At 73.3% G+C, this 905,987-nt stretch carries 814 protein-coding genes, 10 tRNA genes, 1 other RNA gene, 8 pseudogenes and 4 riboswitches (2 of these 837 cut by a window edge); of the genes and pseudogenes, 476 read left to right on the top strand and 357 right to left on the bottom strand.

Going from position 1 to position 905,987, the window contains the following annotated elements; genetic code table 11:
• Positions 1-38, bottom strand: partial view of a 2,3,4,5-tetrahydropyridine-2,6-dicarboxylate N-succinyltransferase gene (gene dapD / locus AB2U05_RS22090; protein ID WP_045696900.1) — the 5' end (the start) only. The gene continues 955 nt to the left of window position 1, outside the view; 38 of the gene's 993 nt are visible here — the first part of the coding sequence; its start codon is at positions 36-38; its stop codon lies off the left edge, out of view.
• Positions 39-168: 130 nt separating this feature from the next.
• Here dapD and AB2U05_RS22095 point away from each other — a divergent pair, with 130 nt between their 5' ends.
• The 3 genes from AB2U05_RS22095 (at position 169) to argF (ending at position 5,598) form a co-directional block, all read left to right on the top strand.
• Positions 169-1,842, top strand: coding sequence for a 3' terminal RNA ribose 2'-O-methyltransferase Hen1 (locus tag AB2U05_RS22095; protein WP_369184029.1), 1,674 nt, complete (start codon positions 169-171; stop codon positions 1,840-1,842).
• Positions 1,839-4,460 carry a polynucleotide kinase-phosphatase gene (locus AB2U05_RS22100; protein WP_369184030.1) on the top strand — a complete coding sequence of 874 codons (2,622 nt, stop codon included), beginning with the start codon at positions 1,839-1,841 and terminating at the stop codon, positions 4,458-4,460. Before AB2U05_RS22095 ends, AB2U05_RS22100 begins: the two co-directional genes overlap by 4 nt.
• A gap of 136 nt (positions 4,461-4,596) precedes the next feature.
• Entirely contained in the window at positions 4,597-5,598 is a 1,002-nt protein-coding gene (argF, locus tag AB2U05_RS22105; RefSeq protein WP_045710129.1) for an ornithine carbamoyltransferase, read from the top strand.
• 51 nt (positions 5,599-5,649) lie between these two features.
• On the opposite strand, the gene AB2U05_RS22110 is transcribed toward argF, so the two are convergent.
• The 4 genes from AB2U05_RS22110 to AB2U05_RS22125 all read right to left on the bottom strand — a co-directional run bounded on the left by AB2U05_RS22110 (position 5,650) and on the right by AB2U05_RS22125 (position 8,376).
• Positions 5,650-6,183, bottom strand: a complete 534-nt coding sequence (locus AB2U05_RS22110; RefSeq protein WP_045696894.1) for a hypothetical protein — start codon at positions 6,181-6,183, stop codon at positions 5,650-5,652.
• Between the two features lie 131 nt (positions 6,184-6,314).
• Complete coding sequence (locus AB2U05_RS22115; protein ID WP_369184031.1) at positions 6,315-6,713, bottom strand: type II toxin-antitoxin system VapC family toxin; 399 nt, start codon at positions 6,711-6,713, stop codon at positions 6,315-6,317.
• Positions 6,714-6,773: 60 nt separating this feature from the next.
• Positions 6,774-7,799, bottom strand: a complete 1,026-nt coding sequence (locus tag AB2U05_RS22120) for a hypothetical protein (protein WP_369184032.1) — start codon at positions 7,797-7,799, stop codon at positions 6,774-6,776.
• Positions 7,800-7,851: 52 nt separating this feature from the next.
• Positions 7,852-8,376, bottom strand: a complete 525-nt coding sequence (locus tag AB2U05_RS22125) for a SigE family RNA polymerase sigma factor (protein ID WP_369184033.1) — start codon at positions 8,374-8,376, stop codon at positions 7,852-7,854.
• A 322-nt stretch (positions 8,377-8,698) separates the two neighbouring features.
• Between AB2U05_RS22125 and acnA the strand changes: the two genes are divergently transcribed.
• Positions 8,699-11,344, top strand: coding sequence for an aconitate hydratase AcnA (gene acnA, locus AB2U05_RS22130; protein WP_045696888.1), 2,646 nt, complete (start codon positions 8,699-8,701; stop codon positions 11,342-11,344).
• A gap of 229 nt (positions 11,345-11,573) precedes the next feature.
• Here acnA and pepN read toward each other — a convergent pair whose 3' ends face one another.
• Positions 11,574-14,138, bottom strand: a complete 2,565-nt coding sequence (gene pepN, locus AB2U05_RS22135; protein WP_045710126.1) for an aminopeptidase N — start codon at positions 14,136-14,138, stop codon at positions 11,574-11,576.
• A gap of 230 nt (positions 14,139-14,368) precedes the next feature.
• Here pepN and AB2U05_RS22140 point away from each other — a divergent pair, with 230 nt between their 5' ends.
• The gene (locus AB2U05_RS22140; RefSeq protein WP_369184034.1) at positions 14,369-15,001 is read left to right on the top strand and encodes a DsbA family protein; all 633 of its coding nucleotides are present in this window, start codon (positions 14,369-14,371) and stop codon (positions 14,999-15,001) included.
• Between the two features lie 61 nt (positions 15,002-15,062).
• On the opposite strand, the gene AB2U05_RS22145 is transcribed toward AB2U05_RS22140, so the two are convergent.
• The gene (locus AB2U05_RS22145) at positions 15,063-16,373 is read right to left on the bottom strand and encodes an amino acid permease (protein WP_369185980.1); all 1,311 of its coding nucleotides are present in this window, start codon (positions 16,371-16,373) and stop codon (positions 15,063-15,065) included.
• A 371-nt stretch (positions 16,374-16,744) separates the two neighbouring features.
• On the opposite strand from AB2U05_RS22145, the gene AB2U05_RS22150 reads away from it, so the two are divergent.
• From AB2U05_RS22150 to AB2U05_RS22165, 4 genes are all read left to right on the top strand, one after another.
• Positions 16,745-17,344 (top strand): biotin transporter BioY, encoded by a 600-nt coding sequence (locus AB2U05_RS22150; protein WP_045696879.1) that lies wholly within the window; start codon positions 16,745-16,747, stop codon positions 17,342-17,344.
• A gap of 57 nt (positions 17,345-17,401) precedes the next feature.
• Entirely contained in the window at positions 17,402-17,887 is a 486-nt protein-coding gene (locus tag AB2U05_RS22155) for a ribose-5-phosphate isomerase (RefSeq protein WP_045696877.1), read from the top strand.
• Between the two features lie 297 nt (positions 17,888-18,184).
• On the top strand, positions 18,185-19,411 hold the full coding sequence (locus AB2U05_RS22160) for a PP2C family protein-serine/threonine phosphatase (RefSeq protein WP_078859942.1): 1,227 nt from the start codon (positions 18,185-18,187) through the stop codon (positions 19,409-19,411).
• A gap of 475 nt (positions 19,412-19,886) precedes the next feature.
• A complete protein-coding gene (locus AB2U05_RS22165; protein ID WP_045696875.1) occupies positions 19,887-20,084 on the top strand; it encodes a hypothetical protein in 198 nt (65 codons plus the stop codon).
• Between the two features lie 36 nt (positions 20,085-20,120).
• On the opposite strand, the gene AB2U05_RS22170 is transcribed toward AB2U05_RS22165, so the two are convergent.
• The gene (locus AB2U05_RS22170) at positions 20,121-20,906 is read right to left on the bottom strand and encodes a DUF6348 family protein (protein WP_369184035.1); all 786 of its coding nucleotides are present in this window, start codon (positions 20,904-20,906) and stop codon (positions 20,121-20,123) included.
• A 189-nt stretch (positions 20,907-21,095) separates the two neighbouring features.
• Between AB2U05_RS22170 and AB2U05_RS22175 the strand changes: the two genes are divergently transcribed.
• A complete protein-coding gene (locus AB2U05_RS22175; RefSeq protein WP_369184036.1) occupies positions 21,096-21,650 on the top strand; it encodes a hypothetical protein in 555 nt (184 codons plus the stop codon).
• Positions 21,651-21,700: 50 nt separating this feature from the next.
• Here AB2U05_RS22175 and AB2U05_RS22180 read toward each other — a convergent pair.
• Positions 21,701-21,774 (bottom strand) — tRNA-Gly (locus tag AB2U05_RS22180).
• A gap of 212 nt (positions 21,775-21,986) precedes the next feature.
• Here AB2U05_RS22180 and AB2U05_RS22185 point away from each other — a divergent pair.
• From AB2U05_RS22185 to clpX, 5 genes are all read left to right on the top strand, one after another.
• A tRNA-Pro gene (locus tag AB2U05_RS22185) sits at positions 21,987-22,060 on the top strand.
• Positions 22,061-22,358: 298 nt separating this feature from the next.
• On the top strand, positions 22,359-23,747 hold the full coding sequence (gene tig, locus AB2U05_RS22190) for a trigger factor (protein ID WP_045696869.1): 1,389 nt from the start codon (positions 22,359-22,361) through the stop codon (positions 23,745-23,747).
• A gap of 272 nt (positions 23,748-24,019) precedes the next feature.
• Positions 24,020-24,637: an ATP-dependent Clp protease proteolytic subunit gene (locus tag AB2U05_RS22195; protein WP_045696927.1), complete on the top strand. Its 618-nt coding sequence runs from the start codon at positions 24,020-24,022 to the stop codon at positions 24,635-24,637.
• Between the two features lie 56 nt (positions 24,638-24,693).
• On the top strand, positions 24,694-25,356 hold the full coding sequence (locus tag AB2U05_RS22200; protein ID WP_030283759.1) for an ATP-dependent Clp protease proteolytic subunit: 663 nt from the start codon (positions 24,694-24,696) through the stop codon (positions 25,354-25,356).
• Positions 25,357-25,606: 250 nt separating this feature from the next.
• Complete coding sequence (clpX, locus tag AB2U05_RS22205; RefSeq protein WP_045696864.1) at positions 25,607-26,896, top strand: ATP-dependent Clp protease ATP-binding subunit ClpX; 1,290 nt, start codon at positions 25,607-25,609, stop codon at positions 26,894-26,896.
• A 79-nt stretch (positions 26,897-26,975) separates the two neighbouring features.
• Here clpX and AB2U05_RS22210 read toward each other — a convergent pair whose 3' ends face one another.
• Both AB2U05_RS22210 and AB2U05_RS22215 read right to left on the bottom strand, forming a co-directional pair.
• Complete coding sequence (locus AB2U05_RS22210; RefSeq protein ID WP_045696863.1) at positions 26,976-27,752, bottom strand: hypothetical protein; 777 nt, start codon at positions 27,750-27,752, stop codon at positions 26,976-26,978.
• 24 nt (positions 27,753-27,776) lie between these two features.
• On the bottom strand, positions 27,777-28,580 hold the full coding sequence (locus AB2U05_RS22215; RefSeq protein WP_045696862.1) for a hypothetical protein: 804 nt from the start codon (positions 28,578-28,580) through the stop codon (positions 27,777-27,779).
• Positions 28,581-28,771: 191 nt separating this feature from the next.
• Here AB2U05_RS22215 and AB2U05_RS22220 point away from each other — a divergent pair, with 191 nt between their 5' ends.
• Together AB2U05_RS22220 and AB2U05_RS22225 are read left to right on the top strand one after the other, a co-directional pair.
• Positions 28,772-31,411: a valine--tRNA ligase gene (locus AB2U05_RS22220; protein WP_045696861.1), complete on the top strand. Its 2,640-nt coding sequence runs from the start codon at positions 28,772-28,774 to the stop codon at positions 31,409-31,411.
• A 301-nt stretch (positions 31,412-31,712) separates the two neighbouring features.
• Complete coding sequence (locus AB2U05_RS22225; RefSeq protein WP_045696859.1) at positions 31,713-32,237, top strand: hypothetical protein; 525 nt, start codon at positions 31,713-31,715, stop codon at positions 32,235-32,237.
• A gap of 22 nt (positions 32,238-32,259) precedes the next feature.
• Here the strand turns inward: AB2U05_RS22225 and AB2U05_RS22230 are convergent, their stop codons facing one another.
• From AB2U05_RS22230 to AB2U05_RS22240, 3 genes are all read right to left on the bottom strand, one after another.
• On the bottom strand, positions 32,260-33,834 hold the full coding sequence (locus AB2U05_RS22230) for a chitinase (RefSeq protein ID WP_369184037.1): 1,575 nt from the start codon (positions 33,832-33,834) through the stop codon (positions 32,260-32,262).
• Between the two features lie 180 nt (positions 33,835-34,014).
• On the bottom strand, positions 34,015-35,154 hold the full coding sequence (gene wecB / locus AB2U05_RS22235) for a non-hydrolyzing UDP-N-acetylglucosamine 2-epimerase (protein WP_369184038.1): 1,140 nt from the start codon (positions 35,152-35,154) through the stop codon (positions 34,015-34,017).
• 35 nt (positions 35,155-35,189) lie between these two features.
• Positions 35,190-36,623, bottom strand: a complete 1,434-nt coding sequence (locus tag AB2U05_RS22240; RefSeq protein ID WP_369184039.1) for a glycosyltransferase family 2 protein — start codon at positions 36,621-36,623, stop codon at positions 35,190-35,192.
• Positions 36,624-36,873: 250 nt separating this feature from the next.
• Between AB2U05_RS22240 and AB2U05_RS22245 the strand changes: the two genes are divergently transcribed.
• The 8 genes from AB2U05_RS22245 (at position 36,874) to rodA (ending at position 45,853) form a co-directional block, all read left to right on the top strand.
• Complete coding sequence (locus AB2U05_RS22245) at positions 36,874-38,199, top strand: folylpolyglutamate synthase/dihydrofolate synthase family protein (protein ID WP_244178783.1); 1,326 nt, start codon at positions 36,874-36,876, stop codon at positions 38,197-38,199.
• Between the two features lies 1 nt (position 38,200).
• Positions 38,201-38,557 carry a DUF4233 domain-containing protein gene (locus tag AB2U05_RS22250; protein WP_045696853.1) on the top strand — a complete coding sequence of 119 codons (357 nt, stop codon included), beginning with the start codon at positions 38,201-38,203 and terminating at the stop codon, positions 38,555-38,557.
• Between the two features lie 288 nt (positions 38,558-38,845).
• A complete protein-coding gene (gene ndk, locus AB2U05_RS22255; protein WP_045696851.1) occupies positions 38,846-39,259 on the top strand; it encodes a nucleoside-diphosphate kinase in 414 nt (137 codons plus the stop codon).
• 323 nt (positions 39,260-39,582) lie between these two features.
• Positions 39,583-40,608 (top strand): rod shape-determining protein, encoded by a 1,026-nt coding sequence (locus AB2U05_RS22260; protein ID WP_045696920.1) that lies wholly within the window; start codon positions 39,583-39,585, stop codon positions 40,606-40,608.
• Positions 40,609-40,706: 98 nt separating this feature from the next.
• On the top strand, positions 40,707-41,660 hold the full coding sequence (gene mreC / locus AB2U05_RS22265; RefSeq protein ID WP_078859940.1) for a rod shape-determining protein MreC: 954 nt from the start codon (positions 40,707-40,709) through the stop codon (positions 41,658-41,660).
• 3 nt (positions 41,661-41,663) lie between these two features.
• Positions 41,664-42,308, top strand: coding sequence for a rod shape-determining protein MreD (mreD, locus tag AB2U05_RS22270; RefSeq protein WP_045696848.1), 645 nt, complete (start codon positions 41,664-41,666; stop codon positions 42,306-42,308).
• Positions 42,309-42,353: 45 nt separating this feature from the next.
• Positions 42,354-44,657: a penicillin-binding protein 2 gene (gene mrdA, locus AB2U05_RS22275; protein WP_369184040.1), complete on the top strand. Its 2,304-nt coding sequence runs from the start codon at positions 42,354-42,356 to the stop codon at positions 44,655-44,657.
• The gene (gene rodA / locus AB2U05_RS22280) at positions 44,654-45,853 is read left to right on the top strand and encodes a rod shape-determining protein RodA (protein WP_045696843.1); all 1,200 of its coding nucleotides are present in this window, start codon (positions 44,654-44,656) and stop codon (positions 45,851-45,853) included. Before mrdA ends, rodA begins: the two co-directional genes overlap by 4 nt.
• A 100-nt stretch (positions 45,854-45,953) precedes the next feature.
• Here the strand turns inward: rodA and AB2U05_RS22285 are convergent, their stop codons facing one another.
• Positions 45,954-47,240: a M14 family zinc carboxypeptidase gene (locus AB2U05_RS22285; protein WP_369184041.1), complete on the bottom strand. Its 1,287-nt coding sequence runs from the start codon at positions 47,238-47,240 to the stop codon at positions 45,954-45,956.
• A gap of 431 nt (positions 47,241-47,671) precedes the next feature.
• On the opposite strand from AB2U05_RS22285, the gene AB2U05_RS22290 reads away from it, so the two are divergent.
• Positions 47,672-49,615, top strand: coding sequence for a TIGR03960 family B12-binding radical SAM protein (locus tag AB2U05_RS22290; protein ID WP_045696839.1), 1,944 nt, complete (start codon positions 47,672-47,674; stop codon positions 49,613-49,615).
• 112 nt (positions 49,616-49,727) lie between these two features.
• Here the strand turns inward: AB2U05_RS22290 and AB2U05_RS22295 are convergent, their stop codons facing one another.
• Positions 49,728-51,146 carry an ArnT family glycosyltransferase gene (locus AB2U05_RS22295; RefSeq protein WP_369184042.1) on the bottom strand — a complete coding sequence of 473 codons (1,419 nt, stop codon included), beginning with the start codon at positions 51,144-51,146 and terminating at the stop codon, positions 49,728-49,730.
• Positions 51,147-51,676: 530 nt separating this feature from the next.
• Between AB2U05_RS22295 and AB2U05_RS22300 the strand changes: the two genes are divergently transcribed.
• The 5 genes from AB2U05_RS22300 (at position 51,677) to obgE (ending at position 58,860) form a co-directional block, all read left to right on the top strand.
• The gene (locus AB2U05_RS22300; RefSeq protein ID WP_045696833.1) at positions 51,677-52,477 is read left to right on the top strand and encodes a TIGR03936 family radical SAM-associated protein; all 801 of its coding nucleotides are present in this window, start codon (positions 51,677-51,679) and stop codon (positions 52,475-52,477) included.
• Positions 52,478-52,874: 397 nt separating this feature from the next.
• Entirely contained in the window at positions 52,875-56,441 is a 3,567-nt protein-coding gene (locus AB2U05_RS22305; RefSeq protein ID WP_369184043.1) for a ribonuclease E/G, read from the top strand.
• A gap of 229 nt (positions 56,442-56,670) precedes the next feature.
• The gene (gene rplU, locus AB2U05_RS22310) at positions 56,671-56,988 is read left to right on the top strand and encodes a 50S ribosomal protein L21 (RefSeq protein WP_045696828.1); all 318 of its coding nucleotides are present in this window, start codon (positions 56,671-56,673) and stop codon (positions 56,986-56,988) included.
• Between the two features lie 14 nt (positions 56,989-57,002).
• On the top strand, positions 57,003-57,260 hold the full coding sequence (gene rpmA, locus AB2U05_RS22315; protein ID WP_030058248.1) for a 50S ribosomal protein L27: 258 nt from the start codon (positions 57,003-57,005) through the stop codon (positions 57,258-57,260).
• A 121-nt stretch (positions 57,261-57,381) separates the two neighbouring features.
• Positions 57,382-58,860, top strand: a complete 1,479-nt coding sequence (gene obgE, locus AB2U05_RS22320; protein WP_045696824.1) for a GTPase ObgE — start codon at positions 57,382-57,384, stop codon at positions 58,858-58,860.
• Between the two features lie 107 nt (positions 58,861-58,967).
• Here the strand turns inward: obgE and AB2U05_RS22325 are convergent, their stop codons facing one another.
• Positions 58,968-59,735 (bottom strand): hypothetical protein, encoded by a 768-nt coding sequence (locus AB2U05_RS22325; RefSeq protein WP_369184044.1) that lies wholly within the window; start codon positions 59,733-59,735, stop codon positions 58,968-58,970.
• Between the two features lie 285 nt (positions 59,736-60,020).
• On the opposite strand from AB2U05_RS22325, the gene proB reads away from it, so the two are divergent.
• The 5 genes from proB (at position 60,021) to AB2U05_RS22350 (ending at position 65,122) form a co-directional block, all read left to right on the top strand.
• On the top strand, positions 60,021-61,157 hold the full coding sequence (gene proB / locus AB2U05_RS22330) for a glutamate 5-kinase (RefSeq protein ID WP_045696820.1): 1,137 nt from the start codon (positions 60,021-60,023) through the stop codon (positions 61,155-61,157).
• A 189-nt stretch (positions 61,158-61,346) separates the two neighbouring features.
• Positions 61,347-61,865 (top strand): hypothetical protein, encoded by a 519-nt coding sequence (locus AB2U05_RS22335; RefSeq protein ID WP_045696818.1) that lies wholly within the window; start codon positions 61,347-61,349, stop codon positions 61,863-61,865.
• 87 nt (positions 61,866-61,952) lie between these two features.
• A complete protein-coding gene (locus tag AB2U05_RS22340) occupies positions 61,953-63,275 on the top strand; it encodes a glutamate-5-semialdehyde dehydrogenase (RefSeq protein WP_045696816.1) in 1,323 nt (440 codons plus the stop codon).
• Positions 63,276-63,376: 101 nt separating this feature from the next.
• Positions 63,377-63,949 carry a hypothetical protein gene (locus AB2U05_RS22345; protein WP_369185981.1) on the top strand — a complete coding sequence of 191 codons (573 nt, stop codon included), beginning with the start codon at positions 63,377-63,379 and terminating at the stop codon, positions 63,947-63,949.
• A 102-nt stretch (positions 63,950-64,051) separates the two neighbouring features.
• Positions 64,052-65,122, top strand: coding sequence for a hypothetical protein (locus tag AB2U05_RS22350; RefSeq protein WP_369184045.1), 1,071 nt, complete (start codon positions 64,052-64,054; stop codon positions 65,120-65,122).
• Between the two features lie 95 nt (positions 65,123-65,217).
• Here the strand turns inward: AB2U05_RS22350 and AB2U05_RS22355 are convergent, their stop codons facing one another.
• Positions 65,218-66,285, bottom strand: a complete 1,068-nt coding sequence (locus tag AB2U05_RS22355) for a M48 family metallopeptidase (protein WP_045696810.1) — start codon at positions 66,283-66,285, stop codon at positions 65,218-65,220.
• A gap of 349 nt (positions 66,286-66,634) precedes the next feature.
• Here AB2U05_RS22355 and AB2U05_RS22360 point away from each other — a divergent pair, with 349 nt between their 5' ends.
• The 8 genes from AB2U05_RS22360 to AB2U05_RS22395 all read left to right on the top strand — a co-directional run bounded on the left by AB2U05_RS22360 (position 66,635) and on the right by AB2U05_RS22395 (position 71,404).
• Positions 66,635-66,781, top strand: a complete 147-nt coding sequence (locus AB2U05_RS22360) for a hypothetical protein (protein WP_157882112.1) — start codon at positions 66,635-66,637, stop codon at positions 66,779-66,781.
• Positions 66,782-66,947: 166 nt separating this feature from the next.
• Positions 66,948-67,103 carry a hypothetical protein gene (locus AB2U05_RS22365; RefSeq protein WP_167352925.1) on the top strand — a complete coding sequence of 52 codons (156 nt, stop codon included), beginning with the start codon at positions 66,948-66,950 and terminating at the stop codon, positions 67,101-67,103.
• 124 nt (positions 67,104-67,227) lie between these two features.
• Positions 67,228-67,860 (top strand): nicotinate-nucleotide adenylyltransferase, encoded by a 633-nt coding sequence (nadD, locus tag AB2U05_RS22370; RefSeq protein WP_045696808.1) that lies wholly within the window; start codon positions 67,228-67,230, stop codon positions 67,858-67,860.
• Between the two features lie 15 nt (positions 67,861-67,875).
• Positions 67,876-69,741, top strand: coding sequence for a LytR C-terminal domain-containing protein (locus AB2U05_RS22375; RefSeq protein ID WP_369184046.1), 1,866 nt, complete (start codon positions 67,876-67,878; stop codon positions 69,739-69,741).
• 181 nt (positions 69,742-69,922) lie between these two features.
• Positions 69,923-70,381, top strand: a complete 459-nt coding sequence (gene rsfS / locus AB2U05_RS22380; protein ID WP_045696802.1) for a ribosome silencing factor — start codon at positions 69,923-69,925, stop codon at positions 70,379-70,381.
• The gene (locus AB2U05_RS22385; RefSeq protein WP_045696801.1) at positions 70,378-71,025 is read left to right on the top strand and encodes a histidine phosphatase family protein; all 648 of its coding nucleotides are present in this window, start codon (positions 70,378-70,380) and stop codon (positions 71,023-71,025) included. The genes rsfS and AB2U05_RS22385 overlap by 4 nt, the downstream gene beginning before the upstream one ends.
• A 182-nt stretch (positions 71,026-71,207) precedes the next feature.
• Positions 71,208-71,280, top strand: a tRNA-Ala gene (locus tag AB2U05_RS22390).
• A gap of 51 nt (positions 71,281-71,331) precedes the next feature.
• Positions 71,332-71,404, top strand: a tRNA-Ala gene (locus tag AB2U05_RS22395).
• Positions 71,405-71,529: 125 nt separating this feature from the next.
• On the opposite strand, the gene AB2U05_RS22400 is transcribed toward AB2U05_RS22395, so the two are convergent.
• Positions 71,530-72,429: a helix-turn-helix transcriptional regulator gene (locus AB2U05_RS22400; protein ID WP_045696798.1), complete on the bottom strand. Its 900-nt coding sequence runs from the start codon at positions 72,427-72,429 to the stop codon at positions 71,530-71,532.
• Positions 72,430-72,532: 103 nt separating this feature from the next.
• Between AB2U05_RS22400 and AB2U05_RS22405 the strand changes: the two genes are divergently transcribed.
• From AB2U05_RS22405 to AB2U05_RS22440, 8 genes are all read left to right on the top strand, one after another.
• A complete protein-coding gene (locus AB2U05_RS22405) occupies positions 72,533-74,008 on the top strand; it encodes an MFS transporter (RefSeq protein ID WP_369184047.1) in 1,476 nt (491 codons plus the stop codon).
• Between the two features lie 137 nt (positions 74,009-74,145).
• Positions 74,146-74,218, top strand: a tRNA-Ala gene (locus AB2U05_RS22410).
• Positions 74,219-74,326: 108 nt separating this feature from the next.
• Positions 74,327-75,619, top strand: a complete 1,293-nt coding sequence (locus tag AB2U05_RS22415; protein ID WP_045696796.1) for a hypothetical protein — start codon at positions 74,327-74,329, stop codon at positions 75,617-75,619.
• Between the two features lie 312 nt (positions 75,620-75,931).
• Positions 75,932-78,814, top strand: a complete 2,883-nt coding sequence (leuS, locus tag AB2U05_RS22420; protein WP_369184048.1) for a leucine--tRNA ligase — start codon at positions 75,932-75,934, stop codon at positions 78,812-78,814.
• A gap of 354 nt (positions 78,815-79,168) precedes the next feature.
• Positions 79,169-79,951, top strand: coding sequence for a hypothetical protein (locus AB2U05_RS22425; RefSeq protein WP_045696792.1), 783 nt, complete (start codon positions 79,169-79,171; stop codon positions 79,949-79,951).
• A gap of 90 nt (positions 79,952-80,041) precedes the next feature.
• Positions 80,042-80,887, top strand: coding sequence for a DegV family protein (locus AB2U05_RS22430; protein WP_369184049.1), 846 nt, complete (start codon positions 80,042-80,044; stop codon positions 80,885-80,887).
• 141 nt (positions 80,888-81,028) lie between these two features.
• Positions 81,029-82,042 carry a helix-hairpin-helix domain-containing protein gene (locus tag AB2U05_RS22435; RefSeq protein WP_369184050.1) on the top strand — a complete coding sequence of 338 codons (1,014 nt, stop codon included), beginning with the start codon at positions 81,029-81,031 and terminating at the stop codon, positions 82,040-82,042.
• 101 nt (positions 82,043-82,143) lie between these two features.
• Positions 82,144-84,933: a ComEC/Rec2 family competence protein gene (locus AB2U05_RS22440; RefSeq protein WP_369184051.1), complete on the top strand. Its 2,790-nt coding sequence runs from the start codon at positions 82,144-82,146 to the stop codon at positions 84,931-84,933.
• A 348-nt stretch (positions 84,934-85,281) separates the two neighbouring features.
• Here AB2U05_RS22440 and AB2U05_RS22445 read toward each other — a convergent pair whose 3' ends face one another.
• A complete protein-coding gene (locus tag AB2U05_RS22445) occupies positions 85,282-86,673 on the bottom strand; it encodes a sporulation protein (protein ID WP_369184052.1) in 1,392 nt (463 codons plus the stop codon).
• Positions 86,674-86,946: 273 nt separating this feature from the next.
• On the opposite strand from AB2U05_RS22445, the gene AB2U05_RS22450 reads away from it, so the two are divergent.
• From AB2U05_RS22450 to AB2U05_RS22460, 3 genes are all read left to right on the top strand, one after another.
• Positions 86,947-88,713, top strand: coding sequence for an asparagine synthetase B (locus AB2U05_RS22450; RefSeq protein ID WP_369184053.1), 1,767 nt, complete (start codon positions 86,947-86,949; stop codon positions 88,711-88,713).
• A gap of 28 nt (positions 88,714-88,741) precedes the next feature.
• On the top strand, positions 88,742-89,179 hold the full coding sequence (locus tag AB2U05_RS22455) for an NUDIX domain-containing protein (protein WP_369184054.1): 438 nt from the start codon (positions 88,742-88,744) through the stop codon (positions 89,177-89,179).
• Between the two features lie 69 nt (positions 89,180-89,248).
• Positions 89,249-90,562 (top strand): UDP-glucose/GDP-mannose dehydrogenase family protein, encoded by a 1,314-nt coding sequence (locus AB2U05_RS22460; RefSeq protein WP_369184055.1) that lies wholly within the window; start codon positions 89,249-89,251, stop codon positions 90,560-90,562.
• A 314-nt stretch (positions 90,563-90,876) separates the two neighbouring features.
• Here AB2U05_RS22460 and AB2U05_RS22465 read toward each other — a convergent pair whose 3' ends face one another.
• The 3 genes from AB2U05_RS22465 to AB2U05_RS22475 all read right to left on the bottom strand — a co-directional run bounded on the left by AB2U05_RS22465 (position 90,877) and on the right by AB2U05_RS22475 (position 94,294).
• Positions 90,877-91,872: a DUF5937 family protein gene (locus AB2U05_RS22465; RefSeq protein ID WP_369184056.1), complete on the bottom strand. Its 996-nt coding sequence runs from the start codon at positions 91,870-91,872 to the stop codon at positions 90,877-90,879.
• 115 nt (positions 91,873-91,987) lie between these two features.
• Positions 91,988-93,637, bottom strand: a complete 1,650-nt coding sequence (locus AB2U05_RS22470) for an alkaline phosphatase family protein (protein ID WP_369184057.1) — start codon at positions 93,635-93,637, stop codon at positions 91,988-91,990.
• Positions 93,638-93,997: 360 nt separating this feature from the next.
• Positions 93,998-94,294, bottom strand: a complete 297-nt coding sequence (locus AB2U05_RS22475) for a hypothetical protein (protein ID WP_045704849.1) — start codon at positions 94,292-94,294, stop codon at positions 93,998-94,000.
• A 76-nt stretch (positions 94,295-94,370) separates the two neighbouring features.
• Here AB2U05_RS22475 and holA point away from each other — a divergent pair, with 76 nt between their 5' ends.
• The gene (gene holA / locus AB2U05_RS22480; RefSeq protein WP_045704847.1) at positions 94,371-95,369 is read left to right on the top strand and encodes a DNA polymerase III subunit delta; all 999 of its coding nucleotides are present in this window, start codon (positions 94,371-94,373) and stop codon (positions 95,367-95,369) included.
• A gap of 40 nt (positions 95,370-95,409) precedes the next feature.
• Here holA and AB2U05_RS22485 read toward each other — a convergent pair whose 3' ends face one another.
• The 3 genes from AB2U05_RS22485 to AB2U05_RS22495 all read right to left on the bottom strand — a co-directional run bounded on the left by AB2U05_RS22485 (position 95,410) and on the right by AB2U05_RS22495 (position 97,282).
• Positions 95,410-96,240 carry a hypothetical protein gene (locus AB2U05_RS22485; RefSeq protein ID WP_369184058.1) on the bottom strand — a complete coding sequence of 277 codons (831 nt, stop codon included), beginning with the start codon at positions 96,238-96,240 and terminating at the stop codon, positions 95,410-95,412.
• Between the two features lie 278 nt (positions 96,241-96,518).
• Positions 96,519-96,788, bottom strand: coding sequence for a 30S ribosomal protein S20 (rpsT, locus tag AB2U05_RS22490; protein WP_045704842.1), 270 nt, complete (start codon positions 96,786-96,788; stop codon positions 96,519-96,521).
• 188 nt (positions 96,789-96,976) lie between these two features.
• Complete coding sequence (locus AB2U05_RS22495; RefSeq protein WP_045704839.1) at positions 96,977-97,282, bottom strand: antibiotic biosynthesis monooxygenase; 306 nt, start codon at positions 97,280-97,282, stop codon at positions 96,977-96,979.
• 189 nt (positions 97,283-97,471) lie between these two features.
• Here AB2U05_RS22495 and lepA point away from each other — a divergent pair, with 189 nt between their 5' ends.
• Positions 97,472-99,340, top strand: coding sequence for a translation elongation factor 4 (gene lepA, locus AB2U05_RS22500; RefSeq protein WP_078861039.1), 1,869 nt, complete (start codon positions 97,472-97,474; stop codon positions 99,338-99,340).
• A gap of 79 nt (positions 99,341-99,419) precedes the next feature.
• Here lepA and AB2U05_RS22505 read toward each other — a convergent pair whose 3' ends face one another.
• The 4 genes from AB2U05_RS22505 to AB2U05_RS22520 form a co-directional block, all read right to left on the bottom strand.
• Positions 99,420-100,496 carry an NAD(P)/FAD-dependent oxidoreductase gene (locus tag AB2U05_RS22505; protein WP_369184059.1) on the bottom strand — a complete coding sequence of 359 codons (1,077 nt, stop codon included), beginning with the start codon at positions 100,494-100,496 and terminating at the stop codon, positions 99,420-99,422.
• Positions 100,497-100,626: 130 nt separating this feature from the next.
• Complete coding sequence (gene sigJ / locus AB2U05_RS22510) at positions 100,627-101,532, bottom strand: RNA polymerase sigma factor SigJ (protein WP_369184060.1); 906 nt, start codon at positions 101,530-101,532, stop codon at positions 100,627-100,629.
• 99 nt (positions 101,533-101,631) lie between these two features.
• Positions 101,632-103,659, bottom strand: a complete 2,028-nt coding sequence (locus AB2U05_RS22515) for an ABC transporter ATP-binding protein (RefSeq protein WP_369184061.1) — start codon at positions 103,657-103,659, stop codon at positions 101,632-101,634.
• Positions 103,656-105,389 (bottom strand): ABC transporter ATP-binding protein, encoded by a 1,734-nt coding sequence (locus AB2U05_RS22520; protein ID WP_369184062.1) that lies wholly within the window; start codon positions 105,387-105,389, stop codon positions 103,656-103,658. Before AB2U05_RS22520 ends, AB2U05_RS22515 begins: the two co-directional genes overlap by 4 nt.
• Before the next feature lie 380 nt (positions 105,390-105,769).
• On the opposite strand from AB2U05_RS22520, the gene AB2U05_RS22525 reads away from it, so the two are divergent.
• On the top strand, positions 105,770-107,692 hold the full coding sequence (locus tag AB2U05_RS22525) for a long-chain fatty acid--CoA ligase (protein WP_078859707.1): 1,923 nt from the start codon (positions 105,770-105,772) through the stop codon (positions 107,690-107,692).
• Between the two features lie 67 nt (positions 107,693-107,759).
• On the top strand, positions 107,760-108,989 hold the full coding sequence (hemW, locus tag AB2U05_RS22530) for a radical SAM family heme chaperone HemW (RefSeq protein ID WP_369184063.1): 1,230 nt from the start codon (positions 107,760-107,762) through the stop codon (positions 108,987-108,989).
• Between the two features lie 28 nt (positions 108,990-109,017).
• On the opposite strand, the gene AB2U05_RS22535 is transcribed toward hemW, so the two are convergent.
• The 3 genes from AB2U05_RS22535 to htpX are packed head-to-tail and all read right to left on the bottom strand — an operon-like array spanning position 109,018 to position 111,418.
• The gene (locus AB2U05_RS22535) at positions 109,018-109,845 is read right to left on the bottom strand and encodes a DUF3097 domain-containing protein (RefSeq protein WP_045693609.1); all 828 of its coding nucleotides are present in this window, start codon (positions 109,843-109,845) and stop codon (positions 109,018-109,020) included.
• 24 nt (positions 109,846-109,869) lie between these two features.
• The gene (locus AB2U05_RS22540) at positions 109,870-110,454 is read right to left on the bottom strand and encodes a hypothetical protein (protein ID WP_369184064.1); all 585 of its coding nucleotides are present in this window, start codon (positions 110,452-110,454) and stop codon (positions 109,870-109,872) included.
• Positions 110,455-110,494: 40 nt separating this feature from the next.
• A complete protein-coding gene (gene htpX / locus AB2U05_RS22545; RefSeq protein WP_369184065.1) occupies positions 110,495-111,418 on the bottom strand; it encodes a zinc metalloprotease HtpX in 924 nt (307 codons plus the stop codon).
• Between the two features lie 267 nt (positions 111,419-111,685).
• Here htpX and hrcA point away from each other — a divergent pair, with 267 nt between their 5' ends.
• The 15 genes from hrcA to era all read left to right on the top strand — a co-directional run bounded on the left by hrcA (position 111,686) and on the right by era (position 125,981).
• Positions 111,686-112,720, top strand: a complete 1,035-nt coding sequence (hrcA, locus tag AB2U05_RS22550) for a heat-inducible transcriptional repressor HrcA (RefSeq protein WP_045693615.1) — start codon at positions 111,686-111,688, stop codon at positions 112,718-112,720.
• Positions 112,721-112,799: 79 nt separating this feature from the next.
• The gene (gene dnaJ / locus AB2U05_RS22555; RefSeq protein WP_369184066.1) at positions 112,800-113,939 is read left to right on the top strand and encodes a molecular chaperone DnaJ; all 1,140 of its coding nucleotides are present in this window, start codon (positions 112,800-112,802) and stop codon (positions 113,937-113,939) included.
• Between the two features lie 80 nt (positions 113,940-114,019).
• Positions 114,020-114,769 (top strand): 16S rRNA (uracil(1498)-N(3))-methyltransferase, encoded by a 750-nt coding sequence (locus AB2U05_RS22560; protein ID WP_369184067.1) that lies wholly within the window; start codon positions 114,020-114,022, stop codon positions 114,767-114,769.
• 78 nt (positions 114,770-114,847) lie between these two features.
• On the top strand, positions 114,848-118,090 hold the full coding sequence (locus tag AB2U05_RS22565; RefSeq protein WP_369184068.1) for a PDZ domain-containing protein: 3,243 nt from the start codon (positions 114,848-114,850) through the stop codon (positions 118,088-118,090).
• A gap of 112 nt (positions 118,091-118,202) precedes the next feature.
• Positions 118,203-118,979, top strand: coding sequence for an RDD family protein (locus AB2U05_RS22570; protein ID WP_369184069.1), 777 nt, complete (start codon positions 118,203-118,205; stop codon positions 118,977-118,979).
• A 47-nt stretch (positions 118,980-119,026) separates the two neighbouring features.
• Positions 119,027-119,380, top strand: a complete 354-nt coding sequence (locus AB2U05_RS22575) for an HIT domain-containing protein (protein ID WP_045693626.1) — start codon at positions 119,027-119,029, stop codon at positions 119,378-119,380.
• A 1-nt stretch (position 119,381) separates the two neighbouring features.
• A complete protein-coding gene (locus tag AB2U05_RS22580) occupies positions 119,382-120,302 on the top strand; it encodes a ribonuclease Z (RefSeq protein WP_369184070.1) in 921 nt (306 codons plus the stop codon).
• A 296-nt stretch (positions 120,303-120,598) separates the two neighbouring features.
• Positions 120,599-121,624 carry a PhoH family protein gene (locus tag AB2U05_RS22585; protein WP_045693789.1) on the top strand — a complete coding sequence of 342 codons (1,026 nt, stop codon included), beginning with the start codon at positions 120,599-120,601 and terminating at the stop codon, positions 121,622-121,624.
• A 14-nt stretch (positions 121,625-121,638) separates the two neighbouring features.
• Positions 121,639-122,133, top strand: coding sequence for an rRNA maturation RNase YbeY (ybeY, locus tag AB2U05_RS22590; protein ID WP_045693630.1), 495 nt, complete (start codon positions 121,639-121,641; stop codon positions 122,131-122,133).
• A gap of 55 nt (positions 122,134-122,188) precedes the next feature.
• Entirely contained in the window at positions 122,189-123,484 is a 1,296-nt protein-coding gene (locus AB2U05_RS22595; protein WP_244178679.1) for a hemolysin family protein, read from the top strand.
• A 33-nt stretch (positions 123,485-123,517) separates the two neighbouring features.
• The gene (locus AB2U05_RS22600; RefSeq protein ID WP_045693793.1) at positions 123,518-123,754 is read left to right on the top strand and encodes a hypothetical protein; all 237 of its coding nucleotides are present in this window, start codon (positions 123,518-123,520) and stop codon (positions 123,752-123,754) included.
• 36 nt (positions 123,755-123,790) lie between these two features.
• Positions 123,791-124,342, top strand: coding sequence for a DUF4383 domain-containing protein (locus AB2U05_RS22605; RefSeq protein WP_369184071.1), 552 nt, complete (start codon positions 123,791-123,793; stop codon positions 124,340-124,342).
• Positions 124,343-124,373: 31 nt separating this feature from the next.
• Positions 124,374-124,727: a hypothetical protein gene (locus AB2U05_RS22610; RefSeq protein ID WP_045693795.1), complete on the top strand. Its 354-nt coding sequence runs from the start codon at positions 124,374-124,376 to the stop codon at positions 124,725-124,727.
• Between the two features lie 85 nt (positions 124,728-124,812).
• Positions 124,813-124,983 carry a hypothetical protein gene (locus AB2U05_RS22615; protein ID WP_157882014.1) on the top strand — a complete coding sequence of 57 codons (171 nt, stop codon included), beginning with the start codon at positions 124,813-124,815 and terminating at the stop codon, positions 124,981-124,983.
• A gap of 71 nt (positions 124,984-125,054) precedes the next feature.
• Positions 125,055-125,981, top strand: a complete 927-nt coding sequence (gene era, locus AB2U05_RS22620; RefSeq protein WP_045693635.1) for a GTPase Era — start codon at positions 125,055-125,057, stop codon at positions 125,979-125,981.
• A 120-nt stretch (positions 125,982-126,101) separates the two neighbouring features.
• On the opposite strand, the gene AB2U05_RS22625 is transcribed toward era, so the two are convergent.
• Positions 126,102-126,368 (bottom strand): protealysin inhibitor emfourin, encoded by a 267-nt coding sequence (locus AB2U05_RS22625; RefSeq protein WP_045693797.1) that lies wholly within the window; start codon positions 126,366-126,368, stop codon positions 126,102-126,104.
• 110 nt (positions 126,369-126,478) lie between these two features.
• Complete coding sequence (locus tag AB2U05_RS22630) at positions 126,479-127,501, bottom strand: M4 family metallopeptidase (protein ID WP_369184072.1); 1,023 nt, start codon at positions 127,499-127,501, stop codon at positions 126,479-126,481.
• Positions 127,502-127,839: 338 nt separating this feature from the next.
• Between AB2U05_RS22630 and leuA the strand changes: the two genes are divergently transcribed.
• From leuA to AB2U05_RS22650, 4 genes are all read left to right on the top strand, one after another.
• Complete coding sequence (leuA, locus tag AB2U05_RS22635) at positions 127,840-129,636, top strand: 2-isopropylmalate synthase (RefSeq protein WP_045693639.1); 1,797 nt, start codon at positions 127,840-127,842, stop codon at positions 129,634-129,636.
• A gap of 250 nt (positions 129,637-129,886) precedes the next feature.
• The gene (locus AB2U05_RS22640; RefSeq protein WP_107072889.1) at positions 129,887-130,588 is read left to right on the top strand and encodes a TerB family tellurite resistance protein; all 702 of its coding nucleotides are present in this window, start codon (positions 129,887-129,889) and stop codon (positions 130,586-130,588) included.
• Positions 130,589-130,804: 216 nt separating this feature from the next.
• A complete protein-coding gene (gene recO, locus AB2U05_RS22645) occupies positions 130,805-131,551 on the top strand; it encodes a DNA repair protein RecO (protein ID WP_030290777.1) in 747 nt (248 codons plus the stop codon).
• A gap of 4 nt (positions 131,552-131,555) precedes the next feature.
• Positions 131,556-132,389, top strand: coding sequence for an isoprenyl transferase (locus tag AB2U05_RS22650; protein ID WP_045693646.1), 834 nt, complete (start codon positions 131,556-131,558; stop codon positions 132,387-132,389).
• A gap of 132 nt (positions 132,390-132,521) precedes the next feature.
• On the opposite strand, the gene AB2U05_RS22655 is transcribed toward AB2U05_RS22650, so the two are convergent.
• From AB2U05_RS22655 to AB2U05_RS22670, 4 genes are read right to left on the bottom strand one after another with little or no spacing between them, the layout of a single operon-like run.
• Positions 132,522-132,932, bottom strand: coding sequence for a Fur family transcriptional regulator (locus tag AB2U05_RS22655; protein ID WP_045693648.1), 411 nt, complete (start codon positions 132,930-132,932; stop codon positions 132,522-132,524).
• A gap of 35 nt (positions 132,933-132,967) precedes the next feature.
• A complete protein-coding gene (locus tag AB2U05_RS22660; protein ID WP_369184073.1) occupies positions 132,968-133,900 on the bottom strand; it encodes a metal ABC transporter permease in 933 nt (310 codons plus the stop codon).
• Positions 133,897-134,667 carry a metal ABC transporter ATP-binding protein gene (locus AB2U05_RS22665; protein WP_045693651.1) on the bottom strand — a complete coding sequence of 257 codons (771 nt, stop codon included), beginning with the start codon at positions 134,665-134,667 and terminating at the stop codon, positions 133,897-133,899. The genes AB2U05_RS22660 and AB2U05_RS22665 overlap by 4 nt, the downstream gene beginning before the upstream one ends.
• An 11-nt stretch (positions 134,668-134,678) precedes the next feature.
• Positions 134,679-135,686 (bottom strand): metal ABC transporter substrate-binding protein, encoded by a 1,008-nt coding sequence (locus AB2U05_RS22670; RefSeq protein WP_369184074.1) that lies wholly within the window; start codon positions 135,684-135,686, stop codon positions 134,679-134,681.
• 191 nt (positions 135,687-135,877) lie between these two features.
• Here AB2U05_RS22670 and AB2U05_RS22675 point away from each other — a divergent pair, with 191 nt between their 5' ends.
• The gene (locus AB2U05_RS22675) at positions 135,878-137,260 is read left to right on the top strand and encodes a glycine--tRNA ligase (protein ID WP_045693652.1); all 1,383 of its coding nucleotides are present in this window, start codon (positions 135,878-135,880) and stop codon (positions 137,258-137,260) included.
• 109 nt (positions 137,261-137,369) lie between these two features.
• Here the strand turns inward: AB2U05_RS22675 and AB2U05_RS22680 are convergent, their stop codons facing one another.
• The 3 genes from AB2U05_RS22680 to AB2U05_RS22690 form a co-directional block, all read right to left on the bottom strand.
• Positions 137,370-138,515 carry a hypothetical protein gene (locus AB2U05_RS22680; RefSeq protein WP_369184075.1) on the bottom strand — a complete coding sequence of 382 codons (1,146 nt, stop codon included), beginning with the start codon at positions 138,513-138,515 and terminating at the stop codon, positions 137,370-137,372.
• A 167-nt stretch (positions 138,516-138,682) separates the two neighbouring features.
• Positions 138,683-139,261, bottom strand: coding sequence for an NADAR family protein (locus AB2U05_RS22685; protein WP_078859710.1), 579 nt, complete (start codon positions 139,259-139,261; stop codon positions 138,683-138,685).
• A 139-nt stretch (positions 139,262-139,400) separates the two neighbouring features.
• Positions 139,401-140,402, bottom strand: coding sequence for a LuxR C-terminal-related transcriptional regulator (locus tag AB2U05_RS22690; protein WP_369184076.1), 1,002 nt, complete (start codon positions 140,400-140,402; stop codon positions 139,401-139,403).
• Positions 140,403-140,563: 161 nt separating this feature from the next.
• Here AB2U05_RS22690 and AB2U05_RS22695 point away from each other — a divergent pair, with 161 nt between their 5' ends.
• The 4 genes from AB2U05_RS22695 (at position 140,564) to AB2U05_RS22710 (ending at position 145,129) form a co-directional block, all read left to right on the top strand.
• Positions 140,564-140,920, top strand: coding sequence for a hypothetical protein (locus AB2U05_RS22695; protein ID WP_052707213.1), 357 nt, complete (start codon positions 140,564-140,566; stop codon positions 140,918-140,920).
• Between the two features lie 146 nt (positions 140,921-141,066).
• On the top strand, positions 141,067-141,249 hold the full coding sequence (locus AB2U05_RS22700; protein WP_045693655.1) for a hypothetical protein: 183 nt from the start codon (positions 141,067-141,069) through the stop codon (positions 141,247-141,249).
• A gap of 182 nt (positions 141,250-141,431) precedes the next feature.
• On the top strand, positions 141,432-143,543 hold the full coding sequence (locus tag AB2U05_RS22705; protein WP_369184077.1) for a hypothetical protein: 2,112 nt from the start codon (positions 141,432-141,434) through the stop codon (positions 143,541-143,543).
• A gap of 158 nt (positions 143,544-143,701) precedes the next feature.
• Positions 143,702-145,129 (top strand): transglycosylase family protein, encoded by a 1,428-nt coding sequence (locus tag AB2U05_RS22710; protein WP_369185982.1) that lies wholly within the window; start codon positions 143,702-143,704, stop codon positions 145,127-145,129.
• A 128-nt stretch (positions 145,130-145,257) separates the two neighbouring features.
• Here AB2U05_RS22710 and AB2U05_RS22715 read toward each other — a convergent pair whose 3' ends face one another.
• Together AB2U05_RS22715 and AB2U05_RS22720 are read right to left on the bottom strand one after the other, a co-directional pair.
• Positions 145,258-145,587 carry a hypothetical protein gene (locus tag AB2U05_RS22715; RefSeq protein WP_045693657.1) on the bottom strand — a complete coding sequence of 110 codons (330 nt, stop codon included), beginning with the start codon at positions 145,585-145,587 and terminating at the stop codon, positions 145,258-145,260.
• Between the two features lie 13 nt (positions 145,588-145,600).
• Positions 145,601-146,671 (bottom strand): protein-L-isoaspartate O-methyltransferase, encoded by a 1,071-nt coding sequence (locus AB2U05_RS22720; protein WP_369184078.1) that lies wholly within the window; start codon positions 146,669-146,671, stop codon positions 145,601-145,603.
• Between the two features lie 123 nt (positions 146,672-146,794).
• Here AB2U05_RS22720 and helR point away from each other — a divergent pair, with 123 nt between their 5' ends.
• Positions 146,795-148,978, top strand: a complete 2,184-nt coding sequence (gene helR, locus AB2U05_RS22725) for an RNA polymerase recycling motor ATPase HelR (RefSeq protein ID WP_369184079.1) — start codon at positions 146,795-146,797, stop codon at positions 148,976-148,978.
• Between the two features lie 174 nt (positions 148,979-149,152).
• Here helR and AB2U05_RS22730 read toward each other — a convergent pair whose 3' ends face one another.
• Both AB2U05_RS22730 and AB2U05_RS22735 read right to left on the bottom strand, forming a co-directional pair.
• Positions 149,153-149,338, bottom strand: coding sequence for a hypothetical protein (locus AB2U05_RS22730; protein WP_369184080.1), 186 nt, complete (start codon positions 149,336-149,338; stop codon positions 149,153-149,155).
• Positions 149,335-149,703 (bottom strand): hypothetical protein, encoded by a 369-nt coding sequence (locus tag AB2U05_RS22735; RefSeq protein WP_369184081.1) that lies wholly within the window; start codon positions 149,701-149,703, stop codon positions 149,335-149,337. Before AB2U05_RS22735 ends, AB2U05_RS22730 begins: the two co-directional genes overlap by 4 nt.
• 116 nt (positions 149,704-149,819) lie before the next feature.
• Between AB2U05_RS22735 and AB2U05_RS22740 the strand changes: the two genes are divergently transcribed.
• The 4 genes from AB2U05_RS22740 to AB2U05_RS22755 all read left to right on the top strand — a co-directional run bounded on the left by AB2U05_RS22740 (position 149,820) and on the right by AB2U05_RS22755 (position 153,169).
• Positions 149,820-150,686, top strand: a complete 867-nt coding sequence (locus AB2U05_RS22740) for a helix-turn-helix domain-containing protein (RefSeq protein ID WP_369184082.1) — start codon at positions 149,820-149,822, stop codon at positions 150,684-150,686.
• Positions 150,649-150,861, top strand: coding sequence for a DUF397 domain-containing protein (locus AB2U05_RS22745; protein ID WP_369184083.1), 213 nt, complete (start codon positions 150,649-150,651; stop codon positions 150,859-150,861). Before AB2U05_RS22740 ends, AB2U05_RS22745 begins: the two co-directional genes overlap by 38 nt.
• 184 nt (positions 150,862-151,045) lie before the next feature.
• Positions 151,046-151,525 carry a ricin-type beta-trefoil lectin domain protein gene (locus AB2U05_RS22750; RefSeq protein WP_369184084.1) on the top strand — a complete coding sequence of 160 codons (480 nt, stop codon included), beginning with the start codon at positions 151,046-151,048 and terminating at the stop codon, positions 151,523-151,525.
• 99 nt (positions 151,526-151,624) lie between these two features.
• Complete coding sequence (locus tag AB2U05_RS22755; protein WP_369184085.1) at positions 151,625-153,169, top strand: serine/threonine-protein kinase; 1,545 nt, start codon at positions 151,625-151,627, stop codon at positions 153,167-153,169.
• Between the two features lie 11 nt (positions 153,170-153,180).
• On the opposite strand, the gene AB2U05_RS22760 is transcribed toward AB2U05_RS22755, so the two are convergent.
• Positions 153,181-153,918 carry a GbsR/MarR family transcriptional regulator gene (locus AB2U05_RS22760; RefSeq protein WP_045693662.1) on the bottom strand — a complete coding sequence of 246 codons (738 nt, stop codon included), beginning with the start codon at positions 153,916-153,918 and terminating at the stop codon, positions 153,181-153,183.
• A 224-nt stretch (positions 153,919-154,142) separates the two neighbouring features.
• Between AB2U05_RS22760 and AB2U05_RS22765 the strand changes: the two genes are divergently transcribed.
• The 4 genes from AB2U05_RS22765 (at position 154,143) to AB2U05_RS22780 (ending at position 157,769) form a co-directional block, all read left to right on the top strand.
• A complete protein-coding gene (locus tag AB2U05_RS22765) occupies positions 154,143-155,327 on the top strand; it encodes a serine hydrolase domain-containing protein (protein ID WP_369184086.1) in 1,185 nt (394 codons plus the stop codon).
• 87 nt (positions 155,328-155,414) lie between these two features.
• Positions 155,415-155,786, top strand: a complete 372-nt coding sequence (locus tag AB2U05_RS22770; protein ID WP_369184087.1) for a hypothetical protein — start codon at positions 155,415-155,417, stop codon at positions 155,784-155,786.
• A 114-nt stretch (positions 155,787-155,900) separates the two neighbouring features.
• Positions 155,901-156,854: a DUF4331 family protein gene (locus AB2U05_RS22775; protein ID WP_369184088.1), complete on the top strand. Its 954-nt coding sequence runs from the start codon at positions 155,901-155,903 to the stop codon at positions 156,852-156,854.
• 81 nt (positions 156,855-156,935) lie between these two features.
• Positions 156,936-157,769: an NAD(P)-dependent oxidoreductase gene (locus AB2U05_RS22780; RefSeq protein WP_369184089.1), complete on the top strand. Its 834-nt coding sequence runs from the start codon at positions 156,936-156,938 to the stop codon at positions 157,767-157,769.
• A 59-nt stretch (positions 157,770-157,828) separates the two neighbouring features.
• Here AB2U05_RS22780 and AB2U05_RS22785 read toward each other — a convergent pair whose 3' ends face one another.
• Complete coding sequence (locus AB2U05_RS22785; protein ID WP_369184090.1) at positions 157,829-158,599, bottom strand: alpha/beta hydrolase; 771 nt, start codon at positions 158,597-158,599, stop codon at positions 157,829-157,831.
• A gap of 264 nt (positions 158,600-158,863) precedes the next feature.
• Here AB2U05_RS22785 and AB2U05_RS22790 point away from each other — a divergent pair, with 264 nt between their 5' ends.
• Positions 158,864-159,658, top strand: coding sequence for an alpha/beta fold hydrolase (locus AB2U05_RS22790; RefSeq protein ID WP_369184091.1), 795 nt, complete (start codon positions 158,864-158,866; stop codon positions 159,656-159,658).
• A gap of 88 nt (positions 159,659-159,746) precedes the next feature.
• Here the strand turns inward: AB2U05_RS22790 and AB2U05_RS22795 are convergent, their stop codons facing one another.
• On the bottom strand, positions 159,747-161,105 hold the full coding sequence (locus AB2U05_RS22795; protein WP_369185983.1) for an MFS transporter: 1,359 nt from the start codon (positions 161,103-161,105) through the stop codon (positions 159,747-159,749).
• A gap of 213 nt (positions 161,106-161,318) precedes the next feature.
• On the opposite strand from AB2U05_RS22795, the gene AB2U05_RS22800 reads away from it, so the two are divergent.
• The gene (locus tag AB2U05_RS22800) at positions 161,319-162,236 is read left to right on the top strand and encodes a helix-turn-helix transcriptional regulator (RefSeq protein ID WP_369184092.1); all 918 of its coding nucleotides are present in this window, start codon (positions 161,319-161,321) and stop codon (positions 162,234-162,236) included.
• Here AB2U05_RS22800 and AB2U05_RS22805 read toward each other — a convergent pair.
• Positions 162,233-162,628, bottom strand: coding sequence for a hypothetical protein (locus AB2U05_RS22805; protein WP_369184093.1), 396 nt, complete (start codon positions 162,626-162,628; stop codon positions 162,233-162,235). The genes AB2U05_RS22800 and AB2U05_RS22805 overlap by 4 nt on opposite strands.
• Positions 162,625-163,221, bottom strand: coding sequence for a hypothetical protein (locus AB2U05_RS22810; RefSeq protein WP_369184094.1), 597 nt, complete (start codon positions 163,219-163,221; stop codon positions 162,625-162,627). The genes AB2U05_RS22805 and AB2U05_RS22810 overlap by 4 nt, the downstream gene beginning before the upstream one ends.
• 135 nt (positions 163,222-163,356) lie before the next feature.
• Here AB2U05_RS22810 and AB2U05_RS22815 point away from each other — a divergent pair, with 135 nt between their 5' ends.
• From AB2U05_RS22815 to AB2U05_RS22840, 6 genes are all read left to right on the top strand, one after another.
• On the top strand, positions 163,357-164,589 hold the full coding sequence (locus tag AB2U05_RS22815; protein WP_369184095.1) for a histidine kinase: 1,233 nt from the start codon (positions 163,357-163,359) through the stop codon (positions 164,587-164,589).
• Positions 164,577-165,221, top strand: coding sequence for a response regulator transcription factor (locus AB2U05_RS22820; protein WP_045693685.1), 645 nt, complete (start codon positions 164,577-164,579; stop codon positions 165,219-165,221). Before AB2U05_RS22815 ends, AB2U05_RS22820 begins: the two co-directional genes overlap by 13 nt.
• Positions 165,218-166,105: a hypothetical protein gene (locus tag AB2U05_RS22825; RefSeq protein ID WP_369184096.1), complete on the top strand. Its 888-nt coding sequence runs from the start codon at positions 165,218-165,220 to the stop codon at positions 166,103-166,105. Before AB2U05_RS22820 ends, AB2U05_RS22825 begins: the two co-directional genes overlap by 4 nt.
• Before the next feature lie 85 nt (positions 166,106-166,190).
• Positions 166,191-167,360 (top strand): tRNA dihydrouridine synthase DusB, encoded by a 1,170-nt coding sequence (gene dusB / locus AB2U05_RS22830; protein WP_045693689.1) that lies wholly within the window; start codon positions 166,191-166,193, stop codon positions 167,358-167,360.
• 554 nt (positions 167,361-167,914) lie between these two features.
• Positions 167,915-170,623, top strand: a complete 2,709-nt coding sequence (ppdK, locus tag AB2U05_RS22835) for a pyruvate, phosphate dikinase (protein ID WP_045693691.1) — start codon at positions 167,915-167,917, stop codon at positions 170,621-170,623.
• Positions 170,624-170,843: 220 nt separating this feature from the next.
• A complete protein-coding gene (locus AB2U05_RS22840; RefSeq protein WP_369184097.1) occupies positions 170,844-171,347 on the top strand; it encodes a ribonuclease in 504 nt (167 codons plus the stop codon).
• Between the two features lie 53 nt (positions 171,348-171,400).
• On the opposite strand, the gene AB2U05_RS22845 is transcribed toward AB2U05_RS22840, so the two are convergent.
• Entirely contained in the window at positions 171,401-172,396 is a 996-nt protein-coding gene (locus AB2U05_RS22845; protein ID WP_369184098.1) for a hypothetical protein, read from the bottom strand.
• A 137-nt stretch (positions 172,397-172,533) separates the two neighbouring features.
• Between AB2U05_RS22845 and AB2U05_RS22850 the strand changes: the two genes are divergently transcribed.
• Complete coding sequence (locus AB2U05_RS22850; protein WP_369184099.1) at positions 172,534-173,778, top strand: ADP-ribosylglycohydrolase family protein; 1,245 nt, start codon at positions 172,534-172,536, stop codon at positions 173,776-173,778.
• On the opposite strand, the gene AB2U05_RS22855 is transcribed toward AB2U05_RS22850, so the two are convergent.
• The gene (locus tag AB2U05_RS22855; protein WP_045693700.1) at positions 173,768-174,502 is read right to left on the bottom strand and encodes a GNAT family N-acetyltransferase; all 735 of its coding nucleotides are present in this window, start codon (positions 174,500-174,502) and stop codon (positions 173,768-173,770) included. The genes AB2U05_RS22850 and AB2U05_RS22855 overlap by 11 nt on opposite strands.
• Positions 174,503-175,138: 636 nt before the next feature.
• On the opposite strand from AB2U05_RS22855, the gene AB2U05_RS22860 reads away from it, so the two are divergent.
• The 5 genes from AB2U05_RS22860 to AB2U05_RS22880 all read left to right on the top strand — a co-directional run bounded on the left by AB2U05_RS22860 (position 175,139) and on the right by AB2U05_RS22880 (position 181,935).
• On the top strand, positions 175,139-176,083 hold the full coding sequence (locus tag AB2U05_RS22860; protein ID WP_045693703.1) for a PAC2 family protein: 945 nt from the start codon (positions 175,139-175,141) through the stop codon (positions 176,081-176,083).
• A gap of 168 nt (positions 176,084-176,251) precedes the next feature.
• Positions 176,252-177,223 (top strand): SGNH/GDSL hydrolase family protein, encoded by a 972-nt coding sequence (locus AB2U05_RS22865; RefSeq protein WP_369184100.1) that lies wholly within the window; start codon positions 176,252-176,254, stop codon positions 177,221-177,223.
• 95 nt (positions 177,224-177,318) lie between these two features.
• The gene (locus AB2U05_RS22870; protein ID WP_045693705.1) at positions 177,319-178,626 is read left to right on the top strand and encodes a deoxyguanosinetriphosphate triphosphohydrolase; all 1,308 of its coding nucleotides are present in this window, start codon (positions 177,319-177,321) and stop codon (positions 178,624-178,626) included.
• Positions 178,627-178,697: 71 nt separating this feature from the next.
• Positions 178,698-180,605 (top strand): DNA primase, encoded by a 1,908-nt coding sequence (gene dnaG / locus AB2U05_RS22875; RefSeq protein WP_045693707.1) that lies wholly within the window; start codon positions 178,698-178,700, stop codon positions 180,603-180,605.
• Positions 180,606-180,759: 154 nt separating this feature from the next.
• Complete coding sequence (locus AB2U05_RS22880) at positions 180,760-181,935, top strand: RNA polymerase sigma factor (RefSeq protein WP_369184101.1); 1,176 nt, start codon at positions 180,760-180,762, stop codon at positions 181,933-181,935.
• 26 nt (positions 181,936-181,961) lie between these two features.
• Here the strand turns inward: AB2U05_RS22880 and AB2U05_RS22885 are convergent, their stop codons facing one another.
• The 4 genes from AB2U05_RS22885 to AB2U05_RS22900 form a co-directional block, all read right to left on the bottom strand.
• Positions 181,962-183,077 carry a DUF2690 domain-containing protein gene (locus tag AB2U05_RS22885; RefSeq protein WP_369184102.1) on the bottom strand — a complete coding sequence of 372 codons (1,116 nt, stop codon included), beginning with the start codon at positions 183,075-183,077 and terminating at the stop codon, positions 181,962-181,964.
• Between the two features lie 397 nt (positions 183,078-183,474).
• Positions 183,475-184,878, bottom strand: coding sequence for a glutamate decarboxylase (locus AB2U05_RS22890; protein WP_369184103.1), 1,404 nt, complete (start codon positions 184,876-184,878; stop codon positions 183,475-183,477).
• 118 nt (positions 184,879-184,996) lie between these two features.
• Positions 184,997-186,433 (bottom strand): FGGY family carbohydrate kinase, encoded by a 1,437-nt coding sequence (locus AB2U05_RS22895; protein WP_369184104.1) that lies wholly within the window; start codon positions 186,431-186,433, stop codon positions 184,997-184,999.
• Positions 186,434-186,566: 133 nt separating this feature from the next.
• A complete protein-coding gene (locus tag AB2U05_RS22900; protein ID WP_045693717.1) occupies positions 186,567-186,860 on the bottom strand; it encodes a hypothetical protein in 294 nt (97 codons plus the stop codon).
• Positions 186,861-187,102: 242 nt separating this feature from the next.
• On the opposite strand from AB2U05_RS22900, the gene AB2U05_RS22905 reads away from it, so the two are divergent.
• Positions 187,103-187,175: transfer RNA gene (locus AB2U05_RS22905), tRNA-Asn, on the top strand.
• Between the two features lie 62 nt (positions 187,176-187,237).
• Positions 187,238-187,310, top strand: a tRNA-Asn gene (locus AB2U05_RS22910).
• 141 nt (positions 187,311-187,451) lie between these two features.
• Here AB2U05_RS22910 and AB2U05_RS22915 read toward each other — a convergent pair.
• Both AB2U05_RS22915 and AB2U05_RS22920 read right to left on the bottom strand, forming a co-directional pair.
• Complete coding sequence (locus AB2U05_RS22915) at positions 187,452-188,204, bottom strand: serine protease (protein ID WP_045693719.1); 753 nt, start codon at positions 188,202-188,204, stop codon at positions 187,452-187,454.
• A 107-nt stretch (positions 188,205-188,311) separates the two neighbouring features.
• Positions 188,312-189,172 carry a serine protease gene (locus tag AB2U05_RS22920; protein WP_244178681.1) on the bottom strand — a complete coding sequence of 287 codons (861 nt, stop codon included), beginning with the start codon at positions 189,170-189,172 and terminating at the stop codon, positions 188,312-188,314.
• 191 nt (positions 189,173-189,363) lie between these two features.
• Between AB2U05_RS22920 and AB2U05_RS22925 the strand changes: the two genes are divergently transcribed.
• From AB2U05_RS22925 to AB2U05_RS22965, 9 genes are all read left to right on the top strand, one after another.
• A tRNA-Ile gene (locus AB2U05_RS22925) sits at positions 189,364-189,437 on the top strand.
• 263 nt (positions 189,438-189,700) lie between these two features.
• The gene (locus AB2U05_RS22930) at positions 189,701-190,645 is read left to right on the top strand and encodes an SPFH domain-containing protein (RefSeq protein WP_369184105.1); all 945 of its coding nucleotides are present in this window, start codon (positions 189,701-189,703) and stop codon (positions 190,643-190,645) included.
• 12 nt (positions 190,646-190,657) lie between these two features.
• Entirely contained in the window at positions 190,658-190,885 is a 228-nt protein-coding gene (locus AB2U05_RS22935; RefSeq protein ID WP_045693727.1) for a hypothetical protein, read from the top strand.
• Between the two features lie 47 nt (positions 190,886-190,932).
• Positions 190,933-191,670, top strand: coding sequence for a GPP34 family phosphoprotein (locus AB2U05_RS22940; RefSeq protein ID WP_369184106.1), 738 nt, complete (start codon positions 190,933-190,935; stop codon positions 191,668-191,670).
• Between the two features lie 276 nt (positions 191,671-191,946).
• Positions 191,947-192,852, top strand: a complete 906-nt coding sequence (locus AB2U05_RS22945; protein WP_045693729.1) for an ABC transporter ATP-binding protein — start codon at positions 191,947-191,949, stop codon at positions 192,850-192,852.
• A 33-nt stretch (positions 192,853-192,885) separates the two neighbouring features.
• Positions 192,886-193,683, top strand: coding sequence for an ABC transporter permease (locus AB2U05_RS22950; RefSeq protein WP_208615423.1), 798 nt, complete (start codon positions 192,886-192,888; stop codon positions 193,681-193,683).
• The gene (locus AB2U05_RS22955) at positions 193,680-194,969 is read left to right on the top strand and encodes a sensor histidine kinase (RefSeq protein ID WP_369185984.1); all 1,290 of its coding nucleotides are present in this window, start codon (positions 193,680-193,682) and stop codon (positions 194,967-194,969) included. Before AB2U05_RS22950 ends, AB2U05_RS22955 begins: the two co-directional genes overlap by 4 nt.
• A gap of 28 nt (positions 194,970-194,997) precedes the next feature.
• Complete coding sequence (locus AB2U05_RS22960) at positions 194,998-195,633, top strand: response regulator transcription factor (RefSeq protein ID WP_045693831.1); 636 nt, start codon at positions 194,998-195,000, stop codon at positions 195,631-195,633.
• A 184-nt stretch (positions 195,634-195,817) separates the two neighbouring features.
• On the top strand, positions 195,818-196,741 hold the full coding sequence (locus AB2U05_RS22965; protein WP_369184107.1) for a 1-aminocyclopropane-1-carboxylate deaminase/D-cysteine desulfhydrase: 924 nt from the start codon (positions 195,818-195,820) through the stop codon (positions 196,739-196,741).
• Between the two features lie 195 nt (positions 196,742-196,936).
• Here the strand turns inward: AB2U05_RS22965 and AB2U05_RS22970 are convergent, their stop codons facing one another.
• On the bottom strand, positions 196,937-198,463 hold the full coding sequence (locus AB2U05_RS22970) for an LCP family protein (protein WP_369184108.1): 1,527 nt from the start codon (positions 198,461-198,463) through the stop codon (positions 196,937-196,939).
• 121 nt (positions 198,464-198,584) lie between these two features.
• Positions 198,585-199,049 (bottom strand): MarR family winged helix-turn-helix transcriptional regulator, encoded by a 465-nt coding sequence (locus tag AB2U05_RS22975; protein WP_369184109.1) that lies wholly within the window; start codon positions 199,047-199,049, stop codon positions 198,585-198,587.
• Positions 199,050-199,152: 103 nt separating this feature from the next.
• On the opposite strand from AB2U05_RS22975, the gene AB2U05_RS22980 reads away from it, so the two are divergent.
• Positions 199,153-200,178 (top strand): NADP-dependent oxidoreductase, encoded by a 1,026-nt coding sequence (locus AB2U05_RS22980; protein ID WP_045693738.1) that lies wholly within the window; start codon positions 199,153-199,155, stop codon positions 200,176-200,178.
• Positions 200,179-200,546: 368 nt separating this feature from the next.
• A complete protein-coding gene (locus AB2U05_RS22985) occupies positions 200,547-201,041 on the top strand; it encodes a DUF3145 domain-containing protein (protein ID WP_045693740.1) in 495 nt (164 codons plus the stop codon).
• A 65-nt stretch (positions 201,042-201,106) separates the two neighbouring features.
• Here AB2U05_RS22985 and fabF read toward each other — a convergent pair whose 3' ends face one another.
• From fabF to AB2U05_RS23010, 5 genes are all read right to left on the bottom strand, one after another.
• Entirely contained in the window at positions 201,107-202,372 is a 1,266-nt protein-coding gene (gene fabF / locus AB2U05_RS22990) for a beta-ketoacyl-ACP synthase II (RefSeq protein ID WP_045693742.1), read from the bottom strand.
• A 184-nt stretch (positions 202,373-202,556) separates the two neighbouring features.
• Entirely contained in the window at positions 202,557-202,799 is a 243-nt protein-coding gene (locus AB2U05_RS22995) for an acyl carrier protein (RefSeq protein WP_045693745.1), read from the bottom strand.
• An 80-nt stretch (positions 202,800-202,879) separates the two neighbouring features.
• A complete protein-coding gene (locus AB2U05_RS23000; protein WP_045693747.1) occupies positions 202,880-203,911 on the bottom strand; it encodes a beta-ketoacyl-ACP synthase III in 1,032 nt (343 codons plus the stop codon).
• Positions 203,908-204,858, bottom strand: coding sequence for an ACP S-malonyltransferase (locus AB2U05_RS23005; protein WP_369184110.1), 951 nt, complete (start codon positions 204,856-204,858; stop codon positions 203,908-203,910). The genes AB2U05_RS23000 and AB2U05_RS23005 overlap by 4 nt, the downstream gene beginning before the upstream one ends.
• 91 nt (positions 204,859-204,949) lie before the next feature.
• Positions 204,950-206,146, bottom strand: coding sequence for a CdaR family transcriptional regulator (locus tag AB2U05_RS23010; RefSeq protein ID WP_045693832.1), 1,197 nt, complete (start codon positions 206,144-206,146; stop codon positions 204,950-204,952).
• 208 nt (positions 206,147-206,354) lie between these two features.
• Here AB2U05_RS23010 and AB2U05_RS23015 point away from each other — a divergent pair, with 208 nt between their 5' ends.
• Positions 206,355-207,131 carry a pirin family protein gene (locus AB2U05_RS23015; RefSeq protein ID WP_369184111.1) on the top strand — a complete coding sequence of 259 codons (777 nt, stop codon included), beginning with the start codon at positions 206,355-206,357 and terminating at the stop codon, positions 207,129-207,131.
• A 58-nt stretch (positions 207,132-207,189) separates the two neighbouring features.
• On the opposite strand, the gene AB2U05_RS23020 is transcribed toward AB2U05_RS23015, so the two are convergent.
• Positions 207,190-208,023 (bottom strand): serine hydrolase, encoded by an 834-nt coding sequence (locus AB2U05_RS23020; RefSeq protein ID WP_045693755.1) that lies wholly within the window; start codon positions 208,021-208,023, stop codon positions 207,190-207,192.
• A 134-nt stretch (positions 208,024-208,157) separates the two neighbouring features.
• Between AB2U05_RS23020 and AB2U05_RS23025 the strand changes: the two genes are divergently transcribed.
• Together AB2U05_RS23025 and AB2U05_RS23030 are read left to right on the top strand one after the other, a co-directional pair.
• Positions 208,158-208,661 (top strand): MerR family transcriptional regulator, encoded by a 504-nt coding sequence (locus tag AB2U05_RS23025; protein ID WP_063773469.1) that lies wholly within the window; start codon positions 208,158-208,160, stop codon positions 208,659-208,661.
• Positions 208,658-209,671 carry an aldo/keto reductase gene (locus AB2U05_RS23030; RefSeq protein ID WP_369184112.1) on the top strand — a complete coding sequence of 338 codons (1,014 nt, stop codon included), beginning with the start codon at positions 208,658-208,660 and terminating at the stop codon, positions 209,669-209,671. The genes AB2U05_RS23025 and AB2U05_RS23030 overlap by 4 nt, the downstream gene beginning before the upstream one ends.
• Before the next feature lie 102 nt (positions 209,672-209,773).
• Here AB2U05_RS23030 and AB2U05_RS23035 read toward each other — a convergent pair whose 3' ends face one another.
• Complete coding sequence (locus AB2U05_RS23035) at positions 209,774-210,352, bottom strand: TIGR03086 family metal-binding protein (protein ID WP_369184113.1); 579 nt, start codon at positions 210,350-210,352, stop codon at positions 209,774-209,776.
• Between the two features lie 102 nt (positions 210,353-210,454).
• Here AB2U05_RS23035 and AB2U05_RS23040 point away from each other — a divergent pair, with 102 nt between their 5' ends.
• On the top strand, positions 210,455-211,453 hold the full coding sequence (locus AB2U05_RS23040) for a YafY family protein (protein ID WP_045693758.1): 999 nt from the start codon (positions 210,455-210,457) through the stop codon (positions 211,451-211,453).
• 17 nt (positions 211,454-211,470) lie between these two features.
• On the opposite strand, the gene AB2U05_RS23045 is transcribed toward AB2U05_RS23040, so the two are convergent.
• The 7 genes from AB2U05_RS23045 to AB2U05_RS23075 all read right to left on the bottom strand — a co-directional run bounded on the left by AB2U05_RS23045 (position 211,471) and on the right by AB2U05_RS23075 (position 218,708).
• Positions 211,471-212,682, bottom strand: a complete 1,212-nt coding sequence (locus AB2U05_RS23045; RefSeq protein WP_045693760.1) for an alpha/beta hydrolase — start codon at positions 212,680-212,682, stop codon at positions 211,471-211,473.
• A gap of 166 nt (positions 212,683-212,848) precedes the next feature.
• Positions 212,849-213,208 carry an MmcQ/YjbR family DNA-binding protein gene (locus AB2U05_RS23050; RefSeq protein ID WP_369184114.1) on the bottom strand — a complete coding sequence of 120 codons (360 nt, stop codon included), beginning with the start codon at positions 213,206-213,208 and terminating at the stop codon, positions 212,849-212,851.
• Positions 213,209-213,356: 148 nt separating this feature from the next.
• The gene (locus AB2U05_RS23055) at positions 213,357-214,595 is read right to left on the bottom strand and encodes an acyltransferase (protein ID WP_045693764.1); all 1,239 of its coding nucleotides are present in this window, start codon (positions 214,593-214,595) and stop codon (positions 213,357-213,359) included.
• 29 nt (positions 214,596-214,624) lie between these two features.
• The gene (locus tag AB2U05_RS23060) at positions 214,625-215,752 is read right to left on the bottom strand and encodes an alpha/beta hydrolase (protein ID WP_369184116.1); all 1,128 of its coding nucleotides are present in this window, start codon (positions 215,750-215,752) and stop codon (positions 214,625-214,627) included.
• A gap of 129 nt (positions 215,753-215,881) precedes the next feature.
• Entirely contained in the window at positions 215,882-216,556 is a 675-nt protein-coding gene (locus tag AB2U05_RS23065; protein ID WP_045693767.1) for a response regulator transcription factor, read from the bottom strand.
• A gap of 21 nt (positions 216,557-216,577) precedes the next feature.
• A complete protein-coding gene (locus AB2U05_RS23070) occupies positions 216,578-217,885 on the bottom strand; it encodes a sensor histidine kinase (RefSeq protein WP_369184117.1) in 1,308 nt (435 codons plus the stop codon).
• Positions 217,886-218,030: 145 nt separating this feature from the next.
• Positions 218,031-218,708, bottom strand: coding sequence for a TetR/AcrR family transcriptional regulator (locus AB2U05_RS23075; protein WP_045693772.1), 678 nt, complete (start codon positions 218,706-218,708; stop codon positions 218,031-218,033).
• A 221-nt stretch (positions 218,709-218,929) separates the two neighbouring features.
• On the opposite strand from AB2U05_RS23075, the gene AB2U05_RS23080 reads away from it, so the two are divergent.
• Positions 218,930-220,534: an MFS transporter gene (locus tag AB2U05_RS23080; protein WP_045693774.1), complete on the top strand. Its 1,605-nt coding sequence runs from the start codon at positions 218,930-218,932 to the stop codon at positions 220,532-220,534.
• Positions 220,535-220,602: 68 nt separating this feature from the next.
• On the opposite strand, the gene aceE is transcribed toward AB2U05_RS23080, so the two are convergent.
• Entirely contained in the window at positions 220,603-223,353 is a 2,751-nt protein-coding gene (gene aceE / locus AB2U05_RS23085) for a pyruvate dehydrogenase (acetyl-transferring), homodimeric type (protein ID WP_045693776.1), read from the bottom strand.
• Between the two features lie 516 nt (positions 223,354-223,869).
• Between aceE and AB2U05_RS23090 the strand changes: the two genes are divergently transcribed.
• From AB2U05_RS23090 to AB2U05_RS23110, 5 genes are all read left to right on the top strand, one after another.
• Positions 223,870-224,307, top strand: a complete 438-nt coding sequence (locus AB2U05_RS23090) for a DUF3052 domain-containing protein (RefSeq protein WP_045693779.1) — start codon at positions 223,870-223,872, stop codon at positions 224,305-224,307.
• A gap of 294 nt (positions 224,308-224,601) precedes the next feature.
• A complete protein-coding gene (locus tag AB2U05_RS23095; protein ID WP_369184118.1) occupies positions 224,602-225,060 on the top strand; it encodes a peroxiredoxin in 459 nt (152 codons plus the stop codon).
• Positions 225,061-225,200: 140 nt separating this feature from the next.
• Positions 225,201-225,776 carry a TerD family protein gene (locus tag AB2U05_RS23100; RefSeq protein ID WP_369184119.1) on the top strand — a complete coding sequence of 192 codons (576 nt, stop codon included), beginning with the start codon at positions 225,201-225,203 and terminating at the stop codon, positions 225,774-225,776.
• A gap of 260 nt (positions 225,777-226,036) precedes the next feature.
• The gene (locus AB2U05_RS23105; protein WP_045705574.1) at positions 226,037-226,615 is read left to right on the top strand and encodes a TerD family protein; all 579 of its coding nucleotides are present in this window, start codon (positions 226,037-226,039) and stop codon (positions 226,613-226,615) included.
• A gap of 152 nt (positions 226,616-226,767) precedes the next feature.
• Positions 226,768-227,865, top strand: coding sequence for a DUF475 domain-containing protein (locus AB2U05_RS23110; protein WP_045705576.1), 1,098 nt, complete (start codon positions 226,768-226,770; stop codon positions 227,863-227,865).
• An 85-nt stretch (positions 227,866-227,950) separates the two neighbouring features.
• On the opposite strand, the gene AB2U05_RS23115 is transcribed toward AB2U05_RS23110, so the two are convergent.
• On the bottom strand, positions 227,951-229,096 hold the full coding sequence (locus tag AB2U05_RS23115; protein ID WP_369184120.1) for a DUF2637 domain-containing protein: 1,146 nt from the start codon (positions 229,094-229,096) through the stop codon (positions 227,951-227,953).
• A 383-nt stretch (positions 229,097-229,479) separates the two neighbouring features.
• Here AB2U05_RS23115 and AB2U05_RS23120 point away from each other — a divergent pair, with 383 nt between their 5' ends.
• Positions 229,480-230,214, top strand: coding sequence for a Tellurium resistance (locus AB2U05_RS23120; protein WP_045705580.1), 735 nt, complete (start codon positions 229,480-229,482; stop codon positions 230,212-230,214).
• 71 nt (positions 230,215-230,285) lie between these two features.
• Here the strand turns inward: AB2U05_RS23120 and AB2U05_RS23125 are convergent, their stop codons facing one another.
• The gene (locus tag AB2U05_RS23125; protein WP_369184121.1) at positions 230,286-231,509 is read right to left on the bottom strand and encodes a TerD family protein; all 1,224 of its coding nucleotides are present in this window, start codon (positions 231,507-231,509) and stop codon (positions 230,286-230,288) included.
• Positions 231,510-231,877: 368 nt separating this feature from the next.
• Here AB2U05_RS23125 and AB2U05_RS23130 point away from each other — a divergent pair, with 368 nt between their 5' ends.
• The 3 genes from AB2U05_RS23130 to AB2U05_RS23140 all read left to right on the top strand — a co-directional run bounded on the left by AB2U05_RS23130 (position 231,878) and on the right by AB2U05_RS23140 (position 236,518).
• A complete protein-coding gene (locus tag AB2U05_RS23130) occupies positions 231,878-233,071 on the top strand; it encodes an HpcH/HpaI aldolase/citrate lyase family protein (protein ID WP_045703902.1) in 1,194 nt (397 codons plus the stop codon).
• A 91-nt stretch (positions 233,072-233,162) separates the two neighbouring features.
• Entirely contained in the window at positions 233,163-235,673 is a 2,511-nt protein-coding gene (locus tag AB2U05_RS23135) for a phosphoribosyltransferase (protein WP_369184122.1), read from the top strand.
• Positions 235,673-236,518 carry a hypothetical protein gene (locus tag AB2U05_RS23140; protein WP_045703907.1) on the top strand — a complete coding sequence of 282 codons (846 nt, stop codon included), beginning with the start codon at positions 235,673-235,675 and terminating at the stop codon, positions 236,516-236,518. Before AB2U05_RS23135 ends, AB2U05_RS23140 begins: the two co-directional genes overlap by 1 nt.
• On the opposite strand, the gene AB2U05_RS23145 is transcribed toward AB2U05_RS23140, so the two are convergent.
• The gene (locus AB2U05_RS23145; protein ID WP_369184123.1) at positions 236,515-236,733 is read right to left on the bottom strand and encodes a zinc ribbon domain-containing protein; all 219 of its coding nucleotides are present in this window, start codon (positions 236,731-236,733) and stop codon (positions 236,515-236,517) included. The genes AB2U05_RS23140 and AB2U05_RS23145 overlap by 4 nt on opposite strands.
• A gap of 22 nt (positions 236,734-236,755) precedes the next feature.
• Positions 236,756-238,120, bottom strand: a complete 1,365-nt coding sequence (locus AB2U05_RS23150; protein ID WP_369184124.1) for a hypothetical protein — start codon at positions 238,118-238,120, stop codon at positions 236,756-236,758.
• A 139-nt stretch (positions 238,121-238,259) separates the two neighbouring features.
• On the opposite strand from AB2U05_RS23150, the gene AB2U05_RS23155 reads away from it, so the two are divergent.
• Positions 238,260-238,331: transfer RNA gene (locus AB2U05_RS23155), tRNA-Val, on the top strand.
• A 79-nt stretch (positions 238,332-238,410) separates the two neighbouring features.
• On the opposite strand, the gene AB2U05_RS23160 is transcribed toward AB2U05_RS23155, so the two are convergent.
• From AB2U05_RS23160 to AB2U05_RS23170, 3 genes are all read right to left on the bottom strand, one after another.
• A complete protein-coding gene (locus AB2U05_RS23160; protein ID WP_369184125.1) occupies positions 238,411-239,526 on the bottom strand; it encodes a tyrosine-type recombinase/integrase in 1,116 nt (371 codons plus the stop codon).
• A gap of 320 nt (positions 239,527-239,846) precedes the next feature.
• Positions 239,847-240,368 (bottom strand): hypothetical protein, encoded by a 522-nt coding sequence (locus tag AB2U05_RS23165; RefSeq protein ID WP_369184126.1) that lies wholly within the window; start codon positions 240,366-240,368, stop codon positions 239,847-239,849.
• Between the two features lie 140 nt (positions 240,369-240,508).
• A complete protein-coding gene (locus AB2U05_RS23170; RefSeq protein ID WP_369184127.1) occupies positions 240,509-241,126 on the bottom strand; it encodes a helix-turn-helix domain-containing protein in 618 nt (205 codons plus the stop codon).
• Between the two features lie 255 nt (positions 241,127-241,381).
• On the opposite strand from AB2U05_RS23170, the gene AB2U05_RS23175 reads away from it, so the two are divergent.
• The 3 genes from AB2U05_RS23175 (at position 241,382) to AB2U05_RS23185 (ending at position 242,163) form a co-directional block, all read left to right on the top strand.
• Positions 241,382-241,576: an AlpA family transcriptional regulator gene (locus AB2U05_RS23175; RefSeq protein WP_045700776.1), complete on the top strand. Its 195-nt coding sequence runs from the start codon at positions 241,382-241,384 to the stop codon at positions 241,574-241,576.
• Positions 241,573-241,803: a hypothetical protein gene (locus AB2U05_RS23180; protein ID WP_369184128.1), complete on the top strand. Its 231-nt coding sequence runs from the start codon at positions 241,573-241,575 to the stop codon at positions 241,801-241,803. The genes AB2U05_RS23175 and AB2U05_RS23180 overlap by 4 nt, the downstream gene beginning before the upstream one ends.
• Before the next feature lie 138 nt (positions 241,804-241,941).
• Positions 241,942-242,163, top strand: a complete 222-nt coding sequence (locus tag AB2U05_RS23185) for a hypothetical protein (protein ID WP_369184129.1) — start codon at positions 241,942-241,944, stop codon at positions 242,161-242,163.
• A gap of 158 nt (positions 242,164-242,321) precedes the next feature.
• Here AB2U05_RS23185 and AB2U05_RS23190 read toward each other — a convergent pair whose 3' ends face one another.
• Both AB2U05_RS23190 and AB2U05_RS23195 read right to left on the bottom strand, forming a co-directional pair.
• Positions 242,322-243,356: a C40 family peptidase gene (locus AB2U05_RS23190; protein ID WP_369184130.1), complete on the bottom strand. Its 1,035-nt coding sequence runs from the start codon at positions 243,354-243,356 to the stop codon at positions 242,322-242,324.
• Between the two features lie 650 nt (positions 243,357-244,006).
• Complete coding sequence (locus AB2U05_RS23195; RefSeq protein WP_369184131.1) at positions 244,007-244,450, bottom strand: XRE family transcriptional regulator; 444 nt, start codon at positions 244,448-244,450, stop codon at positions 244,007-244,009.
• A 309-nt stretch (positions 244,451-244,759) separates the two neighbouring features.
• On the opposite strand from AB2U05_RS23195, the gene AB2U05_RS23200 reads away from it, so the two are divergent.
• The 10 genes from AB2U05_RS23200 to AB2U05_RS23245 are packed head-to-tail and all read left to right on the top strand — an operon-like array spanning position 244,760 to position 255,377.
• On the top strand, positions 244,760-245,077 hold the full coding sequence (locus AB2U05_RS23200) for a hypothetical protein (protein WP_045700742.1): 318 nt from the start codon (positions 244,760-244,762) through the stop codon (positions 245,075-245,077).
• 8 nt (positions 245,078-245,085) lie between these two features.
• Positions 245,086-245,835, top strand: coding sequence for a hypothetical protein (locus AB2U05_RS23205; RefSeq protein ID WP_369184132.1), 750 nt, complete (start codon positions 245,086-245,088; stop codon positions 245,833-245,835).
• A gap of 34 nt (positions 245,836-245,869) precedes the next feature.
• Positions 245,870-247,621: a conjugal transfer protein TrbL family protein gene (locus AB2U05_RS23210; RefSeq protein WP_369184133.1), complete on the top strand. Its 1,752-nt coding sequence runs from the start codon at positions 245,870-245,872 to the stop codon at positions 247,619-247,621.
• Complete coding sequence (locus AB2U05_RS23215; RefSeq protein WP_045700736.1) at positions 247,618-249,156, top strand: SCO6880 family protein; 1,539 nt, start codon at positions 247,618-247,620, stop codon at positions 249,154-249,156. The genes AB2U05_RS23210 and AB2U05_RS23215 overlap by 4 nt, the downstream gene beginning before the upstream one ends.
• Positions 249,156-250,649, top strand: a complete 1,494-nt coding sequence (locus AB2U05_RS23220; protein ID WP_369184134.1) for a VirB4 family type IV secretion system protein — start codon at positions 249,156-249,158, stop codon at positions 250,647-250,649. The genes AB2U05_RS23215 and AB2U05_RS23220 overlap by 1 nt, the downstream gene beginning before the upstream one ends.
• A gap of 1 nt (position 250,650) precedes the next feature.
• Positions 250,651-252,462 (top strand): type IV secretory system conjugative DNA transfer family protein, encoded by a 1,812-nt coding sequence (locus AB2U05_RS23225; protein WP_369184135.1) that lies wholly within the window; start codon positions 250,651-250,653, stop codon positions 252,460-252,462.
• The gene (locus tag AB2U05_RS23230; protein WP_369184136.1) at positions 252,459-253,244 is read left to right on the top strand and encodes a DnaB-like helicase N-terminal domain-containing protein; all 786 of its coding nucleotides are present in this window, start codon (positions 252,459-252,461) and stop codon (positions 253,242-253,244) included. The genes AB2U05_RS23225 and AB2U05_RS23230 overlap by 4 nt, the downstream gene beginning before the upstream one ends.
• Positions 253,241-254,071: a hypothetical protein gene (locus AB2U05_RS23235; protein WP_369184137.1), complete on the top strand. Its 831-nt coding sequence runs from the start codon at positions 253,241-253,243 to the stop codon at positions 254,069-254,071. Before AB2U05_RS23230 ends, AB2U05_RS23235 begins: the two co-directional genes overlap by 4 nt.
• A 2-nt stretch (positions 254,072-254,073) precedes the next feature.
• Positions 254,074-255,117 (top strand): DnaB-like helicase N-terminal domain-containing protein, encoded by a 1,044-nt coding sequence (locus AB2U05_RS23240; protein ID WP_369184138.1) that lies wholly within the window; start codon positions 254,074-254,076, stop codon positions 255,115-255,117.
• Positions 255,114-255,377, top strand: a complete 264-nt coding sequence (locus tag AB2U05_RS23245; protein ID WP_369184139.1) for a hypothetical protein — start codon at positions 255,114-255,116, stop codon at positions 255,375-255,377. Before AB2U05_RS23240 ends, AB2U05_RS23245 begins: the two co-directional genes overlap by 4 nt.
• A 1,678-nt stretch (positions 255,378-257,055) precedes the next feature.
• On the opposite strand, the gene AB2U05_RS23250 is transcribed toward AB2U05_RS23245, so the two are convergent.
• Both AB2U05_RS23250 and AB2U05_RS23255 read right to left on the bottom strand, forming a co-directional pair.
• Positions 257,056-257,286: a DUF397 domain-containing protein gene (locus AB2U05_RS23250; protein WP_369184140.1), complete on the bottom strand. Its 231-nt coding sequence runs from the start codon at positions 257,284-257,286 to the stop codon at positions 257,056-257,058.
• A pseudogene (locus AB2U05_RS23255) lies at positions 257,283-258,310 on the bottom strand (Scr1 family TA system antitoxin-like transcriptional regulator). Before AB2U05_RS23255 ends, AB2U05_RS23250 begins: the two are co-directional and overlap by 4 nt.
• A 51-nt stretch (positions 258,311-258,361) precedes the next feature.
• Here AB2U05_RS23255 and AB2U05_RS23260 point away from each other — a divergent pair.
• The 9 genes from AB2U05_RS23260 (at position 258,362) to AB2U05_RS23300 (ending at position 265,479) form a co-directional block, all read left to right on the top strand.
• Positions 258,362-258,817: an ATP-binding protein gene (locus tag AB2U05_RS23260; protein WP_369184141.1), complete on the top strand. Its 456-nt coding sequence runs from the start codon at positions 258,362-258,364 to the stop codon at positions 258,815-258,817.
• 88 nt (positions 258,818-258,905) lie between these two features.
• Positions 258,906-259,430: an NUDIX domain-containing protein gene (locus tag AB2U05_RS23265; protein ID WP_369184142.1), complete on the top strand. Its 525-nt coding sequence runs from the start codon at positions 258,906-258,908 to the stop codon at positions 259,428-259,430.
• A 32-nt stretch (positions 259,431-259,462) separates the two neighbouring features.
• Positions 259,463-261,346 (top strand): radical SAM protein, encoded by a 1,884-nt coding sequence (locus AB2U05_RS23270; protein WP_369184143.1) that lies wholly within the window; start codon positions 259,463-259,465, stop codon positions 261,344-261,346.
• A complete protein-coding gene (locus AB2U05_RS23275) occupies positions 261,343-261,975 on the top strand; it encodes a hypothetical protein (RefSeq protein WP_369184144.1) in 633 nt (210 codons plus the stop codon). Before AB2U05_RS23270 ends, AB2U05_RS23275 begins: the two co-directional genes overlap by 4 nt.
• A complete protein-coding gene (locus AB2U05_RS23280; RefSeq protein ID WP_369184145.1) occupies positions 261,972-262,706 on the top strand; it encodes a hypothetical protein in 735 nt (244 codons plus the stop codon). Before AB2U05_RS23275 ends, AB2U05_RS23280 begins: the two co-directional genes overlap by 4 nt.
• A gap of 5 nt (positions 262,707-262,711) precedes the next feature.
• Positions 262,712-263,344: a hypothetical protein gene (locus AB2U05_RS23285; RefSeq protein WP_369184146.1), complete on the top strand. Its 633-nt coding sequence runs from the start codon at positions 262,712-262,714 to the stop codon at positions 263,342-263,344.
• Positions 263,345-263,356: 12 nt separating this feature from the next.
• The gene (locus AB2U05_RS23290) at positions 263,357-264,214 is read left to right on the top strand and encodes a protein kinase (RefSeq protein ID WP_369184147.1); all 858 of its coding nucleotides are present in this window, start codon (positions 263,357-263,359) and stop codon (positions 264,212-264,214) included.
• A 107-nt stretch (positions 264,215-264,321) separates the two neighbouring features.
• On the top strand, positions 264,322-264,459 hold the full coding sequence (locus AB2U05_RS23295; protein WP_369184148.1) for a hypothetical protein: 138 nt from the start codon (positions 264,322-264,324) through the stop codon (positions 264,457-264,459).
• Between the two features lie 111 nt (positions 264,460-264,570).
• A complete protein-coding gene (locus AB2U05_RS23300; protein WP_369184149.1) occupies positions 264,571-265,479 on the top strand; it encodes an HEXXH motif-containing putative peptide modification protein in 909 nt (302 codons plus the stop codon).
• Between the two features lie 69 nt (positions 265,480-265,548).
• Here AB2U05_RS23300 and AB2U05_RS23305 read toward each other — a convergent pair whose 3' ends face one another.
• Both AB2U05_RS23305 and AB2U05_RS23310 read right to left on the bottom strand, forming a co-directional pair.
• A complete protein-coding gene (locus tag AB2U05_RS23305; RefSeq protein ID WP_369184150.1) occupies positions 265,549-266,388 on the bottom strand; it encodes a DUF1932 domain-containing protein in 840 nt (279 codons plus the stop codon).
• A complete protein-coding gene (locus AB2U05_RS23310; RefSeq protein ID WP_045700705.1) occupies positions 266,385-267,749 on the bottom strand; it encodes a hypothetical protein in 1,365 nt (454 codons plus the stop codon). Before AB2U05_RS23310 ends, AB2U05_RS23305 begins: the two co-directional genes overlap by 4 nt.
• A 385-nt stretch (positions 267,750-268,134) precedes the next feature.
• Between AB2U05_RS23310 and AB2U05_RS23315 the strand changes: the two genes are divergently transcribed.
• From AB2U05_RS23315 to AB2U05_RS23360, 10 genes are all read left to right on the top strand, one after another.
• Positions 268,135-268,524 carry a roadblock/LC7 domain-containing protein gene (locus AB2U05_RS23315; protein WP_045700703.1) on the top strand — a complete coding sequence of 130 codons (390 nt, stop codon included), beginning with the start codon at positions 268,135-268,137 and terminating at the stop codon, positions 268,522-268,524.
• Entirely contained in the window at positions 268,521-270,002 is a 1,482-nt protein-coding gene (locus AB2U05_RS23320; RefSeq protein ID WP_045700700.1) for a hypothetical protein, read from the top strand. Before AB2U05_RS23315 ends, AB2U05_RS23320 begins: the two co-directional genes overlap by 4 nt.
• 48 nt (positions 270,003-270,050) lie before the next feature.
• On the top strand, positions 270,051-270,572 hold the full coding sequence (locus tag AB2U05_RS23325; protein ID WP_369184151.1) for a LuxR C-terminal-related transcriptional regulator: 522 nt from the start codon (positions 270,051-270,053) through the stop codon (positions 270,570-270,572).
• Between the two features lie 111 nt (positions 270,573-270,683).
• Positions 270,684-272,573, top strand: a complete 1,890-nt coding sequence (locus AB2U05_RS23330) for a glycoside hydrolase family 15 protein (protein WP_369184152.1) — start codon at positions 270,684-270,686, stop codon at positions 272,571-272,573.
• A gap of 11 nt (positions 272,574-272,584) precedes the next feature.
• On the top strand, positions 272,585-274,672 hold the full coding sequence (locus tag AB2U05_RS23335; protein ID WP_369184153.1) for an NB-ARC domain-containing protein: 2,088 nt from the start codon (positions 272,585-272,587) through the stop codon (positions 274,670-274,672).
• 234 nt (positions 274,673-274,906) lie between these two features.
• Positions 274,907-275,074: an FxLD family lanthipeptide gene (locus AB2U05_RS23340; RefSeq protein ID WP_078860513.1), complete on the top strand. Its 168-nt coding sequence runs from the start codon at positions 274,907-274,909 to the stop codon at positions 275,072-275,074.
• A 126-nt stretch (positions 275,075-275,200) separates the two neighbouring features.
• Positions 275,201-278,257 (top strand): lantibiotic dehydratase, encoded by a 3,057-nt coding sequence (locus AB2U05_RS23345; protein ID WP_369184154.1) that lies wholly within the window; start codon positions 275,201-275,203, stop codon positions 278,255-278,257.
• A complete protein-coding gene (locus tag AB2U05_RS23350) occupies positions 278,254-279,510 on the top strand; it encodes a lanthionine synthetase C family protein (RefSeq protein WP_045700695.1) in 1,257 nt (418 codons plus the stop codon). The genes AB2U05_RS23345 and AB2U05_RS23350 overlap by 4 nt, the downstream gene beginning before the upstream one ends.
• Before the next feature lie 14 nt (positions 279,511-279,524).
• Positions 279,525-281,606: a methyltransferase, FxLD system gene (gene fxlM / locus AB2U05_RS23355; protein ID WP_369184155.1), complete on the top strand. Its 2,082-nt coding sequence runs from the start codon at positions 279,525-279,527 to the stop codon at positions 281,604-281,606.
• Between the two features lie 4 nt (positions 281,607-281,610).
• Complete coding sequence (locus AB2U05_RS23360; protein WP_369184156.1) at positions 281,611-282,756, top strand: hypothetical protein; 1,146 nt, start codon at positions 281,611-281,613, stop codon at positions 282,754-282,756.
• A 34-nt stretch (positions 282,757-282,790) separates the two neighbouring features.
• Here AB2U05_RS23360 and AB2U05_RS23365 read toward each other — a convergent pair whose 3' ends face one another.
• Together AB2U05_RS23365 and AB2U05_RS23370 are read right to left on the bottom strand one after the other, a co-directional pair.
• Positions 282,791-283,123, bottom strand: coding sequence for a helix-turn-helix domain-containing protein (locus AB2U05_RS23365; RefSeq protein ID WP_369184157.1), 333 nt, complete (start codon positions 283,121-283,123; stop codon positions 282,791-282,793).
• Positions 283,124-283,184: 61 nt separating this feature from the next.
• The gene (locus AB2U05_RS23370; RefSeq protein ID WP_369184158.1) at positions 283,185-283,580 is read right to left on the bottom strand and encodes a rodlin; all 396 of its coding nucleotides are present in this window, start codon (positions 283,578-283,580) and stop codon (positions 283,185-283,187) included.
• Between the two features lie 818 nt (positions 283,581-284,398).
• Here AB2U05_RS23370 and AB2U05_RS23375 point away from each other — a divergent pair.
• The 19 genes from AB2U05_RS23375 (at position 284,399) to AB2U05_RS23465 (ending at position 299,693) form a co-directional block, all read left to right on the top strand.
• Positions 284,399-284,563, top strand: a complete 165-nt coding sequence (locus AB2U05_RS23375) for a hypothetical protein (RefSeq protein ID WP_369184159.1) — start codon at positions 284,399-284,401, stop codon at positions 284,561-284,563.
• Positions 284,563-286,188, top strand: a complete 1,626-nt coding sequence (locus AB2U05_RS23380) for a ParB/RepB/Spo0J family partition protein (protein ID WP_369185985.1) — start codon at positions 284,563-284,565, stop codon at positions 286,186-286,188. The genes AB2U05_RS23375 and AB2U05_RS23380 overlap by 1 nt, the downstream gene beginning before the upstream one ends.
• 100 nt (positions 286,189-286,288) lie before the next feature.
• Entirely contained in the window at positions 286,289-286,837 is a 549-nt protein-coding gene (locus AB2U05_RS23385; protein WP_045700690.1) for a hypothetical protein, read from the top strand.
• Complete coding sequence (locus AB2U05_RS23390; protein ID WP_369184160.1) at positions 286,834-287,514, top strand: hypothetical protein; 681 nt, start codon at positions 286,834-286,836, stop codon at positions 287,512-287,514. Before AB2U05_RS23385 ends, AB2U05_RS23390 begins: the two co-directional genes overlap by 4 nt.
• Before the next feature lie 193 nt (positions 287,515-287,707).
• The gene (locus tag AB2U05_RS23395; RefSeq protein ID WP_369184161.1) at positions 287,708-287,911 is read left to right on the top strand and encodes a hypothetical protein; all 204 of its coding nucleotides are present in this window, start codon (positions 287,708-287,710) and stop codon (positions 287,909-287,911) included.
• The gene (locus AB2U05_RS23400) at positions 287,911-288,615 is read left to right on the top strand and encodes a Fic/DOC family protein (protein ID WP_369184162.1); all 705 of its coding nucleotides are present in this window, start codon (positions 287,911-287,913) and stop codon (positions 288,613-288,615) included. Before AB2U05_RS23395 ends, AB2U05_RS23400 begins: the two co-directional genes overlap by 1 nt.
• 544 nt (positions 288,616-289,159) lie before the next feature.
• Entirely contained in the window at positions 289,160-289,645 is a 486-nt protein-coding gene (gene ssb, locus AB2U05_RS23405; RefSeq protein ID WP_369184163.1) for a single-stranded DNA-binding protein, read from the top strand.
• A 65-nt stretch (positions 289,646-289,710) separates the two neighbouring features.
• Positions 289,711-289,971: a hypothetical protein gene (locus AB2U05_RS23410; protein WP_369184164.1), complete on the top strand. Its 261-nt coding sequence runs from the start codon at positions 289,711-289,713 to the stop codon at positions 289,969-289,971.
• Positions 289,972-290,023: 52 nt separating this feature from the next.
• Positions 290,024-290,935, top strand: a complete 912-nt coding sequence (locus tag AB2U05_RS23415) for a hypothetical protein (protein ID WP_369184165.1) — start codon at positions 290,024-290,026, stop codon at positions 290,933-290,935.
• A 436-nt stretch (positions 290,936-291,371) separates the two neighbouring features.
• Positions 291,372-291,815: a hypothetical protein gene (locus tag AB2U05_RS23420; RefSeq protein WP_369184166.1), complete on the top strand. Its 444-nt coding sequence runs from the start codon at positions 291,372-291,374 to the stop codon at positions 291,813-291,815.
• A 57-nt stretch (positions 291,816-291,872) separates the two neighbouring features.
• Positions 291,873-292,415: a hypothetical protein gene (locus AB2U05_RS23425; RefSeq protein WP_369184167.1), complete on the top strand. Its 543-nt coding sequence runs from the start codon at positions 291,873-291,875 to the stop codon at positions 292,413-292,415.
• A 102-nt stretch (positions 292,416-292,517) separates the two neighbouring features.
• On the top strand, positions 292,518-293,672 hold the full coding sequence (locus AB2U05_RS23430; RefSeq protein ID WP_045703955.1) for a hypothetical protein: 1,155 nt from the start codon (positions 292,518-292,520) through the stop codon (positions 293,670-293,672).
• 85 nt (positions 293,673-293,757) lie between these two features.
• Positions 293,758-294,048 carry a hypothetical protein gene (locus AB2U05_RS23435; RefSeq protein WP_045703957.1) on the top strand — a complete coding sequence of 97 codons (291 nt, stop codon included), beginning with the start codon at positions 293,758-293,760 and terminating at the stop codon, positions 294,046-294,048.
• Positions 294,049-294,581: 533 nt separating this feature from the next.
• Positions 294,582-294,836: a hypothetical protein gene (locus AB2U05_RS23440; RefSeq protein WP_369184168.1), complete on the top strand. Its 255-nt coding sequence runs from the start codon at positions 294,582-294,584 to the stop codon at positions 294,834-294,836.
• Positions 294,837-294,920: 84 nt separating this feature from the next.
• Complete coding sequence (locus AB2U05_RS23445) at positions 294,921-295,421, top strand: hypothetical protein (protein WP_244179041.1); 501 nt, start codon at positions 294,921-294,923, stop codon at positions 295,419-295,421.
• Positions 295,422-295,502: 81 nt separating this feature from the next.
• Positions 295,503-296,495 carry a DUF2637 domain-containing protein gene (locus AB2U05_RS23450; RefSeq protein WP_052707719.1) on the top strand — a complete coding sequence of 331 codons (993 nt, stop codon included), beginning with the start codon at positions 295,503-295,505 and terminating at the stop codon, positions 296,493-296,495.
• On the top strand, positions 296,458-297,306 hold the full coding sequence (locus tag AB2U05_RS23455) for a phosphoadenosine phosphosulfate reductase family protein (RefSeq protein WP_369184169.1): 849 nt from the start codon (positions 296,458-296,460) through the stop codon (positions 297,304-297,306). Before AB2U05_RS23450 ends, AB2U05_RS23455 begins: the two co-directional genes overlap by 38 nt.
• Complete coding sequence (locus AB2U05_RS23460; RefSeq protein ID WP_369184170.1) at positions 297,303-298,508, top strand: hypothetical protein; 1,206 nt, start codon at positions 297,303-297,305, stop codon at positions 298,506-298,508. Before AB2U05_RS23455 ends, AB2U05_RS23460 begins: the two co-directional genes overlap by 4 nt.
• Before the next feature lie 192 nt (positions 298,509-298,700).
• Positions 298,701-299,693, top strand: a complete 993-nt coding sequence (locus tag AB2U05_RS23465) for a hypothetical protein (RefSeq protein WP_369184171.1) — start codon at positions 298,701-298,703, stop codon at positions 299,691-299,693.
• Positions 299,694-299,793: 100 nt separating this feature from the next.
• Here the strand turns inward: AB2U05_RS23465 and AB2U05_RS23470 are convergent, their stop codons facing one another.
• Positions 299,794-300,255 (bottom strand): hypothetical protein, encoded by a 462-nt coding sequence (locus tag AB2U05_RS23470; protein WP_157882265.1) that lies wholly within the window; start codon positions 300,253-300,255, stop codon positions 299,794-299,796.
• Between the two features lie 316 nt (positions 300,256-300,571).
• Between AB2U05_RS23470 and mobF the strand changes: the two genes are divergently transcribed.
• Positions 300,572-305,593 (top strand): MobF family relaxase, encoded by a 5,022-nt coding sequence (mobF, locus tag AB2U05_RS23475; protein WP_369184172.1) that lies wholly within the window; start codon positions 300,572-300,574, stop codon positions 305,591-305,593.
• 44 nt (positions 305,594-305,637) lie between these two features.
• On the opposite strand, the gene AB2U05_RS23480 is transcribed toward mobF, so the two are convergent.
• Positions 305,638-305,895, bottom strand: a complete 258-nt coding sequence (locus AB2U05_RS23480; RefSeq protein ID WP_369184173.1) for a hypothetical protein — start codon at positions 305,893-305,895, stop codon at positions 305,638-305,640.
• Positions 305,896-306,516: 621 nt separating this feature from the next.
• On the opposite strand from AB2U05_RS23480, the gene AB2U05_RS23485 reads away from it, so the two are divergent.
• From AB2U05_RS23485 to AB2U05_RS23495, 3 genes are all read left to right on the top strand, one after another.
• A complete protein-coding gene (locus AB2U05_RS23485) occupies positions 306,517-306,789 on the top strand; it encodes a hypothetical protein (protein WP_369184174.1) in 273 nt (90 codons plus the stop codon).
• 80 nt (positions 306,790-306,869) lie between these two features.
• A complete protein-coding gene (locus tag AB2U05_RS23490) occupies positions 306,870-307,334 on the top strand; it encodes a hypothetical protein (protein ID WP_369184175.1) in 465 nt (154 codons plus the stop codon).
• 227 nt (positions 307,335-307,561) lie between these two features.
• Positions 307,562-308,374 carry an SAM-dependent methyltransferase gene (locus AB2U05_RS23495; protein WP_369184176.1) on the top strand — a complete coding sequence of 271 codons (813 nt, stop codon included), beginning with the start codon at positions 307,562-307,564 and terminating at the stop codon, positions 308,372-308,374.
• Positions 308,375-308,389: 15 nt separating this feature from the next.
• Here the strand turns inward: AB2U05_RS23495 and AB2U05_RS23500 are convergent, their stop codons facing one another.
• The 8 genes from AB2U05_RS23500 to AB2U05_RS23535 form a co-directional block, all read right to left on the bottom strand.
• Positions 308,390-309,337, bottom strand: coding sequence for a helix-turn-helix domain-containing protein (locus AB2U05_RS23500; RefSeq protein WP_369184177.1), 948 nt, complete (start codon positions 309,335-309,337; stop codon positions 308,390-308,392).
• 96 nt (positions 309,338-309,433) lie between these two features.
• Complete coding sequence (locus AB2U05_RS23505) at positions 309,434-309,670, bottom strand: DUF397 domain-containing protein (protein ID WP_369184178.1); 237 nt, start codon at positions 309,668-309,670, stop codon at positions 309,434-309,436.
• 629 nt (positions 309,671-310,299) lie between these two features.
• The gene (locus AB2U05_RS23510; protein ID WP_369184179.1) at positions 310,300-310,557 is read right to left on the bottom strand and encodes a hypothetical protein; all 258 of its coding nucleotides are present in this window, start codon (positions 310,555-310,557) and stop codon (positions 310,300-310,302) included.
• Between the two features lie 605 nt (positions 310,558-311,162).
• The gene (gene cas3 / locus AB2U05_RS23515) at positions 311,163-313,574 is read right to left on the bottom strand and encodes a CRISPR-associated helicase Cas3' (RefSeq protein ID WP_369184180.1); all 2,412 of its coding nucleotides are present in this window, start codon (positions 313,572-313,574) and stop codon (positions 311,163-311,165) included.
• A gap of 24 nt (positions 313,575-313,598) precedes the next feature.
• A complete protein-coding gene (gene cas5 / locus AB2U05_RS23520) occupies positions 313,599-314,273 on the bottom strand; it encodes a CRISPR-associated protein Cas5 (RefSeq protein ID WP_369184181.1) in 675 nt (224 codons plus the stop codon).
• Positions 314,270-315,295, bottom strand: a complete 1,026-nt coding sequence (cas7i, locus tag AB2U05_RS23525) for a type I-B CRISPR-associated protein Cas7/Cst2/DevR (RefSeq protein WP_369184182.1) — start codon at positions 315,293-315,295, stop codon at positions 314,270-314,272. The genes cas5 and cas7i overlap by 4 nt, the downstream gene beginning before the upstream one ends.
• On the bottom strand, positions 315,292-316,725 hold the full coding sequence (locus tag AB2U05_RS23530; protein WP_369184183.1) for a hypothetical protein: 1,434 nt from the start codon (positions 316,723-316,725) through the stop codon (positions 315,292-315,294). Before AB2U05_RS23530 ends, cas7i begins: the two co-directional genes overlap by 4 nt.
• Complete coding sequence (locus tag AB2U05_RS23535) at positions 316,722-317,450, bottom strand: CRISPR-associated endoribonuclease Cas6 (protein ID WP_369184184.1); 729 nt, start codon at positions 317,448-317,450, stop codon at positions 316,722-316,724. Before AB2U05_RS23535 ends, AB2U05_RS23530 begins: the two co-directional genes overlap by 4 nt.
• A 2,868-nt stretch (positions 317,451-320,318) precedes the next feature.
• Here AB2U05_RS23535 and AB2U05_RS23540 point away from each other — a divergent pair.
• Complete coding sequence (locus tag AB2U05_RS23540) at positions 320,319-320,660, top strand: hypothetical protein (protein WP_369184185.1); 342 nt, start codon at positions 320,319-320,321, stop codon at positions 320,658-320,660.
• Positions 320,661-320,784: 124 nt separating this feature from the next.
• Here the strand turns inward: AB2U05_RS23540 and AB2U05_RS23545 are convergent, their stop codons facing one another.
• The 4 genes from AB2U05_RS23545 to AB2U05_RS23560 all read right to left on the bottom strand — a co-directional run bounded on the left by AB2U05_RS23545 (position 320,785) and on the right by AB2U05_RS23560 (position 325,255).
• Positions 320,785-321,492, bottom strand: coding sequence for a hypothetical protein (locus tag AB2U05_RS23545; RefSeq protein WP_369184187.1), 708 nt, complete (start codon positions 321,490-321,492; stop codon positions 320,785-320,787).
• Between the two features lie 96 nt (positions 321,493-321,588).
• Positions 321,589-322,449, bottom strand: a complete 861-nt coding sequence (locus tag AB2U05_RS23550; protein ID WP_359911354.1) for a hypothetical protein — start codon at positions 322,447-322,449, stop codon at positions 321,589-321,591.
• Positions 322,450-322,593: 144 nt separating this feature from the next.
• Complete coding sequence (locus tag AB2U05_RS23555; RefSeq protein WP_369184188.1) at positions 322,594-322,986, bottom strand: hypothetical protein; 393 nt, start codon at positions 322,984-322,986, stop codon at positions 322,594-322,596.
• Positions 322,987-323,530: 544 nt separating this feature from the next.
• Complete coding sequence (locus AB2U05_RS23560; RefSeq protein ID WP_369184189.1) at positions 323,531-325,255, bottom strand: CocE/NonD family hydrolase; 1,725 nt, start codon at positions 325,253-325,255, stop codon at positions 323,531-323,533.
• A 286-nt stretch (positions 325,256-325,541) separates the two neighbouring features.
• Between AB2U05_RS23560 and AB2U05_RS23565 the strand changes: the two genes are divergently transcribed.
• The 3 genes from AB2U05_RS23565 to AB2U05_RS23575 all read left to right on the top strand — a co-directional run bounded on the left by AB2U05_RS23565 (position 325,542) and on the right by AB2U05_RS23575 (position 329,522).
• Entirely contained in the window at positions 325,542-326,147 is a 606-nt protein-coding gene (locus tag AB2U05_RS23565; RefSeq protein ID WP_045704631.1) for an HAD-IA family hydrolase, read from the top strand.
• A 118-nt stretch (positions 326,148-326,265) separates the two neighbouring features.
• Positions 326,266-326,955 (top strand): VIT family protein, encoded by a 690-nt coding sequence (locus AB2U05_RS23570; RefSeq protein WP_045708543.1) that lies wholly within the window; start codon positions 326,266-326,268, stop codon positions 326,953-326,955.
• 71 nt (positions 326,956-327,026) lie between these two features.
• Positions 327,027-329,522, top strand: coding sequence for an ATP-dependent Clp protease ATP-binding subunit (locus tag AB2U05_RS23575; protein WP_279616860.1), 2,496 nt, complete (start codon positions 327,027-327,029; stop codon positions 329,520-329,522).
• Between the two features lie 70 nt (positions 329,523-329,592).
• Here the strand turns inward: AB2U05_RS23575 and AB2U05_RS23580 are convergent, their stop codons facing one another.
• From AB2U05_RS23580 to AB2U05_RS23590, 3 genes are all read right to left on the bottom strand, one after another.
• Positions 329,593-330,468 carry a metallophosphoesterase gene (locus tag AB2U05_RS23580; RefSeq protein WP_244179069.1) on the bottom strand — a complete coding sequence of 292 codons (876 nt, stop codon included), beginning with the start codon at positions 330,466-330,468 and terminating at the stop codon, positions 329,593-329,595.
• A gap of 103 nt (positions 330,469-330,571) precedes the next feature.
• Complete coding sequence (locus tag AB2U05_RS23585; protein ID WP_045704627.1) at positions 330,572-330,889, bottom strand: hypothetical protein; 318 nt, start codon at positions 330,887-330,889, stop codon at positions 330,572-330,574.
• A gap of 41 nt (positions 330,890-330,930) precedes the next feature.
• Positions 330,931-331,086: a hypothetical protein gene (locus tag AB2U05_RS23590; RefSeq protein ID WP_157882279.1), complete on the bottom strand. Its 156-nt coding sequence runs from the start codon at positions 331,084-331,086 to the stop codon at positions 330,931-330,933.
• A gap of 107 nt (positions 331,087-331,193) precedes the next feature.
• Between AB2U05_RS23590 and AB2U05_RS23595 the strand changes: the two genes are divergently transcribed.
• The 6 genes from AB2U05_RS23595 (at position 331,194) to AB2U05_RS23620 (ending at position 337,819) form a co-directional block, all read left to right on the top strand.
• Entirely contained in the window at positions 331,194-331,835 is a 642-nt protein-coding gene (locus tag AB2U05_RS23595) for a TetR family transcriptional regulator (protein ID WP_369184190.1), read from the top strand.
• Positions 331,836-331,967: 132 nt separating this feature from the next.
• Complete coding sequence (locus AB2U05_RS23600; protein ID WP_045704623.1) at positions 331,968-332,798, top strand: serine protease; 831 nt, start codon at positions 331,968-331,970, stop codon at positions 332,796-332,798.
• Between the two features lie 199 nt (positions 332,799-332,997).
• Entirely contained in the window at positions 332,998-334,494 is a 1,497-nt protein-coding gene (locus AB2U05_RS23605; protein ID WP_369184191.1) for a S28 family serine protease, read from the top strand.
• Between the two features lie 187 nt (positions 334,495-334,681).
• Entirely contained in the window at positions 334,682-335,323 is a 642-nt protein-coding gene (locus AB2U05_RS23610; RefSeq protein WP_369184192.1) for a TetR/AcrR family transcriptional regulator, read from the top strand.
• Entirely contained in the window at positions 335,307-336,941 is a 1,635-nt protein-coding gene (locus AB2U05_RS23615) for an acyl-CoA dehydrogenase family protein (RefSeq protein WP_369184193.1), read from the top strand. Before AB2U05_RS23610 ends, AB2U05_RS23615 begins: the two co-directional genes overlap by 17 nt.
• Entirely contained in the window at positions 336,938-337,819 is an 882-nt protein-coding gene (locus AB2U05_RS23620) for an amidohydrolase family protein (protein WP_369184194.1), read from the top strand. Before AB2U05_RS23615 ends, AB2U05_RS23620 begins: the two co-directional genes overlap by 4 nt.
• Before the next feature lie 15 nt (positions 337,820-337,834).
• Here AB2U05_RS23620 and AB2U05_RS23625 read toward each other — a convergent pair whose 3' ends face one another.
• Both AB2U05_RS23625 and AB2U05_RS23630 read right to left on the bottom strand, forming a co-directional pair.
• Entirely contained in the window at positions 337,835-338,401 is a 567-nt protein-coding gene (locus tag AB2U05_RS23625) for a hypothetical protein (RefSeq protein WP_341846048.1), read from the bottom strand.
• Positions 338,402-338,486: 85 nt separating this feature from the next.
• Positions 338,487-339,188, bottom strand: coding sequence for a 4'-phosphopantetheinyl transferase superfamily protein (locus AB2U05_RS23630; protein WP_045704613.1), 702 nt, complete (start codon positions 339,186-339,188; stop codon positions 338,487-338,489).
• A 213-nt stretch (positions 339,189-339,401) separates the two neighbouring features.
• Here AB2U05_RS23630 and AB2U05_RS23635 point away from each other — a divergent pair, with 213 nt between their 5' ends.
• Positions 339,402-340,907, top strand: coding sequence for a choice-of-anchor A family protein (locus AB2U05_RS23635; RefSeq protein WP_369184195.1), 1,506 nt, complete (start codon positions 339,402-339,404; stop codon positions 340,905-340,907).
• Between the two features lie 81 nt (positions 340,908-340,988).
• Here the strand turns inward: AB2U05_RS23635 and kynU are convergent, their stop codons facing one another.
• Together kynU and AB2U05_RS23645 are read right to left on the bottom strand one after the other, a co-directional pair.
• Entirely contained in the window at positions 340,989-342,269 is a 1,281-nt protein-coding gene (gene kynU, locus AB2U05_RS23640) for a kynureninase (protein WP_369184196.1), read from the bottom strand.
• 68 nt (positions 342,270-342,337) lie between these two features.
• Positions 342,338-343,198 (bottom strand): tryptophan 2,3-dioxygenase, encoded by an 861-nt coding sequence (locus AB2U05_RS23645; RefSeq protein ID WP_369184197.1) that lies wholly within the window; start codon positions 343,196-343,198, stop codon positions 342,338-342,340.
• Positions 343,199-343,371: 173 nt separating this feature from the next.
• Between AB2U05_RS23645 and AB2U05_RS23650 the strand changes: the two genes are divergently transcribed.
• From AB2U05_RS23650 to AB2U05_RS23665, 4 genes are all read left to right on the top strand, one after another.
• Complete coding sequence (locus tag AB2U05_RS23650) at positions 343,372-343,848, top strand: Lrp/AsnC family transcriptional regulator (protein ID WP_244179104.1); 477 nt, start codon at positions 343,372-343,374, stop codon at positions 343,846-343,848.
• Between the two features lie 128 nt (positions 343,849-343,976).
• Positions 343,977-344,537 carry a DoxX family protein gene (locus tag AB2U05_RS23655; protein ID WP_045705058.1) on the top strand — a complete coding sequence of 187 codons (561 nt, stop codon included), beginning with the start codon at positions 343,977-343,979 and terminating at the stop codon, positions 344,535-344,537.
• Positions 344,538-344,712: 175 nt separating this feature from the next.
• A complete protein-coding gene (locus tag AB2U05_RS23660) occupies positions 344,713-345,345 on the top strand; it encodes an FxLYD domain-containing protein (protein WP_052706191.1) in 633 nt (210 codons plus the stop codon).
• Positions 345,346-345,670: 325 nt separating this feature from the next.
• The gene (locus AB2U05_RS23665; RefSeq protein WP_369184198.1) at positions 345,671-347,500 is read left to right on the top strand and encodes a glycosyl hydrolase family 18 protein; all 1,830 of its coding nucleotides are present in this window, start codon (positions 345,671-345,673) and stop codon (positions 347,498-347,500) included.
• A 108-nt stretch (positions 347,501-347,608) separates the two neighbouring features.
• Here the strand turns inward: AB2U05_RS23665 and AB2U05_RS23670 are convergent, their stop codons facing one another.
• Positions 347,609-348,193, bottom strand: coding sequence for a MarR family winged helix-turn-helix transcriptional regulator (locus AB2U05_RS23670; protein WP_045705072.1), 585 nt, complete (start codon positions 348,191-348,193; stop codon positions 347,609-347,611).
• Between the two features lie 158 nt (positions 348,194-348,351).
• On the opposite strand from AB2U05_RS23670, the gene AB2U05_RS23675 reads away from it, so the two are divergent.
• From AB2U05_RS23675 to AB2U05_RS23690, 4 genes are all read left to right on the top strand, one after another.
• A complete protein-coding gene (locus AB2U05_RS23675) occupies positions 348,352-349,659 on the top strand; it encodes an MFS transporter (protein WP_369184199.1) in 1,308 nt (435 codons plus the stop codon).
• Positions 349,660-349,960: 301 nt separating this feature from the next.
• Positions 349,961-351,493, top strand: a complete 1,533-nt coding sequence (locus tag AB2U05_RS23680) for a phospholipid carrier-dependent glycosyltransferase (RefSeq protein WP_045708581.1) — start codon at positions 349,961-349,963, stop codon at positions 351,491-351,493.
• A complete protein-coding gene (locus AB2U05_RS23685) occupies positions 351,493-352,314 on the top strand; it encodes an ABC transporter permease (protein ID WP_078861084.1) in 822 nt (273 codons plus the stop codon). The genes AB2U05_RS23680 and AB2U05_RS23685 overlap by 1 nt, the downstream gene beginning before the upstream one ends.
• Positions 352,315-352,516: 202 nt before the next feature.
• Positions 352,517-353,107, top strand: a complete 591-nt coding sequence (locus AB2U05_RS23690; protein ID WP_045705062.1) for a TMEM165/GDT1 family protein — start codon at positions 352,517-352,519, stop codon at positions 353,105-353,107.
• Positions 353,108-353,170: 63 nt separating this feature from the next.
• Here AB2U05_RS23690 and AB2U05_RS23695 read toward each other — a convergent pair whose 3' ends face one another.
• Both AB2U05_RS23695 and AB2U05_RS23700 read right to left on the bottom strand, forming a co-directional pair.
• On the bottom strand, positions 353,171-354,259 hold the full coding sequence (locus AB2U05_RS23695) for a peptidoglycan-binding protein (protein WP_369184200.1): 1,089 nt from the start codon (positions 354,257-354,259) through the stop codon (positions 353,171-353,173).
• Positions 354,260-354,609: 350 nt separating this feature from the next.
• The gene (locus AB2U05_RS23700; protein WP_045708551.1) at positions 354,610-355,086 is read right to left on the bottom strand and encodes a MarR family winged helix-turn-helix transcriptional regulator; all 477 of its coding nucleotides are present in this window, start codon (positions 355,084-355,086) and stop codon (positions 354,610-354,612) included.
• Between the two features lie 63 nt (positions 355,087-355,149).
• Between AB2U05_RS23700 and AB2U05_RS23705 the strand changes: the two genes are divergently transcribed.
• Together AB2U05_RS23705 and AB2U05_RS23710 are read left to right on the top strand one after the other, a co-directional pair.
• A complete protein-coding gene (locus AB2U05_RS23705) occupies positions 355,150-355,560 on the top strand; it encodes a cupin domain-containing protein (protein WP_045703465.1) in 411 nt (136 codons plus the stop codon).
• Between the two features lie 90 nt (positions 355,561-355,650).
• The gene (locus AB2U05_RS23710; protein WP_030282314.1) at positions 355,651-355,977 is read left to right on the top strand and encodes an antibiotic biosynthesis monooxygenase; all 327 of its coding nucleotides are present in this window, start codon (positions 355,651-355,653) and stop codon (positions 355,975-355,977) included.
• A gap of 57 nt (positions 355,978-356,034) precedes the next feature.
• Here the strand turns inward: AB2U05_RS23710 and AB2U05_RS23715 are convergent, their stop codons facing one another.
• Positions 356,035-356,913, bottom strand: coding sequence for a LysR family transcriptional regulator (locus AB2U05_RS23715; RefSeq protein ID WP_369184201.1), 879 nt, complete (start codon positions 356,911-356,913; stop codon positions 356,035-356,037).
• Between the two features lie 218 nt (positions 356,914-357,131).
• Between AB2U05_RS23715 and AB2U05_RS23720 the strand changes: the two genes are divergently transcribed.
• Together AB2U05_RS23720 and AB2U05_RS23725 are read left to right on the top strand one after the other, a co-directional pair.
• Entirely contained in the window at positions 357,132-358,508 is a 1,377-nt protein-coding gene (locus tag AB2U05_RS23720; RefSeq protein ID WP_369184202.1) for an MFS transporter, read from the top strand.
• 2 nt (positions 358,509-358,510) lie between these two features.
• Positions 358,511-358,957, top strand: a complete 447-nt coding sequence (locus tag AB2U05_RS23725; protein WP_369184203.1) for a hypothetical protein — start codon at positions 358,511-358,513, stop codon at positions 358,955-358,957.
• 145 nt (positions 358,958-359,102) lie between these two features.
• On the opposite strand, the gene AB2U05_RS23730 is transcribed toward AB2U05_RS23725, so the two are convergent.
• The 6 genes from AB2U05_RS23730 to AB2U05_RS23755 form a co-directional block, all read right to left on the bottom strand.
• Positions 359,103-359,972, bottom strand: a complete 870-nt coding sequence (locus tag AB2U05_RS23730; RefSeq protein ID WP_369184204.1) for an ECF transporter S component — start codon at positions 359,970-359,972, stop codon at positions 359,103-359,105.
• The gene (locus AB2U05_RS23735; protein ID WP_369184205.1) at positions 359,969-361,576 is read right to left on the bottom strand and encodes an ABC transporter ATP-binding protein; all 1,608 of its coding nucleotides are present in this window, start codon (positions 361,574-361,576) and stop codon (positions 359,969-359,971) included. The genes AB2U05_RS23730 and AB2U05_RS23735 overlap by 4 nt, the downstream gene beginning before the upstream one ends.
• Positions 361,573-362,679, bottom strand: coding sequence for an energy-coupling factor transporter transmembrane protein EcfT (locus tag AB2U05_RS23740; protein ID WP_369184206.1), 1,107 nt, complete (start codon positions 362,677-362,679; stop codon positions 361,573-361,575). The genes AB2U05_RS23735 and AB2U05_RS23740 overlap by 4 nt, the downstream gene beginning before the upstream one ends.
• Positions 362,680-362,835: 156 nt before the next feature.
• On the bottom strand, positions 362,836-363,528 hold the full coding sequence (locus tag AB2U05_RS23745; RefSeq protein WP_369184207.1) for an SCO2322 family protein: 693 nt from the start codon (positions 363,526-363,528) through the stop codon (positions 362,836-362,838).
• Positions 363,529-363,680: 152 nt separating this feature from the next.
• Positions 363,681-364,934 carry a prenyltransferase/squalene oxidase repeat-containing protein gene (locus AB2U05_RS23750; RefSeq protein ID WP_369184208.1) on the bottom strand — a complete coding sequence of 418 codons (1,254 nt, stop codon included), beginning with the start codon at positions 364,932-364,934 and terminating at the stop codon, positions 363,681-363,683.
• A 114-nt stretch (positions 364,935-365,048) separates the two neighbouring features.
• Positions 365,049-365,135, bottom strand: a riboswitch (cobalamin riboswitch).
• 125 nt (positions 365,136-365,260) lie between these two features.
• A complete protein-coding gene (locus AB2U05_RS23755) occupies positions 365,261-365,881 on the bottom strand; it encodes a TetR family transcriptional regulator (RefSeq protein ID WP_045703479.1) in 621 nt (206 codons plus the stop codon).
• 264 nt (positions 365,882-366,145) lie between these two features.
• Between AB2U05_RS23755 and AB2U05_RS23760 the strand changes: the two genes are divergently transcribed.
• From AB2U05_RS23760 to AB2U05_RS23770, 3 genes are all read left to right on the top strand, one after another.
• Positions 366,146-367,456, top strand: coding sequence for a glycosyltransferase family 4 protein (locus AB2U05_RS23760; protein WP_045703481.1), 1,311 nt, complete (start codon positions 366,146-366,148; stop codon positions 367,454-367,456).
• 183 nt (positions 367,457-367,639) lie between these two features.
• Complete coding sequence (locus tag AB2U05_RS23765) at positions 367,640-368,380, top strand: class I SAM-dependent methyltransferase (protein WP_369184209.1); 741 nt, start codon at positions 367,640-367,642, stop codon at positions 368,378-368,380.
• Positions 368,377-369,438 (top strand): prenyltransferase, encoded by a 1,062-nt coding sequence (locus AB2U05_RS23770; RefSeq protein ID WP_369184210.1) that lies wholly within the window; start codon positions 368,377-368,379, stop codon positions 369,436-369,438. The genes AB2U05_RS23765 and AB2U05_RS23770 overlap by 4 nt, the downstream gene beginning before the upstream one ends.
• Before the next feature lie 90 nt (positions 369,439-369,528).
• Here the strand turns inward: AB2U05_RS23770 and AB2U05_RS23775 are convergent, their stop codons facing one another.
• From AB2U05_RS23775 to AB2U05_RS23795, 5 genes are all read right to left on the bottom strand, one after another.
• Positions 369,529-370,443, bottom strand: a complete 915-nt coding sequence (locus AB2U05_RS23775) for a hypothetical protein (protein WP_045703487.1) — start codon at positions 370,441-370,443, stop codon at positions 369,529-369,531.
• Between the two features lie 197 nt (positions 370,444-370,640).
• Positions 370,641-371,618 (bottom strand): N-acetylmuramoyl-L-alanine amidase, encoded by a 978-nt coding sequence (locus tag AB2U05_RS23780; RefSeq protein WP_369184211.1) that lies wholly within the window; start codon positions 371,616-371,618, stop codon positions 370,641-370,643.
• A 7-nt stretch (positions 371,619-371,625) separates the two neighbouring features.
• Positions 371,626-372,837 carry a hypothetical protein gene (locus AB2U05_RS23785; RefSeq protein ID WP_369184212.1) on the bottom strand — a complete coding sequence of 404 codons (1,212 nt, stop codon included), beginning with the start codon at positions 372,835-372,837 and terminating at the stop codon, positions 371,626-371,628.
• 179 nt (positions 372,838-373,016) lie between these two features.
• Positions 373,017-373,670 (bottom strand): class I SAM-dependent methyltransferase, encoded by a 654-nt coding sequence (locus AB2U05_RS23790; protein WP_369184213.1) that lies wholly within the window; start codon positions 373,668-373,670, stop codon positions 373,017-373,019.
• A 1,365-nt stretch (positions 373,671-375,035) separates the two neighbouring features.
• Positions 375,036-376,232 (bottom strand): M48 family metalloprotease, encoded by a 1,197-nt coding sequence (locus AB2U05_RS23795; RefSeq protein ID WP_369184214.1) that lies wholly within the window; start codon positions 376,230-376,232, stop codon positions 375,036-375,038.
• Between the two features lie 294 nt (positions 376,233-376,526).
• On the opposite strand from AB2U05_RS23795, the gene AB2U05_RS23800 reads away from it, so the two are divergent.
• On the top strand, positions 376,527-377,612 hold the full coding sequence (locus AB2U05_RS23800; protein ID WP_045703495.1) for a Zn-dependent alcohol dehydrogenase: 1,086 nt from the start codon (positions 376,527-376,529) through the stop codon (positions 377,610-377,612).
• A gap of 130 nt (positions 377,613-377,742) precedes the next feature.
• Here AB2U05_RS23800 and AB2U05_RS23805 read toward each other — a convergent pair whose 3' ends face one another.
• The 6 genes from AB2U05_RS23805 to AB2U05_RS23830 all read right to left on the bottom strand — a co-directional run bounded on the left by AB2U05_RS23805 (position 377,743) and on the right by AB2U05_RS23830 (position 387,726).
• Positions 377,743-377,916, bottom strand: coding sequence for a hypothetical protein (locus AB2U05_RS23805; protein ID WP_167352975.1), 174 nt, complete (start codon positions 377,914-377,916; stop codon positions 377,743-377,745).
• 163 nt (positions 377,917-378,079) lie between these two features.
• Positions 378,080-379,855, bottom strand: a complete 1,776-nt coding sequence (locus AB2U05_RS23810; protein ID WP_369184215.1) for an ATP-binding cassette domain-containing protein — start codon at positions 379,853-379,855, stop codon at positions 378,080-378,082.
• Positions 379,856-380,506: 651 nt separating this feature from the next.
• Positions 380,507-382,159 (bottom strand): ATP-binding cassette domain-containing protein, encoded by a 1,653-nt coding sequence (locus AB2U05_RS23815; protein WP_369184216.1) that lies wholly within the window; start codon positions 382,157-382,159, stop codon positions 380,507-380,509.
• 125 nt (positions 382,160-382,284) lie between these two features.
• Positions 382,285-382,428, bottom strand: a complete 144-nt coding sequence (locus AB2U05_RS23820) for a VenA family class IV lanthipeptide (protein ID WP_157882160.1) — start codon at positions 382,426-382,428, stop codon at positions 382,285-382,287.
• Positions 382,429-382,570: 142 nt separating this feature from the next.
• Entirely contained in the window at positions 382,571-384,577 is a 2,007-nt protein-coding gene (locus AB2U05_RS23825; protein WP_369184217.1) for an alpha/beta hydrolase family protein, read from the bottom strand.
• On the bottom strand, positions 384,574-387,726 hold the full coding sequence (locus AB2U05_RS23830) for a lanthionine synthetase LanC family protein (RefSeq protein WP_369184218.1): 3,153 nt from the start codon (positions 387,724-387,726) through the stop codon (positions 384,574-384,576). Before AB2U05_RS23830 ends, AB2U05_RS23825 begins: the two co-directional genes overlap by 4 nt.
• Before the next feature lie 481 nt (positions 387,727-388,207).
• Between AB2U05_RS23830 and AB2U05_RS23835 the strand changes: the two genes are divergently transcribed.
• From AB2U05_RS23835 to AB2U05_RS23845, 3 genes are read left to right on the top strand one after another with little or no spacing between them, the layout of a single operon-like run.
• Positions 388,208-389,044 (top strand): Nif3-like dinuclear metal center hexameric protein, encoded by an 837-nt coding sequence (locus AB2U05_RS23835; protein ID WP_045699281.1) that lies wholly within the window; start codon positions 388,208-388,210, stop codon positions 389,042-389,044.
• A gap of 23 nt (positions 389,045-389,067) precedes the next feature.
• The gene (locus tag AB2U05_RS23840) at positions 389,068-389,811 is read left to right on the top strand and encodes a zinc ribbon domain-containing protein (protein ID WP_045699283.1); all 744 of its coding nucleotides are present in this window, start codon (positions 389,068-389,070) and stop codon (positions 389,809-389,811) included.
• A 4-nt stretch (positions 389,812-389,815) separates the two neighbouring features.
• On the top strand, positions 389,816-390,955 hold the full coding sequence (locus AB2U05_RS23845) for a bifunctional RNase H/acid phosphatase (RefSeq protein ID WP_045699285.1): 1,140 nt from the start codon (positions 389,816-389,818) through the stop codon (positions 390,953-390,955).
• A 13-nt stretch (positions 390,956-390,968) separates the two neighbouring features.
• On the opposite strand, the gene yaaA is transcribed toward AB2U05_RS23845, so the two are convergent.
• Positions 390,969-391,754 (bottom strand): peroxide stress protein YaaA, encoded by a 786-nt coding sequence (yaaA, locus tag AB2U05_RS23850; protein ID WP_045708566.1) that lies wholly within the window; start codon positions 391,752-391,754, stop codon positions 390,969-390,971.
• A gap of 60 nt (positions 391,755-391,814) precedes the next feature.
• Entirely contained in the window at positions 391,815-392,270 is a 456-nt protein-coding gene (locus tag AB2U05_RS23855) for a DUF3995 domain-containing protein (RefSeq protein WP_157882161.1), read from the bottom strand.
• Between the two features lie 140 nt (positions 392,271-392,410).
• On the opposite strand from AB2U05_RS23855, the gene AB2U05_RS23860 reads away from it, so the two are divergent.
• From AB2U05_RS23860 to rnpB, 5 genes are all read left to right on the top strand, one after another.
• Positions 392,411-392,761 (top strand): hypothetical protein, encoded by a 351-nt coding sequence (locus tag AB2U05_RS23860; RefSeq protein WP_045708567.1) that lies wholly within the window; start codon positions 392,411-392,413, stop codon positions 392,759-392,761.
• Positions 392,758-393,147, top strand: a complete 390-nt coding sequence (locus AB2U05_RS23865; RefSeq protein ID WP_045699290.1) for a type II toxin-antitoxin system death-on-curing family toxin — start codon at positions 392,758-392,760, stop codon at positions 393,145-393,147. Before AB2U05_RS23860 ends, AB2U05_RS23865 begins: the two co-directional genes overlap by 4 nt.
• Positions 393,148-393,216: 69 nt before the next feature.
• On the top strand, positions 393,217-394,674 hold the full coding sequence (locus AB2U05_RS23870; protein WP_369184219.1) for an RNB domain-containing ribonuclease: 1,458 nt from the start codon (positions 393,217-393,219) through the stop codon (positions 394,672-394,674).
• Between the two features lie 38 nt (positions 394,675-394,712).
• Positions 394,713-396,215, top strand: a complete 1,503-nt coding sequence (locus AB2U05_RS23875) for an MFS transporter (protein ID WP_369184220.1) — start codon at positions 394,713-394,715, stop codon at positions 396,213-396,215.
• Positions 396,216-396,228: 13 nt separating this feature from the next.
• Positions 396,229-396,626, top strand: an RNA gene (gene rnpB / locus AB2U05_RS23880) — RNase P RNA component class A.
• A 78-nt stretch (positions 396,627-396,704) separates the two neighbouring features.
• On the opposite strand, the gene AB2U05_RS23885 is transcribed toward rnpB, so the two are convergent.
• The 3 genes from AB2U05_RS23885 to AB2U05_RS23895 all read right to left on the bottom strand — a co-directional run bounded on the left by AB2U05_RS23885 (position 396,705) and on the right by AB2U05_RS23895 (position 398,236).
• The gene (locus AB2U05_RS23885) at positions 396,705-396,962 is read right to left on the bottom strand and encodes a hypothetical protein (RefSeq protein WP_045699292.1); all 258 of its coding nucleotides are present in this window, start codon (positions 396,960-396,962) and stop codon (positions 396,705-396,707) included.
• A 94-nt stretch (positions 396,963-397,056) separates the two neighbouring features.
• The gene (locus AB2U05_RS23890) at positions 397,057-397,455 is read right to left on the bottom strand and encodes an ACT domain-containing protein (RefSeq protein WP_369184221.1); all 399 of its coding nucleotides are present in this window, start codon (positions 397,453-397,455) and stop codon (positions 397,057-397,059) included.
• A 49-nt stretch (positions 397,456-397,504) separates the two neighbouring features.
• A complete protein-coding gene (locus tag AB2U05_RS23895; protein WP_045699296.1) occupies positions 397,505-398,236 on the bottom strand; it encodes a GbsR/MarR family transcriptional regulator in 732 nt (243 codons plus the stop codon).
• A gap of 178 nt (positions 398,237-398,414) precedes the next feature.
• Between AB2U05_RS23895 and AB2U05_RS23900 the strand changes: the two genes are divergently transcribed.
• Positions 398,415-399,065, top strand: coding sequence for a PadR family transcriptional regulator (locus AB2U05_RS23900; protein ID WP_045699310.1), 651 nt, complete (start codon positions 398,415-398,417; stop codon positions 399,063-399,065).
• Positions 399,066-399,142: 77 nt separating this feature from the next.
• On the opposite strand, the gene AB2U05_RS23905 is transcribed toward AB2U05_RS23900, so the two are convergent.
• Together AB2U05_RS23905 and AB2U05_RS23910 are read right to left on the bottom strand one after the other, a co-directional pair.
• The gene (locus AB2U05_RS23905; RefSeq protein ID WP_045699313.1) at positions 399,143-399,358 is read right to left on the bottom strand and encodes a hypothetical protein; all 216 of its coding nucleotides are present in this window, start codon (positions 399,356-399,358) and stop codon (positions 399,143-399,145) included.
• A gap of 38 nt (positions 399,359-399,396) precedes the next feature.
• Positions 399,397-399,615, bottom strand: coding sequence for a hypothetical protein (locus AB2U05_RS23910; RefSeq protein ID WP_045699315.1), 219 nt, complete (start codon positions 399,613-399,615; stop codon positions 399,397-399,399).
• 437 nt (positions 399,616-400,052) lie between these two features.
• Here AB2U05_RS23910 and AB2U05_RS23915 point away from each other — a divergent pair, with 437 nt between their 5' ends.
• Positions 400,053-400,748, top strand: a complete 696-nt coding sequence (locus tag AB2U05_RS23915) for a bifunctional DNA primase/polymerase (RefSeq protein WP_045699316.1) — start codon at positions 400,053-400,055, stop codon at positions 400,746-400,748.
• Between the two features lie 25 nt (positions 400,749-400,773).
• Here AB2U05_RS23915 and map read toward each other — a convergent pair whose 3' ends face one another.
• The gene (map, locus tag AB2U05_RS23920; RefSeq protein WP_045699317.1) at positions 400,774-401,619 is read right to left on the bottom strand and encodes a type I methionyl aminopeptidase; all 846 of its coding nucleotides are present in this window, start codon (positions 401,617-401,619) and stop codon (positions 400,774-400,776) included.
• 106 nt (positions 401,620-401,725) lie between these two features.
• Here map and AB2U05_RS23925 point away from each other — a divergent pair, with 106 nt between their 5' ends.
• Positions 401,726-401,953, top strand: coding sequence for a hypothetical protein (locus AB2U05_RS23925; protein ID WP_045699319.1), 228 nt, complete (start codon positions 401,726-401,728; stop codon positions 401,951-401,953).
• Positions 401,954-401,957: 4 nt separating this feature from the next.
• Here AB2U05_RS23925 and AB2U05_RS23930 read toward each other — a convergent pair whose 3' ends face one another.
• Positions 401,958-403,367: an MFS transporter gene (locus AB2U05_RS23930; protein WP_369184222.1), complete on the bottom strand. Its 1,410-nt coding sequence runs from the start codon at positions 403,365-403,367 to the stop codon at positions 401,958-401,960.
• Positions 403,368-403,412: 45 nt separating this feature from the next.
• Positions 403,413-404,018, bottom strand: a complete 606-nt coding sequence (locus tag AB2U05_RS23935; RefSeq protein ID WP_369184223.1) for a hypothetical protein — start codon at positions 404,016-404,018, stop codon at positions 403,413-403,415.
• 47 nt (positions 404,019-404,065) lie between these two features.
• Between AB2U05_RS23935 and npdG the strand changes: the two genes are divergently transcribed.
• Together npdG and AB2U05_RS23945 are read left to right on the top strand one after the other, a co-directional pair.
• Positions 404,066-404,788: an NADPH-dependent F420 reductase gene (gene npdG, locus AB2U05_RS23940; RefSeq protein WP_045699325.1), complete on the top strand. Its 723-nt coding sequence runs from the start codon at positions 404,066-404,068 to the stop codon at positions 404,786-404,788.
• 120 nt (positions 404,789-404,908) lie between these two features.
• Complete coding sequence (locus AB2U05_RS23945; protein WP_045699328.1) at positions 404,909-405,097, top strand: hypothetical protein; 189 nt, start codon at positions 404,909-404,911, stop codon at positions 405,095-405,097.
• A gap of 34 nt (positions 405,098-405,131) precedes the next feature.
• On the opposite strand, the gene AB2U05_RS23950 is transcribed toward AB2U05_RS23945, so the two are convergent.
• Entirely contained in the window at positions 405,132-405,905 is a 774-nt protein-coding gene (locus AB2U05_RS23950) for a site-2 protease family protein (protein WP_045708572.1), read from the bottom strand.
• A 211-nt stretch (positions 405,906-406,116) separates the two neighbouring features.
• Here AB2U05_RS23950 and AB2U05_RS23955 point away from each other — a divergent pair, with 211 nt between their 5' ends.
• A complete protein-coding gene (locus AB2U05_RS23955; protein WP_369184224.1) occupies positions 406,117-409,527 on the top strand; it encodes a BTAD domain-containing putative transcriptional regulator in 3,411 nt (1,136 codons plus the stop codon).
• A gap of 168 nt (positions 409,528-409,695) precedes the next feature.
• Here AB2U05_RS23955 and AB2U05_RS23960 read toward each other — a convergent pair whose 3' ends face one another.
• The 3 genes from AB2U05_RS23960 to panB all read right to left on the bottom strand — a co-directional run bounded on the left by AB2U05_RS23960 (position 409,696) and on the right by panB (position 412,544).
• On the bottom strand, positions 409,696-410,523 hold the full coding sequence (locus tag AB2U05_RS23960) for an ABC transporter permease (protein ID WP_045699335.1): 828 nt from the start codon (positions 410,521-410,523) through the stop codon (positions 409,696-409,698).
• Complete coding sequence (locus AB2U05_RS23965) at positions 410,520-411,539, bottom strand: daunorubicin resistance protein DrrA family ABC transporter ATP-binding protein (RefSeq protein WP_045699337.1); 1,020 nt, start codon at positions 411,537-411,539, stop codon at positions 410,520-410,522. Before AB2U05_RS23965 ends, AB2U05_RS23960 begins: the two co-directional genes overlap by 4 nt.
• 135 nt (positions 411,540-411,674) lie before the next feature.
• Positions 411,675-412,544, bottom strand: a complete 870-nt coding sequence (gene panB / locus AB2U05_RS23970; RefSeq protein WP_045699340.1) for a 3-methyl-2-oxobutanoate hydroxymethyltransferase — start codon at positions 412,542-412,544, stop codon at positions 411,675-411,677.
• Positions 412,545-412,848: 304 nt separating this feature from the next.
• Between panB and AB2U05_RS23975 the strand changes: the two genes are divergently transcribed.
• The 3 genes from AB2U05_RS23975 to AB2U05_RS23985 all read left to right on the top strand — a co-directional run bounded on the left by AB2U05_RS23975 (position 412,849) and on the right by AB2U05_RS23985 (position 416,513).
• Complete coding sequence (locus AB2U05_RS23975) at positions 412,849-414,456, top strand: MFS transporter (protein ID WP_045699342.1); 1,608 nt, start codon at positions 412,849-412,851, stop codon at positions 414,454-414,456.
• Between the two features lie 161 nt (positions 414,457-414,617).
• A complete protein-coding gene (locus AB2U05_RS23980; RefSeq protein WP_045699344.1) occupies positions 414,618-415,283 on the top strand; it encodes a TetR/AcrR family transcriptional regulator in 666 nt (221 codons plus the stop codon).
• Between the two features lie 189 nt (positions 415,284-415,472).
• The gene (locus AB2U05_RS23985; protein ID WP_045699346.1) at positions 415,473-416,513 is read left to right on the top strand and encodes an endonuclease/exonuclease/phosphatase family protein; all 1,041 of its coding nucleotides are present in this window, start codon (positions 415,473-415,475) and stop codon (positions 416,511-416,513) included.
• Between the two features lie 5 nt (positions 416,514-416,518).
• Here AB2U05_RS23985 and AB2U05_RS23990 read toward each other — a convergent pair whose 3' ends face one another.
• Positions 416,519-418,273, bottom strand: a complete 1,755-nt coding sequence (locus AB2U05_RS23990; RefSeq protein ID WP_045699348.1) for an NAD+ synthase — start codon at positions 418,271-418,273, stop codon at positions 416,519-416,521.
• Positions 418,274-418,469: 196 nt separating this feature from the next.
• Here AB2U05_RS23990 and glnA (AB2U05_RS23995) point away from each other — a divergent pair, with 196 nt between their 5' ends.
• Both glnA (AB2U05_RS23995) and AB2U05_RS24000 read left to right on the top strand, forming a co-directional pair.
• The gene (glnA, locus tag AB2U05_RS23995) at positions 418,470-419,831 is read left to right on the top strand and encodes a type I glutamate--ammonia ligase (protein WP_045699350.1); all 1,362 of its coding nucleotides are present in this window, start codon (positions 418,470-418,472) and stop codon (positions 419,829-419,831) included.
• Positions 419,832-419,917: 86 nt separating this feature from the next.
• On the top strand, positions 419,918-421,210 hold the full coding sequence (locus tag AB2U05_RS24000) for a hypothetical protein (RefSeq protein WP_369184225.1): 1,293 nt from the start codon (positions 419,918-419,920) through the stop codon (positions 421,208-421,210).
• On the opposite strand, the gene AB2U05_RS24005 is transcribed toward AB2U05_RS24000, so the two are convergent.
• The gene (locus tag AB2U05_RS24005) at positions 421,171-422,331 is read right to left on the bottom strand and encodes an acyltransferase family protein (protein ID WP_369184226.1); all 1,161 of its coding nucleotides are present in this window, start codon (positions 422,329-422,331) and stop codon (positions 421,171-421,173) included. The genes AB2U05_RS24000 and AB2U05_RS24005 overlap by 40 nt on opposite strands.
• Positions 422,332-422,496: 165 nt before the next feature.
• On the opposite strand from AB2U05_RS24005, the gene AB2U05_RS24010 reads away from it, so the two are divergent.
• Positions 422,497-425,523, top strand: a complete 3,027-nt coding sequence (locus AB2U05_RS24010) for a bifunctional [glutamine synthetase] adenylyltransferase/[glutamine synthetase]-adenylyl-L-tyrosine phosphorylase (protein WP_369184227.1) — start codon at positions 422,497-422,499, stop codon at positions 425,521-425,523.
• A 57-nt stretch (positions 425,524-425,580) separates the two neighbouring features.
• Here AB2U05_RS24010 and AB2U05_RS24015 read toward each other — a convergent pair whose 3' ends face one another.
• Entirely contained in the window at positions 425,581-426,549 is a 969-nt protein-coding gene (locus tag AB2U05_RS24015) for a phosphatase PAP2 family protein (RefSeq protein ID WP_078860296.1), read from the bottom strand.
• A gap of 403 nt (positions 426,550-426,952) precedes the next feature.
• Here AB2U05_RS24015 and pulA point away from each other — a divergent pair, with 403 nt between their 5' ends.
• From pulA to AB2U05_RS24050, 7 genes are all read left to right on the top strand, one after another.
• The gene (gene pulA / locus AB2U05_RS24020) at positions 426,953-432,388 is read left to right on the top strand and encodes a pullulanase-type alpha-1,6-glucosidase (RefSeq protein ID WP_369185986.1); all 5,436 of its coding nucleotides are present in this window, start codon (positions 426,953-426,955) and stop codon (positions 432,386-432,388) included.
• Positions 432,389-432,942: 554 nt separating this feature from the next.
• Positions 432,943-435,276, top strand: a complete 2,334-nt coding sequence (locus AB2U05_RS24025; RefSeq protein WP_369184228.1) for a M4 family metallopeptidase — start codon at positions 432,943-432,945, stop codon at positions 435,274-435,276.
• Positions 435,277-435,562: 286 nt separating this feature from the next.
• A complete protein-coding gene (locus tag AB2U05_RS24030) occupies positions 435,563-437,299 on the top strand; it encodes a carbohydrate-binding module family 20 domain-containing protein (protein ID WP_369184230.1) in 1,737 nt (578 codons plus the stop codon).
• 140 nt (positions 437,300-437,439) lie between these two features.
• Positions 437,440-437,661: a hypothetical protein gene (locus tag AB2U05_RS24035; protein ID WP_369184231.1), complete on the top strand. Its 222-nt coding sequence runs from the start codon at positions 437,440-437,442 to the stop codon at positions 437,659-437,661.
• A 343-nt stretch (positions 437,662-438,004) separates the two neighbouring features.
• The gene (locus AB2U05_RS24040) at positions 438,005-439,057 is read left to right on the top strand and encodes an alpha/beta hydrolase (RefSeq protein ID WP_369184232.1); all 1,053 of its coding nucleotides are present in this window, start codon (positions 438,005-438,007) and stop codon (positions 439,055-439,057) included.
• A gap of 272 nt (positions 439,058-439,329) precedes the next feature.
• Positions 439,330-440,223: a hemerythrin domain-containing protein gene (locus AB2U05_RS24045; protein WP_369184233.1), complete on the top strand. Its 894-nt coding sequence runs from the start codon at positions 439,330-439,332 to the stop codon at positions 440,221-440,223.
• A gap of 110 nt (positions 440,224-440,333) precedes the next feature.
• Entirely contained in the window at positions 440,334-441,296 is a 963-nt protein-coding gene (locus AB2U05_RS24050; RefSeq protein ID WP_045710753.1) for a DUF1152 domain-containing protein, read from the top strand.
• A gap of 35 nt (positions 441,297-441,331) precedes the next feature.
• Here AB2U05_RS24050 and AB2U05_RS24055 read toward each other — a convergent pair whose 3' ends face one another.
• Positions 441,332-441,877, bottom strand: a complete 546-nt coding sequence (locus tag AB2U05_RS24055; RefSeq protein ID WP_369184234.1) for an FHA domain-containing protein — start codon at positions 441,875-441,877, stop codon at positions 441,332-441,334.
• A gap of 144 nt (positions 441,878-442,021) precedes the next feature.
• Positions 442,022-442,585, bottom strand: coding sequence for a DUF1697 domain-containing protein (locus AB2U05_RS24060; protein WP_369184235.1), 564 nt, complete (start codon positions 442,583-442,585; stop codon positions 442,022-442,024).
• Positions 442,586-442,684: 99 nt separating this feature from the next.
• On the opposite strand from AB2U05_RS24060, the gene AB2U05_RS24065 reads away from it, so the two are divergent.
• Positions 442,685-443,155 carry a pyridoxamine 5'-phosphate oxidase family protein gene (locus AB2U05_RS24065; protein WP_369184236.1) on the top strand — a complete coding sequence of 157 codons (471 nt, stop codon included), beginning with the start codon at positions 442,685-442,687 and terminating at the stop codon, positions 443,153-443,155.
• A 17-nt stretch (positions 443,156-443,172) separates the two neighbouring features.
• On the opposite strand, the gene AB2U05_RS24070 is transcribed toward AB2U05_RS24065, so the two are convergent.
• A complete protein-coding gene (locus tag AB2U05_RS24070) occupies positions 443,173-443,529 on the bottom strand; it encodes an ArsC/Spx/MgsR family protein (RefSeq protein ID WP_045692266.1) in 357 nt (118 codons plus the stop codon).
• 137 nt (positions 443,530-443,666) lie between these two features.
• Between AB2U05_RS24070 and AB2U05_RS24075 the strand changes: the two genes are divergently transcribed.
• From AB2U05_RS24075 to AB2U05_RS24120, 10 genes are all read left to right on the top strand, one after another.
• Positions 443,667-444,884 (top strand): cytochrome P450, encoded by a 1,218-nt coding sequence (locus AB2U05_RS24075; RefSeq protein ID WP_369184237.1) that lies wholly within the window; start codon positions 443,667-443,669, stop codon positions 444,882-444,884.
• Positions 444,885-445,048: 164 nt separating this feature from the next.
• Entirely contained in the window at positions 445,049-446,143 is a 1,095-nt protein-coding gene (locus AB2U05_RS24080; RefSeq protein ID WP_369184238.1) for a PP2C family protein-serine/threonine phosphatase, read from the top strand.
• 370 nt (positions 446,144-446,513) lie between these two features.
• A complete protein-coding gene (locus AB2U05_RS24085; protein ID WP_369184239.1) occupies positions 446,514-447,608 on the top strand; it encodes a cytochrome P450 in 1,095 nt (364 codons plus the stop codon).
• Between the two features lie 45 nt (positions 447,609-447,653).
• On the top strand, positions 447,654-448,787 hold the full coding sequence (locus tag AB2U05_RS24090; RefSeq protein WP_045710754.1) for an acyl-CoA dehydrogenase family protein: 1,134 nt from the start codon (positions 447,654-447,656) through the stop codon (positions 448,785-448,787).
• Positions 448,784-450,001 (top strand): GNAT family N-acetyltransferase, encoded by a 1,218-nt coding sequence (locus AB2U05_RS24095; protein ID WP_369184240.1) that lies wholly within the window; start codon positions 448,784-448,786, stop codon positions 449,999-450,001. Before AB2U05_RS24090 ends, AB2U05_RS24095 begins: the two co-directional genes overlap by 4 nt.
• On the top strand, positions 449,988-450,446 hold the full coding sequence (locus AB2U05_RS24100) for a type II toxin-antitoxin system RatA family toxin (protein WP_045692222.1): 459 nt from the start codon (positions 449,988-449,990) through the stop codon (positions 450,444-450,446). Before AB2U05_RS24095 ends, AB2U05_RS24100 begins: the two co-directional genes overlap by 14 nt.
• Positions 450,443-451,675, top strand: a complete 1,233-nt coding sequence (locus AB2U05_RS24105) for an aspartate aminotransferase family protein (protein ID WP_045692221.1) — start codon at positions 450,443-450,445, stop codon at positions 451,673-451,675. The genes AB2U05_RS24100 and AB2U05_RS24105 overlap by 4 nt, the downstream gene beginning before the upstream one ends.
• A gap of 25 nt (positions 451,676-451,700) precedes the next feature.
• Positions 451,701-451,955, top strand: a complete 255-nt coding sequence (locus tag AB2U05_RS24110) for an acyl carrier protein (protein WP_045692220.1) — start codon at positions 451,701-451,703, stop codon at positions 451,953-451,955.
• 41 nt (positions 451,956-451,996) lie between these two features.
• On the top strand, positions 451,997-453,214 hold the full coding sequence (locus tag AB2U05_RS24115; protein ID WP_369185987.1) for a beta-ketoacyl synthase: 1,218 nt from the start codon (positions 451,997-451,999) through the stop codon (positions 453,212-453,214).
• A gap of 35 nt (positions 453,215-453,249) precedes the next feature.
• A complete protein-coding gene (locus AB2U05_RS24120) occupies positions 453,250-454,275 on the top strand; it encodes an SDR family oxidoreductase (protein ID WP_045692218.1) in 1,026 nt (341 codons plus the stop codon).
• A 99-nt stretch (positions 454,276-454,374) separates the two neighbouring features.
• Here AB2U05_RS24120 and glnA (AB2U05_RS24125) read toward each other — a convergent pair whose 3' ends face one another.
• Complete coding sequence (gene glnA, locus AB2U05_RS24125; protein WP_045692212.1) at positions 454,375-455,787, bottom strand: type I glutamate--ammonia ligase; 1,413 nt, start codon at positions 455,785-455,787, stop codon at positions 454,375-454,377.
• 287 nt (positions 455,788-456,074) lie between these two features.
• On the opposite strand from glnA (AB2U05_RS24125), the gene AB2U05_RS24130 reads away from it, so the two are divergent.
• Positions 456,075-456,542: an RDD family protein gene (locus AB2U05_RS24130; protein WP_078859516.1), complete on the top strand. Its 468-nt coding sequence runs from the start codon at positions 456,075-456,077 to the stop codon at positions 456,540-456,542.
• A 148-nt stretch (positions 456,543-456,690) separates the two neighbouring features.
• Here the strand turns inward: AB2U05_RS24130 and AB2U05_RS24135 are convergent, their stop codons facing one another.
• The 7 genes from AB2U05_RS24135 to AB2U05_RS24165 all read right to left on the bottom strand — a co-directional run bounded on the left by AB2U05_RS24135 (position 456,691) and on the right by AB2U05_RS24165 (position 464,485).
• Positions 456,691-457,380, bottom strand: a complete 690-nt coding sequence (locus AB2U05_RS24135) for a DUF4191 domain-containing protein (protein WP_045692210.1) — start codon at positions 457,378-457,380, stop codon at positions 456,691-456,693.
• Between the two features lie 141 nt (positions 457,381-457,521).
• Positions 457,522-457,764, bottom strand: coding sequence for a hypothetical protein (locus AB2U05_RS24140; protein WP_369184241.1), 243 nt, complete (start codon positions 457,762-457,764; stop codon positions 457,522-457,524).
• Positions 457,765-457,928: 164 nt separating this feature from the next.
• Positions 457,929-458,882, bottom strand: coding sequence for a lipoyl synthase (gene lipA, locus AB2U05_RS24145; RefSeq protein WP_045692208.1), 954 nt, complete (start codon positions 458,880-458,882; stop codon positions 457,929-457,931).
• 209 nt (positions 458,883-459,091) lie between these two features.
• Entirely contained in the window at positions 459,092-459,889 is a 798-nt protein-coding gene (gene lipB / locus AB2U05_RS24150; protein ID WP_369184242.1) for a lipoyl(octanoyl) transferase LipB, read from the bottom strand.
• A gap of 68 nt (positions 459,890-459,957) precedes the next feature.
• Positions 459,958-461,973 carry a helix-turn-helix domain-containing protein gene (locus AB2U05_RS24155; RefSeq protein WP_369185988.1) on the bottom strand — a complete coding sequence of 672 codons (2,016 nt, stop codon included), beginning with the start codon at positions 461,971-461,973 and terminating at the stop codon, positions 459,958-459,960.
• A gap of 113 nt (positions 461,974-462,086) precedes the next feature.
• Positions 462,087-463,460: an MFS transporter gene (locus AB2U05_RS24160; protein WP_369184243.1), complete on the bottom strand. Its 1,374-nt coding sequence runs from the start codon at positions 463,458-463,460 to the stop codon at positions 462,087-462,089.
• Between the two features lie 263 nt (positions 463,461-463,723).
• Positions 463,724-464,485 carry a 3-hydroxybutyrate dehydrogenase gene (locus tag AB2U05_RS24165; protein ID WP_045692205.1) on the bottom strand — a complete coding sequence of 254 codons (762 nt, stop codon included), beginning with the start codon at positions 464,483-464,485 and terminating at the stop codon, positions 463,724-463,726.
• 321 nt (positions 464,486-464,806) lie between these two features.
• Between AB2U05_RS24165 and AB2U05_RS24170 the strand changes: the two genes are divergently transcribed.
• Positions 464,807-466,663: a regulator gene (locus AB2U05_RS24170; RefSeq protein ID WP_369184244.1), complete on the top strand. Its 1,857-nt coding sequence runs from the start codon at positions 464,807-464,809 to the stop codon at positions 466,661-466,663.
• Positions 466,664-466,706: 43 nt separating this feature from the next.
• Here AB2U05_RS24170 and AB2U05_RS24175 read toward each other — a convergent pair whose 3' ends face one another.
• The 3 genes from AB2U05_RS24175 to AB2U05_RS24185 all read right to left on the bottom strand — a co-directional run bounded on the left by AB2U05_RS24175 (position 466,707) and on the right by AB2U05_RS24185 (position 470,866).
• Entirely contained in the window at positions 466,707-467,930 is a 1,224-nt protein-coding gene (locus AB2U05_RS24175; protein ID WP_045692204.1) for a cation:proton antiporter, read from the bottom strand.
• A gap of 203 nt (positions 467,931-468,133) precedes the next feature.
• Positions 468,134-469,465, bottom strand: coding sequence for an NAD(P)/FAD-dependent oxidoreductase (locus AB2U05_RS24180; RefSeq protein ID WP_369184245.1), 1,332 nt, complete (start codon positions 469,463-469,465; stop codon positions 468,134-468,136).
• A gap of 495 nt (positions 469,466-469,960) precedes the next feature.
• Complete coding sequence (locus AB2U05_RS24185) at positions 469,961-470,866, bottom strand: TIGR01777 family oxidoreductase (protein WP_369184246.1); 906 nt, start codon at positions 470,864-470,866, stop codon at positions 469,961-469,963.
• 64 nt (positions 470,867-470,930) lie between these two features.
• Between AB2U05_RS24185 and AB2U05_RS24190 the strand changes: the two genes are divergently transcribed.
• Positions 470,931-471,428 (top strand): N-acetyltransferase family protein, encoded by a 498-nt coding sequence (locus AB2U05_RS24190; RefSeq protein WP_369184247.1) that lies wholly within the window; start codon positions 470,931-470,933, stop codon positions 471,426-471,428.
• Between the two features lie 112 nt (positions 471,429-471,540).
• A complete protein-coding gene (locus AB2U05_RS24195) occupies positions 471,541-472,629 on the top strand; it encodes a DUF2510 domain-containing protein (protein WP_369184248.1) in 1,089 nt (362 codons plus the stop codon).
• Between the two features lie 17 nt (positions 472,630-472,646).
• Here the strand turns inward: AB2U05_RS24195 and AB2U05_RS24200 are convergent, their stop codons facing one another.
• The 7 genes and pseudogenes from AB2U05_RS24200 to cobU form a co-directional block, all read right to left on the bottom strand.
• Positions 472,647-473,162: a DUF4240 domain-containing protein gene (locus AB2U05_RS24200; RefSeq protein ID WP_045692199.1), complete on the bottom strand. Its 516-nt coding sequence runs from the start codon at positions 473,160-473,162 to the stop codon at positions 472,647-472,649.
• Positions 473,163-473,299: 137 nt separating this feature from the next.
• Positions 473,300-475,060, bottom strand: a complete 1,761-nt coding sequence (gene sucB, locus AB2U05_RS24205) for a 2-oxoglutarate dehydrogenase, E2 component, dihydrolipoamide succinyltransferase (RefSeq protein WP_369184249.1) — start codon at positions 475,058-475,060, stop codon at positions 473,300-473,302.
• A 66-nt stretch (positions 475,061-475,126) separates the two neighbouring features.
• Positions 475,127-476,533, bottom strand: a complete 1,407-nt coding sequence (gene lpdA, locus AB2U05_RS24210) for a dihydrolipoyl dehydrogenase (RefSeq protein ID WP_107072827.1) — start codon at positions 476,531-476,533, stop codon at positions 475,127-475,129.
• 384 nt (positions 476,534-476,917) lie between these two features.
• Positions 476,918-478,423, bottom strand: coding sequence for a leucyl aminopeptidase (locus AB2U05_RS24215; protein ID WP_369184250.1), 1,506 nt, complete (start codon positions 478,421-478,423; stop codon positions 476,918-476,920).
• A gap of 257 nt (positions 478,424-478,680) precedes the next feature.
• Positions 478,681-479,472, bottom strand: coding sequence for an adenosylcobinamide-GDP ribazoletransferase (locus AB2U05_RS24220; RefSeq protein WP_045692195.1), 792 nt, complete (start codon positions 479,470-479,472; stop codon positions 478,681-478,683).
• Positions 479,473-479,590: 118 nt separating this feature from the next.
• Positions 479,591-480,715: a nicotinate-nucleotide--dimethylbenzimidazole phosphoribosyltransferase gene (locus tag AB2U05_RS24225; protein ID WP_045692194.1), complete on the bottom strand. Its 1,125-nt coding sequence runs from the start codon at positions 480,713-480,715 to the stop codon at positions 479,591-479,593.
• Between the two features lie 11 nt (positions 480,716-480,726).
• Positions 480,727-481,296: pseudogene (gene cobU / locus AB2U05_RS24230) on the bottom strand (bifunctional adenosylcobinamide kinase/adenosylcobinamide-phosphate guanylyltransferase); the annotation flags it as partial.
• A 127-nt stretch (positions 481,297-481,423) separates the two neighbouring features.
• On the opposite strand from cobU, the gene AB2U05_RS24235 reads away from it, so the two are divergent.
• On the top strand, positions 481,424-481,624 hold the full coding sequence (locus tag AB2U05_RS24235) for a hypothetical protein (protein WP_045692193.1): 201 nt from the start codon (positions 481,424-481,426) through the stop codon (positions 481,622-481,624).
• A 3-nt stretch (positions 481,625-481,627) separates the two neighbouring features.
• Here AB2U05_RS24235 and AB2U05_RS24240 read toward each other — a convergent pair whose 3' ends face one another.
• Positions 481,628-482,368, bottom strand: a complete 741-nt coding sequence (locus AB2U05_RS24240) for a methyltransferase domain-containing protein (RefSeq protein WP_244178585.1) — start codon at positions 482,366-482,368, stop codon at positions 481,628-481,630.
• A gap of 179 nt (positions 482,369-482,547) precedes the next feature.
• Positions 482,548-483,147, bottom strand: coding sequence for a DUF3043 domain-containing protein (locus tag AB2U05_RS24245; RefSeq protein ID WP_063773433.1), 600 nt, complete (start codon positions 483,145-483,147; stop codon positions 482,548-482,550).
• Positions 483,148-483,448: 301 nt separating this feature from the next.
• Here AB2U05_RS24245 and AB2U05_RS24250 point away from each other — a divergent pair, with 301 nt between their 5' ends.
• Both AB2U05_RS24250 and AB2U05_RS24255 read left to right on the top strand, forming a co-directional pair.
• Positions 483,449-484,261 (top strand): PspA/IM30 family protein, encoded by an 813-nt coding sequence (locus AB2U05_RS24250; protein ID WP_078859513.1) that lies wholly within the window; start codon positions 483,449-483,451, stop codon positions 484,259-484,261.
• Between the two features lie 32 nt (positions 484,262-484,293).
• Positions 484,294-484,587, top strand: a complete 294-nt coding sequence (locus AB2U05_RS24255; RefSeq protein WP_045692191.1) for a hypothetical protein — start codon at positions 484,294-484,296, stop codon at positions 484,585-484,587.
• A gap of 109 nt (positions 484,588-484,696) precedes the next feature.
• On the opposite strand, the gene nadA is transcribed toward AB2U05_RS24255, so the two are convergent.
• Entirely contained in the window at positions 484,697-485,881 is a 1,185-nt protein-coding gene (gene nadA, locus AB2U05_RS24260) for a quinolinate synthase NadA (RefSeq protein WP_045692190.1), read from the bottom strand.
• A 308-nt stretch (positions 485,882-486,189) separates the two neighbouring features.
• On the opposite strand from nadA, the gene AB2U05_RS24265 reads away from it, so the two are divergent.
• Complete coding sequence (locus AB2U05_RS24265; protein WP_045692189.1) at positions 486,190-486,654, top strand: Lrp/AsnC family transcriptional regulator; 465 nt, start codon at positions 486,190-486,192, stop codon at positions 486,652-486,654.
• Between the two features lie 184 nt (positions 486,655-486,838).
• Positions 486,839-488,221 (top strand): pyridoxal-dependent decarboxylase, encoded by a 1,383-nt coding sequence (locus AB2U05_RS24270; protein WP_107072826.1) that lies wholly within the window; start codon positions 486,839-486,841, stop codon positions 488,219-488,221.
• 69 nt (positions 488,222-488,290) lie between these two features.
• On the opposite strand, the gene AB2U05_RS24275 is transcribed toward AB2U05_RS24270, so the two are convergent.
• Complete coding sequence (locus AB2U05_RS24275) at positions 488,291-489,151, bottom strand: GNAT family N-acetyltransferase (protein ID WP_045692257.1); 861 nt, start codon at positions 489,149-489,151, stop codon at positions 488,291-488,293.
• 293 nt (positions 489,152-489,444) lie between these two features.
• Between AB2U05_RS24275 and erpA the strand changes: the two genes are divergently transcribed.
• On the top strand, positions 489,445-489,798 hold the full coding sequence (gene erpA, locus AB2U05_RS24280) for an iron-sulfur cluster insertion protein ErpA (protein ID WP_045692187.1): 354 nt from the start codon (positions 489,445-489,447) through the stop codon (positions 489,796-489,798).
• 75 nt (positions 489,799-489,873) lie between these two features.
• Here erpA and AB2U05_RS24285 read toward each other — a convergent pair whose 3' ends face one another.
• On the bottom strand, positions 489,874-490,545 hold the full coding sequence (locus tag AB2U05_RS24285) for a hypothetical protein (protein WP_369184251.1): 672 nt from the start codon (positions 490,543-490,545) through the stop codon (positions 489,874-489,876).
• Positions 490,546-490,646: 101 nt separating this feature from the next.
• A complete protein-coding gene (locus AB2U05_RS24290) occupies positions 490,647-490,859 on the bottom strand; it encodes a hypothetical protein (RefSeq protein ID WP_045692185.1) in 213 nt (70 codons plus the stop codon).
• Between the two features lie 305 nt (positions 490,860-491,164).
• Between AB2U05_RS24290 and AB2U05_RS24295 the strand changes: the two genes are divergently transcribed.
• On the top strand, positions 491,165-492,142 hold the full coding sequence (locus AB2U05_RS24295; RefSeq protein ID WP_045692184.1) for a carbohydrate kinase family protein: 978 nt from the start codon (positions 491,165-491,167) through the stop codon (positions 492,140-492,142).
• A 13-nt stretch (positions 492,143-492,155) separates the two neighbouring features.
• On the opposite strand, the gene AB2U05_RS24300 is transcribed toward AB2U05_RS24295, so the two are convergent.
• Positions 492,156-493,550, bottom strand: a complete 1,395-nt coding sequence (locus tag AB2U05_RS24300; RefSeq protein ID WP_369184252.1) for a cysteine desulfurase/sulfurtransferase TusA family protein — start codon at positions 493,548-493,550, stop codon at positions 492,156-492,158.
• Positions 493,551-493,927: 377 nt separating this feature from the next.
• Between AB2U05_RS24300 and coxB the strand changes: the two genes are divergently transcribed.
• The 4 genes from coxB (at position 493,928) to AB2U05_RS24320 (ending at position 498,441) form a co-directional block, all read left to right on the top strand.
• A complete protein-coding gene (coxB, locus tag AB2U05_RS24305) occupies positions 493,928-494,782 on the top strand; it encodes a cytochrome c oxidase subunit II (protein WP_045692183.1) in 855 nt (284 codons plus the stop codon).
• Between the two features lie 86 nt (positions 494,783-494,868).
• Positions 494,869-496,554 (top strand): cytochrome c oxidase subunit I, encoded by a 1,686-nt coding sequence (ctaD, locus tag AB2U05_RS24310; RefSeq protein ID WP_244178584.1) that lies wholly within the window; start codon positions 494,869-494,871, stop codon positions 496,552-496,554.
• Positions 496,554-496,970 (top strand): cytochrome c oxidase subunit 4, encoded by a 417-nt coding sequence (locus AB2U05_RS24315; protein WP_045692181.1) that lies wholly within the window; start codon positions 496,554-496,556, stop codon positions 496,968-496,970. The genes ctaD and AB2U05_RS24315 overlap by 1 nt, the downstream gene beginning before the upstream one ends.
• A gap of 214 nt (positions 496,971-497,184) precedes the next feature.
• Complete coding sequence (locus AB2U05_RS24320) at positions 497,185-498,441, top strand: Ig-like domain-containing protein (protein WP_369184253.1); 1,257 nt, start codon at positions 497,185-497,187, stop codon at positions 498,439-498,441.
• A gap of 19 nt (positions 498,442-498,460) precedes the next feature.
• On the opposite strand, the gene AB2U05_RS24325 is transcribed toward AB2U05_RS24320, so the two are convergent.
• The 5 genes from AB2U05_RS24325 to AB2U05_RS24345 form a co-directional block, all read right to left on the bottom strand.
• Positions 498,461-498,829 carry a GntR family transcriptional regulator gene (locus AB2U05_RS24325; protein WP_045692180.1) on the bottom strand — a complete coding sequence of 123 codons (369 nt, stop codon included), beginning with the start codon at positions 498,827-498,829 and terminating at the stop codon, positions 498,461-498,463.
• Positions 498,830-498,966: 137 nt separating this feature from the next.
• Positions 498,967-500,631: a ubiquinol-cytochrome c reductase cytochrome b subunit gene (locus AB2U05_RS24330; RefSeq protein ID WP_045692179.1), complete on the bottom strand. Its 1,665-nt coding sequence runs from the start codon at positions 500,629-500,631 to the stop codon at positions 498,967-498,969.
• The gene (locus AB2U05_RS24335; RefSeq protein ID WP_244178576.1) at positions 500,628-501,677 is read right to left on the bottom strand and encodes a ubiquinol-cytochrome c reductase iron-sulfur subunit; all 1,050 of its coding nucleotides are present in this window, start codon (positions 501,675-501,677) and stop codon (positions 500,628-500,630) included. Before AB2U05_RS24335 ends, AB2U05_RS24330 begins: the two co-directional genes overlap by 4 nt.
• 8 nt (positions 501,678-501,685) lie before the next feature.
• Positions 501,686-502,495: a c-type cytochrome gene (locus AB2U05_RS24340; RefSeq protein WP_045692177.1), complete on the bottom strand. Its 810-nt coding sequence runs from the start codon at positions 502,493-502,495 to the stop codon at positions 501,686-501,688.
• Between the two features lie 187 nt (positions 502,496-502,682).
• A complete protein-coding gene (locus AB2U05_RS24345; protein WP_369184254.1) occupies positions 502,683-503,303 on the bottom strand; it encodes a heme-copper oxidase subunit III in 621 nt (206 codons plus the stop codon).
• Positions 503,304-503,701: 398 nt separating this feature from the next.
• Between AB2U05_RS24345 and AB2U05_RS24350 the strand changes: the two genes are divergently transcribed.
• The 3 genes from AB2U05_RS24350 to AB2U05_RS24360 all read left to right on the top strand — a co-directional run bounded on the left by AB2U05_RS24350 (position 503,702) and on the right by AB2U05_RS24360 (position 507,082).
• Positions 503,702-504,127 carry a hypothetical protein gene (locus AB2U05_RS24350; RefSeq protein ID WP_045692175.1) on the top strand — a complete coding sequence of 142 codons (426 nt, stop codon included), beginning with the start codon at positions 503,702-503,704 and terminating at the stop codon, positions 504,125-504,127.
• A 160-nt stretch (positions 504,128-504,287) separates the two neighbouring features.
• Complete coding sequence (gene trpD, locus AB2U05_RS24355; RefSeq protein ID WP_045692174.1) at positions 504,288-505,364, top strand: anthranilate phosphoribosyltransferase; 1,077 nt, start codon at positions 504,288-504,290, stop codon at positions 505,362-505,364.
• A gap of 108 nt (positions 505,365-505,472) precedes the next feature.
• Positions 505,473-505,590, top strand: a riboswitch (SAM riboswitch).
• A gap of 52 nt (positions 505,591-505,642) precedes the next feature.
• Positions 505,643-507,082, top strand: coding sequence for an aminotransferase class V-fold PLP-dependent enzyme (locus AB2U05_RS24360; RefSeq protein WP_369184255.1), 1,440 nt, complete (start codon positions 505,643-505,645; stop codon positions 507,080-507,082).
• Between the two features lie 17 nt (positions 507,083-507,099).
• Here AB2U05_RS24360 and AB2U05_RS24365 read toward each other — a convergent pair whose 3' ends face one another.
• Together AB2U05_RS24365 and AB2U05_RS24370 are read right to left on the bottom strand one after the other, a co-directional pair.
• Positions 507,100-507,381, bottom strand: coding sequence for an Lrp/AsnC ligand binding domain-containing protein (locus tag AB2U05_RS24365; RefSeq protein WP_045692172.1), 282 nt, complete (start codon positions 507,379-507,381; stop codon positions 507,100-507,102).
• A complete protein-coding gene (locus tag AB2U05_RS24370; RefSeq protein WP_369184256.1) occupies positions 507,378-508,193 on the bottom strand; it encodes a rhomboid family intramembrane serine protease in 816 nt (271 codons plus the stop codon). Before AB2U05_RS24370 ends, AB2U05_RS24365 begins: the two co-directional genes overlap by 4 nt.
• Before the next feature lie 201 nt (positions 508,194-508,394).
• On the opposite strand from AB2U05_RS24370, the gene AB2U05_RS24375 reads away from it, so the two are divergent.
• The 6 genes from AB2U05_RS24375 (at position 508,395) to AB2U05_RS24400 (ending at position 515,555) form a co-directional block, all read left to right on the top strand.
• Complete coding sequence (locus AB2U05_RS24375; protein WP_045692170.1) at positions 508,395-508,658, top strand: hypothetical protein; 264 nt, start codon at positions 508,395-508,397, stop codon at positions 508,656-508,658.
• Positions 508,659-508,849: 191 nt separating this feature from the next.
• Positions 508,850-510,187, top strand: a complete 1,338-nt coding sequence (locus AB2U05_RS24380) for an NYN domain-containing protein (RefSeq protein ID WP_045692254.1) — start codon at positions 508,850-508,852, stop codon at positions 510,185-510,187.
• Between the two features lie 199 nt (positions 510,188-510,386).
• Positions 510,387-511,424 carry an NlpC/P60 family protein gene (locus tag AB2U05_RS24385; protein ID WP_369184257.1) on the top strand — a complete coding sequence of 346 codons (1,038 nt, stop codon included), beginning with the start codon at positions 510,387-510,389 and terminating at the stop codon, positions 511,422-511,424.
• A gap of 389 nt (positions 511,425-511,813) precedes the next feature.
• A riboswitch (cyclic di-AMP (ydaO/yuaA leader) is annotated at positions 511,814-511,967 on the top strand.
• A 10-nt stretch (positions 511,968-511,977) separates the two neighbouring features.
• Positions 511,978-513,090, top strand: a complete 1,113-nt coding sequence (locus tag AB2U05_RS24390; protein ID WP_045692168.1) for an NlpC/P60 family protein — start codon at positions 511,978-511,980, stop codon at positions 513,088-513,090.
• Positions 513,091-513,315: 225 nt separating this feature from the next.
• Positions 513,316-514,362: a C40 family peptidase gene (locus AB2U05_RS24395; protein ID WP_045692167.1), complete on the top strand. Its 1,047-nt coding sequence runs from the start codon at positions 513,316-513,318 to the stop codon at positions 514,360-514,362.
• A 158-nt stretch (positions 514,363-514,520) separates the two neighbouring features.
• Positions 514,521-515,555: a hypothetical protein gene (locus tag AB2U05_RS24400; protein WP_369184258.1), complete on the top strand. Its 1,035-nt coding sequence runs from the start codon at positions 514,521-514,523 to the stop codon at positions 515,553-515,555.
• Between the two features lie 37 nt (positions 515,556-515,592).
• Here AB2U05_RS24400 and AB2U05_RS24405 read toward each other — a convergent pair whose 3' ends face one another.
• Positions 515,593-516,957: a glycosyltransferase 87 family protein gene (locus tag AB2U05_RS24405; protein ID WP_244178575.1), complete on the bottom strand. Its 1,365-nt coding sequence runs from the start codon at positions 516,955-516,957 to the stop codon at positions 515,593-515,595.
• A 217-nt stretch (positions 516,958-517,174) separates the two neighbouring features.
• Between AB2U05_RS24405 and AB2U05_RS24410 the strand changes: the two genes are divergently transcribed.
• Positions 517,175-518,311, top strand: coding sequence for a glycosyltransferase family 4 protein (locus tag AB2U05_RS24410; RefSeq protein WP_369184259.1), 1,137 nt, complete (start codon positions 517,175-517,177; stop codon positions 518,309-518,311).
• Positions 518,312-518,376: 65 nt separating this feature from the next.
• Here the strand turns inward: AB2U05_RS24410 and AB2U05_RS24415 are convergent, their stop codons facing one another.
• Positions 518,377-520,170, bottom strand: a complete 1,794-nt coding sequence (locus AB2U05_RS24415; RefSeq protein ID WP_045692164.1) for a long-chain fatty acid--CoA ligase — start codon at positions 520,168-520,170, stop codon at positions 518,377-518,379.
• Between the two features lie 415 nt (positions 520,171-520,585).
• Here AB2U05_RS24415 and AB2U05_RS24420 point away from each other — a divergent pair, with 415 nt between their 5' ends.
• The 5 genes from AB2U05_RS24420 to AB2U05_RS24440 all read left to right on the top strand — a co-directional run bounded on the left by AB2U05_RS24420 (position 520,586) and on the right by AB2U05_RS24440 (position 524,877).
• Complete coding sequence (locus AB2U05_RS24420) at positions 520,586-521,035, top strand: SRPBCC family protein (protein WP_045692163.1); 450 nt, start codon at positions 520,586-520,588, stop codon at positions 521,033-521,035.
• A 63-nt stretch (positions 521,036-521,098) separates the two neighbouring features.
• Positions 521,099-522,271 (top strand): ArsA family ATPase, encoded by a 1,173-nt coding sequence (locus tag AB2U05_RS24425; RefSeq protein ID WP_045692162.1) that lies wholly within the window; start codon positions 521,099-521,101, stop codon positions 522,269-522,271.
• Positions 522,272-522,415: 144 nt separating this feature from the next.
• Entirely contained in the window at positions 522,416-522,838 is a 423-nt protein-coding gene (locus AB2U05_RS24430; RefSeq protein ID WP_369184260.1) for a DUF5304 family protein, read from the top strand.
• A 192-nt stretch (positions 522,839-523,030) separates the two neighbouring features.
• Positions 523,031-523,972 carry an ROK family glucokinase gene (locus AB2U05_RS24435; RefSeq protein ID WP_045692161.1) on the top strand — a complete coding sequence of 314 codons (942 nt, stop codon included), beginning with the start codon at positions 523,031-523,033 and terminating at the stop codon, positions 523,970-523,972.
• Positions 523,973-524,130: 158 nt separating this feature from the next.
• Positions 524,131-524,877, top strand: a complete 747-nt coding sequence (locus tag AB2U05_RS24440) for an endonuclease/exonuclease/phosphatase family protein (RefSeq protein ID WP_045692160.1) — start codon at positions 524,131-524,133, stop codon at positions 524,875-524,877.
• Between the two features lie 35 nt (positions 524,878-524,912).
• On the opposite strand, the gene AB2U05_RS24445 is transcribed toward AB2U05_RS24440, so the two are convergent.
• Together AB2U05_RS24445 and AB2U05_RS24450 are read right to left on the bottom strand one after the other, a co-directional pair.
• Complete coding sequence (locus AB2U05_RS24445) at positions 524,913-525,665, bottom strand: hypothetical protein (protein ID WP_369184261.1); 753 nt, start codon at positions 525,663-525,665, stop codon at positions 524,913-524,915.
• A 10-nt stretch (positions 525,666-525,675) separates the two neighbouring features.
• On the bottom strand, positions 525,676-526,470 hold the full coding sequence (locus tag AB2U05_RS24450; protein ID WP_369184262.1) for an alpha/beta hydrolase: 795 nt from the start codon (positions 526,468-526,470) through the stop codon (positions 525,676-525,678).
• Between the two features lie 181 nt (positions 526,471-526,651).
• Here AB2U05_RS24450 and AB2U05_RS24455 point away from each other — a divergent pair, with 181 nt between their 5' ends.
• Genes AB2U05_RS24455 through AB2U05_RS24465 form a run of 3 tightly spaced genes read left to right on the top strand, consistent with a single transcriptional unit; the run spans position 526,652 to position 529,417 of the window.
• Entirely contained in the window at positions 526,652-527,467 is an 816-nt protein-coding gene (locus AB2U05_RS24455) for a lysophospholipid acyltransferase family protein (RefSeq protein ID WP_369184263.1), read from the top strand.
• A gap of 52 nt (positions 527,468-527,519) precedes the next feature.
• Complete coding sequence (gene macS / locus AB2U05_RS24460) at positions 527,520-528,725, top strand: MacS family sensor histidine kinase (protein ID WP_369184264.1); 1,206 nt, start codon at positions 527,520-527,522, stop codon at positions 528,723-528,725.
• Complete coding sequence (locus AB2U05_RS24465; RefSeq protein ID WP_045692157.1) at positions 528,722-529,417, top strand: response regulator transcription factor; 696 nt, start codon at positions 528,722-528,724, stop codon at positions 529,415-529,417. The genes macS and AB2U05_RS24465 overlap by 4 nt, the downstream gene beginning before the upstream one ends.
• Positions 529,418-529,448: 31 nt before the next feature.
• On the opposite strand, the gene AB2U05_RS24470 is transcribed toward AB2U05_RS24465, so the two are convergent.
• Complete coding sequence (locus tag AB2U05_RS24470; protein WP_045692156.1) at positions 529,449-531,383, bottom strand: anthranilate synthase family protein; 1,935 nt, start codon at positions 531,381-531,383, stop codon at positions 529,449-529,451.
• A gap of 302 nt (positions 531,384-531,685) precedes the next feature.
• On the opposite strand from AB2U05_RS24470, the gene AB2U05_RS24475 reads away from it, so the two are divergent.
• Together AB2U05_RS24475 and AB2U05_RS24480 are read left to right on the top strand one after the other, a co-directional pair.
• The gene (locus AB2U05_RS24475; protein WP_369184265.1) at positions 531,686-533,020 is read left to right on the top strand and encodes a class II 3-deoxy-7-phosphoheptulonate synthase; all 1,335 of its coding nucleotides are present in this window, start codon (positions 531,686-531,688) and stop codon (positions 533,018-533,020) included.
• Positions 533,021-533,214: 194 nt separating this feature from the next.
• Positions 533,215-533,520 carry a bacterioferritin-associated ferredoxin gene (locus AB2U05_RS24480; RefSeq protein ID WP_045692154.1) on the top strand — a complete coding sequence of 102 codons (306 nt, stop codon included), beginning with the start codon at positions 533,215-533,217 and terminating at the stop codon, positions 533,518-533,520.
• Between the two features lie 14 nt (positions 533,521-533,534).
• On the opposite strand, the gene bfr is transcribed toward AB2U05_RS24480, so the two are convergent.
• A complete protein-coding gene (gene bfr / locus AB2U05_RS24485; RefSeq protein ID WP_045692153.1) occupies positions 533,535-534,014 on the bottom strand; it encodes a bacterioferritin in 480 nt (159 codons plus the stop codon).
• Between the two features lie 241 nt (positions 534,015-534,255).
• Here bfr and AB2U05_RS24490 point away from each other — a divergent pair, with 241 nt between their 5' ends.
• Positions 534,256-534,906 (top strand): sulfite oxidase-like oxidoreductase, encoded by a 651-nt coding sequence (locus AB2U05_RS24490; RefSeq protein ID WP_369184266.1) that lies wholly within the window; start codon positions 534,256-534,258, stop codon positions 534,904-534,906.
• Between the two features lie 24 nt (positions 534,907-534,930).
• Here AB2U05_RS24490 and pknB read toward each other — a convergent pair whose 3' ends face one another.
• The 4 genes from pknB to thiO form a co-directional block, all read right to left on the bottom strand.
• Positions 534,931-536,709, bottom strand: coding sequence for a Stk1 family PASTA domain-containing Ser/Thr kinase (pknB, locus tag AB2U05_RS24495; RefSeq protein ID WP_244178583.1), 1,779 nt, complete (start codon positions 536,707-536,709; stop codon positions 534,931-534,933).
• Between the two features lie 91 nt (positions 536,710-536,800).
• A complete protein-coding gene (locus AB2U05_RS24500) occupies positions 536,801-537,598 on the bottom strand; it encodes a thiazole synthase (protein WP_369184267.1) in 798 nt (265 codons plus the stop codon).
• Between the two features lie 2 nt (positions 537,599-537,600).
• The gene (gene thiS / locus AB2U05_RS24505) at positions 537,601-537,810 is read right to left on the bottom strand and encodes a sulfur carrier protein ThiS (RefSeq protein WP_045692150.1); all 210 of its coding nucleotides are present in this window, start codon (positions 537,808-537,810) and stop codon (positions 537,601-537,603) included.
• The gene (gene thiO / locus AB2U05_RS24510; protein WP_369185989.1) at positions 537,807-538,982 is read right to left on the bottom strand and encodes a glycine oxidase ThiO; all 1,176 of its coding nucleotides are present in this window, start codon (positions 538,980-538,982) and stop codon (positions 537,807-537,809) included. Before thiO ends, thiS begins: the two co-directional genes overlap by 4 nt.
• Before the next feature lie 3 nt (positions 538,983-538,985).
• Positions 538,986-539,098, bottom strand: a riboswitch (TPP riboswitch).
• Positions 539,099-539,176: 78 nt separating this feature from the next.
• Between thiO and AB2U05_RS24515 the strand changes: the two genes are divergently transcribed.
• From AB2U05_RS24515 to thiE, 3 genes are all read left to right on the top strand, one after another.
• Positions 539,177-540,385 carry an NAD(P)/FAD-dependent oxidoreductase gene (locus tag AB2U05_RS24515; protein WP_369184268.1) on the top strand — a complete coding sequence of 403 codons (1,209 nt, stop codon included), beginning with the start codon at positions 539,177-539,179 and terminating at the stop codon, positions 540,383-540,385.
• A gap of 65 nt (positions 540,386-540,450) precedes the next feature.
• Entirely contained in the window at positions 540,451-540,816 is a 366-nt protein-coding gene (locus AB2U05_RS24520; protein WP_045692147.1) for an Rv2175c family DNA-binding protein, read from the top strand.
• Complete coding sequence (thiE, locus tag AB2U05_RS24525) at positions 540,813-541,463, top strand: thiamine phosphate synthase (protein WP_369184269.1); 651 nt, start codon at positions 540,813-540,815, stop codon at positions 541,461-541,463. The genes AB2U05_RS24520 and thiE overlap by 4 nt, the downstream gene beginning before the upstream one ends.
• Positions 541,464-541,539: 76 nt before the next feature.
• On the opposite strand, the gene AB2U05_RS24530 is transcribed toward thiE, so the two are convergent.
• Positions 541,540-542,646: a polyprenyl synthetase family protein gene (locus AB2U05_RS24530; protein ID WP_045692145.1), complete on the bottom strand. Its 1,107-nt coding sequence runs from the start codon at positions 542,644-542,646 to the stop codon at positions 541,540-541,542.
• A 183-nt stretch (positions 542,647-542,829) separates the two neighbouring features.
• On the opposite strand from AB2U05_RS24530, the gene metF reads away from it, so the two are divergent.
• Together metF and AB2U05_RS24540 are read left to right on the top strand one after the other, a co-directional pair.
• On the top strand, positions 542,830-543,744 hold the full coding sequence (gene metF, locus AB2U05_RS24535; protein ID WP_045692144.1) for a methylenetetrahydrofolate reductase [NAD(P)H]: 915 nt from the start codon (positions 542,830-542,832) through the stop codon (positions 543,742-543,744).
• A 187-nt stretch (positions 543,745-543,931) separates the two neighbouring features.
• Positions 543,932-544,867, top strand: a complete 936-nt coding sequence (locus AB2U05_RS24540; protein ID WP_369184270.1) for a hypothetical protein — start codon at positions 543,932-543,934, stop codon at positions 544,865-544,867.
• Positions 544,868-544,880: 13 nt separating this feature from the next.
• Here AB2U05_RS24540 and AB2U05_RS24545 read toward each other — a convergent pair whose 3' ends face one another.
• Complete coding sequence (locus tag AB2U05_RS24545) at positions 544,881-546,404, bottom strand: NAD(P)/FAD-dependent oxidoreductase (protein WP_045692143.1); 1,524 nt, start codon at positions 546,402-546,404, stop codon at positions 544,881-544,883.
• Positions 546,405-546,426: 22 nt separating this feature from the next.
• Positions 546,427-547,026, bottom strand: a complete 600-nt coding sequence (locus tag AB2U05_RS24550; protein ID WP_369184271.1) for a DUF4126 domain-containing protein — start codon at positions 547,024-547,026, stop codon at positions 546,427-546,429.
• A 551-nt stretch (positions 547,027-547,577) separates the two neighbouring features.
• Between AB2U05_RS24550 and AB2U05_RS24555 the strand changes: the two genes are divergently transcribed.
• From AB2U05_RS24555 to AB2U05_RS24565, 3 genes are all read left to right on the top strand, one after another.
• The gene (locus tag AB2U05_RS24555) at positions 547,578-548,138 is read left to right on the top strand and encodes an SAV_6107 family HEPN domain-containing protein (RefSeq protein WP_045692141.1); all 561 of its coding nucleotides are present in this window, start codon (positions 547,578-547,580) and stop codon (positions 548,136-548,138) included.
• A gap of 58 nt (positions 548,139-548,196) precedes the next feature.
• Positions 548,197-548,949 carry a methyltransferase domain-containing protein gene (locus AB2U05_RS24560; RefSeq protein WP_045692140.1) on the top strand — a complete coding sequence of 251 codons (753 nt, stop codon included), beginning with the start codon at positions 548,197-548,199 and terminating at the stop codon, positions 548,947-548,949.
• 454 nt (positions 548,950-549,403) lie between these two features.
• Positions 549,404-549,793: a DUF3040 domain-containing protein gene (locus AB2U05_RS24565; protein ID WP_045692139.1), complete on the top strand. Its 390-nt coding sequence runs from the start codon at positions 549,404-549,406 to the stop codon at positions 549,791-549,793.
• 120 nt (positions 549,794-549,913) lie between these two features.
• On the opposite strand, the gene AB2U05_RS24570 is transcribed toward AB2U05_RS24565, so the two are convergent.
• The 4 genes from AB2U05_RS24570 to AB2U05_RS24585 form a co-directional block, all read right to left on the bottom strand.
• The gene (locus AB2U05_RS24570; protein WP_369184272.1) at positions 549,914-552,334 is read right to left on the bottom strand and encodes a DUF3488 and DUF4129 domain-containing transglutaminase family protein; all 2,421 of its coding nucleotides are present in this window, start codon (positions 552,332-552,334) and stop codon (positions 549,914-549,916) included.
• On the bottom strand, positions 552,331-553,650 hold the full coding sequence (locus AB2U05_RS24575; protein WP_045692137.1) for a DUF58 domain-containing protein: 1,320 nt from the start codon (positions 553,648-553,650) through the stop codon (positions 552,331-552,333). Before AB2U05_RS24575 ends, AB2U05_RS24570 begins: the two co-directional genes overlap by 4 nt.
• Before the next feature lies 1 nt (position 553,651).
• Positions 553,652-554,596 carry a MoxR family ATPase gene (locus AB2U05_RS24580; RefSeq protein WP_244178582.1) on the bottom strand — a complete coding sequence of 315 codons (945 nt, stop codon included), beginning with the start codon at positions 554,594-554,596 and terminating at the stop codon, positions 553,652-553,654.
• A 356-nt stretch (positions 554,597-554,952) separates the two neighbouring features.
• On the bottom strand, positions 554,953-555,498 hold the full coding sequence (locus AB2U05_RS24585; RefSeq protein ID WP_045692135.1) for a carbonic anhydrase: 546 nt from the start codon (positions 555,496-555,498) through the stop codon (positions 554,953-554,955).
• Positions 555,499-556,036: 538 nt separating this feature from the next.
• Between AB2U05_RS24585 and rsmH the strand changes: the two genes are divergently transcribed.
• The 16 genes from rsmH (at position 556,037) to AB2U05_RS24665 (ending at position 574,572) form a co-directional block, all read left to right on the top strand.
• A complete protein-coding gene (gene rsmH / locus AB2U05_RS24590) occupies positions 556,037-557,011 on the top strand; it encodes a 16S rRNA (cytosine(1402)-N(4))-methyltransferase RsmH (protein WP_045692134.1) in 975 nt (324 codons plus the stop codon).
• A 157-nt stretch (positions 557,012-557,168) separates the two neighbouring features.
• Positions 557,169-557,684, top strand: coding sequence for a hypothetical protein (locus tag AB2U05_RS24595; RefSeq protein ID WP_063773431.1), 516 nt, complete (start codon positions 557,169-557,171; stop codon positions 557,682-557,684).
• Entirely contained in the window at positions 557,681-559,999 is a 2,319-nt protein-coding gene (locus AB2U05_RS24600; RefSeq protein WP_244178572.1) for a penicillin-binding protein 2, read from the top strand. Before AB2U05_RS24595 ends, AB2U05_RS24600 begins: the two co-directional genes overlap by 4 nt.
• 93 nt (positions 560,000-560,092) lie before the next feature.
• Positions 560,093-561,658 (top strand): UDP-N-acetylmuramoyl-L-alanyl-D-glutamate--2,6-diaminopimelate ligase, encoded by a 1,566-nt coding sequence (locus AB2U05_RS24605; RefSeq protein ID WP_045692133.1) that lies wholly within the window; start codon positions 560,093-560,095, stop codon positions 561,656-561,658.
• Positions 561,655-563,058: a UDP-N-acetylmuramoyl-tripeptide--D-alanyl-D-alanine ligase gene (murF, locus tag AB2U05_RS24610; protein WP_045709863.1), complete on the top strand. Its 1,404-nt coding sequence runs from the start codon at positions 561,655-561,657 to the stop codon at positions 563,056-563,058. The genes AB2U05_RS24605 and murF overlap by 4 nt, the downstream gene beginning before the upstream one ends.
• Positions 563,058-564,119 (top strand): phospho-N-acetylmuramoyl-pentapeptide-transferase, encoded by a 1,062-nt coding sequence (gene mraY / locus AB2U05_RS24615; RefSeq protein ID WP_045692131.1) that lies wholly within the window; start codon positions 563,058-563,060, stop codon positions 564,117-564,119. Before murF ends, mraY begins: the two co-directional genes overlap by 1 nt.
• Positions 564,116-565,567: a UDP-N-acetylmuramoyl-L-alanine--D-glutamate ligase gene (gene murD / locus AB2U05_RS24620; protein WP_045692130.1), complete on the top strand. Its 1,452-nt coding sequence runs from the start codon at positions 564,116-564,118 to the stop codon at positions 565,565-565,567. The genes mraY and murD overlap by 4 nt, the downstream gene beginning before the upstream one ends.
• A 150-nt stretch (positions 565,568-565,717) precedes the next feature.
• Positions 565,718-566,983, top strand: coding sequence for a putative lipid II flippase FtsW (ftsW, locus tag AB2U05_RS24625; protein WP_369185990.1), 1,266 nt, complete (start codon positions 565,718-565,720; stop codon positions 566,981-566,983).
• A gap of 6 nt (positions 566,984-566,989) precedes the next feature.
• Positions 566,990-568,096 carry an undecaprenyldiphospho-muramoylpentapeptide beta-N-acetylglucosaminyltransferase gene (gene murG / locus AB2U05_RS24630; RefSeq protein WP_045692128.1) on the top strand — a complete coding sequence of 369 codons (1,107 nt, stop codon included), beginning with the start codon at positions 566,990-566,992 and terminating at the stop codon, positions 568,094-568,096.
• Positions 568,089-568,865, top strand: coding sequence for a cell division protein FtsQ/DivIB (locus AB2U05_RS24635; protein WP_052707084.1), 777 nt, complete (start codon positions 568,089-568,091; stop codon positions 568,863-568,865). The genes murG and AB2U05_RS24635 overlap by 8 nt, the downstream gene beginning before the upstream one ends.
• 366 nt (positions 568,866-569,231) lie before the next feature.
• Positions 569,232-570,458 carry a cell division protein FtsZ gene (gene ftsZ, locus AB2U05_RS24640; RefSeq protein ID WP_045692127.1) on the top strand — a complete coding sequence of 409 codons (1,227 nt, stop codon included), beginning with the start codon at positions 569,232-569,234 and terminating at the stop codon, positions 570,456-570,458.
• A complete protein-coding gene (gene pgeF, locus AB2U05_RS24645) occupies positions 570,455-571,186 on the top strand; it encodes a peptidoglycan editing factor PgeF (RefSeq protein WP_208615388.1) in 732 nt (243 codons plus the stop codon). The genes ftsZ and pgeF overlap by 4 nt, the downstream gene beginning before the upstream one ends.
• Positions 571,186-571,974 (top strand): YggS family pyridoxal phosphate-dependent enzyme, encoded by a 789-nt coding sequence (locus AB2U05_RS24650; RefSeq protein ID WP_078859510.1) that lies wholly within the window; start codon positions 571,186-571,188, stop codon positions 571,972-571,974. The genes pgeF and AB2U05_RS24650 overlap by 1 nt, the downstream gene beginning before the upstream one ends.
• Before the next feature lie 214 nt (positions 571,975-572,188).
• Entirely contained in the window at positions 572,189-572,791 is a 603-nt protein-coding gene (locus tag AB2U05_RS24655) for a cell division protein SepF (protein WP_031071810.1), read from the top strand.
• A gap of 102 nt (positions 572,792-572,893) precedes the next feature.
• Entirely contained in the window at positions 572,894-573,175 is a 282-nt protein-coding gene (locus AB2U05_RS24660; RefSeq protein WP_045692126.1) for a YggT family protein, read from the top strand.
• A gap of 59 nt (positions 573,176-573,234) precedes the next feature.
• Complete coding sequence (locus tag AB2U05_RS24665; protein WP_045692125.1) at positions 573,235-574,572, top strand: DivIVA domain-containing protein; 1,338 nt, start codon at positions 573,235-573,237, stop codon at positions 574,570-574,572.
• Between the two features lie 159 nt (positions 574,573-574,731).
• Here AB2U05_RS24665 and ileS read toward each other — a convergent pair whose 3' ends face one another.
• Complete coding sequence (gene ileS, locus AB2U05_RS24670) at positions 574,732-577,863, bottom strand: isoleucine--tRNA ligase (RefSeq protein ID WP_369184273.1); 3,132 nt, start codon at positions 577,861-577,863, stop codon at positions 574,732-574,734.
• A gap of 622 nt (positions 577,864-578,485) precedes the next feature.
• Between ileS and AB2U05_RS24675 the strand changes: the two genes are divergently transcribed.
• From AB2U05_RS24675 to AB2U05_RS24690, 4 genes are all read left to right on the top strand, one after another.
• On the top strand, positions 578,486-578,950 hold the full coding sequence (locus AB2U05_RS24675) for a TraR/DksA family transcriptional regulator (protein WP_244178571.1): 465 nt from the start codon (positions 578,486-578,488) through the stop codon (positions 578,948-578,950).
• 240 nt (positions 578,951-579,190) lie between these two features.
• Positions 579,191-579,766 carry a signal peptidase II gene (gene lspA / locus AB2U05_RS24680; RefSeq protein ID WP_244178570.1) on the top strand — a complete coding sequence of 192 codons (576 nt, stop codon included), beginning with the start codon at positions 579,191-579,193 and terminating at the stop codon, positions 579,764-579,766.
• A gap of 60 nt (positions 579,767-579,826) precedes the next feature.
• Positions 579,827-580,765, top strand: coding sequence for an RluA family pseudouridine synthase (locus AB2U05_RS24685; protein WP_045692122.1), 939 nt, complete (start codon positions 579,827-579,829; stop codon positions 580,763-580,765).
• Complete coding sequence (locus AB2U05_RS24690) at positions 580,765-581,226, top strand: GNAT family N-acetyltransferase (protein ID WP_045692121.1); 462 nt, start codon at positions 580,765-580,767, stop codon at positions 581,224-581,226. The genes AB2U05_RS24685 and AB2U05_RS24690 overlap by 1 nt, the downstream gene beginning before the upstream one ends.
• 98 nt (positions 581,227-581,324) lie before the next feature.
• On the opposite strand, the gene AB2U05_RS24695 is transcribed toward AB2U05_RS24690, so the two are convergent.
• On the bottom strand, positions 581,325-582,347 hold the full coding sequence (locus AB2U05_RS24695; protein ID WP_369184274.1) for a mechanosensitive ion channel family protein: 1,023 nt from the start codon (positions 582,345-582,347) through the stop codon (positions 581,325-581,327).
• 139 nt (positions 582,348-582,486) lie between these two features.
• Between AB2U05_RS24695 and AB2U05_RS24700 the strand changes: the two genes are divergently transcribed.
• The 3 genes from AB2U05_RS24700 to AB2U05_RS24710 all read left to right on the top strand — a co-directional run bounded on the left by AB2U05_RS24700 (position 582,487) and on the right by AB2U05_RS24710 (position 586,811).
• Positions 582,487-585,264, top strand: coding sequence for an alpha/beta fold hydrolase (locus tag AB2U05_RS24700; RefSeq protein WP_369184275.1), 2,778 nt, complete (start codon positions 582,487-582,489; stop codon positions 585,262-585,264).
• Positions 585,261-586,118, top strand: coding sequence for an ABC transporter permease (locus AB2U05_RS24705; RefSeq protein ID WP_045692118.1), 858 nt, complete (start codon positions 585,261-585,263; stop codon positions 586,116-586,118). Before AB2U05_RS24700 ends, AB2U05_RS24705 begins: the two co-directional genes overlap by 4 nt.
• Positions 586,119-586,211: 93 nt before the next feature.
• Positions 586,212-586,811: a dienelactone hydrolase family protein gene (locus AB2U05_RS24710; protein WP_045692117.1), complete on the top strand. Its 600-nt coding sequence runs from the start codon at positions 586,212-586,214 to the stop codon at positions 586,809-586,811.
• 119 nt (positions 586,812-586,930) lie between these two features.
• Here AB2U05_RS24710 and AB2U05_RS24715 read toward each other — a convergent pair whose 3' ends face one another.
• Positions 586,931-588,196 (bottom strand): MFS transporter, encoded by a 1,266-nt coding sequence (locus AB2U05_RS24715; RefSeq protein ID WP_369184276.1) that lies wholly within the window; start codon positions 588,194-588,196, stop codon positions 586,931-586,933.
• A 121-nt stretch (positions 588,197-588,317) separates the two neighbouring features.
• Here AB2U05_RS24715 and AB2U05_RS24720 point away from each other — a divergent pair, with 121 nt between their 5' ends.
• The 3 genes from AB2U05_RS24720 (at position 588,318) to AB2U05_RS24730 (ending at position 589,635) form a co-directional block, all read left to right on the top strand.
• Complete coding sequence (locus AB2U05_RS24720) at positions 588,318-588,695, top strand: ArsR/SmtB family transcription factor (RefSeq protein ID WP_369184277.1); 378 nt, start codon at positions 588,318-588,320, stop codon at positions 588,693-588,695.
• Positions 588,696-588,832: 137 nt separating this feature from the next.
• Positions 588,833-589,294, top strand: a complete 462-nt coding sequence (locus AB2U05_RS24725) for a MarR family transcriptional regulator (protein ID WP_369184278.1) — start codon at positions 588,833-588,835, stop codon at positions 589,292-589,294.
• Between the two features lie 194 nt (positions 589,295-589,488).
• Entirely contained in the window at positions 589,489-589,635 is a 147-nt protein-coding gene (locus AB2U05_RS24730; protein WP_208615387.1) for a hypothetical protein, read from the top strand.
• A 67-nt stretch (positions 589,636-589,702) separates the two neighbouring features.
• Here AB2U05_RS24730 and AB2U05_RS24735 read toward each other — a convergent pair whose 3' ends face one another.
• Positions 589,703-590,734 carry an aminoglycoside phosphotransferase family protein gene (locus tag AB2U05_RS24735; RefSeq protein WP_369184279.1) on the bottom strand — a complete coding sequence of 344 codons (1,032 nt, stop codon included), beginning with the start codon at positions 590,732-590,734 and terminating at the stop codon, positions 589,703-589,705.
• An 87-nt stretch (positions 590,735-590,821) separates the two neighbouring features.
• Between AB2U05_RS24735 and AB2U05_RS24740 the strand changes: the two genes are divergently transcribed.
• Positions 590,822-591,514 carry an alpha/beta fold hydrolase gene (locus AB2U05_RS24740; RefSeq protein WP_369184280.1) on the top strand — a complete coding sequence of 231 codons (693 nt, stop codon included), beginning with the start codon at positions 590,822-590,824 and terminating at the stop codon, positions 591,512-591,514.
• On the opposite strand, the gene AB2U05_RS24745 is transcribed toward AB2U05_RS24740, so the two are convergent.
• Positions 591,511-591,813 (bottom strand): DUF6191 domain-containing protein, encoded by a 303-nt coding sequence (locus AB2U05_RS24745; RefSeq protein WP_369184281.1) that lies wholly within the window; start codon positions 591,811-591,813, stop codon positions 591,511-591,513. The genes AB2U05_RS24740 and AB2U05_RS24745 overlap by 4 nt on opposite strands.
• A gap of 297 nt (positions 591,814-592,110) precedes the next feature.
• Here AB2U05_RS24745 and AB2U05_RS24750 point away from each other — a divergent pair, with 297 nt between their 5' ends.
• A complete protein-coding gene (locus AB2U05_RS24750) occupies positions 592,111-592,857 on the top strand; it encodes a class I SAM-dependent methyltransferase (RefSeq protein ID WP_369184282.1) in 747 nt (248 codons plus the stop codon).
• A gap of 82 nt (positions 592,858-592,939) precedes the next feature.
• A complete protein-coding gene (locus tag AB2U05_RS24755) occupies positions 592,940-593,650 on the top strand; it encodes a signal protein (RefSeq protein WP_369184283.1) in 711 nt (236 codons plus the stop codon).
• A gap of 84 nt (positions 593,651-593,734) precedes the next feature.
• Here the strand turns inward: AB2U05_RS24755 and AB2U05_RS24760 are convergent, their stop codons facing one another.
• The gene (locus AB2U05_RS24760) at positions 593,735-594,199 is read right to left on the bottom strand and encodes a hypothetical protein (protein ID WP_045692109.1); all 465 of its coding nucleotides are present in this window, start codon (positions 594,197-594,199) and stop codon (positions 593,735-593,737) included.
• Positions 594,200-594,224: 25 nt separating this feature from the next.
• A complete protein-coding gene (locus tag AB2U05_RS24765; protein ID WP_369184284.1) occupies positions 594,225-595,319 on the bottom strand; it encodes a hypothetical protein in 1,095 nt (364 codons plus the stop codon).
• Between the two features lie 125 nt (positions 595,320-595,444).
• On the opposite strand from AB2U05_RS24765, the gene AB2U05_RS24770 reads away from it, so the two are divergent.
• Positions 595,445-595,759 carry a hypothetical protein gene (locus AB2U05_RS24770; RefSeq protein ID WP_045692108.1) on the top strand — a complete coding sequence of 105 codons (315 nt, stop codon included), beginning with the start codon at positions 595,445-595,447 and terminating at the stop codon, positions 595,757-595,759.
• A 44-nt stretch (positions 595,760-595,803) separates the two neighbouring features.
• Here AB2U05_RS24770 and AB2U05_RS24775 read toward each other — a convergent pair whose 3' ends face one another.
• Complete coding sequence (locus tag AB2U05_RS24775) at positions 595,804-596,346, bottom strand: HEAT repeat domain-containing protein (protein WP_045692107.1); 543 nt, start codon at positions 596,344-596,346, stop codon at positions 595,804-595,806.
• A 218-nt stretch (positions 596,347-596,564) separates the two neighbouring features.
• Between AB2U05_RS24775 and AB2U05_RS24780 the strand changes: the two genes are divergently transcribed.
• A complete protein-coding gene (locus AB2U05_RS24780; protein ID WP_157881966.1) occupies positions 596,565-596,852 on the top strand; it encodes a hypothetical protein in 288 nt (95 codons plus the stop codon).
• 57 nt (positions 596,853-596,909) lie between these two features.
• Here AB2U05_RS24780 and AB2U05_RS24785 read toward each other — a convergent pair whose 3' ends face one another.
• Positions 596,910-597,428, bottom strand: coding sequence for a DinB family protein (locus AB2U05_RS24785; protein WP_045692106.1), 519 nt, complete (start codon positions 597,426-597,428; stop codon positions 596,910-596,912).
• 58 nt (positions 597,429-597,486) lie between these two features.
• Here AB2U05_RS24785 and AB2U05_RS24790 point away from each other — a divergent pair, with 58 nt between their 5' ends.
• From AB2U05_RS24790 to dnaE, 7 genes are all read left to right on the top strand, one after another.
• Positions 597,487-598,152, top strand: coding sequence for an MOSC domain-containing protein (locus AB2U05_RS24790; RefSeq protein WP_045692105.1), 666 nt, complete (start codon positions 597,487-597,489; stop codon positions 598,150-598,152).
• Positions 598,153-598,368: 216 nt separating this feature from the next.
• On the top strand, positions 598,369-598,797 hold the full coding sequence (locus AB2U05_RS24795) for a hypothetical protein (protein ID WP_045692104.1): 429 nt from the start codon (positions 598,369-598,371) through the stop codon (positions 598,795-598,797).
• Positions 598,798-598,950: 153 nt separating this feature from the next.
• Positions 598,951-600,141, top strand: coding sequence for a hypothetical protein (locus AB2U05_RS24800; protein WP_369184285.1), 1,191 nt, complete (start codon positions 598,951-598,953; stop codon positions 600,139-600,141).
• 134 nt (positions 600,142-600,275) lie between these two features.
• Positions 600,276-600,638, top strand: coding sequence for a hypothetical protein (locus tag AB2U05_RS24805; RefSeq protein ID WP_369184286.1), 363 nt, complete (start codon positions 600,276-600,278; stop codon positions 600,636-600,638).
• A gap of 5 nt (positions 600,639-600,643) precedes the next feature.
• Positions 600,644-601,804: a hypothetical protein gene (locus tag AB2U05_RS24810; protein ID WP_052706611.1), complete on the top strand. Its 1,161-nt coding sequence runs from the start codon at positions 600,644-600,646 to the stop codon at positions 601,802-601,804.
• A gap of 24 nt (positions 601,805-601,828) precedes the next feature.
• On the top strand, positions 601,829-602,914 hold the full coding sequence (locus AB2U05_RS24815; protein WP_369184287.1) for a hypothetical protein: 1,086 nt from the start codon (positions 601,829-601,831) through the stop codon (positions 602,912-602,914).
• A 156-nt stretch (positions 602,915-603,070) separates the two neighbouring features.
• Complete coding sequence (gene dnaE, locus AB2U05_RS24820; RefSeq protein WP_045692100.1) at positions 603,071-606,613, top strand: DNA polymerase III subunit alpha; 3,543 nt, start codon at positions 603,071-603,073, stop codon at positions 606,611-606,613.
• Between the two features lie 46 nt (positions 606,614-606,659).
• Here dnaE and AB2U05_RS24825 read toward each other — a convergent pair whose 3' ends face one another.
• On the bottom strand, positions 606,660-607,547 hold the full coding sequence (locus tag AB2U05_RS24825; RefSeq protein WP_369184288.1) for a LysR substrate-binding domain-containing protein: 888 nt from the start codon (positions 607,545-607,547) through the stop codon (positions 606,660-606,662).
• A 72-nt stretch (positions 607,548-607,619) separates the two neighbouring features.
• On the opposite strand from AB2U05_RS24825, the gene AB2U05_RS24830 reads away from it, so the two are divergent.
• From AB2U05_RS24830 to AB2U05_RS24855, 6 genes are all read left to right on the top strand, one after another.
• Entirely contained in the window at positions 607,620-608,510 is an 891-nt protein-coding gene (locus AB2U05_RS24830; protein ID WP_045692098.1) for a dihydrodipicolinate synthase family protein, read from the top strand.
• A gap of 102 nt (positions 608,511-608,612) precedes the next feature.
• Positions 608,613-609,659, top strand: a complete 1,047-nt coding sequence (locus tag AB2U05_RS24835) for an aspartate-semialdehyde dehydrogenase (RefSeq protein WP_045692097.1) — start codon at positions 608,613-608,615, stop codon at positions 609,657-609,659.
• Positions 609,660-609,902: 243 nt separating this feature from the next.
• The gene (locus AB2U05_RS24840; RefSeq protein WP_045692096.1) at positions 609,903-611,213 is read left to right on the top strand and encodes an NYN domain-containing protein; all 1,311 of its coding nucleotides are present in this window, start codon (positions 609,903-609,905) and stop codon (positions 611,211-611,213) included.
• Positions 611,214-611,296: 83 nt separating this feature from the next.
• Positions 611,297-612,295 carry an ABC transporter ATP-binding protein gene (locus AB2U05_RS24845; protein ID WP_045692095.1) on the top strand — a complete coding sequence of 333 codons (999 nt, stop codon included), beginning with the start codon at positions 611,297-611,299 and terminating at the stop codon, positions 612,293-612,295.
• Positions 612,296-612,306: 11 nt separating this feature from the next.
• Complete coding sequence (locus tag AB2U05_RS24850) at positions 612,307-613,101, top strand: ABC transporter permease (protein ID WP_369185991.1); 795 nt, start codon at positions 612,307-612,309, stop codon at positions 613,099-613,101.
• Between the two features lie 57 nt (positions 613,102-613,158).
• Positions 613,159-613,914: a hypothetical protein gene (locus tag AB2U05_RS24855; RefSeq protein ID WP_369184289.1), complete on the top strand. Its 756-nt coding sequence runs from the start codon at positions 613,159-613,161 to the stop codon at positions 613,912-613,914.
• A gap of 22 nt (positions 613,915-613,936) precedes the next feature.
• Here AB2U05_RS24855 and ybaK read toward each other — a convergent pair whose 3' ends face one another.
• The 3 genes from ybaK to AB2U05_RS24870 form a co-directional block, all read right to left on the bottom strand.
• Positions 613,937-614,431: a Cys-tRNA(Pro) deacylase gene (gene ybaK / locus AB2U05_RS24860; RefSeq protein WP_369184290.1), complete on the bottom strand. Its 495-nt coding sequence runs from the start codon at positions 614,429-614,431 to the stop codon at positions 613,937-613,939.
• Between the two features lie 18 nt (positions 614,432-614,449).
• Positions 614,450-615,187, bottom strand: coding sequence for an LON peptidase substrate-binding domain-containing protein (locus AB2U05_RS24865; RefSeq protein WP_167352884.1), 738 nt, complete (start codon positions 615,185-615,187; stop codon positions 614,450-614,452).
• Positions 615,188-615,253: 66 nt separating this feature from the next.
• Positions 615,254-616,837 carry a hypothetical protein gene (locus AB2U05_RS24870; protein ID WP_045692091.1) on the bottom strand — a complete coding sequence of 528 codons (1,584 nt, stop codon included), beginning with the start codon at positions 616,835-616,837 and terminating at the stop codon, positions 615,254-615,256.
• Between the two features lie 95 nt (positions 616,838-616,932).
• On the opposite strand from AB2U05_RS24870, the gene hisD reads away from it, so the two are divergent.
• From hisD to hisF, 8 genes are read left to right on the top strand one after another with little or no spacing between them, the layout of a single operon-like run.
• A complete protein-coding gene (gene hisD / locus AB2U05_RS24875) occupies positions 616,933-618,240 on the top strand; it encodes a histidinol dehydrogenase (RefSeq protein ID WP_369184291.1) in 1,308 nt (435 codons plus the stop codon).
• Positions 618,237-619,337, top strand: a complete 1,101-nt coding sequence (locus AB2U05_RS24880) for a histidinol-phosphate transaminase (protein WP_045692089.1) — start codon at positions 618,237-618,239, stop codon at positions 619,335-619,337. Before hisD ends, AB2U05_RS24880 begins: the two co-directional genes overlap by 4 nt.
• 4 nt (positions 619,338-619,341) lie before the next feature.
• Positions 619,342-619,935 carry an imidazoleglycerol-phosphate dehydratase HisB gene (gene hisB, locus AB2U05_RS24885; protein WP_045692088.1) on the top strand — a complete coding sequence of 198 codons (594 nt, stop codon included), beginning with the start codon at positions 619,342-619,344 and terminating at the stop codon, positions 619,933-619,935.
• On the top strand, positions 619,932-620,084 hold the full coding sequence (locus tag AB2U05_RS24890; RefSeq protein WP_045692087.1) for a hypothetical protein: 153 nt from the start codon (positions 619,932-619,934) through the stop codon (positions 620,082-620,084). Before hisB ends, AB2U05_RS24890 begins: the two co-directional genes overlap by 4 nt.
• Before the next feature lie 36 nt (positions 620,085-620,120).
• Positions 620,121-620,756: an imidazole glycerol phosphate synthase subunit HisH gene (gene hisH, locus AB2U05_RS24895; protein WP_045710370.1), complete on the top strand. Its 636-nt coding sequence runs from the start codon at positions 620,121-620,123 to the stop codon at positions 620,754-620,756.
• Between the two features lie 22 nt (positions 620,757-620,778).
• Positions 620,779-621,513 carry a bifunctional 1-(5-phosphoribosyl)-5-((5-phosphoribosylamino)methylideneamino)imidazole-4-carboxamide isomerase/phosphoribosylanthranilate isomerase PriA gene (priA, locus tag AB2U05_RS24900; RefSeq protein WP_208615385.1) on the top strand — a complete coding sequence of 245 codons (735 nt, stop codon included), beginning with the start codon at positions 620,779-620,781 and terminating at the stop codon, positions 621,511-621,513.
• Positions 621,510-621,965, top strand: a complete 456-nt coding sequence (locus AB2U05_RS24905) for a Rid family hydrolase (protein ID WP_045692085.1) — start codon at positions 621,510-621,512, stop codon at positions 621,963-621,965. Before priA ends, AB2U05_RS24905 begins: the two co-directional genes overlap by 4 nt.
• On the top strand, positions 621,962-622,732 hold the full coding sequence (gene hisF / locus AB2U05_RS24910) for an imidazole glycerol phosphate synthase subunit HisF (protein ID WP_045692084.1): 771 nt from the start codon (positions 621,962-621,964) through the stop codon (positions 622,730-622,732). Before AB2U05_RS24905 ends, hisF begins: the two co-directional genes overlap by 4 nt.
• 70 nt (positions 622,733-622,802) lie before the next feature.
• On the opposite strand, the gene AB2U05_RS24915 is transcribed toward hisF, so the two are convergent.
• Complete coding sequence (locus AB2U05_RS24915; RefSeq protein ID WP_045692083.1) at positions 622,803-623,579, bottom strand: VOC family protein; 777 nt, start codon at positions 623,577-623,579, stop codon at positions 622,803-622,805.
• A 228-nt stretch (positions 623,580-623,807) separates the two neighbouring features.
• On the opposite strand from AB2U05_RS24915, the gene AB2U05_RS24920 reads away from it, so the two are divergent.
• The 3 genes from AB2U05_RS24920 to AB2U05_RS24930 all read left to right on the top strand — a co-directional run bounded on the left by AB2U05_RS24920 (position 623,808) and on the right by AB2U05_RS24930 (position 626,037).
• A complete protein-coding gene (locus AB2U05_RS24920; RefSeq protein ID WP_369184292.1) occupies positions 623,808-624,869 on the top strand; it encodes a helix-turn-helix domain-containing protein in 1,062 nt (353 codons plus the stop codon).
• 118 nt (positions 624,870-624,987) lie between these two features.
• Positions 624,988-625,590 carry an RICIN domain-containing protein gene (locus tag AB2U05_RS24925; protein WP_052706909.1) on the top strand — a complete coding sequence of 201 codons (603 nt, stop codon included), beginning with the start codon at positions 624,988-624,990 and terminating at the stop codon, positions 625,588-625,590.
• Positions 625,591-625,746: 156 nt separating this feature from the next.
• Positions 625,747-626,037 (top strand): hypothetical protein, encoded by a 291-nt coding sequence (locus AB2U05_RS24930; RefSeq protein WP_369184293.1) that lies wholly within the window; start codon positions 625,747-625,749, stop codon positions 626,035-626,037.
• Between the two features lie 59 nt (positions 626,038-626,096).
• Here AB2U05_RS24930 and AB2U05_RS24935 read toward each other — a convergent pair whose 3' ends face one another.
• The 6 genes and pseudogenes from AB2U05_RS24935 to AB2U05_RS24960 form a co-directional block, all read right to left on the bottom strand.
• Positions 626,097-626,831: a dienelactone hydrolase family protein gene (locus AB2U05_RS24935; protein WP_369184294.1), complete on the bottom strand. Its 735-nt coding sequence runs from the start codon at positions 626,829-626,831 to the stop codon at positions 626,097-626,099.
• A gap of 185 nt (positions 626,832-627,016) precedes the next feature.
• Complete coding sequence (locus tag AB2U05_RS24940; protein ID WP_369184295.1) at positions 627,017-627,466, bottom strand: hypothetical protein; 450 nt, start codon at positions 627,464-627,466, stop codon at positions 627,017-627,019.
• A 73-nt stretch (positions 627,467-627,539) separates the two neighbouring features.
• Positions 627,540-628,226 carry a pentapeptide repeat-containing protein gene (locus AB2U05_RS24945; protein ID WP_369184296.1) on the bottom strand — a complete coding sequence of 229 codons (687 nt, stop codon included), beginning with the start codon at positions 628,224-628,226 and terminating at the stop codon, positions 627,540-627,542.
• 40 nt (positions 628,227-628,266) lie between these two features.
• On the bottom strand, positions 628,267-628,908 hold the full coding sequence (locus AB2U05_RS24950; RefSeq protein ID WP_369184297.1) for an aminoglycoside phosphotransferase: 642 nt from the start codon (positions 628,906-628,908) through the stop codon (positions 628,267-628,269).
• Between the two features lie 172 nt (positions 628,909-629,080).
• The gene (locus AB2U05_RS24955) at positions 629,081-629,794 is read right to left on the bottom strand and encodes a GNAT family N-acetyltransferase (protein WP_369184298.1); all 714 of its coding nucleotides are present in this window, start codon (positions 629,792-629,794) and stop codon (positions 629,081-629,083) included.
• Positions 629,795-630,173: 379 nt separating this feature from the next.
• Positions 630,174-630,662: pseudogene (locus AB2U05_RS24960) on the bottom strand (ATP-binding protein); the annotation flags it as partial.
• A 221-nt stretch (positions 630,663-630,883) separates the two neighbouring features.
• On the opposite strand from AB2U05_RS24960, the gene AB2U05_RS24965 reads away from it, so the two are divergent.
• A complete protein-coding gene (locus tag AB2U05_RS24965) occupies positions 630,884-632,197 on the top strand; it encodes a DNA-binding protein (protein WP_369184299.1) in 1,314 nt (437 codons plus the stop codon).
• Here the strand turns inward: AB2U05_RS24965 and AB2U05_RS24970 are convergent, their stop codons facing one another.
• On the bottom strand, positions 632,198-633,223 hold the full coding sequence (locus tag AB2U05_RS24970) for an NAD-dependent epimerase/dehydratase family protein (protein ID WP_369184300.1): 1,026 nt from the start codon (positions 633,221-633,223) through the stop codon (positions 632,198-632,200).
• Positions 633,224-633,366: 143 nt separating this feature from the next.
• Between AB2U05_RS24970 and AB2U05_RS24975 the strand changes: the two genes are divergently transcribed.
• Both AB2U05_RS24975 and AB2U05_RS24980 read left to right on the top strand, forming a co-directional pair.
• Positions 633,367-633,726 carry a hypothetical protein gene (locus AB2U05_RS24975; protein ID WP_369184301.1) on the top strand — a complete coding sequence of 120 codons (360 nt, stop codon included), beginning with the start codon at positions 633,367-633,369 and terminating at the stop codon, positions 633,724-633,726.
• 25 nt (positions 633,727-633,751) lie between these two features.
• Entirely contained in the window at positions 633,752-634,252 is a 501-nt protein-coding gene (locus AB2U05_RS24980) for an NUDIX domain-containing protein (protein WP_369184302.1), read from the top strand.
• Positions 634,253-634,373: 121 nt separating this feature from the next.
• Here AB2U05_RS24980 and AB2U05_RS24985 read toward each other — a convergent pair whose 3' ends face one another.
• Together AB2U05_RS24985 and AB2U05_RS24990 are read right to left on the bottom strand one after the other, a co-directional pair.
• Positions 634,374-635,018 carry a TIGR03085 family metal-binding protein gene (locus AB2U05_RS24985; protein WP_369184303.1) on the bottom strand — a complete coding sequence of 215 codons (645 nt, stop codon included), beginning with the start codon at positions 635,016-635,018 and terminating at the stop codon, positions 634,374-634,376.
• Positions 635,019-636,102: 1,084 nt separating this feature from the next.
• Positions 636,103-636,690 (bottom strand): hypothetical protein, encoded by a 588-nt coding sequence (locus AB2U05_RS24990; RefSeq protein WP_369184304.1) that lies wholly within the window; start codon positions 636,688-636,690, stop codon positions 636,103-636,105.
• A 118-nt stretch (positions 636,691-636,808) separates the two neighbouring features.
• On the opposite strand from AB2U05_RS24990, the gene hisI reads away from it, so the two are divergent.
• The 17 genes from hisI to AB2U05_RS25075 all read left to right on the top strand — a co-directional run bounded on the left by hisI (position 636,809) and on the right by AB2U05_RS25075 (position 656,002).
• Positions 636,809-637,180 carry a phosphoribosyl-AMP cyclohydrolase gene (gene hisI / locus AB2U05_RS24995; protein ID WP_369184305.1) on the top strand — a complete coding sequence of 124 codons (372 nt, stop codon included), beginning with the start codon at positions 636,809-636,811 and terminating at the stop codon, positions 637,178-637,180.
• Between the two features lie 52 nt (positions 637,181-637,232).
• The gene (locus AB2U05_RS25000; protein ID WP_045702048.1) at positions 637,233-638,756 is read left to right on the top strand and encodes an anthranilate synthase component I; all 1,524 of its coding nucleotides are present in this window, start codon (positions 637,233-637,235) and stop codon (positions 638,754-638,756) included.
• A gap of 54 nt (positions 638,757-638,810) precedes the next feature.
• Entirely contained in the window at positions 638,811-639,281 is a 471-nt protein-coding gene (locus tag AB2U05_RS25005; protein WP_052707633.1) for a Uma2 family endonuclease, read from the top strand.
• Between the two features lie 26 nt (positions 639,282-639,307).
• On the top strand, positions 639,308-639,892 hold the full coding sequence (locus AB2U05_RS25010; protein ID WP_045710019.1) for a TIGR02234 family membrane protein: 585 nt from the start codon (positions 639,308-639,310) through the stop codon (positions 639,890-639,892).
• A gap of 134 nt (positions 639,893-640,026) precedes the next feature.
• Positions 640,027-640,287 (top strand): HGxxPAAW family protein, encoded by a 261-nt coding sequence (locus AB2U05_RS25015; protein WP_045702053.1) that lies wholly within the window; start codon positions 640,027-640,029, stop codon positions 640,285-640,287.
• A 110-nt stretch (positions 640,288-640,397) separates the two neighbouring features.
• A complete protein-coding gene (locus tag AB2U05_RS25020) occupies positions 640,398-640,838 on the top strand; it encodes a DUF2752 domain-containing protein (RefSeq protein WP_045702055.1) in 441 nt (146 codons plus the stop codon).
• A 306-nt stretch (positions 640,839-641,144) separates the two neighbouring features.
• Positions 641,145-641,951, top strand: coding sequence for an indole-3-glycerol phosphate synthase TrpC (trpC, locus tag AB2U05_RS25025; protein ID WP_045702057.1), 807 nt, complete (start codon positions 641,145-641,147; stop codon positions 641,949-641,951).
• A gap of 9 nt (positions 641,952-641,960) precedes the next feature.
• Complete coding sequence (gene trpM / locus AB2U05_RS25030) at positions 641,961-642,110, top strand: tryptophan biosynthesis modulator TrpM (protein WP_167352964.1); 150 nt, start codon at positions 641,961-641,963, stop codon at positions 642,108-642,110.
• Positions 642,111-642,169: 59 nt separating this feature from the next.
• Positions 642,170-643,420, top strand: a complete 1,251-nt coding sequence (gene trpB, locus AB2U05_RS25035) for a tryptophan synthase subunit beta (protein WP_045702059.1) — start codon at positions 642,170-642,172, stop codon at positions 643,418-643,420.
• Between the two features lie 2 nt (positions 643,421-643,422).
• Complete coding sequence (gene trpA / locus AB2U05_RS25040; RefSeq protein WP_369184306.1) at positions 643,423-644,232, top strand: tryptophan synthase subunit alpha; 810 nt, start codon at positions 643,423-643,425, stop codon at positions 644,230-644,232.
• A 586-nt stretch (positions 644,233-644,818) separates the two neighbouring features.
• Positions 644,819-645,355 carry a MauE/DoxX family redox-associated membrane protein gene (locus AB2U05_RS25045; RefSeq protein WP_045702065.1) on the top strand — a complete coding sequence of 179 codons (537 nt, stop codon included), beginning with the start codon at positions 644,819-644,821 and terminating at the stop codon, positions 645,353-645,355.
• A 72-nt stretch (positions 645,356-645,427) separates the two neighbouring features.
• Positions 645,428-646,291, top strand: coding sequence for a thioredoxin domain-containing protein (locus AB2U05_RS25050; RefSeq protein WP_045702068.1), 864 nt, complete (start codon positions 645,428-645,430; stop codon positions 646,289-646,291).
• Between the two features lie 130 nt (positions 646,292-646,421).
• A complete protein-coding gene (lgt, locus tag AB2U05_RS25055; RefSeq protein ID WP_369184307.1) occupies positions 646,422-647,444 on the top strand; it encodes a prolipoprotein diacylglyceryl transferase in 1,023 nt (340 codons plus the stop codon).
• 164 nt (positions 647,445-647,608) lie between these two features.
• Entirely contained in the window at positions 647,609-648,331 is a 723-nt protein-coding gene (locus AB2U05_RS25060; RefSeq protein WP_045702102.1) for a VIT1/CCC1 transporter family protein, read from the top strand.
• Between the two features lie 431 nt (positions 648,332-648,762).
• Entirely contained in the window at positions 648,763-653,349 is a 4,587-nt protein-coding gene (gene gltB, locus AB2U05_RS25065) for a glutamate synthase large subunit (protein WP_369185992.1), read from the top strand.
• Positions 653,342-654,802, top strand: a complete 1,461-nt coding sequence (locus tag AB2U05_RS25070; protein WP_045702074.1) for a glutamate synthase subunit beta — start codon at positions 653,342-653,344, stop codon at positions 654,800-654,802. Before gltB ends, AB2U05_RS25070 begins: the two co-directional genes overlap by 8 nt.
• 330 nt (positions 654,803-655,132) lie before the next feature.
• Positions 655,133-656,002: a helix-turn-helix transcriptional regulator gene (locus AB2U05_RS25075; RefSeq protein WP_045702076.1), complete on the top strand. Its 870-nt coding sequence runs from the start codon at positions 655,133-655,135 to the stop codon at positions 656,000-656,002.
• A 6-nt stretch (positions 656,003-656,008) separates the two neighbouring features.
• Here AB2U05_RS25075 and AB2U05_RS25080 read toward each other — a convergent pair whose 3' ends face one another.
• From AB2U05_RS25080 to AB2U05_RS25100, 5 genes are all read right to left on the bottom strand, one after another.
• Positions 656,009-656,569 carry a Uma2 family endonuclease gene (locus AB2U05_RS25080; protein WP_369184308.1) on the bottom strand — a complete coding sequence of 187 codons (561 nt, stop codon included), beginning with the start codon at positions 656,567-656,569 and terminating at the stop codon, positions 656,009-656,011.
• Positions 656,570-656,652: 83 nt separating this feature from the next.
• A complete protein-coding gene (locus AB2U05_RS25085) occupies positions 656,653-658,494 on the bottom strand; it encodes a bifunctional UDP-sugar hydrolase/5'-nucleotidase (RefSeq protein ID WP_045702080.1) in 1,842 nt (613 codons plus the stop codon).
• 242 nt (positions 658,495-658,736) lie between these two features.
• Positions 658,737-659,324, bottom strand: coding sequence for a hypothetical protein (locus AB2U05_RS25090; RefSeq protein WP_369184309.1), 588 nt, complete (start codon positions 659,322-659,324; stop codon positions 658,737-658,739).
• The gene (locus tag AB2U05_RS25095) at positions 659,311-660,966 is read right to left on the bottom strand and encodes an extracellular solute-binding protein (protein ID WP_045702082.1); all 1,656 of its coding nucleotides are present in this window, start codon (positions 660,964-660,966) and stop codon (positions 659,311-659,313) included. The genes AB2U05_RS25090 and AB2U05_RS25095 overlap by 14 nt, the downstream gene beginning before the upstream one ends.
• A complete protein-coding gene (locus AB2U05_RS25100; RefSeq protein ID WP_045702084.1) occupies positions 660,963-662,075 on the bottom strand; it encodes a substrate-binding domain-containing protein in 1,113 nt (370 codons plus the stop codon). The genes AB2U05_RS25095 and AB2U05_RS25100 overlap by 4 nt, the downstream gene beginning before the upstream one ends.
• A gap of 283 nt (positions 662,076-662,358) precedes the next feature.
• Between AB2U05_RS25100 and pyk the strand changes: the two genes are divergently transcribed.
• The gene (pyk, locus tag AB2U05_RS25105) at positions 662,359-663,789 is read left to right on the top strand and encodes a pyruvate kinase (protein ID WP_369184310.1); all 1,431 of its coding nucleotides are present in this window, start codon (positions 662,359-662,361) and stop codon (positions 663,787-663,789) included.
• Positions 663,790-663,838: 49 nt separating this feature from the next.
• Here the strand turns inward: pyk and AB2U05_RS25110 are convergent, their stop codons facing one another.
• Both AB2U05_RS25110 and AB2U05_RS25115 read right to left on the bottom strand, forming a co-directional pair.
• Positions 663,839-664,612: a transcriptional regulator gene (locus AB2U05_RS25110; RefSeq protein WP_369185993.1), complete on the bottom strand. Its 774-nt coding sequence runs from the start codon at positions 664,610-664,612 to the stop codon at positions 663,839-663,841.
• Positions 664,613-664,731: 119 nt separating this feature from the next.
• Positions 664,732-664,804 (bottom strand) — tRNA-Leu (locus AB2U05_RS25115).
• 100 nt (positions 664,805-664,904) lie between these two features.
• On the opposite strand from AB2U05_RS25115, the gene AB2U05_RS25120 reads away from it, so the two are divergent.
• Positions 664,905-665,561, top strand: a complete 657-nt coding sequence (locus tag AB2U05_RS25120) for an ANTAR domain-containing response regulator (protein WP_045702088.1) — start codon at positions 664,905-664,907, stop codon at positions 665,559-665,561.
• A gap of 54 nt (positions 665,562-665,615) precedes the next feature.
• Here the strand turns inward: AB2U05_RS25120 and AB2U05_RS25125 are convergent, their stop codons facing one another.
• From AB2U05_RS25125 to AB2U05_RS25150, 6 genes are all read right to left on the bottom strand, one after another.
• Positions 665,616-666,332 carry an ABC transporter ATP-binding protein gene (locus AB2U05_RS25125; protein ID WP_045702090.1) on the bottom strand — a complete coding sequence of 239 codons (717 nt, stop codon included), beginning with the start codon at positions 666,330-666,332 and terminating at the stop codon, positions 665,616-665,618.
• The gene (locus AB2U05_RS25130; RefSeq protein ID WP_045702092.1) at positions 666,329-667,132 is read right to left on the bottom strand and encodes an ABC transporter ATP-binding protein; all 804 of its coding nucleotides are present in this window, start codon (positions 667,130-667,132) and stop codon (positions 666,329-666,331) included. Before AB2U05_RS25130 ends, AB2U05_RS25125 begins: the two co-directional genes overlap by 4 nt.
• A gap of 8 nt (positions 667,133-667,140) precedes the next feature.
• Positions 667,141-669,072: a branched-chain amino acid ABC transporter permease gene (locus AB2U05_RS25135; RefSeq protein WP_369185994.1), complete on the bottom strand. Its 1,932-nt coding sequence runs from the start codon at positions 669,070-669,072 to the stop codon at positions 667,141-667,143.
• A gap of 5 nt (positions 669,073-669,077) precedes the next feature.
• Entirely contained in the window at positions 669,078-670,007 is a 930-nt protein-coding gene (locus tag AB2U05_RS25140; protein WP_045702095.1) for a branched-chain amino acid ABC transporter permease, read from the bottom strand.
• A gap of 115 nt (positions 670,008-670,122) precedes the next feature.
• On the bottom strand, positions 670,123-671,364 hold the full coding sequence (locus AB2U05_RS25145) for a branched-chain amino acid ABC transporter substrate-binding protein (protein WP_045702097.1): 1,242 nt from the start codon (positions 671,362-671,364) through the stop codon (positions 670,123-670,125).
• Between the two features lie 617 nt (positions 671,365-671,981).
• The gene (locus AB2U05_RS25150) at positions 671,982-672,470 is read right to left on the bottom strand and encodes a PaaI family thioesterase (RefSeq protein ID WP_244178982.1); all 489 of its coding nucleotides are present in this window, start codon (positions 672,468-672,470) and stop codon (positions 671,982-671,984) included.
• 233 nt (positions 672,471-672,703) lie between these two features.
• Between AB2U05_RS25150 and polA the strand changes: the two genes are divergently transcribed.
• The 3 genes from polA to AB2U05_RS25165 all read left to right on the top strand — a co-directional run bounded on the left by polA (position 672,704) and on the right by AB2U05_RS25165 (position 677,690).
• Positions 672,704-675,406, top strand: a complete 2,703-nt coding sequence (gene polA / locus AB2U05_RS25155) for a DNA polymerase I (protein WP_369185995.1) — start codon at positions 672,704-672,706, stop codon at positions 675,404-675,406.
• A 208-nt stretch (positions 675,407-675,614) separates the two neighbouring features.
• Complete coding sequence (locus AB2U05_RS25160) at positions 675,615-676,784, top strand: glycosyltransferase (protein WP_045710036.1); 1,170 nt, start codon at positions 675,615-675,617, stop codon at positions 676,782-676,784.
• A gap of 138 nt (positions 676,785-676,922) precedes the next feature.
• Positions 676,923-677,690: a GNAT family N-acetyltransferase gene (locus AB2U05_RS25165; protein ID WP_369184311.1), complete on the top strand. Its 768-nt coding sequence runs from the start codon at positions 676,923-676,925 to the stop codon at positions 677,688-677,690.
• Here the strand turns inward: AB2U05_RS25165 and AB2U05_RS25170 are convergent.
• Positions 677,645-678,154 carry a methyltransferase domain-containing protein gene (locus AB2U05_RS25170; RefSeq protein WP_369184312.1) on the bottom strand — a complete coding sequence of 170 codons (510 nt, stop codon included), beginning with the start codon at positions 678,152-678,154 and terminating at the stop codon, positions 677,645-677,647. The two genes, AB2U05_RS25165 and AB2U05_RS25170, sit on opposite strands and share 46 nt — an antisense overlap.
• A 201-nt stretch (positions 678,155-678,355) precedes the next feature.
• Between AB2U05_RS25170 and AB2U05_RS25175 the strand changes: the two genes are divergently transcribed.
• A complete protein-coding gene (locus AB2U05_RS25175; protein ID WP_369184313.1) occupies positions 678,356-678,727 on the top strand; it encodes a hypothetical protein in 372 nt (123 codons plus the stop codon).
• A 182-nt stretch (positions 678,728-678,909) separates the two neighbouring features.
• Here AB2U05_RS25175 and AB2U05_RS25180 read toward each other — a convergent pair whose 3' ends face one another.
• Positions 678,910-679,344 carry an ATP-binding protein gene (locus tag AB2U05_RS25180; RefSeq protein ID WP_369184314.1) on the bottom strand — a complete coding sequence of 145 codons (435 nt, stop codon included), beginning with the start codon at positions 679,342-679,344 and terminating at the stop codon, positions 678,910-678,912.
• A gap of 632 nt (positions 679,345-679,976) precedes the next feature.
• On the opposite strand from AB2U05_RS25180, the gene AB2U05_RS25185 reads away from it, so the two are divergent.
• A complete protein-coding gene (locus tag AB2U05_RS25185) occupies positions 679,977-681,284 on the top strand; it encodes a hypothetical protein (RefSeq protein WP_369184315.1) in 1,308 nt (435 codons plus the stop codon).
• 16 nt (positions 681,285-681,300) lie between these two features.
• Positions 681,301-681,846 (top strand): GNAT family N-acetyltransferase, encoded by a 546-nt coding sequence (locus tag AB2U05_RS25190; protein WP_052707735.1) that lies wholly within the window; start codon positions 681,301-681,303, stop codon positions 681,844-681,846.
• A gap of 6 nt (positions 681,847-681,852) precedes the next feature.
• On the opposite strand, the gene hrpB is transcribed toward AB2U05_RS25190, so the two are convergent.
• The gene (hrpB, locus tag AB2U05_RS25195; RefSeq protein WP_369184316.1) at positions 681,853-684,363 is read right to left on the bottom strand and encodes an ATP-dependent helicase HrpB; all 2,511 of its coding nucleotides are present in this window, start codon (positions 684,361-684,363) and stop codon (positions 681,853-681,855) included.
• A 1-nt stretch (position 684,364) separates the two neighbouring features.
• Complete coding sequence (locus tag AB2U05_RS25200) at positions 684,365-685,219, bottom strand: class I SAM-dependent methyltransferase (protein ID WP_107073179.1); 855 nt, start codon at positions 685,217-685,219, stop codon at positions 684,365-684,367.
• 414 nt (positions 685,220-685,633) lie between these two features.
• On the opposite strand from AB2U05_RS25200, the gene rpsA reads away from it, so the two are divergent.
• Together rpsA and AB2U05_RS25210 are read left to right on the top strand one after the other, a co-directional pair.
• Complete coding sequence (rpsA, locus tag AB2U05_RS25205) at positions 685,634-687,124, top strand: 30S ribosomal protein S1 (protein WP_031068978.1); 1,491 nt, start codon at positions 685,634-685,636, stop codon at positions 687,122-687,124.
• A gap of 193 nt (positions 687,125-687,317) precedes the next feature.
• Positions 687,318-689,519, top strand: a complete 2,202-nt coding sequence (locus tag AB2U05_RS25210; protein WP_052706712.1) for an MMPL family transporter — start codon at positions 687,318-687,320, stop codon at positions 689,517-689,519.
• Here the strand turns inward: AB2U05_RS25210 and AB2U05_RS25215 are convergent.
• Positions 689,502-689,939, bottom strand: a complete 438-nt coding sequence (locus AB2U05_RS25215) for a MarR family winged helix-turn-helix transcriptional regulator (RefSeq protein ID WP_045704213.1) — start codon at positions 689,937-689,939, stop codon at positions 689,502-689,504. The two genes, AB2U05_RS25210 and AB2U05_RS25215, sit on opposite strands and share 18 nt — an antisense overlap.
• Before the next feature lie 61 nt (positions 689,940-690,000).
• Between AB2U05_RS25215 and AB2U05_RS25220 the strand changes: the two genes are divergently transcribed.
• The gene (locus AB2U05_RS25220; RefSeq protein ID WP_369184317.1) at positions 690,001-690,651 is read left to right on the top strand and encodes an MBL fold metallo-hydrolase; all 651 of its coding nucleotides are present in this window, start codon (positions 690,001-690,003) and stop codon (positions 690,649-690,651) included.
• Between the two features lie 108 nt (positions 690,652-690,759).
• Positions 690,760-691,359 (top strand): dephospho-CoA kinase, encoded by a 600-nt coding sequence (coaE, locus tag AB2U05_RS25225; RefSeq protein ID WP_369184318.1) that lies wholly within the window; start codon positions 690,760-690,762, stop codon positions 691,357-691,359.
• Positions 691,360-691,390: 31 nt separating this feature from the next.
• Here the strand turns inward: coaE and AB2U05_RS25230 are convergent, their stop codons facing one another.
• A complete protein-coding gene (locus tag AB2U05_RS25230; protein WP_369184319.1) occupies positions 691,391-692,587 on the bottom strand; it encodes a sensor histidine kinase in 1,197 nt (398 codons plus the stop codon).
• Positions 692,588-692,755: 168 nt separating this feature from the next.
• On the opposite strand from AB2U05_RS25230, the gene AB2U05_RS25235 reads away from it, so the two are divergent.
• A complete protein-coding gene (locus tag AB2U05_RS25235; RefSeq protein ID WP_045704207.1) occupies positions 692,756-693,286 on the top strand; it encodes a GNAT family N-acetyltransferase in 531 nt (176 codons plus the stop codon).
• Positions 693,287-693,331: 45 nt separating this feature from the next.
• Here AB2U05_RS25235 and AB2U05_RS25240 read toward each other — a convergent pair whose 3' ends face one another.
• The gene (locus tag AB2U05_RS25240) at positions 693,332-694,078 is read right to left on the bottom strand and encodes a hypothetical protein (RefSeq protein WP_045704205.1); all 747 of its coding nucleotides are present in this window, start codon (positions 694,076-694,078) and stop codon (positions 693,332-693,334) included.
• A 70-nt stretch (positions 694,079-694,148) separates the two neighbouring features.
• Between AB2U05_RS25240 and AB2U05_RS25245 the strand changes: the two genes are divergently transcribed.
• Positions 694,149-695,051, top strand: coding sequence for a LysR family transcriptional regulator (locus AB2U05_RS25245; RefSeq protein ID WP_369184320.1), 903 nt, complete (start codon positions 694,149-694,151; stop codon positions 695,049-695,051).
• Between the two features lie 460 nt (positions 695,052-695,511).
• Positions 695,512-696,072: a hypothetical protein gene (locus AB2U05_RS25250; RefSeq protein ID WP_369184321.1), complete on the top strand. Its 561-nt coding sequence runs from the start codon at positions 695,512-695,514 to the stop codon at positions 696,070-696,072.
• A gap of 170 nt (positions 696,073-696,242) precedes the next feature.
• Here AB2U05_RS25250 and AB2U05_RS25255 read toward each other — a convergent pair whose 3' ends face one another.
• The 11 genes from AB2U05_RS25255 to AB2U05_RS25305 form a co-directional block, all read right to left on the bottom strand.
• A complete protein-coding gene (locus AB2U05_RS25255) occupies positions 696,243-697,073 on the bottom strand; it encodes a hypothetical protein (RefSeq protein ID WP_369184322.1) in 831 nt (276 codons plus the stop codon).
• Positions 697,074-697,439: 366 nt separating this feature from the next.
• Positions 697,440-698,699, bottom strand: coding sequence for an alpha/beta hydrolase-fold protein (locus AB2U05_RS25260; RefSeq protein WP_369184323.1), 1,260 nt, complete (start codon positions 698,697-698,699; stop codon positions 697,440-697,442).
• A 134-nt stretch (positions 698,700-698,833) separates the two neighbouring features.
• Positions 698,834-699,295, bottom strand: coding sequence for a GNAT family N-acetyltransferase (locus tag AB2U05_RS25265; protein ID WP_369184324.1), 462 nt, complete (start codon positions 699,293-699,295; stop codon positions 698,834-698,836).
• The gene (locus tag AB2U05_RS25270; protein ID WP_045710823.1) at positions 699,292-700,128 is read right to left on the bottom strand and encodes a hypothetical protein; all 837 of its coding nucleotides are present in this window, start codon (positions 700,126-700,128) and stop codon (positions 699,292-699,294) included. Before AB2U05_RS25270 ends, AB2U05_RS25265 begins: the two co-directional genes overlap by 4 nt.
• The gene (locus AB2U05_RS25275; protein WP_369184325.1) at positions 700,092-700,658 is read right to left on the bottom strand and encodes a hypothetical protein; all 567 of its coding nucleotides are present in this window, start codon (positions 700,656-700,658) and stop codon (positions 700,092-700,094) included. Before AB2U05_RS25275 ends, AB2U05_RS25270 begins: the two co-directional genes overlap by 37 nt.
• 83 nt (positions 700,659-700,741) lie before the next feature.
• Positions 700,742-701,170, bottom strand: a complete 429-nt coding sequence (locus tag AB2U05_RS25280) for a hypothetical protein (RefSeq protein WP_045710825.1) — start codon at positions 701,168-701,170, stop codon at positions 700,742-700,744.
• 103 nt (positions 701,171-701,273) lie between these two features.
• Complete coding sequence (locus AB2U05_RS25285) at positions 701,274-702,122, bottom strand: helix-turn-helix domain-containing protein (RefSeq protein ID WP_369184326.1); 849 nt, start codon at positions 702,120-702,122, stop codon at positions 701,274-701,276.
• A 28-nt stretch (positions 702,123-702,150) separates the two neighbouring features.
• Entirely contained in the window at positions 702,151-702,678 is a 528-nt protein-coding gene (locus AB2U05_RS25290) for a DUF6879 family protein (RefSeq protein ID WP_369184327.1), read from the bottom strand.
• A complete protein-coding gene (locus tag AB2U05_RS25295; protein ID WP_045710828.1) occupies positions 702,632-702,913 on the bottom strand; it encodes a hypothetical protein in 282 nt (93 codons plus the stop codon). The genes AB2U05_RS25290 and AB2U05_RS25295 overlap by 47 nt, the downstream gene beginning before the upstream one ends.
• A gap of 122 nt (positions 702,914-703,035) precedes the next feature.
• Positions 703,036-703,161: a DUF397 domain-containing protein gene (locus AB2U05_RS25300; protein ID WP_369184328.1), complete on the bottom strand. Its 126-nt coding sequence runs from the start codon at positions 703,159-703,161 to the stop codon at positions 703,036-703,038.
• Between the two features lie 92 nt (positions 703,162-703,253).
• Positions 703,254-704,099: a DUF5753 domain-containing protein gene (locus AB2U05_RS25305; protein ID WP_369184329.1), complete on the bottom strand. Its 846-nt coding sequence runs from the start codon at positions 704,097-704,099 to the stop codon at positions 703,254-703,256.
• Between the two features lie 299 nt (positions 704,100-704,398).
• Here AB2U05_RS25305 and AB2U05_RS25310 point away from each other — a divergent pair, with 299 nt between their 5' ends.
• The 6 genes and pseudogenes from AB2U05_RS25310 (at position 704,399) to AB2U05_RS25335 (ending at position 707,422) form a co-directional block, all read left to right on the top strand.
• Positions 704,399-704,791 (top strand): ATP-binding protein, encoded by a 393-nt coding sequence (locus AB2U05_RS25310; protein ID WP_369184330.1) that lies wholly within the window; start codon positions 704,399-704,401, stop codon positions 704,789-704,791.
• Positions 704,788-705,063: a hypothetical protein gene (locus AB2U05_RS25315; protein ID WP_369184331.1), complete on the top strand. Its 276-nt coding sequence runs from the start codon at positions 704,788-704,790 to the stop codon at positions 705,061-705,063. Before AB2U05_RS25310 ends, AB2U05_RS25315 begins: the two co-directional genes overlap by 4 nt.
• Positions 705,060-705,236, top strand: coding sequence for a hypothetical protein (locus AB2U05_RS25320; RefSeq protein WP_369184332.1), 177 nt, complete (start codon positions 705,060-705,062; stop codon positions 705,234-705,236). The genes AB2U05_RS25315 and AB2U05_RS25320 overlap by 4 nt, the downstream gene beginning before the upstream one ends.
• A gap of 76 nt (positions 705,237-705,312) precedes the next feature.
• Positions 705,313-706,346, top strand: a pseudogene (locus AB2U05_RS25325) (hypothetical protein).
• Positions 706,347-706,526: 180 nt separating this feature from the next.
• Positions 706,527-706,862, top strand: coding sequence for a cupin domain-containing protein (locus AB2U05_RS25330; protein ID WP_045704197.1), 336 nt, complete (start codon positions 706,527-706,529; stop codon positions 706,860-706,862).
• 113 nt (positions 706,863-706,975) lie between these two features.
• Complete coding sequence (locus AB2U05_RS25335) at positions 706,976-707,422, top strand: hypothetical protein (RefSeq protein WP_369184333.1); 447 nt, start codon at positions 706,976-706,978, stop codon at positions 707,420-707,422.
• A 57-nt stretch (positions 707,423-707,479) separates the two neighbouring features.
• On the opposite strand, the gene AB2U05_RS25340 is transcribed toward AB2U05_RS25335, so the two are convergent.
• Entirely contained in the window at positions 707,480-707,911 is a 432-nt protein-coding gene (locus AB2U05_RS25340; RefSeq protein WP_369184334.1) for an SRPBCC family protein, read from the bottom strand.
• Positions 707,912-708,025: 114 nt separating this feature from the next.
• On the opposite strand from AB2U05_RS25340, the gene AB2U05_RS25345 reads away from it, so the two are divergent.
• Positions 708,026-708,559, top strand: a complete 534-nt coding sequence (locus AB2U05_RS25345) for a GNAT family N-acetyltransferase (RefSeq protein WP_369184335.1) — start codon at positions 708,026-708,028, stop codon at positions 708,557-708,559.
• 38 nt (positions 708,560-708,597) lie between these two features.
• On the opposite strand, the gene AB2U05_RS25350 is transcribed toward AB2U05_RS25345, so the two are convergent.
• From AB2U05_RS25350 to soxR, 4 genes and pseudogenes are all read right to left on the bottom strand, one after another.
• The gene (locus AB2U05_RS25350) at positions 708,598-709,242 is read right to left on the bottom strand and encodes a response regulator (RefSeq protein ID WP_369184336.1); all 645 of its coding nucleotides are present in this window, start codon (positions 709,240-709,242) and stop codon (positions 708,598-708,600) included.
• A pseudogene (locus AB2U05_RS25355) lies at positions 709,233-709,337 on the bottom strand (sensor histidine kinase); the annotation flags it as partial. The pseudogene AB2U05_RS25355 and the gene AB2U05_RS25350, both read right to left, overlap by 10 nt.
• Positions 709,334-710,269: a phosphotransferase family protein gene (locus AB2U05_RS25360; protein ID WP_369184337.1), complete on the bottom strand. Its 936-nt coding sequence runs from the start codon at positions 710,267-710,269 to the stop codon at positions 709,334-709,336. The pseudogene AB2U05_RS25355 and the gene AB2U05_RS25360, both read right to left, overlap by 4 nt.
• A gap of 65 nt (positions 710,270-710,334) precedes the next feature.
• Positions 710,335-710,871: a redox-sensitive transcriptional activator SoxR gene (gene soxR, locus AB2U05_RS25365; protein ID WP_045711284.1), complete on the bottom strand. Its 537-nt coding sequence runs from the start codon at positions 710,869-710,871 to the stop codon at positions 710,335-710,337.
• Positions 710,872-711,012: 141 nt separating this feature from the next.
• On the opposite strand from soxR, the gene AB2U05_RS25370 reads away from it, so the two are divergent.
• Entirely contained in the window at positions 711,013-711,663 is a 651-nt protein-coding gene (locus AB2U05_RS25370; protein WP_369185996.1) for a transketolase, read from the top strand.
• A gap of 42 nt (positions 711,664-711,705) precedes the next feature.
• Positions 711,706-712,608 carry a transketolase family protein gene (locus tag AB2U05_RS25375; RefSeq protein WP_045711282.1) on the top strand — a complete coding sequence of 301 codons (903 nt, stop codon included), beginning with the start codon at positions 711,706-711,708 and terminating at the stop codon, positions 712,606-712,608.
• Between the two features lie 16 nt (positions 712,609-712,624).
• Here AB2U05_RS25375 and treZ read toward each other — a convergent pair whose 3' ends face one another.
• From treZ to glgX, 3 genes are all read right to left on the bottom strand, one after another.
• Positions 712,625-714,358, bottom strand: coding sequence for a malto-oligosyltrehalose trehalohydrolase (gene treZ, locus AB2U05_RS25380; RefSeq protein ID WP_369184338.1), 1,734 nt, complete (start codon positions 714,356-714,358; stop codon positions 712,625-712,627).
• Positions 714,359-714,360: 2 nt separating this feature from the next.
• On the bottom strand, positions 714,361-716,805 hold the full coding sequence (treY, locus tag AB2U05_RS25385) for a malto-oligosyltrehalose synthase (protein ID WP_369184339.1): 2,445 nt from the start codon (positions 716,803-716,805) through the stop codon (positions 714,361-714,363).
• Positions 716,806-716,938: 133 nt separating this feature from the next.
• Positions 716,939-719,071 carry a glycogen debranching protein GlgX gene (gene glgX / locus AB2U05_RS25390; RefSeq protein ID WP_045701690.1) on the bottom strand — a complete coding sequence of 711 codons (2,133 nt, stop codon included), beginning with the start codon at positions 719,069-719,071 and terminating at the stop codon, positions 716,939-716,941.
• A 429-nt stretch (positions 719,072-719,500) separates the two neighbouring features.
• On the opposite strand from glgX, the gene AB2U05_RS25395 reads away from it, so the two are divergent.
• From AB2U05_RS25395 to AB2U05_RS25415, 5 genes are all read left to right on the top strand, one after another.
• A complete protein-coding gene (locus AB2U05_RS25395; protein WP_107073117.1) occupies positions 719,501-720,775 on the top strand; it encodes an SAV2148 family HEPN domain-containing protein in 1,275 nt (424 codons plus the stop codon).
• A gap of 65 nt (positions 720,776-720,840) precedes the next feature.
• Positions 720,841-721,308: a GNAT family N-acetyltransferase gene (locus AB2U05_RS25400; RefSeq protein WP_369184340.1), complete on the top strand. Its 468-nt coding sequence runs from the start codon at positions 720,841-720,843 to the stop codon at positions 721,306-721,308.
• A gap of 54 nt (positions 721,309-721,362) precedes the next feature.
• Positions 721,363-722,121 (top strand): ABC transporter ATP-binding protein, encoded by a 759-nt coding sequence (locus AB2U05_RS25405; protein WP_369184341.1) that lies wholly within the window; start codon positions 721,363-721,365, stop codon positions 722,119-722,121.
• Entirely contained in the window at positions 722,118-724,094 is a 1,977-nt protein-coding gene (locus tag AB2U05_RS25410; protein WP_369184342.1) for an FtsX-like permease family protein, read from the top strand. Before AB2U05_RS25405 ends, AB2U05_RS25410 begins: the two co-directional genes overlap by 4 nt.
• A gap of 91 nt (positions 724,095-724,185) precedes the next feature.
• Entirely contained in the window at positions 724,186-724,887 is a 702-nt protein-coding gene (locus AB2U05_RS25415; RefSeq protein ID WP_045701684.1) for an exonuclease domain-containing protein, read from the top strand.
• Positions 724,888-725,006: 119 nt separating this feature from the next.
• Here AB2U05_RS25415 and AB2U05_RS25420 read toward each other — a convergent pair whose 3' ends face one another.
• The 3 genes from AB2U05_RS25420 to AB2U05_RS25430 form a co-directional block, all read right to left on the bottom strand.
• Positions 725,007-726,005, bottom strand: a complete 999-nt coding sequence (locus tag AB2U05_RS25420) for a polysaccharide deacetylase family protein (RefSeq protein WP_369184343.1) — start codon at positions 726,003-726,005, stop codon at positions 725,007-725,009.
• A 148-nt stretch (positions 726,006-726,153) separates the two neighbouring features.
• A complete protein-coding gene (locus tag AB2U05_RS25425) occupies positions 726,154-727,047 on the bottom strand; it encodes a phosphotransferase enzyme family protein (RefSeq protein WP_045701682.1) in 894 nt (297 codons plus the stop codon).
• A gap of 128 nt (positions 727,048-727,175) precedes the next feature.
• Complete coding sequence (locus AB2U05_RS25430) at positions 727,176-729,398, bottom strand: MMPL family transporter (RefSeq protein WP_369185997.1); 2,223 nt, start codon at positions 729,396-729,398, stop codon at positions 727,176-727,178.
• Between the two features lie 543 nt (positions 729,399-729,941).
• Here AB2U05_RS25430 and AB2U05_RS25435 point away from each other — a divergent pair.
• From AB2U05_RS25435 to AB2U05_RS25455, 5 genes are all read left to right on the top strand, one after another.
• Entirely contained in the window at positions 729,942-732,119 is a 2,178-nt protein-coding gene (locus AB2U05_RS25435; RefSeq protein WP_369184344.1) for an MMPL family transporter, read from the top strand.
• Positions 732,120-732,413: 294 nt separating this feature from the next.
• The gene (locus AB2U05_RS25440) at positions 732,414-732,620 is read left to right on the top strand and encodes a cold-shock protein (RefSeq protein ID WP_045701674.1); all 207 of its coding nucleotides are present in this window, start codon (positions 732,414-732,416) and stop codon (positions 732,618-732,620) included.
• A 169-nt stretch (positions 732,621-732,789) separates the two neighbouring features.
• Positions 732,790-734,520 carry a DEAD/DEAH box helicase gene (locus AB2U05_RS25445; protein ID WP_369184345.1) on the top strand — a complete coding sequence of 577 codons (1,731 nt, stop codon included), beginning with the start codon at positions 732,790-732,792 and terminating at the stop codon, positions 734,518-734,520.
• Positions 734,521-734,684: 164 nt separating this feature from the next.
• Positions 734,685-734,906 carry a type II toxin-antitoxin system VapB family antitoxin gene (locus AB2U05_RS25450; protein ID WP_045701723.1) on the top strand — a complete coding sequence of 74 codons (222 nt, stop codon included), beginning with the start codon at positions 734,685-734,687 and terminating at the stop codon, positions 734,904-734,906.
• A complete protein-coding gene (locus AB2U05_RS25455) occupies positions 734,903-735,313 on the top strand; it encodes a PIN domain-containing protein (protein WP_045701671.1) in 411 nt (136 codons plus the stop codon). Before AB2U05_RS25450 ends, AB2U05_RS25455 begins: the two co-directional genes overlap by 4 nt.
• 7 nt (positions 735,314-735,320) lie before the next feature.
• Here AB2U05_RS25455 and AB2U05_RS25460 read toward each other — a convergent pair whose 3' ends face one another.
• The 11 genes from AB2U05_RS25460 to AB2U05_RS25510 form a co-directional block, all read right to left on the bottom strand.
• Positions 735,321-736,043, bottom strand: a complete 723-nt coding sequence (locus tag AB2U05_RS25460) for a sirohydrochlorin chelatase (protein WP_369184346.1) — start codon at positions 736,041-736,043, stop codon at positions 735,321-735,323.
• 10 nt (positions 736,044-736,053) lie between these two features.
• Positions 736,054-736,947, bottom strand: coding sequence for an ABC transporter permease (locus AB2U05_RS25465; protein ID WP_045701667.1), 894 nt, complete (start codon positions 736,945-736,947; stop codon positions 736,054-736,056).
• The gene (locus AB2U05_RS25470) at positions 736,934-737,734 is read right to left on the bottom strand and encodes an ABC transporter ATP-binding protein (RefSeq protein WP_045701664.1); all 801 of its coding nucleotides are present in this window, start codon (positions 737,732-737,734) and stop codon (positions 736,934-736,936) included. Before AB2U05_RS25470 ends, AB2U05_RS25465 begins: the two co-directional genes overlap by 14 nt.
• A 113-nt stretch (positions 737,735-737,847) precedes the next feature.
• Entirely contained in the window at positions 737,848-739,020 is a 1,173-nt protein-coding gene (locus AB2U05_RS25475; RefSeq protein ID WP_045701662.1) for an aliphatic sulfonate ABC transporter substrate-binding protein, read from the bottom strand.
• A gap of 243 nt (positions 739,021-739,263) precedes the next feature.
• Positions 739,264-740,571 carry a sulfate adenylyltransferase subunit 1 gene (locus AB2U05_RS25480; protein WP_045701659.1) on the bottom strand — a complete coding sequence of 436 codons (1,308 nt, stop codon included), beginning with the start codon at positions 740,569-740,571 and terminating at the stop codon, positions 739,264-739,266.
• A gap of 2 nt (positions 740,572-740,573) precedes the next feature.
• Entirely contained in the window at positions 740,574-741,512 is a 939-nt protein-coding gene (gene cysD, locus AB2U05_RS25485; RefSeq protein ID WP_045701657.1) for a sulfate adenylyltransferase subunit CysD, read from the bottom strand.
• Positions 741,509-742,090 (bottom strand): adenylyl-sulfate kinase, encoded by a 582-nt coding sequence (gene cysC / locus AB2U05_RS25490; protein ID WP_045701655.1) that lies wholly within the window; start codon positions 742,088-742,090, stop codon positions 741,509-741,511. Before cysC ends, cysD begins: the two co-directional genes overlap by 4 nt.
• A gap of 63 nt (positions 742,091-742,153) precedes the next feature.
• Positions 742,154-742,855, bottom strand: a complete 702-nt coding sequence (locus AB2U05_RS25495; RefSeq protein WP_369184347.1) for a phosphoadenylyl-sulfate reductase — start codon at positions 742,853-742,855, stop codon at positions 742,154-742,156.
• Positions 742,836-743,015, bottom strand: a complete 180-nt coding sequence (locus AB2U05_RS25500; RefSeq protein ID WP_045701651.1) for a hypothetical protein — start codon at positions 743,013-743,015, stop codon at positions 742,836-742,838. Before AB2U05_RS25500 ends, AB2U05_RS25495 begins: the two co-directional genes overlap by 20 nt.
• Positions 743,012-744,736 carry a nitrite/sulfite reductase gene (locus AB2U05_RS25505; RefSeq protein ID WP_045701721.1) on the bottom strand — a complete coding sequence of 575 codons (1,725 nt, stop codon included), beginning with the start codon at positions 744,734-744,736 and terminating at the stop codon, positions 743,012-743,014. Before AB2U05_RS25505 ends, AB2U05_RS25500 begins: the two co-directional genes overlap by 4 nt.
• A 211-nt stretch (positions 744,737-744,947) precedes the next feature.
• The gene (locus AB2U05_RS25510) at positions 744,948-745,031 is read right to left on the bottom strand and encodes a putative leader peptide (protein ID WP_310593185.1); all 84 of its coding nucleotides are present in this window, start codon (positions 745,029-745,031) and stop codon (positions 744,948-744,950) included.
• 177 nt (positions 745,032-745,208) lie between these two features.
• Between AB2U05_RS25510 and AB2U05_RS25515 the strand changes: the two genes are divergently transcribed.
• Positions 745,209-746,522: a YihY/virulence factor BrkB family protein gene (locus AB2U05_RS25515; protein ID WP_078860634.1), complete on the top strand. Its 1,314-nt coding sequence runs from the start codon at positions 745,209-745,211 to the stop codon at positions 746,520-746,522.
• A 118-nt stretch (positions 746,523-746,640) separates the two neighbouring features.
• On the opposite strand, the gene AB2U05_RS25520 is transcribed toward AB2U05_RS25515, so the two are convergent.
• Complete coding sequence (locus AB2U05_RS25520; protein ID WP_369184348.1) at positions 746,641-748,551, bottom strand: FtsW/RodA/SpoVE family cell cycle protein; 1,911 nt, start codon at positions 748,549-748,551, stop codon at positions 746,641-746,643.
• A gap of 295 nt (positions 748,552-748,846) precedes the next feature.
• On the opposite strand from AB2U05_RS25520, the gene AB2U05_RS25525 reads away from it, so the two are divergent.
• The 4 genes from AB2U05_RS25525 (at position 748,847) to AB2U05_RS25540 (ending at position 754,161) form a co-directional block, all read left to right on the top strand.
• Positions 748,847-749,854: a cytochrome c oxidase assembly protein gene (locus AB2U05_RS25525; RefSeq protein ID WP_369184349.1), complete on the top strand. Its 1,008-nt coding sequence runs from the start codon at positions 748,847-748,849 to the stop codon at positions 749,852-749,854.
• A 488-nt stretch (positions 749,855-750,342) separates the two neighbouring features.
• Positions 750,343-751,404 (top strand): ribosome small subunit-dependent GTPase A, encoded by a 1,062-nt coding sequence (gene rsgA / locus AB2U05_RS25530; RefSeq protein WP_244178969.1) that lies wholly within the window; start codon positions 750,343-750,345, stop codon positions 751,402-751,404.
• Between the two features lie 682 nt (positions 751,405-752,086).
• Entirely contained in the window at positions 752,087-753,610 is a 1,524-nt protein-coding gene (locus AB2U05_RS25535; protein WP_369184350.1) for a DNA-3-methyladenine glycosylase 2 family protein, read from the top strand.
• Positions 753,607-754,161 (top strand): methylated-DNA--[protein]-cysteine S-methyltransferase, encoded by a 555-nt coding sequence (locus AB2U05_RS25540; RefSeq protein WP_369184351.1) that lies wholly within the window; start codon positions 753,607-753,609, stop codon positions 754,159-754,161. Before AB2U05_RS25535 ends, AB2U05_RS25540 begins: the two co-directional genes overlap by 4 nt.
• Here AB2U05_RS25540 and AB2U05_RS25545 read toward each other — a convergent pair whose 3' ends face one another.
• A complete protein-coding gene (locus AB2U05_RS25545) occupies positions 754,162-754,695 on the bottom strand; it encodes a GNAT family N-acetyltransferase (protein WP_369184352.1) in 534 nt (177 codons plus the stop codon).
• 42 nt (positions 754,696-754,737) lie between these two features.
• The gene (locus AB2U05_RS25550) at positions 754,738-755,256 is read right to left on the bottom strand and encodes a MarR family winged helix-turn-helix transcriptional regulator (RefSeq protein ID WP_045705096.1); all 519 of its coding nucleotides are present in this window, start codon (positions 755,254-755,256) and stop codon (positions 754,738-754,740) included.
• Positions 755,257-755,433: 177 nt separating this feature from the next.
• On the opposite strand from AB2U05_RS25550, the gene AB2U05_RS25555 reads away from it, so the two are divergent.
• Positions 755,434-756,936, top strand: a complete 1,503-nt coding sequence (locus tag AB2U05_RS25555) for an MFS transporter (protein ID WP_045710614.1) — start codon at positions 755,434-755,436, stop codon at positions 756,934-756,936.
• 84 nt (positions 756,937-757,020) lie between these two features.
• Here the strand turns inward: AB2U05_RS25555 and pth are convergent, their stop codons facing one another.
• The 4 genes from pth to AB2U05_RS25575 form a co-directional block, all read right to left on the bottom strand.
• On the bottom strand, positions 757,021-757,605 hold the full coding sequence (pth, locus tag AB2U05_RS25560; RefSeq protein WP_369184353.1) for an aminoacyl-tRNA hydrolase: 585 nt from the start codon (positions 757,603-757,605) through the stop codon (positions 757,021-757,023).
• 101 nt (positions 757,606-757,706) lie between these two features.
• Positions 757,707-758,291, bottom strand: a complete 585-nt coding sequence (locus tag AB2U05_RS25565; protein WP_244179107.1) for a DUF305 domain-containing protein — start codon at positions 758,289-758,291, stop codon at positions 757,707-757,709.
• A 140-nt stretch (positions 758,292-758,431) separates the two neighbouring features.
• On the bottom strand, positions 758,432-759,097 hold the full coding sequence (locus AB2U05_RS25570; protein WP_369184354.1) for a DUF3105 domain-containing protein: 666 nt from the start codon (positions 759,095-759,097) through the stop codon (positions 758,432-758,434).
• Between the two features lie 106 nt (positions 759,098-759,203).
• Positions 759,204-759,638 (bottom strand): hypothetical protein, encoded by a 435-nt coding sequence (locus AB2U05_RS25575; RefSeq protein ID WP_369184355.1) that lies wholly within the window; start codon positions 759,636-759,638, stop codon positions 759,204-759,206.
• A gap of 395 nt (positions 759,639-760,033) precedes the next feature.
• Between AB2U05_RS25575 and AB2U05_RS25580 the strand changes: the two genes are divergently transcribed.
• The gene (locus AB2U05_RS25580) at positions 760,034-761,641 is read left to right on the top strand and encodes a hypothetical protein (RefSeq protein WP_369184356.1); all 1,608 of its coding nucleotides are present in this window, start codon (positions 760,034-760,036) and stop codon (positions 761,639-761,641) included.
• A gap of 419 nt (positions 761,642-762,060) precedes the next feature.
• Here the strand turns inward: AB2U05_RS25580 and AB2U05_RS25585 are convergent, their stop codons facing one another.
• From AB2U05_RS25585 to AB2U05_RS25600, 4 genes are all read right to left on the bottom strand, one after another.
• Positions 762,061-762,660, bottom strand: coding sequence for a TetR family transcriptional regulator C-terminal domain-containing protein (locus AB2U05_RS25585; protein ID WP_369184357.1), 600 nt, complete (start codon positions 762,658-762,660; stop codon positions 762,061-762,063).
• 103 nt (positions 762,661-762,763) lie between these two features.
• Positions 762,764-763,810, bottom strand: coding sequence for an agmatine/peptidylarginine deiminase (locus AB2U05_RS25590; RefSeq protein WP_369184358.1), 1,047 nt, complete (start codon positions 763,808-763,810; stop codon positions 762,764-762,766).
• Positions 763,811-763,827: 17 nt separating this feature from the next.
• Positions 763,828-765,549, bottom strand: coding sequence for an urease subunit alpha (locus AB2U05_RS25595; RefSeq protein WP_369184359.1), 1,722 nt, complete (start codon positions 765,547-765,549; stop codon positions 763,828-763,830).
• The gene (locus tag AB2U05_RS25600) at positions 765,546-766,256 is read right to left on the bottom strand and encodes an urease subunit gamma (RefSeq protein ID WP_045704167.1); all 711 of its coding nucleotides are present in this window, start codon (positions 766,254-766,256) and stop codon (positions 765,546-765,548) included. Before AB2U05_RS25600 ends, AB2U05_RS25595 begins: the two co-directional genes overlap by 4 nt.
• 507 nt (positions 766,257-766,763) lie before the next feature.
• On the opposite strand from AB2U05_RS25600, the gene AB2U05_RS25605 reads away from it, so the two are divergent.
• The 3 genes from AB2U05_RS25605 to AB2U05_RS25615 all read left to right on the top strand — a co-directional run bounded on the left by AB2U05_RS25605 (position 766,764) and on the right by AB2U05_RS25615 (position 771,737).
• Complete coding sequence (locus AB2U05_RS25605; protein ID WP_341846042.1) at positions 766,764-767,279, top strand: ATP-binding protein; 516 nt, start codon at positions 766,764-766,766, stop codon at positions 767,277-767,279.
• A 346-nt stretch (positions 767,280-767,625) separates the two neighbouring features.
• Entirely contained in the window at positions 767,626-769,881 is a 2,256-nt protein-coding gene (locus tag AB2U05_RS25610; RefSeq protein ID WP_078860950.1) for a SpoIIE family protein phosphatase, read from the top strand.
• A gap of 218 nt (positions 769,882-770,099) precedes the next feature.
• Positions 770,100-771,737, top strand: coding sequence for an esterase/lipase family protein (locus AB2U05_RS25615; RefSeq protein WP_369184360.1), 1,638 nt, complete (start codon positions 770,100-770,102; stop codon positions 771,735-771,737).
• Between the two features lie 25 nt (positions 771,738-771,762).
• Here the strand turns inward: AB2U05_RS25615 and AB2U05_RS25620 are convergent, their stop codons facing one another.
• The 5 genes from AB2U05_RS25620 to AB2U05_RS25640 form a co-directional block, all read right to left on the bottom strand.
• Positions 771,763-772,806 (bottom strand): DUF2637 domain-containing protein, encoded by a 1,044-nt coding sequence (locus tag AB2U05_RS25620; RefSeq protein WP_045704169.1) that lies wholly within the window; start codon positions 772,804-772,806, stop codon positions 771,763-771,765.
• Positions 772,807-773,019: 213 nt separating this feature from the next.
• Complete coding sequence (locus AB2U05_RS25625) at positions 773,020-774,072, bottom strand: (2Fe-2S)-binding protein (protein ID WP_369184361.1); 1,053 nt, start codon at positions 774,070-774,072, stop codon at positions 773,020-773,022.
• A 163-nt stretch (positions 774,073-774,235) separates the two neighbouring features.
• Positions 774,236-775,036, bottom strand: coding sequence for a hypothetical protein (locus tag AB2U05_RS25630; protein ID WP_369185998.1), 801 nt, complete (start codon positions 775,034-775,036; stop codon positions 774,236-774,238).
• 251 nt (positions 775,037-775,287) lie between these two features.
• Complete coding sequence (locus AB2U05_RS25635) at positions 775,288-776,157, bottom strand: hypothetical protein (protein ID WP_244179049.1); 870 nt, start codon at positions 776,155-776,157, stop codon at positions 775,288-775,290.
• 155 nt (positions 776,158-776,312) lie between these two features.
• Entirely contained in the window at positions 776,313-776,915 is a 603-nt protein-coding gene (locus tag AB2U05_RS25640) for an NTP transferase domain-containing protein (protein ID WP_369184362.1), read from the bottom strand.
• A 224-nt stretch (positions 776,916-777,139) separates the two neighbouring features.
• On the opposite strand from AB2U05_RS25640, the gene moaA reads away from it, so the two are divergent.
• From moaA to AB2U05_RS25655, 3 genes are all read left to right on the top strand, one after another.
• Positions 777,140-778,135 (top strand): GTP 3',8-cyclase MoaA, encoded by a 996-nt coding sequence (moaA, locus tag AB2U05_RS25645; RefSeq protein WP_369184364.1) that lies wholly within the window; start codon positions 777,140-777,142, stop codon positions 778,133-778,135.
• A 194-nt stretch (positions 778,136-778,329) separates the two neighbouring features.
• A complete protein-coding gene (locus AB2U05_RS25650; protein WP_369185999.1) occupies positions 778,330-779,010 on the top strand; it encodes an HNH endonuclease family protein in 681 nt (226 codons plus the stop codon).
• A gap of 96 nt (positions 779,011-779,106) precedes the next feature.
• Positions 779,107-780,672, top strand: coding sequence for an alpha/beta hydrolase (locus AB2U05_RS25655; protein ID WP_369184365.1), 1,566 nt, complete (start codon positions 779,107-779,109; stop codon positions 780,670-780,672).
• A gap of 108 nt (positions 780,673-780,780) precedes the next feature.
• On the opposite strand, the gene AB2U05_RS25660 is transcribed toward AB2U05_RS25655, so the two are convergent.
• Positions 780,781-783,240 (bottom strand): ArnT family glycosyltransferase, encoded by a 2,460-nt coding sequence (locus AB2U05_RS25660; protein WP_369184366.1) that lies wholly within the window; start codon positions 783,238-783,240, stop codon positions 780,781-780,783.
• Between the two features lie 84 nt (positions 783,241-783,324).
• The gene (locus AB2U05_RS25665; RefSeq protein ID WP_045711506.1) at positions 783,325-784,449 is read right to left on the bottom strand and encodes an esterase family protein; all 1,125 of its coding nucleotides are present in this window, start codon (positions 784,447-784,449) and stop codon (positions 783,325-783,327) included.
• Positions 784,450-784,825: 376 nt separating this feature from the next.
• Between AB2U05_RS25665 and AB2U05_RS25670 the strand changes: the two are divergent.
• The 6 genes and pseudogenes from AB2U05_RS25670 to AB2U05_RS25695 all read left to right on the top strand — a co-directional run.
• A pseudogene (locus AB2U05_RS25670) lies at positions 784,826-785,422 on the top strand (serine protease); the annotation flags it as partial.
• Between the two features lie 213 nt (positions 785,423-785,635).
• Positions 785,636-786,355 (top strand): annotated as a pseudogene (locus AB2U05_RS25675) (putative Ig domain-containing protein); the annotation flags it as partial.
• Between the two features lie 270 nt (positions 786,356-786,625).
• On the top strand, positions 786,626-787,063 hold the full coding sequence (locus AB2U05_RS25680; protein WP_045697434.1) for a hypothetical protein: 438 nt from the start codon (positions 786,626-786,628) through the stop codon (positions 787,061-787,063).
• A gap of 10 nt (positions 787,064-787,073) precedes the next feature.
• Positions 787,074-789,323: a DUF6571 family protein gene (locus AB2U05_RS25685; protein WP_369184367.1), complete on the top strand. Its 2,250-nt coding sequence runs from the start codon at positions 787,074-787,076 to the stop codon at positions 789,321-789,323.
• Complete coding sequence (locus AB2U05_RS25690; RefSeq protein ID WP_045697432.1) at positions 789,316-789,969, top strand: hypothetical protein; 654 nt, start codon at positions 789,316-789,318, stop codon at positions 789,967-789,969. Before AB2U05_RS25685 ends, AB2U05_RS25690 begins: the two co-directional genes overlap by 8 nt.
• Before the next feature lie 33 nt (positions 789,970-790,002).
• Complete coding sequence (locus tag AB2U05_RS25695) at positions 790,003-790,659, top strand: HAD family phosphatase (RefSeq protein WP_107072985.1); 657 nt, start codon at positions 790,003-790,005, stop codon at positions 790,657-790,659.
• Here the strand turns inward: AB2U05_RS25695 and AB2U05_RS25700 are convergent.
• The gene (locus AB2U05_RS25700; protein WP_157882127.1) at positions 790,647-790,850 is read right to left on the bottom strand and encodes a hypothetical protein; all 204 of its coding nucleotides are present in this window, start codon (positions 790,848-790,850) and stop codon (positions 790,647-790,649) included. The genes AB2U05_RS25695 and AB2U05_RS25700 overlap by 13 nt on opposite strands.
• Before the next feature lie 66 nt (positions 790,851-790,916).
• On the opposite strand from AB2U05_RS25700, the gene AB2U05_RS25705 reads away from it, so the two are divergent.
• Positions 790,917-791,900 (top strand): aminoglycoside phosphotransferase family protein, encoded by a 984-nt coding sequence (locus AB2U05_RS25705; protein WP_369184368.1) that lies wholly within the window; start codon positions 790,917-790,919, stop codon positions 791,898-791,900.
• Here AB2U05_RS25705 and AB2U05_RS25710 read toward each other — a convergent pair.
• Complete coding sequence (locus tag AB2U05_RS25710) at positions 791,852-792,688, bottom strand: hypothetical protein (RefSeq protein WP_369184369.1); 837 nt, start codon at positions 792,686-792,688, stop codon at positions 791,852-791,854. The genes AB2U05_RS25705 and AB2U05_RS25710 overlap by 49 nt on opposite strands.
• 71 nt (positions 792,689-792,759) lie before the next feature.
• Here AB2U05_RS25710 and AB2U05_RS25715 point away from each other — a divergent pair, with 71 nt between their 5' ends.
• Entirely contained in the window at positions 792,760-793,068 is a 309-nt protein-coding gene (locus tag AB2U05_RS25715) for a cupin domain-containing protein (RefSeq protein ID WP_369184370.1), read from the top strand.
• Between the two features lie 13 nt (positions 793,069-793,081).
• On the opposite strand, the gene AB2U05_RS25720 is transcribed toward AB2U05_RS25715, so the two are convergent.
• Positions 793,082-793,780, bottom strand: coding sequence for an aspartate/glutamate racemase family protein (locus AB2U05_RS25720; RefSeq protein WP_045697424.1), 699 nt, complete (start codon positions 793,778-793,780; stop codon positions 793,082-793,084).
• A 176-nt stretch (positions 793,781-793,956) separates the two neighbouring features.
• Between AB2U05_RS25720 and atpF the strand changes: the two genes are divergently transcribed.
• A complete protein-coding gene (atpF, locus tag AB2U05_RS25725; RefSeq protein ID WP_045697422.1) occupies positions 793,957-794,466 on the top strand; it encodes a F0F1 ATP synthase subunit B in 510 nt (169 codons plus the stop codon).
• 102 nt (positions 794,467-794,568) lie between these two features.
• The gene (locus tag AB2U05_RS25730; RefSeq protein ID WP_369184371.1) at positions 794,569-794,874 is read left to right on the top strand and encodes a hypothetical protein; all 306 of its coding nucleotides are present in this window, start codon (positions 794,569-794,571) and stop codon (positions 794,872-794,874) included.
• Between the two features lie 6 nt (positions 794,875-794,880).
• On the opposite strand, the gene AB2U05_RS25735 is transcribed toward AB2U05_RS25730, so the two are convergent.
• Positions 794,881-796,341 carry an MFS transporter gene (locus tag AB2U05_RS25735; protein ID WP_369184372.1) on the bottom strand — a complete coding sequence of 487 codons (1,461 nt, stop codon included), beginning with the start codon at positions 796,339-796,341 and terminating at the stop codon, positions 794,881-794,883.
• A gap of 86 nt (positions 796,342-796,427) precedes the next feature.
• Complete coding sequence (locus tag AB2U05_RS25740) at positions 796,428-797,003, bottom strand: TetR/AcrR family transcriptional regulator (protein WP_045697418.1); 576 nt, start codon at positions 797,001-797,003, stop codon at positions 796,428-796,430.
• 327 nt (positions 797,004-797,330) lie between these two features.
• On the opposite strand from AB2U05_RS25740, the gene AB2U05_RS25745 reads away from it, so the two are divergent.
• The 5 genes from AB2U05_RS25745 to AB2U05_RS25765 all read left to right on the top strand — a co-directional run bounded on the left by AB2U05_RS25745 (position 797,331) and on the right by AB2U05_RS25765 (position 802,766).
• Positions 797,331-798,761: an MFS transporter gene (locus AB2U05_RS25745; RefSeq protein WP_369184373.1), complete on the top strand. Its 1,431-nt coding sequence runs from the start codon at positions 797,331-797,333 to the stop codon at positions 798,759-798,761.
• A gap of 267 nt (positions 798,762-799,028) precedes the next feature.
• Positions 799,029-800,228, top strand: a complete 1,200-nt coding sequence (locus tag AB2U05_RS25750; RefSeq protein WP_369184374.1) for a ferritin-like domain-containing protein — start codon at positions 799,029-799,031, stop codon at positions 800,226-800,228.
• Positions 800,229-800,260: 32 nt separating this feature from the next.
• Positions 800,261-800,743, top strand: a complete 483-nt coding sequence (locus AB2U05_RS25755) for a PaaI family thioesterase (RefSeq protein ID WP_052706418.1) — start codon at positions 800,261-800,263, stop codon at positions 800,741-800,743.
• A 53-nt stretch (positions 800,744-800,796) separates the two neighbouring features.
• Complete coding sequence (locus AB2U05_RS25760; RefSeq protein WP_369184375.1) at positions 800,797-801,048, top strand: acyl carrier protein; 252 nt, start codon at positions 800,797-800,799, stop codon at positions 801,046-801,048.
• Entirely contained in the window at positions 801,045-802,766 is a 1,722-nt protein-coding gene (locus AB2U05_RS25765; RefSeq protein ID WP_369184376.1) for an AMP-binding protein, read from the top strand. Before AB2U05_RS25760 ends, AB2U05_RS25765 begins: the two co-directional genes overlap by 4 nt.
• On the opposite strand, the gene AB2U05_RS25770 is transcribed toward AB2U05_RS25765, so the two are convergent.
• A complete protein-coding gene (locus AB2U05_RS25770; RefSeq protein ID WP_045697467.1) occupies positions 802,708-804,576 on the bottom strand; it encodes a CocE/NonD family hydrolase in 1,869 nt (622 codons plus the stop codon). The two genes, AB2U05_RS25765 and AB2U05_RS25770, sit on opposite strands and share 59 nt — an antisense overlap.
• Before the next feature lie 280 nt (positions 804,577-804,856).
• On the opposite strand from AB2U05_RS25770, the gene AB2U05_RS25775 reads away from it, so the two are divergent.
• Positions 804,857-805,960, top strand: a complete 1,104-nt coding sequence (locus AB2U05_RS25775) for a HoxN/HupN/NixA family nickel/cobalt transporter (protein WP_045709496.1) — start codon at positions 804,857-804,859, stop codon at positions 805,958-805,960.
• 66 nt (positions 805,961-806,026) lie between these two features.
• On the opposite strand, the gene AB2U05_RS25780 is transcribed toward AB2U05_RS25775, so the two are convergent.
• The gene (locus tag AB2U05_RS25780; RefSeq protein ID WP_369184377.1) at positions 806,027-806,962 is read right to left on the bottom strand and encodes an SGNH/GDSL hydrolase family protein; all 936 of its coding nucleotides are present in this window, start codon (positions 806,960-806,962) and stop codon (positions 806,027-806,029) included.
• A 357-nt stretch (positions 806,963-807,319) separates the two neighbouring features.
• Between AB2U05_RS25780 and AB2U05_RS25785 the strand changes: the two genes are divergently transcribed.
• The 4 genes from AB2U05_RS25785 to AB2U05_RS25800 all read left to right on the top strand — a co-directional run bounded on the left by AB2U05_RS25785 (position 807,320) and on the right by AB2U05_RS25800 (position 811,728).
• Positions 807,320-808,975, top strand: coding sequence for an FAD-binding dehydrogenase (locus tag AB2U05_RS25785; RefSeq protein WP_045709495.1), 1,656 nt, complete (start codon positions 807,320-807,322; stop codon positions 808,973-808,975).
• A gap of 137 nt (positions 808,976-809,112) precedes the next feature.
• Entirely contained in the window at positions 809,113-809,523 is a 411-nt protein-coding gene (locus AB2U05_RS25790; protein ID WP_045697405.1) for a hypothetical protein, read from the top strand.
• A 94-nt stretch (positions 809,524-809,617) separates the two neighbouring features.
• Positions 809,618-809,872, top strand: coding sequence for a hypothetical protein (locus AB2U05_RS25795; protein ID WP_045697403.1), 255 nt, complete (start codon positions 809,618-809,620; stop codon positions 809,870-809,872).
• 188 nt (positions 809,873-810,060) lie between these two features.
• Positions 810,061-811,728: a metallophosphoesterase family protein gene (locus tag AB2U05_RS25800; protein WP_078860013.1), complete on the top strand. Its 1,668-nt coding sequence runs from the start codon at positions 810,061-810,063 to the stop codon at positions 811,726-811,728.
• Between the two features lie 49 nt (positions 811,729-811,777).
• Here the strand turns inward: AB2U05_RS25800 and AB2U05_RS25805 are convergent, their stop codons facing one another.
• Both AB2U05_RS25805 and AB2U05_RS25810 read right to left on the bottom strand, forming a co-directional pair.
• The gene (locus tag AB2U05_RS25805) at positions 811,778-812,110 is read right to left on the bottom strand and encodes a YnfA family protein (protein WP_045697401.1); all 333 of its coding nucleotides are present in this window, start codon (positions 812,108-812,110) and stop codon (positions 811,778-811,780) included.
• 18 nt (positions 812,111-812,128) lie between these two features.
• The gene (locus tag AB2U05_RS25810; protein WP_045697399.1) at positions 812,129-813,343 is read right to left on the bottom strand and encodes a pyridoxal phosphate-dependent aminotransferase; all 1,215 of its coding nucleotides are present in this window, start codon (positions 813,341-813,343) and stop codon (positions 812,129-812,131) included.
• Between the two features lie 97 nt (positions 813,344-813,440).
• Here AB2U05_RS25810 and AB2U05_RS25815 point away from each other — a divergent pair.
• From AB2U05_RS25815 to AB2U05_RS25825, 3 genes and pseudogenes are all read left to right on the top strand, one after another.
• A pseudogene (locus AB2U05_RS25815) lies at positions 813,441-813,794 on the top strand (winged helix-turn-helix transcriptional regulator); the annotation flags it as partial.
• A 256-nt stretch (positions 813,795-814,050) separates the two neighbouring features.
• The gene (locus AB2U05_RS25820) at positions 814,051-814,872 is read left to right on the top strand and encodes an SGNH/GDSL hydrolase family protein (protein ID WP_369184378.1); all 822 of its coding nucleotides are present in this window, start codon (positions 814,051-814,053) and stop codon (positions 814,870-814,872) included.
• A 118-nt stretch (positions 814,873-814,990) separates the two neighbouring features.
• Positions 814,991-816,208 carry an FG-GAP repeat domain-containing protein gene (locus AB2U05_RS25825; protein ID WP_369184379.1) on the top strand — a complete coding sequence of 406 codons (1,218 nt, stop codon included), beginning with the start codon at positions 814,991-814,993 and terminating at the stop codon, positions 816,206-816,208.
• A 3-nt stretch (positions 816,209-816,211) separates the two neighbouring features.
• On the opposite strand, the gene AB2U05_RS25830 is transcribed toward AB2U05_RS25825, so the two are convergent.
• Positions 816,212-816,859, bottom strand: a complete 648-nt coding sequence (locus AB2U05_RS25830) for a GNAT family N-acetyltransferase (RefSeq protein WP_369184380.1) — start codon at positions 816,857-816,859, stop codon at positions 816,212-816,214.
• 130 nt (positions 816,860-816,989) lie between these two features.
• Here AB2U05_RS25830 and AB2U05_RS25835 point away from each other — a divergent pair, with 130 nt between their 5' ends.
• Together AB2U05_RS25835 and AB2U05_RS25840 are read left to right on the top strand one after the other, a co-directional pair.
• Positions 816,990-817,883 carry a pentapeptide repeat-containing protein gene (locus tag AB2U05_RS25835; protein WP_369184381.1) on the top strand — a complete coding sequence of 298 codons (894 nt, stop codon included), beginning with the start codon at positions 816,990-816,992 and terminating at the stop codon, positions 817,881-817,883.
• A gap of 560 nt (positions 817,884-818,443) precedes the next feature.
• Positions 818,444-819,142, top strand: coding sequence for a hypothetical protein (locus AB2U05_RS25840; RefSeq protein ID WP_369184382.1), 699 nt, complete (start codon positions 818,444-818,446; stop codon positions 819,140-819,142).
• Between the two features lie 5 nt (positions 819,143-819,147).
• Here the strand turns inward: AB2U05_RS25840 and AB2U05_RS25845 are convergent, their stop codons facing one another.
• Positions 819,148-819,783: a hypothetical protein gene (locus AB2U05_RS25845; protein WP_369184383.1), complete on the bottom strand. Its 636-nt coding sequence runs from the start codon at positions 819,781-819,783 to the stop codon at positions 819,148-819,150.
• Between the two features lie 76 nt (positions 819,784-819,859).
• Positions 819,860-820,597 (bottom strand): tyrosine-protein phosphatase, encoded by a 738-nt coding sequence (locus AB2U05_RS25850; RefSeq protein ID WP_045697386.1) that lies wholly within the window; start codon positions 820,595-820,597, stop codon positions 819,860-819,862.
• Positions 820,598-820,732: 135 nt separating this feature from the next.
• Here AB2U05_RS25850 and AB2U05_RS25855 point away from each other — a divergent pair, with 135 nt between their 5' ends.
• Complete coding sequence (locus AB2U05_RS25855; protein ID WP_045709491.1) at positions 820,733-821,320, top strand: hypothetical protein; 588 nt, start codon at positions 820,733-820,735, stop codon at positions 821,318-821,320.
• Here the strand turns inward: AB2U05_RS25855 and AB2U05_RS25860 are convergent.
• The 4 genes from AB2U05_RS25860 to AB2U05_RS25875 all read right to left on the bottom strand — a co-directional run bounded on the left by AB2U05_RS25860 (position 821,281) and on the right by AB2U05_RS25875 (position 823,828).
• A complete protein-coding gene (locus AB2U05_RS25860; protein WP_045697382.1) occupies positions 821,281-821,937 on the bottom strand; it encodes a TetR family transcriptional regulator in 657 nt (218 codons plus the stop codon). The genes AB2U05_RS25855 and AB2U05_RS25860 overlap by 40 nt on opposite strands.
• Before the next feature lie 77 nt (positions 821,938-822,014).
• Positions 822,015-822,341 (bottom strand): hypothetical protein, encoded by a 327-nt coding sequence (locus tag AB2U05_RS25865; RefSeq protein WP_369184384.1) that lies wholly within the window; start codon positions 822,339-822,341, stop codon positions 822,015-822,017.
• Positions 822,338-822,823 carry a DUF6232 family protein gene (locus tag AB2U05_RS25870; protein WP_369184385.1) on the bottom strand — a complete coding sequence of 162 codons (486 nt, stop codon included), beginning with the start codon at positions 822,821-822,823 and terminating at the stop codon, positions 822,338-822,340. The genes AB2U05_RS25865 and AB2U05_RS25870 overlap by 4 nt, the downstream gene beginning before the upstream one ends.
• Positions 822,824-822,928: 105 nt before the next feature.
• Complete coding sequence (locus tag AB2U05_RS25875) at positions 822,929-823,828, bottom strand: aminoglycoside phosphotransferase family protein (RefSeq protein ID WP_369184386.1); 900 nt, start codon at positions 823,826-823,828, stop codon at positions 822,929-822,931.
• 342 nt (positions 823,829-824,170) lie between these two features.
• Between AB2U05_RS25875 and AB2U05_RS25880 the strand changes: the two genes are divergently transcribed.
• The gene (locus tag AB2U05_RS25880; RefSeq protein ID WP_369184387.1) at positions 824,171-826,615 is read left to right on the top strand and encodes a Tex family protein; all 2,445 of its coding nucleotides are present in this window, start codon (positions 824,171-824,173) and stop codon (positions 826,613-826,615) included.
• Positions 826,616-826,684: 69 nt separating this feature from the next.
• On the opposite strand, the gene AB2U05_RS25885 is transcribed toward AB2U05_RS25880, so the two are convergent.
• The 6 genes from AB2U05_RS25885 to AB2U05_RS25910 form a co-directional block, all read right to left on the bottom strand.
• Complete coding sequence (locus tag AB2U05_RS25885) at positions 826,685-827,152, bottom strand: SHOCT domain-containing protein (RefSeq protein WP_045697372.1); 468 nt, start codon at positions 827,150-827,152, stop codon at positions 826,685-826,687.
• 62 nt (positions 827,153-827,214) lie between these two features.
• A complete protein-coding gene (locus AB2U05_RS25890) occupies positions 827,215-827,829 on the bottom strand; it encodes an NUDIX domain-containing protein (RefSeq protein ID WP_078860009.1) in 615 nt (204 codons plus the stop codon).
• Positions 827,826-828,983, bottom strand: a complete 1,158-nt coding sequence (locus AB2U05_RS25895) for a type III polyketide synthase (RefSeq protein ID WP_369184388.1) — start codon at positions 828,981-828,983, stop codon at positions 827,826-827,828. Before AB2U05_RS25895 ends, AB2U05_RS25890 begins: the two co-directional genes overlap by 4 nt.
• A 49-nt stretch (positions 828,984-829,032) precedes the next feature.
• On the bottom strand, positions 829,033-830,241 hold the full coding sequence (locus tag AB2U05_RS25900; RefSeq protein WP_045697367.1) for a cytochrome P450: 1,209 nt from the start codon (positions 830,239-830,241) through the stop codon (positions 829,033-829,035).
• Positions 830,242-830,420: 179 nt separating this feature from the next.
• Positions 830,421-831,128: a response regulator transcription factor gene (locus AB2U05_RS25905; protein WP_045697365.1), complete on the bottom strand. Its 708-nt coding sequence runs from the start codon at positions 831,126-831,128 to the stop codon at positions 830,421-830,423.
• A 23-nt stretch (positions 831,129-831,151) separates the two neighbouring features.
• A complete protein-coding gene (locus AB2U05_RS25910; RefSeq protein ID WP_369184389.1) occupies positions 831,152-832,024 on the bottom strand; it encodes a sensor histidine kinase in 873 nt (290 codons plus the stop codon).
• Between the two features lie 118 nt (positions 832,025-832,142).
• Between AB2U05_RS25910 and AB2U05_RS25915 the strand changes: the two genes are divergently transcribed.
• The 5 genes from AB2U05_RS25915 to AB2U05_RS25935 all read left to right on the top strand — a co-directional run bounded on the left by AB2U05_RS25915 (position 832,143) and on the right by AB2U05_RS25935 (position 838,958).
• A complete protein-coding gene (locus AB2U05_RS25915; protein ID WP_045697363.1) occupies positions 832,143-832,868 on the top strand; it encodes an ABC transporter ATP-binding protein in 726 nt (241 codons plus the stop codon).
• Complete coding sequence (locus tag AB2U05_RS25920; RefSeq protein WP_369184390.1) at positions 832,865-835,180, top strand: ABC transporter permease; 2,316 nt, start codon at positions 832,865-832,867, stop codon at positions 835,178-835,180. The genes AB2U05_RS25915 and AB2U05_RS25920 overlap by 4 nt, the downstream gene beginning before the upstream one ends.
• Positions 835,181-835,419: 239 nt before the next feature.
• Positions 835,420-836,355, top strand: coding sequence for a hydroxymethylbilane synthase (hemC, locus tag AB2U05_RS25925; protein WP_045697361.1), 936 nt, complete (start codon positions 835,420-835,422; stop codon positions 836,353-836,355).
• A gap of 126 nt (positions 836,356-836,481) precedes the next feature.
• Positions 836,482-838,338 (top strand): protein kinase, encoded by a 1,857-nt coding sequence (locus AB2U05_RS25930; protein WP_369184391.1) that lies wholly within the window; start codon positions 836,482-836,484, stop codon positions 838,336-838,338.
• Between the two features lie 80 nt (positions 838,339-838,418).
• Positions 838,419-838,958, top strand: coding sequence for a hypothetical protein (locus AB2U05_RS25935; protein ID WP_369184392.1), 540 nt, complete (start codon positions 838,419-838,421; stop codon positions 838,956-838,958).
• Positions 838,959-838,973: 15 nt separating this feature from the next.
• Here AB2U05_RS25935 and AB2U05_RS25940 read toward each other — a convergent pair whose 3' ends face one another.
• Positions 838,974-839,537, bottom strand: coding sequence for an ArsR/SmtB family transcription factor (locus AB2U05_RS25940; RefSeq protein ID WP_369184393.1), 564 nt, complete (start codon positions 839,535-839,537; stop codon positions 838,974-838,976).
• A 72-nt stretch (positions 839,538-839,609) separates the two neighbouring features.
• On the opposite strand from AB2U05_RS25940, the gene def reads away from it, so the two are divergent.
• On the top strand, positions 839,610-840,248 hold the full coding sequence (def, locus tag AB2U05_RS25945; RefSeq protein ID WP_369184394.1) for a peptide deformylase: 639 nt from the start codon (positions 839,610-839,612) through the stop codon (positions 840,246-840,248).
• Positions 840,249-840,427: 179 nt separating this feature from the next.
• Positions 840,428-840,967, top strand: coding sequence for a hypothetical protein (locus tag AB2U05_RS25950; RefSeq protein ID WP_045697354.1), 540 nt, complete (start codon positions 840,428-840,430; stop codon positions 840,965-840,967).
• Positions 840,968-841,031: 64 nt separating this feature from the next.
• Here the strand turns inward: AB2U05_RS25950 and AB2U05_RS25955 are convergent, their stop codons facing one another.
• Complete coding sequence (locus tag AB2U05_RS25955) at positions 841,032-842,051, bottom strand: hypothetical protein (RefSeq protein ID WP_369184395.1); 1,020 nt, start codon at positions 842,049-842,051, stop codon at positions 841,032-841,034.
• A 134-nt stretch (positions 842,052-842,185) separates the two neighbouring features.
• Between AB2U05_RS25955 and AB2U05_RS25960 the strand changes: the two genes are divergently transcribed.
• Positions 842,186-842,776 (top strand): TetR/AcrR family transcriptional regulator, encoded by a 591-nt coding sequence (locus AB2U05_RS25960; RefSeq protein ID WP_045697350.1) that lies wholly within the window; start codon positions 842,186-842,188, stop codon positions 842,774-842,776.
• A 3-nt stretch (positions 842,777-842,779) separates the two neighbouring features.
• Here the strand turns inward: AB2U05_RS25960 and AB2U05_RS25965 are convergent, their stop codons facing one another.
• Positions 842,780-843,406: a TetR/AcrR family transcriptional regulator gene (locus AB2U05_RS25965; protein WP_052706412.1), complete on the bottom strand. Its 627-nt coding sequence runs from the start codon at positions 843,404-843,406 to the stop codon at positions 842,780-842,782.
• A gap of 113 nt (positions 843,407-843,519) precedes the next feature.
• Between AB2U05_RS25965 and AB2U05_RS25970 the strand changes: the two genes are divergently transcribed.
• Positions 843,520-844,263: an SDR family oxidoreductase gene (locus AB2U05_RS25970; RefSeq protein ID WP_045697348.1), complete on the top strand. Its 744-nt coding sequence runs from the start codon at positions 843,520-843,522 to the stop codon at positions 844,261-844,263.
• Between the two features lie 64 nt (positions 844,264-844,327).
• Here AB2U05_RS25970 and AB2U05_RS25975 read toward each other — a convergent pair whose 3' ends face one another.
• From AB2U05_RS25975 to AB2U05_RS25985, 3 genes are all read right to left on the bottom strand, one after another.
• Entirely contained in the window at positions 844,328-845,734 is a 1,407-nt protein-coding gene (locus AB2U05_RS25975; RefSeq protein WP_369184396.1) for an SDR family NAD(P)-dependent oxidoreductase, read from the bottom strand.
• Positions 845,735-845,833: 99 nt separating this feature from the next.
• On the bottom strand, positions 845,834-847,348 hold the full coding sequence (locus AB2U05_RS25980) for a carbohydrate binding domain-containing protein (RefSeq protein WP_369184397.1): 1,515 nt from the start codon (positions 847,346-847,348) through the stop codon (positions 845,834-845,836).
• 231 nt (positions 847,349-847,579) lie between these two features.
• Positions 847,580-848,179 (bottom strand): choice-of-anchor C family protein, encoded by a 600-nt coding sequence (locus AB2U05_RS25985; RefSeq protein ID WP_369184398.1) that lies wholly within the window; start codon positions 848,177-848,179, stop codon positions 847,580-847,582.
• 430 nt (positions 848,180-848,609) lie between these two features.
• Here AB2U05_RS25985 and AB2U05_RS25990 point away from each other — a divergent pair, with 430 nt between their 5' ends.
• Entirely contained in the window at positions 848,610-849,563 is a 954-nt protein-coding gene (locus tag AB2U05_RS25990; RefSeq protein ID WP_369184399.1) for an aldo/keto reductase, read from the top strand.
• 9 nt (positions 849,564-849,572) lie between these two features.
• On the opposite strand, the gene AB2U05_RS25995 is transcribed toward AB2U05_RS25990, so the two are convergent.
• The 4 genes from AB2U05_RS25995 to AB2U05_RS26010 form a co-directional block, all read right to left on the bottom strand.
• On the bottom strand, positions 849,573-850,178 hold the full coding sequence (locus AB2U05_RS25995; protein WP_369184400.1) for a GNAT family N-acetyltransferase: 606 nt from the start codon (positions 850,176-850,178) through the stop codon (positions 849,573-849,575).
• A gap of 91 nt (positions 850,179-850,269) precedes the next feature.
• Positions 850,270-850,959, bottom strand: coding sequence for a nitroreductase family protein (locus AB2U05_RS26000; RefSeq protein WP_045697342.1), 690 nt, complete (start codon positions 850,957-850,959; stop codon positions 850,270-850,272).
• 76 nt (positions 850,960-851,035) lie between these two features.
• Positions 851,036-852,673 (bottom strand): ABC-F family ATP-binding cassette domain-containing protein, encoded by a 1,638-nt coding sequence (locus AB2U05_RS26005; RefSeq protein WP_045697340.1) that lies wholly within the window; start codon positions 852,671-852,673, stop codon positions 851,036-851,038.
• Between the two features lie 114 nt (positions 852,674-852,787).
• Positions 852,788-853,972 carry a hypothetical protein gene (locus AB2U05_RS26010; RefSeq protein ID WP_369184401.1) on the bottom strand — a complete coding sequence of 395 codons (1,185 nt, stop codon included), beginning with the start codon at positions 853,970-853,972 and terminating at the stop codon, positions 852,788-852,790.
• Positions 853,973-854,504: 532 nt separating this feature from the next.
• Between AB2U05_RS26010 and AB2U05_RS26015 the strand changes: the two genes are divergently transcribed.
• Positions 854,505-856,112, top strand: a complete 1,608-nt coding sequence (locus AB2U05_RS26015) for an ABC-F family ATP-binding cassette domain-containing protein (protein ID WP_045697336.1) — start codon at positions 854,505-854,507, stop codon at positions 856,110-856,112.
• Positions 856,113-856,140: 28 nt separating this feature from the next.
• Here AB2U05_RS26015 and AB2U05_RS26020 read toward each other — a convergent pair whose 3' ends face one another.
• The 8 genes from AB2U05_RS26020 to AB2U05_RS26055 all read right to left on the bottom strand — a co-directional run bounded on the left by AB2U05_RS26020 (position 856,141) and on the right by AB2U05_RS26055 (position 864,309).
• Entirely contained in the window at positions 856,141-856,788 is a 648-nt protein-coding gene (locus tag AB2U05_RS26020; protein WP_045697334.1) for a Pr6Pr family membrane protein, read from the bottom strand.
• A gap of 158 nt (positions 856,789-856,946) precedes the next feature.
• A complete protein-coding gene (locus AB2U05_RS26025; protein ID WP_045697332.1) occupies positions 856,947-857,648 on the bottom strand; it encodes a response regulator transcription factor in 702 nt (233 codons plus the stop codon).
• Positions 857,645-858,904 carry a sensor histidine kinase gene (locus tag AB2U05_RS26030; RefSeq protein ID WP_369184402.1) on the bottom strand — a complete coding sequence of 420 codons (1,260 nt, stop codon included), beginning with the start codon at positions 858,902-858,904 and terminating at the stop codon, positions 857,645-857,647. The genes AB2U05_RS26025 and AB2U05_RS26030 overlap by 4 nt, the downstream gene beginning before the upstream one ends.
• Complete coding sequence (locus AB2U05_RS26035; protein ID WP_045708865.1) at positions 858,901-859,914, bottom strand: hypothetical protein; 1,014 nt, start codon at positions 859,912-859,914, stop codon at positions 858,901-858,903. Before AB2U05_RS26035 ends, AB2U05_RS26030 begins: the two co-directional genes overlap by 4 nt.
• Positions 859,915-860,002: 88 nt before the next feature.
• Positions 860,003-860,542: a GNAT family N-acetyltransferase gene (locus tag AB2U05_RS26040; protein ID WP_369184403.1), complete on the bottom strand. Its 540-nt coding sequence runs from the start codon at positions 860,540-860,542 to the stop codon at positions 860,003-860,005.
• A gap of 77 nt (positions 860,543-860,619) precedes the next feature.
• Complete coding sequence (locus tag AB2U05_RS26045; RefSeq protein ID WP_369184404.1) at positions 860,620-861,672, bottom strand: hypothetical protein; 1,053 nt, start codon at positions 861,670-861,672, stop codon at positions 860,620-860,622.
• A gap of 5 nt (positions 861,673-861,677) precedes the next feature.
• Entirely contained in the window at positions 861,678-863,810 is a 2,133-nt protein-coding gene (locus AB2U05_RS26050; RefSeq protein ID WP_369184405.1) for a hypothetical protein, read from the bottom strand.
• A gap of 16 nt (positions 863,811-863,826) precedes the next feature.
• Positions 863,827-864,309: a hypothetical protein gene (locus tag AB2U05_RS26055; RefSeq protein ID WP_369184406.1), complete on the bottom strand. Its 483-nt coding sequence runs from the start codon at positions 864,307-864,309 to the stop codon at positions 863,827-863,829.
• Positions 864,310-864,572: 263 nt separating this feature from the next.
• Here AB2U05_RS26055 and AB2U05_RS26060 point away from each other — a divergent pair, with 263 nt between their 5' ends.
• Genes AB2U05_RS26060 through AB2U05_RS26075 form a run of 4 tightly spaced genes read left to right on the top strand, consistent with a single transcriptional unit; the run spans position 864,573 to position 870,401 of the window.
• Positions 864,573-865,763 carry a CaiB/BaiF CoA transferase family protein gene (locus tag AB2U05_RS26060; RefSeq protein WP_369184407.1) on the top strand — a complete coding sequence of 397 codons (1,191 nt, stop codon included), beginning with the start codon at positions 864,573-864,575 and terminating at the stop codon, positions 865,761-865,763.
• Positions 865,764-865,765: 2 nt separating this feature from the next.
• Entirely contained in the window at positions 865,766-866,908 is a 1,143-nt protein-coding gene (locus AB2U05_RS26065) for an acyl-CoA dehydrogenase family protein (protein ID WP_369184408.1), read from the top strand.
• A 45-nt stretch (positions 866,909-866,953) separates the two neighbouring features.
• Positions 866,954-868,168, top strand: a complete 1,215-nt coding sequence (locus AB2U05_RS26070) for an acetyl-CoA C-acetyltransferase (protein WP_045708860.1) — start codon at positions 866,954-866,956, stop codon at positions 868,166-868,168.
• 28 nt (positions 868,169-868,196) lie between these two features.
• Entirely contained in the window at positions 868,197-870,401 is a 2,205-nt protein-coding gene (locus AB2U05_RS26075; protein WP_369184409.1) for a 3-hydroxyacyl-CoA dehydrogenase NAD-binding domain-containing protein, read from the top strand.
• 119 nt (positions 870,402-870,520) lie between these two features.
• On the opposite strand, the gene AB2U05_RS26080 is transcribed toward AB2U05_RS26075, so the two are convergent.
• From AB2U05_RS26080 to AB2U05_RS26095, 4 genes are all read right to left on the bottom strand, one after another.
• Complete coding sequence (locus AB2U05_RS26080) at positions 870,521-871,255, bottom strand: MerR family transcriptional regulator (protein ID WP_369184410.1); 735 nt, start codon at positions 871,253-871,255, stop codon at positions 870,521-870,523.
• Positions 871,256-871,566: 311 nt separating this feature from the next.
• Positions 871,567-872,670 (bottom strand): isopenicillin N synthase family dioxygenase, encoded by a 1,104-nt coding sequence (locus AB2U05_RS26085; RefSeq protein ID WP_369184411.1) that lies wholly within the window; start codon positions 872,668-872,670, stop codon positions 871,567-871,569.
• A 414-nt stretch (positions 872,671-873,084) separates the two neighbouring features.
• On the bottom strand, positions 873,085-873,732 hold the full coding sequence (locus tag AB2U05_RS26090) for a response regulator transcription factor (RefSeq protein ID WP_045705293.1): 648 nt from the start codon (positions 873,730-873,732) through the stop codon (positions 873,085-873,087).
• Entirely contained in the window at positions 873,684-875,195 is a 1,512-nt protein-coding gene (locus AB2U05_RS26095; protein WP_369184412.1) for a histidine kinase, read from the bottom strand. The genes AB2U05_RS26090 and AB2U05_RS26095 overlap by 49 nt, the downstream gene beginning before the upstream one ends.
• A gap of 256 nt (positions 875,196-875,451) precedes the next feature.
• Here AB2U05_RS26095 and AB2U05_RS26100 point away from each other — a divergent pair, with 256 nt between their 5' ends.
• Positions 875,452-876,165, top strand: coding sequence for an ABC transporter ATP-binding protein (locus AB2U05_RS26100; protein WP_369184413.1), 714 nt, complete (start codon positions 875,452-875,454; stop codon positions 876,163-876,165).
• On the top strand, positions 876,162-878,555 hold the full coding sequence (locus AB2U05_RS26105) for an FtsX-like permease family protein (protein WP_369184414.1): 2,394 nt from the start codon (positions 876,162-876,164) through the stop codon (positions 878,553-878,555). Before AB2U05_RS26100 ends, AB2U05_RS26105 begins: the two co-directional genes overlap by 4 nt.
• A gap of 124 nt (positions 878,556-878,679) precedes the next feature.
• On the opposite strand, the gene AB2U05_RS26110 is transcribed toward AB2U05_RS26105, so the two are convergent.
• Together AB2U05_RS26110 and AB2U05_RS26115 are read right to left on the bottom strand one after the other, a co-directional pair.
• Positions 878,680-879,495: a MerR family transcriptional regulator gene (locus tag AB2U05_RS26110; RefSeq protein WP_045708854.1), complete on the bottom strand. Its 816-nt coding sequence runs from the start codon at positions 879,493-879,495 to the stop codon at positions 878,680-878,682.
• A gap of 152 nt (positions 879,496-879,647) precedes the next feature.
• On the bottom strand, positions 879,648-880,709 hold the full coding sequence (locus AB2U05_RS26115; RefSeq protein ID WP_369184415.1) for a DUF2332 domain-containing protein: 1,062 nt from the start codon (positions 880,707-880,709) through the stop codon (positions 879,648-879,650).
• Positions 880,710-880,940: 231 nt separating this feature from the next.
• Here AB2U05_RS26115 and AB2U05_RS26120 point away from each other — a divergent pair, with 231 nt between their 5' ends.
• Positions 880,941-881,453: an SgcJ/EcaC family oxidoreductase gene (locus AB2U05_RS26120; protein ID WP_045705283.1), complete on the top strand. Its 513-nt coding sequence runs from the start codon at positions 880,941-880,943 to the stop codon at positions 881,451-881,453.
• Here AB2U05_RS26120 and AB2U05_RS26125 read toward each other — a convergent pair.
• The 8 genes from AB2U05_RS26125 to AB2U05_RS26160 all read right to left on the bottom strand — a co-directional run bounded on the left by AB2U05_RS26125 (position 881,416) and on the right by AB2U05_RS26160 (position 888,289).
• Positions 881,416-882,972, bottom strand: a complete 1,557-nt coding sequence (locus AB2U05_RS26125) for a sensor histidine kinase (protein ID WP_369184416.1) — start codon at positions 882,970-882,972, stop codon at positions 881,416-881,418. The genes AB2U05_RS26120 and AB2U05_RS26125 overlap by 38 nt on opposite strands.
• Positions 882,969-883,670 carry a response regulator transcription factor gene (locus AB2U05_RS26130; RefSeq protein WP_369184417.1) on the bottom strand — a complete coding sequence of 234 codons (702 nt, stop codon included), beginning with the start codon at positions 883,668-883,670 and terminating at the stop codon, positions 882,969-882,971. The genes AB2U05_RS26125 and AB2U05_RS26130 overlap by 4 nt, the downstream gene beginning before the upstream one ends.
• Positions 883,671-883,788: 118 nt before the next feature.
• Complete coding sequence (locus tag AB2U05_RS26135; protein WP_157882292.1) at positions 883,789-884,166, bottom strand: hypothetical protein; 378 nt, start codon at positions 884,164-884,166, stop codon at positions 883,789-883,791.
• A 145-nt stretch (positions 884,167-884,311) separates the two neighbouring features.
• Positions 884,312-885,475, bottom strand: coding sequence for an SUKH-4 family immunity protein (locus tag AB2U05_RS26140; protein WP_369184418.1), 1,164 nt, complete (start codon positions 885,473-885,475; stop codon positions 884,312-884,314).
• 150 nt (positions 885,476-885,625) lie between these two features.
• Positions 885,626-886,228: a hypothetical protein gene (locus AB2U05_RS26145; protein ID WP_369186000.1), complete on the bottom strand. Its 603-nt coding sequence runs from the start codon at positions 886,226-886,228 to the stop codon at positions 885,626-885,628.
• Positions 886,229-886,612: 384 nt separating this feature from the next.
• Positions 886,613-887,107: a hypothetical protein gene (locus tag AB2U05_RS26150; protein WP_369184419.1), complete on the bottom strand. Its 495-nt coding sequence runs from the start codon at positions 887,105-887,107 to the stop codon at positions 886,613-886,615.
• On the bottom strand, positions 887,104-887,721 hold the full coding sequence (locus tag AB2U05_RS26155) for a DinB family protein (RefSeq protein ID WP_369184420.1): 618 nt from the start codon (positions 887,719-887,721) through the stop codon (positions 887,104-887,106). Before AB2U05_RS26155 ends, AB2U05_RS26150 begins: the two co-directional genes overlap by 4 nt.
• A gap of 52 nt (positions 887,722-887,773) precedes the next feature.
• Positions 887,774-888,289 carry a MarR family winged helix-turn-helix transcriptional regulator gene (locus tag AB2U05_RS26160; protein ID WP_369184421.1) on the bottom strand — a complete coding sequence of 172 codons (516 nt, stop codon included), beginning with the start codon at positions 888,287-888,289 and terminating at the stop codon, positions 887,774-887,776.
• Between the two features lie 54 nt (positions 888,290-888,343).
• Here AB2U05_RS26160 and AB2U05_RS26165 point away from each other — a divergent pair, with 54 nt between their 5' ends.
• From AB2U05_RS26165 to AB2U05_RS26180, 4 genes are all read left to right on the top strand, one after another.
• A complete protein-coding gene (locus tag AB2U05_RS26165) occupies positions 888,344-889,216 on the top strand; it encodes an alpha/beta fold hydrolase (RefSeq protein ID WP_369184422.1) in 873 nt (290 codons plus the stop codon).
• 257 nt (positions 889,217-889,473) lie between these two features.
• Positions 889,474-890,226: a hypothetical protein gene (locus AB2U05_RS26170; RefSeq protein WP_369184423.1), complete on the top strand. Its 753-nt coding sequence runs from the start codon at positions 889,474-889,476 to the stop codon at positions 890,224-890,226.
• A gap of 1 nt (position 890,227) precedes the next feature.
• A complete protein-coding gene (locus AB2U05_RS26175) occupies positions 890,228-891,862 on the top strand; it encodes a DNA polymerase Y family protein (protein ID WP_369184424.1) in 1,635 nt (544 codons plus the stop codon).
• 75 nt (positions 891,863-891,937) lie between these two features.
• Positions 891,938-895,255, top strand: a complete 3,318-nt coding sequence (locus AB2U05_RS26180) for an error-prone DNA polymerase (protein WP_369184425.1) — start codon at positions 891,938-891,940, stop codon at positions 895,253-895,255.
• Between the two features lie 132 nt (positions 895,256-895,387).
• Here the strand turns inward: AB2U05_RS26180 and AB2U05_RS26185 are convergent, their stop codons facing one another.
• Positions 895,388-896,203 carry a TIGR03084 family metal-binding protein gene (locus AB2U05_RS26185; protein WP_045701943.1) on the bottom strand — a complete coding sequence of 272 codons (816 nt, stop codon included), beginning with the start codon at positions 896,201-896,203 and terminating at the stop codon, positions 895,388-895,390.
• Between the two features lie 147 nt (positions 896,204-896,350).
• Between AB2U05_RS26185 and AB2U05_RS26190 the strand changes: the two genes are divergently transcribed.
• Entirely contained in the window at positions 896,351-897,217 is an 867-nt protein-coding gene (locus AB2U05_RS26190) for a LuxR C-terminal-related transcriptional regulator (RefSeq protein WP_369184426.1), read from the top strand.
• A gap of 65 nt (positions 897,218-897,282) precedes the next feature.
• Here the strand turns inward: AB2U05_RS26190 and AB2U05_RS26195 are convergent, their stop codons facing one another.
• Genes AB2U05_RS26195 through AB2U05_RS26205 form a run of 3 tightly spaced genes read right to left on the bottom strand, consistent with a single transcriptional unit; the run spans position 897,283 to position 900,080 of the window.
• A complete protein-coding gene (locus tag AB2U05_RS26195) occupies positions 897,283-898,818 on the bottom strand; it encodes an AMP-binding protein (protein ID WP_045701945.1) in 1,536 nt (511 codons plus the stop codon).
• A 51-nt stretch (positions 898,819-898,869) separates the two neighbouring features.
• Positions 898,870-899,295, bottom strand: a complete 426-nt coding sequence (locus tag AB2U05_RS26200; RefSeq protein ID WP_369184427.1) for a MerR family transcriptional regulator — start codon at positions 899,293-899,295, stop codon at positions 898,870-898,872.
• Positions 899,296-899,315: 20 nt separating this feature from the next.
• On the bottom strand, positions 899,316-900,080 hold the full coding sequence (locus AB2U05_RS26205; protein ID WP_369184428.1) for an SDR family NAD(P)-dependent oxidoreductase: 765 nt from the start codon (positions 900,078-900,080) through the stop codon (positions 899,316-899,318).
• 123 nt (positions 900,081-900,203) lie between these two features.
• Here AB2U05_RS26205 and AB2U05_RS26210 point away from each other — a divergent pair, with 123 nt between their 5' ends.
• The 4 genes from AB2U05_RS26210 (at position 900,204) to AB2U05_RS26225 (ending at position 902,383) form a co-directional block, all read left to right on the top strand.
• Entirely contained in the window at positions 900,204-900,665 is a 462-nt protein-coding gene (locus AB2U05_RS26210; protein WP_369184429.1) for a group II truncated hemoglobin, read from the top strand.
• Positions 900,662-901,225, top strand: a complete 564-nt coding sequence (locus AB2U05_RS26215) for a GNAT family N-acetyltransferase (RefSeq protein ID WP_369184430.1) — start codon at positions 900,662-900,664, stop codon at positions 901,223-901,225. Before AB2U05_RS26210 ends, AB2U05_RS26215 begins: the two co-directional genes overlap by 4 nt.
• A gap of 10 nt (positions 901,226-901,235) precedes the next feature.
• Positions 901,236-901,622 carry a VOC family protein gene (locus tag AB2U05_RS26220; RefSeq protein ID WP_045701955.1) on the top strand — a complete coding sequence of 129 codons (387 nt, stop codon included), beginning with the start codon at positions 901,236-901,238 and terminating at the stop codon, positions 901,620-901,622.
• A gap of 107 nt (positions 901,623-901,729) precedes the next feature.
• Complete coding sequence (locus tag AB2U05_RS26225) at positions 901,730-902,383, top strand: NAD(P)-dependent oxidoreductase (RefSeq protein ID WP_369184431.1); 654 nt, start codon at positions 901,730-901,732, stop codon at positions 902,381-902,383.
• Between the two features lie 4 nt (positions 902,384-902,387).
• Here the strand turns inward: AB2U05_RS26225 and AB2U05_RS26230 are convergent, their stop codons facing one another.
• The gene (locus AB2U05_RS26230; RefSeq protein ID WP_369184432.1) at positions 902,388-903,170 is read right to left on the bottom strand and encodes a dioxygenase; all 783 of its coding nucleotides are present in this window, start codon (positions 903,168-903,170) and stop codon (positions 902,388-902,390) included.
• Between the two features lie 158 nt (positions 903,171-903,328).
• Here AB2U05_RS26230 and AB2U05_RS26235 point away from each other — a divergent pair, with 158 nt between their 5' ends.
• Positions 903,329-903,796 carry a MarR family winged helix-turn-helix transcriptional regulator gene (locus tag AB2U05_RS26235; protein ID WP_045702022.1) on the top strand — a complete coding sequence of 156 codons (468 nt, stop codon included), beginning with the start codon at positions 903,329-903,331 and terminating at the stop codon, positions 903,794-903,796.
• Between the two features lie 6 nt (positions 903,797-903,802).
• On the opposite strand, the gene AB2U05_RS26240 is transcribed toward AB2U05_RS26235, so the two are convergent.
• Both AB2U05_RS26240 and AB2U05_RS26245 read right to left on the bottom strand, forming a co-directional pair.
• On the bottom strand, positions 903,803-905,035 hold the full coding sequence (locus tag AB2U05_RS26240; RefSeq protein WP_369184433.1) for an RNA polymerase sigma factor: 1,233 nt from the start codon (positions 905,033-905,035) through the stop codon (positions 903,803-903,805).
• Positions 905,036-905,096: 61 nt separating this feature from the next.
• On the bottom strand, positions 905,097-905,468 hold the full coding sequence (locus AB2U05_RS26245; protein WP_045708832.1) for a YciI family protein: 372 nt from the start codon (positions 905,466-905,468) through the stop codon (positions 905,097-905,099).
• A 166-nt stretch (positions 905,469-905,634) separates the two neighbouring features.
• Here AB2U05_RS26245 and AB2U05_RS26250 point away from each other — a divergent pair, with 166 nt between their 5' ends.
• Positions 905,635-905,987: the 5' portion of a GNAT family N-acetyltransferase gene (locus tag AB2U05_RS26250; protein WP_078860675.1), read on the top strand. 166 nt of this gene lie beyond the right edge of the window; 353 of the gene's 519 nt are visible here — the first part of the coding sequence; the start codon lies at positions 905,635-905,637; its stop codon lies off the right edge, out of view.

A 905,987-nucleotide genomic window follows, 5' to 3' on the forward strand; every position in this document is an offset into this window, starting at 1 on the left:
GCACCGTTCGGGCGGGGGGTGGTGGATTCAGCAGTCACACCGAGCACGTTAACCAATGCCGGGGCCCGCTGCCGAACACGCCCAGCGTCCGGACGCGCGGCCCGCGCGCACCCGCCGGGCGGGAAAACCCGGTGCTCAGCGCCCCTGCGGTCGGAGATACTCGCTCGGGTGTTCATGTCGATCTCCACCACCGGCAGCGCCGAGAGCCCGGCCACGGATCTCGGGTTCCTGCTGCACAAGCACCCCGGCAAGGTCCAGCGGTTCAGCACGTCGCACGGCGAGGCGCACGTCTTCTACCCCGAGGCGGGGGAGGAGCTGTGCACGGCCGCGCTGCTGCTGGACGTCGACCCGGTCGCGCTGGTCCGCAAGGGCCGGGGCAAGGGCCGTGGCGGCTCGCCGGACTTCGCGCTCTCCCAGTACGTCAACGACCGCCCGTACGCGGCGTCCTCGCTGCTCGCGGTGGCGTTGCGCACGGTGTTCCGCTCGGCGATGAAGGGCGACTGCCCGCTGCGGCCCGAGCTGCCCGGCCGGGCCCGCCCGTTGCGGATCGCGCTGCCCGCCGTGCCGGCGAACGGCGCGGGCGAGGGCGGCGGGCCGGCCATGGTGGCCCGGTTGTTCGAGCCGCTGGGCTGGCGGGTCGAGGCGGCGGCGGTCCCGCTGGACGAGGCGTTCCCGGAGTGGGGCGAGTCCCGGTACGTGCGGGTCGAGCTGTCCTCGGACGCGGCCCGGCTGGCGGACGCCCTGCAGCAGCTGTACGTGCTGCTGCCGGTGCTGGACGGCGCCAAGCACTACTGGGTCGCGCCGGACGAGGTGGACAAGCTGCTCGCCGCCGGCGAGGGCTGGCTGGCCGACCACCCGGAGCGCGCCCTGATCACCCGCCGCTACCTGGCCCGGCGCTGGTCGCTGACCCGGGCCGCGATGGAGCGCCTGGAGCTGGCCCGGCTGGCGGAGGCGGACGACCGCGAGGTCGAGGAGATCGACAACGCCGTCGACGACCGCCCCGACGAGGAGGCCCCGGAGAGCGCGCCGGAGGGCGCAGCGGAGTCCACCGCGGAGTCCACCGCGGAGGAGCAGCAGCCCAGGCCGCCGTCCCTCGCCGAGCAGCGCCGCACCGCGATCCTCGCCGCCCTGCACGAGGCCGGCGCCGCCCGGGTCGCCGATCTCGGCTGCGGTCAGGGCGAGTTGATCGGTGCCCTGCTGAAGGACTCCCGGTTCACCGAGGTCCTCGGCGTGGACGTCTCCGTGCGCGCGTTGCAGGCCGCGCGCCGCAAGCTGCGCCTGGAGCGGCTGCCGGAGCGGCAGGCGTCCCGGGTGCGGCTGGCGCAGGGCGCGCTGACGTACACCGACGCGCGGCTGAAGGGCTACGACGCGGCGGTGCTGTGCGAGGTGATCGAGCACCTGGACCTGCCGCGGCTGCCCGCCCTGGAGTACGCGGTGTTCGGCGCCGCCCGGCCGCGGGCGGTGGTCGTCACGACACCCAACGCCGAGTACAACGTCCGCTGGGAGACGCTGCCGGCGGGCGAGCACCGGCACGCGGACCACCGTTTCGAGTGGTCCCGCGCCGAGTTCCGCGCCTGGGCCGAGAAGGTCGCGGCCGCGTACGGCTATGCGGTGGAGCTGCGGCCGGTCGGCCCGGAGGACGGGGAGGTCGGCGCGCCCACCCAGCTGGCCCTGTTCACGGCGGGTACGACGTTCCCGACCGCGGGCACGACCGAGGCCACGGCCGAAGCCCCGGTCGAAGGTACGACCGAAGCCACGACCGAGGCCACGACCAAAGCCACGACCGACGGTACGACCGAGAGCGGCACCCCCGCGAAGCCCGAAGGAGGCGAGCCCCGATGACCGATGACGCAGCGCCGAAGCCCGACCAGGAGCCGGCGGCCCCCCGCCGCCTCCCCGTCACCGACGTCTCCCTGGTCGTGCTGATCGGCACCAGCGGCGCGGGCAAGTCCACCTTCGCCCGCCGCCACTTCCTGCCCACCCAGGTGGTCTCCTCGGACTTCTGCCGCGGCCTGGTGGCCGACGACGAGAACGACCAGTCGGCCTCCGCCGAGGCCTTCGACGTGCTGCACTACATCGTCGGCAAGCGCCTCGCGGCGGGCCGCCTGACCGTGGTGGACGCCACCAACGTCCAGCCGGAGGCGCGCCGACAGCTGGTCGCGATCGCCCGCGAGCACGACGTGCTGCCGATCGCGATCGTGCTGGACGTCCCGCCGGGGGTGTGTGCCGAGCGCAACCGCTCCCGCCCGGACCGGCAGTTGCCCGCGCACGTGATCCCGCGCCAGAACCGCGAGTTGCGCAGGTCGCTGCGGGGCCTGGAGCGCGAGGGCTTCCGCAAGGTGCACGTCCTGCGCGGAGAGGCCGAGGTGGCGGCGGCCGAGATCGAGCTGGAGAAGCGCTACAACGACCTGCGCCACCTGACCGGCCCGTTCGACATCGTCGGCGACATCCACGGCTGCCGGTCCGAGTTGGAGACCCTGCTGACCCGCCTCGGGTACACCCTCGTCCGGGACGAGGAGGGCCGCCCGGTGGACGCCGCCCACCCGCGGGGCCGTACCGCCGTGTTCGTCGGCGACCTGGTCGACCGCGGCCCGGACACCCCGGGCGTGCTGCGCCTGGTGATGGGCATGGTGGCGGCCGGCCACGCGCTGTGCGTGCCCGGCAACCACGAGAACAAGCTGGGCCGCGCGCTGGACGGCAAGAAGGTCACCGTCTCGCACGGCCTGCGGGAGTCGCTGGACCAACTGGCCCAGGAGTCCGACGAGTTCAGGGCCGAGGCGCGCGCGTTCATGCGCGGCCTGGTCAGCCACTACGTGCTGGACGGCGGCGCCCTGGTGGTCTGCCACGCCGGTCTGCCGGAGAAGTACCACGGCCGCAACTCCGGCCGGGTGCGCTCGCACGCGCTGTACGGGGAGACCACCGGCGAGACCGACGAGTACGGCCTGCCGGTGCGCTACCCGTGGGCGGAGGAGTACCGCGGCCGGGCGCTGGTGGTGTACGGCCACACCCCGGTGCCGACCGCGGGCTTCGTCAACAACACCATCTGCCTGGACACCGGCTGCGTCTTCGGCGGCAGCCTGACGGCGCTGCGCTACCCGGAGCGCGAGCTGGTGGGCGTCGAGGCGGAGCGGGAGTGGTACGCGCCGGTGCGCCCGCTGGTCACGGACGCGCCGGGCGCCCGCGAGGGCCGTCCGCTGGACCTCGCCGACGTGGCGGGCCGCCGGATCGTCGAGACCGCCCTGCACGGCCGGATCGCCGTCCGGGAGGAGAACGCGGCGGCCGCGCTGGAGGTGATGAGCCGTTTCGCGCTGGATCCGCGGCTGCTCGCCTACCTGCCGCCGACGATGGCGCCCACCCCGACGTCCCGCCGGGACGGCTACCTGGAGCACCCGGAGGACGCGTTCGCGGCCTACCGCGCGGACGGCGTGCGGCACGTCCTGTGCGAGGAGAAGCACATGGGCTCGCGCGCGGTGCTGCTGGTCTCCCGGGACGACGCGGCGCTGGAGCGGCGCTTCGGTGCGGCCGGCCCGGGCGCGATCTGGACCCGGACCGGCCGGGCCTTCCTGGCCGACGACGGGCTGACCGGGGCGATCCTCGGCCGGGTCCGGTCGGCGGCCGAACGGGCGGGCCTGTTCGAGGAGTTGGGCACCGACTGGCTGCTGCTGGACGCCGAGCTGATGCCGTGGTCGCTGAAGGCCGTGGAGCTGCTGCGCCGCCAGTACGCGGCGGTCGGCGCGGCGGCCGGCGCCGCGCTGCCCGAGGTGCTGTCCGCGCTGGAGCGGGCCGCCGGGCGCGGGCTGGACCTGGCGGAGCTGACCGCCCGGCAGCGGCGGCGCTCGGCGGACGCGCGGGCCTTCACCGAGGCGTACCGGCGCTACTGCTGGCCGACCGAGGGGCTGTCGGGCATCCGGCTAGCGCCGTTCCAGCTGCTCGCCGCGGAGGGCGTGAACCTCGCGGTGCGCCCGCACGACGAGCACCTGGCCCGGATCGACCGCCTGGTCGACGCCGACGAGGCCGGGTCGGCGGAGGTGGGGACGCAGGTGCTGCGGCGCACCGGCCGGCTGCTGGTCGACACCGGGGACGAGGCCTCGGTGGCCGCCGGCACCGCCTGGTGGGAGGAGCTGACCGGTGCGGGCGGCGAGGGCATGGTGGTCAAGCCGCTGGCCTCGCTGGTGCGGACGGTCCGCGGCGAGGGCCGCCCGGGCGGCCTGGTGCAGCCGGGCGTGAAGGTGCGCGGCCGGGAGTACCTGCGGATCATCTACGGTCCGGACTACACCGAGCACCTGGACCGGCTGCGCGAGCGCGCGCTCGGCCACAAGCGGTCGCTGGCGCTGCGCGAGTACGCGCTGGGCCTGGAGGCGCTGGACCGGCTGGCGGCGGGGGAGCCGCTGTGGCGGGTGCACGAGCCGGTGTTCGCGGTGCTGGCGCTGGAGTCGGAGCCGGTCGACCCGCGCCTGTAGCGGCGGCCGTGAGGGGGAGTTCCGTCCGGGGCTCCCCCTCTCCCTCCTCGATTCTGCATATAAATTCGTACTCTCGTATACACTTGCCGCCTTCCGCTCGATCCCGTCAACGTCCACGTCACACCAGGAGCCCGGCATGGCCTTCAACCTCCGGAACAGGCACTTCCTCAAGGAGCTCGACTTCACGCCCCAGGAGTTCCGCTTCCTGGTCGACCTCGCCGCCTCCCTGAAGGCGGCCAAGTACGCGGGCACCGAGCAGCCCCGGCTGCGCGGCAAGAACATCGCGCTGATCTTCGAGAAGACCTCCACCCGCACCCGCTGCGCCTTCGAGGTCGCGGCCCACGACCAGGGCGCCACCACCACCTACCTGGACCCGGCCGGCTCGCAGATGGGCCACAAGGAGTCCGTCAAGGACACCGCCCGGGTGCTGGGCCGGATGTTCGACGGCATCGAGTACCGCGGCCACGGCCAGGAGGTCGTCGAGGAGCTGGCCGAGTACGCCGGCGTCCCGGTCTGGAACGGTCTGACGGACGAGTGGCACCCCACCCAGATGCTGGCCGACGTGCTCACCGTCACCGAGCACACCGCCAAGCCGCTCACCGAGGTCGCGCTCGCCTACCTCGGCGACGCCCGCTCCAACATGGGCAACTCGCTGCTGGTCACCGGCGCCCTGCTCGGCATGGACATCCGGATCGTCGCCCCGCGCGCGCTCTGGCCGGCCGAGGACGTGCAGAAGGCGGCGCAGGCCCTGGCCGAGCGCAGCGGCGCCCGGATCACCCTGACCGAGGACGTGGCCGCCGGGGTGGCCGGCGCCGACTTCCTCTACACGGACGTCTGGGTGTCGATGGGCGAGCCCAAGGAGGTCTGGGCCGAGCGGATCGAGCTGCTCAGGCCGTACCAGGTGTCCATGGACACCGTCCGGGCCACCGGCAACCCGGACGTGAAGTTCCTGCACTGCCTGCCGGCCTTCCACGACCTCGGCACCTCGCTCGGGCGGCAGATGTACGAGGCGACCGGCATGACCGAGCTGGAGTGCACCGACGAGCTGTTCGAGTCGGCGCACTCCGTGGTCTTCGACCAGGCCGAGAACCGGCTGCACACCATCAAGGCGGTGCTGGTCGCCACCCTCGGCGCCTGAGCGGGCGCCCGACGAGGGCCCCGCCGAGAGGGCCTCGCCGAGAGGGCCCGACTACTTCTCCAGCTTCACGCAGGCCACCCGGTCGCCCGCCGCGTGCGGCCCGGCCGGGGTGCCCGCGTGCAGCACCAGCGAGCGCGCCCCGCCCGGCCGCGGCTGCCACGCCACGGCGGCCGAGGCGGTGCCGTCGCCGTGCGCGTCGGTGCGCAGCACCATCCGCAGCTCGTTGCGGGCGTTGGCGTACGCCGGGTCGGTGGACGGCTGCACCGGGTCGACGGCGTCCTGGTAGTGCGGCCCGGAGGCGGCCGGGTCGGCCCCGCAGCTGCCGGTGTGCAGGTGCACCGGGAACTCGTGGGCGGGGGCCAGCCCGGTCGCCGTCAGGGTGAGCACCGTCCGCCCGGGCGTCGAGCGATCGGTGACCACCCGGGCGTGCGAGCCGTACGGGACCAGGTCCTGGGCGTAGCTGATCGCGGCCGGCGGGACGAACGCGGTGGCCGGGTCGAAGTCGGCGTCGACGACGGAGACCGGCGAGGCGGCCGGGGCGAGCAGGGCCAGCGGCAGCAGGGCGGCGGCGAGCGGAGCGGTCATCGGGCGGGCCTTCCGGGGGCGGGGCGACGGTCGCCCTGCTAACGGTGTCGCCCTGCCAAGGGTGTCGGCCTGTCAACGGTGTCGGCCGTGGGAGGACGCCGTTGACGTCGTTGCGGGTACGCGTCCGGCCGTCAGGAGGCGTCCGGTCGGATGCCCCGGATCTCGCAGCGCGGCCCGCTGGCCCGCATCAGCCGCAGGTCGGCGGTGACCAGCGGCACCCCGTACCGCTCGGCGACCGCGACGTAGGCGGCGTCGTCCGGGGTGAGGTTGTCCTTGAGCTCCCAGATCCGGCCGAGCAGCGGCGCCACCTCGACCTTGCGGATCGCCACCGCGGCCAGCTCGCCGGTGAGTTCGGCGACCCGTGCGGCGGTGAGCTCCTTGGCCAGGTAGAGGCCGCGCAGTGACTGCATCACTTCGACGGTGATGTGCTCGGGGGCCAACCACTCGCCGCCGGCGGCGAGTTCGGCCCGGGCGTTGGTTCCGCGCGGGCCCTGGTCGGCCAGCGCCAGCACCAGCGCGGACGCGTCCACCACGATCACTGTCGGCCCCCTCTGCCTGTCACCACTCCGGCCACCGTACCGGTCGGGGTGTCACCCGGTGGCGCCGGGTTTCGGGGTCGCGGAGGTGGACGGCCCGGTCCGCCCGGGGGTGTCGTCGCGGAACGGGCGGATCGTGTGCTCGGCGTCCTTGGCCTGCTCGGGGGTGATCCACTCCGGCAGGCCGGGGGACATCGCGGCGGCCTTCAGCTGGTCGAGGGTGAGCGGCAGTCCCTCGCGGACCACCTGGACCTTGGCGTGGTCGGCGACCTCGGCCGTGTTGGTGGTGCTGACCGTGACCCTGGTTCGGTCGGCGCGCAGCAGGCTGGCCTCGCGGGAGAGGGTGTCGCCGGTGGTCCGTTCGATGAGCAGCAGGTGGCCGCCGTCCGGGAGCACGGTGTCGGAGCAGTAGCGGAACTGGCCGCCCCGGTTGATGACCGAGCAGCTCATCAGGTCGTCCTCGTTGGGGTGGGAGTCGCGCTTGAGGCGGTCCCCGAGGCCTCCTTCGATCATGATCCGGACGTCGGCGGGGCCGGCGCCGTCGTCGTAGAGCATGTTGGCCATGGTCAGCACGCTGCCGGGGTCGGCGGCGTTGGCCTTGATCAGTGCGGAGTGGCCGGAGTAGCCGGAGGTCCGGCCGGCCGGGGGCAGTGCCTTGACGAGGGCGGACAGGGCGGTGCGGCCGGTCAGGGCGACCTTGCCGGTGTGCTGGCCGCTGCCCGGCAGCGGGGGTTCGACGGTGTCCTCGGTGCGCTGGAGCGGCTGCGGGAAGCGCCGGCTCGGGGTCGGCGCGGGGGTGTCGGTGCCGCTGGGCGAGGCGGTGGGGGAGGCGGCGGACAGTCCGACCGCCGTCGTGCCGCCGTCGCCCGGCCGCAGGGCGACGGTGCCGCCGATGGCCAGGGCGGCCACGGCGGCCACGGCGGTGACGGCACCGGCGACGGTGAGGCGGCGCCGGCGGCGGATCGAGCGGCCCTGCCGGGCGCTGGCGGCGACCAGCGGGCCGAGCTCGGGGCCGAGGCCGTCCATCGTCCGTTCGAAGGCGGCGGACAGCTTGCGGCCGTCCGCGTCCGGTTCGTTCATGGCTGGGGTTCCTTTCCGACGGGGAACTGCACGGAAGGTGGTGCGGAGGGCGTCAGGAGCGGGCGAGGTGCTCGGCGGCGTCCGGGCCGAGGGCGGCGCGCAGCCGGCCGAGGGCGCGCAGCGACTGGGCGCGGACGGCGCCCTGGTTGAGGCCGAGTTCGGCGGCGGTCTCGGCGACGCTGCGGTCCTCCCAGTAGCGCAGGACGAGGACGGCCCGGTCGCGGGGCGTGAGTTCGGCGAGCGCGGTGAGCAGGGTGATCCGCAGGGCCGGGTCGTCGCCGGGGGCGACGCCTTCGGGGAGTTCGCCGAGGGAAGGCCGTTCGCCGGTGCGGCGCAGCCTGCGGTGCGAGAGGTAGCTGCGCACGAGGGCGCTGCGGGCGTAGGCGTCCTGGTTCTCGGCGCGGCGGACCTTGGGCCAGGCGGCGAAGAGCTTGGCGAGGGTGACCTGGGTGAGGTCCTCGGCCAGGTGCCAGTCGCCGCAGAGCAGCAGTGCGGTGCGGAAGAGCCGCTGCCCCCGGCTGTGCGCGAAGGCCTCGAACTCCGCGGCCTCCTCGGCCCGTCGTGTCTTCCGGATCACGCTGTCCCCTCGCACCCCGTGTGCCGGGCGTCGTCCGCCCCTGTGCCCGACTGGACGCCCGAGCCCGGCGCGGACGTTACGGGTGCGGGCGGGGCGAAAGGAGGTGAAGGTGGACCGGGGGCATGCCTGCGGTGGTGTGGACGGCGGCATGCACTATGGTTTATCTCGACATCGAGATAACTGCCCCTTACGATTTATCTCGACATCAAGATACTTGCCGAGAGGCGCTCGCCGGTGACGCGGCAAGGCAAGCCTAAGTAAGGCTGACCTTACCACCGCGTGCGCGCCGGATACCGCACGAAGCACCCAGAAGGAGTCAGTCGTGTCCGCGAACAGCTTCGACGCCCGCAGCTCGCTGCAGGTGGGCGACGAGTCGTACGAGATCTTCAAGCTCTCCGCCGTCGAGGGTTCCGAGCGGCTGCCCTACAGCCTCAAGGTGCTGCTGGAGAACCTGCTCCGCACGGAGGACGGCGCGAACATCACCGCCGACCACATCCGCGCCCTCGGCAACTGGGACGAGAACGCCCAGCCGAGCCAGGAGATCCAGTTCACGCCGGCCCGCGTGATCATGCAGGACTTCACCGGCGTGCCGTGCGTGGTCGACCTCGCCACCATGCGCGAGGCCGTCAAGGAGCTGGGCGGCGACCCGGCCAAGATCAACCCGCTGGCCCCGGCCGAGCTGGTCATCGACCACTCGGTCATCGCCGACAAGTTCGGCACCAAGGACGCGTTCACCCAGAACGTCGAGATCGAGTACGGCCGCAACAAGGAGCGCTACCAGTTCCTGCGCTGGGGCCAGACCGCCTTCGACGAGTTCAAGGTCGTCCCGCCGGGCACCGGCATCGTCCACCAGGTGAACATCGAGCACCTGGCCCGCACCGTCATGGTCCGCGGCGGCCAGGCCTACCCGGACACCTGCGTCGGCACCGACTCGCACACCACCATGGTCAACGGCCTGGGCGTGCTGGGCTGGGGCGTCGGCGGCATCGAGGCCGAGGCCGCGATGCTCGGCCAGCCGGTCTCCATGCTGATCCCGCGCGTGGTCGGCTTCAAGCTGACCGGCGAGCTGCCGGCCGGCACCACCGCCACCGACCTGGTGCTCACCATCACCGAGATGCTGCGCAAGCACGGTGTGGTCGGCAAGTTCGTCGAGTTCTACGGCGACGGCATCGGCGCCATCCCGCTGGCCAACCGCGCCACCATCGGCAACATGTCGCCGGAGTTCGGCTCGACCTGCGCGATCTTCCCGATCGACGCCGAGACCATCAACTACCTGCGCCTGACCGGCCGCGACGAGCAGCAGCTCGCCCTGGTCGAGGCGTACGCCAAGGAGCAGGGCCTCTGGCACAACCCGGCCCACGAGCCGGTGTACTCGGAGTACCTGGAGCTGGACGTCTCCACCGTCGTCCCGTCGATCTCCGGCCCGAAGCGCCCGCAGGACCGCGTGATCCTGGCCGAGGCCGCGAGCAAGTTCGCCGAGGCGCTGCCGACCTACTCCGCCGAGGCCTCGAAGCCGACCGCCGTCACCGCCCCCGACGGCTCGACCTACGAGATCGACAACGGCGCGGTCGTGATCGCCTCGATCACCTCCTGCACCAACACCTCCAACCCCTCCGTCATGCTGGGCGCCGCCCTGCTGGCGAAGAAGGCCGTGGAGAAGGGCCTGCACGTCAAGCCCTGGGTCAAGACCACCCTGGCGCCCGGCTCCAAGGTCGTCATGGACTACTACGAGAAGGCCGGCCTGCTCCCGTACATGGAGAAGCTGGGCTTCAACCTGGTCGGCTACGGCTGCGTCACCTGCATCGGCAACTCGGGCCCGCTGCCCGAGGAGGTCTCGGCCGCCGTCAACGAGGCCGACCTGGCCGTCGTCTCGGTGCTCTCCGGCAACCGCAACTTCGAGGGCCGGATCAACCCCGACGTCAAGATGAACTACCTGGCCTCCCCGCCGCTGGTGGTCGCCTACGCCCTCGCCGGCAACATGAACGTCGACATCACCAAGGACGCCCTGGGCCAGGACGCCGACGGCAACGACGTCTTCCTCGCCGACATCTGGCCGTCCGAGCAGGAGGTCGCCGACACGGTCGCCGGCTCCATCGACGAGGCGATGTTCGACAAGGGCTACCAGGACGTCTTCGCCGGCGACCACCGCTGGCAGTCGCTCCCGGTCCCGACCGGCAACACCTTCGAGTGGGACGCCGAGTCCACCTACGTCCGCAAGCCCCCGTACTTCGAGGGCATGGCCAAGACCCCGAGCCCGGTGACCGACATCGCCGGCGCCCGCGTCCTGGCCAAGCTGGGCGACTCGGTCACCACCGACCACATCTCCCCGGCCGGCAACATCAAGCCGGGCACCCCGGCGGCGCAGTACCTGACCGCCAACGGTGTCGACAAGCGCGACTTCAACTCCTACGGTTCCCGTCGTGGCAACCACGAGGTGATGATCCGCGGCACCTTCGCCAACATCCGCCTGCGCAACCAGATCGCGCCGGGCACCGAGGGCGGCTACACCCGCGACTTCACCCAGGCCGACGCGCCGGTGTCGTTCATCTACGACGCCTCGCAGAACTACCAGGCCGCCGGCATCCCGCTGGTCGTCCTGGCCGGCAAGGAGTACGGCTCCGGCTCGTCCCGCGACTGGGCCGCCAAGGGCACCGCGCTGCTGGGCGTCAAGGCCGTCATCGCCGAGTCGTACGAGCGCATCCACCGCTCGAACCTGATCGGCATGGGCGTCCTGCCGCTGCAGTTCCCGGAGGGCGAGAACGCCGAGTCCCTCGGCCTGACCGGCGAGGAGACCTTCTCCATCACCGGCGTGACCGAGCTCAACGAGGGCCGCACCCCGAAGACCGTCAAGGTCAAGGCCGGTGACAAGGAGTTCGACGCGGTCGTGCGCATCGACACCCCCGGTGAGGCGGACTACTACCGCAACGGCGGCATCCTGCAGTACGTGCTGCGCTCGCTCATCGGCTGAGTCCGGTAGCTCCTGAAAGGGGGCCGGGCCCGCGACCTCGCGGGCCCGGCCCCCTTTTTCGCGTGCCGCGCCCTCGGGGAACGGGCGCTCGGCGCCCCGCTGTACGGCCACGGCCGGCCCGCGCCGCGACCGACCCGGGGACGGGAAGGGGCCCGCCGTCGCGTACGGCGGGCCCCTCCACGCGTGCTCGGTGCTACGCGTGCTCGGTGCTACGCGTCCTCCGTGCGGGTCAGCCCCGGTCGCAGGCCTGCGCCCGCAGCGCCCGGGCCAGGTCGTCGCGGCGCTCCAGCACCAGGCGGCGCAGCGCCGGCGCGGCCTGCGGGTGCCCGTCCAGCCAGGCGTCGGCCTCGGCCAGGGTCTGCCGGTCGGTCTGGGCGGCGGGGAAGAAGCCGCCGACGAAGCGCATCGCGATCTCGATGGTCCGCTCGGACCAGATCTTCTCCAGCAGCTTGAAGTACGGCGCCGCGTAGAGCGCGGTGAGCTCCCGGTGGGAGGGCAGGGCGAAGCCCGCGATGTTGGCCTCGACGAGGGCGTTCGGCAGCTCGTCCGAGTCGACGACGGCGGACCAGGCGGCGGCCTTGGCCTCCGGGGTGGGCCGGGCGGCCAGGGCCAGGGTGTACTGGCGCTTGCCGCCGGCGGTGTTGTCGGCGGCGAGCTCGCCGGCCAGCTCCTCGTCGGTGGCCTGGCCGGCGGCGGCCAGGGCCAGCCACAGGGCCCAGCGCAGCTCCTGGTCGACGTCGAGGCCGTCGATCCGGGCGCTGCCGGTCAGCAGGCCGCGGACCAGGCCGAGGTGCTCGGCGCCGCCGGCGGTCTGGGCGAGGAAGCGGGCCCAGGCGAGCTGGTGGTCGCTGCCGGGGACGGCGGCGCGCAGCTCGCGCAGTGCGCCGTCGGCGAGCTGCCGGGCGCCCTCGGCGCGCCAGGCGGGGTCGGCGTACAGGTCGACGGCGGTCTTGGCCTGGGCGTGCAGCGACTGCAGGACGCCGATGTTGCCCTCCTGGCCGGCGAAGCGCAGCACCAGGTCGACGTAGTCGCGGGCCGGCATCAGGGCGTCGCGGGTGAGGTTCCACACGGCGGACCAGGCGAGCGCGCGGGCCAGTTCGTCGGCGATGTCGCCGAGGCCGGTGCGCAGCGCCGCCAGGGAGTCCTCGTCGAAGCGGATCTTGCAGTAGGTGAGGTCCTCGTCGTTGAGCAGGACGAGGGCGGGGCGGCGGCGGCCGGCGGCCTCGGCGACGACGGTGCGGGCGCCGGCGATGTCGGCCTCGATCCGCTCGGTGCGCACCAGGGCGCCGTCCGCGTCCCGGTCGTAGAGGCCGATCGCGATCCGGTGCGGGCGCAGCACCTCGCCGTCCTGGAGCACCGCCAGCTCGGTGATCCGGCCCTCGGCGTCGGCGGTGACCTGCGGGGTGAGCGCGTTCACGCCGGAGGTCTGCAGCCAGGCGGCGGCCCAGGTCTTGAGGTCGCGGCCGCTGGTCTCGGCCAGGACGTCCAGCAGGTCGGTGAGTGCGGTGTTGCCGAAGGCGTGGCGCTTGAAGTAGCGGCGGGCGCCCTCGAAGAAGGCGTCCGAACCGGCGTACGCGACGAGCTGCTTGAGGACGGCGGCGCCCTTGGCGTAGGTGATGCCGTCGAAGTTGAGCTTGGCGTCCTCGAGGTCGCGGATGTCGGCGGTGATCGGGTGGGTGGTGGGGAACTGGTCCTGCCGGTAGGCCCAGGCCTTGCGCTGGTTGGCGAAGGTGACCCAGGCGGAGGAGTAGCGGGTGCGGGCGCCGATCAGGGCGTAGGAGCCCATGAAGTCGGCGAAGGACTCCTTCAGCCACAGGTCGTCCCACCAGCGCGGGGTGACGAGGTCGCCGAACCACATGTGCGCCATCTCGTGCAGGATGACGTTGGCGCGGTTCTCGTAGGCGGCGTCGGTGACCTTGGAGCGGAAGACGAAGTCCTCCTTGAAGGTGACGCAGCCGGGGTTCTCCATGGCGCCGATGTTGTACTCGGGGACGAACGCCTGGTCGTACTTGCCGAAGGGGTACGGGTAGTCGAACTCCTCGTGGAAGAAGTCGAGTCCGAGCTTGGTGACGCCGAGGATCTCCTCCGGGTCGAAGTGCGGGGCGAGGGACTTGCGGCACATCGCGGAGAGCGGGATGTCCAGGGTGGTGCCGTCGGGGAGTTCGCGGCGGTAGTGGTCGCGGGCGATGTGGTACGGGCCGGCGACCACGGCGGTGAGGTAGGTGGAGATCGGCTGGGTGGGCGCGAACTCCCAGGTGCGGGCGTCGTCGTGCTCGGTGACCTTCTCGTGCACGGCGTTGGACCACACGTCCCAGGCGGCGGGGGCGGTCACGGTGAAGGTGAACGGGGCCTTCAGGTCGGGCTGTTCGAAGGTCGCGAAGACGCGGCGGGCGTCGGCGGGCTCGTAGTGGGTGTAGAGGTAGGTCTCGCCGTCGGCCGGGTCGACGAAGCGGTGCAGGCCCTCGCCGGTGCGGCTGTAGGCGCAGTCGGCCTCGACGGTGAGGACGTTCTCGGCGGCCAGGCCGTCCACGTGGACCCGGGCGCCGTCGTAGGCGGTGGCCGGGTCGAGGGCGCGGCCGTTGAGGGTGACCGCGCGGACGGCGGGGGCGAGCAGGTCGAGGAAGGTGGCGGCGCCGGGGCGCTCGCAGCGGAAGGCGACGGTGGTGGTGGAGCGGAAGGTGGCGGCCGCCGGGTCGGGGGCGGAGGTCACGTCCAGCCGCACCTGGTAGCTGTCCACGGCCAGGATGCTGGCCCGTTGCTGGGCTTCGTCGCGGCTCAGGTTCTTGCCCGGCACGGCGGTACTCCTTTGTCCGGCTCGCACGGTGGTGCGCGTGTGGGTGGTGCGGGTCCGGTGCGCAGGTAGGCACCGCGCACCCGGGGGCATCCTTTCACGCCGTTCGCGCCGGTACCATTGCACACATCGCCGTGGGAGGGCCGGAATCAGCGGCGGCGGGCGGGTGTTGGGGCCGTGGGGGGTGGAGTGCCCTGCCCTGCCTCGGACCATCTCACGAAGGACGACTCGCAGTGACGACTGCCGCTGAGCGCAAGACCGCCGACTTCTGGTTCGACCCCGCCTGCCCGTGGGCGTGGATGACGTCCCGCTGGCTGATCGAGGTGCAGCAGCTGCGCCCGGTCGACGTGCGCTGGCACGTGATGAGCCTGTCGGTGCTGAACGAGCACCGGGACCTGCCGGCGAACTACCGGGAGCTGCTGGACAACGCCTGGGGCGCGGTGCGGGTGTGCATCGCGGCCGAGCAGAAGTGCGGGAGCGAGGTGCTGGGCCGGCTCTACACCGAGCTGGGGCTGCGCTTCCACAACCAGGGCCTGCCGCAGGACCGCGACACGATCAGGGCCGCCCTGGTGGCCGCGGGCCTGCCCGTCGAGCTGGCGGACGCGGCCGGCAGCGAGGAGTACGACGACGCGCTGCGCGCCTCGCACCAGGAGGGCATCGGCCTGGTCGGCGAGGACGTCGGCACCCCGGTGATCGCGGTCGAGGGCGCGGACGGCGAGCGGGTCGCGTTCTTCGGCCCGGTGGTCACCCCGGCGCCGAAGGGCGAGGCCGCGGCCCGGCTGTGGGACGGCACCCTGCTGGTGGCCTCCACCCCGGGCTTCTACGAGATCAAGCGCACCCGTACGGCGGGCCCGTCCTTCGAGTAGCGGACGGCCGAGGGCCCCTGGAAGCCGGCTCGGCTTCCAGGGGCCCTCGCGCGTCGACGGGTCAGCGGGCGGCTGCGGCGTCGCGGCGCTGCTTGAGCAGCCCGGCCGTGACCAGCAGCGCGACCAGCACCCCGGCCGCGTACAGCTGCTCGCGGTCGCCCTCGGTGGTGGTCATCAGGCCGAGGATGCCGACCACGGCGGCCATCGCGACCCAGGTCAGGTACGGGTAGCCCCACATCCTGACGGTGAGCAGCTCGGGCGCCTCGCGCTCCAGCCGGCGGCGCATCCGCAGCTGGACGACGCAGATGAACAGCCAGACCACCAGGATGGCGACGCCGGTGGTGTTCATCAGCCAGGTGAACACGGTGTCCGGCCAGACCTTGGAGGCGAGCACGGCGGCGAAGCCGAACAGGCAGGAGGCCAGGACGGCCCGGCGCGGCACCCCGCCGCTGACCTTGGCCAGCGCCTTGGGGCCCTGGCCGCGGCCGACCAGCGAGTAGGCCATCCGGGAGGCGCCGTAGATGTTGGCGTTCATCGCGGACAGCAGCGCGATCAGCACCACGGCCTGCATGATCGCCCCGGCGCCGGGCACCCCGAGGCGGTGCAGCACGGTGACGTACGGGCCGTCCGCGACGACCGCCGGGTCCTTCCAGGAGACCAGGGTGACGACCAGGGCCATCGAGCCGATGTAGAAGACCGCGATCCGCCAGACCGCGGTGCGCACGGCGTTGGCGACGTTGCGCTTGGGGTCGTCGGACTCGGCGGCGGCGATGGTCACGGTCTCCAGGCCGCCGTAGGCGAAGACGGAGGCGAGCAGGCCGACGATCAGTCCGCTGGTGCCGGTGGGCAGGAAGCCGCCCTCGCCGGTGAGGTTGGCGGTGCCGGGGGCGCCGGGGCCGATCACTCCGGCGACGCCGAGCCCGCCGAGGACGAGGAAGGCGACGATCGCGGTGACCTTGACGGCGGCGAACCAGAACTCGAACTCGCCGAAGTTCTTCACGGCGGTGAGGTTGCTGGCGCAGAAGAAGGCCATGAACAGGGCGACCCACACCCAGGAGGAGACCCCGGGTATCCAGCCGTTGACGATCTTCCCGGCGGCGGTGGCCTCGGCGGCGACGCCGCAGCAGAGCATCACCCAGTACATCCAGCCGGCGGTGATCCCGGCCCAGGGGCCGATCTCCTTCTCGGCGTGCACCGAGAACGAGCCGGAGGCGGGCCGGGCGGCGGACATCTCGCCGAGCATCCGCATGATCAGCATGACCAGCAGGCCGGAGAGGACGAAGGCGAGGATGATCGCCGGGCCGGCGGCCGCGATGCCCGCGCCGGAGCCGACGAACAGGCCGGCGCCGATCACCCCGCCCAGCGCGATCATCGACAGGTGTCTCGGCTTGAGACCGTGGCCGAGCTGCTGGCCGGTGGCCGGCCCGGCGTCGGTGGTCCCGGGCGCCGTGGGCGCGGTGGTGGGGGCCATGGGTGCGGAGTTTCCAGACTGTGCGGAATGCGGCATGAGTTGTCCAATATCCGGGGCGGCCACTGTCCATGCCAACCGGTTTCGGTGCGGGCCCACCATGCGGACCGGGTGGTCACGAAACGCTTCACGGTCGCTACGCTGCGTGCTCGTCGGGCCCGGACCCGACAAGGGACGTGGTCGCACCTTTGTCCGAATCCCTGGCGGTGCCGGAGTGGATCACCGCGTAGGTTCACAGGTGTTCACTCACCTGGACCTCACGGAGGAAACCCCCGATGGCCACTGCCGCCACCCCCGTACCGCGCCGCGCCGTCCTCGCCGACCTGCTGCCCGCCGCTTCCACCCGCCTCGGCGCCCAGGTCCGCGACCTGGCCCTGGTGGCCGGCGGCGCCGCGCTGACCGGTGCCGCCGCCCAGCTGTCGGTGAACGTCCCCGGCTCGCCCGTCCCGGTCACCGGCCAGACCTTCGCCGCCCTGCTGGTCGGCACCGCGCTCGGCGCCCGCCGCGGCGTCGCCTCGCTCGCCCTCTACCTGCTGGCCGGCCTGGCCGGCATGCCGTGGTTCGCCGAGGGCACCTCCGGCTGGACGATGCCCTCGCTCGGCTACGTGCTCGGCTTCGTCCTCGCGGCCGGCCTGACCGGCGCGCTGGCCCGCCGCGGCGCCGACCGCACCCCGGTGAACACCGCCGTCACCATGGTCCTCGGCAGCCTGGCGATCTACGCGGTCGGCGTCCCGTACCTGGCCGCCTCGCTGCACGTGTCGCTTGCCCGCGCCGCCGAGCTGGGCCTCTACCCGTACCTGGTCGGCGACGCGCTCAAGGCCGTCCTCGCGGCCGGCGCCCTGCCGCTGGCCTGGAAGCTCGTCGGCAAGCGCTGAGCGACCCCGCGACGCCCCCTGCGGAGCCCGGGCGCACCCGCATGCCACACTCATGGCATGCGCGTGTACCTGGGCTCCGACCATGCCGGATACGAACTGAAGAACCACCTGGTGGAGTGGCTGAAGGGGGCCGGCCACGAGCCGGTCGACTGCGGGCCGCACATCTACGACGCCGAGGACGACTACCCGCCGTTCTGCCTGCGCGCCGCCGAGCGCACCGCCGCCGACCCGGAGGCGCTGGGCATCGTGATCGGCGGCTCGGGCAACGGCGAGGCGATCGCCGCCAACAAGGTCAAGGGCGTCCGCGCGGCGCTGGCCTGGAGCGTGCAGACGGCCGAGCTCGGCCGCCAGCACAACAACGCCAACGTGATCTCCATCGGCGGCCGGATGCACACCGAGGACGAGGCCACGAAGTTCGTCGAGGTCTTCCTGAACACCCCGTACAGCGGCGAGCCGCGGCACACCCGCCGGATCGAGATGCTGAGCGAGTACGAGACCACCGGCGAGCTGCCGCCGATCCCGGCCCACCACCCCCAGGGCTGATCCCCCTCCCGTCCACCCTCCCCGGCCGGCCGCACCCTCCGTGCGGCCGGCCGTCGCCGTCCCGGCGGCCCCGCCGACCTGTGGGATCGGCCACAGCCGCCGGCGCGCGCACCACCCCCGCACGCGGGGCGCGCACACCGCCCGCGGGCTCCGACGGCCAACCGGCGCACGCCTCCTGACGCCACGCCCGCCGGCACGCCGATCGGCCGAAACCCACTGAGCGCCCCGCGCCCGTCCGCGAACGCCCGCCCCCGGGCCGTCGACGCCGGGCCGCACCCGTGGATAGGGTCGGACCCCATGGCTGGCAGACCGCCGGGCGCACCGCCCCAGACGACTGCGACGAGGCCCGGCGCCACCAAGGCGTCCGACCCCGTGACGGCCCGGTTGCGCAGGAGGCTCCGCCGGGCCCGCCGAAGGCTGCGCACGGCCGGAGTGGACTACTTCCGCGGCGGCGCCGCCGACTGGCCGGTGCTCTGCGCGCTCGCCCTGCTCGTCCCGCTGATGATCCTGCTCAACATCTGGATCCCCGACTGGGCCCCGCCCACCGCCCTGGTCCTGCCGATCCTGGCCGGCGCGCTGCTGCTGCGCCCCGGCAGCCTGGTGGTGCTGTACGCGCTGGCCGCGATCGGCCTGTCCGCCGAGTCCGTGATCCACACCGGCCAGCGGGTCGCCAGCGACAACCCGGAGGCCTACGTCTACGGCGTCACCCCCGGTGCCGCCCTGGTGGTCGGCGCCGCCGGCGTCGGCGGCCTACTGCTGGCCCAGTTCCGGGCCCGGGTCGGCGTGCCCTGGTGGGGCGGCTCCACCATGCTGTTCGACCTGCGCGAGCGGCTGCGGGTGCAGAGCCGGGTGCCCGAGCTGCCGGCCGGCTGGCACGCCGACATGGCACTGCGCCCGGCCGGCGGCCAGTCCTTCTCCGGCGACTTCGTGGTCGCCGCCCGCACCGGGCCGGGCCAGCGGCTGCTGGAGGTCGTCCTCGCGGACGTCTCCGGCAAGGGCATGGACGCCGGCTCCCGGGCGCTGCTGCTGTCCGGTGCCTTCGGCGGCCTGGTCGGCTCGCTGCCCGCGCACGACTTCCTGCCCGCCGCCAACGGCTACCTGCTGCGCCAGTCCTGGGAGGAGGGCTTCGCCACCGCCGTCCACCTGGTGCTGGACCTCGACACCGGCGAGTACGAACTGCTGTCGGCCGGCCACCTGCCGGGCATGCAGCGCCTCGCCGGCGAGGGCCGCTGGGAGGTCAAGGAGGCCGAGGGCCCGCTGCTCGGGATCTACGACGGCGCCAAGTTCGACGGCGTGCGCGGCCGGCTGAACCGCGGTGACGTGCTGATGCTGTGCACCGACGGCATGGTCGAGGCGCCCGGCCGGGACCTCTCCGAGGGCATGGACCGGCTGATGGGGGAGGCGGACCGGCTGGTGCCCGGCGGCGGCCCCGGCACCGGTGCCGGCGCGGCCGCGGCGCTCATCGAGACGGTGGCCCGGGACATCAACGACGACCGCGCGGTGCTGCTGCTCTGGCGCGACTGAGGCCGCGTTCCCGCCGCATGTGCCAGCGGCAGCTGTCAAGCCCGGGAGCAGATCTTCGGCCAAATCGGACGGCCCGTCGACGGACCGGACCAGCGGCTTCCGTTCGCCGCCTCCGGCCGTTTCCCGGCCGCTCAGCACCGCCCCGCCGACGATTCGTCAGAACGGCTCGGCTATCGTCCCGGTCGGCGGAAACTCGTCCCGCACCGCAGGATGTCGGCGTTGGGCTGACTGTCAGACCTTTACGCAATCGGCACGGTCGACCACACTGAGTCCGGGCGGGACTGTTCAGGATTCGGGGGATGGGGGGCGACACGTGCGGCGCAGCAGACAGCGGTCCACCGTGGGCCTCCCGCACCGGCGGTGTGCCGGACGGTCCGCGATTCCGCCTCGGGACCGTCGGACAGGCCGGGGTCCGGCTTTCGCAGGTGCCGCCGGGTGGTGGCACCACGCTATGAAAACGAGGAAGTGAGTCCGGGTGGCACTCTCCGTCTCCGCGCTGGTCCTGTTCGCGATCCTGTGCATCATCTTCATCCGCAACAAGCAGATGAAGATCGCGCACGGCATCGTCGCCGCCCTGTTCGGCTTCATGCTGCACGAGACCACCATGGCCAGCTCGATCAACTCGCTGCTGTCCAACCTGGCGCACAGCATCTCCAGCATCACCGGCGGCTGATCCGGCCGGGCCGTCCGCGCCGTCTCTGACCTACGGTCAGCGGCCGGCCCGTCTCGCCTGCCGCCAGCGGGCGAACAGGCCCCGGGCTCTCGCCGCCGGGGCCGCCGTGGCCGTTGCCGTGGGCGCCGGGGCGCCCACCCGCTCGACCGCTCCCGCCGCCCGCTCGGCCGTCAGCAGCACGAACAGCCTTGCCCAGCACAGCCGTTCACCGCGCGGCCAGTCCAGCGCGCGCAGCGCCGCCGACGCCTCCTCCGAGACCTCGCCGCCCACCCGGACCTCGGCCACGTCGTCGCCCGCCTTCCCGCCCAGGAAGAGCTTGACCCCCACCGGCCCGGGGCCGGTCAGCCCGGCGCGCAGCGCGGGTGCCAGCGCGGGCAGCACCCGGTTCTCGGTGAGCCAGGCCGCCAGGTGCTCGTTGCCGAAGCCGAACACCGCGGCCGGCCCCTGCACCGCCTGCCAGCCCGGCAGGCCCGGCACCTCCAGGCGGTCCGCGTGCACCCCGCGCCCCTCGGCCAGCTCGACCAGCACCGAGGCGGTGGTGGTCGCCCACATCTTCACCGCGTTGGCGAGCTTCTCCTCCTCGGTCTTGCCGAGGCCCGCCGCGCAGTCCCACACCACCGGGGCGTCCGCCCGGCCCAGCTGGAGCACGAAGCCGAGGTCCACGTGCCCGCCGCCGTCGCCGCCCGGGTGCTCGCGCACCGCCACCGCGGTGGTGCCGGGGCCGCGCACGACCTCGCCGTCCACCGTGAACTGCTGGCCCAGGCGCGCCATCTCCAGCACCACGCAGCGCTGTATGACGGCCAGTCGCTCCTCGGGACGCACCGGGACTCCTCCACTCGGGGAGCGCGGCGGGCGGGACCCGTTCGAACCGCGCTCGAACGCCGCCGAGGCTATCGGCCCGGCCCCCAACCCGGAAACCGTTCGTTCCGTTCCGTCCTCCGGTCGCGGAAATGTCGGGTATGCCCCACTTTGGTGAGCGGAACCCGCCGCCCGCCCGCCCGGAGAACCCGCATGGCCCGCACCGACACGGCCCGCACCGACCTGACGCCCCCGCCGCCGTACCCCGTCCGTCCGGACGGCTCCGGCCTGGTCGCCGAGATCGAGGCCTACCTCGCCTCGCTGCCCGCCCCCGCCCGTACCCCGGTGCCCTACGTCTGCCCGTACGGCAGCACCCCGCGGCCCTGGCACGCCGGGTACCCGCAGCCCCGCGCCACCCTGCTCGACCGGGCGCTGCGCCGCCCGGCGCGCCCGGTGCCGGTGAGCGCCGCCGACCACCTGCGGCTGGCCTCCCGCTACCTCGGCGCCCACGGCTGGCTGCAGGGCGCGATGTGGGACTCCGCCGGACGGGTCTGCCTGCTCGGCGCCCAGGCCGCCGTCCTCGCGCACGGCTACGGCACCCCGGCGACCGTGCGCACGGCCCGGGTCCAGCTGATGGAGGTGCTGCACGCCACCGGCCGCCCGGCGCGCTCCCCGGACGAGTACAACGACCGGCCCACCACCCGCGCGGGCGACGTCCACCAGCTGCTCGACCGGGCCGCCGCCCGGGCGGCCCGGCTGGGGCTGTAGGCGGCGAAACGCGTCCGGCCCCGGTGCGGAGCGCACCGGGGCCGGACCTGTGGAGCGGGCGACGAGAATCGAACTCGCGTGACTAGTTTGGAAGACTAGGGCTCTACCATTGAGCTACGCCCGCATGATCATCCGGACGTCTCCGGCCGGAAGGTCTGGGACAGCGTACCTGGTCCCGCCGTCCTCATGCACACCGCATTTCCGCCCCGCGGCCCCGGAACGGCTCCGGACGGCCCCCGGCGAACCCGCGAGCGGCCCCCGGGCGAACCCGTGAACGGCCCCGGAATAAGTCCGCGAGCCGAACTTGCCCGCCGTGTACGCTTCCTCTCGGCACCACGGGGTGTGGCGCAGTTTGGTAGCGCGTCCGCTTTGGGAGCGGAAGGCCGTCGGTTCGAATCCGGTCACCCCGACAGTGAGTGCGCAGGGTCTCGCCCATCGGGGCGGGGCCCTGTTCTGTAGGGCGGTACGGTGGCGTCTGGCGTCCGCCTTTCGTGGTACCGGTAGGATGGGGCGCTGGCGGTAGTGCCTGCGGTGTCAACCCAGGTCAACCGCACGAGGGCGAGGAGTCACGCTCACCGTCCACCCCCACGGGAGATGCAGCTCCAACCGCCCATCGCCCGTCTCGTCCGAACCGCCCGTACCGGCCCCAGGCCGGGTGGCGGGTACGGGCGGAGGCAACCCGACCGCAAGCCCATAGGAGACCTAACCGTGAAGAGCGCCGTCGAGACTCTGAACCCGACCCGGGTTCGACTCACCGTCGAGGTGCCCTTCGAGGAGCTCAAGCCCAGCCTCGACGCGGCGTACAAGAAGATCAACCAGCAGGTCTCGGTCCCGGGCTTCCGCAAGGGCAAGATCCCGAACCGGGTCATCGACCAGCGCTTCGGCCGTGGTGCCGTGCTGGAGGAGGCCGTCAACGACGCCCTGCCGCGCTTCTACACGCAGGCCGTCGACGAGGGCAAGATCGAGGTCCTCGGCCAGCCCGACATCACCAACATCGAGGGTGTCGAGAAGATCGCCGATGGCGGCGACCTGAAGTTCACCGCCGAGGTGGACGTCCGTCCCGAGATCACCCTGCCGGAGTTCTCCTCCATCGAGGTGACCGTCGACCCGATCGTGGTCGCCGACGAGGACATCGACAAGTCGCTGGAGCAGCTGCGCGAGCGCTTCTCCTCCGTCAAGGACGTCGAGCGCGCCGCCGCCGAGGGTGACGTCGTGGTCGTCGACCTGGTCGCCAAGGTCGACGGCGAGGTGCCGGAGGACGGCACCGCCACCGGCGTGAGCTACGAGATCGGCTCGGGCCGCCTGATCGACGGCATCGACGAGGCCGTCGTCGGCCTGTCGGCCGGCGAGGAGAAGACCTTCGAGACCGAGCTCAAGGGCGGCACCCAGGCGGGCAAGACCTCCGAGGTCACCGTCACCGTCACGGCCGTCCAGGAGAAGGAGCTGCCGGCGCTGGACGACGAGTTCGCCCAGCTGGCCAGCGAGTTCGACACCCTGGAGGACCTGCGCGCCGACTCCCGCAAGCGCCTGGAGCGCATGAAGGAGTACGACCAGGCCACCCAGGCCCAGGAGAAGGTGCTCGACGCGCTGCTCGCCCTGGTCGAGATCGAGTTCCCGGAGAAGCTGCTCGCGGACGAGATCCAGACCCGCAAGCACAACCTGGAGCACCACCAGCTGGAGCCGATGGGCCTGAACCTCGACACCTACCTGGAGACCCAGGGCAAGACCCGCGAGGAGTGGGACGCGGAGATCGAGGAGCAGGCGAAGAAGGGCATCAAGACCCAGTTCGTCCTGGACCAGATCGTCGCCGACGAGGAGCTGGGTGTTAACCAGGAGGAGCTCACCGAGCACCTCATCCGCCGCGCCGCCGGCTCGGGCCTGACCCCGGACCAGTTCGCGCAGCAGGTCGTCCAGGGCGGCCAGGTTCCGCTGCTGGTCGGCGAGGTCGCCCGCGGCAAGGCGCTGGCCACCGTGGTCGAGGCCGCCAAGGTCGTCGACACCGAGGGCAACGAGGTCAACTTCGACGACGAGGACGAGGCGGGCGAGACCGTCGAGGCCGCCGCCGACGAGAAGACCGAGGAGAGCACCGAGGCCTGAGTGCCCCGGTAGCCCCCTGAGGCAACGCGCAGCGGGCCCGGACGCCGTACGGTGTCCGGGCCCGCCGTCGTCCCACCCGCGGCAGGGCGCGACCCTGCGCTCACAGCGAACAGTTCTGCGTGAGGGATTCTGCGGCCCGGCCTGCGCGTTAGGGTCCTTGGACAGCACCATTCACGACGTGATACCCGGAAGCTGTGCGACACCGTGAGAGCCGTGGAGCGGCCCTCCAAACCGACTGAGCAGGTGGCTAAGTGACGTTCCCGCAGATGCAGATGCCTGGCCCGATGGCGCCGCACGCCGCCGCTGGTGACGTGCTCGGCGGCCTTGGCGACCAGGTCTACAACCGGCTGCTGGGCGAGCGGATCATCTTCCTCGGCCAGCAGGTCGACGACGACATCGCCAACAAGATCACCGCCCAGCTGCTCCTGCTGGCCGCGGACCCGGACAAGGACATCTTCCTCTACATCAACTCTCCGGGTGGCTCGATCTCCGCCGGCATGGCGATCTACGACACCATGCAGTACATCAAGAACGACGTCGTCACCATCGCGATGGGCATGGCGGCCTCGATGGGCCAGTTCCTGCTGACGGCGGGCACCCCCGGCAAGCGCTTCTCGCTGCCGAACGCCAACATCCTGATGCACCAGCCCTCCGCGGGCCTCGGCGGCTCCGCGACCGACATCCGCATCCAGGCCGAGCAGCTGCTCCGGACCAAGAAGCGGATGTCCGAGCTGATCGCGCACCACAGCGGCCAGACCTTCGAGCAGATCACCCAGGACTCCGACCGCGACCGCTGGTTCACGCCGGAGGAGGCCAAGGCCTACGGCCTGATCGACGACATCATGCACAGCGCCGCGGACGTCCCCGGCGGCGGCGGCACGGGCGCCTGAGCCTCCGCCCGGCCCACGACACCACCGTCCCAACGCCCCGGAGGACAAGGACCCCCATGAACATCCCCAGCCTGTCGGCCGCCAAGGCCCGCGTCGAGGACATGCGCGCGGAGGGCCGCTACATCGTCCCGCGCTTCGTCGAGCGCACCACGCAGGGCATCCGCGAGTACGACCCGTACGCGAAGCTGTTCGAGGAGCGCATCATCTTCCTCGGCTCGCAGGTCGACGACGTCTCGGCGAACGACATCATGGCCCAGCTGCTGTGCCTGGAGTCGATGGACCCGGACCGCGAGATCCAGATGTACATCAACTCGCCCGGCGGCTCGTTCACGGCCCTGACGGCCATCTACGACACCATGCAGTACGTGAAGCCGGACATCACCACGGTCTGCATGGGCCAGGCGGCCTCCGCCGCGGCCGTGCTGCTCGCCGCCGGCACCCCCGGCAAGCGGATGGCGCTGCCGAACGCCCGTATCCTGATCCACCAGCCGTACACCGAGACCGGCCGCGGTCAGGTGTCGGACCTGGAGATCCAGGCCAAGGAGATCTTCCGGATGCGCGAGCAGCTGGAGGAGATGCTCTCGAAGCACTCCAACAAGTCGGTGGAGCAGGTGCGCGACGACATCGAGCGCGACAAGATCCTCACCGCCGAGGAGGCCGTCGAGTACGGCCTGGTCGACCAGATCATCTCCACCCGCAAGACCTCGCTGACCTCCTGAGGCCGGCACCCGCCGGCGCGGGGCGCGCACCCCGGTGTGCGCCCCGCGCCGGTTCGGACGGTCTCTGCCGCGACGGCATCTGTTCGGTATCAATTCGCCCAGGGCGTAGGGCAGACCCGGCGAAGAGGACGGAATCCCCGGCCCGGCAGAGTACCTTCGGATAGCGAGACCGATCGCCGTCGGGCGTCGACGGTCCACAGCACCAGGCCCCGGAACCCCTGCGGGGCCCCTGGCGAAGGGGAAGCACCTCGTGGCACGCATCGGAGACGGTGGCGACCTGCTCAAGTGCTCGTTCTGCGGCAAGTCGCAGAAGCAGGTGAAGAAGCTGATCGCCGGCCCAGGCGTGTACATCTGCGACGAGTGCATCGACCTGTGCAACGAGATCATCGAGGAGGAGCTCGCCGAGACCTCCGAGGTGCGCTTCGAGGAACTGCCGAAGCCGCGCGAGATCTACGAGTTCCTGGACCAGTACGTGGTCGGCCAGGACCTCGCCAAGAAGGCGCTGTCGGTCGCGGTCTACAACCACTACAAGCGCGTGCAGGCGGGTGAGGCGGGCCGCAGCGGCGGCAACGGCCGCGAGGACGCCATCGAGCTGGCGAAGTCCAACATCCTGCTGCTGGGCCCGACCGGCTCCGGCAAGACGCTGCTGGCGCAGACCCTGGCCCGGATGCTGAACGTGCCGTTCGCGATCGCGGACGCCACCGCGCTGACCGAGGCCGGGTACGTCGGCGAGGACGTCGAGAACATCCTGCTCAAGCTGATCCAGGCGGCCGACTACGACGTCAAGAAGGCCGAGACCGGGATCATCTACATCGACGAGATCGACAAGGTCGCGCGCAAGAGCGAGAACCCGTCGATCACCCGGGACGTCTCCGGCGAGGGCGTGCAGCAGGCACTGCTGAAGATCCTGGAGGGCACCACCGCCTCGGTGCCGCCGCAGGGGGGCCGCAAGCACCCGCACCAGGAGTTCATCCAGATCGACACCACCAACGTGCTGTTCATCGTCGGCGGCGCGTTCGCCGGCCTGGAGCGGATCATCGAGGGCCGCGCGGGTGCCAAGGGCATCGGCTTCGGCGCCAACATCCGCTCGAAGCGGGAGTCGGACGCCAGCGACCACTTCCGCCAGGTGATGCCCGAGGACCTGGTGAAGTTCGGCATGATCCCGGAGTTCATCGGCCGGCTGCCGGTGATCACCAGCGTGCACAACCTGGACCGCGAGGCGCTGCTGCAGATCCTCACCGAGCCGCGCAACGCGCTGGTGAAGCAGTACCGCAAGCTGTTCGAACTGGACGGCGTGGAGCTGGAGTTCTCGCGGGACGCGCTGGAGGCGATCGCCGACCAGGCGATCCTGCGCGGCACCGGCGCGCGCGGGCTGCGGGCCATCATGGAGGAGGTGCTGATGTCCGTGATGTACGAGGTCCCCTCGCGCCAGGACGTCGCCCGCGTGGTGGTCACCGGGGACGTGGTCTCCAAGCACGCGATCCCGACCCTCGTCCCGCGCGACATGATCAAGCGCGAGCGGCGCGAGAAGAGCGCCTGACCGCCCGGAACGCGCGAGGGGCCCCGCACCGTTCGGTGCGGGGCCCCTCGCGCGTTCGGTGTCCGCCGTGCGGCGCCGGTTACTTCGGCACCTCGGAGACCGCGCGCAGGTCGCGGGTGTCGGCGGCGAGCTTGTCCAGGTCGGGCTTGCTGTTCTCGTCCTGGGGCACCTTCATCACCATGACGAGGCTGCTGCTGTCGGCCCAGGCGCAGATGCCCATCTTGGGGGTGTCGGTCTGGGTGACGTTGGCGCACTCCATCTCGCCGCCCTTGGGGCCGGCGTCCACGGAGTGCCGGTCGGTGACCTCCGAGCCCTTGGAGGAGACGCCGTCGAACGCCGCGTCCAGCTCCTTCTTCGGCATCAGGACCTTGCCGTAGGCGCCGGCCACGATCAGGTCCGGCTCCGAGGAGGAGTTCTGGTAGACGCCGGCGACGCCGGTGGGCTTCCAGTTGCCGTCGCCCTTGCCGAGGCTGTCCGTCATCGCCTTCTCCATGGCGGCGCTGACGGGGTTGTCGTCGTTGCGGGTGGTGTCCTTGAAGTTCGCCGGGAGGACGATCTTCTGGGTGCCCGCGTTGCTGGTGGCGTCGTAGACGAAGTACGCCAGCGCCCCGCCGCCGATCACCACCACGGCCCCGATGGTGCCGAGCGTGATCCACAGGCCCTTGCGGGACCGCTTCGGCGGCGGCACCGGGGCGTACGCGCCGCCGTAGCCGGGGTAGGCACCCGGGTAGCCGGGCTGCTGCGCGGCGTCGTAGCCCGGCTGGGCCGGAACGCCACCGTAACCGGGAGCGGCCGGCGGCGGGGTCGCCGGGTACCCCGGCTGCTGGGGCGCGCCGTAGGGGTTCTGCTCGGACACGGGTGTCCCTTTCTGGGTGACGGGTTACTTCGCGACCTTCATGGCGTCGCGGATGGCCCGGGTCTTGTCCGCGGCCTGGGCGGCGGTGAGGCCCTGGCCGCCGGCGCTCTTGGAGAAGCTGACCCGGCCGTAGGTGGAGTTGTCGGCCCAGACGCAGATGGTCGGGCCGGGCTTGCCGATCACGCTGGTGACGCCGCAGGCGAGCCGCCCGGACGAGCTCTTGTCGTCGTTCGCCGGGAAGTCGGTGAGCGGGGTGGACCAGGTGACCGCGGTGGAGGAGTCCTTGCGCGACTGGTCGATCAGCTGGCCCGGGTCGTTGAGCTCGCCGTAGATGCCGGCCACCGAGATGAAGTCGAGCGCGTCCGAGCCCTTGTTGTAGCTGGCGCCGAGGGCGTGCAGGTCCTTGCCGAACTTCGCCGCCTCGGGCTTGCTCTGGTCGACCGGCTTCTCCTCGAAGGACTTCTGGGTGTACCCGTCCGGCAGCGACTGCGGGGCGGTGAGCTTGTACGCGCCGGCCTTGTCCGAGCCGCCGAGGAACTTCCACGCGGCGAACCCGCCGCCGCCGAGCACCAGCGCGCCGATCACCAGGCCGGCCACCAGGCCCCCCTTGCCCTTGCGGGGCGGCTCGGCGTAGCCCGGGTAGCCGCCGTACGGCTGCTGCTGCGGGGCGCCGTACGGCTGCTGGGGCGCGCCGTAGGGCTGCTGCTGCGGGTAGCCGTACTGGGGCTGCTGCGCGCCGTACGGCGGCTGCGGCTGCGGCGGCCCGTACGGGGGCTGTCCCCCGTACGGCTGCTGTCCCTGCGGGTACTGCTGGCCCTGGCCGTACATGTGCGTGTGCTCCCCCGCCGCCCCCGCGGCCTGTACCGGTGTGGTGTCTCGCTCCGTGCACGTCCCGACGTGCGGGCGAGTGCCGTGGAACGCTACCGCACGGGGCCGACCGCGAACCCCGTCGTACCAGCGTGGGAACCGTTCCGAAAGCGGTTCGTAACCCGCCCCCCCGGTTACGTAAACTGTGCGTCGTGACCGACACGACGAACCAGCGCCCCGAGAGCACCTCCGCCGGGGACGACGCGGCAACCCTCCCGACGACCTACACCCCCGCGGACGTAGAGGGCGAGCTGTACGAGCGCTGGGTAGACCGTGGCTACTTCACCGCCGACGCGAACAGCGACAAGCCCGCGTACACCATCGTCATCCCGCCGCCGAACGTGACCGGCGCCCTGCACCTGGGCCACGCCTTCCAGCACACGCTGATGGACGCGCTGACCCGCCGCAAGCGCATGCAGGGCTTCGAGACGCTCTGGCTGCCCGGGATGGACCACGCCGGCATCGCCACCCAGAACAAGGTCGAGCAGCAGCTCGCCGAGTCCGGCCTGTCCCGCCACGACCTGGGCCGCGAGGCCTTCGTGGAGAAGGTCTGGGAGTGGAAGCGCAACTACGGCGGCCGGATCCTCGGCCAGATGCGCCGCCTCGGCGACGGCGTCGACTGGTCGCGCGAGCGCTTCACCATGGACGAGGGCCTGTCCCAGTCCGTCCAGACCATCTTCAAGCGGCTCTTCGACGACGGCCTGATCTACCGCGCCGAGCGCATCATCAACTGGTGCCCGCGCTGCCTCACCGCGCTGTCCGACATCGAGGTGGAGCACGAGGAGACGCCGGGCGAGCTGGTCTCGATCCGCTACGGCGACGGCGAGGACTCGATCGTCGTGGCCACCACCCGGGCCGAGACGATGTTGGGCGACACCGCGGTGGCCGTCCACCCCGAGGACGAGCGGTACCGGCACCTGGTCGGCCGGACCATCAAGCTGCCGCTGACCGACCGCGAGATCCCGGTCGTCGCGGACGAGCACGTCGACCCGGAGTTCGGCACCGGCGCCGTCAAGGTGACGCCCGCGCACGACCCGAACGACTTCGCCATCGGCCAGCGCCACGACCTGCCGAACCTGACCGTCATGGACGAGCACGGCGCGATCACCGTGCACGGCCCGTTCCTCGGCATGGACCGGCTGGAGGCCCGCTCGGCCGTCGTCGGCGCGCTGCGCGAGCAGGGCCGGATCGTCGCCGAGAAGCGCCCGTACATGCACGCCGTGGGCCACTGCTCGCGCTGCCACACCGTGGTCGAGCCGCGGCTGTCGCTGCAGTGGTGGGTCAAGGTCGAGCCGCTGGCCAAGGCCGCCGGCGACGCGGTGCGCGACGGCAAGGTGGAGATCCACCCGAAGGAGCTGGAGCGCCGCTACTTCGACTGGGTCGACAACATGTACGACTGGTGCATCTCGCGCCAGCTCTGGTGGGGCCACCGGATCCCGGTCTGGTACGGCCCCGAGGGCGAGGTCGTCTGCGTCGGACCGGACGAGCAGCCGCCGACCGGCGAGGGCTGGCACCAGGACCCGGACGTCCTGGACACCTGGTTCTCCTCCGGCCTGTGGCCGTTCTCCACGCTCGGCTGGCCGGAGAAGACCGCCGACCTGGAGAAGTTCTATCCGACCGACGTCCTGGTGACCGGCCACGACATCATCTTCTTCTGGGTCGCCCGGATGATGATGTTCGGCCTGTACGCGATGGACGGCGAGGCGCCGTTCAAGACCGTGGCGCTGACCGGCCTGGTCCGCGACGAGTTCGGCAAGAAGATGTCGAAGTCCTCCGGCACCGCCGTCGACCCGCTGGACTGGATGGACGCCTACGGCGCCGACGCCGTCCGCTTCACCCTGGCCCGCGGCGCCAACCCGGGCGCCGACGTGCCGATCGGCGAGGACTGGGTCAAGGGCTCGCGCAACTTCTGCAACAAGATCTGGAACGCGACCCGCTTCGCGCTGATGAACGGCGCCACCGTCGAGGGCCCGCTGCCCGCGCCGGAGGAGATGACGGCGGCCGACCGCTGGATCCTGTCGCGGCTGAACGCCACCGTCGCCCAGGTGGACGCGCTGTACGACGACTACGAGTTCGCCAAGGTCTCGGACGCGCTGTACCACTTCGCCTGGGACGAGGTCTTCGACTGGTACGTCGAGCTGTCCAAGACCACCCTGGCCAAGGGCGACGCGCAGGCCGACGCCTCGCGCCGGGTCCTGGGCGAGGTCCTGGACGTCACCCTGCGGCTGCTGCACCCGGTCGTCCCGTTCGTCACCGAGACGCTGTGGACCACGCTCACCGGCGCCGAGTCGCTGGTCGTCACCGACTGGCCGAAGGACAGCGGCTTCCGCGACGGCGCGGCCGAGGCCGAGATCGCCACGCTGCAGCAGGTGGTCACCGAGGTCCGCCGGTTCCGTACCGACCAGGGCCTGCAGGACCGCCAGCGCGTCCCGGCCGCCCTGGAGCTGGGCGGCACCGCGCTGGTCGCCCACGAGGACGCCATCCGCTCGCTGCTGCGGCTGACCGCCCCCGAGGAGGGCTTCACGGCCACCGCCTCGCTGCCGGTGGCCGGTGCCACCGTCGCGCTGGACCTCTCCGGCACCATCGACGTCGCGGCGGAGCGCAAGCGCCTCGCCAAGGACCTCGCGGCCGCCGAGAAGGAGAAGGCCCAGACCGCCGCCAAGCTCGGCAACGAGGCCTTCCTGGCCAAGGCGCCGGACGAGGTCGTCGCCAAGATCCGGGGCCGCCAGGAGGCCGCCGAGGCCGACATCGCCCGGATCACCGCCCAGCTCGCGGCGCTGCCGCAGGGCTGAGCCTCCCGGGGCCTCCGAGGGGCCGCACTCCGCTTCGCGCGGGGTGCGGCCCCTCGGGCGTTTTCACGGGCGGCGGTGCCGGTGCGGTTTCCGTTCGCCCGATTAGCTCAGCAACATTGCTCCCTTCCGGCGAATATTCATCCTGGACCGGGTGAGGTCTTATTCCGAGCGAATTGATTCCGGTCTTGCCCGCGCGCGTTCGCGGAAGTTTCCAGGTCGGCTGTGTACGGTGTGCTCGGAGTTTCCGCGGCGGGATTATTCCGCGGAGCGTTCTGCTGGGCGACGGACGGGAGGGCACGGCGTGGTGGTGACCGAGGAGTTGGCCGACGAACTGCCTGCCGAGGCGGTCGAGGAGGCCAAGGCCAGGGCGGCGACGCTGCTGCTCGCCTTCCGGCACGGGAACCAGCTCGCGTTCGACCACGAGCTGGACCTGCTGATCGCCGAGCACGCCGAGCGCGAGGTGACCACGCTGCTCACCTGGATCGCGGCGGAGGCCGTCCGCAAGGCGTACGCCCCCGAGGTCGGCGACCGGGTGCTGCGGGCGATGGCGCGACGGGCCCCGGCCGACACCGGCGCGGTGGCGGTGGACGAGGAGACCGCCGACGCCGCCCGGCTGATCGAGGCGGTGGCGGCCGGCGAGGTGGCCGAGGTGCGCGGGCTGGTCGCCTCCACCGCCGACACCACCTTCCTGCTGGGCGGCCTGCTGCAGGGCGTCGCGATGATGCTGCCGCTGCTGCCGGAGGGCGAACTGGCCGAGATCACCGCCGAGTTGCGCCGCCGCGGCGGCGTCGTCGCGCAGGTCCCGGAGGCCCGGGCCGGGGTCTGACGGCCCGGGCCTGCCCGGTCGGTCACGGCATGGCGTGCAGGTGGGCGCCGATGGTGTTCGAGACCGGGTTGCCGGCGCCGGCGTCCCAGTTGGTGGACCAGGTCATCGCGCCGCCGATGCCCGGCCAGGTGGCGTCGGGCTTGTAACTGCCGCAGTTGGTGCCGCTCGCCAGGCAGTCCAGCGCGTTGTTCACCACGTTCGGGCTGACGTACCCGCCGCCCGCCGCACTGGTCGAGGCCGGCACCCCGAGCCCGACCTGGTCGGGCCGCAGCCCGCCCTTGAGCTGGATGCAGGCCAGCGCGGTGAGGAAGTTCTCGGTGCCCTGCGAGTAGACGTTGCCGTCGCAGCCGTTCATCGCGCCGGAGTTGTAGTACTGCATGTTGACGATGGTGAGGACGTCCTTCACGTTCAGCGCCAGCTTGAAGTACTCCGTGCCGGTCGACTGCATGTCGATCGTCTGCGGCGCCATGGTGAGGACGAACCCGCTGCCCGCCTTCGCCGCCAGCGCGTGCAGCGCCTGGCCCAGGTAGGCGGAGTCGATCCCGTTCTCCAGGTCGATGTCGATCCCGTCGAAGCCGTAGTTCTGGATCAGCGACCAGGCGCTGTCGGTGAAGGCGGCGGCGGAGGAGGAGTCGCCGACCCACACCGTGCCGTTCTGCCCGCCGATGGAGAGCACGACCTTCTTCCCGGCGGCCTTCTTGGCCGCGATGTCGGCCTTGAACTGGGCGTCGGTGTAGCCGCCGAGCCGGGAGGAGAGCTTCGGGTCGAGGGTGAAGCTCAGGGCGCCGCGGGTGGCGGTGGCGTCGGCGAAGGCGACCGCGATGATGTCGTACGCGGCCGGGACGTCGCCGATCCGCTGGACGGCGGCGCCGTTGTCGAAGTTCTGCCAGTAGCCGGTGAGCAGGTGCCTGGGCAGGCCGGGCGGCTTGGTCGGCGTCGCGGTGGCCGTGGCCGTCGCGGTGGGGCTGGGTGAGCCGGTGGCCGTCGCGGTGGGGCTGGGTGAGCCGGTGGCCGTCGCGGTGGGGCTGGGTGAGCCGGTGGCGGTGGCGGTGGCGGTCGGGCTCGGGGAGGGCGGGGTGCCGCCGGGGCCGAGCAGGGAGACGTCGTCGGCGAGGAAGGCCGGCTGCCCGTACCAGCCGTGCAGGTAGACCGTGACGCTGGTGGTGTTCGGGCCGGTGGTGAAGTCGGTGCTCAGCTGGGTCCAGCCGCCGGAGCTCGTCCAGGTGCTCGGGTCGGCGCCGCCGGTGCCGCGGGCGCCGAGGTAGACGTACGAGCCCTGCACCCAGGCGCTCAGGTGGTAGCCGGCGGAGGGCTTCACGGCGACGGTCTGGGTGCACTCGCCGGTGTCGCCGCCGCCCGGGGTGGACTGCAGGGCGTACCTGCCGGTGTGCGCGGTGGTGCTCTGGACGGTGCCGCCGGTGCAGGTCCAGCCGCTCGGGTCGCCGGTCTCGAAGCCGCCGTTGGCGATCAGTTCACCGTCGGCGGCGTGCGCGCCGGTGCCGGCGACGGCGAGCCCGGCCAGGCCGATGACGAGCGCGCTCGCCCCGGCCAGCAGGGAGTGGACGGCGCGCGGGCGCCGGTGTCGGGCAGGTGGCATGACTCCATCTCCAGTGGGGGAGGCCCGGCGGCGCCCGGGTGGGGGTGGAGCGCCGTCCGGGGTGTCGATGGTGCGCGTGCGGGAGCTACCGACAACTCAAGTCCCGGTCGGGGAAGGGGACTTGCCTCACAAGGTGGAGTAGACCAATCCGGCTGTCAAGAGGGAGCGGCCGCCCCGGTGTCAGGCCGCCCGCAGGAACGCCCCGGCGGGCTCGGCGAGTTCGGCGGTCAGCGCGGCGATCCGGGCCGAGGCCAGGCCGTCGCCGTACGGGCTCGGGGTGGCCGTGAGGCGCGCCAGCCGCTCGGGGGTATCGGACAGCCACGCGCGGGCGAGCGCGCCCAGTTCCTCGCCGGGCCGCACCAGCGCGGCGAAGCCGGCCGCCATCGCCTCGGGGCGCTCGGTGGAGCGGCGCACCACCAGCAGCGGGCGGCCGAGCACGGTGCACTCCTCCTGCACGCCGCCGGAGTCGGAGACCAGGAGCGCGGCGTGGTTCGCCAGGCCCAGGAAGTCGCCGTAGCCGATCGGTTCGGTGACGGCCAGGTGCGCCAGCAGGCCGTCCAGGGCGAAGCGTTCGACGGCCGCCCGGGTGCGCGGGTGCATCGGGAACAGCACCGGGGTGCCGGCGCGGGCGATCCGGTCCAGTTCGGCGAGGACGGCGCCGAGCGCCTCGGCGGTGTCGGTGTTCTCCGGGCGGTGCACGGTGGCCAGCACGTACGCGTCGGGGCGCAGCCCGTGCGCGGCGAGCAGGGCGGCGCGGGCGGTCTCGTCCGGCAGCTGGCGGCGGACCACCTCGACGACGGTGTTGCCGGTGAGGGCGATCCGCTCCTCGGCGAGCGCCTCGGCGCGCAGGTTGGCGACGTTGTCGCCGGTGGCGGCGCAGAGCAGGTCGGAGACGTGGTCGACCATGACGCGGTTGTGCTCCTCGGGCATGGCCCGGTCGTGGCTGCGCAGCCCGGCCTCGACGTGCACCAGCGGGATCTCCCGGGCGTTGGCGGCGAGCGCGCCGGCGAGGGTGGCGTTGGTGTCGCCCTGGACGACGACGGCGGCGGGGCGGTCCTCGGCGAAGGCGGCGTCGAGCTGGGCGAGGGACTGGGCGATCTGGCCGGCCCGGGGGCGGCCGCCGACGCCGGTGAGCAGTTCGGGCCGGGGCAGGTCGAGGTCGCGCAGGAAGCGGCCGGACATCGCCTCGTCCCAGTGCTGGCCGGTGTGCACCAGGCGGGTGGCGTCGCCGAGCTCGTGGATCAGCGGGGCGAGCTTGACCAGCTCGGGGCGGGTGCCGAGGACGACGGCGACGCTGGACGGGGGCAGGCACGTGCTCATGGGGGTGCTCCGGAGGTGCGGGTGGGGGAGGGGGCTCAGGATTCGAGGGCGGTGGGGGCGCCCACGGTGACCTTCTCGGCGTTGCGCCGGGTCTTGGCCCAGCCGTTGCGGCCGAGCAGCATCCGGCCGGCGGCGCGGGTCGCGACCACGAAGAGGTGGTAGGCGTACAGCCAGACCAGGACGCCCCAGAGCAGCCCGGTGAGCCGGCTGCGGTCGGGGTGGACGTGCCTGCGGTAGGCGAGGCCCCAGAACACCATCGGCAGCGTGGCGAGCACGAAGGCGAGCAGCATCCACGGCCCGTACCGGAGCTGGAAGTCGGCGGTCTCGGCGGGGAAGAGCACCAGTCCGGCGGCGGTGATGGCGAGCGAGAGGGGGAGGAGCAGGACGAGCAGCACGCAGACGACCGGCTGCAGGAAGGTGTACATCACCTCGGCCTTGCCGGCCGGGGTGTAGTGCGGGGAGCGCAGCACCCGGCCGGTGTAGCGCAGGCACTGCATGTTGCCCTGGGCCCAGCGGGTGCGTTGGGTGAGGAAGCGGCGCACCGAGATCAGGCCCTCCTGGGAGACGTTGGTCTCGGTGACGTGGGTGAGCCGCCAGCCGGCCAGGCGCAGGTCGAGGCCGGACTCGTAGTCCTCCAGTAGGGCGCGTTCGGGCCAGGGGCGGCCGGCCCGGCCCTCTTCGGCGGTGAGCGAGTCGAGGGCGGTGAGCCGGACGAACTGGCCGTTGCCGCCGAGGCCGACGCTGCCGGTGCGGCGGCGCAGCAGCTGCATGCCGGCGTTGTTGGCCCGGAACTCGACGTCCTGCATCCGGACGAGGGCGCGGGCCAGGGCGTTGGCGGCGCGGCCGCGGCCGGGCAGCGGGAGTTCGTCGTCGGCGTTGCGCATCCGGACGCCGATCTGGACGGCGCCGGTGTCCTCGCGGCCGAGGGCCTTGGGGTTGCAGACCTGGCCGAGGGTGCCGGGTTCGAGCTGTCCGTCGGCGTCGACGACGCCGATCACCACGCGGGAGCGGTCGGCGGAGGGCGGCAGCCAGGCGGAGATCTCGCGGTAGGCGGCGTTGAGGGCGGCGCCCTTGCCGATCCGGGCGTGCGGGCGGCGGCGCTGGACGAGGTGGACGCGCGGGTCGCGGTCGGCGGCGGCGAGGACGAGGTCGCGGGTGGCGTCCTCGCTGTCGTCGTCGATGACCCACAGGTGGGCCTCGGGGGCGGCGGCGCGCAGGCCGTCGAGGGTCTGGGTGACCACGGCCTCCTCGTCGCGGCAGGGGATGACCAGGTGCCACTGGAAGGCGGCGGGGTCGCCGGGTTCGGCGGGCGCGTTGTGCCGGTAGGCGTGCCGGGAGCCGGCCCAGTAGACGAGGAAGCGGCCGAAGACGAAGACCATGTAGCCGACGAGGGCCAGGGAGATCAGTGAGGCGAACCGGACCACGGTCTCCTGGCGGAGGACGATCCAGTCGTGCAGAGCGTCGGGCATGGCGCGGTTCTCCTCGTGATCAAAGGTCTGCGGCTCCTCGTGGTTGCGAATCGATGCTTTCTAGTGGCTCAAATCGCTGGATCGATAGTAAATCGGGCAAACTGGGAGCACCAGGCAAAGGCTGGGCAAAGTGGTGCGTCTCACCCCGTGGGGACACGCCGCCGACGCTCCGTAGACTGTGGTCGTGAGCGACAAGGCCGACCCGAACCCGTACACCCTTCGCCCCGCGGACGGCTCCGCCGGCGACGCCCTGCGCGACGTCGAGGTGGAACTCTCCAAGCGCTGGCCGGAGAACAAGCTGGAGCCCTCGCTCGATCGGATCGAGGCGCTGATGGACATCCTGGGCCAGCCCCAGCGGTCCTTCCCCTCCATCCACATCACCGGCACCAACGGCAAGACCTCCACCGCCCGGATGATCGAGCAGCTGCTCAACACCTTCGAGCTGCGCAGCGGCCGCTACACCAGCCCGCACGTGGAGTCCGTCACCGAGCGGATCAGCCTGGACGGCGCCCCGATCACCCCGGAGCGCTTCGTCGAGGTCTACCGCGACATCGAGCCGTACGTGCGGATGGTCGACGCGGCGCAGCCGGTGCCGATGTCCTTCTTCGAGGTGCTGACCGGCATGGCCTACGCGGCCTTCGCCGACGCCCCGGTGGACGTCGCCGTGGTCGAGGTCGGCATGGGCGGCTCGTGGGACGCCACCAACGTCATCGACGCCGCCGTCTCGGTGATCACCCCGATCGGCCTGGACCACACCGACAAGCTCGGCGAGACCACCGGCGAGATCGCGGTCGAGAAGTCCGGGATCATCAAGTCCGGCGCCGTCGCCGTCGTCGCCCAGCAGCAGCTGGACGCCGCCCAGGTCATCCTGCGCCGGGCCGTCGAGGTCGACGCCACCGTCGCCCGCGAGGGCATGGAGTTCGGCGTGATCCGCCGCGAGCTCGCGGTCGGCGGCCAGCTGGTGACGCTGCGCGGGCTCGGCGGCGCGGAGTACGAGGACGTCTTCATCCCCCTGCACGGCGAGTACCAGGCGCAGAACGCCGCCCTCGCGCTGGCGGCCGTCGAGGCCTTCTTCGGCGTCGGCGGCGCCCGCGGCGGGCAGCTCGACGTGGACAAGATCCGCCAGGGCTTCGCCGGCGTCTCCTCCCCGGGCCGCCTGGAGGTCGTGCGCCGCAGCCCCACGATCCTCCTGGACGCCGCGCACAACCCGCACGGCGCCCAGGCCACCGTCTCCGCGCTCACCGAGTCCTTCGGCTTCACCCGGCTGGTCGGCGTGATCGGCACCTCGGGGGACAAGGACGTGGCCGGCCTGCTGGAGGCCTTCGAGCCGATCCTGGCCGAGGTCGTCATCACCCAGAACTCCACCCACCGCGCGATGGACGTCGACGCGCTCGCCGCGCTGGCCGTCGACGTCTTCGGCGAGGACCGGGTGCAGGTCGAGCCGCGGCTCGACGACGCCATCGCGGCCGCCGTCACCCTCGCCGAGGAGGAGGGCGACCTCGGCGGCGCCGGGGTGCTGGTCACCGGTTCGGTCATCACGGTGGGCGAGGCCCGCCTGCTGCTCGGGAGGAAGTGACATGAGGACGCTCTGTTCCTCGACGCTGATCGGCGAAGCGCTCCTGGTCATGTTCGCGGCGCTGGTCGCGATGCGGCTCACCGACGTGTCCACCGGCACGATCTGGCTGGTCAGCGGCATCGCGATGGCCCTGTGCATCGCGCTCTGCGGCATGATCAACCGCCCCGGCGCGGTGCCGCTCGGCTGGGCGCTGCAGATCGGCCTGATCGCCAGCGGCTTCCTGCTGCCGACCATGTTCGGGCTCGGCGTCGTCTTCGCCGGCCTGTGGTGGTGCTCGGTGCACTACGGCCGCAAGGTCGACGAGTTCAAGGCCGCCCGCGCCGCCGCCGAGGCCGCGTACGCCGCCGCCCGCGCCTAGGCCCTGTCCGGCCGATCTTGGCGGGCCCGCGACGCCGGGCATCCCGCCTGGACGCACCGGCGAATCGCCCAAGTACACCCAGTACGAGGACGATCCGCCGGCACGCCCAGCCGGGCGCCCAACGCCGCGGGCTGATCCGCCAAGATCGACCGGACAGGACCTGGCCGCCCACGCCCAGTGGTGTAGACCGGCAAGCCGACACGCCGTGCACGCAAGGTAACCTCTGCCGTGTCGGCTCCCGCTCGTCGGCCCGACCGCCCGCCGTACCGAATCCCCAGGAGACGCACCGTGTCCCAGCGCACTCTCGTCCTGCTCAAGCCCGACGCCGTCCGCCGCGGCCTGGCCGGCGAGATCATCAGCCGCATCGAGCGCAAGGCCGGCTGGCGGCTGGCCGCCGTCGAGCTGCGCACCTTCGACCGGGAGATCCTGGAGCAGCACTACGCCGAGCACGTCGGCCGCCCGTTCTACGAGCCGCTGCTGGAGTTCATGACCTCCGGCCCGTCGATCGCGCTGATCGTCGAGGGCGAGGAGGTCGTGAAGGGCATCCGCATGCTCGCCGGCGCCACCAACCCGCTGGAGGCCGGCGCCGGCACCATCCGCGGCGACTACGCGACGATCACCCGCGAGAACCTGATCCACGCCTCCGACTCCCCGGAGTCCGCCGAGCGCGAGATCAAGATCTTCTTCCCGGCGCACGCCTGAGCCGCGGACCCGGCGACACACCCGGGTGACCTTCGGCATGCCCCGGTCGGGACCGTTGGCCCGGCCGGGGCATTCTTATCGTGAAATAAGCAACCACGGGCGCCGACACGGCGTCCCAATGCTCGGAGAAGCGATCACGCTCCGGACAATGGACGGTATGCCCCACCTCGCCGTCCGTACCGCACGGCGTGACTACGATGGACGCGACTCGAGGGCCCGGTAACGCAGCTCAGCTGGTCTCCGGCCAAGCGTGGGCGCACGCATTCGTCCACCCTCCAAGAACTCCGAGCCCGGGAAGGCACCCACACCCCATGGCGAGCAACCTGTCGTTCATCGGCCGCGACTTGGCGATCGACCTCGGAACTGCCAACACGCTGGTGTACGTCAGGGGCAAGGGGATCGTCCTCAACGAGCCGTCCGTCGTCGCGGTCAACACCAACACCGGCGGCATCCTCGCGGTCGGCGCCGAGGCCAAGAAGATGATCGGCCGCACCCCCGGCAACATCGTCGCCATCCGCCCGCTCAAGGACGGCGTGATCGCCGACTTCGAGATCACCGAGCGGATGCTGCGCTACTTCATCCTCAAGATCCACCGCCGCCGCTACCTCGCCCGCCCGCGCGTCGTGGTCTGCGTGCCCTCCGGCATCACCGGCGTCGAGCGCCGCGCCGTCATCGAGGCCTCCTCGCAGGCCGGCGCGCGCCAGGTGCACATCATCGAGGAGCCGATGGCCGCCGCCATCGGCGCCGGCCTGCCCGTCCACGAGGCCACCGGCAACATGGTCGTCGACATCGGCGGCGGCACCACCGAGGTCGCCGTCATCTCCCTCGGCGGCATCGTCACCGCCCAGTCCATCCGGGTGGCCGGCGACGAACTGGACAACGCCATCGTCCAGCACATCAAGAAGGAGTACTCCCTCCTCCTGGGCGAGCGCAGCGCCGAGCAGATCAAGATGAGCATCGGCAGCGCCTACGGCCTGGAGGGCGAGAAGGACGAGCACGCCGAGATCCGCGGCCGCGACCTCGTCAGCGGCCTGCCCAAGACCGTCGTCATCTCCGCCGCCGAGGTCCGCGAGGCCATCGACGAGCCGGTCAACTCGATCATCGACGCGGTCAAGACCACCCTCGACCAGTGCCCGCCCGAGCTCGCCGGCGACGTCATGGACCGCGGCATCGTGCTCACCGGCGGCGGCGCCCTGCTGCGCGGCCTGGACGAGCGGCTGCGCCGCGAGACCGGCATGCCGATCCACATTGCCGAGAACCCGCTCGACTCCGTCGCACTCGGCTCCGGCAAGTGCGTCGAGGAGTTCGAGGCGCTCCAGCAGGTACTGGACGCCTCGCCGCGCCGTTAGTACCACGACGACACCCGACACCGACTCAACTGAACGGGCCGCCGCCCCGGGCCCACAGCCCGGGCGGCCGCCAGGTACGAAGGGGCAGTACCAGCACCGTGAGGGACACACGAGAGAGCCGGCTACTGCTCATCCTGCTGGTGGCCGTCGCCTTCGCGCTCATCACCGTGGACATCAAGGGCGGTGAGGACTCCCCGCTCGGCGGCGCCCGGCACGCCGCCGCGAGCCTCCTCGGCCCCGTCGAGCGCGGCGCCGCCACCGTCGTCGACCCCGTCGCCGACACCGTCCGCGCCTTCCGCGACGCCGCCACCGACAGCGGCCGCAGCGACCAACTCGCCCGCGAGAACACCGAACTGCGACAGAAGCTCGCCTCCTCCGACATGGCCGCCGGCCGCACCAAGCAGCTCGACGACCTGCTGCGCACCGCCGGCGCCGGCGGCTACACCATCAAGGCCGCCCAGGTCATCGCGATCGGCCCGGCCCAGGGCTTCTCCTGGACCATCACCATCGACGCCGGCGGCGACGACGGCCTCACCCGCGACATGACGGTCGTCAACGGCCAGGGCCTGGTCGGCCGGATCACCACCGTCGCCCCGACCACCGCCACCGTGCTGCTCGCCTCCGACCCCGGCTTCTCGGCCGGCACCCGGCTGGAGGGCACCGGCGAGATCGGCTTCGCCTCCGGCGGCGGCGACAGCCCGATGAAGGTCTCGCTGCTCAACGGCAAGGCCCAGGTCAAGGCCGGAGACCGGCTGGTCACCTTCGGCTCGCAGAGCGGCCGCCCGTTCGTGCCCGGCGTGCCGGTCGGCAAGGTCACCGAGGTCCAGGCCAACGCCGGACAGCTCACCAAGACCGTCCTGGTCGAGCCCTTCGTCCAGTTCACCCGGCTCGACCTGGTCGGCGTCGTGGTCGTGCCGCCGCGCACCGACCCGCGCGACGCCGTCCTGCCGCCCGCCGCCGCCCCCGGGCAGCCGCAGGCCCCGGCCGCCCCCGCCCAGCCGCAGGCCACCGCGCCCGCCGCCCCGCCCGCCAAGCCCACCGGGGGGAACTGAGCCATGCGCCTCGCCCGCATCCCCGTCTCCGCCGTGCTGACCCTGCTCGGCCTGATCCTCCAGGTCAGCGTCTTCGGCCGGCTCCAGCTCCCGGGCGCCACCCCGGACATACTGCTGCTCGTCGTGGTCGGCCTGGCCATGGTCTACGGGCCGACCGGCGGCTGCCTGGTCGGCTTCTCGGCCGGCCTGCTCGCCGACCTCGCCCCGCCCTCCGACCACGCGATCGGCCGCTACGCCCTGGTGCTCTGCCTGATGGGCTACGCGGCCGGACTGCTGCGCCCCGAGCACGGCCGCCAGCGCTCCGTCTCCAGCGCGCTGCTGGTGGTCGGCGCCGCCGCGATCGCCTCCACCCTGCTGTACGCGATGGTCGGCGCCCTGGTCGGCGACACCGCCGCCCGGCACGTCGGCCTCGGCGGCCTGGTGATCAGCGCCCTGCTGTACGACCTGCTGCTGGCCCCGTTCGTGGTGCCGCTGGTGATGCTGCTCGGCCGCCGATTCGGGCGCGACCCGGTGGCCGCCGCCAGCGGCGACGACGACACTGGCGGCCCGGGCCTGGGCTCGCTCGCCCGCTACCGCACCACCCGCGACGTGTCGGCCGGCCCGACGTACAAGAAGCGGCGCGTGCCCGGCTTCGCCCGCCGCCCGTAACCCCGAACTCTTCCCGCACCTCCCGCACCCTGGAGCGCACGAGACGTGAGCAACATCCCCGAGACCGGCCGTACCCGGCGGGTGACGATCCGTCTGGTGGTGCTGCAGATCCTGGTGCTGTCGCTGCTCGCCACCCTCGGCGGACGGCTGTGGTACCTGCAGATCCGCAACGCCAAGGAGTACACCGCCAAGGCGACCGGCAACCACATCCGCGAGGTGGTCGAGCCGGCCGTGCGCGGCGAGATCCTGGACGCCTCCGGGCGCATCCTCGCCGGCAACGAGGCCCGGCTGGTGGTCTCCGTCAGCCGCACCTCGCTGCTGCAGCAGAAGGACGGCGGCAAGGCGGTGCTCGGCCGGCTGGCCGGCGTGCTCGGGATGCCCGCCAAGGACGTGCAGGAGAAGGTCCGGCTCTGCGACGCCAAGACCCAGCAGCCCTGCTGGAACGGTTCGCCGTACCAGCCGATCCCGGTCACCAAGGAGGCGACCACCCAGCAGGCGATGCAGATAATGGAGCGCCGCGAGGACTTCCCCGGGGTCACCGCGCAGCCCACCGCCGTGCGCCGCTACACCGGCGTCGAGGGCGCCAACCTCGCCCAGGTGCTCGGCTACCTCTCCCCGGTCACCGACGACGAGGTCAGCAAGACCGCCGACAAGAAGGGCCTCGACCGCTACCTGCCCGCCGACCAGATCGGCCGGGCCGGCCTGGAGTCGGTGTACGACCGCGACCTGCGCGGCACCGCCGGCATCACCCAGCTGGAGGTCGACAACCTCGGCCGGGTGATCGGCACCGCCGGGACCGTCGCCCCGCAGGCCGGCGACAACCTGGTCACCAGCATCGACGCCCGGGTGCAGAAGGTCGTCGAGGACAACCTGGTGCAGGCCATGAACGACGCCCGGAACACCTTCGACAAGGTCACCAACCGCAACTACGAGGCCGACTCCGGCGCCGCCGTCGTGATGGACGTGCACACCGGGCGGATCGTCGCGATGGCCAGCGCGCCCACCTACGACCCCAACCTCTGGGTCGGCGGCATCAGCGGCAAGGACTACCAGGCGCTGACCAGCAAGGACTCCAACTTCCCGCTGCTGAACCGCGCCATACAGGGTCAGTCCGCCCCCGGCTCGACCTTCAAGGTCATCTCCACCACCGCCGCCGTGCAGGCCGGCTACTCGCTGGACGGCCACTACGACTGCCCGAAGAGCATGACCATCGGCGGCCGCGAGTTCAAGAACTTCGAGAGCGAGAACTTCGGCGCGATCTCCCTGGAGAAGGCGCTGGAGGTCTCCTGCGACACCGTCTTCTACGGCCTGGCGTACGACCAGTGGATGAAGGACGGCGGCATCAAGCCGAAGAAGGACCCGGGCGACTGGTTCTTCAAGACCGCCCACCAGTTCGGCCTCGGCGCCAAGACCGGCATCGACCTGCCGGCCGAGGTCCCCGGCCGGGTGCCCGACCGGCAGTGGAAGCAGTCCTTCTACGACAACAACAAGGACGCCTGGTGCGCGCAGGCGCAGAAGGGCGGCAACAGCTTCTCCGACCAGATCGCCCGCGAGAACTGCGTCGACGGCTACCAGATGCGCGCCGGTGACGCCGTCAACTTCGCGATCGGCCAGGGCGACACGCTCGTCACCCCGGTCCAGATGGCCCGGATCTACTCGGCGCTCGCCAACGGCGGCACCTTCTACCGGCCGACCATCGCCAAGGCCGTGATAAGCCCGAGCGGCCAGCTCGTCCGCGAGATCGCCCCGCACGAGGACGCCAAGTTCCCCGGCGACCAGAAGCTGCTCAGCTACATCGACCAGGCCACCGCCGGCGTCATCACCAGCGGCACCGCCGCCTGGAAGTTCGCCGGGGCCGGCTGGCCGCAGGGCAAGATCGAGCTGCACGCCAAGACCGGCACCGCCGAGGTCGAGGGCAAGCAGACCACCTCCTGGCTGACCACGTACAGCAAGGACTACGCGGTCGTCATGACGATAAGCCAGGGCGGCACCGGCTCCGGCGGCTCCGGCGATGCCGTCCGGCGGATCTACCAGGCGCTGTACGGCGTGGACGACAAGGGCAACGTCGACAACGGCAAGGCGCTGCTGCCCGCGCCGCAGACCGAACTGCCCAAGTTCAACCCGGACGGCACCGCGATCATCAAGCCGGTCGCGTACCCCGGCACCGCGGCCGGCACCGCAGCCGGCGCTTCCGTCGGCACCCTGCTCGCTCCGGTGGCCGCCGGTGCCGAAGAGGTGCAGCCGCTGACGTTCCTCGACCCGGCGCAGCCCACCGGCACCCCGGTGCCGTACGCCGCCGCCGACACCGCGCTGGAACCGACCCGAAGCACCGGAAGGGGGCGGGCGTGACCTCCTACGGCTCCTACCGGCAGCTGCGGCTGACCCCGCAGCGCACCGGCGTCTCCAAGGCCCTGGCCAAGGACTCCCCGCTGTGGCGGCTCGACTGGATACTGCTGCTGGCCGGGCTGGCGCTCTCGATGTGCGGCTCGCTGCTGGTCTGGTCGGCCACCCGCGGGCGCGACAACCTCACCCACGGGGACCCGCAGTACTTCCTGTACCGGCACCTGACCAACTTCGTGATCGGCCTGGTGCTGTGCGCCGTGGTGATAGCGATAGGAGCCCGGCGCTTCCGCACCCTGGTGCCCTTCGTCTACGTCGCCGTCATCCTCATGCTGCTCGCGACGCTCAGCCCGCTCGGCTCGACCGTCAACGGCGCGCACTCGTGGATCCAGCTCGGCGGCGGGTTCTCCATCCAGCCCGCCGAGTTCGCCAAGCTCGGGATCCTGCTGTCGATGGCGGTCGTGCTCTCCGACCAGGTGGACGCGGGGGAGCGGGAGTTCCCCTCGCACCGGGCCGTGTTCCGCGGCCTGATCTGGGCCTGCCTGCCGATGGGCCTGGTGCTGCTGATGCCCGACGCGGGCTCGACGATGGTGATGTCGGCGATCGTGCTGGGCATCCTGCTCGGCTCCGGCGCGGCCAACCGCTGGGTGCTCGGCATCCTGGCGGCCGGCGTCGCCGGCAGCATCGCGGTGTGGAAGCTCGGGCTGCTGAGCAAGTACCAGATCGACCGCTTCGCGGCCTTCGCCAACCCGCAGCTCGACCCCAACGGCGTCGGCTACAACACCGCGCAGGCCCGGATCGCGATCGGCTCGGGCGGGCTGACCGGCAAGGGGCTGTTCCACGGCACCCAGACCATAGGGCAGTTCGTGCCGGAGCAGCAGACCGACTTCGTGTTCACCGTGGCGGGCGAGGAACTGGGCTTCGTCGGGGCGCTGGCGATAATCCTGCTGGTCGGCGTGATCCTGTGGCGGGCCTGCCGGATCGCCCGGCAGGCGACCGACCTGTACGGCACGATCGTGGCGGCCGGGATCATCGCCTGGTTCTCCTTCCAGGCGTTCGAGAACATCGGGATGTGCCTGGGCATCATGCCGGTCGCCGGCATCCCGCTGCCGTTCGTCTCGTACGGCGGCTCGTCGATGTTCGCGGTGTGGATCGCGATCGGGCTGCTGCAGGCGGTGCGCAGCCAGCGGCCGATAGCGGCGTAGCGGCAAAGCGGCAAAGCGGCATAACGGTAGAGCGGCAAAGCGGCGCGGGAGTCGCGGGGTCCCCGAGGGCCGGTCCGTACGGGCCGGCCCTCGTGCCGTGTCAGAGCAGCAGGTCGGCGGTGCTCAGCACCGCGCGGGTCTGGTGGGCCAGCTGCTCCTGGACGGGCACCCAGCGGGCGCCGAAGCGGTGGCGCAGCTGGTCCAGGCTGTCCGAGACGACGGCGCGGGCGCGCTCCCGGGCGGCCTGGGCGCCCGGGCCGCGGGCGCCGGCGAGCAGCCGCAGCAGCAGCGAGGCCACCCGCAGCGGGAGCCGGGCCGCGACCAGGCCGGCGGTGGTGACCCGGGCGACGGTGAGCGGCTGCGCGGGCCAGCGCTCCAGCCACTCGTCGGCCATCCCGGGGCCGACCGCGAGGTTGAACTCGGCGGTGCGCAGCAGCGGCGCGTGCTCGTCCCGGGCCCGGGGCGGGACGTACGGGAGCAGGGCGGACAGCTCCTCGGCGCGCGCCTTGAGGGCCCGGGCGGCGGCGCCGACCGCCTGGGCGGCGGCCGGGTGCGGGCGGGCGTCGCCGACCGCGTCGACGGCCCACATCGGGACCTCCAGGACGGCGGTGACCGCGCCGTACCGCGCGGCGTAGGACCAGGTGGACAGCTCGGGTTCGTCCGGCAGCGCCTGCGGGCCGCTGCCGGGCTCGGGCATCAGGTAGGTGCCGGGGGCGGGGCTGGGCCAGCCGATCGCGTCGTAGCAGTCCAGGTCGAGCGGCAGGCCGGCCCGTTCGGCGGAGCGCGCGAGGCGCTCGGACAGGCCGGGGACGGGGCCGGTGAGCTGGACGAAGGCACCGCCGAAGTCGACCCCGTGCAGCGAGCACTGCAGGAACGGGCGCAGCTCGTCGATCAGGTCGGTGAGCGCCCGGCTCTCCGGCATCGGCGGGCGGCCGGAGTCGGGCGCGGGCAGCAGTTCGGGCTGCTCCTCGAAGGAGGGGCGGAAGAAGTGCTCGTAGTGGCGGCCCATGGTGAGCGGGCCGTCGAGCCAGCCGGCGCCGAGCGCGGCGCCGTCCGGGTCCAGGCAGAGCAGCAGGTGCCAGGACAGGCCGGGGCGGGCGGGCCGGTCGAGCAGCACCTCGGCCAGCCGCAGGGCGCCGGCGGTGCCGATCGGTTCGTTGGGGTGCGGGCCGCCGACCACCAGCGCGGCGCGCGGGCCGCGGTCGACGGAGAGCAGCAGCAGGGGGCGGCCGGCCCGGGATCGGCCCACTTCGCGCAGCCGGCAGCGGTCCGGATGGCGCAGGGCGAGCCGCCGGGCGGCGGCCTCGGCCTGGGCCTGCGTGGGGTAGCGGGCCGGCCGGGTGTCGAGGGTCCGCAGCGGGCGGATCCGCCGACCGGTGTCGGTCATGGTTCTCCTTGCGCAGGGCGCGCGGCCGCGTGGGAGCGGTGGGCACCGGGGGACGGGCGTTGCCGGGGGACGGGGTGCGGGGAGGCGGCCGGTACCGGGGACGGGTGGTACCGGGGACGGGTGCTACCGGGGTTGCGGGGACGGGGAGCCGGGACTACCGGCGCGGGGCCGAGCGTACGACTCAACTCGGGTGTCGGGAAGGGGCGCAGAGTTGTCTGACGGGGCCCTGCCAGGACGGTGGCGGCGCTCCGGGCGCGCGTCGGCGGCGGCCGGCGGGCCGTCCCGCTCCGGCGTCGGGTCCGGTCCGGGGCCGGCGTCGGTCCGGCGTCGGTCCGGCCCGACGGGCCGTTCCCCGGATTGGGCTACCCTTGAGGGTCACCCCTCCCGTGCCGGCTCGCGGCACCGAATCACGTCGTAAGGGTTCCTAGTACATGACTGTCGAATCGGTCTTCCCACGCCTGGAGGCCCTCCTCCCGCACGTCCAGAAGCCGATCCAGTACGTCGGCGGCGAGCTCAACTCGACCGTCAAGGACTGGGACGCCTGCGACGTCCGCTGGGCGTTGATGTATCCCGACGCCTACGAGGTCGGCCTGCCCAACCAGGGCGTCATGATCCTCTACGAGGTGCTGAACGAGCGCGAGGGCGTGCTGGCCGAGCGCACCTACAGCGTCTGGCCGGACCTCGAGGCGCTGATGCGCGAGCACGACGTCCCGCAGTTCACCGTCGACGCCCACCGCCCGGTGAAGGCCTTCGACGTGTTCGGCCTGTCGTTCTCCACCGAGCTCGGCTACACCAACATGCTCACCGCGCTCGACCTGGCCGGCATCCCGCTGGAGGCCAAGGACCGCACCGACGAGGACCCGATCGTCCTCGCCGGCGGCCACGCCGCCTTCAACCCGGAGCCGATCGCGGACTTCCTGGACTGCGCGGTCGTCGGTGACGGCGAGCAGGCCGTCCTCGACATGACCGAGATCATCCGCGCCTGGAAGGCCGAGGGCCGCCCCGGCGGGCGCGACGAGGTGCTGCTGCGCCTGGCCCGCACCGGCGGGTTCTACGTGCCGAAGTTCTACGACGTGGAGTACCTGGCCGACGGCCGGATCGCCCGCGTCGTGCCGAACGCCCCCGGCGTGCCGTGGCGGGTGTCCAAGCACACCGTCATGGACCTCGACGAGTGGCCCTACCCCAAGCAGCCGCTCGTCCCGCTCGCCGAGACCGTGCACGAGCGGATGTCCGTCGAGATCTTCCGCGGCTGCACCCGCGGCTGCCGCTTCTGCCAGGCCGGCATGATCACGCGCCCCGTGCGGGAGCGAAGCATCACCGGCATCGGCGAGATGGTCGAGCGCGGCCTCAAGGCGACCGGCTTCGAGGAGGTCGGCCTGCTGTCGCTGTCCAGCGCCGACCACACCGAGATCGGCGACATCGCCAAGGGCCTGGCCGACCGCTACAGCGAGGACAAGATCGGCCTGTCGCTGCCGTCCACCCGCGTCGACGCCTTCAACATCGACCTCGCCAACGAGCTGTCCCGCAACGGACGCCGCTCGGGCCTCACCTTCGCCCCCGAGGGCGGCAGCGAGCGCATGCGCAAGGTGATCAACAAGATGGTGTCGGAGGAGGACCTGATCCGCACCGTCGCCACCGCCTACGGCAACGGCTGGCGTCAGGTGAAGCTGTACTTCATGTGCGGCCTGCCCACCGAGACCGACGAGGACGTGCTCCAGATCGGCGAGATGGCGAAGAACGTCATCCAGAAGGGCCGCGAGGTCACCGGCCAGAACGACATCCGCTGCACCGTCTCCATCGGCGGGTTCGTGCCCAAGCCGCACACCCCGTTCCAGTGGGCCCCGCAGCTGTCCGCCGAGGCCACCGACGCCCGCCTCGCCAAGCTGCGCGACTCCATCCGCGGCGACCGCAAGTACGGCAAGAACATCGGCTACCGCTACCACGACGGCAAGCCCGGCATCATCGAGGGCCTGCTCTCCCGCGGCGACCGCCGCGTCGGCGCCGTCATCCGCGCCGTCTACGACGACGGCGGCCGCTTCGACGGCTGGCGCGAGCACTTCTCGTACGACCGCTGGATGGCCTGCGCCGAGAAGGGCCTCGCCGGCACCGGCGTCGACGTCGACTGGTACACCACCCGCGAGCGCAGCTACGAGGAGGTGCTGCCCTGGGACCACCTGGACAGCGGCCTCGACAAGGACTGGCTCTGGGAGGACTGGCAGGACGCCCTGGAGGAGGTCGAGGTCGACGACTGCCGCTGGACCCCGTGCTTCGATTGTGGCGTGTGCCCCCAGATGCAGACCGCCATCCAGATCGGGCCCACCGGCAAGAAGCTGCTCCCGCTGACCGTCGTCGGCGGCGCGGACCAGCAGAAGTAGGCGTCCATCGAGTCCTCGATCGAGTGGGTCTGACCCCTTGAGCGACGCGCAGGAGCCCTCCCCGACTTCGGTCGGGGAGGGCTCCGGCGGTTCGGGGCTCACCGCCGGGGTGTCAGCGGGTCGCGCAGCGGATGACGGTCCACTGGTGGTGCTTGGCGAGCGTGTCGGTGCGGGCGCACTTGCGTTGTTCGTCGCCGCGGAGCACCGCCAGGTAGCTGGGGGCGGCGTCCAGTGACGTCTCGTTGCCGGAGAAGTAGTAGTGCCGGTAGTTGCGCACCTGGTAGACCCCGTCGACGAGGCGGCTCTCGGTGTTCGCCCGGAAGTCCTTCGGGTCCGTCCGCAGGTAGAAGAGGGTCTCCATGTAGTTGAGCGGGAACCGGTCGGAGATGTAGATCGGCTCGTTCGCGTGCTGCGCCCCGTTGGCCGACTTCAGCGCGTCGTCGAAGCCCTTGCCGAAGGGGGCGGCGATCCTGTCGGGGTAGCGGGTGGTGTAGTCGTGGAAGAAGAGCGCGCCGTAGCCGAGTGCGGTGGCCATGACGACCGCGACGACCGCCCGGCCGGTCTTCCGGTCGGACAGGGCGCGGTACAGGCCGCCGATGCCGATCGCGGTGAAGGCGATCAGGGGGATGAACAGCGCGTTGGCCCGGTTGCCGTTGGCCGGCACCACGAACAGCAGGATGACCGCGCCGATCAGCCAGAAGGTGAACAGGTTCGTTTCGGGGCTGCGGGTGCGGACCGCGAAGTAGACGCCCAGGGCGACCAGGGGGAACCCGATCACGCCCAGTGCCAGGAAGCCGGTGGGGACGGTCCACAGGTAGCCGTCGCCGAAGCCGCCGGTCACGAAGTGGGTGTTCAGCTCGGCCAGGTCCTGGCCGTTGGTGATCTGGTCCAGCCGCGAGGAGATGTTCGGCACGGTGAACGGCAGGGAGGAAACGAAATGCGGAACGTGGTGCAGGACGTTGTTGACCAGCACGAACAGCAGCAGCGGCCCGGCGACGACCAGGAATACCAGCACGCTCGAACCGACCAGGACCGGGTGCTTGAGAACCGTGCGGTACCGGGTGCAGAAATAGAGTCCGATGACCACCGGCACCACGAAGATCGCCACCCCGTAGGCGTACAGGGAGAGTGCCAGGAATACCAGTGAGAAGGGGATCAGGATCCGGGAGCGCGACGAGGTGTACGCATATCCCAGGGTGGTGACCCCGGCGAGCAGGAAGAACGGCAGGATGTTCGACTCCAGCGCCCACCGGGACGCGGTGACGTGCCACGGGGTGACGGCGAGCAGGCCCGCCCCGACCAGGGCCGTGGGGACGTCCACGAAACGCCGCAGGGCGGCGTGGAGCAGCGGGACGGCGCCGATGCCCAGGAGCACCGGGACCAGTCGCACGGAGAAGACGGTCAGGCCGAACAGTCCGACGAACGGCACGCTCAGGTAGGAGAGCAGGACGTTCTGTCCGGAACCCCAGCTGGGGAAGTAGACCGGCCAGGCGTTGCCCCACCGGTCCGTGCCGTCGGTCAGCAGGGCCAAGGATTCGTATCCGGCGCTGGCTTCGTCCTGATTGAGGCCGCCGGGCAGATCCGGAAAACGCCACAGTCTGAGGATCGCTGCGACCACGGTGATGACGGTGATCGCGATGGTGCTCTTCCGGGGAGTTGCGAATCGCCTGATCACGATGGTATTCGCACCGTCGCAGAAGGAATGAGGAGAGGCGCCGCGCATTCCATTGTCGAGATTGTTCCTTTCTTTATAGGCAGGCTTTCGTGCACTGTCGATGAATGAGGAAGGATACTACCGGCCGACTGTCCGTCAGTCGGCGGGCCGTGCAGTCGCTTTTCGACCGCTTTTGCCTCTCGATGCCCTATCTTTCCCGTCCCGGGGCCGCGCTCCGGCGGTCTCCGGGTGGCGCGGGCCGGGCGGGGCGGGACGAGCGGACGGGTGGGGCGCGTACCCTTGCTGGTGACAGATGTCCGGTGCAGTAACCCGGACGGGGACCACTGATGAAGGACTGAGCGACCCTGGCACGCCGTACGCCCGACGGTCCGCCGCCCGCGCCGACGGTGCAGCGGATTCGCCTCCGTTACACCAAGCGCGGCCGGCTCCGGTTCACCAGCCACCGTGACTTCCAGCGCGCCTTCGAGCGCGCCCTGCGCCGGTCCGCCGTTCCGATGGCCTATTCGGCCGGTTTCACGCCGCACCCGAAGGTCTCCTACGCCAACGCCGCCCCGACCGGGGTGGCGAGCGAGGCGGAGTACCTGGAGATCGGCCTGGCCGCGCACCGCGACCCGGAGGCGCTGCGGGCGCAGCTGGACGAGTCGCTGCCGAAGGGCCTGGACGTGATCGACGCCGTCGAGGTCCGGACGCCGAACTTCGTGGAGCGCCTGGAGGCCTCCGAGTGGCTGGTCCGGCTGGACGGGGTCGAGGAGGACGAGGCGGCCCGCGCGGTCGCCGTGTTCCTGGCCGAGGAGCGGGTCGAGGTCGAACGCCTCACCAAGAACGGCCTGCGGGTCTTCGACGCGCGCGGTGCCGTGGCGGCGCTGGAGCTCGTCCCGCCGCAGGTCGGCGACGGTGCGGAGCCGGGTGCCGGGACGGGGCGCGATGTTCGGACCGGCCGTCCCTGTGCGATACTGCGCCTGGTAGTACGACACGCCACACCCGCCGTACGACCCGACGACGTATTGTCCGGTCTCCGTGCGACGGCCGACCTGGCGCCGCCGGTCCCCGCAGAGGTGACCAGGCTGGCGCAGGGGCCGCTCGACGAGGGGGCCGGCACGGTGACCGACCCGCTGGCGCTCGACCGCGCCGCGGCCCCGACCGGCTCGGAGCCGGCTGCCGGGCCGCGCGCTTCCGCGTCCGCCTAGCGGGCGGAGGCCGGGGTCCAGTGCCTCACTGGGCCCCGAAGGTCCTCCGGGGTTCCCGCGGCTCCCCAGGGGAGCGAACGTCGTCGCAGCACAGGCCGGCCACTCGGGGCCGCCGACCAGGACGGTCGGCGAGCCCGGGGCCCCGTCCGGGAGCCACCCGGGACCGGGGACGGCGCAGCTTGGGAAAACCTCAGAAGACTGGTCAGACCAGAAGACTTTCGACACCCCGCCGACGCGCGGGGCGCCGAGCGAGACTACGAGCCCCTGTGCGGCTTCGTGTCCGCGCGGTGGCACCGTGAAAGGGTCCGGCCCGAGCATCCTTGCGATGCCGGCCGCCCACCGGTGCCGTGCCGTGCCCGGACGTGGAGCCCGGGGGCCTGACGGGAGATCCACCCGCATGCTCGAGAACACCGATCCGCAGCAGTCTGCGGCCACGGAACAGAACGAGACCGCCGCGACCGGCGAGGGCACGGCCGCAGCGCCGCCGCGCCGCCGTCGCCGGGCGGTGTCCCGCCCGGCCGGTGCGCCGCTGGGCGCGGCCGCCGAGACGGCCGAGACGGTCGTCCCCGCCGAGGCGCCCGCCGAGCGGGCTCCGGAGGCGGAGCCGGCCCAGGCGGCCGAGAAGCCGGTCCGGGCCCGCCGGACCCGCAAGCGTGCCGAGGCCCCGGCCGGGGCGCCGGAGGCGACCGCGATCGTGGTCACCGGGCCGGAAGCCGCCGAGAAGCCGGCCGAGGAGAAGAACGAGAAGGCCGAGAAGGCCGAGGAGAAGAGCGAGGAGAAGGCGGAGAAGCCCGTGCGGGCCCGCCGGACCCGCAAGCGGGCCGAGGCCCCGGTCGTCGCGGCCGAGGAGCCCGCCGCCCCCGCCGTCGAGGAGCCCGCCGCGCCCGCCCCCGCCGCCGAGCCGGTGGCCGAGGAGGCCCCGGCCGCTCCGGCGCGCCGCGCCCGTCGCCGTCGCGTGGTCGAGGCCGCGCCGGTCGTGGAGCCGGTCGTCGAGGAGCCGGTGGCCGAGGAGCCCGCCGTCGAGGAGGAGCCCGAGGAGGAGGCCGCCGCCGAGCAGCCCGCCCCGGCCGCCGCCGCCCCCGCCGTCGAGGCCGAGCCGCCGCACCGCACGCGCCGCCGCGCCGTCCGCCCGGCCACCGCGGTCTTCCAGGCCCCGGTGTTCCAGGAGCCGGCCCCGTTCACCGCCGCGCCCGCCGCCCCGGCCGCGCCGCAGCAGGCCGCCGCCCCGGCCCCGGCCCCGGCCCAGGCCCAGGCCCCGGTCGAGGCGGAGGCCCCGGTCGCCGCCGCCGGCCGCGAGGACGAGGACGAGTACGAGTACAGCGGCGTCGGCCGCCGCCGCCGGGTCCGCACCCGGGTGGAGACGGGCCGCCGCAAGCGGGGCGCCGAGGCGCCCGTCGAGGCCCCCGCCGCGAAGGCCCCGGCCGCGAAGGCCCCCGCGGCCAAGGCCCCGGCCGTGAAGGCGCCGGCGGCCGAGGCGCCCGCCGTCGAGGCCGTGGTCGAGGCCCCCGCCGCCGGTCCGGAGACCGAGGACGAGTGGGAGGACGGCCGTCCGTCGCGCCGCCGCCGCCGGGGCGGCCGCCGCCGTCGCCGTGGCGAGGCCGAGGAGTTCGAGGCCGCCGAGACCGTCGAGCAGCCCGCCGCGGAGGAGCCGGCCGAGGGCTTCGAGGAGGAGGGCGAGGAGGACGACGACCTGGCCGCCGGCCTGTCCTCGTCCCGCCGTCGCCGCCGCCGTCGCCGCCGCAGCGGTGAGGCCGGCGCCGTCGAGACCGCCGAGACCACCGAGGACGGCGTCCGCACGGTGGTGAAGGTGCGCGAGCCGCGCCGCCGCTCCACCGAGCCGTCGTTCGACCCGGACGAGGTGCAGTCCATCAAGGGCTCGACCCGTCTGGAGGCGAAGAAGCAGCGCCGCCGCGAGGGTCGCGAGCTGGGCCGCCGCCGGGTGCCGATCATCACCGAGGCCGAGTTCCTGGCCCGCCGCGAGTCCGTCGAGCGCGTCATGGTGGTGCGCCAGAACGGCCAGCGCACCCAGATCGGCGTCCTGGAGGACGGCGTGCTCGTCGAGCACTACGTCAACAAGGAGCAGGCCACCTCGTACGTCGGCAACGTCTACCTGGGCAAGGTCCAGAACGTGCTGCCGTCGATGGAGGCCGCGTTCGTCGACATCGGCAAGGGCCGCAACGCCGTGCTGTACGCCGGCGAGGTCAACTTCGGCGCGCTGGGCCACGGCGGCCCGCGCCGGATCGAGTCGGTGCTGAAGTCCGGCCAGTCCGTGCTGGTGCAGGTCTCCAAGGACCCGATCGGCCACAAGGGCGCCCGCCTGACCAGCCAGATCTCGCTGCCCGGCCGCTACCTGGTGTACGTGCCCGAGGGCTCGATGACCGGCATCTCGCGCAAGCTCCCCGAGAACGAGCGCGCGCGCCTGAAGCAGATCCTCAAGAAGATCGTCCCGGACGACGCGGGCGTCATCGTGCGCACCGCCGCCGAGGGCGCCTCCGAGGAGGAGCTGACCCGGGACGTCCAGCGGCTGCAGCAGCAGTGGGAGGACATCCAGAAGAAGGCCGCGACGGGCAACGCCCCGGCGCTGCTGTACGGCGAGCCGGACATGACCGTCCGGGTCGTCCGCGACATCTTCAACGAGGACTTCACCAAGGTCATCGTCTCCGGCGACGAGGCGTGGACGACCATCCACGAGTACGTCTCCAACGTGGCCCCGGACCTCGCCGAGCGGCTCCAGCGGTGGACCTCCGAGGTGGACGTGTTCGCCACCTACCGGATCGACGAGCAGCTGATGAAGGCGCTGGACCGCAAGGTCTGGCTGCCCAGCGGCGGTTCGCTGGTGATCGACCGCACCGAGGCGATGGTCGTCATCGACGTCAACACCGGGAAGTTCGTCGGCCAGGGCGGCAACCTGGAGGAGACGGTCACCCGGAACAACATCGAGGCGGCCGAGGAGATCGTGCGCCAGCTGCGGCTGCGCGACCTCGGCGGCATCATCGTGATCGACTTCATCGACATGGTGCTGGAGTCCAACCGGGACCTGGTGCTGCGCCGCCTGCTGGAGTGCCTGGGCCGGGACCGGACCAAGCACCAGGTGGCCGAGGTCACCTCGCTGGGCCTGGTCCAGATGACCCGCAAGCGGGTCGGCCAGGGCCTGCTGGAGTCCTTCTCCGAGTCCTGCGTGCACTGCAACGGGCGCGGCGTGATCGTGCACATGGAGCAGCCGAGCGCCCACCACCACGCCCCGGCCGCGGTCGAGGCGGGCTCGGGCGGCGGCAAGCGCCGCCGCCGGGGCAAGGGCGGGGCGGGCCACGAGGAGCCGCAGGCCGTCGAGGCCGCGGTGGCCGAGGCCGTCGAGACCTTCGAGGTCGTCGAGACCGAGGCGGGGATCGAGGCCGCGGAGCCGGTGCGCGAGGAGATCGAGGGCCAGCTGGCCCTGGAGGTCCCGGGTGTCGAGGTTCCGACCACCGAGGCGCCGGCCGCCGAGGCCGTCGTCGAGGCCGTGGTCGAGGCGCCCGCCGAGCCGGCGGCCGCTCCGGCCGCCCGGCCCCGCCGCCGCGCGGTGCGCAAGGCGACGGCTCCGGCCGGTTCGCCGCAGGGCGCCGAGATCGTGGTGCTGCAGGCGAAGGCCGACGCGGCGCTGGAGGCGGCCCTGCAGGCCGCCGAGGGCGCCGTCGAGGCCGCGGAGACCGCCGAGGAGCCGGCCGAGCCGGTCGTCGTCGCGGAGGCCGTGGTCGTCGGGACGGAGGCCGAGGCTCCCGTCGAGGCCGCCGCCGAGGAGGCCCCGGCCGAGGAGACGCCGGCCCCGAAGAAGCGGGCCGCCCGCAAGACCGCCGCGAAGAAGACCGCCGCCAAGAAGACCACCGCGGCGGCCAAGAAGACCACCGCCCGCAAGACCGCGACCAAGCGGACGAGCGCGGCGGCCAAGAAGGCCGCGGCCGCCGAGGGTGATACGGCGGCCGAGTAGTGCCCACGCCCGGGGCGGAACCGCTTCCGCCCCGGGCCGTACGGGCCGGTTTGCCCCCCGGGCGGCCGGTCCGTATTCTTGACCATCGGCGTGTCTACGCCATGCTCCCGAGCACATCACCTTCCCGAGAGCCGCGCGCTCGCGCGCAGCGATCGGGAGGAGGCCCCTGTGTCCGTACCCAGGCGGCTGGCGTCGGGAGGTCCGACCGAGTTAGGAAAGTAGGTACCGCATGTACGCGATCGTTCGCGCAGGCGGCCGCCAGCACAAGGTCGCCGTCGGCGACGTGCTGGAGATCGACCGTATCGAGGCCAAGCCGGGCGACTCGGTGGAGCTCTCGACCATCCTGGTCGTCGACGGTGACGCCGTCACCTCCGACCCGTGGGTCCTGGCCGGCGTGAAGGCTCACGCCGAGGTGGTCGACCAGACCAAGGGCGACAAGATCGTCATCCTGCGCTACAAGAACAAGACCGGCTACCGCCGTCGCCAGGGTCACCGTCAGCAGCACACCGCGGTGCGCATCACGAGCATCGACTCGGTCAGCAAGTAAGGGGATAGCGAAAAATGGCACACAAGAAGGGCGCAAGCTCTACTCGTAACGGCCGTGACTCGAACGCCCAGCGCCTCGGCGTGAAGCGCTTCGGTGGCCAGGTCGTCTCCGCCGGCGAGATCCTCGTCCGCCAGCGCGGCACCCACTTCCACCCGGGTGCCGGTGTCGGCCGTGGTGGCGACGACACCCTGTTCGCGCTGACCGCCGGTGCGGTTCAGTTCGGCAACCGTCGCGGCCGCAAGGTCGTCAACATCGTGGCCGTCGAGGCCTGAGTCCCCGCGGACTCCCGAGTCGTCTGACGACTCACACTGAAGGGTGGGCCGGAATTCTCCGGTCCACCCTTCGCGCTTTACGCAGGTAGCAAGCAGACTCTCGCGCACTGGAGGCACACCCATGACCACCTTCGTGGACCGCGTCGAACTTCACGTCGCCGCGGGTAACGGGGGCCACGGCTGCGCCTCCGTGCACCGCGAGAAGTTCAAGCCGCTCGGCGGCCCGGACGGCGGCAACGGCGGGGAGGGCGGCAGCGTCATCCTCACCGTCGACTCGCAGGTCACCACCCTGCTGGAGTACCACCACTCGCCCAAGCGCAAGGCCACCAACGGCAAGCCCGGCGCGGGCGGCAACCGCACCGGCGCGGACGGCGAGGACCTCGTCCTGCTGGTGCCGGACGGCACCGTCGTGCTGGACCGCAAGGGCAACGTGCTCGCCGACCTCGTCGGCCACGGCACCAGCTTCGTCGCCGCCCAGGGCGGCCGCGGCGGCCTCGGCAACGCCGCGCTCGCCTCCGCCCGCCGCAAGGCCCCCGGCTTCGCCCTGCTCGGCGAGCCCGGCGAGGCCCGCGACATCGTGATGGAGCTCAAGTCCGTCGCCGACGTCGCGCTGGTCGGCTACCCGAGCGCCGGCAAGTCCTCGCTGATCTCGGTGCTCTCCGCCGCCAAGCCGAAGATCGCGGACTACCCGTTCACCACCCTGATCCCCAACCTGGGCGTGGTCACCGCCGGCGACACCGTCTACACCATCGCCGACGTGCCCGGCCTGATCCCGGGCGCCAGCCAGGGCCGCGGCCTCGGCCTGGAGTTCCTGCGGCACGTCGAGCGCTGCTCGGTGCTGGTGCACGTGCTGGACTGCGCCACCCTGGAGCCCGGCCGCGACCCGCTGAGCGACCTGGAGACCATCGAGGCCGAGCTCGCCGAGTACGGCGGCCTGGACGACCGCCCGCGCCTGGTCGCGCTCAACAAGGTGGACGTGCCGGACGGCCAGGACATCGCCGACCTCACCCGCGCCTCGCTGGAGGAGCGCGGCTACCGGGTGTTCGAGGTGTCCGCCGCCTCCCGCAAGGGCCTGCGCGAGCTGAGCTTCGCGCTGGCCGGGATCGTCGCCGAGGCGCGCGCCGCCAAGCCGGTCGAGGAGTCCACCCGGATCGTGCTGCGGCCCACCGCCGTCGACGACGCGGGCTTCACCATCGAGGAGGAGGACGGCGCCTACCGCATCCGCGGCGTCAAGCCGGAGCGCTGGGTCCGCCAGACCGACTTCTCCAACGACGAGGCGGTCGGCTACCTCGCCGACCGGCTGGCCCGCCTCGGTGTCGAGGAGCGGCTGTGGAAGGTCGGGGCGCACGAGGGCGACACCGTCATCATCGGCCCCGACGAGAACGCCGTCGTCTTCGACTGGGAGCCGACCATGGCCGCCGGCGCCGAGATGCTCGGCCGCCGCGGTGAGGACCACCGGTTCGAGAACCCCCGCCCGGCGGTCGACCGCCGCCGCGAGAAGCAGAAGGGCCGGGACGCGGCCGAGGCCGAGTTCCTCGCCTTCGAGGCGCTCTCCAGCGGCCGGCAGGCCGAGGTCGAGGGCGACGACGAGGACTACTGAGCGGGCGAGTAGCGGAACGGCCCGGAGGCGAGCGGGCGAGTAGCGGAACGGCCCCGCCACCTGAAGAAGGTGGCGGGGCCGTTCGCCGTTCGCGTGGTGACGGGACGTCACTTCGTCCAGGCGGCCTGGACCTTGGTCGGGTCGTTGGAGTCGCCGTAGCCGACGAAGGCCGGGGTGGCGCCCGCGGCGAAGGTGACGACGTCGCAGCCCTTGAAGGCGACGCCCTTGGTGGCGCCGGACCAGCTCGGGGTGGTGCACTTGGCGATCGGCGTCGAGCTGGTCGGGTTGTTGAACATGCCCAGGTTGCCGCCGGCGTCCATCACCCTGAACTTGGAGTCCGGGGCGCTGAAGGTCAGCTTGGAGTCCCCGAGGTTCTTGACCGTCCAGCTGACGTAGAAGATCGCGCGGCCGTCCAGGCCGGCGGTGGGGGCCTTGGCGTCCTGGAAGTCCTTGAGCGAGCCGGGCTGGACGCCGGTGACGGTGATCTCCAGCTTGGCGGCGGCGTTGGAGGTCTTGTCGGCGAAGTCCACGGTGGCCGGCTGGCCGAACTTCACCGAGGTCGCGGCCTGCGGCAGCTTGCCGCCGCCGCCGCCACCGGCGGCCCCGGCGCCGCCGCCCGCCGCGCCGGCCGTACCGGCGCCGCCCGCCGCGGCACCGCCGGTGGCCGCGCCCGAGGGGGCCGCGGTCGAGCCGCCGGCCGCACCGCCGGCGGTCGCGCCCGGGGCCGCGCTGGTCGGCGCCGGGGCCGCGGCGGTCGAGCCGCCGCCGGCCGGGGCGTCCGAGTTGTCCGGGCCGCAGGCCGCGAGCGAGAGGGCGGTGGCCGCCGCCAGGGCGGCGACGGTCAGCTTCGTGGTGTACGAACGCATGGTGCGCATTTCTCCTGGGCGCGTCCGCGAACCGTCTCCGGCCTGCCCAGTGCGGCGCCGCCCGATGGCAGGAACGTCGAAGACGATGGGTCCAGCGGGCAAGAAGCCGTCCCCCGACTTGGCTTTCGGTCAGGGACCATACCAGTCGGCCGGATTGGTGTTCGGATCCTTTCCGGGCGAGTCCGGCGGCTGGAACACCCCGGCGGCGACCTGCGCGGATCGCGTAGATTTCGGTGACGGCGGCCGGGCCGGGGCCGGCCGTACCCGCACCACACCGGAAGGGCGAGCAACGAGATGAGCGAGGACGCACTGCGGCAGGAGGTGCTGACCGCACGGCGGATCGTCGTCAAGGTCGGCTCCTCCTCACTGACCACGGCCGCCGGCGGGCTGGACGCCGACCGGGTCGACGCCCTGGTCGACGCGCTCGCCAAGGTCCGCGCCCGCCCGGACGCGCCCGAGGTGGTGCTCGTCTCCTCCGGCGCCATCGCCGCCGGGCTCGCCCCGCTCGGCCTGGACAAGCGCCCGAAGGACCTCGCCCGCCAGCAGGCCGCCGCCAGCGTCGGCCAGGGCCTGCTGGTCGCCCGCTACACCGCCTCCTTCGCCCGGTACGGCCTGCGCGTCGGCCAGGTGTTGCTCACCGCCGAGGACGCCAGCCGGCGCGCCCACTACCGCAACGCCTACCGGACGCTCGACCAGCTGCTGGCGATGGGCGCGATGCCGATCGTCAACGAGAACGACACCGTCGCCACCGCCGAAATCAAGTTCGGGGACAACGACCGGCTGGCCGCGCTCGTCGCCCACCTCGTCCGGGCCGACCTGCTCGTCCTGCTCTCCGACGTGGACGGCCTCTACGACGGCGACCCGTCCCGCCCCGGCACCAGCCGGATCGAGCGGGTGAGCGGCCCGCACGACCTCGACGGCATCGAGATCGGCAGCGCCGGCAAGGCGGGCGTCGGCACCGGCGGCATGGTCACCAAGGTCGAGGCGGCCCGGATCGCCACCGGCGCGGGCATCCCGGTGGTGCTCACCGCCGCCAGCCAGGCCGCCGACGCGCTGGCCGGCCGGCCCACCGGCACGCTGTTCCTGCGCACCGGCAGCCGCGGCTCCGACCGGATGCTCTGGCTGGCCCACGCGAGCAGCCCGCGCGGCGCCCTGCACCTGGACGCGGGCGCCGTCGCGGCGGTCGTCTCCGGCGGCGCCTCGCTGCTGCCCGCCGGGGTCGTCAAGGTCGACGGGGACTTCACCGCGGGTGATCCGGTGGACCTTCTTGCCGAAAACGGCCACATCGTGGCTCGCGGACTGGTCAACTTTGATGCGAGGGAGTTGCCCCGCCTGCTCGGCCGGTCCACCCACGACCTGGCCCAGGAGTTCGGCGCCGCGTACGAGCGCGAGGTCGTCCACCGCGACGACCTGGTCGTTCTGCGCGGCTGACCGGCCGGCGGGCCGGCTGCGCGGCCGATCGGCCTGCTGTGGCCCGCCGATCGGCGACGACCGGCCGGCGGTCCGCCCCGTACGGGAGCGGCCCGGCCGCGGGCGAGGAGGGGCGCAGCCGTACCGGTCGGCCGAGGTCCGGCGGGCCGGCGCGGAGACGACACGAGATCGCCGAACAGGAGGCCGCCGGTGGAACGCAGGCGCGACGCGGTGCTGACCGCAGGGGCGGGCCGACGGCTGACCAGCATCGCCGGCGGGCGCGGGGACGGGCCCGCCGAGCCGGCCGGTCCGCCGCAGGGCCCCGCCGGGGTGCGCGGGCCGCGGCCGCGGCAGGCGGACGCGGCGCAGCCGCCCGGTGTGCCCGAGCAGGCCCGGCTGTGGCACGTGGTGCTGAGCGTGGCCGGGCAGGCGACCCCGCTGCCGTCGCTGCGCGCCTCGCTGGAGCGGCTGGCGCACGACCACTCGTTCTTCCTGACCGCCCGCTACGCGGCCGACCACGCCGAGATCCGCTACTGGGAGCAGGCCCGGGACCTGCACGACGCGGCGGCGATCGCGCTGCGGCTGTGGGGCGAGCACAAGGTGACCGCGAGCCTGCCGCCGTGGGAGATCGTCGGGCTGGAGGTGGTCGACCGGGCGACGTACCACAAGCGGGTGGCGGAGGGCTTCGGCGATCCGCCGCCGCAGCTGGGCGGCGTGCACCCGTACTGAGTCGCTTCCACCGAGTCGCGTCCGAGGGACGTCTCAGCGGACGAAATGGCAGTTCGGCGGGCCCGGTGCAGTCGCTACCCTGGGCGCATGACCAGCGACCTCGCCCCCGCCGACAGTCCCGTCCTCGCCGCCGCGCGCCGTGCCCGTACGGCGGCCGCCGTGCTCGCCCCGCTGCCGCGCCGGGCGAAGGACGCCGCGCTGCTGGCCGTCGCGGACGCCCTGGTGGCCCGCGGCGCGGAGATCGTCGCCGCGAACGCCGAGGACGTGGCCCGGGCCCGCGAGGCCGGTACGCCCGAGTCGGTGATCGACCGGCTGACGCTGACCGCCGAGCGGATCGCCGCGATCGCCTCCGACGTGCGCGACGTGGCCGGCCTGCCCGACCCGGTGGGCGAGGTGCTGCGCGGCTACACCCTGCCGAACGGCCTGGACGTGCGGCAGGTGCGGGTGCCGCTCGGTGTGGTCGGCATCATCTACGAGGCCCGGCCGAACGTCACCGTGGACGCCGCCGCGCTCTGCCTGAAGTCCGGCAACGCGGTGCTGCTGCGCGGCTCCGCCTCCGCCTACCGTTCGAACACCGCGCTGGTCGCGGTGCTGCGGGACGCCGTGGCCGGGGCCGGGCTGCCCGCCGACGCGGTCCAGCTGGTGCCGGGGGAGAGCCGCGACTCCGTGCAGGAGCTGATGCGTGCCCGCGGCCTGGTCGACGTGCTGATCCCGCGCGGCGGCGCCTCGCTGATCCGCACCGTCGTCGAGGGTTCGACGGTGCCGGTGATCGAGACCGGCACCGGCAACTGCCACGTGTACGTGGACGCGCAGACGGACCTGGCGATGGCGGTCGGCATCCTGCTGAACTCCAAGGCGCAGCGGGTCAGCGTCTGCAACGCGGCCGAGACGCTGCTGGTCCACCAGGACGTCGCGGACGCGTTCCTGCCGCTCGCGCTGGCGGCGCTGGCCGAGGCCGGGGTGACGGTGCACGGTGACGAGGCGGTGCTCAAGGCCGCCGAGGGCGGCGCCGCCACCGTGGTGCCGGCCACCGACGAGGACTGGGGCGCCGAGTACCTCTCGCTGGACCTGGCCGCGGCCGTGGTGCCCTCGCTGGACGCCGCCGTCGAGCACATCCGCCGCTGGTCCTCCGGCCACACCGAGGCGATCGTGACCACCTCGCAGGCCGCCGCCCGGCGCTTCACCCAGCTGGTCGACTCGACCACGGTGGCCGTCAACGCCTCGACCCGGTTCACCGACGGCGGTGAGTTCGGCTTCGGCGCGGAGATCGGCATCTCCACCCAGAAGCTGCACGCCCGCGGCCCGATGGGCCTGCCGGAGCTGACCAGCACCAAGTACATCGTCACTGGTGACGGGCACGTCCGGGGCGAGGCGACGCAGACCGTGGGCGGGGGCGCGGACGCCCGCTGAGCGGGGCCGCGGGGGCGGCCGTCACACGTGTGACGGACCAACTGCGATGAGCCACAGACAAATCGCCCGGCCGGTAATACGCTGAATCCGTGGCTGAGGATGTGGGGGGCTTGCCGTACCCCGACGGCGCCGACCACGGTGATGCGGACGACGAGTTCGCCACCGTGGTCTTCGATGAGGCCTTCGTCCGGTCCGCCGCCGTGCACGAGCCGACCGCCAAGGAGCGGCAACTCGCCGCCGCCGAGGCCCGGTTCGAGCCGGACACGGCGGGCCCGGGCTGGGGCTGTGACGTCACCGCAGCGGACGGGCTGCCGCTGGAGCTGCGCCCGTACCCGAGCGGACTCGACGAGGACCACTTCTACCCCGACCCGTGGTCGGGCCCGGGCCGGGCGACCGGCGGGCGGGCCAGGCGCTGGGGGCGGCGCGGCTACGATCCGGCGCGCGCCCGGGGCCGGTACGTGGCCCAGCAGCGGTGGCACCGGCCGGTGGCCTGGGTGCTGGCGGTGATCATGGGCGTGAGCCTGGTGGCGGTCGCGGTGGCGGCGGTGTACCAGGGCGTGGGCGGCTCCTCGGGGACGCCCCGGCGCCCGGAGTCCGGCAGCAGCAGTGCGGGGGTGGATCCGCGGCCCGCTCCGGCCGAGCCGACGCCGGCGGTCACCGCCCCGGCGGGTTGATCCGCGGGACGGGCGTACGCCCGGGGCGGGTGGTCACGGAGTGTTCCGACCAATCGCTCCGGGGCCCTGTGGCGGCGCCGGTGCACGGCCTACCCTGGTGGTATGGGTGACCCGCGCGAGCCTCCCGAGGGTGTGCCCGAGGGCGGTTCCGGCAACGAGGACGAGTACCGGTCCGTCGTGTTCGACGAATCGTTCGTCCGGGCTGCCCGGATCCAGGAGCTGTCGGCCCGCGAGCGGTTGTCGGGCGCGTTCGGCCGGGCCACCCGGCCGCGGGTGCGGCTCGGCCCGCTGGGCACCGTGCCCCGGCAGGCGCTCGCCCTGCTGCTGGTCGTGCTGCTGGCCTTCGGGGCCGCCGTGTACTTCGGCGTCAGCTCGCCGAAGGGCCTCCCGGCCCGGCCCGAGGGCAGCCAACTGACCGTCAGTCTGGTCGCGTTGAGCCCGGCTTCGGCGGTGCGGCCGGTGGCCGACCCGGCGAGCCCGTTCGCGGCGCTGCCGACCGGGTACGGCGACGGGACGCTCGGGCTGAACACCCCGGCGGCGGCCGCCACCGAGCACTTCAGCCGGGTCGAGGTGAGCAAGGCGCTCGACACCGTCCAGCGCTACCTGGTCGCCTCCTCGCTGGCGCCGGCCGCGCTCGTCCAGGGCGCCACGGCGGACGTCCGGGCCTTCGTCACGCCCGGCGAGCAGGCCCAGTTCGACAGCAGCACGGCGCAGCCGGTGGACGACCGGCACCACGCGCTGACCGGCTGGGTGGTGCGCTTCGACCCGGCGCGGGTCGCGCTGGCCTCCGGCGTCGTGAAGGTGGTCGGGGCGATGCGGGTCGACGAGGCGGACAGCGGCACGCTGCAGGTCACCACCGACCACACCTTCGTCTACGCGCTGAAGCCGGCCGGTGCCCCGGCGGCAGCGCCGGTCACCCTGGAATCGGTGCGCCGGCAGCTGACCTTCGAGTTCGACCGGGTCGACCTCGCCCAGGCGCAGCTGCGGCTGGTGGACTCGGTGCTGCAGGCCGGGCCGCAGTCCTGCGCGAGCTCGATGGCGGGCTTCCTGCAGCCGGTGCTGGCCGACCCGCAGGGCGGCGCGGGCGCGCCCGCCGTGCCGCCGTCGCCGGTCGACCCGGGTGACCACGGGCACCCGGCCTGGCAGGTGTGCGGGGTGCTGGCGGGGAGCTGAGGCGGTGCGGGACGCGCCGTGCGGACGCGATGTGCGGACACGACGACGGCCGGCGCCCGGGGCGGGGCGCCGGCCGTTCTCGTGTCCGGCGGGTGCTACTTGTCGTCGTGGTCGGACGGGCGGTCGGACGAGCCGCCCCGGGCGCCGCCACCGGTGAAGGTGTCGCGCAGCTTGCCGCCGACGCTCGCGGCGCCGCCCGCGACGTCCCGCAGCAGGCCCATCAGCGGATCCTTGCTCTCCTTCACCGAGGTCGTGTAGTGCTCGGCGGCGGCCTTCCACTGCTCGGAGACGGAGGCGTTCGGGTCGTCCGTGCGGCGCGGGTAGGCGCCGGCCAGGATCGAGCGGTACTCGTCGCTCTCCGCCCACTTCTTCAGCTGGGCGACCCGTACCACCGCGAACGGGTGCGTCTGCGGCAGCAGTTGGAGCAGCTTGAGGACGCCGTCGCGCAGGTCCCCGGCCTTCTCGTACTCCTCGGCCTGCTCCAGGAACGCGTCCACGTTCATCTGGGCCAGGTTGTGCCCGCCGGCCAGCTTCATCAGGGCCCGCATCGACGCGTGGAGGTCCTGCCCGGCGAGCAGACCGGCCCGGTCGCTGGACAGCTCCGCCTTGCGGAACCACTCCTTGAGCGCGGTGGTGATCGCGGTGATGGCCAGGTTGCCGAGCGGCACCCAGGCGATCCGGGTGGCGATGTTGGTGAGGATCAGCAGCATCGTCCGGTAGACGGCGTGGCCGGACATCGCGTGGCCGACCTCGTGGCCGATGACCGAGCGCAGCTCCTCCTCGTCGAGCAGCTCGACCAGGCCGCTGGTCACCACGATGATCGGGGTGTCGATGCCGATGGTGAACGCGTTGACGGCCGGGTCCTGGCTGACGTACAGGTCCGGGACCTGGTCGAGGTCGAGCACGTAGGCGGCGTCGCGGACCATGTCGTACAGCTCGGGGAACTGCCGCTCGGAGGTCTTCACGGCGGTCGCCAGGAACATCAGCCGGATCGCCCGCTCGGAGACCAGCCCGGCCAGCTTCTTGAGCACGTCGTCGAAACCGGTCAGCCTGCGCAGCGCGACCAGGGCGGAGCGGTCGGCGGGGTGCTCCCAGGCCCGGGTGGAGATCTCGGGGAAGCGCTGGCGGCGCCGGCTCGGGGTCTTCTCGAAACTGTGGGTCATGGTCTGAGTACCTCCTGGTCGACGGCGGCCCCGGCCGGACGGCCGGCCCCCGCTGCTCTTCGCCTGTGACGACTGTCCGTACAACGCGCGTGGTTGCGTACTCGTCCCCGGGGCCAGCGTACGCGCGGGGCGGCGGCCGGGCCGGGGGCGGCCGGCGGGTGTGCGGAGCGTGCGTGGGGAGGACGCGGGGAGGACGCGGGGAGGGGGACGGGAGGCGGCGGGCCGGCGGGCGGGAGGCGGCGCGCAGGGGCCGGTGGGAGGCTGGGGTGTGAGGCCGGTTTACCCTGATTGCCCTGGAGAACCGAGACCGGACCCGGCCGCGGTACCGAGAGTTCGAGGAGCCCCGCAGATGTCCACCGACGCGCTTGTCAGCCTGGCCGCGCCCATCTCCGACGAGGCCGGGCCGGGCCTGTTCCTGCGGATCATCGTGATCTCGTCCTTCGTCGGGATCGGCCTGCTGGTCTGGATCATGGCCAAGGCCTTCCGCGGCAACTGAGGCCCGCCCCCCCCGGATCCCCGCCGGGCGCGCGGCTCACGTCCGGTCAGCGGCGGTGGGCCGCCGAGCGGTTGCCGTGTGACCCCCCGTACGATGACGGTGGGCCCTCACCGGCCCGGAGCAACCCCCAGGCCAGTTCCCCCGAGCCGAGAAGGTCCCGCCGACCATGAACACTGCCGCACTCCCCGTCCTGAACCTGCTCGCCGAGGGTGGCGAGGGGGGCAACCACGACAGCCTGAACCCGGCGCTGACGGGTGGCGCCGCGCTGTTCATCCTGCTGCTCCTGCTCTTCATCGTCACCCGCTTCAACCGGGACCGCTGAACCGGCCCTAGGAGCCTCTCGGGGAGCGCCCGGCCGGTGGCCGGCCGCTCCCTCGCGCGTGCCGGGACGGCCCCCGACCCCGGCGCTGCCGCCCCGTAACGGGCGTCGCGTAAGGTGTGTCGGCATGGGAGAGCAGGCCGGGAATCCCGGCGGACCGGAACCGGTGAAGAAGCGCCTCGGCGTGATGGGCGGCACCTTCGACCCGATCCACCACGGCCACCTGGTCGCCGCCAGTGAGGTGGCGAGCGCGTTCCACCTGGACGAGGTGATCTTCGTCCCCACCGGGCAGCCCTGGCAGAAGAGCGACCGGCAGGTCACCCCGGCCGAGGACCGCTACCTGATGACGGTCATCGCCACCGCGGAGAACCCGCAGTTCTCGGTCAGCCGGATCGACATCGACCGCGACGGCCCGACCTACACCGTCGACACCCTGCGCGACCTGCACGCCATGCACCCGGACGCCGACCTGTTCTTCATCACCGGCGCCGACGCGCTCGCCCAGATCCTCTCCTGGCGCGACTCCGACGAACTCTTCTCGCTGGCCCACTTCATCGGATGCACCCGCCCGGGGCACACTCTCTCGGACGCCGGGCTTCCGGTGGGCGGGGTCTCCCTGGTGGAGGTCCCGGCGCTGGCCATCTCCTCCACGGACTGCCGCAACCGGGTCGCCAAGGGCGAGCCGGTCTGGTACCTCGTCCCGGACGGCGTGGTCCGCTACATCGACAAGCGGGCGCTGTACGCCCCGCACGGGACCTGACCCAGGAGCGGGCGCATGAGTGATCGCAACGGCGGCCACCAGCCGCAGGACTGGTCCACCGGGCAGTACCAGCAGCCCTACCAGGGGTACCAGCAGCAGCCGCAGGAGCAGTACGAGCAGTACGACCAGTACGGGCAGCCGGTGTACGGGCAGGGCTCGTACACCGGCGGCTACCAGGAGCACGGTCACCAGGAGCAGGGCTACCAGGGCCACGGTCACCAGGAGCAGGGCTACCAGGGGCAGGCCCACCAGCAGGCGTACGAGCAGCAGGGGTACCCGCAACAGGGGTACGAGCAGCAGCCGTACGAGCAGTACGACCAGTACGGGCAGCCGGTGCAGCAGGCGTACCAGCAGGGCGGGTACGGGTACCAGGAGCAGACCTACGGCTACGAGGGCTACCAGCAGCCGTACCAGGCCGCTCCGGCGGCTCCGGTCGCTCCGGTCGAGCCCGTCGCCCCGGTGGTCGCCGAGCCCGAACCCGAGCCGCGGCCCGTCCCGGCCGCTCCCGCCGCCGTGCCGCCGTCGCGCCGCGGCGCGGCCCGGCCGGCCGCCGAGGCGCCGGCGGCCAAGGCCGAGCCGCCGTCCGAGCAGGTCGCCGGGGCGCGCGGCGGCAAGGGTGCCGGGAGCAGGGCGCCCAAGGACTCGTACGCCACGGGCGAGTTCACCTTCGTCGACGAGGAGACGGAGGAGTCCGAGGACGTCATCGACTGGATGAAGTTCACCGAGTCCCGGGGCGAGGTGCGCGCCGAGCGACGCCGCAAGCTGCGCAACCGGCTGATCGCCCTCGGCGTGGTGCTCGGGCTCGCGGCCGCCGGCACCGGCGGCTACCTGTGGTTCTCCGGCGACCAGCCGACCGCGGCGGCCGCGGCCGGCGGGCGCCAGGTCAACGTCGTCCACCTGCGCGACCTTCAGGGCAAGGTGTCCAGCGCGCTGCTGGTCGACGACACCGGCGGCAAGAAGGGCACCGTGCTGCTGCTGCCCGACAACCTGCGGCTGCCCGGCCCCGGCGACCCGCCGGTGACCACGGTCGGCCAGGCCATGGACAGCATCGGCGCCTCGGCGACCCGCGACGGCCTGTCCACCGTGCTCGGCGCCCCGGTCGCCGGCACCTGGCGGCTGGACACCCCGTACCTGGAACTGCTGGTCTCCCAGCTCGGCGGCATCCGGGTCGACACCAACGCCGAGACCAAGGACGCCGCGGGCAAGCAGCTGTCTCCGGCGGGCAAGAACGTCCTGCTCAGCGGCAAGGCCGCGGTCGCGTACGCCACCCTGCAGGCGCCGGGCGAGAACCGGGACGCCCAGCTGGCCCGGTTCGGGCAGGTCATGGACGCGGTGGTGCGCACCATGCCGACCGAGTTCAAGGACGCCAAGGACGACGTGCACCGGATGAACGCGGTGCTCGACCCCTCGCTGCCCGAGGACGCCCTCGCCGGGGTGCTCGTGCAACTCGCCCAGCAGGCCAAGGACGGCCACTTCGGCACCGCCGCGCTGACCGTCAAGCCGGACGGCGGGCTGGACGAGGCCACCGCGGGCAAGCAGGTCAAGGACGTGCTCGGCGGCACCGTGAAGTCCGCGGGCGCCGGCGACTCCGCCCCGGCCCGGGTCTCGATCCAGGACGCCACCGGCAACGACCAGGCGGCGGCCGCCGCCCAGGTCCAGGTCGTCAACGCCGGCCTGACCTTCATCCCCGGCGGATCCAGGACCGCGCCGCAGGCCACCAGTGAGATCCGCTACACCGACGACGCCCGGCAGGCCGCGGCGAAGTCGCTGGCGGCCAGCCTGGGGCTGCCGGATACGGCGGCGAAGAAGGTCGGCGACGCGCAGAACGCGGACCTGGTGGTCGTGCTCGGCAAGGACTACCAGCCGCCGAAGAACCAGTAGGCCGGTGCCCGGCCGGGCGGCCGCGGGCCGCCCGGTCGTCCGGCGGCCCGCCCGGCCGACCGGTCCGGCGCCGGTGCCCGGCGCAAAAGCGTTCCGGGGGCGCCCGGGCGGCGTGAGATCCTGGAAGGCGACCCCCGGCCGCGTGCCGGGGCGCCCCCAAGCCGCCGACCGGAAGAACACCGTGACCGTCACCGACCACAGCCAGCAGCTCATCACCGTCGCCGCCCAGGCGGCGGCCGACAAGCTCGCGCACAACATCATCGCCTTCGACGTCAGCGAGGTGCTGTCGATCACCGACGCCTTCCTGATCGCCTCCGCGAACAACGACCGCCAGGTCCGCTCGATCGCCGAGGAGATCGAGGACCAGCTGCGCGAGCAGCTGGACATCAAGCCGGTGCGCCGCGAGGGCGAGCGCGAGGGTCGCTGGATCCTGCTCGACTACCTGGACATCGTCGTGCACGTCCAGCACTCCGAGGAGCGCTCCTTCTACTCGCTGGACCGCCTCTGGAAGGACTGCCCCGAGCTTCCGCTGCCCGCCGACGCCATGGAGTCGCGCAACCGCCCCGACGCCCACTCCGACGAGGCCGGCAACGCCGTCGCCCCCGCCGACGACTTCGGCAAGCCCGAGGACCTGCACTGAGCCGGGCCGCGCGGGGCCCGCGCATCGTCTTCTGGCGGCACGGTCAGACCTCCTGGAACCTCGAATCGCGGTTCCAGGGCACGACCGACATCGAGCTGACCGAGCAGGGCGTCGAGCAGGCCCGGCGGGCGGCCCGGCTGCTCTCCGGGCTCCGCCCCGACCTGCTGATCTCCTCGGACCTCCAGCGCGCCCGGCGCACCGCCGCGGAGCTCGCGGCGGTCACCGGGCTGGACGTGCAGCACCACGAGGGCCTGCGCGAGACGTACGCGGGCTCCTGGCAGGGCCTGACCAACGCCGAGATCCGCGCCCGCTACCCCGAGGAGTACGCGGCCTGGGCGGCCGGCGAGCCGGTGCGGCGCGGCGGCGGCGAGCTGGCGACCGAGGTCGCCGACCGCTCGGTGCCGGTGGTGCTGGAGGCCGTCGAGAAGCTGCCGGACGACGGCACGCTCGTCGTGGTCAGCCACGGCGGGACGATCCGCACCATGCTCGGGCGGCTGCTCGACCTGGAGGCGCCCGTGTGGGAGCGCTTCGGCGGGCTGTCGAACTGCTGCTGGTCGGTGCTCGGCCGCGGCGCGCGCGGCTGGCGGCTGCTGGAGCACAACGCGGGCACGCTGCCGCAGCCGGTCATCGGCGACGACACCTGAGCGGTGGCACCCGAGCGGTGGCACCCGGACGGTGTCGCCCACGTGGCGGCGGGGGCGCGACAGGGGTGGAGCGGGGGCCCGGGGGAGCGGATTTCGCAGTTCCGGCCCTGACCAGCTAGAGTCTTCCTCGTTCGCAGGGAAGGAACGCGGCCCGGAAGGGAAGCGGGAGATCCGGTGAGTGCGGGGCTATAGCTCAGTTGGTAGAGCGCTTGCATGGCATGCAAGAGGTCTGGGGTTCAATTCCCCATAGCTCCACTCCGCATCGGCGGTCGTGGAAGTCGGTAGGTCCAGGGTCGCCCGTGTCGCGGGGCTATAGCTCAGTTGGTAGAGCGCTTGCATGGCATGCAAGAGGTCTGGGGTTCAATTCCCCATAGCTCCACAGCAGTTCGGAAGGCCGTCACCCAACGGGTGGCGGCCTTCCGGCGTTTCGGGGCGGCCGGACGGGCGGCCCGGGCGGCCCGGGCGCCCCGGGGCCCGGTCGCTCCGGGCCCCGGGCCCCGCCGCTCAGCCCTCGCAGGTGTGCGTCCAGCCGCCCGGCGCCAGCGAGTCGAGCCGCTCGACCAGCTCCCGGTCGCAGGGGCGCTCCGGGACGTACACGACGATGTAGCACTCCGGCACGCCCGGCATCGTCAGGTACGTCGCGTTCAGCCGCATCACCCCGAGCACCGGGTGGCGGAAGATCCGCAGCAGGGTGTGCGGCGGCGCCACCTCCTGGCGGTCCCACAGCTCCCGGAACACCTCGCTGCGCGCCGACAGCCGCCGCACGTGGGCCTCCCAGGCCGGCTCGCCGACGTGCTTGCCGTACGCCGAGCGCAGCACCGCCACCATCCGGGGCAGCGTCTCCTCCGGGTTCTCGCACGGGTTGCAGCACTCCGGCGAGGTCAGCATGCACCAGAGGCTGTTGAAGTAGACGCCGTGCGCCGGGCGCATCCGCTCGGTGCCGAACAGCGAGCGGTACGGCCGGTTGAAACTCAGCACGTCGAACCGGGTGTTGGAGACCGCCGCCGGCAGCGGCGCGAGCGAGTCCAGGATCACCTGGATCGACGGGCTCAGCTCCGGCGCGTCCGGCTGCGCCAGCGGTGAGGGCTCCAGCCCGGCCAGCCGGAACAGGTGCTGCCGCTCGGTGCCGTCCAGCCGCAGTGCCCGGGCCACCGCCAGCAGCACCTGCTCGCTCGCGTTGATCGGCCGCCCCTGCTCCAACCACGTGTACCAGGTGACCCCGACCCCGGCCAGCTGCGCGACCTCCTCGCGCCGCAGCCCCGGGGTGCGGCGGCGCAGCCCGGGCGGCAGGCCGACGTCCTCGGGCGTGACCCGCGCCCGGCAGGCCTTCAGGAAGCGGGCCAGCTCGGTGCGACGGTGCCCGCGGCCGGCCGTCGCGGCGGGGAGCTCCTCCAGGACGGTCATGGGCTCCATCGTGCCGCAGGGCGCGCGGGCGATACAGGTGCTGGCAGTACCAGGATCAGCAGGCTCTAACCACTGGTACCGGCACGCCCCCAGGCTGGTCGCCATGACCGACCTCCAGACCCGGCCCGCCGCGGCGGCGGGCACCGGCGCCGCCCCGCCCGTACGGCCCGGGCTGCTCCTCGCGCTCGTCCTGTGCGGGCAGTTCATGGCCGTGCTCGACGGCTCCATCGTCAACGTCGCGGTGCCGACCATCCGCACCGACCTGGGCGCCTCCGGCGCCGCCCTGCAACTCGTGGTCGCCGGATACTCCATCGCCTACGCGGTGCTGCTCATCACCGGCGCCCGGCTCGGCGCCCGGTTCGGGTACAGCCGGCTGTTCCAGGCGGGCCTGGCCGGCTTCACCGCCACCTCGCTGGCCTGCGGCCTCGCCCCGGGCACCGGCTGGCTGATCGCCTTCCGGCTGCTCCAGGGCGCGGGGGCGGCGGTGATGGTCCCGCAGGTGATGAGCCTGCTCCAGCGCACCTTCACCGGCGCCGCCCGCACCCGGGCGATCGGCCTCTACTCGGCGGTGCTGGCGGTGGCCGTCGCGGCCGGGCAGGTGCTCGGCGGAGTGCTGGTCAGCGCCGACCTGTTCGGCACCGGGTGGCGGCCGGTGTTCCTGGTCAACGTGCCGATCGGGCTGGTGCTGCTGGCGGCCGGTGCCCGGCTGCTGCCGCGGCTGCCCGGCGACGCCCCGCGCGGCTTCGACCTCCCCGGCCTGCTGGCGCTCGCCGTGGCGCTCGGCCTGCTGGTGGTGCCGCTGGTGCTCGGCCGCGAGCTCGGCTGGCCGCACTGGTGCTGGGCGGCGCTCGCGGGCAGCGTGCCGGTGTTCGTCCTCTTCGTGGCGGTCGAGCGCGGCGTCGCCCGGCGCGGCGGGCAGCCGCTGATCCCCGGGCGGGTGCTGCGGGCCCCCGGCCTGCGCCCGGCCCTGGCCGCGCTGTTCACGGTCATGGCCGCCTACGCGGGCTTCATGTTCACCTTCGCCCTGCACCAGCAGGCGGCCCTCGGCCACAGCGCGCTGAAGGCCGGGCTCTGCTCGGCGCCCGTCGCGATCGGCTTCGGCCTGGGGAGCCTGCGCTGGCACAAGCTGCCGGGCCGGCTGCACGGGGTGCTGCCGCTGCTCGCCGGGGCGCTGCTCGGCGGCGGCTACCTGCTGCTGGGGGTGCTGCTCGGCGGCGGCGCCGAACTCGGGCCGGTGGTGCTGGCGGAGACCGGCGCGCTCGGCTTCGTCGCCGGCTGCACGTACGCGCCGCTGTTCGCCCGGGCGCTCGCGCACGTGGCGCCGCAGGACGCGGCCGACGCCAGCGGGGTGACGGTGACCGTCCTCCAGCTCGGGCAGGTGGTCGGGGTCGCGGCGCTCGGCTCGCTGTTCCTCGGGCAGGTGGACCTGCCGGCGCCGGCCGCCGACTCGGGGCACGCGGTGCTGGTCACCCTGGCGGTGAACGCCGTCATGGTGCTCGTGGGGGTCGGCTTCGCGGCGCGCACCCGGCGGGCGGGCGCGGCGGGTGCGGCGGGCGCGGCGGGCGCGGCGAGGGGGTGACGCGCGGGCCGGGCCGGGTCGCGGCCCGGCCGCGGGAAACGGATTTCAGGAGCACGCCCGGGACCGTGTAAAGTAGTCGATGTCGCCGAGGGAAACGGACGGAAACGAACCGGAACCACGGTGACATCGCAGGTCAAGGGGCTATAGCTCAGTTGGTAGAGCGCTTGCATGGCATGCAAGAGGTCTGGGGTTCAATTCCCCATAGCTCCACAGTGGTTGAAGAGCCGCCTCCCGATGTGGGAGGCGGCTCTTCGCCGTTGTGTCCCAGAGTGTGCATGCCACCGGCGGCCCGGGCGCGGATCCCGCTACCGTCGTCCCATGGCCGATCTGCAGCGAAGGCGGAACGAGGAGCTGGCCCGGATACTGCACCAGCTCGGCTGGAGCCCGGAACGGCTGGCCCGCGAGGTCAGCCTGGCCCTGCCGCCGGGCCTGGCGATCAGCTCCACCGCCCCGTACAAGTGGCGCGACCGCGGCATGGTGCCGCGCAGCCCGCACGACCAGGCGGTCTGCGAGGTGCTCAGCCGCACCCTCGGCATCGCCGTCACCTACGAGCAGTTGTGGGGCCGGATGGGCGGCCACCGCGGCGCCAAGATCCTCTCGCCCGGGCTGCTCACCGACGCGTGGACCGCCGACACCGCGCAGACCGCGCTGCGCGAGGCCGCCACGGACGCCGGGCCCGTCCGGCTCACCGACCTGTTCCGCAGCGCCGACCTCGACCAGGCCGCCGAACGCCTCAGCACCCCGCCCCCGCCGGTCGGCGGCGGCGAGGGCGCGCTGCGCGTCGACCCCGCGCTGGTCGGCGACCTCGGACTGTCCTACCGCAGCAAGCAGCGGCTCGAACGCTCCTGCGGCGGCGGCCTCGTCCTCGGCCCCACCCGGGCCGAACTCGCCATGCTGGCCAAGCTGCTGGAACTCGGCGCGTACGACGAACGGCTCGGCCGCGAGCTGTACGGCACGGCCAGCCGGTTCGCCCGGCTGGCCGGCTGGGCCGCCTACGACCTCGGCCACGACGCCGCCGCCCAGCGGGCCTTCGTCGCCGCGCTGCGCGCCGCGCACGTCAGCGGCGACGTCCGGCTCGGGGTCGCCGTCCTCGGCGCGCTGGTCGTCCTCGCCACCCAGGGCGCCGGCGGACGCGGCCTGGACGCCGTCTCCGCGCTCAGCGCCGCCCTCGACAGCCACGGCGAGGCGCTCAGCCCCGGCGGCCGGGCCCGCCAGCTCGGCCGGATCGCCCGCGCGCACGGCCGCCGGGGCGAGGCCGAGCCGGCCGAGGACGCCGCCGCCCGGGCCTTCGCCGAACTGGACGGGGTGCCCGGCGCCGAGGAGGCCCGGGCCTGCCTGGCCGGGATGGTGGGGGAGGCGCGGCTCGCGCTCGGGCGGCACCGGATGGCCAAGGCGCAGCTCGCCGAGGCCGTCGCCGGGCTCGGGCCGGGGCGGGCGCGGACCAAGGCGCTGCTGATGGTGCGCCTCGCGGAGACCCACCGGCGGCTCGGCGACCGGCGGGAGGCGGCGCGCACGGCGGAGCTGGCGCGGGCCCTGGCGGCGGGCATGCAGTCCGAGCGGCTGGCCCGGGCGCTGCGGGACTTCGACGCGGCGGGGCGGGTGGGGGCGTAGGCGGGGGTGGGGGCGTAGGCGTAGGCGGGGGTGGGGGTAGGGCGGGGGCAGGGGCGGCGGCGTGCCGCGTGCGGCCGGGGGAACGCCCGGGAGGGCGTCGAGCCGCTTGCGGTACCCTGAGCCCATGCGAACCGTGCGCCTGCTCCTTAGCCGGCCGCGCTGACCAGGACCGGCTGAGCCCACGGGCGGTGCCGGAGTCGGCGTGGCGTCCCCTCCTGCGAGGGGCTTTTTTGTTTTCCGCCCCGTGCCCTCGTTCCGCGCCCGGCCGCGCCGCGCGGTTCGCCCACTGACATCGATGGAGCTTGAAGGACCATGAGCGAGACGACCCCTGCGTCCGGCGCGGCCGAGGCCGCCACCGAGCCGTTCCGGTACAGCGCCGCGCTGGCGGCGGAGATCGAGTCCCGCTGGCAGGACATCTGGGAGAAGGAGGGCACCTTCCACGTGCCCAACCCGGTCGGGCCGCTGGCCGACCCGTCCGCCGGTGACGTCGCCGCGAAGCCGCACAGCTTCATCATGGACATGTTCCCGTACCCCTCGGGCGCGGGCCTGCACGTCGGCCACCCGCTGGGCTACATCGCCACCGACGTCTTCGCCCGCTACCAGCGGATGACCGGCCACAACGTCCTGCACACCCTGGGCTACGACGCCTTCGGCCTGCCCGCCGAGCAGTACGCCGTCCAGACCGGCACCCATCCGCGGGTCTCCACCGAGGCCAACATCGCCAACATGCGCCGCCAGCTGCGCCGGCTGGGCCTGGGCCACGACCCGCGCCGCTCGTTCTCCACGATCGACCCGGAGTACTACCGCTGGACGCAGTGGATCTTCCTGCAGATCTTCAACTCCTGGTACGACGCCGACGCCGCCAAGGCCCGCCCGATCGCCGAGCTGGTCCAGCAGTTCGCGGACGGCACGCGCGAGGTGCCGGGCGGCCGGGCCTGGGCGTCCCTGACGGCCGGCGAGCGCGACGAGGTGCTGGCCGAGTACCGGCTGGCCTACGCCAAGGAGGTGCCGGTCAACTGGTGCCCCGGCCTGGGCACCGTGCTGGCCAACGAGGAGGTCACCGCGGACGGCCGCTCCGAGCGCGGCAACTTCCCGGTGTTCAAGTCCAACCTGCGCCAGTGGATGATGCGCATCACCGCGTACTCGGACCGGCTGATCAACGACCTGGACATGCTGGACTGGCCCGAGGCCATCAAGCTGCAGCAGCGCAACTGGATCGGGCGCTCCGAGGGCGCCCGGGTCGACTTCGCCGTCGACGGCGAGAAGATCACCGTCTTCACCACCCGCCCCGACACCCTGTTCGGCGCCACCTACATGGTGCTGGCGCCCGAGCACGACCTGGTCGACGCCATCGTCCCCGCCGCCTGGCCCGAGGGCGTCCCCGCCGAGTGGACCGGCGGCGCCGCCACCCCCGCCGAGGCCGTCGCCGCCTACCGCGCCGCGGCCGCCGCCAAGTCGGACGTCGAGCGGCAGGTCGAGGCCAAGGTCAAGACCGGCGTCTTCACCGGCGCGCACGCCGTCAACCCCGTCAGCGGCGAGTCCGTCCCCGTGTTCATCGCCGACTACGTGCTGATGGGCTACGGCACCGGCGCCATCATGGCCGTCCCCGCCCACGACCACCGCGACTTCGCCTTCGCCCGCGCCTTCGGCCTGCCGATGCGCTGCGTCGTCGAGCCGACCGACGGCCGCGGCGCCGACCCGGCGCAGTGGGACGACGCCTTCGACACGTACGACTCGGTCATCGTCAACTCCGTGCGGGACGGCGAGCTGTCCCTGGACGGGCTGAGCGTCGTCGACGCCAAGGCCCACGTCACGGCCTGGCTGGCCGAGCGCGGCATCGGCGAAGGCACCGTCAACTACCGCCTGCGCGACTGGCTGTTCAGCCGCCAGCGGTACTGGGGCGAGCCCTTCCCGATCGTCTACGACGAGGACGGCGTCATGCACGCGCTGCCCGACTCGATGCTGCCCGTCGAGGTCCCCGAGGTCGACGACTACTCGCCGCGCACCTTCGACCCGTTCGACGCCTCCTCCTCGCCGGAGACCCCGCTGTCCCGCAACGAGGCCTGGGTCAACGTCGAACTGGACCTGGGCGACGGCGTCAAGAAGTACCGCCGCGAGACCAACACCATGCCCAACTGGGCCGGCTCCTGCTGGTACGAGCTGCGCTACGTCGACCCGTCGAACACCTCGGCCGTCGCCGACCCCGCCAACGAGCGCTACTGGCTGGGCCCCACCGACACCAAGCCGGCCGGCGGCGCCGACCTGTACGTCGGCGGTGCCGAGCACGCCGTGCTGCACCTGCTGTACGCGCGCTTCTGGCACAAGGTGCTGCACGACCTGGGCCACGTCTCCTCCGTCGAGCCGTTCCACAAGCTGTTCAACCAGGGCATGATCACCGCCGACGTCTACCGCGACGAGCGCGGCTTCCCGGTGCCCGCCGCCGAGGTCGAGGAGCGCGACGGCGGCTACTTCTGGGAGGGCGAGCCGGTCAAGCGCGAGGCCGGCAAGATGGGCAAGTCCCTGAAGAACGCCGTCGCCCCGGACGACATCTCCGACGAGTACGGCGCCGACACGCTGCGCCTGTACGAGATGTCCATGGGCCCGCTGGACGTCTCCCGCCCCTGGGACACCCGCGCCGTCGTCGGCCCGTACCGGTTCCTGCAGCGGCTGTGGCGCAACATCGTCTCCGAGACGACGGGCGAGCTGGTCGTCACCGACGAGCAGCCCGACGAGGCCACGCTGCGCGTCCTGCACAAGGCGATCGACGGCATCCGCGGCGACATGGCGGCGCTGCGCTTCAACACGGCCGTCGCCAAGGCGATCGAGCTGAACAACTACCTGGTCAAGCGTGGCTCCACGCCGCGCGAGGTGGCCGAGCAGCTGGTGCTGATGGTCGCGCCGCTGGCCCCGCACGTCGCCGAGGAGCTGTGGCGCCGGCTGGGCCACACCGAGTCGCTGGCGCACGCCGACTACCCGGTCGCGGACCCGGCGTACGTGGTGGACGAGTCGGTCACCTGCGTCGTGCAGATCAAGGGCAAGGTGAAGGCGCGGCTGGAGGTCGCGCCCGGCATCACCGACGCCGAGCTGGAGACGCTGGCGCTGGCCGAGCCGGCGGTCGTCGCGGCGATCGGGGACGCGGTGGTGCGCAAGGTGATCGTGCGGGCGCCGAAGCTGGTGAACATCGTCACGGGCTGAGTGGGCTGAGTGGGCTGAGTGGGCTGAGTTCGGCCGTTGTGGGTCGGGCCCGTTCCGGCTCGTTCTCGGGCGGGCGTCCTTCGGGGCGCCCGCCCGGGGCGTTTTCGGGGGCCTGCGGGGGCGTTCCGGGCCTCGGGGGCGGGGTGTTCGGGCTCTCGGGGTCGGGGCGTTCCGGGCCCTCGGGGTCGAGGCGTTCGGGCCCTCGGGGAGATCCCGGATCTGTCCCTGATCTCCGGCTGCCGGGCCCGTTCGGCCCGCCCCGGGAGGGGGCCGGCGGCTACCGTGGAACCCACGGCGATGCGGCCCTCGTTGGGCCTGCGTGGGGGCCGAACTGGTAGCGGAAGGTGACGCTCGATGGACGTGTTCGGCGTGATGATCGGCCTGGTCATGCTCTTCGGGATCGCGGTGCTGGTGCTGGCCGTGGTCGGCACGGTCAAGGCCGCCAAGGCCGTCGCCGCGAAGGTCGAGCGGCACGAGGCCAACGCCCGGCGCGTCGTCGAGAACGCCACGCTCAAGGCCAGGACGTACACCAAGGTCGGCCCGCCCGCGCAGATCGCCGCCGTCCGGCTGGGGCTCCGCACCGCGCTCGACGGCACCCGGCAGGTGCTGGAGGGCGGCGTCGAGCAGGACGGGCAACTCGGCGAGGCGCTCGCCCTGCTCACCCGGCTCGACGCCCACGCGGCCGAACTCGACGGCGAACTGCGGATGTTGGAGCGTGAGCCGGACACCGGGCGGATCGCCGCCAAGCTGCCGGAGCTGCGGGAGCGGGCCGAACGGATCACGCACTCGGCGGAGACCATGCGGTGGGCGGCGCAGGACCGGATGCACCGGTTCGCGGACGACGAGCTGAGCCGGCTGAGCCAGGAGTGCGAGAGCGAGGCGGGGGCGCTGCGGCACTGGGACGGGGCTTCGGCTGCTTCGTCTGCTGCTTCGGCGTCGTCGTCCTCGTCGGATTCTCGGGCGGGTGCTGCGGGGTCCGGGGCTACGCGGCGGGCCGGGATCACGGACGGGAAGGGGCGGCCGAGCGCCGAGGACCTGCTCGGGCTCGCCGATCCGCTGGCCAAGCTGGCGCAGCGGCTGCGCAAGCCGTCCGCCGGGCCCTCGGCGGGGCCGTCCACGGGGTCCTCCACGAGCTGATGAGCCGATCTTCGGGTCTTCGGGGCGGTGCGGCGGCGCTGCGCGTCGGGGCGCTGTCCTCACGAACGAACGGGGAGTAACCTCCGCCTCATGCCCTCCGACCTCGCACTTGTCACCGATTCCACGGCCTATCTGTCGCAGGAGTCCCTGGACCGGCACGGGATCACGGTGGTTCCGCTGAGCGTCGCGGTCGGCGACTCGGTCCTCAGCGAGGGCGTCGAGATCTCCCCGAAGGACGTCGCGGAGGCGCTGCGGGCCAAGCAGCGGGTGACCACCTCCATGCCCAACCCGGACGCGTTCGCCGCCGCCTACCGGGCCGCCGCCGAGGCCGGGGCCGAGGGAATCGTCTCCGTGCACATCTCGGGCGAACTGTCCGGCACCGTCGAGGCGGCCCGGCTGGCCGCCGCCGAGGCGCCCGTCCCCGTACGGGTGGTCGACAGCCGGCTGGTCGCCATGGCGCTCGGGTACAGCGTGCTCGCGGCCGCCGAGGCGATCGCGGCCGGGCGGGGACTGGCGGAGGCCGCCGAGGCGGCGGACCGGCGGGCGGCCGGCACCAGCGGGTTCTTCTACGTCGACACCCTGGAGTACCTGCGCCGGGGCGGGCGGATCGGGGCCGCGCAGGCGCTGCTCGGCTCGGCGCTGGCGGTCAAGCCGCTGCTGCACCTGGACGGGGGGCGGATCCAGCCGCTGGAGAAGGTGCGCACGGCGTCGCGGGCCATCGCCCGGCTGGAGGAGATCGCGGTCGAGCACTCCGGGGAGGGCGAGGTCGACATCACCGTGCACCACCTGGCCGCCGAGGACCGGGCCGAGCCGCTCGCGGAGCGGCTGCGGGCGCGGGTGCCGGGGCTGCGGGAGCTGTACGTGGGGGAGGTGGGGGCGGTCATCGGCGCGCACGTCGGGCCGGGGCTGCTCGCGGTGGTGGTCGCGCCGCGCTGAGGCGGGCGTTTCGGCCGCTGCGTCAGTTTCGGAGGGGTCGCATCACTCGTCTGAGTGACGCTTTTATCCACAACCCCTGAGTTATCCACAGGTTTCCGGAAATTTCCGCGTGTTCGGCGGCGGACTCCTACCGTCCTCGCCATGACGACCTTGGGCCTGGGCGCGGCGAAGAAGCGCCATGTGATCAACGAGACGGTACGGCTGCGGATGGCGGCGCTGCTGCCGGAGGGGGAGACGGGCGTCGCGGCGGCGGTGGCCGAGCCGGTGGGCGGGGTGGAGCCGGTGGTGTCGGTCGAGCCTGCGGCGCCGGTGGATCCGGCGGGGCCGGTGGATCCGGCGGGGCCGGTGGATCCGGCGGGGCCGGTGGTGTCGGCGGGGCCGGTGGTTCCGTCGGACCCGGTGGGGGTGGCCGATCGGACGGGTGGCGTCGGGACGCGGCTGCGGTTCGCCTCGGCGCTGGCGCTCGACCGGCGGGCGGTGGCCGGGCTGGCCGTCCTGCTGCTGTTCGCGGTCGGCTACGCCGTCCAGCACTTCTGGCTGGGCAGGCCGGAGGCGGTCGCCGTCCCCGCGCTGGCCTCCGCCTCGCTGCCGGCCGCCGCGGTGTCGGCGGGGTTGCCGGCCGAGGCCGTACCGGCTGCCGGGCCCGGAGCGCCGTCCGGGGCGGCGGCCGGGGCCGGCCCGCCGGAAGGCCCGGCCGCGTCCGGCGCCGAGGCCGCCGTCGTGGTCGACGTCGGCGGCCGGGTCCGCTCGCCCGGCCTGCACACCCTGCCGGGCGGCTCGCGGGTGGCCGACGCCGTCCGGGCGGCCGGCGGCGCGCTGCCGGAGACCGACACCAGGAGCCTCAACCTCGCCCGGGTGCTCACGGACGGCGAGCAGATCGTCGTCGGTGATCCGGCGCCCGCCCCCGCGCTGGTGGCGGCCCCCGCCTCCGGTGCCGGACCGCCCGGGGCCGCCGCACCCCGGCCACCCGTCAGCCTCAACCGCGCCACGCTCGAACAGCTCGACGCCCTGCCCGGCGTCGGCCCGACCCTCGCCCAGCGCATCCTCGCCTACCGCGCCGCGCACGGCTCCTTCCGCTCCGTCGACCAGCTCCGGCAGGTCAGCGGCATCGGGGTCCGTACGTTCGCGGAGCTGCGTCCGCTGCTCACCCTCTGACGTTCCGTCCGCCTGTCCGCCCGTCTGCCCGTCTGCCCGTCTGTCCGCCCGTCCCGCCGTCGCCGGCCGCTGTCCGCTGTCCGCCGAAGGGAGGTACCGCCATGTCCGCCGTCGTCAACGCGCCGGTGTCCCCAGCCCGTTCTGCGGGCAGCGACTTCCGGCTGTGCTTCCCCGCCGTCTCGGCCTGGGTCGTCACCGCGGCGCTGCTGCGGCTGGAGCCGGGTCACGAACCCCTCGTCCTCGGGGCGGCCGTGACCGCCGCCCTCGCGGCCGTCCTGCTGCTCACCCGGCCCGGGCTCCGGCTCCGGCACGGAGCCGTGGCGACGCTCGCCGCCGTCCTGCTCACCTCGGCGGCGGCCGCCATCGCGACGCCCCTGCACACCGCCGACCTGCACCGGGGCCCGCTGCCGGAGCTCGTCCGCGCGGCCGAGCGCGCCCCGGGCGCGGGGGCGCCGGCGGTGCAGGTGGAGCTCACCGTCACGGGGGACCCGAAGGCCCATGACGTCCAGGGCGGCACCGGCGGCGGGCAGACGCTGCTGACCGTCGCCGCGGTGGCCGACCGGATCACCGTCCTGCCGGACGGCGGCACCACCCGGACCAGCACGCCCGTGACGGTCATGGCCCGGGGCGCGGAGAGCGTGCCGTGGCAGCGGCTGCTGCCGTCCGCGCGGCTGGCGGCCGAGGCCGACGTCCGGCCGCCGGGGGAGGGCCGGGACACGGAGTCCGCGGCACTGCTGGTCGTCCACGGCCCGCCGCGGCTCCTCGCGCCGCCCGACCTCGCCCAGCGGATCGCCGGGCGGCTGCGCGAGGGCCTGCGCACGGCCACCGACGGGCTGCCGCCGGACGCGCGGGGGCTGCTCCCCGGCCTGGTCGTCGGCGACGTGTCGCGGCTGCCCGACGACCTCGACGAGGCCTTCCGGGCCACCGACCTGGTGCACCTGGTGGCGGTCAGCGGGGCCAACCTGGCGATCGTCCTCGGCGTGCTGCTGGGCGCCCCCGGGCTGGCCGGGAGCGCGGAACGGCGCGGGCTGGCACCGGTGTTGGGGATTCCCCTGCGCACCAGCGCGCTGCTCGGTACGGCGCTGACGCTGGCCTTCGTCACCATCTGCCGGCCCGAGCCCAGCGTGCTGCGGGCGGCGGGCACGGGGCTGATCGGCATGCTGGCCCTGGCCACCGGCCGTCCTCGACAGGCGGTGCCCGCGCTCGCCGGTGCCGTCCTGGTGCTGGTCCTGCTCGACCCGTTCCTGGCCCGGTCCTTCGGCTTCCTGCTCTCGGTGCTCGCCACGGCCGGGCTGCTCGTCCTCGGCCCGCACTGGGCCGAGGCCCTGCGCGCCCGGGGCTGGCCGCACCACCTGGCCGGCGCCTTCGCGGCGGCGGCCGCCGCCCAGGCGCTGTGCGCGCCGGTGACGGTGGTGCTCTCCGGGCACATCAGCCTGGTCGGGATCCCGTGCAACCTGCTCGCGGAGCTGGCGGTGGCCCCGGCCACGCTGCTCGGCTTCGGGGTCCTCGCGCTGCAGCCGGTCCTTCCCGGCGCGGCCCGGCTACTGGCGGAGCCGGCCGGGGTGCCGGCCACCTGGCTCGCCCAGGTGGCGCGCCGCGGTGCGGAGCTCCCGGGTGGCCAACTGGCCTGGCCGGGCGGCTGGTTCGGGACGGTGACGGTCGCGCTCGGGGTGCTGGCCGCCTGCTGGGCGGCGCCGCTCCTGCTGCCGCGCCGGGCCGAGCCCGGCCGCCCGGTACGGGCCCGCCGCCGGTGGGTGCGCGCGCTGGTGACCGGGGTGCTGCTGATCGTGCTGCTCGGCGTGCTGCTGCGGCCGCCGCAGCTCACCCGGATCGCCACCGGCTGGCCGCCGCCGGGGTGGCGGCTGGTGATGTGCGACGTGGGGCAGGGGGACATGGTGGTCCTGTCCGCGGGGGCGTCGGGCAGTGCGATCGTGGTCGACACCGGTCCGGAGCCGGCCGCCGCTGATCGGTGCCTGCGCGAGCTGGGGGTGACGGAGGTCCCGCTGCTGGTGCTGACGCACTTCCACGCGGACCACGTGGAGGGTGTGCCGGGGGTCTTGCGAGGGCGTCGGGTCGGTGCTGTCGAGGGCACGACGGCGGACGATCCACCGGGCGAGGCCGCCCGGGTGGCGGCGTGGGCGGCGGGTGCCGGCGTCCCGCTGCTGCGAGCGGGTCGGGGTGAACGGCGCTCGGCCGGTGCGGGGCTGTCCTGGGAGGTGCTGTGGCCCGACCCGGGGGCGGCGGCCGAGGCGCCGGGTGCGAACAATGCGAGCGTCGCGTTGGCGGTGACCTTGGCGGGCGGCCTCCGGATGGCGCTGCTCGGAGACCTCGAACCTCCTGCCCAGGCGGCGTTGTCGGGGCGGGTGGGGCGGGTGGACGTGCTGAAGGTCGCCCATCACGGTTCGGCCTATCAGGACTGGGACTTGGCCGGTGCGTTGCGGCCCCGGCTGGCGTTGATCTCCTGCGGCGAGGGAAATGCGTACGGGCACCCGTCCGGGCGGACGGTCGACCACCTGCGCGCGCTCGGTGCCACGGTGCTGCGGACGGACCGGGCCGGCGACATCGCGGTGACAGGGGACTCCCCGGCAGCTCTCGGGGTGTCCGTTCACGCGTCGACGGGCACGCACGGGGCGCGCAAGCCGTACCCCCGGGTCACTGCCACCGTTTCGGGGCATGCCGCGGCGTTGGCCACTGGTATCAGGGCTGCCACTACCACCGCTTTGGCCACTGGTATCAGGGTGGCCACCGCGAGCGCTCCGGCCACTGGTATCAGGGTGGCCACCGTCCCCGCTTCTGCCGCGGGCACCAGGGTGGCCACCGCGGCCGCTGCAGCCGCCACCCCTGCGGCCACCGCAGCCGGCTCCATCGCCCCGCGCGCCCCGCCCGGGTGATGCCCGCTCTCCTCCTCCCGACCACGAAGTGGGGAAGGGCTGGGGGTGGGGGTGGGGAGGAGGAGGGGAGGGCGGGAGGGGGGCGGGGGCGGGGGCCCGGGGAAACGGATTGCGGCGCGCTCCGGGCAGGCCCGGAGCGCGCCGCTGAAAAGCAGCCGCCTTGGCCCCGCAAGCCCGGCCGAGGATCTGTGGACGCCCTCAGCGATCAGGCCCGGCAGTGGTCCTCGTTGCCTTTCGGTGTGACGCCCTGAAGCGTTGTGCTCACCTGGCCATCAGGTTCGCGGGATGGACAATTGCGGTTCTGGCGGGAAGCGGCAGCGAAAGGCGATGGTCGACCGGAGTCCTCGTTCAGGCCGCGATGCCGAGCTCATGACGGGTTCGGTGGAGGTAGTCACGTACGGCCGGTTCCCGGCGCCAGGGCATGAGGGCGGTGTTGAACTCGCGGACGTAGTCGAGGGCCCGGCTGGACTGGACGCGGGCGAGGATGTCGATGGCCCGGTTGCCGAGCGCGAGGCCCTGGTCGAGGTTCTTGCTCTGGAGGTGGGCGGTCCCGACGATGGCCAGGCGCATGCCGACCGAGCGGGTGAACACACCGGGCTGCATGGCGGCGGCCTGCGCGTTCCAGGCGAGGGCCTCCTTTGGCTTCTTCAGGTCGCGGAAGATCTCGGCGGCGTCGGCCGAGAGTCGGGCGTGGTGATAGAAGTCGATCCATGCTGGCTCGTCGGCGCGGTCGCGGGCCTGGTCGAGCAAGGTCTCGGAGGAGGTCAGCGCGGCCGAGGCCGCCCGGGCGTTGTTGTCGCGGGCGTGGGCCCGGGCCTCGATGAGCTTGGTGAAGGCCAGCACCCGGGGGGCGGCTTGGCCCTTGGCCCGTTCGAAGGCGCCCTGGGTCATGTCGATGGCCTCGTTGGGGAAGCCCCGCAGCAGGGCCTGCATCGCCATGGTGGTGAGCACATAGCAGCCGAGCTGCACGTCGCTGCCGGCCCGGGCGAGGCGGAGGGCCTGGATGAAGTGGCGCTGGGCGATGTCGTGCTGGCCGACGTCGAAGGCGGTCCAGCCGGCCAAGCGGGACAGCTCGGCCGTTACCGAGAACAGCTCGCGGCCCATCTTGTCGGAGAACGTGCCGGACAGCAGCGGGGCTGCCCGGTGCTGGAGGCAGTTGGTGACGGAGTTCGCCTTCCAGTTGCCGCCGCCGTACTTCGAGTCCCAGCGGCGGGCCTCGTCGGCGGCGTCGCGGAGCTCGTCCAGGTCGGCCCGGCCGACGCGGGCGCCGCCGTGGTGGTCGGCGCGGTCGTCGGCAGGGCTCACCAGCCACCGGGTCACGGGGGTCGTGAACGAGGCAACGGCGAAGCTGGATCCGGTGAGGAAGTCGCGGCGGTTCACGGAACTCCAGAACGAAGTGGCGACGCGGACGGCGTCGACAGGGTCTCGCGGGAAATCCAACCCCACCGCGGCGTCCGGCGTCTCGGCGTCGGCCATGCCGATCTCCGCCAACTGCACGGGCCGGCCGAGCCGTTCGCCGATCGCCTGGGCCAGAAGCCTTGGTACCGGCCAGTCGGGGACCATGCCCCGGCGGCACCAGTTCGCGACCGAGGTGTGCGTGTACGTGGTGGTCAGACCGGCCTCGTAGGCCAGCTGGTTCACGCGGTGAGCCAGCGATTTGTGGCTGGCGCCCTCGCACTTTTCGATCATCCGGGCCAGCGCGTCGTTCGGCGGCTTTGCCCGGCGGGCGGTCGACGCCACAGCGTCCCCCTCCATCGGTCCCCGGTTGGGCACGGGGAGTTGTGCTCGACTGAACAAGAGAAGTCATGTGCCCGGCACCTGACGCCGGATCACCGAGGGTATTGCCTTCGCTGCTCGCGGTGAACCGCTTTCACGAGTTGTGAGCCCCCCTGCGAGCCCTGCCCGCACCGGCCGGCAGGCGGTTGCCTGGTGTTCCGGGCCTTCGCCGGAACCTGGGGAAATGACCTTCCGGCGGGGGCCGCCACCGATTTCACGCTCGGGGGTGACAACCAGATGTGCGGAATCGCAGGACTGGCCGGCGCCGATGCCGTCCGCCACCAGACCACTGTCGCCGCGATGGGGCTCGCTCAGCACCATCGCGGCCCGGACGGCACCCGTCACCTGGTCTCGGTCGACGGCCGGGCGGTGCTGTCCATGAACACCCTGTTGATCGTCGACACCGCCGCCGACCCTGGCCCCTACCGGGACCCGGCCAGCGGCGTCGTCCTCACGTTCAACGGCGAGATCTACAACTACGGGCAGGTCGCCGCGGCCTGGGGCATCCCGCTGGAGCCCGGCGAGACGGATGCCCACCTGGTCCTGCGGGCCTGGGCCAAGCTTGGCCCAGGCTGTCTGGCCGGCCTGGACGGCATGTTCGCCCTGGCCGCCTACGACCCGCGCGAGGGCCGGCTGTTCCTGGCCCGGGACCGGCTCGGCGAGAAGCCGCTCTACTGGCGCCTGGACGGCGGACGCCTCGCGTTCGCCTCCGAGGTCACCACCCTGACCGGCTACGGCACCGCCCCGCTGGTCGTCCGCCCCGAGATGCTCAGCATCGAGACGCCGACCGGCGCCGACACCCCGTTCCAGGGCATCCAGCTCCTGCCGCCCGCCGGGCTGCTGGCCTTCGACGTCGCCACCGGCTCGCTGGTCCAGCGGACCTGGTGGTCCCTGGAGGGCCTGGAGCCCTGGCAGGGCGACTACGAGACCGCCCTCGCCCGGTTCTCGACACTGCTGGCCGATCGCGTCCCGATGCGGGCGCCCGGCTCGGACTTCGCGCTGCTGCTGTCGGGCGGCCTCGACTCCTCGGTACTGGCCTACCTGATGCGCCCGCAGGTCTGCGTCACGGTTCGCTATCCCGGCCAGGACCGCTTGGACGAGTCCGCGACGGCGGCCGTCGTCGCCCGGGACATCGGCGCCGAGCTGGTCGTCATCGAGCCGACCGTCCAGGACTTCACCCGTTCACTGCCGGAGATCATGCGCGCGCTGGACTACCCGATGGGCAACGCGTCCACGTTCTCCGAGCACATGGCCTACCGGGCGGTCGCCGAGCGCGGCATCCGCGTCGTCGTCGGCGGACTCGGGCCGGACGAGTTCCTCATGGGCTACGTCCGCCACGCGCTCGTCCTCTTCGGCCCGGGGGCGGTGCTGGGCGCCGGGCTGGACGCCTACCGGCCGCTCGCCTCCAAGCTCACCGGCTCCACCGGCGAGCCGCTCGGGCCGGCCGAGGCGATCGTGAAGCTGATCCTGCGCGGGCAGGACCCGGACGGGCGGCTGCGCGAGCTGGTCGCCGACGCCCTGCACCGGGCGGATGGTGATCTCGCACGGGGGCTGACGCTGGCGGACCTGGCCACGGCCTGGCGCCCGCTGGTGATGACCTCGGACAAGCTGGCCTCCGCGTTCGCGCTGGAGCGGCGCTCGCCCTACCTGGCGCGGGACCTGGTCGAGTTCGCCTACCGGCTGCCCGTCGAGCACAAGATCGCCGACCCGGCGGCCGGCAAGCGCATCCTGCGGGACGCCGCGAAGGCCCTCGGCCTGCCCCGGGAGGTCTGGGGAAGCCGGGACAAGCTCGGCTTCGCCTCCCCGGTCCCCAGCTGGCTGTCCGGGCCGCTCGAGCCCTGGGCGACCGCCCAGATCAGCTCAGCGCTGGACCAGGCCCCGCGCGGGCTGCACCCGCTGCTGGCCGGCGGCCTGAAGCCGGGCGGCCGGTTCGACCGCACCCGCATGCAGGCCCTGATGGCCGCCGCATGGTTCGCCGACCACACCCTGGCCGCTGCGGCATGACGGTCCGTCTGCTCACTACGGTGAGCGCATGGAGAACCTTCCCCCGAACCCGTCCGCCGCCGAACCGCGCGGAGCGGTCGCGATCATCACCAACCGGCGCGGCGAGCTCCTGCTGCACCTGCGCGACGACCTCGACGGCATTGCCTGGCCTGGCCACTGGAGTCTCCTCGGGGGCGGTTGCGACCCCGGGGAGACCCCCGCCGAGGCGATCGTCCGGGAACTGGACGAAGAGGCCGGCCTGACGGCCGGCGGCCTGACCGAGCTGTTCGAGACCCGGGACGCCCACGGCTCCGGGCAGATCATCAGCTTCTTCGCCGCCTCCTGGGACGGCGACGAGACCGCGCTGCCGTTGGCCGAGGGCGTCAAGCTCCAGTTCTTCGCCCCCGAGCACCTGCCCGTTCTGACCATCCCGCCGTTCATCCGCGACGGCATCCACCGCTTGCTCGCCGCCCAGCCCGGCGTCTGACGCCTCCGTCCTCGAGGGGGCCGGGACGCCGGGCCGGGCGGCACCCCGCCCCCTTGGAAGGACACGTTCGTGAAGCTCACCGTGATCGGCTGCGGCTACCTCGGTGCGACCCACGCCGCCGCGATGGCCGAACTCGGCCACCAGGTCCTCGGCATGGACACCGACACCGACAAGGTCGACGCCCTGAACAAGGGCCAGGCCCCGTTCGTCGAGCGCGGCCTGGACGACCTGCTCGCCAAGCACACCGCCACCGGCCAGCTCAGTTTCACCGCCTCCTACGCGGAGGCCGCCGGCTTCGCCGACATCCACTTCCTGGGCGTCGGCACCCCGCAGCAGCACGGCAGCGGCGCCTACGACCTCACCCACCTCCACACCGCCGTCCGCCGCCTGGCCCCCAGGCTCGGCGACGGCGCGCTGATCGTCGGCAAGTCCACCGTCCCGGTCGGCACCGTCGCCCAGCTGCGGCAAACCCTGGACGAACACGTCCGCGACGGAGCGAGCGTCCGCCTGGCCTGGTCGCCGGAGTTCCTGCGCGAGTCCTTCGCCGTCCTGGACACCCTGGAGCCGGACCGGATCGTCCTCGGCATCGAGGACGGAGACACCAGCAGCGAGGCCGTCTTCCGGAACGTCTACGCCGGAATCCTGGCCGCCGGCTCGCCGCTGATCGTCACCGACATCGCGACCGCCGAGCTGATCAAGGGCGCCGCGAACGCCTTCCTCGCCACCAAGATCTCCTTCATCAACGCCATGGCCGAGCTTTGCGAACTGGCCGGCGCCGACGTCCAGCAGATCGCCCTCGCCCTCGGCTACGACCACCGGATCGGCGCCAAGGGCATGCGGCCCGGCCTCGGCTTCGGCGGCGGCTGCCTGCCCAAGGACCTGGCCGGCTTCACCCACCGCGCCGAAGAGTTGGGCGCCGACACCGGCCTACTCCGCCAAGTTGCGGCGATCAACCGGCGCCGCCGCGAGCACACCGTCGACCTCGCCCGCGAGGCCCTCGGCGGCACCGTGATCGGCAAGCGCATCGCAATCTGGGGCGCCGCCTTCAAGGCCAACACCGACGACATCCGTGACTCCCCGGCCCTCGCGGTCGCCGACACCCTCCAGCGGGCCGGGGCGGAGGTCACCGTCCACGACCCCGCCGCGATGGAGAACGCCCGCAGGGCCTACCCCCGGCTGGACTACGCCGACGACCCCGCCACGGCCGTTACCGGCGCCGGGCTGCTGCTGCACCTCACCGACTGGCCCCAGTACTCCGATGTCGACCCGGTCGACCTCGCCCAGCACATCGCTGTCCCCAAGGTCATCGACGCCCGCGGCACCCTCAACGCGAACCGCTGGCGCGCGGCCGGCTGGACCTTCCGAGCCCTCGGCCGCCCCTGACCCGCACCAGCTCTCCCGGCCCGGCCGATGCGCACGCGCAGCGGCCGGGATCGGCCCACTGTCACCGTTTGGTGCATGTCGCGACTATGGGCCGGACCCATCGCCCAGCGCGGGTGATCCACGAAGTGGGAATGGGCGGGAGGGCGGGCGGGGGCGGGGGCCCGGGGAAACGGATTGCGGCGCGCTCCGGGCCTGCCCGGAGCGCGCCGCTGAAAGGCAGCCGCTCCGGAGGGGATCGAGGCAAGGGGAACCGGGGGCGTGCCCTGTGGTCGGGCGGGGCCGGGAGTCGGGGCCGGTGGGGGTGGCGCGGGCGGCTAGGGGTGGCCGAGGAGGGTGAGGGCGGTGGGGGTGGGGGTGTGGCGGGCGGTGTTGTGGTGGCGGAGGGTGGTGATCAGGCCGGCTTCGCGCAGCACGGTGGCGTGTTGGCTGGCGCCGGAGGGGCCGATGGCCAGGGCCGTGGCGATCTCGCCGGTCGTGCAGCCGGGGCGTTGCGCGATGACGTGCAGGACGGCGGCGCGGGTGCGGCCCAGCAGGGCGGTGAGTGGGGCCGGGGTGTCGTGGGGCGCGGTGCGGGTGGTGAGGGTCAGGGGTCCGGCCTGCTCGTCGCGGTGGGCGGGGTAGGTCAGGATGGGCTGGGGTTCGGCGTCCGGGTTCACCACGGGTGCCTGGGTGGCGAACACGGACGGCACCAGGAGCAGGCCGCGGCCTTCGAGGTGGACGTCTCCCTCCAGGCCGGAGGCCAGGTCGACCTCCAGGACGGGTGCCCGCCACCGGATGCGCGGCGGGTAGAGCCCGTGCAGCAGCCGTTCGACGCCGCCGTGCAGGAGGTCGTGGGACCGGACGGCCCGGTCGGCCGCGATCTGGGCGGTGACCTGGGGCCAGTACGGGGCCAGGGCGACCGCGTGGACCTGGCCGAGGGCGTCGACGAGCTGCCGCAGTGCCTCGGGGCTGTCGCCCAGCCGGGCGGCCCAGCCGGGCAGGCGCTGCCGCTCGGCGATCTGGGCCAGGGTCGTCCGGAGCCGCGTGGTCGGCGTGGCGGCGACCTGCTCCAGCAGCTCGGGGACGCCGCCCGGCCCCCTGGGGCTCAGGAAGCCGGGCGTCCAGCCGTGTCGGGGTGTCAGGTCGAGCACCATGCGCGCCCCGGGCGGCAGGCGGGCCCAGACTTCGCGGCGCCAGGTGCCGAAGCGCAGGGCCTGGTTGCGGTCCTGGAGGACGCGCAGCGCGATGCTGAGCTCTTCCAGCGGCGGGACGGACGGTGCGACGCGGGTGCGGGCGAGGTCGGCGCCGGTGAAGTGGAACCGGTAGACCATGTGCCCTCCGCCGCCCGTCCGGTGTGCCGCCGCGGGTGCTGCTGCAGCTGCCGATTCTTCCAACTGGTCGTTGTGCGCGCCAGGTTGGAACAGGACGAGGTGGCCCGGCCGGGTGTCAGCGGACCGGCAGCGCCTTGGTGTGCTCCTCGCGGACGGCCTGCAGTGCGTGGGGCTGGAGGCCGAGCAGCTTCAGGATGGTCGGCGCGATCTGCTTGGTCTCGACCTTCTCGTCCGAGCGGACGCCGCCCGGGGTGCCGGCGCCGGAGACGACCAGCGGCACGTCGAGGTCGTCGGCGTGGGCGCCGCCGTGCTCGGCGATCTTGCTGCCGCCGGTGTAGACGACGCCGTACTGCGCGACGCCGAAGACGTCGGGCACCCGGGAGTCGCCCGGGGCGACGTGGAAGCGGTCGGCGGCCTCCTCGCCGGCGTAGACCGTTTCGAGGCCGCTGCGGGTGAACGGGCGGGCCTTGCCGCCGATGTCGACGCCGTTGCCGTTCTGCGCCAGCAGGTAGGCCGTGGCGAATTGGGTGGCGGCGGAGGAGCGGTCGTTCAGCCAGAGCAGCACGCCGTCGTCGTCGACGGCGTGGGCGACGAGCGCGCCGGAGCCCGGGTGGGCGGCCTTCCAGGCGGCGTTGAGGCCGTCCAGCAGCGGGCCGTCGTCGATCCGGTTGAGCGCGGTCGGGTCGGTCGGGGACTGGCCGTGCTTGGCCGAGAGGATGACGGTGGTGGAGCCGTCCAGGTGCTGCTTGCGCAGTTCGCGGGTGAGCGCGTCGATCTGCCGGTCGACGAATTCCAGGTTCTTGGCGAGCAGCGGCCCGGGCACGCCCTTGGTGGCGTAGCCGCCCTGGAGGCCGTCTGAGGTCTTGAGCTTCTGCGCGGTGGAGACCGACTGGAGGTTGAGGCCGAAGACGGCCGGGGTGCCGACCGGTGCGGTGCGGCTGTGGTCGTAGCCGTCGATCTCGTTGAGGACGGCCTGCACCTTGTACGTGTCGTACTGCTCGGTGGCCTGGTTGTCCTTGGTCCAGTCGCCGCTGTACCCGGTGGCCCTGCTGTTGATCTCCGGGGTGAAGAGGTCCTGGATGCCTTCGCCGGAGGGGCCGTTGAGGATGTCGTAGGCGGCGTGCTTGTCGGACCAGGCGGTGCGCAGCCCGGCCTGGCGGGCGACCTCGAAGACGGTGTTCACCCGGAGGTAGGAGTGCGGCTGGACGGGCTTGCAGGTGTGCGGGTCGACCGGGAGTTTGGCCGGGTCGAGCAGGGTCTGGGGCCAGCCGGTCATCCGCAGGATGGAGCCGGGCAGGCCGGTGAGGCCCTGGCCGGCGTCGAGCGCGTCCTGGTTCCGGTCGAGGTTCTCGGTGAGGTCCACCTCGGCCCCGGGCTTGGCGTTCGTGCAGTCGGTGGTGCCGGCGGGGAGCAGCGCGGCGTCGTAGCTGTCGTCGTAGTAGACGCCGGTGGTGCCGGGGCCGCCGCCGGTGAGTTGGGCGACCATGCCGGGGAAGGAGTCGGAGGGGTTGGTGGTGGCGGCGTGGGTGTACTCGACGCCGCCGTGGACGAGTCGGGCGAGGGCCGACTGGGGGTGCTGGGCCACGAACCAGGTGAGGTCCGACTGGTGCAGGCCGTCGACGGAGACCAGGAGGACGTGCTGGGCGTGGGCGCCGCGGCCCTCCTCGGTGGCTGCCTGGGCGGCGGCTGCCTGGGCGACGGTGGATCCGGCGAGCACACCGGCGGCGCCGAGGGTGGCGGCCAGCCGAACATAGCGACGGGTCACGGAGGGCTCCTGTGGGCGGGGAGGGGAGGTGGCTGCGGCGGTGCGCCCCCAGGGTGGGAGTCGTCGGTGTACCGGCGGCGGCGGGCAGGTGAACGGTGCCGGGCTCGTGTGTGCGGGGGCCGGGCGTCTTACCGATTTCTCACCGACTGGGCTCCCCACCACGGTACTTGGGGATTCGCCGGGAGCTCCGGCGTGCCGCCGGGCGGTGCCGCGGCACGCCGGGGCCGGGGGTCGGAAGGTGATGGCGATCTTGCCGTCGAGGGCGCTTTCCCGGAAGCGGGCGTGGGGCGGTGCGGATGTCGGTGAGGGCGTGGGCGGAGTGGAGGCGCCGGCGGAGGGCGCCGGCGGCGCCGGTGCTGCTCAGGCCTCTTCGCGCCAGCCTTCGTGGGCGGCGGCGAGGGTGTCGAGGGCGTGGAGCAGGGCCGGGGTCCAGCCGCCGTCCGGGGCGTCGAGGACGAGGAGCCACTGGGCGTCCTCGGCGTCGTCCTCGCCGGCCAGGGCGTCGCGGACGATCTCGGGTTCGTCGAGGTCGGGCTGGGCGGCGGCGAGTTCTTCGGCGGTCTCCTCGGCGGTGTCGCGGTCCGGGAGGACGAGCAGCTGGCGCGCGTACGGGTCGTCGACGGCCGGGAGGCCGGCCGGGTGGTGGTTCTCGGTCACCGGACCATTCTCCAGGCCGGACGGCCGGAGCCGGAGCGCGGGGGAGTGTCCGCGGCCCGTGGGATGCTGGTAGGCGATGGCCAGGAAGAGTGCACCCGACGACCTGCTCGCCCCGCTGACCCTCGCGGTCGGCCAGGAGGAGCTGCTGCTGGACCGCGCGGTCGCCCAGGTGGTGGCGGCGGCGAAGGCGGCGGACCCGGACACCGATGTGCGGGATCTGCCGCCCGGTGGCCTGCAGCCGGGCAGTCTGGCCGAGTTGACCACGCCGTCGCTGTTCGCCGAGCGCAAGGTGATCGTGGTCCGGGCCGCGCAGGACCTCTCGGCGGATGCGGTGAAGGAGCTGAAGGCCTACCTGGAGGCGCCGGCCGACGAGGTGATCGTCGTCCTGGTGCACGCGGGCGGGGCCAAGGGCAAGGGCCTGCTGGACGCGGGGCGCAAGCTGGGCGGGCGCGAGGTGGCCTGCGCGAAGCTGACCAAGGCGGGCGAGCGGCTGGCGTTCGTGAAGGGCGAGTTCCGCACGCTGGGGCGCTCGGCCACGCCGGAGGCCTGCCAGGCACTGCTGGACGCGCTGGGCAGCGATCTGCGCGAGCTGGCGGCCGCGTGCAGCCAGTTGACCTCGGACGTCGAGGGCGCGATCGACGAGACGGTGGTGGCCCGCTACTACAGCGGCCGGGCGGAGGCGACCGGCTTCGAGGTGGCGGACCTGGCGGTGACCGGCCGGGCGGCGGAGGCGCTGGAGCGGCTGCGCTGGGCGCTGGCGGTCGGCCAGCCGCCGACCGGCATCACCTACGCGCTGGCGTCCGGGGTGCGCAGCATCGGCCGGTTGGCGACGGCGGGGCGCAATCTGCGCCCGGGTGATCTGGCCCGGGAGCTGGGCATGCCGCCGTGGAAGGTGGACCGGGTGCGCCAGCAGATGCGCGGCTGGACGGGCGACGGCGTGGCGGCCGCGCTGACCGCGATCGCGCAGGCGGACGCGGCGGTCAAGGGCGGTTCGGACGATCCGGCGTACGCGCTGGAGCGTGCGGTGGTCGCGGTGGCCCGCGCCGCCCGGGCCGGCTCCCGCCCGTCGTACTGACGGGGCCCGCGGGCCGGGCGGCCGGACGGTCCTCCCGCGCCTACGTGCGCAGGGAGCGGGTGGTCGCCCAGGTGTCGGTCTGCATGGCGACGCGCAGGTCCTCCTTGCTCGGGACCTTGGTCTTGCCCTCCGAGTAGCTGCCGCTCCAGGAGAAGAAGTAGGTCATCCCGCCGTCGCGGACGTTCACCTCGGCGTGGACGTTGTGCCAGGTCTTGTCGGCGCCGCCCGTGCCGGTCTCGTCGAGGTACGCGAAGTAGGCCTCGTCGCCGAGGCCGGGGATGTCGGTGAGCTGGTAGTTCCGCTGCCGGTAGGCGTCCTTGCTGGCGGCGAACTCGGGCGCCGGGTTGACGGCCTTGTGCAGGTCGGCGCGCATGTAGGAGGCGGCGTACTGGGCGTCGTCGGTGCTCGGGCTGTTCCGCTCCAGCGTCATGGAGCAGACCATGGTGTCCAGGTTGGCGTGCCGGTCGGTGTGCTTGTACGGCGGGCTGCTGTCCGGGATCTTGTACAGCCGGAGGAGTTCCTGCGGTTTGCCGCTGGCGCAGAAGTCGTCGGAGAGCTTGAAGGCGCTGACGCTGCGCGCCGAGGTGTCGCTCTGGACCAGGTCGGGGACGAGGGTGACGGCGGCGGCCCAGCCGCCGGAGGCGAGCACGGCGCCGACGAAGGCCCAGACGGCGTTGCGGCGCAGGCTGCCGCCCCGGGCCGGTCTGCCCGCGCCGCTGTCCGAGCCTCCCGCCGCACCCGGCGCACCCGCTACACCCCCCGCACCCGCCGCACCGGCCGCCGGCTGCGGCGGCCCGAAGCCCGCGGGCCCGGGCGTCTGCTGCGGGTAGCCGTACCCGGGCCCGTTCGGCGATGGCGGCGGCATGGTCATGGAGTCCCCCTCTGGTCCGGCGCACCGGCGCTCCCCTGCGCCTCGACGCCCCGTGGCGGTGCGGGACCGACCTTAGGGCCCGGGCCCGCAAAGCGACAGGCGCCGCGGCCGCCCCTGGGGAAGGGGCTTGCCGCGGCGCCTGCCGCACTGCTGTGTGCACCGCACCCGCGTGGCGAACGCAGGCCGCGTGCGGTGCGAGTTCTCGTCCGCCTCGGGGACCGGGTAGAGGGCCGGGTCGTTTCCGGGGCGGGGTGGGGGCCGGAGCCCCCGGGGCGACGTCAGGCCTGGGCGGCCGAGGCGACGTGCTTGGTGATGGCCGACTTCTTGTTGGCGGCCTGGTTGGCGTGGATGACGCCCTTGCTCACGGCCTTGTCCAGCGCCTTGGAGGCGGCGCGGGCCAGCACGACGGCCTTCTCGGTCTCGCCGGCGGCAGCGGCCTCACGGGCCTTGCGCAGAGCGGTCTTCAGCGAGGACTTGACGGCCTTGTTGCGCAGGCGCGCCTTCTCGTTGGTCTTGTTGCGCTTGATCTGGGACTTGATGTTCGCCACGAAGGAGCCTCAGTCTGTGAAAAGTTGAACGGGTTCCGCACCGGCGGCCTTCGGTCAGGCTGAGAGGGCATGCCGGGGCCAGGTGCAGCTGACCACGCTACCAGGGGCCCGCTCCCCGGCCCAAACCGGGCAGCCCGCGCGGCAGCAGGCACAGCAGCAGGCACGGCGGCCCGCACGCCGCCCCACGACTACGCGCTCAGCACCGGCTCCCCGTAGTGCTCGACCTCGGGGAACGGCCGGTAGAAGCGGTGCAGCAGCTCCCGCCACCGCCCGTACTCGGCGGAGCCGCGGAACCCCTCGGTGTGGTCGGCCAGTGTCTCCCACTCCACCTGGAGCAGGAAGCGCGAGCCGCGCCCCTCGTCGAGGCAGCGGCGCAGTTCCAGGGAGCGGAAGCCGCGCTGGACGGCGATCAGCGGGCGGGCCTCGGCGAAGGCGGCGAGGAACTCGTCCTCCCGGCCGGGCAGGACGTCCAGCAGTGCGCTTTCGAGGATCATGGGTGGCCATCCTGCCGCCGGGAGGCGGGCGGCGGAAGGCCGCGAGGTGCCCGAACGGCGGGCCGTGCCGCGGTCGTGGGAAGATGGGAGGAACTATTTCGATCGGACGAGACCGTCCGGTCCCCGGGATAGCCGGTCAGCGATGATCGGGACACCCCCGGCCCCGGACCAACGGAGAATCGGACCAAGGTGCCCGCGACCCCCAGCAATGTGCCAGAGCCCAGCCGTACCGACCCGGCGCTGATTCGCAACTTCTGCATCATCGCCCACATCGACCACGGCAAGTCGACGCTCGCAGACCGGATGCTGCAGATCACCGGCGTCGTCGACCCGCGGCAGATGCGTGCCCAGTACCTCGACCGGATGGACATCGAGCGCGAGCGCGGCATCACCATCAAGTCGCAGGCGGTCCGCCTCCCGTGGGCCCCGAAGACCGGGCCGGGTGCCGGGACGACGCACATCCTCAACATGATCGACACCCCGGGCCACGTGGACTTCACGTACGAGGTGTCCCGCTCCCTGGCGGCCTGCGAGGGCACCATCCTGGTGGTCGACGCGGCCCAGGGCATCGAGGCGCAGACCCTCGCCAACCTGTACCTGGCGCTGGAGAACGACCTCACGATCATCCCGGTCCTGAACAAGATCGACCTGCCGGCCGCCCAGCCGGAGAAGTACGCCGCGGAGATCGCGCACATCATCGGCTGCGACCCCTCGGACGTGCTGCAGGTCAGCGCCAAGACGGGCCTGGGCGTCGAGGACCTGCTCGACCACATCGTCAACACCATCCCGGCCCCGGTCGGCGTCAAGAACGCCCCGGCCCGCGCGATGATCTTCGACTCGGTGTACGACGCCTACCGCGGCGTGGTCACCTACGTCCGTGTCGTGGACGGCCAGCTCACCAAGCGCGAGCGCATCGCGATGATGTCGACCGGCGCCACCCACGAGCTGCTGGAGATCGGCGTCATCTCGCCCGAGCCGAAGGTCGCGGACGGCCTGGGCGTCGGCGAGGTGGGCTACATCATCACCGGTGTGAAGGACGTCCGGCAGTCCAAGGTCGGTGACACGATCACCTCGCAGAACAAGGGCGCCACCGAGCCGCTGGGCGGCTACAAGGACCCGCGTCCGATGGTGTTCTCCGGCCTGTACCCGCTGGACGGCTCGGACTACCCGCTGCTGCGCGACGCCCTGGACAAGCTGCGCCTCAACGACGCCGCCCTGGTGTACGAGCCGGAGACCTCGGTCGCGCTCGGCTTCGGCTACCGCTGCGGCTTCCTCGGCCTGCTGCACCTGGAGATCATCCGGGAGCGCCTGGAGCGCGAGTTCAACCTCGACCTGATCTCCACCGCCCCGAACGTGATCTACCGGGTGATCATGGAGGACGGCACCGAGCACACCGTCACCAACCCGAGCGAGTTCCCGAGCGGCAAGATCGCCGAGGTGTACGAGCCGATCGTGCGCGGCACCATCCTGGCGCCCAACGAGTTCGTCGGCGCGATCATGGAGCTGTGCCAGTCCCGCCGCGGCGCCCTGCAGGGCATGGACTACCTGTCCGAGGACCGCGTCGAGCTGCGCTACACCCTGCCGCTCGCCGAGATCGTCTTCGACTTCTTCGACCAGCTGAAGTCCAAGACCCGCGGCTACGCCTCGCTCGACTACGAGCCCATCGGCGAGCAGACCGCCAACCTGGTCAAGGTCGACATCCTGCTGCACGGCGACGCGGTGGACGCGTTCTCCGCGATCGTGCACAAGGACAAGGCCTACGGCTACGGCGTGATGATGGCCGGCAAGCTCCAGAAGCTCATCCCCCGCCAGCAGTTCGAGGTGCCGATCCAGGCCGCGATCGGCTCCCGGGTGATCGCCCGCGAGACGGTCCGCGCGATCCGCAAGGACGTCCTCGCCAAGTGCTACGGCGGCGACATCTCCCGCAAGCGCAAGCTCCTGGAGAAGCAGAAGGAGGGCAAGAAGCGGATGAAGATGGTCGGCCGGGTGGAGGTCCCGCAGGAGGCCTTCATCGCCGCGCTCTCCACCGACGCCGAGGCGCCGAAGGAGAAGAAGTAACGGTGTGAACGCGAGGGCCCGGGCAGCACGCCCGGGCCCTCGCGCGTTCCCGGGCCCCCGCCCGGCGACCGGACAGGGCCTACTTGAGCGCGCCGAGCACGAAGCCGACGATCCCGGCCTTGGCCAGCCGCCCCGCGGTGCCGGTGAGGACGGTGGGCTTCATCGAGTCGTCCGGGTGGACCAGCTGCAGCAGCCCGTCCCGCCGGCCGAGGCTCAGGCACTGCACGACGTACCGGTAGCCGAACGGCTCGTCGGTGCGCCCGTCGAGCAGCTTGCCGAGGTACTGGCCCATGGGCAGCGCGGTGGCGCAGCCCATCCGCAGGGTGCCGACGCCGGGGACGGTGACGGCGGCGGCGTCGCCGGCCACGTGGACGTCCGGGTGCGAGAGCGACCGCAGGTGGTCGTCGACGAGGGCCCGGCCGCGCTCGTCCACGGCCAGTCCGGCCTCGGCGGCCAGCGGGTGGGGTTCCAGCGAGGCGGCCCACAGGGTGAGGTCGGCGGTGATCGGGCCGGCGGTGGTGCGCGGCCCGTCCGGGGTGACCTCGGTGACGGTGGCGTCCTCGTGGACGGCGACGCCGAGCCGGTCGAGGACCTTGCGGATGTGGGCGCGGCCCTTGGGCGAGTAGCCGCCGCCGACCTGGCCGGCGGCGACGATCCGCACCCGCCAGTCGGGGTGGGCCTCGGCGAGTTCGGTGGCCAGTTCGATGCCGGTGGCGCCGCCGCCGACGACGGCCAGGGTGCCGGGGCGGTCGGCGTCGCGGATCAGGCGCCGGACCTCGGCGGCGCGCTCCACGGGGTGGGCGTGCTCGGCGGCGCCGGGGACGCCGTGCCAGGCGGTGCGGCTGCCGAGGGCGTAGACCAGGGTGTCGTAGCCGAGGACGGTGCCGTCGTCGAGGACGGCCTTGTGGCCGTCCAGGTCGAGCTCGACGGCCCTGGCGCGGCGGTGCTGGATGCGTCGTCCGCGGGCCAGGTCGGCGATGGCGGGCCAGTCGCGGCCGCGGCCGGCCGCGGTCTCGTGCTGGCGGATGCGGTGCAGGAGCCGCTCCTCGGGTGCGACCAGGGTGACGTCGTGGTGCCGGCCGGCGCCCTTGGCCGCGGTGAGTCCGGCGTATCCGGCGCCCAGGACGACGATCCGCTGCTCGGTGGTGGTGCTCATCTCGTCCGCCTCCTTGCGGGGTGCGCCCCTGCGGAGCGCTGTTCGGGAGGGGGACGACGCGGCAGGCCGGAGTGTGACGGTGACCCGCGTCACACGCCGGTCGCGAGCTGACCGGTCAGGAGCCGACCGGTCAGGAGCCGATCGGGGTGATGCGGCCGAGCTTCTCCGGGTTGACCACCACGTAGGCCTCGGTGATCCGCCCGTCGGCGACGGTGAAGGCGAGGACGCCGGCGACGGTGCCGGTGGGCCGGTCGTACCAGACCAGGCCCGGTTCGCCGTTGACCAGGGCGAGGTCGAGGCCGTGCTCGGGGGTGAACCACTTCGCGACCAGGCCGCCCACCAGCCGGGCCACCTTCTCGGAGCCGAGGACGGGGCGGACGCCGGCGCGGACGATGCCGCCGCCGTCGGAGTGCCAGACCACGTCCGGGTCGAGGACCTCCATCAGGCCGAGGATGTCGCCGCGGGTGCTGGCGTCGGCGAAGGCCTCGACGGCCCGCCGGTGCGCGGCCGGGTCGGCGCTGGCGTGCCGGCCGCCGTCCCGGACGCGGCGGCGGGCCCGGGAGGCGAGCTGGCGGGTGGCGTCGGGGGTGCGGTCGAGGGAGGCGGCGATGTCCTCGAAGCCGACCGCGAAGACGTCGTGCAGCACGAACGCGGCCCGCTCGGCGGGGGTGAGCTGTTCGAGGACGGCGAGCAGGGCGAGCGAGACGGACTCGCCGCGTTCGGCGAGTTCGGCGGGGGAGTCGGGGGTGCTCGCGTAGGAGACGGACGGCTCGGGCAGCCACTCGCCGTAGTAGGCCTCGCGGCGGGCGCGGGCGGAGCCGAGCTGGTCGTAGCAGAGCCGGGTGACGACGGTGGTGAGGAAGGCGCGCGGGTCGTCGACGGCGGCGCGGTCGGCGGCCTGCCAGCGCAGCCAGGCCTCCTGGAGCACGTCCTCGGCGTCGGTGAAGGAGCCGAGCAGCCGGTAGGCGACGGAGCCCAGGTAGCGGCGGTTCGTCTCGAACGGGTCGGCGTCGTCGGTGGCCCGGTGGTCGATCACGGGCCCAAGGTAGCGCCTGGGGGCGCCGGGGCGAAGGGCCGGGGGCGCGACGAGCCGGGGCGGACGGTCCCCCCCCCCGGCTCGTCGCGCGGTGCGGCGTCAGTCGACCTCGGCCACGGCCTCGGCGAACTGGGCCTGGTAGAGCCGGGCGTAGGCGCCGTCGACGGCGATCAGCTCGTCGTGCGAGCCCTGTTCGACGATCGAGCCGTTCTCCATCACCAGGATCACGTCGGCGTCCCGGATGGTGGAGAGCCGGTGGGCGATCACGAAGCTGGTGCGGCCGGCGCGCAGCCGGGCCATGGCCCGCTGGATCAGCACCTCGGTGCGGGTGTCGACGGAGCTGGTGGCCTCGTCGAGGACCAGGATGGACGGCTGGGCGAGGAACGCCCGGGCGATGGTGATGAGTTGCTTCTCGCCGGCGCTGACGCCCGCGCCCTCGTCGTCGATGACGGTGTCGTAGCCGTCCGGCAGGGTGCGCACGAAGCGGTCGACGTGGGCGGCCCTGGCGGCTTCGACGACCTGGTCGAGGGTGGCTCCCTGGGCGCCGTAGGCGATGTTGTCGGCGATGCTGCCGCCGAACAGCCAGGTGTCCTGGAGGACCATGCCGATGCCGGAGCGCAGTTCCTCGCGGGACATCGCGGCGATGTCGACGCCGTCGAGGGTGATCCGCCCGGAGCTGACCTCGTAGAACCGCATCAGCAGGTTGACGAGGGTGGTCTTGCCGGCGCCGGTGGGGCCGACGATGGCGACGGTCTGGCCGGGTTCGACCTTGAGCGAGAGGTCCTCGATGAGCGGCTTGTCGGGGTCGTAGCGGAACGAGACGTCCTGGAAGGCGACCCGGCCGTGGATCGCGTCGGGCTTCTCGGGCATGGCCGGTTCGGGGGTCTGCTCGGGGGCGTCGAGGAGTTCGAAGACGCGCTCGGCGGAGGCGACGCCGGACTGCACCAGGTTGGCCATGCTGGCGACCTGGGTGAGCGGCTGGCTGAACTGCCGGGAGTACTGGATGAACGCCTGCACGTCGCCGATGGACAGGGCGCCGCTGGCGACCCGCAGGCCGCCGACGACGGCGACGAGCACGTACTGCAGGTTGCCGATCAGCATCATCGCGGGCTGGATGATCCCGGAGATGAACTGGGACTTGAAGCTGGCCTGGTAGAGCGCCTCGTTGTGCTCGCGGAAGGTCTCGGCGGCCTCGCGCTGGCGGCCGAACGCCTTGACCAGGGTGTGCCCGGTGTACATCTCCTCGATGTGGGCGTTCAACTTGCCGGTGGACGCCCACTGTTGGACGAACTGGGGCTGGGCGCGCTTGCCGACCTTGGCGGCGACGACGACCGACAGCGGGACGGCGACCAGGGCGATCGCGGCGAGCAGCGGGGAGATCCAGAACATCATCGCGAGCACGCCGACGACGGTGAGCAGCGAGTTGACGACCTGTCCCATGGTCTGCTGCATGGACTGGCCGATGTTGTCGATGTCGTTGGTGACCCGGCTGAGCACCTCGCCGCGCGGCTGCTTGTCGAAGTAGCTGAGCGGCAGGCGGGCGAGTTTGGCCTCGACGTCCTGGCGCAGCCGGTAGACGGACCGCTGGACGGCGGTGGTGGCGAGGCGGCCCTGGACGATGCCGAACAGGGCGGAGGCGACGTAGATCGCGAGGACCCAGAGCAGCACGGTGCCGATGGCGCCGAAGTCCATGCCGGAGCCGGGGGTGAAGTCGACGGAGGAGAGCAGGTCGGCGATGCCGTTGTCGCCGTGGGCGCGCAGGCCGGCGACGGCCTGGGCCTTGGTGAGGCCGGGGTCGAAGCGGGGGCCGACGACGCCGGCGAAGATCAGGTCGGTGGCGTGGCCGAGGACCTTGGGGCCGATGACGGCGCAGCCGATGCCGAGCACGCCGAGGCCGATCATGGCGGAGAGCAGGGCGCGTTCGGGGCGCAGCAGGCCGAGGACGCGTCTGCCGGAGTTCTTGAAGTCCATGGACTTCTCGGCGCCCTGGCCGCCGGCGAAGCGGCCGGGTCCGGCGGGGCCGCGGCGGGCGGCGGCGGCCTGCGAGTCGCTGGGGACGGCGGCCGCGGGCTTGCCGCCGGGCTTGCCGCCGGCCTTGGGGTCGGGCTTGTCGCCGGGGCTGGTCACGCCGCCTCCTGCTCGGTGAGCTGGGAGAGCACGATCTCCCGGTACGTCGGGTTGTCGGCCATGAGTTCGTGGTGGGTGCCGGTGCCGACGACGGCGCCTTCGTCGAGGACGATGATGCGGTCGGCGTCGCGGATGGTGGAGACGCGCTGGGCGACGATGAGCACGGTGGCGTCGGAGGTCTCGCGGGCGAGGGCCTTGCGGAGTTTGGCGTCGGTGGCGTAGTCGAGGGCGGAGAAGGAGTCGTCGAAGAGGTAGACGCCGGGTTTGCGGACGAGGGCGCGGGCGATGGCGAGGCGCTGGCGCTGGCCGCCGGAGACGTTGCTGCCGCCCTGGGCGATGGGGGCGTCGAGGCCTTCGGGCATCTTCTCGACGAAGTCCTTGGCCTGGGCGACGTCGAGGGCGTGCCAGAGTTCCTCGTCGGTGGCGTCGGGCCGGCCGTAGCGCAGGTTGCTGGCGATGGTGCCGGTGAACAGGTAGGGCTTCTGCGGGACGAGGCCGACGGTGTCGGCGATGGCCTCGGGGGCGAGGTCGCGGACGTCGACGCCGTCGAGCAGGACCTGGCCGGTGGTGGCGTCGAAGAGCCGGGGGACGAGGCCGAGCAGGGTGGACTTGCCGCTGCCGGTGGAGCCGATGACGGCGGTGGTCTCGCCGGGCCGGGCGGTGAGGGCGATGCCGCGCAGGACGGGGGCTTCGGCGCCGGGGTAGCGGAAGTCGACGTCGCGCAGTTCGAGGTTGCCGCGGCGGGGCGTCTCGGTGACGGGCGTGGCGGGCGGGACGACGCTGGAGGAGGTGTCGAGGACTTCCTGGATGCGTTCGGCGCAGACCTCGGCGCGGGGCACCATCATGAACATGAAGGTGGCCATCATGACGCTCATCAGGATCTGCATGAGGTAGGAGAGGAACGCGGTGAGCGCGCCGATCTCCATGCCGCCGCTGTCGATGCGCTGGGCGCCGAACCAGAGGACGGCGACGCTGGAGGCGTTCACGACGAACATGACGGCCGGGAACATGAAGGACATCAGCCGGCCGACCTGGAGGGCCGTGTGGGTGAGGTCGCGGTTGGCGTCGTCGAAGCGGGTCTGCTCGTGCTCGTCCTTGACGAAGGCGCGGATGACCCGGATGCCGGTGATCTGTTCGCGCAGCACCCGGTTCACGGTGTCGATCTTCACCTGCATGCTGCGGAACTTGGGGCGCAGCGAGCGGACCAGCAGGATGACCACGGTGCCGAGGACGGGGATGACGGCGAGCAGCAGGCCGGACAGGGGGACGTCCTGGTTGAGCGCCATGATGATGCCGCCGACGCACATGATGGGTGCGGCGACCATGAGCGTGAAGCTCATCAGGGCGAGCATCTGGACCTGTTGGACGTCGTTGGTGGTGCGGGTGATCAGGGAGGGCGCGCCGAACTGGCCGACCTCGCGGGCGGAGAAGCTCTGCACGCGGTCGAAGACGGCGGCGCGGACGTCCCGGCCGAAGGCCATCGCGGCGTGGGCGCCGTAGTGGACGGCGCCGATCGAGCACAGGGCCTGGACCAGGGTGACGCCGATCATCACGGCGCCGACGCGCATGATGTAGCCGGTGTCGCCCTTGACGACGCCGCTGTCGATGATGTCGGCGTTCAGGGTCGGCAGGTAGAGCGCCGCGAGGGTGGACACCAGCTGGAGGACGACCAGCAGGGCGATCGGTCGGGAGTAGGGGCGCAGGTACGCCCTGAGCAGTCTGAGCAGCACTGTCACACTCTTGTCGTCGGCGGGTGGTTTCGCATCCCAATTCTCGGCCCTCGTGGGCCTCGTACGGGTGATTCGGCCTATCAGCGGGGGAGTTTGCCAGGGTTTTGCCGTACTCTTCGGCCGGCTCGGCGGGCCCGGGGGTGGGGCGCCGGTGGGGTGGTGGCGGGGCGGCCGGGGTGGGCGGGCACCGGCCCGGTGGGGGTGTGCCAGCTGGGCCCGCCCTCTTACGGAATGACCGATTTCCCCCTAGGCTGCTGGTTGCCCCCTTGTTACTGGCCGGTACCACGCAGGTTTCCGCACCGGTCGCGAGCGGGCCCGGCGACCGGCCCCCACGGCGCCGCGCCACCCCTCAGACGGCCACCCGCCTCCGGAGGTCCTCGTTGAGTTCCGCGCAGTCCCTGATCGGCTCCGGCAGTGCCGACATCGTCGCCGGGCGCCCCGCCTCCGTCGCCCACCTGTTCCTGGAGCGCGTCGCCCTCACCCCGAACGCCGAGGCCTACCGCTACCCCGCGGCGGTCGACCCGCAGGCCGCGGACGGCGCCCCCGGCGCGGAGCAGTGGCGTTCGCTCACCTGGGCGCAGACCGCCGTCCGGGTCAAGGCGGTGGCGGCCGGCCTGATGGCGCTCGGCATCCAGGCGGAGGACCGGGTCGCGCTGGCCTCCTCCACCAGGCTCGAGTGGGTGCTCGCCGACCTCGGGGCGATGTGCGCGGGCGCCGCCATCACCACGGTCTACCCCAGCACCAACACGGACGAGACCGCCTTCATCCTGTCCGACTCCGGCTCCAAGGCGCTGTTCGCCGAGAACGCCGCCCAGCTGGCCAAGGCCGTCGAGCAGATCGACCAGCTGCCCGAGCTGCGCACCGTCGTCCTCTTCGACGCCCCGGCCGGGACGCCCGAGGCGGCCGGCCTGGAGGTGATCACCCTCGGCGAGCTGGAGCGGCGCGGCGCCGCGTACCTGGAGGAGCACCCGGACGCCGTCGAGAAGGCCGTGGCCGCGCTCGACAAGGAGCAGCTCGCCACCCTCATCTACACCTCCGGCACCACCGGCCGCCCCAAGGGCGTGCGCCTGGTGCACGACTGCTGGGCGTACGAGGGGCGGGCCCAGGAGGTCAGCGGCCTGCTGGCCGCCGACGACGTCCAGTACATGTGGCTGCCGCTGTCGCACGTCTTCGGGAAGACCCTGATCTCCGGCCAGATCGCCACCGGGCACGTGATGGCCCTGGACGGCCGGGTCGACCGGATCATCCACAACCTGCCGGTGATCCGGCCGACCACGATGGCCTCCGCGCCGCGCATCTTCGAGAAGGTCTACAACGGCATCGCCGGCAAGGCCCGGGCCGAGGGCGGCGCCAAGTACAAGATCTTCATGTGGGCCGCCCAGGTCGCCCGCGAGTACGCCCGGGTCGTCCAGGAGAGCCGGATCGCCACCGGCACCGAGAGTGCCCCGCTCGGCCTGCGGCTGCAGCACGCGCTGGCCGACAGACTGGTGTACGCCAAGATCCGGGCGGCCTTCGGCGGCCGGTTCCGCGGTGCGGTGTCCGGCAGCGCCGCCCTCGCCCCCGAGATCGGCTACTTCTTCCTCGGCGCCGGCGTGCCCATCCTGGAGGGCTACGGGCTCAGCGAGACCAGCGCCGGCTCCTGCGTCAACCGCCGGGAGGACGTGCGGATCGGCACCGTCGGCCGCCCGCTGCCCGGCACCGAGGTGCGGATCGCCGAGGACGGCGAGATCCTGCTGCGCGGCCCCGGCGTCATGCGCGGCTACCACAACCTGCCGGAGAAGACCGCCGAGGTCCTGGAGCCGGACGGCTGGTTCCACACCGAGGACATCGGCGAGCTCACCCCGGACGGCTTCCTGCGCATCACCGACCGCAAGAAGGACCTGTTCAAGACCTCCGGCGGCAAGTACGTGGCGCCCAGCGAGGTCGAGGGCAAGTTCAAGGCGGTGTGTCCGTTCGCCAGCAACATCCTGGTGATCGGCAACGGCCGCAACTACTGCACCGCGCTGATCGGCCTCGACGAGTCGGTGATCATGCCGTGGGCCGCCGAGCACGGCCTGGCCGGCAAGTCCTACGCCGAGGTCGCCGCCGACCCGGCCGTGCACAAGCTGATCGAGGGCTTCGTCAAGCGGCTCAACGGCGAGCTGCAGCGCTGGCAGACGATCAAGAAGTTCCACCTGCTGCCGCGCGACCTCGACGTCGAGCACGGCGAGCTCACCCCGAGCCTGAAGATCAAGCGCCCGGTCGTCGAGCGGGTCTACGCGGACGCCGTCGCCGCGATGTACGCGGGCGCCAACGAGGCCTGAGCCCGCCCGTCCCGTACGGTCCGCCGGCCCGCGCCGGTTCGGGCGGGCCGTACGGGACAATGGGGGCATGCCCTCCGCACTCCCCGACGGCGAACCGGTGCCGTCCGACGGCTCCCTGCCCGCGCACGCCCTCACCGGGCTCGGCTCGCGGCCGTTCGGCTTCTACCTGCACGTGCCCTACTGCGCCAGCCGCTGCGGCTACTGCGACTTCAACACCTACACCGCCACCGAGCTGCGCTCCTCCGGTGCCGTCGCCTCCCAGGAGACGTACGCGGACAACGTGGTCGCCGAGATCCGGCTCGCCCGGAAGGTGCTGGGCTCCGCCGACCTGCCGGTGCGCACCGTCTTCCTCGGCGGCGGCACCCCGACCCTGCTGCCCGCCCGCGACCTGGTGAAGATGCTCGCCGCGATCCGCGACGAGTTCGGGCTGGCCGACGACGCCGAGGTCACCACCGAGGCCAACCCGGAGTCCGTCGACCCGGCCTACCTGGCCGAACTGCGCGAGGGCGGCTACAACCGGATCTCCTTCGGCATGCAGAGCGCCCGCCCGCACGTGCTGCGGCTGCTCGACCGCCACCACACCCCCGGCCGCCCCGAGGCCTGCGTCGCCGAGGCCCGCGCGGCCGGCTTCGAGCACGTCAACCTCGACCTCATCTACGGCACCCCCGGCGAGAGCGACGACGACTGGCGGGCCTCCCTGGACGCCGCCATCGGCGCCGGGCCCGACCACGTCTCCGCGTACTCCCTCATCGTCGAGGACGGCACCCGGCTCGCCGCCCGCGTCAAGCGCGGCGAACTGCCGATGATCGACGACGACGTGCACGCCGACCGCTACCTCATCGCCGAACAGGCGCTCAGCGCGGCCGGCTTCGCCTGGTACGAGGTCTCCAACTGGGCGACCACCCCCGAGGGCCGCTGCCGCCACAACGAGCTCTACTGGACCGGCGCCGACTGGTGGGGCGCCGGCCCGGGCGCCCACAGCCACGTCGGCGGCGTCCGCTGGTGGAACGCCAAGCACCCCGCCGCCTACGCCCGGGCCCTCGCCGAGCACCGCACCCCGGCCCAGGCCCGCGAGGTCCTCGCCGACGAGGACCGCCGGGTGGAGCGCATCCTCCTGGAACTGCGCCTGGAGCAGGGTGTCCCGCTCTCCCTCCTCACCGCGACCGGCCGCACCGCCGCCGCCCGCGCCCTCGCGGACGGCCTCCTCGCCGCAGGCCCGTACGAGCAGGGCCGCGCCGCCCTCACCCTCCGGGGCAGGCTCCTCGCGGACGGGGTCGTGCGGGATTTGGTGGACTGATCAGTGGCCCAATGGCGGCCGTTCTCCGTCAGTCCGGGAGCGTGGTGAAGTCGATCAGTTCCTCCACCCGGCCGAGGAGTTCGGGCTCCAGGTCCTTGTAGCTGTGCACCTTCGAGAGGATGTGCCTCCAGGCGGCCGGGGTGTCCGCCGGCCAGCCGAGGCGGCGGCAGGTGCCCTCCTTCCAGTCCTCGCCGCGGGGGACGGCGGGCCAGGCGGGGATGCCGACGCTCGACGGCTTCACGGCCTGCCAGATGTCGATGTAGGGGTGGCCGACGACCAGCACCGACGTGCCGGTGACCTGGGCGGCGATGCGGTGCTCCTTGGTGCCCGGGAGCAGGTGGTCGACCAGGACGCCGAGGCGGCGGCCGGGGCCGGGGGCGAAGTCGGCGACGATCGCGGGCAGGTCGTCGATGCCCCGCAGGTACTCGACGACGACGCCCTCGATCCGCAGGTCGTCGCCCCACACCCGCTCGACCAGTTCGGCGTCGTGCCGCCCCTCGACGTAGATGCGGGACTCGCGGGCGACCCGGGCGCGGGCGCCGGGGACGGCGACCGAGCCGGAGGCGGTGCGGCCCGGCGCGCGGGAGGGGGCGGGGCCGGCCGGGCGGACCAGGGTGACGACCCGGCCCTCCAGCAGGAAGCCGCGCGGCACCAGCGGAAACACCCGGTGCTTGCCGAAACGGTCCTCCAGGGTGACGGTGAACCCCTCCGCCGTCCTCTCGCAGCGCACCACCGCCCCGCAGAAGCCGGTGGCCGCCTCCTCCACGACCAGGTCGCGCTCGGCGGCCACCTCCGGGGCGGGGGCCTGCTTCTTCCACGGCGGGGTCAGGTCGGGTCCGTACTGGCGGCTGCGCATGGGAGCGACTATACGGACGGACCGTCAGAGCCCCGGCGCGCCCCAGACCGGGAACCAGCGGGAGAGGTCCTTCTCCAGCCGCAGGTCGTTCCCCAGCGCGGCGTTGACCTGCAGCTCCAGCGGACTGTTGCGGCGCTCGCCGCCGCCGGGCATCGGGGCGAACGGGTAGAAGGTGCCGCGCTTGTACAGGTAGACCAGCGCCAGCGGCTGCCCCTGCGCGTTACGGAAGGCGACCAGCGAGCAGAGCAGCTGCGGCCCGAAGCCGTTCGCCTCCAGCTCGCTGTTGACCGCGTGCAGGTCGTTGACCAGCTCCGGCAGCTCCTCGGGCGAGTGCCGGGCGAGCAGCCAGGAGTAGCCGTAGCCGTCCTTGGAGGCCTCGACGGGGACGCCGCCGCGCGCGGTGTCGGCGTCGAGCAGGGCGCGGACCTGCTGTTCGACCTGGACGAAGGCCGCGCCCTCGACGGCCGCGAAGCAGACCGCGCCGAGCCCGGTGGGCAGGAACCCGGCGGCGGCCTCCAGGGTGAGGGCGGCGGACGGCACGCCGAACAGCTGGTCGAGGTCGGGCTTGACGGGCTTGCTGCGGCCGAACAGGGTGTCCAGGAATCCCACGGCGGTCCTCTCGTGTGCCGGTGTTCGTGTGCCGGTGCGGTCAGCGGCCGAGCTGCTCGGAGATCCTCGCGAGCTGCTCCAGCCGCTTCTCCAGCGTCGGGTGGGTGGAGAACAGCTGCGAGGCGGTCTCCCGGGCGCTCAGCGCGGGGGCGAAGTAGAAGGCGTTGTACGGCTGGGACTTGCGCAGGTCCTCGGTGGGGATGGCGGCGATCTGCCCGGTGACCTTGGTGAGGGCGGAGGCGAGGGCGCTGGGCCGGCCGGTGAGCTGGGCGGCGGCGCGGTCGGCGGCGAGCTCGCGGTAGCGGGAGAGCAGCCGGGTGAGCAGGAAGCTGATGGCGTAGACGACCATCGACACCAGCGGGATGACCAGGGCCGCGATGGCCGCGTTCTGGTCGTTGTTGTTGCGCCCGCCGCCGCCCATGAACCCGCCGTACAGGGCGATCCGGGTCATCGCCCCGGCGAGGACGCCGAGGAAGCCGGCGATGGTCATCACGGCGACGTCCCGGTGGGCGACGTGCGACAGCTCGTGCGCGAGGACGCCCTCCAGTTCCTCGGGCTCCAGCCGGCGCAGCAGGCCGGTGGTGACGCAGACCACGGCGTTCTGCGGGTTGCGGCCGGTGGCGAAGGCGTTCGGCATGTCGTTGTCGGCGACCGCCACCCGGGGCTTGGGCATGTCGGCGAGGGCGCAGAGCCGGTCGACGGTGCCGTGCAACTGGGGATACTGCTCGGGGCTGACCGGGCGGGCGCCCATCGCCCGTTCGGTGATCTTGTCGCTGAACCAGAACTGGGCCACGAACAGCCCGCCGGAGATCAGGACGATCAGCGGCCAGGCGCCGCGCAGCAGCGCGATCAGCAGACCGGTGAATCCGACGTACAGCAGCCCGATCACGAACATGGTGGCGACCATGCGGCTGGTCAGGCCGCGGTCGGGGGCGAACCGGGTGTGCTGACCCGAGCTGGTCATCGCTTGCTCCTCCCAACGCCGTCGCTTTCGATGCTGCCACCCGGACGGCCGCCGGGCACCACCCGCGCGCGGGTCGTGTCGCGCCGGCCGGGCGGAACTGCGGGCAGGATCACCCCCGCCGGGCCGTTCCTGCGGTCGGACCCGGGCCGTACACTGGCAGGTACGGTTCTGGCACTCGCGTGTTCAGAGTGCCAGGATCAGGGTCCTTCGCCGGAGCGGCCCGCAGCATCACAGACGGACAACGTGCGAAGACGGAGGTGCGTGCCCATGGCCGGTGAGGTCCGCCAGCTGGACGAGCGCAAGCTCGCCGTGCTGCGCGCCATCGTCCAGGACTACGTCGGCACCGAGGAGCCGGTCGGCTCCAAGGCGCTGGTGGAGCGGCACAACCTCGGCGTCTCCCCGGCGACGGTGCGCAACGACATGGCGGCGCTGGAGGAGGAGGGCTACATCCACCAGCCGCACACCAGCGCCGGGCGCATCCCCACCGACAAGGGCTACCGGCTGTTCGTCGACCGGCTGGCCGAGGTCAAGCCGATGAGCGCCCCCGAGCGCCGGGCGATCCGGCACTTCCTGGACGGCGCCGTCGACCTGGACGACGTGGTCGCGCGCACCGTGCGGCTGCTCGCCCAGCTGACCCGTCAGGTGGCCGTCGTCCAGTACCCGTCGCTGTCGCGCTCGACGGTGCGGCACATCGAGCTGGTGGCGCTGGCCCCGGCGAAGGTGATGCTGGTGCTGATCACCAACACCGGCCGGGTCGAGCAGCGGATGGTGGACTGCCCGGGCGCGGTCGGCGAGACCCTCCTGGCGGACCTGCGGGCCCGGATCAACGCGCGGGCGGCGGGCCAGCGCCTGCCGGACGTCCCGGGGCTCCTGGAGGAGCTGCCGGGCCTGTTCGAACAGGCCGACCGGCCGGCCGTCAGTACGGTCCTGGCGACGCTGTTCGAGGCGCTCGCCGAGCAGAACGAGGAGCGGATCATGCTGGCCGGCACGGCCAACCTGACCCGCTTCGGCCACGACTTCCCGCTCACCATCCAGCCGGTGCTCGAAGCCCTGGAGGAGCAGGTCGTCCTGCTCCGCCTCCTGGGTGAGACCGCGGACGCGGGGATGACGGTCCGGATCGGCCGGGAGATCGCGTACGAGGGGCTGAATTCCACCTCGGTCGTGTCGGTCGGCTACGGTTCGGGCGACGAGAGCGTGGCCAAACTGGGAGTGATCGGTCCGACCCGGATGGACTACCCGGGCACAATGGGGGCGGTGCGGGCGGTGGCACGGTACGTGGGCCAGATCCTGGCCGAGTCGTAGCACAGAGCCGGCGTTAGGAGTTTTAACGGCCGGCGACCAGTCGCAGCACTATCTACAGGCGGAACAAGCGGAGCATTTGGTGGCCACGGACTACTACGCGGTACTCGGCGTCCGACGGGATGCGGGGCAGGACGAGATCAAGAAGGCGTTCCGGCGCCTGGCGCGCGAACTGCACCCGGACGTCAACCCGGACCCGAAGACGCAGGAGCGGTTCAAGGAGATCAACGCCGCCTACGAGGTGCTCTCCGACCCGCAGAAGCGCCAGGTCTACGACCTCGGCGGCGACCCGCTCTCCCCGGGCGGCGGCGGTGCGGGCGGCTTCGGCGCCGGCGCGGCGGGCTTCGGCTTCTCCGACATCATGGACGCCTTCTTCGGCGCCGCGGCCGGCCAGCGCGGCCCGCGCTCGCGCACCCGCCGCGGCCAGGACGCCATGATCCGGCTGGAGATCACCCTGGAGGAGGCCGCGTTCGGCACCACCAAGGAGCTCCAGGTCGACACCGCCGTCACCTGCACCACGTGCAGCGGCGAGGGCGCGGCCCCCGGCACCTCCGCGCAGACCTGCGACATGTGTCGCGGCAAGGGCGAGGTCTCCCAGGTGACCCGGTCCTTCCTGGGCCAGGTCATGACCTCCCGCCCCTGCCCGCAGTGCCAGGGCTTCGGCACCGTCGTGCCGACCCCGTGCCCGGAGTGCGCCGGCGACGGCCGGGTCCGCGCCCGCCGCACCCTGACGGTCAAGATCCCGGCCGGTGTCGACAACGGCACCCGCATCCAGCTGGCCGGCGAGGGCGAGGTCGGCCCCGGCGGCGGCCCGGCCGGCGACCTGTACGTCGAGATCGCCGAGACCACCCACAGCGTCTTCCAGCGCCGCGGCGACGACCTGCACTGCACCGTCACCATCCCGATGACGGCCGCCTCGCTCGGCACCCAGGTGCCGCTGCAGACCCTGGACGGGCTGGAGGAGGTCGACATCCGGCCCGGCACCCAGTCCGGCCAGTCGATCCCGCTGCACGGCCGCGGCATCACCCACCTGCGCGGCGGCGGCCGGGGCGACCTGATAGTGCACGTCGAGGTGCAGACGCCCACCAAGCTCGACGCCGAGCAGGAGGACCTGCTGCGCCGGCTCGCGGTGCTGCGCGGCGAGGAGCGGCCGTCCGGCCAGTTCGCGCCGGGCCAGCAGGGGCTGTTCTCGCGCCTGAAGGACGCCTTCAACGGCCGCTGAGTCCTGCTCGTCGTGAGGGGTGCCGGGGGGAGACCCCCGGCACCCTTTCCGTGTTCCCACCCACCCGGAGGTACCCCGTCATGACCGCGCCCGTCTTCGTCGTCGAGACCGAGCGGATCGCCGCCGCCGCGCCCGGCTCGGTGGTGCGCCTGGACGGGCCGGAGGGGCGGCACGCGGCCGCGGTGAAGCGGCTGGCGGCCGGCGAGGCGGTGACGCTGGCGGACGGGCTGGGGCTCGGCGTGGACGGGACGGTCGCCGAGGTGCTCGGCAAGGACGCGATCGACGTGACGGTGGCCGCCGTGCGCCGCGAGCCGCGGCCGGCGCCGCGGATCGTGGTCGTCCAGGCGCTGCCGAAGGGCGACCGCGGCGAACTGGCCGTGGAGACCATGACCGAGGTCGGCGTGGACGCGGTGATCCCCTGGTCGGCCTCGCGCTGCATCACCCAGTGGAAGGGCGAGCGCGGCGCCAAGGCCCTCGCCAAGTGGCGGGCCACCGCCCGGGAGGCGGGCAAGCAGTCCCGCCGGCTGCGCTTCCCCGAGGTGGGCGACCCGATGACGACCCGCCAGCTGCTGCCCGTGCTGGCCGGGGCCGCGTTCGCCGCCGTGCTGCACGAGGAGGGCGCCGAGCCGCTGGCGCACGCCGCGCTGCCGGAGGACGGCGACGTGGTGCTGGTGGTCGGCCCGGAGGGCGGCGTGTCGCCGGAGGAACTGGCGGCCTTCGCCGAGGCGGGCGCGAAGCCGTACCGGCTCGGCCCCTCGGTGCTGCGCACCTCGACCGCCGGGGTGGCGGCGGGCGCGCTGCTGCTGGGGCGCACCGGCCGCTGGTCCTGAGCGGCCCAGCTCCCGAGCGCCGGGCGCGTCTGCCGAAATCCCGGGCGGGCGGGCGGTGCGGCTGCCTACGCTGGCCGGGTGACGGACTCCCTCAGCACCTCCACGGGCGCCTATCCGCGCCACCCGCACCTGCACGGTGACCTGCTCACCTTCGTCGCCGAGGACGACCTCTGGCTCGCCCCGCTGGACGGCGGCCGGGCCTGGCGGCTGACGGCCGATCACCTGCCGGCGCACCACCCCCGGTTCTCCCCGGACGGGCGGCACATCGCCTACACCTCCACCCGTGACGGCGCCCCCGAGGTGCACGTGGTGCCGGTGGACGGCGGCCCGTCCCGGCGGCTCACCCACTGGGGCAGCGACCAGACCCGGGTGCTCGGCTGGACGGCGGACGGCCGCCCGATCGCCGCCACCACGGCCGGCGAGGCCGGCCTGCGCCGCACCTGGGCGCACGCCGTGCCGCTGGACGGCGGCGCGCCGCGCCGGCTGCCGTACGGGCCGGTCGGCGGGCTGGCCTTCGAGCCGGGCGGCGACCGCGTGCTGCTGGTCACCACCAACAACCGCGAGCCGGCCTGGTGGAAGCGCTACCGGGGCGGCCGGGCGGGCACCCTGTGGCTCGGCCGGGACGGCGAGGAGTTCGCCCGCGTCCACGCGGAGCTGGACGGCCAGCTCGACTCCCCGATGTGGGTCGGCGACCGGATCGCGTTCCTGTCCGACCACGAGGGCGTCGGCGAGCTGTGGTCCAGCCTCCCGGACGGCTCCGACCTGCGCCGCCACACCACCGACCCGGACGGCTTCTACGCCCGCGGCGCCACCACCGACGGCACCCGGGTGGTCTTCCACCGGGCCGGCGAGGTCTGGCTGCTGGACGACCTGGAGGGCGCCGAGCCGCGCCGCGCGGACGTCCGGCTGGCCGGCCCCCGCACCGGCCGCCGCCCCCGCCCGGTGCACGCCGCGCACTGGCTGGAGACCGTCTCGCCCGACCGCACCGGCCGGGCCAGCGCCGTCGTGGTGCGCGGCGGCGTGCACTGGCTGACCCACCGCGAGGGCCCGGCCCGGGTGCTCGACGAGACCCCGGGCGTGCGCGGGCGGCTGGCCCGGGTGGTGCCGGGCGAGGACGGCGCCCAGGGCGTGCTGTGGGTGTCCGACGCCGAGGGCGAGGACGGGCTGGAGTTCATCCCGGCCGTGCACGACGCCGAGCGCCGCCGGCTCGCCGCCGGGCAGCTGGGCCGGGTCAACTCGCTGGCGGTCTCCCCGGACGGCAAGCAGGCCGCGCTCGCCGTGCACGACGGCCGGGTGCTGCTGGTGGCGCTGGCCGACGGCGCCGTGCACGAGCTGGACCGCAGCCGGGACGGCGAGGTCACCGGGCTGGTGTTCAGCCCGGACTCGGCCTGGCTGGCCTGGTCCCGCCCGGTGCACGGCCTCGGCGCGTACTCGCTGCGCCAGATCGCGCTGGCGAACCTCGCCACCCGCACGGTCGGCGAGGCCACCCAGCCGCGCTTCGTCGACACCTCGCCGGCCTTCACCGCGGACGGCCGCTACCTGGCCTTCCTGTCGGTGCGCAACTTCGACCCGGTGTACGACGCGCACGGCTTCGACCTGGCCTTCCCCGGCGGCTGCCGCCCGTACCTGGTCACGCTGGCCGCCGACACGCCCTCGCCGTTCGGGCCGCAGCGGTCCGGGCGCCCGCTCGGCGGGGAGGAGGACGAGCCGCACGCCCGGAAGGCGGACGGCGAGGAGGGCGCGGCCGAGGCCGCACCGGTGACCAGGGTCGACCTGGACGGCATCGCCGACCGGATCGTGCCCTTCCCGGTCGAGGGCGGCCGCTTCGGCCGGCTGCGCGCCGCCCGGGACGGCGTGCTGTGGACGCGTTCCCCGCTGCTCGGCGAACTCGGCGACGACGCCGCCTCGTTGGAGGACCAGCGGCCCCGGCCGGTGCTGGAGCGGTTCGACCTGAAGAAGCGCCGCGTCGAGCAACTGGTGCACGGACTCGACGACTTCACGGTCAGCGGGGACGGCACCCGGGTGGCCGTGCTGGACGAGGGCGAGCTGCGGATCGTCCCGGCCGACCACAAGGCGGGCGGCGAGGACGACGAGACCGCCGTCGACCTCACCCGGCTGCGGGTGACCGTCGACCCGGCCGCCGAGTGGCGGCAGATGTACGCCGAGAACGGCCGGCTGATGCGCGACAACTTCTGGCGCCCGGACCTGAGCGGCGTCGACTGGGCGGGCGTGCTGGAGCGCTACCGGCCGCTGGTCGAGCGGGTCGGCTCGCACGACGAACTGGTCGACCTGCTCTGGGAGGTGCACGGCGAGCTCGGCACCTCGCACGCCTACGTGGCGCCGTACGGCCGCTACACCGAGCCCGCCCGCCGGCAGGGCCTGCTCGGCGCCGACCTGGTCCACGACGGCGGGCAGTGGCGGATCGCCCGGATCCTGCCCGGCGAGTCCTCCGACCCGCGGGCCCGCTCGCCGCTGGCCGCGCCCGGCGCCGCGATCCGCCCCGGCGACGCGATCCTCGCCGTCAACGGCCGCCCGGTGGACCCGGTCACCGGCCCGGCGCCGCTGCTGGCCGGCACCGCCGGGCAGCCCGTCGAGCTGACCGTGGCCGGCAAGGACGGCACCGACCGGCGCCACCCGGTCGTCGTCCCGCTCGCCGACGAGGAGCCGCTGCGCTACCACGACTGGGTGGCCGGGCGGCGGGCCGCGGTGCGCGAGCTGTCCGGCGGGCGGCTCGGCTACCTGCACATCCCCGACATGCAGGCGGCCGGCTGGGCGCAGCTGCACCGCGACCTGACCACCGAGATGGCGAAGGAGGGCCTGGTCGTCGACGTCCGGGAGAACCGGGGCGGCCACACCTCGCAGCTGGTGATCGAGAAGCTGGCCCGCCGGATCGTCGGCTGGACGTTCGCCCGGGACCTCGCCCACCCGGTGCCGTACCCGGCGGACGCGCCGCGCGGGCCGGTGGTCGCGCTGGCCAACGAGATGTCCGGCTCGGACGGCGACATCGTCAACGCGGCGATCCAGGCGCTGGGCATCGGCCCGGTGGTCGGCACCCGGACGTGGGGCGGGGTGATCGGCATCGACAGCCGCTACCAGCTGGTCGACGGCACCCTGGTCACCCAGCCCAAGTACGCGTCCTGGCTGGAGAACTACGGCTGGGGCGTGGAGAACCACGGCGTCGACCCGGACGTCGAGGTGCCGTGCGCCCCGCACCACTGGGCGGCGGGGCAGGACCCGCAGCTGGCCGAGGGCGTGCGGATCGCGCTGGAGGCGCTGGCCGCGACGCCGGCCCGGACGGCGCCGCCGGCTCCCTGGGAGTAAGGGGTCACCCGGGGTGGGAAGTCGGCGGGACCGACTTCCCACTCCGCGCTGTGAGTAGGATGCGGGGCTGTTCTTGATCCAGATCGTGTGATCGACAGTCACGGGGGAGCACATGTCGCAGGGCTATCCGCCGCCGCAGCAGCAGCAATACGGCTACGGTCCCAATCCGTACGCGCAGCAACCGCAGCCGCAGCCGTACCCGCCGCAGCAGCCGCAGCCGTACCCGCCGCAGGGGTACCAGCAGCCGCAGCAGCCCTACCCGCCGCAGGGGTACGAACAGCCGTACCCGCAGCAGCAACAGCAGCCCTACCCGCCGCAGGGGTACCAGCAGCCGCAGCCGCAGCCGTACGCGCAGCCGCAACAGCCGTACCCGCCGCAGGGCTTCCCGCAGCCGTACGCGCAGCCCGCGCCGCCGGAGTGCCCGGAGGAGGCGTACGCCGGGCGGCGCTTCCTGGCGATCGTGCTCGACTTCCTCCTCGCCCTCGTGGTCGGTTTCGCCGCCGCCCTCGCCGACGACAAGACCGCCGAGCACGCCAAGCCCGTGGCGCACGCCGGTCACCTCGCGACCCAGAGCCCGGTGGTGCCCTTCTGGGTGGCGTTCATCGGCGTCGGACTGCTCACCTCGTTCCTCAACCAGGTGGTGCTCGCCCGGCTCACCGGCTTCAGCGTGGGCAAGGGCATCCTGGCCATGCGGGTGGTGCGCCGCAAGCACGTCCAGCGTCCCAACATGTGGCGGCTGACGCGGCGTTGGCTGATCGGTTTCGTCTTCCTGGCGGTCAACCTCATCGACGACGACTTCGACCTCTGGGAGGGGGACGTCGTCGGCATGCGCTCGGTGCGCTGGAAGCACCTGCGGGAGTACGAGCAGGCGGTCGGGCGGCTCGGCTAGGCTGCGCCCGTACGGACCAGAGCATCCCGCGAACCGAGGAGAGACCGATGGCCGGCGAGCCGCAGCCCGACTGTGTGTTCTGCAAGATCGTGGCGGGCGAGATCCCCGCGACGGTGGTGCGCAAGACCGAGCGCACCCTCGCCTTCCGCGACATCGCCCCCAAGGCCCCCGTGCACGTCCTGGTCATCCCGCACGTCCACTACGCGAACGCCGCCGAGCTGGCCGCCGCCGAGCCGGGGATCGCCGCCGAACTGCTCGCCGAGGCGGGCGCGGTGGCGAAGGACGAGGGCCTGCGGGACTACCGGCTGATCTTCAACACCGGTGCGGGCGCCGGGCAGACCGTCTTCCACGCGCACGTGCACGTGCTCGGCGGCACGTCCATGACCGAGCGCATGGTCTGACGTGTCCCAGCGCGAACTCGTCGTCCTCGGCACCGCCAGCCAGGTGCCCACCCGGCACCGCAACCACAACGGCTACCTGCTCCGCTGGGACGGCGAGGGCCTGCTCCTCGACCCCGGCGAGGGCACCCAGCGGCAGATGCTGCACGCCGGGGTCACGGCGACCCAGATCACCCGGATCGCCGTGACCCACTTCCACGGCGACCACTGCCTGGGCCTCGCCGGGGTGATCCAGCGGATCAACCTCGACCGCGTCCCGCACCCGGTCGACGTCTACTTCCCGGCCTCCGGCGAGGTCTACTTCGAGCGGCTGCGGCACGCCACCGCCTACCACGAGACGGCGGTGCTGCGCCCCCGGCCGATCGACGAGCCCGGCCCGCTGCCGGCCCCCGGCGCCCGTTTCGCGCTGGACGCCGTCCGGCTCGACCACCCCGTCGAGTCCTTCGGCTACCGGCTGTCCGAGCCGGACGGCCGCCGGCTGGTGCCGCAGCGGCTCGCCGCGCTCGGCGTGTCCGGCCCGGCGGTGGGCCGGCTGCAGCACGAGGGCGCGGTCGAGGTGGACGGCCGGACGGTCACCCTGGACGAGGTCAGCGAGCCGCGGCCGGGCCAGAAGTTCGCCTTCGTGATGGACACCCGGATGTGCGAGGGCGTCCACGCGCTCGCCGAGGGCGCCGACCTGCTGGTCGCCGAGGCGACCTTCGCTGACGCCGACGCCCGCCTCGCCGAGGAGCACGGCCACCTCACCGCCGGGCAGGCCGCCAAGGCCGCCGCCGAGGCGGGCGTGCGCACCCTGGTGCTGACCCACTTCTCCCAGCGCTACCCGGACCTGGGCCAGCACCTGGCGGACGCCCGCAAGCACTTCGACGGGGAGCTGGTGCTCGCCGAGGACCTCGCCCGGGTGCCCGTCCCGGCCCGCCGCCCGTGATGGTGACGGCCGGGCCGGAAGGCCGCGGCCGGACGGAAAAGGGCTCGCGCCGCTCCGCGATCTGCCGCAGCATCGTCGGGTGCGGCCCCGCCGCCCGCCGCGGCGATCACGCGCGCGGCGTACCCTGGTGCCCCGGAGAGACCGAGCGGCACACGAGACCACGGATGGGATGAGGCAGGCCCCAGGGCCGACCCATGAGTGACACATCGCAGACCCGTACCAACGGACGGTCGCGGCCCGAGCCGGCCGACGACGGTCGCGTGAGCGCCCGGATCGTGATCCCCGAGAAGCACCCGATGGTCACCCTGCTCGGCACGGCGGACTCGCTGCTGCGCGTGATCGAGCACGGGTTCCCGGCCGCCGACATCCACGTCCGCGGCAACGAGGTGACCGCCACCGGGGACCGTGCCGAGGTCGCCCTCGTGCAACGCCTGTTCACCGAGATGATGCTGGTGCTGCGCACCGGCCAGCCCCTGACGGAGGACGCCGTGGAGCGCTCCATCGCCATGCTCCGCGAGGAGGGTCCGGACGGCCCGGCGCCGTCCGAGGTGTTCACCGCGAACATCCTCTCCAACCGGGGCCGTACGATCCGCCCGAAGACGCTCAACCAGCAGCGCTACGTCGACGCGATCGACAAGCACACGATCGTGTTCGGCCTCGGCCCGGCCGGCACCGGCAAGACCTACCTGGCGATGGCCAAGGCCGTGCAGGCCCTGCAGGCCAAGGAGGTCAACCGGATCATCCTGACCCGGCCGGCGGTCGAGGCGGGGGAGCGGCTGGGCTTCCTGCCCGGCACCCTCTACGAGAAGATCGACCCGTACCTGCGCCCGCTCTACGACGCGCTGCACGACATGATGGACCCGGACTCCATCCCGCGCCTGATGGCGGCCGGCACCATCGAGGTCGCCCCGCTCGCGTACATGCGCGGCCGCACCCTCAACGACGCCTTCATCATCCTGGACGAGGCGCAGAACACCTCGCCCGAGCAGATGAAGATGTTCCTCACCCGCCTCGGGTTCAACTCCCGGGTGGTGGTCACCGGCGACACCAGCCAGATCGACCTCCCGGGCGGCACCCGCAGCGGCCTCAAGGTCGTCCAGGAGATCCTGGCCGACGTGCCCGACATCCACTTCTCCGTCCTCACCAGCACCGACGTGGTCCGCCACAAGCTGGTCGGCCGGATCGTGGACGCCTACGAACGCTGGGACGCCCGGCAGGAGGCCGAGCAGAACGCCCCGCTCGACCGCAAGCCGGCCCAGCGCCGCCCCGGCAAGGCCGCGGCGGCCCGCGCACCCCGACAGTCCCACCGCACCGAAAGCTGAGCACCCAGCCCCTCATGTCCATCGATATCGCCAACGAGTCCGGCTGGGAAGCGGACGAGGAGGCCATCCTCGACGTCGCCCGCTTCGCCCTCGACCGGATGCGGATCCACCCGCAGTCCGAACTGTCCGTGATCCTGGTGGACGGCGCGGCGATGGAGGAGTTGCACATCCAGTGGATGGACCTGCCCGGTCCGACCGACGTGATGTCCTTCCCGATGGACGAGCTGCGCCCCGGCAAGGACGGCGAGGAGCTGCCGCAGGGCCTGCTCGGCGACATCGTGCTGTGCCCCGAGGTCGCCAAGCAGCAGGGCGAGGCGGCCCCCTCCAAGCACTCGATGGACGAGGAGCTGCAGCTGCTCACCGTCCACGGCGTGCTGCACGTCCTCGGCTACGACCACGAGGAGCCCGAGGAGGAGGAGGAGATGTTCGCCCTCCAGAAGCGCATCCTGGACGACTGGCGGGCGGGCAAGGGCCTCGGCGGCATCTCCCCGGCCCCCACCACCCACTGAGCGCGGGGCCCGAACTCCTGTGAGTGGTGAGAGTACGAGCTTCATCCTCGGCGCCGTGGCGCTGGTCGTGCTCGGCTGGTTGGCCGCGTGCGCCGAGGCGGGCCTGTCCCGGGTCTCCCGGTTCCGGGCGGAGGAGGCGGTCCGCAACGGGCGGCGCGGCTCCGCGCGGCTGCTGACCGTCGCCTCCGACCCGATCCGCTACCTCAACCTGGCGACCCTGATCCGGGTCGCCAGCGAGATGGCGGCGGCCGTCCTGGTCACCGCGGTGTGCGTGCGCAACCTGCACCCGACCTGGCAGGCCGTGCTGCTGGCCTTCGGCGTGATGGTGCTGGTCTCGTTCGTCGCGGTCGGGGTCTCGCCGCGCACCATCGGGCGCCAGCACCCGCTCACCACCGCGACCGCGGCCTCCTTCGTGCTGCTGCCGCTGGCCGCGGTGCTCGGCCCGATCCCGCGGCTGCTGATCCTGCTCGGCAACGCGCTGACCCCGGGCAAGGGCTACCGGGAGGGGCCGTTCGCCTCCGAGGCGGAGCTGCGGGCCCTGGTCGACCTCGCCGAGAAGGACGACCTGATCGAGGACGAGGAGCGCCGGATGGTGCACTCGGTCTTCGAGCTCGGCGACACCATCGTCCGCGAGGTGATGGTGCCGCGCACCGACCTGGTGATGATCGAGCGGCACAAGACCGTCCGGCAGGCGCTCACCCTGGCGCTGCGCTCGGGCTTCTCGCGGATCCCGGTGGTCGGGGACAACGAGGACGACGTGGTCGGCATTGTCTACCTGAAGGACCTGGTGCGGCGCACCCACATCAACCGGGACGCCGAGTCGGAGGAGGTCGGCGCGGTGATGCGCCCGGCCGTCTTCGTCCCGGACTCCAAGCCGGCCGGCGACCTGCTGCGCGAGATGCAGCAGCGCCGCTCGCACGTCGCGATCGTGATCGACGAGTACGGCGGCACCGCCGGGCTGGTCACCATCGAGGACGTCCTGGAGGAGATCGTCGGCGAGATCACCGACGAGTACGACCGGGAGATCGCGCCGATCGAGGACCTGGGCGACGGCTCGTACCGGATCACCGCCCGGCTGCTGGTGGAGGACCTGGGCGAGCTGTTCGGGATCGAGCTGGAGGACGAGGACGTCGAGACCGTCGGCGGCCTGCTGGCCAAGCACCTCGGCCGGGTGCCGATCCCCGGCTCGGCCTGCGAGATCCCGCTGCCGGAGGGCGCGGGGGACGGCGACGGCCTGACCGGCATCCTGCTGACCGCCGAGTCCTCGGCCGGGCGGCGCAACCGGATCGGCTCGATGGTGGCCACGCCGGTGCGCGGGTCGGCGGACGACGGGGGCGGGCCGGGCGAGTAGCGGGTGGCCGCCCGCCGCGCGACCATGGAGGGCATGACGCACAAACTTCGCGCGGAGTACGGCCCGCAGGGGGCGGCCGGCGGAGTCTCGACCTGGCACGTGGTGCGGGACGAGGACCCGTCGACGGCGCTGTGCGGCCGGACCATGGCCGACGACGCCGAGACCCGGCCCGAGCAGGAGTGGGGCACCGGGCTGAGGTGCTGCCAGCAGTGCGGCTCGCTCTACATGCACGAGACGCCGCACATGCAGGGGAGCCACCCTTACAGCTAGCCACGGTTGGATCATGGCCGAGCTCTGGAGGTCGCCATGAAGCTGCACGACGAACTGCCCACCGTCGGTACCCGGCTCGCCATGGTGTGGCGGATCGGGGCGGGGCTCGGGGGGATCTTCCTGATCGTGTTCGGGATCCTGGGGCTGACCGACCACCCGGGCTTCCTGGCCACCCACGGCGACCGGATCGCCGGGCTGTCGACCAACGGGGCGCTGAGCATCCTGTCCATCGTGGCGGGCGCGGTCCTGGTGGCCGGGGCGGTGATCGGCGGGAACTTCGCGTCCAACCTCAACATGGTGGTCGGCGTGCTGTTCGTGCTCTCCGGCTTCTACGGGCTGACGGTGCTCGGGCGGCCGGACGCCAACATCCTCAACTTCCGGATGTCCAACGTGCTGTTCGCGTTCGTGTTCGGGGTCGTGGTGACGACCTTCGGGATGTACGGCCGGGTCAGCAGCCACCTGCCGCACGACAACCCGTTCTGGCGCGAGCGGATCGAGAAGGAGGAGGACCGGCCGTCCGGTGCCGCGAAGACCTTCGTCAAGGTCCTCAACCCGAACCCGGGGCGGACCCACCCGGTCGGCCACTGAGCGGTGGGGCGGGCCGCCTATGCTCGGCGGCATGAGTGACAGCGTCGAACTCGACCCCGAAGACAAGAAGATCATCACCCTGGCCCGCTCGGCCCGCGCCCGCAACGGCGTCCCCGAGGGGGCCGCGGTGCGTGACGAGACCGGCCGCACCTACGTGGCCGGGACGGTCGCCCTGGAGTCGCTGCGGCTGAGCGCGCTGCAGACGGCGGTGGCGATGGCGGTGGCCAGCGGCGCCAAGTCGCTGGAGGCGGCGGCCGTGGTGAGCGAGGCGGAGCAGCCGGCCGAGGCGGACCTGGCGGCCGTCCGGGACCTCGGCGGGGCCGGGACGCCGGTGCTGCTGGCCGGCCCGGACGGGACGCTGCGGGTGTCGGTCGGGGCCCGCTGAGGCCGTACCGCGGGCATCGCCCCGTCGCCCCCATAGGCTCAGCGGATAATCTCACCGGAAGTGGTTCGGTGAGGGGGCTGGGGACATGGGGGCGTTGGCGTTCTTCGCCGGGCTGCTGCTGTTCGTGATGGGCATGGGCAAGTGGCAGGAGACCGGCTCGCCGTTCTGGCTCTGGGGCTCGGTCGCCTACCTGGTGCTGCTGGTGGTGTTCTCGCTCACCGGGAAGAGCGGCGGGAAGGGCGGCGGGAAGGGCTGAGCGCCCCCGGTGCCGGGCCCGGGGGCCGGGCCTGGGCGGCGGCGCTCCGGTGATCAGGGAGAATGGAGTCCATGACTGCCCCTTCCTCCTTCCGCTCCGGGTTCGCGTGCTTCGTCGGCCGTCCCAACGCGGGCAAGTCGACCCTGACCAACGCCCTGGTGGGGACGAAGGTCGCGATTACCTCCGACCGCCCGCAGACCACCCGGCACACCGTGCGCGGCATCGTGCACCGCCCGGACGCCCAGCTCGTGCTGGTCGACACCCCCGGTCTGCACAAGCCGCGCACCCTGCTCGGCGAGCGCCTGAACGACCTGGTCCGCACCACCTGGGCCGAGGTCGACGTGATCGGCTTCTGCCTGCCCGCCGACCAGAAGATCGGCCCCGGCGACAAGTTCATCGCCAAGGAGATCGCCGAGATCAAGAAGACCCCCAAGGTCGCCATCGTCACCAAGACCGACCTGGTGGACTCCAAGCGGCTCGCCGAGCAGCTGATCGCGATCCACCAGCTCGGCATCGAGCTCGGCTTCGAGTGGGCCGAGATCATCCCCGTCTCGGCGGTCGGCGACAAGCAGGTGTCGCTGGTGGCGGACCTGCTCACCAAGCTGCTGCCGGAGGGCATGCCGCTCTACCCGGACGGCGACCTCACCGACGAGCCCGAGCAGATCATGGTCGCCGAGCTGATCCGCGAGGCCGCGCTGGAGGGCGTCCGGGACGAACTGCCGCACTCGCTGGCCGTCGTGGTCGAGGAGATGCTGCCGCGCGAGGACCGGCCGGCGGACCGCCCGCTGCTGGACATCCACGCCAACGTCTACATCGAGCGGCAGAGCCAGAAGGCGATCGTGATCGGCGCCAAGGGCGCCCGGCTGAAGCACGTCGGCACGACCGCCCGCAAGCACATCGAGGCGCTGCTCGGCACCCCGGTCTACCTGGACCTGCACGTCAAGGTGGCCAAGGACTGGCAGCGCGACCCGAAGCAGCTGCGCAAGCTCGGCTTCTGAGCCGGCCTCTGAGCCGGCCTCTGAGCCGGCCTCTGAGCCGGCCTCTGAGCCGGCCTCTGAGCCGGCCTCTGAGCTGGCCTCTGAGCCGGCAACGCGCCGGTGCTGCGCGGGGGTTGCGGGTCACGCACCCTCGCGCAGCACCAGGGAGACCAGCTCGCGCTGCGAGTCGCTGAGCTTCGGGTCGGCGCAGTGCACCGTCCGGCCGTCGACGGTGATCTCGTAGTGGAAGCCGTCCGGCACCCCGTACGAGGGGGCGCGCAGGCCGCCCGCGACGGCCTCGCGGGCGAGGGCGTGGACGTGCGGGGCGTCCGTGCGGTCGGCGGTGTCGAGCTCCGCGTGGCGGACGATTCCCGCGAAGCCGCCGGTCCGGGTCACCTGGATGCGCATGGTGTCCATGGTGCTACCCGGGGGTGGGGGTTCGGGGCGGTTTTCCCGGACCGTGACCTTGGTTCCGGTTCGACACGCTATCGACGGCCGCAAGGCCCGGGAGGCAGGCCTCAGCCCGGGCTGACCCCCACCTGGGCCCAGGAGGCGGTCACGGTGTCGGCGATCGAGGGCTGGTCGGGGTAGCGGGCCTTGGCGGCGGCGACGGTGGCCCGGGCGAAGGCGGTGAAGTCGGCGTCGGCGGGCAGCCGGCGGCCGGTCAGCGCGTCGTACCAGATCCGCCCGGCGCGCTCCCAGGCCGGGCCGCCGAGGGCGGTGGCGAGCAGGTAGAACGCGTGGTTGGGGATGCCGGAGTTGATGTGCACCCCGCCGCTGTCCTCCGAGGTGTTGACGTAGTCGCGCAGGTGCGCGGGCTGCGGGTCCTTGCCGAGCCGGGGGTCGTCGTAGGCGGTGCCGGGGGCCTTCATCGAGCGCAGGGCGACGCCCTGGATGCCGGGGGCGAGCAGGCCGGCGCCGATCAGCCAGTCGGCCTGGGCGGCGTCCTGGTGCAGCGCGTACTGCTTGACGAGGGATCCGAAGACGTCGGAGACGGACTCGTTGAGCGCGCCGGGCTGGTCGTGGTACTCCAGGCCGGCGGTGAACTGCGTGACGCCGTGGGTGAGTTCGTGGCCGATGACGTCGATGCAGGCGGTGAAGTCGCCGAAGATCTCGCCGTCGCCGTCGCCGAAGACCATCCGGTGGCCGTTCCAGAAGGCGTTGTCGTAGTTCTGGCCGTAGTGCACGGTGGCGTCCAGGCGCAGCCCCTGGTCGTCGATGGAGCGGCGGCCGTAGGCGTCGGCGTAGAGCGCGAAGGTGGCGCCGAGGCCGTCGTAGGCGTGGGTGACGGAGTCGTCGGCGGTCGGGGCCTGGCCCTCGGTGCGGACGGTGCGGCCGGGCAGGCGCTGGGTGTGCCCGGCGTCGGCGATCACCCGACTGAGGGCCGGGCTCGCGGCGACGGGCGGGGGCGGGGCGAGGCGGGCCGCGCGGTGCGCGGCGTCGAGCGCGAGGGAGCGGACGGCGGGCTCGTGACCGGCCTCGGCGAGGCGGTCCAGGACGTACGGCGGGACGATCGCGCAGAGCGGCACTCCTGCTGTCATGCGGCCCAGGGTGAGTCATCGATGACCGGTTGTCACCACCTTTGGCATGACCATTTGTCGTCTCAAGGGGTGGAACGGTAGCCCGGATCACTTCGGGGGCGCGCGGGACTGGGTTACGCTGGGCTCCATCATGCGCAACGGGCTGCTTCTTCTTAGCTGCCGCGTCGAGGGCCTGTAGTCCCAAGGGGGCCGGCTCCCTCGCCGCGGGGAAAGAGCTGTGCGCGCACATCGGCGATCCAACGGCGGATCGCGAGCGGCACCGCAGAGGCCGGCCAATCGGTGTAGACCACCCCGAACCGCCCGCAGCACGCATCCACAGGAAGCCGAGAGTCACCTCCATGACCGAGCAGAGCTCCGCCGCGTCCGTCCCCGCCGCTCCCGCCTTCGTCGACCGGCCCACGCCGATCACCGCCGCCTCCGTGCGCCAGCAGCCCTCGGGCATGCGCTACGGCCGCTACCTGCCGTTCGGCACCGTCGACCTGCCGGACCGCACCTGGCCGAACGCCGTGATCACCAAGGCGCCGCGCTGGCTCTCCACCGACCTGCGGGACGGCAACCAGGCGCTGATCGACCCGATGTCGCCGGCCCGCAAGCGGATGATGTTCGACCTGCTGGTCCGGCTGGGCTACAAGGAGATCGAGGTCGGCTTCCCGTCCTCGGGCGCCACCGACTACGCCTTCGTGCGGTCGCTGATCGAGGAGGGGGCGATCCCGGAGGACGTCACCATCTCGGTGCTGACGCAGGCCCGCGAGGACCTGATCGAGCGCACGGTGCAGTCGCTGAAGGGCGCGCCGAGCGCGACCGTCCACCTGTACAACGCGACCTCGCCGCTGTTCCGCCGGGTGGTCTTCAAGGGCAGCAAGGACGACATCAAGGGCATCGCCGTGGACGGCACCCGCCTGGTGATGGAGTACGCCGAGAAGATCCTGGGCGACGAGACGGTCTTCGGCTACGAGTACTCGCCGGAGATCTTCATCGACACCGAGCTGGACTTCGCGCTGGAGGTCTGCGAGGCGGTGATGGACGTCTGGCAGCCGGGCGAGGGCCGCGAGATCATCCTGAACCTGCCGACCACCGTCGAGCGATCCACCCCGAACGTCTACGCCGACAAGATCGAGTGGATGTCGCGGAACCTGTCCCGCCGCGAGTTCGTCTGCCTGTCCAGCCACCCGCACAACGACCGCGGCACCGGCGTGGCCTCCGCGGAGCTGGCCGTCATGGCGGGCGCGGACCGGGTCGAGGGCTGCCTGTTCGGGCAGGGCGAGCGGACCGGCAACCTGGACCTGGTCAACGTCGCCATGAACCTGTTCTCGCAGGGCATCGACCCGCAGATCGACTTCTCCGACATCGACGAGGTGCGCCGCACCGCCGAGTACTGCAACCAGATGGAGGTGCACGCGCGCCACCCGTACGCCGGCGACCTGGTCTACACCTCCTTCTCGGGCTCGCACCAGGACGCGATCAAGAAGGGCTTCGACGCCCTGGCGGCGGACGCGGCGGCGGCCGGCGTGCCGGTCGGGGAGCACACCTGGGGCGTGCCGTACCTGCCGATCGACCCGAAGGACGTCGGCCGCACCTACGAGGCGGTCATCCGGGTCAACAGCCAGTCCGGCAAGGGCGGCGTGGCGTACGTGCTGAAGAACGACCACAAGCTGGACCTGCCGCGCCGGATGCAGATCGAGTTCTCCCGGATCATCCAGGCCAAGACCGACGCCGAGGGCGGCGAGGTCACCCCGGCCGAGATCTGGCGGGTCTTCGAGGACGAGTACCTGCCGACCACCGGCAACCCGTGGGGCCGGATCTCGCTGAGCGGATCGCGCACCCTGACCACCGAGGACGGGCGGGACGCGCTGATCGCCGGCGCCGTCGTCGACGGTCAGCCGGTCACCCTGACCGGTGTCGGCAACGGCCCGGTCTCCGCGTTCGCGGACGCGCTGGCGAAGATCGGCGTGGACGTACGCGTCCTGGACTACGCCGAGCACGCGCTGAGCGAGGGCGGCGACGCCCAGGCCGCCGCGTACGTGGAGTGCGCGGTGGACGGCAAGGTGCTGTGGGGCGTCGGCATCGACGGCAACACCGTGCTGGCCTCGCTGAAGGCGATGACCAGCGCCGTCAACCGCGCCCAGCGCGGGTAATTCGTCAGGGTGGCATGCGAAGGGTCGCCCTGCGGGGCGGCCCTTCGCCGGTTCCGGGCGGCGCCGGGGCCCTCCTGTGGCCTGCGCCACATTTTTTCGGATCGGAAGCCGTTGGGGGTACTGACACGTGCCGGCAACCGTGGCAACATCGATCCACCGGGAAGCCGGGTCGGTGGGACGACCTGGTGTCCGGGTCGCGTGACCTGCCCGTGGTCGGGCAGGCCGCCTGCCATGTCTGGGGAGTGGCGCCGTGACCAGGTTGTGGGGTGTTCGCCCGAGGTGGCGGACTGACGTTCTCGGTGACTTCTTCTGCCCGGGCTGCGGCGGGGACCGCAACTACCGCCGCCAGCACGGCCGGCGGTGGCTGCGGTTGCTCGGCGCCCCGGTGGTCCCGCTCGGCACGGTGGCCGGCAGCGTGCAGTGCACCGGCTGCCACGGCCGGTACGGGCTGGAGAGCCTGGAGCAGCCCACCTGCGTGCGGCTCGGCTCGATGCTGCGGGACGCCCAGTACACCGTCGCGCTGGCGATGCTCGCGGCCGGCGGCACCGCCCACCGCACGGCCCGCGAGGCGGCCTGCGCGGTGGTGCGCGAGGCCGGCTTCGAGGACTGCGGCGAGGCCCAGGTGCTGGCGGCGCTGGCCGCGCTGTCCGGGCTCGGCGCCGAGCTCTACGAGGCGCACGACCTGGAGGAGCCGGGCGGGCGGCGGCTGGGGCAGGCCGGCGGCCTCGCCGTCGAGCTGCACGCGGTGCTCGAACCGCTCGCCCCGCACCTCGCCCGGCAGGGCCGGGAGCGGCTGGTGAGCCAGGGCGCGGCGATCGCCCTGGCGGACGGGCGCTTCCTCCCGCAGGAGCGCGAGGCGCTGGCCGCCATCGGGCGATGTCTGGACCTGCCGCCGGCCCGGGTCGCGGAGCTGCTGGAGGCGGCGACCCGGGCACCGTACGGGAACCTCTGAGGCCGGGCCCGCCGGACTCCCCGGAGACCTTCCGGAAGACCTCTCGCCTCCGTAGACCGTTCGCCTCCGTAGACCTTTCGAATCCCCCACAAACGGGCCCGAGCATCCCCCCATCCGGGCCCGCCGTGACCCGCACCGCAGTGGTCCTCCCCCACGGGCCCGGTGCGGGCAACACGGCTGTCCGCGGGCGCCCGCGGCTGGGGGACAATGGCTGGCATGAGTCTTTTCCGGGACGACGGCGTCGTGTTGCGGGCGCAGAAGCTCGGCGAGGCCGATCGGATCATCACCCTGCTGACCCGCCAGCACGGCAAGGTGCGGGCGGTCGCGCGCGGGGTGCGCAAGACCAAGTCCAAGTTCGGCGCCCGCCTGGAGCCGTTCTCGCACGTGGACGTGCAGTTCTTCAGCCGGGGCAGCGAGTTGGTCGGCCGCGGCCTGCCGCTGTGCACCCAGGTGGAGACCATCGCGCCGTACGGCGGCTCGATCGTCACCGACTACGGCCGCTACACCGCCGGCACCGCGATGCTGGAGACGGCCGAGCGCTTCGCCGAGAACGAGGGCGAGCCGGCCGTCCAGCAGTACCTGCTGCTGGTGGGCGGGCTGCGCACGCTGGCGGCCGGGCTGCACGAGTCGCACCTGGTGCTGGACGCCTTCCTGCTGCGCTCGCTCGCGGTGAACGGGTACGGCGCGAGCTTCACGGACTGCGCCAAGTGCGGCCTGGAGGGGCCGAACCGTTTCTTCTCGCTCCCTGCGGGCGGCGTGCTCTGCCCGGACTGCCGAGTGCCGGGATGTGCCGTACCCTCCCCTGAGACACTGGTACTGCTCGGGGCGCTGCTGTCAGGGGACTGGCGGACGGCCGATGCCTGCGAGCCCCGGTACTGGCGGGAGGGCAGCGGCCTGGTCGCGGCCTACCTGCAGTGGCACCTGGAGCGGGGCATCCGCTCGATGAGATACGTGGAGAAGTGAGCACATGGCAGCGCGACGGCTCTTCGGCGGCGGCAAGCAGCGGAACTACGTTCCCCCGACCCCGCACCCCAGCGGTGCCCAGCCGCCGAAGATCCCCGGCGAGCTGGTCCCGGAGCACGTCGCGATCGTGATGGACGGCAACGGCCGCTGGGCCAAGGAGCGCGGGCTGCCGCGCACCGAGGGCCACAAGGTCGGCGAGTCCGTGGTGCTGGACGTCCTCAAGGGCGCCATCGAGCTCGGCGTGAAGAACATCTCGCTGTACGCCTTCTCCACCGAGAACTGGAAGCGTTCGCCCGACGAGGTGAAGTTCCTGATGAACTTCAACCGGGACGTCATCGCCCGCCGCCGCGACGAGATGGACGCGATGGGCGTGCGGATCCGCTGGGCCGGCCGGATGCCGAAGCTGTGGAAGAGCGTCGTGCAGGAGCTGCAGGTCGCCGAGGAGCAGACCAAGGGCAACGACGCCGTCACCCTCTACATGTGCGTCAACTACGGCGGCCGGGCCGAACTCACCGACGCCGCCCAGGCGATCGCGCGGGACGTCGCGGCCGGGAAGCTCGACCCGAAGAAGGTCAACGAGAAGACCATCTCCAAGTACATGTACCACCCGGACATGCCGGACGTGGACCTCTTCCTGCGCCCCAGCGGCGAGCAGCGCACCTCCAACTTCCTGCTCTGGCAGTCGGCTTACGCCGAGTTCGTGTTCCAGGACGTGCTCTGGCCGGACTTCGACCGCCGCGACCTGTGGCGTGCCTGCGAGCAGTACGCGAGGCGCGACCGCCGCTTCGGCGGGGCGATCCCGAACGAGGTGCCGGCGGGTCTGCCCGCGCAGCGCTGAGCCCGCCCGGACGACGGAAGGGCCCGCAGGAAATCGTTCCTGCGGGCCCTTCCCCGTACGTCCGTGCGTGCCTGCGGCCGTACGTCCTCGCGTCCTTGCGTCCGTGCCGGCTGCCCCGGCGCGGGAACCCGCTCAGTCCTTCTTGGCGCACTCCGCGCAGGTGCCGAAGATCTCCAGCGTGTGCGCGATGTCGCTGAAGCCGTGCTCGGCGGCGACCGCGTTCGCCCAGCGCTCCACCGCCGGGCCCTCCACCTCGACGGTGGAGCCGCAGTGCCGGCAGACCAGGTGGTGGTGGTGCCCGCTGCTGCACCGGCGGTAGACGGCCTCGCCGTCCGCGGTGCGCAGCACGTCCACCTCGCCGGCGTCGGCGAGCGACTGCAGGGTGCGGTAGACCGTGGTCAGACCGACCGAGTCACCGCGGTGCTTGAGCAGGTCGTGGAGTTCCTGGGCGCTGCGGAAGTCCGCGATCTCGTCCAGGGCCGCCGAGACGGCGGCACGCTGCCGGGTCGAGCGGGCGCGTGGCGACGGGCCTGCGGTGGTCACCGTGGGTCCTCCTGGGGTCGTTGGCGTCACGCACCTCATTGTGCCAGCCCCGCCCCCCGCTCCGGCGTGGTCGTGCCGGGGGAAGTCGGTGACGGGATTTCGACGTCGCAGACCCTCGGCCCGGGCTCGGCCCCGGTCCCGGCCCCGGCCCGGTGGCGGCGCCGGGCGAGCGGCGCGGCGATCACGCTGAACACCGCGAAGACGGCGATGGCGAGCAGCACGATGGCGGGCCCGGAGGGCACGTTGAGGTGGTAGGAGCCGGTGACGCCGGCCAGCGAGACCACCACGCCGAGCCCGATCGAGGCGGCCTGGGTGGCGGCGAAGGACCGGGTCAGCTGCTGGGCGGCCACCACCGGGACCACCATCAGCGCGCTGACCAGCAGCAGTCCGACCACCCGCATGGCGACGGTGACGGTGACCGCGGCCATCACCGCGAGCAGCAGGTTGAGCACCCGCACCGGGACGCCGGTGACCCGGGCGAAGTCCTCGTCCTGGCAGATCGCGAACAGCTGGCGGCGCAGGCCGACCGTCACGGCGACGACCACGGCGCCGAGCGCCGCGATCACGGCCAGGTCGCCGGGGGCGACGGTGAGGATCGAGCCCCACAGGTAGCTCTCCAGCGAGCCGGCGCCGGCCTGGGCGGACAGCGAGACCAGCAGCTTGCCGCAGGCCATGCCGCCGTAGAAGAGCATCGCGAGCGCGATGTCGCCGCGCTGGTTGCCGCGCGAGCGGACCAGTTCCATGGTGACGGCGCCGAGCACGCAGACCAGGACGGCCATCCAGACCGGGCTGGTCTGGAAGATGAAGCCGAGGCCGACGCCGGTCATCGCGACGTGGCCCATGCCGTCGCCCATCAGGGCCTGGCGGCGCTGCACCAGGTAGATGCCGACCGCCGGGGCGGTGATCCCCACCAGGACGGCGGCGAGCAGGGCGCGCTGCATGAAGTCGTAGGAGAGCATCTCGGTCATGCGAGCAGCCTCGGCGGGGTCAGGTCGGCGTGCGGGTGGACGTGGTCGTGGCCGGGCAGCGCGTGCAGGCCGGTGTTCGGCACGGGCGGGCCGTCGTGCGCGACGCAGCCGTCCCGCAGGACGACGGCGCGGTCGATCAGCGGCTCCAGCGGCCCGAGTTCGTGCAGCACGAGGAGGACGGCGGCGCCGCGGTCGACCTCGGCGCGCAGGGTGTCGGCGAGCACCTGCTGGCTGGCGGCGTCCACGCCGGCCATCGGCTCGTCCATGATCAGTAGTTCGGGGGAGCCGACCAGGGCGCGGGCGATCAGTACCCGCTGCTGCTGGCCGCCGGAGAGGTCGGCGACGCCGTCCCCGGCCCGGTCGAGCATGCCGACCGCGTCCAGCGCGGCGTCCACGGCGGCGCGGTCCTTGCGGCGGAACGGCAGCAGCCGGTGCTGCGCCAGCCGTCCGGTGGAGACCACCTCGCGCACGGTCGCCGGGACGCCGGAGGCGGCGGTGGTGCGCTGCGGGACGTACCCGATGCGGTGCCAGGCGCGGAACGAGCGGTACGGGGTGCCGAACAGGTCCAGGGTGCCGTGCTCCAGCGGCACCGAGCCGATCACGGCCTTGACGGTGGTGGACTTGCCGGAGCCGTTGGCGCCGAGCAGGGCGACCACCTCGCCGGGGCGGACGGTGAGGTCGATGCCGCGCAGCACCGGGCGGCCGCCGCGGGAGGCGACGGCGTCGCGGAGGCGGACGGCGGGGGCCAGGGGTATCGGGTCGGTCATGGTGCGTCCCGTCAGCTCGCGGGGGTGGCGGTGCTCGGGGTGGTGGCGCTCGGGGTGGTGGCCGGGGTGTTCGCCGGGGCGCCCAGGGCGGCCTGCAGGTTGGCCAGGTTCTGCTTCATGACGGAGAGGTAGTCGTCCTTGGTCGGGTCCTTGACGCCCTCCAGCGGGTCCAGGACGGCGGTCTTCAGGCCGAGGTCCTTGGCGACGGTGTCGGCGAGCTTGGGGCTGACCAGGGTCTCGAAGAAGATCGTGGTGACGCCGTTGTCCTTGGCGGCCTTCTGCACCTCGGCGAGGCGGGCCGGGGTGGGCTCGGACTCCGGGTCGACGCCGTTGATGGCGACCTGGGTGAGGCCGTAGTGGTCGGCGAGGTAGCCGAAGGCGGCGTGGCTGGTGACGAAGGTCTTGGTCCTGGCGCCCTTCAGGCCGTCCTGGAACTCCTTGTCCAGGGCGGCGAGCTTGGTGACCAGCTCGTCGGTGTTCTTCCGGTACTCGTCGGCGTGCGCCGGGTCGGCCTTGGCGAACTCGTCGCCGACGCTCTTGGCGATCGCGGAGTAGCGGGTCGGGTCGAGCCAGATGTGCGGGTCGCCGGCCGGGCCTTCGTGCTTGTGGCCGTCGCCCTCGGCGCCCTCGTCGAGGTGGTGGTCGACCAGCGGGCTGGCGGCGGTGGCGTCGACCTTGTGCGTGCTGGACGACTGGTCGACGGCCTGGTCGACGGTGGGCTGCAGGCCCTTGAGGTAGACGATCGCGTCGGCCTTCTGGACGGCGGCGACCTGCTTGGCGGTGAGCTCCAGGTCGTGCGGCTCGACGCCGGGCGCGGTGAGGTCGGTGACCTCGACGTGGTCCTTGCCGATCTGCTGGGCGAGGAACTCCATCGGGTAGAAGGAGGCGACGACCTTGAGCTTTCCGCCGCCGTGGGCGCTGCCGCTGCCGCACGCGGTGAGGGCGAGGGAGGCGGCGAGGGCGGAGGCGGCCAGGGCTATGGAGGTGGAGGTCCGGCGACGGGGAAGTCCGATCATCATGACAATCATTCTCATCTTAACTGGAAATGATTGTCAAATCACTCGATCGGGTGAACGGCAGGTGTCGGTGGATGGGTGGGGCCGGACAATACCGATTTGAACCCCGTACCCATGTGGCCGGTAACCTGAGGTATTCGGGTACGAGCAACCAGCCGTGCCCTGACCGTGCCGTACGTACTGAAGAGAGCACTGTGGCCGCCGACAAGATCGACACGATCGTCAGCCTGAGCAAGCGCCGTGGCTTCGTCTACCCCTGCAGCGAGATCTACGGCGGCACGCGTGCCGCCTGGGACTACGGGCCGCTGGGCGTCGAGCTCAAGGAGAACATCAAGCGCCAGTGGTGGCGCGCGATGGTCCAGGCCCGCGAGGACGTCGTCGGACTCGACTCGTCGGTCATCCTGGCCCGCGAGGTCTGGGAGGCCTCGGGCCACGTCGCCACCTTCAACGACCCGCTGACCGAGTGCATGTCCTGCCACAAGCGTCACCGGGCCGACCACCTGGAGGAGAAGTACGAGGCCAAGCACGGCTTCCCGCCGCCGAACGGCCTCAAGGACGTCAACTGCCCCGACTGCGGCACCAAGGGCCAGTTCACCGAGCCCAAGGACTTCTCGGGCATGCTGAAGACCCACCTCGGTGTCACCGAGGAGGCGTCCGGCCTGGCCTTCCTGCGCCCCGAGACCGCCCAGGGCATCTTCACCAACTTCCGGGCCGTCCAGACCACTTCGCGCAAGAAGCCGCCGTTCGGCATCGCCCAGACCGGCAAGAGCTTCCGCAACGAGATCACCCCCGGCAACTTCATCTTCCGGACCCGTGAGTTCGAGCAGATGGAGATGGAGTTCTTCGTCAAGCCCGGCGAGGACGACCAGTGGCACGAGTACTGGCTCCAGCAGCGCTGGGACTGGTACGTCGACCTCGGCCTGCGCACCGAGAACATGCGCTTCTTCGAGCACCCGAAGGAGAAGCTGTCCCACTACGCCAAGCGCACGGTGGACATCGAGTACCGCTTCAACTTCGGTGGCAGCGAGTTCTCCGAGCTGGAGGGCGTCGCCAACCGCACCGACTACGACCTGCGGGTGCACAGCGAGGCCTCCGGCCAGGACCTGAAGTACTTCGACCAGGAGTCGAACGAGCGGTACTTCCCGTACGTCATCGAGCCGGCGGCCGGCCTCAACCGCGCCATGCTGGCCTTCCTGCTCGACGCCTACTTCGAGGACGAGGCGCCGAACGCCAAGGGCGTCATGGAGAAGCGCGTCGGCATGCGGCTCGACCCGCGCCTGGCCCCGGTCAAGGTCGCCGTCCTGCCGCTGTCGCGCAACGCCGACCTCTCGCCGAAGGCCCGCGGCCTCGCCGCCGACCTGCGCACCGCGTGGAACGTCGAGTTCGACGACGCCGGCGCGATCGGCAAGCGCTACCGCCGCCAGGACGAGATCGGCACGCCGTTCTGCGTGACGGTCGACTTCGACACCCTGGAGGACAACGCGGTGACCGTGCGCGACCGCGACACCATGTCGCAGGAGCGCGTGTCGCTCGACCAGGTCAAGGCGTACCTGGGCGCGCGGCTCATCGGCTGCTGAGGCCGCGGCTGCTGAGGTCGCGCGGCCGCTGAGGTCGCGTCTGCTCGTGCGGGAGCCCTCGTTCGTTCCGGTTTCGGCCGGGGCGGGCGGGGGCTCCCTGCCGTTGGTCCTACCGCCGGCCCCAGCGGGAGCGGGGGGCGGCGGGCGGTGTGGTCGGCAGGCCCGCGGTGCGCAGGGCGGCGAAGGTGGTGCGGTGCCGGGCCTCGTCCGCGAGCAGGGCCGTCAGCAGCTGCCCGTACAGCGCCGGCTGGTCCTTCAACGCCGCTGCCAGCCGGGCCAGTTCGACGGGCGGGCGCAGGACGGTCAGCTCGCCGAGCAGGACGCCGGCCAGCTCCGGAGGCAGCTCGGCCGCCAGGGCCGCCAGATCGGCGGTCGGGCGGCCGGCCGCCTGGCGCAGCAGGGTGCGCAGGTCGGCCCGGCGGCCCTGCTGCTGGAGGCCGGCGGCGAGCGCCGTCAGCTCGGGCGTCGGCGCCGAACCCCACTCCCACAGCAGGGTCGCGCCGTCCGCGTGCTGCCCCGCCCGCTCCAGCGCGGCCAGCAGGGCGGGGAGGGCGGCCGCCGGATAGGACCAGAAGGCGTGGAACAGCTCCGCGGCCTCCTCCGCCAGGCCCAGCTCGCGCAGCTCGGAGAGCACCGCCACCGCGCGCTCGGGCGCCGACCGGGCGCAGTTGCGGGCGAGTTGGAGCGAGGCGCCGGTCGGGCCGCGCTGGGAGAGCATGCCCACCAGCAGGGCGGCGTCGGTGGCGTCCAGCCGGGCGGCGGCCTCGGTGAGCAGGTCGGCGGTCTCGGGGTGGGCGCCGGCGCGGTGCAGGGTGGTGATCCGCGCGGTGAGGGCGCCGAGGTCCGGGCGGACGGGCGGCGGGGGCGGGGTGGGTTCTTGTGCCTGGGGCCGTTGTGCCCGGGGTTGGGGTTGCTGGAGTCGGGGTTCCTGGAGTCGGGGTTCCTGGAGTTGGGGTTCGTCGAGTTGCGGGTGTCTGAGACGGATTTCCAACTCCTGCAGCTCGTTGCTCAGTTGCAGGCAGCGCGCACCCAGCCCCTCGCGCAGGGTGCGGGCCTGGGCGAGCTGGCGCAGCAGGTCCCCGTCCGGGCGCTGCCGGCCCGGGGACGCCCGTATCGCCTCGTTCAGCCGCCGCTCGCGCTGCCCCGCGTAGCGGCTGGCGTTCAGCAACTCGTCCAGCTCCGCCCGGAGTTCGACCGCCTGCTGTTCACCGTCAAGCGGTTGGCCTGCGGGTTGTGCCGTCGGCTGCATGCGCATGATCGCCCCACCCTGTCCATCTCGACCCTGACTGCGGGACATCCTGGCGTCGTCATGTGGCTGGGGAGTTAAGAACGCACGACTTGCTGTGTCCGTCTGGTGTCAAGGAGCGCGCAGGGGGCGGGCGTTGCGCGACGTGCGCCGGTCGCGCTCCGGGGCGGCCCGTGTCAGCCGGCCAGCCGCGCCCGCGCCTCCATCAGCGCGAAGCCGAGGAGGTTCAGCCCGCGCCACTCGTCCGGCTGCTGGGCCCGGATGTCGTCGGCGGCGAGCCCGATGCCCCAGATCCGGTCCAGCGGGCTGGCCTCGACCAGCACGCGGGAGCCGGTGCCGAGGAGGTAGGTGAGCAGCTCTTCGTCCTGCCCGAACTTCGCGACGTTGCCCTCGACGACGAGCTCGAACCGCCCCGCCTCCCAGACCGCGTCGTCGAAGCCCCGGACCAGCCGGCCGAGCTTCTTCGCCTCGGCGGGCGTACGGGCGGCGAGGATGCGCTCGGCGGTGTCGTGGTCGTCGAACATCCGGGCCTTCCCGGCCATCATCCAGTGCTCGGCCGAGGCGTACGTCGTGCCGTCGACGGTGAAGTCGCCGGGCCACCACTGGCTCAGGCACTCCTGCCGGGTGCCGCCGCCCTTGCGCTCGGTGTGCCCCCAGAACATCACCCACTTGGGCCGCTCACCGGCCGCCATCAGGGCGGACAGCTCGGCACGGCTGCGGGCATCGGCGGGGGAGGAGGGGTGCGTCTTGCTCATATCGTCACTCTGACACAAAGCCCGGTTCCAGGCCAACCGGTTTTCGGGCGGGGGCGGGCCGCCGGGGCCGTCCGAGCTGCGTCAAGTCGTCCGGAACGGGACGGAGATCCCCGCGTCGACCCCAGGCCTAGCCCTAGCCCTAGGCCTGGGCCGGCAGCCAGCCGTTCTGCACCGCCCGGACCCCGAACTCGAAGCGGCTGCGAGCCCCGAGCCGGTCCATCAGCTCCGTCGCCACCCGCCGTGCCGTGCGCGGCGACACCCCCAGCCGCTTGGCGATCGCGTCGTCCGTCAGCCCCTGCGCCAGCAGCCGCACCACGGTGGTCTCCTGCGGGCTGAGGGTGCCCTCCTCCTTCGCCGCGGCCGTCGCCCCGCCCAGCGGCCGCGCCTGCGTCCACACGTGCTCGAACAGGGCGCACAGCGCCACCAGGGTGCCGTGCCCGGTCAGCACCACGGCCCCGGCGCGGGTGTCCTCCCCGCTGACCGGGATCAGCGCGGCCTTCCGGTCGAAGATGATCATCCGGGTGGGCAGCTCGGGCGCCGTGCGCACCTGCCCGCCCAGCTCCGCCAGCCACTCCACGTACGCCACCGTCGGCAGGCTGTTGCGCACGCTGTCCTGGTACACCGTCCGCATCCGCACGCCCCGGGCCAGCAGTGCGTGGTCGTGCGGGCGGGAGGCCTCGATGCTGGCCGGACTGTGTCCGCCGCCGGGCGCGAAGGTCATGATCTCGGTCGTCAACTCGCGGGCCAGGGAGGCGATCCGGTCCCGGATCCGATCGAGCCCGACCAGCTGCTCCACCCCGGCCTGCGCGGCGGCCGGCTTCAGGTCCGCGTACTCCGCGATCAGTTGGGCCGCCGCCGCGCGGGAGGCCTCGATCCGCAGCTGCTGCGCGGCGAGTTCGGCCTGCTGCCGGGCCATCAGCAGCTCCATGCCCACCTCGGGCGGCACGGCCCGCAGCTGGCCCTCGCGCTCGTAGGAGACGCGCAGCAGGGCGAGTTCGCTCAGCAGGTCGAGGCTGCGGCGGATCTCGTCCTCGGAGTGTCCGAGCCGTTGGGCCAGGGCTCGCACCCCGTCACCCGGACTCGCCAGCATGGCGCGGTAGACCGCCTCCGAGACAGCGTCCAATCCGAGCGCCGCAAGCATGCCCGTTCCCCCGTGCGTCAAGCGTGAACCACTGCGCACGCGATCATTCCACACGGTGTTCGACCAGGCCAGAGCGGTCGGTGGACGGTTCCGGACAGTGCCGGAACCGTCCGCGTTGCCCCCCTATGCTGCGATGCCACCGGTTCGGCAGAGTCCGTCCCATGTACCTGATCCACGCCGAACTCCGGGCCCCCGCACCCGGCGCAGCCCTCGGGGCGGACCCCGCCCGGGCCCTGCTGGCCGCCGCCCTGCCCGCCGAGCGCATCGAGCACGTCGTCGTGCACGAGGGCACCGGCCCCGGCGCCGTGCTCGGGGTCTACGTGATCGCCGAGCGGCTCGCCGAGGCCGAATCCGCCGTCGCGGGCTTCTGCCGCCGTGCGCTGCCGACCCTCCCGGCCTTCGGGGGGTGGACGGTCCTGCGCGTCGGGGCCCCGCTGGTGGCGCCGTTCTACGAGCGCCTGCTGTCCGGAACCGGTCCGGCTGGACGGAATCGGTCACTGCCGTTTCCGTCCATCTGAAAGCCCTTCCACCGGCCCTGAGCTGCGGCGAAAGTAGTACTCGTCAGCCGGGAGCACAGCCCGGACGACACGGTGAAGCGTCAACCGCGGGACGCGAGACCGGCCGCACCACCCCTTCGTTCCAGCTCCCGAAAGGCTCCACCACCATGCTGCGCACCTCCCTCGCCAAGGCCGCCGCGGTCACCGCCCTCGCCCTCACCGCCCTGCTCCCGCTCGCGGGCCAGGCGTCCGCCAACACCATCTGGGACGCCCCCACCGCCGCCGCCCCGGCGAACACCATCTGGGACGCCCCCTCCGCCGCCGCCCCGGCGAACACCATCTGGGACTGACGGCCCGGGCCCCGCAGGCCCGCCCGCTCCGCTCCACCCCGCGCCGCCCAGGCCACCCGACCGCTGCTCCTGCAGGGCAGCCGTCCCCGCCGGGCGCGCGCCGCACAGACTTCCGCGCCGACCACCGGTGTCCGCGCGAGCACCACCCCCGAACCCTTCACGCCGTCAGGACTCACTCCGCCATGTCTTCGTCCAAGCTGTCCAAGCTGACCCGCGTCGCCCTCGCCGCCTCCATCGCCGCCTCCGGCGCGATAGCCGTGACCGCCCTCACCCCCACCGTCGCCAGCGCGGCCACCACGTCCACCGTGGGCGGTCAGATCAGCCGGTCCGAGATCCTCTCCCGCGCCCAGTACTGGTTCAGCCAGAACCCGGGCCTGACGTACAACCAGGGCGGCACGTTCCGCGACTCCAGCGGCCGCAGCTACCGCACCGACTGCTCCGGCTACGTGTCGATGGCCTGGCACCTGGGCTACAGCGCCAACACCCAGTCGCTCTGGGACAGCGAGAGCTACGAGATCCCGCGCAGCGACCTGCGCGCGGGCGACATCCTCGACAGCTACTACAACCACGTCATCCTCTTCGAGAAGTGGGACGACGACGCCCACACCACCTTCTCCTACTACTCCTTCGGCTCCACCCCGGTGAAGCACCGCACCGGCGTCTCCATCAACGGCACCCTCGACTCGCACCCCAACAGCGAGTACCACGCCCGCCGTTACAAGAACGTCGTCGAGGACGTCAACGTCTCGCCGTCCTCGCTGCCCGCCGGCACCCTGGTCAAGTCGCCGAACGGCCCGTCCGTCAAGGTCATCATCAACGGCGCGGGCGTGCCGGTGGCCGGCTCCGACGTCGGCGCCGACGGCTACGACCTCAGCAAGATCGTGACCGTGGACGACGGCGCGTTCAACGCCCTGCCCACCGTCCCGCCGTCGGGCACCGTCGTGCACGACCAGGGCGGCGGCGCGGCCCGGTACGTCGTGGTGGGCGGCGCGGCCCTGCCGATCTCCGGCAACGACTGGACCGCGGACGGCTACAACACCCGCGCCGACCTGGGCGTCCCCACCTCCTGGCTGCAGGGTGCCGTCGGCAACACCCTGTCCACCGGGCTCGTGGTGATGGACCAGTCCGGCAGCGACCCGAGCCGCTACGTCATCGTCAACGGCACCGCCCTGCACATCTCGGGCGCCGAGTGGACCGCGGACGGCTACGACAAGCAGACCCTGATGGGCGTGCCCGGGGACTGGCTGAAGAGCGCGGCCGCGGGCTCGCTGGCCTCCGGCACCGTGGTGATGGACCAGTCCGGCAGCGACCCGAACCGCTACGTGATGGTCAACGGCGCCGCCCTGCACATCTCCGGCGACGAGTGGACCGCGGACGGCTACAACCTCCGGCCCCTGATGGGCGTGCCCGGCCAGTGGCTGAACGCCGCCGCCGCCAAGGCCCCCGCAGACGGCACCGTCGTCAAGGACGAGGCCGGCGGCTCCGCCCGGTACGCCATGGTCGGTGGCGCCGCCGCGCCGATCTCCGGCACCGAGTGGACCGCCAACGGCTACGACAAGCAGCCCACCCTGGGCGTGCCCGGCGCCTGGCTGGGTGCCGCCGCCGCCAAGAGCCCCGCCGACGGCACCGTCCTGGCGGACTCCGCGGGCACCGACCCGAGCCGCTACGTGGTGGTCGGCGGCGCCGCCGCCCACATCTCCGGCGCCGAGTGGACCGCCGACGGCTACAACGGCAAGCCGCTCGCCGCGGCCCCCGGCAGCTGGCTCGGCACCCTCACCAAGAAGGGCGTCGCCGACGGCACCCTGATCAAGGGCCAGGCCGGCACCGACCCCAGCGTGTACGTCATGGTCAACAACTCCGCCCTGCCCCTGACCGGCGCCGAGTTCACCACCTCCTACGCCAACCAGCCCGTCGTGGGCGCCCCGGAGGAGTGGGAGGCCGCCCAGGCCGCCCGCCCGCTCGCCAACGGCACCCTGGTCAAGAACGTCAACGGCACCGACCCGGGCGTCTACGTGATGGCCGGCGGCATGGCCGTCCTCCTCAGCGGCGCCGACTACACCGGCTACGGCTACGACAAGCTGCCGCTGCGCGCCGTCCCGGGCACCTGGGAGCAGGCCGCCGCCGCCAAGGCCGCCCCGGCGGACGGCACCCTGATCCAGTCCTCCGACAGCGCCACCGTGTGGCAGGTCGTCGGCGGGAGCAAGAAGGCCGCCGCGGCCGGCAGCTACAACGCCGCCGACGTGGTGAAGGTCCCCACCGCGCTGACCGCGAAGCTCCCGACCGTCACGGCCTGAGCCGCCGACACGGTCTGATGCACCGTCGCGGCGCGAGCCGCCGTGGCCGCCCGATCCACTCCGCCGCCGTCCGGGCGGCCCGGCCGAGCCGCTCCGGCCGGGCCGCCCGGCCCTCCTCGACCACCGACCCGCGCCACGCCCCAGGGGGTTCCACCGCCATGCCCGCCGCCCGCAAGAAGCCCGCACTCGCCGCCACCGCCGTCCTGCTCGGCCTCGCCGCCCCGCTCGTCCTCGGCGCCGGCCAGGCCTCCGCGGCCTCGGTGGCCAGTTGGGACCAGGTCGCCCAGTGCGAGAGCAGCGGTGACTGGAGCATCAACACCCACAACGGCTACTACGGCGGCCTGCAGTTCTCCCAGAGCACCTGGCTCGCCTACGGCGGCGCCCAGTACGCGCCCTACGCCAACCAGGCCACCAAGCAGCAGCAGATCCTGATCGGCGAGAAGGTCCTGGCCGGGCAGGGCCCCACCGCCTGGAGCGTCAGGTGCCGCGGCCCGCTGATCAACGACCACGCCGACCCGTACCCGGCCACCACCTCCTACCCGGACCCGGCCTCGCTGCCCACCGGCACCCTGGTCAAGTCCCCGGCCGGCCCGGACGTCAGGGTCCTGATCAACGGCGCGGGCGTGCCGGTGGCCGGCTCCGACGTCGCGCCCGACGGCTACGACCTCGGCAAGGTCGTCACCGTCGACGAGGCCCGCTTCAACGCCCTGCCCACCACCCCGCCGCCGGGCACGGTGGTGCACGACCAGGCCGGTGGCGCCGCCCGCTACGTGGTGGTGGCCGGCGTCGCGCTGCGGATCTCCGCCGCGGACTGGACGGCCGCCGGCTACAACACCCGGGCCGACCTCGGGGTGCCCAGCGCCTGGCTGAAGGGCGCCGCCGGAGCCACCCTCCCGGCCGGGCTCGTCGTCCACGACCAGGCCGGCGGCGCGGCCCGGTACGTCGTGGTGGGCGGAGCGGCCCTGCCGATCTCCGGCGCCGAGTGGACCGCGGACGGCTACAACACCCGCGCCGACCTGGGCGTGCCGGGCGGCTGGCTGGCCACCGCCGCGAACGCCACCCCGCCCACCGGGACCGTGGTCACCGGCCAGGGCGGCACCGACCCCTCGATCTACCTCATGGTCAACGGCACCGCCCTGCACATCTCCGGCGCCGAGTGGACCGCGAACGGCTACGACAAGCAGACCCTGATGGGCGTCCCCGAGGCCTGGCTGCAGGGGGCCGCCGCCAAGCCGCTGCGCAACGGCACCGTCGTCAAGGACAGCTCCGGTGCCGATCCCACGGTCTACGTGATGGCCGGCGGCATGGCCGTCCCGCTGACCGGCGCCGACTTCACCGGCCTCGGCTACGACACCCAGTCCCTGATGGGCGTGCCCGGCAGCTGGCTCGGCGGCGCCGCCGCCAAGGCCGTCCCCGCCGACGGCACCCTGCTGCTCTCGCCCGACACCCCCACCGTGTGGCGGGTCGTCGGCGGCGGCAAGCAGGCCCTGGTGGCCGCCGACTTCGACTCCGGCCGCTACAGCTTCGCCGACGTGGTGAAGGTCCCCGCCGCGCTGACCGCCAAGCTCCCCACCGCCACCGGCTGACCGCCCGCCCGTGCGGCGTGCCCGGCACGGACCTTCCGTGCCGGGCACGCGGCGTTCCGGCCGGTACCTGGCGAACTTCGAGGAGCCGGTCGGTGAGGGCGAGCAGGTTTTGGCGCCCTGAGGGGCGTTCAGCAATGGTCCTCGACGTACACCATGCGGCGGCCGGAGTCGGAGCGGAATTCGTGGGCGGTGTAGCGGCCGTGGTCCGGGTCGCCGCCGGGGCCGCCGTAGCCGCGCTTGATCAGCTCCCACAGCTCGGGGCGCCGGTCGTCGGTGGTGGCTTCCGGGGCGAGGCCGCCCATGCGGCCCCAGACGAGGGCGGTTTCGAGCGTGCGGACGAGCCGGCGGACGGTGCGCAGGTCGAGGTGTTTGCGGTGCAGGGTCCAGGTGGTGCCCTCGTCGTCGAGGAGGGTGACGAGGCCGGGGGTGCTGCCGGGGTTCTGCGCGAACGTCTGCATGGGGAGCAGTTTTTCAGGGGCCCGCCGGGTGTTCCCAGCGCAGGTCCGGGTGGTCGCCGAGGCGGTAGGTGTGGGTGTGCTCGGTGAGGTGGAGGCGGACGGCGGTGAGGTCGGGGCTGCCGGCCTCGCGCCAGGCGGCGACGAGGCGTTCGACCTGCTCCCAGAGCTTGACCGGGCCGTACTCGCGGACCGTCCAGCCGTAGGTGTCGTCGACGACCTCGGCGAGGGAGCGGCGGGCGGGGTCGTGGAGCAGGTGGACGGTGGCGCAGTCGTCCAGCGTGGTGTGCAGCTCGCAGCCGGGGAAGGCGAGTTGGGCGAGCAGGGCCGGCGTCCCGGAGGTCAGCAGCGAGGGCGGGGTGCGCGTGTCGCGCCCCGGGGTGGTGCCGATGCCGGACCAGGGGTACGGCTCGGTGACGCGCGGCGGCATCGGTGAGGGGCCGAGGACGCGGCCGTCCGCCGTGCCGTCCGGGCGGGCGGTGAGCCGGACGAGCGCGGTGCCGAGCGTGGCGGTGATCGTCCCGCCGGGCGCGGTCCACCGCACCCAGCCGTGCGGGAGGCGGGTGACCGGCTCGGTCGCGATGACCCGCTCGTACGGGCCGGACGGCGAGGTGGTGAAGTCCGCCGCGTACCCGGCCTCCGCGAGGGAGACGCGGGCGTGCCCGGCGAGCGCGGCGTCGGCCTCGACGGCCGTGACCTCGGCGCCCAACTGGCAGAGCAGCGCGGTGGAGTAGCCCGTCCCGGCGCCGATGTCCAGGACGCGCGAGCCCGGGGCGACGTCCGCCGCCTCGATCAGCCGCGCGACCGCCGTCGCCCCGGGGAGGTGGCGGACGGGCAGGCCGCGGACGGGCCGCCAGGTGGCCTGGTCGGCGAGGTACCGCGCCCGGTTCCATTCCACCTGGAGCACCAACGGCCATTCGTTGTCCGCGAGTTCGGCGAGTCCGGCGGTGTCGGTCACGGTCCGCCACCCGCCTCGGGCGGGCCGGAACACCCCCGGCCGCAGGAACAGCGGGCGCGGCACGGCGGCGACGGCGGCGCGGAGCCGGGGGGAGAGGGAGGAGGGCGATGCGCCGGGTCGGTCCTGCATGGCCCCCTCAAGACTGCGGGAAAACGCATCTCCCGCCATATCTAACGTATAGCGCAAGGGGGGCCTTGCGGCAAGGCCCCCTCGGGGGCGCACAATCGCTGGCCTGAGATCGGAGATGATGCCATGACCCCCCTCTCGACCAGCGTGTTCGCCCTCCCCGCCCGCCTCGCCGCGAAGGCCGACCCGGCACTGACCGCCGCCGACGAGCGGCACTTCGCCGCCGTCGCGGAGGCGCTGGCGCAGGCGGTCGCCGAGGTGTCCGACCAGCTGGACACCCTGCGTCGCGCCCCCGGCGGCCTCGGCCGGGCGGCGATGGACCGGGACGTGGAGGTGCACCGCCTGTCCGCCCGCCTGCGCACCCTGCGCCGCTTCGGGCTGGACGTCTGTCTGGGGCGCGTCGTCACTGACGGCGACGGCGACCCCGTGTACGTCGGCCGCCTCGGCCTCACCGACAGTGAGGGCCGCCGCCTGCTGGTGGACTGGCGCTCCCCGGCCGCCGAGCCGTTCTTCGCCGCCACGCACGGCCACCCGATGGGCCTGGCCAGCCGCCGCCGCTACCGCTGGACGGCGGGCCGGATCAGCGACTACTGGGACGAGGTGTTCACCGCGGACGGCCTGGCGGGCCACGCCGCGCTGGACGACCAGTCCGCGTTCATCGCCAGCCTGGGCGGCAGCCGCTCGCCCCGGATGCGGGACGTGCTGGCCACCATCCAGGCCGACCAGGACGCCATCATCCGGGCCGGGTCGAAGGGCGCCCTGGTGGTGGACGGCGGCCCCGGCACCGGCAAGACCGTCGTCGCCCTGCACCGCGCCGCGTACCTGCTGTACGCCGACCCGCGCCTGGGCCACCGGCGCGGCGGCGTGCTGTTCGTCGGCCCGCACCAGCCGTACCTGGCGTACGTCGCCGACGTGCTGCCGAGTCTTGGCGAGGAGGGTGTAAGGACGTGCACGGTCCGTGACCTCCTCCCCGAGGGAGCGGGCGCGGCGCCGGAGGCGGACGAGGAGGTGGCCCGGCTGAAGTCCTCGACGGGCATGGCGACGGAGGCGATCGAGCGGGCCGTCCGCCTGTACGAGGAGCCGCCGACCGAGGGCATGACCGTCGAGACCTACTGGGCCGACCTGCCGCTCACCCCCGCGGACTGGGCGGACGCCTTCGCCGCCCCCGAGCCGGGCACCCCGCACAACGAGGCCCGCGAGCAGATCTGGGACGAGCTGACCGGCATCCTCCGGGAGAAGCTGGTGGAGGACGAGGACGAGCCGGTCTCCGACCAGCTCTTCCGCCGATCCCTGCGCCAGAACCGGGAGTTGGTCACCACCCTCAACCGCGCCTGGCCGATGCTGGAGCCCACCGAGCTGGTCGGCGACCTCTGGTCGGTGCCCGCCTACCTGCGGATGTGCGCGCCCTGGCTCGGCCCGGACGAGGTGCGGCTGCTGCAGCGCAAGGACGCCCCGCACGCCTGGACCGTCTCCGACCTGCCGCTGCTCGACGCCGCCCGGCACCGCCTCGGCGACCCCGACGCGGCCGCCCGCAAGCGGCGGCGGGAGGCGGCGGCGGAGGCGGAGCGCGAGCGGATGGCCGACGTCATCGGCGACATCCTCGCGGCCGACGAGGACGGCGAGGGCGCGGTCACCATGCTGCGCGGGCAGGACCTGCGGGACACCCTGGTCGACGACGGCGCCCTGCCGGAGGACCCGCTCGCCTCGCTGGAGGGGCCGTTCGCGCACATCGTCGTCGACGAGGCGCAGGAGCTGACGGACGCGGAGTGGCAGATGCTGCTGCAGCGCTGCCCGTCCCGCAGCTTCACCATCGTCGGGGACCGGGCGCAGGCCCGGCACGGCTTCACCGAGTCGTGGGAGGAGCGGCTGGCGCGGGCCGGCGTCGACCGGGTGCAGCTCGCGTCGCTCACCGTCAACTACCGCACGCCGGAGGAGGTCATGGCGGAGGCGGAGCAGGCGGTGCGGGTCGCGCTGCCGGACGCCAACGTGCCGACGTCGATCCGGCGGAGCGGAATTCCGGTGCGGCGCGGGGAGGTCGGCGAGCTGGAGGCCGTGCTGGCGGGGTGGCTCGCGGAGCACGAGGAGGGGACGGCGTGCGTCATCGGCGCTCCGGAGTTCCAGGAGCTGGCCCGGGTGCGGTCGTTGACGCCGACGCTGGCGAAGGGGCTGGAGTTCGACCTGGTGGTGGTCGTCGATCCGGCGGCGTTCGGGGACGGGATCGAGGGCGCGGTCGACCGGTACGTGGCGATGACGCGGGCGACGCAGCGGCTGGTGGTGCTGGAGCCCGGCGGCGCTGGATCGCGCTGCTGAGGGAGGAGTTGAGGAGCAGCGTGACGGCGCAGAGGACCAGGAGGAAGAGGAGGTTCGCGACGCCGGGGTCGGCGGCGCGGACGGGGTAGGAGGCGAGGAACCCGGCGCCCGCCCCGGTCGCGACGGAGAACGCTGCGGTGGCGACCAGGGCGGCCCGGGGTCGGGTCGGTGAGGTCATGCGGGGGAGGGGGCCGGGGGCGGCGGGCTGATGTCCTGGGGGCGGGTGGTCCACTCGGTACCGCCGTGCGGCGGGCGGAGGTAGACCAGGCCGGCGATGGTGTCCATGACGACGCCGAGGCGCTTGGCGCGGGCGTCGTAGGCGAGTTCGCCGGGGGAGGGGGCGGTGGGCGTGGGGGTCACACGAGCACCCAGCTGTCGAGGCGGACGGTGATCACCTTGTTGTTGGCGCCCACCACCTTGGCGGGGAGCGGGATGCCGCCGGGGCGGGTGAGCGTGAGGGTCGAGCCCAGCTCGGGGAACCACGGGTGCTGGGCGGCCTGTTCGCGACGGGCCCGGACGCCGGCGCGCAGGACGTCGATGATCTGGAGGACGACGGAGGTCGGAGCGGCGCCGAGGTCGATCAGGATGACGCCGGTGGCCGAGGCGCACGTCCAGTCGATCCCGGGGGAGGGGAGCTGGGTGCCGGCGTAGGAGAGGGTCGACTTGAGGTCGTCGAGCGCGTCGGCGGCCTCCCGGCGGTCCTCGGCGGTGATCTTTCTGAGCATGGAAGACATGGCGCGGGGCTCCTGGGGGATTTGATGATTGCCCATTCAGGGTGGGGGATCGGGCGCTACTCTGTGAAGGCGTATGGTCACAGCAAGTCGCAAGTTAGGAGCGGCCCATGCCCGCGCCCGAAGTCTCTCTCGGCGGTATGACCCCTCGCGAGTTCTACGCCTCGGAGTTGAAGAGGCTTCGGGAGGCGATGGTCCCGAGGATGTCGCAGGAGAAGCTGGCGGCGCTGGTGTTCGTTTCTGCTGGCTACATCGGGCAGTTGGAGACGATGGCCCGGGTGCCGCAGCTCGACCTGTCGAGGCGGATCGATGAGGTGCTCAAGACGGGGGGTGTGCTTGAGCGATTGCACTCGCTGCTGGACTTCTCGCGATTTCCTGATTACTTCAAGCACGCCAAAGAGCACGAGAGTCAGGCGTTGAGCATCAGCGAGTTCGCGGCGCTCATCGTGCCTGGCGTGCTGCAGACTCCCGAGTACGCGCGGGCGATCTTCATCGGTGCTGAGCCGACGCGTACGGACGAGCAGCTGACGGAACTGGTCGCGGCGCGGATGGAGCGCGCTCGGATTGTCGCCGATCCTGCGGGGCCTGAACTGTGGTTCATCCTGGACGAAGCCGTCCTTCGGCGTGTTGTCGGCACCCGCGGCACTTCGGCGGCTCAGCTGCGTCACATCGCGGATGTGATCAAGCGGCGACGTGCGGTCATTCAGGTGATCACGTACGAAGCCGGGGCGCATGCCTTGCTCGAAGGTCTGATGTGTCTGATGACTTTCGCTGAAGCACCTCCGCTGGTCTATACCGAAGGACCTCACGCTGGCCAACTTCTGGACGATTCTCAGTTGGTGGCCAGATGTCGCCGGGCCTACGATCTTGTGCGGGCCGTCGCATTGTCGCCGGAGGCGTCCCTGGCTCTGATCCTGTCGGCGGCGGAGGAACACGAGCATGCCCAATCAAGCCCAGCCGCTCGCCCGATGGCGTAAGAGCAGCTTCAGTGGTGGCAGTGGCGCCTCCTGTGTGGAGGTCGACGACGCCAACCCCGGCCGCGTCCGCGACTCGAAGGACCCGAGCGGCCCGGCCCTCGCCTTCACCCCGGCGGCCTGGCAGTCCTTCGTGACCGCCGTCCGCTCGGGCGAGTTCGGCACCACCGCCATCTGAGCCCGTTCGCATCCTGCGGCCCGGTCGTCGTCCGACGACCGGGCCGTCTTGCTTGCCCATGGCAGACCGTTCAGGTGAACCCGCAGCTCAGCTCCGATAGTTCGTCAACGATGGGTGCTACCAATTGCTGTGCACTCGGGCCTGAGTCACGCACCTCATCACAGCGAGAACGGAAGACCGTCGCATGGCAATCGCACTCCGCAAGACGCTCGCCGTCGCCGCCCTGGCGCTCACGGCCTCATTCCTCCCCACCGCCGGAGCCGGCGCCGCCGACACCGCCCACCGGGCCCAGCGCACCCCCAACCTCTACTGCCTCGCCAACGCCTGGGGCAGCGCGAACGTCTCGGTGAAGCCGTGCAACGCCGGTGACGCCGGCCAGCACTGGAGCCTCTCGGGCGAGCGGATCGCCCTCTCCAACGCGCCGGCCTACTGCTTCGCGAACGCCTGGAACACCGCGAACGTCGGCACCAAGCCGTGCGATCCCGGTGACATGGGCCAGTATTGGACCGTCACCGGCCAGCAGATCTCCCTCACCTTCGCCCCGGCCTACTGTCTCGCCAACGCCTGGGGTACTCCGAACGTCGGCACCAAGCCGTGCGACACCTCCGACCCCGGGCAGCACTGGGTGATCTTCAACGACGAGATCACCCTGGCGAACGCCTGATCCTCCGCCGCCGCGCCCGGGACGCAACAGTCCCGGGCGCGGCCCCTTTTCGCCCCACATCCTTCGCCTCGCCCGCCCCTGGCTGCCAGGATGTCGGCCATGGACTCCGGGGGCCCGCAGAGGCGGATCATCGACGACCGCTTCGAACTGCTCGAACGCCTCGGCGGCGGAGGCATGGGCCTGGTCTGGCGCGCCCGCGACACCATGCTGCACCGCGAGGTCGCCCTCAAGGAGGTCCGCCCGCCGGACCCGGCGCGGACGGCCGACGACCCCGCCGCCGCCCACGAGTTGCGCGAGCGCGTGCTGCGCGAGGCCCGGGCGCTGGCCCGCCTCCAGCACCCGAACGTCGCCGTGATCCACCACATCGTCGACACCCCCGAACACCCCCACCCCTGGCTCGTCATGGAGCTCGTCACCGGCGGCAGCCTCGCCGACCGGCTCGCCCGCGGCCCGCTCACCGTCCCCGAGGCCGCGCGGATCGGACGGGGCGTCCTCGCCGCGCTGAGCGCCGCCCACGCGGCGGGCATCCAGCACCGCGACGTCAAACCCGCCAACGTGCTGCTGCGCGCGGACGGCACCCCCGTCCTCACCGACTTCGGCATCGCCGCGGTGCAGGACGCCACCACCCTCACCACCACCGGCGCGCTGATCGGCTCGCCCGAGTACATCGCGCCCGAGCGCATCCGGGGCGAGGAGGGCAACCCGGCCTCCGACCTCTGGTCGCTCGGCATGCTGCTCTACGTCGCGGTCGAGGGCCGCCACCCGCTGCGCCGGTCCACCGCGCTGGCCACGCTCGCGGCCGTCCTGGACGAGCCGCTGCCGCCGTCGACCCGCTCCGGCGCGTTCGGCCCGGTGCTGGCACGCTTGCTCGCCCGCGACCCCGCCGCCCGGCCGGACGCCGAGGAGCTGGACCGGGTGCTCGCGGCCGCCGAACGGGCGGAGGCGCCCGCACTGCGGGCGGCGGAGGTTCCCGCTGCGCGCCGGAGTCGGCGACCGGCCGTGGTGACGGGCGTCGCGGCGGCCGTCGTGGCCCTGGCCGTCACCGCCGGGTGGCTCCTGAGCCCGGACGCCGGCCGGGGCGCCGCGACGGGTGGCGGCAGCGGTAGCAGCCCTTCCGTCCGGACGACCGCACCGGGCGCGGCCGTTCCGACCACGACCGCCGCCGCCGGTTTGGTACCTGGGCCGTCCGCCTCCGGTACCGCACCTGCGATCAACTCGCCCCGGACCATGGCCCTGTCGGTGTGCCCGTCCCCGGCCGTCACGCTGGAGCTGGCCCCCGCGGTGAACTCCTTCCCGGCAGGGGAGAAGCCGCGCCTCGTCCTGACCGTCCGGAACGCGGGCGGCGACAACTGCCGCGTGGACCTGGGCCGCACGGCTTCCGCGCTCACCGTGACGAGCACGACCGGTGAGCGGATCTGGTCCTCGGCCGACTGCCCCAGCGATTCGGGCAGCGTTTGGGTGGAGGTCCCGGCCGGTTCCTCGCAGGCCGAGACCTTCACCTGGGACCGCAGCCGGAGCAGGCCGCAGTGCGCGCCACCGGAGCAGCCCGCCGCGCCGACCGGCACGTACCTGGTGTCGGCCGCGCTCTCCGGTGTCTCGGGCGGCGAGGTCGCCGCCCGGACCACGTTCCGGATGGCGGGCTGAGTTCCGATCGGTCACCTGCCGCGCTGATCGTCCGCCGCCCCGCCCGGTTGCCGGCGGCGCCTGCGCTGCACGGCCCGGACGATGTCCGTCCCCGCGAGCTCCAGGAAGACCGAGGCCTCCGCCATCCTCGCCCCGGCCGGTGTGGCCGGGCCGAGCAGGTCCGCCCCGCCCCGCGCGAACTCGGCCAGGGCGGCGTTGCGTTGGGCGCTCGCGAGCATCGCCCGGTACCAGATGTCGTCGTCGACGACGTACCGCTCGCGGGGGCCGTTCTCGTCCCGCTCGCGCCGTACCAGCTCCTGCCCCTCCAAATAACCGATCGCCTTCGAGACCGAGGCCGGGCTCACCCCGAGCCGCTGCACCAGGTCGGCGGCGGTCAGGCTGCCGCAGTCGGTGACGTAGAGGCACGCGAGCACCCGGCCCACCATGCGCGGCATGCCGAGGTGCGCCAGCAGCTCGGCGAGCTGCCTCGCGTACTCCTCCACCGCCGCCGGGTCGCGCCCGTCGCCGGTGCTCGCGCTGCCCTCCGGCACCCGGGGTGCCGAGGCCCTGCTGCGCCGGGAGCGCCGTACGGTGGCGCGCTGCGCGTTGTCCGCCCGGTAGCCGGACGGGCCGCCGTTGCGGGCGATCTCGCGGGTGACCGTGGAGGTCGGGCGGGCGAGCTGCCGGGCGATCTCCCCGTAGCCCAGCCCCGCGGTGAGCCCGGCGGCGATCGCGCGGCGCTCTTCCTGGGTCAGTCTGGCGCCTGGCACGGGCGCTCCTCTCGTCGCCGCCGAGTATGCGCCTGCTTCCGATTCCATTGCAACAGTCGGTCGCCGCCCTGATTGCATTAGTCGACAAGCTCATTGCAAGGAATTACCGCCTCTCACCTGGGAGTTCATTCCTGACCAGCGCTCAGGGCATTGATGGGTTCGCGAACACCGGCCTAATGTTTTCCCCGAAGCGAAACAGCATCCGACCCACGGGGGAGACCACCATGAAGACCATCGTCCGCGCCGCTCTCGCCGCCGCTCTGCTCGCCTCGGTCTCGGCCCCGGCCGCCGTCGCCGCCGAATCCTCGCACGGCGCCGACCACGCCGGCGTCCGGGCCGTACTCGACCGCGCGGTGACCGAGGGCGGCCTGCCGGGGGCCCGGGCCGAGGTCCGCGACGGCGACTCGACCTGGTTCGGGACGGCCGGCACCGCCGACCTGGACACCGGCCGCGCGATCGCGGCGAAGGACCGGTTCCGGATCGGCAGCACCACCAAGACCTTCGTCGCCACGGTCGTCCTCCAGCTGGCGGCCGAGCAGCGGCTCGGCCTGGACGACAGCGTCGAGCACTGGCTCCCCGGCATGGTCGACGGGTACGGCTACGACGGCTCCAAGATCACGATCCGTCAACTCCTCAACCACACCAGTGGCGTCTTCAACTACGCCGAGGACCCGGCCTTGGGGAAGGAGTTCGTCGGCACGCCGTTCCTGCAGCACCGGTTCGACGACTTCACGCCGCGCCAGCTCGTCGAGGACGCGGTCGCCAACGGGCCGAAGTTCGCCCCCGGGACCGGCTTCGCCTACTCCGACACCAACTACGCGCTCGCCGGGATGATCGTCGAGAAGGCCACCGGCCGCAGCCTGCCGCAGGAGATCGCCGACCGGATCGCCAAGCCGCTGCACCTCAAGAACACCTACGAACCGGCCGCCGGCGACATGGGCATCCACGGCCCGCACGGCCGCCACTACTCCCAGCTGATGGCGAAGGACGTCGACACCGCCCCGATCTACGACGTGACCGAGCTCAACCCCTCCTGGGGCTACGCCTCCGGCGACATGATCTCCACCAACGGCGACCTGAACACCTTCTTCCGCGCCCTGCTCGAAGGCCGGCTGCTGCCGCCGGCCCAGCAGCGCGAGATGTTCACCACGGTGGACCCGCAGGGGCACTGGATCAAGGACTCCCGGTACGGGCTGGGTGTCTCCTCGCAGAAGCTGTCCTGCGGGACGGTGTGGGGCATGGGCGGCGCGATCAACGGCTCCTGGTCGTACACCTTCGGGACGCGCGACGGGCGTCACCTGCTCTCCACCGAGGTGAACGGCGACTGGGCGAAGGGCGGCTTCGGCTCGCCGATCGGGGTCTTCACCGCCGAGCTGGAGGCGGAGTTCTGCCCGGCCGCCGCCTCCTGAAGGCCGCTGGCAGTCGGGGTGTAAGGAGGGGCGCCCGCCCTTCCGCCCGCCCCTCCGCCAGTCGGCCGCCCCTGGGAGGATCGGGGCATGGCCAACCTCCCCGTCGCCCCTCGCCCGCTGAACCCCGCCGAACGGGCCCTGCTGGAACACGTCCTCTCGGCCGACGTCCCCGGCGCCGCCGAGCTGCGCGGCCAGCTGGACCGGACCGAGGTCGTGGCCCGGTGGGGGCCCGGATCGGTGAGCGTCGACCTCCGGGTCCGGGAGCCGGTGCGGCACGCCGGGGCCTCCGGGCTGCTGCCGGTCGGCGCGGCCGTCCACGACGAGGCCGGCGAGTACATCGGCGAACTGCTGGTGTGGACGGCCGGGGGCGCGACCCTGTCGGCCCTGGAGTACGCCTGGGTGACCGACGAGATGCCGCGCGTGCTGCCGCCCGTCGAGCGGGTGCGGATCGAGTGGTAGGCCGGGCATCGGGCGTGTAGGCCGGGCGGAGCACTCCGGGGGCCGGGCCCGGGCCCGGCGTGTTAGCAATGGCCCGAGGGCGGGGGCCGTCGCACACCACTCCAGGAGACTGAGTTGTCCCACCACCTCAGCGGACCGAACCTGCGCTCACCCGAGGGCGACGCGCGGCTCGACCTCACCGACCTGTTCGCCTTCGCCGCGCCGGAGCCGGGGCGGACGGTGCTGATCATGAACGTCAACCCGATCGCGCCGACCGGCGGCGAGGCCTTCCACCCGGACGCGGTGTACCGGATCAACGTCGACACCGACGGCGACGACCGGGCCGACATCGCCTTCAGCTTCACCTTCTCCGAGCCGGCGGGCGGCGCCCAGACGATGACCGTGCGGCGCGCGACCGGCGACGGCGCCCGCGACCACGAGGCGACGGGCGAACAGCTGGCGGCCGGCGTGCCGGTGAGCTTCGGCAAGGAGCCGACCGTGGTCGAGGCGGGCCCGTACCGGATCAGCGCGGGGCTGCGCAGCGATCCGTTCTTCGCCGACCTCGACGGCATCGCCGCCAAGTTCCAGTGGACCGGCGTGGACTGGGGTGCGGACAAGAACGTCTTCGGCATCGTGCTGGAACTGCCCGACACCGAGCTCGGGCCGGACCCGCGGATCGGGGTCTGGGCGCGGGTGAGCGTGCGCAAGGACGGCCGGCTGGTGTCCGTCGACCGCGGCGCGCACCCCTCCCTCACCGCCTACTTCAACCCCGAGGACGCCAAGGACGCCTACAACGCCGCCGAGCCCGCCGACGACTGGGAGGCCTACGGCAAGGCCTGGACGGGCGTCCTCCAGCACTTCGGCGACTACACCACCGACGCGGCCGAGGCCCAACTGCGGGTCGTCCTGCCGGACATCCTCCGCTACGACCGCGACCGCCCGGCGGGCTACCCCAACGGGCGCACCCTGACCGACGACGTCACCTCGGTCCGCCTGACGATGCTCACCGACGGCAAGGTCCCGACCGACCGCATCGGCCCCCACACGGACCTCCTGCCCGCCTTCCCGTACCTCGGCCACCCGCACTGATCGGGGCGGGTGCCGGCAGATCCGGCCAACGATCCAGGCGGTCGGGCCCGGCTCGGCCCGAGGTCCCGTACGGTGCTGATCATGGACATTCTGATCGTGGGTGGAAGTGGCTTCCTGGGTCGGGAGTTGACGCGGCAGGCGGTGGCGGCCGGGCATGCCGTGACGGCGACCTTCGCCAGCCGGGCCGGTGGGGTGCGCGGGGCGGACTGGCTGCCGTTGGACCTGCGGCGTGACGAGGAGGTCACCCGGGTCCTGCGCGAGCGCCGGCCGGAGGTGGTCGTCAACGCGGCTGCCAGCAGGACGGATTGGGCGATCACGGCGGAGGGGGCGATCCGCCTGGCGGTGGCCGCCAACCAGCACGGCGCCAGGCTGGTGCACGTGTCCAGCGACGCCGTGTTCTCCGGTGCGGACGGCCGCTACGACGAATCCGCCGTGCCCGACCCCGTCACCCCGTACGGGGCCGCGAAGGCGGGGGCCGAGACGACGATCCGCCTGCTCGCCCCGGCCGCGGTGGTCGCCCGCACCTCGCTGATCATCGGCGAGGGCGACTCCGAGCACGAGGCGTTCATCCACGACCTGGCCGCCGGGCGGCGGGAGGGCGTGCTGTTCACCGACGACATCCGGTGCCCCGTCCACGTCGCCGACCTGGCCCGGGCGCTGCTCGAACTGGGCGCCTCGGACCGTTCGGGCATCCACCACCTCGCGGGGACGGACGCGCTCAGCCGCCACGAACTCGGGCTGCTGGTCGCCGCCCGCGACGGGCTGGACCCTTCGGCGCTCGCCACCGGCCGCCGCGCCGAGACCGGCACCCCGGGCGCGCTGGACGTGCGCCTGGACAGCGCGCGGACGCAGCGGATCCTGCGGACCCGCCTGCGCGGCGCCCGCGAGTTCCTGCGCGCCGCGCTGGGCGGGTAACGCCCGTCCCCCGCGCCGGAAGTCGACGGGATCGACTCCGGCGCGGGGGACGGCTGCCGTCAGGCGGCCCCGGCGTTCGCCCGGCCGAAGTGGCGGGCGAAGAAGCGGACGGCGCTGTCGGCCTCGAAGCGGGGGAGCTCCTTGTGGCGGCCCGCGTTGGCGTGCAGCGTCTTCTCCTTCGAGGCGAAGGCGTCGAACAGGGCGAGGCCGGCCTCGCGCGGGATGTGCTCGTCGTCCCACTGGAGGTCGTACTCGACCGGGATGGTGATCCGGCGGGCCTGGTCGGCGAGGGTGTCGGGCCAGTGCTGCCCGAAGACGGCCGCGGTGATCCTCGGCTCGACGGCGACGAACGGGATGCCGATGGCGGTGCCCATGTTGATGCCCCAGTAGCCGACCGGGCCGTCGGCGCCGATCTCGGGGAGCCGCTGGAGCGCGTCGAGCGTGGACTGCCATTCGGGCAGGGAGAGTTCGGCGAGGTGGTCGTTGTACCGGACGACGATCGGGCCGACCGGCTTGCCCGCGGCCATCGCCTCCTGCATGACGGCGATCTCGGCCTCGTCGTGCTCGCTGCGGGGCCGGTCGCCGTGACCGGGGGCGTCGAGGACGGCGACGTGGTAGCCGCAGCCGAGCACCAGGCGCCGGGCCCGGCCCGTCATCGCGGGGTGCTTCTTGTGGTTGCCGCCGCCGTGGCCCATCAGGACGAGGGGTGCGCGCTCGGCGCAGACGGCCGGGGACCAGAGCACACCGGGGACGCCGCCCACGGTGAAGTCGCGTTCGCGGACGCCGTTCGTCGTGGACTCGGCGGTGAACCGGAGAATGGTGGAGGACATAGTGATCACCCTTTTTCGGGAGAGCCTGCGTTGGTGTTCAGGCGCTCCCCGGCGATACCTACGTCTATCGGCCGGCCGTGATGGAAAGGGGGAGCACCCACGTCGTCACTGCGTTCACGGGTCTCACCTCCTCGGTCTGTCTCACGGACGAGAGAAAGCTAGCACCCCTTCCGGAGCCCCTCCACCCCTTTTTTCCGCGCCGACCTGACCACCGGTCGGGCGCCCGCTCGACCGTGCCGCCGTGGCGGGGGAGATGCTGTCGTCATGACTGAATCCACGCTGCGGCACGTCGAGTTCGGCTCCGGCACCCCGCTCGTCCTGATCCACGGCTACACCGTCGACCACCGCATCCTGCTGCCGCTCGAACCCCTCTTCGCGGAGCGCCCCGGCTGGCGCCGGCTCTACCCCGACCTGCCCGGCCACGGCGCCAGCCCGAGGCTGGCCGTCCGCACCACGGCGCAGGCGATGGCCGAGGCGCTGTTCGCCTGGATCGACGCCGAGTTGGGCGACCGGCCGTTCGCCGTGCTCGGCCAGTCCTTCGGCGGCCAGCTGGCCCGCGCGGTGACGGCCCGGTACGGGGAGCGGGTGCTGGGCTCGGCGCTGCTGGTGCCGGTGGTGCGCTGGGGCGGCGGCCGTACGCTGCCCGAGGTGACCGTGGTGGAGCGGGACGAGCCACTGCCGCAGGAGGGCGCCGCCGTCGCCGAGCGCGTGCTGTTCCCGTACGTCATGGCCCGCCAGACGAAGGAGAGTTGGGAACGGTTCCAGCAGTACGTGATGCCCGGTGTGCGGGCGTACGACCAGGTGGCCGCGGCCGAGCTGGACCTGGAGTTCATGCTGCCGCAGTGGCCCGAGCACCAGGTGCCGCCGCACCGGGGCCGCCACCTGCTGGTGACCGCCCGGCAGGACGCCCTGGTCGGCTGGCGCGACCAGCTGGAACTGCTCGACCACTACCCGCGGATGGCGGCGGCGCTGCTCGACGGCGTCGGCCACAACCCGCAGCTGGAGAGCGCCGGGACGGTCCGTGGCCTGGTCGGCGACTGGCTCGACGCCCTGCGCTGAACCCTCCGCCGAGAACGGCGAACGCCCCCGCGACCCGCCCGAGGAGGGCCGGTCGCGGGGGCGCCGGGGGCCGTCACCCGTCAGGGGCTCAGCCGATGGAACGGGGGAGCCGGGTGGTCAGGTACAGGACGGTGAACGAACCCGTGAGCTGGATGCCCAGGCACAGGGCCAGCGCCCGGTCCATGCCGAGGCTGGGGGAGAGGGAGAGGTAGAGCGTGCCGAGGGTGGCGACGCCCAGCGCGAGGCTGGACTGCTGGCCGGTGGCGAGGACGCCGCTGCCGACGCCGGCCCGGGCGGCGGGCACCTTGGACAGGACGACCCGGAACAGCGGAGTGCCGATCAGGCCCTGCCCGATGCCCGCGAGGGCGACGCCGGGGGCCATCCGCAGCGGCGAGAAGTGCGACCAGTCGGCGAGCACGGTCAGGGCGAGGGTGGCCAGGCCGAGGGCCTGGACGACGGCCCCGGCGCTGAGCACCCGGCTGCCCCAGCGCCCGATCAGCCGGGGGCCGGCCAGCGAGGCGGAGAAGTAACCGACCGCCATCGGCACCAGCGCCCAGCCGGCCGCGACCGGCCCGAGCCGCAGGCCCTGCTGCAGGGCGACGGCGATGACGAACATGAAGCCGCCGAAGCCGGCGAAGTACGGCACCGCGATGCCGAGGCCGCGCCGCATCTCGGGGACGCGCAGCAGGGACGGCGGCACCAGCGGGGTGTCCCCGCGCCGCTCGGCCCGGCGCTCGACGACGGCGAAGGCGGCGGCCAGGACCGGGAACAGGGCGAGCAGCACCCACGACCACACCGGCCAGCCGGCCGCGCGGCCCTCCATCAGCGGGACGAGCAGGGCGAGCAGCGCGGCGGTGAGCAGCAGGGTGCCGGGCACGTCGACCCGGGCGGCCCGCTCGGCCCGGCTCTCCGGGACGTACCGGACGGCCATCACGACGGCGAGCAGGGCGAACGGCACGTTCAGCAGGAACACCGAGCGCCAGCCGGTGCCGAACACGTCGGCGGCGACCAGCATCCCGCCGAGGACCTGCCCGATGACCACGGAGATCCCGCCGACCGCGCCGTAGACGCTGAGCGCGCGGCCCTGCCGGGCGCCCGTGGTGGCGGCGGTGATGGTGCCGAGGACCTGCGGGATCAGCAGCGCGGCCGAGGCGCCCTGGGCGGCGCGGGCGGCGACCAGGCTCCAGGCGTCGGGGGCGAGGCCGCAGGCGAGCGAGGTGAGGGCGAAGGCGGTGGCGCCGATGATGAACAGCCGGCGGCGGCCCAGGTTGTCGCCGAGCCGTCCGCCGAGGACGAGCAGGACGGCGAAGGCGATGCCGTAGCCGGCGGCGACGAGTTCGAGGACGGCGGGCCCGGCGGCCAGGTCGTGGTCGATGGTGGGGAGGGCGACGTTGACGATGAAGAAGTCGAGCATCGGCAGGAAGGCCCCGAGCAGGACGGTGACCAGCCCGGCGGTGCCGAGGGCGGGGGTGGCGCTGCGGGCGGTGGCGGTGGCGGTGGCGGTGGCGGCGGTGGCCGGACGGATCGGGGCTGGGGCGACGGCGAGTCGTTGAGTCACGGGTCCTACGATCGGGCACGCCGTACCCTGGTACCAGAGTGTGGTTATCCAGGTATAAGAAGTACCTGGCAACAGGTTCCGAGCTACCGCATGCTGGGGAGCATGAGTCTCATGACGCAGGCCGCACAAGCCCGTACGCCGCGCACCGGGGCCCAGGCGACCTCATCGGTGGCCTCACCGGCGGACCGGCCGCGCGCGACCCCCGACGAGGCCCGCCGCCACGACCTGGCCGCCTTCCTGCGCAGCCGCCGCGAGCGCCTCGCGCCCGAGCAGGTGGGCCTGCCGATGACCGGCCGCCGCCGCACCCCGGGCCTGCGCCGCGAGGAGGTCGCGCAGCTCGCCGCGGTCGGGGTGACCTGGTACACGTGGTTGGAGCAGGGCCGGGACATCCAGGTGTCCGTCCAGGTGCTGGACGCGGTGGCCCGCGCGCTGCTGCTCGACCCGAGCGAGCGCGCCCACCTGTTCACCCTGGCCGGCGCGGACGACCCGGCCCCGGTGAAGGAGTGCCCCTCGGTGACGCCGGGCGTGCGGCTGCTGCTGGAACAGCTGTCGCCGTTCCCGGCCGTGGTGCTCAACTCCCGCTACGAGATCCTGGTGTCCAACCCGCAGTACCAGGCCTTCATCGGCGACCTGGACGAACTGCCGCCCGAGGACCGGAACCTGATGTGGATGGCGTTCACCCCGTCGCGGTTCCGCGAGGTGCTGATCGACCACCGCACCGAACGCCTCAGCATGGTGGCCCGGTTCCGCGCGGCGATGGCCGAACACGGCGCGGAGCCCGCCTGGAAGGCGCTGCTGGCCCGGCTGCGCAAGGCGTCCCCGGACTTCGAGGAGGCCTGGCAGCGGCACGACGTCCTGCTGCCGACCAACGGCGTCAAGCGCTTCCAGGTGCCCGGCGTCGGCCTGCTGCGCTGCGAGTACACCAACTTCTGGCTCAGTCCTGGCCTCGGTACCCGGATGGTCGCCTACACCCCGCTGGACGACGAGACCCGCGCCCTGATGCACAAGCTCCCCGGCTAGGAATCGAAGCCCTGCCGGACGCGCACGCCCCGCCCGAGCAGCAGGCACACCACCGCGAGCGGCAGCTCCACGCAGCAGGCCATCGCCAGCGCGGTGAGCACCGCGTGCCCCGGCCCGGCGAGCGAGACGTCGGCCAGCGCGTCCGCCGCGAGCAGCGCCGCCGTGGCCGCTGCCGCCCACGGCGCGGCGGCGCTGCGCCGGCGCAGCAGCCCGTCCAGCGAGAGCAGCGCGGCGAACTCCACCAGGTCCAGCACGACCCACGGCGTCTCGTGCTGGGCGGCCAGTACCAGCAGCCAGGGCAGCAGCGCGACGGCGGCCGCCACCGGCACCTTGGCGAGGCGCCCGCGCAGCGAGGGCAGGGACGGCGCGGCGAACGCGACGGCGGTGCTCACGCGGCACCCCCGACCCACGCGGCCGGCGCCTCGACACCGTGCGACGCGACCCCGCGCGGCTCGCGCACCCGCCGCAGCGGCATCCGCTCGACGGCCCCGCCCGCCGGGTGCTCGACCAGCACCGCGCCGAACGGGCCCTCGGCCCCGGCGATCCAGAACTCCCCGGCGACGACGGCCACGTCGGCCGCGACCGAGCGCCGCGCAGTCCGGAGCGCCCACAGCGACCCCCGCCCGGTGAACACCACCGAGGGCGCCGTGCCGTCCGCCGCCAGCCGCCCCCAGGCGAACACCTGCCGCGCCCGGGCCCGCCCGCGGGCCGGGCCGCGCCAGGCGCCGCGCAGCAGCTCCGAGGTCAGCCGGGCGGCGACCAGGACGTCGGCCAACTCGCCGTCGCGGTACAGCTCCAGCGCGGCCCGGCCGCGGCCGGCGGCACCGGTGCCGACCGACCGGACCGACCAGGGCCCGGTGCCGACCGGCAGCGTCCCCTCCGGCCCCGCGGCCGGACGGAGCGCGCCCCCGGGGACACCCCCGTGGTCCCCGGGGACGGGCCGCCCGTGCGGCGGGGTGGCGGAGTGCGATGCGGTGAACGTCATGCCGTCAAGACTCCCGTCCGACCGGGGGTGTTGTCGGTGGTGCCGCACACCGAATCGGGGGTGGTGCTAGGTACACCCCCACCCGGCACCCCCCTTCATGGCGGCCGATGATCACCGCGCCCTAGGCTTTCGGCCATGTCCTCCAGCACGTCCTCCACCACGTGGCGCGAAGCGCTCGTCAGGAGCCTCCGGCGCCCCCCGTGGTCGCGGGAGGCCTGGCGCGACACGCGCCTCATAGCCGCCGGCATCCCGCTGGCCCTCCCGGTCTGGCTGGGCGTCGTCGCGCCGTCACTGCTGATGCCGGTCCTGGCGATCGTGCTGACCTGCACCCGCTGGATCACCCGCGCCCAGCGCGGCCGGCTGCACGCCCTGCTCGGCGTGGAGGTGCCGCCGGCCGGCCCGGGCCCGGTCCTGAGCGTGGGCCGGCTGCGGATCGGCGTGAGCTGGCGCCAGCTCGCCTACCACCTGCTGGTCGGCCCGTCCCTGGCGCTCGGCGCGCTGGGCGTCGTCTACCTCTGGGGCGCCGGCCTGGTGCTGTCCACCCTGTACGCCTGGGTCTGGCTGCTCCCGATGGAGGCCGGACTGCGCACCGAACTGGCCGGCCTGGACGTGCTGTTCACGGTGGTCGGCGTGGTCCTGCTGGTGGTGACGCCCTGGCTGGCGACGCTGACCGCCTGGCTGGAGGTCCGCTCGGCGCGGGCCCTGCTCGGGCCCGACCGGGCGGAGGCGCTGGAGCGCCGGGTCGAGGAGATCACCGAGAGCCGGGCCGGCCTGGTGGACGCGGTGGACGCGGAGCGCCGCCGGATCGAGCGCGACCTGCACGACGGCGCCCAGCAGCGCCTCACCTCCCTCGCGATGAACCTCGGCCTGGCCCGGCGCACCCTCAAGGACTGCCCGCCGGACGCCATGCAGGTGATCGTCGCCGCGCACGAGGAGGCGCAGGCGGCCATCGACGAGCTGCGCGACCTGGTCCGCGGCCTGCACCCGGCCGTCCTGGAGGACCGCGGCCTGGACGCCGCGCTGTCCGGCGTCGCCGCCCGCGCCCCGCTGCCGGTGCGCCTGGACGTCGACCTGAGCGAGCGGATCGCCCCCACCGTCGAGGCGGTCGCCTACTTCACCGTCTCCGAGGCGCTCACCAACGTCGCCAAGCACGCCCGCGCCTCCGCCGTCGACGTGTCGGCGCGGACCTCCGGCGGCAAGCTGCGCCTGGTCGTCACCGACGACGGCGTCGGCGGCGCGGACGCCACGCGCGGCACCGGGCTCACCGGCCTGCGCCAGCGCGCCGCCTCCGTCGACGGAACCCTGTCCGTTCTCAGCCCCCTCGGGGGGCCCACCACCATCACCGTGGAGTTGCCGTGCGTGCTGTGATCGCCGAGGACTCGGTCCTGCTCAGGGTCGGCCTGGTCAAGGTCCTGGAGGCGGTGGGCTTCGAGGTCGTCGCCGCGGTCGGGGACGCCACCGAGCTGCTGACGGCCGTCGAGGAGCACCAGCCGAACGTCGTCGTCTCGGACGTCCGGATGCCCCCGGGGTTCCACGACGAGGGCGTCAAGGCCGCGATGATCATCCGCCGGCAGTGGCCGGAGGTCGCCGTGCTGCTGCTCTCCCAGTTCGTGGAGGAGCGCTACGCGGCGGACCTGCTGGCCACCAACACCAGCGGCGTCGGCTACCTGCTCAAGCAGCGGGTGGCCAACGTGGACGACTTCGTCGACGCGCTGCAGCGGGTCGCCGAGGGCGGCACCGCGCTGGACCCGGAGGTCGTCGCCCAGCTGCTGGTGCGCCGCAAGCAGGACCCGCTGGAGAAGCTGACCCCGCGAGAGCGGGACGTCCTCGCTCTGATGGCGGAGGGCCGGTCCAACGCGGCCATCGCCGCCGCCCTGGTGGTCAGCGACAGTGCGGTGGCCAAGCACATCAACTCGATCTTCACCAAGCTCGACCTGCCGCCGGCCGACGACAGCCACCGCCGGGTGATGGCGGTGCTGCGCTTCCTGGAGATCGCGTGAGCGGCGCGGCCGGCGGGACGGGGACCGAGCAGCCCGAGCAGCCCGAGCAGGCCGAGCAGCCCGCGCAGGCCGAACAGCCCGCGCGGTCCGCCCGGGTGTGGCGCCTCACCGGCGTGCTCACCGTCGTGTTCGTGCTGGTCATGGGCGGGGCGCAGACCCTGGCCCTGGTGGCCAAGCAGCAGCGGACCGAGGTGGAGACGTACACCGAATCGATCCACAAGCTGAAGCTCTCGACGGGCAGCGCGTCCCTGCGGATCAAGGCCGGCGTGCAGGGCCGGGTCGTGATGCGCAAGAACCTCGACTGGACGGTCTCCGAGCCGGGGGTGCAGGTCGACTTCGTCGACGGGGTGATGAACGTCGCCGTGCAGTGCCACCGGTCCGCGCCGTTCTACAACTGCGGCGCCGAGATCGAGCTGGAGGTGCCGGCCGGCACCGAGGTCTCCGGTTCGGTGACCTCGGGCGCGGTCGAGGTGTCGGACCTCACCGGCGGGATCAGCCTGGACGGCTCCTCCGGGGCGATCAACCTGCGCCGGCTGTCCGGCCCGGTGCGGGCCCACACCACCTCCGGGATGGTGGAGGGGCGCGACCTGGCCTCCGCCCGGGTGGACGTCGGCAGCGTCTCCGGGTCGGTGGACCTGACCTTCGCGTCGGTGCCGCAGGAGGTCAAGGTGGGCACCACCTCCGGCGCGTTGGAGGTGTTCGTGCCGAAGGGCAGCCGCTACCGGATCAACAGCCGGACGGGCTCGGGCAGCAGCGACATCGACAAGGACCTGGGCGACGCGACCAGCCCGAACAGCCTCACGGCCGACGTCGGCTCCGGAGCGCTGACCATCGGCTACCGCTCCGACACCCCGAAGCCGCCGGCCGCACCGACCGCCGGTTAGGCCATTAGTCCGGGAGGGTGACCGGGGTGGGGGACAATGGAGAGTCCCGTCCCCCTCCCCGAGGTCACCCGAGGTCAGCCGCGCCATGACAGCCACGCCCGCTCCCACCGCGCTCGACACCGAGTTCGCGCCGCTGGACATCGGCCCGATCCAGGTGTGGCCGCCCGTCGTGCTGGCCCCGATGGCGGGCATCACCAACGCGCCGTTCCGCACGCTGTGCCGCGAGCAGAGCGGCGGCAAGGGCCTGTACGTCTCGGAGATGATCACCACCCGGGCGCTGGTGGAGCGCAACGCCAAGACCATGCAGCTGATCAAGTTCGACCCGAGCGAGAAGCCCCGCTCGATCCAGCTGTACGGCGTGGACCCGGCGACCGTCGGCAAGGCCGCCCGGATGATCTCCGACGAGGGCCTGGCCGACCACATCGACCTCAACTTCGGCTGCCCCGTCCCCAAGGTGACCCGCAAGGGCGGCGGCTCGGCGCTGCCGTACAAGCGCAACCTGCTGCGCGAGATCCTGCGCGAGGCCGTCGCCAACGCGGGCGACCTGCCGGTGACCATGAAGATGCGCAAGGGCATCGACGACGACCACCTCACCTACCTGGACGCCGGCCGGATCGGCGCCGAGGAGGGCGTGGCCGCGATCGCCCTGCACGGGCGCACCGCCGCCCAGCACTACGGCGGCACGGCGGACTGGTCGGCGATCGCCCGGCTGCGCGAGGCCGTCCCGGCGCACGTCCCGGTGCTCGGCAACGGCGACATCTGGTCGGCCGACGACGCGCTGCGGATGATGCGCGAGACCGGCTGCGACGGCGTCGTGGTGGGCCGCGGCTGCCTGGGCCGGCCGTGGCTGTTCAAGGACCTGGTCGCGATCTTCGAGGGCGACGTCGACTACGCCCGCCCCGACTTCGGCTACGTCGCGCGGGCGATGGTGCGCCACGCCCAGCTGCTCGGCGAGTGGATCGGGGACGAGACCCGCGGTGTGATCGACTTCCGCAAGCACGTCGCCTGGTACACCAAGGGCTTCTCGGTCGGCTCCGAGCTGCGGGTGAAGCTCGCGAACTCCTCCTCGCTGGACGAACTGGCCGAAACCCTCGCCCAGGTCGAGCAGTCCCAGTCCTGGCCGGTCGGCGCGGACGGCCCGCGCGGCCGCACCAGCGGCAACGGCCGGGTGGTCCTGCCCGAGGGCTGGTTGGACGATCCGTACGACTGCGCCCGGCCGGGCGAGGATGCCGAATCGGACACCTCCGGCGGATGATCTGTACGGGCTGGCGAAGTCGGCCCTCAAGGCCTCCTCGCCACTAGGTCCCAGCCCTCTTGTCCACTCTGGACAGGAGGGCTCCTTTTTGGCGCGGGTATCTGACGCAAGGTGCGCGATCTAGTGCACAGTGTGAGGATGGCCGGAGCCCGACCCGTGGGACGGGCTGGTGACGCTTGCCACATGCGGTGGCGACTGACGTGGGGTCAGTGGACGAAGTGGACAGGTCGGCCGTGAATCGCTTCCCGAAGCCGGGCGGCGGGGGATCGGCCGATCCGGGTGCAGGAAATCAAGCCGGGCCGCCGTGCGGGGCGGCCCGCCGCTACCCTGCGTCGGATTCGTGTGATCGGCGTGTTTCGCCGCGTTCAAGACTTGAACGCTTGCTCGCGTCAGCCGGACGATTTCACCAACAGAGGTGAACGCCTTTATGTACATTCGATCTTGCGGGTTACCGCTGGGTACCGGCCTCGTGTGGCCTATTCAGGGCAGAGAAGTGCCTTCGAAATGGGTATGTTCTCCGGCGTCAGGGCAACCGCTTACGAGGAGACCTTCCCGTGACGTCCCAGCAGAAGTTTGTTTACTCCTTCACTGAAGGAAACAAGGACCTCAAGGACCTTCTCGGCGGCAAGGGCGCGAACCTGGCCGAGATGACGAACCTGGGGCTCCCCGTCCCTCCGGGGTTCACCATCACCACCGAGGCCTGCAAGGTCTTCCTGGAGACCGGTAGCGAGCCGGCCTCCCTCCACGAGGAGATCAGCGCCCACCTGGACGCCCTCGAGCAGGAGATGGGCAAGAAGCTCGGCCAGGCCGACAACCCGCTCCTGGTCTCGGTGCGCTCCGGTGCCAAGTTCTCCATGCCCGGCATGATGGACACCGTCCTCAACATCGGCCTCTCCGACGCCTCGGTGGTCGGCCTGGCCGCGCAGTCCGGCAACGAGCGGTTCGCCTGGGACTCCTACCGCCGCCTGGTCCAGATGTTCGGCAAGACCGTGCTGGGCGTCGAGGGCGAGCTGTTCGAGGAGGCCCTGGACGAGGCCAAGCGGGCCAAGGGCACCGCGAACGACCTGGACCTGGACGCCGCCGACCTCAAGACGCTGGTCGAGGTGTTCAAGGGCATCGTCGAGCGCGAGACCGGCCGGGCCTTCCCGCAGGACCCGCGCGAGCAGATGGACCTCGCCGTCCACGCCGTCTTCCACTCCTGGAACGGCGACCGCGCCCGGCTGTACCGCCGCCAGGAGCGCATCCCGAACGACCTCGGCACCGCGGTCAACGTCTGCACCATGGTCTTCGGCAACCTCGGCGAGGACTCCGGCACCGGCGTCGCCTTCACCCGCGACCCCTCGACCGGCGCGGTCGGCGTCTACGGCGACTACCTGTCCAACGCCCAGGGCGAGGACGTGGTGGCCGGCATCCGCAACACCCTGCAGCTGTCCGAGCTGGAGAAGCTCGACAAGAAGTCGTACGACGAGCTCATGGCGATCATGCAGAAGCTCGAGAACCACTACCGCGACCTCTGCGACATCGAGTTCACCATCGAGCGCGGCAAGCTCTGGATGCTGCAGACCCGCGTCGGCAAGCGCACCGCCGCGGCCGCCTTCCGGATCGCCGTCCAGCTCGTCGACCAGGGCCTGATCGACCTGGACGAGGCGCTGATGCGCGTCACCGGCGGCCAGCTGGCCCAGCTGATGTTCCCGCGCTTCGCCCCGACCGGCGAGTCCCAGCAGATCGCCTGGGGCCTGGCCGCCTCGCCGGGCGCCGCGATCGGCAAGGTCGTCTTCGACTCCTACACCGCCGTCAAGTGGTCCCGCTCGGGCGAGAAGGTCATCCTGGTCCGCCGCGAGACCAACCCGGACGACCTGGACGGCATGATCGCCGCCGAGGGCATCCTCACCTCGCGCGGCGGCAAGACCTCGCACGCCGCCGTCGTCGCCCGCGGCATGGGCAAGACCTGTGTCTGCGGCGCCGAGGAGCTGGAGGTCGACACCAAGTCCCGCAAGTTCACCACCGCGGACGGCCTGGTCGTCCACGAGGGCGACGTGGTCTCCATCGACGGCGCCACCGGCAAGGTGTACCTCGGCGAGGTGCCCGTGCTGCCGTCCCCCGTGGTCGAGTACTTCGAGGGCACCCTGCACGCCGGCGCCGACGTCCAGGGCGGGCTGGTCCAGGCCGTCCACCGCCTGATGTCCCACGCGGACGGCCGCCGCCGCCTCGCCGTGCGGGCCAACGCCGACAACGCCGAGGACGGCGGGCGCGCCCGCCGCTACGGCGCCCAGGGCATCGGCCTGTGCCGCACCGAGCACATGTTCCTCGGTGAGGAGCGCCGCAAGGAGGTCGAGCACCTGATCCTCGCGGACAACGACAAGGACCGCGAGCAGGCCCTCTCCACCCTGCTGCCGCTGCAGAAGAGCGACTTCCTGGAGCTGTTCCAGGCGATGGACGGGCTGCCGGTCACCGTGCGCCTGCTCGACCCGCCGCTGCACGAGTTCCTGCCGGACATCACCGAGCTGTCGGTGCGCGTCGCCCTCGCCGAGGCCCGCAAGGACCCGAACGAGAACGACCTGCGCCTGCTCCAGGCGGTGCACAAGCTGCACGAGCAGAACCCGATGCTGGGCCTGCGCGGCGTGCGCCTCGGCCTGGTCATCCCCGGCCTGTTCGGCATGCAGGTCCGGGCCATCGCCGAGGCCGCCGCCGAGCGCAAGCTGGCCGGCGGGGACCCGCGCCCCGAGGTGATGATCCCGCTGGTCGGCACCGTCCAGGAGCTGGAGCTGGTCCGCGACGAGTGCGAGCGCGTGCTCGCCGAGGTCGCCACGTCCACCGGCGTCCAGCTGGACATCAAGCTCGGCACCATGATCGAGCTGCCGCGCGCCGCCGTGACGGCCGGCCAGATCGCCGAGGCCGCCGAGTTCTTCTCCTTCGGCACCAACGACCTCACCCAGACCGTGTGGGGCTTCTCCCGGGACGACGTGGAGGCCTCGTTCTTCACCGCCTACCTGGAGAAGGGCATCTTCGGGGTCTCCCCGTTCGAGACCATCGACCGCGACGGCGTCGGCTCGCTCGTCAAGCACGCCGTCGAGGCCGGCCGGGCCACCCGCCCCGACCTCAAGCTCGGCGTCTGCGGCGAGCACGGCGGCGACCCGGACTCGGTCCACTTCTTCCACGAGGTGGGGCTGGACTACGTCTCCTGCTCCCCCTTCCGGATCCCGGTGGCGCGCCTGGAGGCCGGCCGCGCCGCCATCGAGTCGGCGGGCAGCGACTCGCGCTGAGAGGGTAGGCATCCCCTACTCAAGCGCGGGTACGACTGACCGCTCCCCCTCCCGTCGGGAGGGCGTACACCGGAGCTCGGCGCAGGAGAACCGGCGTACGTAACACGGCCGGGCGGGAACGGACAACGGCGTCCGTTCCCGCCCGGCCGTACGTTCGTGTGGCGCTGACCACGTGTGTGGTCCGCTCGGCCCCGGCCCCGGGCCTGCCAAGCTGGGGCGCATGACCAGACGCAAAAGCCCGCTCATCGTGGTGGCCGTCCTCGTCCTGGCGGTCCTCGCCGGAGTCGGGTACCTCCTCAACAAGGGCGGTGGCAGCAGCCACCCCAAGGCCGCCGCGACGTCCACCGCCGCCGCGGCCGCGGGCTCCTCGGCCCCCAAGCCCTCCCCGCCCGCGGGCAGGTCCCCCTCCCCGAGCGGCACCTGGGTACCCGCCGACCCGGCGCTCGCCGACGTCTGCCGCACCAAGCTCCCCAGCCAGGCCCAGGACACCCTCGCCCTGATCGCCAAGAACGGCCCGTACCCGTACAACCGGGACGGCATCGTCTTCGAGAACCGCGAGAGCCGGCTGCCGAAGAAGGGGGACGGCTACTACCACGAGTTCACCGTGGTCACCCCCGGCTCCAACGACCGCGGCACCCGGCGCGTCGTCACCGGCGGCGCCGGCGAGCAGTACTGGTCCCCGGACCACTACGGCACCTTCCAGGAGATCGACCCGCGCTGCTGAGCCGGACCGCGCCGCCCGGCCCCGTCCCCTTCTTGGGGCGGGGCCGCGGTCGTTCAGCGCGCCCGGCGCCAGCTGATCCGGCCGTGCGGCCCGTGCGGCCCGCTGGTGACCAGGGCGGTCAGCTCGTGCAGCACCGGCGCCGCGTCGCGCCGCAGTTGCACCGGCGTCGTCCGCACCACCGGCAGGCCGCAGGCGGTCAGCCGGTTGGCCCGGGCCAGGCCGCGCTCGTGGTCGGCCGGGCGCAGGTGGTAGGCCCGGGAGTCGATCTCCAACGCCACGCAGGCGTGCGGCCAGTAGGCGTCCGGCACGGCGAGGAACCGGCCGTCCAGGAACAGCACCGGATTCCACAGCGGCTCCGGCAGGCCCGCGTGCGCGATCAGCTCGCGGGCCTCCGCCTCCACCACCGAGCGCACCCCGGCGGTCAGGTCCTCCACCACCCGGGCCACCTGCGGCAGGCCCAGCGCGCCCGGCCGGGCCAGCAACTGGTCCAGCAGCTCGCCGAGTTCGCAGTGCCGCCGCTGCACCGCCTCGGCGCACAGCGCGCGGAACCGGTGCTGCCCGGTCTCCCGCGTCGCGAGGTCCGCCAACGCCCGTGCCACCGTGGTGCTCCACAGTCCGTCGCCCCGCTCGAAGCCGCCCGGCATCGCCCCGGCCGCTCGGTGGATCCGCACGAACTCCCTGTCCCCGACGCGCCGTTGGCCCGGGATCAGGACGTCCACCGCGGCCAGGTCCGCCGGGTGCCCGGCGCTCGGCAGCCCCGCCTCCGCCAGCACCGCGAACCCGGTCAGCAGCACCTCCCCGGCCCGCGCCTCCCGGCCCTTCGGCGCCGCGTACGCCAGGGCCGCCCGGAGGTTCTGATGGAACGTCAACCTGCCGCTCTGCAGGCAGATCACCCGGGGCAGCACCTGCTGCCAGGGCCCGCCCGGCCGCAGCCGGTGGGCGATGGTGCCGGACGGCACCCCGAGCCGGCGCAGCTGCGAGCGGGTGGCGATGTGCTGCTGGTCGGCACCGAGCAGCACGACGGGGTCGAGGGCGTTCGCGCGGGTCATACCCGGGTGCTGCCCGCCGGGATCGGAGGTATGCGAAACATCACCCTCCGAAGGAGTCCGCGCAACGGTGTTGACGCAACGGTGTTGACGAAACGGTGTTGACGAGGCGGGGGAAGAGCGGCTGGGCTTGGGCCCCTATGACAACCGCACACAACGGTCCCGCGCTCGACGCGCTCCACGGCCTCTCGGTCGGCGACGCCCTCGGCGCCCAGATGTTCGTCCCGGCCACCGCCCGCACCCACCTCGCGCACCGCACCGACCCGCCCGGTCCCTGGCCGTGGACCGACGACACCGAGATGGCCTGCTCGGTGTACGCCGCCCACACCGAGCGCGGCACGATCGACACCTTCGACCTCACCCACGCCTTCGCCCGCCGCCACGACTTCGACCGCGGCTACGGCCCGGCCGCCAACCGGCTGCTCCGGCTGGTCCGCGAGGGCGGTGACGCGAAGGCCCTCGCCGCCGAACTCTTCGACGGGCAGGGCTCCTACGGCAACGGCGCCGCGATGCGGGTCGCCCCGCTGGGGGCGGCGTACTCCGCCGATCCGACGAAGGTGATCCGGCCGGCCGCCGAGAGCGCGCTGATCACCCACACGCATCCGCAAGCCGTGGACGGCGCGATCGCCGTCGCGGTGGCGGCGGCCTTCGCCGTCCAGGTGGGCCGGGGAACGCGGATGACCCCGATCACCTTTCTGGAGCGGGTCCGGCGCTTCACGCCGTTCGGCGCGGTCCACGACGGCCTGAGCGAGGCGATCCGCCTCCTGCTCGCCGGATCGAACGCGCAGGTCGCCGCCACGGTGCTCGGCAACGGCAGCCGGACGTCAGCCGCCGACACCGTCCCGTACGCCCTCTGGTGCGCCGCCCGCCACCTGACCGACTACCCCGCCGCGATCTGGGAGGCGATCGCGGCCGGCGGCGACATGGACACGGTTGCCGCCATCACCGGAGGCGTGGTCGCCGCGTGCACCGGCACCCGAGGCATCCCCGCGGCCTGGATGGCCGCCCGCGAGCCGCTGCCCGCCTGGGCGTTCGCCGAGGCGGGCAGCGTCCCGGGTGGCCGGGGCCGCGACAGCATGCTGGTCCCGCGCCCGTGCCCCGTGCCGGCGGTGCAGTGGACGGACGAGCAGTGGCAGCGCATTCGGACCGGGGCCTCGCACGGTCACCGGACCGTCCACACCCACGAGGGCGCCCTCCGGATCGGTGACCCGAAGGGCGAAGTCCTCTGGGAGGTGGCGGTCGTCCGGGTCCGTGGCGGCTGGCAACCGGTCTCGGCGGTCGTCGAGTCGAGCCCTCACCGGTGGAACGCGGATCCCGGGGAGGCCGACCTCGCCCGGATCCTGCACGACGCCGCCACGGGTGAGCAGTCCCCCCTCAGGCCGTGATCATCAGCTGCCCGGCGCCACTGCCGCCGTGTCTAAGGCACTCCTTGTTGATCGCCGGATCCGGGGCGCTCGGCGAGGTGGCGGCGGCGATCCGCAGCTCGATGATGTCCCGCACGGCCGGCCACTCGGCGTCCAGGATCGAGTAGAACGCCGTCGAGCGGACCACGCCGTCCAGCCCGCGCGAGTGCGCCCGGCGCACCCCCTCGGAGGTCGCGCCGAGCCGCTCGATCGCGGCCCGGGAACGCAGGTTGCGGGCGTCCGCGCGCAGCGAGATCCGCTGCACGCCCCAGGTCTCGAAGGCGTACCGGAGCATCAGCAGCTTGGCCTCGGTGTTGATGCCGGTGCCCTGGGCGCGCGGCGAGAGCCAGGTGTTGCCGATCTCGGCGGCGTCGGGGACGGCCGTCTCCGGATCGCCGAACGGCACGCCGGGGACCGGCGGCCACACCATCGGGCCCTGCCAGTAGTCGAGTTCCAGGAAGCGGGTGGAGCCGACGACCCGGCCGTCCGCGACGTTCACCGTCGCGAACGGCAGCGACCGGCCCGCGGCCTGGTCGGCGAGGGCGCGCGCGATGTAGTCGCGGGCCGCTTCCAGGCCGTGCGGGACGGGGGTGAAGGCGTAGGTCGTACGGTCCTCGGCGCCGGCCTCGGCGATGGCCTCGGCGTGGTGCGCGGCGAGGGGCTCCAGCCGCACGGTGCGGCCGGTGAGGATGACAGGTACGGGCACGGAACCTTCGGTCCTTCATCGGTCGGAGGGTGCCTCCCACGCCGGGGTGCGGCACGGGCTGCGTGGACTGTTCGCCCCGGCCCGGAACCGCCCACCGGGTACCCGTGCACGCCGGAGGGCTCCGGTCGGGCGGGGCGGGGGGCGGCGGCCCGGAACGGGCGGCGCGGTGCCGGAACGGACACGGGTCCACGGACCGGTCCGGCGGGATGAGCGAGGGGACAGTGTGCGTCCGCGAAATGGCCGAGAAGGAAACGAGTGCGCGAAGGGAAGCAGGCGGCCAGGTGAAGGCAAGGTGCGTCGTGGGGTGGCTGGCCGAACATCGGACCGGGACGTGATCGACGGCGTTACGGACGACGTGACGACGACGCGACGATGCGAGGCAGCGAGAGGACGATACCCGCCAGAAGGCGGTGCGTCACTTCGCGGCGCGCGAATGTGTCGGCGGGCCCTCCACGGGAGCCCAGGATAGGGCTTTCGCACCCCTGTGACCAGGGGCTTTCCCTTCGGGTGCGATCATGGTCCGGCGCGGCGGGCGAGGGAGGTCCGCGGCGCGGGAATTCCGGCGGGGCCCGGCACGCTGGAGAGGACGAGAAGCCGGAGAATCGGGACTAGTCGGAGAACGGGGTTGGGTGCGCGGTGCGTGACTTCCAGGCGCTGTACGAGCTGGACCAGCGGGGCGTGGCCGCGGTGGCCGCGGCCACCGCGGAGCTGCGCGACACCGGCGCGGGCCTGGTGCTGCTCCACCACTTCGAGGGCTTCATGGACGCCGGCGAGGCCGGCGGCCAGGTGGTGGCCCACCTGCTGGAGACGGGCTCGCCGCAGGTCGTCGCCCGCTTCGACCACGACCGCCTGGTGGACTACCGGGCGCGCCGCCCGGCGATGGTCTTCGACCGCGACCGCTGGACGTCCTACGACCCGCCGGAGATCCTGCTCCAGCTGGTCCGCGACGCCGCCGGCGCGCCGTTCCTGCTGCTCACCGGCCCCGAGCCGGACGTGGAGTGGGAGCGCTTCGCGCGCGCCGTCCGCGAGCTGGTGGAGCGCTTCGAGGTCCGGCTCGCGGTGGACTTCCACGGCATCCCGATGGGCGTGCCGCACACCCGCCCGGTCGGCCTGACGCCGCACGGCAACCGGCTCGACCTCGCGGCGGGCTACCCGCAGTGGTTCGAGCAGGCGCAGGTGCCCGGCAGCGTCCAGGCCCTGCTGGAGTACCGCCTCGCCGAGGCCGGGCACGACGTGCTGGGCTTCGCCGTGCACGTCCCGCACTACGTGGCCCGCTCCGCCTACCCGGCGGCCGCCGTGGTGATCCTGGAGGCCGTCCAGTCCGCGACCGGCCTGGTGCTGCCGGGCGTCCGGCTGCGCGAGCAGGTCGGCGAGGTGTACGCCGACATCGAGGAGCAGCTGGCCCAGGGGGACGGCGAGTTGCGCTCCGCGATCCGCGGCATGGAGGGCCAGTACGACGCCGTCGCCGGCGCCGAGAGCCGGGAGAGCCTGCTCGCCGAGCCGGTCGACCTGCCCTCGGCGGACGAGCTGGGCCGGCGCTTCGAGCAGTTCCTGGCCGAGCACGAGCGCGGCGCCGATTAGGTCACCTCCGGCCCGGGAGTCATCGGGCGGTGCCCGGGCGTTGAGACCGGCGGGTGCCCGGGGGACGGGCCGCCGTAGCGCGCTGCCCGTCGAGACCGACCCCCGGGGGATGCCATGCCGAGGACCGCACGACCGAGCCCACGCCCACGCCCGGGCGCGCGCCCGGCAGTGGCGCTGACGGCCGGTCTGGCCGCGCTGCTGCTGGCCGGCTGCACCGCCGGGAGCGGCACGGACGGCGGCGGCAAGGGCTTCGCGGGCGCCCTGCCCGGGCGCGACCGGCCCGCCGCGACCCCCACGCCCACGCCCACCCCGACGCCCACCGGCCCGTACGTGGCGCTCGGCGACTCGTACACCGCCGGCCTGAAGATCGCCCCGCAGACCGGCGAGCCGCGCGGCTGCTCCCGCTCGTCGGTGAACTACCCGTCCCTGGTGGCGAAGGAGCTGGGCCTGGGCCCCGGCCAGTTCCGGGACGTCAGCTGCAGCGGCGCCGTCACCGGCGACCTGACCGGCCCGCAGCGGACCGACGGCGGCGTCAACCCGGCCCAGCTGGACGCGCTCACCTCCGCCACCCGGCTGGTCACCCTCGGCATCGGCGGCAACGACGCGGGCTTCGCCGACGTCCTCACCGAGTGCGCCAAGGAGAACCTGGTCGACGCGGTCAAGGGCCTGATCGGCGACGGCCGCTCGGACTCGCCCTGCCGCGACCACTACGTCTCCGGCGGCACCGACCGGATCCGCGGCAAGGTCGACGCGGCCGGCGACCGGCTCGGCCAGGCCCTCCAGGAGATCAGGCGCCGCTCCCCGCAGGCCAGGGTCTACGTCGTCGGCTACCCGGCGCTGCTCCCGGCGGACCCGGCCGGCTGCGCGCCGGTGCTCGGCCGCGGGCTCGCCGGCGCCGACCTCGGCTTCCTCACGGAGGAGGAGCAGCAGCTCAACGGCATGCTCAGGAAGCGCGCCGAGGCCGCCGGCGCGGTGTTCGTGGACGCGGCCGCCCCCTCGGCCGGGCACGACATGTGCGCGGGCGAGGCCGCCCGCTGGATCGAACCGCCCTTCCCGGCCCCGGGCCTCGCCCCCGTCCACCCCAACGCCAAGGGGCAGCAGGCGATGGCCGCCGCCGTCCTCAAGGCCGTCCGCGGCTGAGACCGGCGCGCCAACCGCCGTTCACGCCCCGGCCCGCACTCCTTCGTGCGCGGCACACCCCGCGTGTCGGAGGCGCGGCGTACCGTGAGAGGCATATGGATGACACCGCGCACCGCCTCGCCGCCCCGCTCCCGTACGACCACGCCGCCGAGGCCCGCTGGGTCCCCGAACCGGACAAACGCCCCGGCCGTACGGCGTTCCAGCGCGACCGCGCCCGGGTGCTGCACTCGGCGGCGCTGCGGCGCCTCGCCGGCACCACCCAGGTCGTCGCCCCCATGCGCAGCGACTTCCCGCGCACCCGGCTCACCCACTCCCTCGAATGCGCCCAGGTCGGGCGGGAGTTGGGCGCCGCGCTCGGCTGCGACCCGGACCTCGTCGAGACCGGCTGCCTGGCCCACGACATCGGCCACCCGCCGTTCGGCCACACCGGCGAGGAGGCCCTCGACCAGGCCGCCGAGGCCTGCGGCGGCTTCGAGGGCAACGCCCAGTCGCTGCGGATCCTCACCCGGCTCGAACCCAAGCGCTTCGCGCTCCTGGAGGAGCCGACCAGCCGGCTCGCCCCCTGGCCCGGCCGCAGCGTCGGCCTCAACCTGACCCGCGCCGCCCTGGACGCCGCCACCAAGTACCCGTGGACGCGCGGCGCCCACCCCACCGACCCGGCCTCGCCCAAGTACGGCGTCTACGCCGACGACCTGCCGGTGTTCCGCTGGCTGCGGGCCGGCTCCCCGCCCGAGCGCAAGTGCTTCGAGGCGACGGTCATGGACTGGTCCGACGACGTCGCCTACTCCACCCACGACGTCGAGGACGGCCTCCAGGCCGGCCACATCGACCCGGCCGCGCTGCGCGCCCCGAGCGAGCGGGCCGAGCTCTTCAAGGTCGCCGAGCGCTACGCCCCGGACGCCGAGCCCGAGGAACTGGCCGCCGCCCTCGACCGGCTGCTCGCCCAGGACTTCTGGCCGCGCTCCTACGACGGCACGGCCCGCGCCCGCGCCGGGCTCAAGGACTTCACCAGCCAGCTGATCGGCCGCTTCTGCCTGGCCGCCGAGCAGGCCACCCGCGCCCGCTACGGCCCGGGCCGGCTCACCCGCTACGCCGCCGAACTGGTGGTGCCGCGCGAGGTCCGGCTGGAGTGCGCGGTGCTCAAGGCGGTCGCCGTCCGGTACGTGATGCAGCGCGACGAGCAGGCCCAGCTGCGGGCCCGCCAGCGGATCGTGATCGCCGAGCTGGCGTACGTCCTCACCGAGCGCGCCCCCGAGGGCCTCGACCCGGTCTTCGCCGCGATGTACCACGAGGCCGAGGACGACCGGGCCGCCCTGCGCACCGTCATCGACCAGATCGCGACCCTCACGGACGCCTCCGCGCTGGCCCTGCACGCCAAGCTCGTCGGCTCCGCCTGGACGTAGCAGCCCCTCCGGCGGGGAGGCGTCGCTCACAGCGCGCCGGGAACCCCCGGCCGCCCCAGTAGAATTCCGGGGTGGCCGGGCGGATCAGGGACGAGGACGTGCAGGCGGTGCGCAGCGCACTGCCCATCGACGCGGTGGTCGGCGACTACGTACAGCTGACCAATGGTGGCGGTGGCGAGTACAAGGGCGTCTGCCCCTTCCACGACGAGAAGTCCGCCTCCTTCTACGTGAACCCCGCCAAGGGCGTCTTCCACTGCTTCGGCTGCCAGGAGAACGGCGACACCATCGCCTTCCTGATGAAGATCGAGCACTTCACCTTCGCCGAGGCCGTCGAGCGGATGGCCGCCCAGGCCGGCATCACGCTGCGCTACGAGGAGGGCGGCTACAGCCCCCGCCACCAGCAGGGCGAGCGGACCCGGCTGGTCGAGGCGCACAAGGTGGCCGCGGCCTGGTACCAGGAGCAGTTGGCCTCGCCGGAGGCGGAGATCGGCCGCCGGTTCCTGGCCGAGCGGGGCTTCGACGAGGAGGCCGCGAAGACCTTCGGCGTCGGCTACGCGCCCGCGGGCTGGGAGCACCTGGTCCGGTTCCTGCGCGGCAGGGGCTTCACGGACAAGGAGATCCTGGTCGGCGGCCTGGCCTCGCAGGGCCAGCGCGGCGGCCTGATCGACCGCTTCCGGGGGCGGCTGGTGTGGCCGATCCGGGACATCGCGGGCGAGGTGGTGGGCTTCGGCGCCCGCCGCCTGCGCGAGGACGACAACGGCCCGAAGTACCTGAACACCCCCGAGACGCCGATCTACAAGAAGTCGCACGTGCTGTACGGCATCGACCTGGCGAAGAAGGAGATCGCCAAGTCGGGCCGCGCGGTGGTGGTCGAGGGCTACACCGACGTGATGGCCTGCCACCTGGCCGGGGTGACGTCGGCGGTGGCGACCTGCGGTACGGCCTTCGCCGAGGACCACATCAAGATCATCCGCCGACTGCTGATGGACACCTCGCAGTACCGGGGCGAGACGGTCTTCACCTTCGACGGCGACGCGGCCGGCCAGAAGGCGGCCCTGCGCGCCTTCGAGGACGACCAGAAGTTCGCCGCCAAGACCTCGATCGCCGTCAGTCCCGGCGGCATGGACCCGTGCGAACTGCGCCTGGCGCAGGGCGACGAGGCGGTCCGGCAGCTGATCGACAACCCGGTCCCGCTGTTTGAGTTCGCGCTCACCTCGGTGGTGGGCCGGCACCGGGTGGACACCCCGGAGGGGCGTTCGGCGGCGCTGGAGGAGGCGGCCCCGATCGTCGCCAAGATCAAGGACCGCTCGATCCAGCACGAGTACGCCGTCCGGCTGGCCGGGATGCTCGGCATCCTGGACGAGCAGTTCGTCGTCCGCCGGATCTCCCAGCTGGCCCGCTGGGACCGCGAGCGCCAGCAGAACCCGCGCGGCGCGGCCGCCCAGCGCCGCCCCGAGCCGGTCCAGCCGCCGCGCCCCGCGCAGCCGGCCTTCCGGCTGAACCCGCGCGACCCGGCGCAGTTCGTCGAGCGCGAGCTGCTGAAGCTGGCGCTGCAGCACCCGGACCTGGTCAGCCCGGCCTTCGACCACTACGGCGAGGACGAGTTCCCGACCCCGCCGTACACCGCCGTCCGGCAGGCGATCGCCAAGGCCGGCGGCGCCGCGTACGGGGCGACCCTGCCGGACTTCACCGCGGCGGTGCGGGAGGCGGCCCCGGACGACCAGGTGCGCTCGCTGGTGACCGAGCTGACCGTCGAGCCGGTGCGCTCGCGCCGCAAGGTGGACGCCGTCTACGCGGGGTCGTTCCTGGTCCAGCTGCGCCACCTGGCCGTGGAGCGGCGGATCGCCGAGGTGCGGGCCTACCTCCAGCGGCTCGGCCCCCGGGCGGACGCGGAGCAGCTGCACGCGGTGCAGACCGAGCTGTGGCAGCTCCAGCAGTACGACCAGCAGCTGCGCAGCCGGGGCGCGGCGGCGCTGTAGGGCGCCCCGCGGCGACGTCGAGCGCCCGGGGGCCTGCGCAGAAAGTCGGCGCACGAGTCTCGGCCGCGGAGTGCGGCGTACCGCAGACTGGAGGACGTCCCACCTCCGAACAGCGCGGGTCCGCCAGAGTCGCGCCCGCCCCGAGGGGATGCCCGTGGATCAAGGCCCCGCCGCAGCGACGTCCACCGCCACCAGCCACAGACCGCCGCCCGCCGAACCGGGCGGGGAGCAGGAGACCGACCACGGCCGGGCCGGGGCGGCGCCACCGGACGGTGCGCGGATCCCCGCCCAGGGGCTGCCGGAGGGGCACCCGGACAGCTCGGACAGCTCGGCCGAAGCCGAAGCCGAAGCCGAAGCCGAAGCCGATGCCGAACCCGACGAGCCCGAGCCCGACGAACGGCCCGAGGCGGGCGCCGCCGGCCCGGCCGCCGACCTGCTGCGCCAATACCTGCGCGAGATCGGCCGGGTCCGCCTGCTGACCGCCGCCGACGAGGTGGAGCTGGCCCGCCGCGTCGAGGCCGGCCTGTTCGCCGAGGAGCGGCTGAACGCCGACCCGCCGCCGCCCGACCGGCTGGCCCGCGAGCTGGACACCCTGGTGGTGCGGGGCCGGATCGCCAAGCGCCGGCTGATCGAGGCGAACCTGCGCCTGGTGGTCTCCGTCGCCAAGCGCTACGTCGGCCGCGGCCTCACCCTGCTGGACCTGATCCAGGAGGGCAACCTGGGGCTGATCCGGGCGGTGGAGAAGTTCGACTACGCGCGCGGCTACAAGTTCTCCACGTACGCGACCTGGTGGATCCGGCAGGCGATGAGCCGGGCGCTGGCCGACCAGGCCCGGACGATCCGGGTGCCGGTGCACGTGGTGGAGCTGATCAACCGGGTGGTGCGCATCCAGCGCGGGCTGCTGCAGGAGCGCGGCCTGGAGCCGTCCCCGGCCGAGATCGCCGCCGTCCTGGGGCTGACCGAGGACCGGGTGCGCGACCTGCTCCGGCTCGCGCAGGAGCCGATCTCGCTGCACACCCCGGTCGGCGAGGAGGACGACGTGGCGCTCGGCGACCTGATCGAGGACGCCGACGCCGCCTCGCCGCCCGAGTCCGCGACCCTCCTGCTGCTGCGCGAGCACCTGGAGGCGGTGCTGGCCACCCTGGGCGAGCGGGAGCGCCAGGTCGTCCAGCTCCGCTACGGGCTGGACGACGGGCGGCCGCGCACCCTGGAGGAGATCGGCGCGGTGTTCGGCGTCACCCGGGAGCGGATCCGGCAGATCGAGTCGAAGACGCTGGTCAAGCTCCGCGACCACGCCTACGCCGCACAGCTGCGCGGCTACCTCGACTAGCGCGGCCGGCCGGCCGGCCGGCTCGGCTACTGGCCCGGGGCCGGGCTGGGGCTCAGGCTGGGGCTGGGGCTTCCCGAGGGCGTCCCGCTCGGTGCCGCCGTGGACGGCTGCGCGCCCGCACCCGTGCCCGGCGGCGGGGAGGCGGGGCCGATCGGGATCGGGGTGGACTCCACCACCGAGGCCAGGTCGGTGACGATCCCCGTGCAGTCGTGCCCGGCGGGCTGGTCGCCGCAGACCCGGAAGCCGAGCGCCGGGTCCGCCGCGTTCAGCATCAGCGAGTAGTTGTCGTAGCCGTAGTGGATCAGCGCCGTCTCACTCTCCCCGTTGCTGTCGGTGATGGTCGCGTAGTCCTTGGGCTCGCCCTCGGTGATCGCGGCCCAGGCGGCCTGGCAGGTCCGGCTGTACCGGAGGTAGACGACGACCTTGCCGACGACCTGGGTCTGCAGCGTCCGGGCGTCCTTGCCGCAGCCGGTGTACTTCGGGTCCTTGTGCGCGCAGCCGACCGCCCGGCAGTCGGGGGTGGCCGGGATGGTCTGGGCGGCCTTGGCGGTGAAGGTGACGGTCGGGAGGGGGTCGGCGACGGGCTCGGACGGCCCGCCGCGCCGCGAGAGGCTCAGGCCGGTCAGCACCAGGACGGCGGCCAGCAGCGCGGCCCCGGCGATCAGCGCCGCCGGGCGCCGCCACCAGCGGACGGCCGGCGCGGGCTCCGCCGTGTCCTCGACGTCCTCGGCGTCCTCGGGGGGTTCGACGCCCTCGGCGGCAGTCTCCTCGGTGGCTTCGACGGCGGGCGCCTCGACGACGGGTTCGTCCGCCCCGGTCTCCGGGTCCGCCCCGGCCTGCGCGTCCGCGTCCGCCGCCTCCCCGGCGGGCAGCTCCGCCGGCCCCTCCGCCGCGCGCCGCCACAGCTCCCGCAGCGCCGCCGCGTCGCAGTCGACCGCCCCGACCAGCGCCTCCAGCGCCTGCTCGGTGATGATCCGCTTGCCGTTCAGCCAGCGCTCCCAGGAGGCCCGGCTGTAGTGCGTCCGTGCGGCGAGCTCGGAGAGCGACAGCCCGGTGGAGTCCTTGACGGCCCGGAGTCCGTCGACCAGCGCTCTGGCCGGCTCGGACAGCTCTTCGGGCAGCTTCTTCCAGGCGGAACCCAATGCGGCCTTCCAAACATGCGAGTGGGGGACGGGTGGCGGACGGAGCGGGACGGCCTCTGCCCCGGCCGTTCGGTGTCTCCGCGTCTCCAACCTCAGCGGTCCGGCGTCTCAAAGTCCTGGTCCCGGCGCTGAGACGGACGGAAGTGTCTCACAACCCCTGGAAACGCTCGAACATTCACGTGTCCGTGGTGCAGAGTTCTCTGGCCGGTCCGGTTCGCCGACCGGCCGACACGCTCGGGAACCGTCCCGGTCCGCCGGGACCGGTTCGATCGCAGGTCCCGACCCCCACCGATCGGGGCAGCCTCGCGGGGGGAGGCTGCCCCGGTTCGTCGGGCCGCGCGGCGGGGAGGGCGCACGGGGTGCGCCCTCCCCGCCGTAGCCGTGTCCCGGAGCCCGGTCAGTGGTGGAAGCCGCTGCGGGCCGGCACCCCGAGCTCCTTCAGCGGGACGGGCTGGCGCCGCAGCTCCGGCAGCAGCCGGCCGAGGTCGGCGAGCAGCAGGTCGGCCAGGTCCCGGGAGAAGCCGTTGCGGCAGACCACCCGGAGCACCGACAGGTCCTCCCGGTGCGGCGGGAAGGTGTACGCGGGCACCTGCCAGCCGCGCTCGCGCAGCCGCCGCGAGACGTCGAACACGTCGAAGGGCACGTCCCCGGTGGTGGTGAAGGCGAACACCGGCACCTGGTCGCCGTGGGTCAGCAGCCGGAAGCAGCCCAGCTTCCCGATCTCCCCGGCCAGGTAGCCGGCGACCTCCCGGCAGGCGCCCTGGACGGCCCGGAAGCCCTCCCGGCCGAGCCGCAGGAAGACGTAGTACTGCGCGGCCACCTGGGCGCCGGGCCGGGAGAAGTTGAGCGCGAAGGTCGGCATCTCGCCGCCGAGGTAGTTGACCCGGAAGACCAGTTCCTCAGGCAGCGCCTCCGCGTCCCGCCAGAGCGCCCAGCCGACGCCCGGGTAGACCAGGCCGTACTTGTGGCCGGAGGTGTTGATCGACGCCACCCGGGGCAGCCGGAAGTCCCAGACCAGCGCGGGGTCGAGGAAGGGCGCCACCATGCCGCCGGAGGCGCCGTCCACGTGCACCGGGACGTCCAGGCCGGTGCGTTCCTGGAAGGCGTCCAGGGCGGCGCAGATCTCGGCGACCGGCTCGTAGGAGCCGTCGAAGGTGGAGCCGAGGACGCCGACCACGCCGATGGTGTTCTCGTCGCACAGCGCGACGGCCTGCTCGGCGTCGAGGTGGAAGCGCTCGCCGGACATCGGCGCGGTGCGCGGCTCGACCTCCCAGAAGGTGCAGAACTTCTCCCAGCACACCTGCACGTTGACGCCCATCACCAGGTTGGGCCGGGCCCCGGTCCGGTAGCGGTCGGGGTTGCGGCGCGTCCAGCGGTGCTTGAGGGCCATCCCGGCGAGCATGCAGGCCTCGCTGGAGCCGGTGGTGGAGCAGCCGATGGCGGCGTCCGGGTCGGGGGCGTGCCAGAGGTCGGCGAGGATCGACACGCAGCGCCGCTCCAGTTCGGCGGTCTGCGGGTACTCGTCCTTGTCGATCATGTTCTTGTCGAGGCACTCGGTCATCAGCCGGGTGGCCTGCGCCTCCATCGAGGTGGTGACGAAGGTCGCCAGGTTGAGCCGGGCATTGCCGTCCAGCAGCAGTTCGTCGTGGACCAGCTGGTACGCGGTGTCGGCGGCCACCGGGCCGGGGCCGAGCCGGTGCAGCGGCGGCGCCAGCTGCATCGCGCCGAGCGGGTCGGCGATGTCGGTGAACGGGCCGATGCTCAGCCGGCGGTCGTCGCCGGCCCCCTTGTGCAGCGCCATCGCGTACCGCCGCCCTCTCCGCCGGTGGCCGTTTCCCGAACCACGCTGCCACCGGCCGCCGGGCGTCGCATCTTCGCGACGGTCCGTTACCGCGACGGTCCGTTACGGCGACGGGCCGTTACGAGGCGGCGGCCTCCGGGTGGATCCGGTCGCGGGCGGCCCGGTACTGCCGGCGCACCCCGGTGCCGATCGCCAGGTCCTGCTCGCCCTCCGGCTCGACGGTCTCGGCCTCGGGCAGCTCCCACTGCGGCGGCTCCGGGGTGCCGGCCAGCGCCCAGGCGGCCTGCCGGGCGGCGCCGCGCGCGGCGTGCGCGCCGGGCGGCGGGACGACGACGGGGACGCCGAACAGCATCGGGGCGACGTGCCGGACGACGGGCAGCCGGCCGGCCGTGCCGAGCAGGAACACCCGGTTGATCGCGACGCCCCGGCCGCGCAGCACGTCCAGCGCGTCCGCGATGTTGCACAGCATGCCCTCGACGGCGGCCCGGGCCAGGTGCTGGGGGGTCATCGCCTCGGCCCGCAGGCCGGTCAGGGTGCCGGCCGCGTGCGGCAGCGCGGGGGTGCGCTCGCCGTCGAGGTAGGGCAGCAGCACCAGGCCGTACGCGCCGGGGGAGGAGTGCAGGGCGAGGTCGCTGAGCCCGTCCAGGTCGGTGCCGAGCATCACGGCGGTGGAGCGCAGCACCTGGGCGGCGTTCAGGGTGGCGACCATCGGCAGGTGGCGGCCGGTGGCGTCGGCGAAGGAGGAGACCAGGCCGGACGGGTCGACCACGGCCTCCTCGTGCACGGCGAAGATCGTGCCGGCGCTGCCGAGCGAGACCACCGCGTCGCCGGGGCGCAGGCCCAGGCCCAGCGCGGCGGCCATGTTGTCCCCGGTGCCGGCCGAGATCAGCAGGCCCTCGGGGGTGTGGCCGGCGGGTTCGGCGGGGCCGAGCACCTCGGGCAGCTTCAGTTCGTGGCCGAGGGCCAGCTCGACCAGGTCCTGCCGGTACTCGCCGGTGATCGGGGACCAGTAGCCGGTGCCGGAGGCGTCGCCCCGGTCGGTGGTGCGGCGCTTGGGGTGGCCGAGCAGCTGCCAGACCAGCCAGTCGTGCGGCAGCAGCACCTCGGCGACCCGGCGGGCGTTGGCGGGCTCGAACTCGGCCAGCCAGCGCAGCTTGGCGACGGTGTACGTGGGGGCGGGCACGGCGCCGATCGCGGCGGTCCAGGCGGCCGGACCGCCGAGGGCGTCGAGCAGCTTGGCGGCGGCGCCGCCGGAGCGCGGGTCGTGCCACAGCAGTGCGGGCCGGACCAGCACCCCGCCCGCGTCCAGGCCGATCATGCCGTGCTGCTGCGCGCTGACGCCGATCGCCCGGACGCCCTCCAGCAGGCCGCCGGCGGCGGCGTCGCCGAGCGAGTGCAGCCACATCTGCGGGTCGGCCTCGCCGGGGCGCAGGTCCTGGTCGTCGGGGGTGGGGTGGGGTGCCTTGCCGGAGCGCAGCACGGCGCCGGTGTCGGCGTCGCACGCGACGATCCGGGTGCTGCTGGTGGAGCTGTCTATCCCCGCGACGATGGCCATGTCGAGATCATGCCTCAGCCCGGCCCGGGACGCGTCCGGGCCGGGTGGGCTGTTGCCTGTTCGGGACGGCCCGTTGGGGCGTTCTTGGCCCTTGTTCCACCCGGCCGTCACCGTCGGGCGGTAGCCGGGGCCGTCACGGTCGGACGGTGCCCCAGCCGTCCTCCTCGTCCCGGTCGCGCTTGAAGTACGGCACCCGGTCGGTGACGGCGTTCGGCAGCCGATCCCCGACCCGGTCCGCGACCGCGCCGGCCGCCTTCCCGGCCACCGCGCCGGCCTGGTGCCGGGCCCGGTCGGCCGCCCCCTGCACCGAGGGGTTCTCGGCGATCCGCCGGGTGACCTCGGCGATCTTCTCGTAGCGCTCGCGTCCGGCCCGCGAGCCCAGGACGTAGCCGGCCGCGAATCCCACGGCCATGGACAGCTTCCACATGGTCGCAACCCTCCCTCTCCTGGCGGCCCTGCCGCCGCCTTGCCCTACCCGTTGGTCGGGACGGCGAACCGTCCGCGCCCCCAGGATCCCCGGGGTCGCGACCCCTCGCGCGCGGGCACGCCGGGCTGCGGCCCGGCCGCCCGGGGAAAGCGATTGGCGGACCACCCCCCCGAGTGCGCTAATGTATGTCCCGCAGCGAACGCCGAGGAGCCCGGGAAACCGGGGGCCGGAGCGGAAGCCGATCCCCCATAGCTCAATTGGCAGAGCAGCCGACTGTTAATCGGCAGGTTATTGGTTCGAGTCCAATTGGGGGAGCTGGGAAGGAGCCCGTTCGCGGGCTCGTTTCCCTTGCGTGGTACAGGAGTTCAGTTCAGCGATCCCCCATAGCTCAATTGGCAGAGCAGCCGACTGTTAATCGGCAGGTTATTGGTTCGAGTCCAATTGGGGGAGCTGCGCCGGCCTGACCGGTGACTGCTCAGAGCGAAGGCCCCTCGGACGACCGGGGGGCCTTCGTGTTGCCGCGCCCCGGTGTTGCGCTCGTCACGTTCCCGAGGTCCGGCGACCTCCCGGCGTTCCGGACGTCTCCGGCCCTCAGGTGGTGGCCTGCCGGTAGAGGTCGGCCACCCGCCGGTCGAAGGTCACGCTGTACGAGGTGCCCGGGGATTCCCCGCCCTCCTGGTAGCCGCCGATCACGCCCACCACCGTGCCGTTGGCCGTCACCCACGGGCTGCCGCTGGTCCCGTCGGTGTAGCCGTCGCAGTCGAAGCGCTCCTGGGTGGGGCTCTGCGAGCGGGTCCGGACCGCGCAGGTGATCGGTTCGTCGCTCTCGTTCGGGTAGCCGGTCACCGAGACGGCCAGTCCGAAGCCCTGCGCGGTGCCGATCGGGTTGCCGCCCACCGCGTCCTCGATCTGCCGGCCGTCGAGCGGGCGCACGGTGACGAAGGCCACGTCGTACTCCGGGTCCCCCTCGTCCGTCCAGTGCGGGTCCACGGTGATCGCCGCGATCGGCCAACTCCCGTACGGGGAGTATCCGTTGCGGTAGCCCGGGGTGAACACCAGGCCGTCCAGCAGGCCGACCCGGTGGCTCTGCACGCAGTGCGCGGCGGTGACCAGCAGGTTGCGCCCGGGGCTGTGGACGACGCTCGCGGTGCAGGCCCGCGGGCCCTGTGCGGAGCGGACGGAGAGGGTGCCGATCCGGTCCCGGGCCGGGGTCTGCTGGGCCACCTCGGCGGTGGGGACCGTCCGGTCGTCCCCGCCGCCGCAGGCGACGCCGGCGGCGAGCAGCAGCGCCGCGAGCGCGGCGGTGCCGGCCGTGCGGGCGGGCCGTGCCGGGCGGGGGGCCATCGGGGCTCCGTCTCGGTTCCTCGGGGCGGGCACCGGGCCGTGCGTTCCGCCGTTCGTGAGGAAGATCTACCAGCCCGGGCGCGTCGACGCCACCGGCCCCGGATCCGTCAGCCCGTGGCCCGGTCGTAGAGGGCCTGGACGCGGTCGCCGAAGTAGCTGCTGTACGAGGTGTCCGGGTTGTCGCCGCCCTCCTGGTAGCCGCCGATCACGCCGACCACGGTGCCGGTGCGGGTGGCCGGGTCGAAGTCGGTGACCCACGGGCTGCCGCTGGTGCCGCCGGTGTAGTCGGGGCAGTCGATCCGCAGCTGGGTGGGGCTCTGCTCGGTGGTGGTGTTGGAGCAGGTGATCGGAACGTCGCTGCTGCCCGGGTAGCCGGTGATCCGCACGGTGACCTGGTAGCCGCGGTTGACGCCGAGTCGGTTGGCGCCGAGCACCTGCTGCACCTGCTGCCCGTTCTGGGCCTGGACGACGGCGAAGGCGACGTCCATGTCGGGGTCGGCGTCCGACTTCCAGGCGTCGTCGACGGTGACCGACAGCAGCGGCCAGACGCCGCTCGGGGTGTCGCCCTGGCGGTACCCGGGGACGAACACCAGGTCGCTGCGCATGCCGAGCTTCGGGTCCCAGACGCAGTGCGCGGCGGTGACGATCAGGTTGAGCCCGGCGCTGTCGACCACGCTGGCGGTGCAGAAGTGGTCGCCGTCCGCGTTGCGCGTGAACACCGCGCCGACCAGCCCGTTGGGCACGTTCGCCTTGGCGGTGCGGGTGACGCCGGTGTGCTTGCCGGTCGCGCCCTTGAGCCGTTGCCGGTTCCATCCGTGGTCGTTCCCCGGGCCGGAGCCGGAGGCCGTCGCCGGCGCCGAGGTGACGGTCGGTGCGCCGCCGCCCGGCCGCGCGGCGGTGGTGCAGCCGGCCGCGGCGAGCAGCAGCACCAGTACCCCGGCCGCCGCTCCCGTCCCACGCATCGTCATCCGTCCAGGCTGCCCCGTGCGCCCCGTCCCGCGCCAGCCGGGGTCGTCCACCGGAAGAGGCGCACGTCCCGGCGCACCCAGGTGCGCCCCCGGCGCGCACCACCACTGATCGACCGGCTATGCTGCCCGGGACGGCCTTCCGGGGCCGTCTGCTGTTGCCGTGGCCCACGACCGGGCCGGCGCGGCGAACCGGGGCGGTAGCTCAGCCGGTTAGAGCAGGGGACTCATAATCCCTTGGTCGTGGGTTCGAGTCCCACCCGCCCCACCTTCTCGACCCGTCCGCAGGCGTGGAGTTCGACCGCCCGCGACGACGCAGAGTCTAGGGCGCGGCCACGTCCCGGTTCCGTGTGGCGCGCCGCGATTCACCCGAGTGCGGGCACCGGCCCGCCCGCGTCCCGGCCCGTCTCCCCGCCCGTGTCCCCGCCCTTCTTCCGCCTTGCGATCGTCCCGCCCCTGGTGGAGTGCGCGAAAAAAGTGATATCACTTTGACAGCTCAAGCACGCACCTGAACCGGGGGGAGTCGGTCTCATGACCACACCGCGTTTCGCCGTCGAGGACGGCCCTGCCATCGATCTTCCGGCCCCGAAGATCACCGAACACGCCATCACCGCCCGCTCCGGCCTGCCGGTGCTCCTGGGCGGGCTGCTCGGCCTGCTGGCCGGGGTGGGGTCGGTCATCGCCGGAGCCGTCCAACTGTCCTCCGGGAGCAAGGGGGTGGGGATCCCGCTGGCGATCGCCGGGCCGGTGCTCGCGGTCACCTCGCTGCTGCTCATGTGCGGGCTCACGGTGGTCTCGCCCGGCGAGGCCCGGGTGGTCCAGCTGCTCGGCCGCTACCGCGGCACCATCCGCACCGCCGGCATGACCTGGGTGAACCCGTTCACCAGCCGCCGCCGGATCTCCACCCGGATCCGCAACCACGAGACCGAGACCACCAAGGTCAACGACGCGGACGGCAGCCCGATCGAGATGGCCGCCGTCGTCGTCTGGCAGGTCGAGGACACCGCGATGGCGGTGTTCGAGGTGGACGACTACACCGACTTCGTCGCCATCCAGACCGAGACCGCGGTGCGGCACATCGCCAGCAGCTACCCGTACGACTCGCACGGCGAGGACCGGCTGTCGCTGCGCGACGGCGCGGACGAGGTCGCCCGTCAGCTGTCCGCCGAGATCGCCGCCCGGGTCGCCTCGGCCGGCGTGCGGGTCATCGAGTCCCGCATCACGCGGCTCGCGTACGCGCCGGAGGTGGCCCAGGTGATGCTCCAGCGCCAGCAGGCCGGGGCCGTGGTGGCCGCCCGCCGGCTGATCGTCGAGGGCGCGGTCGGCATGGTCGAGGAGGCGCTCGACCGGCTCGCCGAACGCGATGTGGTGGAGTTGGACGAGGAACGCAAGGCCGCGATGGTGAGCAACCTCCTGGTGGTGCTCTGCGGCGACCGCGGCACCCAGCCCGTCGTGAACACGGGCTCCCTCTACTAGTTAGGCGCGGAGTTGGCGACGGAACGGAAGAAGCTCCTGCTGCGACTGGATCCTTCGGTTCACGACGCACTGGCTCGCTGGGCCGCGGACGAACTCCGCAGCACCAACGCCCAGATCGAGTTCCTGCTCCGGAGGGCCCTCAACGAGGCCGGCCGGATGCCCAGCGGCGCGGCCCGGCTGCCCCGGCGCGGCCGCCCGCCCAAGGAGGGCCCGGACGGCGACGGTTCCGACCCGAGCTGACCGGGCCGCTCCACCACCTTTCGGAGAACTCGGAGGGAGACCGAGAGATGCACCGAGAGACGCACCAGGCGACGTCCCGAGAGACGTCCCGGGAGACGGACCGCGCGACGGACCTGCCCGCCAATCTGCCCGAGAAGCTCTACCTGCTGGCCTACGACCCGCGGCGCGGGCGGATGACCGGGTCGCAGAGCCTCAACCTGCTGCTGCAGGCGGCGGCGCTGACCGAACTGCTGCGCCGGGGGCTGATCCGCGAGGAGGGCCGCACGGCCGTCGCCCGGGTCCGCGAGCCCGCCGCCTCGGCGGGCCTCGACCCGTACAGCGCACGGCTGTTGGGCCGGATCCAGGAGAAGCGCCCGCACAGCTGGGGCTGGTGGATCGGCGGCGCCCGGACCGCCGGACGCGACCAGCCCGCCCGCTGGGTGCGGGACGGCCTGGCCGAGGCCGGCTGGATCGAACTGCACCGGCGCCGGGTGGCCGGGGTGTTCCCGGTCACCCGGATCGCCCCCGGCGACCCCCGGGTGCGCGCGGCACTGGCCGGCGCCGTCACCGCGGCGCTCAAGAGCCCGCTCAGCCGGGTCGACCCGGCCGACGCGGCCCTGGTCGCCCTGGTCGCCGCCGGGCGGTTGCGCTCGGCGCTCGACCCCAAGGGCCGCAGCCGGTACCGCGGCCGGATCGAGAAGCTCGCCCCGGCGGCCGGCCCCGTCCCGCGGGCGCTCGGCCGGGCGCTGGTCGCCCGCGCGGTCGGCCGGGCGCTGGAGGGCGCGGGAGAGGCCGCCGTGGTCTGACGGGCCCTCCGCGGGGGAGACGGCCCGTACGGGGGAGAGACCGGAGCCCGGTCGCCGAGGAACGGCGGCCGGGCTCCGTGCTGTCCGTCCGCTGCCGGGCCGCCCCGTCCCCGTCCCCGTCCATGCCCCCGTCCCCATCAACCGATCGGTTGATCACCGGTCAACCGCCGCCGCCGACCGTTCTGACCGGCCGGTCGATCCGCCGTAGGGCCCCCGCGCGGGAAGCTCGTTGCAGGCCGGGGGAAGCACCCCGGACGAACGGGAGGGAGCGGCGCGATGGCCGTGATCGAGGTGGCGGGACTGCGCAAGGCCTACGGGCGGCGCCAGGTGCTGGAGGACGTCTCCTTCAGCGTGCAGCGCGGCGAGGTGTTCGGCCTGCTCGGCCCGAACGGCGCCGGCAAGACCACCGCCGTCGAGTGCTGCGAGGGGCTGCGCCGGGCCGACGCCGGAACCGTCCGGGTCCTCGGCCTGGACCCGCTGCGCGACCGCGCCGCGCTGCGCCCCCGGGTCGGCATCCAGCTCCAGCAGGCGCAGCTGCAGGGCGCGTTGCGGGTCGGCGAGGCGCTGGAGCTGTACGCCGCCTTCTACCCGAACCCCCGCGACTGGCGGGAGCTGCTGGACGAGTGGGGCCTCGCCGACCAGGTCCGCACGCCGTTCGACAAGCTCTCCGGCGGGCAGAAGCAGCGGCTGTTCATCGCCCTCGCCCTGATCGGCAACCCCGAGGTGGCGTTCCTGGACGAGCTGACCACCGCGCTCGACCCGCAGGGCCGGCGCGACACCTGGGAGTTGATCCGCCGGATCCGCGACGAGGGCGTCACGGTGGTGCTGGTCTCGCACTTCATGGACGAGGTCGAGGCGCTCTGCGACCGGGCCGCCGTGCTCGACGGCGGCCGGATCGTGGCCACCGGCACCCCCGCCGAACTGATCGCCCGCTCCGGCACCGGCGGAACGCTCGGCTTCCGCCCCACCGCCCCGCTGGACCTCGGCCGGCTGGCCGCGCTGCGCGGGGTCACCGGGGTCGAGGAGCGGGACGGCCGGATCGAGGTCACCGGCACCGGGGACTTCGCCGACGAGGTCACCGGCCTGCTCGCCCGCGAGGGCATCGTCGTCACCGGCCTGCGGATCCGCGAGCACAGTCTCGACGACGCCTACCTCGCCCTCACCCGCCACGACGCCGCCTGATCCCGCCCGCCCGAGCCGACAAGGACCACCACCGTGAGCATCGCCATGACCGAGACCCGCAGCACCGGCCCCACCCGCCGCACCGCCCCGACCGTCAACGCCGTCCGCCGGCTGGCCGTCGCCGAGGCCCGCCTGTTCCTGCGCGACCCGCTGACCGCCTTCTTCAGCCTCGGCTTCCCCGTCGCCCTGCTGCTCGTGCTCGGCTCCGTCCCGTCGCTGCGCAAGACCTCGCCGGACATGCACGGCATGAGCACCATCCAGCTGTACGCGCCGATCCTCGCCGTCTTCACCCTGATGCTGCTCGGGCTCAACGCGCTGCCCTCACTGCTCGCCGCCTACCGCGAGCGCGGCGTGCTGCGCCGGATGTCCGCCAGCCCGGTCCGCCCGGCGCTGCTGTTCGGCGCCCTGCTGCCGCTCTACCTGGCCATCGCGGCCGGCTCGGTGCTGCTGGTGGTGCTCGCCGGGCCGGTGCTCGGGGTCGCGCTGCCGAAGCAGCCGCTGGGCTTCCTGCTGGCCTTCCTGCTCGCCGCCGCCGCGATGCTGTCGGTCGGCCTGCTGCTCGCCTCGGCCGTCCCCTCCGCCAAGGCCGGCAACGCGGTCGGCGCCCTCGCCTTCTTCCCGATGATGTTCTTCTCGGGGATCTGGCTGCCCCGCGAGTTCATGCCCGGCTTCCTCAACCGGATCGGCGACTTCACCCCGAGCGGCGCCGCCGTCCAGACCCTCCAGGACTCCTGGAACGGCCACTTCCCGCACATCGTGGGCCTGCTCACACTCGCCGCGTACGCGCTGCTCGCCGGCGGTGCGGCTGCCAAGCTGTTCCGGTGGGAATGATCAAGGAACGGGCCGCCGACGAGGTGGACCTCGAAGCCTGGCAGGGCCGGTTGCAACGAGCGATCGGCCCGGTCTGCTTCGGCGCGCTGCTCTTCGCCCTGGCCCTGGCCCTCTCCGCGCCGACCCCGACCTCGCGCTCCGCCGCCGCCGTCCTCCCGGCGGCGGCCGCCGCGTTCCTGTGGCTGGCACTGCGCCTGGTGCTGGACCGGCGGCCCGGCCCGGACGGCCGCGCCCGGTACGCCGAAGCCCACTTCGCCGTCCTGCTGCTGCTGATCACCGTCCTGGTCCTGGACCACCCGGCCTTCGGCTTCTTCGCCTTCACCGGCTGCCTGCAGGCTGTCCGCTACCTGCGCGGCCGGGCCCGCGCGGTCGGGGTGGCCGTCACCACCGTGCCCAGCTCGCTCGCCCAGAGCGGCGGGGTGGTGCCGCAGACCGCCGCCCAGGTCGGCGGCTTCCTGGCCGTCCTCGCCTTCAACCTGGTCATCGTCGCGGTGCTCGTGACGCTGAGCGAGATCACCGAACGGCTGAGCTCCCGCCGCAAGGCCTCCAACGCCGAACTCGCCGAATCCAACCGGCAGTTGACCGAGATGCTGGCCGAGAACGCCGGACTGCACGCCCAACTCCTCGTCCAGGCCCGCGAGGCCGGGGCCGCCGACGAGCGCCGCCGGCTCGCCCGCGAACTGCACGACACCGTCGCCCAGGGCCTCGCCGGGATCGTCACCCAGCTGCAGGCCGCCGAGGGCGCCCGCGAACAGGACGCCCCGGCCGAGCAGTGGCAGCGCCACCTGGACAACGCCGCCGCGCTCGCCCGCGACAGCCTCACCCAGGCCCGCCGGGCCGTCCACGCGCTGCGCCCGATCGAACTGGAACGAGCCGCCCTGCCCGAGGCGCTGGCCGACCTCGCCGAGCAGTGGCGGCGGCACAACGACACCGCCGCCGGGCTGACCGTCACCGGCGAGGCCCGGCCGCTGCACCCCGAGGTCGAGGTGACGCTGCTGCGGATCGCCCAGGAGTCGCTGGCCAACGCCGCCAAGTACGCGAAGGCCTCCCGCGTCGGGCTGACCCTGTCGTACATGCCCGGCCTGGTCACCCTGGACGTCCGGGACGACGGCATCGGCTTCGACCCGGCCGCCGAACCCGCCTCCCGGGCCACCGGCGGCGGCTACGGTCTCGGTCTGATGCGCCGCCGCGCCGAACGGCTCGGCGGGCGGCTCGACCTGGAGACCGAACCGGGCACCGGCACCACGGTGTCCGCGACCCTGCCGGCGATCAGCATGGAGGAGTAGAGGCGTGGACGGGACGACGATCAGACTGATGCTGGTGGACGACCACCCCGTGGTCCGGGACGGGCTGCGCGGCATGTTCACCGCCGCCCCCGGCTTCGAGGTGGTCGGCGAGGCCGGCGACGGCGCCGAGGCGCTGCCGATGATCGCCGCACTGCGGCCCGACGTCGTGCTGATGGACCTGCGGATGCCCCGGATGGACGGCGTCACGACGATCCGCGAGATGGCCGAACGCGGCCTGCCCGCACGGGTCCTGGTGCTCACCACCTACGACACCGACGCCGACGTGCTGCCCGCCGTCCGGGCCGGGGCCACCGGCTACCTGCTCAAGGACGCGGCCCGGGACGAGCTGTTCCACGCCGTCCGGGAGGCCGCCCGGGGCGCCTCGGTGATCGCCCCCACCGTCGCCGCCAAACTCCTCGGCCAGGTCCGCGAGCCCGCCCCCGACCCGGCCCGTGAAGCCCTCAGCCCGCGCGAGGTGGAGGTGCTGCACCTGGTCGCCTCCGGGGCCACCAACCGGGAGGCCGCGGCCCGCCTGTTCATCAGCGAGGCCACCGTGAAGACCCACCTGATCCACATCTACAGCAAGCTCGACGTCAAGGACCGCGCCTCCGCCGTCGCCGCCGGCTACAACCTCGGCCTCCTCACCCCCACCCGGCCCCGCTAGCGGCGCGCCGCCCGTCGCCGGGCTGGGCGGCGAGCCCGGCCCCGGGCCGGGCCGCGTCCGGCCCCGCGCTGCCGGGTGGCCGGCAGCACGGGCGTCTCACAACCGGCGCGTGTGGCCGACGACCACACGCGCCGGGGCGTCCCCCGCTTGGCGGGAATCGGCGGGCACGCCCTAGCCTGGCGGGATGCTCGAACCCGCCCTGCTGCCGACTCCGCTGGTGGACTGCACCGACGAGGTGTTCGCCCGGGCGGGGGTGGAGCTGCGGCTCAAGCGCGACGACCTGCTCAACCCGGCCGTCCCCGGCAACAAGTGGCGCAAGCTCGCGCCGAACGTGGCCGCGGCGGTCGAGCAGGGCCACACCCGGCTGCTCACCTTCGGCGGCGCCTACTCCACCCACCTGCGGGCCGTCGCGGCCGCGGCCGCCGCGCTCGGGCTGGAGAGCGTGGGGCTGGTGCGCGGCGCGGAACTGGCCGACCGGCCGCGCAACTGGTCGCTGCGGGCCGCCGAACGGGCCGGGATGCGGCTGGAGTTCCTGACCCGGGCCGAGTACCGCGAGGCCACCGGCCGGGCGGACGGCTCCGGGGCTTCCACCGCCACCGCTGCTGCGCCGTGGCGCCGCTGGGAGCCCTGCCTGGTGCTCCCCGAGGGCGGTTCCAACGCGCTCGCGGTGACCGGCGCCGCCACGATCCCGGCCGAGCTGCCCGACCTGGGCGAGCGCGACGTGGTGTGCTGCCCGGTCGGCACCGGCGGCACCCTGGCCGGCATCGCGGCCGGCCTGCCGCCCGGCGCGCGGGCACTCGGCGTGGCCGTGCTGCGCGGCGGCGAGGGCTACCTGGAGGCGGAGGTCGCCCGGCTGCACCGGGCCGCCTACGGCCGGGAGTTCGCGAACTGGCGGATCGACCACGGGCACCACGGCGGCGGCTACGGCCGGGTGCCCGCCGAACTCGCCTCCTTCGCCGCCGAGTTCGAGCAGCGGCACGGCGTCCCGGTGGAACTGCGCTACGTCGCCAAGCTACTGGCGGCACTGGCCGACCTGGCCGCCACCGGCGCCTTCCCACCCGGGACCCGGCTGACCGCCGTGGTCACCGGCCTACCGGACCCTGAGTAGGCCCCACCCGCCGGGCGGCCCTGGACCTGCCGTCACCTCGGCCTCGCGACGCACATGCGGCGAATCTCCCGGCGCGGTGCCGGGCGATTCCCCGCTGGGCCCGCGCGCTGTCATCGCGCGCGGGCCGTGGGATCACAGGGGCGCGCAGGGCGGGCGGTCAGGAGACCGCCGCCCGGCATGCGCCCGTGCCGCCGGTCAGCCGAAGGTCAGGTTGGCGCACGGGTCGGTGTCGGCGCCGCGGGTGTTCTCCGCTATCCCGGTGGGCACCCCGCTGGGCGCGCTGCTCGGGCCCGTACTGCCGCCCGTACCGGGGCCGGTGGTCGGGGTGGTGACCGAGTCGAGCTTGGTCCCGGGGGTCGGCGCGTAGTCCGGGCCGAGGGTGACGGTGATCGACTCGGAGCCGGGTGCCTCGACCGTTCGGGCGCCGGGGAAGAGGGCGGTGACCTGGTCGGCGGCGGCCTTCAGGGCGGGGTCGTACGCGATCTCGGTGTGCTGTTGGCCGGGGGTGTTGGCGCCGAGCGTGATGTTGTGGAAGCCGCGGGCCTTGAGCGCCTCGGCGCCGGAGCCGGCGAGTCCGGAGGTGCCGACGCCGTTGACCACGGTGATCGGCGCGCCGGCCTGTTCGGCGGTGAGCGGCCCGGTCGGGGCGGTGCCGGTCGGGGCGGTGGCGGTCGGGCTGGGGGTGGCGGTGACCTGGCCGGTGCCGGAGGTGCTGTGCCCGTCCAGGGTGCGGTCCTCGCGCAGCAGTTTCCACAGGGTGTCGGCGTCGGGCTGGACGAGCCGCACCCGGTCCCCGGCGAAGCGCCAGGGGGCGGTGACGAAGGTGACGTCGGAGAGCTTGATGTCGGAGACCGAGCGGGCGAAGTCCACCAGCTTCATCGCGGTGCCCAGCCCCTCGTCCACGGTGAGCGACTTGGTGGCCGCGTCGGCCAGCGGCAGCAGGGTGGGCAGTGAGAAGCCCTGGTCCTGGACCTTCTTGATCATCGAGGAGAGGAAGGCCTGCTGGCGCTTCATCCGGCCGATGTCGGAGTTGTCGCCGATGCCGTGGCGTATTCGCAGGTAGTCGACCGCGGACTGCCCGGAGAGCTTCTGCAGGCCCTTCTTGAGGTGGATGCCGTACTGGTCGACGTCGTTGGGCACGCAGGCGTCCACGCCGCCGATGGCGTCGGTCATCGCGGCGGCGCCCTTGAAGTCGACCACGATGGTGTGGTCGATCCGCAGCCCGGTGATCGCCTCCACGGTGTTCTGGGTGCAGGCCGGGTTGCCCTTGGGGGATTCGCCGATGCCGAACGCCGAGTTGAACATCTGGTCGGTCCGGGGCTTGGTCCAGGTGCCGTCCGCCAGCTTGCAGGACGGGATGGTGACCAGGGTGTCGCGCGGGATCGAGACGCCGACCGCGTGCTTGTGGTCGGCGTAGACGTGCACCAGGATCGCGGTGTCCGAGTTGCCGACGCCCTCGTCGCCGCCGGCGAGCGAGTTGTTGCCGTCGTCCCGGGTGTCCGAGCCGAGCAGCAGGACGTTCACCGGCACCTGGGCGCCGGGCGAGGCCGGGACGGGCGCGGGCGGGCGCTCGGTGGCGACGCCGCCCGCGTCGAAGGTGGTGATGTTGCTGTCCAGCCGGTGGTAGAACCAGGCGCCGGCGCCGACGACCGACAGCACCAGGACGGCTGCCAGGCCGATGGCGGTCCGCAGGTAGCGGCGCCTGCGCGTGCTGCTGCTCATCCTCCGAGCCCCCCGCCTTCAGCTTCTTCGTTCGACAGACGTTCGAACTTTAGACGTTCTGGCGGGCGGTTCGGTTACCGCCGGGCGGGGCCCGATTGGGGCCCGCGGGTTGTGATCCTGGTCACGCACCGGGCCCGGCGGCGCCCGCGAGCATCCGCTGGAGCAGGTCGCGCAGGACGGCCCGCTCGTCGTGGCCGAGCGCGGCCAGCGGCTCGCGGGCGAAGTTCAGCGACTCGCGCAGTTCCTCGGAGGCGGCGGCGCCGGTGTCGGTGGCGGCGACCAGCTTGACCCGGCGGTCCTGCCGGTCGGCGGCGCGGGTGACGAAGCCGCGGGTTTCGAGCCGGTCGACGATGCCGGTGATGTTGGACGGCTCGCAGCTGAGCGTCTGGGCGATCTGGCGCATCGGCATCGGGCCGCGCCGCAGCAGGGCGAGCACCTTGGCCTGGGCGCCGGTGAGCGAACGGGCGGCGGCGGCCTCCTCGTACTCCCGGTGGAAGAGTGCGACCAGGTTCGCCATCAGGTCGACGACCTCGCGGGTGATCTCGTCGGGCTCCGCCGCGGCGGCCTGGGTCGGCTGGGTTTCCATGCCTCCGAGTCTACCTGAAAAGTTGACATCATGAACCTTTCATGCCCATGGTTACTTCAGTTGGTCAACCTTTCATGCGCCGAACCCCCAAGGAGCACCCGTCATGGCAGAGCAGGCCGTCCCCGCCGCCGCCCGTGAATGGCACCTCGCCGCCCGCCCGCAGGGCTGGCCGGTGCCGACCGACTTCGCCCTGGTCGAGGCCCCGGTCCGGACCCCGGGCCCGGGCGAGATCCTGGTCCGCAACGCCTTCCTCTCCGTCGACCCCTACATGCGCGGCCGGATGAACGACGTGAAGTCGTACGTCCCGCCGTTCCAGCTCGGCAAGGCGATGGACGGCGGCGCGGTCGGCTACGTGGTCGCCTCCGGCGACGAGGCCTTCGCCCCGGGCGACGCGGTGCTGCACGGCCTCGGCTGGCGCGAGTACGCGACGCTGGACGCCCGGCACGCCGTCAAGGTCGACCCGCAGGCCGCGCCGCTCTCCGCCTACCTCGGCGTGCTCGGCATGCCCGGCATGACCGCCTACGCCGGCCTGCTCGCGGTCGGCGGCCTCAAGGAGGGCGACAAGGTCTTCGTCTCCGGCGCGGCCGGCGCGGTCGGCTCGCTGGTCGGCCAGATCGCCAAGCTCAAGGGCGCCTCGCTGGTGGTCGGTTCGGCCGGCTCGGCGGAGAAGGTCGCCAAGCTGGTGGACGAGTACGGCTTCGACGCCGCGTTCAACTACAAGGACGCCCCGGTCGCCGAGCAGCTGGCGAAGGCGGCCCCGGACGGCATCGACCTCTACTTCGACAACGTCGGCGGCGACCACCTGGAGGCCGCGATCGGCGCCCTGACCGTGCACGGCCGCGCGGTGCTCTGCGGCGCGATCGCCCAGTACAACGAGACCACCGCGCCCGCCGCCCCGCGCAACCTCGCCCTGGCGATCGGCAAGCGGCTGCGCCTGGAGGGCATGCTCGTGCGCGACCACGACGCCCTGCAGCCGCAGTTCGTCGCCGAGGTGGCCGGCTGGCTGCGGTCCGGCGAACTGCGCGGCGAGGAAACCGTGGTGGACGGCTTCGAGAACACCGCCGAGGCCTTCCTCGACCTGCTGCGCGGCGTCAACACCGGCAAGATGGTCGTCCGCCTGGAGGGCTGACTCCACGTCAGGAAGCTGACCGCCCCGCCCGCCCGAACCGGGGCGCGCGGGGCGGTTCGCGTGCACGGCGCAGGGGATCGGGCCTCACTACCGCATTCCGGCCGGATTCGAAAGTGCGTCAGTCGACCTGTGGCCGGGCGCGGTACGGTGGGTCTCGCCCAGTGATGGGGCCGTTCGGGGGAGAGATCCGACCGAAGGGTGGACCCAGTCGGGGATTCGACTAGCATTGAGCGAAAGCCTGTCCGTTTTGCTCAATTTAGTGGCTTAATGTCAGCTAACGTGGGTAAACGTGGATCAGTGATCGTGGATCGACTGCAGGCACGAGGCAGCTGGGGAAGGCGACCCTCGTCCACAGCCTGGAGGTCCCGGTGACGACACGTGGAGTTCTCTACATCCACTCCGCGCCCCGCGCGCTGTGCCCGCACGTCGAGTGGGCCGTCGCGGGGGTGCTCGGGGTTCGGGTGAGCCTGGACTGGATCCGCCAGCCGGCCTCGCCCGGGCACTGGCGTGCCGAACTCTCCTGGCAGGGGGAGCCCGGCACGGCCTCGAAGCTCGCCTCCGCGCTGCGCGGCTGGCAGCTGATGCGGTACGAGGTCACCAGCGAGCCCTGCGCCACGGCGGAGGGCGAGCGGTACAGCAGCACGCCCTCGCTCGGCATCTTCCACGCCGTCACGGGCATCCACGGCGACATCCTCATCCCCGAGGACCGGTTGCGCGCCGTGCTGCTGCGCGCCCGCAGCGAGGGCGCCGACCTGGAGACCGAGATCTCCCGGCTGCTCGGCAAGCCCTGGGACGACGAGCTGGAGCCGTTCCGGTACGCGGGCGAGGGCGCGCCGGTGCGCTGGCTGCACCAGGTGGTCTAGGAACGGCGGAAGGGGCCGGTGCTCGTCACGAGCGCCGGCCCCTTCCGTGTGCCGTCCCGGGTGCGTCAGCGGCTGCGGAACGCCAGCACCACGTTGTGGCCGCCGAAGCCGAACGAGTTGTTCAGCGCGGCGATCCGGCCCTCGGGCAGCTTGCGGGCCTCGTCGCGCACGATGTCCGCCTCCACGTCGTCGTCCAGCTCCTCGACGTTGATGGTCGGCGGGGCGACGCGGTGGTACAGCGCCAGCACGGTGGCGACGGTCTCGATGCCGCCGGCGCCGCCCAGCAGGTGGCCGGTCATCGACTTGGTGGCCGAGACGGCGATGTGGTCGAGGTCGTCGCCCAGCTCCTTGCGCAGCGCCTTCAGCTCGGCGGTGTCGCCCTGCGGGGTCGAGGTGGCGTGCGCGTTGACGTGCACGATCTCGGCCTTGTCCAGCTCGTTGCGCTCGAAGAGGTCGGCCAGCGCGCGGGCCACGCCGGCGCCGGTCGGCTCGGGCTGGGCGATGTGGTGGGCGTCCGAGGACAGGCCCTGGCCCACGGCCTCGCAGTAGATCCGGGCACCGCGCGCCTCGGCGTGCTCGGCCGACTCCAGCACCACGACGCCCGCGCCCTCGCCCAGCACGAAGCCGTCCCGGGCCTTGTCGTACGGGCGCGAGGCGCGCTCGGGCTCGTCGTTGTTCTTGGACATCGCCATCATGTTGGCGAACGCGGCGATCGGCAGCGGGTGGATCGCCGCCTCGGTGCCGCCGGCCACCACGACGTCGGCGCGGCCGCTGCGGATCATCTCGATCGCGTAGCCGATCGCCTCGGCGCCGGAGGCGCAGGCGGAGACGGGGGTGTGCACACCGGCGCGGGCGCCGACCTCCAGGCCGACGTTGGCCGCCGGGGAGTTGGGCATGAGCATCGGCACGGTGTGCGGGGAGACCTTGCGGGCACCCTTCTCGCGCAGCACGTCGTACTGGTCGAGCAGGGTGGTCACGCCGCCGATGCCGGAGGCGATGACAGCGCCCAGGCGCTCCGGGGCCAGCTTGGAGGCCTCGTCGGTGGCCGGGCCGTCGTAGCCGGCGTCGGCCCAGGCCTCGCGGGCGGCGATCAGCGCGAACTGCGCGGAGCGGTCCAGCTTGCGGGCCAGCGGGCGGGGCAGGATCTCGCCCGGCTCGACGGCGGTGCGCGCGGCGATCCGGACGGGCAGGTCGGCGGCCCATTCCTCGGTCAGGGCCGCCACTCCGGAGCGCCCGGCGACCAGGTTCTCCCAGGTGGTGGCGGCGTCGCCGCCCAGCGGCGTGAAGGCGCCGATACCCGTGACGACCACGGTGCGGTTTTCAGCGGTCACTGGTTTCTTCTTCTCTCACGTTGCGTGCGGTCGGCGGCGAGCCGAAAGATGGGCCCGGCCGGGCGCCCGGTGGGGCGTCCCGGCCGGTGGGCCGGCCTGACTCGGGGCGAGTCGGGCCGACCGGTCATCCGTCCGGGGCGGGTGAGCCGCCGGACGGATCGGAGGGATCGAACGCGTCGATCGCTCAGGCGTGGGCGAGGATGTAGTCCACCGCGTCGCCGACGGTCTTCAGGTTCTTGACCTCGTCGTCCGGGATCTTGACGTCGAAACGCTCCTCGGCGGCCACGACGACCTCGACCATGGACAGCGAGTCGACGTCCAGGTCGTCGGTGAAGGACTTGTCGAGCTGGACGTCCTCGGTCGGGATGCCGGCGATCTCGTTGACGATCTCGGCGAGACCTTCCAGAACCTCGTCCTTGGTAGCCATACTGGCTGCTCCTCTACAGGTGTTGAACGCATCCGACCGGCGGCCGGGTGCGGGCTTGTGGGTGGTGGGGCGATACGCGCCTAGGGGAGCGTAACGACTGTCGCCGCGTAGACGAGACCCGCCCCGAACCCGATGATCAGTGCGAGGTCGCCGCTGCGGGCCTCGCCGCTCTCCAGCATCCGCTCCATCGCCAGCGGGATGGACGCCGCGGAGGTGTTGCCGGTCTCGGCGATGTCGCGGGCGACCGGCACCGACGCGGGCAGCTTGAGCGCCTTGATCATGGCGTCGGTGATCCGCATGTTGGCCTGGTGCGGGATGAAGGCGCCGAGCTGGTCGGCGGTGATCCCGGCGGCGTCCAGCGCCTGCTGGGCCACCTTGGCCATCTCCCAGACCGCCCAGCGGAAGACCGGCTGGCCCTCCATCCGCAGCGCGGGCCACTTCACCTCGTCACCGGTGCCGTTGATCGCACCGGGCTGGGCGAAGGCGGTGTCCCAGGCCTGGGTCTGCGAGATGACGTCCTTCTGCGAGCCGTCCGAGCCCCAGATCAGCTTGCCGATGCCGGGGCTGTCGGACGGGCCGACGATCGCGGCGCCGGCGCCGTCGCCGAAGATGAACGCGGTCGAGCGGTCCGACTTGTCGGTCAGGTCGCTCAGCCGCTCGACGCCGATCACCAGCACGTACTCGGCGTTGCCGCCGCGGATCATGCCGTCCGCCAGGCCCAGGCCGTAGCCGAAGCCGGCGCAGGCGGCCGAGATGTCGAAGGCCGGGGCCGTGCCGCAGCCCAGCCGCTCGGCGATCTCGGTGGCGATCGCGGGGGTCTGCTTGAGGTGCGAGACCGTCGCGACGATCACGCCGCCGATCTGCTCCGGGGCGATGCCGGCCTGGGCGATCGCCTTGCCGGCGGCCTGCACCGACATCTCGGAGACGGACTCCTCCGGGCCGGCCCAGCGGCGCTGCTCGATCCCGCTGCGGGTGCGGATCCACTCGTCCGAGGAGTCGATCCACTCCAGGACCTCGGCATTGGGGATCACCCGGACCGGGCGGTAGCCGCCGACGCCGTGGATGCGCGAGTACTGCGCACCGGACGCCGGGCGGATCTGCGGCTTGCTCATGCCTGGTCCTCCTGCTGCTCGCCCGCGTGCTCCTCGATCAGGGCGCGGGCCTTGTCCAGGTCGGCGGGGGTCTTCAGGGCCAGCGTCGCCACGCCCTTGAGGTTGCGCTTCAGCAGCGCGGTGAGGGTCCCCGCCGGGGACAGCTCGATCACGGCCGTGGCGCCCAGTCGGCCGAAGGACTCCATGCAGAGGTCCCAGCGGACCGGGTTGGAGACCTGCGACACCAGGCGCGACAGCACCTCGGCGCCGGAGTCCACGACCCCGCCGTCCTGGTTGGACACGTACCGGACCTGCGGGTCCGCCACGGTCAGGCTCGGGGCGAGCTCGGCCAGCCGGGCGACGCCCGGGGCCATGTGCTCGGTGTGGAAGGCACCGGCCACCTTCAGCGCGACCATCTTGGCGCCGGCCGGCGGGTCCGCCTTCAGGGCCTCCAGCTGGGCCAGCGTGCCGGCGGCGACGATCTGGCCGCCGCCGTTGTTGTTGGCCGCGGTCAGGCCGTGCTCGGCCAGCTTCGCCGCGACGACCTCCGGTTCGCCGCCGAGCACGGCGATCATGCCGGTCTCGGTGACGGCGGCGGCCTCGGCCATCGCCCGGCCGCGCTCACGGACGAAGGTCAGCGCGTCGTGCGCGTTCAGCACCCCGGCGGCCGCGGCGGCGGTGATCTCGCCGACGCTGTGACCGGCGACGGCGCCGACCAGCTTGCGGGCGACGGCCTCGTCCGGGAACAGCTCACGGGCAGCCATCAGCCCGGCGGCGACCAGCAGCGGCTGGGCGACGGCGGTGTCCTTGATCTCCTCGGCGGAGGCCTCGGTACCGGCGTGCACCAGATCCAGTTCGGCGACCTCCGACCAGCGGCGCAGACGGTCGGCGACACCGTCGAGTTCGAGCCAGGGGCTGAGGAATCCGGGGGACTGGGCACCCTGTCCAGGGGCGACGATTACGAGCACGGTTCAACCCTCTCTCGCCAGGCGCCCAGGGGCGGGTAGGCGACGGTAACGAAGAAAACCATCCGGGATTGTATGGTCCCTACACCCGGAGTCAGCCGGGCTCCCCCGCGTCCGCGAGCCGGCCGAGGGCCAGCGCGATCCGGAGCGTGAACGCCGAACGTACGTCGGAGGGGGCGTACCCCGTGACGTCGGTCACGCGTCGGAGCCGGTAGCGAACCGTGTTGGGGTGGACGAAGAGCATCCGGGCCGCGCCCTCCAGGGAGGACGCCTGCTCCAGGTAGACACTCAGCGTCTCCAGCAGCGCCGAGCCCGCCTCGTCCAGCGGTGTGTAGATCTCCTCCACCAGCTGGCGCCGGGCGGCCTGGTCCCCGGCCAGTGCCCGTTCCGGCAGCAGGTCGTCCGCCAGCACCGGGCGGGGCGCGTCCGGCCAGGCCGCGCAGGCCCGCAGACCGGCCGCCGCGGCGTGCGCCGAGCGGGTCGCCGAGAGCAGGTCCGGCACGGTCGGGCCGACCACCACCGGGCCCGGCGCGAACTGGCCGATCAGCGCCCGGGCCGCGTGCACCGGCTCCTTCTCGCCGCCGACCACGACCACCAGGCGCTTGCCCAGCACCCCGGTCAGCACGTGCAGCTTGGCGTACCGGGCGGCCCGGCGGATCGCCTCCACCACCAGCTCGCTGTCACCGTCCGGCGCGCTGCCCATCACCACCCGGACCTGGCTGGGCTGGCCCCAGCCGAGCGCCGCGGCGCGCGAGAGCACGCCCTCGTCGGCGTCGCCGGACAGCAGCGAGTTGACCACCAGCGCCTCCAGCCGGGCGTCCCAGGCGCCGCGCGCCTCGGCCGCCTGGGCGTACACCTGGGCGGTCGCGAAGGCGATCTCCCGGGCGTACACCAGCACCGACTCGCGCATGTCCGCCTCGTCGCCGGGGGCGGCCACCTCCTCGATGGCCTCCTCCATCACCTCGATCGTGGTGCGGATCAGCTCGACGGTCTGGCGCAGCGTGATGGCTCTGGTCAGCTCGCGCGGGGCGGTGCCGAAGACGTCGGTGGAGATCGCCTGCGCGGCGTCGGGGTGGCGGTACCACTCGGTGAAGGCGGCGATGCCGGCCTGGGCGACCAGGCCGATCCAGGAGCGGTGCTCCGGCGGCATCCGGCGGTACCAGCCCAGCTGGTCGTCCATCCGGGAGATCGCGGCGGTGGCCAGTTTGCCCGAGGACTTCTCCAGCCGCTTGAGCGTCGCCGCCCGTCGCTCGGCCCGCTCGGCGGCGTTTCTGCGCTCCTGGGCGGTCAGGCGGGGCGCCGCGCGCCCGGGGCGGTCGCGGCCGGTCCTCGCGGCCGGGGTCTTCCCGGCCGGTTCGGGTGCGGCGGGGTTGGGTTCGCTCTTGGAGTTCGCGGAGGCGGCTGGCACAAGGACAAGACTGCCTCACGTGAGTGACTGCTCGCGCACACCCCCGGACCAGCGGTGCGGTGGCAAGGGTCACACCCATTACCGTGGGGCCGTGACTGAGGCCCCAGACCGCGGCCGTGCCGACCTGCGGCGCACCGCCGAACGCTACCGCTCCACGCCGGCCGAGGGCGTCGAGACCCGGCACGCCTTCTCCTTCTCCGGGCACTACGACCCGAAGAACACCCACTTCGGCGCGCTGCTCGCCTGCAACGAGGAACTGCTCGCCCCCGGCGCCGGGTTCGAGGAGCACAAGCACCGGGACACCGAGATCCTCACCTGGGTGCTGGAGGGCGCGCTGGCGCACCGGGACTCGTACGGGCACAGCGGCGTCGTCCGGCCCGGGATGGTCCAGCACCTCAGCGCCGGCTCCGGCGTCACCCACACCGAGCGCAACGTCGGCGGCGCCACCGGCCCGGTGCGCTTCGTCCAGATGTGGCTCCAGCCGGACGAGTTCGACGCCGCCCCGGCGTACGGGCTGCGCAAGGTGGAACCGGCGGACGGCGGGTTGACGCTGCTCGCCTCCGGGCTGGAGCGCGACGCCGGCACGGGCGCCCTGCGGCTGCGCCGCGGGGACGCGGCGCTCTGGCTGGCCACCGCGGGCCCCTGGCAGCCGCTGCCCGAACTGCCCGAGGCGCCCTGGCGGTACGCGCACCTGACGGCCGGCTCGCTCGGCTACCGGACCGTCCCCGGGCCCAAGGGCGGCGGCCGCTCGATGGAGCCCGGCGACAGCGTGCGGATCACCGGCGAGGCCTTCGCCGACCCGACCGCGGGGGAGACCGGCGCCGAACTCCTGCTCTGGGAGATGCACTCGCCGGTCTCGTACGGCTGATCCTCAGGTCCTCTCTTTTGGATCTTGTCGGATCAGGCAAAGATCCGAAAGAGAGGGCCTAGTTGCGCAGCTCGGCCAGGACGGCGTCCGAGAAGGGCGGCCAGGCCTCGGCGGCCCACGGCCCGAAGTCCCGGTCGGTGAGCGCGATGCAGGCCGCGCCGGCCTGCGGGTCGACCCACAGGAAGGTGCCGGACTGGCCGAAGTGGCCGAAGGTGGCGGGGGAGTTGGTGGTGCCCGTCCAGTGCGGGGACTTGGCGCCGCGGATCTCGAAGCCGAGGCCCCAGTCGTTCGGACGGCGGTGGCCGTAGCCGGGCAGCACGCCGGAGGTGCCCGGGAAGGCGACCTCGCGGGTGGCCCGCCGGACGGTGGACGGGTCGAGCAGCTTGGGCGCCTGCAGCTCGGCGGCGAACCGGGCGAGGTCCGCGACGGTGGACAGGCCGCCGGCGCCGGCCGGGGACTTGTGCGCGGTGTTGATCAGGGTGTCGTTCATGCCCAGCGGCTCGAACACCGCCTCGGCGGCGTACCGGTGGAACGCGATCCCGGCGGCCTCGGACAGCGCGTGGGCCAGCGCGTCGAAGCCCGCGTTGGAGTAGAGCCGGCGGTTGCCGGGCTCGGCGAACACCCGGTCCTCGTCGAAGCCCAGGCCGGAGGTGTGCGCGAGCAGGTGCCGCACGGTCGATCCGGGCGGGCCGGCCGGGTCGTCCAGCTCGAACACGCCCTCCTCGACGGCGACCAGTGCCGCGTACGAGCTGAGCAGCTTGGTCACCGACGCGAGCGGGAACAGCTGCTGCTGCGGCCCGTGCGCGCCCAGCACCGCGCCGTCCGACCCCCGCACCACCGCCGCGGCGGCGTTGGGCACCGGCCAGTTCTCGATCATCCGCAAGCTCTCCATGCCACCGACTCTAGCCGGGTGCCGCGGGCGCCCGGAGCGGACGCTTGCTTGGAGTGCACTCCAACTCGATAGCGTCGTCACGTCGCACCGCAGGGCTCGCACCGCAGAGGTCGCACCGCACAGGGGGAACGTCCATGGCCACACCCGTGCCCGTCCGGGCCGAACTGCGCAGCTGCGCCGAGGTGTTCGCCCTGCCGGTCGGCGAACCGGACCGGACGCCGCGGCACACCATCAGCGAGGTCTCCGCCGCCAGCGGGCTGACCGCGCACACCCTGCGCTGGTACGAGCGGATCGGCCTGCTCGACCCGGTCGACCGGGTGGCCGGCGGCCAGCGCCGCTACTGCGACGCCGACCTGCACCGGCTGGCGTTCCTGGGCCGGCTGCGGCTGACCGGCATGTCGGTGGCGGACATGCTCACCTACGTCGACCTGTCCCGCCGGGGCCGCCAGACGTACGACGAGCGGCGCCAGCTGCTGGTCGACCAGCGCGAGGAGGTCCGGCGGAAGATCGTCGACCTGCAGGCCACCCTCGCCGTGCTCGACCACAAGATCGATCTCTACGCCGGGAACGTCCTCGACGACACCGGCGACCCCGTCCAGTGCCAGTACCACCGAACAGAGGAAGAGCCGAGCGCATGACCAACCCCCTCCTCCCCACCGTCCAGCTCGGCACCGATGGCCCGCTCGTCGGCGTCCAGGGCCTCGGCTGCATGGGCATGAGCGAGTTCTACGGGCCGACCGACACCGACGAGGCGCTCGCCACCCTGGGCGCCGCGCTGGAGGCCGGCGTCACCCTGTTCGACACCGCCGACATGTACGGCTTCGGCCGCAACGAGGAGTTCATCGGCCCGTTCGTCCGGGCCAACCGCGACAAGGTGGTGCTCGCCACCAAGTTCGCCATCGAGCGCAAGGAGGACGACCCGACCTACCGGGCCGTCCGCAACGACCCGGCGTACATCCGCTCCGCCGTCGACGCCTCGCTGCGCCGGCTCGGCGTGGACGAGATCGACCTCTACTACATGCACCGCCGCGACCCGCGGGTGCCGATCGCCGAATCGGTGGGCGCCATGGCCGAGTTGGTGACGGCGGGCAAGGTGCGTCACCTCGGGCTGTCGGAGGTGAGCGCCGGCGAGCTGCGCGAGGCGCACGCCGTCCACCCGATCGCCGCGGTGCAGACCGAGTGGTCGGTGTTCTCCCGGGACGTCGAGGGCACGGTCGTGCCGGTCGCCGCCGAGCTGGGCGTCGGCTTCGTGCCGTACTCCCCGCTCGGGCGGGGCTTCCTGACCGGCTCCTTCCAGGCCGCCGACCAGCTCGCGGCGGACGACTTCCGGCGCAGCCAGCCGCGCTTCACCGGGGACAACGCGGCGGCCAACGGCGACCTGCTCGCCCCGCTGCGGGAGGTCGCGGCGGCGCGCGGTGCGACGCTCGCGCAGGTCGCGCTGGCCTGGGTGCAGCAGCGGGCCGAGGTGCACGGGCTGACCGTGGTGCCGATCCCGGGCACCCGCAAGCGCACCCGGCTGGTCGAGAACGCCGGGGCGGTCGCGCTGCGGCTGACCGCCGAGGAGCTGGCGCTGCTGGAGCCGATCGGCGGCGCGGTGGCGGGCGACCGCTACAGCGACATGGGCTTCACCCACGTCGGTCGGGAGTAGCGGGGGACGGGCCCGGGGAGCCTCCGGCGGGGCTCCCCGGCCCGGCTGTCGGTGCCGGGGGCGGCCGCGCCGGGTCGGTTGCGCCGGGTCGGTCGTGCCGGGTCAGGCCCTGCGGCCCAGGAAGGCGGCCAGACGGGTGTGCACGTCGGCGTCCTCGGCGACCGGCTGGACCTGGCCGAACGGGAAGTCCTCGCTGCGGTGCCCGGCCGGCAGCACGAGCTGGGCCATGCCCAGCGCCGCGCCCGACAGGCCCTCGTCCAGCACGAAGCCGTTGTCGAGGGACTTCGCGATGTCCCAGGTGTGGGTCACCGTCTCCATCAGGTAGGCGCCGACCACGGCGCCGCCGGGCGCCTCGCCCCAGGGCGCGAAGGTCGGGCGGCCGAGCTTGGCGTCCTCCGCCCAGGCGGCGGTCACCCGGGTGCGGACGCGGCCCAGCGCGGCCTGCCAGCCGTCGTCGGACGGGTCCTCGATGGCCGGGACGATGTCCTCGGCGTGGCCGCCCTCGCCCATGTAGGCGAAGCGGTGGGTGGCGCCGATCACGTGGTTCAGCAGCTGGCGGAGCGTGAACTCCTCGCAGGGCGTGGGCCGGTCGAGGTCGGCCGGGGTGACCGTCGCGACCAGCCGCTCCAGCTGGTCGAGGGCGGCGTGGTACTGCGGGCGGGCGTCCTGGACGGCGGTCATGGTGGTCAGCTCCGTGCTGTCGAGGGGAAGTTGGCCTTGCGGAGAGCAATCTCCCAGTAAAACCTGACAACTGCCGTCAGGATTGCTGGAATTCTCTGGTTCATGAAGGCCGACCGTCTGCTCTCGATCCTGCTGCTGCTCCAGACCCGGGGCCGGGTGCCCGCCACCGAGCTCGCCGAACGGCTGGAGGTGTCCGTCCGCACCATCTACCGCGACGTGGAGTCGCTGTCCGTCGCCGGGGTGCCCGTGTTCAGCGAACGCGGGCGGCACGGCGGCATCCGGCTGCTGCCCGGCTACCGCACGGACGTCACCGGGATGACCGTCGACGAGGCCCGCGCGCTGTTCGTCCTCTCCGCCCAGAGCGCGCACAGCGACCTCGGGCTGGAGGGCGCGCTCGGCTCCGCGCTGCGCAAGGTGATGGCGGCGCTGCCCGCGCCGCACCGCCCGGCCGCCGAGCGGGTCAGCGAGCGGATCCTGGTCGACCCGGCCCGCTGGATGCAGAACGCCCCGGCCGGGGCCGCGCCCGGCACCGGGCCGGACCTGGGGGAGTTGCAGTACGCCGTCTTCGCCGACCGCCGGCTGCGGCTGCGCTACCGGCACAGCGGCACCCCCGCGCCGGTGGAGTACGCGGTGGACCCGTACGGGCTGGTGAGCAAGGCCTCGGTCTGGTACCTGGTGGCCGACCTGCACGGCGAGCCGCGGCTGTTCCGGGCCGACCGGATCCTGGCCGCCGAGACCACCGAGGAGGTGGTGCGGCGCCGCCCGGGGGTGGGGCTCGGCGAGGTGTGGGCGGCGCTGCGCGAGCAGGTGGAGCGGGTGCCGAAGGACGTGCCGGTGCGGGTGCGGGTCCGGCGCGGGCGGCTGGACATGTTCCTGCGCATCCACGGGAGCCGGCTCACCGCGCCGCCGCCGGAGCCGGGGAGCGGGGTGAACCCCGGGGCGTGCGGGGAGTGGGCCGAGCTGGCGCTGGCCTTCCCGGCCCTGCCGGCCGTCCGGATGCTGCTCGCCTTCGGCGCGGACGTCGAGGTGCTGGCCCCGCCGGCCGCCCGGCGGGAGCTGGCGCGGGCGGCGGCGGAGGCCCTACGGCTCTACCAGGACTAGGAGTTGGGCAGGCAGGACTAGGAGTCGGGGTTGCGGACGACGTCCTGGTAGTGGCCGAGCGAGATCGCCGCGAAGTTGTGCAGGCTGTCCGTGCCGTCCGTGAAGTAGCCGTTGTGGCCGGACGCGCGGGCCGAGGAGATCTGCTCGGCGCCGAAGCCGCTCGCGGTCGGGTCGGCGCCGTGGCCGAGGCCGCCGACCTCCAGGAACGGGACGTTGCCGATCCAGTCGCTGGGGTTGCGGGTGGCCCAGACGTGCACGCCGCCGCCGAGCTCGCCGGTGCTCTGCACGCCCATGCCGGGGCTGCCGAACACCATCATGTCGGTGATGCCGGAGGTGTCGGACGGCGAGGCGGCCGCGCGCGGGATCTCCGGCGCCGCGTTGCCGCAGACCACCGAGCCGTACGAGTGGCACAGCAGCGCCGGGGGCGCGTCCGGCCGGGTGGTCTCGTGCAGCCCGGCGAGCAGTCGCTGCAGCCGGGGCGCGCCGACGTCGGCGAGCCGGGAGGTCGCGGCGTCCGGGCCGAGGCCGGAGGGGGTGACGTAGCCGGTCCAGGCGATCACCGCGGTCCGGATGCCCGGAGCCTGGCGCTGCTCCTCGGCGTGCAGGGCGCGGGCCATGCCGGCCGGGGAGCGCAGCGGTTCGGCGGCCTGGTCGAAGTGGCCGAGGTCGGCGTCCGAGCCGGGGACGACCACGGAGATCCGCTCGGCGTCCGCCAGGTCGCCCCACACCTCGGTGACGAGGCCGCGGCCGCGCGGGTCGAACGCGAGGATCTGGCGCTCGGGGGCGAGCAGGTGCTCGACGTCGTTGGCGCGCGAGACGGCCAGCGCGCGGGCGTCCGAGTCCAGCTTGGGGTCGGCGGCGCGGGCCCGGGCGCGGTCCCGTTCCTCGGCGAGGGCGATCTTGTTGGCGCGGTAGCGCAGGTCCAGCGGGGCGCCGTCGAAGTTGCCGACGACCAGCGGGTAGGCCTTGATCAGCCGGTCCAGCTCGGTGGGGGCGAGGGAGGCGAAGAACTCGGCGGCGGTGGCCGGGCTGGTGGTGGCCGGGTCGGGCAGGCCGTGGCCGAAGCTGTGGTCCTGGACCCAGGCGGCGCTGCCGGCCGGCGGGGTGCTGATCGCCAGCTGCTCGGTGGCGGCGGCGGCCTGGGCGGCTGCCGCACCGGCGTCGGCGAGCACGGCGCAGCCCGCGAACGCCCCGACCAGTACCCGCTTCCAGCGTCGACGGTTGCGCACCGCACCAACTCCCTTGGGCCCGTCACCGTTTCGCGGGCGGCGCCCGGAGGGTGTCTATGAGGACTGCTGAACTTCCCTGCGCAAGCCTAGAGGTCACGGGAGGGTGACGGACCCGACCAAACTGTGGGATGGCTCACATGAACCGGGGGTGTCGCCCCGGCGTCTCTCAGTGGTTCGTCCGCGCGTCCGCCGCCGCGTCGAACTCCCGCACCATGCGCTTGGGCGCGGTGAGCCGCCAGGCCTCGGTGACGAGGTCCCGCAGCTCCTCCGGGTCGACCAGGTCCAGTCGGACGCTGACCCAGCCGTGCCGGCCGACGTACCGGGCGGAGGAGAACACCTCGGGCTCGGCGGCGAGCAGTTCGGCCTGGTCGGCGGGGGTGGCCTTGACCGTGACGCTGTCGCCCTCGGGCGCGCCCATCGCGAAGATCTTGTGGCGGACCCGCAGGGTCTCGATCTCCCAGGTCGGCTCCTGGGCGGCCTCCGGCAGGGCCAGCGCCAGCGCGCGGAACTCGTCGAACGTCACCATGACGGCAGGTTAGGGCACGGCGCCGACAACGCGCCCCCGGGCGCCTCCCCGGCGCGCACCGGGGGGTGGTCGCCGTCGTCCGGGAGCGGCCGGGGGCGCGTTGTCGGTCGCCCCGCGCTCCCGTTTCCGCCCCGCGCTCCGGCGCCCGTCACACCACACCCAGCGCGTACGCCGCGAAGAGCGCCGCCGCGGCCCCGGCCAGGGCCTTGCCGCCCCGGGAGAAGGCCGTCCACGGCCCGTCGAAGCGCCGGGCGAACCACCCGATCGCCACCAGGACGGCCCCGAACAGCGGCAGCAGCGCCAGCCGGGCGGCCACCCAGCCGAGCGAGTCCGGCGCCGTGGTGAGGCCCAGGACGGCGCCCGGGCCGGCCGCGCCGGGCACCGCCACCGCGAGCATCGCGCTCTGGTGCCAGCAGAAGATCGTCATCGCGGACAGGTTCACCGCCACCACCGGCAGCCACAGCAGCGGACGGCCCGTCAGCAGCCGCCCCAGCCGCTCCCGCAGCAGGACCGCCGCGCCGCACTGGACGGCGGCGAGCGCGAGCACCAGCAGGGACGGCGGGTGCGAGTTGGTGCGCTCGACCCCGGGCACCCCGACCATGCTCGCCGGGTAGTGGAACACCACCAGCAGCACCGCGAACAGCGCGCCGCCGCCCAGCAGCAGCACCCGGGCCGCCCGCCGGCCGAGCCCGCCCCGCGCCCACAGCACGCCCAGCTGGTAGCCGAACAGCCAGCCCGGCAGGATGTTCAGCAGCCCGACCCAGGACGGCACGGCCGCGGCCCACGGGCCGTACCGCAGCAGGTCGACGGCCGCGACGACGGCCATCAGGAGGGCCGCCGACCAGCCGCCGAACCGCCGGCCGAAGGCCGCGCACAGCGGGGTGAGCGCCGTCAGCCCCAGGTAGACCGCGATGTACCAGAGCGGCTGCACCACCAGCGTGGCGCCGGTGTGCACGGTGTCCCCGGGCACGCCGAGCGCGGGCAGCAGCGGCAGCAGCAGCGCCCACACGGCCGCCACCCCGAGCACCGGGCGCAGCAGCCGGACGGACCGCGCCCACAGCCAACTCCGGTACGTCAGGCCCCTGCCGCGGGCCCGCTCCAGCGAACGGACCGAGGAGTGGCCGCCGACCAGGAAGAACACCCCGAGCAACTGCAGCCCCCAGCTGAGCGGGGCGAAGAAGCCGAGCGTGGAGAGCGGGCTGGCGTTGTGCAGGGCGCCGTCCGGGGAGCGGGTGAAGCCGCCGAGCAGCCAGTGCCCGATCGGCACCGCGAGCAGGGCGAGGGCGCGCAGGCCGTCCAGGGCGCGGTCGCGGGTGGCGGGGGTGCGGGCGTCGACCTGCCGGGCGGCGCGGCGCAGGGTGGCGAGGGGCGTGGCGGCGAGGGCCATGGTGGGTGCTCCTTGTCGGGGATCGGCGTTCAGGCCCGGCCGGGACCGAGGGCGAGGGCGGCGTAGGCGGCGAGGGAGGCGGTGCCGGGGGCGAAGTAGCCGGTGTGGCCGTGGGATCCGGTGGCGGGCAGCGGGCGGGCGCCGAAGCCGGGGTCGGTCGGGTCGGCGCCGTGGCCGAGGCCGAACAGCCGCACGTTCGGGACGTCGCCGATCCAGTCGGAGCCGTTGCGCTCGGTGGCCCAGAGCGGCACGCCCGGGTCGAGGTCGGCGGCGGAGTCGACGCCCATGCCGGGCGAGCCGAGCACCACCACGCCGGAGGCCTCGGCCGGGGTCGGGCGGGCCAGGCCGCAGACCACCGAGCCGTAGCTGTGGCAGAAGACGGTCGCGGGGCTCTGCGGGCGGGCGGTGGCGGCGAGCCCGTCGAGCAGGCGGGTGAGGCGGGGGGCGCCGGCGGCGGCGAGCCGTTCGGTGGCGGCGTCCGGGCCGAGGCCGACCGGGGTGGTGTAGCCGGCCCAGGCGATCACGGCGGTGCGGTGGCCGGTGGCCTCGTACAGGGCGCGGGCCATGCCGGCGGGGGTGCCGTACGGGTCCTCGGCGCGGTCGAAGTCGAGCAGGTCGATGTCCGAGCCGGGGACGATCACGGAGATCCGTGCGGCGTCGGCGAGTTCGCCGTACACCTCGGCGACCTGGCCGCGGCCGCGCGGGTCGAAGGCGAGGATCTGCCGGTGGCCGTCCAGCAGGGTGCGGTAGCGCTCGGCGCGGGTGCGGGCGGCCTCGTGATCCTGCGGGGTGAGGGCGGGGTCGGTGGCGCGGGCGAGTTCGCGGGTGCGTTCGGCGGCGAGGGCCAGGGCGTTGGCCCGGTAGCGCAGGCGGATCGGGGCGCCGTCCAGGTTGCCGACCGTCAGGGGGTGCCGGAGGGCCAGCGCGTCCTGCTGGGCGGGGGGCAACGCGGCGAAGAAGGCGGCGACTTCGGCGGGCGCGGCGGTGGCCGGGTCCGGCGGGCGCGGGCCCTGGGCGGCGTCGGCAGTGAAGTCGGCGGCGCCCGGGGGCGGGCCGGTGACGGCGGTCTGGGTGTCGGCGGCCCAGCCGCCCGCACCGAGCACCGCGGCCAGTGCCAGCGCGGCGGCGAACGCCGGTGCGCCTCGAAGCTTGCCCATGTTCCTGCTCTCCCTGGTCCGTTCGGCTTGCGACGGGGAGGAAGGTAGGAACGCGACGGCCCCGCGGACATCGGTCCGCGGGGCCAACTCCGGGGTGCTACCGGGGTATCAGGCGGGTATCAGGCCCAGCTATTGGCCGGGCGTCACCAGGCCGGACTCGTAGGCCAGCACCACCGCCTGGGCCCGGTCGCGCAGGTCGAGCTTGGCGAGGATGCGCCCGATGTGGGTCTTGACGGTCTGTTCGGCGAGCACCAGCTGCGCCGCGATCTCCTGGTTGGACAGGCCGCGGGCGATCAGCTCCAGCACCTCGGTCTCGCGCGGTGTCAGGCCGTTGAGCCGGACCTTGGGGTCGCGCCGCCTGGCGGGCCGGGTGCGGGCGAAGTCCTCGATCAGCCGGCGGGTGACCGAGGGGGCGAGCAGGGCCTCGCCGGCGGCGACGACCCGGACGGCGGCGATCAGGTCGGCGGGCGGGGCGTCCTTGAGGAGGAAGCCGCTGGCCCCGGCGCGCAGCGCCTCGTACACGTAGTCGTCCACGTCGAAGGTGGTCAGCATCAGCACCTTGGGGCGGTGCGCGCCGGGCGTCGCGGGGTCGAGGAGCCGCCGGGCGGCCTCCAGGCCGTCCATGACGGGCATCCGGACGTCCATCAGCACCACGTCGGGGTGGGTGCGGCCGGTCACCTCCAGGGCCTCGGAGCCGTCCGCCGCGTCCCCCACCACGTCGATGTCGCTCTGGGCGCTGAGCAGGGCGGCGAAGCCGGCCCGCACCATGGCCTGGTCGTCGACGATGATCACGCGGATGGTCATGCGGGTGTCTCCCGGAGGGTGTCAGGGCTGGTCGGGCTGGTCGGGCGGGTCGAGCGGCAGGACGGCGGCGACCTTGAAGCCGCCGTCCGGCAGCGGGCCGGTGTCCAGCCTGCCATCGACCAGCCGGACGCGTTCGCGCATTCCGGCCAGGCCGTGACCGGTGCCCTCGACCGCGGCCTCCAGCGACTCGGTGCGCTGCGGCGGGGGCGCGTTGACGACGGTGACCAGCAGCGCGGGGCCGTCGACGGCGAGCGAGACCCAGGTCCGCGCGCCGGGCGCGTGCCGCACCACGTTGGCCAGCGCCTCCTGCACGATCCGGTAGGCGGACAGGTCGACGGCGGGCGGCACCGGCCGGGGCAGTTCCGCGGGGAGGGTGAGTTCGGCGGGCACCCCGGCCCGCCGCACCGTCTCGACCAGCTGGGCGAGTCGGGGGATGCCGGGCTGCGGGGCCTTCTCGGCGGCGGAGTCCTCGCTGCGCAGCACGCCGAGCAGCCGGCGCATCTCGGCCAGGGACTCGCGCGCGGTGCCGGCGATGGTGCCGAACTCCTCGGCGGCCTCGGGCGGGACGTCCGCGATCCGGTAGGGCGCGCTGGCGGCCTGCACCGCGATGACCGACATGTGGTGGGCCACCACGTCGTGCAACTCCCGGGCGATCCGGGCGCGTTCCTCCAGCAGGGTGCGGCGTTCGCGTTCGGCCTCGCTGATGTGCTCCTGCTCGGTGAGCAGCCGGCGGGCCTCGGCGCGGTCCCGGACGGCCCAGCCGAGCAGCAGCACGGCGCCGCTGAGCGCGATCAGCAGGACGGTGGTGGCGTCGCCGGAGCGGGGCAGGCCGAGGGCGGTGGTGAGGACGGTGAGCAGGACGGTGGCGACCCAGGCCGCGACCAGGGTGGCCCGGCTCTCGCGCAGGGCGAGGGCGAGCAGCAGGACGACGTACGCGATGATCATCGGCGCCGTCCACGGCCAGCTGCCGTGGAAGTGGTGGTGGCGGGCGGTGATGCCGGCGGTGACGACCAGGGTGGCGGCGCTGATCCACCAGGCGGCCAGTGGCCGGGTGATGGCGAGGAACAGCGGTGTGGTCTGGGCGATGGTGAGCGCGGCGGCGACGGGCAGGTCCAGGCCGTAGAAGTTGACCAGGGCGGCGATCCCGCTGGGGATCAGCCCGGTCTGCAGGAGGGCGGCCAGGACGTACGGCAGCCGCCGGACCCAGCCTCGGCGGGAGGTGCCGAGCAGCGGGGTGTGGTCGCCGCTCGGGGTGGTCAGGTGGTGCCGCAGGGTGCGCAGTTGGCGCAGGGCGTACGCGCGGACGTCGGCTTCGGTGGGCGTCTTCATCGCGGGCCAGCCTAGGAGGCCGGCCCGCTCGGGTCGTCGGACTGGAGCGCGAACTTCCGGGTGCTACCGGGGTGGTGGGGGTGCTACCCGGGTATGACGCGCCGGTGCTACGGGCGCCGTACGGGCGCCCGCGCCGCGCGCCGGGTCACGGCTGCCAGTGCCCGGCCAGCGCGGGGCCGAGGTGGTCGAGGTACCGCTCGATGACGGAGACCATGCCCTCGGGCCCGGCCGGCTGGTGCCCGGCGGTCCAGGACAGGTGGGCGGAGCGCAGCAGGCTGCCGAAGACGGCGGCGAGGACGACCGGGCGCAGGTCCTCGGCGGGGTCGAGCCCTTCGCGTTCGGCGAGGATCTGGACGACCCGCCGCTCCTGCTCGGTGACCCGGCGCAGGTGGGCGGCGAGCAGCGCGGGCGTGTCCTCGATGATCCGCAGGAGTTCGAGGGCTCTGCTGATCGAGCCGGGCCCGGAGGTCTCGGCGTTCCCGAGGTCGCGCCAGGACTTGATGATCGAGGCGCGCAGGGCCTCCAGCGGGGTCTCCTCGGCGGGGCGCTGCTCCAGGCACTCCAGGAAGTAGTTCTCGGCGTCGGCCATGACGGCGAGCGCGACCTCGTCCTTGTTGGCGAAGTAGCGGAAGAAGGTGCGCTGGGAGACGTCGACGGCGGAGGCGATCTCGTCGACGGTGGTCTGCGCGAAGCCCTGGCCGAGGAAGAGCAGGTGGGCGGCCTGGACGAGGGCGTCGCGGGTCTGCTGCTTCTTGCGCTCGCGGAGCCCGGGGGTCCGGCCGACGTCCTCGCGGGCGGCGGGGCGGGGGGAGTGAACGGCCATGGCGGGGGCCTCTTCCGGAGCGCTGGTGGTGGGTCGGTGAGGTGCACCACCTTAACCCTCGGTTCGAATGTCAGTGCAGGTCAGAAGACAGCGTTTGCCGAATGTCAGTGGCTGACATAATCTGCGGGAGTGGCGCTCGTCGGCCGGGCACTCGTGGGGACGGGTGGGCCGACGCAGCGCCACCCCCGTGTTCCGCCCCTGCCTCCCCTGGAGGGCCCGAGATGAGCCAGTCCGTCGCCAAGAAGTCCGAGGCGGACACCCCGCCACCGTCCGCACCACCCGCCGGGGGAGGCCTCAAGGGGCACCCCTGGCTCACCCTGTTGACCGTCGCCGTCGGCGTGATGATGGTCGCGCTGGACGGCACGATCGTCGCCATCGCCAACCCGGTGATCCAGGAGAAGCTGCACGCCGCGCCCTCCGAGATCCAGTGGGTCACCAGCGGCTACCTGCTGGCCCTCGCGGTCTTCCTGATCACCGCCGGGAAGATCGGCGACCGCTTCGGCCACAAGACGACCTTCCTGACCGGCGCGGTCGGCTTCGCCGCCGCCTCGGCCGCGATCGGCTTCGCGGGCAACATCCAGACCGTGATCGTCTTCCGGGTGCTCCAGGGACTGTTCGGCGCGCTGCTCCAGCCCGCCGCGCTCGGCCTGCTGCGCGGGGCCTTCCCGGCCGAGCGGCTGAACATGGCGATCGGCATCTGGGGCGGCGTCATCGGCGCCTCCACCGCGGCCGGCCCGATCGTCGGCGGCCTGCTGGTCGAGCACGTCAACTGGGAGTCGGTGTTCTTCATCAACGTCCCGGTCGGCCTGCTGGCGCTGGGCCTGGGCCTGTGGATCCTGCTGGACGTCCGGGCCGAGAAGGCCGCCAAGTCCTTCGACCTGCCGGGCATCGCGCTGCTCTCGGCGGGGATGTTCGCCCTGGTCTTCGGCATCATCAAGGCGCCCACCTGGGGCTGGGGCAACGGCAGGACGCTGCTCTGCCTGATCGGCGCGGCCGTGCTGATGGTGCTGTTCGCGCTCTGGCAGACCCGGGCGAAGGAGCCGCTGATCCCGCTCGGCCTGTTCCGCTCGGTGCCGCTGTCGGCGGGCACGCTGCTGATGGTCCTGATGGCCTTCGCGTTCTTCGGCGCGCTCTTCTTCGTGACCTTCTACCTGCAGAACGTGCACGGCATGTCGCCGGTCGAGGCCGGCGTCCACCTGCTGCCGATGACCGTCATGATGATCGTCGGTTCGCCGGTGGCGGGCCTGGCGATCGGCAGGTTCGGCCCGCGCATCCCGATCGTCGCCGGCATGCTGCTCACCACCGTCGCCATGTACGGCATGTCCACCCTGGACACCGGCTCCGGCAACGGCGTGATGGCGCTCTGGTTCGTCATGCTGGGCCTCGGCATCAGCCCGGTCATGGTCGGCGCCACCGAGGTGATCGTCGGCAACGCCCCGCTGGAGCTGTCCGGCGTGGCCGGCGGCCTGCAGCAGGCCGCCATGCAGGTCGGCGGCAGCCTCGGCACCGCCGTCCTGGGCGCCCTGATGGCCGCCCGGGTCGGCGACCGGCTGTCCGAGAAGTGGGCCGCGGCCGGCCTGCCGCCGGTCGAGGGCGAGCAGGCCGAGGGCCTCAAGCAGGCCGCCCAGCTCGGCATCGCCCCGCCGGCCCCGCCCGGCACCTCGCAGCAGGCGGCGGACACGATGGCCGGCGTCGTGCACGAGTCCTTCGTCAGCGGCATGTCGCTCGCCTTCGCGATCGCCGCCGTGGTCGCCTTCGGCGCGGCCGTGCTCGGCCTGCTGACCCGCCGCGGCAGCACCGACGCGGGCCCGGCCGTGCACGTCTGATGCCCTGACGAACGCCGAAGGGCCGGACCCCCGTACGGGAGTCCGGCCCTTCAGGCGTCACCGGCCGATCAGGCGTCGCCGCCGGCGGCACCCGGGTCGGCCGCCGCCACGTCCAGCAGCTGGTAGCGGTCGATCGCGTCCTTCAGCGCCGAACGGTCGATCTTGCCCTGCTTGGCGAGCTCGGTGAGCACCGCCAGCACGACCGACTGCGCGTCGATGTGGAAGAAGCGACGGGCCGCGCCGCGGGTGTCGGCGAAGCCGAAGCCGTCCGCACCCAGCGACTGGTACTGGCCCGGCACCCAGCGGGAGATCTGGTCCGGCACCGCGCGCATCCAGTCGGACACCGCGACGAACGGGCCCTCGGAGCCCTGCAGCTTGGTGGTGACGTACGGCACGCGCTGCTGCTCCTCGGGGTGCAGCAGGTTGAACTCCTCGGCCTCCACCGCCTCGCGGCGCAGCTCGTTCCAGGAGGTCGCGGACCAGACGTCGGCCTTGACGTTCCACTCCTCGGCGAGGATGCGCTGGGCCTCCAGGGCCCACGGCACCGCCACGCCGGAGGCGAGGATCTGGGCCGGGATCTGGCCGGCCGTGGCCGGCGCGTACTTGTGCAGACCCTTGAGGATGCCCTCGACGTCCACGTTCTCGGGCTCGGCCGGCATCTTGATCGGCTCGTTGTACACGGTGAGGTAGTAGAAGACGTCCTCGCCGTTCGGGTGCTCGGCGCTGGAGCCGTACATCCGGCGCAGACCGTCCTGGACGATGTGCGCGATCTCGAAGCCGTACGCGGGGTCGTACGCGACGACGCCCGGGTTGGTCGAGGCCAGCAGGTGCGAGTGGCCGTCCGCGTGCTGCAGGCCCTCACCGGTCAGGGTGGTGCGGCCGGCGGTGGCGCCGAGCACGAAGCCGCGGGCCAGCTGGTCGGCCATCTGCCAGAACTGGTCGCCGGTGCGCTGGAACCCGAACATCGAGTAGAAGACGTACACCGGGATCAGCGGCTCGCCGTGCGTGGCGTAGGACGAGCCGGCGGCGATCAGCGAGGCGGTGCAGCCGGCCTCGGAGATGCCGTCGTGCAGCATCTGGCCCTTCGGCGACTCCTTGTAGGCCAGCAGCAGGTCGCGGTCGACCGACTCGTAGGTCTGGCCCATCGGGTTGTAGATCTTCGCCGAGGGGAACAGCGAGTCCATGCCGAAGGTGCGGTACTCGTCGGGTGCGATCGGCACGAAGCGGTTGCCGATGCCCTTGTCCCGCATGAGGTCCTTGAGCAGCCGGACGAACGCCATGGTGGTGGCGATGGTCTGGTTGCCGGAGCCCTTCTTGACCGCCTTGTACGCGTCGTCGCCGGGCAGCTCCAGCTTGCGCGGGCGCACCTTGCGGGTCGGCACGTAGCCGCCGAGCTCGCGCCGGCGGTCGTGCATGTACTGGATCTCCTCCGAGTCGCGACCCGGGTGGTAGTAGGGCGGGTAGCCCTCGTCCAACTGCTTGTCGGTGATCGGCAGGTGCAGCCGGTCGCGGAAGCGCTTCAGGTCCTCGACCGTCAGCTTCTTCATCTGGTGGGTCGCGTTGCGGCCCTCGAAGTTGGGGCCGAGCGTCCAGCCCTTGACCGTCTGGGCCAGGATGACCGTCGGCTGGCCCTTGTGCTCGCGGGCCGCCTTGAACGCCGCGTAGACCTTCTTGTGGTCGTGGCCGCCGCGACCCAGGTGCTGGATCTGCTGGTCGGTCATGTTCTCGACCATGGCGCGCAGGCGCAGGTCGCTGCCGAAGAAGTGCTCGCGGATGTAGTCGCCGGTCTCGGTGGCGTAGGTCTGGAACTGGCCGTCCGGGGTGGTGTTCATCTTGTTCACCAGGACGCCGTCGCGGTCCTGCGCGAGCAGCGGGTCCCAGCTGCGGTCCCAGATCAGCTTGATCACGTTCCAGCCGGCGCCCCGGAACTGGGACTCCAGCTCCTGGATGATCTTGCCGTTGCCGCGGACCGGGCCGTCCAGGCGCTGCAGGTTGCAGTTGACCACGAAGGTCAGGTTGTCCAGGCCCTCGCGGGCCGCCAGCGACAGCTGGCCGAGCGACTCGGGCTCGTCCATCTCGCCGTCGCCGAGGAAGGCGTAGACGTGCGAGTCGGAGGTGTCCTTGATGCCGCGGTGCTCCAGGTACCGGTTCATCCGGGCCTGGTAGATCGCGCCGAGCGGGCCGAGGCCCATCGAGACGGTCGGGAACTCCCAGAAGTCCGGCATCAGCCGCGGGTGCGGGTAGCTGGACAGGCCGTACGGAGCCTTCGACTTCTCCTGGCGGAACGCGTCGAGCTGCTGCTCGGTGAGTCGGTCCAGCAGGAAGGCGCGGGCGTAGATGCCGGGGGAGGCGTGACCCTGGAAGAAGATCTGGTCGCCGGACTCGCCCTCGGCGTCCTTGCCGCGGAAGAAGTAGTTGAAGCCGACGTCGTACAGCGACGCGGAGGAGGCGAAGGTGGCGATGTGGCCACCCACGCCGATGCCCGGGCGCTGCGCCCGGGACACCATCACGGCCGCGTTCCAGCGGGTCGCGTTGAGGATCTTGCGCTCGATCTCCTCGTTGCCGGGGAAGAACGGCTCGTCCTTGGTGGCGATGGTGTTGACGTAGTCCGTGCTGCGCATCTCGGGCACGGCGACACGCTTCTCGCGGGCGCGCTCGATCAGGCGGAGCATCAGGTAGCGGGCACGCTCACGCCCGCGCTCGTCGATGGCCGCATCGAGCGACTCCAGCCATTCCGCGGTCTCCTCGGGATCGAAGTCCGGGACCTGACTCGGAAGGCCGCCAATGATGATCGGGTTGCGATCGGATCCGGAAGCCACGCTGTTCCTTCACTGTCGGTCGAAACTGAGGTGTGTCGCGCCGCCTCCATCGTGCTACCGCGCTCGGAGATCCGTCATCTCTACCGATCGGTAACCGTCTCGCCCGGTGGGCGGGTCGGTCTGGCGGCGCGCGGTCCGGGCTTCGTCGCCCGCCCCGCACACCCCCGGGTGTTACGAACAGAGGTGGTCCGACCTGGTTTCCCGTCCGCCCGATGGCGGGCGGCCGGGGTGAGGGCCAACAGGAGACTCTACGCCCGCGCACGCGCGGACCCGAACGCCGTTCGCATCTCGGGCACGCGTACGGCCTGTGGGCCGGGACCACCCGAAGCATCCTTGTCCCACGCAGAGAAGGGCAAATCGGTGTGATTCCCGACACGTCGACCGGCGTGTCCCCCCGCGACACGTCAACCTTTGGAGGGGATCGGGGGTCGGGTACTTGCGCGAACCGCCGGTCCCGTGTGGACTACGGCCACAGCCTCGGCATGGATGCCGAGCCGAATACTGGAGGTTATTCCCGTGAGCGCGACCGCGGACCCCGCGGACAAGTCCAACCCGGCAGCCCGTCTCGCCTTCGCAGAGGGCCAGATCGTCCAGGAGCTGGGGTACGACGACGACACTGACCAGGACCTCCGCGAGGGCATCGAGGAGATCACCGGGACGGATCTCGTCGACGAGGACTACGACGACGTCGCCGACGCCGTCCTGCTGTGGCACCGCGACGACGACGGGGACCTCACCGACGCCCTCGTCGACGCGCTGGAGTACCTCGCCGAGGGCGGCCTGATCTGGCTGCTGACGCCGAAGACCGGCCGGGACGGCCACATCGAGGCCTCCGACATCGCGGACGCGGCCAAGACCGCCGGCCTCTCGCAGACCAGCTCGATCGCCGTGGCGAAGGACTGGGCGGCCACCCGGCTCGCGACCAAGTCCACCAAGGCGACCGGCAAGCGCTGACACGGACCCCGTGGCCCCGCACCGGGCCCCGCCGGAGGAGACTCCGGCGGGGCCCGGTGCCGTTTCCGGGCCGTTCCGGCTCCCCGCCCGGCCGGGCCGCCGCGGTCCGGCTTCGTCCGCTTTCCAGCGCTTTCGGCAGCTTCCGGCCAGTTCCGGCGTGTTCGCCCAGGGCGAACGGCGAGCGGCCGCCCGGGCGGCCGCGTCATCCGTTCGGCCGAACGTGCGCGAGCGAATGCGAGGATGGGGCCCGCCGCGCCCCTCGCGCGGCCCGGTCCCGTCAGAAAGGTCCCGCTCATGGCCATCGAGGTCGGCACCCAGGCTCCGGACTTCGAGCTCTCCGACCAGCACGGGCAGACCGTCCGGCTCGCCGACTTCCGCGGCGCCAAGCACGTCGTCCTGGTCTTCTACCCGTTCGCCTTCACGGGCGTGTGCACCGGCGAGCTGGGCGCCCTCCAGCGGGAGCTGGACGGGCTGCAGAACGACGACGTCCAGGTGCTCGGCGTCTCCTGCGACTCGCCGTTCTCCCAGCGCGTGTTCGCCGACCGCGAGGGCCTGGACTTCCCGCTGCTCGCCGACTTCTGGCCGCACGGCGCGACCGCCCGTGCCTACGGCGTGCTCGACGAGGAACGCGGCTGCCCGCTGCGCGGCACCTTCGTGATCGACCGGGCCGGCACGGTCCGCTGGAGCGTCGTCAACGGCCTCCCGGACGCCCGGGACGAGCGGGAGTACCTGAAGGTCCTGGCGGGTCTCTGAGGCCGTTCGCGGGTGCGCACGGGAACCGCGCACTACGCTCGGGCCGTTGGCGGATGGGGCGTACGTCCGATTTCGGGCGCCGACGCCCCGCACCGCACCGCCGGGGGCACCAGCCGTGCCTCCCGATTCTTGGAGGGCAAGTGGGAGTCAGCCTCAGCAAGGGCGGCAACGTCTCGCTCACGAAGGAGGCCCCCGGCCTCCAGGCCGTCGTGGTAGGCCTGGGCTGGGACGTCCGGACCACCACCGGGACGGACTTCGACCTGGACGCCAGCGCGCTGCTCTGCAACGAGCAGGGCAAGGTCGCCTCGGACGGCAACTTCGTGTTCTTCAACAACCTGAAGAGCCCGGACGGCTCCGTCGAGCACACCGGTGACAACCGCACCGGCGAGGGCGAGGGCGACGACGAGGCGATCAAGGTCAACCTGGCCGGCGTCCCCGCGGACGTGCAGAAGATCGTCTTCCCGGTGTCGATCTACGACGCCGAGGGCCGCGGCCAGAGCTTCGGCCAGGTGCGCAACGCCTTCATCCGGGTGGTGAACCAGGCGAACAACGTGGAGCTGGCGCGCTACGACCTCTCCGAGGACGCCTCGACCGAGACCGCGATGGTCTTCGGCGAGCTGTACCGCAACGGCGCCGAGTGGAAGTTCCGCGCCATCGGCCAGGGCTACGCCTCCGGCCTGCGCGGCATCGCCCAGGACTTCGGCGTCAACGTCTGACGGTTCGCGGCCCTCGGCCCGGCGCTGCGGAGTCCCTTGCGGTTCTTCGGAGTTCGTCGCGGCCGTGCGCGGTCCGAGCTTTTCCCGGGGCGGCCCCGGACCCCTCGCGGTCCGGGGCCGCCCCGGCTTCGTGGTGCTCCGCGGCGCTGCGAGGATGGGTGAGTTCAGGAAGTTCAGCCGGCCAACCGGGGCCGGCCGGGGCCGTGGGGGTTTACACCTTGAAGGCGCGCTCCGGGAGAGGACAAGGAGGAAGAGCAGTCATGGTGGTCACGCTCGCCAAGGGCGGGAACGTCTCGCTCAGCAAGGCCGCGCCGAACCTGACGCAGGTCCAGATCGGTCTCGGCTGGTCCGCCCGCTCGACCACGGGTGCCCCGTTCGACCTCGACGCGAGTGCGCTGATCTGCGGCTCCGGCCGGGTGCTCGGCGACGAGTACTTCGTCTTCTACAACAACCTCAAGAGCCCCGAGGGCTCCGTCGAGCACACCGGTGACAACCTCACCGGCGGCGACGACGCGGGCGACGACGAGCTGATCCTGGTCAACCTGGAGCTGGTGCCGGCGCAGGCCGACAAGGTGGTCTTCGCGGTGTCGATCTACGACGCCGAGGCCCGGCTGCAGAACTTCGGCCAGGTCCGGAACGCCTACATCCGGGTCGTCAACTCCCTGGACGGTCAGGAGATCGCCCGCTACGACCTGTCCGAGGACGCCTCCTCCGAGACCGCGATGATCTTCGGCGAGCTGTACCGGTACGCGGGCGAGTGGAAGTTCCGCGCGGTGGGCCAGGGCTACGCCTCCGGCCTGCGCGGCATCGCCCTCGACTTCGGTGTCGACGTACAGTAAGGGCTGATCAGATCAAAACAGACAAATAGCACCCACTGATGATGAGAACAGAGGGCGGTGCGGGGGTGACCTGACCGGGCCCGGCCCGGTCAGGGCGTCTCGGGACGAGGCCGGCCCCGGCACGCCTGAGACCCGAAAGGTAACCAAGTCCCGTGTTCCTCCGCACCTTCGGCTGGTCGTTCGCGATCACCGTCATCGGCCTGATCGCGGCCGGACTGCTCTGGGGGGCCCAAGGCTTCGGCATCGTGCTGATCCTCTCCATCCTGGAGATCTCCCTGTCCTTCGACAACGCGGTGGTCAACGCCACGGTGTTGAAGCGGATGAACCCGTACTGGCAGAGGATCTTCCTGACCGTCGGCGTGCTCATCGCCGTGTTCGGGATGCGGCTGGTCTTCCCGCTGCTGGTCGTCGGCCTCACCGCGAAGCTCAACCCCGCGACCGTCATCGACCTCGCGCTCCACTCCGACAAGACCCACGCCGGCCTCACCTACGGGCAGTACCTGGAGGCGGCCAACCCGGCCATCGCGGCCTTCGGCGGCGTGTTCCTGCTGATGATCTTCCTGGACTTCGTGTTCGAGGAGAAGGAGCACAACTGGCTGGGCTGGCTGGAGCGCCCGCTGGAGAAGGTCGGCAAGCTGGACGCGCTGTCCAGCGTCGTCGCCCTGGTCGCCCTGGTGCTGGCCTCCCGCTTCTTCGCCGCCGAGCACGCCGAGACCGTCCTGCTCGCCGGTGTCCTCGGCCTGATCACCTACCTCGCGGTCGGCGGCCTCTCCTCCATCTTCGAGTCGGGCCTGGAGGAGGAGGCCGAGCGCGAGGAGGAGGCCGAGAAGTCCGGCAAGTCGATCGTCCAGGTCGCCGGCAAGGCCGCGTTCTTCCTCTTCCTCTACCTGGAGGTCCTGGACGCCTCCTTCTCCTTCGACGGCGTGGTCGGCGCCTTCGCCATCTCCAGCGACATCTTCCAGATCACCCTGGGCCTCGGCATCGGCGCGATGTACATCCGCTCGCTGACCGTCTTCCTGGTCCGCAAGGGCACCCTGGACGACTACGTCTACCTGGAGCACGGCGCGCACTACGCGATCGGCGCCCTGGCGGTGATCCTGCTGGTCGGGATCAAGTACCACATCCCGGAGATCGTCACCGGCCTGATCGGCGTCGCCTTCATCGGGCTGGCGCTCGGTTCGTCGATCCTGCGCAACCGGCGGGAGCCGTCGGCCGAGGAGCCCGGCGAACTGGTCGGCAGCGGCAGGTAGCGCGCCCCGCCCTGACCACGAGAAGCGGCCGCCGCCCGGAATCCCGGGAGGCGGCCGCTTCTCGTCGTACGGGGGCGGTGCGGGGTCAGCCCAGCTGCTGCTCGATCGCGCGCAGCTTGCGCTCCAGCGAGTCCAGCTTCGGCATCGACAGGGTGTCGTCGTCGGACGTCAGGTCGATGGTCGAGCTGCGGTGCGAGCCGGTGCCGGCGCCCGAGGAGGAGTACGAGCTGCTGCTCGACGAGGTGCTCGACGAGGAGGAGTACGTCGAGGAGGAGTACGACGAGCCGACCGCGGGGCGCGCGTGGCGGCCGGAGTCCAGCGCGGCCGAGCCGGACCGGCTCGGGGAGGTGCTGTCGGACTCGGCGGCTAGGGCAGGCTCCGTAGCGGACGGGCCGTCCCCGGCCGTGAGCGCGGGCACCTGGCGCCCGCCGCGGGCCCGGGCGAGCATGCCGCCCTGGCGGGAGATCGCCTTCAGCTCGGCCCGCTCGCGGCGGTCGGCGGTGCGGGCGCGGGCCTTGGCGTCCAGCTTCGCCTGGCGCTCCTCGCGCACCTCCTCGACCGCGTCGTCCAGGCTGCGGACGTTCTCCAGCAGCATCAGCGACCAGGCCGCGTAGGTCTCGCGCGGGGCGCGCAGCCAGCGGACGATCCGGATCTGCGGCAGCGGCCGCGGCACCAGGCCCTGCTCGCGCAGCGCCGCCTTGCGGGTCTGCTTCAGCGCGCGGTCGAACAGGATCGCCGCCGAGATCGACATGCCGGAGAAGAACTGCGGGGCGCCGGCGTGGCCCAGGCCGCGCGGGGCGTGCACCCAGTTGAACCAGGCCGAGGCGATCGCGAACACCCAGACCAGCAGGCGCGAACCGAGCGCGGCGTCACCGTGGCTGGCCTCGCGGACGGCGAGCACCGAGCAGAACATCGCGGCGCCGTCCAGGCCGAACGGGACGAGGTACTCCCAGCCGTTCGACAGGCCCAGGTTCTCCTTGCCGAAGCCGACCAGGCCGTGGAAGGACAGCGCGGCCGCGACACCGGCGCAGCAGAACAGCAGGGTGTACGAGGAGATGCCGTAGATCATCTCCTTGCGGCGCCGGCGCTCCTCGCTGCGCTCCCAGGAGTCGCCGCCCTCCTCCTTCTTCGAGTTGTTCTTGAAGCGCAGCGTCGCGAGGAGGACGGCGACGAACAGCAGGGCTACGCCGCCGACGACGGTCCAGACCAGCTGTATGGAGGTCAGATTCATTGCGGGTCGGGCCTCGGGTTTCGGCAGGGGACAGGTACACGGTGCGACGCTCAGGCGCTCAGCTCCCGCCGCGCGGGCACCGCCTGACGGTTCGTTCGTCACCGCACGGCATGCCCGGCCCCCGCGGCAGGGGTGGTCGGGACACCTGTGCGGCTAGACGATATCGCGTCCGAAGGGGCGGCATGTTACGGGAGGGCGGCTTCCTCCGGCGAATCGGCCCGGCCGAACTCCTTTGTGGCGCACGGGATCGGCCGCCGGGTGAGCGTCGGGAGGCCGGGCGGGGTAGGGGAGGGGAAGGTTCGGGTATCCGGCGGCCGGGCCGATGCCCGATCATGGTTCGGCGGACCGTCAGATCGCCTGACGGGGCAGGGGGAGAGGACGGGATGGTCTCGATCTGGGAGTACCTGCGCGGGGACAAGAGCTACACCTTCGACAACCCGGGCGGTCAGCACAAGGTCATACTCACCAAGTCGGCGCCGCAGCACGCGATCACCGGCTCGGCGGCCACCACCGGCTACCTCTACGTCAACCTGCACTGGACCACTCGCTCCGGCGCCGCCCGGCCGAGCACCCGGGACAGCCTCAAGCGCTTCTTCAGCCCGCGGATCCTCAGCCCGCTGGAGCCGGACGCCGCGCAGGGCGTCCAGCTGAACGTCGACCTCGACCTGGCCTGCATGTACGAACTGTCGGACGGCACCCGGGGCGTGGTGCAGCCGCTCGGCGAGCTCTTCGGCGACCTGCGGGAACCGCCGTACATCAAGCTCAGCGGCGACGACCAGTACGGGGCGCCCTCCGGCGAGACGATGTACGTCAACCTGGAGAAGAAGGACAAGTTCAAGCGGCTGCTGATCTTCGTCTACATCTACGACGGCACGCCGGCCTTCGACCACACCCACGCGGTGATCACGATCGTGCCGCAGACCGGGCCGCGGATCGAGATCAAGCTGGACGAGCGGGCCCGGGCGGCGCGCTCCTGCGCGGTGGTGCTGATCGAGAACGCGGGGGACAACCAGCTGACCGTCCGGCGCGAGGTGCGGTACGTCAACGGGTTCCAGGCGGACATCGACCGGCTGTACGGCTTCGGCATGCAGTGGCAGCGCGGGTACAAGGGGCAGTAGGGCAGTGGGGAAGTAGCGCGGCAGACCGGTGCGGCGGGGCCGGGTGGTGGGCGGCCCCGCCGGCGGGCGGGTCAGCGGGGCTGGAACTGCGGGCCCTGCGGGGGCAGCGCGAACTCCTCGGCGGGCTGGGTCGGCCGGGCGGGCGGTGCCGGGGGCTGGGTCGGTGGGACGGGCGGCTGCTGGCCGGTGCCGGGCTGCGGGTAGCCGTAGCCGGTGGCCGGGGGCTGGGGCTGCGGTTGGGGGTAGCCGTAGCCGGTGCCGGGGTGGGGCGGGTACGGCTGGGCGGGCGGCTGCTGGCCCGTGCTGGGCTGGGGGTAGCCGTAGCCGGTGGCCTGCGGCTGCGGGTAGCCGTAGCCGGGGGCGGGCGGCTGCTGGGGGTAGCCGTAACCGCCGGTGTTCGGCCCGGGGTGGGTCGGCGGGGTGCCCGGCGGAGGCGGTACGGCGGTCGGCGGCGCGGCCGGGGGCATGGTCGGCGGGGCGGTCGGCGGCAGCGGCGGCGTGGCGGGCGGCGGCGGGGTCGCCGGGCCGCTCGCGGCGGACTGCGGGGTGCCGGGCTGCTGGGCGCCGGTCGGTGGGACCGCCGGGGCGAGCGCGAAGGTGCCCGGCTCGGAGCGGGGCGCGCGCTGCTCCGGCAGCGGGGTGGCGCGCGGGTCGAGCGCGCCGGTCGGGGAGGCGGTGGACGGCGGGGCGGGGACGGGCTGCGGCTGCGCGGCCCGGGTCGGCTGGGCGGCCGGGGCCGGCTCGGTCTCGTCGTCGACGGTGATCCCGAAGTCGGTGGCCAGGCCGATCAGCCCGGAGGTGTAGCCCTGGCCGATCGCCCGGAACTTCCACGTCCCGTTGCGCCGGTACAGCTCGCCCGCCACCAGCGCGGTGACGCTCTCGGCGTCGTCGATCTCGAACTCGGCGACCGCGGGCGCGCCCTCGCCGGCCGACACGTCGAACAGCAGCAGGCGCAGCCCGGGCACCGCGCGGAACGGTCCGCCCTCGGAGGATCCGGCCAGCACCACGCGGTCCACCTCGGCGGGCAGCTTCGCCAGCTCCACCTCGACCGTGTCGATGATCTCGGCACCGCCGGCGGTGTGCTGCTTGGGCAGGTGGCGCACCAGGCCGGACGGGTGCCGCGGCTGGTTGTAGAAGACGAAGTCGGCATCCGAACGGACCTTGCCGGTCGGGCCGAGCAGCAGCGCGGACGCGTCCACGTCCGGCGCACCGGGCGTGGCGCTCCAGCGCAGCACGGCGCGGACCGCCGCGGCCGGCAGTGCGATGTTGGCGCCCTTGGCCATCACGTGCGTCATAGCCGACCATCCTGCCTGTTCGCCACCCCTTCGGACAACGTGACCCGGACGGCCGCGCGCGCCCCGGACTTTGCCAAGACTTGCGTTTCCGGAGGTTTGCCGCGCCCGGTCCTCGACCCCGCCGTCACCGCCGGACCGGGCCGCGATGTTCCGCGAGTTCAGTGGGCGGGCGCCCGGAACGGCTGGAATCCGCCCGTACGATGGGCGTTCGAAGGGCCCCGGGGGCCCGGCGGAGGGGTGTCCGCCGGCGCGCGGCCGGGGAGCCACGGCGCCCGGTGGGCCGGTTCACCACGGTGTCGTCCCGTGTCGTCCCATGTCGCCGCGTGCCCGGCGGCGGACCGGAGTACGTCGAACGCTAGGAGAGCAGCATGCGCCATTTCGGCCATCTCGCCGAGGACGTCCGCGGCCGGCTCTTCCTGGAGCAGCCGCGTCCGTTCACCGCGCGGAGCGAGCCGGCGGTGCTCGCCACCGCCCTCGGCGGCACCCTCTACAGCCCCGCGACCCGGCCCGCGCTGGCCGCCGACATCCGCAAACAGGCCGCGCGCGGCGTGGTGTCGATGGTGCTCTGCCTGGAGGACGCGATCGCCGACCACGAGGTCGGCGCGGGGGAGCGCAACCTCGTCGAGCAACTCAATGACCTCGTCAAGGACTTCACCGACAGCACACAGGACCACCCCCTGCTCTTCATCAGAGTCCGCAGTGCCGCGCAGATCCCCGATCTGGCCCGGCGGCTCGGTCCGGCCGTCGACCTGCTCAGCGGCTTCGTCCTGCCGAAGTTCACCCCCGGCAACGGCCCCGGGTACCTGGCCGCCCTCGCCGCCGCCGAGGCCGCCACCGGGCGGCGGCTGTACGCCATGCCCGTCCTGGAGTCGCCCGAGCTCGCCCACCTGGAGACCAGGCGCGAACAGCTGTACGGCATCGCCGAGCTGCTCGCCGGGCACCGGGAGCGGGTGCTCGCCGTCCGGCTCGGCGTCACCGACCTGTGCTCCGCGTACGGGCTGCGCCGCTCGCCCGACCTCACCGCCTACGACGTCGCGCTGGTCGCCGGGGTGATCGGGGACGTCGTCAACGTGCTCGGCCGCGCGGACGGCACCGGCCACACCGTCACCGGGCCGGTCTGGGAGTACTTCCCGATGCAGGAGCGGATGTTCAAGCCGCAGCTGCGCCGCACGCCGTTCGCCGCGTCCGGCGGCACCGCGCTCGCCACCGGGGAGGAGGTCCGGCGGCGGATCATCGAGCACGACCTGGACGGGCTGATCCGCGAGGTCGAACTCGACCGGGCCAACGGGCTGCTCGGCAAGACCTGCATCCACCCCAGCCACGTCCCCGCCGTGCACGCCCTCTCCGTGGTCACCCACGAGGAGTACTGCGACGCCCAGGACATCCTGCGGGTCGACCGGGGCGGCGGCGGGGTGCTGCGCTCGGCGTACACCAACAAGATGAACGAGGCCCGGCCGCACCGGGCGTGGGCGGAGCGGGTGCTGCTGCGGGCCGAGGTGTTCGGGGTGGCGCGGGCGGACGTGAGCTTCGCGGAGCTGCTGGCGGCCTGCCTGTGCGGGTGACCTCTCCGCGCCCCTCCGCGTACCCCTCCCCGCGCACCCCTCCACGTACCCCTCCGCCGGATCGTTTCGCACCACCGAAGGCAGGACAGCAGTGAGCGCAACTCAGCAGACCTGGAACGGCCGTTGGGTCGCCGACCGGGCCGGGATCGGCCTGCTCGGCTCCGAGCGGCTGCCCGAACTCGTCGGCCTCGCCCTCCGTGCCGGCAACCGCCGGCGCGCCCACCTGCTGGTCTCCAACGTGCTCGGCAAGCACGTCCCGCAGCGGCCCTCGGTGGTGCACGGCGCCGGGCTCGAACTCGGCCACCGCGTCCGGGCGTTGCTCGGCGAGCAGGCCGCCGCCCGGGCCGTCGTGCTCGGCTACGCGGAGACCGCCACCGGCCTCGGCCACAGCGTCGCGGACGGCCTGGACGCGCCCTACCTGCACTCCACCCGCCGCCCGGTGCCCGGCATCGCCCCGCTCGGCGGCTTCGAGGAGGAGCACTCGCACGCCACCTCGCACCTGCTGCTCCCCACCGACCCCGAACTCCTCTCCGGCGGCGGGGCGTTGGTGCTCGTCGACGACGAGTTCTCCACCGGCCGGACCGTCCTCAACACCATCCGCGAGCTGCACGCCCGGTACCCGCGCGAGCACTACGTCGTGGTCGCCCTGGTCGACCTGCGCTCCGCCGCCGACCGTCACCGGCTCGCCGAGACGGCCGCCCAACTCGGCGTCCGGCTCGACCTGGTGGCCACCGCGAGCGGTGCCGTCCAGCTGCCGGAGGACGTCGTGCAGCGGGCGGAGCGGCTGATCGCCGATGCCGTTGCCGGAACCGATGCCGCTGCGGCGGTCGGGGAGACGGCGGCCGAGCCCGCGCCGCTCGTCCGGGTCGACCTGGACTGGCCGGCCGGGCTGCCGGACGGCGGGCGGCACGGCTTCACGCCCGCCGACCGCGCCCGGCTCGACGCCGCGCTGCCCGCGCTGGCCGGGCAGGTGGCCGAGGCGCTGGCGGGGGCTCCCGATGCCGCCGGTCGTGGCGACGGGCGGGTGCTGGTGCTCGGCTGCGAGGAGCTGATGTACGCGCCGCTGCGGCTGGCCGGGGCGCTGGACGAGCGGCTCGGCGGCGACCGCGTCCGCTACTCCACCACCACCCGCTCGCCGGTCCTCGCCGTCGACGACCCCGGTTACGCCATCCGCACCCGGCTCGCCTTCCCCGCCCACGACTTCCAGGGTGGCGGTGGCGCGGACGGCGGGGGAGACGGCGCGGACGGCGGAGGCGCCTCGCCCGAGCGCTACGCCTACAACGTCGCCCCCGGCGCCGACCCGGCCCGCCGCTTCGACGCCGTGGTGCTGGTCGTCGACGACGTCGCCGACACGCCCGCGCTGCACCGGGGCGAGCGCGCGCTGCTCGGCCAACTCCGGCAGGTCACCGACCTGGTGGTGCTCGCGGTGCTGCCCTCGCACCGGCCCGTCCCGCTGCACGGCCCGGCCTTCTCCTCGTACCGGCGGGACGAGGTGGCCTGGCTGCTCAAGGACCTCTCCGGCGTCCCGCTGGAGGCCCCGACCGAGGAGCGCGAGGAGGCCGTGCAGAGCGGTGGCGCGCACTACGCGGAGTCGCTGCCGGTCGAGTACCAGCCCAGCCCCGCCTACCAGGAGCTCTTCCAGCAGGCGCTGCACGGCTCCGCCCGGCGGATCGCGCTCGCCGTGGGCACCGTCGCCGAGACCCTGCTGCGCGAGCGCGGGCCGGGGCTCGTCCTCGCCTCGCTGGCCCGGGCCGGCACGCCGGTGGGCATCCTGATCCGCCGCTGGCTCGCCTTCGCCCACGGCCTCGACGTGCCGCACTACGCCGTCTCGATCGTGCGCGGCCGCGGCATCGACCAGGTCGCGCTGCGCTACCTGGCGGACCGCCACCGGGCCGCGGACGTGGTGTTCGTCGACGGCTGGACGGGCAAGGGCGCGATCACCCGCGAACTCGCCGACGCGCTGGCCGTCGACGCGCTGGCCGGCGCCGGCTTCGACCCGGCGCTCGCGGTGCTCGCCGACCCCGGCCGCTGCGTACGCACCTACGGCACCCGGGACGACTTCCTGATCCCGTCCGCCTGCCTCAACTCCACCGTCTCCGGCCTGGTTTCGCGCACCGTGCTGCGGCCCGGGCTGATCGGACCGGGCGACTTCCACGGCGCCAAGCACTACCGCGAGCTGGCCGGCAGCGATGTCTCGGCGGCCTTCCTCGACGCGGTGAGCGGGCACTTCGACGCGGTCCGGGCCTCGGCGGTGCTCGGCGCCGAGCAACTGGCCGCCGACCCCTACCGGGCGCCCGACTGGGCCGGCTGGGCCGCCGTCGAGCGGATCAGCGCCGCGTACGGCATCGACGACGTCAACCTGGTCAAGCCGGGCGTCGGCGAGACCACCCGGGTGCTGCTGCGGCGCGTCCCCTGGCGGGTGCTGGCCCGCCGGGGCGTCGGCGCCGACCTCGACCACGTCCGGCTGCTCGCCGCGCAGCGCGGCGTCGAGGTCGAGGAGGTGGACGAACTCCCGTACTCCTGCGTCGGGTTGATCCACCCCCGGTACACTCGTGGGGCGACCGGCGCCAGCGGCCGGGCCGTCGCGGGGGAGGGGGCCTGATGGGTGGCGCACTGATCGCCAGCGACCTCGACCGGACGCTCATCTACTCCGAGCGCGCCCTCGCCCTGGACGTCCCCGACCACCAGGCGCCGCGCCTGCTGTGCGTCGAGGTGTACGGCGGGCGGCCGCTGTCCTTCCTCACCGAGCGGGCCGCCGACCTGCTCGCCGAACTCGCCCGGCGGGCCCCCTTCGTGCCCGTCACCACCCGGACCGTCGAGCAGTACCGGCGCGTCAACCTGCCAGGGCCGCAGCCGAGTTGGGCGATCTGCGCGAACGGCGGGCAGCTGCTCGCGGACGGCGTGCCGGACGCCGACTGGCGGCGTGAGATCACCGGCCGGATCGCCGCCGGCGCCGCCCCGCTGGCCGAGGTCGTCCGGCACCTGGAGGGCTGCGCCGCCGCGCCGTGGACGCTCAAACGGCGGGTCGCCGACGAGCTGTTCACCTACCTGGTGGTCGAGCGCGCCGCCCTGCCGGCGGGCTGGCTCGCCGACCTCACCGGCTGGTGCGCCGAGCGCGGCTGGCGGGTCTCCCTGCAGGGCCGCAAGGTGTACGCCGTGCCGGAGCCGCTGACCAAGAGCGCCGCGCTCGCCGAAGTCGTCCGGCGCACCGGGGCGTCCACCGTGCTCGCCGCCGGCGACTCGCTGCTCGACGCCGACCTGTTGCTCGCGGCCGACGCCGCCTGGCGGCCCGGGCACGGCGAACTGGCCGAGAGCGGCTGGACGGCCCCCGGCGTCACCGGCCTGGAGCAGGTGGGGGTGGCGGCGGGGGAGGAGATCGTCCGGAGCTTCCTCGCGGCGGTGGCGGCCGTCGCCGAGGCTGCCGAGACCGCCGCCGTTGCCGGTTAGCCGCAGCACCCGCCGCCGCAGCAGCCGCCACCGCCGCCACCGCTCGGCGGCTGCGGCGCGGCCCCGGCCGCACCGGTGACGGCGACGGTGGACAGCAGCTTCACGGTGTCCTCGTGGCCCTGCGGGCAGACCGCCGGGTCGCCGGCCCGGGCCATCGGGCGGCGGAGTTCGAACGTGGCGCCGCAGGAGCGGCAGCGGAAGTCGTAGCGTGGCATACCGGCAGGGTACCGAGCGCGGCTAGTGGTGGCCCAGATCGCCCCGGATCAGGTCGATCACCCGCGCGGCGGTGTCCCGTACGCCCGCCAGCTCGGTCAGGAACAGCCAGTAGTCGGGGTGCCGGCCCGCCGCCTCCAGCGCCGCCACCGCGCGGTCCAGCCGGGCCACCGCCTCGTCCAGCGGGGCCGCGTGCCGCGGGTCCGGCGCGCTGCGGCCCGCCATCGCCAGCCGCTGCGCGTCCCGGACGGCGAAGCGGGTGCGCTCCACCTCGCGGCTCGGATCGTGCTGCACCTCGTTCAGCTGCCGCAGCCGCTCGTTCACGGCGAGCACCGAGCCGTCCGCCGTCTCCAGCAGCGCGCGGACCGTGCCGATCGCCGCCGTCGCGTCCGCCCAGCGCTGCTCGTCCCGGGCCCGGGCCGCCTCCGCCAGCTTGCGCTCGGCCGCCCGGCCGCTCTCCGCGACCTGCTCCGGCACCCGCTGGAGGTCCTGCCAGCAGGCGGTGCTGAACCGGCGGCGCAGCTCGCTCAGCGCCGGCTCGACCGTCGCCGCCTTCGTCTCCAGCGCCTGGATGCGGGTCCGCAGGCTGGCCACCCGGCGGTCGATCTCCCGGGCCCGCTCCGGCAGTTGGCCGGCGTCCGCAGCGATCGCCCCGGCGCGCTGCTGCACCTCCTCGGCGCGGCGCAGCGTCGCGGCCACCCCGTGCCGGGTCGGGCCCTCGTTCAGCCGTCCCAGCTCCGGCGCCAGCTCGGCCAGCCGGGCCGCCAGGTCGTCCGCCCGCAGGCCCGCGCCGCGCGCCTCGTCCAGCGCGTTGGACGCGGCCAGCAACGCCCGCTTGGCCTGCTCCACCGCCGGGGTCACCCGCATCAGCTGCTGCTCGGCGTGGTCGAGGGTCGGCTGGAGGCGGCGCAGGAAGTCGTTCAGCTCCGCGCGGGCCGAACCGAGCTGACCCCGGACGTCCTCCAGCAGCCGCCGGGCCCGGGCCGCCGACGTCGCGTCCAGCGCCTCGCTGTCCAGGTCGAACGCGTCCAGGGCGCCCAGGTAGTTCACGGTGACCTGCTCGACCCGCCCCGAGATCGCCGGCAGCCCGGCCAGCGCCCGCTGCGCGGCCGCGTCCTCCTCGGCCGCCCGCACCGTCTCCACCGCCAACTGCACCTCGCGCTGGGTCTCCTCCAGCTCGAAGAACGCCTCCTGCGCCCCCGCCCGGGCCTCCTTCGCCTCCGCCCGGGCACCCTCCCCGCCGCGCCGGCCCCACCAGCCACCACTCCCGGCCGACGCCAGCCCCACCGCGCCCAGCGCACCCGCCAGCACCACCGGCAACACCAGCGCGTCGACCAGCGCACCCGCCGCCCGCCGCCGCCCCCGCCCGCTCCCGCCGGCCACCGTCACTGCGCGCTCCCTGCTCCGTCCGCTGATCCGGCCCCATTCTCGCCGATCCCCCCACCACCCCGGCACCCCACCCGCGCCACACCACCCCCCGGAACCAGGTACCCTGGACCATCGTCGTGCGCCCACCGCCCACGACGGGGGGCGCGTAGCTCAGTGGTAGAGCGCTGCTCTTACAAAGCAGATGTCGGCGGTTCGAAACCGTCCGCGCCCACAGCAAACATGCAGGTCAGAGGGCCGTGGTGACAGCTCGAAGGAGCCGACACCACGGCCCGAAACACATTTAGAACACATCACGCCGCAGCGGCGTCGGCGGCTGCCTCCAAGGCAGCCACTTCGGCGGCGAGCTTGGCCGCCTTCTTCTGCGCCTTCTCGGCCTTCTTCTTCGCCAGCTTGAGCACCTTCGACCGTTGGCTGTCGAGCCGGTCTGACACCTCGTCCAGACGGTCCGGCCAGAGGTGACCGTACGTGTCCAGCGTCAGGGTCGCGGTCTTGTGTCCGAGCATGGTCTGGACCACCTTGACGTCGGCGCCGCTGGCGATCGCCAGGGAAGCCGCAGTGTGCCGCAGTTTGTGAAGCGTGATGCCGAGGTCTGCCAGGCCAGCGCTCTCCAGAGCCTTCTTGAATCGCCGACGTGTGAAGTTGCCGACGATCAGCTTTCCGCCCTCGGGGGCTGTAAAGAGAAGGTCGTCCGGATTTCGGCCGGCCATCAGCAATTCGAGTTCCTTGAGAAGGAATGCGGGCACTGGAACCGAGCGGCGCTCATGGTTCTTCGGAGTGTCGAGATATAGGCCGCTTTTGTCTCGGCTCCACGTCTCGGCGATCCGAACGCGTCGGGTGGCAAGGTTTACGCGACTGATCTTGATTGCGGTGGCTTCGCCCCAGCGGACTCCGGTATAGGCAAGAAATAGGATCAGCGTCCGATACTCGCCGCAGGCGTCAGCGAGGTTTTCCACCTGCACGTTGTCCAGGTAGACGTGCTCCGGCGGGACGTAGCGAGGGAGCGGGATTCCGATTGCCGGGTTATAAGCAATTCGGCGGGCGTGAACCGCATAGTCCAGTACTCCCTTGAGGACGACGTGTATCTTCCGAATGGAACTAGCGGAGAGGGGCTTTCCGCTGGATACGGAGTCTGCGAGGATGTCGCCGAGCCACTTGGCGATGCCGTCGAACTGGATGCGAGCGACCGGAGTTGATCCCCATTTGGGGATCACGTATGTGTCCAGTGCGATTCGGTACCTGGCGCGGGTCGAACGCTTCACATTGAGCTTGGCTGTGAACCACTCTTCCGCAACCTCTGCGAACTTCGTGCGGCCTGCGGATGGGTCTCGGTAGGTTCCATTGCCGAGCTTTTCCTCCAGCTCGGTCCGAGTGGCTTCGGCATCGACCTTGCGCTGGACGGTCTTCATGCGTGCCTGGCCGTCCGGGTCGTACCATCGCACGCGGTATCTGCCGGGAGCCGTGCGTCCGCTGGACTTTGCCTTTGCTACTGCCGACTTGAAGTCGGCATGGTTAATTCGGTCTTCTATCCAAACGCGGGACATAAATCACCTGGATCTGCTTTGCAGTGTTCATGGTCATATCCATTCCTTCTTTCTGCCCGTTCGAATGCGCGAATTCTGCCGCATATCGGGTTGCATGGTTTATCGGTGATCCGCGTGCGCGTCGGCAGTGACGGCCTCGCGACGCAGAAGAGCGGGGTCCGGCGACTGGGGCGTTGCGTCGGGGGTTAGGCCGGCCGCGGGATCGGCCGGATGCCGAGCGCCGGGTTGCTGGGCAAGTGCCCGTGGCGGACGCCGTGTTCCAGGGCCCGCTTGAGCGCGGCGAGGACGCTGTTGATCGTGGTGGCGCTCAGCTGGCCCTCGGCATGTAGGGCCGACATCAGGCGCTCGACGTCCGCCCGCGTGATCGTGATGGCGAGCCTGCGTCCAAGGCGCGGCAGTACGTGCCTGTCGAGCGGTCGGCGGTTCGGGAACTTCGGCGGGCCAGGCCGGGGAGACCGCACCGGCAGGGAGGACCAGCGGTCGACAACATCGCCAAGCGTCAGTGGAGCCCGGCCGCAGGCGATGTCGACGCGCATGGCTGCCGCGAGGTATGGAGACGGCACAATCAGGCTGTGGGAAGTGCCCGATTCGTCGCGCCAGCGGACGCGATAGCGGGCCGGTGGGGTGCGGTCGGCCGCACGAGCGCGTGCGACGGCCAGCAGGTACTCCGAGTGCTTACCGCGGTCCTCGATCCGGGCGTGGAGCATGGTTCTTTGCCAATCTTTGATGGATGCATGTCATGAAGCTTCCTCTTCTCTGCCCGTACGGGTGCGGGACCGGTCGGTCGCGCAATCGGGTTCGCTGAACTGGCGCTGCGGCCGTGCCGAACGCCTGGTGATGCAGGGCCCTACTTCGAGCCGGAGTCGTCCGGATTGAGTAGGGCAGCGAGTTCCTCCGGGCTTGCACCCGACCGAACCGCAGTGTTGATCTTCGCCATGGTCGCCGCCATCTCCGAGTTGAAGGCTGCGGTCATCGCGGCGGCCCGGTCCTGGAGAACCGAGCTGGTGAAGTCGGCGAGGGCCTGTTGGCTGTCGCTAGCCGGCCTCCGTTGGATGGCTGTCGAGTAGAACTGCCTGGAGTCGCTCTGGGGCAACGCCTTTTGCCCGCAGAACCACTCCATCAGCAACTCGCCATCGCTAACTGACACTTCTGGAGTCAGCAGAACCGTCGTGCCAGGTTCGGCCTCTTCCGGAAGGCCCAGCAGATGCATCGGCGAGATGTCCAACGCCACTGCGAGGGCCACGACTTCGTCGATCGATAGCTCGCGCCGTCGAACGCCGTTCGCGTCACGCCGACCCGTCTCGATGTTGGCCAGGACGGGGGCCGTCAACTTTGTCGCGCCAACATCGTGGCAGGCAGCTGCTAGTTGCTTCATGGTCCACCCGCGTCGATTCCGGGCCTCCTTCACCCGAAGCGCCACTGCGTCGCTCACCGACAGGGTCGGCGGGGCCGAGTCGCTCGACATCTGGCCTCCTTGCTTGTCGTATCGGCGACTCTACTCATCACCTCTCGATTGCGCAATCGACAACTTCGCAACGCCCTGCAGTTGTCGATTCGACAAGCACCCCTCGGCAGGTGCCGAGAGTCTGGGCCTAGTTGTCAAAACGACAACTTTGAATGTCGTATTGACAACGAAGCCAGCGCTGCCTGATGCTCATCTCGGTTGTCCAAACGACAAGCAGAGTTGTCGAAATGACACATGGACGGGATGTGAGTGCTCATGAGTACGGACAGGTTGTGGACCTTGAAGGAGCTCGCGGAGTTCCTGGGCGTGCCGACGCAGACGATCTACCAGATGAACTGGAAGGGCACCGGGCCGCGGAGCTACAAGGTCGGGCGATGCAGGCGGTACGACCCGCACGACGTGCGGCAGTGGCTGGAAGGCCGCTCCTCCGACACGGGGAGCAAGCGATGAAGCGACAGCGCTGCACGACTCGCCGCCCGTGGTGGTCCGTGGACGACGCGGCGATCTACCTCGGCATCACGAGCACGGACCTGCGGGACCTGGCTGCTGTCGGCACCGGCCCCAGGTACACCGAGAGCACTGACGGCCTGCGGCGCTACCGGCCGTCCGACGTGAGGCTCTGGGCCTCGGCGGGCCTGGTGCGCGATAGCTGCGGATGGAACAGGGACGCGCGATGACGCGACGGCGCGCCAGTGTGCCCGCTCGCCGGGCGACCAGCCCAGTGGGATGCCCGCGCGCGCCCCGCCCACCGTGACCGGAACTGCTCCTCTCGACAGACCGGCGCCGAAGCTGCCCCCATCACCGCAGGAGTCACCATGAACAACAACACCTACGACCGCTACGCCGAGCAGCCTCCCGCCGCCTGGATAGGCCGGCACTGGATGGCGACGGCCAAGGACGGCTCCGGCCAGTACCTGCGCGGATTGATCATCGACGTGCGCCCCGGAGGCGTTCACGTCCAGTGGCCGCCTTCGGGCGGCCGTGATGAACATGCCGAGTGGACCACCACCGACAGGGGGACGCTGGCCAGGGAGTGACGACAGGCAGAGGGCCGGGGCCTCACCGTTCGCGGTGAGGCCCCGGCCCTCTGTCCATGTACGCGAGCCGATCCCGTGGGCCGGCATGACCGCTGGCCGGGTCGGCCGACGCGACCCAGCAGCTCCACCACTGCGGCGCCGTACGCTCTGGACCGAACCTACGAGGGAACGATCCGCCGGAAGGCCACCGCTTGCTTGTCCCAGTATCCGCCGGTGAAGTTCGTGATCTGGATGTTCTTGCCCGTGCGTGGAGCGTCCAGGACGAGGTTCGACCCGAGGTACATCCCGACGTGTCCGGGGGAGGTCGGGGTGCCGTCGGTCCCGGCCAGAAAGATCAGGTCGCCCGGCTTGAGCTGCGCCGCGCCGTAGACCGGTGTCCCGTCGAAGACCTGCTCGAACGTGGTTCGGTGGATCGTGATGCCGGCGGCCTCGTAGGCGCGCAGCATCAGGCCGGAGCAGTCGTAGCTCGGATCGCCGGTTCCGCCCCACTGGTAGGGCATGCCCAGCTTCGAGATGCCGAACTTGATCGCGGTGACGACCTGGACGGGTGTTCCGGCGGGGAGGGAGAAGCCTGCAGGGAGGCTGATGGCCTCGGTCGTCGTCTGGCCGTCGCCGTTGCCCTGTGAGCAGCCCGTGGCGTTCCCGCTGTAGGTGGCCACCAGCTGCCGGGCGGTGCTCTCCCACTTCGCATAGGCGTCGGGGAACGCGCTGGCCTGGACCCGTTGGGCGGCCACGGTGACCGGCAGGGCCTCCCAGCCCGGAACCTTCACCAGCGCAGCGAAGAACTTGGTCGCGGCGTAGACGGGGTCCATGATCTGCGTGGGCGAGCCCCACCCCTGCGACGGGCGTTGCTGGAACAGGCCGAGCGAATCCAGGTCGCCGGAGCTGAGGTTCCGCAACGTCGACTCCTGCAAGGCGGTCGCGATTGCGATCACCGCCGCCTGCGGCGGCAGCTGGAGCTGGACCGAGACCTGGTAGATGATCTGGCCGTTGTTGATCTGCTCTGTGGTCAGTTGCTGTCCGTCTGCGGTGACCTGCCCAGGTGCCGCCGGCTTGAAGCAGCCCAACCCGCCGTTCGTGGCGGAGGCGGCTGGGGTGGCGGCGGCGGTTCCTCCGCCGGAGAGCGCGATGCCAAGGACCACCCCGAAGGGCGCCAGGACGCCTGCCAGGGCCAGATGGGCTGCCTTCTTCACGTGCCACCTCTGCGGCCGACGCCGCGGAGCAGCGCACAGCCGATTCACATCAGCTAATCGGATTTGCTCGAACCATAGGCTGATGTGGACCACTTTGGTCAACCAGAGTGAACGTGATCAATGCCACTTCTTAGCCAAAGTAAATGATCGCGGGTGCGCCTCGCCCTGGACGGCTCGTGAGAGGCGTAGGGCTCGGGTTGCTGTGAGGTGGCTGTGGTTTGTGCTGGGGGCGGCTCAGGCGCCGGGGTGACCGAAGAGGTGTTGGAGGGCTGCGGGCCTCAGGTCCGGGAAAGCCAGGCGAAGGGCCGCTTCGGCGACCCCCTCCGCCTCGGCCGCATGGAGCCGGATGTCGGCCATTGCGGGCGGGCGCCGCCTCGGCGGCGCTCCGGCTGTTGTCGGCGGAGCGGCTGCCGCCGGCAACTGCCGGGACGGCTGTGAAGGTGCGCCATGGTCCAGCTGTCGATTGCCGCAGAGCTGCGACGCGCTCATGAAAGATGCCTCCCTGGTCGGGAGGCATTCCTTGGAGCGGGCGACGGTAGTCGGCCGGTCACTCCTCCCGGCTCGCAGAACTGTATGCGAATGAATACCGGGAGTGTGCCGACTATGTGAACTTGTGATGATCGGGTGAGTAGAGGGGCGTGTGGGGCTCGTCACTCGGGCGCGGCGCCGGAGTCGGGCAAGCCTTCCATTGCCCGTGCCGATTGGATCATGGTCGCGATGGCCGCCATGCTGCGCTCCGAGAGGCCGTCCATGTCGAGAACCATCTGCCGGATCGACGCGCTGCGCAGGGCGCTCGCAAGGCGAAGTTGCTCGTCTGTCCGCTTCGCCGTCTCCTCCTCGTAGAAGTAGAGCGGGGAGACGCCGAAGAAGTCGGCAATTGCCGTGAGGCGACTGTGTGTTGGGTCGGTCCGCTTGCCCTTGCGCAGCTGCCACAGGTAGGTGGCACCGAGGACCTGGTGGCCCGCCTTCTCGTTGATCGCTTGGGCGACTTCGGGGTTGGTGTAGGGGCCTCGGTCGGCGGGGTGAACCGTCGCGAACAAGTGCTCCAAGCGGCTCGCAACCGAGCCGGCCCCGGCGGATTCTTCGACTGGCATGACGCGCGTAGCACTCCTTGCTGCTGACTGGGTCTCATCGTTGCGTACAGTGACGCCGATTAGCCACCGTAAACAGAGAGTGGTCGGGTGAGGCTAGTCACATTCACTTTGGTTGACGGGTCGGGCTTGTGGGCGTTTATCGTTTGCTCACGGCCGAAATTAGCCAAAGTGAATCGCACTGACCTCACGTGCTGAACCCAGGTGAAGGCCGCTTCATTCGCCTCCCCATGCCCGACAGCAGGGGCGGCTCCTTCTGACCAGGACAGATCCCGCGGGATCGCTGGCATGTCTGCCTTCCGGGAGCCCGGTATGTCCCTCACCCTGCAAGCCGTTCACCACCTTGCGGACGTCCACTACCTCGCGGATATCCAGAACCCCGCGCCGGCCGACCCGACCAACGGCAGCAAGGGCGCGAACCTGTTGCTCAGCTACGCGAAGTGGGGCGCGCTGATCGCGTGCGCCGTCGCCGCCGTGGTCTCCGGGGGCCTGATGGGCATAGGCCACCTCTCCAACCGGCCCGATTCCGCGGAGAAGGGGAAGCGCTCCCTGGTCTGGTCCCTGGGCGGAGTCATCGTGACCGCTTGCGCGATCCCGGTGGTTAACACCGTGTTCGGCGCTGCGGCCTAGGACGCACCATGAACCAGTTCCTCGACCACCGCCCCCGCCGCCGGATTCTGCCGCTGCTCCTCCTCGGTGTCGCTGGCCTGCTCGCCTGCGTTGCCATCGGGGTCGCCATCGAGTCCAGCAGTGAGCCCCGAGGGCCCAAGGTGTTCACGCCGCCGGCCGCCATCCCCGGACCTGGTTCGGTCACCGGCGTGGACTCCACGGGGTCGCCCGCTCCCGGGCTGACCGGCCCGCTCCAGCTCGTGCGCGGAGAGCGCCTCGTCAACGGGGTGCAGTTGGGCTTCCCTCATTCCACGGTAGGCGCTGTTTCGGCGGCGGTCGAGTACTGGCGCCAGCTCGGCTCCACCCTTGAACCCGACCGCGCCGCAGCCGTCGCCCGCCTCGTCGCCGTCGACTCCTGGTCCTCCGCCGCGGACGACCTCGCCAAGGGCCCGGTCGCCACCCGCAAGGGGCTCGGTCTGCCGCAGAGCGGCCAGTTGCAGCCCGGAGTCTCCGTCGTCCTGTCGCCCATCGAGTACCAGGTGCGTTCGGTCGGCCCCGACAACGTCCAGGTCCTGCTGCTGTCCACCTACACCACCAGCGTGCCCGGCACCGGGATGCAGACCCGCATGGGCGTCTACCCGCTCGACCTCACCTGGTCCGCGAACGACTGGCGCATCCCCGCCCCTTCGGGCAACTCCACCACCGACTACACCAGCCTCGTCGCCGAGCCGGGCAGCCCCCAAGCTGCGGCCAAGGGCTGGCAGGAATTGAAGCGATAACCATGGTCACCAGCACCACCACCAGGGGGCTTGCATGGCCTGCGGCCTGACCAGTCCCCTCGACTGCGTTCCTGGCATCGGCGACACCGTCCTCGGCGGGCTCGCCGGCGACGCCGCCGGCAAGGTGGCGAGCAGCGCGTGGGACTCGATCTGCAAGTCCTTCGCGGACGCCGCGACCGAGCTGCTCAAGACGTTCGCCACGGCCTTCGTCAAGATTCCGGCGCCAGACCTCGCCAGCAACGGAGTCAGGAGCGTCTACGCGATATCCCTCGGTGTCGCCGCCCTCGTCGCCTGCCTGCTGGTCGTCTTCCAGGTCATCCGTACGGTGATCACCCACGACGGCCGCCCGCTGGCCACCGCCGCCGTAGGCGTCGGCAAGGCGGCGCTGGCGTTTCTTCTCACCCTGGTCGTCGCCTCCACCGCGTTGGCGGCGAGTGACGAACTGACGAAGTACATCGTCGACAACTCACTCGGCGGAGAGCAGGCCCTCAGCGACAAGATCGCCAAGCTCGTCTCCTACACGCCGGGGACGGCGGCCTCGCTCCTGCTGATCATCGCCATCATCGGCATCCTGCTGACGCTGGTGCTCTGGTTCGAGATGCTCCTGCGCAATGCGGCGATCGTCGTGCTCGTCGCCACCTCGCCCATCTCGGCGGCAGGCCAGGTGTCCGACTCGACCAAGACCTGGTGGTCCAAGCTCGTCTCCTCCACCGTCCAGCTGATCATCCTCAAGCCGATCATCGCCCTGGTCTTCGCCCTGGGCTTCAACGTCGCGGGCGACTCGAAAGACCTCCAGACCACCCTGTCGGGGATGCTCATCCTGCTGCTCGCGGCCCTGGCGTGGCCGGCCATCGCGAGGTTCTTCAGCTTCGCAAGCGTCCAGGTCGGCGGCGGTGCCGGTCTCGCCGCTCTACTCGGCTTCGCCGGAGGCCGACTCAGCACCGCGGGCGGTCCACTGACCGGCGCCTCGCCGGATTCCTTCGGGCAGGAGAGCGCTAGCCGCACGATGAACAGCTTCGCCAGCAAGGGCGGAGGCGCCGCCGGTGGTGCCGGTGGTGGTGCGGCAGGTGGTGCGGCCGGTGGAGCCGGAGGCGCTGCGGCCGGTGGAGCCGGCGCCGCAGCTGGCCCGGTCGGGATGATCGCCGTCGCAGCGGTCAAGGCCGCCCAGCAAGCGGTCAACTCCTTGGCCGGTGGCATGGAGAAGATGGCCGGCCACGCCGGGGTGCAGGGCGCGAACCCGTACGCGGCGCAGCCTGCTGGGTACGTCAACCGCCATGCCAGCGCACCGTTGCCCACGGCGGGAGGTCTGCTGCCCGACCAGCCGGAGCCGGACTGGTCGAACCAGCAGGAGCAGCAGGCCGACGCGGTTGGGCCAGCCGGCGCGCAAGCCGATCACCAGCAGGCCCTCCAGGACAGCACCCCGAGCCTGCCAGTCGCTGGTGCTCCGCGCAGCGACCCGCCCACCATCGAGATGCCCCCGGTGTCCGCAAGCCCGAGCGCAGGTTCGTCGGTAGGCGCGGACTCCCCCGCCGGGACTGAGACCTCCGCGCAGGTCCCGGCCGCCGCGAACCGCTCCGCCTCCAGCGCCGCACCGCTCCAGGCCAGCCAACCCGCAGCCGGTCGAACCGAGTCGGCTCAGGGGCAGACCGCGCAAACCGCGCCCGCGCCAGCCCCGGCAGACCGCCCCGGTACCTCCCGCACCCAGGCCGCTCCGGTCGAGCGCCCTGCTGCTCCTCCCGCCAAGACCACTCGTCCTGACCACTCCGAAGGAGGAGGCAAGTCATGAGTACCGAGACCGCTACCCGCACCTACTTCGGGTGGCAGCAGGAGAAGGTCAACTTCTTGTTCGGCCTCTCGGGACAACGGGCGGCGATGGTCGGCACCGGTGTCCTCGGACTGATCTGGCCCTTCGCAATCTCCTACATCCGGGCCGGACTTGTGACATGGCCCGTGTCGTTTGTCCTCTTCCTACTCGCGTTCGTCCGGATCGCCGGCCGTACGGTCGATGAATGGGCGGTCGCCTTCATGTCCTTCGAAATCCTCCGCTTCCGCGGGCAGAATCGTTTCCTCTCCGGCGCCTTCGCACCCCGCGTATCCGAGACGGACGAACCTCGGCTGGACCTGCCCGGCATCCTCGCCCCGTTGGCGATCCTCGAAGCAGACGGGGGCAGCGGCGCCCCGATCGCGGTGATCCACCACCGTCTCGATCGCACCTACACGGCGGTCGCCCGGGTGCGCGTTCCCGGCATCGGCCTTGCCGATTCCAGCAGGCGTGACCAGCGGGTGGCCAACTGGGGCTCGCTGCTCCAGTCCCAGTGCACCGAGGGCAACGCGATCATCCGGATTCAGGCGCTCCAGCGGATCGTCCCGGAGTCCGGCGCCGCGCTCCAGCGCTGGCACGCCGACCACGTCGCCGCCGAGGCGCCCGCCGTCGCGGTCGACGTCACCAAGTCGCTGCTCTCCACCGCCACGCTGGCGACCAGCCAGCGGGAGGCGTACCTCGCGATCACGATGTCCGCCGCCCGTGCCGCCAGCCCCATCAAGGCGGCGGGCGGCGGCGACGCCGGAGCCGCCGCCGTCCTGGTCCGCAACCTTCGGGCCATGACGTCCTCGATCGCCTCCGCAGACCTCCAGGTCGAGAGCTGGCTCAACCCCCGCGAACTGGCCGAGGTCATGAGGACCGCCTTCGACCCGGACTCCGGCCGGATGCTCGCAGAGCGCCGCGCCGCAGCCACCTCCGCCGCCCTCCGAGGCGACCAGGCCCCCTTCGCGGCGGGAGTCAGCCCGACAGCGGCCGGCCCGTCCGCCGCCCACGCCTGGCGCGGCCGGTACGAGCACGACGGCGCCGTCTCGGTCACCTACGCCGTCCACAGCTGGCCGAAGAACAAGGTATACGCCACCGCCCTCGCCCCCCTGCTGGGCGAAGGAAAGTACCGAAGGACCCTGAACCTCCACTTCGAGCCCCGCAGCCCGCGCGCCGCCGAGCGCGAGATCATGCAGGAGCGCACCGCCCGCGAGGTCGCCGTCAACATGCGGCACAAGACCGGCCAGATCGTCCCGGAAGCGGAGAAGCAGGCACTGCGCCGCGCGGAGGCCCAGGACCAGGAGCGTGCCGCCGGCCACGGCATGGTCCGTTACACCGCCTACTGCACCGTTACCGTCACCGACCCCGCGGACCTTGAGGACGCCTGCAGCGAGCTCCTGGCCGACGCCAACAGCGGCAGCATCGAACTCCAGCGCATGTGGATGGCCCAGGACGTGGGCTTCGCGATCGGCGCGCTGCCGGTCGGCATGGGCCTGCCCAAGAAGAGGGCGGCCTGATGTTCCGTCGCCGATCCACCACCGACCTCCCCGTCCTCGACCTCACCGACGTGCTGGGCCGGCCGGTGCCGGTGCAGCCGAAGTCCGCGTCCCGGAAGGCGCCGAAGGTGCGCCGGGAACCGGTCGCGCCCCGGCGCGGCTACGCCCGCCCGTTCGCCGGGCGAGCACCGCGGATGCCCGAGGTCCCGGTCTACAGGGGTAGCACCGGGCAGGTCCAGGGGCTGTATCCCTGGCTGTACGGGGCCTCCATGCCTCCGGCCGGCGCCTACATCGGCGTCGACTGCCTCTCCGGCGGCGCCTTCTCCTGCCATCCGATCGAGTGGCTGCACCGTGGGTTGATCACAAACCCTAATTTGCTGATCACCGGAGTTCCCGGCACCGGCAAGAGTGCGACCATCAAGTCCTTGGTGACCCGCCTGGCCGCCTACGGCGTCCGGTCGTTCATCCTCGGGGACATCAAGAACGAGTACGCCTCCCTGGCGCGGGCGTTCGGCGTCGAGCCGGTCGAACTCGGCCCCGGGCTGCGGAACCGGCTCAACCCGCTGGACAGCGGACCGCTCGGCACCAACCTGCCGTCCGACCCGGAGGAGCTGCGCGAGCGCCTGGACGAAGTCCACCGTCGCCGGATCACGTTGCTCTCCTCTCTGCTGGTCATGCGCCTCGGCCGTAACCTCACACCGACCGAGGAAGCCGCACTCTCCCTCGCCATCAAGCACGCCTCCGGCCAGGCCACCGGCGCCAGCCACCTGATCGACCCGACTATCCCTCAGGTCTGGGCCCTGCTGCGCGACCCGCTGCCCGAGATGGCCCAGGACCTGCGCGTCCGCGACACCGACGTCACCGAGCTGCGGGAGATGATCCGTCCGGCCGCCGACGCCCTCGGCAACATGGTTCGCGGCAGCTTGTCCGGCCTGTTCGACGGACCCACCACCGTTCGGCCGGACTTCGGCGCGCCGATCCAGACCGTCGACCTGTCGAGAATCGATGGCCGCGGCGACGAGACCGTGGCCATGACCCTTGCTTGTGTGAGCAGTTGGGGCCAGGCGGCGATCGACGAACCGGGCGGCCCCGTGCGCCTGGTCGTGCGCGACGAGCTGTGGCGCGCGATGCGAGTCCCGGCGATGATCCGCAAGTTGGACTCGGACCTGCGGCTCTCGCGAGCCCAGGGAACGATGCAGATCTTGAGTACCCATCGCTTGGAGGACTTCGAGGCGGTCGGCGCCCAGGGCAGCGAAGAGGTCAGCATCGCCCGCAACCTCATCTCCAGCTGCGACGTGCGTATCTGCATGCGCCAGGACACCGCACCCCTGGCCATGACCCGCGACGTGATCGGCTTGACCGACACCGAGTGCGCGCACATCGCCTCTTGGAGCGGTGAACAGATCGGTCGCGCGATCTGGAAGATCGGCAGGAACTCCAGCCACGTTGTGCAAACGATCTTGAGCCCGGCTGAGCGGCAGTTGTACTACACCAACGAGCGGATGGCTGTGTGAGATGGCCTCCGCCTCGAACTCCACCGTCGCGCGGCGGCCGGTGCTGGACGGCCCTGCGGACTACTTGATCGTACTGCTGATCATCGTGGTGGTCACCGTCACCGTGGGGACGTGGGCCACCGGCCAGGTCGCCGGGTTGATCACCCACGCCTCCTGGCCGGCGGTCCCGTTCGGCGACGCGTTCAGCGTTGCCAAGCAGCTGCCGCACCATCTGGACGACCCTAGGGCAGCCTGGCCCGGGCAGGTCCGCCGCGACCTTCCCGGCCCGGCCGGCTTCGCCGTCGCAGCCGCGATCGTCGCCAGCACGATGGTCGCCGCTGGCGCCATCGCCCTGCGCCGTCTCCGGCGGAGCCGTTCCGTGCGCGGCTTCGCCTCCGTCTCCCAGCTGTCGAAGACCCTGTCCGCCGCCGCGGTGGTCAGGCGCGGGCCCATCGTCCGGCCCTCGCTCAAGGGCCACCGGATCACCGCCGCCGACGTCGCGGTGCAGCTCGGTCGCACCCTGGCCGGCATGCTGCTCTGGGTCTGCATCGAGAACTCCGTGCTGATGCTGGCCGCCCCGCGCCAGGGCAAGACCAGCCAGGTGATTATCCCCTGGATTCGTGCCTGGCGCGGCCCGATGCTCATCACCAGCGTCCGAGCCGACGTCCTCGATGCGACCGCGATGATCCGACGCGGGCTCGGCCCGACCCTGGCGATGCTGCCGACCGGCATGGTCGACTGGCCCGACCAGGTGCAGTGGTCGCCCACCAGCGGCTGCGAGGACTTCGGCAAGGCCATGCAGAGAGCCGACCTCATGGTCAAGATCGGCAAGAGCGAGACCACCGACTCCAGCGGCGCGGGCTTCTTCGGCGCCACCGCAACCTCCCTGCTCGCCGGTTGGCTGCACGCCGCAGCCATCGCCGACCGCAGCATGGAGGACGTCCTGCGCTGGGGCTTCAACGCCCATCTCGAAGAACCGATCAAGCTGCTCGCCGAGTCCCGCCGCGCGGAACCCGGAGTCGCCGAGATGCTCGACGGCCTCTACCGCAACCCCGGTGACACCCGGGCGAACCTCTTCGCCACCGTACAGACCGCGCTGACGCCTCTCTTCTCGCCGCTGGCCCGCTCCACCTTCGTCCCCAAGGCCGGCCAGGGCATCGACATCGAGGACTGGCTGCGCAGCAACGGCACCATCTACCTGCTCGTCGACAAGGAAGATGCCACCGCGCTTGCCCCCCTGATCTCCGCCTTCGTCTCCGAGGTCTTCGGCACCGCCAAGCGCCTCGCCGACCGCTCTCCCGGCGGCAGGCTCGACCCGCCGATGGGAGCGCTGCTGGACGAGGTCGCCAACGTCACGCCGCTGCCGAACCTGCCCGACCTGATGTCCTTCGCGGGCGGCTCAGGCATCTTCACCGTCGCCGTGCTCCAGAACATGGCCCAGGCCCGCAAGGTCTGGGGCCGCGAAGGGGCCGAGATGCTCTGGGGAAGCTCCACCGTCAAGATCGCCCTCGGCGGCCTCGGCGGCGACGAACTCGAAGAGTTCTCGAAGTTGGCCGGGATCTTCCGCGAGTCCCTGACGACCTACCAGAGCGGCGCGCAGGGCACCACGATGCAGACCACCCTTCAGGACCGCAAGACCGTCACCCCGGACGAGATCCGCACCCTCGACGAGGAGAAGCGCGAAGCCCTGGTTATCCACGCCACCACCCCCATCACCAAGGTCCGCATGCAGCGCCACTACGAAGGCCCCGACCGCAAGTTGTACCAAGAGAGTATCGAGTGGTCGCGACGCTACCGCGCCGGCGAACTCGACCCCGTTGAGGCCGCCGCGTGACCCCCCGACCCGCGTGGAGCGGGCACCACGCCGAACCGCGGACCGACGCCGACCGGCGCTGGCTCGCCCGCTTCGACCGACGCCACCACCACGGCCTGCTCCGCCGCTCCGAGCTTCCGGCCGAGTCCACCCTGCGGTGGAGCGGACCGGTGCGCGGAATCGACGGCGCCCTCTACCACCCCGGAGAAGACCACTCCGGCACACCGGTGATCACCGTATGGAGCCCCGGCTACCAGGAAACCGTCCCTGCGCACTGGCCGACCGATGACTGGGCCGACCACCGCGCGGACACCACCGGCCGGTTCCTCCCGCTGAGCAGTTGGCGGCCTACCCGGGCCGACCACGAGGACCTGGTGCTGGCCTACCTCGTGCAGCGCCCCCGTGAACTCGCCGACCTTGGCGGCTGGGTACCTGTGGACACGTTCACCACCCATGTGCGCTACGGCATCTACGAGGCGATGCTCGCGCTGCACGCGGACAACGAGACGGTGACCCCCGCGGCCATCGAAGACCACGTTCACCGCAGCACCGACGCGCTGTCCCCTCGACTGGCGCACCTGGTCGCGGAGTCCATGGACACCGTCTCCTACCTGCGTCGGCTCATGCTCACCCCGAGCACGTCGATCGAGTCGCTCGACGCCGCCGTGCACCTCGTGATGACCGACTGGAGAGCGGCATCGGCCGCCAGCTCCGCGCACGCTGGGAAGCAGCCCACCGGGTACCCGACCGCCAGTTCCGAACGCACCCGAATCCTGCCCGCCCAGCTCCAGGACCAGACATGACCGAGCCCGCGATCACGCCGATCGGCAGGGTCAAGCACCGGCCGCGCACCCGCATCCGACGCCTCCGAGGGCGCCGCGCCGACACGACGCCGACCACCGGCGCCCACCCGGCCGGCTCCGACGCGAAGCCCCGTACCCGGCTGGTCGAGTGGCACACGATGACCGGACCCGAGCGCATCGCGGCCTGGGGCGGCCTCTGCGACTGGGTGACCTGGCTCCACGACCGCTACGAGCTGGCCGTCGAATCCAGGCTGCCACGCTGCTGGGCCGAACACCCCGGCCTAATCGAAGAGCTGTGGGCCCTCAAGGTCTGGCGGGAGGAAATCTACGGTGCCGCCCTGGACCAGCAGGTTGGCCAGGCCGCTCGCTACTGGCACACCGAACTGCGCACGGTGGTTGCCAATGCGACCGCCGTCTACGCCACCGCATGCCGGACAGGCCACCGTGGCCAGGAGTTCCCGGCCGCCGAGGACCGGGAGCTCCAGAAGCGCTGGACCGACGCGGACCCCTGGGCCGGCATCCCCGGCCGACTGCTGGCCGCCCACGCCGACACCGCCGAAGCCGGTAGCCCGGACCGCCTCACCGCAGCCCAGATGGACGACGCCCGGGCCCGCGGCCTCGCCACGCCGATCAGCCCCGGCATCCCCGAGTACGTGCGGTTCGCCGACACCTGGTGGGCCGTCGACATCGACGGCGCCTGGCTTCGCGTCGTCAACGAGGAACTGCTGGCACGGCTCGACGACGCCGCCGCCCGGATGGCCGCCGCGGACGACGCCGCCCGCCGCTACAGGGAAGCCACCACCGGAACGAAGTCGAGGACGAACTGACAATGACCCACCCCGACCTCGTACTCCGTGCCGAGCAAGCCGTCATCGGCGCCGCCCTCCGCGACCGCCAACGCCTGGACGACATCGCTTACCTCACCCCCGACCGCATGGCCCATCCCACCCACCGCGCCGTCCTGACCGCGCTGATCGACTCGCGGACCAGCAGCCCGACCACCCCGACCGCCCAGCTGCCGGAGCTGATCGCCCAGCGAACCGCCATCCCTGGTGTCACCGCCGACTACCTGCGTCGTCTCGCAGATGCTGCGCCGCAGCCCCGCGCCATCGCGAGTTACGCCCGCATGGTCCAGGAGTCGGCCGTGCGCCGGGACCTCGCCCAGCACGTCGACCGACTGCGGACAGCAGCCCTGGGGCTACGCGGACCGGACCCGGTGCTCGACCGCCTCGCCCAGGCGATGAGGCACACCGAGCAGGCCGCTCCGGTGGCCAAGTACAGCGAGCCCGCCCCGGCGCCGTACGAGGCGCGGGCGAGGCCGGCGGGGGAGGGGGAGATCCGGTTCGAGACTCGCCTTGAGCGCCAGGACGCCGTGCTGGCGGACCTTCTCCAACACCCAGAGCAGATCCGAGAGGTGAGCACCTGGTTGTACCCCGAGGTGTTCGAGGAAGGCCCCCGCCGCGAGGTCTACGAGGCGATCGTGGTCGTGGCGGAGCGGGACGAACCAGTCGACCAGCTGACCGTCGAGTGGGAGGTCTACCAGCAGGACCCCCAGGCGTACGAGGTGACCGTGGAGGTCCGTGTCGAGCAGCGTGAGGAGCGCCCCGACTACCTCGCCCGCCTCGCCGCCACCGCGGTCGTCGTCGGTGCCGCCATCGAGCTGTCGGGGGAGATGATGGCGGAGGACATCCGGACGAAGCTCGCCACGGACTTCGCCGCTGTCGACATCATCGCCCGCACTCCCGGGGCGGAGCCCAAGGCGGACCTTACCGTCAGGGCCGTCACGTCGACCGCTCCGGTGGAGCCAGCGCCGCTCCTGCAACCACCGCCGGTGCAGCAGGCCCCCAGCATCCAGCCGACCATCCGGCCGTGAGGGGGACCATGATGACCAACTCCGACGCGGGCATGATGGCCGACCTCAGCCACGCCGTCATGGACGCCGCCCTCGCGGACGGCAGCGCCCACCACCTCAGCGAGACGATCACGGACTTCGCCTGGTACCGGTCCAGCTGGTGGATCTTCGACCGGGCCGGCTGGTGGGAGGTCACCAGAGCCGATGTCGCGGCCGGCCTTGACCTGATGGCAGCGAACATGCGCCTCGCTGACGAGGCCGTGCGGTGGAGCAGCAGCTGACGTGGGCGCAGTAGGAGGTGAGGGTGTTCGCCGTAGGCGGGCGGCCGTCACCCCCTGCTCAGGCGGTGCTGTCCCCCGGCGCTGGCCCGTTGGTGGAGCGCATCGGTCAGCTCGCTTGCTGCCGTGGCCGAGTGACTAGACGCCCTGAGGGGCCCGGCCACCTGCCGGACCCCTTTCAGCTCGGCAGTGCCGCCGCCTGCTACATGTGATGGACCAGCCACACCATCGCGTCGATGGCGTACTGTCCCACTGCACCAGCTGCGCCGCAAACGAACCCGTACCTTACGACTCGAAGCCACCGACCGCGGCTGGCTGCCTTGCTAGTCGTTCCCATCAGACCTCCATACGAGAGCTGCTCTTCGTCCGAGGTCTTGCGACCCCTGATGTCTAGACTCCGGCCCCGCACAGTCCGAAGGTCAGAAGTTGTCTGGAGATGACCCCAGTTGAGGCCAGTTGCGTGGCATCCTCTCCTTGTCAAGCTTCATCAACTTTCATCAATGGCGGAGGCTCCATGCCGATTCGGATGCCCGGACAGGACGATTTGCCCGACGGCCCGCACCGCCGGCTGCTGGAAGCAGTTCACGAGCTCTATAAGAACGCGGGCTACCCTGGTCTCCAAAAGACAAGCTCAGCAATTCGTGCCAATGATGATTTTCACGACACGATCAGCCACGAAGGGATCAGTAAGATCTTGAGAGGGGAGGCGCTTCCCCAGCGGTGGCTTAAGCTGGACGCCCTCGTGCGGCAACTTCTGATCTGGCATACAGGGCCGGCGGATGTTCCCGGCGAGGTCGCACGAATCCGAGGACTGTGGGTAGTAGCCATCGGCATGGCCGAAACCACAGGACTCGATAGCTCCACGCGAGAGCGCGAAGAAGTTAGGAAAGCACCGTCATCTAACGCCGGCAGTTCCCAGGTCGAGACGGTTACGATTACCATTCAAAGGCCAGAACGGCGCAATTTTTTTGCCGCTGAGATTCGTCAATATCGGGACCTTGACCAGGGCCTAACGTCGCAGAGGGACTTTAATGACCTCATCAACAAGGCGGCCGAAAGTTCTGGATTGGACGTGCGGGATTGGCACGTACAGTCGACGGGGGATGGCGCCATTGGAATCCTGCCACGCGATGCATCCGAGTGCTATCTAGTGGAGCACTTCACCAGGGCACTTGCGGTGGGCCTCCGTCGCCGAAACATTCGGCACCCCCGGCGAGGCGAATGGCATCGGCCTCGCAATCGGGTTCGGCATTGTTCGATTCGGCGATCACGGATTCACGGGCAGGCGACTTGTAAATACCGTTAGACTCCTCGATCACCCGGAGATGAGGAGATCGCGGCAGGGCCTAACCTTGGCATTGGATGATCGGGTGTACGAGGATAGCATTGTTGAGAATCTCACGAGCTTGCCTCGCGGGAACTTCCAAAGAATCACCGTCGACGCAAAAGGAGTGTCGATTCCTGGCTGGATTCTCGCCGACGACGACATGTAGGGATGCGGCCTCGCCTCCAGGCGAGGCCGCATCCACGCGGTTGCGGCGCCACGGCCTCCGCCCCAAGTCGCGCTCCCGGACCGTCAGATGTAGTCGGTGAAGTCGCTCCCGGCGTGCTCGATGTAGGTCATCGAGCCGGTCCGTGCGGCATGTGCGACTTCCGGAGCTGGCCCATGCCGCGGGGGTTGTCAGACCCTGCGCAGTTCGCCGCGCAAGATGCCCGCCACGAAGACGTCGTACTCGGCGTCGTCGAAGATGTGCGGCGGCTTCTGCTTGTTCTTCGAGTCTCGGATCGCGACGATGGCGTTTTCGAGGAAGGCGACCTCTACGCAGTTGGTGCCGCCACTGCTGGCGGTCTGCCACTCGGCTCTGGCGAGTTGCTCTTCGAGCCAGGCAGGGTCGAGGTCGTTCTTGTTCATGACGCGAGTTCCTTGGCGATCGTCTTGAGTAGGGACAGGGATGCCTTCTGACCGAGGGCATCGGACTTCAGGTGGTTGCTGGTGGTGCGGTAGACCTCGACCGACTCCGGGTCGGTGAGGTGGAGCCGCGCTCGGGTGGCCTCTATGGTGACCGTGTCGTTGCCGGTGGCGAACGACATCAGCATGAATGGCCCGTCCATGCCCGCGTGCGCGCCGGCGCTCAGCGGCAGGACTTGGATGGTCGTGTTCGGGTCGCTCTTGAGAAGGTCGATGAGGTGCTCGACCTGGGCCTGGGCGACGGCCCGGCCGCCGACTTCCTGGCGGAGGAGCCCTTCGGGATCACGGACCATATGCGCAGGGCTGGTTGGCGCTTGGCCATGGCCTGGCGATGCTCTGTGCGCATGGCGAGGAAGCGCTCGATGTCCTCGGCGGTGGTCCAGGCCCGGCTGCCTTCGACGATCGCCCGCTCGTACGACGGGATCTGGAGCAGGCCATGCAGGGCGCCGGAGTTCCAGTGGAACAGGTCGAGGGCTTCCTCGATCTCGGTCAAGTAGTCACTGAGGGGGTCCTCGACGACGCCCTGGTAGCGCTGGTGCCAGTCCGGCTCACCGGCGCGTCGGACCAGCTCGCGCCACTGCTCGCGCCGGGCTTGGTCGTGGATCTGCAGGACTTCGAAGAAGTGGGGAAGGACCTGGAGCTTGACTCCTTGTGTCCCGTTCTCGATCTTGCTGACGGTCGACAGTGCCTTGTAGCCGAGGTGCTGGGCGGCCTCTTCCAGGCTCCATCCCAGCGCCTCTCGGGCACGCCGGATCTCTGTTCCCAAGCGCCTTCGGCGCGGGGTCGGCTCGACGGGCATCGCACCTCCTGACTCCGGAACCGCAGCTTTCTCAGGGAAAGCGTAGTGCCCGTGCCAGTAAGTGCATATGACAGTTCGCCAGAAGGAAAGCTTTTCCTCTCTGGAGACCTTGCCCTTCTGCCATTGCGGGTCCATCATCGAACTCCGGCCGAGCGCAGAGTGCCCCATTGGGTACGGAGCGCAACGGCAGCCCTGTATCCGAAGCCATCCGGAGGGCCCATGTCTGCCGCGACTGTCGACCAGCTCGGGGAGCTGCGCCTGGTCCTTCCCGTGCTGCGGCCCGAAGCGATGGGGCGCGTGCGCGAGATCGTGCGGGCCCAGCTGCGGATCTGGCGCAAGAGCGAGTTCGCAGACGTGGCGGAGCTGGGGGTGACTGAACTGCTGACCAACGTCCTCCTGCACACCGAAGGCGGGGGTGAACTGCTGGTGCGGGAGACTTCGAACGGCATCCGCGTCGGCGTCACCGACTTCGACGACCGGCTGCCGCTGGCCGGAGAGCCGGAGCAGGACGCGACCGGCGGGCGGGGGCTCCTCCTGCTCGCCAGCCTCGTGGGCGGGCTGGAGACCGAACTCCAGCCGCGCGGCAAGGAGATCCGGTTCAGCCTCCAGTGCGCGGGCCGCGAGGGCGAAAGCGCCTTCGTAGGGGCACCGGCGATGGCCGTGGCGCCCGGCTGATCATCCCACCGCACAGTGGTCCGACCTCCCTGGCAAGGGCTGGGAGAAAGCGAGTTGACGGCAACTCAGTGGACCTAGACTCGTGGGCTTGCCCGTCCGGCGTGACCGCCGGACCGAGGGGCTGGAGCCGCGCTCCCGCAGGCTCCAGACGATCATTCCCGACCACGTGGAGGTTCCGATGCCCGAGAAGATCATCAAGGAGAAGGTGCTCGTCTACGTCGTGCGCGACGGGCGGCTGCTGGTGTTCCGGCACACCGACTACTCCTACGAGGAGGTCGGCATCCAGGTCCCGGCTGGCAGCATCCGCCCCAGCGAGACCCCGGAGGCCGCCGCCCTGCGCGAGGCCCGGGAGGAGACCGGCCTGAACGACTTCAAGATCGTGCGCAAGCTCGGCGAGACCGAGTACGACATCAGCCCGTACCGGTTCGAGATGCAGCACCGGCACGTCTTCCACCTGGAGCTCACCGAGCCCACCCCGGAGCGGTGGATGAGCCAGGAGGACCACGACGGCGAGCAGGAGCCCACCCACTTCGAGTGCTTCTGGATTCCGCTGGAGGCCGCGCACATCCTCCAGTCCGGCCAGGGCGCCCTGCTGGGACGCCTGTCCGACTAACCACCCGGTCACGGCAGCAAGGGAGGCAGCCGATGCACCGCACCACCGAACAGCACCACCCGATCGACCGGCTCTACCGGAGCCTTCAGTCCGAGGACACCAGCACGGCGGTGTCGGTGATCGTCAAGCTGCGCGGGGAGACCTGTGACATCGACTGCCCCCACTGCTACGAGAAGCGCAAGGAGGTTCCCGGCGGAGCCCGGATCAGCGCCGACCAGATCGGACAGCTGGCCCGGCTCTTCCGGGACCGCCCGCTCGCCGTTGAGCTCCACGGCGGGGAGCCGCTGACCGCCGGCCGCGAGGCCGTCGCAGAGGTCCTGCGCGAACTCGCCGCCCAGCCGCAGGTGGTGCGCGTGTCGATGCAGACCAACGGCGTCCAGCTTGACGCCGCGTGGCTCGACCTGTTCGACGAGCTTTACCCGCAGTTGCAGATCGGCGTCTCCCTCGACGGCGACGCCCAGGGCAACGCCTGGCGCATCGGCTACGACGGCCAGCCCGTCTATCCGCGCGTCGCGGCGGCCCTGGAGCTGCTGGCCGAGCGGGGCCGCAAGGTCGGCGTCATCACCACCGTGACCCCGGCCGTGTTAGGCCGGGCCGGGCAGGTGCTGGACCACCTCGCAGGTTTCGCGTCCGTCAACGCGGTCAGCTTCGTGCCCGCCTTCGACAGCGCTATCCGCCGCTCCACCACCGTGCGGGGCCGGCGCATCCCGGCCAGCCGCCTGCTCCAGCAGGCCGCCCTTGCCGGGGAGGGCGGTCCGGCCTGGGCGATCCACCCGGACGAGTACGCCGAGTTCGTGCTCGCCGCCACCGCCCACTGGATCAGCGCCGGGCACTTCATCCGGATCAAGCTGGAGCCGGCCGTCTCCACGATCCGGCGCCTGCGCGGCTTGGGCAGCGGCTTCTGCCACTTCTCCGATCTCAAGTGCGACCACGTTTTCACCCTCTACCCCGACAATCGGTTCGGCTCCTGCGACGAACTGCCCTGGCCCCAAGCCCGCCTGGGCCAGCTCGACGGGATCACCGGCCAGGACGAGGTAGCCCGCCTCCAGCAGGGCAACCTGCTGCTGAACCAGGGCAAGTCGCTGATGGCCAAGTGCACCAGCTGCGACTACCGCAGCACCTGCGGCGGCGGCTGCATCGCCACCCGCTGGCGCCAGGACCCGGCCGTGGACGGCGACACCTACTGCGACTACCGTATGCGCCTGGTCGACGGCATCGCCGCCCTCCTCGCCCAGCCCGCCCTCCCCGAGGGTGCCTGGTGCCAGATGCTTCGCTGGCGCCCCCGCACCCCGAACAGCATGCGCGACGTGAACGCCTTCACCGCCCACTGGGACGCGCCCGCCGCCGTCCGCGCCGCGGTGAGGCTGCACGCCAGCGAGCATGGCAACATCAACACCGTCGGCCTGCCCGGCGTCCACGAGGCCGACGACCTCGATCCCGCGCACCCGATGTGGCGCGAGGCGATCGAACCGCGCGTCTGGCCCCTGGTGGACGCCCTCACCACCGGCTGGGGCCTGATCACCTACGACAGCTGCCAGGGCCACCAGTACGACGGCTTGGACCTGGCCCCGGCCGAACTGCGGGTCGGCCTGCTGCCGCGCGACCGCGCCGAGTACGCCCGCACCGCCGCGGCCCTGTGCCGTACGGCCACCGTCGTCGCCTCCGCGCTGCCTGGCGGCGTCGAGGTCCGCGTTGCCCGCTCAGAGCTGACCTGCGAGACCTCCGGTACCACCGTCCAGGTGCTCGACCTCAGCCTCCACCCGGACCACCGCCAGGACTGGGACGCCTACTTCGCCGACCTCGACGCCGCCGCCCGCGCCCTGGCCGCGGTGCTGGCGGCCGAGCACCCGGCGGGCACCGCATGCTCCTGCCCGCTGCCGGCCCCGGCCGCCGTGGACCAGGCGGTGGCGGGATGAGGCCCGGCGACGAGGTGACCGTCCACCAGCTCCTCGGTCGTATCTCCTACTTCCACGCGCTGTTCATCGAACCCACCCTCGCGCCGGCCACGGCCGCCACCAGCGGCGAGGCGTGCTGCAACCACCGCACACCGGCAGAGACGGTGCGGCCTAGCGTGGGCGGGCTGCTGGCTCACAGCGCGTGGGCGGTCCTCGACGAGGTCGCCGCCACCCTCGGTGCGAGGGCCGGGCGGTGCCCTTCGCACGGGCACGCCTGCTGTGCGACGTGCCGCGTCGCGGGCTCGGCCGCCGCCGTCGCCGACGCGTGGCTGGCCACCGAGCACCGCGCCTACCGGCGGCTTGAGCCGGGCGCCCCGATGCGGCAGGCGTGCCGGGAGGCCGTCGCCGCCCGGCTGACCCGCGTCTTCGTCCACCAGCACCACGCACCCTGCCCCGCGGCCCATGTCGACGAGAAGGCCGGCGCCTGGCTGCTGCCCGGCGCGGACGAGCTGCCGCTGACCGGCGAACTCCTCGCCCTGTGGCGCGACCCGCTGTCCGGGGGCGGCAGTCCGGTCGTCAGCTGGCTCAACCACTGCACCGACCTCGACGACATCCGCCGCGTCCTCGACACCAGGAGGCTCACCCCGTGACGATCCACATCGCCGAGACCACCGGCGTCGGCAGCATCGAGAGATTCCTCGGCTCCAGCGAGCGGCTCCGGCTCGCCGCCCTGATGCACGACGTCCTGAACTCCGCCGACGCCGACCGCTTCGGCGACGAGCGACGCACCTCCATCCACGAGATTCCCGGCCACAGCCACGAGCAGGCGATGGCTGTCTACGAGCCCGCCGGACGCGTCGAGATCCCCGGCATCCCCGCCGAGGCGGAGAAGATCCTCCAGAACGCCTTCGACCGCGCCCGCCCGGCCCTGGCCCGGATCATGCCTTCCATCACCGTGTGCCGCCCGTGGACGTACGTCGAGTACGGCGAAGGCCAGCACATCACCAGTCACCTCGACGGCATCGCTCCCGACCCGCTCGCCTGGCCACGCCAGATCGCCGGCATCAGCGTCGTCATCACCCAGGCCGACGCCGGAGGCGACTTCTACGTTGAGACCGCCTCCAGCGACCGGCTCTGGTACCGCCAGGCCCCCGAACCCGAGGCGAACGGCTACGCCGAGGGCACGTGGCTGGCCCACGACGGCGCCGACCACTCCGCCGCCTGGTTCCAGCAGATGCCCCGCACCCGCTGGTCTGTCGATCCCGCGCCGGGCACCGCGCTGCTGTACGGCTCCCAGCTCGCCCACGGCACCCTGCCGGTCACCGCCGGACGGTGCGCGAAGTTCATCAGCTGGCTCGCCGCCGAGGACCCGAGGAGCTGACCGACGTGCTCGTGGCCCTGGAAGGCTTACCCGGCGCCGGCAAGAGCACCCTGCGAGACCGGCTCCTCGCCGACGCCCGCACCGGCGGCGTCCCGCTCGACCACACCGGCCAGTTCTCCTGGCTCTCCCTGGCCGCCACCCGCACTCTGGTGCGCCTGCGGGCCGGACACAGCGCCGACGATCCCGAGGAAGCCGTCGAAGCGGCCTGCCGGGACCTCTCACTCCACGCCCGCTTCAACCTCACCCCGGCGCTCGCCCGCGGCCCGGTGGTCGCCGACCGGCTCAGCCTGTCCACCGCCTGCCTGCTCGCCCTGGTCCACCGGCGCCCGGTCGCCGAGTACGTCGAGCGCCTCGCCGAGCAACAGCGGGCCCGCCCGCAGCTGACCGTCCTCCTGACCACCGAGCCCGGCCTGTGCCAGGTCCGCCTCGCCGGCCGCGCGAGCGCCCCGCGCTTCACCGACCGCCCCGAGACCGCCGCCCGCCTCGCCAACCTCTACCCGCAGGCCGCCACCGCCTGGACCGGCCGCACCGGCCTGGAGGTCTGGCAGCGGCCCTGCACCACCAAGGCCGACCTCGACCAGCTGGCCGCCGACTGCCTCGCCCACCTGAACGGCTCCACCCGCCCGTCCGCGACCTGAGGAAGCGAGCTGATGAACCTCCACCCCCTCCACCCCGCCGCCTGGGTCCTCGACCAACTCCGCGCGGACGGCTGGCAGGTGAGCGACCTGCTCGCCTTCACCCGCGCCAGCACCCTGGTCACCGCCCACCGCGACGGCGACCGCCAGCCCGCCGTACTCAAGGCCGGCTTCGGCTCCAACCACGTCCTGGCCGAACTCCCCACCGACCAGCGGCCCGCCGCGTACGGCTTCTACTGGTACGCGCAGATGACCGACGCCGAACGCGCCCTGGCCCGCGAGGACTTCCGCCACGAGGCCGACCTCACCCGGGCCGCCTCCGGCGCCGACCACGTTGTCCCCCTGCTCGACCACGGCCACGGCGAGCGGTTCGACTGGTACACCATGCCGCTGTGCGACGGCGGCAACTTCCGCACCTTCATGGCCTCGGGCAAGGACACCGACGAGGGCCTGAACATCCTCGCCGACGTTGCCGAGGGCCTGATCGCCCTGCACCAGCGCGGCATCGTCCACCGCGACGTCTACCAGGAGAACATCCTCATCCACGGCGGCCGCGGTCTGATCACCGACCTCGGTGCCGCCCGCCGCCTGGCCACCGAGCGCGGCCCCGAGCACCGCGGACCCGAAGTCCACTGGCCGCCCGAGTACCTCACCGGCTACCACCAGGCCGGCCCGGCCGCCGACGTGTTCAGCCTGGCCGTCCTGATCTACCGCTACCTGTGCGCAGACATCCCCCGCCTCGGCGGCCACGCCAACCTCGCCCTCATCCCCGCCGCGCTGCGGACCCTGGTCGTCGCCGCACTCTCCGACCAGGGCGGCGACCGCCCCGCCATGAGCGACCTCGCCGCCGCCCTCCGCGCCGCCTCGCACTGACCGGGAGGCCGCCGTGACCCGGGCGCGATCACCGCCCGGTGCCCGAGCACGCACCACCGCAACGGGCACGCACAACCATCCGATTCGCTCAGAAGGAGAAGGACCCCATGGACAACGACCGCATCTCCGAGTTCCTGGCCGACGTCGAGGGCCTGCGCGGCGAGGACGAGACCGTCCGCACCACCGCCCACACCTCCAGCGTCTCCGCCGAGGGCTGGCTGACCGCCGAGGGCGACGTCGCCTGAACACCCCTGACCGCCCGGCGCGTTGAACGCCGGCGGTAACCAACCTGGGGCCGGACCTGACCGCGGCGGGCCCGGCCCCGGGCCACCCCTCACCTGAAAAGGAGCCCGCACGTGGACAACCCCGGCCTCTTCGACTTCCTGCCGATCAGCCGCCTGCACGACGAGCGCACCGCCAAGATCCACAAGATCCTCAACCCCGGGGCCCGGCCCCGGCCCACGGGCCTCGGGCCCGTCGCCGACTACTGCCTGGCCCACCACGCTCTCGAAGGCGCCGAAGCCGCCGCCCGCTCCGGCGAGCGGGCCGCCTTCGACTGGTACGCCGCCAACCCGCACGCCGACGCCGCCGCCAGCTCCACCCCCACTGTGCTCGGCCCGCGCGTCGTCGTCGCCCCCGACCTCGGCGACCTGACCCGTTCCCCGATCTCTGAGACCTCGTACTACGTGCTCGGCCCCGACACCGAACCCGCCCCGCTTGGGCTGCGGACGCTGGTCGCCAACGCGCTCACCACCGCCGACCAGACCGGCTTCGGTGCCCTCCTGGCCGCGCACGCCTTCGTGGTCGTCCTGCTGCGGGCCAAGCAACTCGGCCAGACCCTGATCAGCTGGACCATCACCCGCCTACCCGGCACGGTGTTCCTCGACCACACCGGCGACCCCGCCGTGCTGGCCCGCGACCTCATCCACGAGGCCGGCCACAACTGGCTCAACGACGCCCTCGCCGCCGCCGGGTGCACGTTCGACGACCGGGCCGTCTTTCACTCCCCCTGGAGGGAGAGCATGCGGCCCGCGTTCGGCTTCCTCCACGCCTGCTGGGCCTTCCCCCTCACCATGCTCTACACTGCCCGCGTCCTGGAGCACACCGAAGGTGACGTGCGCGCCTTCCTGACCGCCTACCTCGACCAGCAGCGCGACCTCCTCGCCGCCAGCGCCGCCGACCACCCGCGCGCCCTCGAACTCATCCACGACGAGGACCTGCGCGAGCGCCTGGCCGCCGTCCACCGCCAGGCGCTCACCCTGTGACCGCCGACCGCCCCACCTCCCCGGGCCCGACGTTGCTCGTTCGTAGCGAGCTCGTTTGTGGATCGAACGTCAGTCGGTCGATCGGAGAGCGTCGAGCACGTCTTCAACCGTGAGATCGCTACGGTCTTTCAGGCTGTCCCACCTCATCAGGGTGCTGGCAGCTGCGTGCGCGAGGTCGGCGGGCAGGCCGGCGTCCGTCAGAGTCCGGGCCACATCCTGCATCTCTGGCACCCACCGCCAGGCTCGGGGGGCGACGGTGCGGAGGTAGTCCCGATCGGCCAGGAACGGGCCGGCCATCGTGTTGCCTTCGTCGATCAACTCAGCTGTCACTCCGTGGAGATCGGCGAGTGCGTGTGCGACGCCTACCAGGCTCCTGACGGCCTTCTGGTAGCTGGCGAACGCCAGCTTGAGCGCTGAGGCCGCACCGGCGTCCCGGTCGAGGCAGCGGGCAGTGACCAACGTGTTGTCGAAGATCTCGGCCACCTGCCTGGCCGCTGCCGGGGCGCCGGCAAGGTACAGACGTGCGGTAGTCGAACCGGCTGGGGGCGGGCCGATAATGGAGCCGTCGAGGAAGGTCGCACCTGCTCGGGAGACGGTACGGGCGATGTTCGTGGCCCGGGTGGGGCTGATCGCGTTCGCGTCCACGAAGATGCCCGCGAAGGGGACGGCCGCTACGTCAGCCGCGACGTCCTCGGCGGCGGCCGGTGGGCAGATCGAGATCACGATCTCGCTCTGCCCGAGCGCGGTGCGCAGGTCATCGACGGGGAGCAGGCCCGCGTCATCGGCACGGCGCCGACTGCTCTCGCTGCGGCCTTTCGGGAGCCACAGCACCCTGTGCCCGGCGGTGACGGCCTGGGCGGCAACGGCGGCACCCATCTGTCCCGGGTGCAGAACCGTGATGGTGCTCAACCGCGTCCCCCAGCTGGTAGTTCGTTGCGGGCCCTTCGATGCTGCATGATCCCATCCTGGAGGGACAACCCGATCGCCGAGGTACCGGCCGGGCTCGCAGCAAGTCGGCGCGCGAACTGACCGAGTCGTCGGCTGACGCTCTCTGTGGGTCGCCTGCTCGCGACGGCGATCACCGCGTCGATCTGGTGGGCTGCTCCCTCTATCTCGTCACCCGCCAGCTCTGCGAGGGCCAGGTCCATGCGGGCAAGAGACAGCTCGCCCAGCCGCTGATTCTCCGGCGGGGCGGACTCGTAGAGTGCGACGGCCTCTTCGGCCAGGGCCGCTGCCTCCCTGTTGTTCGCGTCGCCGCCGAGCCACAGGCGAGTGGTGGCGGCGTAGAACCGTTGCTTGGCCAATGGGAAGGCGAGCATCCCGCCAGGGATGTCGTCATCGGCCGCTTGCTCCCGATACTCGTCGGCCCGGCGCAGGGCTGCCACTGCGTCGTGCTCCTGACCGAGGCGGGCGTGCGCCCTTGCGGCGATGCTGGCGAGACGGATGTGGGCGGTTCCGTTTTCCGGGACGTACTGTTCCCCTGACTTCACCAGGCGGATCGCGTCGTGCGGGCGCTCCTCCCAGTAGCAGATCAGCGCTTGGGTGCCCCTGATCCACGATCGCAGTCCGTTGTGGCCGGCCTGTTCGGCGCAGACGAACGCGGTCCGGGCCTGGGTTTCCGCTTCGCGGTAGGCGCCGAGGTCGAAGCTCGCGTTGGCGAGGATTCCGCAGAGCACCGAGGCCGCCAGGTAGAGGTCGCTGGTGTACGCCGGAGGCTGTCGGCCTTCCAGAAGCTCGAAGCATCGGTCCCGAAGTGAGAGGACTTCCTCGAAGAGTGGGACGACCGGCCGGTTGGGGTAGGTGGAGACGATCCTGCGGATGTCGGCCGACAGCTGTTCGAGGCTGTGCGGGCCGACGTTGCTCTGTTCCGCATAGGCGGCGAAGGAAGCCGATTCGCTGGCGGCTGTCATCAGCAGGTCCCGGGTGTGAGCGTCCGAGCTGGCGCCCGGCTCTATGCATTGTGCGGCAGGGAGACGCGAACTGCGCTCCCCCGCGGCGCGGGCAGGCCCGAACAGCTCCCGGGCACTGCGCTGGAACAGGTGCTCCAAGACCCGCGCTGTCAGCGGCCTGGGCCCGCTGCCGTGCTGTCCGCGCGTCCATCTGGAGAACTGACGCTCTCCAATGGTGACCTTCGCCAGCGCGGGGTTGTGTTCGAGGCGCGCTACCTCGGCAGCAGCGGTTTGCAGCTGCTTGAGGAAGACGAGGTACTCACCCAGCCCGCGCTGCTGCACCAGGACCTGGAACAGGGAGATCTCTTGGTCTGACGCCATGACAACTCCGTTACGGCGATCGATGGAACGGCCTCAGGTCAACGATCTCCGATCCCAGCCCGAGGCGGGAGGGGCAGCGGCGAAATGTCGGCACTCATGTCGGCTCATGTCCACCTGTGTCGGCTCGTGTCAGCGTTTGGTTACTAGCCGAAGTCGGTCGGACACGAGCAGGATTCCCCCTGTCGCGCCAGACGAGCGCCGTCCGCCTGGGTGATCCAAGCGGTGGACGAGCACCCGAGTCGGAGCGGCAGGCCGGCCGCCGTAGCAGCGGCTACGGCCCGGGGCAGGTCGGCGCGCTGGCCATAGGGGCATCACGCGCAACTCAGAGACGACAGCCCCGACTTCTCGGCCATCTCCCCGCACGACCTGGCGAAGGAGCAACACCGTGAGTTCACCCCACCCGCAGTTCCTGAAGGAGCTGGTCACCGACACCACCGGTGCCGTTGCCGCCATCCACGTCAGCTCCGAGGGCCTCGTCGTGGGCACCTCTCCCGGGCTCGACCGCGACGATGCGGACAAGTGGGCCGCCGTGATGGCGGCGCTGAGTGCCGTGAGCACCAACGGGGTTGACATCGTCGGCAGCGTCACCTCCATCAGGTACCCCTGGGGGCACAGCATCATCGAGGACCGGCTCGGCCGGAACCTCACGCTGGTCGGCGCGCCCGACAAGTCGATGCTCGCCGTGGTCGGCACCGAGGCCACGGACCTGGGCGAACTCTTGGACCGGATGATCCGCCTTGCGGAGCAGGGCCTCCTCGCTCTGGTGGCGGCGTGAAAGCGGCACCGGCCGGGCGCGCCGCCCGGGGCTTCCGATGTCCCCGCCCGCTTCCCGACGTCCTGATCGCCCCGCACGTCGTCGACCCGCACAGCCCCGGCATGGCCGGGCTCGCGTCCTACCTGGCCCGGCGCGGTGCACGCGTGACCGTCGCGCCGCAGCAGGACGGCCGCGAAGACGAGCTGCTCCAGCGCCTCGCCCGCGCCGGCGCCGTGCTGCAGCCCGTGGTGCCGGGCGTGACGACGGCGCTGCTCTGGGGCGGACACGGCGCAGCGGTGCACGAGATCCTCGATCGTGCAACCGGCCAGGGCCTGCCGAGCATGGGCTACTCGCGCGCGCTGGAGCTGCTGGGCGGCACCGCGCCCACCGTCGTGGCCGTCGTGGGCAGCCACTCCACCACCATGGCCGCCGCCGCCCTGACCTGCGCCCTGACCGCCCGCGACCCGGGCTGGATCCTGACCGCCGCCCCGCACGGCGACGCACCCGGCTACGACGGCAGCGGCGACGTCCTGGTGGTGGACCTCTGCCCCGACACCGCTCTCCACGAGGCCGCCCCGCCGGGCTGGCGCCACCGCACCCTAGGCTCGGGCCTGCACCCGGCGGTCACGCTGGTCACCGCCGTGGACACAGCACCGCCGATGTTCGCGACCCGCGAGGACGCGTTGGACGACATCGAGGCCCTGGCCCGCAGCAGCGAGAGCGTGGTGGTGTGGGCCGGGCAGCCCGGCTGCGACGAACTGCTGGAGCGCCTGCGCCGAGCCCCAGGCCCGCGGGTCGTGACGGTGGGCCGGGGCCAGGGCATGGACGTGCAGATCCTCCGTCTCCTCTGGAGCGGGGAGGACCACCACCTCACCATCCAGGCCGGCGGCGAACGGGTCTCGCTCACCGTGCCCATCGCGGGCACCACGTCCGCCCTCGGCGTCGCGGCGGCGTTCGCGGCCGGATGGGCCCTCGGGGTGTCCGGCTCCGACCTCGTCGACGGGCTCGGGGCGTTCACCGGGGCCGAAAGGTCGCTGACCCGGCTGGGCACGGTCGGCCGCGTCACCGTGATGGAGTCCCGCGCACAGCACCCGGAGGAGATCGCCGCCGACCTCCAGGGGGCGCGGATGCTTACCGAAGGTGCGGTGATCGCGGTGTTCGAGCCGGTCGGTCACCTGCGCACCGGCGCGCTGGCCGAGCGGATCACCGCGGCCCTGGCCGCCGCCGACCACACGGTGCTGCTGCCCGTCCTGTCCACCCCGGCCCGCCCCCAGCTCCACCTTGACGGCATCGCCGCGCTCGCCAGCGCCAGCGACGGTGTCGGCGGTCAGGACGGCGGCGCGCTCGTGATCCCCGAGCCCGGACCCTGCGAGATGGGCGCCGAGGAGGTGGCAGCCTCCCTCGCCCGCGCCGACGACGTGATCCTCACCATCGGCAGCGAGGGCGCCCGCCGCAGCGGCCCGAGGCTGCTGGCCGCCCTTGACCGGGCCGCCCAGTAGCAGCACACCCCACCCTGCCCTCACCTGATCGTGCCAAGGAGCTTCGTCATGCCCGTTTCCCTTCCTGACCGGCCGGACCTGTCCGAGGCCGACGTCCTGCTGCTGCGCCAGGTCGCCGGTGGTCACCTGATCGACCCGATCAGCCGCGCCACGGGCCTCGCCGCCAAGGCGGTCAACCCCGCCGTCGAGGCGCTGACGGCCCGGCTCGGCACGCCGTACCGCCACCGCGCCGCCGCTCTCGGCGCGGCCTGGGGATGGGTGCGCCCTGAGGACGTGCCCGTGTCCCACCCGACCGGCGAGGCGCTGCTTCCTCGCCACAAGCAGGTGCTCGCCGGCCTGGTCGCCGGTGAGGACCCGAGGGCGACCGCGAAGCGCCTCGGCCTGGCCGAGAGCAGCGTCCGCACCTACCTCCAGACCATCATGCGCATCCTGGGCGTCCGCACCCGGCAGCAGGCAACGGCCCTCGCCGTCCTCACCGGCATCGTGCCGCTGAGCGCCCTGGGCAACGGCTGGCCGGACACCTGGCTCTCCGCGACCACCAGCCCGCCCGCGCAGCAGCAGGCGAGTTGATGCCCGACACCCGGCCGTAGCCGCGCAGCCGCCCCACCCGCCCCGAGGCCGCCGGGAACGCCCGTCCCACGAGGCGCCCCGCCATCCTCTCCACCCAGCGTCAGGACCACCATGTCCCTGCCCATGTCCGCCCCGCCGATCGAGGACCATGCCCTGATCGGCAACGGCCGCACTGCCGCCCTCGTCACCCGCGACGCGATGCTCACCTGGTTGTGCTGGCCCCGGTTCGACTCCACCGCCGTGTTCAGCGCGCTGCTCGGCGACGACGAGCACGGCTTCTGGCGCGTCGCCCCCGCCCGCGACAGCGATGGTGCGCCGACGCTCAGGACCCGGCGGCGCTACGCGGGCAACTCCGCGGTGCTGGAGCAGGAGTGGAGCACCCCGCTGGGCTCGGCCCGCGTCACGCTCTTCATGCCGGCACCCGACGCGACGGGTTACGCCCCGGCCCGGATCGTGTGGGTGGTGGAGGGCCTGACCGGCAAGGTGGACTTCGCCTCCGAGTTCCACCCGCGCCCCGGCTACGGGAGCCTCAGCCCGGTCTTCCACCGTGTGGAGCACAGCGGACAGGCCCGGCTCGTGGCCACTAGCGGGCACGACTCCTTCTGCCTCGACGGGCCGCTCCACAGCGTCGGCCAGCAGGGCCCCTGCCGGGCCGACTTCACGGTGGCAGCCGGCCAGAAGACGGTGCTCGCCCTGTCGTGGCAGCCCGCCGACCTGCCGTTTCCCGCGCCCACCGACAGCCTGGCCGAACTCGCGGACGCCCTGCGCTTCTGGGAGTCCTGGGCGTCCGCGTGCACCTACCAGGGGCCGCACCGGGCCGTGGTCCTGCGGGCCCTGGTGACCCTCAAGTTGATGTGCTCCGCGGACGGGGGGATGGTCGCGGCCCCCACCACGTCGCTGCCCGAGGCGCTCGGCGGCGAGCGCAACTGGGACTACCGCTTCGCCTGGCTGCGCGACTGGTCGCTGGCGGTCAAGACGCTGGTCAGGTGCGGGTTCCTGGACGAGTCCAGGACCTTCCGCGATTGGCTGCTGGCCCACGTCGACCCCGTCGACCCGGGCGTGCTCTACGGCATCGGTGGTGAGACCGGCGTGGAGGAGTACGTCCTGGACCACCTGCCCGGCTACGAGGGCTCGCGTCCGGTCCGGGTGGGCAACGGCGCCGCCGGCCAGCTCCAGCTCGACGTTCCCGGCGAGGTGGCCGACGCCCTGCTGGCCGCCGAGGACGCCGGGCTCGCCCCCGACCCGGACGCCGACCGGTGGCTACTCCTCCAGGCCGACGTGCTGGAGCAGCGGTGGCGCGACCCGGACGAGGGAATCTGGGAGGTGCGCGGGCCGCGCCGGCACTTCACCCACTCCAAGATCCTCGCCTGGGTCTTCTTCGACCGGCTCGTCACGCTGCTGGAGCGCCGGACTCCTGTCGATTCGGAGAGGCTGGAGCACCTGCGCGCGGTGCGCGAGGAGATCCACGCCGACGTGTGCGCGCGGGGCCTGGACCCACAGCGCGGGGCGTTCACCCAGTACTACGGCGGCGAGGACCTGGACGCCTCCCTCCTGCTGATCCCCGCGCTCGGGTTCCTGCCCGGCGACGACAAGCGAGTGATCGCCACGGTGGAGGCCGTCCAGCGCGAACAAGCCACCCCCGATGGCCTAGTCCACCGCTACCCGACCCACGCGGCGAGCGGTGCGAACGTCGACGGCCTGGCCGGGCGCGAGGGCGCCTTCCTGCCCTGCGCGTTCTGGCTCGCCGACGCGCTCCACGCGATCGGCTACCGGGACGCAGCATCCGAGCTGCTCGACCGCCTTCTGGTGCTGCGCAACGACGTCGGGCTTCTCGCCGAGGAGTACGACCCGGTGAGCGAACGCCAGTTGGGGAACTACCCGCAGGCGTTCAGCATGCTCGCGCTCGTCGATTCCTGCCTCGCCCAGCAGTACCAGGCGGTTGCTCTACCCACCCAGCCCAGGCCCGCACCGGCCGTGCTCACCGCTGTGGAGGCACAGTGACTCACGGCTCGGTGAGCAACACCATCGGCGGCTCCGCCCAGCTCCACACCGCCGTGCAGGCGCGTGACATCCACACCATCCACTTCCACCCCGAGCGCCGGGCCTGGCCCACTCCGCGGCAACTGCTCGCGGTGCCCGCGGTCTTCACCGACCGCTCGGACGCGCTCGCCTTCCTCGACGCGGCGCTGGCCGACCCGCCGCCGACCACCGCGCCAGTCGCGGTGATCAGCGGCCCGGACGGAATCGGGAAGCGAACCGTCGCCGCCCGCTGGGGCCACCGGGCCGCCGAACGGTTCCCGGACGGCCAGCTGGTCGCCCGGCTGCGCGCCGGCCGTCCGGCCCCGGTCGGCGAGGTGACCCGAGCCCTGCTCCGGGCGCTCGGTCTCGGCAACGGCGAGGTGCTGCCGTGGCACACCGAGGAGCTGCTGGCGCTGTGGCGGTCGGTGACCGCCACCCGGCGGCTGCTGGTGGTGCTGGAGGACACCGAAGCGGCCGAGCAGGTCCTCCCGCTCGTGCCCGCCAGCCCTCAGTGCGCGGTCGTCGTCACCTGCTCGGCGCCCCTTCCCGCCCTCGCCGCCCACGGCGCACGCCACCACCGCCTGGAGGCGCTCTCACCCGAGCACTCCCTCCTGCTGCTCGGCCGGATCGTCGGCGAACAGCGCGTCCACGCCGAGCCGCAGGCCGCCGCCGCGATGGTCCTGGCCTGCGGCGGCAACCCGCTCGCGGTCGGCCTCGCCGCCGGGGAGGCCGTGCTCGACCCGGCCCGGCCGCTCAGCGATCACCCGGTGCTCACGGCACCCACAACCACGGAGGCCGTCACGATGACGACCGCGCTCGTCTACGACTCGCTGCCCGAACCCGAGTCCCGGCTGCTGCGGCTCCTGGCCCTGCTGCCCGCACCCGACTTCGACGTGCTCACGGCCGCCGCAGCGACCGCGACCCCGGTCGTCCAAACCGGACAGCTGCTCCAAGACCTCACCGCCCGTCACCTGTTGGAACACACCGGCCGATGTACCGGCCGCGGCGAGGTGTACCGGTTCCGGCCCGCCCTGCACGACAGCTTCCGGACCACCGCAGTCGGCGCCGACTCGAACAAGATCCGGGTCCTGGTCGTCCAGCGCTACCTGGACGTCCTGACCGCCACCGCGCACGCCACCGTCCAGCAGCTCACCCCGCACCACCGCGTGCTGCCCCGCCAGCACCGCCACCTGCCCAGCGAACCGATCCGCTTCGACGGCGAGCACAGCGCGCTGGCCTGGCTGGAGGCCATCGCACCCGCCGTCCAGCCCGCCCTCGACGCCGCCCGCGAACTCGGCGAGCACCAGGCGCTCGTCACCCTGGTCCACGACCTGTGGCCGCTCTTCCACCGCCTGCGACGCCTCGACCTCAGCGTGGCCGCCCACAAGCAGGGCCTGTGGTCCGCCAAGCTCTGGGGCGACCACATGGCGATCCGCGAGATGACCACCACCCTGGCCCTCGCCCTGAAAGGGACCGGCAGCCTCGCCGACGCCCAACAGCGCTACCAGGAGGCCCTCGACCTGGCCGCCGCCGACGAGGACCTCAGCGGGATCGCCCAGTGCACGATGGGCATCGGCTCGTGCCTGTGGGCCGGCGGACACTACGCCGACGCGAAGCCCCACCTCAGCGAGGCCGCCCGCCTCTACGACGACCTCGAAGACCTCCGCGGTGCCGCGCTGGCGGACATCCTGCTCGGCTCGGCCGCCGCCCGCCAGGGCCAGCCCGACGACGGCGTGGCCCCGCTCTCGGAAGCCCACGCGAGTCTGGCCCTGCTCAATCCGCCCGACCCGCTCAACGCCGCCCGGGCCCTGGCCTTCCTCGGCGAAGCCCACTCCCTCGCCGGACGGCACGACCTCGCCGTCACCGCCCTCACCCAGGCCCGGGAGACCTTCGAGGGGATCGGCCACGCCCACTGGTGCGCCCACGCCACGGAGTTCCTCGGCCAGGACGCCGAACGCGCGGGGGCGAAGGAGGCAGCGCTCGCCTGGTACAGCGCCAGCCTCGACCAGTACACCGCGCTGGCCAGCCTGAGGGACATGGAGCGCCTCGACGCCCGGATCACCCAGGCGAACCTCCCGTGACCGCCCCCGGCCGAACCGGCACGAGCCACGCCGGCGACGACCGCTCCCCGGTCCGTCCCGCGCCCGGTCACCGCGACCGGCCGTAGCGCCCCGCGCGCACGGCTGACCGCCCGCCGCCCGTGGACATGCCGGCCACGGGCGGCGAGGTCGCCCCACCATCTCCTGGTGATGCGAGGCGCACGTCCGCGCCCCGACGCCAGGTCCCGCAAGGGAAGTTCGAACAGGAGGTATCACATGGCCCGTCAGATCAAGGCCGAGACCCCGGCCGCCCCGGTGGCGGCCACCGACGAGTTCGACCTCGACGTGACCATCGTCGAGCGGACCGACGCCGCCAGCCTGGAGGTCCTCACGGACGACGGCTGCGGCGCGACGTGCGGTGCCTGCACCACCGGCTTCCACTGATCCACCCGGTGCCGCCGGAAGGACAGCCGTCCTTCCGGCGGCACCACCGCCCCGCCAGCGTCCCGACAACTCCCGAGGTCCCCGATGCGCCGCTCCGCCCGTTCGGCCCCTTACCGCGCTGCAGACGTGGCACTGGTGCGCGCTGTCGCCCGTCCCGCTCTGCTGGTTCCCGCCTGGCCGGACCTCACCACCACCAGCCCCGAGCCAGCCGTCCAACAGGCCGGGTGGCTGCGCGAGGTGTGGGCCGACGAGGACACCGCCGAGGCGCTCGCGCTGGCAAGCCCTGCCCTGGCCCGCCAGGTCCGACAGCTGCTCTCCGGTGAGCAGCGGCCGCGGGAGGTGCGGCGCGCCGCCCTGTCCACCGCCCGCTACCTGCTGCGCGCTCTTGGGAGGCCGACCCCGTTCGGGCACTTCGCCGGCGTCCAGGCGGCGACCTTCGCTCCCGTCGCCGACCTGCGCTGGGGCGACGGCCACCAGGTTGTCGCGCGGGCCTCGTCCGCCTGGCTCGCCCATGTGATCGGCCAGTTGGAGCGCATACCTGCGCTGCTCTCCCGGCTGGAGGTGGCGGCGAACGACACCGGCCACGTTCGCGGTGACCGGCTGGTGATCCCGCACCGGCCGCTGGAGCGGCCCGGGGGCGGTACGGGCGCGGCGGAGGTGAGCCTGCGCCACACCCGCCCGGTCGCCTTCGCCCTCGATGTCGCCCGCCGCCCGGTCCCGTTCGGGGTGGTGACCGGCAAGCTCCGTGCGGAGTTTCCCGGAGCGGCCACGGCGAGGATCGAGGGCGTGCTGGCCGAGCTGGTCGCCCACGGCGCGCTGATCACCAGCCTCCGGGCCCCGGCCACCGAGCCGGACCCGCTCGCTCACCTGCTGGCCGCGCTGGAGAAGGCCGGCGCCGACCAAGTCCCGGAAGCCGCCGAGGTCCTCGCCGACCTGCGCGCCGCCGACCGTGCGATCGCCGCCCACACCCGGTCGCCGAGCCGTGCCGCCCGTGCGGAGATCACCCGGGCGATGGCCGCCACCGACCGGCCCGGCGCGCGGGACCGGCCGGGGCTGGCCGTGGACGTGCGCCTGGACGCCGACCTCGTCCTGCCCCAGGCCGTGGCCGACGAGGCCGCGAAGGCCGCCGGGCTGCTCACCCGCCTCAGCGCCCTCCCCTTCGGGTCGGCGGCGTGGCGTTCCTACCACCAGCGGTTCTACGAGCGGTTCGGCCGGGGCGCACTGGTACCGCTGCTGGACGTGGTCGCGGACAGCGGGATCGGCTGGCCGGACGGCTACCCGGGCGCCCGGGTAGCCGAGCCGCCGCGTTTCGGCGAGCGCGATGAAATCCTGGCCGCCCTCGCCCAGCGGGCGGCGCTCGACGGGCACCGCGAAGTTGTCCTCGGCGAGCAGCTGCTGGACGCGCTCGACCTCGGCCCCGCCGAGGGGCCGCGCCTGCCCCCGCACCTGGAAGTCGTCTTCGGCCTCCACGCCGCCAGCCGACAGGCCCTGGACCGGGGCGAGTTCTGGCTGGAGGTCGTCTCCGTCGCCCGCGCCGCCGGTGTCTCGACCGGACGCTTCCTCCACCTCCTCGACCCGCAGCACCGGGCGGCCTTCACCAGCGTGCTGACGAACCTGCCGACCATGGACGACCAGGCGGTCACCGCGCAGCTGTCCTGCCCGCCGCTGGACCCGGCGACCGGGCACGTGGCCCGCAGTGCGGCGACCGGGCAGCTGGTCGTCAGCCTCGCCGAGCACCGCCCGGGCACCGAGGGCGTTGTGCGGCTGGAGGATCTGGCGGTCGGCTGCGACGGGCGCCGGATGTACCTGGCCGCGCCCGCGCTCGGGGTGCGGATCGAGGCGAACGCCACCCACGCCCTGAACCTGCGCACCCACACGGCGCCGATGGCCCGGCTGATCTGTGAACTCTCCCGTGCCCAGGGCGCGCAGGTCACCGCCTTCTCCTGGGGCGCGCTGTCCAGCCTGCCGTTTCGGCCCCGGCTGCGGCACGGGCGCATCATCCTCTCGCCGGCCGCCTGGCGGCTGTCCGCCTCCGAGCTTCCGCCCGCGCGGGAGCCGTGGGAGCGGTGGGAGGCGGCTCTGCTCGACCTGCTGGAGCGGCGCCGTGCACCGCGGCGGGTGCTGCTGGCCGCCGACAGCCAGGGCCTGCCTCTCGACCTGGACCACCCCGGCCACCGTGTCCTGCTGCGCTCCCACCTCGCCTCCGCGCCGCACGCCGTCCTCGTGGAGACACCGGCCCCGACCGACCTGGGCTGGGCGGGAGGCCGGGCCCACGAGGTCGCCGTCCCGGTCACCGCCACCCAGACGCCGCCCTGGCCTGTGCTGCCCAGGCCCACCACCGCGCGGCTCCTGCCGCGCGGCCACGGCGACGCCCCCGGCACCTCCCGCCTCCTGCTCGCCTCGCTGTACGGCGACCTCGACCGCCAGGACGTCATCCTCACCCAGTACCTGCCCGACCTCCTGGACCAACTCGGTGACCCCGACTGGTGGTTCGTGCGCTTCCGCGACCCAGGCCAGCACCTGCGGCTGCGCATCACCCTGCCCCACCCCGACGCGTTCGGGCACGCCGCCACGGTGATCAGCACCTGGACCGCCGGACTCCACCGGGCCGGGCTGCTGTCCGCAGTCGTCTACCCCACCTCCTACACGGAGCACGGCCGCTGGGGCGAGGGCCCCGCCTGGGCCGCCGCCGAGGGCGTCTTCCGCTCTGACTCCGCCGCCGCCCTCGCCCAGCTGTCCCAGCCAGCGCGGCCCGGGAGGCTGGCGCTGCTGACCGCCCACGCCGTCGCCATCGCCTCAGGTTTCACCGGCTCGCCCTGCGCCGGGCTGCGCTGGCTCATCCGCAACGTCCCCGCCATGCCCCCCGCGACCATCGCCCGGCCCCTCTTCCGCGAGGCTGTCCGCCTCGCCGACCCCGCAGACGGCTTCGCGGTGCTGCGCGAACAGCCCGGCGGCGCCGCGATCGTGGACGCCTGGGCCGAGCGCCACCAGGCCCTCGACGCCTACCGCCGCTTCTTCCCCGGACCGCACACCCAGGGCGTCTCGCCGGATGACGTCCTCGGCTCGCTGCTGCACTGCTCCTACGGCCGCGCCCACCGCATCGACTTCGACGACGAGGCCCAAGTCCTGTACCTGGCCCGCGCCGCCGCGTTCGCCCGCCTCTCCCGGGACGGTGACCTGTGAACCCGCACCCCGCCCTCCACCTGTCCGACCGGATCGCCGACCTCCTCGCCGACCCCAACCGCGTCCCCGAGAGCTGGGCTTCGCGTCCGCAGTGGCGCCAGTCCCTGGCAACTGGTGCCCCCGGCGTCGCCCTGCTCCACATCGAGCGCGCCGCCGCCGGGCGGGGCCCGTGGGACCGTGCGCGGGCATGGCTGGAGGTGGCGGCCGACAACCAGATCACCAGCGGCCCCGACAGCCACCTCTACTACGGCGCCCCCGCCCTGGCGCACGTCCTCGGCTGCGCCGCCCAGACCCGGCCCGGCTCCTACCGGCGCGCCCTCGACCACCTCGGCCAGGCCGTCGCCGCCGACGCGCAGCGCCGCTGCGAGGCGGCGCTCGCCCGGATCGACGCCGCCGAACTCCCGGCCCTGGCCGAGTTCGACACGATCCGCGGGCTGGCCGGCATCGGCTCCGTCCTGCTGCACCGCGCCCCGCGCGGCGAGGCGATCCGCACCGTGCTCACCTACCTGGTCCGCCTCACCGACGACGTCAAGCACCACGGCCGGGTCCTGCCCGGCTGGTGGACCCCTAGCGGCCCCTCCGGCGAACCGGACGACCGGATCCCGGACGGGCACGCCAACAACGGGCTCGCGCACGGGATCGCAGGTCCCCTCGCCCTCCTCGCCCTGGCCTTGCGCCACGGCGTCGAGGTCGACGGCCAACGGTCCGCAATCAGCACGATCCTGGCCTGGCTGGAGCGCTGGCGCGAGCGCCACGCCTGGCCGTACTGGGTCACCCCCGCCCACCTGACCGGCGCCGTCCGCGGACCGCTGGCCCCGCAGCGGCCGAGCTGGTGCTACGGCACCGCCGGCATCGCCCGCGCCCAGCAGCTCGCCGCCCTCGCCCTCGGCGACCAGCGCCTACGGCACGACGCCGAGGACGCCCTCGCCACCGCCCTGCTGGACCCGCCGTCGCTGGCGGCGACCACCGACCTGTCCGCCTGCCACGGCTACGCCGGGCTCGCCCACATCGCCCACCGAGCCGCCGCCGACGCCCTTCCGCGCACCGCGGCCCGGCTGCGCTCCGCCGCCGCCCTGCTCCTGGACACCACCCACCCGCCGCGCACCGACCCCGACGCCCAGGCCCGGCGGCTCCTCGCCCAGACCGGACCCGCCTTCCTGGACGGCGCCGCCGGCACCGCCCTCGCGCTGCTCGCCCCCGCCACCCACGCCGCACCGGCGACCCGCTGGGACGCCTGCCTCCTGACCGCCTGACCGAGGACCGACCGATGACCACCAGCTGGATTCAGCACGACCTCACCTTCGCCGACCCCGCCACCGTCGAACCCATCGCCGCCCACCACCTCACCCCCGCCCTCGACTTCGCCGAGAAGTCCGGCACGCTGGAGGGCTGGTGGTACATGCGCAAGCACGGGCTGCGGCTGCGCTACCTCGCCGACGCCCCCGCCCCCGTCGTCACCTCGCTCCTGGACACCCTCACCGAGGAAGGACTCCTCACCCGCTGGGCGAGCGTCATCTACGAACCCGAGACCGCGGCGTTCGGCGGCGACGAGGCCATGGAGACCGCCCACCGGCTCTTCCACACCGACAGCCGGCACCTGATGACCCGCGCCGCCCAGCCCGACCGGCCCGCCCTCGGCCGCACCGAGACCGCCGTCATCCTCGCCTCCGCCATGCTCCGCGCCGCCGGCCTCGACTGGTACGAGCAGGGCGACGTCTGGAGCAGGGTCGCCGACCTACGCCCCGACCCGCCCGCCCTCGCGCCCGAGCGGGTGACCACCCTGACCGCCGCGATGCGCAGGCTGATGACCCTCGACACCCGCCAGCTCACCCGCCCCGGCGAACCACTCGCCGCGCACACCGCCTGGGTCGACGCCTTCGAGAAGGCCGGACAGGACCTCGTCCGCCTGCACCGCGACGGCCGCCTCACCCGCGGACTACGCGCCGTCCTCGCCCACCACACGCTCTTCCACGCCAACCGCGCCGGCGTTCCCATCGAGCACCAATCCGCCACCGCAGCAAGGGCGGTGGCCGCAGTCTTCCACTCCGGCGAGGACCCCGCGCCCTCGCAGCCAACCATCCGCACAACCACTAGGGTCGCCCACGTGACTACTCTCAGCGACAGCACCACCCCGGCCGCCGAGCAGCTGCGCGACGCTCTCACCGAGCGCCTGCTCGCCGGCAAGCACATCACCAGCACCCCGGTCGAGAACGCCTTCCGCGCCGTCGCCCGCGAGCACTTCCTGCCCGGCTTCCCGCTCGACGTCGCCTACGCCGACAACCCGACCTACACCAAGACCGACGGCTCCGGCACCCAGATCAGCGCCGCCTCCCAGCCCACGATCGTCGCCATGATGCTGGAGCAGCTCGAAGCCCAGCCCGGCGAGAAGATCTTCGAGGCCGGAGCCGGGACCGGCGTCAACGCCGCCTACATGGGCCACATCGTCGGACCGGACGGACACGTGGTCGCCGTCGACGTCGACGACGACCTCGTCGACGGAGCCCGCAAGCACCTCGCCGACGCCGGGACCGCCAACGTCACCGTCGTCCTCGGCGACGGCGCCCTCGGCCACCCCGAAGGCGCACCGTACGACCGGATCATCGCCACCGTGAGCACCAGCGAGATGCCCACCGCCTGGCCCCAGCAGGTCAAGCCCACCGGCCGGATCGTCCTGCCGCTGCGCCTGCGCGGCACCGCCAGCAGGGTCATCGCCTTCGAACGCGGCGAGGACGGCTGGGCCTCCGTCAACGACCAGCTCGCCGTCTTCATGCCCCTGCGCGGCAGCATGGACGACGAACGCCGCACCGTCACCCTCACCAGCCAGGGCGACGTCACCCTCCAGGTCCACAAGGACCAGGCCGACGCGGTCGACGCCTCCAAGCTGCTCGGGGTCCTCGACACCCGGCGCCACGAGCGCTGGAGCGGCGTGACCATCCCGGCCGGCACCACCTACGAGTACCACGACCTCTGGCTGGCCCTCACCCTCCCCAAGTCGATCATGCGGATGAGCGTGGCCAAGACCGCCCAGGACCGGGGCGTCACCCCCATGCTCCCGTGGGGCGCCATGGCCACCGTCCACGACAGCTCCCTCGCCTACCTCACCCTGCGCGCCGGCGAACCCGGCAGCGACGGCCGCAAGGTGTACGAGACCGGCGTCGTCGGCCACGGCCCCTACGGCGCTGCCCTCGCCGACCTCGTCTGCGAGGAACTCCGCACCTGGAACGAGCACTTCCGCGACCGCACCCTCCGCTTCGAACTCCCCGACGCCGCCGGAGCTCCCGCCGACCCGGCCGCCGGGCGCTTCGTCCTGGACCGCCCCCACCACCCGATCACCGTCATCTGGGAGTAGCCCCGTGCACCCGACCGGACCCACAGCCCAGCGCTTCCCGCTGGTCGCCCGTGTCCGGCCCGCGTGCCTGCCCCTCGACGCCCGTGTCGGCCGGCTCCAGCAGCTGGCCGACACGGCCTCCCGGCAGACCGACCCGGGCCTGGCCTCCACCGTCTTCAACCAGGCAGCCCTCCTGGCCTCCGACGTCGGCCTCCCCGACTACGCCCGTGAGCTGTGCCACCGCCACGCTGCCCTCTACCTCACCCGCGGCCCGCTCTCCGCGACGAGCGCCATCCGCGGCCTCGAACCCATCGTCAACGTCGCCCGCCTTCACATCCGCGCCGGACACCACCAGCACGGCCACCAGCTCCTCCTCGATCTCTACCGCGCCGTGACTGCCGGAACCGAGGCCGTACTGGACGGCATCGTGGTGCCCGCCCAGCTGACCGAGACCGACGAACAGCGCGCCGAGGTCCGGGCGTGGCTGTGGCGTGTGGTCCTCGCGGACGGCACCCGAGCCCTTACGTCCGCTGGCCGCTGGGACGAGGCCCTGCGACACATCGAGGGGCACCGCGGCATCGGTCGGCGCATCTTCGACGGCCGCCAGGTCGCGGTCCTCGCCCGAGCCACCGCCAACGACCTTCCCGGCGCCCGCGCCCTGCTGGAGGACACCGAGCCGGGTGAAGCATGGGAGAACGCGGTCACGGCGACGCTCACCGCCTTGTGCCGCCCTGGTGACCGGCGTGCCGCAGAGATGGCGATCAACCGCTATCTCGCGCTCCAGCAGGCAGACGGCCTCACGGTGTTCACCACCCGCCTCGCCCTGACCGCACTCGACGCCGCCGACCCGGACACGTCTGCCGCCCGAAGCCTGATCGCGAAGGTGTCCGGCCAGGCGAATGAAACCGGCGACGGCTACGTGCTGCGCGACCTGCTTGGGCACTCGGTTGTCCGCGAGCGCCTCGTTCCCGACGTTGCAGGCGAGTACGAACGGATGCTCGCCTCTTGTGCACTCGGCTCCGCTGCCCTGTCCGAACCTTTCCGCAGCCGCATGGAGGGCGCCCTGTCGGGTGCCGAGGAAGTGCTCAAAGGGGCCCCACACGACCCGCGGGAGCCGGGGGCTGACCCGTTGCATGTGAGTAGCGGACCAGGTGCGCGAGGGGCCCGGTGAGGCGTTACTCAGGTTGAACTCGCGATGTCGGTGGTCAGGTTGCGGTGATGGCCAGCCCGGTTCCGGCCAGGCAGCCGTCGATGAGGTGGGGACGGTACTGGATCTTCTCCAACTCCCGTTCCAACTGCACGAACTGCTGCTCGCTCAACCTCGGCAGCGACTGAGACCCCTTCGACTCCAGCGCCGCCGAGCCACCTTCCCGCCACGATCGGCGCCACCGCTCGACCGATCGCACCGTGACCCGCAAGTCAGTGGCGATCATTCCGTTGCTGTCACCACGCTCGAACCGCTCAGCGGCATCGAGCCGCACCCGCTCCCGGCGCTGCTGTTCCTGGGCGGTGAACCCGCCCCCCTGCGCGTATCGCACAGACAGGACATACCCACTGTGACTGTGCACCATAGATGGTCAGAGTTTTCCTGCTACACGGTCAGTGGCCGTTGGCGGATCCGTTGCCGGAGAGGAGCGGGATCTCGTCCACGAGGTGTCGCAAGGCGTCGTCGCCGTCGTTGATGGTGCTGTTGTCGGTGCACTGCTGCTGTTGCTGCGAGGTGAGGATCGGGATGTCCTGCACGCCGATGTTGATCAGGCTGAGGACCGACTGAAGCCCGGCCTTCCCGATCGCGAGGCACGGCTTGTTCAGGGTGCCCTGGATGAGGCTCATCTGCGGGTTCTCCTGGCCGCCTGTCTTGATGTTGCCGTATCCGGTGTTGGCGCCGTTGGCGTTGGCGACATCGGTGTCGTTCCCGATGGCCCAGGCGGCAGTTGGCGCGGCTGTGAGCAGGGCGAGGGCGGTGGACGCGGATACTGCAGCCTTGCGAATCATGGTGGCTCCTTCTGCTGGAGCGGCGGCTGCCGCACAGATGGTGATCATCTCCGTCGAGGCGCGGCGTCGGACGCTCTTTGGGGACGATTAACCCGAATGGGTGACGGGTCGTCGGACTGGCGCGGGAACGGTGATCACCGGCCGTGCCGGGCCGGCGGTGAATGATGGCGCCGGGAGGTGACACCCGACGTCGCTTGCATTTGAGCAGGCCGACCCGCTGGGCGCCGATGCGTGTCCCGAGCCAGCGTTGCGGATGCCTGGCCAGTCCGGGCTTCGGGCGAGGGCTCGACCATGCACGGGGCTCAGCTTGGCCAGCCAACCTGAAAGCCCTGGTCACCAAGCCTGCACAGTGGCCAACTGTCCTGCAGGGGCACGCCCGCCGATCGACACGTCTCAGCACCTACGACAAGGCGAGTTCAACCTGAGTAGTTGCGCTGGGTGGTTTTCCGGTTGTACTCGACGTTGCAGAGGGCCCCGTCCCCCTTCCGCGGCCCAGTATCCGGAGCCGGCCGCCCGCCTCAAGGGCGCTTCGCGTGGCTTCGCCACCGGCCTGCGGCCGGCCCTTGACCTGGACGGCCTCTTTGCCCCGGACCCCAGGCAGCTATCAGGGGGACGGGGGAGGTGTGTACGGGCTGGTCAGCTGTGCCGCCGTACCTTCCGCGCGACCCGCAAACGATCATGAATCCACCTCGGCCGAAGTGGCCCGAAGCCATCAAGTCTGGTTGACCAAAAACCCTCATTGGGGTATTATTGTTCTTGTTGGGAGGGGATGGCACCCCCGCCCAACGGGCAGAGACCAGGCACCTGTTGGAGGATTTGTGACCACCGTAATCGCCCCCGCTGAGCTGCTGGACGACGAGAGCTGCGCGCCGGAGCTGATCGAGCCGACGGACGCAATCGAGGTCGACTCCGACGACGAGGCCACCGACCCGGGGAAGCCCCGGCGAAGATCCTCCTCGAAGGAATCGACCCCGCCGAGCTGATCTTCACGCGCAACGTCCGCAAGGCCGAGCTGACGCCCGACTTCGTCGGCTCGATCAAGGAACACGGCTTGCTCCAGCCGATCATCGCGACCCCCTACGAGGGCGGGGTCGCGATCATCCTGGGCAACCGGCGCGCGAAGGGCTCGATCGAGGCCAACCGGACCGTCGACGTCATCGTGCGCAACGACCTGAGCGCCGAGGAAGCGCGGATCATCGCGCAGCTCGTCGAGAACATGCACCGCGAGGACATGCGCGAAAGCGAGATCGCCGACGCCTACGCACAACTGTCCATCGAACTCGGCCTCGACGCCGACCAGATCGCCGCGCGAGTCGCTCAGGACCCGAAGAAGGTCAGGGCCTCGATCGCTCTGTCAGCGATGCCGAAGACCGCCCGGAGCGCCGTGGACGAGGGAGCGCTCACGCTGGAGGACGCCGAGCTGATCGCCGAGTTCGAGGGCGACCCGAAGGCGTACAAGCGGTTGCTCGACACAATCGAGCGGGGTGGCAAGCTCAGCTGGGCCATCAAGAACGAGCGTGCCAAGGCCGTGAAGGCCGTGCAGCGTCGGGAGACCACGCAGGCGCTCAAGGCTGCTGGCGTCCGGATGGTCGGCGAGCCGTACGGATTCGGTTGGGGCGGGTCGAAGGAGGTCGGCCTGGAGGATCTTGCCGACGCTGACGGGGTGGTGCTGACGCCGGAGAACCACAAGAGCTGTGGCGGACACGCGGCCTTCTTCAACGAGAACGTACAGGGCGACATCAAGGCCAGGTGGCTGTGCCGTGACCCGCACCAGTACGGGCACACGGTGCTGCTGCGGAGCTACTCGTTCCGCAGCCCGGCCGAGGAGGAAGCGAAGGCGGCGGCGGAGCAGGCCAACCGTGAGCGAAAGGAGGCGCTCGCCATCGCTCAGGAAGTGCGGCACGAGTACATCCAGCAGCTTTGCCGGTCCAAGAAGGTGCCGAAGGGGATGACCCGGAAGGTGCTCGCGATGCTGTATTCGCTGGGGGCTGACCAGCATGACCCCGAGGTGCTGGCCTTCCTCCAGGCGCCAGGTGACGACGACCGCACCGCCCGGTTCGGACGCTTCATCGGACGGACGGCCGAGGCACGACTGCCCCTGGTGATGCTCGCCATCGTGGCGGTGCGCGCGGAACGCGAGGTTCGCCAGGCCGTTTCCGGGTGGGGGAAGGCGGCGGTGGCCGTGGCGTGGTTCGAACTCCTCATGGCCTACGGCTACGAGCTGAACGAGCCCGAGATCGACCTGTTGGCCGTACTCCGGGCGAGGATCGCCGAGGCCGCCGCCAAGGCTGCTGCCGAGGCCGCCGCCGAGGAGGACGAGGACGAGGAGCTGGAAGGCGAGGAGGGCGGGGACGGGCCGGAGCTGGCAGCCGTCGCCGAGGAGGACGAGGAGCTGGAAGGCGAGGAGGGCGGGGACGGGCCGGAGCTGGCGGCCGTCGCCGAGGAGGACGAGGACGAGGAGCTGGAAGACCCGCTGGACCGCTACCTCGCAGTTGTGACGGAGAACGAGTCCGAAGATGCGGACAGCGACGGCACGGATGACCAGGTCGAAGAGGCCGACGACTGGGAAGCCCGCTACCCGGAGATCAACGAACCGATCGCTGCCTGACCACGGGGGGGTGACGCCCTCCCCGCCACGCCGGGGGTGTCCGATGGCACCGGACACCCCCGGCCCTCGGAGACCACACCACCAAGGCCGGAGGCCCCGCATGCTGTACCTCGCTACCACCGACGACCCGCCGCCCATCGTCCGAACCGATCTTGCCGTGCACCTCGCCGGTCGCCACGAGGCGCACGCCGTACTGATCGCCCGAACGATCCTGATGACCATGCCCTCCGCCCGCATCCGCCTGGCCCACCCGCAGCCCGCCTACGAGGCGTACAAGGCGTGGTCGCGCGCTGCCGCTCAGGCCGCCGCCCTGTTCGCGGGGGTACGGTCCGGCGTCGTTCCGGAGCCCGAGGGCCTGATTTCCGGGCACCTGCGTTTCGACGCCCCGGTCCGCCCGCCAGTCGTGGAGGCGCTGCCCGCGAAGCTCAGCCCCACTCGCGCGCCGCAGCTGCGCGTCAGCATCGGCGGGCTCCTGACGATCGTCACCGACATGGACGCCGTCACCAGCCAGCTCAACCTCTGGACCACGGCCTACCGTCACGCCGCGCGCCGGTGGGGCAACCTCCCCGACATCGAGGAGCTGGCCGCCGGGAAGGTGCCGATCTTCGAGGACGCCGAGGCCCCCGCGCTCACCCGGGCGGCGGCATGAACAGCGCCCGGCCGGTCGGCCCGCAGTACGTCACCCTGGTCACCGAAGGCGGCTACCGGATGCACGCCACCATCACCCTGGACTGGGAACACGGGGCCGCCCTGTACCGCGTCGCGGAGCTGGGCGGCACCATCACCGCGGGGTGGCAGCCGGGGCACTACTACCTGGGTTGCTGCTCCGGCGCCGCCATCGAGATCACGTATGGCAAGCCGACGCCGAGCCCGTTCACCCAGCACTTTGAGGATGCGCCGACCGTCTACGGAGTCCAGTTGGCCGAACGAGCGGTCTTCCACCCCGAGTCGATGAGCCCGACCAGTCACAGGTGGTTGGTCGTCCGGCGGGAGATCGGCGGCCACTACAGTCCCAGCGCCCCGGAAGGCACCCAGCGTAGGACCGCCGCCATCGTCTACGCGATCACACGGCACATGCTCTCCCGCCCGTGGGCCGCCGAGCTGCGCCGGGCCCACGACGAGCAGCACGCACCCGCCCGCCATCGCCACCACCAGGACGCCGTCAGGAAGTTGGAGGGTGAGGTGGCCCAGCTCCAGGAGCAGTTGACCCGGGAGCGGGAACGGGCAGCGGCCCAGGCCGTCGTGATCGAGAAGGCCGAAACCGGCGAGGGCCGCGTGACAGCGCTGCCTCAGCCGGTGGCGGAGGCCCAGCCGATCGCCGCCTGACCCGGCCGCCCGGACCGGCGGCCGGCACCGAGGGGGAGGGGCATCGAGCCCCTTCCCCCTCGCGCGCGCCCGCCGACCGGGGCCGGCCGTCTGCCGCGCCCGTCCCGAGCGCCGGTGTGCCGGTCAGCGCCAGGCACGTACGCTGATGAGAACCACCCGCGCCCGCCCCGCGCGGAGACGAGGAGCAGCACCGATGCACGACCCCGACACCCCGGAGAGCCGCCGCCGCGCGTTGTCCTCCGCACTGGGCTCGGTCCAGGCGGAGGGACTCACCCCCACGGCGGACTACGCCGCCGACGCGGAGGAGTACGCCGCCGGAACGATCTCCGCCGACGAACTGGTGGCCCGCGCCGAGGCCCGCCACCGCGCCCCGGGCACCGAGCAGCCGGCCCCCTGATGGCCGACCCGTACGCCGACCCGGACAGCGGCGTTCTGCGAAATAGGCTCGGCATCACCGACCCCCAGGCCCTCGCCGCCGCCGAGGCCGACATCACCGCCGCCCGCCTCACCCGCCTCGCCGAGAAGCCGATCCACGGCACCTACGACCTGGCGCACCTCCAGGCGTTCCACCGGGAGGTTTTCGGCAGCATCTACCCGTGGGCTGGCCAGATCCGCAGCATCGAGATCGCCAAGGACAACACCCGGTTCTGCCTCGTCCGCATGATCCCCGACTTCGCGAACGACACCTTCGGCCGTCTCGCCCGCCGCCAGAACCACCTCCGCGGCCTCGACCGCGACAGCTTCCTCACCGGCCTGGCCGACCTCTACGGCGACGTCAACGCCTTGCATCCGTTCAGGGAGGGCAACGGGCGGACGCAGAGGGCCTTCCTGGGACAGCTCGCAGCCGAGGCCGGGCACCCGATCGACTGGACCCGCCTCGACCCCGACCGCAACACGCTCGCGTCCATCGCCAGCTTCAACGGCAACTCCGGCCCGTTGCGGTCGATGCTCTCGGACCTCACCGTCGACCAGCCGGCACCAAGGACCCGAGCAGCAACCGCGAGCAGCGCGACCGTCAGGGCAACTCCGACTCCGACGCCGACACCAGTGATCCAGCCACCAGCCGTCCGGCCGTCCAACCAGCCGACCATCCGGCGCTGACCCCGGAAACGAGGGCGGCCGGTGGACACCCCCGCGGAAGCGGGTTGGCACGGTCCACCGGCCAGAGACCACAGCACCCCCGCGAACGGGTGGAGCATGCGGACTACCAGGGTAGAGCACCGGCCGAAGCGCCCGGGTGCTCGACGGCGAACCGGGCGGGATTCGGTCGCGCCTTCGGCGCGGCTGCTTTTCTGGTCCGGGCGCCCCGCTGCGCGGTTCCCCCGGCCCCCCTTCGCGGCCCAGTATCCGGAGCCGGCCGCCCGCCTCAAGGGCGCTTCGCGTGGCTGCGCCACCGGCCTTCGGCCGGCCCTTGACCCGGACGGCCTCTTTGCCCCGGACCCCAGGCAGCTGTCGGGGGACGGGGGAGGTGCGCCCACGTAACTGACGGTCCGTCACCCGTCTTTCCCGGGGCGGGGAGTCCCGTCCCTGAGCTTGCTTGAAAACCCTCTTTGGTGTATTCTTGTCTTGTTGGTCGGGGAGGGCACCCCCGATTGGCGGACCGAGACCACGGCGCCCGTACCGAACCTCAAGAGGAGCAGCGACTATGGCAGGCGAGACCAAGATCACCCTCATCGGCAACCTCGCGGACAACCCGACCCTCCAGTACACGGACGGCGGTGCGGCGGTGGTCAACATGACCGTCATCGCGAACGAGAAGGTGTACGACAGTGCGACCCGCGCATGGCGGGATGGCGACTCCCTGTCCATGCCGTGTGTCGCTTGGCGCGGCTACGCCGAGAACATCGCAGCGAGCCTGACCAAGGGCGCCCGCGTGATCGTCACCGGCACGCTCAAGCAGCGCTCGTACCAGCCCGCAGACGGGCCCCGCCGCAGCTTCACCGAGCTGCTGATCGACGAGGTCGGCCCGAGCCTGCGCTTCGCCACCGCCGAGGTCACCAAGGCGTCCGGCAAGCGCCCCGCCCTCCAGCAGGCCGCCCCCCAGCAGGCCGCGCCCGCCGCAACGTGGCCGCCCCGCCCCACTGCCCCGCCCGCCACCAACCCCTGGCCGACTCCGGCCATGGCGGGATGATCAACCGGGCCGGGCGGCGCCAAGCCGCCCGGCCCGCCGAACCCAGGCACCGAAAGGCCCCAACCGTGAGCAGCACCTCGCCCGAGTCCGGGCTGACCAGCACCATCAACACCATCCAGCGCGGCCTGTTCGGCGCCGTCATCACCCTCATGGGTTTCGGCGCGGCGTGCGCCGTCCACGACCAGATCCTCACCACCGTGGTGCTGCTGGCCGTCGTCGGCGGCCTGCTCTGGCTCCAGACCGTGGTCCTGCGCCTGCCGAAGCTCATCAACGAAGCCGCCGAAGCACGCGGCATCCCGCCCTTCCTGTCCGGCGCCCAGCGCTGACCGACCCCAGCCGGCCGGGCCGCTACGGTCCGGCCGGCCACCCGGAGAATCCTTGGTCACCACCCATACAGCAGCCCGCCTGCTGCTGCGCTACGACGTCGAGTACGCAGAGAACGGCCTCACCTACTACACCGTCCGCGCCCCGCGCGTCTTCGGCACCATCACCGTGCACCCCGAAGCCCCGCCCGGTGAACGCGACGACCCCGACGCCTACACCAGCCTGCGCCTCGTCTCGGGCCGCTACGACCCGACCGAGAACCCCAGCGGGTACACCGACCGCCTGGCCGTCTACAACTCGTGGATCTACGACGGCATCACCCTGCTCCCATCCGGTACCACCAGCGACCGCGACCCTTGGGAACGGCTCCATCGCAGCCCCTACGAAGTAGCCACCGAGGCAGCCCGCGCCCGCGCACGGGACGTCGGAGAGAAGATCATCACCGAGTACCGCGCAGACCTCCACCGTCACGCCCAACACACGAACTACCTGCGGGCTGCCGCCGACGAGCAACTCCGCCGAGCCGCGCGGGAAGCCGACGAACTTCGCCCGGCCGTCCGCCGCCTGGCCGCACTGGAAACCCGTATCACCCGCTGGAGCCGCCTGCGGGCCCCCGAGGCCAGCCCCACCACCGTGGAAGTCGGCGGGTTCCTCGCCGACTGGCTCAGTGGCCAGTTTGCCGGACACCAGCCCCTCACCCCCGGCGCCCAGGAGTTCTACCGGGCATGGACCGCCGCTCACCGACTCGGCGACCGCGCAGCGGTGTTCCAGCCCCGCCGGATCATCCTGCACACCCCCGCCGCGCTTGCGGCCTTCATCGCCTACCTCACCGAGGCCGCCCGGCAGGCACCCAGCCCTGCCGCCCGCGCCGACGCTCGCAGCCGCCTGCGCCGCATCGCAGCTGTCCACCCGGCGCTCACCGTGGACATCCCCGATCGTGAGGACGAAACCTCGCCTGCCGCGTGAGCTACGGCCACCGCCACCGGACTGTCTCCGGTGGCGGTGGTTGTTGCTGCCGGGGGCGGGCGGGATTCGGTCGCGCCTTCGGCGCGGCTGCTTTTCTGGTCCGGGCGCCCCGCTGCGCGGTTCCCCCGGCCCCCCTTCGCGGCCCAGTATCCGGAGCCGGCCGCCCGCCTCAAGGGCGCTTCGCGTGGCTGCGCCACCGGCCTTCGGCCGGCCCTTGACCCGGACGGCCTCTTTGCCCCGGACCCCAGGCAGCTGTCGGGGGACGGGGGAGGTGCGCCCTCGTAACTGACGGTCCGTCACCCGTCTTTCCCGGGCGGGGAGTCCTGTCCGTGAACTTGCTTGAAAACCCTCTTTAGTGTATGCTGGTCTTGTTGGTCGGGGAGGGCAACCCCGACCGGCAGCCCACGAGGAACTGACTGAAAGGTGTCACCTGAGCATGATCGACCTGATGCGCCTCCGGGAGATCAACGAAGCCAAGCGGGCCGAGTGCGGCCATGCCGAAGGGGCCGGCTGCGGTTGGTGCTGGCTCACCCCCGAAGCGATCACCGAACTCCCCTACGCCGAACGCCTGGCCGCCGCCGTTGAACTCGACCACATGCTTACCGAGATCGGCATCCCCCGTGCGCCCCGTACGGTCGTGATCGTCCACTCCGCGCGGACCTACGCCGTCCAGATCATGTGCGAAGAGCTGGGCACCTGGGAGTTGCGCGTCCCCGCGTCCGGCGAGGAGTACGCGCTGTATCGCGGGGCGATCTACGCCGCGCCCGCCGCGCAGGTCCGTGACGAGAAGGTGCCCACGTGGACCCGGGGCGGCGACGATCCCGCCGCCGTCGCCCGCAGCTTCGCGGGCCTGCTCTGGGCGTCCGGCCTCCGTAACTGACCCTCCACGCGGCCCGGACCGCCGGGCCGTGGCCTGCCCTCGCTCGAAGGAAACTGCATGAAGATCATCGACGTCCACCACGATCTCATCGTTGATCGTCCGGCCCGCTCCCGTGAGGTCCTCGCCGTCCTGTCCGCCATCGGGTCGCGCTTCGACGCCGCCGCCGCCGTCGTCCGAGAGGTGGCCCCGGAGGAGCTTGCGCAACTGCCCTCCGTTCCAACGCTCGCAGTCGCCGACTGGGGGCAGGCGTGCCGCGCGCTGGTCGCGCTCGACGCCTTCCTGGCGGGCGCGCAGGCCAGGGTCTCGGCTGTGCGCGAGGGCGGAAGGCTCACTGTCCCGTGGCAGTTGCGCCTGGCGTTCGTGTGCTCCCTCGACACCATCGGCAGGGCGTGGCGAAACGCCTACCTGCCCGGCGCGCACTACGTCGTCAGCCCCGAACTTCCGGTGCGGCCCGGCCTGCGCGCGGCGGTCGCGTGGGAGTCGAGTGCCGGGGAGGCCATCGCCTGCACCCGGCGATGGTCGGCGGCCGTCACCGTGTCCGTCTTTCAAGAGATGTCGGACATGGTGGACGAGGTGACCAGGCGTCCGCATGTCCAGTGACTTGCTTAAAAACCCTCTTTAATGTATTCTTGTCTTGTTGGTCGGGGAGGGCAACCCCGGCCAGCGGCCCACGATTTGACCACATGCGAAGGGACCTCACACATGACCATCTCCCTGGCCAAGACCTCCACCCGTAACGCCAGTCTGCGCGAGATCGTGGACATCCTGCGGGAGCAGCAGCCCCGCAAGGCCGACATCATCACCCCGGCGCAGAACATCCGCGCCGAAGGTGGTCGACTGATCGTGGACGGCAGCGACTACGAGTACGACATCACCCCTGACGGGGTCACCCGCAAGGCCACCGAGCTTCGCCTCACCGGCGTCGCCGAGGCAGGGCTGGCCGAGAAGCTGGGCATCCCGGTGGGCTACCTGCGCAAGACCCGCGTCGAGGCCCCGGAGCTGTGGGATCAGAACGTCAACGGCTGGCTGAACCACGAGAGCCGCGAGGCCAAGAGCTACATGATCCGTACGCTCAGGCCCGGCCAGGGCGAGGACGCCGGTACGGCCCGCGCGTTCCTCTCCGCGAGCTACCGGATCATCGACAACCTGGACATCCTGACGGCCGCACTCCGGGGTGTCTACGACGCGGGGGTTCAGGTCCGCCTGGACAGCTGCGACCTCACCGACCAGCGGATGTACGTCCGCGTAGTCGCGGACGAGGTTCGCGCCTACGCCCCCGAACTGCTGCGCAACTACCGCTCCCCGTTCACCGGGGCGGGAGGCGCCGACAACCCCACCGTCTTCGCCGGGTTCGAAATCTCCAACTCGGAGACGGGTTGCGGAGCGTTCAGCATCGTGCCCCGGCTGGTCGTCCAGGTCTGCGACAACGGCATGACCATCACCAAGGACGCGATGAAGTCCGTGCACATCGGCGGACGTCAGGCGGACGGAGTGATCCAGTGGAGCGGCACCACCCAGGACCGCACCCTGGACCTGGTCACCTCCCAGACGGCCGACGCCGTGCGCACCTTCCTTGACCGCGACTACATCCTCCGGCAGTTGCGGGACATCGAGGAGAAGGCCGGAGCCCAAATCACGGACCCCGAGAAGGCGATTACCACCGTCAGCCAGCGTCTCCGGTTCTCCGAAGCGGTCCGGGCCGACATCTTCGCCCACTTCATCCGGGGTGCGGACCTGTCCGCCGGTGGCGTCATGCACGCCGTGACCTCCGTCGCCCAGACCCTCCCCGATGCTGACGAGGCTCACGAACTCGAATCGCTCGGCATCCGCGCCATGGAGCTGGCTGCCTCGCTGTGACCGCCCCGCCGCCCGGCCCGAAAGGGCCGGGCGGCCCGCCACGGACCAGCCACCGCAGCCCAGTGCGCCCGAGGGAGAGCCCGCCATGAACACCACCGCCGACCGCCTGCGCGATCTGGTCGCCGAGGTCACCACCTTCGAAGAGGAGTGGGAGGAGGAGCTGCGCGCAGCCCTCCCGACGTACGACCCGAACCGCGACGGTTGCCCCGTCGAACCACGCGACGAAGTCCGGTACTTCGAGCTGTACGACGTCCGCGCCGCCGCCGCCCGTGACCTGCTCCACAGGACGACCATCGGCATCGAGACGGTCATCAGCGAGCTGACGGAAGCCGAGCCCGAGCCCGCGCCCGAGGCCGAGGCTGACCAGCCCGGTTAACCGGTCCAACCGCCGCCCAGCGCGACGCTGGGCGGCCCACCGGCCGGGAGCGCCGAGGAGCGGGGATCGACCCCGCACCTCGGCCCAACCCCTCCCGCCGCTTTCTCATCGCAGCACCAAGCGCCGCACCGCCCGCCGGCCTCTGCCGCCCGTGGCCAGCCGGCACCCGGCCCGGGGCGCCGAGCTGCGGGGATCGACCCCGCACCTCGGCCCAACCCCTCCCGGCCCTCCTGCTGCACACCCTCACCCTTCGCACCACCAGGAGAACCACACCGTGCCGACCCTGCCCCACACCGGGCTCCAGACCCCCGACCAGCCCCGTTACGAGGTCACGGCCTACCGTGAGTTGACGCTTCGGCGCGGCTTCCCGTTCAAAGCCACCCTCAGCCACGGCCGCGTGACGATCGGAAGCGCGGAGAACCACGGCACGGGGGGGCGACACCGAGTTCGTTCCCCGTAAGGACTTCAACGCGGCCGACTTCGAGCGCTTCGCCGACGCATGCCGCCTCAACGGCCGTCCCGTCAGCACGTCGTTGCTGCTCGACCTGCTGGTCAAGGAGTACAACATCGCCCGCGCGCTCCGGGCTCATCTTCGCAACGGCCGCACGATGGTCCGAGAGGTCACCGCAGACCGCACCCGGATCACCGCCAACGCCGTGATGCCCGAGACCGCCGCCGCCCGGGAGCAGCTTCTCGAAGCACTCGGCCAACCCCTCACCCTCGGCGCCGTGACCGAGTTCTGGAACGGCAGCAACTGGGAGCCCCTGACAGGCGCCTCCGACTCCTGAACCGCCTCGGCGTGGCCCGGCAACCACCCGGCCACGCCGAGCCCGGCCAGCACCAAGCCCCCAACTGCCCAGGAGACCAGAAGCATGCCGACGTACATCGTTCCCGTGGACCACATCACCGTGCACGTGGTGACCGTCTCCGCGGCCACCCCCGAAGCGGCCCAAGCCGAGGCCGGGCGCCTGGTCGCGGCCGACTGGAAGACCCACTTCCACCACACCGTTGACCCCGTGGTCGGCGATGCCCTCACCCAGGACGAGTGGGCCGCTCAGGAAGCCGAGTGGGCCGCGATGAAGACGACCGCCGAGCGCCGCGAACGCGAGGTTCACCCCACCTCGCCCCCGACCCGGCAGCCGAGAAGAAACGTTCCTTCGCTCAAGTACCGCGCACCCCGCACCGACCACCACGCGGACGACAGCGAGTGCCCGCCTACCCACAAGCACACCAGCAGCGGCAGGCCCCTCACCGAGGGGTGCCCCGGGCGGGCCTACTCCACCGCCGAGTGCACGTGCGGGTGGGCCACCCGCTCCACCACCAAGAGCTACGTGGACGAGAGCCGCAAGCGCCATCTGGGCGAGCACCGCTGACATCAGGCCCCGTCAACCGTCGCGGCCCGGAGGGCAACCGGGCCGCGACGACCTCCCACGAACCCGGAAGACCAGCACCACGTGAGCACCCCAACCCACCCCGGCAACAGAGCGCCCTTCCACAACGCCTCCGTCAAGCCGGCACCCACCAGGTTCCACCTCCCGCGCGACGGAGACGCGCTCACCGCGGACATCGTCGTTGGAGTCCTCGGAGTCGCGGCGTTCGCGGTGTCCTTCGCCCACGTCGTCCAAACCGCCGATCGCGCCGGCCAGACCGGTTGGGTGGCGTACGCCATCGCCGTCTCGGTCGAGTTGATGGCCCTGGGCGCCGTCTCCGAACTGCGCCGCCGCAAGCGCCACGGACACTCCGCCCGCTGGCCCCGGGCCGTCCTGGTCCTCGGCGTCGCCATGAGCCTGGCCGCCAACCTCGCCGTCGCACAGCCCACACCCTGGGGATATGTGATGGCCGCCTGGCCCGCCGTCGCGTTCCTGGCCGCCGCCGGAATCATCGAGTCCCGCTCCACCGACCCGCAGGCCCCAGCCGCACCCTCCGAATCCGGTGAACCGCAGGACGACCCTGCGGGAGAGACCGACGATGACGACCCCGAGGCTGCCGCGCACCAGGCCCCGGCACCACCGGCGGACGAGCCCCAGCAACCGGAGCCGGCCGAGCCGGACCCCGACGAGCGCGACAACGACGAGCAGCCCGACCGGCCTCAGCCGCCCCAGCAGCGGCCGACTCAGCTGAGCGTCATGACCGAGCTGCTCGCCGCGATGAGGGCCGACCCGCAGTGGAAGCCCGATTACGACGCGCTGACCCGTACGACCGGCTATGGCCGGTCCTGGTGCGAGAAGCGAGTCGGCGAGGCCCGCAAGCTCCACCGGGGCCGTGCGGAACCCTCCGTCTCGCAGGAGGCCACCGCCCGTACGGACGCGCCGAAGCCCCTCAACCCGGTCCGTACGCCCCGCGACGCCGACGACCAGCCCGTACCCCCCACCTCCCAGCCCGCACCGAACCCGTACAAGGAACCCGCACGTGAGCACCACCCTCCACATACCGCCGCAGCTGCGTGACGCCGACGCGTACGTGCTGAACAACAGCGCGGGCAAGGACAGCGCCGCGATGCTCCACCTGTGGGCGACCACCGCCACCGAGGAGATGCTGGAACGCACCGTTGTGCTACACCTCGACCTCGGCGAAGCCGAATGGGACGGAGTGCCCGCCCTCGCCGCCCGCCAGGCCGCCGCGTACGGGCTGCCCTTCGAGGTCCGCCGCCGCGAGCGCGGCGGACTGCTCGACCTCGTCCGGTCCCGCGGCCGGTGGCCCGGACCGGGCACCCCCTTCTGCCGCTCGTACTTGAAGCGAGACGTAGCCAGGAAGTTCTACACCGAGCTGACCGCCCGGCTCGAAGTCACCGGCCGCCCCGCGCACATCGTCACCTCGCTCGGGCTTCGCGCCGACGAGAGCACCGTACGGGCTCGCCGCCCTACCCTCAGCACGGACCGTGCCGCCAGCTCCGGCCGGCGCCAGATCACCACCTGGCTGCCCATCCACCGACTCAACACCGACGACGTGTGGAAGACCGTACGGGCCAGCGGCATCCCGCCCCACCCCGCCTACCAGCACCTGCCCCGCCTGAGCTGCCGCCTGTGCCCGTTCGCCGGACGCGCCCAGCTCATCACCGCCGCACGGATGGCCCCCGACACCGCACTCGACTACGTCCTCGTCGAAGACGAGATCGGCCAGCCCTTCCGCCGCGACCTGTCGATGGAACAGATCATCACCGCCGCCGAGCGTACGGACGCCGACCCCGTACGCCCCCTGCACCCGTACGGGGCATCATCCTGCACCGTGGGGGAGCGTACGGAGGGGTGTGCCGCATGACCCGTACCGGCCATGCCCCCGCGGACGCTGACCTCCCCGTCGTGCTGAGCTACGGCATGGGCCTGGACAGCACTGCCGTCCTCGCCCGCTGGCTCACCGAGCCGGCCAGTCGCGACTTCCCTCTGGAGCGGCTGACCGTGCTCACCGCGATGACCGGCGACGAGCCGGACGTGACCCGCCGCCTCACCGAGGAACACGTGCTGCCGCTGCTGCGTGGCACCGGTACGCGCCTCGTCCAGATCAGCCGCACCAGCCAGCGCGGTGGGTACACCGTGCTGGACGACTCCCGAACCCCGCTCCGGCTGATCATGAAGGGGCCGTGGCGCCTGTCCGACGAGCTGCGCGCCAGCGGCACCGTCCCGCAGCTCGCGGCCAAACGTCGGCTATGCAGCTTGCACGCGAAGGGCCATGTACTCGACGGGTGGCTCGGCGACGAGTTCGACGGCCGACCCTTCCGGCACGTCCTCGGCTTCGCCACCGAGGAACTGCGCCGAGCCGAGCGCGACGAGGGGTTCACCGCCACCGGCCGCCGTCCCGAGTACCCGCTGATCAACGACTGGGGGTGGGACCGCCAGCAGTGCGCGCAGTACCTGCTCGACCTCTTCGGGGAGCCCTGGTCGAGGTCCGCGTGCGGCTACTGCCCCTTCTCGGCGGGCCACCGAGGCCGGGCTGAGCTGATTGAACGCTGGCGGGCGGAGCCGGCCATCGGCGCTCAAGCCCTCGCCCTGGAGTTCACCGCCATGGCCCTCAACCCGCGCTCGAAGCTCTACGGCAGCGTCGCAGCCCAGGACCTCGCCCGCTCCCACGGGCTGACCGACGTCCTCGCCCGGTTCGAGGAGGACCTTCGACGGCAACGGTGGAGCGTCTACGAGGTCCGCCGCATCGTCCACCCCCGCCGCGACGACCCCGCGGCCAAGGGCGCGGCGTGGCGCAGCGTCCGTACGGTGTTCACCGGGAACCACGACGACGCTCAGCACATGCTCCGCGCCACCTCCGCCGGAAGCGTGGTCACCGACGAGTACGGCATCACCAGGGCCGAGATCATCCCGCGCACCATCGGCTACCCGGCCATCGAGAAGGCGCTCGCCCTCGCACCGGCCGGCGTTCTCGACAAAGAGCGGCCCGCCTTCGGCGCCTGGTGGGAGCGACTTCACCACCAGACCGCGCCCGGAACCCGGCGCTCGGTCACCCTTGCGGCGTGACCTGAACGGAAGCCGGGGGCCAGCAGCACGGCCGAAGCCGTGCCGACCTCTCGGGTCGGCTGGGCAAGCTGTCTGGCCCCCTCCCACGAGAAGACCGATCCCGAAAGACGGCTACCTCGCGCAGGTAGATTAGTGCATGTCGGAACAGGGAGGCCGTCACTCCCGCCGGCCTACCCGAAGGAGACCTAGCCGATGGCCCCCGTGACGCTTGCCGAGCGGTTGGCCGCTGCCCCGTCCGACAGCCTCAGCGTCGCCGACATCGCCAGCGCGACCGGCCTGTCCGAGTTCACCGTCCGCCGCCTGATCAAGGACCCGCAGTGGCCGGAGGGCACCGTGCCGGAGGACGCAGGCGAGCAGCGGTTCGCGCGCGATGCCTGCGTGAAGTGGATGCGAGCCCACCAGGCCGCCCGGGTCGACGTCACCGAGTTGCCCGGGGCGGACACCGACCGGGTCACCATCACCGACATCGCGAACCGGACCGGCATCGCTCGCGGCACGCTGAGCCCGATGCGCACGCACTACAAGGACAGCAGCGACCCGTTCCCGGTCGGCGATGCCCTGGGCACGTACAGCTGGGGCGAGGTCAAGGCGTGGCTCAGCCGACGCCACCGCCGCACCGGTCCCCGAGGTACCGTCGAACCCCCGGTCACGACGGAGAAGCCGGCCACCACGCCGACGTCAGACGTGCTCACCACCGCCGCCATCGAACGGCTCACCGGCCGGGGCAAGGAAGCTGTCAAGACCCTGGTCCGCCGCCCCGAGATCGCTGATCTCAGCAGCGGCAAGGTGGGCCGCTCGCGGGTGTGGCCTGCCGCCGCCCTGCTGCCGGTGCTCTGGCGTCTCGGCTACCTGCCCGAGTCGGGTCCGCTCTCCCCGGAGCAGACCGCCGTCCTCGTCGAACTCGGGTACCTCCCCGAGACGGGGAAGCCGAGTGCCGAGCAGGCGGCCGTGCTGCGCGACTTCGGCTACGACCAGGAGGGCACCGTCGAACACCGTGCCTGGCTGGTCGGTCCCGTCCGCTCGGCGACCGAGCTGGCCGCCCACTACGGAGTCACCCTCAGCGCGGTGAGCCGGCGACTCAAGCGCGGTCGGGAGACCGGCGACCCACTCTGCCCGACCCCGATCGAAACCGACGAGGGCACGCGCTACGACCCGAGAGCCTTCGACACCTTCTGGCGCAGGTAACCGGACCCGATATGACGACGGCGCTGCCGACCATCACGGTCGGCAGCGCCGTCGCCGTTCCTCACCCCGGGCGGCACCCGGCAACGCCCGGACCTCCCGCTCACCCCGCTACCGCTTCGCCGACCACGGCGCTGCCGGAGCCGACCGCCGAGCCCGCCGGCCCGGCCCCAGCCGCAACCTCCGGCCCGGCCCCGCGCCCGCCGTCCCGCGGCGCGGCCGACCCGGCCGACTCCGCCAGGATCGTCCGGACGTCCCCCAGCGCCAGCCCCGTCAGCTCGGCGATCTGATCACGAGGCTCGCCCAGACCATGGAGGGCGACCACCGCCTCCCGCGCCCGTCGCTCCGGCTCCACCGCAGCCGCCTCCGCGTCCGCCAGGACCTTCGCCGCCCGCGCGCTCGCGCTCGCCCGCAGCTGCTCCGCCCTCCCCGTCTGCTCGTAGAAGTCGGTCAGCGCCGCTTCCACCTGCTTCTCGCGCCGGAGACGCTCCGCGTCCCGCGCTGCCTTCGCCTTCTGCGCCGCCCGAACCGCACTGGCCCGCGACGCCGAAATTCGTCCGCTCATGCCAGAACCATAGCCGCAAAACCGCAGGTGATAAACCCTGTAGATCCTCGCATGATAGGCACCGATAAACATCGAGAAGTCTCGATAGAAAAACCGAGAGGCGAATCACTAAAACTGCCCAACAAGAGGTCCTGAGCTGGCCATATGCCAGTCAGGCCAAGTCATCCAGACACCTCTTGCAGATATTCTGAGCATGGTCCGCTGCGCGGGGCTAAAGTACTCACATGGCATTTGATGAGGCAGGTGAACAGGCGGCTCGAATAGCCGTTGCACTCACCCTCATCCGAAACCGGAAAAGCTGGGGGTGGTCGCGTTGATGACCATCCACAAGCTCACCGCCGGCAACGGCTACACCTACCTGACGCGCCAGGTCGCGGGCGGCGACGTACAGCGTCAGCGGGGTCAGTCCGCCGAGGAGTACTACACCCAGAAGGGCAACCCGGCGGGCGTCTGGCTCGGCCGCGGCGCACCCCTTCTGGAGCTCGACGGCACCACCGTCACCGAGCAGCAGATGAAGCACCTCTTCGGCCTGGGCCAGCACCCGGACGCCCAGCGCATCATCGCCGAGCACCTGGCCGCCAACGTGCGCGCCGACATGGACGATGAGCAGCTCAAGGCCGTCCAGGCCGCCGCGATCAAGGCCGCCGCCCTCGGCCGCAAGTACCCCGAGTACGAGCCGCTGGACCCGTTCGCCCAGCGCGTCGAGCGGCGCCTGGCCGTCATCGAGAAGGAGACCCGGCGCACCCCCAGCAGCGCCGAGATCAAGAAGGTCCAGCACGAGGAGTCCCGCCGCCAGCGCGCCGCCGTCGCGGGCTTCGACCTGGTCTTCGCCCCGGTGAAGTCCGCCGCGGTGCTGTGGGCGCTGGACGAGCGCCCGGAGGTCCGCGCCGCCGTCCGCGCAGCCCACGAGGCCGCCCGCGACGCCGCGCTGGAGCTGCTGGAGGAGAACGCCGCGTACACCCGCACCGGCAGCACCGGCCAGGCCCAGATCGACACCAAGGGCCTGGTCGCCGTCGCCTTCGACCACTTCGACTCCCGGGCCGGCGACCCCAACCTCCACACCCACGTCGTCCTCGCCAACAAGATCCAGGGCATCGACGGGAAGTGGCGCTCGCTGGACGCCCGCGGCCTCCTGGCGATGACGGTCGCCACCTCCGAGTTCTACAACTCGCGGTTCGAGACCGAGCTGACCGCCCGGCTCGGCGTCACCTTCGAGGCCCGTGAGGACTCCGCCACCAAGCGCCAGCCGGTGCGCGAGATCGTCGGTGTCCCCGTCGAGGCGATCACCCACTTCTCCTCCCGCCGGACCGAGATCGAAGCCCGCTACGAGCAGCTCCTGCGCGAGTACCGGCGCGAGCACGGCCACGACCCCTCCCGCGGCATGACCCACCAGCTCGCCCGCCAGGCCAACCTCGACACCCGTGAGGGCAAGAAGGCCGCCCGCTCCCTTGAGGAGATGCGCGCCGACTGGACCCACACCATCACCACCGCCCTCGGCCCGGACATCGTCCAGCGCGTGATGGCGGCCGTTCCCGCACCCGAAAGCACCCCGGCCACCGCCCAGCAGGAGGAGCCGAAGCCGGTCGAGATCCCCACCCTCGCCGCCGCCGTGACCACCGCTGTCGGTGAGGAGCGCGCGGTGTGGACGGTGTGGAACCTGCGCGCCCACGCCGAGCGCCTGGCCCGCTCCGAGCACCCCACCACCAGCACCGCCGAGCACCAGCAGCTGGTCGAGGCGATCGTCACCGAGGCCATCTCCCCGACGCACAGCGTCCGCATCGACACCCCCACCCTGCTGGACGAGCCCGAGGAACTGCGCCGGGCCAACGGCGACTCCGTGTTCGTCCAGCACGCCTCCACCCGCTACACCAGCACCGCCATCCTGGACGCCGAGCGCCGCCTGGTCACCGCCGCGCTCACCCCCGTCACCGAGGGCCCGAACCCGGCCTTCGTCGGCGCCGCCCTGGACGGCTTCGAGGCCCGCAACCGCGCGCTCGACGAGGGCCAGCGCGCCCTCGTCACCGCGTTCATCACGGACCCTCGGCTGGTGTCCCTCGGCCTCGGCCCGGCCGGCTCCGGCAAGACCACCGCGATGCAGGCGTACGTCCACGTCGCCAACCAGGCCGGCCAGCGCGTCGTCCCGCTCGCCACCTCCGCAGCCTCCGCCGCCGTCCTCGCCAAGGACCTCAAGCAGCCCGCCGAGAACCTCCACAAGTTCCTCTGGGAGTACACCGGCGGTACGTACATGAGCGAGCTGCTCAGCGGCCGGAACGTGCCCGAGAGCCGGGCCGGCTTCGTCCTGAACCCCGGCGACGTCGTCCTGGTGGACGAGGCCGGGATGGCGGGCACCCTCAACCTGGACAACCTCGTCAAGATCGCCGCTCAGCGCGGCGCGACCGTGCGCCTGCTCGGCGACTACCGCCAGCTCAGCAGCGTCGAAGCGGGCGGCGCGCTGCGGCTGATCGCCGCTGAGGCCGGCGCCGTCGAACTCACCACCCTCCACCGGTTCAGCGACAAGGCCGAAGCAGCCGCCACCCTCAAGATCCGCACTGGCGACACCGCCGGGCTGGACTTCTACTTCGCCAACCAGCGGGTGGTCAGCGGCTCGCGCACCGCGATGGTCGAAGCCGCGTACGAGGGCTGGAAGACCGACATGCTCGCGGGCCGCACCACCCTGATCAGCGCCCGCACCGGCACCGACGTCACCGCCCTGTCCGCCCGCGCCCGCGAGGACCGCGTGGCCGCCGGCCAGGTCGAGGCAGACGGCGTCCTGCTGCGCGACGGCAACCGCGCGGGCCGCGGCGACTGGATCGTCACCCGCAAGAACGACCGCAAGCTCACCACCAACCGGGGCCGCGACTTCCTCAAGAACGGCGACGCCTGGGAGGTCCTCAAGCGCCACGAGGACGGCTCCCTCAACGTCCGCCACATGGAACACCGCGGACGTCTCACCCTGCCCGCCGAGTACGTCGCCGCCAACGTCCAGCTGCTCTACGCCTCCACCATCACCCGCTCCCAGGGCGGCACCGTCGACACCGCCCACCCCCTGGTCACCGACGACACCACCCGCGAGGAGCTGTACGTCCAGCTCACCCGCGCCCGCCACAAGACCACCCTCTACACCGCCACCCACGACCTCCTCCCGTTCGACACCGACGAGCAGCTCGACCTGCCCAAGAACGACCCCGACTCCTTCGCCGCCCGCGAGGTCCTGGAGCGCGTTCTGAGCCGCGAAGGCGCCCAGCTCTCCGCCACCGAGACCATCCGCAACGCCCAGGAGGACGCCGTCTCCCTGGCCACCCTGGTACCCCGCCACCAGCACGCCACCGAGACCCTGACCACCCCCTACTACCACCAGCTCATCCACCGACTCCTCGGCCCCGCCCTCGCCGAACAGATCACCGCCGACGACGCGATGACCGCCGTCACCCGCGCGCTGCGCAACGCCGAAACCATGGGCTGGCAGCCCGAGCGGCTGATCGCCGCCGCCACCTGGCGCGGCGACCTGACCTCCGCCGACTCCCCGGCCCAGGCCCTCGCCTGGCGCCTGAACACCATCACCAACTCGCGCCCCGCCCCCGCCCACCTCAGCGCCCCCACCACCGCCGACACCACCCGCTACGCCGCCCTGGTCGCGCAGCTCACCAACCTGCCCGCCCACCGCTTCGACCCCGAGACCGCGACCACCGAACCGGCCTCCCTGCGCATCGCGCCCGCCGCCGCCCAAGCCCCCGACGCACACCCGCACGTCTCCGCCGACACCCTCAACCGCTACGCCACCACCACCGCCACCGCGCTCAACACCACCACCGACAAGGTCACCGCCCACCCGCAGTGGCCCCACCTCGCCGGCGTCATGGCCGCCGCCGAACGCACAGGCCGCGACACCACCAACCTGCTCACCACCGCCACCGCCCAGGCCATCGGCACCAGCGACCCGGTCACCGCCCTGACCCGCGCCGCCCGCACCGCCCTGGCCGAAGACGGCATCCCCGAGGACCACCAGCAGGCCCCCGAAGCCCTCCGCCACCAGGCCCTCGCCGCCGCCGTCCTCGGCGACGCGCACTACACCCGCGCCCGCAACGAGAACACCTGGCCCGCCCTCACCGCCGCCCTGCGCCGCGCCGAGACCACCGGCCACGAACCCGCCGCCCTGCTGCGCCAGGCCGCCGAGCGCCGCTCGCTCACCGGCGCCGACAGCCTCAGCCAGGTCCTCGCCTGGCGCATCGGCCGCCAGCTCGCCGCCAACGCCCCGGCCACCGCCGAGCGGCAGAACGACCGAGCCGAAGCGGAGCTGTGGCGCACCCTCGCCTGGACCCTCAAGGCCATCGAGGACACCGGCACCACCGCGGAGACCGCCCTCTCCGAGGTGACCGGCCGCACCGCCCTGCCCGAACTGCTCCAGCACGCCCAGCAGCAGGTGCTCGCCCACGCCCGGGCCGCCTCCGGCCGCGCCGACCTCCCCGCCTGGATCAGCGCCGTGCCGCGCTCCACCACGGCCAACCCGCGCCACCACGAGTACCTCACCGACAGCGTCGCCCTGATCGCCAACCGGCTCTCGGTGCTCGCCGACCGCACCGTGGAGAACCGCCCGGAATGGAGCCGGACCCTCGGCGAAGCCCCGGCCGACCCCACCCGACGCGCCCAGTGGCAGCAGGAACTCGCCCTCGTCGCCGCCTACCGCGACCAGTACAAGGTCACCGACGACAACGCCGCCCGCCCGGCCGGCCCCTACATCGAGAAGGGACGCACCGGCCACGACGCCTACTGGCAGGCCACCGCCGCCGCCGTCGCCGCCCGAGATATTGCTGCCGCACCCGTGAGCTCGGCGGGCAACACGGGAAGCACCGATCAGCAGGCCCGCCACCAGCTCACAGCCGACGTCTACCGCGCCCTGCCCGCGGCGGACCAGGCCGAGATCCTGCGTGCCGTCGCGACCCGAACCGGCGCCACCTGGCTCGCCAACCTCCCGCGCCTGGACGACGCCGCCCTGGCCCAACCGTCCGTCGCCGAGCAGGTCAGTGCCGTGCTCACCGAGCGCCGCCAGCTGACCGCAGAGGCCACCCAGCCCGAGCAGCCGCAGGCCGAGGAACGACGCCAGCCCACCCTCGCCGAACGCCGCCGAGCCGGCCGACAGGCCGAGCGCCAGGCCCACCGCGACCAGCTCCAGCAGCGCGGCGGACAGCCCACCCGAGCTGCCCGGTCCGTACCCGGCCGCCGGCCCGAGCCCGTCGAGCAGCGTCAGGCTCAGGCCCCAGTCCAGCGCCCCGCCGCGCCGCAGCAAGTCCAGCAGCCGCCGCAGGCTCGCCAGGACCAGCGCGGTCCCCGTATCCGCTGACACCCATGACGCTTCGGGGTGAGGTGCCCTGGTCCGACGTCGGGTCAGAGCCGTCGAAGTGCCCTCTCGCACTCATGGCATCGCTGTTCCTCGAACGCTGCTGGATACCACGACTCCCCGAAACCGGCCTGATAGTGCGTGTGCACCAACGGGTCAGTGCTGATGCCACAGAGCGTCGTCGGCAGCGGGTCCTCCGGCACTTCAGGATCGCTCGCGGCGGCGTGGATCGACCGGATGAAGACGGGGTCGGCTTCATCCGGGTCGAACCCTTCAAGAACCTCCAGCAGCACCAGTACGCCCATACCTCGACAGTGCTCGGAATGATTGGAGACCGCACGCCGAGAACCCTCCGAGCGAGGCCACCGGAGGCGCGGCCCATGCCGAACGCCGGGCCCACCGCGACCAGCGCCAGCACTGGGGCGGCGGCCAGCTCGCCCAGACCGCCAGGTCTGCGCCCGGCCGCCGAGCCGAAGTCAGGGCCCCACCAAGTTCAGGCCCCGGCGCACAACCCCGCCGCTCTGCAACCGGAAGTTCAGCAGCCGCCACGGGCTCGCAAGGACCAGCGCGGTCCGCCAGTCCGGCAAAGGATCGCGAGGGCCATCCGTGGTTCACCGTAACCGTCGCCTGGCTCCTCCCTCGCCCCGGAGGCTATCCGGAGTGGGTGTATCCGGTTTCTCTGGTGGAGACAGAATATGGGCACGGACTAACGAATCCCGACTGGATCTTGAGCGCAAACGTCAATTGTCTGTTCGAGGTTGCCTCGCGCGAACTAGAAATTGCGTGGTTGGGCCTCAACTGCCTTGCGGCCTTGTGGCGCCGGTAAGTTGATGTTCGTGCCGGACATCCGGCACGGCCCCGGGCACGGTTTGCCCCACCGTGCCCGGGGATCGAACCAAACCGATCAAGAACGATGAGAACAACGCATGCTCGATCGATTCCATGGAGGCCGGCAGCGCATTCTGCCGTACTCCGGTCCCACCGAAGCTACCAGCGATTTCCCTTCGAGCGGGGCTCTGCGCTCGTTCGAAGTAATCGACGTCGCCGCGCGTTTGAGCGGCGTGCTCGCGACCCCCCTCCTCGCCTACGTCGCGCTGGGTGAAGGGCCCGTCCCCCTCTCCCGGGCAGCCCTGATGCTGTGTCTGCTCCGGTACACCGGGGAGGTGGTGGTCCGGGTCCGCAGGGTCCGGCTGGTCTGAATGTGCAGGACGGCCCTCCCTTGCGGAGGGCCGTTCTGCGTTTCCGAGCAGAAGCGGACCGAGGAGCAGCAGGCGCAAGCATGAGACCGAACCCGTGGACCAGGACGCCCGGCAGCCCCCAGGCATGCGGCGGCCGGCACCAGAGCCCGAGGTCGCGCAGCGACTTCGACGCATTTGTCCAGCTCAACGAGCCCTACTATCTGAAATACGCGCGGACTCGACTGGCGGCCGAGGAACTGGGCGCCGAGGCGGTGGCGTGGACCCTCGGCTACCTGGAAGCGGAGTGGACTGCCATCCTCGGCTGCTCCCAGCCGATGGCGACATGCTGGTCCGTGCTGAGGGGAGCCGTGTCGCGCAGGAGCGCGCCCGGCCGACTCCCGGGAAACTGGCTGCACACCGTCCTGCCCGATGACGCCGCCGACGCGGTGCTCTTGAAACATCGACTGGGAGTCGAACTCCCGGTCGCAGCGAGGCTCATGGGTGTGGGGACGGGTGTCGTGGAGGTGCAGCTGCGCGCCGCCCTTCGCATACTTGCCCGTGCGTGATACTCACTGCCGGTCCGGCATGCCTGCGGCGAAGGCGAGTTCTGGCTGCCTTCCGCCCGGCTAGGTGGCGCGCGACCTGCAAAGATCCACTACCCCTTCGCCACCGTGCGCCACCTGGCACACCTACCACCCGAACGGGCGCGTGGTGGAAGCGCGCACGCCTGCCTACGATTAGTCCCCAACTTCCCAGGGAACCCCCTGGGTTGTCCGTCCGCGGAAGGGGCACCGTGGGTACTGAGGGTGGGCATGCGCATGCCATTAACACGTCCGTTCCAAGCGCGGCTCGTATGTACGACTGGCTGCTGGGCGGCGAGCTCAACTTCGAGGTGGACCGGGAGGCGTGCGAGAAGCTGCTGACGATCGCGCCCAGCAGTCGCGACCTCGCCGTGAACAACAGGTGGTTCCTGGAGCGCGTCGTGCGCTTTCTCGCGAGCGAGTGCGGGATCACCCAGTACCTCGACCATGGCTCGGGCCTGCCGACCAGGCCCAATGTCCACGAGATCGCCCAGTCGGTTCACGAGGAAGCCCGGGTCGCCTACATAGACATCGACCCCATCGTGATCGCGCACGGCCGCACGTCGCTCGACGTGAACGACCGCACGCGGTTCATCGAGGCCAGCATGACCGACACCGACCTGGTGGTCGAGCAGGCAGCGAAGGACGGGTTCATTGACTTCGGGAAGCCCGTTGCGGCGCTGTACGTCTCGGTGATCCACTGCCTGAAGGACGCCGAGAAGCCTGGGGAGATGATCCAGCGCATGCGGGCGCGCCTCGCCCGCGGAAGCTACATGGTCATCTGCCAGTTGGTGAGCGACGACGAACGGGTGCGGGACGAGGTGACCAAGCTGATGGACCAGGGCACGGGCGGTCACTGGGGTCGCGTGCGCCAGAAACGCGACGTCCGGGGGTACTTCGCCGGACTGTCGGTCCTGCCGCCGTACCTGGCGGACGTGACCCACTGGCGGCCGGACGACCTGCACCGGCGGCCGCAACAGACGCACGAGTGGCTGGAGTTCGGCGGAGTCGCACGGGTCAACTAGGTCCGGCAGGCCCGGTCAGCGGGAGAAACGCTGCCGGGCCTGCCTCACCATCTCCAGACTCACGTCACGGTCGGCGGCCGTTCCCAGGAGCTTGGTGAGCGTGGTGTTGAGGCGCTCGTACGAGGGGTCACTCTTCTTCTCCGGCTTGTCGCCCTTGGCGAAGTACTTGCTGCTCTCGTGGGTCTCCATGTAGATCACGGAGGGCAGCCCCGTGACGGTCCTGCCGAACTGGAGGCGGGTCAGGGACACGAGGTTGGACAGGATCTGGTCTCCGTCCATCGGAAGGATGCGTATCTGGATTCGGGTGTCCTCGGCGACCTTGGCCAGGTGGTCCATCTGGTCGACCATGGTGTCCCGGGTGCCGATACGCCGGTGCAGGATGTTCTCGTCGAGCAGGAAGACACAGTGCGGCAGGTCGGCGAAGAGCTGCGCCTGCCGGTAGAGGCGCAGTCGTACCCTCTCCTCCACCTCGTCCCGATCGAGGGGCGGCTCGCTGCGGACCATGACGGCCCGCATGTAGGACTCGGTCTGCAACAGCCCCGACAACAGCAAGACCTCGTATGTGCACAGCTCCTCGGCCGCGGGCTCCAGCCCCACAAGATGGGACATGAACGGCGGAGGGGAGATTCCGGCCCGCATCCACGCCGGCGGCTGACGGGCCAGTTTCGTCAGCAGCACGAGCCATGCCTTCTCCGTGGAGGAGGCATCGTAGAAGTCGGCAAGGAGTTCCACATCACGCTGTCCGGGCAGCTCGGTCCCGCGCTCCAGCTTGCACAGCTTCGAAGGCGACATCTTGCCGCCTTCCGCGGCGGCGGTCTGCTTCGCCTTTCGGGACAGCCGCATCGAGCGCAGGGTGGCGCTCAGGACGACGGCGGCGACCGTAGGGTTCTGCTCCGGATTGGCACCCGACCGCCCAAACGGGACATAGCCGTTCAATGCTCCGGAATCGCCAAAATCTGACACGCGGGCCCCAGTGAGAAAGAGAGACCTGATGGTAAACGGTCTAATCGTCTCACAATCGGGGCCCGCGCGTTTACCGCCTGTATTCAGACAAGAATACTAGGCGGTAATCATGTGATCGAATTCCCCACCCTTGGCGCCCGCGAGGAGGGCGCTCCACTCGCCCGGCGTGAACAGAAGCGCCGGACCCTGCGCATCGCGCGAGTTCCGGACCGCCACCTCGCCGTTCCCCGCGACCGCGACCTCCACGCACTGTCCGGTCGGCGCGCTCGCACTGCTCTTGACCCAGACCCCGTCGATCGACCCGGCCGGCATCCCGTTCCAGTAGTCCACCATTGCGACCATCCTCTCTCCTGTTCGATTCGCCGGACCTCCGGAAAAATATGACCGGATGCCAGGCGGCGCAGCTCCAGGCCCTAGGAAATTTCCTCAGGAAATTTCCTAGGGCCTGGCGGTGAAAGGGTAGTCATCGATATTCGAACGATGGGCCCGCCGAATGGGTGACCTCAATAACTATGCTGATGTGACCAGTGGTGGCCGGTCGAGACTCTGGCGAGGTATGTGGATCGCGGCGTCTATCTCTGGGCGGCACGGCATCGTGTAGGGGAACCCGTTGATCGGCACTTCGCCACGCGGCGCGCCGACTTCCAGCGCGGTGCCGGCAAGGGGCCGCGCTGCTGGCTCGCCGCAAGGCCCGCAACAGCATGATGACCTGGGAGTACATCGGCCGCGCCTTCGGCTGCTCGCCGGAGCAGGCGCTGGAGCGGTTCGGCGAGACGCTGCCCGACATCGACCAGGGGGAGAGGTGTAGGTCGTCAGCCGCCGAGTTGAGGCCGGTGACCCGCGCCAGGCTGAGTACCCGGTCCAGCCGCGTCCGTGGGAGATTCGGCAGGACCAGCGCGGTCCGCGCATCCGCTGACGATCATGACCGTTCGAAGCCGAGGCTCCCAGGCCCGGTGCCGAGGTCAGAGCCGTCGAAGTGCCCTCTCGCACTCACGGCATCGCCGGTCCTCGAACGCTGCTGGATACCACGGCTCCCCGTAACCGGCCTGATAGTGCGTGTGCACCAACGGGTCGGTACGGACGCCACAGAGCGTCGTCGGCAGCGGGTCCTCCGGCACTTCAGGATCGCTCGCCGCGGCGTGGACCGACCGGACGAAGGCGGGGTCCGCTTCATCCGGGTCGAACCCCTCAAGAACCTCCAGCAGCACCAGTACACCCATACCTCGACGGTGCCCTTGGCGCCTGGTTGGCGCACGCTGAGAACTTCGAGCGGGCACCAGACGCCGCCCGGCGGCCCGCTAGCTGGGCCGCGCCAGCTCGACGGCGGCGGCCCGAGCTTCAGCCCGCTGACGTCGAGGCAGGCAGGAGCCTGGGGCTGGGCACGTGGACGGCGTCGGCGATCCGGATGGAGCTGTCGACCAGAAGATCTCCCACCTCCGTGGAGGACGGCCCCTTTCGCTAAATCAGACAACGGCTGGTGTTGCTCCGGCACGCGGGCGCGAGCTCGGCGGTGTGGGGCCAGTCGGTTCAGGCCCGCTACTGGGCGATGGTGTACCGGGCCCGGAAACCGAGGTGCTGGCAGGTCAGGCGGCTGGCGGCGGAACATTCGGCTTCGACCCGTGGGAGTGGTAATTGATACCCCTTACAGGGGCGATGAGATGAGAGCCGAGGGGCTGTGGGTTGGTGTGTTCGCGCCGACCTTGGTACCCCTCCGAGGGGTGATGAGGGCGTCGTGCGGTTCGTCACGGTCGACCTTGATGAGTTGCTACCTCTGCTGCGGGATGCTGAGTGCACCACAGCGCAGCCCTGATGCTACCGGGGGTTGTCATAGGACCTGGCTGGTTTGGTAGGCGTGCTGGTTGGGGCCGCGGATGGCGAGGAGGCCGAGGTCGGGGTCGTAGTCGGCGTCGAGGATGCGGACGTTGAGGGCTTTCTCGTAGCGGGTGAGTGGGGCGGCCCAGGCGGGCATGGGGATGAGGTACTGGTCGGCGGCGAGTCGTCCCTCCGCGGTGGTGCCTTGGGCGAGTGCATCGGTGTAGGCGGCGCGGTGTTGTTCGAGGATGGCTTCGGTGCCGTCGAAGAGTTCGTCGAAGGTCTGGGCGAGGTCGGTGCGGTCTGCGAAGGGCCGGCGGAAGGTGAGGAAGGCGTTGTCGAAGGCGTCGCGGTGGTTGGTGACTTCGTCGTGCCAGCGCCGGCCCCAGTCGGTGGTGTAGATGGTGTTGAGCCAGCCGGTTGCGTCGGCTTCGCTGACGATGCGGTGCTGGTGTTCGAGAAGGCGGTGCCAGCCGGCCTCGACCGGTTCGCGAGGGTAGATGCCGTCCGCGTACTCGCCGGGCTGGTTGCGTCGGCGCGTCCAGGCTGGTGTGTGGACGATGACGTCGGCCGGGTCGTAGGTGCCGAGGCGGTTGATACGGCCGAATCGCTGGAGTAGGGCTTCCAGCGGAGCGGCTGCGGTGAACAGCACGTCGAGGTCGAGGTCGAGGCTGACCTCGACGACCTGGGTGGCGACCAGCAGCCCGGGGCGGCGGTGGGCTGCTGCGCTGGCGAATCGGTTTCGGATGTTCTGCTCGATACGGCTGCGGTCCTGGCGGGTGAAGCGGGAGTGCAGAAGGAAGGCGCTGTCGTCGCGGTGGAGGGCCCGGCTGTGCGGGGCAAGTTCGCTGAACAGGGCCAGGGCGTGCGCGACGTTGTTGGCGACGACCAGGACGCTCTGACCGCGGTCGAGTCGAGCGCGGATCTCGTGGGTGGTGGCCGGGTCGGTGAGGTGGTGGTGGCGGACCTGAAGGCGGTGGCGGGGCGGCAGGCCGAGATCGGGGGTGTCCACCAGGGCGGGTGCCTGGGCGAGCGTGTCCTCGAAGAGGTCGGCGAGGACGTCGGGCAGGGTGGCGGAGACGACGGCGATCCGTCCGCCCAGGCGTTCCCACAGCCGGGCCGTGGCGAGGATGTAGCCGAGGCGGCGGGAGTCGTAGGCGTGCAGCTCGTCGAGGATGAAGACCGAGTTCGCGGCGTCCACGAGCAGGCCGGCGTGGGCCGGGCCCGCGAGGGCGGCGCGGAGTAGCTGGTAGGGCGTGCCCACCCGCACGCTCTCGCGGAACAGCCGGGTGGCCGCCGCCCTGGCGAGGGCCTTGGTGGCTTCGCTCTGTCGGCAGGGCCCGGCCTCCTCCTGCTCCTCGCTGTCGGTGGAGCGGATGGCGGCGGCCAGGTGGTAGGAGGCGGCGCGGGAGTGGGCGACGCCGACCAGGTCCGGGTTGCCGAGGAGGTCGGCGAAGCGGTCGGCCATCGCGTTGATGGAGGCGAGGTAGGGCAGGGTGAAGAAGACCCTGGGCACGCCGCCCGAGTGCTGGGTGAGCTCGGTGACCTGGCGGGCCGCCCACAGCAGCACGGCCTCGGTCTTCCCGCTGCCGGTGGGCGCCCGCAGGAGCAGGTGGCCGCTGGTCTCGGCCGCGAGGACCTGGTGCTCGCGCAGCGCCCGGCCCTTGGCGGCCATCTGCTCTTCGAGGGCGGGCCGGAAGCGGTGGTCGAAGGGCTGGGTGGTGTGGAGGGAGCCGTGGGCGGAGGAGAGGTGGTCGGCGACCGTTACTGCCCCTTGGAGCAGGACGGCGGCCAGGCCGACGTCGGGAGTCACCCGCCGGTCCCAGCGGTGCAGCAGCTCGGTGAGGGTGCGGTGTGCCGCGTCGATGAGGTCGGTACTGCTCAGCGGGCTGGTCTTCGGGGTGGTGGGGAGCATGGTCGCGGTCGCGGTGGTGTGCAGCCAGCCGAGCAGCGCCGTCACCGCGTTTTCGTCGATCGGGCCGATCCGCTTCGCGAGGTCCTCCGGTGTCAGGCCGTCGTAGAGGAAGCGCAGATCGCGGCCGTTGCTTCCGGTCAGTGCGCGGTGGTGGGTGGCGACGCCGGCGGCCACCCAGCCGTACAGTTGCTCGTCCGGTACGAGGGTGGGGAGGAATCCGAGGGAGACGACCTCGTGCCGCTCGCCCCAGGAGCGGACCCGGCCGAGGAGCATCTGCTGGCAGCCATCGGGGAGCTTGCCGCCGTCGTGGTACAGCCCGCTCAGCTGGGCGGTCGGCCAGAACCGGTCGTCCAGCACATGCTCTGCGGCCTCGATCCGGCCGACCCGCCGGGCGAGTTCGATCCCCGCCGTCAGTGTGGTCTCCAGATGCACCGTCAGTTCTTCGGGCGGCACAGCGCCGCGGGCGCTCTTGGCCAGCAGCGTCCGTAGGGGATCGGCGCTCGTGCCCAAGGTCGTTTCCTTCTTCCTTCTGGGTCAGGCCGGGCTGACGGTGGCGGTGAAGTGGGCGCCGGGGTGGACCGGCGGCAGCAGCCGAACGGCCTGGCCGGCATCCGACCAACTGCCGGGCACAGGGGTGCGGCTGCGGCCGGTGGCGTCGTGCCGATAGTCACCCCAGACGGTCCGCTCCCGTCCCGGGGCCACCGCGGTCGGCAGCCGCAGCAGCGTGCCCTGGGCCTTGGGGAAGGCGGGGACGACGGCGCCGCGCTGCTCCCCCTCGACCGGGGTGAGGACGGTGTGGTCGAGGCGGATTCCGACGAGGTCCTGGCTTCGGCCCAGCCGCAGCGGCCACACCGGCCGCCGCAACCGGCCGCGCCATACCTCGGCATCGTCCAGCAGCCAGATGCGCACGGTGGCGTCGGCGAGGAACTCCCGGGTACGCGGGACCGGGGTGGTGGCCTTCCCAGTGGCATCCAGCGGGTGGTAGGTCTCCAAGTCGACCCCGGCGCCAGCGGCGTGGAAGGCCATGGCGAACCGCAGGCCAACGTCGACCTCGTCCCAGCCGCCGGCCGCCGCCGCGAGCATCCCGGCGACGGTGGACGGCGGCGGACAGGGATGAGTGACCTGCACACCGGCATACAGGTGGTTGCGGAAGGAGACCACTGGCGCGGTCAGCGTCACCCGCAGCGCCGTGACCGAGGCGGCCGTCATGCCGCGGGGTCCTCGAACCAGGCGTCGTGCTCGCCCACACCGATCCGGTCGGCCAGGCCGTTGAGGATCGCCCGGGGGTGCCCGAAGACCACGGCGCCGCTGTCGACGAGGTCAGCGAGGTCCTTGACCGCCCTCTCACGCTGGTCGCCGAGGAACCCGGGCGCCCAGCCGACCAGCACCGGACCGTCCAGCTCGTCGCGCCACGCCTCGATCTCCTCGCGCAGCACATCGGCCTGGAAGACAGGCCGGCCGTCGTCGGCGCCGACGATCCGGGTGAACGGGTTCACCCCGCCCTTGACCGGAGCGAGCAGCACCAGCGCCGGGGCGCGGTCACCGTAGTGAAGGGCCTGCTTCGCGCCGCCGCGCACCGCGGCGAGCGTGCGCAGCACGGTGTCCACCCGCCGTCGACGCTCTGCCAGGGGCAGCCGCACCGCGCCGACGCTGCGCAGCACCGTCTTCTCGGCACCCGCCTTGACGGCCTCCTCCGCGGCGGCCGGGCTCAGCGCGGTACGCAGCCCCGTCCCGTCCGTCTCGAAGACGCCGACACGGGGAAGGTCCAGAAGCACGTCCCCGGCCAGGACAGCGCTGTAGAGCTCGTGGGAGTGGATCACCGGGTGCTCGCCAGCGGGGAAGTCCCGGCTCATGGTGCCGAAGTCGCTGGTGGGCCGCTGCGGGACGACGGAGACGAACGTGCCGGTCGCCAGCACCGTCTCCCGGCCGTAGCTCTCCTTCTTCACCGCGACCATGTAGCCGAACAGGTCGTCGTCCAGGTGCAGATCGGGGCGGCCCGCGGTGTAAGCCTGCTGCTTGGCGCCGGCGCCGCTGCGGATTACCGGCGATCGCGACTCCTGCACGGGCAGGCTGTCGCGCAGCCAGCGGCGGAACGCCTGCGCGGACACGTACGGGTGGACGTCCCGCCCGACCCGCAACTGCTTGACCTTGCCGTTGTTGTCCTCCGCCAAGCCGTTGTTCGGGGCTCCCGCCACAACATCCAGAACGATCTTGCCAACCAGGTACGTCACTGCTGTTCATCCTCCGTGTCGAACGTCAGGGCTTCGAGGTCGCGGGGATCGAGATCCTCCTCGATCTCCTCTTCCGGTTGCTCGGGCTTCCAGCCGAGCGAGTTCAGCTCCTGCAGCACACCGACCAGGAGCATGTCCCGGTGGAACCAGGCCGGGTTCTGCGAGACCGGGCTGAACAGCAGCTCGAAGCCCCGCTCGGTCACCAGCGGCCCCGCTGCTCCGGCGGGCGGCTTGACGGTCCACTGCACGCCCTGGGATGTGAGCCACCCGCGCAGCTTCGACGGGTCGCGAAGCAGCGTGCGGAAGCTCCGCAACTGGCCGCCGGTGGTGGCGGTATTCAGCAGCGCGGCCACGTTGTGGGCGGTCCTGGCGATCTCGGCCAGGTCTTTCTCGGTCATCAGCATTACCTCGGTCGCGAAGGAGTTGAGCAGCACGGCCAGGGCCTCGGCCCGGGACCGGTCACGCCCGGTGCGGGTCAGGCAGCCGAGCAGCCGGCCGTGGCCGACTGCCACGATTCGGTCGGGCGAGCGGAAGACGTTGCGGGCCAAGGCCACGAGCCCAGGCGTCGACGCACTGGCGTGGGCGCGAACCAGCTCCGCGAAACCGGCACGCCGATCACCCAGCCGCTGGGTGCGGCGCAGCCACTCGGCCAGCGGCTGCTCCAGCGCGTGGGTCTCCAGCTCCTGGCCGCGGTTGTTGTTGTTGAACACCACGAGGTCGACGGCAGCGCCCATGGGGCGGCGGTGGGTGCGCAGCGCGACAAGTGCGACGACTTCCTGCGCGCTGGTCTGCCGTTTGCTGCCGTCGCCGGTGGCGGCGAGCATCCGGTTGTGGTCGACCTGTTCGGCCACGGCGTGCTGGAGGAAGTCGTCGTCCCAGCTGTGCAGGGCGATGGACGGGCCGCCGGTCAGGCGCACCCCGTAGGGCAGCGCGTAGAAGCTGCACAGACACGGCCAGCACAGGGCCATCCCGTCGTGGCCTCGCGGGGTGGTGTTGCGGTACGACTGGCTCTCGGCGAGCGGCACGTCGCTCTTCCCGTAGTACCCGACCGCCTCTCGCGAGCACAGCGAGCACACCGTGGGCGGCCAACCGGACGGCGGGGGCATAGTCCGCCACTGCTCCACCCGCTCCGCGATCTCGGCGTCGGTGCGCTTGCCGTTGCTGGGGTGGTTCATCGCGGTGTTGGGGAAGAAGGAGTAGCTGACCTTCAACCAGAAACCATCCGGAGCTTTACTGTCGCGTCCGAGTGCTGCACTCAGCACATCCCGAGCCATCTGCGACAGCGCCGTCTCGAACTCGGCCTCGGTGGTCTCCTCCGGAGAGCCGTCTCCGGCCAGGGCCGCGAGCGCGAACGCCCCCACCCGCTGCAAGGGGTGCGCGGTCAGCACCAGTCGGCCCTGGCCGAGGTCACCGCGAGCCGGCGCGGTCATGCCGCCACCCACCCGAACCCGGCCGAGTTCGCCTGGCCCAGGCCCCAGCTCCACAAGGCCCGCAGCGTCTCCGGCGCTCCCGACAGCTCCACCTCGACGGCGGCCCCGGGCTTGGCACCCTGCCCCACGACGAACGACCTCTTCGGCCCCACCCAGGACACCGACTCCAGGCTGACCCCGGCGTCCAGGCCCAAGGTCTCAGCCTTGCGCCGCAGGTTCCCCTGGAAGTAGCCCGCCCACTCCAGCTCAGTCGGCAGCACCCACGCCTGACGCGGCCCGCGCACCCCATCCGGACTGTAGCCGGAGCCCTTCATCACCACCGGAGTTGACGTCCGCAACACCGCCCGGCCACCCGCGAACTCCGGCGGCTCCACCAGGCCAAGGCCCGTCAGGCGCAGGGCGACCCCACCCCAGTCCAACAACTCACGCTCCGCGAACCCTGCCGCCAGCGCCTCCACGATGGCCGGCACCGGGCTGCCGAACTCGACCACCCCCCGCCCGCCCGCCGCATACCGCCCCGGCCGCCGACGTGCGGACGAGAACACAGGCGCACCATGCCCGAACGGCGCCATCCCGTGGGGCCCCTCACCGTGCTCGTGCAACCGGCGCCCAAGCTCCGGAGCCACCCGCCCCAGCACGTCGTAGACCACCCCCCGGCCAGGGGCCAGCACGCTGCCCCACGGCACCTCCTCCGCCGCCGTCACCACGGCCAGCCGCACCCTCATCCCGCACTCCAACGCTCAAACGGCATGACAAACCAGCAAGCTGACGAACCGCCAGCCGCACAGTCCAGGACCCTAAACTGCACCACTGACAGCCGTCACAAGATTGCGCACAGTCACCCGTGGCCTCGGGCAGCACTCGATGCCGTACCGTTGAACACGACCACCCAGACCAACACCGAGCTGCGCACCGCAGCGCCACGACGTGGCCAACAGCATCACCGGACTCCTACTGCAGAACCTGACTCACTGACCAGTCACATCCGGCGTCTGACCTGCAGCTTTACCATCGGGCCTCGTCGCCCCTGGGAGGGGTAGCAACCGGTGGACGCCGAGCGCGTGGCCGGCCGCGTCGTGCGCCTCATCGCCCCTGGGAGGGGTAGCAACATGCAGCGCCGGTACGAGGCCGGCCTGCGCCGCGCGGGCCTCATCGCCCCTGGGAGGGGTAGCAACTGCAGCACCTCAGCGAGGGTCCACGCGCCAGACTGGGCCTCATCGCCCCTGGGAGGGGTTGCAACGTCTCCACCTGCAGCCACAGCCTCGACAGCGCGCCGGCCTCATCGTCCCGGGGAGGGTAGTAACTCGAAGCCCTCGCACCCGTACTGGCGCAGGATCCGCGCCTCATCGCCCCTGGGATGGGTAGCAACAGGGCGGCCGGCGCGGAGGCGGTGGTGCGCTCGGCGGCCTCATCGCCCCTGGGAGGGGCAGCAACAGCATGTGCGTGATCCGGGAGGCGCGGAGGACGTGCGCTTCATCGCCCCTGGGAGGGGTAGCAACGCCACCGTGGTCCACGCCGTGGCCGAACTCCTCGACGCCTCATCACCTCTGGGAGGGGTAGCAACAGGGGCACGTAGGCGTCGAGGGAGTCCTCGACGTCCAGCGTCATCGCACCTGGGAGGGGTGGCAACGCTGGGTGATGGACCGGTGAGCCTGCTCCGCCGCGCGGTCTCATCGCCCCTGGGAGGGGTGGCAACGCCAGGGAGCCGGAGAACCCGGTGTCGGCCCGGCGGGTCTCATCGCTCCTGGGAGGGGTGGCAACGTCTTCAGCCCGTCCGGGGTGAGACGGGTGGTCCAGTGTCTCATCGCCGGTGGGAGGGGTAGCAACCCCTCGTCGACGTAGCCGCCCGGCAGGGCCCACGCGGTCTCATCGCCCCTGGGAGGGGTAGCAACGAAAGGTACTCACACAAGTCTTCGAGCCTGAAGGTGGCCTCATCGCCCCCTGGAGGGGTAGCAACGTGCGGTGCCACCAGTCGACGCTGGTGTACATGCCCACGTCTCATCGCCCCTGGGAGGGGCAGCAACCCGGTGAGGGCGCGGCTCAGCGCGAGCGTCCACATCGTCCCTGGGAGGGGTAACAACTTGGAACTGAACAGCGCGCTCAGATCGACCACGCGATGCCTCATCGCCCCCCGGGGGGTAGCAACGTGAGGATCGTCCTGATCTGGAAGATCGTCGGTGCGGTCTCATCGCCTCTGGGAGGGGTAGCAATATCATGACCGGATCTCCCGACTCTGCCGCCAGGAACGCCTCATCGCCCCTGGGAGGGGCAGCAACCCGTAGTACATGACGACGTGATAGGAGTCGACGCCGGCCTCATCACCCCTGCGAGGGGTAGCAACCTGGGGAGCTTCACCCACCAGGTGATGACCGTGCCGGCCTCATCCCCCTGGGAGGGGCAGCAACTCCTACTACCCGCTGTACGTGGTCGAGGTGACGGCTGCCTCACCCCCCCCTGGGGAGGGGTAGCAACACGACCACGGCGGCATAGACGCCGTGAAGTGGCTCCGCCTCATCGCCCCTGGGAGGGGTAGCAACACCATCGGTTCGCCGGCGCCGGAGGGGTGGTCGCCAGCCTCATCGCCCCGGGGAGGGGTAGCAACTTGTCCATCGAGTACAGCGAGGGTTTGGCGGTGCCCGCCTCATCGCCCCTGGGAGGGGTAACAACTTGACGCCGTCCAGCACCTGGATGCCGATGCCGGCCTCATCGCCCCTGGAAGGGGTAGCAACGTGACTGGGCCGCGCGCGTCCAACCTCCAGCGGGCACGCCTCATCGACCCTGGGAGGGGTAACAACCCGAGGGCTCGCCGCATACGAGCGGTGTCGGTACCCGCCTCGTTGCCCCTGGAAGGGGTAGCAACTCGTAGTCGGTGCCGGTCCAGGTGCGGCCAGCGGATGCCTCATCGTCCCTGGGAGGAGTAACAACGTGCACTCCGGGCAGACCATGCCGTTCGTCCAGCCGGCCTCATCGCCCCTGGGAGGGGTAGTAACTAGGCACCGACCTGGACCAACTCCTGCGGGTCCGCCGTCTCATCGCCCCTGGGAGGGGTGGCAACCTGGTGTGTGGTGCAGCCACGCTGTCCGTCCTCCGGCCTCATCCCCCTGGGAGGGGTAGCAACTGACACACCAGCACGAGGCCCGCGGGGTGGAAGAGCTCCTCATCGCCCCTGGGAGGGGTAACAATATGACGACGTCGCGGAGCGCGCGGCTGGCGGCCACGTCTCATCGCCCCTGGGAGGGGTAGCAACAAGGGGGTGATGCGGACTTCGCCTTCGGTGCCTGACGCCTCATCGCCCCTGGGAGGGGCAGCAACAGGTCTACGCTGACCGCACAGTGCTCGGAGGGCCCGGCCCCATCGCCCCTGGGAGGGGTAACAACCCGACCATCCAGTCCACCCGCCCGCAGGCATCCGGCGCCTCATCGCCCCTGGGAGGGGTAACAACTCACCGCGACGATGGGGTGACGGACGGATCACCCTGGCCTCATCGCCCTGGGAGGGGTCGCAACACGTCCTTGAGGTTCTGGTCCGAGGGCACCAGCCACGCCTCATCGCCCCTGGGAGGGGTAACGACGTGGCCTGGGCGAGTCCAAGCCGTGCCCAGTGCGGGCGAGGCCACCGTGCCGTTCGCGGACTGGGAGTGGCAGGTCGACCTGGTCGAGGGTGTGGTGCCGCGCGAGGTCGAGGAGTTGGTCGTGGCGCTGGTGGACCGGATCTGTGACCTGGCGGAGAGGGCGAACAGGCCGTACGCCGCCGCCCGTGCGGCGGCCCGGTTCGAGCGCGCCGCCGGTTCGACCGCGCTGCTGGCCGGACGCCAGGCCCGCAGCAGCATGATGACCTGGGAGTACATCGGCCGCGCCTTCGGCTGCTCGCCGGAGCAGGCGGTGGAGCGGTTCGGCGAGACACCGCCCGACGTCGATCAGGGTGGAGAGGAGTAGGTCGTCAGCCGCCGAGTTGAGGCCGGTGACCCCCGCCAGGCTGAGTCCCCGGTCGAGCCGCGGCCGTGGGAGATTGGGCAGGAGCAGGGACCGCGTCATCGCTAAGCCGGGGCACCTCGGCCGTTTATTCTCCGAGGAACAGTGCCCAGCGCTCCGAGCAGGCCGGTAGCGCTGCCGCCTGCTCGCACAGCGCGCGGAGCGCGGAGTTGCTCCGGACCTGACCGAGGGGGCTCTGGTCCAGCGCGAGGTCGCGCGCCGCGTTGATCTGGTTGGTCAGCACGACAGCCTGGCGCTGGAGAGCCATGGCGTCGCGGTTCTCTTCCGCGTACGCCATGTAGCCAGCACGGAGGTCGGATTCAAGCTCGCGCAAGTCCACGGGGCCGATCGGATCGCAGGATGGGAGAACGGCTGAATCACGGGGCTCGGCATGCCAGAGCACCGCGCCAGTCGAGAGTTCGACGGCCTCGATCCACATCCCGATCGGGATTTCGGTAGAGGTGACGTACCAGGTGGCAGGGTCGGAGTCGCCCGCGATCTCAAGGGGCCTGGCAAGCGCGTCCCCGACCCCGAGCTCATGCTTGTGCACAGCCCAGGGCACTACCCCCCTGTCCAGCCGGACCGCTATTCGGATCGTCGTTCTGGTTGCCTCAAGCCCTGTCGTCTTAGGGTCGGTGCTGTCGCTCAACCAGATCAGTGGAAGCTCGTCGAAGAAGCTGGTGGCGTTCATGCTGTATGGGACGATCGCGCCGACTGCTTGGAGGCCGGGTCGCGCGGGATCAGCAGGGACACTCCACGCGTCATGGTCGGTGTAGTGGAACAAGGTGACGGCCATGGCCGTACCCTCCCACACGACCGAGCTGCTCGTTCAGAGTCCGTGCTCACCCAACTTCGGCCGAACCTGGGGCCGGAGGGCGGCTGACCCGGCGCGTTACGCGTCAACTCCCGTGTCGTCGGAGTTGGCCGATGCAGGAAGTTGCTCGGGGACGTTTCGCAAGAGTGCGGCGGTCATCGCAAGCAGCGTTTCGGCTTCGGCCCTGCTGTACTCGAACGACTTCGTGATGGCGTCGTTGTGCATGGCCCCGGAGGTCTGGCTGTACAGCGAATCCTGGATTCGCCACCAGCGCTCCGACTGAGTGCACTGGTTGGCGAGCTTCTTGGAACCAGGGTTGTCCCACCCGGCATTGTGCTGCATCCACTCCAGGACACGGCGTACTTCCAGAATCGCTGCCCGGATGCTGCCTCTGGTGATCAAGCGCTGGGCTTCACGGAGGGCGAGTCCAGGCTCGGCACGCCGAGAGTCGTGGAGCGGGTACGGGACGGCCATCTCGAACGCTGCGGATGGGGCCGCTTGCTCCAGCTGTTCCTCCCACCGACTCCTCGGGATGGATATCTGGTCCGTGATGAGCGCGGTGCCGGGATAACCCGCCGCCTGCGGAAGCGTCGCCGACACCTCCACCTCGAACCGGGCGTCGCCAGACCGGCCAGCCTCGACCGCGTGAAGCTGCACGGTGGTGAGCGGGAACACCAAGGTTTGCCGATGAACGGTGACGGTCGGCGTGTATGCCAGGTTCGCCGTCACCCGCCCAAGCTGGGCCCGGTTGATCGGCGATGCCGCGAACCCGAACAAGGTTGCCTCCAGCGAGAGGAGCTTCCCGGCCTCACTCAACGGCGATACGCCGACCGCGGCCTGGACTCGCAGTTCCTGGCCGCCGATCGAGCGGTGGAGCCACACCTGCTCGCCCATCTCCAGCGTGAACCTGATGTCGTTCTCGAAGCGCAGTTCCTGCACGGGTTCCCCCAGCTGAGCATCATTGGTCCCCCAATTCTGCCTGCCCTGATGCCCGTACCGCCGCTGGTTTCCCGCTTGGCTGGCGCGGCAGACCGACAGTTCCTGCGGGATGCCGACAGGTCCTATCCACCGAGCAGCCGCGACTCAGTCCGCCGACCTGGGCTTCCATCCGAAGCCGGAGTTCCGGAAGGCGTGTATCGAGCACCCGGCGTATTGGCGTGCCGCCCGGACCGCCGTCTGTCGGGACATGGCCTTCCCTCCTTCGGTGAAGATGGCGCCCTCCGTGCGGTTGCCGATGGCCTCCCGGAGAAGGACTGAGGCACTTTCTGGGATGAGCATCTCCGCCAGCCTGCTCTTCGAAGCGCCAGCGGCGGACAACGTGGTGTCGGTCGCGTCCCGGACGTCGAGAGAAAGGAAGGCCGTGAGGTTGAACTTGACCTCCGCGAGCAGCACCCACAGAGTGCGTTGAGCGACGGGGATGGCCGAGTCCGAGATCAGTTCGTCGAACTGCTGGGGGGTGATGGTGTCGAGGTGCACGGTCGGCTCCTTGGTCACGTTACGTGATAGTCGGGGTGGGCAAGGGTGCGCTGCCGCCCACAAGTTCGCAGCGATGTCCGGCCCCGTTCGGTACCCGCAAGGGAGCCGTGGGCCTGCGATACTTGTCGGGCCGCAAGGCGGCCGAGCAGCGAGGCAATCGGCGGCGGCCAGAAGGCCGGCGGACCACCTCCCAGCACGGAATCGGCACACATGAGGCCGAGAAGCGCGGAGAGGTTGCGAGAGCCCTGGTGAGGCGTTCTCGCAGGTCAGTGGCCAAGTGGTCAACGTTTCTGCAGGTCAGCGCCTTGCCAGGGGAAAACTTACAAAGCAGATGTCGGCGGTTCGAAACCGTCCGCGCCCACCCCTTGAAGAGGCAGAACTGAGGCTGCGGCCCAGGTCGGGAGAATGATCCCGATCTGGGCCGCCGGCGTTTCAGGGGGCCGCCACGGTGTCGGACGGATGCGTGGCCGTCCCGGTGCGCGGATCCGGCGCCTGAAATCCTCCCGAAAGATCATGGGCCGCCGTGGTGGTGGGCGGGTGGGGGTCAGGGGTGGGTGTGGCTGAGGGGGGTCGGGAGGGGGCCGATGGTGGGGAGGGTGATGGCCGAGGGGTGGGCGGCGTCGTGGAGGAGGCGGTGGTGGGCGGGTTCCGGGGCGGAGCTCGTGGGCCAGGGCTTTCCGTCTGACGGGTTGACGTCCCAGTGGGGGAAGTCGGAGGACGCGATCTGGACGGAAATGCGGTGGCCGGCCAGGAATACGTGGCTGGTGGCCCACAGGTCGATGTCGAAAGCGATCGGCCCCTTTTCGTGGAGGGGTTCCGATTCGGTGCCGAGCCGCAGAATTCCTTGGGTCACCGGATAGCGCCGGCCGTCCGGGTGGATGTCGACGAGGGCGGCGATGACGTCCGCGCTGGCGGCGTCGGTTTCCAACCAGGCTTTCGCGCGTACGGCGCCGGTGACTTCGACGGCGGACGGCAGCGGTTCGCTGTCGAAGGCGAGGACGTCGGCCCGTTCGACCAGGGCCGACTGGTCGCGGGGGCCGGCCGGGATGGCCCAGGTCTGGCCGCCGGTGGACGGCACCGGGGCCTTCGGCTCGTGCGTCCACTCGTCGGCCGCCGTCGACGCCCCGTCGGTCGGTGCGATCGCGTCGAGGGTGCCGGTCGGCCCGCTGGTGACGGGGCCGCCCGCGGAGTGGAGGAACAGCCGGACGGGGGTCGAGGCGGGCGGCCACGCGTCCGCCGATCGCCACTCGTTGATGCCCATGGTGAAGTACCGCACCCCGGGGACGGGTTCGCGCGGCCCCAGGCCCGTCAGCGGGGCGAAGAACTGCTCCAGGAGCGCGAACAGGTCGAGCTCGGCGGTCGGCCCGAAGTCGATTTCCCCCGCGATGGACTGCGGTGCGCCGTAGTGCGCGTGCTCCCACGGGCCGATGACGAGGTGGGTCGGCGCGGCGCCGGTGGAGGTGCCCTCCGCGTACGCGTTGAGGCTGCCGCCGAGGAACGCGTCGTACCAGCTGGTGACGTAGAGCGACGGCACCGAGATGTTCGGGACGAGCCGCCGGGTGGAGAGGTAGCCACCGCCCTCGGGCCGGCCGGCTTCGTCCAGCAGTTGCCGCACCCAGGGCGCGACCGCGTCGTACTGCTGCAGGACCTCGTCGAAGGGGGCGTGCAGGCCGTTCGACCGCGACAGCGGCGGGAACGCGTCGACCGGCCGGTCCTCGGTGAGTGTGGCGAGCGCCGTGGCCGCCTCCTCGCGGCCGTGGCGGCGGGCCTCGCGGATCGCCATGTTGGTCGCCCAGGCGAAGTAGAACGAGGACTCGACGGCTCCGCCGCGGCGGAACCCGTTGTCGGTGAAGTCCAGCAGGGGCGAGACCGGGCTGATGGCGACCAGTGGCGCGGGCTTCTCGGCGGCGGCCTGCACCTGGACGCTGCCGAGGTAGGACTGGCCGGTCATCACGACCTTGCCGTTGGATCCTTCGATCCCGGCGGCCCACTCGATGGTGTCGACGGTGTCCGGCGTCTCGTCACGGAAGGGGTGGAACGTGCCTTCCGACGTGTATGTCCCCCGCACGTCCTGGGCGACGCAGATGTACCCGCGGGGGACGAAGTACCTGACCTCGGAGGGGAACCACGGCTCGGTGAGGACGGACTTGTCGTAGGGCAGGCGCAGCAGGATGACCGGGCACGGGCCGTCCGATAAGGGGCGGAAGATGTCCGCTCGAAGGATCGTGCCGTCCCGCATCGGTACTTCGACATTCCGCTCGACACGCATGCGTCGTCGCCTTTCCCTGGGTGAATTCGGTGGGGTGCTCATCGATGGTGCTCATAACGGTGGTGTCGATATCGCGGAATCGGACCGGAATCGACCGTACCGCCGAGTAGGTGACTGATCGTGGGCGTTCCGAACGGACAGTACCCGTCCGGCTATCGGTGTTATGCGGACGCTTCGGTGACATCCATCACGCACGAACGGTGGTTTGACGAACTTGAATGCGTGACTCCGGTTCAGCGACCATGGGAATGCGTTCCGTGGGGCATTCGGAGACAGGGTGGGTGGGATGGGCGAGCCGGGGTTCGACGCGGTGTTGTGCGACGTGGACGGTGTGATCCGGTTCTTCGACGGGGACGGGGTGGCGGCGCTGGAGCGGGCGGCGGGAATCGAGGTGGGGAGCACGGCGGCGGTCGGGTTCGCGCCGGCGAACGATCTGCCGTTGTTGTTGGGGCGGATCTCGAAGGCGCAGTGGGTGGAGTCGATCGCGCGGGGCCTGGCGGGGCGGGTGCCGGGGGAGGCGGCGCGGGCGATGGCGGAGGCGTTCGCGAACGCGCCGTTCCGGGCCGATGAGGCGGTGGTGGGGCTGCTGCGCGGGGTGCGGGAGCGCTGCCGGGTGGTGCTGGTGACGAACGCGACGGTGTGGTTCGACGAGGACCTGGCGGAGCTGGGGCTGACGGATCTGGCGGACGCGGTGGTGAACAGTTCGGTGGTGGGCAGCGCCAAGCCGGACCGGCGGATCTACGAGGTCGCCGTCGAGCGCGCCGGGGTGGCGCCGGAGCGGTGCCTGTTCGTCGACGACCGGGAGGAGAACGTCGCGGCGGCGGTGGCGTTGGGGATGACCGGGGTGCTCTACCGGGGGCCGGAGGATCTGCGCCGGGCCCTGGCCGGCTGAGCGCGTACGGGTGGCGGGCTGCCTGAGCACGGGCTGCCCGAGCGCGTGCGGGTGGCGGGGTGACCGGGGGCGGGTGACGATCGGGGCGGTCGGGCGGATCCCTGGGAGCGGTGGGCGGATGGCTGAGCGGGCGGAGCTGTCGGCGCGGCTGAACTGGCTGCGGGCGGCCGTGCTGGGGGCCAACGACGGGGTGGTGTCGACGGCCGGGATCGTGACCGGGGTGGCGGGGGCGGCCGGTTCGCGGACGGCGCTGCTGGCGGCGGGGGTGGCGGGGCTGCTGGCGGGGGCGATGTCGATGGCGGCCGGAGAGTACGTGTCGGTGAGCACCCAACGGGACACCGAGCGGGCCGCGTTGGCGAACGAGCGGCGGGAGCTGGCGGAGGATCCGGAGGGGGAGCTGGACGAGCTGACCGACTACTACCGGGGCAGCGGGCTGGGGGACGGGCTGGCGCGGGAGGTGGCGGTGGCGCTGACCGAGCGGGACGCGCTGGCGGCCCACGCGCGGACCGAACTGGGCATCGACCCGCAGGCGTTGACCAGTCCGTGGCAGGCGGCGCTGGCGAGCGCGGCGGCGTTCACGCTGGGCGCGCTGGTGCCGCTGCTGGCGGTGCTGCTGCCGCCGGGGTCGTGGCGGCTGCCGGTGACGGTGGCGGCGGTGGTGGCCGCGCTGACGCTGTCCGGCTGGGTGAGTGCCCGCCTGGGCGGGGCGGGCCCGGCGCGGGCCGTCGCGCGCAACGTGGCGGGCGGGCTGCTGGCGATGGCGGTGACGTACTCCGGCGGCCTGCTGCTGGACGGCGTCACGGGGTGACGCGCTCGGGAGGCGGCCGGCGCGGCCCTGTGTTTGTGTGGCTGCAAACCGCTTGGGAGAGGTGAACCTCCGTGACCATGCCCCCGTTCGGATCGAACGACCCGTTCTCCGACCTGCTCAGTCGGTTCTTCGGGATGAGCCCGCTGGCGTCCCCGCCGGCCGTGCAGCGGGTGCCGATCGGGCGGCTGCTGAGCGAGTCCTCGCAGGAGCTGCTGGCGCTGGCCGCGCAGCGGGCCGCGACGGACGGCAGCAACGACCTGGACACCGCGCACCTGGCGTGGGCGGCCACCCGGGTGGAGCCGTCGCGGCGGATGCTGGCGCGCGCGGGCATCGACCCGGACGAGCTGGCGGAGGACCTGGAGCACGCGCTGCCGTCCGGCAACGCCGAGGCGCTGGAGGGGCGGCCGGCGCTCACCCCGGCGGCGAAGCGGGCGCTGCTGGCCGCGCACGCCCGTTCGCAGGAGGCCGGCGCCTCGTACATCGGCCCGGAGCACCTGCTGGGCGCGCTGCTGGACCAGGAGCGGTCGGGGGCGGGCGCGGCGCTGCGCAACGCGGCGCCCTCGCAGGAGGCGCTGAAGACGGTGCTGGACGGCCGGGGCGCCGGCGGCGAGCGCGGCGGTACGGGCGCGGCGCCGAGCGAGACGCCGACCCTGGACGAGTACGGGCGCGACCTCACCGAGGAGGCGCGCTCGGGCCGGCTGGACCCGGTGGTCGGGCGGGCCGAGGAGATCGAGCAGACCGTCGAGATCCTGTCCCGCCGGACGAAGAACAACCCGGTGCTGATCGGCGAGCCGGGTGTCGGCAAGACGGCGATCGTCGAGGGGCTGGCGCAGCGGATCGTCTCCGGGGACGTCCCGCGGAGCCTGGCGGACAAGCGGGTGGTGTCGCTGGACCTGACGGCGCTGGTGGCCGGCTCCAAGTACCGGGGCGAGTTCGAGGAGCGGCTGAAGAGCGTGATCGACGAGGTGACGGCGGCCGAGAAGAGCGTGATCCTCTTCCTGGACGAGCTGCACACCGTGGTCGGCGCGGGCGGTGGCGGCGAGGGCTCGATGGACGCCGGCAACATCCTCAAACCCGCCCTGGCGCGCGGGGAGTTGAGCGTGGTCGGGGCGACCACGCTGGACGAGTACCGCAAGCACGTGGAGAAGGACGCCGCGCTGGAGCGCCGCTTCCAGCCGGTGCTGGTGCCGGAGCCGAGCGTCGAGGAGACGATCGAGATCCTGCGGGGGCTGCGCGACGCCTACGAGGCGCACCACCAAGTCCGGTTCAGCGACGAGGCGTTGGACGCGGCGGCGACGCTCTCCGACCGGTACGTGAGCGACCGCTTCCTGCCCGACAAGGCGATCGACCTGCTCGACCAGGCCGGCGCCCGGGTGCGGCTGCGCAGCCTGAGCGGCTCGACCGAGGCGACGGCCGTCCAGGACCGGATCACCAAGCTGAAGCGCGAGCTGGACGAGGCCGTCGCGGACGAGGAGTTCGTGCGCGCCGCCAATCTGAAGACCGAACTGCGGCAGACCGAGGACGAGTTGGCGGCCATCGCGGAAGCCCGCGAGGAGGTCGTCGACGTGACGGCGGACGACATCGCGCAGGTGCTGTCGGCCCGGACGGGCATCCCGGTCGCCGAGTTGAACGCGACCGAGCGGGAGCGGCTGCTCCGGCTGGAGGACCACCTGCACGAGAAGGTGATCGGCCAGGACGAGGCGGTCACCGCCGTCGCCCAGGCGGTGCGCCGCGGCCGGGCGGGGATGGGCGACCCGGACCGCCCGACCGGCTCCTTCCTGTTCCTCGGCCCGACCGGCGTCGGCAAGACCGAGCTCGCCAAGGCGCTGGCGACGCTGCTGTTCGGCGACCCGGACCGGATGATCCGCTTCGACATGAGCGAGTTCCAGGAGAAGCACACCGTCTCCCGGCTGGTCGGCTCCCCGCCCGGGTACGTCGGCTACGACGAGGCCGGGCAGCTGACCGAGGCGGTGCGCCGCAAGCCGTACAGCGTGCTGCTGTTCGACGAGGTGGAGAAGGCGCACCCGGACGTCTTCAACCTGCTGCTCCAGGTGCTGGACGACGGGCGGTTGACCGACTCGCAGGGGCGCACGGTCGACTTCCGCAACACCGTGGTGATCATGACCAGCAACATCGGCTCGCAGCGGATCCTGGACCACTCCGGGAACGTGGACGAGATCCGGGACGACCTGATGCGCGACCTGCGGCAGCAGTTCCGCCCGGAGTTCCTGAACCGGATCGACGAGGTGATCGTCTTCCACGCGCTCACCCGCAAGGACCTGCTGTCCGTGGTCGACCTGCTGCTGGAGCGCACCCGGCGCCGGCTGCGCGCCCAGGACGTCGAGCTGGACGTCACCGAGGCGGCGAAGGAGTACCTGGTCAACCGCGGCTACCAGCCGGAGTTCGGCGCCCGGCCGCTGCGCCGGACGATCCAGTCGGAGCTGGACAACCGGATCTCCAACCTGCTGCTGGACGGCAGCGTGCGCGCGGGGGACACCCTGATCGCGGACGTGAGCGACGGCGAGCTGACGGTCACCATGGCGCGGCCGGAGGCCTCCACGGCCTGAGCCCGGCCGGGCCGGCAGGGCGCGCTCCGCGGCCAGGAGCGCGCCCGAACGCCGTTCCCCGCGAAGGGAGTCACGCGGAGGGGAAGACCTCCCGCAGCAGCGGGTCCGGCAGCCCGCGCTTGCGCCACTCGCGCGGGTAGCCGAGCGAGACCTCGGTGAACGGCACCCCGTCGTAGGAGGTCCGGCGCGGGATGTGCAGGTGCCCGTAGATCATCGCCGCGGTGTTGAAGCGCCGGTGCCAGTCGGCGGTGAGCTCGGTGCCGCACCACTGGGCGAACTCGGGGTACCAGAGGATCTCGGTGGGGTGGCGGACCAGCGGGTAGTGGTTGACCAGCACCAGCGGGACGGACGGGTCGCAGGCGGCCAGCCGTTCCTCGGTGAGCCGGACGCGCTCGCGGCACCAGGAGTCGCGGTCCGGGTACGGGTCCGGGTGGAGCATGTGCTCGTCCGCGCAGACGATGCCGGCCTCGTAGGCGGCGGCCAGCGACTCCTCCTTGGTGCTCGTCCCGGGGGCGCGGAAGGAGTAGTCGTACAGCAGGAAGAGCGGCGCAACGAGGACCGGCCCGCCGGCGCCCTGCCACAGCGGGTACGGGTCCTCGGGGGTCAGCACGCCGAGGCGGCGGCAGAGTTGGACGAGGTGGTCGTAGCGCGCGGTGCCGCGCAGCTGGACGGCGTCCTCGGGGTGGGTCCACAGTTCGTGGTTGCCGGGCGCCCAGATCACCCGGGCGAAGCGCTCGGCGAGCAGGCCGAGGGCCCACTCGATGCTCTCGGACTTCTCGGCGATGTCCCCGGCGACGATCAGCCAGTCGTCGGGGTGGGTGGGCTGGAGCTTCTCCACCAGGTCGCGGTTCTCCTGGTAGGAGATGTGCAGGTCGCTCACCGCGAGCAGCCGCCCGCCCGCCCCGCTGGGCGCCGCCGGTGTGTCGCTGCGGTTCTCGATCGTCACTTCCGTCCCCCTGTGTTCACCACGCCTGTACCGCCACCCTACGGCGCGGACCGCGGGTTCGGGCGGGGTTGGCCGGGATCTGCCACCGGGGAACCGCGGTTGATCAGGAGTGGAAGTCCATCAGGACGCCGTGCGAGGTGGCGGTGGTGACGGCCAGGATGACGAGCGAGGCGATGCCGAGGGCCAGTCCGAGGGCGGCCCGGCCGCGCCGGCGGGTGCCGCGGACGAGGGCGAGCGTGGCGAGGGTGATGGCGAGCGGCCCCAGCGCGATGTTGAAGATCAGCAGGCCGGGGAGGCCGAGCAGGAAGGAGGCGACGGCGAGGCTGTCGGCCTCGGCGGTGGCCGGGCGGGCCGGACGGCCGGGGTCGGTCTGCCGGCCGGGACGGCTCGGGCGGGCGGTGTGTTCGGCGGTGGTGCTCATGGCGGCGGTGGTCCTCTCGGTGAGTGGACGGTGGGGGCCGGTCAGCGGTGCCGCAGCCGGGCGATGCCCTCGCGGGCGCCGAAGGCGAGCAGCCAGGCGGCGATGGCGGCGGAGGCGGTGAGGAAGACCGGGAGCGAGGTGTGCGCGGCGGCGCCGATCAGGACGCCCATGGCGACGAGGGCGGAGAACAGGATCACGGCCGACTCCTCCGGTTCGGTGTTTCGGTTGACAAGTGTTCACTGACTTCGGGCACCACTGTACGCCCGGCTGGCCAAGTTCGGCAAACGACTGTTTACTGAATGGCGTGAGTCACACCGTGGGGGCCAGGCAGGCCCAGAAGCAGCAGAGTCGGCGCGCCTTGCTGGACGCGGGACTGCACCTGCTGGCCGAGCAGAACCTGGCCAGCCTGGGCGTCCGCGAGGTCACCCGGGGGGCCGGGCTCTCCCCGGCTGCGTTCTACCGGCACTTCCCGGACCTCGCCGCGCTCGGCGTGGCGCTGGTCGAGGAGTCGCTGGTCAGCCTGCACGTGATGATCCGTGCGGTGCTCGCGGAGGCCGGCGGCGCCGAGGAGCTGATCGACCGCGCGGTGGACGTGATCGAGCGGCACGTGCGCGAGCACCGTCCGCACGTCCGCTTCCTGGCGCGCGAGCGGCACGGCGGGGTGCGCCTGGTGCGGGAGGCGATCGACGCCGAACTCGGGCGGTTCGCCGCCGAGGTGGGGGCCGCGCTGGCGCTCCAGCCGTCCTCGCGCGACTGGAGCGAGCGCGACCTGCGGATGCTCGCCGAGCTGTACGTGGACCTCATGGTCTCGACGGCCGCGGCCCTGCTGGAGGCCCAGGAGGCCGACTCCGGCGGCGACCCGGCGCGGGTGGAGCGGATCGCCGCCACCACGCGGCTGCAGTTGCGCCTGATCAGCCTCGGTCGGCGGCACTGGCCGGGGAGTTGAGCGCGCGTCGATCCCCGCAGGAGTGACTCGCCGGTAGCGGCCTCCGGGGCGGTTCGCACCTCTTGACAGTCGGTCATGTCCGCGACAGGTTTGGTGGACCCCCACGTGGACCCCCACACCGAGAGGTCGCCCATGAAGCCGCTCATAGGTACGTTCGCCGCGCTCGCGCTCGCCGGGGCCACCGTCGTGGCCGGCTCCCTCCCGGCCCAGGCCTCGGCCCCGAGCAGCGCCACCGTCAACTTCGCCGGCACCGTCGCGCTCAGCAACTGCTCCGGCTCGCTCGTCCGGCTGCCCGGCTCGGCCGCGACCGACCCGGCCCTGGTGCTGTCCAACGGGCACTGCCTGGAGTCCGGCATGCCCGGCCCCGGCGAGGTCGTCCTCAACCAGCCGTCCAGCCGGACGTTCAGCCTGCTCAGCGCCACCGGCGGCAAGCTCGGCACGCTGCGCGCGACCAAGGTGGTCTACGGCGCCATGACCGACACCGACGTGTCGATCTACCAGCTCAACACGACCTACGCCTCGATCAAGTCCCGGTACGGCATCGCCCCGCTCACCATCGCGGACACCCACCCCGCCCAGGGCGCGGACATCCGGGTGGTCTCCGGCTACTGGAAGAAGATCTACTCCTGCTCGATCGACGGCTTCGCCTACCAACTCAACGAGGGCGACTGGACGTTCAAGGACTCCGTCCGCTACACCTCCGGCTGCGACGTGATCGGCGGCACCTCCGGCTCGCCGGTGGTCGACGCCTCGACCGGCCGGCTGGTCGCGGTGAACAACACGATCAACGAGAACGGCGAGTCCTGCACGGTCGACAACCCGTGCGAGGTGGACGAGAACGGCGCGGTGACGGTGCACCAGGGCATCGGCTACGCCCAGGAGACGTACGGCATCCCGGCCTGCTTCGCCGCCGGCAACCAGCTCGACCTCACCCTGCCCGGCTGCACGCTGCCGAGGCCGTGACCGGCGGTCCGCCCGGTCCGGGCCGGCCGACAACACCGAGCAGCTGAGGCGCATTGACCAGCACCTTCCCCCCGATGGGCCACCCGCGACCGGCGGGTGGCCCATTCGGCCGTCCACCGGGCGACCGAGGCACCATCCGTACCGCAGAGTCGTGCCGAACCCCGGCGCGAGCCATGTCCGTTGACCAGATGGAGAGTTGATGCGCACCACCGTGAGAAGACTGCTGGTCTCCGCCCTGCTGATACCGCTGCTCGGCCTCGGCGGCGGCCTGGCCACCCCGGCGCTGGCCGCCGGCGCGGCGGGCGACACGGCCGGGGCCGCCCGCGCCCTGAGCCCCGCCGACGACCCGAACGCCGACATCAAGGACCGCCTGGCGGCGATCCCCGGGGTGACCATCACCGAGGAGAAGCCGACCACCACGGGCCACCGCTTCTTCGTGGCGACCTACACCCAGCCGATCGACCACTTCCGCCCGTGGCTGGGCACCTTCCAGCAGCGCTTCACCCTGCTGCACCGCGGCTACGACCGCCCGACCGTCTTCTACACCAACGGCTACACCCTGGGCACCAACCCGTCCCGCACCGAGCCGACCCGGCTGGTGGACGGCAACCAGGTCTCCATCGAGTACCGCTTCTTCACCCCCTCCCGCCCCGAGCCGGCCGACTGGACCAAGGCGGGCATCCGCCAGCAGGCCGCCGACTCGCACCGGCTGGTGACCGCGCTCAAGCGGATCTACGAGCAGGAGTGGCTCTCCACCGGCGCCAGCAAGGGCGGCATGTCGTCCACCTACTACCGCCGCTTCTACCCGGACGACATGGCCGGCACCGTCGCCTACGTCGCGCCGAACAACACCGACGTCGACGACTACGCGGCGTACAGCGAGTTCTTCCGCACCGTCGGCACCCCCGAGTGCCGGGCGCGCCTGTCCGCCGCCCAGCGCGAGCTGCTGGTGCGCCGCGACCGCCTGGAAGCCCGCTACGTGGCCGACAACAAGGCCGCCGGCTCGACCTTCACCACCCTGGGCACCCCGGACCGCGCCTACGAGGCCGGCGTGCTCGACACGGTCTGGGCGTTCTGGCAGTACAGCCTGGAGGCGGACTGCGCCAAGGTGCCGGTGGCCGCCACCGCGACCGACGACGAGCTGTACGCCTGGTTCGACGCGCAGTCCGGCATCACCGGCAACAGCGACCAGTCGCTGGCGAAGTACACCGCGTACTACTACCAGGCCGCGACCGAGCTGGGGCAGCCGTACTTCGACGTCTCGAACCTGAACGGCCTGCTGCACTACGACTACAAGGAGCTGTACTCGTCCCGCTCGTACGTGGCCAAGGACATCAACGTCCCGGCCTTCAACCCGTACGCGATGCGCGACATCGACCGCTGGGTGAAGCACGACGCCGAGCGGATCATGTACGTCTACGGCGGGAACGACCCGTGGGGCGCCAAGCCGTTCCGCCTCGGCCGGGGCAGTGACGACAGCTACGTCTACACCGTGCCCGGCGGCAACCACGGCTCCAACATCGGCAAGCTCCCGGCCGCGCAGTCGGCCGAGGCGACCGCCAAGGTGCTGGAGTGGGCGGGCCTGGGCGACCAGGACGCGGCCCGCTCGCTGGCGAAGACCCCGCAGCTGCTGCCGGCGTTCGGCCCGCTCGACGTCGAGGGGCAGAAGCTGGAGCAGGAGCGCCGCCCGCTGTAACGCGCCCCGAAGGGCACCCCGAAAGGCCCCCCGGGCGCTGCCCGGAGGCAGCCCGAAGGCAGCCCGGAGGCAGCCCGGACGCAGCCCGGAGACCGCCCCCGCACCCGCGCGGGGGCGGCCTCCGCGCGTCCGCACCGGTTCGGCGGAACCCCTCCCCGAAGAGGTGAATGGGTGCTTCAATGCTTCCATGGCCTACCGACGCACCCCCGCCGTCCAAGCCCGCCTGGACGCCCAGCGCGAAGTGGTGCTGCAGGCGGCCGTGGGACTGCTCGCCGAGCGCGGCTACGGCGGCTGCACCGTCGCCGCCGTGGCCGACCGCGCCGGGATCGCCACCGGCAGCCTCTACCAGCACTTCGCCAACAAGGCCGAACTGTCGGTCGAACTGTTCCGCCGGGTGGTGAACCGGGAGATCGCCGAGGTCGGGACGGCCCTCGCGCGCCAGGACACCCCGCAGCAGCGGATCGCCGCCGTGGTCGAGACCTTCGCCACCCGCGCCCTGCGCGCCCCCCGGCTGGCGTACGCCCTGCTGGTCGAGCCCGCCGACGCGGTGGTGGACGGCGAACGCCTGGTCTTCCGGCGCGCCTTCCGCGACATGCTCGCCACCGAGATCGCCGCCGCCCTGGCGAACGGCGAACTCCCCGAGCAGGACCCGGTGCTGACCGCCGCCGCCCTGGTCGGCGCGGTCGGCGAGGCGCTGGCCGGGCCGCTGGCCGGCGCGCCCGAGAGCGGCGCCGCCGCCGACCCCGCGCGGGCCGCCGCCGAGGTGGTCCCCGCCCTGGTCTCCTTCACCCTGCGTGCCCTGGGAGGACGCGATGACAGCGACGCATGAGGTCACCAACCAGGTGCCCCTGCCGTACGGACACGACACCGCCGCCGACGAGACCCTGCTCGACGCGCTGCGCCGGGCCGGCGCGGACTGGGCCGAGCCCGAGCTGCGCGAACTCGGCCGGCTGGCCGGCTCCGAGCAGGCCGCCGAGTGGGGCCGCCTCGCCAACGAGCACCCGCCCGTGCTGCGCACCCACGACCGCTTCGGCCACCGGATCGACGAGGTCGAGTTCCACCCGGCCTGGCACGAGCTCATGCGCACCGCCGTCTCGTACGGCCTGCACGCCGCGCCCTGGCGGGACGGCCGGCCCGGCGCGCACACCGCCCGCGCAGCCAAGTTCTTCGTCTGGGGCCAGGTCGAGGCCGGCCACACCTGCCCGATCTCGATGACCTACGCCGCCGTTCCGGCGCTGCGCCACAACCCCTCCCTCGCCGCCGAGTTGGAGCCGCTGCTGGCCGCCCCCGAGTACGACTTCGGGCTGCGCGAGCCGCGCACCAAGCGCGGGCTGATCGCCGGCATGTCGATGACCGAGAAGCAGGGCGGCTCGGACGTCCGCACCAACACCACCACCGCCACCCCGCAGCCGGACGGCACCTACCGGCTCACCGGCCACAAGTGGTTCACCTCGGCGCCGATGTCCGACCTCTTCCTGACCCTCGCCCAGGCCCCCGGCGGCCTCAGCTGCTTCGTGCTGCCGCGGATCCTGCCGGACGGCGGCCGCAACCGGCTGCGGCTGATGCGGCTCAAGGACAAGCTCGGCAACAAGTCCAACGCCTCCGCCGAGCTGGAGTACGACGGCGCGGTGGGCTGGCTGGTCGGCGAGGAGGGCCGGGGCGTGCCGACCATCATCGAGATGGTCAACATGACCCGCCTGGACTGCACCATCGGCGCCGCCTCCGGCATGCGCTACGGCGCCACCCGGGCCGTCCACCACACCCTGCACCGGCGGGCGTTCGGCAAGGCGCTGGTCGACCAGCCGCTGATGCGCAACGTGCTGGCCGACCTGGTGGTGGAGTCCGAGGCCGCCACCGCCGTCGCGATGCGGCTCGCCCGGTCCACCGACCTCGCCCTGGCCGGCGACGGGAACGAGGCGCTGGTCCGGCGCCTCGGCCTGGCGGTGGCCAAGTACTGGGTGTGCAAGCGCGGGCCGGCGCACGCCGCCGAGGCGCTGGAGTGCCTGGGCGGCAACGGCTACGTCGAGGAGTCCGGGATGCCCCGGCTCTACCGGGAGGCGCCGCTGGTGTCGATCTGGGAGGGCTCCGGGAACGTCGCCGCCCTGGACGCGCTGCGCGCCATGGCCAGGAGCCCGGAGAGCGTCGAGGCCTTCCTCGGCGAGCTCGACGCCGCCGCCGGCGCGGACCGCCGCCTGGACGCGGCCGTCGCCGACCTGCGCAAACAGCTCGGCGACCCGGCCGACCTGGAGTACCGCACCCGCCGGCTGGTCGAGTCGATGGCGCTGGCCTTCCAGGGCTCGCTGCTGGTCCGCCACGGCGACGCGGCGGTGGCCGACGCCTTCTGCGCCAGCCGCCTGGGCGGCGACCACGGCGCGGCCTTCGGCACCCTGCCCTCCGGCGTCGACGGCGCGGCGATCATCGACCGGGCCCGGCCGGTGCCCGCGTGAACGAGGCCGCGGACGTCCGCGCGTTCTGGCAGGGCCTCGGCCTGCCCGGGCTGGTCGACGTGCACACCCACTTCATGCCGAAGAACGTCCTCGACAAGGTGTGGGCGTACTTCGACGCGGCCGGCCCGCTGGTGAACCGCCCCTGGCCGATCACCTACCGCGAGGCCGAGGAGCAACGGGTGCGCCGGCTGCGGGAGTTCGGGGTGCGCGGGTTCACCGCGATGCTCTACCCGCACAAGCCCGGCATGGCCGCCTGGCTGAACGCCTGGTCCGCCGACTTCGCCGCCCGCACCCCGGACTGCCTGCACACCGCGACCTTCTACCCCGAGCCCGAGGCCCCCGGCTACGTGGCCCGGGCGATCGAGGGCGGCGCCCGGGTGTTCAAGGCGCACCTGCAGGTCGGCGGCTACGACCCGGCCGACCGGGCGCTGGACGAGGTCTGGGGCCTGCTCGCGAGCACCGGCACCCCGGTGGTCGCGCACTGCGGCTCCGGGCCGGTGCCCGGCCGCTTCACCGGCCCCGGGCCGATCGGCGAGGTGCTGAAGCGGCACCCCGGGCTGGTGCTGCTGGTCGCGCACATGGGCATGCCCGAGTACGGCGACTTCCTCGACCTGGCCGAGCGCCACCCGGACCTCCGGCTGGACACCACCATGGCGTTCACCGACTTCGCCGAGGCCGACGCGCCGTTCCCGCGCGCGGAGCTGCCCCGGCTGCGCGACCTGCGCGAGCGCGTCCTGCTCGGCAGCGACTTCCCGAACATCCCGTACCGCTACCTCCACCAGCTGGAGGCGCTGGCCGGGCTGGGGCTGGGGGAGGAGTGGCTGCGGGCGGTCTGCCACGACAACGCGGCGGCGCTGTTCGGGCTCGGCCCCGGCTGACCGCGGGCGGGCCGGTCAGGCGCCGGTGGTCGACCCCGGGCGGATGATCATCAGCACCACGACCACGGCCCACAGCAGGTTGAACACCCCGGCCGTCATCGGCAGCAGCCGCAGGCCGCCGACCGCCTTGGCGCGCTGCTCGTCCTCCGGGGCGAGGGCCAGCGCGTCGACGGCGGCCTGCTGGCCGGGCAGCACGAAGAACAGCAGCGCGAGCCCGGCGATCGCGGTCAGCACCATCGAGACGATCAGCCAGGACTGCCCCATGACGCCCATCACCTGCGCCACGCCCATGCCCATCGCCGGCACCGCGATCCCCAGCAGCGCGTAGACCTGGGTGATCCGGTGCAGGACGCGCAGCACGCCCGCCTCGCCGGCGGCGTCCGGCCCGCCGGCCAGCGCGGCCCGCGCCCGGCGCGGGAACATGCTGACGGCGACCGCGACCGGGCCTATGAACAGGACCGACGCGAGGACGTGCAGGCTCAGCAGGAACTTGGCCATGGCGGGGACACCCCTGATCCGGTGGTGGGTGGTGGGTACGGCGGTGCGCGGCGGCGGCGCGCCCGCGACCAGGCACGCTAACACCCTCTTATCCGCCTGCCCCGCGCGCGGGGACCTGCTGGGCCCTGTCCGGCCGATCTTGCCGGGCCCGCGATCGACCGGACAGGACCTAGGAGGTGAGCTCCACCACCCGCGGCGCGGCGGTGCTGACCGCGGCGACGGCGGCGCCGTGCTCCCGGTCCGTCCAGTCGAGCAGGTGCAGGTCCCCGTGGCGGCTGCGCAGCGGGGCGCCGGGCGGGACGTCCAGCGGCAGCTCGGCGAGGTCGATCTCGCCGAGGGTGTCCAGCCGGGCCCGGCCGATCTTGATCAGCGACTCCTTGCGCACCCACTGCCGCAGGAAGGCCAGGTTCGGCTCCGGGCTCGCCTCGACGGCAGCCAGCTCGCCGGGGGTGAGCACCCGGCGGGCGACCGCGCGCAGCGAGCCGCCGCGCACCGCCAGCTCGACGTCCACCCCGATGGGCCGGAAGCCGGCGCCGGCCGCGACCACGCCCCGGGTGTGCGAGAGGGTCACGTGCACCTCCGGGTGGTCCGGCAGGTACGGCTTGCCGTGGTCCGCGAGGCCGCAGTCCGGGCACTGCTGGGCGAGGACGAGGCCGTCCGCCGGGACGCCGAGCAGCCGGGCGGCGCAGAGCCGGACCAGCAGGTGCCCGGCGGTGAAGTCGAGCCGCCCGGACTCCTGCCGGAACCGCCCGGCGCGCTCGCGCTCCAGGGCGGTGAGCAGGTGCTCGCCCACCTCGGGGTGCCGCAGCACGGCGTCGGCGGACGCGACGGCGACGAGCGGCGGGCGCTGGTCCTGGGGCTCGGAGGTCATGTCCTCAAACCTACCTCCGTACGGACGTTCGGGCCGGGGGTGGCGACACGCTGCGTCGTTCGGGCGATTCTCGGATCCGATCTGAGGGGCCGTAGGGTAGGAATCGTCCGTTTTACGATTGGATGTCCCGAATCTGTGGGATCGACAGCAGGTCTCACAGAACGCGGCAGGTCCTCGGCACCTGCCCTTTTCTATGCGCGGAGGAAAGTGTCGATGGATCAGGGCCGCACCGGGACGCCGGGTCGCAGAACGACCGCCGTCAGCAGGACCCCCGCCACCGCCCGCCGCCGGGCCGTCCGGATCGCCGTGGCCACCGCCGTCGCCGCGGTGCCGCTGGCCGCCGCGCTGACGGTCGGTTCGGCCGCGCCGCTGGCCCCGCCGCTCGGCGCCTGCACCGGGCCGGACTGCCCGGCCGTCTGGCCCGGCCCCAACAACGGCGACTTCACCGGGCGGGACGCCAGCATCAACGTCTTCACCGGCGGCAACTACACGGTGAACGGCCGGGCCGCCGAGGCCGAGGGCAAGATCGTCACGCTGGGCAACCTGACCGTCGACAAGAACGGCGGCGGCGTCTACAACATGGGCGTCGTCGGCGTCGGCTCGCGCGTCGTCCCGCCGAACGGCAGCGACTTCGTCACCACCGGCGGCAACGTCGACGTCAAGAGCGGCAACTCGATCCTGATCGGCGGCAGCGACTCGCACGGCCCGGCCTTCGGCAACCTGCGGCACGCCGGCAGCGTCACCGGCACCGTCAGCATCGACCCCACCGGCCAGTCCATCCAGGACCCGAACGCCGCCGCGCCCTACCAGACCGTGCTGACCCGGATCGAGGAGGTCTCCGACTGCGTCGGGCAGGCCACCGCGACCGGCACCGTCGACGTCTCCTCCAGCCAGGCGACCTTCACCGGCGACGGGACCAGCACGAAGCAGGTCTTCAACGTCACTCAGAACCTCACCTCGCCGACCGGCGGACAGATCGGCCTGGTCTTCACCAACATCCCGGCCGGCGCCACCGTGGTGGTGAACATGCTCGGGGACAGCCCGGTCATCAACACCTACACCGGCACCGGGCTCGCCGGCGACCAGACCACCGACATGCGCTCCAAGCTCATGTACAACTTCCCGACCGCGACCTCGGCGCAGATCCTCGGCAGCGCGCAGTTCCAGGGCTCCGTGCTGGCCGGGAACCCGGGCGGGACGACGACCATCGCCCAGCCCGGTCTGAACGGGCGGGTCTACCTGGCGGGCAACCTGATCCACACCGGGACGGGCGGCTACGAGATCCACAGCTACCCGTTCGACGGGGACCTGCCGGAGTGCCGGACGCCGAGCCCGTCGCCGACCTCCCCCTCGCCGACCTCCCCCTCGCCCTCGCCGACCTCGCCGACGCCGACCTCACCGACTCCGACGTCCCCCACCCCGACGTCCCCCACCCCGACGTCCCCGACGCCCACCTCGCCGTCGCCGACCTCGCCCGGGCCCACCTCGCCGTCGCCGACCGCGAGCACCACCTCGCCCTCGGCGAGTTCGAGCACGTCCGGCGCCGGCCCGGCCCCGACCAGCCACCACCCGAGCGGCCACCACACCGGTGGCGGCGGTGAGCTGCCCTCCACCGGCGCGGGCAACGCCCCGGTGGTGTTCGGCCTCGCGGGTGCCGCCCTGCTCGGCCTCGGCGGTCTGGCCGTCCTGGCCGCCCGCCGCCGCGGTCGCCACGGCTGACCGTCCGGTTGACGGCCCGAAGGCCGCCCGCGTCGCTGCTTGCGACGCGGGCGGCCTTCGCCGGTTTCGGGCCCGGGCCGGTCAGGTCACCTCGCCCCGGCGGGAGAAGTGCTCCGCCTGCCACTCGCCGCTCGCCAACACCTCGGCCAAGTGCCGGGCGGCGTCCCAGACTTCGGTGTACGACAGGTAGAGCGGCGTGAAGCCGAAGCGCATCAGGTCCGGCGCGCGGAAGTCGCCGATCACCCCGCGCGCGATGAGCGCCTGTACGACCGGGTACCCGTCCGCGTGCCGCAGCGCGACCTGGCTGCCGCGGCGGGCGTGCTCGCGCGGGGTGACCACCTCGATGCCGTCCAGGCCCTCGACGAGCGAGACGAACAGGTCGGTCAGCGCCAGGCTCTTGGCCCGCACCGCGCCGAGGTCGGCCCGCTCCCAGACGTCCAGCGAGGAGTCCAGCGCGGCCTGGCCGAGCAGCGAGGGCGAGCTGGTCAGGAACCGCCCGATGCCCGGCTTCGGCTCGTACCCGGGCTCGAAGGCGAACGGGCGGGCGTGGCCGAACCAGCCGCTCAGCGGCTGCACCGGGCCGGCCGCCAGGTGCCGCTCGGCGACGTACAGGAAGGCCGGCGCGCCGGGGCCGCCGTTCAGGTACTTGTAGGTGCAGCCGATCGCGAAGTCGGCGTTCGCGGCGCCGAGTTCGACCGGAAGGGCGCCCACCGAGTGGCACACGTCCCAGATCATCAGCGCGCCCGCGTCCTGCACCCGGGCGGTGATGCCGGGCATGTCCAGCAGCTCGCCGGTGCGGTAGTCCACGTGCGAGAGGACGACCGCGGCGACGTCCCCGTCCAGGTGCGCGTCCAGCTCCTCCGGGCGGATCAGCAGGCTGCGGCCGCCGTCGACCAGGCTGGTGACGCCCTCGGCGATGTACAGGTCGGTGGGGAAGGCCTCGCCGTCGCCGAGCACGGTGCGCCGGCCCGGGCGCAGCCGCAGCGCGGCCGACAGCACCTTGAACAGGTTGACCGAGGTGGTGTCGCAGACGATCACCTCCGCCGGGTCTGCGCCGATCAGCGGCGCGATCCGCCGGCCCAGCCGGTAGGGCTGCTCGAACCAGCCGGCGTCGTTCCAGCTGCGGATCAGCTCGTGGCCCCACTCCCGCTCGACGACCTGCCGCACCCGCTCCGGGGTGCGCACCGGGAGGGCGCCCAGCGAGTTGCCGTCCAGGTAGATCACCCCCGGCGGCAGGGCGAACTCCGTGCGGAACGCCGCCAGCGGGTCGGCGGCGTCCAGCGCCGCGCACTGCTCGCGCGTGAGCGCGCCCGTGCTGCTGCCCGTGCCCGTGTCCGTACCCGTGTCCGTGATCATGCTCATCCCTTCGGCCACCTCCGCCGTTCCGACCGCCGTTCCGACCGTCGTTCCGGCCGTCCCGCCCGTCCCGCTCACAGTTCGTCCCGGATCGCCCAGAGCTCCGGGAAGACGTCCTGCTCCGCCGACCGGCGCAGCCAGGCCAGCCCGCTGGAGCCGCCGGAGCCGGGCTTGCCGCCCATCGTCCGCTTGACCGTGGAGAGGTGCCGCTGGCGCCAGCGGGTGACCCGTTCGGCGACGTCCAGCAGCGCCTCGCCCAGCGGCTGAAGCCCGGCGAACTCCGGCTCGGTGTACACCCGCCGCCAGGCTGCGGCAACCTCCTCGGACGGGCGGTGGCGCTCCTCGGACGTCTCCGGGCGCACCGCCAGGCCGCGCCGGGCCAGCAGGGCCAGCGCCTCGTCGTACAGGCCGGGGGAGCGCAGCGTCTCGGCCAGCTCGGCCCGGACCCGCGGCATGCCGTCGTACATCTTCAGCAGCGCGGCGTTCTTGTTGCCGATCATGAACTCGAGCTGCAGGAAGGCCGAGGACTGGAAGCCGGAGGCCTCGCCGAACAGCGAGCGGAAGGCGTTGAACTCGTGCGGGGTCATGGTGGCCAGCAGGCCCCAGGACTCCACCAGGACGTCCTGGGTGTGGGTGCCGCGGCGCAGTGCGGCCAGGGCGGCGGGCAGGTCGTCCGCGCGCAGTGCCTGCCGGGCGATCGTCCACTCGTGGCGCAGCAGGTCGAAGAGCAGCTCCATCACCTGCGTGGTGATGATGAACGACAGCTCGGCCGGCTCGTCGCTCTTCGGCCGCTGCAGGGCGTGCAGTTCCTCCAGCCGCACGTAGTCCGCGTACGGGGTGCCCCGGCCCGGCTGGTCGCCCCGTCCGAACGACAGGTTCGGTGTCTCCAGCGCGTCGTGCTCCACCGCGTCGTGCTCCACCGTGTCGTGCACCATCCCGGTCCCTCCTGATCCGTCCGGGCTCCGTCGCCCGGGTCGGCGGACCCGCGCGGACGGCCCGGTTCCACCGAGCCCATTGTGCGGCGGTGCCACCCCCCGGTTGAATGGTCGACGGACACCGCAACGGCGCTTCGGGCTCTCGTGCGCGAGGCGTTTCGCGGAATCGCTTTGTGAATGAAAAACCGCTGATCACCGCCGCCCCGGGAGCCGCCATGGACGCCGTCGACCGCCGCCTGCTGGCCGAGCTGCAGGGCGACGCCCGGCTCTCGTACAACGAACTCTCCCGCCGGGTCAGCCTGTCCGCACCCGCGGTGGCCGAGCGGGTGCGCCGGCTGGAGGCGGACGGCGTGATCAGCGGCTACCACGCGCACGTGGACCTGACCCGGGCCGGGCTGCCGATCACCGCCCTGGTGCAGATCCAGTGCTACGGGCCGCGCTGCGTGCTGCGCGACCCGGAGGTGGCGACCTGGCCGGAGGTGCTGCAGCTGCACCGGGTCACCGGCGGCGCCTGCTGCGCGCTGCTGGTCGCGGTGCCCACGATGGCCGACTTCGAGGCGCTGTGCGACCGGCTCGGCGGCTACGGGCAGCCGTCCAGCTCGATGATCCTCTCCAGCCCGGTGCCGTGGCGGCCGGTGGTCGCGCCCTGAGGCTCGGCCGTCAAGGGCGTATTCCCGATCGACGGCGGATTCGCCCGGATGGCGGCCCCGGCTCGAACGGGCGCGCGGGGTCGGGTGCCATGGAGGCAGGACTCCCTGCGCGGAAGCGAGGATGCGACATGTGCCTGAACCGGAGAGACCTGGGCCTGCTGGCCCTGCGCGGCGCGGTCGGCGGCGTGCTGATCGCGCACGGCACCCAGAAGCTGTTCGGCTGGTTCGGCGGGGGCGGCCTCGACGGCACCACCCAGGCGATGGAGCACATGGGCTTCCACCCGGCCCGGCAGAGCGCCATCGCGGCGGGCCTCGGCGAGGCCGGCGGCGGCGCGCTGCTGGTGGCCGGGCTGGCGACCCCGGCGGCCGGCGCGGTGGTGGCCGGGACGATGGCGGGCGCGGTGTCGGTGCACGCCCCGGCCGGCTTCTTCGCCATGTCCGGCGGCTACGAGTACCCGGCGTTCCTGGGCGCCACCGGCCTCGCGATCGGCCTGGCCGGCCCCGGGCGGTACTCGCTGGACCACCTGACCGGCCACGCCTTCGACCGGCCGTGGGTCGGGCTGCTGTCCTTCGTGGCGAGCGCGGCCGGCGCGTACGGGGTGGTGGCGCGGCGCCGGCACGTGGTGCGGCTGCGCGAGGAGCGGGCGGCGGTGGAGGCGGACGAGCAGGAGGGCTCGGGGCTGTCCTGAGGCTCCTGTCCTGAGCCCCTGCCCTGAGGCCGCTGCCCTGAGGCCCCTGTCCCGGAGCCCCGTCCCGGCGGTGTCACCTGGAGGGAGCACGCCTGCTGGCGGCCCGGGCCGGCGGCTCCGAGGGTGGGCGGCAGGGCGCGCCGGGCCGCCGGCGCCGGGAAGGAACGAGGAGCGCATGGACCGCCAGCCGCTCACCCGGGCCGGTGCGTCGGCCCGTCCGCCGGCCCCGCCGCGGGTCACCGAACGGCCCCCGGACGCACCGCTGGTGAACCGCCGCCGGGCCGTCGCCGGGGTGCTGGCGGCGGCCGTGCTCGGCGCGGGCGCGCTGGCCGGCTGCTCCTCCGGCAAGAGCGCGAGCAGCGTCGCCTCCTCGGCCGCGGGCGAGATCGAGAAGGGCGTGAGCGCCGCGGCCTCCGCCGCGTCCGCGCTGGCCTCGGCGGCGGGCGGGGCGGGGGCGCTGATCTCCTCGGCGCAGGCGGAGGCCTCGGCGGCGGTGTCGGCGGCCAACTCGGCGGTCGCGGGGATCAAGGGCGGGCTGGACGCCAAGGCGGACGTGGCCGCGGGGGAGGTGTCCACCGGCTCGGACGGGAAGGCGCAGGTGGAGCTGACCGTCACCAACCACGGGCAGCAGTCGTACCGGTACGTGGTCCAGGTGAACTTCACGGACGACTCCGGCACGGTGCTGGACGCCGTCGCGGTGACGGTCGACGACCTGGCGGCCGGGCAGAGCGCCAAGGCCACGGCGCGCAGCAACCGTCAGCTGTCGGGCACCGTCAAGGCCGTGGTGGCGAACGCGATCCGGTACTGACGGCGCGGCTCGGCGCGGGGGCGGAACCTTAAGCGCGGCTCAAGGCCCAACGGGACCCCTTGACGGGGGAGTTGGTCTAGTCCATTTTTATTCCCCAGGTGCAGGGAGCCCCTGAACCGGCGTCAACGGCCTCCGGGCCGGGGGCGCCGGTTCGGCACATCCCGGTGTCCGTCCGTCCAGGCCCGATCACGCTCCCCGCCGACTCCACCCAGACGCTCCAGCCCCGACACCCCACCCCTGATCTGTCATGTCCCGGCCGTCCGGCCCCACCACGGACGCGCGCCCCCGGGGCGACGGAACCCCCACAACCAGGAGTAACGCACCCATGCTGCGCTCACGCATCGAACGGGCCGGGACGCCGGCTCCGCAGGACGGCCGCCGACGCCGGCCGAAGAGCCTGGCCGCCGTCGCGGCCGGCACCGCCGCCTCCCTGCTGCTCGGCGCGGGCCTCGCGCTGACCGGCGGCGGCGCGGCCAACGCCGCGACCACCAACTCCACCGGCGCGGCCGCCACCAGCGGCGGCATCAAGGTCGCCTACTTCGACCAGTGGTCGATCTACGCGAACGCGTACTACCCCAAGACGATCCAGGACACCGGCGTCGCCGGGAAGCTGGACTACATGATCTACTCGTTCGCCAACATCCACCCGACCGACCTCGGCTGTTTCGAGGCCACCAAGGCGGCGAGCGGGGACGACAACAACCCCAACGCGGGCGACGGCGCGGGCGACGCGTTCGCCGACTACCAGAAGAGCTTCGGCCCGGACATCTCGGTCGACGGCGTCGGCGACGCCTGGGGCCAGCCGATCGCGGGCAACTTCAACCAGCTGAAGAAGCTGAAGGCGAAGAACCCCAAGCTCAAGATCCTGATCTCGCTGGGCGGTTGGACCTACTCCAAGTACTTCTCGGCGGCGGCCGCCACGGACGCCTCGCGCAAGCACCTGGTCTCCTCCTGCCTCGACATGTTCATCAAGGGCAACCTCCCCTCGGACGCCGGCTACGGCGGCCCGGGCTCGGCGGCCGGCCTCTTCGACGGCGTCGACATCGACTGGGAGTACCCGGGCGGCGGCGGCCACACCGGCAACCTCTCCAACCCGGCCGACAAGCAGAACTTCACCCTGCTGCTGCAGGAGTTCCGCAACCAGCTGGACGCGCAGGGCAAGGCGGACGGCAAGACCTACGCCCTGTCGGCGGCGGTCGGCGCCGGCCAGGACAAGATCATGAACGTCGAGACCGACAAGGTCGGCCAGTACCTGACCTTCCTCGACGTCATGACGTACGACATGCACGGTGCGTGGGACGCCCAGGGACCGACCAACCACCAGGCCCCGCTGTACTCCGGCCCGAACGACCCGATGACCCCGGCCAAGCCGGGCCACGGCAAGTACTCGATCGACAACGCGATCAAGGCGTGGACGGCCGGCGACCCGGACTACGGCATCCCCGGCGGCTTCCCGGCCAACAAGATCAACATGGGTGTGCCGTTCTACTACCGCGGCTGGACCGGCGTCCAGAACAACGGAAGGAACGGCCTCTTCCAGACCGCCACCGGCCCGGCCGCCGGCGCCCCGATGTCCGGCAGCGTCCCCGGCATCCAGATGTACAAGGAGCTGGGCGGCTTCGTCGACAACCCGTCCAGGACCTTCTGGGACGACGACGCCAAGGCGACGTACTTCTACGACGGCACCACCTTCTGGAGCGGTGAGGACGCCAGGTCGATCCAGGCCAAGATCGACTACGCGCACTGCAACGGCCTCGGCGGCTCCTTCGCCTTCTCGCTGTACGACCTGGGCACCAAGACCGCCCTGTTCGACACGATGGTGAACGCCACCAACGGCTCCGCGGCCGGCTGCCCGGCCCCGCCGACCGGCACCCCGACCCCGACCCAGACCCCGACCGGGACGCCCACGGGCACGCCGACCGGCACCCCGACCGGGACGCCCACGGGCACTCCCACCGGGACCCCGACCGGCACGCCGACCTCCCCGGCCACCTGCTCGGCCGCCCCGAGCTGGGACCCGAACACCACCTACGCCGCCGGCGGCACCAAGGTGTCGTGGAAGGGCCACTACTACACCAACAAGTGGTGGACCAAGGGCGAGGACCCGTCGCAGAGCGGGCAGTGGGGCGTCTGGGCCGACAACGGGCCCTGCTGACCCGGGCCGGCGCCCGACCGGCACCCGACCGGCACCCGAAACAGTGAGAGTCCGGCCCGCCGGGGGAATTCCCCCGGCGGGCCGGACTCTCACTGTTTCGGCTCCGGTTCACTGCGCCAGGTCGGCGGTGCGCCCGAGCGCGTCCGGCTGGGTCTCCTCGATCCGCCGCAGCATCCGGGCCAGCAGGCCGGAGAGCGCCGTCCGGTCCTCGCCGGCCAGGTCCTGGAGCAGCTCCTCCTCGAACACCGCCGCCATCCGCATCGACTCCAGCCACTTGTCGCGGCCGGTCTCGGTCAGCTCGATGATCACCCGCACCCGGTTGGACTCGTCCCGCTCCCGGGTGACCAGGCCGTCCGCGACCATCCGGTCGATCCGGTGCGTCATCGCCGCCGGGGTGAGCCCGAGCCGCTTGGCGAGCTCGCCCGGCCCCAGCCGGTAGGGGCTGCCGGCGACCACCAGGGCCTTGAGCACCTCCCACTCGGCGGACGTGATTCCGAGCACGGTCAGCTGCCGGTCGTACGCCACGCCCATCCGCCGGGAGACCCGGTTGAGGGTCTGCACGATCGTCTCCACCTGCGGGTCCACGGTGGGGAACTCCCGCTGGTAGAGCGCCACCTGCTCGGCGATGCCGATCTCCAGGGCGGTGGCCGGCGCGGGCTTGTCGGTCGCCGGCCCCGGCTTGTCCGTAGTCATGCCGAACAGTGTCGCACGGCTGTGCACCCCTTAAGACTTTGACACCGCACTCTTCCGGTGCTAAGACTTTATCTCGTCAAACTTTAGCTCTGAAATCTTCTGGCCTTAAGAGTCCAGCACTCAAGAGTGACCAGTCGACCCAGGAAGGGATGTGCACGGTGACCGGCACGGTGAAGCAGCAGAGGCAGCAGCGACGTGGGGCGGGCAGCCCGCTGCGCCGCGTCCAGATCGGCAACGCGCTCAGCGCGTTCGGCAGCGGGTTCACGATGCCGTACATGTTCGTGTACGTGGACCAGGTGCGCGGGCTGGGTTCGCTGGCGGCCGGGATGGTGTTCACCGTGTTCGCGCTGGCGGCGCTCGTCGTCCTGCCGTTCACCGGCCGCGGCATCGACCGGTACGGCCCGCGCCCGGTGCTGCTGACCGGTGCGGCGCTGGCCGCCACCGGCGCGTTCGCCTTCGGGCACGCCACCGGCACCCCGGCCCTGCTGGTCTCCTCCTTCCTGTTCGGCGCGGGTGTCACCACCTGCCAGCCGGCGCTCGCCACGATGATCGTCCGCTGCTCCACGGCGGCGACCCGCTCGCACGCCTTCGCGCTGCAGTTCACCCTGGTCAACCTGGGCATGGGCATCGGCGCCCTGGTCGGCGGGCAGATCGTGAACGTCGCCGACCCGGCCAGCCTCACCCGGCTGTTCACCATCGAGGCGGCGACCTTCCTCGGCCTCGCCCTGGTCACCGGCACCGCCCGGATGCCGCGGGCCAACCTGACCGTCGTCCAGGAGAAGCACGACGGCCCGACCGGCCTGCGCGCCCTGCTCGCCGACAAGGCGATGCTGCGGCTCAGCATCCTCGCCGGGCTGATCTTCTTCACCTGCTACGGCCAGTTCGAGTCCGGCGTCGCGGCCTTCGCCACCGACACCGTCGGCACCGCGCCGTCCACCCTGGGCTTCGCGATCGGCGCCAACGCGGTGACCATCGTCGTCCTGCAGATGTTCATGGTGCGGATCACCGCGCGCCGCCGCCGCACCACCGCGATGGCCGCCGCCGGCCTGGTCTGGCTCGCCGCCTGGGGGATGGCCCTGGTGGCCGGCCTGATACGGACCGAGACCATGGCCGCCACGGTCGCCATCGTCTCGATCTACGCCCTGTTCGGCGTCGGCGAGTCGCTGCTCGCGCCGACCATGGGCCCGATGGTCGCCGACCTCGCCCCGGCCCGACTGCTCGGCACCTACAACGCCGGGTACGCCCTGGTGAAGCAGATCGCCATCGCGGTCGGCCCGGCCGTGGGCGTGCTCCTGGTCGGCTCCGGCACCTGGCCGCTCTACCTCGCGGCCATGGCGGGCTGCACGCTGCTGATCGTCGCCCTGGCCGTCCGGCTGCGCCCGCACCTCACGCCGGAGCAGGACAACGCGGCCCCGGCCGTGGTCCGCACGACGGCCCCGGTCCGGGAGCTGCAGACGGCCGCGTAGCGCCGGCTCGCGCAAGGGTGTTCGAGAGGGCGCCGACCAGGTCACCTGGTCGGCGCCCGTCGCGCTTGGCTTCGCGGGCACCGCCACATAGTGTCGGTGCCTGTCGCCCGTCCGGCCCCGGCCGGCGCGGCAGACCCGGGCGGACCGGTACGGCGGGCCCGGGCAGAGCAGACCAGTCGCACCGGCGAAGACAGGCGAAATCGGCGAGGCTATGACCCAAGCGGCGCTCACGCACCCCCCGGCGGCCCCGGCCCCCACCACCCCGGCCCCGGCACCGACCCCGCGCCGACTGCCGCCCTGGATGGCCCGGCACGCCGGCTGGCTCGGACCGATCGGCGTCGCACTCTTCGCCGGCCTGCTGCGGTTCTGGAACCTCGGCTACCCCAACTCCTTCGTCTTCGACGAGACGTACTACCCCAAGGACGCCTGGTCGCTGCTCCAGCAGGGCTACGAGGGCACCTGGCCGGACCACGCCAACACGGACATCCTGGCCGTCCCGCAGAGCATCCCGCTGAACGCCGCCCCCGAGTTCGTCGCGCACCCGCCGCTCGGCAAATGGGTGATGTCGATCGGCGAGCAGCTGTTCGGGCTGCACCCCTTCGGCTGGCGGTTCATCACCGCCCTGCTCGGCACCCTCTCCGTGCTGATGCTGGCCCGGATCGGCCGCCGGCTCTTCGGATCCACCCTGGTCGGCTGCACCGCCGCGCTGCTCATGTCCGTCGACGGCCTCCAGCTCGTGATGAGCCGGATCGGCCTGCTGGACGGCATCCAGATGTTCTTCGTGCTCGCCGCCTTCGGCAGCCTGCTGGTCGACCGCGACCACGCCCGGGCCCGGCTCGCCGCGGCCGACGACGCCGACCGGGCGCGGCTGGGGCTGCGCCCCTGGCGGATCGCCGCCGGCGTGTTCCTCGGCGCCGCCTGCGCCGTCAAGTGGAACGGCGCCCCGATCCTCGCCGCGCTCGGCATCCTGACCGTGCTGTGGGACCAGTCCGGCCGCCGCGGGGCCGGCGCCCGCCGCCCCTGGCGCTCGATGCTGCGCCGGGACGCCGGGCCCGCCCTGCTCGCCGTGGTCGGCTCCGCCCTCGTGGTGTACGTCGGCTCCTGGAGCGGCTGGCTGGCCAGCGGCGCCGGCGGGGACGGCGCGAGCGGCTACGACCGGCACTGGGCGGACGGCCGGGCCGGCCTCTCCCCGGACAGCTTCCTCGGCGTGTCGCTGCCGCAGGTCCCGATGGGCTGGGTGCCCGCGCCGCTGCGCAGCCTGTGGCACTACCACTCGCAGATGCTCGACTTCAACACCGGCCTCAACCAGCCGCACACCTACCAGTCCAACCCCTTCGCCTGGCTGGTCGACGGCCGGCCCGTCTCGATGTACTGGGAGCAGGTGCCGAACGGTCAGCGCGGCTGCACCGCCACCGGCGGCTGCGCGGCGCAGATCCTGGGCCTGGGCACCCCGTTCCTGTGGTGGGCGGCCTGCTTCGCGCTGGCCTACCTGCTATGGCGCTGGTTCTTCCGCCGGGACTGGCGCTCGGGCGCCGTGCTGGCCGCGGTCGCCGGGATCTACCTGCCCTGGTTCCGCTTCCAGGAGCGGACGATCTTCTCCTTCTACATGGTCGTGCTGGTGCCGTTCCTGTGCCTGGCCGTCGCCCAGATGCTCGGCGCCATCCTCGGCCCGCCCGGCTGCAGCGTCGAGCGCCGCCGCTACGGCGCGATCGGGGCCGGGCTGATCGTGGTCGCGATCGTCGGCTGCTTCGCCTTCTTCTACCCGCTGTACTCGGCGGAGGTGATCCCGATGTCGGCCTGGCAGGACCGGATGTGGTTCACCAGCTGGATCTGATGCCGCTGGTTCCGGTGGCGCTGGCTTCGGTGGCGCAGGGTCCGGTGCGGTCGGCGGCCTCGGGCGGCCAGCTGCTGCCGGTCACCCCGGCGCTCTGGGCGGTGGCGGCGGTGCTGCTGCTGGCCGCCGTGGCGGTCGCCGGGTGGGGCCTGCTCGGCCACGGGCACGCGGTGCTGCGGGCCGGTCTGCGGGCGGTGGTGCAGCTGGCCGGCGTCGCGGCGGTGATCACCTGGGTGGTCGGCTCGCTGTGGTGGTCGGCGCTGTTCGTGCTGCTGATGTTCACCGTCGCGGTGCGCACCGCCGGGCGGCGGATGACCCCCGGCCCCGGCTGGGCCTGGGCGGCCGCCCCGATCGGCGCCGGGGTGCTGCCGGTGCTCGCCCTGCTGCTGGGCGTCGGCCTGCTGCCGCCGAAGGGCCTGTCCGTCATCCCGGTCGCCGGGATCATGATCGGCGGCGCGCTCACCGCGACCTCGCTGGCCGGGCGGCGCGCCCTGGACGAGCTGCGGCAGCGGCGCGGCGAGGTGGAGGCGGCGCTGGCGCTCGGCTTCGAGGAACGGGACGCGCGGCTGGAGATCTGCCGCACGGCGGCCGCGACCTCGCTCGTCCCGGCGCTGGACCAGACCCGCACGGTCGGCCTGGTCACCCTGCCCGGCGCCTTCGTCGGCATGCTGCTCGGCGGGGCCTCGCCCTCCCAGGCGGGGGCGGTGCAGCTGTTCGTGCTGGTCGCGCTGCTGGCGGTGGAGGCGGTGGCGATCGTGGTGGTGCTGGAGCTGGTCGGGCGGGGGCTGGTGACGGCCGGGTCGGTCGGCGGGGTCGGGTAGGCTGGAGCGCGTTGAAGGGGAGTAGCCCTCCACCGGACCGTCGACATACTGGCCCCCAGGGGCCCGGCGCCCGGGGCACCACCCGTACGGTGGGTGCCGGCGAGACCTTCGGCCGCAGTGCTGTGACCATTTCCAGTGCTGTCGGGCCGAAGCGTCCCCCGAGGGAAGTGCGACGGCCTGGCAGCCCGACCGAGGATCCCAACTGATGAGTCTGTCCATCGCCGCCCTGACCTTCGGCGTCATCTTCCTGGCCGAACTGCCGGACAAGACCGCGCTGGCCAGCCTGGTGCTCGGCACCAAGTACCGGGCGAGCTACGTCTTCGCGGGCGTCGCCGCCGCGTTCCTGGTCCAGGTGGTCATCGCGCTCGCCGCCGGCCACCTGCTGTCGATGCTGCCGCACCGCTGGGTCTCCGGCGTCACCGGCGCACTCTTCCTGATCGGCGCGGCGATGCTGCTGTTCCACGGCGGCGGGGACGACGAGGACGGGCACGCCGCCAAGGAGCCGTCCTCGAACAGCTTCTGGAAGGTTTCCGGGGCCAGCTTCGTGGTCGTCGCGATCGCCGAGTTCGGCGACCTGACCCAGATCATGACCGCCAACCTGGCCGCCAAGTACACCGACCTGCTGGCCGTCGGCCTCGGCTCCTGGCTGGGGCTGTGCGCGGTCGGCGGGATCGCGATCGTGGGCGGGCAGAAGCTGCTCAAGGTCGTGCCGATGAAGTGGATCGTCCGGGTCGCGGCGGCGATCATGATCGTGCTCGCGGGCGTCAGCATCGTCGGGGCGATCACGGGCTGAGGTTCTTCGGCTGCTCGGCGGCGCCTGCCGGTCGGCGGGCGCCGCTGTCGTGTCCGGGGCCGGTCAGCAGCCCGGGTCGGCGGAGAGGACGGCCTGGGTCTTGGGGCCGTACACGCCGTCCTCGCCCCGGATGTGGTTGTCGCGCTGGTAGCTGCGCAGCACCGTCCTGGTCCAGTCGTCGAAGGTGCCGGAGACGATCGACTGGTCGACGAAACCGCACTCGGCCACGTACAGGCTCTGCTGCATGGCCTTGACGTCCGGGCCGGTCATGCCGAGCTGGAGCAGGCGCGGGGTCGGCGGCGGCGTCGGGGTGGGCGTCGGGGTGGGCGTCGGTGTCGGCGTGGGGGTGGGTGTCGGGGTGGGCGTCGGCGTGTGGGTCGGCGTCGGGGTCGCCGTCCTGGTCGGGCTCGGCTTGCGGGTCGGCGTGGCGGTCGGGCTCGGCGCCTCGGTGGTGGGCTGCGCGCTCGGGGTGGGCGCGGCCGTCGTGGGCGGGTCGACCGGGGAGGGGGCCAGGGTGGTGGTCGGCAGCGGCTGCGCCTGGCGGTGGTCCGGGTCGGAGGAGGGCGTCACCGCGTAGGCGACGCCGATGGTGAGCGCCACCAGGAGGGCGCCGACCCCGGCGAGCAGCCCCTTGTGCCGGGCGAGCGGGCTTCGGTCGGCCTGTTCGGCGGCCCGTCTCGCGGCCCGGCCGCCGGGGGCGTCCGGCTCGGTGCCGGGCTCGGGCTCGTACGGGGCGTTGCCGAAGGGGAAGAAGCCGAGCTCCTCCCCGGGGGGCGGCTCGGGGGCGGGCACCGGGGGGAGCAGGGTGGTGGCGTAGCCGTCCGGGCCCGGGTGCTGGTTCGACTGGCCGGGCTGGCCGGGCTGGAGCGGCGGGGCGGTCGGCGGCAGGGGCGGCAGCACCGTGGTCGCGAACGGGTCGGCGGCCGGTGCGGCGGTCGGTCCCGTGGCCGGTCCGGTGGTCGGCCCGCCCGCCCGGTACTCGGCCGGGTACTCCTCGACGACCTGCCCGGGCGTCTGCGACACGTACGGGCGCACCAGCGGCGGGCCCTCGAGGTGCGGCAGGACGGCCGTCTCGGTGAGGCTCGGGTCCGGGAGGCAGCCGCACCCGGTGGCTCGTGCGGCGCCGCACGTCGGGCAGTGCTGGTCCGGCATCGGCCGGTCCTCCTCGGATCTCGGGTGGCTTCCACGGCGCCCCGGGCGGTTCCCGGCGCACGATCGCCGCTGATTATGCAGGACGCTCCGGAAGGGGGACAGGGACGTTCGGGTCCGATGGGGTGGTTGTGCCGGTTGGTGGTGGTTGGGCCCGGGTGAACGTCCGGGAAACGCGTGGCTCGCCAGGGTGCGCACCGGGGGGTGGTGCTCCTCTCGTGGGTTCGTGGCCGCAGGATCGGCCACCCGCCCATGACGGTCCACGCGCCCGTCGAGCGGCAAGGAACGCCCTCCGCCCTGTCAAGTTCGTGCAACGAAGGGGAAGTTGGGTTTGGGGCGGCCGGTGACGACGGTCACGGCGTGCCGAACCAGCGCGGGGTGTCGAGCCGGAACGGGTCCCCGGGGGCGAGCTGCCGCAGGCCGTCCTCCAGTCGGCGCAGCTGCTCCTCGCCGAGGGTCGCCGACCACTCGGCGCGCAGCTCGTCGAAGATCCGCGCCGAGCGGGCGAGGCAGTCCACGCCCCGGTCGGTGAGCCGGACCACCTTGCGCCGGGCGTCGGCCGGGTCGCTGACGCGCTCGACGTAGCCGAGCTGTTCCAGGCCCTCGATGGTCTTGCCCGCGGCCTGCTTGGAGACGCCGAGCCGGCGGCCGAGTTCGACGGCGGTGGTGCCGTGCGGGCCGATCGCCTGGAAGACGAAGCCGTGCATCGGGCGCAGGTCGGGGTGGCCTTCGCGGGCGATGCGTTCGTGCAGCTCGTCGATGATCGTCCGAAAGGCGAGCAGGAGCCGCAGCGGCAGTTCGAAGCCGGGCGGGGTCGGGTCTGTTGACACGGATGGACAACCTCGTTGACTATATGGACAACTTCATTGACCATCTTAGGGGGTTCCTCCACCATGCCCGTCATCCGTCACGCCGACGCCCGCCGCACCGAGACGCCGAACGCCGTCATGACCACCTACGCCTCGCCCACCCAGGGCGCCACCTCCCTCGCCCTGTGGCGGGTCGAGATGGCGGCCGACCGGCAGGGCCCGCTGCACGCCATGGACGCCGAACAGATCTGGACCTTCCTGACCGGCTCCGCCACCGTCCTGCTGGGCGACGACACCCACACCGTCACCGCCGGCGACACCCTCGTCCTCCCCGCCGGCGTCGCCCGCCGGATCACCTCCGTCGAGGCCTTCACCGCCGTCGTCGCCGCCCCGTCCCCCTCCCGCGCCTACAACCCCGACGCCGTCACCCCGCCCGGCGCCTGCGCCGCCGCCCCGCGCGACGACGAGCGCGTCCTCCCCGCGTGGATCGCCTGACGGCCGCCGCGTGAGGTGTAGCAGACTGCTCGGGAACGTCCCTCCCGGCGGCCGCACCAGGCGGCCCCGGCGGAACAGGAGAGGTGCGGCATGTCCGTCGTCAAGATCAACGTCCTGACCGTCCCCGCCGAGCAGCGCGAGGTGCTGGAGCAGCGCTTCGCCTCCCGGGCCGGTGCGGTGGAGAACTCGGACGGCTTCGAGTGGTTCGAGCTGCTCCGCCCGGTCGAGGGCACGGACCAGTACCTGGTGTACACCCGGTGGCGCAGCGAGGAGGACTTCAAGGCCTGGATGGAGGGGCCGATGAAGGCCGCGCACCAGGGCGGCGGCGAGGGTGGCGAGGCGCCGAAGCGGCCGGCGGCGAGCGGGTCCACCCTGTGGTCCTTCGAGGTCGTCCAGTCGGCGGGCCCGAAGGCCTGACGCGGGGAGGACGGGCGGCGCGCTCCGGTTCGGGGGATCCGGGGCGCGCCGTGCTGTTCAGGCCGCGGCGGCGTAGAGGACTTCGCGCAGGCCGGGGACGGTTTCGCGGTCGGCGCGCCAGACCAGGCGGAGGTGGAGGGGCGGGGGGTCGAGGGGGAGGCGGACCAGGGCGCCGGAGGCGAGCTGGTCGTGGACGGCGAAGTGGGGGAGCAGGGCGATGCCGAGGCCCTGTTCGGCGCAGGCGCGGGTGACGGCCACGCCGCCGGTGCGGACGCGTTCCACGTCGTGGCCGAGGAGGCGTTCGCCGGCCAGCCGGAAGGAGCAGGCGGGGGCGTTGACCAGGAGGCGGTGGCCGCTGAGGGCTTCGCGGGTGAGTGCGGTCGCGCGGGCCAGCGGGTGGGCGGGGGCGGCGACCAGGGCGAGCGGGACGTCCCTGAGGTCGACGTGGTCGAGCGGGGCGGGCGGGAGGTAGAAGCCGAGTTCGCCGAGCGGGCCGGCGGTGTCCAGGATCAGCGCGGCCTCCAGGGCCCCGGCGGCGACGCCGCCGAGCAGGGCGTCCCGGGCGGTGTCGGTGTGCAGGGAGACGTCCAGGTCGGGCCGGCGCTCGGCGAGGCGGGCCAGCACGGCGGGGACGTGGGTGGCCGCGATGGTCTCCAGGGCGCCGAGGCGCAGCCGGGGCCGGTCGGCGACCACCTCGCGGCGGGCCTGGTCGGCCTGGTCGAGCAGCTTGCGGGACCAGGGCAGCAGCCGCTCGCCGGCCGGGGTGAGGGTCATCCCGCGCGGGGCCCGGTCGAACAGCTCGACGCCCAGGCTGCGTTCGAGGGTGCGGACCTGCTCGGACACGGAGGAGGGGGCGAGGCCGAGCGCCACCGCCGCGGCGGTGACGGTGCGGTGGGCGACGACGGCCTCGAAGACGCGCAACTGACGTAGTTCCACTGGTCCCTCCGACTTCCCGAACGCTTGCGGTCCTGCCCGAACGGTGGTGGTTCTGCCCGCACGGCTGGGGCCCCGGTGCTGCGGGACAGCGTACGGGTGCGTTCGGAAATTCCGAACGGTGCATCAGGATCCGGCGGTGGAGGGGCGGGGTGCCGCCCGCGCAGAGTGGGTGCCCGATCCCCCCTCGACCCTCGACTCCCGACCCCGGAGACCCACCGATGACCTCTCCTGCCCTCCTCGCCGCCGCGACGCCGGCGGCGGCCCACCGTGCGCGCTCCCGCACCCGCGCGCTGCTGGGCATCTCGCTCGGCTACTTCATGGTGCTGCTCGACACCACCGTCCTCGCCGTCGCCGAGCCCGACCTGGCGTCCTCGCTGGGCAGTTCGACCGCCGGACTGCAGTGGGCCGTCACCGGCTACAGCGTCGCCTTCGGCGCGCTGCTGCTGTCCGCCGGCGCCGTCGCCGACCGCCACGGCGCCCACCGGGCCTTCCGCCTCGGCATCGCCGCGTTCGGCGCGGGCTCGCTGCTCAGCGCCTTCGCACCGGACATCTGGACGCTGGTCGCGCTGCGCGCCGTCCTCGGCGCCGCGGCGGCGGCCTGCGTCCCGGCGAGCATGGCGCTGATCACCCGGCTGTACCCGGTCGCCGCCGAGCGGGCCCGGGCGGTGGCCGTCTGGGCGGCCGTCAGCGGCTGTGCGATGGCGTTCGGGCCGATGGTCGGCGGGGTGCTGGTCGACCTCGCGGGGTGGCGCGCGGTGTTCCTGGTGAACGTTCCGCTGGCGGCCCTGGTGCTCGGCCTGGTGGCCGGCCGGACCGTGCACGGCCCGCGCGGCGAGCGGCGGATCGACTGGTGGGGCCAGCTGGCGGCCTGCGCCACCCTCGCCCTGGGCACGGACGCGCTGATCGCGCTGGGCGACTCCGCCTGGCCGCACGCGGGTTGGTCGGGCCTCGGCGGGGCCGTCGCGGTCGCGGCCTTCGTCCGGCGCGAGCGGCGCAGCCCGGCCCCCGTCCTGCCGGCGGCGGTGCTGCGGGCGCGCGGAATGGGCGCGCTGCTGCTGGCGGGCGCCGCGGTGAACTTCGCGCTGCTGGGCGTGCTGTTCGTGCTGCCGCTGCTGCTCCGGCGGGAGCTCCACCTGTCGCCCGCCACGGCCGGGCTGGCGTTCCTGCCGATGACCCTGCCGCCCGGCTTCAACCCGCTGCTCACCGGGCGGATCGTCGCCAAGGTCGGGCCGTGGAAGCCGGTGCTGGGCGGGCTCGCCCTGCTGGCCGCCGGCTGCGGGGTGTTCGCCGTGGCCGTGCTGCTCGGCACGCCGTACCCGCTGCTCGCCGTGGGCCTGCTGGCGGCCGGGTTCGGCGTCTCCTTCGCGCTGCCCGCGCTGGTCACCGCCGTCGTCACCACCGCCCCCGAGGGCGGCGCGGGTGCGGCGGGCGGCCTGCTCAACGCCGTACGGCAGGTCGGCGCGACGCTCGGGGTGGCCGTGATGGGCGCCTTCGCCGCCGGCGCGTCGCTGGCCTGGGCGATGCTGCTCCCGGCGGCGGCCTGCGCGGCGGCGGCCCTCGCGGTGCGGCGGGCCCGGCGGCCGCTAGATTCGTGATCATGAGAACACCGATGGGGGGCGGCCGGTGGCCGCAGGCAGTGCTCGACCGACTGGGGGCGGAAGGACCGGGGGCGGACCGCTTCCGCCGGGGTACGGCCGGGGCGCTGGTGGCGGTCGCCGCGCTGCTGTTCGGCTGGATCCTGGTGCTCGGGTCGACGACCCGCGGGCAGGCCGAGGTCCGGAACTGGTCCGTCGTGTGGATCGGGCTGGACGTCCTCCAGGTCACCGGCCTGATCGCCACCGGCCTGCTGCTGGCCCGCCGGTCACGCCTCGCGGCGCTGGCCGCCGCCGCCTCCGCGACGCTGCTGTTCCTCGACGCCTGGTTCGACGTGATGACCGCCGAGGGCGGCGGCGCCTGGTACCTCGCGCTGGCGATGGCCCTGCTCGTCGAACTGCCCGCCTCGCTGGCCCTGGCCGCGCTGTCCCGGTCCGCGCTGGACTGGTGACCGGCGGCGCGTGGTCTGAGCGCGCGCCGGGCCGAGTGCGCGTGCGCCGCCTGAACGAGTGACAGCGGTGGGAGTTTGACGCCTCGTTACGGCCTTACGGTGAACATGGCGATGCCGGGTGCCCCGTGGGCGGCCGGGTGGGGGCTCAGCCGCCCGGTGGGTGGAAGTCGACCGGGGCGTCGAAGGCGGCGCGGCGGGTGGCGCGGCGCAGGGCGCGCAGGACGGGGGTGCCGAGGGTGAGGCAGAGCACCACGGTGAGGGCGGCCCGGGGCAGGTCCCAACCCAGCGACGTGGTCAGGCAGTAGGCGGCGAAGCGGACCAGGTTGGCGGGCAGCGGATCGCCCGGCACGAAGGAGATCGAGCCGGCCAGCCCGCCGATGTACGGCCAGCCCTGGAGGTTCATGATCGTGCCGTAGAGGACGGCCGCGAGGGCGCCGTAGCCCGCCAGCAGGGCGAGTTCGCGGCGGCCGCGCAGCGTGGCGGCGCCGGGCAGCAGGCCCGCGCCGAGGCAGACCCAGCCCATGGCGAGCATCTGGAACGGCAGCCACGGCCCCACCCCGCCGGTCAGCAGGGCGGAGGCGAACATCGACAGCGACCCCAGGACGAAGCCGAAGCCCGGCCCGAGCACCCGCCCGGAGAGCACCATCAGGAAGAACATCGGCTCCAGGCCCGCCGTCCCCGCGCCGAGCGGGCGCAGGGCCGCGCCCGCGGCCGCCAACACCCCCAGCAGCGCTACCGACTTGGCGTCCAGGCCCGGCGCGCCGCCGCCCGCCGTACGGCCCTCGGAGATCTGGGCGACGACGACCGCGAGGAGCAGCGGGAGCAGCAGCGCGAACAGCCAGGGGGCGTCGGCGGAGTGGCCGACCAGGGCCGAGTCGGTGGCGGCGAGCAGCGGCCAGCCGAACGCGGCGACGCCGACCAGGGAGACCAGGGCCAGCGAGGCGACGGACCGGCGGCCGAGCGGGACGGGACGGTTGGGCGGGACGGGGCGGTTGAGGGTGGGTCGGTCGCTCATGCGCGCAGCGCCTCCGCGACCTGCCCGACCGTGAGCCACGGCCCCGGCGCCAGCACCTTCGCCACCTGCGGGGCGAACGCGGGCGAGGAGACCACGACCTCGGCGGTCGGCCCGTCCGCGACGATCTCGCCCTCGGCCAGGATCACCGTGCGGTGGGCGAGTTCGGCCGCCAGCTCGACGTCGTGCGTCGCCAGCAGGACGGCGTGGCCCTCGGCGGCGAGGTCGCGCAGGATGCCGACCAGCCGGGCCTTCGCGGCGTAGTCCAGGCCGCGGGTCGGCTCGTCGAGGAGCAGCAGCGGCGGCCGGGCGGTGAGCACCACCGCGAGCGCCAGGGTGAGCCGCTGGCCCTCGGAGAGGTCGCGCGGGTGGGCGGTGTCGGCGATGCCCGGCAGCAGGCGCTCGACCAGGGCGCGGCAGGTGCCGGGCGCGGCGCCCGCGTCCGCGTCGGCGGCCGCGCACTCGGCGGCGACGCTCTCGCCGTACAGCAGGTCGCGCGGATCCTGCGGGACGAGGCCCACCTCGCGGATCAGCTCGGCCGGGCGGGTGCGGTGCGGGGTGCGGCCGCCCACCCGGACGCTGCCGGAGGCCGGGGCGTGCAGCCCGACCAGGCTGCCCAGCAGGGTGGACTTGCCGGCGCCGTTGCGGCCCATCAGGGCGGTGATCTCGTACGGGCGCAGCGCCAGGTCCACCCCGCGCAGGGCGGGCACCGGGCCGCGCCGGACGGCGAGGCGGTCGGCGGTGGCGGTCGGCGTCGCGGTCTGTGCCGTGGCCGGGGTCCCGGCCGGCGCGCGGCCGTCCAGCCGCTCCCGCAGCGGCGCGGCCTTGCGCCGGGCGTCCCGGACGGACAGCGGCAGCGGGCGCCAGCCCGCGAGCCGGCCCAGGCCCACCACCGGCGGGTGCACCGGCGAGTGCGCCATCACCTCGGCCGGCTCGCCCAGCACCGGTTCCTCGCCCGGCGCCAGCAGCAGCACCTGGTCGGCGTACTGCACCACCCGCTCCAGCCGGTGCTCGGCCATCAGCACGGTGGTGCCGAGGTCGTGCACCAGCCGCTGCAGCACCGCCAGCACTTCCTCGGCCGCGCCCGGGTCGAGCGCCGACGTCGGCTCGTCCAGGACCAGGACGCGCGGGTGCACGGTCAGCACCGAGCCGATCGCGACGCGCTGCTGCTGGCCGCCGGAGAGCGAGGTGAGGGCGCGGTCGCGCAGGTCGGCGAGGCCGAGCAGGTCGAGCGTCTCCTCGACCCGGCGGCGCATCACGTCGCCGGGCAGGCCCAGGGACTCCATGCCGTAGGCGAGTTCGTCCTCCACCGTGTCGGTGACGAAGTGCGCCACCGGATCCTGCCCCACCGTGCCGACCACGTCCGCGAGCTCGCGCGGCCGGTGCTCGCGGGTGTCCCGCCCGGCCACCGTGACCCGGCCGCGCAGCACACCGCCCGTGAAGTGCGGCACCAGGCCGCTGACCGTCCCCAGCAGGGTGGACTTGCCCGACCCGGACGGCCCCACCAGCAGGCAGAGTTCGCCCTCCGGAACGGTCAGGTCGAGGCCGCTGAGCGCGGGCGCCGGGGCGTCCGCGTACTGGACGGAGACCTGCTCGAAGGTGATCACGATGCCCTCCGGGGCGGGGTCGGGGCGGCGAACGCCGGCACCAGGCCGAGGAGTACGACCAGGACGGCGCCCAGCGGCAGCACGGGGACGGTCGGCGGGACGACGGTCGGGGCGAAGGCCGCCGGATCGCGGCCGGCCAGCACGACGGTGAGCGCCGCCACGGCGGCGCCGGAGGCGGCCGTCAGCCACTCTGGTACGGCCCAAGGGTCGGGCCGGTAGCGGGATCTGACGGAGCGTCGGTTGCCGAGCAGCAGCCCGGCGAAGGCGGCGGCCAGGCCGAGCAGCAGGACCGGCGGGGCCCAGCCCGCCCCACCCGCGCTCAACAGCCCGTACGCGGCCAGGCAGACGCCGAGCAGCCCGGCCAGCGTCAGCCCCGCGGTGGCCGCCGCGATCCGGCGCGGGACGTCGGCGGTACGGCCGAAACCACGGGTGTCCATGGCCGCGGCCAGCGCGACGGAACGCTCCAACGCGCCCTCCAGGACGGGCAGTCCGACACTCAGCACCGCCGCGACACCCCGGTCCGAACGGCCGCGCAGCCGGCGGGCGGCGCGCAGCCGGCGGACGTCCGCGACGAGGTTCGGCGCGAACGTCATCGCCACCACCACGGCCACACCCGCCTCGTACAGCGCCCCGGGCAGGGCACGCAGCAGCCGGGCCGGGCTCGCGAGGGAGTTCGCGGCGCCGACGCACACCAGCAGCACCGCCAGGCGCAGCCCGTCGTACAGCGCGGACAGCAGGCCCTCCACGGTCACCCGGCCGCCGATCCGCACCCCCTGCGCCCAGGCCGGGAGCGGCACCTCGGGCAGCGTGAACAGGACGTGGGTGCCCGGGATCGGCGAACCGAGGAGGACCGCGAAGACCAGGCGGATGCCCAGGACCACCAGGCCCAGGCGCAGGAACGCCCCGTACGACCGCGACCACGGCGCGTCGCCGCGCCTCGCCGCGACCACGTAGCCGGCGGTCGCGGCGAGCAGGAGGAGGATCGCCGGGTTCGTGGTCCGGGTCGCCGCCGCGCCCATCTCGAGCGCCCACAACCACCAGGCGCCGGGATGCAGTTGGCGGGGGCCGGCGGGCGGGCGGGTGGCGGGGGGCGTGCGGCTCACGGGCGCGTCCTGGGGGAGGGGTGCGGGGCATCGTCGGTGCGGGGCGCTGCCGCGCCCGTCCGCAGCTGCCCGGCGGCGGGGTGCGGGTGGCGGGGCCCGGTGGGCGGTGGGGAGGGGAGGGGCGTACGGCTCACGGGTGCGTCCTGGGGCGGGGGTTCACGGGTTGCGGCGGCGGCGCGTCTGCCAGACGGCGCCGGCGGCGAGGGCGGCGATCAGCGCGCCGCCGGTGACCAGGCCGACATCGGGCCCGGCGCCGCTGCCGGCGGCCTTGCCGGCGGCGTTGCTGCGGTGCTCGGCGGGCTCGGGGCTTCCGTTCGGCTGGGCGGCCGCTCCGGCCTCCACCTGTTCGCCGCACCCTGCCTGCGGGTAGCCGGCGATGGCGCACAGCAGGCCGTTGGAGTCGTAGCGCAGCGGCGGGGCGACGACGGCCAGCACCTCGGCGGAGGTCGCGCGCGGGGCGACGCTCGCGCACGCCGTCCGCTGCCCGGGCGGTGCGGCGGCGGACGACCCGGCGTCCTCGGCGGTGCCGAAGTCCAGCACGACGGCGACCCGCTTGCGGCCCTCCTGCGGGGGCGTCGCGGCGCAGATCACGTCGAAGCGGGCCTCGGCCCGGGGCTTCGTGGCCTGCCGCCCGCCGTCCGGACTCACGGCGAACCGCCAGCCGTCCACGGTGCCGTCCGGCGGTACGGCGATCGCGGGCCCGGCCTGCTGGTACGCCCAGCCGCCGTCCGTCCCGCTGCCGCGCCAGAACGACCAGTACCGGTACCCGGCCGCCTCGGCGGGCGCGGCGGCGACGAGCAGGAGCAGCGGGACGAGCACCGCCACGAGCCCGCGCGCCCACCGGCGCACGCGGACACCCGGAGCGCCCCCCGGGCGTCCTCGCCCCGGCGCCCGAAGCGACCACCCGGCGCGCCCGCGCCGGGCCGCCCCGGCGGTCCCGCCTGCACGGGCGGGACCGCCGGGGCCGGCCTTGCCCCGGCCGGCGGTTCCGGGGAGCGGGATCAAAGCCGCTGGCCGCGCTTGCGCTGGAGGCTGAGCAGCAGGCCGCCGCCGACGCCGATGAGGAGGCCGACGATGATCAGCCAGTACTGCCCGATGCCGTCGTTCTTCTTCGGCTCCGCCGTCGCGGCCGCCGCCGGGGACTCGGTGGCGGTGCCGGCCTGCGGGGCCGGGCCGAGGGCGGTGAGCTGGGCGGTGAGGGCGCCGGTGTCGCGCTGGGCGGCCTGGTCGACGAGCAGGAGGGTGGCGGTGGCGGCGGCGTCGGTGCCGTTCTTGGTCCAGGTGCCGCCTTCCTCGGCGAGCCAGTCGACGGCGCCGGCGGCCTGCTGGGGGTGGCCGCTCTGGATGAGGGAGAGGGCGGCCCAGGCGGTGGCGTTGTTGTCGGGGGCGGGGGCCGCGCCGGGGGTGGTGAGGGTGAGGTGGTTGCCGCCGGCGGTGAGCTGGGCGGTGAGGTAGGCGGCCGCGGCCTCGCCGGATTCGGCGTGGGCGACGGGGGCGCCGGCCGCCCCGGTGCAGGCGAGCGGCTTGGGGGCGGTCTCGGTGCGGGCGCCGGTGGCGACGGGCAGGTGGCCGCCGGCGGCGGCGAGTGCGGCCTGGCCGGTGGCGAGGGCGTTCGGGGCGAGGGGGCCGCCGGCCGGGTCGGGCTGGTAGGCGAAGGCGCCGCGCTGGTCGGCGGGGGCGGCGCAGCCGAGCTGGAACGCCCCGAGTCCGTCGAAGGCGTTCTTGCCGTTCTTGGCGACGCCCGCCGGGTCGGCCTTGGCGGCGAACAGGGCGTTGACGGCGAGCCCGGTGGAGTTGGCGTCGCCGGGGCTGCCGGGGTTGTAGGACCAGCTGCCGTCCGCGTTCTGGTTGTCCTTGAGCCACTGGACGCCCTTGTCGACGGCCGGCTGGTGCCCGCCGAGGGCGACCAGGGCCTGGACGGCGACGGCGGTGGCGTTGCTGTCCTCGGTCTTGGCCTGGCAGGGGGCGCCGGCGGCCCGGTAGGAGGGCCAGCCGCCGTCCTCGCACTGCTGCCCGGTGAGCCAGGCGACGGCGGTGTCCGCCGGGGTGACCTTGGCGTTCGCGAGCGCCGTCAGGGCCAGCGACTGCCGCCACACCCCGTCGTACTGCGGGTCGCCCTTGCCGTACAGGCCCTCGGGCACCGGGGCGGTGGAGGCGGCCGGGGCAGGGCTGTCGGCGAGGGCCGGTGCGGCGGCGGCGCCGGCCAGCAGGGCGGCGGACAGGGCGGCGGCGCCCAGGCGGGCGGCGGTCAGCATGGTGGAGGTGTGCCTTTCGGTGAGCGGTGGTGGCCCCGGTGCGGGGCCGTTCCGTAGTCCTCGACGGGTGCCGGGCGCGCGGGGCGCCGGGCGGGCCGCTCGCCCCTCCCCGGGAGGTCCGGCTCGCCCGGCCGCCACCCGATCGGGTGGCGGCCGGGCTCACGGTTGCGGGGTCAGCGCCGGATTGGCACCGGCTTCCCCCGGGGGAGGAGCGGGATGAAGTTGTGCGGGACGTGCTGCCCGTCGACTCTAGCCGCCGGGCCCGGCCGGCGCCGCCGGCCCGGACAGGAACAGGTTCCAGAAACCGCCCCGGGGAGCCGCCGCCGTCACGGCAGGTCCAGCAGCCGTGCCGCGGTGTGCAGGTCGGCCCGGACCTCGGCGATCGAGGCGCGGCCGGAGAGCCAGGCGACGAGCGCCGAGTGCCAGGTGTGCTCGATGACCCGGACGGCGGCCCGCTGGCTCTCGCTGGGCGGCTCGGACTGGCCGATGGCGTCCAGGATGAGCTGTCCGGTGGCGGCGCCGACGCGGTCGACGACGGCCGCGACCGAGCGGTCGGCGAAGCACATCGAGCGGACCATCGCCTCGGCCAGCAGCGGTTCGCGCTGCAGCGCGTGGAAGGCCCGGGTGAGCGCGTCGGCGACCCGCAGGGCCGGTTCCGGGTCGGTGGGCGGGTGTCGCCGGATGTGCTCCTGGAGGCCCTGCAGCTGCTCCAGCATGACCGCGACCAGCAGGTGGACCTTGGACGGGAAGTAGCGGTACAGCGTGCCGAGGGCGACCTGGGCGCCCTCCGCGACCTCCCGCATCTGCACCGCCTCGTACCCGCCGCGCGCGGCCAGCGCGGTGGCGGAGCGCAGGATGCGCCGGCGGCGCTCGGCCTGGCTGGCGGTCAGCGGCGGCTCGCCCGGCGACGGCGGGACGGGGCTCGCGGACGAGGTCGGCGACGGCAAGGGTGCTCCCGGGGGCGCGTGGGTGACGGCGTGCTCCACAAAGGTCGACTCGGGGCCGACCGAGGTCGACCCGCGGCCGAGGCGGTCGGCGTGGCGGGAATCACCAGCCCTGGCTCCTGAGCGGAAGCTACGGGCCGGTATCTTCGAGGTCTCTCATTGTTCACATGGTCGATGACGAGTTCCACAGCCACTGAAACCTGATCTACTTTAGCGACCGGTGCACCGACCGGCAGCACAGACAGCAGCTAGAGATGAGGGCCCAGGATGACCGCGCAGCCGCTGCGGATTGCCCTGTTGTCGTACCGCGGGGACCCCTTCTGCGGCGGTCAGGGCGTGTACGTACGGCACCTCTCCCGCGAGCTGGCCCGGCTCGGCCACCACGTGGACGTGATCGGCGCCCAGCCGTACCCCGTGCTGGACGAGGTGGACGGCCCCGGCTCGGTGCGCCTGGTCGAACTGCCCAGCCTGGACCTCTACCGCGCCGACGACCCCTTCCGCACCCCCGCCCGCGCGGAGTTCCGCGGCGCGGTGGACGCCCTGGAGTTCGCCACCATGCGCACCGGCGGCTTCCCTGAGCCGCTGACCTTCTCGCTGCGCGCCCGCCAGTACCTGGCCGCCCACAAGGGCCGCTACGACGTGGTGCACGACAACCAGACCCTCGGCTACGGCCTGCTGGGCCTGGCCCGGCACGGCTTCCCGCTGGTCACCACGATCCATCACCCGATCACCGTGGACCGGCGGTTGGAGCTGGACGCGGCCACCACCCGGGTCAAGCGCCTCTCGCTGCGCCGCTGGTACGCCTTCACCCGGATGCAGCGCCGGGTCGCCGCCCGGCTGGACCACGTGCTGACCGTCTCCGGCACCTCGAAGCGGGAGATCGCCGAGCACCTGGGCGCCGCGCCGGGCGCGATCTCGGTGGTGCCGATCGGCGCCGACACCCGGCTCTGGTCCCCGTCCGACGCGGTGGCCCGGGTGCCGGGGCGGATCGTCACCACCTCCAGCGCGGACGTCCCGCTCAAGGGTCTGGTGTACCTGGTCGAGGCGCTGGCCAAGGTGCGCACCGAGCGGGACGCGCACCTGGTCGTCGTCGGCAAGCCGCAGAAGGACGACGGGCCGGTGGCCGACGCGGTGCGGCGCTTCGGGCTGGCGGAGCACATCGAGTTCCGCACCGGCCTGAGCGACGCCGAGCTGGTCGACCTGTACCGCTCGGCCGAGGTGGCCTGCGTCCCCTCCCTGTACGAGGGCTTCTCGCTGCCCGCCGCCGAGGCGATGGCCACCGGCACCCCGCTGGTCGCCACCACCGGCGGCGCGATCCCCGAGGTGGCCGGCCCGGACGGCGAGACCTGCCTGGCCGTGCCGCCGGGTGAGGCGGACGTGCTGGCGGCGGCCCTCGGCCGGCTGCTGGACGACCCGGAGCTGCGCGCCCGGCTCGGCGCGGCCGGCCGGGAGCGGGTGCTGGCCCGGTTCACCTGGGAGCGGGCCGCCGAACTGACCGCCGAGGCGTACCGCGCCGCGATCGCCACCGGCGTCGGCGCCCGGGCCCGCTCGGGGCCCGGCTGGCGGTACGTGGCCTGAGCGACCGCTCGGACCGCCCTCGTACCGTCCTCCGACCGTCCTCGTACCGTCCTCCGAACACCCTCGTACCGTCCTCCGACCGCCCGGCCCCGGTGCCGGGCCGAGAGCTCGAGTCCCGCAACGTGCGCACGACCTGACGAACCGTCAGGAGCGCCTGGTAGCAGTAGGAATGGGAGCCCCGCAGTGCTGACCGTCGATTTCTCGCGCTTCCCGCTCGCCCCCGGCGACCGGGTGCTCGACCTGGGCTGCGGCGGGGGCCGGCACGCGTTCGAGTGCTACCGCCGCGGCGCCAACGTGGTCGCCCTCGACCAGAACGCCGAGGAGATCGCCGAGGTCAAGAAGTGGTTCGCCGCGATGGAGCAGGCCGGCGAGGCCCCCGAGGGCGCCTCGGCGGTCGCCATGGAGGGCAACGCGCTGGCGCTGCCGTTCGAGGACGGCTACTTCGACAAGATCATCATCTCCGAGGTGATGGAGCACATACCCGATGACCGGGGCGTGCTCGCCGAGATGTTCCGGGTGCTCAAGCCGGGCGGGCTGCTCGCCGTCACCGTGCCGCGCTGGCTGCCGGAGAAGATCTGCTGGGCGCTGTCCGACGAGTACCACGAGGTCGAGGGCGGCCACATCCGGATCTACCGGGGCGACGAACTGCTCGGCAAGCTCAAGGACGCCGGCCTGGAGCCGTACGGCACCCATCACGCGCACGCGCTGCACTCGCCGTACTGGTGGATCAAGTGCGCGGTGGGCGTCGACAACGACAAGGCGCTGCCGGTCAAGGCCTACCACCAGCTGCTGGTCTGGGACATCGTCGGCACCCCGGTGATCAGCACCCTCACCAAGGCCGCCGAGAAGGCGCTCAACCCGCTCATCGGCAAGAGCTTCGTCGCGTACGCCTCCAAGCCGCAGCAGCCGAAGGCGACGGCATGACCGCCGCCGTCCCCGAGGTGCTGCTGCTCGACGGGGTGCTGGACGCCGAGCAGGCCGCCGACACCGTCCGCAGCATCCTGGCCGAGCAGCGGCCGGACGGCGCCATCCCGTGGTTCGCCGGCCACCACCTCGACCCGTGGGACCACACCGAGGCCGCGATGGCCCTCGACACGGCCGGCGAGCACGCCGCCGCCGAGGCCGCCTACCGCTGGCTCGTCGGCGCGCAGAACCCGGACGGCTCCTGGTACGCCGCGTACACCGACGGCGAGGTCACCGACCGGGCCAAGGAGAGCAACTTCTGCGCGTACATCGCGGTCGGGATCTGGCACCACCACCTCAGCACCGGCGACGACGCCTTCCTGGAGTGGGTCTGGCCGGCCGTCCGGCGGGCGCTGGACTTCATCGTCGGCCTGCGGCTGCCCGGCGGCCCGATCGCCTGGCGGGTCGACGAGGACGGCGCCGCCACCCAGGAGGCGCTGCTCACCGGTTCGTCCAGCATCCTGCACGCGCTGCGCTGCGGCCTGGCCATCGCCGAGTACCTGGAAGAGCCGCAGCCCGACTGGGAGTTGGCGGCCGGGCGGCTGCGGCACGCGATCGCCCACCACCCCGAGCGGTTCCTCGACAAGGACCGCTACTCGATGGACTGGTACTACCCGGTGCTCGGCACCGGCCTGCGCGGCGACGCGGCGCTGGCCCGGATCGAGCGCGACTGGGAGCGCTTCGTCGTCCCCGGCCTCGGCGTGCGCTGCGTCAGCGACCGCCCCTGGGTGACCGGCGGCGAGAGCGCCGAACTCGCCCTCGCGCTGTGGGCGATCGGGCAGTCCGACCGCGCCGTGGACATCCTGCGCTGGATCCAGCGGCACCTGCGGCACGAGGACGGCTCGTACTGGACCGGGTACGTCTTCGAGGACGACGCGATCTGGCCGGAGGAGCGCACCACCTGGACGGCCGGGGCGCTGCTGCTCGCGGTGGCCGCGCTCGGCGGGGACCCGGCGACCGCCGCGGTCTTCGGCGGGGAGCAGCTGCCCGCCGGGCTGGTGGTCCAGGACTGCTGCTGAGCGCGGAGCCCGCAGACACGACGACGAAGGGGCGGGACCGGATCTCTCCGGTCCCGCCCCTTCGTCGTTCCTGCTCGGGCCCAGCCGGCGTCAGCCGCGCTGGATGCCCGTGGTGTCGGCCAGCACGCCCTGGGTGCCGTCCTGCAGCTGGGCGACCAGCGCGGCGCCGCGCTGCTCGACCGCCAGGTACCAGGTGCCGGGCACGAGCTCGCCGACCGGGGCACCGGCCGGGTTGTCCTTCGGCGCCAGCGGGCGCGGGGCCGGGACGGCGAACCAGAACGGCTGGAAGTCCGCCGCCGGAGCGGTCGGCTGCGGCTGCTGCACGGCCGGCGCCGGGGTCGGCTGCGGGGCGGCGGCGTCCTGCGGCTGGCCGGGCTGCGCCGGCTGGCCGGCACCGGGGTAGCCGTAGCCGCCGGCGGCGGGCTGGCCGCCGAACGCCGGGTCGTGGCCCTGCGCCGGGTAGCCGTACTGGCCGGGGGCGCCCGGCGCACCCGGGTGGCCGGGCTGGCCCGGCACCGGGTAGCCGCCCGGGAACGGCGCGGCCGGACGGTCGGTGGTCAGCGGCGCCTTCAGCGCGGGCACCAGCGGCGAGGCCGCGGCCGCACCGGCCAGCACGATCAGCGAGATGAAGCCGAGCCAGGCGCCGAAGCCGTGGCCGAAGGCGTTGCTGTTCGGGCCGCCGCCCAGCGACCAGACCGAGGTCCAGAGCGCGGCGACGGCGAACCCGACGCCCCACTGGTCCAGCCGGAGGCCGAGCACCTGACGGGTGGCGGCGGCCGGGCCCTGGAAGCGCTGCACCAGGATCAGCACCGCGGCGAGGATGCCGAGGAGGTAGATCGAGGGGAGGACGGGGAACAGCTCGGTGCTCCACGCGTTCAGCGAAGAGGGGCAGTACGGGCTACCGCCGCAGTCGACGGTGCGGTACGGCAGGAAGGAGGCGATGAAGAGCAGGACGGCCCCGCCTGCGACGGCGGCGTCTCCCCTGGTGAGAGCGCGCAGATTCACTTACGTTCCCCTCGTTGACGTGTCGTGGACGGCGATTCGTGCGGTCGGGCTGACCGGCCGAAACCCCCGAACGGACCAGAAGCCTAGGCCCAACCGTCCTGCCGGTGCACGGCGGGACCGGGAACGGGGCGAATTCGTTGCAAACCGCGCGAGCCGGGAGCGTCCGCGCCCCGTCCCCGCGCGGGCCCCGACTTGCCCTACCGGGTGGTCAGAAAAGCCGTCAGAGCGTCGGCGATCCCCTCGGCCGCCTGCTGGCGCCACTGAGGGTCCGTCATCCGCTTCGCGTCCGTCGAATTGCGCATGTTACCGCACTCGATGAACACCTTGGGGACCGCGGAGAGGTTGAGTCCGCCCAGGTCCGAGCGGATGTCCAGGCCGTCGTTCGCGGTGTAGTCGGCGTAGGGCTCGCCCGTCGCGGCGCGGAAGTGCTCGCGCAGCAGCAGGCCGAGCCGGTGCGAGGGTTCGACGATCGCGGAGTTGTCCGCCTTACCCGCGACGACCTTCGCCGGCAGGATCACGTGGAAGCCGCTGCCGCTCGCCGGACCGCCGTCGCCGTGCACCGAGACCGCGACGTCGGCGTGCGCGTCGGCGCCGGCCCGGGCGCGCTCGTCGATGCACGGGCCCCACGGGCGGTCGCCGTCCTGCACCAGCACCACCTTGGCGCCGCGGGCGGCCAGCAGGTCGCGGGCGCGGCGGGTCACGTCCAGGGTGTACTCGGCCTCCGTGTAGCCGGAGTTGGTCTCGGTGCCGGTGGTGTCGCACTCCTTGCGGGCGTTGCCGATGTCGACCTGGCGGTTGATCTCGGTGGGGTGGGAGAAGTTGCCGGGGTTGTGGCCGGGGTCGAGCACGACGGTGCGGCCGGCGAGGGGCGCGGTGGTGGTGGGGGTGGGCGCCTGGGTCTGGGGCTGGGTCTGGGTCGGCGTCGTGGTGGGGGTGGCGGCCGGGCTGCTCGGGGTGCTGCCGGCCGGCGGGGGAGCGGCGGGCGGGGAGAGCGGCGCGGTCTCGACGGCGGTCGCCCCGGCCGTGGCGCCGGCCGTGGCGTCGGCCTGGCCGGAGTCGTCCAGGGCCTGCCAGCCCAGCCAGCCCGCCGTGCAGAGCGGAACGACCGCGGCCACCACGGTGGTGAGCCGCAGCAGGGCGGAGCGGCGGGGCTGGCGGGAGGTCGGGCCGGTCACGGGCGGATCAGATCCTGTCCTGGGTCGGCACGGTGAAGCCGTAGGTGGTCGCGATCGGCTTCCACTTGTTGTTCAGGAAGTCCGTCTTCGCCTTGCTGGCCTGCGAGCTGAGCGAGTCGGCGCGGGTCCGGTCCGCGGTGGTCGGCGCCTTGTCCGAGCAGCCCTGCTGGGCGATGGCATGCGCCCACGCCGCGTACGACTTGTCGGCGTCGGCCGACAACTGCCAGGCGGACTTCAGCGAGTTCACCGCGTCGGCGCCGCCCGGCAGGTCCGTGACGGTCAGGTGGGAGAGGTCCGTCAGCAGCGACTGGCGCTGGGCGGCGCCGGTGTCGAAGTCCTTCGCCGCGTTCTCGATGTCCGCCTTCGACGGGCAGCTGATCACCTTGGCGAGGGCGCTGCCGATCGGGGCCTTCGCGTCCTCGCCCTTGCTGAGCAGGTCGTTCAGCGCCTGCGCCTGGGTCTGGGCCTGCGGACCGGCGGTGGTCGCGGTCGGGGTCGGCGTCGCGGTCGGCGCGGCGGGGGTGGTGGCGGCGCCGGTCGGCGCGGCGTCCGACCCGGTCGGGGCGGGCGCGGGCTGCGGGTTGCCGCTCGCGGGGGCCGCCGTGGGCGCGGGGGCGGCCTGGCCGTTCCGGTCGGAGTCGTCGCCGTTGGACGCCAGCAGCAGGCCGCCGCCGATCGCCAGCACCAGCAGCACGGCGAAGCCGATCAGCAGCGGGGTGCGGCGGTTGGCGGGGCGGTCCTCGTCGTCGGGCTCCGGGTAGCCGGTCGGGTAGTCGGGCCGGTGGTCGGTGGGCTGGTCGGGCTGGGCGGCGTAGCCGGGCGGCGGGCCGGCCGGGGGCGGCGGCGGGTAGCCCTGCCCGGCCCGGGGCGTTTGCGGGTCCACGTGGGCCGGGAAGGGCGGTGCGGCGGGCGCGGCCGGCGGGAAGTCCGCGGTCGGCGGGTCGTAGCCGGGCGCGGTGGCCAGGTACGGGCGGGCGCCCAGCGGCGGGCCCTGGTCGCCGACCGCGCCCGCGGCGGGCGGCGGCGCGACCGGGCCGGGCGCGGCCTGCGGAGCGGGCCGGGGCGTGGCGGGAGGAGTGGCGGCAAGAGCAGCGGGAGGGGCGGCGTCGGGGGCGGGCTCGGCGCCGCCCGGCTGCTGCGGGCCGCGCACCCAGCCGCCCGCACCGCCGCGCGCGGTCGGATCCCAGACCGCCGGAGCGGTGTTGTGCTGGTCCGTCATGTGCCGCTAGCCCCCACCGTCCGCCGATGCTCTGCCTGGTGCCGCGCGGACACCGTACCGTTCGAGCCCCCGCCCGACAGCCCCGGCACGACGTTAGAGCATCGGCGCGGGGCCGTGGGGCCGATCGGGTGAGAGCGGTGCCGTGAACAGGCCGGGAACAGACCGGGGTCAGGGCCGAGTCAGGCGGCGGCCCGACGCAGGACCCGCAGCGAACCGGTGACCGAGACCTCCTCGAAGCCCTCGGCGAGCGCCCGCAGGTACACCCGGTACGGGGCCTGGCCGCCGTCCGCCGGGTCCGGGAACACGTCGTGCACCACCAGCAGGCCCTCCGGCGCCAGGTGCGGCGCCCAGCCCTCGTAGTCGCCGGTGGCGTGCTCGTCGGTGTGCCCGCCGTCGATGAACACCAGGCCCAGCGGCCGGCCCCACAGCGCGGCGATCCGCGGCGAGCGGCCGACCAGCGCCACCACGTGCTCCTCCAGCCCGGCCGCGTACAGCGTGCGCCGGAAGCGCGGCAGGGTGTCCATCAGCCCCACCTCCGGGTCCACCAGCGTCGGGTCGTGGTACTCCCAGCCGGGCTGCTGCTCCTCCGAGCCGCGGTGGTGGTCCACCGTCAGCGCGACCGTGCCGGCCTCCCGGGCCGCCGCCGCGAGCAGGATCGCCGACCGGCCGCAGTAGGTGCCGATCTCCAGCACCGGAGCCCCGGTGCGGCGCGCCGCCGTCACCGCCGCCGCGTACAGCGCCAGGCCCTCGTCCACCGGCATGAACCCGGTGGCCGCCTCGAACGCCGCCAGCACCTCGGGCGCCGGGCGGGCGCTCTCCAGCAGGTCGGACATGCGGTGCTCCTCGGGGTCGTACGGTCGGACGGACGTGCTCGGACCCTACTCGACGGTAGCGTCGGCCGTCCGCCGGGGGCGGGCGCCCGGAAGGCCTGCGCCGGGGACGGGAGCAGTGGCTGTGGGCGCGGGCCGCGCGCTCGTGTGGAGCATGAACGGTGCCGCGGCCGACCTGCTCCGGGCCCCGGCCGGCGGTCCGCTCGCACCCCCGGGCGGCCTCGCCGCCGGCTCGCGGGACCAGCCTGCGGGACCAGCCTGCGGGACCGGCGCGCGGCGGGGCCCGTCCGCCGGGGCCGGGCGGCCGGAAGGCCTGCGCCGGGGACGGGAGCAGTGGTTGTGGGCGGGGGCGCGTGCTCGTGTGGAGCATGACCGATGCCGCGGCTGACCTGCTCCGGGCCTCGGCCGGCGGTCCGCTCGCACCCCCGGGCGGCCTCGCCGCCGGCTCGCGGGACCAGCCTGCGGGACCAGCCTGCGGGACCGGCGCGCGGCGGGGCCCGTCCGCCGGGGCCGGGCGGCCGGAAGGCCTGCGCCGGGGACGGGAGCAGTGGTTGTGGGCGGGGGCGCGTGCTCGTGTGGAGCATGACCGATGCCGCGGCTGACCTGCTCCGGGCCTCGGCCGGCGGTCCGCTCGCACCCCCGGGCGGCCTCGCCGCCGGCCCGCGGGACCAGCCTGCGGGACCAGCCTGCGGGACCGGCGCGCGGCGGGGCCCGTCCGCCGGGGCCGGGCGGCCGGAAGGCCTGCGCCGGGGACGGGAGCAGTGGTTGTGGGCGGGGGCGCGTGCTCGTGTGGAGCATGACCGATGCCGCGGCTGACCTGCTCCGGGCCTCGGCCGGCGGTCCGCTCGCACCCCCGGGCGGCCTCGCCGCCGGCCCGCGGGACCAGCCTGCGGGACCAGCCTGCGGGACCGGCTCGCGGCGGGGCCCGTCCGCCGGGGCCGGGCGGCCGGAAGGCCTGCGCCGGGGACGGGAGCAGTGGTTGTGGGCGGGGGCGCGTGCTCGTGTGGAGCATGACCGATGCCGCGGCTGACCTGCTCCGGGCCTCGGCCGGCGGTCCGCTCGCACCCCCGGGCGGCCTCGCCGCCGGCCCGCGGGACCAGCCTGCGGGACCAGCCTGCGGGACCGGCTCGCGGCGGCGGCCGTCCGCGCGGGCCGGGCGCTCGCCCGGGGCGACTCGGCGGGCGGCGCCGACGACGCGCCGCCGTGGATCGCCGCGTCCTGCCGTTGGACGCCCCCGGCGTGGTGCGCCGCACCCCCGCCGGGCACGGGCGGCGGCGAGACGAACGCGACCTTCGGGGTCCACCGGATCCGCCCGGGGGAGTCCCTTCTCGCACTTCACCCCCGCCGGGCACGGGCGGCGGCGCGGGCTCAGCCGTTCAGCAGTTCCGCGGCGATCCGGGCGCGGTGCGGCGCGAGCTCGGCGGCGATCGCCGCGGCCTCGGCGGCGTCGGTGTTCACAGCGGCCTCCCGGGCCGGGGCGGCCTCGACCAGCGCGAGCCGCAGGTGGGTCGGCGGGTGGGTGGCGTCCACGGCGGCGCGCGCCCAGGCGCTGCAGCGGCGCAGCCGCTCGTGCTCGGTCGCGGGGACGGAGACGAGGTGCTCGCGCAGCCGCTCCCAGAGCACGTCCGGGGCCGGCGCCGCGGCGGACGCCCTCGCCGCCCGGGTCCGGACGGGCCGGCGACCGCCCTCCGCGCGGAACCGGCCGACGGCGATGCCCGCCGAGTCGCCGAGGAGGAGCGTCGCGAGCATGCCGCGGGCCGCCTCCGTTCCGCCGGTCCGGGCGGCGAGGGCGTCCGCGCGGTACTCGGCCTGCTGGCCGGCCCGGGAGGTGAGCCGGTCGAGGAGCAGCAGCACCCGGTACAGCAGCCAGGCGACGCCGGTCATCAGCGCGCGGGCGATCACCTCGCCGATCAGGATGAACAGCGGGGAGCCGGGGCGGCGGAAGCGGCTCGGGCGGGCCAGCTCGTACCACGTGGCGAGGGTGCTGAGCGCGCTGCCGAGCAGCAGCGAGCGGCGGTGGTCGCCGTTCACGCGGTGGCCGAACTCGTGGCCGAGCAGGGCGATCCGCTGCCGCTCGTCCAGGACCTCCCAGAGCGGCAGGCCGAGGGTGAGGACGGACCGCCGGCGTAGCCCCACCAGGCCGAAGGAGGCGTTGAACGCCGCGCTGGTCCGGATGACGTCGACCGGCGCGGCGCCGACCTCGGCGGCGACCCGGTCGGCGAGGCCGTACAGGGCCGGGGCCTGGGCGCGCGCGAGCACGCCGCGGTCGCGCGGCAGCCGGCCGAGGCGCGGCCGCAGCAGCACGACCGCTCCGAGCGCCGCGGCTCCGATGCAGCGCAGCAGGGTGTTCCCGGTGACGAGCAGCCAGAGGCCCCAGCAGAACAGGGCGGTGGTGCTGAGGTGGACGAGGGCGGCGATCGAGGAAGCCAGCAGCCAGTCGCGCCGGACCGCCCCTCGGCGAGTTCCGCGAACAGCCGGTCGGTGCGCTCGATCGCGGCCCGTTCGCGGCGGCTCGCGGTGACGGTCTCCCAGCTCGGGGCGAGGTTCCAGTCGCAGGCCGGGCACCAGGCAGTGAAGCGCGGGTCGGCGGTCAGCGGCTCGCCGCAGGAGGGGCAGGGGCCGTCGTGGACGGGCGCGGCGGCTTCGGCGCCGGGTTCGGTAGCGGGTATCTCGGTGGGCACGACCAGGGATGATGCCAGCGGGCGCGGACGGTGTCATCGCTTTCGCGGGCCGTCCGTCCGGGAGCGCACCCGTTCCCGGGCCGGGCTGGAACGCGTTCTAGTCGGGGTCCGCCCGCCGTGCCAGAATCGCCCCCGACCGTCGATCCGAGGCCCCACGAACCACCCCGGGAGCAGCCCCATGCGCGCAGCCGTCCTGCACAAGACCGGCCAGGACACCCTCGACGTCCGCGACGACGTCACGGCGGTCGGCTTCGGCCCGGGCGCCGTCCGGGTCCGGATGCGCGCCGCCAGTCTGTGCCACTCCGACCTGTCCGCGATGAGCGGCGTGCTGCCGCAGCCCGCGCCGTTCGTCCCCGGGCACGAGGGCGCGGGCGAGGTCGTCGAGGTCGGCGAGGGCGTCGCCGGCCTCGCGCCGGGGGACCGGGTGGTGCTCTGCTGGATGGCCCCCTGCGGCCGCTGCGCGCACTGCGAGCGGGGCCGGGGCCACCTGTGCGTCGCCAGCCTGCGGCGGCTCGGCGCGCCCGGCTTCCGGCTGGCGGCGGACGGCACGGAGGCCTCCGGGTTCTACGGGACCGGGGCCTTCGCCGAGGAGGTGGTGGTCGCCGCGGACGCCGTCATCAAGGTGCCCGCCGACCTGCCGTACGAGGCCGCCGCGCTGATCGGCTGCGGGGTGACCACCGGCATCGGCGCGGCCGTCAACACGGCCCGGGTGGAGCCCGGCTCCTCGGTCGCGGTGATCGGCGCGGGCGGTGTCGGGGTCGCGGCCGTGCAGGGCGCGCGGGTGTGCGGGGCCGCACGGATCACCGTCGTCGACCCGGTCGTCTCGCGGCGGGAGCGGGCGCTGGCCTTCGGGGCGACCGAGGCGATCGCGCCCGAGGAGCTGAAGGCCGTCGCCAAGGGCCTGCCGGGTGGCGGCTTCGACTACGTCTTCGAGGCGGTGGGCCGCTCGGCCACCGTCCGGGCCGGCTACGACGCGGCCCGGCGCGGCGGCGCGGTGGTGGTCATCGGCGCGGGCGCGCAGGACGACCTCGCGCAGTTCACCATGGGCGAGCTGTTCTTCAACGAGAAGCGCCTGCTGCCCTCGCTGTACGGCGGGGCGCCGGTGGCGCGCACCATCGGGCTGGTCGTCGACCTGTGGCGGGCCGGGCGGATCGACCTGGCCGGCATGGTCACCCACCGGGTGGCGCTGGCGGACGTCAACGAGGCGCTCGCGCAGATGCGCAGCGGCGAGGCGCTGCGGACGGTCGTGACGCTGGGCGACTGAGGCCGGGCGACTGAGGCTGGACCGCTGATGCCGGACCGCTGAGGCCGGACCGCTGACGTGCGGAGCGCCCGAGGGCCCGCCGAGCTGTCGCTCGACGGGCCCTCGGGCGTGTGGGGCTGCGGCCGGGAGGTCAGGCCTGGTGCGCGGCGGCGCGGTGACGGCCGTGCGGGTCGGACTCCGGGGTCTCGTCGGCGGCGGAACGGCCGCGGTGGCGGCCGTGCGACGCGGTGTCCTCCGCCGTCTTCTCGTCGGCGTCGGTCCCGGTGGTCGCGGGTCCGGTGGTGTCGGTGAGGGTGTCGGACATCAGAATCGTCTTCCGTTTTTCGGTGCGAAGGGTGCAGGTCATCGGCGCCCGGCCGGCGCTGTGGGGCGCGCGGCCCGGTCCCCGATCGGGCGCTCGGTACGCGCCCACAGCCGGTGATCGCGGCCCTGACCCGGCCACCATAACCGCCGGGTCGGACGAGATCCTATCGAGATCGGGGCGCGAGCCCCGCTGTGCCTCGGGGCGCGGCGCCGACCGGTGCCGAACCGAGCCAGTGGCCGACCAACTCCCGGTAGAGCGGGGACAGCACCTGCAGGTCGCCGTGCCGGGCGAGCACTCCGCGGCCGCCGTCCACCAGCAGCACCCGGTCCGCCCGCAGCGCCGAACTGATCCGGTGCGCGATCACCACGAGCGTTCCCGGGCGGGCGGCGAAGGCCCGTTCGACCCGCTCCTCGGCGGCGGCGTCCAGGTGGCAGGTCGCCTCGTCCAGTACGACCACCGGGGCCGGGGACAGGTACGTCCGCACCAGCGCCAGCAACTGGCGCTCCCCGGCGGACAGTTCACCCGGATCGCGGAGCGTGCCGGCGAGCCCGCCGAGGCGCGCCACCAGCGGCTGTGCGCCCAGCTGCGCGACGGCGGCGTGCAGTCGGGCGTCCGGGATGCCGGGGGACGGCCAGCACAGGTTCTCCCGGACCGAGCCGGGGAACACGTACGCCTCCTGCGGGAGCAGCGCCACCTGGTGCGGGCCGGCCGGCGGCGCCCCGTCTACGGTCACGGTGCCGGCGGTCGGCGCCAGCACTCCGGCCAGCAGCGCCGCCAGCGTCGACTTGCCCGCGCCGCTCGGCCCCACCACCGCCACGTGCTCCCCGGGGCGCACCGCCGCGTCCAGCCCCTCCAACACGGGTGCGGCGGCGGGGCCGTGGGCGTAGCGGAGGGCCTGGAGGCGGATCTCGCCTCGCGTCCCGCCGTGGCTGGGGCCGTGGCTGGGGGTTCGGGCCGGCGGGCCGTCCGGCCGGGTGGGCGGCGGCGCCGTCGTGACGGCCAGCCGGTCCAGGACCACCGCGAGGTTCAGCAGCCAGCCGCCGACCGTTCCGGCCAAGGTCCTTACCGCCGGGTCGAGTTGCTGCAGCAGGTAGGTGCTGACGCCCAGCAGCTCGCCCGGCGTCAGCGCGCCGTGCGCGAGCAGCCACGGCGCGGCCGCCAGCACGGCCAGCACCGGCAGCCGGCCGCCGAGCGCCACCACCAGCGCGCGCAGCGCCGACGCCCGGCCCAGCGCCCGGGACGCGGCGGCGCTGGCGTCGGCGGCCGCGGCCAGCGACGCCGCCACCTGCTCCCCGGCGCCCGTCGCCTGCACGTCGCGCAGCCCCTCCAGCGCGCGCCCCGCCTCCGCCGCCAGCCGCTCCTCGACCAGGACCACCGCCCGCCGCCGCGCCACCATCGGCCGCAGCAGCCGGGCGAACAGCACCCCGGCCGCCAGCAGCGGCAGCAGGACCAGCGGCAGTACGACCGGCGCCAGCAGCCCCAACCCCACCAGAGCCGCCGCCAGGGTGACCCCGACCCCGCGCAGGGTGCGCAGCAGGGTCGCGGTCAACTGCCGTGCAGACTCCACCTGTTCGGTGAGGCGGGCGACCTCCGCCGGGTCCGCGGACTGCCGGGCCAGCGCACTGCGCACCACCCGCTCCACCAACGCGTCCCGCAGCGGCTCCACCACGCCGGCCAGGTACGGGAAACCGGCCCGCGAGGCGTACGCCCGGACGGCCGTCACCGCCCCGAAGCCGCCCAGCCACGCCACCCCGACCCCCGGCCGACCCGCGAGGAACCCCTCATCGACCGCGGCCGACACGAACAACCCGGACAACAACGGCGGCAACGCCTCCACCCCGGACCACACCGCCAGCCACCCCAACGCCCCCCGGGTGACCACCAACTGCCGCCCCAACAACCGCCACCCGGGCCCCACCCGGCGTATCCGCGAACTCACCGTTCCTCCACTCCTCACCCTGCACCCCCTGCTGCTCGCCCCGCGAGAGGTCGACCCATTCGGCTTTCCACTCCTCCCCGCGGCACGGGCGCGCACAGGGCGATCCCGGGGGAGGTGCACAGGAAGTCGATGGGGTCGACTTCCTGTGCGCGCTGATCGGCATGCGGCGCAGGGAGACCATGTGCTGCGCCGGGAAGTCGCCCCCGCTCGCCGGCCCCGCGCGAGAAGTCGGCCGGGCCGACTTTCCCTGCGGGTTGAGTGCCGCTGGCCCGTGGCCTTGGCCAGGGTGCTGCGCGAGAAGTCGGCCGGGCCGACTTTCCACTCCTCGCCGCCGCTTGGGCGCGCGCCGTATGGGGGCCTCCTGCGAGCCGGATCCGAGCGCGGGAAGTCGACAGAGCCCCGCACGAGGGGCGATCCCAGGGGGAGGCGCACAGGAAGTCGATGGGGTCGACTTCCTGCGCGCGCTGATCGGCACGCGGCGCAGCGCGACCACGTGTTGCGCGGGAAGTCGCCCCCGCTCGCCGGCCCCGCGCGAGAAGTCGGCCCGGCCGACTTCCTGTGCAAGGGGGGGCGACCCCGGGAAGAGGTGCACGGGAAGTCGACAGGGCCGACTTCCTGTGCGGGTGGGTTCCGGCTGCCGCGTGCATCGGGTCAGGCCGTTGCCGCGTGGAGGGTGGTGTCGGAGAGGGCGGCTCGGTAGGCGGGGTGGGGGAGGAGGTCGGTGTGGGGGGCGAGGGCGCGGAGGCGGCCTGCGTCGAGCCAGGCGACGAGGTCGGCGCGGGCGGCGACGGGGGCGCGGTGGGCGACGATCAGGCGGGTGCGGCCGTGGGTGGCGTGGTCGAGGGCCCGGGTGACCTGGTACTCGGTGGCGAGGTCCAGCCCCGAGGTGGCGTCGTCGAGGACCAGGACCCGGGCGGGCCGGGCCAGCAGTCGGGTGAGGCCGAGGCGTTGCAGTTCGCCGCCGGAGAGCCGGAGTTCGTCGAGCGGGGTGTCCCACCCGGCGGGCAGCCGCCGCAGGAAGCCGTCCGCGCGGGCGGCCGCCGCCTCGGCTTCGCCCGCGCCGGCCAGGGCGTCGCGGACGGTCCGGCCGACCAGCGCCGGACGGCCGAAGGCGTAGCCGACCGCCTGCCGCAGTTCGGACGGCGCGAGCGCGCCCACCGGGACGCCGTCGATCAGCACCTCGCCCTCGTCGGGGTCGCGCAGCCGCCCGGGCAGTGCGGCGAGCAGCGACTTGCCGGAGCCGGAGCGCCCGACGAGCGCGACCGTACGGCCGCCGGGCACGGTGAGGTCGAGCGGCCCGAGCAGCACCCGCTCGCCGTCGCGCACCACGACTCCCCGGAACACGACCTCGCCGCGCCCGCCCGCCGGGAGCGCGGCCGTACCGGCGGGGGACGGCGCCAGCGCCAGCAGTTCGTCCGCCCGGGCCTGCCCGGCCCGCGCGTGCGCCACCCCGACCAGCGCCTCGACCTGCTCGAACAGCCCCGCGCCGAGCGCCGCCCAGCCGGCCGCCGCGGCGAGCGCGCCGGGGGCGAGGGTGCCGTCCGCGAGCAGTGCCCCGGCGGTGGTGAGCACCAGCACCTCGACCAGGGCGATCAGCAGGGTGGCCTGCCAGGCGGTGCGGCGCTGCGCCCGCCACAGTGCGTGCCCGGCCGCGGAGAGGTCCGGCAGGGGCGCCAACACCCGTGCGGCTTCGTGCTGTTCGGCGCCTGCCGCGCGGATGCTGCGCAGCCCGGAGAGCGCGCCGCCGAGCCGGGCGGCGAGCTCGGCCTGGACCTCCTGGTAGCGGGCGAACACCGGGCCGGCCTGGCGCAGGAAGAGCCGGATCAGGACCACCCCGGGCACCACGCCGGCGAAGAAGGCGAGCGCCAGCCAGGGCGACAGCAGCGCCAGCCCGAGGATCGCGCCCGTCGAGGTGAGCAGCGCGGTGGCGGCGCCGAGCAGGGCGGGCAGCCGGCCGCCGGCGTCGCCGGCCGAGCCGAGCAGCCGGGCGGCGAGGTCCCCGGGCGGTGGTCCGCCGCGCAGGCGGCCGCCGGGGCCGAGGGCGAGCAGGTGGCGGACGAGGCGTCCGCGCAGCTCGGCGGTGGCTTCGGCGGAGCAGGCCGGACCGGCGGCGGCCGCGACGGCGTTGGCCGCGGCGGCCAGCGCGAGGACGAGGGCGAGCAGCAGGTAGGCGTGGCCGGGCCGGTGGCCGAGGGCGGCGTCGACGGCTCCGGCGAGGACGGCGGGCAGGGCGAGCGTGGTGGCGGCCTCGACGGGCAGGGCGAGGCCGAGCGCAAGGGTCCAGCCGGTGGGTCGCCGGGGCACGTTGGGGCTCCAAGTCAACGGAGGGCGGGGGCGAAAGCGGGTGCCGTTCCCGCCTGTCCGGACAGGCGGGAACGGCACCCGGGGCTACTGCGGGTTACTCCTGGTAACTACGAGCTACTGCGCGATCAGCTGTTGGTGAAGATCAGGCAGGTCAGGATGAGACAGGTGTACTGGCAGCCGCTGCCGTGGCCGGTCAGCTCGACGGACTCGGTCTCCGGCAGGTCCTGCAGCGCCGCGAGGTCGGTCTCGAAGTCCACCATGTTCTCCATGATCGGGTTCCTCCCCTGGGTTTCGCGCCCGCGGCGATCTGCGTGCGGGCGTGGGGTGTTGCTCCCCGGGCGGCCTCCATCCGCCGCACCGGGGGTGGTGCCCCGGGCCTCGTCGGGCCCGGGAGTCCGTGGAATGCCGGGATCAGCCCGGCCGGCCGGTGCGCAGGAACGCCGCCAGCAGCTCGTGCAGGACGGCGCCGCCCTCCTCGGCGAGCACCTCGTGGCCGGAGCCGGCCGCCTCGACGTACCGGAAGTCCGTGCCCTCGGCCCGGCCGATCCGCAGCAACTCGTGCCGCAGCGACCGGGATTGGCTGACCGGTACGACCTCGTCCCGGTTGCCGTGCACGACCAGCAGCGGCGCGGTGAGCCGGTGCGCCAGCTGCAGGACGTCGCGCGGGCCGCGGGCGTCGGCGATCGGCTCGCCGCCGCCGAGCCGGGTGGTCAACGCCCTTACGGGCGGCGCCGCTTCGGCCAGCAGCCGGGCGCCGGACAGGAACGGCGCGACCACCGCGCAGCGGGCAACCTGCCCGGCCGGCGCGTGCGCGGTCGCCAGCAGGGCCAGGAACGCGCCGTAGCTGACCCCGAACAGGGCCGGCGGCTCCAGCCCGAGCGCCGCCCGCTGCCCGGCGATGCCGTCCAGCAGGTACAGCACGTCGTCCAGGTCGGGCCCGCCCCAGGCGCCGCGGATGGCCAGCGCGTGCGCCACCCCGTAGCCGGTGGACCCGCGCTGGTTCGGCGCGACCACGGCCAGGCCCTCGGCGGCCATCCGCTGCAGCGCCGGGTCGAACTCCAGCCGCCAGGCGTCCGCCGGGCCGCCGTGCAGCGCCAGCACCAGGTGCGGGCTGCTCAGCCAGGCGTCCCCGCCGTACACCACCGCCTCCAACGGGCCTGCCGGGCCCGCGAGTTCGAGGCTCTGTGCGGGCTGCCAGCGGCCGCCGTCGCCGGGCGGGGTGCTGCCGTCCAGCCGCCAGCCCGTCACCGGCGAGCCGGGCGGCGCGGTACGGGCGGCGGGCGCCCCGCCGGGCTGCCAGGGCAGCACGGTGTCCCGCCACGGGCCGGGCAACCCCGAGCCCAGCGGCGCGAGTTGGAGCGGCAGTGGCATCGGTCCGGCGGCGGCCGGGGCCGGACCGTGCGCCAGCAGCGCGTCCACGTCCAGGGTGGCCAGCGCCGCCGGATGGTCGGGCGAGGAGTAGGGCAGTCGCAGCCCCGCCGCGCTCCAGTGCCCGACCGCGCCGAGCCGCCCGGGCGGCACCGGCAGCCGGTCCAGCCGCCCCACGGCGGGCCGCCACAGGGCCAGCGCGGACCCGGCGCCGTGGTCGATCTGCAGCGCGACCCGCGGGCCGTCCGCCGCCTGCCGCAGCGCGACCGGCCGCAGGAACATGCCCGTCACGTGCAGGCACTCCGGGAAGCGCAGTGGCTCCCCGCCGCCGAGCACCCCCCAGCCGAGCCGGTCGGTGCCGGGCGCGTCGCTGCGCACCATCGCGAAGCGGCTGTCCGGGTCGAACAGCACCAGCCGGTCGTTGCTGCGCTCGCCGATCTCCAGCAGCGGGGTGACGACGCCGCTGCGCAGGTCGAGCACCACGCTGCGGACCAGCCCGGCGTTCACCCGGTCCAGCGCGAGCAGCGCGCCCGCGTGGTCCAGCCAGGCGCCGCCGCCGTGCAGCCCGGGGAACTCGGCGACCCGCTCGGGCTCGCTGCCGTCCGTCCGGATCAGCCAGGCGGTGGTCGCCGGGCGGGTGTCCGTGCCGAGCGCGACCGCCACCGGCGTGCCCGGCCCGGCGCCGGGCCGGACGGGCAGCGCGATCAGGCGCAGCCCGGGCATCCGCAGCGTCGCCAACTGCTGCTCCACTGCGGTCGGTTCGCCGTACGAGAGGCGGACCAGGTGGTGCCGCTCGCCGTCGTGCCGGCAGACCAGCACCGAGCCGTCCGGCAGTGCGAGCAGCTGCGAGTGCAGTTGCTCGGAACGGTTCCCGGACAGCGGCAGCGCGACCGGCGCGGCAGGCCCGCCGTCCGCCGGGAGCCGCCAACTCTCCACGTACCAGCCGCCGTCCGCCGCCGAGGCGAGGCAGGCGGCGTGGCTGCCGTCACCGGCGAAGCCGAAGCTCAGCCGGCGCAGCGCCTGGGTGGTGGTGCCGATGACCACGTTCACGCCTCGCTCACCCCGCTCACCGCGTACGGGACTCGGTCCGCGACGGGCGGCAGCGCGTCCAGCCAGAGCCGGGGGCCGCCGTGCCGCAGCCGCAGCAGGAAGGCCAGCGCGCCCGCGGTGCCCGTCCCGTAGCCGGCCGCGCAACCGGTGCCGGTCTCGTCGGGCAGCACCAGCAGACCGTCCCGCAGGGCCGACCGGGCCGCGACGAGATGGGCCAACTCCTCGGCCCCGGCGCGGAATTCGGGCTCCCCGGTGGCCACGGCGAGGTCCAGCAGGTACTCGCCGTCGCCGGCCAGCCCGTGGCAGGCGCTGACCCCGCTGTGCCAGCGCCCGGCCAGCACCGCCCGCCCGGCGGCGCACGCCAGCTCCCGGACGGTGTCGTCCCCGGTGGCCTGCCAGAGCCGCAGCAGGAAGCTGCCCGCGCCGGACGAGCCGCTGCACCAGTGGGCAAGGCGTACGTGCTCCGGATCGCCCGCGCTCTGCGGCCACCAGGCGGCGTCGCCGGGGCCCCGCCGGACGGTCGCGGCGAGCGTCCGCCCGGCCTCGGCGGCGCCGGCGAGCAGCGCGTCGTCCCCGAGCGGGCCGGCGGCGGCCAGCAGGAAGGCGCCCACGCCGGCCGCGCCGTGCGCGAACCCGAGGTGGGTGATCCCGGCGAGCGCGGAGTCGAAGTCCGCCGGCACCGGCCACACCGTTCCGTACGGCTCGCGGCGGGCGGCGTCGAGCAGGGCGCGGGCGCAGCGGGCCGTGCGGTCCAGGAAGGCGGAGCGCTCGTGGACCAGGAACTCGTCGGCGGCGAAGCGGAGTTGGGTGAAGCCGGAGCCGGCCGTGCCGTGGCAGACGTCCGGGTTGGGCCAGTCCAGCGGGAGCCGGCGGGCGAGTCCGGCGGCCCGCCCGGCCAGGCCGGCGTCCGCCAGCGCCCGGGCGGCGTCCAGCAGGGCCCAGGCCGCGCCCGCGCGCCCGAAGTGCAGGCCGGGGAGTATCAGCGGTTCGGCGGCGATCCGGTGTTCGATCCACCCGGCGGCGGTGCGCGCCGTCCGCGCGGCCTCCTCCCGCGCCTCGCCCGGCAGGCCCTCGGCCACCACCGCCCGCGCCAGCACGGCCAGCACCCCGGCGGCGCCGTGCTGCACGTTGCACGGGTCCGTGCGCTCCCCGGCGGGCACGACCGGCCAGAGCCGGTCCCGCCGCTCGGGCGTCGCGGTCGCGGCGAGGTGCCGCAGGCCGTCGTGCAGGACGCGGTCGAGGTCGGGGGCGGCGGTGGGGTCGACGGGCGCGGGGTGCCGACGCGCGGGGCTGGACGGCTTCGCGCCGGACGGTGCGACGGCGGGCCGCGGGCCGTTCGCCCGTGCGTCGTCGCCCTGCTCGGCGCCCGTCCGCGGGCCGCCGGCCGCTGCGCGGCCGCCCGGTTGCGTGTCTCCGCTCCATACATCGCCGCTCCACACACCGCGGGGGCGGAAGGCGCCGGGTCGAGGAGTGCCGTGGGGGCGCGTGCCGTCGACCCGCGCGCCGCCGTCGACCCGAGCGCCGCCCGACCGCGTCGGGGCGTGCCACAGCGGCGTGACGACGGTCTGGACGACCGCCTGACGGAGCCCGGCAGCCCCACCGCCCAGGGAGGCCCGTACCTGCGCGACCCCCCACCGCTGTTCGGGCGCCTCCGCCCGCAGCCCGAGGATCGCGGGCGCGAGCCGGCGCGCCGTCTCGCCCGTCCGGGCGGCGAGGGCGAGCCAGCGGCCGAGCCGTTCGGCGACCGGACGGGCCCGGGGCAGGTCCTCCGGCAGCAGCGGGTCGTGTCCGGTGGCGAGCAGGAAGAGCAGCCCGCCGAGGGCGTAGCGGTCGACGGCCGGGTCGGCCGTGCACACGGCGCGCGCGCCGCCGACCGGGCCGAGCCGGCCGGGCCCGTGCTCGGGCGCCCGGTAGCCGGGTGTCCCGGCGGCGCCGACCGTCCGTCCGGCCTCGGCGGCCAGTTCGAGGTCGACGAGCCGCAGCTGCCCGTCCGGTCGGACCATCACATTGCCGGGGGAGAGGTCGCGCAGCACCAGCCCCTGGGCGTGCACCCGCTCGACCAGGTCGACCAGCGCGTGCGCGACCGGCCCGGCCTCGGCCCAGTCGACGTCCGGGCTGCCGTCGCGCCGCAGCCGGGCGGCGACCCAGCCGCCCAGCGGCTGTCCGGCGATTCGTTCCTGCACCAGGAAGACGGAGTCGTCCTGTTCGACCAGTTCCACCGCGCGCGGCGCGAGCTCCTGCCCGGCCAGCCGGTCGAGCAGCGCGGCCTCGTGCCGCAGCGCGTGCCGGGCGTCCGTCCCGGCGCGGTCGACCTCGATGTGCGCCCGGGCCTGCTTGACCACCACCTCGGTGTCGCCGTGGGTGTCGCGCCCGAGGAACACCCCGCCCTTGGCGCCGTGCCGTACGGCGGCGGTCACCGCGTACCGCCCGGCCAGCAGCACCCCGCCGGGCCGTTGCGCCGGTCGGGCCGCGGCCTCGGCCGGAAGCGTGGGCGCCCCCGCCGCCAGCGGGTCCCGCGCCCACCCCGGCGCCCGGTACGACCCGCCGCGCACGTCCTCGGCCCGCTCCCCGCCCGGCCCGCGCAGCACCGAGCGGTACTCCCCGTCGTTGCCCAGTTCGGCCGGCAGCGCGATGGCGCCGTACCGGTAGTGCACCCGGCTGCCCGGCCGGTAGGGCCGGTCGGAGAGCACGACGGGCCCGGGCAGCCCGGCCGTCGCCCGGTCGAGCTCGGCGGCGAGCCGCTGGAACTGCGCCTCGTCGGCCGGGTACACGGTGATGAACTTGCCCGCCGAACCACGGTCGCTGTTGCGCGAGTTGAGCTCGTGCAGCCGCTCCTGCCGGGCGGCGAACTTGAAGGCGCACGGGTCCTGGGCGAGCACCCGGACGACGGCCGCGAGGACGGCCTCGCCCGCCGCCGAGGCCGCGCTCACGTGCAGCTTCCACCCCTGCCCGGGCAGGGGTGCGGACGCGGACGGCCTGGCCGTGCACCAGAAGCCCTCGACGGAGACCTTCCAGCCGCCGTCGCCTCCCCGGCCCCCGGCGCCGGCCAGCGCCGCCCGTGCCACGTCCGGCCACGCCCCGGCCGCACCCGGCCCGTGGCCCACCGATCCCCCGCCGCCGGCCGTACGGAGCGATGTGCCCGCTTCCATCCGCCACCACATCCCTTCGTCTCCGCCGCCGGCCCGGGTGCCCACTGCTTCCGGCACCCGGGCGCGCGGCCCGGCCCGATCGGTCTCCTCGGGAGCGGCGACGCTCCCCGGCGGGGCCCCGGCACGCCTTCGGCCCTTCGGTGGGGCCGGTGGTGCCTGGGGCAACTCCCGTTCGCAGGACTGAAGTTAGTTTCGAAAAATCCGGAGGTTCAACGCACGGCCACTCCCTTCACTCGTAAGGGTGATACGGGGGCGGTTTCGAATTCGTACGAAGACCGTGCTGTGAGTAACGGGCGCCCGGCGTGCGGGCGCGCGCGGCCCGCGCACGGCGTCCCGGACGCTCCGCCGGCGCCTCCGCCGCAGGTTGACGCGCATCCGTACGCCCCCGGAACCGGTATCCGAACGCCCGGCGGAGGGCGAGCGCCGAGTCCCCCGAACGGCCGAGGCCCGACCGGCCCCGCGCGCACGGTAGTCTCGACAGGTGCCGAAACTGTCCGACGTCATCACCGCGCTCGAAGAGGTCTACCCCCCGGAGTGGGCGGAGTCCTGGGACGCAGTCGGCCTGGTCTGCGGGGACCCCGGGGCCGAGGTCGGCCGCGTGCTGTTCGCCGTCGACCCCGTGCAGGCGGTCGTCGACGAGGCCGTCGCGTGGGGCGCCGACCTGGTGGTCACCCACCACCCCCTGTACCTGCGCGGCACCACCAGCGTCGCCGCGACCTCCTTCAAGGGCCGGGTGGTGCACACGCTGATCACCAACGGCATCGCCCTGCACGTCGCGCACACCAACGCCGACCACGCCGACCCGGGCGTCTCCGACGCGCTGGCCGAGGCGGTCGGCCTGCGGGTGACCGGCCCGCTGGTGCCGGACCCGACCGACCCGCTGGGCCGTCGCGGCAGCGGCCGGATCGGCCTGCTGGAGCCGCCGCTGACCGTCTCCGCCTTCGCCGCGCAGGTCGCCAAGGGCCTGCCGGCGACCGCCGCGGGCGTCCGGGTGTCCGGTGACCCGAACCGGCTGCTGAGCCGGGTCGCGGTCTGCGGCGGCTCGGGCGACGGCTTCTTCGCCGACGTCCGGGCGGCCGGCGTGGACGCCTACCTGACCGCCGACCTGCGCCACCACCCGGCCTCCGAGGCCGCCGAGGCCGCGCCGATCGTGCTCGTCGACGCCGCCCACTGGGCCACCGAGTGGCCCTGGCTCACCCTGGCCGAGCGCTCCCTGCGGGCCGCCGCCGACCAGCGCGGCTGGGCCGTCGAGACGAAGGTCTCCCACCTGGTCACCGACCCGTGGACCGCGCACGCCCCGATGTCCTTCCCCGCCTGACCCGATTCACAGGAGCTTTCCGCTTGAACGCCGCGCCCGCCGACCAGATCCGCCTGCTCGACCTCCAGGCCATCGACTCGAAGCTCGACCAGCTGGCCCACCGGCGCCGGAGCCTGCCCGAGCACGCCGAGATCGACAAGGCCACCGCCGACCACACCGCGCTGAAGGACCTCGTCGTCGCCGCCGAGGCCCAGCAGAGCGACACCGCCCGCGAGCTGACCAAGGCCGAGGGGGACGTCGAGCAGGTCCGTGCCCGCGCCGCCCGCAACCAGCAGCGCCTGGACTCCGGCGCGATCACCTCGCCGAAGGACCTGGAGAACCTCCAGCACGAGATCGGCTCGCTCGCCAAGCGCCAGGGCGACCTGGAGGAGGTCGTGCTGGAGATCATGGAACGCCAGGAGACCGCCCGGACCCGGGTCGAGGAGCTGTCCGCCCGCCTGGAGCACTCCACCGTCGTGCTCAAGGAGGCCGAGGCCCGCCGCGACGCCGCCTTCGGCGAGATCGACGGCGAGGCCGAGAAGGTCCAGCGCGACCGCGAGGCCGTCGCCGCCGTCATCCCGGCCGACCTGCTGAAGCTGTACGCGAAGCTGCGCGACACCCAGGGCGGCGTCGGCGCGGCCCGGCTCTACCAGCGCCGCTGCGAGGGCTGCCGCACCGAGTTCTCGATCACCGAGCTGAACGCGATCAAGGCCGAGCCGAAGGACAAGGTCGTCCGCTGCGAGAACTGCTCGCGGATCCTGGTCCGCACCGCCGACTCGGGCGTCTGAGTCGGTGGCGGCGCGCTTCATCGTCGAGGCGGACGGCGGGTCCCGGGGCAACCCGGGGCCGGCCGGCTACGGCGCGGTCGTCCGGGACGGCGACACCGGGCAGATCGTCGCGGAAGCCGCCGAATTCATCGGGCACGCCACCAACAACGTGGCCGAGTACCGGGGCCTGATCGCCGGCCTCGCCGCGGCCCGGGCGCTCGACCCGGACGCCTCGGTGGACGTCCGGATGGACTCCAAGCTCGTCGTCGAGCAGATGTCCGGGCGCTGGAAGATCAAGCACCCCGACATGCAGCCGCTCGCCGCCGAAGCGCGCACGCTCCACCCGCGCGGCCGGGTCACCTACACCTGGATCCCGCGCGAGCGGAACAAGGACGCCGACCGGCTGGCCAACGAGGCGATGGACGCCGGCCGGGACGGCCGCCAGTGGGAGCCGAAGGCCGCGCGCAAGCCCGTCGTGGCCGACGAGCCGCCGCTGGAGACCCCCGCCCCCAAGGCCGGCTGGGCCGCCCCCGCCGACCTCGGCACCCCCACCACCTTCGTCCTGCTGCGCCACGGCGAGACCCCGCTCACCCCGGAGAAGCGGTTCTCCGGCAGCGGCGGCACCGACCCGGAGCTCTCCGAGAAGGGCCGCTGGCAGGCCGAGCGGGCCGCCGAGGCGCTGGCCGCGCGCGGCAGCATCCAGGCCGTCGTCGCCTCCCCGATGCTCCGCACCCGGCAGACCGCCGAGACCGTCGCCGCCCGCCTCGGCCTGGAGGTCCGCTACGAGGACGGGCTGCGCGAGGTCGACTTCGGCGACTGGGAGGGCCTGACCTTCGCCGAGGTGCGGGAGCGCTACCCGGACGACCTGACGGCCTGGCTCGGCAGCGCCAAGGCCAAGCCGACCGGCAGCACCGAGAGCTTCGCGACGCTCACCCACCGGGTCGGGGTCGCCCGGGACAAGGTCCTGGCCCGGTACACGGGCAGGACGGTGCTGGTGGTCTCGCACGTCAGCCCGATCAAGACGCTGGTCCGGCTCGCCCTCGGCGCCCCGCCGGACTCGATGTACCGGATGGAGCTGTCCGCCGCCTCGGTCTGCGCCGTCCAGTACTACGCGGACGGCAACGCCTCGCTGCGGCTGCTCAACGACACCTCGCACCTGCGCTGAGCCGCACGGTGCTTCAGTGCACCTCGGTGACCACCACGTCGAGCTGCCACGGCTTGCGGGCCGTGCCCTCCGCGGCCGGCTCGACGTGGTGGCCCAGCTCCCGCAGGGCGTCCATCAGCTCGCCCGGCGTCTTCGGCTCGGCACCCGCGACCAGCAGGTCCCGGACGATCCGGCCCTTCGTCGCCTTGTTGAAGTGGCTGACCACCGTGCGCCTGCCGTCGCGCTCCTGCAGCACCCGGACGGTCGCCGTCCGGGCGGCCACCTCGCCGGCCGGCTTCCACGCCGCCGCGTACGCCGAGCTGCGCAGGTCCAGCACCAGCCCGTCCGCGACCTCCGGGAGCACGGGCGCCATCGCGCTCCGCCAGTACGCCCCGAGCGCCCCCGTCCCCGGCAGTTTCACGCCCATCGAGCAGCGGTAGGACGGGATCCGGTCGGAGATCCGCACCGCGCCCCACAGCCCCGAGAAGACCAGCAGGGCCCGCTCGGCCCGGTCGTGCGCGGCCGCGTCCAGGGTGGCCAGGCCCAGGTTGTCGAACAGCACCCCGGTGTACACCTCGCCCGCCGGACGGGCGCCGGCGGCGAGCAGCCCGGCGTTCTTGCCGACCTCGCCGCGCAGGCCGGGGGAGAGGCCGAGCACCTCGGCGGCGGCCTCCTCGTCCCCCCGGCAGAGCCCGACCAGGGCGTCCAGCACCGCGCCGCGCGCCGCCGTCAGGCCCGGCAGCGACAGCCGGTCGAGCGCCAGCGGCGCACCGTCCCCGGACGCGGCCTTGCCCTCGGACGGCGGCAACAGCACCAGCACAGCGGACTCCTCGACGGTCTGCGGCGGACGAACCCCGCCCGGTGGACGAACCCCGCCACCCTACTGCGGCCGGTCCGCCGCCCCCGCCCTCCGGCCGGCGACCAACGCCGTCCCGGCGCCCAGGGCCAGGCAGAGCGGCGAGTAGTAGCGGCGGTCCATGCGCAGGAACCGATCCGTGCGCCCGATGACCGTCCCGAACAGCGCCAACCCGCCGATCCCGCGCCCCAGCATCACCCCGGAGACCGTCCGCAGCCCGAGCCGCCGCAGCGCCTTCGGCCCCACCGCGGGCACCACCCCGGCCTCCGACGCCACCAGGTACGAGGCCGTCCCGAACATCCCCGCCACCGCCAGGCAGGCCACCGGCGGCGGCATCTCGTCGCCCTCGCCGATCATCGTCTCCGCGAACTCCTTCGGGTCCCGGACCGGCCACGGCGTCACCGCCCACACGGCGTGCAGCACCCCCACCGCCGCCATCGCCGCCGACACCGCGACCCCGGTCGCCTTCACCGCGCTCATCACCAAACCCCCTCCGCGAACGGACACTTGGGCCCACCCTACGGCGCCTCACACCGCCCGGCCCCGACTGCCCCGGGAGGTAAACCGGTGGGCCGGCGCAGCGTTCCGCACTACCGTGACCTGCGAGGAGAGTGAGTGCGATGACCCTGCGACCCCTGGACCTGGTGCCCGACGACGGCGACGCCGTGGAGGAGTCCCTGTCCGTACGCCTGCCCGCCGGTCTGCCGGCGGAGACGCGGCAGGCGCTGGAGTTCGCCGTGCGCGCGGCGGCGGAGGCCGTGATGGCCGGCCGGGTCCGGGTGACGGAGGCGCCGACCGGGTCGGACACCGCCGAGCTGGCGTTCGAGGTCCGCCAGTCCGAGGTGCCGGACGCGCTCACCGAGCCGCCGCAGCAGCCGCCCCGGCCGGGCCGGGCCGAGCGCCGGGCCGCCATGGTGGCCCGGATCCGCGAGGCCAACGCCGAGACGCTGGAGAGGCTGAAGGACCTGTGACCGGGCCGACCCCGCCCACCGAGTACCTGGACCTGGAGGACGTCACCTACCTGGCCGGCGGCGCGTGGAACATCCGCGACCTCGGCGGCCTGCTCTCCGCACTGGCCCGCCCGCAGGCGAGCCTGTTCGGCGGCGACGCCTACCCGGACCTGTGGACCAAGGCCGCGGCCCTCGGCCAGAGCCTGGCCCGCAACCACCCCCTGGTCGACCGCAACAAGCGCACCGCCTTCGAGGCGATGCTGCTGTTCCTGGACTACAACGGCGAGCCGTACACCGACCCGCACCCGGACGACGCGGTCGCCTACGTGCTGCGCCTGGCCACCGGCGGCTACGACGACGCCGTCGCGCTCGCGGCGAAGGACCTCAAGTCCCTGCTGGGGCGGTAGGGATCGACCCCGGCGCGTCCGGCGGCGGCGTCCGTCCGGAATCACCCGATTCGCCCTACGCTGGCCTGCATGCCTCGCCGAAAACTGCGCGTCAAGGCCGCCGACTCCGCCCGGATCAACACCGAGCTCACCGAGCTCCGCACCCGCCTGGAGATCCACACCGAGTGGCCCGAGGCGGTGCTGGCCGAGGCGGAGGAGGCGGCCGAGCGCCCCCGGATGCCCGAGCACGACGCCACCGACCTGCCGTTGTTCACCGTCGACCCGCCCGGCTCGCGCGACCTCGACCAGGCCATGCACCTCGCCCGCCGCCCGGGCGGCGGCTACCGGGTGCACTACGCGATCGCCGACGTCGCCGCCTTCGTCCGCCCCGGCGGCGCGATCGACACCGAGGCCCGCCGCCGGGTCGAGACCCTGTACTTCCCCGACCACCGCGTCCCGCTGCACCCCACCCGGATCTCCGAGGACGCCGCCAGTCTGCTGCCCGGCGAGCCCCGGCCCGCCCTGCTCTGGCAGCTCGACCTCGACGCGGACGGCGCCCTCGTCCTCGCCGACCTGCGCCGTGCCCTGGTCCGCTCGCACCTCCGCCTCGACTACGCGGCCGTCCAGCGCGCCGTCGACCTCGGCGCCGACGAACAGCCGGCCCTGCTCGCCGTCGTCGGCCGGCTGCGCGAGCAGCAGGAGCGCGAGCGCGGCGGGATCAGCCTGCCGGTGCCCGAGCAGGAGGTCGAGGAGACCCTGCACGGCTACGTCCTCGGCTACCGCGCGCCCAGCCCGGTGGACGGCTGGAACGCCCAGATCTCGCTGCTCACCGGCATGGCCGCGGCCGAGCTGATGCTGGACGCGGGCATCGGCCTGCTGCGCACCCTGCCCGCCGCGCCCGCCCCCGCGTACGAGCGGCTGCGCCGGATCGCCGCCGCGCTGGACGTCGACTGGCCGCAGGCGCTCCCGTACCCGGAGCTGATCCGCTCGCTGGACCCGGAGGCGCCGCTGGACGCCGCCTTCCTCAACGCCTGCACCGGCCTGCTGCGCGGCGCCGGCTACCACGCCTTCGACGAGTCCCGCGGCCTGCCCGCCCCGGCCGACCCGGGCCACGCCGCGATCGCCGCCCCGTACGCGCACTGCACGGCGCCGCTGCGGCGGCTCGGCGACCGCTTCGCCCAGGAGGTGTGCGCGGCTGTCGCGGCGGGGGCGGAGGTGCCGGACTGGGCGCGCGAGGCGCTGCTGGGCGTGCCGGCGCTGATGGCGGGCGGGGACCGCCGGGCCGCCGAGGTCGAGCGGGCCTGCGTGGACCTGGTGGAGGCGGAGCTGCTGGCCGGCCGGGAGGGCGAGGAGTTCCGCGCCGTGGTGATCGACGTGGACGAGCGGCGGCCCGGCTCCGGCACCGTGCAGCTGCGCGAGCCGGCCGTCCGGGCCCGCTGCGACGGTGCGGCCGCGGGCGGGCCGGGGCTCCCCCTCGGCCGGGTGATCGACGTCCGGCTGACCACGGCCGACCCGGCCACCCGTACGGTCCGCTTCGCCACCGCCTGAGCGGGCCCGCCCGCCCCCGGGGGTGGGAGGATCGGTCCGTGTCCGACGCTCCCGCCCCCTCCGCGCCTCCGCCCGCCGTCCCCGACCGGCGCCGCCGTCTGCTCGTGCTGGCGATCTGCTGTCTGAGCCTGTTCATCGTCGGCCTGGACAACACCGTGGTGAACATCGCGCTCCCGGCGATCCAGCACGACCTGGACGCCCCGGCCTCCGGACTGCAGTGGATCATCGACGCCTACACCCTGGTGCTGGCCTCGCTGCTGATGCTGTTCGGCTCGGTGGCCGACCGCCTCGGCCGCCGCCGGGTCTTCCAGACCGGCCTGTGCTGCTTCGCGCTCGGTTCGCTGCTGTGCAGCCTGGCGCCGAGCCTGGGGTGGCTGGTGGCGTTCCGGGCGCTCCAGGCGGTCGGCGGCTCGATGCTCAACCCGGTGGCGATGTCGATCATCACCAACACCTTCACCGACCCGCGCGAGCGGGCCCGGGCGATCGGCGTCTGGGGCGGGGTGGTCGGCATCTCGATGGCGCTCGGCCCGCTGGTCGGCGGCTTCCTGGTGGACGGCGCCGGCTGGCCGTCGATCTTCCTGATCAACGTCCCGGTGGCGCTGCTGGCCATGGCGCTGACCGCCCGTTACGTCCCCGAGTCGCGCGCGCCGCGGCCGCGCCGACCGGACCCGATGGGCCAGCTGCTGATGGTCGTGCTGCTCGGCTGCGGCACCGCCGCGATCATCGAGGGCCCGGGCAACGGCTGGACGTCCCCGCTGATCCTCGGCCTCGCCGCGACGGCGGTCGCCGCGCTGGTCGCCTTCCCGCTGTGGGAGCGGCGGGTCGCCGAGCCGCTGGTGGACCCGCGGTTCTTCGCCAGCGCGCCGTTCACCGGCGCCACCCTCACCGCGGTCTGCGCCTTCGCCGCGCTCGGCGGCTTCCTCTTCCTCAACACCCTCTACCTGCAGGACGTCCGGCACTACGGCCCGGTCGAGGCGGGCCTGTGGACGCTGCCGATGGCCGGGATGATGCTGGTCTGCGCGCCGCTGTCCGGACGGATCGTCAGCAGTCACGGCCCGCGCCTGCCGCTGGCCGTGGCCGGGCTCTGCCTCGCCGCGAGCGGCCTGCTGCTCACCCGGCTCACCGCGGGCTCCCCGGCCGCGCTGCTGCTGGTCGCGTACGCGCTGTTCGGTTTCGGCTTCGGCATGGTCAACCCGCCGATCACCAACGCGGCCGTCTCCGGCATGCCGCGCGCCCAGGCGGGCGTGGCCGCCGCGGTCGCCTCGACCAGCCGCCAGGTCGGCCAGTCGCTGGGCGTGGCGGTGATCGGCACGGTGGTCACCTCGGCCGTGGTCGGCCCGGTCGCGACCGGTTTCGCCCCGGCCAGCCACGCCGGCTGGTGGATCCTGGTCGGCCTGGGCGCCGCGATCCTCGTCCTCGGCCTGCTCACCACCACCGGCTGGGCCACCGCCACGGCGGCCCGGGTGGCCGCCCGGCTCGGCGCCGAGCCGCCCGTCGCCCGCTCCGGTGTACGGGAGGCCCCGCCCGAGCGGCTACGATGACCACTACGGCGGAAGAGCCGGCCGGGCGGTCGCGACGGGTCCCAGACCCGCCGAGGAACGTCCGGGCTCCACAGAGCAGGGTGGTGGGTAACGCCCACCCGGGGTGACCCGCGGGACAGTGCCACAGAAAACAGACCGCCCACCGCTCCGGCGCGTGGGTAAGGGTGAAACGGTGGTGTAAGAGACCACCAGCGACCGGGGTGACCCGGCCGGCTAGGTAAACCCCACCTGGAGCAAGGTCAAGATCGGTGCCCTCGGGCACCGTGCGCGGACGCTTGAAGGCTGCTCGCCCGAGTCCGCGGGTGGACCGCACGAGGCTGTCGGCAACGGCAGCCCTAGATGGATGGCCGCCTCCCCGGGCCGCGCGAGCACCCCGGGAGACAGAACCCGGCGTACAGGCCGACTCTTCCGCCCCTGGACCGTTCGAAGGCCCTCCGACCCGCACGGGTCGGAGGGCCTTCGCGTTCTCCGCTCCGTGCCGGGTGGGCTCTACGCCGGGTGCGCGCCGACGGCGTCGCGGATCTGCGAGCCGAGGCCGCCGTTGACGCGGGCGCAGTTGGCGCAGCAGAAGAACATGCCGGCGACCTCGACGCCGTGGCCGACGATCCGGACGTTGCAGTGCTCGCAGCGCGGCGCCAGCTTCTCCATGGCGCACTCGAAGCTGTCGAACGTGTACGTGTCGCCGGTGACCGTCCTGATCTCGAAGGCGAGCCAGTAGTCGTTGCCGCAGGTGACGCAGATGGCCATGGTGGCCGGCTCCTTCCGCTGGGGCCGGCCCCGAACGGGGCGGCCTCCTTCCAGTGTCGAAGCGCGGATCGGGGCCGGCCACCCGGTGGGACCGTCAGGCGGAGCGGGCGGAGAGGGACTCCAGGGCGCGGACGGCGCGTTCGGCGTCGTCGGCGCCGACGAAGAGGTGGTCGTGGTGGAAGCCGGCCACCACGTTGCAGCTGATGCCCTCCTCGGCCAGCCGGGTGGCGACGGCGGCGGTCAGGCCGACGGCCTCCAGCGCGGAGTGGATCTGCAGGGTGATCCAGGCGGCGACGTAGTCGTAGCGCAGCCCGAGCGCGTCGGCCTCCTCCTGGGCGACCACCACCGTGATCCCTTCGGGCTCGGCGACGGTCGCCACCGGTCGCATCCCGGCGGGCACCTTCGCGGGGAGGGTGCAGTAGACGTAGCGCCCCGGGTTGAGCACGGGGCGCATGCCGCGCAGCAGCGTCGCAAGATCTCGTTCACCGGCCATGCCCGCCACCGTAGCGGCTGCTCCGCGCCCGCGCCGCGCCTTTTCACCGCTACTCGGCGGTGTCGTCCGCGGGCTTGGTGTGCAGGACCTGGCGGCCCTGCTCGGCGGCGCGGGCGATGCTCTCGGAGACGAAGTCGAGGAAGCGGGCGATGTTCTCCAGCCGCGCGGCCGCCGGGGTGCCGGGGCCGAGGACGCCGACGCCCTCCCGGGCCGTCCCGACGAGCCGGGCGGTGCCGTGGACGCTGGCCATCATCGACCGGTACCAGATGTCGTCGTCGACGAAGTAGCGCTCGCGGCGGCGTTCGTCCCGCTCCCGCAGCACCATGCCCTGGCTGTCCAGGAAGGCGATCGCCTTGGAGACGGACGCCGGGCTGACCTGCAGGCGCTTCACGAGCTCGGCCGCGGTGAGGCTGCCCGCGTCGGTCATGTAGAGGCAGGCCATCACCCGGGACATCATCCGGGGCATCCCGGTCGCGGTGAGGACGGCGGTGAAGGTCTCCTCGTACGCGCGCACCGCCTCCGGGTCGCGTCCGTGGTCCTGTGGCGGGGCCGGTGCGGGCGCGGGGGCGGCGGCCGGCCTGCGGCGCCGGGCGCGCTGCCCGGTGGCGCGCTGGGCGAGCTCGGCCCGGTAGGAGGCGGGGCCGCCGTTGCGCAGCACCTCGCGGGTGACCGTCGAGGTCGGCCGGTCGAGGCGCCGGGCGATCTCCGCGTAGGCGAGGCCGTCGGTCAGGCCCTGCGCGATCTGCTGGCGCTCCTGCTGGGTGAGTCGGCCTCCGGGCACGGCGGTCCCTCCTTCGTGGGCGTTGGGGCTGCGGTCGTGCGTGAACCGTAGCGTTTCGCGTTCCGGAAACGAGCGGCCGGGTATCGGAATCCGTTGACGAGTGACAGTCGGCGATATATCGTCGAGCTATCGAGACAGTGACTCGACTGTCTCGCCGACATTCGAGGAGGTGGGCGCGATGCGCTCAGGAACGCGATCTCGCTGGGAGGGGCCGCGCGGCGGTGGGCGCCGCCGCGGTCCGGGCCCGGAGTTCCGGGGGATGCCCGGGGACGGCTTCGAGGGGCGGGAGGCCTTCGGCGGCTTCGGCCCGCCGCGCGGCGGCCCGTACGGGCACGGCTTCGGCGGCCTCGGCGGCCGGCGGGGCGGCCCGCACGGGCGGCGCGGCGGCCGGGCCCGGCGCGGGGACGTGCGCGCCTCGCTGCTGGCGCTGCTCAAGGAACGGCCGATGCACGGCTACGAGATGATCGCCGAGATCACCGAGCGGACCGGCGGGGCCTGGCGGCCCAGCCCGGGCTCGATCTACCCGAACCTCCAGCTGCTGGAGGAGGAGGGCCTGATCGTCGCGGAGGAGACCGGCGGCAAGCGGCTGGTCTCGCTCACCGAGGCGGGCCGGGCCGAGGCCGAGGCCGGGCCGGCGGAGCCGTGGGCGGAGGCCGGCCGGGAGGTCGACTGGGAGGCCGTCCAGGAGATCGGCCAGACGCTGGCCTCGGTCGACCAGGCGATCCAGCAGGTCATGCGCAACGGCACCGAGGCGCAGCGGACCAAGGGGCTGGCCGTGCTGGTCGAGGCCCGCAAGAAGCTGTACCTGATCCTCGCCGAGGATGACTGACCGGCGAGGGGGGCCGTGGCGACGGGCGGTGCCGCTGCGCGCACGGGGGCGGTGCCGCCGTCCTGGGGCCGGCGGGGTCAGCGGACCACGAAGAGGGCCGCGCAGGCGAGCAGCAGCACCGCCCACCCGAACCAGAGCCAGCCGTTGGGGCCGATCACCACGGTGTAGAGGGAGACCGCCAGCAGCAGCGCCCCGGTGACCCCGGCGACCTGCCGGTTGTGGTGCGCGACCGCCTGCGCCCGGCTCCTGGCGTGCCGTACGGGATGCCGTACGTGCCGTACCGTCCTGGCCATGCGGACCTCCCGGGGAGGCGATGCGGGCGGGCGGTCCGTCAGCCGGAGGCCGCCTCGTCGTACTCGTAGCGCCAGAACCAGCTGAGCCCCCGCACCTGCTTGCTGCGGACGTACACCAGTGTGCGCGCGGGATTCCCGCCGTGCGCGGGGACGGGCACCTTGTACTTCTTCGGCACGCCGAGCATCGGGCCCAGCGGGATGGGGAGGACCTGCCCGTCCAGGGGGCCGCCCACGAATTCGGTGTCCGCGCTCTTCACCCCTCCAGGGTCTCACCTCCGCGAGGTGTCCACCGCGAGACGGAGGCCCGGTGAGGGCGGAGTGCCGGGAGTGTGACCGGGCAGGCACCGCCCCCGGTCATCCGGAGGCCCCGCGCACCCCTATCCTTTCCTGTACGCCCTCGGGGTTCACCCCGGGTCAGCGGGCCCCGTACGGGCCGGGCGGGGCGCGGATCGGCGTGCCCTCCGGCCGGGAACCGGCGCGGACAGCGTGTTGCCGCGACCTCCTTCCGCCCTCCGTGCCGCGGGCCCGACGTCGGTCGTCCGGTGACCCCGGACCGCGGTCGGCGGGGCGCGGACGACAGGGCCGAACACCGCCCCGGGAACCGGGAAGCAGCGGCGGGCGCTGGGCGTTGCGTCGGAGTGGTACGTCGAACGCTGTGTCGCACCAGGCACGGCAGTTGCGCGGAAGGGGCCCGATGGAAGCCGGCAGCAGGTGGACGACCTGGTGGCAGAAGCGTGATCGTCAGCGTCCGGGGGGCGCGGACAACCCCGCCGCCAGACTGGATCAGCTGCTCGGCGCCGTGCGCGCCGGCTTCCCGCTCGCACCCGCCGCCCACCCGGCCGGCTACCGGTGTTCCTGCGACCGGGTGGCCTGTCCGGCCCCGGCCCGGCACCCGGTCTCCTTCGCCTGGCAGACCCAGGCGACCACCGACCCCGAGCAGCTGTCCCGCTGGCTCTCCCGCGACCCGCAGGCCAACTTCGTCACCGCCACCGGCCGGGTGCACGACGTGCTGGACGTCCCGGCCGAGGCCGGACGGCTGGCGCTGGAGCGGCTGACCGCGCTCGGCGTCGAGGGCCCGGTCGCCGCCGTGGGCGAGGACCGATACCTCTTCTTCACCGCCACCCGCGGCACCCCGCAGGACGAGGACGAGTGGTGGGACAGCGCGCTGGACTCCACCCCGGACACCGTGTCCGAGCACCCCGGCCTGCGCTGGCACTGCCGCGGCTCGTACACCCTGCTGCCGCCCGCCGCCCTGCCGGACGGCTCCCAGGTGCGGTGGCTGCGCGGGCCCGAGCAGCCGCTGCCGGACCCGCTGCGCGTCCTGGACGTGCTGACGGACGCGTGCACCGAGGTGGGCGCCGTTGCCGAGGAGCAGTGGCTCATCGGCTGACGGCGCCCGGCGTGACGGCGGAGCGCTACGGCAGGGTGAGGATCTCCGCGCCGTCCGCCGTGACCACCAGGGTGTGCTCGAACTGGGCGGTGCGCTTGCGGTCCTTGGTGACGACCGTCCAGCCGTCCGCCCAGATCTCGTAGTCGTAGGTGCCCAGGGTCAGCATCGGCTCGATGGTGAAGGTCATGCCCGGCTTGATGACCTCGGTGGCCCGCTCGCTGTCGTAGTGCGGGACGATCAGGCCGGAGTGGAACGACGTGTTGATGCCGTGCCCGGTGAAGTCCCGCACCACGCCGTAGTCGAAGCGCTTGGCGTAGGACTCGATGACCCGCCCGATGACGTTGATCTGACGGCCCGGCTTGACGGCCTTGATCGCCCGGTTGAGCGACTCCCGGGTGCGCTCGACCAGCAGCCGGGACTCCTCGTCCACGTCGCCGACCAGGTAGGTGGCGTTGAGGTCGCCGTGCACCCCGTGGATGTACGCGGTGGCGTCGATGTTGACGATGTCGCCGTCCTCCAGGACGGTCGAGTCCGGGATGCCGTGGCAGATCACCTCGTTGATCGAGGTGCAGACGGACTTGGGGAAGCCCCGGTAGCCGAGATCGGACGGGTAGGCGCCGTGGTCGCACATGTACGCGTGGGCGACGGCGTCCAGCTCGTCGGTGGTGACGCCGGGGGCGATCAGCTTCGCGGCCTCCTCCATCGCCCGGGCGGCGATGCCGCCCGCGATCCGCATCTTCTCGATCGTCTCGGCGGTCTGCACCTCGGGCCCGGTGTACGGCGTCGGGGCGGGCTTGCCGACGTATTCGGGGCGCGCGATGTGCGCCGGGACCTTGCGCATGGGGGACTGGATGCCGGGTACGAGAGCCATGGTCCGGAGTCTAGCCGTCGGCCCGGCCGGGCCCGGGCGGTGTGCGGAGCGGCTCCGGGCGGGGAATGATCGGGAGCGACCCACCCCTACGGACCGGGAGAGCACCATGCCCATCGGATTCCGCCGCAAGCCGACCGGCCAGCCCGGTGAGTGGTTCTACTGCATCAAGCACGGCAAGGTCGAGGAGGGCCCGGAGTGCCCGGCCAAGGACCGCCTCGGCCCGTACGCCAGCCCCGAGGAGGCCGCGCACGCCCTGGAGATCGCGGACGAGCGCAACCGGGAGTGGCGTAACGACCCGCGCTGGAGCGACCGGCCGAAGGGCGGGGCGGAGTAGGCCGTCACGCCGTCCGCTCGGCCGGCTCGTGCCCGGCCCGCTGCCGTTCGGCCCGCTGCTGGTCGGCCTGTCCGGCCTGGTCGGCCCGTTCCCGCTCGGCCCGCTCCCGCTCGGCCCGCTCGTGCGCGGCGCGGACGGCGGCGGTGTGCGGGTCGGTGCGGTCGTCGTAGCCGAGCAGCCGGGGCAGCGCGGCGGCGACCGCCAGGACGGCGAGGACGCAGACCACGCCGCCGGTCCAGACGGCGGCGCGCACCCCGATCAGCCCGGCCATGGTGCCGGCCCGGACCTGGCCGAGCTGGGGGCCGACCGAGTAGCTGAGCAGTTCGACGCCCGCCATCCGGCCGCGCACCTCGTCCGGGATGGACTGGTTCCACATGGTCGAGCGGGCGATCCCGCTGACCTCGTCCGCGCCGCCGGCCAGCGCGAGGCCCAGCAGCACCACCCAGACGTTCCCGGCCAGCCCGGCGAGCGCCATCGCGGCGCCCCAACCGACCGCGGCGGCCACCAGCAGCCGGCCGTGCCGGTGTATTCGGGACGTCCAGCCGCTGGTCGCGCCGACCAGCAGCGCGCCCACGGCGGAGGCCGCGTACATCGGGCCGAGCGCCCAGTCCGCGTCCAACTCCGAGGCCAGGAACGGGAAGACGGCCACCGGGAAGGCGAACAGCATGGCGCAGACGTCGATCGCGTAGGTGCCGAGCAGGTCCTTGCGGCTCCACGCGTACGCCACGCCGGTGAACACCGCCCGCACGGACGGCCGTTCGGCGCCGGTGGGCGGCGGCACCGCCTTGATCCGGATCAGCAGCAGCAGCGAGACGCCGAAGGTGAGCACGTCCAGCGCGTACGCGGTCTGCACCCCGGAGAACGCCACCACGACACCGGCCAGCGCCGGGCCGGCCACCGAAGCGACGTTGCGGTACAGGGACTTGAGGGCGAAGGCGGCGGAGAGGTGCTGGTGCGCGACGAGCCGCGGCAGCAGCGAGTCCAGCGCCGGGCGCTGCAGGCCGTCGCACGCCGCGACCAGCGCGGCGACCAGGTAGACCGGCCACAGCAGCGGGTGCGGCAGCAGGGCGTTGAGGAACAGCAGGGCGGCCAGCAGGCCCAGCGCGGCCTCCGAGCGCAGCACCAGCCGGCGCCGGTCCAGGGCGTCGGCGAGGGCGCCGCCCCACAGGCCGAAGACGATCAGCGGGACGAGTTCGACGGCGCCGATCAGGCCCACCGCGAGGGAGGAGTCGGTGAGTTCCTTGATCTGCATCGGCACGGCGACGTAGGTCAGGAAGCTGCCGAAGCTGGTGACGCAGCCGCTGGTCCAGAGGTAGCGGAAGTCGCGGGAGGCGCGCCACGGCGACAGGTCGGGCGCCAGCGAGCGCAGCAGGGTGCGCAGCCGACCCGTATGCGGTGGTTCGTCGTCGTTCACGAACGACCATCCTCGGACGGCCGTTCGGGCGCCGCAACGGGTTTTTCACCAGCGGCTGATCGGGGGCGGCGCGGCCAGCCGGCCGACCAGGTCGGCGAGGCGGCCGAGCGCGGAGCGTCGGGTCGGCCGCTGCCCGGCGGCGGCGCTGACGAGGTGTTGGGCCAGGTCGAAGGGTTCCTCGGCGGCGGTGCCGACGACCAGCCGCTCGTGGGCCAGCCCGGCGAGGTCGCCGGACGGGGCCTGTGCGGCGCCGTCCAGGGCGAGGACGGTCGCGCCGTGCCGCCGGGCGTCCCGCACCCGCTCCAGCAGCGGCCCGCCGGCCGCCTCCGGGGCCACCACCAGGACGGTGGCGCCGCGCCCGGCCTCGGCGAGCCGGCGCAGGCCGTGCCCCAGGTGGGCCGGGGCGCCGGCGGGCGGGCGGTGCCGCAGCAGGGTGGGCGCCAGCCGGGGGACGGCCGACCAGGCGGCCTCGTCCTCCAGGTGGGCGGCCAGGTGCCAGGGTTCGTACGCCTCGGTGCCGACCAGCAGCAGGTCGCCCGCCCCGCGCCGCTCCACCGAGCGGCGCAGCGATCCGGCGAAGCCGCCGACCGCCTCCAGCCAGCCGGTTCCTGTCAGTTGCTCCCGGATTGCCGCCACCCGCACCGCGTCCATGCGGGTCAGGATGTCGCGTCCGGCCGGGGGTTTGGCAGGATCGGCCCATGACTTCCCTCGATTCAGCGACAGAGCCGGCCTCGAAGCCCGCGCCGAAGCCGGCCCGTGAACTGCCGGACGTCTCGCAGCTGGTGGTCGGCGTCCTGGGCGGCACCGGCGACCAGGGGCGGGGCCTCGCCCTGCGGCTGGCCCGGGCCGGCCAGCAGGTGATCATCGGCTCCCGCGACGCCGCCCGGGCCGAGGCCGCGGCGGCCGGGCTAGGCGACGGCCTCGGCGTGCGCGGCGCCGACAACGCCACCGTCGCCAGGGAGAGCGACGTGGTGATCGTCGCGGTGCCCTGGGACGGGCACGCCGCCACCCTGAGCGCGCTGCGCGAGGAGCTGGCGGGCAAGATCGTCGTCGACTGCGTCAACCCGCTCGGCTTCGACAAGCAGGGCGCGTACGCGCTCAAGCCGGAGGAGGGCAGTGCCGCCCAGCAGGCCGCCGCGCTGCTGCCGGACTCCCGGGTCACCGCCGCGTTCCACCACCTCTCGGCGGTGCTGCTGCAGGACGAGTCGGTGGAGCGGATCGACACCGACGTGATGGTGCTGGGCGAGGAGCGGGCCGCCACCGATGTCGTGCAGGCGCTGGCCGAGCGGATCCCCGGCATGCGCGGCGTGTTCGCGGGCCGGCTGCGCAACGCGCACCAGGTGGAGGCGCTGGTGGCCAACCTGATCTCGGTCAACCGCCGCTACAAGGCCCACGCGGGCCTGCGGATCACGGACGTCTGAGATTCGGCGAGCCCGTCGTCGTGTCGGCCTCACCCCTGGGCCCGTCCCGGAGGTGAGGTCGGCGACAATGGGTTCCGGCCGCGACCGGCCGGCCGTACCCCCGCCCCAGGAGCCCCCGCCATGCCCCGCACGTCCCTCTTCGCCCTGATCGTCGTCGTCCTTGCGCTGGCGGCCACCGTGATCTCGGCGGTGGTGCAGTTCTGGTGGGGCCTGGGCCTGTGGCCGCTGATGGCCGGCGTGGCGAGCAACGTGATCTGGATGGACCGCCGCCGGGCCAGGATCCTCCAGGCCGTGGCCGAGCGGGGCTGAGCCCCGCCCGGGCCGGCCGGCGCCCGCCCGGCTGCTACTGGACCCAGAAGCGGAACAGGTGGTAGCCGAGGTCGCCGAGGTACCCGGGCACCCCGAACAGGTCCATCGTGCCGCGCACCGCGTCGAAGAACACCTGGTTGACCTGCGGCTGCCACAGCAGCACGAACACCGCGAGCATGCCGTACGGTGCGAACGGCTCGATCGCCCGCCGCGTCCGGTACGACAGCCAGGGCTCGACGATCCCGTAGCCGTCCAGGCCGGGGACCGGCAGGAAGTTCAGCAGGGCGGCGCTGATCTGCAGCATGCCGAGGAACGACATCGCCGAGACGAGCCCCAGGCCCTCCACCCAGCCCGCGCCGACCGGGATCAGCAGCACCGCCGCGCACGCCACGTTCACCAGCGGGCCGGCCGCCGACACCAGGCTGTGCTTGAGCCGGCCGTGGATGCGGCTGCGCTCGATCCACACCGCGCCGCCCGGCAGGCCGATGCCGTTCAGGATGATGAAGACGAGCGGCAGCACGAAGCTGAACAGCACGTTGGCGTACTTCAGCGGGTTGAGCGTGAGGTAGCCCTTGGCGCCGACCGTGATGTCGCCGCCGTGCAGCGCGGTGCGCGCGTGCGCGTACTCGTGCAGGCAGAGCGAGACCATCCAGCCGGACACCACGAACAGGAAGACCCCGAACCGCATGTTGCCGTAGTCGGCCTGCAGGGCCCAGGCGGACGTGCCGAGGACGGCGAGGAGCACCCAGAACACCGGGCTGATCCTGCGGTCCTCGCTGCGGGAGCGCTGCATGGCGGCGAAGGTCATGGTGTGGGTGCTCCGAGGGGCCGGGGGAGGGGGGACGGGCGGGCTCGGGTCCGATGATGCCGGGCGGGCCGGTGGCCCGACAAGCCGCGCCGGGTGAACGTCCCGGGCCCCGCCGGGGTTCCGGCGCGGCCTGCCGGGGCGGGCCGCCGCTGAGATCGTCCTGCCCGCCCTTCGTACTGGCGCTCGCCCGCCGATCGACCAGAATGGTCCGGTGCACTACGGGATCCTCGGGACGACCACCGCTCACCGCGACGACGGCACGCCGGTGCCGCTGGGCGGTGCCCGGCTGCGGGCCCTGCTCACCGCGCTCGCCCTGCGCCAGGGCCGGCCCGTCCCGGCCGACCTGCTGGCGGACGAGGTGTGGAACGACGAACCGCCCCAGGACTCCTCGGCCGCCCTGCAGACCCTGGTCGGCCGGCTGCGCCGCACCATCGGCCGGGACGAGATCGGCTCCGGCCCGGCCGGGTACTGGCTGACCGCCCCCGCCACCGACCTCGCCGACTTCCAGCGCCTGAGCGGCGAAGGCCGCCGCGCCCTCGACGCCGACGACCACGCGCTCGCCGCCGAGCGGCTGCACGCCGCCCTCGCCCTGTGGCGCGGCCCCGCCCTCGCCGACCTGCCCGACCGCAGCGGCCCGGCCGCCCGGCTGGAGGCCCAGCGCGAGGAGGCCCGCCGGCACCGGATCACCGCCGACCTCGGCCTCGGCCGGGCCGCCGAGCTGGTCGCCGAACTCGCCGAACTGTGCGAACGGCAGCCGCTGGACGAGCCCCTGCAGGCCCTGATGGTCCGCTCGCTGCACCTCAGCGGCCGCACCGCCGAGGCGCTGCGCCACTACGAACGCACCCGGCGCGCCCTCGCCGAGCAGCTGGGCGTCGACCCGGGACGCCAACTCCAGGCCCTGTATGCGGAGTTGCTGTCCGCCACGACGGCTCCGGCGCCGTCGCCCCGCCCGGCGCCCGCGGCCCCCGCGCCGCAACCCCCGCGCCCGGTCGGCAACCTGCGCGGACGGCTGACCAGCTTCGTCGGCCGCGACACCGACCTCGCCGCCCTGCGCGACCTGCTGACGGACCGTCGGCTCGTCACCCTGACCGGCCCCGGCGGCTCCGGCAAGACCAGCCTGTCCGTCGAGGCCGGCCGCGCCCAGCAGTCCACGGCCGCCTGGCCGGGCGGCGTGTGGATCGCCGAACTCGCCCCGCTGGAGAGCCCGGAGGCCGTCCCCGCCGCCGTGGTCTCGGCGCTCGGGCTGCGCGAACTGGTGCTGCACACCGGCGGCAGCATGGTCGCCGAGGTGATCGACAAGCGTGTCGAGGACCCGGTGCGCCGCCTCGTCGAGCACTGCGGCCACCGCCGGATGCTGCTCGTCCTGGACAACTGTGAGCACCTGATCCAGGCCGCCGCCGACCTCGTCGACGTGCTGCTCGCCGAATGCCCCGGGCTGACCGTGCTCGCCACCAGCCGCGAACCGCTCGGCGTGCCCGGCGAGACGGTGCTGCCGGTCGAGCCGCTGCCCGACCCGGTCGCCCTGCGGCTGCTCGCCGAGCGCGCCGCCGCCGCCCGTCCCGGCTTCGACCCGGCGAGCGACCCGCAGGCCTGCGCCGAGATCTGCCGCCGCCTGGACGGCCTGCCGCTCGCCATCGAACTGGCCGCCGCCCGGCTGCGGGTGATGACCGCCCGACAGATCGCCGACCGCCTGGACGGCCGCTTCGCGCTGCTCACCGCCGGCAGCCGCACCCTGCTGCCGCGCCAGCAGACCCTGCGCGCGGTGGTCGACTGGAGCTGGGAGCTGCTGGGCGACCAGGAGCGGGCCGTGCTGCGCCGGCTCTCGGTGTTCACCGGCGGCTGGCGGCTGGAGGACGCCGAGGCGGTCTGCGCGGACGAGAGCGCAGGGGACGGCAGCGCAGGGGACGGCAGCGCGGCGGACGGCGGTGCCGAGGGCGTCGGCGCCGGGGTCGCCCGCGAGCAGGTCGCCGACCTGCTGCTCTCGCTCGTCGACAAGTCCCTGCTGGTGGCCGACCTGGACGCCGTCGCCCTGCCGCGCTACCGGATGCTGGAGACCATCCACGAGTACGCGACCGAGCGGCTGGCCGAGTCCGCCGTCGAGCGCGCCGCCGCCGAGGCCCGCCACCTGGCGCACTTCCGGGCCGTCGTCACCGCCGCCGCCACGGGCTTCCACGGCCCGCGGCAACTGCACTGGATCACCGTGATGGACCGCGAGCAGGACAACGTCCGGGCCGCGCTGCGCCGCGCGGTCGACCTCGCGGACGAGCAGCAGGCGCTGACCCTCGTCCTCGGCATGGCCTGGTACTGGTCGCTGCGCGGCTACAGCCAGGAGGCCGCCGGCTGGTACCGGGCGGTCGCCGCCCTCGGCCCGGACCCGTTCGCCCCGGGCACCCCGCCGCCTGCGCCGCTGGAGCGCGCCGTCCTCGCGTACGGCCTGCCGATGCCCGAGGGGGTGGTCGAGGAGGCCCGCCGGCTGCTGGTGATGTACCGGCTGCTCGGCCTGTTCGAGGGCAACCTGGAGGTGCTCGGCGACCCGGAGGCGGCCGCCATCGCGAACCACCTGCTCGACGTCTACGGCCCGGACCTGCCGCAGTCCTACCGGTTCCCCGCGCTGATGCGGGTGTTCGGGGCCTTCCTGGCCGGCCGTCTGGAGCTGATGAAGGACCTGCTGGACGACGCCGTGCGCGGCTGCGAGGTCCACGGCGACCCGCACGACCTGGCGTTCATCCTGCAGGTGCGGGCCAAGGCGTTGAACGACTGGCCGGGCGGGCAGGAGCAGAGCATCCGGGACGTCGAGCGCTCGCTGGAGATCTACGAGCGGGAGGGCAACCTCTGGGGGCTGTCCCAGGCGCTCTCGGCCCAGGGCGAGGCGCTGGCCAACCGGGGCGACAACGAGGGCGCGGGCCGGGCGTACCGGCGGGCGATCGAGCTGGCCGAGCGGCTGGGGGCGCCGCAGGAGGTGCCGATCCTGCGGGTGAACCTGGCCGGCACGCTGCTGGAGCGGGACATGGCGGCCGGCGAGCGGATGATCCGGGAGACGCTGGCCGGCTTCGACGACCCGCCCACCGACCAGTCCACCACCGGGGCCGTCCTGCTCGGCCGCCTGACGCTCAGCGGCATCCACGCCCAACGCGGCGAGTTCGACCGGGCGTTGGCCGAGCTCGACGCGCTGGACGGCACCCGGGTCGGCTGGTTCGCCCCGAGCGTGACGGCCGGTCTGCTGGGCATCTCCCGGGGCTGGATCATCGCCCGGTCCGGCGATCCGGACGCCGGGTTCGCGATGATCGGCGAGGGCTGGCGGATGCTGAGCTCGATGCAGACCGTCTCCGGCTTCGCCGAGCAGATGACGGTCATGGTGGTGCCGGCCGTGGTCGGGGCCCTGGTCGGACTGGCCCAGCGCGACCAGGACCTGGACCGGGCCCGGCTGGCGGCGCGGCTGGTCGGCTCGCACGGCAAGCTGAACGGCCCCAAGGGCGGCTACCTGGAGCAGACGGACCGGGAGCGCTCGGTCGCCGCGCTGCGCGAGCTGCTGGGTGCGGAGGCGTACCAGGCGGCCTGGGCGGAGGGCGCGGGGATGACGCAGCGGCAGACCCAGGAGCTGCTGGGCGAGGTGCTCGGCTGACGGACCCGGACAGCGGGGGAGGGCCGGCCGGCGACCGTCCCCAGGCCGCCGTCCGGCCCTCCCCCTCCTCGCGCGGGCGGCCTGTCCCGGGCCGCCCGCCGTCCTGTCCGCCCGCCGTCCTGCCCGCCGGCCGTCACCCCCGTCGACGGCCGGCCGGCTCGGCGGGGGTCACACCCGCTTGCGGAAGCGGGCCACCGCGAGCGGGGCGAAGATCGCGGTCGCGGCGGCGGACCAGATCAGCACGATCATCACCGGGTGGGCCACCGGGCCCTCGCCGTTGAGCAGCGAGCGGGAGGCGTCGGCCAGCTGGGACAGCGGGTTGACCTTGGTGAAGGCCTGCAGCCAGCCGGGCATGGTGTCGGTCGGCGCGAAGATCGAGCTGCCGAACTGCATCGGCATCAGGACCAGCATGGAGACGCCCTGCACCGCCTGGGCGCTCTTCAGCGACATGCCCAGCAGCATCGAGATCCAGACGATCGACATGCCGAACACCAGCGACAGGCCGACCGCGGCCAGCAGCTCCGGAACGCCGGTCTTCAGCTCGAAGCCGAGCAGGAAGGCGAAGGTCAGCAGGATCGCGGAGGAGAGCAGGGCCCGCAGGGTCTCCGCCGCGATCTTGGCGAGCAGGACGGAGGCCCGGCCGATCGGCAGGGTGCGGAAGCGGTCCATCACCCCGGTCTGGAAGTCGCTGTTCAGCCCGGTGCCGACGGCCAGGGCCAGCGTCATGCCGGTCTGCCCGAGCAGGCCGGGGATCATGAACTGCTTGTACTTGTCCTGGTCCCCGGCGAACATGGCGCCGCCGAAGACGTAGACGAACAGCACGGTGAAGACGATCGGCATCAGCACGGCGTCGAACATCGACTCCGGGTCTTCCTTGATCCGCATCAGGTTGCGCCTGGTCAGCGCGCCGATGTGGCGCAGGTTGGCCGACAGGCCGATCCGCGGGTCCTCCTCGCGGACGGGCGCGGGCGCGGGCGCGAGCGTGGCGGTGGTCATGCGACGGTCTCCTCGACGGGCTGGGCGGGCTGGTCGGCGGCGGTGGCGGGCTTGCCGGTGATGGCGAGGAAGACCTCGTCCAGGCTGGGCACCTTGGTGTCGATCCCGGCGATGGCGAAGCCGCGTCCGCCGAGCACCCCGATGACGGCGGTCAGCTGCGCCTCGCCGGCGATCGGCACCGCGAGCAGGCCGGTGTCGGCCGAGTAGGTCGCGGTGGTGACGCCGTGCTCGTGCAGGCAGCGGGCCATCTCGGGCAGCTCGGCCGGGTGGGCCGGGCGGACCTGCAGGGTCTGGCCGCCGACCTTGGCCTTCAGCTCGGCGATGCCGCCGTTGGCGATGACCCGGCCGCGGTCGATGACGGTCAGCTCGTCGGCGAGCTGCTCCGCCTCCTCCATGTACTGGGTGGTGAGCAGCACGGTGCTGCCCTCGGCGACCATCCGCTGCACCTCGTCCCACACCTCGTTGCGGGTGCGCGGGTCCAGACCGGTGGTGGGCTCGTCCAGGTAGAGCACCCGGGGGCGGCCGATCATGCTGGCGGCCAGGTCGAGGCGGCGGCGCATGCCGCCGGAGTAGGTCTTGGCGGCGCGCTTGGCGGCCTCGGTGAGCGAGAAGCGCTCCAGCAGCTCGACGGCCCGGGCCTTGGCCTCGCGCCTGGGGAGGTCGAGCAGCCGGCCGATCAGGTAGAGGTTCTCGTAGCCGGAGAGCAGTTCGTCGACGGAGGCGTACTGGCCGGTCAGGCCGATGGTGCGGCGCAGCTGCTTGGGCTGGCGCACGACGTCGTAGCCGCCGACGAACGCGGTGCCGGCGTCCGGCTTGATCAGCGTGGAGAGGACGCGGACGAGGGTGGTCTTGCCGGCGCCGTTGGGGCCGAGCAGGGCGAGGACGGTGCCCTCGCGGACGGTGAGGTCGACCCCGTCGAGGGCCTTGGTGGTGCCGAAGTGCTTGACGATGCCCTGCACCTCGACGGCGTTGCCGGCAGTTCCCCGCGTGTTCGGGGCGGTGGCGATTCCTGTCATGCCCCCAAGGTGCCCGGCCCGGCTGTCAGCCCCCTGTCGCGGGAGCGGCGCCGCTGTCAGGCCGCTGTCACCGCCCGTCCGGGCATGACAGCGGCCCTGCTCCGACCGGTCGGAGCAGGGCCGCTGAAAGGCGCGTCAGTGGAAGCTGTGCTCCTCCGCCGGGAAGGCGCCGCCGCGGACGTCCTCGGCGAACTCCCGGGCCGCGTCGCCGAGCACGGCCCGCAGGTTCGCGTACTGCTTGACGAACTTGGGCACCCGGCCCGCCGTCATGCCGGCCATGTCCGTCCAGACCAGCACCTGGGCGTCGGTGTCCGGCCCGCCGCCGATGCCCACGGTCGGGATCGCCAGCTGCTCGGTCACCTGGGCGGCCAGCTCGGCCGGGACGGCCTCCAGCACCACGGCGAAGGCGCCGGCCTGCTGCACGGCCTTGGCGTCGCGCAGCAGCTGGTGCGCGGCCTCGTCGCCGCGGCCCTGCACGGGGTAGCCGCCGAAGGCGTGCACGGACTGCGGGGTGAGGCCGATGTGGGCCATCACCGGGATGCCGGCCTCGACCAGCAGCTCGATCGAGCGAGCGCTGCGCTCGCCGCCCTCCAGCTTCACCGCGCCGACGCCGGCGTCCTTCATCAGCCGGGCCGCGTTGTGCATGGCCTGCGCCGGGGACTCCTGGTAGGAGCCGAACGGCAGGTCGGCGACGATCATCGAGCGCCTGGTGCCCCGGACGACGGCGGCGGAGAGCATCACCATCTGATCCATGGTCACCGGCACGGTGGTCTCGTAGCCGAGGTGGCAGTTGCCGGCGGAGTCGCCGACCAGCAGGACGGGGATCCCGGCCTCGTCGAACACCCCGGCGGTGAGGGCGTCGTAGGCGGTCAGCATCGCCCACTTCTCGCCGCGCTGCTTGGCGGCGGCGAGGTCGCGGACGGTGACGCGGCGGTTGGTGACCCCACCGTAGAGGGTGGCGGTCGACGCCTGGTTCTGGGCAGGCGAAGGCGAAGAAGCGTTCATCGAACGGGCTCCTGAAGGGTTGTCGTCTCGAGGCGCCGTGCGGCGTCCCCGGATCACCTCCATGCTTGCACGCCCCGGCGTGCGCGCAAAGAGGGGTGTACGCGGGCGGGTGCGATCCGCGCCACACCGGGCGGTCACTCCCGGTTTTGCCGGCGTTTTGCGAAACGGATTCGTCTCGTATCGAAATGGGCGGTACCCTGGCGGCGGGGGGATACGAGACGCCTGCGACTCGGAAACCGTGACTCGGAAGCCGCGGCTCGGAAACTGTCCCGCCAGTGCAACGCCAACACGGACGGGGAAGACCATGACCACCGCAGCCGCGCCGCCTCGCGTGCCGGAAGCCATCCACCGCCGGCGCTGGGCGATCCTGGGCAGCCTGCTGCTCGCCCTGCTCGTCATCGTGCTCGACAACTCGATCCTCAACGTCGCGATGAAGACCATCGCGACCCCGGCCCCGGTCGGCCTGGGCGCCACCCAGAGCGACCTGGAATGGGCGATCAACTCGTACACCCTGGTGTTCGCCGGGCTGCTCTTCACCTCCGGCCTGCTCGGCGACCGGTTCGGCCGCAAGCGCGCGCTGCTGGCCGGCATGGCGGTCTTCGGCGTCGCCTCGCTGCTCTCCGCGCTCGCCTCCTCGCCCGGTGAGCTGGTCGGCTACCGCGCCCTGATGGGCGTCGGCGGCGCGCTCGCGATGCCCGCCACGCTGGCCATCATCATGAACGTCTTCGAGCGCTCCGAGCAGCCCAAGGCGATCGGCATCTGGGCCGGCGCGGTCGGCTTGGCCATCGCCATCGGCCCGATCACCGGCGGCCTGCTGATCGAGCACTTCTGGTGGGGCTCGGTCTTCCTGGTCAACGTCCCGGTCGTGATCATCGCGCTGATCGCGATGGTGGTCCTCGTCCCCGAGTCCAAGGACCCGAACCCGGGCCGGATGGACCCGGTCGGCGTGCTGCTGTCGATCATCGGCCTGGTCGCGCTGATCTACGGCATCATCAAGGGCGGCGAGCTGGCCGACTTCACCGCCGCCGAGGCCTGGGTGCCCACCCTGGTCGGCGTGGTCGCCCTGGTCGCCTTCGTCTGGTTCGAGCGCCGCACGCCCTTCCCGGCGCTGGACGTCACCTGGTTCCGCAACAAGGTGTTCAGCGCCTCCGTGGCGGTCGTCGGCGTGATCTTCTTCGCCCTGATGGGCGTCTCCTTCTTCGGCGTCTTCTACATCCAGAGCGTGCGCGGCTACAGCGCGCTGCAGGCCGGCCTGCTGATGCTGCCGCTGGCCGCCGCCCAGCTGCTGTTCGCGCCGCGCGCCCGGCTGGTGGTCGAGCGCTTCGGCGTCGCCGCCACCGCCGCCGGCGGCATGGCGCTGGTCGCCCTCGGCTTCGTCGGCTACGTCGTGATCACCGCGAGCAGCCCGATCTGGGTGCTGATCGTGATCGGCCTGGTGATGGGTGCCGGCATGGCGCACGTCATGCCGCCGGTCACCGTCGCCATCATGGGCTCGCTGCCGCGCGAGAAGGCCGGGGCGGGCTCAGCCGTCAACAACACCTTCCGGCAGGTCGGCGGCTCGCTCGGGGTCGCCGTGCTCGGCGCGGTGCTCTCCACCGTCTACCGCGACGGCATGTCCGACACGCTCCAGCACCTGCCCGCCGAGTACCGCGACAAGGCGGGCGAGTCGCTGGAGGCCACCCTGGCCGTCGCCGGGCGGATGGGCCCCAAGGGCGAGGCCCTGATCGGCCCCGCCAACGACTCCTTCATCCACGCCATGCACGTCGTCGCCGGGCTCTCCGTGGGCGTCTCGGTGCTCGGCGTGCTGGTCGCCTGGTTCCTGCTGCCGGGCCGCACCCCCGCCCCCGGCGCCCCGGCCGGCGCCGCCGAGCAGACCGACCGGCCCCGCGAGACCGCGGCCGCCGACGCCTGACGGGCAATCGGTTCGAAACACCACTGAGCGACAATGGCCCTGTCGGCCGGGTGCAGCCCGGTCGGCAGGGCCTCGGTCCGCGCCGGGCCCCACCCGGCCGCGGCCGCACGGCACAGACGGCAGCGGCGCCCGCGCGCCGGACAGCGAGGGAGACCAACGCGGTGAAGACGGAGACCCCGGCCGCCGGAGCAGACGACCCGACCGCCGCGAGCGGGCAGCCCTGCCCGGCCGCGCGCCGCGGCCGACCGCGCAGCGAGGCCGCCGAGCAGGCCATCTTCACCGCGGTCGAGGACCTGATGGCGGCCGGCACCACCATGTCCGAGCTGACCATCGAGGGCATCGCCACCGCCGCCGGCGTCGGCAAGGCCACCATCTACCGGCGCTGGCCCAACAAGGAGGCCCTGCTGGTCGACGTCGTCGGCCGACTGGAACTCCAGATCCCCGAGCCGACCGGCGGCACCGCCCGCGACGACCTGATCAACATCGTCGACTACACCCGCCGCCGCGGCCTCGCCAAGCGCAGCGCCTGGATCCTCAAGGCCGCCTTCGGCCAGATGCAGAGCCTGCCCGGGCTGCACCTCGCCTACCGCGAGCGGGTGATCAAGCCCCGGCGCGAGGCGGCCCTGCGGGTCATCCGCAGAGCCGTCGACGAGGGCGTGCTGCGCGCCGACCTCGACGTCGCCCTGCTCGGCGACCTGCTGATGGGCCCGATCGTCTACCGCAGCATGCTCTGGGACGACTCCGACCTGGAGGACCCGGACCTGGCCCGCAAGATGATCGACTCGCTGCTCGAAGGCCTCGCCCCGTCGACCTCCCCCGCCTCGTAGCCGTTCCGGCCCACGTGGCCAAGCTCACGGAACGGGCCGCGCCGGAACCCGGGCGGCCGGGCCCCACGTCTGTCCCGGCATAGGCTGAGCCGGGTATCCGATCAAACCGGCACCGATCCGGCACTTCGCCCGCGGACCGACGCGGGCCGGGCCCGGACCGGCGGACGGCACGAGCGACGGGAGTCACGGATGACGCAGGCGGAACGGACCGAACGGCTCGGGGCCGACGAACAGGCCCCGGCCCAGGCGGCCCGTCCCGGCGGCTTCCTCGGGCTCCGGCAGTGGGGGCGCGACGGGCGGGGCAGCACCACGTGGCGGCGCGGCCTGGTGGTCGCCGCCCTGGCCGTGGCCGTCGGCGCGCTGCTGGCCTTCCACGCCGAGGTGCCCAACGGCGTCGGCAACCTCGGCAGCCTGCTGGAGACCTTCCTGCCCTGGCTGGGCCTGGCCGTCCCGGCGCTGCTGGTGCCCGCGCTGCTGCGCCGCTCCGCCACCGCGCTGATCGCCCTGCTGCTGCCCGCCGCGCTGTGGGCCAACCTGTTCGGCGGCCTGGTCACCGACAAGAGCGGCGGGAAGGCGGACTGGACGGTGGTCAGCCACAACGTCGCCGCCGACAACACCGACGTGCCGGGCACCGTGCGCGGCCTGGTCGACTCCGGCGCGCAGATCGTCGCCCTGCAGGAGCTGGCCGGCCGGGCGCTGCACGCGTACGAGACCGGGCTCGCCGGGGCCTACCCGTACCACACGGTGCAGGGGACGGTCGGCCTCTGGTCGAAGTACCCGATCGGCGAGGTGTCCCCGGTGGACCTCAGGATGGGCTGGACCAGGGCCTTCCGGGCCCAGGTGACCACCCCGCAGGGCCCGCTCGCGGTGTACGTCGCGCACCTGCCGTCCGTCCGGCTGAAGGCCGAGGGCGGCTTCACCGTCCACCAGCGGGACGTCAGCGCGCAGGCGCTCGGCGACGCGATCCAGGCCGAGCCGCTGAAGAAGGTGCTGCTGCTCGGCGACCTCAACGGCACCATGAACGACCGCAGCCTGGCGCCCGTCACCTCGCAGATGCGCTCGGCCCAGGGCGCCGCCGGGGACGGCTTCGGCTTCAGCTGGCCGTCGTCGTTCCCGATGGCCCGGATCGACCAGATCATGAGCCGGGGCGGGCTCCAGCCGGTCGACTCCCGCACCCTGCCCCGGGACGGCAGCGACCACCTCCCGGTGGCCGCCGCCTTCCGGTACTGACCGTCCTAGCCGCGCCGCCAGCGGTTGGTGATCGGCAGGCGGCGGTCCCGGCCGAAGTTCTTCGCCGAGACCTTCGGGCCCGGCGGGTACTGGCGCCGCTTGTACTCGGCGGTGTCGACCAGGCGGACCACCCGGTCCACCACCGCCGGGTCGAAGCCGGCCGCGACGATCGCGTCCCGGCCCTCGTCGCCCTCGATGTAGCGGTCCAGCACGCTGTCCAGCAGGTCGTAGTCGGGCAGCGAGTCGGTGTCCACCTGGTCCGGCCGCAGCTCGGCGGACGGCGGCTTGCTGATGGTGTTCTCCGGGATCGGCGGCACCTCGCCGCGCCGCTCGGCCTCCTCGTTGCGCCAGCGGGCCAGCCGGAAGATCAGCGACTTGTAGACGTCCTTGATCGGGCCGTACGCGCCCACCGAGTCGCCGTACAGGGTCGAGTAGCCGACCGCCAGCTCGCTCTTGTTGCCGGGCGCGAGCACGAGGTGCCCCTCCTGGTTGGAGATCGCCATCAGCAGGGTGCCGCGCAGCCGGGACTGCAGGTTCTCCTCGGCCAGGCCGGTCAGTTCGGTGGCGGCCAGGTAGGCGTCGAACATCGGGGCGATCGAGACCGTGCGGAAGTGCAGCCCGGTGCGGCGGGCCAGCTCGGCCGCGTCGTCCCGGGAGTGCTGCGAGGAGTAGCGGCTGGGCATCGAGACGCAGTACACGTTCTCCGCGCCGATCGCGTCCACCGCGATCGAGGCCACCAGCGCCGAGTCGATGCCGCCGGACAGGCCGACCAGCACCGACCGCATGCCGTTCTTCTGCACGTACGCCCGGGTGCCGGCGACCAGCGCCGCCCAGATCTCGGCCTCGTCGGAGAGCCGCGGCGCCACCTCGGCGGTCAGCCTCTCGGCGGGCGCCGGCCGCGGCTCGTCGCCCAGCTCGGTACGGACCAGGTGCAGGCCGTCGCTCAGCAGCAGCCCGTCGGTGTGGTCGCTGCTCGCCTCCGGCAGGTCGAGGTCGAGGACCAGCAGGTGCTCCTCGAACTGCGGGGAGCGGGCGAGGACTTCGCCGTCCGCGTCGACCACGATCGAGTCGCCGTCGAAGACCAGCTCGTCCTGGCCGCCGACCATGTTGACGTACGCCAGGGTGCAGCCCGCCTCGGCCGCCCGGCGGCGGACCAGCTCCAGCCGCTGGTCGTCCTTGTTCCGCTCGTACGGCGAGCCGTTGACCACCAGCAGCAGCCCGGCCCCGGCCTCGCGGGCGGCGCTCACCCGGCCGCCGTCCTGCCAGATGTCCTCGCAGATCGCCAGCGCGACGTCCACCCCGCCGACCCGCAGCACCGGCAGCTGGTCGCCGGGGACGAACCAGCGGTACTCGTCGAACACGCCGTAGTTGGGCAGGTGGTGCTTGGCGAAGCGGGTCGCCACCTCACCGCCGTACAGCACCGCCGCGCAGTTCTGCGGCGACCCGGCCGGCCGCCCGAAGCGCGGCGAGGCGTGCTCGGAGCGCCCCAGGTAGCCGACCACCACCGGCACCCCGCCCAGCCCGTCGTCGGCCAGCCGGCCCGCCAGCTCGACCAGCGCCGCGCGGGACGCCTCGACGAAGGAACGGCGCAGCGCGAGGTCCTCGACCGGGTAGCCGGTCAGGGCCATCTCGGGGAACGCGACCAGCTGCGCACCGGCCTCCACGGCCTGCTTGGTCCAGCGCACCACCTCATCGCTGTTGCGCGCGATGTCACCGACCCAGGGGTCGATCTGGCTCAGGGCGAGACGGAGATTGGGCATGCCACGAGTGTAATCGTCTAACTGACGCGATGTCCCGCGCGGGGCTCGCCGCCGGGCTCCGCGCCCGGTCGGTGCCGGGGTCGACGGTGCCGTGCCGGGCGGGGATCGGCCATGATGGGGGCAGTCGCCCCACGACGTCCCTCCGCGGCCTCCGGGGCGTAACACGAGCGTAAAGAGCAGAGGTGAGACTGTCCCCATGGGCAAGCAGCAGCAGTTCGTGCTTCGGACGCTCGAGGAGCGTGACATCCGGTTCGTCCGGCTGTGGTTCACCGATGTGCTCGGCTACCTGAAGTCGGTGGCGGTGGCGCCGGCCGAGCTGGAGCAGGCCTTCGAGGAGGGCATCGGCTTCGACGGGTCGGCGATCGAGGGCTTCGCCCGGGTGTACGAGTCCGACATGATCGCCAAGCCGGACCCGACCACCTTCCAGATCCTGCCGTGGCGCTCGGAGACTCCGGGGACGGCGCGGATGTTCTGCGACATCCTGATGCCGGACGGCTCGCCCTCCTACGCGGACCCGCGGTTCGTGCTCAAGCGCACCCTGGAGAAGGCCTCCGACCAGGGCTTCACCTTCTACACCCACCCGGAGATCGAGTTCTTCCTGCTGAAGAACCTGCCCGGCGACGGCACCCCGCCGATCCCCGCCGACCAGTCCGGCTACTTCGACCACACCCCGCGCGGGGTGGGCCACGACTTCCGCCGCCAGGCGATCACCATGCTGGAGTCGATGGGCATCTCGGTGGAGTTCTCGCACCACGAGGGCGCGCCCGGTCAGCAGGAGATCGACCTGCGCTACGCGGACGCGCTGTCCACCGCGGACAACATCATGACGTTCCGTCTGGTCATGAAGGAGGTCGCGCTGGAGCAGGGCGTGCACGCGAGCTTCATGCCCAAGCCGTTCTCCGAGCACCCCGGTAGCGGCATGCACACCCACGTCTCGCTGTTCGAGGGCGACCGCAACGCCTTCCACGAGTCCGGCGCCGAGTACCAGCTCTCCAAGGTCGGCAGATCCTTCATCGCCGGCCTGCTGAAGCACGCCGCCGAGACGGCCGCCGTCACCAACCAGTGGGTGAACTCGTACAAGCGCATCTGGGGCGGCTCGCAGCGCACCGCCGGCGCGGGCGGCGAGGCGCCGTCGTACATCTGCTGGGGCCACAACAACCGCTCGGCGCTCATCCGGGTGCCGATGTACAAGCCGGGCAAGCAGGGCTCCACCCGGATCGAGGTCCGCTCGCTGGACACCGGCTGCAACCCGTACCTCGCCTACGCCGTCACCCTCGCGGCCGGCCTGAAGGGCATCGAGGAGGGCTACGAGCTCCCGCCGGGCGCCGACGACGACGTGTGGGCGCTGACCGACTCCGAGCGCCGCGCCCTCGGCATCCAGCCGATGCCGCAGAACCTGGGCGAGGCGATCGACCTGATGCAGCGCAGCGAGCTGGTCGCCGAGACCCTGGGCGAGCACGTGTTCGACTTCTTCCTGCGGAACAAGCGTCAGGAGTGGGAGGAGTACCGCTCCGAGGTGACGCCGTTCGAGCTGCGGAAGAACCTGCAGGTGCTGTAGGCGCAAACCGTTCGGGGCCCGTCGTCATTCGAGAGGGTGACGGCGGACCCCCCTCGCGGGTGGATCTCGGGCGGAACGATTCTCCGATGGCGGAGTGTGACGAGAGCGTGACGGAGCGGTGTGGTCCGATGGGCCTGATCCCGTTCTCCACCTCCCGAGAGGACACCATGCTCCCCTCCCCCCTCAGCCGCGTCGCGCGCGCCCGGCGGATCGCCCGCCGGGCCGTCGTCGCGGGGGCGGCCCTCGCCGCCGTCGCCGGCCAGCTGCTGGCCCCCACCCTGGCCGACGCCCGCGGCTCCGGCTCCTCGAAGCCCCACACGCGGGACAGCGTCGTCACGGCGAACCCGCTGCCGTTCACCACGCGGTTCGAGGGCGACTTCCACGGCGGCATCAAGCGGATCAGCAACTCGCTGATGACCTGCGACGAGACCAAGCCGCCGGTCGACCCGGCGCAGGTGTCGTGCCTGGACGCCCGCAAGGGGCTCGGCCCGCTGCCGATCAACAACAAGTACGAGATGAAGTACGTCAACATCGACCCGGGCTCGATCGGCCCGCTCGGTGACCCGATCTACTCGGCCAGCTCCGCCGACCTCGGCCTGATCGACGGCTCCAAGGTCCGGTACGCGCGGCTGTACTGGGGCGGCACCCGCGGCATCGGCGACACCGTGCTGCCGGAGAGCCAGATCGACGAGGTCTACCTGAAGGTCCCGGGCGAGGACCAGTACCGCAACATCGCCAACGACCAGCCGTCCATCGGCTACATCACCACCACCGACGAGAGCAGCTACCAGGCCTCCGCCGACGTCACCGACCTGGTCAAGAACGCCGGCAACGGCACCTACACCGTCGCCAACATGGACTCCGTGGTGAAGCCGCACAGCTGGGGCGGCTGGACGATCGTCGTCGTGTACGAGAACGACTGCCTGCCGAAGCGGCACCTCCACGTCTGGGACGGCTTCCAGGTCGAGCTGCCGGACAGCCCCGAGCTGACGGTCGACCTGCCCGGGCTGCAGACGGAGCAGAGCGGCCCGCCCGCCGCCAAGATGGGCTGGGTCGTCTACGACGGCGACCTCAAGTGGACCGGCGACACCCTCGCCGTGAAGTCCACCAACGGGCCGAGGACGATGTTCTCCGACGTCAACCACCCGGCCGACAACGCCTTCAACTCCACCATCGAGGAGCTGAACCCGGCCGACGCGTTCACCCGGAACCCGACCTACCGCAACAACTTCGGCTACGACTCCGACACCTGGGACGTCTCGCCGTTCCTGCGGGACGGGGACACCGACATCAAGACCATCTTCGACACCACGAAGAACGGCTACGACATCGGCGTCTTCTACGCCTGGGTGAACCTGGACGGCTCGACGGACGTCTGACGGTCCGCCTCGGAAGGGCGCCGCTGCCGCACCACCCGCGGCAGCGGCGCCGCCGTGTTCGGGGAGCGGGCCGCGCCGCGCAGCAGCCGCTCGCAGGGGCGCTCCACCCGGTGGTACAGCACGGCCGCCACGGCCAGCGAGCCGCCGGCCAGCAGCAGCCACACGCCCGCCCTCGCGAGCCCGGGGGCGGGGCGGCCGTACCACGCCAGCCAGCAGCGGATGCCGAGCTCGTGCACCAGGTACCAGGCGTACGACCACTCGCCGAGCCGGACGGCCGCCCGGCCGGCCAGCAGCCGGGGCGCCGTCCCGGCGGCGTCCCGCTGGGCGGCCGCCGCCAGCAGCGCCGCGAACAGCGGCGCGGGCAGCAACTGGGCGGCGCTGTACGGGCCGTACCAGAGCGCGTCCGGGACGGCGGCGTGCCAGGGGACCAGGGCGAGGTGCCAGGCCGCGACGGCGCCGGCGGCCGGGGCGAGCCGCAGCCGGGGGAGCAGGCCGTGCCGCACGGCCAGGCCGGTGACCACGCCGAGGACGAACTGCGGGGTGCGGGTGAGCGGCAGGTAGTCCAGCAGGAAGCCGCGCAGCGCGGCGTCGCCGGGCAGCAGCGCACCGGCCGCCCACAGGGCGGGCCCGAGCGCCGCGCAGAGCGCCGCGAGCGGCAGCCAGGCCCGCCGGCGCGCCCCCGACAGCCGCAGCAGCGCCGGGAACAGCAGGTAGAACCAGGCCTCGGCGCCCAGCGACCAGGAGGCCGGATTGCCGCCGTACACCGTCGACGGCGCCCAGGTGTGCAGCAGCACCAGCGACCACAGGGCGGCCGCGACGGGCAGCGCCGCCCCGATCGCGGCGTCCGCGCCGAGCGACAGCACGGTGGCCAGCGCGTGCAGCGGCCAGATCCGGGCGAACCGCCGGCGGGCGAAGGCACCGGCGGACGCGGCCGAGCCCTGGTACGTCCAGGCGAGGACGAAGCCGGACAGCACGAAGAAGAACGTGACGCCCGAACGCCCGTACCAGGCCAGGGGACTGAGCAGCGGCAGCTCCCCGACCTTGCGGGACAGGTGGTAGAGCACCACCAGCAGGGCGGCCCAGAAGCGCAGCCCGGTGAGCGAGGGCAGACGACTGGGCATCGGGGCTCCGGGGGTGGGGGGATCCGCCGGGTGAACGATTCCGGCGGGTGCCGGGTCACGGGTGCCGGTCACGGGCCGCGTCACCGCAGTGGCCGTCCGGTGGTCACACCCGGCGCGGCGGGCGGCGGGCGCGTAACCTGCTGGACGGGACGGATGGAGGGGCCGATGACGGTGGAGGAGCAGCGGGCCGGAGGCCGGGTGAGCCGGCCGGAGATGCGGCTGGTCAGGCGCGGGTTCGGCGATCCGGCGCAGGCCGTACGGCTGCTGGAGGGCCCGGGCCTGGAAGGGCTGGCCGACGACCCGGTGCTGCTGGACGCGCTCGGCGCCACCGCCGACCCGGACCTCGCCCTGCTCGGCCTGGCCCGGCTGCTGGAGGCCGCCGACGAGGCCGACCGGCACACCCTGCGCGACACCCTCACCACCGCCAAACCGCTGCGCGACCGGCTGCTCGGCGTGCTCGGCGTCTCCGCCGCCCTCGGCGACCACCTCGCCCGGCACCCGCACGACTGGCACGTGCTGGTCACCTTCGAGCTGCGCGACATGCACCCCGGCCCGGAGGACTTCCGCCGCGCCCTCGCCGAGGGCGTCGAGCGCGACGGGCACACCCCGGCGGACGCGCTGCGGATCGCCTACCGCCGCTGCCTGCTGGCGATCGCCGCCCGCGACCTCACCGGCACCACCGACCTCGCCCAGACCGCCGCCGAACTCGCCGACCTGGCCGGCGCCACCCTGCAGACGGCCCTGGACCTCGCCGCCGCGCAGGACCGGGAGGCCGCCGAGGCCTGCCGGCTCGCGGTGATCGGCATGGGCAAGTGCGGCGGCCGCGAACTCAACTACGTCTCGGACGTGGACGTCGTCTTCGTCGCCGAACCGCGCGAGGGCGTCGACGAGCACGAGGCGATCAAGGCCGCCACCCGGCTGGCCGCCGCCCTCACCCGCCTCTGCGCGGACACCACCGGTGAGGGCACCATCTGGCCGGTGGACGCCAACCTGCGCCCCGAGGGCCGCAACGGCCCGCTGGTGCGCACCCTGGCCAGCCACCTCGCCTACTACCAGCGCTGGGCCAAGACCTGGGAGTTCCAGGCCCTGTTGAAGGCCCGCCCGGTCGCCGGGGACGCCGAGCTCGGCGCCGCCTACGTCGAGGCGCTGGCCCCGATGGTGTGGCAGGCCGCCGCCCGCGACAACTTCGTCGCCGACGTGCAGCAGATGCGCCGCCGGGTGATCGACTCCATCCCGGCCACCGAACTGGACCGCCAGCTCAAGCTCGGCCCCGGCGGGCTGCGCGACGTCGAGTTCTCCGTCCAGCTGCTCCAGCTCGTGCACGGCCGCACCGACCCGGCGCTGCGCAGCGGCAACACCCTGGAGGCGCTGGCCGCGCTCTCCCGCGGCGGGTACGTCGGCCGGGCGGACGCCGCCTCGCTGGACCGCGCCTACCGCTTCCTGCGCTCGCTGGAGCACCGCATCCAGCTGTACCGGCTGCGCCGCACCCACCTGATGCCCACCGCCGAGGAGGACCAGCGCCGCCTCGCCCGCTCGCTCGCCCCGCTGATCAACGACGACACCCGCTCCGACCCGGTGGCCGCGCTGCGGCGCGAGTGGAAGCGGCACGCCGTCGAGGTGCGCCGGCTGCACGAGAAGCTGTTCTACCGGCCGCTGCTCGACGCCGTCGCCGAACTGCCCACCGGCGCGGCCGGGTTGAGCCCGGACGCGGCCCGGGCCCGGCTGGAGGCGCTCGGCTACGCCGACCCGGCGGCCGCCCTGCGCCACCTCAGCGCGCTCGCCTCCGGGGTGAGCCGCAAGGCCGCGATCCAGCGCACCCTGCTGCCGGTGCTGCTCGGCTGGTTCGCCGACTCGGCCGACCCGGACGCCGGGCTGCTCAACTTCCGCCAGGTCTCCGACGCGCTCGGCCGCACCCCCTGGTACCTGCGGCTGCTGCGGGACGAGTCCGCCGCCGCCGAGCAGCTGGCCCGGGTGCTGTCGGCCGGCCGGCTCGCGCCCGACCTGCTGCTGCGCGCCCCCGAGGCGGTGGCCATGCTGGGGGACCCGCAGGGCCTGCAGCCGCGCGGCCGGGCGGCCCTGCAGGCGGAGGTCCTGGCCGCGGTCGGCCGGGCCGGGTCCACCGCCGCCGCGGTGGCCGCCGCCCGTTCGGTGCGCCGCCGGGAGCTGTTCCGCACCGCCGCCGCCGACGTGCTCGGCCGGCTCGCCGACGACCCGGCCGAGGCGCTGGACACCGCCGGGGAGGCCCTGACCGCCCTCAACGCGGCCACCCTGGAGGGCGCGCTGCGCGCCTGCGTGGCCGGCTGGGAGGCCGCGAACGGAGGCCTGCCGACCCGGATCTCGGTGATCGCGATGGGCCGCTTCGGCGGCCGGGAGCTGGGCTACGGCTCGGACGCCGACGTGCTCTTCGTCCACGAGCCGCTGCTCGGCTCGCTGGAGGAGGACGCCGCCCGGGCCGCCCAGGCCGTCTGCCACGAACTGCGCACCCTGCTGGCCGCGCCCTCCACCGAGCCGCCGCTGCTGGTCGACGCCGACCTGCGGCCGGAGGGGCGCAGCGGCCCGCTGGTGCGCTCCCTGGCCTCGTACGCGGCGTACTACCGGCGCTGGTCGCACGCCTGGGAGAGCCAGGCGCTGCTGCGGGCCGAGCCGGTCGCCGGGGACGAGGACCTGGGTGCGCGGTTCCGGCAGCTGATCGACCCGCTGCGCTACCCGGGCGTCGGCGTGCCGGAGCGGGACCTGCTGGAGATCCGCCGGATCAAGGCCCGGATCGAGGCCGAGCGGCTGCCGCGCGGCGCCGACCCGACCACCCACACCAAGATCGGCCGGGGCGGGCTGGCGGACGTCGAGTGGACGGTGCAGCTGCTCCAGCTCCGGCACGGCCACGAGCTGCCCGCGCTGCGCACCACCCGGACCAGGGCGGCGCTGGCGGCGGCCGCCGGGGCCGGGCTGGTGACGGCGGCGGACGCCGAGGTGCTGGACGCGGCCTGGGTGCTGGCCTCCCGGGTGCGCTCGGCGGTGATGCTGGTGCGCGGCCGGCCGGGCGACAGCTTCCCCGGGGAGGCCCGGGAGCTGGCCGGGGTGGCCCGCTACCTGGGGTACGGCGCCGGGCACAGCGGGGAGCTGGTGGACGACTACCGGCGCACCACCCGGCGGGCCCGGGCGGTGGTGGACCGGCTGTTCTACGGCTACAGCTGAGCACGCGAGAAGGGGCCCTCCGGAACGGCGGGCCCCTTCGTCGTACGGCTGGGACGGCTAGCGACGGGCGGTGCTGACCGCCGGCTCGCTCCACTGCTCGGGCACGGTGATCGGCGCCTCGGCGGTGCCCCGGGCGGCGGGGACCCGCGGCAGCCGGTAGACCCACTCGTGGTAGAGCCAGCGGGCGGCCAGGAAGCCGGCCGCCAGGCAGATCTCGCCGCCGACGGCGTCCATCCAGAAGTGGTTGGCGGTCGAGACGATGACCAGCAGGGTGGCGGCCGGGTACGCCAGGCCGAGCACCCGGACCCACGTGCGGCGGGCCAGGAAGAAGATCGCCAGACCGCACCACATCGACCAGCCGATGTGCATCGAGGGCATCGCGGCGTACATGTTGGAGACGTGTGCGGCGGGCCCGGAGGCGAACGAGCCCCAGGTGTGGTGGGTCTGCACGGTGTCGATGAAGCCGCCGTCGGTCATCAGCCGGGGCGGGGCCAGCGGGAAGGCGTAGAAGCCGACCAGGGCGATCAGGGTGGTGACGAAGAGCACCGTGCGGGCCGCGACGTAGCGGCCGGGGTGGCTGCGGTAGAGCCAGACCAGGACGCCGATCGTGATGATGAAGTGCAGCGTCGCGTAGTAGTAGTTCATCCCCGTGATGAGCCACCCGACGCCGTCCATCGCGTGGTTGACCGAGCGCTCGACGGCGATGCCGAGGTTCTGTTCGAGGTCCCAGATCCAGCGCGCGTGCTTCTGGGCTATCGACTCCTGCTCGGGGACCGCGTTGCGGACCAGCGAGTAGAGCCAGTAGCTGACCCCGATCAGCGCGAGCTCGAACCAGAGGCGCGGGCGGGCGGGGGAGCGGCGCTGGTCGCGGATGCGGCTGCGCAGCGCGGCGGAGCGGGACTGGGCGACACGGGTGGCTCCTTCGGGCGTACGGGCCGTGGTGCCCGCCGCCGCTGCGGAACCGCCGTCGTGGGCCGCGTCGGCGCGCCCGGCGTCGCCTTGCTGGATCTCGGTCGGTTCCCCCATGGACGAGAAGTCTGCCAGACCTCCCGTAGCCGTCTGCTCATCCTGTGGAAGTGGATTCTTCACCGGCTGTCCCCCTTGAGGGGTAGGGGGCGGATCCCACCGGGGTAGGGGGCGTGATCGGGTCTGGTGGTTACCGGTGGGGCGGACATACGTCCCATTGTCACGCCGACCGTTCCACCGGCGTAATCGGGGTGGCCGTCGCCCCGGGGGGCCCGAGTTTCCGGGCCCGAAACCCTTTCTGCATCTTGCTGAAACATATTGCAGGCCGCTAGCTTCCTGGCAACCCGATCGACCCCTTCCCGACCCTTCCCCCAGGGAGCCCTCAGTGGCCGATACGCCGCTCCGCCGTCCACGGAGCACCCGACGCGCCGCGCGGACCGGACCCGGCGGCCGCACCGCCGTCCTGCTCGCCGCCGCGCTGACCGCCGCCACCCTCGGCGGCGCCCCCGCCGCGCTGGCCGCCGCCCCGCCGGCCCCGCCCTCCGACGCCGCGCTCGCGGCCACCGCCGGGCGGCACGACCTCAGCCGCGAGCAGTTCTACTTCGTCCTGCCCGACCGCTTCGCCAACGGCGACACCGGCAACGACACCGGAGGCATCACCGGCGGGCGGCTGGAGAACGGCTTCGACCCCGCCGACAAGGGCTTCTACCACGGCGGCGACCTCGCCGGGCTGATCCAGAAGCTCGACTACGTCCAGAACCTCGGCACCACCGCGATCTGGATGGCGCCGATCTTCAAGAACAAGCCCGTGCAGGGCACCGGCGACCAGGCTTCGGCCGGCTACCACGGGTACTGGATCACCGACTTCACCCAGGTCGACCCGCACTTCGGCACCAACGAGCAGCTGAAGGAGCTGATAGCCAAGGCCCACGCGCGCGGCATCAAGGTCTTCTTCGACGTCATCACCAACCACACCGCCGACGTCATCGACTACGCCGAGCAGCAGCACGCCTACCGCTCGACCGGCGCCTACCCGACGCTCGACGCGGACGGCAACCCCGTCGACGAGACCGCCACCGCCGACGCGGGCACGCGCTGGCCGCGGACCACCAAGGACTCGTTCCCCTACACCCCGGTCTTCCGCACCCCGGCCGACGCGAAGGCCAAGAGCCCGGACTGGCTCAACGACCCGGCGCTGTACCACAACCGCGGCGACTCCACCTTCGTCGGCGAGTCCGCCACCGAGGGCGACTTCAGCGGCCTCGACGACCTCGACACCCAGAACCCCCGGGTGGTGCAGGGCTTCGAGAAGGTCTACCAGCAGTGGGTCAAGGACGCCGGTGTGGACGGCTTCCGGATCGACACCGTCAAGCACGTCAACATGGCGTTCTGGCAGCAGTGGGCGCCCGCGCTCAAGGACTTCGCCGCCAAGCAGGGCAACAAGAAGTTCTTCATGTTCGGCGAGGTCTACTCCGGCGACCCGGCGGTCACCTCGCCGTACGTCACCAAGGGCAGGCTGCAGGCCACCCTCGACTTCCCGTTCCAGGGCGCGGCCCGCAGTTACGTCTCCCAGGGCGGCTCGGCGAAGAACCTGGCCGACGTGTACGGCCAGGACTACCGCTACACCAGCGCCGACACCGACGCGTACGAGCTGCCGACCTTCCTCGGCAACCACGACATGGGCCGCTTCGGCTCCTTCCTGCTCGCCGACAACCCCGGCGCCGACGAGGCCACCCTGCTCAGGAAGGACCGGCTCGGCAGCGAGCTGCAGTTCCTCACCCGCGGCCAGCCCGTCGTCTACTACGGCGACGAGCAGGGCTTCACCGGCGCCGGCGGCGACAAGGACGCCCGGCAGGACCTGTTCGCCTCGAAGACCGCCTCCTACAACGGCGACCGGGTGCTCGGCGGCACGCCCGGGCCGGCCGACCGGTACGGGCAGGGCGGCGAGCTGTACCAGGGCATCGCCGGGCTGGCGAAGCTGCGCCGGGACAACCCGGCCCTGGCCGACGGCGCGCAGATCGAGCGGTACGCGGCGGACGGCGCGGGCGTGTACGCCTTCTCCCGGATCGACGCCGGGCAGCAGGTCGAGTACCTGGTGGCGGTGAACAACGCGACCGAGGCGAAGACCGTCACGCTGGACACCTTCTCGGCGGGCATGGGCTTCGACCGGATCTACCCGGCGGCCGATGCCGCGCTCACCTCGGGCGCCGACCGCAAGGTCACCGTCACCGTGCCGGCGCTGTCCTCCGTCGTGTTCAAGGCGGGCGGCAGGCTGGCACCGGCCGCCGCCGCGCCGCAGCTGTCCGTCCAGCCGCCCGCGGACGGGTCCACCGGGCTGGTGACCATCGGGGCGAGGACCGACGGCGGCTTCGGCCGGGTCAGCTTCGCCGCGCAGGTCGGCGACGGCCCCTGGCGGACGCTGGGCACCTCGGACACCGGGAAGTACGCCGTCACCCAGGACCTGGGCGGCGTCGCCCCCGGCACGGTGGTGCGCTACAAGGCCGTCGTGCAGGACGCCGGCGGCCACCTGCGCTCCGCCACCGCGAGCTTCACCACCGGCACCCCCGCGCCCGCGCCGGCGCCCACCGCCGGCTCCCGCCCGTACGCCGTCGTCCACTACAACCGGCCGGACGGCGACTACGACGGCTGGAACCTCTACGCCTGGGGCGACCTCGCGGACGGCGAGGGCACCCAGTGGCCCGCCGGGCACCCCTTCACCGGGCGGGACGCGTACGGCGCCTTCGCGTACGTGAAGCTGAAGCCGGGCGCCTCGGACCTCGGCTTCATCGTGGAGAAGAACGGCACCAAGGACGTCGACGCCGACCGGCACCTCGACGTCGGCGGCACCGGGGAGGTCTGGCTGAAGCAGGGCGACCCGACCGTGCGCACCACCAACCCCGGCCCGGCGAACAGCCAGCCCGCCAACACCGCCGTCATCCACTACAACCGGCCGGACGGCAGCTACGACGGCTGGGGCCTGCACGACTGGACCGGCGCCGCCAACCCCACCGACTGGGGCAAGCCGCTGATGCCCGCGCGCCGCGACGCCTTCGGCGCCGTCTTCGAGGTGCCGCTGGCCCCCGGCGCGACCAGCCTCAGCTACATCCTGCACAACGGCAACGACAAGGACCTGCCCGCCGACCAGTCGCTGGACTTCGCCCAGAACGGCCGGGAGGTCTGGATCCTGGGCGGCCGCGAGGGCTACCTGCTGCCGCAGAACCCGGCCGCCTCCTCGCAGGTGGACCTCTCCGGCGCCAAGGCGCAGTGGATCGACGCGCGGACCGTCGTCGTCCCGGCGGGCTACGGCGCGAGCGACGCCGCGCTGGCCGGCGGCACCAGCGCCCAGCTGGTCTACGACCCCGAGGGCGGCATCCGCGCCGACAAGGGCGTGCTGACCAAGCCCGGCAAGTGGCTCCGGCTCACCCCCGTCGCCGGCGGGCTGACCGACGCCCAGAAGGCCGCATACCCGCACCTGGCGGGCTACCGGGCCTTCACCGTGGACGCCCGGGACGCCGCCCGCGTCCCGGCCGCGCTGCGCGGCCAGCTGCTGTTCACCGAACACCTGCCGAACGGCGCCGTGCTGGCGGGCACGGGCGTCCAGATCCCCGGGGTGCTGGACGACCTGTACGCGCGCCGCACCGGCAAGGTGGACTTCGGCCCGGCCTACTACGACGGCAAGGTCGCCCTCTCGCTCTGGGCGCCGACCGCGCAGCAGGTGTCCGTCCAGGTCTTCGACAGCGCCACCGGGGGCACCCCGAAGACGCTGCCGATGACGCGGGACGACGAGACCGGCGTGTGGGAACTCGTCCGCGACAAGGGCGAGTTGAACGGCAAGTACTACCTGTACCAGGTGAAGGTCTGGGCGCCCTCGGTGCAGCAGCTGGTGGTCAACACCGTCACCGACCCGTACTCGGTGGCCCTCGCCGCCGACTCCACGCGCAGCCTGGTCGCCGACCTGGACGCCAAGGAGCTCAAGCCGCAGGGCTGGGACGAGCAGACCCGCCCGCAGGCCGTCCCGCCGGCGCAGCAGCAGATCCAGGAGCTGCACGTCCGGGACTTCTCGGTCGAGGACCCGAGCGTCCCGGCCGCCGAGCGCGGCACCTACCTGGCGTTCACCGAGTCGAATTCGGCCGGCATGAGGCACCTCCGGGACCTCGCCAAGGCCGGGGTGACGACCGTCCACCTGCTGCCGACCTTCGACATCGCCACCATCCGGGAGAACCGGGCGGACCAGAAGCTGCCCGCCTGCGACCTCGCGTCCCTCCCGCCGGACGGGCCGAAGCAGCAGGAGTGCGTGGCGGCCGTCGCCGCCGACGACGCGTACAACTGGGGCTACGACCCGCTGCACTACAACGTGCCGGAGGGCTCGTACGCCACCGACCCGACCGGCACGGCCCGGACGCTGCAGTTCCGGCAGATGGTGCAGGCGATGCACGCGGCCGGGCTGCGGGTGGTGCTCGACGTGGTCTACAACCACACCGCCGCCAGCGGCCAGGCCGAGCACTCCGTGCTGGACCGGGTCGTCCCCGGCTACTACCAGCGGCTGGACGCCAACGGCAAGGTGACGACCGACAGTTGCTGCGCCGACACGGCGCCCGAGCACGCCATGATGAACCGGCTGGTGGTCGACTCGGTCACCCTGTGGGCCCGCGAGTACCAGGTCGACGGCTTCCGCTTCGACCTGATGGGCCTCGACCCGAAGTCCACCATGCTGGACGTGCAGGCCGCGCTGCGGAGTATGACCCCGGAGTCGGACGGCGTGGACGGGAAGAACGTCTTCCTGTACGGCGAGGGCTGGAACTTCGGCGCCGTCGCCGACAACGCCCGCTTCGAGCAGGCCACCCAGCGGAACATGGCCGGCACCGGCATCGCCACCTTCGACGACCGTCTGCGCGACGCCGCCCGCGGCGGCAACTTCATGCTGAGCTCCGCGCCGCAGCAGGGCTTCGCCTCCGGCCTGTACTCCGACCCCAACGGCTCGGCCGCGAACGGGAGTCCGGCGGAGCAGAAGGCCCGGCTGCTGCACCAGATGGACCAGCTGAAGGTCGGGCTCACCGGCAACCTGGCCGGCTACTCCTTCACCGACAGCTCGGGCAAGGCCGTCACCGGCGCCCAGGTCGACTACAACGGCGCCCCGACCGGGTACGCGGCCAAGCCGGGCGAGGCGGTGGAGTACGTGGACGCCCACGACAACACCGACCTGTTCGACGCGCTCGCGTACAAGCTGCCGACCGGCACCTCGCCGGCCGACCGCGCGCGGATGCAGGCGCTCGGGCTGTCGCTGACCGCGCTCACCCAGGGCGCGGGCTTCGCCCAGGCCGGCAGCGACCTGCTGCGCTCCAAGTCGCTCGACGCCAACTCCTACGACTCGGGCGACTGGTTCAACGCGATCCACTGGGACGCGGCCCAGGGCAACGGCTGGGGGCGCGGCCTGCCGATGGCGAAGGACAACCAGGAGCTGTGGCCGACCGCCAAGTCCCTGCTGGCCGACCCGCGGCTGACCGTGGGGGCCGGCGACATCCGGGCGACCACGGCGCAGTTCCAGGAGTTCCTGCGGATCAAGCGGTCCTCGCCGCTGTTCTCGCTGCCGACCCTGGCCGACGTCCAGCAGCGGCTGTCGTACCCGCTCTCCGGCACGCCCGGCGAGACGCCCGGGGTGATCACCCTGCACCTGGACGGCACCGGGCTGGCGGGCGCGGAGAAGGGCGTCACCGTGGTCTTCAACGCGACGCCCACCGCGCAGTCGCAGACCGTGGACGGACTGAAGGGGACGAGCCAGGCGCTGCACCCCGTCCAGGCGGGCGGCGCGGACCAGGTGGTGAAGCGCTCCGGCTTCGACGCCGCGACCGGCACCTTCACCGTGCCGGGCCGCACGGTGGCGGTGTTCGTACAGAACTGATCTCCTGACGGCCGGCCACCACCGGGCCCCGCACCGCCGTTCCCGGCGGTGCGGGGCCCTTTCCGGTTCACCCGGCGTGCGGGGTTGGCCGGAAACAGTCGTTGGCACGGCCGGAACTGTGACGTGCCGGGCGCCGGCGGTGCTGCTCCCTACCCGGCGGTACGGGCGCCAAGACCGGTTGCTGGTCAGCGACTTCCGGTGGTGATCGAACTTTCCGGGTGGCATGAAAACCGTGTTCAGGCTTGGTCATGCCGTAACACAACTGACGACCAGTCGCCCATACGGTTTCGGTAATGAATCGGCCAATCAGTGGCATGCATCTGTCATTAACGAGTCGTTTGCTGCCACGATTCCTCCGGCTGCAGACGAGGGGGCCCCACCCCCCGGTGCAGCAGGACCAGTCCAGGTGCAGCGCGTCCCTGCAACGACTAGTGAGCACCGACGACCGCACCCCCGCCGCACACCGCGGGCGGGGGCCCCCACTGCGCCGCAACCCTGCGGCCCAGGTTCTCTCCACCGGGTGCGAACCGGCACCGGTCGGAAAAGGAGTCCGCATGTCACGTTCCGCTCACGTCCGGAAGGCGGCGGTCGTCATGGCCGCGACCACCGCGCTGCTGGTCACCGGCATACCCGTCATCGCGCAGGCCGCCACGCCCGACGCGCCGACCGCCGTCGCCGCCCAGCAGTCCTCCCGGGCCGCGCTGATCGCCTCCGCGAACCAGCAGTCCGCCTCCTTCGCCCAGGCCCTCGGCCTCAGCGGCCAGGAGAAGCTGGTCACCAAGGACGTCGTCCAGGACGCCAACGGTGCCCGCCACCTGCGCTACGAGCGCACCTACGCCGGACTCCCGGTCCTCGGCGGCGACCTGATCGTCCACCAGGACGCCGCGGGCGCCACCAAGAGCGTGACCAAGGCCAGCCAGGCCAACCTCGCGGGCGTCGACACCGCCCCCGCGCTGGCCGCGCCGAAGGCCCAGGAGGCCGCGCTGGCCGCCGAGCAGGGCACCGTCGAGACCGCCCCGCGCCTGGTCGTCTGGGCCGCCGGCGACACCCCGAAGCTCGCGTACGAGACCGTCGTCAACGGCAAGGAGTCGGACGGCACCCCGAGCAAGCTGCACGTCGTCACCGACGCCAAGACCGGCGAGGTGCTGAGCAAGGCGGACGGCATCAAGCGCGGCTCCGGCACCGGTGTGTTCGTCGGCAACGTGCCGCTGACCACCACCCAGAGCGGCGGGCAGTACCAGCTCAAGGACACCACCCGCGGCGGCCAGTACACCACGGACATGAAGAACGGGACGTCCGGCAACGGCACCCTGTTCACCAAGTCCACCGACACCTGGGGCAACGGCCAGGCCAGCAACCGCGAGTCGGCCGCCGTCGACGCCGAGTACGGCGCCGCCGTCACCTGGGACTTCTACAAGAACACCTTCGGCCGCAGCGGCATCAAGAACGACGGCGTCGGCGCCATGAGCCGGGTGCACTACGACACCGGCTACGTCAACGCCTTCTGGGACGACGGCTGCTTCTGCATGACCTACGGCGACGGCTCCGGCGACACCCACCCGCTCACCGAACTCGACGTCTCCGGCCACGAGATGACCCACGGCGTCACCTCGGCCACCGCCAACCTGAACTACTCGGGCGAGTCCGGCGGCCTCAACGAGGCCACCTCGGACATCATGGGCTCGATGGTCGAGTTCTACGCGAACCTGCCCGCCGACAACCCGGACTACCTCATCGGCGAGCTCATCGACATCAACGGCAACGGCACGCCGCTGCGCTACATGGACAAGCCCTCCAAGGACGGTCAGTCGGCCGACTCCTGGTACTCGGGCGTCGGCAACCTGGACGTGCACTACTCGTCCGGCGTCGCCAACCACTTCTTCTACCTGCTGGCCGAGGGCAGCGGCGCCAAGGTGATCAACGGCGTCAGCTACAACAGCCCGACCGTCAACAACATCACCGTCTCCGGCATCGGCCGGGACAAGGCGCAGCAGGTCTGGTACAAGGCGCTGACCGCGTACATGACCTCCACCACCGACTACGCCGCCGCCCGCACCGCGACCCTGAACGCGGCCACCGACCTGTACGGCGCCAACAGCGCCGAGTACAACCAGGTCGCCACCGCCTGGGCCGCCGTCAACGTCGGCTCGCTGCCGAACCCGGGCGGCGTCACCGTCACCAACCCGGGCAACCAGTCGACCGCGGTCGGCGGCTCGGTCAACCTGCAGATCAAGGCCTCGGGCGGCACCGCGCCGCTGTCGTACAGCGCGAGCGGCCTGCCGGCCGGCCTGGCGATCAACGCCTCCACCGGCGTGATCACCGGCTCCCCGACCGCGGCGGGCAGCTCCAACGTCACCGTCACGGTGAAGGACAACGCCGGCAAGACCGGCACCACCAGCTTCACCTGGACCGTCACCGGTGGCGGCGGCGGCACCTGCACCCCGGCGCAGCTGCTCGGCAACCAGGGCTTCGAGACGGGCACGGCGGCGCCGTGGACGGCTTCGAGCGGCGTGGTCGACAACAGCTCCTCGCAGGCGGCGCACGGCGGCTCGTGGAAGGCGTGGCTGAACGGCTACGGCAGCGCCCACACCGACTCGCTGTCCCAGACGGTCAGCATCCCGGCCGGCTGCAAGGCGACGCTGAGCTTCTGGCTGCACATCGACACCGCGGAGACCGGCTCGACCGCGTACGACAAGCTGACCGTGTCGGTGAACGGCACCACGCTGAAGACCTACTCCAACGTGGACGCCGCCGCCGGGTACCAGCAGCGCACCTTCGACCTGTCGGCCTACGCGGGCCAGACGGTCACCCTGAAGTTCAACGGCGTCGAGGACTCCTCGCTGCAGACGAGCTTCGTGATCGACGACACCTCCATCCAGACCAGCTGAGGTCGCACCGGCTCCCTGAGGGACCGGTGAACCAGGACAGGTGAGGGGCCCGGCGGCTACGGCCGCCGGGCCCTTGTCGTGTTCTCCTGTCCTGTCGTGCGTCCTGTCTCCTGTCCTGTCGTGTGCCCTGCCGTGCGGGGCGGTCGGGCACGAAGCGGAAACGTTTCGCCCTTGACCTTGACGGTGTGTCCCGGCGCCTCTAGGTTCGCTGCAAGTTTCCGGCAAGTTACAGAAACTTCCTGCAGAGAACGGCTGCCCCCACCCCAGCCACCCCCATGGAGACGATGTGGTCACCACCGCCCCCACGCGCCGGCCTGCCCGCCTGGCCGGCGCGCTCACCGCCTCGGCGGCGCTCGCGCTCTCGCTCACCGCGGGCATCGCCGCCCCCGCCGCCCAGGCCGCCCCGCCCGCGAACAACGGCAAGGACGTCACCGCCACCCTCTTCGAGTGGCGCTTCGACTCCGTCGCGCAGGCCTGCACCTCCACCCTCGGCCCCAAGGGCTACGGCTTCGTCGAGGTCTCGCCGCCGCAGGAGCACATCCAGGGCCCGCAATGGTGGACCTCCTACCAGCCGGTCGGTTACCAGATCGCCGGACGGCTGGGCGACCGCACCTCGTTCAAGAACATGGTCGACACCTGCCACGCGGCCGGTGTCAAGGTGATCGCCGACGCGGTGGTCAACCACATGTCGGCCGGCTCCGGGACGGGCACCGGCGGCACGGCGTACACCAAGTACAACTACCCCGGCACGTACCAGGACCAGGACTTCCACGCCTGTCGGCAGCCGATCACCAACTACCAGGACCGCACCAACGTGCAGACCTGCGAACTGGTCGACCTCGCCGACCTGGACACCGGCAGCGCGAAGGTCCAGAGCACCATCGCGCACTACCTCGACGACCTCGGCTCGCTCGGCGTCGACGGCTACCGGATCGACGCCGCCAAGCACATCGCCGCCGGCGACCTCGCCGCGATCAAGGCCAGGATGGCCAACCCGAACGCCTACTGGGTGCAGGAGGTCATCTACGGCGCCGGCGAGCCGATCCAGCCCACCGAGTACACCGGCAACGGCGACGTCGACGAGTTCCGGGTCGGCACCGACCTCAAGCGGATCTTCACCGGCGACAAGCTCGCCAACCTCAACGGCTGGGGCGCCTCCTGGGGCTACCTGCCGAGCAACCAGGCCCGCAGCTTCGTCGACAACTGGGACACCGAGCGCAACGGCTCCACGCTCAACTACACCTACGGCAACACCTACACGCTGGCCAACGTCTTCCTGCTGGCCTCGACGTACGGCTCGCCCAACGTCTACTCGGGCTACGGCTTCACGAACAAGGACGACGGCCCGCCGAACGGCGGCACCGTCAACGCCTGCTACCAGGACGGCTGGAACTGCACCCACGCCTGGCGGCAGATCGCCAACATGGTCGGCTTCCGCAACGCCGTCGCGGGCACCGGGGTGACCGACTGGTGGTCCAACGGCAACAACGCGATCGCCTTCGGGCGCGGCAACCGGGGCTACGTCGCGATCAACCACGAGAGCGGCGCGATCACCCAGACCTTCCAGACCGCGCTGCCGGCCGGCACCTACTGCGACGTCCAGCACGGCGACCCGCAGCCGGGCGGCGGCTGCACCGGCCCGACGTACCAGGTCGGAGCCAACGGGCAGTTCACCGCGACGGTGGGGGCGGGCGACGCGGTCGCGCTGTACGTCCAGCCCGGGGCGACGGTCTCCGGCGCCTCGTTCAACGTCAACGCGACCACCTCGCTCGGCCAGAACGTCTACGTGGTCGGCGACGTCCCCGCGCTCGGCGGCTGGGACCCGGCGAAGGCGCTGCCGCTGTCCTCGTCCGGCTACCCGGTCTGGTCGCTGGCGCTCTCGCTGCCGCCCGGCACCGCCTTCCAGTACAAGTACGTGCGCAAGGACGCGAGCGGCGCGGTCACCTGGGAGTCCGGGGCCAACCGGACGGCGACGGTGCCCGGCTCGGGCACGGTGACGCTGAACGACACCTGGCGGCCGTAGGGCTGGTGGCGGCGGTCCCGTCGCCGAAGCGGGGAGATTCCGGGGCCCCCGTCAGTCCGGCGATGACGAGGGTCCCTCCCCGGGGTGGCCGGGCCGGTTGAAACCCCCGGATCGGGGGACGGTCCTGCCACCATCGCGGGATGAGAACCAGCCCCCTCGTCCTCGACGTCGAACTGTGCGGCGGCCGCTGGGACGGCCACCGCAAGCGCGTCAACGCCGCCGCCCCGCCGCCCGCGCTGCGGATGCTGCTGCGGGTCGAGCTGCCGGCCGCCGAGGACGGCGAGTACTGGCCGACCACCAGCGTCTACCGGCTCGACGACGGCGGCGGTGCGCCGCGGTACCGGCACTCGCACGACGAGTAGCCGGTGCGGCCGCCGCCGAGCCGTTCCCCGTACCGGCGGCCGCGTCCGGCCCCCGCATCCCACCCCCGCTGTCCGACCCCCGCTGTCCGACCCCCGCCGGACGGCGGGCAGGTGAAGGGTTTTACCTGATCGCGAACAAACATTGGATTTCCGGTGGCCACCGCGCAACCGGCCCGCCCCGGCCCACGTCATAGGATCGCAGGAAGGTTCGCCGCCCGTAAGGGAGGGCGAACCGTCGCCCGGGGGCCGCACCAGCACCGCGTTCCGGGCCTGTCCGGCCCCACCGGGGGGCCGCCGCCCGGTCAGACGGTCCGGGTGTGACATCGGTCGGAGAGTCCTCACCGTGCTTAGGCAGTCGTCCCGTTACCGCGCCCTCCTGACCGGCGCCGCCACGCTCGTCCTGGCCGCCACGCTCGCGGCCTGCGGGGGGAGTTCCGGCGGCGGGAAGGGGGACGGCGCCAAGGCGGACGCCACCCCGTCCGCGGCCGACAGCGCCGCGCCGACCAGCCCCGCCGGCACCCCGGCGGCCGGCGCGACGACCGCCGCCGCCTCGGGGAAGGTGCTGATGCCCACCGGTCCGGCCGCGTCGCTCAACAAGGTCCGGGACACCGCCGCGGGCCCGATCTTCTCGACCAAGGTGACCGGCGCGAAGTCCGGCGTGACCGGCCAGGTCTGGGTCTGGCTGCCGCCCGAGTACAACGACCCCAAGTACGCCAAGACCGGCTTCCCGGTGCTCACCCTCTACGCGGGCGGCCAGAGCAACGGCTACAACACCTGGACCGACAACCAGCTGCCGATCCAGGAGGAGGACGAGCGGCTGGTCAAGGACGGCAAGGCCCACCCGTTCATCATGATCATGCCGGTGCAGAACTTCAACAGCGACGAGAAGAACGCGCTGGACTGCTCCGACATCCCGGGCCAGCCCAAGATGGGCACCTGGATGGCCGAGGACATCCCGGACTTCGTCCGCGCCAACTTCCGTACCGTGAAGGGCCGCGACGGCTGGGGCATCATGGGCGCCTCCACCGGCGGCTTCTGCAGCGCCAAGCTCGCCCTGCAGTACCCCAACGTCTACAAGGCCGCGGTGCCGATCGACGGCTACTTCATCCCGGACTCCGGGCTGTGGAAGGGCCACGACGCCGAGAAGGCGGCCAACAACCCCGACATCCTGGTCACCCAGGGCAAGGCCGACGTGAAGATGTACGTCACGGCGGGCGGTGCCAACGGCTACGAGAAGGCCGTGGTCACGAACTGGGTGAAGAAGGCCGTCGCGCCGGTGTCCATCGAGTACTACGAGCAGCCGGGCGGCAAGCACCTGACCTCGGACTTCAAGAAGATGATCCCGGACACGCTGCAGTGGCTGACCAAGCAGCTGGCGGGGCCGGCCGCCGACTGACCCGTCCGGTCCGCCGACCAGACGGCCCGCTGATCCGACGGCCCGGGGCACCGCGTGTGCCCCGGGCTTTCGCGTGCCCGGACGCGGGTCCGGCGCCGGCCCGGAACCCCCGCTCGGGCCCGTCCCGCGTGCCCCGCCCGGGTGCCGGAAAACGCCTGTGACCTGCGCGTCAATCGGACATTGATTCGCTTCTGATCGACTGCGAGCACCTTGGATGGGGCCGCCTCACCACCGGCAGCCCCCATCCGCCCGCCAGCCGTGAAGAGAGTGCCATGCCGATCCACCTCCTGCCGCAGCCGTCCCCGTCCGTGCCCGAGCAGCGGTCGCAGTCCGGGGCCGAGGCCCGGGGCGCGAGCGCGTACGGGCACGACGCCGACGAGGAGCCGGCGACCATGCGGTTCGCCGGGCTGCGGCTGGTGCACGCCGCGCTGCGGCGCGACCTCGCCCGGCTGCCCAACGCGCTGCGGCTGCTCCAGCCCGGGGAGGACGACCAGGGCGAGGCGCTGCTGCGGCACTGGAACTTCATGACCGCGATGCTCACCTGCCACCACGAGCAGCAGGACACCCGGATCTGGCCGATCGTGCGCCGCTTCGCGCCCGAGCTGCGGCTGCTGCTCAACTGGCTGGAGGACGACCACCACGCGCTGGACCACTCGTTCACCCGGGTCACCACGCTGGTCCGGATCGCCACCCGGGACACCGGCAGCGCCTGGCCGGTCGCCTATGCGATGGAGGACCTGGCCGCCCGGCTGGAGACCCACCTGCGGATCGAGGAGCGCCAACTGCTGCCCCGGATGGAGCTCGTGTTCACGGAGGGCTCCCGGCTCGGCGGGCTGGGCGAGCTGCTGGACCTGCTGTGCTCGGCGGACGGCCCCGGCACGCCGGACGCGCTGGCCTGGCTGCTGGACGGCGTCGACCAGGAGCAGATCGAGCGGCTGCTGGCCGAGTGCGACGACGACGTGGCGCGCAACTGGCCGCACTGGCAGGCCACCTACCAGCGCTGCACCGCGCGGCTCTGGGGCTCGCCCGGCGACCTCGTGCCCGGTGACCTCGCGCCCGGCGTTCCCACCCGGGCTTCGGACGACCTCCCGGCCGCGGGTCTGCGGTCCATCGGCTTCCCGTTCGGCGAGCTCTCGTCCGGCAACCCCGGGCACGGCACCGACTGAGCGCGGGGGCTTTTCGCGGCCCGTCGATCTACGCGCGTGGCACAGGTCGGGGGCATATGCCAACCGCTGGAAGAAGATCGTCGACGCGCCGGCGGTGCTACCGTCCGCCGGTGACCTCTCTGCTGCAACCCCCGCTGATCACCCGGCTGCTGGCCGCCGAGCGCATCCTCGTGGCCGGGGCCGGCGGCGGATTCGACGTGTACGCCGGCCTCCCGATCGCCCTCGCCCTGCGCGCCGCCGGCAGGGAGGTGCACCTGGCCAACCTCTCCTTCACCCACCTCTACGGCCTGCCCGGCGAGGTGTGGCACGAGCCCGACCTGGCCCGGATCCGGCCGGACACCCCCGCCCCCGAGGGCTACTTCCCCGAGCGCACGCTGGCCCGCTGGCTGCGGCTGCACGGCCTGCCCGACACCGTGTGGGCCTTCCCGACGGTGGGCGTCCAGCCGCTGCGCGAGGCGTACCGGCGGCTGGTCGACCACCTGGGCGTGGACGCGATCCTGCTGGTCGACGGCGGCACCGACATCCTGATGCGCGGCGACGAGATCGGCCTCGGCACCCCCGAGGAGGACATGGCCAGCCTGGCCGCGGTGGCCGGCCTGACCGAGGTCCCGGAGCGGTTGGTCGCCTGCCTGGGCTTCGGCGTCGACGCCCACCACGGCGTCAACCACTCGCTGGTGCTGGAGAACCTGGCCGCGATCGACCGGGCCGGCGGCTACCTCGGCGCCTTCTCCGTCCCGCGCGACAGCCGCGAGGGCGCGCTCTACCTGGACGCCGTCGAGCACGCCCGGGCCGCCTTCCCCGAGCACCCCAGCATCGTCAACGGCTCAGTGGCGGCCGCGCTGCGCGGCGAGTTCGGCGACGTCCGGTTCACCGAGCGGACGAGGGGCGAGCAGCTCTTCATCAACCCGCTGATGACGCTCTACTTCGGCGTGACGGTCGAGGCGCTGGCCGCCGAGAACCGCTACCTGGACCGGCTGGAGCACACCGTGCTGATGCGCCAGATCGCCACCGCCATCGCGGAGTTCCAGGACGAGCTGCCCCGGCAGCGGCCGCGCCGGCAGTTCCCGCACTGAGCCGGGCGGTCGCCGGCTCCCGGCGACGGCCGCGCTCAGCCCGCGGCGATCCGGAACTCCAGGTTGCCGAACCGCACCTGGTCGCCCGGGCGGACCCGGACGGCTCCGGCGATCCGGCGCCCGTTGACGTGCGTGCCGTTGGTCGAGCCGAGGTCGTACAGCACCCAGTCGCCGCCCTCCTGCCGCAGTTCGGCGTGCCGGCGGGAGACCGAGGGGTCGTGCAGCCGCAGGCCCGAGCCGGGCAGCCGACCGATCGTCAACTGCCCGGCACCGACCTGCGGGAGGCTCAGCCCGGGCAGCCGCTCGGTGCGCCAGGCCCGCCCCAGCCGGTCGCCGAAGGCGGAGAACCGGCCGACCGTCCGCAGCACGAAGCGTTCGACCGGGCCGCCGGCGGGCAGCCCGGCCAGCGCGGCGTCCAACTCGCCCCGGCTGTCGGCGCGCAGGACGATCTCCATCCGGCCGAGGAAGGTGTCGTGCGAGAGCCGCCCGCTGCCCGCGCCGTCCTTGAGCACCCCGAGTGCCTCGTCCCGTTCGGCGTCGGACGGCCGGACCGCACCGGTGTGGAACTCAGCAGGCGTCATGGCCCGATTGTCGGCTCGGCCGACTCGGAGTGTCCAGCTCGCGCCGTGCGCCGGCGCCGGGGGAGTACCTCACTGAGCGACAGACGCCCGCCCGGCCCGGGCGGTTCCGCGCGGTTCCGAGCGCTGGGGCCTGCGCCCCGGTCGTCAGCCCTTGCGGGCGGCGGCCAGGATCTTCTCCGTGGTGTGCAGGAAGCGCGAGGTGACCGACCCCCGGTAGGCCTTGTCGAACACCTCCTTGGTGACCCACTTGCCGTCCCGCAGGTGGATCACCAGGTACGCGGCCCCCGGATCGGCGCCCAGCACCTCGACGTCGCCCTTCGGCGAGCGGTGCGGGCGCGCCAGCTCGGCCGGCAGCGGCTCCGACAGGAAGGCGATCACCAGCCGGACGTCCGGCGTCACCTCGACGCCCCGGAACGGCTCGGCGGCGAGCAGCGCGGCGACCTCCTCGACCGTCCGCAGCATCACCGGCACCGGGTAGCCGAGCTCGCGCTCCAGGTGCTCCTCGATCCGCGCGGTCAGCGCGGCGCGGCCCGGTCCGTCGGTGGCGTCGGAGGTGAAGAAGACGTTGCCGCTCTGGATGTACGAGCGGACGCCGCCCAGCCCCAACTCGGCGAAGAGCGCCCGTAGCCGCTCCATCTTCACCGTCCGGCCGCCGACGTTGATGGCCCGCAGGAACGCGATGTAGGTGGTCGTGGTCGTGGTGGTCACCGGGCCAGTGTGGCACCGGCCACCGACAGCCGCCCGGCGCCGGTTCGTCCCCGGCGTTCGTCCCCGGCGTTTGTCAGTGGTGGGTGCCAGACTGGCGCCATGGCTACCTGGCAGGATTTCGAGCAGGAGGCACCCGAACTCGCGGCCCTGGTACGGGCCCGGTTCGAGGCCGATAAGCACCACGTCCTGGCGACGCTGCGCAAGGACGGTTCACCCCGGGTGAGCGGTACGGAGGTCGAGTTCGTCGGCGCCGACCTCTGGCTCGGCTCCATGTACCACGCGGTCAAGGCCCGCGACCTCCAGCGGGACGGCCGCTTCGCGCTGCACTCCCACCCGGGGAACGAGACCATGGAGGGCGGCGACTCCAAGATCGCCGGCCTCGTGGTCGAGGTCACCGACGAGGTCGAACTCCTCGCCTTCGCCGCCGAGTTGCCCGAGCCGCCGCCCACCCCGTTCCACCTGTTCCGGCTGGACCTGCGGCAGGTCGTGCACACCAGCCTGGAGGGCGACCACCTCTGGGTCCTCAACTGGCACCCGGGCCGGCCGGTGGAGCGGATCCAGCTGCACTGACCGCTCCCCGGGGGCCGCTACGGCAGGACGGACTTCAGCGCCTCCGGCGTACGGGCCACCACGGCGTGCCCGTCGTCCGCGGTGATGATCGGCCGCTGGATCAGCACGGGGTGCTCGGCCAGCGCGGCGATCCAGCGCGCCCGGTCGCCCGGCTCCCGGCCCCACTGCCGCATCGCCAGCTCCCGGGCGGTCGCCTCGTCGATGCGGGTGATGTCCCACGGCTCCAGGCCCAGGCGCTCCAGCACCTGCTCCAGCTCGGCGACGGTCGGCGGGTCCTCCAGGTAGCGGCGCACGGTGTACTCGACCCCGTGGGTGTTCAGCTCGCTCAGCGCCGTCCGGCACTTGCTGCAACGGGGGTTGATCCAGATCTCCATGCCGACCAGCCTACCGAGCCGCCCGCCGCCCCACCCGGCGTGGCGGCGCCGTGGCAGCGGCGTGAACGGCACGGGAACTCCGCCGGGCCCGGTGACGGTTCAGGAACCGGAACCATCGTCTCGGAGGGGAGTGCCGGATGGACGGCGCGACGATCATCGAACAGCTCATGACCACGGAGGTCAGGGCCGATCCGTACCCGCTGTACGGGAAGGCCCGCGCGCTGGGCCCGATCGCCCCGGCCGGGGACGGCATGTTCGTGGTGAGCGGCTACGAGGCGGTCAACAAGGTGCTGCGCACCCCCGGCTTCGGCGTGGCGACCGCCGAGATGATGGCGGGCACCGCTCCCGAGCTGGCGACGCACTCCTCGCTCGCCCTGTTCGGCCGCTCGATCCTCCAGCGCAACGCCCCCGACCAGCCCCGGGTCCGGGCGCTGATCGCCTCGGTGTTCAACGCCCGCCGGGTCGCCGCGCTGCGCCCCGCCGTGGAGACGGCGGTCGGCCGGCTGCTCGACGAGATGGCCGAGCAGGGTGCGGACGGCTCGCCCGTCGACTTCATGGACGCCTTCGCCTTCCGGCTGCCGGTCGGCGTGATATGCGAGCTGCTCGGCGTCCCCGACCAGGACCGCTACCGCTTCCGCGGCCTCACCTCCGACCTGACCGTCGCCCTGGAGGTCCTCAAGGACCTCGACGAACTGGGCCCGGCGGACGCGGCGGCCGAGGAGATGACCCGGTACTTCACCGAGCTGGCCGCCGAACGCCTCGCCCGCCCGCAGGACGACCTGGTGACCGACCTGGCCCGGATCGCCGCCGAGGACGACGGCCGGCTCTCCGCCGAGGAACTGCTGGCCAACCTGGTGCTGCTGCTGGTGGGCGGCTTCGAGACCACCACCAACCTGCTCGGCAACGGCCTCGCCCTGCTCTTCCGCCACCCCGAGGTGGCCGAGGGGCTGCGCAGCGGCGCCGTCTCCCCGGCCCTGTTCACCGACGAGGTGCTGCGCTTCGACTCCCCGGTCCAGGCCACCGTCCGGGTCGCGCTGGAGGAGGGCCTGGCCGTCGACGGGCTGCCCGTCCCGCCCGGCAGCACGGTGACCGTGCTGATCGGCTCGGCCAACCACGACCCGGCCCGGTACGACCGCCCCGAGGTGTTCGACCCGGCCCGCACCGACAGCCAGCCGCTCAGCTTCGGCGGCGGCCAGCACTTCTGCCTGGGCTCCCAGCTGGCCCGGCTGGAGGGCGAGATCGCGGTGCCCGCCCTGCTGGACCGCTTCCCCCGGCTCGCCCCCGGCGGCGTCCCCACCCGGCGGGACCGGCTGGTGCTGCGCGGCTACCAGACCCTGCCGGTGACCGTGCGCTGACCACCCCCGGACGCCCGGTGCCCGAGGCCGACCCGGTCCCGGGCACCGGGCCGTCCGGCCGCTCGTGGCCGGGGCGGCGGTGGGGGAGCATGGAGGGACGAACCGGTCGTACCGGGCCCTGTCCGGCCCCGGCGGCCGGACCGGTCGGCCAGGAGGTCCCCGCCGTGCCCGCACCAAGCCGCCCGCCGCCCCCCGTGGTCGAGCCGCCCCGGGTGCCGCGCTGGGTGCCCTGGCTGCCGGTGGCCCTCCTGCTGCTCGACCTGCTCATCGAGGCCGTCGTCCCGGACGCCGTGGCCGCCGGCTTCCTGCTCACCGCCCTGCCCGTGGTCGCCGCCTTCAGCTACGGGCCGGCGCTCACCGCCGCCACCACCGCGGGGGCCCTCGCCCTGCAGATCCTGCTCGCCCTGCGGGCCGGGCACATCAACGAGCAGCACCACGTCTGGGTCTACATCGCCACCCTGCTCTCCGGCGTGATGGGCACCGCGCTGGCCTGGCAGCGCATCCGGCAGAACCGCAACCTGCTGCAGGCCCGCACCGTCGCCGAGACCCTGCAGCGCACCGTGCTGCGGCCCGTCCCCGAGCGGGCCGGCGGCCTGCGGGTCGCCGGGCTCTACCGCCCCGCCCAGGCGGAGGTGCTGGTCGGCGGCGACCTGTACGAGGTGTGCGACACCCGCTTCGGCGTCCGGGTCCTGCTCGGCGACGTCCGGGGCAAGGGGCTCGGCGCGGTCCGTACCGTCGCCGACGTGCTCGGCGCCTTCCGGGCCGCCGCGCACGACACCCCCGGCCTGGTCGACCTCGCCGACCAGCTCGACCGCGCCGTCCTGCGCGACGCCACCGACCGCGGCGACGACGAGCTCTTCGCCACCGCCGTCCTCCTCCAGTACCGGCCCGGCGCCGACTGCGTCGAGATCGTCAACCGCGGCCACACCACCCCGCTGCTGCTCGCCGGGGGCGCCATCACCCTGGTGTCCTGCGCCGACGAGCTGCCGCTCGGCCTCGGCCACCTCGGCCCGCCCGACGAACGCGGCAAACCCACCGTCGTCGTGCTGCCCCCGGGCCACACCGTCCTGCTCTACACCGACGGCGTCAGCGAGGCCCGCGACGCCACCGGCACCTTCTACCCGCTCGCCACCCGCCTCACCGCCTTCGGCGACACCACCCCCGACCGGGTGGTCTCCTTCCTCGCCCAGGACGTCCACCAGTTCGCCGGCCTCCTCGCCGACGACCTCGCCGTCCTCGCCCTCACCCCGGAACACTGACCGGCCCGGCCCGCCGCCCACCCGGCCGTCGTCCGCCGGCCGGCCCGGAGCAACGCGGTCTCCGCGGTATCGAGTTCGCCGGCCGTGACGATATCGGTTTGGAATGTGCTCGAACTGACGATCATATTCCTTTGGAATGGCCCGGTTGAGCGAGTGTCGGAATCTCTGATATATGCTGCACGGGTATCGTGGGAAGGGCGGGTGGAAGCCGTCTTTTCCGTTGATCGGACCCAAGGCTGGACTGTTGAATCCAGAGAAGATCCTTTTATCGGTTTTTGCCCCGGAGGGCAGGGACAATCCCTATCCCGCCCTGGCCGGACTCCGGGAGGTGGCGCCGGTTTACTACAGTGTGACGATCAGCTCGCATTTCTTGACCACTTTCGCAGGCTGCCAGGCCGTTCTCACCGGCCCCGACTTCCTGGTGCCCGACCGGGAATGGTGCGAGCGGAGAATTCCGGAAGGCATCGGTCGCCCGGCCGCCGACTTCTTCTACTCCTCGATGCTGGCCACCAACCACGACGCCCATGATCGACTCCGCCGCCTGGTGGTCCGGGAGCTGAGCGCCCGCCGGGTCGCCGCACTGCGGGCCAGGGTGGAGGAGCTCGGCGCCGAACTGCTGGACGCCTTCGCGGAGGCCGCCGCCGGCGGCGCGGTCGCGGACTTCCACGAGTTGGTCGCGTTGCCCCTTCCGGTCGCGATGGTCGGCGAGCTGATCGGCGTGCCGCGCGCGGATCAGCAGGGCCTGAGCCTGCTCGGTGACGATGCCGTCCGGCTGCTGGAGCCCGTCCGCACCCCGGAGGACTGGGCCCGGGCCGACCGGGGGGTGGGAGGGCTGCGGACGTACTTCGCCGGACTGCTGCACGAACGCCGTTCCCGGCCTGCCGACGACCTCGCCTCGGCCTTGGCCGTGGGCCCCCTGACGGACAGCGCCGGGCTGACGGACGACGAACTCGTCGATGTGCTGGTCCTGATGTTCGCCGCCGGCTTCGAGACCACCGCCGCGATGCTCGGGATGGCGGTGCACGCCCTGCTCAGCCATCCAGAGCAGTGGGCCTTGCTGCGGCGTCGGCCCGAGCTGGTGCCGGCCGCGCTGGAGGAGTCGCTGCGCTGGGACGCTCCGGTACCGATGACGGAACGGATCACGGCACGGGCCACGGAGGTCGCCGGGGTCCCCCTGCCGGCCGGAGCCAGCGTCATCGCGGTCATGGCGGCCGCTCACCGGGACCCCGAGGTGTTCGCGGACCCGGACGCCTTCACGATCGGACGGCCGGACGGCCGGGTGCTGAGCTTCAGCGCGGGCGCGCACTACTGCGTGGGCACCGCACTGGCCCGGCTGGAGGGAGTCGTCCTGCTGCGCCAACTACTGCACCGTTTACCGCGACTGACGCCGTCCGGACCGCCGACCCGGCGCACCGGCGACGGTCTGCGCGGCTTCACCCGCCTCCCGCTGGCCCTGGCCGGCTGACCCGCCCCCGCAGTCCCGATCACCGTCCTTGGAGGAACCGGTCCCGTGCAATTCCTGCAGCGTGAACGTGCCGCCCTGGAGACCCACCTGCCCGGCTTGGACGCCGCTCTGGCAGCCCACCCCCTGGAGCGCCTGGAGAGCACCCCCAGCCCGGCGATCGGCGCGTTCCGCGCGGCCGGCGGCCCCGGCCTGCTGGTGCCCCGTGCCCTGGGCGGCAAGGGCGTGAGCGCCCTGGAGGCGGTGCGCGTCCAGCGTGCGGTCGGGGCCCGCTGCCCCTCGCTCGCGGTGGCCACCACCATGCACCACTTCTCGGTGGCCGGACTGGTCCGCTCCGCCTCTCCGGGCGCTCCGGAGGAGCAGGTGCTCGCCTCGATCGCCGCCGACGGCCTGCTCCTGGCCTCCGCCTTCGCGGAGGGCCGGGCCGGCCAGAACATCCTCAAGCCGCACATCACCGCCCGTCGCCGGGGGGAACGGGTGGTGCTGAACGGCAGCAAGATGCCGTGCAGCCTGTCCCGTTCGATGGACCTGCTGACGGCCTCGGTGCTGCTCGCGGACGAGGACGGCGTCGAGCGGCTGGCCGTCGCGCTGGTCCCCGCCGCCACGCCGGGCATCGAGGTGCGACCGTTCTGGCGCAACACGGTGCTGGCCGGCGCGGAGAGCGAGGAGGTGGTGCTGACCGAGGTCGAGGTCGACCAGGAGATGGTCCTGGTCACCGAGGTCACGGCCGACGCGGTACCCGACGACCTCAACACGGCGGGCTTCCTCTGGTTCGAGCTGCTGCTGACGGCCGGCTACCTGGGCGTGGCCAGCGCACTGGTGGAGCGGGCGCTGACCAAGCCCGGCGGCCCCCCGCAGGACCCGACCGGGCCCCTGGCGGAGGTGGAGGCCGCGATGCTCGCGGTGGAGTCGGTGGCCCGGGCGATGGCGGACCGCCACCAGCCCTGGGACGACGGCCTGCTGGTGGCCGCGCTGATGGCCCGCTACGCGGCGGAGGACGCCATCGCCCGCACCAGCCGCAGCTGCCTGGCCGCCCTGGGCGGTATGGCGTTCGTCGGCTCGACCGAGGGCAGTTACCTGGCCTCGGCGGCGGGGGCACTCGGCTTCCACCCGCCCGCCCGGGCACGGATGGCCGGCCCGCTGCGCGAATACCTCGACGGCCGTCCGCTGCGGATCGGATGACGGGGGTGGAAGCCGCGGCCGACTACCGGGTCGAGGTGGTGCGCGGCGTCGACGCGCTCCCGGAGGGGCTGTGGGAGCGCCTGGCGCCGCCGGGCGACCCGATGTGGTCGCGCGACGTGCTGCGCGCGATGGAGGTGTCCGCGATCGGGCCGGACGGGTACGCCTACCTGGTGCTCCGTCAGGACGCCCCCGGGGAGACGGGGGTGCTCGCGGTGCTGCCGGTCAGCCTGTTCTCCCGGCTGCGGCTGGACGAGGTGCTCGGGGCGGACGTCCGGCGCCGCCTCGCCCCCCTGCGACGCCTGCTCCCCGGCCTGCTGCGGGTTCCCATGCTGTTCTGCGGCCACCTGCTCGGCCAGGGACACCTGCTGACCGGCCGGCAGCTGCCGGCGCCGGCCCTCGACGCGCTGATCGGCGCGGCGCTGGCGCTGGCCCGCCGCGAAGGGCTCGGCACCGTGGTGTTCAAGGACTTCGCGCCCGTCGAACTGGCGGCGCTGCGGCCCTCCCTGGCCGGCGCCGGCTTCTTCTTCCTGCCCGCCCTCCCGGACACCGAACTCCGCTTGGGCCCGGGAGGGTTCGAGGACTACCTGACCCGACTGCCCGCCAAGGCGCGGCGCAACGCGCGCAGCAAACTGCGGCGGGCGGCGGCCTGGCCCGGGCTGCGGACGGAGGTGCTGGAGGACTTCGCACACCTGCTGCCGGAGATGCTCGGGCTGTATCGGCAGGTGATGGATCGGGCCGAACAGCGGCTGGACGTACTGGACGCCGACTTCCTGGCCGCCGTCCACAGCGGGCAGCCGGCCGGGCGCCGACTGGTGGCCTGTTTCGAGGGCGAGCGGCTGGTGGCCTTCCTCCTCTGCCTGTTCGCCGGGACGGGCGCCACCGGAGCCCGGATCGGCCTGGACTACCGGATCGCCCACGAGGCCGGGCTCTACCACGCGGTGCACCACGCCGCGATCCGGCTGGCCATCGACTCGGGGTGCACCCACATCCGGTTCGCCCAGACCGCCTATCAGCCGAAGGTCGAACTCGGCTGCGACCTCGTCGAGCAGTGGTACGCGATGACGCACCTCCGCCCGCTGCGGCGGGCCCTGCTGCGCCGGCTGCTCCCCCCGGCCCTGGTGGCCGCGAGGGCGAAGGCCCTCGGGCCGCACGCGGCCGAACACCTCCCCCTGTCCCTCCCCGAACCGAAGAGGTCGTCCCGTGCCGCACGTTGAGGTGGAACTGCCGATCGCCGCGCCGCCCGAGCTGGTCTGGGCGGCGGTGGTGGACGTGGAGTCGTACCAGCACTGCATGGAGAGCGTGGACGAGGTGGTGGTGGTCGAGCGGACCGACGCATGCCACCGCACCACCGCCTGGTCGGTGCGGCTGGAGGGCTCGGTGCTGCGGTGGACCGAAGCGGAGGTGATCGACCCGGCGGCCCGGCGTTTCGACTTCCGCCAACTCACCGGAGACCTGGGCGAGTTCTCCGGCCACTGGGCGGTCAGGCAGGCGGCCGACGGCGGCAGCCTCGTGGTGCTCTGCGCCGACTTCGACATCGGCATCCCGCTGCTCGCGGAGATGCTCAACCCGATCGCGGCCGACGCCCTGCGCGAGAACGCCGAGCAGATGCTGACCGCGCTGCGCAGCCGGCTCGTCCCGGTCACGGCGGTGACCCGATGACGCCGGCCGCCGCGACCGAGGTGTTCGACCAGGTGCGCCGGCACCTGTCCGGGAAGCTCGCGCTGACCGGTGGTTTCGCCGGGCGCGGTGCGGTCGAGACGGCCGCCGAAGGCGCCAGGGTGACCCTGTCCGACGGGCGCCGGGTGCTGGACTTCGGCTCGTACGCCGTCACCCTGCTCGGTCACCGCCACCCCGAGGTGCTCGCCGCCGTCCACCGGCAGCTGGACACCATGCCCACCGCCACCCGGAGCCTGGCCAACCCCGTGGCGGCCGATGCGGCCGGTCGGTTGGCGGCACACCTCGGACACGTCCTGCCGAAGGTCCACTTCGGGCTGAACGGCTCGGACGCGGTGGAGGTCGCGGTCAAACTGGCCCGGCTGGCGACCGGCAGGGAGCGGGTGCTCGCGGTGCGCGGCGGCTTCCACGGGAAGTCGCTCGGCGCCCTGGCCCTGACGCACAGCCCGCTCTACCGGGTGGGCCTGCGCGGCTGCACCGTGGAGGTGGCGCACCTGGACCCGCAGGACGCGCGGGCCCTCGCCCGGGAGCTGGCAGCGGGACCGGTGGCCGCGCTGGTGTTCGAGCCGGTCCAGGGGGAGAACGGTGCGGTTCCGCTCCCGGTGGAGGTGCTGCGCCAGTGGTGCGCGGCGGCGGTGGAACACGGGGCGATGGTGATCGCCGATGAGATCCAGTGCGGCCTGCGCCGCTGCGGTGAGCCCTCGCTCGCGCTGGCCGCGGGCCTGCCGGTGGACGGCGTGCTGCTGGGCAAGCCGCTCGGCGGCGGCGTGGTCCCGCTGTCGGCCCTGGTCTGCTCGGAGCGGCTGTACGCACCGCTGGACGCCGATCCGTTCCTGCACTCCGCGACCTTCGGCGGACACCCGCTGAGCTGTGCGGCCCTGCCGCCCGCACTGGAGGTGATGGACCGGCTGGCGGGGCACGGCCGGGCACTCTCCGCCCTGCTGGACTCCGGCCTGGCGGACCTGCGCACTCGCCACCCGGAGACGGTGCGCGAGGTGCGGGGGCGGGGTCTGCTGCGCGGCGTCGACCTGGACACGCCCGCCCACGCGGGCGCGACGGTGCTCGAACTCGCCGCCCACGGCCTGCTGGTCTCGCCCTGTCTGGGCCGCCCGACCACCATCCGGCTGCTGCCGCCGCTGGTGGCCACCGAGGCCGAGCTCGCCGAAGGGCTCGGCATCCTGGACGAGGCCCTGGCCGCCGTGGCCGCCCGATGAACCCGCACCCTCAGGAAGGACGGACATGCCCACGCGTGAGGAACTGGCCCTGGTGGTGAGGACGACGATCTCGGACGTGCTCGGCACGGAGGTGGAGGAGGTGCACGAGCGCACCAGCCTGGTGGCCGACCACGGCATCGACAGCCTGGAGCTGATGGAGATCGGCTCCCGCCTGGAACGCGCGCTGGCCCTGCGGATCGAGGTCGAGGACCTGACCCGGGCCGAGGACGTCGGCCAGGCGATCGACCTGCTCACGCTCCGGACGGCGGAGGCCCGGTGACGGCGAGTCGGGGTTCCAGGCGTCCGGACGGCGGTCACCGGGTGGCGGTCACCGGGATCGGGGTGAAGTGTCCGGTGGGCACCGGCGTGCAGGAGGCCTACGAGTCGGTGCTCAAGGCCCGGCCCACCGCCGGGGTCGTCGACCTCCTGGTGGAGCGGGGCGTCTCGGTGACCATCGCCTCGCTGGTGCCGCCGTTCGACGTCGACGCGTACCTGACCCGCCGTGAGGCCCGGCAGATCGACCGGGCCGCGACCCTGCTGCTGTGCGCGGCCTCCGACGCCGTGACCGCGGCGGGGCTCACCGAGGGCGGCGGCCCGCCGCCGGAGCGGGTGGGCGTGCAGGTCGGCACCGGCATGGGCGGTCTGGCCAGCATGGAGCAGGTGACCACGGACCACTGGGACAGCCCCGGCGGCCTGCCCGTGCACACCGTGCCGCGCACCATGGCGAACTCGGCGGCCTCCCGGCTGGCCCTGCGCTACGGCTTCCGCGGCCCCTGCACCACGTACTCCTCGGCGTGCGCCAGCGGCACCACGGCGATCGGCGAGGCGGCCCGGCGGATCCGCTACGGCGAGCTGGACGCGGCGGTGGCGGGAGGAGTGGACGCGCCGGTGACCACGGTGATCGTCGGCGCGTTCGCGAAGATGCGGGCGATGTCGGCCCGCAACGGCGAACCGGCCCTCGCCAGCCGCCCGTTCGACGCGGACCGGGACGGCTTCGTGATGGCCGAGGGGGCTGCGGTTCTGGTGCTGGAACGCTGGGACGCGGCCCTGGCACGGGGTGTTGCGATCCTGGGCGAGGTGGCGGGGTACGCGGACAACTGCGACGCCTTCCACATCGTCGCCCCGATCGAGAACGGCGAGATGGCGGCCCGCTGCATGCGGCGCGCGATCGCCGACGCGGGGCTGGCGCCGGCCGACATCGGTCACGTCAACGCGCACGGCACCTCGACGGTGCTCAACGACCGGGCGGAAGCGCGGGCGATCGAACGCTGCTTCGGCGCCGGGACGCTGCCCGTGACGGCGATGAAGGGCGTGACGGGCCATCTGATCGGCGGCTCCGGAGCGCTGGAGGCGGCGCTCGGCCTGCTCTGCGCGGCCCGGGGCGAGGTGCCTCCGATCGCGAACCTGGGCACCAGTCCGGAGGCCGACCTGGTGGACCTGGTCCGCTCCGCGCCACGCGGCATCCCGCCGGGGCCGGTCCTCTCCAACTCCTTCGGATTCGGCGGCCAGAACGCCTGCCTGGTGCTCGTCCCCGCCTGACCTCTTCCGATTCCCTCCTCGTACCGGGACATCCCATGCGAATCCTCTTGACCGGCGCGACCGGTGTGGTCGGCGCCGAGGTCAGCGGTCTGCTGCGGGCGGCGGACCACACGCTGGTACCGGTGGCCCGCCGAGCCACCGCCGAGCGCCCGGTCTCCTGGCGGATGGGGGCCGAACCCCCGCCGCCCGAACTGGCCGGCCACTGGGACGTGATCGTGCACGCGGCGGCCACCACCCGCTGGACCCTCACCCGTCCGGAGGCCGTCGCCGCCAACGTGGAGCCGCTGCGGGCGGTGCTCGCCCTGGCCGACCGGGACACCCACCTGGTGCACGTCTCGACCGCCTACGTCGGCGGCACCCGCAACCCCGGCGACCTGCGCGGAGCGCAGTTCGAGGGCTACCGCAACGGCTACGAGTGGTCCAAGGCCCGCTGCGAGGAGCTGGCCCGGGCCGAGCACCCCGGACCGCTCACCGTGGTCCGCCCGCCGCTGGTCGTCGGCCGCAGCGGGGACGGGCGGATCGCCCGCTTCTCCGGGCCCTACACGATCCTGCAGGCCCTGGTCTCCGGCCTGGCCGCCGTCGTGGTCGGCGACCCGGACGGCTACGCCGAGATCAGCCCCGTCGACCAGGTCGCCGAAGTGATCGCGGCGGCCGCCCTGGCCGAGCCCCCGCGGGCCCCGCGCACCGAGGTGATCGCGGCAGGGCCGTCCTGCCTGACGCTCTCCGCCCTGCTGGACGTCATCTGCAGCACCCTCAACTCCTGTCGGGCCGCTCACGGGATCGCCCCGGTGGAGCGCCCGCCGCTCGTCCCGCCGGAGCGCTGGAACCGCTTCTTCCTCCCCCTGGCGGACCGCCACCTCTCCCTGTTCCAGGCCCAAGCCGTCAAGCTGCTCGCGATGTTCCAGAGCTACACCTCGATGACCGAGCCCTTCACCCCCACCCACCCGGTCACCGACCCCGCCGCCGTGATGGCCACCGCGGTCCGCCACTGGGCCGAAGCCAAACCCCGCCTCGCCCTGGCCCGCCCGCAGCCGTGGACCGCGTTCACCCCGGCCTCCTGACCGGCGTCCCACCCGCACACGTTTCCGCAGGTCAGGACCACGCCTGACCTGCGGAAACGTTGCGGGACCGACCTGCGTTTCGGCAGGCCGGAGGGCCCTTTAGAGGTCGTAGTACAGCTCGAACTCGTGCGGGTGGGGGCGGAGGGCGATCGGGGCGATCTCGTTGGTGCGCTTGAAGTCGATCCAGGTCTCGATCAGGTCCGGGGTGAAGACGTTGCCCGCGAGGAGGTACTCGTGGTCGGCCTCCAGGGCGTCGAGGACGGCCGGGAGGGAGGAGGGCACCTGGGGGACGTTGGCGTGCTCCTCGGGGGCGAGCTCGTAGAGGTCCTTGTCGACGGGCTCCAGCGGCTCGATCTTGTTGCGGATGCCGTCGAGGCCGGCCATCAGCATGGCGGAGAAGGCCAGGTAGGGGTTGGAGGACGGGTCCGGGGCGCGGAACTCGATGCGCTTGGCCTTGGCGTTGGAGCCGGTGATCGGGATGCGGATCGCGGCCGAGCGGTTGCGCTGCGAGTAGACGAGGTTGACCGGGGCCTCGAAGCCGGGGACCAGGCGGTGGTAGGAGTTCACCGAGGGATTGGTGAAGGCGAGCAGCGAGGGGGCGTGCCGGAGCAGGCCGCCGATGTAGTAGCGGGCGGTGTCGGAGAGGCCGGCGTAGCCCTGCTCGTCGTAGAAGAGCGGCGTGCCCTCGGTCCAGAGCGACTGGTGGACGTGCATGCCGGAGCCGTTGTCGCCGAAGATCGGCTTGGGCATGAAGGTGGCGGTCTTGCCCGCCCGCCAGGCGACGTTCTTGATGATGTACTTGAACAGCATCAGGTCGTCGGCGGCGTGCAGCAGGGTGTTGAACTTGTAGTTGATCTCCGCCTGGCCGGCCGTGCCGACCTCGTGGTGCTGGCGTTCGACCTCCAGGCCGGCCGCGGCGAGCTCCAGCGACATCTCGGCGCGCAGGTCGGCGAAGTGGTCGACCGGCGGGATGGGGAAGTAGCCGCCCTTGTACTTGACCTTGTAGCCGCGCACGTCGCCCTCGGCGGCGCCGGAGTTCCAGGCGCCGGCCTCCGAGTCGATGTGGTAGAAGGACGCGTTGGCGCTGGTCTCGAAGCGCACCGAGTCGAAGACGTAGAACTCGGCCTCGGGCCCGAAGTAGGCGGTGTCGGCGATGCCGGAGGAGGCGAGGTAGGCCTCGGCCTTCTTGGCGACGTTGCGCGGGTCGCGGCTGTAGGCCTCGCCGGTGACCGGGTCCTGGATGAAGAAGTTGATGTTGAGGTGCTTCTCGGCCCGGAACGGGTCGAGTCGGGCGGTGGCGAGGTCCGGGACGAGGGCCATGTCGGACTCGTGGATGGCCTGGAAGCCGCGGATCGACGAACCGTCGAACATCAGGGTCTCGGACGGGTCGAAGGTCGCCGCAGGTACGGAGAAGTGCTGCATGACGCCCGGCAGGTCGCAGAAGCGGACGTCGACGAACTTCACGTCGTTGTCCTGGATGAACTGCTTCACTTCGGCGGCGTTGTTGAACATTCGTCCTCCTCGGCGTGCGAATGGGGCTCACCCTAGGAACGGGTCGTTTCCGCTCGGTGACCCCTTCATTTCCCGAATGTTACGCGCGGTCGCCGAGCGGGCGGCAAAGGCGTACGGGACGGGGCAAAACGACCCGCCTCCCGAGGTGGCGCCGCTGGATTGGTCTGGACCACTTGGGCGTTCGGTCTCAAGGGCCGGCCACCGGGATTCACTCGGTCGTGGACAACGCCCCCGGCGACGGGGGAGCCGATGCCGGGCCGGCGCGTGAGCCCGGTTAGTGTGGATTCGTGGACACCAGAGAAGCGTTGGGATCGTGGATCGACGGCCCTAAGGCGGCCGCCGAGAAGATGGGCGCCGACTTCGGCCACCGCGGCGAGCGCCTCGGCCTGCCCAAGGAGGGCCCCGGCTCGATCGCCGGCCCGGGCCGCCGGATCGGCGCCCTGTTCGTGGACGGCTGGCTGGTCGCGATGATCGCGTACGGGCTGCTCGCCAAGGGCGACGCCTCCGAGGCGAACCTGTGGACCAGCCCGCTCTACTTCGTGATGGCGGCCCTGCTGCTCTCCACCACCGGCACGACGCTCGGCAAGCGGCTGTTCGGCCTGCGGGTCGTCCGGCTGGACGGCGGCCGCGCGACCATCCCGCAGGTCCTGCTGCGCACCCTGCTGCTCTGCCTGGTGGTGCCGCCGCTGGTCTGGGACCGGGACACCCGCGGCCTGCACGACAAGGCGGTCGGCACGGTCGAGGTCAGGATCTGACGGGGTCGGGATCCGACGAGGTCGGGATCCGGCGCGAACCGCCCGCCGTCGCCACGAACCGCGAGCCACGAACCACGAACACCGAACGGCCCCGCCGCGGAGCTTCCGCGGCGGGGCCGTTCGGTGTACCAGTCGGGGGGAGAGGGGGTCAGCGGACCTGGCCGCCCTTGGGCATCCGGGCGCCCTTGGGCATCGGACCCTTGGGGATCGGCGCCTTGGAGAGCAGGTCGCCCAGCGCGCGCAGCCGGTCGTTGGTCTCGGTGACCTGGGCGGCGGTGATGGCGCGGGGCAGCCGCATCAGGTGGATCTGCAGCTTCTTCAGCGGGACCTCGCCCTCGCTGTTGCCCACCACGATGTCGTGCACCGGGATGTCGCCGACGATCCGGGCCATCTTCTTCTTCTCGGAGGCCAGCAGCTGGCGCACCCGGTTCGGGTTGCCCTCGCCGATCAGCGCGATGCCGGCCCGGCCCACGGCGCGGTAGACCGCGTCCTGGTTACGGGTGATCGCGACCGGGGTGGTGCTGGAGCTCCAGCCGCGCCGGATGTTGTCCAGCACTGCCGCGACGGCCCCCGGCTGCCCCTCCATCTGCCCGAACGCGGCGCGCTCGGCCCGGCGGCCGAAGACGATCGCGACCGTCAGGACGGCCACGATGAAGCCCAGGATGCCCAGGTAGATGGGGTGGTCGATCGCGAAGCCGATGGCGAGGAACACGCCGAAGGTCAGCAGGCCGACGCCGGCAATGATCAGGCCGATCTTGGGGTCGACCTCTTTGGTCATTTTGTACGCCCGGCCGATCTGCTTCAGCCGCCCGGGGTTCTCGGATGTTTCCCTCGCCATAAGGCTCATGGTACGTGGCACGGGTGCGGGATATCCAAGCCCGGGTACCCGTTCGCCCGAACCGTGACCCGGGCGTCGGTGCGCCGTCGCGGACAGCGACCGTCCGGAGCAGCCGGCCTCGGCCCGGCCTCGGCCCGGCCCTCAGCGGCGCCCGGACCGGCCCGCCCCCCGGCCGCCCGCTGCCGTCGCCGTCGTGGCCCCCGCCGTCGTGGCCGTCGCCGTCGTGGCCGTCGCCGCCGCGTCGTGCCGGCGGTCCGCCGCGTACCGGCGGTTCTCGCAGACCGCCGCCCAGGCGTTGCGCCGCGCGCGCCGCTGGCCGGGCGCGAGCAGGACGCTCTCCGCGAAGCGCAGCGCCACCCCCACCGGCCCGATCCGCATCTCCATGCCGAACAGCTCCTCTCGTGGCTGAGAAGAATCGAACGCTCGCCGAGCGTCCATCGTCCCCACCCCGTGTTACCAGTCCGTGACCCGCCGGTCAAAGCACGGTGAACGCCGGAAGGGCGGAGCCGGAGCTCCGCCCTTCCATGGCTCGAAACCGACGCGGACGGTCAGACCGCCGCCTGCGCGCGCCGCTCCAGCGCCTGCCGGTACAGCCGGCCGGCGCGGTACGAGGAGCGCACCAGCGGGCCCGACATGACGCCGGCGAAGCCCAGCTCCTCGGCCTCCTGCTGCAGCTCGACGAACTCGTGCGGCTTCACCCAGCGCTCGACCGGGTGGTGGCGCAGCGAGGGCCGCAGGTACTGGGTGATGGTGATCAGCTCGCAGCCGGCGCCGACCAGGTCGGCCAGCGCCTGGCTGACCTCCTCGCGGGTCTCGCCCATGCCCAGGATCAGGTTGGACTTGGTCACCAGCCCGGCCGCGCGGGCCTGGGTGATGACGTCCAGCGAGCGCTCGTAGCGGAACGCCGGCCGGATCCGCTTGAAGATCCGCGGCACGGTCTCGACGTTGTGCGCCAGCACCTCGGGGCGGGACGAGAAGACCTCGGCCAGCTGCTCGGGCACCGCGTTGAAGTCGGGGATCAGCAGCTCGACGCCGGTGCGGCCGCCCGCGCGCTCGGCGGTCATCGCGTGCACCTGGCGGACGGTCTCGGCGTACAGCCAGGCGCCGCCGTCCTCCAGGTCGTCGCGGGCGACGCCGGTGATGGTGGCGTAGTTGAGGTCCATGGTGACGATGGACTCGGCGACCCGGCGCGGCTCGTCGCGGTCGAACTCGGCGGGCTTGCCGGTGTCGATCTGGCAGAAGTCGCAACGGCGGGTGCACTGGTCACCGCCGATGAGGAAGGTCGCCTCGCGGTCCTCCCAGCACTCGAAGATGTTGGGGCAGCCGGCCTCCTGGCAGACCGTGTGCAGCCCCTCCTTCTTCACCAGCGACTGGAGGGCGTTGTACTCCGGGCCCATCTTCGCGCGGGTCTTGATCCACTCGGGCTTCCGCTCGATGGGGGTCTCGCTGTTGCGGACCTCCAGGCGGAGCAGCTTCCTGCCGTCGGGCGCGACAGCGGACACGTGCGACTCCTAGAACTAGACGGGGTACCCCCAGGGTACGCCTGTGGTTGTACGGCCTTCGCCGGGCCTGCCGCCCCGCAATCGCAGGGCAACACGGCTACCGGCCGGTAGATTCCCAGTGGCAGGGGATCAGTAGCGATTCGGCAGCGATTCGGCAGCGATTCGGCAGGGGATTCCGCAGCGGATTCGTGGCGGATCCGGTGCCGGACTCAGCGGCTGAGCGCCGGCTCGGGCAGCTCGGCGAGGACGTCCGCCAGGTGCCGCTCGACGGCCGGCAGCGCGTCGCCGACCGTGAAGTCGCGCCCCAGCTCACCGGCGATCGAGGCGACCCCCGCGTCCCGGATGCCGCACGGCACGATCTTGTCGAAGCCGGTCATGTCCGGGGCGCAGTTGAGCGAGAAGCCGTGCATGGTCACCCCGCGGGCGACCCGCACGCCGATCGCGGCGAGCTTGCGGTCGTCGCCGCGCTGCCCGGCGTTGGAGGGCGCGTACTCGGGGCCGGCCAAGCGCGGGTCGATGCCCAGGGGCAGGCCCAGCCGGAGGGTGAGCTTGCCGATGTCCACCACCTGCGCCGGGTCCACCACGGCGTCCGGGATGGTCTCGCCCAGCACCCAGACGCCGCTGCGGCCCTCGACCCGGGTGGTCTCGATGCCGAACTCGGCGACCGAGCGGATCAGCGCCTCCTCCAGCCGGCGGACGTAGGCGATCACGTCGATCGGGTCGGGCAGCTTGACGATCGGGTAGCCGACCAGCTGGCCGGGGCCGTGCCAGGTGATCTCGCCGCCCCGGTTGACCTGCACCACCGGGGTGCCGTCCAGCGGCAGGTCGGCGGGGTTGGTGCGCTTGCCCATCGTGTAGACGGGCTGGTGCTCCAGCAGCAGCACGGTGTCGGGGATCTCGTCCGCGACCCGCAGGGCGTGCAGCCGCTGCTGCTCCGCCCACGCCTCCTCGTAGGGGACGGTGTGCTCGCCTATGCCCCATCGCACGAATTGCACGTTCTGGCTCACCGTTGCCGCTCCTTGCCGGGCGTTCGAGACCAACCTCGCCACTGTACGCCCCCGGTCGTACAAGTCGTTCAGTCGCCCGACAGCAGCCGCAGCCGCAGCGCCAACTGCAGTTCGAGCGCGCGTTCCGGCAGGTTCCAGTCCCGGCCGAGCAGGGCCTCCACCCGGTCCAGCCGCTGGACGACGGTGTTCACGTGGACGTGCAGCTCGTCCTTGGCCCGGGTGAGGCTGCCGCCGCAGTCGAAGTAGGCGCGCAGGGTGCGGACCAGCTCGGTGCCGCGCCGGGCGTCGTAGGCGAGCAGCGGGCCGAGCGTCGCGCCGACGAAGCCGTCCACGTCGTGGCCGTCGCCGAGGAGCACGCCGAGGAAGCCGAGCGCGCCGGCCGAGGCGCCCTGGCCGGCGCGGCCGAGCACCCGCAGGGCCCGGAGGCAGCGCAGGCCCTCGGCGTGCGCGGCGGCGAGGGCGGGCGGTCCGGCGGCGGGGCGGCCGGCGCCCACGGTGACCGGGAAGCCGGCCAGCCGGGCCAGCCGTTCGGCGGCCTGCCGGGCGGTCTGCTCGGCGGCGTCGAGCACGGCGGCGCCGAGCGCGGCATCGGGTGCGGCTCCCGGGACCGCGCCGGGCACGGCGCCGGGCGCGGCGGGGGCCGGGCCAGGCTCCAGCGGCACGAGCAGCACCACCGCCTCGCCGTGCTCGGCGCTGACGCCCCGGGAGCCGAACAGGTACCGCCGGGCCGCGCCCGCCAGCCGTTCCCGGTCACCAGCGCTGCCGCCGCCCGCATCACCACCGCCCGCCCCGCTGCCCGCAGGCTCGGCGACCAGCACCAGGTGCGCCCCGGCGAGGTCCACGCCGAGCCGGCGGCCGCGCGCGGTGAGCCCGGCCGGGTCGCGTTCGGGGGCGGTGAGCAGGTCGGTGAGGAGTTCGCCGCGGATCCGGTTCTCGGTCTCGGCGACCGAGCGGCGCAGCAGCAACAGCAGTGCGGTGACCACGCTGGCCCGCTCGAACAGCCGCCGGTCCGGGTCGTCGAGGTCCGGTCGGCCGGTCAGCACCAAGGTGCCCAGCGCGTCCTGCCCGGCCAGCACCGCGCAGATCCACCGATCGCCGTGCCGCACCGACCGTCCCTCGGCCCGGGAGGCGGCGACGGCCGGGGCCAACTCGTCGACGGGCGCGGGCCGTCCGGCGAGCGGCTCGCCCTCGGCGTCCAGGACGGCGATCTCCCCGCCCAGCAGGTGGGCGACGGCGGCGGCGACGTCGGACACCGCGGCGCCGCGCAGCACCAGGTCGGTGAGCCGGTCGTGCGCCCGCTCGGCGCGCTGGACGGCGGCGGAGTGGGCCCGGACCAGCTCGTTGGCGGCGTTCAGCTCGTCGAGCGCGGCCCGGGTGTCGGCCAGCGACTTGGCGGTGTCGAGGGCGATCGCGGCGTGTGCGGCGAGGGTGCAGAGCAGCGCGACCTCGTCGGGGGAGAAGGCGCGCGGCGAGCGGTCGGCGGCGAACAGCACGCCGATGACCTGGCCGCCGAGCAGCAGCGGCACCCCGATGATCGCCACCAGGCCCTCGTCGAGGACGCCCGCGTCGATGGTGCCGGTGTGGTGGAAGCGTTCGTCGGTGCGGTAGTCGGGGGTGGCGTACGGGCGGGCGGTCTGCGCGACCAGGCCGCCCAGGCCGTCGCCGAGGCTGAGCCGCAGGGTCTGGAAGAGGACGGAGACCGAGCCGTCGGTGACCCGCATGTAGGTGTCGCCGGCGGTCTCGTCCGGCAGGGTCAGGTAGGCGGTGTCGGTGCCGAGCAGCATCCGGGCCCGGCGGACGATCGCCTGCAGCACGGTGTCCAGGTCGCGGGACGCGGCGAGGTCCCCGGCGGTGTCGAACAGTGCCGTCAACTCGGCTTCGCGGCGCCGGTGTTGGCGCAGGGTCCGGTGCACCCGCAGGGCCTGCCAGGTGGCGTGGTCGAGCTCGGCGAGGACGGCGGCCGACGCGCCGCGGCGGCGGGCGTCGGCCGGTACCTCGGCGAAGTCCTCGGTGGCGGCGCCGGAGGCGAGCAGGTCGAGCAGCCGCCGCAGCGCGGGTGCGGCGATCTCGTCGGGGTGGTCCATGGTGGGGCCGCCAATCGGCATCGGGTCCGCGAACTCGCGATGGTAGCGGCTCACTCCGTAACCCTCAGCGCTCCACCCGCAACCCTCAACCCTCCACCCCCGGTCCTCAACCCTCAGGCCACGGTGGCCCGTTCGGCCCGCTCCCCGTCCGCGGAACGCTCCTCGACCTCCGCGAGGTCCCGCCCCCTGGTCTCCCGGCCGCAGAGCACGGCCAGCACGGTGATCGCCGCCGCGATGGCCACGTAGACCGAGATGGGCGTGGCGCTGTCGTAGTCCTTGAGCAGCGCGGTCGCGATCAGCGGCGCCGGCGCGCCGGCCGCCACCGAGGCGAACTGGGCGCCGATCGACGCGCCCGAGTACCGCATCCGGGTCGCGAACATCTCGGAGAAGAAGGCGGCCTGGGGCGCGTACATCGCGCTGTGGAACACCAGGCCGATGGTCACCGCGACGACCAGCTGGCTGAAGGAGCGGGTGTCCACCAGTCCGAAGAACACGAACGCCCACACCCCGACCCCGACCGCGCCGACCAGGTACACCGGCTTGCGCCCGACCCGGTCCGAGAGCGCGCCGAACAGCGGGATCAGCGCGAACTGGATCGCGGAGGCGATCAGGACGGCGTTCAGCGCGCTCTGCTTGCCGAAGTGCGCGTGGTTGACGGCGTACGCGAGCACGAAGGTCGTCATCACGTAGTACGAGATGTTCTCCGCCATCCGCGCGCCCATCGCCACCAGCACCTCGCGCCAGTGGTGCCGCAGCACCGCGACCAGCGGCGGCTGCTCGACCGCGGCCTGCTCCGCCTTCTTCTCCTCCTGCGCCGCCAACGCCTGCTGGAACAGCGGGGATTCGTCCACCGCCAGCCGGATCCACAGCCCGACCGCGACCAGCACCGCCGAGAGCAGGAACGGCACCCGCCAGCCCCAGGCCAGGAACGCGTCGTCCGAGAGCGCTCCCGTCAGCAGCGACAGCACGCCCGCCGCCAGCAGGTTGCCGGCCGGCGCCCCGCCCTGCGGCCAGGACGCCCAGAACCCCCGCCGCCGCTGGTCCCCGTGCTCCGACACCAGCAGCACCGCGCCGCCCCACTCGCCGCCGAGCGCGAACCCCTGCACCAGCCGCAGCGCCGTCAGCAGCACCGGCGCCGTGACGCCGACCGCCCCGTACGTCGGCAGCAGCCCGATCGCGGTGGTCGACCCGCCCATCAGCAGCAGGCTCACCACCAGCAGCTTCTTCCGCCCCACCCGGTCCCCGAAGTGCCCGAACACCAGCGCCCCGAGCGGGCGCGCCGCGAACCCGATCGCATAGGTGAGGAAGGACAGCAGCGTCCCGGTCAGCGGGTCGCTCGCCGGGAAGAACACCTTCCCGAAGACCAGCGCCGCGGCCGTCCCGTAGAGGAAGTAGTCGTACCACTCGATGGTGGTCCCGATCAGACTCGCGGCCACCACCCGCGGGAGTGACCCGCGCGCGGCAGCACCGTTACCAGGGGCGCTCATGCCCACCACATCCGTTCCGGGGGATTCCAGGGGAGACGACGTCGCCACAAGGTAGGAATCCCACGCTCCCGGGCCTATGTGTCCGACCCACACAGTCCATGGGGTTGATGTGCCGGGACTCCCCATAACCTCCCGTCAGTCCCTGCCCGTCCCGGTCCGTTGATCGGCCCGCTGAGGGGGCCCGCGCCGACGGCCCGCGCCCCCGTACGGCCGGGGCGCGGGCTGAGCGGTGCTTGGTGCCGGAAGTCGAAGGGCGCGAGGCGTCAGCCGGCCGTCCAGCCGCCGTCGAGGACGAGGCTGGCGCCGGTGAGGGAGGCGGCGGCGGGGGAGCAGAGGTGGAGGGCGAGGGCGGCGACCTCGGAGGGGTCGATGAGGCGCTTGAGGGCGGTGCGGTCGAGCAGGATCCGGTCCACCACCTCGCCCTCGGGGATGCCGTGGGCGAGGGCCTGGGCGGCGATCTGGTTCTCGACCAGCGGGGTGCGGACGTAGCCGGGGTTGATGCAGTTGCTGGTGACGCCGTGCGGGGCGGCCTCCAGGGCGACGGTCTTGCTGAGGCCCTCCAGGGCGTGCTTCGCCGTCACGTAGGCGGACTTGAACGCGCTGGCGCGCAGGCCGTGCACCGAGGAGATGTTGACGACGCGGCCCCACCCCCGCTCGTACATGCGGGGCAGGGTGCGGCGCAGGATGCGGAACGGGGCCTCCACCATGACGCGTTGGATCAGGGCGAAGCGTTCGGGCGGGAACTCGTGCACGGGCGCGACGTGTTGCAGGCCCGCGTTGTTGACGACGATGTCGGCGTCGTCCGGCAGGGCGTCCACGGCGGCCGGGTCGGCGAGGTCGGCGACGATCGCGTGCCCGCCGATCCGCTCGGCGACGTCCCGGGCCGGGTCGGCCGCGAGGTCGACGACGTAGACCCGGGCGCCGGCCCCGGCGAGGGCCTCGGCGCAGGCCCGGCCGATGCCCGAGGCGGCGCCGGTGACCAGGGCCGTACGGCCGTCGAGCGGGCGGGCTGTAGTGGTGTCCATGGTGGTGAACGGTAGGAATCCGGCGGCCCGGCTCCCATGTGGCGGGCCGCCACAGCGGTCCGGCGGGCTGTGGCGGCGGACGCCATGCGGGTCGTGGGGAGCCCGGTGGACGGTTCGCCCCCGGACGGCCAAACCCCTCCTGACCTGGCTTCACCACGATGGGCGCGGTTGCTTCACCCGTTCGGAGGATTGCTCGGTCAGATCCGCCCATAGCGCCCGAATGCTCGCTACATTCACGCCGATTCCCGACAGGGGGCGCCGCCCCGGCCCGCCGAAGTGCTGGTGAAGCCCGGTGCGACGTCCGAGAGGTGTTGACTGATCATGCCCCAACGGCCTGCTACCGACCGCCCGGCGTACGGACCGCTCGACCCGCTCGGCCAGCACCGAGGTCCGGTCGGCCGGGCCCTTCCGGACGCCCCCGACGCCCTGACCACCGACGTCCTCGCCGCCGACCCGCGGACCGCCGACCCGCGGACCGCCGAGGTCGGCGCCGCGGACGAGCTGCGGCTGCCCGTACAGGCCACCCCCGACGACCGGCACGCGCCCGCCGCGGCGCCGGCCCCCGCCGCCGCGAAGACGCACTCCGGCCCCGCCCCGCAGAACGGCCAGCTGGCCGCGCTGATCGAGGAGGCGGGCTTCTCGCACGCCGGCCTCGCCCGCCGGGTCGACCAGCTCGGCCTGGAGCACGGCCTCGACCTGCGCTACGACAAGACCTCGGTCACCCGCTGGCTGCGCGGCCAGCAGCCGCGCGGCGCCACCCCGGCGCTGATCGCCGAGGTGTTCACCCGCCGCCTCGGCCGCCGCCTGACCGCCCAGGACCTCGGCCTGGACGCCTGCGCCCCGGTCTACGCCGGCCTGGAGTTCGCCGAGACGCCGCAGGAGGCGGTGGACATCGTCGCGAGCATGTGGCGCAAGGACAACGGCCCGCAGTCCGAGCTGCGCCGGATCGCCTTCACCCCGGCCGGCCTGGTCGTCCCCAGCCGGGACTGGCTGATCGGCCGCACCGACGAGCGGGTCGCCCGGGACGGCTCCACGCTGGCCCGCCCGGACGCCGCACCCGGCCCGCCGTCCGGCGCCCAGCCGGGCGGCGGCGCCCCCGCCGGGCCGGCCACGGGCCCGGCGCGCATCCACACCCCGGGCGCCGCCGCCCCGCCGCCCACCGTGACCGGCACCGCCGCCGTCATCGGCCGCGTCCCCACCCAGAGCCGCCGCCCGCCCGCGGCCGTCGAACCGCCGTACTCCGACCCGGCCCGCGAGGCCCGCCCCACCCTGCGGGTCGGCCGCGGCGACATCGCCGCCATCCGCGCGGTCGGCGACCTCTTCCGCGCGCTCGACCACGCCTACGGCGGCGGCCACGCCCGCCAGGCGCTGGTGCGCTACCTGGAGAGCGAGGCCGAGCCGATGCTGCGCGGCCGCTACGGAGAGCAGATCGGCCGGGCGCTGTTCGGCGCGGTCGCCGACCTCACCCGGCTGGCGGGCTGGACGTCCTTCGACATCGCCGCGCACGGCCTCGCCCAGCGCTACTTCGTCCAGGCGCTGCGCCTGTCCCAGGCCGCGGGGGACCGCGCGCTCGGCGGCTACGTCCTGGTGACGATGAGCCAGCAGGCCGTCCACCTCGGCCACGGCCGGGAAGCCGTCCAGCTCGCCCGGGTCGCCCAGCAGGGCGTGGGCACCGCCGTCCCGGCCACCGTCCAGGCGCTGATGCACGCCGCCGAGGCGCGCGGGCACGGCCTGCTGGGCGACGTCCGCTCCTGCACGACGGCCCTGGTGCGCGCCGAGCGCTCCCTCGCCGCCGCCCGGACGGGAGACGAACTGCCCGCGTGGGCGCGCTACTTCGACGAGGCCCAGCTCTCCGACGAGTTCGCCCACTGCTACCGCGACCTGCAGCAGTGGCGCACCTCCGCGCAGCACGCCGAGAAGTCGCTGCGGCTGCGCTCGCCCGCCTACGCCCGCAGCCGGATCTTCTGCCGACTGGTGCTCGCCACCGCCCGGCTCGGCATGGGCGACCTCGACGAGGCCTGCACCATGGCCACCGACGCGCTGCGGGCGGCCGGGGAGATGCGCTCGGCGCGCTCGCTGGAGTACGTCCGGGACTTCCACCGCCGCCTCACCCCCTACCGCGGCAGCCCGGTGGCCCGCGCCTTCGAGGAGACGGCCCGCCAGGCGGGGGTGATCTGAGCCGGCATCCGAGCGGGCACGACGGTCCGGGCCGACAGCGGGATCACCAGCTCTCGGCCCGCACCCTCGGCTGCCCCTCCTCCGGCGCCACCGCCCGGACGGCGCCGCGCACGCGCTGCGCCGCCAGCGGGAACGCCAGCACCGACAGCATCCCGGCGCCGACCAGCGCCGCCGCGGTGGAGGACGGCATGTGCCCGTCGTCCACCTCGATGGTGGTGATCACCACGACCAGCGGCAGCGCCGTCGCCCCGTACAGCCCGAGCGCCGCGCGGTCCCGCCGCCCCAGCCCGGCCGGGGCGAGCAGCGCGGCCGGTCCGCCGCGCACGGCGAGCAGCAGGACCAGGAACACCGGGACGAGCAGCAGCGTGCCCGGGTCGTCGAGCAGCGCGTCCAGGTCGAAGTTCATCCCGCTGACCACGAAGAAGACCGGCACCAGGAAGCCGAAGCCGATGCTCTCCAGCTTGGCCTCGATCACGTCCTCCTCGGCCTGCCGGATGCCCGAGAGCAGCAGCCGGGAGACGATCCCGGCGGTGAAGGCGCCGAGCAGCATGTCGAGGTCGAGCCAGAGCGCGGCGGCGACCATCGCGGCGAGCACCAGGATCACCGCCCGGATCGCGAACTGGCCGGACGTGCGGAGCGTGCGCTCGATCAGTCCGGTCGCCCAGGCCGGGCGCGGCCGGCGGGCACCGAGCAGGGCGAGGGCGGTGATCACGGCGAAGGCGCCGAGGATGACGGCCGTCCGGGCGGGGGAGTTGCCGCTGAGCAGCACGGCGATCGCGATGATCGGCCCGAACTCGCCGACCGCGCCGGTGGCCATCACCAACGAGCCGAAGGGGGTGGGCAGTTCGCCGGAGTCGCGGAGGATCGGCAGGATCGTGCCGAGGGCGGTGGTGGTGAGCGCGAGCCCGGCGAAGGCGCCGCCCAGCGGGTCCCGGTTGAGCAGCGCGCCCGCGCCGAGGGCGACCGCCAGCGAGACCAGCCACGCGGCGCCCGCCCGCTTCAGCGGGCCGCCGCGCAGCTTGGCGAAGTCGATCTCGTACCCGGCCAGGAACATCAGCATGGCCAGGCCGAACTGGGAGAGCGCGTCGATCAGGGGGTCGACGCGGGCCCAGTTCAGCACGTCCGGGCCGATCAGGACGCCGAGCACGATCTCGAACACGACGGTCGGCACGGCGATCCACCGCAGCAGCCGGTCGGCGAGCAGCGGTGCGGCCACGGCCGCCGCGGGGATCAGGATCAGCGCGACCGGCTGGGCGGAGGCGCTCACCGCGCGGCCGGCCGGGGAGCCGGTCGAACGAGCGCGGAGCCCGCAGAAGCCGTCGGAATCGTCCGATGAGCGGTCAGAGCGGTCAGAGCGGTCATGTCGGCATCCTGGCACGCGGCCGGCCCGTCACCCGGACAGACCGGCCCACGTGTCCACGGCCGCGTCCCGGCCCCAGCCCGGCCGCTTCCCGGCGACGCGACGGCCCGTCAGGCCGCCGCCTCCGCCTCCCTGGCCCCCGCCGGGAGGCCCAGGTCTCGCAGCACCGCCAGCGCCGCCCGCCGCCCGGACACCAGCGCGCCCTGCACGGTGCTGGTGTCCCGGTGGTCCCCGGCGACGTACAGGCCGGCCAGCACCCGCACCGGGCGCCGCAGGTTGTGCGGCGGCGGCATCGCGGGCAGCGCGTCCGGGAGGTGCCGCACGCTCAGGAACTGCCAGCCGGCCGTCGAGGCGCCGTACAGCTCGGCGAGCCGCGCCCGGACGGCCGGTTCCAGCCCGGCCGGGCCGCCCGCGTCGAAGGCGCGCCGGCCGAGCACGGTGGTGGCGATCAGCGCCTGCCCGGCCGGTGCGTACGAGGGGTGCAGCTCGCTGAGCACCAGCGAGTGCGAGACCAGCGGCGGCTGCCCGCCCGGCCGGTCGCCGTCCAGCAGCAGGACGGCCTCGCCGAGCGGGGAGCGGTCGGCCGCGTGGTAGAAGGTCGTGACCGGGTGGAAGTCCGGCAGCCGCAGCCCGGGCAGCAGGTCGGCGGCGGAGCGGGCGTCGGTGGCCACGACCACGGCCTGGGCGTCGATCCGCCCGTGCGCGGCCGTCTCGACGCCGTCGGCGGAGATCGAGGTGACCCGCACCCCGGTGCGCACGGTGCCGGCGGGCAGCGACTCGGCCACCTGGGCCGGTACGGCCGCGATCCCGCCGGCGGGCAGACAGAGCCGTCCGCGCGCGTAGGAGCGCAGCACCAGGTCGGCGATCCGGCTGCTGGTGCCGAGCGCCGGATCGCCGAGCAGGGCGCTGAGCAGGGGGCGCAGGAAGCCGTCGACGGTGCGCGGGGCGAGCCCGTGGCCGGCCAGGGCGCGGGCGGCGGTGGTCTCCGGGCGGGACTGCAGCCGGGCGGCCGGGGTGGCGGCGAGGCGGCCGAGCCAGCTGCCGAGCCGGGCCTTGTCGAGCGGACTGCCGAGCGGGGCGCGGGTGGCGGCCTGCCGGGCGGTGGTGAGCTGCGGGTCGCCGGTGCGGTAGCGGCGGCCGGCGCTGTGCACGAGCACGCCGGGCGCGAGCGGGCGCAGTTCGAGGCGGTCGAGGTCGAGCGCCCGGCGCGGTTCCGGATAGGCGGTGTTGAGCAGGTGGCTGCCGTCGTCGAGCCGGAATCCGTCCAGTTCGCGGGTGGCCATCCGACCGCCGATCCGGTCGGTGGCCTCCAGGACCTGGACGGCGAGGCCGTGGCCGGCGAGCACGCGGGCGGCGGCCAGGCCCGCGAGTCCGGCACCGACCACGACGACGTCCGGGTCGGACGGTCGGCGGGCGCGGCGGGTGAAGTCGTACGTGGGCACTGGCGTGCTCCCTCCCAAGGGGTTCCGGGGCTCCGGCCGACGCGGGCGGCGAGGTGCCGGGCACGGTCCGACGATGTGATGCCCAGTCGATGTGAGCGTCAGACAGGCACACCGGGCCGGATCCGCGGGCCGGGAGGGGTTGCGCGACACCGGCCGGGGGCGCGGTCACGGACAGTGCGCCGTGGCGGCCGCCTGCCGGGGTCGGCGGGCGCGCACGGTCACCGGGGGCGTGCGACGCGCCCGCCGTGTGCTCCCGTGCGCCCCCTCCCGGAGCCCCGCCCGCCGTCCACCCGCCAGGCTCGGCATATGCCCCTGGCCAGGGCGAACGCCGTACCGGACGTACTCGTCCGACCCACCGGCAGCCGGCGTGCGCAGCCGTCCGACGCGCCCCACCCGGCGCGCGTCGGCGGAAGGGCGCCCCCGGTTCGAGCGACGGCCCCGGGAGCGCCGGGGAGCGCCCCCGCCGAGGCGCGCCCCCTCGGCGCCGAGCGCCCGTCAGAGCGCCGCCCGCACCACGGCGTCCACGTCCGGGTGCTCGAACCGGAACCCCGCGTCCAACAGCCGCCGCGGCACCACCCGGTGGCTGCCGACCACCTCGACCGCCAGCTCCCCGAGCACCGCCTTGAGCACCGCCTCCGGCACCGGGAACGGTGTCGGCCGCCCGAGCGCCCGGCCGAGCGTCGCGGTCAGCTCGGCGTTGGTGGCCGGCTCCGGCGCGGCGAGGTTGAAGGCGCCGGAGAGGTCCTCCCGGTCGATCAGGAACCGCAGCGCGGCGACCTCGTCGGCCAGCGAGATCAGGCTCCAGTACTGCTGCCCGTCGCCGAGCCGCCCGCCCAGGCCCAGCTTGAACAGCGGGAACAGCCGCTGGCCGGCGCCGCCGGCCGCGGACAGCACCATCCCGGTGCGCGGGTGGACGACCCGGATGCCGGCCCGCTCGGCCGGTCGCGCCGCGGCCTCCCACTCCACGCAGACCTCGGCCAGGAAGTCGTCGCCGGCCGGGGAGTCCTCGTCGATGACCCGGGCGCCCGTCTGCCCGTACCAGCCGACCGCCGAGGCGCTGACCAGGACGCGCGGCGGCTCCTTCAGCTCGGCCAGCGCGACGGCCAGCGTCTCGGTGCCGTAGACCCGGCTCTCCCGGATCTCGCGCTTGTACCGCTCCGTCCAGCGGCGGTCGCCGACCCCGGCGCCGGCCAGGTGCACCACCGCCTCGACCCCGGCCAGCCCGTCCCGCTCGACCTGGCCGAGCAGCGGGTTCCAGCCGATCGCGGTGCTGCCGTCCGGTTGCGGCCCGGTCCGGGAGCGGCGGCGGACCAGCCGCACCACCTCGTGACCGTCCGCCAGCAGCGAGCGGACCAGTGCCGAACCGATCAATCCCGTGGAGCCCGTGACAGCGATGCGCATGGGCCCATCCTCGCAGTCCTTAAACCAGTACGACGTCCGCACGCGCCTGAATAGGGTGACGCCCATGCCCGACGACGATCTGATCATCCGACCCGCCCGGCCCGAGGACGAGCGCGAGCTCGCCGCCCTCGACCGCGCCGCCTGGTCCACCCTCTCCGACGTCTCCCCGGCACCGCGCGAGACGGACACCGTCTTCGACGAGCGCCACCTGCCCGAGCAGTACCTGCTCGCCGTCCTGGCCGGCCGGATCGTCGGCTACGTCCGCCAGGTCCCGGCGACGCCGTTGGCCAGCAACGGGCACGTCCGCCAGATCCAGGGCCTGGCCGTGGACGCCGAGGTGCGCGGCCGGGGCCTCGGCCGCCGCCTGGTCGAGGCGGCCTGCGCGGCGGCGCGCGCCGAGGGCGCCCGCAAGCTGAGCCTGCGGGTGCTCGGCTGGAACGCCCCGGCCCGCCGGCTCTACGAGAGCTGCGGCTTCGTCGTCGAGGGCTCGCTCGCCGAGGAGTTCCTGATCGACGGCAGCTACGTGGACGACATCTGGATGGCCCGCCGCCTGACCGGCTGAGAGCCGCCCGCCCGGCACCGCCTGACGGTCCGTCAGTGACGCTGCCGCGGTGGTGCAGAGTCGTGACCCAACCGCGCTGTCTGCGGCGCACCGGGCCGGGTACCGTACGCCCGTGAGCAACTCGACGCCTCCCGGGTGGTACCCGGTCCCCGGTGCGGACGGCACCCCCGGTCTGGAGCGCTGGTGGGACGGCAACGCCTGGACCGGCGAGACCCGCCCGCTCCCGGACGGCGCCGCCCGGCTCGCGGACGCCCCGACCCAGGGCTGGCAGCCGCCCTCCCCACAGCCCGGCTACGGCTACGGCACCCCCCAACAGCCCGGCTACGGCTACCCGGGCGGCGCCCCGGCCCCGGCCCCCGGCTACGGCTACCCGGGCCAGGACGGCTACGGCTACCCCGGCCAGGACGGCTACGGCTACCCGGGCCAGGAGCTCCAGGGCGCCGGCTACGGCTACCCCGGCCCGGGTCACCCGCAGCAGCATCGCCCCGGCCGGACCAAGCCGGGCGTGATCGTCGCCATCTCCGTCGCCGTGCTCGCCGTCGGCGGGATCATCGCCGGCCTCGCGCTCAGCGGCGGCGGCGACGACACCCGGGCGGACCCGACCCCGAACCCCACGGCCACCACCCAGAGCACCGACCCCGGCCCCGGCCCGGCGCCGAAACCGACGCCGACGCCGAAGCCGAGCCCGCCCAAGCCGGCACCCGCGCTCAAGTCCACGGTCCCGGACCCGCAGCACTCGATCACCGTCCCGGTCTACGACGGCTGGGACGCGAACTCCGACTCCCCGCACTCCACCGTCTACCTCGGCACCGGCAGGTACACCTGCCCGACCGGCGGGGCTTGCATCCGCGGCCAGTTCTCGGTCGAGAAGGACGTCATCCAGGGCTCCTCGGCCAAGGCCGCCGCCGACGCCGCGATGCCCGCCTACGCCGAGCAGATCTTCACCGGGATCACCTCGCACACCGACGCCGGCTCCGACAACGTCAGCGTCGCCGGCGTGCGCGGCTACGCCGTCCGCTGGCACGTCCGGACCTCGGACGGCACCCAGGGCTACGTGCTGCTGGCCGCCGTCCAGGCCAAGGGCGGCGGCTACGTGGTCTTCGAGGGCGGCGTGGACGACGACCCGCAGGCGCCGGACCCGTCGGTGCTCGACCAGATCCTCAAGGGCGTCACCAAGGACGGCTCCGGCAGCGCCACCTGACGCGCCGACGCCCCGGCTCAGTACCCGTAGCGCTCCCACAGCTTGGGGAAGCGCTTCGCCATCACGTCCGGGTCCTCGAAGTCCAGCGCGGGCCCGGACGGCCGGGCCGGCTGCTGCCCGCCCACCTCGGGCAGCGGCAGGCCGGTGAGCCGCTCGTACGCCTCGTCGGCGGCGTAGCCGAGGTCCTCGGCCTCGCCGTCCTCCTCCTCGTCGAACTCGGGCAGCAGGTCCGCCAGGTCGTCCGGCTCGGCCAGCCCGCCCTCGAAGACCTCCCGGCCCTGGCCGATCAGCCAGCAGCGGAAGACGTCGAAGACCTCCTCGGACGCGCCGTCCAGCAGCAGGTGGGCGGCGCCCCACAGGTCGTTCCGGTAGGCGCGCTGGAACCGGGCCTCGAACAGCCGGGCGAAGTCGATCACATCGTCCGGAGTGAGCTGCACGAGCCGTTCCACCAGCAGGTCGGCCTGCTCGTCGGGATCGCCGTCGGCGCCGTCCCGGGTCTCGTCGATGATCTGCCAGAAGTCCGTCTCGTCCATCACCGCTCCAGCATCCCCGTTCGTCGGTCTCCGCGCATGCCACGACCCGGGCGGATGCCCGGGAACGGCGGAGCCCCGTGTCGTCCCGGGACGACACGGGGCTCCGCACGGCCGTCGTGTTCGACGGCCAATGGGCCTTACAGGCCGAGCTCGACCTCGAACTCGCCGGCCTCCAGGATCTCCTTGACCGCGACCAGGTAGCGGGCGGCGTCGGCGCCGTCCACCAGGCGGTGGTCGTAGGAGAGCGACAGGTAGGTCATGTCGCGGATGCCGATGGCGGTGCCGCCGTCGGCCTCGATGACGACCGGGCGCTTCACGGTGGCGCCGATGCCCAGGATGGCGACCTGGTTCGGCGGCACGATCACGGTGTCGAACAGCGCACCGCGCGAGCCGGTGTTGCTGATGGTGAAGGTGGCGCCGGACAGCTCGTCCGGGGTGATCTTGTTGCCGCGGACCTTGTCGGCCAGCTCGGCGGTCTTCTTCGAGATGCCGGCGATGTTGAGGTCGCCCGCACCCTTGATGACCGGGGTCATCAGACCCTTCTCCGAGTCCACCGCGATACCGATGTTCTCGGTGTCGAAGTAGGTGATGGTGCCCTCGGCCTCGTTGATCCGGGCGTTGATGACCGCGTGGGCCTTCAGCGCCTGGGCGGCGGCCTTGACGAAGAACGGCATCGGGGACAGCTTGACGCCCTCGCGGGCGAGGAAGGAGTCCTTGGCCTTGCCGCGCAGCGACATGATCTTGGTGACGTCCACCTCGACCACGCTGGTCAGCTGGGCCTGCTCGTGCAGGGCCTTCATCATGTTGTCGCCGATGACCTTGCGCATGCGGGTCATCTTGACCGTCTGGCCGCGCAGGGCGGACGGCGCGGCGGCGGCCTTCGGCGCGGCGGCCGGGGCGGCAGCGGCGACCGGGGCCGGGGCGGCCTTGGCGGCCTCCGCGGCGGCGATGACGTCCTGCTTGCGGATGCGGCCGCCGACGCCGGTGCCGGCGACGGAGGACAGCTCCACGCCGTGCTCGGCGGCGAGCTTGCGCACCAGCGGGGTGACGTAGGCGTCACCGGCGTCGGCCACCGGGGCGGCCGGGGCGACCGGAGCCGGGGCGGCAACGGGGGCCGGGGCAGCGACCGGAGCCGGAGCCGGAGCGGCGACCGGGGCAGCCGGGGCGGCGGCGACCGGGGCCGGAGCGGCCGGGGTGACCGGAGCCGGGGCGGCAACGGGGGCCGGGGCAGCGGCCGGAGCCGGGGCGGCAGCCGGGGCCGGGGCGGCGGCGACGGCACCGGCGGCACCGATCAGCGCGAGCTGGGCACCGACCTCGGCGGTCTCGTCCTCGCCGACCAGGATCTTCACCAGCGTGCCGGCGACCGGCGACGGGATCTCGGTGTCGACCTTGTCGGTGGAGACCTCGAGCAGCGGCTCGTCGACCTCGACCGTCTCACCCTCGGCCTTCAGCCAGCGGGTGACGGTGCCCTCGGTGACCGACTCGCCCAGCGCGGGCAGCAGCACCGGGGTGGCGTCGCCGGCCGGGGCGGCCGGAGCGGCGGCGGCCGGAGCGGCAGCCGGGGCCTCGGCGACCGGAGCCGGAGCGGCGACCGGGGCAGCCGGGGCGGCGGCGGGCGCGGCCTCGGCGGCCGGGGCGGCAGCGGCGACCGGAGCACCGGAGCCGTCGTCGATGATCGCCAGCTCGGCGCCGACCTCGACGGTCTCGTCCTCGCCGACCTTGATCGAGGCCAGGATGCCGGAAGCCGGGGCCGGGATCTCGGTGTCGACCTTGTCGGTCGAGACCTCGAGCAGCGGCTCGTCGACCTCGACACGCTCACCCTCGGCCTTCAGCCAGCGGGTGACGGTGCCCTCGGAAACGCTCTCGCCCAGCGCGGGCAGTGTTACTGAGACCGCCATGGTTTCAGCGACTCCTATCAAGTCTTGCGTACGGGAAGTACTGGAAAAGGGGGGTGGTGGGCGCGATCAGTCGTGCGCGTGCAGCGGCTTGCCGGCCAGCGCCAGGTGCGCCTCGCCCAGGGCCTCGGACTGGGTCGGGTGCGCGTGGATCAGCTGCGCGACCTCGGCCGGGAGGGCCTCCCAGTTGTAGATCAGCTGGGCTTCGCCGACCTGCTCGCCCATGCGGGCGCCGACCATGTGGACGCCGACCACGGCGCCGTCCTTGACCTGGACGAGCTTGATCTCGCCGGCGGTCTTCAGGATCTTGCTCTTGCCGTTGCCGGCCAGGTTGTACTTCAGGGTGACGACCTTCTCCTTGCCGTACAGCTCGACGGCCTTGGCCTCGGAGATGCCCACGGAGGCCACCTCGGGGTTGGAGTAGGTCACGCGCGGGACGCCGTCGTAGTCGATCGGCATCGGCTTGAGGCCGGCCAGGCGCTCGGCGACCAGGATGCCCTCGGCGAAGCCGACGTGGGCGAGCTGCAGGGTCGGGGCGAGGTCGCCGACGGCCGAGATGGTGGGCACGTTGGTGCGCATGTACTCGTCGACCAGGACGTAGCCGCGGTCCATCGCGACGCCGTTCTCCTCGTAGCCGAGGCCGGCCGAGACCGGGCCGCGGCCGATGGCGACGAGCAGCAGGTCGGCGTCGATCTGCTTGCCGTTCTCGGTGGAGACGCGGACACCGGTCTCGGTGTACTCGACGCCGGAGAAGCGGGCCTTCAGCTCGAACTTGATGCCGCGCTTGCGGAACGCGCGCTCCAGCAGCTTGGAGGAGTTCTCGTCCTCCAGCGGGACGAGGTGCGGCAGCGCCTCGACGATGGTGACCTCGACGCCGAAGGACTTCCAGACCGAGGCGAACTCGACGCCGATGACGCCGCCGCCCAGGATGACGGCCGACTTCGGGATCCGGTCGAGCTTGAGGGCGTGGTCCGAGGAGATCACGCGGTTGCCGTCGATCTCCAGGCCGGGGATCGAGCGCGGCACCGAACCGGTGGCCAGGACGATGTGGCGGCCTTCGATGCGCTGGCCGTTGACGTCCACCGAGGTCTGCGAGGAGAGCTTGCCCTCGCCCTGGACGAAGGTCACCTTGCGCGAGGCCACCAGGCCCTGCAGGCCCTTGTACAGGCCGGCGATGACGTCGTCCTTGTACTTGTGGACGCCGTTGATGTCGATGCCCTGGAAGGTGGCCAGCACGCCGAACTCGGCGGCCTCCTTCGTCTCGTCCGCGATCTCGGCGGCGTGCAGCAGGGCCTTGGTCGGGATGCAGCCGCGGTGCAGGCAGGTGCCGCCGAGCTCACCCTTCTCGACCAGGGCGACGCTCAGACCCAGCTGAGCGGCGCGGAGCGCCGCGGCGTAACCGCCGCTTCCGCCTCCGAGAATGACTACGTCGAAAACGGTGCTGGCGTCGTTCGCCACGTCACGTCCTCCATGCAATGGGGTGGGTCGCCGGGCCGGTCGCGGTCCGGTGGGTCGGAAGCCTTTGTGGGGCGCCCAGTCGTGCCGGAAATACATCTTCGCACTTGTTCGCGGTGGCTGATGTCCGGGTCTGCCCCGGAGGCGTCCCACAGAGTGGTCACCGGGGCGGTGACACCCCCCGGCGAAGGGCATCATCCCAGCTCAACGCGGTGTTGACAGCCGCCGGACGGGCGTCTTCCGCACCGCCCGCCGGGGGCTCTTCCGCACTGTGGAACAAAGTTTCGCCCGCAGCGAACAGGGGTGCGCGCCACATCCGCGTCCTACTCGCAGGTAACCCGCCGGAGAGCACGAAACGGGGCCCGGCGCGCAGTGCGCCGGGCCCCGTCGTGGAGCGCTACCGGATCAGGCCTTGCCGTTGGCGGCCGTCTGCTCGGCGAAGCGGACCAGGGTGCGCACCGCGCTCGCGGTGCCGCCCTTCGGGGTGTAGCCGTACGGCGCGCCCTCGTGGAACGCCGGGCCGGCGATGTCCAGGTGCGCCCAGTCGATGCCCTCGGCCACGAACTCCTTCAGGAACAGGCCGGCCACCAGGCCGCCGCCCATCCGCTCGCCCATGTTGGCCAGGTCGGCGATGGTCGAGTCGGTCATGCCCTTGCGCAGGTCGGCCGGCAGCGGCATCGGCCAGGACTGCTCGCCGACCTCGCCCGCCAGGGCGTGCAGGGTGTCGCGCAGCTCGTCGTCGTTGGCCATCACGCCGAAGGTGCGGTTGCCCAGGGCCAGCACCATGGCGCCGGTCAGGGTCGCCACGTCGACGATGACGTCCGGCTGCTCCTCGCCGGCCTTCACGATCGCGTCGGCCAGCACCAGGCGGCCCTCGGCGTCCGTGTTCAGCACCTCGACGGTCTTGCCGCCGTACATCCGCAGCACGTCGCCGGGGCGGGTGGCGGAGCCGGACGGCATGTTCTCGGCCAGCGCGAGCCAGGCGGTCACGTTGACGGTCAGGCCCAGGCGCTTGGCGGCGACCACGGCGGCGAACACGGCGGCGGCGCCGGCCATGTCGCACTTCATGGTCTCGTTGTGGCCGGCCGGCTTCAGCGAGATGCCGCCCGAGTCGTAGGTGATGCCCTTGCCGACGAAGGCCAGCGTGGCCTTCGCCTTCGGGTGGGTGTAGGCCACCTTCACCAGCCGCGGCGGGTTGACCGAGCCGGTGCCGACGCCCAGCAGGCCGCCGAAGCCGCCCTTGGTCAGCGCCTTCTCGTCCAGCACCTCGACCTTGAGGCCGTGCTCCTTGCCGGCCGCCTGGGCGATCGCGGCGAAGCTCTTCGGGTTCAGGTCGTTCGGCGCGGTGTTGACCAGGTCGCGGGCGCGGTTCATCTCCTCGCCGAGCGCGGTGGCGCGCTCGACGGCCGCCTTGGCGTCCTTGCTGCCCTTGCGGGCGGTCAGCAGGACCAGCTCGCCGACCGGCTCCTTGCCGTTGCCCTCGCCCTTGTAGGCGCCGAAGGCGTACGAGCCGAGCAGACCGCCCAGCGCCAGCGCCTCGATCTCCTCGGCGGACTCGGCCGGCAGGGCCAGCGCGGCCTTCTTGGTGCCGGCCAGGGTGCGGGCGGCGACACCGGCGGCGCGGCGCAGCGCCTCCAGCTCGTAACCGGTCTCGGCGGCCTCGCCGAGGCCGACCGCGAGCACGAGCGCGGCCTTCAGGCCGGCGGCGGAGGGCACCTTGACGGTCTCGCCCTCGGCGCCGGTGGCGCCCAGGGTGCCGAGGACCTCGGCCAGCTTGCCCTCGAACGCCTCGTTCACGGCCTCGGCGCCCGGGGCCAGCACGATGCCCTTGGGGCCCTTGGCGACACCGACCACCAGGGCGTCCGCGCGCAGTGAGGCGGCGGAGGAGGTGCTCACAGACAATGCAGTCACGTAATGCGTCCTGTTCTTTCGCGGTCCACGGCCGGTCGCGGCGAGGCTGCCGCACCGGCGCAGCCCGCCGTCGCAGGCCGGTCCGCCGGCGCGCCTCCGGGTCCGGGCCCCCTGGCGCGCGCGTCCGCCGTCGCGGCCGCGCACACCAGAGGCCCCGGCTCCGCGGTACGGGCCGGACGGGCAGGACCTGCCACGGTGCAGGGCTGCGGTGCTCCACGCATGGTAGTCCGCATGGTGGGATCACGCGCCGCCCGGTGTCAGCCGAGCAACGCCAAGGCGAACAGGGTGCCCGTCGCGGCCGTCTCCGCCATCGCGCCGAGCACGTCCCCGGTGATTCCGCCGAGGCGCCGGACACACCGGCTGAGCAGCAGTCGGGCACCGCCGACGCCGAGCGCAACGGCCGCGGGCAGGCGCAGGGCTGACCATCCGTCGAACAGTCCGAGCAGCGCCAGGGCCAGGGCCGTGCCGCCGGTCGCGGCGAGCGCCGCGGCCGGGGTCACCGTGCTCGCCACCATCGCGCCGAGCCCGCCCGGCCGGGCGGCCGGCACCGACCGCAGGCAGCCCCAGGCGAGCGCGCAGCGGGCGGCGGCCGCCGAGGCCAGCACGGCGAGCGCGCCGCGCAGCGTCGAGTGCCCGAACTGCCCGGCCAGCGCGGCGACCTGGGCCAGCAGCACCAGCAGCAGGGTCAGCACGCCGAACGGTCCGATGTCGGACTGCTTCATGATCCGCAGGGCGTCCTCGGCCGGCTTGCCGCTGCCCAGCCCGTCCGCGACGTCCGCGAGGCCGTCCAGGTGCAGCCCCCGGGTCAGCGCGGCGAGCACGCCGACCGCGGCCACCGCGCCGAGCGGTCCGCCGGCCCGCCAGGCGGTGAACGCCCCGGCGCCGGCCGCGATCGCGCCCAGCGCCAGCCCCACCAGCGGCGCCGCCGCCATCGCCCGGGCGCCCGCCGCGCGGTCCCAGCGGTCGACCCGTACCCGCAGCACCGACAGCGTCCCGAACGCGAACCGCAACCCCTCGGCCCAGTCGGCCCGTTCCCGCTCGTCCGGCATCGGCCCTGTTCCTCCTACGTGTGCAACGAGAAACCCCGCGCCCGTTGAGCGGGCGCGGGGAAGGCCGGAGCCCGTTCCCGAAGTCGGGCCGATGGCGCGGCAGTCGGGTGGGTCGTGGCTACAGCCGCCGGAGCAGGTCCGCCGCGGAGGGCAGTTGCGGCTGCGGCTTCGGCTCCTTCGGCGCCCGCGGCGCGTACGGCTCCGGCGCCTCGTCCGCCAGGGTGTCCCCGGCGGCCTGCAGCAGCGGCAGCGCCAGCAACGCGCCGACGCCCTCGCCCATGGTGATGCCCTGGTCCTGCAGCGGGGTCAGGGTCAGCCGGTCGTACGCCTTGGCCTGCGCGGGCTCACCGCTGGGCTGCCCGGCCCGCCACCACTCCGGCGCCCGGAAGGCGATCCGCTGGGCGACCAGCGCGCAGGCGGCCGAGACGACGCCGTCCAGCACCACCGGCAGGCGGCGGGCGGCGGCCTGCAGCAGGAAGCCGGTGATGGCGGCGAAGTCGGCGCCGCCGGTGGTGCCGAGCAGCGCCAGCTGGTCGCCGAGCACCGGACGGGCCCGCCGCAGCGCGTCGCGGATGGTGGCGCACTTGACCATCCACACCCGGTCGTCGATGCCGGAGCCGCGCCCGCACACCGCGGCCGCGTCCGTCCCGCACAGCGCGCCGACCAGCACGCCGGCCACCGTGGTGGAGCCGACCCCGAGGTCGCCGAGCAGCACCAGGTCGGTGCCGGCGTCGGCCTCCTCGTCGGCGACGGCCATGCCGGCCCGGAACGCCCGGACGGTCTCCGCGGGGGTGAGCGCGTCCTCGACGTCGATCCGGCCGGAGCCGCGGCGGACGCGGTGCGCGGTCACCTCCTCCGGGAAGTCGGCGGGGTCGGCGTCGACCGCGACGTCGACCACCCGCACCTCGGCGCCGTAGCGCGCGGCCAGCCGGGCGACCGGCGCGCTGCCGTCCAGCACCGCCCGTACCCGTGCCGCGGTGCCGCCCTCGGCGGGCAGCCGGGAGACCCCGAGCGATGCCACGCCGTGGTCACCGGCGAACAGCACCACCTTGGGGGCCGTCACCGGCCGCACCGGGGAGCGCCCCTGCACGGACGACAGCCAGCTGCCCAGCTCCTCCAGCTTCCCGAGCCCGCCGCGCGGCCGGTCGGCCGCCTGCCAGCGTTCGTCGGCGGCCCGCCGGGCGCTCTCGTCGGGGCGCTCGACGAGCGAGGAGAACGTATCGAGATCCACGGTCGTGTCCATCGGTCGGAAGGCTACACGCCACAGGTATTCGGGCTCGGCTTGACCGTCAGAACCTGCCCCGCGACGACCAGCAGCACGCGCTCCGAGGCGTCCGCGACGGCCATGTTGAGCCGGCCCAGGGTGTCCCGGAAGCGCCGCCCGGCGGCGGTCGCCGGGACGACGCCCATGCCGACCTCGTTGCTGACCGCCACCACCGTGCGCCCGGTGGCCGCCCAGGCCCGGGCCAGCGACTCGCAGCGCCGCTGCACCGCCGCCTCGCCGCCGTCCGCCCACACCCCGTCGTCCCAGGCGCCGCACTCGTCCATGACGGCGGTGAGCCACAGAGCCAGGCAGTCGACCAGCACCGGCGCCGGGTCGGCGGTGTCGGCGAGGACGGCCTCCAGCTCGCAGGTCTCCGCGGTGCGCCAGCTCGCCGGCCGCCGCTCCCGGTGCAGGGCGACCCGCTGGGCCCACTCGGCGTCGCCGTCCCGGGTGCCGCCGGTGGCCACGTACAGGACATCGGGGTGCTCGGCCAGCAGCTGCTCGGCGCGGGTGGACTTGCCGGACCGGGCACCGCCGAGCAGCAGCGTGCGGGGGAGCGGGAGATGCGTCGCCATGGCGTCCATCCTGCCCGACCAGGCATACGGAAGATCCGGGCGGGCAGGCTATGGTGCGCAGCACACGCGGCAGTGCACAGGGCAACGCGGCGTCAGGGGCGAAGGAGCCGACATGGTCTGGACGTGGCGGTACGAGAAGGCGGACGGCAGTGTGGTGGCGCCGGCCGGCGGCCAGGAGGAGTTCGCCGGTCAGGGCGACGCCGAGACCTGGATCGGGGAGACCTGGAAGCAGCTCGCGGAGGACGGCGTGGACAACGCCGTGCTGCTGGAGGACGACCGGGTCGTCTACTCGATGAGCCTGCACGAGGCCTGAGCCCTACTTGGCTCCGACCACGTGCAGCAGCGCCGCGACCTGCCGGTACGGGTCGGTGCGGGCGGCCCGGTCCTCGGCCTCGAGCAGCTGGGCCAGCTGCCGCCCGTCCACCGGCGGCGCGGCGTCGTCGGGCGCGTTGTCGGTGAAGACGCGGACGCCGTACCAGTGCCGCAGCGGCACCGACACCTCGGAGAGGGTCACGGTGAGGTCGGCGAGCCGGTCGGCGCGGGCGGCCAGCCCGAGCCGGTTGTAGTACCGGTCGCTCTCGAAGGCGTGCAGGGCGGCCCGCCAGTCCCCGGCGGCGGCGGGCCGCAGCGCGAGCGCGTCGCGGTTGCGGACCAGCAGCGAGAGCAGCCCGCCGGGAGCCAGCAGCCGGGCCAGCGAGGCGATCATCGGGTCCGGGTCGGGCAGGTACATCAGGACGCCGTGGCAGAGCACCACGTCGAAGCTGCGCGGGCCGAACCAGCGTCCGCACTGGTGGCCGTCGCCGCTGAGCAGCTGCAGCCGGCCGCGCACCTCGGGCGGCTCCTCGGCGAGCGCGCCCTGGGCGACGCCGAGGGCGACCGGGTCGGAGTCGATGCCGGTGACGTAGTGGCCGGCCCGGGCCAGCCGGAGCGCCTGGGTGCCCTGGCCGCAGCCGATGTCGAGGACGCGCTGGGCGTGCCGTCCGGCCAGCTGTTCGGCGAGCTGCCGGGCGACCAGCTCCTGGCGGACGAAGTTGCGCAGTCCGCCGAGCCGCTCCAGCCAGGCGCCGGTGCCGCCGGCGAAGGAGCCGCTGCGGGAGGGCAGCCGGCGCTCCTGGCCGATCCGGTCGTGGCCGCCGTCGCCCTGCCCGGGGAGCGTGCCGCCCTGCCCGGGAACGGCGTAGAGGCCGGGCCCCTCCCAGTGCGGCGGGGCCCAGCCGGAGTCCACCGGTTCGGCGGTCAGGGCTTCTCCCCGCGCCCCACCTGCGGCTTGGGCAGGCGCAGGCGGCGCATCTGCAGGGTGCGCATGATGCCGTAGGCGACCACGCCGCGGGTGTTCTCGTTCGGGAAGCGCTCGGCGAGCTGCTTGCGCAGGCCGAAGCCGAGGCGGACGAAGTCCAGGATCACGAACACGAAGAACAGCAGGAACAGCAGCGTGGACAGCAGCTGCACGTTGGAGATCTTGATGATGCTCATCACCAGGATGACCACGGCGGCCGGCAGGAAGAACTCGGCGAGCGACCAGCGGGCGTCCACGTAGTCGCGGGCGAACTTGCGCACCGGGCCCTTGTCGCGGGCCGGCAGGTGGCGCTCGTCGCCGTCCATCAGGGCCTGGCGCTGCTTCTCGCGCTCGACGCGCATCCGCTCGCGGGCCTGCTTGGCGGCCTCCTTGCGGTCCTTGGGCACCGTCACCCGGGTGCGGCGGCTGGCCTCGGCCTCGCTGCGCTTGGGGGTGGGGCGGCCCTTCTTGGCCTCCGGGTGGCGGGACTGCGGCGTCTCGTCCTGCTTCTCCAGCACGGAGGAGGAGGCGGCGGCATCATCTGAACGGCGTCGGAACACAACACCAGCGTACGGGGTGCGGAGGAGCTTCCACCGGTCCCCTCGGATCCGAACCCGTATCGATATCCGGCTCCGCGGCCGCGGCGGGGTTTCCCGGCCCCTTCCCGTAGGGGATCAGTCGGATGGACGATGGGGGGGATGAGCGGCAGATCCACCCGGGGGATGAGGAACTGCCGTCGATGCCTGTAGCAGTCTTGTTGCAGGCAGGTGCACTGCGGCGACGGGCTCGCTGCACATACACTCGTCGTGTCTGGTAACGAGATTTAATACCGCAGGCCGGAGAAGGGGGCACCCGAGGCCCATGAGCGACGGAATCATGAAGCGTATGGGGCTGATCTTCCGCTCCAAGGCGAACAAGGCCTTGGACCGGGCGGAAGACCCGCGTGAGACGCTCGACTACTCCTACCAGAAGCAGCTCGAGCTGCTGCAGAAGGTACGGCGTGGCGTCGCGGACGTCGCGACCTCGCGCAAGCGCCTGGAACTCCAGCTGACCCAGCTCCAGCAGCAGTCGGCGAAGTACGAGGACCAGGGCCGCAAGGCGCTCTCCCTCGGCCGTGAGGACCTGGCCCGCGAGGCGTTGACCCGCAAGGCCAACATGCAGTCCCAGATCAACGACCTGGAGACGCAGTACCAGCAGCTGCAGGCCGAGGAGGAGAAGCTCACGCTCGCCTCCCAGCGGCTGCAGGCCAAGGTGGACGCCTTCCGCACCAAGAAGGAGACCATCAAGGCGACCTACACGGCCGCCCAGGCGCAGACCCGGATCGCCGAGTCCTTCTCGGGCATCTCCGAGGAGATGGGCGACGTCGGCCTGGCCATCCAGCGGGCCGAGGACAAGACCGCCCAGATGCAGGCCCGGGCGGGCGCGATCGACGAGCTGCTGGCCTCCGGCGCGCTCGACGACGCCAGCGGTCTCGGCCGCAAGGACGACATCGAGGCGGAGCTGGAGCGCGTCGCCGGCGGCTCCGACGTCGAGCTGGAGCTGGCCCGGATGAAGGCCGAGCTGGGCGGCGGCCCGTCCTCCGGCCCGGCCGCGATCGAGCAGGGCAAGCCCCAGCAGGCGCCGCAGGACGCGCACCCGCAGGACACCCCGCGGATCAACTACAACAAGGGCTGAGCCCCACCCCACGGACCAGGGAGACGCACGGCATGATCATGAGGGTCATGGGCGAGGGGCAGTTCGAGGTGGGGGAGGACCACCTCAACCTGCTCAACCAGCTCGACGCCGACCTCGTCACGGCGGTGGAGTCGGGCGACGAGGAGCTGTTCCGGCAGGCCTACGGCAAGCTGCTGGGCGCGGTGAAGCAGTACGGCACCCCGGTGCCGCTGGATTCGCTGGAGCCGTCCGAGCTGATCCTGCCGAGCGCGGACGCGACCATCGAAGAGGTCCGCGAGCTGCTGATGGCCGACGGCGAGGGTGTGATCCCGGGCTTCCCGGAGTAGCACCCCGGCTCGCTGCCAGACGAACGGGCGGGCCCCCTCCCACGCGGAGGGGGCCCGCCCGTTCGCCGTTGCTCGCCCGCTCGCCTGCTCGGCCTCCGGGCGTTCGCGCCTACGGCAGGGCGAGCATCCGGTCCAGCGCCGCCTTGGCGTACTTCTCGGTCTCCGGGTCGACGGTGATCACGTTCGGCACCCGGCCCTCGACCAGCGACTCCAGCGCCCAGACCAGGTGCGGCAGGTCGATCCGGTTCATGGTCGAGCAGAAGCAGACCGTGCGGTCGAGGAAGACGATCTCCTTGTCCGGGTGCGCCTTGGCCAGGCGGCGGACGAGGTTCAGCTCGGTGCCGATGGCCCACTTGGAGCCGGGCTCGGCGGCGTCGAGGGCCTTGATGATGTACTCGGTCGAGCCCACCATGTCGGCGGCCGCGACGACCTCGTGCTTGCACTCGGGGTGCACCAGGACGGTCACGCCGGGGATGCGCTCGCGGACGTCGTTCACCGAGTCCAGGCTGAACCGGCCGTGCACCGAGCAGTGGCCGCGCCAGAGGATCATCTTGGCGTCCCGCAGCTGCTCGGCGGTCAGGCCGCCGCCCGGCTTGTGCGGGTTGTAGACCACGCAGTCGTCGAGCGAGAGGCCCAGGTCGCGCACGGCGGTGTTGCGGCCGAGGTGCTGGTCGGGCAGGAAGAGCACCTTCTGGCCCTGCTCGAACGCCCACTCCAGGGCGCGCTGGGCGTTGGAGGAGGTGCAGATGGTGCCGCCGTGCCGGCCGGTGAAGGCCTTGATGTCGGCGGAGGAGTTCATGTACGAGACCGGGACGGTGACGTCGGCTATGCCGGCGTCGGTCAGCACGTCCCAGCACTCGGCGACCTGCTCGGCGGTGGCCATGTCGGCCATCGAGCAGCCGGCCGCGAGGTCCGGCAGGACGACCTGCTGCTTCTCGCTGGTGAGGATGTCCGCGGACTCGGCCATGAAGTGCACGCCGCAGAAGACGATGAACTCGGCCTCGGGGCGGGCCGCCGCGTCGCGCGCGAGCTTGAAGGAGTCGCCGGTGACGTCGGCGAACTCGATCACCTCGTCGCGCTGGTAGTGGTGGCCGAGGACGAAGACGCGCTCGCCGAGCGCGGCCTTGGCCGCCCGGGCGCGCTCGACGAGGTTCGGGTCCGAGGCCGGGGGGAGGTCACCGGGGCACTCGACGCCGCGCTCGCTGTTCGGGTCGGCCTCCCGGCCGAGCAGGAGCAGGGCGAGCGGCGTCGGGGTGGGGTCTACGCCGTGGGGCTCGGTGATGGTGGTGGTCACGGGCGGGTGCCCTTCTGTGCGGCCGATCTAGCGGTGGGGCCTTTTCGTCTAACTGACGCTATCTATTCTAACCGCTTAGCGTCAGAGTGACGATGGCCATCCTGTCGATGTGACGAGAACCGCTCTCGTCCCCGTGTCCCGTCCCGGTTCCGTCCGACCGGTGAGCCGGACGTCGCCCGACCGTCATCTGCCAGCGGTGGACTCGCTCCTGGCATCCGCCAGAATGGGTGGCGAACCGTTTCGGCAGTGCCGCCCGCAGCCGCGACGCCCCGCCGACCCCCCCGCACGACCCGTGGAGCCCCGCACCGATGACCAGCAGCCGAGCGCACGAGGTGGTCGGGGCCGACCTGGACGAGACCGACCGGCTCCTGCTCGCCCGGCTCGGCAGCGACGGCCGCGCCTCGTACGCCGAGATCGGCCTGCAGGTGAACCTCTCCGCCACCGCCGTGCGCCGGCGGATCGACCGGCTGCGCGCCCGCGGCGTGGTCCGGGGCTTCACCGTGGTGCTCGACCCGGCCGTGCTCGGCTGGCAGACCGAGGCCTTCGTCGAGGTCTACTGCCGCGAGCGCACCGCCCCCGAGGAGATCCTGGCCAGCCTGCGCCAGTTCCCCGAGGTCGTCGCCGCCTGGACGGTCACCGGCGACCCGGACGCCCTGGTGCACCTGCGGGCGGCCGACATGCGCCACCTGGAAGCCGTCATCGAGCGCATCCGGCGCGAGCCCGGCGTGCAGCGCAGCCGCTCCTCCGTGGTCCTCTCCCAGCTGATCGGGTGACCCGTCCGGCCCACGCAGGAATCCTGCGCGGACCCGCCCGAAGACGCCCGAAACCTGCCTGACCAGCCGCGTTCCGACGCGCGGCGAAGCGCCCTCGCTGCCTACGCTGATCACGTCCGGCCAACGCGGTGAGCCGTCCCGCAGACCGGATCCCCCCGACACCCCACAGCCGAGAGGGACAGCCGTGTCCGCAGCACCCGACCGCATGCACCGGCCCGACAACGACCTGGTCGACCTGGTTTTCGACTACATGCGGGAGCGGCTGCAGTACGACCCCGTCCCGCTCGACCACCCCGGTGACGGCGAGCACCTGCGCGCCCAGCTGGCCGGCCTGCTCAACCAGGACGGCAACAACCCGGCCGACGTGCTCAAGCTGTACGACCACGAGCTGTCCCGCGCGGTCATCTCCGCCGACAGCCCGCGCTACCTGTCCTTCATCCCGTGCGCCCCCACCAAGGCCGCGCTGCTGTTCGACATGGTCGTCTCCTGCGCCTCGCTGCAGGGCATCTCCTGGCTGGAGGCGGCCGGCGCGATCGCCGCCGAGAACCAGGTGCTGCGCCTGATCGCCGACCGCGCGGGCCTGCCGCAGACGGCCGGCGGCTGCTTCGTCTCCGGCGGCTCGGCGGGCAACCTGTCCGCCCTCGTCGTCGCCCGCGACACCGCCCGCCGCAAGCTCGCCGAGGACGGTCGACCCAGTGGGCCGGAGGCGCGGCTGCGGATAGCCGTCGCCGACCAGGTGCACTCCTCGGTCAAGAACACCTTCAACATCATCGGCGTCGAAGCCTTCAAGGTCCCGACCGTGAACCGGCGCTTCACCGGCGAGGCCCTGCGCGCCGCCCTGGCCGCCGACCCGAACCCCGAGACCGTGATCGCCGTCGTCGGCACCGCCGGCACCACCAACGAGGGCATCGTCGACGACCTGGCCGGCCTCGCCGAGGTCGCCCGCGAGCGCGACCTGTGGTTCCACGTGGACGGCGCCTACGGCGGCGCCGGCCTGTTCGCTCCCTCGGTGCGCGAGCGCTACAACGGCATCGAGCACGCCGACTCCTTCGTCGTCGACCCGCACAAGTGGCTGTTCGCCCCCTTCGACTGCGCCGCGCTGATCTACCGCAACCCGCAGCTCGCCCGCGCCGTGCACACCCAGGACGCCTCCTACCTGGACGTCCTGCACACCGAGGGCGACGAGTGGAACCCCACCGACTACGCCTACCACCTGACCCGGCGCGCCCGCGGCCTGCCGCTCTGGTTCTCGCTCGCCGTCCACGGCGTCCAGGCCTACACCGACGCCATCGAGACCGGTCTGCGGCTGGCCCGGGACACCGCCCAGCTGATCCGCGACACCGAGCACCTGGAGCTGCTGTTCGACCCGCAGCTGTCGGCCGTCTGCTTCAAGCGCACGGGCTGGACCAACGACGACTACTACCGCTGGTCGCAGCAGCTGCTCGCGGACCAGATCGGCTTCGTCACCCCCACCGGCTGGGACGGCGAGACGGTCGCCCGCTTCGCCTTCCTGCACCCGGGCACCACCATGGAGATGGTCCGGGAGATCCTGGACACCATGGCCTGATCCGCATCCGCGGACCCCGTACGGCCCCACCGGCGCTGCCCGGTGGGGCCGTACCCGGTTCCGGAGGCCCTAGAGGAACGCGCCGTTCGGCAGGTACGGCGTCGGCGGCCGCATGCCGCGCACCCCGACGAACCCCCGGGTCTCCGGGGTCAGCCCGACCTCCAGCCCGACGTCCAGCGCCCACTCCTGCTCGGCGGTCAGGTACTCCACCCGCGCCTGCGCACCGTCCGGCACCCGGGCCAGCGCCTCGCGCAGCAGCCGGGCGGCGATCCGCTTGCTGGTGGCCGCCAGCAGCCGGACGGCGCCGCCGTCCCGGTAGCAGTAGCCGCTGCCGGCCAGTGCGTCCGCGACCAGCAGCTCCTCGAAGTGCCCGAGCATCAGCTCGTGGTCCGGACCGTGCGCGGAGCCGCGCAGCCGCCGGTCCACCGAGTCCAGCAGGTGCAGGTGGGTGGCGTTGCCCCGGTGCACCGGGATGTCCCCGGGGTCGATCAGCCCCTCCCGGTCCACCCGCCCGGTCAACCGCATCGCCGGGTGCAGGGTGAAGCCCGCCAGCCGGTAGCGGCGGGCCGCCGCCGGGGCGGACGCGGCGCAGACCATCCCGCGCAGGCAGCCCCCCGCGTGCGCCGCCGCCCGTTCCAGCAGCAGCCGTCCGACGCCCCGGCCCTGCGCGGACGGCCGGACGGCGAACAGCGAGGGCATCCACAGGCCCTCCCGGCGCAGCGACAGCACCACCCCGACCGGCTCCCCGTCGACCACGGCCAGCCAGCAGCCCCCGGGATCGGTGCGCGCCAGGTGTCTGGTCCGGGCCAGCTGCAGCGGGGTCGGCCGCGGCGGGGCGGCGTCGGCGGCGGGCTCGGCGAACGCGGCGCAGGACAGCTCCTGGACGGCCTCCGCGTCCGCGGCGGTGTCCCTGACCGGGCGAAGGATCATGGTGACCATCCTGGCAACCGCCGGGCCGCCCCGGGGCCCGTTCACCGGGATCGGGAGCCGCGCCGGGAGTCGCGCCGGGAGCCGCGTCGGCAGCCGGATCGGGAACGGGGGCGGTGCCCGGTTCCGCCGGGTTGTGCGAGCATGGGTGGCGTAGGGGACACGGGTGATTCGCCCGGCCCACGGAAAACCGCCGCCGACAGGCCACGAAAAACGTCCGCCGCCCGGGAAATGAAACCGGACGGCCGTTGGTTGGCACTGGCGGCAGACCGTCGTCAAAGACCGGGAGAAAGCAGATGACCGTCCAGGACGAGACCACCGTCGAGAGTGGCATCCTCCTCACCGATGCCGCCGCGGCCAAGGTCAAGAGCCTGCTGGAGCAGGAGGGCCGCGAGGACCTCGCGCTGCGCGTCGCCGTCCAGCCCGGTGGCTGCTCCGGCCTGCGTTACCAGCTGTTCTTCGACGAGCGCTCGCTCGACGGCGACGTGATCAAGGACTTCAACGGTGTCAAGGTCGTCACCGACCGGATGAGCGCCCCGTACCTGGGCGGCGCCACCGTCGACTTCGTCGACACCATCGAGAAGCAGGGCTTCACCATCGACAACCCGAACGCCACGGGCTCCTGCGCCTGCGGCGACTCCTTCAGCTAAGCCTGGAGCGAGCGGAGAAGGCGGCCCCGGGATCATCCCGGGGCCGCCTTCCGCGTTCCGGCGCTCCGGCCGCCGCTACTGCGCGGCGCCGTCCGGGCCGACCGGGTCCGGCCCGGCGTGCGGGTCGCCCTCCAGCGGCACGTCCTGGCCGCTCGGCTGGTCGGTCACCGTCCGCCCGGCCAGCGGCGCGCGCAGATCCGCGGAGACGGACTGCCGCTTGGCCAGCGCGTTGCAGACCTGGCCCGGCTGGGTGGTCGGCGGGCCCGGTACGACCTGCACGTTCACCCGGCCCTGCGGCGACTCGTCCACCTTGAGCGCGTACTTGGTGCAGACCCCGCCGAAGAAGTAGACGGTCAGCTTGTTGCTGCCGTCCATCCGGTAGCCGACCGCCGGGCGCGCCGGGGCGCCGCCGGTGCCGTTCGGGTTGGGCTCACCGGGGGCGATCCCGTTGACCGGGGGAGTGGCCCCGGGCGCCGGCTGCCCCGGCGGGGGCGAGGCCGGCGTGGGGGTGAACCCGGTCGGCGGCTGGGCCGGCTGGCCGGTCGCCCCCGCGGACGGGCTGCCGGAGGCGGTCGGCGCCTGCGGGGAGGCGCTCGCGGACGCGGACGTCGCGGAGGCACTGCTGCTCGCCGAGTCCGAACTCTTGCCGTCCCCGTTGCAGCCGGCCACCGTCACCACCGCCGCCAGCGCCAGACCCGCCAGGGCCACGGCCCGCCGACTGCGTCGGGGCATCGTCTCCAGATCCATCTGCACATCCTCCCGAGGGCTCAGCGGCGCCGCTCCTCGGCCGCTCCGCGCGGATCTGACGTGCCCCGGGCGAATCCGGTTCCCACCCGTTTCCGGCCGGCTCAGAAGCCGTACTCGGCCATCCCCGCCACCAGCCGCTGCGCGTCGGACGGCACCCGGACCAGCCCGGCCGGTGCCGGGGCGGCGGCGGGCTGCGGACCGTCCGCCAGCAGCGGCCAGAACCGGCGCAGCCGGCGCGAGTTGTCCACCAGCGCGTCCATCGTGTAGTCCATGTCGGCGCGCAGCGAGGGCAGCGGGGAATGATCGGTCATCATCGGGCATCGCTCCGATTCCAGGGCCGCGGCGACACTGCCCCGGCCGGCGGCGGGGCCCGCCGGTGCGGCGGGGCTCCCCTGGGCAGACCCTAGGCCGGGGTGCGGACCGCCACCAGTGCTACCCGGAGGTAGTACACGTTCGATGCCGAGGGGTGCCACGATGGCACTGCGGGCCACCGACCGGCCGGGCCCCGGCCGGGCGGCGACAGAGGCGCTCTTGCCGATGCCCGCACCCGGCCCGGTACCGTGTGTGGGTTCGTCCATGCCTGCCCGCTGGCCATGCCGCCACCCTGAGGAGACCTTCCGTGCGTATCGCCGTCGCCGGCTCGATCGCCACCGATCACCTGATGACGTTCCCCGGCCGGTTCGCCGACCAGCTCGTCGCCGAGCAGCTGCACACCGTCTCGCTGTCCTTCCTGGTCGACACCCTGGACATCCGCCGGGGCGGCGTCGCGCCGAACATCGCCTTCGGCATGGGTGTGCTGGGCCTGCGCCCGATCCTGGTCGGTGCGGCCGGCGCGGACTTCGCCGAGTACCGCAGCTGGCTGGAGCGCAACAACGTGGACTGCGACTCCGTCCACATCTCCGAGACCCGGCACACCGCCCGCTTCATGTGCACCACCGACGAGGACCACAACCAGATCGCCTCGTTCTACACCGGTGCCATGGCCGAGGCCCGCAGCATCGAGCTGAAGCCGATCGCCGACCGGGTGGGCGGCCTCGACCTCGTCCTGATCGGTGCCGACGACCCGCAGGGCATGGTCCGCCACACCCAGGAGTGCCGCACCCGCGGCTACGCCTTCGCCGCCGACCCCTCCCAGCAGCTGGCCCGCCTGGAGGGCGACGACATCCGCGACATCGTCGACGGCGCCGCGTACCTGTTCACCAACGAGTACGAGGCCGCGCTGATCGAGAGCAAGACCGGCTGGGACGCCGACGAGCTGCTCGGCCGGGTCGGCACCCGGATCACCACCCTCGGCAGCAAGGGCGTGCGGATCGAGCGCAAGGGCGAGGCCCCGATCCTGGTCGGCTGCGCCAAGGAGGAGGCCAAGGTCGACCCGACCGGCGTCGGCGACGCCTTCCGGGCCGGCTTCCTGGCCGGCCTGTCCTGGAACCTCGAACTGGAGCGCGCCGCCCAGCTCGGCTGCATGCTCGCCACCCTGGTGATCGAGACCGTCGGCACCCAGGAGTACGAGCTGCGCCCGACCGCCTTCCTGGCGCGCTTCGAGGCGGCCTACGGCGCCGAGGCCACCGCGGACGTCCGCGCCCACCTGGTCAAGTAGCGGCCCGCTCCGCTCAGGAGCGACGCACCACGAGGTAGGCCGAGCCCCGGTCGCCGCCGTAGTCGGCGGCCGGGGCCTCGCCCGCGTACTCCTGCTCGCGCATCTCGCACCAGGCCGGGACGTCCAGCCGGGCCGCCTCGTCGTCCGCGAGCACGGCGACCGTGCCGCCCACCGGCACCTCGCCGATCCGCTTCGCCAGCTCGATCACCGGCAGCGGGCAGCGCTTGCCGAGCGCGTCGATCACGAGCGTCCGGACGGCCGGCTCGGCCTTCGGCGCCGGCAGGTCCAGCCCGAGCGGGGCCCGGACGCCCGCCACCAGTTCGGGCAGCACGGCGAGGAAGCGCTCCACGTCCGCCTCGGCCGTCCCGTACGGCAGCGAGACCCGTACGTTGCCCTCGGTGAGCACCCCCATGGCGGCCAGCACGTGGCTCGGCGTCAGCGTGGACGAGGTGCAGGACGAGCCGGAGGAGACCGCGAAGCCGGCCCGGTCCAGCTCGGTGAGCAGCACCTCGCCGTCCACGTACAGGCAGGAGAAGGTGACCAGGTGCGGCAGCCGCCGGACGGGGTCGCCGACCACCTCGACCTCGGGCACCAGCTGCGGCACCCGGGCCCGGATCCGTTCCACCAGTTCGTGCAGCCGGGCGTTCTCCCGCTCGGCCTCGGCCCGGACGGCCCGGAGGGCGGCGGCCGCGGCGACGATCGCCGGGACGTTGACGAAGCCGGGCACCCGCCCGCCCTCGCGCTCGTCGGCCGGCAGCGGCGAGGCGTACCGGACGCCCTTGCGCACCGCCAGGATCCCGACGCCGGGCGGCCCGCCCCACTTGTGCGCGCTCGCGGTCAGCAGCGACCACCTGGCCGGGACGTCCATCCGCCCGGCGCTCTGCGCCGCGTCCACCAGCAGCGGCACGCCCGCCTCGGCGCACCGGGCGGCGACCTCGCCGACCGGCTGGACGGTCCCCACCTCGTGGTTGGCGCTCTGCAGCGCGGCCAGCGCGGTGTCCGGGCGCAGCAGCGCGGCGAAGGCCGCCGGGTCCACCCGGCCGGCGCGGTCCACCGGGGCGACCGTCACCTCGCCGCCGGCGGCCGCGTGGCGCTCGGCGACGTGCAGCACGCTGGAGTGCTCGACGGCGGAGTGCAGCAGGTGGCCGCCGCGGCGCCGGTTGCCGGAGAGCGCGCCCAGCAGGCCGAGTTGGACGGCCTGGGTCCCGCTCGCGGTGAAGGAGACCTCGTCCGCGCGGGCGCCGAGCACGGCGGCGACCGTCTCGCGGGCGGCGTCGAGCAGCATCCGGGCCTGCCGGCCGGAGCGGTACAGCCGGGCCGGGTCGGCCCAGCCCTCGTCCAGGGCGGCGGTCAGCGCCTGCCGGGCGACGGGGTGCAGGGGGGCCGTCGAAGCCACGTCGAAGTACACGGTCACATTTAACGACACACCCGGGGTCGGAGAACGGCGGGGAATTCCCGTGGCTCCGTCTCACCGGCCGTCAGTCGATCATCCCGAATGTCCGGTTCGTCCGCGTCCGACGAGCCGTCACCCGTGTTGTTCGAGGTCATCCCCCGATCGGGCGTACGGACCTCGAATGCCTACGATGACCTGCGGCGCAGTGCTTGCCGGGCCTGATCGGGCGACCGGGCGGCGCGTTACCGGGGGCTGCCCGTCAGGAGCGCATAAGGCTGGAGTAGGGTTTGGCCCGCATAAGCATTCAAACCGTGCCCGTGGACGGGTCGCCGGAGGCTCACCATCCTCCTCGGGGCGACGCGAAGGCGGGCGAGACTTCGGGAAGGCGCTACGTGAGTCCCAACGGCTCCGACCGCTCGCCGCGGCGCACGATGCGGCGGAAGCTGCCTCAGGCGCTGGCACTGGGCCTCGTCATCGCTACCGCCACCGGCTGCTCGGCCAACGACCTCCCCAGGCTTGGCCTCCCGAGCCCCGTCACCAAGGAAGGGCCGATGGTCCTCCAGATGTGGCAGGGGTCCTGGATCGCGGCGCTGGTGGTCGGCGTACTGATGTGGGGTCTGATCATCTGGAGCGTGATCTTCCACCGGCGCAGCCGCACCGGTGTGGAGGTTCCCCCGCAGACCCGGTACAACGTGCCCATCGAGGCGCTCTACACCGCGGTCCCCATCATCATCGTGTCGGTGCTCTTCTACTTCGTCGCCCGCGACGAGTCGAAGCTGACCAAGGTCTCCGAGAAGCCGCAGCACGTGGTCAACGTGGTCGGCTTCCAGTGGAGCTGGGCGTTCAACTACGAGAACACCGAGACCCCCGACCCGGCCAACAAGAACGCCGCGTACGAGGTCGGCACCCCCAAGGACGCGCCGACGCTCTGGCTGCCGGTCAACGAGACGGTGCAGTTCCGTCTCACCTCGCGTGACGTCATCCACGACTTCTGGCCCGTCAACTTCATGATGAAGATGGACGTCGTGCCGGGTGTGGTGAACAAGTTCGAGGTCACCCCGACCGTCAAGGGCGACTACATGGGCAAGTGTGCCGAGCTCTGCGGCACCGACCACTCGCGCATGCTGTTCAACGTCAAGGTCGTCGACCGCGCCGACTACGACAAGCACCTGGCCGAGCTTCGTGACAAGGGCCAGAGCGGTGCGGTGCCTTCCGGCCTGATCAGCATGGGAAGTGAAGAGAAGTGACCATCCTCAACGAGCCCGCCGCGGCCGGCGGGGGCGCCGGGGCCGTCACGGTCGGAGCGCAGCGGACCCGCAAGCCGGGTGCGACCATCATCAAGTGGCTGACCACCACCGACCACAAGACGATCGGCACCCTGTACCTGGGCACGTCGTTCGCCTTCTTCCTGATCGGTGGCATCCTCGCCCTGGTCATGCGTGCCGAGCTGGCCCGTCCCGGGACGCAGATCCTGTCGAACGAGCAGTTCAACCAGGCGTTCACGATGCACGGCACGATCATGCTGCTGATGTTCGCGACGCCGCTGTTCGCGGGCTTCGCGAACTGGATCATGCCGCTGCAGATCGGCGCCCCGGACGTGGCCTTCCCGCGTCTGAACATGTTCGCGTACTGGCTGTACCTGTTCGGCTCGATCATCGCCGTCGCCGGCTTCGTGACCCCGAACGGTGCCGCCAACTTCGGTTGGTTCGCCTACTCCCCGCTGTCGGACGCGGTTCACTCGCCCGGCATCGGCGGCGACATGTGGATCATGGGTCTGGCCTTCTCCGGCTTCGGCACGATCCTCGGTGCGGTCAACTTCATCACCACGATCATCTGCATGCGCGCACCCGGCATGACGATGTTCCGGATGTCGATCTTCGTCTGGAACACCCTGCTGACCGCCGTGCTGGTCCTGCTGGCCTTCCCGGTGCTGGCCGCCGCGCTGTTCGCCCTGGAGGCGGACCGCAAGTTCGGCGCCCACGTCTTCGACCCGGCCAACGGCGGGGCGATGCTGTGGCAGCACCTGTTCTGGTTCTTCGGCCACCCCGAGGTCTACATCATCGCGCTGCCGTTCTTCGGCATCGTGTCGGAGATCATCCCGGTCTTCAGCCGCAAGCCGATGTTCGGCTACTCCGGCCTGATCGCGGCCACCATCGCGATCGCCGGTCTGTCCGTGACGGTGTGGGCGCACCACATGTACGTCACCGGCCAGGTGCTGCTGCCGTTCTTCTCCTTCATGACCTTCCTGATCGCGGTCCCGACCGGTGTGAAGTTCTTCAACTGGGTCGGCACCATGTGGAAGGGCTCGCTGAGCTTCGAGACCCCGATGCTCTGGACGGTCGGCTTCCTGGTCACCTTCCTCTTCGGTGGTCTGACCGGTGTCCTGCTGGCCTCCCCGCCGATCGACTTCCACGTCTCGGACTCGTACTTCGTCGTCGCCCACTTCCACTACGTGGTCTTCGGCACCGTCGTGTTCGCGATGTTCGCCGGCTTCCACTTCTGGTGGCCGAAGATGACCGGCAAGATGCTGGACGAGCGCCTCGGCAAGATCACCTTCTGGACGCTGTTCTTCGGCTTCCACGCGACCTTCCTGGTGCAGCACTGGCTCGGCGCCGAGGGCATGCCCCGCCGCTACGCCGACTACCTGGAGTCGGACGGCTTCACCACGCTGAACACCGTCTCCACCATCGGCTCCTTCGTGCTCGGCCTGTCGATCCTGCCGTTCCTCTACAACGTCTGGAAGACCGCCAAGTACGGCGAGAAGGTCGAGCAGGACGACCCGTGGGGCTTCGGCCGCTCGCTCGAGTGGGCGACCTCCTGCCCGCCGCCGCGGCACAACTTCCTCACGCTGCCGCGCATCCGCTCGGAATCCCCGGCCTTCGACCTCCACCACCCGGAGATCGCCGCGCTGGACTACCTGGAGAACCACGGCGAGCAGGCCAAGCACCTCGCCGGTGTGACCCCGGCGAAGTACGACGCCCCGAAGCTGGGCAAGGGCAAGCAGGAGGGTGACGCCTGATGAAGGAACAGGGAAAGATCTTCCTCGGTCTGGCGGTCTTCGTCCTCGCGATGGCCATCACCTACGGCCTGTGGACGAACAGCTCCGACCTCGGCATCGAGGCGGCCGGCACCACCGCGCTGTTCCTCGCCTTCTCGCTGTGTGCCTTCATCGGGTACTACCTCGCCTTCACCGCCCGCCGGGTGGACAGCGGCGCGGGTGACAACCCCGAGGCCGAGGTCGCGGACGACTCCGGTGAGCTGGGCTTCTTCGCCCCGCACAGCTGGCAGCCGCTCTCGCTGGCGCTCGGTGGCGCGCTCGCCTTCCTGGGCGTGATCTTCGGCTGGTGGCTGATGTTCTGGGCCGCTCCGATCATCGCGATCGGCATCTTCGGATGGGTCTTCGAGTTCTACCGGGGCGAGAACCAGAACCAGTAAGGTTCCGACTCCGACACCGGGGCCGGTCCTCCCGCAGGGGAGGGCCGGCCCCGCTGCGTTTTCCCCGGCCCGCCGGGGTCCGGGGAGCGGGGCCCCGGCCCGGGGGCCTCGGAGCGGGTCTCACCCGCCCGGCCGAACGACGGCACGCTCGGATGTCGCTCAGCCCCATGACGTTCCTACGATCTGATCAATCGTGCGAACCCCGGAGGCGGGCATGTCCGACAGGCGCGCAATAGCAGGCATCGGCAGCATCTCGCTGACCCTCGCCGTCCTGGCCCCACTGGCCGCGTGCTCGTCCGGCGAGGAGGAGACCGCCGGACCGCACCGGATCGACGCGGCCCCGCTGGTGCACCTCTCGGCCGAGGGCAAGGCCGACCCCTCCCAGCCGGTCACCGTGACCGCCGTGGCGGGCAGCCGGCTCACCGACGTCACCGTGGTCGGCCCGGACGGCCGGGTGGTGGCCGGCAAGCTCGCCGAGGACCAGCGCAGCTGGCAGACCACCGGGCACCTGAAGGCCGGCACCGCGTACACCGTCCGGATCTCCGCCGACGACGGTCGCAACGGCCGCGGTGACACCACCGCCGGCTTCAGCACCCTCGCCGCCCAGCGCCTGCTCACCGCCAAGCTCGGCCCGGACTCCTCCGGCAGCGGCGTCTACGGCGTCGGCCAGCCGCTCACCGTGCAGCTCTCCGAGGCGGTGAAGGACCCGCAGGCCCGGCAGGAGGTCGAGCGGGCCCTGACCATCACCTCCCAGCCCGCCGTCACGGGCGGCTGGTACTGGGTGGACGACAAGGACCTGCACTTCCGCCCGGAGGAGTACTGGCCGGCCGGCACGACCGTCTCGCTGGCCTTCGACGGCACCGGCAGCCGGATCTCGGACGGCCTGTACGGCGGCGACCGCAGCTCGCTGCGGCTGCGGATCGGCGAGCGGGTCGAGTCGGTGGTCGACGCCGCCGCCCACGAGCTCACCATCAAGCGGGACGGCGAGGTGCTCCGGACCATCCCGGTCACCACCGGCAAGCCCGGCTTCGACACCCGCAACGGCGTCAAGGTGGTGCTCGGCCAGGAGCGGTCGGTCCGGATGAACGGCGAGACGATCGGTATAGCCGCCGGCGGCGCGGACTCCTACGACCTGGAGGTGGAATGGGCCACCCGGGTGACTTGGAGCGGCGAGTACGTGCACGCGGCGCCCTGGTCGGTCGGCTCGCAGGGCGTGGAGAACGTCAGCCACGGCTGCACCGGCATGAGCACCGAGAACGCCAAGTGGTTCTACCAGAACACCCGGGTGGGGGACCTGGTGACGGTGGTGAACAGCCGGGGCGCCGAGATGGAGCCCTTCGGCAACGGCTTCGGCGACTGGAACGTCTCCTGGGCGAACTGGACCAAGCACAGCGCCCTCGGACAGGCCGTCAGCACCACCGCCCCGGCCGCCCAGGCCCCGGCCGCGGGGATGATCCGCCCGGAGGTCTGAGGCAGGCCCAGGAAGCGCCCTACGCCTCGGGCAGGGCCCGCAGCGCGGTGTCCACCGCCGCGAGGGCGTCGGCGCGGGAGAGCCCGAGCCGGGCGGCCCGCTCCGCGTACGCGGCGGCGGCCTCGGCGGCCAGGCGGTGGGCGGTGTCCCCGGTGGCGGCGATCAGGGTGCCGCGCCGGCCGTGGGTCTCCACCACGCCGTCCGCCTCCAGCTCCTTGTAGGCCCGGGCGACCGTCCCGGCGGCCAGCCCCAGCTCCTCGGCCAGGGCCCGGACGGTCGGCAGCCGCAGCCCGGTCGGCAGCTCGCCGGTGCGGGCCCGCTCGGCGATCTGGGCGCGGATCTGCTCGTACGGGGGAGTGGCGGCGGCGGGATCGACGGACAGCTGCACGGGGGCTCCAGGCGACGGGCGGGTACGGGACCGGCGGGTTCGGGGCGGGCGGGTACGGGCGGGCGGGTACGGAAAAGCCCGAGGGCCGCCGACCAGGTGAACTCTGGTCAGCGGCCCTCGGGGTGGCGCGTACGGGATCAGTGGTGGCCGTGGCCGCTGGTGATCTCGTGGTGCTCCTCGGCGGTCGGCTTGGGGATCTGGCTTCCCTCGCCGTAGAAGCCGCGGGAGAGCTTGGCCCGGGTGCGGGTGAGGACGCCGGCCTTGCGGGCCACGCCGTTCTCGTCCGTCTGGGCCGGCAGCTGGACCGGCTGGATCTGCTCGTGCGCGGTGAGCGTGTGCAGGTCCTTCTGCGGCAGCTGGGCGTGCACCTCGACGAACTCGCCGTGCGGCAGGCGCTTGATGACGCCCGTCTCGCGGCCGTGCAGCACCTTCTCCTTGTCACGGCGCTGCAGGCCGAGGCACCAGCGCTTGGTGACGATGAAGGTGACGACCGGGACGACGAAGAAGCCGACGCGGACGAAGTAGGTGATGGCGTTCAGCGACAGGTGCAGGTGGGTGGCGAACAGGTCGTTGCCACCACCGATCAGCAGCACCAGGTACAGGCTGATCCAGGCGGCACCCAGCGCGGTGCGGACCGGGGCGTTGCGCGGGCGGTCCAGGATGTGGTGCTCGCGCTTGTCGCCGGTGATCCAGCTCTCGATGAACGGGTAGACCGCGATCGAGACCAGGACCAGCGGGAAGACCACCATCAGCGGGATGAAGACACCCAGGTTCAGGGTGTGGCCGCCCCAGACGCTGATCTCCCAGCCCGGCATGACGCGGATCAGGCCCTCGGAGAAGCCCATGTACCAGTCCGGCTGGGCGTCGGTCGACACCTGGTCGGGGCGGTACGGGCCGTACGCCCAGATCGGGTTGATCGAGGCGATCGCCGAGATGGCGGCGATGAGGCCGAACACCAGGAAGAAGAAGCCACCGGCCTTGGCCATGTAGACCGGCATCAGCGGCATGCCGACGACGTTCTTCTCGGTCTTGCCCGGGCCCGCCCACTGGGTGTGCTTGTGGTAGAAGACCAGGATCAGGTGCGCCACCAGCAGGCCGAGCATGATGCCCGGGATCAGCAGCACGTGGATCGTGAAGAACCGCGGGATGATGTCGTGGCCGGGGAACTCGCCCCCGAACAGGAACATCTGGACGTAGGTGCCCACCAGCGGGACGGCGAGGATCGCGCCTTCCATGAAGCGGATACCGGTACCCGACAGCAGGTCGTCCGGCAGCGAGTAGCCGAAGAAGCCGTCGAACATGCCCAGGACCAGCAGCAGGAAGCCGAAGACCCAGTTGATCTCACGCGGCTTGCGGAACGCGCCGGTGAAGAACACGCGCATCATGTGCACGAGCATGCCCGCCACGAAGACCAGCGCGGCCCAGTGGTGGATCTGGCGGATCAGCAGACCGCCGCGCACCTCGAAGCTGATGTCGACGGTCGAGGCGTACGCCTCGGACATCCCGATGCCCTTGAGCGGGACGTACGAGCCGTCGTAGATGACCTCGCCCATCGAGGGCTTGAAGAACAGCGTCAGGTAGACGCCGGTCATGATGATGATGATGAACGTGTAGAGGCAGATCTCGCCCAGCATGAAGGACCAGTGGTCCGGGAAGATCTTCCGCAGGTTGGCCTTGGCGAGGGAGTAGATCCCCAGCCGGCCGTCCGTCCAGTCAGCGGCGGCTTCCCACTTGCTCGCGGGCTTGGCGCGCGTGCTGGCGGGCTTGGCGGCACCGGAGGTGGTGCTGCTCGCGCTACTCATCGAGCACGCTCCCAGTAGCTCGGGCCGACGGGCTCAGCGAAGTCGCCGGTGGCGACCAGGTTGCCCTTCTCGTCAGTGATGATCTTCAGCTGCGGCAGCGGGTGGCCGGCCGGGCCGAAGATGACGCGCGCGCCGTCCGCCAGGTCGAAGGTCGACTGGTGGCAGGGGCAGAGCGCGTGGTGGGTCTGCTGCTCGTACAGGCTGATCGGGCAGCCGACGTGGGTGCAGATCTTGGAGTAGGCGAGGATGCCCTCGAAGCCCAGCTCCCGGGACTTGTCGTCCTTGATGTCCTCCGGTGCGATGCGCACCAGCATCAGGGCGTCCTTGGCGATGCGCTGCTGGAAGTCCTCGTCGTGGGTGGTCAGACCCTTCGGCATGGCGAAGGTCAGCGAACCGACGACGATGTCCTCGGCCTTCATCGGCTGCATGGTGCTCATGTTGACGAGCTCCAGCGGCATGGCCTGGGTGGCCTTGCCCCAGCCGGTGCCCATGAGCTTCTTCTCGGGCAGCGGGCCCAGGTCGCGGAGCAGGACCACGCCGGAGAGCGGGACCAGCGCCAGCGAGCCGAGGAGGGTGTTGCGGATCATCTTGCGGCGGCCGAAGCCGGACTCCGCGGCGCCCTGCCGGAACTGCTCCATGATGTCGGCGCGCAGCTCGTCGTCGGCCTCGATCGGGTGACGCTCGGCCGGGACCTCGACGTCCGACATCAGGGTGCGGGCCCAGTGGACCGCGCCGGCGCCGATCATGAACAGCGCGACGCCCAGGGTCATGCCCAGCGCGAAGTTCAGCGCGCTGACCTTGCCCAGCGGGAAGATGTAGACGATCTTGTCGGGGTCGATGGCCACGAACGAGGCGATGAAGCCGATGGTGGCGAGCATCGAGACCACGAACATCAGCGAGACCTGGCGCTCGGCCCGCTTGGCGGCCCGCTCGTCGATGTCGGTGCGACGCGGCTCGTGGGCCGGCAGGCCCGGGTCGGCGAAGGGGTTGCCGTGCTCGGCGACCTCGCCGGCGGAGCCGTGCGACTCCGGGAGGTTCTCTGACATGTCGTGGCTCATGACTTCTTGGCCTTGGTGGTGTGGGCGGCGACCCAGATCGCGACCGCGATGAGCGTGCCGAGACCGAAGATCCAGCCGAACAGACCCTCGGTCACCGGACCGAGGCTGCCGAGCGTGAGACCACCGGGGTTGGGCTCATCGGAGGTGGTGTGGCGGACGAAGGCCACGATCTGCTTCTTCTGCTCCTCGGGCATGGTGGTGTCCGGGAACGACGGCATGTTCTGCGGGCCGGTCTGCATGGCCTCGTAGATGTGCTTGGCGTCCACGCCCTCCAGCGAGGGGGCGTACTTGCCCTTGGTCAGGGCACCGCCCTGGCCGGCGAAGTTGTGGCACTGGGCGCAGTTGGTGCGGAACAGCTCGCCACCCTTGGAGATGTCCTCCGGGTTGGTCGAGGTGTACTGCTCAGCCTTCGGCGCGACCGGGCCGGGGCCCAGCGAGCCCACGAAGGCGGCGAGCTGGTCGATCTCGGCCTGGGAGTAGATGTTCTTCTTGCGCGGGACCTGCGCGCCGGGCTGCTGGGCCGGCATGCGGCCGGTGCCGACCTGGAAGTCGACGGACGCGGTGCCGACGCCGACCAGGCTCGGACCGTCGCTGCTGCCCTGGCCGTTCAGGCCGTGGCAGGAGGAGCAGCCGACGGCGAAGAGCTTCTTGCCCTCTTCGATCTCGAGCGACTGCGCGGTGACGTCGGCCTGCGCCTTGCTGGCGGGCGCGAACGCGGCGTACAGCCCCCCGGTGGCCGCCAGGGCGAGAAGTAGGACGACCAGCGCCGCCAATGGGTGGCGCCGTCGTGCGGAGAGCTTTTTCACGGAATAACCCCGGTGTCAGGATCTGGTCGACTGGTGGGTGCACCCGGCGGCCGGTCTGGCCGGCACGAGGCTGCCTCTCTAGGGCTGCGCGCGCGGTCGGTCGGTGGGAGCTTCGGCACCGGCAGAAGCGGCCCGACGCCGGTGAGGGCGGGGGCCGCAGCCGGTGGCCAGCGACCTGATCAGCTGGTTACTTGATCAGGTAGATGGTCGCGAACAGGCCGATCCACACGACGTCGACGAAGTGCCAGTAGTACGACACGACGATCGCGGCGGTGGCCTGCTCGTGCGTGAAGCGCTTGGCTGCGTAAGTCCGTCCCAGGACCAGCAGGAAGGCGATCAGACCACCCGTCACGTGCAGACCGTGGAAGCCGGTGGTCAGGTAGAACACGGTGCCGTACGGGTCGGAGGACAGCGAGAGGCCGTCCTTCTTGACCAGCTCCGTGTACTCGAAGATCTGACCGCCGATGAAGATCGCGCCCATCATGAACGTGATGACGAACCACGCGCGGAGCTTCTTCACGTCACCGCGCTCGGCGGCGAACACGCCGAGCTGGCAGGTCAGCGAGGAGAGCACCAGGATCGTGGTGTTGCCCGCGGAGAAGGGGACGTTGAGGGCGTGCGCCTTCTCGGTCCAGAACTCGGCTCCCTTGACGGAGCGGAGCGTGAAGTACATCGCGAAGAGGGCCGCGAAGAACATCAGCTCGGAACTGAGCCAGACGATCGTTCCGACGCTGACCATGTTCGGTCGGTTGACCGATCCATGCGCGTGCCCGGTTTCTACTGCTGTTGCTGTCGCCACGACGGACATTATGTCGGTCCCTTATTCCGTCTTCACGCCGGGGGGTGTCCCTCGGAGTGTCCGGTGCGTGCGGTATGCCCGCTTGGGGGGTGGCCGGGGGGCCGGACGGGGGCTGAGCAGCGGCGTGTCCCTTTTCTGACGGTTCCTCGACGGGGCCCTGCGGCCCGCTGGCCAGCGTGTCGCTGCCGGGTCGCGCGGGCGCGCGGAGGTAAGGGGAGCGGGCCCGGGGTCGGCCGTACGAGTGGACCGCGGGTGACGGGGTGACGGGGTGTCCTCCAGGCGGCCGAGCGGCGGGCGCGGCGGCTTGGGGAGGAAGGTGTGCGCGGGGGAGTCGGCGACGGGGGAAAGCGGAGTAGCATCCGGATCAGGCGAACGTGGTCCGGATCACACTTGAGGGAGCAGGGTCCATGGCGTACACGACCGACGAGACGCTCACCGTCCTGGTCTACAGCGACGACCGCAACACCCGCGAGCAGGTGCTGACGGCGCTCGGCCGCCGGCCCGCCGAGGATCTTCCCGAGCTGGACTACCTGGAGTGCGCGACCACCCCCGCGGTGCTGAAGGCGCTGGAGAAGGGCGGCGTCGACCTCTGCGTCCTGGACGGCGAGGCGGTGCCGGCCGGCGGGCTCGGGCTCGGGCGCCAGCTCAAGGACGAGATCTACGGCTGCCCGCCGGTGCTCGTGCTGATCGGCCGGCCGCAGGACTCCTGGCTCGCCGCCTGGAGCCGGGCCGACGCCGCGATCTCCCGCCCGGTGGACCCGGTGGCGCTGGCCGAGGCGGCCGCCGTCCTGCTGCGGGGCCGACTGGCGAAGCGGGCGCCGGCCGCGCGCTGAGCGCCGGCGGACGGCCCGGAGCCGTTCCCGTACGAAGTTGCCGGTGCTGTCTCAGTACGAGAGAAGGGGCCGCCGCGGCGGCCCTTCCGCTCGATAGGCTGACTTCCATCCGTACGGACGTCCCCCGTGGGTGGGGGAACCGACAACAGTGGAGTCAGCCATGGTGAACGCGAACCCTGCGAACGGCGGTAGCGACCCCGCGCAGGTGGTCCGTACCTGGCCGGACATCCTGGCGGCGCTGTTGAAGGGGGAGGACCTCGACCGCTCGGCCACCGCGTGGGCGATGGACCGGATCATGAGCGGCGAGGCGTCCCCCGTCCAGGTCGCCGGCTTCATGATCGCGCTGCGGGCCAAGGGCGAGACGGTCGACGAGATCACCGGTCTGGTGGACTCGATGTACGCGCACGCCGAGCCGCTGGAGATCGCCGGCCCGGCGGTCGACATCGTCGGCACCGGCGGCGACCGGGCGAAGACCGTCAACATCTCCACCATGTCGGCGATCGTCGCGGCCGCGGCCGGCGCCAAGGTGGTCAAGCACGGCAACCGGTCGGCCTCCTCCGCCAGCGGCTCCTCGGACGTGCTGGAGAAGCTCGGCGTCGCGCTCGACCTGCCCGCGCGGCGGGTCGCCGAGGTCGCCGAGGAGGTCGGGCTCACCTTCTGCTTCGCCGCGAAGTTCCACCCCTCGATGCGGCACGCCGCCACCGCGCGGCGCGACCTCGGGGTGCCGACCGCGTTCAACATCCTCGGCCCGCTCACCAACCCGGCCAAGGTCAGCGCGCACGCGATCGGCTGCTTCGACACCCGGCTCGCCGGGCTGATCGCCGGGGTGCTCGCCCGGCGCGGGGCCAGCGCCCTGGTGTTCCGCGGCGACGACGGGCTGGACGAGCTCACCATCACCACCACCTCGCAGGTGTGGATCGTGCGCGACGGCGCCGTCACCGAGACCTCCTTCGACCCGCGGGACGTCGGCATCGAGCTGGTCGGCATCGAGGCGCTGCGCGGCGGGGACCCGTCCTACAACGCCGAGGTCGCGCGCCGGCTGCTGGCCGGGGAGCGCGGGCCGGTGCGGGACGCCGTCCTGCTGAACACGGCGGCGGCGCTGGTCGCGCTCGAACCCGGCGACGCGCCGCTCACCGAGCAGCTCGCGGCGGGCATGGTGCGGGCGGCCGAGGCCATCGACTCGGGTGCGGCGGAGGAGCTGCTGCGCCGCTGGTCGGGGGCCACCAGCCGGGGCTGAGGCGGTAGTTGACGGGCCCGTGGCGATTCGTCGCCGCGGGCTCCTGTCGTGTCCGGATGGTGGACCTGTGTTTGACCGTCCGATGTGTGCGACCTAGAGTCTTGGCCAGGTCATGAGTGACAGCGACAAGCCCCAGCTTGCTGTCCGGCAACCCTCCGTCCGTGGCGGGGTGCCCTGGGTGAGGACCGGGTCGCTCGGCGAATCGTCCGTGCGGCAAGCGCGGACGCCGGACGACGAGCACTCCCGGGGTCCCTGACCCGTAGAAGGAGTGCATCCTCATGTCCCTCTCCCACCCGTCGCCCGCCACCACCCTTGCATCGACGCTCCCCCGGACTCCGTCCGGGGGGACCCCCGTCGCGCGGCCCCTCCCGTGCGCCCCGCTCGCCGTCCTCGGCCGTGACGTCCAGGTCCCGCTCGCCAGCGGGGAGAAGGTCGGCTACGCGGCGCTCGACTACGCGGCCAGCTCGCCGGCGCTGCAGCGGGTCTGGGACGACGTCGCCGCCTACGCGCCGTACTACGGCAGCGTGCACCGGGGCGCCGGGTACCTCTCCCAGCTGTCCACCGACCTGTTCGAGCAGAGCCGCCGGACCGTCGCCGAGTTCCTCGACCTGCGTGAGGGCGACCAGGTGGTGTTCACCCGCGCCACCACCGACTCGCTCAACCTGCTGGCCGGGGCCGTGCCGGCCGGCACCCGGGTGTTCGCCTTCGAGACCGAGCACCACGCCTCGCTGCTGCCCTGGGCGCACGCCGGGCTGGAGGTGCGGTACCTGGCGGCGCCGCGCTCGCGGGCCGAGGCGGTGGCCGCGCTGGACGCCGCGCTCGCCGAGGCGCCCGAGGGCCCCAAGCTGCTGTGCGTCACCGGCGCCTCGAACGTCACCGGGGAGCTGTGGCCGGTCGCCGCGCTGACCGAGACCGCGCACCGGCACGGCGCCCGGGTGGTGCTGGACGCCGCGCAGCTCGCCCCGCACCACCGGGTCTCGGTGCGGGAGTCGGGCGTCGACTGGATCGCCTTCTCCGGCCACAAGCTCTACGCGCCGTTCGGCGCGGGGGTGTTGGCCGGTCGCTCGGACTGGCTGGACGCGGCCGAGCCGTACCTGGCCGGCGGCGGGGCGACCCGGACGGTGGCCCGGGAGACGGACGGCTCGGTGGCCGTGCAGTGGCACACCGGCCCGGCCCGGCACGAGGCCGGTTCGCCGAACGTCATCGGCGCCTACGCGATCGCCTCGGCCTGCCGGGCGCTGACCGAGGCGGGCTTCGAGGCGCTGGAGGCCCGGGAGCAGCGGCTGATCGACCGGCTGACGGCGGGGCTGGCGGAGATTCCTCAGGTCAAGGTGCTGAACCTGTTCGGCCCCGGCTCCGCGCGGGTGGGGGTGCTGTCCTTCGTCGTCCAGGACTGGAACAGCTCGCACTTCTCGGCCGCGCTGTCCGCCGAGTACGGCATCGGGGTGCGCGACGGCCTGTTCTGCGCGCACCCGCTGGTGCGCACCCTGCTCGGGGACGACACCCCGGCCGCCGACTCGGCGTGCGGTGCTCCCGACGCGTCGCTGCCCGGTGAGCGCAGCCTGAACGCGATCCGGGTGAGCTTCGGCGCCGGGACGCCGGACGAGCACGTCGAGCGCTTCCTGACCGCCGTCCGTGAGCTGGTCACGGACGGCGCGGCGTGGAACTACCGCAACGAGGGCGGGCGTTGTGTCGCCGACAGCCGGCGGGAGGGCTGAGCGGGCCCCGGGGCGTCCTACTCGTCGAGGCCGAGGGCGAAGGCGGCTTCCAGGTCGTGCTGGGAGTAGGTGCGGAAGGCGATCTGGGTCTCGGTCTGGGCCACGCCCGGGACCTTGTTCAGCCGGCCCGGGATGACGTCGGCCAGGTCGTCGTGACGGCGCACCCGGACCATCGCCACCAGGTCGTAGCCGCCGGTCACCGAGTACACCTCGCTGACGCCCTCGATCGCGGCGATGGCCTCGGCGATCTCCGGAATGCGGTCGACACTGGTCTTGATCAGGACGATGGCGGTGATCACTGTTCGCGCTCCTTCGTGGGTTGCCGCCAGGGTATCGGGCGTCGGCCGGGTCGTCGCGGGGGGTGACCGAGCACGGTGCAGGCGTAGAGGAACCCGGCCGAGAAGCCGATGACGTGCACCAGGTAGGCCACGCCCGGGCCGGCCGCGTGCACCGACCACCACTGCAGCGCGAACCACAGGCCGAGCACCAGCCAGGCCGGGAAGCGCAGCGGCAGGAAGAGCAGCAGCGGGACGAGGGCGGTCACCCGGGCGCGCGGATGGAAGCGCAGGTAGGCGCCGAGCACGGCGGAGATCGCGCCCGAGGCGCCGATCAGGACGCGGGTGGAGCCCGGCGAGTGGGCCTCGGCGAGCGCGAAGCCGTACGTGGCCAGGCTGCCGGCGGCCAGGTAGAAGAGGGCGAACCGGGCCCGGCCCAGGCGCTGTTCGACGGTGGGGCCGAAGACGTGGAGGAAGAGCAGGTTGCCGAGCAGGTGCAGCCAGCCGGCGTGCAGGAAGAGGCCGGTGAGGACGGACAGCGCCGGGTGCTTGCCCGGGGTCGCGGCGACCGGGCAGCCCGGGACGGGGTCGGGGGCCTCGGCCAGCTGTTCGGAGGTCAGCGGACGGCCGGCCAGGATCTCGGCCGGGATCGCGCCCCAGCGCTGCTCGTACCGCTGCTCGGCGCAGACCCGGGCCTGGCCGGTGCCGTACAGCGGGTTGAGGCCGGCGGCCGGGGCGAGCAGGAACACCAGGGTGTTGACCGCGATCAGGGCGTAGCTGACCGCCGGGGCGGGCCCGGCCGGTGCGTCGGTGTGGTCAGGGGCCGCGAGCGCCATGGGCCCAAGCATCCCTCCGGGCGGCCGAGGTGACACGGCGCAGTACGGCAGGTGGGCTAGGGGGCGGCTTGGCTGAACTGGTGGCCGGGGTGGTTGCCCCAGGCAATAGGCTTGGGGCGGGCATTCCCGCCTCCCGCCGCCGATGCCGGGGCTCCGGGGGGAGCGCCTGGCCCACCCAGGGATCACCCGAGAGGACCCCCGATGACCGTCCCCGCCCTGACCGCGCAGACGCGCTGGCGCTGCACCCTGTGCGGCAACCTGACCCGCTTCGACGTGACCCGCACCGCGCGGGTGACCGAGTTCCTCCACTTCGACCTGGCCGGCGAGTCCAAGGTCGAGGAGACCCAGGTGCTGAGCGAGACGATCGAGTCGGTGCGCTGCCGCTGGTGCAACGCGGTGGACCAGGTCGAGCTGGTGGCCCGCCCGGGTGCCGAGGGTGCGGAGACCCCCGCCGAGCAGGGCTGATGCCGGGGGTGCGGTGGGCGGTGCGGGCGCGCCCGTCCACCGCACGGGACAATACAGACAAGACGCACGGAGCGTGACGACAGGGGGCGGCCGCGGCCGTGCCCCGCTGGACCAGGATCGGAGCCGAGGACGTGGTGGACGCAGCGAAGGAGCCCGACGAGTCGGCGGCGTCCGAGTCCGGGGCGACCGGGGTGTCCGGCGCGGCGTCGGAACGGGCGGCCGAGAAGCTCGACCGGCCGCTGCCCGAGGGGGTGCGCCGGCGGGTGGTCGGGCTGGCCTCGGACGCGCTCGGCGGCCTGCCGGCGGCCGAACTGCCGCAGAGCCTGCGCCAGTACGCGAAGTTCACCCCCGCGCGGCGGGCCAAGTACGCGGCGACGGCCCTGGCGGCGGCGCTGGAGTCGGAGCCGGCCTTCCGGGTGCGGATAGCGGAGCGGCTGCGGCTCGGCCAGCCGGACCTGGTGAAGGCGCTGGAGTCGGGCACCGTCCCGGGCGCCGCCGATCCGATGGACGTCGCGGCCGCCGCGTACCTGGTGCGCTCGGCCGGGTGGAGCCGGCTGGTGACGGAGGCCGGCGAGGAGGCCGAGCGGGCCGGGGCCGAGGGCGCGGCCGCGGAGTCGGCGCGGCTGGTGGAGAAGCTGCAGGCGGAGCTGGCCGAGCTGCGGGCGGCGGCGCGCGCGGACCTGGACCGCCAGCGGGCGGAGTCCGAGGAGGTCCGCCGGGAGGCCGAGTCGCTGCGCAAGAAGGTGCGGTCGCTGGAGAGCGACACCCGCCGGGCGCAGGCCGAGACGCGCCGGCTGGCGGGGGAGCTGGAGGCCGCGAGGGCGCAGGCGGCGGCCGAGCGCGGTACGGCGGAGAGCGAGGCGCGGCGGCTGCGGCACCGGGTCTCCGAGCTGGAGACGGCCGCCGAGCAGGGGCGCCGTTCGGCCCGCGAGGGGCGCAGCGTGGAGGACATGCGGCTGCGGCTGCTGCTGGACACGGTGCTGCAGTCGGCGCAGGGGCTGCAGCGGGAGCTGGCGCTGCCGGTCTCGCAGATCCGCCCGGCGGACCTGGTGGAGGCGGTCGTGCCGGGGGCGGCCTCGCCGCACGACGTGGCCAGGCGGGGCCTGGCGGAGGACGATCCGGCGCTGCTGGACCAGTTGCTGGCGATCCCGCAGGTGCACCTGGTGGTGGACGGCTACAACGTGACCAAGACCGGCTATCCGACGCTGCCGTTGGAGCAGCAGCGGATCCGGTTGCTGGGCGGGCTGGCGATGCTGGCCCAGCGCACCCAGGCGGAGGTCACCTGTGTGTTCGACGGGCAGGACCTGGACGTCCCGGTGATCATGGCGCCGCCGCGCGGGGTGCGGGTGCGGTTCAGCCGGACCGGGGAGACGGCGGACGAACTGATCCGTCGTCTGGTGCGGGCCGAGCCGCAGGGCCGTCCGGTGGTGGTGGTGTCCACCGACCGCGAGGTGGCGGAGGGCGTGCGGAAGGCGGGTGCGCGCCCGGTCGCCTCGGTGCTGCTGCTGAACCGGCTGGCCCGGCCCTGACCCGGGCCTATGGGCGTGATGCCTGGTCAGCGCCCGGATGGCGGCCGTGTGCGGATCCGGTGAAGTCAGCGTCGGAAGCGGGTTTCACGCCATCGGGGGGTTGGCGAAACGCCTGGATCTTCACTAGGGTCTGGCGTCAAACCTATTTTCCGGATTCTCACTCGTACAGGTGAGACCGATGGAAGAAGGAGCCGGTCCCTTGGCCTCCCACCGCCGTCCGAAGCAGCCGAGCCGCGCACGGGTGTCCGTGCTCACCGCTGCCGCCGCGACCGCGGTCGCCCTCTCGGCCCAGGTGGCCGCGCACGCCGCGCCCCAGCCCAGCAAGGCCGACGTCAAGGCGCAGATCGACCAGCTCCAGCAGGAGCAGGAGCAGGCTGCGGAGAAGTACAACGGCGCCAAGGAGCGGGCCGACCAGCTGCGCAAGCAGTCGGACCAGCTGCAGGACCAGGTGGCGCGCAGCCAGGACCAGATGACCCAGCTGAAGTCGGGTCTGTCCGAGGTGGCCGGTGAGCAGTACCGCACCGGCGGCATCGACCCGTCCGTCCAGCTGATGCTCTCCTCCGACCCGAGCGGCTACCTGCAGAAGGCGTCCAGCGTCCAGCAGGCCAGCAACAGTCAGGCCGAGGCGCTCAAGGGGCTGCTGGACCAGCAGCGCCGGCTGGACCAGCAGAAGTCCGAGGCGGCCGCGGTGCTGGCCTCGCTCGACTCCACCACCAAGGACCTGAACCAGGCCAAGGCGGACGTCAACCAGAAGCTCAAGGCCGCGCAGGACCTGATGAACTCGCTCAGCGCCGCCGACCGCGCCGCGCTGCGCGCCCAGCAGCAGCAGGACGACCGAGCCTCGCGCGGCGCGGACCGCCCGGACATCGGCCAGCTGCCGCAGGCGAGCGGCTACGCGGGCGTCGCGGTGGCCAAGGCGATGAGCAAGCAGGGCTCGCCGTACCAGTGGGGCTCCACCGGGCCGAGCACCTTCGACTGCTCGGGCCTGATGGTCTGGGCGTACGGCCAGGCCGGCGTCTCGCTGCCGCGCACCTCGCAGGAGCAGGGCAACGTCGGTACCCGGGTGCCCTCGCTGGACCAGGCCCAGCCGGGCGACCTGGTGATCTACGGTCCCGACCGGCACCACGTCGGGATGTACATCGGCAACGGCATGGTGGTGCACGCGCCGCACACCGGTGACGTGGTGAAGGTGATGAAGGCCGACGCGATGCCGATCAACACCATCCGCCGGGTCTGACGGACCGGCAGGCCGGAAGGCCGCCCGGGGCCCCTGCGGTTCCCCGCGATCCCCTGTGATCCCCTGATCCCCTGTGATCCCCGCCACCTCCCGCCTCCCGGGGGGTGGCGTTCGGTCGTGGCCGCCGGCCGACCGCTGCCTGAGCGGTTCGTGAAATCCGATCAGCTATGCGTGTGGACGTGATCACCTTCGGTCATTTTCACAAGAGAACTTGGGTATTCTTACGTCTTTTTTCTGACAAGGATTTGAACGGATCACGGTTCAGTTACTAGGGTCATGACCCGAACCACCGCACTGTCGATCACCCAGCCCGGGTGGCGGCGGTGGTTTCCGTCGAGTTCGTGAAGCAGCGGGGCAGGTCGAAGCGACTGCCCGACAGGGGAGCCCAGTGGTCGGGGGCGCTGTGGAGCGGAGCCGGGGAACCACGTTCCTCCGGGGTGAATCGGCGCCAGGTCGGCCGATGGAACGGCCGTGAGGCGTCGTAGGGCATGCTTCCGGCCCGAACCCGTCAGCTCACCCGGTAGGCGGACGTAGGAAGAAGGAGTCCGCCTTCGTGGCGTCCCATCGTCGTCCCAAGCCCGCCGGCCGCGCCCGCGTCTCGATCCTGACCGGCGTCGCCGCCGCTGCCGTCGCCCTCTCCGCGCAGGGTGCGCACGCCGACCCGCAGCCGACCAAGGACCAGGTCAAGGAGCAGGTCGACAAGCTCAACGAGCAGGCCGAGCAGGCGACCGAGAAGTACAACGCCTCGCAGGAGAAGCAGCAGGAGCTGCAGAAGCAGGTCTCCGGCCTGCAGGACAAGATCGCCCGCCAGCAGGGCCAGGTCACCGACCTGCAGGGCGGCCTCGCCGAGATCGCCGGCGAGCAGTACCGCAACGGCGGCATCTCGCCGACCGTCCAGCTGATGTTCAACTCCAGCCCGGACACCTTCCTCAGCCAGGCCGGCACCCTGAACCAGGTCGGCGGCACCCAGAAGAACCAGCTGAAGGAACTCCAGGACCAGCAGCGCAAGCTCGACCAGGACCGCAACGAGGCCCAGGGCAAGCTCAACGAGCTGGAGTCCACCACCAAGCAGCTCAAGTCGGACAAGGAGGAGGTCCAGGGCAAGCTCAAGGCGGCCCAGGACCTGCTCAACACGCTGACCGAGCAGGAGCGCCAGCAGCTGGCCGCCGCCGAGGCGAAGGCCGCCGCCGATGCCAAGGCCAAGGCGGACGCCGCCGCGAAGCCCGCGCAGCCGGCCGCCGACCGCGCCTCGCGCGACAGCAGCCGCAGCGACCTCTCCGCGTCGTCGGCGCCGGTCTCCGTCGCCCCCGGCAGCTCGCACGGTGCCGCGGCGCTCCAGTACGCCGCCTCCAAGCTCGGCAGCCCGTACGTCTACGGCGCCACCGGCCCGGGCTCGTTCGACTGCTCCGGCCTGATGCAGTGGGCCTTCAACCAGGCCGGCGTCTCGCTGCCGCGCACCTCGCAGGAGCAGGCCGGCGCCGGCACCCGGATCGGCTCCGACCTGTCCCAGGCTCAGCCCGGCGACCTGCTGATCTTCTTCGGCGACGCCCACCACGTCGGCATCTACGCCGGCAACGGCCAGGTGCTGCACGCGCCGAAGCCGGGCGCCGTGGTGCGCTACGAGGCGGTCTCCAACATGCCGCTCGCCTCCATCGTGCGGGTCTGATCCCGCGGAGCTCCCGTCAGGCCCGGCCTTCCCCACGGAAGGCCGGGCCTGCGGCTTTGTCGGCGGCTCGTCCTGATGTCCGATTGGTGGGCGAATATTCGCACCGGTGGGGGTTTGGACTCGATTGCCCGGACTCGCTAACGTCTGCCACCGGACTCCCGCTCCAGGGCCGCCCGTTCCGGTGCGGCGGCGGGGCCGCGCCGCAGGATTGGAGCCGCTGCCGCCATGCCCGTGCATCGACGTTCCCAACTGCTCGCCCGCGCGCTGGTGCTGACCGCGGCCGCCACCACCGCCCTCGGGGTGACGACCGCCGGCTCCGCGCAGGCCGCCCCCGGAGGCCCGGACGCGCCCGACCGCAAGGACGTCAAGGCGCAGGTGGAGCAGCTGTACGACGAGGCCGAGCAGGCGTCCGAGAAGTACAACGCGGCGCAGGACGCCCAGCGGCGCCTCCAGGGCGAGACCACCACCCTCCAGGGCGAGATCGCCACCGCCCAGGACCAGCTCAACCAGCTGCGCGGCGACCTCGCCACCGTGGCCGGCGCCGAGTACCGCGGCGGCGGCCTGGCGCAGACCGCCCAGCTGATGCTCTCCAGCGACCCGGAGGGCTACCTCTCCCGGGCCCGCACGCTCGGCCAGGCCGCCACCCGCCAGCAGGAGACCCTGCACGAGCTGGTCACCCGTCAGCGCCGGCTCGACCAGCGCCGCGCCGAGGCCGGCGGCAAGCTCGCCGCACTGGAGGAGTCCCGCCGCACCCTGGCCGACAGCAAGCAGCAGATCCAGCAGCGGCTCGCCAAGGCGCAGAAGCTGCTCAACGGCCTGGGCGCGGCCGAACGGGCCAGGATGAGCGCCCAGGACGCCCGGGAGGCCGAGCAGCGCGCCACCCGCGGCACCGACCGGCTGGACCTCGGCACCGCCCCGCCCGCCTCCGAGCGCGGGGCCGCCGCGCTGGCCGCCGCGGTGCGGATGATCGGCTCGCCGTACGTGTACGGCTCCACCGGGCCCCGTGCGTTCGACTGCTCCGGTCTGATGTACTACAGCTGGCGGCAGGCCGGAGTGACCCTGCCGCGCACTTCGCAGGCCCAGGCGTCCGCCGGGCAGCGGATCAGCCTCTCCGAAGCGCGGCCGGGAGACCTGGTGATCTTCTACCGGGACATGCACCACGTCGGCATGTACGCCGGCGGCGGGGTGATCGTGCACGCCCCCTACCCGGGCGCGAAGGTCCGCTACGAGAGCGTCAACGCCATGCCGGTCTCGGGGGTGGTCCGGCTCTGAGAGCGGCGACCTCCGACCCGATAGCCGAGGATCCTCCCCGCCGCCCGCTGTCCCGGCGCGGCGCGCTGCTGCTCGCGGCCGGCGGGCTGGCCCAGCTGTCGCTGCCGCCGGCCTCCCCGGCCGCGCCCGCGCGGCCCGCGGCAGACCTGCTGGCCCGGGTGACGGCGCTGCTGACGGCCCGCGCGGCGGCGCTGCCCGGCCTGGCCGGGGTGCCGCTGACCGGGGCGGTCTACCGCAACCTGGTGCTGTCGCCGGAAGCGCCCGGGGCGGACCGGCTGACCGTCGCCGCCGACCTCGCCGTCCAGGTCGCCGGCTACGACGACTACCCCGTGGTGTACCCGCGCCGGATCGACCTGGCCCGGGCCGGGGACGGCTGGCAGGTCGAGCACGAGGAGAGCACGAGCGGGCCCCCGGCGCTCTGGGACCTCGGCGCCGCCCGGTCCGCGGCCGGCGCGCACTGCCTGGTGCTGGGCCTCGCGGACGGGCCGACGCTCGCCGCCCTGGCCGCCCTGGGGGACCACGCGGCGCCGGCCGTCAGCGAACTCTGGGGCACCGCCTGGCCGGGCCGACTGCTGCTCGAACTGCCCGCCACCGAAGCGCAGTTCGCCCGGCTGCTGGAAGCCGACCCGACCGGCTGGACGGGCATGGCGGCGGTCACCGTGGCGGCGCCCGGCGCGCCCTGGCACACCCCGGCGGACCGGGTGCTGGTCAACCCGGAGACGTACCGCGCGCTCAGCGACTTCGGCCGCCAGGTCGTCCTCACCCACGAGACCACCCACGTCGCCACCAGGGCCGACACCCGCGCCTGGACGCCGCTGTGGCTCTCCGAGGGCGCCGCCGACTGGACGGCCTACCGGGGCTCCGGCCGCAGCCCGCGGCAGATCGCCCCCGAGCTGGCCCGGGACGTCGCCGCCGGGAAGCTGCCCGCCGCGCTGCCCGCCGACCGGGACTTCGCGGCCGGCGCCGAGGGCATCGCCCAGGCGTACGAGCAGTCCTGGCTCGCCTGCCGGCTGATCGACCGCCGGTACGGGCCGCAGCGGCTGGTCGCCTTCTACCGCGCGGTCGGCGCCGGGGACGGCGCGGGCGAGGACCGCGAGCGCCGCACCGACCGGCTGCTGCGCGCCGAACTGGGCGTCGGGCTGGCCGAGTTCACCCGGCTCTGGCTGGACGAGGTGGCCGCGCTGGGGCGTTGAACGCCGGGCCCCGTCAGGCCGGACGGGGCCGGGGTCCTCAGCGCCGCTCGGCCGCCGCGGTGCCCGGGTGGTCGATGCCGTCGAGCAGGTCCTGCTCGTACGCGATCCCCGGGCGGACCGGGTAGCCGGCCGACACCGGCTCGGGCGGGGCCAGCACCACCGTGGCCGGCAGCTGCGCCGGGCCGCGGGTGGCCCGCCACAGCCGGACGCCGGAGAGGACCGCGGCGGCCAGCAGCAGCAGGTTGCGGGTGCCGAGCAGGGCGATCGCCCCCGGGTCGCTGGCCAGCACCTGGGTGAACATGGTGGGGAACTCGGCCAGGGTCAGCGGGCAGGCCAGCAGGATCAGCAGCGCCACCGGCCGCTGGCTGCTGCCGCGCACCGTCAGGCAGACCGCCGCCACGCCGACCAGCCAGACCAGGTACTGCGGGCTGATCACCCGGCTGGTCACCACGAAGATCAGCAGCGCGCACAGCGCCGCGTCGTACATGGTGGCCGCGTTGCGGCGCTTGGCGGTGAAGCGCCAGAGCAGCAGCCAGCCGAAGCCCAGCACGGTGCCGGCCAGCATCACCTTGCTGATCACGCTGACCCACGGCCCGAGCATCTCGGGGGAGCCGTAGTTCATGGTGACCCGGCCGTCCCAGCCGCCGGCGATCCGGGCGATGTGCAGCGGCAGCGCGCCGACCGACTCCACCTCGATGCCGCGCTCCTTCTGGAACGCCAGGAAGCCGAAGGCGCCGTTCATCCCGGCCGCCAGCAGGAAGCCCACCGAGACGGCGGTCGCCGCCGCCAGCGTCCAGGAGCGGCGGGTGCGGCGGCCGGACGGGGTGCCGATCAGGCCGATCAGCGGCCAGAGCTTGACGATGCCGCCCAGGCCCAGCAGCAGCCCGCCGACCGCCGGGCGCCGCACCAGCGCCAGCAGCCCGGCCAGCGCGATCGCGGTGACGATCAGGTCGAAGCGGTTGTAGATCATCGGGCCGAGCAGCGGGACGCCCACCACCCACATCCAGGCGCCGGTCAGCGCCCGGCCCCTGCGCAGGCCGGTCCGCACCAGCAGCACCGTCGCGACGGCGTCGGTGATCCCGCAGATCACCCAGAACGACACCAGGTACGACCAGGGCAGCAGGCCCGGCAGCAGGATCACCAGGGCGGCGCCCGGCGGGTACTGCCAGGTCACGTCGTCGAACGGGAAGGTGCCGGTCTGCAGCACGCCGTACCAGGCGTGGTAGATCATCCAGACGTCGGCGCTGACGTCGCCGCCCGGCGCCTTCAGGACCCCGGTCATCGCGAGGATCAGCACCGCCCTGGTCGCCAGCCAGGTCACCCCGAGCGCGGCGAGCGCCCCGAGCGGGCGGCCGAGACGGCCGCGCGAAGAACCGGGCTCGGTGGCCGGGGCCAATTCCACTGCGCTCCCTCGTTCGTCTCGGACGTCCTCGCCGGAGGCGTCGTGCCGACGGACGCCCGGGCCGCGCCCCCTTGCAGGCGGCCTAGGTATGAGGACTGACCCGGGGGTCAAACGGTTGCCGTGTTCGGTTCCGTTCCCGGCGGGCCATGGTGTTGACCTATCGTACGGATCACCCAGCGGTGCGCCGAGCACCCCCTACCGAGCGAGCCGTGGCCCGATGCACAGAACCTTGATCGTCACCAACGACTTCCCGCCCCGCCCGGGTGGCATCCAGGCCTTCGTCCACAACATGGCCGTCCGTCAGCCCGCAGGAAGCGTCGTGGTCTACGCCTCCACCTGGCGGGACGGCAGCGAGGTGCGGAGCTTCGACGCCGAGCAGCCGTTCCCGGTGATCCGGGACCGCACGAAGGTGATGGTTCCCACACCGCGGGTCACCCGGCGGGCCGCCGAGATCCTGCGCGCCGAGAAGTGCGACTCGGTGTGGTTCGGCGCCGCCGCCCCGCTCGGCCTGATGGCCCCCGCGCTGCGCCGGGCCGGCGCCGACCGGCTGCTCGGCATGACGCACGGCCACGAGGCCGCCTGGGCCCAGCTGCCCGGCTCCCGGCAGCTGCTGCGCCGGATCGGCGCGGGCACCGACGTGCTGACCTACCTCGGCGAGTACACCCGCTCGCGGATCGCCGGCGCGGTCGGGCCGCAGGCCGCGGCCCGGATGGTGCAGCTGCCGCCCGGCGTGGACGAGACGGCCTTCCACCCCGGGTCCGGCGGCGCCGAGGTGCGCCGGCGGCTCGGCCTGGCCGACCGGCCGGTGGTGGTCTGCGTCTCCCGGCTGGTGCCGCGCAAGGGCCAGGACACCCTGATCGAGGCGATGCCGCAGATCCTGGCCGACGTGCCGGACGCCGTGCTGCTGATCGTCGGCGGCGGCCCGTACCGGGCGGACCTGGAGAAGCTGGCGGACGCCCGGGGCGTGCGGGCCTCGGTGCGGTTCACCGGCTCGGTGCCGTGGGAGGAGCTGCCCGCCCACTACGGGGCCGGGGACGTCTTCGCGATGCCCTGCCGCACCAGGCGCGGCGGGCTGGACGTGGAGGGGCTGGGGATCGTCTACCTGGAGGCCTCGGCGACCGGCCTGCCGGTGGTCGCGGGGGACTCCGGCGGCGCGCCCGACGCCGTGCTGGAGGGCGAGACGGGGTACGTGGTGCCCGGCGGCTCGGCCGCGGCGGCCGCGGAGCGGATCGTCCGGCTGCTGCGGGACGAGGAGCTGCGCCGGAGCATGGGCGAGGCCGGGCGGCGCTGGGTGGAGCGCTCCTGGCGCTGGGACCTGCTGGCCGGGCGGCTGACCTCGCTGCTGGCGGGCTGACGGCTGACGGCTGACGTACCGAGAGGGCCCCGGACGGTGTCCGGGGCCCTCTCGGTACGCGTGCGCTACTTCTGGTAGATGGCCTCCACGTCGGCCGCGAAGTCCTTCAGCACCAGGTTGCGCTTGAGCTTCAGCGAGGGCGTCAGGTGGCCGCTCTCCTCGGAGAACTCGGTGTCCAGCAGGCGGAACTTCTTGACCGCCTCGGCGTGCGAGACCGCCTTGTTGCCGTCGTCCACGGCGGCCTGCAGCGCGGCCAGCAGCTCCGGGTCGTCCGCGAGGTCGGCGACGGTGGCGCCGGCGGGCTTGCCGTTCAGCTCCTTCCACTTGGGGAAGAAGTCCGGGTCGACGGTGATGAGGCAGGCGACGAACGGCTTGCGGTCGCCGACCACCATGACCTCGCCGACCAGGGCGTGCGCCCGGATGCGGTCCTCGATCACGGCCGGGGCGACGTTCTTGCCGCCGGCCGTGACGATGATCTCCTTCTTGCGGCCGGTGATGGTCAGGTAGCCCTCGGAGTCCAGCGAGCCGATGTCGCCGCTGGCCATCCAGCCGTCCTTGAGGGCGTCGGCGGTGGCCTGCGGGTTGTTCCAGTAGCCGGTGAAGACGTGCGGGCCCTTGAAGAAGACCTCGCCGTCGTCGCCGACCCGGACGGCGGAGCCGGGGACGGGCTGGCCGACCGTGCCGATCTTCGGCTTGTCCCACGGGTTGAAGGTAGTGGCCGCGCAGGTCTCCGTCAGGCCGTAGCCCTCCAGGACGGTGAAGCCGATGCCCCGGTAGAAGTGGCCCAGCCGCTCGCCGAGCGGGGCGCCGCCGGAGATCGCGTGGGTGGCCCGGCCGCCGAGGGCCGCGCGCAGCTTGCTGTAGACCAGCTTGTCGAAGACCGCGTGCTTGATCCGCAGGACCAGGCCCGCGCCGCCGGCGTCCAGCGCCCGGCTGTAGGCGATCGCGGTCTCGGCGGCCTTGTCGAAGATCTTGCCCTTGCCGTCGGCCTGGGCCTTGGCGCGGGCGGTGTTGTAGACCTTCTCGAAGACTCTGGGCACGCCGAGGATCAGGGTCGGCCGGAAGGCGGCCAGCTCGGCGGTGACGTCCCGGATGTCGGAGACGTGGCCCAGCTTGATCGGCGCCATCGCCGGGGCGATCTCGGCGATCCGGCCGAGCACGTGGGCCAGCGGCAGGAACAGCAGGACCGAGCTCTCGCCGGTGCGGAACAGCGGGGCCAGCCGCTCCACCACGTTGCCGCACTCGGCCATGAAGTTGGCGTGCGTCAGCTGACAGCCCTTCGGGCGGCCGGTGGTGCCGGAGGTGTAGACGATGGTCGCGATCGTGTCGGCGGTGGCGATCGAGCGGCGCTCGGTGACGGTCGTGTCGGCGACCTGACGGCCGGCCTCGGCCAGCGCGGCGATCGCGCCCTGCTCGATCTGCCAGGTGTGCTTCAGCTCCGGCAGCCGGTCGCGGACGTCCTCGACCGTCCGGCGGTGCTGGTCCGTCTCGGTGATCACGGCGACGGCGCCGGAGTCCCCGAGGATCCACTGGACCTGCTCGGCGGAGGAGGTCTCGTACACCGGGACGACGATCGCCCCGGCCGTCCAGATCGCGAAGTCCAGCAGCGTCCACTCGTAGCGCGTCCGCGACATGATGCCCACGCGGTCGCCCGGGCGCACGCCCGAGGCGATCAGGCCCTTCGCCGCGGCGTGCACCTCCACCAGGAACTGGGCGGCGGTCAACTCCTGCCACTGGCCGTCCACCTTGCGGCTGAGGACGGCGACGTCCGGGTGCCGCTCGGCGTTCTGGTGCACGAGGTCGGAGAGGTTACCGCCGCTCGGTACCTGGTAGAGGGCCGGAAGGCTGAAGTCGAGCAAGACTGCTCCTCGTTCGCGACGCTGCGGGACGGCAGGACGTTACTGCCCGGTAGGCGGCTACGGCCAGGGGGTCGGGTCCGGTGTTCGAAGTGTCACATCCGGGCGGGTTCGACCAGGCCGTGACCGGGTCGTTCGAATGGCACCCTACGACAGACGGGGGGTGACCGGTCGGTAGCATTCCGCGCCGGCCACCGCGCCCGAGCTGCCGTCATGCCTCGACCGGGCCGTCGCCGGGCCGCCGCCGGGCCGCCGCCGGGCCCGTACCGCCCCGGTACCGGGCCGTCGCCGGCGCCCGTGCCCGTAGGGCCGACAGTCGGGCGCCGCACCCGGGCGCGGTAGCCTGCTCCGGGCGGACCGGCCCGAGCGGGGACTCGACCGGACCGGCAGGCAGCAGGACGACGCGGAGGGTCATTCCATGGCGGAGCACACCAGGTCGAGCATCACCATCGACGCGACCCCGGCCACGGTCATGGCCGTGATCGCCGACTTCGCCGCCTACCCGGCCTGGACCGGCGAGGTCAAGGAGGTCGAGGTCCTGGCGACCGGCCCGGACGGCCGCGCCTCCGAGGTCCGACTGCTGCTCGACGCCGGTGCCATCCGCGACGAGCACGTCCTCGCCTACACCTGGGACGGCGACCGCGAGAGCGCCTGGACCCTCGTCCGCAGCCAGATGCTCCGCTCGCTGGACGGCTCCTACACCCTCGCCCCGGTCGCCGGCGGCCGCACCGAGGTCACCTACCAGCTCGCCGTGGACGTCAAGATCCCGATGCTCGGCATGATCAAGCGCAAGGCCGAGAAGGTCATCATCGACCGCGCGCTGGCCGGCCTGAAGAAGCGCGTCGAGGACACCGCCGCCAAGAGCTGACGGAGCGGGAACGGAAACGGGAACGGGAACGGGACACGGCGGCGGGAACGGGGGCCGGGCGGCATGACGGCGAAGCGCACCATCCTGATCAGCGGTGACGCGGGCGCGCCCGCGGTGGCCGCCGCCACCGCCCTGCACGCCGCCCGGCGCGGCCACCGCACCTGGCTGCTCGCCGCCGACGACCCGCACCGCGCGCTCGACGCCGCGCTCGGCACCCGCCTGGAGCCCGAACCGGCCGCGTACGCACCCGGGCTGACCGTCTCCCGGATCGACGAACAGGCCGCCTTCCGCTACGCGGTCGGCGAGCTGACCGACAAGCTCTCCCCGCTGTTCGACCTGCTCGGCGCCGACCGGCTCGACCCGGAGGAGCTCACCGCCCTCCCCGGCATCGCCCGGCTCGCCCTGCTGCGCGCCCTGCCCGCCGCCGACGACGACGTCCTGGTGGTGCTCGCCCCGCCGCCCGCCGAACTCATCGCCACCCTCGCCCTGCCCGAACAGCTCACCCGCTACCTGGACCGGCTCGTCCCCGAGCAGCGGCAGGCCGCCCGGGCGCTGCGCCCGCTGCTGGCCGGCCTGGCCGGCGTCCCGATGCCGGCCGAGTGGCTGTACGAGGGGCGCGGCAAGGCCGCCGCGGCCCTCGCCGAGTCCCGCGCGGCGATCACCGACCCCGGCACCAGCATCCGGCTCGTCGTGCCCGCGGACGGCCACCCGTACGGGGAACTGCGCCGGATCCGGGCCGGGCTGGCCCTGCACGGGCACCGGCCGGACGCCGTGGTGGTGCACGGCGCGCTGCCCGAGGGCGCCGTCGACTCGCCCGACCCGTGGCTGGCCGCGCTGGCCCGCCGCCGGGCGGAGGAGCTGACCGCGCTCGCCGCCGAGACCGACGCGCCGGTGCTGGTCACCGGCCCGGCCGAGGCCACCCTGGAGGCCGTCGCCGAGCGGCTGTACGGCGACGGGGAGGGGCCCGAGCGGCTGGCGCCGCAGCCCTGGGCCGTCGAGGACCGGCTCGCCGAGGAGGGCCTGCTGGTCTGGCACCTCGACCTGCCCGGCGCCGACCGCGCCGAGCTGGACCTGGTCCGCCGGGGCGACGAACTCGTGGTCGGGGTCGGCACGCACCGCCGGGTGCTCGCCCTGCCCTCGGCGCTGCGCCGCTGCACGGTGGCGGGGGCCGGGCTGGGCGACGGGGTGCTCGCGGTGCGGTTCGCGCCGGATCCGGCGCTCTGGCCGCGCGGCTGAGCTCCGCGGACTTCGCGACGTCGCCGGGGCCGCGGGCTTCGCGGGCTTCGCGGGCCGGTTCCGGCCGGCCGGGGCCCTGCGGCCGTTCGGGTAGCGTCGGGGCGGGGGCCGCGCGGTGCGGCCACGGCTGAGGAGGCGCCCGCGATGACCAGCACCGACGACCGTACCGAGCCCGTCGAGCCGCCCGTCGAGCCGTCCGCCGACGCGAACGCGGCCGGGGCCGGCGAGGGCGGCGGTGCGCCGGGCAGCCCGTTCGGGCCGGAGCTGGGCCCGCTGGTGGACGAGGTCCGCCGCTTCGCCGGCGCGGTCGGCGAGAAGGCGCAGGCGGCCGGCGCCGACACCCTGATCACCCTCGCCGGGCTGGCCGACCGCCTGCGCACCCAGCAGCCGGAGGTCTACGCCCACCTCGCCGCCGCCGGTTCCGGGCTGGCCGCCGCCGGGGCCGAGCTGCTGGCCGCCTACCGCGCCGCCGTGGCCGGCCACGAGAGCCGCTGGACGGCCGGCCCGGGCGCCCCCGCGGAGAAGATCGACCTCGACACCCCTGACGGGCCCTCCGCCAAGCAGTGAATCCGTAGATTCCGAAGCGTGATCACCTGGCTCGCGTGCGTCACGAGGGGGGGAGATTGATACGACTTTTAAAGGATTCCGGCCCGGTTGGGCCGGAATTGTCTTCGGATAATGTATGCGGGGAGGTGTACGGGGGCTGGGTTGGGCGGTACCGTTCCGTCCAGCGGGAACGAGTGAATAGCTGAGGGACACATGGCTCTGACCATCGGCGTCGATGTCGGCGGGACCAAGATCGCGGCAGGCGTGGTCGACGAGGCGGGCGCGATCCTCGCCCGGACCAGGGTGCCCACCCCGGCGGACCCGCAGTGGGCGGTCGACGCCATCGCGCAGGCCGTGCGCGAGCTGAAGGAGCAGCACCCCGGCGTCGCCGCGGTCGGCGTCGGCGCCCCCGGCTTCGTCGACAGCAACCGCTCGACGGTGATCTTCGCCCCCAACATCGACTGGGAGAACGAGCCGCTGCGCGGCCGGATCGAGGAACTCACCGGCCTGGACACCGTCGTCGAGAACGACGCCAACTGCGCGGCCTGGGCCGAGTTCCGCTTCGGCGCGGCCGCCGACCACCAGGACATGGTGCTGATCACCGTGGGCACCGGCATCGGCGGCGGCATCGTCCTGGACGGGCGGCTGCACCGCGGCCGCTTCGGCGTGGCCGGCGAGATCGGCCACCTCAACATGGTCCCGGACGGCCTGCCGTGCGGCTGCGGCGGCAAGGGCTGCTGGGAGCAGTACGGCTCCGGGCGGGCGCTGCGCCGCTACGGCCGGGAGAAGGCCGCCGCCGACCCGGTGCGCGGCAAGCGGATGCTGGAGCTCAACGACGGCGTCGCCGAGACCATCCGCGGCATCCACATCACCGAGGCGGCCGAGGCCGGCGACCCGCTCGCCCTGGAGTGCTACAGCGAGCTCGCCGACTGGCTCGGCCGCGGCATGGCCGACCTCGCCGCGCTGTTCGACCCGGCGGTGTTCGTGCTCGGCGGCGGCGTCTCCGACTCCGGCCGGCTCCTGCTCGACCCGGTCGCCAAGGCCTTCGAGCACTACCTGACCGGTGGCGTGCACCGCCCCCGCGCCGAGGTCGTGCTGGCCTCGATGGGCTCCGCGGCCGGCATCGTCGGCGCGGCGGACCTCGCCCGCACCTGACGGTTGCTCCCCCTTCGCCTCAGGGGGAACCAAGCCCGCCGGCGGCGGTGCGACCGGGCCCCGACCAATCCCGGACGCGCCGCCGCCGACGCATGCCGGGCGGGAACCGCCGTCGTCCGACTACGGTCGGGGGCAGTGCCGTCGTCCCGGGGAGGACCATGCCCGCCGCGCCCGTCGAACCGCCGCCGCCCGGCCCGCGCCGGCTGCGCCTGCTCAGCTACAACATCCGCTCGCTGCGCGACGACCGGCGGGCGCTGGCCCGGGTGGTCCGGGCCTGCGCGCCCGACCTGGTCTGCGTCCAGGAGTCGCCGCGCTACTGGCGGCCGGAGGGCCAGGCGGCCTGGCTGGCCCGGAGCACCGGGACGGTCGTGCTGGCCGGCGGCGGACGGACGGCCGCCGGGCCGCTGCTGCTCGGCCGGCCCGGCGCGGTGCGGGTGCTGGCCGTCCACGACCGGCTGCTGCCCAAGACCCGCGGCCTGCACGCCCGGGGCTTCGCGAGCGCGCTGCTGCGGCTGCCCGGCACGGCGCCGTTCACCGTCACCAGCTGCCACCTCAGCCTGGACGCCGAGGAGCGGTACGGGCAGTTCGAGCTGCTGCTCGACCAGCTGCGGATCGCCGAACTCGGCATCGTGGCGGGGGACTTCAACGAGCACCCGGACGGGCCGGGCTGGCGGCTGCTGGCCTCCCGGCTGCAGGACGGCCACCCGACCGCGCCCTGGGGCGGCGAGTTCACCTCGGTGCCCGAGCGGCCGTACCAGCGGATCGACGCGGTGTTCGCCACGCCCGGGATCACCGTGCTCGGCTGCGGCGTCCCGCACGGGCTGCCCGGCGTCACCGAGGCCGACCTGCGGGCCGCCACCGACCACCTGCCGGTGCTCGCCGTGCTCGAACTGCCCGAAGGCTAGGCCCTGTTCGCCTGGGCCCTGTTCGGGGCGCGGACCTACACCACCGCGCCGTGGTTCGGGTCCTCCGGCTCGTCGTCGTCGCGGTCCTTCATCCGGGCGACCAGGGTGACGAAGCCACCGAGGAAGGCGGTGATGCCGACCCAGGCCGGCCAGCCGGAGACCTCCTGCCAGACCACCGCGTCGATCAGCAGCAGCGCCGGGCCGCCGAGCACCGCCAGCCAGGCGAACCGGCTGGTCACGTCGCCGGTCGGCAGCGGCGGGGGCTCCGGCGGGACGAAGTGGTCGTCGTCGCCGTCCTCGGCGAGCTCGAAGTCGCGCGGGCCCGAGCCGCCCGCCGGGAGCACCGGCCGGCCGGAACGGGGGCGGGGCTGCGGGGCGAGGTCGGAGTGGTCGCCGGGGTCGGCCTCCCGGTCCGGGCCGTCCTTGTAGCCGCCCTTCAACTCCTTCTGGGCGCGGAGGTTCTCGATCTCGGGCCAGTTCGGGTTGTTCAGGTCGACCGGGTCGTCGAACTGGGCGACCAGGGCGGCGAAGATCTCGTCCTGCTCGGCCTGGCTGCGCTCGGGGGTCCGGTGCGGCCGGGGCCGGGCGGGGGCGGCGGGGCCGCCGTCCGCGGGCGGCGGCGTCGCGCCGCCGTCCGCCTCTGCCTCGCTGCTGGGCGCAGCGCCCGTGGGCGCGTCCGCCGCGGGCGCACCGCCCGTGGGTACGTCCTCCCGGGCCGTGCCGCCGTTGGTCGCGCCGTCCTCGCGAGGTGCCTCGTCCCCGCCGCCCGCCGTGCTGCTCTCGTGCACTTCCGGCCCTTCAGCCATGGTGATCGTCCGATTCGACCCGGGTGACGCCCGCCGCGTCCGCGGGGGCCAGCCGATGGATGAAGTCCAGGCTCGCCGCGAATATTTCCGCCGCGTCGTGGTCCAGCGTCGCGACGTGGAAGCTGCGCTCGCACAGCCGCTCCGTCACATCGGTCGAGGATATCCGGGCGAGCACCAGTTCCGAGTTGGCGGGCGAGACCACGTGGTCCTGCGGACTGTGCAGGAGCAGCACCGGCTGGGTCACCTCCGGCAGCCGCCGCTGGACCTCCCGCCACAGCCGGGCCAGCGACCAGGCGGCGTGCAGCGGCGTCCGGTCGTAGCCGTGCTCGGTCACGCCCGGTGCGGCGATGTCGTCCGAGATCCCCGGCACGCTCGGGACGAGGTGGCGCAGCACCGGAAGCAGCACACTCGCGGGGGTGTCCGAGCGCACCGAAGGGTTGACCAGCACCAGCCCGCTGATCCCCGGGCCGTGCAGCGCGGCCAGCCGCAGGGCCAGGGCGCCGCCCATCGACAGCGCGCAGACGAAGACCTGCTCGCACTCCTCGGCCAGGACCAGCAGCTCGCGCTCGACCTCGGCGTACCAGTCCTCCCAGCGGGTGAGCTGCAGGTCCTGCCAGCGGGTGCCGTGTCCGGGCAGCAGCGGCACCGAGACGGTCAGGCCGGCCGCGGCCAGTTCCTCGGCCCACGGCCGCAGCGAGGCCGGCGACCCGGTGAAGCCGTGGCACAGCAGCACCCCCACGCGTCCGCCGCGGTGGCGGTACGGTTCGGCACCGGGCAGCAGCGGCATGGGCGGGCTCCTTCGCGGGCGGACGGCGCTGGGGGAGGGGACGCTGGAGGGGGACGGGCTGCGGGAATTCGCATCGTCCCACGCCGCGCGCCGGGCCGTACACCCCCTTACGGCGGGCCCGGGCACGGCCCGCGCCCACGGGGCATTAGGATCGACCGGTCCGCATAACAGGAGGCCCGGGTTGTTCTACCGACTGATGAAGTTGATCGTCGCGCCACTGCTTCGGATCTTCTTCCGGCCGTGGTTGGAGGGCGAGGAGAACATCCCCGCCGAGGGTGCGGCGATCATCGCGAGCAACCACCTGTCGTTCTCGGACTCGTTCTTCTTCCCCGCGCTGATCAAGCGCCGGGTCACCTTCATCGCGAAGGCCGAGTACTTCAACACCCCGGGCCTCAAAGGCCGGCTGACCGCCGCCTTCTTCAAGGGCGTCGGCCAGCTGCCGGTGGACCGCTCGGGCGTGCGCGGCGCCGGCGAGGCCGCGATCCGCAGCGCCATCGCGGTGCTGGACCGCGGCGAGCTGTTCGGCGTCTACCCCGAGGGCACCCGCTCGCCGGACGGCAAGCTGTACCGCGGCAAGGTCGGCGGCCTGGCCCGCGTCGCGCTGGCCACCGGCGCGCCGGTCATCCCGGTCGCGATGATCGACACCGAGAAGGTGCAGCCGCCCGGCCAGGTGATCCCCAACTTCGGCATCCGCCCGGGCATCCGGATCGGCCGCCCGCTGGACTTCTCCCGCTACCACGGCATGGAGAACGACCGCTTCATCCTCCGTTCGGTGACGGACGAGGTGATGTACGAGATCATGCGGCTCTCCGGCCAGGAGTACGTGGACATCTACGCCACGGCGGCCAAGCGGCAGATCGCGGACGACAAGAAGAAGGCGGACGCCGAGCGCAAGGCCGCCGCCAAGGCCGAGAAGGCCGAGGCCGAAGCGGAGAAGGCGGAGGCCGAGAAGGCCGCCGCGGAGAAGGGCGAGCAGAAGGAGGGCGGGTCGGCCTGACCCGCCCGGCGGGGCGAGCCCCACGGCGGGGACGGGGAAGGGCTGGGCGGGGATGACGGACGACGGGCACGGCAGAGCTGCTGTCGGCGGCACGATCGCCGCCGGGGGCATGTCGGTCGAACTGCCGCTCTGGCGGGCCATCTCCTACTTCCGGGTGCTGGCCCTCGGCTACGCCCTGCTCCGCTACGTCAACTCCTACCTGCACTTCCTGCACCCCGTCTCCGGCTGGATCTACTTCGGCGCGCTCACCCTGTGGACGCTCGCCAGCACCCGCGCCTTCGGCGACCCGCGCCGCTGCACCTGGTGCGTCCTCGGCTTCGACCTCGCCCTGGTCGTCACCGGCATCGTGATGAGCGGCATGATCGACGCCCCGGCGCGGATCAGTCACGGCGCCCCCACCCTGCCGACGATCTTCGCGGCCGGCACGGTGCTCGGCTTCGCCGCCAAGGGCGGCTGGCGCCCGGCGGCCGCCTCCGGCTCGGTGATCGGCGTCGCCAACATCCTCGGCCACGGCGGCCCGACCGGCGACAACATCCACAACATCGTGCTGCTGCTGACGGCCGGCTGCGCGATCGGCTACGTGGTCGAGCTGGCCCGGGCCAGCGAGGCCACCCTCACCCGGGCGCTGCAGGTCGAGGCCGCCAGCCGGGAGCGCGAGCGGCTCTCCCGGGACATCCACGACGGGGTGCTGCAGGTGCTCGCCCTGGTCCAGCGGCGCGGCACCGAGAGCGGTGCCGGGAGCAGCGCCGAGGGCCTCGCCGAGCTCGGCCGCCTGGCCGGCGAACAGGAGCGCGCGCTGCGGGCGTTGATGACCGGCGGCCCGCTGCCCGCGCAGCGCGCCGCCGAGCCGACCGCCGCCGGGCCCGGCGACCTCACCGCCCTGCTGCGCCCGTACACCGACGAGCGGATCACGCTGTCCGCGCCCGGCACCCCCGTGCTGCTGCCGGGCCCGGCGGCCGGCGAGCTGGCGGCGGCGGTCGGCGCGGCCGTGGACAACGTGCGCCGGCACGCCGGGGAGGCGGCCCGCGCCTGGATCCTGGTCGAGGACGAGCCGGAGGCCGTCACGGTCAGCATCCGCGACGACGGGCCCGGCTTCGCCCCCGGGAGGCTCGGCGAGGCGGAACGGGCCGGGCGGCTCGGCGTCTCCCAGTCGATCCGCGGCCGGCTGGCGGACCTCGGCGGCACGGCCGAGCTGTACTCGGCGCCCGGGGAGGGCGTCGAGGTGGAACTGCGCGTCCCGAGGAAGGCCACCCGATGACTGATCAGGGCACGACCGAGCAGCCGAGCACCGACCGGCCGGTGCGGGTGATGGTGGTGGACGACCACCCGATGTGGCGCGAGGCCGTCTCGCGCGACCTGGCCGAGGCCGGGCTGGACGTGGTGGCCACGGCCGGGGACGGCGAGGAGGCCGTCCGCCGGGCCCGGGCCAGCTCGCCGCAGGTCGTCGTGCTGGACCTCAACCTGCCGAGCCTGCCCGGCGCCGAGGTGTGCCGCCAGGTGGTCGCGCACGACCCGGCGGTGCGGGTGCTGGTGCTGTCGGCCAGCGGCGAGCACCAGGACGTGCTGGAGGCGGTGAAGTCCGGGGCGACCGGGTACCTGGTGAAGTCGGCCGGGCGGGAGGAGCTGCTGGACGCCGTACGGCGCACGGCCGTGGGCGACGCGGTGTTCACCCCCGGGCTGGCCGGCCTGGTGCTCGGCGAGTTCCGCCGGCTGGCCGCCGAGCCGGCCCCGGCCTCGGCGCCGGACGTCCCGAAGCTGACCGCCCGGGAGACCGAGGTGCTGCGGCTGGTGGCGAAGGGCCTGTCGTACCGGCAGATCGCCGACCGGCTGGTGCTGTCGCACCGGACGGTGCAGAACCACGTGCAGAACACCCTGGGGAAGCTGCAGCTGCACAACCGGGTGGAGCTGGTGCGCTACGCGATCGAGCAGGGGCTGGACGAGGAGCTGTAGTCGGCCCGGCTACAGCTCCCCGCCCGACCGCTCAGCGCCGTACGGCCGTCGCGGAGCGCAGCAGGCCCGCGACGATGTCCGCGCCCTCGCGGGTGAGCACCGACTCGGGGTGGAACTGCAGGCCCGCGAAGCCGGGCCCGCGCAGCGCGTGGACGTCCCCGGTGGCGGCGTCCCGGGCGACCTCGACGCCCCGGGCGGCCAGCCGCTCCGCGTCGGCGTCGGAGCAGCGCGCGGTGAAGGTGTTGTAGAAGCCGACCGTCCGCTTGGTGCCGAACAGGTCGACGGTCTCCTGCGCCCCCTGGTACGGGACGGCCTTGCGGGCGAGCGGGAGGCCGAGCTCGGCGGCGAGCAGCTGGTGGCTGAGGCAGACGGCGAGCAGCGGGGCCGTCCGCTCGCCGGAGCGGACGGCGGCCAGGGCGTCGGCGACGACCGGCCGCAGCAGCGCCATCTTCGGGTCGTCGGCGAGCGCCGGGTCGCCCGGGCCGGGGCCGAGCACGAGCGGGCCGCGGTGCGCCGCGACCAGCTCGCGCAGGCCGGGCCGGTCGAAGCGGACGACGCCCACCTGGTGGCCGAGCGAGGTGAGCAGGTGGGCGAGCATCGCGGTGAAGGTGTCCTCGCCGTCGACGACCAGGGTCGGCTCGGGCTCGGTGACCTCGGCGGGCGACTGCATCCGCAGCCAGAACGGTGCGAGGTCGGCCCGGCGCGAGTCGAGCGCGGCCTGCACCCGGTGGTCGTCGGCGAGCCGGGGGCCGGTGGGGCCGGGCACCCGGGCGGTGGCGGGCCGGGCGCCGATGGCGGTGAGCACGCCGGCGGCCTTGGCGTGGGTCTCGGCGACCTCGGAGTGCGGGTCGGAGTGGCGCACGAGCGTCGCGCCGGCCCGGACGACCAGGCGGCCGGTGGCCGCGTCGATGTCGGCGGTGCGGATGCAGATGGGGGAGTCGAGCAGCTGCCCGCCGCTGGCGGAGCGGCCGATCAGGGCGAGCGCTCCGGAGTAGTAGCCGCGCCCGGTGGGCTCGTAGCGCTTGATGACCCGGGTGGCGTTCTGCACCGGGCTGCCGGTGACGGTGGCGGCGAACATGGTCTCGCGCAGCACCTCGCGGACGTCCATCGAGGTGCGGCCGCGCAGCTCGTACTCGGTGTGCGCGAGGTGGGACATCTCCTTGAGCCGTGGGCCGAGGACCTGGCCGCCGAGGTCGCCGACCGTGCACATCATCTTGAGCTCTTCGTCGACGACCATGGTCAGCTCTTCCAGTTCCTTGGGGTCGTGCAGGAACTGGAGCAGCGAGTCGAGGTCGGCGCCGCCGGCCGGGTAGCGGTAGGTGCCGGAGATCGGGTTCATCACGACGGTGCCGCCGCTCTGCCGGACGTGCACCTCGGGGGAGGCGCCGACCAGGACGCGTTCGCCCGTGTGCACCAGGAAGGTCCAGTAGGCGCCGCGCTCCTGCTCCAGCAGCCGGCGGAAGAGCGTGAGGGCCAGCGCGGGGGAGAAGTCCTCCAGCGTGGCGTGGAAGTCGCGGCGGATGACGAAGTTGGCGCCCTCGCCGTTGCCGATCTCCTCCTCGATCACCCGCTGGACCATCGCGGCGTACGTCTCGTCGTCGACGTCGAACCCGCCGCCGGTCAGTGAGACCGGCAACTGGGGTAGCGCGGCGGCGAGTTGGGCCAGGGGCAGGGCGTGCTGCTCGGCCACCGAGAGGGCCAGCAGCGGGGTGCCGTCGTCGTGCGCCTCGAAGCCGCGCTCGCGGATCTGCCGGTACGGGACGAGCGCGAGCAGGTCGTGCACCGGGCCGCCGGGCGGGGCGCCCTCGGGTACGGGCAGGTCGGCGAGGTGCTCGTAGGCGTCGACGGTGCCCAGCAGCACCTCGACGGTGTCCGGGGCGTGCCGGGGCGTGCGGCGGTGCAGCAGGGCGAAGGCGGGGGCGCCCGGGGCGGTGAGACGGGCGAGCAGCTCGGCGGCGGTGGTCACAGTACGGCTTTCCTTCCGGGGTGGATGGCGAGGGCGGTGCTGGGTCCGCTCCCGGAGGGCCGTCTGTTCCAACGTCGACGGCCGCCCCGAGGGGCGGCCGTCGTGTCGTCTAGGAACGCGCGATCGGTGGGCCACCCTCGGGGGAGGCCCACCACCAGGAGTGGTTGTGGGGCGCGTGCATGGGGCCGAGCGTAACGGATGGGGCCGAGCGGGTGAGCTCGGGAGCGGCGATTGTCCGGAAGGTGTCTCACCCAGCGAGCAAAGGGCACGGATCGTCGCCGTCACCCCGTAGCCTTGGCGCTGTGACCGTGACAAATCTCCACTCCTGGCAGTCCCTGCCCGCGGCGCAGCAGCCTGAATGGCCGGACCAAGAGGCTCTGCGCAAGACCCTTGCGGAGCTCGCCTCCTATCCGCCGCTCGTCTTCGCCGGCGAGTGCGACCAGCTGCGCGCCAGGCTCGGAGCCGTGGCGCGTGGGGAGGCGTTCCTGCTCCAGGGCGGCGACTGCGCCGAGGCCTTCGACGGCGTCTCGGCGGAGCACATCCGCAACAAGCTGAAGACCCTGCTCCAGATGGCCGCCGTGCTGACGTACGCGGCCTCCGTGCCGGTCGTGAAGGTCGGCCGGATCGCCGGCCAGTACTCCAAGCCGCGCTCCAAGTCGACCGAGACCCGCGACGGCGTGACGCTGCCGGTGTACCGCGGCGACTCGGTGAACGGCTTCGAGTTCACGCCCGAGTCCCGCATCCCGGACCCGGAGCGGCTGAAGCGGATGTACAACGCGTCCGCCGCGACGCTGAACCTGGTGCGCGCCTTCACCACCGGTGGCTACGCCGACCTGCGCCAGGTGCACGCCTGGAACCAGGACTTCGTGCGCAACTCGCCGGCCGGCCAGCGCTACGAGCAGCTCGCCCGGGAGATCGACAACGCCCTGGCCTTCATGAACGCCTGCGGGGTCGCCCCGGAGGAGTTCAAGACGGTCGAGTTCTTCTCCTCGCACGAGGCGCTGGTCCTGGACTACGAGACCGCGCTGACCCGCGTGGACTCGCGCACCGGCGAGCTGTACGACGTCTCCGGCCACATGGTGTGGATCGGTGAGCGCACCCGGCAGCTGGACCACGCGCACATCGAGTTCGCGTCCAAGATCCGCAACCCGATCGGGGTCAAGCTCGGCCCGACCACCTCGGTGGACGACGCGCTGACCCTGATCGAGAAGCTGGACCCGGAGCGCGAGCCGGGCCGCCTGACCTTCATCACCCGGATGGGCGCGGGCAAGATCCGCGACCACCTGCCCACCCTGGTGGAGAAGGTCACCGCCTCCGGCGCCCAGCCGGTGTGGATCTGCGACCCGATGCACGGCAACACCTTCGAGGCCTCCAGCGGCCACAAGACCCGCCGCTTCGACGACGTGCTCGACGAGGTCAAGGGCTTCTTCGAGGTGCACCGCGCGCTCGGCACCCACCCGGGCGGCATCCACGTGGAGCTGACCGGCGACGACGTGACCGAGTGCGTCGGCGGCGGCGACGAGGTGCTGGTCGACGACCTGCACCAGCGCTACGAGACGGCCTGCGACCCGCGGCTCAACCGCAGCCAGTCGCTGGACCTGGCGTTCCTGGTGGCGGAGATGTACCGGGGTCAGTAGGGCCCCGAATGCCCGCCCCGAGCCGCTTCCTGGAGGCGAGCGGGCGAGTGACTGTGACGAAAGCCCCTCCGGATTCGGGATTGCCGAGGCCGGAGGGGCTTTTTCGTACCCGGTTCGCCAGGTAAGGTGAGGCTCAGTGAACTAAGGCTTGCCTTAGTCAAGATCCACTCCGCTCCACCCCGGGAGAGACCGCGATGTACGTGTGCATGTGCCATGCGGTCACCGAGGCCCGGGTGAAGCAGGAGATCGACGGGGGTGCCAGCACCCCCCGCCAGATAGCCAAGGGCTGCAAGGCCGGCACCGACTGCGGGTCCTGCGTCCGGCGGATCCAGGCGCTGCTCGGCGAGCACGGCGCCCGGCCGTGCCCGACCGCCCGGCTGGCGGCCAAGCTGGGCCTGGCCGATCCGGAGGCCGAGGCCGCGCCGGCCGACCCCGCACCGGCCCCGGCGGCTCCCGCCACGATCGCCGTGGCACCCGTGCTGCCGCTCCGGGTGGCCTGAGCCTCAGGACCGTCTCAGGACTCCGGCTGCTCGATCAGCTGGGCGATGTAGAGCGCCTCGCCGAGCTTCTCCAGCAGTTCCAGCTGGGTGTCGAGGTAGTCGATGTGGTGTTCCTCGTCGGCCAGGATGTCCTCGAAGATGTTCGCCGAGGTGACGTCGTTCTTGGCCCGCATCACCACGATCCCGCGCTTGAGCCGGTCGATCGCCTCGACCTCGATCTGGCGGTCCGCCTCGAACATCTCCTTGACCGTCTGGCCGATCCGGACGTGGAACAGCCGCTGGTAGTTGGGCAGGCCCTCCAGGAACAGGATCCGGTCGGTGAGCGTCTCGGCGTGCTTCATCTCGTCGAAGGACTCGTGCCGGGTGTACTTGGCGAGCTTCGTCCAGCCGAAGTTCTCCTGCATCTTGGCGTGCAGGAAGTACTGGTTGATGGCGGTCAGCTCGGCGGTGAGCTGCTCGTTGAGGAACTCGATGACCTCCGGGTCGCCCTGCATGGCGGTGCCTCCCTGCGTAAACGTCCTGCGGTGCCCGGCGGTCGGGCCTGCGCTGGGCATCCTGGCACCGTGATGGGAAGAAATTCCAGTAAGTGCACACTCACTAGGACATGTGTCGGAATATCCGATTTGTGCGGAAGTGGAGGGGTGGGCGATCGACCGTTGGCCCGTACGGGCGGGGCGCGAACCGGTGCCAAGGGGCGCGCGTGGGGCGCCGCCCGCCGTCTGTCACCATGGAGCCATGGGTCAGTCCGAGCAAGAACCGCTTCCGCCGTCTGACCCGGGCCGGCCTGAGGCCGAGGCCGAGCTCCCGCCGGGGCAGCGCGTGCAGCGCGGCTGGCCCGCCCTGCACTACGGACCCGTCCCCCGGTTCAACCGGCTGACCTGGGACCTCCAGGTGTTCGGCGCCACCGCCTCGGCCGAGAAGCACAGCTGGGACTTCGCCGCCTTCAACGCCCTGCCCCGCACCACCGTCCGCGCCGACCTGCACTGCGTCACCAAGTTCTCCGTGCTCGGCAACGAGTGGACGGGCGTGCCTGCCGCCGCCCTGCTCGACCTCGCGCCCCCGGCACCGGGCGTCACCCACGTGATGGTCTGGGCCGAGTACGGCTACAGCGCCAACCTGCGGCTGGCGGACTTCGCCGACGAGCGCACCCTGCTCGCCACCCACCGCAACGGCGAGCCGCTGACCGCCGAGCACGGCTTCCCGGTGCGGCTGGTCGTCCCCCGGCTGTACGCCTGGAAGGGCCCCAAGTGGGTCCGCGCGGTCGAGTACATGCGGGCCGACCGGCGCGGTTTCTGGGAGGAGCGCGGCTACCACAACCTCGCCGACCCGTGGCGCCAGCAGCGCTACTCCCACCAGGAGGAGCCCGGGGACGGACCGCTGCGCTGAACCGCGTCCTTCTGTCGAACCGCTCTAGATGAACGGGAAGTTGACCGTCACGACGGACCGCTGCGGGCGCCGCTCGCCGGCCGCCGGGGACTGGCCGGACACCTTGCCGGTGCCGAACAGGTTCACCCCGCTGGTCTGCATCGTGAAGCCGGCCGCCTGGAGCGCCTTCTGCGCGTCCTCCTTGCTCATCCCGGTCACGTCCGGGACGGGCACCATGCCCTTGCTCACCACCAGCGACACCGCGGTGTTCTCCGGCAGCTGCTGCCCGGCGGCCGGCGAGCTGCTGATCACCGCGCCCTCGGCCACGGCGTCGTTGTAGGTCTCGGTGACCGTGCCCCTGGTCAGCTGGACGCCGGTCAGCGCGGCGGCGGCCTGGTCGGCGGGCTTGCCGACGAGGTCCGGCACCGCGATCCGCTTGGGGCCCTTGGAGACGGTGACCGTCACGGTGTCGCTGCGGCGGGTGCGCGTGCCCACCCCGGGGTCGCTGGAGATCACCTGCCCGGCTGGCACGGACTCGCTGTACACCTCGACGAACTTCCCGTGCATGCCCTCGTCGTCGAGCAGGCGCTGCGCCTCGGCGCGGTCCTTGCCGAGCACGCCGGGCACCGGCCCGTACAGGCCCTGGGTCAGCCCGTACGTGGCGCCGCCGACCGCCAGCACCAGGGCGGTCAGCACGGAGGCCCAGATCAGCGGCTTGCGGGGGAGGCGGCGCGGCCGGCCCGGTCGGCGCACCCGGGCCGGGGCCGGCTCGTCGTACGGGCGCGGCTCGGCGAGCAGCTGGTCCATCAGCTCCGGCGGCACGTCCAGCACGCTGGTGCGCTCGGTCGGCGGGGCGTCGGCGGGCCGGGGCAGCGGCTGGATCACCGAGGTCGGCTCGCTGGTCGGGTAGCGCGGGCTGGGCCGGGTGGAGGCGGGCGGTTCGGCGTCCAGCTCCGCCGGGGTGAGGCCGCGGCGCACCCGCTGCAGTGCGGCGAGCAGCTCGACCGCGTCGTACGGGCGGGCCTCGGGGCTGCGGGAGCAGGCGCCGGCCACTATCGCGTCCAGCGCCGGGGCGACGGCGGGGGCGACCAGCGAGGGGGCGGGGACGTCCTCGTGCAGGTGCTTGTACATGACCTGGACGGGGTTGTCGCCGGTGTGCGGGCGGCGGCCGGTGAGCATCTCGTACAGCAGGATGCCGGCCGCGTAGACGTCGACCCGCTGGTCGGTGGGCGCGTCCGGGAGGATCTGCTCGGGGGCCAGGTAGGAGACGGTGCCGAGGACGGTGGCGCCGGTCGCGGTGGTGGCCGAGGTGGGGGCGCCGTCCGCGCTGCCCAGCACCCGGACCAGGCCGAAGTCGGCGACCTTGACCAGGCCGCTCTCGGTGATCAGCACGTTCTCCGGCTTGACGTCCCGGTGCACCAGCCCGGCCCGGTGGGCGGCGCCGAGCGCGGCGAGCACCGGCTCCAGGACGTCCAGCGCGGCCCGCACCGACAGCGCGCCGCGGTCGCGCAGCAGGTCGCGCAGGGTGCGGCCGGGGACGTACTCCATGGCGAGGAAAACGTTTCCGCCGTCCGCGCCCTGGTCGAAGACGTTGACCACGTTGGGGTGGGTGAGCCGGGCGACGGCCTTGGCCTCGCGGATGAAGCGGGCGGTGAACCCCTCGTCGCCGGCCAGCTGCGGGTGCATCACCTTGAGCGCGACGACCCGGTCGAGCCGGGTGTCGGTGCCCCGGTAGACGGTGGCCATCCCGCCGGTCGCGATGCGCTGCTCGACCCGGTACCGGCCGTCGAGCAGGGTACCGGTCAGCGGGTCGTGCGATGCCATGTCCACCCGGGGGAGTCTAGTGGCGGTCCCGGACCGCCGGTCCCGGCGCACACTGCTCCGGGACCGGCTTGTGACATGGCCGACAGGAGCCCTAGAAGGCCGGGTGCTCGCGGGTGTCCAGGTCGGCCCGGCCGGCCATCGCGGAGGAGGCCTCGGCGTGGAAGCGGCGCGGGATGCGGCCGGCCCGGTGCGCCAGGCGCCCGGCCTCGGCGGCGTGCCGCATCGCCTCGGCCATCAGCACCGGGTCCTGGGCCCGGGTCACCGCGGAGGCGAGCATCACCGCCGAGCAGCCCAGCTCCATCGCCAGCGCCACGTCGGAGGCGGTGCCGGCGCCCGCGTCCAGGATGACCGGGACGCCCGCGCTCTCCACGATCAGCTGGAAGTTGTGCGGGTTGCGGATGCCCAGGCCGGAGCCGATCGGCGAGCCCAGCGGCATGATCGCCGCGCAGCCGACGTCCTCCAGCTTGCGGGCCAGCACCGGGTCGTCGTTGGTGTACGGGAGCACGGTGAAGCCGTCGTCGACGAGCGTCTCGGCGGCGTCCAGCAGCTCGATCGGGTCGGGCAGCAGGGTCCGCTCGTCGGCGATCACCTCCAGCTTCACCCAGTCGGTGCCGAGCGCCTCGCGGGCCAGCCGGGCGGTCAGCACGGCCTCCCCGGCGGTGAAGCAGCCGGCCGTGTTGGGCAGCACCCGGATGCCGTTGCGGGTCAGCACGTCCAGCACGGAGCCCTGGGTGCCGGCGTTCACCCGGCGCATCGCCACCGTGGTCAGCTCGGTGCCGGAGGCGAGCAGCGCCCGCTCCAGGACCTCCAGGCTGGGGGCGCCGCCGGTGCCCATGATCAGCCGGGAGGAGAAGGTCGTCCGGGCGATGGTCAGCAGGTCGTCGGCCATGGTCAGCCTCCCTGGACGGCGGTGAGGATCTCGATCCGGTCGCCGCCGCTGAGCGTCGTCTCGGACCACGAACTGCGCGGCACCACGGCCTCGTTGAGCGCGGCGGCGACGCCGGTGTTGGCGGCGCTCACGGTGGCCACCAGCTCGGCGAGGGTGGTCGTGGCGGGCAGCCGGCGGGGCTCGCCGTTGACGGTCAGGGCGATCTCGGTCATGCGGAGGCCTTCGTGACGGGGTGGTCCTGGGCGAACCGGGCGGGCGTGAACGGCCTTGCCAGCTCCGGGACTTCGCCGGTGGTCAGGTAGTCGGCGAGCAGGTCGGCGGTCACCGGGGTGAGCAGCACGCCGTTGCGGTAGTGGCCGGTGGTGGCGACCAGGCCGGGCAGCGAGGTCGGGCCCAGTAGCGGGGCGTTGTCCGGCGAGCCCGGGCGCAGCCCGGCCGAGGTCTCCAGCAGTGGGAGTTCGGTGATCCCCGGGACCAACTCATGCGCGTCGCGCAGGAGTTCGTACACGCCGCCGGCGGTGACGGTGGTGTCGTAGCCCTGCTCCTCGGTGGTCGCGCCGACCACCAGCTCGCCGTTCTCGCGCGGGACGAGGTAGATGTGCCGGCCGCGCACCACGGCGCGCACGTTGCGGGAGAGGAACGGCCGGTAGGCGTCCGGTATCCGCAGCCGCAGCACCTGCCCCTTCACCGGGCGGATCGCGGGCAGCACGCCCTCGGGCAGGCCGGGCAGCCGGTGGCTGTGCGGGCCGGCGGCGAGCACGACCTGGTCGGCGCGCACCGTCTCCCCGGTGCGGAGCCGGGCGCCGACCGCGCGGCCGTCCTCGACCAGCAGCTCGACGGCCTCGGTGCGGTGCAGCAGCACGTCCGTCCGCTCGCAGGCGGCGACCAGCGCGGTGAGCAGCCGCCGGGGATCGACCTGGTGGTCGTCCGCGACGTGCAGGCCGCCGCGCACGCCGGGGGCGAGCATCGGTTCCAGCTTGCGGGCCTCCCGGCCGCTCAGCCAGGTCGAGTCCAGGCCGAGCCGCTGGTGGAAGGCGTGCAGTTCGCGCAGTTCCTCGCGGTCGTCGGAGTCCAGCGCGACGGCGACCGTGCCGCAGCGGCGGTAGCCGGTCTCCGCGCCGCCGCTCGCCTCGGTGAGCTCGGCGGCGAAGGCCGCGTACCGCTCGTTCGAGGCCGTGCCGAGGCGCAGCAGCGGCTCCTCGCCGTACTGCAGCTCGGTGACCGGGGCGAGCATTCCGGCCGCGACGGCGGCCGCCCCGCCCCCGGGGGAGGGGTCGACCACGATCACGGTCCCCGTGCCGCGCTGCGCGGCGCGCCAGGCGACGGCGAGGCCGATGATGCCCCCGCCGATCACCAGCACGTCGGCGCGGGCGCCCGATGGCAAGCGTGACAAAGCTGCTCTGCTCCCTTCGCCGGTATGACCCGGATCAGGTTCGGACGGTCGCGGGCCGTGCCAGCCCGCCTCTCAGCCCGGTTCGCCGGGCTCCCGTGTGTGCCACCACCTTAACGCCGGGGGTCGGTGCGGCCGAAGGGCCGTACGCAGGGCGGCCGGCGGGGCCGTGAAGGGCCCTGAGTACAGTGACGGGCGTGGCAGAGCTGAGCGGAACGGACCAGGTGGTCGTCGTCGTCGGAGCCGGGCTGGCCGGGGCGCAGTGCGCCCTGAAGCTGCGGCAGGGCGGCTGGCGGGGGCGGATCGTGCTGGTCGGCGAGGAGCCGCGCGCGCCGTACGACCGGCCGCCGCTCTCCAAGGACGTGCTCCTCGGCAAGGCCGACGCCACCACCCTGGACATCGACTACGACGAGCTCGGCGTCGAGCTGCTGCTCGGCCGCCGTGCCACCGGCCTGGCCCCCGGCGTGCTGCACACCGACGCCGGCGAGCTGCCGTACGACGCGCTGGTGATCGCCACCGGCGCCGTCCCGCGCGCCCTGCCCGGCGCCGACCGGGCCCACCTGCTGCACACCCTGGACGACGCCCTGGCGCTGCGCGCGCTGCTGCGCCCCGGCCGCCGGCTGGTGCTGGTCGGCGCGGGCTGGATCGGCGCCGAGGTGGCGACGGCCGCGCGGCAGGCCGGCTGCGAGGTGACCGTGGTGGAGGCCGGCCCGGCGCCGCTGCCGGGCGCGCTGCCGGTCGAGGTGGGCTCGGCGATGGCCGCCTGGTACGCGGAGGCCGGGATCGGGCTGCGCTGCGGCGTCGGGGTCGAGGCGGTGGAGCCGGGCGCGGTGCGGCTGGCGGACGGCTCGCACCTGGCCGCCGACGAGGTGGTGGTCGGCATCGGCGCCCGGCCCGCGACCGGCTGGCTGGCCGGCTCCGGCGTCGAGCTGGACGCGACCGGCGCCGTCGTCGTGGACGGGCGGCTGCGCACCAACCTGCCCGGCGTCCTCGCGGTCGGGGACTGCGTCAGCTACCCCTCGGCCCGGGCCGGCGGCCGGCTGGCCGTCCAGCACTGGGACCACGCCCTGCAGTCCGGCGAGGCGGCCGCCGCCGCGGTGCTCGGCGCGGACGCGCCCGCGTACGACCCGGTGCCGTACTTCTGGTCCGAGCAGTTCGGGCGGATGGTGCAGTACGCCGGCCGGCACGCCGAGGGCGACCGGCTGGTGTGGCGCGGCAGCCCGCAGGACGCCTCCTGGGCGGTGCTCTGGCTGCGCGACGGCGTGCCGAGCGCGCTGCTGACCGTGGACCGGCCGCGCGACCTCACCCAGGGGCGGAAGCTGATCGAGCGCGGCACGGCGCTGGACCCGGCCCGCGCGGCCGACCCGGAAGTGCCGCTCAAGGCGGCGGTGCGCTGACCTCACGGGTGCTCGTGACCGGGCCCTTGGTGCGCGGGGCCCCGTGGAGGTGGCAGTCTGGTGCCGTGAGTGAGATCGATGCCAAGACTGACGCCCTGGTCCCCGAGTGGCTGTACCTGCCCGACATCTCCGAGCGGTGGGGTGTGCTGGTCACCGAGGTCCGCAACATGGTCAAGAAGGGTGACCTGATCGCGGTCCGCCGCGGTCCCAACAAGTCGCTGCAGGTCCCGGCGGCGTTCATCGACGAGGACGGCCCGGTCAAGCACCTGGTCGGCCTGCTGACCGTGCTGCGGGACAGCGGCTTCAGCGACGACGAGATCATCGCGTGGATGTTCACCGAGGACGCGTCGCTGCCCGGCACCCCGGTGCAGGCCCTGTGGGAGAACCGCGCGACCGAGGTCAAGCGCCGCGCCCAGGCCATGGCGCTGTGACGACCGACCGCCGCGCCCGCCTGGCGGACGCCCGGCTCTACCTGTGCACCGACGCCCGTCGCGCGCAGGGCGACCTGGCCGAGTTCCTCGACGAGGCGCTGGCCGGCGGGGTGGACATCGTCCAGCTCCGCGACAAGGGCCTGGAGGCGAAGCAGGAGCTGGCGGCGCTGGAGGTCTTCGCCGACGCCTGCCGCCGGCACGGCAAGCTGCTGGCCGTCAACGACCGCGCCGACGTCGCCCACGCGGCCCGGCCGGACGTGCTGCACCTGGGCCAGGACGACCTGCCGGTGCCGGCCGCCCGGGCGATCCTCGGCGAGGACGTCCTGATCGGGCGCTCCTGCCACGCCGAGTCCGAGGTGGACGCGGCGATCGCCGAGCCGGGCGTGGACTACTTCTGCACCGGCCCGGTCTGGCCGACCCCGACCAAGCCGGGCCGCCACGCGCCGGGCCTCGGCCTGGTCGGGTACGCCGCGAAGCAGCCCACCGGCCGGCCGTGGTTCGCGATCGGCGGGATCGACCTCGGCAACCTCGACGAGGTGCTGGCGGCCGGCGCCCGCCGGATCGTGGTGGTCCGGGCGATCACCGCGGCGGACGACCCGCGGGCGGCCGCCGCCGAGCTCGCCCGCCGGGTGCGCGCGGCGGTCTGAGCCGAACGACGCCGAACGACGCCGAATGACCGGGCGCCGTCGCCGTCCGCCCGTACGGACTCCAGTACGTACGGACTCAGTACTTGCGGACGGTGGCGGCCTCGGCCAGCGCCAGCAGCACCTCGCGGGCCCGCTCGTCCGCCAGCGGCGCCGCCGCCAGCGCGGCCAGCGCGTGCCGCATCAGTTCGGCGATCCGCTGCTCCACGCGCTCGGGCGCGCCGCTGCGGGCGACCAGCTCGCGCAGCTCGACGACCTCGGCCGCGGCCAGGTCCGGCGCGCCGAGCCGGCGGTCCAGGTGCCGGGCCTCGTCGGGCGACAGGCCGCGCATCGCGTGCGCGACCAGCAGGGTGCGCTTGCCCTCGCGCAGGTCGTCCCCGGCGGGCTTGCCGGTGACCGCCGGGTCCCCGAAGACGCCGAGCAGGTCGTCCCGCAGCTGGAAGGCCTCGCCCAGCGGCAGCCCGAACGCGCCGAGCGCCTCGACCAGCTCCGGTCCGGCGCCGGCCAGCAGGGCGCCGACCTGCAGGGGGCGCTCGATGGTGTACTTCGCCGACTTGTAGTGCAGCACGGTCTGCGCGCGCTCCAGCGCGCCGTCGTCGGCCGAGTCGCCGGCCACCGGCTCCAGCACGTCCAGGTACTGGCCGACCATGACCTCGGTGCGCATCAGGTCGAACACCGGCTTGGCGGCCAGCACGGCGGCCGGCTCCAGGCCCGAGCGCAGGAACAGCTCGTCGCACCAGATCAGCAGCAGGTCGCCGAGCAGCACCGCGGCCGAGGCGCCGTACTGCTCGCGGTCGCCGCGCCAGCCGCTGTCCCGGTGCAGCGCCTCGAAGCGGCGGTGCACGGAGGGCAGGCCGCGGCGGGTGTCGCTGCGGTCCATCAGGTCGTCGTGCACCAGGGCGCTGGCCTGCAGCAGCTCCAGCGCGGCCGCCGCGTGGGCGATCCCGTCGCCGGCCGCCGGGCCGCCCGCGGCGCGCCAGCCCCAGTAACAGAAGGCGGGGCGCAGCCGCTTGCCGCCGTCCAGCAGGAAGTCGCGCAGCGCCTCGGTGGCGGGCGCCAGCTGCGGCGAGATCTTGTCGAGCAGCGCGGCCTGGCCGTCCATGAACCCGGCGAGGGCGTCGTTGACGCGGGTACGGACGTCCTCCACGTCGATGGGGTTGGCCGGCCGGTTGCTGGACGAGGTCACGATGGGGCTCCGCTGATTCACTCGGGTGCAGCAAGCGTAGCGGGGCGGCTGGGAACATCCGTGCGAGCCGGCGCCGGGGCCGTACCGGCCATGGCCGGACATAGCCGGAATACCGCCCATCGACCGTCTCACCAGGTGGGACCGGGTTGTCGGCCGCCCGAACCCGGCCGATAGCCTGTCAGCATGGCACTCGGTATCGCTTCCACCCGGACGGACCGCGCACTGACGGTCCGCGAGCTGCTGGCGGCCGGCAAGCGGTCCTTCTCGTTCGAGTTCATGCCGCCCCGCACCGAGGTGGGCGAGCAGAAGCTCTGGGACGCCATCCGCCGCCTCGAACCGCTCGACCCGAACTTCGTCTGCATGACGTACGGCGCCGGCGGCTCCTCGCGCGAGCGCACCGTCAACATGGTCGGCCGCATCGCCACCGAGACGACGCTGACCCCGGTCGCCCACCTGACCGCCGTGGACCACTCGATCGCCGAACTGCGCAACATCATCGGCCAGTACGCCGACCAGGGCGTGCGCAACGTCCTGGCCGTCCGCGGCGACCCGCCCGGCGACCCGATGGGCGAGTGGGTCCGGCACCCCGAGGGCGTCACCTACGCGTACGAGCTGGTCGAGCTGATCAAGGGGATCGGCGACTTCTGCGTGGGCGTCGCCGCCTCGCCGAACATGCACCCGCGCTCCACCGACTGGGACGAGGACATCCGGCACTTCGTCGGGAAGATCCGGGCCGGCGCGGACTACGCCATCACCCAGATGTTCTTCGAGGTCGACGACTACCTGCGGCTGCGCGACCGGGTCGCGGCGGCCGGCTGCGAGGCGCCGATCATCCCGGAGATCATGCCGGTCACCAACGCCAAGCAGCTGGAGCGCTTCCCGCAGCTCAGCGGCTCGGCCTTCCCGGCCGAGCTGGAGGCCCGGCTGCGCGCGGCCATCGACGACCCGGCGGCGCTGCGGGCGGTCGGCATGGAGCACGCCACCGCGATGGCCGAGCGGCTGCTCGCCGAGGGCGCGCCCGGCCTGCACTTCATCACGCTCAACCACTCCACCGCGACGCTGGAGATCTACCAGAACCTCGGCCTGCACGTGCGCTGAGCGGGGCGTTCGTGCCCGTTCACGCGCCCGTTCACGAGCCTGTCACCGTCCGGACGGTGACGGGCTCGGTCGTGTGCGGCCGGGGCCCGGGGCGGAGGGAACGCGATGCGGTACCTCGGCCGTTGAACCGGTACAGTCGCCGCACACGCGCGGCGCGCGCGGGCACGCGACTGGAGGTAGCGGGCGGATGGGCATCGGATACCTGCTGCTGTACGTCGCGTTGGCGGTGGTGGCGCTCTGGCTGGTCGCCGAGGTGCTGCTGCAGAACCGGGCGCCGCTGCACTGGCGCCTCCTCGCGCTGGCCGGCTTCCTCGGCGTCGCTGCCGGCATGACGCTCGGCTCGGTCGTGGTGATCGGTGCCGGGGCCGTCCTGTTCGCGGTCGGCCAGACCTTCGTCACCCTCTCGGTCAAGCGCGGCTACCAGGCCGGCTGGTCCCTGCGGAAGGCGGACGGCAGCCTGCCCGGTCCGCTCGCCAAGGTGCCCCTGCTCGGCGCCCTGACCGGCGGCGCCGCCGTCGCCGCGGCGGCCGCGGCCGCCGAGGAGCGGGTCGGCGAGGTCGGCTCGGTGGAGGAGGCGGCCCCGGACGAGGTCGCGCAGGACGTCCCGGAGGTCGAGCGGACGGCCGCCTTCGAGCCGCAGGGCCTCGCCGAGGACGGCGTCTACGCGCCCGGCTACTACGAGCAGCAGCCGGAGGCCCAGCCCCAGGCCGGGCAGCACCAGGCCGGGCAGCACCAGGACTTCCAGCACCAGGCCGGGCAGCACCAGGACTTCCAGCACCAGCAGCAGGACCCGTACGCCGGCGCCTACCAGGCGGGCTACGACCAGCAGCAGTGGCAGACCCAGCAGCAGCCGGCCTACGCCTCCTACGACCAGGCGTACGGCGGCTACCCGCAGCAGCACCAGGACCTCCAGCACCAGCAGCAGGACCCGTACGCCGGCGCCTACCAGGCGGGCTACGACCAGCAGCAGTGGCAGGCCCAGCCGCAGGGGTGGGACCAGAGTGCCCAGCAGCAGTGGCAGCCCCAGCAGGCCGTCCCGCAGCAGGCCGTCCCGCAGCAGCCGGGCTACGACCAGCACCAGCACTACGGCTACCAGCAGCAGAACACCTGGCAGCAGGGCTGAGCCGGCCCGCCCGTCACGCCGGGCCGATCAGGCCGGCCGTGATGCAGGCCGACATGCCGACCCGGGCCAGTCCACCGCCCGGGTGGGCGCCGCCGCCGACCAGGTAGAGGCCCGGGACGGGCGACTCGTTGGCCGCCTTCAGGCCCGAGGACGGCGCGACGGAGCCGGCGAGCACCGGCTGGGCGACGGCACCGAACAGCGCGCCGGTCTCCCGCCGGGTGTCCTCCGGGGTGCGCACCACCCGCCACAGCACCCGCTCGCGCAGGCCGAGACCGGCCGCGTCGACGTGGGCGAGCAGCCGGTCGGCGTAGTGGTCGGCGAAGCCGGGGGCCGTCCAGTCGACCTCGTCCTGGGCCGGGACGGTCGCGGTCAGCACCACGCTCTCGTGCGCGTCGTCCGGGCGCAGCGTCGGGTCGTCCGGGCGCAGCACCTGGACGGTCGGGCGCTCGCAGGGCGGCTCACTGAGGGTGAGCGCGTTCGCCTCGGCGGCCGGGTCCGCGGCGTGCACGACCGTCCGGTGCACGGTGCCGGCCGGCCGGCCGCCGCGCAGGGCCAGCAGCACGCTGAACCGGCCGGGCACCTCGACCGGCTCCCACTCCCGGGGCGGAACCCCCGGCCAGTCGGCGATGCCCTGGCGGAACAGCGCGTCCGTGTCCATCGCGGAGATCACCACGTCCGCGGCGATCCGGCCGTCCGCCGTCTCGACGCCGCGGGCCCGGCCGTCCTCGACGACCACCCGGGTGACGGGCGTGTCGAAGCGGAACGCGACCTTGCGCAGCTCGCAGCGCCGGTACACCGCGTCCGCCAGCGCCCGCAGCCCGCCCCGGACGTACCAGACGCCGAAGGACTGCTCCATGTACGCCAGCACGGCGGCCCCGGCCGGGGCCTGCCCGGCGGTCAGGCCGTACCGCAGCGCGGGCTCGCCCAGCAGCGCGGTCAGGCCCGGATGGCCGCCGAGCTGCCGGTGCGCCACGGTGTCGAGCGTCCAGCGGACCGGCCTGCGCAGCCGGGCCAGGCCGGTGCGCGGCGGGACGGGGTACGGGTCGGTGTCGAACACCGCGCGGTCGGCCGGGGTCAGCACGCCGTGCTCGGACGGCAGCGGCTCCTCCAGCAGCGGGCGCCGGGTGGCCTCCCAGACCGTGCGGCCGTGGTTCATCACCGCGCTCCAGCGGGCGCCCGAGCCGGCGCCGAAGGCGGCGTCCAGGGCCTGGCTGACGCCGCCGCGCGAGGCGTTGGGCAGGGTCAGGTCGGTGCCGTCCGGGAACAGGTGCCGGCTCTCCGGGTCGACGGGCGTCAGCTCGACCAGCTGCTCCAGCGGCTCCTTGCCGGTCTTCAGCGCGAGGTCGCGGTAGACGGCGGGCAGGGTGAGCAGGCCGGGGCCGGTGTCGAAGGCGAAGCCGTCGCGCTCGTACCGGCCGACCATGCCGCCGTACGTGCCGCTCGCCTCGCAGACCGTCACCCGGTGGCCGAGGGTCGCCAGCCGGGAGGCCGCCGCGAGCCCGCTCATTCCTGCACCGATGACGACGATCTCTGCCATGGCACCCGATCCTAGATCGCCGTCAGACGTGGGCCTGCGCCCGGGCGGCCCGGCGCTCGCGGCGGCGGGCCCGGAAGGCCCGGATCCGGGAGACGGCCAGCCACACCAGCAGCAGGCCGGCGGCCAGCAGCACGGCGGCGATCGAGGCGGCCGGCCACGGGTGGAAGATCGCCAGGGTGACCAGGCCGCCCACCGACAGGTCCTCCAGCAGGCTGACCGCGATGTTGCTGGCCGGCTCGGGCGAGGTGTTGACGGCCATCCGCAGCGAGGCCTTCACCAGGTGGGTGACCAGCGCCGTGGTGCCGCCCACCGCGCCGGCGGCGACCTCGCCGAGCGACCCCGGGTCGTGGCTCGCCATCAGCACGCCCACGGTGGCGCCGGCGACCGGCCGGATCACGGTGTGCACCAGGTCCCAGACGCTGTCCACGTACGGGATCTTGTCGGCCACCGCCTCCAGCAGGAACAGCAGCGCCGCGGCGACCAGCACGTCCGTGCGCTCCAGCGCGGGCGGCACCGACTCCGCGCCGGCGAAGCGGCCCAGCAGCCCGAGCAGCAGCACCACCGCGTACGCGTTGATGCCGCTGGCCAGCCCGCTGGTGAAGATCAGCGGCACGATCGTCATCGCACTCCCATGGTTCGGACCCCGGCCGTACCGTACCGGCCCGCCGACCGGGACGTCCGCGCAGGTCGCGGTGGTTCCCGGGGCGGTCGGCCGGTCGGGGCGGATCTGAGTACGGGTACTCAGATCCGGGGTTGAGTAGCGGAGCGGATGCCCGCGCACCCGCCGGGACGGGAGAGTGGTGGCACCCGGGAGGCCGGCGCGTCGGGCGTCCGACCGCCCGGGGGTGGCGGACCCGTCCGTCCCCGGCCGCGACGGCCGGCGGACGGCGGCGGAGGTCCGTCGAGGGCGCCGGTCACGGGCCCCGCACCGCCGGCACGGGGCGGCGGAGCGGGCCGGGGGGAGACCGGCCGACCCGGGGGGAGTTCGCTCCGCCGCCCGCGGGGGGACGGCGGAGCGGGGCACACGGCGGCGGCGCGGAGCGGGGGAACGGTTCGCGCCCGCCGCCGGAATGCTGCCCGAAGCACCGTCAGGACCGCGTTGTCAGTGGTCCCGTTCACGATGGAGGAGCACGGGCCGCCCGGTCCGCGCGCTGCCTCGGAACGGGGGAGACCATGACCATCAGCCGTCCTGAGCCCGTCACCGCCCGCCTCCACTCCGCCGCCCTGCCGTACGACCGGGGCCCGCGCCCCGCCGGCGGCGACGTCCACCCCGTGCTGCGCCGGATCGCCGCGCCGCCCGCAGCCCTCGACCTGCTCACCGACGCGCACCGCACCCTCGCCCGGGCCCGGGCCCTGGAGGACCCGCTGGAGCGCTACGCCACCGCGCACCTGGCCGCGCTGCGCACGGTGGCGGCCGTCCTGGCGGTGCGCGGCCGGCCGGAGAAGAACCCGCGCCGGCGCAAGGCGATCCGCAGCGCCTGGGAGGTGCTGCCCGAGGTGGCCCCCGAACTCGCCGAGTGGGCGGTGTACTACGGCGCCGGCGCCCGCCGCCGGGCCGCCGCCGAGGCCGGGATCCGGGGCGCGGCCTCCGCCCGCGACGCCGACGACCTGATCCGCAACTCCGCCCTGTTCCTGCGGCTGGTCGAGCGGCTGCTCGGCCTGCGCGCGGCCCCGCCCGCGCCCCGGCTGCCGCTGGACGCCGGTGACCCGAGCGGGGGTGGGCCGAGCGTGTGACGACCCGGTCTAAGGTGGAGGCGTTCTGATCGAACTCCACGTGCCAAGGAGCCCGACCGTGTACCCGACGCGTCCCCGCAGTTCCCTGCGTACCGCCGTGGTGTGGGAGGTGGTGCGGGCAGCCCTGGAGAAGCGGGCGGCCGAGCTGGACCGGCCGGTGCTCGACGTGGTCGACACCGGTGGCGGCACCGGCAACTTCGCCGTGCCCGTGGCCAAGCTCGGCCACCGGGTGACCGTGGTCGACCCGAGCCCGGACGCGCTGTTCGCGCTGGAGCGCCGGGCCGCCGAGGCCGGGGTGACCGACCTCGTCCGGGCCGTCCAGGGCGACACCCAGACGCTGCCCGAGGTGGTCGACCCGGGCAGCGTGGACGCGGTGCTCTGCCACGGCGTGCTGGAGGTCGTCGACGACCCGGCCGAGGCGCTCGGCAGCCTGGCCGCCGCCCTGCGCCCGGGCGGGTTCGTCAGCCTGCTGGCCGCCAACCGCAACGGCGCCGTGCTGGCCCGCGCGCTGGCCGGGCACTTCACCGAGGCCCGCACCGTGCTCTCCGCCACGGACGGCCGCTGGGGCGAGCAGGACCCGATGCCGCGCCGCTTCACCGGCGAGGAACTGGGCCGGCTGGCCGAGGCCGCGGGCCTGCGGGTGGAGTCGGTGCACGGTGTCCGGGTCTTCGCCGACCTCGTTCCCGGCGTGCTGGTGGACACCGAGCCGGGCGCCATGGAGGCGCTGCTGAAGCTGGAGGAGGCGGCCGCCGCCCAGCCCGCGTTCCACGCCGTCGCCACCCAGCTGCACCTGCTGGCCACCCTGGCCTGAAACCGCCGCGGAACCCCCCGCCCGCCGCTGTCCCGGCCGTCCGCCGCCGTACGGTTCGCACCCCGTCCGGCGGCGGTTCGCCGCGCGGACGCCTTCCGGACGCCCTGCGCCCGCTTCGGGTCGCGCCGTGGCCCGTTCGTGAAGCTCCCCAGGTCCGGGCCGATTCCACCCGTTCGGGCACTTGTCCGGCTCGCACGGCGTTGAGCCGGGTGCGGCCCCGACCGGCCGAAGTGGCCCGTCCCACGCGGCGCAGACCACTCCGGAACCGGCTCGTGGACCGTATGATCTGGGTAAAGCCGGAAAGCATGACCGCCGGACGCGTGGGGCATATGGCTGACACGGGCCGGGCCCCCGCACAGGCGTCCGACCACGTGCCCCAAGGCTGATTTGGACTGGCCGCCCCGACCGGGGTGGCGGACCGGTCGCACCCGCGACCGACGAGTAGGAGGACTCCGTGCCGCTCTCGGAGCACGAGCAGCGACTGCTCGACCAGATGGAGCGAGCGCTGTATGCCGAAGATCCCAAATTCGCGTCGGCGCTCGAAGGATCCGGGCTGCGCACCTACACCCGTCGGCGGGTCTACCTGGCCGTCGCCGGCTTCGTGGTGGGCATCGGCCTGCTGATGGGCGGCATGGTCGTCCCGGACCAGATCTGGGTCAGCGTCGTGGGCTTCCTGGTGATGCTCGGCTGTGCGGTGTTCGCCGTGACCGGTTGGCGGCGCGGGCCCGCGGGCCAGAGCTCCGGCCCCCGTCCGGCCGCCGCGCCGCGCCGCAAGGCCGGGATGATGGACCGGGTGGAGCAGCGCTGGCAGCGCCGCCGGGACGAGCAGACCGGCGGGTTCTGAGCCCACCGCCCACCGAAGCCTCGAAACGCCGGGGCGGGCAGTCGATCCGACTGCCCGCCCCGGCGTTTCGCTGTTCCCCGGCCGGGGGCCCCGGAGACGCGTGCTCCGGGGCCCCGGTGCTCAGGGCTTCGGGCGCCGGGTGAACGCCCGCCGCACCGGTCCGAGGACGGCCGCCGAGACCCGCTCGGCGCGGGCGCCGAGCGCGGCCCGGCCCGCCCGCACCGCGTCGGAGGCCCGCCACCACAGCTGCACCGAGGACGGCGGCAGCAGCAGCGCGCGCAGTCGCCTGCCCCGGCCGGCGTTGGCCCGCAGGACCTGCTGGACGGCCCGGACGTCGGCCGTCAGCGGCGCGGTGGTGACCTGACCGGACGGCGCGTAGAGCGCCCGCTCGGTGGCCAGCGCCACCCGGCCGGTGGCCGCCGCCGTGTCCGGGTCCAGCCGCGAGGCGTCGCTGATCCGGCGGGCGGTCGCCCGCGGGGTGCGCGACTCGTCCGGCGGCAGCCCGAGGTCCCAGGCCGAGTCGACCAGCTCCTGCCAGGCGGCCAGCACCTGGGCGTCGGTGAGCTCCGCCGGACCGTCGCCGCCGGGGCGGCGCCGCCCGCCGCCGCCGAGCCGGCGCCGGCGCAGGGCGCCCCGCCAGAGCATCGGGACGAGCAGCAGGACGATCACCAGCAGCACCGCGGCGAGGGTGACCAGCAGCTGCCAGGACGGCAGCCAGGACTCGTCGGCGGTGTGGGTGACGGTCTTGGTCTGCCCGCCGCAGTCGCCCAGCTGCTGCTGCTTGCCGCCGCAGGCCTTGCTGGCGCTCGGCGTCGGCGTGGCACCGGCGGTCGGCGCGGCCGTGGTCGGCGCCGCGGTCGGCGCGGTGGTCGGGGTGCTGGACGTCTCGGTGTACTTGGGCGCGACGCCGCGGCTCGGCGTCGGCTCGAAGCGCAGCCAGCCGTAGCCGGAGAAGTACAGCTCGGGCCAGGCGTGGTACATCTTGCCGCTCACCGAGTAGACGCCGCCGCCCTTGGTGTCGCCGGGGGTGAAGCCGACCGCGACCCGGGCCGGGATCTTCAGGGTGCGGGCCATCGCCGCCATGCTGGAGGCGAAGTGCACGCAGAAGCCCTTGCGGTCGCGCAGGAAGACCGCGATGGCGTCGTTGCCGGTGCCGCCGGAGATCGAGGTGTCGTACGTGAACTGCGGGCTGGTGAAGTACCGCACCAGCGCCGTCGCCCGGTCGTAGTCGTTGTGCGCGTCGGCGGTGATCGCCTTGGCCTGCTCGGCGACCACCGGAGGGAGGCCGTCCGGCAGCGCGGTGTAGCGGTCCCGGATGTCCTGCGGCGGGAGCGCCGCGGTGCGCAGCTCGTTGGCGGTGGGGCGCAGGTCGTACGAGGTGACGTGGTAGTTCAGGTCGCGGATCGCGTTGTCGCCGACCGGCACGACGGTGCGGGTCAGCGGGTCGAGCTTCCACTCGCTCCGGTTGGGGACCTGGACGGACGAGGCCGGGTACGGCATCGGCAGCCAGCTCTTGCCGCCCAGCTTGTCGCCGACCCGGAAGTCGCTCTCGATCCGGGGGACCATGGAGTCCCGCAGGCCCTCGGGGTTGGGCAGGTTGGTCGGCAGGTCGTTGACCGTGGTGCTGCTGAGCTTCCAACTGGTGCCGTCGAACTGGTCGAGCGAGCCGGTGCGCAGGTAGGTCTGGTCGGCCTGGGCGCTGTCCATGCTGTACGTGAACAGCACGGTGTCGTTGGGCTTGGTGATCGCCGCTTCCAGGCTGACCATCGGGTCGAGGCTGCTCGCGGTGCCGCCGCCGGTGCCGTTGCCGCTCCCGGAGGACGACCCGCCGGAGCCGGAGCCCAGCAGGCCGGCGCCGACCTGCGGGATCAGGACGGGCAGCAGCAGGGCCACCGCCAGCGCGAGCACGCCGACCTGCCGGCCGCCCGGGCTCACCGAGGTGGCGCCGCCGACGCCCTGCGGGCCGCGGAAGACCTTGCCCCAGCGGGTGGCGCGGTCCTGGCCCTCGGCGAACAGCAGGACGAGGTAGCCGAGCGCGGCCAGGGCGAACCAGATCCAGCTGCCGCGGTCCTTGGCCAGCCCGTTGCCGACCGAGTACAGCGCCAGCAGCGGCAGCCCGGCCAGCGCCGCGCGCCGGTAGGTGACCGCGAGGGTGTCCACCACGATGGCGATCAGGCCGACCGAGGAGACCAGGATCAGCCGCAGGCCGGCCGTGGGCGGCGCCGGCATCGCGTACTGCCCGATGTCGTAGACGCCGTCCGAGAAGGTGTTGCTGAGGTGGCGCATGGTCGTCGGCCCGGGCACGAACCCGCCGCCGAAGCCGATCAGCAGGAGCAGCAGCAGGACCAGCAGCTGGGCGATCGGCACGCTCCACCGGAACAGCGGGGAGCGGCGCAGGCCGGCGCCGGCGGCCGCGAGCACGGCGATCACCAGCAGGCTGAAGGTGAGCCAGCTGCGGGTGGTCAGCAGCGGGAGCAGGCACAGCGAGGCGAGGGCGGTGGCCAGCGCCGAGTAGACGGTCAGTTTGGCCCGGGTGGTCACGCGCCGGCCCCTTCTCGATGGTGGGCGGTCGTCTTGGCGCCGTCGACGCGCTGCCAGAGGTCGGGCAGGGAGTCGCCGGCCCGCACGGGCAGGACGGTCCAGCCGGCCTCGCTCAGCTGGCGGGCCCGGGCGCGGAACTCGTCGCCGCCGGTGTGCGGGGCGAGCATCCGCAGACCGGTCCAGGTGCCGGTGTCCAGCAGGACGGCGATCGCCCCGCCGGTGCGGCCGCGCAGCCGGGCGAGCCGGGCGGCCTGGGTCTCGTCCAGCTCGCCGAGGACGGCGACCAGCAGGCCCTCGCCGGTGGCCCGCAGCGGCTCCTCGGCGCGGGAGAGCCCGCCGCCGTCCGACAGGTCGGCGACCGCGAGGGCGTCCAGGATCAGTCCGGAGATCTCGGCGGGCTGGTGGCTTCCGCTGTCCGGGCCGGGCACCCAGTGGCCGGTGTCGGTGAGCAGCTGGGTCTGGTAGCCGCGGTGCAGCAGGTGCGTGGCGACGGAGGCGGCGCAGCTCACCGCCCACTCGAAGGAGGAGGCGGGGCCGCTGCCCCGGTGGGCGATCTCCCGGGTGTCCAGCAGGACGGTGGCGCGGGCCTTCTGCGGCTGCTCCTCGCGGCGCACCATCAGCTCGCCGTAGCGGGCGGTGGACTTCCAGTGCACCCGGCGCAGGTCGTCGCCCGGCCGGTACTCGCGCAGGATCACGTCGTCGTCGCCGGCCAGCGCCAGGGTGCGGCTGCGGCTCTCGCCCTGGCCGGCCCACTCGCCGCTGATCCGCACGTGCGGCAGGGCCTGGGCCTGGGGGACGACGGTGAGCACGTCGTGGGCGGCGAAGGCGCGGCTGACCTCGCACATCCCGAACGGGTCGGTCAGCCGCAGGTGCAGCGGGCCGAGCGGGTAGCGGCCGCGCAGGTCGGAGCGGACCCGGTAGGACACCTCGCGGAAGCCGTGCGGCTCGACCCGGTCCAGGACGAAGCGCGGGCGCGGCCCGAGCACGTACGGGACCTTGTCCTCCAGCAGCAGCACGCCGGTGGGCACCCGCGAGACGTTGTCGATCCGCAGGTGGACCCGGGCCTCCTGGCCGGCGACGGCCCGGTGCGGGCTGAGCCGGCGCCCGCTGGCCACCCGGTAGCGGGTGTTGGCGACCACCAGCACGGCGACCACCGGCAGCACGGCGAGCAGCACGCCGACGCGCAGCAGGGCGTCCTGGCCGAGCACGTAGGAGCAGGCCATCGCGGTGAGCCCGGCGGCCAGGAAGGAACGGCCCCGGGTGGTCAGGCCGCGGATTCCGGCCCGTAGCCCCGAGGCCTGGTCGGATGCCGTCACCTCAGCCCCTCCGGACGGCCGGGCCGCCCTGCGGGCGCGGCAGCGGCACCCGGGAGACCAGCTCGGCCACGATCTGCTCGGTGGTGCGGCGGTTCAGCTGGGTCTCGGCGGTCGGCATCAGGCGGTGCGCGAGGACCGGGACGGCCATGCGCTGCAGGTCGTCCGGGATGACGTAGTCGCGGCCGTCCAGCGCGGCGGCGGCGCGGGCGGCCCGGACCAGGTGCAGGGTGGCGCGGGGCGAGGCGCCCAGGCGCAGCTCGTGGCTGGTGCGGGTGGCGCCGACCAGGTCGACGGCGTAGCGGCGGACCGGGTCGGCGATGTGCACGGAGCGGACGAGGTCGATCAGCTTGAGGATGTCGGAGGCGTGCGCGACCGGCTGCAGGTCCGCCAGCGGGTCGGCGCCGCCGTGCACGTCCAGCATCGCGAACTCGGCCTCGGGGCTGGGGTAGCCGATCGAGATCCGGGCCATGAAGCGGTCGCGCTGGGCCTCGGGCAGCGGGTAGGTGCCCTCCATCTCGACCGGGTTCTGGGTGGCCACGACCATGAACGGCGAGGGCAGCTCGTAGCTGGTGCCGTCGATGGTGACCTGGCGCTCGGCCATCGACTCCAGCAGCGCGGACTGGGTCTTCGGCGAGGCGCGGTTGATCTCGTCGCCGACCACGATCTGGGCGAAGATGGCGCCAGGGCGGAACTCGAAGTCGCGCTGGTGCTGGTCGTAGATGTTGGTGCCGGTCACGTCGGACGGCAGCAGGTCGGGCGTGAACTGGATGCGGCGCACGGTGCAGTCGACCGAGCGGGCGAGCGCCTTGGCCAGCATGGTCTTGCCGACGCCGGGCACGTCCTCCAGCAGGAGGTGGCCCTCGGCGAGCAGGACCGTGAGGGCGATCCGGACGGCCTCCGGCTTGCCCTCGATCACGCTCTCGATGTTGGCGCGGACCTTGTCCACGACGGCGGCGAGTTCGGGAAGCCCGACCCGGTGGTACCCGTCCGTCCCCTGGCCCCCCGCAGGACCGCCGAGACCGGCCTGATCGTTGTAGCTCGTCACCCGTTTACGCTCCCTGACACCCTGTCCCGCCTCACCCCGAGGCCGGACCCCACCCCTGCTGGACGCGGCCGGCCCGAGGGCGGTTCCGAGGGTGGAATCCGGCGCCGTGGGTGGCCTGCGGCCGCGCCGGCCCCAGGTGGTTCGGGGTCCGACCGGCAGGCGCATTCTCCCCCCTGGGGTGGCCGGAAGTCACCCCAGGGTTCGGTGCGGACGGAGGTGCCCGGGATGCCCCGGGATGCCCGGGGCGGGGGCGCTCGCTAGTGGATCTCGCGCAGCAGTCCGGTGTGGACGTCGAAGACGAAGCCGCGGACGTCGTCGGTGTGGAGGAGGAAGGGAGAGGTGCGCACCCGCTGCATGGACTGGCGGACGTCGCCGTCCAGGTCGACGAAGGCCTCCACCGCCCACTGCGGGCGCTGGCCGACCTCCGCCTCCAGTTCGCGGCGGAAGTCCTCGGTGAGGCCGAGCAGGCCGCAGCCGGTGTGGTGGATCAGCGCGATCGAGCGGGTGCCCAGGGCGCGCTGGCTGATGGTCAGGGAGCGGATGGTGTCGTCGGTGACGACGCCGCCGGCGTTGCGGATGACGTGCGCGTCGCCGAGTTCGAGGCCGAGCGCGGCGAACAGGTCGAGGCGGGCGTCCATGCAGGCCACCACGGCGATCTTCTGGACCGGGCGGGCGTCCATGCCGCCGTCCTGGAAGGTCACCGCGTACTCGCGGTTGGCGCCCACGAAGCGGTCGATGATGGTGGGTGCGGCGGGATTGGCAGCGGCGGCGTGCGGCGTGGGCCGGTCAGGGGTCACTGTCATGGGGGTGACGTTAGTGCGATCCGCGGGGTTGCGGAGGGGGGAAGAGCTACAGAACCCGAGGCTGTGACCGAGCGCATAGCCACAACGGGAGGGTTTGTCCGGGCTGGTCCCCGCGGGGGTCGCGAGCGGGGTCCGGGCGGGGGCGCGCGGCGGCCCGCGAAGGCCCCCGGACGTGGCCGCCCGCAGCCCACCCCAACGGCCGCGACCTGCGGTGATCCGTACCGCCGCCCGGGTGGTGCGCCGGAGCGGACCATTGACTGGCAGGGTCCGCGCGATAGAGTTCGTGGCGCGGTCGAGCACAGCCGCCGGAGCCCGTCAACCGGGCCTTCCCGGCCGGTGCGGCTCCACCGACGCGGCCCGTGGCCTCCACCCGCTCCGTGCTCTCCTGGCGCACCTTCCCCGGTGCCGGGCGGGCGCGTCCTTCCCCTCGAGCGGGCGGGGACCACGGGCCGCGTCGTGCTGCCGGGGGCCGGTGGGCGAGAATGGCCGCAGCTCCCGGACGTCGGGCGCTCCGCACCGAGGAAGGGCGCCACCGCGCATGACCAGCAACGAACCCGGCCCCAAGCACGTTCCGGTGATGCTGCAGCGGTGCATGGACGCGCTGGCGCCGGCGATCTCGCGCCCCGGGGCGGTGGTGGTGGACGCCACCCTCGGCCTCGGCGGGCACAGCGAGGCCCTGCTCACCCAGTTCCCGGAGGTCCGGCTGGTCGCGGTGGACCGCGATCCGCAGGCGCTGAAGCTGTCCGGCGAGCGGCTGGCGCGCTTCGGCGACCGGGCCACCCTGGTGCACGCGGTCTACGACGAGATCCCCGAGGTGCTGGAGCGGCTGGGCATCGACCGGGTGGACGGCATCCTGTTCGACCTCGGCGTCTCCTCGATGCAGCTGGACGAGGCGGACCGCGGCTTCGCGTACGCGCAGGACGCGCCGCTGGACATGCGGATGGACCAGACCCGGGGGATCAGCGCGGCCGAGGTGCTGAACACCTACAGCCACGGCGACCTGGCCCGGATCCTCAAGGTGTACGGCGAGGAGCGGTTCGCCGGGAAGATCGCCTCGGTGATCCTGCGGGAGCGGGAGAAGGAACCGTTCACCAACAGCGCGCGTCTGGTCGAGTTGGTGCGCAACGCCATCCCGGCGGCGACCCGCCGCACCGGCGGGAACCCGGCCAAGCGGACGTTCCAGGCCCTGCGGATCGAGGTCAACGGCGAGCTGGAGGTGCTGGACCGGGCGATCCCGGGCGCGCTGGACGTCCTCGCGCTCGGCGGTCGGATCGTCGTGATGTCCTACCAGTCGCTGGAGGACCGCCTGGTGAAGCAGTACTTCGCCGCCGGGGCGACCAGCACCGCCCCGCCGGGGCTGCCGTTCATCCCGGAGGAGCACCAGCCCTGGCTCAAACTGATCACCCGCGGTGCCGAGCTGGCCACCGAGGAGGAGATCGAGGAGAACCGGCGCGCCGCGCCCGTACGGCTGCGGGTGGCGGAGAGGATCAGGGACCGTAACAAGCGGGGCTGACACGACGGCCCCGGCGGGGTCCGAAGGGCGGAGGAAAGCGGTGGGGCCGGTGGCCGGTGGGGTCCGGACGGGGCGGGGAACACTCCCGGGGCAGGGCAGGGCGCGGATCACGGTCCGGCCGGGGCGGCGCCCGGTACGGGGGCGCACGCCGTTCGCCGTGCTCGTGGTGGTGCTGCTGGCCGGCGGGCTGTTCGGGCTGCTGGCGCTGAACACCGCCCTCAACGAGGGCTCCTTCGAGCTGTCCCGGCTGCAGAAGCAGACCACCAAGGCCACCGACGAGCAGCAGGGCCTCCAGCACGAGATCGACCAGTCCTCGGCGCCGGACGCGCTGGCCAAGCGGGCCGCCGAGCTGGGCATGGTGCCGGCCGGCGGGATGGCCTTCCTGGACGTCCCGAACGGCGGCAAGGTGCTCGGCACGCCCGGGCCGGCCCAGGACAGCCCGCCGGTGAAGCGCTCGACGGCCGAGCCGTGGCCGATGAAGCCCGCGCCGCAGGCGGGCGGCCAGCCGAGTGGTCAGCCGACCCCGCCGGCGACCGCCCCGGCGGCCGCGCCCTCCGGTGCGCCCAGCCCGGCGGCGTCGAGCAGTGACCCGGTGGTCCAGCTCAACCCCGCCGCCCCGGCTACCCCGGCCGCGCCCGCGCAGCCGCAGCACAGCGGGGGTGCGGCCCGGTGACCACGCCCCGCCAGCCCTCCGGCGGCTCCGGATCCGGCAACGGCTCCGGCAGCGGCCGCCGCCAGCCGCCCCGCGCCGGCGCCCCGCGCCAGGGCGTGCCGCGCGAGCGCTCCGCCACCGGCCGGCCGCAGCCGGCCAAGGGCCAGCCCGCGAAGCCGCAGCCCGCGAAGGGGCAGCCGGTCCGGGGGCAGTCCGCGAAGCCCGCGTCCGCGAAGGCCGCCGCCGCGAGACCCGCGGCGCCGAAGGGCCAGCCCGCCCGGTCGGCGCAGCCCGGCCGCGGCCCCGCCGCCAAGGCGCAGCCCGCCAAGGCCGCCGCCGCCCGTACCCCCCGCGCGCCGCAGCAGCGCCGCCCCGAGGGCCGCCCGCCGGCCCGGGGCCAGGCCGCCGTCCGGCCGCGCCCGAAGCCGCGGCTGCCGCAGCGGCCCAAGGCCCTGCGGCTGGCCGAGCCCAAGCGCCGGCTGCGGGTGATCACCGTGGTGATGTCGCTGGTGTTCTCGGTGTTCGCGGGGCGGCTGGTGCAGCTCCAGCTGCTGGACTCCGACGCGCTGGCCGCCGACGCCAACACCAACCGCTACCAGAACATCCCGATCACCGCCGAGCGCGGCTCGATAACGTCCTCGGACGGCGTCGCGCTGGCCGCCACCGTCGACGCGTACGACATCACCGCCGACCCGGCGATGTTCACCCCGGAGTCGACCGGCATCCCGGACGCCCCGGAGCAGGCCGCCGCGCTGCTGGCGCCGATCCTCGGCGTGTCCAAGGAGAAGATCGCCGCCGACCTGCACACCCCCAAGACCCGCTACAAGCGGCTCGCCGCCCAGCAGACCCCGGCCGCCAAGAACCAGATCAGCGACCTCAAGGCGAGCCTGGAGAAGCAGGCCGGCTCGCGCACCTGCCAGGCGCAGCGCAAGCTCCTGACCAAGCCCGCCGAGCAGGGCGGGCGCACCCGGATCGACAACGAGTGCGCCAACCCGCTCGCCGGGGTGTTCAACCGGGAGACCCAGAAGCGGATCTACCCGGCCGGCGGGCTGGCCGCCAACCTGGTCGGCTTCGTCAACGGCGAGGGCGAGGGCGCGGGCGGCCTGGAGCTGCAGTTCCAGAAGCAGCTCGCCGGCAAGGACGGCCACAGCAGCTACGCCCAGGCGGGCGGGCGGCTGGTGCCCACCGCGGGCGGCTCGCGCGAGCCCGCCGTGCCCGGCAGCGACATCAGGCTGACCATCAACCGCGACATCCAGTGGGCCGCCCAGCGGGCGATCACCGACCAGGTGGCCAACTCCGGCGCGGAGAAGGGCTACGTCGTCGTCCAGGACGTGAAGACCGGCCAGGTCCTCGCGATGGCCACCGCGCCCGGCTTCAACCCGGGCGACCTGTCCAGCGCCAAGCAGTCCCAGCTGGGCAACGCCGCGCTCCAGGACGCGTACGAGCCGGGCAGCACCGCCAAGCTGATGAGCCTGGCCGCCGTGCTGGACACCGGCAAGGCCAACTGGGACACCAAGGTGACGGTGCCGTACCCGCTGGTCCGGGCCGGGCAGCAGTTCAAGGACGACGTCGAGCACGGCACCTGGTACCTGACCCTGGCCGGGGTGCTGGCCAAGTCCTCGAACATCGGCACCATCGAGGCGATCGAGACCCTCGGCGACGGCGACCAGCTGAAGGCCAACCAGGTGCTGGACGGCTACATGCGCAAGTTCGGGGTGGCCCAGCCGACCGGTCTGAACTTCCCGGGGGAGACCCCGGGCAAGCTCAAGAAGCCGGAGGACCTGGTCGCCTCGGAGAAGTACAACATCTCCTTCGGCCAGGGCCCGATGCAGATGAACGCCCTGCAGGCGACGTCGGTGTACTCGACCATCGCCAACGGCGGGGTGCGGGTCGCGCCCAGCATCGTCCAGGGCGTCACCGGCCCGGACGGCACGTACACCCCGACGCCGCCGGGGGCGCGGACCCAGGTGGTCAGCGAGCAGACCGCCAAGACCCTCACCTCGATGCTGGAGTCGGTCGTCGACGACGAGCAGGGCACCGGCGGCAAGGCCGCGATCCCCGGCTACCGGGTCGCCGGCAAGACCGGCACGGCCAACCGGGGGGCCGCCAACGGGGTCGGCTACGACGGCTACACCGCCTCGTTCATCGGCTTCGCCCCCGCCGACGCCCCCCGGTACACCGTCTCCTGCACCCTCCAGGGCCCGGTCAACGGGCACTTCGGCGGCCAGCTGTGCGGGCCGGTGTTCAAGCAGGTGATGGAGTTCACCCTGAAGACCATGCAGGTCCCGCCGAGCGGCAGCCAGGCGCCGAACCTGGCCGTCGACTGGAAGCCGTGAGCGCGGATGAGCAACCAGCGGACCGGGCGGGACGACGGCGCGGCGCAGGGCCGGTTTGGCCCTGGACGCCCTTCGGCGGATAGCCTTCCCGCCGTGCCGAAACCCGATCAAACCACCGTGAGTCCGCCCCGCCCGACCGGGACCGCCGCCCTGCCGCTCGCCGAGCTGGCCGCCCGGCTGGGCCTGCCGCCCGTCGAGGGCGGCGCCGTCACCGGCGTCACCCACGACTCCCGCGCGGTGCGCCCGGGCGACGTGTACGTGGCCTTCCCGGGCGCCAACCACCACGGCGCGGCCTTCGCGGCCAAGGCCGCGGACGCCGGCGCGGTGGCCGTGCTCACCGACCCGGCCGGGGCCGAGCTGGCGGCCGGCACCGGCCTGCCGCTGCTGGTCGTCGACCGGCCGCGGGCCCGGATGGGCGAGCTGGCCGCGATCGTCTACGGCCACCCGTCCGAGCGGCTGCTGATGATCGGGCTGACCGGCACCAACGGCAAGACCACCACCTCCTACCTGGTCGAGGGCGGTCTGCGCGGCGCGGGGCGCAGCCCCGGCGTGATCGGCACCGTCGAGATGCGGGTCGGCGCCGAGCGGATCAAGAGCGAGCGCACCACCCCCGAGGCCACCGACCTGCACGCGATCCTCGGCGTGATGGCCGAGCGCGGCGCCGACGCGGTGACCATGGAGGTCTCCAGCCACGCCCTGGTCTTCGGCCGCACCGACGGGGTGGCGTACGACGTCGCGCTGTTCAACAACCTCACCCCCGAGCACCTCGACTTCCACCCGGACATGGAGGACTACTTCCAGGCGAAGGCCCGGCTCTTCCAGCCCGGCAAGTCCCGCCGCGGCGTGGCCAACCTGGACGACGAGTACGGCCGCCGGCTCGCCGCCGAGGCCGAGATCCCGATGACCACCTTCTCCGCGACCGGCGCCGCCGAGGCCGACTGGCGGGCCGTGGACGTCCAGCTCGGGCCGGCCGGCTCCACCTTCCGGGTGCTCGGCCCGGACGGCGCCGAGGCCGACGCCGCCGTCCCGCTGCCCGGCCCGTTCAACGTCGCCAACGCGCTCGCCGCGATCACCGCGCTGGTCACCGCCGGGCTGCCGCTGGAGCGGGCCGTGGCCGGCGTCGCCGCCGTCCCCGGCGTGCCGGGCCGGCTGGAGCGGGTGGACGCCGGGCAGCCGTACGTCGCCGTCGTCGACTACGCGCACAAGCCGGACGCCCTGCGGGCCGTCCTCGCCTCGCTGCGCGAGGTCACCAAGGGCCGGCTGCACGTCGTCGTCGGCTGCGGCGGCGACCGCGACCCGCACAAGCGCGGCCCGATGGGCGACATCGCCGCCCGGCTCGCCGACACCGCCCTGCTGACCAGCGACAACCCGCGCAGCGAGGACCCGCTGGCGATCCTCGCCAGCATGCTGACCGGCGCCGCCGCGGTGCCCGAGGCCGAGCGCGGGGCCGTCCTGGTCGTCCCCGACCGGGCCGAGGCGATCCGCCTCGCCGTCGCCCGCGCGCAGGCCGGGGACACCGTGCTGGTGGCCGGCAAGGGCCACGAGCTCGGCCAGTACGTACGAGACGAGATCCGCCCCTTCGACGACCGGGAGGTGCTGCGCGAGGCGATCGCGCGGGCCACGGCCGCCCGGGGCGACCGAGGAGTAGAGCAGCAGTGATCGCACTGACCCTCGCCGAGGTGGCCGCCGCAGTCGGGGGCTCCCTGGACGGCGCCGACCCGGACACCCTGGTCACCGGCCCGGTCGAGGTCGACTCGCGCAAGGTGAGCCCCGGCGGCCTGTTCGCGGCCTTCGTCGGCGAGCACGTGGACGGCCACGACTACGCGGACACGGCGGTCGCCGCCGGCGCCGTCGCGGTGCTGGCCTCCCGCCCGGTCGGCGTGCCCGCCGTCCTGGTCGACAGTGTGGTGGACGCGCTCGGCAAGCTGGCCCGCGCCGTGGTCGCCCGCGCCGAGGACACCGCCGTGGTCGCGCTGACCGGCTCGGCCGGCAAGACCAGCACCAAGGACCTGATCGCCCAGCTGCTCCGGCGCCTCGGCGAGACCGTCTACCCGCCCGGCTCGCTGAACAACGAGATCGGCCACCCGATGACCGCGCTGCGGGTCGAGGCCGGCACCCGGCACCTGGTCATGGAGATGGGCGCCCGGCACAAGGGCGACATCGAGTACCTCACCTCGATCACCCCGCCCCGGATCGGCCTGGTGCTGAACGTCGGCACCGCGCACGTCGGCGAGTTCGGCTCGCAGGAGGCGATCGCCGAGGCCAAGGGCGAGATCGTCGAGGCGCTGCCCGCGCACGGCACCGCGATCCTCAACGCGGACGACCGGCTGGTGCGCGCCATGGCGACCCGGACCAGGGCGAAGGTCGTGTACTTCGGCGAGTCCCCGGACGCCGACGTGCGGGCCACCGGAGTTCGTCTGGACGCCACCGGACGGCCATCGTTCACGCTCACCACCCCGGCCGGTTCCGCGCCCGTGCAGCTGCGCCTGTACGGTGAGCACCACGTCTCGAACGCCCTCGCCGCCGCCGCGGTGGCGATGGAGCTCGGGATGTCCGTCGACGACACCGCGGCAGCCCTGGGCGAGGCGGGTGCGCTGTCCCGCTGGCGCATGGAGGTCGTCGACCGGGCCGATGGTGTCACCGTCGTCAACGACGCCTACAACGCGAACCCCGACTCGATGCGGGCCGCGCTGCGGGCGCTGGTCTCGATGGGGGGCCGGGGCCCGGAGCGCCGCCGCACCTGGGCGGTGCTCGGCGAGATGCGGGAGCTCGGCGAGGACAGCCTGGCCGAGCACGACGCCATCGGACGGCTCGCCGTCCGGCTGGACGTCACCAAGCTGGTGGCGGTCGGCGGACGCGAGGCGGCCTGCATGGAACTCGGCGCGAGGAACGAAGGTTCGTGGGGTGAGGAGTCGGTGCTGGTGTCCGACGCGGACGCGGCGGTCGAGCTGCTGCGCAGTCAGCTGCGGCCGGGGGATGTGGTCCTGGTGAAGGCGTCCCGTTCGGTGGGGCTGGAGAAGGTGGCCGAGGCCCTCCTGGCGGACGGTGCTGCCCGATGATGAAGCAGATCCTCTTCTCCGGGATGATCGGCCTGATCCTCTCGCTGGTCGGCACCCCCGCCCTGATCAAGCTGCTCGCCCGGCGCGGCTACGGCCAGTACATCCGCGACGACGGCCCCAAGGCGCACCACAGCAAGAAGGGCACGCCCACCATGGGCGGCATCGCCTTCATCCTGGCGACGCTGATCGCCTACTTCGGGACCAAGGCGATAACGGGCGAGGCCCCGACCGCCTCCGGGCTGCTGGTGCTCTTCCTGACCGCGGGCCTCGGCCTGGTCGGCTTCCTGGACGACTACATCAAGGTCGTCAAGCGCCGCTCGCTCGGCCTGCGGGCCAAGGCCAAGCTGGCCGGCCAGTCCATCGTCGGCCTCGCCTTCGCCATCCTGGCCCTGCAGTTCCACGACAGCCGCGGACTCAGCCCGGCCTCGGAATCGCTGTCCTTCGTGCGCGACTTCAAGTGGGCGATCGGCCCCGTGCTGTTCGTCATCTTCGCCTACTTCATGATCGCCGCCACCTCCAACGGCGTGAACCTGACGGACGGTCTGGACGGCCTCGCCACCGGCGCCTCGGTGATGGCCTTCGGCGCCTACACCTTCATCGGCGTCTGGGAGTACGGGCAGAGCTGCGCCTACGCCGCCACCGCCACCGTCAGCTGCTACGACGTCCGCGACCCGCTGGACCTCGCCGTGGTGGCCGCCGCCCTGATGGGCTCCTGCTTCGGCTTCCTCTGGTGGAACACCTCGCCCGCCAAGATCTTCATGGGCGACACCGGCTCGCTCGCCCTCGGCGGCGCGCTGGCCGGCCTGGCGATCTGCTCGCGCACCGAGCTGCTGCTCATCCTGCTCGGCGGCCTCTTCATGATCATCACCCTGTCGGTGATCATCCAGGTCGGCTCCTTCCGGATGACCGGCAAGCGCGTGTTCAAGATGGCACCCCTGCAGCACCACTTCGAACTCAAGGGCTGGAGCGAGGTCCTGGTCGTGGTCCGCTTCTGGATCATCCAGGGCCTGTGCGTGGCCGTCGGCCTCGGCCTCTTCTACGCGGGATACCGGACCGGATGACGAACAATCCCCAGGTGATCAAGTTGGAGTTTGCCGACCTTCCCGTCGTGGTCGCCGGGCTCGGCGTCTCCGGCATCAGCGCCGCGCGCGTGCTGCGCGGCCTCGGCGCCGCCGTCACCGTCGTGGACGGCGGCAGCGGCGAGGGCCTGAAGGCCCGCGCCGCCGAGCTGGAGGCACTCGGCGTCGCCGTGCGCCTGGGCGACGGCGCGAGCCTGCCCGAGGGCACCCGGCTGATCGTCACCTCGCCCGGCTGGGCCCCCGACAGCGCGCTGTTCGCCGCCGCCGAGGCGGCCGGCGTCCCGGTCTGGGGCGACGTCGAGCTGGCCTGGCGGCTGCGCAAGCCGCTGCCGGCCACCGGCGAGCCGGCCCCCTGGCTGGCCGTCACCGGCACCAACGGCAAGACCACCACCGTCCAGATGCTCGCCTCGATCCTCACCGCCGCGGGCAAGCGCACCGCCGCGGTCGGCAACGTCGGGGTCTCGGTGCTGGACGCGGTCCTCGCCGAGGAGCCGTACGACGTGCTCGCCGTCGAGCTGTCCAGCTACCAGCTGCACTGGGCGCCCTCGCTGCGCCCGTACTCGGCGGCCGTGCTCAACCTGGCCCCCGACCACCTGGACTGGCACGGCTCGATGGAGGCGTACGCCGCCGACAAGGGCCGGATCTACGAGGGCAACGTCGTCGCCTGCGTGTACAACCTGGCCGACCCGGCCACCGAGGCGCTGGTCCGCGAGGCCGACGTCGAGGAGGGCTGCCGGGCGGTCGGCTTCGGCCTCGGCGCGCCGAGCCCGTCGAACTTCGGCGTGGTGGACGGCCTGCTGGTGGACCGCGCCTTCGTCGAGGACCGGGCCAAGAACGCGGCCGAGCTGGGCTCCGTCGAGGACGTCAACCCGCCGGCCCCGCACAACATCGCCAACGCGCTCGCCGCGGCGGCGCTGGCCCGGGCCTACGGGGTCGAGCCGAAGGCCGTCCGAGAGGGCCTGCGGGCCTTCCGCCCGGACGCGCACCGGATCGCCGAGGTCGCCACCGTCCGCGAGGTCGCCTACGTCGACGACTCCAAGGCCACCAACACCCACGCCGCCGCCGCCTCGCTGGCCGCCTTCCGGCCGATCGTCTGGATCGCCGGCGGCCTGGCCAAGGGCGCGACCTTCGACGACCTCGTCCAGGGCGCGGCCGAGCGGCTGCGCGGGGTGGTGCTGATCGGCCAGGACCGCGCGCTGATCCGGGAGGCGCTGGAGCGACACGCTCCGGATGTGCCGGTGATCGAGGCGGCCGAGGGCCAGACTGGCGCGGTGGCGATGGCCGAGATCGTTCGAACGGCCGCATCGCTCGCTCGATCGGGTGACACGGTGCTGCTGGCGCCGGCCTGCGCCTCGATGGACATGTTCACCAACTACGGCGAGCGCGGCGACCTCTTCGCGGCGGCCGTGCGGGAGCTGGCGAACGGCTAGGGCCGCTGGCGGTCAGGGGCTCGAGAAGGAACGGGTAGGGGCGGCGTGGCGGGGCAGGGCAGGGCGGAATCCGGCGTGGGGGAGCGGGACGCCGCCGAGCCGTGGCGCGTGATCTCCGCCACCACGACCAAGTACAAGTCGGCCGGTCCGCTGGCCCGGCTGCGGGCCTTCCGGCTCCGCGTCGGGTACTGGCTGGACCGGCCGCTCACGCCCTACCTGCTGATCCTCGGCACCGTCCTGCTGCTGGTCGTGCTGGGCCTGATGATGGTCTTCTCGGCCTCGCAGATCCTCGCCCTGAACCAGCACCACACCGCCCAGTACTACTTCCTCAAGCAGCTGATCGCGGCCATCCTCGGCCTCGTCCTGCTGGTCGGCTTCGCCTCCGTCCCGGTGGCGGTGCTGCGGGTGATCGTCTACCCGGTGATGTTCGGCGTGATCGGCGCGCTCGCGCTGGTCGCGGTCCCCGGCGTCGGGGTGCGGATCAACGGCAACCAGAACTGGCTGGACTTCGGCTTCTTCCAGTTCCAGCCCTCCGAGTTCGCCAAGCTCGCCCTGGTGCTCTGGGGCGCCGACCTGCTCGCCCGCAAGCAGCGGACCGGCACCCTCGGCTCGTGGAAGCACCTGCTGGTGCCGCTGGTGCCGGGGGCCCTGCTGCTGCTCGCGCTGATCATGATCGGCGGCGACATGGGCACCTCGATGATCCTGGTGGCCATGGTCTTCGCGCTGCTCTGGATGGTCGGCGCACCGCTGCGGCTGTTCGTCGCCACCCTCGGGGTGGCGGTGGTGGTCTGCACCGCCCTGGTGATCACCGTCCCGCACCGCGCGGAGCGCCTGGGCTGCATCGGCATCACCAAGCTCGACCCGGACGGCGCCTGCTTCCAGGCCCTGCACGGCGTCTACTCGTTCGCCCTCGGCGGCGGCTTCGGCACCGGCCTCGGCGCCGGCGTGGAGAAGTGGGGGCAACTGCCCGAGGCGCACACCGACTTCATCTTCGCCGCGACCGGCGAGGAACTCGGCCTCGTGGGGACGCTGTCGGTGATCGGTCTCTTCGCGGCACTAGGCTACGCGGGTATCCGTGTGGCCATCGGTACGAAGGACCCCTTCGTCAGGTACGCCGCGGGAGCCGCCACCACCTGGATCATGGCGCAGGCCATGATCAACCTGGGGTCGGCGCTGGGACTGCTGCCGATCGCGGGCGTCCCGCTCCCGCTGTTCTCCTACGGCGGTTCCGCCATGCTGTCGGCCATGTCCGCGATCGGAGTGCTGCTGTGCCTGGCGCGCAGCTCCTCGGGCGCGAAGGCGGCCCTGGCCGCCCGGAGCAAGAACTCCCGGATCAGGAAGCGACTGGCCCGGGTGCTGCCACGACGACGAACCACAGCGCGCCCGGCCCCGGGGCCGGCACGCAGGGAGCGGTGAATTTCGGTGCATGTCGTACTCGCCGGCGGGGGGACCGCCGGTCACATCGAGCCGGCCATGGCCCTCGCGGACGCCCTCCGCAGGCACGACCCGTCCGTCGGGATCACCGCCCTGGGCACCGAGAGGGGTCTGGAGACCCGGCTGGTACCCGAGCGCGGCTACCAGCTGGAGCTGATCCCGGCCGTCCCGCTGCCCCGTAAGCCCACCCCCGAGCTGATCACCGTCCCCGGCCGGCTGCGCGGGACCGTCCGGGCCGCCCAGGAGATCATCGAGCGGGTCAACGCCGACTGCGTCGTCGGCTTCGGCGGCTACGTCGCGATGCCCGCCTACCTGGCCGCCAAGCGGGCCGGCGTGCCGATCGTCGTGCACGAGGCCAACGCCCGCCCCGGCCTGGCCAACAAGATCGGCGCCCGCTACTCCGACTTCGTCGCGGTCTCCACCCCGGACAGCAAGCTGCGGGACTCCCGCTACATCGGCATCCCGCTGCGCCGCACCATCGCCACCCTGGACCGGAACGCCTCCCGCCCCGAGGCCCGCCAGTACTTCGGCCTCGACCAGCGGCTGCCCACCCTGCTGGTCTCCGGCGGCTCGCAGGGCGCGCGCCGGCTGAACGAGACGATCACCGCGATCGCTCCGCGGCTGCAGCAGTACGGCGTGCAGATCCTGCACGCGGTCGGCCCGAAGAACGAGCTGCCGCAGGTCGCGGACGTCCCCGGGATGCCGCCGTACCGCCCGGTGCCGTACATCGACCGGATGGACCTCGCCTACGCGGCGGCCGACCTGATGCTGTGCCGGGCCGGCGCCATGACGGTCGCCGAGCTGGCCGCGGTCGGCCTGCCCGCCGCCTTCGTGCCGCTGCCGATCGGCAACGGCGAGCAGCGGCTGAACGCCCAGCCGATGGTCAAGGCCGGCGGGGGCCTGCTGGTGGACGACGCCGAGCTGACCTCCGACTGGGTGCTGCAGAACGTGCTGCCGGTGCTCACCGACCCGCAGCGGCTGTGGGACATGAGCCGCGCCGCCGCCGAGTTCGGCCGCCGGGACGCCGACGACCTGCTGGTCGGCATGGTCTACGAGGCCATCCAGGCCCACCGCGGCGGCCGCCGCCGTGGCTGACGGCCGGCTCGCCGACCCGCTGGACAGCGAGCTGGAGGACGAGGAGCCCGCTCCTCGCCTCCGGCTCTCCCGGCGGGGCATCGTGGTGTTGAGCGTGCTCGGCGCCGCGGTGCTGGGCGTGCTGGCCTGGCTGGTGTTCCTCTCCTCGGTGCTGGACGTGCGCGACGTCGCCGTCCAGGGCGCGACGGACGACAAGCTGACGTCGGACCAGGTCCGGGACGCGATCGGCGGCCTGGCCGGCGGACCGCTGGCCCGGGTGGACCTGGACGGCGTCCGGCAGCGGGTGGAGGCGATTCCCCGGGTGGCCAAGGCCGAGGTGTGGCGGGGTTGGCCGCACACCCTGCAGGTGAAGATCGTCCAGCGTACCGCCGCGGCCGCTGTCAAGGGGGAGGACGGCCAGTTCACCCAGGTGGACGCCACCGGCGTGAGCTTCGCCACCGAGGCGGCCCCGCCGGAGGGCGTGCCGGTGGTGGAGCTGCGGCTCAGTCAGCAGGCGAAGGACGTGGACGGAGTGATCTCCCGTCCGCAGCTCGTGCAGGGTGCGGTGGCGGTGGCCGCCGGGCTGCCGCCCGAGGTGGCCAAGCGGGCCGGCTCGGTGCTGGTGCACTCGTACGACGACATCGAACTGCAGCTCAGCGGGGGTGCGACGGTGCGCTGGGGGAGCCCGGAGCAGAACGACCGAAAAGCGCGGGTCCTGGTGGCACTGCTGAACCAGAAGGGCACGAACTTCGACGTGAGTGCGCCGGAGGCGCCGGCAGTGTCCGGATGATCCGGTAGGTTCTGTGGCTGAGGGAGGGGTTGACGCCTTGGAGTGTCGGCCCGACCCTTGGTGGTCACCCCGGTTTCGTATGCCGGCCGATGATCACATAGGCTCAAAAGAAAAAGGGAAGCTCGGCGTGTTCGTTGAAACACGTGCCCAGGGCCACCTAGTGTCCTGTGTCACCAGACTGTGTCCCTTGGTGATGTGACGGAGGCACAGGACTAACCCTAAAGGTCAAGTTTAGGGTTGGGGTCGGTGGTCGGCATTTCAGACATTCAGTCAGAAACCAGGCTCCCTACCCATCGACATCCGTCGGTTTACGTCCCCTTCACCGGGTCGGACCGACCCGGAATCTCGAGGCGAGAGGCCTTCGACGTGGCAGCACCGCAGAACTACCTCGCAGTCATCAAGGTCGTCGGTATCGGCGGCGGTGGTGTCAACGCCATCAACCGGATGATCGAGGTCGGTCTCAAGGGCGTCGAGTTCATCGCGATCAACACCGATGCGCAGGCCCTCCTCATGAGCGACGCCGACGTCAAGCTCGATGTGGGCCGTGAACTCACCCGGGGCCTCGGCGCCGGCGCCAACCCCGAGGTAGGCCGCAAGGCCGCCGAGGACCACCGCGAGGAGATCGAGGAGGTCCTCAAGGGGGCCGACATGGTCTTCGTGACCGCCGGCGAAGGCGGTGGCACGGGCACGGGCGGCGCGCCCGTCGTCGCCAACATCGCCCGCTCGCTGGGCGCGCTGACCATCGGTGTGGTCACCCGCCCGTTCACCTTCGAGGGCCGTCGCCGGGCCAACCAGGCCGAGGACGGCATCGCGAGCCTGCGCGAAGAGGTCGACACCCTCATCGTGATCCCCAACGACCGGCTGCTGTCCATCTCGGACCGCCAGGTCAGCGTGCTCGACGCGTTCCGCTCGGCCGACCAGGTCCTGCTCTCCGGTGTCCAGGGCATCACCGACCTGATCACCACCCCGGGTCTGATCAACCTCGACTTCGCCGACGTCAAGTCCGTCATGTCGGACGCCGGCTCGGCGCTCATGGGCATCGGCTCGGCCCGCGGCGAGGACCGTGCCAAGGCGGCCGCCGTGATGGCGATCTCCTCGCCGCTGCTGGAGGCCTCGATCGACGGCGCCCGCGGCGTGCTGCTGTCCATCTCGGGCGGCTCCGACCTCGGCCTGTTCGAGATCAACGAGTCGGCCCAGCTGGTCAGCGAGGCCGCGCACCCCGAGGCGAACATCATCTTCGGCGCCGTCATCGACGACGCGCTCGGCGACGAGGTCCGGGTCACCGTCATCGCGGCCGGCTTCGACGGCGGGCAGCCGCCGGCGATCGTCCGCGACCCGGTCGTCAAGGCCACCGCCTCGGCCCCGGCCACGCCGCCGGCCGCCCCGGAGCGCCCGGCCGGCCGGCCGTCGTACGGCGGCATCGGCTCGGTGACGTCCCGGTCGGAGGGGGAGTCCTCGACGCCCGCCCGTGCGACCGAGACCCCGGCCACCACCACCGCGGCCGCCCCGGTGCCGCCGCAGGTGCAGCCCGCCCGGCAGCCGTTCGTGGAGAGCCCGGCCGAGGAGCTCGACGTGCCGGACTTCCTTAAGTGATCGATCACGCGGTACGCGACGGTGCTCACTTCGCCTTCACCGACCGGTGGGGCGGGGTGAGCACTTCGCCGTACGGGGCGCTGAACCTCGGTGGCGCGGTGGGGGACGACCCCGGGGCCGTCCGGGAGAACCGGGCGATCGCCGCCCGGGAGCTGGGGCTGGACCCGGCCGACGTGGTGTGGATGAACCAGGTGCACGGGGCCGAGGTCGCCGTGGTGACCGGGCGCCAGCCGCTCGGCCAGGCGCCCACCGTCGACGCGGTGGTCACCGACCGGCCGCTCGCGCTGGCCGTCCTGACCGCCGACTGCACCCCGGTGCTGCTGGCCGACCCGGTGGCGGGCGTGGTGGGCGCGGCCCACGCGGGCCGGCCCGGGCTGGCGGCCGGCGTGGTGCCCGCGGCCGTGCGGGCGATGGTCGAACTGGGGGCCGAGCCGGCGCGGATCACCGCCGCCACCGGCCCCGCGGTCTGCGGCCGCTGCTACGAGGTGCCGGCCGAACTGCGCGCCGAGGTCGCCGCCGTGGTGCCGGAGGCGTTCGCCGAGACCTCGTGGGGAACGCCGGCCCTGGACGTGCCGGAGGGAGTCGCGGCCCAGCTGGCCGCGGTGGGGGTCACCGGACTGGTGCGCTCACCGGTCTGCACCCTCGAATCCGCCGATCACTACTCCTATCGCCGTGAGCAGCGCACGGGCCGGCTCGCGAGCTACGTCTGGTTGGGCTCTGAACAGTGATGACGAACGACATCTACGGACCGTTCCCGGGGAGCGCGGAGTTCTCGGCCGCGCTGACGGAGGGCCAGCGGGCCCGGTACGAGGAACTGGGGACCAACCTCGACGTGGTCGAACGCCGGATCGTGGACGCCTGCGCGGCCGCCGGGCGCCCGCGCGGGGAGGTCACGCTGATCGTCGTCACCAAGACCTACCCGGCCGAGGACACCGCACTGCTGGCCGGACTGGGGGTGACGGACGTCGCGGAGAATCGCGACCAGGACGCCGCGCCCAAGGCGGAGCAGTGCAGAAACCTTCCTCTTGACTGGCACTTCGTCGGGCAGCTGCAGACCAACAAGGTCCGCTCGGTCGTCCGGTACGCGAACCACGTGCACTCGGTGGACCGGCCGCGGCTGGTCGAGTCGCTCTCGGCGGCGGTGCTCAAGGCCGAGCGGCCGGAGCTGGGCTGCCTGGTGCAGGTGGCGCTCGACAAGGAGCACGGAGAGGGCGAGCACCGGGCCGGGGTCGCGCCGGAGGACGTCGCCGAACTGGCCGACGCGATCGCCGACACGCCCGGGCTGCGACTTGACGGTGTGATGACCGTCGCTCCGCTGGCCGGTCCGCTGGCCGGCGACCCCGCCCGGGCCTTCGATCGGCTGGCGGAAATCGCAACCGCCGTACGGGCGGCCCATCCGGCTGCCACCATGGTCTCCGCAGGGATGAGCGGGGACCTGGAGCAGGCGATTGCCGCCGGTGCGACACATGTGCGCGTCGGAACGGCGGTACTCGGAGTGAGGTCACCCCTCAGGTAACGTCACCGGGTAAGTAGATCAGACTGCAGGACAAAATAGGACAGAATCTAGCAGCTCCTCGGGGCGGCTAGCGAACCGTGGATCGCAGCTCCGCGGCCCCCACTCCACGAACTCTGACAGGTCGTCGACCTGACGCGCCGTCGTGGGGGGACTGCGGAATCCGCTGAGCAGGGCCGTGGCCCGGCGGTCCACCACAAGCGGAGGAGACAGGAGCATGGCCGGCGCGATGCGCAAGATGGCGGTCTACCTCGGCCTCGTGGAGGACGAGACGTACGACGGCCAGGGGTACGACCCCGACGACGACTACGACGCGGACCCCGAGCCGATCCGCACGGGCCAGCGGACCGAGGACATTCCGCGGCCGGCCGCCGCGCCCGCTCCGGTCTCCTCGATCACCCCCCAGCCCGTCCCGGCCGCGGTGCCGATCCGGCAGGAGACCCCGAGGATGGCCCCAGTGTCGTCCATCACACCCGAACGCCGCCACAACCTGGAGAAGAGCGCCCCGGTGATCATGCCCAAGGTAGTGAACGAACGAGAGCCCTACCGCATCACCACGCTGCACCCGCGGACCTACAACGAGGCCCGTACCATCGGGGAACAGTTCCGTGGCGGCACCCCGGTGATCATGAATTTGACCGAGATGGACGACACGGACGCGAAGCGGCTCGTAGACTTCGCCGCTGGACTCGTCTTCGGTCTGCACGGCAGTATCGAGCGCGTGACACAGAAGGTGTTCCTGCTGTCGCCTGCTAACGTCGATGTCACGGCGGAGGACAAGGCTCGGATCGCCGAGGGTGGGTTCTTCAACCAGAGCTGACCCGGCCACGACTTTACGTGTGGATCTGATCAACAGTGGGTCAACGACAGGTGACGAGCGAGAGGCCGGCCCCAGGGCCGCGACCGGGGAGAGGGAAGCGCGATGAACGTCGTGTGGGCGGTGCTCTACTACGCCCTGCTCGTCTTCCTGGTGTTCCTGCTCGTGCGGCTGGTGATGGACTGGGTGTTCCAGTTCGCCCGTTCGTGGCGGCCCGGCAAGGCCATGGTCCTGGTCCTGGAGGCCACGTACACTGTCACGGATCCGCCGCTCAAGCTTCTTCGGCGGTTCATCCCGCCGTTGCGTTTCGGTGGCGTGGCAGTCGACCTGTCCTTCTTCGTACTGATGATCATTGTGTATGTCCTGATCTCGCTTGTGCACCCCTAGTCGTAGGTGAGCGATGCGACAGGATGCCGGTGTGCCGACGATCACGTTGAGGTGAAGAGATGCCATTGACCCCCGAGGACGTTCGGAACAAGCAGTTCACGACCGTCCGCCTGCGTGAAGGCTATGACGAGGACGAGGTCGATGCCTTCCTCGACGAGGTCGAGGCGGAGCTGACCCGCCTCCTCCGGGAGAACGAGGACCTGCGGGCCAAGCTGGCCGCCGCGACTCGCGCCGCCGCGCAGAACCAGGCCAACATGCGGAAGGAACCGCCGCAGGAGGCGCCCCGTCAGGGTGGCGCTCCGGTGCCGGCCGCCATATCCGGCCCGCCGGTCCCCGGCCAGCAGGGCCCGGGTGGACCGCAGCAGATGGGCCCGGGTGGTCCCCAGCAGATGGGCCCCGGCGGTCCGCAGCAGCAGATGGGCAACCAGCCCCTCGGCCTGCCCTCCGGCGCCCCGCAGCTCCCGGCCGCCCCCGGCGGTCCGATGGGCGGCCCGCAGCAGCAGATGAACCAGACCATGGGCGGCCAGCAGCAGCTGGTCCAGCCGATGGGCGGTCAGATGCTCCAGCCCATGGGCGGCCCCGGTGGCCCGCAGCAGATGGGCAACCCGATGGGCCAGGGCATGGGCCAGCAGCAGATGCAGCCGATGGGCGGCCCCATGGGCGCGCCGCAGCAGATGGGCGGCCCGCTCGGCGGCCCCGGCCCGATGCAGCAGCAGGCCCCCGGCGGCGACAGCGCTGCCCGCGTGCTCGCGCTCGCGCAGCAGACCGCCGACCAGGCGATCTCCGAGGCCCGCTCCGAGGCCAACAAGATCGTCGGCGAGGCGCGCAGCCGCGCCGAGGGCCTGGAGCGGGACGCCCGCGCCAAGGCCGACGCGCTGGAGCGGGACGCGCAGGAGAAGCACCGGGTCGCGATGGGGTCGCTGGAGTCGGCCCGCGCCACGCTGGAGCGCAAGGTCGAGGACCTGCGGGCGTTCGAGCGTGAGTACCGGACGCGCCTGAAGTCGTACCTGGAGACCCAGCTGCGCCAGCTGGAGTCGCAGGCCGACGACTCGCTCGCCCCGCCGCGGATCCCCGCCACCGCGTCGCTGCCGCCGGCGGCCTCGTCGATGGCGCCGGCCGGTGCCGGTGCGATGGGCTCCGGTGCACCGTCCTTCGGTGGGAACCAGCCGTCCTTCGGGGGCAGCACGCCGTCCTTCGGCGGGCAGAACTCCTTCGGCGGGAACGCGCCGGCGCCCAGCTTCGGCGGGCAGGCGGGCGGCGGCAGCGGGGCTCCCCAGATGCAGCCGGCCGGGATGACCCAGCCGATGGCGGCCGTCCGGCCGCAGCCGCCGCAGCCGATGCAGCAGGCTCCGGCGCCGATGCGGGGCTTCCTGATCGACGAGGACGGCGACAACTGAGGTTGTAGCTCGGCTCTTCGAGGGCGCCCCCTCTCCGACCTCCGGGTCGGGGAGGGGGCGCCCTTTTGGTTCTTCGGGAGCCTGATCGGGGGAGGGCGCGGAACAAAAGGAACCGCCGCCCGGCTCCGGGGAGCGGGGCGGCGGTTCCGGTGGTGCGGGTCAGACCTTGCGGAGTTGGAAGGTCAGGCCGAGGGACTCGTCGGTGAAGGACTCGGAGGCCCAGTCGGCCGCGCCGGCGGCGAAGTCGGTGGCGAGGACCTCCTCGGCGACGAGGGGGCCGTGCTCGGCGATGGCCTCGGCGGTCTCCTCGTTGGCGGCGCGCCAGCGAAGGACGATGCGGTCGGCGACGTCGAGGCCGGAGTTCTTGCGGGCCTCCTGGATCTGGCGGATGGCGTCGCGGGCGATGCCGAGGCGCTTCAGCTCCGGGGTGATGGCCAGGTCGAGGGCGACGGTGGCGCCGGACTCGTTGGCGACGGCCCAGCCCTCGCGCGGGGTCTCGGTGATGATCACCTCGTCGGGGGAGAGGGCGATCGTCTCGCCGTCCAGGTCGACGGAGGTGGTGCCCGAGGCGCGCAGGTCGGCGGCGAGCCGAGCGGCGTCCGCGGCGGCGACCGCCTTGGCGACGTCCTGGACGCCCTTGCCGAAGCGCTTGCCCAGCGCACGGAAGTTGGCCTTGGCGCTGGTGTCGACCAGGGAGCCGCCGACCTCGGCGAGCGACTCCAGGGCGGCGACGTTGAGCTCCTCGGCGATCTGCGCGCGCAGGTCGGCGGGCAGCTCCTCCCAGCCCTGGGCCGCGACCAGCGCGCGGGACAGCGGCTGGCGGGTCTTCACGCCGGACTCGGCACGGGTGGCCCGGCCCAGTTCGACCAGGCGGCGGACCAGCGCCATGTGCTTGGAGAGCTCGGCGTCGATCAGCGCCTCGTCGGCGACCGGCCAGGTCGACAGGTGCACCGAGGCCGGGGCGTCCGGGGCGACCGGGACGACCAGGTCCTGCCAGACCCGCTCGGTGATGAACGGGGTGAGCGGGGCCATCAGACGGGTGACCGTCTCCAGCGCCTCGTGCAGGGTGGCGAGCGCGGCGGCGTCGCCCTGCCAGAAGCGGCGGCGGCCGCGGCGGACGTACCAGTTGGACAGGTCGTCGACGAAGCCGGAGAGCAGCTTGCCGGCGCGCTGGGTGTCGTAGGCCTCGAAGGCGGCGTCGACCTCGCGGACCAGGGTGTTCAGCTCGGAGAGCACCCAGCGGTCCAGCTGCGGGCGGTCGGCCGGGGCCGGGTCGCTCGCGGACGGCGCCCAGTTCGCGGTGCGGGCGTACAGGGCCTGGAAGGCGACGGTGTTCCAGTAGGTGAGGAGGGTCTTGCGGACCACCTCCTGGATCGTGCCGTGGCCGACCCGGCGGGCCGACCAGGGCGAGCCGCCGGCCGCCATGAACCAGCGGACCGCGTCGGCGCCGTGCTGGTCCATCAGCGGGATCGGCTGCAGGATGTTGCCCAGGTGCTTGGACATCTTGCGGCCGTCCTCGGCCAGGATGTGGCCCAGGCAGACGACGTTCTCGTAGCTGTTCTTGTCGAACACGAGGGTGCCGACCGCCATCAGCGTGTAGAACCAGCCGCGGGTCTGGTCGATCGCCTCGGAGATGAACTGCGCCGGGTAGCGCTTCTCGAACAGCTCCTTGTTCTGGTACGGGTAGCCGTACTGGGCGAAGGGCATCGAGCCCGAGTCGTACCAGGCGTCGATGACCTCGGGCACGCGGGTGGCGGTGCCGCCGCAGTCGCGGCAGGCGAAGGTCACGTCGTCGATGAACGGGCGGTGCGGGTCGAGGCCGCTCTGGTCGGTGCCGGTGAGCTCGGACAGCTCGGCCAGCGAGCCGACGCAGGTGAGGTGGTCCTCCTCGCAGCGCCAGATCGGCAGCGGGGTGCCCCAGTAGCGGTTGCGGCTGAGCGCCCAGTCGATGTTGTTGTTCAGCCAGTCGCCGAAGCGGCCGTGCTTGACGGTCTCCGGGAACCAGTTGGTGGCCTCGTTCTCGCGGATCAGCGCGTCCTTGACGGCGGTGGTCCGGATGTACCAGGACGGCTGCGCGTAGTAGAGCAGCGCGGTGTGGCAGCGCCAGCAGTGCGGGTAGCTGTGCTCGTACGGCAGGTGGCGGAAGAGCAGGCCGCGCTCCTTGAGGTCCGCGACCAGGGCCTCGTCGGCCTTCTTGAAGAACTGGCCGCCGACCAGCGGGACCTCGGGGGCGAAGGTGCCGTCCGCGAGGACCGGGTTGACCACCGGCAGGCCGTACTTGCGGCAGGTCGCGAGGTCGTCCGCGCCGAAGGCGGGGGACTGGTGGACGATGCCGGTGCCGTCCTCGGTGGTGACGTAGTCGGCGTTGAGGACGTAGTGCGCGTCCTCGATCTCGACCAGGTCGAACGGGCGCCGGTAGGCCCAGCGCTCCATCTCGGCGCCGGTGAAGGACTCGCCGGTGGTCTCCCAGCCCTCGCCGAGGGCCTTGGCGACCAGCGGCTCGGCGACGACCAGTCGCTCGGTGCCGTCGGTGGCCACCACGTAGGTGACCTCCGGGTGGACGGCGGCGGCGGTGTTGGAGACCAGGGTCCACGGGGTGGTGGTCCAGACCAGCAGGGCGGCCCGGTCGGCCAGCGGGCCGCTGGTCAGCGGGAAGCGGACGAAGACCGAGGGGTCGACGACGGTCTCGTAGCCCTGGGCCAGTTCGTGGTCGGACAGGCCGGTGCCGCAGCGCGGGCACCAGGGGGCGACCCGGTGGTCCTGGACCAGCAGGCCCTTGTCGAAGATCTGCTTGAGCGACCACCAGACGGACTGGACGTACGAGGGGTCCATCGTCCGGTAGGCCTCGTCGAGGTCGACCCAGTACCCCATGCGGGTGGTCAGCTCGGCGAAGGCGTCGGTGTGGCGGGTCACCGAGTCGCGGCACTTGGCGTTGAACTCGGCGATGCCGTACGCCTCGATGTCCTGCTTGCCGGAGAAGCCCAGCTCCTTCTCGACGGCCAGCTCGACCGGGAGGCCGTGGCAGTCCCAGCCGGCCTTGCGGGCGACGTGGTAGCCCTTCATCGTCCGGTAGCGGGGGAAGACGTCCTTGAAGACGCGGGCCTCGATGTGGTGGGCGCCGGGCATGCCGTTGGCGGTCGGCGGGCCCTCGTAGAACACCCACTCGGGGCGGCCCTCGGACTGCTCCAGGCTGCGCTGGAAGATCTTGTTGTCCTGCCAGAACGACAGGATCTGGTGCTCCAGGGCAGGCAGGTCCACCTGCGCCGGGACGGGGTTGTAGGAGCTGCTCATCGCGGGCGTCTACCTCCGGCGGATGCTGGGACTGGATCCTCCGGAGGGACGAGACGGCCTTCGCCGACCCGCGGTACCACCCTCCTTGGCCGCGGTGGTGCGCTGCGGCCCTCTTGTTTGGGGTTGCTGCCGGGTCTAGTGGGCCGCCTGGTGGCGGCCGTTCTTCCGGCGGCTCCGGGGTGATCTTCCCGCCGTGCACACCCCCGGGCTCGCACCGTCCCCGGGTCGCTGGTGGCTGCGTACGTCGGTACTCGTCCCATCTGCGCCTTGCAAGGGCCAGTGTATCGGCCCGCGGCAAGTCGATTCCGCCACGCGGCTCCGGGCCCGGTCAGGGGCGGTTTCGGGAGGTGGTTAGGCGGGGGTGATCTGGGCACAACCTTGCTAGCGCGAGGGGCGTGGTGGCTGGGGCGGCTGCCTGGGTGGGATCGTTGTGAGGCGTCGGTATGTCATGTTGTGACCGGTTTTGATCGGGATTATCGTTCCGGCACTGGAGGCCGCCGGGAACCGGCGGCTCGATTCGTTCGTAGATGGGGTCGAAGCCATGGCTGAGAAGGGAACCGGCGCGGGTACCGCCACCAAGCGGGCACGCAAGGCCGTGGCGGTCGATCCAGGGGAGGGGATTGTGACCACAACCGCACCGAAGAGCGGCACCGACACCGTGACCGTTCCGCGTGGCGCCGAGTCCGTCGATCCGGCCACGCTGCCGGTCCGGCCCGGCGAGGAGCCGTGGACCGCCGACGAGGTCCACGAGCTGCACGACGAGCTGATCAGCGACCTGGAGCGGCTGCGCGGCGAGATCGACGCCGCCGACGCCGCCATCGCGGGCCTGATGCGCGACTCCAACGACGGAGCCGGCGACGACCAGGTCGACGCCGGTACGAAGAACATCTCGCGGGAGAGCGAACTGGCCCTGGCCAACAACGCCCGCGACAGCCTCGCCCAGACCGAGCGGGCGCTGGAGCGGCTGGAGGGCGTCGGCTTCGGCATCTGCGAGTCCTGCGGCCAGGCCATCGGCAAGGCCCGGATGCAGGCCTTCCCCCGGGCGACGCTCTGCGTGCAGTGCAAGGCCAAGCAGGAACGCCGCTGAACCGGGTCACCGGGGCGACGCGGGGGGTCGGGCTTGCCGTACGCTCGACCCCGTGACGTCGCCCGGCGTGCCCGGACCGGCTGGACCGGGTGATTTCGGGCGGGCGTCGGCCCCCAGCACCTCCTCCGGCTCCGGACCGGGGGAACTCCATCGGCAGCGGAGCGGATCATCAGTACGCAAGGTTCCCCCCAGACCTGGGACGACGCCGTCCCGAACCCCGCCGATGACGTGGAGGTGCCCGTGGCCGATCCCGCCGAGCCGGCGGAGGCGGCACCCGCGAACGGGGCCACGGCGGCGGAGAAGCCCAAGGGCCCGCGGCGGATCGGCGTCCTGCTGGTCATCGCGGTGCTCGCCTTCCTGATCGACCTCGGCAGCAAGCTGCTGGTCGTGGCGCGGCTGGAGAACCACGCGGCGATCAAGGTGGTCGGCGAGGTCGTCACCTTCCAGGTGATCCGCAACTCCGGCGCGGCCTTCGGCATGGGGCAGGCGCTCACCGTCGTCTTCACGATGATCGCCGCGGCCGTCATCGTCGTCATCTGGCGGATCGCCCGCCGGCTGTACAGCCTGCCCTGGGCGATCGCGCTCGGACTGCTGCTCGGCGGGGCGCTGGGCAACCTCACCGACCGGCTGTTCCGCACGCCGGGCGTCTTCCGCGGGCACGTCGTCGACTTCATCTCCGTCCAGCACTTCGCTGTGTTCAACCTCGCCGACTCGGCGATCGTCTGCGGCGGGATCCTCGTCGTCCTCCTCTCCTTCCGGGGCAGCAACCCGGACGGGACCGTCCACCAGCAGGCGGAGAAGGACGAGAAGGAGTAGCGGGAGGGCGGCCGGCCTCCGATGGGAGGCGTGGGCCGCGTTTCCGGCATACTCGTACGGGTGAGTACCGCAGCGCAGATCCGCAGCCTCCCCGTACCCGACGGCCTGGAGGGCGAGCGCCTCGACGCCGCCCTCGCCCGGATGTTCGGGTTCTCCCGGACCAAGGCCGCCGAGCTGGCCGCCGAGGGCAAGGTGACGCTCGACGGCGCGGTGGCCGGCAAGTCGGACCGGGTCACCGCCGGCGCCTGGCTGGAGGTCGAGATCCCGGCCCCCGCCGCCCCGGTCCAGATCGTCGCCGAACCGGTCGACGGCATGCGGATCGTCCACGACGACGAGGACATCGTGCTCGTCGACAAGCCGGTCGGCGTCGCCGCGCACCCCAGCCCCGGCTGGACCGGCCCCACCGTGATCGGCGGGCTCGCGGCCGCCGGCTACCGGATCTCGACCTCGGGCGCGGCCGAGCGGCAGGGCATCGTGCACCGGCTGGACGTCGGCACCTCCGGCCTGATGGTCGTCGCCAAGTCCGAGCGGGCGTACACCGACCTCAAGCGGCAGTTCCACGACCGGATCACCGAGAAGCGGTACCACACGCTGGTCCAGGGGCACCCGGACCCGATGAGCGGGACCGTCGACGCGCCGATCGGGCGGCACCCCAGCTCCGACTGGAAGTGGGCCGTCACGCGCGACGGCAAGCCGTCCGTCACCCACTACGACCTCATCGAGGCGTACCGGGCGGCCTCGCTGCTCGCCATCAAGCTGGAGACCGGGCGCACCCACCAGATCCGCGTCCACATGTCCGCGCTGCGGCACCCCTGCGTCGGCGACCTCACCTACGGCGCCGACCCGACGCTGGCCAAGCGGCTCGGGCTCACCCGGCAGTGGCTGCACGCCGTCTCGCTCGGCTTCGAGCACCCGGCGGACGGGCAGTGGGTCGAGTTCCACAGCGAGTACTCAGACGACCTGCGCAAGGCGCTCGACGTCATCGCGGCCGAGAGCTGATGGGATTCGTCCTGCGGACCGCCCGGGGGGAGGCGGACCTCGCGCTGGTGCGGGCCGTCCGCCGGGACGTGTTCATCGTCGAGCAGAACGTGCCGGAGGAGCTGGAGTACGACGAGTACGACGCCACCGCGGTGCACGTGCTGGCGCTGGCCGAGGACGGGACGGCGCTGGGCACCGGGCGGCTGATCTTCGGCGCGCAGGCGGCCGAGCTGACCGGGGGCGTCGAGGGGCGGGTGCTGCTCGGGCGGCTCGCCGTCCGGGCCGCCGCGCGGGGCACCGGGCTCGGGGCCGCGCTGGTGCGGGCGATCGAGGCGGCCGGGGCCGAGCGCGGGGGCGTCGAGGTCGAGCTGCACGCGCAGGTGCAGGCGCTCGGGTTCTACGAGCGGCTGGGGTACGCGGCGGACGGCCCGGTGTACGACGACGCCGGGATTCCGCACCGGACGATGACGAGGGTGCTCTAGCCCTTCGGGGGCCGGGGTTCCGTGATGAGCGGGCCCGCGGCTGAGTGCACGGCTGGTCGCGCCGTCCCCGCGCCCCTTTCGGGGCGCGGGGCTTCGTGCTACTCGGGCGTGGTGCGCAGGCGGGGCAGGGCCTGGGGGTGCTCGTCGCGGAGGTGGGCGACGAGGTGTTCGCGGATGTCGAAGCGGAGCCGGGCCGCGTCGTCGGGGTTGCGGGCCGTCATGGTGGCGCGGACGACGATGGTGCTGGGGGTGGTGTCGGTGACGTGGAGGGCCCACTCGGCGCCGTCCCAGAGCGGGTGCTGTTCCAGGTAGGCGTGCAGGGCGCTGCGAAGGGCGTCGACCGGGGTGCTGTGGTCGAGGTGGAGCAGGACGGCGGCGAGCAGGCCGGGGTCGCGGCGGGTCCAGTTCTCGAACGGCTTGCTGACGAAGTAGGAGACCGGGACGATCAGCCGGCGGTAGTCCCAGAGCCGGACCACCAGGTAGGTGAGGGTGATCTCCTCGACCGTGCCCTGCTGGCCGTCCACCACCACGGTGTCGCCGATCCGGACGGTGTCGCCGAAGGCGATCTGCAGGCCGGCGAAGAAGTTGCCCAGGGTGCTCTGGGCGGCGATGCCGGCCACGATGCCGATGATGCCGGCCGAGGCGAGCAGGCTGGCGCCGAGGGTGCGCATGGCGGAGAAGGTCAGCAGCATCACGGCCGCGGTGACCACGACGATCACCGCGCTGACCGCCCGGCGCAGCATGCTGATCTGGGTGTGGACGCGCTGGACGCGGGCCGGGTCGTCGGAGACCGTCCGCTCGTAGCGGCCGAGCAGCGCCTCCAGGACGGCGGCCACCACGCGGACGGTGAGCCAGCCGAGGGAGGCGAGCAGGAGCAGCAGGACGAGGTGGTGGGCGCCGTCGTCGTCCTGCCGGCGGAAGATCCGCCCGCCCGGATTGGTGACGAGCAACAGGGCTGACACCAGGGCGAGTTGGAGGGGGATCCGGGAGCGGCGCAGGAGCGACCAGACCGGGGCCTCGGGGTGGTTCGCGCTGATCCGCTGGAGGGCCTGGTCGACGATCCAGCCGACCGCGAGGACGCCCGCGGCGGTGGCGAGCAGGGCGATCAGCGGCCAGAGCACGGGCACCTTCTCGGGGGTGGGGGAGCCGGGTGAGCCGTACGATACCGGCGTTCACCGGTGCGAACCGGGCAAAAGGTGCGGTGGCTCGGGGGGTGGCCTTATCGGACGCCTACCGGGGCGGCCGATACGATCAGCGGCCATGGAGTTCGGTGGGGCGTGGCGGCGTTGGCGCGGCCGGAAGACGTCCGTGAGACGCAGGGTGCTGGCCGGGGCGGTGGCCCTGGTGGCGGTGGCCGGGGTCGGCACGGCCACGGTGGCCTCGGGCGGCGAGCGGACGGTCCGTGAGGAGGACCGATTCCTCAGCATGCCGGAGACGCCCGGCAGCACCCAGCAGGTCCAGCTGGACACCTCGTTCTTCACCACCGGCGACAGCCCGCGCCCGGCGGTGCTGCTCGCGCACGGCTTCGGCGGCTCGAAGGAGGGCGAGCGCGAGCGCGCCCAGCAGCTCGCCCGGCAGGGGTACGCGGTGCTGACCTGGTCGGCGCGCGGCTTCGGGCACTCGGGCGGGAAGATCGGGCTCAACGCGCCGGACCGCGAGGTCGAGGACGTCAAGCACCTGGTGGACTGGCTGGCCCAGCGCCCCGAGGTGCAGCTCGACGGGCCCGGCGACCCGCGGGTCGGCATCACCGGCGCCTCCTACGGCGGCGCGATCTCGCTGCTCGCCTCCGCGTACGACCACCGGATCAAGGCCGTGGCCACCCAGATCACCTGGTGGAACCTGGCCGACGCGCTGTTCCCGCAGGGCGTGCAGGGCTCGGGCGCGGCGGACGGCGTGTTCAAGAAGCTGTGGGCCGGGATCTTCTTCACCACCGGCTCCGCCGGCGACCTCGGGCCCTCCGGCGGTGCGCCGCGCGCCGGCGACAAGCCGCAGCAGGGCGGGGACGGGCCGGTCGGCTGCGGGCGGTTCCTGGAGTCGCTGTGCCAGATGTACAACCGGGTGGCCACCGCCGGGCACGCCGACCCGGAGGCCGTCGCGCTGCTCGACCGCTCCAGCCCGTCCTCGGTGGCCGGGCAGCTCAAGGCGCCGACGCTGGTCGTGCAGGGGCAGCAGGACTCGCTGTTCCCGCTCGACCAGGGAGACCGGATCGCGCGGGCCGTCGCGGCCAACGGCGCGCCCGTCGCGGTGGACTGGTTCGCGGGCGGGCACGACGGCGGGACGGACACCAGTGCGCGGGTGGACGACCGGGTGACGGCCTGGTTCGACCGCTACTTGAAGGGCTCTGGTGGCGGCGACACCGGGCCGGCGTTCCGGGTCACCCGGACCGGGGGCGTCGACTCGACCGGATTCCAAGCGGTGCTGCGCGGGGCCACGGCGGACCGGTACCCGGGGCTCGGCGGGACGGGGACGCGGACGGTGGAGCTGGCCGACGGGGAGAAGACCGTCGCCAACCCGCCCGGCGGCGCGCCGCCCAACATCTCGACGCTGCCCGGCATCGGCGCGCTCAGCCAGGCGGCCTCGCTCGGCGCCGGGCTGTCGCTGGACTTCCCCGGGCAGAACGCCGCCTTCGACTCGGAACCGCTGGACAAGGCGCTGCACCTGACCGGGCAGCCGACCGTGCCCGTGCGGGTCAAGGCCGACCGGTCGGACGCGGTGCTGTTCGCGAAGCTGTACGACGTCGGGCCGGACGGGAAGGCGGTGCTGCCGCAGCAGCTCGCCGCCCCGCTGCGGGTCACCGGCGCGGACGCCGGGCGGACGGTGACGGTGGCGCTGCCCGCCGTCGACCACGACTTCCCGGCCGGGCACCGGCTGCGCCTCGTGCTCGCGGCCACCGACCTGGCCTACGCCTCGCCCGTCGAGCCGGCCACCTACCAGGTCACCCCGGCCGGGGCGCTGAGCGTGCCGACCGTCGAGGAGCTGGTCACCGAGGCGGCGCCGCTGCCGGCCCGGACCTGGGCGCTGCCGCTGGTCGCCGTGGCGGTGGCGGCCGCTCTTCTGCTGGTGCCCCGGCTGCGGCGTCGGAGGGTCGCTGATGTGGAGTTCGATCCGGAGCTGGCCGGGGTGCCGCTGCAGATCACCGGGCTGAGCAAGCGCTACAAGGGCTCCCAGGACCGCTACGCCGTACGGGAGTTGGGCTTCCGGGTGGAGCAGGGGCAGGTGCTCGGGCTGCTCGGCCCGAACGGCGCCGGCAAGACCACCACGCTGCGGATGCTGATGGGCCTGATCCGGCCGGACGCCGGGGAGATCCGGATCTTCGGACACCTCGTCCGGCCCGGCGCCCCCGTGCTCTCCCGGGTCGGCGCGTTCGTCGAGGGCGCCGGCTTCCTGCCGCACCTCAGCGGACGGGCCAACCTGCGGCTGTACTGGCAGGCCACCGGGCGACCGGAGGCCGACGCGCACTTCGCGGAGGCGCTGGAGATCGCCGGCCTCGGCGAGGCGCTGGAGCGCGCCGTGCGGACGTACTCGCAGGGCATGCGGCAGCGGCTCGCCATCGCCCAGGCCATGCTCGGCATGCCGGACCTGCTGATCCTCGACGAGCCGACCAACGGGCTCGACCCGCCGCAGATCCGCGAGATGCGCGAGGTGATGATCCGGTACGCGGCCGGCGGGCGGACCGTCATCGTCTCCAGCCACCTGCTGGCCGAGGTCGAGCAGAGCTGCACCGACCTGGTGGTCATGGACCGCGGACGGCTGGTCACGGCCGGGCCGGTCGGCGAGATCGTCGGCGCCGGCGAGCTGCTGATGATCGGCGTCGCGGCGGGCTGCGACCCGGAGGACGTCGCCGGGAAGGTCGGCGCGCTGGCCGGGGTCGGCTCGGCGGAGGCCGTCGAGGGCGGACTGCTCGTCCGGCTGGACGGGCTGGCGGCGAGCGACCTGCTCGCCGAGCTGGTGCGGCTCGGGGTGCCGGTGGAGAGCGCCGGGCCGCAGCGCCGGCTGGAGGACGCGTTCCTGTCGTTGATCGGAGGAGGTGCGGCGTGAGCTCTGTGGTCGCTACGGATCATGCCGAGGGGTACCGGGCGGGCCGGACGCTGCCGCTGCGGGTGGAGGCGATGCGGCAGCTGCGGCGTCGCCGCACCATGGTGGTCGGCGGGGTGCTCGCCGTCATGCCGTTCGTCATCCTGGCCGCGTTCCAGATCGGCGGCACCCCCAGCCGCCCGGACCGGACCACGTTCATCGAACTGGCCACCGCCTCCGGCGCCAACTTCGCCGTCACCATGCTGTTCGTCGGCACCGGCTTCCTGCTGGTGATCCCGGTCGCGCTGTTCTGCGGCGACACCGTCGCCTCGGAGGCCAGCTGGTCCTCGCTGCGCTATCTGCTCGCCGCCCCCGTGCCCAGGGCGCGGCTGCTCGCCCGCAAGTTCGCGGTCGGGCTGGCGTTCTCGGCGGTCGCGGTGGTGCTGCTGCCCACGATCGGGCTGGCGGTCGGGACGGCGGCGTACGGGTGGGGCGACCTGAAGCTGCCCGCCGGGGCCAGCCTGCCGGCCGGGGAGGCGCTGCCCCGGATCGCGCTGGCGGTGGCCTTCGTGTTCCTGAGCGAGGTCGTGATCGCCGCGCTGGCGTTCTGGCTCTCGACGGCGACGGACGCGCCGCTCGGGGCGGTCGGCGGGGCGGTGTTCGCGTCGATCATCACGGCGGTGCTGGACACCATCACCGCGCTCGGCGACCTGCGGCAGTGGCTGCCCGCGCACTGGCAGTACGCCTGGGCGGACGCGCTGCAGCCGCAGCTGGAGTGGGGCGGGATGCTGCAGGGCGTGTCGCTGTCGCTCTCGTACGCGGCGGTGCTGCTGGCGCTGGCGTTCCGCGGGTTCGCGCGCAAGGACGTGGTGTCCTAGGACGGTGGCGGTGGCGGTGGCGGTGGCGGGGGATCGCGGGTGGGGGATCATGGGTGGGTACCGCTGATCTCGTCTGGTGAAGGACCCGAAACCGTGGCCCAGATCGTCCTCTTCCACTCCGCCCACGGGCTGCGCCCGGCCGTGCACGCCGCCGCCGACCGGCTGCGCGCCGCCGGGCACACCGTGCACACGCCGGACCTGTTCGACGGGCGGACCTTCGACGACACCGAGGCGGCGACCGCGTACGAGGCCGCCGGCGCGTACCAGGAGGAGATCGGCGGCAGCGAGGAGCTGCTGCGGCGCGCGGTGACGGCGGTCGCCCCGCTGTCCGCGGACGGGCTGGTGTACGCCGGGTTCGCGCTCGGCGGGGCCGTCGCGCAGAACATGGCGCTGGCCGACGAGAAGGCGCGCGGGCTGCTGCTCCTGCACGGCACCTCGGACCTGCGGGAGGACGCGGCGACCGAGATCCCGGTGCAGCTGCACATGGCCGAGCCCGACCCGTTCGAGCCGGAGGACTGGCTGAACGCCTGGTACCTGCGGATGCTGCGGGCCGGGGCGGACGTGGAGGTGCACCGCTACCGGGGCGCCGGGCACCTGTTCACCGACCCGGACCTGCCGGACTTCGACGCCGAGGCGGCGGAGCGGGCCTGGGCGGCGGCGCTGGACTTCCTGGCGGAGCTGGACGGCCGGTAGAGCCGGACGGTCGGTGGAGCCGGACGGTCGGTGGAGCCGGACGGTCGGTGGAGCCGGACGGTCGGTAGAGGGGTGCGGCCGGGGGCGGTCGGTCGCCCCCGGCCGCACCCGGCGGTGGTTCACGCGGGGTCGGTGACCCGGCGGCGGGCGGCGCGGACCAGCAGGCCGCCGAGGACGGCGAGGGCCAGCAGGACCAGGCCGAACACCGTGGCGCCGGTGGTCAGGCCGACCGCGTCGCTGAGGTAGCCGGCCGAGACCGGCAGGAGGCCGGCCGGGAGGTAGCCGCCCACGTTGAGCGCGGCGTTGGCCTCGGCCAGGCGCTGCGGCGGGACGGCCGAGTTGAGCAGCGACAGGCCGCCGAGCTGCCCCATGCCCTGGCCGGCGCCGGCCAGCAGCGCGGCCAGGACGAGGAGCGCCACCGCCTCGGTGCGCACGGCGGCGACCAGGGTGAGCATGCCGAGCGCGGTGGTCGCGGCGCCGGCCGTCAGGATGGTGCGGCGGCGCAGCCGCTGGACGGCGAACTGCACGCCGGTGGCGGCGAGGAACATCACGAAGGCCATCGCGCCGGCGACGATCCGGCTGCTGGTGCCGAGCAGGCCCGAGAGGAGCGAGGGGCCGAGCGAGAGCACGAACGAGGTCGCGGTGATGCCGGGTGCGAACACCGCGATGCCGAGGGCGAGTTGGCGGCCGGTGCCGGCCGGCACACCGGGGACGCGGATCCAGGGGCCGGTCGGCTTCGGCTGGGGGCGTCGCTCGGACCGGGGCAGTGGCATGCGGAGCACGGTGAGGACGGCGGTGGCCAGCAGGACGGCCTCGACCGCGAAGACGGTGGTGGTCGGCGCGGGTGCCAGTTCGGAGAGCACGCCGGCGAGCAGCGGGCCGAGCCCGGCGCCGAAGACCATCGCGCAGGAGGCGAGCAGGGCGGCCGTCCGCCTGCGGGCCGGGCCGGCCACGTCGGTGACGGCGGCCATGCCGGCCGAGACGACGGCGCCGACCGCGATCCCGGTGAACAGCCGGGCCACGATCAGGGCCGCGACGCTGGTCGCGGTGCCGAAGACCAGGCAGGCGGCGAGGGCGAGGACGAGCGCCGGGAGCAGGACGGGCTTGCGGCCGATGCGGTCGGAGAGCACGCCGGAGACCAGCAGCGAGCCGATCAGGCCGACGATGTAGAAGGCGAAGACGACGGTCAGGGTGCCCTTGGAGAAGCCGATGTCGTGCTGCCACAGGACGTAGAGCGGGGTGGCGGCGTTCGAGAGGACGAAGACGGCGGTGACCGGCCAGGCGGCGAGCCAGATCCACCACAGGGGGGTGGTGGTCGGTGCCGCCCCGGTGGTGGGGGCGGTGGCGGTAGCGGGCGGCGCGGGCGCGGTGGCGGTTCGGGGCATGACGGTGTCTCCCGTTCGGGGTCGGGCTGCCTCATCAGTACGAGTCGAGTCGAACTTAGCATGCAGTACGATTGGAGTCGTACTGGAAAGCCGGATCGATGCGCGGTGTGAGGAGTCGTCAATGGCTGGTGCTGCGAAGGGTGTTGCGGCCTTCAAGGTGATCGCGGAGCCCACTGACCTGCCCGAACCGCTGGCCGAGCCGGGTGTCGACGAGCTGCGGCTGGAGACCGTGCTGGGCGCGCTCAGCGACCCGCTGCGGCTCACGATCGTGCGCAAACTCCTGCTGGAGTCCGAGGACTTCGACCACTCCTGCGGCTGGTTCGGCCTCGACCGGCCCAAGTCCTCGCTCACCCACCACTTCAAGGCGCTGCGCGAGGCCGGCGTCACCCGGCAGCGGCAGTACGGGCTGGAGCGGCGCAGCCACGTGCGGGTGGACGACCTGAACGCGCGCTTCCCCGGGCTGCTCGACCTGGTGGCGGCCTGGACGCCGCAGGGGTGACGGGCGGCTGCCGGGCTCGGCCTCGGGGTGGCTCGGCCCAGGGGCGGCTTGACCTCAAGGCGCCTTGACCTCAAGGCGGCTTGAACTCCTAGCGTGAAGACGTTCGGCGGGGGTTCGACGAGAGGGAGGGTGCTCGCGTGGCAGTCGAGGAGTACGCGCATGAGGTACTGGCCGGGCAGCCGATCGGGGCGTGGAGCGGCGAGGTGTACCGGCGGGTGGTCGGCGGACTTCGTGAGCAGCTGGCGGTGGAGGGCCTTGCGCAGCCGCACTGGTGGACGCTCAACCACGTGGCCGGGGCGCCGGGGGCGTGGACCCGGGCGACGCTGGTCGACCGACTGGCGCGGTACGAGGACCTCGGGCTCGACTTCGACGCCGTGTTCGACGATCTGGTCGCACGGGAGAGGCTGGTCGAGGGGGCCGAGGGCGCCATGACGCTGACCGGGGCGGGCGAGGCCGGGCGGCTGCGCGCCCGGGAGCGCAACCTGCGGGTGCACCTTCGGACGCACGAGGGGATCGATCCGGGGGACTTCGTGACGACGATCAACGTGCTGCGGAGGATGGTCGACAACCTGGGCGGGGACGGGAACCTGCCCGCGTAAGGCGGTGGCGACTGCCGGGAGTTGCCGGAGAGGATGGGGGGATGGACGAATCCGAGTGGGTGACCCTGTTCTGCTTCCCCAACGTCTCCGGCAGCCCCAAGCCGTGGCAGCTGACCGCGGTTTGACTGCGTGACCGGGGGATCGACTGGTACCCGTTCGCGGGGGAGGACGTCCGGATCGACCTGATCTGCGGCGTGGGCGCGGACGGGCACTGGCACGGCACGGTCGCCGTTCGCTTCCGGGCCGAGGTGCTGCGGCGGCTGGGGCTGCACCCGGACCAGCCGACCTCCGCGCCGGCCGACCCGCTGCCGCCCAAGTGGTGGGGGCCTTGGGGGCGTTGAGCCGCGCGGCGGGTTGGGTGGGGGCCGGTCGTGACGGTCGTGACGGCCGTGACGGCCGTTACGGCCGTTACGGCCGCTTCGCCGGGAGCGGGCGGATGGTCGGCCAGCGGGTGAGCATGGCCCGGCGGACGGCCGCGGCGAGCCGGCCGAGGTGCCGGAGGTCGTCGCGGTCGGCCGCCAGGCCGTCGACGACGGCGAGGCGGTGGGCCAGGCGCTGGCGGGCCGTCGCCGTGCCCCACGTCCAGTCCCTCGCCGGGAGTTCGGCCAGGTGGTCGGTGGCGCCCCGGTGGGCGCGCTGGACGAGGGCGTCGCCGCGCAGCAGCCAGCCGGCGCAGGCGTCGGTGAGGTCGCCGTCGACGTCGGTGCCCGTCGCGTCGCGCCAGGCCGTCCGGTAGGCGGCCTCCGCCGCGTCGAGCAGGGCCGGCGGCGGGGCGGTGGAGCACCAGCAGGTGGGGAATCCGATGCGCAGGTAGGCGAGTTCGACGATGCCGTGGCCGAGCGAGGCCTGCTCGAAGTCGATGAAGCGCACGCCGTGGGTGGTGTGCAGGTCGTTGCCGGGGCAGGGGTCGCCGTGCAGCAGGGCGTGGCCCGGGGTGCGGTGCAGGCGGGCGAGGAGGCCGTCGAGTTCGGCGCGGACGGCGGACGGGGCCTCGACGCCGAGGGCGGTGGCGAGGTGGAGGAAGGACTCGGTGTCGCGCTCGGTCGGGCCGGACCAGGCGGGGAGCGCGCCGCCCGCGTCGGCGGGGCCGGTGGTCGCGTGGAGGCGGGCGAGCGTCGTGGCGTAGTCGATCAGCCAGTCCTCGCGGGGCTGTTGGTGCTCCAGGAGTTCGAGGACGAGGACGCGCTCGGCCGGGTCGGTGCCGAGCAGCCGCGGTGTGACGGGAGGGCCGGAGCGGGCGGCGAGCCGCAGGGCGGTGACCTCGCGGGCGTAGCGCTCGTCGGCCTCCGGGCCGTCGACGAGCTGCTTGACGACGACCGGAGTGCCGTCCACCTCGGCCCGCCACACCCGGGACCGCGGGCTGCTCTCCAGGCGGCAGCTGCGGCGGGGCGTGCCGAGCTCGGCGCGCAGGTCCGTTCCGAACGGCATCGTCGACGACATGGCCGGATCCTCGCACGCGGTGAATGTCGGTGTCCTCTGGAATAGTTGGGGCGCAGGGGCACTCTGCTGACGCTCGGGGGAGAACCGATGGCGACGTACGTGCTGATTCATGCCGCGGCGGTCGACGCGTGGTACTGGGGGCCGCTGGCCGCGGAGTTGCGCGGGCGGGGCCACGAGGTGGTCGCGCCGGACCTGCCGTGCGAGGACGAGTCGGCCGGGCTCGTCGAGTACGCGGACGCGGTGGTGGCGGCGATCGGCGAGCGGCGGGGCGAACTCGTCGTCGTGGCACACTCGTTCGGCGGGTTCACCGGGCCGCTGGTGTGCGACCGGGTGCCCGTCGACCTGCTGGTGATGCTGCAGGCGCAGGTGCCGGCGCCCGGCGAGTCGCCGGGGGAGTGGTGGGGGAACACCGGCTACGGGGCGGCCCGGCAGGAGGCCGACCGGCGGCGCGGCGTCGCCGAGGGCGTCGAGGAGGACGTGCGGACGCTGGTGCTGCACGACACCCCGGCCGAGCTGGCCGCCGAGTTCGTCGCCGGGCACCAGCGGGTGCAGTCGGCGGCGCCGTTCGGGAGGCCGTGGCCGCTGGCGGCGTGGCCGGAGGTGCCGACCAGGGCCCTGTTGGCGCGCGACGACCGTTTCTTCCCGGCCGAGTTGATGCGACGGGTCGTCGCGGAGCGGCTCGGCTTCCGGCCGGACGAGATGCCGGGCGACCACTGCCCGATGCTCGGGCACCCGAAGGAACTGGCGGACCGGCTGGAGGCGTACCGGGAGGGGGTCTAACGCCGGGGGACGGTCACGGTGCCGTTGTCGAGGTCGATCCGCAGGCCTCGGGGCGGGGCGCCGTCGCCGTGGTCGTCGTCGCGCAGGAGGAGCCGGGTCTGGCGCTGCTCGATCTGGACGCGCTTGTTGGCGTTGAAGAGGGCGTGCAACTCCTCGGTCGCGGTGGCGCCGAGGCCGAGGCCGGTGGCGGACCGGTGCCGGGCGGAGAGGCGGCGGGCCAGCCCGGCGGGACGGCCGGAGCGGACCACGACGTAGCGGGCCGAGGCCAGCAGGAACGGCACCAGGACCGGGAGGGACATCAGGAGCACGCTCGCCGTCATCAGCATGGTGGGTCAACGGGTGTGAGGCGGCCGGGAGTTCCGGCGGCGGGGCCGGAGGAAACCCGTCGGAACCCGTGGGCCGGGCGCGGGCCGGAAGTGCCCCTCAGCGGGGCTGTGGGGGTGCACCGGCGGGTGCGGGGGCGGGCGCCGGGGTGGGGAGCCCGCCGCGGCGGGCGGGGGCCCGTGGTGGGCCTTCACGGGCTTCGGCACATGGTGCCCGACCTGGTCTTTTCCCGTTCCCCGGCCTAGGGTCGGAGGCATTCGAGAGGGGGCCGAATGGATCGGACCGTACGGACCGTCGAGGACGTTCTCGCGCTCCTGGACGGGCTCTTCGCAGCGGAACCCCGGGCCGGGGGCGCGCCCTTGCGGACCGGTGACGGGCGGGAGTTCTGGGACGGCTTCTACGCGGACCGGTCGCGGCCGGTGCCGTTCTTCGCGGCGAAGCCGGACGAGCACCTGGCCGGGTACGTGGAGGGCGGGACGATCGCGCCCGGGCGGGCCCTGGACCTGGGGTGCGGGCCCGGGCGGAACGCGCTGTACCTCGCCTCGCGCGGCTTCGAGGTGGACGCCGTGGACCTGTCGCCGGTGGCGGTGGCCTGGGCGCGGGACCGGGCGCGGGAGGCGGGGGCGGACGTCCGGTTCCTGTGCGGTGACGCGTTCGCCCGCGCGGGAGGGGAGTTGGCCGGTCCGTACGACCTGGTCGTCGACTCCGGGTGCTTCCACCACCTGGCGCCGCATCGGCGGGTCGGCTATCTGGCGCTGCTGGAGCGGGTGTTGGCGCCGGGCGGCGTCCTCTCGCTGACCTGCTTCGCGGCCGGGGAGGGCGGCATGGGGTCGGAGCTCGGCGACGCGGACCTGTACCGGGCGGGCTCGCTGCAGGGCGGGCTGGCGTACTCGCCGGAGGCGCTGCGGTGGATCTTCGACGGCTACGAGGAGGTCGAACTGCGCCGGATGCGGGAGGAGCCGCCCGACTCGGCGCGCTTCGGGGCACCGTTCCTGTGGGCCGGGCTGTTCCGCCGGTAGGGGCGGGCGGCGGGCGCCGCAGCGCGGGACGTCGGGTGGGCCGACTTCCGGTGCGGCGGGTGGGGCCTCGTACGCTTCGCGCATGCACATCAGAAGATCCATAGCCCTGCTGGTCGGCGCGACGGCGCTGGTCGGCGCATGCTCCAGCGCGCCCGCCGCGCCCCACCCGGACGCGAGCACGCCGGCGCCCGCGGCGTCTGCGGGCGCCGGGGCGTCCAGTGCGTCCGGGACGTCCAGTGCCTCGGCTGCGTCGCCCGGGGCGTCCGCTGCCGGTTCCGGCGGCGCGCCGACGAAGCTGAGCGCGGCCGAGGTGCAGGGCCGCTGGTGGACCTGGGCGGCGTCGAGCGCCAGTGACGTGAACCCCGTCTCGGACCGGGACGGCCACCTGTGCGCGCAGGGGCAGAAGGGCGGCATCTGGTTCCTGGCCGGCAGCTTCGGCGAGACCGTGACGCGCTCGTGCACCGTGCCCGCCGGCGTGCCGGTCGCGTTCCCGCTGGTGAACCTCGTCGGCGAGGCGGCCGACTGCGAGGCGTTCATGGCGACGGCGAAGGGGAGCGCCACCCTGGACGGCAAGGCGCTGGAGCCCGACCGGTACGAGGGGACGACCGTGGCGATCAGCGGCGTGGAGGGCAATCCGCTCACCCAGCGCGGGGGCCGGTTCAGCACCCGGGCCTGCGGGCTGTGGGTGCAGGCGGAGCCGCTGGCGCCCGGCAGCCACACGCTGAGCATCAGGGGGTCGTCGGGGTCCTTCGCGGTCTCCGTGGACTACGCGCTCCAGGTCTCGGCCGGCTGAGGGGCGGCCCGTGCTGCCGCGCGGGACGTCGGACGGGCCGACTTCCCGCGCGGCCCGTCCGGCAGGACGGGCCGAGTCCAAGCCCTAGCGGCCGAGGTGGGTGGCGAGGGACTCGATGGTGCGGCGGCGGGCGGTGAACAGGGATACGGCGGAGCCGTCGGTGAAGTGGAGGCGGAAGCGGGCCATCAGTTGGAGCCTCGGGCGGCGTTCGATCCGCTGGATCAGGTGGCGGGGGGCGTGCCACATGACCTGGCCGGGCTTGCGGCGGTCGACGGAGGACGTGACGAAGGCGAGCCGCTGGTCGGTGACCATCAGCAGCCTGTGCATCACCGTGCCGTCCGTGCTCGGGAAGCCGCTCGCGATGCTGCCCGACTGCCCGGTCACCGCGCCGAGCCGGGCCAGGGCGTTGCCGACCTTGGCGCCCGTGCCGTCCCCGATGCCCTTGGCCCCGGACACCGGCACGACCGTGGCGACGTCCAGCAGGCGCTCGCCCGGGGCGAGGAGCGGTTCCACGGCCTGGCGGTGGAGGTTCATCAGGGCTTCGGTCATGCGGCACAGGGTAGGGGAGAAGTGATCATGACCTGGCCGCGGGGTGGGACCGGAGCGCCGCGAGACCGCGGGCGAGGTCGAAGGCCGCGACGGGGTCGCCCTCGTCCGTCCACGGCTTCGCGCCGCACCAGGGGCCGATGCGGCGGAACTGCTCCAGCGCGGCGTCGTAGCGGCGCGCCCTGAGCAGGTACTGCGCCAGGTGGTGCCGGAGGCCCTGCAGGCCGGGGTCGTCGTCGGGGACCTGGTTCAGCGAGCGGGCGACGGTCTCCAGCAGGTCCTTGGCCGCGCGCGAGGACGGGAGGGCGGAGAGGCCCTTGCGCCGGGTGAGTTCCCGCAGCGCGTGCAGGTGGACCGCCGCGAGCGGGCTGCCGGCCGGTGCCTTGTGCACGGCGCGTTCGGCGAACTCGAGCATCAGCTGGTCGCTGCCCGCCCACTTCGCGCACCAGTACTGCAGGGCCTGGGCGTGGCCCTCGTAGTGGTGCGGGGCGCGGGCGACGAGTTCCTTCCAGAGCGGGCGGAACTCCTCGCGGTCGTACCGGAGTCCACGGGCGGCGGTGACCATGACCACCCAGGGCCCGGGGTCCTCGGGCGCGAGCGCGGCGGCCTGCTGCGCGGCGTCCATCGCGGCATTCAACTGGACCATGAACCGGGCCATCCGGCCGGCCGGGACGTTGTGCGCGTAGTCGGCGCCGCGGACCGCCCACGCGCGGTGCAGGAGCAGCTGGGCGCGGACGGTGGCGGCGGTGCCGTCGCCGGGGCGGGCGCTGAGCCAGGCGTTCAGCCAGGTGTCGTCCTCGGCGGCGAGCTGCTGGAGGAGTTCGTGCCGGGACCAGCGTTCGTCCCAGTCCTGGCCGGCGGCTTCGACGAAGGCGGCCGCGGCCCGCCAGTCACCGTCCCGGGCGTCGTTCGCGAGGGCCCGGATCTCCTTGCGCTCGTGGGTGGGCGGCGGCCCGGCCCGGTGCGCGTTGAGCTGTTCGCGGGGCGGGAGCCCGTACGCGGCCGGGTCGAAGCGGGGGCCGACCCAGCGCGTCAGGCCGAACTGCCGCAGGCGGGAGCCGAGTCGGTAGCGGTAGGCGAGCGGCACCGCGAGGCCCAGGACCAGGATGACGAGGACGTTCACGGGCGTGATCATCCTGGGGATCGCCGTGTCTGACAACAGTTTCCGGGTGGTGCTGTCGCCCGAGGGGGCACGGCGGTGTCCGCCGGGTGCGCGGGCCGTGCCCCGGATCCGGCAGGCTTCGGGGCATGGCGATCGCGAAGAAGGGCACGCGGGGCCTCGTCGTCGACGGGGCCCGGTACCGCTGGGTGGTCTCGCCCGGTGACGAGGCCGGGGTGGGGGTCGTCGTCCTGGGCGAGGACGGCGACGGGCAGCGCGTGGTGGCGTGGTTCGAGCACGGGGTGGTGGTGGCGCCGGGGTTGGTGGCCGGCGTCGTCCGGGAGGCGTTGCTCCACCACGGGTGGACGCCCCGGGCGCGCGGTCGGCAGCTCACGTTGCGGTGCCCGGGGCGGAGCCCGGATCCGGCGCGGCCGGGGCTGGTCGCCCGGCCGCCCGCGGCTTGAGCGAAGTGGTCGCGTGGGACGTCGGCCGGGCCGACGTCCCACGCCTACCGGAGGGCGCGCGGGGCGGTGCGCTCGTAGATGGTGCCGCCGGGGAGGTACCAGCCGGCCTTCTTCCGGACGGCCGGGCTCGGGTCGTCGGCGTGGCAGGCCCGGAGCGCGGCGAGGGCCCCGGCGTCGGTGTGGGCGAACTTGCCGACGAGTTCGGCGGCCCGCGACCGGACCTGCGGGTCGGGGTCGGCGGCCAGGTGGCGCAGGGCGGGGTCGAGGACCCGGTCCGCGCCGGGGGCGCAGGTGTCGCCCTTGCAGCGGTCGCAGGCCAGGGCGTGGAAGGCGGCGATCCGCACCCGCGCGTCGGGATCGTCGGCCATGGTGATGAGTTGGGCCATGGAGTCGGTGTCGACGAGGTGGTCGAGGAGGCGGCAGCAGCCTTCGCGGACGGCGGCGTCCTCGTGGGACAGGCCGGCGCGGATGGCGTCGCGCGCGTCGTGGTCGCGGCGCAGCAGCTCCCGGTAGGCCGCCACGGCGCGCTGTGGGTCGCCCAGGGAGGCGACGAGGGCTTCGTTGTCGGTTCTGGGGAATCCGAGCATGCGGCCAGTGTCGGGCCCCGATGCGCCTCGGGGCAAAGGGATTTGGCGTCGGTGGGAGCGGTCGGCCGCGAACGGGGACGCGGTGTTCGCGGGGTCGGACCGGGAGCGTCCGTTCGAGGGGCTGTCGGGGGTGTTCCGGCAGGGGCGGGACCCGCGGGGAATCCATCGGCGGTGGAGGCGCCGCGTACGGTCGCGCGCCCGTGGAGAGGAGAACGATCATGCGTCGTCGTTTCGTGGGGGCCGGCCTGCTGGCGGCCGCCGGGGTGCTCGCGCTCGCCGTCCCCGCCCAGGCCGCGACGGGGGCCCTGGTGGTCAACGGGCAGGCCCAGGAGAATCCGCGGCGGGGGTGCTACGCGACGCCCTCGCCGCGGGTCTTCGTCGAGAACCGCACGGACTCACCGGTCCTGGTGCACGCCGCGGCGAACTGCCAGGGGCCGGTGACGGCGGAGGTGGACCCCGGGCAGACCGTGCAGACCTCCGGGGCGAGCTACTTCGTCCTCGACTGAGCCCGGGCCGTGGCACAGGAAGTCGGACCGGCCGACTTCCTGTGCCATCGGCGGTGGCTACGAGCCGGTGACGCCGTCTGTGAGCTCCCGGACGATGTCCAGGTGGCCCGCGTGGCGGGCGTACTCCTGCAGGACGTGGAACAGGATCCAGCCGAGGGTGGGCCGCGGGGTGCCGTCGTCCGGGAAGCGGCCGCCGGCCGCGGCGACGGTGGACAGCGGCACGCCCGACGCGACGGACCGGGTGTACGCGCCGCCCGCGTGCAGTGCGGCGAGCAGGTCGGCGGCCGTCTCCTGCGGGCCGACGTGCCAGCGGTCCTCGGGGCCGCGGTCGCCCCAGGGCGCCGGGACGTCCTCGGCCCGGAAGCCCCAGCGCAGCCAGCGCTGTTCCATGTGGACGAGGTGCTTGAGCAGTTCGAGCGTGGACCATCCGGACGGGAGCCGGGCGGCGCGCAGGTCCGCGTCGGACATCCCCTCGATCCGGGCGCCGATCGCGGACCGGTAGTAGTCGAGGTAGTCCAGCAAGAGCACGCCGGGATCGGAGAGTTGCGTGTCCGGCTCGGGCAGGGGGGAAGTCATGGCCCCGAGTCTGCCATCGCGGTGGCCACCGGCCGCCCGCCCGCCGTACGGTCGGATCATGGACGTACGTGCGCGGCTGCTCTCGGTCAACGTCGGCAGGCCCCGGCCGAACCCGTGGAAGAGGGGCATCGGGCTCACCGGGATCGACAAGCGCCCCGTGGACGGCCCGGTCGCGGTGGCCGCGCCGGGGCCGAAGGGGACGGGGGCGGTCGGCCTGGCCGGGGACCGGGTGTACGACCTGCGGAACCACGGCGGCGACGACCAGGCGGTGTACGCCTACGCCCGGGAGGACCTGGACGGCTGGCAGGCGGAGCTGGAGCGGGAGTTGGCCGACGGCTCGTTCGGCGAGAACCTGACGACGATCGGACTGGACGTCAACGGCGCGCTGATCGGGGAGCGCTGGCGGATCGGCCCGGAGGTGGTCCTGGAGGTGTCCTGCGCGCGCATCCCCTGCGGCACCTTCCAGGGCTGGCTCGCGCGCGAGGGCTGGATCCGGCGCTTCACCGAGGCGGCCCTGCCGGGCGCCTACCTGCGGGTGGTCGAGCCGGGCGAGTTGCGCGCGGGGGACGCGGTGGAGGTGGTGCACCGCCCGGAGCACGACGTCACGGTGGCCCGGTCGTTCCGCGCGGTGACCACCGAACCGGGGCTGCTGCCGGGCCTGTTGGCGGCGCAGGCGCTGCCGGAGGAGGTCAAGGAACTGGTGCGGCGGCGGATCCGTGGCTAGGGCCTTAGGGCCTGCCTCCTGGATCCTTGCCGGGTGGGGACCTGGGCCGGTCGAGCGTATGCGTAGCGTCGGCCGGTGTTTCCCCCGCGCCCGCCCGTGGCGGCTGGCCTAGCGTTGCCCTCGCCCCGGTGATCCGGGGCGAACTCGCAGGTGGGCGCCCCCTGTCGACCCGACATCCGGTCATGACTCGTCATGCCTCAGCGAAAGTGGAACGACATGGCACTCGCAAAGACGCTCGGCGCCCTCGGCACCGCGTCGGTCCTGGCCCTCTCGGCCGTGGGCGCGTTCACCTCCGCCGCGCACGCGGACTCCGCGGCGCAGCCCGCCCTCACGGCGTACTCCGGCACCTCCTCGCAGACCGTGACCTCGCCCGAGCTCACCCTCCAGAAGGCGAGCGACACTCCGGCCGTCCACAGCAACGGGATCACCTCGGGCAACAAGCCGGCGAACCTCGCCTGCGGGGACTTCGCGTTCAGCGGGCCCTACTTCTGGGAGACCTGCAGCGGCCCCGCCTGGCAGCCCTTCATCGACTGCTCGGACGGCAACGAGTACGTGGCCAACATCATCTTCCACGGCCTGTGGAGAGTCCGGCTGACGTGCCCGGTCGGCTACGCCACCGGCGGCGGCGCCTTCGACCTGTCGTGACCGGCACGAGAAGTCGGACCGGCCGACTTCTCGTGCGGCCCCTCGTGCGGCCCCTCGTGCTCGGGGCGAGCGCGGGGGGCCGTCGCCCGGCCCGGGGGGCCTACCGCCGGCGGCGCGGCGGGGGCCGGGTGCGCATGCGGCACGATGGACCCCATGGCAGAACGGCGATACGAGTACGCACCGGCGAACACCTTGCTCGGACTCCTCCAGCGGGGCCGGGGCCAGGGCGCCCTGATCGCCTCCGAGGACCCGGCCGCCGCGACCGAGCTCGTCCACGCCTGCATCCGCTACGAGTGGGCCTGGGAGCCGATGCTCGACCAGCGGGCCCGCTACCACGCCCGCCTCGTCCGGGACCTGAAACTGGAGATCGGACCGATCGCCGAGCTCCTGTCCGCCGACGAGCACGCCTTCCGGCGCGCCCTGGACGTCCTCGCACTGCTGGCGGGCGCCGACGCCGACGCCCGCGAGGCCCTGCGCGCGTACGTCCGCGACGGCGAGCGCTGGATCACCGTCCTGGAGCGGATGGCCGAGGCCTGGCCGGTCGAGTGGTGGGGAGACCTCGCCGATACGGCCCGGCGGCGCGTCGTCGACGGCGGCGGTCGGCCGAACGTCTGGGGCCGCTGCTGGGAGCGCTGGGGCATCCCCGTCCCCCCGCGCGACCCGCTCCCCGCCCGCGCCCGGCTCCCCGAGCTGCCGAACGACGACCTGCTGCGCCTGCTCGCCGACCCCGCCGAGCCCGACGAGCGGAAGTCCGACGCCCTCGACCAGCTCTCCTGCCGGGCCCCCGACCCCCGCATCCTCCCGCTCGTCCCCACGCTCGGCGCCGCCCACGGAGCCCTGACGGGCGTCGTCCTCGGGCTCGACGCCCTCGCGCTCCCCGCCGCCCGCGAGTGGGTCACCTCCACCGACCCCTGGCCGGCGAAGCTCGCTCACGTCGTCCTCGCCCGCTTCGGCGACACCCGGGACGTCCCGGCCCTCCTCGACGCCCTGGAGCGGGCCTGGGCGAACCGGACCTGGTCCGGCCCCGGTTACCTCGCCGCCGCCCTCGCCCGCTCCGGCCCGGCCGCCGCCGACGCCGCCTCCCTGCTGCGCCGCTTCTGGCTGCACACCCCGCACTCCCGCGACCGCGCGGCCTACCTGGAGGCGCTCGCCGCGATCGGCGCCGCCGGACTGCCGGAGGCGTACCAGGAGTCCCTGTGGGACTGCGAGGCGAACGCCCGCCTGCTCGGCGTCGAGCGCGCCCCCGACCGGCCGTACGCCCTGCGCCGGATCGCCGACCTCCGCGACGACCCGATGGAGGAACCGGAGGTCCGCAGGGCTGCCGAGGTGCGGCTCGCCGGCTGACCGGCCGGCTCGTCACAGTCCCTCAACCAATCCCGAACTTCGGGGTTTCGTGCCGTCGTTGGGCCCTATTGTGATCCCCGGGTGTGCACCGGGTGGCCAGGCCGACCCGGATGCCGGCGACGTTTGGGGGGCGCATGCGCGAGTGGGACGGGTTCCTGGCGGCGGACGACTACGGCGCGACCGAGGGCAGCGCCTCGCTCGCCTACTCCGAGACCGAGGCCGTCGAGGTCGCGGTCGAGGTCGCGGTCGAGGTCGACGTGAACGTGAACGTGAACGAGGTGTACGTGGCGGAGGCCGTCGAGGTGGTGGCGGTCGCGGAGGCCGGTTTCGAGAGCTACCTCTCGGTGTCGGAGAGCTACGGCGCCGCGGGATCGTCCGAGTCCGAGGCGTCCCTCGGCCAGGCCTCCGACGACGACGGCCTCGCGCACGCCCACGACTACGGCTATGACGACGGCCATGACGGCGACGCGGCGTTCGACGGCCCGGACGTCTTCTGACCCCGATGATCCCCAGTGGTCTCCCGAACGGGACGAGGAACAACGGCCTGGCGGGCTGGGCGGGCACCACCCACGTCCGGTTCGTCTCGGCCGCCGGCCTGGCGGTGCTCGACATGCCCGCGGTCGGCGCGCTGCTGGCGATCCCCGCGCTGATCGCCTCCGAGCAGGCGTCCGCGGGCCGGGCGCCCTCGCTGCCGGACACGCTCAGGGCGAAGGTGTTCGAGCTCGCCGCGCTGATCGAGGCCGGGCTCTCCCGGGGCCGGTACGAGGTCGACACGGTGGAGGTCCCGGCCGAGCACGAGCTCACCTTCCAGTTCCTGTACCAGCAGGCGGCGATGCGCTCCCGGCTGCCCGTGCGCACGCTGTGCGTCTGCCGGGACTGCAAGCACGCCAAGGTCGTCAACCTGGACCTGAAGCGGCTGCAGACGAGGAACCGCCGCATCAAGATGCTGGTGTCCGTGCTCGGCGCGACCGCCGGACGCGACCCCAACCCCTTCCAGCTCTTCAGCACGGTGTTCCGCCAGGCCAAGCTGGAACCCGACTTCATCTGCTCCCGCTGCGAGAGCACCGAGGCCCACGAGCGCCCCGTCACCTTCTGCCCCGGGTGCGGCGACCAGCGCGACGAGGCCGTGCTCACCACCTGCGGCAAGTGCCGGCACGACTTCCGCACCCTGGTGCGCGGGGTGCGGGTCTGGGCCGACGCGCCGCCGGTGCCGCCGATGCCGTTCGTGCCTCCCGCGCCGCCGCCCCCGCCGGTGGCCCCGCCGCCCCCGCCGATGCCGCCGGTACCGCCCGCGGCCCCGGCGGCCCCGGCGACCCCGCCCCCGCCCGCCACGCCGCCCGCGCAGCCGCCCGTCACCGGGTTCGGGCCCCCGCCCGCCGACTACCCGGCGCCGACCGCACCCGCGGCCGCGCCCGTGCCCCAGCCGGTGCCGCCGCTGTCCCCGCCGTGGGCCTCCCCGACGCCGGACAACCCGTACGCGCCGCCCGCCGACGCACATCCCGCCGACGCGGGGCGCAGGCGGTTCTGCACGGTCTGCGGCCGGCCGTCCGAGGTGCTGTGGAGCGTGCGGGTCCCGCGCGACGGCGCCTGGCAGCGGCTGACGGTCTGCGCGAGCAGCCCGGACTGCTCCCCGCCGTCCGCGACCGGGGCCGTCCGGGTCTGAGTGGGGCCTGACACGATGGGGCGCATGCCCGACGAGACCGAGGACGACGATCACTACGCCCCGCCGAGCACCCTCCTCGGCCTGCTCCAGCGCGGCCGGGGCGAGGGCGCGCTCCGAGCAACCGCCGACCCCGCCGAGGCGGCCGACCTGGTCCACGCCTGCGTCCGCCACGACTGGGTCTGGGACATCCTGGTCGACGAGCGCGCCCTCTACCTCGCCCGGCTCCTGCGGGACCTGGAGCTGTCGCTCGACCCGGTGGTCGAGGTCCTGACGGCCGGCGACGAGTACCACCACGACCGGGCCGCCGAGATCCTGCGTCTGCTGGCACGCGGCGGATCCGAGGAGGCCCAGGAGGTCGTGCGGCTGCACGTCCGTGCGGAGGAACCGTACCCGCCGGTCCGGAAGAAGCCGCAACAGCCCAACCCCCTGGCCGACTTGGACAATCCCCGGCTCCTCGCCCTGCTGGCCGACCCGGGCGTCCCGGAGGACGAGAAGACCGAGGTGCTGAGGGTCCTGCGCCGCCGTGACCCCGACCCCGGCCTCGTCCCGCTGGTCCCCTCGCTCGCCACGGCGGACGGCCTGCGCCCGCTGGTACTGCTGGGCGACCACATCCGCGGGCTCGGCGCCCTCGCCGTGCCCGCCGCCCGCGACTGGGCCGCCTCCGGCACGCGCTGGCTGGCCCGGGAGGGGTTGCGGGTACTGGCGTCCCACGGCGAGGAGCGGGACCTCCCCGTGCTCCTCGCCGAGCTGAGGCGGCAGTGGGCGGACGACGTCTGGTGCGGCCCGATGGACATGGCGCGCGGCCTCGCCCGGTTCGGGCCGAAGGCCGCCGACGCCGTCCCCCTGATCCGCGGCTACTGGTACGACACCCCGCACTCGTACGAGCGCCCCGCCTACCTCGAAGCACTGGCGGAGATCGACACCGGCGGACTGGACACCGCGTACGCCGTGTCCCTCTGGGACTGCCAGTCCGGTGCCCGCCTCCTCGGCGTTCGGCGGGCCCCGGACCAGCCTCCGGTGCGCGAGCGCCTGGCCTACCTGCGGGACGACCCGATGGAGGATCCGGAGGTCAGGAACGCCGCCGCCGCGCGACTCGCCGGGCTGGGATGAACCCCGCCGGAGGGGGCTAGAGTAGACGCGTGAACGTGTGAGTGATGGTCCGGACCCCGCGAGGCGGTCCGGGCCACATCCATTTCCAGGGGTAACCCCTGTGACCTGCGCGTTCGCCGGCCCACCAGACCAGCACCAGACTCCGGAGGCCCCGCCTTGAGCGATCAGCCGTTCGCGCATCTGCACGTCCACACCGAGTACTCGATGCTGGACGGTGCCGCCCGGCTGAAGCAGATGTTCAAGGAGGTCGAGCGGCTGGGCCAGACCCACGTCGCGATGACCGACCACGGGAACATGTACGGCGCCGCCGAGTTCCACAAGCAGGCCACGGCCGCCGGGATCACCCCGGTGATCGGCATCGAGGCGTACGTCGCGCCGGAGTCCCGCTCCAACACCAAGCGCATCCTGTGGGGCCAGCCGCACCAGAAGAAGGACGACGTCTCCGCGTCCGGCGCGTACACCCACAAGACCATCTGGGCCCGGAACAAGGAGGGCCTGCACAACCTCTTCAAGCTGACCTCGCGCTCCTACGCCGAGGGCTGGCTGGTGAAGTGGCCCCGGATGGACAAGGAGCTGATCTCCGAGCTGTCCGGCGGCCTGATGGCGACCACCGGCTGCCCGTCCGGCGAGGTGCAGACCCGGCTGCGGCTGGGCCAGTTCGACGAGGCGCTGAGGTCGGCCGCCGACTACCAGGACATCTTCGGCAAGGAGAACTACTTCCTGGAGCTGATGGACCACGGCCTCGACATCGAGAAGCGGGTCCGCGACGGGCTGCTGGAGATCAGCAAGAAGCTGAACATCCCCCCGGTCGTCACCAACGACTCGCACTACACCACCGAGGCCGACGCCGGCGCGCACGACCTGCTGCTCTGCGTGCAGACCGGCAAGAACCTGTCCGACCCGGACCGCTTCCGCTTCGACGGCACCGGCTACTACATCAAGTCCGCCGCCGAGATGTACGCGCTCGACTCCTCGGACGCCTGGCAGGAGGGCTGCCGCAACAGCCAGCTCCTGGTCGCCTCGCGGGTCGACACCGAGGGCATGTTCAAGTTCAAGAACCTGATGCCCCGCTTCCCCATCCCGGAGGGCTTCGAGTCCGAGGCGGACTTCTTCAGGTCCAAGGTCTGGGAGGGCATGGACTGGCGCTTCCCGGAGGGCTACGACGAGGAGCACAAGAAGCTCGCCGAGTACGAGATGGACACCATCATCCAGATGGGGTTCCCGGCGTACTTCCTCGTGGTCGCCGACTTCATCATGTGGGCGAAGAGCCAGGGCATCGCGGTGGGCCCCGGCCGTGGTTCGGCGGCCGGCTCGCTGGTCGCGTACGCGATGGGCATCACCGACCTCGACCCCATCCCGCACGGCCTGATCTTCGAGCGCTTCCTCAACCCCGAGCGCATCTCCATGCCCGATGTCGACATCGACTTCGACGAGCGCCGGCGCGGTGACGTGATCCGGTACGTGACGGAGAAGTGGGGATCCGACAAGGTCGCCATGATCGTCACGTACGGCACCATCAAGGCGAAGGCCGCCATCAAGGACTCCTCCCGGGTCCTCGGCTACCCGTACGCGATGGGCGACCGGATCACCAAGGCGATGCCGCCGGACGTCATGGGCAAGGGCATCCCGCTGTCCGGCATCACGGACAGCAGCCACCCGCGCTACGGCGAGGCCGGTGAGATCCGCGGGCTGTACGAGAGCGACCCGGACGTCCGGAAGGTCATCGACACCGCGCGCGGCATCGAGGGCCTGATCCGCCAGCCCGGCGTGCACGCGGCCGGCGTCATCATGTCCGCCGAGCCGCTGACCGACCACATCCCGGTCTGGACCCGGCACACCGACGGCGTCACCATCACGCAGTTCGACTACCCGACTTGCGAAGGCCTCGGCCTCCTCAAGATGGACTTCCTCGGCCTGCGCAACCTGACGATCATGGACGACGCCGTCAAGGCGATCGAGAAGAACAAGGGCGAGAAGATCGAGCTGCTGAAGCTGCCGCTCGACGACAAGCCGACCTACGAACTGCTGGCCCGCGGCGACACGCTCGGCGTCTTCCAGCTCGACGGCGGGCCGATGCGCTCGCTGCTGCGGCTGATGAAGCCCGACAACTTCGAGGACATCTCCGCCGTCCTGGCGCTGTACCGACCCGGCCCGATGGGCGTCAACTCCCACACCAACTACGCGCTGCGCAAGAACGGCCAGCAGGAGATCACCCCGATCCACCCGGAGCTGGAGAAGCCCCTGGAGGAGGTGCTCCGGCCGACCTACGGCCTGATCGTCTACCAGGAGCAGGTGCAGAAGGCCGCGCAGATCCTCGCCGGCTACTCGCTCGGCCAGGCCGACCTGCTGCGCCGCGCGATGGGCAAGAAGAAGAAGGAGATCCTGGAGGCGGAGTTCGTCCCCTTCCAGAAGGGCTGCCGCGAGCGCGGCTACTCCGACGCGGCCATCCAGGCGGTCTGGGACGTCCTCGTCCCCTTCTCCGGCTACGCGTTCAACAAAGCGCACACCGCCGGGTACGGGCTGGTCTCGTACTGGACGGCCTACCTCAAGGCCAACTACCCGGCCGAGTACATGTCCGGCCTGCTGACCTCCGTCAAGGACGACAAGGACAAGTCCGCGGTCTACCTCAACGAGTGCCGCAAGATGGGCATCCAGGTGCTGCCGCCGGACGTCAACGAGTCGGACTCGGACTTCACCCCGCACGGTGACACCACCGTTCGCTTCGGGTTGACGGCCATCCGCAACGTCGGCGGGCCGGTCGTCGAGTCGATGATCCGGACCCGCAAGGCGAAGGGGAAGTTCACCTCCTTCCCCGACTTCCTCGACAAGGTCGAGTCGGTGGTCTGCAACAAGCGGACCGTCGAATCCCTCATCAAGGCCGGGTCGTTCGACTCCCTCGGCCACACCCGCAAGGGGCTGAGCGCGCAGTTCGAGCCGATGATCGACAACGTGGTGGGGGTGAAGCGGAAGGAGGCCGAGGGGCAGTTCGACCTCTTCGGCGGCGACGCCGCCGCGGACGAGCCGAGCTTCGGGCTCGACGTCGTCTTCTCCGAGGAGGAGTGGGAGAAGTCCTTCCTGCTCACCCAGGAGCGGGAGATGCTCGGCCTGTACGTCTCCTCGCACCCGCTGCACGGCATCGAGCACGTGCTCGCCGACAAGGCGGACTGCGCCGTCGCCGACCTCGCCGACCGGCCGGACGGGACGATCGTCACCATCGGCGGCATCATCTCGGGCCTCCAGCGGAAGATGACCAAGCAGGGCAACGCCTGGGCCATCGCGACGGTGGAGGACCTGGCCGGCTCCATCGACTGCATGTTCTTCCCGGCGAGCTACCAGCTGGTCTCCTCGCAACTCGTCGAGGACGCCGTGGTGTTCGTGCGCGGCAAGCTCGACAAGCGGGAGGACGTGCCGCGGCTGATGGGCATGGAGCTGTCCGTGCCCGACCTGTCGAACGCGCACGCCGAGGCACCGATCGTGATCAACATCCCGAGCGGGAAGGTCACCCCGCCGCTGATCGCCCGGCTCGGCGAGGTGCTCGGCAGCCACCGCGGGACGACCGAGGTCCGGCTGCGGCTGGAGAGCCGGAACAAGACGACGGTGCTGCGGCTCGACCGGCACCGGGTGAAGTCGGACCCGGCGCTGTTCGGGGACCTGAAGCAGCTGCTCGGGCCCAGCTGCCTGGCAGGCTCGGCGAGCTAGCGGGGCTTGACGCGGCCCGGAGTGCCGACAGCGCTCCGGGCCGTTCTCAGGACCCGCCGCCCAGGCCCGCGGGCACGGCCGTGTGCAGGGCCGAGACGAAGGCCGAGATGGCCGGGTGGGAGCCCGCGCCGGCGCGGAAGGCGGCGCGGGTGCGGCGGTACATCGGCAGCCGGGTGAGGACGACCCCGGGCGGCTGCCGGTCCGTGCCCAGGTGGGGGACCAGGGCCACCCCCTGGCCGGCCGCGACCAGCGCCAGCACGGTGGTGAAGTCGTCGATCTGGTGCCGGACGCGCGGCGCGAAGCCCGCCGCCTCGCAGGCGCGGACGGTCATGGTGTGGCAGAGCGTGCCGGGCGGGGACATGATCCACGGCGCGGCGCGCTGCTCGGCGATCGTGCCGGGGGCGCGCCCGGCCAGGTACATCGGCTCGGTGAACAGCGGCCGGGTCAGCGCCAGGCCCGGCTCCGGGTCGGCCGGGACGAGGTCGTACTCGTGCACCAGCGCCACGTCCAGCTCGCCCGCGCGCAGCGCCGCGCCGACGCCCGCCGGGTCGACCTCGGTGACCATCGGCTCCAGCCCGGGGTGCCAGGCGGCCAGCTCGGCGAGCGCCCCCGGGATGATCGCGCGGGCCGCCGAGGGGTAGGTGCCGATCCGCAGCGGGCCGGCCAACCCCCGCTTGGTGTGGGCGAGTTCGGCGCCCGCCTGCTCCAGCAGGGCGAGCACCGCCTCGGCGTGCCGGACCAGCCCGAGCGCGGCCGGGGTGAGCGTCACCCGCCGCCCGGTGCGCTCCAGCAGCGGGACGCCGGCCTCCTTCTCCAGGACGGACAGCTGCTGGGACACCGCCGAAGGGCTGAAGGACAGCGCCTCGGCGACGGCGGCGATGGTGCCGAGGTGGGCGAGTTCGCGCAGCAGGCGCAGGCGTCGGACGTCGAGCATCGGCTCAGCTTACGAGAAGCGTCACACATGTGAACTGGACCTGGTGATCGGCCCGGCCGCAGGATCGTGGGCATGGACCTCAAGGGCATCTACGTCCCCCTGATCACCCCGTTCGCCGCCGACGGCTCCGTCGCCCTCGACGCGCTGGAGAAGCTGGCCGCCGAGGTGCTCGACGCCGGCGCGGCCGGCCTGGTGGCGCTCGGCACCACCGGCGAGCCCGCCGCGCTCACCGCCGAGGAGCGGGACGCCGTGGTCGACGCCGCCGCCGCCGTCTGCGCCGCGCGCGGCGCCCGGCTGATCGTCGGCGCGTCCGGCGGCGACACCCGGGCGGTCGGCGAGGCGCTGGCCGCGCTCGGCGCCCGGGTGCCGCGGGCCGCCGCCGCGCTGGTGACCGTGCCGGCCTTCGTCCGGCCCGGCGAGGCGGGCACCGTCGCGCACTTCCGGGCGCTGGCCGCGAGCAGCCCGCTGCCGCTGGTCGTCTACCACATCCCGTACCGCACCGGGCAGCAGCTGTCCGCCGCCGCGCTGCGCGAACTCGCCGCGATCGACGGCGTGGTGGGCGTCAAGTACGCGACCGGCGGCCTCGACCAGGCGGCCGCGGAACTGCTCGCCGACACCCCCGAGGGGTTCGCCTTCCTCACCGGCGAGGACGCCTTCCTGGCGCCGATGCTGGCGCTCGGCGCGGCCGGCGGCATCCTGGCCTCCGCGCACCTGGCCACCGGCCGGTTCGTCGAGCTGTACGAGGCCTGGCGGGCCGGGGACGCCGAGCGGGCGCGGGCGCTCGGGCACCGGCTGACCGGCCTGGCGCTGGCCGCCTTCACGGCGCCGAACCCGGCGGTGACCAAGGGGGTGCTGCACGCCCAGGGCCGCATCCCGACCCCGGACGTGCGGCTGCCGCTGCTGCCGGCGGGGCGGCCCGAGGTGGAGGCGGCGCTGGCGCTGGCCAGTGGTCTGGACCAGTAGCGCGGCTCTCACCCAGTGAAATGGCTGGTCGCGCGATGCCCGTGACAAGGCATGATGGGCAGCGTGCGGCTGTAGACAGCACCATCCAGAGGAGTAGTCGGAATGAAGATCGGCATTGTCGGGGCCACCGGCCAGGTCGGCGGCGTGGTCCGCGAGATCCTGGCGGAGCGCGCCGGGCTTCCCGGTGGTATCGGCCCGGTCGAGCAGCTGCGGCTGTTCGCCTCGGCCCGCTCGGCCGGGCGCACGCTGCCCTGGCAGGGCACCGAGGTCACCGTCGAGGACGCGGCCACGGCCGACTACACCGGCCTCGACATCGTGATCTTCTCCGCCGGCGGCTCCACCTCCAAGGCCCTCGCGCCCAAGGTCGCCGCCGCCGGTGCCGTCGTCATCGACAACTCCTCCGCCTGGCGCCGCGACCCCGAGGTCCCGCTGGTCGTCTCCGAGGTCAACCCGGAGGCCGTCGCCGACCGCCCCAAGGGCATCATCGCCAACCCCAACTGCACCACGATGGCCGCCATGCCCGTGCTGCGCCCGCTGCACGAGGAGGCCGGCCTGGCCGCCCTCGTCGTCTCCACCTACCAGGCCGTCTCCGGCAGCGGCGTGGCCGGCGTCGCCGAGCTGCGGGACCAGGCCGCCAAGGTCGTGGACGGCGCCGCCGGCCTCGCCCACGACGGCGGCGCCGTCGAGTTCCCCGAGCCCAAGGTCTACCGGCGGCCGATCGCCTTCAACGTGGTGCCGCTGGCCGGCTCCATCGTCGAGGACGGCTCCAACGAGACCGACGAGGAGCAGAAGCTCCGCCACGAGAGCCGCAAGATCCTCGGCATCCCGGAGCTGAAGGTGTCCGGCACCTGCGTGCGCGTCCCGGTCTTCTCTGGCCACTCGCTGCAGATCAACGCCCGCTTCGAGCGCCCGATCAGCCCCGAGCGGGCCGTCGAGCTGCTCACCGGCGCCCCCGGCGTCGAGCTGTCCGAGATCCCCACCCCGCTCCAGGCCGCGGGCAAGGACCCGAGCTACGTCGGCCGCATCCGCGCCGACGAGACCGTCGAGCACGGCCTGTCGCTGTTCCTCTCCAACGACAACCTGCGCAAGGGCGCCGCGCTCAACGCCGTCCAGCTGGCCGAGCTGGTCGCCGCGGAGCTGCGCGGCTGACGCCCGCGGTGACGTTTGGCGGGCCCCGTCGTTGAACGGGGCCCGCCTTCGCGTTTCTTTGCGGATCGTTGGGGCGGCTGTTGCGGTACCGGGACATCCCCCGTGGTTCGGCAGGTGAACCAGTGGGAAAAGGTGACCCAACGATCGGGCGGCCACGGGGGCCCCTCACCCCACACGCCCGGACGACGGGCGACCGCCCACCCAGTCGGAACCCCCGAGGGCGAGCGGAAAGAAGGTGCGCGGATGGACCGCTGTGTCGTCCTGGTGGATGCCGGATACCTGCTGGGCGCCGCCGCCAGCCTGCTCGCCGGAGACCCGTCCCGCTCCAGAGTCACCGTCGACCACACCGCGCTGATCAGCGCCCTGCGCGAACGCGCCGAGGCCGAGACCGGCCTGCCGCTGCTGCGCATCTACTGGTTCGACGCCGCGCCCGACCGGCGCCCGATGCCGGAGCACCGGCGGCTGCGCGTCCTGCCCCGGGTCACCGTGCGGCTCGGCGCGCTCACCCGGGCCGAGGGCCGCTGGGTGCAGAAGGGCGTCGACGCCGCGATGCACGCCGAGCTCTCCGAGCTCGCCCGCAACCGGGCCTGCGCCGACGTCGTGCTGATCACCGGCGACGGCGACCTGCTGCCCGGCATGATGACCGCCAAGGAGCACGGCGTCGCCGTCCACCTGTGGGCCCTGCAGGCCGCGGACGGGGACTTCAACCAGTCCGAGGACCTGGTCGGCGAGGCCGACGAACGGCGGGTGCTCGACCGCGAGTGGATCGAGGGCTCGTTCTCGCTGCGGGAGACCCCCACCGTCTTCCCGGCGCCCGGGTCGGGCGCCGCCCGGCACGAGATCGCCAAGATCCTCGCCGCGCCGCCCGCCGTCCCGTCCGTCGTGCCCGGCGTGGTGCCGCCGGCCGTCGAGCCCGCCGCCGCGGCCGCCCCCGAGGCCCCCGCCGCGAACGGGGCGCCGCAGCCCGCCGCCGCCACCCTGCGGGTCGTCCCGACGCCCAAGGACCTCGCCGGGCGGGTCCCGTCCGTCACCCCGATCACCCCGGCCGTCAACGGCCACTCCGCCGGTCACGCCAACGGCCATGCGAACGGCCACGCGCACGGGCACGTCAACGGCAGCGGCGGCGCGGGCGGGCCGGTGCTGCGGTGGTCCTCCGACCGGGGCTGGGTGGACCGGCCCGCGCCGGAGCCGTCCGTCACCGCCGGCGACAGCCTGCCGACGCTGGCCCAGCTCACCACCGCCGAACAGCGCTGGGCCGACCGCGAGGAGGACATCACCTCCATCGGCGGCGACGCCCACGAGGTCGGGCAGGTCTTCGCCCGGCGCTGGAGCGACCGGCTCGGCGACGTCGAGAAGCTCACCGTGCTCTGGCCCGACTACCCGCGCATCCCGCACCGCGTCGACGGCGAGCTGCTGCGCTACGCCGCCCGCTTCGGGCTGCTCGCGCACAAGGACGACCAGATCGACGAGCACGACCGGTACGCGATCCGGGCCGGGTTCTGGAAGGAACTCGCCGCCCGGGTGCCCGGCGGGTCCATGGTGGTCGAGGACTAGCGACGCCGTGCAGTCTCGGGTGGTGGACGGCGGCCGGTGCCCGGTGTCCGGTCGGCGCGTGTGAGCGCGTAGAGTCTTCGGTCGTGAACGAGACGGCCGGGAGAGCACCCCAGGACACCCCGCCGTGCGTCGCCGTACGCGACCTCGTCCGGACGTACCGCGGCGGGCGCGGCGCCTCCGCCACCGAGATCCGGGCCAACGACGGCATCAGCCTCACCGTCCGGCAGGGCGAGATCTTCGGGCTGCTCGGCCCCAACGGCGCCGGCAAGTCCACGCTGGTGCGCCAGCTCACCGGGCTGCTGCGGCCGGACTCGGGCTCGGTCGAACTGCTCGGGCACGACATCGTGCGGCACCCCGAGCGGGCCGCGCGGCTGCTCGGCTACCTCGGGCAGGAGTCGACGGCGCTGGACGAGCTGACCGTCGCGCTGGCCGCCGAGACCACCGGCCGGCTGCGCGGGCTCTCCCGGGCGGCCGCCCGGGCCGCGGCCGCCGAGGTGCTGGCCGAACTCGGGCTGGAGCCGATCGCCGCCCGGCCGCTCGCCAAGCTGTCCGGCGGGCAGCGGCGGCTCGCCTGCTTCGCGGCCGCCCTGGTGGGGGAGCGGCCGCTGCTCGTCCTCGACGAGCCGACCACCGGGATGGACCCGGTCGCCCGGCGGGCCGTCTGGAGCGCCGTCGACCGGCGCCGGGCCGAGCACGGCACGACCGTGCTGCTCGTCACCCACAACGTGATCGAGGCGGAGACCGTGCTCGACCGGGTCGCCGTGATCGACGAGGGCCGGGTGATCGCCTGCGACACGCCCGGCGGGCTCAAGGCGCTCGTCGACGGTGACGTCCGGCTCGACCTGGTCTGGCGCGACGAGGCGCCGACCGGTGTCCCCGCCGTCGCCGCGCTCGCCGCCCGGGCCGAACGCACCGGGCGCCGCTGGACCGTCCGCACCACCCCCGAAGAGGCCCGCGAACTGGTCGCCGCCGTCACCACCGGCCCGGCCTTCGCGGCGCTCGACGACTTCACCCTCGCCACCCCGAGCCTTGAGGACGCCTACCTCAAGCTCGGCGGCCGCCACGGAGGACTGGCCAAGTGACACTGCTCTCGGTGCCGCCGCAGACCGACCGGCGGGCCGCCGCCCCGGCCCCGCTCGGCCCCTCCGCCCGGCTGCTGCCCGCGCTCGCCGCCGTCTACCGGGCGCAGCTCGCCCGGGCCCGGGTGGCGCGCATCCCGCTGCTGTTCGTCGCGACCTTCCAGTCGGTCGGCATCCTGGTGATGATGCGGGGCGTCGTCGACGCCGGGCAGACCTCGGCGGCGCGGTCGGTGGTCGCCGGGTCGAGCGTGCTGGTCGTCGCCTTCGTGGCGCTCAACCTGCTCGCGCAGTACTTCGGGAAGCTGCGGGCCACCGGTGGACTGGACCACTACGCGACGCTGCCGGTGCCGGCGGCCTCGGTGGTGCTCGGCGCGGCCGGTGCGTACGCGTCGTTCACGCTGCCGGGGACGGTCGCGACGGCCGTGATCGGCGGGGTGATGTTCGGGCTGCCGCTCGGGCAGCTGTGGGTGCTGCTGGCCGTCGTGCCGCTGGCCGGCGCGGCGCTGTCCGGGCTGGGGGCCGCCTGCGGGCTGCTGGCCCCCCGGCAGGAGATCGCCACCATGCTCGGGCAGCTCGGCATGTCGGCGGCGCTGCTGCTCGGCGTGCTGCCCGTCGACCACCTGCCGCAGCCGGTGCTGTGGCTGCGGGACCTGCTGCCGTCCACGTACGGGGTGGAGGCCTTCGCCCGGACGTTCGACCCCCACCCCGACTGGGGGATGGTCGCGGCGGACCTCGGGGTGTGCGCGGCGGTGGGTGTGGCGTCGCTGGCGATCGCCACCTGGGCCTACCGGCGGGCCGTCTCCCGGTAGGCCCGGTGCAGAGGGCCGTTCCGTCGTCCCGGTGGCCGACGTGAAACGATGGGGACCGTGACCGTACCGAACACACCTCCGGATCGCTCCGACGCCGACACGGACGCCGACGTGCGGGCCGTTCCGGGCGCCGCCCCCGACCCGTTCGCGCCCCCCGCGGGTGCCCCGGAGGCCGGGGACGTCCTTCCGCTGCCCGCCGAGCTCGTGCCGGCGCCCACGGCCGGACAGCGGCTGGTGCCCGAACTGCGGGTCGGGGCCGGCGCGGTGCTCGCCTGCCTGCTGGCCGGTGTGGTCATGGCCGGGCTGTGGGCCTGGCTCGCGCCCAAGGTGCCGCTCGTCGTCGACGGCGACCGGATCCTCTACGGGGACCCCGAGGGCGAACAGCGGGCCGGGGCCGACGCGGTGTTCGTCCTCATCGCGCTGGGCGCCGGGATCCTCACGGCGCTCGGGGCCTTCCTGGTCACCCGCAAGCGCGGGGGCGGGATCGCGGTCGCGGTCGGGCTCGCCGTGGGCGGGCTCCTCGGCTCGATCGGGGCCTGGCGGATCGGGACGTGGCTGGGGCCCAGCGACAACCTGATCGGCGAGGCGCGCCGAGTCGGCAACGGCGGGCACTTCGACGCGAGCATCGAGCTCGGGGCGAGGGGCGCGCTGCTGGTGTGGCCGATGGCGGCGATGGTGGTGCTGCTCGCGCTGTCGGCGATGTTCGGGAAGCGGGAGGAGGACCCGCCGCCGTACTGGGGGACGCCGGCGGGGACGTACGGGACGCCTCCGGCGGGGGCGCCCACGGAGCCGGAGGACCGGGTTCAGGGCTGATTGCGTAGCCCCCGGGCGTCCGTCAGCGGGCGATGGGGGCGGTGTCGGCGTCGGTGAGCGCGACGAGGTCGGCGGGGGAGAGTTCGACCTCCAGGCCGCGGCGGCCCGCCGAGACGTAGACGGTGGGGTGGCCGAGGGCGCTGGCGTCGACGACGGTGCGCAGGGGGCGGCGCTGGCCGAGGGGGGAGATGCCGCCGCGGACGTAGCCGCTGCTGCGTTCGGCGGCGGCCGGGTCCGCCATGGCGGCGCGTTTGCCGCCGACCGCCGCGGCGAGGGCCTTGAGGTCGAGCTGGCCGGCGACCGGGACGACGCCGACCGTGAGGGTGCCGTCGACGTCGGCGACGAGGGTCTTGAACACCCGCTCCGGCGTGACGCCCAGCGCCTCGGCCGCCTCGCCGCCGTAGGAGGCGGCGGCCGGGTCGTGCTCGTAGGCGTGGACGGTGAACGGGACGGCGGCGGTCTCCAGGGCGACGGTGGCCGGGGTGCCCTGGCCGCCCTTCTTCGGCTTCTTGGCCATGGGGTGAGGGGTCCTGGTTCAGTTCGGGCTGAAGGACTGGCGGGTGAGGTCGACGGCCGGCAGCGAGGGCAGCCAGCTCAGCACCGCGGACTCGCGGCGCAGCAGGTCGAGTTCGCTGCGCAGCCGCTGGGCGGTGTCCGGGCAGGCGAGCAGCCGCTGCTTGACCGGCGTCTCGAAGACGGAGGCCGCGGCGACGAGGTAGGACAGCACCTGCGGGTCGTCGGGCAGCTCCTGGCGGCCGACGGTGCTGGCCTCGCGGGCGCCGGCCAGCCGCTTCTGGTAGACCCGGAACGCCCGCTCGACCTCGGCGGCCAGGGCGCCGGAGCCTTCGCCGGAGCGCTCCTCGACGGGCTCGATCTCGCCGGTGAGGTACGGTCCGGAGGCGTCGACCGAGCGCAGCACGAAGCGGGTGGTGCCGGTGACCAGCAGCTCGTAGCGGCCGTCCGGCTGCTGCGTGGCGGACGAGACGTCCGCCACGCAGCCGAGGTGGAAGACCGCCTCCAGCGGGTCCCCGGTGACGGTGCCGAGGCCGTCGAGCGGCCCGGCCGGGCCGTCCTCGGGGCGCACCGGGGCGACCTCGCGGCCGTCCTTGATGGCGACCACGCCGAACCGGCGCGGTTCGTCCTCGGGGCGTTCCAGCAGGTCGGCGACGAGACGGCGGTAGCGCTCCTCGAAGACGTTGAGGGGCAGCACCAGGCCCGGGTAGAGCACGGTGTTCAGCGGGAAGAGCGGGAGCCGTTCTGTCACGGCGGACAGCGTAGTTCCCCCGGGGCGGGGCGTGCCGCCCCGTTTCGCGCCGGGCGAGGATCCAGGAGACAGGCGCTACCCGCGCTGCAGCATCCTGGTGGCGCCGGCGACGAAGGTGGAGGCGAGCAGCCAGCCGACGACGACCAGTCCGGCGGAGAGCCACTGCTCGACGCCGCCCGGGTTCCAGGCGCCCTGGTTGAGGTCGATGATCGGCAGCAGCTCGTTGAGGGTGTACAGCACCGGATTCCAGTGCGGGTTCTCGTCCGCTTTCAGCGGCTGCAGCCGGTGGGTGGCGAACCAGGCGCTGCCGAGCGCCCAGGCGAGCAGCAGCCACAGGCCGGCCCGGCCGGGGCGGAAGCCGTAGCCGACCGTGACGTCCTGGACCAGGCCCCAGACGCGGGAGGGCAGCGGCAGGGTGGCCCGGCGGCGGCGCTGCTTGGCGTACAGCACCTCGCGGGCGTCGTCGTCGGCGCCGTCGCGGCGCAGGGCGGCGGCCAGCTGCTCGTACGACTCCGGCTGGAACTCCACCGAGGAGCCCTCCAGCCAGGCGATCCGCTGCTGGATGGTGAACGGCTCGGCCGGGCGCAGGCACTCGTACACGAAGCCGGTCAGGCCCAGGTGCTTGCCGCGCGGCCAGGCGCCCGGGGTGTCGACCAGGTTGCCGACCCGGGCGCGGGAGAGCGACACCGGGCCGGTCGGGCGGGTGCGGCAGGTGAAGCGCAGCTCGGGGGTGTGGATGCGGCGCAGCGACAGCTCGTCGCCGCCTTCGAGGTGGAACTCGCCGGAGATCAGGCAGGCGCCCTCGAAGCGGCTGTCGGAGAGCCGGACCCGGCCGTGGGCGCGGAACGGGGTGATCGGGCCGTCCGGGGACGGGTTCTGGCCGTAGCCGGAGCCGTAGTAGCTGCGGGAGCCGATCCAGCCGGTGTCCGCGGAGCCGGTCAGGTACAGGGTGTGGCCGACCGTGACGCGGACGGCGTTGAGGCAGGTGCGGTTCTGCGGGGCGGCCCGCAGCTGGGCGCCGCGCAGCGACAGCCGGCCGCCGATCCGGGCCGTGCGGATGCTCAACTCGCCGTCCACCTCGATGCGTTCGGCCTCGAAGTCCTGGTGGATGGTGATCCCGTCGGCGGAGATCGCGCGGCCGTAGCGGTCGCCGCCGACCTTGGCGAGGTTGAGCAGCAGGTCGGTGCCGATCTTGGCGTCGGTGAGCCGGATGCCCTCGGGGACGCGGCTGCGGGCCAGGTGGAGGTCGCCGCTGGTGGTCAGCCGGGAGGCCTCCAGGCGGGGCAGCAGGCAGTCGACCAGCCGCAGGGTGCTGGCCTCGGCCTCGGAGACCAGGACCTTGTGGTCGAAGCGGCAGCCGTACAGCTCCAGGTAGTGGGATATCCGGCCGCCGGCCAGGTTGAGCGGGCCGGTGACCTGCACGCCGTTCATCCGCAGCGAGGCGACCCGGCCGGGGACGGCCTCCGGGCCGGCCAGCAGCAGCTGGGCCAGCACCTCGGCGCGCACGGTGCGTGACGGCCCCCACACCGCGTCGCCGAAGGGGTCGTCGGTGTCCGCGTCACCCGCCCGGCGGTCGAAGACGTTGCCGTGCCGGAACGCCTCCCAGAGCTCCCGCTCGACGTCGGACCAGCCCTCCGGAGCGTCTGGAACGCACTGCATCTACGGTCTCCCCCCGTCCCCCTGCTGTCTCGCCCTTCGTATCACGGACTGATATGCGGGACCAGCCGTTCCGGGCACTCCTTACACTGGGTGGCGTGATCTCTCGAATCGACCTCCGCGGCTCGCTGGACGACCCGCGTGACCTGCTGCCCCGTGCCGAGTTCGACGTGGCGGCCGCCCTGGAGAAGGTGCGGCCGATCGCCGAGGACGTACGCCATCGCGGGGTCGCGGCGCTGATCGAGATCACCGAGCGCTTCGACGGCGTCCGGCTGGAGTCGACCCGGGTCCCGGCCGAGCAGCTGACCGCCGCCCTGGAGACGCTGGACCCGAGGGTGCGGGCCGCGCTGGAGGAGTCGATCCGCCGGGCCCGCGCCGTGCACGCCGACCAGCGCCGCACCGGGCACACCACGCAGGTGGTGCCGGGCGGCACCGTCACCCAGCGGTGGGTGCCGGTCGAGCGGGTCGGGCTGTACGTGCCGGGCGGGCTGGCGGTGTACCCGTCGTCCGTGGTGATGAACGTGGTGCCGGCCCAGGAGGCCGGTGTGGCGGGCATCGCGGTCACCTCCCCGCCGCAAAAGGAGTTCGGCGGCAAGGTGCACCCGACGATCCTGGCGGCCTGCGCGCTGCTCGGCGTCGAGGAGGTCTACGCGGTCGGCGGCGCCCAGGCCGTCGCGATGTTCGCCCTGGGCACCGAGGAGTGCGCGCCGGTGAACATGGTCACCGGCCCCGGCAACATCTACGTGGCCGCCGCCAAGCGCTACTTCTCCGGCCGGATCGGCATCGACTCCGAGGCCGGCCCGACCGAGATCGCCGTCCTCGCCGACGACAGCGCGCTGCCCTCCGACGTCGCCGCCGACCTGATCAGCCAGGCCGAGCACGGCCCCACCTCCGGCTCGGTGCTGGTCACCGACTCCCCGGCGCTGGCCGACGCCGTCGAGGCCGAGCTGGCCGTGCAGGTCGCGCGGACCAAGCACAGCGAGCGCGTCGCCGAGGCGCTCGGCGGCCGGCAGTCCGGCATCATCCTGGTCGACGACCTCGACCAGGGCCTGGCCGTCGTCAACGCGTACGCGGCCGAGCACCTGGAGATCCAGACCCGCGACCCGCACGCCGTCGCCGCCCGGGTGGTCAACGCGGGCGCGGTCTTCATCGGCCGCTGGACCCCGGTCTCGCTCGGCGACTACGCGGCCGGCTCCAACCACGTGCTGCCCACCGGCGGCTGCGCCTGCCACTCGTCCGGGCTGTCCGTGCAGACCTTCCTGCGCGGCGTGCAGGTCGTCGAGTACGACCGGGACGCGCTCGCGGACGTCGCCGCGCACGTCGTGACCCTGGCCGACGCGGAGGACCTGCCGGGGCACGGGGACGCCATCAAGGCCCGCTTCGACTGGACGGTTCCCGGCTCGTGACGCGCATCGACGATCTGCCCATCCGGGACGAGCTCCGCGGCCAGTCCCCGTACGGCGCACCGCAGTTGGACGTGCCCGTCCAGCTCAACACCAACGAGAACCCGTACCCGCTCCCCGAGGAGCTGGTCGCCCGGATCGCCGAGCGCGTCGCCGAGGCCGCCCGCGGGCTCAACCGCTACCCCGACCGGGACGCCGTCGAACTGCGCGAGGGCCTGGCCGCGTACCTGACCCGCACCACCGGCTTCCCGGTCGGGCGCGCGCAGGTGTGGGCCGCCAACGGCTCCAACGAGGTGCTGCAGCAGCTCCTGCAGACCTTCGGCGGGCCCGGGCGCACCGCCCTCGGCTTCGAGCCCTCGTACTCGATGCACGCGCTGATCTCCCGGGGCACCGGCACCGGCTGGATCTCCGGCCCGCGGGGCGACGACTTCACCATCGACGTGGACGCCGCGCTCGCCGCCATCGCCGAGCACCGGCCCCACGTGGTGTTCGTCTGCTCGCCGAACAACCCGACCGGGACGGCGGTCTCGGCCGACACCGTGCTGCGGCTGTACGAGGCCGCGCAGGCCGCCCGGCCCGCCCTGGTCGTCGTCGACGAGGCGTACGTCGAGTTCTCGCACCGCGCCTCGCTGCTGCCGCTGATCGAGGGCCGCCCCAACCTGGTCGTCAGCCGCACCATGTCCAAGGCCTTCGGCGCCGCCGGGCTGCGCCTCGGCTACCTCGCCGCCGACGCGGCCGTCGTCGACGCCGTCCAGCTGGTGCGCCTGCCGTACCACCTGTCCGCCGTCACCCAGGCCACCGCGCTCGCCTGCCTGGAGCACACCGACACCCTGCTCGGGTACGTCGGCCGGCTCAAGGAGGAACGCGACCGGCTGGTCGACGCGCTGCGCGCGATGGGCCTGGAGGTGACCGACTCGGACGCCAACTTCGTCCAGTTCGGCCGCTTCGCCGACACCCACGCCGTCTGGCAGGCCATCCTCGACCAGGGCGTCCTGGTCCGCGACAACGGCGTCCCCGGGTGGCTGCGCGTCACCGCCGGCACGCCCGCCGAGAACGACGCCTTCCTGGACGCCGTCCGCAGAGTCACCAAGGAGCTGTAACCCCATGTCCCGCATCGGACGCGTCGAGCGCACCACCAAGGAGACCTCCGTCCTCGTCGAGATCGACCTCGACGGCACCGGACGGACCGACATCTCCACGGGCGTCGGGTTCTACGACCACATGCTCGACCAGCTCGGCCGCCACGGTCTGTTCGACCTCACCGTCAAGACCGACGGCGACCTGCACATCGACACCCACCACACCATCGAGGACACCGCGCTCGCCCTCGGCGCCGCCTTCAAGCAGGCGCTCGGCGACAAGGTCGGCATCTACCGCTTCGGCAACTGCACGGTGCCGCTGGACGAGTCCCTCGCCCAGGTCACCGTCGACCTCTCCGGCCGGCCGTACCTCGTGCACACCGAGCCCGAGGGCATGGCGCCGATGATCGGCGCCTACGACACCACGATGACCCGGCACATCCTGGAGTCCTTCGTCGCCCAGGCGCAGATCGCGCTGCACGTCCACGTCCCGTACGGGCGCAACGCGCACCACATCGTGGAATGCCAGTTCAAGGCGCTCGCCCGGGCGCTGCGCTACGCCGCCGAGCGCGACCCGCGCGCGGCCGGCATCCTCCCGTCGACCAAGGGTGCGCTGTGAACAACACCGCGATGATCCTCATCTTCGTCGGCCTCTTCCTGGCCGGCGGGGTGATCTCCTTCTGGAAGCAGAAGCAGTCCAAGAGCGTCATCCTGGTGCTCGCCATCGGCTCCGTGATGTGCCTGGCCTCGGGCCTGCTGCGCCTCTAGCCCGCCCGGCCCTGTAGAGAGACTGGACACCTGATCATGGGCAAGAACGTCGTCGTCCTCGACTACGGCTCCGGCAACCTCCGCTCCGCGCAGCGCGCCCTCGAACGGACCGGGGCCGACGTCACGGTCAGCTCCGACTACGACACCGCGATGGCCGCGGACGGCCTGCTCGTCCCCGGCGTCGGCGCCTTCGAGGCGTGCATGCGCGGCCTGAAGTCCGTCCGCGGGGACTGGATCATCGGCCGCCGGCTCGCCGGCGGCCGGCCCGTCATGGGCATCTGCGTCGGCATGCAGATCCTCTTCGAGAAGGGGGTCGAGCACGGCGTCGAGACGGCCGGCTGCGACGAGTGGCCCGGCACCGTCGAGCCGCTGGACGCCCCCGTCGTCCCGCACATGGGCTGGAACACCGTGGACGCGCCCGAGGACAGCCGGATGTTCGCCGGCCTGGACCCCGACACCCGCTTCTACTTCGTGCACTCCTACGGCGTGCGGCACTGGGAGCTGGAGACCCACAGCGCGCGGATCAACCCGCCGCTGGTCACCTGGGCCACGCACGGGCAGCCGTTCGTCGCGGCCATCGAGAACGGCCCGCTGTGGGCCACCCAGTTCCACCCCGAGAAGTCCGGCGACGCCGGCGCCGCCCTGCTGACCAACTGGGTCAACACCCTCTGACCGTCTGAGAGTTGTGGAACTGATGAGCCTGAAGAGCCGCCTCGAACTGCTGCCCGCCGTCGACGTCCGCGACGGGCAGGCCGTCCGCCTGGTCAAGGGCGCCTCCGGCACCGAGACCTCCTTCGGCGAGCCGCTCGCCGCCGCCCTCGCCTGGCAGAACGCCGGCGCCGAGTGGCTGCACCTCGTCGACCTCGACGCCGCGTTCGGCACGGGCAGCAACTACGAGATGCTGCGCGACGTCACCGGCCGCCTCGACATCAAGGTCGAGCTGTCCGGCGGCATCCGCGACGACGAGTCGCTCGCCCGCGCCCTCGCCACCGGCTGCACCCGGGTCAACCTCGGCACCGCCGCCCTCGAAGCCCCCGAGTGGGTCGCCAAGGCCATCGCCGAGCACGGCGACAAGATCGCGGTCGGCCTCGACGTCGTCGGCACCACCCTGCGCGGCCGCGGCTGGACCCGCGACGGCGGCCAGCTCTTCGACGTGCTGCAGCGGCTGAACGACGAGGGCTGCGCCCGGTACGTCGTCACCGACGTCAACCGGGACGGCACCCTCACCGGCCCCAACCTGCAGCTGCTGCGCGACGTCTGCGCCGCCACCGACCGCCCCGTCGTCGCCTCCGGCGGCGTCTCCTCGCTCGACGACCTGCGGGCCATCGCCGGACTCGTCGGCGAGGGTGTCGAGGGCGCGATCGTGGGCAAGGCACTCTACGAGCAGAAGTTCACCCTCGAAGAGGCCCTGGAGGCGGTTTCCGGATGACGGACGGGCGGATCGTACGCGGGCAGGTCGTACGCGGGCGGGTCGGGGGCTTCTCTCCCTGGGAAGAGGAGTTCGGCTTCGCCCGGGCGGTCGCCGCGGGCGACCACGTGCACGTCGGCGGCTCCACCGCGTGGGTGGACGGCCGGATCGAGCACGAGGGCGACCCGTACCGGCAGGCCCTCGCCGCCTTCGGCGTCGGGCTCAGCGCCCTGGCCGCGTACGGTCTGACCGCGGACGACGTCGTCCGCACCCGGATGTACATCACGCACGTCCGCGACGCCGAGGAGGTGGGCCGCGCCCACCGCGAACTCTTCGACGCCGCACGCCCGGTGGCCACCATGGTGGTGGTCGAGGGCCTGATCGACTCCCGGATGATGGTCGAGGTCGAGATCGACGCGTACCGAGCCGGGCTGGCAAAGACCCTGGAAGTTTCGGAAGGCCAACAGACGTGACCCTCGCCGTACGAGTCATCCCCTGCCTGGACGTCGACGCCGGGCGGGTGGTCAAGGGCGTCAACTTCCAGAACCTGCGCGACGCGGGCGACCCGGTCGAGATGGCCAAGCTCTACGACGCCGAGGGCGCCGACGAGCTCACCTTCCTCGACATCACCGCCTCCTCGGGCGACCGCGAGACCACCTACGACGTGGTCCGGCGCACCGCCGAGCAGGTGTTCATCCCGCTGACGGTCGGCGGCGGCATCCGGGCCGTCGAGGACGTCGACAAGCTGCTGCGGGCCGGCGCCGACAAGGTCGGGGTCAACACGGCGGCGATCGCGCGGCCGGAGCTCGTCCGGGAGATCGCGCAGCGGTTCGGGCGGCAGGTGCTGGTGCTGTCGGTCGACGCCCGGCGGTGCCCCGAGGGCGTGGAGACGCCGTCCGGCTTCGAGGTCACCACGCACGGCGGGCGCCAGGGCACCGGCCTGGACGCCGTCGAGTGGGCCGGCCGCGCGGCGGAGCTGGGCGCGGGCGAGATCCTGCTCAACTCGATGGACGCGGACGGCACCAAGGACGGCTACGACCTGGACATGATCCGGGCCGTGCGCAAGGCCGTCTCGGTGCCGGTCATCGCCTCCGGCGGCGCCGGCAAGCTCGCCGACTTCGCGCCGGCCGTGGAGGCGGGCGCGGACGCGGTGCTGGCCGCCAGCGTCTTCCACTTCGGGGACCTGCGGATCGGCGACGTCAAGGGCGCGCTGCGGGAGGCCGGGCACCCGGTGCGGTGATCCGCCTTCCGCGCGCGAGGGCCCGCCGTCCGGGGGTGGACGGCGGGCCCTCGCGGGTGTCCGCGCAGTGCTACTGCCGCGGCTCGCCCTTGATCAGCGCGAACGGGGCGCCGTGCGGGTCCGCCAGCCAGGCGATCCGGCCGACGTTCTCCACGTCCGAGGCCGGCATCATGACCGAGCCCCCGGCCGCCGTCGCCTTCGCGACCGTCGCGTCCACGTCGGCGGAGGCGAAGTACGGCGTCCAGGCGGCGCGCTGCTCCTCCTGCATGGTCGGGGCGATGCCGCCGAAGCTGGTGGCCTGCTGGTCGCCGTCCGCCGTCGAGATCACCCGGTAGCTCATGCCCGGGGACGGCTCGAACAGCTCCATCCGCCAGCCGAAGAGGCCCTTGTAGAAGGGGAAGGCGGCCTCCGGGTCGGGCGTGTGCAGCTCGGCCCAGCACAGCGCGTCGTCCACGGACGCGACGTCCAGGCCCTTGGTGCCCCCCGCCTGCCAGATCGCGAACTCGGCGCCCTGCGGGTCGGTCAGCGCCGCGAACCGGCCCTCCTGCATCACGTCCATCGGGGGGACCCGGACCGTGCCGCCGGCCTGCTCGACCGCCTTCACGGTGGCCTCCGCGTCGGTGGTCAGGAAGTACGTCGTCCAGGCGGAGTGGGCGCCCGCGTCGAGGTTGCCGAGCGCGCCCACGGTCTTGCCGTTCAGCTGCAGGAAGCCGTAGCCGCCCGCCTCGGGGACCTCCTGGAAGGTCCAGCCGAAGACCTTGCCGTAGAACTCGGCGGTGGCCGGGATGTTCGGGGTGCCCAGGTCGATCCAGCAGGGCGAGCCGGTGGGGAAGTCGGTGGTGAGCATGGAGTGGTGCCCCTTCGACGAATGAGACGGCCGGAGCCCTCCGGTCGGACCCCGGCCACCTGCGAGTCTGCACCCGCCCACGGACATCCGCAGCCGGGACACGACCGCAGGCACCACGGAACCCACCGGTCCCGGTGGTGTCCCGCGGCCCCACGTCCCTCTGCCGTCACTTCCGCATCTTTTGGGCTGTTCCCAAGATCGGATCTCCCTCTTAGTGTGGATTCGGTGATGGCCTACCTGCTGGGTGTGAAGGACCTCGCCGCCACCCGGTGCGGCTACTCCCCGCTCCACGAGACCGTCCGCAGCCTCCGGTTACGGAGCCCGAACGGCGGACACGCCTTCCCCGAGCAGCGCGGCTGGGCGGCCGGCTGGGCGCGCGACCACGCCGGCCTGGACACCGACCTGCTGGACACCCTGCTCACCCCCGGGGGCCTCGCGCCCGAAGCGCTCACCCCGCGCCCCCGCAGCTGCCGGCCCTGCATCCAGGACGAGCTGTCGGCGCTCGCCGCCACGCCCGCCGACCGGCTGTGCGCCGACTTCCGGGCCGCCTACGCGCGCGACGGCAGCCCGCTGCCGCCGCTGCTCGCCCGACTGCTCGACGATCCGTACGCGCTGCGGGCCCGCCTGGTCACCGCCCTCGGCCAGTACTGGACGCGCTGCCTGGAGCCCGCCTGGTGGCCGCGCGCCCGCACCGTCCTGGAAGCCGACCTCGCCCACCGGGGGCGCCGGCTCGCCGAATCCGGCGCGGCCGGGCTGTTCGCCGACCTCGACCCGCGGGTCTCCTGGGCGGACGGCACGCTGCGCGTCCACGGCGACCCGAGCGGGGCCGACCCGAGCGGGGCGCCCGCGCCCGTACGGCGGGAGCCGATCGCCGGGCGCGGCCTGGTGCTGATGCCCACGCTCTTCGCCGACCGGGCGTTCGGCGAGACCTCGCCGAGCGGCACCCCGGCGATCGTCTACCCGGCCCGGGGCCGCGGCACCATGGCCGAGGGATCCACGGCCGAGGGGGCCATCCGCGCGGCGGCGTCCGGTGGGTCCGCGGTGTCCGGCGCGCTCGCGGAGCTCATCGGCGCGGCCCGGGCCCGGGTGCTCGGCCTGCTCGACACCCCGGCGACCACCACCGCCCTGGCCTACCGGCTCGGGGTCACGCCGGGCGCGGTCAGCCGCCACCTCGGGGCGCTGGCGGCAGCCGGGCTGCTGGAACGCACCCGCACCGGCCGGGCCGTGCACTACCGGCGCTCGCCGCTGGGCGAGTCGCTGGTCGGGGCGTCAACGTTGGTTCCAGCATGAACAATTGACCGGGAACGTCAAAGGATTCCGGTCGCCCGACCGCACCTCTACCTTGGGTCCGCTCGCCCGCGCCACCGGGCAACCCGCCCGGTCGCGGTCTCCTGCGACAGGGGTAACCATGCGTATCCGCACCACCGTCGCGGCTCTCGCCACCGCCGCCGCGCTCGCCGTCCCGCTGCTTCCGACCGCCGCCCAGGCCGACGCCCCCGCCGGGTCGTCCGACCGGCTGACCCTGGGACAGAAGGCCGCCCGGAGCGCCCAGCACGGGACCGGGCCGGCGCCCGCGATCGCGCCCGGCTACATCCGCATCCACAGCCTCTACCAGTACAACACCGGCCAGTGTCTCGACGCGGACGCCGAGGCCGGTGGCAACGGCACCAGAGTGCAGGTGTGGGGCTGCAACGGCCAATCCCAGCAGGAGTGGCTCTCCCGGAGCGACGGCAGCCTAGAGAACGTGCGCTTCCCGGGCATGTGCCTCGACGCCGACACCGGCCGCGCCGGCGGCAACGGCACCTGGATGCAGCTGTGGCAGTGCACCGGCGGCGCCAACCAGAAGTGGTTCACCCGCGCCAACGACCCGTCCATCTACAACCAGGCGTACAACAACAACCTGAACACCGTCGTCGACCGGGACACCGGCTGGGGCGGCGACGGCGCTTCGGCGCAGCTGTGGCAGAAGGTCAACCAGTCGCAGCAGTGGTGGCAGATCGTCCCGGCCTGATCGCCGGCCGCCCGCCCCGACTCCCTGCTCCGGGGAGTTGGGGCGCGCGGGGTCCGGTTCGCCTCGGGTGACGGGGTAGCCGGTCGGTGGGTTCGGGAACCACTGGGGTGGCGACCCCGCCACCCCCCCACCCACCCCGCCCACCGGGAGGATCCCTTGAAGCGAGTGCTCCACGCGGCCGGCGTCGCGCTGACCGCCGCCGCCCTCTGCCTGACCACCGCCACCAGCGCCGGCGCGGCCGCCGGCGCGATCATCCTCAACGGCCAGGCCATCCAGGACCCGTCCGGCTGCTACAACGTTCCGGGGTGGCCGGCGGTCGTCGACAACCAGACCGACCAGGTCGTCACGGTCTTGGGCAACGACGACTGCACCGGCCCGGTCAACGGCACGGTCGGGCCCGGCGAGATGGGTACGTTCCCCTTCGGTGCGAGCGTCTTCGTGCCGTGACGGCCCGGCTTTTGTGCGGAGTGGGAAGTCGGCCGGGCCGACTTCCCACTCCGGGCGCCTCAGCCGGCGGTGAGGGTGTGGGCGAGGAGGGGGAGCAGCCGGTCCCAGTGGCGCTGCAGGCCGGCGGGGTCGTAGGCGTCGGTGTCGGACATGGTGAAGCCGTGGACGGTGCCCGGGTAGATCTCCGAGGTGTGGTCGACGCCCGCGGCGTCCAGGACCTGGTTGAGCGCCGCCAGGGCCTCGGAGGTCAAGTCGGTTGCGGCGTGGCCGAAGTGGACCCGGGCGGTGAGCTGGGCGAAGAGGCCGGGGCCGTCGACGTGCACGGGGGCGTGGAAGGCGGCGACGGCGGCGACCCGGTCGGGGTGGGCGGCGGCTGTGCGCGCCGCGAGGAGGCCGCCGAAGCAGTAGCCGGTGACCGCGACCGGGCCGGCGGCGACCTCGGGCTGGGCAGTGAGGAAGGCGAGGCAGGCGTCGGCGTCGCGCAGGGTGTGTTCGGTGGTGTGCGCCTCGACCAGCGGCATCAGCCGGGCGACGACCGCGTCCCGGGCCTCGCCGCCGATGTACGCGGGGAGCTCGACCACGGGCGTCGGGCCGTGCCGGTAGAAGAAGTTGGGCACGAGCACGTAGTACCCGTGGTCGGCCAGCTCCTGGGCCATCTCGTGCAGGACGGGCCGGATGCCGAGGGCGTCCGGGTACATCAGCACCCCGGGGTGCCGCTCGCCGTCGTCCGGGAAGGCGGCGAACGCGTCGGCCAGGCCGTCCGGGGTGGGAATCTGCAGGGTCTTGATGGGCATGGGTCCTCCGGTCGTGGTTGATGTGTCGAGCCCGTGATCAACGCGACGGAGGCGGAGCACGCGCGGCGGCTCCGGCCCGGGGGGCGCTCAGCGGAGCGCCGGGTCGCCAATTCGTGTGTGGCGCAAGGCCGTCCCGGTCGTCATGACTGTAGAACCTAGCCCACCGGGCCGGGGTGATGCCAACGTCATGGGCGATCCGGTGACCGGTAGAGGGATGCGGTGACCCAGCCGCTCGTCCCAGGCGCGCGCCGGGTGAACACCACGGAGACGCCGGCTTCCGTCCGGATCGCGAGCTGATCGTCGAAGGTCAGGGCGTCGTACTGGCGCCACGCGCAGCCGCGTTGTTCGAGGCCGTCGATCAGCGCCTCGCGGCTCGGGGCCTCGATCGGCTCCTGACCTCCCGCGCGGGCGAACCGCCCCTCGACGTCCACCGCGTCGTACCCGAGCAGGCACACCGTCAGGTCGCGGTCGACCCACACCTCCAGGCTGCCGTCCTTGAAACCGACCGGCCCTTCAGCCAGACCGGTGCCACCGCCCAACAGCCGATCCGCCTCCTCGCCCGCCATGCCGATCCGGAACGCCCCGATCTCACCGGTGGCCGCGAAGGAGATCATCGAACCGAGCATGCTGTCCATGGAGACGACGCTATCGGCGCCGTCCACTGGAATTCCCCGCCCCGCTGACCCTCCGCGGCGGACGCGGGCTGGTTCACCGGTTGTTGAGCGTGTCGGCGAAGGTCACGTCCAGCTCGGTGACCAGGGCTTCGGCGAGTTCGGCCTGTTGGCTGCGGTCGATGAGGATCTTGCCGAGGTTGGCGACACCTCGCAGCGCGGTGAGGTCGTTGCCGCGCAGGTCGAGGCCCTGGTACTTGCCCCGGCCGAACTCGGTGAGCCGCAGGGTGCAGGTGTCGAGGACCGCGCCGCTGAGGTCGCAGCCGGTGAACGACGCTTCGGTGAGCGCGCAGTTGGTGAAGGCGACCGGGCCGGTGGCGCGGATCTGCTCGAAGGTCGCGTAGTCGAGCTTGCAGTTGTCGAAGAGGACGTTGTCCAGGGTCACGCCGGTGAGGCCGGCGCCCATGAGCTTGCAGGTGCGGAAGACGACGCGGGAGAGCTTGCTGTCGGTGATGCGGGCGGCGGTGAGGTCGCACGCCTCGAACTCGACGGAGTCGATACGGACTTGGTCGATTTGGACGCGGTCGGCCCGAAGGTTCGCGATGCGGCCGGTGATGAGGCGGGTCTCGGCGAGGTCCAGGTCCCGCAGTTCGGTGTCGCCGTACCGGAAGCCCTGGACGATGCCCCGGGTGGAGTCCAGGGTGGTGACCTTGGACAGGTAGAGGCCGGGCTCGTTCAGGTGGGGCAGGGCCACGGTGACGCGGCCGAAGGTGATGTCGTCCATGAGGGGCTCTGCTCTCGTTGGGGTGGAGTTCCGGGGATTCTCAGCGACTCGCGCGGAGTAGGGCCCATTGCCGTGCTGCTTGATGCAGGCGGGCGGTCCACGGGTCCGGATCGTCTCCGGCGATCTCGGCCCACATGCGGGCCTGGGCCTGCGCGAAGGCGTCCAGCACGGCCGGGTCGCCGGCCTGCCAGGCCGGAACCCTGGCCGTCCAGGCCTCGGCGGCAGCCGGGTCGTGGCCGCCGGCGGCGATCAGCCAGACCACCCGCAGGGCGGGGTCGATCCAGGCGGCCCCACGAGTGGCCCAGGCCCAGTCGACCAGCAGCGCGCGGTCTTCGCGGATGAGGACGTTCTCGTTGTTGAGGTCGGTGTGCAGCAGGGAATCCCCGGCGAACCGGGCCAGCACGTCGGGGTTGTCCACGTAGGCCGCCCACCGCTGCTCGGCCGCGCGAAGCTCGATCGGCGGGCACGGGGCGCGGCCGAGCCGACTGAGGGCGTCGACCATCAACTCCAGGTCCCCGGCCGCCGCATAGTCGGCCCGGCGGCCCTCGACGTACTCGAACGCGACGAGGGTCCAGCCGTCCGCGTCCAGCTGCCACAGCACCTCGGGCGCGAGGCAGCCGAGGAAGGGCCCGATCTCCGCCTCCCTCCGCTGCGTCCACACCCGCCGATGGCTCAGCTGCATCCCCTTGACGAAGACGGTACCCCTGGCGGTACTGAGCTCTCGGAGTTGAGCCCGGCCGACACGGTCTCCGCCGCGAGAACCGGCGCACCGAGCCGGGCAGCGACAGCCCGTCGCACAGTCTCGGGCAGGTCCGCCCAGTGAACGCGGATGGTGGTCACGGTGCCCAACGGCCTTACAGATCAGAGGTACATCCGAGCCCGAGCCCTCGGTACCCCGGCCGGACCCCGAAGTACTGGGGGAGGAGCCGGATTTGACCGATCGGGTCGGGCATCGTCTCCATCGGGCCGATGGCGCCGACCACTCGTCCGTCCTCGACTGTGACCAGGACGGGGCCGACCGAGTCGAGCCGGGAGTGCAGGAAGGCGAACCCGTCCTCGGCCAGTTCCTCCGAGAAGGCCGCGAAGGTCGCCGCCACGACTGCGGGCACCTCGGACAGGGGCTCGACCCCGTCGACGGCGGGAGCAGGGCTGTCGAAAGTCCTGAGCTGGATCCGCCTGGACGCGGCGACGGCGGCCGGCTCCCTTGGGAACCACACGACGCGGGCCTGCGCGGCTCCGTGCAGAGCAGCGAGCTTGGCCGCCGTCTCCCGTGCCTCGAGCAGGTGGTTCGGAGCTCCGTAGAGGTGGACTCGAAGGACTCCGCGCCCGGTGATCGTCGGGATCAGGGTGCGCTTCCGGTCCTGGGTGACGTCGTCCACCAGGACCCACTCGTCCTTGCGGTCCGACCACCGCCGGTCCTTGTCGTGCGGCAGGAACCCACCGGTACCGGCGACGGCGAACACCTCGTCCAACAGCTCCGGGCTCACCGCATCGGGGTGAAGCGGACCGAGCGTCGGCAGGTACGGCACGGAGATGCGGGGAAACTTCCAGTCCCAGCGGAATCCCATGCCCCCACGCTACTCGGCTCCCACACGCGGTCCGGGACGTCGACCGCTGAGCAGGAGCTCCCTCCTCGGCTGAGCCATTCGGGTCGGTCCCGCTCACGGTGCCCGAGTAGCGCAGGTGGGCTTCGGCGGCCGATTCGGTGTAGAAGCGCTTGATCCGGTCCGAGGAGCCCGGAATGCGCACGTACTCGTGCTGCTCGCGGTCGTAGATCCCCCAGCACTCCAGCAGGCGGAAGTGCGGGCTCCGGGAGTCGATCAGGCGGACCTCGTACCGGGGCATCGTGACGGGGCCGGCATGGACCTGCGCCGCGAAGACCAGTGCGGCGAGCCGCGCGTCCCCGGTCACGGACTGGTCCGGCGCGACCTCGAACCACGTCACCTTGCCCACGCCGTTGGGGTGCCAGCCCCAGGAGTGGGCCAGCGCCTCCACCAGGAGCAGGCCCCGGCCGCTGGTGGCCATGTCGTCGGGCGCGCGCTTCACCGGCGGCTGCGCACTCCGGTCTGCGACCTCGACCCGCAGACGCTCGCCGGTCCACCGGACCGTCACGCCGCACGGTTCCCGCACGTGGTCGACGGCGTTGGCCAGCAACTCGGCGGCACACAACTCCACGTCCCGCAGGGAGCTGTCGGAGAACGGCAAGCCCCAGGATTCGGCGATCTGCCGGATCAGCCGACGTGTCGGCCGGACGGCTTCCGTGGTGGGATCGACATTCCAGGAACGCGGAATCGGGATCGTGGCAGGGGACTGCTCGGTGGCGGTGCTGCTGGGCATGTGAACTCCCAGAATGAACGGGCCGCTGGCAATCCGAAGTGAATACGGAGGCCTGCGGCTGAGCCGAGGTGTGGAATGTGACTCGCAAGTAACTTTCATGCAGTAGCGGGTGACTGATGAAGCGTCATGGAAGAATGGATGTCGTCGCCATCACTCGGCGGATGCCATCTGGACACCCCTTCCGGTGACCAACAGGGCATGGAAGTGTCGTCCGGGTGCCATGTGGTCGGACCGGGTTGCGTCGGGTGATGCCGGGCGGGTCCCCTGCGGGGGAGGGAGTTGACCCGGCGCTCTGCGCCAGATGTTCCTAGGGAGTCGCGATGCGCGAGGCACCCCAGACGCTTCTCAAGATCCTGGTGGATCAACGACGCTGGCGATACGTTGACTTCGAGCGCCACTTCCGACGCTCGGCGACCGAGCTCCTCGACGCCGGGGCCCGGAACCTCACGGTGTCCGAGTCGCAGTACCGCCGCTGGACCGCCGGCAGGGTTCAGACGCTGCCGGGGCCGGACGCCTGCCGGGTCCTGGAGTACATGTTCGGCATCGACGTCGCGACGTTGTTCGGCCCGCCTCCCTCGGATCTGCCTGCACCCGCGTTCAACCTGGAAGACGAGATCGACATGACCGCACGAGACGCCCAGAGTGAGGCCGGCGCGGCCGCTGCCGCGTCCATTTCCGATATCGCGCTCGACCAGCTTCGCGACGACGTCGCCACCCTGGCGCGCGAGTACGTCACCACCCCGACCTACGTCGTGTTCCAGAAGGCCAAGGAGATGCGGGAGTCGGCCGAAGCGAACCGCGAACGTACCCAGGTTCCTGCCCAGCAGCAGGAGCTGTTGATCGTCGCCGGGCAGGCGTGCGCACTTCTGGCGACCGCGGCCTTCGACCTCGGTTCACTGGACGGAGCGAGGCGGCTTTCCCGGTCGGCCGCACTGTACGGAGAGGCGGCCCGATTCGATCCGCTGCGGGCGTTCGCGGGTGGCACGCTCGCCTATATCGCCTACTTCTCCGGTCGGCCGGCTGAAGGTGTTCGTGTCGCGCGTGCGGCGCGGGCGTTCACCGGCCTGGGCGACGTGGCACGGCGCAGGCTGGCGGCGATCGAGGCCCGTGCCTTCGGCCACCTGGGAGACATTGCCTCCGCGCAAAGGGCCCTGGACGCGTCCACGGCGGACGGCAGCGGGCGGAGGGACGACCTTCACGACGAGGTGGGGGGCGAGTTCGGGTTCAGCCCGGATCGCCTGGCGATGTCGAACGCGTCCACCTGCCTTCTCATCGGGGACGGAGACCGGGCGGAGCGGATCGCAGTTCAGGCACTGGACCTGGCGCGATCGAGGCCTTCCGCCACCCGGTCCGTTCGAGTGGTCGGTGGCGCGGGTGCGGATCTGGCCGCCGCCCGGCTGCTGCGGGACGACCTCGACGGCGCGGCGCAGGCCCTCGAAGCGATGTGGCTCGTGCCGAAGGAGCAGCGCGCCACCGGGCTGTTGGCCCGGGCGGCGCGGGTGCGAAGCGGGCTCTCCAGCAGCCGGTACTCGCAGGCAGTGCTCGCTGCCGAACTGGGTGAGCGGATCGAGGACTTCACCAGGCAGTCGGCCCCGCGCCAACTCGGCGCGGGGCCGCTCGCCATCGAAGGCTGATCAGCTCATCGAAGCCAGAATCTTCGCTTCCTTGTCGGGGTCGATTCCGTGGGCCGCCCAGCGCGGGTGGTCCACGGGGCGGCCGTCAGCCTGCCACCACGCCCAGGTGTCCGCGATGGTGTCCCGCAGGGGGCGGCAGCGCAGCCCGGCTTCCACAGCTGTATCGGCGTCCACTTCCCAGGCTCCGGCGTGGGTGCGCCACAGCGGCAGCTCCGTCCACTCCTTCACCCGCTGTTCCAGAAGGAGCTCCGGTTCCGCCCAGACCGGGTGGCCGGATCCTCCGGTCACTTCCAGGCATGTTTCGACGAACTCGGCGAAGGAGATCGGGTCCGGATGAGCCACGTTGTGCGTGCCGCCCGTCCGTGCCTCGGCCTGGTTCAGAGCGAACGCTGCGACATCGCGCACGTCGACCGGCTGGATCGGTCGGTCGCCGGGTGCGGGAGCCAGGATCGCACCGCCGCGCTGCGCACGGGTCAACCACCAAGGGAGGCGGCCGACGTATTCTCCCGGCCCGAGAATCACGCCCGGTCGCAGTACACATGCCCGGGCCGCACCGAAAGCCGCGAGTACCGCCCGTTCGCAGCCGGCCTTCTGCCGACCGTAGTGGAGATTGGGCCCCGTCCAGCCTTCAGGGTTCCGCCCGTAGTCCTCGTCGGCGTCCGGAGGCCCGTCGAGTACCGCATCGCCGACCCGCAGTGGCAGGTCGGGCCATCCGGCGTAGACGCTCACCGTGGAGATGTAGACGTACGTGCCGCTGACGGGCTCCAGCGCCCGGGTTCCCTTGAGGACGGCGTTCGGGGGCAGCTCGGACGCCGAGGTGTCCACCACGGCATCCCAGGGGCCGTGCGCTGCGAGACGGTTGAGGTCATCGACGTTCGTGCGGTCGCCATGGACGGCCTGTACCCCCTGGGCGTCAACGCCCGACAGGCCGCGGTTGAAGGTTGTTACGCTCCAGCCCCGGGCCAGCGCATCCGCCACAACGGCCCGACCCAGGAACCAGGTTCCACCCATCACCAGGATTCGCATGGTCACTGATCCTGCCCGCTCGCGGTTGGTTGCCGCTACCTCAAGCAGGTGGCACTCAAGGCCCACCGGCGTCCTCCGCACTGAGCAGTCAGATCGTAGGCCTGCCCGTGATCCGTCCTGAACGGACGACGAGAGGACTGAACATGGACAACGAGGACGGTCGGATCTTCCGTGAGGCGTGGATCGCCGGGGTCAAGAAGCATTTCCCCGGCGAGCCGAAGCCGGGCTACATCACGCCCTGGGACGAGACCCCGGACTGGGAACGCCAGTCGGCCGCGGCCGTGTTCGGCCAGGTCCGCGACTTCATCGCGGTGAGTGGCGGCAACACTGCCAAGCTGAGTCGGGAGCAGAAGGGCCGGTTCGTCGCCCTGTGCTGGATCGCCCAGATCCACAAGCACGTTCCGGACCCGAAGCCCAGCTATGTCGCCGACTGGGATGCCTTGCCTGACTGGCAGAAGGAAACAGACGCCGACATCTTCGAGTACATCGAGCAGGCCGTCTGAATCGCACAGAAAGGACTCGACCGACGTGGCTCAGCCGACCGTTGATCAGACTACTGCTCTCACATCCGCTACGGAGTCGATGACGCTGTTGGTCGCCGCCGTCATCGTTCACGACCTCGAAGCTCAGCGCGTTGTCCTCCTGCGACGAGGGCCCAAGACCAAGTTCGCCCAAGGCCTGTGGGATCTGCCGGTCGGTAAGAGTGAACCCGGCGAACCGATCACGGAGACTGCGGTTCGCGAACTCCAGGAGGAGACCGGGCTCGTCGTCGCTCCTGAGGATCTGCGCCTGGCGAACGTCATCCACGGCGCCCGAGGTGTCGAGGCTCCCAACGGGTTCCTGACCGTCGTTTTTGCTACCAATCGGTGGTCCGGTGAACTTGAGAACGGAGAGCCGACCAAGCACTCGGAAGTCGCATGGGTCGACATCGACGCCGTACCGGGGGAGTTCGTCTCCACTACCAGGGAGGCTCTGATCAGCCATCTCAACCACGGCCGGAGTGTCTTCCTCGACTCGTGGCAGAGCTAGTCTCCGATCGACTTCTCCGGGTCTTTCTTGTGCGGCGCCCCCTCGGCTTGCCGAGGGGGCGCCGCAATTTTCGTTGTTTCTGGTGTCGCCCCACGGCTTGCCGAGGGGCGACACCGGGTTTTCACTTCTTGGGCAGCGGGAGGACGTGGCGCAGGGCCTCGATGGCGTCTGAGGGGCCGTCGACGTCGAGGGTGGTGTGGGCGCCGCGGCCGAAGGTGAAGAGGACCAACTCGCTGGGGGCGCCGGTGAGGTGGACGGTGGGGGCGCCGGCGGGGCCGAGGGTGAGGGAGCGGCCGTCCGGGTGGTGGAGCTGGAGGCGGACGGGGGAGCGGCGGCCGACTTCGAGGCGGGCGAGCATGGGGAGGCGGCGCCAGAGGGCTTCGGCGCGGCCGGGCGGGACGGGCTGTTCGGTCCAGTCGTCGGTGGCGCGGAGGACGTCCTCGGCGTGGACGAAGTACTCGACGGTGTTGCCGGCCTCGTCGGCGCCGGGGAGGGCGAAGGGGGAGTAGATCGGCGGGCCGGAGCGGAAGAGCCGCAGGAGCTCTTCGTACGGGCGGGTGGCGAAGTCGTCCTGCACGCGCTTGGTCCAGCCTGCGAGGGCGGCGACGCGGATGCCGGGGGCGGCGTCCGGGCGGCGCTCACGGATCACCAGATGGGCGGCGAGGTCGCGGGTGGTCCAACCGGCGCAGAGGGTGGGGGCGTCGGGGCCTGCGGCGGCCAGCAGTTCGGCCAGGCGGTGGCGTTCGGCGAGGGCGTGGTTCGACATGGCGGCAAGCCTAGGGGCGAAGCAGATCGGCGAGCTCGGGGTTCCCTGGTTTTGTTGCCTCGCCCCCCTTGGCCCGCCAAGGGGGGCGAGGCCGTCGATCGGCATGGCCCGCTTCGTTCGGCCGGTCGACCGGTGCCGCTCCTCGAAGCTTCGAGGAGCGGCACCGAAGTCCTGCGCTGGGCGGCCTGATCGAGGGCGCGGGTAACTGTCGTCGACGGGGCTCCTCGATTGCCGTCCCAGCGTCGCCCTCCTCGCTGGAGGAGGGCGACGCCGTGCCGCTCTCCCCCTGCCGGTCTTGGGTTGTTCAGTTCGTCTTCGATGGCGATTCCCCTTCGGCCTAGCGAAGGGGAATCGCAACCTTCTTCATACTTCTGTTGTCGTTCCCTCTTGCCTTTGATCCTGCGTTTGGTGTCACCGGTCTCGCCCTCCATGCCAGGCCGGTGACGTGTTTTTCATTGCATTGGGGCGCCGCTGTCGATTGGCTCTCTGTTTTGTCTCTTCGGTGCCTGAGGGGAATTTCCGACCGGCCTCCTCGATGAGGAGGCCGGGCGGAATCTAGGTCTTTTCTTGTGTTTTTCCTTGGGGTTGCCCCTTGGTGCGCCAAGGGGCAACCCCAAGGCTTTCGCCTATCCGTTCTTCGTTCATGATTCGCTGCCCTTCCTTGCGCAAGGAAGGGCAGCGCCTTCCCCTTAACTGGTCCCCCTCGTGGCCGGCCGCCCCGCCGTCGAGGCGGGGCGGCCGGCGGGGTCCAGGGGTTGAGCTGTTTTTAGCCTGATGCTTTTGTTTCGGTGCCCCTCGGCTCGCCGAGGGGCACCGAAATTTTCTACTCCATATCACCAGCTCTTGATTCACTCCTTTCTGGCCGCCTTGGGGGCTGGGTGGGGAGTGGCTGGCGTGGCTACGCTGGGCTGTTCCATAGGGGCGCCTCCCGGCTTGCCGGGAGGCGCCCCTATGGATTGAAATTCCATTTTCTGTTTATGATGCGTTGCCCCTCCTTGTCTGGGGAGGGGCGACGCATCATTGTTTCTCTTTTATTTTGAATTTCTCATTGCTTTTGCGTGTGAGGAGGTGCAGGGCGTCGGGACTACGGCCGGAGGGGCCCCGTGAGTTTGGGGCCGCCGCGTTTGTCGCTGGCGGTGAGGGTGCAGGTGTAGTCGCGCCAGCCCTGTTGGTAGTTGGCTTGGGCGGGGCCGAACTGGCGCTCGTAGTAGGAGTGGCCGTCGGTTTGGCGGGCCTTGGCGGTGGCCTCGGCGGCCTTGCAGCCCTCGCGCATGGCGAGGGCGATGGGGATCTCGCCGGTGAGGCCGTCCGGGAGTTTGAGGTCGGCGATGGCCTCGCCGTCGTGGTCGCCGGCGCAGGGGCGTTCCTCGGCGCGGGTGATCACCGGGCTGAGTTGGGGGTGGTCGAAGCAGGTGCCGACCGGGAAGAAGGCGTACGGGGGTTGCGGCTTGGTGGGGGTGGGCGTCGGGGGCGGCGTGGGGGTGGGGGTGGGGGTGGGGGTGACGACCGGCGGGGGTGGGGCGGCGGCGGGCTTCTTGTCGTCCTGCGGCCACAGCAGCACGGTGGCCACCACCGCGAGCAGGGCGGCGAGGACGGCCGCGACGGTGAGGACCAGGCCCCGGGACGGGCGCGAGCCGGCGGGCGGCTGCGGCGGCTGCTGCTCGGTGGTCATGGCCACGAGGATGGCCCAACCGGGCCCCGCCCGGCAGGCGGTTGACGGAAATCGCCCCACCGCGGCCGCTCCCCGGACGCCCCGACGACGGCCGGGACCGGGCTGACACAATGGCGTCATGAGCACCACACCAGCCGTCCCCGGCAGCACCGCCCTGGACCCCGAGATCGCCGCCCGCCTCAAGCGCACCGAGGACGGCCTGCTCCCCGCCATCGCCCAGCAGTTCGACACCGGCGAGGTGCTGATGCTCGGCTGGATGGACGACGAGGCCCTGCACCGCACCCTCACCACCGGCCGCTGCACCTACTGGAGCCGCAGCCGCCGCGAGTACTGGGTGAAGGGCGACACCTCCGGCCACGCCCAGGCCGTCAAGTCGGTGGCGCTGGACTGCGACGGCGACACCCTGCTGGTGAAGGTCGACCAGACCGGCGCGGCCTGCCACACCGGCGACCGCACCTGCTTCGACGCCGACGTGCTTCCGCTTTCCTGACAGCCAACAGTCAACAGCCCGACTCACAGAACTCCAGAAGGTGCCGCCCAGCATGGATCTCGAAGCCTTCCGCAAGCTCGCCGTCGACACCCGGGTCATCCCGGTCACCCGCAGGCTCCTCGCGGACGGCCTCACCCCGATCGGCCTCTACCGCAGCCTGGCCGCCGAGCGGCCCGGCACCTTCCTGCTGGAGTCCGCCGAGCAGGGCCGCAGCTGGTCCCGCTACTCCTTCGTCGGCGTCCGCAGCGCCGCGACGCTCACCGTCGACCCGGACGGCGGTGCCCGCTGGCTCGGCGCCCCGCCGGTCGGCATCCCCACCGAGGGCGACCCGCTGGAGGTGCTGCGCGCCGCCCTGGACGCCCTGCACACCCCGCGCCAGGTCGACGACGGCCTGCCCCCGCTCACCGGCGGCCTGGTCGGCTACCTCGGCTACGACGTCGTCCGCCGCCTGGAGAAGCTGCCCGACCTCAACCCGGACGACCTGCGGCTGCCCGAGCTGACCATGCTCCTCGCCACCGACCTGGCCGTCCTGGACCACGCGGACGGCACCGTCCTGCTGATCGCCAACGCCGTCAACCACAACGACCTGGCGACCGGCATCGAGGAGGCGCACGCCGACGCCGTCGCCCGCCTGGACGCCATGGAGGCCGACCTCTTCAAGCCGGTCGACCCGGGCCTGGCCACCTTCACCCCGGTCGGCCCCGGCGAGGTGCGCTCGCCGTTCGGCGGCGAGCCGTACCGCGCCGCCGTCGAGGAGATCAAGGAGCGGATCCGGGCCGGCGAGGCCTTCCAGGTCGTCCCCTCGCAGCGCTTCGAGGCGCCCTGCCCGGCCTCCGCGCTGGACGTCTACCGGGTGCTGCGCACCACCAACCCCAGCCCGTACATGTACCTGTTCCGCTTCCCCGGCCCGGACGGCGGCGCCGAGGGCGGCTTCGACGTGGTCGGCTCCAGCCCGGAGGCGCTGGTCAAGGTCACCGACGGCGAGGCGATGGTGCACCCGATCGCCGGCACCCGGCACCGCGGCGCCACCCCGCACGAGGACGCGGCGCTGGCCGCCGAGCTGCTCGCCGACCCCAAGGAGCGCGCCGAGCACCTGATGCTGGTCGACCTCGGCCGCAACGACCTGGGCCGGGTCTGCGAGCCGGGCAGCGTCGAGGTGGTCGACTTCATGCAGATCGAGCGCTACAGCCACGTGATGCACATCGTCTCGACGGTGACCGGCAAGGTCGCCCCCGGGCGGACGGCCTTCGACGTGCTCACCGCCTGCTTCCCGGCCGGCACCCTCTCCGGCGCGCCCAAGCCCCGGGCGATGCGGATCATCGAGGAGCTGGAGCCCACCCGCCGCGGCCTGTACGGCGGCTGCGTCGGCTACCTGGACTTCGCCGGGGACTCGGACACCGCGATCGCGATCCGCACCGCCGTGCTGCGCGACGGCACCGCGTACGTGCAGGCCGGCGCGGGCGTCGTCGCCGACTCCGACCCGCATGGCGAGGACACCGAGTGCCGCAACAAGGCGGCCGCCGTGCTGCGCGCCGTCGCCACCGCCAATACGCTGCGGACGCCGGAACTGTCCTAGCCGGAGCAGCCGGAGCAGTCGAAGCAGTCGGAGCAGTCGGAGGAGGCGGCCGGGATGTCGCAGGTGCCGCACGACGAGCTGCGCTGGGCGTTCGTGCTCGGCGCGGCCGTCCAGATCAGGGACGAACTGGCGGGCCACGGCCTGGTGCTGTCCAGGGTGCTGATCGACTTCCCGGCCGAGCCCGGCCCGCTCGCCCCCGACCTGGCGGTGCTCGCCCCGGCCGCCGTCCGCGACGACCGGGGCCGCTACCGGGCCGGCGACGTCGAGGCGGCGCTGGAGCTGGCCCGCCCGGGCCTGGCCGAGGCCGGACGGGCGTACGCGCGCGCCGGCGTGCCGCTGTACGTGGTGGTCGACCCGGCGGCCGCCGCCTGCACCGTCCACACCGCGCCGGCCCCGACCGGGGTGTACCGGGAGGCCGAGCGGGTGCCGTACGGCAACGACCTGTTCCTGCCGCTCGGCGAGCGGACGCTGGTGCTGCGCAGCGACGACTTCCCGGTCGCGTCGCCCACCCCGGGTTCGGGCTGACGCGTGGGCCGGGGGATAGTGGACGGGTGACCGACCAGAGCCCCGCCCCCGCCGCCCCCGACCGCCGCACGCTCGGCGTGATGCTGCTGCTGACCGTGCTGAGCGCCGTCCTGGTGCTGACCGCGGTCGGCCGGGTCTGGGCCGAGGGCCGGGCCGGGAACCTCGAAGTGTCCGTCACCGGCAGCACCATCTCCGAACTGCCCGGCGGGCTGGCCCTGGTGGGCCTGGCCGCGGCCGTCGCCGTGTTCGCGGTGCGCGGCGCCGGACGGCTCGCGGTCGGCGCGCTCACCCTGCTGGCCGGCCTCGGCGCGGCCGCCGCCTCGGCCGCCGGCGCCGGCGACACCGCCGCCCTGGACACCGAGGCCGGCCGCAAGCTGGCCCTGGCCGGCTCCGCCGCCTCCGAGGTCTCGCACAGCGCCTGGCCGTGGGTCGCGCTGGCCGGCGGGCTGCTGCTCGCCCTCGCCGGGCTGTTCACGCTGCGCTACGGCCGCGGCTGGCCGGCCATGGGCACCCGCTACGACGCGCCCACCCGCAAGGGCCCGGCGAAGGCCGACACGCCCGCTGACCTGTGGAAGGCCCTCGACCGGGGCGAGGACCCGACCGCGGGCTGAGCCACCGCCGTGTGACGCGATAGACCCGCCACCCGCTTTGGGCCGCCGGTGTGTGGCCCGGCACAATGGATCCCGTCAACCCGCCGGCGGCCCCGCAGGCCCGGCCGGGCCCCGAGAGCCAAGGAGCACCACCGATGTCAGCAGCAGCACACGGCCACACCCCTGCCGCCTGGACCGGCGTCGTCATCGCCTTCATCGGCTTCGGCGTCGCGGGCGTCGCGATGATCCTCCCGTCGCCGCTGCTGGTCTGGGCCGGCATGGCGGTCGTCCTGGTCGGCGGCATCGTGGGCAAGGCCATGGCGATGGCCGGCATGGGCAAGCAGCCCAGCCCCCACGTGTACAAGTCGGTCGAGGAGCAGACCAAGGCCCGCGAGGCGGCCATCGCCGCTGCCTGACGGCCCGGCCGGTACGACCTCGTACCGCCGCACTTTCGCACTGCTGAACGGCGGGCGCGCCGCGCCCGCCGTTTCGTTCCGTCCGGACCCGGCGCGGGCACAATCGGGGCGTGAACGCCGCCCCCACCGCCTCCGTCCCGCCGCGCGTGCTGCGCCGGCTGGGCCCGCCGCTGGCCGCGCTGGCGGCGGTGGCCGGTCCCGCCGCGTACGTCGCGGCGGTGGACCCGAACGCCCCCGGGCACTATCCGGACTGCCCCTTCCTGGCCGCGACCGGCTGGTGGTGCCCCGGCTGCGGCGGCCTGCGCTGCGTGCACGCGCTGGCCCACGGGGACCTCACCTCCGCCCTGCACGACAACGCCGTGGCCGTCCTGCTGCTCGGCGTGCTGGCGGTGCTCTGGCTGCGCTGGGCCTGGGCGGCGCTGACCGGCGGCGCTCCGCCGGGGGTTTCGGTGGGGGCGCGGCGGTGGGCGCTGATCGGGCTGCTGGTGCTGGTGTTCGCGGTGGTGCGGAACCTGCCGGTGGGCGCCGGGCTGGCCCCGCCGCTGGTCTGATCACCCCCTGATCCCACCCGCGATCCCAGCCCCGATCCCCGCCCTGATCGCACCCGATCCGGCCCCCGTTCGGCCCGGTCGCCTCGTCCGCTTGCTGCGAGTCCACTTGTTGCCAGCACGCCCCGATTCCGGTGGAAATTCGGTGAAGCCGCAGCTGGGGGCGGTCCGGACCGGCGTCCGTCCAGCGAGACGCGCGCCGGGTGGATGCCCCTCGCGCCCCCCGGTGCCGATACCATCGAAGAGCCGGCGGGCCCATGCCCGCGTCGGCTCCCGCTCGCGAACTGTGCAGAATATGGGGGCTCCCGAGTGAGTGTGCTCGACTCGATCATCGAAGGGGTCCGGGAGGACCTCGCCGAGCGGCAGTCCCGGGTCTCCCTGGACCAGCTCAAGGAGCTGGCCGCCAAGGCCCCGGACGCCAAGGACGGCGTCGCCGCGCTCAAGGGCGACGGTGTCCGGGTGATCTGCGAGGTGAAGCGGTCCAGCCCCTCCAAGGGCGCGCTCGCCGCGATCGCCGACCCGGCCTCCCTGGCCCGTGACTACGCGGCCGGCGGCGCCGCCGCGATCAGCGTGCTGACCGAGCAGCGCCGCTTCGGCGGTTCGCTCGCCGACCTGGACGCGGTGCGCGCCGCGGTCGACACCCCGGTGCTGCGCAAGGACTTCATCGTCACCGCCTACCAGCTGTGGGAGGCCCGCGCGCACGGCGCCGACCTCGCGCTGCTGATCGTCGCGGGCCTCGACCAGCCGGCCCTGGTGTCGCTGATCGAGCGCGCCGAGTCGATCGGCCTCACCCCGCTGGTGGAGGTGCACGACGAGGAGGAGATCAAGCGCGCGGTGGACGCCGGCGCGAGGATCATCGGCGTCAACGCCCGCAACCTCAAGACCCTCGAAGTGGACCGCAACACCTTCGGCAACGTCGTCGACGCCATCCCGGCCGGCATCGTCAAGGTCGCCGAGTCCGGCGTGCGCGGCCCGCTCGACGTGATCAACTACGCCAACCTGGGCGCCGACGCCGTCCTGGTCGGCGAGACCCTGGTGACCGGCAAGGACCCGCGCGCCGCGGTCGCCGACCTGGTCGCGGCCGGCGCCCACCCGGCCGTCCGGCACAAGGACTGACGCGCACCGATGAAGATCGCCACCCGACTCGCCCCCGGCTGCCGCCCGCGCGGCTGCCGCGCGCCCGCACGCCGGGTGCTGGGGCGTCGGGTGCGGTACGTCATCGGCTGCGAGCCCGGGCAGGTGCCGGGGCGGCGATGGCGCGGGACGCACGGCTGATCCACCGGATCGGCCGATCAGACGTCACCGTCGTCCATCTCCCACCAAGGGGAACCACCATGTCCGAGAAGGACTACCTGCCCGGCGCCCAGGTGCCGGACGCCCGCGGCTACTTCGGCGCGTACGGCGGCCGCTTCATCCCGGAGGCGCTGGTCGCCGCCGTGGAACAGGTCGCCGAGGAGTACGAGAAGGCCAAGACCGACCCGGCCTTCCTCGCCGAGCTCGACGGGCTGCTCAAGGACTACACCGGCCGCCCGAGCCCGCTGACCGACGTCCACCGCTTCTCCGCCGAGGCGGGCGGCGCGCGCATCCTGCTCAAGCGCGAGGACCTCAACCACACCGGCTCGCACAAGATCAACAATGTGCTGGGCCAGGCGCTGCTCACCAAGCGGATGGGCAAGACCCGGATCATCGCCGAGACCGGCGCCGGCCAGCACGGCGTGGCCACCGCCACCGCCTGCGCCCTGTTCGGCTTCGACTGCACCATCTACATGGGCGAGGTCGACACCCAGCGCCAGGCGCTCAACGTCGCCCGGATGCGGATGCTCGGCGCCGAGGTGGTGGCCGTCAAGTCCGGCAGCCGGACCCTGAAGGACGCCATCAACGAGGCGTTCCGGGACTGGGTCGCCAACGTCGACTCCACCCACTACCTGTTCGGGACGGTCGCCGGGCCGCACCCCTTCCCGATGATGGTCCGCGACTTCCACCGGGTCATCGGCGTCGAGGCCCGCCAGCAGGTCCTCGACCGCACCGGCCGGCTGCCCGACGCGGTGGTCGCGTGCGTCGGCGGCGGGTCGAACGCGATGGGCATCTTCCACGAGTTCATCCCGGACGCCGGCGTGCGGCTGATCGGCTGCGAGGCCGCCGGCGAGGGCGCCGACACCCCCAAGCACGCCGCCACCCTCACCAAGGGCGACCCGGGCGTGCTGCACGGCTCCCGGACGTACGTCCTGCAGGACGAGGACGGGCAGACCATCGAGTCGCACTCCATCTCGGCCGGCCTGGACTACCCGGGCGTCGGGCCGGAGCACGCCTGGCTGAAGGACACCGGGCGGGCCGAGTACCGGCCGGTGACGGACGACGCCGCGATGCAGGCGCTGCGGCTGCTGTCCCGCACCGAGGGCATCATCCCGGCCATCGAGAGCGCCCACGCGCTCGCCGGGGCCCTGGAGCTGGGCCGCGAGCTCGGGCCGGAGGCCACCATCCTGGTGTCGCTGTCCGGGCGCGGCGACAAGGACATGCACACCGCGGCCGAGTACTTCGGCCTGTACGACGAGCCGGCCGGCGACGCGGCCGAGGGGGGTAAGTGACCATGGCTTCGAAGCTCACCGAGGCCTTGGCGGCCGCCAAGGCCGAGGACCGCGCCGCGCTCATCGGCTACCTGCCGGCCGGCTTCCCGACCGTCGACGGCGGCATCCGGGCGATCAACGCGCTGCTCGACGGCGGCTGCGACGTCGTCGAGGTCGGCCTGCCGCACTCCGACCCGGTCCTCGACGGCGCCGTCATCCAGACCGCCGACGACATCGCGCTGCGCGGCGGCGTGCGGATCAAGGACGTGCTGCGCACCGTCCAGGAGGTCGCCGCGGCGCACCCCTCGGCGGCGGTGCTGGTGATGACGTACTGGAACCCGGTCGAGCGCTACGGCGTGGCGCGCTTCGCCGCGGACCTGGCCGCGGCCGGCGGCGCCGGCTGCATCCTGCCGGACCTGCCGGTCGAGGAGTCCGGCGAGTGGCGCAAGGCGGCGGGCGAGCACGGGCTGGACACCGTGTTCGTGGTCGCCCCCAGCAGCAAGGACGCGCGGCTGGCCGAGGTCACCGCGGCCGGCAGCGGCTTCGTGTACGCGGCCGCGGTGATGGGGGTGACCGGTACGCGCTCGGCGGTCGGCTCGCTGGCCGAGGACCTGGTCGCCCGCACCCGGGCCACGACCGACCTGCCGGTCTGCGTCGGGCTCGGGGTCTCCAACGCCGAGCAGGCCGCGGAGGTCGCGCGGTTCGCGGACGGGGTGATCGTCGGCTCCGCGTTCGTGAAGCGGATCCTGGAGGCGGGCTCGGACGAGGAGGCGGCGCTGGCCGCGGTCCGCGAGCTCGCCGGTGACCTCGCCGCGGGGGTTCGCCGGGGCTGAGACGTTCCGCCTGACGGCCCGCCGCTCCTCGGGAGCGGCGGGCCGTCACCTTTTCCGGGGGCGGTCGTCAAGGCGGGAGCGGGCCCCGAACGGGTGAAGAGGGGTGGCGACACGCATCAGCTGGGGTTGACCGGCGTTGAGTGGAGGGACGAGTGCACGAACGACGTGCACGGGTCGGCCGAGCGAGCGAAGGGGTGAGCCGGTGCCTGGTCTCCATCGGGGTGTACTGCTGCGGGCGGCCGCTGCCGCGCTGGCGCTCGGCGCCGCGGTCGGGGCGCACACCGAGGTCGGGCACGCGTTGGCCAGGCGGGGGGCGGAACGGGCCGAGCGGGATGCCGTCGCGTGTGCGCACGCGGCGCGCTGGGACGCGGCGGAGCGGGCCGCGCACCCCGGGCGCGAGGGGCGGCCGGAGGTGGCGGATCCGGGGCGGGTACCGGGCTGCCGGTAGCGTACGGGCGTTCGGAGGATTCGGACGGATCGTCATGTAACGTCACTCGTCCGGCTTAATTCCGGAAAACGGAGGAACCGCCCTTCATCCCTTACGGTTCAGCAAGGAGTGAACGAGTTTCCCAAGGGGGGTTCCCTGATGGCCGGCCCGGCAGCGAAGCCCGGCGATCCCACGCAGCCCGGTGACTCCGCGCCAGGGCCGGCGGCCCGGCGGTCCGCCCCGGTCCGGACCGAGTGGCTCGGCCTCGCCGTACGGCTCGGCCTCGCGGTGGTGTGGGGGTGGGCCGGGCTGGCGAAGATCGCCGACCCGGCGGAGGCGGCCCAGGCCGTCCGGGCGTTCGAGATCCTGCCCGAGAGCCTGGTCAAGCCGGTCGGCTACGGCCTGCCGTTCCTGGAGCTGGCGCTCGCCCTGCTGCTGGTGACCGGGCTCGGCGTCCGCCTGGTCGCCGGGGTCTCGGCGCTGCTGCTGCTCACCTTCATCGCGGGGATCGCCTCCGCCTGGGCGCGCGGCATCTCGATCGACTGCGGCTGCTTCGGCGGCGGCGGGCACGTCGACGAGTCGCAGACCAAGTACCTGCAGGAGATCCTGCGCGACACCGGCTTCCTGCTGCTGGCGGGCTGGCTGCTGTGGCGGCCCCGCACGAAGTTCTCGGCGGACGGATGGCTGGCGAGCTGACCGGTCCCGTCCCCCGTCCGTCCCACCCGCCCCTCCCGACGAAGGCCCTCCCCGACCGTGGATGTCAAGGCAATGAGCGACAAGAACCGAGATGGCAAGCGCACCGCCCGTGAGCGGATGCTGGAGCAGCGGGCGGCCGACGAGGCCGCGTCCAAGCGCAGGAAGAAGCTGATCGTCGGCGGCGCCGTGCTCGCCGTGATCGCCGCCGCCGTCGTCACCGGCGTCGTGGTGCAGAACCAGCGCTCCAAGCCGGAGACCCCGACCGCGGCCCCGGCCGGGACGATCGGCGACAAGAACCTCGTCATCCCGGTCGGCGCCGCCAACGCACCGTCGGTCCTCACCGTGTACGAGGACCCGCGCTGCCCGGCCTGCGGCATCTTCGAGCGCGAGTTCGCGGCGACGATCGACCAGCTGGAGGACGCCGGGAAGATCTACACCAACGCGCACATCGTCTCGTTCATCGACCGGGCCGTGCCGGGGAAGGGCTCGAAGAACGGCGCCAACGCGCTGGCCTGCGCGCAGGACGCCGGGCACTTCCGCGACTTCCACGACGTGCTGTACCGCAACCAGCCGGACGAGACCAGCGACGCCTTCGGCGACAAGGCGGTGCTGCTGAACCTGGCCAAGCAGGTCAACGGGCTGGACACGCCGGAGTTCCAGGCGTGCGTCAACGACAACAAGTTCGGCGGGTGGGTGTCCGCGGTGCAGCAGGACTTCGACAAGTCCAGCTACAAGTCCACCCCGACCGTGCTGCTCAACGGGCAGCCGATCTACCCCAAGAACGGCAACGACGAGATCTCCCCGGCGAACCTGGTGAAGTGGGTGGACGCCGCGAACCAGGGCAAGCAGCTGGGGACGGCGGGCTCGCACGGGCAGAGCCCGGCGCCGACCAGCACCGCTTCGGAGGCCAACAACCCGTCGCCGAGCGCCGGCTGAGCAACCCGGCCCACCGCCGCCCCCTCCCCGTCCGGAGGGGGCGGCGGCGCGTTCCGGACAGTCTTGTTCGATTTCTGTGACCCGGGGGGTACCCGGCGGGGCCACGGAACCCTGTAGCGTCGGAACCGCCATGGATATCGCCTACATTCCCAGCCCGTCGCGGGGCGTCCTCTACCTCGGACCGATCCCGCTGCGCGCCTACGCCTTCTGCATCATCCTCGGTGTCGTCGTCGCCGTCTGGCTCGGCAGCAAGCGCTGGGTCGCCCGGGGCGGTGCCAAGCACACCGTCGGGGACATCGCCGTCTGGGCCGTGCCGTTCGGCCTCGTCGGCGGCCGGCTCTACCACGTGATCACCGACGGCGGCCGGCTGTACTTCGCCGAGGGGAAGAACCCCTGGGACGCCCTCAAGATCTGGGAGGGCGGCCTCGGCATCTGGGGCGCGATCGCGCTCGGCGCGGTCGGCGCCTGGATCGGCGCCCGCCGCCGGGGCGTCCCGCTGCCCGCCTACGCCGACGCCATCGCGCCGGGCATCGCGCTCGCGCAGGCGCTCGGCCGCTGGGGCAACTACTTCAACCAGGAGCTGTACGGGCGGCCGACCACCCTGCCGTGGGGCCTGGAGATCGACAAGACGCTGCCGAACGGCGAGGTCGTCAAGGGCGTGTACCACCCGACCTTCCTGTACGAGTCGATCTGGTGCGTCGGCGTGGCGCTGCTGGTGATCTGGGCGGACCGGCGCTGGAAGCTGGGCCACGGCCGGGCGTTCGCGCTGTACGTGGCCGCGTACACGGTCGGCCGGTTCTGGACGGAGTGGCTGCGGATCGACGAGGCGCACGTCTACTTCGGCCTGCGGCTGAACGACTGGACCTCGATCGCGGTGTTCCTGGGCGCGGTCGCGTACTTCGTGATCGTCGGCAGGACGCGGCCCGGTCGGGAGGACCCGGCGAGCATCGACCCGGCGGCGCACGAGGAGGCCGAGGCCGAGGCCGGCGGGAAGGGCGAGGCCGAGGGCAAGGCCGAGAAGAAGGCCGAGAAGCCGGGCGAGGAGAAGGCGGAGAAGAAGGCCGCCGAAAAGAATTCGTCTCGACCGGTGGACGCGAAGGCCGCCACGGCCGTCGAAGCGAAGACCGGCAAGGACGTCAAGGACCCGATCTGACCTGGGGTTTCCCCGCGTACTGAGGCCACCCTCCGCAAGCACGGCGAAGGGTGGCCTCACCGCTGTTCGGACAGCCTTACTTTGCTGGAAATGCCCAGGTCAGACGGCTACGTTCGAGGCGGACGAACGAAAGACGGAGGGGAACGACCGTGAGCGCGACCACCCTGGAACCCGAGGCCGGGCAGCACCCCCGGATACCCGCCGCCGACCACCACCGGGACGTGAACGGCGGCTGGCTGCGGCCGGCCGTGTTCGGCGCCGTGGACGGGCTGGTGTCCAACTTCGCGCTGATGACCGGCGTGGTCGGCGGGGCGGCCTCGAACGGCACCGTGATCCTCACCGGCCTGGCCGGGCTGGCCGCCGGCGCCTGCTCGATGGCGGCGGGGGAGTACACCTCGGTGGCCTCGCAGCGGGAGCTGGTGCAGGCCGAGATCGAGGCCGAGCGGCTGGAGCTGCGCCGCAACCCGCAGGGCGAGCTGGCCGAGCTGGCGCAGGTGTACGTCGAGCGGGGCGTCGACCCGGACCTGGCGCACGAGGTGGCGCGGCAGCTGTCCCGCGACCCGGAGCTGGCGCTGGAGGTGCACGCCCGCGAGGAACTGGGCATCGACCCGCACGACCTGCCCTCGCCGCTGGTCGCCGCCGGCTCCTCGTTCCTGTGCTTCGCGCTCGGCGCGCTGCTGCCGCTGCTGCCGTACCTGCTCGGTGCGAGCTCGCTGCTGCCGGCCCTGGCGCTGGCCGCGCTCGGCCTGTTCGGCTGCGGTGCGGTGGTGGCCCGGGTGACGGCGCGCAGCTGGTGGTTCAGCGGGACCCGGCAGCTGGTGCTCGGCGGGGCCGCGGCCGGGGTGACGTACCTGCTGGGGTGGCTGATCGGCGGGCACGTGGGGTGACCGCGGAATGACCCGGATCACTGCATGACTATGCCGGGCAGTGCGTGACGTTTCACACACGGACGTCGCGTGCTGCCCGGCTTCGTCTCATCATCCGGGCTCCGGAGCCGCGGATTCGCATCCGGGGGAGGGGGTGTCGGGATGGATTCGCAGGCGTCCATGATCGGCATGTGTGGCGATCCGGTTTCGCCCCTGTTTCAGGCCGTGGAGCGTTGGGCACAATCGTCGGGACGCGCACTGTGGCGCGCCCTTTCTTCCCAGCCCCCTGACCTGCGCGTCCGTCCGCCATGTGGACGGGATATTCCGCTTCTCGGGATCCTGGGCATCATGTAACTTGCACCGCACGCTTCACCGCATCAGGGCCAACGTCGTCCCTCCTTGCACCAACTTGCCGAAAGACGACGACGGGAGAGCCGATGCTGTCTGCATCCATGCACTCCGCCAACGAGCCCCAGGCCGGCGCCGCGCGCCAGCCGTACGCGCTCGTGCCGGATGCGCGACCTGCTGCTCAGGGCCTGTACGACCCGCGAAACGAGCACGACGCCTGTGGCGTCGGCTTCGTCGCCACGCTGACCGGCACCGCCGACCACACCGTCGTCGATCAGGCGCTGACCGTGCTGCGCAACCTGGAGCACCGCGGCGCCACCGGCGCCGAGCCGGACTCCGGCGACGGCGCCGGCATCCTCACCCAGATCCCCGACGCCTTCCTGCGCGGCGAGGCCGGCTTCGACCTCCCGGCGGCGGGCTCGTACGCGGTGGGCATCGCCTTCCTGCCGGACGAGGACGCGGCCGACGCGGCCGCCGTGGCGCGGATCGAGGCCATCGCGGCGGAGGAGGGGCTGACGGTCCTGGGCTGGCGCGACGTGCCGGTCGCCCCCGACCTGCTCGGTGCCACCGCGCGCAGCGTGATGCCGCGCTTCCGGCAGCTCTTCCTGAGCAAGGAGGGACTGGCGGGCATCGCGCTGGACCGTGTCTCCTTCGTGGTCCGCAAGCGCGCCGAGCGCGAGGCCGGCGTGTACTTCCCCTCGCTGTCCGCGCGGACCCTCGTCTACAAGGGCATGCTCACCACCGGCCAGCTGGAGCCCTTCTTCCCCGACCTGTCGGACCGCCGCTACGCGTCCGCCATCGGCCTGGTGCACTCGCGGTTCTCCACCAACACCTTCCCGAGCTGGCCGCTCGCCCACCCGTACCGCTTCGTCGCGCACAACGGCGAGATCAACACGGTCAAGGGCAACCGGAACTGGATGCGCGCCCGGGAGTCGCAGCTCGCCACCGACCTGATCCCCGGCGACCTGAGCCGGATCTTCCCGATCTGTACGCCGGACCACTCGGACTCCGCCTCCTTCGACGAGGTCCTGGAGCTGCTCCACCTCGGCGGCCGCTCGCTGCCGCACTCGGTGCTGATGATGATCCCGGAGGCGTGGGAGAACCACGCCACCATGGACCCGGCCCGCCGCGCCTTCTACCGCTACCACTCCAACCTGATGGAGCCCTGGGACGGCCCGGCCTGCGTCACCTTCACCGACGGCACCCAGATCGGCGCCGTGCTCGACCGCAACGGCCTGCGCCCGGCCCGCTACTGGATCACCGAGGACGGCCTCGTCGTCCTGTCCTCCGAGGTCGGCGTGCTCGACATCGACCAGGAGAAGGTCGCCAAGAAGGGCCGGCTGCAGCCCGGCCGGATGTTCCTCGTCGACACCGCCCAGGGCCGCATCGTCGAGGACGAGGAGATCAAGTCCGCCCTCGCCGCCGAGCACCCCTACGAGGAGTGGGTCGCCGCCGGGCAGATCCAGCTCGCCAAGCTCCCCGAGCGCGAGCACATCGCCCACACCCACGCCTCCGTCACCCGCCGCCAGCAGACCTTCGGCTACACCGAGGAGGAACTGCGCGTCATCCTCGCGCCGATGGCCCGCACCGGCGCCGAGGCCCTGGGCTCGATGGGCACCGACTCGCCGATCGCCGCGCTCAGCGAGAAGCCCCGCCTGCTGTTCGACTACTTCGTGCAGCTCTTCGCGCAGGTCACCAACCCGCCGCTGGACGCCATCCGCGAGGAGCTCGTCACCTCGCTGCTGTCCAACCTCGGCCCCGAGGGCAACCTGCTCGCCGCCGAGGCCGCCGCCTGCCGCTCGGTCGGCATCACCTTCCCGGTGATCGACAACGACGAGCTGGCCAAGCTCGTCCACATCAACGCGGACGGCGACCAGCCCGGCCTCAAGGCCGTCACCCTCTCCGGCCTGTACAAGGTCGCCAGCGGTGGCGAGGGCCTGGCCTCGCGGCTCGCGCAGATCGCCGCCGAGGCGGACGCCGCCATCGCGGACGGCGCGCGGATCATCGTGCTCTCCGACCGGCACTCCGACGCCGAGCACGCCCCGATCCCCTCCCTGCTGCTCACCTCCGCCGTCCACCACCACCTGATCCGCACCAAGCAGCGCACCCAGGTGTCGCTGCTGGTCGAGGCCGGCGACGTCCGCGAGGTGCACCACGTCGCGCTGCTGATCGGCTACGGCGCCGGCGCGGTCAACCCGTACCTGGCGATGGAGACCGTCGAGGACCTGGTCGCCCAGGGCGTCTTCATCCAGGGCGTGGAGCCCGAGAAGGCCATCAAGAACCTGATCAAGGCGCTCGGCAAGGGCGTGCTCAAGGTCATGTCCAAGATGGGCATCTCGACCGTCGCCTCCTACCGCGGCGCCCAGGTCTTCGAGGCGATCGGCCTCGCGCAGGAGCTGGTCGACGGCTACTTCGCCGGGACCACCACCAAGCTCGGCGGCATCGGGCTGGACGAGATCGCCCGCGAGACCGCCGCCCGGCACGCCAAGGCGTACCCGGCCTCCGGGATCCCCGCCGCGCACCGCGCGCTGGAGATCGGCGGCGAGTACCAGTGGCGCCGCGAGGGCGAGCCGCACCTGTTCGACCCGGACACCGTCTTCCGGCTGCAGCACTCCACCCGCAACCGCCGGTACGACATCTTCAAGCAGTACACGGACCGGGTGAACGAGCAGTCCCAGCGGCTGATGACGCTGCGCGGCCTGTTCCAGCTCGACGCGCTCGGCCGCGAGCCGATCCCCGTCGAGGAGGTCGAGCCGGTCTCCGAGATCGTCAAGCGCTTCTCGACCGGCGCCATGTCGTACGGCTCCATCTCCATGGAGGCGCACGAGACCCTCGCCATAGCGATGAACCGCCTCGGCGGCAAGTCCAACACCGGTGAGGGCGGCGAGGACCCGGAGCGCCTGTACGACCCGGCGCGCCGCTCGGCGATCAAGCAGGTCGCCTCCGGCCGCTTCGGCGTCACCTCCGAGTACCTGGTCAACGCCGACGACATCCAGATCAAGATGGCCCAGGGCGCCAAGCCCGGCGAGGGCGGCCAGCTGCCCGGCCACAAGGTCTACCCGTGGGTCGCCCGGACCCGGCACTCCACCCCGGGCGTCGGCCTGATCTCCCCGCCGCCGCACCACGACATCTACTCGATCGAGGACCTGGCGCAGCTGATCCACGACCTCAAGAACGCCAACCCGGCCGCCCGCATCCACGTGAAGCTGGTGTCCGAGGTCGGCGTGGGCACGGTCGCCGCGGGCGTCTCGAAGGCGCACGCGGACGTGGTCCTCGTGTCGGGCCACGACGGCGGCACCGGCGCCTCGCCGCTCACCTCGCTGAAGCACGCCGGCGGGCCGTGGGAGCTGGGGCTCGCCGAGACCCAGCAGACGCTGCTGCTCAACGGGCTGCGCGACCGCATCGTCGTCCAGACCGACGGGCAGCTGAAGACCGGGCGGGACGTGGTGATCGCCGCGCTGCTCGGCGCCGAGGAGTTCGGCTTCGCGACCGCGCCGCTGGTCGTCTCCGGCTGCATCATGATGCGCGTCTGCCACCTGGACACCTGCCCGGTCGGCGTCGCCACCCAGAACCCGGTGCTGCGCGAGCGCTTCACCGGCAAGCCCGAATTCGTCGTCAACTTCTTCGAGTTCATCGCCGAGGAGGTCCGCGAGATCCTGGCCTCGCTGGGCTTCCGCTCGATCGAGGAAGCGGTCGGCCACGCCGAGCACATCGACGCCCGGGCCGCGATCGACCACTGGAAGGCCGCCGGGCTCGACCTGGCCCCGCTCTTCCACGTGCCGGAGCTGCCCGAGGGCGCCGCCCGGCACCGCACCACGGCCCAGGACCACGCGCTCGACAAGGCCCTGGACAACCAGCTGATCGAACTGGCCGAGGACGCGCTGGAGCGCGGCGAGTCGGTGCGGGTGCAGCTGCCGATCCGCAACGTCAACCGCACGGTCGGCACCATGCTCGGCCACGAGGTGACCAAGCGGTACCGCGGCGAGGGCCTGCCGGAGGGGACCATCGACGTCACCTTCACCGGCTCCGCCGGGCAGTCCTTCGGCGCGTTCCTGCCCCGCGGCATCACCCTGCGGCTGGAGGGCGACGCCAACGACTACGTCGGCAAGGGCCTCTCCGGCGGCGTCGTGATCGTGCGCCCGGCCCGCGAGGCCGCCGCCATCGGCAACGACGCGCAGAACCACGTCATCGCGGGCAACACCATCGGCTACGGCGCCACCGGCGGCCGGATCCACCTGCGCGGCAAGGCCGGCGAGCGCTTCGCCGTCCGCAACTCCGGCGCGACCCTGGTCGTCGAAGGCGTGGGCGACCACGGCCTGGAGTACATGACCGGCGGCCGGGTCGTCGTCCTCGGCGAGACCGGGCGCAACCTCGCGGCCGGCATGTCCGGCGGCATCGCGTACGTCCTGGACCTGCGCCCCGCCAACGTCAACGACGGCATGGTGGGCATCGAGGCCCCCACCGCCGACGACCGCGAATGGCTGCGCGAGACCGTCCAGCAGCACTACGAGGAGACCGGCTCCAGCGTGGCCGCCGAACTCCTCGCCGACTGGGGCAGCGGCGTCTCCCGCTTCTCCAAGATCATGCCGACCGACTACAAGGCCGTGCTCGCCGCCAAGGACGCCGCCGAGCGTGACGGCCTCTCCGAGGCCGAGACCACCCGCAAGATGATGGAGGCGGCTAATGGCTGACCCCAAGGGCTTCCTGACCACGCCCAAGCAGCTGGCGGAGCGCCGCCCCGTCGACGTCCGGATCAAGGACTGGAACGAGGTCTACGTCGAGCGCAGCCTCCTGCCGATCATCACCAAGCAGGCCGGCCGCTGCATGGACTGCGGCATCCCGTTCTGCCACAACGGCTGCCCCCTCGGGAACCTCATCCCCGAGTGGAACGACCTCGCCTACCGGGACGACTTCGCCGGCGCCATCGAGCGCCTGCACGCCACCAACAACTTCCCGGAGTTCACCGGCCGGCTGTGCCCGGCCCCGTGCGAGTCCGCGTGCGTCCTCGGCATCAACCAGGACGCGGTGACCATCAAGAACGTCGAGGTCACCATCATCGACAAGGCCTGGGACCGCGGCGGGGTCACCCCGCAGGTCCCGGAGCGGCTGTCCGGCAAGACCGTCGCGGTGGTCGGCTCCGGCCCCGCCGGCCTGGCCGCCGCCCAGCAGCTCACCCGGGCCGGGCACACCGTCGTCGTCTACGAGCGCGCCGACCGGGTCGGCGGGCTGCTGCGCTACGGCATCCCCGAGTTCAAGATGGAGAAGCGGCACATCAACCGCCGCATCGAGCAGATGCGCGCCGAGGGCACCCGCTTCCGCACCGGCGTCCACGTCGGCGAGGACATCACCGGGCAGCAGCTGCGCGAGCGCTTCGACGCCGTCGTCGTCGCCGCCGGCGCCACCACCGCCCGCGACCTGCCGGTGCCCGGCCGCGAGCTCAAGGGCGTCCACCAGGCCATGGAGTACCTGCCGCTGGCCAACAAGGTGCAGGAGGGCGACTTCGTCGAGTCCCCGATCAGCGCCAAGGGCAAGCACGTGGTCGTGATCGGCGGCGGGGACACCGGCGCCGACTGCGTCGGCACCGCCCACCGGCAGGGGGCGGCCTCCGTCACCCAGCTGGAGATCATGCCGCGGCCCGGCGAGGACCGCCCCGGGCACCAGCCCTGGCCCACCATGCCGATGACCTACAAGGTCACCTCCGCGCACGAGGAGGGCGGCGAGCGGGTCTACTCCGTCAACACCACCCGGTTCGTGGGCGACGAGGACGGCAACGTCCAGGAACTGCACCTCGTCGAGGTCGAGTTCAAGGACGGCCGGTTCGAGGCCGTGCCCGGCACCGAACGGGCCATCCCCGCCCAGCTGGTCACCCTGGCCATGGGCTTCACCGGGACGGACGTGAAGAACGGCCTCGTCGAGCAGCTGGGAGTGGACCTCGACGCGCGCGGTAACATTGGCCGCGACGGCCGGTTCGCCACCAATGTCGATGGCGTGTACGTCTGCGGAGACGCCGGCCGCGGCCAGTCGCTGATCGTCTGGGCCATCGCGGAAGGCCGCTCGGCCGCCGCTGCGGTGGACAGGTACCTCGGTGGCAAGACCCCGCTTCCCGCCCCGATCCGCCCCACCGACCGACCCCTGGTGGTCTGACCGGACCGGACGAGACGACCGGCCGCACCCCCGAACCCCCGGCGCCGCATCGCCGGGAGCTCAACCCGCTGCCCCCGTCAGCGTCGCCGGGCCAACGCGGTCTCCTGGCGCCTGCCCTCTTCCCCGACCAGTTGGAGGGCGGGCGCCGTCGCGTTTCCGGCCAGTTTCGGCCGGGCCAACTCACAGGGAAATCTCAGGAGTTGGGTCTACCCTGGACGCTTTCCCGGCGTGGTCAGGACAACCGGGCGGGAAGGGCTGTTGTTCGTCGGTGCCAGGTGGCAGACTGCCGCCGACGGCCGGGGGGCTGCGCGACTGCGGAGGGTGACTTCGATGGGCACGACGACTCAGACAAGCGGAGGCGCCACCGTGCGGCGGCTCCTGCTCGGCACCCAGCTGCGCAGACTCCGCGAGGCCAGAGGCGTCAGCCGCGAGGAGGCCGGCTACTCCATCCGCGCCTCCGAATCCAAGATCAGCCGGATGGAACTCGGCCGCGTCGGCTTCAAGGAACGCGACGTCGCCGACCTCCTCACCCTCTACGGCGTCGACGCCGAACAGGAACGCGCCACCGTCCTCGGCCTCGTCCGCGCCGCCAACAGCAGCTCCTGGTGGCACGAGTACGGCGACATCCTGCCCACCTGGTTCCAGAACTACGTCGGCCTCGAAGAAGCCGTCGCCCGGATCCACAGCTACGAGGTCCAGTTCGTCCACGGCCTCCTCCAGACCGCCGACTACGCCCGCGCCGTCATCACCGCCGGCGGCCACGTCACCCGACCCGACGAGATCGACCGCCGCGTCGAACTGCGCCTGCGCCGCCAGCGCCTGCTCACCGGCGACCGGGCGCCCAGCCTCGTCGCCGTCCTCGACGAAGCCGCGCTGCGCCGCCCCTGGGGCGGCCCCGAGCTGATGCGCGGCCAGATCGACCGGCTGCTCGAACTCGCCGAACTGCCCAACGTCCGGCTCCAGGTGATGCCCTTCGGCGCCGCCGGCCTCAGCGCCGAGGTCGGCGCCTTCAGCCTCCTCGGCTTCGCCGAGCCCGAACTCGCCGACGTCGTCTACCTCGAACAGTTCACCACCGCGCTCTACCTCGACCGCCCCGCCGAGGTCGCCGAGTACCACCACGCCATGGACGGCCTCCTCGCCGACAGCCTCAGCCCCGCCCTCACCCGCGACCTCCTGCACACCGTCCGCGGCGAACTGTAGGGGCGTTCAGGCCTGGTAGCGGATGAGACCGTCGGTGGCGAGCTCGAAGTCGAACGGGGCGGGAATCGGCACGCGGTCGCCGAACTTGCCGTCCCAGCGCTGGTGGTAGCCGCTGCCGGAGGGCTCGGAGTAGAGCGTGATGTCGCCCTCGCGCGGGTCGATCAGCAGGTACAGCGGGATGCCCATCAGCGGGTAGTCGCGGACCTTGCCGACCAGGTCGTTCTCCGGGTTCGACGGGGAGACGATCTCCACCGCGATCGCGGCCTGATCGGCGGGGACCTGGCTGCCGCCCGACTCCAGCGGGATGTAGGTGAGGTCGGGGTTGCGCAGCTTGCCGACGTTGGGGGAGGCGAGGTCGGTGTTCTCGCTCGGGATCATGCCGTCAGGTTCGTGGGCCTCGAACTGCCGACGGATCAGCAGGAGGTTGCGCTGGTGGATGACGGACGGGCCGGCCATCATGATGATCTCGTCGCCGGAGATCTCGATCTTCCACCCGGCCGGGGGCGTCAGGCTCTGCGCGTACGCCAGCAGCCGCGCGTGGCGCTCGGGGATCTGGAACTCGCTCATGGCGCCATTCTTCCACCCCGAATGCCGCGAAGGCCGTCCGCGCGGGACGAGGTGTCCCGCGCGTACGGCCTTCGCGTACGGCCTTAGAACACCGGCTGGCCGGCGCGGACGAGGCGCCAGGAGTTGGTGAAGAAGTCGGCCGGGTCGATGACGCCCTTGGCCTTCACCCAGGCGATCATCGTGTTGCGGATCTCGTCGGAGTTCGCCCAGACCGACTTGGCCGTCGCCACGTGCGGGAAGTTGCCGCCGCCGTTGGCGCGGTAGTTGTTCACCGCCAGGACGAACTGCGCGGCCGGGTCGATCGGCTTGCCCTGGAAGCTGAGGTTCACGATCCGCTGGCCCTTGGGCTGGGCGATGTCGATGTCGTAGCTCAGGCCGTAGAGCGAGTCGTAGTTGTAGTCCGGGGTGGTCTCGGCGCCGGTCATCGCGTCCTTGTCGACCGGGGCGCCCGGAGCCAGCTGGTAGTAGTACTTCGCCGAGAACTCCAGGTAGTCCTTGAGCTGGGCGCCCGTCAGGATGCGGGCCTCCAGGGTGTTCTCGTAGATGTACAGGCCGGCCGCGTCGCGCAGCTTGACCTGGCCGGACGGGATCAGCGCGGTGCGGTTGAACGGGGCCGCCTGCGCCACGACCGGGAGGTTGGCGTACTGCCCGCCCGCCAACGCGGCCTTGACGGCGTCGGCCTGGACCTTGCCGATGAGGTCGATGATCGGGGTCGCCTTGAACCGGGCCTCGGCGATCGACAGCTCGATCTTGCTGGTGCCGATGTTCTGGTTGACGTACGCCACGACCTTCTTGTGCTGGCCGAGGATCGCGTTGCTGATCTCCGGGTTCTCCGGCACGGTGTTGGAGTTCAGCACCCGCGAGGACACCGAGAGGACCTTCCAGCCGTCCTCGGTGAACTCGACCTCGAAGTCGAAGCAGCTCAGGCGCTGGCCCCAGCACAGCGGCTCGGACAGCACGACCGTCTTGCCGGTCTTCTTGTTCGTGATCAGGCGCTGCGCCACCTCCTTGTGGGTGTGGCCCACCAGCACCGCGTCGATGCCCGGGACGGTCTCCGCCATCTCACCCGAGGCGTCCTCCGGCCAGGGCAGCTGGTCGCCGTAGGTGGTCTGCTCGTCGATGCCCGAGTGGGCGGAGACGACGATGACGTCCGCGCCGGCCGCCTTCATCCGCGGCACGTACTTGGCGGCGGTCTCCACGATGCCCGGGAAGACCATCTTGCCGCTGACGTTGGCCTTGTCCCAGATCGCGATGCCGGGGTTGGTGAGGCCGAGGATGCCGACCTTGAGCGGGGTGTCCTCGTCCAGCCACACCTCCTTGATCACGTACGGCTTGAAGGCCGGCTTCTCGTTCTTCGCGTGCAGCGCGTTGGCGCCCAGCAGCGGGAACTCCAGCTGGTCCTCGAAGGCCTTCACGGTCGGGATGCCGTAGTTGAACTCGTGGTTGCCGAGCGCGGCGGCGTCGTAGCCCATGAGGTTCATGGCGACGGCCATCGGGTGGTCCGGCACGTTGTCGCCGTCGGTGGCGATCGGCTCGACCCGGGCGTAGTAGTAGGTCAGCTGGGTGCCCTGGATGATGTCGCCGGAGTCGATCAGCAGACAGCGGTCCCAGCCCTTCTCCTCGCGCACCTGGTTGGCCAGGGTGGAGATCTTGGCGAGGCCGACCGCGTTGTGGGCCTTGTCGACGTACTCGGCGTCGGTGAAGTAGTCCCAGTTGAGCACCCGGCCGTGCAGGTCGGTGGTGCCCATGACGGTGAAGGCCTGCTTGCGGCCCTGCTGCTTCGGCTTCTTGCCCTTGGCGCCCGCCTTGTCCGGCTCGGCGGCCGCGGCGGCGGGGGCGGTGGCGATCGCGGCGCCGCCGACGAGAGCGGCACCGGCGGCGGTGGCGGCGGACCGGGTGACGAAGTCACGGCGGTTCAGGGACATGGAGAACTCTCCCGGGTGGGACTGACGGCGAACGAACCGTCAACTGATGTGCTGGGGGACGTACCCGAAATCGGTACGCGGGGTGGTACGGGTGGCGGCCCGGACGCGATGACGCGCGTAGAGGGACGCGCGTAGAAGTGTGCCGTGCCGCCCGGGCCGGTGAATAGCCCTCCGACGTTTCCAGCAGGTGAGATCTTGGCGACTCGTTCGTGACGGCGCTGGGCGGACCCGGGGCCGCCGCGTCAGCCCAGCTCGGCCGCCAGGACCGCCACCGCCGCCCTCAACTCGCGCTCCGGGTCCGGCGCGTCCGCCCCCGCCCACGGGCCCCAGGTCCGCGCCCGCAGATAGCCGTCCACCGCCACCGGCAGGCGGTGGCGGACGATCAGCCGCACCGCCGGGCCCGGCTCGGCCGCCCGCAGCGCCGCCACCAGCTCGGCCACGCCGGCCGCGGCCGGCAGCGGCACCGAGCCCAGGAAGTCGGCGAGGGCGTCCAGTTCGGGGTCGGCGGCGGGCTTCGGCGCGGCGGGCTCCGGTTGGGCGGGCTTCGGTCGGGCCGGTGGTGCGGTCGGCTCGGCGGGTGGCGTGGTCGGCGGCGCGGGCGCCGGCGTCGTGGTGGCGCAGGTGCCGCGGCCGGCCGGATCACCGTCCCGGCCGGGGGTCAGCAGCGCGCCCGCCCCGTACAGGCCCGCCACCACCCCCGGCCACCACGCACCGCCCAGCCCCGCGAAGTGCAGCCCCAGCCCGACCGCGCCGGCCCCGCAGCCCACCAGGTTCCGGGCCGACTCCAGGTACGCCAGCACCCGCCGCCCGAGCCCGTCACTGGTAGCCACGGATCTCCTCGAACACGCCGTCCAGCGAACCCCCGCCGTCGAACAGCTTGCCGCCGCTCATGTCCGCGAGCCCCTGCAACTGACCCACCGCCGCCTCCCCGAACTTGATCGGGAACACCGGGATCGACTTCTCCCCGGCCGGCAGCCCGTCGTGGAACTTCCTGAAGTCCGCCTCCGCCGCGCCCTCGTTGCTCTCCCCGTCCGTCATCAGCACGATCGAGGTGAACCGGTCGTCCCCCGCCGCCGCCTGCTGCTGCTCGATCGCCCGGTACGCCTGCTCCAGCGAGTCGTACAGCGCCGTACCGCCGTCCGCCGCCAGCGACTGCACGTCCGCGTCGATCGCCTTCAGCTCCGCCTCCGGGCCCGGACCACTGCCCGACGCCGGCACCAGATGCGTCCTCGACCACTTCACCGAGGACGCGAACGAGATCAGCGTCACCTGCTCGCGGTTGCGGAACCGGCGCGCCCCCCGGGTGTCGTCCGAGCCCGTCAGCTTGGCCAGCGCGGCCTTCAGCGCGCCGATCCGCTGGCCCGCCATCGAGCCCGAGGTGTCCAGCACGTACACCGTCCGCGACGGGCGGCGCAGGTCGTTCTGGTACGAGGCCAGCAGGCCGTCCGCCACCGCCCGCGTCCCCGGGAACGGCAGCTCCTTGCGGCCGTCGGCCGGCAACCCCGCCGCCGGCGCCACCCCCGCCGTCACCGGGCGGCGCAGCGTCCGCTCCGAGAGCCGCTTCTGCGCGTCCGGCGTCAGCAGGTAGGCCGACAGCTTCTGGAACGCGTCCTTGCGGTTCGGCTGCGCCGAGGCCAGCAACGACAGCGGATAGTCCGCCGACACCACGCCGTCGACCGGGCGCACCACCGTCAACTGCTGGTCCGCCGGCAGCGTCCGGTTCATCGACAGCAGCACGGACTCGTAGTTCACCAGCGCGCCCACCTTGCCCGGCTCCGCCCGGGTGTAGGCCTGCGCCAGCCAGCCCGAGGAGCCCGACGTCAGCTTCTGGCCGGTGAAGAACTGCTTCAACTGCGGCGTCGCCTTCTGCACGTCCGCCTCGGTCAGCGCCGCCCCCGCCCCCGAGAAGGCCGACGCCACCGCCACCAGCGCCGAGAAACCCGAGTTCGAACGCGTCGGGTCCGCCATGCCGTACGCCAGCTTGCCGGCCGCCGCCGCGTCCCCGATCTGCGCCCAGGTGACCTTCGAACCGTCCCCCCAGCCCAGACCCCCCAGCACCGAGGAGCGCACCCCCACCGCCACCGGGGACACCATCACCGGCGTCTGGGACAGCACCTTCGTCCGGCCCGTCGGGTCCAGCCGCAGGTACTGGTTCGACGGGAACCACACCGCGTCGAACCTGCCGTCCGCCCGGCCCGAGGACACCGTGTCCGCGCCGTCCAGACTGCCCGTCCAGGTGAACTCCACCGACACCCCGGTGGCCTTCGCCGCCTCCTCCAGGACCGGCTGCACGTCCTGCAACTCGCTGCCCGCCAGCACCCGAAGCGCCCCCGCCCCCGCGGTCGTCGGCGTCGGCGGCAGCGGCGGGCTCGGCGGGCTCGACGTACAGGCCGTCGCCGCCGCCAGCAGCGCCGCCAACGCGACCGCCAGTCCACCGCGCCGCGCGCGCCGGCCCCTCGTCAGACCACTCACCCCTGCGCCCCCTTCGCCGCCTTCGTCAACTTCGTCAGGTAGTCCAGCGACGGCACGTCCGCCTGCCTCACGTTCGCCGACTTCAGGTCCGGCGCCAGCTTCGGCAGGTGGTCCTTCGTCTGCTCCGCGAACGCGGTCGGCCGGTCCGCCGTCCGGAAGCCGAACTTCGCCTCCAGCGTGTGCAGCGCGTCGTCGTCCCGCAGCACCGAGGCGAGCTTCTGGCCGTTCGGCGTCCGCGCCACCATCGTGTGGTCCGAGAACACCGTCGTGTCCGGGTACATCACCACGACCTTGTCCTCGCCGGACTGGCCCTGCAGCGGCAGCGTGGCCACCTGCGACTCGTACCCGAAGACCAGCGGCCTGCCCACCCCCGCCTCGAAGTCCCGGAACGGCTCGTCGCTGCTGCTCTTCTGCGCGCCCTGCAGCGACGTCGCCTTGTACAGCACGTCCCGGACCTTCGCCACCCCCGCGTCGTCCGACACCACCTGGTGGTTGTTCGCCACGTAGGACAGCAGCGCCAGGTACAGCGCGCCCGAGGACGAACTCTCCGGATCGGTCGTGGTCACCAGCAGCCGGCCGGACAGCGTCGCGTTGCCCTGCGCCGCCGGCAGGTCCTCCCACTTGCGCCCCGACTCCAGCGCCGCCAGGTAGGCGTCCATCTGGAAGGTCCACACGCCCGCCGGGTCCACGGCGGCCATGCCGCTCTGCCGCAGCACCTTCGCCACCGACTCGCGGGTCACGATCACCAGCGGCGAGTAGAACGGCACCGGCGGGGAGTCCTTCAGACCCCAGTTCCGCTGGATGTCCTGGGCCGGCGCACTGCTCGACGGGAACGCGAAGTCCAGCTTCGGATTCGACTTCGCCTGCTCCCTCATCGTCCACGAGCCGGTGGAGTCGACCTGCACCACCAGGCCCTGCTTCGCCAACTCGGCCTTCACATCGGCGTTCTCGAAGAACGTCCGCTTCTCCGAACCGATCAGCCCGGTCACCGTCACGGTCGCCATCGGCTTGAGATCGGGATCCTTCGAATCGTCCGGGATCAGCGCGATCGTCACCCCGCCCAGCAACGCCAGAGCGGCCAGCACCCCCAGCGCTCGCGATCGTTCCATCGTCGACGCATCCCCCTCGTCCACTACCCCGTACGGGTGCTCACCCCCAGGGGTGACGAGCGTCCCGCCGGGCGCCGAGCACGAGCCGAAGCGACGGTGAACCAGGGGTGAACACCCCTTCACGGAATCGCATCGGCCCGAGCCGACCGGACGAGCCGTCAGGAAACGCTCGCACATCGATCCGAGGATGTGTCAGATTGTTCAACTCGCCTTCCGGCAACGGCCATCCCGGCGTCCGGACCCGCCTCGTGGTTACGCGCCGGTAATGCCTAGTCTCAGCACTATGCGCCGAGCAAAAATCGTCTGTACCCTCGGGCCCGCCACCGACTCGTACGACCAGATCAAATCCCTGGTCGACGCCGGGATGGACATCGCCCGATTCAACCTCAGCCACGGCACCCACGCCGAACACGAGGAACGCTACCGCCGCGTCCGCAAGGCCGCCGACGAGACCGGCCGCAGCGTCGGCGTCCTCGCCGACCTTCAAGGCCCGAAGATCCGGCTCGACACCTTCGCCCACGGGCCCGTACTCCTCGAACGCGGCGACGAGTTCACCATCTCCACCGACAACGGCGTCGTGGGGGACAAGGACATCTGCGGCACCACCTACGCCGGGCTCGCCGGCGACGTCTCGCGCGGCGAACGGATCCTCGTCGACGACGGGCGGGTGACGCTGGAGGTCGTCGAGGTCGACGGGCCACGGGTGCGCTGCCTCGTCATCGAAGGCGGCCTCGTCTCCGACCACAAGGGCCTCAACCTCCCCGGCGTCGCCGTCTCCGTCCCCGCACTCAGCGACAAGGACGTCGCCGACCTGCGGTGGGCGCTGCGCGCCGGAGTCGACCTCGTCGCGCTCTCCTTCGTGCGGAGCGGGCGCGACGTCGAGGACGTGCACCGGGTGATGGCGGAGGAGGGGCGCCGGGTGCCCGTCATCGCCAAGATCGAGAAGCCGCAGGCCGTCGAGAACCTGGACTCCATCGTCGACGCCTTCGACGGCGTCATGGTGGCCCGCGGGGACCTGGGCGTGGAGATGCCCCTCGAACAGGTCCCGCTCGTCCAGAAGCACGCCATCAAACTCGCCAAGCGCAACGCCAAGCCCGTCATCGTCGCCACCCAGATGCTCGACTCGATGATCAACGCCTCCCGGCCGACCCGCGCCGAGGCCTCCGACGTCGCCAACGCGGTGCTCGACGGCACGGACGCGGTGATGCTCTCCGGCGAGACCTCGGTCGGGAAGTACCCCGTCGAGACCGTCAAGACCATGGGCCGCATCATCGAGGCCGCCGAGGACGACATCCTCGCGGGCGGCCTGCCGCCGCTCTCCTCCGGGACCAAGCCGCGTACCCAGGGCGGCGCCGTCGCCCGCGCGGCCGCCGAGATCGGCGACTTCCTGCACGCGAAGTACCTCATCGCCTTCACCCAGTCCGGCGACACCGCCCGGCGGCTCACCCGCTACCGCTCACCGATCCCCGTGCTCGCCTTCACCTACGAACCGGCGGTGCGCAGCCAACTCGCCCTCACCTGGGGCGTCGAGACCTTCCTCGGGCCCTTCGCACCGACCACCGACCAGATGGTCGAGCAGGTCGACGCGGCGCTGCTCTCGCTCGGCCGCTGCCAGAAGGGCGACATCGTGGTGATCACGGCCGGCTCCCCACCCGGCCTCGCCGGCTCCACCAACCTCGTCCGCGTCCACCACGTGGGGACCCTGGACGGCTGACCGGGGCTCGATTTCGGCGGCGCGGCCTTCGCGGAAGGCCGCGCCGCCGTCAGTACTTGGGGCCGATGTGGGCGTCCATGAGGGCGACGGAGTCCTTGCGGGCGATGGAGATATTGAAGGCGCCGTTCGACCGGGAGGCCGGCTTCCACTGGACGCCGACTGCGTTGAGCGTGGCTGTGAAGAGGTCGATGATGTCGGTCGAGGTGTTGGTGAAGAAGTAGCGCGGGTACTCGTAGCGCTTTTTGACGCCTCCCACCGTGCGGGTCGTCCAGTTGGTGATCCGGCAGCCGTCCGAGTGGATCAGCCCGCGAAGGAACTCCCACGGGTGGGCGTCGACGATCTCCTGCTGCCACGGCGTGAGCCGGATCGGCCGCAGGTGCTTCGGGCCAGGGCCGTGCTGGGGGAAGAGGCAGGGCCAGTGCTTGCTGGTGCTGACGACACTGGTGCAGCCGGGTGCGTGGACGCGGCTGACCCTGTTGTGCGGCATGACGGCGGAGATGGCGCGCTCGCACTCGAGGATGAGGCCCGGCCAGGCGTCGCAGCAGGCGATGCGGAGGGCGAAGACCCTGCGGCGGCCCTCGCTGATACAGCCGTCGCCGAGATAGAGGCCGAGTAGATAGGCGTAGTCGGCCTGTGGTCGCGAGGGATCGAGCCGGCTGTCGCGGGCCGGACATTCGATGGTCATGCGTGGGCTGGGCGCAGCACGGGATGCCCACTGGCGGATCGAGAAGCGGGATATCCCGGTTGCGCGACTGACCTGGCTGAAGGTCAGCCCCGACGCGTACAGGTCGAGCGCTCGCTGGCGCGCGGTCATGTCGTACATGCAGTCGAGCGTGTGCGAATCGCATGAACGGATCTGGCGAATGCCGCGATCTTCAGTCGAAGTGATGAAGATCGCCAACGATTAGGCTACCCTAAGCGGCTTAAGAATCGAAGGAAAAGTGCCCCGGGTGGGATTCGAACCCACGCTGTATGGTGTTTGAGACCATCGCCTCTCCCGCTGGGCTACCGGGGCGCCCATGGATTCGAAGGTTGAACTCCGGACCCGCTGGTCTCAAACATACCGTGTCTAGGTACCCTCGTGCATGCAGTACCCCGCCGGAACGAGGAGCCCCGTGAGCACCGCCGACGAGCAGGCACAGCCGCTTGAGACCGAATCGCCCCAGATCACCCGGATTGTGATCGCCGAGGATGAGGCGTTGATCCGTCTCGATCTGAAGGAGATGCTCGAAGAGGAGGGGTACACCGTCGTCGGGGAAGCCGGGGACGGGGCGACGGCGGTGAAGCTCGTGGAGGAGCTGAAGCCGGACCTGGCGATCTTCGACGTGAAGATGCCGATCCTGGACGGGCTGTCCGCGGCCGAGCAGATCCACGAGAAGCACCTGGCTCCCGTCCTCATGCTGACCGCGTTCTCGCAGCGGGAGCTGGTGGACCGGGCCCGGGACGCGGGCGCGATGGCGTACATCGTGAAGCCGTTCTCGAAGTCGGACCTGGTGCCGGCGATCGAGATGGCGGTGTCGCGGTACACCGAGATGCGGGCGCTGGAGAAGGAGATCGGGGATCTCACCCAGCGGCTGGAGACCCGGAAGCTGGTCGACCGCGCCAAGGGTGTGCTGCAGACGAAGTTCGGGCTGAACGAACCGGCCGCGTTCCGGTGGATCCAGAAGACCTCGATGGACCGGCGGATGACGATGGCGGCGGTGGCCGAGGCGGTCATCGAGGAGGGCGAGGCCCAGGACCGCAAGAAGGCCGAAGAGGGTAAGTCCGAGTAGTACGGACATGGGAAGGGCCCGGCAGATCGCCATCTGCCGGGCCCTTTCGCGTGCTCAGTCCTCGCCGAGGTAGGCCTTGCGGACGGACTCGTCGTGGAGGAGGTCCGCGCCGGTGCCGTCGAGGACGATGCGGCCGGTCTCCATGACGTAGCCGCGGTCGGAGAGCGACAGCGCCGCCTGGGCGTTCTGCTCGACGAGCAGGATGGTCGTGCCGCCGGCCTTGAGCTCGACGATGGTGGCCATGATCTTCTGCATCATCAGCGGCGAGAGGCCCATGGACGGCTCGTCGAGCATGAGCAGCTTGGGCTGGGACATCAGCGCCCGGCCCATGGCGAGCATCTGCTGCTCGCCGCCCGACAGCGTTCCCGCGGCCTGCTTGCGGCGTTCGCCGAGGATGGGGAAGAGGCCGTAGGCGCGTTCGACGTCGGCGGTGATGCCGGCGGTGTCGGTGCGCAGGAAGGCGCCGAGGAGGAGGTTCTCCTCGATGGTCATGCGCGGGAAGATGTGCCGGCCTTCGGGGGAGTGGGCGAGGCCGAGGGCGACGATCTTGTGCGCGGGGACGGTGGCGAGGTCCTGGCCGTCGAAGGTGATGCGGCCGGCGGTGGGCTTGAGGAGGCCGGAGAGGGTGCGCAGGGTGGTGGTCTTGCCGGCGCCGTTGGTGCCGATGAGGGTGGTGACCTCGCCCTGGTTCGCGGTGAAGCTGATGCCCTTGACGGCCTCGATCTTGCCGTAGGCGACGCGGAGGTCCTGGACTTCGAGGAGTGCGGTCACGGGGTTTCCTCCGGTGCGGTGGTGCCTTCGAGCGGGGCGCCGAGGTAGGCGGTGATGACGCGTTCGTCGTTCTGGACGGTCTCGCGGTCGCCTTCGACGATCTTCTGGCCCTGGACGAGGACGGCGGTCCGGTCGCAGAGGTTGAAGATGAAGCGCATGTCGTGCTCGATGACGAGGACGGAGATGCCCTTGTCGCGGATGGCGAAGACGAGTTCCTCGGCGGCGCGGGTCTCCTGGGGGTTCATGCCGGCGGTGGGCTCGTCGAGGAGCAGGAGGCCGGGTTCGGAGGCGAGGGCGCGGGCGATCTCCAGCTTGCGCTGTTCGCCGTAGGGGAGGTTGCGGGCGAGGTGGTCGGCCTTGTCGGCGAGGCCGGTGAAGGCGAGGAGTTCCATGGCCTTGTCGCGGCTCTGGGTTTCGGCGCGGTGGTAGCCGGGGCCGCGGAGGATGGCGGAGAAGATGCCTTCCCTGGTGCGGGTGTGGCGGCCGACGAGGACGTTCTCCAGGACGGTCATGTTGGCGAAGAGCCGGATGTTCTGGAAGGTGCGGGCGATGCCGGCCTGGGTGACGAGGTGGGGCTTGGGGGGCAGGACGTTGCCGCGGTAGGTGACGCGGCCTTCGGTGGGGACGTAGAGGCCGGTGAGGCAGTTGAAGAAGGTGGTCTTGCCGGCGCCGTTGGGGCCGATGAGGCCGATGATCTCGCCTTCGCCGACGGTGAGGGAGACGTCGTTGACGGCGGTGAGGCCGCCGAAGCGCATGGTGACGCCGGTGACGTCGAGCAGGGGGGTGGCGGTGGTGGTCATGTGGCGGGTCACGCCCCTGCCTTGGTGAGTGCGGTGTCGTCGCCGGCGGGTTGGGCGGGGATGGCGGCTTCGTGGAATTCGAGTTGGGAGCGGCGGTTGGGGATGAGGCCTTCGGGGCGGACGCGCATCAGGATGATGAGGGCGGCGCCGAAGGCGAGGAGCTGGTAGTCGGCGAGGAATTCGAGCTTCTTCGGGATGAGGAAGAGGAGGGTGGCGCCGACGAGGGGGCCGCTGATGGTGCCCATGCCGCCGAGGATGACGGCGGCGAGGAGGAAGGCGGAGTTGGGCGGGAGGGCTTCGGCGAAGGTGTACTGGTCGGGGGTGACGGTGTAGCTGACGTGGGCCTGGACGGTGCCGGCGAGGCCGGCGAGGCAGGCGCCGAGGGCGAAGGCGAGGAGCTTGAGGCGGAAGCCGTTGATGCCCATGGCTTCGGCGGCGGTCTCGTCCTCGCGGATGGCGACCCAGGCGCGGCCGATGCGGGAGTTGCTGACCCGGGCGAAGACGAGCACGACCACGGCGGTGACGAGGAGCATCAGCAGGTAGTAGTTGGAGAAGCGGCCGAGTTCGACGCCGGCGACGGTGTGGGTCTTGCCGAGGTCGAAGCCGAAGATCTCCAGGTCCGGGATGCGCGGGATGCCGTTGGAGCCGTTGGTGACGTTGGGGCCGGTGGTGCCGTTGAGGTTGAGCATGGTGATGCGGAAGATCTCGCCGAACCCGAGGGTGACGATGGCGAGGTAGTCGCCGCGCAGTCGCAGGGTGGGGGCGCCGATGAGGACGCCGAAGACCATGGAGACGAGTGCGCCGGTGAGCATCGCGGCCCAGAACGGGAACTGGACGTGGATGGGCGAGGCGGGGGAGCCGGAGACCAGGGCGGCGGCGTAGGCGCCGACGCCGAGGAAGGCGACGTACCCGAGGTCGAGCAGGCCGGCGAGGCCGACGACGATGTTGAGGCCGAGGGCGACGGTGGCGAAGATCAGGATGTTGGTGGCGACGGAGGTGTACTGGTCGCTGGTCTGGGTGAAGGGGAAGCTGGCGGCGGCGGCGAAGGCGGCGCCGGTGGTGACCGGGCGGTGCTTGACGGTCAGCGCGCGCAGCCGGGTGACCAGGCCGGACTTGGCGAGGGCGGCGGCGACGAAGCCGGCGAGCAGCAGGTAGCCGGTGAAGAGTTCGCCGTACTCGGTGTCGATGCCGAAGGTGATCGCGAAGAGGCCGAGGCCGAAGGCGAGGACGATGAGCAGGACCTCGGCCCAGGAGGGCAGTTCGCGGGGCGCGGCGAGTCGGCGCTCGATGGTGCCCAGGCGCAGCCAGGTGTGGGCGGCGTGGCCGAGCTGGAGGAGGAGGACGGCGCCGGTGGCGATGGCGAGTCCGCCGGCGAGGGCGGTCATGACGGGGGCGACGGGTTTGTCGTCGGGGATGGCGTGGGCGCCGATCCAGACGAGCGGGGCGGCGGGGACGAGCAGGAAGAGCCGCTTGTCGAGGATGCGCAGGGGGACGGTGGTGCGGCGGTCGAGGGGGAGGCCGAGGGCGCCGACGATGCCGAGGAGGCCGCCGGCGGCGAGGACCCAGCCGCCGGGTTCGAGGTTGGCGAGGCCGCCGAGTTCGACGGAGATGGCGGTGACGGAGTAGGCGCTGACGGCGAGGGCGCCGGCGGCGGCGTACAGGACGGCGTTGTGGCTGCGGCCGGGGGCGGCCCAGCGCAGGCCGGGGGTGCCGTGGGTGGCGAGGAGGAGGACGAGGGTGAGCAGGCCGGCGACGACGGCGAGCCACTGGAGGCCGGCGGGGGAGCCGGTGTAGGTGAGGTCGCCGGGGAAGTCGCTGGTCCAGGTCCAGGACAGGGCGGCGGAGGCGGCGGTGGCGAGGGCGCCGAGGCCGGTGAGGGCGGCGGCGGCGCGGGCCGGGAGGGGGATGACCGGGCTGGTCTCGGTGTGGGTGGTGGTCATGGTGGTCACGCCCTGTCCGCGACGCGCTCGCCGAGCAGGCCCTGTGGCCTGACGAGGAGCACGAGGATGAGGAGTACGAAGGCCCAGACGTCCTTCCAGGCGCCGCCGCCGAAGAGGTGCATGCCGGGGATGTGCTCGACGTAGCCGGTGGCGAGGGCTTCGGCGAGGCCGAGGGCGACGCCGCCGAGCATGGCGCCGTAGATGTTGCCGATGCCGCCGAGGACGGCGGCGGTGAAGGCCTTGAGGCCGAGGATGAAGCCCATGCGGAAGTAGACCTGGCCGCTGCGCAGGCCGTAGGCGACGGCGGCGACGGCGGCGAAGGCGGCGCCGATGGCGAAGGCGAGGACGATGATCCGGTCGGTGTCGATGCCCATGAGCTTCGCCGTGTCGGGGTCCTGGCTGGTGGCCTGCATGGCGCGGCCGGAGCGGGTGCGGGTGACGAACCAGCTGAGGGCGAGCATGCACAGCGGGGCGGCGATGATGAGGAAGAGGTCGCTGCGCTGGATGGTGACGGAGCCGATGTTGAAGGGGTCGCCGGGGATCTTGGGGAAGACCCGGGCCTTCTTGGCGTCGGGGTAGAAGGAGAAGACGAGTTGCTGCAGGAAGATGGACAGCCCGATCGCGGTGATCAGCGGGGCGAGTCGGGGGGCGGTGCGCAGCGGCCGGTAGGCGAAGCGTTCGGCGGCGACGGCGGTGAGGGTGGAGACCAGGATGCCGGCGATGAGCATCAGCGGTAGGGCGAGCCACAGGGTGGTGCCGCCGGGGAGGGCGAGGTAGGCGGTCAGGGCGCCGAAGCCGCCGACCATGACGATCTCGCCGTGGGCGAAGTTGATGAGCTGGACGATGCCGTAGACCATCGTGTAGCCGATCGCGACGAGCCCGTAGAGGGCGCCGAGGATCAGGCCGTTGGCCAGCTGCTGCGGTAGGTCGTGCACCGCTGGGCCTCCGTAGTGCGTTCGGGGGTGTCCGCGTGGGTGGTGGGGATGTGGGGGCGCGCGGGGGCACTCGTGGCGCCCCCGCGCGCTGGGGTGCTTCGGTGGTGCGGCCGGATCAGCCGTTGAAGGTGCCGGACTTGTCGACGGCCCACTTGCCGTCCTTGACGGTGTAGACGGTGAGCTGCTTGTTGGTGGTGTCGCCGAACTCGTCGAAGGAGACCTTGCCGGTGACGCCGTCGAAGCTGACCTTCTGGACGGCGTCGCGGACGGCGACGCGGGCGTCGGCGCCGGTGGGGAGCTTGCCCTTGTCCTTCACGACGTTCTTGACGGCCTGGATGATGGCCCAGGCGCTGTCGTAGGAGTAGCCGCCGTAGGTCTCGTAGGCGTCCTTGTAGCCGGCGGCCTTGTAGTCGGCGATGAACTGCTTGGCGGTGGGGAGGGATTCGACGGGCAGGCCGACGGCGGTGGCGAGGTCGCCGGTGCTCTTCGGGTTGAGCTTGATGAAGTCGCCGCTCTGGATGCCGTCGCCGCCCATCAGGGGGACGGTGACGCCGGCGTCCTTGAGCTGGAGGGAGAGCGGGCCGGCGGCGGGGTACTCGCCGCCGTAGTAGACGGCGTCGGCGCCGGAGCTCTTGACCTGGGTGACGATGGCGGCGAAGTCGCGGTCGTCGGGGTTGACGTGCTGCTCGCCGGCGACGGTGCCGCCGAGCTTGGTGAACTCGCCCTTGAAGGTGGCGGCGAGGCCGGCGCCGTAGGTCTTCTGGTCGTCGATGATGAAGACCTTGGTCTTCTTGGCGTCGTTGTAGAGGTACTGGGCGGCGAAGGGGCCCTGGACGGCGTCGGTGGTGGCGGTGCGGAAGTAGGACTTGAAGGGGCGCTTCTTCTCGCCGGTGGCCCACTTCTCGCCCTGGCTGAGGGCGACGCCGGTGTTGGCGGGGGAGATCTCGACCAGGTTCTTGTCGTCGAAGATCTGCTGCATCGACTGGGCGACGCTGGAGTTGAGGGGGCCGACGACGCCGAGGACCTTGTCGTCGGAGGTGAGCTGGGTGGCGTTCTGCTGGCCGGGGGCGGGCTTGGCGGTGTCGTCGAGGGCCTTGATCTCGAACTTGACGCCCGGGACCTCGTTCGTGTCGTTGGCCTTCTTGGCGGCGAGCTCGACGGAGTTGCGGATGCCGAGGCCGAGGGCGGAGAGGTCGCCGGTGAGGGGGGCGTCGACGCCGATGACGACGGTGGTGGCGTTGTTGTCCTTGGCGCCGGCCGTGTCGCCGGACTTCTTCTCGCCGCGGGAGCCGCACGCGGTCAGGCTGAGGGCGCCGATGACGGCAATGCTCACGACAACTGCTGAACGATGACGCACGAGGGTCCCCTTCGGTTCAGGAGGCGCCGCGCCGAGGAGTGGCGGGTGCCGGGATGCGCGGAGGGCAGAGCCCAGATCGATTGGCGCGGTGACTGGCCGTGACTCTAGATGCCGCCAGGTGGCTCGGGGCAGTGCTCCGAGCAGGCTGTGATTCTCTTGTTATGAGCACACGGAGCATTTGTCTCAGCATGTGGTCGGGGTGGCTCGAACGGCCCGGAATCCCAGGGTGTTTACCCGCTGGTAGGGGGATGTAAGGGCCAGAAATGGGGGTTGCAGCTGGCAGCGCCGATAATCGGACAGCGCCGTCCGGTGTGCTGGTTTCGAACGTGCACGTCCGTATTCCGGACAGCGCGGGTGCTGGGAAGCGGTTCCGGGGCCGACCGGAGCCTCGGAACTGCGGGTTACTTGGACGTCCTGCTTGTTACGCAGCGTTACATGCGCGTGATGTGGGTCGGCTCCGGCGGCACGCCGGGGCCGGGCGGGAGCGTCCAGGATCCGGATACGCTTCCGCCCCCTTGTCCAGGCCAACGCCTGCCCAAGGGGGCGGAAGGTCAAACAAGGTGGCGGCCAAGGGAATTGACTGCTCTTCGGCTGAACTCGCGTCAGCCCGGCGGACGTTACAGGTCGCGCAGCATGCAGGTCAGCCGGCAGCTGGTGATCCGCTTGCCGGTGTCGTCGGTGATCGCGATCTCGTACGTGGCGGCCGTGCGGCCCTTGAACACCGCCGTCGCCACCCCGGTGACCAGGCCGGACGTCGCCGAGCGGTGGTGCGTCGCGTTCAGGTCCACGCCGACCGCGTACCGGCCCGGGCCGGCGTGCAGCATCGCCCCGATCGAGCCCAGCGTCTCCGCCAGCGCCGCCGAGGCGCCGCCGTGCAGCAGCCCGTACGGCTGCTGGTTGCCCTCCACCGGCATGGTGCCGACCACGCGGTCGCCGGACGCCTCGACGATCCGGATGCCGAGCTTCTCGCCGAGGGGGCCGCCGGAGAAGGTCGCCAGGTCCACGCCGAGCTTGGCGAAGTGGTCCAGCACCTCCTGCGGGACGTTCAGGACGGGGGTGCTGTCGGGCGTGGTGTCGGGCGTGCTGTCGGGGGCCGCGTCGGTCATCGGGGAACTCCTGCCGCTCGGGGGTCACGTCGTCGTGCTGCCTGTGATCGTACGACCGTCCTACTCGCTGGTAGCGGCCGTGGTCCGACCGGCACGGCGCCCCTTTTGTCGGTGCCGGGCCCTAGGATCGGTGGCCGGAAGTGGAATCGGCAGGAACGGACGTTGACGTGGCTACGCAGAGTACGGACAAGGGCGCGGCGGGTGGCGGCGGGGCCGGCCGGCGGCCCCGGCTGATGCTGCTCGACGGGCACTCGATGGCCTACCGGGCCTTCTACGCCCTGCCCGTGGAGAACTTCAACACCTCCACCGGCCAGCCCACCAACGCGGTCTACGGCTTCGCCTCGATGCTCGCCAACACCGTCCGGGACGAGCAGCCCACCCACCTCGCGGTCGCCTTCGACCTCTCCCGGCAGACCTTCCGCTCCGCCGAGTTCCCCGACTACAAGGCCAACCGGGCCAAGACCCCGGACGAGTTCCGCAGCCAGATCGGCCTGATCGGCGAACTCCTCGACGCCATGAACGTCCCCCGGATGACGGTCGAGGGCTTCGAGGCCGACGACATCATCGCCACCCTCGCCACCGCCGCCGAGGCGGCCGGCTTCGACGTCGACATCGTCACCGGCGACCGCGACTCGCTCCAGCTCGTCACCGAGCACGTCACCGTCCTCTACCCCACCAAGGGCGTCTCCGAGCTCACCCGCTACACCCCGGAGAAGGTCGCCGAGAAGTACGGCGTCACCCCCCGCCAGTACCCCGACCTCGCCGCGCTGCGCGGCGACCCGTCCGACAACCTGCCCGGCATCCCCGGCGTCGGCGAGAAGACCGCCGCCAAGTGGGTCAACCAGTTCGGCTCCTTCGACGAACTCGTCGCCCGCGCCGACGAGGTGAAGGGCAAGATCGGCGAGAAGCTGCGCGACAACCTCGACTCCGTCAAGCGCAACCGGGTGCTCACCGAGCTCGTCCGCGACGTCGAACTCCCGCTCGGCGTCGACGACCTGGACCGCAAGCCGTTCGACAAGGCGGCGGTCGGCACCCTGATGGAGTCGCTGGAGTTCCGCAACGCCAACTTCCGCGACCGCGTCTTCGGCATCGACCCGGCGGCCGGCTCCGACGCGGCCGAGGCCGAGCTCGCCCCCGGCGTCGAGGTCGACGGCGAACTGCTCACCGACCCCGGCACGCTCGCCGCCTGGCTGCGCGAGCACGCCTCGGACGGCAAGACCGCGGTCGCGCTGGCCGCCGTCTACCAGTGGGCCCTCGGCGCCGGCGAGGTCACCGAAGTCGCGCTCGCCGTGGGGGAGTCCGCCGCCTGGTTCGACCCGGCGCTGCTCGCCGAGGAGGACGAGCGGGCCTTCGCCGCCTGGCTCGCCGACCCGGCCGCCCCCAAGGCCCTGCACATCGCCAAGCAGGTCATGCGCGCCTTCGCCGAACGCGGCTGGACCATCGACGGCGTCGTCGCCGACACCGCCCTCGCCGCCTACCTGGAGAAGCCCGGCCGCCGCACCTTCACCCTCGAAGTCCTCGCCGAGGAGTACCTGGCCCGCTCCCTCACCCCGGCCCCCACCGCCGAGAGCGGCCAACTCGCCTTCGACGCGCTGGAGGAGACCGACGACCTGGACGCCGGGGCCGCCGCCGCCCAGGCGCTCATGCTCCAGGCCCGCGCCGTCCTCGACCTCGCCGCGCTCTTCGACACCCGCCTCGCCGAGGTCGGCGCCGCCGGGCTGCTGCACGACATGGAACTGCCCATCGCCGCCCTGCTCGCCCGCATGGAGCGCTACGGCATCGCCGCCGACCGCGACTGGCTCACCCAGCTCGAAGCGCAGTTCGCCGCCGAGATCCAGCGCTGCGTCGAAGAGGCGCACGCCGCCGCCGGCCACGAGTTCAACCTCGGCTCGCCCAAGCAGCTCCAGGAGATCCTCTTCGGCGAACTCGCCCTCCCCAAGACCAAGAAGATCAAGACCGGCTACACCACCGACGCCGACGCCCTCACCTGGCTCGCCACCCAGACCGACAACGAACTGCCGGTCATCCTGCTGCGCCACCGCGACCAGGCCAAGCTGCGCACCACCGTCGAGGGCCTGCTCAAGACCGTCTCGCCCAAGGGCCGCATCCACACCACCTTCAACCAGATGGTCGCCGCCACCGGCCGGCTCTCCTCGCAGGACCCGAACCTGCAGAACATCCCGGTGCGGACGGAGGAGGGCCGCGCCATCCGCCGGGCCTTCGTCGTCGGCGCGGGCTACGAGTCGCTGCTCACCGCCGACTACTCCCAGATCGAACTGCGGATCATGGCCCACCTCTCCGAGGACGAGGCCCTGATCGAGGCCTTCGCCACCGGCGAGGACCTGCACACCACCGTCGCCTCCCAGGTCTTCGAGGTCCCGGGCGCGGCCGTCGACGCCGAGATGCGCCGCAAGATCAAGGCCATGTCGTACGGCCTCGCGTACGGGCTGTCCGCCTACGGGCTCTCGCAGCAGCTCGGCATCAAGCCGGCCGAGGCGCAGGGCCTGATGGACACCTACTTCGAGCGCTTCGGCGGCGTCCGCGACTACCTGCACCGCGTCGTCGAGGAGGCCCGCGCCACCGGCTACACCGAGACCCTGCTCGGCCGCCGCCGCTACCTGCCCGACCTCAACAGCGACAACCGCCAGCGCCGCGAGATGGCCGAGCGGATGGCCCTCAACGCCCCCATCCAGGGCTCCGCCGCCGACATCGTCAAGATCGCCATGCTGCGGGTCGACGAGGCCCTGCGCGGCGCCGGGCTCACCTCCCGGATGCTGCTCCAGGTCCACGACGAAATCGTGCTGGAGCTGGCCCCGGGCGAGCGCGAGCCCGTCGAGGCGATCGTCCGCGAGCAGATGGCGGGCGCCTACCCGCTGCGCGCCCCGCTCGACGTCTCGGTCGGCGTCGGCCCGAACTGGGAGGCCGCCGCGCACTGACGCGGTACGCGCACGGACGACGAGCCCGGACGACGAGCCCGGACGCGCCCCGCGTCCGGGCTCGTCCCGCGCCCGGCGGGCCCGCGCATCCGGGCGAACGGTGCTCGATCGGGTGAAGTCGCCCGCAGTGCCGTACAGTTCGATGCCTTCCAGGTACGAACGAATGGGGAGTCCTGCTGTGACCAGCGATGCCGTCGACCGACTGCCGATGCGGCCCTTCCGGCTGATCGTCACAGGTGGGGGAACCGGCGGGCACACCTACCCGGCACTCACCGCGGTGCGCACCGCGCGGGCCCGACTCGCCGCGACCGGACGGGCGTTGGACGTCCTGTGGGTCGGCACGGCGGACAGCCTGGAGTCCCGCGTCGCGGCGAGCGAGGGGATCCCGTTCGCGGCCGTCGCCACCGGGAAGATCCGCCGCCACCGGAACCCGCTGAGGATGATCTCCCCGGCGAACGTGCGGGACATGGCGCGGGTGCCGCTCGGCATCCTGCAGGCCCGCAGGGTGGTCTCCCGGTTCCGCCCCGACGCGGTGCTGGCCACCGGCGGGTACGTCGCCGTGCCCGTGGGCATCGCCGCCTCGCTGAAGCGCCGCCCGCTCGTCGTCCACGAGCAGACGGTGCGCCTGGGCCTGGCCAACCGGACGCTCGCCGGACGGGCCGCGCGCATCGCCGTGTCCTCCGAGTCGACGCTGCCGCTGCTGCCCGAGGCGGCCCGCCCGATCGCCGTCGTCACCGGCAACCCGGTACGGCCCGAGGTGCTGACCGGCGCCGCGGACAAGGCGATCCACGGGCTCGGGCTGCACGCCTTCCGCCGCGACCTGCCGACCGTCTACGTCACCGGCGGCGCCCAGGGATCGGAGCAGATCAACGGCCTGGTGGCCGAAGTGCTGCCGTGGCTGCTGACCGGCGCCAACGTCATCCACCAGTGCGGCCCGGCGAACGTCGACGCCCTGCGCCACCACGCCGCCGCCCTCCCCGCGGAGGCGGCGGCCCGCTACCACCTCACCGGCTTCGTCGGCCCCGAACTGCCGGACGTCCTCGCCCTCGCCGACGTGGTGATCTCCCGCAGCGGGGCCGGCACCATCGCGGAGCTGACCGCGCTCGGCAAGGCCGCCGTCCTGATCCCGCTCGCCTCCTCGGCGGGCAACGAGCAGGCCCACAACGCCCGCCACCTCCACGAGGCAGGCGCGGCGGTCGCCCTCCTCGGCGAGACGACCGGGCACACCCTCGGCTCGGCCCTGGACCCGCTGCTCCGCGACCCCGCCCTGCGCGCCGACGTCGCCGCCCGCGCCCGCTCCTACGGCCGCCCGGACGCCGGCGAGCGGCTGGTCGACGTCCTCCTGGCCGCCGCGGCGGGGGGCGCGTCGCAGGACTGACGCGGTGGCCGCTGCGCAGGAAGTCGGCGGGGCCGACTTCCTGTGCAGCGGCGGTGCGGAGGTCGTGCGGAGGTGGCCCAGCCGGTGTGCTGGTAATTGGCCCGTGCGGCGGGTCAATTCCGCACTACGGTAGGCGCCATGACACCGAGATCCACTTCGACCGACCAGCCCGCCGCCTCCCTGGCCGAGGCGCCCATGCGCCAGGCCCGCAACTCCGCCGCCTTCTGGACCGCGACCGGCCGAAGCCGGGGCCACGAGGTGATCCGGCGCCGCGGATTCGTCGCGGTCGACGGCGACGAGCGGGCAGGCCTGCGGATCCTGATCCAGGAACCCGACCTCGACCCGGCCGAACTGGCCGAGGTGAGCGAGCTGGTCCGCCGGGCCGTGGGCCCGGTGACCGCCGAGGACCCGTACAGCTCGACCGACCTCAACCACCTGGGCATGCGCAACTGGCAGATGCCGGTCATGCTGCGCCTGCCCGGTCCGGCCGGCGAACCGGCGTCGGACGTGATCCGGGTGCGGCGGCCCGAGGACCTGCAGGCGGCCGAGCGGGTCGTGATCGACGGCTTCGAGCTGGACACCTTCGAGCCCTACCGCCCCGGCGAGCTCTTCCCGCCGGCGCTGCTCGACCAGCCGGGCGTGGACGTGTTCGTCGCCTCGATCGACGGCGCGCCCGCGGGCGCCTGCGTCAGCGTGGTGGCGGACGGCTTCGGCAGCCACTACTGGGTCGGCACCTCGTCCGCGTTCCGCTCCCGCGGCGCGGGCCGGGCCGTCATGCTCGGCGCCCTCGCCCACCTGGCCGACCTGCCGGCCACCCTCACCTCGTCGAAGCTGGGCCGGCCGCTGTACGAGTCGCTGGGCTACGTGGTGGCGTCGCCGTCGACCTGGTGGTCCGCAGCGTCGTAGCGAAGCCCTTGGACTGCGCAGGAAGTCGGACGGGTCGACTTCCTGCGCTGAGGGGGTGGCGGGTCAGATCGGCAGGTCCCAGCCGGGGCCGTCCTCGGCGCCGAGCCAGATCCGCTGGCCCGTCGCGGTGACCGTGATGCCGAAAGCCTCCTGGTGCGGCCGGGCTTCACCTGGTGGAGCCAGGCCATCGGGAGGTAGCGGACCGAGCAGGTCGCGATGAGCCGGTCGAAGGCGCCGCCGTCCGGGGCCCCGCCGAGACCGTCGCCGGTGAGGAGTCGGGGGGTGTGGCCGGCGGCCTTGAGCGCGGCGGCGGCGCGTTCGGCTACTTGGGGGTCGTACTCGATGCTGGTGAGGTTCGCGTCGCCGAGGCGGTGGGCGCCGAGGGCGGTCGAGTAGCCGGTTCCGGTGCCGACTTCGAGGACCTGGTTCCCGGCCTCGGCGCCGAGCTGCTGCCACATGGACATCACAAGGGAGGGCAGCGAGGAGGAGGACGAGGGCGGTCGGTGAGCGCCCCGCTGCCGGTGAGCTGCTCCACCAGGGCGGCGCGCAGGGTGTCGGAGGTGGTCACGTGGTGTGGCCTCTTTCCAGTTGGTCGGCGATCGCGGTGACCGGCGCGGGAAGTCGGCGGGGTTGACTTCCTGTGTTCAGGGGGTGGTGCGGGTGAGGTGGTCTCGGCAGCGGGTGAGGGCGTTGCGGAGGCGGATGTCGGGGTTGGGGGTGGTGGTGAGGAGTTCGCCGGCGGTGATGAGGGTGGTCCAGTAGAGGGTGGGGTTGCCGGTGGTGGGGAGGGGCTTGGTGGTGGTGAGGGAGAGGTAGGCGGCGGTGAGGTTTCCGGTGGTGAACCAGCGGGTGAGGCCGTGCTGGTGGCCGGCGCGGATGTCGCCGAGGGCGTCGATGGCGGTGAGGAAGAGGTCGACGACGGCGAGTTCGTGGGGGGGGTGAGCTGCTTGGGGATGTCGAAGACGCCGAGGGCTTCGAGGAGTTCGCCGGTGTCGGCTTCGGAGTTGGGTCGGGGGTTGGCGAGCAGGGCGTTGTAGCAGTCGTCGAGGCGGCGGTCGGTTTCGGCGGCGGGGATGGCGAGGGCGGTGCAGACGGCGCGGGCGGAGCGCAGGGGTTCGCGGGTGCGGCGGGCGAGGGTGGGATAGGCCTGGGCGGGGGTGTGGCCGGTGTCGAAGAGGTGGCGGGCGGTGAGGGCGAGTCGCATGGGGGGCTTCCTCTCTCAGGCCGCGAGCGCGGTGGTGGGGGCGATCAGGGCCCAGACGAACTTGCCGATGCCGCCGGCCCGGGGGCAGCAACCCCAGCGGGTGGAGAGCTCGTTGACGAGGAACAGCCCGCGCCCGCGCTCGTCGCAGAGGGAGGCCGAGCGCAGGGCCGGTCGGCCGCTGCCGGCGTCGTGGACCTCGAGGCGCAGGAGGCCGTTGGTGAGGGCGAAGCGGATCTCGATGCGGCGGTCGTCGGGCGCGTCGGAGTGCTGGACGGCGTTGGCGAACAGCTCCCCGAGAAGGAGCTCGGCCACGTCGGCGTAGCGGTCCCCGGAGGGCAGGGCCGAGAGGTACGCACGGAGCAACTGCCGGGCGAGGCGCGTCGATTCGAGGCAGGAGTCGAGCCGCGCGGCGAACGCACGGGGGCGGGGGCTGCAGCAGGTTTTGAGCATGGCGAAGTACCCAAGGGGAAGTTGTGTGCGAATGGAGAGGCTTGTCGCGCCACGCATTTCTGCTGCGGCGCCATCCGGCGGTCGGACGCTACGACTCGGGCACGAGAAAAGGGCGCGGTTGCGCGGTGAATCTTCGCCGAGTCGACCACCAGAGCGAAGGTGGTTGCGAGGCGCCTCTCAGGGCATGGGCGGGGCGTTTCAGGTAGCCGGCCCCGGGGCCGCCGTCAGCGTGCCCCGGGACCGGCCTTTAGCGGTGGCTACTCGTCGTGGTTCTCGTTGCCGCCCTCGGTGGCGCCGTGCTGGTTACCGCTCTCGCCGCTGCTGGCGGAGTCGTTGGTGTGGGCGTTGTCGCTCTGCGAGGACATCGCAGGTCTCCTCTCGTGGGTACGGACATTGGTGGAACACACTGCGCCCATGGGTTGCGGGGGCGGTGTGGCTGTGCCACAGCTCGAAGGCCTTCCGGGGAGCGTCATGCGTGCTTCCCGCCGCGCGCTGTGACAGACAGTCAACAGTCGATCACACGAGTCTGGATAGGACGTTTCTGTCCGGGGTGATGGCAGCCACCCGGACGTTTGATCTTCCTTGACTGACAGTCACGGTCCGATACGCTGGGTGCAGACTGAGGAGAGTCGATGGCACCAGTGCGCCCGAACGTGGTCTTAAAAGCCCTGATGGATGAGCACGGACTGAATGCGCGCAAGCTCGCCGACGCGATCAATTCGGCGGAGGAGAAGCTGTTCGGGCAGCCGGGGAATGCCACGGACCGGCACGTCAGACGGTGGCTGTCCGGGCAGGTCGACGCGCCCCACCTGCACTACATCGCGGCGCTGATGAAGGTCTTGCGCGCACCGGCCGATCGACTCGGGTTCACCATCCCGCAATCCAGATCACGTCAACTCGCTACCCTTGAGCGCGGATCTACGCTTACGGCAGGTACCCCCGACGACCTGTTGGAGCCTGATCCGATGCTTCGCCGACAATTCATGATCGCCGCGACCGGCAACCTGCTGAGCTTCGCGTTTGCCCCGCTCCCATCCGCTGGCCGGATCGGGATGAGCGACGTCGGGCGCATCCGCGAGAGCATCGACCAACTGCATGCCGTTGACGACGCCTTCGGTGGTCAGCAACTCGCCGATGTCGCCGAGAACTACGTACGCCAGATCGAGAGCGCCATGAGCCGGTGCCTGTACGGGCCGAACGTGGAGAGGGCCCTCTACCAGGTGCTCGGCGAACTGCACGCGTCCGCCGGTTGGTTCGCGTTCGACAGTGGCGACCAGGACCGGGCCGGACGCAACTTCGACGCCGGTCTTCGCGGCGCGCTGTTGGCCGGTGACCGGATGCTTCAGGCTCGGATCTGGTCGTACATGTCTCGCCAGTCGTGGGAGCTCGGTCGGGCGATGGAGACGGTGACGATCGCCCGCGCGGCACTGGACGCCACCCGCAGTAGCCGCGACGCACGCCTGTCAGCGCTGCTGCACGGCCGGATGGCGCTCGGGTACGCCGCCGGCGGCGAGGCTTCGCGCACCGGTGTGGCGCTCGCGCGGGCCGAAGCATGCTTGGATCGGGCTGGCGCCAGCGCGCCTGCGTGGCTCGCATTCGTCGGCCCTGGGGAACTACTTGGCGCCGCCGCGGTGGCCCACATGGACCTGAGGCTGCCGGAGAAGGCGGTCGAGCAGGAAGAACAAGGCATGGCGCTGCTTGATCCGAAGTTCCAGCGCAACCGGTTCGCCAAGCTTGTGCACCTCACGGAATGCCACTACGCGGCCGACCGGCCGGAGCAGGCCGTCGACAGCGCCGGGCAGGCGCTTGACCTGTGGCAGGCGGTGAACTGCCCCCGGTGGGCCGTGCGGCTCGGTCGGTTCCGGGACCATGTGGCCGACGCCGGTCTTCCTGAGGCAGACGGGTTCGTTGAACGCTATGACGTGCTGACCGCCACCTGAGAGGGGCTGACCGATCGTGGACGCCGCGACGCTGACCGTCACGTACTACCGGGCCGAGGACTTCGAGCAGATCGCGCCGCAGCTGATCGAGGTGTACGCCGAGGTGTACGAGCGCGAGGCTGCCGATGACCCGTTCTTCACTGTGGAGCGGTTCACCGAGCGGCTACGGGCGCATGCGAGTCGGCCCCGATGGGGATGCGCGTTCGGTGATGTGGACGGCGAACCGGTCGGCTACGCCTACGGCTTCGCGCGCACCGCGTCCTACGACTGGCACGGCCTGATCACCCCGGCCCCGGCCGACCAGTTGGTGGAGACGGATACCAGGACGTTCGCGCTGTGCGAGGTGATGGTCCGGGCGCCGTGGCGCGGGACGGGGATCGCCCACACACTCCACGAAGAGCTCATGTCCCACCGGGTCGAGGAACGCTCACACCTGCTGGTCGAACAGGAGCACCCGAGGGTGCGCGCTTTGTACGAGCGGTGGGGTTACGTGCCGATGGGCGTCATGCAGCCGTACCCGGACTCGCCCCGGTACGACTCGCTGATTCGTCCGCTGGTCTGACCGCTGCTACTTCCGGGCGTTGGTGCGGCGGGTGGGCTCGGCTGTGGTCGGGTCTTCGGGCCAGGGGTGGCGGGGGTAGCGACCTCTCAAATCTGCGCGGACGGCGCGGTAGCCGTTGTGCCAGAAGGACTCCAGGTCGCTGGTGACGGCGGCGGGGCGGCCTGCGGGGGAGAGGAGGTGGATGGTCAGCGGGACGCGGCCTCCGGCCAGTTTGGGCGCGGCGGGCCAGCCGAAGAGTTCTTGCAACTTGACGGCCAGGACTGGGCGTTCGGTGGTGTAGTCCACCCGTATCTTCGACCCGCTCGGGACGGTGATGCGTTCGGGGGCGAGTTCGTCGAGGCGGCCTGCTTCTCCGGTGGACCAGGGGAGTAGGCGCTGGAGTGCGGACGTCGTATCGATCCTGGCGAGGTCGGATCGGCGGCGGGCGCGGGAGAGTTCGGGTTCCAGCCATTCGTCGGCGCGTTCCAGCAGGGCAGCGTCGGAGACGTCTGGCCAGGGGGTGCCGATGGCCGCGTGGAGGAAGGCGAGGCGTTCGCGTAGGCCGGACGGGAAGGTCAGTAGGGTGCTGACGCCCTCGCGGGTGAGGCCTTCGAGGAGGGCGGCCCGGACGAGCACAGGATCAGGGCGGTTGAGGGGTTTCTCGGCGAGTTCGATGGCGCCGAGCAACTCGACGTGGCGGGAGACGACTTCCCCGCGCCGGGTGTCCCAGTGGACCTCCTCGCGGGAAGCCAGCAGTGGCGCGCCTGCGAGGCGGGCGGTGTCCTCGTCCAGGGCAGCCGCGTGCAGCACCCGGGCGGAGTGCGAACCCGCCGGGCGGTCGGCGACGGCGACCGCCAGCCAGGGCAGCGCGCCGAGGCGGGTGTCCGGGGCGAGTTCGGCAGCTGTCCCCGAGGCCATCAGGTACGGGCTGCGCTCGCCGGGTGCGGGCCGCTCGACCCGGGCGCGGGCGATGCGTTCGGGGAAGGCGAGGGCGACGACCAACCCGGCGGCGGTCGGGTCGGGGAGGTCGGTGGCGGGGGAGGAGTCGGCGGCGCGTTCGAGGCGGCGGACTTCGTCGCGCCAGCGCCCGGCGTACGGGTCGCCGGACGAGCGGACGAGCCGCCACACCGCGCCGAGGTCGTCGCCGAGGGCGCGCGGCGGCTCTTCGGAGAGCAGCGCGACGACTTCGGCCGCCCGCCGCGCACCCACGGCAGCCGCCCCGTCGAGCAGCGCCCTCCCCAGCCGGGGGTGCAGCCCCGTACGGGCGAGGCGGACGCCGCGCGCCGTCGCCCGGCCGTCCGCGTCCACCGCGCCGAGGGCCTGCAAGGTCTGCCGGGCGGCGGCCATCGCCCCCGCCGGGGGCCGGTCGGGCAGGGCGAGCCCGGTGGCGTCCGGGTCGCCCCAGCACGCCGCCTGGAGGGCGAAGGACGTCAGGTCCGCGAGGGCGATCTCGGGCGTCGGGAACCGGGCCGCCCGGGCGTCCTCGGCCTCGTGCCAGCAGCGGTACACCGTGCCCGGCGCCTCGCGCCCGGCGCGCCCGGCGCGCTGGCGGGCGGCGGCGAGGGAGGCCCGTACGGTGACGAGCCCGGCGAGCCCCCGGGCGTGGTCGGTGCGCGGCTCGCGGGCGAGCCCGGCGTCCACCACGACCCGGACGCCGGGGACGGTGAGGGAGGACTCGGCGACGGCGGTGGCCAACACCACCCGTCGCGAGGAACCGGGGGAGAGCGCGGCGTCCTGGACGTCCTGCGGCGCGCGGCCGTGCAGTTGCAGGATGTCGACCCCCAGCCCGCCCAACTGCCCCGCCACCCGGGCGATTTCACCCACCCCCGGCAGGAAGCAGAGCACGTCCCCGTCCCGCTCGCCCAGCGCCCGCCGCACCACGGAAGCCACGTGGTCGAGCAGCGCCGGGTCGACCCGCGTCCCGTGCGCGGGCCGGACGGCGCGCGGCGGCGGCGCCCACACGGCCTCGACCGGGTGGGACACCCCGTGCGCCTCCACCACCGGTGCCCCGCCGAGGAGTTCGGCCCAGGCCTCGGTGTCGGAGGTGGCCGAGGCGCAGACCAGCCGCAGTTCGGGCCGCAGTGCCGCCCGGACGTCCAGCAGGAAGGCCAGCGCGGTGTCGGCGTCCAGGTGGCGTTCGTGGCACTCGTCGAGCACCACCACGTCCACCCCGGCCAACTCCTGGTCGCGCTGCAGCCGTTGCAGCAGCACCCCGGTGGTGACGACCTCGACGACGGTCGAAGGCCCGACGCGCCGGTCCCCGCGCACGGTGTAGCCGACCTCGCGGCCCACGGACGAGCCGAGCAGCCAGGCCATCCGCCGGGCGGCGGCCCGGACGGCGAGTCGGCGCGGCTCGGCGACCAGCACCCGCCGTACCGGGGCGCCGGGGTCGAGCAGCCCGGCCAGCGCCAGTGGCACCAGCGTGGTCTTGCCGGTGCCGGGAGGCGCGGCGAGGACGGCCGCGCCGTGCCCGTCCAGGGCGCGGTGCAGTTCGGGCAGGGCGGTGCGGACGGGCAGGTCGCCCCACAGCGGAGGCACGTCAGCCCCGCTCGGCGACGAAGATCGCGGTGCCGGGGATGTGCCGCCCGCGCAGCGGGGACCAGCCTCCCCACTCCTGCTCCAGGTCGGCCGGCCACTCGGGCTCGACCAGGTCGACCAGCCGGAACCCGGCGGCGACGAGCTCGCGGACCCGGTCGCCGAGGGTGCGGTGGTGCTCGACGTAGCTGGCGCGCCCCTGCTCGTCCTCCTCGACGTACGGGGTGCGGTCGAAGTAGGAGGCCACCGCCGTCAGGCCCTCGACGCCGGGCTCGTCGGGGAAGGCCCAGCGGATCGGGTGGGTGACGGAGAAGACCCAGCGCCCGCCGGGCCGCAGCACCCGGTGCACCTCGCGCATCAGCTTCTCGGTGTCGGCGCTGAACGGCACGGCGCCGTACGCGGAGCAGGCGAGGTCGAAGGACCCGGCGGCGAACGGCAGGACGGCGGCGTCGGCCTGGACGACGGGGACGGGCGCGGCGCCGCGGGCGAGGTCGATGCGCAGCGAGTGCTGGAGCTGGCGGTGCGAGATGTCGAGGGCGACGGGCCGGGCGCCCTGGGCGGCGAGCCAGCGGGAGCACTGGGCGGCGCCGGCGCCGATCTCCAGCACGTCCTTGCCGGTGACGTCGCCGAGGAGGCGGGCGTCGGCCTCGTCGAGGCCCTCGGGGCACCAGGTGAAGCGGTCGTCGCCGAGGAACTCGCCGTGCTCGTCCTGGTATTCGTCGGCGTTGCGGTCCCACCAGTGCCGGCTCGCGCGGCTGCTCTCACCCGCTCCGGCCTGGCGCCTTACCGCGTCGTCGCCGGCGTCGTCAAGATCGTGGAGCTCGGACTGGGGGGTGGTGGCCACGGTGATAATGCCCATCGCGTAGGGTGTCGACTGCGGAAGCGCCGCTGCCGCGACCCGGCCCGTGAGGGCCCGTGTCCTGGTGGTGGCATCCGGGGAAGGGTCCCTGCGGGGCGCCGCCGCGAGGCGCGCTCTCGGAGGATATGGCCTGATCCGTACCGGGCTCCACCGTCTTGCCGACCTTGGCGTTGACCGTGCCCGGCCGTCCCCGTATGCTACAAGTTGCGCTGCGGGCCTGCGCGCCTCGGACGGAGCAGGTCGCGCTCGCATCTGTCGAAGACCCCACGGTCGCAAGACGGACGCCGATTTCTCGTTGCTACGGGAATCCCGGTGCGCCGTGTTCTTGGCTGTCCGGCTTTCGGTGGGAGCGATACGGGCCCTCCGCGTGGCATTACCTACGACTTTCATGTCCGTACCGGAGCCCTTTTCCTAATGACGAGCCCCACCGACTCCTCCCTCAGCACCACCCCGCAGGTCGCGGTCAACGACATCGGCGACGCGGAGGCCTTCCTCGCCGCCATCGACGAGACCATCAAGTACTTCAACGATGGCGACATCGTCGAGGGCGTCATCGTGAAGGTCGACCGTGACGAGGTCCTCCTCGACATCGGTTACAAGACCGAGGGCGTCATCCCGTCCCGCGAGCTCTCGATCAAGCACGACGTTGACCCGCACGAGGTCGTCGCCGTCGGTGACAACATCGAGGCCCTGGTTCTCCAGAAGGAGGACAAGGAGGGTCGTCTCATCCTGTCCAAGAAGCGCGCTCAGTACGAGCGTGCCTGGGGCACGATCGAGAAGATCAAGGAAGAGGACGGCATCGTCACCGGTACCGTCATCGAGGTCGTCAAGGGTGGTCTCATCCTCGACATCGGCCTCCGCGGCTTCCTCCCCGCCTCGCTCGTCGAGATGCGTCGCGTCCGCGACCTCCAGCCCTACGTGGGCAAGGAGCTCGAGGCCAAGATCATCGAGCTGGACAAGAACCGCAACAACGTGGTCCTGTCCCGCCGTGCCTGGCTGGAGCAGACCCAGAGCGAGGTCCGCCAGACCTTCCTCACCACCCTGCAGAAGGGCCAGGTGCGCTCCGGCGTCGTCTCCTCGATCGTCAACTTCGGTGCCTTCGTGGACCTGGGTGGCGTCGACGGCCTGGTGCACGTCTCCGAGCTGTCCTGGAAGCACATCGACCACCCGTCCGAGGTTGTCGAGGTCGGCCAGGAGGTCACCGTCGAGGTTCTCGACGTTGACATGGACCGCGAGCGCGTCTCCCTGTCGCTGAAGGCGACCCAGGAGGACCCGTGGCAGCAGTTCGCCCGTACCCACCAGATCGGCCAGGTCGTTCCGGGTAAGGTCACCAAGCTGGTTCCGTTCGGTGCGTTCGTCCGCGTGGACGAGGGCATCGAGGGTCTGGTCCACATCTCCGAGCTGGCCGAGCGCCACGTCGAGATCCCGGAGCAGGTCGTCCAGGTCGGCGACGAGATCTTCGTCAAGGTCATCGACATCGACCTCGAGCGTCGCCGCATCAGCCTGTCGCTGAAGCAGGCCAACGAGGCCCTGGGTGCCAACCCGGCCGAGGTCGAGTTCGACCCGACCCTGTACGGCATGGCCGCCTCGTACGACGACCAGGGCAACTACATCTACCCGGAGGGCTTCGACCCCGAGGCGAACGACTGGCTGCCCGGCTTCGAGAAGCAGCGTGAGGAGTGGGAGCGCCAGTACGCCGAGGCGCAGACCCGCTTCGAGCAGCACCAGGCCCAGGTCATCAAGAGCCGCGAGGCCGACGCCCAGGCCGCCGAGGAGGGTGGCGACGCCGTCGCCGCCGCCGCGGGTGGCTCCTACTCGTCCAGCAGCGACGAGGGTGCCGGCGCCCTGGCCTCCGACGAGGCCCTGGCCGCCCTGCGCGAGAAGCTGGCCGGTGGCCAGAGCTGAGGCTCTGCCCCGCTAGCTGACAGCTAGGCAATCGGGCCCCATCCGGATTTCCGGATGGGGCCCGATTCGTTTTCCCCTTTGACTTATGTGTCTTTTATGTGTAGGGATTTGTGAGATGGAGCTCATTGCCCCTCTATAGGTTGAACGTCGGGTTTCCCCCACACTGAGGGGAGCTGCCCGAAAGGCTTCCTCCATGCGCAAACCCTCCTCCGCCGCCCCCGCTGCCGTGGGCGGCCGGCTCGCCGCCCTGGGCCGGTTCTGCTTCCGCCACCGCCGCTGGGTGCTCGGCTTCTGGGCCGTCGTCCTGGTCGTCGGCGTGCTGATCGGCGGCCGGGTCTTCGAGGGTTCGGTGGCCGGGGCCTCCTCGGCCAGCGCCGAGGGCGACCGGGGCAGCGCGGTGGTCGCCGCGGCCGATCCGGCCAAGGGCACCGTGACCGCCGTGGTGGACGGCAGGCCGGTGGACGACCCGGCGGTGCGCACCGCCGTAGAGAAGGCCACCACCGAGATCGCCGCCCTGCCCGGCGTCTCCACCGCCCTGGACGCCTACGGCCCCGGCTCCGGCCCGGCCGCGCTGCGCTCCGCGGACGGCACGGCGAGCCTGCTGACCGTACGGATGGCGGACGGCGCCACCGCCGCGCAGACCGACGCCGTCACCCACCGGCTCGCGGCCCTGGACGGCGCGGGCGGCGCGCACGTCACGGTCGGCGGGGACCTGGTGCTGCAGCAGGAGGTCAAGAAGCAGACCGAGCGGGACACCCGGGTCGGCGAGATGGTGACCCTGCCGCTCACCCTGATCGTCATGGTGCTGGTGTTCGGCGGGCTGGCGGCCGCCTCGCTGCCGGTGATCGGCGCCGTCGCCTCGGTGGGCGGGGCCCTGCTCGCGATGTTCGGTTTCAGCCGGATCATGGACATCGACACCAGCGTGCTGCCGATCGCCACCGTGCTCGGGCTCGGGCTGTCGATCGACTACGCGCTGCTCATGGTGAATCGTTTCCGCGAGGAGCGCGGCCACGGCGCGGACATCGCCGCCGCCGTCGAACGCACCGCCGCGACCGCCGGGCGCACCGTCGCCTTCTCCGGGCTGACCGTCGCCGTCGCCCTGTCCGGCCTGTTCGTGTTCACCAGCCCGGTGCTCGGCGCGGTCGCCGCCGCCGGGGTGAGCGTGGTGGTGATCGCGGTGGCCGCCGCGCTCACCCTGATCCCCGCGCTGCTCGGCTTCGCGGGCGCCCGGATCAAGGCGCCCGCCGCGCCCGTCCCGGACGAGGGCTTCTTCAGCCGGACCGTCAGACGGGTCCGCAAGCGGGCCGTGCTGGTCGCGCTCGCCTGCGTGGCGGTGCTGATGGCGGCCGGGGCGCCCTTCCTGCACGCCGAGATGCGCAGCTCCGGCGCCGCCGTGCTGCCCGCCTCCTCGGCCGGGCGGCAGGTCGCCGAGACGGTCGACCACCGCTTCCCGCAGGCGGCGGCCGCGCCGATCACCGTGGTGGTGCGGGGCGGGGCCGAGGTGGCGCAGGCGTACGCGGACGACGTGGTCGCCGGGCTCCCCGGGGTGAGCGGCGTGCGGGCGGTGACCCCGGTGAGCGACACGGTGTCGACGGTGGACGTGCTGGTGCCCGGCGACCCGCAGGGCGGCGAGGCCAAGCGGGTGGTGCAGGAGCTGCGGGACCACCGCGGCGGGCTCACCACGTACGTGACGGGCGGCGCGGCCTCGGTGGTCGACTTCCAGGACGAGCTGCTGTCGCGCGGCCCGTGGGCGCTCGGGCTGGTCGCGGCCGGGACGCTGGTGCTGCTGTTCCTGATGACCGGCTCGGTGGTGATGCCGGTCAAGGCGCTGCTGATGAACCTGCTGTCGCTGGGCGCCTCGCTGGGCGCGCTCACCCTGGTGTTCCAGGACGGCTGGTTCAGCGGGCTGCTCGGCTTCAGCCCGGCCGGCGGGCTGGAGACCTTCATCCCGGTGCTGGTGTTCGCCTTCGCGTTCGGGCTGTCGATGGACTACGAGGTGTTCCTGCTCGCCCGGATCAAGGAGCTGCACGCACGCGGGCACAGCTGTCGCCGGGCGGTGGAGCTCGGCGTCCAGCGCAGCGGTCGGATCATCACCTCGGCGGCGCTGCTGATGGTGATCGTCTTCGCCGGGTTCGCCGCCGGGGACATGCTCATGGTCAAGCAGATGGGCATCGCGCTGGCCGTCGCCGTGGCGGTCGACGCCACCCTGGTGCGCTGCCTGCTGGTGCCGGCCGCCATGAGCCTGTTCGGCGAGTTCAACTGGTGGGCGCCCGGCCCGCTGAAGCGGCTGCACGCGCGCTTCGGGCTGAGCGAGCACGTCGAGCTGCCCGCGCTGCGGCAGCCGGCGATCCCGGCCCAGCGGCCCGAGCTGGTGGGGTCAGCCCAGTCGGCGTAGCAGCTCCACGCTCGCGCGCAGCCGGTCCTGCTCCTCGGGGCTGAGGCGGGCCTCGATGGCGGTGGCGATCCGCTGCTCGCGGCGGGCGCGCTGATCGAGCAGGGCGGTGCGGCCGGCCTCGGTGGCGGCGATCAGCTGCTTGCGGCCGTCGGTGGGGTGGGGCTGCTGGGTGACCAGCCCGGCCTCGGTCATCAGGGCGACGGTGCGGGCCATCGACTGGTGGCGGACGCGTCGCAGCGCGGCGAGTTCGGCGACGGTGCAGGAAAGCTCGTCGCGGACCAGCAGGCCGAGGACGGCGGCCTGGTTCTGCGGCAGCTCGTCGCTCTCGCGCAGGGAGCGGACCAGGGTGCCGAGGGCGGCGCGCAGGTCGGCGGCGAGGTCCAGGGTGTCGGGGCGGGGGTGGGGTGTTCCGGCGGGCATGGGAGAAGTCTATCCGGAATTTCTCCAGCAAAGCTGTACAGCCTTGCTGTAGAGTTCCGGCATGCGAATCACCAAGTTCGGACACGCCTGTGTCCGCATCGAGCACGCCGCCGCCACCGTCCTCCTCGACCCCGGGGCGTTCACCGACCCGGGCGCGCTGGCCGGCGCCGACGCCGTCCTGATCACCCACGAGCACATGGACCACTTCGAGGAGTCCCGGCTGCGCGCCGCGCTGGAGGCCGACCCGGCGCTGCGGGTGTGGACCAACAGCGCCGTCGCCGCCCAGCTGGACGGCGTGGCGCAGCGGGTCTCGGTGGTGGGGGAGGGGGACGCCTTCGAGATCGGCGGGCCCGGCGGGCTCGGCGTCTCCGTGCACGGCGAGTGGCACGCGGTGATCCACCCGGACATCCCGCGCGTGCAGAACATCGGCTTCCTCTTCGACGGCCGGCTCTTCCACCCCGGCGACGCGTTCACCGTGCCGCCGCACGCCGTCGACACCCTGCTGCTGCCGATCGCGGCGCCGTGGAGCAAGGCCGCCGAGGTCGTCGACTACGTCCGGGAGGCGGGCCCGCGCCGGGCCGTGCCCGTCCACGAGGCGGTGCTCAGCCCGATCGGCTTCGCCGTGCAGACCCGGCTGGTCGGGCCCGAGGGACCGGGGACCGGGGCGGAGCTGACGGTGCTGGCCGAGGGGGAGAGCCTGGAGCTGGGCTGACGGTCCGGCCGAGGGGGAGAGCCTGGAGCCGGGCTGACGGTGCCGGCCGAGGGGGGAGAGCCTGGAGCCGGGCTGACGGCGGCATCCGCCCGCCGGTAGCCTGACGCCATGCTGAAGATCGGACTGACGGGCGGCATCGGCGCGGGCAAGAGCGAGGTGTCCCGGCTGTTCGCCGCCCGGGGCGCGGTGATCGTCGACTCCGACGTGATCGCCCGCGAGGTGGTCGCCCCCGGGACGGCCGGACTCGCCGCCGTGACTGCCGAGTTCGGCCCCCGGGTGCTGCGGGCGGACGGCTCGCTGGACCGCCCCGCCCTCGGGGCGATCGTGTTCGCCGACCCCGAACGCCTCAAGGCGCTGAACGCGATCGTCCACCCGCTGGTGCGCGAGCGCTCCGCCGAACTGGAGGCCGCCGCCGCGCCCGACGCCGTCGTGGTGCACGACGTGCCGCTGCTCGCCGAGAACGGGCTCGCGCCGCTGTACGACCTGGTCGTGGTCGTCGACGCCGACGACCGGGTGCGGCTTGACCGGCTGGTACGGCTGCGCGGCATGGCGGAGGAGGAGGCGCTGGCCCGGATGGCCGCGCAGGCCACCCGGGCGGACCGGCTGGCGATCGCCGACCTGGTGATCGACAACAGCGGGCCGCTGGAGGCGCTGGCGCCGCGGGTCGACGAGGTGTGGGCGGAGCTGGCGCGGCGCGCCGCGGGCTGAGCGCCACGCGGCGAGCCCTGCGCGGTGAGCCCTACGCGCTGAGCGGCAGGCGGGCCCGGACGGCGAAGCCGCCGTCCGGGGTGGGCCCGGCGTCCAGGGTGCCGCCCAGGTCGGCGACGCGGGTGCGCATGCCGTCCAGGCCGTGCCCGCCGGACGGAAGGACGGGGTGCAGCTCCGGCACCCTCCCGCCCTCGCCGGCCGGGGAGTTGACCACGGCCAGGCGCAGCCCGCCCGGGCCGACCTCGACGGTGACGGCGACCTCGGCGGCCGGCGCGTGCTTGTGCGCGTTGGTCAGTGCCTCCTGCACGATCCGGTAGGCCGCGTACTGCACGGCCGGCTCCGGCTCGGGCTCCGGCCGTTCCCCGACATCGGTGCCGGCCTGCGCATGTGCGTGGGCGCCGGCCAGGGTCAGGCCGACCGCCAGCCCGGCCTGCCGGGACTCCTCCACCAGCGCGGACAGCCCGCGCAGCGACGGCACCTGGTCGTCGGCGGGCGTCAGCACGCCCAGCAGGCCGCGCAGTTCGGTGAGCGCCTGCAGCCCGAGGGCGCGGATCAGCCCCAGCGTCTGCCCCACCGCCGCCGGGTCGCCGGCCCGGGCGACCTGCGCGGCCCCGGCGTGCAGCGTGATCAGCGAGACCCGGTTGGACACCACGTCGTGCATCTCCCGGGCGAGCCGGGCCCGTTCGGCCGCCGCCGCCCGCTCCTCGGCGTGCCGCTGCGCCGCCAGCAGCAGCCGGTTGCGTTCGGCGAGGACGGCGACGGCGCGCACCCGCGCGTGGTTGGTCAGGCCCAGGGCGAGCGGGACGGCGCCGAACACCAGCGGATCCTCCACCACGTCGGCGACGCCGGAGAGGGTGAACAGGTCCCCGACGTCGAACGGCAGCCACAGCCGCAACTCGACGGCCGCCGTCAGCAGGTACAGCAGCGGGCCCGGGCCGCGCCGCGCCGCCACGGTGTACAGGGCGACGGCGAGCGGCAGTTGGCCGCTCGGCAGGGCCAGCAGGACGACCGCCCCCGGCCACCGCAGCCGGAACACCAGGACCAGCGCGCCGACCGCCATCAGACACGCGTTGACCCGCGTCGACCCGGTCGGCCCCACCTCCGGGTGCCGCACGGCCAGCGGCACCAGCATCAGCACCAGACCCGCCGGCCCCAGGGCGCTGAGCACGCGCGGCAGTTGGAACAACACGACCGGTTCGTCGGCCGGCGGGGCGGTGGGCGGGCGCATGGGGGGCATGCTGCCACAGCGCGTGCGGCCCGCACCGGCCGCGGGGCGGTGGACGGGCGGTGGCAGCGCGGTGGCGCACCGGGCCCGGGGGCGCACCCCCGCGCGGACCGGGGTCGAGTGGCCGGGAAAAGGCTGGTCAACGGAGTCCGGAGAGGAGAGCATGACGGGATGAATGATCGTTTCCCCGCCGAAGCCGAACGGCTGGCACAGTACGGAAAGGCCGAACAGGAGCAGATCCTGGGCCCCGGTGACGACCTGTACGGCGTCGCCTACACCGGGCTGAGCTGGCTGCCCAAGGAGATCCACTTCGGGATCCGGGCCGGGGACGGCCGGCTCGTCGCCCACACCGGCCTGCGCGCGCTGCAGCTCACCGTCGGCGGCACCGACCTGGCCGCGATGGGCGTCGGCGGCGTCTGCGTCGCCCCCGACCAGCGCGGCGGCGGCCTCGCCCGGACCGTCGTCAACGCCGCGCTCGACCACGCCCGCGAACTCGGCCACCGCTACGCGCTGCTGTTCTGCCGCCCGGAGAAGACCGGGCTCTACCGCAAGCTCGGCTTCCGCGAGGTCGCCGAGGTCGTCACCGTCGAGCAGCCCGAGGGGCGGCTGGCGGAGATGCCGCTGCGCACCATGTGGTCGCCGCTGGTGGCGGGCGCCGCCTGGCCGGAGGGGCCGGTGCGGCTGCGGTCCCTGCCGATGTGACGCCCCCCGGCGCCACATCGGCGGGCCGCGTCGGCCGGCCGCGGGTCAGGCCGAGACGGCCCGTTCGGCGTCCGCGTGCCGGGCCTCGTCCGCGTGCCGGACCGCGGCGGCGGCCAGCGCGCGGATCATGGCGTGCGGCCGGGTGCCGTCGCCGGACAGCTCCGGCTGGAACAGCGAGGCCAGGAAGAACGGGTGCTCCGGCAGCTCCAGCAGGCGCGCCTGGCCCGACTCGTCCGTGCCGCTGAAGCGCAGCCCGTGCGCGACCAGCCGGTCCTGGTAGTCCGCGTTCAGCCCGTACGCGCACAGGTAGCGCTCCACGGTGCGGGTGGTGCCGATGACGCGCTCGGCGAGCGTGCCGGGGGTGATCTCGACCGCGCACTCGTGGCCGACCAGCGAGCAGGCGAGCGGCGCGATCACCTGCTCGGGCCGGTCCGGGTGCTCCTCGCCGTGGACGGCCTCGGCCAGGCCGCAGACGTTGTGGGCGAACTCCAGCACCGCGTGCTGGAACCCGGCGCAGGTGCCGAGGAACGGGATGCCCCGCTCGCGGGCCGTCCGGACGGCGGCCAGGGCGCCCGCCTCGCTGCGGTACGGGCTGCCGGGCAGCAGCCAGATCGCGTCGAAGCCGTCGAGCGCGCCGGGCGCACCGGCGTCCTCGGTGGGGATCCAGTAGGCGTCCAGGACGAGCCGGTCCCGCTCGGCGAGGGCGTCGAGCAGGCCGGGGATGCGGGTGTGCGAGCGGACGGCGGGGGAGCGGTCGCCGACGAGGGCGACCCGCGGGGTCAGGGAGGTCATGGGGCTATCCTGACTCCCCGTCGTTGATCAGATCCAACGATGATTTCTGAATCCCCGATCAGATGAGTTGATGACCGCCGTGGACCCGCAGCAGCTGCGCACCTTCGTCACCGTCGCCCGCCTCGGCTCCTTCTCCGACGCCGCCCGGGAGCTCGGCTACACCCAGTCCGCCGTCTCCCAGCAGATCGCCGCCCTCGAAGCCGACCTCGGGACCGCCCTGCTGGTCCGCCGCCCGGTCGGCCCGACCGCCGCCGGGCAGCGGCTGCTCGAACACGCCGCGCCGCTGCTCGTCCGGCTCGCGGCGGCGCGCGCCGACGTCGCGCGCCTGGCCGGCGCCCCGAGCGCCCGGCTCGTCCTCGGCGCGACCCCGCTGGCAGTCGGGGCGGAACTGGGGCGCGCACTCGGCGAGGTGCGCCGGGAGTACCCGGGAGCCGAGGTCGAGGTCCGGATCCTCGGCCACGACGCCCTGCCCGCCCAGGTCGCCACCGGCGACCTCGACCTCGCCCTCGTCGACGGCCTCGCCGCCCCCAGCGACCCGCTGCCGCTGCCCGAGGTCGGCCCGCTCACCACCGTCGCCGTCGACGAACGCCCCCTCGCCGTCGCCCTCCCCGCCGGCCACCCCCTCGCCGGCCGCACCGGCCTCGCCCTCGCCGACCTCTCCGCCGCCCGCTGGCTCGACGCCCCCGACCTCGCCCCCGGCGCCGCCCGGCTGCGCGCCGCCACCGGCGTCGACGGCTTCCGGCCCGCCGCCCGCTACTGCGGCACCGACCTGCACGGGCTGCTCGCGCTGATCGCCACCGGGCACGGGCTCGCACTGCTGCCCGAGCCGGCGGGTGCGGGCGTGGGTGCGGGTGCGGACGGTGTCACGTACGTGCCGGTCGCCGCGCCGCGGCTGGTGCACCGGACGGAACTGCTGCACGGCAGCCTGCCGGAGGGGCCGGCCGCGCTGCTGGCGCGGCTGCTGGCGGGGTAGGCGACCCCCCGCTGCCGCCTCCGCTTCGGCGCGGCCGGCGCCTGCCGGCCCTCCCGCCGAGGGAGGAAGCCCGGCACCGCGCCGGCGACCGCCTCCGGGGGGTCCGGCCGCGGGTGTTGGTGCGGGGTCGGCGCGGTGAGGTCCCAAGAGCGGGCGGCCGCCTCGGCGGTGGGCCACAGTCCACCTCGCCCGCGAGCAGCAGCACCGGCCGGGGCAGCGTGGCGAGGCGCCGCCGCAGCGCGTCCGTGCCGAGGGTGTACCTGCGTAGGAATGCTCGCTGACCGGGAGCGAGTGCTGTGCCGCCTCGGCGGCGGCGTGTGTGCAGGCGGCGTCGTCCCGGCGGATGTGGAGGGGAAGTCACCAGTCGTTCACGTCCCGGGTCTGACGGTCGGGGCGGGGCCGCTGCTGTCATGGGCACAGTCGCCCGGCAGCAGGCCGGGCCGGCCCAGGAGAGCGCTCCATGATGATCCGTCAGCGTCTCACCGTCGTCGCCGCGGCGACCGCCCTCGGCCTCGCCGTCGCCGGGCTCGCCGGCGGGACGGCGCAGGCCGCCACCGCAAAGCCCAAGCCGCCGGCCAAGTCCGGTGCGGCGGCGAGCTGTTCGCGGGCGCGGCTGCCGCTGCCCGACCCGACCTGCACGCCGGGCGCGTACAACCCGGCCGTCACGCAGGCCACCATCGGCTCGACCATCTGCGTCTCCGGCTGGACCGCCACCGTCCGGCCGCCGGCCAGCTACACCAACGCGCTGAAGACGCAGCAGATCGCGCAGTACGGCTTCTCCGACACCAACCCGGCCGACTACGAGGAGGACCACCTGGTGCCGCTGGAGCTGGGCGGCGCGCCGCGCGACCCGCACAACCTGTGGCCCGAGCCGCGCTACGGCAGCCAGCCGGCGCAGAGCAAGGACCAGGTCGAGAACAAGCTCAAGACCGCGGTGTGCGGGGGCAGAGTGAGCCTCGCGGCCGCGCGCGGCGCGATCGCGAGCGACTGGACGACGGCGCTCAGCCGGCTGGGGCTGTGACCGCTGTGACTGCTGGGGCCGTGACGGCCGACGCGGCGACGGCCGACGCGGCGACGGCTCGGGTCGTGCGGCCGTGACGGCCCGAACGTGAAGCCGGTCGGTCCGTCCGGTCCCCTGTGCCGGACGGGCCGACCGGCCGTCTGTGGGTGGTGCGTCGCCTCGGCGCTGCCTCAGCAGCCGGGCAGGGCCTCGCAGAGCGGGGCCGTCATGCCGGTGCCGACGTACCGGTCCTCGGGCGCCTTCCAGGCGTCCCTCGGCTGGGCGCCGGCCTTCGCGCGGGCGAAGACCGCCAGCTCGCTGACCGAGCCGCCGGCGGCGACCGCGTACTCGTGCAGCGTGACGGTGGTGCCGTCCGGGCCCGGGGCGGTGACGGTGGCCGCGAAGTACGGCGCGTCGTCCGCGCTGGCGACCTTGACGGTCGCGCCCGGCAGCGACTGCCCGCAGTTCTTCACCGCCTCGACCAGGTGCGCGTAGGCGAGGTTGGTGGCTTGCTTGGCCCCGCTGCTGGGGCGCGGGTCACCGTGGTGCACGAGGGTCTGCTGGGCCGTCCAGTGCTCGGCGCCGCCCTCGTTGAGCGCGGCCCGCGCGGCGGCCTTTCCGGTGAACAGCCACGCGTCGTCCTTGGCGACGGGGGTGTGGCACAGCTCCATGCCCTTGAAGGTGGCCGCGTCACCGGTGACCGGCTTGGCGACGCGCGCCAGCTCGGCCCAGTGGTAGGTCTCGTCCATCGGGATGCTGCGCGCACTCATCCAGGCCGCGGCCGGGATGCTGCCCTTGGGGGCGCCGCCGGTGCCGCCGGTGCCGGTCGCGGTGGGCGCCGCTCCGGTGGTGGCCGGTGCGGCCGTGCCGGTCGCGGTGGGCGCGGCGGTCTTGCCGGCGTCCTGGCCGCCCTTGTCGTCGTTCGGGCCGCAGGCGCTCAGCGCGCCGACGCACAGCAGGGCGACGGCCGTGGTGACGGCGAGCTGACGATTGATCAAGTGTCCGTTGCGGGCACTCGGCATGGCTGTTCCTTCCCCCGTGGTGTGCCGCCGGCCGGCCGTCCGGGCGCCCCGGTGCGGGGGCTGGCCTGGGACGACGGTGGTCTCGACAGCGGTGGAAACCTATGACACCGGACCGCCGGGAGCAAAGCCGAATTCCGCCGGGCCCCGGGATTCGGGCCCGCAGTTGCAGCGGGTTGGTGCCGAAGGTGTGTGCGAGCCGTCGCCTGGTGTGGCGGACCGGCGGTCTACCGGATGGGGCGGATCGCCGCCGCCGGGGCGGGGGTTGGCGGCCGTTCGTGGTCGGCGGCCCGGGGGGTGCGGGGTGCCGGGGTGCCGGATACGACCGGTGGTGCCAAGGATCGCCAAAAGGGCTTGCGCGTCGGGTGGTTACGGGCGGGTGCCCGGGACGCCGAGCTGCTGGGCGAGCCAGGGGAGGGCCTGCGCGAAGCTCGCCGCGCCGGTCTGCCAGGTGTGCTTGCCGGAGCCGACCGCGGTGGTGGTGCGGATGCCGTCCTTCCTCGCGGCGGCGTCGAGGAGCTTCGCCGACTCGATCTGGCCGTGTTCCTCGTCACCCTGGGCGAAGAAGCCGGAGACGCCCTGGTACTTGGGGTGGTGGGCGAGGACGGTCAGCGGGTCGTGGGCGGCCCAGGCGCCGGCGTCGCCGCCGTACAGCTCCTGGACGGTGTGCTCCTTGTCGCCGATGTACGGGCCCTTGTCGCCGGAGAAGTCGCCGAAGTGGGTGAAGACGTCGGGGTGTTCGACGGTCAGGTCGACGGCGCAGGTGCCGCCCATCGACCAGCCGGCGACGCCCCACTTGTGCGGGTCGGTGGCGGCGTTGAAGGTCTTCTTGACGAACGGCGGCACGTCCTTGACGAGGTGGCTCTCGGAGTTGCCGTGCGGGCCGTCCACGCACTCGGTGTCCACCCGGAAGCCGCCGGTGGCGTCGACGAAGACGAGGATCGGGGCGAAGCCGTTGTGCTTGGCGGCGAACTCGTCGGCCGTCCTGACCGCGTTGCCGGAGCGGATCCAGTTGTCGGGCGCGGCGAACTCGCCGCCGATCATCTCCAGGACGGGCAGCTTGGGCCGGTTCTGGCTGCGGAACCAGGCCGGCGGCAGGTACACCAGCTCCTGGCGGTGGGCGAAGCCGCTGGCCGTGTCGGGGATGTCGACCTGGACGATGCGGCCGGTCTTCGTCTTCCCGTGGATGGACGCGAGTTGGTCGAGGGTGATCTGGTCGGGCAGGGGCTCGCCGGTCAGCTCGCCGATCGCGTCGTCGAGGGTCGGGTAGTAGCCGGTGGCGATGTTGACGCTGTTCGCCGCGCAGAACAGCGCGAGGAGCGCGGCGGGCGGCGCGAGCGCCCGGCGCCACCACCGGGCGCCGCGCCAGCCGAACCCGAGCACGGCCAGGGCGGCGAGGGCGACCCCGCTCCACAGCCAGACGCCGAACGGGATCGGATCGGTGATCCCGGCGAAGGAGAGCACGGCGACGGCGACGAGCGCCGTGAGCGCGACCGCCGTGCCCAGCGCGATCGGCCCCCACCTGGTCAGCCACGCGCGGTCCCGCCGGGCGGCGGAGGCCACCAGCAGGGCGACGGCCAGGAGCTGGACCGTCCACGGGAACCAGCCGTCGAGCAGGGAGACGTTCATGCGGCGGAGGCTAGGGGCGGCGGATGAGAGCGGACTGAGAGGGTGAGTGCCCGCTGGATGAGAGCTGAGTAAAACCTGGGAGCGCGGGCAACCGGGCGGCCCCTCACGCCACGCGTGGCGCGAGGGAGAGCGCATCACCGGCCGGGGCTTGCGGTGTAGTGGACGAACTCGCCCGCTGCGCCGACGCAGGTGAACCCGGCCTTGGCCAGGACCCGGCCGGAGGCAGGGTTGGTGCTGCGGTGCTTGGCGCCGATGGTGGTGAGGCGCAGCGAGCCGAAAGCGAGGGCCAGCACCTCGACGACGGCTTCGGTGGCGAACCCGCGGCCCCAGACGTCGTCGCGCAGGATGTAGCCCAGCCTGCCGTCCGTGGCGCCGGTGATGTCGAGCTTGATGACGCCGACGAGGTCATCGGCCTTATCGATCCCGAGGATGTAGCGGGCGCGAGGGCCCTCCCGCGCCCATCGAGCGGCCCGCTCGACGTAGTGATGCGCTTCGAGGTGCACCATCTCGGCGCGCCCGAGATGGTGCACCGAACTGCCGCTGTAGATCCGGCGGACGGCGCGGGCGTCTGCGGTGGTCAGTTCCCGGAGACTCACAGTTCGGCCAGGACGGTGGCCAGTTCGGGGGCCGTGGGCCGGTGCTCGGCGGGTGCGCGCAGGACGTCCCGCAGCGGGGCCTGGAGGGCGGGCCAGGTCTCGTCGGAGCAGAGCGGAACGGTACGGGTCGCGATGGCGGCCCGGCGCGCCGAGGGGCCGATGTCGGGGCCGAGCCCGGCGGCGTCGTAGTCCAGCGGCCACCGGCCGGTGATGCACGTCCACAGTGTCCCTGCGAGGGCGTGGACGTCGGACTCGACGGTGGCCCTCACCGGGCGCTCACCGGACTCGACGGCGGCGGCCAACTCGGGCGACAGCAGGTGGGTGATGCCGCCCTGGAACACCGGGGACGGGGGAAACGACGGCGACCAGGCCCAGGACAGGTCGAGCAGCCGCACGCCGTGGTCGGTGTGGACTCCGTGCGCGGGCTGGAGGTCGGAGTGGACCCAGCCGCCCGCGTGCAGGTCGGCGACGGCCCGGCAGAGGTGGACCGCTGAGGCGAGGGCGTACTCGCGGCCGCCGTCACCCTTGCGGATCGGCTTGAAGACGTCCCAGGTGGAGGGGCCTTCGAGCCACGGCGTGACGTACCAGACGCCGCGGTCGTAGCGGCCGGCGGTGACGGTGCAGCCGGGCAGCTGGTCCAGGACGGCGCTCTCGCGGGCGGTGATCTCCTCGCCTTCGCCGTATCCGGCCTTGATCGCCACGGTGGCCAGAACCCCGGTGCCCTTCCAGACGGCCGAGCCGCGCCGATCGGTGATGCCGGACAGCACGACCGGTCCGCAGACGGCTTCGGCCGCCTTCACCGCTTCGTCGGGGCAGCGAGCGAACTCGCCCATGCCTGTACCGCCTTCCAGTCGCAGGGGATGTGCTCGAACACGTCGCGACCGTCATCGGAGGCTGCTGCGACGGCACTCGCCATGTCCGGTGTGCTCGCGAGGAACCGGCCGTCGCGGGACGGGACGGCCGCTCGCACGGGGAGGAACGAGAACGGGGGCGCAGGGATGGCACGGCCGAACCGATCGGCTTCCCGGCGACCTTCGGAGAACTTTCCGAACAGCACACCCACAGGTGCGTAGAGGTTGCGGAGAGCCCAGTACGGGCGGCGCATCAGGTCGTGTTGGTCGGTGCCCGGGAGCGAGCCGAGAATCACCAGGTTTTCGCAGGCGAGGGCACCATGGGGGCGGCTCTTCAGCCGCCTGATCCACTCGGCGGCCTGGACCCCGGCGTGGAACAGCTCGGCCTCCACGGCGGTCCGGTCAGTGGCGGCGATCTCGTACACCGTCCACCCGGTCAGATGCCGGTCGACGGAGGGCGCCAGGAACGGGCAGTGCGCGCCCATCGCGGCGACGTACGCGGACACGTCCACGACGGCGGGGTCCTCGGACCGGGCTTCGACGAGGCGCAGCGCCCCGGCGGTGGGCCGGGGCGCTGCGCCGGTTCGGGGCTCGCTCATGCGCTGGTCGTTCCGGGCACCGCGTCGTCGTCGCCGGGGGCGGGGGAGCAGTCCCATTCCGCCCACACCTGGCCGGTCTCGCGGTAGCGGGCCAGGGAGTCGGTGTCGACCGTGCCGGTGGCGTCGGTGAACCAGATCTGCGGGAGGGGACCGTAGGCCTCCTCGTAGGTGGAGAGCCAGGTGATGAAGCCCGCGCCCTTGATCGGGGAGTGGGTGAGGGGGCGCCCGGCGTGCTCGGTGGTGAAGGCGTCGTGCGCGGCGGGATCGGTCAGGAGCTGGTGCCAGGCGGCATCGATCGCGCCGGAGAACATCTGCGGCGCGGTCCGGCCCGCGTCGAAGGAGCGGGCGGTGATGGTGAAGAACCTGCCCAGCTCGGCGAGTTCGGTGGTGGGGTGGTGAGCGGTGCTCTGGGCGGCACGGGACACGGTGGTCTCCTTGCGGTGGTTGGTGCTCCCTGCGGAGCGGCACCAACGACGCTACGGAGCGATGGCGGGCAACCTCAAAGAAGTTGCGCCGTCTTGCGCGGAGTCACCCCAAGGTGGTGAGTGCTGACGTGATGATCTGACGGGCTCTCGTCCCGTGCACGGCCATCCGGGCCAGCGCGGTGAAGGTGCGTGAGTAGTCGGCGATCTCGTGAGGCTGGGTGATGCGGAGGTATCCGGAGGTCAGCTCGACGGCGACCTCGGCCTCGTCGAACATGTAGAAGTCCTCGACGGGCAGTTGAGGGCGATCGCAGCCGGTGGGAATGATGCCGAGGCTGACGAAGGGGCTGGTGGCGGCGGCGATCAGGTTGTTGAGCTGGTCCGCCATCGTTTCGGCGTCGCACACGGCAGCGCGGAGCACGTACTCCTCGATCAACAGCCCGAACCGGTGCCGGCCGGAGAACAGCATGCGTTGACGGTCCAGCCGGGCCTGCACGGCCTCTTCGACGTCGTCGACGGGGACGCGTTCGCGTTGGATGGTGCGCAGTACAGCGGCGGTGTATTCGGGCGTTTGCACCATGCCGGGGATGACGCGGCTCGCGTACACCCGGAAGAGACTGGTGCGTTCGTAGAGCGCGTTGACCGACTCCTGCGCTGCGCGAAGTCCGGTGCGCTCCATGCGGCGCCACTGCGTGTACATCGATTCGACGGCTCGCGCCATCGCGATGAGGTCGGTGAGCTGCGCGTCGGCGCCGCAGGCAGCGCACCAGGCGCGGAGATCGTCCTCGGACGGAGCGGATTTGCCGCTCTGGATGCGGCTGGTCTTGGCGGGGTGCCACCCGCACCGGGCCGAGAGTTCGTCGCCCGTGAGGCCGGCGTCCTTGCGGATTCCGACCAGCCGGTTGGCGAGGGCTTTGCGGGCCTCGATGACACTGGACGACGGGGTTGACGACATACGTGGACGGCCCGGTGCAGGTGGCGGTTCAGACGGTGTACTGCGCGTGCGGCACCGCGCGGTCCCATACTGCTTCGAACGCGGCGGAGACCATCTTCACCCTGGCAGGGTCCTCGGTGAATTCGTGGCCGGCCCAGTCGCCGTCGCCGGTGAACCAGTGGAAGAGGACCAGGCGGTCGTCGATGAGCCAGAGGTCGTTTCCGGGGAGGGCGAGATCGGAGGCGAGTCGGCGGGGCAGCCAGCGGACCTGCTCGCCGAGGGCGATGTTGTGCCGCTCGGTGATGGCGTGCTCCCACCGGATGTAGTCGGTGACCGGCTCCGAGACGATTCGAGCGCGGCGCATCACCACGCCACGGGTGACGGTTTCCCTCACCAGGGCGGCCCAGTCCTGGTATTCCTCGGGCAGCTCGTAGGCGTCGGGCCGGTCGACCGGGAGCCCCGCGCGCCAGTCGGCGAAGACCGGGTCGTCCATGTAGCGGTCTCGCATCTCCAAGTGGACCGCCGAGTGCTCAGTACCCCTCAGCAGTGCGCCAAAGTCCGGCACGTTCTGCGTCATCGCACACCTTTCGCAGGATCGGGATCATTCGGAGGGGGACACGGACGACGCCTTCGTGGCTGGGAACGCCGATGGGGTGCCCGGCCACCCACTCGGTCTCGCTGATGGTGCGGAGCATGTCGCTGCCCGGAAGCCATCCTTGGATGACGATCTCTGCGGTTTCGTCGTCGAGCCATACGGTGGGAGACCCGCCGTTGGGAGAGTCCGGATCGATCCCGGTGAAGCGCAGCGCCATGACTGCTCCTTCCACGAAGTCGGTTGCAACTCCTTGTGGTTAGCAAGGTGTCGCGGACACGGCCCGGGCGTCAAGCGGCGGGCGGCCCCGCGTGGCGCGCGGAGCCGCCCGGGTGAGTTGGGCTACTGAGGGATCGGGAACTCGCCCGTCTGGATGCCGGCGACGAACGCCTGCCAGGCGTCGGCGGTGAAGGCGAGGGCCGGTCCATGCGGGTCCTTGCTGTCCCGGACCGGGACGAGGTTGGTCACGCCTTCAGCAACTTCGACGCAGTTGTCGTTCGGGTTGCTGGCACTTGCCTTCCTCCACTGGGTGGGGAGCGCGGAGGCAACGGGGAAGTGGGTCACTTGAGCTGGTCTCTCTTCTGTGCGATGAGGTGGCGAGACTGGTCGAGATCCAAGGCAGTTGCCATGATTTCGTCGAACGCCGCTCGGTAGATGTCGACTTGGCCCGGATCTTCCACCCAGTCGCTGCTGAGCATTCCGCTGAGCAGGACCAGGTCGAGATCTCGTTGCCGGAATTCCAGGAGTGTGAACGGCCCAGTCATTCCTGGATGTGGCGGTGCCGTCGCAGGCATGACCTGAATCCTGATATTGGGGAGCTGGCTGAACTGCAGAAGCTTGTCCAACTGGTCGGTCATCACGCCTGGGGCGGCGCTCATGCTCAGGGCGGCTTCGTGAATGACCGCCCAGAGTTTCAGCGGGCTCTCTGAACGAGTGAGGACGGACTGCCTGTTGATCCGGACCTCGACACGTTCCTCGACGCTCGGCTTGTTTATCACTCCACTGGAGATGATCGCGTGGGCGTACTGGCGAGTCTGAAGTAGGCCCGGGATGTAGGCGGACTCGTACGACTTGTTTCCGACTGCCGTCTCTTCCAGGCGAATCAAGTCCGTGTAGAGCGGGTTCAGCTGCTCGTAGCCCGCCATCCAGCCGGGACGGCGCTTGTCTCGAAGGATCTCAACAAGAACCTCCTTGAGCTCCGCGTCGCACTCGTAGAAGTCGAGCAGGGCTCGGACGACGTCGGGCTTCAGCTGGACACGGGCGTTCTCGTACCTGCTGAGCTTCACCAGGTTGACACCCTCAACTTGGGCGGCCACCTCTTCGGCTGAGAGGTTCCTCAACTCGCGAAGCCGCCTCAGCTCAGCGGCGATGCGCCGGTACCGAACGGCCGGCACTGCGACTGCCATCTACGTGACTCCTTCAGAGCGTTCGGGGACCAGTGTGCACGCGAGTGGTGACGCCTCGCCACCAGCTCAGGGCGTACAGGGCATGCACATTGCCGTCAGAGATGAAAGTTTTCATATTTTGGCGACGTGCCTTGCGGTGCCGAGCCTTGATGGCCCATGCTGTGAGTAACAGGATGCTGTCTCTCTGTGACATGCGTGGCATCTGACCATGCGCTTGAGCGCTCCTGCTGGATGCATGTGGGCTGCCGTGTTGGCGGCCCGGGTCTTCTCCATTCGCATGCCTGGAAGGTGACTTCGCCATGTCTCGAACCTCCTCCACCATCTGGCTCCCGCGCAGCCGCCGCTCGCCCGGCGAGGCGCGCCACCGCCTCTCCTCCCTCCTCGCCGACACCCCCGGCGGCGACCGCTTCCGCGACTCCGGACTCCTGGCCGTCTCCGAGCTCGTCACCAACGCCGTCCAGCACGGCACCCCCGCCGGGTACCTCATCTACCTCGCGCTCGACCTCACCCCCGCGCGCCTGCGCATCGAGGTCCACGATGCCTGCCGCGACCGCGAGCCCGCCCTCTCCGCGCCCGGCCTCGACGACGAGGCCGGGCGCGGGCTGCAGCTCGTCAAGTCGCTCTCCACCCGCTGGGGTTGCTGCCCGCGCCAGCCCACCGGCAAGATCGTCTGGTGTGAGGTCGCCGCGTGAGGGCCGACCACGACACCCTCGTCGAAGTCCCCGGCGTCCGCCTGTCCGTCGTCCGGACGCTCTGCTTCTCCGCCCTCGCGGCCGTCTGGGATTCGATCTGCTTTCTCCCGATGACCAGATGGCAGCACTTCTGCCTGGAGCGCGCCCTCACCGGCCCCTGCGCCGAACGCGACGTGGTCCGCCACCTCGCCGCGCACCCCGCCCTCGTCCTCCCGGTCGGCAAGCACGAGCTGTACATCCGGTGGGCGAACCCCGAGGAGGGCCCCGCATGATCGGCCGCACCCGGGACTGGTGGTTCCGCCGCTGCTCCCGCACCCGCGTCGCCCGCCTCCTGTGCGCGGAACGACGCCGCCTCGACGCCGAGTTGGCGCAGTGGCTCCCCGAGGCCTCCGCCGCCGTCCGGCGCCGTGTCCTCGCTGCGATCGCGAGGGATGGGACGGGCTGAGGGTACGCCCTCAAAACCGCTTGGCGGACGGCTTCCGGGTTTGCGAGGATGCCCCCTCTTTCTCTGCGGAGGGTATTTGTTCGTCTTCGTGTGCGCGGGGTGCGGCGCCGAGTTGACCGATCGGCTTGCCCGGGTCGACCTGCCGGTTCACGCCCATCAGAAGTACGGCAACGGGCTCCAGCTGCCCGTACTGATGGAGGCCGGCACCTTCGCCGTCGATTCGCCGGAGCCCTGGGAGCCGCTGCGGCCGAAGGGGGATGTGCCCGGCTCGATCGTCATCGCGCCGGGGGACGCCGCGGCACCGTGCTGGTCCCGGAGAGGGCCGGCGGCTACTGCTGCGGCCTCGATGCGCTCGACGGCCCCAACATGGCCTGCGAGGCGTGCGGCCGGCTGGTGGCGTGCCGGATCGACGACTGCTCGCTCTGGCAGGCGGTCTGGTTTGGCCTCGACGCCGTTCGGCCCGTCCCCGTCGACGGGGACGGTGTCGAACCGCCGCTCTCCTGGGCCGGGTTGCTGGCGGACGGGCAGGGCACGCCTCCGTTCGAGCCGATCGCCGGGTGGGGGTCGCGGATGGGAACGCGCTACTGGTGGTCGTGGAGCCCGCGGTGGGAGGCCGCGGCCGGCCGGGCGCTCGCCCATCTGCTGGCGGGCTCGCAGGGGCGGCCCGTACGGGTCCCGGGCGGGCTGACCGCCGAGGTGTTCCAGCGCGCCCTCGACGCCCTGCTGCCCTCGGGCCCGCCGGTGCGCCGCGCCGCCCTGGCCGGGCCGGGGTTGCCCGGTGCCGACGCCGACCTCCTGCTCGTGCCGACCCATCCGCAGACGGGGGAGGTGTGGACCCCACCCGATGCCTCCGCCTCTCTGGTGCCGCTGCCGTTCGGGGTGTGGCGGTGGCTGGCCTTCCCCGAGCCGCACCTGCCCGTCCCCGCGTCCGGCGGCCTGCCGGCGGGCGTCCTGCGGGACGACCCGCCCGCCCCGCGCGCCTCGCACCTGTTCCGGATGGACCCGGACGTGTTCCGGCGCACCCTGGCCGGGCTGCCGCAGGCGGGCGACCCGTGGCTGCGGGAGATCCTCGAGAACCTCACGGACCACGTGCGGGCCGGCCTCTTCTAGGCCCGGCCCGGTCGGCTCCGGGCTCCGGGCTCCGCGCGACGGCCTCGGCGAGGTATCCGGGCTCGAACACAAATGCACCATCTGCACCAGGGGCACCACGCGTCGCATGGCGGGAAAGTGCCCCACGTTGGCTGCGAAGGCTCTGTCCCGGCTTGGTTCGGGCACGGCACTGTGGCGGGCATGCATCCAGAGATCCTTGCGCAGGAGGGCTACACCTCCGCCTTCGTCGACGACGTCCCGGCCCGTCAGCTGTTCCCCGGGATCCGGCTCCGGACCCTGTGGCAGGGGGCGAACGGCGCCTCCGCCAACGTGGTGCGGCTGGAGGCGGGCGCCACCTGGGAGGGTCGGGACGTCCACGCGCCCGGGCCGGAGGAGGTCTACGTGGTGGACGGCACCTTCAACGACGGGGCGCGCGACTACCCCGCCGGGACGTTCCTGCACGCCCCGGCCGGGTCGTGGCACGTGCCCTCGACCAGCACCGGGTGCACCCTGTTCGTGTTCTACCCGGAGGGCTGACCGCCCCGGCCCGCCCCGCACCGTCCCGGACCGCCCGCCGTCCCCGGAACGTGATCAGCGCCCCCCTGCGTGCTAGGTTTGAACGCGTTCAGATTGCTGACTGCAGGGGGGCCATGGTGCTGGTGCCGACGAGCGCCCGACGGCTGGTCGGGGTCGCGGTCGCGGTGTTCGCCGTGCCGTTGCTGCTCACGTTCAGGCCGTCCGGGGTCATCTGGTCCCACGTCGTCCAGGGCGTCGAGCTGCTGAGCGCCGCCGGCTGCGCCGCGCCGCTCTGCTTCCGGGACCGCAAGCGGTTCCGGGTCGCCTGCGCGGCGGGCGGGGCGGTGGTCGCGAGCCTGTGGACACCGGCGCTGCTCCTCGGCCTCCTGGCGGCACTGGCCCTCGGCGACTGGGGCTGGCTGCTGACCCACCTGGCCCTGGCGGGGGCCGCGATCGCCGCGCTGATCGCCGCCTTCCAGCGGGCCAAGGGCGCCGACCACGGCCGGCCGGCGGCCGCGATCGGCTGGGCGGCGGGCGCGCTCTCGCTCGGAGCCTGGGCCTGCGTCGCGCTCGGCGCGTAGCGTTCACGCCGGCAGCGAGCCGGCAGGCAGCCGGCCGGGCGGCCCCGCCGCCCGGCGTCAGGCCGCGAAGCGCTCGCGCAGGGCGGTCAGACCGGCCGTGAACACGCCCTCGACCAGGGCGGTCGAGGCCTCGCGGTGCTCCGCCTCGACGTCGAAGGTGGCGGCCCACTCGACGTAGCTGGCGCCGAGCAGGGTGACGGGCAGGACGTGCAGCGTCGCCCGGTAGCGGGTCAGCTCGAAGGTGCCCTCCGGGAGGCCGTAGGTGTAGCGGCGCCGCTCCGCGTCGTAGGCGAGCAGGTTCTCGTGCAGCTCGACGCCGTCGAGGTCGAACACCCGGACCGTGCCGATGGCGTTGCCGGCCAGGTCGTTGCCGAGTCGGCTGGCCGGAAGATCCGGGTGCCAGCCGCCGAGGTCGTGGAACTCGCCGATCAGCGCCCACACTTCCTCGGCGGGGGCCTGGACGACCGTGCTGACCTTCGTGCCTGCCATGGTGGTGGCCTTTCGTGTCGTGGTGAGCGTTTCCCGGGCCCGGCCCGCCGTCTGATCATCCGTCACGGGCGTCGCCATCGGAACCGCCGCGCCCGCACCGGCGTTGACGTCTGCGTGAACGAGGAAGAGATCACGCTGCGCCCGGTCGCCGAAGCCGACCTTCCGGATCTGGAGCGCCTGGTGGGCGACCCCGGGGCGCTGGGGGAGTACCAGTGGTACGGCTGGAGCGACCCGCGGCGGTTCCGGCGCGAGCTGGCGGAGGACGGGCTGCTCGGCGAGGAGCGGCTGGTGCTGGCCGTCGACGCCGGCGGCGGGTTCGCCGGCTTCGTCGCCGCCCGGAAGGCGGGGGTGCGGAACACCGCGCGGTACTGGAACATCGGCGCCCAGCTGGTGCCCGGCGCACGCGGGCGGGGGATCGGCACCCGGGCCCAACTCCTGCTCGTGGAATACCTGTTCGCGCACACCCCGGTGATGCGGTTGGAGGCCGACACCGAAGTCGGCAACCTCGCCGAGCAGCGCGCCCTGGAGAAGTGCAGCTTCCTGCGCGAGGGCGTCCAGCGGGCGACGACCTTCCGGGACGGCCAGTGGCGCGACGTGGTCCGCTACGGGCTGCTGCGCACCGACCCGCGCCCGGAGCGGCCGTCGTGATGCGGGCGGGCGGGCGCGGGCGGGCGCGGGCCCGGACGTCAGCCCCCGAGGAACCGCAGGACGGCCAGGACCCTGCGGTTGGCGCCGTCGTCCCGCGGCAGCCGCAGTTTGTCGAACACCGCGTTGACGTGCTTCTCCACCGCGCTCCTGGAGACGAACAGCTGCTGGGCGATGGCCGCGTTGGTGCAGCCCTGGGCCATGAGCGTCAGCACGGTCCGCTCGCGTTCCGTCAGCAGGTCGAGATCGTCGGTGCGGCGGGTGCGGGCGAGGAGGCGGCGCACCACCTCCGGGTCGAACACCGTGCCGCCGCCGTGCACCCGGTCCAGCGCGGACAGGAACTCCTCCACCCGGCCGACCCGGTCCTTCAGCAGGTACCCCACGCCCCGGGTGTCGGCCGCCAGCAGCTCGGCGGCGTACCGCTGCTCCACGTACTGCGACAGCACCAGCACCCCCACCCGCGGGTGCTCGGACCGGATCCGCAGGGCGGCCCGCAGCCCCTCGTCGGTGTGGGTCGGCGGCGTGCGGACGTCCACGACGGTGACGTCCGGGGGGTCGGCGGCCACCGCGGCCAGCAGGGCGTCCGCGTCCCCCACCGCGGCGGCCACCTCGTGCCCCTCGTCGGCCAGCAGGCGGACCAGGCCCTCGCGCAGCAGCGCGGAGTCCTCGGCGATCATCAACCGCATGGCAGCTCCGCGACCACCCGGGTCGGGCCGCCCGGCGGGCTGTCCACCGTCAGCCGACCGTCCAGCGCGGCGATGCGGCGGGCCAAACCGCTCAGTAGGAGGCCCGGGCGGTGCCGAACCACTCCTCGGCCAGGTCGTCCAGCGTCCGCGACACGGGCTCCAACTCGCGCAGGTACCACGGCAGGTGGCTGTACACGTGCAGCAGCGTGTACGCCATCAGCAGGCGCGGGTCGACGGCGCGGCCGTAGGCGGCGAGCAGGTGGCCGAGCAGGACGGGATCGGCGCGGGTGGTGAACAGGCCGACCGCGACCAGGTCGTACGCAGGATCACCGATCATGGCGGGCTCGAAGTCGAACAGCCCGGTGAGCCGCCACCCGGCGGCCGGGTCGGTCAGCAGGTGCTCGCGCATGAACTCGGTGTGCAGCAGGGCGCGTTGCGGCGCCCGGGGGAGCGGGGCGGCCGCGAGGAAGTCCGGGATCTGCTCCGACCAGGCCTCGGGCAGCCCGCGTTCGCGCTGGCGCGCCACCGCGCCGGCCCGCTGGCGGGCGAGGAAGGCGGACCAGTCGCCGGGGCCGAGCACGTCCGCGAGCGGCTCCGGGTCGAGCGCGTGCAGGGCGGCCAGCGCCTCCCCGCAGTCCCGGGCGATCCGCACCCGCGCGCCCTGCGGGATGCCCGGCCAGGCGGGTGCCAGGCCCTCGCCCGGCAGCCGGGACATCAGCACGTAGCGCCAGCCGTTGACGTACTCGCCGGCCGCGCGCACCTCCGGCGTCGGGATCGGCAGGGCGCCCCGCAGGTGGGTGAGGACGCGCTCCTCGGTGACGCCGTCCCGCGCGCTGAGCGCCGGGAACAGCTTGAGCACGTGCGCCCCGCCCACCGCGTACACCGGGACGGAGCCCTCCGCGAAGCGCTCCAGTGGCAGCCCGCCGACACCCAGGCGCGCGCACAGCGCCTCGGCGCCCGGCCGCACCACGGTCTCGTCCGGCACGACCGCGTCCCACTGTTCGTCCGTCTCCACCACAGGCAGCATGGGCGCACGGTAGGCAGGGCGACGCCCGCCCGGCAACGGGGTTTCGCCCACCCGGCGGGCCGGGGTCAGCGGGCCCCGCAGCTGCCGACGTCCGGCGAGGCCGGCTCGGGCCCGGTGGCCGGGTCGCGGGTGAGCAGGTAGCGGGCGCCCGGCCCGGCCTCGCCGGCGCGGTCGCCGAGGTTGTAGAGCGCGCAGCGGGTCAGCGACAGGCACCCGCAGCCGATGCAGCCGGTGAGCTTGGCCTTGAGCCGTTCGAGTTCGGCGATCTGCTCGTCGATCCGGGTCTGCCAGGACGCGGCGACCTGGTCCCACTCGTCGCCGCTGGGCGCCGGCCGCGAGGGCAGCCGGTCGAGGGCGACGCGCGCCTCGTCGAGGGAGAGGCCGACCCGCTGGGCGGCCCGGACGAAGGCGATCCGGCGCAGCGTGCCGCGGGTGTAGCGGCGCTGCCCGCCGGCGGTGCGGGTGGCGTGGATCAGCCCGAGGCTCTCGTAGTAGCGCAGGGCGGAGGCGGCGAGGCCGCTGCGCTTGCCGAGCTGCCCGATGGTGAGCAGGTCGCTGTGGCGCGGGCCGGGGGCGCGGTCGCTGTCCGGGGTCGCGTTCATGGGCACCCACTGTAGTCGCTTGACCTCAAGTTCGCTTGAAGTTGCACGATCAGGGGCATGACGACGAGCGCGACGACGAACACGACGACGAGCACGACGGAAGCCCGGGCCCGCGGCCGCTTCGAGGACCTCCCGGCCCTGATGTCCCTGATGACCGGCGACGAGAAGCACAACCCCGCCGCCACCTCCACCCTGGACGCCCTCTGGGTGCTCTACGACCGGGTGCTGCGCGTCACCCCGGCCACGGCCGACGCGCAGGACCGCGACCGGATGCTGCTGTCCAAGGGCCACGGCCCGATGGCCTACTACGCCGTGCTGGCGGCCAAGGGCTTCATCGACCCGGCGGTGCTGCCGAGCTTCGGCGGCTACGACTCGCCGCTCGGCTACCACCCGGACCGGATGCTGCTGCCCGGCGTGGAGATCTCCTCCGGCTCGCTCGGCCAGGGCCTGCCGCTGGGTGTCGGCACGGCGCTGGGCCTGCGGGCGCAGGGCCTGAACGGCCCGGCGGTGTGGGTGCTGCTCGGCGACGCCGAGTTCGACGAGGGCTCCAACCACGAGGCGGTGGCCTTCGCCGGCGCGTACGGCCTGGACCGGCTGCACGCGGTGGTGATCGACAACTCCTCCGCCACGCACGGCTGGCAGGGCGGGATCGCGCAGCGCTTCGCGGCCGCCGGCTGGTCGACGGCGACGGTGGACGGCCGCGACCACGAGGCGCTGCACCGCGCCTACACCGCCGAGCACCCGGGGCGCCCGCACGTGGTGGTCGCCACGGTCGAGCCCAAGGACTCCTGAAGAACCACTCCCCCCGAGCCCCCCACGGAAGGCAAGCCCCCGATGGACACCATGCGCGAGCGCTTCGTCGACGTCACCACCCGTCTGCTGGACGAGGACCCCCGGCTTGCCCTGGTGCTCGCCGACATCACCGCCGCCTCCTTCGACCCCGCCCACGAGCGCCACCCCGACCGGGTGGTCAACGTCGGCATCCGCGAGCAGCTGCTGATCGGCGCGGCCGGCGGCCTGGCCCTGACCGGGATGCGCCCGATCGCCCACACCTTCGCCAGCTTCCTGGTGGAACGCCCCTTCGAGCAGGTGAAGCTGAGCCTGTCCCACCAGGGCGTCGGCGCGGTGCTGGTGAGCGCGGGCGGCTCGTACGACAACCCGGCGGCGGGCCGCACCCACATGGCCCCGGGCGACGTCGCCCTGCTGGACACCCTGCCGGACTGGACGGTGCACGTCCCCGGCCACCCCGAGGAGGCCGAGCGGCTGCTGCGCCACGCCTACGCGGACGGCGACCGCAACGTCTACGTCCGCCTCTCGGCGCAGCAGAACGAGACCCCGGTCGCGATCGAGCCGGGCCGCCTGACGGCCGTCCGTACGGGCCGGGGCGGCGTGGTGGTCGCGGTGGGGCCGGTGCTGGACGCGGTGCTGGCGGCCACCGAGGGCCTGGACGCGACGGTCCTGTACGCGGCGACGGTGCGCCCCTTCGACCGGGCCGGCCTGCGTGCGGCGCTGGACGCCCCCAGCGGTCGGGGCGACGTGGTGCTGGTGGAGCCGTACCTCGCGGGCACCTCCGCGCACGCGGTGCACGAGGCGCTGGCCGACCGCCCGCACCGGCTGCTGGCGCTGGGCGTGCCGCGCGCGGAGCACCGGCACTACGGCTCGATGGCCGAGCACCTGGCCGCCTACGGCCTGGACGCGGCCGGCCTGCGCGAGCGGATCGGCACCTTCCTCTGGTGAGCGGCCCCGGGGCGGGTCACACCGCGACGAGGGCCACCGAGTCGCCCCCGAGCCGCACCCGGTCGCCCGACACCAGGGCCGCCCCGAACGCCGCGACGAGCTCCCGCCCCGGGCCGCCCAGCGGCACGGCGGCCTCGCCGGCCCCCAGGTTGACCGCGACCCGGTACGGCCCCCGGTGGACCACCAGCCACCCGGCGGCCTCGTCGAACTCGACCCGCACCGCCCCGAGGTCCGGGTCGCCGAGCTCCGGCAGCTCCCGCCGAAGCCGGAGCAACTGCCGGTACCAGTCCAGCAGTTCGGCGTGCGGAGCGCGGTGCGGCTCGGTCCAGTCGAGGACGGAGCGCAGCAGCGTGGCGGGTTCCTGCGGGTCGGGGACGGCTTCGGCGGCCCAGCCGTGGTCGGTGAACTCCCGCCGCCGGCCCTGCCGGACGGCTTCGGCGAGGCCGGGGTCGGTGTGGTCGGTGAAGTACTGCCAGGGGGTGGCCGCGCCCCATTCCTCGCCCATGAACAGCATCGGGGTGAACGGCGAGGTGAGCACGAGGGCGGCGCCGCAGGCGAGCCGGCCGGTGGGCAGGGTGGTGGAGATCCGGTCGCCGAGCGCCCGGTTGCCGATCTGGTCGTGGGTCTGCAGGTAGCCGAGCAGCCGGTGGCCGGCGCCGGTCGGGGTGAACGGCCGGCCGTGCCGGCGGCCCCGGAAGGTGGACCAGGTGCCGTCGTGGAAGTAGCCGTGCCGCAGCGACTTGGCGAGGGCGGCGAGCGGTGCGCGCGCGAAGTCGCCGTAGTAGCCGTGGGATTCGCCGGTGAGCGCGCAGTGCAGGGCGTGGTGGAAGTCGTCGCTCCACTGGGCGTCGATCCCCTGGCCGCCGGCTTCGCGCGGGGTGGTGGTGCGCGGGGTGTTGAGGTCGGATTCGGCGACGAGGAACAGCGGCCGGTTGGTCGCGACCGCCAACTTGTCGACCTCGCCGCTGAGTTCCTCCAGGAAGTGGACGGCCCGGTGGTCGATCAGGGCGTGCACGGCGTCGAGCCGCAGCCCGTCGATCCGGTAGTCGCGCAGCCAGGCGAGGGCGCTGCCGATCAGGTAGGCGCGGACTTCGTCGGAGCCGGGGGCGTCGAGGTTGACGGCGGCGCCCCAGGGGGTGTGGTGCCGGTCGGTGAAGTACGGGCCGTACCGCGGGAGGTGGTTGCCGGAGGGGCCGAGGTGGTTGTGCACCACGTCGAGGATCACCCCGAGGCCCCGGCCGTGCGCGGCGTCGACGAAGCGCTTGAGCCCGTCCGGCCCGCCGTAGGGCTCGTGGACGGCCCACGGCGAGACGCCGTCGTAGCCCCAGCCGTGCCGGCCGGGGAACGGGCAGACCGGCATGAGCTCGACGAAGTCGACGCCCAACTCGACGAGGTGGTCGAGGCGTTCGGCGGCGGCGTCGAAGGTGCCGCGGGTGGTGAAGGTGCCGACGTGCAGCTCGTACACCACCGAGCCGGGCAGCGGGCGGCCGCGCCAGCCGGTCGCCGTCCAGGGGAACGCGGCGTGGTCGACGGGCCGGCTCGGGCCGTCCGGGCCGTGCGGCTGCCGGGCCGAGCGCGGGTCGGGCAGCGGCGGGCCGCCGTCCAGCCGGAAGGCGTAGTCGCCGGCCGGTGCGACGCCGCCCCACCAGCCGTCGCGGCCGGCCAGGCGCGCCAACTCATGGGAGCCGCCGGAGACTTCGACCGTGACACGGGAGGCCGCGTGCGGCGCCCACACCTCGTAGACCGCCATGCTCAGCCCCTCCTCGTCAGCAGTGCCACCGGATACGTCGCCAGCAGGTCCGCGACCGGCACCGGCTGTCCGGCCGGGTAGCGGTGCTCGGTCAGCTGGTCCGTCCAGGCGCCGCCCGGGGGCAGCTCCAGCACGGTGTCGCGCCAGCCGCCGGCCCGCTCCAGCCCGTACGGGAGCCGGGTGACGGCGGTGACCACGTCCTCGCCGCGGGCGAAGGCCAGCAGGTGTTCGCCGGACAGGTCGACGGCGGCCAGCGGGCGGTAGGCGCCGAGCGGGCGGTCGCGGCGCAGGTGCAGGGCGGTGGCGGTCAGGTGCAGCTTCTCGCGGGCGAGGTCTCCGGGGCGCGGGGCGGCGGCGTCGGTGAGTCGCACGGCGAGGGCGTCGAGGTCGACCACGCCCCGGTTGTCCGGGTCGACCAGGGTGTACAGCGGCTCCTCGCTGCCCTGGTACAGGTCCGGGACGCCGGGGACGGTGAGGTGCAGCAGGGCGGCGGCCAGGGTGTTGGCCCGGGCGTGCGGGGCGAGGGCGCGCACCCGCTCCTCGATCCGGGCGAGCAGCCCGGGGTCGGCGTACACGGCGCGGGCCCGCTGTTCGAGCGCCCGCTCGTACGGTGTGTCGGGGGCCGTCCAGGAGGTGTGCAGCTTGGCCTCGCGGGCGGCCTTGAGCAGGGCGGCGACCAGCCGCTCGGGGGTGATCGGCCAGGCGGCGACCAGGGTGTGCCACAGCATCCAGTCGGCGTCCCGGTCGGGGCCGGGCCCGAGCGCGGCGGACCAGGCGGCGGCCTCGGCGGCCCACGCCTCGGGCTGCTCGGCGAGGACGGCGAGCCGGGCGCGCGCGTCGGCGCTGCGCTTGGTGTCGTGCGTGGACAGCGCCGTCATGCTGTGCGGCCACTGCTGCTCCAGGTACCGGCACCAGTCGTGGAACTCGGCCGGGGTGACCCAGGGCCGGGCCGGCTCGCCGCCGACCTCGTTGTGCCCGGGCAGCGCGTTCCACCGGTAGAAGGCGGTGTCCTCGACGCCCTTGGCGGCGACGGCCGCGGCGGTCTGCCCGAAGCGCACGCAGAACTCGTCCCGGTCGGGGTCGCGCCCCAGCTCGCCCAGGGCGAGCGCGGCGACCAGGTGCTCGGTCGGGTCGTCGGAGCCCTCCCGCACGGTGCGCAGGAACTCCTCGGGCGGCGGCGCCTCGCCGGGCCGCGCGTACGGCCGGTACACCGGGTAGTCGGTGAGCAGCCGGCGCAGCGCGGCCCGCAGCTGCCAGGGCGCGTGGTCGGCGTAGGCGGGCTCGGCGGCGCCGATCCGCAGCGCGATCCGCACCAGGCGCTCGACCTCGGCGGCCAGCTCGCCGACCGGCCCGGTCATCTCGGCGCGCCCGCGCCGGGCGGCGGCCACCGCCGGGTTCGGCTCCCCGCGCGCGGGTTCCGGGCCGCCGCCCAGGAACGCCCGGTACGCGTCGGCCGCGCGCCGGGCCCCCGCCGGGTCGGTGAGCACGCCGTCGATGCGGCGCAGCGCGTCGTAGCCGGTGGTGCCGGCGACCGGCCAGTCGGCGGGCAGCCGCTCCTCGCCGGTGAGGATCTTCTCGACCACCACGTAGGCCCCGCCGCCCGCCGTCCCGCCGGTGGCCGCCGCCAGCCGCCGCAGGTAGCCGCGCGGGTCGGCGAGCCCGTCCGGGTGGTCGATCCGGAAGCCGTCCAGGACGCCCTCGCGGTACAGCCGTAGCAGCACGGCGTGGGTGGCGTCGAACACCTCCGGTTCCTCGACCCGCAGGGCGATCAGCTCGTTGACGGTGAAGAACCGCCGGTAGTTGAGCTCGGTGCGGGCCAGGCGCCACCAGGCGAGCCGGTACCACTGCCGGGCCAGCAGCTCCGGGAGCGGCAGCCGCTCGGTGCCGGGCCGCAGCGGCAGCTCGTGCCGGTGGTAGCGCAGCACGTCGCCGTCGACGGCCAGCTGGTCGAGGACGGCGCCGAGCCGGTCGCCGAGCAGCGGCAGCAGCACCCGTCCGCGCCCGGGGGCGTCGGCGGGGCCGGTCTGCGCGGTCCAGTCGATGTCGAACCAGTGGGCGTACGGCGAGTCGGGCCCGTCGCGCAGCACGTGCCACAGCGGCCGGTTGAGGTGTTCGGGGACGGGCACGGCCATGTGGTTGGGCACCACGTCGGCGATCAGCCGCAGCCGGTGCCGGCGGGCCTCGGCGGCGAGGGCGCGCAGGGCGCTCTCGCCGCCGAGCTGTTCGCTGATCCGGGTGTGGTCGACGGTGTCGTAGCCGTGGGTGGAGCCGGGGGCGGCCTCCAGCAGCGGGGACAGGTGCAGGTGGGAGACGCCGAGGGCGGCCAGGTAGGGGACGGCGGCGGTGGCGTGGTGCAGGGTGAAGCCGGGCTGCAGCTGGAGCCGGTAGGAGGAGGACGGGGCGGGGGCGGCCGGGCGGGCCTGCGGGGGCTCGGCGGCGGAGGTCATAGGTCCATAGGTACCCGGCCCGGCCCGCCGCCAAGACCCGCTGCTGGCCCGAACAGGTGAGCCCGGCCCGGCGCCCGGCCCGGTCGCGCCGCCCGCTCGGCCGCCCGCTCGGCCGCCCCCTCGGGCGGCCCGCTCAGGCCGGCCGCTGGAGCACCATCAGCGAGCGGTCGGTGAGCCACAGCGTGTCCCCGGCCTTGACGGTCGCCCCGGCGCCGGGGGCGGGCAGCCGGGGCTGCGCGGTGTCGACGACGACCCGCCACTGCTGCCCGTGGTCGGCGGGCACGGTGAACTCCAGCGGTTCGAAGTGGGCGTTGAACATCAGCAGGAAGGAGTCGTCGACGATCCGCCCGCCGCGCCGGTCCGGCTCGGAGATGGCGTAGCCGTTGAGGAAGACGGTGAGCGACTTGGCGTAGCCGACGCCCCAGTTGCGCTTGGTCATCTCCTCTCCGGTGGGGGTGAACCAGGCGATGTCAGTGAGGTCGTCGTACGCGCCGGAGGCGGACACCGGCCGGCCGTGGAAGAACCGCCGCCGCCGGAACACCGGGTGGTCGCGGCGCAGCCAGATCATGCCCTGGGTGAACTCCAGCAGCCGGGCCCGCGGGCCGTCGGCGTCCGAGCCGTCCGGCCAGTGCACCCAGGTGAGTTCGTTGTCCTGGCAGTAGGCGTTGTTGTTGCCGAGCTGGGTGCGGCCGAGTTCGTCGCCGTGGGAGAGCATCGGCACGCCCTGGGAGAGCATCAGGGTGGCGATCAGGTTGCGCTGCTGGCGCGCCCGCAGCTCCTCGACGGCCGGGTCGTCGCTGGGGCCCTCGACGCCGCAGTTCCAGGAGCGGTTGAAGGACTCGCCGTCCCGGTTGTCCTCGCCGTTGGCGTGGTTGTGCTTGTCGTTGTACGAGACCAGGTCGCGCAGGGTGAAGCCGTCGTGGCAGGTCACGAAGTTGATCGAGGCGATGGGGCGCCGGCCGTCGTCCTGGTAGAGGTCGGAGGAGCCGGTGAGCCGGGAGCCGAACTCGGCGAGGGCGGCGTTCTCGCCGCGCCACAGGTCGCGCACGGTGTCCCGGTACATGCCGTTCCACTCGGTCCACAGCGGCGGGAAGTTGCCGACCTGGTAGCCGCCCTCGCCGAGGTCCCAGGGTTCGGCGATGAGCTTGGCCTGGGAGACGACCGGGTCCTGCTGGACGAGGTCGAAGAAGGAGGAGAGCCGGTCGACCTCGTGGAACTGCCGGGCGAGGGTGGCGGCGAGGTCGAAGCGGAAGCCGTCGACGTGCATCTCGGTGACCCAGTAGCGCAGCGAGTCCATGATCAGCTGGAGCACGTGCGGGCTGCGCATCAGCAGGCTGTTGCCGGTGCCGGTGGTGTCCTCGTAGAAGCGCTGGTCCTGGGCGAGGCGGTAGTAGGAGACGTTGTCGAGGCCGCGCAGCGACAGGGTCGGGCCGAGGTGGTTGCCCTCGGCGGTGTGGTTGTAGACGACGTCGAGGATCACCTCGATGCCGGCCGCGTGCAGCGCCTTGACCATCGACTTGAACTCCTGGACCTGCTGGCCGCGGTCGCCGGTGGAGGAGTAGGAGGAGTGCGGGGCGAAGAAGCCGATGGTGTTGTAGCCCCAGTAGTTGGCCAGGCCCAGGTCGCGCAGCCGGTGGTCGCGGACGAACTGGTGCACCGGCATCAGTTCGATGGCGGTGACGCCGAGTTTGGCGAGGTGCTCGATCACCGCCGGGTGGGCGAGGCCCGCGTAGGTGCCGCGGATCTCCTCGGGGATGCCGGGGTGCAGCCGGGTGAGGCCCTTGACGTGGGCCTCGTAGATGACGGTGCGGTGGTAGTCGGTGCGCGGCGGCCGGTCGGTGCCCCAGTCGAAGTACGGGTTGACGACCACCGAGTGCATGGTGTGCGGGGCGGAGTCGAGGTCGTTGCGGCGTTCGGGGGCGCCGAAGTGGTAGCCGTAGACGGACTCGTCCCAGTCGATGTGCCCGCTCATCGCCTTGGCGTACGGGTCCAGCAGCAGCTTGGCCGCGTTGTGCCGCTGGCCCAGGCCCGGGTTGTACGGGCCGTGCACGCGGAAGCCGTAGCGCCGGCCGGGCTGGACGCCGGGGAGGTAGGCGTGCCGGACGAAGGCGTCCGTCTCGCGCAGTTCGACGGCGGTCTCGGAGCCGTCCTCCTCGATCAGGCACAGCTCGATCCGGTCGGCGCTCTCGGAGAACACCGCGAAGTTGGTGCCGGCCCCGTCGTAGGTGGCGCCGAGGGGGTAGGGCTGTCCGGGCCAGACCTGCATGAGTCCTCAACTTCCTTGACTGCGACGGAAACTGACGCTTGGTCGGACGAGCTGCCTGCCCGGACCCGGTCGGGGCCTTCCCGGCCGGGCGGCCGGGCATGTGCGGCGCTCGCGCGCCGTGACGTACGGCACAGTCGGCATACTCCCCGAGCCTTCCCCCGGCAGCCGGGACACGCGGCCCCGGTTCGCCCGAACGGGTGTCCGCCCGCCCATTCCTGTGAAGAGTCCACCGGCCCCGCCCGCGCCCGCCGGCGCGGCCCCTGCGCCATCCGGCTGCGGGCCGCTCGCGCCGGGCAGTACCCTTGATCGTCCGGCCGCCCCCGGCCGGTGGCGATCCGTCAGCGGCCGACCCGCCGACCCGCCGGTCGCGGCCGAGGACCGGGGCGAAGCGGCCGGCCAGAGCGAAGCAGCAAGCAGATGAGGTGGCGCATGGTGTTCCCCGCCGGCGGCCGCGGCTCCGGGCCGGGCGGCCCCGACCGGGGCGGTGTCCGCAGCGAGGCACCCACCGTGGTCATGCGCCCCACCCTGACCGGCCGCACCCTGGTGCCCGCCCAGAGCGGCCCGGTCGAGGTCCCCGCCCTCGCCTGGTCCGGCGCCGAATGGGAGGACGCCTACCAGCGGGTCCGGCTCTCCGGCCGCGCCTACGTCTGGCTCAACCTCGTCGAGCAGCGGCTGCGCTCCCTCGTCGACGAGGTGCTGCACCCCATCTACGCGCCCGCCCACGGCGAGGACTGGGTCACCGCCGCCGCCGGCCCCGCCGGCGAGGAGTGGGCCCACCGGGCCGGCGCCGTCCGCGAGGTCAGCCGCCGCAAGGGCTACCTCCTCGACCCGGCCGACGACGACCCGCTGGTCTTCCTCACCCTGCCCCAGCTGCGCGAACTCATGGTCCAGCACTGGCCCTGCTTCGAGCCCTACCTCGCCGACCGGCGCGAGATCGAACTCGCCCTCGACGAACTCGAAGTCGCCCGGCACGTCGTCTCCCGCAACCGCGTCCTCACCGGCACCGTCCTCGCCCAGACCGAACGCGCCGCCGCCCGGCTGCTCGCCGTCCTCGACGGCGGCGCCGGCGGGGTGCCCGCCGACGTCGTCGAATCCCTCGTCGCCGGCCGCTACGCCGACGTCGTCGCCGTCCACGCCGACCGGGTCCGGCTGCAGCGCGACCTGCCCGTCGAGGACCTGCTCGACGGCGCCCGGCGGCTCGACGCGCTCGGCATCGGCCTCGGCATGCTCTGCCAGAACTACACCGGCAAGCGCCTCGTCCGCCTCGCCGGCGAGGGCTGCCGCGTCCGGCTGCTCTTCCTCAACCCGGCCAGCAGCGCCGTGCGCCGCCGCGAACGCGAACTCGGCCTCGGACGCGGCGAACTGGCGCGCTCCATCGAGATGAACATCATGCACGTGCGGCGGGTCCGGGCCCGGCTGCGCGACCAGGGCGGCTTCGAGATCCGGGTCTTCGACGAGACCCCGCGCTTCACCGCCTACCTCGTCGAAGGCCCCCGCACCCCCGGCCAGGCCGGCGGCCGCGGCCGCAGCCGCGACCTCGGCGTCGTCCAGCCCTACCTGCGCCGCGCCCGCGGCATGGAATCGCCCGCCCTCGTCCTGCGCGGCGGCGCCGGCCAGCAGCCCGGCGGCACCGAACCCGGCCTGCTGGACGTCTACCGCGAGGAGTTCGAAGGCGCCTGGGGCGACTCCCGGCCCGTCTCCTGACCCGCCGTCCGGATCCTGGGAAACCCCCTGGTCACGGCCGGGCGCGCGCTGCCAGACTGCGGGCCGTGAACAGCGATCCCGGCTGGAGCCTGCGCCCCGCCACCGCCGCCGACGTCGAACCCCTCGCCGAGCTCCGGGCCCAGGTCATGCGCGCCGACCTCGAACGGCTCGGCCGCTACGACGACCACCGCGTCCGCCAGCGGCTGCGCGACAACTTCTCGCCCCGGCACACCACGGTCGTCCTGGTCGACCACGCGCTCGCCGGGTGCGTCACCGTCCGCCCCGACGAGCGGGGCGGACGCTACCTCGAGTACTTCTACCTCCGGCCGCAGCACCAGGGCCGCGGCCTCGGCACCGCCGTCCTGCGCCACGTCCTCGCCGAAGCCGACGAGGCCGGCGAACCCGTACGCCTCCAGGCCCTGCAGGGCAGCGCCTCCCGCCGGCTCTACGAACGGCACGGCTTCACCGCCGAGCGCGAGGACCCGATCGACGTCTTCATGCACCGCCCGGCACCCTCCGCGCCCACCCCCTGACACCCGGCGATCCCCACGAACCGGCTGGCCAGGGCCGTTGTCCACGTGGTAGTCATGACCCCCGTGACGATCACGGGGGATGACGGCGCGGTTCTGCGCCTGGACGATGTACACCGCACCTACGGCACCGGCCCGGAGGCCGTCCGCGCACTCAGGGGGGTGCACGTCGCCTTCGACCGCGGCACCTTCACCGCCGTCATGGGCCCCTCCGGCTCCGGCAAGAGCACCCTGCTCCAGTGCGCCGCCGGCCTCGACCGGCCCGACCACGGCCGCATCACCCTCGACGGCACCGACCTCGCCGGCCTCACCGAGACCCAGCTCACCGTCCTGCGCCGGCAGAAGCTCGGCTTCGTCTTCCAGGCCTTCAACCTGGTCGGCTCGCTCACCGCCGAACAGAACGTCGGCCTGCCGCTGCGCCTGGCCGGCCGCCGCCCCGACCGCGCCGAAGTCCACCGCGCCCTCGCCCAGGTCGGCCTCGGCGAACGCACCGCCCACCTGCCCTCCCAGCTCTCCGGCGGCCAGCAGCAGCGCGTCGCCATCGCCCGCGCCCTCATCACCCGCCCCCGCATGCTGTTCGCCGACGAACCCACCGGTGCCCTCGACAGCAGCAGCAGCCGCGACGTCCTCGCCCTGCTGCGCGACCTCGTCGACCGCGAGGGCCAGAGCACCGTCATGGTCACCCACGACCCCGTCGCCGCCTCCTACGCCGACCGCGTCCTCTTCCTCGCCGACGGCCGCGTCGTCGACGACCTCGAACGCCCCACCGCCCGCCAGGTCGCCGAGCGGATGACCGCCCTGGAGACCGCCGCATGAGCACGCGAACCGAGCGGACCGACCACGGCGGCTCCCTCACCACCCTGCTGCCCGTCGCCGCCGCCGGCCTGCGCCGCCGCAAGACCGCCTTCGCCGGCTCCTACCTCGCCCTCACCCTCGGCGTCACCCTCGTCGCTACCACCGGCAGCCTGCTCCACCAGACCGCCGGCGACGACTCCCCGCTCGGCGCACCCTCCCTGCACAAGGTGCTGCTGTTCACCGCCGCCATGGCCGCCTTCGTCGCCGTCTTCGTCGTCGCCGGCACCTTCGCCTTCGCCGTCGCCCAGCGCCGGCAGGAGATCGCCATGCTCCGCGCGGTCGGCGCCACCCCCCGCCAGATCGTCTGGCTGATCACCGGCGAAGCCGCCGTCGTCGCCCTCGCCGCCGCCCTCAGCGGCTGCCTCCTCGCCCTGCCCGGCGCCCCCGCCCTCGCCGCCTGGCTCGTCGACCGCGGCGCCGCCCCCGAAGGCTTCACCGCCCACCCCGCCGCCGGCCCCATGCTGCTCGCCGCCGCCACCGGCCTCGCCGTCGCCCTCCTCGGCGCCGTCACCGCCGCCGTCCGCGCGGGCCGGGTCCGCGCCGCCGAAGCCCTCGCCGACGCCGCCGTCGACCGCAAGGTCATGACCCCGCTGCGCTGGGCCGCCGCCCTCACCGGCCTGCTCACCCTGTTCGGCGCCGCCGGCTACTACCTCGCCGCCCCCACCATGCCCCCCACCCCCGGCGACCAGGCCGGCGATCCGCAACTCGCCTCCCAGTGGGTCCTCGGCGCCGACCTGGCCGTCATCACCTCCATCGCCCTCCTCGCCCCCGTCCTCGTCCCGCCGCTCGTCCGGCTGCTCACCGCCCCGCTCGCCCGCGCCACCGCCGCCGCCCCGCTGCTCGCCCGGCAGAACGCGCTCACCGCCGTCCGCCGCACCGTCTCCACCGCCACCCCCGCCTTCCTCGCCATCGCGCTCACCGGCACCGTCGTCGGCTCCACCGCCGCCTTCGCCGACGCCATGACCGCCCAGAACCGCGCCACCACCGCCGCCCGCTACGTGCTGCGCCCCGGCACCCAGCCACTGCCCGCCGACACCCTGCGCCGGCTCACCGCCGGCCGGCCCGGCCTGCACGCCACCGCCACCACCCCCACCGTCGTCACCGGCCTCGGCGCCGACACCGCCGCCTTCGACGACCACGGCGAGGACTCGCCCGCCAGCGTGCCCTCCGCCGCCACCGTCGTCGACGGCGACCTCGCCACCGCCTGGACCCTCCCCGCCGTCCAGGGCAACCCCGCCGACCTGCACGGCGCCACCCTCGCCCTCTCCACCGACCAGGCCCGCGGCCACGGCGTGCACCTCGGCGACCACGTCAACCTGCGCCTCGCCGACGGCACCGTCACCACCCTGCGCCTCGCCCTCGTCTACCGCACCCAACTCGGCCTCGACGAGATCCTGCTCAGCGGCGACGCCGCCACCCCCCACCTCCCCGGCGCCCGGCCCACCGCCGTCCACCTCGACGCCGAACCCGCCGACCGCCTCGGCGCCACCCTCACCGACTCCCGCGACCCCGGCCCCGACCCCGGCGCCCACTACGCCTGGATCGCCACCACCACCATCCTCGGCCCCGCCCTGCTCTACGCCCTCATCGCCATCGTCAACACCATGGTCATGAGCACCGCCGACCGCCGCCGCGACTTCGACGTGCTGCGCCTCGCCGGATCCGTGCGCCGCCAGGTGCTGGGGACCGTCGCCCTCGAAGCCGTCCTCGTCGTCGCCACCGCCGCCGTGCTCGCCCTCGCCGTCACCGCCCTCACCCAGTACGGCACCACGGCGCTGATCAACCACCGCATCCTCGCCGGCCAGACCACCGTCCCGCTCCACCTGCCCTGGCCCGCCCTGGCCGTCGCCGCCGCCGTCTGCCTCGCCCTCGCCACCACCGCGGCCCTGCTCCCCAGCCGACTCGCCCTCACCCGCCCCGCCGCCGCCCACTGACCGGCCCCCGGGCCGCCCCAGGGCCGGGTTGTCGGTGGGGCAGGTGATGATAGGGGCTGTTTCGCGCAGCCGGACGGAAGGACACACCCCCATGAGCTGGTGGCAGCAGCCACTGGTCGGCTTCGACCTGGAGACCACGGGCACCGACCCGGCCGTGGACCGCATCGTCACGGCCGCCCTCGTGGACACCGTCGGAGCCGCCCGGGTGGGCGCCGCGCACTGGCTGCTCGACCCGGGCGTGCCGATCCCCGCCGAGGCAGAGGCGATCCACGGCATCGGCGACGACCTCGCCCGCCGCAAGGGCAGACCGGCCAAGGAAGCCGTCGAGGAGATAGCCGCCGCCCTCTGCGAACGGCTCGCCGCCGGACGGCCCGTCGTCGCCTTCAACGCGCCCTTCGACCTCTCCCTGCTCGACGCCGAACTGCGCCGCCACGGCCTCGCCACCCTCGCCGAACGCCTCGGCGGGCCCGTCCGCCCCGTCCTCGACGCACTCGTCATCGACCGCGCCGTCGACAAGTACCGCAAGGGCTCCCGCACCCTCCAGCGGGTCTGCGAGCTGTACGGCGTCGAGCTGACGGACGCCCACGAGGCCGGCAGCGACGCGCTCGCCGCCGTCCGCGTCGCCGTCGCCCTCGCCGAGCGCTACCCCGCCGAGGTCGGCACCCCCACCCCCGAGGACCTGCACCGGCAGCAGATCGGCTGGTACCGGGACTGGGCCGAGAGCCTGCAGGCCTGGCTGCGCCGCGGCAAGGACCCGCAGGCCGAGGTCGACCCGCGCTGGCCGTCGAGGTAGCGCCACCGCCCCGCCCGCCCCACCGACCTGCCCGGCTTCCCCGCCCTCGCAGTGCAGGTCGAGCACTTCCCGGCAGGTCCACCGGCTGCGCGTGCCGTAGGCCCGGCCTGACGGGCCCGCTACGCCGCCGGGAAGTCGAAGGTGTAGCCCTGGGCGACGAGCCACGGCAGCAGTTGCTTGAGCGCGGCCACCGTCTGGCCGCGGTCGCCGCCGCCGTCGTGCATCAGGACCACCCCGCCGGGCCTGAGCTGGCTCTGCACGGCGGAGACGATCGCGGGCACGCCCGGACGGGACCAGTCGCGCGGGTCGACGGACCAGCCGAGCGAGGACATCCCCAGGCCCGCGGTGATCTGCTCGTTGTCGGCGTTGAAGCCGCCGCCCGGGGCGCGGAACCAGCCGACCGCGGTGCCGGGCCCGCCCGCCCGGACGATCATGTCGCGGGCGGCGGTGATCTCGTACACGGCCTTGTCGTGCGGCAGCTTCGCGAACGGCTGCGGGTGGTGCACGCTGTGGTCGCACAGCCGGTGCCCCTCGGCCAGGACGCGCTTGACCAGGGCCGGGTTGGCGGCGGCGTTCTGCCCGATCTCGCAGAAGGTGGCCTTGACGCCGTACTGGGCGAGCAGGTCGAGGATCGGGCCGGTCGCGGGGCCCGGGCCGTCGTCGAAGGTGAGGGCGACGGTACGGCCGCCGGAGGCGGTGGAGCCGATCACCTTGCCGGCGCCCGCGTGCCCGGGCGGCGGAGCCGGGGTGCCGGACGGGGTGCCGGACGGCGTGCCCGGGGCGGTGGACGTGCCCGGGGCGGTGGGCGTGCGCGGCTTCGCGGCCACGGGCGGCGCGGCGGAGGCGGGAGCGCCGTCCGAGCCGGGCGTCGGCGCGATGGCGGTGGCGGGCCCGCCGGCCGGGGCGCTCGGGGCGGTCGGGGCGGTCGGCGACAGGGTGATCGGGGACTGCCCGGCGCCCGTGGTGCCGGCGGCGGACTGCTGCAGTGCCCCGCTGGCGGTGCCGCACGCGGCCAGGCCCAGCGCGGCCGCCACCGCGACGCAGCCCCCGACCAGCCGACGACGGGCCCGGGAGACGCGCGAGGGGGCGAAGGGGCGGCGGTCGTCGGTCCGGTGCATGGCGGCGGCTCCTGAGGTACGAGACGGGTGCCGATTCCTCGGTCAGGATGACTGTCCGATAGGACGCCGATCGTACGTGCCCCGGTTGCGGACCGGACCGAACCCGCGTAGGAGCCTTCTCACACCCGCCCGGCTCGCCACATCCCCGTCAGAACGGGTACCAGCGCACCCCCGTGTCCCCGTCCCGCAGCGAGGCGACCCGGCGCCGGAACTCCGCGAGCGCGGCCGGGCTGCTCGCGGCCTGCTGCGCCACCCAGGAGGCGCTGGCCGTCTCCCGGGCGCCGCGCAGCACCGTGAAGCCGGGCCACTCCCGCACGTCCCAGCCGTAGGCCTCGGTGAACGCGCGGTACTCCTCGGCGGGCACCCCGTACCGGTCCTGGCTGAGCGCGAGGACCACCAGGTCGTGCTCCCGCAGGTCGTCGGCGACGAATTCGAGGTCGAGCAGCACCGGCCCGTCCGGCCCGACGTGGACGTTGCGCGGCAGCGCGTCGCCGTGGACCACCCCGGGGTGCAGCCGCGGGACGAGGTCCTCCAGGGCGGCCGCGAAGGCGTCCCGGCGGTGGCGCAGGAAGGCGACGTCCGCCGGGTCGACCTGCCCCTCGGCGGAGGCGAGCCAGCGCTCGACCGGGGCCAGCAGGTCGCGCCGCCCGAGCGGGACGGGCGGCAGCGGCAGCCGGTGCAGGGCGCGCAGCAGCGGGGCGAGGTCCACCGGCCGGGCGGGGCGGACGGCGGGGGCGAGCCGGTGCCAGAAGGTGACCGGGTGTCCGTGCGAGAGCTGGGGCTCGGCGGCGAGCGCCTCGTACGGGCGGACCACCGGCACGCCCTGCCCGGCCAGCCAGTGGGCGACGGTCAGCTCGCGGTGCGCCCGGTCGTACAGTTCGGGGCCGCGGGCGACCTTGGCGACCACGGCCGGGTCACCGAGGTCGAAGACGGCGTTCTCACCGAGCGCGATCAGCCGGGCGTCGCCGGGCCCGGGCAGGCCGGCGGACTCGCAGGCGTGGGCGAGCAGCAGCCGGGCGCGGCCCTCGTCGAAGGGGATCATGGCTGGGCTCCGTTCCCGCCGGCGTCCGTCCGGTGGATCCCGGACGGTGATCATCATCCCAAAGCGGCCGCGGGCACGCAGCGGCGCCGGGCCCGCAGCACGCGGGGCCCGGCGCCGGGAGGCGGTCCCTAGTCGCGGACCAGGCGGCGCCGTCCGGCCCTCGGCTTGGTGACGGTGGCCGGGGCGGGGGCCGCCGCGGTGGCGGGCTCGCCGTGCGAGAGGTCGGGCAGCCAGCCGAGCCAGCGCGGCAGGTACCAGTTGCGCTCGCCGAGCAGGCTCATCACGGCGGGCAGCAGCACCGCGCGGATCACCGTCGCGTCGATCAGCACCGCGACGGCCAGGCCGACGCCCATCTGCTTCATCGCCTGCATGGACAGGGTGCCGAAGACCGCGAACACCGCCACCATGATCACCGCGGCGCTGGTGACCACCCCGGCCGTGGATCGGATGCCGTGGGCGATCGCGGCCCGGGTGGCCAGCCCGCGGTCGCGGCTCTCCTTGATCCGGGAGACCACGAAGACGTGGTAGTCCATCGAGAGCCCGAAGAGGATCACGAAGAGGAACAGCGGCACCCAGGACTCGACGGCGCCGACCCCGGCGGTGCCGAGCAGCGAGGCGCCCACGCCGTGCTGGAAGACGAGCGTCAGCACCCCGTACGCGGCGCCCACCGACAGCAGGTTGAGCACCACGGCGGTCGCCGCGATGGTCAGCGAGCGGAACGAGGTGAGCATCAGCAGGAAGGCGAAGGCGACGACGAAGCCGAAGACCAGCGGCATCGAGCCGGTCATCTTGGCGTTGAAGTCGTACGAGCCGGCGGTGCGTCCGGTGACCGGGGCCTCGGTGCCGGGCACGGTGAGGACGGTCGCGGGCACCAGGTCCTCGCGCAGGGCCTTCAGGGCGGCGTTGCTGACGGAGTCGTTGCCGGTGCCGTCGAGCGGGATGTCGACGGTGGCGACGTTCTGTTCGGCGTGCACGGTGACGTCGATCGGTCCGTGCATCCGGCCGCTGGCCAGGGCCCGGGCCTTGAGGTCGGCGATCGCGGAGGTCATGGCGGGGGAGGAGATGTCGGTGGACCTGATCACCACGGTGGCCGGCGCGGGGCTGCCGGGGAAGGCGGCCTCGATCTTCTGCGAGGCGGCCACCAGGGCGTTGCCCTCGGGCAGTTGCTGCTGGAAGGTCAGGTTGGCGGTGTGCATGGTGAGCAGCGGCGCGGCCAGGCCGAGCAGCAGGCCGCCGGCGAGGACGGTGGCGGCGAGCGGGCGGCGCAGCACGGGGGTGAGCACGGCGTTCCAGAACCGTCCGCCGTTCTGCAGGGCGTCCGGGCGGCGCAGCCTGCCGAGGAGCGGGACCCGGCCCTTCTCGACGCGGTCGCCGAGCAGGGACAGCAGGGCGGGCAGCACGGTGAGGGAGCCGAGGACGGCGGTGACGACGACCACGATGGTGGCGAAGGCCATGGCGCGGAAGTCGGCGATCCCGGTGAGGAACATGCCGGCCATGGCGACGACGACGGTGATGCCGGAGACCAGGACGGCCCGGCCGCTGGTGGCGGCGGCGATGCTCAGCGCGGTGGCGGCGTCGCGCCCGGCGGCGCGCTCCTCGCGTTCGCGGCGCAGGTAGAAGAGGCAGTAGTCGACGCCCACGGCGAGGCCGACGAGCAGCATCACCGAGCTGGCGTCGTTGCTGGTGTGCAGCAGGCCGCTGCCGAGCGTGACCAGCCCGCTGGCGGCGACGAAGGCGGTGAGGGCGAGCACGACCGGCAGGACGGCGGCGACGAGGGCGCCGAAGGCGATCAGCAGGATGCCGAGGGCGAGCGGCACGGCGGTCCACTCGGCGCGGGCGAAGTCGTGGTTGAACTGGTCCTGGATCCACTTGCCGGAGCTGGCGTCGCCGAGTTCGACGACGGTGAGGTCGGGGTGGGCCCGCTGCACGCCGGCCACCGCGGCCACCACGTCCTGGACGTTCTTGACGGCCTCGTCGTGGTCGCCCCGGAGGGTGAGCAGGACGAGGGCGGAGTGGCCGTCCGCGGAGACGGCCTTGGTGTCGTAGGGGGAGCGGACCGCGGTGGTGCGGCCGGTGCCGGTCGCGGCGTCGACGACCTGGGCGACGGCGGCGCGGAAGGCCGGGTCGTCGGCGCCGCGGGTGGCGCTCTGGACCAGCACGGTCTCGCCGGCCGGGCTCTGCAGGCCGGCCCGGTCGAGGATCCGTGCGGCGCGGGAGACCTGTCCGGGCATGGACTCGGCCTCGGTCACGGTGGTGCTGCCGTGCATGCCGCCGAGCACGGCGGCCAGGACGACGAAGAGCAGCCAGCCGAAGACGGCCGTCTTGCGGTGGCGGGCGCTCCAGGCGCCCATCGCGGCGGCCGGGCCGAGTCTGGTTTTCACGGGGTTCCCCCAGGTAGAGCGGCGGTCGTCGCCGGGCGGGCCGGTGTCGGCCCGGACGCCGTCGCGGTGGTCGCCGGCTGCGCTTCCGGCGTCGCAACCAACAGTAGGGAGTGGGGACTTGGGCGGTAAACCGGCTGGCGGGTGAGTGGCTCCTGGGGGCAGCATCGGGGTCGGGGTGGGGTTTTCCCCACCCCCGGACCCGGATTTCTCCTCCCCCGGGGTGGGCTGCGGCTCCACCCTGAGGGGGAGAAGTCTCCACCCCGAGCACGAGGTCAACGGGGGTGCGGGCGGGTGACACTGGGTCAGGGACCTTTGAGGGTCGGTCCCTTACGGGGGTTGGAACACGGGGGCTCCTTGCCGGGCGGCAAGCAAGTACTCGTAGGATGGCGCCCGAACCTACTTACCTGCCGACCGGTAAGGGGCTGCCTCCGCGCGCCTCCGGCCGGTCCTGCCGCTGCCCGGCGGCCCGTTCCACGGGGCTGCGGTGAACCATGCCCAGGAGGCATCACGAGCATGTTCCACCGACTAGGACAATTCGTCGTACGCCGTGCGTGGTGGGTGATCGCCGCATGGGTCGTCGCGGCCTTCGCGATCATCGCGGGCGCACCGCAGCTGAAGTCCAACTCCGACGAATCGGCGTTCCTGCCCAAGCACTACGAGTCCATCCAGGCGTCGGACCTGCAGCAGAAGGCCTTCCCGTCCAACATCTCCCCCGGGGCGCTGCTGCTCTTCCAGCGCAACGACGGCGGCGCGCTGGACGAGGGTGACAAGGCCACCATGGCCAAGGTCATCCAGGGCCTGGCGGACAAGCACATCGAGCTGGTCGACCAGGTCCTGCCGGTCAACGAGCAGGGCTACTCCGCGGACAAGAAGTTCGCGATGTCGATGGTCTCCATCGACAAGTCCAAGTTCGCGGACGACAAGTTCCCCGAGGCCGCCAAGAAGCTCCGCGAGGAGGGCACCGCCCTCACCTCCGGCACCAGCGTCAAGGTCCAGGTCGGCGGCGCGGCCGCGTCCAACCTCGACCAGAAGGACGCCGGCTCCACCGCGCAGATGCTGATCGGCCTCGGCACGATCGTGATCATCCTGCTCACGCTCGGCATCATCTTCCGCAGCCCGATCATCGCGCTGCTGCCCGTCGTCACCGTCATCGTCTACTCGATGGTCGCCACCGGCCTGATCGGCTTCGCCGCCGACTGGTTCGGGCTCAAGGCCGACAACTCCATGGAGATGATCCTCACGGTCGTCCTCTACGGCGTCGGCACCGACTACTTCCTGTTCCTGATGTTCCGCTACCGCGAACGGCTGCGGGCCGGGGACGACCGCAGGACGGCCGTGGCCAACGCGGTCGGCCGGGTCGGCGAGGCCATCACCTCCGCCGCCGGCGCCGTCGTGGTCGCCTTCGCCGTGCTCGTCCTGTCCAGCCTCGGCATGTTCAAGGCGCTCGGCCCCGCGCTGGCCATCGCCGTCGCGGTCACCGCGGTCGCCTCGGTCACCCTGGTGCCCGCGATCATCTCCCGCATTCCGGAGAAGGTCCTGTTCTGGCCCTCCAAGGCCTGGCAGCGCGAGCCGTCCAACGCCCGCTTCGCCGCGATCGGCCGCACCGTCGGCCGCCGCCCCGCCGCCACCGCCGTGCTCTCCGGCCTGGTGATGGTCGGCCTCGCGGTCGCCGCGCTCGGCTACAAGGGCACCTTCGACATGGCCGGCAGCTCCATGCCGAAGAACAAGGAGTCGATGGTCGTCCAGGACACCATGGCCAAGGCCTTCTCGGCCGGCGCCGGCGACCCCGCGCACGTCTACCTGACCAGCCAGAACGGCAGCAAGCTCGACCCGGCCGCCCTCCAGGGCTACGTCTCCGACCTGGGCAAGGTCCCGGGCGTCTCCCAGGCCGCCATGGACTCCGAGCACAGCGTCAGCCCGGACGGCCAGACCGTCGACATCACCCTGGTCCTCGCGGACGACTCGGCCAGCAACAAGGCCATCGACACCATCGGCGACGTCCGCAAGGCCGCGCACGACAAGGCGCCCGAGGGCACCAAGGCGCTGGTGGCCGGCACCGCCTCCGTGTACAAGGACATCAACACGGCGATGGCGCACGACTACAGCCTGGTCTTCCCGATCGCCGCCGTGCTGATCATGATCATCCTGGGCCTGCTGCTGCGCAGCGTCGTCGCGCCCTGGTACCTGATGGCCTCGGTCGGCCTCGGCTTCGGCGCCACCCTCGGCGCCACCACCCTGGTCTTCCAGGACTTCAAGGGCGAGCCCGGCCTGATGTTCATGCTGCCGATCCTGATCTACCTGTTCGTGGTCGCGCTCGGCACCGACTACAACATCCTGATGATCGCCCGACTGCGGGAGGAGGCCCGCGAGGGCCGCGACCCGCGCGAGGCGGCCAGCATGGCCATCCGCCACGGCGGCCCGACCGTCGCCGCCGCCGGCTTCATCCTCGCGGGCACCTTCGCGACGATGCTGCTGGCCGGCAACACCCTGTCCAGCGAGATGGGCTTCTCGATCGCCATGGGCATCCTCATCGCGGCCTTCGTGATGGCGATGTTCTTCACCCCGGCGCTCACCGCCCTGCTCGGCCAGCGCGCCTGGTGGCCCGGCCACGCCGACACCGGCGGCCACGGCGCGGGCCAGGCCCCGCTCGCCGGCAGCCACGGCGTGCCGGAGCCGGCCGGCCGGCGCTGACCGGACCCAGCCGCGACAGGCGGCGCCCCGCTCCGGCGGGGCGCCGCCTGCCCCGTTTCCCGGGCCCGCAAACGTGATCTCCCGGGCCCCGAAATCCCCGGTCAATCGGGGTGCCACCGTGCTACAGTCGAAGCAGTTGCAGTTTTGGTTCCCATGAACGCTTGTGTGCGCCTGCTGGTCCCAACCAACAGGCGCATTTGTTTTGTCCGGTGTTTCAGTCTCCGGATGGGGATCGCGGCTACTTCGGGATTCACGAGGTGTGAATCCCTGATGCCCCAGTATGAGGAGACGGTTATGGCTACCGGCACCGTGAAGTGGTTCAACAGCGAAAAGGGCTTCGGCTTCATCGAGCAGGACGGCGGCGGCCCGGACGTCTTCGCCCACTACTCGAACATCGCCGCCCAGGGCTTCCGCGAGCTGCTCGAGGGCCAGCGCGTCGAGTTCGACGTGACCCAGGGCCAGAAGGGCCCGCAGGCCGAGAAGATCACCGTCATCGGCTGACGTCAGCCTCCACGCTGACGCGCGATCTCGTGATCCCGTGAAGCGGGGGCCCGCACCGGACACCGGTGCGGGCCCCCGTTCATGCCGCCGAACGGCCGGGGCGGCGCACTCCCTGACGACGGCCGAACCAGCCCCGCACACGGGCTGACGACCGACGAACGGAGACCCCGTGACCACCCCTGCCCGCCCGCCGCGCGACCGCGCCGCCACCGCCCGTACCACCGCCCGCACCGACGCCCGCGGCGAGGCCCGCGGCGACCAGGGCCGCCGCGGCGCGAACACCGAGCGCACCGCCCGTACGGACCGCGCCGCCGAGCGCCCGCGCAAGCCGCGCGGCCGCACCGGCGCCCCCCAGCAGACCGGCGCCCCCAAGGGCGCCCGCCGCGCCGCCGCGCCCGAGGCCGCCGACTTCACCGTCGTCGAGGGCACCCCGGCCCGCCCGCCGGCGGCCACCTTCGCCGAGCTCGACCTGCCCAAGGCGATCCTCAGCGCGCTCACCCGCGAGGGCGTCACCGAGCCGTTCCCGATCCAGGGCGCCACCCTGCCGGACTCCATCGCCGGCCGCGACGTGCTCGGCCGCGGCCGCACCGGCTCCGGCAAGACCCTCGCCTTCGGCCTGCCGCTGCTCGCCCGCACCGCCGGGCGCCGCGCCACCGGCCGCTACCCGCTGGCCCTCGTCCTGGTGCCCACCCGCGAGCTCGCCCAGCAGGTCACCGAGGCGCTCACCCCCTACGCCACCGCCGTCAACCTGCGGATCACCACCGTCGTCGGCGGCATGTCGATCAACCGGCAGTCCAACGCGGTGCGCCGCGGCACCGAGGTGCTGGTCGCCACCCCGGGCCGCCTCGACGACCTGATCGGGCGCGGCGACGTCATCCTCTCCGACGTCGCGATCACCGTCCTCGACGAGGCCGACCAGATGGCCGACATGGGCTTCCTGCCGCAGGTCAGCAAGCTGCTGGAGCAGGTCGCCGAGGGCGGGCAGCGGATGCTGTTCTCCGCCACCCTGGACCGCAACGTCGACCGCCTGGTCAAGCGCTTCCTCACCGACCCGGTGACCCACTCGGTCGACCCCTCGGCCGGCGCCGTCACCACCATGGACCACCACGTCCTGCAGCTCGACCCGGCCGACAAGGCCTCCACCACCGCGCACATCGCCTCCCGCGACGGCCGGGTGATCATGTTCGTGCACACCAAGCACGGCGCCGACCGGCTCGCCAAGCAGCTGCTCGCCAACGGCGTCAAGGCCGCGGCCCTGCACGGCGGCAAGTCCCAGCCGCAGCGCAACCGCGTCCTCGACCAGTTCCGCGACGGCCTCGTCACCGCGCTGATCGCCACCAACGTCGCCGCCCGCGGCATCCACATCGACGGCCTCGACCTCGTCGTCAACGTCGACCCGCCCATCGACCACAAGGACTACCTGCACCGCGGCGGCCGCACCGCCCGGGCCGGCGAGTCCGGCACCGTCGTCACCCTGGTGCTGCCCGAGCAGCGCCGCGAGGTCAACCGGCTGATGACCGTCGCCGGCATCCGCCCCACCGTCACCAAGGTCCGCCCCGGCGACGCCGACCTCACCCGGATCACCGGCGCCCGCACCCCCAGCGGCGTCCCGGTCAGCATCGTGGTGCCCGTGCCCGTCGTCGAGCCCGCCGCCGCGGCCAAGTCCGACAAGCCCGCCACCCCGCGCCGCCGGCCCGGCAAGCGCTCCGCGCTGCCCGCCGACGTCGACATGAACGGCAACCCGCGCCGCCCCCGCCCCAAGACCGCCCAGGGCGGCGGCACCGGACGCCCGCAGGCCGCCGGCTTCATCGGCCGCTCCGCCGGCCGCGCCAAGCCCGGCAGCGGCTCCAAGTCCGGCTCCAACTACGGCACCGGCCGCCAGCGCCGCACCCTCGACTAGCGGAACCCGCACCCGCACCCGCACCCCCCACCGGCCGCGCCGGGGCCCAGCCCCGGCGCGGCCGCGGCGTTTCGCGCCCCACGGTTCGACACGCGCCGCCCCCCGGCGATGTTGGCGAGGTACAGTTTTATGTACATCACCACCATCGATCGAGGAGGTGCCGGATGTCCGTGACACAGATCGACATCGATGAGGACGCGCTGGAGCGCGCGATGGCGCTCGCCGGCGTGCGGACGAAGAAGGAAGCCGTCAACCTCGCACTGCGCTACTACGCGGAGCGGCAGGAACGCGCGGCCCGCATCAGCAGGCACTTCGAGCGGGCCGCGCACTGGGGAGCGGTCGAGCAGGCCGAGCGGCTGCACCGGGCGGAGAAGGACGGTCGGTGATCTACCTCCTCGACACCTCCGCGCTCTTCCGGCTGCTGCGCGACCCGAAGCTCCAGGAGGCCTGGTACGACGCGATCGACGCGGGGTCGATCGCGTCGTGCTATCCGCAACGCGCCGAGTTCCTCTACAGCGCGCGCGACGGCCGGGAGTACGACGAGATCGCCGAGATGTTCGCCGACCTCTACCCGGACGTCTCGGTGCCGAAGGGAGCGGGGCGCTGGATCGACACCGTGCAGCGGCGGATGGCGCTCGCCGGGCAGCACCGCAGCGCCTCCGCGGTCGACCTCGTGATCGCGGCGACCGCCGCGCACCACGGGCTGACGGTCCTCCACGACGACGCGGACTACCGCACCGTGGCACGGCACGCCCCCGACCTCAGCGAGCACAGCGTCCTCGACTGCGCATGAGCGAACCTCAGGCCGCCAGCGCCCCGGCCGTGGCGCGGGCCTCGTCGTAGCGGCGCAGGAGCAGGGCGGCGAGTTCCGGGGCGGCGCCGAGGACGGGGGCGAGCAGGTCGGCTCCGGCGGCGGCCCCGGCGATGCGGTCGGGCAGCCGGCCGGGGGCCAGCAGGTAGGGGGAGACGGCGGTGCGCTCCGCGCCGGCGGCGCGCAGGGCGGCGAGGGCGTCGGGCACCCGCGGCCCGGCCGCGGAGGCGTAGGCGACCTCGACGGCCGCCCAGCCGCGGGTGCGCCGCCACTGGGCGGCGACCGCCCGGGTGGCGGCGTCGGCGGCCGGGTCGGAGGAGCCGGCCGCCGCCAGGACCACGCCGGTGCGGGCCCGCTCGGCGGCGCCGCGCAGGGCCGGGTCGGTCTCGGCGAGGCGGCGGTCCAGGGCGGCGAGCAGCAGCGGGGACGGCCCGAGGACGTCCGCGACGGGCAGCGCGCAGCCGGCCGAGCGCAGCGCGGCGGGGATGTCGTGCTTGGCGTGGTAGGCCCGGCCCAGCAGCAGCGGCACGGCGACCGCGTCGTCCAGCCGGCCGACCACCTGGGGGATCCGCGGCGCGCAGTGGTCCAGGTAGGCGGTGGCGACCTCCAGGCCGGGCCGGGCCGCCCGGACCCGCGCGACCAGGGCGGCCACGGTCGCGGCGTGCCGCGGGTCGCGGCTGCCGTGGGCGACGAGCAGCAGGGTGGACGTCACGGCCGGGGCCTCACCTGGTGGCGGCCAGCAGGCCGCGGTTGCGCAGCACCCGGCGCTCGATGGGGGTGAACACCAGCAGCTCGATGGCGATGCCGACGAACAGGATGAGGATGATGCCGAGCAGCACCCCGGACATGTCGGAGAACTCGCGCTGGTCCTCCAGGAAGCGGCCGAGGCCGCGCCCGAGGTCGGGGGAGGAGGCGACGAGCTCGGCGGCCATCAGCGAGCGCCAGGAGAACGCCCAGCCCTGCTTGAGCCCGGCGAGGTAGCCGGGCAGCGCGGCCGGGATGAGGACGTGCCGGGCGCCGGCCAGGCCGGTGGCGCCGATGGTGCGTCCGGCGCGCAGGAACAGCGGCGGCACCTGGTCGATGCCGGCGACCAGGCCGTTGGCGATGGACGGGACGGCGCCGAGCAGGATGACCGCGTACATCATCGAGTCGTTGATGCCGAGCCAGATCACCGCGGCGGGCACCCAGGCGACCGAGGGCAGCGACTGCAGGCCCTGGAGGACCGGCCCGATCGCGGTGCGCACCGGCCGGACGCGGGCGACGACCAGGCCGATCGGGGTGCCGATGGCGACGGCGAGCAGGAAGCCGGACAGGCCGCGCCACACGCTGGTCCAGATGATGGAGAACAGCGTGCCCTGGTACCAGAGGTCCTGCAGGGAGTGCCACACGTCCAGCGGGCTGGGCAGCTTGTAGGAGGAGGTGAGGTGCAGGCTGTAGGCGCCCTGCCACAGGGCGAGGACCACGACGACGCCGATCAGCGGCGGCAGGGCCTTGGTGCGCAGCACCTCGCCGAGCGAACTGCGCTGCGCGGAGACCGCGTCGAGGGCGTCCAGTCCGGCGCCGACGTCGGCGCTGTCGCCTCCGGTCCGGGCGGGGGCGGTGTCAGTGCTGGACATGGCGGCGGATCTCCCCACGCAGTTCTTCGGTGATCTCGATGGACAGGTCGGCGACGCCGGAGGACTCGATGCGGCGCGGCTGCGGCAGGTCGATCAGCCACTGCCGGGCGACCCGGCCGGGGCGGGAGGAGAGCAGCACGACGCGCTGGGCCAGGCGCACCGCCTCGCGCACGTTGTGGGTGACGAACAGGACGCTGAGCTGCCGTTCGGCCCAGATCCGGGTGATCTCGTCGTGCAGGACGTCGCGGGTGATGGCGTCGAGCGCGGCGAACGGCTCGTCCATCAGCAGCACCTTGCTGCCCTGGGCGAGCGCCCGGGCCATCGCGACGCGCTGGCGCATGCCGCCGGACAGCTCGTGCACCCGCTTGCCGTACGAGCCGCCGAGGCGCACGAGTTCGAGCAGGCGCTCGGCCTCGGCGCGGCGTTCGGGGCGCGGCACGCCGGCGAGCCTGAGGGCGAGTTCGATGTTCCTGCCGGCGGTGAGCCAGGGGAACAGCGCGTGCTCCTGGAACATCAGCGCCGGGCGGCCGCCGGCCACCTCGATGGTGCCGGCGGAGGGCCGGTCGAGGCCGGCGACGAGGTTGAGCAGGGTGGACTTGCCGCAGCCGGAGGCGCCGAGCAGGGTGACGAACTCGCCGGGGGCGACGTCGAGGGTGATGTCGTCGAGGACGTGGGTGCGGGCGCCGGGGCGGCCGAAGGACTTGTGGACGTGCGCGATGCGGACGGCGGGCGCGCCGGCCGGGGCGTCGACGGCGGAGGTGTCGGCCTCGGTGGTCACTGCGGGCATGGGGGCCTCCTGCACGGGAGAGGGCTGGCGGGTCGGAGCCGGGGTCCGGGCCCCGCCCGCGCCGGTGGGCATCGATCGGGGATCGACCGGGCGGGCGGGGCCGGACCGCGGAGTCACTTGGTGCCGAGTCCGGCGTCCGCCACGGCGGGCAGGCTCTTGGCCGCGAGGACCTTGTTCAGCAGGGTGAGGTCGTAGATGCCGTTCAGGTTGGGCTTCTTGAGGAGCCCGGCGGTGACGGCGTGGTCGGCCTCGGACTGCAGGGTGCCCGCCAGCGGGTCGTCCAGGAACTCGATGCCGGCCCAGGCCGGGTCGAGGACGGCCGGCTCCAGGGCGTTGCCGGCGTCCTTCTTGATGGCCTCGTTGGCGTCGGCCTTGGCCTTGTCCGGGTTGGCCTTGATGAAGGCGTTGGCGTTCACCGAGCCGCGCAGCACGGCCTCCACCACGTCCGGGTGCTCCTTGAGGAACTTCTGCGAGACGATGATGTTGGTGATCACGAACTTCTTGTCCGGCCACACGTCCTTCTCGTCGAGCAGGACCTTCGCGCCGAGGGTGACCAGCTTGGAGGCGGTCGGCTCGGGCACCCAGGCGCCGTCGATGGAGCCCTGGCGGTAGGCGTCGGGGGTGACCTTGTTGTCGGTGCGCACCACCGACACGTCGCCGGCGCCGGAGGCCGCGTCGACCTTGAAGCCCTTGCCGGCGAGGTAGTTGAGCAGTGCCACGTCCTGGGTGTTGCCGAGCTGCGGGGTGGCGATCTTCTTGCCCTTGAGGTCGTCCAGCGAGGCGACCTTGTCGGGGTTGACGACGAGCTTGACGCCGCCGGAGGCCGAACCGCCGATGATCCGCAGCGACTTGCCGTCCGACTTGGTGTAGCCGTTGATGGCGGGGGAGGGGCCGATCCAGCCGATGTCGATGGAGCCGGCGTTGAGCGCCTCGATCTCGGCGGGGCCGGCGTTGAACACCTGGGTCTTGATCTGGGTGGCGCCCAACTCCTTCTGGAATATGCCTTCCTGGAGGCCGACCAGCGGGGTGCCGTGGGTGAGGTTGGCGAAGTAGCCGATCTTCACGCTGTCCGCGGACAGCTTCGCGCCGGAGGCGGAGCCCGTACCGGCCGCGGTGGCGGCGGTGTTCGCCTTGTCGTCGGCCTTGTCGTCGGCCTTGGAGCCGTAGCCGCAGGCGGACAGCAGGGCGGCGGCGGACAGGGCGGCGACGGCGGCCGCGGCGCCGCGTCTGATCCGGCCGGCGTTCGGGCGGGCGTGGGTATGCGCAGGTGCCTGGTTCGGTGCCATGGTGGGTCCTGTTCACGGACAGACCGTCAGGAGGCGGTCCCGGGCGGACGGTTGGGAAGGTGGTGCGCGCGGCAGCGGTGTGCCGGGGGCAGGCCGGGCGGCTGTGGGGGAGGCAGCCCGGTGACAGGGCGGGTCAGCCCTGTCGGCCCGCACATCGGGTCAGGCCGCCCTGGCCGCTGCCGAGGACGCCGCTGCCGATGCGGCCGCCTTCCTTGTCCATGCCCGAGAACGCCTCGCTGGGCATCAGACCCAGTCCTCCTCTGCGGTGTCCGTGGCGCGTACGGTGTCGAACGCCTCGCCCGCCATGCCGGCGGTGAGGGTGGTGCCGTCCGCCGGGTCGATCAGCAGGAACGAGCCGGTGCGGCGGTTGGCCGCGTAGGCGTCGAGGGCCAGCGGCTCGGCGGTGCGCAGCACCACGTGGCCGATGTCGTTGACGTTCAACCCCTCGGCGCCGGAGCGCTGTTCGAGGCTGTCGATGTCGATCCGGTAGGAGATCTCCTTGACCAGCGCCCGCACGGTGCGGGTGGTGTGCTTGAGCAGCACCTTGTCCCCGGCGCGCAGCGGCCGCTCGTTGAGGTGGCTGACGGTGGCCTCGATGTCCTTGGTGGGCGCGGGAGTCGCCCCGGCCGCGATGAGGTCGCCGCGGGAGATGTCGATGTCGTCGGCGAGGCGGACGGTGACCGACTGCGGGGCCCAGGCGATGTCGGTGCGGCGGCCGAGCGCGTCGATCCCGGCGACGGTGGTGGTGTGCCCGGAGGGCAGCACGGTGACCGGGTCGCCGACCCGCAGCACGCCGGAGGCCAACTGGCCCGCGTAGCCGCGGTAGTCGGGGTGCTCCTCGGTCTGCGGGCGGATCACGTACTGGACGGGGAAGCGGGCGGGCTCGGCGCTCGGGTCGCTGCCGACCGGGACGGTCTCCAGGTGCTCCAGCAGGGTCGGGCCGCCGTACCAGTCCATGTGCGCGGACGGTTCGACGACGTTGTCCCCGGCGAGGGCGGAGATCGGCACGGCCAGCACGTCGGTGACGCCGAGCGAGGCGGCGTAGGCGGTGAACTCGGCGGCGATGGCGGCGAACACGGGCTCGGCGTAGCCGACGAGGTCCATCTTGTTGACGGCCAGCACCACGTGCGGCACCCGCAGCAGCGCGGCGACGGCGGCGTGCCGGCGGGTCTGCTCGACGACGCCGTTGCGGGCGTCGACCAGGACGACGGCGAGCTCGGCGGTGGAGGCGCCGGTCACCATGTTGCGGGTGTACTGCACGTGCCCGGGGGTGTCGGCGAGGATGAACCGGCGCCGGGGGGTGGCGAAGTAGCGGTAGGCGACGTCGATGGTGATGCCCTGCTCGCGTTCGGCCCGCAGGCCGTCGGTGAGCAGCGCGAGGTCGGGCGCGTCCTGGCCGCGGCTGCGGGAGGCGTGCTCGACGGCCTCCAGCTGGTCGGCGAGCACGGACTTGGAGTCGTGCAGGAGGCGGCCGACCAGGGTGGACTTGCCGTCGTCGACGGACCCGGCGGTGGCGAAGCGCAGCAGCGACGTGGCGGTTGCAGTGCTCATGTCTAGAAGTACCCCTCGCGCTTGCGGTCTTCCATCGCGGCCTCGGACAGCTTGTCGTCGGCGCGGGTGGCGCCGCGCTCGGTGAGGCGGCTGGCGGCGATCTCGGCGATCACGGCCTCGATGGTGGTGGCGTCCGAGTCGACGGCGCCGGTGCAGGACATGTCGCCCACGGTGCGGTAGCGGATCAGCCGCCGCTCGACGGGCTCGGTGTCCTTGGGGCCGCCCCACTCGCCGGCGGTCAGCCACATGCCGTTGCGGGCGAAGACGTCCCGCTCGTGCGCGTAGTAGATCTCCGGCAGCTCGATGCCCTCGCGCTCGATGTACTGCCAGACGTCCAGCTCGGTCCAGTTGGACAGCGGGAAGACCCGCACGTGCTCGCCGACCGCGTGCCGGCCGTTGTACAGCGACCACAGCTCGGGGCGCTGGCGGCGCGGGTCCCAGGCGCCGAACTCGTCGCGCAGGGAGAACACGCGCTCCTTGGCGCGGGCCTTCTCCTCGTCCCGGCGGCCGCCGCCGAACACGGCGTCGAAGCGGCCCTTCTCGATCGCGTCGAGCAGCGGCACCGTCTGCAGCGGGTTGCGGGTGCCGTCCGGGCGCTCGCGCAGCACGCCGCGGTCGATGAAGTCCTGGACGGAGGCGACGTGCAGGCGCAGGTTGTGCTCGGCCGCCACGCGGTCCCGGTAGGCGATCACCTCGGGGAAGTTGTGGCCGGTGTCGACGTGCAGCAGCGCGAACGGGACGGGCGCCGGGGCGAAGGCCTTCAGCGCCAGGTGCAGCATGACGATGGAGTCCTTGCCGCCGGAGAACAGGATCACCGGGCGCTCGAACTCCCCCGCGACCTCGCGGAAGATGTGCACCGACTCGGCCTCCAGCGCGTCCAGGTGGGACAGCGCGAACGGGGTGTCGTCGGTGCGGACCGGGCTGTCGGTCGCGGTGGTCATGCGAGGCCCCTCTCGGTCAGGAAGGCGTGCAGCTCGGCGGCGGACTCGGCGACCGCCCTGCCCTGCGTCTGCAGGCGCAGCTCCGGCGCCTCGGGCGCCTCGTACGGGTCGTCCACACCGGTCAGGCCGGAGATCTCGCCGGCGGCCTGCTTCGCGTACAGGCCCTTGACGTCCCGCTCGGCGCACAGTTCGACCGGGGTGGCGACGTGGACCTCCAGGAACGCGGTGCCGTTCGCGGCGTGCCGCTCGCGCACGGCGGCCCGCGAGTCCGCGAACGGGGCGATCACCGGGGCGAGCACCTTCACGCCGTTGGCGGCCAGCTTCTCGGCGACGAAGCCGATCCGGGTCACGTTGGTGTGCCGGTCCTCGCGGGAGAAGCCGAGGCCCTTGGACAGGAACTCGCGGATCTCGTCGCCGTCCAGGACCTCGACCTTGTGGCCGCCGGCGCGCAGCCGCTCGGCCAGCGCGAACGCCAGCGTGGTCTTGCCCGCGCTCGGCAGCCCGGTCAGCCACACGGTGGCGCCGCGCTCGCAGGGGGCGGCCTGGGGGGCCGCCTCTGCGGCTCCGGCGGCGGCCAAAGTGTCAGCTGTCACGACGTCTTTCCTTACACGAGTGGAGACGGGGGATCACGGGGGCTTGATTCAGAGGTGGATGCCGCACTCGGTCTTGCCGGAGCCCGACCAGCGCCCGGCCCGGGCGTCCTCACCCTCACCCGGCTTGCGGGTGCAGGACAGCGGTGAGCAGCCGATCGAGGTGTAGCCCTCCCACAGCAGCGGGTTGAGCAGGACCCCGTGGGCGGCGACGTAGGCGTCCACGTCCTGCTGCGTCCACCGGGCGATCGGGGCGATCTTGACCTTGCGGCGCCTGGCGTCCCAGGCCACCACCGGGGTGCTCGCCCGGGTCGGCGACTCGTCGCGGCGCAGCCCCGTCGCCCAGGCGTCGTAGCCGCCGAGGCCCCGGTTCAGCGGCTCGACCTTGCGCAGCGCGCAGCACAGGTCCGGGTCGCGGTCGTGCAGGTTCGGCCCGTGCTCGGCGTCCTGCTCGGCCACGGTCCTCAGCGGCTTCAGCGTGATGACGTTGACCGGCATCGTCGCGGCCACTGCGTCGCGGGTCCCGATGGTCTCCGGGAAGTGGTAGCCGGTGTCCAGGAACACCACGTCCACGCCCGGGAACACCGAGGAGGCCAGGTGGGCGACCACCGCGTCCTCCATCGACGAGGTGACGCAGAACCGCCCGCCGAAGGTGTCGGCGGCCCAGCGCAGGATCTCCTGCGGCGTGGCCTCCTCCAGCTCGCGGCCGGCCCGCTCCGCGAGCGCCGCGTGGTCAGTCGCGGTGCTGCTCATGTGACGTACCCCCGTTGGTCGGTGACAGCAGGCCGAGGAACTTCAGCTGGAAGGCCCGGCGGCAGCCGTGGCACTCCCAGGCGCCGTGCCCGGCCTCGGACGGGCGCAGGTCCTCCTCGCCGCAGTACGGGCAGAAGAACGGTGCGGCTCTTTCGCTCACGACAGCTGCTCCTCACTGGCCCGGGCCGCCCACTGGGCGAAGCGCTCGCCCTCGGCGCGGTCGGCCCGGTAGCGGGTCAGGACGCGCTCGATGTAGTCCGGCAGGGCGGCGCTGGTGACCTTGAGGCCGCGGACCTTGCGGCCGAAGCCGGCCTCCAGGCCGAGCGCGCCGCCCAGGTGCACCTGGTAGCCCTCGACCTGCTCGCCGTTCTCGTCGGTGACGAGCTGGCCCTTGAGGCCGAAGTCGGCGACCTGGATGCGGGCGCAGGCGTTCGGGCAGCCGTTGATGTTGATGGTCAGCGGCTCGTCGAAGTCCGGCAGGCGCTTCTCCAGCTCGTCGATGAGCGTGCGGCCGCGCTGCTTGGTCTCGACGATGGCGAGCTTGCAGTACTCGATGCCGGTGCAGGCCATGGTGCCGCGGCGGAACGGCGACGGGGTGACCCGCAGGTCGAGCGCCTCCAGTCCGGCCACCACCGCGTCGACGTGCTCCTCGGCGACGTCGAGGATGAGCATCTTCTGCTCGGTGGTGGTGCGGACCCGGTCGCTGCCGTGCGCGGCGGCCAGGTCGGCGACCTCGCCGAGCAGCTTGCCGTCGACCCGGCCGACCCGCGGCGCGAAGCCGATGAAGTACCGGCCGTCCTTCTGCCGGTGGACGCCGACGTGGTCGCGCCAGCGGGCGGCGGGCTCGACCGGTGCCGGCCCGTCGAGGAGCTTGTCCTTCAGGTACTCGTCCTCCAGCACCTGACGGAACTTCTCCGCGCCCCAGTCGGCGACCAGGAACTTCAGCCGGGCGCGGTTGCGCAGCCGGCGGTAGCCGTAGTCGCGGAAGATGCCGATCACCCCGCCGAAGACGTCCGGCACCTGCTCCAGCGGCACCCAGGCGCCCAGGCGCACGCCCAGCTTGGGGTTGGTGGACAGGCCGCCGCCGACCCACAGGTCGAAGCCGGGCCCGTGCTCCGGGTGGACGACGCCGACGAAGGCGACGTCGTTGATCTCGTGCGCGACGTCCAGCCGCGGGGAGCCGGAGACCGCGGCCTTGAACTTGCGCGGCAGGTTGGAGAAGTCCTTGTTGCCGATGAAGCGGCGCTGGATCTCGTCGATCGCCGGGGTGCCGTCGATGATCTCGTCCTCGGCGACGCCGGCCACCGGGGAGCCGAGGACGACGCGCGGGGTGTCGCCGCAGGCCTCGGTGGTGGACAGGCCCACCGCCTCCAGCTTGCGCCAGATCGCCGGGACGTCCTCGATCCGGATCCAGTGGTACTGGATGTTCTGGCGGTCGGTCAGGTCGGCGGTGCCGCGCGCGTACTCCTCGGAGACCTCGGCGATCGCCTTCAGCTGGGCGACCGTCAGCCGGCCGCCGTCGATCCGCACCCGGAGCATGAAGTACTCGGCGTCCAGCTCGTGCGGGTCCAGGATCGCGGTCTTGCCGCCGTCGATGCCCTCCTTGCGCTGGGTGTAGAGCCCCCACCAGCGCATCCGGCCGCGCAGGTCGGCCGGGTCGATCGAGTCGAAGCCCCGCTGCGCGTAGATCGTCTCAATACGTGTCCGCACATTGAGACCGTCGTCGTCCTTCTTGAACTGCTCGTTGGCGTTCAGCGGGGTGAAGTGCCCCATGCCCCACTGGCCCTCGCCGCGGTGACGGGTCACCTTGCGAGCCGCGGCGGGGCGGCGCGGGGCCGGGCTTTCGGCCGTGGGCTCGGCGGTCTCGGGGGACGTGGCCATGATGAAGTCCTTCGGGGGCAGGTGGCGCTGGTGCCGGATGGGTCGCGGGGCGTGCACGGCCGTACGGTGCTGCTGTGACCTGCGGATTCCTCAGGAACGTTCCCTGGAAAGGGAGAGCAGTGACCGGGGCCGGGCGGGCGCCTGCGCATCCGCTGCTGCGGGGATGGCGATGGTGGGTGGCGCCGGGTGCGGTGGTGCGGCGGGGGTGGGCTCAGGTCACCGGACAGATGGCGCTGGACACGCGAAGCAGGTCGACGTGGAGTCGACCGACCAGGGTGGTTCCGGCGCTAGGCATGGCAAGAGATTCGCACGGCGCGGGACTCGCGGTCCACTAACATCCGAATGCTGGACTCCATGGTTCCGAAATGCGGGACGCTCGACGGTTCCCGCCGCTCCCCGCCCCGCCGCCCGGCCACGCCCCGGGACCCCGGGGAGATCAACCGCGGCGCCCCGGCCCGATACCGTTACCCCTGTGCAAGCAGCAGGCGAAACGAGCAGACCGACCCCCGAGCGCCCCACCCGGCGCCGCGGCAAGGGCTCCCGGCGCGCGGCCAAGCCGGTCACCTGGCGCCGCACCACGTGGGACCTGGTCAAGGACACCACCAACACCTGCGTCGAGTACCGGGTCACCGGCCTCGCCGCCGAGGCCGCCTTCTTCACCCTGCTGTCCATCCCACCGCTGCTGCTCGGCGTCGCCGCCACCCTCGGCTACCTCGACTCCTTCCTCGGCGCGGGCACCATCGACCGGCTCAAGCACGACATCATCACCGCCTCCGGGACGGTCCTGTCGCAGTCCTCCGTCAAGGACGTCGTCGAACCGCTGCTCGACCAGGTCTTCGGCCACACCCGGCCCGACCTCATCTCGATCGGCTTCCTGCTGTCGCTGTGGTCCGGCTCCCGGGCGCTCTACATCTTCATCGACACCATCACCGTCATGTACGGCCTCGACGGCAAGCGCGGCATCGTCAAGACCCGGCTGATGTCCCTCGGCCTCTACCTCGGCGCCCTGGTCATCGGCGCGTTCGTCCTGCCCCTGTTGATGGCCGGGCCCGGCCTCATCGAGAACGCCGTCCCCGGCATCGCCGGACTCGTCGGCGCCACCTACTGGCCCGTCGCCATCCTGCTGCTGATCGTCTCCCTCACCACCCTCTACCACCTGGCCGTCCCCGTCTCCACGCCCTGGCGCGAGGACATCCCCGGCGCGCTCGTCGCCCTCGTCGTCCTCGTCTTCTGCAGCGTCGGCCTGCGCCTCTACCTGGTCAGCTCCGTCGAGGTCCCCTCGGCGTACGGCTCGCTCGCCGCGCCCGTCGCCGTCCTGCTGTGGATCTTCGTGGTCGCCCTCGCCGTCCTCATCGGCGCCGCCATGAACGCCGCCATAGACCGCCGCTGGCCCACCCTCGAAACCGCCGACGCCCGCGCCGAGAACGAACGCGCCCACGAGGAGGCCGCGGCCGCCGTCGTCCGCGAGGTCGCCGCCCGCCGGGCCGTCGAACGCGCCCGCCGCGCCCGCGAACTCGGCCTCGCCGAAGGCCACGAGGAGGAGTGGGGCGAGGACGAGAACGACGACGTCGACGCGCCCTCCGAATACCCCGAGCGCTGGGCCGACGTCCTCGCCGCCGACAACCTCCGCGGCCGCCTCACCGCCCGGGGCGGGCCGCACCACCGGCCCGCCCCGCCGCCGCCCGACAGCGACCGGCCCACCGGGCCGCCACCCGGGCCGCCGCCGGGGCAGCAGGTGCCGGGCTACCCGCCGCGGCCGCCCCGGCCGCCGTGGGAGCAGCGGTAGCGGCGCTGCCGGGGGCGTTGGAAGGGTGCGGACAGCCGTACGGACAGGGCCTCCCCCGCGGGTGCGGGGGAGGCCCTGGTGCGTTCGTCGGGTGGCCGCCGGGCGGGCTGTCCGCCCGTCAGGCGGTCGCCGGGCCGGGCGGGGTCCGGCCGTTGTGGCCGGGGTTGCCGTAGCCCTGGGCGGGGTGGCTCGCGGAGTCGTGGGCGTTGCCGTAGCCGGGGCCGCCGAAGCCCTGGCCGCCGAGGCTTTGGCCACCGTAGCTCTGGCGGCCGAGGTTCTGGCCGCCGTAGCTCTGGCCGCCGAGGCTTTGGCCGCCGTAGCTCTGGCCGCCGTCGCCGGGGGCGCCGTGGCCCGGGGCGCCGTACTCCTGCCCGCCGGCCGGCTGGGCGCCGGGCTCGGGGGCGGGCGGGTAGCCGTACGAGGGCTGGCCGGTGGGGGTGTGGCCGCCGCCGGCGGCGCCGTACGCGGGGCGCAGCTCGGTCGGCGCCCCCGGGTCGGCCCCGGGGCCCGCCGGTGCCGCGCCCGCACCTGCCGGGTCCGCCGCTGCCGGGCCGGCCGGTGCCGCGCCGGCCGTGGGGGCGGGCTGCGCCGAGCCCGCGGACGGCGACACGGCCGCCGCCGCCGGGCGGGGCTGCGCCGGAAGCGGCTCCGGGCTCACCTCGGCCGGATCCAGCGCGGTGCGCCCGGAGGAGTCGCTCAGCTTCACCAGCAGGGCGATCATCAGCCAGTTCGCCAACAGCGACGAACCACCCGCCGCCAGGAACGGCAGCGCCTTGCCCGTCAGCGGGACCAGCCCGCTGACCCCGCCCACGACCACGAACACCTGCAGGGCCAGCGCCGCCGACAGCCCCGTCGCCAGCAGCTTGCCGAACGGGTCGGTCAGGCCGACCGCGGTGCGCAGCCCGCGCTGGATCAGCAGCACGTAGACCAGCAGCACCGCCGTCACCCCGGCCAGGCCGAGCTCCTCGCCGATCGTGGTGAACACGAAGTCGCTGCGCCCGGCGAAGCCGATCAGCCACGGGCGGCCCGAGCCCAGGCCCGTCCCGGTCAGGTGTCCGGTGCCCAGGCTGAACAGCGCCTCGGCGGGCTGGTCGGAGATGATCGCCTTGTCGTGGTGCTCGTTGTAGATGTCGAGCGGGTGCAGCCAGGCCTCGACGCGCCCGTGCACGTGCGGCTCCACCGTGCCGACCACGCCCGCGCCGCCGACCGCCATCAGCAGGCCCAGGACCACCCAGCTGGTGCGCTCGGTCGCCACGTACAGCATGACGACGAAGATGCCGAAGAAGATCAGCGAGGTGCCCAGGTCGCGTTCGAAGACCAGCACCAGCAGGCTGACCACCCAGATCGCCAGCACCGGCCCGGCGTGCCGGCCGCGCGGCAGGGTCATCCCCCAGACCTTCCGGCCGGCCAGCGCCAGGGCGTCCCGGGAGGCCATCAGGTAGCCGGCGAAGAAGATCGTGATCGCGACCTTCACGAACTCGTCCGGCTCGAAGGACAGGCCGGCCAGCCGGATCCAGCGCTTCGCGCCGAAGCTGTCGCTCGGGGAGAACACCGGGGCCGCCAGCAGGATCAGTGCGCCCGCCATCAGCAGGTAGACGTACCGCTGGAAGAAGCGGTGGTGCTTGACGAAGACGATCAGGGCGAGCGCCACCAGCACCGAGATGAACGTCCACATCAGCTGCGAGGGCGCGGCCGGGACCTTCTGGTAGTCCCGGAACGCGGCCGCGTAGCTGACGTCCAGCCGGTCCAGCAGCATCAGGCCGAAGCCGGTCAGGAACACGCCGAGCGGCAGGATCAGCGGGTCCGCGTACGGCGCGAACCGCCGCACCGTCAGGTGCGCCACCCCGGCCAGGCCCCCGAGCGCCAGAGCGTTCACCAGCAGCCCGGACGGCATCTTGTCGGTCAGTGCCAGGTGGGCGGTGATGTTCCCCGCCAGGCAGACGGCCACCGCGAGCGCCAGCAGGCCCAGCTCGATGTTGCGGTGGCGCGCGGCCAGCCGGCGGCCCTCGCCGCGCTCAGTGCTTCGCACCTCTTGTCGTCCCCTTGTCATCACCCACGTGGCCGATATCGCCGACCGGTGCATCCTGCCAGACGAAGCGGGCCGCCCGCCGGTTGCGGCCCGGGGGCCGGAGAGGGCCGAACTTTGCCTTGGTAAAGCTTTGTTGGGGTTGGGTAAAGCCTTGGTCAGCTCGCGGTATAGAGGCGGGCCCCGCGCGCCGCCGGCCGGCTGCCGGGGGCGATGATGACCGGGCGCCGCGGCCCCGCCCGGCGCCGGACCCGCCTCGCCCCGGCGGGCCGCGGGCGCGGATGAGGTGAGCGGACGGATGAACGGCGCGGTGGACGGCCCGGCCCGGATGCTCGCCTACAGCGGACCGCCCGCCTGGCAGTGGTCCGACCTGGCCACCTCCTGGACCTTCGAACCGCTCGTCCTCGCCCTCTCGGTGCTGGCCGGCGCCTGGTACCTGGCCGCCGTGCGCACCGTCCGGCGCACCGGCGGCGAGCGCTGGCAGCCCACCCGCACCGCCGCCTTCCTCGGCGGACTGCTGCTGTGGATCTGGTGCACCTGCTCCGGCCTCGGCGTCTACGAGCGGATCCTCTTCACCGACCGGGCCGTGCAGGTCGTGCTGCTGCTCATGGTCGTCCCGCTGCTGCTCGCGCTCGGCGCGCCCGTCTCGCTGCTGGTCGCCGCCTCGCCGCAGCGGCGGCGCGAGCGCATCCTGCGGGCGCTGCGCAGCCGGCCCTCGAAGGTGCTGATGTTCCCGGCCGTCTCGACGGCGCTGCTGATGGCGCCGCCGTGGCTGCTCTACTTCACGCCCTGGTACGAGTGGTCGGTCTCCAGCGGGCTGGGGAACGTGGTGCTGCACCTGGCGCTGGTGCTGCTGGGCCTCGCCTACTTCTGGCCGCGGCTGCAGCTCGACCCGGTCGGGCACGAGTACCCGCACCTCGTCGGGCTGTTCATCACCTTCGCCGAGGTGATCTTCGACGCGGGGCTGGGGATCGTGCTGATCTACGGCGGGCACCTCGTCGCCGAGCACTACTACCTGGCGCTCGGGCGGCCCTGGGGGCCGAGCCTGGCGCAGGACCAGACCTGGGGCGGCAACGCCTTCTGGGTGCTGGGGGACCTGGTCGGGCTGCCGTTCCTGGCCGCGCTGGTGCGGCGGATGGTGGTGCAGGGGCGGGAGGAGATCAAGGCGGTGGACGCCGAGCTGGACGCCCGCTTCGAGGAAGCGGCGGCGCAGGCCCGGGAGGAGGGGCGGCCGGTGGAGGAGGAGGCCGGGATGCGGCCCTGGTGGCTGGACGACCCGAACCTCAAGCACCGGTACGGCGGGTAGCGGCACTGCTGCCCCGGGGTGCGGGGCGGGCGGTGCGGGCGGGGCGGGCGGGCGGCGCGGAGCAGGGCCAATTGTGCTCCCCTGCGGGCTCTCCGCCGGCCGCTCCCGGCCTTCACCGGCGCGTTTCCGCAGGTCAAAAATAGGTTGGCCGCGCGCGGGCCGTCCGCTAGCGTGTGACGCGTTCGCTTCGGGGCCAGCCGGCCCCGCAAGGAGTTTCGGGCGCCGTTGGGCAGCCCGAGGAGTAGAGAGCAGGAGGTGGGCCCCATGGCCGTCGTCGCCCCGATAGCTGCCCAGGGCAGCACTCGCGTTCACCTCCTTTTCCCGGCCGCCGGCTGACCTCTTCGCGTTCGCGCCAGCCGTAGCCCGCCGGGGTCACTCCTCCCGAAGGGCACACTGCGTTGTTCAACGCTGCCTCCGTTCCGTCGTTCTCCTCTCCTTCCGCTTCTTCCTTCTCCTTCGTCTCCGGGGACCTCTCCGGTGACTCCCCGCTGTCCGGCTACGGCTGGACGTCCGAGCTCGCCGAGGCGTTCGAGCCGCTCGCCGAGGCCGGTCTGGTCCCGGGCCGGATCGTCCGGGTCGACCGCGGCCAGTGCGACGCCGTGATCGCCGACCCGGAGACCGGCGAGGTGCGCACCGTCCGGCTCGACACCCGGCCGGTGGGCGACGCCGACATGATCAACTGCCCGTGCACGGGCGACTGGGCCGCCGTCGACCTGTACGCCCAGCCGATGGCCGCCGTCTCCGCGCTGCTGCCGCGCTCCACCGCGATCATCCGCAAGGTGGCCGGCAAGCGCTCGGACGGCCAGGTGCTGGCGGCCAACGTCGACACCGTCCTGATCGCCTCCTCCCTCGCGGCCGACCCCGACCTCGGCCGGATCGAGCGCTTCCTCGCCCTGGCCTGGGAGTCCGGCGCCGAACCGCTGGTCGTCCTCACCAAGGCCGACCTGGTCGACGACGCCGACTTCATCCGCGCCGACGTCGAAGCGGTCGCCCCCGGGGTCACCGTGCTCGTGGTCAGTGCCGAGACCGGCGAGGGCATCGACGTCCTGCAGGCCTGCCTGCCGGGCACCACGGCCCTCATCGGCCAGTCCGGTGTCGGCAAGTCGACGCTGACCAACGCGCTGGCCGGCACCGCGGCGATGGCCGTCCAGGAGGCCCGCGCCGTCGACCAGAAGGGGCGCCACACCACGACCACCCGGGAACTGATACCGCTGCCCGGCGGGGGCGTGCTGATCGACACCCCCGGGCTGCGCGAGGTCGGCCTCTACGGTGGCGAGGGCGTCGACCTGGCGTTCGCCGACATCGCCGAGCTGGCCGAGGAATGCCGCTTCCACGACTGTGGCCACCACACCGAGCCCGGCTGCGCCGTCCAGGCGGCGCTGGCGGACGGCACCCTGCCGCAGCGCCGGATGGACAGCTACCTCAAGCTCCAGCGCGAGAACGAGTGGATCGCCTCGCGCTCGGACGCCCGGCTGGCCTCGGCCCGGCTGAAGAAGTGGAAGACGATCACCAAGTCCCAGCGCGCGGCGGGAGGTCCGGTCAAGCGTTGACGCGGTAAGGCGATGAGCAGTGGAGGGCGGCCCCCGGCGGCCGCCGGCCGCCCTCCACCGAGCTCGAAAGGAGCGGCGCCCGCAGTGCGGGCGGTAGCCCCGGTAGAGGGCAGCGCTTCGACGGCCGGGTCCCGCTTCGGGACTGCCGGTGCCCCACGCGGGATGCGGATGGGGATGGGCGCGCGGGATGTGGGCGCGGGTGCGCGGGATGTGGGCGTGGTGCGCCGATGCTAGGGCGCGGGTGTGCGGGTGCACAGGGTGCGCGGGTATGCGGGTATGCGGGTGCACAGGGCGCACAGGGTGCGCGGGTATGCGGGTAGATGCCGGGGCCAGGGCGCGCGGCACCCGCGGGTGGGTGGTTGGGCGCGGGTGGGCGGTGGGTGGTGGGTGGTAGAGCGCCCCGGCGTGGGTGGGTGGCGGAGGGTGGGTGGGGAGGGGGGAGGGGGAAGCCCGGAGAGTCAGGTCGATAACTCCCAAACACTGTTTTTTCCGTCGCCGCTTCGGCGATGCCGAAGCGGCGACGGGGAGAAGCGTGAGCGAGTTCTCGCAGCCCCCGACCCGACCCGCCCCGACCCCGCCGCCCACCCCACGCGGACACGCCAGGTCCGGCCCGCCGCTCCCCGCACGGCAGTGTCCGAATTCCGCCAGTCACTCCCCACCCCGGTGGCGCAGACTGGACAGCGTGATCGACGACGACATCCGGTACCGGGCTGTGGACAGCCGTGACGCCCGCTTCGACGGGGTCTTCTTCACGGCCGTCACCTCCACCGGCATCTACTGCCGCCCGAGCTGCCCCGCCGTGACCCCCAAGCGCGCGAACTGCCGCTTCTACCCAAGTGCCGCCGCCGCCCAGGGCGCGGGCTTCCGGGCCTGCCGCCGCTGCCGCCCCGACTCGGTGCCCGGCTCCCCGGAGTGGAACCACCGGGCCGACCTGGTCGGCCGCGCGATGCGGCTGATCGGCGACGGCGTGGTGGACCGCGAGGGCGTCGCCGGCCTGGCCAGCCGACTCGGCTACAGCGCCCGGCAGTTGCAGCGCCAGCTCACCGCCGAGCTCGGCGCCGGCCCGATCGCGCTGGCCCGCGCCCGCCGTGCCCAGACCGCCCGGCTGCTCCTCCAGACCACCGAACTGCCCGTCACCGACGTGGCGTTCGCCGCCGGCTTCGCCTCCGTCCGCCAGTTCAACGACACCGTCCGCGAGGTCTACGACCGCACCCCGAGCGGCCTGCGCGCCGAGGTCGCCGCCGGCCGTCGCATCGCGACCCCGGCCGGCGGCCTGACCCTGCGCCTGGCCTACCGGGGCGCGCTCGACAGCGAGCACCTGATCGACTTCCTCGCCCTGCGCGCCGTCCCCGGCGTCGAGGAGGTGGTCCCCGGCGCGCGCCCGGGCGTCCGCACCTACCGCCGCACCCTGGCGCTCCCGTACGGCCACGGCATCGCCGAGGTGGACGGCCTGCCGCCGGACGAGCCGCGCACCCGGGGCTGGCTGGACTGCCGCCTGCTGCTGGCCGACCTGCGCGACCTGCCGACCGCCGTCCAGCGCCTGCGCGTGCTGTTCGACCTGGACGCCGACCCGGGCGCGGTCGACGAGCAGCTGGGCGCCGACCCGGTGCTCGGCCCGCTGGTGCGGGAGCGCCCCGGCCTGCGCTCGCCCGGGCACGTCGACCCGCACGAGCTGGCCGTGCGCGCCGTCCTCGGCCAGCAGGTGACCGTGGCCGCCGCCCGTACCCTGGCGGGCCGGCTGGCCGAGAAGTACGGCACCGCGCTGCCCGAGCCGAGCGGTGGCCTGCGGCTGCTGTTCCCGACCGCGGCCGCCCTGGCGGTCGCGGACCCCGAGGATTTCGCGATGCCGGCGGCCCGCCGGCGCGCGCTCACCGGCCTGTGCGCCGCCCTGGCCGAGGGCGTCGTCCGCCTGGACGGCGGCGTGGACCGGGCGGAGGCGGCCGCCGCCCTGCTCGCCCTGCCCGGCATCGGCCCGTGGACGGTCGGCTACCTGCGGATGCGGGCTCTGGCCGACCCGGACGTCTTCCTGCCGAGCGACATCGGCGTGAAGCACGGCCTGACCCGGCTCGGCGCGCCGGGCGACCCGAAGTCCGCGGCCCGCGCGGCCGAGGCCTGGGCCCCGTGGCGTTCCTACGCCGTCCACCGGCTGTGGGCCGGCCCCGCGACGACGAACACCAGCACCCGATCGGAGACCGAAGCAGCATGAGCACCACCGTCTACACCACCATGGAGAGCCCCTTCGGCCGCCTGCTGCTGAGCGGCGTGCTGCCGGCGGGCGGCAGCACGGCCGCGCTGGCGACGGTGACCGCGCCGGGCCAGAAGTACGCGCGGGCCGAGCCCGCCGACGACTGGGTGCTGGACCCGGAGGCGCTGGCCGAGCCGGTGGCCCAGCTGGCCGCCTACTTCGCAGGGGAGCGCACCTCCTTCGACCTGCCGCTCGCGCCGGAGGGCACGGACTTCCGGCGCCGGATCTGGGCGGCCCTGGACGAGATCCCGTACGGCACCACCGTGACCTACGGCGGGCTGGCGGAGCTGGCCGGCGAGCCGCCGCGGATGGTGCGGGCGGTCGGCGGCGCGGTGGGCGCCAACCCGTTGCTGATCGTGCGCCCCTGCCACCGCGTGCTGGGCGCCAACGGCGCGCTCACCGGCTTCGCCGCGGGCGTGGACCGCAAGCGCTGGCTGCTGGAGCTGGAGGGCGGCACCCGCGGGGCCGACACCACCGGCGGCGCCGGCGGCACCCGCCCCACACTGTTCTGATCAGTCCCGCCCCGCCGACTCGGACGGGAGCGCCCGCAGGTCGACCCGCCAGTCGTGGCTGCGCATGTACCGCCCGGGCGGGAACTCGAAGTCGGTCTCGCCGACCAGCGTGAACCCGGCCTTCGCGCACACCGCGTTGGAGGCGGGGTTGTCCACCGAGGGGAAGGCGTGCAGGTGGCGGTGGGCGGCCTCGCGCCGGGCGGCCGCGACGGCGGCCCGGGTGGCGGCCACCGCGATGCCCCGCCCCTGGAAGCCGGGCAGGACGTTCCACCCCATCTCGTGGACGGTCGCGCCCTGCCACGACCGGGTGCCGTAGCCGACCGTGCCGACCGCCTCGCCGCCGGGCAGCACGATCCGGTACATGCAGCCGAGGCCGGACGGCACGAAGTCGAGGTAGCGCCGGTGCCGGAGGAGCAGCTGCTCCTCGGTCTCCGGCCCGCCGACGTGCTTCTTCATCTCCGGTGTGTTGACCCGGCGCAGCAGCGCGAGGTCGGCGTCCGTCCAGGGCTCGATGGTCACGTCCGGGGTGGTCATGGCGGGACGGTAGTGCCCGGGTGGCCGTGTCGACCAGCGGTTTTATCCGGCGGAGGGCCCCGGCTCGGCGGTGCTCCCGGGTTGGGCGAGGGCGCGGGCGAGGCGGTCCAGCGCGGGCAGGGCCCGGACGACGGCGGAGCGCTCGGCGGGGTCGAGGGTGTCGAGGGCGGTGGCGATGCGCTGCTCGTGGGCGTGCTGCCAGTCGTCGAGCTGGCGCCGGCCGGCGGGGGTGAGGGCGATCCGGGCGGTGCGCCGGTCGCCGGGGTCGGCCTGGCGGTCGACGAAGCCGGCGTCGAGGAGTTTGCCGACGAGTCCGCTGACGGTGTTGGGGGCGAGTCGCTGCCGGGCGGCGAGTTCGCCGACCCGCAGGGGCGCGGCGGCGAGTGTCTGCAGGAGTTCGACCTGCGCCATCGGCAGGGATTCCCACGGGTAGTCGGTGCGGATGCTGCTGCGCAGGGCGCGGCGCAGCCGGGTGACGGTGTCGGTCAGCCGCCGGGCGTGTTCGACCGCCGGGTCGGGGTCTTCGGCGACGGGGCCGGGAAGTTGTGGTGACGACGGCATGGCGGACAGCGTATCCCCTGGTACGGGGCCTGCCCGGGCCGGTGTCCGCTCCTCGGACGGGCCGTGGACGTCCGTGGACGGTGCGTGGACGGGGGAGCGGCCGGGGGGTGGGACGGTTCGTATCGGAGGGCGATCAGCTCGTAGAAAGAACATATCTGCATCCGATATATTCGTGGCATGAACGCCACCGCCCTCGCCGCGCGCCTGCTCGCCGAGCGGCCCCGGCCGCGCGGCGTGGCCGGCTGGCGCCACGCCCACTGGCTGGCCGTCGGCACGGTCTGCCTCGGCGCCTTCCTGGGCCAGCTCGACGCCAGCGTCGTCGCCCTGGTCTACCCCGCCCTCGGGCGCCACTTCGACGCGGGCTTCGCCGCCGTCGAGTGGGTCTCCCTCGCCTACCTGCTCGTCCTGGTCGCCCTGCTGGCCCCGATCGGCTGGCTGTCCGACCTGGTCGGCCGCAAGACGATGTACATCGGCGGCTTCGCCGTCTTCGGCCTGTCCTCGCTGGGCGCCGGGTTCGCGGGCGGCCTGGGGATCCTGGTCGCCTGCCGGGCCGTCCAGGCGGTCGGCGCCGCGATGATGCAGGCGAACAGCGTCGCCCTGGTCGCGCGCGGCGTCCCGGGGCACGCGATGCGGCGCGCGCTCGGCATCCAGGCCGCCGCCCAGGGCCTCGGGCTGGCGCTCGGGCCGAGCCTCGGCGGCCTGCTGGTGGAGCACGCCGACTGGCGGTGGGTGTTCTGGGTGAACGTGCCGATCGCGGTGTTCGGGATCCTGGCCGGCTGGTACCTGCTGCCGCGCACCCGGGACTGCCGGGCGCCCGCCGTCCCGAAACCGCGCACGCCCGGGGCCCGTGCGCCCGGGGCCCGTGCGCCCAAGGCCCGTACGGGCCGCGCCCGCAGGCCGGCGCCGCGGGAGGCCCGCTTCGACCTGCCGGGCATGCTGCTGCTCACCGGCTCCACCACCGCGCTGCTGCTCGCCCTGTCCGCCGCCTCCGGCCTGCCGCTGCCCGGTTGGGCCGTCGCCGTCCTGCTGCCGGCCGCCGGCGTGCTGGCGCTCGCGCTGGTGCGCCAGGAGCGGCGGGCGGCCCGGCCGATCCTGGCGCCCGGCCTGGTCAACACCCCGGGGGTGCGGTCCGGGCTGGTGGTCGCGCTGATCGGCTACCTGCTGCTGTTCTGCCCGCTGGTGATCGGCCCGGTGCTGCTCACCGGCGCGGGTGCGCCGGTGGGCCGGGCCGGTCTGCTGGTGACCGTGCTGCCCGCGGCCTTCGCCGTCGCCGCGACGGTCGGCGGCGCGCTGCTGCCGCGCGGCTGGTCGGAGGTGGCCCGCTGCCGGGCCGGGGCGCTGCTCGCCGGCCTGGGGCTGCTCCTCTTCGCGCTGCTCCCGCTGTCCGGTCCGGGCCCGGCCGTGGCGGCCCCGCTGCTGCTCGCCGGCTACGGGCTGGGCCTGCTGCTGCCCGCCAACAACGCGCTGGTGATGCGGGCGATCCCGGCCGAGTGCTCGGCGGTGGGCGGCGGCATGGTGAACATGGCGCGCAGCCTCGGTACCGCGCTCGGTACCGCGCTGCCCGTCCTCGGCGTCCACCTGGCGGGCGCCGAGTCCGGTGGGCGGACGGTGCTGCTCGTCCTCGCCGGGGTCGCGGTGGCCGCGGTCCCGCTGACCCGGCAGGCGGCGGTCCGGCGGTGACGCCCACCGCCCGTGCGGTGAGGCCCACCGCCCGTGCGGTGACGCCCATGCGGTGAGGCCGCGACGGGAGTCGCCCCGCGACGGTCAGGCGGTGACGTTCAGGGCGTCCTGGGCCCGGTTCAGGCCGAGCCGCACCAGCGTCTCCAGGGAGTCCGCACAGCGGTCCAACACCCCCGGCATGGCGGCGAGTTCGTCCTCCGTGAACTTCTTCAGCACGTAGTCGCCGACGCTCTGCCCCTTCGGCGGGCGCCCGATGCCGAAGCGCAGCCGGACGAAGTCCCGGGTGCCGAGCACGTCGCCCACCGAGCGCGCCCCGTTGTGCCCGCCGGGCCCGCCGCCGCGCTTCAGCTTGGCGGCGCCGTAGGCGAAGTCCAGGTCGTCCTGGACGACCACCAGGCGTTCGACCGGGACGCCGTAGCGGCGCAGCAGCGCGGCGACCGGCCGGCCGGACAGGTTGATGGACCACCACAGCGGCTTGGCGAGCAGCACCTCGCGGCCGTCGACCTCGATCTCCGCGACCTTGGCGGCGAGTCCGCGCCGGCGGAACCGCGCGCCGTGCCGCTCGGCGAGCCGGTCGACGGCCAGGAAGCCGGCGTTGTGCCGGGTCAGCCGGAACCAGGGGCCGGGGTTGCCGAGGCCGGCGATCAGCCAGGGGGCGTCGGGGGTCATGCGGGGGTTCTCCAGGGGGTGGGACGGCGGCCGGCCGGGGCGCCGTGCGGACGGTGCGGGACCGTCGCGGCGCCCCGGCCGGCCGGGGGTCGTCGGGTGTGTCAGGAGGCGGGCACGCCGGGGGCGGCGCCGCGTTCCTTGAGCATGTCGGTCATCAGTGCCATCTCCGAGGTCTGGGCGGTCACCATCGACTGGGCGAGTCGCTTCTCGGAGTCGTTCTTCGCCGCGTCCACGTAGCCCTGGGCCATCGCGACGCCGCCCTTGTGGTGCTCGATCATCAGCTGCAGGTAGAACACCTCGGCGTCCCGCCCGCTGAGCGAACGGAGCTTCGCCAGCTGGGTGTTGGTGGCCATGCCGGGCATCAGCGAGCCGTCGTGGGGCTGGTAGTCGTGCTCCATCCCCATCCACGCCATGGGTTTGGCGCTCGTGTGCTGCGACAGCCCCCACTGGTCGAGCCAGCCCATCATCATCCCGCGCTGGTTGGCCTGGGTGTTGATGATGTCGAAGGCGAGGGTGCGGGTCGGCTCGTCGGTGGTGCGGTCCCGGACGATGAACGACAGGTCCACCGCCTGCTGGTGGTGGGTCGCCATGTCCCGGGCGAACCCGGCTTCGGGGGAGTCGTCGGCGGGGACGGCCAGCGAGGAGGAGCCGGAGGCGGAGGTGCCGCTCGCGACCAGGGCGGGCACGCCGAGGGCGAGTGCCACGGCGGCGGCCAGCGCGGCCGGCCACCACAGCCGCCGGCGCGGCCGCCCCGCGCCGGGGCCGGGGCCCTCGCCCTGGTCCTCGCGGACGTCGTCGGAGGCCTCGGGGGAGGAGTCGGCGGCGGTCACATCTGCCCCATCGAGCAGGAGGCGCCGGGCTCCTGGGTCTGCTTGCCCTGGACGTACTTGGTGAAGAACTCGTTCACCCGGGGGTCGCTGGCGCTGTCGACGATCAGCTGGGTGCTCCAGGCGTTCAGGGTGATGGTGCCCTGCTCGTCCGGGTAGGGGCTCATCAGCGAGTACGGGGTGGCCTTGACCTTGTCGGAGAGGGTCTTGAGGTCGTCCGGGGTGGCCTTGCCGTTGTAGGTCACCCAGACCGCGCCGTGCTCCAGGGAGTGGACGGCGCGCTCGTTCTCGACCGGCGCGTCGTAGACGTGGCCCATGCAGTCCAGCCAGACGGCGTTGTGGTCGCCGCCGACCGGCGGGGTCATCGGGTAGGTGACCTTCTCCTTGACGTGGTTGCGGCTCAGGTCGCCGAAGGTCTTCACGCCCGGGATGTCCGCGTTGGCGGCGGCCTCGCGGTCGTGCTTCTTCTGGTTCTGGTCCATCACGATCCAGGTGCCGGTGGCGATCGCGCCGACCACCAGCACGCCGGCCGCCACCGAGGCGATGATCTTGTTGCGGCGTTCGCGGCGCTGCTCGACGGCGCGCAGCTCGGCGATCCGGGCGCGGCGGTCGAGGCTGTCCTGCTTGCCGCCGGACTTGTTGGACTGCTTGGAGGCGGAACCCATGAGTGGTCGTCCTTGTCTCCGCCGGGCACCGGGGCGCGGCGGGTCTGCTGAGGTGGGGGGCAAGGCGAGCGAGTCCGCCGGCGGGCGCCGGCGGGGTGGGTTCCGGTCAGGAGCGCTGCACTTGGAGCACGTGCAGATCGGGCGCGGGGCACGGGCCGTCCCGCAGCCCGGCCGGCACCAGGCGCGGCGGGGCCTTCGGCAGGACCGGCACGGTCGAGAGGGCGGGCTGCGGCTGCGGCGGCGGGTTCGGCAGCTGGGCGTCCTGCGTGCAGTACGGGTGGCTGGAGCAGCCGTTGTGCTGTGGTGGCTCGCCGTCGGCGGTGCACAGGATCCAGTGCCCCTGGGGCCCGGCGTACTGCTGGCGCTCGGTCGCGGCGGGGTCGCCGGAGCCCGGGCCGGGCAGGGTCGGGTGCGCGTCGTGTCCGGTGGCCGTGACGATGGTGACGGCGGCGGCCGGCGGCGGCGTGACGGCGGGGGCATCGAGGGCCCGCGCCTGACCCGCGCAGGGCAGCAGGGTCAGCAGGACGACCAGGAGCAGCACCCACGGCGCACCTGCGGGACGGCCCGCCGGTGCGGCCCACCCCGGTCGGGGGGAGCTGGGGGCCGACGCGGTCATGCGGACATTTAATCAGCCGAACGGGTGAATGGATGCCCCTCCTGGGCCCTTGATTTCCGCCGCCCCGAGGCCGTAACGGCCCGGAAACGGCCTGCTCCGGGTACATCCGGCAAACGCGGACGGAACGGGCCGGACGCGCCCGTGGAGTCACCGGTGGACGGGCGGAGAACCGGCTGGTCGGGGCGATGGCCGGGATGCTCCACTCGGTGACCGGTTGTCGCCGAAACCCGGACACGGTCGTTGCGCTTGGAGACAATGACGTCGAGCCCGGCCCCTGCCGGGGGCGGCGTGATCACGGACGGACGACCAGGAGCCGCCAGATGAGCAAGCAGGGTGCCCCCGCACAGCCGCACCGGCCGGACGACGGCTGGTGGGACGCGGTCTACGAAGGCCCGGCGGGCACCCTCCCCGACACCCCCGACGCCGACTCGGGCGGCGGCAGCGTCGACGAGTGGTTCGACACGGCGGTCGGGCTCATCGGGCGGCAGCGCACGGGGGAACCGGCGGCGGAGGCGGCCGTCGAGCCGGAGCCCGAGCCGGCCGTCGAGCCGGAGCCTGCGCCTGAGCCCGGGGCGGTGGCGCAGCCGGCGGCGCCGGGGGACAGCATCGACGACTGGTTCGAGACCGCGCTCGGCGTGATCGGGCAGCCGCGCGATCCGGCGGACACCCATCGGTTCCCCGCGCCCTCCTTCGCCGAACCGGAGCCCACGCCCGAGCCCGTACCGGAGCCGGAACCGGAGCCCGTACCGGAGCCGGCGCCGGAGCCCGCCGCCGCAGCGGAACCGGAGCCCGAGCCGGCCCCCGCCCCGGTCTCCCTGGAGAAGCCCGAACCGGAGCCCGAGCCCGAGCCGGTCGCCGAGCAGACCTCCGCCCCCGAGCCCGAGCCCGTCGCCGAGGCGGATCCCGACCCCGAGCCCGCACCCCCCGCACCCCCCGTCCCCACCGCCCCCGACCCGCGCCAGGCCCTCGCCCGCTCCCCGCTCCCGGCCGAGGCGCCCGCCGTCCCGCACGTCGGCGAGCGCCCGCCGACGTACGGGCCCGAGCCGACCGCCGTCCCGGAGGCCGACCCGGACGTGCTCGGCCTGCTCGCCCCGGACACCGCGCTGGAAGGCGCCCAGTACGGCCCGACCGTGCTGCGCGCCGTCTCCGTCCGGGGCGACTCTGCCCGCTTCCGGGGCGAGCCGCGCCGCGACACCCTGCTGGTGACCAGGTTCGGCGACGGCCCGGACGGCCTGCTGCTCGCCGTCCTCGGCAGCCTGGGCCGGACGGGCGCCGCCGACGAGCGGCCGCTCGACCCGGCGGCCGTCGCCACGGCCACCGGCGAGGCCTGCCGCCAGCTTGCCGCCGCGATCGGCCGCAGCCGTGCGGGGCTCGCCGCCGACCTGCGCGACGGCGCCCGGGACCGGCTCCGCTACGGCCTCCAGCGCCTGGCCACCGGCGCTGTCGCCCCGCTGCGCGCGCTGGCGCCGGAGCCGGAGCCGGAGTCGCAGTCGGCGGGGGAGGGCGCGCCGTCCCCGGCCTCGCTGCACTGCCTGATGGTGTCGCTGGATCCGGAGGCCGGCTACCGGGCGGCCTTCGGGGTCGGCCCGGGCGGGCTGTACCTGCTGCGCTCCGGCCACTGGATCGACGCGTACGCGGCCCGGCTGCTCCACCACCCGGACGGCCAGCCGCCGGTGCCGGAGGCCCCCGTCCCGGACCCGCGCCCGTTCCGGTTCCGGCTGGTGCCCGCGACGCCCGGCGACATCCTGCTGCTGTGCAGCCCGGGCCTGGCCCGTCCGATCGCCGACGAGCCGGCCGTCGCCCACTTCCTGTCCTCCCACTGGGCGCACCCGCACCCGCCGGGCACGGTGGACTTCCTGCGCCAGGTCCAGGTCCGCGCGAAGGGCTACGCGGACGACCGCACGGCGGCCGCCGTCTGGACCGAGTGACGGGCCGCCGAGGCCTGCTGGGGTCGAACGGCCGTATCTGCCAACGGAGTTCGTGGTGATCGCCGGCCGGCCCGTGCGGAGAGCGGAGGAGCGGCCCGATGGGGCGGCGGCCAGGTGGTCGTCCTCCGGGTCGGTGGCGGCAGGCGGCAGGTCCGGCCCTGGCCTGCTGGGGCCGAACGGCCGGTCCTGTCAACGGAGTTCGTGGTGATCGCCGGGCGGGCCGCAGCGGATCGCGGGCGAGCGGGCCCGCTGCGGCGGCGGGCCCGGTGGCCGCCGTCCGGGCCGAGTGACGGGCGGCCCCACCCCCTGCCCACCTTCTCTGGACAGGAAGTCGGCCCGCCCGACTTCCTGCGCCGCCGCCCGGGCCGCCCCCCGCCCGCAGCGCCGGCGGCCCTCCCCCGGCCCTCCCTCCCTCGCCCTCAGGCGCGCAGCAGGGCCGTGGCGGCGGAGGTGGCCTGGGCGAGGGCGCCGGCCCGGTGGGCGTCGGGCAGGCCGATGGCGACGGGGACGGCGAGGCCGTCGAGCAGGGCGCGCAGTTGGACGGCCCGGTCGGCGGCCGGGCCGGGGGCGAACTGTCCGGCGGCGGTGCCCTCGTCGATGAGGGCGACCAGGTCGGCCTGCCAGGGGGCCTCGATGTCCTGCTGTCCCTGCCGGATCTCGGCGCTGGCGGGGGAGCGGCCCCACACCTCGACCCACAGGATCCAGCGCGGGTCGCCGGGGCCTTCGGGCAGGTAGAGGCGCAGGTAGTCGTCGAGCCGGGACCAGGGGTCGCGGGTGCGGTCGGCGAGGGCTTCGCGGCGGCGGGTGCCGAGCTGGTCCTCGCTCCAGCGCAGGGTTTCCAGCAGCAGCTGGTCCTTGCTGCCGAAGTAGTAGAGCAGGTGGCCGGCGCTCATCTGGAGCTGTTTGCCGAGGCCGGCCATGGTGAGTCGGGCGAGTCCGTGTTCGGCGATCGCGGCCCGGGCGGCGGCGAGGACCTCCTCGCGGGGGCGCGCGGGCCGGCGCGGGCGGGGGTCCGCCATCTCTCGTGCTCTCCCTCGGTGGTGCGGTGCCCGGGGGCGTGTCGGACGGGCCCGAGCAGGCTACCCGGGCGGGAGCGGGTGGCTCCCGCCCGGGGCGGGCGGGTCAGAGCGCCTTGGGCTGCTGCTGGGTGATGCAGTGGATGCCGCCGCCGTTGGCGAAGATCTCGCGGGCGTCGACGAGTTCGACGGTGCGGCCGGGGTAGGCCTCGGCGAGGAGGTCGGCGGCCTCCTGGTCGCGCGGGTCGTCGAAGGCGCACAGCACGACGGCGCCGTTGGCGACGTAGTGGTTGATGTAGGAGTAGTCGACGGGCTCGCCGTCCTCGTCCAGCAGGACGGTGGGGGCGGGCAGTTCGATGACTTCGAGCTGTCGGCCCCGCGCGTCGGTGGAGGCGCGCAGGATGGCGACGAGTTCCTGGCAGACGGCGTGGTCGGGGTGGGCCGGGTCGGGCTGGACGTGGGCGACGACGGTGCCGGGGCGGACGAAGGAGGCGACGATGTCGATGTGGCCGCGGGTGCCGAACTCGTCGTAGTCGCGGGTGAGTCCGCGCGGCAGCCAGATCGCCTTGGTGGTGCCGAGGAAGGCGTGCAGCTCGGCCTCGACCTCCTCCTTGGTCCAGTCGGCGTTGCGGCCTTCGCCGAGCTGGACGGTCTCGGTGACGAGCACCGTGCCCTCGCCGTCGACGTGGATGCCGCCGCCCTCGTTGATGAGCCGGGAGGCGAAGCGCCGTGCGCCGGTCAGTTCGCCGATGTGCTCGGCGATGTGCTGGTCGTGGTCCCAGCGGGCCCAGGACTGGGCGCCCCAGCCGTTGAAGATCCAGTCGGCGGCGGCGACGGCGCCCTTGCCGTCGATCAGGAAGGACGGGCCGATGTCGCGCATCCAGGCGTCGTCGAGGGGCCGTTCGACGATCTCGACCTGCGCGGAGACGTACGTGCGGGCCTGCTCGGTCTCGCCGGTGTTGACGATCAGGGTGACCGGCTCGTACCGGACGATGGTGTCGGCGACGGCGGCCCAGGCCTGGCGGGCGGCGTGCAGCTGCTCGGGGCTCTCGAAGGTGGGGTTGGCGGTGGGGAAGGCCATCCAGGTGCGCTCGTGCGGGTGCCATTCGGCGGGCATCCGGAAGCCGAGGGCGGCGGGGGTGGGGGCGGTCATCGTCGGGTCCTAGGGGGTCAGAGGAAGTAGAGGCGGCTGAGCGAGACGCTGTCGGCGGGTTCGGAGCGCAGCGGTGAGCCGTCGAGGGAGACCAGCCCGGTCTCGGTGACGTCGACCCGGCCGACGCGGGCGTTGCGGACCATGTCGCGCGGCCCGATGCCGCGGGTGCCGCGGACGCCGACGCGGCGGCGGCGGGTGGGCAGGCCGTCGGCGGGGCGGTCGAGGTAGGCGCCGTCGGCGGCGGCCTGGGCGACGAAGGCGACCGACAGGTCGGCGGCGGTCGCGCCGTGGGCGCCGAACTGCGGTCCGAGGACGAGGGGTTCGCAGCGGTCGGTGGAGGCGTTGGGGTCGCCGACGACGCCGTAGGCGGGGAAGCCGGCCTTGAGGACGAGTTGCGGCTTGGCGCCGAAGTGGTCGGGGCGCCAGAGCACGATGTCGGCGAGCTTGCCGATCTCGATCGAGCCGACTTCGTGCGCGAGGCCGTGGGCGATGGCCGGGTTGATCGTCAGTTTGGCGATGTAGCGCAGCACCCGCTCGTTGTCGTCGCCGCTCGCGGTGGTCCCGTAGGAGCCGGTGCCGTCGAGCGGGCCGAGTTCGGCCTTCATCTTGCCGGCCATGGCGAAGGTGCGGCGGACGGTCTCGCCGGCGCGGCCCATGCCCTGGGCGTCGGAGGAGGTGATGCCGATGACGCCGAGGTCGTGCAGGACGTCCTCGGCGCCCATGGTGCCGGCCCGGATGCGGTCGCGGGCCATGGCGGCGTCGCCGGGCAGGTCGGTCTTGAGGTCGTGCGCGGAGACGATCATGTCGAAGTGTTCGCCGAGCGCGTCCCGGCCGAACGGCAGGGTGGGGTTGGTGGAGGAGCCGATGACGTTCGGCACGCCCGCCATCTTGAGGACGTTGGGGACGTGGCCGCCGCCGCAGCCCTCGATGTGGAAGGCGTGGATGGTCCGGCCCTCCAGCACCTTGAGGGTGTCCTCGACGGACAGGCACTCGTTCAACCCGTCCGTGTGCAGGGCGACTTGGACGTCGTACTGTTCGGCGACGCGCAGCGCGGTGTCCAGTGCGCGGGTGTGCGCGCCCATGTCCTCGTGCACCTTGAAGCCGGAGGCGCCGCCCTCGGCGAGGGCCTCGATCAGCGGGGCCTCGTCGGAGGACGAACCGCGGCCGAGGAAGCCGATGTTGACGGGCCAGGCGTCGAAGGCGTTGAAGGCGTGCCGCAGTGCCCAGGGGGAGTTGACGCCGACGCCCCAGACCGGGCCGAACTCCTGGCCGATGATGGTGGTGACGCCGGAGGCCAGCGAGGCCTCCATGATGCGGGGCGACAGCAGGTGGACGTGGGTGTCGATGGCGCCGGCGGTGGCGATCAGGCCCTCGCCGGAGACGATGGTGGTGCCGGTGCCGACGACGACGTCCACGCCGTCCAGGGTGTCCGGGTTTCCCGCTCGGCCGATGGAGGCGATGCGGCCGCCGATCAGGCCGATGGACGTCTTGCGGATGCCCTGGATCGCGTCGATGACCAGCACGTTGCTGATCACCACGTCGCAGGTGTCGCGGACGGCGGCGGGCTTGAGGTGCAGGCCGTCGCGGGCGGTCTTGCCGAAGCCGGCCAGGAACTCGTCGCCGGGGGCCTGGGAGTCGGACTCGACGCGCACGATCAGGCCGGAGTCGCCGAGCCGGACCCGGTCGCCGGCGCGCGGGCCGTGCACCGCGATGTAGTCGTGCGGGGTGATCGAGCTCATGAGGGCACCTCGGCGTCGTCGAAGCTGGTCAGGTAGCCGGTGGCGCGGGCCTTCGCGAGGGCGGCCTCCTTGGCGCCGGGCGCGTCCAGCGGCCCGTCGACGAGCCCGGCGAAGCCGATCGCGACGCGTGCGCCGCCGATCGGCACCAGGCCGACCTCGACGGTGGCGCCGGGGTCGAAGCGCACCGAGGAGCCGGCCGGGACGGCCAGGTGGGTGCCGTAGGCGGCGGCACGGTCGAAGGCCAGGCGCGGGTTGGCCTCGAAGAAGTGGAAGTGCGAGGTGACGGAGATCGGCACCCCGGAGGTGTTGTGGACGGGGAGCAGCAGGGTCTCCTCGACCGGGTCGTAGCCGGCGCCGTCGCCGATCAGGGCGCCGCCGGGGGCGCCGTCGCCGAGCGAGCCGGCGCCGCGGAAGGGGTCGTTGACGACGGCGAGGCGGGTGCCGTCGTCGAAGACGGCCTCGACCTGGACGACGGTGACCACGTCGGGCACGCCGGGCAGCACGTCGTCGGCGGTGAGGACGGAGCGGCCGGCCTCGATGGCCTCGGCGAGGCGCCGGCCGTCGCGGGCGGCCTCGCAGACGGTGTCCGCGATCAGGGCGGTCGCCTCGGGGATGTTGAGGCGCACGCCCCGGGCGCGGCGGGCGCGGGCCAGTTCGGCTGCTGTGAAGATCAGCAGCCGGTCCCGCTCGGTGGGGGTCAGTCGCACGGTTCCTCGCTCGCGTCGCCGGGGGAGGGGGTCGGCCGGGGGCCCGGTGCGCGGGGCCGCGCGGGCTTCCGGGGTGATGTTAGAACGCCGTTCAAACATCCCGGGTCATTGAACCCGGCCCGGGGCGCCCTGTCCAGCGTTGCCGCTCCCGACGCGTTCGGCCCGCCGGGCGGGCGGCGGGGGTGAGGGGCCGGGTGCGGGCGGCGTGCGGCGGTGGCGGGCGCGGGGGCGCGCGGCGGGGAGCACGGTCCGTACGGGCGCCGGGCGTGCGCGGGATCGGGCGGGAGCGGGTTCGAAAACAGCCTCTGCGCTTCGCAAACCTGTCCGGCGCGGGCAGTTGGATCACGTGAACCGCCCCGTGCCCCTTTCACCCCAGGTGATCGGACGCACACTGTTGCAAACGCCGTCAACTGGGCATGACGATGGGTGGCCAGAACGAGGGGGCCACCCGGCCGGCGGGGGATTCCGGACGCGGGGGCCCGGGATTTGAAGGCGGGGGCATTGGTGATGGACGGTCAGTCGCGATTCCCGCGGCAGCGGACGGGCTCGGGCGACGGCTACCGCTCCGGCCCGGTCCAGGGGCCGGTCGGCAGCACCGGGACGGCCCTGCCGGCGGTGCCCGCCCCGGGCTGCGCACTGCACCGCCGGCTGCACCTGACGGTGGACCCGGCGGACCTGCCCGCGGTCGGCTCGGTCCGGCGGCGGCTGCGCTCGGCGCTGAACCACTGGGGGGTGCCGGAGCTGTCCGACACCGCCGAGCTGCTCTCCTCCGAACTGGTCACCAACGCGCTGCTGCACACCGGCGAGGGCGCCGTCTTCGACGCCGTCCTCGGGTCGGACCTGCGGCTGCGGATCGAGGTGCAGGACGGCACCAGCCGGCTGCCCGGCCGCCGCCGCGAGCCGGCCGCCGAGACCGCGACCTCGGGGCGGGGCCTGCTGCTGGTGGAGGCGCTCGCCGACTCCTGGGGCGTGCAGCTGCGCGGCGACGGCAAGGTGACCTGGTTCGAGCTCGCCCTGCCCTGAGCCGGCGGGGCCGCCGTGAGTCCGCCGCGGGCCGACTGCCGACTGCCGGGCGCCGGGCGCCGGGCCGCCGCGTCCCGTACGATGGTTCGCCGTCGATTGATTCGCCGTCGAAGCAAGCCCTGAACAGAAGGCGGAACGGAAGATTTCCGGTCCGATGGCATTGCCGCTCGGCGCATCATTGGCCAGGATGGTGGGACTGTGTGTCCACGTGCGGGAAGCTGCGGGGAGACCGAACCTCGACTGACCAGCGCCCGTCGACACCGCCCGATCCAGCACGATCCATCACATCGCCACGCGGCCCGTCCGGACGATCGGCTCGGTCCGCCGCGGCAGCGGCAGGAGCAGCATGCCCACTGAGCCCGAGTCGCCGGGTCCGGCGCTTCCTGCCGGCACGTCCGCCGCCGAACCGCCGGCCCCCGGGCGGGCCCGACCGCCCGCGCAGGCCTCCCGCCGCGGCTCCCGGGTGCCCCCGACGCTCGCCGCCGCCCGGCTCGCCCCGGTGCTCTCCGGCGGCCTGCCGCCCGCCTCCGCCGACACCATGCCGGACTGGCTGGAGCCCGCGATGGCCGCCAACGGCATCGGCTCCTTCGACTGGGACATCCGCCGCGACGTCCTGGAGGGCGACCTCCGCGCCTGCGCGATCATCGGCCTGGACGCCATGGACCAGGGCCGCTTCGACCGCACCGCCGCCTCCTTCCTCGCCCTGCTGCACCCCGAGGACGCGCCCGTGGTGCGCCGCCGGGTCGAGCGCGCGGTCGCCGAGCTGGGCCAGTGCGGCGCCTACTACCGCACGGTCGGGCCGAACGGCAGCATGCGCGCGGTGCGCTTCCGCGGCCGGGTGCTCGCCGACGCCTTCGGCCGCGCCTCCCGGATGGTCGGCTTCGTCTGGGACGCCACCGTCGAACTGCACAAGCGCGACCGCGCGGACCGGCTCGCCCTGCTGCGCGAGGAGCGTTCCCGGTTCATCAAGGAGGCGGCCCGCGCGCTGTCCGAGGCCGTCACCGTCCGGGACGTCGCCCGGGTGTTCACCGAGCTGCCGCTGCCCGGCCTGCCGCCGGACGGCCTGGTGCTCGCCTCCTTCGAGGCCGGGCGGGCGCAGATCCTCGGCGCCTCCGGCTACCTGACCGAGTCGCTCGCCGTCTGGGACCGCACCCTGCTGCCGGCCGGCCACCCGGCCTCCGAGGCGCTGCGCCACCGCGCGCCGGTGTTCGTCTCCTCCCGCGCGGAGTACCGCGAGGGCTACCCGGAGGTGTGGGAGCCCACCAGCCGCAACGGCCGCGGCTCCTGGGCGTACCTGCCGCTGGTGGCCAGCGGCCGGGCGATCGGCGTGTGCGTGGTCAGCTTCGACGACGAGCGGGAGCTGGACGCGGACGAGCGCACCCTGCTCACCACCCTGGGCGGGCTGGTCGCCCAGTCGCTGGCCCGGGCCCGGCTGCACGACGCCGAGCACGAGCTGGCGGCCGGCCTGCAGCGGGTGATGCTGCCGCGCACCGTCCCCGCCGTGCCCGGCGTGACCACCGCCGTGCGCTACCTGGCGGCCGGCTCCGGCCTGCAGATCGGCGGCGACTGGTACGACGTGGTGCCGCTGCCCGGCGGGCACGTCGGCCTGGTGATCGGCGACGTGCAGGGCCACGACGTGCACGCCGCCGGGATCATGGGGCAGCTGCGGATCGCGCTGCGCGCCTACGCCGCCGAGGGCCACCCGCCCGCCGCGGTGATGGCCCGCGCCTCCCGCTTCCTCGCCGACCTGGACACCGACCACTTCGCCACCTGCACCTACGCCGAGGTCAACGTCGACTACGGCGTGGTCTACGCGGTGCGGGCCGGCCACCTCGACCCGGTGGTGCGCCGCGCGGACGGCAGCGCCGCCGTGGTGCCGGTGGCCGGCGGGCTGCCGCTGGGCATCGACCCGGACCAGGAGTACCGGGTCACCCGGTTCAGCCTGGACCCGGGCGAGACCGTGCTGCTGTGCACCGACGGCCTGGTCGAGTCGCGCGGCATGGACCTGGACCAGGGCGTCGAGCGGCTCACCCGCGCCCTCGCCGCCCCGCTGCCCGCCGCGGACGGGGCCGCCCGCGACCCGCTGGAGGAGCTGGCCGACCGGATCGCCTCCCAGGCCGCCGAGTCCAGCGAGCGCGAGGACGACATAGCGCTGCTGCTCCTGCGCTGGGACGGCCCGTCGGGCGGGCTCGCCGCCCAGCAGCTGCGCCGCCGGATCGGCCAGGCCGACCTGGCGCGGATCGCCGAGGTCCGGGCCGAGCTGCGCGACGCGCTGCGCCGGTGGGGCGTCGCCGAGTTCATCGACACCGCCGAACTGCTCTCCTCCGAGCTGGTCACCAACGCCATCCGGCACACGGACCGTGACGCCATGTTCACCGCCCGCCTCTACCGGGAGCCGGCCGCGGACGGCGGCCGGGCCCGGCTGCGGGTCGAGGTGGAGGACGAGTCCGACCTCTGGCCGACCCGCCGGACGCCCGGCGAACAGGCCTCCTCCGGGCGCGGCCTGATGCTGGTCGAGGCGCTGGCCGACGCGTGGGGCGTGGAGCCTCGCGGCTCCGGCAAGCGGATGTGGTTCGAGCTCAGCGGCGTCGCCGCCGCCTGACCGGACGGGCGCCCGGCCCGCGCCCGTCCGGACCGGCCGGACCGCCGGAAACCGGCCCGGTCCGGACGGTCTGGAGGGGCGTAATCTGAAGACAGGTCACGTGCCCCGGCGCGTCCCGGCAGCCGGTGAGGGCGTGTGGCTCCGGCTCGCCGGTCGCAGGCGGTCGCCGGTGGACGGCGGGCAGTCATCACCACTCTGCGGAACCCGAGGATCACGCCATGGTGTCGATCTTCCATCACCACACGCACGACGGAACCCCCGCGACCCCCTCGGTCCCGCTGCCGCCCCCGCAACGGCAGCCCGCCGAGCCGCACGACGCCACCGCGGACGTCGCCCGCCTCCCGCTGATCTACGTGCGCGGCTTCGCCGGCGGCACCAGCGGCATCGACAAGCAGGTCGACGACCCCTTCTACGGCTTCAACGACGGGTCGACCCACATCCGGGTCGGCGGCGACGGAGCCGCCCAGTACTACCAGTTCGAGAGCCCGCTGCTGCGGCTCTTCGCCGAGGACGGCTACCACCCGCTGGTGACCGGTGACCCGAAGTCCTACCTGCGCGCCCGCGCGGCCGGGTCGGTGGACCCGGCGACCGTCTGGATCCACCGCTTCTACGACGCGTCCGCCGACACCTTCGGCGGCAAGGCCGCCGACTTCGACATCGAGGCGGCGGCCCGCGACCTGTACGAACTCGTCCAGCTGGTCCGGGAGAAGACGGGCGCCGACAAGGTCGTCCTGATCGCCCACTCGATGGGCGGCCTGATCTGCCGCAGCATGCTCCAGAAGTGGTCGCACCAGAGCCTCGGCGACTTCCGGCCCACCCTGCCCGGCAAGGACCTGGTCGACCGGCTGTTCACCTACGGCACCCCGCACGGCGGGATCGCCTTCGCGGTCGGCGGGGGCCTGCTCGACGAGTTCATGGAGGACCTCGGCCCGGTCGGCTCCGACATCTTCGCGCCCGAGAAGATGTACGGCTACCTGGTGCCGCACGTCGACTTCGGCACCGAGGCGCCGCCGGACTGGCCGGTGAACGTGGTCCCGCCCGAGGACTTCGACACCGACCGGATCTTCTGCGTGGTCGGCACCGACGCCGGGGACTACGGCCTGGCGCAGAAGGTGGTGGGCCCGCAGAGCGACGGCCTGGTCGCGATCCGCAACGCCTACGTCGAGGGCGCGCACCGCGCGTACGTCCACCGCTCGCACTCGGGCCGCTACGGCCTGGTCAACTCCGAGGAGGGGTACCAGAACCTGCGCCGCTTCCTGTTCGGCCGCAAGCGGGTGGAGATCGCCCTGGCGGGTCTGGCGCCCGCCCCGCCCGACGCGGACGGCCGCCGGTCGTTCTGGCAGGGCGAGATCCAGCTGTCGATCCGCGGACTGCCCGTCGTGATGCACCAGCAGCTGGCCGCGCACCACTGCCCCGTCACGCTGGAGCCCGAGCCGGACGGCGGCCCGATCCCGCTCACCACGGTCTTCCTGCTCGACCCGCTGACCATGCCCGCGGACGGTTCCAACACGCCCGTGTCGCTACCGTCGCGCTACTCGCTGCACCTGCGGGTCTCCCGGCTGACCGAGGAGCACGGACTGCTGTTCTGGCGCGACCACCTCGCCCAGACGGCGGACTGGGACGACACGCTGATCGTCGACGTCGGGCACGAGGCCGACGACCCCAAGGGCGAGCTGCGGCTCTGGGCCGCCTGGAACTCCCAGGTGCCGGTCGCGATCGCCGACCGCTACCCGATCAGCGACGGCCCGCTCGCCCCGGACCGGGACGCGACCCTCTCCGTCCCCCTCCCGCCGAGCGCGGGCCGGCTCCTCGGAGCCGACGCGTCGCTCGTCCTGCGGCCCTCGGTCCGGGAGTGAGGGCCGTGCCGGGGAGGAGGAGCAGCTAGCCGAACTGCTGCTCCAGGTCCTTCAGTTTGCGCTCCAGCGAGTCCAGCCGGGGCAGGGTGACGGTGTCCTCCTCGGAGGTGAGGTCGACGGTGCGCCGCTCCGGCCGGGCCGGCAGGCCGGGCTGGACGACCGTGCCCTCGGCGGCCCCGGAGTCGCCCTCCGGGGCCTCGACCGCGCGCGGGCCGGACGGCCCGCCGACTATGGCGGGCTCCGAGCCGGACTCCAACTGCCGGGCGGCGGTGGTGCTCCCGCGGCCGCGCCAGGTGGCGCTGCCCCGGTTGATCGCCCGGATCTCGGCCCGCTCGCGGCGGCCCGCCAGCTTGCGCCGCTCCTTCTCCAGCGACCGCTCCCGCTTCTCGTCGCGGACCTCGTCCACCGCCTCGTCCAGGCTGCGCACGCCCTCCAGAAGCATCAGCGACCACGCCGCGTAGGTCTCGCGCGGGGCGCGCAGCCAGCGGACGATGCGGATCTGCGGCAGCGGCCGCGGGACGAGACCCTGCTCGCGCAGCGCCGCCCGGCGGGTCTGCTTGAGCGCCCGGTCGAACAGGATCGCCGCGGACAGCGACATGCCGGAGAAGAACTGCGGGGCGCCGGCGTGGCCGAAGCCGCGCGGGGCGTGCACCCAGTTGAACCAGGCCGAGGCGCCGGCGAACAGCCAGACCAGCAGCCGGGAGCCGAGTGCGGCGTCGCCGTGGCTGGCCTCGCGGACGGCGAGCACCGAGCAGAACATCGCGGCGCCGTCCAGCCCGAACGGCACCAGGTACTCCCAGCCGCCGGACAGGCCGAGGTTCTGCATGCCGAAGCCGACCAGCCCGTGGAAGGAGAGTGCGGCCGCGACCCCGGCGCAGCAGAACAACAGCGTGTACGAGGCGGCGCCGTACAGGGATTCCTTGTTGCGGCGCCGTTCCTCGGAACGCTCCCAGGAGTCCGCCCCGGCGGCGGATCCCCGGCTCCGGGCCAGGGCCACCAGGAGTGCGCTGACCAGCAGCCCCGCGACTCCGGTGACGGCCCAGCCGAGCGGTATGTCGGACAATTTCATCGCCGGAACCAGCCTCGCTTTCTGCGTCGAGTTCCTGCGCCGTGATGGCGGGGACCATCATGGCGGATGCTCGGCGGGGGAATGGCGGATTCACCGTCAATGCGCTGAGTAGAGGGATTTCTGGCCCCGCGTCGGTCGCATCGTCGTATGAATTCGAAGCGGGCGATTCCCGGAATTCCGGGCTTTTCGAGTTCGAGGTCGAACGGGTTTTCGTCAACCGCGCGTGACGCGGGGGCAGCCGGCGCACATGTCCTCGGGGGCCGCGGTGTACACGAGGCAGCAGCTGGCCCTGGCCCGGGCCGTCGCGTCCGGGGCGCCGCCTCCGGAGGGTGCTCCGGGAGCGCCGCCCCGGCCGGGCGCCGGGGTCGCGAAACCGGCGCCCGGGGTGAAGGGGGCCGGGGCGGGAGCGGGGCGGCCCGGCGCGCCGGGCGCGTGCGCGGGGGTGGGGCCCGCCGGGGCTCGGCCGGCGGGCGCTCGGTCAGCGGGCGCTGGGTCGGTGGGCGCTCGGTCGTCGGGGGCGAGCAGTGCGGACAGTTCGGCGCGCGCCCGCTCCGGCTCGCCGAGCAGCCCGCCCGCGTAGCAGAGCCCCTCCACCACGGCGTCGGTGGCCATCGCCCACAGCACCCGGGGCCCGCGCCGCACCTGCGGGCGGAACGCGGCCAGCAGCGGGTCCAGGAACGCGCCCAGCGCGCACCGGAGTTCGGCCGCCAGCGCGGTCTCGTCCGGGGCGGTGCGGACGGCCACGGTGCGGACGGCTGCGGTGCGGGCGGCCGGGGCGGTGGCCGGTGAGGCGGCCGCCGGGTCGTCCGGCAGGCAGACGAACGCCGCCGGGCGGACCGTCAGCTCCACGGCGGCGTTGCCCCGGCGCAGCGCCACGTCCCCCGGCCCGAGCAGCGGCACCCGCCGCTCCAGGAACCACGGCACCGTGAACAGCAGGGAGAGCGGCCAGACCGCGCGGTGCAGGCCGAAGCCGGCCGCCACGTCCGGGCGCAGCGGCCGCCCGTAGCGGGCGAGGCCCTGGCGGGCGTCCACGGCGACCAGGTCGCGGACGGCTGCGGGGCGTTCGGCCAGGTCGGCGGCGGTCAGCCAGCCGTCGCCGGACGGGGGTGGGGCGCAGCGCACGCTGAGCGTCGGGGTGAGGCCGGTCAGCCGGTGGTACGACGGCGCGCAGGGGGTGGTGGGGTCCGGCGCGGCGGCCGGGGTGTGCGCCTCGGTGGTGCGGGGGGCGCACGGTGCGGGGACGGGCCGGGTGCTGCTCGCGGTCATGGTCGGGCCCCATCGGGTCGACCGGGGCCGCGCATGGGGGCCCGGGGTGCCCGGCCGTGCTGCTGCCCGCCGGGCCCGGCCGGGCCGGGGCATGGCGGTGCCCGGGGAACGGCAAGGCTGACCCGGCCGGGGTACTGCTCACCCCGGCCAGGTTAGGCTCACCTTAGCTGATGGTGCCCCGGGTCTCGCGGGTGCTGCGTCCGTCCGGGGGAGTGCCGGGCGGTCGCGGGGCGGCCAGTTGGCGCGCGAGCCAGACCGGCACGCCGCCGAGCGCGTGCACCAGCCGGGCGGCCTCGGCGCGCAGGCGCGCGGCCTCGGCCGGCTCGGACACCTCGGCGAGCGCCGCGAGCGCCGGCGCCACCCCCACGGTGAAGCCGAGTTGCTCGCGCAGCCGCAGCGAGGCGTCGAAGCCCTCCCGGGCGTGGCCGCGGTCGCCGCGGGACAGCGCGAGGGCGGCCAGGTGGCGCCAGGTGTAGGAGCGCAGCAGCTCGTCGCCGCGCTCCCCGGCGGCCTCGTGCGCCCGGCGGTAGGCGATCCAGGCGGCGCCGCGGTCGCGCAGCAGGTTCTCGGCGACCAGTCCGCGCCGGAAGTCCAGCAGCGGGCGGCCCGGGGCGCCCGGCGGCAGCAGGGCCGAGGTGCGGCCGAGTGCCGCCTGCGCCTCGTCCAGCCGGTCGCGCGGGCCGAGCACGCTGGCCACGTAGGCGAGGAAGCCGCGGGCGCAGGCGGCGGCCGCGCGCTGCTCGGTGCCGGTCGCCAGCGCCTCGGCCAGGCGCAGTGCCTGTTCCGCCTGGATCCAGTGGGCGGCGGTGAACAGGCACTGCTCGATGAGGAGTTCGGCCCGCCGGAGGGCGGCCGTCGGGTCGTGTTCGGCGGCCGGCCGGAGCAGGTCGGCGGCCTCCTGCCAGCACGCCCGGGACCGTAGTCGCCATACGGTGTCGCCCGGTTCCTCCGCTGCCCGCCCCAGCCCGTCCGGGCCGCTCGGGCCCCATCCGTGCTCCGACAACGCCACCTCCTTGTGCGCGCCATCCAGCCGGGCACGGGGCCCGCCCAGGCGCGCTGCCGCGGTCCGTTCGCATGATGACGGAACGGCGGGCTGCAGGGCGAAGTCCCGCGCTGTGGCGGCAATTCAACACGGGGGTGAGCTTGTGCACCAGATCACGAGCGCAGGTTGTTGCTTTTCCGGGGCGGATGATCTAGTGGGGGAGCGGCGGGCCGTCAGGACGTCCAGCCGGTCTCCATCAGCGCCTCGGCCGCGCCGTTGGCGGGCTGCGGCACGCCGGCCAGGTCCAGGCTGAACAGGGCGACCAGCAGCTGCTCGCCGCGCACGGTGGCCTGGTGCGAGTAGCCGGCCAGGGTGAACATGGCGGCGGCCATCTCCTCGGCGTGCAGGGTCTGCAGCCACAGGCACTCCACCGACTTGACGTCGGCGGGCTCGGTCCAGGTGTCCACCTGGGCGACCATCCGGCTGCCCAGCAGGGTGACGCCGTCGCGCTCCTGGGCCTCCGTCAGCTCCAGGTCGTCGAAGCCGAGCCACTCCAGGTAGCGGGCGGCGGTGAACACCGCGTCCTGCGAGGTGCGCACCGGGTGCGGGCGGAACGGCGTGCGGTGGCGGAACGGGCGGGCCCGGCCGGCGGTGGTCCCGGGCGGGGCCGGCGGCGCGGGCGGGGCGGGCACCGGGGCGCCCATCGGGTGGGCCGGCTGCGGGCGGGAGGACTGCGGGCCGGCGGCGGTGAGCGGGCCGGCCGTGCCGGCGTTCAGCCGAGTGGCGCGGTCCACCGGGAGGCGGACGGTCGCGCCGCAGTTGCAGGTGAACTCGGGCTGCGGCCACTGGTCCGAGCGGCCGCAGTGCGGGCAGCGCATGCTCAGCCAGGAGTCCTCCCAGGAGCGGAACCGCACCTGCACCGGCACCCCGCCGCGCAGCAGCGGCACCTTCAGCGAGGCGCCGCACGGGCACGGCAGCGAGGGCGGCTCGTACAGGTGCTCGCGACGGCAGGCGGGGCAGCGGATCGCCCGCGCGCCACCGCCCGCTCCCGGCCCCGGCAGGGCGGGGTCGTGTCCGGTGAAGTCGTCGGGCAGTCCGGCCATCGCGGGCTCCGTCCGTTGGGGTCGGGTGGGTGCGGCGATTCCCATGCTCCCCCAAACGGGGGACGGTTGGCGCGGAATGGGACAATCCTCAGGGACGGATCAGGGATGGTCCCCCGGCAGGTGGAGGGCGGACGGCCCCGGCACCCGGCGGGTGGTCAGCCGGCGGACCAGCGGGCCAGGTCGGCGGGCGTGTCGAGGTCGTCCGGCACGGCGACGTCGGCGCACTCGACGAGCACGACCTCGCCCGCGTGCGCGGCCAGCAGCGCCCGGGCACCGGCATCGCCGTCCGCGCCCGCCGCCGCTTCGGCGAAGTGCCGGGCGCCGATCAGCACCGGGTGCCCGCGCCGCCCGTCGTACGCGGCGGCCGCCAGCTCGGCGCCCGCCCGGTGCGCGGCGAGCAGCCGGGCCACCGCTGCCGGGGTGACGCCCGGGGTGTCCACCAGCATCACCAGCACCGCCGACGCCTCCGGCGCCAGCGCGGCCAGCCCGGCCCGCAGCGAGGAGCCCATGCCGCCGGCCCAGTCCGGGTTGGCCGCCAGCCGGCACCCGGGCAGGTGCGCGGTGGCCCGGACCCGGTCGCCCTCGGCGCCCAGCACCACCGTCACGTCCGGGCAGCCACCGGCGCGGACGACCGCCACGGCGTGCTCGACCAGCGGGCGGCCCCGGTAGCGGATCAGCGCCTTGGGACGCCCGCCGAGACGGCGCCCGCCGCCGGCGGCGAGCACCAGCGCGGGGACGGGGGGCCGGCCGCGGCTCATGCGGTCGGCCCGACGGCGGCGCGGGTGCGGTCGGCGGCCGCGGGCGCGGGGGCGGGGTGGGCTGCGGTGCGGCTCATGGGCCCAGCCTGCCCGGCCGGGTGGCCGTCGCGCAGCACCCGGGGGCCGGAGTTGGACGAACCCACAAGCCCGGGCCGCCGGCCGTGCCCGCGCCCCGGCGGTTCGGCCGCTGGCCGCGCCGCCCGTCCGCCCCCTGTACTGGGTCGATGAACACCGCACCGCGCCCGCTGGTGGACCGCTTCGGCCGCGTCCACACCGATCTGCGGGTCTCGCTGACCGACCGCTGCAACCTGCGCTGCACGTACTGCATGCCGGCGGAGGGCCTGGACTGGCTGCCGCGCGAGGGGGTGCTGACCGACGACGAGGTGCTGCGGCTGGTCCGGGTCGGGGTCGAGCGGCTGGGGGTGCGGTCGGTACGGCTGACGGGCGGGGAGCCGCTGCTGCGCCGCGGCCTGGTCGCCCTGGTGGGCCGGCTGGCGGCGCTGGGCGTGGAGCTGTCGCTGACGACCAACGGCATCGGCCTGGCCAGGGCGGCGGCCGGGCTGCGGGCGGCGGGGCTGCGGCGGGTGAACGTCAGCCTGGACACGCTGCGCCCGGAGCGGTTCGCGGCGCTGACCCGGCGCGACCGGCTGCCGGACGTGCTGGCCGGCCTGGCGGCCGCGCGGGCGGCGGGCCTGGGGCCGGTGAAGGTGAACACGGTGCCGGTGCGCGGCGTGAACGCGGACGAGATCGCCGAGTTGGCGGCCTTCGCCGTCGAGCACGGGTACCGGCCGCGGTTCATCGAGTCGATGCCGCTGGACGCGCAGGGGGCCTGGGACCGGGCGTCGATGGTGACGGCGGAGGAGATCCTGGCGGCGCTGGGGGAGCGGTTCGAGCTGGTGCCGCTCGGCCGGCCCGGCAGCGCGCCGGCCGAGGAGTGGCGGATCGCGGGCACGGAGGCGGTCGTCGGGGTGATCGCCTCGGTGACCCGGCCGTTCTGCGGCGGCTGCGACCGGGTGCGGCTGACGGCGGACGGGCAGCTGCGCAACTGCCTGTTCGCCACCGAGGAGTCGGACCTGCGGGCGCTGCTGCGCGCCGGCGCGGACGACGCCGAGGTCGAGGCGGCCTGGCGGGCCTCGGTGGCCCGCAAGGGGCCGGGGCACGCGGTCGGCTCGGCCGACTTCGTCCGCCCGGACCGCCCGATGTCCGCGATCGGCGGCTGAACCGGAGGAGGTGTGAGCTCCGCCATGCTCCTCGGCCCGCGCGTGGCGTCGCCTTGACCCGCTCTTGGGGTGGCTGATCTGCTGGTTCACCGTCAACCCACCCCTGATTCCGGGAGTTCGCCGTGCCCGCCCGCCGTACCTGGCTGTCCGCCGCCACCGTGTTCCTCATATGCGCGCTCGCGCTGGCCGGTTGGCTGCTCGGCGGCCGCGACCAGCCGAAGGGCGGCGCGCCCGCCGCGGGCCCGGGCACCAGCCCGCTGCAGAACCCGGACGGCACCCGGCCCGGCCTCGCCCCGCTCGCCACCGCCGAGGACCGCAGGGCGGGCCGCGAGCTCATCGCCGAGGTCGCCACCGCGGCCGCCGGGCCCCGGGACGGCTACGACCGGGGCGAGTTCGGCCCCGCCTGGACGGACAGCGTCGAGGGCGTCCCGTTCGGCGGCAACAAGTGCGACACCCGCAACGACCTGCTCGCCCGGGACGGCACCGCCGTCGAGCGCAAGGACGGCTCGGACTGCGTGGTCACCGCGATGACCATCCGCGACCCGTACACCGGCCAGACCGTCCGGTGGAGCAAGCAGCAGGCCGGGAAGATCCAGATCGACCACGTGATGCCGCTGTCCTACGACTGGCAGATGGGCGCCGCCGCGTGGGACCGGGCCAAGCGCGTCCGGATCGCCAACGACCCGCTCAACCTGATCCCCGCGGACGGCTCCCAGAACGCCTCCAAGGGCGACTCCGGCCCGGCCGCCTGGCTGCCCGCCGACCCGGCGATCCACTGCTCGTACGCGGTGCGCTTCGCCCAGGTCTCGCTGAAGTACCGGCTGCCGGTCACCGAGGCCGACAAGAAGGCCATGCTGCGGCTCTGCGACGGCTGAGGAGGCGCGCGTCCGACAGCTGCGGAAACCTTTCCGCACACCTCCGGCCCGGGCCCCGGCGTGACCCGGGCCGGGCCCGGATGGTATCCGTGAGCGGTGGACTCGAAGATCCAACGGCTCTCCCGCCGCCGCGCGCTGCCCGCCCTGGCCGCCGTGCTCGCCGTCGCGCTGCCCGCCGGCTGCACCGGCGCGCCCGCCCCCGGCGGCCCGGCCACCCGCCCGCCGCTGTCCGAACGGGCCCCCGCCGGCACCGACCCGGCGCTGCGCGCGCTCTACGACCAGCGGATCGACTGGCAACCCTGTGCCGACCAGGGCGACGGCGACGGACCCGTCCAGTGCGCCACCCTCAAGGTCCCGCTCGACTACGCAGCCCCCGGCGGCGCGACCCTCGACGTCGCCGTCGCCCGGGTGCCCGCCGCCGACCCCGGCCGGCGCCTCGGCTCCCTGGTGCTCAACCCCGGCGGGCCCGGCAACTCCGGCACCGCGATGGTCCAGTGGGGCTGGAAGAACTACCAGGGCCCGCTGCACGACCACTACGACCTGGTCGGCTTCGACCCGCGCGGCGCCGGCCGCACCGCCGGCGTCCACTGCCTCGACGACCGCACCCGCGACGAGTACACCTCCACCGACGACCCCGGCTACGACCACGGCCGCGTGCTCGCCGACGCCTGCCGGGCCAAGGCCGCCGACCTGCTCCCGCACCTCGGCACCCGCGACAGCGCCCGGGACATGGACGTGCTGCGCGGCGCCCTCGGCGAGACCAGGCTCGACTTCCTCGGCCTGTCCTACGGCACCTACCTCGGCGCCCTCTACGCCGAGGAGTTCCCCGGGCGCACCGGCCGGCTCGTCCTCGACGGCGCCGTCGAGCGCAGCACCGACCTGATGCACCTCAACGGCGAACAGGCCGCCGCCACCGAGGCCGAGTTCACCGCCTTCGCCGCCGACTGCGCCGCCACCGACGACACCTGCCCGCTCGGCACCGACCCGGCCGCCGCCCCGCGCCGGTTCGCCGACTTCCTCGACGGCCTGCGGGACCACCCGCTGCACGGCGAGGACGGCCGCACCCTCACCGCCGCCCTCGGCTGGGCCGGCGTCCTGGGCGTCCTCTACGACGGCCGCCGGTCCTTCGACCGGCTGCGCGAGGCCGTCGAACCGGCCGTCGCCCGCGGTGACGCGGACGGGTTGCTCCGCCTCGCCGACGCCGCCAACGGCCGTGACCAGGACGGCCGTTACGACACCACCGCGGACGCCTTCGCGGCCATCCACTGCGCCGACGCCCCGCTCGCGCCCACCGACGCCGACCTGCGCGCCGCGCTCGCCGACCTCACCGTCCGGGCCCCGCTGACCAGCCGGCACGACACCCGGATCACCCTGCTCGACCCGGACTGCCGGGCCTGGCCGTTCCGTTCGCCGGAGAAGCCGCACACCGTGAAGGCGGCCGGCAGCGCCCCGATCCTGGTCGTCGGATCCACCGGCGACCCGGTCACCCCCTACCTGTGGGCGCAGCGGATGGCCGCCGGGTTCGCGCACGGCGTGCTGCTCACCCGGGAGGGCGACGGGCACACCGCGTACGACAAGAGCGGGTGCGTGCGGGACGCCGTCGCCGCGTTCCTGGTGGACGGGCGGATGCCGGAGGCCGGGACGTACTGTCCGACCGACTGACCGGCCGACTGGCCGACCGAGCGACTGACCGGCCGGCACAGCGCGCGGAGGGGGCGCGCCGCGAGGGATCGCGGTGCGCCCCCTCCGTCATCGGGGGACGGAATGTGGTCAGGAGGTGGGGGCGGTCAGGTCGTAGAAGGTGGCGGTGCCGACCGTGCGCTTGGTGAAGTGGGCGGTCACCCAGGCCTCGATCTGGCCGCTCTCGTTCGACTGCGCCTCGTCGGTGCCCTCGCCGGATCCGCCGCCGAAGCCGCGGTGCGAGCCGCCGGCGATGAACCAGTGCACCTTGTTCTGCTGGACGTACTTCTGGAAGTCGGCCAGGCTCAGCGACGGGTCGGTGCCGTTGAAGCCGCCGAGGGCCATCACCGGCTTGCCGGTGGCGAGTTGGTAGCTGGCGGCGTTCTGCGAGCCGACCGTCGCGGCGGCCCAGGTGTAGTGGTCGGCGTCCTGGGCGAGCAGGTCGGCCGCCTCGGGGCTCACCTTGGTGCCGCCGAGCAGGCCGCCCATGCCGCCGGGGCCGCCCATGCCGCCGGGGGCGCCGGGGAAGCCGCCTTCGCCGAAGGGGGCGGGGGCGGTGCCGTTGGTGCCGCCCGTGCCGTTGGCGCCGTCCGCGCCGCGCTCGTGGCGGCCGTTCGCCTTGCCGTTGCCGTTGGGCGAGCCGTTGCCGTTGCCGAAGCCGGGGTTGGCGCCCGCGCCCGGGAAGCCGGGGAACCCGCCGGGGAAGCCCCCGCCGTTGCGCCCCTGGGAGGCGTGTCCGCCGCCCTGACCCCCCTGCCCGCCCTGACCGCCCTGGCCGCCCGGCCCGCCGGGGAAGCCCCAGGCGCCCGCGCCGCCCTTGCCGCCCTTGCGCCCGCCGCCGGGCCCGAACGCGCCCTTGACGGACGGTCCGGCGGTCACGATCGAGCCGTTGTGCGGCGTGTTCACGGTGTCCACCGCGTACGCGGCCGGCCCGCCGAACGCCGCCGCCAGGCCCAGCAGGCCCGCCACCGAGGCGATCCGCGCGCCCGTCCGGCCGGAGGTCCGACCGGCCGCCTGCCCGCCGACCAGCGCGGCGGCCGACGCCAGCCCGCCGAGCAGCACCGCCCAGCGCAGCGACGGCAGGAAGTCGGCGCTGCGCCCGAGCAGCACGAACGCCCAGACCGCCGTCACCGCGAGCACGCCCGCCAGCAGCAGCGCGTACGGCAGCCGGTGCCGCGCCCGCCACAGCCCGTCCACGCCCATGCCGACCAGCGCGGCCACGGCCGGGGCCAGCGCCACGGTGTAGTACTGGTGGAAGATCCCCGACATGAAGCTGAAGACCAGCGCGGTGGAGAGCAGCCAGCCGCCCCAGACCAGGAAGGCCGCGCGGGCGGTGTCCGGCCGGGCGTGCCGGCGGGTCGCCCAGAGGCCGACCACCAGCAGGATCAGCGCGGCCGGGAGCAGCCAGGCGATCTGACCGCCGATGTCGGAGCCGAACAGCCGGGTGAGGCCGGTCTGGCCCCAGCCGCGGCCGCCGCGCGCCAGGCCGGCCGGCAGGTCGACCCCGGCCGGCAGGTGCGCGGCGCCGCCGCCGACGCTGCCGCGCTCGTTGCCGTCCACCCGGCCGAGGCCGTTGTAGCCGAAGGTGAGCGAGAGGAAGCTGTCGTCCTGCGAGCCGCCCACGTACGGGCGGGCCGAGGCGGGCAGCAGCTCGACGACGGCCACCCACCAGCCGCCCGAGACGAGCAGGGCCGCGCCCGCGAGCAGCGTCTGGCGCACCCGCCGCCAGAAGCCGGTCGGGGCCACCGCCAGGTAGACGGCGGCGAAGGCGGGCAGGATCAGGAAGGCCGCGAGCGTCTTGGTGAGGAAGGCGAAGCCGAACATCGCGCCGGTGAACAGCAGCCAGCGGGTGCCGGCCGTCTCGATCGCCCGCACCAGCCCGTACGCGGACAGGGTGAGCAGCAGCACCAGCAGCGCGTCCGGGTTGTTGAAGCGGAACATCAGTGCCGCCACCGGGGTCAGCGCGAACGCGGCCCCGGCCAGCAGGCCGCCGAGCGGGGAGAAGCGGCGGCGCACCGTCGCGTACAGCACGCCGACGGTGGCGGCGCCCATCAGCGCCTGCGGGGCGAGGATCGACCAGGAGGAGAGGCCGAACATCCGCACCGACAGGGCCATCGGCCACAGCGAGGCCGGCGGCTTGTCGACGGTGATGAAGTTCGCGGCGTCGGAGGAGCCGAAGAAGAAGGCCTTCCAGCTCTGGCTGCCGGCCTGCACGGCCGCCGAGTAGAAGGCGTTGGCCCAGCCGGAGGCGCTCAGGCCCCACAGGTAGAGGACGGCGGTGGCGGCCATCAGCGCCAGCAGGGCCGGGCGCACCCAGCGCGGGTCGTCGGCGCGGCCCCGCCAGGCGCGGGCGGGCAGGGTGCGCAGCCGCTCGGACCAGGAACCGATCCCCTTCGGTCCGGCGGGCGGCAGGGGCTGCTCGGGGAAGAGCGGGGCTGGGCGCCCGTCGAACCGAAGGGGGCCACCCGGCTGCGGCGCCTGCGGCGGCGGGTAGTGCGCGGCCTCGGGCCACGGTTCGCCGGCCGGAGGGGAGTAGCTGCTCGTGGTCATGCGCCATACGGTGCGTGGCGCGGCTGAGAGAAGTGTGAGACGACGCTGTGAGCCGGGTGTGATCTGCGCGGCCGGACGGGTGATCTACGCGGCGGCGGGGGGCATGGTGAGGTGTTTGCCCAGCCACTCCAGGGCCGGGGGGATCTCCCGGGTCCAGGTGTGGAAGTTGTGGCCGGCGGTGTCCAGGGTGATGGTGGACATCTTGGTGGGGGCCTTGAAGGCGCCGACCATGGCCTGGGTCTCGTCGTAGTTGTTCTCGTCGTTCGCGGTGGTGAGCAGCAGGGAGACGGGCGCGGGCGGCTGGTTCTTGAGCCGCCACAGCAGGTCGTTCTCCTGCTTGAGCTTGTTGTCGCCGCCGAACAGGTCGCCGGTGGTCGGGTCGTGGGCGGCGCTGTAGTAGCCGGAGAGCGCGACCGCGGCCCGGTAGGAGTCGGGCTTGCGCAGCGCGAACTTGAGCGCGCAGTAGCCGCCGGTGGAGTTGCCGATGACGGCCCGGTTGGCCGGGTCGGTGCCGATCCGGTAGGTGGTGGCGAGGGCCTTGGGCAGGTCGGTGGTGAAGAAGGTCTCGACCTGGGGGCCGTTCGGCACGTCGACGCACTCGGTGTCGCGGTTGTCGACGAGGGTGGGGCGGGTCATCACCAGGATGGTCGGCGGCAGCTTCTTCTGCTCGATCGCGGCGAGCGTGGAGGCCGGGTACTGCATGAGCGAGATCAGCTTCTCCGGGGTGCCCGGGTAGCCGGTGAGCACCAGGGCCATCGGGAAGCGCTGCTTGGCGAAGTCCGGCTGGAAGTACTGCGGGGGGAGGTAGACGTAGGCCTCGCTGCTCAGGCCGCTGCCGGCTCCTTTGACGTCGACCTTCTGGATCAGCCCGGAGCGCTCCGGGTCCGAGCCCTGCGCCGAGTAGAACTTCTGCTCGCCGGTGACGGCGACGCCGGAGGCGTTGGGCTGGTGGTCGACGACCGTGCCGAGCCCGCCGCTGGTGCCGAGCAGGTCGGTCCAGGAGCTGTAGAAGCCGAAGTAGCTGTTGGCGATCAGGCCCATCGCGGCCAGCACCGTCACCTGGGTGGCGAGGAAGGTGCCGATCCGGCCCAGCCAGGACTTCCAGCCCTTGCCGCCGAAGCGGGGCCACAGCCACATGGTGGCGGCGAAGACGGCCACCGCGAGGACCGAGGTGATGATCTGGAGGGGGAGTCCGGTGAGACTGAGCACGTGCCGATCGTAGTTGACCTCCCGGGAAGCCCCCGGACGGCCCCTGGGAGGTGGCCGCTCGGTAGTCGTCCGGTCACGCCTTCGCGCGGGTGTCGATCCGCATGCGGACCGTTCCGGGGTGGGCGGGTCCGTCGCGGGGCGGGGGAGGCGGGCACTTCACCGGGCGTGGAGTGTCGCCGGGCCGGGCCGTAACGGGCATACCGGGACGGGGGGTTGCGGGATCGGGTCACAACAGCGCATCCGTGGTGGCCAGTTCGGTCACAACGGTTGATTCCTTGTAGTGGGCATGGCACTTTCGTGCGGCGCGGGCCTCGGCGACCAGCCGGGGGACCCGCGATCCCCCACAAGGAGAGCCATGCTGAAGAGACTTGTCGCGATGGCCGGTGCGGGCGTCGTCGTCGCGGGCGGCCTGACCTTCGCCGCCACCCCCGCGAACGCCGTCCAGGCGGCCGACCTGACCTCCACCATCGCGCTGGACGACTGCTCGGCCTCGCTGGTCCGCTACCCCACCTCGGTGGCCGGCGATCGGGCGCTCATGCTCACGAACGGGCACTGCCTGCCGACCATGCCCTCGGCCGGGCAGGTCATCCAGAACCAGAGCGCCAGCCGCAGCGGCACCCTGCTCGACGGCGCGGGCAACACCCTCGGCACCGTCCAGGCGGACAAGGTGCTGTACGCGACGATGACCGGCACCGACGTCACGCTGTACGAGCTCACCGACACCTACGGGTCGATCAGCTCCAAGTACGGCGCCACCGCGCTGACCCTCAGCGACACCCACCCGGTCGACGGCTCGTCGATGTACATCCCGTCCTCGTACTGGAAGCAGACCTGGAACTGCTCCGTCAACGGCTTCGTGCCCACCCTGCGCGAGGACCAGTGGACCTGGCACGACTCGCTCCGCTACAGCTCCGGCTGCAACACCACGCACGGCACCTCCGGCTCGCCGATCGTCGACTCCGCCAGCGGGCGGGTCGTCGGCATCAACAACACCGGCAACGACAACGGCGAGATGTGCACCCTCGACAACCCCTGCGAGGTCGCGGCGGACGGCACCACCACCGCCACCAAGGGCCAGAGCTACGGCGAGGAGACGTACTGGTTCACCACCTGCCTGGGCCCCGGCAACGTCATCGACCTCAACGTCGCGGGCTGCCTGCTCACCAAGCCGGCCGGCAGCGGCGCCGTCTCGGTGAGCAACCCGGGCAACCAGTCGACCGCGGTCGGCGGCTCGGTCAACCTGCAGATCAAGGCCTCGGGCGGCACCGCGCCGCTGTCGTACAGCGCGAGCGGCCTGCCGGCCGGGCTGTCGATCAACGCCTCGACCGGTGTGATCTCCGGTACGGCCTCGACCGCGGGCAGCTCCAACGTCACCGTCACGGTGAAGGACGCGTCCGGCAAGACCGGTTCGGCCTCCTTCACCTGGGCCGTGACCGGTGGCGGCGGCGGTACCTGCACCCCGGCGCAGCTGCTCGGCAACCAGGGCTTCGAGACGGGCACGGCGGCGCCGTGGACGGCTTCGAGCGGCGTGGTCGACAACAGCTCCTCGCAGGCGGCGCACGGCGGCTTGTGGAAGGCGTGGCTGAACGGCTACGGCAGCGCCCACACCGACTCGCTGTCCCAGACGGTCAGCATCCCGGCCGGCTGCAAGGCGACGCTGAGCTTCTGGCTGCACATCGACACCGCGGAGACCGGCTCGACCGCGTACGACAAGCTGACCGTGTCGGTGAACGGCACCACGCTGAAGACCTACTCCAACGTGGACGCCGCCGCCGGCTACCAGCAGCGCACCTTCGACCTGTCGGCCTACGCGGGCCAGACGGTCACCCTGAAGTTCAACGGCGTCGAGGACTCCTCGCTGCAGACGAGCTTCCTGATCGACGACACCTCCATCCAGGTCGGCTGACCCCAGCTTGGTTCAGCAGGCAGGGCCCGGCGGCAACCACCGCCGGGCCCTGCCGGCCTTCCTGGTGCCCGCCACCCCACGCTCAGGTTTCGCTCAACTCCCGTACATCACACAGCTTGTTGGTTAGGCTCCCAATTGACGTGGACCGGGCGGGTGGTCCGTCCACGTTCTCCTGTCGTGCGCCGGAACCACGTGATCCGGCCGACGGCCACGCGGAGCCACGAGTTTGGGGGGCGGGGACGAATGACTGACCTGGATTTCGAGCGGAAAGTGAATCCGTGGCTCTTCGACAGCTCCGGAAACCTGACGGAGGCGGCGAAGAAGCAGTTCCCGGACCTCGCCGCCGCCGCGGCCGGCGCCCAGCCGCAGGGGTGGTCGCCGGAGCCGGTGACGGGGGCGGGCGGCGGCCGGACGGTGAAGGTCAGCCCGGAGGCGCTGCGGCGGGCGGGGACCAATGCGGGCACCCTGCACACCAAGTTCGACAAGGCCTGTGGGGACGCGTGGAAGGACATCGTCGCCGACACGCAGGACATGGACAGGTCCGCCTGGAAGATCGTCCAGGCCGTCTGGGACGCGTTCGACGTCTGGAGCGGCCAGTGCAAGACCACCAGCGGGATGATCGCGGAGGTGGCCGGGGCGCTGTCCAGCAACGCCGAACAGTATGCGCGCGCCGAACAGGTGAACGCCCAGAACCTGACGAAGAACTGAGGCCTTCGACATGGTGACCTTCAACGACCTGGCGCGAGAGAAGTTCAGCGGCATCGGGAGCCTGGCCGAAGGCTTCGAGTCGCTGGTCCGCACGTGGGGGCTCTCCTCCGAGCTCACCGGGGACATCATCACGCCGCTGCAGGCGTCGGGCTGGCGGGGCGACGCGGCCGAACGGGCCTCCGTCACGATCGTCAAGGTCCGGAACGAGATCGACGCGGCCTTCGAGGAGGCGAGCGGCATCGCGAAGGCCCTGCGCAGCGCCCACACCGAATTCACCGCCGCCCGGGCGGACCTGGACGCGGCGGTCAAGAAGGCCACCGACCAGTCCATGACGGTGGACCACTCGACCGGCAGGATCAGTTGGCCGGCGCCGAAGAGCGCCGTGGACAAGAGCGATCCGGAGCAGTACCACGCGACCTTCAAGAAGTTGGCGGAGGAGGTGGCCGGCGACATCGCGAAGGCCCTGAAGAGGGCTGCGACGGCCGACGCCGCGGCGGTGGCGGCGCTCTCCGCCGTCACCGGGAAGGACAAGACCGCCTTCAAGCCCGCGCCGAACAACCCCGAGGAGCAGGCCAAGCAGGCGGCCGACCTCCTGAAGCTGGCCGGGAACCTCACGGACGGCCAACTGGACCAGCTCAACAAGGCTTTGAAGGAACACGCCAACGACCCGCGGTTCACCACGGCGTTCTACCAGAACCTCGGACCGGACGGCTTCCTCAAGTACTACGGTCAGCTGGCCCTCGCCTCGGCGGACAAGGGCGGCAGGCGGCCGCAGGCCATCGAGGACCTCCAGAAGAACCTCGGCACGGCGCTGGCCACCGCCACCAACACCCGCAACTACCCCCGCCTGTCCGACGAGTGGGAGGCAGGCCTGCGTCGGGCCGGATCCGCCAGGGCAGACGTCTTCCTGCCCGGCAAGCGGGGCAACGTCAGTGCCCAGCCGTTCGGCTACCAGATCCTGACCAACATCCTGCGAACCGGGACGTACGACGCGCACTTCCTCAATCCGATCGCCGAGCACGTCACCCAGCTCAGCCAGATGAAGGGCTTCTGGACCTCGGCGCCGTGGATCGACGGGGACTTCGACCAGCTGAAGTTCCTGGGCCACCCGGGCGGTTCCCGCCAGGGCGGATTCAATCCGATGTCGGGGGTGCTGGAGGCGCTCGCGCACAATCCGCAGGCCGCGCTCCAGTACTTCCACGACCCGGCGACGGCCTACGACCTCGACGGGTCGGTCAAGGCCCTCAACCAGAAGAACACCTATTTCGACGTGCTGGCCAAGGGGGGCGACGACTCGCCGCTCCAGGACGTCTGGAAGGGGCACTACTTCCCCGGTGGCCACGCGGAGCCGTCCGGGGCGCTCGCCTTCGGCCACGCACTCGAGTCGGCCGCCACCGGACGTGCCTTCGACGCACCCCAGGACACCCCGCTGCCCCAGCACACGCCTGAGATGTCGAAGCTGATGAAGGAGGTGGTCGACCGCTTCGGGAACACGGACGGTCCCTCGCTGCTCCGCAAGGACGGCGCCTTCGCGGACCTCGCACCCAGCCTCGGCCACCTGACCGCCGGCTACATGGGTGACGTCCAGAAGGCGGTGACTCAGTACGACAAGCTGCTGACGACCTACGGATCTCCGGCGGGCCTGGAGCCCGACAGCACGGCGAAGCTGCTGGGGGCGTTGGGCCGGAACCCCGAGGCCTTCGGTGCCGTCGCCCAGGCTCAGCAGGCCTACACGACGGCACACATCCAGGACATCATGCTGAACCGGGAAGCCCACGGCGCCCAGTTCGGCCAAGCCGTGAACAACGCCGCACACTCCGGCGGTGCGGTGGCCGGGATCCTCACCGCGGCTCGGACCGACACCCTGGTCGGCGAGCTGAAGGGGCAGGAGAAGGCCTACAACGACTCCATCGACCGCAACGCCATGTGGGGGAAGTCGCTCTGGAGCATGACCGGCGGCAAGCTGCTCGGGGCGGTTCCCGTGGTCGGCCCGGGCCTGTCGCTGCCGGTGAACTACTTCATCGACCACGAGGCGTCGAGCTACCACATCAGCCTGAACACCGCGGATCCGGCCACGAAGGCGGACATCGCGGGCCTCGCCGGAGCAACCGGCGCCGCCAAGACGGCGGTGGAGAACGCCGCACAGGGGACCGGGCTCACTCCGCTGCAGGTCGAGGACCTGTCCACGGGAGCCGCGAACCAGTCGTGGGACGGCGTGACCGGCGGGGCCGGGCTCTTCATCCGGGCCGTCAATGGCTGAGGGCGGCCGGCGCCGGCGGCAGTGGCTCGCCGCCGTGGTCGCGGTGGTGGTGCTCGCCGGGGCCGGGTGGTGGTGGCGGTCGGCCCACGCACCGGCGGAGCTGCCCGCCGGCGCCTGCTGGTCGGTGCTCACCAGGGCCGACCTCAAGCCGCTGGCGGAGGACGAGCAGGGGACGTTCGCCGCGTCCTACTGGCTGGACGACGACGGGAAGCGGCTCCGCCCGTCCCCGACCCGGTACGAGCAGAGCTGCGAGGTCCGTCGAAGCCCGGCGGACGCCATCGTGCGGGTCGCCGTACGGTCCGTGAACGAGTCCGCCATGACGGCCCTCTACGGCCCGGGCTCGCAGGCGACCTACAGTCGGCTCGACTTCGGTGCGGACGTGCAAGGGTGGGTCGGGCAGGACAAGGTGGGCCTCGGGTTCCGGTGTGACAATCCGGAGAGCATGCGTATGGAAGCGCCGTACGTGGGGGTCGAGGTCAGCACGCGCTTCACCCATCCGGTACCGGACGGGAAGCACCGGGCGATCCTCGACATCCTGCTGAAGGTCACCAAGGCCGTCGTGGCGGACTTCCCGTGTGCGAACCCGGTGCGGTTGCCGGACGGTGTCCCCGCGTCGGCGACGAACTTCCCGCCGCCGGGCCCATGACCGCTCGCGGCCTCGTTCTATGCTCATCGGATGATCAACGAGCCGGTAGAGCTGGTGATATTCGACTGCGACGGGGTCCTGGTGGACAGCGAGGTGATCGCCGTCCGGGTGGTGGGGCGGCTGGTGGCGGAGTTGGGGTGGCCGTTGACCGAGGCCGAGGTGATCGAGAAGTTCGTCGGGCGGTCGGAGGCGGCCAACCACGCGATGGTCGCCGAGCGGTTGGGGGAGGAGGCCGCGACGGTGTTCGACAAGCGGTTCCGCGAGCTGCACGCGCTGGCCGTGGACGCGGAGTTGACGCCGGTGGACGGGCTGCCGCAGGCGCTGGACGCGATCACGCTGCCGACCTGTGTGGCGTCCAGCGGCACGCACGAGAAGATGCGGCACACCCTGGGCCGTACCGGCCTCTACGAGCGGTTCGAGGGGCGGATCTTCAGCGCGACCGAGGTCGGGCGCGGCAAGCCCGCGCCCGACCTGTTCCTGCACGCCGCGCGGAGCATGGGCGTCGACCCGGCGGCCTGCGTCGTCGTCGAGGACAGCGGGCCCGGTGTCACGGCCGCCCGCGCCGCGGGGATGCGCGCGCTCGGCTACGCGGGCGGCGTCACCGCGGCGCAGCGGCTGGCCGGGCCGGGCACGGTGGTCTTCGACGACATGCGCGACCTGCCCGGGCTGATCGCCGCCTACCAGGGGTAGCGGCCGCCCTCCTCGGCGCCGGAGTGCCCGGAGTGCTGGTTGAGGTCGGTGGCGCAGTAGCCCGGCTCCAGCGCGCTGACCTTGATGCCGGACGCGCGCAGGGTGCGGGCGTCATGTCCTCCGACCTTCCCGGGGTGGCGGGGACGATCGAGCGGCACCGGGGGAAGGGCGGCCTCCACTTCGTCGACCACCTGGGGCGGACCGTGCCCTGGTAATTCGCTTGCCGGGCCGGCCCGCCGCTGGCAGGTTCGGTCGGCATGACGTCCTCCGAGGGAAAGATGCACGCCGACGAAGTGGACATCGACGCCGCCCTGGTGCGGCGGATGGTGGCTGCCCGGTTCCCGCAGTGGGCCGGCCTGCCGGTGGAGTCGGTCGTCTCGTCCGGGACGAGCAACGCGATGTTCCGGCTGGGCGCCGAGCTGGTGGTGCGGCTGCCCCGGATCGCCGCGGCGGCGGAGGACGTCGCCAAGGAGCAGCGGTGGCTGCCCCGGCTGGCGCCGGAGCTGCCCGTCGCGGTGCCGGCGCCGCTGGGGGTGGGCGGGCCGGTCGCCGGGTACCCGCTGCCGTGGTCCGTCCTCGGCTGGCTGGACGGCGCCAACCCGGTGCCCGGGCGGCCGGACGAACCGGAGCTGCTGGCGAGGGACTTGGCGGCCTTCACCACCGCCCTGCAGCGGGTCGACCCGACCGGCGGCCCGGCCTCCTATCGCAGCGAGACGCTGGCGGCGCGTGACGGCGGCACCAGGGCGGCGATCGCGGCGCTGGCGGGTGTCGTCCCCGCCGGGGAGGTGACGTCGGCGTGGGAGGCCGCACTTCGCGCACCCGCGCACGGCGGGGCGCCGGTCTGGATCCACGCCGACCTGCAGCCGGGCAACCTGCTGGTGTCCGCGGACGGCCGGTTGAGCGCCGTCATCGACTTCGGCTGCCTGGGCCTCGGCGACCCGGCGGTGGACCTGCTCGCCGCCTGGTACGTGCTCCCGGCCACGGCCCGGGACGCCTTCCGGGCGGCGGTCGGCGCCGACGAGGCCGCCTGGGCGCGGGGGAGGGGCTGGGCGCTGTCCGTCGCGCTGATGGAGCTGAGCTACTACCGGGAGACCAACCCGCGCATGGCGCGGACCGCCCGGTACGTGATCGGCGAGGTGCTGGCCGAGCGCACCGCGGCGGCTCGCGCCTCAGCGGGTCACGTCCCGGCCGGTCAGGCCCCCGCGGACGGCTCCTCCGCCGCGGGCAGCCGCCACTCGTAGACCCACAGGTCCTCCGCCCAGGCCGGGAAGCCGCCGGGGCGGGCGGCCGCCGGGGTGCGCAACAGGCAACGGTGGCGCAGCAGTTCGCGGCGCTCCGCGGGGGTGAGCCGACGCTCCTCGGGGCCGAGGTTCGCCGGGTCGTCCGGGTGGAGGTCGGGGCGGCCGTCGATGGGGCGGTCCTCGGCGACGTTGAGCAGGTCGCCGTGCGGGGTGCGGTAGTCGAGCCGGAAGTCCGTGCGCCACTGGGAGTTGCCGCCCCAGCCCTGGGAGAGGTCGCGGGTGGGGCGGTGGGCGCGGCGGTGCGTCCAGTAGAGCACCGAGCGGTCGGCGACGCCGCGTTCGGCGTGCGCGGCCCCGGCCCGGACGCGGACGCGGGCACGGGTGAACAGCAGCTCGCCGAGCATGAGGCCGGGCGTGCGGACGTCCAGCAGTTCGATCGGGGCGTCCGGGTCCTCGGCCTGCTCGACCTCGGCGATCTCGTGGCGGAAGGGGTCGAAGGCGGTGTCGGCGGCCGTGCAGGGTGCCATTCCGAGAGCGGTGAACAGGGCGAGGTAGGGCGGGAGTTGCGGCTCCAGCAGGAGGAGGTCGGCGACCCGGCCGAGCGCGTACAGCTCCTCCAGCAGGCCCCGGCCGTCCTCGGTGCCCCACCAGCGGGTGCGGTGGACGGCGGCGGTGCGCAGCCGGGCGCGGTAGTCGGCGGTGGCGGACGGGCGGAGCCAGGCGTCGACGACGTCCCGGTGGGGGCGGTCGGCGTCGAGCAGGGCCTCGTACAGGGTGCGGGCGTTCACCGGGCCGATCCTGGCAGGTTTTACCTTCCGGTCGACCAACTGCCGGCCCGGCGCGGGTAGCGTCGCCGGTCATGAGCCTGGTGGACGTGAACGAGTGTGCGGCCCGACTGCCGGAGGCCTGGCGGTCCGTGGTCGTGGGGACGGTCGGGACGGCGGCGGTCAAGGTGCTGCGGATGGACGGTCGTGCGCTGCCCGAGGAGGTGCACGGGACGGCGGAGGTGTTGTACGTGGCCGAGGGCGTCCTCGAACTGGCCGTGGGCGGTGAGGACGTGTCGGTGCGGCCCGGTGAGCTGTGCCGGGTCCCCGCTGGGGTGCCGCACGCGGTGAGGGCGGGCAGCCGGGGCACGCTGCTGATCCTGGAGGTCCCGGAGCAGGTCTGAGTGCGAGAGCCGGTCAGTACTGGTCGCCGAGGGCGGCGGTGACCGCGGCCTCGGCGTGGAGGCGGGTGGTGGGGAACACCGGGACGGGGCTGTCCTCGGGGCCGATGAGCAGTTCGATCTCGGTGCAGCCGAGGATGATCCCTTCCGCCCCGGCGGCGACCAGGTCCCCGATCACCTGCCGGTAGTCCGCCCGGGATTCCTCGCGGACCACCCCGACGCACAGCTCCTCGTAGATCACCCGGTGGACGAGGGCTCGCGAGGCGGCTTCCGGAACGAGGACGTCGAGGCCGTGCGCGGCCAACCGGCCCCGGTAGAAGTCCTGTTCCATGGTGAACGCCGTTCCCAGCAGCCCGACCCGGCGCACTCCCGCCGCCCGTACGGCCCGGGCGGTGGCGTCGGCGAGGTGCAGCAGGGGGACGGAGACCGCTGCCGCGACCTGGTCGGCGACCTTGTGCATGGTGTTGGTGCAGATCAGCAGCAGGTCGGCGCCCGCCGCCTCCAGCGATCGTGCCGCATCGGCGAGGACGGACCCGGCCTCCTGCCAGCGCCCCGCCGTCTGCAACTGCTCGATCTCGGCGAAGTCGACCGAGTACAGCACGAGGCGGGCGGAGTGCAGGCCGCCGAGGCGGTCGCGGGTGAGCCCGTTGAGCAGGCGGTAGTACTCGGCGGTGGATTCCCAGCTCATGCCGCCGATCAGGCCGAGGGTCTTCATGGGGCATTTATAAAGCAGACAGAAGGGTTGCGGCAAAAGTATAAGGATTACTTTGACCAGCCGGGTGCGTGGGTGGGCAGGCGGTACGTGTACGCGCCGTGCCCCGCCGCCCGGGGCGGGCCGGTGGAGCCGGGGCCGACGGAGGTCGGTGACGGTAGTTCAAATACCATCGGACTATGGGACCCTTGCAGCCGGATGCCGCTGAACTCGTTGTCGGACTCGTCGTCTTCTTCCTGATCTTCGGATTCCTCGGGAAGCTGGTGCTTCCCCGGATCGAAAAGACCCTGGCCGAGCGCCAGGACGCCACCGAGGGTGGCATCGAGCGGGCCGAGGCGGCGCGCGCCGAGGCGCAGCGGGTCTACGAGGAGTTCCAGGCGGAGCTCTCCGCCGCCCGTCACGAGGCGGCCGCGATCCGCCAGAGCGCCACCGAGGAGGGCGCGGCGCTGCTCGCGCAGCTGCGGGCCGAGGGCCTGGAGGTGCGGGACCGCCTGGTGGCGGAGGCCGCCGTCCAGCTGGCGGCCGACCGGGTGCTGGCCGAGGCCGAGCTGCGCGAGGACGTGATCCGCCTCGCCGGTGAGCTGGCCGGCCGGATCATCGGCGAGCCGGTCGACACCCTCCCGCGCACCCGGGCGATCGCCGACGAGTTCTTCGCCGAGCTCGACACCGAGGCGGCCGCGCGCGCCTGACCCGACCCCACGGACTTCCCCACGACCCGGGCCCCGGTCGGCGGTACTCACCGCCGACCGGGGCCCGCGCCATGGCGCCGGTGCCGCGCGAGGATGACGGCCATGGGGGACGTGGAGCGGATCCGGGTGCGGCTGCGGGAGTCGGCGAAGGCCCACCCCGAGGTGCGGGACCTCACCGCCCGGCGCCACCGCTACCGGCTGGACCCGCCGCTCCCGGCGTCGGAGGTGGCCGCTTTCGAGCGCCGGCACGGTCTCGAACTCCGCGGCTCCTTCGCCCGCCTGGTGGTGACGGGCGGGGCGGCCGGGCAGGTGTGGTCGGACCACCTGTGGACCGGGTCGAGCCTCGACCCGGGGCCGGACTTCCGCGACTGGTACCTGAGGTGGCTGGACGGCGCCGCCGGCCGCTAGCTCCGGTCAGCGCTCGGCGGCGGCCGCCGCCACCCGGGGCGCCGCCGGAGCCGGAGCCGGAGCCGGAGCCGCAGCCGGAGCCGCGGCCGGAGCCGCTGCCGCGGCGGTGACCCGGCCGAGCCGGACGGTCAGGCCGATCATCACGAGGACGGCGCCGAGCGCCAGCCAGGTGGCCGCGGCCGCCGCGGTGGCGTACCCGTGGTCGTCGAGGACGGTGAAGTAGGTGCCGCCGAGGGCGGCGACGCCGGTGACGGCGGCGAACTGCTGGGTGGTGGAGAGGGTGCCGGAGGCGGTCCCGGCGCGCTCGGGGGTGATGCCGGCCATCGGGGCGCCGATCAGGGACGGCAGGACGAGCCCGTTGCCGACGCCCATCAGGGCGAGGGCGGTGAGCAGCCACGGGAGGGCGTGGTCGGCGCCGGTGGTCCGCAGGCCGAGGGCGGTCACGAGCAGGCTGAGCGCGGTGACCGCCCCGCCGGCGACCGGGACGCGCAGCCCGTACCTGGGGAGCAGCCGCTTGCCGGTCAGCGAGCCGGCCATGGCGAGGACGGCCATCGGGGTGAAGACCAGGCCGGAGCGGAGCGGGCTGTAGCCGAAGCCGGTCTGCAGGGTGAGGGCGAGGACGAAGACGAAGCCGGCGAAGTAGGCCATGAAGGCGGCGTTGACGGCGAGTCCGGTGCGGAAGACGGGCCCGCGCAGCAGCTGCGGGTCGAGCAGCGGCTGGCCGCCGCGGGCGGCGAGCCGGCGCTCCCGGCGCAGGGCGGCGAGGAAGGCGGGGACGGCGGCGGCGAGCATGGCCCAGGCCCAGAGCGGCCAGCCGGCCTCGCGGCCGAGGACGAGCGGGACGAGGGCCAGGGCGAGCGAGCCGGAGAGGGCGAGGGCGCCGATGCCGTCCAGGGCGGGGCGGCGGCCGGTGTCGGCGCGGGGCAGGACGGCGGCGGCGACGGCGAGGACGGCGAGGCCGACCGGCAGGTTGACCAGGAAGACGGCGCGCCAGCCGAGGCCGAACAGGTCGCCGTCGAGCAGGACGCCGCCGAGCAGTTGGCCGCAGACGCCGCTGAGGCCGCCGGTGACGCCGAACCAGGCGAGGGCGCGCGGCCGGTCCGCCGCGGGGAGCGCGGTGGTGATGAGGGCGAGCACCTGGGGGACCATGGCGGCGGCGCTGAGGCCCTGGACGAGGCGGGCGAGCACCAGCTGGGTGGGGGACTGGGCGAGTCCGCACAGGACGGAGGCGGCGGTGAAGGCGGCCATGCCGGTCAGGAACATCCGCCGGTGGCCGAGGATGTCGCCCAGGCGTCCGCCGATGACGAGGCCGGTGGCGTAGCTGAACACGTAGCCGGCGACGACGAGTTCGAGGGCGGCCTGGCCGGCGCCGAGGTCGCCGCGGATGGCGGGCAGGGCGACGTTGACGACGTTGCCGTCGAAGCCGTACATGAAGAAGGCCGCCAGGATGACGGGCAGGAGGGGCATGGGGTCGGGCCTCCGGTGGCGATGGTTATTGGTCAATGTGCCAAAAACTTGGGCAGCAGAAGTCCCCGCGGCGGGGCGGGGGTGTCTCAGGCGCGCAGGTCGTCGATCACGGCGTCGATGGTCGCGTGCAGGGACTCGGCCTCGAAGCCGGCCTTGGCCTGCAGGATCAGGCCGTGGAAGGCGGCCATCGTCTGCCGGGCCAGCAGGCGCGGCGCGCGGTCCGTACGGATCTCGCCGCGGAGCCGGCCGTCCTCGATCGCGGCGGTCAGCGAGGCCTCCAGCGGTACGAAGACCTCCCGGGCCAGCTGGGCCAACTCCGGCTCGGTGCCGGCCAGTTCGGTGACGGTGTTGACCGCCAGGCAGCCGCGCCGGTCGAGCGTCGTGCGGTCCACGCCGGCGCGCATCATCCCGCGGATGCGCTCCAGCGGCCGCTCGCCGTCCAGCATGGCGTTGACGCCGGCCGCGCCGCGCTCCCGGTAGCGGCGCAGCGCCAGCTCGAACAGCTGCCGCTTGCCGCCGAACGCGTTGTACAGGCTGCCGCGCAGCATGCCGGTGCTCGCGGCGAGGTCGTCGGTGGAGGTCGCGGTGTACCCCTTGGACCAGAAGGTGTCCATGGCCGCGTCGATCGCGGCGTCGGTGTCGAACTTCCTCGGGCGTGCCATGCGAGTAGCGTGCCAGTTCTTGTCGGATGTGTCAAAAACCAGGGCCGGCCTCCCGGGCGATGCGTGCGGCGGCCGAGTTCCGGTGGGGGGCGGCTCGGGTGTCCGCGCCACCGGGCGTCCGGAATGCGAACGCGCCGCCCCGCCGGAATTCGACACAATGGAGCGGGCCGCATCGCGATGAACCCGCGAAGGTGTGCGAAACGCGGATAAAAGCATTCTGTCCGGATCGTGCGCCGCCGTGATCGTTTTCCGGCGGGCGCCGACGATCATGTTCTTTTTCCTGACGCCCCTTGCTTGTGTGCGGGAGCTGTGGATACGGTGACGGCCATGCAGACACGGGGTGGGGATGGAATCGTCCTGGCGATTCTTTCGCTGGCGGCCTTCATGGCCGGTCTCGATTTGTTCATCGTGAATGTCGCTTTCACCGACATAGGCCACGAATTCAAGGATTCGGCGCTGTCGAACATGTCGTGGATCCTCAACGGGTACGCGATCGTGTTCGCCGCGCTGCTGGTACCGCTGGGCCGGCTGGCCGACCGCTTCGGCCGCAAGGCCGGGTTCCTGCTGGGGGTCGCGCTGTTCACGGCGGCCTCCGGAGCCTGCGCCGCCTCGGCGACGCTGTGGCAGCTGGTCCTGTTCCGCGTCCTGCAGGCGGTCGGCGCCGCGGCCCTCACCCCGGCCAGCCTCGGCCTGCTGCTCTCCGTGTTCGAACCCGCGAAGCGCGCGGGCGCGGTGCGGGTCTGGTCCGCCGCCGCGGCCCTGGCCGCGGCGGCCGGCCCGGTCTTCGGCGGGCTGCTGGTCAGCCTCTCCTGGCGCTGGGTCTTCCTGGTCAACCTGCCGATCGGCGTCGTCGCGCTGGTCGCGGCGCTCCGCCTGGTCCCCGACTCCCGCGACCGGGCGGTCACCCGGATGCCCGACCTGCTCGGCGCCGTCGTGCTGACGGCGGCGATCGGCCTGCTGGCGCTCGGCCTGGTGAAGGTCGACGACTGGCCGGGCCTGCGCACCGGGCTGGTCCTGGCCGCGGCCGCACTGGGCGCGGTCGGCTTCTGGATCCGCTCGCGGCGCCACGCCCACCCGGTGATCGAGCCCGAGCTGCTGCGGCTGCGGGAGTTCGCCTGGTCCAACGCGGCGGTGCTGGTCTTCAGCGTCGGCTTCGCCGCGAACCTGCTCAGCGTCATCCTGTGGATGCAGAACGTCTGGCAGTACTCGGCGCTGCGCACCGGCCTCGGGGTCGCCCCCGGGCCGCTGATGGTGCCGCTGGCGGCGATCGCCGCCGCCAAGCTCGCCGGGCGCGGCATCCCGGTCGGGCGGATCGCCGCGCTCGGCTGCCTGCTCTGCGTCGCCAGCGTGCTCGCCATGGCCTCGATGGTCGACGCCGCCCCGGACTACGCCGGCGCGCTGCTGCCCGGCTGGCTGGTGGGCGGCATCGGCGTCGGGCTGGCCCTGCCGACGATCCTGTCCACCGCCACCGCGGGGCTGCCCCCGCACCGCTTCTCCACCGGCAGCGCGGTCGTCAACATGAGCCGCCAGATCGGCAGCGTCCTCGGCATCAGCATCCTGGTCGCCATCATGGGCACCCCGCGCACCTACTCGGACGCCCACGACGCGTTCGTGCACAGCTGCGTCGCCATCGGGCTCTTCATGCTCGTCGGTGCGGCCACCTCCCTCGGCATGGGGCACCTCCCGCCGGTGGACCGTGCGGCCGACCCGGCCGGAGAGCTCCCGGTGGCCGCCCCGGAATCCGACGCCAGGGCCTGACGGCGGAATGGCCTGAACCCGAAAAGGCCGACCCCGAAAGTCCTGAACCCGAAAGGCCGACCCCGAAAGGCCCGATCCCGAAAAGGCCCGGAACGTGCGGGCCGCATTCCCCGGACCCCGGACGGGGCTGACGTGCACCCTCGCGCACCAGTCGGCTTTCCCGTCGATCCACCGCTCGGCCGTTCCATCCTGCAGGAAATTCCACCACGCCCGGATTCCCCCGGGCGCCGCCGAAATCCCCGGCGAACCACCTGGAAAGGAATTCCCATGGGTACCGGTACCGTACGCGTCGCCGTGGCCGACTGTCTGCCCGGCATCGCACTCCCCGAGAACCTGACGCTGCCCCGGTTCGGCGAGATCGCCGTCGACCGGGTCGAGCCGGACGCCTTCGAGCAGTACCTGGGCGACCTGGCGCCGGACGCCGAGCTGGCGGTGCTCTTCGCCGGCAGCCGCGGCCCCTCGGCGCCGGACCTGGTCCGAAGACTGCGCGCGCACGCGGAGTTCGGCAAGACCCGGGTGTACGTCGTCGGCACCGGCCCGGCCGGCCCCGTCCCGCCCTGGGCGGAGGCGCTGGACGTGGAGGACGTCGTCGCCGAGTCCGCGTTCGAGGGCTTCGGCCTGACCGACCGGATCGACATCGGCATGCGCGCCAACCGCTCGCTCGTCCAGGACCAGCTCTACACCGACTTCTACCTGGACATGACGTACAACAAGATCTTCGACTGGTTCGAGACCACGCGCTGGGACTGGAAGGAGATCGACTTCCGGAACATCGACGCCGAACTGCTCGGCGAGGACGAGGTCGACTACCTCACCGAGGCCGCCATCATCGAGTTCGGCACCCTGCCGGGCGCGCACAACTTCCTGCGCGAGTGGGAGGGCGAGACCAGCTTCTCCTCCTGGGCGCTGATGTGGGGCGCCGAGGAGGCCCGGCACTCGCTCGTCCAGGCCCGCTACCTGGAGAACATCGGCGTCCGGATCCGCTCCAAGCACGCGCTCTACAAGCGCGAGCCGTACCCGATGGGCAGCAGCCGGGCGGGCACGCTGATGATGAACATCATCTCCGAGGCCCGCGCCTCCGAGCTGTACCACCGGCTCGCCGCGGAGACCAGGGAGCCGGTGATCAAGCAGATCTGGAAGCTGCTGGGCCGCGACGAGTCCCGGCACGCCCGCGCGTTCTACGTGTTCGGCCAGGAGCTGTGCGACGAGCGCGTCGAGAACCGGGTCGAGGCCCTGAAGATGGCCTACGTCTGGCTCGCGGACCGCAGCGAGGGCCTCAAGCACCCGGCCGGCCACTTCTACCCGCACTCCACCTCCGCGAAGGGCGTGCGGCGGATCGAGACCATCCAGGCGGGCGCGACGGACGCCGCCGACCGCAAGGTGCTCGCCATGGTGCGCCGGCTCGCCGACGACGACTCGATCGAGTCCCACCGGGACATCAAGCGCAAGCTGCGCTCCCTCGTCTGACCACGCCCCGGCCCACAGAGGGAGTGCGAACCTTGCCCGAGTCCGTGAACACCGAGACGGTCTCCAACTGCTTCGGCTGCGCCCCGAGGAACCCGATCGGGCTGCGGCTGGTCATCGACGAGGACGGCACCGGCTGCACCGCCGAGTTCGAGCTGGGAGCCGACTACGAGTCGTTCCCCGGCGTCGTCCACGGCGGCGTCGTCGCCTCGGTCCTGGACGAGCTCCTGGCCCAGGCGGTCTACCGCTCCGGGCGGACCTCGGCCTTCACCAGCGAGCTGCGGGTGCGCTACGCCCAGCCGATGCGTACCGGCACCGCCTACACCGCCCGGGCCGAGGTGACCCGGCGCGACGAGTCGTCGGTGCGGGCCTCCGGCCGGATCCGCACGCCGGACGGCGGCCTGGTCGCCGTCGCGGACGGCGTGTTCCACCTGCTCACCGACGAGGTGCTCGACCAGGCCGGCGACCGCCTGCCCGACAGCCTCGTCCAGGCGCTGCGCGCCTCCAACAGACCGTGAAGTCCGGGCGACCGGACAGCCGACCGGACCGCAGAGACGGGGGAACGACGATCATGGACGTTCAGCAGCAGATCCGTACGATCATCGCGGAGGAGCTGAAGGTACCGCAGGAGCAGATCACGGCCGACGTCCACCTCCGGTCGCTGCCGGGCTTCGACTCGATGCGCGCCCTGGAGATCATCCTCAGGACGGAGAACGCGTTCGACATCGAGATCGACGCCGCCGTCACCTTCCAGGTCGCCACCGTGGGCCAGTTCGAGGACACCGTCCGCGAACTGTGCCGGCGGCGCACCCCGGCGGCGTGAACCTGGTCGGCGCGCTCGCCGCCGTCGCCGCCCGCGGAACCGGCCGGGGCATCCGCCTGTTCCGCGGCGGCGCGGAGGCCGAGCGCCTTCCCTTCGACGAACTCCACCTCGACGCCGGGCGGTTGGCCTGCGGGCTGCTGGAACGCGGGGTCACCGCGGGGGAGCGCGTCGCGATCACGCTGCCGACCTCCACCGACTTCGCCCGCGCCTTCTTCGGCGTCCTCGCCGCCGGGGCCGTCCCGGTGCCGCTGCCCGCGCCGCAGCGGTTCGCGCCGCTGGACGTGTACGTGCGGCGGACGGCGCTGGCGCTGCGCCAGTCGCGGATCACCCGGATCCTCGCCGACCGGGCGCTCACCGGGGTGCTCGAACCGCTCCTGGCGGACGCCGGCGGGGAGTTCACCGTCCTCGACGTCGCGTGCTGCTCGGCCGCCTCGCCGGTCTACACCGAGGCGGCCGGGGACGACCCGGCCCTCGTCCAGTACACCTCGGGCACCGGCTCGGACCCGCGGGGCGTGCTGCTCAGCCACGCCAACCTGCTGGCCAACACGGCGGCGATCGGCAAGGGCCTGGGCGTCACCGACGCCGACGTGTGCTGCAGCTGGCTGCCGCTGTTCCACGACATGGGGCTGATCGGCACCTTCCTCAGCGCGGTGTTCAGCGGCATCGACACGATCCTGCAGCCGCCCGAGGACTTCCTGCGCGACCCGGGCCGCTGGCTGGGCATCATCGCCGGCCAGCGGGTCACCATCACCAGCGCGCCCAACTCCGGCTACCTGCACGCCCTGCGCCGGACCCCGGCCGAGCGGGTGCGCGAACTCGACCTCTCCGCCTGGCGCCTGGCGCTGAACGGGGCGGAGGCCGTCGACCCGGGCCTGCTGCGGCGGTTCTCGGCGCACTTCGCGCCCGCGGGGTTCCGGCCCACCGCGTTCCTGCCGGTCTACGGGCTGGCCGAGGGCACGCTGGCGGTCACCTTCCCGCCGCTCGACCGGCCGGTGCGGACCGTCCGGGTGCGGCGGGACCTCCTCGGCGAGGGCGTCGTCTCGCTGCTCGACGAGGCGGCCGCGGCGGAGGGCGCCCGGGAGGTGGCCTCGGTCGGCTTCTCGGTCGCGGGCACCGAGGTGCGCCTGGTCGGCGCGGACGGGCCGGTGCCCGCCGAGCGGCCCGCCCTGGGCGAGATCCAGATCCGCGGGGACTCCGTCACGGCCGGCTACGAGCACCACGAGGCGGCCACCCGCGCGGTGGTGCACGAGGGCGGCTGGGTCTCCACCGGCGACCTGGGCTTCCGGCACGACGGGGAGCTCTACATCGTCGGCCGCACCAAGGAGATGGTGATCGTCTTCGGCCGCAACCACTACGCCGGCGACATCGAGTCGATCGCCGCCGCGGTGCCCGAGGTGGCCGGCGGCGGCGTCCTCGCCGCCGCCGTCCCCTCCCCGGAGGGGGAGCGGCTGGTCCTGTTCGTCGAGACCGCCGCGACCGCCGCCGAGGCGCGCGAGCACCTCGTCGGCCAGGTCCGCCAGGCGGTGTCGGGCGCCCTGGGGGTGACACCCCACGAGGTGGTTCTGCTGCGGAAGGGGCGTCTGCCGCGGACGTCCAGCGGCAAACTGGTGCGGTACGGTTCCGAGGAGCTCCATCGGCAGTACGGCACGCCCGATCCGCTCACCCCTCCCGGGGCACCCGGTCCTCCCGGGGCACCCGGTGCTGCCACTCCCGGGTGAACACCACCGAGCCGGCCTCCAGCGCCCGCAGCTGCACGATGCTGAGGAAGTGTCCGGCGTCGCAGCGCAGTTGGGTGCGGGTCTGGACGGTGACGTCCCAGCCGATGTCCGGACGCTCCAGCCGCACGGTGCGGTCGGTGCGGGCCTGGGCGCTGAGCGGGGTGCCGGTGAGGATCCGGTACGCGGTCACGGTGTGCTCGTCGCGGACCAGCCCGTCCGGGTGGGTCAGGGTGGCGTCCGAGGCCGGTGACAGCTCGGTGCGCCACTCGTGGCGGCCGATGTCGTGCACGGTGACGTGCTCGGGCCGCGCGGTGAGCGGTTCGGTGACCCGGACGTCGAGCGGATCGGGCAGCACCGGAGCCTCGAAGGAGATCGGCGCGGCGCCCACGTCGGCGGCCAGGTGGCGCACCGGCAGGCCCAGGACCGAGCGGGACGGGTCGAGCGCGTACCCGGAGTCGTCGGCGGGCGGCCACACCCACGGCCAGTAGACCGAGGACAGGGCGAGCCGCAGCCGGTGCCCGGTCGGGACGGCGGCCGCGCAGGCGGCGAGTTCGACCTCCGCCTCCGGGCCGTCCGCGACCAGCACGCCCCGGGTCAGCAGCCGCGAGGTGCCGTCCGGGCCGACCGCGCAGAGCCGGGCGGTGATCTGGGCCGGCCCGCCGCCCTCCCGCAGCCGCAGCCGCAGGGCCGGCGCGCCGAGCAGCTCGACCGGCTCGGGCAGCGGCTGGGAGTCGAAGCAGACCGAGCGGCCGTCCTCCTCGCGCTGGTCCGGCGGCTGGTCGGCGGGGCGGCCGTGCGGGACGTAGGCGCCGGCGTTGAGGCCGGTGTGCTGCGGGGAGCGGACGGGCACCCAGCGGTCCTCGGCGGCGGTGCCGGCGGTGCGCAGCGGCCCGTCCAGGCCGTAGTGGACCTCCCGGACGTCGGGGGACGGCCAGGTCTCCTCGCCGCGCCAGCGGTCGCCGAGCACGCTGCGCAGGGCGGGTTCCCGCAGGACGCCGGTGTCGGTGCCGCGCAGCCAGTGGTCCCACCACCGCAGGGTCTCGGGCAGGGCGGCCTCGGGCAGGCCGTGCGGCCAACTGCCGATCAGGGCGCGGGCGGTGGGGGAGCCGGCGAGCAGGCGCAGCACGAAGGAGCAGGACGGGTCGCCCCAGCCGGCGACGGCGAGGACGGGCGCGGGCACCGGGACGGTGGTGTCGCCCTCGGCGAGCCAGCTGTCGACCGGCGGTTCCAGTGCCTCCAGGCGGGCCAGCCACTGGGCGCGCCAGGCGTCGCCGGCGTGCCGGGGGTCGGGCGGGAGCGCGGCGTCGGCGATCAGGGCGGTGAGCCGGGTGTGCAGGTCGGCGGCGAGCACGGCGCCGCCGAGGCGGTGGCCGCCCTCGGGGCAGGCGGTGACCACGGCGGCCACGGTGTCGGGGGTGAGGGCGGCGAGCCGCAGTGCGGTGGTGCCGGCGGCGCCGACGCCGAGCAGGCCGAGGCGGCCGCCGCACCACGGGCGGCGGGCGAGCCAGTCGATCGCGGCGGCGCCGTCCGCGAGCTCCTGTTCGTCGCCGGGTTCGCCCGGGCGGCCGCCGGAGTTGCCGTGGCCGCGGGTGTCGACCCGGACGGCGGCGTAGCCGTGGCCGGCGTACCACGGGTGGCGGCGGGAGTCCTCGGCCGCGGTGCGGTCGCTGAGGCGGGCCCCGGAGTACTCCAGGACGGCGGGGACGGGCTCGTCGGTGACCGGGCGCCACACCCGGGCGGCGAGGACGGTGCCGTCGGGCAGCGGGACGCGGACGTCCTCGCGGGTGGTGTGGAAGGGGTAGGACGGCATGTGGCCGCTCCCATCGGGTCCCGGGCCGGTGTGTGCCGGGCGGCCCGCGGCCCGCACGGTGGCGTGCCGGAGCGGCGTCGGCATCTCGACCCTAGGGGAGGAACCGTCCGATTTCCTGACGAGTCACCCGGGGCTGGGCAGTGTCCGAACCCGGTCAGATTCCTGACCCGGTTATCCAGTTGCCGGTCGGAGACCGAGCTGTAATTGCGCATGACTTGCAACTGCGCTGCTCAAGGCGGAAAGATGGCCCGGCTTCGACCGCTCCGCCGAAAGGACCACGATGACCACCGCCCCCCGTTGGCGCGACCGGCTCACCCGGGAGGAGTGGATGCGCCTGGCCGGGATGGGCGGCTTCATCCTCGCGCTGCACGTCGTCGGCTGGTTCACCCTGCTCGCGCTGGTCGCGCCCGAGCACTACGACGTCGGCGGCCAGGTCTTCGGGGCGGGGATGGGCATGACCGCCTACACCCTCGGCATGCGGCACGCCTTCGACGCCGACCACATCGCCGCGATCGACAACACCACCCGCAAGCTGATGGGCCAGGGCAAGCGGCCGCTGTCGGTCGGCTTCTGGTTCTCGCTCGGGCACTCCTCGGTGGTCTTCGGCCTCTGCGCGCTGCTCGCCTTCGGCATCCGCTCGCTCGCGGACGAGGTCGAGGCGGACGACTCGACCCTGCACCGGTGGACCGGCCTGGTCGGCACCACCGTCTCCGGCACCTTCCTGCTGCTGCTCGGCCTGATCAACCTGGGCGCCTTCAACGGCATCCTCAAGGTGTTCCGCCGGATGCGCCACGGCGAGTACGACGAGGCCGAGCTGGAGCGGCAGTTGGAGAAGCGCGGGCTGATGAACCGGATCCTCGGCCGGGTCACCCGGGCGGTCACCAAGCCCTGGCACATGTACCCGGTGGGCCTGCTGTTCGGCCTCGGCTTCGACACCGCCACCGAGGTGTCCCTGCTGGTGCTGGCCGGCGGCGCGGCGGCCTTCTCGCTGCCCTGGTACGCGCTGCTGACGCTGCCGATCCTGTTCGCGGCCGGGATGAGCCTGCTGGACACCATCGACGGCTCGTTCATGAACTTCGCCTACGAGTGGGCGTTCTCCCGGCCGGTCCGCAAGATCTACTACAACCTGACCGTCACCGGCCTGTCGGTGCTGGTCGCCCTGGTGATCGGCCTGGTCGAGCTGATCGGCCTGCTCGGCGAGAAGCTGGACGTCACCAGCGGCCCGATCGCCTGGATCGGCGCCCTGGACCTCAACTTCGTCGGCTACGCGGTCGTCGGCCTGTTCGTGCTCACCTGGGCCGGGGCGCTGGCCTTCTGGAAGTTCGGCCGGGTCGAGGAGAAGTGGTCGGCGGGCCTGGCCGCCGCGCCGCTGCGCTCCGAGTAGCGCGCGACGAACGGGCCGAGGGGCCGGTGACCGGACCCCGGTCACCGGCCCCTCGGGTTCGTACGGCTACCGCAGCGCGGCGAGCACCGCGTCCGCCATCACCTTCTCGCCGGTGGCGTTCGGGTGGAACGGCACGGCGGGCGAGCCGGGCAGCGCGCCCTCGACCCAGCGGTCGTCCGAGCAGGCGTCGTGCCCGGCGGTCGGGGTCTGGGTGTCCACGTAGACCGCGCCGTTGGCCGCCGCGGTGTCGGCGAGCATCGAGTTGAGCGCCTCCAGCGTGCGGTGCAGGTACGGGACGTCGCGCGGCGCCAGCGGCTGGCGCAGCACGCACGAGGAGCCGTCCGCCGGGAGCACCGAGGGGTAGCCGACCAGCAGCACCTTGGCGTTCGGCGCCTTGGCGTGGATGCGCTGCAGCGTGTCGGCGACCTGCGGGCGGGCGGCCTCGATCCGGTCGGCGAGCTTGTCCTCGCCGTACTGCCAGGACCAACTGCTCCAGTCCCAGTGGCCGTTGTTGTAGACGTCCTGGCAGGGCGTGCCGAGCGGGTTGACGACGGCGCCGGCGACGCAGGTGGCGATCACGTCGCCGACGCCCAGGTCGCTGGTGCCCAGGTTGTTGCCGCCGATCCCGAGGGTGACCAGGTCGGTGTCGGCGGTCACCGCGTTCAGCTGCGGGTCGTTGACCTTGAGGAAGGCGTCGTACTGCGGCTGGGTCATCGCGCTGACCTTGGCGGCGGCGCAGGTGACGTCGGTGTACGCGTTCGCGCCGAGCGCGGCGGCGACGAGGTGGCCGTAGTTGCGGTCCGAGCGCAGGCACAGACCGGCCGACTGGCCGGGCACGCCCGCGCCGGCGGCGTAGGAGTCGCCGAGCGCCACGTAGTGCTTCGGGGCGGGCGCGGCGGCCTGCGCGCTGGTGGAGGTGAGCGCGAGCGCGGCGCCGAGGGCGAGCGCGGCGAGCGCGGTGGAATTGCGGAGTCGCCGGGGTTTCCGGGCAGGACGGAGCACGGTTCCTCCTGGGGGAGAGAAACGACGGGTGGGGGTCGTGCAGTGCCGGGCCTCAGCTACTGGCAGGTAAGTTACCGCCAGGTTTCGCGTGCGTCCATGTTTTCGGCGGAATTCCGAAAAACGCGTCAGATGTTACCGGGTAACATTTCGAATTCCGCTCCACCGCGTATCGAAGGTATTTCCGAAACGCCGTGGAGCGGAATTCGTGCGACTGCTTGTTACCGGCCGGTTGACCGGACGTCACCGCAGGCCGCAGTATCGGGCGCACGGCGACGGCGGCCGCACCCGGCGCCGCCGTACCGGCGACGGCGCCCACCCCGGAGCGCCCGCCCCGCGAGCCGCGACGGAGGACTGCGCATGGCCCTGGACGCCGACGTCATCGTCATCGGAGCGGGACTCGCCGGCCTCGCCGCCACCGCCGAACTCGCCGACGCCGGACGGAAGGTGATCCTGCTCGACCAGGAGCCCGCGGCCTCCTTCGGGGGCCAGGCGCACTGGTCCTTCGGCGGCCTCTTCCTGGTCGACTCGCCCGAGCAGCGCCGGATGCGCATCCGCGACTCGCACGCCCTCGCCTGGCAGGACTGGCTCGGCACCGCCGGCTTCGACCGGCCCGAGGACGCCTGGCCGCGCCGCTGGGCCGAGGCCTACGTCGACTTCGCGGCCGGCGAGAAGCGCGCCTGGCTGCACGGCCAGGGCGTGCGGTTCTTCCCCGTCGTCGGCTGGGCCGAGCGCGGCGGATTCCTCGCGGACGGGCCCGGCAATTCCGTGCCGCGCTTCCACATCACCTGGGGCACCGGGCCCGGACTGCTCGAACCCTTCGTCCGCCGGGTCCGCGCCGCCGCCGCGCGCGGGCTCGTCGACCTGCGCTTCCGGCACCGGGTCACCGGCCTCGCCGCCACCGCCGGCGCCGTCGACACCGTCACCGGTGAGGTGCTGGTGCCCAGCCCCGCCGCCCGCGGCGAGGCCAGCTCGCGGGAGAGCGCCGGCGGCTTCGAACTGCGCGCCCAGGCCGTGATCGTGACCTCCGGCGGCATCGGCGGCAACCACGACCTGGTCCGCAAGGCCTGGCCCGCCCGGCTCGGCACCCCGCCCGCCAGGCTGCTCTCCGGCGTCCCCGCGCACGTCGACGGCCTGATGCTGGAGGTCGCCGGCCGGGCCGGCGCCAGCCTGATCAACGGCGACCGGATGTGGCACTACACCGAGGGCATCGAGAACTGGGACCCGATCTGGGCCCGGCACGGCATCCGCATCCTGCCCGGCCCGTCCTCGCTCTGGCTCGACGCCCGCGGCAGGCGGCTGCCCGTCCCGCTCTTCCCCGGCTTCGACACCCTCGGCACCCTCGAACACATCATGGCCACCGGGCACGAGCACACCTGGTTCGTGCTCAACCAGCGCATCATCGAGAAGGAGTTCACCCTCTCCGGCTCCGAACAGAACCCCGACCTGACCGGACGGTCGCTGCGCGGCGTGCTCGGCCGCGCCCTGCCCGGCGCCCCCGGCCCCGTCGAGGGGCACCTGCGGCACGGGCCCGACTTCGTCGTCGCGAGCAACCTCGGCGACCTCGCCCGGGGCATGAACGCCAAGACCCGCGAGGCGCTGATCGACCCCGGCGAACTGCGCCGCACCGTCGAGGACCGCGACCGGCAGGTCGCCAACCCCTTCGCCAAGGACCTCCAGATCACCGCCATCCACGGCGCCCGCCGCTACCTCGGCGACAAGCTGATCCGCACCGCCGCCCCGCACCGCATCCTCGACCCGGCCGCGGCCCCGCTGATCGCCGTCCGGCTGAACATCCTCACCCGCAAGTCGCTCGGCGGCCTGGAGACCGACCTCTCCTCCCGCGTGCTGCGCCCGGACGGCGAGCCGCTGCCCGGCGTCTACGCGGCCGGCGAGGCGGCCGGCTTCGGCGGCGGGGGCGTGCACGGCTACCGCTCGCTGGAGGGGACGTTCCTCGGCGGCTGCCTGTTCTCCGGCCGCACGGCGGGCCGGGCGGCGGCCCGCGCGGTCGGATAAGGCGGTCGGCCCGCGCGGTCGGCCCGGGCGGCGGCCCGCGCGGTCGGGTGGGGCGGTCCCGCCGTGGGGCGGGCGGGGGGCGGCGGGTACAGTGCCGGTGCCGGACGCACACTGACCACGAGGGGACCGGGGAACCGATGAGCCGCCGAGACCGCCGGACGGGTGCCGGCTCCGCCGCCGCGTCCCCGGTGACCGTCACCGTCTGCCGGGGCTGCTGCTGCGGCACCCAGGCGAAGCACCCGGGCGTGGACCACGCCGGCCAGTACGAGCGGCTGCGCACGGCGGTCGGCTCGGCGGGCCGGGTCCGCGCGGTGAACTGCCTGGACGTCTGCACCCAGTCCAACGTGGTGGTGGTCGGCCCCTCCAGCGAGGGCCGGGCGGCGGGCGGGCGCCCGGTCTGGCTCGGCTTCGTGCTGATGGACGAGATGATCGACGACATCGCCGCCTGGGTGCACGCGGGCGGCCCCGGCCTCGCCGACCCGCCCGGCCTGCTCGACCTCCAGCTGATCTCGGTCTCCCGCCGGGTCCGCGAGTCCCTGGCGGACTGACGGCCGGTCATATCAACGTCCCGGGGCGGGTGCGGGAGCGGCGCCACTACCATGACCGGTGGCAGCGAACGGTTCCGGGGCAGGGAGGACGAGGATGACGCTGGTCTGCCGCATCTGCGCGGGCACCGGGCGGACCGCCGGCCTCAGCTGCCGGACCTGCCAGGGCACCGGCACCACCGAGATGGGCGGCGGGGGCGGCAACTGCTTCCTCTGCGACGGCACCGGCGTGTACGTCCGCTACCGGGTGGACGCGACGGGCGCCAAGCACGCCTACCGGGACGAGGTCTGCCGCACCTGCGACGGCACCGGCAACCGGGCCGCCGGGCACTGGGACGAACCCGCGGGCTGAGTCCTCCCCGGTGCCCGACACCGCATCAGGGCACCGATCGCGCGGAGGCCATGATCCGGCGTCGGTCCGGTACGAACATGCTCTTTACCTATTCATGGTCGAACATTGACGTTCGAGTGGGCGACGCGCTGACACCCGTTCACCGGACGTCCGCGTGCGGTCAACGCGCCGCTGACAGAGTCCCGCGCATGGATATCCCCAACATGGGCGTGCCGGCGCGGCTCGCCGACCGCATGAGCATGGCCGAGCAGCACGAGTACCTGCGGGCCCGCTTCTCCCGCCGCCGGATGCTGCGCGCCGGCGCCGTGACCGTGGGCGCCATCGCCGTCGGCGGTGCGCTGGGCAGCGCCCCGGCGTTCGCCGCCCCGGCGAGCCCGCAGCTGCTGACCGGCGGCACGGCGGACGGGATCGACGGCTCGCTGGTCGCGCCGATCGGCCGTCACCTCCAGTTCGGCCCCGAGCCGGACACCCAGTTCCGCGTCTCCTGGCAGGTCCCGGCGCCGGTCAAGAAGCCGTTCCTGCGCTTCGGCAAGCACCCGTGGGACCTGAGCCACAAGGTCGAGGCCGAGGTCCGCGCCCTGCACACCCCGGCGCTGGCCCCGAACAGCCAGCCGGTGGACCAGTACTACCTGCACGTCGCGCTCGAGGACCTGCACCCCGACACCACCTACTACTACGGCGTCGGCCACGAGGGCTTCGACCCGGCCTCCCAGCAGCAGATCTCCACCCTGCACACCTTCCGCACCGCGCCCTCCCGCGACCACCGCTGGGGCAAGGTGTACGAGCCGTTCACCTTCACGGCCTTCGGCGACCAGGGCGTCAGCTCCCACGCGGCCGGCAACGACCACATCATCAAGGCCCAGAAGCCGGCCTTCCACCTGCACGCCGGCGACATCTGCTACGCCGACCCGGCCGGTTCCGGCACCGACCCGGACAAGTCCGTCTTCAACGCGAAGACCTGGGACGACTTCCTGGTCCAGACCGAGACGGTCGCCGCCGAGATCCCGTGGATGGTCGCCTACGGCAACCACGACATCGAAGCCTGGTACTCGCCCAACGGCTACGGCGGCGAGAACACCCGCTTCTACCTGCCGGACAACGGCCCGGACCCGCGCACCGTCCCCGGCGTCTACACCTTCCGCTACAAGAACGTCGGCGTCATCTCCCTCGACGCCAACGACATCTCCTACGAGATCCCGGCCAACCTGGGCATCTCGGCGGGCAAGCAGACCAAGTGGCTGGACCGCACCCTCAAGGACCTGCGCAGCGACGAGACCATCGACTTCATCGTGGTCTTCTTCCACCACTGCGCCTTCTCGACCACGGTGGCGCACGCCTCCGAGGGCGGCGTCCGCGAGGCGTGGGTGCCGCTGTTCGAGAAGTACCGCGTGGACCTGGTCATCAACGGCCACAACCACATCTACGAGCGCACCGACGCCATCCTCGGCAACAAGGTCTCGAAGCAGGTGCCGAGCGGCGCCACCATCGAGCCCGAGAAGGACGGCGTGGTCTACGTGACCGCGGGCGCCGCCGGCCGCAGCCTGTACAAGTTCGACGTGCCCGACACCTACGAGGGCCACGAGAACCACCAGGACGAGGTCAAGACCTACTACTGGAGCAAGGGCCGCGTGAAGACCCCCGAGACCATCCAGTGGTCGCGGGTGCGCTACACCGGCTACTCGTTCATCAAGGTCGACGTCACCCCGGCGCACCTGGGCCAGAAGTCCTCGATGAAGGTCACCGCGCTGACCGAGGACGGCAAGCAGATCGACAACTACACGATCCAGCGCAAGGTCGGCGAGGGCTGGGACTCCGGCCGCGACGACGACGGCGAGGGCGGCGGCTGGGGCTGGTAAGCCCTCCCGTCACGTCCGATGATGCGGGCCCCGGTGCTGAGGGACGACCTCAGCGCCGGGGCCCGTACATGATCACGGCGACCCCGGCCAGGCAGACCAGCGCGCCCAGCACGTCATACCGGGTCGGCCGGAAGCCGTCCACCGCCATGCCCCACAGCAGCGAGCCGGCCACGAACACCCCGCCGTACGCGGCCAGCACCCGGCCGAAGTCCGCGTCCGGCTGCAGAGCCGCGACGAAGCCGTACGCGCCGAGCGCCACCACCCCCAACCCGGCCAGCCACCAAGGCCGTTGCTCGCGCACGCTCTGCCAGACCAGCCAGCAGCCGCCGATCTCGGCGAGCGCGGCGAGCACGAACAGGGCGATGGAGCGCAGGACGGTCATGGTGTCCGAGCGTACGGCTCAGACCTGCCGGTACGTCGCGAGGAAGCGGCCGATCCGGTTGATCGCCGTCTCCAGGTCGTCGGCCCGGGGGAGGGTGACGAAGCGGAAGTGGTCCGGGCGGGGCCAGTTGAAGCCGGTGCCCTGGACGACGTGGATCTTCTCGCGCAGCAGCAGGTCCAGCACGAACCGCTCGTCGTCGACGATCCGGTGCACCGCCGGGTCGAGCCGGGCGAAGGCGTACAGCGCGCCCTTGGGCTTGACGCAGCTGACGCCGGGGATCTCGTTCAGCGCCTTGACCGCGATGTCGCGCTGCTCGGTCAGCCGCCCGCCGGGCAGCACCAGGTCGTTGATGGACTGGTGGCCGCCGAGCGCGGCCTGCACGGCGTACTGGGCGGGCACGTTGGGACACAGCCGCATGCCGGAGAGCATGGTCAGGCCCTCCAGGTAGTCGGCGGCGTGCTGCTTGGGCCCGGAGACGACCAGCCAGCCGCTGCGGAAGCCGGCCACCCGGTAGGCCTTGGACAGGCCGTTGAAGGTGAGGGTGAGCACGTCGTCGGCGAGCGCGCCCAGGCAGTGGTGCACGGTGTCGTCGTAGAGGATCTTGTCGTAGATCTCGTCGGCCAGCACCATCAGCTGGTGGCGGCGGGCCAGGTCGAGGATGCCCTCCAGCAGCTCCTTCGGGTAGACCGCGCCGGTGGGGTTGTTGGGGTTGATGACGACGATGGCCTTGGTGCGGGCGGTGATCTTGGCGGCGATGTCGTCGAGGTCCGGGTACCAGTCGGCCTCCTCGTCGCACAGGTAGTGCACCGCCTTGCCGCCGGCCAGCCGGACGGACGCCGTCCACAGCGGGTAGTCCGGGGCCGGCACGAGCACCTCGTCGCCGTCGTCGACCAGCGCGGTGACGGCCATCTGGATCAGCTCGGAGACGCCGTTGCCGAGGTAGACGTCGTTGACGGTGACGCCCTGGACGCCGCGCTGCTGGTAGTACTGCACCACCGCGCGGCGGGCCGGCAGGATGCCGCGCGAGTCGCTGTAGCCGTGCGCCGAGGGCAGGTTGCGGATGATGTCCTGGATGATCTCCTCCGGCGCCTCGAAGCCGAACGGCGCCGGGTTGCCGGTGTTCAGCCGCAGCACGCTGTGCCCGGCCTCCTCCAGGGCGTTGGCCTGGTCGACCACCGGGCCGCGGATCTCGTAGCACACGCCGTTCAGCTTGCTGGACTGCCGAAACTCCATCTGCGGCCTCCCGACCGTCACCACCGCTCCGTTGCTTCTGCTTTGTTCTACCAAGTCGGCACTTGGAAAGTCCAACTTCTTGGCTATGCTGATCCACATGTCACGCCGAAGCTACGACCAGTACTGCGCCGTCGCCCGCGCCCTGGACGCGGTGGGGGAACGCTGGAGCCTCCTGATCGTCCGTGAACTCCTCGGCGGCCCGCGCCGCTACACCGACCTGCACGCCGACCTGCCCGGTGTCTCCACCGACATCCTGGCCGCCCGGCTCAAGCAGCTGGAGGGCGAGGGGCTCGCCGTCCGGCGCAAGCTGGAGCGGCCGGCCAGTGCCACGGTGTACGAGCTGACCGAGCGCGGGGCCGAACTGCGGCCGGTGATCGAGGCGTTGGGCGCGTGGGGGCTGGGTGCCCTGGGCGAGCAGCGGCCCACCGACGCGGTGCGCGAGCACTGGTACACGGCCCGGAGCGCCGCCGTCATCGGCTGACGGCAGCACTCCGACCGGCCTGGCCGGGGCGGCGGCAAGGCCCCCGTCGCCGGCCGACGCCCCGTGTCCTCAGGATGGCGCGGACCGATAAACGAACAGTCGGCGCGGAATGAGCGGAAGGAGCGGCCGGGCGGAAGGAGCGGCCGGGCCCCCGGCGGTTCCGCCCGTCGCCGTGCACGTACGATCGTCGGACCGCAGAGCCGTCCCAGGAGAGCGGAGGCCCCCCGTGCCCACCACCCAGCGCAGCTACGCACGTTACGTCGCCCTCGGTGACTCGTTCACCGAAGGCATGTGCGACGACCTGCTGCCGGACGGCAACTACCGCGGCTGGGCGGACCGGGTCGCCGCCGCGCTCGCCGAGGAGCGCGAGGGCGACGAGGGGCGTGCGGGCGCCGGCGAGCGCGAGGGCGACGGCTTCCGGTACGCCAACCTCGCCGTCCGGGGCAAGCTCATCGGCCAGATCCACGACGAGCAGCTCGCCACCGCGGTGGGGATGGGCGCCGACCTCGTCACCCTCGCCGGCGGCCTCAACGACGTGCTCCGCCCCGGCTGCGACATCGACCGCGTCGAGCGGCTGCTCGGCCACTGCGCCGCCGAACTGCGCGCCACCGGCGCCACCGTCGTCCTGTTCACCAGCACCGACCCCACCCGGCGGATGGCCGGCAGCACCCGGATACTGCCCGCCATCCTGCGGATGAAGGCCTTCGTGCAGGAGCTCGGCCAGCAGGACGGCTTCGCCGTCGTCGACCTCTTCTCCGCGCCCTGCTTCGACGACCGCCGGCTGTGGGCCGAGGACCGCCTGCACCTGTCGCCCGAAGGCCACCGCCGGGTCGCCGCCGGCGTGCTGGAAGCCCTCGGCCGCCCCGTCGACTTCGACTGGCGCGCCCCGCTGCCCGCCGCCGCCCCGCCCGGGCGCGCCGAACGGCTGCGCGCCGACGCCCGCTGGCTGCGCACCCACCTCGGCCCCTGGATCGGCCGCCGCCTCACCGGGCGCTCCTCCGGCGACGGCCGGCCGCCGAAGCGGGCCGAGCTGCTGCCGTACCGCTGACGCCGCCGGGATTGCCGCGGCCCCTTCGGGGTGTCGCTGCGTCCACCGCCGCGCCCGCCGGGCGACCATCGGCCCCGAGAGGGGCGCCGGGCGGCGCCCGGACGGGAGTGACGGGACCATGCGCAGACTGAGGTCGGCCCAAGCCGCCCTGGCAGCAGGGCTGTTGGCGGTGCTGCCTGGCGGCGCCTCGGCCGCCGGGGCGTCCGGGGTGCCCAGGGCTTCCGGGGTGTTCGCCCCGAAGACCGACTACCCGGTGGGGCACAACCCGCGCGCGGTCGCGACGGGCGACCTCACCGGCAGCGGCCGCACCGACCTCGTGGTGGCCGACGCCGCGGACGGCACCGTGTCGATCCTGCTGAACAACGGCGACGGCACCTTCGCCCCGCGCCGCACCTACCCCGCCGGGCCCGGCCCCAGCTCCGTCGCCGTGGGCGACCTCCGGGGCATCGGGGTGTCGGACCTGGTGGTCGCCGACCAGGACGGCGACGGAGTCTCGGTGCTGCTCGGCAACGGCGACGGCACCTTCCGACCGCCCCGCCGGCTCGCCACCGGCCCGCACCCGGACGCCGTCGCCCTCGGCGACTTCCGCGGCACCGGGACGCTGGACCTGGCCGTCGCCAACCTGGGCGACTTCGGCGACGGCAGCGTCTCGCTGCTGCTGGGCAACGGCGACGGCACCTTCCAGCCGGCGCGCAGCTACCCGACCGGCGACAACTCCAACCCCGCCTCGATCGCCCTCGCCGACCTCGGCGGCAGCGGCAACCTCGACCTGGCCGTCGCCCTCGACGGCGTCGGCGAGGTCGCGGTCTTCCCGGGCAACGGCGACGGCATCCTCGGCGCCCCGACCGGCTACCGGGTCGGCGGCATCCCCGTCTCGCTGGCCGTCGGCGACCTGCGCGGCGACGGCCGGCTCGACCTCGTGCTCGCCGACTCGGAGAACTCCGCCCGCGTCCTGCTCGGCAACGGCGACCGCACCTTCCGGCCCGTGCGGTCCTACCCGGCCGGCAGCGCGCCCGTCTCGGTCGTCGTGGGCGACTTCACCCGCAGCGGCGCGGCCGACCTGGCCCTCGCCACCGGCGGGAACTCCGCGACGCTGCTGCTCGGCAACCGCGACGGCACCTTCCGGGCGCCGCAGTCCTACCCCACCGGGTCCGGCGACCACTCGACCCCGGACCGCGTCGCGGCCGGCCGGTTCACCGTCGGCGGCGGGCTCGACCTGGCGGTCACCAACGCCCAGGACGACACCGTCTCGGTGCTCCTGAACACCGCCGACCGCCCGGGGCCGTGGCCCCGGCCCGGCGCCGCCGAGTCGAGCCGCCGGCCCGCCCGCCGCTGAGGCCTATGGCTCCAGCGCCAGGCTCGCCATCGGGGCGTACGTCGTCCAGCCGAGCGTGCGGTAGAGCGCCTGGCCCTCCATGGTGGCGACCAGCACGCCGGTACGGGCCCCGGCCTCGTACGCGGCGGACTGCAGCGTCCGCATCACCACGGCGCCCAGCCCTCGGCGGCGGTGCTCGGGGGCGGTGACGATCTTGTCGGGGACGGCCACCGGGCCGGCCAGGCCCGCCTGGCCGCGCGCGGCCAGGTGCCCGTCCCGGGTGCGCACCAGGGCGCGGAGGATGCCGCCGCGGCTCCAGGTGGTCAGGGTGTAGCCGGGCGGGAGCGCCGCGGCCCCGGCGGGCGCCAGCGGGGCGGCCATCAGGAAGCCCGGCACGTCCAGCCGCCACTGCGGGCCCAGCCAGGGGCGGACGGTGTCGTCCTCGGCGAACAGCTTCAGCCAGGTGTTCGGCGCGGTGACGGTGCCGGCGAGCCGGCGCACCTCGTGCTCGGTCGGCTCCGGCAGCACGTGCCGGGCCAGCTCCCCGCGCGAGTCGGCGACGTCGATGCTCCAGCCCCAGGGCCGCTCCACCGGATCGGCGGCGATCCGGGACACGGCCCAGCCGCTGACCCACATCCGGACCAGCTCGGCGACGGCCGGCTGCTGCTGCATGGCGATACCCCCGTGGTAATGGTCACACTTGCGGTGGGCACATTACTCGCGAGGGGGTGGGCGTGCCCAGTAGGATTTCCGGGTCCCCTGGCGCCGCACCGGCGCCCAGCTGGTGGAAGGACCCCGGAACGTGAGCGACACCGAGCATCCGCTGCCCGTGCTGCAGTCCGACTGCGGCAGCTGCTTCGGGCTCTGCTGCGTCGCCCTGCCGTTCGCGGCCGGCACCGACTTCGCGATGAACAAGTCCGCCGGCACCCCCTGCCGCAACCTGCAGACCGACTTCAGCTGCGGCATCCACGCCCGGCTGCGCGGCGAAGGCTTCCAGGGCTGCACCGTCTACGACTGCTTCGGCGCCGGGCAGCGGGTCTCCCAGGAGACCTTCGGCGGCACCAGCTGGCGGGCCGAACCGGCCACCGCGGCACCGATGTTCGACGTGTTCCCGATCGTGCGCCAGCTGCACGAACTCCTCTGGTACCTCACCGAAGCGCTCACCTTCGAGCCCGCCCGTGCGCTCCACACCGAACTGCGGGCCGCCCTGGACGAGACCGACCGGCTCGCCGGCGGCACCCCCGAACAGGTCCTCGCCGTCGACGTCCCCGCGCACCGCCAGCAGGTCGCCGACCTGCTGCTGCGCGCGAGCGAACTCGTCCGCGCCGCCGTCCCCCGCCGCCGCGAGCACCGCGGCGCCGACCTCTTCGGCGCCCGCCTGCGCGGCGCCGACCTGCGCGGAGCCAACCTGCGCGGCGCCCTGCTCGTCGCCGCCGACCTCTCCGGCGCCGACCTGCGCCTCGCCGACCTCATCGGCGCCGACCTGCGCGACGCCGACGTCTCCGGCGCCGACCTCACCACCGCCCTCTTCCTCACCCAGGCCCAGCTCAACGCCGCTCGCGGCGACGCCACCACCCGCCTCCCCGCCACCCTGACCCGCCCCACCCACTGGCCCACCACGGCCACCCCGGCCACAGGCCCCGGCAACAAGCCGCGGAGCGGCGGCCGCCGCCCGGGCAAGCCCCGCCGCCGATAGCGTCCCGCGCGCAGGAAGTCGGCCCGGCCGACTTCCCGCGCGGCTACGCCGCCGCCCGCCTCCCGGCCGCCCTGAAAGCCCCTCGCCGGTGGCGCCTCTTGCGTAGGAAGTCGGGCCGGCCGACTTCCTGTGCGGCGATCCCATCACCTGACTTCCGGCCACCCCAGCCGCCGCCCGGGGAGGCCTCCCCCCGTAGTGCCTCTTGCTGCGTGGGAAGTCGGACTGGTCGACTTCCTGTGCGGGGGCGCCACTGCCCTGCTCCGGGCCGCCCTGGAAATCGCTCGCCGGTAGCGAATCGCGCGTAGGAAGTCGGGCTGGCCGACTTTCTGTGCGGCTACGCCACCGGCCGGCCGCGTTGCCTGGGGGAGCCTCGTCGCCGGTCGGGTCTGGTGCATGGGAAGTCGGACTGATCGACTTCCTGTGCGGCTACGCCGCCGCTCGCCTCCCGCCCGCCTTGGAAACCGCTCGCCGGTAGCGAATCGCGCGCAGGAAGTCGGGTGCCGACTTCCTGCGCGGCGACGGCTCCTCGGCTGTCAGGTGCCCGTGGAAGACTGCGGCGCATGTCCCTTGCCGACCTGACCTTCGATCAGTGGCGGTCCTTCGACCTGCCCGCCGCCCGGCGGTTCGCTCGGCGGGTGGCCGAGTCGACCGGCGGCCGGGTGGTCGCGGTGGAGACCGTCGAGCACCTCGGCGCCCCGCTGCACCGCGTCCGGGTCGAGCGGGGTGGGCAGGAGTTCGCCCTGGTGCCCGGCGGTACGGTCACGCTCGGGTTCGACCCCGAGCGGTGGCGGCCGGCGCCCGAGCAGGAGGCCCACTACCGGGAGAGCCTGGAGCAGGGCTTCGGCCACGGCCCCGACCTGCGCTCGCACCTGGCGCTCCTGCTCAGCCCGCGCCGGACCGTCACCCTGGGGGCGGTGCTCATGGCGGTCGAGGACGAGCGGCTGACCGAACCGCCCGCCGCCGTGCCCGCCCTGCTCGCCGCGCGCGGCCTGCGGATGCCCGGCCCCGACGAGTGGGAGCACGCCTGCGGGGCCGGCGCGGACACCCTGTTCCGCTGGGGCGACGAGTGCCCCCTCGACCGCATCCCCTACGACCACCCCGCCGGTCCGCAGCGGGAGTTGAACGCCCTGGGCCCGCGCATTGCCTACGACGCCTACCGTAGCGAGCTGACCAGTGGCCGGGCCACCGCCCACCGGGGCCACCCCGGCTACGCCGCGCTCGTGTACGGCGAGTTCTCCGTCCGGCCCGTGCTCGGCTGACCCGGCTACTCCTCGAACCAGGCGACCAGCCGGACGTGCTGGTCGCCGTGGACGCCGGCGAGGGCTCGCATGACGGTCCACACCGGCTGCCACGAGCCGTCCGCGGGGACGGCGTCGCGGCGCCGGTCGCGTTCGGCGCGGAAGACGGTGGTGCCGACGTCCCATTCGGTGCCCTCGGCCCACAGTTCACCGATCCGGGTGGGGTCGGCGCTCCTGGTGTCGACGCCGCTGGCCCGCGCGAACCCCCGGCTCCAGTCCCCCCGGTGCCTCAACTGCAGCGTGCCGTCCGGCAGCCGGCGGTACCGGGTGATGCCGGTGGCGCGGGGGATCGCCGGCTCGTCCCAGTCGATGGCGAGGATCTCGGTCCAGTCGAGCCAGGTGGCGCCGAACGCCACCTCGCCCCAGGAGGCGTGCGCGGCCCGGACGTGCTCCGAGGTGTCCGGGGGCAGGCCGCGGTCGGCGGCGACGGGCTGCCAGTGGCCGCTGAGGTCGCGGACGCCGAAGAGGCAGGCGAAGGCCGCGTAGTCCCTGGTCATGCCGAGCATGGACAGGTCGACGGCCCGGTACCACGCCGACTCCTCGACGGCCAGGCCCGGGCCCCAGGTGCGGCACTCCACGGATCCCCGAATGGTTGTTCCCATGGGGGTGATTCTGTCGTACCCGTCGGCGCCGGCGCAGGAAGTCGACCGGTCCGACTTCCTGCGCGGAGAGGGCGCCTCAGTCGGTCAGGAGGCGGGCGCGCAGGGCGTCGATCTGGGGGCGGGTGATGCCGAGGGGGCCGGTGAGGTAGGCCTCGACGGAGCCGTGGCGGGCGGCGAGGTCGGCGAGGGTGAGGCGGATGACCGCCTCGGGGGCGCGGCCGTAGCCGGGCCAGGTGAGGGTGCGGCCGGGGTGGGCGGCGTGCCAATCGGCGACGAAGCGCTCGGTGGCGCGCTCGGTGAGGGCGAAGTCGGCGGCGATGTCGTCCTCGCGGACGCCGAGCAGGGTGAGCAGTAGGGCGGCGATCAGGCCGGTGCGGTCCTTGCCGGCCGCGCAGTGGAAGGCCACCGGCCCCTCGGCGAAGGTGATCACGTCGAGGGCCTGGCGGATCTCCTGCACGCCGTCCTCGGCTACCTCGCCGAAGCGGTCCGCGAGGTAGCGCCAGGGGTCGACGTCCGGGGAGATCTCGGCCTGGTCGTAGGGGCGGTGCTCGATGGAGAGGTTGTGGTAGTCGAGGCCGTCGAAGTCCGGTATCCGGCCCTTGGCGGCGATCTCCCAGGGGTAGCGGAGGTCGATCACGGTGCGGACGCCGAGGGCGTGGAACCGGTCGAGGTCGGCGGGGGAGCCGGCGAGCTTGCCGAGGGAGTCCGTCCGGTAGAGCAGGCCCCACCGGACGGACCGGCCCTCGGCGGCCGAATACCCGCCCAGGTCGCGGAAGTTGTGCAGCTTCTCGAAGGCGTGGTGACGCGTTGTCATGGGGCGAACTGTAGCGGGCGCCGGGGCCTTTCCATGACCGGGACAGATTCTTGACCGGAAAAAACTCTTGACCGGGTTCGCCTGCGTCCGAGGCCCCTGTCATGAGTGTCCGCCCGGGAGGTTAGAGTCCGACCCATGGACGTGAAGGACGTGGACACCGCCCGCTGGGACCGCATCGCCGATCTCCTGCCGGAGCCCGCCGCGCAGGAGGTCAAGGACGCCTGGCAGATCGGCGAGCAGGAGGGCGGGCTCACCGTACTGGTCGAGGGCCTGCTCGCCCGCCAGGTGCCGATCGGTGCGGCGGACCGGGCGCAGATCTCGGTGCTCCTGGACGGCTGGGGCATGCGCCACGCCCTCACGCCCGGCCTCGTGCGCTGCCTGGGCGACGGCGGGCCGGAGCCGGTGCAGCTGCTGGACGGTGACGGGGAGGGCGAGGAGGCCGAGGTGCAGACCGGCTGGAGCGAGCCCGAGCTCGCCGGGCTGGTGCTGGTGCCGTGGATCGGCTGCACCCGCTGCGGTCGGGTCCTGCTGCGCGCCCACCGCTGGGAGGACTGGGACGACCTCTCGTACCTCGCCGAGTACTACGTGATCGCTCCGGCGGGCGAGCGGAGGGCGCTGCGGATCTTCCCGTACGACGCGGGCCAGGAGGCCTTCGACGAGCTCCTGGGGAACTGCCCGGCGGCTCAGGACGGCCAGGGCGCCCCGGAGACGTCGGCGGCGTAGCCCCGCGCCAGCAGCTCGAAGGCGTGGTCGGCGTTGGTGACCGCCTCGAAGTGGAGCTCGTCGGCGGTCTGCCCGTCGTCCCGGATGCGGTGCCAGTTGTGCTCGGCCAGGACCCGCTGGGTGGCGGTGAGCTGGGCAGCGAGCAGCGGCGCGGTGAGGGCGCGCGGCGGGGCGAGGTCGGGGGCCTCGAACAGGGCGTCGGCGAGCGAGCGTTCGGCGCGGGCCAGGTACTCGGCGGCCCGGGCGGTCAGGCTCGGGGTGCTGCGGGCCAGCTCGCCGAAGGCGAGGACGGCCGGGTGGTCGTTGAGGCCGGTGATCGGGTCGTGCCGGGCGAGCCCGTCGAGGAAGTCCCGGTGCAGGGCGTCGAGCACGGACTCGCCGGCGGGCCGGTGGCGGACCACGTCCGCGGCCTGGTCCTGGTGGTCGGCGAAGCGGTGGACGACCAGGTCCTCCTTGGTGGGGAAGTAGCTGAACAGGGTCGGTTTCGACACCTCGGCCGCCGCCGCGACGTCGGCCACCGACACCTGGTCGAAGCCGTGCTCCAGGAAGAGCGCGATCGCGGCCTCGGAGATCGCCCGCCGCGTCCGCTCCTTCTTCCTCTCCCGCAGACCACTCATGCGCCCACGTTAGCAGCAGCCTTTGACCGGGACAGGTTTCTGACCCGGTCACGCGGTGGTTGTCGGTGGCCCGGGCCTCAGGAGCCGGCCGAGTCCAGGATCCGCCGGATCGACTCCACCACCGGCGCGCCCGCCGTGACCAGGGCGGCGACGCCGGAGATGTTGCGCAGGGCGCGCCGCAGGACGGACGGCGAGGCGCTGCGGCCGTCGCCGATGGCCTCCAGCGACTCGTCCAGCACCTCGCGGTCCTCGGCCGGCACGTGTTCGCGCAACTGCCTTACGGTAGCGATCAGTTCGCGCATCGCGGCCTGCGGATCGGCCGGGCCCTGCTGCTTGATGATGCCGATGTTGTGGTCCCCGTGCTGGGTGACGGAGTCGCCGAAGTGGATACCGCCGCTGCTCATGCGCCGACCTGCTTTCCGATGTTGTGGTCGCCGTACTGGTTGATGGTGTCGCCGACGTGCACGTTCTCGATCTGGACCGCGAACTCGGCCGCCGGGTTGTCGATCGCCTCCATGATCATCCGGATCAGGGCGCCGATCTGCCGGGCGTCGTGGCTCACCACGGCGGTGGTGGAGGCGTTGGACATCTCCAGGACCAGCCGGTAGAGCGGGCGTTGCCGCAGCTGGGTGACCAGCCGGTAGACGAAGTACGCGAGGCCCGCGACCAGCAGCACGCCCGGGACGGCGGCCGCCGCGCCCTGGTTCGAGGAGTTCGCGGTGACGGCGCCGAGGATCGTGGCGGCGGCCGCGAGCCCGAACACCTGCCGGACGAACCTGATCACCACCCTGGTGCGCTTGGGCGGGTACCACGCCAGCTGCCGCGCCCGGGCGATGTGGGTGAGCTGGTAGGCGTCGCCGCCCACCCACAGCACCCGCCGGCTCACGCTGATATCGACGACGCTCCGTGCCAAGTCCGTCCCCCATGCCCGTAGTAGCGGGGAGAACCATAGCAACGCCGGCGGACGGTGAGACGGGAGCCGATGGACCGTCTACACGCTGCGGTCGGCGAGGACTTCGCGCAGCACCCGGCGGGCGGCGGAGGTGCGGGCCTGGTCGGTGTGCCGGTAGTAGGGGACGCTCACCGCCGCGATGGAGAAGGCCCAGGCGCGGCCGCGCGCCCAGGCGTCGTCGTCGGCGGCGAGCGCGGCGCGGAAGGCCGGACGGGCGGCGGCGGGCAGCAGGTTCCAGGCGACGATCAGGTCGGCGGTCGGGTCGCCGACGCCCATCAGCGCGAAGTCGAGGACGGCGGTCAGCCGGCCGGTGGTGGCGACCAGCAGGTTGCCCGGGGTGAGGTCGCCGTGCATCCAGACCGGCGGCCCGGCGTGCTCGGGCAGCCGAAGTGCCTTGTCCCACAGGGCCGTCGCGGCCGCCGTGTCGATGGAGCCGGCCAGTTGGGCGATGGCCGCGCGGGTGGCGCCGTCGCGGGAGGCGAGCGGGACGCTGCGGGGCCCGGCCGGGGCGCCGGCGGGGTCGACGGCGCGCAGCGCCTTGACGAAGCCGGCCAGGTCGCGGGCCAGGTCCTCGGGCGCGGCGGGGACGGCGGCGGCCGGGTTGATCCCGTCGATCCAGTGCAGCACCGACCACTCCCACGGGTAGCCGGCGGCGGGCCGGCCGAGGGCGAGCGGGACGGGTACGGGCAGCGGCAGGTGCGGTGCCAGCCGGGGCAGCCACTGGTGCTCCCGGCGGACGTCCCCGGCGGCCCACTCCACCCGGGGCAGCCGGACGGCGAGTTCGGGCCCGAGCCGGAACATCGCGTTGTCCGCGCCCGTGGGGCCCGCCGGGGTGACCGGGAGGCCGACCCACTGCGGGAACTGGGCGGAGATCAACCGCCGCACCAGGGCCGCGTCGATGACCGGTTCGTCGAGGTGCATCCGGGCGGCAGCGCACATGCCCGGCAGCGTACAGCGCCGGTCGCCGCCGTTCAGCCGGAATGCGGAACTGCCGTGCCGTACAAGGTGAAGAGATGGTGATAGGTCGACGCTCGTGGTGCTCTTCACCGAGCCGCGGCGGCCGGACGGAGGTGATCGACCTCACTGCGGACGGCCGCCCCAGCGGGTCGCTCACCGTCCGCTGATCCGTGCCCCCCAACTGCGCGCCGCCCGGGCCCGCTTGGCGCCGCGAACGGCGTGCGCCACGCCCGGCCTCCCCCGGCGCGGCCGGGAGCCGTCACCGGCACCTGCCAGAATGCAGGGCGTACGGCGACAGCACTTCAGGAGAAGGTGACCGGCTTCGTGACCACGCCAGTCGAACAGGCGGCCCGGCAGGCCCAGCAGGCGATCGAGCGGAAGATCGCGGAGGAACTGGCCGTCCGCGAGGGGCAGGTGAAGGCGGCCGTCGACCTGCTCGACGGCGGCGCGACCGTCCCCTTCGTGGCCCGCTACCGCAAGGAGGCCACCGGCTCGCTGGACGACGCCCAGCTGCGCACCCTGGAGGAGCGGCTGCGCTACCTGCGCGAGCTGGAGGACCGCCGGGCGGCGGTGCTGGAGTCGATCGAGGCCCAGGGCAAGCTGGACGACGCGCTGCGCGCCCAGGTGCTCGCCGCCGACTCCAAGGCCCGGCTGGAGGACATCTACCTGCCGTTCAAGCCCAAGCGGCGCACCAAGGCGCAGATCGCCCGCGAGGCCGGGCTGGAGCCGCTGGCCGACACCCTGCTCGCCGACCCGACGCAGGACCCGGCCGCGCTCGCCGCCGCCCTCGTCGGGAGCGGCAGCGTCGACGCGTCGGTGGCGGACGGCCCCGCCGCCCTGGAGGGCGCCCGGGCGATCCTGGTCGAGCGCTTCGGGGAGGACGCCGACCTGGTCGGCTCGCTGCGCGAGCGGATGTGGACCCGCGGCCGGATCGTCGCGAAGGTCCGTGACGGCAAGGAGGGCGACGGCGCCAAGTTCGCCGACTACTTCGACTTCGCCGAGCCGTACACCAAGCTCCCCTCGCACCGCGTCCTGGCGATGCTGCGCGGCGAGAAGGAGGAGGTGCTGGACCTCGAACTCTCCCCCTACGACGGCGAGTCCGAGGGCGACCTGCCCGGCGGGAACGACTACGAGCAGCGCATCGCGGCCCGCTTCGGCATCGCCGACCGCGGCCGCCCGGCCGACAAGTGGCTCGGCGACACGGTCCGTTGGGCCTGGCGCACCCGCATCCTCGTGCGCCTGGGCATCGACCTGCGTGCCCGGCTGCGCGCCGAGGCCGAGGACGAGGCGGTGCGGGTGTTCGCCGCCAACCTGCGCGACCTGCTGCTCGCCGCCCCGGCCGGCACCCGCGCCACCATGGGCCTGGACCCGGGCTTCCGCACCGGTGTGAAGGTCGCCGTGGTGGACGCCACCGGCAAGGTCGTCGCGTTCGAGACGATCTACCCGCACCAGCCCGCCAACAAGTGGGACGCCTCGATCGCGACGCTGGCCGCGCTGGCGAAGAAGCACGACGTCGACCTGGTGGCGATCGGCAACGGCACCGCCTCCCGGGAGACCGACAAGCTCGCCGAGGACCTGCTCAAGCGCCACCCGGAGCTGAAGCTCACCAAGGCGATGGTCAGCGAGGCCGGCGCCTCGGTCTACTCGGCCTCCGCGTTCGCCTCGCAGGAGCTGCCCGACCTGGACGTGTCGATCCGCGGCGCGGTCTCGATCGCCCGCCGCCTGCAGGACCCGCTGGCCGAACTGGTCAAGATCGACCCCAAGTCGATCGGCGTCGGCCAGTACCAGCACGACCTCAGCGAGGTGAAGCTCTCCCGCTCGCTGGACGCCGTGGTCGAGGACTGCGTCAACGCGGTCGGCGTGGACGTCAACACCGCCTCGGCGCCGCTGCTCACCCGGGTCTCCGGGATCACCGGCACGCTCGCCGACAACATCGTCGCGCACCGCGACGCCAACGGCCCGTTCCGCACCCGCCGCCAGCTCAAGGACGTCGCCCGGCTCGGCCCCAAGGCCTTCGAGCAGTGCGCCGGCTTCCTGCGCATCCCCGGTGGCGAGGACCCGCTGGACGGCTCCGGCGTGCACCCCGAGGCCTACCCGGTGGTGCGCCGCATCCTCGCCTCCACCGGCGGCGAGCTGCGCGAGCTGATCGGCAACAGCGAGCGGCTGCGCGCGCTGCGCCCGGCCGACTTCGCCGACGACACCTTCGGCGTCCCGACCGTCACCGACATCCTCGGCGAGCTGGACAAGCCGGGCCGCGACCCGCGCCCGGCCTTCCGCACCGCGACCTTCAAGGAGGGCGTCGACAAGATCGGCGACCTGGAGGTCGGCATGGTGCTGGAGGGCGTGGTCACCAACGTCGCGGCGTTCGGCGCCTTCGTCGACGTGGGCGTCCACCAGGACGGGCTGGTGCACGTCTCGGCGCTGTCGCGGACCTTCGTCAAGGACCCGCGCGAGGTGGTCAAGCCCGGCGACATCGTCAAGGTCCGGGTGCTGTCGGTGGACGTGCCGCGCAAGCGGATCGGGCTCACCCTGCGGCTGGACGACGAGGTCGGCCGCGAGCGCGGTGGCGACCGGGGCGGCGACCGGCAGGCCCGCCCGCCGCGCCAGGAGCGCCGCGGCGGCGGCCAGGGCGGTCGTGACCGCGACCGCGGCGGTGCCGGTGCAGCCGGCGGTGCCCCGGCGAACAGCGCCATGGCGGACGCGCTGCGCCGGGCCGGTCTGACCGGCGGCGGCGAGGGCGCCAAGGACCGCCGCTCCGGGCGGCGCTGAGCGCACCGCGGAACGGCCGGGGCCGGCGGGCAGCGCGCCCGCCGGCCCCGGCCGTTCCGCCGTCCCGGGTCACACCAGCAGCTTGTCCTTGGCGCGCTGGTACTCCTCGGTCGAGATCAGGCCCCTGGTGTGCAGGTCCGCCAGCGTCGCCAGGTCCTCCACGTGGCTGCGTCCGCCGCCGTTCGCCGAGGGCCCGGAGGTCGACGTCCCGGAGGCCGAGGCCCCGGCGGGCGACGTCCCGGCCGCCTCCCGGATGTACGCCTGGACGGCGGCCTCGGTCTGCTGGGCCTGGGAGAGGTCCCGCCGGTGCATCGAGTCACCGCGGGCGATCAGGTAGGCGAGCACGCCGATCAGCGGCAGGAGGATCACCAGGACCAGCCAGCCCGCCTTGCCCCAGCCGCTCAGGTCGTGGCTGCGGAAGATGTCCGTGATGATCTTGAACAGCAGGAAGATCCAGAGAATCCAGAGGAACAGCTCCAGCATCGTCCAGAAGACGTTCAGCAGCGGGTAGTCCGCGGCCAGGTGATAGGTGCCCATGGCCGAGAGATATCACCCCAAAACGGACGTCGCTCCGCACTGCTCGGCCGTTCGGGTGATCCTCAGTCGCGGCCGGACCGCCGCCGCAGTTCCACGGCCAGCCCGATCAGCTCGGCCCACCACTCCTCGTGCCCGGTCAGCAGCAGCCGCTGCGCCTCCGCCGCCGGCACCGCGCGGACCTCCACCACCTGCTCGCCGTCCGCCGGGTTGGTCGGCTCGGAGTCCACCGCGACCTCCGCCCAGCCCCACAGCCAGGCCTTCTCCGGGTGCGGCTGCCACGGCCGGTACGGCACCGGGTCGTCGGTGCGGCAGCGGTGCGCGCCCAGCCAGCCCGGCTCGCCGAGCAGCCGGGCGCCCGCCTCCTCGCGCAGCTCGCGGGTCAGGCAGGAGGCGATGCTCTCGTCCTGCTCCCGGGTGCCGCCGGGCAGGAACCAGTGGTCGCGGTCGTCCCGGCAGAGCACCACCGCGTCGCCCTGGAAGCCGACCAGGTGGATGTTGGTCACCAGCTCGTCCGGCGGCAGCGCGGTGGAGAACTGGGCGTCGTAGCGGCCCCAGGCCCAGTACTGCGGCGCGTGCAACGCGGGGAACAACCCCGCGAGTTCGGCCGCTCTGGCGGAGCCGTCGGATTCGGTGTCGGTGTCGGTGGCGGCACCCGTCCGGTGTGTGGTGTCGGTCATTCGGTGATCGTAGTGCCGGCCGGGAAACGGCGGGGGGCGGCCGGATGGACGAGAGTCACCTCTGCGGCGGAGATGGCGCGCGGCCGCCGGCGGGCGGGCTCGCTCGGCACTGTGGTCCAACTGCCCAGCGAGATCTCGGCGGTGATGCCGGGGCCGAAGCCGGCGATCAGCCCGGGGGCGCCGTCCGGCACCGCGCCCTCCGCGAACAGCCGGGCGAGCGCGTCGAAGACGACGGCGCTGGCGATGTTGCCGCGCTCGGTGAGGGTGGCCCGGCTGTGCCGGAAGGCGGCCGGCTCCAGGCCGAGGAAGCGGCACAGGTCGTCCAGGATGCGCGGGCCGCCGGCGTGCACGATGTAGAAGCCCAACCCGGAGACGTCCCAGCCGTGTTGGTCGGCAAGGCCGCGCAGCGCGGGGGCGAGCATCGCCATCGTGCCGGGCACCCGTTTGTCCAGCTGGAAGTGGAAGCCGGTGTCCCGCACGCCGTACGAGATCCAGCCCTCGGTGTCCGGCACCACGTGCGAGCCGTTGCGCTCGACGTGCACGCCGTGCCCGCCGTGGCCGCGCATCACCACGGCGGCGACCGCGTCCCCGAACAGGCCGTTGGAGAGCAGCGAGCCGACCTCCAGGTCGGTCGGCTGGTAGCAGAGCGAGCAGAACTCGCAGGCGACGATGAGGACGTTGGCGCCCGGGTAGGCGCGGCAGAAGTCGTGCGCCCGGTTGACGGCGGCGCCGCCGGCCGCGCAGCCGAGCTGGGCGATCGGCACCTGGCGGGTGTCGGAGCGGAAGCCCATGCGGTTGATCAGCCAGGCGGTCATCGAGGGCATCATGAAGCCGGTGCACGACACGTAGACGATCAGGTCGATGTCCCGGGCGGTCAACTCGGCGTACCCGAGGGCGCGTTCGACCACCTCGGGGACGCGGAGCTTGGCCTCCCGCTCGTACACCTCGTTGCGGGCGGTGAAGCCCGGGTGGGTGAGGGTCCGCTCGATCGGCTGGACCAGGTGCCTGGTCCGGACCCCGGTGTTCTCGATCAGCCGCAGGGCGAGCGGGAGTTGGGGGTGGCCGGCGTGCAGGGTGCGGGCCAGGTCGAGGGTCTGGTCGAGGGTGATGACGTGCTCGGGCACGGCGACGGCGGGTCGGCACAGTGTGGCCATGGTGCGGGTCTCCCCGGGGCAGGAACGGTGTGGTGGGGGGAGAGGGGTGCTACCAGGCGACCGGCAGGGTGCGCGGGAAGCGCCAGATCGAGCCGGAGTCCCAGTCGAGTTCGGCCGGGTCGACGGCGAGGCGCAGGTCGGGGAAGCGCCGCAGCAGGGTGCCGATGGCGACCTCCAGCTCCATCAGCGCCAGGTGCGAGCCGAGGCAGCGGTGCTGGCCGTGGCCGAAGGCCATGTTGACGGGCCCGGCGTCGCGTTCGAGGTCCAGCTCGTCGGGGCGCTCGTACACCGCCGGGTCCCGGTTGGCGGTCAGGTACGAGACGTGCACGGCCTCGCCGGCCCGGATGAGCACCCCGCCCAGCTCGACGTCCTCGGTGGCGACCCGGGCGATGCCGGGGCCCTGGCGGAACGGGATGAAGCGCAGCAGCTCCTCCAGGGCGCGCGGCAGCAGCTCGGGCCGGGCGCGGAGCAGGGCGAGCTGCTCGGGGTGGGTGAGCAGGGTGTAGGCGATGTTGCTGAGGTCGTAGGTGGTGGTGTCGTGGCCGGTGACCAGCAGGACCATCGCCATGACGGCCAGCTCGTCCGGGTCGAGCAGGTCCTCGCCGATCCGGGCGGTGGCGAGTGCGCTGATCAGGTCCTCGCCGGGGTCGGCGCGGCGCTCGGCCGTGAGCGCGGTGAAGTAGGCGCGCAGGGCGGCCTTGGCCTCCTCCTGGCCCTCCCGGCTGCCCGGGCCCATCCGCATCATCGCGACGGCCCAGTGCCGGAGCCGGGCGCGGTCCGCCGGCGGGATCTCCAGCAGCTCGCAGATGGTGGTGAGCGGGAGCCGGGCGGAGAGGAAGTGGGCGAGGTCGGCGGGGGAGCCGTGCTCCGCCATCTCGTCGAGGTAGCCGTCGACGGTCTCCTGCGTCGTGGGCCGCAGCCGCTCGACCTGGCGGTTGGTGAAGCCCTGGGCGACGAGGCGGCGCAGCCGGTTGTGCTCGGGCGGGTCCATCAGGTTGATCGCCTCGGCCTGGGCGATCGGGGCGGGCGTCATCCGGGGCAGGTCGCGCCCGATGCCGGCGGCCCGGCTGAACCGGCGGTCGGTGGTGACCAGTTTGACGTCCTCGTAGCGGGTGGCCAGCCAGGCCTCGCCCTCGCCGTGCGGCAGCCGGATGCGGGCGATCGGCGCCTCGGTGAGCAGTCGCTTGAGGAGGGGGTCGAACTCCAGGCCGTCGGTGTGGTGGAAGGGGCAGTCCCACACGGGGGCGGAGGTAGTCACGGTCGATCCAAGGGCCGGAGGTGATGCCGCCCGAACGGTTCGTCACGGTCCGGGCGCGGAGGACGTGTCGATGTTCTCCTAAGGACCGGCAAAAAAGTGGATGCGGCGAACTGTTCCCCCTAATGAGTGAGATGGATGATTGTCATGCGAATTACCGCGGCGCGTAGGGGTGTTGGCGTTCAGGCCGGGGAGCCGGGAGCGACCAGCCCGGTCTCGTACGCGAGGACGACGGCCTGCGCCCGGTCGCGCAGGTCGAGCTTGGCGAAGATCCGGGCCACGTGGGTCTTCACCGTCGACTCGCTGAGGGTGAGTTCGGCCGCCAGCTCGGCGTTCGACAGGCCGCGCCCGAGCAGCGCCAGCACCTCCGCCTCGCGCGGGGTGAGCGCCGCCAGGTCCCGGTGCAGCGGCGGGTTCCCCGCGCCCGCCGCCGGATCGGGGACACCCGCGGCGAAGCGCTCGACCAGCCGCCGGGTGATCGAGGGCGCGAGCAGCGCGTCGCCGGTGTCGACCAGGCGGACGGCGGCCGCCAGGTGCGCCGAGGTGACGTCCTTCAGCAGGAAGCCGCTGGCCCCGGCGGACAGCGCGGCGTAGACGTACTGGTCGAGGTCGAAGGTGGTCAGCATGATCACGCGGCACTCCGGCGCCCGGGCCAGGATGCGGCGGGCCGCCTCCAGGCCGTCCATGACGGGCATCCGGATGTCCAGCAGGGCGACGTCCGGCCGGTGCGCGAGCACCGCCGACACCGCCTCGGCGCCGTCCCCGGCCTCGGCGACCACGTCGATGCCGCGCGCGGTGAGGATCATCCGGAAGCCGGTGCGGACCAGCTCCTGGTCGTCGGCGATCACCACCCTCGGGCGGCGCTGTTCCTCGTTCTCGGTGTTCTCCATGGTTCCCTCCGGGGTTCCCTCGGTCACGGCCGGTCCAGCGGGATGCGGGCGCGGACCCGGTAGCCGCCGCCGAGCCGGCGCCGGGCGTCGAGGTCCCCGCCGTACACGGCGACGCGCTCGCGCAGGCCGAGCAGGCCGCGCCCGGCGCCGTCCGGCTTCGGCCGGTCCCGGTCCGGGCGGGCCGACTCGCCGGCGAGCACGCTCGGGCCGCTGTTGAGCACCTCGACCCGCAGGTAGTGGTCGGCGTAGCGCACCGTCACCTCCGCCGTCACGCCGTCGCCGTGCTTGAGCGCGTTGGTCAGCGCCTCCTGGACGATCCGGTACGCCGTCACGTCGATGCCGCCCGGCAGCGGTCGCGGCTCGCCGGAGATCCGCACCTCCACCGGCAGCCCGGCGAAGGCGAAGCGGTCGATCAGCGGGCTCAGCCGGCTCAGCGACGGCTGCGGTGCGAAGTCGCCCCCGCCCCCGGCCTCCTCGGAGCCGTCCGCGGCCGGGGCGAGCAGGCCCAGCAGGTGCCGCAGCTCCGTCATCGCGTCCCGCCCGGCCGCCTCGACCGCGGCCATCGCGGCCGCCGCCTCCTGCGGCATCGTCGCCAGCACCTCGCGCGCGGCCCCGGCCTGGACCACCATCAGGCTCACGTTGTGGCTGACGATGTCGTGCAACTCGGCGGCGATGCGCGCCCGTTCGGCGTCCACCGCGGCACTGGCGGCGCTCTCCCGCTCCCGTTCCAGCAGCCAGCCGCGCTCGCCGACCGCCGCCCGGTGGCGCCGCCGGGTGCGCGCCAGCGTCACCGCCAGCCAGAGCGCGACCGCGCTCGCCGCCCCCGCCACCACCGCTGCCGTCATCGTGGCCCAGTCCACGTCCGTTCCCCGCACGGCGACAGCTTCGCAGGGCACGGCATGATCCACATCATCCGGGGGTGCCGCCCGGGTACATCCCGGGTACTACGGCCGCCCGGGGTTACACCCGGGGTGGGACGACCCGCCGGGAGCGCCGCGCCTACCGTCGTCGACCATGAGCAACGACCACGACGGGACCACCCGGCCGGACGGCGCGCAGGCCGTCGTCGAGCTGACCGGTGTCCACAAGGAGTTCGGCGACGCCAAGGCGCTCGACGGCATCGACCTGCGCATCCACGCCGGCGAGGCGGTCGCCGTGATGGGCCCCTCCGGCTGCGGCAAGTCCACCCTGCTGAACATGGTGGCCGGGCTGGACCGCCCCACCGCCGGCACCGTCCGGGTCCAGGGACAGGACCTCGGGGGCCTGAACGAGACCGGACTGGCCCTGTTCCGCCGCCGCAGCGTCGGCATGATCTTCCAGTTCTTCAACCTGATCGACGACCTCCCGGCGCTCGACAACGTCGCCCTCGCCGCCCAGCTCACCGGCACCACCGCCCGCCAGGCCCGCCGCCGAGCCCTCGAACTGCTCGACGAACTCGGCGTCGCCCACCGCAAGGACGTCTACCCGGCCGCGCTCAGCGGCGGCGAGCGCCAACGCGTCGCGGTGGCCCGCGCCCTGATGAACCGCCCGGCCCTGCTGCTCGCCGACGAACCCACCGGCGCGCTGGACAGCCGCTCCGGCGAGCAGGTGATGGACCTGCTCATCGACCTCAACCAGATCGGGCAGACCCTGCTGATCGTCACCCACGACCCCGACCTGGCCACCCGCTGCGCCAGCCGGCTGGTCGAGATGGCGGACGGCAAGGTCGCGCGCGAGCGGGCGCTGGAGCCGCGGTCATGAGCGGTGGAGCGGTGTGGCGGGCCTCGCGGGCGGCGGTGAAGCGGCGCCGGCTGCAGACCTTCGTGATCGGGCTGGTGGTGCTCTGCTCCACCACCACCGTGCTGCTCGCCCTCGCGGTGATCAGCGCCGCCCGGGCGCCCTTCGACCAGGCCTTCGACGCCCAGCGCGGGGCCCACGTGGTCGCCGCGTTCGACCCGGCCAAGGCCACGGCGGAGCAACTCGCCGCCACCGCCCACCGGCCGGGCGTCGAGGCGGCGGACGGGCCGTTCCCGCAGGCCGTCGTCCGGATGCCGGTCGACTGGCTGGGCCGCCCGCCCGGCCCGCTCACCCTGGTCGGCCGCACCGACCTGGCCGGCGGTCCGGTCGACCGGCCCGAACTGCTCGCCGGACACTGGGCCACCGGGCCCGGCGAGGTCGTGATCAACCAGCCGTTCAAGGGCTACCCGGACAACGCCCTCGGCAAGCCGCTCCCCGGCGTGCCCGGACTCACCGTCGTCGGCTTCGCCAGCACCATGAGCGAATCGGCCGGCGGCTGGGTCACGCCCGACGAGGCCCGGGCCCTGCACCCCGGCGGCCTGCAGATGCTCTACCGCTTCACCGACGCCGACAGCGAGCAGCGGCTCACCGCCGGCCTCGACGCCGCCACCGAGGGCCTGCCCAAGGACGCGCTCACCAGCGGGCAGTCGTACCTCAAGCTCAAGCAGGCCTTCTCGGCCGGCGCCGACGCCTTCCTGCCGATCATGACCGTCTTCGGCACGCTCGGCCTGATCGTCGCCGTGCTGATCGTCGGCAACGTGGTCAGCGGCGCGGTGGTCTCCGGCTACCGGCACATCGGCGTGCTCAAGTCGATCGGCTTCACCCCGCGCCAGGTCGTCGTGGTCTACCTGACCATGGTCTCGGTGCCCGCCGTGATCGGCACCGTCCTCGGTACGGCGGCCGGCTGGGCGCTGGCCGGCCCGATCCTCAAGATGGCGTTCAGCGGCATCATGACCGGCACCGCCGTGATCGAGCCGGCCGGCTGGCTGCCCGCCGCCACCCTGCTCGCCGTGCCGCTGCTGGTCGCCCTCGCCGCGTTCGTCCCGGCCTCGCGCGCCCACCGGCTCTCCGCCACCGAGGCGATCTCCGCCGGGAGCGCGCCGCGTGCCGGGCGCGGGCTCAAGGTCCAGCGCTGGCTCAGCGGCACCCGGCTGCCGCGCGCCGTCAGCCTCGGTCTCGGCCAGCCCTTCGCCCGCCCGGCCCGCAGCGCGCTCACCATGTCGGCGATCGTCCTCGGCGTGGTCACCGTCACCGTCACCACCGGGCTGAGCAGCACCCTGGTCCGGGCCGTCGGTCCGAACGGCGGCACCGGCAGCGCGACTTACGTCCATGTCCGGACCGGCCACTTCGCGGGCAACAAGGTCGCCGCTCCCAAACTGACCCCGGAGCAGACCGAGGCGATGCTGCACGCCACCCCCGGCGCCGAGCGGGTCAGCACCCGCGGGCTCGCCGAGGCCAACGTGGCCGGCTTCAACCAGCCGGTGTACATCGACTTCTACGGCGGCGACGAGGCGACGCAGAAGCTCCACGTCGTCCAGGGCCGGGGTGCCACCGGGCCGGGCGAGGCCCAGGTCGGTCCGGCCTTCCTCGACCAGCACGGGCTCAAGCTCGGCGACCGGATCACCGTCGACCTGGAGGGCAAGCAGCAGAGCCTCACCATCGTCGGTGAGGAACTCGAGGGCAACGTCCGGGCGATCACCACCAGCGACGCCACCCGGGCGCTGTTCACCCAGGACCGGCACGTCGTCGAGTACTACGTCCGGCTCGCGGCGGGCGCGGACGCGGACGCGTACATCAAGGCGGTCAAGGACGCCGACCCGAGCCTCGTCGCCGACGTGGCCACGGTCGACATGACCGCGCCGGTCGTGTCGATCATCGCCTTCAGCACCGTCTTCACCATCCTGCTGTCGATCGTCGCCGCGCTCGGCGTCTTCAACACCGTGCTGCTCAACATCCGCGAACGCCGCCGCGACCTCGGCATGCTGAAGTCGATCGGGATGACGCCCCGGCAGGTCGTCGCGATGACCGTCACCTCGGTGGCCTGGCTGGGCGTGCTCAGCGGGATCATCGGCATCCCGGCCGGCATCCTGGCGCACCGGCTGATCACCGAGAACGTCCGGATCATGGCCTTCCCGGAGTCGATGATCGACGTCTGGGGCGCGCCACTGCTCGCCGGGCTCGCCTGCGCGGGCGTCGCGATCGCCGTCCTCGGCGCGCTCGTCCCGGCCCGGTCGGCCTCCCGGTTGACCATCGCCGAGGTGCTGCGCAACGAGTGAGCGCGGGGCGGCCGCCCGGCCGCCGTGCAAGTGCGGACGGCCGGGCGGGGGAGCGCCCGGCCGTCCGGTGCGTCCGGCGGCGGTGACCGGTGCCCCGCGCGGCCGTCCGAGTCCGCTGGTCGCGACCGGGGCGGCCGGGCGGGCGGGGGAGGACGCGCGGCGGAGGGCACGGCCGCGCCGGTGCGTCAGTTGTCCGATGGTGCGTCAGGTCGCGGTGTTCGGAGGCCTATCATCTCGCCATGACCACCGCTGAGCTGATTCGCATCGTCTCCCGTTCCTCGCCCATGGCGCTCGCCCAGGTCGACCGGGTCCGAGCCGAACTCGCCGCGCTGTACCCGGCCCTGCGCACCGAGGTGGTGCCGGTGACCACCTCCGGCGACCGGTGGACGGGGGACCTCGCCCAGCTCGGCGGCAAGGGCGCGTTCACCAAGGAGGTCGACGCGGCGCTGCTCGCCGGCGAGGCCGACGTCGCCGTGCACTGCCTCAAGGACGTGCCCGCCGACCGCCCGCTGCCGGCCGGCACCGTCTTCGCCGCGTACCTGCGCCGCGACGACATCCGCGACGCCCTCGTCCACCCCGGCGGGCTCACCCTCGACGAACTGCCGGCCGGCACCCGGATCGGCACCTCCTCCGTCCGCCGGGTCGCCCAACTCGCCGCCACCCACCCGCACCTGGAGTGCGTGCCGATCCGCGGCAACGCCAACAGCCGGCTCGCCAAGCTGGCGGCCGGGGACGCCGACGCGCTGCTGCTCGCCGTCTCCGGGCTGGAGCGGATCGGCGAGCAGGACCGGATCACCCAGGTCCTCGGCGTCGACGCGATGTGCCCGCCGATCGGCGCCGGCATCCTCGTCCTGCAGTGCCGCGAGGACGACACCGCCACCATCGGGGCCGTCACCGGCCTCGGCCACCACGACACCTGGCGCGAGGCGGCGGCCGAGCGGATGTTCCTGCACGCCCTGCAGGGCCACTGCAACAGCCCGATCGCCGGCTACGCCAAGGCCGAGGCGGACGGCCGGCTCTCGCTGCGCGGCCGGGTCTTCAGTCCGGACGGCAAGCGGGTGCTGGACGCCCACGAGTGGGCCGGCGCCCTCGACCCGGAGGACCTCGGCACCTCGGTGGCCCTGGCGCTCAAGCGGCAGGGCGCGCAGGAGCTGATCTCGGCCATCCCGCACTGAGGCCCGGCCCGGTTCCGCCCGCCCGAGCTGTTCCGTCGTGCCCGCTGCTGACATGATTCCGGTTGCGCGGCAGGACGGCTGACGCGGCATCGGGGACGAGGGAACGGGCGCACCGGGGGGTTTGACGTGGATCCGTTGAGGCCGACCGATCCGACGACGATCGGCGGCCGCTACCGGCTGCTGGCTCGGCTCGGCCGCGGCGGGATGGGCGTCGTGTACCTCGGCCGCTCGCCGGGCGGGCGGCTGGTGGCGGTCAAGTGCGTGCACTGGGACCTCGCCACCGACCCGCTGTTCCGGCGGCGTTTCACCCAGGAGCTGGAGGCCGTCCGGCGGGTCGGCGGCTTCCACACCGCCCAGGTGGTCGACGCCGATCCGGACGGTGACCCGCCCTGGCTGGTCACCGCGTACATCCCGGGGCCGTCGCTGGACCAGGCCGTGAGCACCCACGGCCCGCTGCCCGAGCCGGTGCTGCGGGTGCTGGGCGCCGGGCTCGCCGAGGCGCTGGAGGCGATCCACGCGGCCGGGCTGGTCCACCGCGACCTGAAGCCGTCCAACGTCCTGCTCGGCGACGACGGGCCCCGGGTCATCGACTTCGGCATCGCCCGTGCCCTCGACGGCGCCTCGATCACCCGCACCCAGACCGTCATCGGCACCCCCGCCTACATGGCCCCCGAACAGATCGCCGGCGAGCCGATCAGCCCGGCCTGCGACCTGTTCAGCCTCGGCCGGGTGCTCTGCCACGCGGCCGGGTCCGACCCGTTCGGCGGCAGCGGTGAGGGGAGCGGCGGCAACGCGCAGGTGCTGCTCTACCGGATGCTGCACACCGAGCCGGACCTCGGCGGAGTGCCGGACGCGCTGCGGCCGGTCGTCGCGGCCTGCCTGGCTCGGCGCCCGCAGGACCGGCCCACTCCGGCGGAGGTGATCGCCCGGCTCGGGGCGCCCGCGTACGACGGGCCGACCGGCTCGTGGCTGCCGGCGGGGCTGCGGGGCGGGCCGGCGGTACCGGACGCCCAGCCGCCGGCGGTGCCGGAGACGCCGCGGCAGACGGCGCTCCTGCCCGTACCGCCGCCGCTGCTGGGGCCCGTTCCGGCCACACCCTCGGGGCCGATCCGTCCCGTCGAGGCCGGCGGCGGCCGGCGGCGGTCGCGGTGGCTGTGGGTGCTGGTGCCGAGTGTGCTCGCGCTGGTCGCCGCGGCCGTGCTGGTGCCCGGGTACCTGCGGCACGGCGCCCAGGACTCGTCCGGGCTGAGCAACGACGGCTTCGTCACCGCCACCAGCGGCGGCCCGCCCGACTGCGTCACCGGCGGGCCGGCCGGCACCAGCGGCAGCGTGGACTCGACGCTGGGCCCGCCCCCGGCCGTCCCCGCCGACACGCCGCACCCGCCCGCGCTCAGCAGCCCGGCCGACCAGGACATCCTGACGACGGGCGGTTCGCTGGTGCTCCGCTGGACCAAGACCGGCGCGGTGACCAAGGTCTTCACCAGCAGGTTCGGCGACACGCGGTGGCAGGCCTCCGGCTGGCTGACGACCGCCGACTGCACCTTCCGGCCCACCGGCACGGGCGTGTACCAGTGGGCCGTGGCGAGTGCGAACATCGCGTCCGCGAGCACGGTCAGCAGCGGTTGGAGCACCGTCCGCTACCTGAACGTGGTGGCGTCGGGCAGCTCGATCTACGGCAATCCGATCAAGGGCACGCCGGCCGCCCCGGAGCAGGTGGCGCCGGACGACCGGAAGGAGGTCCGGGTCGGGCAGCCGGTCGAGCTGAGCTGGACCACCCCCGGGCCGACGTCCAGCGTGAACATCCTGCTCCCGGACGCCAGGGACTGGCAGCGGATGCCGTGGAAGCGCGACCGGTCGTACACCTTCACGCCGCCGATCGCGGGCGTGTACCAGTGGGTGGTGTACGCCCAGGGGACCGGTGACTGCGGGAAGACCTCCTGCCTGAGCGCGCCGAGCGAGCAGCGGTACCTGATCGCGCGGTAGCGGGGGACGGTTCCGTGCGCCGATCCGAACCGGTGGCCCGGGCGGAGAACCGGCCGGGTGTGCGGGGCGTCCGTTGAGGCGTGATCACTGGGCTACTCGGCGGGATGCCGATGTTCTGGCCCGGGCTGTTGCTCTCGCTGGTGCCGGCGGCTCTGCTGAACCGGCCGGTGGGGCGGCTGCTGCGGGCGCACTGGGCGGTCGGCTTCCTGCTGCTGCTCGGGCTCGGCGGCGTGCTCACCGCGACCCTGCTGCCGGACGCGTTCCGGTGGTCGGAGAGCGCGGTGCGGCACTGCGCGGTGGCGGGCGTGCGGCCGCGCCGTCCGCACGAGCTGCTGACCGTGCCGCACCTCGGGTTCAAGCTGGCGGCCTACGCCTCGCTGGGCGTGGCCGCCGCGCTGGCGGGCAGCCGGTGGCGGGCCGGGCTGGCCCTGCTGGGTGCGGCGGCGGTGCCGTTCGCGGTCGCGGCGGTGCGGTACGCGGTGCCCGCGATCGGGCGGCCGTGCGACGTGCAGGACGCGTGGGACGGTGTGCAGGGGGTCGTGCTGGGCGCCGTGCTCGGGCTGCTGGCCGGGCCGGTCCTGCGGGCGGTGGCGGGGCGGGCGCGGGCGCACTCTGTGTGAGGGGGCCGGCGGCGCTCAGCGGCCGTCCGGGAGCAGCGGGAAGAGGCGGGTGACGGCGGCGACCGGGCGGGCGCCGGCGGGGCGGGCGGCCGGGTCGGTGTCGCGGTCGCGGTAGCGGGCGAGCAGGTCGCGGACGGCGTCGGCCACGGCGGCCAGTTCGGCGGGCGTCAGGTGGACGACGGCGCTGAACGCCTCGTCGTGCTGCCATTCGGCGGGGGCGTCGGCGCGGTGGGCGAGCCAGCGCCGGTAGCTCTCGTCCTCCAGGCCGCGTGCCAGTTCGTCGAAGGCGCCGGCCGGCTCGGGGTGTTCGGCCGGTTCGCGGTCTCCGGCCGGGGCCTGCTGGGGGAGGCGCCAGGGGCGGGCCCGGCCGTCGACCGGCGGGGCCTCCTCGATCAGTCCGTGCCGGGCGAGTTGCCGCAGGTGGAAGGAGCACAGCCCGGAGCTGTGGCCGAGCGCGGCGGCGGCCTCGGTGGAGGTGAGGGTGCCGCGTTCGGCGAGCAGGGCCAGCAGCGCGGTGCGGACGGCGTGTTCGGGGAGCGCGCCGGCGGCTTCCGCCGCGGTGGTGAGGTCTTCGGTCACTTTGCAAAGTCTGCTACTTTGCAAAGTCGATGACAAGCCGTCATGCTGTGAACCCTTGCGAGGAGTCCGTCGATGACCGACCGTCCGTCCGTGCTGCGTGTCACCGAGATCGGTGAGCCGATCCTGCACGGCCCCTGCCGCCCGGCCACCGAACAGGACTTCGGCAGCCCGGAGTTGGCCCGGCTGATCGACGCGATGTTCGCCACCATGTACGTCGCGGACGGCGCCGGGCTCGCCGCCAACCAGGTGGATGTCGACCTGCGGCTGTTCGTCTACGACTGCCCCGACGACGACGGCGTGCGCCACACCGGCCACCTGCTCAACCCGGTGATCGAGCCGCAGACCCCCGGGCGGCGGCTCATCGAGGAGGTCGAGGGCTGCCTCTCCGTGCCCGGCGCGAACGCCGAACTCGCCCGCCCGGCACGGGTGGTGGCGCGCGGCTTCGACCAGCACGGCACCCCGGTCACGGTCGAGGGCACCGGCTACTTCGCCCGCTGCCTCCAGCACGAGGCCGACCACCTGGAGGGGCGGCTGTACGTGGACCGGCTCGGCCGGCGCGACCGCAAGGACGTGCTGCGGCAGGTCGAGGAGTGCCGGGAGCGGGTGTTCGCGCAGCGCGCCGAGGCGGCCGGGCGGCTGGACCGGACCGGAACGGTGGCCGGTTGCGACCTCTCCTGCCGCTGCCGCCGACTGGACGCGCCGGTGTCCTGACGGGGCCGGTGTCCTGACGGGGCCGGCGTCCTGACCGGGCCGGTGGCCGCGCCCGCGCGGGTCACCCCGGCGGGGGATGCGCCGGTCCGCCGGCCGGCCGCCGAGCTGGCCCGGCCGGGGGAGCGGGCCCCCTCGCGCGGGTGAGGCGGCGGGCCGGGGTGCTCGGCGAGGGTGGACGCATGCTGAAGAACATCCCGGTGGGCGACACCGAACGCCCCGTCCCCGGCTGGGCGTTGCGCCTGGCGAAGGCCCTCCCGTTCATCGTGCTGCCGCAGTGCCTGTGGCGGCTGCCGTTCGCGTTCGACTTCTGCATGGGCCTGATCGACGAGAAGCGCGGGCCCTGGGAGTGGTGGGCCGTCCCGTACGTGTTCGGCCTGAGCCTGGTCACCGAGTCGGTGACGCTGCTGACCCTCGGGCTGGTCAGCGGCTGGGGCGAGGTGTTCCCGCGCTGGGTGCCGTTCCTGCGGGGCCGCCGGGTGCCGCCGCTGGTGGCGACCGTCCCGGCGCTGCTGGGCGGCGCGGTCGTCACCTTCCTGTTCGACCTCCTGGGGTTCATCCAGGGGGTCGACATCTTCGCCCCCGAGCGATGGGGCAGCGTGTGGTGGATGGTGCTGGCCCGGATCTGCATCACCCCCGCCATGCTCTGGGGCCCGATCACCCTCGCCCTCGCCGTCGCCTACCACCGCCGCCGCACCCGCCCGCTCGCCCTCGCCGCGTGAGCCCGCAGGCGTCCCGTGCGCAGGAAGTCGGACCGGCCGACTTCCTGCGCCCGCCCGTCCCGGTTCAGTGCGCCCGGTAGTACGCGCCGACCGCCCCGAAGGCGGCCTTCGGGTCCCAGGGCAGCCCGGGGTAGACGGCGCCCAGGCGGTCCTCGTAGACCTTGACCAGGCCGTAGCTGGCGAGGTCGAGGTCGTCGCGCGGGTCGCCGTCCGGGCGGTGGACGTGGTCGGGGAGGGCGAAGGTGAAGACGAAGGCGGAGTCGACACCGCCCGCGTCGAAGGCCTCCAGCAGTTCGCGCAGGTACCCGGCCTGGCCCTCCTCGTCGCGCTCGTACGCGCCGTTCAGCCGGACCGGGCCGGCCGGGCCGTACTCGACGATCTCCAGGCCGCGCGCGCCCCGGTCGCCCGCGCCCCGGTAGGTGGCGGAGCCGAACTCGGTGATGGCGACGGGCTTGCCCCGGGAGGTCAGCTCGTGGACGCCGGCGGCGAAGCGGTCGGCGATCTCGGCGGAGCGGTAGAGGTCGAGCGAGATCACGTCGAAGGGCGCCCAGTCGACCTGCTCCAACGGCACGGCGGCGTAGGTGACCCGCCCGCCGAAGCGGGCCCGGACGGCGGTGACCGCCTCGGCGAGGAAGGCGTTGACCCGGGCGCTCACCGCGCCGAGGTGGGCGCGCAGCGCTTCGGGCCGGGCGAGCAGCGCGACGCGCTCCTCCGTGCTGTCGCCGGGCAGGAACCCCGGGTTCATGAGGCTGAGTTCGGCGCCGGTGACGAACACCACCTCGGCCCCGCGCCGCCGCAGCCGTTCGGCGCGCTCGGCGCAGTCGGTGAACAGCCGCAGCATCTCCTCGCCGGTCCGCTCCAGTGGGTACGGCGAGTACCAGACCTCCAGTCCGAGGTCGGCGGCGTACCCGGCGGCGAGGTCGATCCGGTCGGGGTCGCCGCCCATGATCCGGACCGCGCTGCAGTGCAGGTCGTCCCGGATGATCCGCAGCTCCTCGGCGACGGTCTCGGGGTCGAACAGCTTGCGGGAGTACTCGCCGTTCTTGACGAAACCGGTGTCGTAGCTGATGCCCTTGGCGCGCATGGTCTCCTGCCTTCTGGAGGATCGGAAACTTACGGTACGGCGAGTACCGTAGTTGCCGTCCTCCCGGGAGGGCAAGTAAGGATGGGGCGGGCAAGGGCAGGCGGTACGGGCGGCATCGAGGGCGGAGCGGGAGCATGGCCGGGCAGACGCGGCGGCGCGGAGCGGCGCTGGAGGAGGCCATCCTGCGGGCGGCGGTGGCGGAGCTGACCGAGTCCGGGTACGCCGGGCTGACCATGGACAAGGTGGCCGCGCGGGCGGGCACCAACAAGAACGCCATCTACCGGCGCTGGCCCAACCGGCTGGCCCTCGGCATCGCCGCGTACAAGCAGCTCGGCAAGGCCGCGCCGCTCCCCGACACCGGCGAACTGCGCGGCGACGTGCTGGAGTTGCTGCGCCTGGTGAACCGCAACTGGAGCTCTCCGGCCGGGGCGGTGCTGCGCGAACTGCTGGCCGCGGCCGGCGGCGCGGCGGAGTTCCTGGCGCAGCTGCAGGACCAGTCCGGGGACGCGGCGGCCGCGCCCTGGCTCACCGTCCTCGGCCGCGCGGTCGCCCGCGGCGAGGTGGCGCCCGAGGCGCTGCACCCGAGGGTCGCGACCGTGGCGGTGGTGCTGCTGCGCAACGAGTTCGTGGCGCGCGGGGTGCCGACCGCGCCGGACGACGTGCTGGTGGAGATCGTCGACGAGGTGTACCTGCCGCTGGTGCGGCGGCGCGGGCGGGCCGGGTAGCCGTCAGGCGTTGCCGGTCAGCAGGGTGGTGGCGAGGCGGTCCGCGGTGGCGGCGTCCAGGGGGGCGTGGCCGAGCAGGAAGCGGTACCAGAAGACGCCGTAGACCTGGTCCGCGATCAGGTCGAGGTCGGCGTCCGGCCCGAGTTCGCCGCGTGCGCGGCCGCGGGCGAGGAGTTCGCGCAGGGCGTCGCGGCGGGCGGCGGTGAAGCTGCGCATGAGCTCGGCGAGGTGGGGGTCGCGGGCGGCCTCGCGGGCGACGGCGCGCAGGGCGGAGGCGGTGGTGTCCCGCTGGGCGGCGTCGAAGGTGGTGGCGACGAAGGTGCGCAGGTCGGCGCGGAGGTCGCCGGTGTCGGGGCCGGTCACGTCCTGGTCGGCGCGGTCGGTCAGGGCGTCGAGCAGGACGGCGCCCTTCGACGGCCACCAGCGGTAGACGGTCTGCTTGCCGACGCCGGCGGTGCGGGCGATGGCGTCGATGGTGACGGGGGTGCCGTCGGCGGTGGCGAGCAGGGTCAGAGCGGCGTCCAGGATCGCGCGGTGGGCGGCCTCGTTGCGGCGCCGTCCGGTGTGCGGGCGCGCGGGCTGGGGCGCGGCGGCGTCCGTGGTTCCGGCGCTCTCGGCGGTCTCGCTCATCTGGGTTCCTTCCCGTACTGCCCTCACTTGACAAGACTAGCAGTCTCGACAAACATCATTGCCGGAACGAACGGTCTCGACAAGCTATCGCCCCGCCGGAAGGACCCACCGTCATGAGCACTGCGTCAACTCTGTTCGCCGGACAGCGCGTCGTCGTCATGGGCGGCAGCTCCGGCATCGGCGAGGCCGCCGCCACCGCCTTCGCGGCGGACGGTGCCGAGGTCGTCGTCACCGGCCGCGACCGCGACCGGCTGGACGCCGCCGTCGCCAGGATCGGCGGCAAGACCACCGGGCAGCAGGTGGACGCCGCCGACCCGGCCGCACTCGCCGCCTTCTTCGCCGGGGCCGGGACCGTCGACCACCTGGTCGTCTCGGTCAGCGGCTCGGCCGGCGGCGGCCCCTTCGCCCAGCTCGACCTCGCCGAGCTGGCCCGCGGCTTCGACGCCAAGTTCTGGCCGCAGGTGCGCGTCCTGCAGGCGGCGCTGCCGCACCTGCGCAAGGACGGCTCGGTCACCCTGATCACCGCCGGCTCCTCCCGCGCCGCCTTCCCGGGTACCGCCGGACTGGCCGCCATCAACGGCGCGCTGGACGCGATGGTCCCGCCGCTGGCCGTCGAGCTCGCCCCGCTGCGGGTCAACGCCGTCTCGCCGGGCGTCATCGACACCCCGTGGTGGGACCGCGTCCCGGCCGAGCAGCGCACCGCGCTGTTCGACGGGCTGGCCGCCACCACCCCGGTCGGCCGGGTCGGCCGGCCGGAGGACGTCGCCCGGGCGATCCACCTGCTCGCCGCCAACACCTTCGTCACCGGCGTGGTGCTCGACGTCAACGGCGGGACGAACCTCGCCACCGGCCGCTGAGACGGCCGCGGCCCGCCCCGGAACGCTCCCGGGGCGGGCCGCCGTCAGCGCTGCGCCCGCGCCGTCACCACTCGGCGACCAGGTAGTCCTTGAGGAACACCCCCGACACCGGGTGCCCGGCCTCGCCGCGGACGATCGGGTCGTAGACCCGGGCCGCGCCGTCGACGATGTCGAGCGGGGTGCGGAAGCCCTGGTCGGCGAGGTGGGCCTTCTTGGGGGCCGGGTTCTCGTCGGTGATCCACCCGGTGTCGACGGCGCACATGTGCACGCCGCGGGCGGCGAGCTCGGCGGCGCTGGTGCGGGTGAGCATGTTGAGCGCGGCCTTGGCCATGTTGGTGTGCGGGTGGCGCGCGGTCTTGTTGCGGACGGCGAACCGGCCCTCGACGGCGGTGACGTTGACGATGTAGCGGGCCGGGTGCGGGGAGGCGAGCAGCAGCGGCAGCAGCCGGTCGCAGAGCAGCGCCGGGGCGAGGGCGTTGACCAGCTGGACCTCCAGCACCTCGGCCGGGTCGAGCGAACCGAGCGTGGCGGACCACGAGTTGGCGGGGGCGAGGTCGGGCAGCAGGCCCGCCTCGTCGGCGAGGTCGAGCAAGGAGCCCGCTCCCGCGGCGAGTTGGACGGTTCCGGTAGCCGGCCGGAACCCCGGTGCGTGGGTGATCGCCCGGCGGTCGGCGGCGGACAGCGCCCCCTGCTCGCCGGCCGTCAGCAGCGCGTACGACTCCGGCGGGCGGCGCAGCGTCTGCGCGGCGTTGTTGACCAGGATGTCGAGCGGCCGGCCCTCGGCGCGCAACTGCTCGGTGAGGCCGAGGACCTGGCGCGGGTCGCGGAGGTCGATGCCGACCACGGTGAGCCGCTCCCACCACTGCGCGCTGCCCTCGACGGCCCGGAAGCGGCGCACGGTGTCGTGCGGGAAGCGGCTGGTGACGGTGAGCTCGGCGCCGTCGCGCAGCAGCATCAGGGCGAGCTGGAAGCCGATCTTCACCCGGCCGCCGGTGAGCAGCGCCCGGCGTCCGCGCAGGTCGGTGCCGAGGCCGCGGCGGGCGGTGTTGTCGGCCGCGCAGTCCGGGCAGAGCATGTGGTAGAAGCCGTCGACCTGGCGGTACTTGTGCTTGCAGACGTAGCACCGGCGCGGGGTCAGCAGGTCGCCGACCGGCCCGGTGGCGACGGCGGCGAGCGGGGCGTCCTCCCGGCGCTGCCGGTCGCCGGTCGCGGTGGCGGCGAGCAGCCCGGCGTCGGTCCGCCGGGCGGTGTCCTTGGCCTCCTGCCGGCGGTACTTGCGGCTGGCGCGGACGAAGGCGGTGAGCTGCTGCTCGGCGTGCAGGCGGGTGCGGTCGTGGAACGGCAGGGCGCGCAGGCGGCCGAGGGTGTGGCTGAACGCTGCGAGTTCCTCGGGGGTGAGGCCTGCCGCGCAGGCGGCGTCGCTGGTCGGGAATAGCGTGTCGAGCTGCTGGTGGTCGTCCCGGACCGTCATGTCCGCCCCCTCGGTGTGGTTCAGGTGGAACGGACTGTAGTCAACGGTCCGGGACGATGAAATGCCAATTAATCGGGCCCGGTGCCCGGCTCGGTCCGGTCAGCCCGCGTACCGGGCGAAGATCCTGGCGAACTCGTACGGCTGCTGCGGGATGTTGGTGCACTTGGCCAGCGAGCCGCCGGTGCAGGCGTTGGCGTCGCGGGTGGCGTCCCAGAAGGCCAGCAGGCCCAGGTGGTTCTGCGTGGCGAAGGTCACCAGCTGCTGGGCGGCGGCCTGGTCGTAGACCTGGTGGTCGTCGTTCTCGCCGAGCATCGGGGTGACGCCGACCATGGCCCACAGCTGGGCGTCGCCCTTCGCCGGGTACAGCGCCTTGAGCTGGCCGAACAGCGACTGCGCGGCCTGGACGGCGGCGTTGCCGTAGTCGGTGCCCGCCCGGTAGTAGTCCATCGCCATGATGTTCACCAGGTCGGTGTTCACGCCCGCGTCCCGGGCGGACTTGACGATGGCGACGCCCTCGGCGGTCAGCCCCTCGGGCAGCACGGGCAGGGTGAACGAGACCTTCAGCCCGGGGTGGGCCTGCTGCAGCTTGGCGAGCGCGGCCGAGCGGCGGTCGTTGGCGGCGGTGTCGGCGATCGCCGCGCCCTCGATGTCGAAGTCGACGTAGCGCAGGCCGTAGGCGTTGACCACGGCGTCGTACTCGTTGAACAGCGAGTCCACCGTGCCGCAGGCGGCGGCGAGTTCGGTGCCGCTGGCGCCGCCGAAGGAGAGCTTGACGTCGCCGCCGGCGGCGCGCAGCGCGTCGATCTGGTCCTTGGCCCAGCCGGTGCGGGGGTCGTAGGCGTTGAACCAGCTGGCCTTGCAGCCGACGCCGGTGACGAAGCCCATGGTGTAGCCCTTGAGGTTGCCGGCCTTGGCCATGTCCGGCATCGACGGGGTGGGCCAGGCGCCCATGTCGATGTAGGGCGCGACCGGGAGGGCGACGTTCGGCGGCGGGGTGGAGGGGCCGCCGGTGGGCGTGCCGGTGGGCGTGCCCGGGCCGGTCGGCGGGGTGGAGGGCGGCGTGGACGGGGTGCCGCCGGGGCCGGTGAGCGCGATGTCGTCGGCGAGGTAGGCGCCCTGCCCGTACCAGCCGTGCAGGTACACGGTGACGCTGGTGGTCGTCGGCCCGGTGGTGAGGCTGGTGGACAGCTGCTGCCAGTCGGCGCCGCCCGGGGTCCACACCGCCGGGTCGGTGACGCCGCTGCCGGTGGCGCCGAGGTAGACGTACTGCCCGCGCACCCAGGCGCTGAGGGTGTACGTGGTGTTGGGCCGGACGGCGACGGTCTGGCCGCACTGTGCGGTGTCGCTCGTGCTCGCGGCCCCCTTCAGGGCGTACGTCCCGCTGCGGGCACCGGAGTTGACGATGCCGCCGGTGCTGGCGGAACAGCTCCACGGGCTGAGCGTGCCGCTCTCCAGGCCGCCGTTGGCGAGCAGGTTGCCGTCCGCGGCGCCGGCGTTGCCGGCGAGGGCGGCGAGGCCGCCCGCGGCGAGCGCGGTGGCGGCGGCGAGGCTGAGCAGCTTGGTGCGGCCGGCGGGGCGGCGGTGGGCGGGGGCGGTGTGGGGCGCGCTGGGCATGGGGGTGCCTCTCGGGAACGGTGGGCCGCCCGCGCCGTGAGGGGGGACACGGGGCGGGCGGCAGCACGGGGGCTGGTCCGGTGCGGGGAGGAGCGCGGTGCTGAGCATCAAACTGGACTAGACCAGGTGTGCACGTCAAGCATCTCCCCGCTCCCGGAGGTCCACCGGAGGCGTTCTTCAGGCTGGGTTAAGGCGCCGGGGTGAGGCCGGGCGATGCGAGCCGACGGCTGCTCAGTTGCCGCAGCAGGCCTTGCACTCCTTCACCTGGATGTCGTCGAGCACCGGCCCGTACGGGCCCGCCACGGTGCTGGCGAAGGTCAGCGTGGTGGAGGAGTTGCGCGCGACGAAGCTGAACTGCCGCCCCACGTACCCCATGTCGGCCCTGGTCTTGCCGGTGATGTCGAAGGTGAAGTCCTGGAAGTCCTGGCCGTCGATCTCGGCCCGGCCGGTGCGCAGGGCGGGCCCGCCCGCGGGGTTGCCGGCCAGTGCGTACGTCACCGAGTAGGTGGCGCCGGGGGTGGTGGCGAAGGTCTGGGCGATGGTGCCGGCGCCGGCGCCGTTGAGGTCGAGCGACTGGTCGCCCTCGGCGGCCTGCCAGAAGCCGGCGCCGATCAGGTCGACGCTGCCGGCGGTGATCCGCCACGGGCCGATGCTCTGGCCGGCGGCGAACTCGGTGAAGCTGTTCGCGGGGGCCTTGGGCGACTCGAAGCTGCCGTCGTCGAAGCGGCTGGCGGCGCGGTGCCCGCCGGCGGCCTGGGCCGGGGTGGCGAGCACGGTGGCGCCGGCCACCAGCAGGGCGACGGCGGTGATGCGCAGGCGCGAGACGGACATGGGTTTCCTCCCCAACTCGGACGCGAGGGGCCTGGTCGGCCGCACACAGAGGGTCGACCGCCCCGGACGGCCCTGCCAAGATCGGGGCGGCGGCGCCCGGTGGTGCGACCGGCCGTGGCATATGCCCGTACGCGCCGGTTTGCCGGGTGTTCGCCCGTGGGGGAGCGGGGGAGCCGGGCGGGCCGAACGGGGGCGAACTCCCGTGCCGGACGTCCGGAGTGCCGCAGCCGGTGGTGAAGCTCCGGGCGCGCGCCCCGCTCGCACCCCGTGGTGGGTCGATCACCATACGAACGCCAGGTGATGCGATGCGGTGCCGGGTTCGAGTTCGGGTTCGAGTTCGAGCGCACTTGACCTCGAGTGCACTCCAACCGGCAAGCTGGCCGCGTCGATCCACCGCACCACCCGTCACCACCAGATCGGAGCACCCGTCATGCGCAAGGCCGCGTTCGGCAGCAACGGACCCGAGGTCGGCGTCCTCGGCCTCGGCTGCATGGGGATGACCTGGGCCTACGACGTCGGCAACCGCGACGACGACACCTCCGTCGCGGTGATCCGGCGGGCCCTGGACCTCGGCGTCACCCTGTTCGACACCGCCGACATGTACGGCCCGTACACCAACGAGGAGGTGGTCGGCGCCGCGCTGGCCGGCCCGTACCGGGAGCGCGCGTTCCTGGCCACCAAGGTGGGCATCGTCCCCGGCGGCGCGGGCCAGCTGGAGCGCAACGGCCGGCCCGAGCACGTGCGGCGCTCGATCGACGAGAGCCTGCGCCGGCTCGGGACCGACCACGTCGACCTCTACCAGCTGCACCGGGTCGACCCGGACGTCCCGATCGAGGAGACCTGGGGCGCGTTCGCCGAGGCCGTCCGGGCGGGCAAGGCGCTGAGGATCGGGCTCTCCGAGGTGGGCGTCGAGGAGATCAGGCGGGCGCAGGCGGTGCACCCCGTCGCCTCCGTGCAGTCCGAGCTGTCGCTGTGGACCCGGGACGCGCTGGCCGAGGTGCTGCCGTACACCGAGGCGCAGGGCATCGCCTTCCTGCCGTTCTCCCCGCTCGGCCGGGGCTTCCTGACCGGCAGCATCTCCTCCTTCGACGAGCTCCCCGCCGACGACTTCCGCCGCCGGCTGCCGCGCTTCCAGCAGGACGCGCTGAAGGCGAACCTGGCGCTGGTCGGGCGGGTCCGGGAGATCGCCGAGCGGATCGGCACCACCCCCGCGCGGGTCGCGCTGGCCTGGGTGCTCGCGCAGGGCCGGTACGTCTTCCCGATCCCGGGCACCAAGACGCCGCGCTACCTGGCGGACAACGTGGGCGCGGCCGACATCGAGCTGTCCGCGGCCGACCTCGCCGAGCTGGACGCGCTGCCGGTGCCCACCGGCGAGCGCTACTGAGGCCGCTGCCTACCGCTCCCTGATCCAGACCAGCTGCCGTCCGGTCTCCGCCGGGGCCCGGACGGCGGCCTCGGCCACCCGGTCCAGCCGGTAGCCGAGCTTGCGCGGGACGGCCGCGCTGGCCGCGTTCGCCCGGTCGCAGCGGATCTCCACCCGCGCGATCCCGGGCAGCGCCAGCGCGGCCTCGGTCAGCGCCCCGGCCGCGGTGGTCGCGATGCCGCGGCCGACGTGCCGCTCGGCCACCCAGTAGCCGATCTCCAGCGCCCCCGGGCCGACCCGCCCGTGCAGGCCGAACGCGCCGACCACGCCGCCCGGCTCGGCGTCCAGCCAGGCCAGGTACAGGAAGTCGGTGCCGGCCTCCCAGGCGGCCGCGCCGGCCCGGGTCAGCTCGACCGTGCGGGCCGGGCTCGGCGCCTCGGCCGCCCACTCCAGCCACGGCCGCAGGTGCTCCAGGTTCGCCCGCAGCGCCTGGTGCAGCGCTGCCGCGTGGCAGCTGCGGCGCCGGCGCAGCCGGAGCCCGCCGGGCAGCCGCAGCAGCTCGGGCGGCCGCCCGGGGGTCGCCTCGCGCGCCCGGGCCGGGGCGGGGTCGCAGGAGCGTGGCTGTGCGTGGCTCATGGCCGGGATTATGGTCCCGGCCGGAACCGGCCGCCACGCGCGGCCCCCGGGTGCAGGGCGCGGCCCCCGGGTACGGGGCGCGCCCGGCCGGTCAGAGCCGGACCAGCACCTCGTCGAGCTCCTTGCGCCTCAGGTCCGGCACCCGCGCCCCCTCGGCCGGGTAGCCGACCGGGATCACGTACGCGGCGCGCTCCTCCGCCGGGCGGTCGCACACCTCGTTCAGGAACCTCATCGGGCTCGGCGTGTGGGTCAGCGTGGCCAGCCCGGCCTGGTGCAGCGAGGCCAGCAGCAGCCCGACCGCGATCCCCACCGATTCCTTGGTGTAGTACGGGCGCGGCGACCGCGGGCCCTTGTGCACCTCGAACACCACGATCACCGCGGGCGCGTCCTCCAGGAACGGCTTGTGCCAGTCGGTGCCGATCGGCGCCAGCGCGGTCAGCCACTCCTCCGAGGCCCGGTGGGCGTAGAACTCGCGCTCCTCGGCCTCGGCGGCCTCGCGCAGCCGCCGCTTGCGGTCCGGGTCGGTGATCACCACGAACCGCCAGGGCTGGACGTGCGCGCCGCTGGGCGCGGTGTTCGCGGTGCGCACCGCCCACTCGACCGCCCCCTCGGGGATCGGGCGGGTGGAGTAGTCGCGGACGGTCCGGCGCTGCGCCATCACGTCGTGGAACGCCCTGCCGCGGGCCTCGGCCTCGTGGGCGGGCACCGTCATCGGGGTGAGCGGGACGGTCGGGTACGACGCCGCCGCCGGGCTCTCAACGCTCTCAACGTTCTCAACCATGGGCGACAGCACAGCACATGGCGGCCCGCCCGGGAAGAGGTAGAGACCAATTCCCGGGCGCCGGGCGGCGGGGCCGTCAGAGCTCGTGCACCAGCCCGTCCCGGACCTCGATCCGCCGGTTCACCGAGACGGCGTCCAGCATCCGCCGGTCGTGGGTGACCAGCAGCAGGGTGCCGGTGTACGTGGCCAGGGCGGACTCCAGCTGCTCGATCGCCGGCAGGTCCAGGTGGTTGGTGGGCTCGTCCAGCACCAGCAGGTTCACCCCGCGGGCCTGCAGCAGCGCGAGCGCGGCCCGGGTGCGCTCACCGGGGGAGAGGGTGTCGGCCGGGCGCAGCACGTGCACCGCCTTCAGGCCGAACTTGGCCAGCAGGGTGCGCACGTCCTCCGGGCTGGACTCCGGGACGGCGGCGGCGAAGGCGTCGATCAGCTTCTCCTCGCCGAGGAACAGCCCGCGCGCCTGGTCGACCTCGCCGACCACCACGCCCGAGCCCAACGCGGCGCTGCCGCCGTCGAGTTCGAGCCGGCCCAGCAGGGCGGCCAGCAGCGTGGACTTGCCCGCGCCGTTGGCGCCGGTGATGGCGACCCGGTCCGCCCAGTCGAGCTGCAGGTCCACCGGGCCGAGGGTGAAGTCGCCGCGCCGGGCGACCGCCGCGCGCAGGGTGGCGACCACCGCGCCGGAGCGCGGCGCCGCCGCGATCTCCATCCGCAGCTCCCACTCCTTGCGCGGCTCCTCGACCACGTCCAGCCGCTCGATCATGCGCTGGGTCTGCCGGGCCTTGGAGGCCTGCTTCTCGGTGGACTCGGTGCGCTTGGCCTTGGCGTTCTTGTCGTTGTCGCCGCCCTTGCGGCGGGCGTTGCGGACGCCGTGCTCCATCCAGTTGCGCTGCATCTGCGCCCGGGCCTCCAGCGAGGACTTGGTGTCCGCGTAGTCCTCGTACGCCTCGCGGGCGTGCCGGCGGGCCACCGCGCGCTCCTCCAGGTACGACTCGTAGCCGCCGCCGTAGAGGTTGACCTGCTGCTGGTGCAGGTCGAGCTCCAGCACCTTGGTCACGGTGCGGGCCAGGAACTCGCGGTCGTGGCTGATCACCACGGTGCCGGCGCGCAGGCCCTTGACGAAGGCCTCCAGCCGGTCCAGGCCGTCCAGGTCGAGGTCGTTGGTGGGCTCGTCGAGCAGGAAGACGTCGTAGCGGGACAGCAGCAGCGAGGCCAGGCCGGCCCGGGCGGCCTGGCCGCCGGACAGCGCCGTCATCGGCAGGTCGAGGGAGACCTTCAGGCCGAGCGAGTCGGCGACCTCCTCGGCCCGCTCGTCCAGGTCGGCGCCGCCGAGGTCGAGCCAGCGGTCCAGGCTCGCCGCGTAGGCGTCGTCGGCGCCCGGGCGGCCCTCGACCAGGCCCTCGGTGGCCTCGTCCAGCGCGGCCTGGGCGGCCGCCACGCCGGTGCGCCGGGCCAGGAAGGCGCGCACCGACTCGCCCTCGCGCCGCTCCGGCTCCTGCGGGAGGTGGCCGACGTTGGCGCTCGCCGGGCTGAGCCGCAGCGAGCCGCCCTCGGGCGTGTCCAGGCCGGCCAGCAGCCGCAGCAGGGTCGACTTGCCGGCGCCGTTCACCCCGACCAGGCCGATCACGTCACCGGGGGCGACCACCAGGTCCAGGCCGGAGAAGAGGGTGCGTTCGCCGTGGCCGGCGCTGAGGTCCTTGACTACGAGTGTGGCGCTCATGATGAGCCCGATTGTAGGAGGAGCGGGCCGGGCGACGGAAAAGCCCGGGGGCCGCGGCGGTGCTCGCCACGGCCCCCGGGCCGGTCACTCAGCGGGCTCGGTCGGCCCGGCGGCTCACTTCGACTTCTTCGTGAAGTAGTCGAACATGTGCGCCGCCACGTCCTCCAGGTACGGGCCCGCCTCGTAGGTGTTGGCGTTGTTGCCGATGGAGGTGTCGCTGACCAGGGCCGGCTTGCCGTCCTTGGTGGCGTACCAGCCGCCGCCGCTGCTGCCGCCGGTCATGTTGCAGCCGATCGCCAGCATCGCCGGGCGGCTCGGCTCGCCGGGCTTCGCGGCCGGCTTGCCGCCGTCGCAGTGCTCCAGCTCCACGCCGTCGAAGGGCTTGCCGGCCGGGTAGCCGTAGCTGGTCACGGACAGCTGCTCACGCGGGGCGTTGAACCACAGCGGCACCGAGCCGCCGACGGTCTCCTCCAGCGACTTGCCGCCGGTGGGGTTGGCCACCTTGATGATGCCGAAGTCGTACTGGCTCCACGGGCCGCCCTTCTCCGGGTCGGCCTCGGCCGTCCACTGCGGCGAGACCATGCCGGCGGTGGCGTCCCACTCGCCGTACGGCTCGGCGGCGGCCTCGTCGCCCTGCTTGCCGCCGCTCAGCAGGCCGTTGCTGTTGTAGGCCGGGGCGAAGGTGATGTTGGTGTAGTACTTGCCGCCCTTGCCGCCGTGCAGGCAGTGGCTGGCGGTCCACACCAGGTTGCTCTTGCCGGGGTTGGCCGGGTCGGAGACGACGGTGCCGGAGCACACGTAGTCCTCGTTGCCGTCCTTGAAGAAGATCTTGCCGTTGACGTGCAGGTTCTTCGCGAACGGGTGCGCCACGGGCTTCGCCGGGACGACGCTCGGCGCCTGCCCGGGGGCGGCCGGCGGCTGGGTGGCGGTCGGCTGGGCCGGCGCGGCGCTGGTGGGCTGCGCGGGCGGCTGGGTCGGGTCCGCCGGCGGCTGCGGCATCGGCTTCGGCTTCGCGTTCAGCAGCTTCTGCAGGTTCCAGTAGCCCTTGACGGCCGGAGTGATGACGTTCGCCTGGGCCCACTTGTCCCAGTCCTCGAACTTCCAGGTCTTCAGCTCTTCGGCGGTCGGCAGCTTGAACGGCGCCGGCTTGCCGGTGGCGCTGCCCGCGACGGTCGGCGCCGTGGTCTGGGCGACGGCCGGGTCGCTGTTGTCGGGGCCGCAGGCGGTGGCGGCCAGCACGGTCAGCGCGGCGACGGAGGCACCCAGGACGGCACGGCTCGACCGGGTTATCGGTGACATGGTTTCAAATCCCCCTGTTGACTACCGCCATGCGTCCCCTTCCGCGGGTACGGCCCCGTGGGAGCCGCAGGCATGGCAGGTCAGGAGTCTGCCATGCGGACGGGCGGCCACCGGCGGCCACCCCCGTCCGGTGCCGGGCTGTCACCGGATCGGCACCGGATCGGCACGGTGCCTCCGCCACGGGCGCGCGGGACCTCCGCCGGCCGGCCGGAACCGGGGCGCGCGGGACCTCCGCCCGCCGGCCGGAACCGGGGCGCGCGGAAAATCGGTTGCCCGTGTCCGCCGGGCCGCCTAGCGTTGCCGACGTCATCCGCCAGACAAGGAGAAGGCCGTTGCTCTACTGAGGTCCTGAGACACCGCCCCGCCGCGCAGGCCCCTGCCGCCGCGCGGTGCGCGAAGTGTGCGACCTCAGTCACGGCCCGTGGCGCCCCTGATCCGCGCCACCCCTTCCCCCCCGGCCGTCCCGGTTCCGCACCCGCGGTGTCTTCCCGTGTTGCTCATCACCCCATCGGCAACCACCCGGGAGGCCCCCATGGCACAACCCACCACCGCCGTCCTCTGCACCGACCTGGCCTTCGAATGGCCGGACGGCAAGCCCGTCCTCGACGGCTTCAACCTCGCGGTCGGCCCCGGCCGCACCGGCCTGATCGGGCTCAACGGCGCCGGCAAGTCCACCCTGCTGCGGCTCATCGCCGGAGACCTCGCCCCCACCCGCGGCGCCATCCGGGTGGCCGGTGAACTCGGCTACCTGCCCCAGGGGTTGACGCTCGACACCGGCCTGCGGGTCGACGAGGCGCTCGGCATCCGGGCCGCCCGCGAGGCCCTGCACGCCATCGAGTCCGGCGACACCGACCAGCGCCACTTCGACGCGGTCGGCGACGACTGGGACGTCGAGGAGCGCGCCCGCGCCACCCTCGACCGGCTCGGCCTGCGCCGCCTCGGTCTGGACCGCACCACCGGCGAACTCTCCGGCGGCGAGGCCGTGCTGCTGCGCCTGGCCGCCCTGCTGCTGCGCCGCCCCGACGTCCTGCTGCTGGACGAGCCGACCAACAACCTCGACCGCGCCGCCCGCGAGCGGCTGTACGAGACGGTGGCCGGCTGGCACGGCGTCCTGCTGATCGTCAGCCACGACCGCGAACTGCTCGCGCACGTGGACCAGATCGCCGACCTGCGGGACGGCGACGTCACCTGGTACGGCGGCAACTTCGACGCCTACGAGCACACCCTCGCGGCCCAGCAGGAGACGGCCGAGCGCCTGCTGCGCAACGCCGAGGCCGACGTCCAGCGCCAGAAGCGGGACTTGGTCGAGGCCCGCAGCCGGCTGGAGCGCAGCGCGTCGTACGGCAAGAAGCGCTCGGTCACCCGCAACGACCCGCACATCTTCGCCGGCATGCTCAAACGCAAGGGCCAGGAGACCGCCGGGCGGCTCCAGGGCATGCACACCGAACGGCTGGAGGAGGCCAAGCAGCGCCTCGCCGCCGCCGAGGAGGCGGTGCGCGACGACGCGGAGATCCGGATCGACCTGCCGCGCACCGCGGTGCCGGCCGGGCGCACCGTGCTCACCCTCCAGAAGGTCCGGCTGCCGAACGGCGCCACCGCCGACCTCGACCTGCGCGGCCCCGAGCGGATCGCCCTGGTCGGCGGCAACGGCGCGGGGAAGACCACCCTGCTGCGCACCATCGCGGGCGAACTCTCCCCACTGGAGGGCGAGGTGACCACCCCGGTGCCGCTGCGCCACCTGCCGCAGCGGCTCGACCTGCTGGACGACGGGCTCAGCGTCGTGCAGAACGTCAAGCAGTTCGCCCCCGCCGCCGGGGACAACGCCATCCGGGCCCGGCTCGCCCGCTTCCTGTTCCGCGGCGCGCGGGCCGAGCAGGAGGCCGGCACGCTGTCCGGCGGCGAGCGGTTCCGGGCCACCCTGGCCGCGCTGCTGCTGGCCGACCCGCCGCCCCAGCTGCTGCTGCTCGACGAGCCGACCAACAACCTCGACCTGGCCAGCGTCCGCCAGCTCACCCAGGCGCTCGCCGCCTACCAGGGGGCGCTGGTCGTGGCCAGCCACGACCTGCCCTTCCTGCGTGGGCTGGGCCTGACCAGGTGGCTGGAGCTGGACGGCGAGCTGCGGGGGGTGGATCCGATGTAGCGCCCGCGGTCGGCCCGCCCGGGCGGCCCTACGTCCGGGCGGGCCGCAGCCGGCCGGCGACCAGCGTGCCGAGCCGGTCCAGCCCGACCACGGCGGCGGCGAGCACGGTGAACTCGACGGTCAGCAGGGCGATCTGGCCCCACACGTAGCCGTAGCCCTTGGTGGTCGGGTCGAAGAAGAAGTACGGGTAGGGCGTCGGGTAGTCGTCGAACAGCGCGTTGCGGGTGAGCACGATCGCGGCGTAGCCGAGCGGGAAGGCCAGCCAGAGCGGGATGTCCTTCCAGGCGGCCGCGTTGCGCGGCTTCAGCACCAGCCAGTCGGCGATCACCAGCACCGGCGTGACGTAGTGCAGGAAGAAGGAGGACCAGTGCGCGAGCCGGTCCGGCCCGCTGACCAGCCCGGGCAGCGGGTTGGCGCCGTGCTGCAGCAGGATGTGCGAGACCAGCCCGGTGATCAGGATGTACAGCGTGGCCGCGCCGCGCAGCCGGGGCGCGGGCGCGTCCACGGTGTCGCGCTTGAGCATCCAGTACACCGCGCCGATGAAGTAGCCGAGCACGATCACGTTGCTCTGCACGGTGAAGTACACCAGCGGCGCGGTGCCGAGCGTCAGGCCGAGGCCCGCCGACAGCACGATGGCCGCGCGCCACCACAGCGCGGGGCGGGTCCGGACACTCATGCGGCCACCAGTTCGTTCCAGGCGATACGGGAGGTATCGGGCGGTTCACGGGGGAGCGTCGCACTCTACCCGCGGCTCCGGCCGGGCGGAACCTCGGGGTGGCCGACCCGGCGTCATCCCGCGTTCACCCCCTGGTCACTCGCGTCGCCCGGGGGTGTTCACCCCGGCAGGACGAAGCCCGACTCGTACGCCGCGATCACCGCCTGGGTGCGGTCGCGCGCGCCGAGCTTGGCCAGCACGCTGCCGACGTGCGTCTTGACCGTCTCCTGGCTGACCACCAGCTCCTTGGCGATCTCGCCGTTGTTGAGCCCGGAGGCCATCAGCCGCAGGACCTGCCCCTCCCGCTCGGTCAGCCGCCCGATCGGCCCCCGGTCCGCGGCCGCGGCCGCCGGCGCCTCCCGTCCGCCGTCCGCCGCGCCGTGCCGCAGCGCGAGCTCGCGCACCGCGGCCGGGAACAGCAGCGAGTCCCCGCGCGCGACCAGCCGCACCGCCTGGACCATCTCCTCGGCCCGCGCCCGCTTCAGCAGGAACCCGGCCGCGCCCGCGCGCAGCGCGTCGTACACGTGGTCGTCGTGCTCGAAGGTGGTGACCACCAGGATGCGCGGCGGCTCGGCCATCCCGCCGATCAGCTGCTCGGTGGCCCGGATGCCGTCGATCCCGGGCATCCGGACGTCCATCAGCACCACGTCGGGCCGCAGTTCGCGCACCAGGGGCACCACTTCGGCGCCGTCCGCGGCCTCGCCGACCACGGTGAGGTCGGGTTCGGCGTCGATCACCACGCGCAGGCCCATCCGGACCAGTCGCTCGTCGTCCGCGATCACCACGCGGATCCGGTCGACTGCCTGGCTCTGGTCGTTCATGCGGTTCCTCCCACCGGCAGCCAGACGGCCAGCCGCCACGTCGTACCGTCGTCGTCCGGCCCGGCGGCGCTGCCGCCGCGCAGGGCCGTCGCGCGTTCATCGATCCCGCGCAGCCCCCGCCCGCCGCCGGGGCGGCTGGGGCGGGTCGGGCCCAGCGGGTTGGTCAGTTCGATCTCCAGCCGGCTCCCGGTGACCGCGACCCGCAGCCCGGCCGGTGCCGGGCCGGCGTGCCGCAGCACGTTGGTGAGGCCCTCCTGCACGATCCGGTAGGCCTCGCGGGAGACCTCGGCGGGCAGGGCCCTGAGGCCGGGGGAGAGGTCGGCGTCCACCGTCACCCCGGTGCGGGCGAGTTGGCGCAGCAGGTCGTCCAGCCCGGCGAGGGTGGGCCCGGCCGGTTCGGCGGTCTCCGGGCTCTCCTCGCGCAACAGCCCGAGCACGGTGTCCAGTTCGGCGACGGCGGCCCGGGCGGTCTCCTCGATCGCGTGCAGCGCCTCGGCGGCGAAGTCCGGGTCGCTGCGCAGCACCCGGGCGGCGGCCGAGGCCTGGATGCCGACCGCGCTGAGCGCGTGCCCGACCGAGTCGTGCAGTTCGCGGGCCAGCCGGTTGCGCTGGGCGAGCACGGTGGCCCGGCGTTCGGCGGCGGCCAGCCGCTCCTCCGGGGTCGGCCCGAGCAGGACGGGAGCGCAGCGGGCCAGCAGGGCGCCGGACCCGGCGCTGATGAGGACGATCAGCAGGATGAGGCCGAGCCCGACCGCCGGGCCGGCGAGCAGCCGGCCGGTGGAGCTGCCCGCCCAGGGCGTGGTGTCGTCCGCCTCGGAGATGATCAGTGCGATCGCCCCGGTCCCGCCGCCCAGCGTCAGCCCGGCGACCACCCCGCCGAGGAACACGTGCAGCATGTACCAGAGCGCGGTGCGCCGGCGCGCGGCCCAGGACTGCGAAGGCCCGCCGGCCAGTTCCTCGGGCCGCTCGACCGCGCACAGCGCCCGGGCGGCCGCTCCTTCCAGGCCCCGGACGATCGGTACCAGCGCGGTGATCCCGGCCATCGGCAGCGAGGTGAACAGCGAGCCCAGCAGGACGACCACTTGGTGCAGCAGCCCGTCGCCCTGGCCGAACCCGCCGAGGAGCACCACGGAGAGCATCCAGTACGGCATCAGCAGGGCGCCGCCCAGCACCAGGTGCACCCAGCGCAGCAGTGCCTTGTGCCCGACCAGTGCCGCTGTCGCGCGCCGAAGCCGGCTGCTCTCCCCCGTGGTCACTCGGGTGACTCTACGTCAACGGCGGTCGCCGGCGCGGTCCTTCCGGAGGCCAGGGCTCCGCGTTCGGTCAGGGCCAGCGCGCCCGCGACGAGGACCAGCAGCCCGGTCACCACCTGGGCGCACTGCACCAGCGGCAGCAGTCCGGGCACCGCGTGGTGCAGGTCCTGGACCTTGGTCCCGGTCGTGCCGTACATGATCATCAGCCAGGCGCCCCAGCCGACCAGCGAGCCGGAGGCGGTCCAGGCCACCAGCGCCGGCCAGATCAGCCGCCGCTGCGGGCGGAACCGGAAGACCAGCATCAGCAGGGCCAGCGGTGCGGCGATCGCCATCATCGCGGTCACGGCGTCCAGCACGGCCGGGCCCCGGGTGCCGTTGTCGCGCAGGGACGGCGGCAGTCCGGCGTCGCCGCCCGCCGCCCAGTAGCAGCGGGCCGCCGCCACGCCCACGGCGAGCAGGGCGGCGGCGCAGGCCAGGCAGCGCTGCACCGGGATGCTCGGCGAGTCGGGCAGGTCGCCGATCCGCTCGCGCACCAGCGCGCCCCAGCGCCGCCGGGCGTACAGCAGGAAGGCGGTGATCAGCGCGAGCCCCTGGACGCTGAACCCCCCGTACACCAGCGGCGTGACCCAGCCGGCGAGCCCGGAGAAGCCCGGGTCCGGCTGGTGCGCGGCGATGTGCTGCGGGCCGAGCACCAGGTCGGCGATCAGGGAGACCGGCACCCCGATCAGGATGGTCCCGAGCAGTCCGGTCGCCGCCCACATCGGGAACGCCAGCAGCCCGGCCGGGACCCGCCGTCCCCAAGGCCGGACGAAGACGAGCGCCAGGGCGAAGGCGATCGCGTCCATCCCGAAGCTCAGCAGGTTCGGCACCCAGAGCTTGTCCAGTGCCTCGGCGTTGTCCGCCCCCACCGAGAACCCGACCAGCCAGAGCAGTTTGAGCATCAGGTACGGCAGGGTCGCGGCCACCGCCGTCCAGGCAGCGCCGGTCCGGACCGTGCGCTCGTTGATTCTCATACCGCCATCGTCCCGTCCGCACACCGCAGTTGTCTCGCCCCGGCGGCGCGATCGCCCTCCCCCCGGCGGGGGATCCGGCCGTCCCGGACTAGGCCTTGCGGTGGATCAGCCGTCCTTCCTGCGGGTCGGTCCGGCCGTCCGGATCGGGCACCAGGCCGAGCCGTTCGGCGAGTCGGCGGGAGGGCAGGTTGTCGGCGTGGATCAGGGCCGTCACCGGCACGTCCGGGAAGCGCGGCAGCGCCTCGGCCATCGCCGCCCGGGACGCCTCCGTCGCGTACCCCAGGCCCCAGGCGGACGGGCGGTAGCGGTAGTAGAGGTTGAACACCCGCTCGCCGTCCAGGGTGTGCAGGTACAGGCCGGTGAACCCGATGATCTCCGCCGGTTCCGCCCGGGTGGAGACGGCGCAGTACCCGACGCCGTCCCGCTCCCAGTCGGCGACGAAGCCGGCCAGCATCTCCCGGCTCTGCGCCCGGTCCCGGTGCGGGCCGTGCGGGTTGTACCGGTTGGTCTCCGGATCCCCGTGGATCGCGAACACGGCCTCCAGATCGTCCTCCTGGGGCCGGGTCAGCACCAGCCGCTCGGAGACGGTGACGACGGTGCGGCGGCTCTGCTGCTCGGTGGCGGTCATGGTGCTTCCCCCATGTCGTGCGTAATGGTCCCGGTGCACGGTAGACCATTACGCACGACCCGCGCACGTGGGTTTTCCTACAGGATCGGCTCGCAGCCGATCGCCTTGCCACCGGCGGTGAGGAACTGCTTCCAGGCCTCGTCGGTGCTGGGGAACAGGCCCTGGAGGATGTCGGTGTCCATCCGGAAGTAGGTGGGCTTGCCCTGACAGGTCGCCACCACCTCCCGCTCCCGGAGGGGGGAGCCCGCCCAACGGGACCGGCCGAACGCGGGAGTGGCGTCCTTCTCGGCCAGCGGACCCCGAACACGGGGCTCGGTTCCGATGCTGAACGACCAGGCGAAGGGGTTCTGGCCCGTGGCGATCCGACACACCCACACCGGGTCGAACGCGGTGGTCACACGCTCCCGGTAGCCCTTGCTTCCTGCGTCGGCCGCGGTGAACCCCGGCAGACCGCAGACCGAGCCGCTGTTCAGGTCGTGCTCCTGGCCCACCGCCGACAGCTCGTGCGGTGCGGGGAGCGGCGACTTCCCGCACCCCTTGTCCGCCGCGACGCCGTTCGCCGCCGAGACGGCGAGGCGCGCGAGCTTCCCGGCGCCGGGGCCGTCGCCGTCCGACTCGACCTCCACGCGCAGCCCGGTCCCGCACTCCCCGGGAAGCAGTGCCCACGCCCCCTTGCTGCGAGCCGCGCCGCTCGCGCCGCCGTTCGCCGAGGCGGCGAACAGCTGACTGTCCGAGCCGGCCGGGTAGGGGCCGAGGTCGTCGGCCTGAGCGACGCGGACGAAGACGGACCGGCTGTCGCCGAAGATGCCGTACGTCACCTTCGCCGTGCAGAGCGCTCCGCCACTGGGCGACTGCCAGGCGCCGTTCTCGCTGCTGCTGACCTGGCCCGGACCGAGCGCGTCGGTCAGCGCGGCCGCGCTGACCGCGCCGTCGCACACGCTGTCCGGCCCGAAGGCGTTGGTCAGGTTGTCGACGAGGAACGCCCCCACCCCGGCCACGAGGGCTGCCGCAGCCACCACCCCCACCGCCGCCCGCACCCGCAACGGCCGGCTGGTGAACCCGCGCCGGTCCGGTGCGGCGTCGATGCGCCCGGCCGCGCTGTCGGTCGGGTCGTGCTGTGGCTTCGTCATGCCGGTCACCCGTTTCCGAGGGCTGCGTGGTACGCGCTGGCGATCGACGTCTGGTAGTGGTCGGTCGTCCTGGAGGCGAGCTGCTTGACGACACTGCCGTCCGCCGTGATCTCGGCATCGGGGATGCCCAGTTGCTTGGCCCGCTCCTGGAGCATGACGGCCACCTGCGGCTCACCCATGCTGTAGAGCTTGCTGATGTTGACCTGAGCCTGGGTGTCGAGCGCGGAGTTGGCCTTGTTCGCCCAGTCCGAGGTGGCGACGTCGACGATGCGCTGGGCGACGTCCCCCAGCGGGATCCAGTCCGCCCCGGGCACCTTGAGCATGTTCGCGGCGGTGCCCCAGTAGTGGTAGTCCATCTTGGCTTTCCAGTTGTTCCTGAACTGCTGGTCCGCCTTGTGGTCCATGATCGTGTCCGCCTGGACCGCGTCGAGTGCCCCGAGCGCCTTGCTGGCCTCCAGGGCGAAGCCCTCGAGCTTCGGGTCGGGGCGTCCGTACTGCGCCCGGAAGGCCTCCGGCCCGAACTCGGCCGTCCGCCGGGCCACCTCCTGGCTCTCGGCCATGTGGATCAGGGCGTAGGCCTCGGGGTCCTCCGCGGTGCCGCGGATCACCCGGAGCAGCTGCTCGCGGGTGGCGTTCAGTCCGCCCGGGTGGGAGGGACCGGGCAGGTCCTTGCCGAGGAGGTCATGGGTGTCCGCGGCGTACTCGGCGATCATGTTGGCCAGCGGGCGGCGGAGGGGGGCGGCCAGGCTGTTCTCGTTGCCCGCGGTGTCGCCGCCGAGCGTCGAGAGCGCGCTGTCCATGATCCGGTTCATCGTGGCGTCGTGCGGTCGTACGGGCGGCTGCGAGCCGTTGGGGTCGCGGCCGGTCGCGCCGGCTTCCAGCACCTGGCTGAACAGTCCGTGGGAGCTGTCGCGCAGTTCGTCCGGGGACCACTTGCCCTCCAGGTCCGCGTTGGGCCAAGCACGGTCCTTGAGCAGGTAGCCGAGGTTGCCGTTGCGGCTCGGGTCGAGGAACTCCGCGGCCGCCGCCGGGTCGCTCCTCATCTGCTTCATCAGGGGGCCCAACGGATCCCCCGCCCCGGCGTTGAGGGACCAGTTCGGACCCCACAGGTCCTCGCCCTTGGTCTTGCTGGTGCGCTCGAAGTCGACCAGGTCGTCGCCGACCTTCACCAGGAACGCCTTGTCGAACTTCCCGCCCGCACCCATCAGTGACGTCAGCGCCGGGTAATTGTCGTTCCAGCCCGCCGCCGAGCCTCCGGGGCGGCGGGCGGCCTTCAGGAGGCCGTCCTCCCAGTCCTTGCCCATGCCGCCGTCGCGGGTGGCCGTGGCGAAGACCGTCGACAGGTTGCCGTAGACGTCCTGGTAGCCCTTGGCGTTGTGGTTGCCGTGGGCGAGGTCGCCGTAGACCTTGGAGTACTCCAGCAGGGCGTCCGGACCGGTCTTGCCACCGAAGTTCAGGCCGTTGAGGAGGGTGGTCGCGAAGTCCTTGTTGCCCGCGTTGGCGGCCATGAGGTCCTGCAGCTGCTTCAGCTCGGGATCGCTGAGGCTGCCGCCCTTGGACATCAGGTCCTTGGCCTGGTTGGCGGCCGCGACGGCGCCGCCGCCGTGCGGGTTGGGGTTGAAGGACGTGGTGCTGGTGCCGATGTCGGCCTGGAGGGCCGTCGTGGCCTTCTGGTCGGCAGCCGTGGCCTTCTCGACGGCCTTCTTGATGCTGTCCGCGATCGTCTGGGCCTTGGCCCGGATCGTGGGTTCGGCGTCGGGGTCGTTCCTCGACTCCTTCGGCACGGTCCATTTGACGGTGCCGTCCGCGGCGACGGTGATGTCGCCGGTGGCGTCGAGCAGCGCCTTGTCCAGATCGCGGCGGGCCGCGGCGAAGTCCTCGGCGGCGGCCTTCATGATCGAGGCCAGCGACGTGGCGACGGTCGAGGCCTGCTTGAAGTCGCTGTCGATGCCCTGCAGGGCCTTGGTCGCCTCGTCGGCGGCCTTGCCCTTCCAGCCGGCCCGCTGTGCGGTGCTGGTGAGGTCCTTGGTGACCCGGCCGTCCAGCGAGGTGAGGGCCTTGGCCACGCCGGACCACGCCTCGGCGGCGTCGTTGATGGCGGCGAAGTCGGCCTCGTGCAGGTCCTTGAAGGACACCATCCGTCTGTTCCCCCTGTTACTGGCGCGCGCGGAGATCGGCGGCGGTGCGGGTTTCGTTGTTCTGGTAGTTCTGCTGGGTCGTGTCGAGGCTGCCGGCGGCGGCGTCGAGCCGGTCGTGCAGCGCCTGGCACTGCTGCATCCACCGCTCGGTGCTGCCGGTGAGCGCGCCGCCGAAGGAGAAGCCGCGGATCTTGGTGGACGCGGTGCTCGCGTACTCGGTGAGGCTGTGCGCGCCGGGGCCGGCCTTGCCGTTGGCGCTGTTGAGGTCGGTGCCGATCTGCCGGGCTATCCCGGCCGAGGCGGCGAGCTCGTGCGGGGTGTCGAGCTGGGTGGTGGCGCCGGCGGAGGGCCCGGACGGGCTTCCGGCGCTCGCCAGGACGAGCCGGGCGGGCGGCTCCGCCGCGGCGGCGGCCGCCACCGGTCCCGACGCCGGTCCCGCCACCGGTCCCGACGCCGGGGCCGGGGCGACCGGTCCCGTGGTGAACTGGGCATTAACCATGCGTGTGCAGTCCTCCTCATTCATGAAGAGGGGTCGATCCCCCCGTGGCACGACGACCGTACAGGCCGCCTCTGTCGGTGTACTGACGCCCCCTCCACGTGACCGGTTGCGCCATGATCGGCGGTCTTCGTCAAGGGTTCGTCAAGGGAGGCGTGGCGCCCCGAACGGGCGCGGCGCGAGGGCTTGTTACCGGCCGGTCGCTTCCCTATCATCACGAGTGTTACAGCTTTACTGTCAAACCCATCGGAAGGGTTCAGCAGCCAGTGCGTGACACGAGCAGTGCACCGGAGCCGGGCGGGCGGCCGGGAACGGCGGCCCCGGGCCCGCTGGCCGGTGTGCGGGTGGTGGAGCTCGCCGGGATCGGGCCGGGCCCGTTCGCGGCGATGCTGCTGGGCGACCTCGGCGCCGACGTGGTGCGGGTCGACCGGCCGGCACCGCCGGCGGTCGGGCCGGACCCGGCGTACGACCTCACCAACCGCAACAAGCGCTCGGTGCTGGTCGACCTCAAGGCGTCGGACGGCCCGGGGCTGGTGCTCGACCTGGTCGAGCGCGCCGACCTGCTGATCGAGGGCTACCGGCCCGGCGTCGCCGAGCGGCTGGGCGTCGGCCCGCAGGCCTGCCTGGCCCGCAACCCGGCCCTGGTGTACGGGCGGATGACCGGCTGGGGCCAGAGCGGCCCGCGGGCCGCCACTGCCGGGCACGACCTCGGGTACACGGCGGTCGCCGGGGTGCTCGGGCTGGTCGCCGGCGCCGGCGGCGCCGACGAGCCGCCCGGCATCCCCGCCAACCTGCTCGGCGACTACGCCGGCGGCTCGCTCTACCTGGTCGTCGGGCTGCTCGCCGCCCTGCACCACTCCCGCGCCACCGGCGCCGGCCAGGTGGTCGACGCCGCGATCGTCGACGGCGCCGCCCACCTCGGCAGCATCCTGTGGGGCCTGCTCGCGGCCGGCCACTGGCAGGACCGCCGGGGCGCCAACCTGCTGGACGGCGGCGCGCCGTTCTACGCGATCTACCGGACGGCGGACGGCGGGCACCTGGCCGTGGGCGCGCTGGAGCCGCGCTTCTACGCCGAGTTCGCCCGCCTGCTGGACCTCGGCCCGGACGCGCCCGGCCAGTACGAGCTCGCCCGCTGGCCCGAGCTGCGCGCCCTGATCGCCGCCCGCTTCGCCACCCGGACCAGGGTCGAGTGGGAGGCCGTCTTCGCGGGCTCCGACGCCTGCGTGGAGCCGGTGCTGACGATGCGTCAGGCCGCGGCGGACGGGCACCTGTCGGCACGCGGCACCTACGTCGAGGCGGGCGGCATCACCCAGCCCGCCCCCGCCCCGCGCTTCTCCGCCACCCCAGGCACCCTGCGCCGCCCGCCGGCCCGGCCCGGCGCGGACACCGCCGAGGTGGCCCGGGACTGGGGCGTCCCGGGCCTTCACCCCAACTCCGCTCCGGAACAAGGAGAGTAGCGTTGCAGCGGGACATCATGACCGAGCAGCACGAGGACTTCCGGGCCACCGTCCGGGCCTTCCTGGCCAAGGAGGTGCTGCCGCACTACGACCGCTGGGAGCGGGAGGGCGCCGTCGACCGCGAGGTCTGGCTCGCGGCCGGCCGCCAGGGCCTGCTGGGCCTCGCCGTCCCCGAGGAGTACGGCGGCGGCGGGACCTCCGACTTCCGCTACGCCGCCGTGCTGGCCGAGGAGTTCGCCCGGGCCGGCGCCCCCGGGCTGGCGATCGGCCTGCACAACGACATCATCGGCCCCTACCTCATCTCGCTCTCCACCGAGGAGCAGAAGCGCCGCTGGCTGCCCGGCTTCTGCTCCGGCGAGCTGATCGCCGCGATCGCGATGACCGAGCCCGGCACCGGCTCCGACCTGCAGGGCATCCGCACCCAGGCGGTCGACCAGGGCGACCACTTCCTGCTCAACGGCGCCAAGACCTTCATCTCCAACGGCATCCTCGCCGACCTCGTCGTCGTGGCCGCCCGCACCACCCCCGAGGGCGGCTCGCACGGGCTCAGCCTGCTGGTCGTGGAGCGCGGCATGCCCGGCTTCGAGCGCGGCCGCAACCTCGACAAGATCGGCCAGAAGGCCCAGGACACCGCCGAGTTGTTCTTCCAGGACGTCCGGGTGCCGAAGGAGAACCTGCTCGGCGAGCTGAACGGCGGCTTCATCCACCTGATGCAGAACCTCGCCCAGGAACGGCTCGCCATCGCGGTCGCCGCGATCGCCGGCGCCGAGCACCTGGTCGAGATCACCACCGACTACGTCAAGCAGCGCCAGGCCTTCGGCCGCCCGCTGGCCAAGCTCCAGCACGTCCGCTTCGAGATCGCCGAACTGGCCACCGAGTGCGCCGTCACCCGGGCCTTCGTCGACCGCTGCATCACCGAGCACAACCGCTACGCGCTCACCCCGGCCGACGCCTCGATGGCGAAGTGGTGGGCCACCGAACTGCAGAAGCGCACCGCCGACCGCTGCCTCCAACTGCACGGCGGCTACGGCTACATGAGCGAGTTCCCGGTCGCCCGGGCGTTCGTCGACGGACGCATCCAGACGATCTACGGCGGCACCACCGAGATCATGAAGGAGATCGTCGGCCGCTCCATCCTCGGCTGAACGCCCCCTTCGCCCAGCCCCCGCCCCCCGAAAGGCACTTCCATCGTGACCACCGAAGCGTACGTCTACGACGCGATCCGCACCCCGCGCGGCCGGGGCAAGGCCAACGGCTCGCTCCACGGCACCAAGCCGATCGACCTGGTCGTCGGACTGATCCACGAACTGCGCCACCGCTACCCCGAGTTGGACCCGGCCGCGATCGACGACATCGTGCTCGGCGTGGTCAGCCCGATCGGCGACCAGGGCTCCGACATCGCCCGGATCGCCGCCATCGCGGCCGGCCTGCCCGACACCGTCGCCGGCGTCCAGGAGAACCGCTTCTGCGCCTCCGGCCTGGAAGCCGTCAACCTGGCCGCCGCCAAGGTCCGTTCGGGCTGGGAGGACCTGATCCTGGCCGGCGGCGTGGAGTCCATGTCCCGGGTCAAGATGGCCTCGGACGGCGGCGCCTGGTTCGCCGACCCGATGACGGCGTACGAGACCAACTTCGCGCCGCAGGGCATCGGCGCCGACCTCATCGCCACCATCGAGGGCTTCTCCCGCACCGACGTGGACGCCTTCGCCGCCGAGTCCCAGGCCCGCGCCGCCAAGGCCCAGGCGGACGGCCTGTTCGACCGCTCGGTCGTCCCGGTCCGCGACCGCAACGGCCTGGTCGTGCTGGAGCGCGACGAGTTCATCCGCCCCGGCACCACCGTCGAGACCCTGGCCGGCCTCAAGCCCTCCTTCGCCGCGATCGGCGAGGCCGGCGGCTTCGACGCCGTCGCCCTGCAGAAGTACCACTGGGTGGAGGCCATCGACCACGTCCACCACGCCGGCAACTCCTCCGGCATCGTGGACGGCGCCGCCCTGGTCGCCATCGGCAACCGCGAGGTCGGCGAGCGGTACGGGCTGCGCCCGCGCGCCCGGATCGTCTCCGCCGCCGTCTCCGGCTCCGAGCCGACCATCATGCTCACCGGCCCCGCCCCGGCCACCCGCAAGGCGCTCGCCAAGGCCGGCCTCACCGCCGCCGACATCGACCTGGTCGAGATCAACGAGGCCTTCGCGGCGGTCGCGCTCCGCTTCATCCGCGAGATGGGCTTCCGCCACGACCAGGTGAACGTCAACGGCGGCGCGATCGCCCTCGGCCACCCGCTCGGCGCCACCGGCGCGATGCTGGTCGGCACCGTCGTCGACGAGCTGGAGCGGCGCGACCTGCGGTACGGCCTGATCACCCTCTGCGTGGGCGGCGGCATGGGCATCGCCACCGTCGTCGAGCGCGTCTGACCTCCCCTCCCAGACCTGGAGTTACCTGATGAGCGACACCACCACCATCCGCTGGGAGCAGGACCAGGACGGCGTGGTCACCCTCGTCCTCGACGACCCCACCCAGTCCGTCAACACCATGAACGAGGCGTTCACCGCCGACTTCGAGGCCGTCGTCGGCCGGCTGGCCGCGCTCGCCGCCGCCGACGAGCTGCGCGGCGTGGTGATCACCTCCGCCAAGAAGACCTTCTTCGCCGGGGGAGACCTGCGGATGCTCTCCGCCGCCGGCCCCGGGGACGCCGCGGCCGTCTTCGAGAAGTCCATGCGGATCAAGCGCGCGCTGCGCACCCTGGAGACCCTCGGCAAGCCCGTCGTCGCCGCGCTCAACGGCAGCGCGCTCGGCGGCGGCCTGGAGCTGGCCCTCGCCTGCCACCACCGGATCGCCGTGGACACCCCCGCCAGCCGGATCGGCTTCCCCGAGGTCACCCTCGGCCTGCTGCCGGGCGGCGGCGGAGTGGTCCGCACCGTGCGGCTGTTCGGCATCACCGACGCCCTGCTGAAGTTCCTGCTGCAGGGGCAGCAGTACCGCCCGGCGCAGGCGCTGGAGCACGGGCTGGTGCACGAACTCGTGGACACCGCCGAGGAGTCGACCGCCCGGGCGAAGGCCTGGATCGAGGCCAACCCGACCGCCGTCCAGCCGTACGACGTCAAGGGCCACCGGATCCCCGGCGGCACCCCGGCCACCCCCGCCTTCGCCGCCAACCTGCCGGCCTTCCCGGCCAACCTGCGCAAGCAGCTGAACGGCGCGCCCTACCCGGCCCCGCGCAACATCCTGGCCGCGGCGGTCGAGGGCTCCCAGGTCGACGTCGACACCGCGATGGTGATCGAGGCCCGCTACTTCACCGAGCTGGCCTGCGGGCAGACCAGCAAGAACATGATCCAGGCGCTGTTCTTCGACATGCAGGCCGTCAACTCCGGCGCCGGGCGCCCCAAGGACGTCGAGAAGCGGCTCGTCCGCAAGGTCGCCGTGCTCGGCGCCGGGATGATGGGCGCCGGCATCGCCTACGCCTGCGCCAAGGCCGGCATCGACGTCGTCCTCAAGGACGTCACCGTCGAGGCCGCCGAGCGCGGAAAGGCCTACAGCGCGGGGCTGCTGGACAAGGCCGTCGCCCGGGGCCGCTCCACCGAGGCCAAGCGCGACGCCCTGCTCGCCCGGATCACCCCCACCGCCGAGGCCGCCGACCTGGCCGACTGCGACGCGGTGATCGAGGCCGTCTTCGAGAACACCGAGCTCAAGCACAAGGTGTTCCAGGAGATCGAGGGCGTCGTCGCCCCCGACGCGCTGCTCTGCTCCAACACCTCCACCCTGCCGATCGGCCTGCTCGCCGAAGGCGTCCGGCGCACGGCCGACTTCATCGGGCTGCACTTCTTCTCGCCGGTCGACAAGATGCGCCTGGTCGAGATCATCCGCGGCCCGCAGACCGGTGACGAGGCGCTCGCCCGCGCCTTCGACCTGGTCCGGCAGATCGACCGGACCCCGATCGTGGTCAACGACTCGCGCGGCTTCTTCACCTCCCGGGTCATCGGCCAGTTCATCAACGAGGGCGTCGCCATGGTCGGCGAGGGCGTCCACCCGGCCTCCGTCGAGCAGGCCGCCGGCCAGGCCGGCTACCCCGCCAAGGTGCTCTCGCTGATGGACGAGCTCACCCTCACCCTGCCGCGCAAGATCCGGGACGAGCACCGGCGCTCGGTCGAGGCCGCCGGCGGCACCTGGACGCCGCACCCGGCGGACGCCGTCGTCGACCGGATGGTCGACGAGTTCGGCCGGCCCGGGCGCAGCGGCGGCGCGGGCTTCTACGAGTACGGCGAGGACGGCCGGCGCGGCCGGCTCTGGCCGGGGCTGGTCGAGCACTTCTCCGGTCCGGACGCGGGCGCGGACACGGGCGCGGCCAGGGCCGAGGTGCCCTTCGAGGACCTGAAGGAGCGGATGCTCTTCAGCGAGGCGCTGGACTCGGTGCGCTGCCTGGAGGAGGGCGTGCTGACCTCGGTCGCCGACGCCAACGTCGGCTCGATCCTCGGGATCGGCTTCCCGGCCTGGACCGGCGGCGTGTTCCAGTACATCAACGGGTACGAGGGCGGCCCGGCCGGCTTCGCGGCCCGGGCCCGCGAGCTCGCGGCCACGTACGGCGAGCGGTTCGCGCCGCCGGCGCTGCTGGAGCGGATCGCGGCGGAGGGGCGGACGTTCACCGACTGATCCGGCGGGTTCGGCGGGTTCGGCGGGCTCGGCGGGTTTCCGCGGTGGCGGGTGGGGTCGTGTTCGGCACGGCCCCACCCGGTTCGTCAGCGGGGCTCGCCCCTCAGTTCCTCAGTTCCTCAGTTCCTCAGTTCCTCGCCGAGTTCCTCCCGGAGCGAGCGCTGGAACGCGGTGACCAGCGCCTGCGCCACCATCGGCTGGATGTGGTCGGTCAGCGCCTTCATCCGGGCCAGTTCCTCCGGCGCGGGCTCGCTCTCCCGGTACGGCTTCCACACCGTCTCCCGGAACAGCCGCTGCAACTCCCGTGCCGTCGCCCGGCTGTGCTCCACCACCACCGCGCGGGCGGCCAGCAGGGTCTCCAGCGGGATCGGCACGTCCAGCACGCGCACGCCCAGCGGCAGCAGCCCGGGGTCCACCCGGAACAGCTCCGGGTCGTCCGTCCGCTCCAGCGCCCCCATCGCCGCCAGCCGTTCGACCTGTTCCTCCGACAGCCCGCGCCCGGCCCGCCGTTCCAACTGGGCGCGGCTCACCTCCTCGGCCGTCCCGGGCGTCCAGGACGCCACCAGGGCCCGGTGGATCGCCAGGTCCAGCGGCGAACTGTCCTCCGGCAGCCGGGCCAGGTACCGCTCGATCGCGGCCAGCGTCAGGCCCTGGCGCTGCAACTCCTCGATCAGCTCCAGCCGGTCCAGGTGCGCCGCCCCGTACAGGCCCACCCGGCGCGGCCCCAGCTCGGGCGGCGGCAGCAGCCCCTTCGTTCCGTAGAACCGCACCGTCCGCACCGTCATCCCGGCCCGAGCCGCCAACTCGTCCACCGTCAGCCGCACCTCGCCCGCCCCGGCGCCGTGCTCCCCCATCTGCTGCCTCCCGCGCTGGCCCATTCCGCTGTGGCACATTCCCGCTGTGACAGCAGCAGTGTGACAGTGCCCGCCCTCGCGGTCCACCGGGATCGGGCGCCGCCGCGACGGGCGGGGGCGGCGCTCCGGACGGCCGACGCCCCTGTCCTGCGGCCGGAGTCGGCGGGCGGGACAGGGGCGCGGGACGGGGACGCGGGGCGGGGACGCGTCCGTCCGGGTGGGCCCGGGGGTAGCCCCTCCGCTCGTTCAGGCCGAACTCGGCTCGGCCGCGGGCGGGGTCAGGGCGTGGTCAGTGCGGGGTCAGTGCGGGGTCAGCGGGCGGCGGGCCCGATGAGGTCGGCGTGGTGGCGGCGGGTGACCTCGGGGTGGGCGCGGGTGTAGCCCTTCCACTCGTTCAGGCCGAAGTCGGCGAAGAGCGGGTTCTCCGGGTCGGCGGTGGCGCCGGGGGCGTGGTGGGCGAGCGGGAAGTCCAGCGGTTCGATGTGGGCGTCGAGCCGGGGGTTGTAGAAGAACGGGACGGAGAAGCGCTCGCGGGCGCCGGGCGGGCTCACCACGCGGTGGCTGGTGGCCTTGAGGTAGCCGTCCGTGGCGACCTCCAGCAGCTCGCCGAGGTTGACGACGAAGGCGCCCTCCATCGGCGGGACCTCCAGGAAGCTGCCGTCCGGCCGCTCCACCTGGAGCCCGCCGACGGTGTCCTGCAGCAGCAGCGTGATGAAGCCGTAGTCCTTGTGGGCGCCGACGCCCTGCCCGGCGCCGTCCGGGGCGGTGCCGGGGTAGCGGACCAGCTTCAGTCGCAGGTGGGGGTGGCCCGCGAAGGCCGCGTCGTAGAAGTCGGGGCGGGCGCCGATCGAGGCGAGCAGCTCGTGGAGGAGGCGGCCGGCGACCTCGCCCAGGCGGTCGATCCAGCCGAGCGCGGCGGTGCGCAGCTCGGGCAGCGTCGAGGGCCACTGGTTGGGGCCCTCCAGCCACCAGTACGGCGGCTCGCCGTCGCCGGGGACGTGCGCGGGCAGCTCGGCCCCGATGTCCAGCTGGTCGCGCCAGTCCTGGCTGCCGCCGGTGCGTTCGTCGCCGGTGCGGGTGTAGCCGCGGTAGTGCGGGGAGTTGAGGTTGCTCACGGACAGCCGCTCGGCCTCGGGCAGGTCGAAGAAGGCCCGCATTGCGCCGGTGAGCGCGGCCGTCTCGGCCGGGGTGACGCCGTGGCCGACGAGCTGGAAGAACCCGACCCCGGTGGCCGCGGTGCGGAGCTCGTCGTGGAGGCGGAGCCGGTCCTCCGGGCTGCCGTCGGCGAGCGAGAGGTCGATCACCGGAAGGGCCTCGGGGTGCTCCCCGGCCGTGGGCGTGGCGCTGGCGGCGGGCGCGGGCGCGGAGGCCGGGTCGGTGCCGGTCGAGGGTATGGGCGTGTGCTGCTGCGTCATTGGTGACATCCGCTGGGTCTCGTCCCGGCTGGTCCCGGTGGTCGACCGGGGGCGGCCGGGGCGGCGCCTGGTGCGGCGGGTGCCCCGGGAGCCGGGTGGTGGTGGCGGCCGGGTGGGGGCCGCCGTTGAGGGTGTGGCGCGAGGTTCAGCTGGAGCGTCGACAGGACATGCTCGTCACGCGGAGCAGGTCCACGTGGCGGCGACGAACAAGGATGAGCACCCCACCAGCCTAAATGACCCATTTCTCGACCGGCGAGCCCCCTGCAGCGGAGGGCCGCCCACCAGTTTTGTCGGGAGTTCGTCAAGAGTTTGGTTTCGGGGCGGCTCCTCTCGGGTGCGGTGCTCCGGGTCGTGTGGTTCAGGTTGGGGCGGGGGCGCGGGCGGGGGCGTGGTGGGGCGGGGTCGTGGGCGGGGTCAGGAGTTGTTGAGGTAGGCCAGGACGGCCAGGACCCGGCGGTTGTCGTCGTCGGAGGGTTGGAGGTCGAGCCGGACGAAGATCGAGGCCGTGTGCTTGGCCACCGCCCGCTCGGTGATCACCAGTTGCTGGGCGATCGCCGCGTTGGACCGGCCCTCCGCCATCAACCCCAGGACCTGCCGTTCGCGCGGGGAGAGGGTGGAGACCGGCCCGGCGGAGGACGTGTGGGTGAGCAGCCGGGTGATCACCTCCGGGTCCATCGCGGTGCCGCCCTGGGCGACGCGCTGGATCGCGTCGATGAAGGTGGCGCCGTCCAGCACCCGGTCCTTCAACAGGTAGCCGATCCCGCCGGTGCTGCCGGCCAGCAGCTCGCGGGCGTACAGCTGCTCCACGAACTGCGACAGCACCAGGACGGGCAGGCCCGGGTGGGCCTGCCGGGCCGCCAGCGCCGCCCGCAGGCCCTCGTCGGTGAAGGTCGGCGGCAGCCGGACGTCGACCACGGCGATGTCCGGCAGGTCGGCGGCCACCGCGGCGAGCAGTTGGTCGCCGGTCTCGACCGCCGCGGTGACCTTCATCCCGTTGGCCTCCAACAGCCGGGTCAGCCCGTCCCGGAGGAGGAAGAGGTCTTCGGCGATGACAACGCGCACGGGATCTCCAGGTTCACGATGGTCGGGCCACCGGGCGGACTGCTGATCGCGAGCACCCCGTCGAAGGCGGCCAGTCGGCGTTCGGTTCCGCTGAGGCCGGTGCCCCGGGACGGGTCGGCGCCGCCGCGCCCGTCGTCGGTGATCGATATCCCCAGCAGCCCGTCACTGTGCCCTATCTCGATCCACACGCGCGAGGCGCCCGCGTGCTTCACCACGTTGGCCAGCAGCTCGCTCACCGCGAAGTAGGCGGCCGACTCCACCGGGGCCGGCGCCCGGCCGGGCAGGCCGCCCGTGAAGGTGACCGGCAGGGGGAGGTCCAGTGCGGTGGCCTCCACCGCGTCGGCCAGGCCCCGGTCGGCCAGTACCGGGGGATGGATGCCCCGCACCAGGTCCCGCAGTTCGCCCAGGGCCTTCACGGAGGACAGCCTGGCCTCGGTCAGCAGCGGCCCGAGGGCCTCCGGATCCCCCTTCAGCTGCTCGGCCACGGTCAGCAGCATGCCGAGGGCCACCAGCCGGGCCTGCGCCCCGTCGTGCAGGTCCCGTTCGATCCGGCGCAGCTCGGCCGCCCCGGCGTCGATGGTGTCCGCCCTGGTCCGGGTCAGGTGGCTGACCTGGCGGGCGAGTTCGGCCTGCCGGGACGGCCCGAGCAGCGCCCGCGCGGACCGCTCGTGCAGTCGCAGTACCGGCGGGGCGGCCCAGAGCGCGGCGAGCGGGGCGACGCAGACCCCCATCCCGTAGAGGATGCCGAGCGGGACGAGGGGCCCGTTCCGCCCGAGGACCTCCAGGGCGACCGGGGTGAGGACCACCACGGCGGCGGTGGCCAGCGCGGCCCAGCCGGTGAGCAGCACCCAGGCCAGGTCCCGCCAGGTCGCCGGGTCGGTCAGCCAGCCGCCGGTCCGCAGCCGCTGCCACGGGCCGCAGGCGCCGGGCGCGCGGTGGTACGGCAGCGGGATCGGCTGCCCGCTCCACCGCCCCACGACGCGCCTGCCCTCGGCCGCCGCCCAGCGCGTGCCGAGCAGCCCGAACACCACCATCGCCGGCGCCAGCCAGAACGACACGGACCGCCCGCCGGGCGCGGCGCCGCCGTACAGGTGGGTGGCCGTCACCGCGAGCGCGCCCGGGGCGAACAGGGCGGCCCCGACCGCCCGGCCGCCGCCCCCGGTGGCCCAGCACAGCGCCCAGAGTGCGACCGGCCCGGTCGGGACCAGCAGGATCAGCGGCCCGCCCGGCCCGAACGGCCGTGACTCCTCCGGCCCGAACAGCGCGGACACCAGCAGGACCGGCCCGGCCAGCAGCGCGACCAGCCCCGTCACCGCCAGCGTCACCGCGTACCAGGCCCGCAGGCCGTCCAGGCAGGCGCGCCCCACCCGCCGGGCGGCCTTGCCCACGACCCCCGAACCCGTCACGACCTCGCTCACGACGCCCGCACCCGCGATGCTCGCGCCCACGATTCCAGCCACCATGCCCGCACCCATGTCGCACCCCCTCTCAACCCGGAGCCCAGCCCCGGATCCCGATCCTCCGGTCCCGCCGGTGGCCAAGTCTGCACGGCTGGGAAGGCCCGGCGCTCTAGGCCTGAACACCCAGTTCGAGGTGTATCTGGATACACCTGCGAGAGGCCGCGTAGGCGGCTGTCGACACCCCGTCGAGACTACGTAGCGTCATGTTCCGTCAGCCGGACCGGACATGCCGGGCCGGAGTTCGAAGCATGGAGGGCCCGTGAACGCGCCGATCATCCGGATCCGCGGCGTCAGCAGGACGTACGACCGATCCGACGCCGCCCGCCCCGCGCTGGCCGGGATCGACCTGGAGGTGCGGGCCGGCGAGGCGCTGGCCGTGCTCGGCCGCTCGGGCAGCGGGAAGTCGACCCTGCTCAACCTGATCGCGGGCCTCGACCGCCCGAGCGAGGGCCGCGTGGAGGTGGACGGCGTGGCCGTCCACGAGCTGGGCGAGGCCGCGCTCGCCGAGTACCGGCGCACCCGGATCGGCATGGTGTTCCAGTTCTTCAACCTGTTGGACGACCTGAACGTGCTGGACAACGTGCTGCTCCCGGCGCAGTTGGCGGGGATGCGCCGGGAGCAGGCCCGCGCCCGGGCCGAGGAGCTGTTGGAGCGGCTGGGGGTGGCCCGGCACGCCAGGGCCTTCCCGGGCCGGCTCTCCGGCGGCGAGCGCCAACGCGTGGCGGTGGCCCGGGCGTTGATGAACCGGCCGCCGCTGCTGCTGGCCGACGAGCCGACCGGGGCGCTGGACACCGCCTCCGCCGCGGACGTCCGCGACCTGCTGCGCGGGCTCAACGAGGAGGGGCAGACGATCCTCCTGGTCACCCACGACACCGCGCTCGCCGAGGCCTGCGCCCGCCGGACGATCGAGCTGCTCGACGGCCGGCTGGTGCGGGACACGGCGGACGCGCCGAGCCCGGAGGCGGTGCGATGAGCGCCCTGAGCAAGGTGGTGCGGGCCGGCGTCGGCCGCAAGCGGGTGCAGACCCTGGTCATGGTGCTCACCACGATGATGTCCGTGACGGCGTGCATCCTCGCGACCGGGCTGCTGGTCGCCGCCCAGGGCCCGTACCAGCGCTCCTTCACCGCGCAGCACGGCGCCCACCTCAACGTGCTGTACGACCCTGCCAAGGCGAGCCCGGCCCAGCTCGCCGCGACCGCCGGCGCGCCGGGCGTGACGGCCTCCTCCGGCCCCTACCCGGCGCTCACCGTGCAGGCGCACGCCGGCACCGACACGAAGGTCCCGCCGCCCGGCAGCCCGCTCCCGCCGATGACGCTGGTCGGCCGGGCGCAGGACGGCCCGATGGACGGCCTGCGGATCACCATGGGCCGGTGGGTCGCGGGCCCCGGCGAGGTGGTGTTCCTGGACGGGCACTCCCCGCTGGCGGTCGGCGACAGCATGCAGTTCCCCGACCTGCCCGGGAAACCCGTGCTCAAAGTGGTCGGTCTGGCCTCCTCCGTCTCCTGGAGTGCGGACGGCTGGATCGCTCCCGAGCAGGTCGCCGGGCTCACCGCGCCCGGTACGGTGCCCGCTGCCCAGTACCTGTACCGCTTCGCCCACGCCGGCACCGACGCCGAGGTGACGGCCGACCGTGCCGCGCTCGCCGCCGCGGTGCCGGGCGGCGCCCTCGCCCGGGTCACCTCCTACCGCCCGGCCCAGGAGGCGGCCAACCGGACGGCCTCCACCTTCGTCCCGTTCGTCACGGCCTTCGGGGTGCTCGGTCTGGCCATGTCGGTCCTGATCATCGGCGTGGTGGTCAGCGGCGCGGTCGGCGCCGCCACCCGGCGCATCGGCATCCTCAAGTCCCTGGGCTTCACCCCGGCCCAGGTGGCCCGCGCCTACGTGGGGCAGGCCCTGATCCCCGCCGGGGTGGGCACCGCGCTCGGCGTGCTCGGCGGCAACCTGCTCTCGGTGCCCGTCCTCGGCCTGGCCCACAAGGCGCTGCGCGGCGGCCTGCTCGGCATCCCGCTCTGGGTGGACGTGGTCGTCGCGGTCGTGGCACTGGCGGCCGTGGCGGGCACCGCGCTGGTGCCCGCGCTGCGGGCCGGGCGGCTGCGCACGGTGGAGGCGCTCGCGGTCGGCCGGGCCGGGACGGGCACCGGGGGCGCGGCCGACCGGGGCCGGTCGGCTCGGCGCGGGGGCACCGATGGCCGGGTCGCCCGGGGCCGTGAGCTGATCGGCCGACTTCCGGTGCCGCGCGCGTTCAGCCTCGGGCTGGCGACCCCGCTCAACCGGCCGGCCCGCTCGGTGACCACGGCCGCCGCGGTGGCCCTCGGCACGATCGGGGTGACGCTCTCCGTCGGCCTGACCCTCTCGCTCGGCGCCTTCCAGGACGGGCTGACCGCCGGCCGGTCCGACCAGGTCCTGGTCGAGGTCCCGTTCGACGGCTCCACGCCGGTCGACCACGTGGACGAGGCGGCCGTGGCCAAGGCGATCGAGGCCCGCCCCGGCGTCCGTGCCTGGTACAGCAGCGCGCCGAGCACGGCCGTGCCGGCCGGGAGCACCAGCCGCTCCCAGGTGGTGGCGTTCTCCGGGGACACCTCCCGCAGCGGCTACCAGCTGGTCTCCGGCCGCTGGTTCCAGGGCCCCGGCGAGATCGTGGTCGGTGCCACCTTCCTCCGCGCCAACCAGGCGAAGGTCGGGGACACCATCGCCCTCACCGACCACGGCCGCTCCGTCCCGACGAAGATCACCGGTGAGATCCTCGCGACGGACGACATGGTGTTCGTCGACCGGGCCACGCTGGCTCCGCTCGGCAACACCGTCCACACCGAGGCGAGCTCCTTCCACATCGACCTCACTCCGGGCACCGACGCCCACGCGTACGCGGACGCGCTCGACGAGGCCGTCAGCCCGATGGGCCTGACCGCCGAGCCGGGCGGCCAGCACATCAGCATCGTCATGCTGGCGATGAACACCCTGGCCGTGACGCTCACCGTGCTGCTCTCCGTGGTCGCGGGGCTCGGGGTGCTCAACACGGTGCTGCTGGACACCCGGGAGCGGGTGCACGACCTCGGGGTGCTCAAGGCGCTCGGCATGTCGCCCCGGCAGACGGTCGGCATGGTGCTCACCTCGGTCTGCGGCAGCGGGCTGGTGGCCGGGCTGATCGGGGTGCCGCTCGGGATCCTGGTGCACCACGAGGTCATGCCCGCGATGGCGCGCGCCGCCGGAGTCGGGGTGCCCGAGGCGGACCTCACGGTGTTCGACCTGTCGGTGGTGGGTCCGCTGATACTCGGCGGCCTGGTGCTGGCGCTGCTCGGCGCCGCCCTCCCCGCCACCTGGGCGGCCCGGACCAGGACGGTCACGGCGCTGCGGACGGAGTGACGGCCGGGTCCGCGCACCGGCCCCGGCCGCTGCCCGCCCCGGCCGCCGTCCGGCCCGGCCGCCGTCCGGCCCGGCCGCCGTCCGGCCCGGCCGCCGTCCGGCCCGGCCGCCGTCCGGCCCGGGCTCAGGCCGTCAGTGCCGCAGCCGCGTAGGCCTCCATGGCCGCCCGCTGGTACGCGGCCAGGCCGGGGGCGATCGCCTCGTAGGCGGCGCGCCACTGCTCGTTCTCCGTGCAGGAGCGGGCGATCGCGAGGTACTCCGTCACCGGGACGGCCACCGGGGCGGCTGCGGGGCCGGCCACCGGGCCGGTTCCGGCGCCCGAGCGGAGGGCGCCGAGCAGCCGGTACTCCTCGTCGATCATGTCCTGGACGGGCCCGGCGTCGGCGGGCCGGCCGGCGGCCATCAGCTCCGCCAGCCGGACCATCCGCGCGGTCCGCTCGCGCTGGCCGGCCTCGATCTCGGCCGGGCTCATCGCGGCGGTCGCGCGCCGGGCCGCCTCGGCGTGCTCGGGGAAGTCACGCAGGCTCGCGTCGACGTCGGCGGGCTGGATGCCCTCGAACAGGTTCTCCGGTCGGTTGATGGCGGTCATGGGGGTGCCGTCCTCTCGGGCGCGTTCCAGGTCGGCGATCGTGCGGGAGACGGTGGCGGCGAGGACGTCCAGCCGGTCGCGCTCGGCGACCAGCCGCTGGTGGTGGCCGCGCAGGGCCGCCAGCTCGTCGACCTGGTCGCCGAGGACCCGGGCGATCTCGCCCAGCCCCACGCCCAGCGCCCGCAGCACGAGGATCTGCTGCAGCTGCAGCAACTGCCGCTCCTCGTAGTAGCGGTGGCCGTTGGAGCCGATCCCGGCCGGGGGCAGCAGCCCGATCTCGTCGTAGTGCCGCAGGGTCCGAGCGGTCACCCCGGACAGCCGGGCGACCTCGGCGATCGGCCAGGTGGTCATGCCGTCTCCTCTCCCGTCCCACGTTCGCGTGGACCAGGGCCGGAGGCTCCGGCCCTGGTCACGACGGTAGAAGCTGCCGCTGCGGCAGCTTCAAGCCCGAGCGGCGAACCGGCCCCTGGGCCTCGCGCTCGCGGGCCCGGACCCCGCCCGGTTCACGCCGCGCCGAACCAGTCCAGCGACTGCCCGTGCGGGCCGGTGAAGGCCACCGGCTGTTCGTCCAGGGCGAGGACGAACAGCCCGGACCCCTCGGGGGCCGGGCGGGGCAGACGGCCGGCGACGGTCGGCAGCACGGAGACCGCCTCGTTGGAGATCCAGTGCCCGGGCAGGTCGCGCATGGTCGCCGCGAACTCCTCCCGCGCCTCCGGCGGCAGGTACGCGAGCACCGCACTGTGGAACACCACCGGCGTCGCCCCCGCCGGCACCCGGGCCACCAACTCCCGTACCGTGGCGTTGAGATCGCCGCGCACCAGCAGCGGCGGTTCGGCCCGGGCTATCCGGACGGCGCCGCGCAGCCGCTCCAGTCGGTGGGTCTGCTCCGGCCAGACCAGCGACTCCAGCCAGCGCACGTCCTCCTCGACCCGGACGTCCAGCGGATTGAGGTCGATCCCGGCCCGCCACACCACCTCGGGCAGCCGCTCCCGCAGCGACGCACCGAGCGGCACCGGCCCGCTGACCGTGCAGTCCAGCACCACCGCACTGCCCTCGGCGCCGAACTCGCCGCCCTCCTCGAACTCGCCGGACTCGCCGGACTTGCCGGACTCGCCCGCAGGCACGCCCGCTCCCCCCGCCGCCAGGTACCGGTACCGGTACCGGTACCGGTACCGGTCCGGGTACAGGCACAGGCCGGCCGAGGCTCCCACCTCGATCAGTGCGAGCGGCTGCGGCAGCGTCGCCAGCAGCGGCAGCAGGGTGGCGCAGCGGCCCGCCTCGTTGGTCTGGGTCCGGCGTTCCAGCATGGTCGCCGACACCTCGGCCCAGTGCGCGGTGACCCAGGTGCGGAAGGCCGGCCAGCCCTCCGTCACCGGGCCGCCCAGGTGGCGGACGGCGCCGAACAGCAGGTTCGGCTGCCGCTTGGCGTCCGGCAGCCGCTCCAACAGCGCGAGCAGCGGCCCGTCCTGCGCCACGCGCTCGGCCAACTCCTGGTAGACCGGCGAGTTTCCGCGCGCTTCCCGCTCGGCGAACCTCCGGTAGAGGCCCTTCGCATCACTGTCCACGATCCGTATTCCCTTTCCCCTGAAGGAATTTGGCGCAGCCTTGGCCGTGCCTTTGCCGTCCGCTGGACGGCCGCTTACCGGGCCGCCGCGAGAGTGGGTGCACCGGAGAACGGGCCCGCCCGGAGCGAGTCGGTCCCGCCGGAACAGACCTTAACGATCACCGAGATCGCCGCAGCGACGCCGGTCACACCGGTGGGGCGCGGCCGTGACCCACCGCCCCCAGGAGGCCCGATGAAGTCCAAGCTCCGTACCCGCGCCGTGCTCGGCACCGCCGCCGTGGTGGCCGCGGTCGGCACCTTCACCGCCGGGGTCGGGGCGGCCCAGGCGGGGGAGGAGTCGAGCCGGCGCGGCAAGGCGTCCGAGCGCGAGATCGCCGCGCTCTTCGACCAGTGGAACGCCGCGCTGCGGACCGGCGACGCGAAGCAGGTCGCGGACCGCTACGCCCCGGACGCCGTCCTGCTGCCCACCGCCTCGCCGGTGATCCGCACCGACCGCGCCGGGATCGTCGACTACTTCGAGCACTTCCTGCAGAAGAAGCCGCGCGGCGAGAAGATCCGTTCGGTGATCAACGTCCTGGACGCCACCTCGGCCGTCGACGCGGGCCTCTACCGCTTCTACCTGACCGACCCGGCCACCGGCGCCGCCAAGCAGATCGAGGCCCGCTACAGCTACGAGTACGAGAAGCGCGGCGGCAAGTGGCTGATCGTCAACCACCACTCCTCGGTGCTCCCCGCCGAGGGCTGACCGCGGCACCCCGGGCCACCGCGCCCCGGGCGGCGCTGCGCAGCGTGATCCGTACGCAGAGCCCGCCGCCGGGCGCGTCCGCGAGGACCACGGTGCCACCGTCGTCGGTGACCAACTGCTTCACGATGGCGAGCCCGAGGCCCGAGCCGGAGCGCCCGGTGAGGCCCTGCCCGCGCCAGAACCGGTCGAAGGCCCGGGACTTCTCGGCGTCGGTCATCCCGGGCCCCTGGTCCAGCACCTCCAGCACCGTGGTCCCGGCGTCCGCGCCGCCGGGGTCGTGGGAGCCGCCGGCGGCACCGACGGTGATCCGCACGGTGATGGTGCCGCCGTCCGGCGAGACCTCCAGGGCGTTGGAGAGCACGTTGTCCAGCACCTGTTCCAGCCCGCCCGGCCCGGCGAGCACGGCCGGTACGGACGACCGCTCGGCCACCCCGGCCACCCCGCCCGCCCCGCCCGGACCGGCCACCCCGGCCACCCCGCCCACCCCGGCCACCCCGCCCGCCCCGCCCGGAACGGCCAGGGTGACGGACACGCCGCGCTCCGCCGCCGCCGGCCGCCAGACGTCCAGCCGCTCCTCGACCAGGTCGCACAGCGCCACCGGCTCCGGGGCGGACACCTTGGCCTCGGCCCGGGCCAGCACCAGCAGCCCGCTGACCAGCCGGCTCATCCGGACCACCTCGGCGGTGGCCTGCTCCACGTCCTCCCGGACGAGCTCGTCGTCCACGCCGTCCGCGATGTTGTCCAGCGACAGCCGCAGCGCGGTCAGCGGCGTGCGCAGCTGGTGCGAGGCGTCCGCGACGAAGATCCGCTGCGAGGCGACCAGGGTGTCGAGCCGTTCGGCGCCCTGGTTGAGGGTCCGGGCCAGGGTGCGGGTCTCCTGCGGGCCGGTGACGGGGGAGCGGGCCGTCAGGTCGCCGTCGCCGAACCGGCTGGCCATGTCGTTGAGCAGGCGCAGCGGCCTGGTCAGCAGCCGGGCGACGACGGCGCCCAGCCCGGCGGCGGCCGCCAGCACCCCGACCGCGAGGACGGCCCGGAAGCCCCAGATCCGCCACAGTCGGTCGCTGAGGTCGGCGGTGGCGTAGCGGATCCGGACCGCGCCGACGATCCGCTGGTGGTCGCCCCGGGCGTACGCGGGCACGGTGACGACCAGCTGCGGCCCCCAGACGAACCGCGAACCCCAGTCGGCCGTGCTGCGCCCCTCCCGCAGTGCCCGGGCGATCGCCGCGTCCTCCGGCCGGGCGGGCGTCGGCAGCGGCGGCACGGCCGTGCCGTCCGCGGCCACCGCCTCGACCGTTCCGGGCGTCTCGTCCGCGTACGCGCCGGCCACCCGGGCCAGCGCCTGCCGGGCGGGGGCGTCGCCGTCGCCGAGCAGCAGCGCCATGGTGGTCGCCTCCCGCCGCACCGACTCCTCGGTGTCCCGGCGCAGTTGGGCGGTCAGCGTGAACGCCACCGGCACCGTGAACGCGGCCAGCGCCACGCCGACCAGCAGCACGTAGCTGACGATCAGCCGCCTGATCAAGGGGAGTCGTCCGGGCTCGCGGCCGGGACCGGCGCCACCACCAGCCGGAACCCCACTCCGCGCACCGCCTCGATCGCCACCGCCCCCGCGAGCTTGCGCCGCAGCGCGGCGACGTGCACGTCCAGCGTCTTGGTGGGGCCGAACCAGTTGGCGTCCCAGACCGCTTCCATGATCTGCTCGCGGGACATCAGCGCGCCCGGCTCCTCGGTGAGGAAGGCCAGCAGGTCGTACTCCTTGGGCGTGAGCGGCAGCTCGGCGCCGTCCAGCCGGACCCGGGCGGCCCGGCGGTCCACGGTGAGCCGCGGCCCGTACCGGTCCGGGCCGGCCGCCGCCTGCTGCTCCGCGGGCCGCGCCCGCCGCAGCACGGCGCGGATCCGGGCGATGACCTCGCGCACGCCGAACGGCTTGGACACGTAGTCGTCGGCGCCGATCTCCAGCCCGACCACCCGGTCGGTCTCGTCGCTGCGCGCGCTGATCACGATGATCGGCACGTCACCGCGCCGGCGCAGCGCCCGGCAGACGTCCAGCCCGTCGGTGTCGGGCAGTCCGAGGTCCAGCAGCACCAGGTCGTACGGGTCCGCCTCGGCGAGCGCCGCCGCCCCGGTGGTCACCCAGGAGACCTCGAACCCGTACCGCACCAGCCCGCGCCGCAGCGACTCGGCGACCGGCTCATCGTCTTCCACCAGCAATACGCGCACGGGTGCACCCTAGTGACCCGCACCACCCGCTCGAACACCGGCCGTCAGGCCCGCAGCGGCCTCCACGCCCCACTCCGAGCGGCGGCCGCCCCGGCGCAACGGTGCGCACCAGGTGGCCTCACCACCCCTGGCCGTGCCCCGGCTGCCACTCCAAGCCCGAGTACGGGCGCGGCCGCAGCGTGCGCGCCAGCGCGGTCACCGACCAGACGACCGCGGTCAGCAGCGCGTAGAACAGCAGCAGCGCCCAGAACGGCGTGGTGGACACGCTCTGCTCCTCGAAACGGCACCACGCGTCCGGCGGCAGCCAGGAGGCGCCCGTCTCCAGCAGGTGCCCGCCGCCCGTCACCAGGCCCCGCTCGCAGCGCTCGTCGAAGTCCGACGACCGCGCGTACAGCAGGCCGTAGACCGTGCCCGTCGCCGCGAGGGACAGCAGCGCGACGAGGCCGAGCAGCACCGCCCGTCTTCGCCCGCCGCCCGCCGCACGGTTGTTCGTCACCGGGGCAGCGTACCGGCGGGACGGGCCCGGCACGGCCAGGACCGCGGCGCCGGGCCCCACGCCGTGCCGCCCCCGCCCCCGGCCACCCGCCGCCCCCGCCCGCCACCGTACGGATCCCGGCCACCCGCCGGCCCCGCCCCCGCGGTCAGCCGAGCAGCCCGCCCAGGTGCCCGTCCTCGGCGAGCAGCCGCCAGGAGCAGCCGGGCGAGGCGAACGCCTCCGGGTCGACGGCCTCCACCAGCCGGTCCACCACCGTGCTCAGCAGCGACTGCGGGTCGAACACCGCCCAGGTGTCCCGGCCCCGGCCGCCCTCCCAGCGCTCCCACTCGGCGCGCAGCCGTTCGTACGTCCACAGGGCGTAGAGCAGCGCGGTCAGGTCCCGGTTGAGGTACGCCTCCGGCTGGCCGTCGTCGTACCAGTCGGGCAGCTCCAGCCGGCCGGTCGCGCCGTCCAGGGCGATGGTGAGGTCGGTCGGCCAGTCGCCGAGGGCCAGGAAGTCCCGCTGGTACGGGCGCAGCTCCTCGCCGTCGAAGTACTCCGGGTACGCCTCCGCCATGGTGACCAGCGGTGCCGCGCACGCGCCGAACATCGCCCCGCCGGTCGGCAGGCCGATCTCGGTCAGCAGGTGCCGGGTCGGCCGGTGCACCAGGGCGGCGGGCAGGTCCTCGGGGCGGAAGCGGTGCACCTGGCCGGGGCCGTCGTCCTCGTCGGTGAGCGCCGCGAGCTCCGTCACCAGCTCGGTGCCGACCGTGTACGCAGGCCCGTCCGGGCCGCCCGGCAGCGCGCCCCAGGCCAGGGCCCGGACCAGCAGCGCGGTGCCCCAGTGCGCCGGGGGAACGGCGGGGGGAGCCCCGGCGCGGTCGTACAGGGTCGGATCGAGGGCGCGCATCCGCAGCTCCGCGCCGGCCATCACCTCGGCCACCACCGCCGGGCCGCGCCGCCCGTCCAGGGCGTCGGCCCGCCGGGCGGTCTCGGCGACCGCCTCGACCTCCCGCACCAACCCGGCCAGCGCCGGCAGGTCGGAGGCGAGCAGGTCGCGCCGCGGCCCGCCGTCGCCGAGGTACACCTGGCCGGTGGTCCCGTCCAGCAGCACCAGGCTGCCGGCGGCGGCGTACGGCGCGCAGTACTCCGTCTCCCCGAGCACGAACAGCCGCTCGGCCCCGGCCGGGAACGGCCTCAGCGGGCCGGCGTCGAGCGCCCTGAAGTCCAGGAACGCCCCGGCCGTCGGCAGTCCCTCCCGCAGCAGGAACTCCCGGCTCGCCGCGTGCACCACCCCGCCCGGCAGCCCCGCCGCCCGCGCGCACCCCATGTGCCCACCTCTCGCCGTTCGTTCCCCTGACCACCTGACCCTAGCGGCCCCGCCCGACACCACGACGGCGAGCGCCCCGCCTGCTGCGTCGTCCCCCCTCGCCCTGCCTGCTGCCCCGTCCCGCTGCGTCGTCCCGCTGTGCTCCGCCCGCTACGCCGTCGCCGGCACGTCGACGTTCCACCGCGCCGGCAGGTCGGCGTCGCAGAACACGCACACGTGGTGGCCCTCGCGGACGATGCCGCACTGCGCGCACGCCGGGCAGCGGCGGAACACCAGCTCCTCGGTGAAGCCGCCGGGGTGCGGCAGCCCGAGGCGGTCGAGGGCGGCGGCGACGGCGGGCCAGGAGGTGAGGTCCGGGCAGTAACCGGTGGACTGGTTGCTGACCGTCCGGACCTCCCAGCCGCCGCCGGCCGAGCGTCGGAACCCGATCTCCCCGGCGCTCAGCACCAACTCCCCGCCCGCGCACACCACGTGCTCGCTCCGGCGCGGGGCGAGGCGCAGCGCGCCGGCCAGATCGACCACGAAGGTCGACGGCTCCGCGTGCTCCTCGGCCTCCGCCCAGGCGGCGAACTCGGCGGCCGTCCGCACGCGCCGGCCGACCGGGCTCCCAGGGCCACCGGGACCGCCGGAGTCGCCGGAGTCGACGAGGGCGCTCAACTCCGGCGGGCCCACGTACCGGTACGCCCGGTCGAATCCGTCCGTGACCTCCGTCGCGATGCCCCGCTCGCCCAGTCGCACCCGCCGCCAGGCCATCTCCACGGCCGTCCCGCTCAGGGCGAAGTCCCGCAGCTCATCGAGGAGTTCACGTACCTGCCGCAGCGGCGCCCCGGTCCCCTCGCGGAGCAGCCGAAGCGCGGCGAGCGGGTCGGTGAGCGGCCCGGTGAGTCGCAGCCGGGCCGGGCCGTGCACGGTCAGCAGCGCCTCCCGGACGTCCCGGGGCGTCGGCCCCGGCCCGAAGTGCTCGCACAGCGAGGTGTCGCAGCCGGGGCAGGACTGCTCGGCGTCCCACCGCAACTCCCGTCCTCGATAGAGGAATTGGCCGACACTCCGGACGGCCTCGCCTCCGCACCCCACGCACCGCGCGGCCATCCGCACGCCCTGGTCCGTCCTCATCGCCTCCGACACGCCCGCCGCCCCTCAGCCCCGCCGGGCGTCGGGGCAGTCCGACGCGATCCACTCGGCCGTGAGGTCGGCGGCGGTGACCGTCAACCGCCCGGGTCGGAAGGCCAGTTCATGGGTGCAGCCCTGGCCGTGGGGGAGGATCTCGTCCAGGACGAGCGGCCCCAGGTCTTCCCAGGACGAGGGCTCCCCGAGGCCGTCGAGCCGGATGCCGGTCACCGCCCGGTAGCGGATGACCAGATCCTCCTCGTGCTTCCAGCAGTTGTGGCGGAACCCCAGCTCCAGGGTGCCGGTGCCGGTGCCGGTGTCGCCGTGGCCGAGGTCGAACCGGCTGAGCGTGAGGTCCTTCACGCAGCGCTGCCCGGTGAAGTCGTAGTGCCCGGGGTCGGTGGCGAACGCGGCCGCGCCCGGCGGCAGCTCGGCGGTCAGTCGGGGCAGCGCCCCGAGGTAGCGCCGGGCGGAGAGGACGCCGGTCAACTCGCCGATCCGGGCGTCGAGTTCGACGTACTTCACGCTCGCGCCTCCCCGGCGATCGCGTCGGCCGTGCGGGCGGCCTCGCGGGCGGCCTGTTCGACGCGGGCATGGTGGGCCTGCCACCAGGCGGTGTCGCCGGGGGCGGTGTTGAGGCCGTCCGGGCGCTGACCGGCGGCGCCGTCGACGAGTTCGCGCACGAGGTCGGCGTGGCCCGCGTGGCGGTGGGTCTCGGCGATCAGGTGGACGAGCACCCGGTGCAGGGTCTGCCGGGGCCGGGTGCCGAACGGCAACTCGCCGACCGCGTCCAGCGGCAGGGCGTCGATGGTGGCGTCCGAGTGCGCCCAGATCCGCCGGTAGCGGCCGACGATCTCCTCGGTGCTCTCGTCGGCCCGCGCCCACAGGTCGGCGTTCGGCTCGGTCTCGCCGAGGTACCACAGCGGCGTCGGCTCGGGGAACGGGCGGCCGAAGGTGTCGCCCAGGTAGAGCCGTTCGGCGCCGGTGACGTGCTTGACCAGCCCCAGCAGGTTGGTGCCGGTGGGGGTGAGCGGGCGCCGGAGGTCGTACTCGGAGAGTCCGTCGAGCTTCCACAGCAGGACGTCGCGGGCGTCCTGGAGGTAGATCCGGAGGTCGGTCTTGCCGTCCGTGATGGTCATGCCCCAAGTCTGTTGATCGCATGATCGGCGTCCACTGCATTTCCTGCGGCACTCACGCCGACTCGCCCTGGTCGACGTGCGCCTCGTACAGCCGGCGGAGCAGCCGGTTGAGGTGCTCGCGGTCCGGGGCGTCCAGGGCGGACAGGAACCGGTCCTGTTCGGCTCCGGCCGCGGCGGCGACGGCGGCGACGAGCGCACGTCCCTCCTCGGTGAGGGTGACGACGCGCCGGCGCCGGTCGGTCTCGTGCGGGCGGCGCTCGACGAGGTGCCGGGCCGCGAGCTGGTCGAGGACGGGGACCAGGTTGCGGGCGTCCACGGCGACGAGCTCGGCCAGTCGCCGCTGGCCCGCTGGCCCGTGCTGCTGGAGTGCGACCAGGGCGGCGTACTGGCTCTGGGTCAGCCGGTGTTCGCCGAGGAAGGCCGTCCAGGAGCGGGTGGTGAGCGAGCCGAGGCGCGCCAGCAGGAAGCCGGTGCCGCGTTCGAAGGCAGGCCGGGCGGGCCGGTCGGGCCGGTCGGCCTGCCCGGGCCGGTCCTCGGTGCCCGCTCCGTTCTCGATGTTCTCGCTCATGCGATCAGCCTACTCCCCATAGACATGCCACATGTCGTTTGATAGACATGATTCATGTCCACCGACCTGCGCCACTCGCACCTGCCCATCGACGGCCGCACGCTCCACGTCGTGGAGTCCGGCGACCCCGCGGGCCGCCCGTACCTCTTCCTGCACGGCTGGCCGGAGTCATGGCGGACCTGGCTGGGCGTGATGGCGGCCGCGCCGGACGGCGTTCGGACCATCGCCGTCGACCTGCCCGGCATCGGCGGGTCGGTCGGCGCGGTCGACGGCGGCTCGAAGCGCGCGCTGGCGGCGGCGGTGCACGCCCTGGTGCGCGAACTCGGCCTCGCCGACGCCACGTTGATCGGCCATGACGCCGGCGGAATGGCGGCCTACGCCTACCTCCGCCGCTACCGGGAGGCCGGGGACCGGGAGCGCGTCGGCCGCGTCGTCATCATGAACACCGTCATCCCCGGCGTCCCGCCGTGGGAGGACGTGCTGCGCAACCCCTACATCTGGCACTTCGGCCTGCACGCCGTCCCCGACCTGCCGGAGACCCTGGTCCAGGGGCGCCAGGCCGCGTACTTCGACTACTTCTACGACGTGCTGTCCGCCGACCCCCGGCGGATCACCGCCGAGTCGCGCGCCGCCCACGCCGCCGCCTACGGCAGCCCGGCGGCGCTCACCGCCGGGTTCGACCTCTACCGGGCCTTCGCGCAGGACGCCCGGGACAACGCCGCGTCCGCCGAGGCCGGGCCCGTCGAGACCCCGCTGCTGTACGTGCGGGGCGACCGCGAGGGCGGCGACCTGCGGGCGTACGCGCAGGGCTTCCGCGAGGCGGGGGTGCGGCGGCTGACCACGGCGGTGGTGGCCGACGCCGGGCACTTCGCCCAGGAGGAGCAGCCCGCCGAAGTCTGGCGGCTGATCGCCGAGTTCGCGGCCTGAGCCCCGCCGGAGCCGGCCCCGCCGCCACCCGGTCGCCCCCTTCCCCCCTTCCCTCCCTTCGTACGTCCGAACGCCCGAGCGGCCCGCCCGTGCGGGCCACGCTCGGTCACCGCGATCGGGCCGCCGCGCCGACCGTGCCGGCGGTGCCGACGCATCGCCGCTGATGGCGTCCGCCGAGGCCGGACGTACGGAGAGTGACGGGCCGGGGCGACGGGTCGGACTTGAATCTTTACGAACGGATGTTCGATCCTGGGGGTGTGTCCGCTTTCGAATCTATTTTCGAATCCACCGTCGAGCGCCCCCGGCTCCGACCGGTGGCGTCCCCGGCTGCCCCGCCGGGGGCCGGGCCGTCCTCCGCCGCGCCCGGCGGCCTGGTGCCGGTGGTGCCCGCGCTGCGCGGGGTGCTGCCGGACGGCGGGCTGCGGCGCGGGGCGGCGGTGTCGGTGGCGGGCGGGGACACCGGGCTGCTGCTGGCGCTGGCCGCCGGAGTGCGGGAGACCGAGGGCGGGTGGGCGGCGGCGGTCGGGCTGCCGGACCTCGGGCTGGCCGCCGCCGAGGGGTACGGGCTGGACCTGCGGCGCCTGCTGCTGGCGGACGACCCGGGCCCGCACTGGCCCGAGGTGGTGTCGGTGCTGGCCGGCGCGGTGGAACTGGTCATGCTGCGCCCGGACGGGCCGGTGCCGCCGAAGCTGGCCGCCCGGCTGGCGGCGGTGCTGCGGCGCAGCGGCTGCGTGCTGCTGGTGGCCGGTCCGTGGCCGGGGGCGGCGCTGCGGCTGGGGGTGCGGTCCGGGCGCTGGTTCGGGCTGGGGGACGGCCACGGTCAGCTCGCCGGACGGCAGGTGGAGGTGGTGGCCGAGGGGCGCGGCTCGGCGGTGCGCGGACGGACGGCCCGGCTCTGGCTGCCGGACGAGCACGGCGCGGTGCGGCCGGTGCGGGAGCATGCCCAGCACGCGGCGGAGCCGATCGCGACCGGGCCGATCGCGACCGGGCCGATCGCGGCGGTGGTGTGAGATGGCGGACGACCGTACCCCCCGGGTGCTGGCGGTCTGGTGCCCGGACTGGCCGGTGGTGGCCGTCGCCGACGGTGACCCCGAGACCCCGGTGGCGGTGACCGAGGGCGGGCGGGTCCTGGCCTGCTCGGCGGGTGCCCGGGCGGCCGGGGTGCGGCAGGGGCAGCGGCTCAAGCTGGCCCAGCGGCTCTGCCCGGCGCTGGAGCTGCGCGACCGCGACCCGGAGGCGGAGACCCGCCGCTTCGAGCCGGTGGTCGCGGCGGTGGAGGCGTTCACGCCCCGGGTGGAGGTGGTCCGTCCGGGCCTGTGCGCGATCCCGGTGAAGGGCCCGGGCCGCTACTTCGGCGGCGAGGAGCCGCTGGCGGCCCTGGTCGGCGCGGCGGTGGCGGACGCTCTCGGGCGGCCGCCCGTCCCGGACGCCGTCCCGGGGGCCGTCCCGGACGCGCCGACCCCCACCTCCACGCCGCCCCCCGCCTCCACGCCGGCCCCCGCCCCCGAAGCCCCGCAGGCCCGGATCGGCATCGCGGACGGCCTGTTCGCCGCCGTACTCGCCGCCCGCGCCGGGGTGCTGGTGCCACCCGGCCGGACGGCGGAGTTCCTGGCCCCGTACCCGGTGGCCGTGCTGGGCGACGAGGCGCCGGCCGAACTGCTCGGGCGGCTCGGCCTGCCCACCGTCGGGTCCTTCGCCGCGCTGCCGCCCGAGGCGGTCGCCGACCGCTTCGGCCCGTCCGGGACGGCCGCGCACCGGCTGGCCCGGGGCCTGCAGCCGCGCCCGCTGGCGCCGCGCGACCAGGGGCCGGACCTCGCCGTCGAGCAGCGCTTCGACCCGCCGGAGCGGCTGGCCGAGCCGCTGGTGTTCGTCGCCCGCACGCTGGCCGAGCGGCTGCACCAGCAGCTGGCCGGGGCCGGGCTGGTCTGCCGCCGGGTGGCCGTCGAGGTGGCCTGCGCGGACGGGCGGACGGCCTCCCGGCTGTGGCGGCACGAGGGCCGGCTGTCGGCGACGGCGCTGGCCGAGCGGGTCCGCTGGCAGCTGCAGGCCTGGCAGAGCGCGGGCACCTTCGCCGACTCCGGCGAGGGCTTCACCCTGCTCCGGCTGGCCCCGGACGGCCTCTCCCCGGACGGCGGCCGCCAGCTCGCCCTGTGGGGACAGGCCGTCGCGGACGACCGGGTGGAGCGCGCGGTGGCCCGGGTGCAGGCGGTGCTCGGGCACGCCGGGCTGCGCCGGATCGAGCCGGCCGGCGGCCGGGGCCCGGGCGAGCAGCAGGTCAGGGTGCCGTGGGGCGAGCCGTACGAGGCGGCGGCGTCGGCGGACGCGCCCTGGCCGGGCCGGCTGCCGGACCTGTGGCCGGCCGTGGTGCTGCGCGAGCCCGCGCCGGTGCGGGTGTTGGACGGGGCCGGGCTGCCGGTGACGGTGGACGGCCGGGCGGGGGTGTCGGCCCGGCCGGCCCTGGTCGTGGTCCGGGGCCGGGAGGAGCGGGTGGAGGGCTGGACCGGGCCCTGGCCGGCGGTCGAGTACTGGTGGGACCAGTCGCTCGCCCGCCGCCGGGCGCGGTTCCAGGTGGTGGTGGACGGCGGCCGGGCGCTGCTGCTCACCGTGGAGGGGGGCGAGTGGCACCTGGAGGCCGGCTACGACTGACGGCCCCCAGCAGGACCGAACTCCAGCAGGACCCGGGGGAGCAGGACCAGCACGAGAACGACGAAGGCAACCCCGATGGGCTTCACCAGTCACCCCACCCTTCCGTGGAGCGAACTGCACCGCCGGCTGACCGGCGCCGCGCCGGACCGCACGGTCGTTCCGCTGCGCCGCCCCGCCGAGGAGCCCTCCGCCCAGGAACTCCCTACCCAGGAACCCCCCGCCGCGACGACCGGGGGCACCGCCGAACCCTGGGCCGAACTGCACGTCCACTCCGCCTTCAGCTTCCTGGACGGCGCCAGCGACCCGGAGGACCTGGTCGCCGAGGCGGCCCGGCTGGGCGTGGAGACCCTGGCGATCACCGACCACGACGGCCTGTACGGCGCCGTGCGGCTCGCCGAGGCGGCCCGGGGCACGGGCGTGGCCACCGCCTTCGGCGCCGAACTGACGATCCGTCACCAATCCGGCACCGAAAGCGGCACTGAAAGCCGCCCCGGAAGCCGCCGCGAAAACGGCCCCGGAAGCCGCCCCGAAACCGGCACCGAACACCTCCTGGTCCTCGCCCGCGACCCGGCCGGCTACCGCCGCCTCTCCGCCGCGATCGCCGCCGCCCAGATGGCCGGCGGCGCCAAGGGCCGCCCGGCGTACGACCTCGCCGAGCTGGCCGGGGCGCACGGCGGCCACTGGGCGGTGCTCACCGGCTGCCGCCTCGGCCGGGTCCCCGCCGCGCTGCCCGACCGGGCCGAGGCGGAGCGCCGACTGCGCACCCTCACCGAAGCGTTCGGCCGCGAGAACGTCCACGTCGAGCTGATCGACCAGTGGCTGCCCGGCGACGACCGGCGCAACGACGCCCTCGCCGCGCTCGCCGGAGAGCTGCGGCTGCCCGTCGTCGCCTCCACCAACGCCCACCACGCCGGCCCCGCCCAGGGCCGCCTCGCGCAGAGCCTCGCCGCCCTGCACGAGCGCCGCACCCTGCAGGAGGCGGCCGGCTGGACCAGGGCGTCCGGCACCGCGCACCTGCGCTCCGGCCGCGAGATGGCCGCCCGGCTGTCCCGCTTCCCGGGTGTCCAGCGCGCCACCGCCGAACTCGGCCGGGCCTGCGCCTTCGACTTCGCCAAGCTGGACCCGGAGCTGCCCGGCTACCCCGTCCCCGAGGGCGAGACCGAGATCAGCCACCTGCGCGCCCTGGCCGCGGCCGGCGGCCCGGCCCGCTTCGGCCCCGGCAACGCCGCCGCCCGCCGTCAGCTCGCCAAGGAGCTGGACGTCGTCGAGGACCTCCGGCTGGCCGGCTACTTCCTGATCGTGCACGACATCGTGGACTTCTGCCGCCGCGAGGGCATCTGGTGCCAGGGCCGCGGCTCGGCCGCCAACTCGGCGCTCTGCTACGCCCTCGGGATCACCGCCGTCGACCCGATCCACTACAAGCTGCTGTTCGAGCGCTTCCTCTCCACCGCCCGGGACGGGCCGCCCGACATCGACCTGGACATCGAGAACCGCCGCCGCGAGGAGGTCATCCAGTACGTCTACCGCCGCTACGGCCGGGCGCACGCCGCCCAGGTCGCCAACGTGATCACCTACCGGCCCCGGCTGGCGATCCGCGACGCCGCCCGGGTGCTCGGCTACCCGCAGGGGCAGGTCGACGCGTTCAGCCGGCAGACCGACTTCCGCTCCGCCCCCGGCGCGGACGCCGTCATCCCCGCCGACGTGCTCTCGCTCGCCACCCAACTCCACGGCCTGCCCCGCCACTTGGGCATCCACTCGGGCGGCATGGTGCTCACCAGGGAGCCGATCGGCGAGATCTGCCCGACCGAGTGGGCCCGGATGCCCGGGCGCTCCGTCCTGCAGTGGGACAAGGAGTCCACCGCCGGTGCCGGGCTGGTGAAGATCGACCTGCTCGGCCTCGGCATGCTCGCCGCGCTGCACGACGCCTGCGACCTGATCGCCGAACACCACGGCCTGCACTACGACTTGGCCGGCATCCCGGACGACGACCCGGGCGTGTACGCGATGCTGCGCCGGGCCGACACGGTGGGCGTCTTCCAGGTCGAGTCCCGGGCGCAGATGGCCACCCTGCCCCGGCTCAAGCCGGACCACTTCTACGACCTGGTGGTCGAGGTCGCGCTGATCCGCCCCGGCCCGATCCAGGGCGGCTCCGTCCACCCGTACCTGCGCCGCCGCGCCGGGGTGGAGCCGCCCGGCTGCCCGCACCCGCTGATGGAGAACGCCCTCGGCAAGACCCTCGGGGTGCCGCTGTTCCAGGAGCAGATGATGCAACTCGCCATCGACTGCGCCGGGTTCACGCCCGCCGAGGCCGACCGGCTGCGGCAGGCGATGGGTGCCAAGCGCTCGCACGAGCGGGTCGCCCGGCTGCGCGAGCGGCTGCTCACCGGGATGGCCGAGCGCGGCATCCCGCCCGAGGTGGCGCAGGACGTCTACGGCAAGATCGAGGCCTTCTCCAACTACGGCTTCCCGGAGAGCCACGCGATCAGCTTCGCCTACCTGGTGTACGCCAGCGCCTGGCTCAAACACCACTTCCCGGCGGCCTTCACCTGCGCCCTGCTGGCCAACCAGCCGATGGGCTTCTACTCGCCGCTCAGCCTGGTCGCGGACGTGCGGCGGCACGGCGTCCGGGTGCGCGGGGTGGACGTCAACGCCAGCCGCCCGCGCCCCACCCTGGAGCCGTACCGGGGGCCGACCCCGAAGCCGCCGCTGACCGCCGGTCGCCCGCAGCCCGCCATCCGGCTCGGCCTGGAGACGGTGCGCGGCATCGGCACCCCGCAGGCCGAGGCGATCGCCGCCGGGCAGCCGTACGCGGACCTGGAGGACTTCGCGCGCCGCACCGGCCTGCCCGCGCCCGCCCTGGAGGCGCTGGCCACGGCCGGGGCCTTCGACTGCTTCGGCCTGACGAGACGTCAGGCACTGTGGTCGGCGGGCGCGTTCGCCGGGATCTCGGCCGCGCTCATCCCCGGTACCACCCCCGGGGTCGACGCCCCGGACCTGCCCGGCATGAGCCCGGTCGAGGAGACCATCGCCGACCTGTGGGCCACCGGCACCTCCGCCACCAGCCACCCGCTCCAGCACCTGCGCGCCCACCTGGAGCGCGGCGGCGCGCTCCCCGCCGACCGGCTCCCGGACGTGCCGCCGGGGACGGCGGTGGTGGTCGGGGGGCTGGTCACCCACCGGCAGCGGCCGCCCACGGCCGGCGGGGTGCTCTTCCTCAGCCTGGAGGACGAGACCGGGCTGATCAACGTGATCTGCAACCGCCCGGTCTGGGAGTCGCAGCGCCGCACCGCCCTCGACCGGGCCGGCCTGCTGGTGCACGGCCTGATCGAGCGCGACCGCGGCGCCACCAACCTGATCGCCACCCGGCTCACCCCGCTCCGGATCGGCCTCTGAGCGCCGGCCGTCCGCAGTCGACCGGCGCCCGCCTCCGGGCGGGGTGGCCCACCCGGGCGGGGTGAAGCACCCGAGCGCCCGGGCGGGGTGAAGCACCCGAGCACCCGGGCGGGGTGAAGCCCGCCGGTGGGATCACCCCAGCGGCTGCCGCCCCTTGCCCGGCCCGCCGGCGAAGGCCTGGGCGATCGGCAGCCAGGCGTCCGCGACCGGTCCGGTCGCGCGGAGGGCGAGGTCGTCCCGGTGGCGGCGCTGGGTCACCAGCAGGCAGAAGTCCAGCGCCGGGCCGGTCACCACGTCCGCCGCGTCCGCCGGTCCGATGCTCCACAACCCGCCGTCCGGGGCGGTCAGTTCGAGCCGGACGGGCTGCTCCGGCGCCGGCCGCCGGTGCAGCGCGAAGGCGAAGCCCAGGGTGCGCAGCCCCAGGTGGGCGATGTGCCGCAGCCGGTCGGTGGGCTCCGGGGTGACGCCGAGCGCGTCCGCGACGTCCTGCCCGTGCGCCCAGGTCTCCATCAGCCGCGCGGTCGCCATCGACGCGGGCTTCATCGGCGGGCCGAACCACGGCAGTTTGGCGTCCGCCGGGGTCCTGGCCAGGGCCGCCCGCAGCTGCTCCCGCCCGGCCCGCCAGCGGGCCAGCAGGATCGCCGGCTCGGCGGCCGCGCCCTCCCGGGCGCCCGCCTCGACCGGGTCCCCGGCCGCCAGCAGTTCGCCGAACAGGTCGCCGAGCGCCGTCCCGAAGCCCTCCGGGTCGCGGGCCGCCAGCGTCGCGTAGTCGTCCGTCCAGGCGAGGTGGGCGATCTGGTGCGCGATCGTCCACCCCTCGGCCGGCGTCGCCCGCGCCCAGTCCTCGGCCGGCAGTCCGGTGACCAGTTCGTCCAGCACCGCGCTCTCGGCCGCCAGGTCCGCCAGCAGTCCGGCCAACACGTCCACCGCGCTCCTCGGGTGTGCCATCGCCTCCCCTTCGTCTCGGCCGCCCCGGCTACCCGCAGGTAGCCCCGGGCGCACCCTACGCCCGTGCCGCGCCCCGTTTCCGGCACTCCGCGAAACACCCACGTCAGGACTCTCGCCACGGCCCGCACCGCGTGGGACGATCGCGCGATGACGCGCGCGGACACCCGGCCGGCCGTGCCACCCGAGGCCCCCGGCGCCCCCGACCCGGGCCACCCCGGCCCCGATCTCGCCCCTGCCCCCACCCCCGCCCCCACCCCCGCGCCCGACCTCGACGCGCAGGCCGCCGACCTGGTGCGGACCGCGGTGCTCGGCGACCTGGCCCGCCGGGTGGTGGCCGAGTGCGGGGCGGACGTCGGGCTGGTCGGCGTGCCGGAGCCGCTGCCCGTCCGCGGCCCGGGGCGCGGCCACCGGCAGCAGGGCGGCGCCGGCCAGGGCATGGTGCTGCGCCACTGGGCCGGCACCCGGGCCGGACTGCTGCACGACCTGGCCGTCCCGGCCGGCACCGGGCTCGGCGGCCGGGCGCTGGTCGAGCGGGTGCCCAGCTGGGTCCCCGACTACCGCGCGGCGACCACCATCTCGCACCACCACGACGACGCCGTCAGCGCCGAGGACCTGTACGCGATGCTCTCCGTCCCGCTGGTGGACCCGGACGGCGGCGCGGTGCGCGGAGTGGTGTACGCCGCGCTGCGCGACGTCGTCCCGTTCGGGGACGTCCGGATCTCCGCGGTCGCCACCCTGGCCGCGACCGCCGGCCGGGCCCTGGCCGGGGCCGCCGCCTGGTGCCGGGAGAAGCCCCGGGCGGCGGCCCCCGCACCGCCGTTGACCCCGCGCGAGCACGAGGTGCTGCGCTGGGCGGCGACCGGCCGGACCAACCCGGAGATCGCCGCCCGGCTGGGGCTGACCTGCAACACCGTGACCGGCTACCTCAAGTCCGCGATGCGCAAGCTGGGCGTCCGCAACCGCACCGAACTCGCCGTCGCCGCCCGGGAGTCGGGCCTGCTCGACCGAGCCTGAGCGTGACCCTGAGCCCGAGCCGCCCGCTCGACCGAGGCGCCCGGCCGGGGCCCGAGCGGCAGGCCCTAGTTCACCTTCCGCTCCCGCCCGGCCCAGTACGGCTCGCGCAGCCGGAACTTCTGCAGCTTCCCGGTGGCGGTGCGCGGCAGGGCGTCCCGGATCTCCACCGAGGTCGGCGACTTGTAGCCGGCCAGCCGCTGCTTGCAGTGGGCGATCAACTCGGCCTCGGTGACGCCCTCCCGGCCCTCCCGCAGGACCACCAGCGCCTTGACCGTCTCGCCCCACTTCTCGTCCGGCACCCCGATCACCGCGGCCTCGGCCACCGCCGGGTGGGCGTACAGGCAGTCCTCCACCTCGATCGAGGAGACGTTCTCCCCGCCGCTGATGATGACGTCCTTCTTCCGGTCGGAGATGGACAGGTGGCCGTCCGTGACGGTGCCGCCGTCGCCGGTGTGGAACCAGCCGTCCCGCAGCGCCTCGGCGGTGGCTTCCGGCTGCTGCCAGTAGCCGTCCAGCACGGTGTTGGAGCGCACCAGCACCTCGCCGGAGCCGTCCACCTTCAGCTGCGTGCCGAGCGTGGGCGCGCCGGCCTGCACCAGCTTCTCGGCCCGCTCGGCGGCCGGCAGCGCGTCCCACTCGGCGCGCGAGCGGTTGACGGTGACGGCCGGCGAGGTCTCGGTCAGCCCGTACAGCTGCATGAACTCCCAGCCGAGCACCTCCTCGACCTGCTGCACCACCGAGGTCGGCGGGGGAGCGCCGGCCACGATCATCCGCACCTTGTCCCGCCCGGGGACCGGGCCGTCCCAGTCGGCGGCCGCGTCGAGCACCATCTGCACCACGGCGGGCGCGCCGGACAGGAAGGTCACCCCGTGCCGCTCGACCCGGCGCAGGATCTCCGCGCCGTCCACCTTGCGCAGCACGATGTGCCGGGCGCCGAGGCCGGTGAGGGAGAACGGCAGGCCCCAGCCGTTGGCGTGGAACATCGGCAGGGTGTGCAGGTAGACGTCCCGGTCGTTGGCGCCGTAGTGCAGGCCCATCAGGGTGGCGTTGAGCCAGATGTTGCGGTGGGTGAGCTGAACGCCCTTGGGGCGGGCGGTGGTTCCGCTGGTGTAGTTGATGGTGGCGGTGTCGTTCTCGGAAATCCCGTACGGCTTGGGGGCGTTGTCGAAGTCGTAGAGCAGCGCGTCGCTGTCCGCCCCGATGACGAACTTGTGCTTGGCCACCACCCCGCCCAGCGCGTCCGCGAGTTCGGGGTCGACCAGCAGCACGGAGGCGCCGCTCTGTTCGACGATGTACGACACCTCCTCGGCCTTGAGCCGGAAGTTCACCGGGACCAGCACCCGGCCGTAGCCGCTCACCCCGAAGAAGGAGGTGAGCAGCCGGGCCGAGTTGTGCGACACGATCGCGACCCGCTCGCCCGGCCCGACGCCGAGCCGGTCCAGCCCGGCCGCCTGCGCCCGGGCCAGTTCGGCGATTCGCCGGTAGCCCAGTTCGCCCCAGGATTCGGCGGGCTGCTCGGGCTCGTCGACGATGCCGACCCGGTCGCCGTAGACCAGCTCGGCCCGGTCGAGGAAGTCCATCACGGAGAGTGGAATCTGCATGCGCCCACTGTCCTCTCCTCACGGCCCCTTGCACACCCCCGATCGGGGGTGTCACCCGCCTGTCGAGACGGCTCCCGCCACACCGGCCCGTTCCACACCGGCACCAGAACCCGCACCGGCACCGGCCCCGCCCCCGGCGGCCGCCAGCGCCGCGGCCAGCCGGTCCCGGGCCTCGGTCTGGGCGGCGATCCGGCGCTCCAGCACCGCCAGCCGCTCCCGGACGATCCGCAGCACCCGCTCGGACGGCGGGCCGGCCAGCACGTCCCCGTCCAGGCAGCCCAGCAGCGGCCGGACGTCCTCCAGGGTGAGCCCGACCGCCAGCAGCGCCCGGATGTTGCGCACCCGTACGACCGCCGAATCCCCGTACTCCCGGTAGCCGTTGGGCGCGCGCTCGGAGTCGATCAGCCCGGCCTGCTCGTAGTGCCGCAGCGCCCGCGGCGTACTGTCGGTCCGCCGGGCCAGCTCCCCGATCCGCACCCGCGCGGCCCCCGTCCGTCTCAGCCCACCAGCGCGCCCCCGTCGACGGACAACACTACGCCGGTGACGAACGACGCCTGCGGCGAGGCGAGTCGGGTGATCGCCCAGGCGACCTCCTCGGGCCGGCCGATCCGGCCCAGCGGGGTGTGCTCCAGCTGCCATGCGCGAACTCCCGCCCGCTGTTCGGGGCTGAGGCCCGCGTGCTCGCCGATGGGCGTCTCGATCGCCCCCGGTGCCACCGCCACCACCCGGACGCCGCGCGGCGCCAGCTCCACCGCCCAGCTGCGGGTGACCGTCTCCAGCGCGGCCTTGCCCGCCGCGTACACCGCGTTGGACGGCCAACCGCGTTGCCCGACCGCGGTGCTGACGTTGACGATCACGCCCCGGCTCCGCTCCAGCGCGGGCAGCGCGGCCTGGCCGAGCAGCACCGGGGCGACCAGGTTGGTGCTCAGCTGCGCCTCGACGCCCGCCCGGGTGTAGCCGCCGATCGCCCCACCGCCGCCGGTGACGCCCGCGTTGTTGACCAGCACGTCCAGCCGCCCGAACCGCGCCAGCGCCGCCCCGACGACCGCCTCCGGCGCGTCCGGCCCGGTCACGTCCGCGACCAGCGGCTCGATCGCCTCCGGGTACGCGGCCGCCGCCTCCGCCAGCGGCTCCGGCCGCCGTCCCACCGCCAACACCCGCGCCCCTTCGGCCGCGAAGGCCCGCGCGGTCGCCCGCCCGATCCCCGTCCCGGCCCCGGTGACCACCACCACCCGCTGCTGAACCATGTTCTCGTCGCTCATGCGAGAAGCCTCCGACCCTGCCGCCAGTGTCAAGGTCAAGTCGGGCCCGCGATGACCACCCGGGCCCGATCCCTGCTAGGAAGGTCCCCGACGCACGGTCACACCTCCACGGGGAGAGCACTCATGAGCGACCAACGGCCCGCCACCCTCTTCGAGGCGGTCGGCGGCACCGACGCGCTGCGCCGCCTCAGCCGCACCTTCTACGACGGCGTCCTCGCCGACCCCCTGCTCGCGCCCGTCTTCGCCGACTTCACCGCCACCCACATCGAGCACGTCGCCGTCTGGCTGGCCGAGGTGTTCGGCGGCCCCACCGCCTTCACCGACGAACTGGGCGGCCACCAGGCCCTGCTCCGCGCCCACCTGGGCCTGGCCATCACCGAGGAGCAGCGGCTGCGCTGGATGGAGCTGATGGCCGGGGCCGTCCGCCGGGAGCTGCCGGACGACGCCGAACTGCGGCGCCGGGTGCTGGACTACTTCGACTGGGGCACCAGGATCGCCGAGGACGTCTCCGCCTCCCCGGCCGGCACCGACCTCGGCGAGCCCGGCCCGATCCCGCACTGGGGCTGGGAGGGCCTGGAGAAGTGACCGTCGCCCTCGACACGCCCCCGACAGCGGACGGCCTGCTGCTGCGGCCCTTCGAGGACGCCGACGCGCCGGCGCTGATCGAGGCCTACCGGGACGAGACGCTGCGCCGCTTCACCCGGATCCCGCTGGACGACCCCGAGCAGGCGGCGCACTGGCTCGCCCTGCAGTACGACGGCTGGGCGGCGGGCACCCGGTACAGCTTCGCCGTCCTCGACGCGGGCCGGCTGGTCGCGAACGTGGCGCTCAAGCGCGGCACCCCGGGCGGGGAGACGGCCGAGGTGGGCTACTGGACGGCGGCCCCGGCGCGCGGCCGGGGCGTGGCGCCGCGCGCGGTCGAGGCGGTGACCGCCTGGGCGTTCGAGGCCTTCGCCGTGGACGGCCTGGACGGCCTGCGGCGGATCGACCTGCTGCACCAGGTGGACAACCACGCCTCCTGCCGGGTGGCGGAGAAGAGCGGCTACGCGTTCCGGGAGGTGCTGTCGGCGCTGCCCCCGGAGTTCCCGCTGGACGGCCACCGGCATGCCCGGAATCGGCTGGACGTACCGGAAGCGGGCAGGTGAGAGTAGGCGCATGGCTTCTCTGGTACGACATGTGACGATCGATTGCGCCGACCCGTTCGCCCTGGCGGGCTTCTGGGCGGAGGTCCTGGACGGCACCCTCGCCGAGGACGACAACCCGGGCGACCCGGAGGCGGTGGTGGAGTCGGCCGGCGCCTCGCTGCTGTTCATCCGGGTGCCGGACACCAAGTCGGTGAAGAACCGGGTGCACCTCGACCTCCAGCCGCAGGGCCGCACCCGCGACGAGGAGGTCGAGCGCCTGCTCGCCCTCGGCGCCACCGTCGTGGGGGACCACCGCGAGCCGGACGGCAAGGGCTGGGTCACCATGGCCGACCCGGAGGGCAACGAGTTCTGCGTGGAGCGCAGCGGGCCCGAGCGGATCGCCACCGGCGACGCGTAGCGAGCGTCACACGGGAGGGTGAGCGCCCGGGCCGTCGCAGAAGACCCGTCCGATAATCGACCCTGTCCGAGGCCCCGCCTCCGCGCGCACCCCCAGGCAGGTACCCCATGGTCGCAATCGCCGTGATCGGCGCCAACGGCACCATCGGCCGCGCCGTCGTCGCGGAGGCGGCGGCGCGCGGGCACGAGGTGACGGCGGTGGTCCGCGATCCGGACCGCTACCGGGGCGGCGCCGGGGCGGCCTCCGTGGAGCGCGGGGACGTGCTGGACCCGGCCGACGTGGCCCGGGTCGCGGCCGGTCGGGACGCCCTGGTGAGCGCGGTCGGCGGCGGCGACGGCCCGGGCCACCTGGCGCTGATCGAGCCCGCCGCCCGCTCGCTGGTCGCGGGCCTGCGGACGCTCGGCGACGCGGCGCCCCGGCTGGTCGCGGTGGGCGGGGCTGGCAGCCTGGAGACGGCCCCGGGCGTGCGGGTCTGGGACACCCCGGGCCTGCCGGAGCCGGTCCTGCAGATCATGCACGCCCACGGCGCCGCCCTGGACTACTACCGGACGGTCTCCGACCTGCGCTGGACGGTGCTCAGCCCGTCCGCCGAGATCGGCCCGGGGGAGCGGACCGGCCACTACCGCACGGGCCTGGAGCAGTTGCTCACCGACGCCGGGGGCCGCAGCCGGATCTCGGTGCCGGACTTCGCGGTCGCCCTGGTGGACGAGATCGAGCAGCCCGAGCACATCGGCGAGCGCTTCACCTGCTGCGCCCTGTGACCGGTCAGCCCAGCTGGATCGACCGCTTGGCCAGCCCCATCCAGAAGCCGTCGATGACGCTGCGCTGGCTGTCGAGGTCGGCCTCGCCGGCGCCCAGGGTGACGAACAGCGGTGCGAAGTGCTCGGTGCGCGGGTGGGCGAGGCGCCCGGCCGGGGCCTTGTGCTCGAAGTCGAGCAGCGCGTCGAGGTCGTGGGCCGCCAGCGCGCGCCTACCCCAGTCGTCGAACTCGGCCATCACCGAGGTGACCCGGCCGTCGCTGCTGAGGGCCCGCAGGTTGTGGGTGAAGAAGCCGCTGCCGACGATCAGCACGCCCTCGTCGCGCAGCGGGGCGAGCTTGCGGCCGATCTCCAGCAGGCGCTGCGGGTCCAGGGTGGGCAGGGAGACCTGGAGCACCGGCACGTCGGCGTCCGGGTACATCTCGACCAGCGGGACGTACGCGCCGTGGTCGAGCCCGCGGTCGGGGATGTCCTGGACGGGCGTGCCGGGGGCGCGCAGCAGCTTGCGCACGCGGTCGGCCAGCTCCGGCGCGCCGGGGGCGGCGTAGCGGACCCGGTAGTAGTGCTCGGGGAAGCCCCAGAAGTCGTAGACCAGCGGCGCGGTGGTGACGGCGCCGAGGGCGAGCGGCGCCTCCTCCCAGTGCGCGGAGACCATCAGGATCGCCCTGGGCCGGGGCAGGTCCGCGGACCAGGCGGCGAGTTCGCCGGGCCAGACCGGGTCGTCGGCGAGCGGCGGCGCACCGTGCGACAGGTACAGGGCGGGCATGCGCGCGGGGGCCGCGGTGCTCATGACGTCCTCCTCGGACTGCTCGGAGCGGGCTGCTCGGAGCGGACTGCTCGGAGCCGGTCGTTCGACCATAGGTAGTTCAAATTTGAACCTCTACGCCTTCGACGGTACACCCCGGTTCGAATTTGAACAACAGGAGTAGGCTTCGTGCCATGTCCTCACTGAACGAACCCCGCTGGCTCGACCAGGACGAGATGGCCGCCTGGCGGGGCTTCGTCACCGCGAGCAACCTGCTCAACCGCCGGCTGGAGCGCCAGCTCAAGGAGGACTCCGGCCTCTCCCACCAGCAGTACGAGATCCTGGTGCACCTGTCCGCCGCCCCCGGCGACTCGCTGCGGATGACCGAACTCGCCGACAAGCTGGTCACCTCCAAGAGCGGCCTCACCTACCAGGTCACCCAGCTGGAGAAGGCGGGCCTGGTCGCCCGCCGCTCCTGCCCCAGCGACGTGCGCGGCGTCATCGCCGAACTCACCGACCAGGGGCGGGAGATGCTGCGCATGGCCGCCCCCGGCCACGTCGCCCTGGTCCGCGAGCTGCTGATCGACGTGCTCACCCGCGAGCAGCTGGCCGTGCTCGCCGAGGGCCTCGGCGCGGTCGGCGCCCGGCTGCGCCGCGACGAGACGTACTGACGGGACCTACCCGAGCCCCGCCGCCCGCTCCCGCAGCAGCTCCCGCTCCCGCGCGTTGCGGGTGAGCTCCGCCGCCCGCTCGAACTCCGCCCTGGCCTCCGCCGTCCGCCCCAGCCGGGCCAGCAGGTCGCCCCGCACGCTCGGCAGCAGGTGGTACGAACGCAGGGCCGGCTCCGCCGCCAGCGCGTCCACCAGCTCCAGCGCGACGGCCGGGCCGTGGGCCATCGAGACGGCCACCGCCCGGTTCAGCGCCACCACCGGCGAGGGCGTCAGCACGAGCAGCCGCCCGTACAGCTCGGCGATCGTCGCCCAGTCGGTGTCCTCGTACCGCCGCGCCTTGGCGTGGCAGGCGGCGATCGCGGCCTGCACCGCGTACGCCCCGGTGCCGGCCCGCTGGAGCGCGTCGAAGCCGCGCCGGATCAGCAGCCCGTCCCAGCGGGCCCGGTTCTGCTCGGCCAGCAGCACCGGCCGCCCGTCCGGCCCGGTGCGGGCGCGGGTGCGCGAGGCCTGGAACTCCAGCAGCGCGGCCAGCCCGTGCACCTCGGGCTCGCCCGGCATCAGCGCGGCCAGCTGCCGGGCCAGGCGCAGCGCGTCCTCGCACAGCTGCGGGCGCAGCAGGTCGTCCCCGGCGGTGGCCGAGTAGCCCTCGTTGAAGACCAGGTAGACGACCTCCAGCACGGAGGACAGCCGGCGCGCCCGGTCCTCCCCGTACGGGACCTCGAACGGCACCCCGGCCTTGGCCAGCGTGCGCTTGGCCCGGACGATCCGCTGCGCCACCGTCGCCTCGGGCACCAGGAAGGCGCGGGCGATCTCGGGGGTGGTGAGCCCGCCGAGCAGCCGCAGGGTGAGCGCGATCCGGGCGGGGGCGGACAGCACCGGGTGGCAGGCGGTGAAGATCAGCCGCAGCAGGTCGTCGTCGATGTCCTCCGGCCCGGCCGGCTCCTCCGGCGCCGCGACGTCCTCCAACGACCGCCCCACCTCGGCGAGTTTGCGGGCGTAGACCTCCCGGCGGCGGACCAGGTCGATCGCCCGGTGCTTGGCGGCGGCCGTCAGCCAGGCGCCCGGGTTGTCGGGCACTCCGGCTGACGGCCACTGCTCCAGGGCGGCGACCAGGGCGTCCTGGGCCAGCTCCTCGGCGATGCCGACGTCCCGGACGATCCGGGCGGCCGCCGCGGTGATCCGGGCGGACTCGATCCGGAACACGGCGTCGACGGCGGCCCTGGTATCCCTCTGCGTCACGGCCACCCATCAGAGCAGCCGGGGCGGCGGGCGGCAAACGCCGACACGGCCAGGGCCACGGCTACTTCGGCGGCTCGGGCGCCTCGTCGATCTGCCGGACCTCCGCCTCCACCTGCCAGGTCACCGGGTGGGTCTGCAGGAAGCGGCGGGTCCACTCCAGCGCCTCGGCGGTGTCCTTGCACTGGAGGATGGCGTAGCCGCCGACGACCTCCTTGGTCTCGGTGAACGGCCCGTCGGTGTAGTCGATCTTCCCGTCCGCCCAGCTCAGCCGGGTGCCCTGGGCGGTCGGGGTGAGCCCGGCGGTCTCCAGCATCACGCCGGCCCTGGTGATCTCGTCGAACAGCGCGCCCATCCGCTGCTCGAAGCCCGGGTCCGGCTCCCATCCGTCGCGGGCCTGCTCGTCGATGCGGATCAGCGTCATGTAGCGCGGCATGGTGACTCCTCGGTCGGACGGGCGGGGCCTCTCCCCGCCTCTCACCCCTGCGTCGAACGGGCCGGCGCCGGATCGACACCCGGCCCGGAGAATTCTCCGCCGGGCGGCCCGCCCGGGCCGGGAAAGCCGCTCGCCCGGCCCCGCTTTCCGTGTCAACATGCCCTATATGGGGACGATTCTGCACGGCACCCTCGTCACGCTCCGCCCGGCCACGGCCGAGGACGTTCCGGCCCTGGCGGCCATCCGCGGCACGCCCGAGGTGTTCGCCCGCTGGCGCGGCGGCGACGACCTGGCCGACGAGATCGCCACCGAGCTGGAGTCCCTGGAGATCGAGACCTTCGCCATCGAGGTGGGCGGCAAGGTGGTCGGCGCCGTGCAGTGGTACGCCAACAACGACGACGAGTACCGGCACGCCGGCATGGACCTCTACCTGGACCCGTCGGTGCACGGCGTGGGCCTGGGCACCGACGCCGTCCGGACCATGGCCCGGCACCTGGTGCACGAGCACCACTACCACCG

It is taken from the genome of Streptomyces sp. Y1, assembly GCF_041053115.1.
Classification (GTDB): Bacteria; Actinomycetota; Actinomycetes; order Streptomycetales; family Streptomycetaceae; genus Kitasatospora; species Kitasatospora rubellomurina.

What these genes read in the sequence shown, in the direction of transcription:
- AB2U05_RS22100 (WP_369184030.1), top strand. Translation starts at nt 1,839, where the DNA reads ATGACCGATGACGCAGCGCCGAAGCCCGACCAGGAGCCGGCGGCCCCC.
- argF (WP_045710129.1), top strand. Translation starts at nt 4,597, where the DNA reads ATGGCCTTCAACCTCCGGAACAGGCACTTCCTCAAGGAGCTCGACTTC.
- AB2U05_RS22110 (WP_045696894.1), bottom strand. Translation starts at nt 6,183, where the DNA reads ATGACCGCTCCGCTCGCCGCCGCCCTGCTGCCGCTGGCCCTGCTCGCC.
- AB2U05_RS22120 (WP_369184032.1), bottom strand. Translation starts at nt 7,799, where the DNA reads ATGAACGAACCGGACGCGGACGGCCGCAAGCTGTCCGCCGCCTTCGAA.
- AB2U05_RS22145 (WP_369185980.1), bottom strand. Translation starts at nt 16,373, where the DNA reads ATGATCGCGCTGGGCGGGGTGATCGGCGCCGGCCTGTTCGTCGGCTCC.
- AB2U05_RS22150 (WP_045696879.1), top strand. Translation starts at nt 16,745, where the DNA reads ATGGCCACTGCCGCCACCCCCGTACCGCGCCGCGCCGTCCTCGCCGAC.
- AB2U05_RS22155 (WP_045696877.1), top strand. Translation starts at nt 17,402, where the DNA reads ATGCGCGTGTACCTGGGCTCCGACCATGCCGGATACGAACTGAAGAAC.
- AB2U05_RS22160 (WP_078859942.1), top strand. Translation starts at nt 18,185, where the DNA reads ATGGCTGGCAGACCGCCGGGCGCACCGCCCCAGACGACTGCGACGAGG.
- AB2U05_RS22175 (WP_369184036.1), top strand. Translation starts at nt 21,096, where the DNA reads ATGGCCCGCACCGACACGGCCCGCACCGACCTGACGCCCCCGCCGCCG.
- AB2U05_RS22195 (WP_045696927.1), top strand. Translation starts at nt 24,020, where the DNA reads ATGCCTGGCCCGATGGCGCCGCACGCCGCCGCTGGTGACGTGCTCGGC.
- AB2U05_RS22200 (WP_030283759.1), top strand. Translation starts at nt 24,694, where the DNA reads ATGAACATCCCCAGCCTGTCGGCCGCCAAGGCCCGCGTCGAGGACATG.
- AB2U05_RS22215 (WP_045696862.1), bottom strand. Translation starts at nt 28,580, where the DNA reads ATGTACGGCCAGGGCCAGCAGTACCCGCAGGGACAGCAGCCGTACGGG.
- AB2U05_RS22230 (WP_369184037.1), bottom strand. Translation starts at nt 33,834, where the DNA reads ATGCCACCTGCCCGACACCGGCGCCCGCGCGCCGTCCACTCCCTGCTG.
- wecB (WP_369184038.1), bottom strand. Translation starts at nt 35,154, where the DNA reads ATGAGCACGTGCCTGCCCCCGTCCAGCGTCGCCGTCGTCCTCGGCACC.
- AB2U05_RS22240 (WP_369184039.1), bottom strand. Translation starts at nt 36,623, where the DNA reads ATGCCCGACGCTCTGCACGACTGGATCGTCCTCCGCCAGGAGACCGTG.
- AB2U05_RS22250 (WP_045696853.1), top strand. Translation starts at nt 38,201, where the DNA reads ATGAGGACGCTCTGTTCCTCGACGCTGATCGGCGAAGCGCTCCTGGTC.
- mreD (WP_045696848.1), top strand. Translation starts at nt 41,664, where the DNA reads ATGCGCCTCGCCCGCATCCCCGTCTCCGCCGTGCTGACCCTGCTCGGC.
- AB2U05_RS22285 (WP_369184041.1), bottom strand. Translation starts at nt 47,240, where the DNA reads ATGACCGACACCGGTCGGCGGATCCGCCCGCTGCGGACCCTCGACACC.
- AB2U05_RS22290 (WP_045696839.1), top strand. Translation starts at nt 47,672, where the DNA reads ATGACTGTCGAATCGGTCTTCCCACGCCTGGAGGCCCTCCTCCCGCAC.
- AB2U05_RS22305 (WP_369184043.1), top strand. Translation starts at nt 52,875, where the DNA reads ATGCTCGAGAACACCGATCCGCAGCAGTCTGCGGCCACGGAACAGAAC.
- rplU (WP_045696828.1), top strand. Translation starts at nt 56,671, where the DNA reads ATGTACGCGATCGTTCGCGCAGGCGGCCGCCAGCACAAGGTCGCCGTC.
- rpmA (WP_030058248.1), top strand. Translation starts at nt 57,003, where the DNA reads ATGGCACACAAGAAGGGCGCAAGCTCTACTCGTAACGGCCGTGACTCG.
- obgE (WP_045696824.1), top strand. Translation starts at nt 57,382, where the DNA reads ATGACCACCTTCGTGGACCGCGTCGAACTTCACGTCGCCGCGGGTAAC.
- AB2U05_RS22325 (WP_369184044.1), bottom strand. Translation starts at nt 59,735, where the DNA reads ATGCGCACCATGCGTTCGTACACCACGAAGCTGACCGTCGCCGCCCTG.
- proB (WP_045696820.1), top strand. Translation starts at nt 60,021, where the DNA reads ATGAGCGAGGACGCACTGCGGCAGGAGGTGCTGACCGCACGGCGGATC.
- AB2U05_RS22340 (WP_045696816.1), top strand. Translation starts at nt 61,953, where the DNA reads ATGACCAGCGACCTCGCCCCCGCCGACAGTCCCGTCCTCGCCGCCGCG.
- AB2U05_RS22350 (WP_369184045.1), top strand. Translation starts at nt 64,052, where the DNA reads ATGGGTGACCCGCGCGAGCCTCCCGAGGGTGTGCCCGAGGGCGGTTCC.
- AB2U05_RS22355 (WP_045696810.1), bottom strand. Translation starts at nt 66,285, where the DNA reads ATGACCCACAGTTTCGAGAAGACCCCGAGCCGGCGCCGCCAGCGCTTC.
- AB2U05_RS22360 (WP_157882112.1), top strand. Translation starts at nt 66,635, where the DNA reads ATGTCCACCGACGCGCTTGTCAGCCTGGCCGCGCCCATCTCCGACGAG.
- AB2U05_RS22365 (WP_167352925.1), top strand. Translation starts at nt 66,948, where the DNA reads ATGAACACTGCCGCACTCCCCGTCCTGAACCTGCTCGCCGAGGGTGGC.
- nadD (WP_045696808.1), top strand. Translation starts at nt 67,228, where the DNA reads ATGGGAGAGCAGGCCGGGAATCCCGGCGGACCGGAACCGGTGAAGAAG.
- AB2U05_RS22375 (WP_369184046.1), top strand. Translation starts at nt 67,876, where the DNA reads ATGAGTGATCGCAACGGCGGCCACCAGCCGCAGGACTGGTCCACCGGG.
- AB2U05_RS22400 (WP_045696798.1), bottom strand. Translation starts at nt 72,429, where the DNA reads ATGACCGTCCTGGAGGAGCTCCCCGCCGCGACGGCCGGCCGCGGGCAC.
- AB2U05_RS22405 (WP_369184047.1), top strand. Translation starts at nt 72,533, where the DNA reads ATGACCGACCTCCAGACCCGGCCCGCCGCGGCGGCGGGCACCGGCGCC.
- AB2U05_RS22415 (WP_045696796.1), top strand. Translation starts at nt 74,327, where the DNA reads ATGGCCGATCTGCAGCGAAGGCGGAACGAGGAGCTGGCCCGGATACTG.
- leuS (WP_369184048.1), top strand. Translation starts at nt 75,932, where the DNA reads ATGAGCGAGACGACCCCTGCGTCCGGCGCGGCCGAGGCCGCCACCGAG.
- AB2U05_RS22425 (WP_045696792.1), top strand. Translation starts at nt 79,169, where the DNA reads ATGGACGTGTTCGGCGTGATGATCGGCCTGGTCATGCTCTTCGGGATC.
- AB2U05_RS22430 (WP_369184049.1), top strand. Translation starts at nt 80,042, where the DNA reads ATGCCCTCCGACCTCGCACTTGTCACCGATTCCACGGCCTATCTGTCG.
- AB2U05_RS22435 (WP_369184050.1), top strand. Translation starts at nt 81,029, where the DNA reads ATGACGACCTTGGGCCTGGGCGCGGCGAAGAAGCGCCATGTGATCAAC.
- AB2U05_RS22440 (WP_369184051.1), top strand. Translation starts at nt 82,144, where the DNA reads ATGTCCGCCGTCGTCAACGCGCCGGTGTCCCCAGCCCGTTCTGCGGGC.
- AB2U05_RS22450 (WP_369184053.1), top strand. Translation starts at nt 86,947, where the DNA reads ATGTGCGGAATCGCAGGACTGGCCGGCGCCGATGCCGTCCGCCACCAG.
- AB2U05_RS22455 (WP_369184054.1), top strand. Translation starts at nt 88,742, where the DNA reads ATGGAGAACCTTCCCCCGAACCCGTCCGCCGCCGAACCGCGCGGAGCG.
- AB2U05_RS22465 (WP_369184056.1), bottom strand. Translation starts at nt 91,872, where the DNA reads ATGGTCTACCGGTTCCACTTCACCGGCGCCGACCTCGCCCGCACCCGC.
- holA (WP_045704847.1), top strand. Translation starts at nt 94,371, where the DNA reads ATGGCCAGGAAGAGTGCACCCGACGACCTGCTCGCCCCGCTGACCCTC.
- AB2U05_RS22485 (WP_369184058.1), bottom strand. Translation starts at nt 96,240, where the DNA reads ATGACCATGCCGCCGCCATCGCCGAACGGGCCCGGGTACGGCTACCCG.
- AB2U05_RS22495 (WP_045704839.1), bottom strand. Translation starts at nt 97,282, where the DNA reads ATGATCCTCGAAAGCGCACTGCTGGACGTCCTGCCCGGCCGGGAGGAC.
- AB2U05_RS22505 (WP_369184059.1), bottom strand. Translation starts at nt 100,496, where the DNA reads ATGAGCACCACCACCGAGCAGCGGATCGTCGTCCTGGGCGCCGGATAC.
- hemW (WP_369184063.1), top strand. Translation starts at nt 107,760, where the DNA reads ATGCCCTCCGCACTCCCCGACGGCGAACCGGTGCCGTCCGACGGCTCC.
- AB2U05_RS22535 (WP_045693609.1), bottom strand. Translation starts at nt 109,845, where the DNA reads ATGCGCAGCCGCCAGTACGGACCCGACCTGACCCCGCCGTGGAAGAAG.
- htpX (WP_369184065.1), bottom strand. Translation starts at nt 111,418, where the DNA reads ATGACCAGCTCGGGTCAGCACACCCGGTTCGCCCCCGACCGCGGCCTG.
- hrcA (WP_045693615.1), top strand. Translation starts at nt 111,686, where the DNA reads ATGGCCGGTGAGGTCCGCCAGCTGGACGAGCGCAAGCTCGCCGTGCTG.
- AB2U05_RS22560 (WP_369184067.1), top strand. Translation starts at nt 114,020, where the DNA reads ATGACCGCGCCCGTCTTCGTCGTCGAGACCGAGCGGATCGCCGCCGCC.
- AB2U05_RS22570 (WP_369184069.1), top strand. Translation starts at nt 118,203, where the DNA reads ATGTCGCAGGGCTATCCGCCGCCGCAGCAGCAGCAATACGGCTACGGT.
- AB2U05_RS22575 (WP_045693626.1), top strand. Translation starts at nt 119,027, where the DNA reads ATGGCCGGCGAGCCGCAGCCCGACTGTGTGTTCTGCAAGATCGTGGCG.
- AB2U05_RS22585 (WP_045693789.1), top strand. Translation starts at nt 120,599, where the DNA reads ATGGTCACCCTGCTCGGCACGGCGGACTCGCTGCTGCGCGTGATCGAG.
- ybeY (WP_045693630.1), top strand. Translation starts at nt 121,639, where the DNA reads ATGTCCATCGATATCGCCAACGAGTCCGGCTGGGAAGCGGACGAGGAG.
- AB2U05_RS22600 (WP_045693793.1), top strand. Translation starts at nt 123,518, where the DNA reads ATGACGCACAAACTTCGCGCGGAGTACGGCCCGCAGGGGGCGGCCGGC.
- AB2U05_RS22605 (WP_369184071.1), top strand. Translation starts at nt 123,791, where the DNA reads ATGAAGCTGCACGACGAACTGCCCACCGTCGGTACCCGGCTCGCCATG.
- AB2U05_RS22610 (WP_045693795.1), top strand. Translation starts at nt 124,374, where the DNA reads ATGAGTGACAGCGTCGAACTCGACCCCGAAGACAAGAAGATCATCACC.
- AB2U05_RS22615 (WP_157882014.1), top strand. Translation starts at nt 124,813, where the DNA reads ATGGGGGCGTTGGCGTTCTTCGCCGGGCTGCTGCTGTTCGTGATGGGC.
- era (WP_045693635.1), top strand. Translation starts at nt 125,055, where the DNA reads ATGACTGCCCCTTCCTCCTTCCGCTCCGGGTTCGCGTGCTTCGTCGGC.
- AB2U05_RS22625 (WP_045693797.1), bottom strand. Translation starts at nt 126,368, where the DNA reads ATGCGCATCCAGGTGACCCGGACCGGCGGCTTCGCGGGAATCGTCCGC.
- AB2U05_RS22630 (WP_369184072.1), bottom strand. Translation starts at nt 127,501, where the DNA reads ATGACAGCAGGAGTGCCGCTCTGCGCGATCGTCCCGCCGTACGTCCTG.
- leuA (WP_045693639.1), top strand. Translation starts at nt 127,840, where the DNA reads ATGACCGAGCAGAGCTCCGCCGCGTCCGTCCCCGCCGCTCCCGCCTTC.
- recO (WP_030290777.1), top strand. Translation starts at nt 130,805, where the DNA reads ATGAGTCTTTTCCGGGACGACGGCGTCGTGTTGCGGGCGCAGAAGCTC.
- AB2U05_RS22650 (WP_045693646.1), top strand. Translation starts at nt 131,556, where the DNA reads ATGGCAGCGCGACGGCTCTTCGGCGGCGGCAAGCAGCGGAACTACGTT.
- AB2U05_RS22660 (WP_369184073.1), bottom strand. Translation starts at nt 133,900, where the DNA reads ATGACCGAGATGCTCTCCTACGACTTCATGCAGCGCGCCCTGCTCGCC.
- AB2U05_RS22665 (WP_045693651.1), bottom strand. Translation starts at nt 134,667, where the DNA reads ATGACCGACCCGATACCCCTGGCCCCCGCCGTCCGCCTCCGCGACGCC.
- AB2U05_RS22670 (WP_369184074.1), bottom strand. Translation starts at nt 135,686, where the DNA reads ATGATGATCGGACTTCCCCGTCGCCGGACCTCCACCTCCATAGCCCTG.
- AB2U05_RS22680 (WP_369184075.1), bottom strand. Translation starts at nt 138,515, where the DNA reads ATGCGCATGCAGCCGACGGCACAACCCGCAGGCCAACCGCTTGACGGT.
- AB2U05_RS22685 (WP_078859710.1), bottom strand. Translation starts at nt 139,261, where the DNA reads ATGAGCAAGACGCACCCCTCCTCCCCCGCCGATGCCCGCAGCCGTGCC.
- AB2U05_RS22690 (WP_369184076.1), bottom strand. Translation starts at nt 140,402, where the DNA reads ATGCTTGCGGCGCTCGGATTGGACGCTGTCTCGGAGGCGGTCTACCGC.
- AB2U05_RS22695 (WP_052707213.1), top strand. Translation starts at nt 140,564, where the DNA reads ATGTACCTGATCCACGCCGAACTCCGGGCCCCCGCACCCGGCGCAGCC.
- AB2U05_RS22700 (WP_045693655.1), top strand. Translation starts at nt 141,067, where the DNA reads ATGCTGCGCACCTCCCTCGCCAAGGCCGCCGCGGTCACCGCCCTCGCC.
- AB2U05_RS22705 (WP_369184077.1), top strand. Translation starts at nt 141,432, where the DNA reads ATGTCTTCGTCCAAGCTGTCCAAGCTGACCCGCGTCGCCCTCGCCGCC.
- AB2U05_RS22710 (WP_369185982.1), top strand. Translation starts at nt 143,702, where the DNA reads ATGCCCGCCGCCCGCAAGAAGCCCGCACTCGCCGCCACCGCCGTCCTG.
- AB2U05_RS22715 (WP_045693657.1), bottom strand. Translation starts at nt 145,587, where the DNA reads ATGCAGACGTTCGCGCAGAACCCCGGCAGCACCCCCGGCCTCGTCACC.
- AB2U05_RS22720 (WP_369184078.1), bottom strand. Translation starts at nt 146,671, where the DNA reads ATGCAGGACCGACCCGGCGCATCGCCCTCCTCCCTCTCCCCCCGGCTC.
- helR (WP_369184079.1), top strand. Translation starts at nt 146,795, where the DNA reads ATGACCCCCCTCTCGACCAGCGTGTTCGCCCTCCCCGCCCGCCTCGCC.
- AB2U05_RS22735 (WP_369184081.1), bottom strand. Translation starts at nt 149,703, where the DNA reads ATGCTCAGAAAGATCACCGCCGAGGACCGCCGGGAGGCCGCCGACGCG.
- AB2U05_RS22740 (WP_369184082.1), top strand. Translation starts at nt 149,820, where the DNA reads ATGCCCGCGCCCGAAGTCTCTCTCGGCGGTATGACCCCTCGCGAGTTC.
- AB2U05_RS22745 (WP_369184083.1), top strand. Translation starts at nt 150,649, where the DNA reads ATGCCCAATCAAGCCCAGCCGCTCGCCCGATGGCGTAAGAGCAGCTTC.
- AB2U05_RS22750 (WP_369184084.1), top strand. Translation starts at nt 151,046, where the DNA reads ATGGCAATCGCACTCCGCAAGACGCTCGCCGTCGCCGCCCTGGCGCTC.
- AB2U05_RS22755 (WP_369184085.1), top strand. Translation starts at nt 151,625, where the DNA reads ATGGACTCCGGGGGCCCGCAGAGGCGGATCATCGACGACCGCTTCGAA.
- AB2U05_RS22765 (WP_369184086.1), top strand. Translation starts at nt 154,143, where the DNA reads ATGAAGACCATCGTCCGCGCCGCTCTCGCCGCCGCTCTGCTCGCCTCG.
- AB2U05_RS22770 (WP_369184087.1), top strand. Translation starts at nt 155,415, where the DNA reads ATGGCCAACCTCCCCGTCGCCCCTCGCCCGCTGAACCCCGCCGAACGG.
- AB2U05_RS22780 (WP_369184089.1), top strand. Translation starts at nt 156,936, where the DNA reads ATGGACATTCTGATCGTGGGTGGAAGTGGCTTCCTGGGTCGGGAGTTG.
- AB2U05_RS22785 (WP_369184090.1), bottom strand. Translation starts at nt 158,599, where the DNA reads ATGTCCTCCACCATTCTCCGGTTCACCGCCGAGTCCACGACGAACGGC.
- AB2U05_RS22790 (WP_369184091.1), top strand. Translation starts at nt 158,864, where the DNA reads ATGACTGAATCCACGCTGCGGCACGTCGAGTTCGGCTCCGGCACCCCG.
- AB2U05_RS22800 (WP_369184092.1), top strand. Translation starts at nt 161,319, where the DNA reads ATGAGTCTCATGACGCAGGCCGCACAAGCCCGTACGCCGCGCACCGGG.
- AB2U05_RS22810 (WP_369184094.1), bottom strand. Translation starts at nt 163,221, where the DNA reads ATGACGTTCACCGCATCGCACTCCGCCACCCCGCCGCACGGGCGGCCC.
- AB2U05_RS22815 (WP_369184095.1), top strand. Translation starts at nt 163,357, where the DNA reads ATGTCCTCCAGCACGTCCTCCACCACGTGGCGCGAAGCGCTCGTCAGG.
- dusB (WP_045693689.1), top strand. Translation starts at nt 166,191, where the DNA reads ATGACAGCCACGCCCGCTCCCACCGCGCTCGACACCGAGTTCGCGCCG.
- AB2U05_RS22840 (WP_369184097.1), top strand. Translation starts at nt 170,844, where the DNA reads ATGACCAGACGCAAAAGCCCGCTCATCGTGGTGGCCGTCCTCGTCCTG.
- AB2U05_RS22845 (WP_369184098.1), bottom strand. Translation starts at nt 172,396, where the DNA reads ATGACCCGCGCGAACGCCCTCGACCCCGTCGTGCTGCTCGGTGCCGAC.
- AB2U05_RS22850 (WP_369184099.1), top strand. Translation starts at nt 172,534, where the DNA reads ATGACAACCGCACACAACGGTCCCGCGCTCGACGCGCTCCACGGCCTC.
- AB2U05_RS22870 (WP_045693705.1), top strand. Translation starts at nt 177,319, where the DNA reads ATGGATGACACCGCGCACCGCCTCGCCGCCCCGCTCCCGTACGACCAC.
- AB2U05_RS22890 (WP_369184103.1), bottom strand. Translation starts at nt 184,878, where the DNA reads ATGGCGCTGCACAAGGGGGCCGGCGACGACCGCCGGCTGAGCATCGGC.
- AB2U05_RS22895 (WP_369184104.1), bottom strand. Translation starts at nt 186,433, where the DNA reads ATGGCCATCGTCGCGGGGATAGACAGCTCCACCAGCAGCACCCGGATC.
- AB2U05_RS22900 (WP_045693717.1), bottom strand. Translation starts at nt 186,860, where the DNA reads ATGTGGAAGCTGTCCATGGCCGTGGGATTCGCGGCCGGCTACGTCCTG.
- AB2U05_RS22915 (WP_045693719.1), bottom strand. Translation starts at nt 188,204, where the DNA reads ATGGCCCCCCGCCCGGCACGGCCCGCCCGCACGGCCGGCACCGCCGCG.
- AB2U05_RS22920 (WP_244178681.1), bottom strand. Translation starts at nt 189,172, where the DNA reads ATGACGATGCGTGGGACGGGAGCGGCGGCCGGGGTACTGGTGCTGCTG.
- AB2U05_RS22930 (WP_369184105.1), top strand. Translation starts at nt 189,701, where the DNA reads ATGACCACACCGCGTTTCGCCGTCGAGGACGGCCCTGCCATCGATCTT.
- AB2U05_RS22940 (WP_369184106.1), top strand. Translation starts at nt 190,933, where the DNA reads ATGCACCGAGAGACGCACCAGGCGACGTCCCGAGAGACGTCCCGGGAG.
- AB2U05_RS22945 (WP_045693729.1), top strand. Translation starts at nt 191,947, where the DNA reads ATGGCCGTGATCGAGGTGGCGGGACTGCGCAAGGCCTACGGGCGGCGC.
- AB2U05_RS22955 (WP_369185984.1), top strand. Translation starts at nt 193,680, where the DNA reads ATGATCAAGGAACGGGCCGCCGACGAGGTGGACCTCGAAGCCTGGCAG.
- AB2U05_RS22960 (WP_045693831.1), top strand. Translation starts at nt 194,998, where the DNA reads ATGCTGGTGGACGACCACCCCGTGGTCCGGGACGGGCTGCGCGGCATG.
- AB2U05_RS22965 (WP_369184107.1), top strand. Translation starts at nt 195,818, where the DNA reads ATGCTCGAACCCGCCCTGCTGCCGACTCCGCTGGTGGACTGCACCGAC.
- AB2U05_RS22970 (WP_369184108.1), bottom strand. Translation starts at nt 198,463, where the DNA reads ATGAGCAGCAGCACGCGCAGGCGCCGCTACCTGCGGACCGCCATCGGC.
- AB2U05_RS22975 (WP_369184109.1), bottom strand. Translation starts at nt 199,049, where the DNA reads ATGGAAACCCAGCCGACCCAGGCCGCCGCGGCGGAGCCCGACGAGATC.
- AB2U05_RS22980 (WP_045693738.1), top strand. Translation starts at nt 199,153, where the DNA reads ATGGCAGAGCAGGCCGTCCCCGCCGCCGCCCGTGAATGGCACCTCGCC.
- AB2U05_RS22995 (WP_045693745.1), bottom strand. Translation starts at nt 202,799, where the DNA reads ATGGCTACCAAGGACGAGGTTCTGGAAGGTCTCGCCGAGATCGTCAAC.
- AB2U05_RS23000 (WP_045693747.1), bottom strand. Translation starts at nt 203,911, where the DNA reads ATGAGCAAGCCGCAGATCCGCCCGGCGTCCGGTGCGCAGTACTCGCGC.
- AB2U05_RS23020 (WP_045693755.1), bottom strand. Translation starts at nt 208,023, where the DNA reads ATGGAGAGCTTGCGGATGATCGAGAACTGGCCGGTGCCCAACGCCGCC.
- AB2U05_RS23025 (WP_063773469.1), top strand. Translation starts at nt 208,158, where the DNA reads ATGGCCACACCCGTGCCCGTCCGGGCCGAACTGCGCAGCTGCGCCGAG.
- AB2U05_RS23030 (WP_369184112.1), top strand. Translation starts at nt 208,658, where the DNA reads ATGACCAACCCCCTCCTCCCCACCGTCCAGCTCGGCACCGATGGCCCG.
- AB2U05_RS23035 (WP_369184113.1), bottom strand. Translation starts at nt 210,352, where the DNA reads ATGACCGCCGTCCAGGACGCCCGCCCGCAGTACCACGCCGCCCTCGAC.
- AB2U05_RS23040 (WP_045693758.1), top strand. Translation starts at nt 210,455, where the DNA reads ATGAAGGCCGACCGTCTGCTCTCGATCCTGCTGCTGCTCCAGACCCGG.
- AB2U05_RS23050 (WP_369184114.1), bottom strand. Translation starts at nt 213,208, where the DNA reads ATGGTGACGTTCGACGAGTTCCGCGCGCTGGCGCTGGCCCTGCCGGAG.
- AB2U05_RS23055 (WP_045693764.1), bottom strand. Translation starts at nt 214,595, where the DNA reads ATGGCCCTCGCCGCCACGCCCCTCGCCACCCTGCGCCGCGCCGCCCGG.
- AB2U05_RS23060 (WP_369184116.1), bottom strand. Translation starts at nt 215,752, where the DNA reads ATGGGCAAGCTTCGAGGCGCACCGGCGTTCGCCGCCGCGCTGGCACTG.
- AB2U05_RS23065 (WP_045693767.1), bottom strand. Translation starts at nt 216,556, where the DNA reads ATGACCATCCGCGTGATCATCGTCGACGACCAGGCCATGGTGCGGGCC.
- AB2U05_RS23070 (WP_369184117.1), bottom strand. Translation starts at nt 217,885, where the DNA reads ATGAAGACGCCCACCGAAGCCGACGTCCGCGCGTACGCCCTGCGCCAA.
- AB2U05_RS23075 (WP_045693772.1), bottom strand. Translation starts at nt 218,708, where the DNA reads ATGGCCGTTCACTCCCCCCGCCCCGCCGCCCGCGAGGACGTCGGCCGG.
- AB2U05_RS23080 (WP_045693774.1), top strand. Translation starts at nt 218,930, where the DNA reads ATGAGCCAGTCCGTCGCCAAGAAGTCCGAGGCGGACACCCCGCCACCG.
- AB2U05_RS23095 (WP_369184118.1), top strand. Translation starts at nt 224,602, where the DNA reads ATGGCCATCGAGGTCGGCACCCAGGCTCCGGACTTCGAGCTCTCCGAC.
- AB2U05_RS23105 (WP_045705574.1), top strand. Translation starts at nt 226,037, where the DNA reads ATGGTGGTCACGCTCGCCAAGGGCGGGAACGTCTCGCTCAGCAAGGCC.
- AB2U05_RS23115 (WP_369184120.1), bottom strand. Translation starts at nt 229,096, where the DNA reads ATGAATCTGACCTCCATACAGCTGGTCTGGACCGTCGTCGGCGGCGTA.
- AB2U05_RS23120 (WP_045705580.1), top strand. Translation starts at nt 229,480, where the DNA reads ATGGTCTCGATCTGGGAGTACCTGCGCGGGGACAAGAGCTACACCTTC.
- AB2U05_RS23125 (WP_369184121.1), bottom strand. Translation starts at nt 231,509, where the DNA reads ATGACGCACGTGATGGCCAAGGGCGCCAACATCGCACTGCCGGCCGCG.
- AB2U05_RS23130 (WP_045703902.1), top strand. Translation starts at nt 231,878, where the DNA reads ATGCGCCATTTCGGCCATCTCGCCGAGGACGTCCGCGGCCGGCTCTTC.
- AB2U05_RS23140 (WP_045703907.1), top strand. Translation starts at nt 235,673, where the DNA reads ATGGGTGGCGCACTGATCGCCAGCGACCTCGACCGGACGCTCATCTAC.
- AB2U05_RS23145 (WP_369184123.1), bottom strand. Translation starts at nt 236,733, where the DNA reads ATGCCACGCTACGACTTCCGCTGCCGCTCCTGCGGCGCCACGTTCGAA.
- AB2U05_RS23160 (WP_369184125.1), bottom strand. Translation starts at nt 239,526, where the DNA reads ATGAAGACCGTCCAGCGCAAGGTCGATGCCGAAGCCACTCGGACCGAG.
- AB2U05_RS23165 (WP_369184126.1), bottom strand. Translation starts at nt 240,368, where the DNA reads ATGCTCCACGCCCGGATCGAGGACCGCGGTAAGCACTCGGAGTACCTG.
- AB2U05_RS23170 (WP_369184127.1), bottom strand. Translation starts at nt 241,126, where the DNA reads ATGTCGAGCGACTCGGCCCCGCCGACCCTGTCGGTGAGCGACGCAGTG.
- AB2U05_RS23175 (WP_045700776.1), top strand. Translation starts at nt 241,382, where the DNA reads ATGAGTACGGACAGGTTGTGGACCTTGAAGGAGCTCGCGGAGTTCCTG.
- AB2U05_RS23180 (WP_369184128.1), top strand. Translation starts at nt 241,573, where the DNA reads ATGAAGCGACAGCGCTGCACGACTCGCCGCCCGTGGTGGTCCGTGGAC.
- AB2U05_RS23185 (WP_369184129.1), top strand. Translation starts at nt 241,942, where the DNA reads ATGAACAACAACACCTACGACCGCTACGCCGAGCAGCCTCCCGCCGCC.
- AB2U05_RS23195 (WP_369184131.1), bottom strand. Translation starts at nt 244,450, where the DNA reads ATGCCAGTCGAAGAATCCGCCGGGGCCGGCTCGGTTGCGAGCCGCTTG.
- AB2U05_RS23200 (WP_045700742.1), top strand. Translation starts at nt 244,760, where the DNA reads ATGTCCCTCACCCTGCAAGCCGTTCACCACCTTGCGGACGTCCACTAC.
- AB2U05_RS23205 (WP_369184132.1), top strand. Translation starts at nt 245,086, where the DNA reads ATGAACCAGTTCCTCGACCACCGCCCCCGCCGCCGGATTCTGCCGCTG.
- AB2U05_RS23210 (WP_369184133.1), top strand. Translation starts at nt 245,870, where the DNA reads ATGGCCTGCGGCCTGACCAGTCCCCTCGACTGCGTTCCTGGCATCGGC.
- AB2U05_RS23215 (WP_045700736.1), top strand. Translation starts at nt 247,618, where the DNA reads ATGAGTACCGAGACCGCTACCCGCACCTACTTCGGGTGGCAGCAGGAG.
- AB2U05_RS23220 (WP_369184134.1), top strand. Translation starts at nt 249,156, where the DNA reads ATGTTCCGTCGCCGATCCACCACCGACCTCCCCGTCCTCGACCTCACC.
- AB2U05_RS23225 (WP_369184135.1), top strand. Translation starts at nt 250,651, where the DNA reads ATGGCCTCCGCCTCGAACTCCACCGTCGCGCGGCGGCCGGTGCTGGAC.
- AB2U05_RS23235 (WP_369184137.1), top strand. Translation starts at nt 253,241, where the DNA reads ATGACCGAGCCCGCGATCACGCCGATCGGCAGGGTCAAGCACCGGCCG.
- AB2U05_RS23240 (WP_369184138.1), top strand. Translation starts at nt 254,074, where the DNA reads ATGACCCACCCCGACCTCGTACTCCGTGCCGAGCAAGCCGTCATCGGC.
- AB2U05_RS23250 (WP_369184140.1), bottom strand. Translation starts at nt 257,286, where the DNA reads ATGAACAAGAACGACCTCGACCCTGCCTGGCTCGAAGAGCAACTCGCC.
- AB2U05_RS23260 (WP_369184141.1), top strand. Translation starts at nt 258,362, where the DNA reads ATGTCTGCCGCGACTGTCGACCAGCTCGGGGAGCTGCGCCTGGTCCTT.
- AB2U05_RS23270 (WP_369184143.1), top strand. Translation starts at nt 259,463, where the DNA reads ATGCACCGCACCACCGAACAGCACCACCCGATCGACCGGCTCTACCGG.
- AB2U05_RS23275 (WP_369184144.1), top strand. Translation starts at nt 261,343, where the DNA reads ATGAGGCCCGGCGACGAGGTGACCGTCCACCAGCTCCTCGGTCGTATC.
- AB2U05_RS23290 (WP_369184147.1), top strand. Translation starts at nt 263,357, where the DNA reads ATGAACCTCCACCCCCTCCACCCCGCCGCCTGGGTCCTCGACCAACTC.
- AB2U05_RS23295 (WP_369184148.1), top strand. Translation starts at nt 264,322, where the DNA reads ATGGACAACGACCGCATCTCCGAGTTCCTGGCCGACGTCGAGGGCCTG.
- AB2U05_RS23310 (WP_045700705.1), bottom strand. Translation starts at nt 267,749, where the DNA reads ATGGCGTCAGACCAAGAGATCTCCCTGTTCCAGGTCCTGGTGCAGCAG.
- AB2U05_RS23325 (WP_369184151.1), top strand. Translation starts at nt 270,051, where the DNA reads ATGCCCGTTTCCCTTCCTGACCGGCCGGACCTGTCCGAGGCCGACGTC.
- AB2U05_RS23330 (WP_369184152.1), top strand. Translation starts at nt 270,684, where the DNA reads ATGTCCCTGCCCATGTCCGCCCCGCCGATCGAGGACCATGCCCTGATC.
- AB2U05_RS23340 (WP_078860513.1), top strand. Translation starts at nt 274,907, where the DNA reads ATGGCCCGTCAGATCAAGGCCGAGACCCCGGCCGCCCCGGTGGCGGCC.
- fxlM (WP_369184155.1), top strand. Translation starts at nt 279,525, where the DNA reads ATGACCACCAGCTGGATTCAGCACGACCTCACCTTCGCCGACCCCGCC.
- AB2U05_RS23370 (WP_369184158.1), bottom strand. Translation starts at nt 283,580, where the DNA reads ATGATTCGCAAGGCTGCAGTATCCGCGTCCACCGCCCTCGCCCTGCTC.
- AB2U05_RS23385 (WP_045700690.1), top strand. Translation starts at nt 286,289, where the DNA reads ATGCTGTACCTCGCTACCACCGACGACCCGCCGCCCATCGTCCGAACC.
- AB2U05_RS23390 (WP_369184160.1), top strand. Translation starts at nt 286,834, where the DNA reads ATGAACAGCGCCCGGCCGGTCGGCCCGCAGTACGTCACCCTGGTCACC.
- AB2U05_RS23395 (WP_369184161.1), top strand. Translation starts at nt 287,708, where the DNA reads ATGCACGACCCCGACACCCCGGAGAGCCGCCGCCGCGCGTTGTCCTCC.
- AB2U05_RS23400 (WP_369184162.1), top strand. Translation starts at nt 287,911, where the DNA reads ATGGCCGACCCGTACGCCGACCCGGACAGCGGCGTTCTGCGAAATAGG.
- ssb (WP_369184163.1), top strand. Translation starts at nt 289,160, where the DNA reads ATGGCAGGCGAGACCAAGATCACCCTCATCGGCAACCTCGCGGACAAC.
- AB2U05_RS23420 (WP_369184166.1), top strand. Translation starts at nt 291,372, where the DNA reads ATGATCGACCTGATGCGCCTCCGGGAGATCAACGAAGCCAAGCGGGCC.
- AB2U05_RS23425 (WP_369184167.1), top strand. Translation starts at nt 291,873, where the DNA reads ATGAAGATCATCGACGTCCACCACGATCTCATCGTTGATCGTCCGGCC.
- AB2U05_RS23430 (WP_045703955.1), top strand. Translation starts at nt 292,518, where the DNA reads ATGACCATCTCCCTGGCCAAGACCTCCACCCGTAACGCCAGTCTGCGC.
- AB2U05_RS23435 (WP_045703957.1), top strand. Translation starts at nt 293,758, where the DNA reads ATGAACACCACCGCCGACCGCCTGCGCGATCTGGTCGCCGAGGTCACC.
- AB2U05_RS23445 (WP_244179041.1), top strand. Translation starts at nt 294,921, where the DNA reads ATGCCGACGTACATCGTTCCCGTGGACCACATCACCGTGCACGTGGTG.
- AB2U05_RS23460 (WP_369184170.1), top strand. Translation starts at nt 297,303, where the DNA reads ATGACCCGTACCGGCCATGCCCCCGCGGACGCTGACCTCCCCGTCGTG.
- AB2U05_RS23465 (WP_369184171.1), top strand. Translation starts at nt 298,701, where the DNA reads ATGGCCCCCGTGACGCTTGCCGAGCGGTTGGCCGCTGCCCCGTCCGAC.
- AB2U05_RS23470 (WP_157882265.1), bottom strand. Translation starts at nt 300,255, where the DNA reads ATGAGCGGACGAATTTCGGCGTCGCGGGCCAGTGCGGTTCGGGCGGCG.
- mobF (WP_369184172.1), top strand. Translation starts at nt 300,572, where the DNA reads ATGACCATCCACAAGCTCACCGCCGGCAACGGCTACACCTACCTGACG.
- AB2U05_RS23480 (WP_369184173.1), bottom strand. Translation starts at nt 305,895, where the DNA reads ATGGGCGTACTGGTGCTGCTGGAGGTTCTTGAAGGGTTCGACCCGGAT.
- AB2U05_RS23485 (WP_369184174.1), top strand. Translation starts at nt 306,517, where the DNA reads ATGCTCGATCGATTCCATGGAGGCCGGCAGCGCATTCTGCCGTACTCC.
- AB2U05_RS23490 (WP_369184175.1), top strand. Translation starts at nt 306,870, where the DNA reads ATGAGACCGAACCCGTGGACCAGGACGCCCGGCAGCCCCCAGGCATGC.
- AB2U05_RS23505 (WP_369184178.1), bottom strand. Translation starts at nt 309,670, where the DNA reads ATGGTGGACTACTGGAACGGGATGCCGGCCGGGTCGATCGACGGGGTC.
- AB2U05_RS23510 (WP_369184179.1), bottom strand. Translation starts at nt 310,557, where the DNA reads ATGGGTGTACTGGTGCTGCTGGAGGTTCTTGAGGGGTTCGACCCGGAT.
- cas5 (WP_369184181.1), bottom strand. Translation starts at nt 314,273, where the DNA reads ATGACGGCCGCCTCGGTCACGGCGCTGCGGGTGACGCTGACCGCGCCA.
- AB2U05_RS23530 (WP_369184183.1), bottom strand. Translation starts at nt 316,725, where the DNA reads ATGACCGCGCCGGCTCGCGGTGACCTCGGCCAGGGCCGACTGGTGCTG.
- AB2U05_RS23535 (WP_369184184.1), bottom strand. Translation starts at nt 317,450, where the DNA reads ATGAGGGTGCGGCTGGCCGTGGTGACGGCGGCGGAGGAGGTGCCGTGG.
- AB2U05_RS23545 (WP_369184187.1), bottom strand. Translation starts at nt 321,492, where the DNA reads ATGGCCGTCACCTTGTTCCACTACACCGACCATGACGCGTGGAGTGTC.
- AB2U05_RS23560 (WP_369184189.1), bottom strand. Translation starts at nt 325,255, where the DNA reads ATGCGTGTCGAGCGGAATGTCGAAGTACCGATGCGGGACGGCACGATC.
- AB2U05_RS23565 (WP_045704631.1), top strand. Translation starts at nt 325,542, where the DNA reads ATGGGCGAGCCGGGGTTCGACGCGGTGTTGTGCGACGTGGACGGTGTG.
- AB2U05_RS23570 (WP_045708543.1), top strand. Translation starts at nt 326,266, where the DNA reads ATGGCTGAGCGGGCGGAGCTGTCGGCGCGGCTGAACTGGCTGCGGGCG.
- AB2U05_RS23585 (WP_045704627.1), bottom strand. Translation starts at nt 330,889, where the DNA reads ATGAGCACCACCGCCGAACACACCGCCCGCCCGAGCCGTCCCGGCCGG.
- AB2U05_RS23600 (WP_045704623.1), top strand. Translation starts at nt 331,968, where the DNA reads ATGAAGCCGCTCATAGGTACGTTCGCCGCGCTCGCGCTCGCCGGGGCC.
- AB2U05_RS23605 (WP_369184191.1), top strand. Translation starts at nt 332,998, where the DNA reads ATGCGCACCACCGTGAGAAGACTGCTGGTCTCCGCCCTGCTGATACCG.
- AB2U05_RS23610 (WP_369184192.1), top strand. Translation starts at nt 334,682, where the DNA reads ATGGCCTACCGACGCACCCCCGCCGTCCAAGCCCGCCTGGACGCCCAG.
- AB2U05_RS23615 (WP_369184193.1), top strand. Translation starts at nt 335,307, where the DNA reads ATGACAGCGACGCATGAGGTCACCAACCAGGTGCCCCTGCCGTACGGA.
- AB2U05_RS23630 (WP_045704613.1), bottom strand. Translation starts at nt 339,188, where the DNA reads ATGACCTCCGAGCCCCAGGACCAGCGCCCGCCGCTCGTCGCCGTCGCG.
- AB2U05_RS23635 (WP_369184195.1), top strand. Translation starts at nt 339,402, where the DNA reads ATGGATCAGGGCCGCACCGGGACGCCGGGTCGCAGAACGACCGCCGTC.
- kynU (WP_369184196.1), bottom strand. Translation starts at nt 342,269, where the DNA reads ATGAGCATGATCACGGACACGGGTACGGACACGGGCACGGGCAGCAGC.
- AB2U05_RS23645 (WP_369184197.1), bottom strand. Translation starts at nt 343,198, where the DNA reads ATGGTGCACGACACGGTGGAGCACGACGCGGTGGAGCACGACGCGCTG.
- AB2U05_RS23655 (WP_045705058.1), top strand. Translation starts at nt 343,977, where the DNA reads ATGTGCCTGAACCGGAGAGACCTGGGCCTGCTGGCCCTGCGCGGCGCG.
- AB2U05_RS23660 (WP_052706191.1), top strand. Translation starts at nt 344,713, where the DNA reads ATGGACCGCCAGCCGCTCACCCGGGCCGGTGCGTCGGCCCGTCCGCCG.
- AB2U05_RS23665 (WP_369184198.1), top strand. Translation starts at nt 345,671, where the DNA reads ATGCTGCGCTCACGCATCGAACGGGCCGGGACGCCGGCTCCGCAGGAC.
- AB2U05_RS23670 (WP_045705072.1), bottom strand. Translation starts at nt 348,193, where the DNA reads ATGACTACGGACAAGCCGGGGCCGGCGACCGACAAGCCCGCGCCGGCC.
- AB2U05_RS23680 (WP_045708581.1), top strand. Translation starts at nt 349,961, where the DNA reads ATGGCCCGGCACGCCGGCTGGCTCGGACCGATCGGCGTCGCACTCTTC.
- AB2U05_RS23685 (WP_078861084.1), top strand. Translation starts at nt 351,493, where the DNA reads ATGCCGCTGGTTCCGGTGGCGCTGGCTTCGGTGGCGCAGGGTCCGGTG.
- AB2U05_RS23695 (WP_369184200.1), bottom strand. Translation starts at nt 354,259, where the DNA reads ATGCCGGACCAGCACTGCCCGACGTGCGGCGCCGCACGAGCCACCGGG.
- AB2U05_RS23705 (WP_045703465.1), top strand. Translation starts at nt 355,150, where the DNA reads ATGCCCGTCATCCGTCACGCCGACGCCCGCCGCACCGAGACGCCGAAC.
- AB2U05_RS23710 (WP_030282314.1), top strand. Translation starts at nt 355,651, where the DNA reads ATGTCCGTCGTCAAGATCAACGTCCTGACCGTCCCCGCCGAGCAGCGC.
- AB2U05_RS23720 (WP_369184202.1), top strand. Translation starts at nt 357,132, where the DNA reads ATGACCTCTCCTGCCCTCCTCGCCGCCGCGACGCCGGCGGCGGCCCAC.
- AB2U05_RS23725 (WP_369184203.1), top strand. Translation starts at nt 358,511, where the DNA reads ATGAGAACACCGATGGGGGGCGGCCGGTGGCCGCAGGCAGTGCTCGAC.
- AB2U05_RS23730 (WP_369184204.1), bottom strand. Translation starts at nt 359,972, where the DNA reads ATGAGCGACCGACCCACCCTCAACCGCCCCGTCCCGCCCAACCGTCCC.
- AB2U05_RS23750 (WP_369184208.1), bottom strand. Translation starts at nt 364,934, where the DNA reads ATGCTGACCGCCGCCCGCCTGGGCGCCGCCGCCCTGTCCGCCGCCCTG.
- AB2U05_RS23760 (WP_045703481.1), top strand. Translation starts at nt 366,146, where the DNA reads ATGACCGCGCAGCCGCTGCGGATTGCCCTGTTGTCGTACCGCGGGGAC.
- AB2U05_RS23770 (WP_369184210.1), top strand. Translation starts at nt 368,377, where the DNA reads ATGACCGCCGCCGTCCCCGAGGTGCTGCTGCTCGACGGGGTGCTGGAC.
- AB2U05_RS23785 (WP_369184212.1), bottom strand. Translation starts at nt 372,837, where the DNA reads ATGACGGACCAGCACAACACCGCTCCGGCGGTCTGGGATCCGACCGCG.
- AB2U05_RS23790 (WP_369184213.1), bottom strand. Translation starts at nt 373,670, where the DNA reads ATGTCCGACCTGCTGGAGAGCGCCCGCCCGGCGCCCGAGGTGCTGGCG.
- AB2U05_RS23800 (WP_045703495.1), top strand. Translation starts at nt 376,527, where the DNA reads ATGCGCGCAGCCGTCCTGCACAAGACCGGCCAGGACACCCTCGACGTC.
- AB2U05_RS23805 (WP_167352975.1), bottom strand. Translation starts at nt 377,916, where the DNA reads ATGTCCGACACCCTCACCGACACCACCGGACCCGCGACCACCGGGACC.
- AB2U05_RS23820 (WP_157882160.1), bottom strand. Translation starts at nt 382,428, where the DNA reads ATGGAGAACATGGTGGACTTCGAGACCGACCTCGCGGCGCTGCAGGAC.
- AB2U05_RS23830 (WP_369184218.1), bottom strand. Translation starts at nt 387,726, where the DNA reads ATGGAAGCGGGCACATCGCTCCGTACGGCCGGCGGCGGGGGATCGGTG.
- AB2U05_RS23855 (WP_157882161.1), bottom strand. Translation starts at nt 392,270, where the DNA reads ATGAGCGCGGTGAAGGCGACCGGGGTCGCGGTGTCGGCGGCGATGGCG.
- AB2U05_RS23860 (WP_045708567.1), top strand. Translation starts at nt 392,411, where the DNA reads ATGACCCTGCGACCCCTGGACCTGGTGCCCGACGACGGCGACGCCGTG.
- AB2U05_RS23870 (WP_369184219.1), top strand. Translation starts at nt 393,217, where the DNA reads ATGCCTCGCCGAAAACTGCGCGTCAAGGCCGCCGACTCCGCCCGGATC.
- AB2U05_RS23885 (WP_045699292.1), bottom strand. Translation starts at nt 396,962, where the DNA reads ATGGCCATCTGCGTCACCTGCGGCAACGACTACTGGCTCGCCTTCGAG.
- AB2U05_RS23890 (WP_369184221.1), bottom strand. Translation starts at nt 397,455, where the DNA reads ATGGCCGGTGAACGAGATCTTGCGACGCTGCTGCGCGGCATGCGCCCC.
- AB2U05_RS23900 (WP_045699310.1), top strand. Translation starts at nt 398,415, where the DNA reads ATGCGCTCAGGAACGCGATCTCGCTGGGAGGGGCCGCGCGGCGGTGGG.
- AB2U05_RS23905 (WP_045699313.1), bottom strand. Translation starts at nt 399,358, where the DNA reads ATGGCCAGGACGGTACGGCACGTACGGCATCCCGTACGGCACGCCAGG.
- AB2U05_RS23915 (WP_045699316.1), top strand. Translation starts at nt 400,053, where the DNA reads ATGGAAGCCGGCAGCAGGTGGACGACCTGGTGGCAGAAGCGTGATCGT.
- map (WP_045699317.1), bottom strand. Translation starts at nt 401,619, where the DNA reads ATGGCTCTCGTACCCGGCATCCAGTCCCCCATGCGCAAGGTCCCGGCG.
- AB2U05_RS23925 (WP_045699319.1), top strand. Translation starts at nt 401,726, where the DNA reads ATGCCCATCGGATTCCGCCGCAAGCCGACCGGCCAGCCCGGTGAGTGG.
- AB2U05_RS23935 (WP_369184223.1), bottom strand. Translation starts at nt 404,018, where the DNA reads ATGGACGCGGTGCGGGTGGCGGCAATCCGGGAGCAACTGACAGGAACC.
- npdG (WP_045699325.1), top strand. Translation starts at nt 404,066, where the DNA reads ATGACTTCCCTCGATTCAGCGACAGAGCCGGCCTCGAAGCCCGCGCCG.
- AB2U05_RS23945 (WP_045699328.1), top strand. Translation starts at nt 404,909, where the DNA reads ATGCCCCGCACGTCCCTCTTCGCCCTGATCGTCGTCGTCCTTGCGCTG.
- AB2U05_RS23950 (WP_045708572.1), bottom strand. Translation starts at nt 405,905, where the DNA reads ATGACCTTCGCCGCCATGCAGCGCTCCCGCAGCGAGGACCGCAGGATC.
- AB2U05_RS23960 (WP_045699335.1), bottom strand. Translation starts at nt 410,523, where the DNA reads ATGACCACCGCCACGCTCGCGCCCGCGCCCGCGCCCGTCCGCGAGGAG.
- AB2U05_RS23965 (WP_045699337.1), bottom strand. Translation starts at nt 411,539, where the DNA reads ATGACAGGAATCGCCACCGCCCCGAACACGCGGGGAACTGCCGGCAAC.
- panB (WP_045699340.1), bottom strand. Translation starts at nt 412,544, where the DNA reads ATGAACGCTTCTTCGCCTTCGCCTGCCCAGAACCAGGCGTCGACCGCC.
- AB2U05_RS23975 (WP_045699342.1), top strand. Translation starts at nt 412,849, where the DNA reads ATGACCACCGCAGCCGCGCCGCCTCGCGTGCCGGAAGCCATCCACCGC.
- AB2U05_RS23985 (WP_045699346.1), top strand. Translation starts at nt 415,473, where the DNA reads ATGACGCAGGCGGAACGGACCGAACGGCTCGGGGCCGACGAACAGGCC.
- AB2U05_RS23990 (WP_045699348.1), bottom strand. Translation starts at nt 418,273, where the DNA reads ATGCCCAATCTCCGTCTCGCCCTGAGCCAGATCGACCCCTGGGTCGGT.
- glnA (WP_045699350.1), top strand. Translation starts at nt 418,470, where the DNA reads ATGGGCAAGCAGCAGCAGTTCGTGCTTCGGACGCTCGAGGAGCGTGAC.
- AB2U05_RS24000 (WP_369184225.1), top strand. Translation starts at nt 419,918, where the DNA reads ATGGCGGAGTGTGACGAGAGCGTGACGGAGCGGTGTGGTCCGATGGGC.
- AB2U05_RS24005 (WP_369184226.1), bottom strand. Translation starts at nt 422,331, where the DNA reads ATGCCCAGTCGTCTGCCCTCGCTCACCGGGCTGCGCTTCTGGGCCGCC.
- AB2U05_RS24010 (WP_369184227.1), top strand. Translation starts at nt 422,497, where the DNA reads ATGACGGTGGAGGAGCAGCGGGCCGGAGGCCGGGTGAGCCGGCCGGAG.
- AB2U05_RS24015 (WP_078860296.1), bottom strand. Translation starts at nt 426,549, where the DNA reads ATGGGGGAACCGACCGAGATCCAGCAAGGCGACGCCGGGCGCGCCGAC.
- AB2U05_RS24025 (WP_369184228.1), top strand. Translation starts at nt 432,943, where the DNA reads ATGTCACGTTCCGCTCACGTCCGGAAGGCGGCGGTCGTCATGGCCGCG.
- AB2U05_RS24035 (WP_369184231.1), top strand. Translation starts at nt 437,440, where the DNA reads ATGAGAACCAGCCCCCTCGTCCTCGACGTCGAACTGTGCGGCGGCCGC.
- AB2U05_RS24045 (WP_369184233.1), top strand. Translation starts at nt 439,330, where the DNA reads ATGCCGATCCACCTCCTGCCGCAGCCGTCCCCGTCCGTGCCCGAGCAG.
- AB2U05_RS24055 (WP_369184234.1), bottom strand. Translation starts at nt 441,877, where the DNA reads ATGACGCCTGCTGAGTTCCACACCGGTGCGGTCCGGCCGTCCGACGCC.
- AB2U05_RS24065 (WP_369184236.1), top strand. Translation starts at nt 442,685, where the DNA reads ATGGCTACCTGGCAGGATTTCGAGCAGGAGGCACCCGAACTCGCGGCC.
- AB2U05_RS24070 (WP_045692266.1), bottom strand. Translation starts at nt 443,529, where the DNA reads ATGGAGATCTGGATCAACCCCCGTTGCAGCAAGTGCCGGACGGCGCTG.
- AB2U05_RS24075 (WP_369184237.1), top strand. Translation starts at nt 443,667, where the DNA reads ATGGACGGCGCGACGATCATCGAACAGCTCATGACCACGGAGGTCAGG.
- AB2U05_RS24095 (WP_369184240.1), top strand. Translation starts at nt 448,784, where the DNA reads ATGACGGGGGTGGAAGCCGCGGCCGACTACCGGGTCGAGGTGGTGCGC.
- AB2U05_RS24105 (WP_045692221.1), top strand. Translation starts at nt 450,443, where the DNA reads ATGACGCCGGCCGCCGCGACCGAGGTGTTCGACCAGGTGCGCCGGCAC.
- AB2U05_RS24110 (WP_045692220.1), top strand. Translation starts at nt 451,701, where the DNA reads ATGCCCACGCGTGAGGAACTGGCCCTGGTGGTGAGGACGACGATCTCG.
- AB2U05_RS24120 (WP_045692218.1), top strand. Translation starts at nt 453,250, where the DNA reads ATGCGAATCCTCTTGACCGGCGCGACCGGTGTGGTCGGCGCCGAGGTC.
- glnA (WP_045692212.1), bottom strand. Translation starts at nt 455,787, where the DNA reads ATGTTCAACAACGCCGCCGAAGTGAAGCAGTTCATCCAGGACAACGAC.
- AB2U05_RS24135 (WP_045692210.1), bottom strand. Translation starts at nt 457,380, where the DNA reads ATGGCGAGGGAAACATCCGAGAACCCCGGGCGGCTGAAGCAGATCGGC.
- AB2U05_RS24140 (WP_369184241.1), bottom strand. Translation starts at nt 457,764, where the DNA reads ATGGAGATGCGGATCGGGCCGGTGGGGGTGGCGCTGCGCTTCGCGGAG.
- AB2U05_RS24155 (WP_369185988.1), bottom strand. Translation starts at nt 461,973, where the DNA reads ATGGACCACCCCGACGAGATCGCCGCACCCGCGCTGCGGCGGCTGCTC.
- AB2U05_RS24160 (WP_369184243.1), bottom strand. Translation starts at nt 463,460, where the DNA reads ATGAGCGCCCCTGGTAACGGTGCTGCCGCGCGCGGGTCACTCCCGCGG.
- AB2U05_RS24165 (WP_045692205.1), bottom strand. Translation starts at nt 464,485, where the DNA reads ATGGACACCACTACAGCCCGCCCGCTCGACGGCCGTACGGCCCTGGTC.
- AB2U05_RS24170 (WP_369184244.1), top strand. Translation starts at nt 464,807, where the DNA reads ATGCCCCAACGGCCTGCTACCGACCGCCCGGCGTACGGACCGCTCGAC.
- AB2U05_RS24185 (WP_369184246.1), bottom strand. Translation starts at nt 470,866, where the DNA reads ATGCGCATCGCTGTCACGGGCTCCACGGGATTGATCGGTTCGGCACTG.
- AB2U05_RS24190 (WP_369184247.1), top strand. Translation starts at nt 470,931, where the DNA reads ATGCCCGACGACGATCTGATCATCCGACCCGCCCGGCCCGAGGACGAG.
- AB2U05_RS24200 (WP_045692199.1), bottom strand. Translation starts at nt 473,162, where the DNA reads ATGGACGAGACGGACTTCTGGCAGATCATCGACGAGACCCGGGACGGC.
- sucB (WP_369184249.1), bottom strand. Translation starts at nt 475,060, where the DNA reads ATGGCGGTCTCAGTAACACTGCCCGCGCTGGGCGAGAGCGTTTCCGAG.
- AB2U05_RS24220 (WP_045692195.1), bottom strand. Translation starts at nt 479,472, where the DNA reads ATGCCGGACGAGCGGGAACGGGCCGACTGGGCCGAGGGGTTGCGGTTC.
- AB2U05_RS24225 (WP_045692194.1), bottom strand. Translation starts at nt 480,715, where the DNA reads ATGGACACGACCGTGGATCTCGATACGTTCTCCTCGCTCGTCGAGCGC.
- AB2U05_RS24235 (WP_045692193.1), top strand. Translation starts at nt 481,424, where the DNA reads ATGGTCTGGACGTGGCGGTACGAGAAGGCGGACGGCAGTGTGGTGGCG.
- AB2U05_RS24250 (WP_078859513.1), top strand. Translation starts at nt 483,449, where the DNA reads ATGAGCGACGGAATCATGAAGCGTATGGGGCTGATCTTCCGCTCCAAG.
- AB2U05_RS24255 (WP_045692191.1), top strand. Translation starts at nt 484,294, where the DNA reads ATGATCATGAGGGTCATGGGCGAGGGGCAGTTCGAGGTGGGGGAGGAC.
- AB2U05_RS24265 (WP_045692189.1), top strand. Translation starts at nt 486,190, where the DNA reads ATGACCAGCAGCCGAGCGCACGAGGTGGTCGGGGCCGACCTGGACGAG.
- AB2U05_RS24275 (WP_045692257.1), bottom strand. Translation starts at nt 489,151, where the DNA reads ATGATCCTTCGCCCGGTCAGGGACACCGCCGCGGACGCGGAGGCCGTC.
- erpA (WP_045692187.1), top strand. Translation starts at nt 489,445, where the DNA reads ATGACCGTCCAGGACGAGACCACCGTCGAGAGTGGCATCCTCCTCACC.
- AB2U05_RS24285 (WP_369184251.1), bottom strand. Translation starts at nt 490,545, where the DNA reads ATGGATCTGGAGACGATGCCCCGACGCAGTCGGCGGGCCGTGGCCCTG.
- AB2U05_RS24290 (WP_045692185.1), bottom strand. Translation starts at nt 490,859, where the DNA reads ATGATGACCGATCATTCCCCGCTGCCCTCGCTGCGCGCCGACATGGAC.
- AB2U05_RS24315 (WP_045692181.1), top strand. Translation starts at nt 496,554, where the DNA reads ATGAAGGAACAGGGAAAGATCTTCCTCGGTCTGGCGGTCTTCGTCCTC.
- AB2U05_RS24320 (WP_369184253.1), top strand. Translation starts at nt 497,185, where the DNA reads ATGTCCGACAGGCGCGCAATAGCAGGCATCGGCAGCATCTCGCTGACC.
- AB2U05_RS24330 (WP_045692179.1), bottom strand. Translation starts at nt 500,631, where the DNA reads ATGAGTAGCGCGAGCAGCACCACCTCCGGTGCCGCCAAGCCCGCCAGC.
- AB2U05_RS24335 (WP_244178576.1), bottom strand. Translation starts at nt 501,677, where the DNA reads ATGTCAGAGAACCTCCCGGAGTCGCACGGCTCCGCCGGCGAGGTCGCC.
- AB2U05_RS24345 (WP_369184254.1), bottom strand. Translation starts at nt 503,303, where the DNA reads ATGTCCGTCGTGGCGACAGCAACAGCAGTAGAAACCGGGCACGCGCAT.
- AB2U05_RS24350 (WP_045692175.1), top strand. Translation starts at nt 503,702, where the DNA reads ATGGCGTACACGACCGACGAGACGCTCACCGTCCTGGTCTACAGCGAC.
- trpD (WP_045692174.1), top strand. Translation starts at nt 504,288, where the DNA reads ATGGTGAACGCGAACCCTGCGAACGGCGGTAGCGACCCCGCGCAGGTG.
- AB2U05_RS24360 (WP_369184255.1), top strand. Translation starts at nt 505,643, where the DNA reads ATGTCCCTCTCCCACCCGTCGCCCGCCACCACCCTTGCATCGACGCTC.
- AB2U05_RS24370 (WP_369184256.1), bottom strand. Translation starts at nt 508,193, where the DNA reads ATGGCGCTCGCGGCCCCTGACCACACCGACGCACCGGCCGGGCCCGCC.
- AB2U05_RS24375 (WP_045692170.1), top strand. Translation starts at nt 508,395, where the DNA reads ATGACCGTCCCCGCCCTGACCGCGCAGACGCGCTGGCGCTGCACCCTG.
- AB2U05_RS24395 (WP_045692167.1), top strand. Translation starts at nt 513,316, where the DNA reads ATGCCCGTGCATCGACGTTCCCAACTGCTCGCCCGCGCGCTGGTGCTG.
- AB2U05_RS24410 (WP_369184259.1), top strand. Translation starts at nt 517,175, where the DNA reads ATGCACAGAACCTTGATCGTCACCAACGACTTCCCGCCCCGCCCGGGT.
- AB2U05_RS24420 (WP_045692163.1), top strand. Translation starts at nt 520,586, where the DNA reads ATGGCGGAGCACACCAGGTCGAGCATCACCATCGACGCGACCCCGGCC.
- AB2U05_RS24425 (WP_045692162.1), top strand. Translation starts at nt 521,099, where the DNA reads ATGACGGCGAAGCGCACCATCCTGATCAGCGGTGACGCGGGCGCGCCC.
- AB2U05_RS24430 (WP_369184260.1), top strand. Translation starts at nt 522,416, where the DNA reads ATGACCAGCACCGACGACCGTACCGAGCCCGTCGAGCCGCCCGTCGAG.
- AB2U05_RS24435 (WP_045692161.1), top strand. Translation starts at nt 523,031, where the DNA reads ATGGCTCTGACCATCGGCGTCGATGTCGGCGGGACCAAGATCGCGGCA.
- AB2U05_RS24440 (WP_045692160.1), top strand. Translation starts at nt 524,131, where the DNA reads ATGCCCGCCGCGCCCGTCGAACCGCCGCCGCCCGGCCCGCGCCGGCTG.
- AB2U05_RS24450 (WP_369184262.1), bottom strand. Translation starts at nt 526,470, where the DNA reads ATGCCGCTGCTGCCCGGTGCCGAACCGTACCGCCACCGCGGCGGACGC.
- macS (WP_369184264.1), top strand. Translation starts at nt 527,520, where the DNA reads ATGACGGACGACGGGCACGGCAGAGCTGCTGTCGGCGGCACGATCGCC.
- AB2U05_RS24465 (WP_045692157.1), top strand. Translation starts at nt 528,722, where the DNA reads ATGACTGATCAGGGCACGACCGAGCAGCCGAGCACCGACCGGCCGGTG.
- AB2U05_RS24480 (WP_045692154.1), top strand. Translation starts at nt 533,215, where the DNA reads ATGTACGTGTGCATGTGCCATGCGGTCACCGAGGCCCGGGTGAAGCAG.
- bfr (WP_045692153.1), bottom strand. Translation starts at nt 534,014, where the DNA reads ATGCAGGGCGACCCGGAGGTCATCGAGTTCCTCAACGAGCAGCTCACC.
- AB2U05_RS24490 (WP_369184266.1), top strand. Translation starts at nt 534,256, where the DNA reads ATGGGTCAGTCCGAGCAAGAACCGCTTCCGCCGTCTGACCCGGGCCGG.
- pknB (WP_244178583.1), bottom strand. Translation starts at nt 536,709, where the DNA reads ATGGCATCGCACGACCCGCTGACCGGTACCCTGCTCGACGGCCGGTAC.
- AB2U05_RS24500 (WP_369184267.1), bottom strand. Translation starts at nt 537,598, where the DNA reads ATGGCCGACGACCTGCTGACCATCGCCCGGACGACCTTCTCCTCCCGG.
- thiS (WP_045692150.1), bottom strand. Translation starts at nt 537,810, where the DNA reads ATGACCGAGATCGCCCTGACCGTCAACGGCGAGCCCCGCCGGCTGCCC.
- metF (WP_045692144.1), top strand. Translation starts at nt 542,830, where the DNA reads ATGGCACTCGGTATCGCTTCCACCCGGACGGACCGCGCACTGACGGTC.
- AB2U05_RS24540 (WP_369184270.1), top strand. Translation starts at nt 543,932, where the DNA reads ATGGGCATCGGATACCTGCTGCTGTACGTCGCGTTGGCGGTGGTGGCG.
- AB2U05_RS24545 (WP_045692143.1), bottom strand. Translation starts at nt 546,404, where the DNA reads ATGGCAGAGATCGTCGTCATCGGTGCAGGAATGAGCGGGCTCGCGGCG.
- AB2U05_RS24550 (WP_369184271.1), bottom strand. Translation starts at nt 547,026, where the DNA reads ATGACGATCGTGCCGCTGATCTTCACCAGCGGGCTGGCCAGCGGCATC.
- AB2U05_RS24555 (WP_045692141.1), top strand. Translation starts at nt 547,578, where the DNA reads ATGACCATCAGCCGTCCTGAGCCCGTCACCGCCCGCCTCCACTCCGCC.
- AB2U05_RS24585 (WP_045692135.1), bottom strand. Translation starts at nt 555,498, where the DNA reads ATGACAGTGACCCCTGACCGGCCCACGCCGCACGCCGCCGCTGCCAAT.
- rsmH (WP_045692134.1), top strand. Translation starts at nt 556,037, where the DNA reads ATGACCAGCAACGAACCCGGCCCCAAGCACGTTCCGGTGATGCTGCAG.
- mraY (WP_045692131.1), top strand. Translation starts at nt 563,058, where the DNA reads ATGAAGCAGATCCTCTTCTCCGGGATGATCGGCCTGATCCTCTCGCTG.
- murD (WP_045692130.1), top strand. Translation starts at nt 564,116, where the DNA reads ATGACGAACAATCCCCAGGTGATCAAGTTGGAGTTTGCCGACCTTCCC.
- AB2U05_RS24650 (WP_078859510.1), top strand. Translation starts at nt 571,186, where the DNA reads ATGACGAACGACATCTACGGACCGTTCCCGGGGAGCGCGGAGTTCTCG.
- AB2U05_RS24655 (WP_031071810.1), top strand. Translation starts at nt 572,189, where the DNA reads ATGGCCGGCGCGATGCGCAAGATGGCGGTCTACCTCGGCCTCGTGGAG.
- AB2U05_RS24660 (WP_045692126.1), top strand. Translation starts at nt 572,894, where the DNA reads ATGAACGTCGTGTGGGCGGTGCTCTACTACGCCCTGCTCGTCTTCCTG.
- AB2U05_RS24665 (WP_045692125.1), top strand. Translation starts at nt 573,235, where the DNA reads ATGCCATTGACCCCCGAGGACGTTCGGAACAAGCAGTTCACGACCGTC.
- ileS (WP_369184273.1), bottom strand. Translation starts at nt 577,863, where the DNA reads ATGAGCAGCTCCTACAACCCCGTCCCGGCGCAGGTGGACCTGCCTGCC.
- AB2U05_RS24690 (WP_045692121.1), top strand. Translation starts at nt 580,765, where the DNA reads ATGGGATTCGTCCTGCGGACCGCCCGGGGGGAGGCGGACCTCGCGCTG.
- AB2U05_RS24700 (WP_369184275.1), top strand. Translation starts at nt 582,487, where the DNA reads ATGGAGTTCGGTGGGGCGTGGCGGCGTTGGCGCGGCCGGAAGACGTCC.
- AB2U05_RS24715 (WP_369184276.1), bottom strand. Translation starts at nt 588,196, where the DNA reads ATGCCCCGAACCGCCACCGCGCCCGCGCCGCCCGCTACCGCCACCGCC.
- AB2U05_RS24720 (WP_369184277.1), top strand. Translation starts at nt 588,318, where the DNA reads ATGGCTGGTGCTGCGAAGGGTGTTGCGGCCTTCAAGGTGATCGCGGAG.
- AB2U05_RS24735 (WP_369184279.1), bottom strand. Translation starts at nt 590,734, where the DNA reads ATGTCGTCGACGATGCCGTTCGGAACGGACCTGCGCGCCGAGCTCGGC.
- AB2U05_RS24740 (WP_369184280.1), top strand. Translation starts at nt 590,822, where the DNA reads ATGGCGACGTACGTGCTGATTCATGCCGCGGCGGTCGACGCGTGGTAC.
- AB2U05_RS24745 (WP_369184281.1), bottom strand. Translation starts at nt 591,813, where the DNA reads ATGTCCCTCCCGGTCCTGGTGCCGTTCCTGCTGGCCTCGGCCCGCTAC.
- AB2U05_RS24750 (WP_369184282.1), top strand. Translation starts at nt 592,111, where the DNA reads ATGGATCGGACCGTACGGACCGTCGAGGACGTTCTCGCGCTCCTGGAC.
- AB2U05_RS24755 (WP_369184283.1), top strand. Translation starts at nt 592,940, where the DNA reads ATGCACATCAGAAGATCCATAGCCCTGCTGGTCGGCGCGACGGCGCTG.
- AB2U05_RS24760 (WP_045692109.1), bottom strand. Translation starts at nt 594,199, where the DNA reads ATGACCGAAGCCCTGATGAACCTCCACCGCCAGGCCGTGGAACCGCTC.
- AB2U05_RS24770 (WP_045692108.1), top strand. Translation starts at nt 595,445, where the DNA reads ATGGCGATCGCGAAGAAGGGCACGCGGGGCCTCGTCGTCGACGGGGCC.
- AB2U05_RS24775 (WP_045692107.1), bottom strand. Translation starts at nt 596,346, where the DNA reads ATGCTCGGATTCCCCAGAACCGACAACGAAGCCCTCGTCGCCTCCCTG.
- AB2U05_RS24780 (WP_157881966.1), top strand. Translation starts at nt 596,565, where the DNA reads ATGCGTCGTCGTTTCGTGGGGGCCGGCCTGCTGGCGGCCGCCGGGGTG.
- AB2U05_RS24785 (WP_045692106.1), bottom strand. Translation starts at nt 597,428, where the DNA reads ATGACTTCCCCCCTGCCCGAGCCGGACACGCAACTCTCCGATCCCGGC.
- AB2U05_RS24790 (WP_045692105.1), top strand. Translation starts at nt 597,487, where the DNA reads ATGGACGTACGTGCGCGGCTGCTCTCGGTCAACGTCGGCAGGCCCCGG.
- AB2U05_RS24795 (WP_045692104.1), top strand. Translation starts at nt 598,369, where the DNA reads ATGGCACTCGCAAAGACGCTCGGCGCCCTCGGCACCGCGTCGGTCCTG.
- AB2U05_RS24800 (WP_369184285.1), top strand. Translation starts at nt 598,951, where the DNA reads ATGGCAGAACGGCGATACGAGTACGCACCGGCGAACACCTTGCTCGGA.
- AB2U05_RS24805 (WP_369184286.1), top strand. Translation starts at nt 600,276, where the DNA reads ATGCGCGAGTGGGACGGGTTCCTGGCGGCGGACGACTACGGCGCGACC.
- AB2U05_RS24810 (WP_052706611.1), top strand. Translation starts at nt 600,644, where the DNA reads ATGATCCCCAGTGGTCTCCCGAACGGGACGAGGAACAACGGCCTGGCG.
- AB2U05_RS24815 (WP_369184287.1), top strand. Translation starts at nt 601,829, where the DNA reads ATGCCCGACGAGACCGAGGACGACGATCACTACGCCCCGCCGAGCACC.
- AB2U05_RS24825 (WP_369184288.1), bottom strand. Translation starts at nt 607,547, where the DNA reads ATGCTCGACGTCCGACGCCTGCGCCTGCTGCGCGAACTCGCCCACCTC.
- AB2U05_RS24830 (WP_045692098.1), top strand. Translation starts at nt 607,620, where the DNA reads ATGGACCTCAAGGGCATCTACGTCCCCCTGATCACCCCGTTCGCCGCC.
- AB2U05_RS24835 (WP_045692097.1), top strand. Translation starts at nt 608,613, where the DNA reads ATGAAGATCGGCATTGTCGGGGCCACCGGCCAGGTCGGCGGCGTGGTC.
- AB2U05_RS24840 (WP_045692096.1), top strand. Translation starts at nt 609,903, where the DNA reads ATGGACCGCTGTGTCGTCCTGGTGGATGCCGGATACCTGCTGGGCGCC.
- ybaK (WP_369184290.1), bottom strand. Translation starts at nt 614,431, where the DNA reads ATGGCCAAGAAGCCGAAGAAGGGCGGCCAGGGCACCCCGGCCACCGTC.
- AB2U05_RS24870 (WP_045692091.1), bottom strand. Translation starts at nt 616,837, where the DNA reads ATGCAGTGCGTTCCAGACGCTCCGGAGGGCTGGTCCGACGTCGAGCGG.
- hisB (WP_045692088.1), top strand. Translation starts at nt 619,342, where the DNA reads ATGTCCCGCATCGGACGCGTCGAGCGCACCACCAAGGAGACCTCCGTC.
- hisH (WP_045710370.1), top strand. Translation starts at nt 620,121, where the DNA reads ATGGGCAAGAACGTCGTCGTCCTCGACTACGGCTCCGGCAACCTCCGC.
- priA (WP_208615385.1), top strand. Translation starts at nt 620,779, where the DNA reads ATGAGCCTGAAGAGCCGCCTCGAACTGCTGCCCGCCGTCGACGTCCGC.
- AB2U05_RS24905 (WP_045692085.1), top strand. Translation starts at nt 621,510, where the DNA reads ATGACGGACGGGCGGATCGTACGCGGGCAGGTCGTACGCGGGCGGGTC.
- AB2U05_RS24915 (WP_045692083.1), bottom strand. Translation starts at nt 623,579, where the DNA reads ATGCTCACCACCGACTTCCCCACCGGCTCGCCCTGCTGGATCGACCTG.
- AB2U05_RS24920 (WP_369184292.1), top strand. Translation starts at nt 623,808, where the DNA reads ATGGCCTACCTGCTGGGTGTGAAGGACCTCGCCGCCACCCGGTGCGGC.
- AB2U05_RS24925 (WP_052706909.1), top strand. Translation starts at nt 624,988, where the DNA reads ATGCGTATCCGCACCACCGTCGCGGCTCTCGCCACCGCCGCCGCGCTC.
- AB2U05_RS24935 (WP_369184294.1), bottom strand. Translation starts at nt 626,831, where the DNA reads ATGCCCATCAAGACCCTGCAGATTCCCACCCCGGACGGCCTGGCCGAC.
- AB2U05_RS24940 (WP_369184295.1), bottom strand. Translation starts at nt 627,466, where the DNA reads ATGGACAGCATGCTCGGTTCGATGATCTCCTTCGCGGCCACCGGTGAG.
- AB2U05_RS24945 (WP_369184296.1), bottom strand. Translation starts at nt 628,226, where the DNA reads ATGGACGACATCACCTTCGGCCGCGTCACCGTGGCCCTGCCCCACCTG.
- AB2U05_RS24950 (WP_369184297.1), bottom strand. Translation starts at nt 628,908, where the DNA reads ATGCAGCTGAGCCATCGGCGGGTGTGGACGCAGCGGAGGGAGGCGGAG.
- AB2U05_RS24955 (WP_369184298.1), bottom strand. Translation starts at nt 629,794, where the DNA reads ATGGGATTCCGCTGGGACTGGAAGTTTCCCCGCATCTCCGTGCCGTAC.
- AB2U05_RS24965 (WP_369184299.1), top strand. Translation starts at nt 630,884, where the DNA reads ATGCGCGAGGCACCCCAGACGCTTCTCAAGATCCTGGTGGATCAACGA.
- AB2U05_RS24970 (WP_369184300.1), bottom strand. Translation starts at nt 633,223, where the DNA reads ATGCGAATCCTGGTGATGGGTGGAACCTGGTTCCTGGGTCGGGCCGTT.
- AB2U05_RS24975 (WP_369184301.1), top strand. Translation starts at nt 633,367, where the DNA reads ATGGACAACGAGGACGGTCGGATCTTCCGTGAGGCGTGGATCGCCGGG.
- AB2U05_RS24985 (WP_369184303.1), bottom strand. Translation starts at nt 635,018, where the DNA reads ATGTCGAACCACGCCCTCGCCGAACGCCACCGCCTGGCCGAACTGCTG.
- AB2U05_RS24990 (WP_369184304.1), bottom strand. Translation starts at nt 636,690, where the DNA reads ATGACCACCGAGCAGCAGCCGCCGCAGCCGCCCGCCGGCTCGCGCCCG.
- hisI (WP_369184305.1), top strand. Translation starts at nt 636,809, where the DNA reads ATGAGCACCACACCAGCCGTCCCCGGCAGCACCGCCCTGGACCCCGAG.
- AB2U05_RS25000 (WP_045702048.1), top strand. Translation starts at nt 637,233, where the DNA reads ATGGATCTCGAAGCCTTCCGCAAGCTCGCCGTCGACACCCGGGTCATC.
- AB2U05_RS25005 (WP_052707633.1), top strand. Translation starts at nt 638,811, where the DNA reads ATGTCGCAGGTGCCGCACGACGAGCTGCGCTGGGCGTTCGTGCTCGGC.
- AB2U05_RS25015 (WP_045702053.1), top strand. Translation starts at nt 640,027, where the DNA reads ATGTCAGCAGCAGCACACGGCCACACCCCTGCCGCCTGGACCGGCGTC.
- trpM (WP_167352964.1), top strand. Translation starts at nt 641,961, where the DNA reads ATGAAGATCGCCACCCGACTCGCCCCCGGCTGCCGCCCGCGCGGCTGC.
- trpB (WP_045702059.1), top strand. Translation starts at nt 642,170, where the DNA reads ATGTCCGAGAAGGACTACCTGCCCGGCGCCCAGGTGCCGGACGCCCGC.
- trpA (WP_369184306.1), top strand. Translation starts at nt 643,423, where the DNA reads ATGGCTTCGAAGCTCACCGAGGCCTTGGCGGCCGCCAAGGCCGAGGAC.
- AB2U05_RS25045 (WP_045702065.1), top strand. Translation starts at nt 644,819, where the DNA reads ATGGCCGGCCCGGCAGCGAAGCCCGGCGATCCCACGCAGCCCGGTGAC.
- AB2U05_RS25050 (WP_045702068.1), top strand. Translation starts at nt 645,428, where the DNA reads ATGAGCGACAAGAACCGAGATGGCAAGCGCACCGCCCGTGAGCGGATG.
- lgt (WP_369184307.1), top strand. Translation starts at nt 646,422, where the DNA reads ATGGATATCGCCTACATTCCCAGCCCGTCGCGGGGCGTCCTCTACCTC.
- gltB (WP_369185992.1), top strand. Translation starts at nt 648,763, where the DNA reads ATGCACTCCGCCAACGAGCCCCAGGCCGGCGCCGCGCGCCAGCCGTAC.
- AB2U05_RS25070 (WP_045702074.1), top strand. Translation starts at nt 653,342, where the DNA reads ATGGCTGACCCCAAGGGCTTCCTGACCACGCCCAAGCAGCTGGCGGAG.
- AB2U05_RS25075 (WP_045702076.1), top strand. Translation starts at nt 655,133, where the DNA reads ATGGGCACGACGACTCAGACAAGCGGAGGCGCCACCGTGCGGCGGCTC.
- AB2U05_RS25080 (WP_369184308.1), bottom strand. Translation starts at nt 656,569, where the DNA reads ATGAGCGAGTTCCAGATCCCCGAGCGCCACGCGCGGCTGCTGGCGTAC.
- AB2U05_RS25085 (WP_045702080.1), bottom strand. Translation starts at nt 658,494, where the DNA reads ATGTCCCTGAACCGCCGTGACTTCGTCACCCGGTCCGCCGCCACCGCC.
- AB2U05_RS25100 (WP_045702084.1), bottom strand. Translation starts at nt 662,075, where the DNA reads ATGGAACGATCGCGAGCGCTGGGGGTGCTGGCCGCTCTGGCGTTGCTG.
- pyk (WP_369184310.1), top strand. Translation starts at nt 662,359, where the DNA reads ATGCGCCGAGCAAAAATCGTCTGTACCCTCGGGCCCGCCACCGACTCG.
- AB2U05_RS25110 (WP_369185993.1), bottom strand. Translation starts at nt 664,612, where the DNA reads ATGTACGACATGACCGCGCGCCAGCGAGCGCTCGACCTGTACGCGTCG.
- AB2U05_RS25130 (WP_045702092.1), bottom strand. Translation starts at nt 667,132, where the DNA reads ATGACCACCACCGCCACCCCCCTGCTCGACGTCACCGGCGTCACCATG.
- AB2U05_RS25135 (WP_369185994.1), bottom strand. Translation starts at nt 669,072, where the DNA reads ATGACCACCACCCACACCGAGACCAGCCCGGTCATCCCCCTCCCGGCC.
- AB2U05_RS25150 (WP_244178982.1), bottom strand. Translation starts at nt 672,470, where the DNA reads ATGACCGACGCGGCCCCCGACAGCACGCCCGACACCACGCCCGACAGC.
- polA (WP_369185995.1), top strand. Translation starts at nt 672,704, where the DNA reads ATGCTGCTCGACGGGCACTCGATGGCCTACCGGGCCTTCTACGCCCTG.
- AB2U05_RS25160 (WP_045710036.1), top strand. Translation starts at nt 675,615, where the DNA reads ATGCGGCCCTTCCGGCTGATCGTCACAGGTGGGGGAACCGGCGGGCAC.
- AB2U05_RS25165 (WP_369184311.1), top strand. Translation starts at nt 676,923, where the DNA reads ATGACACCGAGATCCACTTCGACCGACCAGCCCGCCGCCTCCCTGGCC.
- AB2U05_RS25170 (WP_369184312.1), bottom strand. Translation starts at nt 678,154, where the DNA reads ATGTCCATGTGGCAGCAGCTCGGCGCCGAGGCCGGGAACCAGGTCCTC.
- AB2U05_RS25180 (WP_369184314.1), bottom strand. Translation starts at nt 679,344, where the DNA reads ATGCTCAAAACCTGCTGCAGCCCCCGCCCCCGTGCGTTCGCCGCGCGG.
- AB2U05_RS25185 (WP_369184315.1), top strand. Translation starts at nt 679,977, where the DNA reads ATGGCACCAGTGCGCCCGAACGTGGTCTTAAAAGCCCTGATGGATGAG.
- AB2U05_RS25200 (WP_107073179.1), bottom strand. Translation starts at nt 685,219, where the DNA reads ATGGGCATTATCACCGTGGCCACCACCCCCCAGTCCGAGCTCCACGAT.
- rpsA (WP_031068978.1), top strand. Translation starts at nt 685,634, where the DNA reads ATGACGAGCCCCACCGACTCCTCCCTCAGCACCACCCCGCAGGTCGCG.
- AB2U05_RS25210 (WP_052706712.1), top strand. Translation starts at nt 687,318, where the DNA reads ATGCGCAAACCCTCCTCCGCCGCCCCCGCTGCCGTGGGCGGCCGGCTC.
- AB2U05_RS25215 (WP_045704213.1), bottom strand. Translation starts at nt 689,939, where the DNA reads ATGCCCGCCGGAACACCCCACCCCCGCCCCGACACCCTGGACCTCGCC.
- AB2U05_RS25220 (WP_369184317.1), top strand. Translation starts at nt 690,001, where the DNA reads ATGCGAATCACCAAGTTCGGACACGCCTGTGTCCGCATCGAGCACGCC.
- coaE (WP_369184318.1), top strand. Translation starts at nt 690,760, where the DNA reads ATGCTGAAGATCGGACTGACGGGCGGCATCGGCGCGGGCAAGAGCGAG.
- AB2U05_RS25230 (WP_369184319.1), bottom strand. Translation starts at nt 692,587, where the DNA reads ATGCGCCCGCCCACCGCCCCGCCGGCCGACGAACCGGTCGTGTTGTTC.
- AB2U05_RS25235 (WP_045704207.1), top strand. Translation starts at nt 692,756, where the DNA reads ATGAATGATCGTTTCCCCGCCGAAGCCGAACGGCTGGCACAGTACGGA.
- AB2U05_RS25240 (WP_045704205.1), bottom strand. Translation starts at nt 694,078, where the DNA reads ATGACCTCCCTGACCCCGCGGGTCGCCCTCGTCGGCGACCGCTCCCCC.
- AB2U05_RS25245 (WP_369184320.1), top strand. Translation starts at nt 694,149, where the DNA reads ATGACCGCCGTGGACCCGCAGCAGCTGCGCACCTTCGTCACCGTCGCC.
- AB2U05_RS25250 (WP_369184321.1), top strand. Translation starts at nt 695,512, where the DNA reads ATGATGATCCGTCAGCGTCTCACCGTCGTCGCCGCGGCGACCGCCCTC.
- AB2U05_RS25255 (WP_369184322.1), bottom strand. Translation starts at nt 697,073, where the DNA reads ATGCCGAGTGCCCGCAACGGACACTTGATCAATCGTCAGCTCGCCGTC.
- AB2U05_RS25260 (WP_369184323.1), bottom strand. Translation starts at nt 698,699, where the DNA reads ATGAACGTCTCCCTGCTCGACGGCTGGTTCCCGTGGACGGTCCAGCTC.
- AB2U05_RS25270 (WP_045710823.1), bottom strand. Translation starts at nt 700,128, where the DNA reads ATGGGCGAGTTCGCTCGCTGCCCCGACGAAGCGGTGAAGGCGGCCGAA.
- AB2U05_RS25285 (WP_369184326.1), bottom strand. Translation starts at nt 702,122, where the DNA reads ATGTCGTCAACCCCGTCGTCCAGTGTCATCGAGGCCCGCAAAGCCCTC.
- AB2U05_RS25290 (WP_369184327.1), bottom strand. Translation starts at nt 702,678, where the DNA reads ATGACGCAGAACGTGCCGGACTTTGGCGCACTGCTGAGGGGTACTGAG.
- AB2U05_RS25295 (WP_045710828.1), bottom strand. Translation starts at nt 702,913, where the DNA reads ATGGCGCTGCGCTTCACCGGGATCGATCCGGACTCTCCCAACGGCGGG.
- AB2U05_RS25305 (WP_369184329.1), bottom strand. Translation starts at nt 704,099, where the DNA reads ATGGCAGTCGCAGTGCCGGCCGTTCGGTACCGGCGCATCGCCGCTGAG.
- AB2U05_RS25310 (WP_369184330.1), top strand. Translation starts at nt 704,399, where the DNA reads ATGTCTCGAACCTCCTCCACCATCTGGCTCCCGCGCAGCCGCCGCTCG.
- AB2U05_RS25320 (WP_369184332.1), top strand. Translation starts at nt 705,060, where the DNA reads ATGATCGGCCGCACCCGGGACTGGTGGTTCCGCCGCTGCTCCCGCACC.
- AB2U05_RS25330 (WP_045704197.1), top strand. Translation starts at nt 706,527, where the DNA reads ATGCATCCAGAGATCCTTGCGCAGGAGGGCTACACCTCCGCCTTCGTC.
- AB2U05_RS25335 (WP_369184333.1), top strand. Translation starts at nt 706,976, where the DNA reads ATGGTGCTGGTGCCGACGAGCGCCCGACGGCTGGTCGGGGTCGCGGTC.
- AB2U05_RS25340 (WP_369184334.1), bottom strand. Translation starts at nt 707,911, where the DNA reads ATGGCAGGCACGAAGGTCAGCACGGTCGTCCAGGCCCCCGCCGAGGAA.
- AB2U05_RS25350 (WP_369184336.1), bottom strand. Translation starts at nt 709,242, where the DNA reads ATGCGGTTGATGATCGCCGAGGACTCCGCGCTGCTGCGCGAGGGCCTG.
- AB2U05_RS25360 (WP_369184337.1), bottom strand. Translation starts at nt 710,269, where the DNA reads ATGCTGCCTGTGGTGGAGACGGACGAACAGTGGGACGCGGTCGTGCCG.
- soxR (WP_045711284.1), bottom strand. Translation starts at nt 710,871, where the DNA reads ATGAACGCGACCCCGGACAGCGACCGCGCCCCCGGCCCGCGCCACAGC.
- AB2U05_RS25370 (WP_369185996.1), top strand. Translation starts at nt 711,013, where the DNA reads ATGTCCCTGATGACCGGCGACGAGAAGCACAACCCCGCCGCCACCTCC.
- AB2U05_RS25375 (WP_045711282.1), top strand. Translation starts at nt 711,706, where the DNA reads ATGGACACCATGCGCGAGCGCTTCGTCGACGTCACCACCCGTCTGCTG.
- treZ (WP_369184338.1), bottom strand. Translation starts at nt 714,358, where the DNA reads ATGGCGGTCTACGAGGTGTGGGCGCCGCACGCGGCCTCCCGTGTCACG.
- treY (WP_369184339.1), bottom strand. Translation starts at nt 716,805, where the DNA reads ATGACCTCCGCCGCCGAGCCCCCGCAGGCCCGCCCGGCCGCCCCCGCC.
- glgX (WP_045701690.1), bottom strand. Translation starts at nt 719,071, where the DNA reads ATGCAGGTCTGGCCCGGACAGCCCTACCCCCTCGGCGCCACCTACGAC.
- AB2U05_RS25395 (WP_107073117.1), top strand. Translation starts at nt 719,501, where the DNA reads ATGGTGTTCCCCGCCGGCGGCCGCGGCTCCGGGCCGGGCGGCCCCGAC.
- AB2U05_RS25405 (WP_369184341.1), top strand. Translation starts at nt 721,363, where the DNA reads ATGACCCCCGTGACGATCACGGGGGATGACGGCGCGGTTCTGCGCCTG.
- AB2U05_RS25410 (WP_369184342.1), top strand. Translation starts at nt 722,118, where the DNA reads ATGAGCACGCGAACCGAGCGGACCGACCACGGCGGCTCCCTCACCACC.
- AB2U05_RS25415 (WP_045701684.1), top strand. Translation starts at nt 724,186, where the DNA reads ATGAGCTGGTGGCAGCAGCCACTGGTCGGCTTCGACCTGGAGACCACG.
- AB2U05_RS25420 (WP_369184343.1), bottom strand. Translation starts at nt 726,005, where the DNA reads ATGCACCGGACCGACGACCGCCGCCCCTTCGCCCCCTCGCGCGTCTCC.
- AB2U05_RS25425 (WP_045701682.1), bottom strand. Translation starts at nt 727,047, where the DNA reads ATGATCCCCTTCGACGAGGGCCGCGCCCGGCTGCTGCTCGCCCACGCC.
- AB2U05_RS25430 (WP_369185997.1), bottom strand. Translation starts at nt 729,398, where the DNA reads ATGGGCGCCTGGAGCGCCCGCCACCGCAAGACGGCCGTCTTCGGCTGG.
- AB2U05_RS25435 (WP_369184344.1), top strand. Translation starts at nt 729,942, where the DNA reads ATGTTCCACCGACTAGGACAATTCGTCGTACGCCGTGCGTGGTGGGTG.
- AB2U05_RS25440 (WP_045701674.1), top strand. Translation starts at nt 732,414, where the DNA reads ATGGCTACCGGCACCGTGAAGTGGTTCAACAGCGAAAAGGGCTTCGGC.
- AB2U05_RS25450 (WP_045701723.1), top strand. Translation starts at nt 734,685, where the DNA reads ATGTCCGTGACACAGATCGACATCGATGAGGACGCGCTGGAGCGCGCG.
- AB2U05_RS25465 (WP_045701667.1), bottom strand. Translation starts at nt 736,947, where the DNA reads ATGTCCAGCACTGACACCGCCCCCGCCCGGACCGGAGGCGACAGCGCC.
- AB2U05_RS25470 (WP_045701664.1), bottom strand. Translation starts at nt 737,734, where the DNA reads ATGCCCGCAGTGACCACCGAGGCCGACACCTCCGCCGTCGACGCCCCG.
- AB2U05_RS25475 (WP_045701662.1), bottom strand. Translation starts at nt 739,020, where the DNA reads ATGGCACCGAACCAGGCACCTGCGCATACCCACGCCCGCCCGAACGCC.
- AB2U05_RS25480 (WP_045701659.1), bottom strand. Translation starts at nt 740,571, where the DNA reads ATGAGCACTGCAACCGCCACGTCGCTGCTGCGCTTCGCCACCGCCGGG.
- cysD (WP_045701657.1), bottom strand. Translation starts at nt 741,512, where the DNA reads ATGACCACCGCGACCGACAGCCCGGTCCGCACCGACGACACCCCGTTC.
- AB2U05_RS25495 (WP_369184347.1), bottom strand. Translation starts at nt 742,855, where the DNA reads ATGAGCAGCACCGCGACTGACCACGCGGCGCTCGCGGAGCGGGCCGGC.
- AB2U05_RS25505 (WP_045701721.1), bottom strand. Translation starts at nt 744,736, where the DNA reads ATGGCCACGTCCCCCGAGACCGCCGAGCCCACGGCCGAAAGCCCGGCC.
- AB2U05_RS25510 (WP_310593185.1), bottom strand. Translation starts at nt 745,031, where the DNA reads ATGCCTAGCGCCGGAACCACCCTGGTCGGTCGACTCCACGTCGACCTG.
- AB2U05_RS25525 (WP_369184349.1), top strand. Translation starts at nt 748,847, where the DNA reads ATGAACGGCGCGGTGGACGGCCCGGCCCGGATGCTCGCCTACAGCGGA.
- AB2U05_RS25540 (WP_369184351.1), top strand. Translation starts at nt 753,607, where the DNA reads ATGAGCACCACCGTCTACACCACCATGGAGAGCCCCTTCGGCCGCCTG.
- AB2U05_RS25545 (WP_369184352.1), bottom strand. Translation starts at nt 754,695, where the DNA reads ATGACCACCCCGGACGTGACCATCGAGCCCTGGACGGACGCCGACCTC.
- AB2U05_RS25550 (WP_045705096.1), bottom strand. Translation starts at nt 755,256, where the DNA reads ATGCCGTCGTCACCACAACTTCCCGGCCCCGTCGCCGAAGACCCCGAC.
- AB2U05_RS25555 (WP_045710614.1), top strand. Translation starts at nt 755,434, where the DNA reads ATGAACGCCACCGCCCTCGCCGCGCGCCTGCTCGCCGAGCGGCCCCGG.
- pth (WP_369184353.1), bottom strand. Translation starts at nt 757,605, where the DNA reads ATGACCCCCGACGCCCCCTGGCTGATCGCCGGCCTCGGCAACCCCGGC.
- AB2U05_RS25570 (WP_369184354.1), bottom strand. Translation starts at nt 759,097, where the DNA reads ATGGGTTCCGCCTCCAAGCAGTCCAACAAGTCCGGCGGCAAGCAGGAC.
- AB2U05_RS25580 (WP_369184356.1), top strand. Translation starts at nt 760,034, where the DNA reads ATGAGCAAGCAGGGTGCCCCCGCACAGCCGCACCGGCCGGACGACGGC.
- AB2U05_RS25585 (WP_369184357.1), bottom strand. Translation starts at nt 762,660, where the DNA reads ATGGCGGACCCCCGCCCGCGCCGGCCCGCGCGCCCCCGCGAGGAGGTC.
- AB2U05_RS25590 (WP_369184358.1), bottom strand. Translation starts at nt 763,810, where the DNA reads ATGACCGCCCCCACCCCCGCCGCCCTCGGCTTCCGGATGCCCGCCGAA.
- AB2U05_RS25595 (WP_369184359.1), bottom strand. Translation starts at nt 765,549, where the DNA reads ATGAGCTCGATCACCCCGCACGACTACATCGCGGTGCACGGCCCGCGC.
- AB2U05_RS25605 (WP_341846042.1), top strand. Translation starts at nt 766,764, where the DNA reads ATGGACGGTCAGTCGCGATTCCCGCGGCAGCGGACGGGCTCGGGCGAC.
- AB2U05_RS25610 (WP_078860950.1), top strand. Translation starts at nt 767,626, where the DNA reads ATGCCCACTGAGCCCGAGTCGCCGGGTCCGGCGCTTCCTGCCGGCACG.
- AB2U05_RS25615 (WP_369184360.1), top strand. Translation starts at nt 770,100, where the DNA reads ATGGTGTCGATCTTCCATCACCACACGCACGACGGAACCCCCGCGACC.
- AB2U05_RS25620 (WP_045704169.1), bottom strand. Translation starts at nt 772,806, where the DNA reads ATGAAATTGTCCGACATACCGCTCGGCTGGGCCGTCACCGGAGTCGCG.
- AB2U05_RS25625 (WP_369184361.1), bottom strand. Translation starts at nt 774,072, where the DNA reads ATGACCGCGAGCAGCACCCGGCCCGTCCCCGCACCGTGCGCCCCCCGC.
- AB2U05_RS25635 (WP_244179049.1), bottom strand. Translation starts at nt 776,157, where the DNA reads ATGGCCGGACTGCCCGACGACTTCACCGGACACGACCCCGCCCTGCCG.
- AB2U05_RS25640 (WP_369184362.1), bottom strand. Translation starts at nt 776,915, where the DNA reads ATGAGCCGCGGCCGGCCCCCCGTCCCCGCGCTGGTGCTCGCCGCCGGC.
- moaA (WP_369184364.1), top strand. Translation starts at nt 777,140, where the DNA reads ATGAACACCGCACCGCGCCCGCTGGTGGACCGCTTCGGCCGCGTCCAC.
- AB2U05_RS25660 (WP_369184366.1), bottom strand. Translation starts at nt 783,240, where the DNA reads ATGACCACGAGCAGCTACTCCCCTCCGGCCGGCGAACCGTGGCCCGAG.
- AB2U05_RS25685 (WP_369184367.1), top strand. Translation starts at nt 787,074, where the DNA reads ATGGTGACCTTCAACGACCTGGCGCGAGAGAAGTTCAGCGGCATCGGG.
- AB2U05_RS25690 (WP_045697432.1), top strand. Translation starts at nt 789,316, where the DNA reads ATGGCTGAGGGCGGCCGGCGCCGGCGGCAGTGGCTCGCCGCCGTGGTC.
- AB2U05_RS25705 (WP_369184368.1), top strand. Translation starts at nt 790,917, where the DNA reads ATGACGTCCTCCGAGGGAAAGATGCACGCCGACGAAGTGGACATCGAC.
- AB2U05_RS25715 (WP_369184370.1), top strand. Translation starts at nt 792,760, where the DNA reads ATGAGCCTGGTGGACGTGAACGAGTGTGCGGCCCGACTGCCGGAGGCC.
- AB2U05_RS25720 (WP_045697424.1), bottom strand. Translation starts at nt 793,780, where the DNA reads ATGAAGACCCTCGGCCTGATCGGCGGCATGAGCTGGGAATCCACCGCC.
- atpF (WP_045697422.1), top strand. Translation starts at nt 793,957, where the DNA reads ATGGGACCCTTGCAGCCGGATGCCGCTGAACTCGTTGTCGGACTCGTC.
- AB2U05_RS25730 (WP_369184371.1), top strand. Translation starts at nt 794,569, where the DNA reads ATGGGGGACGTGGAGCGGATCCGGGTGCGGCTGCGGGAGTCGGCGAAG.
- AB2U05_RS25735 (WP_369184372.1), bottom strand. Translation starts at nt 796,341, where the DNA reads ATGCCCCTCCTGCCCGTCATCCTGGCGGCCTTCTTCATGTACGGCTTC.
- AB2U05_RS25740 (WP_045697418.1), bottom strand. Translation starts at nt 797,003, where the DNA reads ATGGCACGCCCGAGGAAGTTCGACACCGACGCCGCGATCGACGCGGCC.
- AB2U05_RS25745 (WP_369184373.1), top strand. Translation starts at nt 797,331, where the DNA reads ATGCAGACACGGGGTGGGGATGGAATCGTCCTGGCGATTCTTTCGCTG.
- AB2U05_RS25750 (WP_369184374.1), top strand. Translation starts at nt 799,029, where the DNA reads ATGGGTACCGGTACCGTACGCGTCGCCGTGGCCGACTGTCTGCCCGGC.
- AB2U05_RS25760 (WP_369184375.1), top strand. Translation starts at nt 800,797, where the DNA reads ATGGACGTTCAGCAGCAGATCCGTACGATCATCGCGGAGGAGCTGAAG.
- AB2U05_RS25770 (WP_045697467.1), bottom strand. Translation starts at nt 804,576, where the DNA reads ATGCCGTCCTACCCCTTCCACACCACCCGCGAGGACGTCCGCGTCCCG.
- AB2U05_RS25775 (WP_045709496.1), top strand. Translation starts at nt 804,857, where the DNA reads ATGACCACCGCCCCCCGTTGGCGCGACCGGCTCACCCGGGAGGAGTGG.
- AB2U05_RS25785 (WP_045709495.1), top strand. Translation starts at nt 807,320, where the DNA reads ATGGCCCTGGACGCCGACGTCATCGTCATCGGAGCGGGACTCGCCGGC.
- AB2U05_RS25790 (WP_045697405.1), top strand. Translation starts at nt 809,113, where the DNA reads ATGAGCCGCCGAGACCGCCGGACGGGTGCCGGCTCCGCCGCCGCGTCC.
- AB2U05_RS25795 (WP_045697403.1), top strand. Translation starts at nt 809,618, where the DNA reads ATGACGCTGGTCTGCCGCATCTGCGCGGGCACCGGGCGGACCGCCGGC.
- AB2U05_RS25800 (WP_078860013.1), top strand. Translation starts at nt 810,061, where the DNA reads ATGGATATCCCCAACATGGGCGTGCCGGCGCGGCTCGCCGACCGCATG.
- AB2U05_RS25805 (WP_045697401.1), bottom strand. Translation starts at nt 812,110, where the DNA reads ATGACCGTCCTGCGCTCCATCGCCCTGTTCGTGCTCGCCGCGCTCGCC.
- AB2U05_RS25810 (WP_045697399.1), bottom strand. Translation starts at nt 813,343, where the DNA reads ATGGAGTTTCGGCAGTCCAGCAAGCTGAACGGCGTGTGCTACGAGATC.
- AB2U05_RS25825 (WP_369184379.1), top strand. Translation starts at nt 814,991, where the DNA reads ATGCGCAGACTGAGGTCGGCCCAAGCCGCCCTGGCAGCAGGGCTGTTG.
- AB2U05_RS25830 (WP_369184380.1), bottom strand. Translation starts at nt 816,859, where the DNA reads ATGCAGCAGCAGCCGGCCGTCGCCGAGCTGGTCCGGATGTGGGTCAGC.
- AB2U05_RS25840 (WP_369184382.1), top strand. Translation starts at nt 818,444, where the DNA reads ATGTCCCTTGCCGACCTGACCTTCGATCAGTGGCGGTCCTTCGACCTG.
- AB2U05_RS25845 (WP_369184383.1), bottom strand. Translation starts at nt 819,783, where the DNA reads ATGGGAACAACCATTCGGGGATCCGTGGAGTGCCGCACCTGGGGCCCG.
- AB2U05_RS25850 (WP_045697386.1), bottom strand. Translation starts at nt 820,597, where the DNA reads ATGACAACGCGTCACCACGCCTTCGAGAAGCTGCACAACTTCCGCGAC.
- AB2U05_RS25855 (WP_045709491.1), top strand. Translation starts at nt 820,733, where the DNA reads ATGGACGTGAAGGACGTGGACACCGCCCGCTGGGACCGCATCGCCGAT.
- AB2U05_RS25860 (WP_045697382.1), bottom strand. Translation starts at nt 821,937, where the DNA reads ATGAGTGGTCTGCGGGAGAGGAAGAAGGAGCGGACGCGGCGGGCGATC.
- AB2U05_RS25865 (WP_369184384.1), bottom strand. Translation starts at nt 822,341, where the DNA reads ATGAGCAGCGGCGGTATCCACTTCGGCGACTCCGTCACCCAGCACGGG.
- AB2U05_RS25875 (WP_369184386.1), bottom strand. Translation starts at nt 823,828, where the DNA reads ATGTGCGCTGCCGCCCGGATGCACCTCGACGAACCGGTCATCGACGCG.
- AB2U05_RS25885 (WP_045697372.1), bottom strand. Translation starts at nt 827,152, where the DNA reads ATGGGCACCTATCACCTGGCCGCGGACTACCCGCTGCTGAACGTCTTC.
- AB2U05_RS25890 (WP_078860009.1), bottom strand. Translation starts at nt 827,829, where the DNA reads ATGACCGACACCACACACCGGACGGGTGCCGCCACCGACACCGACACC.
- AB2U05_RS25895 (WP_369184388.1), bottom strand. Translation starts at nt 828,983, where the DNA reads ATGGCCACACTGTGCCGACCCGCCGTCGCCGTGCCCGAGCACGTCATC.
- AB2U05_RS25905 (WP_045697365.1), bottom strand. Translation starts at nt 831,128, where the DNA reads ATGGAGAACACCGAGAACGAGGAACAGCGCCGCCCGAGGGTGGTGATC.
- AB2U05_RS25915 (WP_045697363.1), top strand. Translation starts at nt 832,143, where the DNA reads ATGAGCAACGACCACGACGGGACCACCCGGCCGGACGGCGCGCAGGCC.
- AB2U05_RS25920 (WP_369184390.1), top strand. Translation starts at nt 832,865, where the DNA reads ATGAGCGGTGGAGCGGTGTGGCGGGCCTCGCGGGCGGCGGTGAAGCGG.
- hemC (WP_045697361.1), top strand. Translation starts at nt 835,420, where the DNA reads ATGACCACCGCTGAGCTGATTCGCATCGTCTCCCGTTCCTCGCCCATG.
- def (WP_369184394.1), top strand. Translation starts at nt 839,610, where the DNA reads ATGACCGACCGTCCGTCCGTGCTGCGTGTCACCGAGATCGGTGAGCCG.
- AB2U05_RS25950 (WP_045697354.1), top strand. Translation starts at nt 840,428, where the DNA reads ATGCTGAAGAACATCCCGGTGGGCGACACCGAACGCCCCGTCCCCGGC.
- AB2U05_RS25955 (WP_369184395.1), bottom strand. Translation starts at nt 842,051, where the DNA reads ATGCGCGCCAAGGGCATCAGCTACGACACCGGTTTCGTCAAGAACGGC.
- AB2U05_RS25960 (WP_045697350.1), top strand. Translation starts at nt 842,186, where the DNA reads ATGGCCGGGCAGACGCGGCGGCGCGGAGCGGCGCTGGAGGAGGCCATC.
- AB2U05_RS25965 (WP_052706412.1), bottom strand. Translation starts at nt 843,406, where the DNA reads ATGAGCGAGACCGCCGAGAGCGCCGGAACCACGGACGCCGCCGCGCCC.
- AB2U05_RS25970 (WP_045697348.1), top strand. Translation starts at nt 843,520, where the DNA reads ATGAGCACTGCGTCAACTCTGTTCGCCGGACAGCGCGTCGTCGTCATG.
- AB2U05_RS25975 (WP_369184396.1), bottom strand. Translation starts at nt 845,734, where the DNA reads ATGACGGTCCGGGACGACCACCAGCAGCTCGACACGCTATTCCCGACC.
- AB2U05_RS25980 (WP_369184397.1), bottom strand. Translation starts at nt 847,348, where the DNA reads ATGCCCAGCGCGCCCCACACCGCCCCCGCCCACCGCCGCCCCGCCGGC.
- AB2U05_RS25985 (WP_369184398.1), bottom strand. Translation starts at nt 848,179, where the DNA reads ATGTCCGTCTCGCGCCTGCGCATCACCGCCGTCGCCCTGCTGGTGGCC.
- AB2U05_RS25990 (WP_369184399.1), top strand. Translation starts at nt 848,610, where the DNA reads ATGCGCAAGGCCGCGTTCGGCAGCAACGGACCCGAGGTCGGCGTCCTC.
- AB2U05_RS25995 (WP_369184400.1), bottom strand. Translation starts at nt 850,178, where the DNA reads ATGAGCCACGCACAGCCACGCTCCTGCGACCCCGCCCCGGCCCGGGCG.
- AB2U05_RS26000 (WP_045697342.1), bottom strand. Translation starts at nt 850,959, where the DNA reads ATGGTTGAGAACGTTGAGAGCGTTGAGAGCCCGGCGGCGGCGTCGTAC.
- AB2U05_RS26005 (WP_045697340.1), bottom strand. Translation starts at nt 852,673, where the DNA reads ATGAGCGCCACACTCGTAGTCAAGGACCTCAGCGCCGGCCACGGCGAA.
- AB2U05_RS26010 (WP_369184401.1), bottom strand. Translation starts at nt 853,972, where the DNA reads ATGTCACCGATAACCCGGTCGAGCCGTGCCGTCCTGGGTGCCTCCGTC.
- AB2U05_RS26015 (WP_045697336.1), top strand. Translation starts at nt 854,505, where the DNA reads ATGGCACAACCCACCACCGCCGTCCTCTGCACCGACCTGGCCTTCGAA.
- AB2U05_RS26020 (WP_045697334.1), bottom strand. Translation starts at nt 856,788, where the DNA reads ATGAGTGTCCGGACCCGCCCCGCGCTGTGGTGGCGCGCGGCCATCGTG.
- AB2U05_RS26025 (WP_045697332.1), bottom strand. Translation starts at nt 857,648, where the DNA reads ATGAACGACCAGAGCCAGGCAGTCGACCGGATCCGCGTGGTGATCGCG.
- AB2U05_RS26035 (WP_045708865.1), bottom strand. Translation starts at nt 859,914, where the DNA reads ATGAGAATCAACGAGCGCACGGTCCGGACCGGCGCTGCCTGGACGGCG.
- AB2U05_RS26040 (WP_369184403.1), bottom strand. Translation starts at nt 860,542, where the DNA reads ATGACCGCCACCGAGCAGCAGAGCCGCCGCACCGTCGTCACCGTCTCC.
- AB2U05_RS26045 (WP_369184404.1), bottom strand. Translation starts at nt 861,672, where the DNA reads ATGACGAAGCCACAGCACGACCCGACCGACAGCGCGGCCGGGCGCATC.
- AB2U05_RS26050 (WP_369184405.1), bottom strand. Translation starts at nt 863,810, where the DNA reads ATGGTGTCCTTCAAGGACCTGCACGAGGCCGACTTCGCCGCCATCAAC.
- AB2U05_RS26055 (WP_369184406.1), bottom strand. Translation starts at nt 864,309, where the DNA reads ATGGTTAATGCCCAGTTCACCACGGGACCGGTCGCCCCGGCCCCGGCG.
- AB2U05_RS26075 (WP_369184409.1), top strand. Translation starts at nt 868,197, where the DNA reads ATGAGCGACACCACCACCATCCGCTGGGAGCAGGACCAGGACGGCGTG.
- AB2U05_RS26080 (WP_369184410.1), bottom strand. Translation starts at nt 871,255, where the DNA reads ATGGGGGAGCACGGCGCCGGGGCGGGCGAGGTGCGGCTGACGGTGGAC.
- AB2U05_RS26085 (WP_369184411.1), bottom strand. Translation starts at nt 872,670, where the DNA reads ATGACGCAGCAGCACACGCCCATACCCTCGACCGGCACCGACCCGGCC.
- AB2U05_RS26095 (WP_369184412.1), bottom strand. Translation starts at nt 875,195, where the DNA reads ATGGTGGCTGGAATCGTGGGCGCGAGCATCGCGGGTGCGGGCGTCGTG.
- AB2U05_RS26105 (WP_369184414.1), top strand. Translation starts at nt 876,162, where the DNA reads ATGAGCGCCCTGAGCAAGGTGGTGCGGGCCGGCGTCGGCCGCAAGCGG.
- AB2U05_RS26110 (WP_045708854.1), bottom strand. Translation starts at nt 879,495, where the DNA reads ATGACCACCTGGCCGATCGCCGAGGTCGCCCGGCTGTCCGGGGTGACC.
- AB2U05_RS26120 (WP_045705283.1), top strand. Translation starts at nt 880,941, where the DNA reads ATGAAGTCCAAGCTCCGTACCCGCGCCGTGCTCGGCACCGCCGCCGTG.
- AB2U05_RS26140 (WP_369184418.1), bottom strand. Translation starts at nt 885,475, where the DNA reads ATGGGGTGCGCGCGGGCGGCGGGGCTGCCGGGCGGGGTGGTGCACGCG.
- AB2U05_RS26145 (WP_369186000.1), bottom strand. Translation starts at nt 886,228, where the DNA reads ATGGCCTGGCGGCGGGTGCGACTGGGCGAGCGGGGCATCGCGACGGAG.
- AB2U05_RS26155 (WP_369184420.1), bottom strand. Translation starts at nt 887,721, where the DNA reads ATGACCATCACGGACGGCAAGACCGACCTCCGGATCTACCTCCAGGAC.
- AB2U05_RS26160 (WP_369184421.1), bottom strand. Translation starts at nt 888,289, where the DNA reads ATGAGCGAGAACATCGAGAACGGAGCGGGCACCGAGGACCGGCCCGGG.
- AB2U05_RS26165 (WP_369184422.1), top strand. Translation starts at nt 888,344, where the DNA reads ATGTCCACCGACCTGCGCCACTCGCACCTGCCCATCGACGGCCGCACG.
- AB2U05_RS26175 (WP_369184424.1), top strand. Translation starts at nt 890,228, where the DNA reads ATGGCGGACGACCGTACCCCCCGGGTGCTGGCGGTCTGGTGCCCGGAC.
- AB2U05_RS26180 (WP_369184425.1), top strand. Translation starts at nt 891,938, where the DNA reads ATGGGCTTCACCAGTCACCCCACCCTTCCGTGGAGCGAACTGCACCGC.
- AB2U05_RS26185 (WP_045701943.1), bottom strand. Translation starts at nt 896,203, where the DNA reads ATGGCACACCCGAGGAGCGCGGTGGACGTGTTGGCCGGACTGCTGGCG.
- AB2U05_RS26190 (WP_369184426.1), top strand. Translation starts at nt 896,351, where the DNA reads ATGACGCGCGCGGACACCCGGCCGGCCGTGCCACCCGAGGCCCCCGGC.
- AB2U05_RS26195 (WP_045701945.1), bottom strand. Translation starts at nt 898,818, where the DNA reads ATGCAGATTCCACTCTCCGTGATGGACTTCCTCGACCGGGCCGAGCTG.
- AB2U05_RS26205 (WP_369184428.1), bottom strand. Translation starts at nt 900,080, where the DNA reads ATGAGCGACGAGAACATGGTTCAGCAGCGGGTGGTGGTGGTCACCGGG.
- AB2U05_RS26210 (WP_369184429.1), top strand. Translation starts at nt 900,204, where the DNA reads ATGAGCGACCAACGGCCCGCCACCCTCTTCGAGGCGGTCGGCGGCACC.
- AB2U05_RS26220 (WP_045701955.1), top strand. Translation starts at nt 901,236, where the DNA reads ATGGCTTCTCTGGTACGACATGTGACGATCGATTGCGCCGACCCGTTC.
- AB2U05_RS26225 (WP_369184431.1), top strand. Translation starts at nt 901,730, where the DNA reads ATGGTCGCAATCGCCGTGATCGGCGCCAACGGCACCATCGGCCGCGCC.
- AB2U05_RS26230 (WP_369184432.1), bottom strand. Translation starts at nt 903,170, where the DNA reads ATGAGCACCGCGGCCCCCGCGCGCATGCCCGCCCTGTACCTGTCGCAC.
- AB2U05_RS26245 (WP_045708832.1), bottom strand. Translation starts at nt 905,468, where the DNA reads ATGCCGCGCTACATGACGCTGATCCGCATCGACGAGCAGGCCCGCGAC.